The 701,222-nt window shown below is 33.4% G+C and carries 606 protein-coding genes, 14 tRNA genes, 1 other RNA gene and 3 pseudogenes (1 of these 624 running past the window's edge); 307 read left to right on the top strand and 317 right to left on the bottom strand.

The window, feature by feature from the left end; translation table 11 throughout:
* The 4 genes from ACSVH2_RS06045 to ACSVH2_RS06030 all read right to left on the bottom strand — a co-directional run.
* The coding region (locus ACSVH2_RS06045; RefSeq protein ID WP_438092243.1) for an IPT/TIG domain-containing protein at positions 1-1,503 on the bottom strand (1,503 nt) is incomplete at its 3' end.
* Between the two features lie 29 nt (positions 1,504-1,532).
* Entirely contained in the window at positions 1,533-2,051 is a 519-nt protein-coding gene (locus ACSVH2_RS06040) for a hypothetical protein (protein ID WP_438092242.1), read from the bottom strand.
* Positions 2,052-2,435: 384 nt separating this feature from the next.
* A complete protein-coding gene (locus tag ACSVH2_RS06035; RefSeq protein WP_438092241.1) occupies positions 2,436-3,560 on the bottom strand; it encodes a GTP cyclohydrolase in 1,125 nt (374 codons plus the stop codon).
* Positions 3,560-4,534, bottom strand: a complete 975-nt coding sequence (locus ACSVH2_RS06030) for a transporter (RefSeq protein ID WP_438092240.1) — start codon at positions 4,532-4,534, stop codon at positions 3,560-3,562. Before ACSVH2_RS06030 ends, ACSVH2_RS06035 begins: the two co-directional genes overlap by 1 nt.
* A 121-nt stretch (positions 4,535-4,655) precedes the next feature.
* On the opposite strand from ACSVH2_RS06030, the gene ACSVH2_RS06025 reads away from it, so the two are divergent.
* The 8 genes from ACSVH2_RS06025 to ACSVH2_RS05990 all read left to right on the top strand — a co-directional run bounded on the left by ACSVH2_RS06025 (position 4,656) and on the right by ACSVH2_RS05990 (position 11,799).
* The gene (locus ACSVH2_RS06025; protein ID WP_438092239.1) at positions 4,656-4,892 is read left to right on the top strand and encodes a DUF4834 domain-containing protein; all 237 of its coding nucleotides are present in this window, start codon (positions 4,656-4,658) and stop codon (positions 4,890-4,892) included.
* A 27-nt stretch (positions 4,893-4,919) separates the two neighbouring features.
* Complete coding sequence (locus ACSVH2_RS06020; RefSeq protein WP_438092238.1) at positions 4,920-7,427, top strand: YfhO family protein; 2,508 nt, start codon at positions 4,920-4,922, stop codon at positions 7,425-7,427.
* A 38-nt stretch (positions 7,428-7,465) separates the two neighbouring features.
* Complete coding sequence (locus tag ACSVH2_RS06015) at positions 7,466-7,633, top strand: hypothetical protein (RefSeq protein WP_438092237.1); 168 nt, start codon at positions 7,466-7,468, stop codon at positions 7,631-7,633.
* A gap of 4 nt (positions 7,634-7,637) precedes the next feature.
* Positions 7,638-8,102 (top strand): hypothetical protein, encoded by a 465-nt coding sequence (locus tag ACSVH2_RS06010; protein WP_438092236.1) that lies wholly within the window; start codon positions 7,638-7,640, stop codon positions 8,100-8,102.
* Positions 8,102-9,439 carry a glycosyltransferase family 4 protein gene (locus ACSVH2_RS06005; protein WP_438092235.1) on the top strand — a complete coding sequence of 446 codons (1,338 nt, stop codon included), beginning with the start codon at positions 8,102-8,104 and terminating at the stop codon, positions 9,437-9,439. Before ACSVH2_RS06010 ends, ACSVH2_RS06005 begins: the two co-directional genes overlap by 1 nt.
* Positions 9,440-9,453: 14 nt before the next feature.
* Entirely contained in the window at positions 9,454-10,920 is a 1,467-nt protein-coding gene (locus ACSVH2_RS06000; RefSeq protein ID WP_438092234.1) for a lipopolysaccharide biosynthesis protein, read from the top strand.
* A gap of 99 nt (positions 10,921-11,019) precedes the next feature.
* Positions 11,020-11,574, top strand: a complete 555-nt coding sequence (locus ACSVH2_RS05995; protein ID WP_438092233.1) for a DUF2975 domain-containing protein — start codon at positions 11,020-11,022, stop codon at positions 11,572-11,574.
* A 3-nt stretch (positions 11,575-11,577) separates the two neighbouring features.
* A complete protein-coding gene (locus ACSVH2_RS05990) occupies positions 11,578-11,799 on the top strand; it encodes a helix-turn-helix domain-containing protein (protein WP_438092232.1) in 222 nt (73 codons plus the stop codon).
* A gap of 99 nt (positions 11,800-11,898) precedes the next feature.
* On the opposite strand, the gene glmM is transcribed toward ACSVH2_RS05990, so the two are convergent.
* Complete coding sequence (gene glmM / locus ACSVH2_RS05985) at positions 11,899-13,287, bottom strand: phosphoglucosamine mutase (protein WP_438092231.1); 1,389 nt, start codon at positions 13,285-13,287, stop codon at positions 11,899-11,901.
* Between the two features lie 133 nt (positions 13,288-13,420).
* On the opposite strand from glmM, the gene ACSVH2_RS05980 reads away from it, so the two are divergent.
* The 10 genes from ACSVH2_RS05980 (at position 13,421) to ACSVH2_RS05935 (ending at position 29,756) form a co-directional block, all read left to right on the top strand.
* Positions 13,421-14,005 carry an ACP phosphodiesterase gene (locus ACSVH2_RS05980; protein ID WP_438092230.1) on the top strand — a complete coding sequence of 195 codons (585 nt, stop codon included), beginning with the start codon at positions 13,421-13,423 and terminating at the stop codon, positions 14,003-14,005.
* Positions 14,006-14,076: 71 nt separating this feature from the next.
* Positions 14,077-15,897 carry a chloride channel protein gene (locus ACSVH2_RS05975; protein WP_438092229.1) on the top strand — a complete coding sequence of 607 codons (1,821 nt, stop codon included), beginning with the start codon at positions 14,077-14,079 and terminating at the stop codon, positions 15,895-15,897.
* Between the two features lie 63 nt (positions 15,898-15,960).
* Entirely contained in the window at positions 15,961-16,914 is a 954-nt protein-coding gene (locus tag ACSVH2_RS05970; RefSeq protein ID WP_438092228.1) for a Fic family protein, read from the top strand.
* A 94-nt stretch (positions 16,915-17,008) separates the two neighbouring features.
* Positions 17,009-19,840, top strand: coding sequence for an excinuclease ABC subunit UvrA (gene uvrA / locus ACSVH2_RS05965; RefSeq protein WP_438092270.1), 2,832 nt, complete (start codon positions 17,009-17,011; stop codon positions 19,838-19,840).
* 30 nt (positions 19,841-19,870) lie between these two features.
* Positions 19,871-20,596, top strand: coding sequence for a TIGR00730 family Rossman fold protein (locus ACSVH2_RS05960; protein ID WP_438092227.1), 726 nt, complete (start codon positions 19,871-19,873; stop codon positions 20,594-20,596).
* Positions 20,597-20,616: 20 nt separating this feature from the next.
* Entirely contained in the window at positions 20,617-22,050 is a 1,434-nt protein-coding gene (locus tag ACSVH2_RS05955; RefSeq protein ID WP_438092226.1) for an MBOAT family O-acyltransferase, read from the top strand.
* Between the two features lie 32 nt (positions 22,051-22,082).
* On the top strand, positions 22,083-22,940 hold the full coding sequence (locus ACSVH2_RS05950) for a hypothetical protein (protein WP_438092225.1): 858 nt from the start codon (positions 22,083-22,085) through the stop codon (positions 22,938-22,940).
* A complete protein-coding gene (locus ACSVH2_RS05945; RefSeq protein ID WP_438092224.1) occupies positions 22,937-25,750 on the top strand; it encodes an aminopeptidase in 2,814 nt (937 codons plus the stop codon). Before ACSVH2_RS05950 ends, ACSVH2_RS05945 begins: the two co-directional genes overlap by 4 nt.
* 185 nt (positions 25,751-25,935) lie before the next feature.
* Complete coding sequence (locus ACSVH2_RS05940; RefSeq protein WP_438092223.1) at positions 25,936-28,341, top strand: alpha-ketoacid dehydrogenase subunit alpha/beta; 2,406 nt, start codon at positions 25,936-25,938, stop codon at positions 28,339-28,341.
* 29 nt (positions 28,342-28,370) lie between these two features.
* Positions 28,371-29,756, top strand: coding sequence for a hypothetical protein (locus tag ACSVH2_RS05935; protein ID WP_438092222.1), 1,386 nt, complete (start codon positions 28,371-28,373; stop codon positions 29,754-29,756).
* A gap of 71 nt (positions 29,757-29,827) precedes the next feature.
* Here the strand turns inward: ACSVH2_RS05935 and ACSVH2_RS05930 are convergent, their stop codons facing one another.
* Positions 29,828-30,286 carry a hypothetical protein gene (locus ACSVH2_RS05930; RefSeq protein ID WP_438092221.1) on the bottom strand — a complete coding sequence of 153 codons (459 nt, stop codon included), beginning with the start codon at positions 30,284-30,286 and terminating at the stop codon, positions 29,828-29,830.
* A gap of 229 nt (positions 30,287-30,515) precedes the next feature.
* Here ACSVH2_RS05930 and pepT point away from each other — a divergent pair, with 229 nt between their 5' ends.
* Positions 30,516-31,790 carry a peptidase T gene (pepT, locus tag ACSVH2_RS05925; RefSeq protein ID WP_438092220.1) on the top strand — a complete coding sequence of 425 codons (1,275 nt, stop codon included), beginning with the start codon at positions 30,516-30,518 and terminating at the stop codon, positions 31,788-31,790.
* 81 nt (positions 31,791-31,871) lie between these two features.
* Here the strand turns inward: pepT and yajC are convergent, their stop codons facing one another.
* The 4 genes from yajC to ACSVH2_RS05905 all read right to left on the bottom strand — a co-directional run bounded on the left by yajC (position 31,872) and on the right by ACSVH2_RS05905 (position 34,800).
* Positions 31,872-32,147 (bottom strand): preprotein translocase subunit YajC, encoded by a 276-nt coding sequence (yajC, locus tag ACSVH2_RS05920; RefSeq protein ID WP_438092219.1) that lies wholly within the window; start codon positions 32,145-32,147, stop codon positions 31,872-31,874.
* Between the two features lie 9 nt (positions 32,148-32,156).
* Positions 32,157-32,663 carry a DUF1573 domain-containing protein gene (locus tag ACSVH2_RS05915; protein ID WP_438092218.1) on the bottom strand — a complete coding sequence of 169 codons (507 nt, stop codon included), beginning with the start codon at positions 32,661-32,663 and terminating at the stop codon, positions 32,157-32,159.
* Between the two features lie 12 nt (positions 32,664-32,675).
* Complete coding sequence (gene nusB, locus ACSVH2_RS05910; RefSeq protein WP_438092269.1) at positions 32,676-33,581, bottom strand: transcription antitermination factor NusB; 906 nt, start codon at positions 33,579-33,581, stop codon at positions 32,676-32,678.
* 112 nt (positions 33,582-33,693) lie between these two features.
* On the bottom strand, positions 33,694-34,800 hold the full coding sequence (locus ACSVH2_RS05905) for a Glu/Leu/Phe/Val family dehydrogenase (protein WP_438092217.1): 1,107 nt from the start codon (positions 34,798-34,800) through the stop codon (positions 33,694-33,696).
* A gap of 195 nt (positions 34,801-34,995) precedes the next feature.
* On the opposite strand from ACSVH2_RS05905, the gene ACSVH2_RS05900 reads away from it, so the two are divergent.
* The 3 genes from ACSVH2_RS05900 (at position 34,996) to ACSVH2_RS05890 (ending at position 37,502) form a co-directional block, all read left to right on the top strand.
* Positions 34,996-36,753 (top strand): ABC transporter ATP-binding protein, encoded by a 1,758-nt coding sequence (locus ACSVH2_RS05900; RefSeq protein WP_438092216.1) that lies wholly within the window; start codon positions 34,996-34,998, stop codon positions 36,751-36,753.
* Positions 36,754-36,824: 71 nt separating this feature from the next.
* Positions 36,825-37,205, top strand: coding sequence for a PUR family DNA/RNA-binding protein (locus ACSVH2_RS05895; RefSeq protein ID WP_438092268.1), 381 nt, complete (start codon positions 36,825-36,827; stop codon positions 37,203-37,205).
* A gap of 60 nt (positions 37,206-37,265) precedes the next feature.
* Positions 37,266-37,502, top strand: coding sequence for a hypothetical protein (locus ACSVH2_RS05890; protein ID WP_438092215.1), 237 nt, complete (start codon positions 37,266-37,268; stop codon positions 37,500-37,502).
* On the opposite strand, the gene ACSVH2_RS05885 is transcribed toward ACSVH2_RS05890, so the two are convergent.
* Complete coding sequence (locus ACSVH2_RS05885) at positions 37,499-37,849, bottom strand: tRNA-binding protein (RefSeq protein WP_438092214.1); 351 nt, start codon at positions 37,847-37,849, stop codon at positions 37,499-37,501. The two genes, ACSVH2_RS05890 and ACSVH2_RS05885, sit on opposite strands and share 4 nt — an antisense overlap.
* Before the next feature lie 132 nt (positions 37,850-37,981).
* On the opposite strand from ACSVH2_RS05885, the gene glgA reads away from it, so the two are divergent.
* From glgA to ACSVH2_RS05870, 3 genes are all read left to right on the top strand, one after another.
* Positions 37,982-39,208, top strand: coding sequence for a glycogen synthase (gene glgA / locus ACSVH2_RS05880; protein WP_438092213.1), 1,227 nt, complete (start codon positions 37,982-37,984; stop codon positions 39,206-39,208).
* 138 nt (positions 39,209-39,346) lie between these two features.
* Positions 39,347-39,583: a hypothetical protein gene (locus ACSVH2_RS05875; protein WP_438092212.1), complete on the top strand. Its 237-nt coding sequence runs from the start codon at positions 39,347-39,349 to the stop codon at positions 39,581-39,583.
* 125 nt (positions 39,584-39,708) lie between these two features.
* Positions 39,709-40,983: a glucose-1-phosphate adenylyltransferase gene (locus ACSVH2_RS05870; RefSeq protein WP_438092211.1), complete on the top strand. Its 1,275-nt coding sequence runs from the start codon at positions 39,709-39,711 to the stop codon at positions 40,981-40,983.
* A gap of 82 nt (positions 40,984-41,065) precedes the next feature.
* Here the strand turns inward: ACSVH2_RS05870 and ACSVH2_RS05865 are convergent, their stop codons facing one another.
* The 3 genes from ACSVH2_RS05865 to ACSVH2_RS05855 form a co-directional block, all read right to left on the bottom strand.
* Entirely contained in the window at positions 41,066-41,587 is a 522-nt protein-coding gene (locus tag ACSVH2_RS05865; protein WP_438092210.1) for a fasciclin domain-containing protein, read from the bottom strand.
* Between the two features lie 164 nt (positions 41,588-41,751).
* The gene (locus ACSVH2_RS05860) at positions 41,752-42,060 is read right to left on the bottom strand and encodes a hypothetical protein (RefSeq protein WP_438092209.1); all 309 of its coding nucleotides are present in this window, start codon (positions 42,058-42,060) and stop codon (positions 41,752-41,754) included.
* 86 nt (positions 42,061-42,146) lie between these two features.
* Entirely contained in the window at positions 42,147-43,079 is a 933-nt protein-coding gene (locus ACSVH2_RS05855) for a peptidylprolyl isomerase (RefSeq protein WP_438092208.1), read from the bottom strand.
* A gap of 91 nt (positions 43,080-43,170) precedes the next feature.
* Between ACSVH2_RS05855 and ACSVH2_RS05850 the strand changes: the two genes are divergently transcribed.
* From ACSVH2_RS05850 to ACSVH2_RS05835, 4 genes are all read left to right on the top strand, one after another.
* Entirely contained in the window at positions 43,171-43,968 is a 798-nt protein-coding gene (locus tag ACSVH2_RS05850; protein ID WP_438092207.1) for a class I SAM-dependent methyltransferase, read from the top strand.
* Positions 43,969-43,984: 16 nt separating this feature from the next.
* Positions 43,985-44,662 carry a tRNA (guanosine(37)-N1)-methyltransferase TrmD gene (trmD, locus tag ACSVH2_RS05845; protein ID WP_438092206.1) on the top strand — a complete coding sequence of 226 codons (678 nt, stop codon included), beginning with the start codon at positions 43,985-43,987 and terminating at the stop codon, positions 44,660-44,662.
* 171 nt (positions 44,663-44,833) lie between these two features.
* Positions 44,834-45,184 carry a 50S ribosomal protein L19 gene (rplS, locus tag ACSVH2_RS05840; protein ID WP_438092205.1) on the top strand — a complete coding sequence of 117 codons (351 nt, stop codon included), beginning with the start codon at positions 44,834-44,836 and terminating at the stop codon, positions 45,182-45,184.
* Positions 45,185-45,408: 224 nt separating this feature from the next.
* The gene (locus ACSVH2_RS05835) at positions 45,409-46,632 is read left to right on the top strand and encodes an NADP-dependent isocitrate dehydrogenase (RefSeq protein WP_438092204.1); all 1,224 of its coding nucleotides are present in this window, start codon (positions 45,409-45,411) and stop codon (positions 46,630-46,632) included.
* A 52-nt stretch (positions 46,633-46,684) separates the two neighbouring features.
* Here ACSVH2_RS05835 and ACSVH2_RS05830 read toward each other — a convergent pair whose 3' ends face one another.
* Positions 46,685-47,356 carry a hypothetical protein gene (locus tag ACSVH2_RS05830; RefSeq protein ID WP_438092203.1) on the bottom strand — a complete coding sequence of 224 codons (672 nt, stop codon included), beginning with the start codon at positions 47,354-47,356 and terminating at the stop codon, positions 46,685-46,687.
* A 140-nt stretch (positions 47,357-47,496) separates the two neighbouring features.
* On the opposite strand from ACSVH2_RS05830, the gene ACSVH2_RS05825 reads away from it, so the two are divergent.
* The 5 genes from ACSVH2_RS05825 (at position 47,497) to uvrB (ending at position 54,493) form a co-directional block, all read left to right on the top strand.
* Positions 47,497-49,863, top strand: coding sequence for a TonB-dependent receptor (locus ACSVH2_RS05825; protein WP_438092202.1), 2,367 nt, complete (start codon positions 47,497-47,499; stop codon positions 49,861-49,863).
* A gap of 5 nt (positions 49,864-49,868) precedes the next feature.
* On the top strand, positions 49,869-50,693 hold the full coding sequence (locus ACSVH2_RS05820; RefSeq protein ID WP_438092201.1) for a DUF4249 domain-containing protein: 825 nt from the start codon (positions 49,869-49,871) through the stop codon (positions 50,691-50,693).
* Between the two features lie 121 nt (positions 50,694-50,814).
* Complete coding sequence (locus tag ACSVH2_RS05815; RefSeq protein WP_438092200.1) at positions 50,815-51,477, top strand: thiamine diphosphokinase; 663 nt, start codon at positions 50,815-50,817, stop codon at positions 51,475-51,477.
* A gap of 12 nt (positions 51,478-51,489) precedes the next feature.
* A complete protein-coding gene (gene rlmF, locus ACSVH2_RS05810) occupies positions 51,490-52,464 on the top strand; it encodes a 23S rRNA (adenine(1618)-N(6))-methyltransferase RlmF (RefSeq protein WP_438092199.1) in 975 nt (324 codons plus the stop codon).
* Between the two features lie 40 nt (positions 52,465-52,504).
* The gene (uvrB, locus tag ACSVH2_RS05805) at positions 52,505-54,493 is read left to right on the top strand and encodes an excinuclease ABC subunit UvrB (RefSeq protein ID WP_438092198.1); all 1,989 of its coding nucleotides are present in this window, start codon (positions 52,505-52,507) and stop codon (positions 54,491-54,493) included.
* Between the two features lie 90 nt (positions 54,494-54,583).
* Here uvrB and ACSVH2_RS05800 read toward each other — a convergent pair whose 3' ends face one another.
* Complete coding sequence (locus ACSVH2_RS05800; protein WP_438092197.1) at positions 54,584-55,012, bottom strand: Hsp20/alpha crystallin family protein; 429 nt, start codon at positions 55,010-55,012, stop codon at positions 54,584-54,586.
* Between the two features lie 872 nt (positions 55,013-55,884).
* Between ACSVH2_RS05800 and ACSVH2_RS05795 the strand changes: the two genes are divergently transcribed.
* The 6 genes from ACSVH2_RS05795 to ACSVH2_RS05770 all read left to right on the top strand — a co-directional run bounded on the left by ACSVH2_RS05795 (position 55,885) and on the right by ACSVH2_RS05770 (position 59,230).
* Entirely contained in the window at positions 55,885-56,160 is a 276-nt protein-coding gene (locus ACSVH2_RS05795) for a hypothetical protein (protein WP_438092196.1), read from the top strand.
* Entirely contained in the window at positions 56,153-56,608 is a 456-nt protein-coding gene (locus tag ACSVH2_RS05790) for a hypothetical protein (protein ID WP_438092195.1), read from the top strand. Before ACSVH2_RS05795 ends, ACSVH2_RS05790 begins: the two co-directional genes overlap by 8 nt.
* 276 nt (positions 56,609-56,884) lie before the next feature.
* Positions 56,885-57,442, top strand: coding sequence for a protein adenylyltransferase Fic (gene fic, locus ACSVH2_RS05785; protein ID WP_438092194.1), 558 nt, complete (start codon positions 56,885-56,887; stop codon positions 57,440-57,442).
* Positions 57,443-57,659: 217 nt separating this feature from the next.
* The gene (locus ACSVH2_RS05780) at positions 57,660-57,887 is read left to right on the top strand and encodes a UPF0175 family protein (RefSeq protein WP_438092193.1); all 228 of its coding nucleotides are present in this window, start codon (positions 57,660-57,662) and stop codon (positions 57,885-57,887) included.
* Positions 57,880-58,338: a DUF3368 domain-containing protein gene (locus ACSVH2_RS05775; RefSeq protein WP_438092192.1), complete on the top strand. Its 459-nt coding sequence runs from the start codon at positions 57,880-57,882 to the stop codon at positions 58,336-58,338. The genes ACSVH2_RS05780 and ACSVH2_RS05775 overlap by 8 nt, the downstream gene beginning before the upstream one ends.
* Positions 58,339-58,582: 244 nt before the next feature.
* Complete coding sequence (locus ACSVH2_RS05770; protein WP_438092191.1) at positions 58,583-59,230, top strand: DUF2238 domain-containing protein; 648 nt, start codon at positions 58,583-58,585, stop codon at positions 59,228-59,230.
* Positions 59,231-59,249: 19 nt separating this feature from the next.
* Here the strand turns inward: ACSVH2_RS05770 and ACSVH2_RS05765 are convergent, their stop codons facing one another.
* Complete coding sequence (locus ACSVH2_RS05765) at positions 59,250-59,651, bottom strand: excinuclease ABC subunit B (protein WP_438092190.1); 402 nt, start codon at positions 59,649-59,651, stop codon at positions 59,250-59,252.
* Between the two features lie 114 nt (positions 59,652-59,765).
* On the opposite strand from ACSVH2_RS05765, the gene ACSVH2_RS05760 reads away from it, so the two are divergent.
* The 3 genes from ACSVH2_RS05760 (at position 59,766) to ACSVH2_RS05750 (ending at position 61,611) form a co-directional block, all read left to right on the top strand.
* Positions 59,766-60,257 carry a hypothetical protein gene (locus ACSVH2_RS05760; RefSeq protein WP_438092189.1) on the top strand — a complete coding sequence of 164 codons (492 nt, stop codon included), beginning with the start codon at positions 59,766-59,768 and terminating at the stop codon, positions 60,255-60,257.
* A 157-nt stretch (positions 60,258-60,414) separates the two neighbouring features.
* Entirely contained in the window at positions 60,415-61,083 is a 669-nt protein-coding gene (locus ACSVH2_RS05755) for an alpha/beta hydrolase (RefSeq protein ID WP_438092267.1), read from the top strand.
* Between the two features lie 72 nt (positions 61,084-61,155).
* The gene (locus ACSVH2_RS05750; RefSeq protein ID WP_438092188.1) at positions 61,156-61,611 is read left to right on the top strand and encodes a DUF1456 family protein; all 456 of its coding nucleotides are present in this window, start codon (positions 61,156-61,158) and stop codon (positions 61,609-61,611) included.
* Between the two features lie 17 nt (positions 61,612-61,628).
* On the opposite strand, the gene ACSVH2_RS05745 is transcribed toward ACSVH2_RS05750, so the two are convergent.
* The 5 genes from ACSVH2_RS05745 to ACSVH2_RS05725 all read right to left on the bottom strand — a co-directional run bounded on the left by ACSVH2_RS05745 (position 61,629) and on the right by ACSVH2_RS05725 (position 66,941).
* On the bottom strand, positions 61,629-62,897 hold the full coding sequence (locus ACSVH2_RS05745) for a T9SS type A sorting domain-containing protein (RefSeq protein ID WP_438092187.1): 1,269 nt from the start codon (positions 62,895-62,897) through the stop codon (positions 61,629-61,631).
* 97 nt (positions 62,898-62,994) lie between these two features.
* Positions 62,995-63,882 (bottom strand): bifunctional 5,10-methylenetetrahydrofolate dehydrogenase/5,10-methenyltetrahydrofolate cyclohydrolase, encoded by an 888-nt coding sequence (locus ACSVH2_RS05740; RefSeq protein ID WP_438092186.1) that lies wholly within the window; start codon positions 63,880-63,882, stop codon positions 62,995-62,997.
* A gap of 63 nt (positions 63,883-63,945) precedes the next feature.
* Positions 63,946-65,274: a signal recognition particle protein gene (gene ffh, locus ACSVH2_RS05735; RefSeq protein WP_438092185.1), complete on the bottom strand. Its 1,329-nt coding sequence runs from the start codon at positions 65,272-65,274 to the stop codon at positions 63,946-63,948.
* Positions 65,275-65,394: 120 nt separating this feature from the next.
* Positions 65,395-65,841 (bottom strand): hypothetical protein, encoded by a 447-nt coding sequence (locus ACSVH2_RS05730; RefSeq protein WP_438092184.1) that lies wholly within the window; start codon positions 65,839-65,841, stop codon positions 65,395-65,397.
* Positions 65,842-65,930: 89 nt separating this feature from the next.
* Entirely contained in the window at positions 65,931-66,941 is a 1,011-nt protein-coding gene (locus ACSVH2_RS05725; RefSeq protein WP_438092183.1) for a hypothetical protein, read from the bottom strand.
* A gap of 107 nt (positions 66,942-67,048) precedes the next feature.
* Here ACSVH2_RS05725 and ACSVH2_RS05720 point away from each other — a divergent pair, with 107 nt between their 5' ends.
* From ACSVH2_RS05720 to ACSVH2_RS05710, 3 genes are read left to right on the top strand one after another with little or no spacing between them, the layout of a single operon-like run.
* Positions 67,049-67,570 (top strand): RNA polymerase sigma factor, encoded by a 522-nt coding sequence (locus ACSVH2_RS05720; RefSeq protein ID WP_438092182.1) that lies wholly within the window; start codon positions 67,049-67,051, stop codon positions 67,568-67,570.
* 41 nt (positions 67,571-67,611) lie between these two features.
* Positions 67,612-68,511 carry a FecR family protein gene (locus tag ACSVH2_RS05715; RefSeq protein WP_438092181.1) on the top strand — a complete coding sequence of 300 codons (900 nt, stop codon included), beginning with the start codon at positions 67,612-67,614 and terminating at the stop codon, positions 68,509-68,511.
* A gap of 26 nt (positions 68,512-68,537) precedes the next feature.
* Positions 68,538-71,033 carry a TonB-dependent receptor gene (locus tag ACSVH2_RS05710; RefSeq protein WP_438092180.1) on the top strand — a complete coding sequence of 832 codons (2,496 nt, stop codon included), beginning with the start codon at positions 68,538-68,540 and terminating at the stop codon, positions 71,031-71,033.
* 27 nt (positions 71,034-71,060) lie between these two features.
* Here ACSVH2_RS05710 and argS read toward each other — a convergent pair whose 3' ends face one another.
* Positions 71,061-72,839: an arginine--tRNA ligase gene (gene argS / locus ACSVH2_RS05705; protein WP_438092179.1), complete on the bottom strand. Its 1,779-nt coding sequence runs from the start codon at positions 72,837-72,839 to the stop codon at positions 71,061-71,063.
* 205 nt (positions 72,840-73,044) lie between these two features.
* Here argS and ACSVH2_RS05700 point away from each other — a divergent pair, with 205 nt between their 5' ends.
* Both ACSVH2_RS05700 and ACSVH2_RS05695 read left to right on the top strand, forming a co-directional pair.
* Entirely contained in the window at positions 73,045-77,661 is a 4,617-nt protein-coding gene (locus ACSVH2_RS05700; RefSeq protein WP_438092178.1) for a choice-of-anchor L domain-containing protein, read from the top strand.
* Between the two features lie 165 nt (positions 77,662-77,826).
* Positions 77,827-80,268 (top strand): TonB-dependent receptor domain-containing protein, encoded by a 2,442-nt coding sequence (locus ACSVH2_RS05695; RefSeq protein ID WP_438092177.1) that lies wholly within the window; start codon positions 77,827-77,829, stop codon positions 80,266-80,268.
* Positions 80,269-80,326: 58 nt separating this feature from the next.
* Here the strand turns inward: ACSVH2_RS05695 and ACSVH2_RS05690 are convergent, their stop codons facing one another.
* The gene (locus ACSVH2_RS05690; protein WP_438092176.1) at positions 80,327-80,986 is read right to left on the bottom strand and encodes a sterol desaturase family protein; all 660 of its coding nucleotides are present in this window, start codon (positions 80,984-80,986) and stop codon (positions 80,327-80,329) included.
* A gap of 37 nt (positions 80,987-81,023) precedes the next feature.
* Positions 81,024-82,031 (bottom strand): 3-oxoacyl-ACP synthase III family protein, encoded by a 1,008-nt coding sequence (locus ACSVH2_RS05685; protein WP_438092175.1) that lies wholly within the window; start codon positions 82,029-82,031, stop codon positions 81,024-81,026.
* Between the two features lie 164 nt (positions 82,032-82,195).
* Between ACSVH2_RS05685 and ACSVH2_RS05680 the strand changes: the two genes are divergently transcribed.
* Positions 82,196-82,969, top strand: a complete 774-nt coding sequence (locus tag ACSVH2_RS05680) for a TSUP family transporter (protein WP_438092174.1) — start codon at positions 82,196-82,198, stop codon at positions 82,967-82,969.
* A gap of 9 nt (positions 82,970-82,978) precedes the next feature.
* On the opposite strand, the gene ACSVH2_RS05675 is transcribed toward ACSVH2_RS05680, so the two are convergent.
* The 5 genes from ACSVH2_RS05675 to ACSVH2_RS05655 form a co-directional block, all read right to left on the bottom strand.
* Positions 82,979-83,899 (bottom strand): ABC transporter ATP-binding protein, encoded by a 921-nt coding sequence (locus ACSVH2_RS05675; protein WP_438092173.1) that lies wholly within the window; start codon positions 83,897-83,899, stop codon positions 82,979-82,981.
* A 156-nt stretch (positions 83,900-84,055) separates the two neighbouring features.
* On the bottom strand, positions 84,056-85,366 hold the full coding sequence (locus ACSVH2_RS05670; RefSeq protein ID WP_438092172.1) for an ABC1 kinase family protein: 1,311 nt from the start codon (positions 85,364-85,366) through the stop codon (positions 84,056-84,058).
* A gap of 22 nt (positions 85,367-85,388) precedes the next feature.
* The gene (locus ACSVH2_RS05665) at positions 85,389-86,060 is read right to left on the bottom strand and encodes a TetR family transcriptional regulator C-terminal domain-containing protein (RefSeq protein WP_438092171.1); all 672 of its coding nucleotides are present in this window, start codon (positions 86,058-86,060) and stop codon (positions 85,389-85,391) included.
* A 147-nt stretch (positions 86,061-86,207) separates the two neighbouring features.
* Positions 86,208-86,903, bottom strand: a complete 696-nt coding sequence (locus ACSVH2_RS05660; protein ID WP_438092170.1) for an OmpA family protein — start codon at positions 86,901-86,903, stop codon at positions 86,208-86,210.
* 6 nt (positions 86,904-86,909) lie between these two features.
* Positions 86,910-87,386, bottom strand: coding sequence for a lipocalin family protein (locus ACSVH2_RS05655; protein WP_438092169.1), 477 nt, complete (start codon positions 87,384-87,386; stop codon positions 86,910-86,912).
* A gap of 177 nt (positions 87,387-87,563) precedes the next feature.
* Between ACSVH2_RS05655 and htpG the strand changes: the two genes are divergently transcribed.
* The 6 genes from htpG (at position 87,564) to ACSVH2_RS05625 (ending at position 94,013) form a co-directional block, all read left to right on the top strand.
* Positions 87,564-89,465, top strand: coding sequence for a molecular chaperone HtpG (gene htpG / locus ACSVH2_RS05650; protein WP_438092168.1), 1,902 nt, complete (start codon positions 87,564-87,566; stop codon positions 89,463-89,465).
* 144 nt (positions 89,466-89,609) lie between these two features.
* Positions 89,610-91,850, top strand: a complete 2,241-nt coding sequence (locus ACSVH2_RS05645) for a M20/M25/M40 family metallo-hydrolase (protein ID WP_438092167.1) — start codon at positions 89,610-89,612, stop codon at positions 91,848-91,850.
* 12 nt (positions 91,851-91,862) lie between these two features.
* The gene (locus tag ACSVH2_RS05640) at positions 91,863-92,258 is read left to right on the top strand and encodes a DUF2721 domain-containing protein (protein ID WP_438092166.1); all 396 of its coding nucleotides are present in this window, start codon (positions 91,863-91,865) and stop codon (positions 92,256-92,258) included.
* A 69-nt stretch (positions 92,259-92,327) separates the two neighbouring features.
* Positions 92,328-93,092, top strand: coding sequence for an NYN domain-containing protein (locus ACSVH2_RS05635; RefSeq protein ID WP_438092165.1), 765 nt, complete (start codon positions 92,328-92,330; stop codon positions 93,090-93,092).
* 271 nt (positions 93,093-93,363) lie between these two features.
* Positions 93,364-93,606 (top strand): DUF6364 family protein, encoded by a 243-nt coding sequence (locus tag ACSVH2_RS05630; protein WP_438092164.1) that lies wholly within the window; start codon positions 93,364-93,366, stop codon positions 93,604-93,606.
* Positions 93,606-94,013 (top strand): type II toxin-antitoxin system VapC family toxin, encoded by a 408-nt coding sequence (locus tag ACSVH2_RS05625; RefSeq protein ID WP_438092163.1) that lies wholly within the window; start codon positions 93,606-93,608, stop codon positions 94,011-94,013. Before ACSVH2_RS05630 ends, ACSVH2_RS05625 begins: the two co-directional genes overlap by 1 nt.
* A 195-nt stretch (positions 94,014-94,208) precedes the next feature.
* Here the strand turns inward: ACSVH2_RS05625 and carB are convergent, their stop codons facing one another.
* Positions 94,209-97,061, bottom strand: coding sequence for a carbamoyl-phosphate synthase large subunit (carB, locus tag ACSVH2_RS05620; RefSeq protein ID WP_438092162.1), 2,853 nt, complete (start codon positions 97,059-97,061; stop codon positions 94,209-94,211).
* A 160-nt stretch (positions 97,062-97,221) separates the two neighbouring features.
* Positions 97,222-97,383 (bottom strand): 50S ribosomal protein L34, encoded by a 162-nt coding sequence (gene rpmH / locus ACSVH2_RS05615; RefSeq protein WP_007136275.1) that lies wholly within the window; start codon positions 97,381-97,383, stop codon positions 97,222-97,224.
* A gap of 157 nt (positions 97,384-97,540) precedes the next feature.
* Between rpmH and ACSVH2_RS05610 the strand changes: the two genes are divergently transcribed.
* Positions 97,541-98,056 carry a DUF2892 domain-containing protein gene (locus ACSVH2_RS05610; RefSeq protein ID WP_438092161.1) on the top strand — a complete coding sequence of 172 codons (516 nt, stop codon included), beginning with the start codon at positions 97,541-97,543 and terminating at the stop codon, positions 98,054-98,056.
* A gap of 116 nt (positions 98,057-98,172) precedes the next feature.
* Here the strand turns inward: ACSVH2_RS05610 and ACSVH2_RS05605 are convergent, their stop codons facing one another.
* Both ACSVH2_RS05605 and ACSVH2_RS05600 read right to left on the bottom strand, forming a co-directional pair.
* Positions 98,173-99,066, bottom strand: coding sequence for a lytic transglycosylase domain-containing protein (locus ACSVH2_RS05605; protein WP_438092160.1), 894 nt, complete (start codon positions 99,064-99,066; stop codon positions 98,173-98,175).
* Between the two features lie 50 nt (positions 99,067-99,116).
* Complete coding sequence (locus tag ACSVH2_RS05600) at positions 99,117-99,776, bottom strand: alpha/beta hydrolase (protein ID WP_438092159.1); 660 nt, start codon at positions 99,774-99,776, stop codon at positions 99,117-99,119.
* 68 nt (positions 99,777-99,844) lie between these two features.
* On the opposite strand from ACSVH2_RS05600, the gene ACSVH2_RS05595 reads away from it, so the two are divergent.
* A complete protein-coding gene (locus ACSVH2_RS05595) occupies positions 99,845-100,156 on the top strand; it encodes a GNAT family N-acetyltransferase (protein ID WP_438092158.1) in 312 nt (103 codons plus the stop codon).
* 81 nt (positions 100,157-100,237) lie between these two features.
* Entirely contained in the window at positions 100,238-100,579 is a 342-nt protein-coding gene (locus ACSVH2_RS05590; protein WP_438092157.1) for a hypothetical protein, read from the top strand.
* 33 nt (positions 100,580-100,612) lie between these two features.
* Here ACSVH2_RS05590 and mtaB read toward each other — a convergent pair whose 3' ends face one another.
* The 3 genes from mtaB to ACSVH2_RS05575 all read right to left on the bottom strand — a co-directional run bounded on the left by mtaB (position 100,613) and on the right by ACSVH2_RS05575 (position 103,676).
* Positions 100,613-101,941, bottom strand: a complete 1,329-nt coding sequence (gene mtaB / locus ACSVH2_RS05585; RefSeq protein WP_438092156.1) for a tRNA (N(6)-L-threonylcarbamoyladenosine(37)-C(2))-methylthiotransferase MtaB — start codon at positions 101,939-101,941, stop codon at positions 100,613-100,615.
* A gap of 155 nt (positions 101,942-102,096) precedes the next feature.
* Complete coding sequence (locus ACSVH2_RS05580; protein ID WP_438092155.1) at positions 102,097-103,272, bottom strand: GlmU family protein; 1,176 nt, start codon at positions 103,270-103,272, stop codon at positions 102,097-102,099.
* A gap of 152 nt (positions 103,273-103,424) precedes the next feature.
* Positions 103,425-103,676 (bottom strand): type B 50S ribosomal protein L31, encoded by a 252-nt coding sequence (locus ACSVH2_RS05575; protein ID WP_438092154.1) that lies wholly within the window; start codon positions 103,674-103,676, stop codon positions 103,425-103,427.
* 216 nt (positions 103,677-103,892) lie between these two features.
* Between ACSVH2_RS05575 and ACSVH2_RS05570 the strand changes: the two genes are divergently transcribed.
* The 5 genes from ACSVH2_RS05570 to ACSVH2_RS05550 are packed head-to-tail and all read left to right on the top strand — an operon-like array spanning position 103,893 to position 109,472.
* Positions 103,893-104,423, top strand: a complete 531-nt coding sequence (locus ACSVH2_RS05570; RefSeq protein ID WP_438092153.1) for a DUF4199 domain-containing protein — start codon at positions 103,893-103,895, stop codon at positions 104,421-104,423.
* Positions 104,424-105,380, top strand: a complete 957-nt coding sequence (locus ACSVH2_RS05565) for a glycosyltransferase family 2 protein (RefSeq protein WP_438092152.1) — start codon at positions 104,424-104,426, stop codon at positions 105,378-105,380. It begins immediately after the preceding gene.
* Between the two features lie 42 nt (positions 105,381-105,422).
* Entirely contained in the window at positions 105,423-105,914 is a 492-nt protein-coding gene (locus ACSVH2_RS05560; protein WP_438092151.1) for an ORF6N domain-containing protein, read from the top strand.
* Positions 105,915-105,918: 4 nt separating this feature from the next.
* On the top strand, positions 105,919-107,646 hold the full coding sequence (locus tag ACSVH2_RS05555) for a phospho-sugar mutase (protein WP_438092150.1): 1,728 nt from the start codon (positions 105,919-105,921) through the stop codon (positions 107,644-107,646).
* Positions 107,646-109,472: an ABC transporter ATP-binding protein gene (locus ACSVH2_RS05550; RefSeq protein WP_438092149.1), complete on the top strand. Its 1,827-nt coding sequence runs from the start codon at positions 107,646-107,648 to the stop codon at positions 109,470-109,472. The genes ACSVH2_RS05555 and ACSVH2_RS05550 overlap by 1 nt, the downstream gene beginning before the upstream one ends.
* Here ACSVH2_RS05550 and ACSVH2_RS05545 read toward each other — a convergent pair.
* The 3 genes from ACSVH2_RS05545 to ACSVH2_RS05535 are packed head-to-tail and all read right to left on the bottom strand — an operon-like array spanning position 109,469 to position 114,409.
* Positions 109,469-110,182 (bottom strand): hypothetical protein, encoded by a 714-nt coding sequence (locus tag ACSVH2_RS05545; RefSeq protein WP_438092148.1) that lies wholly within the window; start codon positions 110,180-110,182, stop codon positions 109,469-109,471. The two genes, ACSVH2_RS05550 and ACSVH2_RS05545, sit on opposite strands and share 4 nt — an antisense overlap.
* Positions 110,183-110,224: 42 nt before the next feature.
* A complete protein-coding gene (locus tag ACSVH2_RS05540) occupies positions 110,225-112,693 on the bottom strand; it encodes a TonB-dependent receptor (RefSeq protein WP_438092266.1) in 2,469 nt (822 codons plus the stop codon).
* Between the two features lie 18 nt (positions 112,694-112,711).
* A complete protein-coding gene (locus ACSVH2_RS05535) occupies positions 112,712-114,409 on the bottom strand; it encodes a M23 family metallopeptidase (RefSeq protein WP_438092147.1) in 1,698 nt (565 codons plus the stop codon).
* A gap of 184 nt (positions 114,410-114,593) precedes the next feature.
* Between ACSVH2_RS05535 and ACSVH2_RS05530 the strand changes: the two genes are divergently transcribed.
* The 4 genes from ACSVH2_RS05530 (at position 114,594) to rny (ending at position 116,955) form a co-directional block, all read left to right on the top strand.
* On the top strand, positions 114,594-114,884 hold the full coding sequence (locus tag ACSVH2_RS05530) for a hypothetical protein (protein WP_438092146.1): 291 nt from the start codon (positions 114,594-114,596) through the stop codon (positions 114,882-114,884).
* Positions 114,885-114,888: 4 nt separating this feature from the next.
* Positions 114,889-115,185, top strand: a complete 297-nt coding sequence (locus tag ACSVH2_RS05525) for a cell division protein ZapA (RefSeq protein WP_438092145.1) — start codon at positions 114,889-114,891, stop codon at positions 115,183-115,185.
* Positions 115,186-115,236: 51 nt separating this feature from the next.
* Positions 115,237-115,343: non-coding RNA, 6S RNA (ssrS, locus tag ACSVH2_RS05520), on the top strand.
* A gap of 49 nt (positions 115,344-115,392) precedes the next feature.
* Positions 115,393-116,955: a ribonuclease Y gene (gene rny, locus ACSVH2_RS05515; protein ID WP_438092144.1), complete on the top strand. Its 1,563-nt coding sequence runs from the start codon at positions 115,393-115,395 to the stop codon at positions 116,953-116,955.
* 49 nt (positions 116,956-117,004) lie between these two features.
* On the opposite strand, the gene ACSVH2_RS05510 is transcribed toward rny, so the two are convergent.
* From ACSVH2_RS05510 to ACSVH2_RS05485, 6 genes are all read right to left on the bottom strand, one after another.
* Positions 117,005-117,400, bottom strand: a complete 396-nt coding sequence (locus ACSVH2_RS05510; protein WP_438092143.1) for a response regulator — start codon at positions 117,398-117,400, stop codon at positions 117,005-117,007.
* A 67-nt stretch (positions 117,401-117,467) separates the two neighbouring features.
* Entirely contained in the window at positions 117,468-118,367 is a 900-nt protein-coding gene (gene xerD, locus ACSVH2_RS05505) for a site-specific tyrosine recombinase XerD (RefSeq protein ID WP_438092142.1), read from the bottom strand.
* An 82-nt stretch (positions 118,368-118,449) separates the two neighbouring features.
* On the bottom strand, positions 118,450-119,091 hold the full coding sequence (locus ACSVH2_RS05500; protein WP_438092141.1) for a porin family protein: 642 nt from the start codon (positions 119,089-119,091) through the stop codon (positions 118,450-118,452).
* A gap of 184 nt (positions 119,092-119,275) precedes the next feature.
* Positions 119,276-119,899 carry a porin family protein gene (locus ACSVH2_RS05495; RefSeq protein ID WP_438092140.1) on the bottom strand — a complete coding sequence of 208 codons (624 nt, stop codon included), beginning with the start codon at positions 119,897-119,899 and terminating at the stop codon, positions 119,276-119,278.
* 120 nt (positions 119,900-120,019) lie between these two features.
* Entirely contained in the window at positions 120,020-120,565 is a 546-nt protein-coding gene (locus ACSVH2_RS05490) for a porin family protein (RefSeq protein ID WP_438092139.1), read from the bottom strand.
* Positions 120,566-120,767: 202 nt separating this feature from the next.
* On the bottom strand, positions 120,768-121,367 hold the full coding sequence (locus tag ACSVH2_RS05485; RefSeq protein ID WP_438092138.1) for an outer membrane beta-barrel protein: 600 nt from the start codon (positions 121,365-121,367) through the stop codon (positions 120,768-120,770).
* A gap of 277 nt (positions 121,368-121,644) precedes the next feature.
* Here ACSVH2_RS05485 and aroQ point away from each other — a divergent pair, with 277 nt between their 5' ends.
* From aroQ to ACSVH2_RS05470, 3 genes are all read left to right on the top strand, one after another.
* Positions 121,645-122,058 (top strand): type II 3-dehydroquinate dehydratase, encoded by a 414-nt coding sequence (gene aroQ, locus ACSVH2_RS05480; protein ID WP_438092137.1) that lies wholly within the window; start codon positions 121,645-121,647, stop codon positions 122,056-122,058.
* 190 nt (positions 122,059-122,248) lie between these two features.
* Positions 122,249-122,620 carry a GxxExxY protein gene (locus ACSVH2_RS05475; protein WP_438092136.1) on the top strand — a complete coding sequence of 124 codons (372 nt, stop codon included), beginning with the start codon at positions 122,249-122,251 and terminating at the stop codon, positions 122,618-122,620.
* Positions 122,621-122,858: 238 nt separating this feature from the next.
* Positions 122,859-125,333 (top strand): DUF5686 and carboxypeptidase regulatory-like domain-containing protein, encoded by a 2,475-nt coding sequence (locus tag ACSVH2_RS05470; RefSeq protein WP_438092135.1) that lies wholly within the window; start codon positions 122,859-122,861, stop codon positions 125,331-125,333.
* A gap of 393 nt (positions 125,334-125,726) precedes the next feature.
* Here the strand turns inward: ACSVH2_RS05470 and ACSVH2_RS05465 are convergent, their stop codons facing one another.
* The 5 genes from ACSVH2_RS05465 to ACSVH2_RS05445 all read right to left on the bottom strand — a co-directional run bounded on the left by ACSVH2_RS05465 (position 125,727) and on the right by ACSVH2_RS05445 (position 130,215).
* Positions 125,727-126,494, bottom strand: coding sequence for a sulfite exporter TauE/SafE family protein (locus tag ACSVH2_RS05465; protein ID WP_438092134.1), 768 nt, complete (start codon positions 126,492-126,494; stop codon positions 125,727-125,729).
* A gap of 107 nt (positions 126,495-126,601) precedes the next feature.
* Complete coding sequence (murA, locus tag ACSVH2_RS05460; RefSeq protein ID WP_438092133.1) at positions 126,602-127,912, bottom strand: UDP-N-acetylglucosamine 1-carboxyvinyltransferase; 1,311 nt, start codon at positions 127,910-127,912, stop codon at positions 126,602-126,604.
* A gap of 138 nt (positions 127,913-128,050) precedes the next feature.
* Positions 128,051-128,758 carry a DUF4290 domain-containing protein gene (locus ACSVH2_RS05455; RefSeq protein ID WP_438092132.1) on the bottom strand — a complete coding sequence of 236 codons (708 nt, stop codon included), beginning with the start codon at positions 128,756-128,758 and terminating at the stop codon, positions 128,051-128,053.
* Entirely contained in the window at positions 128,758-129,042 is a 285-nt protein-coding gene (locus ACSVH2_RS05450) for a DUF493 family protein (protein WP_438092131.1), read from the bottom strand. The genes ACSVH2_RS05455 and ACSVH2_RS05450 overlap by 1 nt, the downstream gene beginning before the upstream one ends.
* Positions 129,043-129,198: 156 nt before the next feature.
* Positions 129,199-130,215 carry a fibrobacter succinogenes major paralogous domain-containing protein gene (locus ACSVH2_RS05445; RefSeq protein WP_438092130.1) on the bottom strand — a complete coding sequence of 339 codons (1,017 nt, stop codon included), beginning with the start codon at positions 130,213-130,215 and terminating at the stop codon, positions 129,199-129,201.
* Between the two features lie 219 nt (positions 130,216-130,434).
* On the opposite strand from ACSVH2_RS05445, the gene ACSVH2_RS05440 reads away from it, so the two are divergent.
* From ACSVH2_RS05440 to ACSVH2_RS05410, 7 genes are all read left to right on the top strand, one after another.
* Complete coding sequence (locus tag ACSVH2_RS05440; protein ID WP_438092129.1) at positions 130,435-130,662, top strand: DUF433 domain-containing protein; 228 nt, start codon at positions 130,435-130,437, stop codon at positions 130,660-130,662.
* Positions 130,662-131,033: a DUF5615 family PIN-like protein gene (locus ACSVH2_RS05435; protein ID WP_438092128.1), complete on the top strand. Its 372-nt coding sequence runs from the start codon at positions 130,662-130,664 to the stop codon at positions 131,031-131,033. The genes ACSVH2_RS05440 and ACSVH2_RS05435 overlap by 1 nt, the downstream gene beginning before the upstream one ends.
* A gap of 264 nt (positions 131,034-131,297) precedes the next feature.
* Positions 131,298-131,834, top strand: coding sequence for an AAA family ATPase (locus ACSVH2_RS05430; RefSeq protein ID WP_438092127.1), 537 nt, complete (start codon positions 131,298-131,300; stop codon positions 131,832-131,834).
* A 122-nt stretch (positions 131,835-131,956) separates the two neighbouring features.
* Positions 131,957-133,849, top strand: a complete 1,893-nt coding sequence (locus ACSVH2_RS05425; protein WP_438092126.1) for a RecQ family ATP-dependent DNA helicase — start codon at positions 131,957-131,959, stop codon at positions 133,847-133,849.
* Between the two features lie 25 nt (positions 133,850-133,874).
* Entirely contained in the window at positions 133,875-134,822 is a 948-nt protein-coding gene (gene fmt / locus ACSVH2_RS05420; RefSeq protein WP_438092125.1) for a methionyl-tRNA formyltransferase, read from the top strand.
* Between the two features lie 146 nt (positions 134,823-134,968).
* Complete coding sequence (locus tag ACSVH2_RS05415; protein WP_396174899.1) at positions 134,969-135,271, top strand: HU family DNA-binding protein; 303 nt, start codon at positions 134,969-134,971, stop codon at positions 135,269-135,271.
* Between the two features lie 120 nt (positions 135,272-135,391).
* Positions 135,392-135,952, top strand: coding sequence for a YqgE/AlgH family protein (locus ACSVH2_RS05410; protein WP_438092124.1), 561 nt, complete (start codon positions 135,392-135,394; stop codon positions 135,950-135,952).
* On the opposite strand, the gene ACSVH2_RS05405 is transcribed toward ACSVH2_RS05410, so the two are convergent.
* Both ACSVH2_RS05405 and ACSVH2_RS05400 read right to left on the bottom strand, forming a co-directional pair.
* Entirely contained in the window at positions 135,945-136,778 is an 834-nt protein-coding gene (locus ACSVH2_RS05405) for an aminotransferase class IV (RefSeq protein WP_438092123.1), read from the bottom strand. The two genes, ACSVH2_RS05410 and ACSVH2_RS05405, sit on opposite strands and share 8 nt — an antisense overlap.
* Before the next feature lie 61 nt (positions 136,779-136,839).
* Positions 136,840-137,232: an START-like domain-containing protein gene (locus ACSVH2_RS05400; protein ID WP_438092122.1), complete on the bottom strand. Its 393-nt coding sequence runs from the start codon at positions 137,230-137,232 to the stop codon at positions 136,840-136,842.
* Positions 137,233-137,378: 146 nt separating this feature from the next.
* Between ACSVH2_RS05400 and ACSVH2_RS05395 the strand changes: the two genes are divergently transcribed.
* A tRNA-Met gene (locus ACSVH2_RS05395) sits at positions 137,379-137,452 on the top strand.
* 300 nt (positions 137,453-137,752) lie between these two features.
* Positions 137,753-146,740 (top strand): choice-of-anchor D domain-containing protein, encoded by an 8,988-nt coding sequence (locus tag ACSVH2_RS05390; protein ID WP_438092121.1) that lies wholly within the window; start codon positions 137,753-137,755, stop codon positions 146,738-146,740.
* Between the two features lie 291 nt (positions 146,741-147,031).
* On the opposite strand, the gene hisS is transcribed toward ACSVH2_RS05390, so the two are convergent.
* Positions 147,032-148,390 (bottom strand): histidine--tRNA ligase, encoded by a 1,359-nt coding sequence (hisS, locus tag ACSVH2_RS05385; protein WP_438092120.1) that lies wholly within the window; start codon positions 148,388-148,390, stop codon positions 147,032-147,034.
* A 175-nt stretch (positions 148,391-148,565) separates the two neighbouring features.
* On the opposite strand from hisS, the gene ACSVH2_RS05380 reads away from it, so the two are divergent.
* Complete coding sequence (locus ACSVH2_RS05380) at positions 148,566-149,810, top strand: ABC transporter permease (protein ID WP_438092119.1); 1,245 nt, start codon at positions 148,566-148,568, stop codon at positions 149,808-149,810.
* Between the two features lie 46 nt (positions 149,811-149,856).
* On the opposite strand, the gene ACSVH2_RS05375 is transcribed toward ACSVH2_RS05380, so the two are convergent.
* Genes ACSVH2_RS05375 through ACSVH2_RS05365 form a run of 3 tightly spaced genes read right to left on the bottom strand, consistent with a single transcriptional unit; the run spans position 149,857 to position 151,580 of the window.
* Positions 149,857-150,210, bottom strand: a complete 354-nt coding sequence (locus ACSVH2_RS05375; RefSeq protein WP_438092118.1) for a four helix bundle protein — start codon at positions 150,208-150,210, stop codon at positions 149,857-149,859.
* A gap of 41 nt (positions 150,211-150,251) precedes the next feature.
* Positions 150,252-151,106 carry a peptide chain release factor N(5)-glutamine methyltransferase gene (prmC, locus tag ACSVH2_RS05370; RefSeq protein ID WP_438092117.1) on the bottom strand — a complete coding sequence of 285 codons (855 nt, stop codon included), beginning with the start codon at positions 151,104-151,106 and terminating at the stop codon, positions 150,252-150,254.
* Positions 151,107-151,580: a GNAT family N-acetyltransferase gene (locus ACSVH2_RS05365; protein WP_438092116.1), complete on the bottom strand. Its 474-nt coding sequence runs from the start codon at positions 151,578-151,580 to the stop codon at positions 151,107-151,109.
* 117 nt (positions 151,581-151,697) lie between these two features.
* On the opposite strand from ACSVH2_RS05365, the gene ribD reads away from it, so the two are divergent.
* The 3 genes from ribD to ACSVH2_RS05350 are packed head-to-tail and all read left to right on the top strand — an operon-like array spanning position 151,698 to position 153,951.
* Positions 151,698-152,738, top strand: coding sequence for a bifunctional diaminohydroxyphosphoribosylaminopyrimidine deaminase/5-amino-6-(5-phosphoribosylamino)uracil reductase RibD (ribD, locus tag ACSVH2_RS05360; RefSeq protein WP_438092115.1), 1,041 nt, complete (start codon positions 151,698-151,700; stop codon positions 152,736-152,738).
* The gene (locus tag ACSVH2_RS05355) at positions 152,731-153,339 is read left to right on the top strand and encodes an HAD family hydrolase (RefSeq protein WP_438092114.1); all 609 of its coding nucleotides are present in this window, start codon (positions 152,731-152,733) and stop codon (positions 153,337-153,339) included. Before ribD ends, ACSVH2_RS05355 begins: the two co-directional genes overlap by 8 nt.
* Before the next feature lie 3 nt (positions 153,340-153,342).
* Positions 153,343-153,951 carry an IMPACT family protein gene (locus tag ACSVH2_RS05350; RefSeq protein ID WP_438092113.1) on the top strand — a complete coding sequence of 203 codons (609 nt, stop codon included), beginning with the start codon at positions 153,343-153,345 and terminating at the stop codon, positions 153,949-153,951.
* A 6-nt stretch (positions 153,952-153,957) separates the two neighbouring features.
* On the opposite strand, the gene ACSVH2_RS05345 is transcribed toward ACSVH2_RS05350, so the two are convergent.
* On the bottom strand, positions 153,958-154,356 hold the full coding sequence (locus tag ACSVH2_RS05345) for an acyl-CoA thioesterase (RefSeq protein WP_438092112.1): 399 nt from the start codon (positions 154,354-154,356) through the stop codon (positions 153,958-153,960).
* A 185-nt stretch (positions 154,357-154,541) separates the two neighbouring features.
* Between ACSVH2_RS05345 and dnaA the strand changes: the two genes are divergently transcribed.
* Genes dnaA through ACSVH2_RS05330 form a run of 3 tightly spaced genes read left to right on the top strand, consistent with a single transcriptional unit; the run spans position 154,542 to position 157,249 of the window.
* Positions 154,542-155,969 (top strand): chromosomal replication initiator protein DnaA, encoded by a 1,428-nt coding sequence (gene dnaA / locus ACSVH2_RS05340; protein WP_438092111.1) that lies wholly within the window; start codon positions 154,542-154,544, stop codon positions 155,967-155,969.
* A 45-nt stretch (positions 155,970-156,014) separates the two neighbouring features.
* Positions 156,015-156,482, top strand: coding sequence for a low molecular weight protein-tyrosine-phosphatase (locus ACSVH2_RS05335; RefSeq protein ID WP_438092110.1), 468 nt, complete (start codon positions 156,015-156,017; stop codon positions 156,480-156,482).
* A gap of 44 nt (positions 156,483-156,526) precedes the next feature.
* Entirely contained in the window at positions 156,527-157,249 is a 723-nt protein-coding gene (locus ACSVH2_RS05330) for an SAM-dependent methyltransferase (RefSeq protein WP_438092109.1), read from the top strand.
* On the opposite strand, the gene ACSVH2_RS05325 is transcribed toward ACSVH2_RS05330, so the two are convergent.
* From ACSVH2_RS05325 to dapF, 5 genes are all read right to left on the bottom strand, one after another.
* Complete coding sequence (locus ACSVH2_RS05325; RefSeq protein ID WP_438092108.1) at positions 157,250-157,885, bottom strand: peptidoglycan-binding protein LysM; 636 nt, start codon at positions 157,883-157,885, stop codon at positions 157,250-157,252.
* 97 nt (positions 157,886-157,982) lie between these two features.
* Positions 157,983-158,870: a DUF2279 domain-containing protein gene (locus ACSVH2_RS05320; protein WP_438092265.1), complete on the bottom strand. Its 888-nt coding sequence runs from the start codon at positions 158,868-158,870 to the stop codon at positions 157,983-157,985.
* 27 nt (positions 158,871-158,897) lie between these two features.
* Entirely contained in the window at positions 158,898-159,932 is a 1,035-nt protein-coding gene (mltG, locus tag ACSVH2_RS05315; protein WP_438092107.1) for an endolytic transglycosylase MltG, read from the bottom strand.
* A 13-nt stretch (positions 159,933-159,945) separates the two neighbouring features.
* Positions 159,946-160,479, bottom strand: a complete 534-nt coding sequence (locus ACSVH2_RS05310) for a GNAT family N-acetyltransferase (protein WP_438092106.1) — start codon at positions 160,477-160,479, stop codon at positions 159,946-159,948.
* The gene (gene dapF, locus ACSVH2_RS05305) at positions 160,473-161,255 is read right to left on the bottom strand and encodes a diaminopimelate epimerase (RefSeq protein ID WP_438092105.1); all 783 of its coding nucleotides are present in this window, start codon (positions 161,253-161,255) and stop codon (positions 160,473-160,475) included. Before dapF ends, ACSVH2_RS05310 begins: the two co-directional genes overlap by 7 nt.
* 132 nt (positions 161,256-161,387) lie before the next feature.
* Here dapF and ACSVH2_RS05300 point away from each other — a divergent pair, with 132 nt between their 5' ends.
* The 3 genes from ACSVH2_RS05300 (at position 161,388) to ACSVH2_RS05290 (ending at position 164,907) form a co-directional block, all read left to right on the top strand.
* On the top strand, positions 161,388-162,776 hold the full coding sequence (locus ACSVH2_RS05300) for a S1C family serine protease (RefSeq protein WP_438092104.1): 1,389 nt from the start codon (positions 161,388-161,390) through the stop codon (positions 162,774-162,776).
* A 154-nt stretch (positions 162,777-162,930) separates the two neighbouring features.
* Positions 162,931-164,379 (top strand): glyceraldehyde-3-phosphate dehydrogenase, encoded by a 1,449-nt coding sequence (locus ACSVH2_RS05295; RefSeq protein WP_438092103.1) that lies wholly within the window; start codon positions 162,931-162,933, stop codon positions 164,377-164,379.
* A gap of 156 nt (positions 164,380-164,535) precedes the next feature.
* Positions 164,536-164,907, top strand: a complete 372-nt coding sequence (locus ACSVH2_RS05290; protein ID WP_438092102.1) for a hypothetical protein — start codon at positions 164,536-164,538, stop codon at positions 164,905-164,907.
* Positions 164,908-164,964: 57 nt separating this feature from the next.
* Here ACSVH2_RS05290 and ACSVH2_RS05285 read toward each other — a convergent pair whose 3' ends face one another.
* From ACSVH2_RS05285 to ACSVH2_RS05260, 6 genes are all read right to left on the bottom strand, one after another.
* Entirely contained in the window at positions 164,965-167,229 is a 2,265-nt protein-coding gene (locus ACSVH2_RS05285) for an aconitate hydratase (protein ID WP_438092101.1), read from the bottom strand.
* 169 nt (positions 167,230-167,398) lie between these two features.
* Positions 167,399-168,523, bottom strand: a complete 1,125-nt coding sequence (locus ACSVH2_RS05280) for an acyltransferase family protein (RefSeq protein ID WP_438092100.1) — start codon at positions 168,521-168,523, stop codon at positions 167,399-167,401.
* 30 nt (positions 168,524-168,553) lie between these two features.
* On the bottom strand, positions 168,554-169,507 hold the full coding sequence (locus ACSVH2_RS05275) for an AAA family ATPase (protein WP_438092099.1): 954 nt from the start codon (positions 169,505-169,507) through the stop codon (positions 168,554-168,556).
* An 87-nt stretch (positions 169,508-169,594) separates the two neighbouring features.
* Positions 169,595-171,025, bottom strand: coding sequence for a peptidylprolyl isomerase (locus tag ACSVH2_RS05270; protein ID WP_438092264.1), 1,431 nt, complete (start codon positions 171,023-171,025; stop codon positions 169,595-169,597).
* Positions 170,988-171,836 carry a hypothetical protein gene (locus ACSVH2_RS05265; protein WP_438092098.1) on the bottom strand — a complete coding sequence of 283 codons (849 nt, stop codon included), beginning with the start codon at positions 171,834-171,836 and terminating at the stop codon, positions 170,988-170,990. The genes ACSVH2_RS05270 and ACSVH2_RS05265 overlap by 38 nt, the downstream gene beginning before the upstream one ends.
* 2 nt (positions 171,837-171,838) lie before the next feature.
* A complete protein-coding gene (locus tag ACSVH2_RS05260; protein ID WP_438092097.1) occupies positions 171,839-173,809 on the bottom strand; it encodes a peptidylprolyl isomerase in 1,971 nt (656 codons plus the stop codon).
* Between the two features lie 254 nt (positions 173,810-174,063).
* On the opposite strand from ACSVH2_RS05260, the gene ACSVH2_RS05255 reads away from it, so the two are divergent.
* Both ACSVH2_RS05255 and ACSVH2_RS05250 read left to right on the top strand, forming a co-directional pair.
* On the top strand, positions 174,064-175,653 hold the full coding sequence (locus ACSVH2_RS05255) for a peptide chain release factor 3 (RefSeq protein WP_438092096.1): 1,590 nt from the start codon (positions 174,064-174,066) through the stop codon (positions 175,651-175,653).
* A 73-nt stretch (positions 175,654-175,726) separates the two neighbouring features.
* Positions 175,727-175,936 (top strand): hypothetical protein, encoded by a 210-nt coding sequence (locus ACSVH2_RS05250; RefSeq protein ID WP_438092095.1) that lies wholly within the window; start codon positions 175,727-175,729, stop codon positions 175,934-175,936.
* Between the two features lie 174 nt (positions 175,937-176,110).
* Here the strand turns inward: ACSVH2_RS05250 and ACSVH2_RS05245 are convergent, their stop codons facing one another.
* The 26 genes and pseudogenes from ACSVH2_RS05245 to ACSVH2_RS05120 form a co-directional block, all read right to left on the bottom strand.
* The gene (locus tag ACSVH2_RS05245) at positions 176,111-180,664 is read right to left on the bottom strand and encodes a T9SS sorting signal type C domain-containing protein (RefSeq protein WP_438092094.1); all 4,554 of its coding nucleotides are present in this window, start codon (positions 180,662-180,664) and stop codon (positions 176,111-176,113) included.
* Between the two features lie 240 nt (positions 180,665-180,904).
* Entirely contained in the window at positions 180,905-185,047 is a 4,143-nt protein-coding gene (locus ACSVH2_RS05240; protein WP_438092093.1) for a beta strand repeat-containing protein, read from the bottom strand.
* 621 nt (positions 185,048-185,668) lie between these two features.
* On the bottom strand, positions 185,669-186,070 hold the full coding sequence (locus tag ACSVH2_RS05235) for a helix-turn-helix domain-containing protein (protein ID WP_438092092.1): 402 nt from the start codon (positions 186,068-186,070) through the stop codon (positions 185,669-185,671).
* Between the two features lie 5 nt (positions 186,071-186,075).
* Positions 186,076-186,225 (bottom strand): annotated as a pseudogene (locus ACSVH2_RS05230) (type II toxin-antitoxin system HicA family toxin); the annotation flags it as partial.
* Positions 186,226-186,520: 295 nt separating this feature from the next.
* Entirely contained in the window at positions 186,521-186,832 is a 312-nt protein-coding gene (locus tag ACSVH2_RS05225; RefSeq protein WP_438092091.1) for a DUF3467 domain-containing protein, read from the bottom strand.
* Between the two features lie 215 nt (positions 186,833-187,047).
* Positions 187,048-191,358: a DNA-directed RNA polymerase subunit beta' gene (gene rpoC, locus ACSVH2_RS05220; RefSeq protein ID WP_438092090.1), complete on the bottom strand. Its 4,311-nt coding sequence runs from the start codon at positions 191,356-191,358 to the stop codon at positions 187,048-187,050.
* A 345-nt stretch (positions 191,359-191,703) separates the two neighbouring features.
* Positions 191,704-195,516 (bottom strand): DNA-directed RNA polymerase subunit beta, encoded by a 3,813-nt coding sequence (gene rpoB, locus ACSVH2_RS05215; RefSeq protein ID WP_438092089.1) that lies wholly within the window; start codon positions 195,514-195,516, stop codon positions 191,704-191,706.
* Between the two features lie 246 nt (positions 195,517-195,762).
* Complete coding sequence (gene rplL, locus ACSVH2_RS05210; protein ID WP_438092088.1) at positions 195,763-196,134, bottom strand: 50S ribosomal protein L7/L12; 372 nt, start codon at positions 196,132-196,134, stop codon at positions 195,763-195,765.
* 53 nt (positions 196,135-196,187) lie between these two features.
* Complete coding sequence (gene rplJ, locus ACSVH2_RS05205) at positions 196,188-196,688, bottom strand: 50S ribosomal protein L10 (protein WP_438092087.1); 501 nt, start codon at positions 196,686-196,688, stop codon at positions 196,188-196,190.
* A 23-nt stretch (positions 196,689-196,711) separates the two neighbouring features.
* Positions 196,712-197,401, bottom strand: a complete 690-nt coding sequence (gene rplA, locus ACSVH2_RS05200; protein ID WP_395043549.1) for a 50S ribosomal protein L1 — start codon at positions 197,399-197,401, stop codon at positions 196,712-196,714.
* 8 nt (positions 197,402-197,409) lie between these two features.
* Positions 197,410-197,850 carry a 50S ribosomal protein L11 gene (rplK, locus tag ACSVH2_RS05195; protein WP_342694417.1) on the bottom strand — a complete coding sequence of 147 codons (441 nt, stop codon included), beginning with the start codon at positions 197,848-197,850 and terminating at the stop codon, positions 197,410-197,412.
* Between the two features lie 64 nt (positions 197,851-197,914).
* Positions 197,915-198,466: a transcription termination/antitermination protein NusG gene (nusG, locus tag ACSVH2_RS05190; protein ID WP_438092086.1), complete on the bottom strand. Its 552-nt coding sequence runs from the start codon at positions 198,464-198,466 to the stop codon at positions 197,915-197,917.
* Between the two features lie 10 nt (positions 198,467-198,476).
* Positions 198,477-198,674: a preprotein translocase subunit SecE gene (secE, locus tag ACSVH2_RS05185; protein ID WP_438092085.1), complete on the bottom strand. Its 198-nt coding sequence runs from the start codon at positions 198,672-198,674 to the stop codon at positions 198,477-198,479.
* 18 nt (positions 198,675-198,692) lie between these two features.
* A tRNA-Trp gene (locus ACSVH2_RS05180) sits at positions 198,693-198,763 on the bottom strand.
* Positions 198,764-198,821: 58 nt separating this feature from the next.
* Positions 198,822-200,009, bottom strand: a complete 1,188-nt coding sequence (gene tuf, locus ACSVH2_RS05175) for an elongation factor Tu (protein WP_342694420.1) — start codon at positions 200,007-200,009, stop codon at positions 198,822-198,824.
* 58 nt (positions 200,010-200,067) lie between these two features.
* Positions 200,068-200,139 (bottom strand) — tRNA-Thr (locus ACSVH2_RS05170).
* A 62-nt stretch (positions 200,140-200,201) separates the two neighbouring features.
* Positions 200,202-200,286: transfer RNA gene (locus ACSVH2_RS05165), tRNA-Tyr, on the bottom strand.
* Between the two features lie 31 nt (positions 200,287-200,317).
* Positions 200,318-200,391 (bottom strand) — tRNA-Thr (locus tag ACSVH2_RS05160).
* A gap of 91 nt (positions 200,392-200,482) precedes the next feature.
* On the bottom strand, positions 200,483-200,785 hold the full coding sequence (hpf, locus tag ACSVH2_RS05155; RefSeq protein ID WP_438092084.1) for a ribosome hibernation-promoting factor, HPF/YfiA family: 303 nt from the start codon (positions 200,783-200,785) through the stop codon (positions 200,483-200,485).
* Between the two features lie 32 nt (positions 200,786-200,817).
* Positions 200,818-201,714 carry a tyrosine-type recombinase/integrase gene (locus tag ACSVH2_RS05150; RefSeq protein WP_438092083.1) on the bottom strand — a complete coding sequence of 299 codons (897 nt, stop codon included), beginning with the start codon at positions 201,712-201,714 and terminating at the stop codon, positions 200,818-200,820.
* A gap of 69 nt (positions 201,715-201,783) precedes the next feature.
* Positions 201,784-201,978 carry a 30S ribosomal protein S21 gene (rpsU, locus tag ACSVH2_RS05145; protein WP_438092082.1) on the bottom strand — a complete coding sequence of 65 codons (195 nt, stop codon included), beginning with the start codon at positions 201,976-201,978 and terminating at the stop codon, positions 201,784-201,786.
* A gap of 65 nt (positions 201,979-202,043) precedes the next feature.
* Entirely contained in the window at positions 202,044-202,349 is a 306-nt protein-coding gene (locus tag ACSVH2_RS05140) for a hypothetical protein (protein ID WP_438092081.1), read from the bottom strand.
* An 8-nt stretch (positions 202,350-202,357) separates the two neighbouring features.
* Entirely contained in the window at positions 202,358-203,527 is a 1,170-nt protein-coding gene (locus ACSVH2_RS05135; protein WP_438092080.1) for an acyl-CoA dehydrogenase family protein, read from the bottom strand.
* A gap of 30 nt (positions 203,528-203,557) precedes the next feature.
* A complete protein-coding gene (locus tag ACSVH2_RS05130) occupies positions 203,558-204,421 on the bottom strand; it encodes a ComEA family DNA-binding protein (RefSeq protein WP_438092079.1) in 864 nt (287 codons plus the stop codon).
* A 20-nt stretch (positions 204,422-204,441) separates the two neighbouring features.
* On the bottom strand, positions 204,442-204,669 hold the full coding sequence (locus ACSVH2_RS05125) for a PspC domain-containing protein (protein ID WP_438092078.1): 228 nt from the start codon (positions 204,667-204,669) through the stop codon (positions 204,442-204,444).
* A 309-nt stretch (positions 204,670-204,978) separates the two neighbouring features.
* Positions 204,979-206,247 (bottom strand): DUF2851 family protein, encoded by a 1,269-nt coding sequence (locus ACSVH2_RS05120; protein WP_438092077.1) that lies wholly within the window; start codon positions 206,245-206,247, stop codon positions 204,979-204,981.
* 107 nt (positions 206,248-206,354) lie between these two features.
* Here ACSVH2_RS05120 and ACSVH2_RS05115 point away from each other — a divergent pair, with 107 nt between their 5' ends.
* Positions 206,355-207,956 carry a PNGase F N-terminal domain-containing protein gene (locus tag ACSVH2_RS05115; protein WP_438092263.1) on the top strand — a complete coding sequence of 534 codons (1,602 nt, stop codon included), beginning with the start codon at positions 206,355-206,357 and terminating at the stop codon, positions 207,954-207,956.
* 39 nt (positions 207,957-207,995) lie between these two features.
* Here the strand turns inward: ACSVH2_RS05115 and ACSVH2_RS05110 are convergent, their stop codons facing one another.
* The 7 genes from ACSVH2_RS05110 to ACSVH2_RS05080 all read right to left on the bottom strand — a co-directional run bounded on the left by ACSVH2_RS05110 (position 207,996) and on the right by ACSVH2_RS05080 (position 219,364).
* On the bottom strand, positions 207,996-208,166 hold the full coding sequence (locus ACSVH2_RS05110; protein WP_438092075.1) for a hypothetical protein: 171 nt from the start codon (positions 208,164-208,166) through the stop codon (positions 207,996-207,998).
* On the bottom strand, positions 208,167-208,742 hold the full coding sequence (locus tag ACSVH2_RS05105) for a zeta toxin family protein (protein ID WP_438092074.1): 576 nt from the start codon (positions 208,740-208,742) through the stop codon (positions 208,167-208,169).
* 3 nt (positions 208,743-208,745) lie between these two features.
* A complete protein-coding gene (locus ACSVH2_RS05100) occupies positions 208,746-210,107 on the bottom strand; it encodes a pyridoxal-phosphate dependent enzyme (RefSeq protein ID WP_438092073.1) in 1,362 nt (453 codons plus the stop codon).
* 110 nt (positions 210,108-210,217) lie between these two features.
* Complete coding sequence (locus tag ACSVH2_RS05095) at positions 210,218-212,149, bottom strand: putative porin (protein ID WP_438092072.1); 1,932 nt, start codon at positions 212,147-212,149, stop codon at positions 210,218-210,220.
* A 361-nt stretch (positions 212,150-212,510) separates the two neighbouring features.
* The gene (locus ACSVH2_RS05090; RefSeq protein ID WP_438092071.1) at positions 212,511-214,373 is read right to left on the bottom strand and encodes a S8 family serine peptidase; all 1,863 of its coding nucleotides are present in this window, start codon (positions 214,371-214,373) and stop codon (positions 212,511-212,513) included.
* Positions 214,374-214,478: 105 nt separating this feature from the next.
* A complete protein-coding gene (locus ACSVH2_RS05085) occupies positions 214,479-216,272 on the bottom strand; it encodes a RagB/SusD family nutrient uptake outer membrane protein (RefSeq protein WP_438092070.1) in 1,794 nt (597 codons plus the stop codon).
* A gap of 23 nt (positions 216,273-216,295) precedes the next feature.
* Positions 216,296-219,364: a SusC/RagA family TonB-linked outer membrane protein gene (locus tag ACSVH2_RS05080; protein WP_438092069.1), complete on the bottom strand. Its 3,069-nt coding sequence runs from the start codon at positions 219,362-219,364 to the stop codon at positions 216,296-216,298.
* A 211-nt stretch (positions 219,365-219,575) separates the two neighbouring features.
* Between ACSVH2_RS05080 and ACSVH2_RS05075 the strand changes: the two genes are divergently transcribed.
* Positions 219,576-220,175 (top strand): ribonuclease HII, encoded by a 600-nt coding sequence (locus tag ACSVH2_RS05075; protein ID WP_438092068.1) that lies wholly within the window; start codon positions 219,576-219,578, stop codon positions 220,173-220,175.
* A gap of 126 nt (positions 220,176-220,301) precedes the next feature.
* Here the strand turns inward: ACSVH2_RS05075 and ACSVH2_RS05070 are convergent.
* Together ACSVH2_RS05070 and lipB are read right to left on the bottom strand one after the other, a co-directional pair.
* Positions 220,302-220,472: pseudogene (locus tag ACSVH2_RS05070) on the bottom strand (lipoyl(octanoyl) transferase LipB); the annotation flags it as partial.
* Positions 220,473-220,635: 163 nt separating this feature from the next.
* Entirely contained in the window at positions 220,636-221,334 is a 699-nt protein-coding gene (gene lipB, locus ACSVH2_RS05065; RefSeq protein WP_438092067.1) for a lipoyl(octanoyl) transferase LipB, read from the bottom strand.
* Positions 221,335-221,608: 274 nt separating this feature from the next.
* Between lipB and lysS the strand changes: the two genes are divergently transcribed.
* The 3 genes from lysS (at position 221,609) to ACSVH2_RS05050 (ending at position 224,291) form a co-directional block, all read left to right on the top strand.
* Positions 221,609-223,300 carry a lysine--tRNA ligase gene (gene lysS, locus ACSVH2_RS05060; RefSeq protein ID WP_438092066.1) on the top strand — a complete coding sequence of 564 codons (1,692 nt, stop codon included), beginning with the start codon at positions 221,609-221,611 and terminating at the stop codon, positions 223,298-223,300.
* Between the two features lie 109 nt (positions 223,301-223,409).
* Positions 223,410-223,892 (top strand): hypothetical protein, encoded by a 483-nt coding sequence (locus tag ACSVH2_RS05055; RefSeq protein WP_438092065.1) that lies wholly within the window; start codon positions 223,410-223,412, stop codon positions 223,890-223,892.
* A gap of 69 nt (positions 223,893-223,961) precedes the next feature.
* The gene (locus ACSVH2_RS05050) at positions 223,962-224,291 is read left to right on the top strand and encodes a hypothetical protein (RefSeq protein WP_438092064.1); all 330 of its coding nucleotides are present in this window, start codon (positions 223,962-223,964) and stop codon (positions 224,289-224,291) included.
* A gap of 51 nt (positions 224,292-224,342) precedes the next feature.
* On the opposite strand, the gene hemL is transcribed toward ACSVH2_RS05050, so the two are convergent.
* The 4 genes from hemL to ACSVH2_RS05030 form a co-directional block, all read right to left on the bottom strand.
* Entirely contained in the window at positions 224,343-225,629 is a 1,287-nt protein-coding gene (gene hemL / locus ACSVH2_RS05045; RefSeq protein WP_438092063.1) for a glutamate-1-semialdehyde 2,1-aminomutase, read from the bottom strand.
* 31 nt (positions 225,630-225,660) lie between these two features.
* A complete protein-coding gene (locus ACSVH2_RS05040; protein ID WP_438092062.1) occupies positions 225,661-226,557 on the bottom strand; it encodes a glucosaminidase domain-containing protein in 897 nt (298 codons plus the stop codon).
* The gene (locus ACSVH2_RS05035) at positions 226,550-227,452 is read right to left on the bottom strand and encodes a 1-aminocyclopropane-1-carboxylate deaminase/D-cysteine desulfhydrase (protein WP_438092061.1); all 903 of its coding nucleotides are present in this window, start codon (positions 227,450-227,452) and stop codon (positions 226,550-226,552) included. Before ACSVH2_RS05035 ends, ACSVH2_RS05040 begins: the two co-directional genes overlap by 8 nt.
* An 81-nt stretch (positions 227,453-227,533) precedes the next feature.
* Positions 227,534-229,456, bottom strand: coding sequence for a T9SS type A sorting domain-containing protein (locus ACSVH2_RS05030; protein ID WP_438092060.1), 1,923 nt, complete (start codon positions 229,454-229,456; stop codon positions 227,534-227,536).
* Positions 229,457-229,874: 418 nt separating this feature from the next.
* Here ACSVH2_RS05030 and ACSVH2_RS05025 point away from each other — a divergent pair, with 418 nt between their 5' ends.
* From ACSVH2_RS05025 to ACSVH2_RS05005, 5 genes are all read left to right on the top strand, one after another.
* Positions 229,875-230,051, top strand: a complete 177-nt coding sequence (locus ACSVH2_RS05025; RefSeq protein WP_438092059.1) for a DUF5522 domain-containing protein — start codon at positions 229,875-229,877, stop codon at positions 230,049-230,051.
* Positions 230,052-230,110: 59 nt separating this feature from the next.
* Entirely contained in the window at positions 230,111-232,087 is a 1,977-nt protein-coding gene (locus ACSVH2_RS05020; RefSeq protein ID WP_438092058.1) for a urocanate hydratase, read from the top strand.
* A gap of 15 nt (positions 232,088-232,102) precedes the next feature.
* Positions 232,103-232,633 (top strand): DUF4136 domain-containing protein, encoded by a 531-nt coding sequence (locus ACSVH2_RS05015; protein WP_438092057.1) that lies wholly within the window; start codon positions 232,103-232,105, stop codon positions 232,631-232,633.
* 121 nt (positions 232,634-232,754) lie between these two features.
* Positions 232,755-234,512, top strand: a complete 1,758-nt coding sequence (locus ACSVH2_RS05010; RefSeq protein ID WP_438092056.1) for an aromatic amino acid hydroxylase — start codon at positions 232,755-232,757, stop codon at positions 234,510-234,512.
* Between the two features lie 69 nt (positions 234,513-234,581).
* On the top strand, positions 234,582-234,890 hold the full coding sequence (locus tag ACSVH2_RS05005; RefSeq protein WP_438092055.1) for a rhodanese-like domain-containing protein: 309 nt from the start codon (positions 234,582-234,584) through the stop codon (positions 234,888-234,890).
* A gap of 73 nt (positions 234,891-234,963) precedes the next feature.
* Here ACSVH2_RS05005 and ACSVH2_RS05000 read toward each other — a convergent pair whose 3' ends face one another.
* The 12 genes from ACSVH2_RS05000 to alaS all read right to left on the bottom strand — a co-directional run bounded on the left by ACSVH2_RS05000 (position 234,964) and on the right by alaS (position 250,545).
* Positions 234,964-236,331 carry a T9SS type A sorting domain-containing protein gene (locus ACSVH2_RS05000; RefSeq protein ID WP_438092054.1) on the bottom strand — a complete coding sequence of 456 codons (1,368 nt, stop codon included), beginning with the start codon at positions 236,329-236,331 and terminating at the stop codon, positions 234,964-234,966.
* Between the two features lie 85 nt (positions 236,332-236,416).
* The gene (locus ACSVH2_RS04995) at positions 236,417-237,064 is read right to left on the bottom strand and encodes a response regulator transcription factor (RefSeq protein WP_438092053.1); all 648 of its coding nucleotides are present in this window, start codon (positions 237,062-237,064) and stop codon (positions 236,417-236,419) included.
* Positions 237,065-237,495: 431 nt separating this feature from the next.
* Complete coding sequence (locus tag ACSVH2_RS04990; protein ID WP_438092052.1) at positions 237,496-238,830, bottom strand: T9SS type A sorting domain-containing protein; 1,335 nt, start codon at positions 238,828-238,830, stop codon at positions 237,496-237,498.
* A 106-nt stretch (positions 238,831-238,936) separates the two neighbouring features.
* Positions 238,937-240,892: a tetratricopeptide repeat-containing sensor histidine kinase gene (locus ACSVH2_RS04985; RefSeq protein ID WP_438092051.1), complete on the bottom strand. Its 1,956-nt coding sequence runs from the start codon at positions 240,890-240,892 to the stop codon at positions 238,937-238,939.
* A gap of 45 nt (positions 240,893-240,937) precedes the next feature.
* Positions 240,938-241,216, bottom strand: a complete 279-nt coding sequence (locus ACSVH2_RS04980) for a hypothetical protein (RefSeq protein ID WP_438092050.1) — start codon at positions 241,214-241,216, stop codon at positions 240,938-240,940.
* Between the two features lie 216 nt (positions 241,217-241,432).
* Positions 241,433-241,966, bottom strand: coding sequence for a DUF6252 family protein (locus ACSVH2_RS04975; protein WP_438092049.1), 534 nt, complete (start codon positions 241,964-241,966; stop codon positions 241,433-241,435).
* 92 nt (positions 241,967-242,058) lie between these two features.
* Positions 242,059-243,486 (bottom strand): hypothetical protein, encoded by a 1,428-nt coding sequence (locus tag ACSVH2_RS04970; RefSeq protein ID WP_438092048.1) that lies wholly within the window; start codon positions 243,484-243,486, stop codon positions 242,059-242,061.
* Between the two features lie 56 nt (positions 243,487-243,542).
* The gene (locus ACSVH2_RS04965) at positions 243,543-245,369 is read right to left on the bottom strand and encodes an outer membrane protein assembly factor BamB family protein (RefSeq protein WP_438092047.1); all 1,827 of its coding nucleotides are present in this window, start codon (positions 245,367-245,369) and stop codon (positions 243,543-243,545) included.
* A gap of 28 nt (positions 245,370-245,397) precedes the next feature.
* Positions 245,398-245,769, bottom strand: a complete 372-nt coding sequence (locus tag ACSVH2_RS04960; protein ID WP_438092046.1) for a hypothetical protein — start codon at positions 245,767-245,769, stop codon at positions 245,398-245,400.
* 77 nt (positions 245,770-245,846) lie between these two features.
* Positions 245,847-246,794, bottom strand: a complete 948-nt coding sequence (locus ACSVH2_RS04955) for a GSCFA domain-containing protein (RefSeq protein WP_438092045.1) — start codon at positions 246,792-246,794, stop codon at positions 245,847-245,849.
* Between the two features lie 106 nt (positions 246,795-246,900).
* Positions 246,901-247,692: a hypothetical protein gene (locus ACSVH2_RS04950; protein ID WP_438092044.1), complete on the bottom strand. Its 792-nt coding sequence runs from the start codon at positions 247,690-247,692 to the stop codon at positions 246,901-246,903.
* A gap of 213 nt (positions 247,693-247,905) precedes the next feature.
* Complete coding sequence (gene alaS / locus ACSVH2_RS04945; protein WP_438092043.1) at positions 247,906-250,545, bottom strand: alanine--tRNA ligase; 2,640 nt, start codon at positions 250,543-250,545, stop codon at positions 247,906-247,908.
* 300 nt (positions 250,546-250,845) lie between these two features.
* Between alaS and ACSVH2_RS04940 the strand changes: the two genes are divergently transcribed.
* The 6 genes from ACSVH2_RS04940 to ACSVH2_RS04915 all read left to right on the top strand — a co-directional run bounded on the left by ACSVH2_RS04940 (position 250,846) and on the right by ACSVH2_RS04915 (position 254,478).
* Positions 250,846-251,826: a peptidoglycan DD-metalloendopeptidase family protein gene (locus ACSVH2_RS04940; RefSeq protein WP_438092042.1), complete on the top strand. Its 981-nt coding sequence runs from the start codon at positions 250,846-250,848 to the stop codon at positions 251,824-251,826.
* Positions 251,827-251,875: 49 nt separating this feature from the next.
* Entirely contained in the window at positions 251,876-252,208 is a 333-nt protein-coding gene (locus tag ACSVH2_RS04935) for a MerR family transcriptional regulator (protein WP_438092041.1), read from the top strand.
* A 1-nt stretch (position 252,209) separates the two neighbouring features.
* The gene (locus ACSVH2_RS04930; protein WP_438092040.1) at positions 252,210-252,494 is read left to right on the top strand and encodes a GldL-related protein; all 285 of its coding nucleotides are present in this window, start codon (positions 252,210-252,212) and stop codon (positions 252,492-252,494) included.
* 27 nt (positions 252,495-252,521) lie between these two features.
* Positions 252,522-253,115: a LemA family protein gene (locus ACSVH2_RS04925; RefSeq protein WP_438092039.1), complete on the top strand. Its 594-nt coding sequence runs from the start codon at positions 252,522-252,524 to the stop codon at positions 253,113-253,115.
* 94 nt (positions 253,116-253,209) lie between these two features.
* The gene (locus tag ACSVH2_RS04920) at positions 253,210-253,647 is read left to right on the top strand and encodes a TPM domain-containing protein (protein ID WP_438092038.1); all 438 of its coding nucleotides are present in this window, start codon (positions 253,210-253,212) and stop codon (positions 253,645-253,647) included.
* Positions 253,648-253,650: 3 nt separating this feature from the next.
* Positions 253,651-254,478 carry a TPM domain-containing protein gene (locus tag ACSVH2_RS04915; protein ID WP_438092037.1) on the top strand — a complete coding sequence of 276 codons (828 nt, stop codon included), beginning with the start codon at positions 253,651-253,653 and terminating at the stop codon, positions 254,476-254,478.
* A gap of 72 nt (positions 254,479-254,550) precedes the next feature.
* On the opposite strand, the gene ACSVH2_RS04910 is transcribed toward ACSVH2_RS04915, so the two are convergent.
* Together ACSVH2_RS04910 and der are read right to left on the bottom strand one after the other, a co-directional pair.
* Positions 254,551-257,331, bottom strand: coding sequence for an outer membrane beta-barrel protein (locus ACSVH2_RS04910; protein WP_438092036.1), 2,781 nt, complete (start codon positions 257,329-257,331; stop codon positions 254,551-254,553).
* Positions 257,332-257,430: 99 nt separating this feature from the next.
* On the bottom strand, positions 257,431-258,738 hold the full coding sequence (gene der, locus ACSVH2_RS04905; protein ID WP_438092035.1) for a ribosome biogenesis GTPase Der: 1,308 nt from the start codon (positions 258,736-258,738) through the stop codon (positions 257,431-257,433).
* A gap of 93 nt (positions 258,739-258,831) precedes the next feature.
* On the opposite strand from der, the gene ACSVH2_RS04900 reads away from it, so the two are divergent.
* Complete coding sequence (locus tag ACSVH2_RS04900) at positions 258,832-259,338, top strand: hypothetical protein (RefSeq protein ID WP_438092034.1); 507 nt, start codon at positions 258,832-258,834, stop codon at positions 259,336-259,338.
* A 3-nt stretch (positions 259,339-259,341) separates the two neighbouring features.
* On the opposite strand, the gene era is transcribed toward ACSVH2_RS04900, so the two are convergent.
* Positions 259,342-260,223, bottom strand: a complete 882-nt coding sequence (gene era / locus ACSVH2_RS04895) for a GTPase Era (protein WP_438092033.1) — start codon at positions 260,221-260,223, stop codon at positions 259,342-259,344.
* A 116-nt stretch (positions 260,224-260,339) separates the two neighbouring features.
* Between era and ACSVH2_RS04890 the strand changes: the two genes are divergently transcribed.
* A tRNA-Met gene (locus tag ACSVH2_RS04890) sits at positions 260,340-260,412 on the top strand.
* Between the two features lie 106 nt (positions 260,413-260,518).
* On the opposite strand, the gene ACSVH2_RS04885 is transcribed toward ACSVH2_RS04890, so the two are convergent.
* From ACSVH2_RS04885 to ACSVH2_RS04865, 5 genes are all read right to left on the bottom strand, one after another.
* Positions 260,519-260,704, bottom strand: a complete 186-nt coding sequence (locus tag ACSVH2_RS04885; RefSeq protein WP_438092032.1) for a YgaP family membrane protein — start codon at positions 260,702-260,704, stop codon at positions 260,519-260,521.
* A gap of 17 nt (positions 260,705-260,721) precedes the next feature.
* Positions 260,722-261,027: a hypothetical protein gene (locus tag ACSVH2_RS04880; RefSeq protein ID WP_438092031.1), complete on the bottom strand. Its 306-nt coding sequence runs from the start codon at positions 261,025-261,027 to the stop codon at positions 260,722-260,724.
* Positions 261,028-261,031: 4 nt separating this feature from the next.
* Positions 261,032-264,271 (bottom strand): efflux RND transporter permease subunit, encoded by a 3,240-nt coding sequence (locus ACSVH2_RS04875; RefSeq protein ID WP_438092030.1) that lies wholly within the window; start codon positions 264,269-264,271, stop codon positions 261,032-261,034.
* 74 nt (positions 264,272-264,345) lie between these two features.
* Complete coding sequence (locus tag ACSVH2_RS04870; RefSeq protein WP_438092029.1) at positions 264,346-265,431, bottom strand: efflux RND transporter periplasmic adaptor subunit; 1,086 nt, start codon at positions 265,429-265,431, stop codon at positions 264,346-264,348.
* Positions 265,432-265,551: 120 nt separating this feature from the next.
* Positions 265,552-266,865 carry a TolC family protein gene (locus ACSVH2_RS04865; RefSeq protein ID WP_438092028.1) on the bottom strand — a complete coding sequence of 438 codons (1,314 nt, stop codon included), beginning with the start codon at positions 266,863-266,865 and terminating at the stop codon, positions 265,552-265,554.
* A 262-nt stretch (positions 266,866-267,127) separates the two neighbouring features.
* Here ACSVH2_RS04865 and ACSVH2_RS04860 point away from each other — a divergent pair, with 262 nt between their 5' ends.
* From ACSVH2_RS04860 to ACSVH2_RS04850, 3 genes are all read left to right on the top strand, one after another.
* Complete coding sequence (locus tag ACSVH2_RS04860; protein WP_438092027.1) at positions 267,128-267,580, top strand: KTSC domain-containing protein; 453 nt, start codon at positions 267,128-267,130, stop codon at positions 267,578-267,580.
* A 125-nt stretch (positions 267,581-267,705) separates the two neighbouring features.
* The gene (locus ACSVH2_RS04855; protein WP_438092026.1) at positions 267,706-268,818 is read left to right on the top strand and encodes a formylglycine-generating enzyme family protein; all 1,113 of its coding nucleotides are present in this window, start codon (positions 267,706-267,708) and stop codon (positions 268,816-268,818) included.
* Positions 268,819-268,932: 114 nt separating this feature from the next.
* The gene (locus ACSVH2_RS04850) at positions 268,933-269,424 is read left to right on the top strand and encodes a hypothetical protein (protein WP_438092025.1); all 492 of its coding nucleotides are present in this window, start codon (positions 268,933-268,935) and stop codon (positions 269,422-269,424) included.
* A 157-nt stretch (positions 269,425-269,581) separates the two neighbouring features.
* On the opposite strand, the gene ACSVH2_RS04845 is transcribed toward ACSVH2_RS04850, so the two are convergent.
* Entirely contained in the window at positions 269,582-270,436 is an 855-nt protein-coding gene (locus ACSVH2_RS04845; protein WP_438092024.1) for a leucine-rich repeat domain-containing protein, read from the bottom strand.
* A 202-nt stretch (positions 270,437-270,638) separates the two neighbouring features.
* Here ACSVH2_RS04845 and ACSVH2_RS04840 point away from each other — a divergent pair, with 202 nt between their 5' ends.
* The 5 genes from ACSVH2_RS04840 (at position 270,639) to ACSVH2_RS04820 (ending at position 274,594) form a co-directional block, all read left to right on the top strand.
* A complete protein-coding gene (locus tag ACSVH2_RS04840; protein WP_438092023.1) occupies positions 270,639-271,121 on the top strand; it encodes a DUF1761 domain-containing protein in 483 nt (160 codons plus the stop codon).
* 35 nt (positions 271,122-271,156) lie between these two features.
* A complete protein-coding gene (locus ACSVH2_RS04835) occupies positions 271,157-272,329 on the top strand; it encodes an 8-amino-7-oxononanoate synthase (RefSeq protein ID WP_438092022.1) in 1,173 nt (390 codons plus the stop codon).
* Between the two features lie 28 nt (positions 272,330-272,357).
* Positions 272,358-273,560, top strand: a complete 1,203-nt coding sequence (locus ACSVH2_RS04830; protein WP_438092021.1) for a helix-turn-helix domain-containing protein — start codon at positions 272,358-272,360, stop codon at positions 273,558-273,560.
* Positions 273,561-273,730: 170 nt separating this feature from the next.
* Positions 273,731-274,087: a hypothetical protein gene (locus tag ACSVH2_RS04825; protein WP_438092020.1), complete on the top strand. Its 357-nt coding sequence runs from the start codon at positions 273,731-273,733 to the stop codon at positions 274,085-274,087.
* Between the two features lie 6 nt (positions 274,088-274,093).
* Positions 274,094-274,594, top strand: coding sequence for a DoxX family protein (locus tag ACSVH2_RS04820; protein WP_438092019.1), 501 nt, complete (start codon positions 274,094-274,096; stop codon positions 274,592-274,594).
* Here the strand turns inward: ACSVH2_RS04820 and ACSVH2_RS04815 are convergent.
* Both ACSVH2_RS04815 and ACSVH2_RS04810 read right to left on the bottom strand, forming a co-directional pair.
* Entirely contained in the window at positions 274,587-274,952 is a 366-nt protein-coding gene (locus tag ACSVH2_RS04815) for a DUF4345 domain-containing protein (protein ID WP_438092018.1), read from the bottom strand. The genes ACSVH2_RS04820 and ACSVH2_RS04815 overlap by 8 nt on opposite strands.
* Before the next feature lie 12 nt (positions 274,953-274,964).
* Complete coding sequence (locus ACSVH2_RS04810) at positions 274,965-276,875, bottom strand: ABC-F family ATP-binding cassette domain-containing protein (RefSeq protein ID WP_438092017.1); 1,911 nt, start codon at positions 276,873-276,875, stop codon at positions 274,965-274,967.
* A 101-nt stretch (positions 276,876-276,976) separates the two neighbouring features.
* Between ACSVH2_RS04810 and ACSVH2_RS04805 the strand changes: the two genes are divergently transcribed.
* Complete coding sequence (locus ACSVH2_RS04805) at positions 276,977-277,360, top strand: DUF983 domain-containing protein (protein ID WP_438092016.1); 384 nt, start codon at positions 276,977-276,979, stop codon at positions 277,358-277,360.
* Positions 277,361-277,604: 244 nt separating this feature from the next.
* Here ACSVH2_RS04805 and ACSVH2_RS04800 read toward each other — a convergent pair whose 3' ends face one another.
* Both ACSVH2_RS04800 and ACSVH2_RS04795 read right to left on the bottom strand, forming a co-directional pair.
* Positions 277,605-279,104 carry a T9SS type A sorting domain-containing protein gene (locus tag ACSVH2_RS04800; RefSeq protein WP_438092015.1) on the bottom strand — a complete coding sequence of 500 codons (1,500 nt, stop codon included), beginning with the start codon at positions 279,102-279,104 and terminating at the stop codon, positions 277,605-277,607.
* A gap of 66 nt (positions 279,105-279,170) precedes the next feature.
* Positions 279,171-284,231: a T9SS type A sorting domain-containing protein gene (locus tag ACSVH2_RS04795; RefSeq protein WP_438092014.1), complete on the bottom strand. Its 5,061-nt coding sequence runs from the start codon at positions 284,229-284,231 to the stop codon at positions 279,171-279,173.
* Positions 284,232-284,408: 177 nt separating this feature from the next.
* Between ACSVH2_RS04795 and ACSVH2_RS04790 the strand changes: the two genes are divergently transcribed.
* Both ACSVH2_RS04790 and ACSVH2_RS04785 read left to right on the top strand, forming a co-directional pair.
* Positions 284,409-284,744, top strand: a complete 336-nt coding sequence (locus ACSVH2_RS04790; RefSeq protein WP_438092013.1) for a helix-turn-helix transcriptional regulator — start codon at positions 284,409-284,411, stop codon at positions 284,742-284,744.
* An 84-nt stretch (positions 284,745-284,828) separates the two neighbouring features.
* On the top strand, positions 284,829-285,536 hold the full coding sequence (locus tag ACSVH2_RS04785) for a hypothetical protein (RefSeq protein WP_438092012.1): 708 nt from the start codon (positions 284,829-284,831) through the stop codon (positions 285,534-285,536).
* A gap of 345 nt (positions 285,537-285,881) precedes the next feature.
* On the opposite strand, the gene ACSVH2_RS04780 is transcribed toward ACSVH2_RS04785, so the two are convergent.
* From ACSVH2_RS04780 to topA, 8 genes are all read right to left on the bottom strand, one after another.
* Complete coding sequence (locus tag ACSVH2_RS04780) at positions 285,882-286,133, bottom strand: hypothetical protein (protein WP_438092011.1); 252 nt, start codon at positions 286,131-286,133, stop codon at positions 285,882-285,884.
* Between the two features lie 201 nt (positions 286,134-286,334).
* The gene (locus ACSVH2_RS04775) at positions 286,335-287,393 is read right to left on the bottom strand and encodes an NAD(P)/FAD-dependent oxidoreductase (RefSeq protein WP_438092010.1); all 1,059 of its coding nucleotides are present in this window, start codon (positions 287,391-287,393) and stop codon (positions 286,335-286,337) included.
* Between the two features lie 66 nt (positions 287,394-287,459).
* Positions 287,460-288,437: a gliding motility protein GldN gene (gene gldN / locus ACSVH2_RS04770; RefSeq protein ID WP_438092009.1), complete on the bottom strand. Its 978-nt coding sequence runs from the start codon at positions 288,435-288,437 to the stop codon at positions 287,460-287,462.
* A gap of 43 nt (positions 288,438-288,480) precedes the next feature.
* Positions 288,481-290,022, bottom strand: a complete 1,542-nt coding sequence (gene gldM, locus ACSVH2_RS04765; RefSeq protein ID WP_438092008.1) for a gliding motility protein GldM — start codon at positions 290,020-290,022, stop codon at positions 288,481-288,483.
* Positions 290,023-290,078: 56 nt separating this feature from the next.
* On the bottom strand, positions 290,079-290,711 hold the full coding sequence (gene gldL, locus ACSVH2_RS04760; protein ID WP_438092007.1) for a gliding motility protein GldL: 633 nt from the start codon (positions 290,709-290,711) through the stop codon (positions 290,079-290,081).
* A gap of 55 nt (positions 290,712-290,766) precedes the next feature.
* On the bottom strand, positions 290,767-292,176 hold the full coding sequence (gene gldK, locus ACSVH2_RS04755; protein ID WP_438092006.1) for a gliding motility lipoprotein GldK: 1,410 nt from the start codon (positions 292,174-292,176) through the stop codon (positions 290,767-290,769).
* Between the two features lie 257 nt (positions 292,177-292,433).
* Positions 292,434-293,585, bottom strand: a complete 1,152-nt coding sequence (locus tag ACSVH2_RS04750) for a formimidoylglutamase (protein WP_438092005.1) — start codon at positions 293,583-293,585, stop codon at positions 292,434-292,436.
* A 3-nt stretch (positions 293,586-293,588) separates the two neighbouring features.
* On the bottom strand, positions 293,589-296,105 hold the full coding sequence (topA, locus tag ACSVH2_RS04745) for a type I DNA topoisomerase (protein ID WP_438092004.1): 2,517 nt from the start codon (positions 296,103-296,105) through the stop codon (positions 293,589-293,591).
* Between the two features lie 163 nt (positions 296,106-296,268).
* Here topA and ACSVH2_RS04740 point away from each other — a divergent pair, with 163 nt between their 5' ends.
* From ACSVH2_RS04740 to ACSVH2_RS04700, 9 genes are all read left to right on the top strand, one after another.
* Positions 296,269-296,889, top strand: a complete 621-nt coding sequence (locus ACSVH2_RS04740; protein WP_438092003.1) for a hypothetical protein — start codon at positions 296,269-296,271, stop codon at positions 296,887-296,889.
* A 197-nt stretch (positions 296,890-297,086) separates the two neighbouring features.
* Positions 297,087-298,535: a tRNA (N6-isopentenyl adenosine(37)-C2)-methylthiotransferase MiaB gene (miaB, locus tag ACSVH2_RS04735; protein WP_438092002.1), complete on the top strand. Its 1,449-nt coding sequence runs from the start codon at positions 297,087-297,089 to the stop codon at positions 298,533-298,535.
* Positions 298,536-298,565: 30 nt separating this feature from the next.
* On the top strand, positions 298,566-299,828 hold the full coding sequence (locus tag ACSVH2_RS04730; protein ID WP_438092001.1) for a sigma-54 interaction domain-containing protein: 1,263 nt from the start codon (positions 298,566-298,568) through the stop codon (positions 299,826-299,828).
* Positions 299,829-299,874: 46 nt separating this feature from the next.
* On the top strand, positions 299,875-300,378 hold the full coding sequence (locus ACSVH2_RS04725; RefSeq protein ID WP_438092000.1) for an LptE family protein: 504 nt from the start codon (positions 299,875-299,877) through the stop codon (positions 300,376-300,378).
* A 9-nt stretch (positions 300,379-300,387) separates the two neighbouring features.
* Positions 300,388-301,209: a tetratricopeptide repeat protein gene (locus tag ACSVH2_RS04720; protein WP_438091999.1), complete on the top strand. Its 822-nt coding sequence runs from the start codon at positions 300,388-300,390 to the stop codon at positions 301,207-301,209.
* A 12-nt stretch (positions 301,210-301,221) separates the two neighbouring features.
* Positions 301,222-301,554: a preprotein translocase subunit SecG gene (gene secG / locus ACSVH2_RS04715; RefSeq protein WP_438091998.1), complete on the top strand. Its 333-nt coding sequence runs from the start codon at positions 301,222-301,224 to the stop codon at positions 301,552-301,554.
* 138 nt (positions 301,555-301,692) lie between these two features.
* A complete protein-coding gene (locus ACSVH2_RS04710; protein WP_438091997.1) occupies positions 301,693-301,968 on the top strand; it encodes a co-chaperone GroES in 276 nt (91 codons plus the stop codon).
* A gap of 102 nt (positions 301,969-302,070) precedes the next feature.
* Positions 302,071-303,702, top strand: coding sequence for a chaperonin GroEL (gene groL / locus ACSVH2_RS04705; RefSeq protein WP_438091996.1), 1,632 nt, complete (start codon positions 302,071-302,073; stop codon positions 303,700-303,702).
* 105 nt (positions 303,703-303,807) lie between these two features.
* Positions 303,808-306,186: a hypothetical protein gene (locus ACSVH2_RS04700; protein ID WP_438091995.1), complete on the top strand. Its 2,379-nt coding sequence runs from the start codon at positions 303,808-303,810 to the stop codon at positions 306,184-306,186.
* A 14-nt stretch (positions 306,187-306,200) separates the two neighbouring features.
* Here ACSVH2_RS04700 and ACSVH2_RS04695 read toward each other — a convergent pair whose 3' ends face one another.
* Entirely contained in the window at positions 306,201-306,890 is a 690-nt protein-coding gene (locus tag ACSVH2_RS04695) for a DedA family protein (RefSeq protein WP_438091994.1), read from the bottom strand.
* Positions 306,891-306,916: 26 nt separating this feature from the next.
* Here ACSVH2_RS04695 and ACSVH2_RS04690 point away from each other — a divergent pair, with 26 nt between their 5' ends.
* Entirely contained in the window at positions 306,917-307,060 is a 144-nt protein-coding gene (locus ACSVH2_RS04690) for a hypothetical protein (protein ID WP_438092262.1), read from the top strand.
* Here the strand turns inward: ACSVH2_RS04690 and ACSVH2_RS04685 are convergent.
* The 7 genes from ACSVH2_RS04685 to xrtF all read right to left on the bottom strand — a co-directional run bounded on the left by ACSVH2_RS04685 (position 307,030) and on the right by xrtF (position 313,187).
* Complete coding sequence (locus ACSVH2_RS04685) at positions 307,030-307,371, bottom strand: heavy-metal-associated domain-containing protein (protein WP_438091993.1); 342 nt, start codon at positions 307,369-307,371, stop codon at positions 307,030-307,032. The genes ACSVH2_RS04690 and ACSVH2_RS04685 overlap by 31 nt on opposite strands.
* 35 nt (positions 307,372-307,406) lie before the next feature.
* Complete coding sequence (locus ACSVH2_RS04680) at positions 307,407-309,413, bottom strand: TonB-dependent receptor plug domain-containing protein (RefSeq protein ID WP_438091992.1); 2,007 nt, start codon at positions 309,411-309,413, stop codon at positions 307,407-307,409.
* A gap of 78 nt (positions 309,414-309,491) precedes the next feature.
* Complete coding sequence (locus ACSVH2_RS04675; protein ID WP_438091991.1) at positions 309,492-309,905, bottom strand: HYC_CC_PP family protein; 414 nt, start codon at positions 309,903-309,905, stop codon at positions 309,492-309,494.
* A 59-nt stretch (positions 309,906-309,964) separates the two neighbouring features.
* Positions 309,965-311,320, bottom strand: coding sequence for an MBL fold metallo-hydrolase RNA specificity domain-containing protein (locus ACSVH2_RS04670; protein WP_438091990.1), 1,356 nt, complete (start codon positions 311,318-311,320; stop codon positions 309,965-309,967).
* A gap of 2 nt (positions 311,321-311,322) precedes the next feature.
* Entirely contained in the window at positions 311,323-312,153 is an 831-nt protein-coding gene (locus ACSVH2_RS04665) for an ATP cone domain-containing protein (RefSeq protein ID WP_438091989.1), read from the bottom strand.
* A gap of 55 nt (positions 312,154-312,208) precedes the next feature.
* On the bottom strand, positions 312,209-312,655 hold the full coding sequence (locus tag ACSVH2_RS04660) for an exosortase F system-associated membrane protein (protein ID WP_438091988.1): 447 nt from the start codon (positions 312,653-312,655) through the stop codon (positions 312,209-312,211).
* A complete protein-coding gene (xrtF, locus tag ACSVH2_RS04655; protein WP_438091987.1) occupies positions 312,630-313,187 on the bottom strand; it encodes an exosortase family protein XrtF in 558 nt (185 codons plus the stop codon). The genes ACSVH2_RS04660 and xrtF overlap by 26 nt, the downstream gene beginning before the upstream one ends.
* Before the next feature lie 120 nt (positions 313,188-313,307).
* Between xrtF and ACSVH2_RS04650 the strand changes: the two genes are divergently transcribed.
* From ACSVH2_RS04650 to rpe, 6 genes are all read left to right on the top strand, one after another.
* The gene (locus tag ACSVH2_RS04650; protein WP_438091986.1) at positions 313,308-313,763 is read left to right on the top strand and encodes a GAF domain-containing protein; all 456 of its coding nucleotides are present in this window, start codon (positions 313,308-313,310) and stop codon (positions 313,761-313,763) included.
* Between the two features lie 110 nt (positions 313,764-313,873).
* A complete protein-coding gene (gene rpsO, locus ACSVH2_RS04645; RefSeq protein ID WP_162127217.1) occupies positions 313,874-314,143 on the top strand; it encodes a 30S ribosomal protein S15 in 270 nt (89 codons plus the stop codon).
* A gap of 152 nt (positions 314,144-314,295) precedes the next feature.
* The gene (locus ACSVH2_RS04640; protein ID WP_438091985.1) at positions 314,296-316,431 is read left to right on the top strand and encodes a polyribonucleotide nucleotidyltransferase; all 2,136 of its coding nucleotides are present in this window, start codon (positions 314,296-314,298) and stop codon (positions 316,429-316,431) included.
* Positions 316,432-316,588: 157 nt separating this feature from the next.
* Positions 316,589-317,269: a hypothetical protein gene (locus ACSVH2_RS04635; protein ID WP_438091984.1), complete on the top strand. Its 681-nt coding sequence runs from the start codon at positions 316,589-316,591 to the stop codon at positions 317,267-317,269.
* A 128-nt stretch (positions 317,270-317,397) separates the two neighbouring features.
* Positions 317,398-318,261 (top strand): sigma-70 family RNA polymerase sigma factor, encoded by an 864-nt coding sequence (locus ACSVH2_RS04630; protein ID WP_026707723.1) that lies wholly within the window; start codon positions 317,398-317,400, stop codon positions 318,259-318,261.
* Between the two features lie 119 nt (positions 318,262-318,380).
* Positions 318,381-319,040 carry a ribulose-phosphate 3-epimerase gene (gene rpe / locus ACSVH2_RS04625; RefSeq protein WP_438091983.1) on the top strand — a complete coding sequence of 220 codons (660 nt, stop codon included), beginning with the start codon at positions 318,381-318,383 and terminating at the stop codon, positions 319,038-319,040.
* Between the two features lie 5 nt (positions 319,041-319,045).
* On the opposite strand, the gene ACSVH2_RS04620 is transcribed toward rpe, so the two are convergent.
* Positions 319,046-320,044: a GntR family transcriptional regulator gene (locus ACSVH2_RS04620; RefSeq protein WP_438091982.1), complete on the bottom strand. Its 999-nt coding sequence runs from the start codon at positions 320,042-320,044 to the stop codon at positions 319,046-319,048.
* 102 nt (positions 320,045-320,146) lie between these two features.
* On the opposite strand from ACSVH2_RS04620, the gene ACSVH2_RS04615 reads away from it, so the two are divergent.
* Genes ACSVH2_RS04615 through ACSVH2_RS04585 form a run of 7 tightly spaced genes read left to right on the top strand, consistent with a single transcriptional unit; the run spans position 320,147 to position 329,659 of the window.
* A complete protein-coding gene (locus tag ACSVH2_RS04615; RefSeq protein ID WP_438091981.1) occupies positions 320,147-321,199 on the top strand; it encodes an aldose epimerase family protein in 1,053 nt (350 codons plus the stop codon).
* Between the two features lie 9 nt (positions 321,200-321,208).
* On the top strand, positions 321,209-322,270 hold the full coding sequence (locus tag ACSVH2_RS04610; protein WP_438091980.1) for a glycoside hydrolase family 53 protein: 1,062 nt from the start codon (positions 321,209-321,211) through the stop codon (positions 322,268-322,270).
* A 2-nt stretch (positions 322,271-322,272) separates the two neighbouring features.
* Positions 322,273-323,283: a glycoside hydrolase family 53 protein gene (locus ACSVH2_RS04605; protein WP_438091979.1), complete on the top strand. Its 1,011-nt coding sequence runs from the start codon at positions 322,273-322,275 to the stop codon at positions 323,281-323,283.
* A gap of 13 nt (positions 323,284-323,296) precedes the next feature.
* Positions 323,297-325,720, top strand: coding sequence for a beta-galactosidase GalA (galA, locus tag ACSVH2_RS04600; RefSeq protein WP_438091978.1), 2,424 nt, complete (start codon positions 323,297-323,299; stop codon positions 325,718-325,720).
* Positions 325,720-326,886 (top strand): galactokinase, encoded by a 1,167-nt coding sequence (galK, locus tag ACSVH2_RS04595; RefSeq protein WP_438091977.1) that lies wholly within the window; start codon positions 325,720-325,722, stop codon positions 326,884-326,886. The genes galA and galK overlap by 1 nt, the downstream gene beginning before the upstream one ends.
* Before the next feature lie 48 nt (positions 326,887-326,934).
* Positions 326,935-327,987, top strand: a complete 1,053-nt coding sequence (locus tag ACSVH2_RS04590) for a UDP-glucose--hexose-1-phosphate uridylyltransferase (protein WP_438091976.1) — start codon at positions 326,935-326,937, stop codon at positions 327,985-327,987.
* A 1-nt stretch (position 327,988) separates the two neighbouring features.
* Positions 327,989-329,659, top strand: a complete 1,671-nt coding sequence (locus ACSVH2_RS04585; protein WP_438091975.1) for a sodium/sugar symporter — start codon at positions 327,989-327,991, stop codon at positions 329,657-329,659.
* 3 nt (positions 329,660-329,662) lie between these two features.
* On the opposite strand, the gene ACSVH2_RS04580 is transcribed toward ACSVH2_RS04585, so the two are convergent.
* From ACSVH2_RS04580 to mraZ, 17 genes are all read right to left on the bottom strand, one after another.
* Positions 329,663-330,475: a zinc-dependent peptidase gene (locus ACSVH2_RS04580; RefSeq protein ID WP_438091974.1), complete on the bottom strand. Its 813-nt coding sequence runs from the start codon at positions 330,473-330,475 to the stop codon at positions 329,663-329,665.
* A gap of 43 nt (positions 330,476-330,518) precedes the next feature.
* Positions 330,519-330,592 (bottom strand) — tRNA-Arg (locus ACSVH2_RS04575).
* 61 nt (positions 330,593-330,653) lie between these two features.
* Complete coding sequence (locus ACSVH2_RS04570) at positions 330,654-331,103, bottom strand: GatB/YqeY domain-containing protein (protein WP_438091973.1); 450 nt, start codon at positions 331,101-331,103, stop codon at positions 330,654-330,656.
* A 138-nt stretch (positions 331,104-331,241) separates the two neighbouring features.
* Complete coding sequence (gene ftsZ, locus ACSVH2_RS04565) at positions 331,242-333,209, bottom strand: cell division protein FtsZ (protein WP_438091972.1); 1,968 nt, start codon at positions 333,207-333,209, stop codon at positions 331,242-331,244.
* Between the two features lie 33 nt (positions 333,210-333,242).
* On the bottom strand, positions 333,243-334,613 hold the full coding sequence (gene ftsA / locus ACSVH2_RS04560) for a cell division protein FtsA (RefSeq protein WP_438091971.1): 1,371 nt from the start codon (positions 334,611-334,613) through the stop codon (positions 333,243-333,245).
* 6 nt (positions 334,614-334,619) lie between these two features.
* Positions 334,620-335,342, bottom strand: a complete 723-nt coding sequence (locus ACSVH2_RS04555; protein WP_438091970.1) for a cell division protein FtsQ/DivIB — start codon at positions 335,340-335,342, stop codon at positions 334,620-334,622.
* Positions 335,339-336,679 carry a UDP-N-acetylmuramate--L-alanine ligase gene (gene murC / locus ACSVH2_RS04550; protein WP_438091969.1) on the bottom strand — a complete coding sequence of 447 codons (1,341 nt, stop codon included), beginning with the start codon at positions 336,677-336,679 and terminating at the stop codon, positions 335,339-335,341. Before murC ends, ACSVH2_RS04555 begins: the two co-directional genes overlap by 4 nt.
* Positions 336,680-336,683: 4 nt before the next feature.
* Entirely contained in the window at positions 336,684-337,832 is a 1,149-nt protein-coding gene (locus ACSVH2_RS04545; protein ID WP_438091968.1) for a PDZ domain-containing protein, read from the bottom strand.
* Positions 337,829-338,920, bottom strand: a complete 1,092-nt coding sequence (gene murG / locus ACSVH2_RS04540; protein ID WP_438091967.1) for an undecaprenyldiphospho-muramoylpentapeptide beta-N-acetylglucosaminyltransferase — start codon at positions 338,918-338,920, stop codon at positions 337,829-337,831. Before murG ends, ACSVH2_RS04545 begins: the two co-directional genes overlap by 4 nt.
* A 2-nt stretch (positions 338,921-338,922) precedes the next feature.
* On the bottom strand, positions 338,923-340,212 hold the full coding sequence (locus tag ACSVH2_RS04535; protein WP_438091966.1) for an FtsW/RodA/SpoVE family cell cycle protein: 1,290 nt from the start codon (positions 340,210-340,212) through the stop codon (positions 338,923-338,925).
* An 8-nt stretch (positions 340,213-340,220) separates the two neighbouring features.
* Positions 340,221-341,558, bottom strand: coding sequence for a UDP-N-acetylmuramoyl-L-alanine--D-glutamate ligase (murD, locus tag ACSVH2_RS04530; RefSeq protein ID WP_438091965.1), 1,338 nt, complete (start codon positions 341,556-341,558; stop codon positions 340,221-340,223).
* Positions 341,558-342,784 carry a phospho-N-acetylmuramoyl-pentapeptide-transferase gene (gene mraY, locus ACSVH2_RS04525; protein WP_438091964.1) on the bottom strand — a complete coding sequence of 409 codons (1,227 nt, stop codon included), beginning with the start codon at positions 342,782-342,784 and terminating at the stop codon, positions 341,558-341,560. The genes murD and mraY overlap by 1 nt, the downstream gene beginning before the upstream one ends.
* Before the next feature lie 21 nt (positions 342,785-342,805).
* Entirely contained in the window at positions 342,806-344,269 is a 1,464-nt protein-coding gene (locus ACSVH2_RS04520; RefSeq protein ID WP_438091963.1) for a UDP-N-acetylmuramoyl-L-alanyl-D-glutamate--2,6-diaminopimelate ligase, read from the bottom strand.
* Positions 344,266-346,275: a penicillin-binding protein gene (locus tag ACSVH2_RS04515; RefSeq protein WP_438091962.1), complete on the bottom strand. Its 2,010-nt coding sequence runs from the start codon at positions 346,273-346,275 to the stop codon at positions 344,266-344,268. Before ACSVH2_RS04515 ends, ACSVH2_RS04520 begins: the two co-directional genes overlap by 4 nt.
* On the bottom strand, positions 346,266-346,613 hold the full coding sequence (locus tag ACSVH2_RS04510; protein ID WP_438091961.1) for an FtsL-like putative cell division protein: 348 nt from the start codon (positions 346,611-346,613) through the stop codon (positions 346,266-346,268). Before ACSVH2_RS04510 ends, ACSVH2_RS04515 begins: the two co-directional genes overlap by 10 nt.
* Positions 346,610-347,518, bottom strand: coding sequence for a 16S rRNA (cytosine(1402)-N(4))-methyltransferase RsmH (rsmH, locus tag ACSVH2_RS04505; protein WP_438091960.1), 909 nt, complete (start codon positions 347,516-347,518; stop codon positions 346,610-346,612). Before rsmH ends, ACSVH2_RS04510 begins: the two co-directional genes overlap by 4 nt.
* Entirely contained in the window at positions 347,493-347,966 is a 474-nt protein-coding gene (gene mraZ / locus ACSVH2_RS04500; protein WP_438091959.1) for a division/cell wall cluster transcriptional repressor MraZ, read from the bottom strand. The genes rsmH and mraZ overlap by 26 nt, the downstream gene beginning before the upstream one ends.
* A gap of 400 nt (positions 347,967-348,366) precedes the next feature.
* Between mraZ and ACSVH2_RS04495 the strand changes: the two genes are divergently transcribed.
* Both ACSVH2_RS04495 and yihA read left to right on the top strand, forming a co-directional pair.
* A complete protein-coding gene (locus ACSVH2_RS04495) occupies positions 348,367-349,131 on the top strand; it encodes an alpha/beta fold hydrolase (RefSeq protein WP_438091958.1) in 765 nt (254 codons plus the stop codon).
* Positions 349,132-349,172: 41 nt separating this feature from the next.
* Positions 349,173-349,790: a ribosome biogenesis GTP-binding protein YihA/YsxC gene (yihA, locus tag ACSVH2_RS04490; protein ID WP_438091957.1), complete on the top strand. Its 618-nt coding sequence runs from the start codon at positions 349,173-349,175 to the stop codon at positions 349,788-349,790.
* An 11-nt stretch (positions 349,791-349,801) separates the two neighbouring features.
* Here the strand turns inward: yihA and gldC are convergent, their stop codons facing one another.
* Positions 349,802-350,137: a gliding motility protein GldC gene (gene gldC / locus ACSVH2_RS04485; RefSeq protein ID WP_438091956.1), complete on the bottom strand. Its 336-nt coding sequence runs from the start codon at positions 350,135-350,137 to the stop codon at positions 349,802-349,804.
* Positions 350,134-351,093 carry a gliding motility lipoprotein GldB gene (gene gldB, locus ACSVH2_RS04480; protein WP_438091955.1) on the bottom strand — a complete coding sequence of 320 codons (960 nt, stop codon included), beginning with the start codon at positions 351,091-351,093 and terminating at the stop codon, positions 350,134-350,136. The genes gldC and gldB overlap by 4 nt, the downstream gene beginning before the upstream one ends.
* A gap of 96 nt (positions 351,094-351,189) precedes the next feature.
* Here gldB and nadE point away from each other — a divergent pair, with 96 nt between their 5' ends.
* Together nadE and ACSVH2_RS04470 are read left to right on the top strand one after the other, a co-directional pair.
* A complete protein-coding gene (nadE, locus tag ACSVH2_RS04475) occupies positions 351,190-352,002 on the top strand; it encodes an NAD(+) synthase (protein ID WP_438091954.1) in 813 nt (270 codons plus the stop codon).
* Between the two features lie 78 nt (positions 352,003-352,080).
* A complete protein-coding gene (locus ACSVH2_RS04470) occupies positions 352,081-352,710 on the top strand; it encodes a LuxR C-terminal-related transcriptional regulator (protein ID WP_438091953.1) in 630 nt (209 codons plus the stop codon).
* Positions 352,711-352,741: 31 nt separating this feature from the next.
* Here the strand turns inward: ACSVH2_RS04470 and dnaG are convergent, their stop codons facing one another.
* From dnaG to ACSVH2_RS04445, 5 genes are all read right to left on the bottom strand, one after another.
* The gene (dnaG, locus tag ACSVH2_RS04465) at positions 352,742-354,742 is read right to left on the bottom strand and encodes a DNA primase (protein ID WP_438091952.1); all 2,001 of its coding nucleotides are present in this window, start codon (positions 354,740-354,742) and stop codon (positions 352,742-352,744) included.
* An 89-nt stretch (positions 354,743-354,831) separates the two neighbouring features.
* Complete coding sequence (locus tag ACSVH2_RS04460) at positions 354,832-355,896, bottom strand: hypothetical protein (protein WP_438091951.1); 1,065 nt, start codon at positions 355,894-355,896, stop codon at positions 354,832-354,834.
* A gap of 40 nt (positions 355,897-355,936) precedes the next feature.
* Positions 355,937-356,659, bottom strand: a complete 723-nt coding sequence (locus ACSVH2_RS04455; protein ID WP_438091950.1) for a hypothetical protein — start codon at positions 356,657-356,659, stop codon at positions 355,937-355,939.
* A gap of 61 nt (positions 356,660-356,720) precedes the next feature.
* On the bottom strand, positions 356,721-357,293 hold the full coding sequence (locus ACSVH2_RS04450) for an RNA polymerase sigma factor (RefSeq protein WP_438091949.1): 573 nt from the start codon (positions 357,291-357,293) through the stop codon (positions 356,721-356,723).
* Between the two features lie 181 nt (positions 357,294-357,474).
* A complete protein-coding gene (locus tag ACSVH2_RS04445) occupies positions 357,475-358,455 on the bottom strand; it encodes a polyprenyl synthetase family protein (protein ID WP_438091948.1) in 981 nt (326 codons plus the stop codon).
* Between the two features lie 104 nt (positions 358,456-358,559).
* On the opposite strand from ACSVH2_RS04445, the gene ACSVH2_RS04440 reads away from it, so the two are divergent.
* Positions 358,560-359,390: a hypothetical protein gene (locus tag ACSVH2_RS04440; RefSeq protein WP_438091947.1), complete on the top strand. Its 831-nt coding sequence runs from the start codon at positions 358,560-358,562 to the stop codon at positions 359,388-359,390.
* A 59-nt stretch (positions 359,391-359,449) separates the two neighbouring features.
* Here ACSVH2_RS04440 and rlmN read toward each other — a convergent pair whose 3' ends face one another.
* Positions 359,450-360,490 carry a 23S rRNA (adenine(2503)-C(2))-methyltransferase RlmN gene (gene rlmN, locus ACSVH2_RS04435; RefSeq protein WP_438091946.1) on the bottom strand — a complete coding sequence of 347 codons (1,041 nt, stop codon included), beginning with the start codon at positions 360,488-360,490 and terminating at the stop codon, positions 359,450-359,452.
* A gap of 60 nt (positions 360,491-360,550) precedes the next feature.
* Between rlmN and ACSVH2_RS04430 the strand changes: the two genes are divergently transcribed.
* The gene (locus ACSVH2_RS04430; RefSeq protein WP_438091945.1) at positions 360,551-361,192 is read left to right on the top strand and encodes an O-methyltransferase; all 642 of its coding nucleotides are present in this window, start codon (positions 360,551-360,553) and stop codon (positions 361,190-361,192) included.
* Positions 361,193-361,423: 231 nt separating this feature from the next.
* On the opposite strand, the gene ACSVH2_RS04425 is transcribed toward ACSVH2_RS04430, so the two are convergent.
* Genes ACSVH2_RS04425 through ACSVH2_RS04405 form a run of 5 tightly spaced genes read right to left on the bottom strand, consistent with a single transcriptional unit; the run spans position 361,424 to position 365,939 of the window.
* The gene (locus ACSVH2_RS04425; protein ID WP_438091944.1) at positions 361,424-361,981 is read right to left on the bottom strand and encodes a phosphatase PAP2 family protein; all 558 of its coding nucleotides are present in this window, start codon (positions 361,979-361,981) and stop codon (positions 361,424-361,426) included.
* Positions 361,981-362,304, bottom strand: a complete 324-nt coding sequence (locus ACSVH2_RS04420; protein WP_438091943.1) for a Sec-independent protein translocase subunit TatA/TatB — start codon at positions 362,302-362,304, stop codon at positions 361,981-361,983. The genes ACSVH2_RS04425 and ACSVH2_RS04420 overlap by 1 nt, the downstream gene beginning before the upstream one ends.
* A 45-nt stretch (positions 362,305-362,349) precedes the next feature.
* A complete protein-coding gene (locus tag ACSVH2_RS04415; protein ID WP_438091942.1) occupies positions 362,350-364,599 on the bottom strand; it encodes a M1 family metallopeptidase in 2,250 nt (749 codons plus the stop codon).
* 59 nt (positions 364,600-364,658) lie between these two features.
* Positions 364,659-365,159, bottom strand: a complete 501-nt coding sequence (locus ACSVH2_RS04410) for a DUF6702 family protein (protein ID WP_438091941.1) — start codon at positions 365,157-365,159, stop codon at positions 364,659-364,661.
* 18 nt (positions 365,160-365,177) lie between these two features.
* Entirely contained in the window at positions 365,178-365,939 is a 762-nt protein-coding gene (locus ACSVH2_RS04405) for a hypothetical protein (protein WP_438091940.1), read from the bottom strand.
* Positions 365,940-366,059: 120 nt separating this feature from the next.
* Between ACSVH2_RS04405 and pepE the strand changes: the two genes are divergently transcribed.
* Positions 366,060-366,770, top strand: a complete 711-nt coding sequence (gene pepE, locus ACSVH2_RS04400; protein WP_438091939.1) for a dipeptidase PepE — start codon at positions 366,060-366,062, stop codon at positions 366,768-366,770.
* A gap of 32 nt (positions 366,771-366,802) precedes the next feature.
* Here the strand turns inward: pepE and ACSVH2_RS04395 are convergent.
* Positions 366,803-366,875, bottom strand: a tRNA-Gly gene (locus ACSVH2_RS04395).
* A 124-nt stretch (positions 366,876-366,999) separates the two neighbouring features.
* On the opposite strand from ACSVH2_RS04395, the gene ACSVH2_RS04390 reads away from it, so the two are divergent.
* Entirely contained in the window at positions 367,000-367,443 is a 444-nt protein-coding gene (locus ACSVH2_RS04390) for a GNAT family N-acetyltransferase (protein WP_438091938.1), read from the top strand.
* Here the strand turns inward: ACSVH2_RS04390 and ACSVH2_RS04385 are convergent.
* Positions 367,432-368,139, bottom strand: coding sequence for a murein L,D-transpeptidase catalytic domain family protein (locus ACSVH2_RS04385; RefSeq protein WP_438091937.1), 708 nt, complete (start codon positions 368,137-368,139; stop codon positions 367,432-367,434). The genes ACSVH2_RS04390 and ACSVH2_RS04385 overlap by 12 nt on opposite strands.
* Positions 368,140-368,331: 192 nt before the next feature.
* Between ACSVH2_RS04385 and ACSVH2_RS04380 the strand changes: the two genes are divergently transcribed.
* From ACSVH2_RS04380 to ACSVH2_RS04360, 5 genes are all read left to right on the top strand, one after another.
* Positions 368,332-370,770: a DUF5916 domain-containing protein gene (locus tag ACSVH2_RS04380; RefSeq protein ID WP_438091936.1), complete on the top strand. Its 2,439-nt coding sequence runs from the start codon at positions 368,332-368,334 to the stop codon at positions 370,768-370,770.
* A gap of 43 nt (positions 370,771-370,813) precedes the next feature.
* Positions 370,814-372,340, top strand: a complete 1,527-nt coding sequence (gpmI, locus tag ACSVH2_RS04375; protein ID WP_438091935.1) for a 2,3-bisphosphoglycerate-independent phosphoglycerate mutase — start codon at positions 370,814-370,816, stop codon at positions 372,338-372,340.
* Between the two features lie 539 nt (positions 372,341-372,879).
* Positions 372,880-373,317 carry a hypothetical protein gene (locus ACSVH2_RS04370; RefSeq protein ID WP_438091934.1) on the top strand — a complete coding sequence of 146 codons (438 nt, stop codon included), beginning with the start codon at positions 372,880-372,882 and terminating at the stop codon, positions 373,315-373,317.
* Positions 373,318-373,477: 160 nt separating this feature from the next.
* On the top strand, positions 373,478-374,077 hold the full coding sequence (locus ACSVH2_RS04365; RefSeq protein ID WP_438091933.1) for a hypothetical protein: 600 nt from the start codon (positions 373,478-373,480) through the stop codon (positions 374,075-374,077).
* A 160-nt stretch (positions 374,078-374,237) separates the two neighbouring features.
* Entirely contained in the window at positions 374,238-374,753 is a 516-nt protein-coding gene (locus ACSVH2_RS04360; RefSeq protein ID WP_438091932.1) for a DUF695 domain-containing protein, read from the top strand.
* A gap of 233 nt (positions 374,754-374,986) precedes the next feature.
* On the opposite strand, the gene ACSVH2_RS04355 is transcribed toward ACSVH2_RS04360, so the two are convergent.
* On the bottom strand, positions 374,987-376,255 hold the full coding sequence (locus tag ACSVH2_RS04355; RefSeq protein WP_438091931.1) for an acetyl-CoA hydrolase/transferase family protein: 1,269 nt from the start codon (positions 376,253-376,255) through the stop codon (positions 374,987-374,989).
* Positions 376,256-376,404: 149 nt separating this feature from the next.
* Between ACSVH2_RS04355 and ACSVH2_RS04350 the strand changes: the two genes are divergently transcribed.
* The 8 genes from ACSVH2_RS04350 to ACSVH2_RS04315 all read left to right on the top strand — a co-directional run bounded on the left by ACSVH2_RS04350 (position 376,405) and on the right by ACSVH2_RS04315 (position 384,511).
* Positions 376,405-377,049, top strand: a complete 645-nt coding sequence (locus ACSVH2_RS04350; protein WP_438091930.1) for a leucine-rich repeat domain-containing protein — start codon at positions 376,405-376,407, stop codon at positions 377,047-377,049.
* Positions 377,050-377,051: 2 nt separating this feature from the next.
* Complete coding sequence (locus tag ACSVH2_RS04345) at positions 377,052-377,756, top strand: TerC family protein (protein WP_438091929.1); 705 nt, start codon at positions 377,052-377,054, stop codon at positions 377,754-377,756.
* 2 nt (positions 377,757-377,758) lie between these two features.
* Positions 377,759-378,433, top strand: coding sequence for a TetR/AcrR family transcriptional regulator (locus ACSVH2_RS04340; RefSeq protein ID WP_438091928.1), 675 nt, complete (start codon positions 377,759-377,761; stop codon positions 378,431-378,433).
* A gap of 12 nt (positions 378,434-378,445) precedes the next feature.
* A complete protein-coding gene (locus ACSVH2_RS04335; protein ID WP_438092261.1) occupies positions 378,446-380,107 on the top strand; it encodes a peptidase domain-containing ABC transporter in 1,662 nt (553 codons plus the stop codon).
* A 2-nt stretch (positions 380,108-380,109) separates the two neighbouring features.
* Positions 380,110-381,459, top strand: coding sequence for an HlyD family secretion protein (locus ACSVH2_RS04330; protein WP_438091927.1), 1,350 nt, complete (start codon positions 380,110-380,112; stop codon positions 381,457-381,459).
* Positions 381,459-382,847, top strand: a complete 1,389-nt coding sequence (locus ACSVH2_RS04325; protein WP_438091926.1) for a TolC family protein — start codon at positions 381,459-381,461, stop codon at positions 382,845-382,847. The genes ACSVH2_RS04330 and ACSVH2_RS04325 overlap by 1 nt, the downstream gene beginning before the upstream one ends.
* Before the next feature lie 75 nt (positions 382,848-382,922).
* Positions 382,923-383,741, top strand: coding sequence for a type I methionyl aminopeptidase (gene map / locus ACSVH2_RS04320; protein ID WP_438091925.1), 819 nt, complete (start codon positions 382,923-382,925; stop codon positions 383,739-383,741).
* On the top strand, positions 383,741-384,511 hold the full coding sequence (locus ACSVH2_RS04315; protein ID WP_438091924.1) for a class I SAM-dependent methyltransferase: 771 nt from the start codon (positions 383,741-383,743) through the stop codon (positions 384,509-384,511). The genes map and ACSVH2_RS04315 overlap by 1 nt, the downstream gene beginning before the upstream one ends.
* 51 nt (positions 384,512-384,562) lie before the next feature.
* Here ACSVH2_RS04315 and ACSVH2_RS04310 read toward each other — a convergent pair whose 3' ends face one another.
* Positions 384,563-387,367: a M16 family metallopeptidase gene (locus tag ACSVH2_RS04310; protein ID WP_438091923.1), complete on the bottom strand. Its 2,805-nt coding sequence runs from the start codon at positions 387,365-387,367 to the stop codon at positions 384,563-384,565.
* Between the two features lie 180 nt (positions 387,368-387,547).
* Here ACSVH2_RS04310 and ACSVH2_RS04305 point away from each other — a divergent pair, with 180 nt between their 5' ends.
* From ACSVH2_RS04305 to ACSVH2_RS04290, 4 genes are all read left to right on the top strand, one after another.
* Positions 387,548-388,810, top strand: coding sequence for a DUF5103 domain-containing protein (locus ACSVH2_RS04305; protein WP_438091922.1), 1,263 nt, complete (start codon positions 387,548-387,550; stop codon positions 388,808-388,810).
* A gap of 74 nt (positions 388,811-388,884) precedes the next feature.
* The gene (gene apaG, locus ACSVH2_RS04300; protein WP_438091921.1) at positions 388,885-389,271 is read left to right on the top strand and encodes a Co2+/Mg2+ efflux protein ApaG; all 387 of its coding nucleotides are present in this window, start codon (positions 388,885-388,887) and stop codon (positions 389,269-389,271) included.
* Positions 389,272-389,414: 143 nt separating this feature from the next.
* Positions 389,415-391,043 carry an L-glutamate gamma-semialdehyde dehydrogenase gene (pruA, locus tag ACSVH2_RS04295; protein ID WP_438091920.1) on the top strand — a complete coding sequence of 543 codons (1,629 nt, stop codon included), beginning with the start codon at positions 389,415-389,417 and terminating at the stop codon, positions 391,041-391,043.
* Positions 391,044-391,171: 128 nt separating this feature from the next.
* Positions 391,172-393,499 carry a T9SS type A sorting domain-containing protein gene (locus ACSVH2_RS04290; protein WP_438091919.1) on the top strand — a complete coding sequence of 776 codons (2,328 nt, stop codon included), beginning with the start codon at positions 391,172-391,174 and terminating at the stop codon, positions 393,497-393,499.
* A 39-nt stretch (positions 393,500-393,538) separates the two neighbouring features.
* Here ACSVH2_RS04290 and rsmG read toward each other — a convergent pair whose 3' ends face one another.
* Complete coding sequence (gene rsmG / locus ACSVH2_RS04285) at positions 393,539-394,168, bottom strand: 16S rRNA (guanine(527)-N(7))-methyltransferase RsmG (RefSeq protein WP_438091918.1); 630 nt, start codon at positions 394,166-394,168, stop codon at positions 393,539-393,541.
* A 109-nt stretch (positions 394,169-394,277) separates the two neighbouring features.
* Here rsmG and ACSVH2_RS04280 point away from each other — a divergent pair, with 109 nt between their 5' ends.
* From ACSVH2_RS04280 to ACSVH2_RS04255, 6 genes are all read left to right on the top strand, one after another.
* Positions 394,278-395,372 (top strand): fatty acid desaturase family protein, encoded by a 1,095-nt coding sequence (locus tag ACSVH2_RS04280; RefSeq protein WP_438091917.1) that lies wholly within the window; start codon positions 394,278-394,280, stop codon positions 395,370-395,372.
* Positions 395,373-395,429: 57 nt separating this feature from the next.
* Entirely contained in the window at positions 395,430-396,614 is a 1,185-nt protein-coding gene (locus ACSVH2_RS04275; protein WP_438091916.1) for a pyridoxal phosphate-dependent aminotransferase, read from the top strand.
* Between the two features lie 11 nt (positions 396,615-396,625).
* A complete protein-coding gene (locus ACSVH2_RS04270) occupies positions 396,626-396,994 on the top strand; it encodes a DUF6370 family protein (RefSeq protein WP_438091915.1) in 369 nt (122 codons plus the stop codon).
* A gap of 83 nt (positions 396,995-397,077) precedes the next feature.
* Complete coding sequence (locus ACSVH2_RS04265) at positions 397,078-397,653, top strand: Crp/Fnr family transcriptional regulator (protein WP_438091914.1); 576 nt, start codon at positions 397,078-397,080, stop codon at positions 397,651-397,653.
* Between the two features lie 78 nt (positions 397,654-397,731).
* Positions 397,732-398,445 (top strand): pirin family protein, encoded by a 714-nt coding sequence (locus ACSVH2_RS04260; protein WP_438091913.1) that lies wholly within the window; start codon positions 397,732-397,734, stop codon positions 398,443-398,445.
* 12 nt (positions 398,446-398,457) lie between these two features.
* Complete coding sequence (locus tag ACSVH2_RS04255; protein ID WP_438091912.1) at positions 398,458-398,979, top strand: NADPH-dependent FMN reductase; 522 nt, start codon at positions 398,458-398,460, stop codon at positions 398,977-398,979.
* Positions 398,980-399,023: 44 nt separating this feature from the next.
* Here the strand turns inward: ACSVH2_RS04255 and ACSVH2_RS04250 are convergent, their stop codons facing one another.
* On the bottom strand, positions 399,024-400,655 hold the full coding sequence (locus ACSVH2_RS04250; RefSeq protein ID WP_438091911.1) for a hypothetical protein: 1,632 nt from the start codon (positions 400,653-400,655) through the stop codon (positions 399,024-399,026).
* Between the two features lie 189 nt (positions 400,656-400,844).
* Here ACSVH2_RS04250 and fabD point away from each other — a divergent pair, with 189 nt between their 5' ends.
* Genes fabD through ACSVH2_RS04235 form a run of 3 tightly spaced genes read left to right on the top strand, consistent with a single transcriptional unit; the run spans position 400,845 to position 402,677 of the window.
* Positions 400,845-401,717 carry an ACP S-malonyltransferase gene (fabD, locus tag ACSVH2_RS04245; protein ID WP_438091910.1) on the top strand — a complete coding sequence of 291 codons (873 nt, stop codon included), beginning with the start codon at positions 400,845-400,847 and terminating at the stop codon, positions 401,715-401,717.
* 9 nt (positions 401,718-401,726) lie between these two features.
* Positions 401,727-402,404 (top strand): peptidoglycan DD-metalloendopeptidase family protein, encoded by a 678-nt coding sequence (locus ACSVH2_RS04240; protein ID WP_438091909.1) that lies wholly within the window; start codon positions 401,727-401,729, stop codon positions 402,402-402,404.
* A gap of 12 nt (positions 402,405-402,416) precedes the next feature.
* Positions 402,417-402,677, top strand: coding sequence for a hypothetical protein (locus tag ACSVH2_RS04235; RefSeq protein WP_438091908.1), 261 nt, complete (start codon positions 402,417-402,419; stop codon positions 402,675-402,677).
* Positions 402,678-402,725: 48 nt separating this feature from the next.
* Here ACSVH2_RS04235 and ACSVH2_RS04230 read toward each other — a convergent pair whose 3' ends face one another.
* Genes ACSVH2_RS04230 through ACSVH2_RS04220 form a run of 3 tightly spaced genes read right to left on the bottom strand, consistent with a single transcriptional unit; the run spans position 402,726 to position 405,772 of the window.
* Complete coding sequence (locus tag ACSVH2_RS04230) at positions 402,726-403,622, bottom strand: DMT family transporter (RefSeq protein WP_438091907.1); 897 nt, start codon at positions 403,620-403,622, stop codon at positions 402,726-402,728.
* Position 403,623: 1 nt separating this feature from the next.
* Positions 403,624-404,640, bottom strand: a complete 1,017-nt coding sequence (gene galE, locus ACSVH2_RS04225) for a UDP-glucose 4-epimerase GalE (protein WP_438091906.1) — start codon at positions 404,638-404,640, stop codon at positions 403,624-403,626.
* A gap of 1 nt (position 404,641) precedes the next feature.
* The gene (locus tag ACSVH2_RS04220) at positions 404,642-405,772 is read right to left on the bottom strand and encodes a DegT/DnrJ/EryC1/StrS family aminotransferase (RefSeq protein ID WP_438091905.1); all 1,131 of its coding nucleotides are present in this window, start codon (positions 405,770-405,772) and stop codon (positions 404,642-404,644) included.
* Positions 405,773-405,867: 95 nt separating this feature from the next.
* Between ACSVH2_RS04220 and ACSVH2_RS04215 the strand changes: the two genes are divergently transcribed.
* The 3 genes from ACSVH2_RS04215 (at position 405,868) to ACSVH2_RS04205 (ending at position 410,058) form a co-directional block, all read left to right on the top strand.
* The gene (locus ACSVH2_RS04215) at positions 405,868-407,127 is read left to right on the top strand and encodes a 3-deoxy-D-manno-octulosonic acid transferase (RefSeq protein WP_438091904.1); all 1,260 of its coding nucleotides are present in this window, start codon (positions 405,868-405,870) and stop codon (positions 407,125-407,127) included.
* 417 nt (positions 407,128-407,544) lie between these two features.
* Positions 407,545-409,692 (top strand): S46 family peptidase, encoded by a 2,148-nt coding sequence (locus ACSVH2_RS04210; protein WP_438091903.1) that lies wholly within the window; start codon positions 407,545-407,547, stop codon positions 409,690-409,692.
* 156 nt (positions 409,693-409,848) lie between these two features.
* Positions 409,849-410,058: a hypothetical protein gene (locus ACSVH2_RS04205; protein ID WP_438091902.1), complete on the top strand. Its 210-nt coding sequence runs from the start codon at positions 409,849-409,851 to the stop codon at positions 410,056-410,058.
* An 85-nt stretch (positions 410,059-410,143) separates the two neighbouring features.
* On the opposite strand, the gene ACSVH2_RS04200 is transcribed toward ACSVH2_RS04205, so the two are convergent.
* The 4 genes from ACSVH2_RS04200 to mutS all read right to left on the bottom strand — a co-directional run bounded on the left by ACSVH2_RS04200 (position 410,144) and on the right by mutS (position 413,466).
* Positions 410,144-410,494, bottom strand: coding sequence for a DUF1508 domain-containing protein (locus ACSVH2_RS04200; RefSeq protein ID WP_438091901.1), 351 nt, complete (start codon positions 410,492-410,494; stop codon positions 410,144-410,146).
* Between the two features lie 50 nt (positions 410,495-410,544).
* Positions 410,545-410,630: transfer RNA gene (locus ACSVH2_RS04195), tRNA-Leu, on the bottom strand.
* Between the two features lie 14 nt (positions 410,631-410,644).
* Positions 410,645-410,717, bottom strand: a tRNA-Gly gene (locus tag ACSVH2_RS04190).
* A gap of 142 nt (positions 410,718-410,859) precedes the next feature.
* Positions 410,860-413,466: a DNA mismatch repair protein MutS gene (mutS, locus tag ACSVH2_RS04185; RefSeq protein WP_438091900.1), complete on the bottom strand. Its 2,607-nt coding sequence runs from the start codon at positions 413,464-413,466 to the stop codon at positions 410,860-410,862.
* 153 nt (positions 413,467-413,619) lie between these two features.
* On the opposite strand from mutS, the gene ACSVH2_RS04180 reads away from it, so the two are divergent.
* The 3 genes from ACSVH2_RS04180 (at position 413,620) to ACSVH2_RS04170 (ending at position 416,932) form a co-directional block, all read left to right on the top strand.
* Positions 413,620-414,093: a DUF1573 domain-containing protein gene (locus tag ACSVH2_RS04180; protein WP_438091899.1), complete on the top strand. Its 474-nt coding sequence runs from the start codon at positions 413,620-413,622 to the stop codon at positions 414,091-414,093.
* 116 nt (positions 414,094-414,209) lie between these two features.
* A complete protein-coding gene (locus ACSVH2_RS04175; RefSeq protein WP_438091898.1) occupies positions 414,210-414,740 on the top strand; it encodes an RNA methyltransferase in 531 nt (176 codons plus the stop codon).
* Positions 414,741-414,796: 56 nt separating this feature from the next.
* On the top strand, positions 414,797-416,932 hold the full coding sequence (locus ACSVH2_RS04170) for a T9SS type B sorting domain-containing protein (protein WP_438091897.1): 2,136 nt from the start codon (positions 414,797-414,799) through the stop codon (positions 416,930-416,932).
* A gap of 4 nt (positions 416,933-416,936) precedes the next feature.
* Here ACSVH2_RS04170 and folK read toward each other — a convergent pair whose 3' ends face one another.
* A complete protein-coding gene (gene folK / locus ACSVH2_RS04165) occupies positions 416,937-418,070 on the bottom strand; it encodes a 2-amino-4-hydroxy-6-hydroxymethyldihydropteridine diphosphokinase (protein WP_438091896.1) in 1,134 nt (377 codons plus the stop codon).
* A gap of 178 nt (positions 418,071-418,248) precedes the next feature.
* Between folK and ACSVH2_RS04160 the strand changes: the two genes are divergently transcribed.
* On the top strand, positions 418,249-420,849 hold the full coding sequence (locus ACSVH2_RS04160) for an AsmA family protein (protein WP_438091895.1): 2,601 nt from the start codon (positions 418,249-418,251) through the stop codon (positions 420,847-420,849).
* Positions 420,850-420,919: 70 nt separating this feature from the next.
* Here ACSVH2_RS04160 and ACSVH2_RS04155 read toward each other — a convergent pair whose 3' ends face one another.
* Complete coding sequence (locus ACSVH2_RS04155; protein ID WP_438091894.1) at positions 420,920-421,714, bottom strand: DUF2797 domain-containing protein; 795 nt, start codon at positions 421,712-421,714, stop codon at positions 420,920-420,922.
* A gap of 88 nt (positions 421,715-421,802) precedes the next feature.
* Between ACSVH2_RS04155 and ACSVH2_RS04150 the strand changes: the two genes are divergently transcribed.
* Genes ACSVH2_RS04150 through ACSVH2_RS04140 form a run of 3 tightly spaced genes read left to right on the top strand, consistent with a single transcriptional unit; the run spans position 421,803 to position 424,131 of the window.
* Positions 421,803-422,414, top strand: a complete 612-nt coding sequence (locus ACSVH2_RS04150) for an N-acetylmuramoyl-L-alanine amidase family protein (RefSeq protein ID WP_438091893.1) — start codon at positions 421,803-421,805, stop codon at positions 422,412-422,414.
* Positions 422,415-422,453: 39 nt separating this feature from the next.
* The gene (locus ACSVH2_RS04145) at positions 422,454-423,980 is read left to right on the top strand and encodes a GH3 auxin-responsive promoter family protein (protein WP_438091892.1); all 1,527 of its coding nucleotides are present in this window, start codon (positions 422,454-422,456) and stop codon (positions 423,978-423,980) included.
* A 4-nt stretch (positions 423,981-423,984) separates the two neighbouring features.
* The gene (locus tag ACSVH2_RS04140) at positions 423,985-424,131 is read left to right on the top strand and encodes a hypothetical protein (RefSeq protein ID WP_438091891.1); all 147 of its coding nucleotides are present in this window, start codon (positions 423,985-423,987) and stop codon (positions 424,129-424,131) included.
* Between the two features lie 72 nt (positions 424,132-424,203).
* Here ACSVH2_RS04140 and ACSVH2_RS04135 read toward each other — a convergent pair whose 3' ends face one another.
* From ACSVH2_RS04135 to ACSVH2_RS04115, 5 genes are all read right to left on the bottom strand, one after another.
* Positions 424,204-425,253 carry a Fic family protein gene (locus tag ACSVH2_RS04135; RefSeq protein ID WP_438091890.1) on the bottom strand — a complete coding sequence of 350 codons (1,050 nt, stop codon included), beginning with the start codon at positions 425,251-425,253 and terminating at the stop codon, positions 424,204-424,206.
* Between the two features lie 92 nt (positions 425,254-425,345).
* Positions 425,346-426,581 carry an ATP-dependent Clp protease ATP-binding subunit ClpX gene (gene clpX, locus ACSVH2_RS04130; RefSeq protein WP_438091889.1) on the bottom strand — a complete coding sequence of 412 codons (1,236 nt, stop codon included), beginning with the start codon at positions 426,579-426,581 and terminating at the stop codon, positions 425,346-425,348.
* Positions 426,582-426,658: 77 nt separating this feature from the next.
* Positions 426,659-427,345, bottom strand: coding sequence for a ClpP family protease (locus ACSVH2_RS04125; protein ID WP_438091888.1), 687 nt, complete (start codon positions 427,343-427,345; stop codon positions 426,659-426,661).
* Between the two features lie 183 nt (positions 427,346-427,528).
* Complete coding sequence (gene tig, locus ACSVH2_RS04120; RefSeq protein ID WP_438091887.1) at positions 427,529-428,857, bottom strand: trigger factor; 1,329 nt, start codon at positions 428,855-428,857, stop codon at positions 427,529-427,531.
* Positions 428,858-428,948: 91 nt separating this feature from the next.
* Positions 428,949-429,293 carry a phage holin family protein gene (locus tag ACSVH2_RS04115; protein WP_438091886.1) on the bottom strand — a complete coding sequence of 115 codons (345 nt, stop codon included), beginning with the start codon at positions 429,291-429,293 and terminating at the stop codon, positions 428,949-428,951.
* 88 nt (positions 429,294-429,381) lie between these two features.
* Here ACSVH2_RS04115 and ACSVH2_RS04110 point away from each other — a divergent pair, with 88 nt between their 5' ends.
* A complete protein-coding gene (locus ACSVH2_RS04110) occupies positions 429,382-430,200 on the top strand; it encodes a T9SS type A sorting domain-containing protein (protein WP_438091885.1) in 819 nt (272 codons plus the stop codon).
* 54 nt (positions 430,201-430,254) lie between these two features.
* On the opposite strand, the gene ACSVH2_RS04105 is transcribed toward ACSVH2_RS04110, so the two are convergent.
* Together ACSVH2_RS04105 and ACSVH2_RS04100 are read right to left on the bottom strand one after the other, a co-directional pair.
* A complete protein-coding gene (locus ACSVH2_RS04105) occupies positions 430,255-431,016 on the bottom strand; it encodes an alpha/beta fold hydrolase (RefSeq protein WP_438091884.1) in 762 nt (253 codons plus the stop codon).
* An 88-nt stretch (positions 431,017-431,104) separates the two neighbouring features.
* On the bottom strand, positions 431,105-431,818 hold the full coding sequence (locus ACSVH2_RS04100) for a pyridoxine 5'-phosphate synthase (RefSeq protein WP_438091883.1): 714 nt from the start codon (positions 431,816-431,818) through the stop codon (positions 431,105-431,107).
* 148 nt (positions 431,819-431,966) lie between these two features.
* Between ACSVH2_RS04100 and ACSVH2_RS04095 the strand changes: the two genes are divergently transcribed.
* From ACSVH2_RS04095 to murI, 8 genes are all read left to right on the top strand, one after another.
* Positions 431,967-432,626 (top strand): CBS domain-containing protein, encoded by a 660-nt coding sequence (locus tag ACSVH2_RS04095; protein WP_438091882.1) that lies wholly within the window; start codon positions 431,967-431,969, stop codon positions 432,624-432,626.
* A 3-nt stretch (positions 432,627-432,629) separates the two neighbouring features.
* Positions 432,630-433,511: an NAD kinase gene (locus ACSVH2_RS04090; protein ID WP_438091881.1), complete on the top strand. Its 882-nt coding sequence runs from the start codon at positions 432,630-432,632 to the stop codon at positions 433,509-433,511.
* 165 nt (positions 433,512-433,676) lie between these two features.
* On the top strand, positions 433,677-434,363 hold the full coding sequence (locus ACSVH2_RS04085; RefSeq protein WP_438091880.1) for a DUF6089 family protein: 687 nt from the start codon (positions 433,677-433,679) through the stop codon (positions 434,361-434,363).
* Between the two features lie 3 nt (positions 434,364-434,366).
* Complete coding sequence (locus tag ACSVH2_RS04080) at positions 434,367-435,107, top strand: isoprenyl transferase (RefSeq protein ID WP_438091879.1); 741 nt, start codon at positions 434,367-434,369, stop codon at positions 435,105-435,107.
* Entirely contained in the window at positions 435,031-437,802 is a 2,772-nt protein-coding gene (bamA, locus tag ACSVH2_RS04075; RefSeq protein ID WP_438091878.1) for an outer membrane protein assembly factor BamA, read from the top strand. Before ACSVH2_RS04080 ends, bamA begins: the two co-directional genes overlap by 77 nt.
* A gap of 34 nt (positions 437,803-437,836) precedes the next feature.
* A complete protein-coding gene (locus ACSVH2_RS04070) occupies positions 437,837-438,901 on the top strand; it encodes an OmpH family outer membrane protein (RefSeq protein WP_438091877.1) in 1,065 nt (354 codons plus the stop codon).
* 28 nt (positions 438,902-438,929) lie between these two features.
* Entirely contained in the window at positions 438,930-439,430 is a 501-nt protein-coding gene (locus ACSVH2_RS04065; protein WP_438091876.1) for an OmpH family outer membrane protein, read from the top strand.
* A 63-nt stretch (positions 439,431-439,493) separates the two neighbouring features.
* On the top strand, positions 439,494-440,273 hold the full coding sequence (murI, locus tag ACSVH2_RS04060) for a glutamate racemase (protein WP_438091875.1): 780 nt from the start codon (positions 439,494-439,496) through the stop codon (positions 440,271-440,273).
* A gap of 1 nt (position 440,274) precedes the next feature.
* Here the strand turns inward: murI and ACSVH2_RS04055 are convergent, their stop codons facing one another.
* The 3 genes from ACSVH2_RS04055 to ACSVH2_RS04045 are packed head-to-tail and all read right to left on the bottom strand — an operon-like array spanning position 440,275 to position 448,188.
* Complete coding sequence (locus ACSVH2_RS04055) at positions 440,275-440,790, bottom strand: gamma carbonic anhydrase family protein (RefSeq protein ID WP_438091874.1); 516 nt, start codon at positions 440,788-440,790, stop codon at positions 440,275-440,277.
* Positions 440,791-440,829: 39 nt separating this feature from the next.
* A complete protein-coding gene (locus ACSVH2_RS04050; protein ID WP_438091873.1) occupies positions 440,830-441,828 on the bottom strand; it encodes a PorP/SprF family type IX secretion system membrane protein in 999 nt (332 codons plus the stop codon).
* A gap of 6 nt (positions 441,829-441,834) precedes the next feature.
* The gene (locus ACSVH2_RS04045) at positions 441,835-448,188 is read right to left on the bottom strand and encodes a choice-of-anchor L domain-containing protein (RefSeq protein ID WP_438091872.1); all 6,354 of its coding nucleotides are present in this window, start codon (positions 448,186-448,188) and stop codon (positions 441,835-441,837) included.
* Positions 448,189-448,315: 127 nt separating this feature from the next.
* Between ACSVH2_RS04045 and ACSVH2_RS04040 the strand changes: the two genes are divergently transcribed.
* The 12 genes from ACSVH2_RS04040 (at position 448,316) to ACSVH2_RS03985 (ending at position 457,320) form a co-directional block, all read left to right on the top strand.
* Positions 448,316-449,212, top strand: a complete 897-nt coding sequence (locus ACSVH2_RS04040) for a NifU family protein (protein ID WP_438091871.1) — start codon at positions 448,316-448,318, stop codon at positions 449,210-449,212.
* Positions 449,213-449,315: 103 nt separating this feature from the next.
* The gene (locus ACSVH2_RS04035) at positions 449,316-451,340 is read left to right on the top strand and encodes a thioredoxin domain-containing protein (protein WP_438091870.1); all 2,025 of its coding nucleotides are present in this window, start codon (positions 449,316-449,318) and stop codon (positions 451,338-451,340) included.
* 74 nt (positions 451,341-451,414) lie between these two features.
* Complete coding sequence (locus tag ACSVH2_RS04030; protein WP_438091869.1) at positions 451,415-452,233, top strand: mechanosensitive ion channel family protein; 819 nt, start codon at positions 451,415-451,417, stop codon at positions 452,231-452,233.
* Positions 452,234-452,333: 100 nt separating this feature from the next.
* Positions 452,334-452,639, top strand: coding sequence for an ArsR/SmtB family transcription factor (locus tag ACSVH2_RS04025; protein ID WP_438091868.1), 306 nt, complete (start codon positions 452,334-452,336; stop codon positions 452,637-452,639).
* A gap of 82 nt (positions 452,640-452,721) precedes the next feature.
* On the top strand, positions 452,722-452,955 hold the full coding sequence (locus ACSVH2_RS04020; protein ID WP_438091867.1) for a thioredoxin family protein: 234 nt from the start codon (positions 452,722-452,724) through the stop codon (positions 452,953-452,955).
* A gap of 6 nt (positions 452,956-452,961) precedes the next feature.
* Positions 452,962-453,348 (top strand): rhodanese-like domain-containing protein, encoded by a 387-nt coding sequence (locus ACSVH2_RS04015; RefSeq protein WP_438091866.1) that lies wholly within the window; start codon positions 452,962-452,964, stop codon positions 453,346-453,348.
* A 15-nt stretch (positions 453,349-453,363) separates the two neighbouring features.
* Positions 453,364-454,341 carry a permease gene (locus ACSVH2_RS04010; protein ID WP_438091865.1) on the top strand — a complete coding sequence of 326 codons (978 nt, stop codon included), beginning with the start codon at positions 453,364-453,366 and terminating at the stop codon, positions 454,339-454,341.
* Positions 454,338-454,796, top strand: coding sequence for a DinB family protein (locus tag ACSVH2_RS04005; RefSeq protein WP_438091864.1), 459 nt, complete (start codon positions 454,338-454,340; stop codon positions 454,794-454,796). The genes ACSVH2_RS04010 and ACSVH2_RS04005 overlap by 4 nt, the downstream gene beginning before the upstream one ends.
* Positions 454,797-454,806: 10 nt before the next feature.
* Positions 454,807-455,529 (top strand): acetolactate decarboxylase, encoded by a 723-nt coding sequence (locus tag ACSVH2_RS04000; protein WP_438091863.1) that lies wholly within the window; start codon positions 454,807-454,809, stop codon positions 455,527-455,529.
* 27 nt (positions 455,530-455,556) lie between these two features.
* Positions 455,557-455,964 carry a nitrophenyl compound nitroreductase subunit ArsF family protein gene (locus tag ACSVH2_RS03995; RefSeq protein ID WP_438091862.1) on the top strand — a complete coding sequence of 136 codons (408 nt, stop codon included), beginning with the start codon at positions 455,557-455,559 and terminating at the stop codon, positions 455,962-455,964.
* Between the two features lies 1 nt (position 455,965).
* Entirely contained in the window at positions 455,966-456,673 is a 708-nt protein-coding gene (locus ACSVH2_RS03990; RefSeq protein ID WP_438091861.1) for an aromatic aminobenezylarsenical efflux permease ArsG family transporter, read from the top strand.
* Positions 456,670-457,320, top strand: a complete 651-nt coding sequence (locus ACSVH2_RS03985) for a formylmethanofuran dehydrogenase subunit E family protein (RefSeq protein WP_438091860.1) — start codon at positions 456,670-456,672, stop codon at positions 457,318-457,320. The genes ACSVH2_RS03990 and ACSVH2_RS03985 overlap by 4 nt, the downstream gene beginning before the upstream one ends.
* A gap of 2 nt (positions 457,321-457,322) precedes the next feature.
* Here the strand turns inward: ACSVH2_RS03985 and ACSVH2_RS03980 are convergent.
* A pseudogene (locus tag ACSVH2_RS03980) lies at positions 457,323-457,448 on the bottom strand (tRNA (adenosine(37)-N6)-threonylcarbamoyltransferase complex dimerization subunit type 1 TsaB); the annotation flags it as partial.
* Here ACSVH2_RS03980 and ACSVH2_RS03975 point away from each other — a divergent pair.
* Both ACSVH2_RS03975 and ACSVH2_RS03970 read left to right on the top strand, forming a co-directional pair.
* Positions 457,401-457,574, top strand: a complete 174-nt coding sequence (locus ACSVH2_RS03975; protein WP_438092271.1) for a hypothetical protein — start codon at positions 457,401-457,403, stop codon at positions 457,572-457,574. The pseudogene ACSVH2_RS03980 and the gene ACSVH2_RS03975 sit on opposite strands and share 48 nt — an antisense overlap.
* Positions 457,575-457,825: 251 nt before the next feature.
* Positions 457,826-458,236 (top strand): hypothetical protein, encoded by a 411-nt coding sequence (locus tag ACSVH2_RS03970; RefSeq protein WP_438091859.1) that lies wholly within the window; start codon positions 457,826-457,828, stop codon positions 458,234-458,236.
* Positions 458,237-458,388: 152 nt separating this feature from the next.
* Here ACSVH2_RS03970 and tsaB read toward each other — a convergent pair whose 3' ends face one another.
* From tsaB to ACSVH2_RS03955, 3 genes are read right to left on the bottom strand one after another with little or no spacing between them, the layout of a single operon-like run.
* Entirely contained in the window at positions 458,389-459,048 is a 660-nt protein-coding gene (gene tsaB, locus ACSVH2_RS03965; RefSeq protein ID WP_438091858.1) for a tRNA (adenosine(37)-N6)-threonylcarbamoyltransferase complex dimerization subunit type 1 TsaB, read from the bottom strand.
* Positions 459,049-459,068: 20 nt separating this feature from the next.
* Complete coding sequence (locus ACSVH2_RS03960) at positions 459,069-460,400, bottom strand: efflux RND transporter periplasmic adaptor subunit (protein WP_438091857.1); 1,332 nt, start codon at positions 460,398-460,400, stop codon at positions 459,069-459,071.
* A gap of 4 nt (positions 460,401-460,404) precedes the next feature.
* On the bottom strand, positions 460,405-461,850 hold the full coding sequence (locus ACSVH2_RS03955) for a TolC family protein (protein ID WP_438091856.1): 1,446 nt from the start codon (positions 461,848-461,850) through the stop codon (positions 460,405-460,407).
* Positions 461,851-462,013: 163 nt separating this feature from the next.
* Here ACSVH2_RS03955 and ACSVH2_RS03950 point away from each other — a divergent pair, with 163 nt between their 5' ends.
* Entirely contained in the window at positions 462,014-463,405 is a 1,392-nt protein-coding gene (locus ACSVH2_RS03950) for a DUF4403 family protein (protein ID WP_438091855.1), read from the top strand.
* Between the two features lie 2 nt (positions 463,406-463,407).
* On the opposite strand, the gene ACSVH2_RS03945 is transcribed toward ACSVH2_RS03950, so the two are convergent.
* The 27 genes from ACSVH2_RS03945 to ACSVH2_RS03815 all read right to left on the bottom strand — a co-directional run bounded on the left by ACSVH2_RS03945 (position 463,408) and on the right by ACSVH2_RS03815 (position 497,776).
* Positions 463,408-463,662: a hypothetical protein gene (locus ACSVH2_RS03945; RefSeq protein ID WP_438091854.1), complete on the bottom strand. Its 255-nt coding sequence runs from the start codon at positions 463,660-463,662 to the stop codon at positions 463,408-463,410.
* On the bottom strand, positions 463,652-464,245 hold the full coding sequence (locus tag ACSVH2_RS03940; protein WP_438091853.1) for a DUF420 domain-containing protein: 594 nt from the start codon (positions 464,243-464,245) through the stop codon (positions 463,652-463,654). Before ACSVH2_RS03940 ends, ACSVH2_RS03945 begins: the two co-directional genes overlap by 11 nt.
* Complete coding sequence (locus ACSVH2_RS03935) at positions 464,238-464,921, bottom strand: SCO family protein (protein WP_438091852.1); 684 nt, start codon at positions 464,919-464,921, stop codon at positions 464,238-464,240. Before ACSVH2_RS03935 ends, ACSVH2_RS03940 begins: the two co-directional genes overlap by 8 nt.
* 11 nt (positions 464,922-464,932) lie before the next feature.
* On the bottom strand, positions 464,933-465,589 hold the full coding sequence (locus ACSVH2_RS03930; RefSeq protein WP_438091851.1) for a hypothetical protein: 657 nt from the start codon (positions 465,587-465,589) through the stop codon (positions 464,933-464,935).
* Positions 465,590-465,664: 75 nt separating this feature from the next.
* Positions 465,665-466,021 (bottom strand): cytochrome C oxidase subunit IV family protein, encoded by a 357-nt coding sequence (locus ACSVH2_RS03925; RefSeq protein WP_438091850.1) that lies wholly within the window; start codon positions 466,019-466,021, stop codon positions 465,665-465,667.
* A gap of 21 nt (positions 466,022-466,042) precedes the next feature.
* Positions 466,043-467,074 (bottom strand): cytochrome c oxidase subunit 3, encoded by a 1,032-nt coding sequence (locus ACSVH2_RS03920; protein WP_438091849.1) that lies wholly within the window; start codon positions 467,072-467,074, stop codon positions 466,043-466,045.
* Between the two features lie 43 nt (positions 467,075-467,117).
* Positions 467,118-467,708, bottom strand: coding sequence for a cytochrome c oxidase subunit 3 (locus ACSVH2_RS03915; RefSeq protein ID WP_438091848.1), 591 nt, complete (start codon positions 467,706-467,708; stop codon positions 467,118-467,120).
* 2 nt (positions 467,709-467,710) lie between these two features.
* On the bottom strand, positions 467,711-468,613 hold the full coding sequence (cyoE, locus tag ACSVH2_RS03910) for a heme o synthase (protein WP_438091847.1): 903 nt from the start codon (positions 468,611-468,613) through the stop codon (positions 467,711-467,713).
* Positions 468,614-468,800: 187 nt separating this feature from the next.
* On the bottom strand, positions 468,801-469,094 hold the full coding sequence (locus tag ACSVH2_RS03905) for a helix-turn-helix domain-containing protein (protein ID WP_438091846.1): 294 nt from the start codon (positions 469,092-469,094) through the stop codon (positions 468,801-468,803).
* Positions 469,081-469,422 (bottom strand): type II toxin-antitoxin system RelE/ParE family toxin, encoded by a 342-nt coding sequence (locus ACSVH2_RS03900; RefSeq protein WP_438091845.1) that lies wholly within the window; start codon positions 469,420-469,422, stop codon positions 469,081-469,083. The genes ACSVH2_RS03905 and ACSVH2_RS03900 overlap by 14 nt, the downstream gene beginning before the upstream one ends.
* A 674-nt stretch (positions 469,423-470,096) precedes the next feature.
* Positions 470,097-472,214, bottom strand: coding sequence for a gliding motility protein RemB (locus tag ACSVH2_RS03895; RefSeq protein WP_438091844.1), 2,118 nt, complete (start codon positions 472,212-472,214; stop codon positions 470,097-470,099).
* Positions 472,215-472,228: 14 nt separating this feature from the next.
* Positions 472,229-472,972 carry a deoxyribose-phosphate aldolase gene (gene deoC / locus ACSVH2_RS03890; protein WP_438091843.1) on the bottom strand — a complete coding sequence of 248 codons (744 nt, stop codon included), beginning with the start codon at positions 472,970-472,972 and terminating at the stop codon, positions 472,229-472,231.
* Positions 472,973-473,022: 50 nt separating this feature from the next.
* Entirely contained in the window at positions 473,023-473,412 is a 390-nt protein-coding gene (locus tag ACSVH2_RS03885; protein WP_438091842.1) for a VanZ family protein, read from the bottom strand.
* A complete protein-coding gene (gcvH, locus tag ACSVH2_RS03880) occupies positions 473,405-473,785 on the bottom strand; it encodes a glycine cleavage system protein GcvH (RefSeq protein WP_438091841.1) in 381 nt (126 codons plus the stop codon). Before gcvH ends, ACSVH2_RS03885 begins: the two co-directional genes overlap by 8 nt.
* 76 nt (positions 473,786-473,861) lie before the next feature.
* Positions 473,862-481,127 (bottom strand): cell surface protein SprA, encoded by a 7,266-nt coding sequence (gene sprA / locus ACSVH2_RS03875; protein WP_438091840.1) that lies wholly within the window; start codon positions 481,125-481,127, stop codon positions 473,862-473,864.
* Between the two features lie 3 nt (positions 481,128-481,130).
* A complete protein-coding gene (ruvA, locus tag ACSVH2_RS03870; RefSeq protein WP_438091839.1) occupies positions 481,131-481,712 on the bottom strand; it encodes a Holliday junction branch migration protein RuvA in 582 nt (193 codons plus the stop codon).
* Between the two features lie 84 nt (positions 481,713-481,796).
* Complete coding sequence (locus ACSVH2_RS03865) at positions 481,797-484,088, bottom strand: NADP-dependent malic enzyme (RefSeq protein ID WP_438091838.1); 2,292 nt, start codon at positions 484,086-484,088, stop codon at positions 481,797-481,799.
* 83 nt (positions 484,089-484,171) lie between these two features.
* Positions 484,172-485,095 (bottom strand): tRNA epoxyqueuosine(34) reductase QueG, encoded by a 924-nt coding sequence (queG, locus tag ACSVH2_RS03860; RefSeq protein ID WP_438091837.1) that lies wholly within the window; start codon positions 485,093-485,095, stop codon positions 484,172-484,174.
* Positions 485,092-486,114, bottom strand: coding sequence for a Holliday junction branch migration DNA helicase RuvB (gene ruvB / locus ACSVH2_RS03855; protein WP_438091836.1), 1,023 nt, complete (start codon positions 486,112-486,114; stop codon positions 485,092-485,094). Before ruvB ends, queG begins: the two co-directional genes overlap by 4 nt.
* Positions 486,115-486,198: 84 nt before the next feature.
* Positions 486,199-487,995: a cytochrome c oxidase subunit I gene (locus ACSVH2_RS03850; RefSeq protein ID WP_438091835.1), complete on the bottom strand. Its 1,797-nt coding sequence runs from the start codon at positions 487,993-487,995 to the stop codon at positions 486,199-486,201.
* A 25-nt stretch (positions 487,996-488,020) separates the two neighbouring features.
* Positions 488,021-489,199 carry a cytochrome c oxidase subunit II gene (locus ACSVH2_RS03845; protein ID WP_438091834.1) on the bottom strand — a complete coding sequence of 393 codons (1,179 nt, stop codon included), beginning with the start codon at positions 489,197-489,199 and terminating at the stop codon, positions 488,021-488,023.
* 19 nt (positions 489,200-489,218) lie between these two features.
* Complete coding sequence (locus ACSVH2_RS03840; RefSeq protein ID WP_438091833.1) at positions 489,219-490,589, bottom strand: quinol:cytochrome C oxidoreductase; 1,371 nt, start codon at positions 490,587-490,589, stop codon at positions 489,219-489,221.
* 27 nt (positions 490,590-490,616) lie between these two features.
* Positions 490,617-491,180 carry a c-type cytochrome gene (locus ACSVH2_RS03835; protein WP_438091832.1) on the bottom strand — a complete coding sequence of 188 codons (564 nt, stop codon included), beginning with the start codon at positions 491,178-491,180 and terminating at the stop codon, positions 490,617-490,619.
* Positions 491,181-491,188: 8 nt separating this feature from the next.
* Positions 491,189-491,716 (bottom strand): DUF3341 domain-containing protein, encoded by a 528-nt coding sequence (locus ACSVH2_RS03830; RefSeq protein WP_438091831.1) that lies wholly within the window; start codon positions 491,714-491,716, stop codon positions 491,189-491,191.
* An 8-nt stretch (positions 491,717-491,724) separates the two neighbouring features.
* Positions 491,725-493,134 (bottom strand): NrfD/PsrC family molybdoenzyme membrane anchor subunit, encoded by a 1,410-nt coding sequence (nrfD, locus tag ACSVH2_RS03825; RefSeq protein WP_438091830.1) that lies wholly within the window; start codon positions 493,132-493,134, stop codon positions 491,725-491,727.
* Between the two features lie 111 nt (positions 493,135-493,245).
* A complete protein-coding gene (locus tag ACSVH2_RS03820) occupies positions 493,246-496,335 on the bottom strand; it encodes a TAT-variant-translocated molybdopterin oxidoreductase (RefSeq protein ID WP_438091829.1) in 3,090 nt (1,029 codons plus the stop codon).
* Positions 496,336-496,426: 91 nt separating this feature from the next.
* The gene (locus ACSVH2_RS03815; protein WP_438091828.1) at positions 496,427-497,776 is read right to left on the bottom strand and encodes a c-type cytochrome; all 1,350 of its coding nucleotides are present in this window, start codon (positions 497,774-497,776) and stop codon (positions 496,427-496,429) included.
* Between the two features lie 217 nt (positions 497,777-497,993).
* Here ACSVH2_RS03815 and ACSVH2_RS03810 point away from each other — a divergent pair, with 217 nt between their 5' ends.
* Positions 497,994-498,383 (top strand): SPOR domain-containing protein, encoded by a 390-nt coding sequence (locus ACSVH2_RS03810; protein ID WP_438091827.1) that lies wholly within the window; start codon positions 497,994-497,996, stop codon positions 498,381-498,383.
* A gap of 38 nt (positions 498,384-498,421) precedes the next feature.
* Here ACSVH2_RS03810 and infB read toward each other — a convergent pair whose 3' ends face one another.
* The 3 genes from infB to rimP are packed head-to-tail and all read right to left on the bottom strand — an operon-like array spanning position 498,422 to position 502,950.
* The gene (gene infB / locus ACSVH2_RS03805; RefSeq protein WP_438091826.1) at positions 498,422-501,196 is read right to left on the bottom strand and encodes a translation initiation factor IF-2; all 2,775 of its coding nucleotides are present in this window, start codon (positions 501,194-501,196) and stop codon (positions 498,422-498,424) included.
* A 37-nt stretch (positions 501,197-501,233) separates the two neighbouring features.
* A complete protein-coding gene (nusA, locus tag ACSVH2_RS03800; protein ID WP_438091825.1) occupies positions 501,234-502,475 on the bottom strand; it encodes a transcription termination factor NusA in 1,242 nt (413 codons plus the stop codon).
* A gap of 7 nt (positions 502,476-502,482) precedes the next feature.
* On the bottom strand, positions 502,483-502,950 hold the full coding sequence (gene rimP / locus ACSVH2_RS03795) for a ribosome assembly cofactor RimP (protein ID WP_438092260.1): 468 nt from the start codon (positions 502,948-502,950) through the stop codon (positions 502,483-502,485).
* Positions 502,951-503,119: 169 nt separating this feature from the next.
* On the opposite strand from rimP, the gene ACSVH2_RS03790 reads away from it, so the two are divergent.
* The 5 genes from ACSVH2_RS03790 to ACSVH2_RS03770 all read left to right on the top strand — a co-directional run bounded on the left by ACSVH2_RS03790 (position 503,120) and on the right by ACSVH2_RS03770 (position 508,570).
* On the top strand, positions 503,120-503,944 hold the full coding sequence (locus ACSVH2_RS03790; RefSeq protein WP_438091824.1) for a universal stress protein: 825 nt from the start codon (positions 503,120-503,122) through the stop codon (positions 503,942-503,944).
* Between the two features lie 267 nt (positions 503,945-504,211).
* Positions 504,212-505,468 (top strand): tyrosine-type recombinase/integrase, encoded by a 1,257-nt coding sequence (locus tag ACSVH2_RS03785; protein WP_438091823.1) that lies wholly within the window; start codon positions 504,212-504,214, stop codon positions 505,466-505,468.
* Complete coding sequence (locus ACSVH2_RS03780; RefSeq protein ID WP_438091822.1) at positions 505,465-505,773, top strand: hypothetical protein; 309 nt, start codon at positions 505,465-505,467, stop codon at positions 505,771-505,773. Before ACSVH2_RS03785 ends, ACSVH2_RS03780 begins: the two co-directional genes overlap by 4 nt.
* A 133-nt stretch (positions 505,774-505,906) precedes the next feature.
* Positions 505,907-506,200 carry a helix-turn-helix domain-containing protein gene (locus tag ACSVH2_RS03775; protein WP_438091821.1) on the top strand — a complete coding sequence of 98 codons (294 nt, stop codon included), beginning with the start codon at positions 505,907-505,909 and terminating at the stop codon, positions 506,198-506,200.
* Between the two features lie 192 nt (positions 506,201-506,392).
* Positions 506,393-508,570, top strand: coding sequence for a VapE domain-containing protein (locus ACSVH2_RS03770; protein ID WP_438091820.1), 2,178 nt, complete (start codon positions 506,393-506,395; stop codon positions 508,568-508,570).
* A gap of 468 nt (positions 508,571-509,038) precedes the next feature.
* Here ACSVH2_RS03770 and ACSVH2_RS03765 read toward each other — a convergent pair whose 3' ends face one another.
* Together ACSVH2_RS03765 and ACSVH2_RS03760 are read right to left on the bottom strand one after the other, a co-directional pair.
* Positions 509,039-512,056 (bottom strand): Eco57I restriction-modification methylase domain-containing protein, encoded by a 3,018-nt coding sequence (locus tag ACSVH2_RS03765; protein WP_438091819.1) that lies wholly within the window; start codon positions 512,054-512,056, stop codon positions 509,039-509,041.
* 480 nt (positions 512,057-512,536) lie between these two features.
* Positions 512,537-512,607, bottom strand: a tRNA-Gln gene (locus ACSVH2_RS03760).
* Between the two features lie 222 nt (positions 512,608-512,829).
* Here ACSVH2_RS03760 and ACSVH2_RS03755 point away from each other — a divergent pair.
* Positions 512,830-516,111 carry a glycosyltransferase family 117 protein gene (locus tag ACSVH2_RS03755; RefSeq protein ID WP_438091818.1) on the top strand — a complete coding sequence of 1,094 codons (3,282 nt, stop codon included), beginning with the start codon at positions 512,830-512,832 and terminating at the stop codon, positions 516,109-516,111.
* A gap of 74 nt (positions 516,112-516,185) precedes the next feature.
* Positions 516,186-516,821 (top strand): polysaccharide deacetylase family protein, encoded by a 636-nt coding sequence (locus ACSVH2_RS03750; protein WP_438091817.1) that lies wholly within the window; start codon positions 516,186-516,188, stop codon positions 516,819-516,821.
* Here the strand turns inward: ACSVH2_RS03750 and ACSVH2_RS03745 are convergent.
* The gene (locus ACSVH2_RS03745; protein ID WP_342695804.1) at positions 516,818-517,114 is read right to left on the bottom strand and encodes a thioredoxin family protein; all 297 of its coding nucleotides are present in this window, start codon (positions 517,112-517,114) and stop codon (positions 516,818-516,820) included. The two genes, ACSVH2_RS03750 and ACSVH2_RS03745, sit on opposite strands and share 4 nt — an antisense overlap.
* Before the next feature lie 75 nt (positions 517,115-517,189).
* On the bottom strand, positions 517,190-518,422 hold the full coding sequence (locus tag ACSVH2_RS03740; RefSeq protein WP_438091816.1) for a metallophosphoesterase: 1,233 nt from the start codon (positions 518,420-518,422) through the stop codon (positions 517,190-517,192).
* Positions 518,423-518,556: 134 nt separating this feature from the next.
* On the opposite strand from ACSVH2_RS03740, the gene polA reads away from it, so the two are divergent.
* Complete coding sequence (gene polA / locus ACSVH2_RS03735) at positions 518,557-521,418, top strand: DNA polymerase I (protein ID WP_438091815.1); 2,862 nt, start codon at positions 518,557-518,559, stop codon at positions 521,416-521,418.
* A gap of 200 nt (positions 521,419-521,618) precedes the next feature.
* Here polA and ACSVH2_RS03730 read toward each other — a convergent pair whose 3' ends face one another.
* Positions 521,619-522,641, bottom strand: a complete 1,023-nt coding sequence (locus ACSVH2_RS03730) for a LacI family DNA-binding transcriptional regulator (RefSeq protein WP_438091814.1) — start codon at positions 522,639-522,641, stop codon at positions 521,619-521,621.
* A 300-nt stretch (positions 522,642-522,941) separates the two neighbouring features.
* Here ACSVH2_RS03730 and rplM point away from each other — a divergent pair, with 300 nt between their 5' ends.
* The 4 genes from rplM (at position 522,942) to tsf (ending at position 525,872) form a co-directional block, all read left to right on the top strand.
* The gene (gene rplM, locus ACSVH2_RS03725; RefSeq protein WP_438091813.1) at positions 522,942-523,397 is read left to right on the top strand and encodes a 50S ribosomal protein L13; all 456 of its coding nucleotides are present in this window, start codon (positions 522,942-522,944) and stop codon (positions 523,395-523,397) included.
* On the top strand, positions 523,397-523,783 hold the full coding sequence (gene rpsI, locus ACSVH2_RS03720) for a 30S ribosomal protein S9 (RefSeq protein ID WP_438091812.1): 387 nt from the start codon (positions 523,397-523,399) through the stop codon (positions 523,781-523,783). The genes rplM and rpsI overlap by 1 nt, the downstream gene beginning before the upstream one ends.
* A gap of 168 nt (positions 523,784-523,951) precedes the next feature.
* Positions 523,952-524,785 (top strand): 30S ribosomal protein S2, encoded by an 834-nt coding sequence (gene rpsB / locus ACSVH2_RS03715; protein ID WP_438091811.1) that lies wholly within the window; start codon positions 523,952-523,954, stop codon positions 524,783-524,785.
* Between the two features lie 118 nt (positions 524,786-524,903).
* Entirely contained in the window at positions 524,904-525,872 is a 969-nt protein-coding gene (gene tsf / locus ACSVH2_RS03710) for a translation elongation factor Ts (RefSeq protein ID WP_438091810.1), read from the top strand.
* 76 nt (positions 525,873-525,948) lie between these two features.
* Here tsf and ACSVH2_RS03705 read toward each other — a convergent pair whose 3' ends face one another.
* Positions 525,949-528,063 (bottom strand): M3 family metallopeptidase, encoded by a 2,115-nt coding sequence (locus ACSVH2_RS03705; protein WP_438091809.1) that lies wholly within the window; start codon positions 528,061-528,063, stop codon positions 525,949-525,951.
* A 127-nt stretch (positions 528,064-528,190) separates the two neighbouring features.
* Between ACSVH2_RS03705 and ACSVH2_RS03700 the strand changes: the two genes are divergently transcribed.
* Together ACSVH2_RS03700 and ACSVH2_RS03695 are read left to right on the top strand one after the other, a co-directional pair.
* Positions 528,191-528,838, top strand: coding sequence for a queuosine precursor transporter (locus ACSVH2_RS03700; RefSeq protein WP_438091808.1), 648 nt, complete (start codon positions 528,191-528,193; stop codon positions 528,836-528,838).
* Positions 528,828-529,388, top strand: a complete 561-nt coding sequence (locus ACSVH2_RS03695) for a DNA-3-methyladenine glycosylase I (protein ID WP_438091807.1) — start codon at positions 528,828-528,830, stop codon at positions 529,386-529,388. The genes ACSVH2_RS03700 and ACSVH2_RS03695 overlap by 11 nt, the downstream gene beginning before the upstream one ends.
* Positions 529,389-529,467: 79 nt before the next feature.
* On the opposite strand, the gene aat is transcribed toward ACSVH2_RS03695, so the two are convergent.
* From aat to ACSVH2_RS03675, 4 genes are all read right to left on the bottom strand, one after another.
* Positions 529,468-530,103 carry a leucyl/phenylalanyl-tRNA--protein transferase gene (gene aat, locus ACSVH2_RS03690; protein WP_438091806.1) on the bottom strand — a complete coding sequence of 212 codons (636 nt, stop codon included), beginning with the start codon at positions 530,101-530,103 and terminating at the stop codon, positions 529,468-529,470.
* Between the two features lie 111 nt (positions 530,104-530,214).
* Positions 530,215-530,589 (bottom strand): DUF3127 domain-containing protein, encoded by a 375-nt coding sequence (locus tag ACSVH2_RS03685; RefSeq protein ID WP_438091805.1) that lies wholly within the window; start codon positions 530,587-530,589, stop codon positions 530,215-530,217.
* 2 nt (positions 530,590-530,591) lie between these two features.
* Complete coding sequence (locus tag ACSVH2_RS03680; RefSeq protein WP_438091804.1) at positions 530,592-531,467, bottom strand: flavin reductase family protein; 876 nt, start codon at positions 531,465-531,467, stop codon at positions 530,592-530,594.
* Positions 531,468-531,829: 362 nt separating this feature from the next.
* Positions 531,830-532,546 (bottom strand): GLPGLI family protein, encoded by a 717-nt coding sequence (locus tag ACSVH2_RS03675; RefSeq protein WP_438091803.1) that lies wholly within the window; start codon positions 532,544-532,546, stop codon positions 531,830-531,832.
* Between the two features lie 189 nt (positions 532,547-532,735).
* Between ACSVH2_RS03675 and ACSVH2_RS03670 the strand changes: the two genes are divergently transcribed.
* Positions 532,736-533,881, top strand: coding sequence for a sensor histidine kinase (locus ACSVH2_RS03670; RefSeq protein ID WP_438091802.1), 1,146 nt, complete (start codon positions 532,736-532,738; stop codon positions 533,879-533,881).
* A gap of 28 nt (positions 533,882-533,909) precedes the next feature.
* Here the strand turns inward: ACSVH2_RS03670 and ACSVH2_RS03665 are convergent, their stop codons facing one another.
* Entirely contained in the window at positions 533,910-534,299 is a 390-nt protein-coding gene (locus ACSVH2_RS03665; protein ID WP_438091801.1) for an HIT family protein, read from the bottom strand.
* A 1-nt stretch (position 534,300) separates the two neighbouring features.
* Positions 534,301-534,777 carry a transcription elongation factor GreA gene (gene greA, locus ACSVH2_RS03660; protein WP_438091800.1) on the bottom strand — a complete coding sequence of 159 codons (477 nt, stop codon included), beginning with the start codon at positions 534,775-534,777 and terminating at the stop codon, positions 534,301-534,303.
* 161 nt (positions 534,778-534,938) lie between these two features.
* Between greA and ACSVH2_RS03655 the strand changes: the two genes are divergently transcribed.
* Positions 534,939-535,364: a hypothetical protein gene (locus tag ACSVH2_RS03655; protein ID WP_438091799.1), complete on the top strand. Its 426-nt coding sequence runs from the start codon at positions 534,939-534,941 to the stop codon at positions 535,362-535,364.
* Here ACSVH2_RS03655 and ACSVH2_RS03650 read toward each other — a convergent pair.
* The 6 genes from ACSVH2_RS03650 to ACSVH2_RS03625 form a co-directional block, all read right to left on the bottom strand.
* Positions 535,361-537,553, bottom strand: coding sequence for a TonB-dependent receptor (locus ACSVH2_RS03650; protein ID WP_438091798.1), 2,193 nt, complete (start codon positions 537,551-537,553; stop codon positions 535,361-535,363). The genes ACSVH2_RS03655 and ACSVH2_RS03650 overlap by 4 nt on opposite strands.
* Positions 537,554-537,816: 263 nt before the next feature.
* Positions 537,817-538,218, bottom strand: coding sequence for an alternative ribosome rescue aminoacyl-tRNA hydrolase ArfB (gene arfB, locus ACSVH2_RS03645; protein ID WP_438091797.1), 402 nt, complete (start codon positions 538,216-538,218; stop codon positions 537,817-537,819).
* Positions 538,208-539,803 carry a DUF4301 family protein gene (locus ACSVH2_RS03640; protein ID WP_438091796.1) on the bottom strand — a complete coding sequence of 532 codons (1,596 nt, stop codon included), beginning with the start codon at positions 539,801-539,803 and terminating at the stop codon, positions 538,208-538,210. The genes arfB and ACSVH2_RS03640 overlap by 11 nt, the downstream gene beginning before the upstream one ends.
* Positions 539,782-540,387 (bottom strand): nicotinamide riboside transporter PnuC, encoded by a 606-nt coding sequence (gene pnuC, locus ACSVH2_RS03635; RefSeq protein WP_438091795.1) that lies wholly within the window; start codon positions 540,385-540,387, stop codon positions 539,782-539,784. The genes ACSVH2_RS03640 and pnuC overlap by 22 nt, the downstream gene beginning before the upstream one ends.
* Positions 540,387-541,100: a geranylgeranylglyceryl/heptaprenylglyceryl phosphate synthase gene (locus ACSVH2_RS03630; protein WP_438091794.1), complete on the bottom strand. Its 714-nt coding sequence runs from the start codon at positions 541,098-541,100 to the stop codon at positions 540,387-540,389. Before ACSVH2_RS03630 ends, pnuC begins: the two co-directional genes overlap by 1 nt.
* 1 nt (position 541,101) lies before the next feature.
* The gene (locus ACSVH2_RS03625; protein WP_438091793.1) at positions 541,102-541,743 is read right to left on the bottom strand and encodes a 4'-phosphopantetheinyl transferase family protein; all 642 of its coding nucleotides are present in this window, start codon (positions 541,741-541,743) and stop codon (positions 541,102-541,104) included.
* 137 nt (positions 541,744-541,880) lie between these two features.
* On the opposite strand from ACSVH2_RS03625, the gene ahcY reads away from it, so the two are divergent.
* Positions 541,881-543,197 (top strand): adenosylhomocysteinase, encoded by a 1,317-nt coding sequence (gene ahcY, locus ACSVH2_RS03620; RefSeq protein WP_438091792.1) that lies wholly within the window; start codon positions 541,881-541,883, stop codon positions 543,195-543,197.
* A gap of 170 nt (positions 543,198-543,367) precedes the next feature.
* The gene (locus ACSVH2_RS03615) at positions 543,368-545,692 is read left to right on the top strand and encodes a patatin-like phospholipase family protein (RefSeq protein WP_438091791.1); all 2,325 of its coding nucleotides are present in this window, start codon (positions 543,368-543,370) and stop codon (positions 545,690-545,692) included.
* 90 nt (positions 545,693-545,782) lie between these two features.
* Here the strand turns inward: ACSVH2_RS03615 and rpmA are convergent, their stop codons facing one another.
* Positions 545,783-546,043 (bottom strand): 50S ribosomal protein L27, encoded by a 261-nt coding sequence (gene rpmA, locus ACSVH2_RS03610; protein ID WP_438091790.1) that lies wholly within the window; start codon positions 546,041-546,043, stop codon positions 545,783-545,785.
* Positions 546,044-546,066: 23 nt separating this feature from the next.
* A complete protein-coding gene (rplU, locus tag ACSVH2_RS03605) occupies positions 546,067-546,498 on the bottom strand; it encodes a 50S ribosomal protein L21 (protein ID WP_438091789.1) in 432 nt (143 codons plus the stop codon).
* A gap of 237 nt (positions 546,499-546,735) precedes the next feature.
* On the opposite strand from rplU, the gene ACSVH2_RS03600 reads away from it, so the two are divergent.
* Both ACSVH2_RS03600 and ACSVH2_RS03595 read left to right on the top strand, forming a co-directional pair.
* Positions 546,736-548,088 (top strand): M16 family metallopeptidase, encoded by a 1,353-nt coding sequence (locus ACSVH2_RS03600; RefSeq protein ID WP_438091788.1) that lies wholly within the window; start codon positions 546,736-546,738, stop codon positions 548,086-548,088.
* A gap of 13 nt (positions 548,089-548,101) precedes the next feature.
* Positions 548,102-550,156, top strand: a complete 2,055-nt coding sequence (locus ACSVH2_RS03595) for a M16 family metallopeptidase (RefSeq protein ID WP_438091787.1) — start codon at positions 548,102-548,104, stop codon at positions 550,154-550,156.
* Between the two features lie 51 nt (positions 550,157-550,207).
* Here the strand turns inward: ACSVH2_RS03595 and ACSVH2_RS03590 are convergent, their stop codons facing one another.
* Positions 550,208-551,071 (bottom strand): DMT family transporter, encoded by an 864-nt coding sequence (locus ACSVH2_RS03590; RefSeq protein ID WP_438091786.1) that lies wholly within the window; start codon positions 551,069-551,071, stop codon positions 550,208-550,210.
* 109 nt (positions 551,072-551,180) lie between these two features.
* Here ACSVH2_RS03590 and ACSVH2_RS03585 point away from each other — a divergent pair, with 109 nt between their 5' ends.
* On the top strand, positions 551,181-551,564 hold the full coding sequence (locus ACSVH2_RS03585; RefSeq protein ID WP_438091785.1) for a heavy-metal-associated domain-containing protein: 384 nt from the start codon (positions 551,181-551,183) through the stop codon (positions 551,562-551,564).
* Between the two features lie 69 nt (positions 551,565-551,633).
* On the opposite strand, the gene ACSVH2_RS03580 is transcribed toward ACSVH2_RS03585, so the two are convergent.
* Positions 551,634-551,981 (bottom strand): toxin-antitoxin system YwqK family antitoxin, encoded by a 348-nt coding sequence (locus ACSVH2_RS03580; RefSeq protein ID WP_438091784.1) that lies wholly within the window; start codon positions 551,979-551,981, stop codon positions 551,634-551,636.
* Between the two features lie 161 nt (positions 551,982-552,142).
* Positions 552,143-553,135, bottom strand: a complete 993-nt coding sequence (locus tag ACSVH2_RS03575; RefSeq protein ID WP_438091783.1) for a TlpA family protein disulfide reductase — start codon at positions 553,133-553,135, stop codon at positions 552,143-552,145.
* Positions 553,136-553,271: 136 nt separating this feature from the next.
* Between ACSVH2_RS03575 and aspS the strand changes: the two genes are divergently transcribed.
* From aspS to ACSVH2_RS03480, 19 genes are all read left to right on the top strand, one after another.
* Positions 553,272-555,026 carry an aspartate--tRNA ligase gene (aspS, locus tag ACSVH2_RS03570; RefSeq protein ID WP_438091782.1) on the top strand — a complete coding sequence of 585 codons (1,755 nt, stop codon included), beginning with the start codon at positions 553,272-553,274 and terminating at the stop codon, positions 555,024-555,026.
* Positions 555,027-555,244: 218 nt separating this feature from the next.
* A complete protein-coding gene (locus ACSVH2_RS03565; protein ID WP_293872363.1) occupies positions 555,245-555,445 on the top strand; it encodes a cold-shock protein in 201 nt (66 codons plus the stop codon).
* A 204-nt stretch (positions 555,446-555,649) separates the two neighbouring features.
* Positions 555,650-556,015, top strand: coding sequence for an NADH-quinone oxidoreductase subunit A (locus ACSVH2_RS03560; RefSeq protein ID WP_438091781.1), 366 nt, complete (start codon positions 555,650-555,652; stop codon positions 556,013-556,015).
* Positions 556,016-556,027: 12 nt separating this feature from the next.
* Entirely contained in the window at positions 556,028-556,573 is a 546-nt protein-coding gene (locus ACSVH2_RS03555) for an NADH-quinone oxidoreductase subunit B (RefSeq protein ID WP_438091780.1), read from the top strand.
* Position 556,574: 1 nt separating this feature from the next.
* On the top strand, positions 556,575-557,096 hold the full coding sequence (locus tag ACSVH2_RS03550) for an NADH-quinone oxidoreductase subunit C (RefSeq protein WP_438091779.1): 522 nt from the start codon (positions 556,575-556,577) through the stop codon (positions 557,094-557,096).
* 24 nt (positions 557,097-557,120) lie between these two features.
* Positions 557,121-558,356 carry an NADH-quinone oxidoreductase subunit D gene (locus ACSVH2_RS03545; protein WP_438091778.1) on the top strand — a complete coding sequence of 412 codons (1,236 nt, stop codon included), beginning with the start codon at positions 557,121-557,123 and terminating at the stop codon, positions 558,354-558,356.
* Between the two features lie 5 nt (positions 558,357-558,361).
* Complete coding sequence (locus tag ACSVH2_RS03540) at positions 558,362-558,892, top strand: complex I 24 kDa subunit family protein (RefSeq protein WP_438091777.1); 531 nt, start codon at positions 558,362-558,364, stop codon at positions 558,890-558,892.
* A 4-nt stretch (positions 558,893-558,896) separates the two neighbouring features.
* Entirely contained in the window at positions 558,897-560,264 is a 1,368-nt protein-coding gene (nuoF, locus tag ACSVH2_RS03535) for an NADH-quinone oxidoreductase subunit NuoF (protein WP_438091776.1), read from the top strand.
* 9 nt (positions 560,265-560,273) lie between these two features.
* Positions 560,274-560,813: a hypothetical protein gene (locus ACSVH2_RS03530; protein WP_438091775.1), complete on the top strand. Its 540-nt coding sequence runs from the start codon at positions 560,274-560,276 to the stop codon at positions 560,811-560,813.
* A gap of 27 nt (positions 560,814-560,840) precedes the next feature.
* Positions 560,841-561,890 (top strand): 2Fe-2S iron-sulfur cluster-binding protein, encoded by a 1,050-nt coding sequence (locus tag ACSVH2_RS03525; protein WP_438091774.1) that lies wholly within the window; start codon positions 560,841-560,843, stop codon positions 561,888-561,890.
* Positions 561,883-562,914, top strand: coding sequence for an NADH-quinone oxidoreductase subunit NuoH (gene nuoH, locus ACSVH2_RS03520; protein ID WP_438091773.1), 1,032 nt, complete (start codon positions 561,883-561,885; stop codon positions 562,912-562,914). Before ACSVH2_RS03525 ends, nuoH begins: the two co-directional genes overlap by 8 nt.
* 11 nt (positions 562,915-562,925) lie before the next feature.
* Entirely contained in the window at positions 562,926-563,477 is a 552-nt protein-coding gene (locus ACSVH2_RS03515) for a NuoI/complex I 23 kDa subunit family protein (protein ID WP_438091772.1), read from the top strand.
* Positions 563,477-563,992, top strand: a complete 516-nt coding sequence (locus ACSVH2_RS03510; RefSeq protein WP_438091771.1) for an NADH-quinone oxidoreductase subunit J family protein — start codon at positions 563,477-563,479, stop codon at positions 563,990-563,992. Before ACSVH2_RS03515 ends, ACSVH2_RS03510 begins: the two co-directional genes overlap by 1 nt.
* Positions 563,992-564,312: an NADH-quinone oxidoreductase subunit NuoK gene (gene nuoK, locus ACSVH2_RS03505; protein WP_131474937.1), complete on the top strand. Its 321-nt coding sequence runs from the start codon at positions 563,992-563,994 to the stop codon at positions 564,310-564,312. Before ACSVH2_RS03510 ends, nuoK begins: the two co-directional genes overlap by 1 nt.
* A 6-nt stretch (positions 564,313-564,318) precedes the next feature.
* Positions 564,319-566,205, top strand: a complete 1,887-nt coding sequence (gene nuoL, locus ACSVH2_RS03500) for an NADH-quinone oxidoreductase subunit L (protein ID WP_438091770.1) — start codon at positions 564,319-564,321, stop codon at positions 566,203-566,205.
* 10 nt (positions 566,206-566,215) lie between these two features.
* Positions 566,216-567,652, top strand: a complete 1,437-nt coding sequence (locus tag ACSVH2_RS03495; protein WP_438091769.1) for a complex I subunit 4 family protein — start codon at positions 566,216-566,218, stop codon at positions 567,650-567,652.
* A 9-nt stretch (positions 567,653-567,661) separates the two neighbouring features.
* Positions 567,662-569,032 (top strand): NADH-quinone oxidoreductase subunit N, encoded by a 1,371-nt coding sequence (locus ACSVH2_RS03490; RefSeq protein WP_438091768.1) that lies wholly within the window; start codon positions 567,662-567,664, stop codon positions 569,030-569,032.
* 126 nt (positions 569,033-569,158) lie between these two features.
* Entirely contained in the window at positions 569,159-570,424 is a 1,266-nt protein-coding gene (locus tag ACSVH2_RS03485; protein WP_438091767.1) for a Y-family DNA polymerase, read from the top strand.
* Positions 570,415-570,849 (top strand): LexA family protein, encoded by a 435-nt coding sequence (locus ACSVH2_RS03480; protein WP_438091766.1) that lies wholly within the window; start codon positions 570,415-570,417, stop codon positions 570,847-570,849. Before ACSVH2_RS03485 ends, ACSVH2_RS03480 begins: the two co-directional genes overlap by 10 nt.
* A gap of 42 nt (positions 570,850-570,891) precedes the next feature.
* Here ACSVH2_RS03480 and ACSVH2_RS03475 read toward each other — a convergent pair.
* The 3 genes from ACSVH2_RS03475 to ACSVH2_RS03465 form a co-directional block, all read right to left on the bottom strand.
* Positions 570,892-570,965 (bottom strand) — tRNA-Asn (locus tag ACSVH2_RS03475).
* An 83-nt stretch (positions 570,966-571,048) separates the two neighbouring features.
* Positions 571,049-572,395, bottom strand: a complete 1,347-nt coding sequence (gene rseP, locus ACSVH2_RS03470; RefSeq protein WP_438091765.1) for an RIP metalloprotease RseP — start codon at positions 572,393-572,395, stop codon at positions 571,049-571,051.
* Positions 572,396-572,471: 76 nt separating this feature from the next.
* Entirely contained in the window at positions 572,472-574,388 is a 1,917-nt protein-coding gene (locus ACSVH2_RS03465) for a M1 family aminopeptidase (RefSeq protein WP_438091764.1), read from the bottom strand.
* A 179-nt stretch (positions 574,389-574,567) separates the two neighbouring features.
* Between ACSVH2_RS03465 and serS the strand changes: the two genes are divergently transcribed.
* From serS to ACSVH2_RS03435, 6 genes are all read left to right on the top strand, one after another.
* Positions 574,568-575,839: a serine--tRNA ligase gene (serS, locus tag ACSVH2_RS03460; protein ID WP_438091763.1), complete on the top strand. Its 1,272-nt coding sequence runs from the start codon at positions 574,568-574,570 to the stop codon at positions 575,837-575,839.
* Positions 575,840-575,915: 76 nt separating this feature from the next.
* Positions 575,916-577,694 carry a tetratricopeptide repeat protein gene (locus tag ACSVH2_RS03455; RefSeq protein WP_438091762.1) on the top strand — a complete coding sequence of 593 codons (1,779 nt, stop codon included), beginning with the start codon at positions 575,916-575,918 and terminating at the stop codon, positions 577,692-577,694.
* A gap of 56 nt (positions 577,695-577,750) precedes the next feature.
* Complete coding sequence (locus ACSVH2_RS03450) at positions 577,751-578,062, top strand: DUF4286 family protein (RefSeq protein ID WP_438091761.1); 312 nt, start codon at positions 577,751-577,753, stop codon at positions 578,060-578,062.
* A 231-nt stretch (positions 578,063-578,293) separates the two neighbouring features.
* Positions 578,294-579,073: a 16S rRNA (adenine(1518)-N(6)/adenine(1519)-N(6))-dimethyltransferase RsmA gene (gene rsmA / locus ACSVH2_RS03445; RefSeq protein ID WP_438091760.1), complete on the top strand. Its 780-nt coding sequence runs from the start codon at positions 578,294-578,296 to the stop codon at positions 579,071-579,073.
* Positions 579,063-580,415, top strand: coding sequence for a magnesium transporter (gene mgtE / locus ACSVH2_RS03440; protein ID WP_438091759.1), 1,353 nt, complete (start codon positions 579,063-579,065; stop codon positions 580,413-580,415). Before rsmA ends, mgtE begins: the two co-directional genes overlap by 11 nt.
* A gap of 247 nt (positions 580,416-580,662) precedes the next feature.
* A complete protein-coding gene (locus tag ACSVH2_RS03435) occupies positions 580,663-582,618 on the top strand; it encodes an ATP-binding protein (protein WP_438091758.1) in 1,956 nt (651 codons plus the stop codon).
* A 111-nt stretch (positions 582,619-582,729) separates the two neighbouring features.
* On the opposite strand, the gene ACSVH2_RS03430 is transcribed toward ACSVH2_RS03435, so the two are convergent.
* The 3 genes from ACSVH2_RS03430 to ACSVH2_RS03420 form a co-directional block, all read right to left on the bottom strand.
* Positions 582,730-582,809: transfer RNA gene (locus ACSVH2_RS03430), tRNA-Leu, on the bottom strand.
* Positions 582,810-583,157: 348 nt separating this feature from the next.
* Positions 583,158-592,253: a DUF4082 domain-containing protein gene (locus ACSVH2_RS03425; protein ID WP_438091757.1), complete on the bottom strand. Its 9,096-nt coding sequence runs from the start codon at positions 592,251-592,253 to the stop codon at positions 583,158-583,160.
* A gap of 358 nt (positions 592,254-592,611) precedes the next feature.
* Positions 592,612-592,691: transfer RNA gene (locus ACSVH2_RS03420), tRNA-Leu, on the bottom strand.
* Positions 592,692-592,951: 260 nt separating this feature from the next.
* Between ACSVH2_RS03420 and ACSVH2_RS03415 the strand changes: the two genes are divergently transcribed.
* From ACSVH2_RS03415 to pth, 3 genes are all read left to right on the top strand, one after another.
* Positions 592,952-593,893: a ribose-phosphate pyrophosphokinase gene (locus ACSVH2_RS03415; RefSeq protein ID WP_438091756.1), complete on the top strand. Its 942-nt coding sequence runs from the start codon at positions 592,952-592,954 to the stop codon at positions 593,891-593,893.
* Between the two features lie 27 nt (positions 593,894-593,920).
* A complete protein-coding gene (locus ACSVH2_RS03410; protein WP_438091755.1) occupies positions 593,921-594,529 on the top strand; it encodes a 50S ribosomal protein L25/general stress protein Ctc in 609 nt (202 codons plus the stop codon).
* A 103-nt stretch (positions 594,530-594,632) separates the two neighbouring features.
* Positions 594,633-595,304 (top strand): aminoacyl-tRNA hydrolase, encoded by a 672-nt coding sequence (pth, locus tag ACSVH2_RS03405; protein WP_438091754.1) that lies wholly within the window; start codon positions 594,633-594,635, stop codon positions 595,302-595,304.
* 125 nt (positions 595,305-595,429) lie between these two features.
* Here pth and ACSVH2_RS03400 read toward each other — a convergent pair whose 3' ends face one another.
* Positions 595,430-598,081, bottom strand: a complete 2,652-nt coding sequence (locus tag ACSVH2_RS03400; RefSeq protein WP_438091753.1) for a zinc-dependent metalloprotease — start codon at positions 598,079-598,081, stop codon at positions 595,430-595,432.
* A gap of 382 nt (positions 598,082-598,463) precedes the next feature.
* Here ACSVH2_RS03400 and ACSVH2_RS03395 point away from each other — a divergent pair, with 382 nt between their 5' ends.
* Together ACSVH2_RS03395 and bioB are read left to right on the top strand one after the other, a co-directional pair.
* Positions 598,464-599,393 carry a bifunctional riboflavin kinase/FAD synthetase gene (locus tag ACSVH2_RS03395; protein WP_438091752.1) on the top strand — a complete coding sequence of 310 codons (930 nt, stop codon included), beginning with the start codon at positions 598,464-598,466 and terminating at the stop codon, positions 599,391-599,393.
* Between the two features lie 131 nt (positions 599,394-599,524).
* Positions 599,525-600,610, top strand: a complete 1,086-nt coding sequence (gene bioB / locus ACSVH2_RS03390) for a biotin synthase BioB (protein ID WP_438092259.1) — start codon at positions 599,525-599,527, stop codon at positions 600,608-600,610.
* A 73-nt stretch (positions 600,611-600,683) separates the two neighbouring features.
* On the opposite strand, the gene ACSVH2_RS03385 is transcribed toward bioB, so the two are convergent.
* The gene (locus ACSVH2_RS03385) at positions 600,684-605,570 is read right to left on the bottom strand and encodes a T9SS sorting signal type C domain-containing protein (protein WP_438091751.1); all 4,887 of its coding nucleotides are present in this window, start codon (positions 605,568-605,570) and stop codon (positions 600,684-600,686) included.
* Positions 605,571-606,252: 682 nt separating this feature from the next.
* Between ACSVH2_RS03385 and ACSVH2_RS03380 the strand changes: the two genes are divergently transcribed.
* Together ACSVH2_RS03380 and ACSVH2_RS03375 are read left to right on the top strand one after the other, a co-directional pair.
* On the top strand, positions 606,253-606,735 hold the full coding sequence (locus tag ACSVH2_RS03380; RefSeq protein WP_438092258.1) for a regulatory protein RecX: 483 nt from the start codon (positions 606,253-606,255) through the stop codon (positions 606,733-606,735).
* A gap of 369 nt (positions 606,736-607,104) precedes the next feature.
* The gene (locus ACSVH2_RS03375) at positions 607,105-607,425 is read left to right on the top strand and encodes a GIY-YIG nuclease family protein (protein WP_438091750.1); all 321 of its coding nucleotides are present in this window, start codon (positions 607,105-607,107) and stop codon (positions 607,423-607,425) included.
* Between the two features lie 213 nt (positions 607,426-607,638).
* On the opposite strand, the gene ACSVH2_RS03370 is transcribed toward ACSVH2_RS03375, so the two are convergent.
* The 12 genes from ACSVH2_RS03370 to ACSVH2_RS03315 all read right to left on the bottom strand — a co-directional run bounded on the left by ACSVH2_RS03370 (position 607,639) and on the right by ACSVH2_RS03315 (position 623,644).
* Positions 607,639-608,823: a beta-ketoacyl synthase N-terminal-like domain-containing protein gene (locus tag ACSVH2_RS03370; protein ID WP_438091749.1), complete on the bottom strand. Its 1,185-nt coding sequence runs from the start codon at positions 608,821-608,823 to the stop codon at positions 607,639-607,641.
* Positions 608,824-609,038: 215 nt separating this feature from the next.
* Positions 609,039-610,310: an adenosylmethionine--8-amino-7-oxononanoate transaminase gene (bioA, locus tag ACSVH2_RS03365; RefSeq protein ID WP_438091748.1), complete on the bottom strand. Its 1,272-nt coding sequence runs from the start codon at positions 610,308-610,310 to the stop codon at positions 609,039-609,041.
* Positions 610,311-610,349: 39 nt separating this feature from the next.
* On the bottom strand, positions 610,350-610,967 hold the full coding sequence (gene bioD / locus ACSVH2_RS03360; RefSeq protein ID WP_438091747.1) for a dethiobiotin synthase: 618 nt from the start codon (positions 610,965-610,967) through the stop codon (positions 610,350-610,352).
* A 68-nt stretch (positions 610,968-611,035) separates the two neighbouring features.
* Positions 611,036-611,446, bottom strand: coding sequence for a DUF2007 domain-containing protein (locus tag ACSVH2_RS03355; protein ID WP_438091746.1), 411 nt, complete (start codon positions 611,444-611,446; stop codon positions 611,036-611,038).
* A 2-nt stretch (positions 611,447-611,448) separates the two neighbouring features.
* The gene (locus ACSVH2_RS03350) at positions 611,449-612,612 is read right to left on the bottom strand and encodes an aminotransferase class I/II-fold pyridoxal phosphate-dependent enzyme (protein WP_438091745.1); all 1,164 of its coding nucleotides are present in this window, start codon (positions 612,610-612,612) and stop codon (positions 611,449-611,451) included.
* Positions 612,613-612,674: 62 nt separating this feature from the next.
* Positions 612,675-612,956, bottom strand: a complete 282-nt coding sequence (locus ACSVH2_RS03345; RefSeq protein ID WP_438091744.1) for a F0F1 ATP synthase subunit epsilon — start codon at positions 612,954-612,956, stop codon at positions 612,675-612,677.
* 70 nt (positions 612,957-613,026) lie between these two features.
* Positions 613,027-614,538 carry a F0F1 ATP synthase subunit beta gene (gene atpD / locus ACSVH2_RS03340; RefSeq protein WP_438091743.1) on the bottom strand — a complete coding sequence of 504 codons (1,512 nt, stop codon included), beginning with the start codon at positions 614,536-614,538 and terminating at the stop codon, positions 613,027-613,029.
* A 191-nt stretch (positions 614,539-614,729) separates the two neighbouring features.
* The gene (locus ACSVH2_RS03335) at positions 614,730-616,163 is read right to left on the bottom strand and encodes an SGNH/GDSL hydrolase family protein (RefSeq protein WP_438091742.1); all 1,434 of its coding nucleotides are present in this window, start codon (positions 616,161-616,163) and stop codon (positions 614,730-614,732) included.
* Between the two features lie 29 nt (positions 616,164-616,192).
* On the bottom strand, positions 616,193-618,997 hold the full coding sequence (locus tag ACSVH2_RS03330) for a TonB-dependent receptor (protein ID WP_438091741.1): 2,805 nt from the start codon (positions 618,995-618,997) through the stop codon (positions 616,193-616,195).
* A gap of 279 nt (positions 618,998-619,276) precedes the next feature.
* Positions 619,277-621,124, bottom strand: a complete 1,848-nt coding sequence (gene glmS, locus ACSVH2_RS03325) for a glutamine--fructose-6-phosphate transaminase (isomerizing) (RefSeq protein WP_438091740.1) — start codon at positions 621,122-621,124, stop codon at positions 619,277-619,279.
* Between the two features lie 12 nt (positions 621,125-621,136).
* Positions 621,137-622,819, bottom strand: a complete 1,683-nt coding sequence (locus tag ACSVH2_RS03320; RefSeq protein WP_438091739.1) for a DUF4270 domain-containing protein — start codon at positions 622,817-622,819, stop codon at positions 621,137-621,139.
* An 18-nt stretch (positions 622,820-622,837) separates the two neighbouring features.
* Positions 622,838-623,644 (bottom strand): glycogen/starch synthase, encoded by an 807-nt coding sequence (locus ACSVH2_RS03315; RefSeq protein ID WP_438091738.1) that lies wholly within the window; start codon positions 623,642-623,644, stop codon positions 622,838-622,840.
* Between the two features lie 106 nt (positions 623,645-623,750).
* Here ACSVH2_RS03315 and panC point away from each other — a divergent pair, with 106 nt between their 5' ends.
* The 8 genes from panC to ACSVH2_RS03275 all read left to right on the top strand — a co-directional run bounded on the left by panC (position 623,751) and on the right by ACSVH2_RS03275 (position 633,990).
* Positions 623,751-624,599, top strand: a complete 849-nt coding sequence (panC, locus tag ACSVH2_RS03310; protein ID WP_438092257.1) for a pantoate--beta-alanine ligase — start codon at positions 623,751-623,753, stop codon at positions 624,597-624,599.
* 14 nt (positions 624,600-624,613) lie between these two features.
* The gene (panD, locus tag ACSVH2_RS03305) at positions 624,614-624,964 is read left to right on the top strand and encodes an aspartate 1-decarboxylase (RefSeq protein ID WP_438091737.1); all 351 of its coding nucleotides are present in this window, start codon (positions 624,614-624,616) and stop codon (positions 624,962-624,964) included.
* A 4-nt stretch (positions 624,965-624,968) separates the two neighbouring features.
* On the top strand, positions 624,969-625,934 hold the full coding sequence (locus tag ACSVH2_RS03300; protein WP_438091736.1) for a lysylphosphatidylglycerol synthase transmembrane domain-containing protein: 966 nt from the start codon (positions 624,969-624,971) through the stop codon (positions 625,932-625,934).
* A gap of 56 nt (positions 625,935-625,990) precedes the next feature.
* Positions 625,991-627,235, top strand: coding sequence for an alpha/beta hydrolase-fold protein (locus tag ACSVH2_RS03295; protein WP_438091735.1), 1,245 nt, complete (start codon positions 625,991-625,993; stop codon positions 627,233-627,235).
* A complete protein-coding gene (gene radA / locus ACSVH2_RS03290) occupies positions 627,235-628,596 on the top strand; it encodes a DNA repair protein RadA (protein ID WP_438091734.1) in 1,362 nt (453 codons plus the stop codon). Before ACSVH2_RS03295 ends, radA begins: the two co-directional genes overlap by 1 nt.
* A 14-nt stretch (positions 628,597-628,610) precedes the next feature.
* Positions 628,611-630,563, top strand: a complete 1,953-nt coding sequence (locus tag ACSVH2_RS03285; RefSeq protein ID WP_438091733.1) for a transglycosylase domain-containing protein — start codon at positions 628,611-628,613, stop codon at positions 630,561-630,563.
* A gap of 84 nt (positions 630,564-630,647) precedes the next feature.
* Positions 630,648-632,495, top strand: coding sequence for a DUF4139 domain-containing protein (locus ACSVH2_RS03280; protein WP_438091732.1), 1,848 nt, complete (start codon positions 630,648-630,650; stop codon positions 632,493-632,495).
* 88 nt (positions 632,496-632,583) lie between these two features.
* The gene (locus ACSVH2_RS03275) at positions 632,584-633,990 is read left to right on the top strand and encodes a PQQ-dependent sugar dehydrogenase (protein WP_438091731.1); all 1,407 of its coding nucleotides are present in this window, start codon (positions 632,584-632,586) and stop codon (positions 633,988-633,990) included.
* A 1-nt stretch (position 633,991) separates the two neighbouring features.
* Here ACSVH2_RS03275 and ACSVH2_RS03270 read toward each other — a convergent pair whose 3' ends face one another.
* The 3 genes from ACSVH2_RS03270 to ACSVH2_RS03260 all read right to left on the bottom strand — a co-directional run bounded on the left by ACSVH2_RS03270 (position 633,992) and on the right by ACSVH2_RS03260 (position 636,974).
* On the bottom strand, positions 633,992-635,032 hold the full coding sequence (locus tag ACSVH2_RS03270) for an aldo/keto reductase (protein WP_438091730.1): 1,041 nt from the start codon (positions 635,030-635,032) through the stop codon (positions 633,992-633,994).
* 164 nt (positions 635,033-635,196) lie between these two features.
* Entirely contained in the window at positions 635,197-636,162 is a 966-nt protein-coding gene (locus tag ACSVH2_RS03265; RefSeq protein WP_438091729.1) for an OmpA family protein, read from the bottom strand.
* Positions 636,163-636,212: 50 nt separating this feature from the next.
* Positions 636,213-636,974, bottom strand: a complete 762-nt coding sequence (locus ACSVH2_RS03260) for an exodeoxyribonuclease III (protein WP_438091728.1) — start codon at positions 636,972-636,974, stop codon at positions 636,213-636,215.
* Positions 636,975-637,183: 209 nt separating this feature from the next.
* Here ACSVH2_RS03260 and ACSVH2_RS03255 point away from each other — a divergent pair, with 209 nt between their 5' ends.
* A complete protein-coding gene (locus ACSVH2_RS03255) occupies positions 637,184-639,001 on the top strand; it encodes a GNAT family N-acyltransferase (RefSeq protein ID WP_438091727.1) in 1,818 nt (605 codons plus the stop codon).
* Positions 639,002-639,018: 17 nt separating this feature from the next.
* Here the strand turns inward: ACSVH2_RS03255 and ACSVH2_RS03250 are convergent, their stop codons facing one another.
* From ACSVH2_RS03250 to ACSVH2_RS03230, 5 genes are all read right to left on the bottom strand, one after another.
* Positions 639,019-639,831 (bottom strand): M48 family metallopeptidase, encoded by an 813-nt coding sequence (locus tag ACSVH2_RS03250; protein ID WP_438091726.1) that lies wholly within the window; start codon positions 639,829-639,831, stop codon positions 639,019-639,021.
* A 2-nt stretch (positions 639,832-639,833) separates the two neighbouring features.
* On the bottom strand, positions 639,834-640,265 hold the full coding sequence (locus tag ACSVH2_RS03245) for a DUF4870 domain-containing protein (RefSeq protein WP_438091725.1): 432 nt from the start codon (positions 640,263-640,265) through the stop codon (positions 639,834-639,836).
* Positions 640,262-640,666: a DUF2752 domain-containing protein gene (locus ACSVH2_RS03240; protein ID WP_438091724.1), complete on the bottom strand. Its 405-nt coding sequence runs from the start codon at positions 640,664-640,666 to the stop codon at positions 640,262-640,264. The genes ACSVH2_RS03245 and ACSVH2_RS03240 overlap by 4 nt, the downstream gene beginning before the upstream one ends.
* A 2-nt stretch (positions 640,667-640,668) precedes the next feature.
* Positions 640,669-641,010 carry a TM2 domain-containing protein gene (locus tag ACSVH2_RS03235; RefSeq protein WP_438091723.1) on the bottom strand — a complete coding sequence of 114 codons (342 nt, stop codon included), beginning with the start codon at positions 641,008-641,010 and terminating at the stop codon, positions 640,669-640,671.
* Between the two features lie 153 nt (positions 641,011-641,163).
* Positions 641,164-642,117, bottom strand: a complete 954-nt coding sequence (locus ACSVH2_RS03230) for a 2-hydroxyacid dehydrogenase (protein WP_438091722.1) — start codon at positions 642,115-642,117, stop codon at positions 641,164-641,166.
* 180 nt (positions 642,118-642,297) lie between these two features.
* On the opposite strand from ACSVH2_RS03230, the gene ACSVH2_RS03225 reads away from it, so the two are divergent.
* The 14 genes from ACSVH2_RS03225 to ACSVH2_RS03160 all read left to right on the top strand — a co-directional run bounded on the left by ACSVH2_RS03225 (position 642,298) and on the right by ACSVH2_RS03160 (position 653,471).
* The gene (locus ACSVH2_RS03225) at positions 642,298-642,774 is read left to right on the top strand and encodes a c-type cytochrome (RefSeq protein WP_438091721.1); all 477 of its coding nucleotides are present in this window, start codon (positions 642,298-642,300) and stop codon (positions 642,772-642,774) included.
* Positions 642,775-642,831: 57 nt separating this feature from the next.
* Positions 642,832-644,811 (top strand): Sec-dependent nitrous-oxide reductase, encoded by a 1,980-nt coding sequence (nosZ, locus tag ACSVH2_RS03220; RefSeq protein ID WP_438091720.1) that lies wholly within the window; start codon positions 642,832-642,834, stop codon positions 644,809-644,811.
* A gap of 55 nt (positions 644,812-644,866) precedes the next feature.
* Positions 644,867-645,457, top strand: coding sequence for a hypothetical protein (locus ACSVH2_RS03215; protein WP_438091719.1), 591 nt, complete (start codon positions 644,867-644,869; stop codon positions 645,455-645,457).
* On the top strand, positions 645,454-645,882 hold the full coding sequence (locus ACSVH2_RS03210) for a nitrous oxide reductase accessory protein NosL (RefSeq protein ID WP_438091718.1): 429 nt from the start codon (positions 645,454-645,456) through the stop codon (positions 645,880-645,882). Before ACSVH2_RS03215 ends, ACSVH2_RS03210 begins: the two co-directional genes overlap by 4 nt.
* Positions 645,883-647,118 carry a nitrous oxide reductase family maturation protein NosD gene (locus ACSVH2_RS03205; RefSeq protein ID WP_438091717.1) on the top strand — a complete coding sequence of 412 codons (1,236 nt, stop codon included), beginning with the start codon at positions 645,883-645,885 and terminating at the stop codon, positions 647,116-647,118.
* Entirely contained in the window at positions 647,115-647,837 is a 723-nt protein-coding gene (locus ACSVH2_RS03200; protein ID WP_438091716.1) for an ABC transporter ATP-binding protein, read from the top strand. Before ACSVH2_RS03205 ends, ACSVH2_RS03200 begins: the two co-directional genes overlap by 4 nt.
* On the top strand, positions 647,821-648,588 hold the full coding sequence (locus ACSVH2_RS03195) for an ABC transporter permease subunit (protein WP_438091715.1): 768 nt from the start codon (positions 647,821-647,823) through the stop codon (positions 648,586-648,588). Before ACSVH2_RS03200 ends, ACSVH2_RS03195 begins: the two co-directional genes overlap by 17 nt.
* Positions 648,585-648,875, top strand: a complete 291-nt coding sequence (locus tag ACSVH2_RS03190; protein WP_438091714.1) for a hypothetical protein — start codon at positions 648,585-648,587, stop codon at positions 648,873-648,875. Before ACSVH2_RS03195 ends, ACSVH2_RS03190 begins: the two co-directional genes overlap by 4 nt.
* 6 nt (positions 648,876-648,881) lie before the next feature.
* On the top strand, positions 648,882-649,256 hold the full coding sequence (locus tag ACSVH2_RS03185) for a group III truncated hemoglobin (RefSeq protein WP_438091713.1): 375 nt from the start codon (positions 648,882-648,884) through the stop codon (positions 649,254-649,256).
* The gene (locus tag ACSVH2_RS03180; protein ID WP_438091712.1) at positions 649,256-649,696 is read left to right on the top strand and encodes a copper resistance protein CopD; all 441 of its coding nucleotides are present in this window, start codon (positions 649,256-649,258) and stop codon (positions 649,694-649,696) included. Before ACSVH2_RS03185 ends, ACSVH2_RS03180 begins: the two co-directional genes overlap by 1 nt.
* Before the next feature lie 81 nt (positions 649,697-649,777).
* Positions 649,778-650,506 carry an iron-sulfur cluster repair di-iron protein gene (gene ric / locus ACSVH2_RS03175; protein WP_438091711.1) on the top strand — a complete coding sequence of 243 codons (729 nt, stop codon included), beginning with the start codon at positions 649,778-649,780 and terminating at the stop codon, positions 650,504-650,506.
* A 28-nt stretch (positions 650,507-650,534) separates the two neighbouring features.
* Positions 650,535-652,649 (top strand): ribonucleoside triphosphate reductase, encoded by a 2,115-nt coding sequence (locus tag ACSVH2_RS03170; RefSeq protein WP_438091710.1) that lies wholly within the window; start codon positions 650,535-650,537, stop codon positions 652,647-652,649.
* Positions 652,633-652,797 (top strand): anaerobic ribonucleoside-triphosphate reductase, encoded by a 165-nt coding sequence (gene nrdD / locus ACSVH2_RS03165; protein ID WP_438091709.1) that lies wholly within the window; start codon positions 652,633-652,635, stop codon positions 652,795-652,797. The genes ACSVH2_RS03170 and nrdD overlap by 17 nt, the downstream gene beginning before the upstream one ends.
* Positions 652,791-653,471, top strand: a complete 681-nt coding sequence (locus tag ACSVH2_RS03160) for an anaerobic ribonucleoside-triphosphate reductase activating protein (RefSeq protein ID WP_438091708.1) — start codon at positions 652,791-652,793, stop codon at positions 653,469-653,471. Before nrdD ends, ACSVH2_RS03160 begins: the two co-directional genes overlap by 7 nt.
* On the opposite strand, the gene ACSVH2_RS03155 is transcribed toward ACSVH2_RS03160, so the two are convergent.
* The 13 genes from ACSVH2_RS03155 to ACSVH2_RS03095 all read right to left on the bottom strand — a co-directional run bounded on the left by ACSVH2_RS03155 (position 653,442) and on the right by ACSVH2_RS03095 (position 664,988).
* Positions 653,442-654,764 carry a cbb3-type cytochrome c oxidase subunit I gene (locus tag ACSVH2_RS03155; RefSeq protein WP_438091707.1) on the bottom strand — a complete coding sequence of 441 codons (1,323 nt, stop codon included), beginning with the start codon at positions 654,762-654,764 and terminating at the stop codon, positions 653,442-653,444. The genes ACSVH2_RS03160 and ACSVH2_RS03155 overlap by 30 nt on opposite strands.
* The gene (locus ACSVH2_RS03150; RefSeq protein WP_438091706.1) at positions 654,751-655,116 is read right to left on the bottom strand and encodes a c-type cytochrome; all 366 of its coding nucleotides are present in this window, start codon (positions 655,114-655,116) and stop codon (positions 654,751-654,753) included. The genes ACSVH2_RS03155 and ACSVH2_RS03150 overlap by 14 nt, the downstream gene beginning before the upstream one ends.
* A gap of 78 nt (positions 655,117-655,194) precedes the next feature.
* Positions 655,195-655,632, bottom strand: coding sequence for an OsmC family protein (locus tag ACSVH2_RS03145; RefSeq protein WP_438091705.1), 438 nt, complete (start codon positions 655,630-655,632; stop codon positions 655,195-655,197).
* 71 nt (positions 655,633-655,703) lie between these two features.
* Complete coding sequence (locus ACSVH2_RS03140; protein WP_438092256.1) at positions 655,704-655,928, bottom strand: cytochrome C oxidase subunit IV family protein; 225 nt, start codon at positions 655,926-655,928, stop codon at positions 655,704-655,706.
* 17 nt (positions 655,929-655,945) lie between these two features.
* Entirely contained in the window at positions 655,946-656,515 is a 570-nt protein-coding gene (locus tag ACSVH2_RS03135) for a cytochrome c oxidase subunit 3 (protein ID WP_438091704.1), read from the bottom strand.
* Positions 656,516-656,518: 3 nt separating this feature from the next.
* On the bottom strand, positions 656,519-658,258 hold the full coding sequence (locus ACSVH2_RS03130; RefSeq protein WP_438091703.1) for a nitric oxide reductase activation protein NorD: 1,740 nt from the start codon (positions 658,256-658,258) through the stop codon (positions 656,519-656,521).
* A 10-nt stretch (positions 658,259-658,268) separates the two neighbouring features.
* Positions 658,269-659,048 carry a CbbQ/NirQ/NorQ/GpvN family protein gene (locus ACSVH2_RS03125; protein ID WP_438091702.1) on the bottom strand — a complete coding sequence of 260 codons (780 nt, stop codon included), beginning with the start codon at positions 659,046-659,048 and terminating at the stop codon, positions 658,269-658,271.
* 12 nt (positions 659,049-659,060) lie between these two features.
* Positions 659,061-660,323, bottom strand: coding sequence for an alginate export family protein (locus ACSVH2_RS03120; protein ID WP_438091701.1), 1,263 nt, complete (start codon positions 660,321-660,323; stop codon positions 659,061-659,063).
* Between the two features lie 4 nt (positions 660,324-660,327).
* Positions 660,328-660,903: an SCO family protein gene (locus ACSVH2_RS03115; RefSeq protein ID WP_438091700.1), complete on the bottom strand. Its 576-nt coding sequence runs from the start codon at positions 660,901-660,903 to the stop codon at positions 660,328-660,330.
* Positions 660,900-661,748 (bottom strand): formylglycine-generating enzyme family protein, encoded by an 849-nt coding sequence (locus tag ACSVH2_RS03110; protein WP_438091699.1) that lies wholly within the window; start codon positions 661,746-661,748, stop codon positions 660,900-660,902. Before ACSVH2_RS03110 ends, ACSVH2_RS03115 begins: the two co-directional genes overlap by 4 nt.
* Positions 661,749-661,759: 11 nt before the next feature.
* A complete protein-coding gene (nirK, locus tag ACSVH2_RS03105; protein WP_438091698.1) occupies positions 661,760-663,193 on the bottom strand; it encodes a copper-containing nitrite reductase in 1,434 nt (477 codons plus the stop codon).
* On the bottom strand, positions 663,190-664,542 hold the full coding sequence (locus ACSVH2_RS03100) for a cbb3-type cytochrome c oxidase subunit I (protein WP_438091697.1): 1,353 nt from the start codon (positions 664,540-664,542) through the stop codon (positions 663,190-663,192). The genes nirK and ACSVH2_RS03100 overlap by 4 nt, the downstream gene beginning before the upstream one ends.
* Positions 664,543-664,553: 11 nt before the next feature.
* Entirely contained in the window at positions 664,554-664,988 is a 435-nt protein-coding gene (locus ACSVH2_RS03095) for a c-type cytochrome (protein WP_438091696.1), read from the bottom strand.
* A 172-nt stretch (positions 664,989-665,160) separates the two neighbouring features.
* Here ACSVH2_RS03095 and ACSVH2_RS03090 point away from each other — a divergent pair, with 172 nt between their 5' ends.
* Positions 665,161-665,595 (top strand): RrF2 family transcriptional regulator, encoded by a 435-nt coding sequence (locus tag ACSVH2_RS03090; RefSeq protein WP_438091695.1) that lies wholly within the window; start codon positions 665,161-665,163, stop codon positions 665,593-665,595.
* A gap of 80 nt (positions 665,596-665,675) precedes the next feature.
* On the opposite strand, the gene ACSVH2_RS03085 is transcribed toward ACSVH2_RS03090, so the two are convergent.
* The 3 genes from ACSVH2_RS03085 to ACSVH2_RS03075 form a co-directional block, all read right to left on the bottom strand.
* On the bottom strand, positions 665,676-666,230 hold the full coding sequence (locus ACSVH2_RS03085) for a fasciclin domain-containing protein (RefSeq protein ID WP_438091694.1): 555 nt from the start codon (positions 666,228-666,230) through the stop codon (positions 665,676-665,678).
* A 66-nt stretch (positions 666,231-666,296) separates the two neighbouring features.
* Complete coding sequence (locus tag ACSVH2_RS03080; RefSeq protein ID WP_438091693.1) at positions 666,297-667,544, bottom strand: hypothetical protein; 1,248 nt, start codon at positions 667,542-667,544, stop codon at positions 666,297-666,299.
* Complete coding sequence (locus tag ACSVH2_RS03075; protein WP_438091692.1) at positions 667,544-668,131, bottom strand: Crp/Fnr family transcriptional regulator; 588 nt, start codon at positions 668,129-668,131, stop codon at positions 667,544-667,546. The genes ACSVH2_RS03080 and ACSVH2_RS03075 overlap by 1 nt, the downstream gene beginning before the upstream one ends.
* Before the next feature lie 144 nt (positions 668,132-668,275).
* Between ACSVH2_RS03075 and ACSVH2_RS03070 the strand changes: the two genes are divergently transcribed.
* The 9 genes from ACSVH2_RS03070 to ACSVH2_RS03030 all read left to right on the top strand — a co-directional run bounded on the left by ACSVH2_RS03070 (position 668,276) and on the right by ACSVH2_RS03030 (position 679,734).
* Complete coding sequence (locus tag ACSVH2_RS03070; protein WP_438091691.1) at positions 668,276-668,665, top strand: hypothetical protein; 390 nt, start codon at positions 668,276-668,278, stop codon at positions 668,663-668,665.
* Between the two features lie 112 nt (positions 668,666-668,777).
* A complete protein-coding gene (locus tag ACSVH2_RS03065; protein WP_438091690.1) occupies positions 668,778-669,623 on the top strand; it encodes a hypothetical protein in 846 nt (281 codons plus the stop codon).
* A 69-nt stretch (positions 669,624-669,692) separates the two neighbouring features.
* Positions 669,693-671,684, top strand: a complete 1,992-nt coding sequence (locus ACSVH2_RS03060; protein WP_438091689.1) for a TonB-dependent receptor — start codon at positions 669,693-669,695, stop codon at positions 671,682-671,684.
* Positions 671,685-671,779: 95 nt separating this feature from the next.
* Complete coding sequence (locus ACSVH2_RS03055) at positions 671,780-673,795, top strand: M13 family metallopeptidase (RefSeq protein ID WP_438091688.1); 2,016 nt, start codon at positions 671,780-671,782, stop codon at positions 673,793-673,795.
* Positions 673,796-674,207: 412 nt separating this feature from the next.
* Positions 674,208-674,618 (top strand): hypothetical protein, encoded by a 411-nt coding sequence (locus ACSVH2_RS03050; RefSeq protein WP_438091687.1) that lies wholly within the window; start codon positions 674,208-674,210, stop codon positions 674,616-674,618.
* Between the two features lie 219 nt (positions 674,619-674,837).
* Positions 674,838-675,059 carry a helix-turn-helix domain-containing protein gene (locus ACSVH2_RS03045; RefSeq protein ID WP_438091686.1) on the top strand — a complete coding sequence of 74 codons (222 nt, stop codon included), beginning with the start codon at positions 674,838-674,840 and terminating at the stop codon, positions 675,057-675,059.
* A 2-nt stretch (positions 675,060-675,061) separates the two neighbouring features.
* Positions 675,062-676,288, top strand: a complete 1,227-nt coding sequence (locus tag ACSVH2_RS03040; protein ID WP_438091685.1) for a DNA cytosine methyltransferase — start codon at positions 675,062-675,064, stop codon at positions 676,286-676,288.
* Positions 676,288-678,051: an McrB family protein gene (locus tag ACSVH2_RS03035; protein ID WP_438091684.1), complete on the top strand. Its 1,764-nt coding sequence runs from the start codon at positions 676,288-676,290 to the stop codon at positions 678,049-678,051. The genes ACSVH2_RS03040 and ACSVH2_RS03035 overlap by 1 nt, the downstream gene beginning before the upstream one ends.
* Positions 678,052-679,734: a hypothetical protein gene (locus ACSVH2_RS03030; protein WP_438091683.1), complete on the top strand. Its 1,683-nt coding sequence runs from the start codon at positions 678,052-678,054 to the stop codon at positions 679,732-679,734.
* Positions 679,735-679,936: 202 nt separating this feature from the next.
* Here the strand turns inward: ACSVH2_RS03030 and ACSVH2_RS03025 are convergent, their stop codons facing one another.
* Positions 679,937-680,686 (bottom strand): hypothetical protein, encoded by a 750-nt coding sequence (locus tag ACSVH2_RS03025; protein ID WP_438091682.1) that lies wholly within the window; start codon positions 680,684-680,686, stop codon positions 679,937-679,939.
* 1,009 nt (positions 680,687-681,695) lie between these two features.
* On the opposite strand from ACSVH2_RS03025, the gene ACSVH2_RS03020 reads away from it, so the two are divergent.
* Positions 681,696-682,640: a hypothetical protein gene (locus ACSVH2_RS03020; protein ID WP_438091681.1), complete on the top strand. Its 945-nt coding sequence runs from the start codon at positions 681,696-681,698 to the stop codon at positions 682,638-682,640.
* 50 nt (positions 682,641-682,690) lie between these two features.
* On the opposite strand, the gene ACSVH2_RS03015 is transcribed toward ACSVH2_RS03020, so the two are convergent.
* Together ACSVH2_RS03015 and ACSVH2_RS03010 are read right to left on the bottom strand one after the other, a co-directional pair.
* Positions 682,691-683,242: a porin family protein gene (locus tag ACSVH2_RS03015; RefSeq protein ID WP_438091680.1), complete on the bottom strand. Its 552-nt coding sequence runs from the start codon at positions 683,240-683,242 to the stop codon at positions 682,691-682,693.
* 121 nt (positions 683,243-683,363) lie between these two features.
* Positions 683,364-684,959, bottom strand: coding sequence for a L,D-transpeptidase family protein (locus ACSVH2_RS03010; protein ID WP_438091679.1), 1,596 nt, complete (start codon positions 684,957-684,959; stop codon positions 683,364-683,366).
* 119 nt (positions 684,960-685,078) lie between these two features.
* On the opposite strand from ACSVH2_RS03010, the gene ACSVH2_RS03005 reads away from it, so the two are divergent.
* Positions 685,079-685,576 (top strand): nuclear transport factor 2 family protein, encoded by a 498-nt coding sequence (locus ACSVH2_RS03005; protein ID WP_438091678.1) that lies wholly within the window; start codon positions 685,079-685,081, stop codon positions 685,574-685,576.
* A 1-nt stretch (position 685,577) separates the two neighbouring features.
* Here the strand turns inward: ACSVH2_RS03005 and ACSVH2_RS03000 are convergent, their stop codons facing one another.
* Both ACSVH2_RS03000 and ACSVH2_RS02995 read right to left on the bottom strand, forming a co-directional pair.
* Entirely contained in the window at positions 685,578-686,519 is a 942-nt protein-coding gene (locus ACSVH2_RS03000) for an L-threonine 3-dehydrogenase (protein WP_438091677.1), read from the bottom strand.
* 113 nt (positions 686,520-686,632) lie between these two features.
* Positions 686,633-687,091, bottom strand: a complete 459-nt coding sequence (locus ACSVH2_RS02995; RefSeq protein WP_438091676.1) for a protease complex subunit PrcB family protein — start codon at positions 687,089-687,091, stop codon at positions 686,633-686,635.
* A 127-nt stretch (positions 687,092-687,218) separates the two neighbouring features.
* Here ACSVH2_RS02995 and ACSVH2_RS02990 point away from each other — a divergent pair, with 127 nt between their 5' ends.
* Together ACSVH2_RS02990 and mfd are read left to right on the top strand one after the other, a co-directional pair.
* Complete coding sequence (locus tag ACSVH2_RS02990) at positions 687,219-687,818, top strand: hypothetical protein (protein ID WP_438091675.1); 600 nt, start codon at positions 687,219-687,221, stop codon at positions 687,816-687,818.
* A 3-nt stretch (positions 687,819-687,821) separates the two neighbouring features.
* The gene (gene mfd, locus ACSVH2_RS02985) at positions 687,822-691,184 is read left to right on the top strand and encodes a transcription-repair coupling factor (protein ID WP_438091674.1); all 3,363 of its coding nucleotides are present in this window, start codon (positions 687,822-687,824) and stop codon (positions 691,182-691,184) included.
* A gap of 42 nt (positions 691,185-691,226) precedes the next feature.
* On the opposite strand, the gene ACSVH2_RS02980 is transcribed toward mfd, so the two are convergent.
* The 3 genes from ACSVH2_RS02980 to ACSVH2_RS02970 all read right to left on the bottom strand — a co-directional run bounded on the left by ACSVH2_RS02980 (position 691,227) and on the right by ACSVH2_RS02970 (position 694,840).
* Positions 691,227-693,395, bottom strand: coding sequence for a M12 family metallo-peptidase (locus ACSVH2_RS02980; protein ID WP_438091673.1), 2,169 nt, complete (start codon positions 693,393-693,395; stop codon positions 691,227-691,229).
* A gap of 83 nt (positions 693,396-693,478) precedes the next feature.
* Positions 693,479-693,838: a YraN family protein gene (locus ACSVH2_RS02975; protein ID WP_438091672.1), complete on the bottom strand. Its 360-nt coding sequence runs from the start codon at positions 693,836-693,838 to the stop codon at positions 693,479-693,481.
* Between the two features lie 105 nt (positions 693,839-693,943).
* Positions 693,944-694,840, bottom strand: a complete 897-nt coding sequence (locus tag ACSVH2_RS02970; RefSeq protein ID WP_438092255.1) for a S66 peptidase family protein — start codon at positions 694,838-694,840, stop codon at positions 693,944-693,946.
* Positions 694,841-694,996: 156 nt separating this feature from the next.
* Here ACSVH2_RS02970 and metG point away from each other — a divergent pair, with 156 nt between their 5' ends.
* From metG to ACSVH2_RS02950, 4 genes are all read left to right on the top strand, one after another.
* Positions 694,997-697,057, top strand: a complete 2,061-nt coding sequence (metG, locus tag ACSVH2_RS02965) for a methionine--tRNA ligase (protein ID WP_438091671.1) — start codon at positions 694,997-694,999, stop codon at positions 697,055-697,057.
* A gap of 55 nt (positions 697,058-697,112) precedes the next feature.
* Positions 697,113-697,796 (top strand): HAD family hydrolase, encoded by a 684-nt coding sequence (locus ACSVH2_RS02960; protein WP_438091670.1) that lies wholly within the window; start codon positions 697,113-697,115, stop codon positions 697,794-697,796.
* 71 nt (positions 697,797-697,867) lie between these two features.
* Positions 697,868-698,374, top strand: a complete 507-nt coding sequence (locus ACSVH2_RS02955) for a ferritin (protein ID WP_438091669.1) — start codon at positions 697,868-697,870, stop codon at positions 698,372-698,374.
* A 278-nt stretch (positions 698,375-698,652) separates the two neighbouring features.
* Positions 698,653-699,555, top strand: coding sequence for a histone deacetylase family protein (locus tag ACSVH2_RS02950; RefSeq protein ID WP_438091668.1), 903 nt, complete (start codon positions 698,653-698,655; stop codon positions 699,553-699,555).
* Here the strand turns inward: ACSVH2_RS02950 and ACSVH2_RS02945 are convergent.
* The 3 genes from ACSVH2_RS02945 to ACSVH2_RS02935 form a co-directional block, all read right to left on the bottom strand.
* On the bottom strand, positions 699,548-699,994 hold the full coding sequence (locus ACSVH2_RS02945; RefSeq protein WP_438091667.1) for a hypothetical protein: 447 nt from the start codon (positions 699,992-699,994) through the stop codon (positions 699,548-699,550). The two genes, ACSVH2_RS02950 and ACSVH2_RS02945, sit on opposite strands and share 8 nt — an antisense overlap.
* Positions 699,995-700,188: 194 nt before the next feature.
* Positions 700,189-700,629 carry an HRDC domain-containing protein gene (locus tag ACSVH2_RS02940; protein WP_438091666.1) on the bottom strand — a complete coding sequence of 147 codons (441 nt, stop codon included), beginning with the start codon at positions 700,627-700,629 and terminating at the stop codon, positions 700,189-700,191.
* Between the two features lie 20 nt (positions 700,630-700,649).
* Positions 700,650-700,973: a single-stranded DNA-binding protein gene (locus tag ACSVH2_RS02935; protein ID WP_438092254.1), complete on the bottom strand. Its 324-nt coding sequence runs from the start codon at positions 700,971-700,973 to the stop codon at positions 700,650-700,652.
* Between the two features lie 222 nt (positions 700,974-701,195).
* Between ACSVH2_RS02935 and ACSVH2_RS02930 the strand changes: the two genes are divergently transcribed.
* Positions 701,196-701,222, top strand: the beginning of a protein-coding gene (locus tag ACSVH2_RS02930; protein WP_438091665.1) for a GNAT family N-acetyltransferase. The gene runs 1,500 nt beyond the window's last position; 27 of the gene's 1,527 nt are visible here — the first part of the coding sequence; it begins with the start codon at positions 701,196-701,198; its stop codon lies beyond the right edge, outside the window.

Below are 701,222 nucleotides of genomic sequence, written 5' to 3'. Positions count from 1 at the left end.
ATCACAAGATGTTTTAGCTACATTCGATGGTCCTGTTACAGCAACTGCTATAGACGCAGTCCATGTTACAGTTCTCGATACTGCTAACGCTGGGTTACCACAGCCATCAGATACATTCCATGTTCTAGTTAGAGATCGAAAACATCCGTCTGATACTAATTGACCTTCTGTAGATGTAGGGTTAACAACGGTACAATTATCAGTTGCACTTGCAGTTCCTAAAGCTGCATTTATTGCTGCTGTTGTAGGATTACAACCTAGAGATAAAGTTGTTCCTGTTGCAGTAATTACAGGTGGTATTGTATCTGAAGTTACAGTAAAAGTTCTTGTACATGTTTGCGGTTGTCCACAATCATCGGTTACAGTCCATGTAACATCTACACTTCCACCACATGCTGAGGGTGCATTGGGTGTTAAAGGATTTCTAGTTAATATTGGATTTGTACCACCTGAAAAACCAAATGAATTAAGCCATGAGTTAAATGCAATATTGACATCAGCTTGTGATTGACAAGATAATTCAGTTTTACTTTCTGGACATCTCAACACTACTGGGTTAAGAGGTGGCTCAGTAATTGTAAAATTTGCAACTTTTGAACATCCATTATCGTCAACAACTGTCATCGTATAATTTCCAGCTGTTAATCCTGGAAACTCGGTTGTAGGATCTGATTGCGGCCCTACAACAATATTACCAGGATTTAATGTAAATGTATAGGAACTAGATCCGCTTGAGCTAGCATCGGAATGTAAAGTAGTTGTCCCACCATAACATAAAATTGGTTCAAACTCATTGGTTAATTCTAAATCTATAATTGTTATAGATTTACTACATTCACAACTTCCTCCAAGCGCTGAAACGATTAATTGAAAATTGATTTGACCTCCATTGGTCCCAGGATGAATTAGAGCTGTAGTTGTACCTGAATTTGTAATTGGATTAAAAACAAAAGGTGTCGTTGATATTAAAGAGGCGCCAGTGGTATTTTGAGGTCCTGCAGGAAATGAAAAAGTAAGTCCTGGACTAGCGCCGCTAAATTGAATAGTAGCTGTAATTAAAATATTCCCATCACTAAGACAAGCTTTGAGAGGACCAACTAAATTACATGAAGGTGCGGGTATAAATGTGAATCCAGTTAAGTTTGCTGATAAAAAACCTGGTTTTGTTACCCTAACGGAACCCGTATTTCCTGTAGCAACTGTAGCAGTTATCGTAGTAGGATTAACAATTGTAAAAGAAGTAGCTTCAATTAGACCAAACTTAACCGATGTTACTCCAGTAAAATTAGTACCTGTAATAGTTACTAACTGTCCTTGAGCCGCTGAAGTTGGCGAAAAAGAAGAAATACTTGGCGCTTGTGAATATGAAGATACATATCCTAAAACCAACATGACAAATAACATCACTTTATTGATATTATTTTTCCATCCTACTACATTGTTATCGCTATGACAACAAGATGTTTTACATGTGGATGAATTACTGAGTAAATTTAAATTCATAATTGAATATTATTTTTGGTTGGAATAATTTATTGATTAACGGAGACCGATTGTGTACATGTACAAGAAAGATTTCTTCTAATATCTTGTGGATTTGGATTAATTACCTGAAGTTGAACAGTAAATGATCCACCTGTATTTCCAGCATTAATTTTTATAGAATTTTCTCCATTTTCTGTAGCAAAACTCGCATTTGAGGTGTTTGTTTTAAAAGACCAAATGTACTTTGTCTCTTTTACAGCATTCAAAACTTCAGAGTTAATTCTGATTATTTCCCCTTTCTTACCATAACTTGCCTTTAGCGGTCCGCTAAGATTACATGCTGGTTGCTGAGCAAACAAAAAGTTTGTAAACAAAAAAAGTAGAACAAGTAAAAGAAAACTTGTCAGTCTATTCTTTTTTGTGGAAGACTCAATCATTGGATGATTGTCTCTCTGCGAATAATTCGCTTGACTAAAATCCAATCTAAACCCATTTTCTCCAGTAATTAATTGATAATTACGATACTTTGAAAATGCAAAAAAATTAAATAGAAAAAAATTCTTCATAATGTATTAAGGTATTAGTTAATACCACATCATGAGCAGTTGATTATAAGTATCTTTGGGGAAAGCACTATTAACGTTATTTTGAAACAACATTAGTAAAATAGAATGTGTAGATTTAAAAGGGAATGTGAAATTAAAAAGAAAAAATGTGAGATGTTAAAAAAATCGTAAGTTTTCTACGAACAAAACTATTTCATCGATGAAATACATCATTTTATATAAATCCTTGTTTTAAATTCAAATGATTTTGAGTGAATTATCATTATAATAATTTTGTACTACAAAAAATAAGAAAGTTATTGAATTTTAACAAAAAAAATATGGTTTTAAAACTAAAAAAATGGTTCTTTTAAGTTTATATATGACTTAGCTAACTATTAAAAGTTAGTAATGTAATTTCTTAATATATGTTCTACGTTTTCTAAAAACAACTGGTTCAAAGTGTTTCCAAAGGTTAATCATGGCATAATTATCCTCTAAAAATGGAGTATTAGTACAATTTAGAATACCTCTTTCTTTGAAAGTATTATAATATTCATTGAAAATAATAGCGGTTACACCTCTACTTTGATAATCAGGGTCAATACCTATTAAATAGAACAATACATCTTTGCTCTCTTTTTTTGCTTTAAGCAAATGATAAAATCCAAATGGAAATAATTTGCCTTTTGCCTTTTGTAATGCTTGGGAAAAGTTTGGCATCACAATACTAAAAGCAACTAAAGTATTGTTTTTATCCAATACAAACTTTACATATTCTGGATTGATAAAGCTAATATACTTTTTCTTGAAAAAATCTTTTTGAGCATCAGTAATAGCAACAAAAGAAGAAAGATTAGCATAACTGGCATTGAACAAATCAAACATCTTATCCACATAAGGCATGATGTCATTAGTGTTTGTGAAATTAAGTTCCTTTAATTCGTATCGTTTTTTAATTAATTCATTTGCTTTTTCAAATAAAGTTGGCTTAACGTTTGAAAAGGGAAATTTATTTTCATGAAATTCTTTCTCTTTCACATAGCCCAATTTCTCCAAATGAGTGGCATAATAAGGATAGTTATACCAACTCATCATGGAACCTATTTCATCAAATCCTGCAGTCATAACCCCAACTTTATCTAGATTTGAAAAACCCATTGGTCCTTCAACATGTTCTAAATTATTTTTTCTTCCCAATTCATATACTTTTTCAAGCAACGCTTTGGTAACTTCAATATCATCAATAACATCCCACCAACCAAAACGAACTTTCATTTTCTGTTGGTCTTTCACTTCATTCCAATTAATAATTGCAGCAATCCTGCCTACAATTTTGTTATCGCTATACGCTAAATAAAAATAAGCTTCAGCAGACTCAAAAACGGGATTTTTAGTTTTGTCAAAAGTTTGTAATTCATCGCTTATTAAAGGTGGAACCCAATAGGGATGATTTTTGTACAATTCAAAAGGAAATTTTACAAAATCAGTAAGTAACTTTTTGGTATTGGCTTCTACTATGGTAATCATTATGGTTTAGTGTTTTCTAATTCTACTTCGTCTTTACGTTTTTTACCTTTGTCCGCTTTAGATTTTTTATCCTTCTTCTTATCGTCTTTACTTTCGGTTTTTATTCTTTTGTAATTCGTCTCATAATTACTATCAAAACGCCAAGAAAGACCAAAACCTCCGTATAAAATGGCTGGAGTATCTTTAAAATTTTTAGAAATAGAAGCGTCTAATTGAATATTTTCTCGAACTAAATAGGCAGCACCAATTCGGAAAACAGTATCAGCGTAAAAATCACTTTTATATCCTTGTACTTCTACAAACCCAGACCATCGCATGTTAAATCCTCTAGTTAATGTGGTGATTAATGCTAAGGTTGGATAATCTGTCATGTATTTATCGGCAATAATATTGGTTATAAAAACCCATTTGGAACCAAAATGATTTTGAGTAATCAACATCAATTTCGGACTAATAGCTGGATCTGTTTCAAAAGTGTAAGGATTATTTCCAATGTTTAAATTGAAACCTCCATAAACAGCTACTGCCGGGATAAATTGTTTCCAACTAAATTTATGATTGGCTTTCCAACTGTATAAATTGGGTTTGTCATTGGCTCTCAAAAAAGGGTCGTAAACCAAATATTTTGCTCCAATTGTAAACTGTTTGAAACCACTGCGTGTATCACTTACTAGAGGAGATTCGTACCAATCGTACTGGTATTGTGTTTCTAAATTAAATTCAAATTGATCAAAAAAAGCGCCATAGCGCACACTCAATTCTGTCCCAAAACCATTAGCTTCATATCGCTCCAAGTCATGCTCTTCGCTAATACCATACAATCCCATTTCGGCTTGAATAACCGTTTTACCAACAGAGAAAGCGGACATCGATTTTCCTGGTCTGTTGGAATTAATAATATCGGTATATTGCCCATATTGCATGGTTGAAGTCATCAAAAACCCAACAATAAAAAATGATTTTATTTTAAACATAGTATAATAGTTTGATGTAGATATCGCCTTCCAAAAGTAATATAATTTATCATTTATTTAAGAAGTCAAAGCGAATTTTACATTACAGAATTTAGTATTTTTGACAAAAATTATTTATTCAATGGAAACTGCTTCTTTCAACGGATTATTAAAAGCAATACTATACATCTTAGCTTTTTACTATATTTTTAAGTTCTTAGCACGTCTGTTTTTACCCGTTATTGCCAAAAAAGTTGTCGAAAAAGCATCGGAGCAATTCCAACAACAGCAACAAACCAATACTCATTCAACCACTTCAGAAAAGCCTAAAGCCAAAAAAATCGTTGGCGAATACATAGATTTCGAAGAAATTAAGTAATTTTCCCTGAAAACCTAAACCAAAAACATGAAGCAACTTCAAAAGTTTTATCCACACTTTCTAGCCATTCTTGGTTTTATAATCGTTTCTCTTCTTTATTTTTATCCCGTTATTCAAGGTAAAAAAATATACCAACACGACATCGTGCAATATACTGGTATGGCCAAAGAACAAAACGATTTCAGAGCAGAATATCATGAAGAACCTTATTGGACAAATTCTTCTTTTGGCGGCATGCCAACCTACCAATCGGGTGCTAAATACCCTAATGATTATATAGGAAAACTAGATGATATGTTGCGCTTTCTACCAAGACCAGCCGATTATTTATTCCTTTATTTCCTAGGGTTTTATGGATTGCTTCTGGTTTTAAGGATTGATCCGCTAAAAGCATTTTTTGGCGCTTTGGCTTTCGGATTATCCACTTATTTAATAGTTATCATTGGTGTAGGTCATAATGCAAAAGCGCATGCAATTGCATACATGCCATTGGTTATCGCTGGATTTATATTGGTTTTTAGGAAGCGTTACCTTCATGGTGGAATACTAACAATGCTAGCCGTTGCACTTGAAATTACAGCCAATCACTTTCAAATGACCTATTATTTGTTACTGCTTTTGATAGTGATGAGTTTTTACTTTTTGTACCGATTATATGAAGAAAAGGATTTAAAAGCTTTACCAAAAATCATAGGAACGTTTGCTATTGCTTTGGTTTTTGCCATTGGTGCGAATGCCACAAGTTTACTAGCAACAAAAGAATACGCCGATTTTAGTACGCGTGGAAAAAGCGAATTAACTACCAATCCTGACGGCACAAAAAAGGAAGCCAATATTGCTATGGACAGAGAGTATATTACTCAATATAGCTATGGTATTACAGAAAGTTTGAATTTGTTTGCACCACGCCTTTTTGGCGGAGGAAATAACCAAAAACTTACTGACGATTCTCATGTATATAATTTCATGCTCAATTATGGAGCATCGCCAGAAGAAGCAAAAGAATTCACCGATAGTTATGCCATTACCTATTGGGGAGATCAACCTCAAGTTGCTGCACCTGCTTATATTGGCGCTATAGTTTTCTTCCTTTTTGTTTTGGCGATGTATCATGACAAACGAAAAATAAAATATGCCTTCTTGGCTGGCGCTATTTTTTCTTTACTCCTTTCTTGGGGGAAAAACTTCTCACTATTAACCGATTTTTTCATCGATTATGTTCCGGTTTATGATAAGTTTAGAGCGGTTTCATCGATACAAGTTTTATTAGAATTGTGTATTCCAGCATTGGCTATAATGGGATTACAATCCTTTTTTACCACCGACAAAGAAAAACAATGGACTAGCTTATGGAAAACTGCCGCAACTACTTTGGGGATAATTCTTGTATTATTTTTAGCCAAAGGCATGTTCAATTTTGTAGGTGAGATTGATAGTCAATTACTATCAATGTTAAAACAACATCCTGATAAGTCTTTTGGAACTGGTTTTATTGATGCATTGAGAGAAGATAGAAGAGATTTATACAATGCCGATTTATTGCGTTCAGGGTTTTTAATGTTGGTTACTTTTGGTGTGCTTTATATGTACATTAAAAATAAATTGGCTCAAAACACTGCCATTATCATCGTTGGTATTTTTATGGTTGGCGATTTATTTTTTGTCGATAAAAACTATGTGAGTAACGATGGTCAACAATTTAGAAGTGCTCGCGAAGTAGACGTTCCTTATGAACCAACCTCAGCAGACTCACTTATACTGGCAGACGAAACTAACTTTAGAGTATTTGAACTTGATGGCGGATTATCCAACCCAAGGTCATCCTATTTCCATAAATCTATTGGAGGTTATAGTGCGGTAAAACCAAGACGTTTTGAAGAAGTGTATGAGCATTTAATTGAAAAAAGTATTTCTGATTTAGGAAGTATCATTGACCCAAAAACACTTTCACTCACCAAAAGTATTCCTGTTATCAATGCTTTTAATATAAAGTATTTGATAGTCGGCACAGAACAAGGTGATATTCCTATTGTCAATCCTTTTCACAATGGTAATGCTTGGTTTGTTAAGGAAATAAAAATGGTTAACAATGCCGATGAAGAACTTAAAACTTTAGGTAAAATTGATACTAAAGAAGTAGCTACTCTAAATGCTGAATTTGGAATTTGGTTTAAACCTATGGGTATACATTCATATAGAAAAGACAGCTTAGCTAGTATAAAAGTAGATTTATATAAACCAAATCACCTAATATATACTTCTAATAATTCAAATGATGGTTTCGCAGTCTTCTCTGAAATCTATTATAAAAATGGTTGGAAAGCTACTGTTGATGGAAAAGAAACTGCCATTTTCAGAGTAGATTATACCTTGAGAGGAATAGAAATTCCAAAAGGAAAACATACCATCGAATTCAAGTTTGAACCACAAGTAGTAAAAACCGGAAGTACTATTGCCTTGTTTAGCTCGATAGGAATGTTGTTGGTTATTGTTGGGGGCGTTTATTTTGATAGAAAAAAGAAGAAAGTAGATTAAAAGAAATTTTGTAAATTTGATTGTTAATTTTTTCTCTTATGACGAAGCAGACAATAGCACGATTAAATCATGATCATCCATCTAAAATGGAGTTGCGTCATATTGATGAAATTAAAAAATTATCACCTCAGCAACGCTTTGAAAAACTGATGGCTATTATTGAAATTTCATATCTTTTGAAAACAGCAAAAAAAATATCAAAATAACTACATGAATAGTCAAATAATTGAAATTTGGAAATACTTTTCCTTACATAAAGTCAAATATTTAACTATAGGAGGTTTTGCTGTAAACATTTATGGATATGGAAGAAATACTGGCGACATAGATATATTCATCGAAGACACAATAGAAAATAGAGAAAACTTAAGAGAGGCATTAAAAAAAGCTGGAATTGGAGACTTTGAAAGCATAAAGACTATGCAATTTATTCCTGGTTGGACTGATATTACGCTAAATTTTAATTTGCGATTAGACATCATGACTTCCGTAAAAGGATTAGAAAATAATTCTTTTAAGCAACTTTTAGAAAAAGCTTATATTACCGAAATTAATGATATTCCTGTTTATTTTTTAGATTATGACAGTTTGATTAAAGCCAAAAAAGCAGCCAATCGTCCTAAGGATATTTTAGATATTGAAGAGTTAGAAAAAATCAATAGAAACCGTCAATAATGAATTCAAATCTAATTGACACTAAGGGTATTCCCCCTTTGGGGGTTAGGGGGCAAAAACTTTTAATCATCACCTATTATTGGCCGCCAGCTGGTGGGCCAGGAGTGCAACGATGGTTAAAGTTTGTGAAATATCTGCCCGATTTTAACATTCAACCTATAGTGTATATTCCCGAAAATCCAACCTATCCTATTATTGATAATGGATTACAAAGCGAAGTTTCGGATAAAGCGATTATTCTAAAAAATAAAATCTTTGAACCTTATGGTATAGCTTCTTTTTTAGGAAAAAACAAAACCAAGAAAATCAGTTCTGGGATTATTCCTAATCAAAAGAAGCAATCTTTTTTGGAGAAGACATTACTTTGGGTTCGTGGCAATATTTTTATTCCCGATGCTCGTTTTCTTTGGGTAAAACCATCTGTTAATTACTTAAAGAAATACATTCAAGAAAACAATATCGATACCATTGTTACTTCTGGACCACCACATAGTTTGCATCTTATTGGCTTACAATTAAAAAAAGAGTTGAACATAAAATGGTTAGCCGATTTTCGTGATCCTTGGACAACCATTGGTTATCATAAAGCGTTGAAATTGTCGCCTTATGCCGAGAAAAAACACAAAGCATTAGAAAAAGCAGTATTAACCTCTGCTGATACCATTATAGTAACCAGTAAAACTACCAAAACCGAGTTTCAAGCGATAACTTCACAACCCATTGAAGTAATTACAAATGGTTATGACATTGAAAAAATAACTGATCAACAATTAGACGAGAAATTCACTTTGGCGCATATTGGTTCGTTTCTTTCCGAAAGAAATCCTAGAATGCTGTGGCAAGTTTTACAGGAGTTAGTTACAGAAAATGAAAACTTTAAAAATGATTTTCAGTTAAAATTAATTGGGGCGGTTAGTCAGGAAGTTTTGGACACTATTTCAGAATTCAAACTCACTGATTTTGTATTAAACTTGGGTTACGTTTCTCATCAAGAAGCGGTGGAACACCAACGCAAATCACAAGTCTTATTGCTTATTGAAATCAATTCCAATGATACAAAAAGTATCATTCCCGGAAAGTTATTTGAATATATGGTTTCCGAAAGACCTATTATTGCTCTTGGTCCTGAAGGTTCTGATTTTGCCGAAATTATTACGTCAACCAATACAGGTGTTTTCTTTTTATATAACGAAAAAGAGCGTTTAAAAGAACTACTTTTGAAGTATTACAGTTTATATAAATCACAAAATTTAAAAGTTCACGCCGTTGGTTTACAACAATTTTCTAGAAAGAGTTTGACAGAAAAATTGGTTGAAATCCTAAATCGTAATTCCTAAATCCTAAATCAAACATGGGCATCGTCATCAATCAATCCATCAAAAATACCATTATTACTTTCCTTGGGTTTGGAATTGGAGCTATTAATGCCTTGTTTTTGTACACGCTCTTTTTAGAAAAACAACATTATGGAATTGTATCTACAGTGCTTTCGGGTGCTAATATTATGATGCCATTGATGGCTTTTGGAGCACAGAATACTTTAATTCGTTTTTTCTCTTCTTATAAAAATCAAAAAGAGCGCGACGAGTTTCTCACCTTTATGCTCTTTCTTCCTTTGGCATTAATCATTCCGCTTGGATTGGGTTTTTATATTTTCTACGATGATATTTCACACAGTTGGATAGAAGAAAACCCAACTCTAAAACCTTTCTTTTGGCTTATTCCCGTTATTGGTTTGTTCATGGCCTATTTTGAAGTATTTTATGCTTGGGCAAAAGTGCACATGCAATCGGTGATGGGGAATTTTATCAGCGAAGTATTGGTTAGGGTTATTGTGATGGGATTACTCTTTGCCGTTCATTTCAATTGGTTATCAAAAGATACTTTTGTCTATTGTGTGGCTTTGGCTTATTTGGCACAAATGATTGCCATGAAACTCTATGCCATTTCTGTAAAAATGCCTGTTTTGCGACTAGTCATTCCTAAAAACGTTAAAGAAATTATTCAATACTCCGGTTTCATTATAGTTTCTGGTGGTGTTGCTGTAATGCTGGTTGATTTTGATAAAGTAATGATACCTCAATACAAAGACATTAGCCAAAATGCACTGTATGCTGTGGCCATTTTTATCTCAACAGTCATTATAGTACCAAGCAGAGCAATGACACAGATCATCGCGCCAATTACTGCCAAATTGATGACCGAAAACAAACACGACGAACTAAACGATTTATATAAAAAGAGCGCTATCAACCTTCAAGTGATTGGTGGATTTATCATGATACTCATTTTTGTAAACATCAAAGAAATGTACCAACTTATCCCAAAAGATTACAGTGGTGGTATTTTGGTAGTATTCCTCATTGGTTTGTCTAAGTTCTATGATGTGCTGTTAGGCAATAATAATTCTATTATTGTAAATACAAAACACTATCGAACGGTTTTGCTATTCGGAGTTTTCACCGTGGTGTTAATGATTGTCTTGAACATGATTTTCATTCCCTTGTATGGTATCGAAGGTTCTGCTTTTGCAACTTTGATTACAGTAATGATTTACAACACCATCAAACTCTTCTTTGTAATAAAGAAAATGGATTTGTATCCCTTCACTAACAATACATTGAAATCTCTTGGCATTTTATCCCTTTGTTTCTTGTTGTTTTACTTTTGGGACTTTCCGTTTCACGCCATTATCAATATCGGTTTGAAATCTATTTTAGTCACTTTACTTTATGTCTTTCTTTCTTTTAAAGCCAATTTATCCGAAGAAATAAATTCAGTAATCATAAAGACTTTGAAAATAATCAGGATGAACTAATAGTCATAGCTATTTTATTTATAATAAATACATTTTTATTGTTTATCAATAAATATTTATTATATTTGTTCCATAATTTATAACTTTATAAACTTAATTATGGAAATTAAAATCACAACAAATCATTTTTTAAAAGTACTTCACGTGCTTTCTTGGATTATTTTTATTGGTCTTTGCATTGAAGCTGGAGGAATTATATTCAATACTTTTTTTACACTTTTCTTAAACCCAATCGCTGCTAAAAACTTTTGGCATCAAATCGATTTGTCAAGTTTACTTGATTTTGATAAAGGGTATTTTATGGTAACTACTTTTCTAATGACTATCGTTGCAGTTCTAAAAGCCATCCTTTTTTATTTGATTGTAAAAATACTGCACGACAAAAAACTAAACCTTTTACAGCCATTTAATAATGACTTAAAACGTTTTGTTGCCAACATGTCTTATCTAGCAATAGGTATAGCGCTATTTTCCAATTGGGGAGCAAAGCACAACCATTGGTTTCTTGAAAAAGGAATATCTATGCCTGATGACAATAGTATGGGATTTAGTGGTGCTGACGTTTGGTTATTTATGGGAATTATTCTTTTAGTAATTGCACAAATTTTTAAACGAGGAATAGAAATCCAATCAGAAAACGAATTAACAATTTAATTTATGGCAATAGTAGTAAACTTAGATGTTATGATGGCGAAAAGGAAAATTTCGCTAAATGAACTTTCTGAAAGAGTTGATTTAACTCTATCTAATCTCTCTATTCTAAAAACAGGAAAAGCAAAAGCAATACGATTTAGCACTTTAGAATCTATATGTAAAGCTCTAGATTGTCAACCAGCAGATATTTTAGAATACGTTTCAGATGTTTCGCCAAAAATTTGAAAAACATTAATATTAAATTTAAAACTGACATTAGTTATTAAAAACAAAACCCTTTCAAGTTAATGAAAGGGTTATTGATTTTTTTTTGTAAACTAAAATTTAAAACCCAGCTACCGTTTTAATCTCATCAATTATTCTGAAAGCCAAAGTATCGGCTAATTCTTGAGTTGGTGCTTCAGTATAAATTCTAATAATCGGTTCGGTATTCGATTTTCGCAGATGAACCCATTCTGTCGGAAAATCAATTTTTACACCATCAATTGTTGTTATGTCTTCGTTCTTATATTTTTCAGTCATTGCTACCAAAATTCCGTCAACATCAATTTGTGGTGTCAATTCAATTTTATTTTTACTCATATAATATTGAGGATAAGAAGCGCGCAATTCGGCCACAGTTTTCTCTTGATTTGCCAAATAAGTTAGAAACAACGCCACACCAACCAAACTATCTCTTCCATAATGCAACTCAGGATAAATAATGCCGCCGTTTCCTTCACCGCCAATAATGGCATTGTTTTTTTTCATTAGTTCTACCACATTCACTTCACCAACGGCACTAGCTTGATAGCTTCCGTTATGCTTGGTAGTAATATCATGCAAAGCACGTGAAGACGACATATTAGATACTGTATTTCCTGGTGTTTTGCTTAATACATAATCAGCACAAGCCACTAAAGTATATTCTTCACCAAACATTTCGCCATCGTTAGAAATAAACGCCAATCTATCTACATCTGGATCTACTACAATTCCGAAATCGGCTTTCTCTTCCACAACTAATTTACAAATATCACCAAGATGTTCTTTCAAAGGTTCTGGATTATGAGGAAAATCTCCGTTTGGTTCACAGTATAATTTCACACACTCCACACCCATTTCTTCTAATAATTTTGGAATAATAATTCCTCCGCTAGAATTCACACCGTCAACAACTACTTTAAATTTTCGTTTAGCAACAGCTTCTGCATCTACCAAAGGAAGTTCTAAAACTTCATCAATATGAATATCCATGTAGGAATCATTTAGGGTAATTTCGCCCAAACTATCTACATCAGAAAAATCAAAAGCTTCTGCTTCTGCAATCTCAAGAATTTTTTCACCATTGGCACCACTTAAAAATTCTCCTTTATCATTTAGTAACTTCAAAGCATTCCATTGTTTTGGGTTGTGTGAAGCGGTCAGAATTATTCCACCATCGGCATTTTCTAATGGCACAGCAATTTCTACTGTTGGCGTTGTTGACAAACCTAAATCAATAACATCTATGCCTAAACCAATTAAAGTATTCACTACCAAATTGTGAATCATTGGTCCAGAAATTCGAGCATCACGACCAATAACTACTTTAAGTTTTTCTTTAGCGGAGTTTTGTTTTAAAAAAGTTCCATAAGCCGATGCAAATTTCACAGCATCCACTGGTGTTAAATTCTCACCCACTTTTCCTCCTATTGTGCCGCGAATTCCCGATATTGATTTTATTAATGTCATTTTAAATATAATTTTGAATACAAATATAAAAAAGTTGCTGAGTTACTGAGTGGCTATGTTGCTAAGTTTTTTTTCTATATTTACAGAAGTTACTAAGTCACTAAGTTGCTCAGTAACTTAGCAACTCAAAAAAATGAACTTCTTAGCGCACATATATCTTTCGGGTGACAACGATTTGTTAAAAATCGGAAATTTCATGGCGGATAGTATTCACGGCAACAAGTTTAATGACTATCCTGATGAAATTAGAAAAGGAATTCTTTTGCACCGTTCAATAGATAGTTTTACTGATATGCATCCTATTTATAGACAAAGTAAACATCGCTTACATGAAAAATACGGACATTACTCGGGTGTGATTATGGACATTTTTTATGACCATTTTTTAGCTAAAAACTGGAAAACCTATTCGGATGTTACCTTGGAAGACTATGCCCAGAGGTTTTACAAGCTTCTTCAAGACAATTACGAATTACTTACAGATAAAGGTAAAGGCATGTTACCTTATATGTTGGGAAGAAATTGGTTAGTGAGTTACGCTACAATTGAAGGATTGGAAATGATTATGTTTCAAATGGATCACCGCACCAAAAATCGTGTTGCCATGCACGAATCGATAGTGGAATTAAAACAATTTTATACTGAATTTGAGCACGAGTTTACTTTGTTTTTTGAAGAATTAATATTGCATTGTAAAGAAAAATTAGCCCAACTTTAATATTGAATTTGTTATTGCTATTGAATTTGTATTTTGAAATCGTATTTTAGCAATTCAAATATTTGGGACATATGCCATCAAATAAAGCTTCCATTTTTAAAATCATTTTCAGAAGTGTTTTCAGAAGAGCCGAAAATTTAATTTTCCTTTTGAGGGATAAATTGAGTGAAAGGAATTTTATTTACTTTGCGTGTGTTGTTGTTGGGATTACCTGTGCTTTTGCTGTAATTATCCTAAAAAGTTTTGCGCACAATATTTTCCTTTGGGCCAATGACATTAATGGATTTCTCAAACTTCCTTACATCAACAGTTTACTTCCTATAGCTGGTATTTTACTAACCGTTTTTGTTATTCGAAATTTTCTCAATAATCATCTAGAAAAAGGAAGTTCAAGAGTTTTATATGCGGTTGCCAAAAAAGGTGGCATAATGCCAAAAAAACAAATGTACGCTCAAATTGTAACGAGTTCTTTAACGGTTGGACTTGGCGGTTCTGCTGGATTAGAAAGTCCAATTGTGATTACTGGCGCTGCTTTTGGTTCTAATTTTGCTCAAAAATACCATCTCTCCCAAAAAGACCGAATTTTACTCCTAGCTTGTGGTGTTGCAGCAGGAATTGGTGCGGCGTTTAATGCTCCTATTGCTGGTGTTTTATTTGCCATTGAAGTAGTACTTACTGATATTTCTATTGCTGCTTTCATTCCTATTATTATTTCGGCTGCTACTGGCGCTTTGATTTCTACAATCGTTTTAAGTCGAGATGTTTTGTTAAATTTTGAACAAACATTAAAATTTGATTATCACAATACGCCCTATTATGTTTTACTTGGGATTCTTGCTGGATTAACTTCAATTTATCATGCTCGGAATTTTCAAAAAGTAGAAAAGTTTTTTGGAACCTTTAAAAACAAAGGGTATCGAAAAGCATTATTTGGTGCTGTCATTTTAGCTATTTTAATTTTCTTTTGTCCTACATTATTTGGCGAAGGTTATGAAAGTATAAAGACATTGGCTTCCAAAAATCCAAGTGTTTTATTGGACAATACACTCCTTGAAAACTTTAAAAGTAGTGAATGGGTTTTGCTTTTATTTGTAGGTATATCGATGTTATTGAAAGCTTTTGCCACTGGACTAACTTTAGGAAGTGGAGGAAATGGAGGAAACTTTGCTCCATCTCTTTTTGTAGGTTCGTATTTGGGTTATTTTGTAGCCAAAACAGTGAATCTTTTGAACTTTACACATCATTTACCTATTGCTAATTTTACTATTGTAGGTATGGCAGGAATCTTAAGTGGTTTGTTTCATGCACCATTGACTGCTATATTTCTAATTGTTGAAATTACTGGTGGTTATGATTTGATGGTGCCATTAATGATTGTGTCATCTGTTAGTTTTGCCGTTTCTAAACAATTTGAAAAACATTCGATGGATGTAAAAGCATTGGCGGATAAAGGTGAAGTTTTTACAAGTGATAAAGATAAAAACATCCTCCAAAGTATTGATATTTACAATTTGGTTGATCAAAACTATAAGTCGCTAACTATTTCAAGTACCATGGAAAGTGTGGTTGAAATTTTTTCTTCTACCGAACAAAAAATGATTCCAATACTAAATGAAGAAAAATCACTAATTGGAATAATCGACTTTGAAGAAGTTAAATCCATTATTTTCAATCCTTTGAAATTGAAATTCATGAACATGAATGAAATCATAAGCAAACCCAAAGCATTGATAGTTCTTGAAAATAAAGTTGAAGAAGTAATTAAACAATTTGAAAATACTAAAACAACCGTTTTACCAGTTATCCATAAAGGAAAATACATTGGATTTTTATCAAAAATTGATATGCTCGAAAACTACCGTCAACGATTAAAAGAAATGATAATTGAATAATTTTAATATCGGATAGATAAAAATTTTAATATCCCCGATAATAGTTATATCTTTGTGGTTATTATGTGGAATATTGACTTAACATATCGAGAAGAATTCAAAACAACTTTCGAGAGATTGTATGAAAAAAAGGCCGTTTTGCAAAGAAGCAGACCACTGCCAAATATCGCTTTGCAAAAAATAAAAGAAACGCTTTCCATAGAATGGACTTATAATTCAAATAGTATTGAAGGAAATACATTAACCTTAAGAGAAACCCAAATGGTACTTCAAGAAGGAATTACCATAAAAGGAATTACCCTTCGAGAACATTTTGAAGCAAAAAACCATGAAAATGCAATCAATTATTTGTACTCTATCATCAATGCTGATTACACATTAAAAAGTATTGATATTCTTTCATTACATGGTTTAGTTTTACGTTCCATTGAAGATGATTTTGCTGGTAGAATTAGAAATGGTGGTGTTAGAATTACAGGAGCCAATTTCGTTCCACCAAACGCCAATAAAGTTTCTGATTTATTAGATGAATTGATTGATTTTGTGAATACAAATCCTCTTAATTTAAATGATATTGAATTGGCTACTGTTTTTCATCATAAACTAGTTTGGATACATCCTTTTTTTGATGGAAATGGTAGAACCGTTCGCCTAGCTATGAATTTACTATTGATGCGAAAGGGTTTTCCTCCAGCTATTATTTTAAAAAATGATAGAAAAAAATATTATGAAGCGCTAAATCAAGCGAATGGTGGAAATTACCAAAAACTCACTTTATTAATGTGCCAAGCTTTAGAGAGAACTTTAAATATATATATTAGTTCATTACCCGATAATGATTATGATTTCCAAGAAATTTCGAATATCGTAAACGAACCAAGTTCTCCTTATGGACAAGAATACATATCGCTCTTGGCTCGTCAAGGAAAGATTGACGCTCATAAAGAAGGTAGAAATTGGTTTACGACCAAGAAAGCTATTGACGATTATATAAGCAATAGAAAACGAAAGCGCTAAAGCAACATTAGTGCTTTTGTTTAACAATAACTTTTGAACTGTCTAATCTAAATTTCTTTCTAAAACACTACCTTTGCGTTTTGCAAAAAATGCTATGGTTGAAACGGAAAATATGATAGAAGTTCTCGGTGCTCGAGTTCACAATCTCAAAAATATTGACATTAATATTCCTAGAGAAAAACTGGTAGTTATTACTGGTCTTTCAGGTTCGGGGAAATCGTCTTTGGCTTTTGATACTATTTATGCTGAAGGACAACGTCGTTATATTGAAACGTTTTCAGCTTATGCACGTCAGTTTCTTGGTGGATTAGAACGTCCTGATGTTGATAAAATCGATGGACTTTCTCCAGTTATTGCTATTGAGCAAAAAACAACTAGCAAAAGTCCGCGTTCTACTGTTGGCACCATTACTGAAATTTACGATTTTCTTCGATTATTATATGCAAGAGCTGGTGAAGCATACAGCTACGTATCAGGTGAGAAAATGGTTTCGTATTCGGATGAACAAATCAAAGATTTGATTATTCAAAATTTCACTGGAAAACGTATTAATATTTTGGCTCCAATTATTCGAGCCAGAAAAGGACATTACGCTGAACTATTCCAACAAATTACCAAACAAGGATTTCTGAAAGTTCGCGTAAATGGTGAAGTTCAAGATTTGCTTCCCGGAATGAAACTTGACCGATACAAAACTCATGATATTGAAATTGTCATTGACAGAATGGTAATTGATGCTACTGAAGATAATGAAAAACGTTTAGCCGAAAGTATCAAAACCGCCATGTATCATGGTGAAAATGTGCTAATGATTTTAGATCAAGACACTAATGAAGTGCGTTATTTCAGTAGAAACTTAATGTGTCCAACTTCTGGAATATCGTATCAAAATCCAGAGCCAAATTTATTCTCATTCAACTCTCCAAAAGGCGCATGCGAACATTGCAAAGGATTGGGAACTATACACGAAATAAATCTGAAAAAGATAATTCCAAATTCAAAACTATCCATCAAAAATGGAGGTTTTGCTCCGTTGGGAGAATATAAAAGTTCATGGATTTTCAAACAATTGGAAATTATTGGCGAAAAATTTGGTTTCAAATTGACTGATGCTATTGAAACAATCTCCGAGGAAGCCATGCAAATAATTTTACATGGTGGAAAAGAAAAATTTGCTGTCGAATCGAAAACTTTAGGCATTACCAAAGAATATAAAATTGAGTTTGAAGGCATTTCGCATTTCATCAAAAACCAATTTGATGAAAGCAACTCTACTTCCATAAAACGTTGGGCTAAAGAGTTTATGGACGAAATTGAATGTCCAGAATGTCATGGTTCGCGATTGAAAAAAGAAGCACTTTACTTTCGTATAAATGGAAAAAATATTTTTGATTTGTCTGTTATGGATATTTCAGATTTATCAGTTTGGTTTGATGAATTAGACAAAAAACTTTCCGAAAAACAGCAACTCATTGCTACAGAAGTTGTCAAGGAAATTAAAGACCGTTTGCGCTTTTTAGTAAATGTAGGATTGAATTATTTATCTATAAACAGAAGTTCAAAATCACTTTCTGGCGGAGAAGCACAACGCATTCGATTGGCAACACAAATTGGTTCGCAATTGGTTGGTGTGTTATACATTTTGGACGAACCAAGTATCGGTTTACATCAAAGAGATAACGAAAAACTCATTCATTCTTTGGAACAATTGCGTGATATTGGCAACTCGGTTTTAGTGGTTGAACACGACAAAGACATGATTGAACGTGCTGATTATGTGATTGATATTGGCCCAAAAGCTGGAAAGTTTGGAGGCGAAATCATCAGTAAAGGAACACCTGCCGAATTACTCAAAGAACATACCATGACAGCCATGTACTTGAATGGTGAAATGAAAATTGAAGTGCCTACAACGCGGCGCGAAGGCAATGGAAAGTTTTTAAAACTAACTGGCGCAACAGGAAATAATTTGAAAAATGTTTCCATCGAGTTGCCTTTAGGAAAATTGATTTGTGTAACTGGAGTTTCGGGAAGTGGAAAATCGACTTTGATTAATGAAACACTCTACCCTATTTTAAATGCGTATTATTTTAATGGCGTCAAAAAACCGCAACCTTACAAAAAAATTGAAGGTTTGGAATATATTGATAAAGTAATTGATATTGACCAAAGTCCGATTGGAAGAACACCAAGAAGCAATCCTGCAACGTATACCGATGTATTTTCGGAAATCAGAAGTTTGTATATGCAAATGCCTGAAGCGATGATTCGTGGTTACAAAGCAGGACGTTTTAGTTTTAATGTTGCTGGTGGAAGATGTGAAACCTGCGAAGGTTCGGGAGTTCGAACTATTGAAATGAGTTTCTTGCCCGATGTGTATGTAGAATGTGAAACGTGTCAAGGAAAGCGATTTAATCGTGAAACTTTGGAAATTAGATACAAAGGAAAATCCATTTCGGATGTGTTGAATATGACTGTGGATGAAGCGGTACCATTTTTTGAAAACATTCCAAAAATCTATCGAAAAGTCAAAACGATACAAGATGTTGGTTTGGGTTATATCACTTTAGGTCAACAAAGCACAACGCTTTCGGGTGGTGAAGCACAGCGAATAAAATTGGCTACAGAATTGTCTAAAAAAGATACTGGAAATACCTTCTACATCATGGACGAACCCACAACTGGTTTGCATTTTGAAGATATTCGTGTGTTGATGGATGTGATTAATAAATTAGTCGATAAAGGAAATTCCATTTTGATTATTGAACACAATATGGATGTTATCAAACTTGCCGATTATATTATTGACATTGGTCCCGAAGGCGGAAAAGGTGGTGGCGAAGTTGTTGCTAAAGGAACACCCGAAGAACTAGTAAAAAATAAAAAAAGCTATACTGCACAGTTTTTGAAAAAAGAATTACTTTAGCACGTTTGCTTAAAATTTAAAATATTTAAAATGATGAAAGACGATTTTCAAAATGAAGATGATAAAATTCAAGAAAAACTAAAACAAAAAACTTGGAACGAAATAAGAACTAATGACTCTTGGGCAATTTTTAAAATCATGTCCGAGTTTGTTAATGGCTATGAAAGCATGGCGAGAATTGGACCTTGTGTTTCTATTTTTGGTTCGGCTCGCACAAAACCAGATGATAAATACTATTTATTAGCAGAAAAAATTGCTTACAAAATCAGTAAAGCGGGTTATGGAGTAATCACTGGTGGTGGACCAGGAATTATGGAAGCTGGAAATAAAGGTGCTCACAATGGTGGTGGAACTTCGGTAGGACTGAATATTGAATTACCTTTTGAACAACATTTCAATCCTTTTATTGATAAAGATAAAAATCTGAATTTTGATTATTTCTTTGTTCGCAAAGTCATGTTTGTAAAATATTCTCAAGGATTTATCGTAATGCCCGGAGGTTTTGGAACTTTAGATGAATTATTTGAAGCGATGACCTTAATCCAAACCAAAAAAATTGGAAAATTCCCTATTATACTAGTAGGATCTGAATTTTGGTCAGGACTATTGGATTGGGTAAAAACAGTAATGATTGAAAGAGAAAAAACAGTAAGTGCAGAAGACATGAACCTCATCAAAGTGGTTGATACTGAAGATGAAGTAGTTGAAGCATTGGATAATTTCTATAAAAAATACAATTTAAGTCCAAATTTCTAGAAACAAATCAGCTCTTAAAAATGTTTTTTAATTCGTTACATTTTGCTATTTTCCTTCCAATAGTATTTATACTTTATTGGACTGTAGCGAATAAATCAAAAAAACATCAAAACTACATACTGATTTTTGCCAGTTATTATTTCTATTCATGTTGGGATTTTAGGTTTTTATTTCTGCTCATTTTTTCAACATTATTGTGTTATATTTTAGCGATACAAATAGAAAACAGTAAAACACTATCGAGTAGAAAATTTTGGTTGTGGTTGTGCATTTCTTTAAATTTAGGGTTTCTTGGCATTTTCAAATACTACAACTTTTTTGTCACTTCCTTTTCTGAATTACTGCAAGCATTTGGATTAAATTCAAGTCCGCTACTTTTGAAAGTAATTCTTCCTGTTGGGATATCCTTTTATACTTTCCACGGATTATCTTATATCATTGACATCTATTACAAACGAATTAAAACTGAGAAAAACTTTGTAGATTATTCGTTGTTTGTGAGTTATTTTCCACTGTTAGTTGCCGGTCCAATTGAAAGAGCTACACACCTTTTGCCTCAATTGAAGGAAAAACGAGAATTCAATTTTGAAAAAGCCAAAGAAGGAATCTATCAAATCATTTGGGGTTTGGTTAAAAAAGTAGTCATCGCCGATAGTTGTGCTAATTATGCCAATGCTATTTTTGATAATTATAATTCTATGAATTCCTTGTCCTTGATTTTGGGAGCTATTTACTTTGCTTTCCAAATTTATGGTGACTTCTCTGGTTATTCAGATATTGCCCTTGGAACTTCAAAACTCTTTGGAATTGATTTACTAAAAAACTTTAATTATCCTTATTTCTCTAGAGATATCGCTGAGTTTTGGCGACGATGGCACATTTCTTTAACTACATGGTTTAGAGATTATTTGTATATTCCACTTGGTGGAAGCAAAGGTTCAAAATGGTTTAAAGTTAGAAATACTTTTATCATTTTTTTGGTGAGCGGTTTTTGGCATGGCGCCAGTTGGACATTTGTTGCTTGGGGATTTATCAATGCCTTGTATTTTATACCGCTTTTGCTTTTGAATAGAAACCGAAAAAACTTAGAAGATTTCAGTTTAGATTTTAATTTTTCTTCACTCAGAATAGTTTTTAATATTCTTGTAACGTTTACCATCACTTGTTTTGCTTGGATTTTTTTCAGAGCCAAAACCATTCAAGATGCATTTTTTTACATCAAACGACTCTTTGAAAACGGAATTTTTTCAGAACAATATTTTAGTATTCAACGATACAACTATGAACTTTTAACGCTTATAGTCATTTTCGTTTTAGTAGAATGGAACAACCGAATGAAAATTGAACCTATTTCGGGTAAATACAGTTGGGTGAAATTGAGTTTGTGTTTGGCAGCAATATTGGCTTTGGGGGTTTTTTCTGATTACAAAGAATTTATATATTTTCAATTTTAATGAACAAGTTTTTACAATTTACAATTAAGGCTTTGGCAATACTAATTCTCACAATGGTATTGCTAGATGTATTGTATACTGCTGTTTATTTACAATCCAATTCAAGAAGTAAAATTGACTATTTATACAATTCCAAAGACAAAAACTACGATGTTATTTTCCTTGGTTCATCCAGAGTAAACAATCATTTTGTCCCCAAAATTTTCAATGACAACGGTTATAAAACGTATAATTTTGGAATTACTCGTTCACGTTTAGAAGAATCGGCTTTGATGCTTAAACTAATGGTAGAACGCAATTACAAAATCAAAACACTTATCCTTCAAGTGGATTTGAACATCAATACCAATGACCATTCTGAAGCTATACGTTCTTTATTCATGCCCTATTTGCATCAATCAAAAATCATCAGAAACCACTATAAATCTATTCCTGAATATAATAAACTACTATATATTCCGTTTTATCGATATATGAATTATGATGCCCGAATTGGTTTTAGAGAAATGTATTATTCAGCCATTCACAAAAGAACAAATGTTTTAGACAATGATGGATTTCATCCTTTGACAAGGAATGAACGCCCAATGGTTGCCGCCGATTTATCAAAATATTACCCAAAAAAGAATGTTGCCTACGAAGAAATCAAAGCCATTTGTAAAAAAAATAACATTCGTTTACTAGCCATTACTACTCCGATGTGTATGAGTACCATTAATCGTGATTATTTCAATCATATTAAATCAGTTTACCCCGAAATTTATAACTTTGAAAATGCGGTAACTGATGACAAATATTTTGCAACTTGCGGACACATGAACAAAGAAGGTGCAATCGAATTTACAAAAGTTGTGTTTAATGCCTTTTTCAAACCCAAATCAAAACCTTGAAAAAACTAACCTATATAGTATTTCTTTTTAGTTTCATTTCATTTGCACAACATCATTCTAAAATGATTGTGGAAGTTGATGAAGAAAAAAAAGTATTAACTGTTTTACAAGAACTTACTTTTAATAACCAAACGAATGATACCCTTTCGTTTATAGTTCTTAACGATTGGAATAATGCCTACACAGATAAAAATACGCCATTAGCCAAACGATTTTCAGATGAATTTGAAAGAAGTTTTCATTTGGCCAAAGAAAGAGAACGAGGACGAACAAGCAATATCACAATCCTTGACCAAAACAAAACTTTCCTGACTTGGGAAAGAGATGAATACTATCCTGATGTTATCCAAATTAGACTTCGAGAAAAACTATTACCCCATCAAAAAGCAACCTACACACTCACTTATTTGGTCAAAATTCCAAGTGATAAGTTTACAAAATATGGGTATGGCGACAACGGAAAAATGAATTTAAAAAACATATTTTTGACGCCAGCACGTTATGAAAATAAAGACTTTATAAAATATGATAATTTAAATTTAGATGATTGCGCCAACAGCCTTTCTGATTATGATATCCAAATCAAAATACCTGCAAACAAGGACTTACGTACCGATTTGAATGAAGTTGGGAAATCAACTTTAAACAACTTAAATAGTTATACGTTATCAGGGAAAAACAGATTAGAATTTAATTTATTTATTGATGACAAAAAGGAATTTTCAATTTATAAAAACGATGAAGTTGAAGTCATTTCTAATTTGAAAGATAACCGATTAACGGACATACAAAGAGCCATTGTAATAGATAAAGTAATCCGATTTGTGAGTGAAAACATCGGTAAATATCCTCATGAAAAAATAACGGTTTCTCAAGTGGATTATGATAGAAATCCGTTTTATGGTTTGAACCAATTGCCCGTATTTGTTAGTCCGTTTCCTGATGAGTTTTTGTATGAAATAAAATTCATGAAAACGTATTTGAATAATTATTTACATACAACGTTACAACTTGACCCACGAAAAGACAATTGGGTGTTTGATGGTATTCAAATATATATTATGATGAAATATATTGAAGAATTTCATCCCAATGCTAAGATGATGGGCAACGTGGCCAATGTAAAATTATTCAGAGGTTATAACATGGTAAGTCTTGATTTTAATGGACAATACAGTTATTTTTATATGCTGATGGCGCGAAAAAACTTAGACCAACCACTTGGTGATGCAAAGAATACTTTAATAAAATTTAACGAAAAAATTGCCTCTAAGTACAGAGCTGGTTTGAGTTTAAAATATTTAGATAGTTATTTAGAAAACAATATTGTTCAAAACAGTGTTCGACAGTTTATTTCAAAAAATAAAATCCAACAAACTAATAGAAAGGATTTTGAAACTATTTTAACCCAAAATTCTCCCAAAAAAATCAATTGGTTTTTTGATAAAATCATTGACTCTCGGGATATCATCGATTACAAATTTGAAAATGTTACCCGAACCAAAGACAGCATTAGTTTTTCATTAAAAAATAAAACCGAAACCAATGTTCCAATATCAATATATGGCGTAAAAGGTAAAAACATCGTTTTCAAAGAATGGATTGATACGTTTCAAAATGACAGCATTCACACTATTCCGAGAAATGGTGCTGAAAAAATTGTCATCAATTATAAAAATGAAGTTCCCGAAATAAATTTGAGAAACAATTGGCATTCCCTCAGAGGATTTAAAGTAAACAATCGTCCCATAAAATTTAACTTCATGAAAGATTTGGAAGATCCCTATTATAACCAAATCTTATATGTTCCAACGCTTGAATACAATTTATATGACGGGTTTTTATTAGGATTTCGTTTTCACAACAAAACCATATTAGACAAACCTTTTATTTTTGATGTGAACCCAACCATTTCAACAAAAACATTGACTTTATCAGGAAAAGGACATGTTTTTTACAATCAATATAATAGAGATAGTAATTTGTATAATATTCGTTATCAATTAAGTGGCCAATATTTGCATTATGCACCCGATGCTTTTTATACAAAATTATCTCCTGGCGTAATTTTCAATATTCGTCCCGATGATTTTAGAGACAATAGAAAAGAAGCTTTTGTAATCAAAGAAGTAATGGTAAACAAGCAACAATCGGAATTTACAACTTCAGAAAACACGGAAAACTACAATGTTTTTAATGCAAAATACATCAATACAAAAACCGAAAGCACCCATCATTTTAATTACACCATTGATTTTCAATATTCAAAAGATTTTGGAAAACTGGCAACTGAAATTCAATACCGAAAACTATTTGACAACAACAAACAGTTAAATCTGCGTTTGTTTGCCGGTACATTTTTATACAACAAAACGGATTCTGATTACTTTGACTTTGGCCTTGATAGACCATCTGATTATCTATTTGAAAGTGATTATTATGGTCGTTCTGAAACAAGTGGTTTTTTTAGTCAACAGTCCATTGTTGCCGATGGATTTTTTAAATCAAAATTAGAAAATCGTTTTGCTAATCGATGGATGATTACCACCAATGCCAGTTACAGTATCTGGAATTGGGTGGAAGTGTATGGTGACATTGGTATGATTAAAAACAAAAACTATAATGCCGAATTTGTCTACGATAGTGGTATCCGATTGAACTTGTTGACTGATTATTTTGAACTATTTTTTCCCGTATATTCAAAAAATGGTTGGGAAATAGCACAACCAAATTATGTTGAAAAAATTCGTTTTATAATAACTTTTAAACCTAACACACTCATGAATCTTTTCACTCGAAAATGGTTTTAAAATTCAATTATACTATTGATTTATTACGCTTTTCTTCATTTATTTAAACAATCATTACATATTTGTTAGCCAAAACACTTTTTATCACCTTTAATTTACAGATAATTAAATTTTATTTTCTGTAAAGAATAGCAAAAGTTGCTACTTTTTATTTAAATTTGTTACTTCAAGATATCCTTTCAATTATGACCGAAGAGCAAACTAAAACCGAAATTTCGTTTGAAGATTTCAAAGCAGAAGTAGTAAACGATTATAAAATTGCTAAAATCAGCAGAGAATGTAGTTTATTGGGAAGAAAAGAAGTACTCACTGGAAAAGCTAAATTCGGAATTTTTGGCGATGGCAAAGAAGTACCTCAACTAGCTTTAGCCAAAGCTTTTCAAAATGGTGATTTTCGTTCGGGCTATTATCGCGATCAAACCTTCATGATGGCGATTGGTCAATTATCAATTCAACAGTTTTTTGCAGGATTGTATGGTCATACTGATTTAGCGCATGACCCAATGAGTGCTGGACGACAAATGGGCGGACACTTTGCCACTCATTCTCTAGATGAAAATGGAAATTGGAACAACTTGATGCAACAAAAAAATTCGAGTGCTGATATTTCTCCAACTGCTGGACAAATGCCACGTTTGCTGGGTTTAGCACAAGCATCAAAAATATACAGAAACGTTCGAGGATTGGACCATTTTACTAATTTTTCTAAAGAAGGAAATGAAGTAGCATGGGGAACTATTGGAAATGCTTCTACTTCTGAAGGATTGTTTTTTGAAACTATTAATGCTGCTGGAGTTTTGCAAGTACCAATGGTAATCAGTGTTTGGGATGACGAATATGGAATTTCAGTTCATGCCAAATACCAAACTACAAAAGAAAACATCTCTGAAATTTTGAAAGGATTTCAAAGAGATAATGAAAATAAAGGCTACGAAATTCTAAGAGTAAAAGGTTGGGATTATCCTGCTTTAGTGGAAACTTATGAAAAAGCTTCCGCCATTGCACGTGAAGAACATGTACCCGTTTTAATTCATGTACAAGAATTAACACAACCACAAGGTCATTCTACTTCGGGTTCACATGAACGCTATAAAAATGAAGAACGATTGGCTTGGGAAAGAGAATTTGACTGCTTGGCTCAAATGCGAACTTGGTTACTTGATAATAATATAGCTACAGTCGAAGAATTAGATGTCATTGATGAAAATGCCAAAAAAGAAGTTTTAGAAGGTAAAAAACTAGCTTGGAATGCTTTTGTTACTCCAATGAAAGAAGAGCAACAAGAATTGATTTCATTATTAAAAACTATTGCAGAAACCAGTGCCAATAAAGTTTTTATTGAAAAACAGACCAATGAATTAGCTGCCATAAAAGAACCTATTCGAAAAGAAATTTTATCCACAGCACGAAAAGTATTGCGATTAATAGTCAATGAAAGTGGAAAAAATCAATTAGCATCATGGATAACAGATTACACTAACAAAATCCAACCAAAATTCAGTTCGCACTTATTTTCTCAATCGGATGCAACTGTTTTAAAAAATACAGAAACACACGCCAGCTATGATGATTCAGTAGAAGAAGTAGATGCCCGTTTGATTTTAAGAGATAATTTTGATGCCATTTTTAGTAAATATCCAGAAGTAGTAATTTTTGGAGAAGATGCTGGAAACATTGGTGATGTCAACCAAGGTTTAGAAGGCATGCAAGAGAAATACGGCGAAATGCGTGTGGCTGATGCAGGAATTCGTGAGGCAACTATCTTGGGACAAGGAATTGGAATGGCCATGCGTGGTTTACGACCTATAGCCGAAATTCAATATTTAGATTATTTATTGTATGCTATTCAAATCATGAGCGATGATTTAGCAACACTACAATACAGAACACAAGGCAGACAAAAAGCACCTTTGATAATTCGTACTCGTGGCCACAGACTAGAAGGCATTTGGCATTCGGGTTCACCAATGGGAATGATAATCAATGCTATTCGTGGCATTCATGTTTTAGTGCCAAGAAACATGACTAAAGCAGCTGGATTTTACAACACATTATTAGAAACTGACGAACCTGCATTGATTATTGAATGTTTGAACGGCTATCGTTTAAAAGAAAAAATGCCAACCAATTTAGGCGAATTCAAAACTCCGATTGGCGTTGTGGAAACAATAAAACAAGGAACCGATATTACCATTGTTTCCTATGGATCAACCATTCGTGTTGTGGAACAAGCTGCCAAAGAATTAATGGAAGTTGGTATTGATTGTGAAATTATTGATGCGCAATCTTTATTACCTTTTGATATCCATCAAGATTGTGTAAAAAGTATTATTAAAACCAATCGATTATTAGTGGTTGATGAAGACGTTCCTGGTGGTGCCAGTGCATATCTTTTGCAACAAATCATAGACGAGCAAAACGGATATCAATACCTTGACAGCCAACCACAAACTTTGGCATCCAAACCACATCGTCCTGCTTATGGAACAGATGGCGATTATTTCTCCAAACCATCAGTAGAAGATGTTTTTGAAAAAGTATACGCGATTATGTATGAAGCCAAACCTACTCAATATCCAAGTTTATACTAAAATTAAATGCTTTGATTAAAATCATCAATATGCAATTCAAGAAACTTTTTTTTTACATTATTGGTGCTTTTACTCTACTTATTCCAGCGTTTTATAATGGCTATCCTTTAGTTTATTCGGATACGGGTTCGTATATTATCAATGGAATGGAATTGACTATCCCAAAAGATAGACCGATAATGTATGGCCTTTTCGTCCATTTATTTAGTTTTAATTTTTCGTTGTGGCTCGTTATTTTCGCGCAATCCTTTATCGTTTTTTATGTCCTTTGGCATATTGCTACACTAGCTGTAAACACAATTTCCAAAAGATTTTTCATCATTTCGATGGCATTATTTTCTTGGTTCACTGGATTAGGTTGGTACACTAGTCAACTCATGCCCGACATTTTTACAATGGTAACCCTTTGTCTTATCGTGTTATTACTGTTCAGGAAAAAGTACAATTGGTATCAAAATATAGTATTCTCGGTATTATTAATCTTTTCAATCAATACGCACTTCTCAAATTATCTTATTGCCCTAGCAACAATCGCCATACTATTCGGAATAACCAGAAGTACTATTTTTCCAAATGCTAAAAAAGAAGTTTCGTTTCGACTCCCTATTCTAGTAGCTATACTTGGGATTTTTATTGGTTCGATAACCAATTTTAGTATTGGAAACACCTTTAAAGTAAGCCAAAATAGTCATGTCTTTTTGATGGGAAAAATGATCGACAGCGGCGTTTTAAAATCTTTTTTGGATGACAACTGTGCCACAAAAAAATATGAATTATGCGACTGTAAAGACTCTTTGCCCGAAACAAGCCGAATGCTACTTTGGGATAGTAAAAGTCCGTTACAAAAGAAAGGCGATTGGAAAGACTCAGAAGCCAGTTATAATCAAATTCTACTAGACATAGCCACCAGTCCAAAACACTTATCGCTATTTCTATTCAATGCTTCTTGTTCTTCAATAACACAACTTTTTCAAAACGAAGTGGGTTCTGGAATAGTTTCCAATTGGTACAATGACCCAACAAGTCCACCATATCAAGTAATTTCAAAATATTTTCCTTTTGAATTAAATCAATACAAACAATCCAGACAAAACACCAACTTATGGGAGCAAAATTTAGACTTAACGCTCATCAATTTCATTACTTTTTTTCTGCTAATTATTGCTGCTATTACAATCCTAACTGTGTTTATCTTAAGTAAAAAAAGACATCAATATACTACCGAAACACAAATTATAATTTCCACCCTACTCATAGGAATTATAATTAACGCCATAGTAACTGCATCGCTGGCTAACATTTATGACAGATTGCAAGCTAGAGTAAGTTGGGCTTTGATTTTTTGTCTTTTCCTATTGTTGGCACATTATAAAACTCGAATAGTAAATAAGATAAAAGTTTTTTTAAATAAATAAAAAGACTATATCAAAAATAAAAAAATAAGGAGCCAATTGGCTCCTTATTTTTTATATGAATAGATGATTGATTATTTTTTTGTAACATAAATGTTTATTCCAAAGTCACAAGCCATACAATGTCCATAATCATCTTTCTCAACTCCTTTTTCCTTTTTACATCCTTGAGCAATAAATTTTGCTAAAACAGATTTTTCAGGTTTTAATGTTTCTTTTATTTCATCACCAAATTGAGATTTTACTAATTTATCAAAGTAAGAAGATTTCATTTTAAATTCAAGTTTTAAAGCAGAAGTATTCTTTACTTCGAGCTCATAATGACAACCAATCCCTTTTCTGTCTGCTAAAGCAATTCTGTAATCGAAAGTTGCAGAAGTCCCATCATCAAAATTCACACTAGAAGTCTTCCATTCTGTAAACTCACCCATTTTTCCATCTATAGAGGGTTTTAATTCAGAAACAACTTGTGCATTGATACTCATAAAATTGGAAATGATAATAAATAGTGCTGATTTTTTTAATAAACTCATAGTTGTAAATTTTTGGTTAGTTAAACAAACTTATTTAAAAAAAATAAAAAATACAAAAATATTTTTCGTAATAACTTATAATACAACAACATAATTTAGTGAGATTAAAATCCTTGTTAAAATTTAAAATCAATAGTTGACTTTTTAAACAACTAAAATTAAGAACTTACAATCCATAAAGTTTATCATATAATTCATAAATTAATTATCTTTGAAAAAACGAAAAACTATGCAACACATCATCGACCGCTTTATAAGCTATGTCACTATTGATACCGAATCGGATCCCAATTCTGAAACCACACCAAGCACCAAAAAACAATTTGATTTAGCAAAAAAATTAGTGACTGAACTCAAAGCCATTGGCATGAAAGAGGTTACTATGGATAAGCATGGTTATGTTATGGCAACCTTGCCGTCAAATGTGGAGCATCATGTACCCACTATCGGTTTTGTATCACACTTTGATACTACACCCGATTTTACAGGAAAAGATGTAAAACCACAAGTCATTCCTAATTATGATGGAGGCGATATTATCTTGAACGAGGAACATAATATCGTTTTATCGCCAAGTTATTTCAAAGATTTATTGCAATACAAAGGACAAACCTTAATTACAACAAACGGTTTAACACTTCTTGGTGCTGATGACAAAGCGGGCATTACCGAAATCATGACGGCCATGGAATTTCTTATTCAAAATCCTGAAATCAAACACGGAAAAATTAGAGTTTGTTTCACACCTGATGAAGAAATAGGTCGTGGTGCGGACTTATTTGATGTAGAAAAATTTGGTGCCGAATGGGCATACACCATGGACGGAAGTCAGATAGGCGAATTGGAATATGAAAACTTTAATGCGGCTGGAGTAAAAATTACTTTCAAAGGAAAATCTGTTCATCCTGGTTATGCCAAAGGAAAAATGATCAACTCCATGTTAATTGCTACCGATTTCATCAACGAATTACCAAAAGGCGAAACACCACAAGAAACGAAAGGTTACGAAGGTTTTTTCCATGTAACGCAATTGCAAGGCAGTATTGAAGAGACCAAATTGGAATTAATCATTCGTGACCACGACATGAAAAAATTCACCAAAAGAAAAGAGTTGATTCATAAAATCACTAAGAAATTCAATAAAGAATATAAAAAACAATTTGGTGAAGATATTGTAATTACGGAAATCAAAGACCAATATTACAACATGAAAGAGAAAGTAGTACCAGTAATGTTTATTGTAGATTTAGCCGAAAAAGCAATGAAATCCTTAGGAATAAAACCTTTGATAAAACCTATTCGTGGTGGTACAGATGGTTGTAGATTATCTTATATGGGATTACCATGTCCTAATATTTTTGCTGGAGGACACAACTTCCATGGGAAATATGAATACGTTCCCGTAGAAAGCATGCAAAAAGCAGTAGATGTTATTGTGAAAATAGCACAACTAACGGCAACAACTGATTTTACCAAAAAAGCAAAGGATAAAAAGAAAAAATAATACGATTAGAAAAAATACAAAAATTCCAAATTCCGATTGTATAATTGGAATTTGGAATTTATTTTTTTGAATTTATAAAACCTAAGCTTTCTTATTCATTGCTGCTGTCAACTCTAAAGAAATAGCAGAACGCTCTATTTTCAACTTTCCTGACATGGTTTCAATAACGGCAGCTGTTTCTGTAAGCTCTGCTATTTTTCCGTGGAAACCACTTTTGGTGATGATTTTATCGCCTACTTTTAGCGCTGATTCAAATTCTTTTTCTTGTTTGATTTTCTTTTGTTGTGGTCTAATCATAAAGAAATAGATAACCACAAACATTAATAAAAACGGTAAAAATTGACCTAATTGTCCCATAATAATTATTTATTTAGTTTTTTGCGAAGGTTCGATATTCGCTTTGATTAGTATAATTTTCTTTCCTTCCTTGATATTACAAGTAAGCGTTACTGATTTTGAATTCAACCCTATTTTTCCAGTCGAGTCAAAAGACACTTTTATTATCCCGTCTTCACCTGGTTTAATGGGTGTTTTAGGATAGTCAGGAACGGTACAACCACAAGAACCTTTGGCATCTGTAATTATTAAATCTGCTTCTCCAGTATTTTTAAATTTAAAATCATAACTCACTTTATCACCTTGTGTAATAGTCCCAAAATCGTGTTCGATAGTTTCAAAAGTGAATACAGGATATTTTCCATCAGCAGGTGGAGGAGTCGGTGCTTCTTCTAACGATACTGCCGGCGTTTGTGTTGCTTCTGGTGCTACAACATTTTCATCAATTTGCCCTGCTACAGGACTTACAGCTTCCTTTTTACACGAAGTCGTTAAAACAAATAGTGTTGAAACATATAGTAAAATTATTTTTTTCATATTCTTTTGAAATTACATCAAACCTCTTCCGGTTTTTAAAATTTTATTTTGAGTTTGAAATTCCTTGACTAAATTATCTAAAATTCCGTTGATAAAAATACTGCTTTTTGGGGTAGAATATTCTTTAGCAATTTCTAAGTATTCATTTATAGTCACTTTTACAGGAATTGAAGGGAATTTTAAAAATTCGCAAATGGCCATTTTTAAAATAATGGTGTCTATTTCTGCTATTCGCTCTGCATCCCAATTGGGTGTTTTATCAATATATTCTTTGGCTAAATCTAATTCATTTAAAACAGTTTTTCTGAATAACAAACTCACAAACTCTTTATCTTCCTCGTCTTTATAGAGCTTTGAAACCTTAAATTCTGATTTTTCAGAAATTTGAGTTAACTGTTTTAAAATTTGAGTATTTACTAACGGAATATCATCAATCCAAGTGAGTTTATCATCTTCTAGATATTCGTAAAGCTTTTCATTTGGCGCAATTAACTCCGTAAACATGTCAATAACAAATCGTTTATCTTCCTCAAAAGAAGAAGTTTTGCTACTCATATAGTTTTGGTATAAATCACTTTTCTTCACTTCACTGAGTAAAATCAAAATATAGTCATCATTCATAGACCAATTGTTGATTTTTCTTTTCTCCAAAGCAGCATTCAATGAATTATTTTCCTCTAATAGTAGAAGAACTGCATTGTTTACAAATTTCTTATTTGGATTTTTTTCTTCAGGTGTGGCTAAATGTTTTTTACTGGAAGCTTCTAAAAAAACAATTTCTTTTTTTCTGATTTCGGTTAAAGAAGTTAACATTATCAGGTACAAATCATTGATGTTATCAATACTTTGACGTAAAAATTTTTCTTCCTTTTCAATATCGTCAGAACTTTTTTGATGCATGGCATAAATGGATTGCATCACTTTCACTCGAATATGTCTTCTGTTTAACACCTTGTAAGAACTTTTTAAAATTAACAGAGCGAAAGAAACCTTTCGCTCTGCAAAAATAGTACTATTTTAAAATCTACTATTATTTATTTGCGTTTTCTTTTTTTCGTTGGTCAATTCTATTTTGAGCAATTTGCATAGCGGCAAACTGTGTAGTCATATTATTAACATCTGCAAAATGGAAAATCTCTAAAGTAGTATTATAAATATTTTCTGTTCTTCTCATGGCTTCTGCTTTATCATATTTTGCAATTTCGCCATATACATTAATAATTCCACCAGCGTTTATCAAGAAATCAGGAGCATAAGCAATACCTCTTTCTTTTAAAATTTGACCATGAATAGCTTCAACCGCTAATTGATTGTTGGCAGCACCAGCAATAACTTTAGCATTTATTCTGTAAACAGTATCGTCATTTATGGTTGCACCCAATGCACATGGTGAATAAATATCAACATCTGCACTGTACAAATCACTTCCCATGAAAATTTTAGCGCCATACTTTGCCACCATATTTTCCATTTTGTCTTGATGAATATCAGATACAAAAACTATAGCACCTTCTTTTGTCAAATAGCTAATAAGTGTTTCACCTACATGACCTGTTCCTTGTACTAGTACTTTTTTACCGGCTAAATTATCTGTACCAAATTGGTATTTAGCGGCAGCTTTCATCCCCATATAAACGCCATAAGCTGTTACAGGCGAAGGATTTCCAGATCCACCTATTGTCTCAGAAATTCCAGTAACAAAATTGGTTACTTCATGAATTCTATCCATGTCTTCAGTAGTTGTTCCTACATCTTCGGCAGTAATATATTTTCCGCTTAGTGAGTTTACATATTCACCAAATTTAGTAATCATCTCTGGTGTTTTATCCACTTTAGAATCGCCAATGATAACCGCTTTTCCACCACCAAGGTTTAACCCTGTAATGGCTGATTTATAAGTCATTCCGCGAGACAAACGCAAAACATCGTTTAATGCTTCCCATTCGTTTGCATATTTCCACATTCTAGTGCCACCAAGTGCTGGTCCCATTACAGTATTATGAATACCAATAATTGCTTTTAATCCTGTATCTTTGTCGTTACAAAAAACAATTTGTTCGTGGTTATCAAAAGAGATTTGACCAAAAACTGGATCCATTTTTTTTAATTCAGCGGGTGTGATAATTTCTGAAGTCATATTTGAATACTATTGATTAAGACTTTTTCAAAAAGTCAACACAAAAATATAACTAAATTCAATTAATCGCACAAAACCCAAATAAAATTAGCAAATTGTTAATAAAATTGATTTATATCGAGAATAGCATAATTTAATAATAATCAATAATTTTAACATAAAACAAGTATTTAAGCCCAATTCTGATAATAAAACATGAAAGAACTTCAGTATTTAAATAAATATTTCATCAAATATAAATTCCATTTTTTACTAGGGATTTTCATCACTATTGTAGCACAAATCTTTTCGCTTTTCACTCCAAAACTAGTGAGTAAGTCTTTTCAAGTGATTGAAAATTTTCACAAAAACGATTTGAGTAGCGATGTCATCAAAACCGAACTCATTCATAATATATTTTGGATAGTTGGCACCACATTGATTGCGGGAATTTTAACGTTCTTGATGCGCCAAACCTTAATTGTAATGTCACGTCACGTGGAGTTTGATTTAAAAAATGAAGTGTTTCAACATTATGAAGTTTTAGACCAAAACTTTTACAAACGAAATAGAACAGGTGATTTAATGAACAGAATCAGTGAAGATGTGGGCAAAGTCCGCATGTATGTTGGTCCAGCTGTCATGTATACTATCAACACATTCATTCGCTTTACGGTGGTAATCATTTACATGTATAATGTTTCGCCGCTGCTGACACTTTATACCATATTACCGTTACCTATTTTGTCTTTTATCATTTTCAAATTGAGTAAAGAAATCAATATCCGGAGTACCATTTTTCAACAATATTTATCTAAAGTTTCTAGTTTTACTCAAGAGATTTTTTCAGGTATCAGAGTGGTTAAAGCTTATGCGCTAGAAAAACAATTTCAGAACAATATTGTTGATTTAGCACAAGAAAGCAAAACCAAAAGCATGAGTTTGGCTAAAGTGCAATCACTTTTTGGTCCTTTAATGATAGCGCTTATTGGTGTGAGTAACTTAGTGGTGATTTATTTTGGTGGATTGATGTACATCGATGGTACCATAAAAAGTATTGGAACTATTGCAGAGTTTATTTTATATGTCAATATGTTAACTTGGCCTGTGGCATCTATCGGCTGGGTTTCCTCGTTGGTTCAAGAAGCAGAAGCTTCACAAAAACGCATTAATGAATTCCTGAAAATTGAACCCGAAATCAAAAATAAAGCTACAGAGAACTCCATTATTCATGGCGAGATAGAATTCAAAAACGTAAGTTTTACTTATGAAGATACCGAAATCACCGCATTAAAAAACATTTCTTTTAAGGTAAAAAAAGGAGAAACTTTGGCTATTCTCGGCAAAACTGGCGCAGGAAAATCAAGTATTTTATCCTTAATAACACGTTTATATGACATCAAAGAAGGAAGCATCACTATAGATGGAAAAAAGATAGACGAAGTTAATTTAAACGATTTGCGCAACAGCATTGGAATTGTGCCTCAAGACGCTTTCCTTTTCTCTGACACTATTAAGAATAACATCAAATTTGGTAAAGAAAACGCCACCGATGAAGAGGTATTTAATGCTGCAAAAAAAGCAGTTGTTCATAATAACATTGTTCATTTCAAAAACAAATACGAAACTATTCTAGGCGAAAGAGGTATAACACTTTCTGGTGGACAAAAACAACGAGTTTCTATTGCGAGAGCGATTATAAAAAATCCTCAAATATTATTGTTTGACGACTGTCTATCGGCAGTTGATACCGATACCGAAGAACAAATTCTGAATAACTTACTCGAAATTTCGAAAGACAAAACCACCATAATTGTTAGTCACAGAGTTTCCTCAGCAAAAAATGCAGACAAAATTATCATTATTGAAGAAGGACAAATCATACAAGAAGGTTCTCATAATCAATTAGTAAACCAAAAAGGGTATTATGCTGAGTTGTATTTGAAACAACTTTCGGAAAAAGAATTAAATTAATTGTTGTTTCGTAACAAAAAAATTATCATTTTTGAACTGTATAGAAACACTAATTATTGACCGAAAGAATTATGAGAGAAAATGATATGTTAGAAAAAGATGAGATTTTTTCTAAAGTTTTAAGAGCCGGAAGAAGAACCTATTTCTTTGATGTGAGAGCTACCAAAGCTGACGATTATTACATTACTATTACCGAAAGTAAAAAATTCACCGAAGAAGATGGTTCATTTCATTTCAAAAAACATAAAATCTATTTATACAAAGAAGATTTTGCGGCTTTCACTGAAATTTTAGGCGAAATGACTGCTTATGTTTTAAACCACAAAGGAGAAGAAGTAATTTCGGAAAGACACCAAAAAGATTTCAAAAAAGAATATCCTTCTGAAACAGAAAATCTAGAACCTTCTAAAATTGATAAAAGTTTTACTGATATTGATTTTGACGATATTTAATTCAAAAAACAAAGCCCAACATTAATTTTTTTTGGGCTTTTTTTAAATTAACCAACTTCTATGCAAAAATTAGCGAACTTTATAAAGTCATTCACCGACTTTGTTGACAAACACGGAATTGTTTTCCATAGTTTGAGTTTAGTGTTTTGGGTTTGGATTTTAAACTTAAACATCAATAATCCTGACAGAGACAAGTTGCTGGGATTGAAAATTTCTTTTTACATCACTATCGTTTTTATTGTATTGTCAATCTTCAATTTAATTATGAGTGTGATAAAAAAATTTAAAAAATCTTAACCAATCCGCAATCCATTTTCAACTTTAAAATCCGAAGTCAACAATACAATATCTTCATCATTTACGGAACCCAACACCAAACATTCGCTCTTAAAATTGCCAATTTGTTTCTTTGGAAAATTGACAACAGCAATGATTTGTTTTCCTAATAAACTTTCTTTTGTGTACCGTTTAGTGATTTGTGCCGAAGATTTTTTTATACCCATTTCATTACCAAAATCAATGGTTAATTGAAATGCAGATTTTCTTGCTTCAGGGAAATCATTCGCTTCGATGATTGTTCCCACTCGCATTTCAACTTTCTCAAAATCTTCCCATTTCAACGGTTCTTTGGGCATTTTTTCCATTTAATTTGTGATTTTAATTCAAAAATAAAGAAACAAATACTAATGTATAGTTATTATATAGGTTTAAATAAGAATTTTAAGAATAATATTTTATACTTTTAAGATGTAGAAATCATACAACTAAAATATTATATGAAAATAGCTCTTTTTACCAATGAATTTCCTCCAAATATATACGGTGGTGCAGGCGTTCACATTGATTTTCTTAGCCAAGAATTAAAAAAATTAGCTAAAGTGGAAGTGCGTTGTTTTGGTAATCAAATGGAAGAAACGGCCCAACTAAATGTACTTGGGATTCAACCTTCTTTGAACAAGATGGAAGATGCCACAAATCCACACATCAAAATGTTTCAAAATTTAAGTCGCAATGTGGAAATGTCACAAAACACTTTAGAAGCTGATGTCATTCATTGCCATACTTGGTATACGCATTTGGCTGGAATATTTACGAGAGAGTTGTTGCAGTCGCCATTAATATTAACTACACACAGTTTAGAAACACATCGTCCATGGAAAGTGGAACAACTTGGTAACGGCTATTTTCTATCAAGATGGATTGAAAACCATGCTTATAATACTGCCGATGGAATTATAGCTGTGAGTGAACAAATGAAAACCGATGTGATTGAAGCTTATGGCGTTGCTCCAGAAAAAGTAACTGTTATACATAATGGTATTGATCCTGAGTTTTACAAACCTACTTTTGATACTGATTTGTTGCTAGAATTAGGAATTAATCCAACTATTCCTTTTGTGCTTTTCGTAGGCAGAATTACACGCCAAAAAGGAATTTCACAACTGATTTCGGCTGCGAAATATTTCAACAAAAATTGTCAAATTGTACTTTGTGCTGGTGCGCCAGATACACCAGAAATAGCCAAAGAAACCGAAGAATTAATTGCTGAATTAACATCGCAACGCGATGGTGTAATTTTAATTTCAGAAATGCTTCCACGAGAAAAAATAAAAGTTTTATATAGTCATGCTCGTGTTTTTGCATGTCCATCACTTTATGAACCTTTTGGCATAATTAATCTCGAAGCGATGTCTTGTGAAACACCCGTTGTAGGAAGTGCTGTTGGAGGCATTCCCGAAATTATAGTAGAAGGCGAAACTGGGTATTTGATTCCGTTAGAAAGTGTTTCTCGAACCGATTTCAACCCAAAATATCCTGAAGCTTTTCAGAAAGATTTCGCAGCTAAAATAAATGTATTACTATATGATGAAATACTAGCTACAAAAATGGGAAAAGCAGGAAGAGAAAAAGTTTTAGAAAAATTTAGCTGGGAATCAATTGCCAGAACTACATTCAACTATTATTCAGAAGTTATTGCTAATTTTGAAAAAGAAAAAGCGTGATATTAGGAATTAATGATTAAATATTAGAAATTTATAATTGGAGATTACAAATTTATATTTGAAGATAACAAATTTATATTTGAATACTACAAATTTATAATTGGAGATTACAAATTTATGTTTGAAGATTACAAATTTATGTTTGAATACTACAAATTTATAATTGGAGATTACAAATTTATGTTTGAAGATTACAAATTTATCTTTGAAGATTACAAATTTATCTTTGAAGATTACAAATTGATAACTGAAGATTACAAATTTATGTTTGAAGATTACAATTTTATGTTTGAAGATTACAAATTTATCTTTGAAGATTACAAATTGATAACTGAAGATTTCCGATTCAAGACAGACGAATGCAACCCGACTTGAACGGAGCTCTTTTTATCTTTTCTTTTTTTGAAAAGATAAAAAAGCGGGAGTGGAAGGCGGAATAGTTGCCCAAAAAAAAATAATAGTAATTGAGGAGTTTTTGTATTCCTTAAAACGATAAAAAAATGATAAACAAAAGCACATTAGCCATTATTCTTGGTGGCGGACAAGGTTCCAGATTAGCACCACTGACAGAGAGTCGTTCAAAACCAGCCGTTCCAATAGCTGGAAAATACAGATTAGTGGATATTCCAATTTCCAATTGTATCAATTCTGATATAAAAAGAATGTTTGTATTGACACAATTCAATTCGGCTTCATTGAATCAACACATCAAAAACACGTATCACTTTAGTCATTTTAGCACTGCCTTTGTGGATATTTTGGCTGCTGAACAAACACCCAATAATGTCACTTGGTTTCAAGGAACTGCTGACGCAGTAAGACAATGTATGCATCATTTTATGAACCATGAATTTGATTATGCCTTGATTTTATCGGGTGATCAATTATATCAAATGGATTTCAACGAAATGATCAAAGCACATCATGATAGTGGTGCTGCTATTTCTATAGCCACTTTACCTGTCAATGCTAAAGAAGCTCCTGAATTTGGAATTCTGAAAACAGATTCTGAAAATTTTATTACTTCTTTTATTGAAAAACCAAACGTTAGTCTGTTACCAGAATGGACTTCTGAAGTAAGCGATGAATCAAAAGCGGAAGGTAAACTTTACTTGGCTTCAATGGGAATTTATATTTTCAATAGAGAATTGTTGGTAGAATTAATGAAAAATCCAGACACCAAAGATTTTGGAAAAGAAATTATTCCTCAAGCTATCGGGAAGCATAAAATATTGAGTTACCAATATGAAGGATATTGGACAGACATTGGAAATATCGACTCGTTTTTTGAAGCTAATTTGGGATTGACAGATGATATTCCAAAGTTCAATTTGTTTGATAATTCGAGTAAAATTTATACTCGTGCAAGGGTTTTGCCACCATCAAAAATAACTGGCGCATCTACCATTGATAAGTCTATTGTGGCTGAGGGTTGTATTATAAATGGTGTAACCGTAGAACATTCTGTAGTCGGAATAAGAAGCAGAATTGGATATGGTTCCACAATTATCGACTCTTATTTAATGGGTAACGATTATTATCAAAACATTGATGAAATAAGAAACAACAATATTCATGGAATTATAAACATTGGTATTGGTGAGCGATGCTTTATAAGTAATACTATTGTAGATAAAAATTGTAGAATTGGAAATGATGTTCGTCTCAATGGAGGAAAACATTTGGAAGATACCAATACTGAATTGTATACTATTCGAGATGGTATAATAGTGGTAAAAAAAGGAGCTGTTTTACCTAATGGTTTTACGGTTTAAAATAGCATTTTAATAAAATAAAAAAACTCGTATCGTTTTAATACGATACGAGTTTTTTAATTTTGAATGCTAATTATTCAAATTAAGATTTTGGTAAAACTACAGTGTCTATAACGTGAATTACACCATTTGAAGATGTAATATCAACAGCAGTGATAGTTGATTTGTTACCTTTTTCATCTGTTAAAATTACATTTTTTCCGGAAAGTGATGCTACTAATTTTCCACCTTGTACAGTAGTTAAAGTAACGCTTCCTTTTCCTTTTGTAATAGCTTCAACTACCGCTTTGCTATCAAGATTTCCAGCAACAACATGGTAAGTTAAAACAGCTTGTAAAGTAGCTTTGTTCTCTGGCTTTAATAAAGTTTCAACTGTTCCTTTTGGTAATTTTGCAAATGCTTCGTTAGTTGGTGCGAAAACAGTAAACGGACCTTTACTTGACAATACATCCACTAATTCAGCCGCTTTAACAGCTGCTACTAATGTTGTGTGATCTTTAGATCCAACAGCATTTTCAACAATTGTTTTTGTTCCTTGTGCTTGTGCACTAAAACTTCCTAAAGTTGCTACTAACGCAACTGCTAATACTTTAATTGATTTCATAATTTTTTTATTTGTTTAATTATTTTGTTAAATACTTAAACAAACTTACGAGATTAAATTATAGACAAATTAAGTTTAACAAATATTTGTAAACTGTTTGAAAAAAGAAATTGAAATAAAAAAGAATAATTTCTATAAAACACAAGGCGATTTATGGAGAACTTTTACTGCATTACTATATAATTATAAACATATTCTCTTTCTTTATCTGATAACCCAGCCTCTTTTTGCATTCGCAATAATATTGGTTTCCAATTTTCAGGTGAGTGTTCTTTTACTTTTGGCAAAGCGTGGCAGTTACCACATTTATTGGTATATAATGTTTCCCCTTGAGCTATCATGTCAGCCATACTTATTTCACTTGAAACTGCTGAAGTTACTTCAATTTCAGTTTTATTTTCCGTTACTACTTTTTTAGACTTACACGATACAAGAATAAAAATAACTAATGCTGAGAGAATTGTTTTTTTCATAAAATTTAATTTTGATAAAAGTAAATGTAAAAAAAAATCCCAACAGTAACCTGTTGGGATTGTATCCTAATCAAAAATTAAGTTAACTATTTTACATCCATCAATTCTACATCAAAAATTAAAGTAGCATCGGGTGGAATTACACCGCCAGCACCACTGGAACCATATCCTAAATAAGACGGAATAACAAATCTTGCTTTATCACCCACTTTTAATAACGCGATTCCTTCGTCCCAACCTTCAATCACTTGACCTTGACCTAATTTAAATTCGATAGGTTTTTTACGTGGATATGAGCTATCAAAAACTTTTCCGTTATCCAATGAACCTTGGTAGTGAACAGAAACTGTTTTCCCTTTTTCAGCTTGCTTTCCGTTTCCTTTTTGAATGAATTGATAACGCAAACCGCTATCGGTTTTATCAAATCCAGCAGCTAATTTTTCCATAGCGGCTTCAGCTTGTTTTTTGGCTTCTTCAATTCTTTTTTGTCTCGAACCTTCAAAAGTTCTGAAAGACTCAATAGCATTCCATTTTTGAGCTTCCTCACCTACTCTGATAATTTCAAGACTTTCAATAATATCGCCTTGTGCCACTTCATTGACTATGTCTTGACCTTCGACTACATGACCAAAAACAGTATGTTTGTCATCCAACCAAGTTGTGGGTACATGAGTAATAAAAAACTGCGAACCATTACTTCCTGGACCAGCATTTGCCATTGACAAAACGCCTGGTTTATCATGTCTTAAATCAACATGAAATTCATCATCAAAATTATATCCTGGACCACCTGTTCCAATTCCTTGTGGGCAACCACCTTGTATCATAAAATCAGGAATTACTCTGTGGAATTTTAATCCATCATAATAGGGTTTTCCCATTGGTTTTGCCGAATTTTCTAATTGACCTTCTGCCAATCCTACAAAGTTCCCAACTGTTCCTGGTGTTAAATCGTGTGTTAATTTTACTAAAATCGTACCTTTTGTGGTGTTGAATTTAGCATATATTCCGTTTTCCATTTTTTGAGTTTTTAAATCTGGTGCAAATTTACAAAATTTAAATTGTTCCTATTTACATAAAAACTACATTTGAAATATTAAATTTTAAATTATGGAAAATCAAGATTATATCAACATAAATAAGCAAACTTGGAACAATAAAACAGATATCCATATAGAGTCTGAGTTTTATGATAACAAAAGTTTTTTGGAAGGTAAGTCAACTTTAAATGCCATTGAACTTTTGCTTTTGGGTGATGTAAAAGATAAAAAAATACTACATCTTCAATGTCATTTTGGGCAAGACACGATGACATTTTCTAGAATGGGTGCAAAAGCTACCGGAATAGATTTATCAGACAAAGCTATAGAAAGAGCAAAAGCGTTTTCGGAAAAACTAAATCTTGATACCACTTTTATTTGCTGTGATATTTATGATACGCCAAAACATCTTGACGAAAAATTTGACATTGTTTTTACAAGTTACGGAACTGTTGGTTGGTTACCTGATTTAACAAAATGGGCAAATGTAGTTTCTCATTTTTTAAAACCCAAAGGTAAATTTATAATGGCCGATTTTCATCCCGTTGTTTGGATGTATGACAACGATTTTAAGGAAGTGTTTTATAGTTATTTTAATATTGAACCAATTATTGAGAATGAAGAAGGAACGTATGCTGATAAAATTGCTCAAATTTCTGAACAAACAATTGGTTGGAATCATCCTATTTCTGAAATTTTGAATTCTTTAATTAATGATGGGTTAGAGATAAATTGTTTTAATGAATACGAATATTCTCCATATAATTGCTTTAATCAAACCGAAGAATTTGAAAAAGGAAAATTTAGAATAAAACATTTAGGCAATAAAATTCCAATGGTGTTTTCCATCGAAGCTACAAAAAAATAATATTTATCTTTGCCCAATGCGAATAGATATTATCACCATATTACCTGAATTGATGCGAAGTCCTTTTGAAGCGTCTATCATGAAACGCGCTATCGAAAAAGGATTGGTGGAAGTGCATTTTCATAATTTGAGAGATTACACTACCAACAAGCAAAAAAGTGTTGACGACTACCCATTTGGTGGTGGCGCTGGAATGGTGATGAATATTCAACCCATTGATGATTGTATTGCACATTTAAAAAGTCAGCGACACTACGACGAAATCATCTACATGTCTCCCGACGGCGAAACCTTGAACCAAAAAATGGCAAATTCCATGTCGATGTTAGAAAATGTTATCATTCTTTGTGGTCACTATAAAGGAGTTGATCAACGTGTTCGAGATCATTTAATAACAAAAGAAATTTCCATTGGCGATTATGTGCTTTCTGGAGGAGAAATTGGTGCAATCGTTTTTTGCGATGCCATTATTAGACTAATTCCAGGTGTTTTGAGTGATGAAACTTCAGCATTAACAGATAGTTTTCAAGATGGATTACTCTCAGGTCCTATATATACTCGTCCTGCTGATTATAAAGGGTGGAAAGTTCCTGAGGTTTTGACGAGTGGTCACTTTGCAAAAATTGACAAATGGCGCGAAGACATGGCGTATGAACATACAAAGAATAGAAGGCCTGATTTATTAAACGAATAGTTTAATATGTCTCATTGTGGTTTAAATTGTTTAAGCAAATAACAACTTTAAACTTTTTCTAAACTTTTAAACTTTTTCTAAACTTTTTTATTTAAATTTGCACCCACATTTGATTAACCTCTGGCGAAAACCGTGAATGTTATTCAGATTTAAACCATAATAATTATAAAAATGGCAAATTTAGTAGATTTCGTAAATAACGAATTATCAACAAAAAAAGATTTCCCTGCATTCGGAGCTGGTGATACTATCACTGTGTTCTACGAAATTAAAGAGGGTGAAAAAACTAGAACTCAGTTTTTCAAAGGAGTTGTTATTCAAAGAAAAGGTTCAGGAATAACTGAAACTTTTACAATTCGTAAAATGTCTGGTGCTGTTGGAGTAGAGCGTATCTTCCCAGTAAACATGCCAGCTTTGCAAAAAGTAGAAGTAAACCAAAGAGGTAAAGTTCGTAGAGCACGTATTTACTACTTCAGAGAACTTACTGGTAAAAAAGCAAAAATTAAAGAAAGAAGAAGATAATTCTTCACTTTCTAAGAATAAAAATTGTCCTCTCGTTGAAATAAAAACGAGAGGACTTTTTTTATGACAAAAAATAAGACTTATAATTATGATATTCCTATTTATAAAACCTTAAAATAATAATTTCATAATTCAATCGATTTCGTTGAAGTAAAAAAAGGAATTTCTATCATATTAATTATATTTGCTTCCGCTAAAATTATTATTAAACAAACAACAACAATATGGCTAAAATTAAAGTAGCTAATCCAGTAGTAGAATTGGATGGCGATGAAATGACACGAATTATTTGGAGCTTCATTAAAGAACAATTAATTCTTCCTTACCTTGATTTGGATATCAAATATTATGATTTAGGAATTGAAAGTAGAGAAGCTACAAAAGATCAAATTACTATTGACTCAGCTGAAGCTATAAAAAAATACAATGTGGGTATCAAATGTGCTACCATCACTCCTGACGAAGAGCGTGTAAAAGAATTCAACCTTTCTAAAATGTGGAAATCACCAAATGGAACCATCCGTAATATCGTTGGAGGAACTGTTTTTCGTGAACCAATTATTATGAGTAATGTACCTCGTTATGTTCAAGGTTGGACAAAACCAATCGTTATTGGACGTCACGCTTTTGGAGACCAGTACAAAGCAACCGATACTGTTATAAAAGGAAAAGGAAAACTGACGATGAGTTTTACCAATGAATCTGGAGAAACTAAAACTTGGGACGTTTATGATTTTGAAGGTGATGGCGTTGCTATGGCAATGTACAATACTGACGAAAGTATTTATGGTTTTGCCCATTCTTCTTTCCAAATGGCATTAACAAAAAAGTGGCCGTTATATCTTTCAACAAAAAATACCATCTTAAAAGCCTATGATGGTCGTTTCAAAGACATCTTTGAAGAAGTATATCAAACTACTTACAAATCAGATTTTGAAGCAAACGGAATGATATACGAACACCGACTTATTGATGATATGGTAGCTTCGTGCATGAAATGGAATGGTGGATTTGTTTGGGCTTGTAAAAACTATGATGGCGATGTACAATCGGATACTGTTGCACAAGGATTTGGTTCACTTGGACTAATGACTTCTGTACTGGTAACTCCTGATGGCAAAACAGTGGAAGCAGAAGCAGCACACGGAACCGTTACACGTCACTACAGAGAACACCAAAAAGGAAGAGCTACTTCTACTAATCCGATTGCATCTATCTTTGCATGGACAAGGGGTTTAGAACACAGAGGAAAACTAGACGGAAATCAGGCGTTAATTGATTTTTGTTTGACATTAGAACAAGTTTGTATCGAAACAGTAGAAAGTGGAAAAATGACTAAAGACTTGGCTATGTTAGTAAAACCTGAAGGATTAACTAGTGCTGATTATTTAACTACTGAAGGATTTTTGGCAGCTATTAAAGAAAATTTGGATACCAAATTAGGATAACATACTATTCAAATTATACATACAAAAGCGTCCCGAAATTCGGGACGCTTTTTTATTGCTTTTGTAATTCTCCATCCGTTTTAAGAATAATCATCTTCGCTTTTACACCGGTAGTTAAATTCCATTTGTTAGTGGTTATCATTCCCTTCTTTTCATCGTAAATAACAAACTGAGCTGTATTTGGACCTGATTCTCCTTGATTTAATGCCTCTATTTCAATTTTATTAAAACCCTCGTTTAAGTCTAAAAAAACTTCTTTAAATTCTACTTCTAGTAAAATGGCATTAACAACAATTTTATCATTGAGCCAAATTCTCACCACATCGCCGTCTGGAGCTTCGTGGTCTCGACAGGCGATACTGATAATCTTTGTACCTGTTTTAAACTCACCAAGAAAACTATCACTTTTAAATTTTTCTAGAATTTGCCCATCATTTTTATTCATTTTATCCGTATAAATTTTGGAAGGATCGGCAAAACTTTCCTTTTCCATTATACTAGGTTCATCTTCTGGTTTTTTGTTGATTAAAGAAACGCCTCCTAATAATTTATCTTTTTTATCAAAAATACTTGGATATTTTATTTCTCTGGATGAAGTAGGTGATATTTGCCCAGAACTATTAGAAATAGGAGCGATTTTGAGAGTCTTTTTTGGCATTTCAAACTGAGAATAACCAGAAAAAGAGATTAATAAAAAGACAAAAAATGGTATTAAAAATTTCATTTTTTTAATTTAAAACGTTGTAAAAGTATTTAAAATCATTCAATAAAATCTTTACAATTAACCAAAGCTTAACAATTTATCATACAAGTTAATACGATATTTGCACGCAAATGTTTAAACCAATAAAAATCAATACTTAAATGCCAAAAAAAATAACGCTTTTATTATTTCTTTTACTTTCTTTATATTCCTTTTCGCAAGAGAAAGTTACCCTTAGTGGTACTATTTCTGATATTAAAAATAACGAAACACTTATTGGTGTCAATCTTTTTATTCCAGAAATTAAAGCTGGAGTAGTCACTAATGAATATGGGTTTTATTCAATAACTATACCAAAAGGAAATTATACCATTCAAATCACTTATGTAGGTTATGAAACTTTAGTTGAAACTATAGTTCTAAACAATACAACAAAAAAGAATTTTTCATTACTGGAAACAGGTGAACAACTAGATGAAGTAATTATCACTGAAAAAACAGCAACTAACACGAGAAAAGCTGAAATGAGTGTGAACAAACTTAGCATAAGTACTATCAAAAAAATACCTGTAGTACTTGGCGAAGTTGACATTATTAGAGCACTTTTAACGTTGCCTGGAGTAACAAATGCGGGCGAAGGACAATCTGGCTTTAATGTTCGTGGTGGTGGTGCAGATCAAAATCTTATTTTGCTAGACGAAGCTACAATTTTCAATTCCTCTCACGTTTTTGGCTTTTTCTCGGTATTCAATCCTGATGCTATTAAAGATTTAAAGTTGTACAAAGGAGGTATTCCAGCTCGTTATGGCGGAAGAGTTTCTTCAGTGTTGGATGTATATCAAAAGGAAGGAAATAGTAACGACTTTCACATGAGTGGAGGAATAGGAATTGTATCGAGTAGATTACTGGCCGAAGGACCAATAGTGAAAGACAAAGGTTCATTTTTATTGGCTGGACGAGCATCTTATGTGCATTTATTTTTAAAATTAAGTAACAATAAAAATGCAGCTTATTTTTATGATTTGAATACCAAATTGAATTATAAATTCAATGAAAACAATAATGTATATCTCTCAGGATATTTTGGTAGAGATGTTTTTAGTTTGAACGACACTTTTGTAAATATCTATGGGAACGCCACACTGAACTTGCGTTGGAATCATTTATTTTCTGACAAACTATTCTCCAATCTTTCTACCATTTATAGCGATTATTACTATGGTCTTGATTTAGATTTTGTTGGTTTCCAATGGAATTCTGGTATTAAAAATTATAATTTAAAATATGATTTCAAACACTACATATCCAATAATGTGAAATTGAATTATGGTGTAAGTGGTATTTATTATGACTTTAACCCAGGAACGATTGAACCTTCTAATGCTACATCTGCTATAAATTTTAAACAATTAGATAAAAAGTATGCTTTTGAACCTTCTATCTACATTGATGCTGAACAAAAAATAACCAAAGATTTATCGCTCTCCTATGGTTTGAGATATAGTTTGTTTTATCGTTTGGGAAGTTCAAATGTTGATTTCTACGAAAACAACCAAGCAGTCGTGTTTAATCAGGAACTACAGATATATGAAAAAGGAACTCCTATCCGCACTGAATATTACGGAACTAATGAAGTTATAAAAAGTTACGATAATCTCGAACCTCGTTTTGCATTAGCCTATCAATTGAACGAAAACCAATCGGTGAAGGCAAGCTATAATCGCATGACACAATACTTACAATTGATTTCTAATACTGCATCTCCAACGCCTCTTGACATTTGGACAGCAAGTGACAACTACATTCGACCTCAAATTTTAGATCAAGTAGCTTTGGGGTTTTTCAAAAACTTTAACGAGGATAACTATTCATTAGAAATCGAAACTTTTTATAAGAAGATAAAAAACCGTATTGATTACATTGACGGTGCTGATTTAATTGCCAACGAAGCCATTGAACAAGTAATATTAAATGGTGAAATGCGTGCCTATGGATTAGAACTTTTATTACGCAAAAACATAGGAAAATTAAATGGTTGGATTGCTTATACTTTGTCAAGGTCAGAGCAACGAACACCTGGAAGAAACGCTTCTGAAACAGGTATAAATCAAGGACAATGGTATAGTTCTGCTTATGATAAATTGCATAATTTGTCTATTACAAGTTCTTATAACTACAGTAAAAAATGGACATTTGGCGCTAATTTTGTTTTACAAAGTGGCCAACCGGTAACGTATCCTAACGGACAATATGAATATCAAGGTATTCTTATTCCGAGCTATGGTTTACGAAACGCCGACAGACTTCCTGCCTATCACCATTTAGATATTTCTGCAACCCTTGTTCCTAAACAAGACAAGAAAAAGAAATGGCAAGGCGAATGGGTTTTTAGTATCTACAATCTTTATTCCAGAAAAAATGCTGCTTCCATTTCTTTTGGTCAAAATGAAACCACCGGTGCCAACGAAGCTACACGTTTATCCATTTTTGGTATTGTTCCAGGAATTACTTATAACTTTAAATTTTAAATACGATGAAACTATATAAAATCACCCTATTATTGCTATTAACTATCTTCGCTTCGAGTTGTGAAGACGTCATTACTGTTGACCTTAACACTTCAGCACCAAGATTGGTGATTGATGCCTCTATTCAATGGCAAAAAGGGACTTCGGGCAACGAACAAAAAGTAAAATTAACAACCACTACGGGTTTTTATGATACTAACATTCCCACTGTTTCTGGTGCTATTGTATTTGTAACTAATAGTGATAATGTAACTTTTAATTTTATTGAAGAAGAGCCAAATTCGGGTATTTACCTTTGTCATAATTTTGTTCCCGAAATTGATAAAAATTACAATTTAACCGTTATTCTCAATGGAGAAACCTACACTGCTAACGAAACCTTGATGAGCGTTGCTCCCATCACGTCCATTGAGCAAAATGATGAAGGTGGTTTTACAGGCGATGAAATAGAAGTTAAAGCATTTTTTAATGACCCACCAAGTGTTATTAATTATTATATGTTTACATTTAAATCTAGTATTGCAGCCGTTCCAGAATATGACCTATTTGACGATAGTTTTACACAAGGAAATGAAAATTTTGGATTATACATTAATGAAGATATAGACACTAATGACAATTTAGAAATTACTATTAATGGTGTTTCACGAAGATATTATGAATACATGAAAAAAATTGTATCGATACGAGGTGGAAATACCGGTAGTCCATTTTCAACACCGCCAGCAACTGTTCGAGGAAATATTGTCAATCAATCAAATGCAGATAATTATGCCTTAGGTTATTTCAATCTATCTGAAACCGATTATAGAAATTACGTAATTCAATAGATTAGAGATTTAAGAACAGAGATTAACGATTTTAGATTTTAAGACTGAGGATAATCTGAAAGGATATTGTTATTTTTACATTTCTAAAACCAAAAATCAGTAATCAAATATCTAAAATCCCATGTCTTCACACCACATTGTTCGCGACGACCAAGAACCAGCATTGATTATTGCCAATGGTGAAATGTGCAGTACTGAATTATTAGGACAATTGTTAGAATGGTCACCACTAGTTATTGTTTTGGATTCTGCTATTGAACGTGTTTTGGAATTGGGGATTAAAGTGGATGTACTGTTGGGAGATTTTGACCGAGGATTTGACGCCAATTATTATAAGGAAAAACAATATCCGATTGAAATTGTGTATGCGCCCAATCAAGACAAAACCGATTTGGAAAAAGCGTTTGATTATTTAATAGATAAAGGTCACAAAGCTGCCAATGTCATATGGGCAACCGGAAGACGAGCCGATCACACCATTACTAATTTAACGAACATTGTTGCCTATCGCGACGCATTGAAAGTAGTTATACTTGACGACCATTCCAAAGTGTTTTTATTGCAAAATCAATTTGAAAAATGGTACACTGCCAATACTATTCTATCCTTAATTCCCATTGGAAAAGTAATTGGTATTACAACCCAAAATCTTTTCTATTCCTTAAAAAATGAAACGTTAACCATCGGTTACCGAACTGGAAGTAGCAATCACGTTATAGCGGACGGAATGGTTTCGATTGTGCATACTGAAGGCGATTTATTATTAATGGAATGTTGGGATTAATCCAAAAAAACTTTGAAAAAAACTCAAAATACAACAGACTCGAGCCCAAAGGGCGAACAGGCGAAGCAAAAAACAAGTTTACATCCTAGAAATCCGCATCGGTTTCGATATGATTTTGAACTATTGATAAAAGATTGTCCCCAACTAAAAAACTTTATTTTTACCAATGAACACGGTTTAGAAACCATAGATTTCAGCAATCCTGATGCTGTAAAAACATTGAACAAAGCCTTGTTGATTACCTATTACGATATTCAAAATTGGGACATTCCTACCGATTATCTTTGTCCGCCAATTCCTGGCAGAGCCGATTATATTCATTACATCGCAGATTTATTAGCTTCTAGTAATGGTAGTATTCCCGAAGGGGAAAACGTCGTGGGATTGGATATTGGCATTGGATCCAACTGTATTTATCCCATCATTGGAAATACGGCTTATGGTTGGAGTTTTGTAGGTTGTGATATCGATGAAAAAGCACTTCAAAATTGCAAAAAAATAATAGCTGACAATCCAAAACTAATCGACGCTATCAGTTTACAACTTCAGGTAGAACCAAGATTTATTTTTAAGAATATTATTTTGCCCGAAGATAAATTTGCTTTTACGCTTTGCAATCCACCGTTTCATACTTCAGCTGAGGAAGCAGCCAAAAGTGCGTTGCGAAAAGTGAATACTTTAGAAAATAAGAAATCAGAAATGCCCGTTTTAAACTTTGGCGGTCAACATGCTGAATTGTGGTGCAAAGGCGGAGAATTAGGTTTCATCACCCAAATGATTTATGAAAGTGTTAAGTATCCGTTACAAGTATTTTGGTTTACTACATTGGTTTCAAAAAAAGACAATCTTTCAAGGATTTACAAACTGCTTAACAAAGTAGGCGCATCAGAAATAAAGACCATCGACATGGCTCAAGGGCAGAAAATTAGTCGCATTGTAGCTTGGACTTTCTTGAGCGAAACACAACAAAAGGATTGGAAGTTTTAAGATAATTTTTCTTTGTAACTTAGCCAATCACAACCTATATATGAAATTCCAAGTCGTATCCGAATATAAACCTACAGGTGATCAACCTCTAGCTATTGAAAAATTAGCCAAAGGCATTATCGATGGTGACAAATACCAAACGTTGCTTGGCGTTACAGGTTCTGGGAAAACATTTACCGTGGCCAATGTCATTGAAGAAGTACAAAAACCTACATTGGTGCTTGCTCATAATAAAACTTTGGCAGCACAATTATATTCTGAGTTCAAACAATTTTTCCCCAATAATTCGGTACAATATTTTGTATCGTATTATGATTATTACCAACCCGAAGCCTACATTCCTGTTACTGGAACGTATATCGAGAAAGATTTATCCATCAATGATGAATTAGAAAAACTCCGTTTGAGTACCACTTCTGCCCTACTTTCGGGACGAAGAGATGTATTAGTGGTCGCTTCTGTTTCGTGTTTGTATGGAATTGGAAATCCAGTGGAGTTTCAAAAAAATGTCATTTCAATTGACAAAGGTCAGGTCATTTCGCGTACCAAATTATTGCATCGCTTGGTTCAAAGTTTATATTCTAGAACGGAAGCCGATTTTACTCCGGGAACTTTTCGAATAAAAGGCGATACGGTCGATATTTTTCCGAGTTATGCTGATGAACCTTATCGTGTACATTTCTTTGGCGATGAAATTGAAGAAATTGAAGCCTTTGATGCAAAAAGCACTAAAGTGTTAGAACGCTATGAAAAACTAAATATTTATCCAGCCAACATGTTTGTAACATCGCCCGATGTGTTGCAAGCCGCCATTTGGGATATTCAACAAGACTTGGTGAAACAAGTGGATTATTTCAAAGAAATAGGCAAACATTTGGAAGCCAAACGCTTGGAAGAACGCACCAATTTTGACCTTGAAATGATACGCGAATTGGGCTACTGTTCTGGAATTGAAAATTATTCCCGATACTTGGATAGACGTTTGCCAGGAACGCGACCATTCTGTTTGCTCGATTATTTTCCTGAGGATTATTTGATGGTGGTAGATGAAAGTCACGTAACCATTTCGCAAGTGCATGCCATGTATGGTGGCGATAGAAGTAGAAAAGAGAATTTGGTAGAATATGGTTTTCGATTGCCTGCAGCTATGGATAACCGTCCGCTGAAGTTTGAGGAATTTGAAAGCATGCAAAACCAAGTGATTTATGTTTCGGCAACACCAGCCGATTATGAGTTGCAAAAAAGTGAAGGCATTTATGTAGAACAAGTCATTCGTCCTACAGGATTGCTTGATCCAGTGATAGAAGTGCGCCCAAGTTTGAACCAAATTGATGATTTGATTGAAGAAATTCAAGTAAGATGCGAAGCAGATGAACGTGTTTTGGTAACTACTTTAACCAAAAGAATGGCAGAAGAACTGACTAAATATTTAACCAAAGTGGCTATTCGGTGTCGTTATATTCACTCTGATGTGGATACTTTGGAACGTGTGGAAATCATGCAAGATTTGCGTAAAGGTTTGTTTGATGTGTTGATTGGCGTGAACTTGTTGCGAGAAGGATTGGATTTACCCGAAGTATCTTTAGTCGCTATTTTGGATGCTGATAAAGAAGGTTTCCTGCGCAGTCATCGTTCGCTAACACAAACAGTAGGTCGTGCAGCACGAAACGTAAACGGAAAAGCGATTTTATATGCCGACAAGATTACTAACAGCATGCAAAAAACGATGGATGAAACCAATTACCGTCGCGAAAAGCAAATTGCCTACAACACCTTACACGGATTGGAACCTAAAGCACTGAACAAAAGTTTGGGCAATGCATTGAGCAACAATTCGGTTTCTACACAATATTTTGAAGATAAAATTGCTAAAGCTGCCGAACCCGAAAGTTTGTACTTATCCAAACCCGAAATAGAGAAGAAAATAAGAGACGCACGCAAAGCCATGGAAAAAGCCGCCAAGGATTTAGACTTTATGCAAGCGGCAAAGTTTCGAGATGAGATTAAAGCGTTGCAAGAAAGGATATAAAAAAACCAGCAATTGCTTTTAATTTTAACCTTAATTCATAAAAAAAACAGCAAACCAAATGATTAGTTTGCTGTTTTTTTTTTTTTTTAATTAATTTATAGCAATCAATCTTTTTGATTTTTGCAATGCCTCTTCGCGTTTTGGTAGTGTAACATGTAACACACCATTCTCATAATTGGCAGCAATGGCATCAAAATCAACACTTTCTGGAAGGCTGAAAGTTCTTTTGAAAGAAGACAAACTAAATTCTTTTAAAGAATACTTTTCGTTATTTTCTTCTTGTTCAGCTTGTTTTTCGGATGAAATACTCAAGGTTTGTTGTTCGATTTCAATAGTGAAATCTTCTTTTTTTAATCCAGGAGCATAAAACTCTAACTTATAATCAGTTTCATTTTCCTTAATGTTAACCGCTGGCACTGTGTTTTTAAAATTTTGCACACCACCATTCCAATCTGGTCTTAAGAATTCATCCAATAAAGATGGAAAAACTAAATTGCCGTTTCTTTTAATTAAGTTCATGATTTTAAAAATTTAAAGTTAAACATACTCACACCGCAACAAAAAAAATACCAAGCAAAAAATTAGTTTCTAAAAATTATTCACCAATTATTTTAAAGGTCAAATTGACATTTTCATTAACTTTTTTATAACAAATTACTGTAATTTTTTCATAAAAAATATGCATTTCTGTCAGGCTTAAATGACCCACTTTAATTCTTGCTCAAGAAATTAATTTTGTTGCTCAAGAAAATATTTTTGTTGCGCAAGAACGAAGGCATTGTTGCGCAAGAAAAAAAATTGTTGCTGAACATTTTATCAAATTATACGCAACAAATCGTCTTCACCCTATCTTTTCAAAGATTTCTTTGGAGAGTTTTCCTTTTCTTAATCACTTCCGAAATGAGTTAATCACTCCAAAAATGAGTTAATCACTTCCAAAATGAGTTCATCACTTCCGAAACGAGTTTATCACTCCAAAAATGAGTTAATCACCTTCAAAACGAGTTAATCACTCCATCAAAATTAAAAAACGAGGCTTTTTACCTCGTCGACGAGGTTATTAACTTCCTCGAAGAGGCTTTTTGCTACTTCGAAGAGGCTTTTTGCTTGTTCGATGAGGGTTTTAGCCTGTTCGAAGAGGTTTTTTGCTTGTTAGAAGAAGCTTTTTGCTTATTCGAAGAGGTTTTTTGCTTCTTGCAAGAAGGTATTAACCTTAACGAAGAAAGTATTTGCTTGATTGAAAGGGAAATTATTTGCTACATTTGAAAAATAAAGTGAAAAAAAACTTCACCTATACACCCAAATAGGGGTAGATTGGCGAATGTTTATTGTGCATATAAAATAGTTGGCAGTAATGCTAAAACCGACAGCGACCGATAAACAACGAATAAATGAAAGCACCACTTTTAGAAGAAAATAAATGTTCTATATTAATTGCTGAATATGCGACAGGACACGTTTTTAAAAAAGACTTGACATTATTCCGTAAAGGTGATAATGAAGAAGAAGTTTATCAGTTTTTCGAAAATTTTGATGATGCAGAAATATTTGTTTTAAATTTTATAAAAAGAAAACCAGAATTTGAGTGTTCAATTTATAATCATAACGGAGAACATTTGAAGACATACGACATTAAGGGAGAACGAAAATTTGCTAGAAATGATTAAGAATAATTCAGAATTAGTAGGTAATTGGACTTTGCATTTTGACGAAGTTTCAAATAATGTCTATCAAGTAGAACTTATGGACAAATTTGGCAGGAAATCAGGAACAACAGACCACGATTTAGATAGAGCAATTGAAACTTGTATTTCCTATGCGTTTGACATAGAAAAGCAACTTGGCAACTCTCTCAATAAATTTATATACGACACCTTCAAATATTTTCTCACTGACAAAAGGATTTTGGTAGACAACTATTCGGACAAAGATTTTGGTTCGTGGATTATTGAAAATAATAGAAAGCGAATAATTTTGGACGGAAAAGATTTTTTGTTATCCCTTCAAAGTCAATTAGAAAAAGACGTTTGGAAAGACGACTTTTCCATAAACATTACAGACCTGACCTTTAAACAAATCAATGAAGTTAAAGACAGATTTAAAAATGATAAATAGCGACAAAAGAAGCACTACTGCCAACAGCCGTTTTGCAAAAGCGGGGGTTTCGTGCTTCTATGAAAGTGAAGTGCTAAATTCAAGCTTTGTGCATCTAATGAAGTTTAGTGCTAAAAATCCCCGCCTTCGCAAAGCGGCAAAACGTTAAGCAAGCATCCTCACCAGTAAATCTATACTATTAATTACTTCCAAAAAAAGTAAAATCATTTGAAGTAAATGACAATCATTTGAAGTATTTTTGACAATAAATATTCAGCTGAATAAATCTGATTTTATATGAAAAACATTGATAAGAACAGTTTAGAAAATGCATATCGCTTGTTTGAATCAAATGATATTAATAAAATAGAAGTTGGCACGACCAAAGGACTTCAGCAAATTCACAATTACTTATTTGGTGGATTATATGATTTCGCTGGAGAGATACGCAAAATGAATATTTCAAAAGGAGGTTTTAGATTTGCAAACGCTTTGTATTTAAACGAAATTTTGGTAAAAATTGAACAAATGCCTGAAAACAATTTCGAGGAAATTATCGCAAAATATATTGAAATGAATATAGCGCATCCTTTTATGGAAGGTAACGGAAGAACAATGCGCATTTGGCTCGATATGATTTTAAAAACAAGACTTAAAAAATTAGTGAATTGGCAATTTATAGATAAAACACTTTACTTACAAGCTATGGAAAGAAGCCCAATTAATGGTTTGGAATTAAGAACTTTATTAAGTCACAACTTAACCGACGAAATAAACAATAGAGAAGTTATTTTTAAAGGAATTGAGCAGTCCTATTATTATGAAGGATATGAGAAAGATGACGATGCTGAATAAATCCTAAAAATTTTACTTAAAGCGCCAGCTGGCGAAAGCTACTCCAAGCAATTGAAAATTTTGTTATGAATTCACGTTAACGTTTCCCAAGAATATTTTTTTTTTAGAAAATATTAAAACTGAAGTTCGAAACTGCGTGAAGCACCGGACTGTAACTGCTAGCGAGTCGCGAAGCAAAATAATTTGCTCCTATAAAAAAAAGTGTTACATTTGAGATATGAAAACATTGACACTTAACATCCCAGATAATTTAGATTTAACCAATGGAGAACTGGTTATGATTGTTGCTTCTAGATTATATGAACAAGGAAAGCTTTCTTTGGGTCAAGCTGCCGAACTTGCTGGTCTAACTAAACGCACGTTTGCTGAATTATTGAATCAGTACAATGTTTCAATATTCAATTTCCCTTCTACAGATTTATCAAGCGACGTTAAAAATGCGTAAGACAATAATTTCTGATACAAGTTGTTTTATCATTTTATCAAAAATTGAAGAACTTGATTTGTTGAAAAAAGTTTATGGACAAATCGTAACTACATCAGATATTGTTGAAGAATATGGAGAAACATTACCAAATTGGGTTATTATTGAAAATGTTTCTGATAAATCTAGACAACGAATTCTTGAATTACAAATTGACAGAGGCGAGTCAAGCGCGATAGCTTTAGCTTTAGAAATACCAAAAAGCACTTTAATATTAGATGATTTTAAAGCTCGAAAAATAGCGCAACAACTTGGAATTTCATTTACTGGAACAATTGGAATTATTATTAAAGCTAAACTAAACGGAATAATTCCTTCTATTAAACCATATCTTGAAAAAATCAAAGAAACTAATTTTAGAATTTCGGCTGAAATTGAATTGCAAGCTTTAAAAGAAGCCAAAGAATACTAAAGAATGCCAGCCGGTAATAGCTGACAAAAGTAATCGCTAGTTTTAGGTGTATTGTAAAATTCTTTTCCCTTTATTCGTTTCTCCTGATGTAGAAATAATGTTTTCCAAGCCAAGCCACGCTTCTGACAGCAAAACGTTACCACAATCAAAAAAAGTTGTTAATGACTATTAGTCATCTCAATGCAACTAAAAAAACATTTTATTTATTACCTTCGTTTATAAGAAGTTAACCAAAAATAAAACTATGCCTTTTTCACTCGCCATTTCAAACTACAGAATACCATTCCAAAAAAACTATTGGTTGTGGATTTTTCCAACTGTTTTCATCACCATTTGGATTAACACTTTGCTTGGAACCAATGACCTCAACAACTGGTTTTTAGAAAACACACTGACGGTACTATTCATGTTGTTTCTTGTTTTTTCATTTCGAAAATACCAGTTCAGTGATCTTTCCTATCTTTTGATTTGTGTTTACCTCTGCTTGCATGTATATGGCGCAAAATATACTTATGCCGAAAATCCTTTTGGGTATTGGTTAAAAGATTACTTTGGCTTTGAAAGAAATCATTATGACCGAATTGTCCATTTTTGTTTTGGCTTTTTACTTGCCTATCCCATGCGGGAACTATTTTTGCGTTGGCTGAAATATCCCAAAACGGTTTCTTGGATTTTGCCTATAGAAATTACACTTTCCATTAGCGCACTGTATGAATTGATTGAATGGGCTGTAGCCGATGTTTTTTTCAAAGCACAAGGCGATGCTTATCTTGGAACTCAAGGTGATATTTGGGATGCACAAAAAGATATTTTCATGGCTTTTATGGGTGCAATTATTTCTACTACAATTGTATCCTTGGTAAAGAAACTATTTAAGATTCATGAACAATAATTACTAAGTTAAGCTGTAATTAGTTTAATTGCTCTTGAAAAACCTCGAGTAAAAACTCTGGAGAAATTATTTTGGTAGATGAAGTTTCCATGGCTTTTAACACCCGTTTGATAGCATGTGGGTTTAAACCCATGTTAATTCCTATTTCGTGAATTTTAATTTGTTCTCGTTCGTGCAACACACCATCACAATGCATTAGCAAGGCCAATCTATAAAACTGTTGAATACGTTCAAACTCTGATTTTATAACAACTCTGTCATTCTCTTGATGGAATAAGTTTTTAAAATCCGTTTTTTCAATTGAAAGTTCCTCTGCAATCATTGATAGAAATAGATATTCTCTTTCATGTAATTTTCCGTCTACAACTGAAAAGGCAATCATTTCTGCCAAAAGGGCTAATTTCTCTTCGTACTTTTCCATCAATAATTTATTTTTAGCTAAAATATAATTTTTTGGGAAACGGTAATCAATTATTTTTTAACAATTAAGTTGTCTTATTTTATTTAATTTTGCTTGATTAAAATTCTAAACATCATGAAACCCTTCAAAATAGTTTTTTTCAGTTTGATTATTACCTCATTTAGCGCCTCAGCACAAATGGGAAACAGCATGAATAGTATGAATAACCGAATGCTCAATCAAAATAATCAAGTACCGCAATCAAACCCTCCTACTCCATCTGCAGCAGATATTGAAAAAAGTAGAAATGAACGAATTGAAGAGTTTATGGTGAAGATGAAAGCTGCCTTGACACTGGATGATCTTCAATATATTGCCATAAAAAATGATATTCTTGCTACAAGTAAGCGTATGGATATTGTAATGAAAAGCAGCAATTCTGAAGAAGACAAAGCAGAAGAAGTAAGAGCCATGCAGGAAAAAACAGAAAAAAATATCAACAGTTATTTGAATACTGACCAAAAAGAGAAATACAGACTGTTTTTGGAAGAAAAAAACACAAAAAAGAAAGAGAAAGATAAAAAGAAAAAGAAAGCCGAAGAAAACAACACTGCTGTGACAAATTAATACATTCATACTATTTTTTTTCCATTTGAAAAACTTTTTTTCTTTACTACTTATATCTGTTCTCCTAAGCTTGAATGCTCAGGAAAACACCGCCAGCAAACAAGTCTCGACTTTCATTATTGAATCACCTCAACTAAAAACAACCAAAAAAATTTGGGTGTATTTGCCAAAGAATTACGAATCTTCTACCAAAAAATATCCTGTGATTTATATGCATGATGCACAAAATCTATTTGATTCGAAAACTTCTTATGCAGGCGAATGGAATGTAGATGAAACATTAGATAGTATTAATGCAAAAGTAATTATCATTGGAATAGAAAATAGTGACGGCAAACGTATGGATGAATTAACACCATTCAAAAATGCGAAATATGGTGGTGGCAAAGCCGATGACTATTTAGAATTTATTGTCAAAACCCTAAAACCAAAAGTAGATTCAACCTACAGAACCAAAACCAATTCCCAAAATACTGCTATAGTAGGAAGTTCTCTCGGTGGATTAACCTCTTTTTACGCTGCATTGAAATATCCTGATGTTTTTGGAAAAGTGGGATGCTTCTCTCCTGCTTTTTGGTTCAACCGAAAACAAATGAATGATTTGATGGAACAAACCAATGATTTTAAAACTAAAGTTTTCTTTCTCTGTGGTGATAATGAAGGTGATGCCGATGTTATCCGAGATATGGAAAATGTGGAACATTGGGTAAACACTAAACGCTGTGAATGCAAAAAACTGAATAAAAAGGTAATTGTCAAAGGCGGACAGCACAATGAAAAATTGTGGAGAGAGAATTTTAAAAAGGCGTACCTTTGGCTTTTTTAACAGTTGATGGTTTGTGGTTAATTGTTTATAGTTTCTAACCACAAACAACAAACTATAAACTATAAACTTATAATGAATAACAACGATATATTTAAAAAACTTCGTGTAGCACTTCAGTTGCGCGATGATCAAATTGTAGAAATCCTTGAATTGGTTGATTTCAGAATGTCGAAAGGCGAAATTGGAAATCTATTTCGCAATGAAGACCATCCTAATTTTATGGTTTGTGGCGATCAAGTGTTGCGCAACTTTTTAAACGGCTTGGTAATTCATTTGCGTGGCACGAAAGAGAGTCCAAAAAATGCTATGGATGTTATTAAACAAAACCAAGAAACGGTTAAGAAAAATATAACCGATAGACCATCTCAAAGTGTCGGGACTGAGTTTAAACCTAAGACCGAGTTTAAACCAAAACCGAAAACAGACTTCAAGAAAAAACCTTTTAATCCAAAGGACAAAAAGCAAGCGCCAAAAGTCCAAGTGGTTGAAAAAGTGCAATACAAAAACGGTAAAAACAAAAAATCTTGAGCTCACTCAGGATTTTTTTATTCTTTCACAAACCTACCAACATATTTTTCTTCGCCTGAGTACACCTCAAGAATATAAATCCCTTGCGATAAGTTTTCTACATTTACCGCAGTAATATTTTGGGTAAGAGTAATGATTATTTTTCCAGAAAGATCTGTTATACTGATTTTATCTAAAACACAACCATTTTCTAATTGTAAAGTAAGCACATTAGTAACAGGATTTGGATACATCGTAATTTTTGAATTAATTTCGTTTTGATCAACACCAAGTTGTTGTGTAATTTTCCTGATTTTGTGGTTATTCTTGTCCGCTATATAGACATTCCCTGCTGCGTCAGTTGCCACAGAAGCAGGAAGATCAAATTTAGCCGTAGCTCCTGTTCCATCGGCAAAGCCAGCAGTAGAACCTGCCAAAGTGCTTACCAATCCCTCAGGGGTAATTTTCCTGATTTTGTTGTTAAGTGTATCTGCTACATAGACATTTCCAGCAGAATCTGTCGTCAATCCAAAAGGTTGATTAAACTGAGCCGTAGCTCCTGTTCCATCGGCAAAGCCAGCAGTAGAACCTGCCAAAGTACTCACCTCGCCAGCTGGTGTAATTTTCCGTATTTTGCTGTTACATGTATCTGCTATGTATACATTGCCTGCGCTATCGGTTGCAACTCCTCTGGGTTGACAAAACTTAGCTGCTGCCCCTATGCCATCAGCAAAGCCTTGTCCAAAACCGGCCAAGGTACTCACCACTCCCGCTGGAGTAATTTTTCGAATATTGTCGTTACTAATATCCGCTACATACACATTGCCTACAGCATCGATTGCCACTCCCCATGGTGCACTAAATTGAGCCATATCCCCTGGACCATCTGCATAGCCAATAGTAGAACCTGCCAAGGTACTCACTTCAGCAGCTTGGATAATTTTTCGGATATTGTAATTAAATAAATCCCCTAAATACACATTCCCTGTGGCATCCGTTGCCACTCCTGTAGGAGTATTAAACTGAGCCGCATCACCTGTGTCATCGGTATAACCTTGGGTAGAACCCGCGAAAGTGCTCACCACACCCGCTGGAGTAATTTTTCTGATTTTGTGGTTAGAAGAATCCCCAACATATACATTGCCTGCAGCATCGGTTGCCACTCCCCATGGTGCATTAAATTGAGCCACATTCCCTGGACCATCAGCAAAACCAGATGTGGATCCAGCTAAGGTGGTAACTATTACTTGGGCGTTACTCATGAATGTCGCGATAGAGGCGCTTAGTAAAAAAATAGTTCTTTTCATACTTTTATTTTTATTGGTAAAGATATTTAAAAAAATAAGCAATCGACAATCATGTATAATTAAGACAAAAAATCCTGAACTCTCACTCAGGATTTTTTTATACTTGTTTTAATCGCTTTTGTTCTCTAGCTAATAATGTATTTTTCAATAACATGGCAATGGTCATTGGTCCAACACCGCCAGGAACTGGAGTAATATAAGACGCTTTTTTAGAAACAAATTCAAAATCTACATCACCAGTAATTTTATATCCTCTTGGATCAGTTTCATCATTGACACGGGTAATGCCCACATCAATTACTACTGCATCATCTTTTATCATTTCGGCTTTCAAATAATTTGGAACGCCAAGTGCTGTTATGATAATATCGGCTTGTGTAGTGATTTGTGCGATATTTTTAGTGTAACTGTGCGTTAAGGTAACAGTTGAATTTCCTGGAAATCCTTTTCTTCCCATTAATATACTCATTGGTCTTCCCACGATGTGACTTCTGCCAATAACAACGGTATGTTTTCCTTGAGTTTCTACTCCATATCTTTCAAGCAATTCTAAAATTCCAAAAGGTGTTGCTGGTATAAAAGTGGTCATATCCAATGCCATTTTACCAAAGTTTTCTGGATGAAAACCATCAACATCTTTGCTAGGATCAATTGACATGATGATATGTTGTGTATCAATTTGTTTTGGCAATGGCAATTGCACTATAAACCCATCGATGTTATCGTCTTGGTTGAGTTCTTTTATTTTTTTTAGCAGTTCTGTTTCAGAAGTTGTACTTGGCATTTTAATTAAAGTCGACTCAAATCCTACTCTCTCACAGGATTTTACTTTACTACCTACATAAGTTAAACTTGCTCCATCATTTCCAACAATAATGGCGGCTAAATGTGGTACTTTTTCACCATTAGCCTTCATCTTTTGAACTTCGGCTGCGATTTCATTTTTGATATCTTCTGATACTTTTTTTCCGTCTAAAATTTGCATACTATATCCTTTTGTGTGTTGTTGCTATCTATAAAAAAAGACGCGAAATCGCGCCTTTGTATATTATTTCATTCCTCCCATCATTCGCATTAAATTCTTTCCACCGCCACCTTGCATCATTTTCATCATTTTGCTCATTTGCTCAAATTGCTTTAACAACTGATTTACTTCTTCAATTTTTCTACCCGAACCTTTTGCAATTCTGGTTTTTCTTTTCATGTCTAATATGGCAGGTTTGGTTCTTTCTTTTGGTGTCATCGAATGAATGATGGCTTCGATATGTTTGAAAGCATCATCTTCAATTTCAACATCTTTTAAAGCTTTTCCTGCTCCAGGTATCATTCCTACAAGGTCTTTCATATTACCCATTTTTTTCACTTGTTGGATTTGGGATAAGAAATCGTCAAAACCAAATTCGTTTTTAGCAATTTTCTTTTGGATTTTTCTAGCTTCTTCCTCGTCATATTGCTCTTGAGCTCTTTCAACCAAGGAAACAACATCTCCCATTCCAAGAATTCTTTCCGCCATACGCGAAGGATAGAAAACATCAATGGCTTCCATTTTTTCGCCAGTTCCAATAAACTTAATTGGTTTATCGACTACCGATTTGATAGAAATAGCTGCTCCACCGCGAGTATCACCATCTAATTTGGTTAATATAACACCATCAAAATTTAATCTGTCATTAAATGCTTTTGCCGTATTTACCGCATCTTGACCTGTCATAGAGTCAACTACAAATAAAGTTTCTTGTGGTTTTATGGCAGCATGAACATTGGCAATCTCGTTCATCATTTGCTCGTCAATAGCTAAACGACCAGCAGTATCGACAATCACTACGTTAAAACCATTTGATTTGGCATGTTGTATAGCATTCAAGGCTATTTGAACTGCATTTTTATTTTCTGGTTCTGAATATACTTCAACCCCAATTTGATCTCCAACAACATGTAATTGATTAATCGCAGCAGGACGATAGATATCACAGGCAACCAAAAGTGGTTTCTTTCCTTTTTTGGTTTTCAAATAATTGGCTAATTTTCCAGAAAAAGTAGTTTTCCCCGAACCTTGTAAACCCGACATTAAAATGATTGAAGGATTTCCAGAAAGATTAATTCCTGTGGCTTCACCACCCATCAATTCGGTCAACTCATCTTTTACCAGTTTAACCAGTAATTGTCCAGGCTGTAATGTGGTTAATACATTTTGACCAATTGCTTTATCTTTAACTCTTGTGGTGAAATCTTTGGCAATCTTAAAATTAACATCAGCATCAAGCAAGGCACGACGAACTTCTTTTAACGTTTCGGCTACATTGACTTCGGTGATTTTTCCATGTCCTTTAAGGATATGAAATGCTTTATCTAGTTTATCACTTAAATTATTGAACATAATGGTGAGCTTTGATTTTTATGAAGTGCAAATTTAAGGATTTGATTTTTAAGTTTTATAGTAAACTAAATAAAAAAACCACGCAAAAACGTGGTTAAAATTATTGAAATATTTTTTTATTTAATTTTTCTCAAAGGTCAATAAATCAATACTGCCATCACCGCCGCTAATGTGCTTTAGTTCTAACTTTGTTGCTGTTGATGATAAAACTCTCCAATCTTCTGATATTGACTCAAATGGTCCGCTAGTATCAGGAAACATAATATCAAATTTTGTCAAACCACTATCTAAATAGGTTGACCAAGTTCCTGTTTTTGTTACTGAACCGTTAACAGCAACCATACTGCCATTAGTATTAATACTAAAAGCATAGCCCGTAAATTGGCTAGTATTGTTTGTTCCATCTTCTTGAAAAGAAGTTACACGCCATGTTCCAGTGGTAACATTGTCAGTTACTGTTCCAGTACCAGGATTATTGCTAGAGTTATCATCATCAGAACTGCACATTGATGCTACATTAAGCATAAATAAACAGAAAAGAGCCGGAATTAAAATTAGTTTTTTCATGGTTTATTGTTTTATAATTTAATTAATAATGTTACTTGGTAATAAATAACGTAAAAAATGGAAAAAATTGTATGTTAAAAGTAAAAAAATTAATTTTTCTTGAAATTCAAATAGTAAGTACCATTACTAGTTTGCTTTTTCGTTCTTACATTGTTATTGTCAAATTCTATGACTTTCCATCCAGTTTCAATTTCTTCAAAAAAATCACCATCAAAATGCAATTCAAGTTCTTGATAACTATTTTCATTATGAATATCCCAGTCACCTTCAACAATCGTAGAGTTTTTTTGAGCAATAATAGTCCCATCATTGCTAAAAGTAAAATTATAACCATTGTAATAATAAGTATCGTCATCGTCAAGATAGCAATAGGAAATATACCATGTACCATCAGTTAAAACATCTGCCAAACTAACGGTTCCAGGAGTTTCACAATCATCAATCACACTATCTATATAATTCTCCAGTTGGGTGTTGTTATTTACAGTGATAATTTGATTACTTGTATTGGTTAATGTTATAGGATAAACAATTCCAACAACTTCAGAATCTGTCAAATCTTGTATAAAATTATTCAGTTGAGAATCATTGGTAATCGTTATTGAACTACCTATCTGATTGTTTGTATTGTATATGTTAATGGAAATAGGATAGTTAAAATCGGCACATGTTATTTCATGAAAATCAGAATCATCACCACATTGAGCGATTATTGTATTCCACTGGTTTTGATTGTTAACTGTAATTTGCTGAAAATTTGTATAAACAATAGTTATTGGAAAAACAAAATACACAATATCATTATCAGTTGAATATTCATCTTTAATTTCTTGAACTTCTTCATAATCATTTTCATTTGAAACTGTTATATTTTGATTATTAATATTGATTGAAACAGGTAATTTCACACTGAAACAACTTGTACCATCCAACACATTATCTTTTGTAGTTTCATTTTGTGATACTCTTGAAATCAATGAAGCCAAAGGAGAGGATTTCACAAAACTATTTTCCGGATTTTGAATAATAGTTTCCTCTTCATTTTGACATGAAGATAAAAACAAACTAAAAAGTACCAGAAAGAATAAAGTTTTTTTCATTAAAAGAATGTTGATTAAACATTGATTAAACATTGATTAAACAAAGTTGCAATAAAAAACCCTACTTTAAAAAAATATTTTAAATTTAGGCACTCAAATTTTTTATAATGGAAAACACAAATCCTAAAAGTGTTTGTGATGAAATAGTTTTTTCTCATTTTTTTAAAGACAATGTAAAATCGTTGCGCAATTATTTATATTACAAATTTGGAAATGAAGAGAAGGCAAATGATATTGCACAAGATTCCTTCATAAAACTCTGGGAGAATTGTAAAAATGTACCTTTAGAGAAGGCTAAGTCCTTTTTGTTTACCATAGCTACAAATGCTTCTTTAAATGATATTGCTCACCAAAAAGTAGTTTTAAAATATACGCAGAATTCTACTTCGGACAAAATAAATAATGAAAATCCCGAGTATTTGATTGAGGAAAATCAATTCAAATACAAACTTGAAAAAGCTATTGATAAATTAACCGAAGCACAACGAGTAGCGTTTCTTTTGAATAGGATTGAAGGAAAAAAATATCACGAAATAGCTGTAATGTTAAACATAAGTGTAAAAGCAGTAGAGAAAAGAATTCATGGAGCTTTAGTAACCTTAAGAACTGAAATTGAAGAGTTCAAGTAGGGTTTTTTAATTGAGAATTGTTTACTATCATAATGAATGCAATGGAAGAAAATTACGAATTAGCAAAATGGCTGGCTGGAGAAATGACTGAGAAAGAATTAATCGCTTTTCAGCAAACTCCTGAGTATGCAACTTATATTAAAATTGCTGAGTATTCAAGTCAATTGAAAACTCCCGATTTTGATGCCGATGCGTTGTATAAAAATGTCATCAGTCATAAGAAAGTAACGCCAAAAGTCATTCCATTTTACCAAACAAAATGGTTGAAAATTGCTGCTATATTTCTTGTCCTTTTGGGTATTTCGTTCTTTTTCAAAACTACGGCTACTGCTACTCAAATAGCAGAAAATGGCAAAAAAACCAGTTTTTCTTTACCTGACAATTCCCAAATAGTATTAAATAGTGGCTCTGAAATTCAATACAAGAAATGGAATTGGGACAACAATAGAAATATAGATTTAAAAGGTGAAGCATATTTCAAAGTAGCGCATGGTAAAAAATTTGAAGTGAATACCAATCTTGGAAAAGTTAGCGTTCTTGGCACACAATTTAATGTAAAATCTAGAAATAATAGGTTTGATGTTACTTGCTACGAAGGAAGAGTAAAAGTAGTATACAAAAAACAAACAGTAATTATAACAAAAGGAATTTCAGTTAGTTTTGATGCTAATTATTTTGAAAAAGAAAACATAGAGTCTACCAAACCAGAATGGACAGTTAATGAAATAGTTTTCAAAAAAGAAAAACTACAAAACATATTAGACGAATTACAAAGACAATATGATTGTGAAATAATACTTAACTCGAAAGAAAACAATCAACTTTTTTCAGGAACATTACCAACTAATAATATTAAAACTGCATTAAATGTAGTTTCTTCAACTTATCATTTAAAAATCTCTAAATTTGAACCTAAGAAAATTATTTTAGAGGATTTTTAATGCATACCAAAAAAAAAATATTTTTTTTGCTATTTCTGTTCTTCTCTGTTCTGTGTTTTGCACAGAATGAGGTAGTTACTATTCCATTAAAGTCGGTTTTGGATGATTTAAGTTCAAGTTATAATATCAAATTCAATTATATAGATGAAGAAATCATTATTTATAAAATAACTCCACCGAATACTAGTTTATCACTTTCAGAAAAAATTGCATACATAGAAACTAAAACCAGACTAAAAATTAAACTAGTTAGTACCAATTATTATTCTATTTATAACAATAGACAACTTGACAAACCACTTTGTGGATATCTAATAGATAATGAAACAAAACTTCCTATTGAAAATGCTAACTTAAAAATAACAGATACCCAAACAAGTACCATTTCGGATGAAAATGGATATTTTGAATTGCCTTTAATCTCTCCAAATACAATTGAGATTTCCCACATTAATTATGAAAAAAAAGCACTAAAGCCAACTGAAATATATACTTCAGATTGTCCAAAAATCGAACTTTATTTAACTACGCAAAAATTAGATGAAGTAATCACGCATCATTATCTCACCACAGGAATTTACAAAAAAAATGATGGCACCGTTGAAATAAAACCCAAAAAATTTGGAATTTTACCTGGTTTGATAGAACCCGATGTGCTTCAAACAATACAACAAATACCCGGAATCACCTCAGTAGACGAAACAATTTCAAACATCAATGTTCGTGGCGGAACTCATGATCAAAATCTCTTTTTATGGAATGGAATCAGGATGTTTCAAACGGGTCATTTTTTTGGTTTAATTTCCGCTTTCAATCCTTCATTAGCACAAATTATATCAGTTTCCAAAAATGGAAGTTCTGCATTTTTTGGAGAAGGTGTTTCTAGTGTAGTAGCTATTTCTTCCCATTCAAAAGAGATTGAAAAAACGAACTCAAGTGTGAGTGCTAATTTGATTAATGTTGAATTTTATACAAAAATCAAAGCTTCCGAAAAAGCCAATTTTACAATTTCTGGTAGGCGATCGTTGACTGATTTTTTTGAATCTCCAACGTACAAAAACTATAGAGACCGAATTTTTCAAAATACTGTAATAACCAATTTGAACAACAATCAAACCGTAGATATTAAAACAGACGAGAAATTTTACTTTTATGATTTTACCACTCAGTACCAACAAAAAATAGGATTAAACCATGAGCTTACCATAGATGCTATAGTGATAAAAAATTCACTGTTAGTAAATCAATATATACCTGATGAAAACAAAAATAGTGATTTAAATCAGGGAAGTATTGGAGGAACTATTAATTGGAGGACGAATTGGAATGAGAACAATTCCAGTCAAATTTATTTATATGCTACCCAATATTCTCTGGTTTCAAAAAATGAAACCATTGAGAGTAATCAAATATTAAATCAGGAAAATGATGTGCTTGATTTTGGATTTCAAATAAAGAATTCACATAAAATTTCAGAAACAATAACTTTCAATAATGGATATCAATTAGACGAGACAGGTGTTACTAATTTTGATGAAATTAATCTCCCTTTTTTCTCCAGAAAAACTGTGGAAGTTTTATTAAGTCATGTATTTATCGCAGAAGGAATTTTTGAAACTGAAAATAAAAAAACTTTTTTAAAAACTGGACTTAGAGCAAATTACTTCACAAAATTTAATTCTTTTGTTGTAGAGCCAAGACTTCAATTCAGTCAAGTATTAAATGAGTCCATTCGTTTGGAGATTTTGGGAGAACAAAAAAGTCAGACACTGTCTCAAATTATAGATTTACAAAGCGATTTTTTGGGCATTGAAAAAAGGAGATGGACAATGGCTAATGAAACTACAATTCCAATTCAAAAAAGCAATCAAATCTCAATTGGATTATCTTTTAAAAAAAACAATTGGCTTATAACTTTAGATAATTTTTACAAAAAAATTAATGGAATTACAACAAGTAGCCAAGGTTTTCAAAATCAATTTGAATCAGTTAAAACTAGTGGAGATTACCAAGTTTTGGGTTCTGAATTTTTAATCCAAAAGAATTTTGGCAAATTTTATTCTTGGTTAAGTTATAGTTACAATGACAATAAATATTTTTTTAATTCCTTATCCCCAAATGAATTTTTGAATAATTTTGAAATAAAACATTGTGTTAATTGGGCTGGAATCTATGAGTGGCATAGAGTTAAATTTGCTTTAGGTTGTAAATGGCACACAGGAAAACCTATCACAACACCTACTTCAACATCAGTCGAAACATTAAATCCTCAAATAGGGTATTTATCTCCTAACAATGACAAACTTGATGATTTTTTTCAGTTAAATATTTCGGCTTCAAAAGAATGGAAACTGAATTCCAAAGTAAATTTACAGGCAAATATTTCAGTTTTAAATCTTCTGAATACCAAAAATAGTATCAATAGGTTTTATAGAGTTAATACAACCAACAATACAGTAGAAAGTGTTGATACTTATGCTTTGGAACTGACACCTAACATAAATATCAAGGTTATTTTTTAAAAAATAGAGTTGATATAAACCTAAATTTTACATTCTCTCTGGAACTTCTATACCGAGTAATTTAATAGCCACTTTTATGGTTTCACCTACTTTTTTTGAAAGCTGCACTCTAAAGGTTTTTTTGGTCATATCGTCTTCCCCTAAAATAGAAACCGATTGATAAAATGAATTGTATTCTTTCACTAATTCATAGGTATAATTAGCCACTAATGCTGGGCTATGATTTTGAGCAGCATTTTGAATTACTTCTGGGAAAAGTTCCAATTGTTTTAGTAATTCTTTCTCTTTTTGATGCAATGATATATCGGTGATATCGACATTCAAATCAAAATCAGCTTTTCGTGAAATGGATTGTATTCGAGCATATGTATATTGAATAAATGGTCCAGTATTTCCAGCAAAATCTACTGATTCCTCAGGATTGAAGAGAATTTGTTTCTTTGGATCAACTTTTAAAATATAATATTTCAAGGCACCAAGTCCAATGGTTTTAAATAGTTTGTCTTTCTCCTCATTTGAATAACCTTCTAGTTTTCCTAATTCGGTAGAAATTCTTTTAGCAGTATCGGTCATTTCTTCCATTAAATCATCTGCATCGACTACAGTTCCTTCTCGTGATTTCATTTTTCCCGAAGGCAATTCTACCATTCCATACGAAAGATGATATAGACTTTCTGCCCACTCAAAACCAAGCTTTTTTAGGATTAAAAATAATACTTTGAAGTGATAATCTTGCTCGTTTCCAACAGTATAAACCATTCCACCAACATCTGGAAAATCTTTTACTCGCTGAATAGCAGTTCCAATATCTTGAGTCATATACACCGCTGTTCCGTCAGATCGCAATACAATTTTTCTATCCAAACCGTCGGCGGTTAAATCAATCCATACTGAACCATCAGGATCTTTTTCGAAAATGCCTTCTTCTAATCCAAATTGAACCACTTCTTTACCCAATAAATAGGTATTACTTTCATAGTAATAACTATCGAAATCAACACCAAGATTTTTATAGGTTACAGCAAAACCATCATAAACCCATTGATTCATTGTTTTCCATAACGCCACTACTTCTGGTTTTCCAGCTTCCCAATCAAGAAGCATTTGTTGTGCTTCCATAATAATTGGTGCTTGCTTTTTGGCTTCTTCTTCTGTTTTTCCTTGAGTAATTAAATCGCTAATTTGGGCTTTATATTCTTGATCAAATTTTACATAGAAGTTACCTACCAATTTATCTCCTTTTAAACCAGAAGACTTGGGAGTTTTGCCTTCTCCAAACTTTTGCCAAGCCAACATTGATTTGCAAATATGAATGCCTCTATCGTTGATGATTTGGGTTTTGTATACTTTTTTGCCCGAAGCTTTAATGATTTCAGCTACTGAAAAACCTAATAAATTATTACGAACATGCCCAAGATGTAGTGGCTTATTAGTATTTGGAGAAGAATATTCGACCATTACTGCTTTATCATTTTCAGAACGAGTTACAAAACCGAAACTATCATTGTTCTTTATTTCATTGAAAAAATTAAGATAATAAACATCTGAAATTACAATATTTAGAAAACCCGAAACTACATTAAAACGAATTACTTCCTCCACATTATCAACTAGATAATTTCCAATTTTAGTTCCGATTTCAATTGGATTTCCTTTGATTATTTTCAATAAAGGAAAAATAACCATTGTAATATCACCTTCAAATTCATTACGAGTCAATTGAAATTCAACTTTTTCAATATTGATTTCATATAATCCCTTTATGGCAAGTTGAATTTGATTGTGCAGTAGTTGTGAAAGATTCATTGTATTTCATTTAAATGGGCAAAGATAAACATAACATCATAATTTTTATAACAAGAATAATTTATAAAATTAATAATTGAGTTGTGGATTAATATATTTTGTAAGTTTATTATTTATTTAATTATACATTTAATGCATTTCATCGATTTTATTTGCATTTAAACGATTTAATAATCAATATTTGTCATGTCAAAATCCCCAAGTCATGAAAAAAATAATACTTTTAATTGCAATCTTACTTACTTCCTATGGTTTTTCCCAACCAATAACCGTAAGTTCCTCAAGTTACACTGTTCCACAATTAGTCAATAATGTATTGATAAATTCCCCATGTGTATCAGCTACAAATATTACATGGAGTACGGGTTCCAACTTTGGTTCCTCAAATGGAATTGGATTTTTCCAAAACACAAATCTGAATTTTCCAATGCAAAGCGGTGTAGTATTGAGTACAGGAAATGCAGTAAATACTGCTGGACCAAATACATCAATTCTTAACGACGGTTCACCTTCGTGGCCTGGTGACTCAAATTTGGAAGCTACATTAGCAGCAGCAGGAATTACAATGGTTTCTAAAAATGCTACAGTCTTAGAGTTCGATTTTACACCAATCTCCCCAAATTTCAGTTTTGATTTTATTTTTGCTTCAGAAGAATATGGGAATTTTCAATGTTTATATTCAGATGCTTTCGCATTTTTACTAACAAATATGAATACTGGTGTTACTACAAATTTAGCTGTAGTTCCAAGCACTAATCTTCCTATTTCAGTTGTGACTATTCGGGATAATCAATATAATTCTGCTTGTCCATCTGCCAATGAGCAATACTTTGGTAGTTTTAATGGTGGTTCAAATGTTATAAATTCGGCAACAAATTTTAATGGACAAACAAAAGTTTTAACGGCAGCTTCTGCCTTAACACCTGGTGTACCTTATCACATAAAATTAGTAATTGCCGATAGAGTTGACCCACAATCTGACTCTGCAATTTTTATTTCTTCTGATAGTTTTAACATTGGACAAGATGTGTTGGGTCTTGATATGTCAACAACCACTAACAATGCAATATGCTTCGGAACTACTCATACTTTAGATACTGGATTAAATCCTTCAAATTATTCTTTTGTATGGAAAAAAGACGGTGAAATTTTAGCGGGTGAAAATGGGGCAACTTTGAATGTAAGTCAGCCCGGCAATTACAGTGTGACATACACAAATCTTTTCAGTACCTGTTTACCTATTACGGACACTATTCTAGTGGAGTATTATCCACAAATTTCATCCCCAAATCCAACGCCTATTTACAGATGTGATAGTGGTGCTGCGACCTATACTTATAATTTAGATTTGAATACTTCAAGAGTAAAACAAGGCTTAGACCCATTGACAACAGTAGCATATTTCGCAACACAAAATGATGCAGATAACAATGTGAATACTCTACCATTGCAGTACAATAGTGCTCCTGGACAAACTATATATGTTCGAATTCAATTACCTAATAGTCTTTGCTTTGTAATTAAGTCTTTTCAATTATTGACTTCACCACCACCAGTTGCACACCAACCAACGGATATAATTGGATGTATGAGATCAAACACTCAACAATATCAATACATTGATTTAACACAACAAAATCCACTTATATTGGGTGTCCAATCAACATCAATAAATTTAATTAGTTTTTATACGACACTAAATAATGCAAATATTGGAACAAATCCAATTAACAATCCATCATATGCTCAATTAACTAGTTCAACTATTTATGTAAGAGTAGAAAATATATCTGATCAATCTTGTTATAGTATCTCTAGTTTTAATATTATTCTAAATCAAAGACCAATTGTTGATGTTCTACAAAACGTATTAGTATGTAGTGATTACTCTTTGCCTTCATTAACAAATGGAAATTATTTTACTGCACCTAATGGCTCTGGAACTCCTTTATTTGCTGGAGATGTTATAACTGAAACACAAACAATCTATATTTACAATCAACCTGGTGGACCAGGAACTTGTGGAGCTGGGAGTTCATTTCAAGTTAAAATAGTTGATGAAAGTTCATTAACTCCCCCAAATGTAAACAGTTGTGGAAGCTACACACTGCCTTCATTACAATACGGAAAATACCGAACTGCTCCTGGAGGTGGAGGAACCGAAATACCAGCTGGAACAATTATTGCCTCTTCACAGTTAATATATTATTACTTTACTACTACAACTACACCACCTTGCGTAGTTGATTCCAGTTTTACAGTTTCTATTTTATCTACTATTGAAGTTGGAACTAGAAATGATATTTTTGAATGTAGTTCTTACACATTGCCTGCTCTAACACTCGGAAATTACTATTCACAATCTGGTGGAACTGGCAATCAAATTCCTGTAGGAACCGTATTGACAGCAAGTCAGACTATTTATGTTTATGCAGCAACTACTGGTCCAACACCGTGTTCTGACGAAGATAGTTTTGAAGTAATCATTGGTATTAATCAACCTCCAAATATTTCACAATGTAATGGTTACACCCTACCTACTTTACCCATTGGTAATTACTTTACTGGACCAATGGGAACAGGTACACAAATTCCAGCTGGTACAGTAGTAAATACAAGTACAACTATTTACATATATGCACCAACAACAAGTGGAAGTGGAGCAAATTGTACTGACAACTTGTTTTTCACTTTATCTATTGCTCAACCACAAATTGATAGTTTAACTGATGTGTCTGTTTGTGAAAGTTATACATTGCCTACTATAACTAGCGGTGAATATTATACCGGTATTGATGGAACTGGAACCATGCTTTATCCTGGTGATGTTATAATTACTACTCAAACTATTTATATCTTCAAAAGATTAGATAATAGCTGTTTCAATCAAAATAGTTTTACTGTAACTGTTCTTGGAATTCCACAAATTGATTCGCGCTCTGATATTGATATATGTGATCAATATGTTTTGACAGCACTGAATGTTGGTAATTATTACACTGGACCTAATGGAACTGGCACATTACTAACAGCAGGAACAGTGATTACAACATCTCAGAGAATTTACATCTATGCAATTTCAAACACAACACCACCTTGTTCAGCGCAAAATAGTTTTCAAATAAATATTTTTTCAACTTCAGCGGACATACTTGCAAATGTGACTGCTTGTGATAATTATACATTACCAAGTCTGACGCCAAACAATAAATATTACACTCAATCTGGTGGACCAAATGAGGGAACTGTTGAATTATTACCAGGAACGGTTATAACGTCAACTCAAACAATTTTCATTTTCAAAGAATCTCAAATTAGAACTGCTTTTTCTTGTATTGATGAAACTTCATTTACTGTAACTATTAACGATACACCTATTATTCCAACAATTTTAAATGTTAATTCTTGTAATTCATATACATTAAGACCATTACCAATTGGTAACTATTACACCGGTCCAAATGGAACAGGAAATTTATTGAATGTAGGTGATGTATTAACTTCTTCACAAACAGTTTATGTGTATGCAAACACTGCTACATCACCTGATTGTTCAAGTCAAGTAAGCTTTACGGTTACGATATTTAATGTAGACGACAAACCTAATGTCACCATTTGTGAAAATTACACTTTACCAACATTAACAATTGGACAATACTTTACTGGCCCAAATGGGACTGGGACATCATTAGTTGCTGGAACAGTTATTACAACATCTCAAACAATTTATATTTATGCGGTTTCACCCTATTTACCTAGATGTTCAGACGAAAGTTCTTTTACGGTAACTATAATTGATACCCCAATTGCAAATTCAGTTCCAGCTTCATTGAGAACTATATGCGATCAAGATGGCACAAATGATGGTGTAATTTCTTTTAACTTATCAAATTTAACAGCCGCTGTTCTTGGAACACAAACAGGAAGTGAATTCACAATCGCATATTATGAAAACTTAGCTAATGCCACAAATCAAACAAATGCAATTATTTCTACTACACTTACAACAGTATATGTTAGAGTTAATAATACTTTAGCACCAAGTTGCTATGATATCAAACCTATATCAATAATTGTCAATAAATTACCTGAACCAACACCAGTTGATGGGATAATCTGTATTGATAGTGAGACTGGAACTTTGTTAAATCCATATACAATTTTCAGTGGTTTGAGCACTGCTACACATCATTTTGTTTGGACAAATGAAGCTGGTGTAACAGTAGGAAATGGAAATTCTTATCAAGCAATATTACCTGGAGTTTACACTTTGGTAGCGACAAGTATTGCTACTGGTTGTAGCTCAGAACCTGTAAGTATAACCGTAAGTCCATCTGAGCCAGCTGTTGTAACTTATACGGTAAGTGATGATTTTGCAGACTCTCAATCCATTACTGTTGTTGCAACTGGACAAGGAAATAATTTTGAATATCAATTAGACAATGGTCCTTTTCAAGATAGTCCTATCTTCCAAAATGTAACATCTGGGTTACACACTGTAACGGTTAGAGACAAATACGGTTGTGGCATTACAACCATTCAAGCTGTAGTAATTAACTATCCTAAGTTTTTCACTCCAAATAGTGATGGGTATAATGACACTTGGAACATAAAAGATTTATCAAATCAACCAAGCGCCAGTATTCTAATTTATGATCGCTATGGTAAAATACTAAAACAAATTAAACCAAGTAATTCTGGTTGGGATGGAACCTATAACGGAAATTTAATGCCTTCTGATGATTATTGGTTTAGTGTAACTTACAAAGATGAAAACCAAGTTGACCAAGAATTTAAAGCACATTTTGCCATGAAAAGATAATTAAAAAATCATATTTAGACAATTCAAAAACTCTCAAAAAATTCTTTGAGAGTTTTTTTGTAACAAATAACAACTTTTTGCGTCTACTGAAATATTGAAATCATATGTAATCACTATTGCCAAAAAAAATGATTTCAATTAACATAAATCATCATCAATCAAAAAATGAAATTAAAATTTTTACTACTTGCTTTAGTGAGCAATATTTCGCTACTAATAGCTCAAAATTCAGGGGTTGTCTCAGGAAAAATAATCGATAAAAACAGCAAACAGCCCATTCCTTATGTAAATGTTTCTTTGTTAGAAAACAATAAAATAATTACAGGTGGAATTACTCAAGAAAATGGAAATTTTTCGATAAAAAATTTGTTGTTGAAAAAATACACCATAGAGATTCAGTATATAGGTTATAAAAAAATTACTCAAGAAATTGTCCTTACCGAAAGCAACAAAACTATCCATTTAAACACTATTTCTTTGGAAGAAGAAGCAGTTCAACTAGCTGGTGTTGAAATCGTAAAAGAACGCTCTACCATCGAACAAAAAATAGATAGAAAAGTTATAAACGTTGGAAAAGATTTGATTGCATCAGGAAATACCGCTTCTGAGATAATGAATAATATCCCAACTGTTAGCGTTGATCCGCAAACCAAAGAACTTAGTTTACGGGGAAATTCAAATGTGAGAGTACTTATTGATGGCAAACCTTCCAATATTGATCCTGCACAATTATTGCAACAAATTCCATCTTCATCCATAAAACAAATTGAACTTATTACAAATCCTTCGGCAAAATACAATCCTGAAGGAATGAGTGGAATTATTAATATTATTTTACATAAAAATTCTCAAGACGGTTTTAATGGTAGTATTAATGCAGGAGTAACTTTTGGCATTACACCAAAAGTAAACAATGCTTTGAACTTAAATTACAAAGTGGGGAAAGTAAATTTCTACACAAACTATGGCCTAAATCATGGGAAAAATGCCAATAATGGCTATATCAATAGTTTTAGACCTAACTTGGAAAACGAACAAGATTTCAATTCTTCTAATTTAAACACTTCACACCTACTTAAATTCGGAATGGATTATTATATAAATGAAAAAAATACGTTTTCTATTTATACCAATCAAAACATTTCAAATGGCCATAATGAAGGTGTGACTGATATCAATTATATCAATCCATCGTTTAGCGATTCAAGTCAATTATTAGACTCTGATACTGATAATTATACCCAAACCTATGATTTGGTTTTTAAACATGATTTTGATAAAAAAGGAGAAAATATTGAGTTTCAAACTAATTTTTCGAACACAAAAAATCCAGAATATGCCGATTTCAATTTAATTATTGAAACTCCACCATCCAATAGAATAAGCAATAATGATATTGACCGTTTTACTGATTATTTACAAATAAATGTAGATTATACAAACCCATTAACAGAAACTCTAAAATTAGAAATGGGAGCAGAATCACGAAATCAAAAAATCACAAATGATTTTAATGAAACAGTAAATGACGCTTCAACTTCATATAGTAGAGTAGGAAATTCAAATTTTGATTTTGACCGTAACATCTATTCTTTTTATACTAATATCGGAAAGCAATGGGGAAAATGGAGTGCACAAATGGGTGCTAGATTAGAATATTATGAAATTCAAGGCGATTTTGAAAACGTTGTAAGTTCAACAAATCCAGCTGAAAATATAGACGAAAAAAGTAGTATAACTGATAATATTTTCTCCATTTATCCTTCCCTATTTTTCAATTACAAACCCAACGATAAAGACTCTTATAACTTCAATTATTCAAGACGTGTTGATAGACCAAGTGTAGGGCAAATTAGTCCTATTAGAGAGTGGACAACACCATTAGTTGAGTCGAGAGGAAATCCAGCATTAGAGCCACAATTCACAAATTCATTGGAAGTCAATTATACTCGAATTACCAAAATAGGTTCTATTACGGCAGGTGTTTTTTATAGATTAATTAATGATGAAATTGGAAGAGTTGTTTACAAAAACCCAGATAATCCAAATCAAGACATTATTTCCTATGATAACTTTGATAACAACAATTCTTTTGGAATTGAAGCATCAGCTAATTTGAAACTTACAAGCTGGTGGTCTATCAATGCCAGTGCCGATTCTTATTTCAAAACAGTAAGAGGAACCGTTGAAAATGCCAATACTGGAGAACAAGAAAAAGCCGAAGCTGATGTTATTGTATTTAACACAAGATTGAATAATAATTTTGTGGCAACAAAAAATTTAAGGTTCAATTTATTTTCTATGTACAGAGGAGAAGATTTGGGATTACAATATGCCAGAAAACCAATGTATAAAATGGATATTGGTGCAACCTATAACATACTTAAAGGAAAAGGAAGTATCACCGCTAGAGTAAATGATGTTTTTGAGACTATGAATTTTAGTTTTGAAGGAAACATTCCTTACAAGCAAGTTGGAGCTTTCTACTGGGAGAGCCAAACATTTTATGTTGGATTTAATTACGTTTTCGGTGGTGGAAAAAACAGTGCGCTACAACGCAAACAAAGAGATGCCAATGAAACTCAAGGTAGCGGAGGTGTTTTTTAGAAATAGTTAAAAAAAATAAAAATGGTTGCTTCAGTTAATTGAAACAACCATTTTTTATTTATTCAAACTTTAATTCTTTTGCTTTATCGGGATCTTCTTTATGCTTTCTAATATCGAAGGTTGTTTTAAAAATCCTATCCCAAAACGTATTACTCACACCGAAACCAAGATGTTCATTTCTATAATGGTGCATTTGATGATTTCGCCATAAAGGTTTCATAAATTCAAACGGTGGTTCAAAGGCATGAATGGCATAATGAGTGGAAGCGTATAATAAATACCCAAACATAAATCCAGGAAAAAATGCCCAATTATAATCCCAAAAAACTAAATAATGTATGCTAAAAAGTGTTGTTGCCAAAATTAAACTTGGCACTAATGGCATGAACAAACGTTGTCTATCACGAGGATATTCATGATGATTGCCATGTAAAATATAGGATAGTTTTTTAATTTTTACATTGTCACTTATCCAATGGAAAATATAACGATGTGCTAAATATTCAAATAAAGTCCAGTACAACATTCCGCCAATAAACAAAAATGCAATAGTGCTTATTGGTAACAGAATTGTGGTGTGTGCTTTATATAAAACAAATGATAAAATTGGAATATAAACACCCCAAATAACCAACGGATCAGTCTTGGTTAACATTTCTAAATATTTGTTTTTAAACAATTGAGCTTGCCCTGAATTATGAACAACTTTGCGACTCATGATTATAATTTTTAAATTTTTACAAAGTTAAAAAAAATTACCATTTTATTATAGCACTTGCCCAAGTAAATCCACTACCAAAAGCAGCTAATACAACAGTGTCTCCTGTTTTTATTTTACCTTGTTCCCATGCTTCTGCCAAAGCAATTGGAATAGAAGCAGCAGTAGTATTACCGTATTTTTGAATATTATTGAAAACTTGATCATCTGTCAATTTAAACTTTTGTTGGATGAATTGAGAAATCCTCAAATTGGCTTGATGCGGAATTAACATATCAATATCGGAAACTTCCAAATTATTGGCTTGCAATGCTTCATTTATCACTTCGCTAAAACGAACAACAGCATTTTTAAAAACAAATTGTCCATTCATGTGAGGAAAATAACTTTCATCATTGGGGTCATTATCAGCTATAATATCAGTAACCCATCTTCCACCCATTCCAGGCGCTAAAACAGCTAATTCTGCAGCATGTTCACCCTCTGAATGTAAATGTGTAGAGAGAATTCCTTTTGACAAATCAGTTTCTCTGGAAATAATAGCTGCTCCAGCACCATCACCAAAAATAACCGAAACACTTCTTCCTCTGTCTGTCATGTCTAAACCTAGAGATTGTAATTCTGAGGCCACAACCAATATATTTTTGTACATACCTGTTTTTATATACTGATCGGCAACAGACAAAGCATAAATAAAACCTGAACATTGATTTCTGATATCCAAAGCACCAATAGTTTTCAGTCCCAACTCTTTTTGTAACGCAACGCCTGGTCCAGGAAAATAATAATCGGGTGAAATAGTAGCAAAAACTATAAAATCGATGTCATCATATTCTAATCCTGAACGCTCTATGGCAATTTTAGCTGCCTTTACACCCATTGATGTTGTTGTATCTTCACCTCTAATGATATGACGTCTTTCTTTTATTCCAGTTCTTTCTTGAATCCATTCATCTGTTGTATCCATTATTTTGGCCAAATCGTCATTGGTAACAACATTATCTGGAACATAAAATCCTAATCCATTTATTTTTGAATGATACATTATATATTTGTTAAATTGATAAAAATTGAATTCAAAAATAATCAACTTTTGAATACTACAGACTTTGTTTAGTTAATTTTTAGCAATTTGATATTTTAAAAAAACAAATAGACTTAGTAGCATAAATCAAAAATTTAGTATTTTGCAAGTAAAATAAAACTTTTATGGATTACGTTGTAATTTGTATCGTGGCACTTGTTGGTTCGGCTCTAACACTATTCTCTGGATTTGGATTAGGAACCCTTTTGCTTCCTGTATTTGGATTGTTTTTCCCAATTGAAATTGCAATTGTTTTAACCTCAATAGTTCATTTTTTAAATAATTTTTTCAAGCTTTTTCTTTTTGGTAAAAAAGCCAACAAGAATGTAATATTAGTTTTTGGAATTCCAGCAATTTTGTTTGCCTATGTAGGAGCATATTCTTTAAAATTATTAACAACTATGGAACCTATATTTCAATATACCATTAGTGAACAAACTTTTACGGTAATGCCAGTAAAATTGATGGTTGGAATTTTATTGATGCTATTTGCATTAATTGAATTCATTCCAAAATATAAAAATATCTCTTTTGATAAAAAATACTTACCCATAGGCGGCATTTTAAGTGGATTTTTTGGTGGTATTTCTGGACACCAAGGCGCTTTGCGAAGTGCTTTTTTAATTCGAGCAAATTTGTCAAAAGAAGCATTTATAGCAACAGGAGTGGTTATTGCTTGTCTAGTCGACGTTTCTAGGTTATCTGTATATTTTCCACAGATTATAGAAAATAAAATTAATTTAGATTACACACTTTTAATTTTCGCAACACTATCTGCTTTTTCTGGAGTGTATTTTGGCAACAAATTACTTCAAAAAACTACATTTAAAGCGGTGCAAAATTTAGTGGCCATAATGCTATTACTTTATTCGCTTTTATTAACAATTGGGGTTTTGTAACCTTAAATGCTATTTTATTGCCAAACACACAGTAGAAGCGGTTAAAATATATTCGTCATTTTCAAAAAATAAAATCTCATTCCTAAATTTCGCTTCAATCAAATAATGGCTTCCTCTGAAATAGGCATTTACTATTTCAACTTCTAAATCCGACTCTGCCACAATTTGCAATTGATGCGGGTAAACAAAATGTGGAACTCCATCAACAACTATTTCATTTACATCGCCAAAAAGAGAGGCAACATATTTGTTTTTTGGGTTTTCATAAATATATTTTGGAGTGCCTTTTTCTATAATTTGTCCCTTTTTTAAAACCAAAACTTCATCGGAAAATGACAGCACATCGGTGCTATCGTGAGTAGCAACAATCGTGGTAATTTTCTTTTCTTTTAAATAGGCAAAAAGTTTTCGTCGCAAACTGTTTTTCCTGAAATTATCAATATGACTAAAGGGTTCGTCTAACAATAAAACTTCGGGTTCAAGTGCTAGAACTCTGGCTATTGCTACACGTTGCATTTGACCTCCACTTAAGTTTTTGGCTTTCACATTAGCATAATCAGTCATTTCAACAATTTCCAAAAGTTCTAAAATCCTTTGCTGTTTCTTGTCAGCATAAACATTGGAAAGGTATTTGCCAACATTTTCAGCAACAGTTATGAATGGCATTAAATCAAAATCCTGAGCCAAGTATTTCATGAAATCCATACCAGGAATAAGATTAAATTTTGGCCCTAAAACTTCTTTTTCATTCCAAAATATCTGACCTTTCTCTACATCATACAGACCATAAATCAACTTTAGCAGTGTGCTTTTTCCACAACCACTTTCACCAATTATTGCTAAATTTTTTCCCTTTAATAATTCAAAAGAAACACAATCTATAGCAGTACTTTCTTGGTATGAAAAAATAATATTTTGAACTTGAAGCATATCGGTTTGATGAATTGCAAATTTATGTCAATTAAGGTTATATTTATAAATTAAAATGTTTTTGGTGTTTTAATTACCAATCAAAAAAATAAGAGCAGCACCCACAAAAGGGAAACTGCTCTTATCAACCTAACCAATAAACAATCGTAATCTCAATTAAGAAATATATTTTTCAAATGACTTAGTGTCAATTCTTGCTTTTAAATCGTGTAACAAATTATACAGTCCGAAGAACGTTCTGTTGATGTATAAAAAATGTTTTGAACCTCTGTTCCCATTCATTTTTCTTAACTGGCTGTCTTTGGCAAAATCTTCTCCCATCTGAGCTATTTTTCCAAAGAAATCTTCATCAGAAAAATCGAAAAAATCGCCATGAAACGGCTTAGTAAACAAACTCAACAAATCATGAAAAATCTTGGTAAAATAAAGGATTTCCTCTTGACTATCGTCTCTACGTAATATTTCCAGTTCGTAGAGTTTTTCATTGAACAGTTTGGGATTGTCAATTATTTCAGGCTTAGCCAATTCAAAATAAGGAACATAAAAATCCTCTGGCACATGCTTGATACAACCAAAATCAATGGCAACTAAATAATCATTTTCATCAATTAAAAAATTTCCAGGATGAGGATCAGCATGAACTTGTTTCAAATGATGCATTTGGTACATATAAAAATCCCATAATGCTTGTCCTATTTTGTCTCCTTTTACTCTATCTTCATTGTGAGAAGTAAATTCTGAAAGATGCTCACCATCTATCCATTCCATAGTCAAAATCTTTTCTGAGGAATATTGTGGATAGTATTTTGGAAAACGCAAATTTTCTATTTCTTTACACCATTCAGATACTTCGAGACTTTGTTTTAACTCTAAAACATAATCGGTTTCTTCTAACAATTTATCCTCTACTTCCTTGAAATACTTATCAGAATCTTTACCTTTAATGTTGAACATTCTAGTAGCAAAAGGCTTGACAATTGCTAAATCAGAACTTATACTATCCGCCACTCCAGGATATTGGATTTTCACAGCAAGTTTTTCCCCATCTTTAGTTGCTTTGTGTACCTGACCGATACTCGCGGCATTCTTAGCATCTGGAGTGAACGAATCGTATAATTCCTCTGGGTATTTACCCAAGTATTTTTTAAATGTTTTTCTAACTAATGGTGCTGACAAAGGCGGAACAGAAAACTGAGATAATGAAAATTTATCCACATAAGCTTGAGGCATGATGCTTTTGTCCATGCTCAACATTTGAGCTACTTTCAAAGCACTTCCTTTCAAGTTTTTCAATCCGTCATAAATGTCTTCAGCATTATTTTCATTTAATTTATCTCGATTTAAAGTAGGATTCACAATTTTCTCACCATAATAGGCCACATAATTTCCACCTACTTTAAAGCCTGTTTTGACTAATTGACTAGCACGTTCTATTTTCCCTGTTGGAATTTTATCTAATGTTTTCATTTATGCTGAATGTATTTCAGTGCTATTGTTTTTTTTCTTTCCAAAGAAACTTTCCTAAATCAAACAAACTTTCAAGTGGTTTAGTATCTAATAAATCAACAACTGTATTCACTGATTTTTCAATCAAAACATCGGTTTTCTCAAAACTTTTTGAGGTATCATCCATCCAAAATTTCAAAATAAACAAAAACTGAATCCATGCACCTTCAGAAAAAACGGGCTCAGTTACACGAGCTAACTTATCGCTTTTCTCTTCTTGATTTGAGTGCATAATAGTTTTAATAAAATCCTTAAAGTCATTTCTGAAAAGTTTTAAATCTTTTAAATTTTTCAATCCTTCCTTATTATCTCTCAAAGAATACAAAACATAACTTCTATTTAAAGTCAATAATTCAAATAAAGTGAAATGTAACGTCAATAATTTATTCTTATCTGAATAGGTTTCAAATGCCGCTTCTTTTTCAATAGTTGCCACTGCATTTTCAAAAAACTTAACCCATATTTGTTGCTTTATAGAGTCAAAAGACCCAAAAAAAGAATAAAAATCACTTTCTTCAATACCATTGTTTTTACAAAAAATATAAACATTCTTTGGTGCTTCCTGATTTTCCAAAATAGCATTCATATATAATGAAATGATGTAGTTGTCGTCGACCAAGTTTTTTTCTGATTTTGCCTTTTTTGTAGTTGCCATAACTCAATTTTTTTATACTGTGTAAAGATACAAAGTGTTTAATTATTTTCAATTTTAATTAAACAAAAAGTTTTGTTAAATTTTTCATTCCAAAAAAAAACTGCCTTTAAAAAAGACAGTTTTATAATATTTTATGAGTACTATTTATTATTTCCCAGCTTCTTTTTGAGCATCTTGCACCATTTTTTCGTTTGCTGTTATAGCAAACTCCACACGACGGTTTTGACTTCTGCCTTCTGGTGTTTCATTTGTTGCAATTGGGTCAGCAATTCCTAAACCAGTGGTTACAAATCGAGCTGCAGCTAATCCTTTACTTGATAAATAGGTTTTTACTGAAGCAGCTCTTTGATCGGATAATTTTAAATTATATTCTGGAGTTCCAGTACTATCTGTATAGCCATAAATTTGAATATTGGTATTAGGATATTGATTAAAAACAGGAACTAATTTGTCTAAATTAGTTTTTGCAGTTGCTGTTAATGTTGATTTATTGGTATCAAAACGCACTGCATTTTCACCTAAAACCAATTTTATTCCTTCTCCAACTCTTTCCACTTGCGCTCCAGGCAAAGCAGTTTCGATTTCTCTAGCTTGCTTATCCATTTTATTCCCAATAACGCCACCAGCAACACCGCCAATTACACCGCCAAGAACTGCACCCATGGCACCGTTTCCTCCTTTTCCAAGGTTATTTCCTAAAATACCACCGATAACAGCACCACTAACGGCACCAATTCCAGCACCACGTTGCGTGTTGTTTGTGTTTTTTACAGCTTCACAACTAGTAAATACATTTCCTAAGGCCAAAAGACCTACAACTATATAAATATTTAACTTTCTCATATTTTTTTAATTTAATTTTTCAAATTGATATACTACATCAACTGTTTTTCCGGCAACATTAATTTTTTCTGTTAGCTGAAAAGTACTTTCTTTTAGATTTGCGATGTTTAAAACATATCCTGACTTAACCGTTTTTGATTTGGCTTCGTCAAGAATTTTCATAACAAATTGTCCTTCCTTATTTATAAACCATGTAATTGGTGTTGTGTACGCAGTACAACTTGCATTGTTCAATGTCAATTGACCTTTGTTATTGTTTGATACAAATTTCCATGTACTTCCAATAAAACATTTTGAATCTGCTAGGTCAAACGAAGTCACTTTTATCACATCAGAACCAGGATAAGTAACTGCAGAAATTTTCCAATTTCCTTTAAGAGCAGCTTCAGTTTTGTTATCTAATTTTGTACTCGTGGCCGAACTTGACGATTTACATGACAAAATTAAAAGACAAAGTAAACTCGATAAAATAATTTTTTTCATATTAAATAAAGTATTAATTAGTAAACACAAATATACATCCATTTTTTTATTAAGTTTTATATGATATTAAATTATTCTTATACAATTCTGCTACGCCAATTTGTCATATTTTAGATATTGGTATTCTATTTGACAAGTGTTAAAAAGTACAATTTGTAGAACATAAAAATTAAAAAAATGACAACAGGAAAAATTAATGTATCAGTAGAAAACATCTTTCCACTAATTAAAAAATTTTTATACAGCGACCATGAAATATTCTTGCGCGAATTAGTATCCAATGCTACAGATGCTACTTTAAAATTAAAGCATTTAACAAGTATTGGTGAAGCCAAAGTAGAATATGGAAATCCAATCATTGAGGTTAAAATTGACAAAGAAGGCAAAAAATTACACCTCATTGATCAAGGTTTGGGAATGACCGCTGAAGAAGTTGAAAAATACATCAACCAAGTGGCATTTTCTGGTGCGGAAGAATTTTTAGAAAAATACAAAGACTCTGCCAAAGATTCAGGAATCATTGGTCATTTTGGTCTTGGATTTTATTCTGCTTTTATGGTAGCTTCCAAAGTGGAGATTATTACCAAATCATATAAAGACGAACCAGCAGCACATTGGACATGTGATGGAAGTCCAGAGTTTACACTTGTTTCTCATGACAAAACCGAAAGAGGAACAGAAATTATTCTACATATTGCAGAAGATTCATTAGAATTTTTGGAAGAATTCAAAATCCGTGAGTTGTTGACTAAATACAACAAGTTCATGCCAGTGCCAATTAAATTTGGAACACGCAAAGAAAAAATCGAACAGAAAAAAGGAGAAAGTGTTGCCGAAGAAGACAAAGACAATATTTTCACCGAAGTTGAAGTGGACAATATTATTAATAATCCAAATCCGGCTTGGACAAAACAACCAGTTGATTTAACGGATGAAGATTACAAGAATTTCTACCGCGAGTTGTATCCAATGCAATTTGAAGAACCATTATTCAATATTCATTTGAATGTGGATTATCCATTTAACTTAACAGGTATTTTATATTTTCCAAAAATGTCTGCCGATTTGCAAATGCAAAAAGACAAAATTCAGTTATACCAAAATCAAGTATATGTAACTGACAATGTAGAAGGAATTGTACCTGAATTCCTTGGCATGTTGAAAGGTGTAATTGACTCTCCAGATATTCCGTTAAATGTTTCGCGTTCTTATCTTCAATCAGATGGAAATGTGAAGAAAATATCCAACTATATCACTCGTAAAGTAGCTGATAAATTGAAATCATTATTCACAGAAAACCGTGAAGATTTTGAAAAAAAATGGAATGATATCAAAATCGTTTTGGAATACGGAATGCTCTCTGAACCTAAATTCTATGAAAAAGCAGGCGACTTTGTATTGTATCCATCTGTAGACGATAAATATTATACTTTGGCAGAATTGAAAGAAGCCATCACTGCCAATCAAACCGATAAAAACGGAAAACTGGTAGTCCTTTATACTTCAAACAAAGATGCTCAACACGGTTATGTTGAAATTGCCAAAGAAAAAGGGTATGAAGTTATACTATTAGACTCTCCTATTGTTTCGCATTTAATTCAAAAATTAGAGTCAGATAACCAGAACATGACTTTTGTTAGAGTTGACTCTGATCATATCGATAAATTAATTCAGAAAGAAGATACTCAAATTTCAAAATTGTCTGAAGATGAGTCTAACAAATTAAAAACAGTAGTGGAAGAAATTGTTCCAAAAGCAAATTATTCAGTGCAATTAGAACCAATGGACAGCAGCGCTGCTCCATTTATCATTACACAACCTGAATTTATGCGACGAATGAAAGAAATGAGCCAAACTGGTGGCGGTGGAATGTTCGGCATGGGTAATTTCCCTGAAATGTATAACTTAGTAGTTAATACAAATTCTGACTTGGCTTCTACAATTTTGCATACTGATGATAAATCAGCGCAAGAAAGCTTGGTAAAACAGGCACTTGATTTGGCAAAAATCTCTCAAGGATTATTGAAAGGCGAAGAATTGACTGCTTTTGTAAAACGTAGTTTTGAGTTGATTAAATAAATATCAAAAAAAAAATAAGAAGTAAGACCTGCAAGTGAAAATTTGCAGGTCTTTTGTTTTTAATTTAATCGTTTAAAATAAAAATTAACGAACTTTACAACCTAAATAAAAATCACATTATATTTAATATAAAAAACTTACTACATGCATATTAAATCCTTACACAAAAATTTAATTTTTACTTTTCTACTTACAGCCATTTTTACAAATAGTTTTGCACAAGAAAAACACCTCAAAAATATCCAAAAACTAACTTTTGGTGGAGATAATGCCGAAGCTTATTTTAGTCCGAATAGTCAAATGCTTACAATGCAAGTCTCCAATCCAAAAGCAGGAATTCTTTGTGATCAAATCTATTTGTATGATTTACAAAGCAAAACCTATTCATCTGAAAATTTGAAACTAATTTCAACTGGAAAAGGCCGTACCACTTGCTCCTATTTTATGCCTGACGGAAAGCACATCATTTATGCATCAACTCATGCTTTTGCCAATGAATGTCCACCACCACCGAAACCAAAAGATGGAAAATACCTTTGGGCTGTTTATCCTGAATTTGATATTTATATGGCCGATTTAAATGGGAAAATCGTAAAACAATTAACAAATTCTCGAGGTTATGATGCCGAAGCTGTGGTTTCGCCAGATGGAAAAAAAATTGCTTTTACAAGCACTCGTAGTGGTGATTTAGAACTTTGGACAATGGATATTGATGGAACAAATTTGAAACAAATAACCAATAGTTTAGGTTATGATGGCGGAAGTTTCTTTTCACACGATAGCAAAAAATTAGTGTTTCGTTCTTCGCGTCCAAAAACAGAAGCCGAAATTGCCGATTACAAAGCGCTTTTAAATGATAATGTTGTTGCGCCTACCGAAATGGAAATTTACACTTGCAATGTTGATGGAACCAATCTAAAACAAATTACACATTTAGGAAAAGCAAATTGGGCTCCATTTTTTCATCCATCCGATAAAAAAATAATATTTTCTTCTAATCACCATTCAACTCGTGGTTATGATTTTCAATTGTACATGATTGATAGTAACGGAGAAAATTTGGAACAAATCACTTGGGAAAGTGAATTCAATGCGTTTCCAATGTTTTCACCCGACGGAAAAAAATTGGTTTTCTCTAGCAATCGCCAGCAAAGTGCAGCACGCGAAACCAATGTTTTTATCGCAGATTGGATCGATACTGATGATACTGAAATGGCAAAAACTGCCAATCTCAAAAAAAATATTTCATTCTTAGCTTCCGATGATTTAAAAGGAAGACTGACAGGTTCCAAAGAAGAGACTGTTGCAGCCAATTATTTGGTAAAACAATTCAAAAGCTTGAATTTAAAACCATATGATGGGGCAACTTACATTCAAGATTTTAGCTATAAAGTAAAATTGAATCCACACGATACCATTGCCAATAGTGGTGTAAATAATACAGGAAAAAATGTGATTGCATTCCTAGACAACAAAGCCAATAAAACGATAGTTATTGGTGCTCATTATGACCATTTAGGTTTAAACGAGCATAACAATTCCACTAAAGTTAATTCCGTTGGAGAAATTCACAATGGTGCTGATGATAATGCGTCAGGTGTAGCAGGAGTTTTAGAATTGGCCCAAATGTATTCTCAAAATAAAACCATCGAAAACGTAAATTATATTTTCGCTCTTTTTTCGGGTGAAGAAGATGGTTTGATTGGCTCAAAACACATGGCTGAAACTTTGAAAAACAAATATCCAAATGTAATTTCCATGATTAATATGGATATGATTGGACGATTAAACGACAAAAAAGAATTGACCGTTGGTGGTATTGGGACGAGTCCAGAATTTAAAAATCTTGTTGAAAAAAATAAACCTGCAGGTTTCAATATCACATTAGACGAAAGTGGCATTGGTCCATCGGATCACACTTCATTTTATTTGAAGGATATTCCAGTGCTATTTTTCTTTACAGGAACACACACTGATTATCATAAACCAAGTGATGATGAAGATAAAATCAATTATACAGGTACAAAAAATATTGTTGATTATGCTTTCAGAGTGAGTAATAGTATTGCAAATTTAGACAAAGTAGAATTTGTTAAAACCAAAAGTAATGCCGCAAAAAAAGGAGCAAAATACAAAGTCAGCTTAGGAATTATGCCCGATTATGCTGATACTGGTGATGGTTTGCATGTTGATGGCGTTACTGATGACAGACCAGCTCAAAAAGCGGGTATTCAAGCTGGAGACGTAATCATCAAAATAGGAACTTGCGAAATAAAAGAAGTTTATGGCTACATGGAATGTTTGGCAAAATTAAATTCAGGTGATGAAGTTCCTGTAACCTTTATTAGAAATGGTGAGAAAAAAACCGTTACGGTAAAATTCTAAAACAAACGCTAAATGACACTCAACATCGAAACTCCAGCATTACTTTTCTCTGCTACTTCATTAATTTTATTAGCTTATACCAATCGTTTTTTGACCATTGCACAAATAGTTCGTGGTTTGAAGAAAAACTATGATGAGAAACAAAACAAAAGCATTTTGATAGAAATTAAAAACCTCAACTTGCGATTAACACTCATCCGTTACATGCAACTTTTTGGTGTACTCAGTCTATTTCTCTCCGTATTTGCTATGTTATTATTGTTTTTTGAACAACAATTAGTTGGCATTTACCTATTTGGGTTAAGCTTATTGAGTTTATTGATTTCACTTGGAATATCGTTTTGGGAAATAAGTATTTCAGTGAAAGCACTAAGGGTACATTTAAGTGATTTGATTGAGGACAAATAGTCTGAGCAAATTATACTTACCTTTGACTAACAACTATTTAATTATTCCTATTTTAAATAAACTCGCAATATGGAAATTAAGAAAGATCTAAAACTTGCTGTATTAATTGATGCTGATAATGTTCCTTATGCCAATGTAAAAGAAATGTTTGAGGAAATCGCCAAATATGGAACGCCAACTTTTAAAAGAATATATGCCGATTGGACAAAACCAACCGTTTCTGGATGGAAAAATGTTTTACTCGAAAATGCTATCACTCCTATTCAACAATACAGCTATTCTACAGGAAAAAATGCCAGCGACAGTGCTTTGATAATTGATGCCATGGACATACTTTATACGGGAAAAGTTGATGGTTTTTGTATTGTTTCCAGTGATTCCGATTTTACACGATTAGCCACTCGACTTCGTGAAGCGGGAATGAAAGTTATTGGTATTGGTGAGAAAAAAACATTAACACCATTTATTACCGCTTGTGATAAATTCATCTATATCGAAATTTTGAAAAAACAAGATACTGAAGTTTCTCTGGAGCCAAATAATAAAAAATCTTCCCAAAAGAATAAACCGCAAGCCAATATTCCATTGAGCAAAATTGATCCAAAAATCATCAAACTTTTTGCAGACAGTATTACCGATTTAGAAGATGAAAACGGCTGGGCTTTCCTAGGTGATTTAGGCAACTTAATGCTTAAAAAGAAACCCGATTTTGACTCAAGAAATTATGGATTTCCAAAAATGTTAGCTTTACTCAAAAGCATGAATCGTTTTGAAATTGATGAACGCGAAAGCGGTAAAAACAACATAAAGCATATTTATGTGCGAAGAAAATAAAATAAGTCCCAAGAAAATGAAAATGCCCTAAAAGTTAGAAACTATTTGGGGCATTTTTTATTAATTCTCAACATTATTTACTCAAATACATTTTTCTTCTACTATACAATTCATAAAACTGGTCGTCTTTTAAATCATCAATAAACAATATACTTTCACCTGTAGATTTCCCCAAATTCGACAAGCGTCCAACCGCTATCTCCAAAAAAAATAGAAATAAATTAGACTTTTACGTAACAAATTATTATTTTTGTACGTAAATAAATTTATCATGAATACTAAACTCACATTAAATCTTGACAAAGGTGTAATCGACCAAGCGAAAAACTATGCGAAAGATAATCGTGTTAGCCTTTCTAAACTTATAGAAAACTATCTTGATTCTCTAACAAAAAGATCAGAGAAAAAATCCAAAATTAGTCCTTTAGTAGAAAGTTTAACCGGAGTTATTCCAAGTGGAAACTATGATGACAGAAAAGATTATAAAGATTATCTTTCTGAAAAATATTCATAATGGAGAAATTATTAGTTGACACAAATATCGTCATAGATTTACTTTCTAAACGAGAAGAATTTTTTCAAGAAGCTCAAGAATTATTTACACTCGCAGATAATAAAAAAGTTCAACTTTATGTTTCCGCTTTAACTTTCGCCAATACACATTATTTACTTAGCAAGTATCAAAAACTTGATGATGCTCGAAAGACTTTAATTAAGTTTAAAGTGTTGGTAAATATTTCGCCATTGGATGACAAAGTAATAGAACTTGCTTTAGTTTCAGACTTTAAAGATTTTGAAGATGCAATACAATATCATACTGCGTTAGAAAATGGAATTGACATTATAATTACACGGAATAAAAAAGACTTTAAAAATTCAAAACTTCCTATTATGACGGCAAAAGAATACTTAAAAAGGTAATCGCTTAATGCTATTAGCCGTTTCAACTAATATCGAATTTTGCATTATATTCATATTTACGTTGTGCAAGAAATATTATTTTTAACAGAAAATAATTAGTTCCGAAGTTCACAACAGTCGCAAAGTGAAGGAATAAAAAATAAAATTATACCAAAAAAAGCCCCGAATGGGGCTTTTTATATCTAAACTCAAGGTTTATTTACTCAAATACATTTTTCTTCTACTGTACAATTCATAAAACTGATCGTCTTTTAAATCATCAATAAACAATATACTTTCACCAGTTGATTTCATTTCTGGTCCCAATGCTTTATTCACATTTTGGAATTTACTAAAAGAGAAAACAGGTTGTTTGATAGCATAACCTTTTAACTGAGGATTGAATGTAAAATCGGTTACTTTGTTTACACCTAGCATCACTTTAGTGGCATAATTTACATAAGGTTCGCCATACGCTTTGGCAATAAAAGGAACCGTTCTCGAAGCTCTAGGATTGGCCTCTATGATGTAAACAATATCGTCTTTAATAGCAAATTGAATATTGATTAAACCAACGGTTCGCAATGCTAAAGCTATTTTCTTAGTATGGTCTTTGATCTGTTGCATAACAAATTCCCCTAAATTGAAAGGTGGTAACGTCGCATTTGAGTCGCCTGAGTGAATTCCACAGGGTTCAATGTGTTCCATTATTCCTATAATGTACACATTTTCACCATCGCAAATCGCATCGGCTTCTGCCTCAATTGCACCATCCAAATAATGATCTAACAGCAATTTATTTCCTGGAATCGATTTCAATAAATCAATAACGTGTTCTTCTAATTCTTGTTTGTTGATGACAATCTTCATGCCTTGTCCGCCCAAAACATACGAAGGACGAACTAACAAAGGAAAGTCTAATGTATCAGCTAATTTTGACGCTTCATCTGCACTTTCGGCAATTCCGAATTTTGGAAAAGGGATTTTAAGTTCGGTTAACAATTCTGAAAAACGACCTCTATCTTCAGCTAAATCCAAAGCATCAAAAGAAGTTCCAAGAATTTTTATACCATATTTTGATATTTTTTCAGCTAATTTCAAAGCGGTTTGACCACCCAATTGTACAATTACACCTTCTGGATTTTCGTGGCGAATGATATCATAAATATGTTCCCAAAAAACAGGTTCGAAATACAATTTATCTGCAGTGTCAAAATCAGTTGAAACCGTTTCTGGATTACAATTAATCATGATAGTTTCAAAACCACATTCTTTGGCTGCCAAAACACCGTGAACACAAGAATAATCAAACTCAATTCCTTGCCCAATTCTATTTGGCCCAGAACCTAAAACCACTACTTTTTTCTTATCAGTAACTACGCTTTCATTGTGAACAAAGCGTTTTCCGTCAGGAGTTTGGATTTCGGCTTCAAAAGTGGAATAATAATAAGGTGTTAGCGCTTTAAATTCGGCGGCACAAGTATCTACCAATTTATAAACACGCTTAATATTCATTTCTTCCCGAAGCTTGTACACTTGACTTTCTAAACATCCTAACATGTGTGCTATTTGTCGGTCACCATATCCTTTTTGTTTGGCTTCAAGAACCAATTCTTTTGGTAGTGTGTCAATTTTATAATTGGAAATTTCTCTTTCTAACAGGTATAATTCTTCGTATTGTTTCAAAAACCACATGTCAATTTTTGTGATTTCGTGAATTCTACTCAACGGAATTCCCATAGCAATGGCATCGTAAATTACAAAAACGCGATCCCAACTTGCATTGGTTAATTTTTCGATAATTTGTTCGTAATTTTTATATCCTTTTCCGTCAGCTCCAAGTCCGTTGCGTTTTATTTCCAATGATTGTGTGGCTTTATGAAGCGCTTCTTGAAACGAACGACCAATTCCCATCACTTCTCCAACCGATTTCATTTGCAATCCTAAGGTTCTATCAGCACCTTCAAATTTGTCAAAATTCCAACGTGGAATTTTTACGATTACATAATCCAATGTTGGTTCAAATAAAGCTGAAGTTAATTTGGTAATTTGATTTGGCAATTCATCGAGATTGTATCCTAAAGCCAGCTTTGAAGCTACTTTCGCAATTGGATAACCCGTTGCTTTTGATGCTAAAGCTGAGGAACGAGAAACACGTGGATTAATTTCTATGGCCACAATATCTTCTTTTTCATCAGGTGAAACAGCAAATTGCACGTTACAACCTCCAGCAAAATTACCAATGGAACGCATCATTAAAATGGCATAATCTCGCATTTTTTGAAAAGTAGTATCCGACAAAGTCATTGCTGGTGCTACTGTAATTGAATCACCTGTATGAATTCCCATTGGATCCATATTTTCGATGGAACAAATGATAACTACGTTGTCATTTTTATCACGAAGTAATTCTAATTCGTATTCTTTCCAACCCATCAAAGCTTTGTCAATTAAGACTTCATGAATGGGCGACATTTCTAGTCCATAAGTAAGCTTTTCTGCAAAATCCTCTTTTTTATAAACAATTGCTGCTCCTGTTCCACCCAAAGTAAAGGAAGGTCGAATTACTAAAGGAAATCCAAATTCTTGAGCAATTTCTTTACCACGTAAAAATGAGGTACATATTTCAGCTGGTGCAGATGGAACTCCTATTTTTTTAAGTAATTGTTTGAACTGTTCTCTGTCTTCGGTGATATTGATGGCATTTACATCAACCCCAATTAATTTTACTCCAAAATCTTCCCAAATTCCTTTTTCATCCGCTTCTAAACATAGGTTCAAAGCTGTTTGTCCACCCATTGTTGGCAAAACAGCATCAATTTGAGGATGTTCTTTTAAGATTTTGATAATAGATTTAGTGGTCAATGGCAATAAGTAAACATGATCCGCCATAGAAGGATCAGTCATAATCGTTGCCGGATTTGAATTAATCAAGATGACTTCAATTCCTTCTTCGCGAATGGAACGCGCAGATTGTGAACCTGCATAATCAAATTCGCAGGCTTGCCCAATTACGATTGGACCTGAACCTATTATTAAAACTGATTTTATTGAGTTGTCTTTTGGCATTGTAGTTATTTTGTAGTTGTATGTTTCTTGTTCAAATGTAATCTGTTTGATTTGAAAAGGGAAAATTGACGTTTGAAACTTATCAAAAATTATAAACAGATTTAAAAAAAAGCCGCTACTAATAAAAGTAACGGCTTTATATTGATTAATTACTTAACCATTATTTTTTGTGTCTTGGTTCACAAGAAACTGTCAATTTATGTCTTCCTTTAGCTCTACGACGCGCAAGGACTTTTCTTCCATTTGCAGAAGCCATTCTGTCCATAAATCCGTGCTTATTTCTTCTTTTTCTTTTCGATGGTTGAAACGTTCTTTTGCTCATTGCTTTGTATCTTTAAAATCGTGTATTAATTTCTTTGTAATACGGCTCTTTTTAAACCGAGTGCAAATATACAAACCTTTTTTTTTCTGGCAAGTAGTTTTATAAAAATATTTTCAAATCCTTTTATTACCTTTGCAATCACAAAAAAAATATAATTATGTTTCACAGATTTATTAAATTAATAATTGCAGCTTTATTACTATTTACAAGCGTTTGGCAATTTACAGAAGGAAATATTGGTAATGGAATTTTTTTAGTATTACTAACAGCTATTCCTGTTTTTCTTTATTATAAAAATGAATACATTCTTATGGCTTTTCTAAAACTTAGAAAACAAGATTTTGCTGGTGCAAAAGTTTGGTTGGGTAAAATAAAAAATCCAGAAACTGCTTTGGTTAGAAAACAACAAGGATATTACAACTACTTGCACGGATTAATGCTTTCGCAAACCAATTTGACACAAGCCGAAAAATATTTCAAAAAAGCCATCGAACTGGGATTAAACATGGACATGGATTTGGCTGTTGCCAAATTAAATTTGGCTGGAGTTGCCATGTCAAGAAGAAGAAAGTTAGAAGCAACCAATCTTTTGAACGAAGCTAAAAAGCTAGACAAACAAGGCATGTTAAAAGATCAAATAAAAATGATGAAAGAGCAAATGAAGAAGATTTAATTGCAGTTTCGGATTTCAAGTTACGAGTTTCTTTGAATAGAAAAAAGTTCGCAAAAATTGCGAACTTTTTTTTTATGAATACTATTTTAAACTCGAAACCCGAAACTCGAAACTTTCTAATAACCTTCTGTTGGAATTTCGATTTCGTATTTTTTCTTCGTTGGATTTAGTAACTTTTTGTCACGCAACCAAGGATTATGAATTTTCAGAATTTTATAATTAATACCTTGCGAGATAGCAAAACTTGTTAAATCATTGATAGTGCTATCAACTTCAATTTTTTTTGTTGGAATTGATGGATATAAATCACTTGAAAAAACACTAAACCCATATTTGGCTGGTTGTTTCATGATTTCTTTCAAGGCCAAAATTCTGAATACATAACGAGACGTTTCTTCTGTTAAACCCAAATCGTAATAATTAGTGACTTTTTGTTCTTCAATCCTTTTTGAAATGCCACTCATTCCTCCATTGTATGATGCAGCTGCAAGTGTCCATGAACCAAATTTTTCTTTGGCAGCCAACAAATATTTACAAGCCGCTTCGGTTGATTTCTCTAAATGGTAGCGTTCGTCAACAATTTCATTGACTTCCATTCCTTTTTCTTTGGCAGTATCCGGCATAAATTGCCAAACTCCTCTTGCTCCAGCAGAGGAAACAGCATTGGTCAAACCACTTTCAATAACGGCCAAATATTTAAAATCATCTGGCACATTATATTTTTGAAGTATTGGTTCAATGATAGGGAAAACCCTATTGGCGCGTTTTAAAATTAAGGTTGTGGTTGAATGTAAATTAGTGTTGATTAATAACTCTCTGTCCAATCTTTCTTTTACGTCAGTAATTTTTAGTGGAGCGCTTTCTCCTGCAAAATCAACCGCCGAAGGAAAATAAAAAGCAGTTCCTTCGCGTAATAATTTATCTTTATTATCACCAGAGATGGCAAAAATTAAAAATCCAGAAATTATAATAACAATTAGGATTGAAATGGGGGTTTTACTCTTTTGCATAAAATATTATTTCTTTTTGTAAAGCTACAAAAATCAAGCCTGAATTGCATTTATTCTTGAATTATTTTAGGAAGATTATCATTCAACCATCGGTATTTACTCAAAATCATAATATGAGTACCACCTTTTACTGAAATGAAATTTTTGATGTATTTTGAAGGGAAAACTTCATCCAAATCGCCATGAATATGAATAATTTCTGGGTCTATTGCTATTCTTTCCCAGTTAATAATTTCTTCAATGGCCCAATCTAAATATCGTTTATCTCTAACCGAAAGGAATTTTTCATACAAAGCTAACCTCTGCTTAATAATTGAGGAACCAAAGGTGAATTTCACCAAGAGTTCTATATTTTCAAACAATTTAGTGGGAATCAGTTTATACGCTTTGGTAGTTTTAGCAATTTTCATTCTCCTTGGCAATTCTGTGCTTGATTTTACACTTGAAATAATAATCACTTTCATAGGGTTTAAAAATTGTTTCATTTCCTGAACCAAAATTCCACCAAAAGAGACTCCAATTAAAACTGCATTTTCGTGTAACACATTTTTGGCCATTCGTTCAGCATAAGATTGCAAACTTTCTCCTTGGTTTGGAATAAACCATTCTAAATAGTGAACTTCAAAAATAGCATTTGGAAGTTGTATCCTTTCGAATATACTGGAACTTGCAGCCATGCCGGGCATAAAATACACATGAATTTTAGTCATTTTTTTACTCAAAATCAGTTAATTATTCGTATTTTTGCATGAAATTAATCCTTTTAATTTACTTGATTATGAACGATGCATTAATTTCAGAAAAAATGGAAATTAAAGATAACACTTTTGCCCGTCAATTTGAGACTTTGGTTGATGGAAAATTAATTTCAGTTGAATATTCATTTCAAGAAAAAAAAATATTCCTAACTAGAATTAACACATTTGATGGTTTTGAAGATGAAGGTTTTATCAATGATTTATTGAAAAACATTATGGAAATTGCCTATGAAAGGAAATTAAAGGTTGTTCCTATTTTACCTAAAATTGCACTTTTCTTTAGAAAAAATACAACCTACAGAGATTTATTACCACCAGGAATAAAAATCTAGTTTCAAAACACACTAAATAATAATATCCCAAATTCTAATTATTCAAATAGAATTTGGGCTTTTTTTATCTATTTTTATAAAATGAATTCCGAAGAACTAAACGACAATATCATTGCCTTTTTTGAAACCATAGACAAATATTATGGTAGCAAAACAGAAATTACTTCAGGATTATTTTCTAAAATGGATGATGTAAACGCAGCATTAACCACTTGGAATTTATCAGAATTTAAACTTATTCGTTCTGCATATCGCAACAATGGCGGAAAATTTATGTTTGAAGGAAATGGCAACTATTTTGAAATTGCAGCCGAAAAACTAATTGATTTCAAACAACCCGGACGAAATAAATTTGAGTTTATAGAACAATATGGTGAAACTGTCTTTAGAATTACTAAAATTAATTTTCATTATAAATATTAAACACAGATTTCACCATATTGTCACAGTTTAGAATTACACTTCTATATTCAAAAACTCCATTCTAACGCTTCCGTCTTCATCAATTCTGGTCAAATTGATTTCGTGTAAAGTATTCACTAAATCCGGATTCCAAGGTGTTTTTACTTTTACGTAATTCTCTGTAAATCCGTGAATGTAACCTTCTTTATTTTCGCTTTCAAAAAGAATGGTTCTGTTGGTTCCAATCTGACTTTCATAAAAAGCACGTCGTTTTTTAACGGATAATCCGCGTAACATTTTACTTCTTTTTGAACGAATATTCATTGGGACAACACCATCCATAATTGCCGCTTCGGTATTATCGCGTTCAGAATAAGTAAAAACATGCAAATAGGAAATATCCATTTCGTTTAAGAAATGATAGGTTTCCAAAAAATGCTCATCAGTTTCACCAGGAAATCCAACTATAACATCAACACCGATACAAGCATGTGGCATGACTTCTCTAATTTTAGCAACTCTTTCAGAGTAAACTTCTCGCTGGTAACGGCGTTTCATTTTACCTAAAATCTCATTGCTACCACTTTGCAATGGAATGTGAAAATGTGGCACAAAAGTTCTGCTTTTTGAGACAAATTCTATGGTTTCGTTTTTTAATAAATTAGGTTCGATAGACGAAATCCGTAGTCGTTCAATGCCTTCTACTTCGTCCAACGCTTTTACTAAATCTAGAAATGTATGTTCGTGTTTTTTATTACCAAATTCTCCTTTGCCATAATCTCCGATATTGACACCTGTAAGAACAATTTCTTTTATTCCTTGTTGCGAAATTTCGAATGCATTTTTTAATACATTTTCCAAAGCATCGCTTCTCGAAATTCCACGTGCCAAAGGAATAGTGCAATAAGTACATTTATAATCGCAACCATCTTGAACTTTCAAGAAAGCACGCGTTCTATCGCCAATCGAATAGCTACCAACATAAAAATCGGCTTCTTCAATTTCACATGAATGCACTTCGCCCATATCATTTTTGGACAAATCATTGATGTAATCTGTAATTTTAAATTTTTCAGTAGCACCAAGAACTAAATCAACACCATCAACTGCTGCTAATTCCTCAGGTTTTAATTGCGCATAACAACCAACAGCAGCAACAAATGCTTTGTCGTTGAGCTTCATGGCTTTTTTAACTACTTGCTTGAATTGTTTATCGGCATTTTCGGTAACCGAACAGGTATTGATAACATAAATATCGGCCACTTCTTCAAAATCTACTCTATCAAAACCTTCGTCCTGAAAATTTCTCGCTATAGTAGAAGTTTCGGAGAAATTCAATTTACATCCTAAAGTATAGAATGCTACTTTCTTTTTTATTTCCATAGTAAAGCTCAATTAATGAAATCGTTGTCAAAAAATTGAGTGGGCAAATTTAAGCAAAAAATTAAAATATAAAACCATTAAGAACATTAAGTTAGATTGAGATTTTGCTTAATTCTCTTACTGCTCTTAATGGTTTTATAAAAATTAAATGAAGTTTATTCTTTTCTAAACTTTTTAGTTTCTTCAAAAACGTGTTCCAAAATCTTAGCATCTTCTTCTGAAAATTCTACATTACGTCTTGCCATTACAATCTTAGCAGTTTGAAATGCCTTTGAAGTCAAATAGGTTGTAAAACCAGAACTTCCACCCCAAGAAAAACTAGGTACAAAATTTCTTGGAAATCCTGCTCCAAAAATATTCGCAGAAACTCCAACTACAGTTCCAGTATTGAACATGGTATTTATTCCACACTTGCTATGATCTCCCATCATTAAGCCGCAAAACTGCAAGCCTGTTCGGGCAAAACCTTCGGTTTCATAACTCCACAATCGCACTTCTTCATAGTTATTCTTTAAATTAGAATTATTACTATCTGCGCCAATATTACACCATTCTCCAAGCACAGCATTTCCTAAAAATCCATCGTGCCCTTTGTTGGAATACCCAAAAAGAACCGAATTACTAACTTCACCACCAATAACGGAATGTGGACCAACAGTGGTTGCACCATAGACTTTGGTTGCCAATTTCACTCTTCCTGATTCACACAAAGCAAATGGTCCACGAATTACAGAACCTTCCATAATTTCGGCATTTTTACCAATGTAGATTGGTCCAGTTGATGCATTCAGCGTAACAAATTCAAGCTTTGCTCCTTCTTCAATAAAAATATTTTCAGGTGCCATTACATTGACACTTTTTGGTATGGGTTGTGATTTTCTATCTTCGGTGATTAATTCAAAATCTTCACGAAGAGCAGCTTCATTTTTGGCAAAAATATCCCAAGTATGTTGAATTTTTATGCATTCTTCATTAAACTCAATTACTTCATACAAATCAAAATCAACTTCTTCCTGAGTTTCATTAGTATAAAAAGCAATCACTTCTTCCCCTTGAAAAATGGCTTGATTTTTTTCTAAACTTTTGACCAATTCGACCAAAATATCATTGGGCAAAAAAGAAGCATTAATCATAACATTGTTTTCCATTTCCACCATTGGGAATTTATCTGAAAGATATTCTTCTGTTACTGTGGTTGTGGTTGACCCTAAATATTTTTCCCATTTTTCACGAATAGTTAATATTCCAACACGAATATCTGCTACTGGACGAGTGAAAGTAAAAGGAAGTAAGGCATTGCGAACTGTTCCGTCAAAAAGTATATAGTTCATTTTGGTTGCGTGTTATTAAGTTGCGAGTTCAAAGTTTATAAAAAAAATCCGTTTGACAATGCCTTGGGTCAAAAGTTTATGGCATAAAAAAACCACTCACTTTCGTGAATGGTTTTGCTATAATTGGAACACTTATCCCGAAGGCTCGGGACTTATTTAGCGTGTTTTGCGTATTTAGTTTTAAATTTATCAATACGTCCTGCAGTATCAATAAGTTTAGATTTACCTGTGTAAAAAGGGTGAGAACTTCTAGAAATCTCCATTTTGAATACTGGATATTCAACACCTTCGTGCATGATAGTTTCTTTAGTTTCAACTGTTGATTTAGTAATAAAAACATCTTCGTTTGACATGTCTTTGAAAGCAACTAATCTGTAATTTTCTGGGTGAATTCCTTTTTTCATGATAAATCTTTTTTATGGTTATGAAGTAGTTTGTTTTGATGCTTTCCCTACGAAAGGTATAAACTAGCTACAACTTTTAATTTCTCTTGTTTTTAATTTGAGAGTGCAAAAATACAACTATTTTATAAAAATCAAAGCGATGTGTAACTTTTTTTAATTGTTTCCTACTTAATATAGGATTTACTTATATTTGTTAAAATTTAAAACCTAAAAACTATGAATGAAATTATTAAGAAAAACGGAATTACTTTTGGAATTATCTTAGGATTATTTTCAGTTCTTATCACAACGGCTATTTATGCTATTGATTTAAATTTATTTACTAGTTGGTGGATTGGTGGCGTTGCGATTGTTATACCAATCATTATTGGTGTTGTTTTAGTTTCAAAAACTAAAAAGCAATTGAACGGAATTCTAGTTTTCAAAGATGCCTTCACTGTATATTTCATTGCTGCCTTAATTGGTTCTTTTATAGCTAAAATATATGAATATGTATTATTCAATTTTATTGACCCACAAGCCAAAGAAACCATTAAAGAAATCACTATAAAGTACACTACTGAGGTGATGGAAAAATTTGGCGCTCCAGCATCAGCAGTTAACGAAGCCATGCAAAAGGCAGCTGAAACTGATAATTATTCCCTGAGCAACATATTTTTTGGCTTTACTTTAGGTTTAGTTTTTCATGCTATTTTCGGCTTAATTTTAGCGGCTATTTTTAAATCAAAATCGAACGAAGGATTATAAATGAATTTATCCATAATCATTCCGCTTCTTAACGAGCAGGAATCTTTACCCGAATTACACCAATGGATTGTCAAAGTAATGACGACTCACAACTATTCCTATGAAATTATTTTTATCGATGATGGCAGCACGGATAATTCTTGGTCAATAATTGAAACGTTATCGAAAGAAAATCCAAATGTAAAAGGGATACGTTTTATGAGGAATTTTGGGAAATCTCAAGCGCTGCATGCCGGATTTGCCAAGGCTCAAGGCGATGTTGTAATCACTATGGATGCTGACTTGCAAGACAGTCCAGAGGAAATCCCAGATTTATACAATATGGTAATGAACCAAAATTATGATTTGGTTTCAGGATGGAAAAAGAAACGGTATGATTCGGTAGTATTTAAAAATTTACCTTCCAAATTATTCAATTGGGCAGCAAGAAAAACTTCTGGCGTATATCTCAACGACTTTAATTGTGGTTTAAAAGGGTATAAAAATACGGTAATTAAAAACATTGAGGTTTCGGGAGAAATGCACCGTTACATTCCTGTTTTAGCTAAGAATGCAGGATTTTCAAAAATTGGTGAAAAGGTAGTTAAACATCAAGCCAGAAAATATGGTGAATCTAAATTTGGCATGAGTCGTTTCATTAATGGATTTTTAGACTTAATTACTATTTGGTTTTTATCACGTTATGGTAAAAGACCTATGCACCTTTTTGGTGCTGGTGGCGTTTTGATGTTCATCATTGGATTCCTTTCTACTGGTTTTATAATTTCTATTAAACTCATTAGACTCTATTCTGGATATAAAACTGTTTTAGTCACTGAAAATCCTCTTTTTTACATTGCCTTAACTGCTATGATTATTGGTTCCCAACTATTTTTAGCAGGATTTTTGGGTGAAATAATTCTTCGTACAAAAAATAATGAAGAGCGTTATAAAATTTCAAGTGAGGTGAATTTATGATTTTCTTGAGGTCACAATTTGCGTCCTCAAACATTTTAAAATATGGAATTAGAAGTTATTCAAAATAAAATTCATGAAATTCGAGGATTTAAAGTCATGCTTGATTTTGATTTGGCTTTGTTATATAATTTAGAAACTAGGGTTTTAAAACAAGCCATTCGAAGAAATATCAATAGATTTCCTGAAGATTTTATGTTTATTCTAAATGATGTTGAGTTAAATCAACTGGTATCACAATCTGTGATACCATCAAAAAGTTATTTTGGAGGTGCATTTCCATTTGCATTCACAGAACAGGGAATAGCAATGCTGTCGAGTGTTTTGAATAGTGAAAAAGCAATAGAGATTAACATTTCAATAATGAGAACTTTTGTGACAATCAGACAATTTGCTTTAAATTATACTGAATTGCAAAAAAGAATAAATGAAATTGAAGGACAATTTCCAGAAATATATAATGTCTTAAATTATTTAGTTGAAAAAGAGAATAACGAAGTAATTATTGAAAGAAATAAAATTGGTTACAAAAAATAACAACATGCACATCGAAAAACATATTTTAGATAAAGTAAACGAATGGTTAACACCTTCATTTGACAAAGAAACACAAGACCAAATTACAGAAATGATGACTACTTCACCAAAGAATTTAGAAGAGAGTTTCTATAAAAACTTGGAATTTGGAACTGGTGGAATGAGAGGAATAATGGGTGTTGGAACCAATCGTATCAACAAATATACTTTGGGTAAAAACACTCAAGGATTATCCGATTATTTAAAAAAATCCTTTCCAAACGAACAATTGAAAGTGGTGATTGCTTATGATTGTCGACATAACAGTGATACATTGGCGAAAATAGTTGCTGATGTATTTTCGGCAAATGGTATACACGTTTACTTATTTTCGGAAATGCGTCCAACACCAGAACTTTCATTTGCATTAAAACATCTTAATTGTCACGCCGGTATTGTTTTGACAGCGTCACACAATCCACCAGAATATAACGGCTACAAAGTATATTGGCAAGATGGAGGACAATTGGTTCCGCCACAAGATGAGGGAATCATTCAAGTAATTGAAGACTTAAAATACAGCGAAATAAAATTTAATGCTACTGAAAGTTTAATAGAATATATTGACGTAGCCATTGATAAAGCGTTTATAAATTCGACTATAGAAAATGCAAGTTTTAATACTTCGGCCAAAGCCAAAGAAAATTTAAAAATTGTGTATACTTCATTACATGGTACTTCTATAAAATTAGTTCCAGATGTTTTGGCAAAAGCTGGTTATACTGATGTCAATATTGTTCCTGAACAAGCTGTACCCAATGGTGATTTCCCAACCGTAAAATCTCCAAATCCTGAAGAACCTGAGGCACTGACAATGGCCTTAGCTTTAGCAGAAAAGACAAATGCCGAAATTGTTTTTGGAACTGATCCTGATAGTGATAGACTTGGCGTTGCAGTAAGAAATAATGAAGGGCAAATGCAATTATTAAATGGCAATCAAACCATGGTGGTTATGACCCATTATTTATTAGAACAATGGAAAAAAGAAGGCAAGATTGATGGCAATCAATTTATCGGGTCGACTATAGTTTCCACGCCAATGATGCTTGAATTAGCTTCTGCATATAACGTAGAATGTAAAGTTGGTCTAACTGGATTTAAATGGATTGCGAAATTTATTAAAGATTTTCCTGAACTTACATTTATTGGTGGTGGAGAAGAAAGTTTTGGTTACATGGTTGGCGATGCGGTTCGTGATAAGGATGCTGTTGGTGCCATTTTATTAATGTGTGAAATTGCTGCTCAAGCCAAAGAAAAAGGAAGTTCGGTTTATAAAGAATTACAACAAATGTTTGTGGATTTTGGTTTCTTTAAAGAGCATTTAATTTCTATCACTAAAAAAGGAATTGAAGGCGCCAATGAAATCAAGCAAATGATGGTTGACATGCGCGAAAAACCTGTTGCCGAAATAAACGGACAACGCGTAATTATGGTTGAAGATTATCAAAATTCCACCGCAAAAAATTTATTGACTAACGAAACTGAAACGTTACACATTCCTAAATCGGATGTTTTGATTTACTATTTAGAAGATGGTTCCAAAATTTGTGCACGTCCAAGTGGAACAGAACCAAAGATCAAATTTTACTTTAGTGTCAATACCGCCATAGAAAGTATCAATGAAATTCCAGCAGCAGAAGCTTTCTTGAACGAAAAAATAAAAAACATAATTTCTGAAATGCAGTTGAACTAATGAATAGTATAAAAAAAATATTTCCTTTTATTCGTCCCTATAAAAAGTATGTTTATTTGAACATTTTTTTTAATGTCTTTTATGCATTATTTAGTGCTGTTTCCTTTGTAGCATTAATTCCTATGCTGTCTGTACTTTTTAAAGAAGACAATAAAATAACTACTAAGCCTGTATTAAATGGTATAGAACATTTTGGAAAATACGTTGAGGATTATATGGGTTATTTTATAACCTATTACAACGAAACAAAAGGAGCTCAATATACTTTACTTATAATGATTTCAATAATAATCACCTTATTCTTATTGAAAAATCTATGCAATTATTGGGCCATGTACTTTATTACTTTCTTGAGAAATGGTGTATTGAGAGACATTAGAAATGCCATGTACAAAAAAACGGTAGAACTACCGATTTCTTATTTTTCAGAAAAAAGAAAAGGTGATGTCATTTCAAGAATGACTTCTGATGTTTTAGAAATTCAACACTCTTTTCTATCAGTTTTAGAGTTAATTGTTCGAGAACCTTTAACCATACTATTTACTATTGGTGCCATGTTTTTTATCAGTGTAAAACTGACATTGTTTGTTTTTATTTTCATCCCAATTTCAGGGTTTATTATTTCAAAAGTAGGTAAATCGCTAAAGAAAAAATCAGACAGAGCAGCTATTGAACAAGGTTATTTTCTTTCTATTATTGAAGAAACACTAAGTGGACTAAAAGTAATAAAAGGTTTTAATAGTGAGAATGTATTTAAAGGAAAATTCACCAACTCAACCGACAGATTTTTTCATTTAAACAACAAAATATTAAACCGACAAAATCTTTCTTCGCCATTGAGTGAATTTTTAGGAATATTAATCATTGCAGTTCTCTTAGTATATGGCGGAACAATGGTTTTAGTAGATGCAACACTTTCGGGCGCAAAATTTATTGGCTACATGGGATTGGCTTACAATATTTTAACACCAGCAAAAGCCATTTCTAAAGCAAGTTACGGGGTTAAAAAAGGGGAAGCAGCAGCCGAAAGAATATTAGAAATTTTAGAACAAGAAAATCCAATAGAAAGCAAAGAAAATGCTATTCATAAAACCACTTTTGAAAGCGGCATTTCTTTAGAAAATATCAACTTCAGATACGAGGATGAAAACGTGCTTAAAAACTTTTCACTCTACGTTCCGAAAGGAAAAACCGTTGCTTTGGTTGGACAATCTGGAAGTGGTAAAAGTACCATTGCTAACTTGCTAACCCGTTTTTATGATGTAAACGAAGGTAAAATCTCTATTGATGGAACGGATATCAAAGACATGGATTTGCAATCCTTACGTGGTTTAATGGGATTAGTAACTCAAGACTCTATTTTATTTAACGATACGATAAAAGCTAATATTTCCTTAGGGAAATTAGACGCCACAGATGATGAGATTATTGCTGCTTTGAAAATTGCAAATGCCTATGAATTTGTAAAAGATTTACCCGAAGGCATCTATGCTAATGTTGGCGATAGTGGTAACAAACTTTCAGGTGGACAAAAACAACGTCTATCTATTGCTCGTGCCGTTTTGAAAAATCCACCCATTATGATTTTGGACGAAGCAACATCAGCTTTAGACACAGAAAGTGAAAGGTTAGTGCAACAAGCATTGGAAAACATGATGCAAAACAGAACTTCAGTTGTCATTGCGCATCGTCTTTCAACTATACAAAAAGCAGATGTAATTGTGGTGATGCAAAAAGGAGAAATTGTTGAACAAGGAACTCATGAGGAACTTTTGGTGAAAAACGGAACTTATTCTAAATTAGTTTCGATGCAGTCGTTTGATTAAATAGGTTTGTATTCTTGAACTTTCCAATCTTTATCCAATAAATTTACAAAGTAGTAATGCAATCCGTCTTCTTTGTCAAATACACCGTTTTTATTAGTGTCTTCAATAGTTCTGAAAAATAATTTATTTTTCTCTTCTATTATTTTCCAATCAATTAACTCCTGAAAATCAGTTGATAGCTTAGTGAGTTTCTTTCCTGAAATTTCACTAATACAAATTGACTTTATATCATCAGAATCTAATTTGTTATCTTTATTAGTGTCTAAATCAGAGAGTGTGTAGACCAACAATTGTTGTTTTGATTTTTCAGAAAAAGCTTTTAAATAGGTTGCTGTTTCAATAAAAATGGGCTTTTCTGTCAAAGCATATATCGTGTCCTTACCTAATTCTTGAAATTTCAAGTTTCTTAAATTACCTGTAATTTGAAACTCTCCATAATTTGAAATTGTAAATCCAGCTTCTGAATCATACGAATATTTGATGCTTTTTTTATTATTAGACACTTCACCTATTGGATGTATCAAATAATTTGTTCCTTCCATGTGTATTGGTAAATCGGCAATTTCTAGTTGGGTTGCATCAACAGTAACATCTCGTTTTGCTTTTGATGTATCTTCATATATCACTTTTGGTTTTGGTGTTTCTTCTTTTTTACAACTTGAAAAAACAAAAAGGAATGCGAGAGAAATATAAAGAAAGTAGTTTTTCATTTTGAAACTGATTATTAGACAATCAAAAATAGTGAATAATTTCTACAATTTGGCAGAGAATTTAATATTGAAAACACGTGTAGTCATATAATTTGGAATGGCATACTGATTTTTAGTATAAACATCACGAACCCAAGTATTGGTAATCGCATTTTGGTTGTTAAACAAATTGAAAATTTCAAAACCAAGTGACAAATCTTGGAATTTTTTTAACCAATGGCCATCGGGTCTTTCGTTATTTTTTTCGGTAAACACATACGAAAACCCAACATCAGCACGACGATAATCTCGCAAACGATTTTGATATTCATAAGCATCAGCATAGGATGGTGAACCGCCAGGCAAACCGGTGTTGTATACCAAATTCAAATACAATTTCATATTAGGCAAATTGGGCATGTAGTCTTGAAACAAAATTCCAAATTTTAATCTTTGATCTGTAGGACGAGCAATATATCCTCTGTCATTTTGGTTCTCTTCGGTTTTCATATAACCAAAACTCAACCATGATTCGGTTCCAGGAACGAATTCACCATTCAATCTCATATCAAATCCATAGGCATAAGCTACCGCTTCATTATTGGCTCGGTATCGAATTCTAACGTTTTCTAAGGTATAAGTATTGACATCGGACATGTTTTTATAATAGGCTTCTGAAACCAATTTGAACGGACGATTATTCATTTTAAAATTATAATCGTTACTCAATACAAAATGCACAGACTGTTGTGCTTTTACATTTGGATTTACAACGCCATCCATATCTCTCAATTCACGATAAAAAGGCGGTTGATGATAAAAACCAAGAGACAATCTAAACAACATGTCTTTATCCCAATCGGGTTTTAACGCGAATTGTGCTCTCGGACTAAAAACCGTTTGTGCTTTGCCACCAGAAATTCCTTCTCCAGAAACTATCCAATTATGAAAACGAGCACCAGCTGTTACCCAAAATTGACTATTGCCAAGAGAAGTTTTGGTATTCCATTGTGCAAAACCTGAAAATCTATTGATGTCAACAAAGTTGGTAGCTCTGACATTTTGGTATGGAGCCAAAGGTCCAGTGTAAGGCGTATAAGGTTGGTCATTAGGAAAATCTATAATAGGAGGATTTATAGAAAACCCAGCCGAATCGATTACTTCCCACTCCACTAATCTGTCTCTGATATTTTCGCGAGTATATTTAAAACCCCAGTCGATTTGGTGTTTTTTGTTGTTGATAAAATGTGTTCCTTTAACTTCGGCATTAATAATTAAAGCATCCAAATCATTTCGTGCATGATTTAATTGTGTTCCAATACCACGATTGAAAACCACATTCCCTAAATTTTCTGAACCAATGTTAGTATCAACTTCTCCCAAAAAATAAGCGGCAAAAATATCAAAATACTCTTGTTCCTGAGTGTGATAAACAGAAGCAATAAGTTTATATGTGTTATTTTCGTTTGCTACAAATGAGGTTTTAAAAGCACCAAAAAGGGTTTGATATTGATCATTTTCCTGACCTTCATAAAAAACTTGCAATGCAATTGGCTCATCAATAGTACCAAAATTGGTTTGTCTTGTTAACGGTTGATAATTATATATATTTTGAGCAGCATTCCCTAAAAAACTAAACTGCCATTTTTCATTTGGGTTAAAATTCACAATGGTTTGAACATCAGCAAATGTCGGTCTGTAATTAGTTTGAGTTTCCTGACTGTTAACTAAAAGCGAGTTGTCACGATAACGAACACCTGTAATATTTGACCATTTTTTGTTTTTAGAAATCATATCTGCAGTGATACTTCCTCCAAGAAAACTGGCTTCTGCAGCAAGTCCAAATTTGGTTGGTTTGCGATAGGTAATATCCAAAACCGATGATAATTTATCTCCATATTTAGCTTGAAATCCACCAGCAGAAAAGTCAACATTTTGTACCATATCTGTATTGGTAAAACTCAATCCTTCTTGTTGTCCAGAACGAATTAAAAACGGACGATAGACTTCAATTTCATTAACATAAACTAAATTTTCATCATAATTTCCACCACGAACAGCATATTGTGTACTCAATTCACTATTAGAATTTACGCCAGCAAAAGTCTTTAAAACACTCTCAATTCCAGCATTGGCACTAGGATTTTTTCGAATTACTTCGGGTTGAATAGTGGTAATTCCTTGCACTCTTTTTTTGTTATTGGTTATAACAACGTCGTTCAACTGTTCCGCTTTGTCATTCATTACCACATTGAATTCAAAATTTTCTCCTGGTTTGAGTTGTATAGTAGCTGTAATACTTTTTAAAGAAACATGAGTAAAAACCAACACTATCCGTTGATTAGCAGGAACCGTTAATTCATAAAATCCATCAGCATTTGTTGTTGCCGTTTTTGTTTGATAGCTCACGTTGACGTTTTCGACTGGAATATTATTTTCATCTAAAACAATACCAGCAACTTTGGCGGTTTGGGTTTGTGCAAAAGCAATACTACTAAGCGTAAAAAAAAGGAGCGTAAAAAAGTATTTAATTGTTCTCAAATTATAGAATTAAGGTTTTTGACTTCTAAAAAATTGTGTTTCAAAGATAGTAGAATTTCCAACATTATCAGTGATGACTACTTTTAAATCGTTTTTCCCTTCGGCCACAATGCCATCAGCAAAACGATGAATGAGTTTTTTTGTTTTAGATTCATATTCTAATAAAATCCATTTGCCATTCAAATAGCCATCATAACTTTTAATGCCCGATAAATCATCAGAGATTGTAAATTGCAATTCATTTTGTGCACTAATCCATTTGCCATCAATGTTTTTATCAATCTTTATCTTTGGCCCTATTGTATCTTTAAACAGCTTGTAATCACCTAAATATTTGGTGTAAATAGTAAACGAATTTTTAAATCTTTTAGTATTGTAGAAATAGATTTTTTTATCACTCACCGAACCAATAAACATTTTCTCTCTGTCTTTTTCTGATGATAGACTGTCTTCAAATGTAATTTGAAAATTGCTGAATGCGGGAACACTATCATCGTGAAGTTTTAAAACTCCCTGTTTTACCTCAAAATTCAATTTAAAATCCTCCAAGAAAGTATTCGCAGGAATAGTTACTGTCACATTTTCCAGAGCAAAAATATTATCCTTTTTGGCTTTGACTACATACTTTGCCTGTGTTGGCTCTTCATAAACTCTTGCTGTACGTGGAGAATATTCAATAGGGATGAAAATTTTGGTTATATTTTCTTGATAATCAGATACCTCAATTCTGTAAATCTGGGTTAAATCAGGTTTTAGTGTTATTGTACCGTTATCGCTATCTGAATTTAGTATGCTTAATGGGTATGGATTTGTCATGAACAATTTTTGTACACGTTGCCCTGATTCTTTATATCGTTTATAGTCAATTAGAGCATTTACATATCGGGTTTCGTCAAAAGAAAAAGTGTCAAATTGATATTTAAAAGATGTTTTTCCATTTAAAAAAGTTTGTACTTTAAAAATACCATTGGCATTCCAAGAAACATTGTCAAAATCAATTGCAGTGATTCCAAAACCAATTTTGCCTGTAGCATGTATTTTTTCAGCAATATAACTTCCATCTGGTTGAAGCGATAAATTGATAGAAAATGGTCTTTTAGATTGATTTATAATAGCGTTTTTATCTAAAGGATATACCCATAAACTGCTAATTATTGGACGCTTTTCATCAATAATAACTGAATCAAAACCAAAATACATTGGGTTAATAATTTTTTCCGATTGTGTATCTCGAAATTCAAAATGCAAATGTGGTCCATCTGAACCACCAGTATTTCCAGAAATGGCTATGACATCTCCTTTTTTAACCAATAAATCAGTAGGTTTTAAATACACATCGATTTCAAATGATTTTGCCAAGTATTGTTCCTTTTTTATCCATTTTTCAATTTCTCCATAACCCGATTGCAAATGTCCATAAACAGTTGTAAAACCATTTGGATGAGTAATATATATTGCTTTTCCATAACCCGAAACTGAAATTTTTATCCGTGAAACATAACCATCAGCTGCTGCATAAACATTAAATCCTTCGATTTTTTGGGTTTTGAAATCAAATCCCGAATGAAAATGATTGGGTCTTAACTCTCCAAAATTCCCTGAAAGTTGTAACGGAATATCTAAAGGTGAACGAAAGTAATCCTTTGGATATTGGTTTTGACCAAGCACAAAAAAAGGGAATAAAAAAATTAAATAGAATTTATACATAACTCTTGTTTGTGCTAAGTTAATGAAAGTGAGTAAAAAATTACAATAAAAAATTCATATATAACTCATTAAAATTCAATTTAATATAAAGAGAAGATAAAACAAGAATAAATAATTGACAAAAAAATTGCGAAAACAAAATAGAATCCTAACTTTGTAAAGTAAGTAATGAACAAAATATTTCATGAGTGAAATTGCAGAAATAATTAATTCTCTTGAAGATAGGATAGAAAAACTTTTTATAAAAATAGACAGTTTAGAAAAAAATTCTATTTCAATAACATCAGAATTAGAGAAAGCTGCAACAATAATAAAAAAACAAGCTGACGAAATTGCAAAATTAAAATCAGATTGTGACTCACTTAAAATGGCTAATTCATTATTAGGCGGTGAAGAAAATAAAAGAGATACAAAGCTTAAAATAAATTCATTAATTCGAGAGATAGATTACTGTATTGCTCAGTTATCAGACTAAAAATATGGATGAAAAGCTTAAAATAAAATTATCAATTGCAGACAGAGTTTATCCGTTAACGGTAGAAATGTCTCAAGAAGAAGGTCTGCGAAGTGCTTCAAAGAAGATTGATGCTATGATTAAGCAATTCGAAGAAAACTATGCTGTTCGAGACAAGCAAGATGTGTTAGCCATGTGTGCTTTACAGTTTGCTTCTCAAGTAGAACAAAAGCAAGTGAATAATGCCATAGACGGTTCTGAAACTCTGCAAAGATTGAAAAAAATTAATGATTTATTATTCGAGTATCTCGAAAAAAAATAACGTTCTTAACATAGAATTACAACACTGCCTACATTAGATTTTAATTGGTAAACTCAACACTAACAAATTAGAATGAGCAAATCGTCGTTACTAAAGCATGCCACTATATCGTGGAAACTTGACCAACGAGTTAGCTCAAAACTTGTCTTTTCGAGTTTATGCATTCACCTAATGTAGGCTTTTTTTATATATAAACACAAACAAAAAATGGAAATTACATTTATAATAATTGCGTTAATCGCAGGAGTTGGTGGAGGTTTTGGAATAGCAAAATTCTTAGAGAAAAGCAACATCTCCAACATGGTTAAAAATGCAAAAAAGGAAGCTGCCTCTATTTTAAGAGATGCAAACCTTGAAGCAGAAAACATCAAAAAAGACAAATTACTTCAGGCAAAAGAAAAGTTTTTAGAACTAAAATCAGAGCATGAAAAAGAGATTTTAAACAAAGACAAAAGAGTTGCTGAAGTAGAAAAGAGAACTCGAGATAAAGAGTCTCAAGTTTCAAATGAATTGGCAAAAGCCAAAAAAGTAAACGACGATTTTGAAGCCAAAACAGCAGAATACAATGCTAAAATTGAATTATTAGATAAAAAACAACAAGAGCTTGAAAGATTACACAAAAGTCAAGTAGAGCAATTGGAGGTTATATCTGGTCTTTCTGCAGAAGACGCAAGAGAACAATTGGTGGAAAGCTTAAAAGCAGAAGCTAAGACAAAAGCCATGTCGCATATTCAAGACACCATTGAAGAAGCAAAACTTACTGCTCAACAAGAAGCCAAGAAAGTAATTATCAACACTATTCAACGTGTTGGAACAGAAGAAGCAGTTGAGAATTGTGTTTCTGTTTTCAATATTGAATCTGATGATGTGAAAGGTAGAATTATTGGTCGTGAAGGAAGAAACATTCGTGCACTTGAAGCTGCTACTGGAGTTGAAATTATTGTAGATGATACGCCAGAAGCCATTATTCTATCCTGTTTTGATCCAGTGAGAAGAGAAATAGCTCGTCTTTCATTACACAAATTAGTAACTGATGGACGTATTCATCCGGCACGAATTGAAGAAGTTGTTGCCAAAACAACCAAACAAATTGATGACGAAATCATCGAAGTTGGAAAACGTACTGTTATCGATTTAGGAATTCACGGGTTACATCCTGAATTAATAAAAGTAGTAGGAAGAATGAAATACCGTTCTTCATACGGACAAAACTTACTACAACACTCACGAGAAGTTTCAAAACTTTGTGGAATCATGGCAGCCGAATTAGGACTAAATGTAAAACTTGCCAAACGTGCTGGTTTACTACATGATATTGGAAAAGTGCCTGATACTGAAAGTGATTTACCACACGCATTATTAGGAATGCAATGGGCTGAAAAATTTGGGGAAAAAGAAGAAGTTTGTAACGCTATTGGAGCACACCACGATGAAATTGAAATGAAATATTTAATTTCTCCAATTATTCAGGTTTGTGATGCGATTTCTGGAGCAAGACCTGGAGCAAGACGTCAAGTTTTAGACTCATACATTCAACGATTAAAAGATTTAGAGAATATTGCTTTTGGATTTAATGGCGTTAAAAATGCCTATGCCATTCAAGCGGGACGTGAACTTCGTGTGATAGTTGAAAGCGAAAAAGTAAGCGATGAATTAGCTTCAAGTTTATCTTTTGAGATTTCTCAAAAAATACAAACCGAAATGACGTATCCTGGTCAAGTAAAAATTACAGTAATCAGGGAAACACGTGCGGTGAATATTGCTAAGTAAATTAGGTAAATATTAAAAAGTAAATAGGCGACCAAATGGTCGCCTATTTTTATATAGCAAATATTGATTTTATGGCGTCACTAGTCATTGGTTTCAAATAGTAATTTGTGATTTCCTCTTCAAATTCTTTGGCTCTATTTCTATCCATCGAGTTATCAGAAGAACTAATAATATAGATGCTGATTTCTTTTTTAATATATTCTTTTATCTTTTTATATTCTTCTAAAAACTGCCATCCGTCTAAAACAGGCATGTTAATATCTAGCAAAATCAAATCGGGTGGATTTTCTCCTTTATCTAATTTATCCTTAATTCCGTCTATCGCTTCAAGTCCATTTTCAAAAAAAAACGGGCTTACTTCAATATTATTACTTGACAATAACTTTTTGATTAGAAAGTGATAAATTTTATCATCATCTACGACAAATACATTGTTAAATTTCATTTTTAAAATAGATTTGGGAGTTTTATCATTTTTTTGACTGGACAAAAATAATTAAAAAATCGACTAACTACTCTTTTCTCGGATGAAATGTATGTAATATTTGTGTTAAATGTTTTCTGTCTAAATGAACATAGATTTCGGTAGTTGTGATTGACTCATGTCCAAGCATCATTTGAATAGAGCGCAAATCGGCACCATTTTCTAATAAATGAGTTGCAAAAGAATGTCGCAAAGTATGCGGACTAATATTTTTTGATAAATTGATTTTTACGGCTAATGTTTTAATTATAGTAAAAATCATAGCACGCGTTAACTGTTTCCCTCTTCTATTCAAGAATAATGTATCCTCAAAACCCTTAACAATATTTAAATGTGTTCTAATGTTATTTTTATAAAGCTCAATGTATTTTTGGGTAGATTTTGCTACAGGAACAAATCGCTGTTTATTCCCTTTTCCGGTAATTTTTATAAATCCTTCATCAAAAAACAAATCCGAAATTTTTAGTGTTATCAATTCGGTAACACGAAGACCACAACTGTAGAGCGTTTCTAAAATGGCTCTGTTGCGTTCTCCTTCATCTGTTGACAAATCGATAGCGGAAATCAAATTATCAATATCATCAACGGAAAGCGTGTCAGGTAGTTTTCTACCAATCTTTGGCGCTTCTATTAGTTCCATGGGATTATCGTTTCGGTAATCTTCAAAAATCAAATAGGAAAAGAAACTTTTCAACCCAGAGATAATTCGGGCTTGAGAACGAGCATTGACTTCTTTGGAAACCGAATAAATAAATTGTTGAATGGTTTCTTCATTTATTTTTTCGGGCGAAATGGTAATAGCATTTTCATTTAAAAAATGACACAATCGCTCTAAATCGAATGTATAATTATCAATAGTATTCTTTGATAAACCTCGTTCAATTTTTAAATAGGATTGAAAACTCTTGATATAATTGTTCCAGTTCATATTGTAAAGAAACGAAATGTTTGGGTATAAAAAAACCTCTCAACATGGAGAGGTTTTATAATCGTAAATTCTCCAAACCAAATTAGAATTTATAACCTAATGACAATTGAATTACAGAATTTTTATCAAAATAATAAAAATCAGAAACATCAGATAATCCTAGATTATAACGCAGTCCTAAGGATATTTTATCATTAAAATCATACCCAGCACCAAAGTTTATTCCATAATCAAAAGCATTAAAATCATCCTTAATATCAACTTCACCTGACTCAGATATTGGTTCACCTAGTAAAGTTCCAGAATAATCAAATTCATTTTTTGCACTTAATAGAAATCCGATTTGTGGCCCAGCTTCCAAACTAAACTTACTACTTACATAATATTTTGCCATAACTGGGAGATTCAGGTAAGCTAACTTATAATTAGATTCTCCTGATATAATATAACCACTTAGAGCGTCTGACCCTTGATACTTTGCGCCTTGTGTTGAGTACAACAATTCAGGTTGTAAAGTAAATTTTTTACTTAATTTATACTCCATAAATCCTCCAATATGGAAACCTACTTTCATAGTTAAATCTTCACTAGCTGTGAGATTTGCAAAATTAACTCCAGCTTTTACACCAAATTTAATTACATCGTTTCCACTTGTTTCTTTTTCTTGTCCATTTGCAAAAGAAACTACCAATACAGTAGCAATAGTTAAAATAACTTTATTCATTTTGTTTAATTTTTAATTTATTCAAAAATATAAGATTATATTGATAAGTAAGACGCAATCAAATTTATTAACACAACAATAACACTTCCATTATAATCCTACTTATTTTAAAGTAATTATCATTTCTAAAATAAGTTCAATAAAAAAAATATCAAAAAAAAACCTCTCAGCTGAGAGGTTTTTGTTATTTAAACTTATATCCTAAAGATATGGCAAATACATTGTTCTTAATCTCCGTATTGTCTCCTGCTTCAGTTTCAGCTATATTGGTTAAACCAAAATTATACCGAACGTTTGCCGATAATTCTTTAGTAAAATAATATCCAGCTCCAATACCTAAACCAAAATCTACCGATTTAAAAAAATCTTTTACATCTTGTTCATTAGAACCAAAACCGGAAACTTCAACATTTAATTTTGCAGAAGTTAAAAATCCAACTTGAGGTCCAGCTTCGAGGAAAAACTTACTTTCTGGATAGTATTTAATCATCAAAGGAATATTAATATAAGAGAACTTGAATGTGTTACTTGTATTATATAATGTTCCTTCAACATCTACTAATTGATCAAATTTTGCTCCTTGTTGTGAATACAAAAGTTCTGGTTGAAAAGAAACTTTCTTGTTCAACATAATTTCCATAAATCCACCAACATGAAAACTAGTAAACGATTTTGTGTCTGGTGATCCATCTCCAGAAACAGAGATATTGGCAATATTCAAACCTCCTTTTAATCCAAAGGCTGGCTTTTGTGCGGTTGCTAAATTAACGAACGATAAAAAAGCAACTAATAAAAAAATTCTTTTCATTATATAATATTTTTAGTTATTAATATGATGTAAATGTACTACTTTTTAGTTTAATATATATTTCAAAAACATAAAAAAACCACGCCAATGGCGTGGTTTAAACAATATAACAATTTTTGATTAGAATCTGTATCCTAAACCAATGTTAAATGATGTAGTCTTAGCATCTGTTCCATCAATATCAGAAACATTTGATAAACCTAAGTTATATCTAGCATCGAAAAATAATCCAGAAGATAATTCATATCCAGCTCCAAATCCTAAACGGAAATCAGTTGATTTAGTAAAATCTTTAACTTGACCACCACCAGCTACAAACGCAACTTCTGGACCAGCTTGAATATTGAAACCTTCAGCTACATAAAATTTAGCCATTACTGGAATTCTGATGAAATCTAAATTTCCTTCATCTTCTCCGTTACCTTCCATAGAATACAAAAGTTCTGGTTGAACGTGGAATTTTTCAGAAACAGCAAAATCAACAAGACCACCAATGTAGAAACTTGATCTTGCAGATCCTCCGTCAAAATCTCCGGTAAAATTAGAGCTTAGATAACCAGCTTTAACACCGAATTTCATTCCAGAGTCTCCTCCGCTTTTTGCGTCTTGCGCATTTGCAAAACTTACAGCTAATACAGCTGCCATAGTTAAAATGATTTTTTTCATGTTTGTTTAATTTAAGATTAATAAGAACAAATTTATAATTTTCAGTTCCAAACGACCAAATCAACCAAGTCAGTTATCAACAAAATTATTAACAATTGTTTAATTTTATCAACAATATTATGGTGATTAAGTATTCAAACGATGCAATAAGTCAAAAAAAACCTCTCCAATTGGAAAGGTTTTTGAAATCGTAAAGATTAAATTACCATTTGTATAGTAATCCAAATTGTGGTTGAGCGAAGATGTTGTTAAACAAATTCACGTTCACAGTTAAATCACTTGAATTATCGCCATTTTCTGGATTTGCATTATTATAAGCTAAAATGTTAGCTAATTCAAAAGTTGCAGCCCAGTGATTTGTGAAGAAATAATTCATTCCTAAATCAATATTTGCATTGAATGCACTATCCGTAGTTTTATCAAACCCGTTTGGCTCATTTGTTAAAGCAGAATACCCTAAACCAAATTCACCGTAAGCTTGGAAAGCTTTGTCAGAACCTAAAGATAAAAAGTAATAACGTACAAAAGCACCTACTCCAAAAACACCAGATTTGTCTTCTGTGAAATTATCAGTTGCTCCAGCAAAAGCTAAGAAACCTCCTAAACCAACTTTGTCATTAATCATATATCCCATTTTTGGAGTAAATGACCAACTGTCTTCAACGTCTCCAGATCTAAAGCTGAAAGCGCCTTCAACCCACTTATCACCTTTGCTGAAACCTTTTGTTTCTGTTGTAGCATCTTGTGCGTTAGCAAAACCAAATGCAAATACCGCAGCTACTGTTAAAATAATTTTTTTCATGTTTGTTAATTTTAAAATTAGTATACCACAAATTTATAAGTATTATAATGTAGGGTTTCTCTAGGTATATTGCAGTTATTAACAAAATTGTTAACAATTTCAAAGGATAACAAACTGTAATGCATACTATTAAACACTTTCAATTCAAATAAAAAAATAGTATTCACCCAATTATTGGGAAATTTTGTCATCAAAAAAATTTGTTTCCATACTATTTTAGCAACACAACCGCCTAATTAATATTGATTTTTAATACTTTTACGAAAAACAACTTGTTATGAATATCATCATCATTAATGGACCAAACCTTAATTTACTCGGTAAAAGAGAACCTGAGATTTATGGCAATACTACATTTGAAATGTTTTTGGAAGATTTAAAAAGTAAATATCCTTTGATAAATTTGAGCTATTTCCAAAGCAATATTGAAGGAGAACTTATTGATAAAATTCAAGAAGTCGGGTTTACTTTTGATGGAATAATACTTAATGCAGCTGCATATACTCATACATCTATAGGAATTGGTGATGCTGTAAAAGCCATTACAACTCCTGTTATTGAAGTGCACATTTCCAATACCTTTTCTAGAGAAACATTTCGTCATCAATCCTTTATTTCGCCGAATGCTAAAGGAATCATCATTGGTTTTGGTTTGAAAAGTTATGAATTGGCATTACAATCTTTTCTTTAGTTTCACAAAGAGATGAGAAAATTACACAGAAATACAAGGAGAAAAATGAGATGCACTGAGAAAATTTAGTAAGTAATACATCTCAGTGAATCTCAAAAAAAGAAAAACAAAAAGAAACTCTGTGAATCTCTGTGAAATTATTTTTGTTACACAGAGACGCACAGAGAAAAAATAGAGATACACGGAGATTATGGAAATAAATGATTTAACTTCAAAAATAATAGGATTAGCGATTGAAGTACATAGACATCTTGGTCCAGGGTTATTAGAGTCTGCTTATAAAGAATGTTTGTTTTATGAAATTAAGAAACAAGATATTCATGTTGAATGCGAGAAAGCATTGCCATTAGTTTATAAAGAAATTAGGCTTGAGCAAGGATACAGAATTGATTTGTTAATTGAAAACAAACTAGTAATCGAATTAAAAACAGTTGAAAATTTTACTGATGTTCATTTTGCTCAAATATTAACTTATATGAAACTTGGAAATTATTCAACAGGATTATTGATAAATTTTAACACTAAAATGCTAAAACAAGGAATAAAAAGGTTTAAAATATAATCTTTGTTAGATTATTTTGTTACACAGAGATACACGGAGAAAAAAAGAGATACACATGAAAAATTTAAAACTTTGTGAAACTCAAAAATAATTTCACAGAGACACACGGAGAAAAATAGAGATACACGAAGTTTTCTTTATCTCTGTGAAACTCAAAAAAAAAAAAAACTCTGTGAATCTCTGTGTAACAAAAATTTCCATAGACACACAAATAAAAATCTCTGTGTAACAAAAAACTATGAAAAAAATTACTTCACTCCTATTTCTATTTTTATCCTGTTATTCATTTTCTCAAATCAAAGGAACGGTTACTGATAGTAATGGTAAACCAATTCCTTTGGTAAACATTTTTGAAGAGAATACCTATACTGGGACAACCACCAATGACCAAGGAAAATACATTTTGAATATAAGAACAGCAGGAACACATAAAATTATTTTTCAATTTTTAGGATATAAAACATCCAGAGAAATAGTTGATATTACTAATGCCATAGTTGTTTTAGATGTGGTTTTGCAAGAAGAAAACATTGCCTTAAATGAGGTTGTTATCAATCCAAAAGACAATCCTGCCAACGAAATTATCCGCAAAGCCATTGCCAATAAAAAAGAGAATTCCGAAAAAACAGCACGCTACAAAGCTGATTTTTATTCGAGAGGAATTTTTAGAATTAAAGATGCTCCAAAAACAATTTTAGGCCAAAAGTTTGATTTTTTTGATGAAGTATTAGATTCTACAAGAAGTGGAATTCTTTATCTATCAGAAACCGTTTCGAAAATCACTTTCCAAAAGCCCGATAAAATGAAAGAAGTTATATTGGCTTCAAAAGTGAGTGGCAATGATAATGGTTTTAGTTTTAATAATGCAGATTCTGCCAATTTTGATATTTATGAAAACTATCTTCCTTTTGAGATTAATGTTGTTTCTCCTATTGCCGATAATGCTTTTAGTTATTATAAATACAAATTTGAAGGTTCCTTTTTTACCGAAAATCGGCAACAGATTAACAAAATAAAAGTAATTCCGCGTCGTGACTCTGAACCCGTAATGGAAGGTTACATTTATATAGAAGATGAAACCTACTCTGTTTACGCTATAGATTTAACTATCAAAGGCAAACAAATGCAATCTCCTGCTATTGATATGCTGACTTTAAAACAAAGTTTTAGTTATAATTCCAACAATAAAATTTGGGTAAAAAACACCCAAACCATAGATTTTGTAGCAGGTTTACTGAGTATAAAACTTAACGGACGGTTTACGTATGTGTATTCTAATTTTGAATTCCCCAACCAATTTGAAAAGAAAACGTTTTCCCGTGAAGTTTTGAAGTTTGAAGAGAACGCCAATAAAAAAGACAATGAATTTTGGAATACTATTCGCCCAGTTCCTTTAACAGAGGAGGAAACAACCGATTATTTGAAAAAAGATGTCTTGCAAACCAAAAAGAAATCCAAACCATATTTAGACTCTATCGACAACAAGAAAAACAAATTCAAATTCATGGATATTTTGATGGGATACAGTTATAAAAATTCCTTTAAAAAATGGTCACTAGACTATGATAGCCCACTGATGTCAACCACATTTAACACCGTACAAGGATGGAAATTAAATGCCGGTTTATCCTATACCAAAAGAGACGAAGAAAAAAGAACGTACACTAGAATTGGTTCGCGATTTGACTATGGTTTTTCAGAAAACAAACTAAGAGCAACTGCTAGTTTCACTCATAAATTCAACAACAATAATAACAGCACCGTAACCGTGAATGGTGGAAGTTCCATCAATCAATTCAATGGAAGCAACCCTATTTCAAATGTGGTGAACATGGTGAGTACGTTATTTTTCGAAAACAATTTCATGAAATTGTATGAAAAGAATTTTGCTTCCGCTTTTTATGGAAGAGAAGTGCTCAATGGTTTATATATGAACGTAAATGCAGAATATGCCGAACGAAAACCACTCTACAATACAACGGATTACACCATAATTCAAAGCGATGATTTATATACTTCCAACAATCCTTTGGACCCAACTAATGAAACTACTGCAGCCATTGAAAAACACAATTTAGTTAAAGCCAATATCCTGATGCGTTTTAACTTTGGTCAAAAATATTGGACAAGACCCGACGGAAAATTCAATATCCCAAATGATGATTATCCTACTTTGACTTTTGGTTATGAAAAAACATTTGCTGCCACAGCCAAAAATTATGAATACGATTTGATTATGGGAAGAGTGAATTATGATGTAACGCTTGGTAACAAAGGTTTACTTCAAATGAATATCAAAGCAGGAAAGTTTTTTAATGGAGAGAACATCTCGTTTGTAGATTACAAACATTTCAATGGAAATCAAACCCATATTGGACAAAGTGATAGTTACACCAATGTATTTAATTTTCTGCCTTATTACACAGCCAGTACTAATGACAGCTACTTTGAAACCCATATCGAACACAATGACAAAGGCTATTTAATGAATAAAATTCCGTTGTTGAAATATTTACAATCACAGTTGGTTCTTGGATTTCACAATCTTGCCATACCAGAACGAAAACCCTATCAAGAGTTTACAGTAGGATTGGACAACTTAGGTTTTGGAAAATATAGATTTTTTCGAGTAGATTATATTCGCTCCTATCAAAACGGCTATCAAGGTGATGGCGTAATCTTTGGACTGAAATTTTTGAATGTTTTTGAATAATTTACTATATCCTACGCTCGTAGGGTATAGGTCTACAAACTATTTTACTACATGCTACGTTCGTAGGGTATAGGTCTACAAACTAGTTTACTATATGCTACGCTCGTAGGGTATATATCTACAAGTTGTTGGATGGCATACCCTCATCAGGGGATATATATCTACAAGTTGTTGGATGGCATTCCCTCATCAGGGAGTATATGTCTACAAGTTGTTGGATGGCATTACTTCATCAGGGGATATATGTCTACAAGTTGTTGGATGGCATTCCCTCATCATGGAGTATATATCTACAAGTTGTTGGATGGCATTCCCTCATCAGGGAGTATATGTCTACAAGTTGTTGGATGGCATTCCCTCATCAGGGAGTATATGTCTACAAATTTTTTACTATTACTTCAAAAACACATCATACCCAAATCGGATTAAAGTTAAAACAACGACAAAAAGAAAAAAGATTCTAATGAATTCGTTTCCTTTTTTGATAGCCAGCTTTGCTCCTATCCAACCACCAACTGCATTGCAAACGGCCATTGGAATAGCAATTGCCCAAATGATTTTTCCTTTTAAAATAAACAGACAAATGGAGCCAAAATTAGTTGCCAAGTTCACCATTTTGGCATTAGCCGAAGCATGAAGAAAATCAAATCCTAGCACAGAAACAAAAGCCAATACTAGAAAACTACCTGTTCCTGGACCAATAAATCCATCATAAAAACCAATGCAAACACTCATGGAAACAGCTAATAAAAGTTGTCTTTTAACAGAATGTTCTTTGGCTTGATGTATTCCAAAATCTTTTTTGGTAAAGGTGTAAATAGCAATCAAAATCAAAACCACTAACAGCAACGGTTTCATAAAATCGTTATGTACCAATGTCAATAAATTAGACCCTAAAAAAGCAGAAACAAAAGCTACAATTGCCATGATGGAAAGCAATTTCCAATTCATTTGCACCTTTTTTAAATACTGATACGCTGCAAAGCTAGTGCCACTAAACGCTGGGATTTTCAAGGAACCAATGATATTGGCTACCGCTAAATTGGGCAACAAAATCATTGCTACAGGCGTTTGTATCAAACCGCCACCGCCAACAATAGCATCCACAAATCCTGCGAGGAAAGCGGCAATACAAAGCAAAATGATGATGTAAGTTTCCATAAATAGTAAAAAATACTAAAACTAAAAAACCATTAAGGTATTAAGTTTCATTAAGTCGTTCTTAATTCTCTTAATACCTTAATGGTTTAAAATAAAATTCTATCGGTTTATAATCTAACGATATTAGCTCCAAGCGCACGAAGTCTTTCGTCAATACGTTCGTAACCTCTATCAATTTGCTCAATATTTTGAATAGTTGAAGTTCCTTTGGCAGAAAGTGCAGCAATCAATAATGAAATTCCGGCACGAATATCAGGCGAAGACATTACCGTTGCTTTTAATTGCGATTTGAAATCATGTCCCATCACTACAGCTCTGTGTGGATCACACAACATAATTTTGGCTCCCATATCAATCAATTTATCCACAAAGAACAAACGGCTTTCAAACATTTTTTGGTGTATCAACACATCACCATTGGCTTGTGTAGCTACAACCAAAATAATACTCAATAAATCGGGTGTAAAACCTGGCCATGGTGCATCAGCAATGGTCAAAATTGAACCGTCAATATCGGTTTTCACGGTATATCCTTTAGTATGAGCAGGAATATAAATATCGTCTCCTTTTTTCTCTAAAGTAATTCCCAATTTTCTAAACACACTTGGAATTACACCAAGATTTTCCCAAGACACATTTTTAATAGTGATTTCGCTTCTTGTCATTGCCGCTAAGCCAATCCAAGAACCGATTTCAATCATATCAGGAAGAATTCTATGTTCGCAACCACCAAGACTTTCAACACCTTCAATAGTCAATAAATTAGAACCAACTCCAGTGATTTTGGCACCCATAGAGTTCAACATTTTACACAATTGTTGCAAATAAGGTTCGCAAGCCGCATTGTAAACCGTTGTAATTCCTTCGGCAAGAACGGCAGCCATAACTATATTAGCCGTTCCTGTAACAGAAGCTTCATCAAGTAGCATATGCGCACCTTTCAATCTGCCTTTGTTTTCTACACCATAAAAATGATCTTCTCTTTCGTAACGGAATTTTGCTCCCAAATTAATGAAACCTTCAAAATGGGTATCCAAACGACGACGACCAATTTTATCCCCACCAGGTTTTGGAATATATCCTTTACCAAAACGAGCTAACAATGGACCAACAATCATTATAGAACCTCTTAAACTGCCACCTTCTTTTTTGAACGCTTCGGTTTCAAGATAACCCACATTCACTTCATCTGCTTGAAAAGTTATAGAACCTGGTCCGTTTTTTTGGATTTTAACACCTAAGTTACCTAAAAGTGTTATTAATTTATTGACATCAATGATATCAGGAATATTATTGATTGTTACTTTTTCAGGAGTTAATAGTACTGCACATAATATTTGTAATGCTTCGTTTTTGGCTCCTTGTGGTGTTACATCACCTTTTAGTTGGATGCCTCCTTCAATTTTAAAAGTTCCCATGTTTTTATTGGTTATCGGTTGTCAATTATCAGTTATCGGTTATCAGTTATAGGTATTATAAGTTTTCGGTTAGTCAACAAAACGGACATTATTCAACTATTTACAAATAACATTCAACCGATAACTGCCAACTGACAACTATTTTGAATTATTATTTTTTATAAAAGGTTTTTTGCCAATTTTATTGCTTTTAATCTTAGCATTTTGAGGAGGCATATTTTTATTAGACATTTTTTTATTGGTACGCATTAAATCATTGGTGTTCAATAATTCCTCCGTACTTCCTAATAAATTGAGTTTACCATCGGATAATTCATAGAGATGTTCAAAAATCACGATATCGGTTACGGTATCTTTATTCCAACTCAAATACGATTTTTTCATGTGGTTGGCAATCACTTTGACCAAGGCATTTTTCATTTCGCCATCTTCCCAACTGTTGGCAACGTTTATCATGTACTTGATATTATTGCCATAAAAACGATATTTTGGATTTTTTTGAGGATAAGCTAATCGCTCAGGTTTCAAAAAGATAACATCTTTTGTTGGAATTGGATAAGGAGAATCTACATCCAATTTGAAATCAGACATTATAAAAAGCTGATCCCACAACTTGTGTTGAAAATCAAGCACATCACGCAAATGAGGGTTCAAACTACCCATGACTTGAATGATATATTTTGCTGCTTTATTGCGCTCTACTCTGTCTTCAATTTCTGTTGCTTGAGAAATTAATTTCTGTAAATGGCGTCCATATTCTGGAATAATTAAATGCGGTCTTTCTGCATTATATTCCATGTGATGCACCACATCGTTAGCGTTTTCTTTACTATATTTTTCAGCCATCATAATGATATTATTCCTTCAATATTTGATACTTCAATGTATTTTTCAACCACGCTTTCAGGACTATCCATCATGACATTAATTGATACACTAGTATATTTTCCAGTTTTGGATTGTGTAGTTTGGATTACAGCGCCTATATTATCAAAAGCATTTTCTACTTCTTCAATTTTTTTGGGGTCTGTAGGTATAATAAATTTATATAAATATTCCCCTGGCCATGTTGACGTATTGTTCAACTCTTCACGCAATCTGTTATAAAATTCTTCGGTCTTCTTATCCATTTAAAATAAAATAAAAGCAAATATACAGTATTGGTTTTAGATTTTTGGATGGGAATGCATGATTTAGAAAAAATCTCTTTTCAACTTTCAAAAAAGGAATAAAAAAAGCCCTAATGTTTATAATTAGAGCTTTTAAATATTCTTGAAAAAATAGTATTAATTCTTTACACAACGTACAGAAATAGCGGCTTTGCTTCTAATAGAGCTTCTTGTTAGCGAGTTGGTAAGACTTATATTTACACTATAGGCAGTATTTGTGCTTGACGAAGTAGTGCTCCACCAGTAGGCAACTTCACCTATATTTTTAAATGGTTCCCCAGCCGGAGTGTAGGTAGTTGTTAAATAACTATATCCACCAGGAAGCGCACTAAAACCTGATTGATTTGTAGCCACTGCCGCTGCGGGAGACCATAATGCTCCAGCGTCTCTCATTTTAGAACCAGCAACACTAGTGCCTCCTAAAAAAGTAGTTAATGATGTCCATTCTTGATCAGTAGGAATATGCCAACCAGTAGGAGCTAAACCTCTTGGGTCATTAACGGCATACCAATTGTATAATTTTCCATATACAGTTCCGTTGGCAGTATCATTGGCATAGTAGCACCAAGCTCCAGTGGTTAAATTGTCCCATTGAGTCAAATCTGTTACTTGTGGTATAACATCGCCATTTCTATATTTACTCACATTTAGATTTTTTTTCATCCACTGCTTTGAATTGATAATAATAGTTGGATAAGAATTTCCATCAACATCAGTAACAGAGCTCGCATCTGAATATACCTGGCTCAAAGTAGTAAATGTAATTTGATCACCATAAAATGTACCATCAGAAGTCGTTCCATAAGCTCTTACATAGTAAGTGGTGTTTTGAGAAAGAGGTGATAGATTACTTGAAAAATTTTCATTGGGTGCATAATAGTTTGTAGCTGTTGTATGAGTACCACTAATAGTTGGGTTTGGTGATAAACCATAGCATATACCATAAACGGAAACCTCGTTTTCAAATGCCCGGTTAAATCTTCCAATAACATTGGCTGATTGATGACCTAAATTTGTGACGGAGTTTGTTTCTACTTTAAATATATTTTCTGGATTGACAACATTTGTATCATCATTACTGCTACAACTATAAAACAGAACAGAAATGATCGTGAAGATTAGAATTTTTTTCATAAAAATAACATTTGTACAAATAAAAAAAAAAAAAAGGAAAAAATGAAGTTTTTGTTTAGAAATGATTGAAATTTTTTCTGTAATTACTAATAGAGTAATTTTGATTTGAAATGTTATTAAAATAAAAACTATCTGTAAACAGAAAATCAAGAAAAACAGCTAACTTTTTTTAATTGTAATTCATAAAAAATGTAAATTTGAATTTAAAATTATTGTATTATGAACTTACTTGAAAGAATTACAATAGACCCAAATGTTGTTCATGGTAAACCCGCAATACGAGGAATGCGATGGACAGTCGAAATGATTATTGATTTACTTGGTTCTGGAATGTCAAGCCAAGAAATTTTAGAAGACCATCCCGAACTCGAAAAGGAAGACATTTTGGCCAGTCTTAAATTTGCCAAAATGTATTTGTCAGGACAATCCATTCAAAGTATTAATTGATGAAATTTCTTTGTGATGTCCATATTTCATTCAAACTGGTGAATTTCTTGAGCTCAAAAGGTTTTGAATGTATTCATGTTAATGCTATTTTAAATAAATGGTTCACAGAAGATCAATTGATTGCAAAATATGCTGATGAAAATGATTGTATTTTAATTACAAAAGATGCAGATTTCAGAGATAGTTACTTCATAAAAAATACTCCAAAAAAATTAGTTAAAATTAATTTAGGGAACATCTCAAACATCGACTTGATAAAAATAATTGAAACAAACCTAGATAAAATAGAAACGTTAAATTGTAATGAGAATTTCATAATAGAAATTGATGTTGACAATTCGACTTTTTCTTCCATGAAAGTTATCGTTTAAATCATTTTTTATCAAAGTTCATAGTAAAAACCATGTCTTCAGATATTTGCAAAGCTGGTTAAAAACTGTGAAATCCGTTTAATCCGTAACAAAAAAACCTAGCGAACTTAGCGAAAACCTTTGCGATCTTGGCGGTTAAAAAAATTGCATTTAAGTAAGGGTTTTGCAGTTGAAGTAAGTGTTTTTCGTTCCTGTAAAATAAAACGCAAAACACTTCTCATATTCTAATTTGTTTCAATAAATTTGCGCCTCATTTCAATAAACTTGAAAAAAGAACTCATAGTCATTACTGGTGGTCCAGGAACAGGAAAAACCACAATAATCGATGCACTCATCGAGCAAGGCTATGCGTGTTTCCCCGAAATTTCACGTCAAATCACACTTGAAGCCAAAAAACAAGGCATCGAACAATTGTTTCTCGAAAGACCACTTCTATTTAGCGAATTGTTACTAGAAGGAAGAAAAAAACAACACCAACAAGCTACTAGCGACCATGCCGAAATTGTTTTCCTTGACAGAGGAATTCCAGATATTTTGGCATACATGCACTACATTGGCGATAGTTATCCTGCTTTTTTTGACCATGCCAGTAAAGAACATAGCTACTCAAAAGTATTTGTTCTTCCACCTTGGGAAGATATCTATGAGAGTGATGAAGCGCGTTATGAAAACTTTGAACAAGCCAAACTAATCTTCGAACATCTAAAAGAAACCTATCAACACTATGGTTATGAACTAATCGAAGTGCCAAGAGGAACGGTAGAAGAACGTATCCAATTTATTTTAAATCAGCTATTTTAAAAAATTGCGGGTTGCGGATTTCGAGTTCCAAGTTTCGAGTTTCATTCTTTTTTCTATTTTCTCTTCTCTTTCCTCTATTTTCATAAAAAATAAGTAGTTTTGATAAACAAACAATCAGCAAATTGAATACTGCAGTAGATATTCTTCAAAAGTATTGGAAACACGACGCTTTTCGTTCGCCGCAGGAAGAAATCATTGCTTCTGTGTTGGAAGGAAAAGACACTTTGGCACTGATGCCAACTGGTGGAGGAAAATCGATTTGTTTTCAAGTGCCAGCTATGATGCAAGAAGGAATTTGCCTGGTCATTTCGCCGTTGATTGCTTTGATGCGTGACCAAGTTCAAAATTTACAAAACAAAGGCATAAAAGCCATTGCATTAACTGGAGGAATTCATCAGGATGAAATAATCGATTTGTTGGATAATTGTCAATTTGGAAACTACAAATTTCTATACCTTTCCCCTGAACGATTGCAAAATGATTGGATTTTGGAACGCATCAAAAATCTACCTATAAATCTCATCGCGATAGACGAAGCACATTGCGTTTCACAATGGGGACATGACTTTCGTCCGGCGTATTTAAAAATTGCAAAGCTCAAAGAATATTTTCCAAAAGTACCATTTCTGGCTTTGACAGCTTCGGCTACACCCAGAGTAAAAGAAGATATTATTCTTCAATTACAACTTGATAATCCTCAAACTTTTTCAAAATCATTTTACCGAGACAATATTGCTTACATGGTTTTTGAAACGGAAGACAAACTAAATTTGCTTCAACAAATACTTCATAAAAATTCGCAATCTTCTATAATTTATGTAACCAATAGAAAAGCATGCTCTGACACTGTTTATCAGTTAGAAAATTTAGGTTTCAAAGCCACTTACTATCATGGTGGTTTGTCCTATAAAGACAAAGAAAACCACATGAAACTTTGGATGGAAGAAAAGGTGCAAGTAATGGTTGCCACTAATGCTTTTGGAATGGGAATAGATAAAGCCAATGTAAAAACCATTATTCATTTGCATTTACCTCAAAACTTAGAAAATTATTACCAAGAATCGGGTCGCGCAGGAAGAAATGGCGATAAAGCTTTTGCCGTTATACTCAATAATCCATCCGATATTTTACATGCCGAAGCACAATTCATCAGTGTTTTACCCGATAAAGCATTTTTGAATTTGGTATTTACTAAACTCTGCAATTATTTTAAGATTGCCTATGGCGAAGGAATTGACGAACAATTTAGTTTTAACCTCAATCAATTTTGTGGAAAATACAATTTTCCGATATTGAAAACCTATAATGCCTTACAGTTTTTGGACCGACAAGGAGTTATTACTTTATCACAAGAATTCTCAGAAAAAATAAGTATTCAATTTATCATTCCTTCCAAAGAAGTTATTCGCTATATGAGTTTAAATCCAAATGATGAGGAAATACTATTGACACTGTTGCGAACCTATCCTGGAATATATGACATGCAAACGCCTTTTAATCCTCAAATTATTGCCAAGAAATCAAACAGTACCGAAAATACAGTACTATCACTTCTCCAAAAATTAAAAGAAAAAGATATCATCGAAATGATTTCCAAAAATAATGATGCTACCATTACCTTCAATGAAATTAGAGAAGACGAACATACCATTAATCGAATATCAAAACATTTAATAGCACAAAACAAATTAAAGGTAGAACAACTACAAGCGGTTTTATATTATTGTAAAGACACCAAAACTTGTAAAAACAAATTGTTGATGCGCTATTTTGGTGAAACCTTAAAAAAAGATTGTGGCATTTGCTCTCATTGTATATCGAAGACAAAAAAGACAACTAAAACCAGTGAGATTTCAGAAAAAATCATCGAATTACTAAAAATACAAGATTTCAATTCTAGAGATATTCAAAAGTTATCAAAATTTCCAAAAGACGATGTTATCTTTGCCCTTCAAAACTTATTAGAAAATGATACCATCAGTATCAAATCAAATAATTTATATTCTTTAAAATAAGAATACTGAACTTTAATCAGCATAAATGGAAAAGCTACGCATAGTCTTCATGGGAACACCGGAATTTGCCGTTGGTATTTTGGACACCATTATAAAAAATAATTACGAGGTTGTTGGTGTTATAACCGCAGCCGATAAACCTGCAGGTCGTGGTCAAAAAATTAAATATTCGGCAGTCAAAGAATATGCATTGGAACATAACCTAAAATTATTACAGCCAACAAACTTAAAAGACGAAAGTTTTCTATCCGAATTAAGAAGTTTAAATGCCAACCTGCAAGTAGTAGTTGCCTTCAGAATGTTGCCCGAATTAGTTTGGCGTATGCCAAAATTGGGAACATTTAATCTTCACGCTTCTTTATTACCAAACTATCGTGGAGCTGCACCTATAAATTGGGCAATTATTAATGGCGAAACCAAAACTGGCGTGACTACCTTTTTTATAGATGACAAGATTGATACAGGTGCGATGATATTGCGAAAAGAAATTGAAATCAGTTCCGATGAAAATGCGGGTGAACTTCATGACCGATTAATGCTATTAGGTAGCGAAGTAGTGACAGATACTTTAGCATTAATCGAAAAAGGAACAGTAACAACAACTACTCAAGTTGACAATGCAGAAATTAAAACAGCCTATAAACTCAATCGTGAAAATTGTAAAGTAGATTGGACTAAATCAGCAACAGAAATTTACAATTTAATTCGTGGATTATCGCCTTATCCTTCGGCTTGGTGCATCATAAAAAATAATGATGACGAATGGAGTGTTAAACTTTATGAAGCTAAAATTATTTCAGAAAAACATGCTTTCAAAATTGGTCAAATTAGTACTTCAAAAAAAGAAATTAAAATAGCGGTTAAAGATGGTTTTATTCAAATTCTAAGTCTTCAACTACCTGGGAAGAAAAAAATGCAAGCTCATGAGCTATTAAACGGAGTGACTTTTTCAGAAAAAGCACAAGCAGAGTAAGGTCTCAAAGCGTTTTATGACTTCAAAATACTAAGAAAAGCATTGGTTTATCAACAAATAACCCAAGTTATCAACAAATTTTTGAAAAAATCACTAAATCGCTTGTACAGTAAGGAATTCCTATTAAATTTGTTACAATTAACAAAATGTTTAACCAACAATTAATAACTAACATTATGAACAAATCAGAATTAATCGATGCAATTGCAGCTGATGCAGGAATTACAAAAGCGGCAGCAAAATTAGCTTTAGAATCATTTTTAGGAAATGTAAGCGGTACCTTGAAAAAAGGTGGAAGAGTATCTTTAGTAGGTTTCGGTTCTTGGTCAGTATCTAAAAGAGCTGCAAGAGATGGAAGAAATCCACAAACTGGTAAAACTATCAAAATTGCTGCTAAAAATGTAGTTAAATTCAAAGCTGGTGCTGAATTAGACGGAGCAGTAAACTAATAATTTAGTTCTTCAAAAATATAAAAGCTACATCAAACGATGTGGCTTTTTTTATTTTACATAAATAATATTTGGTTTTTAAATATTTTTTTTGTTAACTTTATTAAAACTTTAATACATATGATTACAGAAATATTAAAGAAAGGACAATTATTAATTGCTGAACCGTCTATAATTGGTGACTTATCGTTTAATAGGTCTGTAATTTTATTGGCCGATCATAATAAAGAAGGTTCAGTTGGTTTTATATTAAACAAACCGCTCAAATACACTATTAAAGATTTACTTCCAGAAATTGAGGCCAATTTTAAAATTTATAATGGTGGTCCAGTTGAACAAGACAATTTATACTTTATCCATAATGTCCCTAACCTTATTCCTGACAGTATCGAAATTTCAAATGGAATTTTTTGGGGAGGCGATTTTGAGTTAACTAGGGACTTGATTAATAATGGGATTATAACCAAAAAAAACATTCGATTCTTCTTAGGATACACTGGTTGGGACTCGGAACAATTAGAAAGCGAAATGGAAGCTAACTCTTGGATATTAACCAAGAATATCTATGAAAATAAAATTTTAGGAAAAGCTTCTGTTCATTTTTGGAAAGAACGGATTTTAGAATTGGGTGGAGAATATTTAATTTGGTCAAACGCTCCCGAAAATCCAATTCTTAATTAATTCCATTGTTTAATTTTTCTAGTAATTGAACCGCTAATTTTACTTCAAATTCCTTTTTTCTATACTTTGTGATAGGTTGAATTCCCGTAATTACGTTTGTGATAAACAATTCGTCTGCTTTTTGTAAATCGAAAGGAGAAATTTCTCCTTCTATCACTTCAATAGTTTCAATTTGTTTGGCGAAACTGATGATTTGTTTTCTCATTATTCCATTCAAACAACCTTCTGAAATGGGTGGTGTAATTAAAGTATTACCCATCAACATAAATAGATTCCCACTAATAGACTCAATTACATTTTTCGAATCATTAATAAGCAAACAAGAATCTAATTGATTCTCCTTGGCAAAGACACTTGCCGTTACTTGAATCATCTTATTAGTTGTTTTTAGTGTAGAAAGCAACTGCTTGGTTACCACAAAATCTTTATACAAATCAACTTCAAAATTACTCTTTTCAATTTTATATGTCTTATCTAAAAGTGGTGATGCTTGAATAATAAACGAAACCGAATTTTGACTTGGCGCATAATATCCTCCTTCATTCCTATATACCGTAATCCTAACTCGAGCTGAGTTTTCGATTCCTAATTGACGTGTCAAACTCAAAATTTGATTTTCTAAAAACTCTAGCGTAAAAGACATTGGGATCTCCATCCTAACAATACGCATCGAAGCCATTAATCTAAAATAATGATCTTCAAAAAACAAGATTGTATTGTCTACAATTTTTAAAGTTTCAAAAACACCATCACCATATAAAAAAGATCGGTTGTTCACCGACAATTGTAAATTAGAATCTACAATAACACCATTAAAATTAATCATAAAAAAATCCCGTCTCGATTTTTAGAATGAGACGGGACAAATTTAACTTTAAAAAATTGAATTATATTGAGCCAATGACGTGTTTTAAATCAGAAACTTGATTTTCCCATAATAGTTTAGATTCTTCAAGTTCGTCTTCTAATGCATAGTCAACAACCATTAATGAAACATCCTTTGTAATTTCATCTTCCAAAATTCTTAATTCAAAATAATATTCAGTATCTTTATTTGACTCATCAACCCATTTAAATTTTACTTTTTCTCCCGTTTTTTTTGAAGCAAGTCTAGCGTTTTCTTCATTGCCATCCCAAATAAAAGTAAAAAACTCACCTCTTGAATTAACATTATCGGCAAACCATTCTTGCAAACCTGAAGGAGTTGATATATATTGATATAATAATTGAGGTGATGAATTTAAAGGAAATTCTAATTCGTAACGTATTTTACTATCCATGACTTGAATAAATTTTTTGGAAATATATAGAATAAAAATTAAAAAAAAAGCGTTTTTCTAAAAATTAAAAAAATAACTGCTATAAGTTTGTAGCCATAAATTTTAATTTTATATTTGCACCCGCATTCAAGGAATGCCATCTTAATGGCGAGGTAGCTCAGTCGGTTAGAGCGCAGGATTCATAACCCTGAGGTCGGGAGTTCAAATCTCCCTCTCGCTACAAAATTGAAAGGTTTGGATTTTTCCAGACCTTTTTTAATTTTATGCCATCCTATCTTTTTTCAAAAATCCACAACAATCTAATTTTCAGTATCTAAAAATATTTACTTAAAATGATAAAAAAATTATTTTATGTAAGATTTTTATATTTTAAAAATACTTTAAAGTGCATTTCGTCGATTTTTTTATGCTTTTTATCGATTATTTAAAAAACACTTTCTATTTTTGGAGTGTCAAATAATCAGATGAAGAAAAATTAAAACTTCATTTAAATAATTAAGAATAACTAAAACCCCGAGTTATGAAAAATTTATTACTTAAGTTAAATGAAAAAAAATGTATATCATTAATTACACTTTTACTAGTAATTAATTTCGGATATACCCAAACATCACAAACATTCACAACACCTGGTTTAGGTTCTGTTGTTATACCAGCTGGTGTAACAACAATTACTGTTGAAGCCTGGGGTGCAGGTGGTGGTGGTGGAAGCAGTAACAATACTAATTCTAATGGTGGTTCTGGCGGCGGTGGCGGTGCCTATGCTAGAGGAATACATACCGTAACTCCTGGTAGTACCTATTATTATACCGTAGGGACAAAGGGAACAGGTGGTCCTGCAAACAGTACAGTTGTTCCAACAGCAGGAACTGTTTCTTGGTTTAAAGCTATCGCATCTTCAATGACTCCTCCAACAAATTTTGGAAACGGAGCATTAGCTAATGGCGGTGGTGCAGGAGTAAATAACTCTAATACTTCACCAAACAATGGTGGAACTGCATTTGGAAATAATGCCTTTATCACAGGTGCAACTGGAGCTGCAGGAAGCAACAGCGGTGGTGGAAATGGAGGTACAGCTGCAGGTGTAGGTGGTGGAACTGGCGGAAATGGCTCAAATTCTTCAGATGGAAGTAATGGAAATCCTCCTGGTGGTGGTGGTGGTGGAAGTGACGATGCTGCTTCTAGAAAGGGTGGTGATGGTGGTCATGGTCAAGTAAGAATAACTTGGACTTGCCCAACTTATTCTCTTACCTCAGCCACTACAGCAACGGGTCCATTTTGTGGCACATCAACTTCTGATGTAACTTTAAGTTCAACTTCAATACCAACAGGAACTTATACTGTAACGTATAACCTGTCTGGAGCAACTTCAGCAACAGGAGTTACTGCTACGATGAATTTTACTGTAGGAACACCAGGTACTGGAACATTTACAACTCCTATATTAAATATTGGAACTACCAATATAACAATTACCAATCTAGCATCGGGAACAGTATGTTCAAATTCTGTAAGTTCAAATAATACTGCAAGTGTAATAATTAATACAAGTAACAGTATCTCATTAACCTCAGCAATTGGGACCGATAACCAAACTAGATGTGTGGGTTCAGCAATAACTACAATCACATATAATACAGCTGGTGCCACTGGTGCTACAATTTCAGGATTACCTGCTGGTGTTTCGGGTTCATGGGCTGGAAATGTAGTTACAATTTCAGGGACACCTTCTCTTATCGGAACTTATAATTACACTATTACTTTAACAGGTGGTTGTGGAACTTCAACTGCAACAGGAACAATAATCGTTTCAACATCAAATACCATTGCATCAGGAATTAACAGAACAGCTTGTATTAATAATGCAATCTCAACTATCAATTTAGCAACGACAGGTGCTACTGGTGCAACTTTCTCTGGATTACCAACTGGTATTTCAGGTTCATGGGCTGCTAATATGGCTACTATTTCGGGTACACCAACTGTAGCTGGAACATTCAACTATACGGTTACAACTTTAGGAGGATGTGCTCCAGTAACAGCAACAGGAACAATTACGGTTACACCTTTAAATACCATTGCTGCTGGAATTAACAGAACAACTTGTATTAATACTGCTGTTACAAGCATCACTTTAGCAACAACAGGTGCAACTGGTGCTACTGTAACGGGTTTACCTGCTGGTGTTACTGGAACTTGGGCAACTAATCAAGTTACTATAAGCGGAACTCCAACTGCTTCTGGTACATTCAATTATACTGTTACAACGACTGGTGGTTGTCCTCCAGCTACAACTACTGGAACAATTACGGTTAATCCTTTAAATACGATTGCAGCTGGAAGTAACATAACAACTTGTATCAACTCAGCAATCACTTCGATAACTTTAGCAACAACCGGAGCAACTGGAGCAACATTCACAGGATTACCTGCTGGTGTTACAGGTTCATGGGCGGCGAATATGGCTACTATTTCAGGTACGCCAACCGCTTCTGGTACTTTTAACTACACCGTTACAACTACGGGTGGTTGTCTTCCTGCAACAACAACAGGAACAATTACAGTTACTCCTTTAAATACCATTGCTGCTGGAGTTAACAGAACAACTTGTGTAAATACGGCAATCACAAGCATCACTTTAGCAACAACTGGAGCCACTGGAGCAACATTCACAGGATTACCTGCTGGTGTTACAGGTTCGTGGGCGGCTAATGTGGCTACTATTTCGGGAACGCCAACTGCTTCGGGTACTTTTAACTACACGGTTACCACAACAGGTGGTTGTGGAACTATAACTACTGGTGGAACAATTACTGTTACTAATAACACCATAACTTTAGCTTCTGCGGCTGGAACAGATAACCAAACAAGATGTATTAGTACTGTTATTACTCAAATAAGATATAATACAACTGGTGCTACTGGTGCTACAGTTACTGGTTTACCAGCGGGTGTTAATGGTTCTTGGGCAGCTAATCAAGTTAATATTATAGGAACACCTACTGTTTCTGGAATATTCAACTATACGGTTACCACCACAGGTGGTTGTGCTCCAGTAACAGCAACAGGAACAATTACAGTAAACCCTTTAAACACGATTGCAGCTGGAAGTAATAGAACAAATTGTGTTAATACAGCAATTACAAGTATCACTTTAGCAACAACTGGAGCAACTAGCGTAACATTCACTGGATTACCTGCTGGTGTAACGGGTTCATGGTCGGCTAATGTGGCTACTATTTCGGGAACACCTACTGCTTCTGGAACATTTAACTATACAGTTACTACAACAGGTGGTTGTCTTCCTGCAACAACAACAGGAACAATTACGGTTACACCTTTAAATAACATTGCTGCGGGAGTTAACAGAACAACTTGTAATAATTCATCAATTACAAATATCACTTTAGCAACTACTGGAGCTACTGGAGCAACAATCACTGGATTACCTGCTGGTGTAACTGGAAACTGGGCCGCTAATCTAGTTACGATAAGCGGAACGCCAACAGCTTCTGGTTCTTTTCCTTACACGGTTACTTTAACGGGTGGTTGTGGAACTGTAACTACTAGTGGAACCATTACTGTTACACCAAATAATACTATAACTTTAGCTTCTGCTGCTGGAACGGATAACCAAACAATGTGTATTAGTACTGCTATTACTCAAATAAGATATAATACAACTGGTGCAACTGGTGCTACATTCTCTGGATTACCAGCTGGTGTAACTGGTTCTTGGGCAAGTAATGTTGCCACTATTAGTGGTACACCAACTGTTTCTGGAATATTTAACTATACGGTTACTACCACTGGTGGTTGTCCTCTAACAACAGTAACTGGAACTATTACTGTTAATGCTAATAATTCTATTACTTTAACTTCTGCAGTTGGAACGAACAACCAAAATATATGTATTAATACACCTATAACAAATATTACCTATACTACTGTTTCGGCTACTGGAGCTACTTTCTCTGGATTACCTGCTGGTGTTACTGGAAACTGGGCTGCTAATGCAGTAACCATTTCGGGTGCTCCTACTGGTTTAGGAACATTTAATTATACTGTTACTTTGACAGGTGGTTGTGGACCTCTAACAACGGCTACTGGTACTTTTACCGTTACTCCAGTTCCAACAATCACAGGTACAACTCCTGGTTCAAGAACGGGTGCTGGAACAGTAAACCTTGGAGCAACGGCAAGTGCAGGTACTATAAACTGGTATGCTGCTGCTACTGGTGGTGCTAGCTTAGGCACTGGAACATCTTTTACTACACCTGTTATTTCAACTACTACTACTTTTTATGTGGATGCTACCAATAATGGTTGTACCACAGGTACGAGAACGGCAGTGGTAGCAACTGTTAATTATGGTGAAATAGATGTTTTAGGAAATGCGACTTCTATTGTTAGCGGAGATATAACTCCTTCCTTAACAGATTGGACAGATTTTGGATCAACAAACATAAGTAGAACTTTCACTATTCGCAATACAGGTAGTGCATTACTAACGATTGGTACAATTTCTATTTCTGGTACAAATGCAAGTGAATTTAGTGTTACTAGTGCTCCAAGCGCTATAGTTGCAGTTGGTTCTAGTACCACATTCACTGTAACTTTTGCACCAACAGCCGTTGGAGTAAGAACAGCTACTATTACACTTTCAAACAATGATACCGACGAAAACCCATTTACTTTTGACATACAAGGTACTGGTGTTGAACAAGAAATTGATATTCAAGGAAACGCGATTTCAATTCTGGATGGTGATACTACCCCAAGCACGGCAGATTGGACAGATTTTAGTAACGTTGCAGGAACTAGAACTTTTACTATCCGTAATCTAGGGAATATTGCTTTATCTATTGGTGCAATTACTATAACAGGTACAAATGCAGGTGACTTTACAATTACTACTCCACCAAGTGCAACAATAGCTGCATATGGAACTACTACATTTACAGTAACATTTTCGCCTAGTGCTATCAATTCAAGAACGGCTACAATTAATATTGTAAATAACGATAATACTGAAAATCCGTATAATTTTGCCATACAAGGATTTGGGATAATACCTGAAATAGATGTACAAGGAAATGCAACTTCAATTGTTGATGGTGACGTAACTCCTTCTCTTTCAGACTGGACAGATTTCGGTTCAACATCTGCTACAAGAACTTATACAATATTCAATTTTGGAAATATCGCATTAACTGTTGGAACTATAACAATTACTGGAGCTAATGCTTCTGAGTTCACGGTTACTACTTTCCCAAGTGCAACAGTAGCTGCTTTCAGTAGTACTACTTTTGTAGTAACCTTCACACCAACTACCACTGGAGTCAGAACAGCTACAATCAATATTGATAATAATGACAGTAATGAAAATCCATATAATTTTAACATTCAAGGAACTGGTACTCCAAGAGAAATTGATGTAGAAGGACTTAGTTTATCCATTTCAAATGGAGATGCTGTACCTTCAGTTTCAGATGGAACAGATTTTGGTCCAGCCGATATAAATTTGGCGACTGTAACTCGTACTTTTTCTATAAGAAATACAGGTTCGCTTGCCTTAACAATCTCTAACCCAACAATTACAGGACTTAATGCTTCAGAATTCAGCATTTCAGCTAATCCAAGCACCCTTGTAATTGGAGCTGGAGATAGTACAACTTTTTCAGTAACTTTCAATCCTAGTGGGGTTTTTACAAGAGTTGCTCAAATTAATATTGTAAATAACGATAGCGATGAAAACCCATATACTTTCGTTATTCAAGGGACAGGTTTATTAGACAACGACGGTGATGGAGTAGAAAATAATTTAGATCAAGATGATGATAATGATGGAATTATTGACACCATAGAATGTGGAACTTGTATTAGTGACCCTTTTGTAAATGGTGGTTTTGAAACACCTGTAATAGCACCTACTAGTTATAGTATTGCTCCTGATGCCAACGTACCTGGATGGACAAATAGTGCAGAAGCTTTTATTGAAATTTGGAGTACTGGTTTTAATGGAGTGCCAGCAGCAGCTGGAAATCAATTTGCCGAATTAAATGCTAATGTGGCAGGAACATTGTATCAATCATTTTGTTTAAATGGTGCAGGTGGAACTATCAACTGGGCAATTAAACACAGAGGTAGATCAGGAACAGATAGAGCCGATGTACGATTTGGAGAAACTTTAGCTTTAGCTCAAAGTTCAAGTCCTGTGGCGATTATGATCGATGGAAATACATCTTGGGGATCGTATTCAGGGACTTATAACATTCCAGTTGGACAAACCAGTATTGTTTTAGCATTTGTTGCTGTATCATCAGTAGGTGGTTTATCATATGGTAATTTTATTGATGATGTACAAATTATCATCAACCAAAACTGTATTGACTCTGATGGTGATGGAATAGCTGACTTATTAGATGTTGATGATGAAAATGATGGTATTTCAGATGTTGAAGAAGCAGGATTTAAAGCCTATAGTAATGGCTTATCAACTATGGATAGAAGTGCTGCTGTGACATGGGTTGATGCCAACACAAACGGACTTAATGATTATATTGACGCAATGATTTCTGGAGGTACATATTCATTACCTGATACTGATGGTGATGGAACTCCAAATTATTTAGATCTTGATAGTGATAACGACACATTATTTGATGTGGATGAAGCAGGATTATTCAATGGTGATGGAGATATTACTGGTGATGGAAAAGGTGACGGATTAGATACAGAAGGTGATGGATTATTAAACTTATACGATAACTCATCTACTTTCGGAACAACAACAAGAGCGTATGCTCAAGACTCTGATGGTAATGGTACGCCAGATTATTTACAGTTAGACTCTAATGATGATGGTATCAATGATATACAAACTGGTTTATATGCAAGTTTTGATGTTAATAATGACGGTATAATTGACGGAACAGGAGACACAGACAGAGATGGTATCTTAAATGTTTTTGATACAAATGATGTTGTAAAAGGTTCACCAAGAGATATAGACAGAAAACTGTTCTTAGATTTTGATGGTAGAAATGATTATGCTGAAGACTCTTCAATACTTGGAGGTTTAACTAATGCTTCTTTAATGGCGTGGATTGACCTAAATAGTGCATACAACGGAATTGGTGTTGTAGTAGGACAAAATAGATTTCATATTAGAGTTACTGGTTCTAAAATATTACAAGCTGTTGCTAACGGAACAATATTATCTTTTGGAACACCTTTAAATACTGCTCAATGGTATCATGTTGCGGCTACTTATGCTAATGGAAATTTAACACTGTATTTAAATGGAAAAGTAGTTGCTTCGCAAGCATTGACCGCTGGACCTATCAATGCAGATGCATCAAGATTAACTTTAGGTAAAAACGCTGTTTCAAATACTCAGTATTTCAGAGGAAAAATTGATGAGGTAAGAGTATTTAATGTTGCTCTAACAACAGATCAAGTTCAAAGAATGGTATACCAAGAAATTCAAAATACTGCGTCGCAAGTAAGAGGTGCTATTGTACCTAAAGACATTGGTTCACTTCCATTTGCAAACGTATTGAAATATTACAGAATGGATACTTATAAAGATGATATTGTTGATGATTTAACAACTCCATCAATAGATACTGGAACTGGAATGAAGTTGTATAATCATAAAGTAATCAATGTGCAACAAGCGCCAATGCCATTTACAACTGTAAGAGCAGGATCATTTGCTACCGCAGTAAATGATGTAACCAAAGACATCAGAGGTATGGATGTTATTGACTATGATGCTTCTATTATCCAAGTAAAACACAATATTACTGAAACGGCTAATAATACCGATTTAGCAATGTTTGTAGATGCAGGAGTTACAGTGAATATGACAAACGATACAAAAATACAAAACGATTGGTATTTAGAATTGGATGGAAAAATTGACTTAGTAGGTAAATCACAATTGGTACAAACTGCTAACAGCGATTTAGATGTAACAAGTGCTGGATTTATTGAAAGAGACCAAGAAGGAGATCCTAATAGATTTAACTATAACTACTGGTCATCGCCTGTAAGTTCAATCAACAATACTTCTATTAATCATGGATTTACGGTGAATGGAGTAATGAAAGATGGTACCACTACTACACCACAAAACATCACTTGGACAAGTGGTATCAATGGTGCACCAACTAGCCCAATTACATTGAGTAGCTATTGGATATTCAAATTCCAAAATTTAAATAACAGCTATGCAAACTGGGCATCAGTGGGACAAAACGGTACACTATTAGCAGGTCAAGGGTTTACTATGAAAGGAAGTGGTGCTGCAACGCCAAATCAAAACTATACTTTTGTAGGTAAACCAAATAACGGAACAATCACATCACCTGTTTCTGCTAACAACTTAAACCTTTGTGGTAATCCATATGCTTCTGCCATAGATGCTGACCAATTTATTGATGACAATGCCGCTAGTATAAAAGGTACATTGTTTTTCTGGGAACATTTTGACACCAATACTTCGCACAACACAGTGGAATATCAAGGTGGTTATGCAACTTACACAAAAGTAGGTGGAACAGCTCCAGTAGCTCCAGTAGGAATAAGTGGTTTGGGTGCAAGTAGTAAAACGCCAAAAAGATTTATCCCAGTAGGACAAGGTTTCTTTGTAACAGGTACACCAACTGGAGGAACAATTACTTTTAACAATGGTCAAAGACTATTTGTGAAAGAAGATAACTCAAGTTCATATACTTTGTTTAGAAATAGTAACCCTACTGTTTCCTCAACTGCAGCTAACAATAATGCTAATGACAGCTTTGTAACAGAAGAGTTCATGAAATTGAGATTAGGATATACCTCAACTAACAATTACCACAGACAAATATTGTTAGGATTTATGGATCAAAATGCAACTGCCGGTTATGATGAAGGATATGATGGATTGAGCATTGAGACTTTAACAAATGATATGTATTTCATGCAAGGCACAAACAAATTGAACATACAAGGAGACGGTTATTTTAATGTAAATAATGTTTACCCATTAGGTGTTAAAAATGCTACGGCTGGAAACGTGAAATTCGGTATCGATAACAAAGAGAATTTTAATGATGACCAAGAAATCTATATTTATGACAATCAAAACAATCAATACCACAGCATAAAATCGCAAGATTTTGAAATCAATTTGCCAGCTGGTGTGACTGAAAATAGATTTTCTCTTCGCTTTACAACCTCAACTTCATTGGGAACAAATGATAATGAGATACAAAATGAAATTGGAATCATCCATTCTCAATCAGATAATATCATTACTATCAAAAATGAATTGCTAAGTGTTGAAATTAAATCCGTAATGCTTTTCAATCTTGTTGGGCAAAGAATAACGACTTGGGATATTGAAAATCCAACACAAACAAAAATTGAATTGCCTGTTATTAATGTGAGCACTGGTGCTTATATTGTTAAAGTAATCACCGATAAAGGTGATGTTACCAAAAAAATACTTGTAAAATAATATCTTGTTCAGCTGATTATTTGACACTAACTAGCGCTTTTTGTAAGCACAAGAATAAATTCCCTGCCACTCGGCGGGGATTTTTATTTTAACTTATAGGTTCTGTGCGTACTATATATATCTGAAACGTTCAGGATACTATCCTCTGGGCGTACTATATATATCCGAAGCTTTGGGGATACTATACTCTGGGCGTACTATATATATAGAAATGGTTTCGCATATATGGGTCTGAGCGTACCCTATATATAGAAACCATTTTTAACTGCTTGTACTAAATGTACAATAATCTTAAACTAATTTTTCAATAAGTGTATTTATGTCTACCGAGAGTTGCACTCCCGTTTGAATATCTTTCAGCATGAAGGTATTGCCCGCTATCTCTTTTACCACAAACAAAATTCCGCGACGTTCAGCATGCTTAAACTGTTTGTCAATCTTGGCATTGTCGGGATACATTTCGGCTTTAATATTTTGCTCACGCAAATGGGTTACAGCTTTCATCGCTTCAAAATTTTGGCTTTCGCCGAAGTTTAAAAACAATACTTTCGTAGAAGACGTTACGGTTTGCGGAAATAAATTTAGCTCCTCGAGCACGAGATAAATTCTATCCAGTCCAAAAGAAATCCCAACACCACTCATGTTTTTCAAACCAAAAATCCCAGTCAAATCATCATATCGTCCGCCACCACCTATGGAACCCATCGAAACTGTGGCTGGCGCTGCTACTTCAAAAATAGCACCCGTATAATAATTTAATCCTCTTGCCAATGTCACATCCAAATCTAAAATAGCTTTTTGCAACCCTAATTTTGTAACGTTATCACACACAAAGCGTAACTCTTCAATTCCTTTTTTTCCTTCTTCCGAAGTAGAAAGTAAAGCGGTAAGTTTTTCTAATTTTTCATGGATAGTTCCCGAAAACGTAAACAAAGGTTGCACTTTTAAAATCGCACTTTCCGAAATACCTTTTTCTAACATTTCGTTCTTCACGCCTTCCTCACCTATTTTGTCCAATTTATCCAATGCCACAGTAAAATCAATCAATTTATCCGAAGCGCCAATTACCTCAGCAATACCCGAAAGAATTTTTCGATTATTGATTTTGATAGTAACACCATTCAAACCTAAGTCCGAAAAAACAGAATCATACAATTGTACCAATTCTACTTCTTGCCATAAAGACGTTGACCCAACAACATCAGCATCGCATTGATAAAACTCTCTGAAACGCCCTTTTTGCGGTCGGTCTGCTCTCCAAACGGGTTGTATTTGGTAACGCTTGAAAGGAAATTCTATCTCGCTTTGGTGTTGGACTACATAACGTGCAAAAGGTACCGTTAAGTCATAACGCAACGCTTTTTCAGATATCTTTCCAGTAAGCTTTTTATAGTTTATGGTAGTTAATTCCTCTGGTGAAACTTTATCCAAATAATCTCCTGAATTCAATATCTTAAAAATCAAACGATCGCCTTCTTCTCCGTATTTTCCCATCAGGGTTTCAGAATTTTCAAAGGATGGTGTTTCTATAGGTTGATAACCAAATTTCTCAAAATGATTTCGCATAATTGAAACAATATAATTACGCTTTGAAACTTCTGTAGGAGAAAAATCTCTGGTACCTTTTGGAATACTTGGTTTTTGTGCCATCTTAATTAGTTATGAATTACGAATTACGAATTATCAAAAAAAAAACAGTAATTAACCGTTATTCGTAATTGACAATTCGTAATTGACTTTGCAAATATCTTATTTTTAAAATTATTTACACAACCAATCCAATATTCTTGTAACAAATGATGTATTTTAGTGTCAAATTATCGTTATGATTGGATTATTTAGAGAAAATGTAAAAATAGCGTTGGGTTCAATAAAAACTCAATTACTTCGAACTGTGTTGACAGTAATAATTATAGCCATTGGAATTACTGCATTAGTGGGAATTTTAACTGTGGTTGCAGCTATTGATAATAGTTTGAATTCAAGTTTTGCAACAATGGGTTCAAACACTTTTAATATTAATCAATATGAAAACAGAAACCGTAGGAGCAGCAGTTTAGAAGTTCAAAAAAATAACCCTATCATTTCCTATATTGAAGCAAAAAGGTACAAAGAACTCTACAATTATCCTTTAACACAAACCTCTTTATCGTTTATAGCAACTTCTAATGCTGAAGTAAAATATGAAAATAAAAAAACTGACCCAGAAATTACAGTTATTGGTATTGATGAATATTATATGACTAACTCTGGTCTTGAGGCCACTCAAGGTAGAAACTTTAATAGTTTTGATATTTCAAATAATGTTTATAACTGCATCATTGGCTCTGATTTTGTTTCAAAAGGTTTGTTTAAAGACACCAATCCTATAGGAAAAATGCTCTCTATTCGTGGCGCTAAGTTCAAAGTAGTTGGTGTGCTCAAAGAACGAGGTTCAACCTTCGGAAACAGCCAAGATTTACGCGTCTTAATTCCAATACAAGTAGCACGTTCCATGTTTTCTGCACCTAATATCAATTACTCTTTGAGCACAATGATTGAAAAAAAAGAATTGCTTGATGATGCTGTTGATTATGCACTCAATACTATGCGAAAAGTGAGAAAACTAAGCCCAGTAGAAGACAATAATTTTGGCATTTCTAGGAGCGATGACCTAATAAACAGAATAGCAAATATTACAGGCGTATTAAGTATTTCTGCATGGGTAATGGGTATCATTACTATTCTTGGTTCTTCTATCGCATTAATGAATATTATGGTAGTTTCTGTAACCGAAAGAACAAGAGAAATTGGGGTTAGAAAAGCTCTTGGCGCTACAAAAAGAACCATTGCCTTTCAATTTTTTATTGAAACGCTAACCATTGGCCAAATTGGTGGCCTTTTCGGAATTGTATTCGGAATATTAATTGGATATGGAATATGCTTGGCAGCAGGTTGGGACTTTGTAATTCCTTGGCAAGCGATTTTTGCTGCTTTTGCTACTAGTTTTGTAGTTGCATTAGTTTCTGGCTTATATCCAGCAATCAAAGCCTCACAACTTGATCCAATTGAAGCGTTGCGATATGAGTAAAAGTTAGAAGTACGAGGTACAAAATACGAGGTATAAAAATTAAAAACTACTTTTTATTTTGGTTATTTCTCGCGGTTTTGATAGAAGCTACAACAATTGCTAAAATTTCATTTCCTTCTTTTAGAAGTCTTAGCATTTCTGTTTTCAACTCATCATTTTCATTAATCTCTAATAAAATTTCAATAAAAAAATTAGACTCATCTGCTTCCTCTTCTACTATTTTTAATTTGTTTATAAAATCAGCAGTAGATTTTGCTATTTGTGATGATCTATAATTTGCCCCAACTGAACTTGAACATCTTATTAGTTGATTAACATAGGCGTTGTATTCTCTAGAGTTTGGTAACTTTGAACATAAAAGTGAACAATCAACTGTAAACTTTTTAGTTCTATCTTTCATATTTATCATAAGTTTATTTTTTTCTTTTAATTTCGTATTTCTTACCTCGTACATTTAATCATTCTGTCATTCCCATATATATCCTTGTGAAGTATGACTTTTTTAAATCCAAAACTTTCTACTAATTCTAGCGTTTCTTTGCCTAAATATTGATTAATTTCAAAATAAAGTTGTCCATTTGGATTTAGATTCTTCTGAGCTAACTGAGCTATTTTTCTATAAAAAAGCAAGGCATCGTCATCATCTACAAACAATGCCAAATGGGGTTCATTTTCCAAAACATTGGGGTTTATTTCCGCTTTTTCTAAATTTCTAACATAAGGCGGATTAGAAACAATAATATCAAATTGCTGTCCTAAATCTTCGGTTTCAAGTATATTTTTTAAAAGAAAAGTGACTTCAACTGAATTGAGTGCTGCATTCTTAGTAGCAGTTTCCAATGCTTTTTCCGAAACATCGATAGCAAAAACTTCAGCATGGGGTAAATTCTTTTTTAAAGCAATAGGAATACAACCACTGCCCGTTCCAATATCTAGAATTTTTAATGTGGAATTGGAAACTTTTGACTTGAAATTGGAAACAATCAAATCAACTAATTCTTCGGTTTCTGGCCTTGGAATTAATACCGATGGATTGACTAAAAAGCGCAAACCATAAAACTCCGTTTCTCCTAAAATATATTGAATAGGTTTTTGTTTTTTTAATGCTGACAAAACACTTTCCCATTGTTCTCGTTGCAAAGTGTCCATTTCCATTTCGGGATGCAAGGCCAAATCTATTCGTTTTTTTTGATGGAATTTTTCTAACGTTAAATAAAAAAAACTCTCGATTTCCTTTTCATCATACAATGTGGAAAGTTCTTGAAGAAAAATGGTTTTGTAATTTTTAAGTAGCATTTATAATTTCTTTATCATCCAAACCGGACAAGTAGTATGACCAGTATTTCCTATAGGTGAACTAAGGTATTCAAAACCTACTTTGGTATATAAACTTTGAGCTACCTTCATTTCGGGTAAGGTTTCAAGATAACAGTAGGAATATCCAAATTCGGATGCCTTTTCTATACATTTATTAATCATTTGCAATCCTAGTCCTTTTCCTCTAGCTTCCTTTAGAAAGTACATTTTCTGCAATTCACAGATGTTCTCCTCAGTATTTTCTAATTGGCTCACTCCTGCTCCACCTATAATTTTTCCATTATTTTCAATCACAAAATAGGCAGCACGTGGTTTATCATATGCTTCAAACATAAAATCCAATTGGGTATCGGCAAATGCCGTTCCTGTTTTTGGATAATCATCCGAAATAAAAACTTCCCGAATTACGGCTGCAATTTGCTGATTATCTTCCTTTTGAATTTCTCTGATCATTTCATTGATTTTAGATTGAGTATTAACGAATGTTGATTTCAGACTAGATTTATTATACTTCAAAAATCTTAAATCGTTAATCTTAAATCACTATTCAAATTTAACTATTTTTGTGAGGTGAAGATACATGAAAAATATATAAATCGCTGTATTGAATTGGCCAAAAATGGTTTGGGAACAACCTATCCAAACCCATTAGTAGGCAGTGTGATTGTATATAACAACAAAATTATTGGTGAAGGTTGGCACCGAAAAGCAGGCGAATCCCATGCCGAAGTCAATGCTATAAATTCAGTCAAAGACAAATCGTTACTTTCAAAAGCTACTATTTATGTTTCTTTAGAACCTTGCAGTCATTATGGCAAAACACCACCATGTTGCGATATGATTATTGCTTCTAAAATTCCAAATGTGGTAGTGGGCACTATTGATCCAAACAGTAAAGTTGCTGGCACTGGCATAAAACGATTGATGGAAAACGGCATCAATGTTACGCTTGGCATTTTGGAAAAAGAATGCAACGAATTGAACAAACGCTTTTTTACTTTTCACAACAAAAAGCGACCTTACATCATCCTGAAATGGGCAGAAAGTAGTGATGGGTTTATCGCACCATTAACCAAAGAAAGAAAAGAACCCGTTTGGATTACCAATGAATTTTCAAGACAGTTAGTTCACAAATGGCGTAGTGAGGAGCAAGCAATTTTAGTGGGAACAAATACCGTAATTGAAGATAATCCAAAACTGGATGTTCGGGATTGGACAGGAAAAAATCCAATTAGAATTATTCTTGACAGAAAAGGTAAAATATCCGATGATTACTTTGTTAAAGACAAAAAGACAAAAACAATTAGTATAACTGAAGAAGAAAATTTAACAAATAGTGTAAATCTTATTTATGAAAGTAGTATATTTGATGTTAAACTTTCGAAAAAAATAGGCGATATTTCATATAATAATGACATTCAATCCATACTAATTGAAGGAGGAAGTCAAACTATTCAAACTTTCATAGATGAAAATCTTTGGGACGAAGCGAGAGTATTTATTGGAAATAAAAATCTAAACAACGGGATAAAAGCACCTGTGATAAAAGGAATTTTCGACACAAAAAAAATTAAAGAAGACCAACTTAAACTTTTTATAAATCATGATTAACACTATTATTTTTGATTTTGGCGATGTTTTCATCAACCTAGATAAAGAAGCATCCATCGAGGAGTTTAAAAAATTAGGATTAGATGGTCCAAATGAGGATTTATTAGCTCACAATGATTTATTCGAAAAAGGAAAAATTACAGAATTACAATTTATTGAAACTTTTCAAAAATACATTCCTAACGCGAGTATTGAAGATATTAGAAAAGCTTGGAATGCTTCCATTGGCGATTTTCCGCTACACCGATTAGAATTTTTACAGTTGCTTTCTAGTAAATACCGCTTGTTTCTATTAACCAACACTGACTCTATTCACATTAGCCGCTTTGAACACAAAGTTGATATGAGTTTTTATAGCGATTTTTATCGTTGCTTTGAAAAAGTGTATTACTCTTATGAAATGGGAATGAGAAAACCCGACCCAGAAATTTTCAATACTTTAATTCGCAAACACGACTTGTCTCCCAAAAGAACCTTATTTGTAGATGATAAAAAATCAAACACTGACATAGCAGAAAGTTTGGGCTTACATGTGTGGAATTTAAAAGTTGGCGAAGAAGATGTAGTGCAATTATTTGAACAAAAACACCTTCCCTTTTAAGTTTTGATTGAAAAAGATACTTATAAAACAATAGTCAATCCAACTGCAGAAATTTTATTTAAAGAAAAAAACAGTAAGTTTTTTGGCTATGCCTTTCCTGTTGCAACTGAAGAAGAAATAAAAAATCATTTGGAAATACTGAGAAAGCAACATCATGGCGCTGTCCATTTTTGTTACGCATATCAATTAGGCACCGAAAAAGTCACGTTCAGAGCTAATGATGATGGCGAACCTAGCAATTCAGCAGGAATGCCCATTTATGGACAAATTCAATCTTTTGGTTTAACCAATATTCTAGTGGTCATAGTTCGTTTTTTTGGAGGTGTAAAATTAGGCGTTGGAGGATTGATTACTGCATACAAAACTGCAGCTCAAATGACATTAGAAAATGCTGAAATTATCGAAAAAACGATTGACATCCATTTCCAAGTGAACTTTGACTATAAGAATATGAATAAAGTCATGAGAGTCATCAAAGAAAAAAATCTTGACATTATTTCCCAAAATCTGACTGAAAATTGTCAAATAGAAATGGCTACACGAAAAAAAAATGCCGAAAATATTTTCGACATCTTTGCTGCAATGTTTGAAATTGAAATAAAAAAACTTTAATTTTTTTTAGTTCTCTAAGACTTCTAAAATATACTTTGGTGGCGCAATAGGTTTTCCTAAATTCATGTCCACAAAAACCAATATAAATTGTGCAGTTGTTAATAACTCATCGTTTTCATTGCGAATTTCACAATCAAATTCAATCTTTACAGAAGTTTGACTTTTAAACTTCGTAATGACTGTAAGTAAGTCGTCATAACGTGCTGGCTTTTTGTAATTTATAGTCATGTAAACTATTGGAAGCGCAATTCCATTTTCTTCAAGCGATTTATATGAAATCCCTTTGTTTCTAAGCCATTCCACGCGTCCCATCTCGAAATAAGGTATGTAATTACCATGATAAACGACACTCATTTGGTCGGTTTCTGAATACCGAACTCTAACATTTATTTGATGTTCTTTCATCTATTATTTTTGCTTTTAATCTATTATTTTTACTCTCCTTACGACAATATTTTTTAAAAATCAATGCCATTAAAATTTTTTTTAACAAATTTTATTCACATATTTGTTACCCCGAAAAGCTAGACAATTTTTGTTGTCTTTTTTACAAAAAAACCTAAACTAATAATAATAATTTTAAATCAAATATGAGCAAAACTGCGCAATCGGTATGGGAAAACTGTCTTGAGTTTATTAAAGACAATATTCAAGAGCAAGCTTTTAAAACTTGGTTTGAACCGATTAAGTCAGTTGAACTTACAGATAACGCATTGTACATTCAAGTGCCTAGCAAATTTTTCTATGAGTGGCTTGAAGAACATTACGTAAAATTATTAAAAGTAGCACTAACCAAAGAACTCGGAAAAAATGCAAAGTTACTCTATAAAATCAAAATGGAGAACACTTATGGCAATAAACAACCGTATACTGAACAATTACCAAGTTCTCATAGAAGTCCTTTGAAATCTCAAGATGTTGACGCACCATTTAAAAATCTGAATCCAGAACTAAAAAATCCTTTTGTGATTCCTGGAATTAGAAACCTAAAAATCGAGTCGCAACTTAATCCAAATTATAGTTTCGATAATTTCCTTGAAGGAGATTCTAACAGATTAGCGCGTTCAGCCGGTATGGCAGTTGCCAATAAACCTGGAGGAACTTCATTCAACCCATTATTAATTTTTGGCGGTGTTGGATTAGGAAAAACGCATTTAGCACATGCTATTGGCGTTGAAATCAAAGATAAATATCCAGAGAAAACGGTATTGTATATTTCAGCCGAAGTATTTACACAACAATATATTGATTCGGTAAAGAAAAACAACAGAAACGATTTTATTCATTTCTATCAATTGATTGATGTGTTGATTATTGATGATGTTCAGTTCCTATCAGGAAAAACAGGAACACAAGATGTATTCTTCCATATCTTTAATTATTTACACCAAAACGGAAAACAAGTAATTCTAACTTCAGACAAAGCTCCTGTTGATATGCAAGACATCGAACAACGTTTATTGTCTCGTTTCAAATGGGGATTATCTGCTGAATTACACCAACCTGATTATGAAACAAGAATTTCTATCTTAAAAAATATTTTATACCGCGATGGCGTTGAAATGCCCGATGAAATTATAGAATATGTGGCTAGAAATATCAAATCCAATGTTAGAGAATTAGAAGGTGCTATCATTTCTTTAATCGCACAATCTTCATTCAATAAAAAAGAAGTCACTCTCGATTTAGCTAAAAGTGTAGTTGAGAAATTTGTAAAAAATGTAAAACGAGAAATCTCAATAGACTATATCCAAAAGGTAGTCTCAGATTATTTCCAGTTAGACATTGATACACTACAGTCCAAAACCAGAAAACGTCATGTGGTTCAAGCAAGACAGTTGGCTATGTTTTTTGCAAAAAAGTTTACTAAATCTTCTTTAGCAAACATAGGTTCACAAATTGGCGATAGAGATCACGCAACCGTTCTACACGCTTGTAAAACTGTGGACAACTTAGTGTCAACAGACAAACAATTCAAAAAATTCGTAGAAGACATTCACAAAAAACTATCTTTATAATTAGCTTTTTTTGATTAAGTTTGCTCCTTAGAGAAACACTTTAGTATGTCCGTTAAAATTTTAATGGTTTGCCTTGGAAATATTTGTCGTTCCCCATTAGCGGAAGGACTTTTGGCTTCAAAACTCCCAAAAGACAAATTTATTGTAGACTCCGCTGGAACCGGAAATTACCATATTGGCAAACAACCAGATCAACGGTCTATACTCACAGCCCAAAAAAATGGTTTAGATATTACCAATCAAAAAGGAAGGCAATTTACAGCAAACGACTTTGATTACTTTGATTATATTTTCGTTATGGATAGCTCCAATTATGATGATGTGATACAATTAGCCAAAAGTGAAGCTCATAAAAACAAAGTCGAAATGATTCTCAATCACTTATTTCCAGGGGAAAATGTTGATGTTCCTGATCCATATTACGGATTACAAAATGGCTTTGATATGGTTTATGAAATGCTTGATGAAACTTGTGATATTCTTGCCAAAAAATTAATTGAAAAGCATTCTTAAAAAGCGGGCAAAAAGACTCTGAAAATAACAAACAAACTTTTAAAATGAAACCCGTAACACTCAGAGGAAAATTGTACTTAATTCCAACCACTTTGGGAGATATGAATCCTCATGATGTGTTGCCACAAACTGTAAAAAGAGCCATAGATTTCATAGATTTTTACATTGTAGAAAATGAAAAAACAGCTCGAAAATTCATTAAAGCAATCAATCCCGAAAAGGTTCAAGCGAGTTTAAAACTCTCAATACTCAATAAACATACTGAGATTTCCGAACACAATGCTATGATTTCGCCTTGCTTAAATGGCATTAATGTCGGTTTAATGAGCGAAGCTGGTTGTCCTGGTGTTGCTGATCCTGGCGCTGTAATTGTGAAAATAGCACATGAAAAAGGGATACAAGTTATCCCGTTAGTTGGACCATCTTCCATTTTAATGGCTATGATGGGTTCAGGAATGAATGGTCAAAGTTTTGCTTTCAATGGCTATTTGCCTATTGACAAAGGAGATAAAAAAGCGGCTTTAAAAAACTTTGAAAATCTTTCAAACACCAAAAATCAATCACAGATTTTTATTGAAACGCCTTACCGAAATAATAAATTATTAGAAGATTTGCTGTCAACATTACAGCCCAACACCCATCTTTGTATTGCAACTGATATTACTTTACCAACAGAATATATAAAAACGTTACGAGTGGCCGATTGGAAAAAAATAAAGGTCGATTTACACAATCGACCTACTATTTTTATTATTCACAAAATGTAATTACTTGATTTTTGCGTTTTTTATCGCTTTGATTCCTTTGGTTTCAAAACCTCCAAAGTCACGAATATAGGTTTTAATCGAAGTTCCATAAGCGTCTTTTTTGGCTCTTTCTCCATCTGTATTCAAAAACTTTTTAACCGAACCAACACCACCTAAATGTGCTGCAGCTAAAATTCCTGATTCGGTTATTTTAACACCATCCACAATTCTGCCCTCAAAATAGTTGATGTAGTTTCGTAATTCGTACTTGTTTTTAGAAAGCAAAACAACAAAAGCTTTTTCTTGAAGCTTTGGACTGTTTAAAAAACCAACGCTATCATGAATACCAATTGATTTTAAAGTCTCAAAACCAAATTGGTATTTACCGATATACCCTAAAGTATTGATTTTTCTGTATTTTCCTTGTGATTCTTTGTGAGCAATGGCTTCCTTATAGCCAATAAAATACCTTCCTGTAAATGGAACTCTTAAAGTTACATAGTCAATGATATTTTGAGAGGGAAAAACATATAATAGTTCTTCGTTTTCATCAACACGAAAACCGCTGTTGATCTGGGAGTTATAGGGTTTAAAACCCGAGCTTATGAAAGCTACAATTAGTAGGATTGATGTGTAAAAAATTCCTTTTTTTATCATTAAAATTTATTTCTCAAGCGCTGTCACCGACATGATATTTCCGAGTGCAAATATACAAATAAATTTATAAAATTGAATATCAAGTAGTTGAACTACCTTAAAAATAGATGAAATGAAACTTTGTACCTCCGTTACTCCTTATTTCAAACGTTGGAGCAGGAATTTTGATAAAATTAAAAACTGTTAAAATTGTCTTAACAAAGTGTGATTTTGTTTCGATTTTTGTCAAATCTACGTCAAGACTTAGATAAAATTGCCGGTATCTTTCACTTTCGGGAAGAAAAATAGTGTTGACAAAGGCATCTTCTCCAGTAATCATGCCTTCAGCACCATAACCAAAAGCAACATTGAGCCATTTTGGAATTGTTGAAGTCTTAGCAAAAGAATGAATATTGGCAGACAACCAATACGTTTGTCCATTATAATCTTTTACTATTTGCTCTGTTATAGTACTTCCCAAAACTTCTGGTCGAGCAGAAGCATAAGGCGTGGTATGAAAGGAAAATTTTGGAATAATTCGTTGCTCTTTCCAAAGTAATTCTTGCGAAACATACAAAGCCGTTCCAGCAACATTTGCTGCAACATCACCCATCGAAGCACCCCAATTTTCTGAATAACCATCAAAAACTTCCACAGCGGTTAAAAAGGCTAAACCCAACGTTGACCCATAAATTAATTGACTTTTTTTGCTTGCTCCAGACCATTTCAAAACATCGGCGCCATAACTTCCAATTTGATAGGAAGAGAAAACATGCCCCATTTTATCCATTTGTAACCATTCAGCATTGTCATTAATAAAATGAAAGTTGGAACGAGGATAATCAGCATACCACAATTGATTTAAACCAATTAGAGCAACTGAACCAATGGCTACTTCTGAAATAATTACTGTATTTAAACGCTTCTTATTTAAGGTGTCAGAAGGTTTCAAAAAACTTTCAAGCGAACTTTGAGAATAAAGAAAACTAGAGAAAAATAAAAACAAGAGAAAATAAAGCCTCGTTTTCAACCGTTATCGCTTTGTGCCTTGAGCATTCAACCAACTTGAATATTTTTTGGCATTAAGATTATGCTGCGCTATTGTTGAAGCAAACTCATGATATCCAAATCGTTCCACACTAGCACAGAAATATAGATAATTGTGTTTTTCAGGAGTTAAAACGGCATCAATAGCATCTATATCGGGCATGGCAATTGGTCCTGGTGGCAATCCAATATTTTGATACGTATTGAATGGCGACTTGATAAACAAATCGATATACAAAACCCTTTTTATAATTTGGTCAAAATTATTGTCTCTCAATTTTAAAGCATAAATTACTGTTGGGTCAGCTTGTAAAGGCATTCCTTGATTTAATCTGTTTAGATAAACTCCAGCAACAGTTGGTCTTTCGCTTTTTTTAACGGTTTCCTTATGAACAATAGAAGCTAACGTAATGACTTGAACCGGTGTTAAATTCAATGCTTCTGCTTTGGAAATTCGCTCTTTAGTCCAAAAACGGTTGTATTCGTCTAACATTTTATTTCTGAATTTTTCTGCTGAAATATTCCAATATACTTCATAAGTATTTGGTAAAAACATAGCAAAAACATTGTCTTTGGTGAAATCATTGGCATTCAAAAAAACGGTATCGCGAAATGTTGCCAATAGTTTAGTGGTATCTGGCTCGATTTGCGAACTCAGTCTCTCACATAGATTTTCTAGTCTTTCCTGATTGTTAAAAGCCAATTTCACTGGAACATTTCTTCGCATGGCTGCTACCAATTGAAAAGCACTCATTCCTTTCCTTAGCAAAAATCTTCCCGGTTTTACATTTTCGGGATACGAACGACGATTAGCAATAAATTCAAAGCTGCTCATACTTTTTACATAAGGCGAAATAATTTTCTCTACATCGGCATAAGTTGAACCTGTGGGGATTTGAACATAAAGTTCTTCTTTCTCAAATTTAGTATTTGAGGTGAAAAACATAAAAAAAACAACAATGACAATCAGCAAAAAAACTATTGCCAGCACTTTAAAAATAGTATTTCTCTTTGTATTCAAAACCGAAAATGTTTTAGTTTATTTTTTTAATTAATTGCAACAATACCTCATCTTTAAAGGAATTATTAATGAAATTCCAATCTTTTTTTACACCTATTTTTTCAAATTCAAATGTAGCAAAAAGAGCTATACTCGCAGTGTTTTCAGTTCCTATATTTGCAAATAGTTGATGCAATTGTAATTGCTGAAAAGCATACTGAATCATCAAGCCCAAAGCTTCTTTTCCAAAACCATTGTTTCTATCCACTTCATTTTGAATAATAATACCAACACCTGCTCGTTTATTTTTGGCATCAAAATCAAATAAGTCAATCAAACCTATAGCTTCAAAGGTCGATTTTTTACAAATAGCCAATCGCAATTGTTTGGCTTCGTAAATATCTTGATGGGCATTTTCAAGGTATTGATGAATGAGAAATTTGCTATAAGGTGTTTGTGTGTTGCTCACTTCCCAAATAGTTTCATCGTTTTCTATAGCATATATAAACTCTAAATCTTCTGGTTCGAGTGCTCTTAAAAAAATATTTTTTCCTTGTAATGTTACCATGCTATTTGTCCCTCAAAAACGAAAGTTGCTGGCCCTTTTAAAAAAACTTTGTTGTACTTATCGCCTTCTTTCACATAAGTAACCTCTAATTTTCCGCCTTCAACATCTAAATAGATATGATGAGAATTTGTCTTTCCAATAGCATTCATAGCGATTGCAACAGCTGTTGCACCAGTGCCGCAAGAAAGCGTTTCGTCTTCCACACCTCGTTCATAGGTTCGTAATGCAAAATGATTTTCGGACAATTGTTTCACAAAATTAACATTACTGCCTTCTTTTCCATACAATTCAGAATAACGAATGGTTGCTCCATTCGTTTTCACATCATAATTTTCTAAATACTCAACCATCATCACATGATGTGGAGAACCTGTGTTTAGGAAAACATAATCTTCTTTAACTTTAACATCTGATACATTTTTCATTTGCAACGAAATGATATCATTTTCTAAAACCGAAGCATGATGCAAACCATCAGTAGCCAAAAAAGTAGTTTGTTTATCAATGATTGACAAACTTTTGGCGAAGGCAACCAAACAACGTCCGCCATTGCCACACATCGAACTTTGATTTCCATCGGAATTAAAATAAACCATTCTGAAATCGGTTTCGATATCGTTTTCTAGCAAAATCAATCCATCTGCTCCAATTCCAAAACGTCTGTCACAAAGTTTTTTAATGAGATTTGTATTGTCTTTTGGGAAACTATTTTGACGATTATCAATCATCACAAAGTCGTTTCCAGTTCCTTGATATTTGGCAAAAATAGTTTTCATAGCTGTAGATACTGTCACAAATATAGCAAATATTAAGATTAACTTAAAAATTGTTAAACCAGCGTTAAGGATATTTGTTAAAAATGATAATGTATTTAATTTTACTCTCAAATAATTTAAATAGTAATAGTTATGAAACGACTTTCAAGTTTATTTATGATTTCTTTATTAAGTGGTGCAACTACACTTGGTGCCTACAAATTATTTATTGAAGACAATAATAATCGCAGTTCGATTGTAACTTCTGCACCAGCAAATTACAATAGAACGGTTGGTTTTAATGGAGAAGCCGTAGATTTTACAACGGCAGCCGAAAGCGCTGTTCACAACGTTGTTCACGTAAAAAATGTATCGATTAGAACTATTTCTAATCCTATTATGGAATATTTCTATGGCACACGTGGTGGACAACAACAAGAACAAATTGGTACTGGTTCAGGTGTAATTATTTCAGAGGATGGCTATATAGTAACTAATAATCATGTAATTAAAGATGCGACCGAATTGGAAGTAACACTAAATAATAACCAATCTTATAAAGCAAAACTAATTGGAACTGACTCCAAAATGGATATTGCTTTATTGAAAATAAATGCCAATCAAAAATTGCCTTATGCTACTTTCGCAGATTCTGATTTAGTAAAAGTGGGCGAATGGGTTTTGGCAGTTGGAAATCCATACAACTTAAACTCAACAGTAACGGCCGGAATAGTTTCGGCAAAAGCAAGAAATTTAGATACAAACGGAATTCAATCCTTTATACAAACCGATGCTGCTGTAAACCCAGGAAATTCAGGTGGAGCGTTAGTCAACACGCGTGGAGAATTAATTGGTATTAACACCATGATTTCATCTCCTACTGGAAGCTACGCGGGTTATTCTTTTGCTGTTCCATCCAACATTACCCGAAAGATAATTGAAGACATCATGGAGTTTGGAGGTGTACAAAGAGGTATTTTAGGAGTTGAAGGTTCTGAATTAAACAGTAAAATTTCTAAAGAACTCGGACTTGAAGATGCTGAAGGTTTCTATATTAATAAAGTAACTAAAAACTCAGGTGCTGAAAAAGCCGGTCTGCAAAAAGGAGATATTATTAAAAAATTAGATACCCAAAAAATTAATTCTTACTCTGAACTTTCGGGTTACATCAATACCAAAAGACCAAATGACAAAGTACAAGTAACATTTATCCGAGACGGTCAAACCAAAACAGCATCGGTAACATTAATCAAAAATGATGTTTTTACCACTGAATTTAAAGGTTTAGAACTTGAAAACATTGATGCTTCTGATAAAAAGAAATATAAAATAGACTACGGTGTTCGTATTAAAGATATCAATAACGATAATTTAAGACCTTATTATGATCAGTTAAAAGGTGGTGTCATTTTATCAATTGACAATGTGAAAGCAACTGATGTAGAGTCTGTTTCCAGATTACTAAACAAAAAAGACGAGAATCAAAATGTAAGTATTCAAATGATTAATAGAATAGGACAAATTATTCAAGTCATCTTATAATTCATCTTACTTATTTTTCTGAAAAGTCAATTCAAATATGGATTGACTTTTTTTATTGAAAAAATTTACGAAATCGTTTTCGTTAAACACTTCTATTTTATACTTTTGCGCAAAATTATTTTTTTACAACACAACTAACAATTATTCTCTTTTTATGAACAGCAACACTTTATACGAAAAAGAATTGTCTTTTCAAGCTGACAGGCGAAAAGCAGCAGTAGAATTCATCAAAATCATTAGCGATTTGTGGTATGATAAATCCATTGAATTGATATTTTTTAGAAATCAATTGATTGACAGAAATGTTAGTGACATCATGAATCTTCATGAATATGCTGGTGAATTTGTTCAAAAACCAATTAACGTTTTTGACACGGTTGAGATTGCAAGAGCTATCGAAAATCTTGATTTACCACCATCACGAATTGACATTGGAAAATTAACTTATGAATACCATTTAGAAGATAATAAATACCATGACTGTAGAGCGTTTGTAATTGATAAACTTAAAAATGCAAAAAATACAAAAAACATCAAACCAAAAGATGTTGTTTTATATGGTTTTGGTCGTATTGGTCGTTTGTTAGCTCGTGAAATGATGAGTAAAATCGGGAAAGGACAACAGTTGCGACTTCGTGCTATTGTAACTCGTGATAAAAACGATGCTGTTTCATTAGAAAAAAGGGCTTCATTATTAAGACACGATTCTATTCACGGTGATTTTGAAGGAACTGTTCAAGCAGATGTTGCTAATAATGCATTGATTATTAATGGAACTACGGTTCATATAATCACGGCTAATGCTCCCGAAGAAATTGACTATACAAAATATGGTATTAAAGACTCTTTACTAATTGACAATACAGGTGCTTTTACTACCGAAGAAGCATTAAAACGTCACTTGGTTTCAAATGGAGTTGAAAAAGTATTATTGACAGCTCCAGGAAAAGGAGTTCCAAATATTGTTTATGGCGTAAACCACAACGAATACAATCCAGATGAAGTAGCTATTTTTTCAGCTGCATCTTGTACAACAAACGCAATTACTCCTATACTAAAAGCAGTAGAAGATACGTTGGGAGTGGTAAAAGGACATTTAGAAACAATTCATGCCTATACCAATGACCAAAATTTGGTAGACAATATGCACAAAAAATACCGTCGTGGTCGTGCTGCTGCCTTAAATATGGTAATTACAGAAACTGGCGCTGGCAGTGCTGTTGCAAAAGCATTACCAAGTTTAGCCGGAAAATTAACTTCCAATGCTATTCGTGTTCCAGTTCCAAATGGGTCTTTAGTAGTTTTGAATTTAGAAGTTAACAAAGAAACATCTTTGGAAAGCATCAATGCTATCATGAGAAAATATGCTTTGGAAGGTGAATTGGTAGAACAAATCAAATATTCATTGAACAACGAATTAGTTTCTTCTGATATCGTTGGCACATCTGCGCCGTCAATTTATGACAGTAATGCTACTATAGTATCTGGAGATGGAAAAAACATTGTACTCTATGTATGGTATGACAATGAATATGGTTATAGTCATCAAGTAATCCGTTTAGCAAAATATATTGCGAAAGTAAGACGCTACACTTATTATTAGTAGTTAATACCGATTATTAATTCAAAAAAAATCTCGTCATGCTGTTAGGGTAAAATGGGATTTTTTTGTTTTATGTAAAATGAATTGTTAAAAAAAAGTCATATTAAAAAATAATCACTACTTTTCCACCGCTAAAGTAAAGTCCTTAAATCACTTATGAAGAAATTAATTTTAAGTTTATCCATTCTGTCTTGTCTAGCATTTTCAAATGAAGAACCAAAAGTAACAACCTACAGTTATGGTCACAATGGGATGGAATATGTTGCTCGCAGTAAAAATGGGACAGTTATTATAAGCACGTTTAATTCAAAAATGACAATAAGACAAGATATTGCATCAAAAATTTATGAAATGTATTTAGAGCATAAATTAGAAAACAATAAAAAAACAACTGTTTTTGGTACAGAAGCAGACGTAACTGGAAAATGCATCATCAGGAAAAAAGACAATTTAACAACCGTAGATTTTTACTATGAAACGGTAGAATGGTGTACAGGAGTTACAGAAATTTACAAAAAGAATATATAAAACAAAAAAGCTCAACCAATAAGTTGAGCTTTTTTTATGCTTAAATATTAATTATTCTTACGCTTTTCCAGCAGCAATCAAGTTCAAAGCTGAACCAGCCACAAACCATCCAATTTGGCTATCATTGTACGTATGATTTGCCAAAATAACATCTTTTGAACCATCAGCATGAACAAACTCTAATGTCAAAGGTTTTCCAGGAGCAAATTCAGTTAAGTCTAAGAAGTTGATAGTATCATTTTCTTGAATTTTATCATAATCAGCTTCGTTAGCAAAAGTCAAGGCTAACATTCCTTGTTTTTTCAGGTTGGTTTCGTGAATACGAGCAAATGATTTTACTAAAACAGCTTTAACACCTAAAAATCTTGGTTCCATAGCGGCATGTTCTCTTGAAGAACCTTCACCATAGTTATGATCGCCTACAACAATTGAGGCAACACCAGCCGCTTTGTACGCTCTTTGAACAGCAGGAACAGCGTCATAAGTTCCAGTTAACTGATTTTTTACTTTATTGGCTTCTTGATTAAAAGCATTCACAGCTCCAATCAACATATTATTCGAAATATTATCTAAATGACCACGGAAACGCAACCAAGGTCCAGCCATAGAAATATGGTCTGTGGTACATTTACCAAATGCTTTGATTAATAATTTGGCACCACTAATATTTTTTCCATCCCAAGCATCAAAAGGAGCTAGTAATTGTAATCTATCTGATGTTGGTGATACAGCAACTTGAACAGAAGAACCATCTTCCGCTGGCGCTTGAAATCCAGCATCATCAACATCAAAACCTCTTTTAGGTAATTCATCTCCAAATGGAGCATTTAATTTTACAGCTTCACCTTTGTCATTTAATAAAGTATCTGTAAGTGGATTAAAAGTTAAATCTCCAGAAATTGCCAAAGCAGCTACCATTTCTGGCGAAGTTACAAAAGCATGTGTGTTTGGATTTCCATCAGCACGTTTTGAAAAGTTTCTATTGAAAGAATGCACAATAGTATTTTTTTCTTGTTTATCGGCACCTGCTCTATCCCATTGACCAATACAAGGTCCACAAGCATTAGTAAATACTTTGGTGCCCATTTTCTCAAAAGTGGCAATGATACCATCTCTTTCTATGGTGTAACGGATTTGTTCAGAACCTGGATTTATACCAAATTCTGCTTTTGGAGTAATTCCGTGAGCCACTGCTTGTTCAACAATGGATGCAGCACGAGCCATATCTTCATAAGATGAATTGGTACAAGAACCTATTAATCCCCATTCTACTTTTAAAGGCCAACCGTTTGCAGTTGCTTCTTCCTTCATTTTTGAAACTGGTGTTCCTCTATCTGGAGTAAAAGGTCCGTTGATATGTGGTTCTAATTCTGATAGATTGATTTCAATTAATTGATCAAAATACTGTTCTGGATTAGCATAAACCTCTGAATCTGCTGTTAAATAATCAGCCACTTTATCGGCAGCGTCAACAACATCTTGACGACCAGTTGCGGCTAAATACCTGCGCATAGAGTCATCGTACCCAAAAGTAGAAGTCGTAGCCCCAATTTCTGCGCCCATATTACAGATAGTTCCTTTTCCTGTACACGACATATTGATGGCACCTTCACCAAAATATTCTACAATAGCTCCTGTTCCACCTTTTACGGTAAGAATATCAGCTACTTTTAAAATAACATCTTTCGGAGCAGTCCAACCACTTAATTTTCCGGTTAACTTTACTCCTATCAACTTTGGAAATTTCAATTCCCATGACATACCACTCATTACGTCCACAGCATCAGCACCGCCAACACCAATGGCTAACATACCTAATCCACCGGCATTAACCGTATGTGAATCTGTACCAATCATCATTCCTCCTGGAAAAGCATAATTTTCCAATACAATTTGGTGAATGATACCTGAACCTGGTTTCCAAAATCCGATACCATACTTGTTAGAAACCGAAGAAAGAAAATCAAAAACTTCTTTAGATTGACTGTTGGCTAATTCTAAATCTTGTTTAGCTCCGTTTTTAGCCAAAATTAAGTGATCACAATGAACTGTTGTAGGAACAGCAACGGTCTTTTTCCCAGCATGCATAAATTGCAACAAGGCCATTTGAGCCGTCGCATCTTGACAAGCTACTCTATCTGGAGCAAAATCTACATAATCTTTTCCTCTAGTAAAAGATTGAGAAGGAGTTCCTTCCCATAAATGAGAGTATAATATTTTTTCGGAAAGTGTTAAAGGACGTCCAACTAATTCTCTTGCTTTGTCTACACGAGAAGCCATTGTTCCGTAAACTTTTTTAATCATTTCAATATCAAAAGCCATAATATAAATAGGTTTATTTGTTTGCAGTGCAAATTTACGAAATCGATGTACTTCTAAAAAGCTTTTGATGAAATAAGTTGCAACAGTATAGTGTTTTAAGATATTAATATTTTAGATACCTTTATTTTATTGATTTACTATTTTAAAGGCCAAAAAATAATAATTCTCACTATTTATCCCTCAAATCCATCATAGGTTTTTCATAAAAACGGTACAAAATAGTACTTAAAACAAGAGTTATAAGGAGATAAATGATCGTAAAAAAGTATAATCCTAGTCTGTTTTCTACATCCATTGGGAAAAAATACTTCATCAATTGGAGTACCACACTATAGTGCAATAAATAAATGGAGTAGGAAATAATACTGATATAAGTTATTGGTTTTGCAATAAAAGAAGGTGCTGCTTTCCAATCGGATAAAAAAGGTAAAAAGCAAGCTACTGCAATGGATAATAGGGGAAGGTATAAGACATTCCAAAACAATGGTTGAATGGCAATTAATAACCCAAAATAACCCAAACTAAAAAATAAAAATAATAGCAATAAGGTTCCTAAAATAAAGAACAGGTATTTAGTCTTCTCCCAAAAAGAAGAAAAGTTCAAGTAAATCCAACTGAATAAAACACCGATAAAAATACTATCCAATCGATACAAAACAACCGCTTTTAAAGAAACATTCCATTGGTCTAAAGTCGTATTGTTTGTCGTATTTTGATAGTAAAGTTTATTAAAAATAAAAAGTAGAATTAATAGTAGAATTGCCCAAAAAAAGAACTTTGATTTATTTTTTGGCTTGATAAAAACACCCAAAAACAGTATAAAAAAAGGCAAAACTACATAGGCAAACTCTTCTACTGATAAACTCCATGACTCTGTAAAAAAGAGCAACATGGTAATTTTAAAATTTTGCAAAAAGAAAAAATACCGCCACAACTGAGGCATTTCATAACCAATAATTCCTGCTATTAAAATATTGATTAGCAAAACCAAATAATAATTAGGAAGTGTCCTAAACCATCTTCTTTTCAAGAAATAGAAGACAGTAGCTAGAGAAAAATCTTCCTTAAGATACAATTGATATAGAATTTTACCAATAAGAAAACCGCTTAGCACAAAGAAAATTTCTACACCAAAAAAACCAAACAATTGTAAAATTTGATGAAAAAGACTGTCGTCTTGAGGGTAAATCCACAAACAATGACCTGCTACAACCATAGTAATAGCTGTGGCTCGCATTAAATCGAGACCAAAAATTCTAGTGACTTGTTTAGATTCTTCCACTGTTTTATTCATTAACTAAATGTAATAAATAGTCAAAGTAAATTACAACAAAGTAGCAATAATCATTTCTTCTGAAATACCTTCGGCATCAGCTTTATAGTTTTTGATAATTCTGTGACGTAAAATTCCAGTAGCTACTGCTTTGACATCTTCTATATCTGGAGAAAATTTCCCGTTGAATGCGGCATTGGCTTTAGCGGCCAATATTAAGTTTTGTGAAGCTCTTGGACCTGCACCCCAATCGATATAATTTTTGATATAATCATTAGACAACGGATTGTTAGGTCTTGTTTTGCTAACTAAAGTTACCGCATATTCAATAACATTGTCAGCCACAGGAATACGGCGAATTAGATGTTGGAAATCAATAATTTCTTGCGCCGTAAACAATGGATTAATAACTGGTTTATCGTCAGAAGTAGTACTTTTTACAACTTGAACTTCTTCATCATAAGAAGGATAATCTAGTTTAATAGCAAACATAAAACGGTCTAATTGGGCTTCTGGCAAAGGATAAGTTCCTTCTTGCTCAATTGGGTTTTGCGTTGCTAAAACAAAATAGGGTAAATCTAATTTATAATTTTGACCTGCTATGGTTACCGAGCGTTCTTGCATCGCTTCGAGTAAGGCAGCTTGTGTTTTTGGTGGTGTTCTGTTAATCTCGTCAGCCAAAATAATATTAGCAAATATCGGTCCTTTGATGAATTTAAATTGACGACTGTCATCTAGAATTTCGCTTCCTAAAATGTCCGAAGGCATTAAATCGGGTGTAAACTGTATGCGTTTAAAATCCAATCCTAATGCTTGAGAAATAGTATTGACCATTAAGGTCTTTGCTAATCCAGGAACGCCTATAAGCAGTGCATGTCCTCCAGAAAATATACTGAGTAATATTTGGTCAACCACATCGTCTTGACCAACAATAATCTTGGAAATCTCTCTCTTTAGTTCTACTCTTTTTTGAACTAAATTTTGAATGGCTGCTACGTCTGACATAATACTTTTATAGAATTTAGAATGACAATATACAAATTTTAGTGTTCAAAACACCAATCAGTATCCCGATTTTGTGGGACTGAACAACTATTTCTTTAACCAATTATTGGTAAACAAACAGTCTTGATATTCTCCATTAATTTTAATATAGGTTTCTTTGATTTTTTCATCACTCCATTTAGCAATAGCTTTGATTTGTTTTTCTTTCAAAGCCAAATCTTTAATTTTGATGTAATCCTTGGCATAATCTGCTGTATGTTCATTGATTCTGTTGGTAACAGTAATGATTTTGTATTTCTTTCCGGTTCTTGGATCGTCGTCTAAAATCGGTGAAGTGATAGCATTTTCTTTTAAATTGGAAACTTCGCTATACAAACTTGGATCCATTTTAGTCAATTCGAAATGGGTGTCTTGAGTTTTTGGATTAATCAAAACACCACCATTAGCTCTAGTTTCTTTTTCATCAGATAATGTTCTGGCTGCTTCGGAAAAGGTAATTTCACCACTTTCAATTTTCTTTTTAATGGTAATAATTTTCTCTTTGGCTTCTTTCAAAGCTTTGTCAGAAACTTTAGGCATCATCAAAATATGTCTCAACTCAACTTCTTGCCCTTTAATTCTCTCAACCATAATGATATGATAGCCATACTCCGTTTCAAAAGGTTCTGATATTTCACCTTCCTGTAAACTGAAGGCAACATCCTTAAATTCTTTCACGAATTGCGTCTTCCTATTAATTTTATAATATCCACCACTCGAAGCAGAACCTTTATCGTCTGAATAAATTACGGCTCGTGTTTTAAAACTAGCACCCGACAATACTTCGCCTTTGATTTCTCGCAATCTAGTAATCACTCTTTGTTTTTCTTCTTGAGAAATTACCGGTGCAATTACAATTTGAGCCACTTCCATTTCCGCTCCAAAAACAGGCAAGTCAGCTGCAGGGATTGATTTAAAAAAAGTACGTGTTTCCTCTGGAGTGATTTCAACGGCATCAATAATTTTCTTTTGCATCTCACCGGTAAGTTTGTTCATCTTGATAATTTCAAATAATTCATTTCTGAATTCTTCCTCATTACTTTTTTTGAAATAACTTATCACTTTTTCCATTGAACCCAGTTGTTCCACCATATAATTCAACTGTTCATTCATTTTCTCTTTGACTTCTTCATCTCTGATAACGATACTATCTTGGATGGCTTGATGAGCATACAATTTATCTTCTAATAATTTACCCAACATTTGACATCGGGTAATATCTTTAATCGAATTTCCTTGACTTGACATTTCTAAATAGGTTTTGTCAATATCAGAATCTAAAATAATATAATCACCTACGGTAGCGATAACTCCATCAATTTTTTGCTTTTTGGAGGAAGCCACCAAAGTTGGTTTTGTCTTCACCGAATCTTTGATAATCTCTTGAGAATGCGTAAAAAACACCGAACAAATAAGGGCAATAATTGTTAGTGTAATTTTACTATTGGTATATTTCATAATCTTTATTTTTAATGGCATCATCAGTGATTTCTTTTTCAAACTTTTTTATCAATTCTAATTTTCGTTTATTCAGTAATACTTCTCTCAAAGTTGGTTTTATATAATCAAAAGGGGAAATTTGATTTTTATCAATTACATTGGTAATTTTTACTAAATAAACATCATTATTTACTGTTTTTTCTATTCTTTTCCCCGAAGAAATTATTGCATCTCTATTGTCTGGTGTGATAAAAGGTAGCTTGACATATACTTGATTCATATCGACCCAAACACTATCATTCAACGCAAAACTTTTGAACTGTAATGCATAAGTTTCCCAAAACTTTTTATCTTTTTTGTTATAATCAAAGAATTTACTTCTTATGGTAGCAAAACGTGGATTATCTTTCGAAAGATTGATGTATCGCAGTCTTACTAATGTTCCATTGGTTTTAAAATTCTCTTTATTTTCGTCGTAATATTGTTTTAATTCTTCTTGTGAAATTATAGTATCAACGGTGTTTTTTACTACTTCTTCAATGTATGCCTTAGTATATAAATCTATTTTATACTGTTTTATTAAGGCATTATATTCGCCTTTTTTTGCATCGCTTAAATTTCGTTCTGCCGCTTCAATCAACAATTTCTGACTTGCCCATCGGTTAATAAAATCTCTTACCAATAGCAAACTATCTTCTTTTGAAGTTCCCGCTGGAACTAGTGTAGCAACATCACTTTTATACAAATAACTTTTCCCTACTCTAGCAATTGACTCAGGTTTTTGTTCTGGTTTGAAATAACTACAAGAACAAGCCATCAAAAAAAAGAGGAAAAAACTATTTCTAACCATGTTTAGGGCTGTAATTGTTTTTTTACACGTTCAAAAACATCGTTGTTGACTTTTATGGTAAATTCTTTTTTCAAATCATCTACCCAACGTTGCTCTAAATACTGTTGATAATCATTGACAATTTTTCCTTTGCATTCGTCAAACGTTTTGATACCTGCAGGTAACACTTTGTCCACTTTGATTACAAAATAATATTCACCTTCTTTGAAAATATCAGAAATGCCAACATCATATTTTGTTCCTTTTGGCAAAGCATCGCTACCTTCTTCAAAAGTACCTGTGTTTACCATTATATTAACGACATTATCAACGTTTAGTGTTTCTTTAATCTTTGGCAATTCTGTTTTTTTCTTCAACATGGCCAATGCTTTTTTGATTACATCCATTTTGGTTGAAGAAAGAACGCTAGCTTCCACTCTTTTTTTCCACAAATGTTCTGATTTGTGTTCGTTATAAAAATTTTGTAACCCAACAGTGTCAGTCTTTGCACGTTCCCAAATCTCTTTTTCCATCAAATCAAACAACAATAATCCATCGCGATATTCTTCCATCACATTGGCAAATTCGGGAAATTCATTTTCTAAATTTTCATCGTAGTAGGCTGTCAACTGTTCGTCTAAAAATTTCTCATAAATAGCATCTACCAATTTATTCAAAGGTTTAACGGCTATTCCTGATTTTTGTTGTTTATCTACAAATTCTAAAAACGTTTTTCCGTCAATCTTCTTAGTACCATTAATAGTTAACAAAGTAGCTGTGTATTCTTTTGCATTTGCTGGAAGTGTCCATTTGGCCTCATAAAAATCATTGGTTACTAATTTTGAAAGTAAGCCAAATTGCTTTGAGTCTTTTTTGTAGGTATATTTTTTTCTTAATTTTTCATTTAAAGAAGAAACCAACTTTTTAGACCTGTCGTCTTTCCCAATTTTGCCTTCCAATTCGTTTCTCATTTCATCCATCGTTTTTATAGGATGCTTTTCTATCAACTTGATAATATGCCAACCAAATTGAGATTGAAATGGTTTTGAAATTTCATTAGGAGTATTTAATGAAAAGGCAGCATTCTCAAATTCTTCTGAACTCAATTGTCCAGAACCAAATTTATTTAAAACCCCACCTTTTCCAGCAGACGATTTGTCTTCCGAAAACTGTTTGGCCAAATCCTCAAACTTTTCACCTTGTTGGATTTTTCTATAAATATCGTTGATGGTATTTTTAGCTTTATCTTGGTCAGTATCTTCGGTCTTTGGGTTTAATATCATGATATGAGCCACCGTAATTTCACCTCGATTATCTCTAATATCATCTACTTTCAAAATATGATAGCCAAATCGAGTTCTAGTAATTTTTGAAATTTGTCCTTTTGGCGTGTTGTAAGCGGCATTTTCAAAAGCATACACCATTCTAAAAGCAGTAAAATAACCCAAATTCCCTTTGTTTTCTTTTGCTGATGGATCTTCAGAATATTGAACAGCTAAATTACCAAAATCCTCTCCAGCCAATGCTTTCTTTCTTATATCTTCAATTTTTTTATACGCTTTTAAAGTATCTTCAGGCGTGGCATTTTCATCGGCTAAAATCAAAATGTGAGACGCTTTAATTTCTTTTTGCAAACGATTATAACCTTCCGTTATAAGTGCATCGGTAATTTTAGTATCGTTGAAGTAATTTTTGGCCAATTGTGTGCGATACGATTTTAACTCGTTTTGATATTTTGTATTGTTTTCTAAACCTAGTTTATAAGCTTTGTTTACTTTTAATTTATACCCAATAAAAAGTTCTAAATATTGGTTTAAATCTTTTTGCGATTCATCTTTAACTAAGTCTAAATTCTTTTTATATACTCGTGAAAATTCATCCGAATAATAGGGTTTCTCATTGATGGTAAACAAAACTTCTTTAGCATTATTTTGCGCATTACTGGCTATTGACATTAGAAAGAACAACCCGAAAAAAAACTGTTTTAAACTCATGATTTTATAAATTCGATTAAAAATTTTACACAAAAATGTTGGTTTTATTGACATGCCTAAAACACTTTGGTTTATTGACATTACAATCAACAAAAGTAACAATTCAAACACATTATACAAGTATCATGTCTACTATTAACAAAAATTTATTAACAGCACTTTTACTAGGTTTCACAAATGACAAATCAGAAATGGAATTGATAAAGGAATAATGAGTAAATAATAGTATTTTTGCAAACTATTTATTGAAAATCATGAGTTTTTTAAAAGAAATACAACGCCGCCGAACCTTTGGAATCATCTCGCATCCCGATGCTGGAAAGACAACGCTAACTGAAAAATTATTGCTTTTTGGAGGTGCCATTCAAGAAGCTGGTGCAGTAAAAAATAATAAAATTAAAAAAGGAGCTACTTCCGATTTCATGGAAATTGAACGCCAAAGAGGGATTTCAGTTTCCACATCGGTGTTGGCTTTTAATTATAAAAATAAAAAGATTAACATCCTAGACACGCCTGGTCACAAGGATTTTGCTGAAGACACTTTCAGAACATTAACTGCCGTTGATAGCGTTATTGTGGTAATTGACGTGGCAAAAGGTGTGGAGGAACAAACCGAAAAGTTAGTAGAAGTTTGTAGAATGCGAAACATTCCGATGATTGTTTTCATCAACAAATTAGACCGAGAAGGAAAAGACGCTTTTGACCTAATGGATGAAGTAGAACAAAAATTGGGATTGAGTGTTACTCCCTTGAGTTTTCCTATCGGAATGGGTTATGATTTCCAAGGAATTTATAATATTTGGGAACAAAACATCAATTTGTTTAGTGGTGACAGCCGCAAAAATATTGAAGATACTATCGCTTTTTCTGATATCAACAGCCCAGAGTTGGAGAAAATCATTGGTGAAAAACCTGCCGTAAAATTGAGAGAAGAGCTGGAATTGATTTCAGAAGTGTATCCTGCTTTTGAAAGAGTCGACTACCTCAATGGGAAGTTACAACCAGTTTTCTTTGGTTCGGCGTTGAATAATTTTGGTGTTAGAGAATTATTGGATTGTTTTATCGAAATTGCCCCTTCACCAAAACCAAAAGAATCGGAAACGAGATTAATAAAACCCGAAGAAGAAAAAATGGCTGGTTTTGTTTTTAAAATTCATGCCAATATGGATCCAAAACACAGAGACCGTTTGGCTTTTGTGAAAATTGTTTCAGGAACTTTTGAAAGAAACAAACCTTACCTGCATGTTCGACTGAATAAAAATCTAAAATTTTCTAGTCCAAATGCCTTTTTTGCTGAGAAAAAAGAGATTGTTGACATCTCTTATCCTGGAGACATTGTAGGTTTACACGATACGGGCAACTTTAAAATTGGCGATACTTTAACTGAAGGCGAAATCATAAACTTTAAAGGAATTCCAAGTTTTTCACCTGAACATTTTAGATATATTAACAATGCCGACCCTTTGAAAGCAAAACAGTTAGACAAAGGCGTGGACCAATTAATGGATGAAGGTGTTGCACAATTGTTTACATTAGAAATGAACAACCGAAAAGTAATTGGAACTGTGGGCGCACTGCAATATGAAGTAATTCAATACCGATTGGAGCATGAATATGGAGCCAAATGTAGCTACGAAATGTTCCCAGTGCACAAAGCATGTTGGGTAAAACCAAACGACCCAAAAAGCGAAGAATTCAAAGAATTTAAAAGAATAAAACAAAAATTCTTAGCCCATGACAAGTACGGACAATTAGTTTTCCTTGCCGACTCAGAATTCACCATTCAAATGACACAGAGTAAGTTCCCGAATGTAAAGTTGTATTTCACCTCCGAATTTGACTAATTATCGAAAAAAGTGAACTAAATTTTTGAAGTTCAAAAAGGATTACTATATTTACCAACTGAAATAGATTTGTATGAAAAATATATTTAAATATTATTTACTTGCTTTTGTCCTTGTGTCAGATTTTGCGATGTATGCACAACCAGGAGATGATGATGGTGGAGGTGGTCTTGAAGGTGGTGACCCGGCACCAGCACCAATCAATAGCAAATTAGTAATTTTAGCCATAGTTGGTGTTTTATTTGTATTATACACATTCAGAAACAATAAAAGAACCGTTTAGTTATAAACATACTTTATACCAAACCATTTCAATCTAAACGGAATGGTTTTTTTATGACTTCTCGTCTCCAAAAAAAAATACTCCCCAAAACCTTGAGGAGCATTCTATTTCTTATAGGAACTTCTATGCCTTAAATGGTTATTAATTTTAATACCATAGATGGTAATAAAAATACTATCGCAGCACTTTCTTAGTCACTACTTCACCATCTTCTGAAGTAATTTGAACCAACAATACTTCATTAGACATACCTACAGTTAGATTAGTTTCAGTAGCATTAATGCCTTTTCTTTCTAGTAATAATCGTCCTCTGATATCAAATACTTTTACAGATGCCATCATTACAGTTCCTGAATTAATTACAAAGTCATTCGCTTCATTTTTGTAAACAATTACTTGATTAGCATTGAAGGTTGGGTTTGTAACACCCAAAGCACCTTGGTAGATAATTTCAAAACGAGACGCAAAAGTTCCAGCCTCTGAAGTGAAAGTATAACCACCAGCCGTTAAGTTATGAACCGTTGTGGTCAAATTATCACGTAAAAATATTTCTTGCCCTGTAGCAAACAAACCATCAACATGGTCAATAGAAATAGTATATTGTCCGGCTGTAGTAACTTTATATTTCATTGCCACCACATCTGTGGCATCAAATGGTACTGGTCTTCCTTGAATAACATAATCTTCGTTAGCAATGGTAGAGGTCAAAGCAATTGGACCATCGTTAAAATACCTACTATCCGTATCGTCTAAACCTAAAGTACCGTTGGTAAAATAACCTACTACCGATTGTGAAAATCCTGAAGTGGCACCTGTCATATTCAACCAAATTCTGTTAGCTTCAATAGAGGTTGTATTGATACTTGCTCCAACTGATGTTCTAAAAAATTGATTAGCATTATCACCTATTCTTTGTCCATTATTAAATACCAAACTACTAGCTCCGGTTTTTGCTTGTACTAAAAATCCTTGTCCTGTTTGAATTACACCCAGTGGACTTTCGGTATAAGCTTCACCATTATCACTATAGGTACTAGTGGCTGTATTCCAAGAACAATAAGATGCATTAGCAGCATTATTTGTTTTTCTCCAAAAATAAAGCGTAGTCTCAATATTAGCACTATTGTCTGTTGCAAATTGAGAAATACTAATTGGCGATGGATAAGGATTTCCTACTGCATTAAAACGATCACCTGTACTTGAAATAGCGACACTTGGTGACGGAGTTCCATTAAATGGTACGCCTGTAAATTGTCCATTCCAAATGGTAGCAGCTGTTGGATGATTGAAAGGCAAACGGATTAAGTATCCTTTACCTATAGCAAAATCAGTAATGGCATAAGCTGCAACAGATTGGTAGAAACCAGTTGTCGCAGGAGCATTTATAGTTGGATTATAAGTATAAAAACGAATGTTAGGAGAAACTGATGTTAACGGAGAAAAATTAAATAAATTTTGTCCTGAAACTGGCGATGACCATAAGGTATAATCCAAACGGATTAATGGATTTGAATTACGTTTTACAATGATATTACCCGAATTAGTAAGTGTATTGTTTTGTAACAAATTAGCATTGTTGTTCAACGTAAATGTACTTCCCGAGTCAACAGTTAATCTACCTTCTAAAGTAACATCAAAACCAGACGAAACCGTTACCGCTGCATTATTAATTAATCGTAGTGAACAACCAGCAAAATTAGCGCCTATAGTTCCCGTACCACCATCAAAAACGACTGATTTAGTGGCCGAAGGTGTTCCATTTGACCAAGTTACTCCACCATTAGTTGATGTAGTGCTATCGATAGTCACCACTGCAGAACCGCTTCCTATTCCTGCGCAACCATTAGAATCAGTAACTGATGTTATAATATAAGTGGTAGAACTTGTCGGAGCAACTGAAATGTTAGATCCGCTCACATAACCGCTGACACTTCCTGATGTATAAACCACATTAAATGGTGATGATCCGCCAGTGATGGCTACTTGAATATTGGTTGGACTACCTGAACAGATAGTAGCAGATCCTGAAATTACTGCTGAAATAGCTAAACAACTTCCTGTTCCTACTGTTATAATACCTATTGTAGCAGCAAAAAAAGTATTGTTTTTATTGGTTGCTGCTGATGTTGTACTACCATGTGAACCTGATGGTGTTCCAAAACCACCCAAAGTAAGTGTCCCTGCAGTATGACTGAATGTTCCTAAATTTACAAAAGAGCCTGCTGCAATAGAAAAATTATTGGTTACAGCCTTTACACTAGGTAATGTTAATGTTGTATTATTATTAACAGTCAAACTTCCTATAGTTGCGGGAAGTGCATTTCCTGCTGCTTGTGCTCCGCCTCCATTGTAAATATAGTTTGCTGCTGCATTAAAAGTTCTAGCAGTAGTTGTTCTGATATTTCCCGTCGAATTACCTACAGTAGTGATTCCATTTGCTGATGTAATCCCTAAAATAGCTCCTGAGGATAATGTAAAAGTTCCTCCGCCTGTTACTATTGTTGTCTCAGCCGCCATCTGTAATGCAGAACCACTATTAACTGTAAAATTAATAACGTTTGAAACTGTTCCACCAGAAGTAAAGATTTGGATACCTGATTTATTGAAAACAATGGTAGAATTATTCCCTCCACCACTTTCAGTCAAAGTACCTCCAGTTAATGAAAAATCGCCTCCAACATTCACTACCGTTAATGAAGAACCACTAGATAAATCAACAGTTCCAGCCGTTTGAATATAGTCTCCTCCAATTGTGATAGTTGGACTTGGTGTATTAGCATTAAATCTCAAAGTTCCAGTACCAACAGAGGTTACTTTGAAATCTCCTGCACACAATGTAAATGACGTTGTCCATGCTTGTTGCCAGTTGCCAGTATTACCTGTCCAATTTAATTCTAAATTTCCAAAAGGTAAAGCAACACCGGTAGTTATTACTGTTGTATTATTTTGCCAATTATCTATTCTTACGTTAGAGTTAAAAGCAAAACTTTCAGTACCATTGAATATTGTTGTTGATGGAGCACTAGTATTATTATGAACATAAGTACCGCCATTATCTATTTGAAAAGTAGTGGCTGTAGCAAGCGTTATAGCTGAAGTAGAAACTAAAATTCCTCCACTTTCAATTTGAACTTTAGAACCCGTTCCCGATACTGACCATGCTGCACCAGTAGTCATGGTATGAGTGTTTTGAACCACGAATATATTTCCACTTGTAAAATCGGAACCTGAGGCATTAGTTCCAGTTCCATCTCGTTTTGTGTTCCAATTGGCTAATGTTTGTGGTGCTAAACTTCCTTTGGAATAATAATAAATTTTAGAAGGCACTAATTCACCTGAAGCCGTTATAACGGCACCTATTGGATATCCGGTAAATTGAACTTTAGCCAATTGTCCTGCAATTAATCCTCCTGTTCCTACTTGTATTTTTCCAGCACTTGCACCACCACTTGCGCCTCCAATACCTGTCCAATTATTAATCGTTAAAGTAAATGCTCCCCAAGTGGCTGCACTACTATTCGCTATAGTTAAAGTATGAATTCCCGTTCCCAAATCTATAACAGAATTAGCGCTCAAAGTAGCAACACCAATAGTCTCCGAAAAACCTGTTGTTGCACCAGTACTAAATGTTCCTCCTGAAAAAGTAAAAGCAGATGTATTTGCAATTCTATCGGCTGCACCTAATTCTAAAATACCACCACTCAATGTACTAGCACCAGTATATGTATTATTCCCTGAAAGCGTTAAAGTTCCTATTCCTGTTTTGGTTATCCCAACCGATGTTGCCGTTCCATTACTTATCACACCACTGTATGCAGCAGGACTTGTGTTGTCTGAACCAATAGTAATAGTTCTAACTCCTGCTGTTCCAGAAGAATTTGTAATATTCCCTGAACCCGATAATGATCCAACGGTCAAATTGGCATTAGCCATATTCAAGGTACCATTTGTCATGGTAAGTAAGCCCGAAATAGTTGTTGCCGCACTCAATGTAATACCTGCACTATTATTTATGGTTAAATTAGCAGGAGTATTTTGTGTCAATCCACTTCCTGTTACTTGAGCAGCTGTTCCGTTATAAAAATAATTTGCACCAGCACTATAAGTTCTTGTTCCTGAAGCTTGAACATTTCCAGTAGCTCCAGTAGTTGCTATACCATCAGCCGAACCAATCTGTAACGTAGCACCTGATGCTAAAGTGAAATTAGAATTTGTATTTTCCCCAGTGATTAAACCAGCACTTGATATGGTAAGGTTACCATTAATAATAATTGTTCTAGCAACAAAACCAGAAGTGTTTTGACGAAGCGTTCCATTAATAGTTCCTGTTGCAGTTGTAGCTAAAGTAAAATCTGTTCTTCCCGTTCCAGAAATTCCTAAGGTGAGCGTTTTTCCAGCAGAGATAGAAAAAGCACCCGTGACAGTAATTAATCTGGTTTGCAGGATCGGTGCGTCGCTTTGAAGGTTGCAATTTCCGCTTACAGTTAGACTTGCTAAACTAATGGCGGGATGAGCTGTAATAGCTGCCGATTGATCTGAATTAATAATTACATTATCTCCTGCAGCTGGTGCTCCACTTGGACTCCAATTCCCTGCAGTAGTCCAATTTCCTCCTGTAGTAGGCACCCATGTTTTGGTGGCTTGCCCAAAAATTAAACCATTGAAAAACAAAGAAAACAAAAGCAATAACGTTGGTACTATTTTCGAAGAATGTAGAAATGTTTTCATAACCGGAGGTTTTAATTTTTAGTCTTGTAAATCATTACTTTACAAAAATAATTAATATTTATATAAGGGACAACTATTTCTGTTTAATGGTAAATAATCACGATATATTTCAACTTTTACAAAAAACGCTACACAATAAGCGTTACGTAAATTCAATTTTAAAAAAATATTAAAATAAGGTTAAACAAAAAATCCCCTCCAAAACTGGAGAGGATTTCCTCATTGAGTATATAAAAGCTGTTAGCGCAGCACTTTCTTAGTCACTACTTCACCATCTTCTGAAGTAATTTGAACTAACAATACTTCATTAGACATACCTACAGTTAGATTAGTTTCAGTAGCATTAATGCCTTTTCTTTCTAGTAATAATCGTCCTCTGATATCAAATACTTTTACAGATGCCATCATTACAGTTCCTGAATTAATTACAAAGTCATTCGCTTCATTTTTGTAAACAATTACTTGATTAGCATTGAAGGTTGGGTTTGTAACACCCAAAGCACCTTGGTAGATAATTTCAAAACGAGACGCAAAAGTTCCAGCCTCTGAAGTGAAAGTATAACCACCAGCCGTTAAGTTATGAACCGTTGTGGTCAAATTATCACGTAAAAATATTTCTTGCCCTGTAGCAAACAAACCATCAACATGGTCAATAGAAATAGTATATTGTCCGGCTGTAGTAACTTTATATTTCATTGCCACCACATCTGTGGCATCAAATGGTACTGGTCTTCCTTGAATAACATAATCTTCGTTAGCAATGGTAGAGGTCAAAGCAATTGGACCATCGTTAAAATACCTACTATCCGTATCGTCTAAACCTAAAGTACCGTTGGTAAAATAACCTACTACCGATTGTGAAAATCCTGAAGTGGCACCTGTCATATTCAACCAAATTCTGTTAGCTTCAATAGAGGTTGTATTGATACTTGCTCCAACTGATGTTCTAAAAAATTGATTAGCATTATCACCTATTCTTTGTCCATTATTAAATACCAAACTACTAGCTCCGGTTTTTGCTTGTACTAAAAATCCTTGTCCTGTTTGAATTACACCCAGTGGACTTTCGGTATAAGCTTCACCATTATCACTATAGGTACTAGTGGCTGTATTCCAAGAACAATAAGATGCATTAGCAGCATTATTTGTTTTTCTCCAAAAATAAAGCGTAGTCTCAATATTAGCACTATTGTCTGTTGCAAATTGAGAAATACTAATTGGCGATGGATAAGGATTTCCTACTGCATTAAAACGATCACCTGTACTTGAAATAGCGACACTTGGTGACGGAGTTCCATTAAATGGTACGCCTGTAAATTGTCCATTCCAAATGGTAGCAGCTGTTGGATGATTGAAAGGCAAACGGATTAAGTATCCTTTACCTATAGCAAAATCAGTAGTGGCATAAGCTGCAACAGATTGGTAGAAACCAGTTGTCGCAGGAGCATTTATAGTTGGATTATAAGTATAAAAACGAATGTTAGGAGAAACTGATGTTAACGGAGAAAAATTAAATAAATTTTGTCCTGAAACTGGCGATGACCATAAGGTATAATCCAAACGGATTAATGGATTTGAATTACGTTTCACTATTGTTGACCCTGAACCTGTATTAGTAACATTATTCACTTGTAATAAGTTACCACTATTTTCTATGGTTAGAGTACCATTATTAGTAATCAAATCAGTAACGGTTAAGTCAAAAGTGGAATTCACTTTTAAGGTAGTTCCTGAATTTAAAGTCAAAGTATTAATGGCTACATCTGATGAAATTTCTGGGTAGTTACTCGAAGTACCAATAATTACATCCGTTACAGCTGTTGGCACGAGATTACAAGACCAGTTTGATGCTGTGGTCCAAGCTATACTTGTAGAACCAGTCCATGTGTTGGTATTGGAAACGGCCACACTAGCAGTAGTTGCACTAGCAGTACAACCATAATTATTAGTTGCAGTAACAGTATAGGTTGTTGCCACTGTTGGAGAAACTCCTGTTGGATTTTGAATCGATGAAGTATAGCCTGATGGTGTTGACGTCCATGCATAACTAATAGCTGGTGTAGCTGGCGTTGAAGTAACAGTTACATTGTCTATTGCCCAATACCAATCAAAATTACCATCATATTTAAATCGAATAGAAACTGTAGGTTGATTTAGATAAGCTGACAAACTTAAAGTAGTGGAAGCAAAAGCAGTTCTAGTTCCTATTGTAGCAGTTGGAGCAGTATTAAGGTTTACCCAATTTGAACCATCTGTTGAAACTTGTACAACGGCTGTTTCTGTCCCGTTATATCGATAATATTGAAAAAAGTTTAACGAAGCTGCACTCATACCAATCGTACTAAATGCTGGGGATTGTAGCGTTGTAGCAGTTGTACCACCATTACCTTGAGCATCACTATTACTTAAATAAAATTGCGAGGCATCATTGCTATTAAACGTTTCATTACCATCATTATAACCATTGGCTCTCAAAGTCCAAGCAGCATTAGCCGGAGTACCACCTGTGCTGGTATTGGTTGTTGTCCAACCTGCAGGTATTCCATTAAAGTTTTGATTTAATAAGGTTGTAGCTGTTGCTGAATTAGAAGTAGCACTTGATGTTAAATTAACACTACCTCCAGAACAAATAGTAGCTGCACTAGCCACTGCAGTAACGGCTGTAGGTATTGGATTAACAGTCATAGTAACAGTATTCGATGTTGCTGGTGAACCTGTTAAACAAGGAGATGCTGTTGATGTCATCACAACAGTTACCAAATCGTTATTGGCTAATGCATTATTACTATAAGTAGCACTATTCGTTCCTACGTCTGCTCCATTGAGTTTCCATTGGTAACTTGGTGTTCCGCCATTGGTTGGCGTTGCCGTAAACGTTACATTGGTTCCTGGACAAATTATCGAAGATGGTGCAGCGGCAATTGAAACACTTGCAGGTAAATTTGGATTGAAGGTTATAGTTCCTGTATTTCCCGAACTAATAACATAGACACATGCAGTTCCAAACCTTACAGAATTAATTGTAATACTTGTAGCACCACTATTTGCTAAAGTAGTTGTAGTGAATGAACCTGAACCTGTACCACCAGAAACCGTCATAGTTGCAATTCCTGTACCGACATTAGGAGCACCAAGTGTATAAAAAACAGTATAGGTACCATTTGGCAAATTAGCCGCTGTTGAGGTTACATTAATTGTAGCAGTGTTTCCAATACAAATTGGTGTAGCTGCTGCAATACTAGTTAGACTATATGTACTGCTACATGTACCCACATTTAAATATCCTGTATTGTTAGCGAAATAAGTAGAATTGATGTTAGCAGCAGGAGAACCCGTTCCTCCATATGAAGTTCCTGTTGTTTGAACAGTTGCTCCTAAAGTTAAAGTAGCTGAAGTGTGTCTAAAAGTTCCTAAGTTAGAAACAACTCCTGAAGCAATTGATAAATTTCCAACAATAGTCAATGCACCGCTCAAAGTTTTAGTGCCACTACCTGCAAAATTCAAAGTATTATAAGTTCCTGTTACAACCGTTTGACTAGCGCCATCATACTGCACTGTCCCTGACCAAGTTCTGCCAGTTGGAAGTGGTGTACCTGAAGTATTTTGTGTTCGTAATATCCCTGTTCCTGTCGTAGTTAAAGCTGCACCAGTTATGGCAAAGGTCGATGCATTTAAAGTTGTTCCAGAAACAATATTTAAACTTCCACTAACAGTAGTAGCTGCAACCAATGTTTTTGTATTACCCCCAGAAGTTGTCAAATTATTGTAAGTATAAGCTCCAATATTTTGTGCGCCGCTACCATTGTAATTTACAGTTCCAGTGGAACTAGTAAAAGAGCCTCCACTCATAGTTCCTCCAACATTTAATATTCCCGATCCTGTGAAAGTAAAGTCAGCATCTGTACTACCCAAAGTAATATTTCCAGTAACCGTTATTGTCCCTGTTGACAATGTAATTCCTGAAATTCTATTATTAGATCCAGGTGCTGTGACTGATATAGATGCACAAGAAAATATATTAGAACCTACATTCAACAATTTATCATCAGCACTACCAGTTCCAGCTCCAATAGTTACAGCCCCAGATACAGTTAATGAATTTCCTGTACTTATAGTAACAGTATTAGATCTATTTCCATCATTAATTGTAAAAGTTTTACAAACTGCAGCTGTATTTATAGTAACATCAAAATTATTCGGAATTACTACGTCATGAGCTGATGTTGGCACTAGATTTAATGACCAGTTAGCAGCCGTATTCCAATTAAAGCTTGACGAACCGTCCCATGTATTGGTTTGCCCAAAAGCATTCCCCACAAAAAACAAACAAAACAGTATAAAAACAGTGCTAAGTAATTTCGAGTTGCGTAATAGTGTATTCATATAAAGTGATTTTAATTTATGTCTTGTAAATCATTAGGTTGCTAAAATAAATAATAAATAGGGATTTAACAACTATTTCTGTCTATTGGTAAAAAATAACGATAAAAACTCAATAACCGCCACTAAATAATTGTTTTACATGGCGTTAATCAAGCCATACCTATTCATCTTACAAATAAAGTAGTAATTTGGATATTGAACAAATTTTAATCGATAATATTACTATTTTATCGATGAAATACATAAAATATTTATTTTATGTGCAAATTTACTTAAATATAAAGTTAAATACTGTTTTCTTTATACTAAATCCTTTTCTTTATAGTATCAAGTTCCAACTAAAATAGTTTACACTGTGATGATAATCGCCATTAGGGCCTAAATCCAAATATAAAACTAGTAAAAACATGCTAGCTCAGAAAATAAAAAAACCTCTTCAAATGAAGAGGTTTTAAAACTTAATGTTGCCTTACTCAACCAAAATTCAACTAAATGTATTACGTCTCTTCGAGTTTTTCAAAATATTAATTTTGAAAAGTATCGAGAAGCATCAAACAAATAAAACTCTCACACGAAGTTTCGGGACTGAGAGGTTTTTAATTTTAAGTATAATAAGTTGTATTAAATGAATTCAACTTGATTTAATTCCTTTCCAAACTCATGTAATTTATTTTCAATTTTTTCAATAGTTCTTCTTGATGGCTTTCTTCTACCGGTAACATAATGACTTAGTTGTCCTTGATTTACACCAGTTAAACGTTCCATTCCTGCTAATGATAAAATGCTACCATAGTAAGCTAAAAAAGAAGCGATATCAAACTGAAAATCAAAATCGTATTCAATTATTTTTTTGTTAGTTTCCAGATAATAAGCTCTTATCTCTTGATAAGAATTTAAAAAATCAGCTTTAGCTTCTTGTACTGTTTTTCCATCTCCTAAAATTCCAAAAGGGACATTGTTAGAACCTATATATGCTCCATAACTCCCATCATTTCCTCTTTCAATAATTACTTTTACTTTCATCTCTTTTATTTTTTTAAACCAGAATCTCTCAAAATACTTTGTAATGTTCCAAATTTAACTTCTTCACTTTTGTGGTGACTTGTTTGAAATTCTTTCTGAGTTATTGGACTAAACCAAATAGGATGCTTTTTCCCATCCCTTATATATTGGCATCCAGCTTTTTTAAGTTTTCATTCCAATTCAGAATATTTCATAGAATAATCATCTAATTATGACCATACAAAGATATTAATATTAATATCATTTTTCCAAATATTTTTAGAAATTAATAATACCACTGAATACTATTTTAAAACGGTTTGAAATTTCGTTTACTAGTTTAATTCCTTGATTAGGTTTTTGACTTAATAACATCTTCAAAATTTTAATTCTGAAAAGCATCGAGAAGTCATAAAAAAACCTCTCTCCTAAAGTTTCAGGAAAAAGGTTTGTTATATAACGTGCTAGTATTTACGCTTGACCTGCAGGACCGAAATTCAAAGGAATTTGAGGTTGCTCTACATCTTTAATTTCGCCATTGGCTACTTCAAATCGATGAATGTTTTCGCCCAATGCTTTTAGAAAACGCTTGGCATGTTGTGGGGTTAAAACTATTCTCGATTTTACCTTTGCTTTCGGCACACCTGGCATGATAGTCACAAAATCTACCACAAACTCTGAAGCAGAATGATTAATAATAGCCAAGTTGGAATAAATCCCTTCCGCTGTTTTTTCATCAAGTTCGATGTTGATTTGTCCTTGTTGTTGATTGTTATCGCTCATTTGATATGAAATTTTAAATATTAGATTTTAGATATTAAATATTGATTTTGTCATTGATATTGTCATTGATTTTGTCATTAATATTGAATTTGCCATTGACTTTTGCCATTGAAAAAAGCCACTAATTAAAAATTCACATGAAATTTAAAACTAGTGGCTTTTATTTATCTCAATCCTCGTTCCCTCTCCTTTGGAGAGGGTTAGGGTGAGGCTTTTTAATAAATGTACTCTTCTTTACTCGCCATAATCTCATTGTAGTCATCTTTGGATCCTACAATAGTGTGATCATAATCTCTCATACCTGTTCCCGCTGGAATTCTGTGTCCAACGATTACATTTTCTTTAAGACCTTCAAGCGTATCCACTTTACCAGCAACTGCTGCTTCGTTTAATACTTTAGTAGTCTCTTGGAACGATGCCGCAGAGATGAATGATTTGGTTTGTAACGATGCTCTAGTAATTCCTTGAAGTACTGGAGTTGCGGTTGCCGTGATAACATCACGAGCTACTACTTGGTTTTTATCATTTCGTTTCAACAACGAGTTTTCATCGCGCAATTCACGTGGAGAAATAATTTGACCAGGTTTTAACACTTCAGAGTCACCAGCATCTTCTACCACTTTCATGCCATATAACTTATCGTTTTCAACAATGAAATCTGCCGTGTGTATCAATTGCTCTTCTAAGAACAACGTATCTCCTGGATCTTCCACTCTTACTTTACGCATCATTTGACGGATAACCACTTCAAAGTGTTTGTCGTTGATTTTTACCCCTTGCAAACGGTAAACCTCTTGAATTTCATTAACCAAATACTGTTGAACAGCTGATGGTCCTTGAATTCTTAAGATATCATCTGGCGTAATCGCACCATCAGATAAAGGCACTCCCGCTTTTACGAAGTCATTTTCTTGAACCAAGATTTGACTAGATAATTTAACTAGGTATTTCTTAACCTCACCAAATTTAGATTCAATGATAATCTCACGGTTACCTCTTTTGATTTTTCCAAAAGAAACAACACCATCAATTTCAGAAACTACCGCTGGATTGGAAGGATTACGAGCTTCTAACAACTCAGTAATTCTAGGTAAACCTCCTGTAATATCGCTTGCTTTTGAAGAACGACGCGGAATTTTCACAAGAATTTTACCTGCTTTAATTTTCTCTCCATCTTCTACCATCAAGTGAGCTCCAACTGGTAAGTTATACGAACGAATTAGCTCGCCATCTTTACCATAAACCAATAAGGTTGGAATTAATTTTTTATTTCTTCCCTCTGAAATTACTTTTTCTTGGAAACCAGTTTGCTCATCAATTTCAACTTGGAACGATTGTCCTTGTTCTAAATCTTCGTAAGCAATTTTTCCTGTAAATTCAGAAACAATTACACCATTATAAGGATCCCATTTACAAATAGCAGCACCTTTTTCAACTACGTCACCATCTTTTACATTGATGATAGAACCGTATGGAATATTGTGTGTACTTAATAAAATACCTGTTTTAACATCTACTAATTTTAATTCAGTGGAACGAGAAACTACGATATCTACTTTGTTTCCATCAGAATCTTCCCCTACAACTGTTTTTAAATCTTCGATTTCTAATTTTCCACCGAAACGCGCTACAATAGTAGACACCTCAGAAACACCACCTGCAACTCCACCAACGTGGAAAGTACGCAAGGTTAACTGTGTACCTGGCTCACCAATAGATTGTGCAGCAATAACACCAACTGCTTCTCCTTTTTGAGTCATTTTTCCAGTGGCTAAGTTTCTTCCGTAACATTTAGCACAAATACCTTTTTTAGCTTCACATACTAATGGAGAACGTACTTCCACTTTTTCGATTGGAGATTCTTCAATAGCTTTAACAACCGCTTCGGTAATTTGTTCCCCTGAATGGATTAAAACTTCATTATTCAACGGATTGATTACATCATGTAATGCAACACGCCCTAAAATTCTTTCGCCTAAAGTTTCAACAATTTCTTCGTTTTTCTTCAAAGCAGCAACTTCAATTCCTCTCAATGTGCCACAATCTACAGAGTTCACAATTACGTCTTGAGAAACGTCATGTAATCTTCTGGTTAAGTAACCAGCATCCGCCGTTTTCAAAGCAGTATCGGCAAGTCCTTTACGCGCACCGTGAGTAGAAATAAAGTATTCAAGGATAGAAAGACCTTCTTTAAAGTTAGAAAGAATTGGATTTTCAATAATTTCACCACCGCCAGCAGTTGATTTTTTTGGCTTAGCCATCAAACCACGCATACCAGTTAACTGACGAATTTGTTCTTTGGAACCCCTTGCTCCAGAGTCAAGCATCATATACACCGAGTTGAAACCTTGTTGGTCTTCTCTAATGTTTTTCATAGCTAACTCGGTCAATTGAGCATTGGCAGAAGTCCAAATATCAATAACTTGATTGTAACGTTCGTTATTGGTAATAAGCCCCATGTTATAGTTCAACGAAATTCCTTCTACTTGTTCTCTAGCATCAGCAATTAATTTGTCTTTTTGCTCTGGAATTCTAATATCACCCAATGAGAAAGACAATCCACCTTTGAACGCAAATTTATAACCCATATCTTTCATGCTATCAAGGAAACTAGCCGTTGTTGGAACATCAGTTACAGCAAGGATTTTTCCAATAATATCACGTAATGATTTTTTAGTCAATACTTCATTGATATAACCAGCTGCTTGTGGTACTACTTCATTAAATAATACTCTACCAGCAGTAGTTTGAATGATTTTATAAACTAATTCTCCATTCTCATTAAAATCTTTAGCTCTGATTTTAACACGTGCGTTCAACTCAACTCTACCTTCGTTCAAAGCGATATTACACTCTTCAGCAGAATAAAAAGTCAAACCTTCACCTAAAATTTTCATTTCTGGAGTTGATAATCTTTCTTTGGTCATATAGTAAAGACCCAATACCATGTCTTGTGATGGAACCGTAATTGGCGCACCATTAGCAGGATTCAAGATATTGTGAGAAGCCAACATTAATAATTGTGCTTCCAAAATAGCCTCAGGTCCAAGTGGTAAGTGAACCGCCATTTGGTCACCATCAAAATCCGCGTTGAAAGCCGTACATACTAATGGATGTAATTGGATTGCTTTTCCTTCAATTAATTTAGGTTGGAACGCTTGAATACCCAATCGGTGTAACGTAGGAGCACGGTTTAGTAATACTGGGTGACCTTTGATTACATTCTCTAGGATATCCCAAACTACTGGCTCTTTTTTGTCAATAATTTTCTTAGCCGACTTAACAGTTTTAACAATTCCTCTTTCGATTAATTTACGAATAACGAATGGTTTGTATAGTTCAGCAGCCATATCTTTTGGCAAACCACACTCGAACAATTTCATTTCTGGTCCAACAACAATTACCGAACGAGCAGAATAATCCACACGTTTCCCTAATAAGTTTTGACGGAAACGACCTTGTTTTCCTTTCAATGAATCTGAAAGTGATTTTAATGGTCTGTTTGATTCTGTTTTAACAGCAGAAGCTTTACGAGTGTTGTCAAATAACGAATCTACTGATTCTTGTAACATACGTTTTTCGTTTCTCAAGATAACTTCAGGAGCTTTAATCTCCATCAATCTTTTCAAACGGTTGTTTCTGATGATAACTCTACGGTACAAATCATTCAAATCTGACGTTGCGAAACGACCACCATCTAGTGGCACCAATGGACGCAATTCAGGCGGAATAACAGGTACTACTTTCATAATCATCCATTCAGGACGATTTTCTCTGTTCTTGTTAGAGTCACGGAATGATTCTACTACTTGTAATCTTTTTAATGCTTCTGTTTTACGTTGTTTAGACGTTTCATTATTAGCAGCGTGACGCAATTCGTATGACAACGCATTCAAATCAGTTCTAGCCAATAAATCCATAATACATTCAGCACCCATTTTGGCAATGAATTTATTAGGATCATTATCATCTAAATATTGATTTTCCATAGGAAGCGTATCCAAAATATTGAGATATTCTTCTTCTGTTAAAAAGTCTAAACGGTGCAATGACTCGCCTTCTGAATTCACAGCAATACCAGCTTGGATTACTACATATCTTTCGTAGTAAATAATCATGTCTAATTTCTTAGACGGTAAGCCAAGTATATAACCGATTTTGTTTGGAAGCGAACGGAAATACCAAATATGAGCAATAGGCACAACTAGGTTGATGTGTCCTACTCTATCACGACGTACTTTTTTCTCTGTAACTTCAACACCACAACGGTCACAAACGATTCCTTTGTAACGGATTCTTTTGTATTTTCCACAAGCACATTCGAAATCCTTTACAGGACCAAAAATTCTTTCGCAGAAAAGACCATCACGCTCTGGTTTATGGGTTCTATAGTTTATGGTTTCTGGTTTCAAAACTTCACCTCTTGACTCTGCCAAGATTGATTCTGGAGAAGCTAAACCAATTGAAATTCTATCAAATCTTTTGATAGTATTTCTTGTATCCTTATTATTTCTATTATTCATCATAGTTTTTACTATTGATTTATTTGCAATTAAAATTGAACTTTAGATTTATAATTTCAAAAGTGATTAGTGATTAGTGATTAGTGATTAGTTTTTGAAATATTTTCTCTTGCTAATTACTAATTACTCTTGGCTAATTACTAAAAAATCATTCAGCTACTACCTCGAATTACTTCTCTAAACTTCAAAACTTCCTCTTGAAGTGCTAGTTATAAAAACCAAAAGGCTTTCTATAAAAAATCGGAACGGTTTACGGGTATAAATCTTTAAAAACTTGTTGTTACTATTTTGTTTCAAGTTTAAAGTTTCAGGTTTATAACTTGAAACCTGAAACTTCAAACAAAAAAACTATTCTTCTAATCTAATGTCTAATCCAAGACCTTTCAATTCATGCATCAATACATTGAATGATTCTGGTAATCCTGGCTCTGGCATAGTTTCACCCTTAACGATAGCTTCGTAAGTTTTGGCTCTACCTATAACGTCATCCGATTTAACAGTCAAAATTTCTCTAAGCGTACTTGATGCTCCATAAGCTTCAAGTGCCCAAACCTCCATTTCTCCAAAACGCTGACCTCCAAATTGAGCTTTACCACCCAATGGTTGTTGTGTAATAAGAGAGTATGGTCCAATAGAACGTGCGTGCATTTTATCGTCAACCATATGTCCAAGTTTCAACATATAGATAACACCTACAGTTGCCGCTTGATGGAAACGTTCTCCCGTTCCTCCATCATACAAATAAGTATGACCAAATCTCGGAATACCAGCTTCATCAGTCAATTCATTTATTTGATCCAATGTCGCACCATCAAAAATTGGAGTAGCATATTTTCTACCCAAATTCATTCCAGCCCAACCAAGAACCGTTTCATAAATCTGTCCAATGTTCATACGAGAAGGTACACCAAGTGGATTCAATACAATATCAACTGGCGTCCCATCTTCTAAGAATGGCATGTCTTCATGACGAACGATACGAGCAACAATACCTTTGTTACCGTGACGTCCAGCCATTTTATCACCTACTTTTAACTTACGTTTTTTAGCGATATATACTTTTGCCAATTTCAAGATACCTGCTGGTAATTCATCTCCAACAGTAATAGTGAATTTCTCTCTACGCAAAGCACCTTGAAGGTCATTCAATTTGATTTTGTAGTTGTGAATTAAGTCATTCACCAAAGTGTTAGTTTCTTCATCAGCAACCCATTGTCCTTTTGTTAAATGCGCAAAGTCATCAACAGCGTTCAACATTTTCTGAGAGTATTTTTTACCTTTTGGCAATACTTCTTCACCCAAGTCATTCATAACACCTTGCGATGTTTTTCCGTTAACGATGGCAGTAAGTTTCTCAACTAATTTGTCTTTTAAATCAGCATATTTAGTTTCGAATTCCATTTCTAAAGCCGTCAAATCGTCTTTATCTTTGGTACGTTTCTTTTTATCTTTTACCGCTCTAGCGAATAATTTTTTGTCTAAAACAACACCATGTAAAGATGGAGAAGCTTTCAATGAAGCATCTTTAACATCACCTGCTTTATCTCCAAAGATAGCTCTTAATAACTTCTCTTCTGGAGTAGGATCTGATTCTCCTTTTGGTGTAATTTTTCCGATTAGGATATCGCCAGGTTTAACCTCTGCTCCAATTCTAATCATTCCGTTTTCATCCAAGTCTTTAGTAGCTTCTTCAGAAACGTTAGGAATATCATTAGTCAACTCTTCGTTACCTAATTTAGTATCTCTAACTTCTAAAGAATAATCATCAACGTGAATAGACGTGAAAATATCATCACGAACTACTTTTTCAGAAATTACAATCGCATCCTCGAAGTTATACCCTTTCCAAGGCATAAAAGCTACTTTTAGGTTTCTACCCAAAGCCAACTCTCCGTTTTGTGTTGCATATCCTTCACAAAGTACTTGTCCAAGTTTCACTCTGTCACCTTTTCTTACGATAGGTTTCAAGTTGATAGACGTACTTTGGTTCGTTTTTCTAAATTTGATTAATTGGTATGTTTTTTCATCTGGGTCAAAACTTACCATTCTTTCCGCTTCAGTTCTGTCGTATTTGATGGTAATCATGTTAGCATCAACATATTCAACAGTTCCGTCACCTTCAGCATTAATCAATACTCTTGAATCAGAAGCCACTTGACGCTCTAAACCAGTTCCAACAATTGGTGCTTCAGGACGTAACAATGGTACAGCCTGACGCATCATGTTTGATCCCATCAACGCTCTATTCGCATCATCATGCTCCAAGAAAGGAATTAAGGAAGCCGAAATCGAAGCAATTTGGTTTGGTGCTACGTCTGTGTAATGAACTTGACCAGGATCAACTACTGGGAAATCACCTTCTTCACGAGCAATAACTTTATCAGCAGTAATTTTTCCTTTGGCATCCATTTGAATGTTAGCTTGCGCAATCATTTTTCCTTCTTCTTCCTCAGCGCTCAAGTATATAGGTGTAGCATTTAAATCTACAACACCATTAGTTACTTTACGATATGGAGTTTCGATGAAACCCATTCCGTTTACTTTTGCATAAACACCAAGTGATGAAATAAGTCCAATGTTTGGTCCCTCTGGTGTTTCAATTGGACAAAGTCTTCCGTAGTGAGTGTAGTGAACGTCACGCACCTCAAAACCAGCTCTTTCTCTCGAAAGTCCACCAGGTCCAAGTGCAGATAATCTTCTTTTGTGTGTAATCTCTGCCAATGGATTTGTTTGATCCATAAATTGGGATAACTGGTTTGTACCAAAGAAAGAGTTGATAACCGATGATAATGTCTTAGCATTAATCAAATCGATTGGTGTAAACACCTCGTTATCTCTAACGTTCATTCTCTCACGAATAGTTCTCGCCATACGCGCTAAACCTACGCCAAATTGTTGTGACAATTGTTCTCCAACAGTTCTAACACGACGGTTTGATAAGTGATCAATATCATCAATCTCAGCTTTTGAGTTGATTAATTCAATCAAATACTTTACAATGGTAATGATATCTTCTTTGGTCAAGACTTGCTTTTCCATTGGGATATCCAAACCAAGTTTTTTGTTCATTCTATAACGACCTACTTCACCTAAGTTGTAACGTTGGTCAGAGAAGAATAATTTATCTATAATACCACGAGCAGTTTCTTCATCAGGCGGTTCTGCGTTACGCAATTGACGGTAGATGTGCTCAACGGCTTCTTTTTCAGAGTTGGTTGGATCTTTTTGTAACGTATTATGAATGATGGCATAATCACCTTGATTAGCATCTTCCTTGTGTAACAAAATAGATTTTACGTTAGAATCGATGATTTCCTCCACATTATCTTTATCGATAATGGTATCTCTATCAAGGATGATTTCGTTACGTTCTATAGAAACTACTTCACCAGTATCTTCATCAACGAAGTCTTCATGCCAAGTATTTAATACTCTTGCAGCCAATCGTCTTCCAACATATTTTTTAAGTCCTGTTTTAGATACTTTAATTTCCTCTGCAAGGTCAAAAATCTCAAGGATATCCTTGTCTCTTTCGAAACCAATCGCACGGAATAAAGTAGTTACAGGTAATTTTTTCTTTCTATCGATATAAGCATACATTACGCTGTTAATATCGGTAGCAAATTCTATCCATGACCCTTTGAAAGGAATTACTCTGGCAGAATATAACTTTGTACCATTAGCATGGAAGGATTGACCAAAGAAAACACCTGGTGAACGGTGTAATTGAGAAACTACTACACGCTCAGCACCGTTAATTACAAAAGTACCACTTGGAGTCATGTAAGGAATTGTTCCAAGATAAACATCTTGTACAATAGTTTCAAAATCTTCGTGTTCTGGATCAGTACAATACAATTTAAGTCGTGCTTTTAATGGCACACTATATGTCAAACCTCTTTCAATACACTCTTGAATAGTATAACGTGGTGGATCAACAAAATAATCTATAAACTCCAGTACAAAATTGTTTCTTGTATCGGATATTGGAAAGTTTTCCATGAAGGTGTTGTATAACCCTTCGTTGCCTCTTTCGTCAGATTTTGTTTCCAATTGGAAGAAATCTTTAAAAGATTTAACCTGAACATCCAGAAAATCAGGATATTGAGGTATGTTTTTAGTAGAGGCAAAATTCAATCTTTCAGTCTGATTTGTTATCATCAATGAGAAAATTTTGATTAAAAAAAAGTGATTTATTGTGTAGAAACACTAGTAATCCATACTTTCTTTTTACATCGATACATCTTTAAAAATGAACCAAGTTCGCTCATTTTCTTTCTTCGTTATCGATCAAAAATTTTTCGTACTAACAATAAAACTGGATATAATTTTATTATACGAAAAATGGTTTAGGTCTTTGAGTGGTTAAACTCAAGACCTAAACCTTGTTCTAAAACTGGTGTTTTGTTATTTTAACTCAACAACAGCTCCAGCTTCTTCTAAAGATTTTTTCAAACCTTCAGCTTCTGCTTTAGTAACACCTTCTTTGATGTTTGATGGAGCGCCATCAACTAAATCTTTAGCTTCTTTTAAACCAAGACCTGTTAATTCTTTTACTGCTTTTACAACAGCTAATTTAGAAGCACCAGCTTCTTTCAACACAACTGTAAATTCTGTTTGCTCTTCAACAGCTTCAGCACCACCGCCGCCAGCAGCAACTACTACAGCTGCAGCAGCTGGTTCGATACCATACTCATCTTTTAATATTGTAGCTAAATCGTTAACTTCTTTTACTGTAAGGTTAACTAATTGTTCTGCGAATTGTTTCAAATCTGCCATTTTTTCTATCGTTTAAAATGTTCTTTAATTATTATTTTTTTAGTCTGCTCTAATTATTCTGCTGTTTCGCCTTTTTGCTCTGCATTGTTTAACAATGCTGCAATTACACGTTTAGCAGGAGATTGAAGTAATCCGATGATTTCTCCAATAACTTCTTCTTTAGATTTCAATGATGCTAAGCTATCAAGAAGGTTATCGCCGATGTAAATTTCACCGTTGATGTATGCTCCTTTGAAAGCTGGTTTATCAGATTTTTTTCTGAAATCTTTAATGATTTTAGCAGGTGCGTTAGCAATATCTGCCATAAAAATGGAGGAATTCCCTTTTAATACAGATGATAAATCACCATAATCATTACTTGAAGCTTCCATTGCTTTCTCAAGCAAAGTATTTTTCACTACTTCTAATTTGATACCCGCTTTATAGCAGGCTCTTCTCAAGTTTGAAGTCGTTTCTGCATTTAACCCAGAAGTATCTGCAATATATAATATATTACTTTCAGCCAACTTTGCAGTTAAATCTTCTATCGCGATTGATTTTTCTTCTCTTGTCATAATAAAATTTGTTTAACTACCAATTATACTGCTTTAGGGTCTAAAGCAATAGCAGGACTCATGGTACTAGACAAGTGAATAGACTTGATGTAAGTACCTTTAGCTGCAGTTGGTTTTAATTTAAGTAATGTTTGAATAATCTCGTGAGCGTTATCTACAAGTTTGTCAGCTTCGAAAGAAATTCTTCCGATACCTGCATGTACGATACCCGTTTTATCCACTTTAAAGTCGATTTTACCTGCTTTAACTTCAGCAACAGCTTTACCAATTTCCATGGTTACTGTTCCAGTTTTAGGATTTGGCATTAAACCTCTAGGACCTAATATACGACCTAATGGGCCTAATTTACCCATGATAGCAGGCATCGTGATGATAACATCTACATCAGTCCAACCATCTTTAATTTTTTGAAGGTAATCGTCCAATCCTACATAGTCAGCACCAGCAGCTTTCGCTTCTGCTTCTTTATCTGGCGTTACTAAAGCTAATACTTTAGTATCTTTTCCAGTACCATGTGGAAGGGTTACAACACCTCTTACCATTTGATTTGCTTTTCTTGGATCAACTCCTAAACGAACAGCAATATCTACCGACTCGTCAAATTTTGCTGAAGCAACAACTTTCAATAAAGACGAAGCATCTTTTAAAGAATATAGTTTGTTTTTTTCAATTTTTGAAGCAGCCTCTTTTTGTTTTTTTGTCAATTTTGCCATTTCTTACCTTATTTTAGAGGAGAATCTCCAGTTACAGTTATACCCATAGATCTAGCTGTTCCAGCAATCATGCTCATAGCAGATTCAATTGTGAAAGCATTTAAATCGACCATCTTGTCTTCGGCGATAGCTTTAATTTGATCCCAAGTTACCTTAGCAACTTTTTTTCTGTTCGGCTCGCCTGAACCAGATTTTAATTTAGCAGCATCCAATAATTGAATTGCAGCAGGTGGAGTTTTTACAACAAAATCAAACGATTTGTCTTTATACACGGTAATTTGTACCGGTAATACTTTGCCAGGTTGATCTTGAGTTCTAGCATTAAATTGCTTACAGAACTCCATGATATTAACACCAGCAGCTCCCAGAGCAGGTCCAACCGGTGGCGATGGGTTCGCAGCACCTCCCTTAACTTGTAGTTTAACTACTTTACTAATCTCTTTAGCCATTGTTTTTAAAAATTTACAATAATCTGTGGAAGCGGATTATTGCGGTTTATAATAGTGTAACAAATTATACTTTTTCAACTTGCATAAAAGCTAATTCTAATGGTGTCTTTCTTCCGAAAATTTTCACCATCACTTCTAGCTTACGCTTTTCTTCGTTGATTTTCTCAATAGTTCCATTGAAACCATTAAAAGGACCATCAACAACTTTTATTGTTTCTCCAATAATGTAAGGGATGTTTTGAGTGTCTGTATTGACAGCTAACTCATCCACTTTTCCTAACATTCTGTTCACTTCAGATAACCTTAAAGGAACTGGATCACCACCTTTAACTTCGCCTAAAAAACCAATAACACTTGTAATTGATTTGATGATATGAGGAATTTCTCCAGTCAAATTAGCTTCAATCATAACATAACCAGGAAAATATACTTTATCCTTTGCTATCTTTTTACCGTCTCTTACTTGTACTACTTTCTCAGTAGGAACAAGCACTTGAGAGATATAATCTGTCAAGCCAAGTCTGTTAATCTCGGTTTCAATATAAGCTTTTACCTTATTTTCTTGACCACTAACAGCTCTAACGACATACCATTTTTTTACATTATTATCAGCCATTTCAAAGAAATTATGGTTTCAACCAATTAAAAAATCCTGCAATTGATTTAGCAAAAAGCTCATCAACACCCCAGGTTGCTAAGGCGAAAACAATTGAAAAAACAGCCACTGTAATAGTGTACTTTTGAACCTCAGCCCATTCTGGCCAAGTTACATTTGACTTTAATTCTTCAAATGCCTCTGATATATAATTAACAATTTTTGCCATTGTAAATAGTTTGTTTTGCACGGGCGGGAGGATTCGAACCACCATCAACGGTTTTGGAGACCGCTATTCTACCCTTGAACTACGCCCGTTTATTAAAAACCAGTGTCGTCATAAAGACAACGACACTGGTAATATAGTTTATAGGTATTAGTCTAAAATTTCAGTAACCTGACCTGCACCAACTGTTCTACCACCTTCACGGATAGCGAAACGTAAACCAATATTTAATGCAATAGCACTTAATAAAGATACTTCAATGGTTAAGTTGTCTCCTGGCATAACCATTTCAACACCTGTAGGTAAAGTAATAACTCCTGTTACGTCAGTTGTACGTACATAAAACTGTGGACGGTAGTTATTGTGAAATGGTGTATGACGACCACCTTCTTCTTTTTTCAAGATATAAACCTCAGCTTTGAATTTAGCATGTGGTTTAACAGAACCTGGCTTACAAATAACCATTCCTCTTTTGATATCTTCTTTTGCAACACCTCTTAACAAGATACCTGCATTATCTCCTGCCTCACCTCTATCAAGGATTTGACGGAACATTTCAATACCAGTTACTGTAGAAGTTAATTTCTCAGCACCCATACCGATGATTTCAACTGGATCTCCTGTATTACAGATACCTGTTTCGATACGACCTGTAGCAACAGTTCCACGACCAGTAATAGTAAATACGTCTTCAACTGGCATCAAGAAAGGTTTTGCAACATCTCTTTCTGGCTCTTGAATCCAATTATCAACAGCTTCCATCAATTCAAGAATTTTTGGAGTCCAAGCTGGATCGTTATTCAATCCACCTAAAGCTGAACCTTGAACAACAGGACTATTATCACCATCATAATCGTAGAATGACAATAAATCTCTGATTTCCATTTCAACTAATTCTAATAATTCTGCATCATCAACCATATCCACTTTGTTCATGAATACAACAATTCTAGGAATACCTACTTGGCGTCCTAAAAGGATGTGCTCACGTGTTTGTGGCATTGGTCCGTCAGTTGCAGCTACCACTAGTATAGCACCATCCATTTGAGCAGCACCAGTAACCATGTTTTTTACGTAATCCGCGTGACCAGGACAGTCAACGTGTGCGTAGTGACGATTAGCAGTTTCATACTCAACGTGTGATGTATTAATAGTAATACCTCTTTCTTTTTCTTCTGGAGCATTATCAATTTGATCAAATGATTTTGCTTGACAGTAACCTGCATCAGACAATACTTTAGTAATTGCTGCAGTTAAAGTTGTTTTTCCGTGGTCAACGTGCCCAATTGTTCCAATGTTTAAGTGGGGCTTGTTACGGTTAAAATTTTCTTTTGCCATTTTAGTTAATTTTTAATCTTAGTTTATATATATTTAGTGTTCAAATTATACAATTTTGAGCCAACTACGGGAATTGAACCCGTGACCTCTTCCTTACCAAGGAAGCACTCTACCCCTGAGCTAAGTCGGCTTGAGCCTAGTTCAGAAGTTAGAACTTAAGAATTCAAAAAAACTCTTATTTCTAAATTCTTTTGGTGGGGAGAGCAGGATTCGAACCTGCGAAGACGTAGTCAGCGGATTTACAGTCCGCCCTCGTTGGCCGCTTGAGTATCTCCCCAACTTTTTTTATCGTTAAACCCTATATTTAGAGCCGGCGGAGGGACTCGAACCCACGACCTGCTGATTACAAATCAGCTGCTCTAGCCAACTGAGCTACGCTGGCATTAGCAATAAAAAAAGTCCGCTATTTCTAACGGACTGCAAATGTATGATATTTATCGTTTAATCAAAACATTTTTTTAAAAAAAATTAAATTATATATGTGTTCTAATTTTTTCCTTTCTTTTTATCAATAATCGCTCTAGAGACTCTGAAGATAACTCCACTGCTTCCTCAAATGTTTTACATTGTTTCTTTACCATAAAATCGTCTCCAGGGACATGAATTTTTATCTCTACAATTTTATTTTCTTTTTCACTAGTCTTTTCCACCTTCAAAAAAACATCTGACGAAACCAATTTATCATAATATTTTTCCAATTTCCCAAGTCGTTCTTGGATGAAATCAACTAGTTTTTTGTCGGCAGTAAAATTTACTGCATGAACATTTACCTTCATATTCAAATTTTTAATGGTTAAACTTTCTAAAATTACTTTTTATTTCTCGGATGAGCATTCCCATAAACTTTTTTAAGCGCAGCTAAACTACTGTGAGTATAGACTTGGGTGGAGGCCAAACTAGAATGTCCTAGCAATTCTTTAACTGAATTTATATCTGCCCCGTTATTTAGTAAGTGAGTCGCAAAAGTATGCCTTAGTATATGCGGACTTCTCTTTACCTTCTCTGAGACATTACTAAAGTAATAATTAATTAATCGATACACAAATGAATCACTCAATTTAACACCTTTAATTAGAAGAAAAAAATACTCTTCATCAATAATCTCTTGTAAACTAGCTCTTTTCAATAAATATAATTTTACCTGTTGCGCCACTATGGGTAACATCGGAATTATCCTTTCCTTATTTCTTTTTCCCAATACCTTAATAGTATTATTTCCTAAATCAACATTTTGAGTTTTCAAGTGAATCAATTCGGTTCTTCTAATTCCTGTGGTGTAAAACAACTCAATAATTAATTTATCACGCATCCCATCAAAGTCATCAGTATAAACTAATTGATTCAAAACCAAATCAAGTTCTTTTTCTGAAAAAGGGATTTGCAATTTTTTGGGTGATTTTAAGGCTTTGTGTTTTAAAAGCGGACTCGTTTCAATTTGCTTGGTTTTTAACAAAAATTTGTAAAACGATTTTAAAGAACTTATTTTTCGGTTTATGGAAGAATTAGAAAGCCCATCATCGGATAACGAAACAATCCAAGACCTGATTTGAGGATAATGAACAGAAAGTAAATCAGCATCATCAAATTGACTCGACAAAAAAGTTTCGAAAAAACAAATATCATTACTATAAGCGGTAACGGTATGCAGAGAATAATTTTTCTCTAACAACAAATAATCTTGAAACTTATTTTTAAAATTTTCCATAAAAAAAACCGCTGACATCAAAGTTAGGAAACTTTAAGTAACAGCGGTTATATCTTGTAAGGAATTTAATTATCCTTCAATATTGTCTCTCATGTTTTGAATGTAAGCAGCTTTTTGAACTTGTGCTCTTCTAACAACTGAAGGTTTAATGAAAGCCTGACGTGAACGCAACTGACGAACAGTTCCAGTTTTGTCAAATTTTCTTTTATAGCGCTTTAATGCTCTATCGATATTTTCTCCGTCTTTAATTGGTATAATTAACATAATATAGACACCTCCTCTCGTTAAGGGTGCAAAAGTACTATTTATTTTGGATTATAAATTATGAATTATGAATTATTTTTTAAGAAGATTTTCTGAAGCAATCCAATAATTAGAATTAAGATAGAAAAAGGAATTGAAAAAACACACATCATTACCCAACCTGGACCACATCGCATACCACTATCCTTATCTAAATACATCAATATCCAAAACAATACAAATGCTATAATATATTCTGAAATAAACACTAAAAGAGTAAACACAAAATGATTAACTTTTAACCATCCCGAAGCGGATTTGATTCCGAATTTGAATTGGATATAAACTGGTATAAAGAGTATTATTAAAGTAAGAATCGGAATTATTCCCATTTAAAAAATTATTTTACCGCCGGTTGATAACTTTGCTTATCAATAATCATTTTTGATAAAATTTCTCTAAGAATTTCTGAAGTTCCACCGCCTATTGGTCCTAAACGACTATCTCTTAACAAACGCGCCATGGGATATTCTTCCATATAACCATAACCACCTAACATTTGCAAACAACTGTAAATAGCTTCATCGGCTACTTTTGTAGATTTTAATTTAGCCATAGTAGCTTCTTTGACCACATACTCTCCTTGGTTTAATCGAGCAACAGCCGCATAATTAAATATTTTACAATGTTCTACTTCGGTAGCATGATCAACCATAGTATGACGTAAAGCCTGAAAAGTGTTTATTTTTTTTCCAAAGGCTTCGCGTTGCGACATATAATCTATAGTATAGTCCAAAGCATATTCAGCTCTGGCATGCGCATTGATAGCCATAATCAAACGCTCTAAAGCGAAATGTTGCATGATGTAGGGAAATCCTTTACCAACTTCTCCCATTAAATTTTCTGCAGGAATTTCAACATTGTCAAAGGAAATCTCAGCAGTATCAGACGCTCTCCATCCTAATTTATCTAACTTAGTAGCAGATACACCTTTTAAATTGGTATCCATCAAAAAAATACTAATGCCTTTATTTCCTAACTCTGGACTTGTTTTAGCAGCAACCACATAATAATCGGCATAAACACCATTGGTTATAAATGTTTTAGATCCATTGATAATATATTTATCGCCTTTTTTAACAGCTGTGGTTCGCATACCGGCGACATCACTTCCTCCAAAAGGCTCTGTAAGACACAAAGCCCCAATTTTTTCTCCTGCAATACTTGGCGCCAAATAATCTTGCTTTATTCTTTCGTCACCTTCAGCATTCAGATGCGTCATGGCTAAATAAGCATGTGCCCAAATAGCAGCAGCAAAACCTGAAGATTTGATTTTTTGAAGCTCCTCTAATAAAACAACAGTGTAAAATAAATCTAAATTCATTCCACCATATGCTTCTGGATAAGCTATTCCAAAAAAGCCCATATCCCCAAACTTTTTCCATATAAAACGCTCGATGGTTCCGGTTTTTTCCCATTTTTCAATGTGTGGGACTACTTCTTTTTGCAAAAAATCTTGCAAACTCTTTCTAAACAATTCGTGTTCTTCGGTAAAATATGTTGAATTCATATAAATAAGGCTGTTTTTTTGAGCTATTTTTTAGAATTCCAAATATAAGGCAATAATTTTGACTTTATCAACAGGAAAACCCTTAATTTTTGTTAAATCCTCAGTTTTGATATCGCCATTCATACTTCTATAAATGACAATATCTTTGGCCAAAGCATATCTGAAAAAAGGGAATTGGGATAATTCTTTAACCGAAGCCGTATTGATATTAATTTTTTTAATACTCGGAACCGATTTTACAACAAAATTTTTATTCAGATTTTCAAGGACTTCTGGCGATAAACCCCAAACATACTGCAACTGTTCCATACTCACAAATCCACCATATTTTTCCTTTTCTGTCAAAATTCTATCGGAAATTTTATCACCAATACCATAAATTTTCATCAAATCTTCTTTTGTGGCTTCATTGATATCGAGTACCACAATCTTTTCGGGTTTTGCTGCATATTTTTTTTCAAAGGGTTGGTAATTACTTTTTTTATTTTTTACCCAATCTGGAAATTTAAAAAAAGGAGAAATCACTTTTAATAAGGAATCGGAAACTTTAGTCACAGCTTGAAACTCTTCGGCAGAATTGACAAATTTATTTTGTTTTCTATATGCCAATAATCTGTCAATTTCTTCAACCGACATACCTAGTTTATATCCTTTGAAATCGGAAATAAAATTGGGATTGAAAGGGTAAATAGTAGGTTTATAATTGACACTTTGAAGTTTTAAACTATCAATAGCACTTTGCTTGGACAACCAAGCTTGTTGTTCCTTATCCTGAATTTCATAAGAACCAAAATCGACAAAAAAGTAAACACTTTGCGCCACAAGTATCAAAAGGAAGAACAATATAATTCCTATCCGTTGACTTTTTGAATAATTCAAAAAAGAGTGAATCATAATAAAAGAAACGTTTTAATTTATAAATCAAAGACAGATGTTCTTTTTCCGCGTATCAAATCTTTCAATCTAATCCAAAAAGCTAAAGTCAAATAAACCCCAAAACCTAATCCAGCGGTAACAAAAGAAATATAAATAAAAAACAAACGCACATTTGAAGCACGCATACCCAACCTGTCCGCCAAACGAGAAGACACATGAAATCCATGCTTTTCGAAAAAATATTTTAATTGTAAAACGGGTGACATAAGCTTACGGTATAAATGTTAACAACATAGAAACATAGTTTATTCTTTTGGTATTTTTATTGGTTCTATCACTAAAACAGTCGATTATTAAAAACTTAACATTTAGTAAATGTAAAATAACAAACTAAAACCATTAAGAAATTAAGGAAATTAAGACTTAATGAAACTTAATTAATCTTAATGGTTTTACTATCTATTTATATTTTAAACAGAAAAAACCACTCAAATTATGGTAGAACCTTTTTTTTAATAATCTTTTTACCTTCATTAATACTCTATATTTTTCTATGTGATAAATTAAAAATAAAATTACTCTTTTAATAATTGAATTCCAATAGCGCACTGCAAACATTTACTGTGATTACAATAATCATTTTTCAAAGCCAGCAATGACTGTGTGTCAAAAGCATTATTCGACTTAATTCCAAAATGTGAAAATTTCTCAATTATGTTATTTTTTTCTGGAGAAATAGTTCGAAACAACGCCAGTAGTTCTTCTGAAATTTCCTTACCTAGACTTTTAGCATACACAAACTGAATAGGAACAATAGTATTGATAAGCAATAAATCGACAAACGATTTTGAAAACTGCTTTTTCTTTTTGGGACTTTCTTTATCAAATTGATAATGGGTTTGCCAGTAATCCGAAACAGATATGTCAAATAGTTTATAAAACTCTTGAAGATTTTTAGCGCCAATTATTTGTGAAAATAAATTATGCTGTTTGTGATACAACATCGCCAATTGTGCCAAACGAATAGTCGGAAAATTATCTGGACGATGTTTGAAAAACTGAACGGGTTCAATTACTACACTTTTTAATTGGTGTTTCTGAACCATATAGTCAAATCGAGTTTTCAATTCTTTGGCATACAAATCTTCAACTTCCAAGGGTAATAAATCGGCTCGACCAAAAAACAATGCTTCCAAGTTTTCAACCTCAAAACGCTCTTTTCTGACTACAGAAAACGGAATAGATTTTGCCACTTTCAAAAAAATATCCCCATTGGTATTCAGTCCAAAATTCTTGGCCAACATATAAAACAAAACAGCTTCCCAATCATTTTCGGTTTCTTGCAAAAGTTGTTGAATAGGAATGGACTTTCGCTCTAAACGTTCAAAAAACAATCGTTCTTGCCAATTTCGCAAAACAAAATCATCGACAGTTTTGATTTGATTTTCACAATAAATCCAACTCTTCTGCGAAGTCAATTCTTGATAACTGTGCAATACTTCATTGGAAACAAAATGCTTGAGTTCCAAAACGGGTAACTCCGAATTGTCTTTTCTGAAAATAGGCGTGTCATGTTCCCAAACCACATGCAGAATAACACTGTCATAAGCGGAATCTTTTTCGTGATGGTGCAAATACCAATCAGAAGATTTGACATGGATTTCTACATTTCCTGCCCACTTTTGAGTGCCAATAACTAGTTGCGCATTAAAAAAATCAGGACCAGCTAACTGTAAATACTGACCACAGTTAATAATAGTAAGCGGTTCTCCCGAAACCGTAGTTAGGTTGGAAAAGGTAAACTTCTTATATTGCCATACATAATGAAGAAAATCTTCTTTCACGATTTCTCAATTTTAAAACCAAAGTAAGAAATTTACTTTTATATTAAAAACTATTACCATGAAAAATTTGATTTTAATTTTTACTCTTCTGATTTTTTGGAACAACAATAGCACAAAACTACAAAATTACCTACTCGAAAAGTACCAACGGAAGTTTACTAGAAAACCAAGATGCAGTTTTAGTTTATACCAATGAGAGCAATACACTATTGACAACCCAAAATATTATAAGTCAAAAAGCAGCGTTTCCTTTTGAACAAACCTATATAGATAGAAAAACATCTTCAATTCTTCAAATCGCAAAACTGCATTACAAAGACATTATTAAAACAATGGATAGCGCTTCTTTAGCCAAGCAGACTTTTGAACACCTAAACGACACTAAAAAAATCTTAGGCTATAATTGTAAAAAGGCTAAAACCATAGTCAACTCAAATACTATTGAATTTTGGTACACTGACGAATTAAAAGTAAAAGGTTCTCCAACGGTTTTGGGACAAAATTTAGGATTAGTTTTGGAAATGGTTCGCAATGGCAACTTTGTGATTGCTGCAACCAAAGTGGAAAAAGTAAAATTCTTTCCACAGATTGAAATATCAATAAACAATGTTGATGGATTGACCTACAAAGATTTGCTTTGGAAAAGTCGTTTCACAACAATTTCCGTTTTCAAAGAGCAAATCATTAATTTTTCGGATGCTTCCAAGTCCAATGATAGTATTCTTCGTTTTGCCAACGGAACAATTGCCGTTCGAAAAATAAAAATCCCTGAAATAAAACTCGGAAGTCAGATTTTTGTGGACATAACCGAAGAATCCAATGGCGATGCCTATGACAGAACAGGTTCATTTTTTATCATCCCAACAGACAAATCGAATTCGTTTTTAGAAGGATTGCAAAAAGGAGTGAAATCATTACCAATTTACAACAATGGAAATGGCAAAAACTATCAAGGTGTGGTAGCCAATGAAAATTATAATCCTGTGGTAGAACTAATGCGATTCTTTACGCCTTTTGGTGTGAAACAATACAACACGCTGCAACTAAAGGATAAAACGTGGGCAGAAAATGTACTCTACCGTCAGGATATTTCAGAAATGAGAACGATGTTGAGCGATAAAGAGGTTTGGTTGGGAATAAACATTGGCAATTATGACAAAGGTGGACACAAAGTTACCGCGAATATCACTATTCACAATGAAGAAGAAGCCAAAACCAAACCAAATCAAATTGTACCACTTTTTTGTACCAATAACATTATGGAAATGGCAGGACAAGAATATGGTACGATGTTCAATACTGATAAAGGATTAATAGTTACTTTCAAATTAGACAAACCGATGAAAAATGTCAAGCTGCGTTATATCACAACCGGTCATGGTGGTTGGGAAAACGGCGATGAATTTGTACCAAAAAAGAATTCGATTTTCTTAGATGATAAAGAAATTTTTAGCTTTACTCCTTGGCGACAAGATTGTGGTTCGTACCGATTATCCAATCCGGCATCGGGGAATTTTCCAAACGGATTATCATCATCCGATTACAGCAGAGCCAATTGGTGTCCGGGAACAGTAACCAATCCAATCTTTATTGACTTAGGCGATTTAGAAGCTGGAAATCATTCCATTCAAATAAAAATCCCACAAGGATTACCCGAAGGAAATAGTTTCAGTTCGTGGAATGTTTCGGGTGTTTTGATTGGGGAATAAAAAAACCTGCAAATTTGCAGGTTGTCATTTTTTTCAGAATTATAATTTGTGTAATTCAGAGGCTTTAACGGTGATAATCTTACCTTCTCGCATAATTACTACCGATTGATTTTTTTCAATTTTAGATTGTATCATTCTTTCAGAAGATAATTTTAATCCTTTGATAACTTTATCTATGAAACTAGAATGATTTGTTTTTTTAGTTTTCATCTAAATACAATTAGTTTTAAGTAACTCCCAAGCGTCGTGTTGAAAAATAAATTGTTCATCAGAATTACCTCTTGCAATTAAATCTGGTAACTCCTCGGAATTATCAAAAACAGCCCACTCATCACACAAAGGTAAATATATTTTGAATAAATTGTCAATACCTCGTTTATATCTTCTTGCAATTACATCAGTTGGAATATCATGTCCACCTTCTGAAACTCTAATAGCGACTCTTTTAATAGCCATTTCAATTGACGGCAACCAGAAAAACAATAACTTGACAGTGTAGCCATTTGAAATCGCTTTTTCTAATTTACGCTTATACGTTTTGGTGGCAAGCGTAGTTTCAAAAGCAAAATTTTCGTTAGTTGATAATAAAAACTCTATGCGTTCAAGCATAATTCTTCCAGCTTCGAAAGCAACTTTTTCGGGTTGAAAAGGCGAAAGTCCTTTGGCTATCTCATCAGCATTGACAAATTCTTTACAATCTAAAATCTCGGGCAAAATAGTAAACGAAGCGGTAGTTTTTCCAGCACCATTACATCCAGCGATAATATAGATGACTTTTTCTTTCAAGATTTATTTAATCGAACTAATAATATCGTGCTTAGTAATAATGTGATGCTTTCCATTGCCTAAATCCACTAAAACCGCTTGATTGTCTTTGTTGATGAGCTTTGAAATTTCCTCTATCGGTGCATTGGCATTGACAATAGGATACGGTTTACCCATAATGTCTTTGATAGGTTTATCGGCCATGTCCTTATCTTCTACATAACTTCGGAACAAATCGGTTTCGTCCAAACTTCCCACAAATCCAGTAGTATCAATCACCGGAATTTGAGAAATTTTATATTTTTTCAATCGTTCAATGGCATGAGAAACCAATTCCTCAGTACGAACAACAACTAATGGTTTGTCGATGTGATCTTTAATAACATCTTGCGCGGTAGTAATCTCTTCTTCTAAAAAACCTCTTTCACGCATCCAATCATCGTTGAACATTTTACCAACATAACGGCTTCCGCTATCATGAAACAACACCACGACCACATCTTCGGGTTTGAAATGTTCTTTCAGTTGGTGCAATCCTTTGACACAAGCACCAGCTGAATTGCCCACAAATATGCCTTCTTCTAGCGCAATTCTTCTTGTGTAAACCGCAGCGTCTTTATCGGTTACTTTAGTGAAACCATCGATGAGTGAGAAGTCAACATTTTTTGGAAGTATATCTTCACCAATGCCTTCGGTAATATAAGAGTAGATTTCGTTTTCGTCAAAAATGCCCGTTTCGTGGTATTTTTTAAACACAGAACCATAGGTGTCAATTCCCCAAATTTTAATATTTGGATTTTTTTCTTTTAAATATTTAGCCACACCAGAGATTGTTCCGCCAGTTCCAACGCCTACGACAAAATGAGTGACTTTCCCATCGGTTTGTTCCCAAATTTCTGGACCCGTTTGTTCATAATGAGCAACAGCATTACTCGGATTATCATATTGATTGACATACCATGAATTTGGAATCTCTGTTCCTAACCTTTTAGAAACCGAATAATAGGAACGCGGATCGGTTGGTTCCACATCGGTTGGGCAAACAATTACTTTGGCACCAACAGCACGAAGAATATCCATTTTCTCTTTGGATTGTTTGTCGGTAATCACAAAAATACATTTGTAACCTTTTACGATTGCCGCTAATGCTAATCCCATTCCGGTGTTTCCAGAAGTTCCTTCTATAATTGTACCTCCAGGTTTTAGTCTTCCGTCGGCTTCAGCATCTTCCACCATTTTTAGAGCCATTCTATCTTTGGTAGAATTTCCAGGATTGAAAGTCTCTACCTTGGCCAATACCAAAGCGTCAATTCCTTCTACAACTTTGTTTAGTTTTACTAACGGAGTGTTTCCGATGGTTTCTAAAATATTTTTGGCGTATTTCATTCGTTTTATTTATCGTTTTATGATTTCATACTTTCACAAGCCCAAACCATTGTAAAGTTTACTTTTTTTGATGAAACAAAGATATTGAATATATGAATGTTCGTAAATTATTATTGGAAGAAATTCCAAACTAATCCGAAGCGAACTATAAAGTCTCTGTAGGGATAATTGGGCGCATTATAAAAGATATTTCCCGTAAAGCTCGAATTAAAATGTTCAGCTTTAAGGAAAATTCGAGTTTGTCGAATTCGAGCATTTATAAAAAAATCAAACATGGGAAAAGCACCAATTTCTCTTTCATTTTGCACAAAAGCTTCGGTGATTACAGGGTTGTAATCGTTGGCATAATATTTTGAAAAATAATTAAAGATAATTCCGGTTTGCAAAAACAACGCTTTTTTGAAGAAATAATCCGTAAAATACAGCGTATTTCGGGTAACAAATTGCGGCACATTGAGTATAGCTTCTTCTTGATCCACTTGTTGGTAAAGGAGTGTATTGTCTAAGGCAAATTTTCCCCATTTAAATTCTTTACTGGCTTTTACAGTGAGATAATTAATAGTATTGGCATATTGTTTTGGCGAAATGAGCTGTGTTCTTACCGGCGAGGCATCTCGGCTGAAATACAAATGGTCATCCATAGAAGTGATTTGCAAAGAAGCATCGAACCATTGCGTTTTTGCCGTAGCTTCTAAACTATTTATTTTCTCGTTCTTAAAATCATTATACCAATTGTAGCTCAAATAACTGCTTTGGCTCAAATTATAAATATGATCTGGAATTTTAGTGAGCATTTGGTATTGAAAAATAAACTGGTTTCTTTCGTTCAATTGGTATTTCAATTTCGCATCAAAATTGGATAACGACTGATTGGTAACTGAATTAGAGTACACAAAAGTGCCATTCCATTTGTTCTTTCTGTATTCATATTGTCCTCCAATAGTATTTATCTCGTCACTCAGAGCATTTGGTACTGCACCTGTATCCAAAATTAAAATGGAATCGTAATAAAAATTGTATCTGAAATCTTCAACAAAGAATTGGAATTTACCCAACAAGGAATTTTCATATACTGCACCTACTTTGTTGTACAATCTATTGTAACGCGTTTGATCATTAATATCACTGTTTACGAAGGAATCACCAAAACGAAAAATTTGAGAGTCACCTACTGTTGAAGGAACTGTTTTTTGGTTGTACTCAAAATATTTATACTCATAATTGAATTGATGGGTTAGGTATAGATTATTGTTGGCATTTTTAGAATTGATTCTAAAATTATGGTCTAAAAAAACCCGATTTCCTTTTAAAAAAGATTTAGCATCATTGAGATAAACTTCTAATCGGGCACGATTATCAAACTCGGGATTTTCTCCTTCAAAATCCTCTATAGTGGTAATCCCTCCATTTTCTCCATTGGAAGTGTCTTGACCCGTGAAATGAAAATTGAGAAAATACCTTTTGTTCAGCGTATTATAACTGGTTGTAAACCTGAAATTACCTGCACTAGTCAATTGATTGATGTATTTACCCAAAGAACGCAAACCTTTATAGGCAATAGATACATTGAAGCGTTCAGAAAAATTGAGAGAAATAAATGCATCCAATGATTGACCTTGTTCCATTACGGTTTTAAAATACAACTCCGTGATGGGTGTGGCAACAGAATAATAATTAATATCATTCACTTGAAGATAATTAAAATGCTTACCCGAAAAACCAATTTCAGGGAAAGAACTATAATTTTTCTTACTATAATCTAACACCGTATAGGTTTGCCCTTCATTAGCAAAAGGCAACAAACCAAAAATATCCTTACGCAAATAGTTGTATTCATATTCCTTTTTAATGGTTAAGGAAGTATCTACATAAGTGGTATCTCTTTGCAAGGTTATAATCCTATATTGATCAAAGGCAGCTTTTGGTGCTTTTTTTGGTGGTCCATCTGAAGAATCAGTTGTTTTTGGATCGCCATTCTTTTGCACTTGAGACAACCCAATGGAAAAGGTCAATAAAAAAACAACTAAAATTAAGTTTCTCATTTGAATAAATTACAACGCAAAAATACACAAAACAATTTGGAATAAAATCATAAAAAAACCATCCCGATTGTGGAATGGTTTTTAGGATATATTGAAATATAATTTTATGACTATTTCACTGATACCAATTACCAAATATTAATAAAAAAATTTAAACACATAGAGATATAGCCATTTGAAACTTTATAAAGAATCTTCGATTTTCATAGTTATACATAGCTATGTGTAAATGAAATGCTCATGTTCCCTCTTTACATTCATTTTCTTCTATGTTTCTATGTGGTTATAAATTATATATAGAATGAAAAATAATTGTAAACATTTTGTTTATTGGAGTTAGTTACGGATTGTCATATAAAATTTATTGCTTGATAAATTTCTTAGTAACTGAATTATTTTCAGAAGTAAAGGTAACAAAATAAACCCCTGATGAAAGTGAAGCTACATTTATTGGAGCAGTACCAACTACATTTGAAGCTCTAAACACTTCCTTTCCTGAAATATCATGAATGTTAATAGATGAAATTTCGATATTATTTTTAATAGTGTAATTTAAAAAATCACTAGTTGGATTAGGATAAACAAAAATGCCATTTTCCAAACTGTAATTTGTAGTATTCAAACTTAAACCACTAACACCATTAGCAATCAAAGAAAAATTTTGTGATCCACCTACAAGCGTTCCTTTGTGGGTAACTTGAATGGTGTAAACACCTGGCTCAGCTCCTAAAATTTCAACTTTTTCAATATTATCTACATTATTTTCTGAGTCATTAGTGGCCCCTGCCGCTGGGTCAGTTACATTTAATTTCCAAGGAAAATAAGTAATACCATCTTTTAAAATTTTTAAATCCAAATTATTTCGCAATCTTGGAGTTCTATTATCCGTTTCATTACTAGCATTTGGTGAAGCTGTAGGATCAGTCCAGCATATAGTAGCAGCTATATCTTGTGAAGAAGTTATAGAAATTTCTTTAGTGAATACTTGTCCGTTTGCCAATGTGTTTTCTTGTAAAACTGTAGTAACATCTTTCCCAGAAATAATTCTAGCAGCTGCTTCAGCGTCGGCTAATCCCCAACCAAATTCATAATCTGGTCCTTGATTAATTCCAGCTTCTTTTGCTGAATGACACACTAAACCTCTTACAGTAGCAGACTTCATATACTCAGCATACAAATTATTATAATGTTGTTGTAATAACAAAACCATACCGGTTATAGCTGGAGTAGCCATCGAAGTACCTTGATAAGTAGAATAAGAAGAATTAGTTGGACCTGTAGAGGAACTTACCCCAACTCCTTTAGCAGAAATATCGGGTTTAATTCGACCATCATCCGTAGGACCAAAATTACTGAAAGATGACATAACCACACTAGAGTTGTCAATATAACTAGGAACTTCATTAACGGCAGCTACAATAATACTATTTTTGGCAAGACATCTACCAGTTAACATATCATAACCTCCTTTTAAAGGAACTTGGGGTAATGAAGTATTATTTCTATCATTACCTGCTGCAATGACCATAGTGTAATAAGGATTAGCATTAGCCAAATCATCAAATTCTACAGAACGTGCATCATAAGACCCAAATCTCCAGTTGGGAAAACTAGTAACAATATAACCATAAGAGTGATTAGAAACAATATTTCCATTAGCGGCAAAATCCAACATTTCAAGATAGTCATTTGTGAAATTATACGTTAATGCTGTCGCTTGATAAGCAATTCCTCTTCTCGTAGGACTTACACCAGTAGCCAATATAGTGCCACTAACATGTGTAGCATGATCACTCAAAGTTTGATTGTCATCTCCACCAAAAAATATTTTATCTCCTGTTAATTCTTGGTGTGTATCTCTAACTCTTCCACCTTCCCAAATACCTGTAAGCATTCCTGAACCAGTTAAATTTAATCCCATACTTCCACTTGGATATAATTTATTAGTCCCAATAGTTATTGCTGAACCTTGATTGTTAACAGTGTAAAAAATAGGAAATCCATCTTCAATGAACTGCAATGAGTTAGTTTCACTTTCCACAAAGGAATGTTCTTTTTTATATTGTGCTATCAATGCCTTTTGTTCTTGGTAATAGGCTTTAGCATTGTTTTTCAAAAGAGCAATTTTTTCTTGATCATAAGTAGCCTTAATTTTATTTTTATCGGCTATGGTTTGAGCAAACCCGGTAACAGAAATAAATAAGAATAAAATAAAATTTTTCATTTATAAGAGGTAAATAATTAAATAATAAAACAAATATATAAAATATAATGTTCAAAAAAAAAGCTACCTCGTAAGGTAGCTTTTATAATTTACTGAATTTTGATATTAATATCCAGGATTTTGTGTCGCTAAAATAGCACCATTAGCATTAGACTCTACCGTTGGTATTGGCAATGCAAAACGATAGTCAGTAACTGGTAAAGAACAAGCTCCATTAACTGCACAATCTTGTGGGTCTCTAAGAATACCTTCATTAGCAACACCACCAAGACGTTTTAAATCTAGGAAACGATAACCTTCACACATAAACTCAATTCTTCTTTCATTCAATACAGCTTTATAACCATCCGTTGCATTAGCAAAAACTGGTAACGGTTGTACTCTATTAGAACGTGCATCTCTTACAGCTTTAACAGCAGCAGCAGCACCAGCTAAATCACCAGTAGCTACTAAAGCTTCAGCTTTAATCAAATACATTTCAGATAATCTACAGATTTTCATATCGTTTACTAATAAACCATTGGTAGTAGTACCAGGGTATTTTCTGAAACAAAGTTTGTCTGTATTTCTAAAATCAGTACTTGTAGTGTAATTATAATCTATAATAGAAGTAGGGTGAACATTGGTAGTATAACGAATATCACCATAATTAGCTTTGGCAGCTATAGAAAGTCCAGTACCATTTGCACCAGCAAAATTAGCAGTAGCTGAAGTAGCCAATGTAGGATCTACGGTAAGGGTAATATTATCACCATTAACACTTTTAACATAATAAACTTTACCTCCTAGTAAGGAATTAGCAGGTGAAGTAGTTGTACCGTTAGTAGAAGTTGCATTTGCAGGTCTGCTAACAGTAGATACAAACATATCATTTACTTGTAGTGTATTTCCGGGAATAGTTAATGTAGTACCAGAAATAGCGGTAATAGTAAGGTTAGAAGCAGAAGAAAGGTTTGTAGTATTCAATACATTAAACAATGATCTTCCCACTTCATAAAAAGGAGAACCATTCAAAGTAGTGTTAACACTAGCCCAAATAGCACCTGTTCTTGTTTGTCCAGTTTGCTTTTTCAATTTGAAAATAACCTCAACACCAGCAGGGTTAGAGTCTGTGTGAAATACTGAAGGATAATTAGCAAAAGTAGCCAATGATAATCCAGGAGTATTAATAACTTGGTCAGCAAAAACAATAGCATTTGCATAATCACCTCTCAAAGCATTTACTCTTGCTTTCAAAGCAGTGGTAAAGTTTTTATTAGCAAATATAGGATTTGGTGCAGACGTCACAGTAGCATACAAAGCATCAGCTTCAGCTAAATCAGCATCAATTAAATCATAAACAGCACCATTAGTGGCTCTAACTCCTTTATAATTTGTAGGATATACATCATTAGAAATTATTGGTCCTAGCGCATTTCTGTCTTTTGGATTTGTTGAGAAATAAGCTAACAACTGGATGTGGCAGTGAGCTCTTAATGTATATGCCTCAGCTTTTAACCTATTAACCACTTGTTGGTCAGCAGCATCAACTGGAGTAAAATTATCTGCAAACTTGATAACGCGATTCACACGTGACAAACAATAATAATTTTGTGCCCATATGCTGTTAGGGGAATCAGAATCTGAATTCATTAAGAATGCATAATTATCATCCAAACCTTGTCCACCATTAGCATACCCAATACTAGCCTCATCTGTAAAAATTGAGCTAAATTCAATTTCACTTGAAGGAGTTAAAAGTACATAAGCGGCATTCATCAATTTCGCTAAATCACCACTTGATTGTACAGCTATATCCTCTGTTAATGCTCCAGGAGCAAAAGGATCCAGTAAATCTTCGTCACACGAGGTAACAAACAAACTGGCACCCAAAATAAAAAAACCTAAATATTTTTTCATATTTTTTATTATTTAATTATTGATTAAAATTTAATATCTACACCAAAACTGTAAATCTTAGGTGTTGGATATTGTCCTTGGTCAGCTGTTCTGTTACTCTCTGCGTCAAAACCTTGCCATTTAGTCCAAGTGTACAAGTTTTCACCTTGAACATAGAAACTTAAACCTGTCATGAAAGTTTTTTCAATAAACTTTTTAGGTAGTTTGTATCCAACTTGTAAGTAACGTAATCTTACATAAGAAGCATCTTTAAGGAATCTATCAGAGTTACCAGCGGCACCTAAATTAGAAGCGTTCAATGAAGGAACATTAGTATTTGTATTGGTTGGTGTCCATGCATTTAACAAATCATTTGTTACAACAAATTGTCCTAATTGTCCTGGATCATAAAAACCATCTAAATCAAAATCAAAACGAGTTACATCTTGAACGAAAGTGAAGTTACTAGAAGCAAAGAACCCTTTATAATCTAAATCAAATCCAAAAGCACCTTGATAAATTGGTGTAGCTGATTTACCTGTAGCAACTCTGTCAGTATCTGTACTTGGAGTTTCAGTTAAAGAACCATCTGCTGCAGTAAACAATAAATTACCGTTAGTTGGATTAACACCAGCATATGGGTAAACAAAATATTCATTTAATTGACTACCATTTTGAATTACTGTATTACCATTGATGATTCTACCATTGTTTGCAGTAACATTATCAATTGTATTTTTGTTTTTTGAAGCATTACCTCTTAATGTAAATTTAAAATTGTCATTTCTAACAACGTCATATGCCAAAGTCAACTCAACACCCTCATTAGTCATTTCGATTGGACTATTGTTAGAAACAGAAGGTGTACCTGTTACTGGAGAAGTTGGATTGTCTGGAAAAAACAAATCAGTAGTTACTCTGTTATAGTAATCGATTGTACCACGAGCTCTATTTTTGAAGAATTCAAAATCGATACCAACGTTCAATTGAGTAGTCGTTTCCCATTGTAAATTAGAAGGACCAAAGGAGATAGCGTAACTAGCTGCTCCATTGTATTGACCACCTACAGCAGCACTATTTGCATAAGTCTCCTGATACAAAGTAGGACTTGTTCCAGCCCACTCTGTACCTGGTTGTACTCTTTCATTTCCAGTCGTTCCATAAGAAGCTCTCAATTTTAGTACTTGAAAACCACTATCTTTCATGAAATCTTCTTTATTGATATTCCATCTTCCAGCTACAGACCAGAAACTACCCCAACGGTAATCTGAAGCAAATCGGCTTGTACCATCATAACGATAGGTTCCAACAACACCATATTTATCATTAAAATCATAATCCAATACTCCAAAATAAGAAATTAAATTATACTTTAATGCTGAAACACTTCCAGTAGGACCATAAAAATCATGAGCCGCAATATCTCCTAAATAACCTGCACCAGTATTAGGCACAAAAGTTCTTGGGTCAAGACCTCTTTGTCTTTGGTTATCAGCATTCACTTGAGAACCATAATATTCTGCATTTCCAAGTAAACTTACAGTATGTTTTTCTGCAAATTTTTTCGACCAACCCAATTGCCATAATTGATTGAAACGGAATTCTCTTCTTTGATTTACATCCTCAAATCCACCATACTCTGCAGCAGGGTTCAAAAATAAAAGGGCATTAAATGAAATTGGATCTTCAGATTGGGTAAATCTAGTTTGTATATTTTCAAATGAGGTTCTAGATTTAACGGTTACATTTTTAAATATTTCATAAGATAACTCAGCACCAGCACTCATTCTAATCTCATCGGTATTATTGTTATAAGTAGCCAATTTATCTATCAAGAATAAAGGAGTATACAATAGTGTACCATCATTATTATACAATTCAAAAACATCTTCTGAACCTGTATATTCATCAGGACTGATATATGGCGCTGACAAAGTAGCTCCTAAAACGTAGTTTCTATTAATGGCACCAGTTCCTAAACTAGTTGCTTCATTATTTTTAGAAAAACCTAAAGAGATGTTAGTAGAATAAGAAAACTTATCATTATTAGATTTTCCAGATAAATTGTTTCTTAGAGTAAAACGCTTAAGACCAGTAGTCTCTAATATACCTTCTTGATCAGTGTAACTTACCGAAGTATAGGAATTTAAATTTTTACCAGAAGATTCAATACTGAATTGATGATCAGTTGTTTTAGCTTTTCTAAAGAAATAATTTACCCAATCAGTATTGATACTGTAAGCATTAATTTCAGCATCTGTAAAAGGCAACCCAGTGGCAGGGTTTAAATTTCCTCTTCCAACACCATAAGTTCTTTCTAAAGTTAATAATTGTTTAGAGTTGGCGTAAGCATATTTAGCATCTTGTAACTCTGAATAACCAGTTGTTGTAGAATATCTAAAACTTGTTTTAGCATCTCCAGTTCCACCACGTTTTGTTTTAACAATAATTACACCCGCAGAACCTCTGTTACCATAAATAGCAGTAGCAGCAGCATCTTTCAAAACGGTAGCAGACTCAATATCTGATGGATTGATAGATCTAAAATTAGTAGAATTGGTTGGAATTCCATCGATCACATACAATGGATCGTTATTTCCATTTAGTGAACTTACTCCACGAATAAGTACTGTACTTCCAGCCCCAGGTTGTCCTGATCCTGAAGAAATATTCAAACCAGCAACTTGTCCTTGCAATGTTTGGATAAACGAAGCATTTGGACGGTTTTCGATAGTTTTAGCACTTACTGTTGATTGCGCAACCACAGTTGACGCTTTAGTAGTATTTCTATAACCCTCTACTACTACTTCTTCCAATTTAATACCATCACTTAAAGTAACAGCATAATTATTGGCTGCTCCTACGGTTACAGTAGAATTGTTGTAACCTGTAAAAGAAATTACTAAAACCTCTCCGGCTTTAGCTTTGATGCTGAATTTACCATCAAAATCAGCTTGCGCTGAACGAGTGGTACCTTTAACAACAACATTTGCTCCAGGAAGTGGTCCAGTTTTATCTGAAACAACTCCAGTTACAGTTTTCTCCTGTGCAAACGAAAACTGCATTGATAACGCTAGTAAAAGCGTAAAAATCCATTTGAACTTCGATCTCATATTAATTTTATTTGAGTTAGTTATTTTGCAAACTTCTTAATTATTTCTTAATTAACCAAATATTAACAACTAAATTTTAAAGAATTGTAGCCATATGATAATGTTTTAATGATATTTGCATAACATAAAGTATTGATACAAAAAACTTTGTTAGGTTGCGTAAATTTTGATATTTTATTTAAAATAATGTTAATGTTTTTAAAATCAGCCATTGCTACAAAATAAATTTTCTAATTATTCTACAGAATGCGGTACCGATGAAGCAGGAAGAGGTTGCCTTGCTGGTCCTGTTACTGCTGCCGCTGTAATACTACCTGATGATTTCGAATTAGAAGTATTAAATGACTCCAAACAACTTTCCGAAAAAATAAGAGAACAACTAAGACCTATTATAGAAAACAAAGCCATCGGGTTTTCGGTAACACATATAGACCATAGTATAATTGATGAAATAAACATTTTAAACGCATCCATCAAAGCCATGCAGGAAAGTATTGTGAAATTAATTCCTATACCTAATTATATAATAGTAGATGGAAACCGATTCAAATCCATAAACAACATTCCTTTTTCAACGATTATAAAAGGAGACAGTAAATTTATGAGTATTGCCGCAGCTTCTGTTTTAGCCAAAACCTATCGCGACGACTACATGAATATAATTCACGAAGAATTCCCTATGTACAATTGGAAAAAAAACAAAGGCTACCCAACACAAGAACATCGTGAAGCAATCAGAAAATATGGCATCACCAAATACCACAGAATGTCTTTCCGATTATTACCCGAACAGTTAAAACTTGATATTTAACCATAAAGTTAACGCTACACAAAAAAAGTGCCTCTCAAGTTCCAACCTTAAATGACCTTAAATTTCTTATATGGTAAAAAAATTAGCAACCTTGTGAACTTCACGCCTCTTTTGTAATCTTCGTGGTTAAGAATAAAATTCAGCTTCAAATAATTCTGAAAAATGGGTGAGAATTTTTTCTTTCACTTCTTCCTCATCAATTAGTCGCCCAAGTTCAACATGCAAAGAAGTAACCGCCTTCCCTTTTATCCCAAAAGGAATAATCGTATCAAAATAACCCAAATCAGCATTGACATTTCAATTATTACCCCCAACAGTTAAAACTTAATATTTAATCACAAAGAAAACGCTATACAAAAAAAGGACCTTTAAAGCTTCAAACTTAAATGACCTTAAATTTCTTATATGGTAAAAAAATAAAAACTTTGTGAACTTCGCGATTCCTTTGTGCTCTTAGTGGTTATGAATAAAATTCAGCTTCAAATAATTCTGAAAAATGGGTGAGAATTTTTTCTTTCACTTCAACCTCGTCTAACGCTCTTCCAAGTTCAACATGCATCGAAGTAACCGCCTTCCCTTTTATCCCACACGGAATAATATTATCAAAGTAACCCAAATCAGCATTGACATTCAAAGCAAAACCATGCATCGTTACCCAACGCGAAGCTCGAACTCCCATCGCACAAATTTTCCGAGCAAAAGTCGTTCCCACATCAAGCCAAACTCCAGTTTCTCCTTCACTTCGAGTTGCTTTCAAACCATATTCCTCTAAAGTAAGTATTATCACTTCTTCCAAAAAGCGCAAATACTTGTGGATATCAGTAAAAAAGTTTTCCAAATCCAATATCGGATAACCCACAATTTGTCCCGGACCATGATACGTAATATCACCACCACGATTTATTTTATAAAAAGTGGCACCTTTGGCTTCCAATTGTTTTTCAGAAAGCAACAAATTGGTCATGTCTCCACTTTTCCCCAAAGTATACACATGCGGATGTTCCACAAATAGAAAATAATTAGGGGTATCAACAGCAGTTCCTTCTCTCCTATTCTGAATTTTTAAATCAACAATAGCTTTAAATAATTCTTCCTGATAATCCCAAGTATCCTTATAATCTTTTGCGCCTAAATCTTGAAGTTGGATTTTTTTATTCATGGTTATAAAAGTAGAAGCGCAAAGTTACAAACTTTAATGTTACATTATAGATACTCCATGGATACTCCATAGATAAAGCATAGATAGTGTATGGATAGTGTATGGGTAATGTATCATTAGTGTATGGATAGTCTATGACACAAGTATGGATAAGGTATAAATAAGGTATTGATAAAGTATGAAAACACTATTGCCATTTTACAAAAACTTTTAAACTCTTAAACTTTTAAACTTTTAAACTAAAACCTATCTTTGCACGCTTAAATACAATACTATGCAACTTTCGGAACAAGAAATCATTAGAAGACAGAAACTAAACGCATTACGCGAATTAGGCATAAACCCTTATCCAGCGGATTTATTTCCTGTTGATCATACTTCAAAACAGGTCAAAGAAAACTTCGAAGAAGGAAAGAAAGTGATTTTGGCAGGTCGTATCATGAGTGACCGTGACATGGGGAAAGCTTCATTTGTGGAATTACAAGATAGCGAAGGAAGAATTCAATTGTATTTCAATCGTGATGTGCTTTGCCCTGACGAAGACAAAACATTATATACTCAAGTTTTCAGAAAATTAACCGACTTAGGTGATTTCATCGGCATAGAAGGCGAATTGTTTTTAACCAAAGTAGGCGAAAAATCAGTACGTGTAGATAAATTCACTTTTTTAAGTAAAACATTGCGTCCATTACCGCTTCCTAAAAAAGACGAAGAAGGAAATGTGCACGATGCTTTTAACGATGCTGAATTGCGTTACCGTATGCGTTATGTGGATTTAGTCGTAAATCCGCAAGTGAAAGAAGTTTTTATCAAAAGAACCAAATTATTCTCTGCCATGCGTAACTTTTTTAACGCTGCAGGTTATATGGAAGTAGAAACTCCAGTATTGCAATCTATTGCTGGTGGTGCTGCGGCGCGTCCGTTTATAACCCATCACAACGCTTTGGACATTCCTTTATATTTGAGAATTGCCAACGAATTGTATTTAAAAAGATTAATCGTAGGTGGTTTTGATGGTGTTTATGAGTTTTCTAAAAATTTCCGTAACGAAGGAATGGATAGAACGCACAATCCAGAATTTACAGCTATGGAAATCTATGTGGCCTACAAAGATTACAATTGGATGATGGAATTCACAGAAAACCTATTAGAATATTGTGCCAAAGAAGTAAACGGAACAACCGAAGCTACATTTGGCGAATATAAAGTAAACTTTAAAGCTCCTTATGCAAGAGTTACCATGACCGATGCCATCAAGCAATTTACAGGTTTTGATATCTCAGGCAAAAGCGAAGCCGAACTTTTTGCAGCTGCCAAAGAAATGAATATCGAAGTAGATGAAACTATGGGGAAAGGAAAATTAATCGATGAGATTTTTGGCGCAAAATGTGAAGGCAACTTCATCCAACCGACATTTATTACTGATTATCCAAAAGAAATGTCACCGTTGTGTAAGGAACATAGAGATAATCCCGAATTGACGGAACGTTTCGAATTAATGGTTTGTGGAAAAGAAGTCGCCAATGCTTATTCAGAATTAAACGACCCAATTGACCAACGCGAACGATTCGAAGCACAGTTACAATTAGCCGAACGTGGTGATGATGAAGCCACTCAATTTATCGATAATGATTTCCTTCGTGCATTGGAATATGGAATGCCACCAACCTCAGGTTTAGGAATTGGAATGGATAGATTAATAATGTTTTTAACCAATAACGCTTCCATTCAAGAAGTGCTTTTCTTCCCGCAAATGCGACCAGAGAAAAAACAATTGGATTTAACCGAAGACGAAAAAGTAATCCTCAGTTTATTAAAAACAGAAAACAATCAGTCACTTTCTCAATTGAAAGACAAATCAAAGTTGAGCGGCAAAAAATGGGATGCTGCTATGAAAGGACTTTCAAAACATGGACTAACCAAAGTAGTCGTTGACGGCGAAAACAAAACAGTAGTTTTAAACTAAATAATTCTAGGAACTCAATTGAGTTCCTTTTTTTATAAAATTATGTTAAAGATTAAACCTTTTAAATATGGGTATGTCCTATTGCAACATAACTTAAAAAATAATAAAGATGAAATCAAACAGTAATGAATTCCAAAAAAGTAATTTTAGAATAGTCAGTAAAAAATTGGTTGTTGCCCTATTATTAATTGTTGGTCTCACAGCAATAGGACAAGAAAGAGAAATGAAAAGAGCCAATGCTGAAAAATATGCCTCGTTAACTTCAGAACAAAAAGTGGAACTTCAAGTGAAGAAAATGGCTAAAGACCTAGACTTAAATGAAAAGCAAATTAAGGACATGAAAGTTTTAGTTGCAAAAGAAGTTGAAAAAAGAGAGCGCAAAAAAGCTGAAATGGAAGCACTAAGAGCTCAAAAAAGAAAAGAAATGAAGCAAGATAGCATTGCTAAAAGCCAAGAAATGAAAAAGATTTTAACAACTGAACAATTTGCGAAGTGGGAAAAAATCCGTGAAGAAAGAAGAGAAAAAATGAAAGAAAAAATGTCTCAAAAAAAGAGATCAAAAGATTTAATGGAGATTCCAGAGGAGAAATAGAAAATAAATTTTGCAATTCAATTAAAATAAATTAGTTTTGAAATAATTATCAAATTAAAATTAAGAAAAATGAAAAAATTAATTGCTGTTGTAACTTTACTGTTAGCATTTTCAATAAATGCAAATGCACAAGACAAAACTGAGTTGACTTCAACCGATAAAGGCACAAAAGAAGCTGCAATGTTAACAGAATATCTGGGGTTAAACGACACTCAAAATGCTGACTTCGCTAGACTTTTTATTCAAAAACATACTGTTCTAGAAGACAAATCGTTAACTGCAGAAAGAAAGCAAGAATTATCAAGAGTAGTTGATGCAAAAATAAGAGCTTCTCTTGATGGAAATCAAATAGAAAAATTAGAAAAAAACCCAGAATTATTTAAAACTTTAATTAATTAATATCTGTTTAAATCCCAAAAAAAAGTCTCGATTAAATCGAGACTTTTTTATTTATAATGTTTTAGCAACAGTATCAATTGCTTTAATAGTAAAATCTAAATCTTCATAGGTCAAAGCATCAGTAATAAACCAAGTTTCATAAGCTGATGGTGCAATATAAATTCCTTCATTTAATAATCCGTGGAAGAATTTCTTAAAAGTTTCATTATCGCCGTTTTTAGCGGTTTGAAAGTCAACCACAGGATTGGCATCAAAATGCACTGAAATCATAGAACCTACTCTATTTATGGTGAAAACAACATGGTTCTTTTGCAACACTTCCCGAATTCCATTTTCCAGATAAGCTGACTTGGCTTCCAGTCTATTAAAAACTTCTTGATCTGCATTCAATGCTTCAAGCATAGCCAATCCCGCAGCCATAGCCAACGGATTTCCTGATAAAGTTCCTGCTTGATATACTGGACCAATTGGTGCTAGATAATTCATGATTTCATTGCGCGCAGCAAATGCTCCAACAGGCAAACCGCCACCAATAACTTTTCCAAAACATACTATATCTGCTTTTACATTATACAGTTCTTGTACACCACCTTTGGCCAGACGAAAACCAGTCATCACTTCATCAAAAATTAACAACGTATCATTAGCATCACAAAGTTGGCGAAGTGATTGTAAAAAACCAGTTTTCGGCGGAACACAACCCATATTCCCAGCAACAGGCTCAATAATAATGGCCGCAATTTCATTTTTATTAGCTTCAAACAAAGCTTTTACATTTTCCAAATCATTATAATTGGCCAATAAAGTGTCTTTTGCCGTTCCTTGTGTAACTCCAGGACTGTTAGGAGTTCCAAATGTACTTGCGCCACTTCCAGCCTGGATTAAAAAAGAATCAGAATGACCATGATAACAGCCAGCAAATTTTATGATTTTATCTCTTTTTGTAAATCCTCTAGCCAATCGAATGGCACTCATACAAGCCTCTGTTCCCGAATTCACAAAACGAATTTTATCAATATTAGGCACCATTGAAATAGCCAAAGCTGCTATTTTAGTTTCCAATTCTGTAGGCATTCCAAAAGAAGTTCCTTGTTTTGTCCTTGCAATTACAGCATCGACAACTGGTGGAAAGGCATGACCTAAAATCATTGGACCCCAAGAATTAATATAATCAATCAATCGATTATCATCTTCATCATAAACATAAGCGCCTTTGGCACTTTTGGCAAAAATTGGAGTGCCACCAACACCTTTGAATGCTCTTACAGGTGAATTGACTCCTCCAGGAATAACTTTTTCAGCTTCAATAAATAATTGACTGCTTCTTTGATAAATCATATCGTAAATGGATTTTTAAAATGAGACTATTTTATTTAACAATTATACTTTGACCAAGAGATAAAGTATTGTCTGTTAAATTATTTTTCTTTTTCAATTCTTCAATAGAAATATTGAATTTTTTGGAAATGGAATACAATGTATCGCCTTTTGTAACGGTATATATTTCAGCTTTACTGTCATAAACGATAGGTTGTGACTTTACAATTGGAGTATAATCTTTTCCCAAAACTTCCGCATCATATTTTCCTAATTGATAACGCTCTATTAATCCAATTAGCTTATCTGGATACTTAGGATCTGTAGCATAACCTGCCGTTTTTAGTCCTTTTGCCCAGGCAACATAATCATCTTTGCCTAATAGAAATAGAAGTGAATATCGTGGTCTACTTGTTAAAAAATAGGAATGATCTCGGAAAGATTCGCTTGGATCTTTGTATTTTCTAAAGCATTCGTTTTCAGCATCATCAGTATAACTTATACTTGGTCCTGTCCATTCTTTATGACATTTTATCCCAAAATGATTATTGGCTTGCACACTCAACGGACCAGTTCCTGCACCCGATTCTAATATGGCTTGGCCAAGTGTAATACTGGAAGGTATTCCTGTTTTTAACATATTGTCTTTGGCAATTTCTTTATATTTTTCAATATAAGCCAACACCATTTGAGTAGTAACTTTTACCCTAGTTGTCGCTTCCAAAACTACAGAGGAATTATCCTGATTTGAAACTGATACTGTAGTTTTTTGGGTTTCCACATCAGGTTTCTTTTGGTCTGTTGGTTTGTGAATTGGCTTTCTAGTCGATTGTACGACTGAAGTTCCAGACTTTCTTGGGTCTGGTTTTGAAGTTCTTACCACAGCATTATTGGTGCCACACGACACAATAAACATACTGATAAACAATAAAATTAATTTCCTATACATTTATATTAATTTCGATTTGGTTTTTTTGTCGTAAAACATTGTTCATTCCTGTAACTGCTTGTAATCCTCCCGTATGAATAAGTAATATTTTTGAATGTTCTGGAAACCATTTTTTTTCTATTAAATCCAAAACACCAAAGACCATTTTGCCCGTATAAATTGGATCTAAAGGAATATTATATTTCAGAAAGAAATCATTAATAAAAATTATTAACTCCTCCGTAACTTTTCCATAACCTCCAAAATGGTAATCCGTTACTAAATTCCAATTACTATTTTTAGCAAAATTACGAATATCTTCTGTTAGAAAATCACCTTTCAATGCTGGAAATCCCAAAACTTGTTGACCAGGTTTTGAACAATTAATTATTCCCGAAATGGTTCCTCCAGTTCCCACTGCACAACAAATAAAGTCAAATTCAGTATCATCTTCTGTCAAAATCTCTTCACAGCCTTGAATGGCTAATTCATTTGTTCCACCTTCGGGCAAAAGATAAAAATCTCCATACTGCTCTCCTAATCGATTTATAAATTGTGGATTACTCTTATCCCTATAATTTTCTCTTGAAACAAACTCAAAAACCATTCCGAAATCTTGCGCTTTTTTCAAAGTTGGATTGTCGGCAATTTTGTCACATAACTCTTCGCCTCTAATGATACCGATAGTATTAAAACCATGTTCTTTTCCTGCAGCTGCCACTGCCAAAATATGATTGGAAAAAGCGCCACCAAAAGTCAATAAAGTTTCTTTATTTTCCTTCTTAGCTTGAAGGATATTGTATTTTAATTTTCTAAATTTATTTCCTGAAATATACGGGTGTAATTCGTCCTCACGCTTAATGAATAGCGTGTAATTAGGGTGTTCAATTTGAATTTTTTGATTATAGCTTTCCAAAAAATAACTTTTTGCAAAGGTACGAAATACACAAATTTTATACTATGAAAAGCAATTTTAAATCGCTTTTCATAAATTAATTTAGTTAGAAGACACGATGATTTTTTGAACCATTTTTCGATTATCAGTAGTAGAAACTTCTATTAAATAAACAGAGTCGGCTAAGCCACTTGTTGAAAATTGATAACTATTTTGAAATCCTAATCTTTGTTTGTCAAAAATTAGTTTACCTGTTAAATCATAAAGTTTTGCAGATTTTAATTCTAATAAGTTAGGATTATGAACTGTAACCGTTTGATTGGTATTATTTTGAGTGATAATTAGATTGGATTTAATATCATCATTGATACTCAACGAAGAATTTTTGAAGGTGATTTCAAAGCGATTATTATAAACTCCAGATGGTAAAGTTATATCAAAATTATTGTTTATAATATCATGGTAAAGTCCTGTCGCTCCATCAAATAAGTAAACATTATCAGAACCATTAAAATTAATGATATTGGCAACTTTTATTTTAAAAGAACATTGTTCTGATGCTTTTAAAGTAAACGGGATTCTTTTATCAATATCAAAAGGCAAAGTTGAAATTACGAATGGGTCTAAAACACCAATTATTGAAAGAAATGCATCATTAGCAAAATCGTCCTTATTATAATATGCATCAAAAGCTTGCTCATAACCATCAAAAGCATTAGGATTAAATGCAATTGTCACCTCTTTAGTAAACTGATTATTTATAATGGTATGTAACTTTATTTGAGGCACGAGATCTTTAGAAAATTGAGTGTAATCAACACCTGCAACATTTGGAATTTCTTCCCAGTTTTGACTATTATTTGTTTGACTAACATTATTAATTCTTTCAAATTGCGAATTAGATATAGTAGGGTCAATTCCTTCTTGTCTGAAAACTCTATAAATATTTTTCATTTGAGCATTTCCATTTGCAGTACCTTGCACCATAAATCCTTGCCCAACAGGAGAAAACATTCTTCTGTAGTTAGAACCCGAACTTCCTCCAGTTGTGTTAAGAGAGCCATCAATATTATAGGTATTCCAAGTTGCACTATTGTATGTTCCTGGACTATTAGCGTTTGAATTATTGGCAACATAATAGCCATAACCACCAACATATTGTATCAAAACATGGGAATTAGCAGGTTTTACATGTTCCCAGAAATAAGCGGTACCATTGATAACATTTACTGGACCACCAATTGTTACAGCACCTGTTGAATAATTGACATTATACCCACTATTTTCTAATAAAAAATAATTTAAATTGATGGCGGAAGAATATGGATTTCCAGTTAAAGTATTATTGGCATATTGTGTTCCAGTCACTTGTGCCGCAACAGGAATGTTAATAGTTCCGTCATTAGGTTTTCCTCTAAAATCATAGCGTTGTTTACTACCAGGATTATTAAATTCTGTTTCACCAACATTGGTTAAATCGGTGCCACTTGTTCCTTTCATAGTAAATCCCTGCCCAGTTAGTATATCTGTATTAGCTGCCGATTGAACCCATTGAGAATAATTTGAAGAGGATAAAAATCTCCAAATCCAATATGAGGCAATTGTCAGTGAACCAGTTCCCGAAACACCATCATAGGTAGCGCTACTAATAATGGCGGGGTTTGACGAAGTTAAAGTTGTTGGAACATTTAACATTGTAATCCCAAAAGGTTCATTACCAACTAAAGCTGAAGCATTACCAACTGGTGAACACCAATAATTATATCCATAATTATTTACTGTTCCTTCTTGAAAAACAGATAATTTACCAATTCCTTTATTTACGCCGCCAACAGTTGTTCCGCCTTGCAATAATTGACCTTCATTTCTTAAATAAAAATTACTGTTGGCACCATTCAGTTCAACATCACTAGTTACATAAACCAAACTATTTTTGTTAAATACATAACTATTGTTACTCACATAAAGTTGTGCCTGTAAATTTACAGATAAGACAAACATTAAAATAAACAGTAACTTCCTCATTTTGAAATAATTTTGACGAATGTAAAAATAGAATAATAAACTTAAACAAAAAAATAATTATTGTTTAATAAATTTTAGATGATTAAGCAAGAACCTATTGTTTAAAAAGTTAAGGTCTTTCTCATTTTCATAGGCTTCTCTTTCAAACGAAATGTTTTTATATGCAGTTTTCCAATTTCTAAATTGAAAAAAACGAACTAAAAACTCCATTCCATACCAAATAAAAAAAAGCACGATAAGCAATTCCAATTGCTGACGAAGATGAATTCTTTCATGATTTAATAATACCAAATCGTTTTTACATTCCTTAAATTTTAAAAAAACAAAAGGGAAAACAGTAATGCTATTAAACCCTCTTGGAATTAAATATTTTGAAACGATTAGAATCATTACTTAGAAAGTCTTTAAATTTGTAGCTATGAATGACCAAAATAACGAAAATAAATTAATTGAAGGTGAAGATTATTATTTGACCCCTGAAGGCTATCGTTGCTTCACTGAAAAATACCATCTAAAACGGGGTTACTGCTGTCGTAGCGGTTGCCGGCATTGCCCTTATGGATTTGATAAAAAAACGGGCACAATTAAAAAGTAAGGAGTGCTCAGTCGCAGTATTCATAGATTAAAAAAAACAATACAATTTACATTAAAAAAATGACATTTCAAGAGCAAATAATACAAGGAATTCCATCGATTTTACCACAACCAAAACCCTATGAAGTTAACATAAATCATGCGCCAAAACGCAAAGAAATACTCTCAAATGAGGAAAAAAAGTTAGCGTTGAAAAATGCTTTGCGCTATTTTGAACCTAAACATCATGCTGAATTGATTCCTGAATTCAAAGTTGAATTAGAAACTTACGGAAGAATTTACATGTACCGTTTGCGTCCTGATTACAAAATGTACGCACGACCAATTTCGGAATATCCAGGAAAATGCGAACAAGCAAAAGCTATCATGTTGATGATTCAAAATAATTTGGATTATGCCGTGGCACAACATCCACATGAATTGATTACATATGGAGGAAATGGAGCTGTTTTTCAAAATTGGGCACAATATTTATTGACCATGAAGTATTTGGCAGAAATGACCGAAGAGCAAACTTTGGCAATGTATTCTGGTCATCCAATGGGATTATTTCCTTCACATAAAGAGGCACCACGAGTTGTAGTTACAAACGGAATGGTAATCCCAAATTATTCCAAACCTGACGATTGGGAAAAAATGAATGCACTAGGCGTTTCCCAATATGGACAAATGACTGCTGGAAGTTATATGTACATCGGTCCGCAAGGCATAGTTCACGGAACAACCATCACAGTTTTAAATGGATTTAGAAAAATAAAAAAATCTCCAAAAGGTGGTTTATTTGTAACTTCTGGACTTGGAGGAATGTCTGGCGCACAACCAAAAGCAGGAAATATTGCAGGTTGCGTAACAGTTTGCGCCGAAGTAAATCCGAAAATCACACACATTCGTCATTCTCAAGGTTGGATTAATGAAGTAATTGAAAATATTGATGAATTAGTACCAAGAGTTAAAATTGCCTTAGAAAATCAAGAAGTAGTTTCTATAGCTTATTTAGGAAATGTAGTTGATGTTTGGGAACGATTTGACCAAGAAAACCTGCATATCGATCTAGGTTCCGATCAAACTTCACTGCACAATCCTTGGGCTGGAGGTTATTATCCAATTGGATTTACCTTTGAAGAATCTAATGATTTAATGGCTAATAATCCAACAAAATTCAAAGAAGAAGTTCAAAGCACCTTGCGACGTCATGCTTCCGCCATCAATAAACATACTGCCAAAGGAACCTATTTTTTCGATTACGGAAATGCCTTTTTGCTAGAAGCTTCTCGAGCTGGAGCCGATGTTTTTGCTGAAAATCACATCGATTTCAAATACAACAGTTACGTCCAAGATATTATGGGACCAATGTGTTTTGATTACGGTTTTGGCCCTTTCCGTTGGGTTTGTGCTTCTGGAAATCCAGATGATTTAGCCAAAACCGATAAAATTGCCTGTGATGTTTTAGAAGAAATGATGAAAAACTCGCCTGCTGAAATTCAACAACAAATGGCCGATAATATTCAATGGATAAAAGGTGCACAAGAAAATAAATTAGTCGTTGGTTCTCAAGCAAGAATCCTTTATGCTGATGCTGAAGGAAGAATAAAAATAGCCGAAGCTTTCAATCAAGCCATTGCTCGTGGAGAAATTGATTATATTATTTTAGGTCGTGATCATCATGATGTTTCGGGAACTGATTCGCCTTATCGTGAAACTTCCAATATTTATGACGGTTCGCGTTTCACTGCCGATATGGCCATCCAAAATGTTATTGGTGATAGCTTTCGTGGTGCTACTTGGGTTTCTATTCACAATGGTGGCGGAGTTGGTTGGGGCGAAGTAATAAATGGTGGATTTGGTATGGTTCTTGATGGTTCTTCAGAAGCGTCAAGACGCTTAGAATCAATGCTTTTTTGGGATGTGAACAACGGAATTTCAAGAAGAAGTTGGGCAAGAAATGAAGGAGCCATTTTTGCAATAAAAAGAGCGATGGACACGCAACCTTTATTAAAAGTTACCATCCCTAATTTAGTTGATGAGACTTTATTGTAACCAAAATTTATAACCATGAAAAAGTTTGTCTTTTTTTCGTTTTTCGTATTACTACTTTCCTCTTGTAGTACTGTGAAAGTGTACTCAGATTATGATAAAAAAGTAGATTTTACAACCTACAAAACCTTTGCCTTTTACAAAGCTGGAATTGATAAAGTTGAGATATCTGATTTAGACAAAAGAAGAATTTTAAATTCGATTGATGATGTATTAACCACAAAAGGACTCACCAAAAGTGAAACTCCCGATTTACTAATTAATTTTTTTACTAAAGAAAGAGAGCAAGTTGACGTAAACCAATTCAATATGGGTTGGGGTTATGGCTGGGGTTGGGGTTGGGATCCATGGATGTGGGGTGGAAATACTTCTGTAAACAGATATGTTGAAGGCACATTATTTATAGATTTGATTGATGCCAAGAAAAAAGAATTAATTTGGCAAGGTGAAGGAATAGGTGTTTTAACCAAAGACACAAATAAAAAAGATGAACTCATAAAAGAATTTGTCACAAAAATTCTAGAACAATATCCACCGGAAAAAAAGTAGCACTGTTCAGATAAAAAATACACAAACCGCAATAGTAAATGTTGCGGTTTTTTTATGTCGAAAATCACATTTGTTTTAAAAGAAAGATTTGTAAATTTACCATCACAACAAAACTAAATTTATGGAAGCCCATTTTGAAAGCAATCCTTTGATAGATAGATTACCTAAGCATCTAAAACAATTCATTAAGCCACAAGATTATGCTGATTACACTCCAATTAACCAAGCAGTTTGGCGCTATGTGATGCGTAAAAATGTAGATTATCTTTCTAAAGTTGCACATAGTTCTTATCTCGATGGTTTGAAAAAAACTGGTTTGGAAGTCGATAATATTCCCAATATGTATGGCATGAATCGCATTCTAAAAGAAATTGGTTGGGCTGCAGTTGCCGTTGATGGATTTATTCCGCCGAATGCTTTTATGGAATTTCAAGCCTATAATGTATTGGTCATTGCTTCGGATATTCGACAGTTAGAACATATTGAATATACTCCAGCACCCGATATTATTCATGAAGGTGCAGGTCATGCTCCTATAATTGCTAATCCTGAGTATGCTGAATATTTACGTCGTTTTGGAGAAATAGGTTGTAAAGCCATTTCTTCTTCTCGTGATTATGAAATGTATGAAGCCATTCGATTATTATCTATTCTAAAAGAAGCAGAAGATACTCCAGAAGCAGAAATTCAAAAAGCGGAAGACCAAGTAGCATTTCTACAAAATAACATGGGAGAACTCTCTGAAATGTCTCGTATTCGCAATCTACACTGGTGGACTGTAGAATATGGTTTGATTGGAACGGTTGATAATCCAAAAATATACGGTGCAGGATTACTTTCTTCTATTGGAGAAAGTGCTTGGTGCATGACAGATAACGTAAAGAAAATTCCTTATGATATTTCGGCTGCTGATCAAAGTTTTGATATTACAAAACCTCAACCTCAACTTTATGTCACTCCAGATTTTGCTCATTTAAGCTTAGTTTTAGAAGAGTTTGCTAATACTATGGCATTACGAACAGGAGGATTATCGGGCATAAAAAAATTAATTACTTCCAAAGCATTAGGAACAATAGAATTAAGCACAGGAATTCAAATATCAGGATTATTTACTAACGTTATTGAACACGAAGGAAAACCAATTTATATCCAAACTATAGGTAAAACGGCGCTATCCTACCGAGAGAAAGAATTAGTAGGTCACGGCACGCAATATCACTCCGAAGGTTTTGGTTCTCCAATTGGAAAATTAAAAGGAATTAATTTGGCCATTGAAGACATGAGCCCAAGAGATTTAAGAGCTTATGATGTTTATGAAGCAGAGAAAGTTACCTTGGAATTTGAAGGAAACATTACGGTTACCGGTGAAATCATTACTGGTTCTAGAAATCTGCAAGGGGAAATTATCATTATTAGTTTTAAAAATTGTACCGTTACACATAACGATACGGTACTATTCCAACCCGAATGGGGAACTTATGATATGGCTGTGGGGAAAAAAGTGATTTCGGCGTTTTCTGGTCCAGCTGATGTGAATAGTTTTGATATGATTAATCATGTGCCTTCAAGCCATACGATTAAAGCAAAAAAATCACCTGAACGCGAAGAATTAGAAAAGTTATATGCGATTGTTCGCAACATTCGTGAAAACAAAACGGCTACAACTACATTAAAAGAAGCTTTTGCATCAGTAACAGCAAATCATCCAAACGATTGGTTATTATCAGTAGAAATTGCTGAATTGGCGGAAAAACAAAACAATACAGATTTACTTTCTAAAGTATTGAATCATTTAGAAAAAGTAAAACAAAATCGTCCCGATGTAGCTCATTTAATTTCGGGTGGATTAGAATTATTTTTAGAAAAAGCAACAATATAACACTTATGTAACTTTTGTTACTGCAAACCTATTGACACCTAATTACTTTTGTCAAAAAAAATATTAATTATGGGACTATTAAGCATGTTAGGATTAGGAAGTAAATCAGAAAGTATAAAAGAATTTACAGACAAAGGAGCTGTAATTATTGATGTAAGATCTCCGGGTGAATTTCAAGGTGGTCATATTAAAGGTTCGAAAAACATTCCATTGAATACTATAGGAAATCAAATAGATGCTATTAAAAAAGGGAATAAACCTGTTATCGTTTGTTGTGCCAGCGGAATGCGAAGTGCTCAAGCGGCTTCAATTCTTAAATCAAACGGCATTGAAGTAATCAATGGTGGTGGATGGCAAGGTTTGGAGAGTAAATTATAAAAATTTACTCTGAAATTTGAAAATGCCCCAAAAAGTTAAACACTATTTGGGGCATTTTTTATTTCTTCAAAAACTATTTTATAATTATTTTTCTAGTCTCAATTGCATTATTTTCGAAGTGAATTTTAGCCAAATAAATTCCTGGTTGATGTGTTGTCAAATCAATTACAGATTCCTTTTCTAAAACATTTTGAAACACCAACAATTTTCCTAAAATATCATAAATCTCAATAGATTGAATCGCATTTTGCTCTGATTGAAAGTTAAATAAACCGTTGCTCGGATTTGGAAAAACTTTCATCGTAGCTAAACTAATATCATCTAAACCTAATCCTGTACAGTTGAATAATGCTGTAGGGATTGTTTTGATTGTAAAAGTACCGTCGCCCAACATGCCATCAGAATTATTACCAAAACCCCAAGTACTCGAAGTAGTATTTTGTGCAAAAGAAAAACTCAAACCCGCTGTAACATTCTGAATTCCAGTCAATCCTGAAATCTGAAAAGGTGCCGTTCTATTTGTAATTGTTGCATCACCTAACTGATATGTAGTATTCAATCCCCAACCCCATACTGTACCATTAGTTTTCAATGCCAAATTGTGATTATTGGCTTGCGCTTTTAACCAATCGGTATCTGTTCCAATTTGTACTGGAGAGGTTTTATTGGCTGTTGTAGTATCGCCTAATTGACCTTGTGCATTATAACCCCATGTCCAAAGCGTTCCATTAGTTTTAACAGCTACAACATGCTGTTCGCCTGCTGTTGCAAAAGCCCAATCTGTTGCTGTCCCAACTTGAGTTGGAACATTAATAAAGTTTGTAGCGCCTAATCCCAATTGTCCATTAAGTCCAACACCCCAAGTCCATAAGGTATTATTAGCACGTCGTCCAACGTTGTGCGAACTTCCAACTGAAATAGAAACCCAATCATTAGCAGTTCCAATTCTCACTGGAGTAGAACGATTAGTAAAAGTTCCATCACCTAATTGCCCTGACAAATTTCCACCCCAAGCCCACAATGAGCCATCAGTTTTGATTCCCATGGTGCAATTAAGGTTTGAAGAAATCGACAACCAGTTAGTGTCAGTACCAATTTGTATTGGTGTATTTTTTTGTGTTGTAGTTCCGTCTCCTAATTTACCATAAGTATTTTGTCCCCAAGCCCAAAGTGTTCCATTGGTTTTAATTGCAAAAACACTATACCAACCAGCAAACACAAAAGACCAATCGTTGTCTGTTCCAACTTGAACTGGTGAACCTGCATCGGTAGTCACAGCTCCAATTCCGAGTTGACCGTATTGATGATCTCCCCAAGACCAAAGCGTGCCATCACTTTTAATAGCAATTGTAAATTGATTTCCAGCAGAAATTTTTTGCCAACATTGCCCATTTGCAAAAAAAGTGATTGATAATACAATAATAAGTAGTCTTGATTTCATGTTATTCTCATTTTAATTCGTTATGATTTAACAAATTTATAATGAGCCACAAAAAAATAAAATACGACAAATGTCGTATTCTATACTAAATCAAATTGTTATTCTTTGCCTTTTGAATGGCTTCCAATTTATTGTGAACTTGGAGTTTTTTATAAATATTTTCGATGTGCTTCCTTACTGTGGATGGCGATAAGAAAAGATTATCTGCAATAACATTATAATTCAATCCTTTGCTTAATTGTTCTAAAACCTCAACTTCTCTTGAGGTCAATTTTATATCATCCTCGCATTTTTGCTCAAAATCAATTGGATTTCTTAGTAGTTTCAGTGTTTTAAGTGCAATGGATGGATTCATCGCTGCACCGCCATTTAAAGTTTCAATAATAGCATTGTGAAGTTCTCCAGGGTTTACTTCTTTGAGAAGATAACCATCGGCTCCAGCTTTAATTGACTTGAAAATATTTTCATCATTATCAAAAACAGTCAGCATGATGATTTTGATTTGCGGATATTTATTCTTTACTGCTTCTGTAGCTTCAATACCATTCATTTTTGGCATTTCAATATCCATTAAAATCACATCGAGGTTATGATTTTTTTCTAACTTTTCTAATAAATCTTCTCCATTACAAGCTTTAAACTTTGTCTCAATATCTTCAAAAAAAGCAAGCTTATCTTGAATGGCTTTTTGTAAAAAAGTGTTGTCGTCAACTATGGCTATTTTTATTGGCATACTATTTTGATTTCTATAACAAAATTGATAATTTTTTTTCAGGTAATAGATTTATTATATAAAAAAAGTCCTTTTCAGACATGTTGACTTATTTGAAGAAACCACAGAATGAAAAGGACAACAATAAAAACAACCTAATTGTTTTTTGCTTTAACTATCAATACCACTTGACATTTCAAAATTGGTGATTTGATATTTTAAAAAAAATACGGCAAATGCCGTATTTGAGTGATATGATAATCTCAAAAAATAAACGATGGGATGAATAAATGATTGTTTAAAAAACTTTTACTCATTTTTTGATGACTTTTGATTTAATAAACTCATTGCCATACTTCGATTGAACAATAAATAAATAACTATTTTTATTTGAAACATCAATGTTAAAACATGACCTATTTAGATTTTCATTTCTAAAATGAATTGTTGAATTAATATTTTATAAATTTTGAAGTATTTACTAAATTCTCATTCAACACTTGGACAAAATAAATTCCTGAGCTAAACTTTGAAATATCAATAGATTTATTGTTTCCTGAGAAATCATTATTTTCATAAACAACTTGTCCTGTGAATGAAATAATTTTTAGAGAAGCATTATCCAAATTATTTTCAAAATTTAAATTGATTTCATTTGTTGCTGGATTTGGATAAACTTTAAATTCAGACTTTGATAACGATGGCGTTTCTAATGAAGCACAAGTAATAACGATTGGTATTAATGAATTTATCGTGGTTCCGTTTCCAAAACCATTTCCGTTAAGTCCCCAAGCACTCATGACACCTACATCTGCCAAAGCTACCGAATAGGCTGAAGCACCAGATACTTGCGACCAATTTGTTGCTGTGCCAATTTGAACAGGCGCAAAACGGTTAGTAGTAGTACCATCTCCCAATCTTCCTTGATTGTTAAAGCCCCAAGTCCATAAAGTTCCATTATTTTTAATAGCCATTCCATGAATAAAACCAGCATCAATTTTAGACCAATTTGTTTCTGTACCAATCTGAGTTGGTACACTACTGCTGTTTGGCACTCCATTTCCAGCTTCACCAGAATAATTTGCACCCCAAGACCATAAAGTACCGTTTGATTTTAAAGCAATAACATGACCCGTTCCCGCTGAAACTTCAAGCCAATTTGTATCTAATCCTATTCTGGTAGGAATATTATAAATTGTTGTATTATTATGTCCCAATTGTCCATAGGTATTTCCGCCCCACGACCACAGACTTCCATCTGTTTTAATAGCATAGCTACTTCCTTGTCCTGCAGAAACTTTATCCCAATTTGTCGCATTTCCAATTTGTACAGGATTTGCTCTCGCTAAAGCAGAGCCATCTCCTAAATTTGAGAAATTATTTTGACCCCAAGCCCAAAGCGTTCCATCTGTTTTTACAGCTAAAAAATATAAATTTCCAACTGAGATTTCTTTCCAATTAGTAGAGGTTCCAACTTGTACTGGCACATTTGATGGTAAATGATTACCCCAAATCCATAATGTCCCATCGGTTTTGATGCCCGCACTGTCATTATCTCTTGCGGCAATTTTTGACCAATTATTACTTGAACCTACTTGGGTGAAAGTACTTTTTGCAATAAAATCTCCAACTCCTAATTGCCCTGAACTATTATTGCCGGTTGCCCAAAGTGTTCCGTCAGTTTTAATCCCTAGAGTGTGTCCTGATCCAGCTTCCAATTTGCTCCAACATTGTGAAAAAGAAAATGTACTGAAAGTCAATAAAAAAAGAAGTGTAATTTTTTTCATGATTTATTTTTTAGTTTTTACAAAATTGTATCAACTAAAGACAAAAAAAAATACGACAAATGTCGTATTTTTTTTATTATTCTGTTTAACGTTAAAAACACATAAACTAGCTGATTTTAAGTTCAATTTTTATGTTTGTGCCCTGATTAACAATAGATTGAATTTCGAAATGACCATTCACTTCTTCTATTCGTTTTTTCATATTGTTTAAACCATTCCCAAAATCAACAGTTTCAATATCAAACCCTTTTCCGTTGTCTTTGATTTCAATTTGAATTTGATTATTACTTTGAAAAACTTTTACTTCAATTTGAGTTGCTTCAGCATATTTGATAGCATTATTTACGGCTTCTTGCATTGTCCTGTATAAATTTATGCCCACAACCGAGGAAAACTTTACTTCATTTAGACTATCATCTACATTGAATTTAAAATCAATATTTTCTTTGGCAGTTTTTGCTTTTTCGATAAAATTAAAGATACGTGAGCGCAAATCTTCAAAAGTGAATTCATTAGTATTCATTGCCCAAATAGTATCACGAAGCTCTACAATTGTTTCTTTTGCAAAATTGCTTATACTAGAAAGTTTATTATCCAACTTTGTGTTTTGAATATCAAAAGCATATTTAATATTATCCACAGACGAAATAATAAACGTTAATTGTGAACCAATATTATCGTGTAAATCTCTTGAAATAGAAAGGCGTTGTTCTTGTAACTTGTTTTGAGTTTCAATTTTTGCTATGGCTGATTTAAGCTCAAACTCTTGCTCTTGTTGCTTGTTTTTTAATTTCTGTTGGCGATAAATTAAAAAGGCGATAATGATTAAGGCCAGTGAAATTAATACTAAAATCAAAAACTGGGTTTCTTTTTTCTTAATCTCAAGCTCACGCATGGCGATAGCTGCTTTTGATTTTTCAAGGAGCTTTTCTTTTTTTTCAGTCTGATATTTGGTTTCTAATTCTGCAATTTGTTTAACCGTATTCTCCGAAAGCAATTGCTCATTTAAAATTGCCAATTTTCGAACATAAAAACCTACACTATCGGGCTGATTTAAATTGGTATAAACCATAATCAAAGAATTATAATTTATTTGCAGTTTGTCTCTGAGGTTCGCTTTTTCATAAAAAGTCTTGGTTGTAAGTAATATTTTTTTTGCTTCTGAATATTTTTTTGAAGCAACATATTCTTTGGCTAAATTCAAATTGAAATTAGTTTTATCTAAATCTGAATTTAACTCCTCTCTCTCTTTTTTTGATTTTTCATAGAGAGCTAAAGCATCTTTTGACTTTTTTTGTTCTGTTTTTATGGCTGCAATATTGTTATAACCACTAGAAACTCCCTTTTTATTTCCAACAGCTGTGCATTCTTTTACACTTTTATTGTACCATTGTAAAGCATGTAAAGTATCATTCATTTGAAGATAAACATTACCCAAATTCAAACAATTGACACATAACTCTTCTTTGAAATTATTTTTTTCTTGATATTTTACAACGTCACTGATGTATTGTAATGCCTTTGGATAATTTTTCAATTTAAGCTCAATTAAACCAATATTGCCTTTTATAATACTGCAATTTTTTTCATCATTTATACTTTCAAAATAACTTAAAGCTTCAAGAAATGAAGCCATTGCTAGTTTATATTGTTGTGTTTTCTCGTAAATGTTTGCCAAGTTATTATTGATTTTTGCCAAACCTCTAGTATCATTTCTTAACTTTCTAATTTTATAGGCAGAAAGATAATTTGATTTAGAATTTTGAAAATCGCCTTTTATAAAATAAACCGCACCAATATCACTATAAACTTGTGCCAACAAAGTGGAGTCTTTTAATTTTACTGAGGCATCAATGGCTTTTTCACCATAATGAAGCGCCGAATCGGTAGAGATTTTAGAATAATACCAAGTCAAATCTGAGTAGATGGATGCTGTCTTTTTGGCATCAGGATTTGTATTTAACTCTTTTTTTAAACCATCAATTTTGTCTTGTGCATTTTGAGAATACCCAAAAAAATAGACGAAAAAAATGAAATATAAACTAAGTAAGGTTGTTTTCATCTTAGAAAATTTAGATAAATATAGTAAAAATGTAAAAACAAATACCTATTCGTTTTTTGGATACAAACCTTCAACTAATTTATAGTTCAACTCATAAATATCTTGACTAATAGTGGAATTAACCTCAATTATTTTTTGCTTTAATTCCTCTGATAATTTCAATTGATTGTTTTGAACTTTTTGTTCCACGCAAAGCTGCTGGATTATTTCTTCTAAATATTTTACTCTAGACTGAAATCTTTCTTTATCAGATTGTATTTTTAAAACTAGATAAATAATTAGTGCCAGAAAGAAAACCGTCAGTGGGATTAAAACATGTATCATTTGGAGCCGTTTTAAAAATTACGTTATTAGTTAGTTAAAAAAAGAATGATTGTTTTGAAATATTGATAACAGACTATTCTAATTCACAATACAAATTTGATGTTTAGTTTTAAGTCAACCTATACGGCAAATGGCGTATTTAAAAACAAATGGAGACCTAAAAAAAGGCCTCCATTGACTTCAATAAAAAGGAATTAAAAGTTCTAATCTAACAAATTAGTTAGACAAGTTGATATTGAAAGACCCATTGGTTATTGATTTAGTATCTGAACCTTGGGTGTTTTTCAGCGTAAAACTAAATGTTCCTTGAACATTAGTTTCTGTTTTACTAGAAATTGTAATTGATCCTGAATTTCCTCCACCATCATATGGAGCTCCAAAAGATAATGCTGAAGTTGGATTACTGATATCTATTGCTGTGTATGCAGCAGTTGAAACTAAAATATCACTGTTTTCATCAATTTGATAAGTAGCACCAGATGTAATGTTTTCTGCTAGTATCATCATTTGGATTACTTTTCCAGTTGCATCTGCACCACCAATAGAAAGATTGTAGTAAGAGCCATTGTAAAGTAGTGCTGCAGTTGTACCTTGAGGTATAGAAGTGAAATTTGTACCTCCAATTTTAGCTTTCATTGTTCCAAGTGCTGCACCACTACCACCACTGCTATCATCGCTACTACTGCAAGACGACATTAAAGTTGTTAAAGCTAATGCTAAAACGATTCCGAATTTTTTCATTGTTTTCATATTATTTACTGTTTAAGTTATAATACAAATCTTCAATTTTATAGTGTAACACACAATACGACATTTGCCCTATTTTAACAAACCTTACCTTATCAATTATTTTTTATCAAAGTACTCTTTGGTAAAGCGATGGTTTTCAAAACATTGTTTCCCTCTACACTTGAAATATAAAACAACACCTCATTTTTTTCATCATAATAGGGTAACCCGTCAAAATCAAAGGTGTTGACTTTACTTCCCAAATTGATGGGTTCTGACCAGTTTTTCCAAGTGTCATCTAATCGGTGCGAAATAAAAATATCATAACTCCCATAACTACTGAAACCATTGCTACAAAAGAGCAGTGTTTTAGTATCGGATAACAATTGACACATACCTTCATCAGCAGCAGAATTGATTATTTTACCCATGTTTTGCAGAAATCCATAGGTTCCATCTTCTTTTTGCAATGCAAAATACAAATCGCTTCCGCCTTGCGTAAAATCGGTTTCAATTCCCATGATTAAAACCTTTCTATCTGCTGTAGAAGTAACTTCAGCTGTTTCATCATAATTATTATAAGCAGCAACTTTTATTTGTCCAGCCAATTGATAATTACCATTGTTTATGGAAAATTTTTCATAACCTGTCTCACCATTACTTCGATCATAATTGTTACCACCTTTTACTAAAAAATCATTCCCAACATACTCAACATGATTATAAAATTCACCTGTATTGAGCATTGTTTCTACCTTTTTATTCCCCCAATTTCCATTGAATTCTTTTGTAAATGAAATAATTTCATTCTTTTCGTCACTGATGTTTGTAATAAAAAGTGTCTTTCCATCAGGACTTAATGCTGGATTTGTTGGAACTACATTGGTAAGGATTATTGTTTTAGATTCAGGAAGTTTTTCAAAAGTTTCATTTGTATTGATAGTAGCCTGAATTGGCGTTTCAGAGTCCGAAATACCAATAGCGTCAATCTCCTTTTTTCCAGGCAATAATGCAAAATTAAATTCCACTCGAACCGCTACAACTCCTGAACTAGCATTGTCCAAAATGGCATGTTCAATTCCGGGATTGATGACATCTGCAGCTTCTTGCACTTTTCTTCTTTTTCGTTTAAAATAATACTGCCTGTCGGCAGGAATGGTAGCTTTGAAAGTGGGCGTTTTATAATCTCGTTTTCGTGTCCACACTGTTTCATATTTGCCATTTCCTTTGTCAACCCCAATTTTCACCACACAACCTGCATTAAGATTTTCGCAAACCGCCACTTGTTTTACTGTTTGTGGTTTTTCAAAACTCACTTCTATCCATTCATAGCCGTCAAGTGCATTTTTTGGTGACCACGCATTTGGACTGCTTCCGCCTTGTGGAAATGCATCGGGTTTGCCAAGAACTCTTTTTATTCCGTTTTGTTTTCCACCTAAATCAGATGAATATTTAATCAATTTATTTGCCCATTGTACTTGCTGTGCTTGAAGCGAACAAATAGAAAAGAGAAAAGAAGAAAGAAAAATAATTGTTTTCATAATGGTTGTGATTAAAAAAAGGACTGCAATTGCTTGCAGTCCCAATCAAATTTAAACTAATTATTTACTTTTATTTTCTCTACTTTTCTCCCTTTAAAGGCATAAATATATTCTCCATCATCGGTAATATCAATTCCATTTCCATAATTTGGATTTCCGCCTTTTCCTTTTGACTGAACAGAACCCTTTGTTTCTCCGTTTGCCATATCAATTCCGTAAATAATATTTTTACTGTTTCTTTGGTCTCTCAAGAAATAATTATCTCCAATATGATAGAAATAATCAACACCTTTTATTTTATCAGAAGAATAGTTTCTTTTACCATCTTTCTTAGCATAAGAAGCCAATCCTTTTTCGGATAAAACAACTACATTTTCACCAAAATCGATTACATCAGTGGCTTTTCCAACTCCAGCATCACCATGTTTTACATCAAATAACTGATTTCCTGAAGCAATATCATAGCTGTAAAATTGATCACCATCACCAACAAATACTGTTTTATCATTTTCTAGAATTAAATCGGTTATTCTTTTATCAAATTTTTCAGAACGCCATGCTGTTTTTCCATTTGAATCATCCAGACAAGCAACTCCATTTTTTTGTGCTTTATAATCCCAATAAATATAAGGCACTTTGACTTTGTAGGTTCCGCCCATTCCATCAGATCTACTTTCCATTCTGTATTCTTGTACTTGTACTTTCCCTCCGATTTGCACTACAAGTCTGTCTCCCGCTTTATAAACATTTGGCACACAAAAAGCACCCGTAACTTTTTCTGAAGCCCAAAGTAATTTTCCAGAGTCCAAGTCATGTTTTTCTATGTATTTTGTTTTATCTCTTCCTCCTAAAATCACAATATATACTGCATTATCTGTGAATAATGGATCAGCTATGGTTCTGTAATATTTTTTCTCTTTGGTATTAGAAAACATACCGCCGCCACCGCCATCCATATCATTCTCATATATTGATTCCCACAATTTTTGACCATTTTTATAATCATAAACCATAAGTCCGTTGAGGTATAAATACACTTTGTCATTTTTTATCCATAAATCAATAATAGCGCGTCGTGTTACCAATTCTTTTTCTACAGTTCCCACAAAAGTTGCATCCCATAAAACATCACCATTAGAAGCATTTATTCTAACTAATTGATTTTTAAAACCTGCAAATAAAGCACCCAATGCTGTAGGTTTAAAATTGACCATAATGATTTCATTCTTTTTAGAATTGTAAATGTATTTACCTACACCACCTTTAAATCTATTGGTTTCCCATATTTTTTCACCTGTATTTGCTTTTACTAATATCACAGATTCTTTTTGAGAAACTAAAAAAGCATCTAGTTCTGATATGTATTTAACGGTTTCTAATTCGCCTTGATCTGAACCTTCAATGCCTTTAGTTCCTTTAGGAATTAAATTTTGATATAGTTCGGAATTCCACAATTCTTTGCCCGATATTAAATCCAGACATGCCACTCTATCGGTTCCCATTTTACGTTCATCAAATAGAAAAAGATAGCCGCCTTTTTCTTTCCAAACAACAAACTGATACTCCGAATTATTGGTATTATTGGTTGTGATTTTTTTATAATCACCATTCCATAATGTTTTGCCCGAAGAATCTAATACGGAAGCAGAATTATCGTCTGTGCCAATGATATAGGTACCATCTGAATCACTTGCTGCTAAAAATGACGCTTTATTTGAAAACTCAGATTCCCAAACCGTTGCAAAGTTTCCCGATTTTTTTCCTGCGCTTGAACCTCCACCAATTTTGGCTTTTGCCTTATCCATAAGTTTACCAAACTGGGCTTGTGCTGGTAATGTGACTGCTATAAACAGTACCATCATTACTAAATTACTTTTTTTCATTGTTTCTATTGTTTTTATTGTTAGGTTATTAAAAGGTTACAGTGTAGCGAATTTTATAGCGCTGCTGTTTTTGTAGTTTAAAATTAAATTTGTGTTGCAGTATGTAATCCGACATGAAATTGATAAAATCAATATTCTTAATATCGCTATCGACTTTAAAGAAAGAGGATACTTTCCCGTTTTGAACCACACTGATATCAACGACCATAGTGCCTTTGACATGAGCATATTTTTTTTCTTTTCTCTTTACGAAATCACTCGATTGGAATACTTGGTCGATTTCTTTGGTTACCGTTTCCGTTACTTCTTCCTCATCAGTCAGTACAGGCTTTTGAGCCCAACCATTTTGAGTGGATAACATAAAGAAGGTCAATACAAATAGTGTTTGAATTAGTTTCATGATTTATAGGTTGTTAAATACATAACAAACCTATAGTTTAAACCTAAATCAAAAAATACGGCATTTGTCGTATTTTGTTAAAATTGGAAATATGGAAACTGTGCTTGTAGTTTGATAATCTTATCGTTGAGTGATTTTCGAAATTGCTTATGACTATCAGTTTCGGGATTAAATGGTCGGTGAGCTAACCCTTTTTGAATGGTTTCCACTTCTTTCATAATCGGATGACTTTCCTCAGAAATTGAACTTTCTGAAAACCGTTCCCAAATATAATCAATAGCTACTTGATTTGGATGTAGCATATCTGTCGCATAAAAACGATAATCGCGAAGTTCATCCATCATGATTTCGTAGGAAGGAAAATAATTCGAATTACGAGTTGCGAGTTGCGAGTTGTGAATAGCAGTTATTAAGTGCGCTTTGCTCTGTTGGTTTTCTGGGAAGCCATCTTTGATGTGTCGAACAGGCGAAACGGTGAATATAAAATGGCAATTAGGATTAACTTTTTGAATTAAATCAATTGTGTTTTGAATAGATTTCTGAATTGTTTCTACCGAAAGGATTTCTTTGTCAAATAGATTTTGAGGTACTTTATGGCAGTTAGCCACAATTTCTTGGGAAGATTTCAATCGGTAAACCCAAGATGTTCCATAGGTAATAATAACGTGAGTAGATTGGGTTACTTGGTGATGAGTTGCTTCGAGAATTTGATTTAGATTATTGAGTAATATTTCTTTATCTGGATTACTTAATTCAGAATGCACTTCATAGCAATGCCACAATTCGTTGTGAAAAAAAATATCTTTTTCTGTAAACCGTTTTTGATGCACTACTCTTTCCATAAGCTTTTCTATGGAAACGGGATTAAAAATAATACCAAACGGATTGACAGCGTTCTGAAACTTGAAGTACTCCAACTTTTCTCCCATATTCTCCGCAAAACAAGAACCCAACGACACTATCTTGGATTGATAATTTATTGGAGTTTTAGATTGTGTTAAGGGAACTTTAGTGTTGAATTGCATGGTTTTATTTAATTTCCAAACAAATATATAGTATTCTCAGTAAAAAAATGAAAACCCTTTCCTTGACAGTGGAAAGGGTTTTCGGGAAATAGTGTTTGATTTTTATTTATTTGAAATATTGAAAACTATATTGGTATCCACCAGGTGAAGTAGCTGAACTGCTTATTGCGGTAGGATAATTGTTGGTATTGTAATTTGCTTCAAATACCACTTGGTTGTCTACAACTCCTGGAGTGATATAAGTAGTTTGTTGGATTACGTTATGCTTGAAGCCAAATAAACCATCGCCTATGAAAGTGTATAATTTGATAGCATCTAAACCCGTTACATTTTGCATAGGATGATTGGCAGTATCATAGTTATAGGTCACACTAGATGAAAAAGAGTTTGTGTTAAAATCCTTTTGACTTACTTCCCCATTTTGAAAATAATACTTCTCAGTAGTTCCAGAAAGTGTATTTTGAGAAGTTATATCACCATAATATCCTGTCATCAAAACTGTTCCATCGGAGTTATAAGTAAAAACACTTTTAAAACCATAGTTATTGCTTGGAACCACTCTTACCACTTGTGTCAATTGTTTGTTGGTATTATAAGTGAAAACTGTGTTAGCAGTATTTTGGTTAGCAGCATTAAAGCGTTTGATTTGAGTAATCAAGTCATTAGTATAATAGTATTTATCATAACCAACACCATCAGTTAATGCTTGGATTTCAAAATCTACTCTGTTTAATTTGGTTCCACTATAAGAAAAAGTATATTCCGATTGTTGTCCCAATGTAACTGCTGTCACTTTATTAAGCAATACAACATTTGATGTGTCGCTGTCATTAGAACACGAAGTAAACGTTAAAATAAAAAGGGAAACAAGTAATAAAAATTGCGTAGCTTTTCTCATAATCACATTAGTAGTTTATTGTATAGATTTACTGGGGCGTATTTCTTAACAGGTCAAATGTAGAGAAGCCAATCTTTGTGAAGAAAAATTTTCGATATACAGTCAATAAATCTGTTATTCGGCAGATTTTGAACACTTTTGAACCGTTTATCGATAAAATAAAACCCTTTTAATCGTTTGATTAAAAGGGTTTATAGAATAAATTTAATTAGATTATTTTACAAAGTCAATGGCTTTTTCCAAAGCTTCTTTGATACCTGAAACATTTTTTCCACCTGCAGTAGCAAAAAACGGTTGTCCTCCACCGCCACCTTGAATGTATTTACCTAGTTCACGAACTATGGTTCCAGCATTTAGATTTTTTAAAGCGACTAATTCTTTGGATATGTAACAACTCAACATTGGTTTATCGTCTTCTGCGGTGGCTAAAACTAAGAAAATGTTAGTTCCTAAAGTTCCTAGCTCGTATGCTAAGTCTTTTGCTACTTCAGGATTTAAATCTACTTGAACAGCTAAGAATTGAATTCCATTTATAGTTTGCAGTTGTGAAGCTAATTCCCCTTTCAGGTTTTTTGCTTTTTCCTTTAACAACTGCTCAATTTGTTTTTTCAATTTTGCGTTATCTTCTTGCAAAGAAACGACTGCTTTAATAGTGTCTTGTGGATTTTTTAGTGTTTCTTTAATCGATGCTAAAGCATTTTCTTGTTGGGCAAAAAACTCTTTTACGGCATCACCAGTAATTGCTTCAATACGACGAATTCCAGCCGCTACAGCACCTTCAGAAATGATTTTGAAATGCCAAATCTCAGCCGTATTCTTCACATGAATTCCACCACATAATTCTTTGCTATCGCCAAACTCAATCATTCGAACTGTATCACCATATTTTTCTCCAAACAATGCCATTGCACCTTGTTCCATCGCTTGCTGAATAGGAATGTTTCTATGTTCTTTTAATTGCAGTTGGGCTGCAATTCGCGAGTTAACAAATGCTTCCACTAGTTTCAGTTCTTCATCGGAAACTTTGCTAAAATGTGAAAAGTCAAAACGCAAGTAGTTTGGATTAACCAACGAACCTTTTTGCTCCACATGTGTTCCCAATATAGTTCGTAATCCTAAATGCATCAAATGGGTTGCAGAGTGATTAGCCGCCGATTTTCTTCTGCGATCTGGACCAACAATTACTTTGAAAATTTCGGATAGATTAGAAGGTAACTCTTTGGCAAAATGCATAATTAAGTTATTCTCTTTTTTGGTATCTATAATATAAATTACATCGCCATTGGCTGCTTCAAGCACTCCTGTATCTCCAATTTGTCCTCCACCTTCTGGATAAAACGGTGTCATATTAAAAACCAACTGGTATACTTCACCATCCTTGGCGCTTTCTACTTTTCTGTATCGGGTAATTTTTATTTTGGCTTCGGTATAATCATAGCCAATAAATTCTTCTTCTTCGTCATCAATCAAAATTTGCCAATCACCGGCTTTTACTTTGGATGCAGCACGAGAACGTTCTTTTTGAATTTGCAACTCGGTTTCAAAAGCTTGTACATCCAAATCCAATCCGCGTTCGCGAAGAATTAAAGCTGTTAAGTCTATTGGAAAACCATATGTGTCATACAATTCAAAAGCTTTTTTACCCGAAATAACTTTCTCATTTGAATTGGTAATAATATTTTCTAACAACAGTAATCCTTGATCTAATGTACGCAAAAAAGACGCTTCTTCCTCGCGGATTACATTGGTCACCAATTGTTGTTGTGCTTTAATTTCTGGGAAAAACTCACCCATTTGATTGGCCAAAACTTCAACTAGTTTATTGATAAATGGTTCTTTAGTATTCAAGAACGTAAATCCGTAACGAATAGCACGACGCAAAATTCTACGAATAACATAACCTGCACCAGTATTGGAAGGCAATTGTCCATCTGCAATAGCAAAAGCTACGGCACGAACATGGTCAACAACAACACGAATGGCAATGTTGGTTTTGTTTTGTTCTTCACTTATGGTTGCAACTTCGTTTGAAGTATATTTCAGTCCCGTAATTTGTTCCACTTTTTCAATCAGTGGTGTAAACACATCGGTATCATAATTGGAAGTTACGTTTTGCATTGCCATACACAAACGCTCAAATCCCATTCCGGTATCAACGTGTTGTGCTGGTAATTTTTCTAATGAACCATCTGCTTTTCGATTGAATTCCATGAAAACGTTGTTCCAAATTTCCACTACTTGTGGATGATCGGCGTTTACTAAACTACGCCCTGAAACTGCTGCTCTTTCTTCATCAGTTCTTAAATCGATATGAATTTCAGAACATGGACCACACGGACCTTGATCGCCCATTTCCCAAAAGTTGTCCTTTTTGTTGCCTAAAATAATTCTATCCTCAGGCACATATTGCTTCCAAATATCCCAAGCTTCTTGATCGAATGCTACATTTTCAGCAGGATTTCCTTCAAAAACAGAAACATACAAACGGTCTTTGTCTAGTTTTAAAACTTCGGTTAAAAATTCCCAAGCCCAATCCAATGCTTCTTTCTTGAAATAATCGCCAAATGACCAGTTACCTAACATTTCAAACATGGTGTGATGATAGGTATCAAAACCTACATCTTCCAAATCGTTGTGTTTTCCTGAAACGCGAAGACATTTTTGTGTATCGGCTATTCTTTTACTTTTTGGCGTTCCATTTCCTAAAAAGTATTCTTTGAATTGTGCCATTCCTGAGTTATTGAACATCAAAGTTGGGTCATCTTTTAGCACGATTGGTGCCGAAGGAACGATTAAATGTCCTTTGCTTTCAAAGAATTGTAAGTATGCTTTACGAATGTCTTGTGATTTCATTATTAATTGGTTTCAAGTTTAAAGTTTCAGGTTCCAAGTTGAAAACTGAGGTTTAAAAAAAATGGTTTACTGTTTAGCCCTGATTGAAGTCGAAATCAACTTTGTCAAAGTTTAAAACTTTGAAAAAGTTATTGCAACGAAAAGCAGGAAAATGGTTTATTGAAAATGCCCAAACGTTTCGCTCCTTCAAAAGATTTTTAAAGAATCTGAAACAAGTTCAGATTAAATTGAAACATTTGTTAAATTTGTTCGTATAACCATTGTTTTTAAAACTTGCACAAAAATAGTATAAAATAAAAGATGGCGAAAAAAGTAAAGTATTATTTCGATACCGAAAGTTTGGCTTACCGTAAAATCAAGACTAATCTGTCCAAAAAACTGGGCTATATTGGATTATTTTTATTAGCATCTGCTTTATTTGGATTTTTGTGTTTTGTGGCTTTATTAAATACTTCCTATCTAGAAACGCCAAAAGACAGGTTACAAGCACGAGAAATTGAAACGATGAAATTGCGCTATGCTATTTTGAATAAAAAAATTGAACAAGTTGAAGAGGTTTTGGCTGATGTAGAAGACCGAGATAACAATATTTATAGAGCTTATTTTAATACCTCACCTATTCCTACTGAGCAACGTAAAGCTGGTTTTGGTGGTGTTAATCGATACAAAGAGTTGGAAGGGTTTGACAATTCAGAATTGGTTATTAATACGTCAAAACGAGTTGATATTATTTCAAAAGAATTGGCCATTCAGTCAAAATCATTGGATGAAATATTGGCTTTAGCTAAGCAAAAAAATAAATTACTTGCCGCTATTCCTGCCATTCAACCTGTAAAAAATGAACAATTAAAAAGAATCGCTTCTGGTTTTGGATATAGAAATGACCCATTTACCAAAGTGAGAAAAATGCACGAAGGCATGGATTTTACAGCTAAGACTGGAACACCAATTTTTGCTACTGGCGATGGTGTTGTTGCTCGTGCCGATAATACTGCTTCGGGTTATGGAAATCATATTGTGTTGCGACATGGTTTTGGGTATGAAACTTTGTATGGTCATTTGAGTAAGTACAAATGCAGAGCTGGACAAAGAGTCAAACGTGGCGATGTAATTGGATATGTGGGAAGTACTGGAAGAAGTGAAGCACCACATTTGCACTATGAAGTGCACAAAGATGGTAAAGTAGTCAATCCGTTGAATTTTTATTATGGCAATATTTCGGCAGCAGAATATATTGTTATTTCAAAAATGGCTAATCAAGAGAATCAATCGCTTGATTAACGATTTAAGATTGAAGAATTTTGATTTTTGAATGAATAAAAAATATGATATGCATATAGAATTAAAAGAAGGCAAGAGATATTACAGCATTGGCGAAGTAGCCAAAGCTTTCAACGTTAATGCTTCGTTGATTCGTTTTTGGGACAAAGAATTTGATATTCTGAAACCCAAGAAAAATGCAAAAGGCAATAGAATGTTCACACCCGAAGATGTGAAAAACTTGCAGTTGATTTATCATTTGGTCAAAGAAAGAGGTTTTACGCTTGATGGTGCTAAAACACATTTGAAAGAAGGCCAAAAGAAAACATTGGATAAATTTGAAATCATAAGCAAACTAGAAACAGTTAAAGCACAATTATTAAATATTAAAAATCAATTGTAAAATGGATGCAAAGAAAATAATAACGCTGAGTTTTGTTTTGGCTATCCTTATTGTAATTTTTGGTTCGTTGCTAAAAATCATGCATTGGCCATATGCTACAGAAGTAATGACAATAGGACTTTTGTCACAGTTGGTTTTCATCATCCTAAGCTTAACCGAAATATCAAAATCGGATAAAATTGACGGAACAGAAAAGTTCATGTGGTTTATAGGTTTCATTTTTATAGGAACTATTACAGGACTTGTTTACATTTTGTCAGCCAGAAAAAGAATTATTACTAACTAAATAAATTAAACTTTAAATTAAACAAAAATGGATTTTAAAAAATTTTTACCTTGGATTATTGGAGCAGTTGTTATTTTCGGAATTTACAGCTGGGTTAAAGGAATTAATAATACAGCCGTTGGCTATGAACAAACCATCAACGAAGCTTGGGGTAATGTTAACACTTCCTATCAAAGAAGAAATGACTTAATTGGCAACTTAGTAAATACTGTGAAAGGTGCTGCTGATTTTGAAAAAAGTACATTGACTGCTGTTATTGAAGCTAGAGCAAAAGCTACTGCTGTTACTGTTGACCCAACAAATATTACACCTGAACAATTGGCGGCATTTAATTCGGCACAATCTGGCGTTTCATCATCTTTATCAAGATTATTGGTATCTGTGGAACGTTATCCTGATTTAAAGGCTAATGCTAATTTCTTGAAATTACAAGATGAATTGGCAAGTACCGAAAATCAAATTTTAACGGCTAGAACACGTTTTAACGAAGCCGTAAAACCATACAATACACATATCAAAACGTTCCCTAATTCACTATTTGCAGGGCTATTTGGCTTCAAAGAAAAAGCGTATTTCCAAGCTGTTGAAGGAGCAGAAAAACCAGTTGAAGTAAAATTCTAAAAAAGATTTCAGATTTTCGATTAACGATTTCTGATTGCAGAATTTTATACTTCTAAAATCAAAAGTCGTTAATCTTCATTCAAAAATTTTACCAATGTCAAAAGTAGAAAATTTTTTAACCCAAGAAGAAGAACAAGAAATTGTTGAAGCTATTCGCGTGGCTGAAAAAAATACTTCTGGCGAAATTAGAGTTCATATAGAAAAAACAACTTCCATCGAAGCGTATGATCGTGCGATGGAAGTTTTCCATTTGTTAAAAATGGATGAAACCGAACTCAAAAATGGTGTTTTAATTTACCTTGCCGTAAAAGATAAAACTTTCGTTATATGTGGTGATAAAGGCATCAACGATTTGGTTCCCAATGATTTTTGGGATTGCACTCGTGATGTTATGGTCAACCATTTTAAAGAAGGAAACTTCAAACAAGGACTTGTTAACGGCGTTTTAAGAGCTGGTGAACAACTTCAAAAATACTTCCCATACCAAGATGGTGACACCAACGAACTTTCAAACGAAATATCAAAAGGATAAATTATGAAAATTTCAAATTCTAAATTCCAAATTCCAAATCGTAAAGGAATTTTGCAAATCCTATTTTTCGTAGTTTGTCTCTTTAGTTTCTCTCGAACTTTTGCTCAATTTACTATTCCGGAAATCCCAAAACTGCAAACCTCGGTTTATGATTATGCCAATGTTTTAAGCGCCGATGAAAAAGCACAATTAGAAGAAAAGCTAATACGCTATTCAGACAGTACCTCAACTCAAATTGTAGTCATCACTATCGAAAGTTTGAAAGGAGAAGACATTGGAATCCTTACACCAAAATGGGGACAAACATGGGGAATTGGTGGAAGCGAAAAAAATGATAATGGTGTCATTATTCTTTTGGCGAAAGCCGAACGAAAAATATGGATTTCGGCAGGTTATGGATTAGAAGACCGATTAACAGCTGGTATTGGTGGAGAAATTACCCGAAACATTATCATTCCCGAGTTCAAAGCTGGCAGTTATTACAAAGGTTTAGACAAAGGTGCCGATGCTTTATTTGATGTTTTTAAAGGCAAATACAAAGGCGAGCGAAAACAAAATAAAAAAGACGGTAAATTCCCTTTTTTTCCGATACTCGTTATTATAATTGTCATCATCATTATCATAGCTAATAGCAAGAAAAATGGCGGTGGTAACTCTGGAAACAGAGGTGGCGGAATGGATTTAGCTGATATTATTCTTTTAAGTAGTCTTGGCCGAGGATTTGGTTCCTCTGGCGGTGGTGGATTTGGTGGAGGTTCTGGTGGCGGTGGATTCGGTGGCGGATTTGGCGGTGGCGGATTTTCTGGTGGTGGTTCTGGTGGAAGTTGGTAAAATATAAATCTCAAAAATAAAAAAAGCTCGGTCAGATTTGGCCGAGCTTTTTTTTAGAATTCATTTTCTAATCTAATCCTCTATAAATATTCCGCCTTCATTCTTTTTCTTACCTGCAAATTTCTCAAGTTTATAAGTAAGTGAAAACATGATATACCGTTGTAAAACCGTGTTTTGAGAATCAACAATGGCTGTTGGAGTAATGGTTCGTGTGTTGTTAATATTCTGGTCTAATAAATCATACACTTTTACTTTTGCCAAAAATTGGTCTTTGAAAAAATTATATCCCAAACTCACATTCCATAAATAAAAATCTTTTTTAAATCCTTCATCAATATTCGAATTATAGGTGTAGCTAAAATCGCTTCCTATTACAAAATGCTTTGGCACATAAGATGTGATTTCAAGTTTGGCATTGTGCAAAAAGTTATTCGCATTGTCAATTACATAATTTTTATAATTGGTGGAGAAATAAGTATAACGATAGGACGGAGAAATAGTAACTAACTCGTCAATACTCCACGATAAATTTACTTTTGGATTGATCTGCAAACCTCTAGACTCATACAAAACTGCATTAGTTAATCCTTGGTCAAAATTGTAGTTCAAATTAATTCCAGTACTATAACGGAACGTTCGTTTTTCTTTTTTGTGTGATTTGCTCCAATTAAATCCAAGATAAGAAGTAGCAATTCTATCTACGTTTTGAAAAGTGGTAATAGCTTTAAAATTATCATCGTAAACAGTAGACGATACTACGCCATTTTTACTTAAATCAAATCCTGAATAAATAAAATAACCCGAACGAGAAGCGTAATCATAATTATTAAAACTTAAATAAAAACTATGCTTTTGTGTAGGTTCAAGATTTTCGTTTCCAATAAAAGAACTTAAAGGATTTGTCAAGTTTTCAACTGGCAAAACTTGACTTGCCTGAGGCAATTCAACACCATAATCATAGAAAGAGTAAATCGATTTTGATTTTCCTATGTTGTGACTTATATAGCCTTTTATTCTTGGGAAAACATAATCTCTATTTCTTGTGGTAATTAAACTCAAATAATTGGATTGGTTGTCAAAATTGATAAACTCAGGACCAAAATTTATTCGTCCATTTGTTTTTTCCTTACCTATAATTAACCCTGTTGATGGAAAAAAAGTGGTTGTTTTAGAAAATGTTTCGTTTGATTGTTCCTCATTAAAATTATCATATTCATTAGAAACTTCATCAAAATCAAAGGTGTTTAAATCATTTTTAATGTTCCTATAAGTCACTTCTGAAGTCAAGCTCAACCGAAGTGAGTCTGTTAATGGCTCTCCATAACGCACTTCTAATTTTAGAAAATCATTATTATCATTTTCAAATCGGTTCTGATTTCTTATATCATCTGGCGTAGAGTCGGAAAAAAGTGTTGCAGAATTTGTATTTGCAGTATTATCACGCTTTTGAATTTCTGTATTGAAATTTACGACCATTGCTCTGTTCTTCTTGTTGAATTTTTTGCTGTAGCTGGCGTCCATTCCAAAATTTGCATTTTCATTTTCGCTGTATTCATCATTTGAACTACTATTCAATTCGGCCGAGCTTTCATCAGTAGTAATTTGTGTTCCCAAAAACCTGTTTTTTGATAAACTTCTGGAAAATTTTGGTGCAAAATAAATGGTAGAAGTTGTGTCGATTTTTACTTCAAAATCTAAACTTAAGTTATGACCTGTGTTGGAGAAATTTGTTGAATTTAGTGAATTAGTAAACGTCTTTCCTGTGGGTAATAAATTAGTCTTACTGGTTCTGTTAGCATTTTCGGTTTCAGCATTTGAAAAATAATAACTCCCATTTTGATCCAACTTTTTAAACCATTTATCTTGGTAGTTAACCCCAATTAAATTTGATTTTGTAATTCCCGTATTTCCGCCAAAACTCATGTTGTTGATGCCAAAAGTTCCGTTATCATTATAGTAAACAGAACTATTTCTTCCGCCACCCATATTATCAAAAATTTCATCCATTGAAAAACCAACCGAATTAATATTGTTTGATGAAGCTAACACGCTAACCTTCCGTTCTCCTTTGAAATAATTTAATAACAAACTCGATTCATAGCGACTGTCCGAACCTAAACCAGCCACAATTTTACCAAAAAACCCTTTGTTTTTATCTTCTTGAATGGTGAGATTTATCGTTTTTTCTTGTGAACCAGAACTTTCGCCCGATATTTCTTCGGATTTCGTTTTTGTATCTACCACTTGAACTTTATCTATAATTTCGGCTGGAAGATTTTGGGTAGCAATTTTTCCATCTTTACCAAAAAAAGGTTTTCCATTTACCAAGATATTATTGACTTCTTTGCCATTAACAGTAATTTTTCCTTCTGGAGAAACTTCAACACCAGGCAATTGTTTCAATAATGCTTCCACATTAGCATCAGCACCCGTTTTAAAAGAAGCCGCATTAAACTCTAAAGTGTCTTTTTTAATCCTGATAGGTGGAATTTCTGATTTGATAACCACTTCATCGAGCGCATTTACTGATTCTTTAAGCTCAATGGTTCCAAAATCTTTATCTGACTTTAACAATGATAAATCTTCTTTGAAATCCTGAAAACTGATGTAGGATACTTTTAAAGAAATTGGTTTATCACTTTTTTTAATTTTAAAAGTAAAAAAACCTAGTTTATTAGTAATTGTATAATCAATAACCGATGAATCCTTTACCGAAGTTAAATAAACCGTTGCCGATTCGATGGGTAATTTGGTCGTTTGGTCAATTACTTTTCCCTTTAAAGTAATTGAATTTTGAGAGTAAATAAACGAACTTAAAAGTAAAGAACAAAAAAGAAAAAGTGATTTTGGCATAAAAATTTAGCTGTTATTATGGATTTAAAACAATAATAACGGCTAAATAATAATTTTATTATGTAATGTCAAAAAATCTTACGAAAATTTAACATTTCACTATTTTTCTCTAATATAAATATCGATTGGAACTCCTGAGAAATCCCAATGTTCACGGATTTTATTTTCTAGAAAACGTTTGTATGGTTCTTTTACATATTGTGGTAAATTGGCAAAAAACACAAACTGTGGTGTTGGTGTTGGCAACTGCATACAATATTTAATTTTTACATATTTTCCTTTCAGCGCTGGTGGCGGATAGGCCTCAATCAATTTCAACATAAAGTCGTTGAATTTTGAAGTAGGAATACGTTGCTTTCTGTTTTCATAAACTTTTACTGTTTCTTCTAATGCTTTCAGTAAACGTTGCTTGGTTAATGCCGATGTAAAAATAATAGGCACATCGGTAAAAGGTTGTAATTCTTCACGGATTTTAGCTTCGTAGTCACGTGTTGACATGGTATCCTTTTCGACCAAATCCCATTTGTTTACCAAAATAATTACTCCTTTTCTGTTTTTCTCTGCTAACCAAAAAATACTTTGATCTTGTCCTTCAAAACCACGAGTAGCATCAATCAAAAGAATACACACATCTGAATGTTCAATTGCACGAACGGAACGCATAACAGAGTAGAATTCTAAATCTTCTTTTACCTTAGCTTTTCTTCGAATTCCAGCAGTATCAACAAGGTTAAATTCAAATCCGAAACGGTTGTATCTTGTGTCAATAGAGTCTCTTGTAGTTCCAGCAATATCGGTAACAATATACCTGTCTTCACCAATCAAAGCATTGATGAATGATGATTTTCCAGCATTTGGACGACCAACAACACAAAATCTTGGTAATATTTCTTCTTCAGTTGTCTCGGGTAATTCAGGTAATACTTCTACTAACTTATCTAGTAAATCTCCTGTTCCACTTCCGCTAATGCTGGCAATGGTAAAATATTCGCCTAATCCTAAATTATAAAATTCGATGGCGTCTTTTTCACGCATCGCATTATCCACTTTATTTACGGCCAATAGAATTGGTTTGGTCACTTTTCTTAAAAGTTTTGCCACCTCAGCATCCATTGGCGTAATTCCCTCTTCCACATCTACAACAAAAATAATGGCATCGGCTTCATCAATCGCTAATTCAACTTGGCGACGAATTTCAGCTTCAAAAATATCATCCGAACCTTTGATATAACCTCCAGTATCAATAACAGAAAACTCTTTCCCATTCCACTCACTTTTTCCATAATTTCTATCGCGAGTAACACCACTAACCGAGTCGACAATGGCTTCTCTTCTTTGAATTAATCGGTTAAAAAATGTTGATTTCCCTACGTTTGGTCTTCCTACTATGGCTACAATATTATTCATTATCATTTTAAATATGGTGCAAAGGTACTATTAAAGAACACAATATCAATTTTTTTCTTATTTTAGTGTAGCATAACCAATAAGTAATTTTCTATGGAAACGGATAATGAAATTAGATTGCGTCTTCGTTTTTTTAAAGATGTAGAAGAAAATATTGATGTGGTAAGACAAAAGTTTGTGGATTATGCCAAGAATTTGCCCTCTGGCTTTTTAATAAAAATTAGACCAAATCATATTCAATTTACTATTCAAGGCGAAAAGCAAAAGTATTGGTCGCCTCATTTATCTATTGAATTGGAAGAAAAGGAAGGAAACGAAAAAAATGCCACTCACATAAGAGGTTTATTTGGACCAGCACAAACTTTATGGACCTTTTTTATGTTTTTACATTTTCTTGTTGCCGGAATTTTTACTCTTTTTGGCATGTTTGCCTACTCCAACTACACCTTGAAAGAACCAATGATGATGGATTTGGTCATTATGTTTATCATGGTCATCGTTTGGTTTTTACTCTATGTCATTGCTCGACAATTGCGTGAAAGAGGCCATGATCAAATGAATGATTTGGAAAACGAATTCGAAAAAATTATTACAAGTTAATAACTATTGATTGTAGCCAAAACGTCTTAGTTGATAGGCATTGCTTCTCCAGTCTTTATTGACTTTCACATACAATTCGATGTGGATTTGTTTCCCAAAAAACTTCTCTAAATCTTCACGAGATTCTACTCCTACTCTTTTCAATGCGGCACCTTTGTGACCGATGATAATTCCTTTTTGCGTATCGCGTTCCACCATGATTACAGAACGAATTCTGATGATTTTTTCATCTTCTAGAAACTCTTCCGTTTCAATTTCTACTGCGTATGGAATTTCTTTATCGTAATTCAAGAGAATTTTTTCACGAATAGTTTCATTCACAAAAAAACGTTCGGGTTTGTCGGTCAAAGCGTCTTTTGGATAATAAGGAGGTGAAACTGGAAGCAATTCTAATATGCGCGCAAAAACTTCTTTCACATTAAAATTTTCTAAAGCAGATATTGGATAAATTTCTGCATTAGGAACTTTTTCTTTCCAAAGCGCTATTTGCTCTTCTAGTTCTTCTTGGTTGGATTTGTCTATTTTATTTAAAAGTAATAAAACTGGGATTTTTGAATGGATTATTTTATTAAAAAATGCCTCGTCTTTCAATTCCTTTTCCCCTATTTCGACCATATAAATCAATACATCAGCATCTTCAAAAGCAGATTTTACGAAATCCATCATTGATTTTTGCATTTCGTAGGCTGGTTTTATAATTCCAGGTGTATCCGAAAGAATTACCTGGAAGTCTTCGCCATTCACAATTCCTAAAATTCGGTGACGTGTAGTTTGCGCTTTTGAGGTTATGATTGATAATCTTTCCCCAACAAATGCATTCATTAAAGTTGATTTACCCACATTTGGGTTTCCGATTATATTTACAAATCCTGCTTTGTGTGACATGTATTCTGATTTAATTGTTGCAAAGGTAGTCATATCAGTTCAATAGAGGAAATAAAGATTTTTTGCAATTTTTGTTGCATTTCTTGATATTCATTGTATATTTGCACTCGAAACATCGCGGGATAGAGCAGTAGGCAGCTCGTCGGGCTCATAACCCGAAGGTCACAGGTTCGAGTCCTGTTCCCGCTACTAAAAACCCAGCAATCGCTGGGTTTATTTTTTTAAAAAAAAGATTTCTATATAAAAAAGGCAGACTTTACAGTCTGCCTTTTCTTTCCAATATATTTTTCAAAAATTAATCTTTTACACCCAATTTTGTCAAAATATCGTCCATCAAACACCATTTGGTTATAGACGATTGCAGTAAATTGGCTCCAACAAAGGCGGTGAACCATAACCAGTTTTGATTTACATAAATGGATAATAGTATACTGATTAGTATAAATGTTCCCGCTATTGCTCTTACAATTCTGTTTTTCATATTTAATTGTTTTAAATTTAATTTGATTTTTCGATGCTTACAGATGCCACATGAATGTGAGATGCCGTTTCCTGTTTGTTATTAAAATCCTTTACCAAGTCAAATAATAAATCTACATTTTCCTTGTTGACAAAAGCGTAGAACAAAATAGAATTTGTTTCATTCATTTCACTGGCAAACCAATTAGTTTCTATTCTTTCTTCCGAAATATCATTGTGCCCAATGACATTTTTATAGCTAAATGATTTTACTCTAGCTTTTTTCAACATGGTTTTGATATCATTTTCAAATTCTGCTATTGCTGTAATTAGTAGTAGTTTCATATTTTTAAATATTAGATTCTTGTTCTTCACTTTTTTGCAAATCACTATTGGAATTACCTTCCCATTTTTTTCTTTCGGTAATGTAGTAAATGATAGGAACAACGATTAGTGTTAGAATTGTGGAAACTATAGCTCCAAAAACTAACGAAATAGCCAATCCTTGAAATATTGGATCAAACAAAATGATGGATGCTCCAATAACAACTGCTCCAGTAGTTAATAAAATTGGGGTTGTTCTCACCGCACCAGCTTCTATAATGGCTTGTTTTAGCGGAATTCCGTCGTTCAGTCGGATTTCGATAAAGTCAATCAGCAAGACAGAGTTTCGAACCATTACACCAGCTAAAGCAATCATTCCGATAAATGAAGTGGCTGTAAAAAACGCTCCTAACAACCAATGTCCTAATACAATTCCGATTAGCGAAAGTGGAATGGCCATCATCATTACCATTGGTGTTTTGAAGTTTTGGAACCAACCTACAATCAGCATGTAAATAATCACAATTACAATTAAAAAAGCAGCACCTAAATCGCGGAAAACCTCTAAAGTAATCTGCCATTCGCCATCCCATTTTACGGTAAAATCGCTTTCATCTGCCGGTTGTTCCATATATAATTCGTTGACTTTATACCCTTTTGGCAAGTTCATTTTTTGTAGCTTTTCATTCATTCCCAAAATAGCATAAACGGGACTTTCCAACGCTCCAGCCATATCAGCGGTAACGTAAACTACTCGTTTTTGGTCTTTTCTGTAAATTGTTTTTTGTAAAGTATCCGTAACTACTTTTACCAAATCACTCACGGGAACAACATTACCACGACTTCCTTTAATCTTCAAATTCTGAATGTCTTGCAATGAGGTTTTGTCTTTATCGTCAAGCGAAAGCACGATTCCAACATTGTCATTAGAATTTTCATCATACAAATTAGAAACTGGATATTCTTTCAGTAAATAGGTTAGGTTGCCAACGATTTGTTGCGGTGCAATTCCGTTTAACATCGCTTTCTCCTTATCGACTTCTAGTTTGTATTCGGTTTGGTTGTCTTCCACCATCCAATCGACATCCACAATATCCGAAGTGGTTTCCAAAATAGTTTTCACCTGATTGGCAACTTCGATTTGTTGTTTATAATTTGAACCATAAATCTCAGCAACCAATGTGGATAAAACTGGTGGTCCAGGTGGAACTTCAATAATCTTTACGTTAGCACCAAATTTTTTGGCAATCTTCTGAATTTCGGGACGCACCACTTTAGCAATATCATGACTTTGTAAATCACGGTCTTCTTTGTGTAATAAATTCACTTGAATATCCGCCATATTACTTCCGCCACGCAAATCGTAATGGCGCACCAAACCGTTGAAAGTTATCGGTGCTGAGGTGCCAATATAGTTTTGATAATTCACCACTTCGGGAATAGTTGAAAGGTACTGAGCTATTTCTTGAGTTACCGCAGCCGTTCTTTCAAGAGTTGTTCCTTCGGGCATATCAACCACCACTTGAAACTCATTTTTGTTATCAAAAGGTAACATTTTCACAACCACTTGTTTGGTAAAAAACATTACCATCGAACCAATTAATAACACAACAGTAATTCCAACCATTACACGGCGTTTTTTTGAACTTTCCAAAAACGGACGCTCCATTTTGTTGTAGACTTTATAAATCCATGACGTTTCTAATCCTTGCTCTGCTTTGTGTTCTTGTTCTTCTTTTTCATGCAACAAATGATAGCCTAAATAAGGTGTAACAGTCAGTGCCACAAAAAGCGATAATAACATGGCAATTGAAGCACCAATTGGCATAGGACTCATATATGGTCCCATCATTCCCGATACGAAAGCCATTGGAAGTATGGCGGCAATCACCGTGAATGTTGCCAAAATAGTAGGATTTCCAACTTCATTAATGGCATAAATAGCCGCTTGCTTGAACGGCAGTCGCTTCATCTTGAAATGTCGGTGCATGTTCTCAGCAATGATAATACTATCGTCAACAACAATTCCGACTACAAAAACTAAGGCGAAAAGTGTAATTCTATTTAGTGTATATCCTAATAAATAATAAGCGAATAAAGTTAAAGCAAACGTTAATGGCACAGAAAAGAAAACGACCAATCCACCACGCCAACCCATGGCCAACATTACTAAAACAGTCACCGCAATAATTGCAATCCCTAAGTGCAGTAACAATTCGCCTACTTTATCAGAAGCTGTTTCTCCATAATTTCGCGATACTTCAACATGAACATCATCGGTGATAATGGTTTGTTTTAAATGGGCGACTTTTTCCAAAATCTTTTCAGAAATTTTCATAGCATCGGCACCTTTTACTTTTCCGATAGAAATGGTAACAGCCGGATATTCTGAATTATTTTTCGCAAACTTTTCATTGGCTTTTCCATAACCAAAAGATACATAACTTCTTGGTGTGGATGGACCATCTTGAACAGAAGCCACTTGTTTTAAATAGACTGGCATGTTGGCATTAACTCCAACTACCAAATTTTCTATATCTTCTGAAGATTTTAGAAATTCACCCGTTGTTACCAAATATTCTTCGTCAGAAGCTACAAAACTTCCCGATTGTGAACTGCTATTATTGGCTTGAATCATTTGTATAATTCCCAAAGCATCGATACCGTTTTCGGCCATTTTATCTTTGTCTAAAACCACTTTCACTTCGCGGTTTCTACCACCAATTTCTTTGGTAATAGCAACATCTTTTACTTTTTCAATTTCAGAAGTTACTTCTTCCGCAATTTGACGTATTTCAAAATCGTTTAATTTTTCACTCCAAAGTGTTAATCCCAGCATAGGAACATCGTCAATGGAACGTGTTTTTACCATGGGTTTATATACGCCTTGAGGAAACATATTTTCGTGCTTTGCCAACTCATCGTATAACTTCACATAGGAACGTTCTACATCTTGACCCACATAAAACTGAACAATCAACATGGCTTGTCCGTTCATAGCCATACTGTGCACGTGCTCTACACCTTTGATATTAGAAAGTATTTTTTCTAATGGTTTTACCACACGATTTTCGACTTCACTTGGACTTGCTCCAGGATAACCCACCATAACGTCGGCCATCGGAACATTAATTTGTGGTTCTTCTTCTCTCGGAATTAAGAACGAACTGTAAGTGCCAATAATCATCAAACCAATCATTAACAAAATAGTTAATTTAGAATTGATGAAAAACTGCGCTATTTTACCTGATATACCTTCTTGCATTTTTTTAAGTTTAAAAGTTTATGAGTTTAAAAGTTTAAAGTTGTTTTCCAACCAAACCTGAAAACTGCTACTGTTTACTGAATACTAACTTTAGCGCCATTATATAATTTGCCTTCTGCCGAAACGATATATTGTTCGTTAGCCGATAATCCCGACAATACTTCCACTTGATTACCATACGATTTTCCAATGCGTAACCATCTTAAAATAGCTGTTTTCTCTGTTCCGATAGTATAAATTCCGGTGAGTTGACCTTGTTTTACCAAGGCACTTTGAGGAACCAAAACTTTATCAGATTGTGTCACTGTAGTTTGAGGCTTGTTGGAAATTGGAAATTGTACATTCACAAACATTCCAGATAAAACCTTACTTCCGGTGTTATTCAAAGCGACTTTTACTAAATATTGTCCACCTGTATTTTTAGCCGAGCCGCTTACTTCAGTTACTTTTCCTGCTATTTCTTGATTGGTAGATTTTACGAGAACTTTTACGTTCATTCCGTTTTTTATAGCAATAATATCACTTTCCGAAACCATAGCGGTAACCTGTAATCTTGATGCGCCTTCTATACTTACTAACGGCATTCCGGGATTTGCCATGTCACCTTCTTTGACAAAAGTATTGGTCACTTCGCCCGAAAATGGTGCGGTAATATTGGTATAAGAAAACTGTGCCATTACTTCGTTTCGCATTTGTTTTGCACCTTCTAAACCTGCTTTTGCCATTTCGTAACGCGAGGTCATATCGTCTAACTCTTTTTGCGAAGCACTTTGCTGATTGAATAACGCTGTAAAACGTTCATAATCTTTTTTTGCATTATTGAAAGCTGCTGATGCTTGTAATATAGAAGCATCAACTTGAGCTTTTTTGGCCTGTAAATCGGTGTTGTTGATACTCACTAAAAGTTGTCCGGCGGTTACTTTTTGTCCTACTTTGACATTTACTTTGGTGACATAACCCATCATTCTTGTGGAAACATTGGCACTATTTTCGGCTTCAATTTTTCCGCTTGCGGTTACAAATTCACCATTAGTATCAGCTGAAATACCACTTACTTTTACTGGAATTGCCGATTCGTTATTAGTTGTTTCTTTCTTTTCTTTTCCACATGATAGGAATATGAATGTTGAAAGGGTTAGAATGGTTATTGTTTTTCTCATGATAATATTTTGTTTTTTTGGAACACAGATTTGAGAAATTATAATAATTTTAAAAATTTCTCTGATTTCTCCAATCTGTGTTTCCTTTTTTAATTTCTTAAAAATGTGTTGGTTAAATTATTATTTTGTTAAAAATTGTAAATAATGCTTAGTGAAATTGTATTCAAAAACCGATTGTGAATACTCTAATTCTTTTTGTATCACTTGGGTTTCAGATAGTAATAAATCGGTTGTCTTTTCTAATCCTTGAGCGAAACGATTTTGACGAATTCTAAAAGCTTCTTGCGATTGTTCAAAAGCCAGTTGTGATAAATTCACTTTGTTCTCGGCATCTTTCAACTGACGATTGGTTTTATTCAATTCCATTTGGCTCTGTTTTATATATTGTTCTGTTTCGACTTCTGCTTTTTGGAAATCGGCTTTGGCTTTGTCATATTTTCCTATGGATTTGTAACCATCAAAAACATTCCATGATAATTGTGCACCTACTAAATATCCTTTGGCTGCTGTTCCTAAAAAAGTAGAGTCATACAATTCATAACTTCCAAAAGCGTTTAATCTTGGTAAGAAATTCATTTTACTCATTTGCATCATTTTTTCATAGGCTTCAGAAGATTTGTTCATCGCTTGAATGTCTTTTCTATTTTCGGATAATTGCGTATTTATGGCTTCAATTTCGATAGCATTTTCCAATTCTTCAGCAGGTTTGTATGTTTTCCCTTTGCTATCTTCATTCAATAGAAAAGCCAAATAATCAGAAGTATTTTGCACATTACTTTTGGCATATTGTAGTTGATTGTTTATTTCACCTACTCTTACTTTCACGTTTAGTACATCTGTTTTTTGCAATAGGCCTTGTTTAAAATAGTTCTCAACCATTTTCAAATTAGCATTAGCAGTAGTTTGTGCTTTTTCCAAAACTTTTACCGCTTTGTAGGTCAATTGGAGTTGCATATACGCCTTGGTAACCTCTAGCACCAGATACTCTTTTGTTCTCTCGGTTTGCAACTGATAAGCTTCCATTTTAGTTTTGGCTGCTTGTCTACCATAAATCCCATCAACATTAATTAAAGGTTGTTGAATTTCAAATTTAGTAGCAAAGTTTTGCGTAACCGCTGGATCATTCAATACTGCTGGATTGAAATCGGCAGGCGTCAAAATTTCCTGATTTAATTTAGAACCAAAAGCCATCAAAGGATTAGTGGTTGAGATTCCAGTATAGGACACATTAATATTGGGCAAAAAGAGTGTGTTGGTTTGATTATAATCCGCCTTTGCAGACTGATAGCTTTTTTCGGCTATTTTAATTTGGAGGTTTTTGTCAGCTACTTTTTGGAACAAATCAGATTTAGAGATTGACAAAGTATCTTGACTGTGTCCTGAAAAGTAGACCAAAAGCACTCCCAATAGAACGATTCCCTTTATTTTCTTCATAATAGATTTTAATTAATTATGGAGCAAAAATATGACGGTGAAAAACGGTTGGCAGTAACATGTGTTACACAGAGACATTTTTTTTAAAAAAAATTACAAATTATAACTTCATGGCTGTAAATATTTCATTTTTAAAGAAATAAAAGCCATTCAAAATAAAAGCCTATATTTGCACCCGAAATAGATTTTTATAAGAAAAAATACTATTTATAATGCTAAAGCAACTCATTAATCACAATTGATGGGTTTTTATTTTGAAACTATGAATACAAAAAAAATTATCGAGTACAGAACGTTACTTGGCGTTACAAAGACAGCTACTTTGAAAGAGCTTAAAACAATTTATAGAAATTGCATGAAGGATATTCATCCAGATACTATTCAGGACGATGCTGAACGTTTAGCAGCAGAAGAGAAAAGTACCGAGATCATTGCTGCATACCATTTTTTGGTTAGCATTGCTCCTGAAACTTTAGAAAAGGACAAAGCAGAATACACAAGAATCACCTCAAGTACTAATATTGCAGATTTTTATTATGAAAAAGGAGTGCTTTATATTACTTTCTTGGATGGAAGTTCCTTTGAATACTTTGGCGTTTTAAGACCTATTTATATTAAAATGGTGAATGCAGAATCGCCAAGTCGTTTTGCAAGAAGACATATTTACAATGACTATATATATCGCAGTGCTTCTAAATTGGTTGTTGCTGAATAATATTAGATTGAACAAAAAAAATCAGAAGAGAGCTAAATTAAGCTCTCTTTTTTATTAAAATAAATCATAACTTTGATGAACTTTTTTTGAATATTTATTTATACCCATACTAAAAATCAACTCTAATGAAATTTACTATTTCGCATTTATACATGGTCTTGTTATCGGCTTTTATATTGTTTTCTTGTAAAAAAAATAACGATAAAACAGATATAAAAGCTGAATTGGCTATCAACAATAGTACAGCTTCGGAAATGCAAACTTTTGAAAATAAAGAACCAACTCTAACTGCTAAAGAAAAAGGAATGGTTTGGATTCCGGGTGGAACTTTTTTTATGGGCACCGATGAAAAATGCGAATCAATGTGCCAAATTGGAGGATTAACTTCAGATTGTAAAGTTCACCAAGTATATGTTGATGGTTTTTGGATGGATGAACATGAAGTAACCAATGCCGAGTTTGAAGCATTTGTAAAAGCAACAGGTTACAAAACTATTGCAGAAATAACACCAACTAGAGAGGAATTCCCTAATGCGTTGCCCGATATGTTAGTGGCAGGTTCAGTAGTTTTTAGTCCACCAAAACAAGTTCAGAGTTTAAATAATTTTTACCAATGGTGGGATTATATAAAAGGTGCCAATTGGCGTCATCCATCTGGACCAGAGAGTAATTTAAAAGGAAAAGAAAACTATCCAGTAATTCATATTGCATGGGATGATGCTGTAGCCTATGCAAAATGGGCAGGAAAACGATTGCCAACAGAAGCGGAATGGGAATTTGCCGCAAGAGGAGGTTTGAGTGCCAAAAAATTTGCTTGGGGTGATGAATTTATTCCCAATGGAAAGTATATGGCCAATACTTTTCAAGGTGTTTTTCCAACTAAGGATAGCGGTTCAGATGGGTTTAAAGGAATTGCTCCTATTAAGCAATATCCAAAAAATGGTTATGGCTTATACGATATGACGGGAAACGTATGGGAATGGTGTTCTGATTGGTACAAAAATGATTATTTCAATACTTTATCTCAAAACGAAATAACTAAAAACCCACAAGGACCAACTGATAGTTATGACCCAACTGAGCCTGGAATTCCAAAAAAAGTTCACAAAGGAGGTTCATTTTTATGTTCTGACCAATATTGCTCACGCTATGTTATGGGAACACGTGGCAAAGGTGACATTCTAACAGGAACTAATCATCTTGGTTTTAGATGTGTAAAAGTAGTCCCAAAGAAATAGTAGAATAGTAGAAAGTTGGCACTTACTTAAAATTATTTAATACACTTTAAAAGAAAATGCTTGTAAATACGGGCTTTTTAAACTATCTTAGCCAAAATCATAAATAATATAAAAATGAAAAAGTTACTTTTATCTGCATTTTTGCTACTAGGTTTAGCATTCAGCACACAAGCTCAAGAATTTTCTAAAAATGCGTTAGGGTTACGTTTAGGTGGAGACAATGGTTTTGGAACAGAGATTTCTTATCAAAGAGGATTGTCTAAAAACAATCGTTTAGAACTTGACTTAGGCTGGAGAAGCGACAATAATGATGTCGATAATTTTAAACTTGTTGGATTGTACCAATGGGTATGGGGAATTGACAAAGGTTTTAACTGGTATGCCGGACTTGGAGCTGGAATTGGTAGCTGGAGCTATGATCAAAATGGTTATGATGACAGCGGAATGATCCTTCTTCTTGCTGGTGATATTGGAATTGAATATAATTTTCCAATTCCTTTACAAATCTCTCTTGATTTCAGACCTCAATACTATTTTGACTCTGAAGATTATAGAGAAGATAATTTTGGCGGAGACCTTGCACTATCACTTCGTTATAGATTTTAGTAGTAAGATTAAAAAATCATTTAAAACCCGTTTTGAAATTCTCAAAACGGTTTTTTTGGTTTTTGGATACGTCATATTATAAAAAAACTGCCTGAAAATTACTTTTCAGACAGTCTCAGATTTCCCATCTAATCAACTAACTTAAATTTAATCTATATTATTCATCTGCAGCATAAGCTGAGTTTTTATCAATACTAACTTTTAAAGTGGTAGCAACACCTTGCTCATTTACCATTGTCATGTTTAACGTATCTAGTTTAGCCAAATTTCTTGAAACCAAACCATTAAACATATTATACGAAATATTCATTTCTTTCAAGTTTCCTAACTTCTCTAAATCAAAAGGTACTTGACCATCCATTCTATTTTCAAATAAACTTAAGGTTTCAAGTGAGGAAAGGTTAGCCACTTCTTTTTCTAATTTTCCTGATAGTTTATTGCTGTTTAATAGCAAAACTTTTAAAGATTTTAATTGATAATAGGATGTTGGAATTTGTCCTTCAATCTCATTGTTAAATAACGAAAGAGTTTCCAAGTTTGACAAACTACCTATACTTACTGGTAAAACACCTGTCAATCGGTTCATGTGCAATTCGATTGATTTCAATTGTGAGGCATTCCCAATAGTTTCAGGTAATTGTCCAGATATTTTGTTAAAAGCAACATTAAGATTTGTTAACTTTTTTAGATTTCCTAAACTTGCAGGCAAAACCCCTGAAATATCATTTCTGAATAAATTTAGAGTTTCTAACGAAGTTAAATCGCCTAATTCATTTGGTAATACACCAACAAGGTTATTGTTCATCAAATTAATGGAAACCACTTTATCATTTTTGATTTCAACTCCATACCATGTAGTAGCTGGAGATTTCAAATCCCATTTATTGGTCCATTGTGAACCTTTGGTTGCTTTATTTAATTTTAATAAAGCATTTTTTTCTGTTGAAGATATATCTGCAAAAACTGATGCAGAAACAAAAAGTAGGGCAACGTAGGTAAAAATAATTTTCATATCATTAAGTTTTAGGGTTTATGACGAAGTAAAACTATAGAGTTAATCGTTTAAAAACAAAAATAATCGATGAAATGCATTTTTATTATATTTTATTTAAATTATATCTTACATTTTTATATTTAATCGTTGTTGAAAGGTAAAAGTTATCATTAAAAAAAAATATTTATATTTGATATACTAACCCATTAAACATACCATTATGAACATCAATTTCTTAGCAATTTTACTTGCGGCGTTATCCACATTAGTAGTTGGCTTTGTTTGGTACAATCCAAAAGTTTTTGGAAACATTTGGATGAAAGAAGCTGGACTGAATGAAGAACAGTTGAAAGATTTTAATATGCTGAAAATGTTTGGCCTTTCCATTGTTTATGCTTTTTTTATTGCTATAATCCTTCAATTCTTAGTTATCCATCAATATGGAGCTTTAGGAATGATTGGTGGTGATATAACTAAAGCTAAACCTTCGTATGATGCTTTTATGGCCGATTATGGAACAGCATTTCGAACTCTCAAACATGGCGCATTGCATGGCTTTATTGCCGGATTATTAATGATTTTACCTGTAATTGGTACCAATGCACTTTATGAAAGAAAAAGTTTTAAATATGTTTTAGTAACTGCTGGCTTTTGGATTGTATGCTTTACCATAATGGGTGGCATAATCTGTATGATGGAATAATTAACATTTTTTTATAAGCCAATCGCTCTACATTTGTGAAGCGATTTTTTTATTTATTGGAAACAACTACTTATCAAATTTATTCTTCTATAGCTGAACTCCCAATTTCATGGGATGAAGTGGCGCATGAAAATGCTTTTTTGCAAACTCCGTATTTGAAAGTTTTAGAAAACGTTGCACCTACCAATATGCAATGCTTTTATATTGGAATTTTTAAAAAATCAGAACTTATTGGAGTGGCATTGGCCCAATATCTTGATTTGAATAAATTAGAATCATTTGGAGAAAGAGATAGATGTATTAAAACCTATGTGAGAAATTTTATTTTTAAAAACTTTGCCTCACATGTTTTATTTCTTGGCAACAACATGATTACTGGACAAAATTGTTATGCGTTTAATGAAACAATTGATTTCGAAACCATAAGTAAATTACTTATTCGATGTGCGAGTGAAATTACAAGTTACTTCAAAAAACAAAATATCACCATCCACATTGTATCGTTTAAAGATTTTTATAAAGAATGTGCAATAGCATTTAACGAGTTTGCCTTTAAATCAATCTACGAATTCAACACACAACCTAATATGGTTTTTGAGTTACCACATCATTGGAAAAATAATGACGATTATGTTGCTACTTTTTCAAAGAAATACCGTGATCAATACAAACGTGCTCATAAAAAATTTGACGGAATTGAAACAAGAGCTTTATCATTAGAAGAAATAATCACTCATGAAGAAAGAATTTATGAATTGTATCATCACGTTGCCAAAAACGCACCTTTCAACACTTTTTTTCTCGACAAACACCACTTTACGACTTTTAAAAAGCAATGTGGCAACCGATTTGTGTTGTGTGGCTATTTCGACAAAGAAAGACTAGTTGGTTTTCACACGTTACTTTTGAACGGTTCAGTATTAGAAACCTATTTCCTTGGATATGATAATCAGGTTCAAAAAGAGAAAATGTTGTATCTCAACATGCTATACAACATGACAAAATTTGGAATTGAAAATCAATTCAAAAAAATAATCTTTGGTAGAACTGCTTTAGAAATCAAAAGTTCCATTGGTGCACAACCGATTATAATGTCTGGATTTATTTACCACACTAATAAATATGTGAATAAAGTAATGGCCAATATATTCCCAAAACTAGAACCAACATTAGTTTGGCAACAACGCCATCCGTTTAAGGATTCATAAAGTTTTATATCTTTATAAAAATTAATCAATGTATTTTTCTTTTGGATTTTATTCTTCACTCCTTTTAATCACTTTTTCTCAGGGGATAATTTACAGTTTTCTTTTATTAAAAAAAGCAATCCAAACAGAGACAAAATCTAACTACTGGTTGAGTTTGTTTGTTTTTTTATGCAGTTTGTTTGTCGCGCCATGGATGCTAGGTTTTGGCGGATGGTATGACAATCAACCTTATCGAGATTTTTTGTTTTATATGCCATTCCAACATTTATTTTTTATTGGTCCAGTCATTTATTTTTATACACAAAGTTTGCTCAATCCTTCTTTTCGTTTAACTAAAAAGAACTTTTTGCATTTGCTTCCAGGTATTTTATACCTGCTTTATTCATTGATCATTTGGATTTATGACAAATTGATTTTAGAAGATTATTATTTTTATAAAGATGGAATGGATAAAGATTTTGATTTTTGGTATCAAAAAACTGGTTTGGTTTCCATGATTATTTACTTTGTAATGTCCATTAGATACTATAATTTGTATCGAAAATTAATGTTTCAAGTAGTAAGCTATGCTGATGGTGTTTTATTCAATTGGATTAAAACCTATTTATACAGTTTTTTAATAATGTTATTACTACCGGTTGTTTTTGACATACTTTCGCTTTTTTATCCTGAACTGAACTCTTACAAAGGTTCGTGGTGGTTTTTTCTATTCTTTTCGATCGTTATGTATTATGTAGCCATAACGGGTTATTCCAACCCAATTATAACCAAAATTCCTTTTGAAATATCTGTTTTTGATAAAAAACCTGCTTTGCTTTTGTCTAATTTTAACACTAACGAAAATGCCATAATCGATATTGAGCACGAAGTTTTTGAAGAAAATCATTCTGCCGAAATTGAACTTTGGAAAACAAAAATAGAAACTGTAATCAATGAAGAAAAACTCTTTCAAAATCCCGAATTAACGTTAACCGATGTTGCCAAAAAACTTCAAACCAACGCAGCAGTTATTTCCAAAGCAATTAATCAAGGGTTTCAAATCAACTTTAACGACTTTATCAATAATTACAGAATCGAAGCGGTAAAACAACGTTTTGAAAAAGGAGAACATAAAAAATCCACTTTACTCGGTATTGCCTTTGATTGCGGCTTTAATTCGAAAGCTACTTTCAATAGAGCTTTCAAAAAAAACACAGGGCTTTCACCAAAAGATTTTCTAAGTCAAACCTAGGTAAGACGTCTCAAATCATAACTTCCTCTTTTCCATCGAGTATCAAATAATTTATTTTACCATAAAAAGGTTTCAAATCATAATTTGAAGCGTTTGGCTTATGCTGTTGTTTCATCTTTGCCTCATCAAATAACCAGAAACCCAACAATCGGTTTCATAAAAAAAATAAAATGAGAACAACGATTACAACACTTTTTCTACTACTAACACTCACATCATGTGGTGTTTTTGGTTCATTAACATCCAACACAATCATTCAACCTAATGATAGTTTTGTGTTGGGAAACAACGAGCATGGAAGTTTCAAAGTAAAACTCAAAAATGTTTGTAACCATGATTTAAAAGTTTTTATGGCACCAATAGATGGCGGAACACATTCACCAGTTATAGTGAAACCTAGAGAAACTGTAACTGTAAAAGCGGAACGCAATACCGCGCTTGTTATTGAAAATAGGTCAGACGAAGAAGCTTCGGTAGATTTATATGTGACTGGCGATACCGGATTATCAATGGGGTATAAAAACTAAATAATTATGAGAAAAATTCATTCTTTCTTAACTGGCACAATAAATTCAAACGAAATTTATATTGAAATTATTTATCTACTTTTCCGAATTCATGTTGGATTTACCATTGCCTTTGGCGCAGGTTTATCAAAAGTGTTTCATAAAATTGATGAAAAAGGAACAGAAGATTGGGCTAATCTTGCTTTTGGAGTTCCAGTATGGTTTGTGAAACAAGTTGGTGAAATTGGTTTTACATTTCCAAATCCAACTTTTTGGGCTTATGCTGCAACCTATGGCGAATTCATTGGTGGTTTGTGTATTATACTTGGATTATTTACAAGATTTAGTGCATTGCAATTAGCCTTTCAATTTTTTGTAATCTCCCATATTTGGTATGACAATCCAGAGTTTATTACTGGGATGTATTTTCAACAACTATACTTCTTTTGCTTTTTATTAATCTTTGGATTTGGTAGCGGAAGGCTAAGCTTGGATTATTATAGTAATAAAAAAAGGAGCTCTAATTAGAGCTCCTTTTTTGTAATTGTATAAATGCATACCAACCCAAAACCAATTCACCAATCGTTCCAAATACAAAAACGAAAGATGGTATTCCGTCAAAACCAATTGAAATAATTCTCCCAAATCCCAATCCCAACATAAAAATCAGATTAGAAACTGTGGCAATTTTCCAAAAACTAGGTTTGAAAATTCCAATAATCCATAAGGTAGCAAAAGCTAAATACAATCCCGTGATAGCTTTGAAAATAGTGGCTTCATCAATTGTATTTAAGCTCACATCAAAAAGTAGATTAGGTTGAAAACCATAAATACATCCTACTGGAATTACAATTAGTATTGAAATAATAAGATGTAAATTTTTCATGTTATTCAAACTCTAAAGTGCGTCTATTTCACCTTGGACTAGTTCCCAATCTTCGAGTAATTTATCCAATTCTTTCTTTTTCTTATTGTATGCCATGAAGAAATTAGCATCTTCGATATGCTTGTCATAATTAGAAGCCAAAGCCTTGTCATCGTTTTGAATATCAATTTCCAATTGTTTGATTTGACTTTCTATTTTGCTCAAACGGTTTTGTAAAGATTTGCTTTTCTTTTGATCTTCATAGGAAATATTTTTGTTGACCGCATTAGAATTTGTATTCACTACCACATCTTTCTTCTCAATTTCACGCATATTCATCGCGTTTCGTTGTTCTAAGAAAAAATTGATGTCGCCCAAATATTCTTTAATCTTTTGGTCTTTAAACTCATAAACAATGTTGGACATGCCTTGAAGAAAATCCCTATCGTGAGAAACTAAAAGCAATGTGCCTTCGTATTTTTGTAATGCTGCTTTTAATACATTTTTTGATTTAATATCCAAGTGATTCGTTGGCTCATCCATCACTAAAACGTTGATGGGTTGTAACAACAATTTGCATAACGCTAATCGGTTTCTTTCACCTCCAGAAAGCACTTTTACCTTTTTCTCTACATCATCGCCACGAAAAAGAAATGAACCCAACATATCTCGAACTCTAGAACGATTGCCATCCGTTGCGGCATTTGTCATGGTTTCTAATAAGGTAATTTCACCATCCAAATATTCCGCTTGGTTTTGCGCAAAATAACCCAACTGCACATTATGTCCTAGTTTGATTGTTCCGTCGTACTTAAACTCATTGACTATAGCTTTGATAAAAGTTGATTTTCCTTGACCGTTTTGACCAACGAATGCAATCTTGCTTCCGCGTTCTACCAAAAGTGAAATATCCTTTAAAATCACTTTATCACCATAGGCTTTTGTCACATGATCGGCTTCTATAACTACACGTCCCGGAGTTTGAGACAAGGGAAACGAAATATTCATCACCGAATTATCATCTTCATCCACTTCAATGCGCTCTACTTTATCCAGTTTTTTGATAAGCGATTGTGCCATCGAAGCTTTGGAAGCTTTTGCTCTAAATTTTTCGATTAACTTCTCGGTTTCTTCAATTTTCTTCGCTTGATTTTTTTGCGTAGCCAATTGCTTTTCGCGAATTTCTTCTCTTAAAACCAAATATTGCGAATACGGTTTATTAAAATCATACGCTTTCCCCAAAGAGATTTCTATCGTTCTATTGGTCACATTATCCAAAAACATTTTATCGTGCGATACAATCACCACAACACCTGGAAAATTTCTCAAGAAACCTTCCAGCCAAATAATACTTTCAATATCCAAGTGATTCGTTGGCTCATCCAGCAAAAGAATATCATTGGATTGCAATAACAATTTAGCCAACTCAATACGCATTCTCCATCCACCAGAAAAAGTGTCGGTTTGGTTTTCAAAATCTTCTCTTTTAAAACCCAATCCCAAAAGAATTTTCTCCGTATCTCCTACATAATTATAACCGCCAAGCAATTCAAAACGATGCGTGTAGTCTGATAAATCCTCAATAATTTGGGCATATTCATCACTTTCATAATCCGTTCTAGTGACTAAAAGATGGTTAATCTTTTCAAGCTTTTTTTCGACTACTTTTATATCGGTAAAAGCTTCATAAGCTTCTTCAAGCACCGTTCGTCCTTGTTCAAAATCAATATCCTGACGAAGAAATCCCATTTTTACTTCTTTCTCCGTGGCAATTTGTCCACTATCAGGTTTAAAATCACCAGCCAAAATCTTGAGCATGGTCGATTTTCCAGCACCGTTTTTCCCTACTAATCCTACTCTATCACCCGAACCCAATCGAAAAGTTACCTCTTCAAAAAGATACGTACCACCAAACGAAACCGATAAGTTGTGTATATTTAACATATTAATTTGTTACAATTGTTACATTCAAAAACTTTCAATAAAGTACCTTTGCGAACTCAAGGTCATTTGACCAATCGATACAAAATTTAAAATTTTTGCAAATGTTAAAAAAAGGAACCACATTATATAGCATTTTAACAGGAAGTTGTCCAAAATGCCATCAAGAAAGTATGTACGTGGACCAAAATCCATATCATATTACCAATGTTTACAAAATGCACGAAAATTGTAGCCATTGTGGACTGCATTATCAAATAGAACCTTCCTTTTTTTATGGCGCTATGTATGTCAGTTATGGTTTAACAGTAGCCATAGGTATAGCCGCTTTTATCATTTCAAAAGTATTCATCGGATTGAGTTTAGTACACTCTTTTATCGCCATTATTGCAGCATTAATTGTCTTAATGCCTGTTACCGCTAGATTAGCACGTAACATTTACATCAATATTTTTGTGCATTTTGATAAAGAAGCAGTTAAGAAGTAGGAGCGAATCGTTTGCGCATTCTTGCTTTCCATTTTCCCGCTTTCCGTTACAATCTGTCATTGCGAGGAACCAAGCAATCTCATCATTAAATTATCACTGTCGCAATGCCAGGATTTTCACTACAATCGGGGCTAAATAATATCCCATTTTCACCCTTATTTTCTAAAATCTCATTCACGATTTTACCAAGCATAAAAAAGGCAAACCGTCTAGTTTGCCTTTTTATTTCCTTTATTCCAAATACCTACTCTTTCACAACCTTTGCCACACCATTCCTGCCATTACCTTCAAACTTCAAAAGATAAACTCCATTAGAAAGATTACTTAAGTCAAAAGATACATTGTCTCTATGAGCGCAGTCGAAGGATTTCACAACCTCTTGTCCTAAGTAATTATAAACACTCACTTTTTCAAACATCCTTTCACTGTTATCAAAAAACACCACGCCACTCGTTGGATTAGGGTATAATTTCACCTCAGAATTGGTAAACTCTTCAGTTGACAAAGTGCCAGGGTTTAACCTAATGATTGCGGAACATGCTAATGTAAATTCAGGATTTGGAGTATTTCCTGTAACTACTATTTTATTATCAGATTGTATTAAAACTGATGAAGCAAAACCCCCAAATTCAAAACCTCCTGTTACGAGTCCATTTGCGCCAAAGCCATTATCTAAAGCACCATTATCTAGGTATCTTAATACTGCAAAAATATCTCCATAATAGCCCCCAACCAAAACTATTTTACCATCAACTTGCCTTGCAACATCCGAGTACCAACTACCAATATTTGATATAACCTTTCCATTAGTACCAAAACTCGTATCTAAAGTCCCGTTACTTGTGTAGCGAACCATAGCTAATTTATAATTAACCTCAAACGAAGAGCATCCACTAGCAATAATTCTACCTTGTGGGTCAATGATAATTTTATCTATATAATCAGAGTAAGTGGTGTTTAAAGTGGTGATAACTTTTCCGTTAATTCCAAAACCAGTATCAATAGTACCGTTACCATCATAGCGTATCATGGCAAAATCCTTAGCGAAAGGAGCGTTTACAGTATATCCTCCCAAAATAATCTTTCCATCTTGCTGCACAGCAATACAATTAGCAAAACTTTCAGAACCCGAAAAAGGAGTTTGCACCACCCCGTTGATCCCAAAAGTAGTGTCTAAATTACCATTACTTAGCAATCGAGCAACGGTGAAATATTGTGCAGTACTGCCCGACGTACCACCTACTAAAATTTTACCATCAGTTTGAAGAGCCACACAAGTACCCCTATCTTGTTCCGTCCCAAAACTCAAATCCAAATAACCATCTCCGCTAAAGCTAGGGTCTAATGCGCCATCGGGCAACAATCGAGCTACCCAATAAGCATTTGGATAAATATTATTTTGTATTATACCCATAATAATAATTCTATTGTCGGATTGTATAACCATGTCTTGTGGATAATAACCAGAAGTAGGTAAAATATTTATAATGACACCACTATTTCCAAACGTTTCATCAACAGAACCATCAATATTAAATCTGTTTAAACATCCACTGCCTTGATAATCGTTACCATAACATACTATTTTACCAGTAGACTGAAAAGCAGATGTAAATGATGCTGTGGAAAGTGGAAAGCATTTTCTATTTCTACCATCTTCACTAAAACTAGTATCAAAAGAACCTGCTTGAGAGAAACAAGTTGTTGAGAACAAAACAAACGACAATAAGAATAATTTTCTCATGGTTAATTATATAAAAATAATGACATTAAAAATTTGGTAAAATACTTAAAAATTTGAAATTAAATTTTATTCAATAATTATAGTTTTGGTTATAGTTTCAATTTCATTAACAAATGTAACAAAATAAGTTCCCTGTCTAAAATCATTTAAATTTAAAGTATCATCAATTTCGGTCAAACCAATTCTTTCAAAAACTTTTTGCCCCATAACATTATAAATTTTAATAGAAAATAATTTATTCTTGAAATTACCCGTAGCAAATTTAATCTCTCCATTACTCGGATTAGGGTAAATAAATATTTTACCGTCTAAAGTAGCTAAATCAATTGCATCTGGCTCACTGTCATAGTAATCTGTTCCGTTTTTAGCTTCTAAACTATTTGGAGACGGAAATATTCGAGTAACATTAAGAGCAGGTATTATAGCATAAGTTGTAAACATTCCTCCTATAATCATTTTACCGTCATTTTGCCTTTTCATGCACCACACTGGACCATTACTACTTCCGTTTGGCCCACCTCCTGATAGATTAAAAGATGGAGAAACATCTAAAAACCCACTATTATTTAACTTAATTATTTCATGACAAGCAACTCCTTGATAACTTGTAAAATCACCACTAACATATACTTTTGTAGTAACACCTGTGCCTTCTAAATCCAAATCTCGTACCATTCCATAGGTATCAGTAATTGGATTTAATGTAGTATTAAAACCTGTATTAACAGCAAAAAAAGTATCTAGAGCTCCTGTAGGCGTTAATCGTGCAATACCATTTCTAATAACGTTATTATATTTTTCAAATTGACCGCCTATAATAATAGAACCATTGTCTTGCAAAACAATATCTTCAATATGTACTCCATAATTCGCAGGTCTTGGAGGTGTCTTTGTAATACCTCTTGAGGAAGATATATTTCCATTATTAAAAGTACTATCAATAGTTCCATCATCATTTAATCTAGCGATCCCATTTACTAATACACCATTAAAACGTTGAAAATAACCCCCAACAATTATTTTTTGATCCACTGGTTGTACAACTATTTTCATCACAGCACTATTAAAACCTGGTCCGAAATATAATTCATCATCATTAAAAATATTGGGGTTAAAAGTATAATCAAGTGACCCATCTACATTTAATCTAGCAATTTTATATCTTGGTTCTCCATTATAAGCATTAAACATTCCTCCAATTAATATTTTACCTGTGTTGTCTCCGCTACCATCAGGATAAACATAACAACAATAAATTTGCGAGTTACTACCAGAAACCCCTTTATCCGAACCAAAATAATTAGCATTAAAACTAGTATCAAGTGTCCCATCTGGCATCAGTCGAACAATACTCTTTCCATTAGAACCACCGCTAAATCCATCAAACAAACCAACCAAAAGGATTTTATTATAATTATCTCCCATGTTTTTAATTACCTTCATGTCATTAGCGTTATAGAGTGCAGGTATTGGACCACTGACCTGAAAATTAGTAGTTGTGTCTAAAGTCAAATTAGAATTTAATCGAGCAATCTTATTACAAGGAACATTATTGTATGTAGTAAATTGTCCTGAAATAATGATTTTCCCATTTCCTTGACTATCAACTTGAATGTCGACATCTTCTACAATACTATTAGCCCTAGTTCCAGAAACTATTTGAGGAGTTACAATAACTTGTTCGTTTACAATTATTTTAACACTAGCTGATGACATATTCTCAGGACACCCATTTTCAGAAATGGTATAATATATAGTATAATCATCTATCGTTAAACCTTGGGGTAACTCAATAGTACCATCTACATTTATTGTTGGTGGAGGCAGTATTTCAGGGTCTGACACATCATATAAAATGGTAACATTACTACTAGTAGCCGCAACATTATTTAAAGTATCATTACTCAAAATACTTGGAGTTGTTCCACCTGTCAAAGTGTTTATTGGATTTGTTACACTAAAATCATCATCAATAGCAATAATTGGATCATAACCCACAACTACTATTGCTATAGCTTGGGAACAATTTGTCATATACCCTGTTGCTGTTTGACAAATCCTATACGGTATTTGATAAGAGTTTGGAGAAGTTCCAGCAGGAACGGATATTGTCCCATTAGCATTAATAATAGCTCCTGGTAAAACATTAGTATTCAAAAGAGTTATAGTTACGTTAGCAGGGCTTACCAATGAACCACTTACCATATCATTACTTAAAACAGATGAAGTTGTCCCTCCCATGCAACTGTTTATTGAAAAGGTATCAGGTGCAGCATAAATTACTTTCGGTGACACTGAACTAGAATTATTTTTTGGGAAAGGGTCAGTTTGATTACCCGTTATGGTAGCTCTGTTAGTAAAACTACCACTACTATTAACAGTTGCCATTATTGTCATGGTAACTGTTGCGCCATTAGCTAAATTTCCAATAGTCCAATTCGGAGCACTCCAACTACCAACACTTGTTGTCGCACTTTGGATAGTATAACCACTAGGTATAACATCGGTAACCACAACACCAGTCGCATTACTTGGCCCATTATTAGTTGCCGTCAAAGTGAATGTAACATTACTTCCAACGGCTGGCATTAAGCTATTAATACTTTTTACAATTTGTAAATCTGAGAGACAAGAACTAACTTCAATGGTTTTTGAAATTGTAATAGAACAATTCGAAGAATTAAGATATGTATAATTTATTATATGTAATCCAACTTGAGCAGTAGTAGAATTAAAAGAGTAAATTCCAGCATTCAACGTAACACCTTGTCCAGTAAAAACCCCAGTAGTGGGAACAGATGATAAATATGTAGTTAGATTTGATAAATTATTACCAATACAAACTATTGAGGGCAAATTAAAAGTAGCTCCATTTAGAGGAACTAATTTAACATTATCCAAATAATAATAAGCAGACCTATTTTGTGCATTGCTAGGAGAATTATTATCAAAATAACCGCAACTTGGGTCAACTAGAGCAGCTGTAGAATCATGAATTTCAACATTATTCAATCCTCCTAAATAAATATATTGTTCCCCACCAGTTGTTGTCATAAAATTAAAGGTTATCGTTTCCCATCCATTAAAATTAGTAGAAAATGTTGGGTTTGTAAATAACATAGTTGGATTAGCTATGGGAATATCACCAGAACCAAAGACAGCTACTGGGTTAACAGATAAATAAGCTTGTAGTTTATTTACAAAAGAACTACTTCCTTCTGCTAAGGAAACATCAAAACTCAATTGGTAATTGGTATTGGCTGATAAAGGAGTTGAAAGTTTAGAATAAATACTTTCATTAAATTTAAAACCATTTGTTTGAGTACGATTGGACATACCAACATATGCTAATCCTTGCCCATTATTACTGGCTTGAATGCCAAAAAATGTACAAGGTGGAGATAAATTTTGGGTTACCGAATTTAAATGATAATAATCAGGTGAAGCTGAATTTGTTTCATTCCATCCACAAGCTTTATTTATATCTCCAAAACTAGTAGGCAGTGACGTGGACTGTTCAAAATCCCCATTTACAACTAGATTACATGGATTTACTTGGCATGTGGAAGTCGCTGGAAAAACAAATACATAAACATAAGTTATATTACCTCTTACACCACCAACACCAACAGGTACATAACGCAATAAATGCACTCCAAGAGTGTTGCTATTAAATTGTAGTGTGCCAGTATTTCCTGAAATCGGATTAGTACTCCCATTGATGGTTCCAGTTCCATAAAAATCCACAAGACCTTCAAAACTAATAGCGTTTCTATCATTGCCCAATAATACAGTGCTACTTATCGGAATATTACTGCCAGCTACACCCGCAAATGTAAAGGTGTTGTTTGACGCAATTCCATCGTTAACTCCTGCTACATTAATTCCTGCGCAGGAACTTCCAGTTCCATAATCATAAAATCCATTTGCAGTATCATTAGTGCCAAACGTACTATTTACTTGATATCCAATATCACACAAAGCTATTCTCTCTTGTGGTTTTAAATATCTCTTACTTACACCTATTCCGTTAGCATTACTCATTACAAAATATTGGTTATTTGCAAATGGGGCGATACAGCTATCTTCAAAATGACTAAAACTACTCCCGTTTTCAAAGCAAGTAGGTGTATAAATAGGTACTGTTATAGCACTTCTATATTGCAAAGCGTCATTACATAGGGTGGCATCAATTGATTCATTCAAATTATGATTATCTGGCAAAATACAATTCGGCCTAAGTACACTCAGATTTAAAGTAGTATTAAATCCATTGTTATACATTGGAAAGGTGACATTTGGTGCCGTTATCAGGGGTGTTATGGTATTGTTTGTTCGTAAAAATTGATCATATCTGGAATAATATCTCCAAAGAGAATTACCTAAGACTGATTGACCATCTTTATTAATTAAACTAGTAAATCCTAAAGCATGAGTCATTTCATGTAGCAAAACCGTATATAAATCATATTGATTTGATGAAGCAGGTAAACTTAAACTAGTATTCCAATTTGTATTATTAAATCTAAAAGCTATCATACCATGGTAGAAATATGGGGTAGCATCTGGATTAGTTGCTTGAATGGGATAGGCAACATTAGCATAAGAATCAATACCAGTATGAATAGTTTTCCAGATTTCATTATCTACGATACCGCCAATACCTCCAGAAACAGGCAAATTATAAAAAGGGCTTGCTAAACCCAAAACAGTATTTGGCACACCAACATTAGTAATATTTCTTACCCATATCTTTACTTTATTTCCCGAAACAACTATGGGTGAAGTAGGGGTTGTAATAAAGCTTGATAAATCCTGAAAGAATTTACAAACAACTGCTCTTCTTTCAATATGCTGTGAATCTGTCATAAGTTCCATACCACAACCATCTTCTAAATAAAGTTCAAATATAGAATTGGGACAACTAAATAGTACTCCTCGTTGACTTGATGATCCACCATTAATATTGTTGTCTATTAATATATCTGAAAGCTTATAAACATTTCCATAATTATCTAATACATTTTCTAGAACTCCATCTGGTGAGTAAATAACAGGGTTGATTTGTTCTTGAGAGAATAGTGAAAGACAATTAAACAAAACAAATAACAAAATAATTTTTTTCATAGTAAAGTTGTTTAAGTAATTAAAGTTTTTTTAAATCTCCAACAAAACTTCATTTAACATCCAGTTTTCTTAGGAACGTTTTAGGATATTTTTAGGATAAAAAAAGTGACTAATTTATTATTTAAGAAATAACTGTATATTAGTATTCCCAAACTACTCATAATTAAAATAGTCATCATGGTACATAAAAACTTAAGAAAAGCCAGAAAAACAAAAGGGTTAACTCAAAAACAAATGGCTGATGGAATTGCAATGGAACAAACAACATATTCCAAAAAAGAAAGAGGAATATCTCCTATAAGAAATGAAGAATGGATACGTTTTGCAAAAATTTTAGAAGTAACAGTAGAAGATATTAGAGATAAAGATTTACCTATTGAAAATATTCAAGATGATAAAAACCATATTTTAATTCCAAAAAACGCCTTTGAAATCATTATAAAATACAACAATAAACTTGAAGAAGAAAACAACACCCTAAAAGAACAACTAAAAACTTTAACAAAACTTTAAATTTTCCATCACATTCTTTGGAAAACCATTTGATAAATATTTCTGGTGAAATAATTCACAATAACCATTAAAAACAAAAAAATTATGAGTTCAAATTCAGAAACAAGTTACGGTGCACGCATCGGCAACGCAGAAAAACTAGTAGCAGCAGTACTAAACTATAACGGCTACATCCCAGTAAAACCTGAGTACAGTGTAACGGCCTATAGTGCACTAATCGCTGAAATCAAAAATCAAAACAATACAATTGCTACCAACAAACAAAGCTATTCTCTAGCAGTAGACAACCGTAAAAAAATCTTTGAAGTTAGCAACACCTCCATTGATAAATTACTTTCCCCAATCAATGCAGCCGTTAAAGTAATTTATGGAAGAACAGCAAAAGAGTCAACAGATGTAGCAAGCATCATTGCAAAAATAAGAGGAGCAAACATCAAAAAAAACAAATCAGCCAATCCCGATGAAGAAACAGTCAGCCAATCATACCAATCCTATAATTCAAAAGCACAATTCTTCTCTGATTTAGTGATAAACCTAACAAACTACGGAAACAATTACACTCCAGCAAACAACGACCTTACAACAGATAATCTAACAAACATTTATAACAGTGCAATTGCCGCCAATGCAGAAGTAATGAACACTTTCACACAATTTGCACAAAACAATAAAACCAGAAACGATAAATATTACGAACTGTCACAAACAGCTATCCGAATTAAAGACAGCATAAAATCGCAATACGGTGTAAAATCAACAGAGTACCTGCTCATAAAAGGATTAAAAATATAAAACTAAATACACCAGTTCAAGTAATCCCAACTCGTTATCAAAAACAAAATGGGATTCTATCGAGAAAAACCAAAAACCAAAAACCTGATAGCAAAAACTATCAGGTTTTTTTATGCAATTAAAATATCCTAGTCATTGTGTAGTGCTCCAAGGAGTTAAGTACAAATATAATTGCGAGTAACCTGCACTGAGCATAGACGAAGTGAAGCAATCTCATATCTTGTCAATGGTTTTGTCACCCTGAGCGTAGTCAAAAGGCGTCTTGTCAATGGTTAAGCCTTGCTTGTTAATAGTTTTGTCACCCTGATCGCAGTCGAAGGGCATCTTGCTTATTGTTGAACCTATCTAGCCAATGGTTATGCCTATCTTGCTTATTGTTGAACCTATCTTGCTTATTGTTGAGCCTTGCTTGTTAATATTTAAGCCTATCTTGCTTATTGTTGAGCCTATCTTGTCAATAGTTATACCTATCTTGCTTATTGTTGAACCTATCTTGTCAATGGTTATGCCTATCTTGCTTATTGTTGAGCCTTGCTTGTTAATAGATAAGCCGTGCTTGTTAATAGTTTTGTCACCCTGAGCGTAGTCGAAGGGCATCTTGTTAATAGTTTTGTCACCATAGTTTATACTGAGCGAAGCCGGAGTACAGTAAAAGAGCATCTTGCTTATTCTTGAAACTACTTCATCAATTATTTAACCAACCTTATTTATGGTTAATTTAATATCACTTATTAATGAACCACTTCTCCCTTTTGCCTTATCCCTAATCCCTTTTTTTCTTATCCCAATCCCTTTAACCTAATCCCTATTCCCTTTTGCTCCCTGATACCTCTTAACATCAATAGTCTTATCAAGTGGCTTTCCCCTTTCAATATAATCATATAAATCCAAAGCCATAGCTGGTGCCAGCATCACACCACGCGTACCAAGACCATTAAGAATATGAAGATTTTTGTATTTAGAATGTGTCCCTAATAAAGGTCTTCTGTCTTTCACCGTAGGACGAACGCCAGCAAAATGTTCCACAATTTCAAAATCACACGTGATAATTTCTTTAATTCTATCTAGTAGTTCTTGCTTTCCTTCAGCTGTTGGTAGGTTTGTTTTATCTTCCCAATTGTAAGTTGCACCCACTTTAAAAAGATAATTGCCCAATGGCAAAATAAAAACACTTGTATTCACAATCACATCAATATCCAATTCGGGAGCGCTGATGATAAATAATTCCCCTTTAGTACCATCAAGCGGTAAATACTTAAAAAATGGATTAGCATGCACCCCAAATCCTTCTGCAAAGACGATGTGTTTTGCTTTTACATCGTGATATTCCAAATAATCATCAAATAGTTGCAATTGATTATAATCAAAAGTGCTTTCAGCCAACAAATTAATTTGACGCAAATAGGAATGATAGTGTTCAAGCAAAATAACCGTATCCACATAACCCGTTTGCAAAACTTCCCCATAACCAAAAGGAGAATCAATAGCATTGTATTTTTTATTAATAAGTGCAGTAGAAAGAAACGCTGATAAATTGGGTTTATCCGAAGCAGTAAACCAATTGTTTTGTTCCTCAACAGAAAAAAACTTTCGGTAAATAGGCATTTTAAAATCGACTTGCGTGGCTAGTTTTTCTTCAATGCTTTTATAAAAACTATCCGCAATATCAAGTTGAACTTTGGCGTTCCACACTTCGCTAAACCGTTTTAAAATAACTGGATTATACAATCCACCTGCAATTTTGGTAGAGTTTTGGGAATGATTATCAAAAACCATAAACGATTTATTGTTTTGCAAAAGTGTTTCTGCAAAAGCAATTCCCGCCAATCCTGAACCAACAATAATATAATCTAGCATAATGGTAAACTAAAAAAAACTCCCACCATAAAGGTGAGAGTTTTATATTGTATTATGAAATATATTTTAGTAATTCCACATATCAGATTCGAAACTACGTATTTTTTCTTTAACACGTTCAGATTCTAAAAGTTGATTTTGAGCATTATCTTTCATGTAATCTGCAATTTGTCTATCGCCATATACATTCTCTTCTTTGTAAATCTCACCATTAAAACGTCGTGAGTTTAACAAATGGTCAAAGGTAATTGGCATGGCAGAGTTCTTATCATTAAAAGCCTTTGCATCATGAAGAATATCTCGAATGGCAGGGAAATAAACCCAAAACAATTCGATAACATCTCCATTTTCTTTACCAATATCTCTTGCTTCTGGAGCAATTGGACAAATGGCTAGCAAACGATACTTCAATTCTCCTTGACGTTTATCAAAATACCAAAAACCTTTTATTTTATATCCAGAAATGTCTTGTGCTCCTAATTCTCTCTTATCAATATACTGAGGATCCAAAACTGCAGCAGAAGCAGAAGGAACTGTTTCTGTTACCCAAGTTTTACCTTGCTTTACTCTACGTGTAGTAGGTTTTGGGTAAAATTCATCATAATGATCATTGATATAATCTTTTCCAGCAGGAATAGTATCAATAAAAGTAAATGACGAACCCATGTCTTTAAAAGTTTTCTTGGTGTTGAAATAATCATCAGTATAAACTTCAGTGATAGCACCACTTTTAATATTTTTTAACAAAACATCAAATAAAGACCTTCTTTCTTTTCCAACAAATGCAGTATCAATTGGATAGTACAAAGGAAAATTAATTCTTTCATCGATATCAATCAACTCCCACACTGTTTTTCCCATCAATACATCTCTATCATGAACATAACCATATGGTAATGGTTTGTCATTATCAGAAATTAATTGCGCTGGAGTTTTCTTTCCAATTTCATCTGGAGTCTTTGCATTAAGCAAATTAGACTGAGCAAATGAACTTGCGCTCAATACTAATGCAGATGCTGCGAATAAAAGATTTTTAATTTTCATAGTTTTCAAATAAGTTATAGTAGGTAATTAATAACTCAAAATATTATTGTATTTCGTATACAACCGGAGCTGCATCTTTTGTAATTACATTAGCACCACCAACAATCTTAGTTTTAATTTCAGAGATAGTAACTTGGTCACCTCTTGTTGCTCTTGCTAAAGCTGCTTTACACTGACTATTTACTCTATCTCCATTAACAATAATTGCAGGTTGACCTGGAACTTTAAATGTGAAACGAGTTACTTGGAAATTTAAATCATACAAGAAATCTTGTAACTCAGCAGTAACTTGAGACACTTCCAAACGTGATTTAGCACCTTTAAGTACACCTACTTGTTTTCCAATAGCACCAGCAGGAGCAGGAATATTTTTAATTCTAAATACTTTTTTATCTACAGCAGATTTACCATCAGCCATTTTACCAGTAACCGAAACGATTACTTCAGTACCTGAACCTGGGTTTAGGTTATATTTTCCACCTTTACCTGTTTTTGTCAATCCAGTTGCTGAAGCAGACACATCAGTATCAGGAATTCCTGCAAAAGATATTGTCATTGGGTTGTCTAAACCTCTATAAACCACATTCATTTTATCTGCAGAAATGTTAGCAGAATTTGGACGAGGAACAACTACATATTTACCTTCAAATTTTAAAGGAACTGGTTTCCCATCTTCCATAAAAGAGAAAGTACCGTTGATTGTTTTTTCTCCAACTCCACCAGCAGTCATAGAGATAACGGCTTGACCATTCTCTATTTTACCTGGACCAGAGAAAGATGTAGGAACAGTATTAGCATCATATTTTCCTAATACCACTTTACCTTTTACAGTTTCTCCTTCAAAGAAAACATTCTTATCTAGAACAACCATAGCTTGGAAGTTTTTCAAAGAAGCTGCTTGTGCAATTGTATTACCAATTAATGCATTATAAATATCTTGCTCAGTAGCTTGAACATCATTTTGCATACTAGTTAACTTTGCGATAGATGCAATTGCAGGAAAACCTTCAAAATGGTAAGCTAAATACTTCTTAGAAACGCCTTCCTTATCTTTAACGTCACTTAAATTAAATTTCTCATTAATTTTATTGACAATTATTTGGTATTTAACATCGTTTCCAAAAACAGCAATCAAATCCTTTTTGTATTTTTCAATATTAGCAATAACTTCTGCGCCCTTTTTGGAATAATTATCTCCTTCAAACCAATTTTCATCGATGTAACCACCTTTGTCCATTGCCTCGTAAGGTAATTTTCCGTCTTTTTCTCTTTCAAATTCTTTAGACACATCATTTTTCAAGTTACCTAAATAAGTGTATAACTCTTTAGATATTGCTTTTACTTGATTTGCTTTTTCAAGTGGCGCTTTAAAACGAGTTGGGTCATCACTTGCTTTGGTTTCTAAAGTAGTTAACAAACTAGTGTTATACTCCTCAGAAAATTTATTTACACCTTCAAATTTTTCGTTCATCAGACCAAAAGCGGTCAATACTTCTTTTGACATGTTTAATGCCAACATTGCGATGAAAACCAAATACATCAGGTTAATCATCTTCTGTCTAGGGGTTAATTTTCCTCCTGCCATTTTTTCTAATTAGTTTAAATTATTATTTTGTTTAAAATATATAGTTAAAAAACTAATTATCCTTTATTACTCATTGCAGAAAGCATTCCTCCATATACATTGTTTAATGTAGATAAATTAGAGGTTAATGATTGCATTTGATCTTTTAATTTTAAATTGTTTTCAGCAACTTCATTGTTAATTTGAGCATTTCTCTCAGCGCTTTGCACTTGAACATGGTATAAACCATTTAATGTCTCTAATTGAGTAGCCGCTTTTGTCATTTCTTCAGCATATTTTTTTGTTGAAGCAACAGAGTCAACTGTTGGAGAAATTGCTTTTGCAGCACCTTCAAAGTTCTTGATGCTATTTCCTAAACTTGCCATTAACTCGCCATCAATTTTAGCTTCTTTCAACATAGCGTCAAGTTTTTGAGATAATAAACCTTGAGCATCTTTTGTTTCTTCTTTTTTTCCTTTTTCTTTTGCTTGGCCACCTGCTAATTCAGGATATACTAATGACCAATCTAGTTCATTGTCTGGTGCATCAAATGCAGATAATGCAAAAATGAATGCTTCAACTCCAAGTCCTATGATTAACATCGCACTAGCACCTGTCCAGTGTTGAATTTTGAATAATGCTCCGATAATTACAACTGCCGCTCCCATACCGTAAGCGAAATTCATTGTTTTTTTGCTTAATAATGCCATAATAATAAAAATTTTAGTTAGTTAAGTTTAAAATATAATTTAGTTTAGTTTGAAATTACTTTCTTGGTGCTTTACCATTTTTTGTTACTTGAGTTCCCATATAATCTTGAACCGTTCTGAAACCTATGTAACTTCTAGCAGTATCAGCATATTCAAAATCTCTAGTTCCAACTTGTAAAAAGTAAGCAACATCTTTCCACGAACCACCACGAACTACTTTTCTCATGTTTTTGTTGTCTGCAACATTCGGGTTCATTGAGGAAACATATTCGTAAGCTGCGGCATCGTATGAAGAATCTGTCCATTCTGAAACGTTACCTGACATGTTGTATAAATTATAGCCATTTGGCTCATATGATTTAGCTTCTACTGTATATAAAGCTTGATCAGCTGCATAATCCCCACGATTTGGTTTAAAGTTTGCTAAGAAACAACCTCTGTCATTTTTTGCATAAGGTCCACCCCAAGGGTAAGTAGCCGATTCTAATCCACCTCTTGCAGCGTATTCCCATTCTGCTTCTGTAGGCAATCTAAAGGCATTGATTAAATCTTGTTTCTTCTTTTTAGATTTGATATAAGTGTTTTTATTTAAAGTTCTCCAAGCACAAAAAGCTTTGGCTTGTTTCCAGTTAACACCTACCACAGGATATTCTCCATAAGCTTGGTGCCAGAAATAATCATTGTGCATCGGCTCGTTATAAGAATAAGCAAAATCTTTAATCCAAACTGTAGTATCTGGATATACTTCTTGTTGTTCTGTTCTAATAAAAGAACTTCTCTTACCCGTTTTAGCTTTTGCTGCTGCTTGAATATCCATCCAAGAATATCTGAATTTTAACTTTCTTACATCTATTGTTCTCAAACCATTGAATGATTCTGCTACAGGCAAGTACATCGTATCCATAACCTCAGAATAGTATTCATCTGGATATTTACTTGTATCTTTAATAAGTTTAACTTTTCTGTTTAATCTTCTTCCAGCATAAGGATCATCATCAGTTCCTACACTGTAATAATTCTCATACATATATTTGTCGTAAGGAGTCATTTTTGCAGGATCAGTGTCATTGAAGGCAAAGTCACCAATACTTCCAGCATTTTTTCCACCTTTACCACCAGAACCTGCAGTTTGTCCTACTTCATCAGCAAGTATTGCCAATCGAACTCTTATTGTTGAATCTTTCACCCATTCTACAAATTGACGGTATTCGCTATTTGTAATTTCGGTTTCATCCATGTAAAAGGCTCTTACAGTAACTGTTTTTGTTGGCGCATCTTGAACATTGGCTAAATCATCATCTGATTTACCCATGATATATGCTCCACCAGGAATTAATGTCATACCAAAAGGCTTTTCTGGATTCCATTTCTTTCCTTTAACTCCTACTAACTCGCCTTTGTCGCTTGATCCTCCACAGCTTGTTAATAAAGCTAAAAGTGATGCAAATGCAATGAACTTCTTCATATATATTGGGGTTATTTAATACTTTATTTTTAAGGGCGTAAACCTATTTATTATTTTTTAAAAAAGCAATTAAATAGTATTAAATTTTATAATCTATAATTGCTAAACAGTATTACACATTTCAAAAGTAACATTTAAAATAGTAATAAAAAAATATTTTATCGACAAAATGCACTTTTTAACGCTAAAATACGATAATAATATATATTTGTAATCTTTTAATTATAATATTTAACTCTCTTACTTGCTTCTAGCAATTAAATGCTGTTTTTTCTTTGTGCTTTCCACCATCTTTCGGGTATCTCTTGATTGCATGCTTCAAGATACTCGTCATGTGAACATGGTAATAACGTATTTTTTTTTAGTTTATTGTGTTGATAAGCAAAATAATTTATCTCTATCCACCATCTATCCGTTTTGTTACTCTTGTAAAATATCAATTCTTCTGCTTCTAGAGGTACTATGTACTTAATATAATTTTCTTTGGTTCCAAAAGGATACTCATTGGAACGATAATTAACCCCTTCAATGAAATACCAAATAATTTGTGCAATGAGCACAGATTCTTCTTTTGTATTGTTATGATTGAAAATCCCTAAAGAACTAACCTTATCACTTATTCCGGCATATCTAGATAAGCTACAAATTTCCTTGCCATCAAATCCATTTGGAGTAAAGTTAATCATATTTCCTGAACTTGAAGACTTTACAGCATTTAAATCAACACTGACAATATCAGCATCGCGAAAAACGGGTTCGGACAATTCAATATTGTTGGATATTTCTCCTAATCTGTAAGCATCAAAATATAATTTTTCTACTAAATCTATTTCTTCTTGTGAATTATAATAGGTTTGATAGCCAACATTACTGTAGTTAAAAAGATTATTAGGCTCGTCAAGAATAATTTTTGATAAATAAGAATTCGCTGTTATTCCTTCCTCATGTTTTCCAATGTCCAATCTACTATCGATGGAAACCAGATTGACCATTTGTTCCAAATTATCGTATGAACGATATAATGCGTATGTTAAATCTTGTGTTCCACCTATAATAATTGGGATAATTCCTTTTCGAATTAATTTAGAAGCAACTTTTTGCAAGGCAAAAAAAGTGTCCTCAAGGGAATTTCCTGGTAATATATCTCCTAAATCAGCTATAGAACTTTGCCAATTCCCAGGAAACAAACCGTATAATTCTTTTCGAATGGCATTAAGATTAACTTCCTCAAAAGCTTTCAAGTCACCACGATTTTCTAAAACGCCAATAATGGCAATCTTAACTTTATTGGTATCTGGGAAGTCTTTATCGGTGTGAAATGATACTTTACTTCCTAGGTGCTGCGAAGACAATCCATTTATATATTGAATAATTTCGTTATCAACTGGTGATAGAAAATCAAATTCCATAGTTTATTTCTTTTTAGCAGGTGCTTTTTTGGTTGGAGTTTTTTTGGCTGCTGGTTTCTTAGCTGCTGGTTTTTTCTCTGGAGTTTTTTTAGCAATCATTTCTTTTACTTCTTCCAAAGTTAATTTGGAAGCATCAATATCTTTGTTGAGTTCGATTTTGATTTTGCCTTTGGTAATTTCAGATCTTCCCCATCGCGCTTTTTGAACTAAAATCCCTTCTTCTTCCCAATTGTGTATGACTTTATCAATGTTTTTTTGTAATTTATCTTCTATCAATTCCGCTACATCCGATTGAGATAGGTTGTCAAAATTGTATTTTTTTGAAACATTGATGAAAATTCCATTCCATTTGATAAAAGGACCAAAACGTCCAGTTCCTTTTTGAACTCCTTCTCCTTTGTATGTAGCAATTGGAGCATCAGCTTTTGTTTTTTCATTAATCAGTTCTTGCGCTCTTTCCATTGTGACGTCTAGTGGATCTTCGCCTTTTGGCAAGGATATGAATTGTTTTCCGAAACGAACATAAGGTCCAAAACGACCATTGCTAACTTCGACTTCTTCTCCTTTATATTCTCCTAAGTTTTTTGGCAACAAAAATAAATTTAAAGCTTCTTCCAAAGTAATGTTGCTGATATTTTGTTCTTGACGCAAACTGGCAAATTGTTTTTCTTCATCATCGGCTTCGCCAATTTGTGCTACTGGACCAAACTTTCCTAAACGAACTAAAACTTGTTTTCCAGTTTTTGGATCTTTTCCTAATATTCGCTCACCGCTTTCTCTCTCTGCGTTGTCTTGCACTTCAATAACATTGGGGTGGAACTTGTTGTAGAAATCCTGCATCATTTTTGCCCAATCGATGTTTCCTTCGGCTATTTCGTCAAAGTCTTGCTCTACTTTTGCCGTAAAATTATAATCTAATATGGCCGAAAAGTTTTTAACCAAAAAGTCGTTTACAATCGTTCCAATATCCGTCGGCACTAGTTTTCCTTTATCGGAACCAGTGTTTTCTTTTAATATTTTTTCGTCTACTTTATTAGCAGCTAAGGTTAACTGCACATATTTTCGTTCTACGCCTTCTAAGTTTCCTTTTTCGACATAGTTTCTATTAATAATAGTAGAAATTGTTGGCGCATAAGTCGATGGACGACCAATTCCTAGTTCTTCTAATTTTTTTACTAATGATGCTTCAGTGTATCTTGAAGCTGCACGCGAATATCTTTCGGTGGCGGTGATGATTTTATTGGACAATTTTTCGTTGACTTTCAAGGCAGGCAACATACCTTCTTGTTCTTCATCATCGTCGTCACTTCCTTCTAAATATACTTTTAGGAAGCCTTCAAACTTGATTACTTCGCCTGTGGCTTGGAAAACTTCACTGTGGTTATTGGCTTCAATCTTAACGTTGGTTCTCTCTAATTCAGCATCGCTCATTTGAGAAGCTAAGGTTCTTTTCCAAATCAAATCGTAAAGACGCGCTTGATCTCTTTCGACATTCACGGTGTGACGAGACATATCTGTTGGACGAATGGCTTCGTGTGCTTCTTGTGCGCCTTTGCTTTTGGTGGCGAATGTTCTTGGTTTAGAATACTCTCTTCCGTATGATTTTGTGATTTCGGCTTGTGCTGCTTCTGATGCTTCTTTGGAAAGGTTAACACTGTCGGTTCTCATATAAGTAATGAGTCCAGCTTCGTATAAACGTTGTGCAATTTGCATTGTGATTCCTACGGGTAAATATAATTTACGTGCTGCTTCCTGTTGCAACGTGGAAGTTGTAAAAGGTGCTGCTGGTGTTTTCTTGGTGGGTTTGGTTTCTAAATCGGCTACTTTATAGGTAGAACCGATGTTTTTGTTTAGAAAATCTTCGGCTTCTTTTTTGGTAGCAAAGTTTTTTGGCAATTTGGCTTTTACTACTTTCCCAGCTTCGTTAGTAAACTCGGCAGTAACGGAATAAGATGCAACCGATTTAAAGTCTTGGATTTCTCTTTCGCGTTCTACTATTAAACGCACGGATACCGATTGTACACGACCGGCAGATAATCCGCCTTTTACTTTTTTCCATAATACTGGAGAAAGTTCGTAACCCACTAATCGGTCCAAAACTCTACGTGCTTGTTGCGCATTGACTAAGTTATAATCGATTTCGCGAGGATTATCGATGGCTTTTAGGATGGCATTTTTGGTGATTTCGTGGAAAACAATTCGTTTGGTTTTCTTTTTGTCTAGTTTTAATTCTTCCGCTAAGTGCCAAGAGATGGCTTCTCCTTCGCGGTCTTCATCGGAAGCTAACCACACCATGTCGGCGTTTTTGGCTAGTCCTTTTAGCTTGGTGACTAAAGCTTTTTTATCGGCGGAGACTTCATATTTAGGTTTGAAACCGTTTAATACATCTACTCCTATTTCTTTGGAAGGCAAGTCGGCAATGTGCCCGTAACTTGACTCTACTTGGTAGTCGTTCCCTAGAAATTTTTCGATTGTTTTTGCCTTTGCAGGTGATTCCACTATTACTAAATTCTTTGCCATATCCCGATTGTTTGTGTGGGCAAAAGTAAACGTTTTTTTTAAAAATCCGTTTTCTTGTTGTTTTTTAGCGATGAATGACAATTGTTTTGTTTGAAAATTGAGCATAAAGAGATTACACAAGACTTGTTTATTTCAATTATATTTGAAAAAAAGAAATATAGAAATGAAAAATATCACTTTATTAATTTCACTTTATTTAATTGGAAATTTAAGCTATGGTCAATCGGTTGATAAATTAATTAACAGAAGTAATGATACAATTATTTTTGACAATAATATTCATAAAAAAGTTTATCAAATAAAGGTAGCTTACTCTCGACTTTCTGTTGATTTAATTGAATTTAATAATGGAGAATATAAAGGAACAGTTAATATAAATTTTGATACACAAATAAACGGGAAATGGGAAAAATTTGTTGGCAAAATTGATTTAGAATCAATTATTGTTGAAAAACTGATTTCAAAATTTTATGATATAGGCATTGAAAGCATAGAAGATTGCATAAAAAACAATGACTGTGCCTTTATATTAGATGGAGATGATACAAAAATTGAAATTTACACAAACTATCTACAGAAAAGTGTATCATTCAATAGTGTAACGCCTAAAGAGAAAATTATAAAAAACACTGCTTTAAATAGAAGACAGTGCATAAAAATAGTCAGATTTCTAGACAAAAAAATTAATTTAGAACAAAAATATATCCAAATGATGAGCAGATTACCTAAAGGTAAATACAGTTATTTTGAAAGTATTTCATTAGCAACATTCAATATTAAATAATTATTCTAACTTAATACAAAAATCCATTTTTAATTAATATTTCATAAGTTTAAGTGATTAGCTTCAAAATCTTTTGTTAAACCTCATCTGCCAACTTGTCATATTTTAGAATTTAGTATTATCTTTGCTGTCCGAATCCGAAGTTTCGGAGCGAGAAAGCGTAAAATAAATTAGATACTGAAATAAATTCAGCATAAATGGAAAAGGAAATTGACGAGAAGAAACAAGGTACTAGTCTTGTTTTGGAATACAAAAAAGAGAATACCAAGAAACTATTTATAGAAAGCTATGGCTGTGCGATGAATTTTTCGGACAGCGAGATTGTAGCATCTATCTTGACCAATCAAGGTTATAACACTACTCAAAATTTGGAAGAAGCCGACTTGGTTTTGGTTAACACGTGTTCTATCCGAGACAAGGCAGAGCAAACGGTGCGCAAGCGTCTAGAGAAATACAATGCGGTAAAACGTAGTATCAATCCTGGAATGAAAGTGGGTGTTTTGGGCTGCATGGCGGAACGATTGAAAGACCAGTTTTTGGAGCAAGAAAAAATTGTTGACATGGTGGTTGGTCCTGATGCTTACAAGGATTTGCCCAACTTGTTGAAAGAAGTGGAAGAAGGTAGAGATGCTATCAATGTGATTTTATCGAAAGACGAAACGTATGGCGATATTGCACCTGTCCGTTTGAATAGCAACGGTGTGAATGCGTTCGTTTCGATCACTCGTGGTTGCGATAATATGTGTACGTTTTGTGTGGTTCCGTTTACTCGTGGTAGAGAACGCAGTCGTGAACCGCAAAGTATTTTGGAAGAAATCAAAGATTTGTGGGATAGAGGTTTTAAAGAAGTTTGTCTTTTGGGACAAAACGTAGATAGTTACCTATGGTATGGCGGCGGTTTGAAGAAAGATTTTGTGAAAGCTACCGAAATGCAAAAAGCGACTGCTACTGATTTTGCTCAGTTATTAGAACAATGTGCGATTGCTTTTCCTAAAATGCGTTTTCGCTTTTCGACTTCTAATCCGCAGGATATGCACGAAGAAGTGCTGCATGTGATTGCTAAATATGATAATGTTTGTAATTATATCCATTTGCCGGTGCAAAGTGGAAGTACGAGAATATTAAAGGAAATGAATCGCCAACACACTCGTGAAGAGTACATGGCATTGATTGATAAAATAAAAAGAATTTTACCAGGTTGTTCTATTTCACAAGACTTGATTGCGGGTTTTCCAACAGAAACGGAGGAAGATCATCAAGACACGTTGAGTTTGATGGAATATGTGGAATATGATTTTGGTTATATGTTCTCGTATTCAGAACGTCCGGGCACTTTGGCAGCGAGAAAAATGGAAGATGATGTACCAGAAGTGGTGAAGAAAAGACGTTTGCAAGAGATTGTAGATTTACAACAAATACTAAGCGAAAAGAGAACCAAACGATTCTTGGGCGAAACGGTTGAAGTTTTAATTGAAAAAGAATCGAAGAAATCCAATCAACATTGGAGCGGAAGAAACTCTGAAAATGTGGTGACGGTTTTCCCAAAAGGAGATTATAAAGTTGGGGATTTTGTAATGGTAAAAGTAAATGATTGTACTACGGCAACTTTGATTGGAGAAGCGGTTGGGTATAGTGAGATGAATTAATAAAAGATACTGAAATAAATTCAGCATAAAATGGAATCAGTTCAAAACATAAAACAACGGTTTGAGATTATTGGGAATGACCCAAAACTCAATCGTGCCATAGAGAAAGCCATTCAGGTTGCTCCTACTGATATTTCGGTATTGGTTGTAGGTGAAAGTGGCGTTGGTAAAGAGAGTATTCCTAGAATTATACATTCGCTTTCGCATAGAAAACATGGAAAATACATTGCTGTAAACTGTGGCGCTATTCCCGAAGGCACAATTGACAGTGAACTTTTTGGTCACGAAAAAGGAGCATTTACAGGCGCTACCAATACTCGTGAAGGCTATTTTGAAGTAGCTGATGGTGGCACAATTTTTTTGGACGAAGTGGGCGAATTGCCTTTGACTACGCAAGTTCGTTTGCTACGTGTGTTAGAAAATGGAGAATTTATTAAAGTGGGTTCGTCTCAAGTACAAAAAACCAATGTAAGAATTGTAGCCGCAACCAATGTGAATTTGTTTGACGCGATTGAAAAAGGGAAATTCCGAGAAGATTTATACTATCGTTTGAGCACTGTGGATATTCCTATTCCACCACTGCGTGATAGAAAAGATGATATTCATTTGTTATTTCGAAAATTTGCTGCCGATTTTGCTCATAAATATAAAATGCCCCCGATAAAATTGAGCGACGATGCTATTGTCTTTTTACAAAAATACCGTTGGAGTGGCAATATACGTCAGTTGCGCAATGTAGCCGAACAGATTTCTGTTTTAGAAACCAATAGAGATATTTCCTTAGCCACTTTACAATCTTATCTTCCGGCGGAAGGCAGTAATTTGCCATCCGTTATTGGCGGAAAAAAATCGGAAAATGATTTTTCTACCGAAAGAGATATTTTATACAAAGTGCTTTTTGATATGAAAAGTGATTTGAATGATTTGAAAAAATTGACTTTGGAATTGATGAAAAACGGGACTAAAGTGCAAGACATTAATCCAAGTTTGATTCAAAAAGTATACGGTTCAAAAGAGACAGAAAGTGAAATTTCGTTTGAAGAGGAACCAAGGATGAATATAATACCTACTCAAAATCAATTGCAACAAGAGGAATTTGATGATGAGGAAAACCAAAATTATTTGGATGCAGAAACTATTGAAGAGGAAGAAGTATTGAAATTGGAACAAAAAGAAATTGAACTCATCAAGAAATCATTAGAACGACACAAAGGCAAGCGAAAAGCTGCAGCCGATGAACTTGGAATCTCTGAGCGAACACTTTATCGAAAAATTAAGCAGTTTGATTTGTAATATAAAAGACGAATGAAATTTGAAAAAGTATATCTTTGAAATCCAAATGAAAAACATAAAATACATTTTACTTATCCTCATTGCTTTAAGCATCAACAGTTGTTCTGTTTATAATTTTACAGGAACAGGAAAAATTGATGCTAAAACGTTTCAGGTGAATTATTTTCAAAACAATGCGGATTTGATAGAGCCTGGAATTGAAAGAACTTTTACGATAAAACTTCAGGAAATTATTCAGAATCAAACCAACTTGAATTTGACCAGTTCCAATGGCGATTTACTTTATGAAGGCGAAATTACGGATTATAGAATTACACCGATGACCGCCACTGCTGATCAAAGAGCGGCACAAAACAGATTAACCATTAGAGTAAATGTCCGGTTTAGCAATAAGAATAAAGAAGAAGATAATTTTGAAAAATCATTTTCATTCTTCTTTGATTATGATGCAACATCACAATTAACTGGGTCAAAATTAACAGAAGCTTTGGATGTGATTTTTGAAAGAATTACACAAGATGTTTTCAATGAATCATTAGCAAAATGGTAGATTTATAAAATGAACTTAACTGATTATACTTATTTACTTAACAAACCCGACACTATCAACGATAGACATGCTGAAACATTGGATACTGTTTTGAATGCATTTCCCTATTTGCAAAGTGCTCGTGTTTTGAAGTTAAAACACCTGTATAATCAAGACAGTTTTCATTATAATCAAGCACTGAAAGTTACCGCTGCTTATACTACCGACAGAAGTATTTTGTTTGATTTTATCACTTCAGATACTTTTGTTTCGGTTCAAAAAGGGTTGTATGAAAAAAAGCTAGAAGAGTTAATGAACATGAGTGTTATAGGCAGTGAAGAAGTAATTGTTGCATACAAACCAGCAATTGATCCTTTGGAACAGTCGATTTTAACCTCCATTAAGGAAGCCACAACTTCAGAGGAGCAAAAAGTTTCTGAAAAATTAGCCATTGGCAAACCTTTAGAGTTTTCAAAAAATGAAAAACATTCATTTCAAGAATGGTTACAATTATCACGATTAAAACCAATTGACAGAGAAAATTCAAAGAAGGAAACTCCATCAGTTGATCATGATAAAATGAAAAAACTGGATTTAATTGATAAATTTATTGAAAATAATCCTAAAATTTCTCCCATTACAAAAGATGCCACTGTTCCTATAATTGAACCAATAGCCGATGATACCAGTTATTTGATGACAGAAACCTTGGCTAGAGTTTATTTAGAACAAAAAAAATATTCAAAAGCCATTCAAGCTTATGAAATATTAATTTTGAAATATCCAGAAAAAAGTAGTTTCTTTGCAGACCGAATTTCGGATATTAAAATTTTACAACAAAATAATAATTAATTACAATTCATCATGTTTACAATTTTTTTAGTATTAATAACAATCGTTTGTTTTTTATTGATAATCGCAGTTATGGTTCAAAACCCTAAAGGTGGCGGTTTATCTTCTTCATTAGGTGGATCACAAATGCTAGGTGGTGTTCAAAAAACTACTGATTTTTTAGACAGAAGTACTTGGGTATTAGCTACAGCATTAATCCTTTTGATTTTATTATCAAGTCTGAGTTTTCCTAGTATGACTGGACAATCAGATTCAAAAGTAATCGACCAAACAGAAACTCTTGCTCCAAAAAGCACTACCACAAAATCAACTCCGGCTAAACCAGTTGAGACGCCAAAAAAATAACTAAGAGACATAATAAATATTCAATGCCAGCGCTGACATGCTGGCATTTTTTTTAGGAAAAAATGTCAGTTTTATTGACTTGGCACAATTTCTGAAAAAACAAAAGCATTCATTCAAATAAAATAAAAATATATAATTATGGCATTAAACATTAAACCTCTTTCAGACAGAGTAATCGTGGAACCAGCAGCTGCCGAAACTCAAACTGCTTCTGGAATAATAATTCCAGATACCGCTAAAGAAAAACCACAAAAAGGAACTGTTGTAGCGGTAGGAAACGGTAAAAAAGATGAACCAATGACTGTGAAAATTGGTGACACTGTCCTTTATGGAAAATATGCTGGAACCGATTTGAAATTCGATGGAAAAGATTATTTAATCATGCGCGAAGACGATATTTTAGCAATAATCTAAAATTTGTTTCAGGTTTCAAGTTTCAGGTTTTATCCCTAAAAACAACTTTAAAAAAAACAACTTTAAACGTTAAACAAAATAACTTTAAACAAAAAAATTAAAATGGCAAAAGACATAAAATTCGATATTGAAGCTCGCGACGGTTTAAAACGTGGTGTAGACGCTTTAGCAAATGCAGTAAAAGTAACCCTTGGACCAAAAGGAAGAAATGTAATTATATCAAAATCATTTGGTGGACCAACCGTTACAAAAGACGGTGTTACTGTAGCAAAAGAAATAGAATTGAAAGATGCACTAGAAAACATGGGTGCACAAATGGTAAAAGAAGTAGCTTCAAAAACCAATGATTTAGCTGGTGATGGAACTACAACTGCAACCGTTTTAGCGCAGGCAATTGTGAAAGAAGGATTGAAAAACGTTGCAGCTGGAGCCAACCCAATGGATTTAAAACGTGGGATTGACAAAGCAGTTGAAGCTATCGTTGCTGACCTTGGAAAACAAGCTCAAGTAGTAGGAAGTGACTCTGAAAAAATTAAACAAATTGCTTCCATTTCTGCTAATAATGATGAAGTAATTGGTGAACTTATTGCTACAGCTTTTGGAAAAGTAGGCAAAGAAGGTGTAATCACTGTTGAAGAAGCAAAAGGAACAGATACCTATGTAGATGTTGTAGAAGGAATGCAATTTGATAGAGGTTATTTATCTCCATACTTTGTGACAAATCCAGAGAAAATGGAAGTGGAATTAGAAAGACCTTATATATTATTGTACGATAAAAAAGTATCTTCTTTAAAAGAATTATTACCTGTTTTAGAGCCAGTAGCACAATCAGGAAAACCATTATTGATTATTGCAGAAGATGTTGATGGCGAAGCTTTATCAACTTTGGTGGTAAACAAATTACGAGGTGCTTTGAAAATTGCAGCGGTTAAAGCTCCAGGATTTGGAGACAGAAGAAAAGCCATGTTAGAAGATATAGCTATCTTAACTGGTGGAACTGTTATTGCGGAAGAAAGTGGTTACACACTAGAAAATGCTACTTTAGAAATGCTTGGAACAGCAGAAAAAGTTACTATTGACAAAGATAATACAACCCTTGTAAATGGTGCTGGAGATGCTTACATGATTAAAAATCGTGTGAACCAAATAAAAGGTCAAATGGAAACTACAACTTCTGATTATGACAAAGAAAAATTGCAAGAACGTTTGGCTAAATTAGCTGGTGGTGTTGCTGTTCTTTATGTTGGTGCTGCTTCTGAAGTAGAAATGAAAGAGAAAAAAGATAGAGTTGACGATGCGTTACACGCCACTCGTGCTGCCGTTGAAGAAGGAATAGTTGCTGGTGGTGGTGTTGCACTTCTTAGAGCTAAAAATGTATTGACCAGTCTAAAATCAGAAAATGCAGATGAAGCTACAGGAATTCAAATAGTTTCTCGTGCGGTGGAATCTCCATTAAGAACTATTGTTGAAAATGCAGGTTTAGAAGGTTCTGTAGTGGTAGCAAAAGTTACTGAAGGAAAAGGAAACTTTGGTTACAATGCCAAAACAGACGAATATGTTGACATGTTAAAAGCTGGTATCATAGATCCTAAAAAAGTAACTCGTGTAGCACTTGAAAACGCTGCATCAGTGGCTGGAATGATTTTAACTACTGAATGTGCTTTAGTTGAAATTAAAGAAGAAAACGCTGGTGGTGGAATGCCAATGGGCGGTGGAATGCCAGGAATGATGTAATTTAATATCTAATAAATACTATAAAAATGCTTCAATTTCTTGAAGCATTTTTTTGTTTTAAACAAAAATATTTTTTTGATGTCATTTTTTTATTACTTTTATTTCATGGATAGAAAAAAAGATTTCATCACTGCCTTACTTGTACTTTGCAGCTTTTCAGTGTTTTCTCAAACAGACACTAATGATAGTGCAAAAAAAGAAATTCAAAACAAACTTACCTCCTATTTTTCATTAGAAAGAGAGAATATAAATCTACATCTTAACAAAACCACATTTTTAACAAATGAAACTATTTGGTTTAAAGGATATGTCGTTAATAGAAAAACGCACCAGCCCTTTTTCAACACCACAAATGTTTTTGCCATATTGTATGATGACAAAGGAGTTAAAATTTTTGAAAAATTACTTTTTGTCAGTAACGGAACTTTTACTGGGAAGTTTGAGCTCAATGAAAAACTTCATTCAGGCAATTATTTCATTCACGTTTACACCAATTGGATGAATAATTTCATTGAAGATGAGTCAACCATACAAAAAATCAATGTCATTAATTCAGCAGAAGGAGCATTGACAGAAAACCAAAATCCAGATAAAGAAACGCTCGAATTAAAATTACATCCTGAAGGCGGAAGTTTAATTAAAGGAATTACAAATGTTGTTGGCATAAAATTATCCGATTGTTCTGGAAAAACAGTTAGTAATACCGAAGTTCAAATACAAAATAATAACGGTGATATTTTGCAAACTGTAAAATTAAACCCGTTTGGTTTTGGAAGATTTGAAATTGTACCTGACAATACTTTAATTAAAGCCGTTTGCAATTTTGATACTAAAAAAATTGAAACCATTTTACAAACTTCCACAAAAACGGGGATATCACTAGAAATAAATAGTTTCACCTTTCTCGATAAAACGATTTTTAAGGTTAAAACTAATTTGGAAAGCATTCCTATTATAGAAAACAAAACCATTTATCTTCTAGTCAATCAAGATGATAAAAATTTAATTTTCCCTTTGAAATTAAATAGTCAAAATTTGGAACAAGTCGTTTCGATTTTAAATGAAAATCTATATGAAGGAATTAATACCATTAGAATAATAGACAATGAGTTAAATCAATGGTGTGAGAGAGCTATCTATATATATCCTAAAAAAGACAAACCTATAAGTTTACTGTTTAATTCTAAAAAAAATGGTAAAGTAAAAATGGTTGGTTATTCTGAATATGCTAATGCTAATCTAAGTATTGCTGTTTTACCCGAAGAAACCAAAGCGCAAGAAATAGAAAACAATCTTTTATATTCCTCCACCATATTTCCCTATTTAAAAGACCCATTTAATGAAGTTAATTATTATTTTACTGAACCATCAAGAAAACAATTTTATGAATTAGATTTGGCTTTACTAAACCAAAGCAAACCCAAATATGAATGGAAAAACATCGTTTCAAATCCACCAAAATCCAACTATAGTTTTGACATTGGTTTAACGATAAAAGGGACTATCAATCAAGAACTAAAAAACAAAGAGGCATATAAAGTCAGGTTATATTCTATCAAAGATTTAATTTTAGTATTGTCTGAAGTGAATGAAAAAAATGAATATGCGTTTGAAAATATAGCAATACCCGACTCTACTGTTGTTGAATTGTCTTTGCTAAAATCCCCAGAAATGAATGCGGTTTCAACCAACTTTGTAACGCAAGTTTACAATAGAAACAGACCATATACAAAGCCCTTTTTGGTGCCTTTCGGTGATTGTAAAAAACTTCAAGATAATGTTTATTCTGATCTGTATGATTTGCCAAAATTTAATGGTGAAATTATCAATCTAAAAGATGTAATTGTCAAATCCAAACCAAAAAGAGTTTTGGTAAATGAAAATAAATTTGGAAATTCCTATTTGCGAGGTTATAAAATAGACGAAAACGACACTTCTAGTTTATTAGGATTTATAGAACAAAATGGGTTTAACGTAAGCAGAACTGCTACTGGTGACGTTTCAATAACTTCAAGACAAATAACATCCTTTTCTGGACCAAGAGCTACTCCAGAAGTATATCTTGATGAAAGAGTCTTATTCTCGTTTGCAGAACTGGATATGATGGACATGACTGAAATTGACGAAATTTATATCAATGCTAATGCCATTGTTCCATCAACTAGAAACAAACAAGGAATTATAAAAATCTACCGGAGAAAAAATTTCACCGCCAAGTCAGTTTCAAAATCAGTTCCTTTTTTAATAAAAGACGGCTTTGAAAATATTTCAAGTTTTACAAATAGCGATTATGAAAATTTTGCTAGTAAAGGATTTGAAAATTTTGGAATTGTTGACTGGCGTCAAACAATACTAACAGATGAAAAAGGAAATTTTTTATTTGAATTTCAAGATGCGAATATAAAAAAATACAAAGTCATCATTCAGGGATTTACCATAAACGGTGAATTAATTAATAAAGAATTCAAAATCTCTATAGATTAATTAAATGTATGTTTTTATTCTTCCCCTTCAGTTTTTGGATGCTTCTTAATCATTTTCAAAAAGACAGGCAAAGTTGATATGAATATTATTCCAATAACTATTTTTTCGATATGATGTTTTAAATCAATATCATATTTATCAAGGAACATCCCATACAAATAATGTCCAGAAAAAATTAACACAAAAGACCAAAGAAAAGAACTTACGATGTTGTAGAACATGAATTTCTTTTTGTCCATTGTTACAATTCCAGCAACAATAGGTGCAAAAGTTCTGACAATAGGCAAGAAACGAGCAAAAATAATGGCTTTCCCACCAAATCTTTCGAAGAAATCCTTGGACTGAATTAAGTACTTTTTCTTAAACCAAAAGCTGTCTTCTTTTTTATATAAGTAATAACCACTTTTAGCTCCAAACCAATAACCCATCATATTCCCAAGAATTCCAGCAAGTGCAACTAGAGTTGACAATAGCACTACATTGACCAAATCACTCTCGATGAAAGTGAAATTTTCGATTAAACTACGGCTATAAATGCCTGCTAAAAAAAGTAAACTGTCACCCGGAAGAAAGAAACCTGCGAACAATCCTGTTTCGGCAAAAACTATAAACAGTACTATCCAAAGTCCAATTTTTACTCCACCAACAGACATTGTTATGTAAAACTCTGGATTTAGCAATTGCAACCAATCAAAATCATTCATGCATTTTATAATTAAATTGTGTAAAAATCGAGCGTGAAATTAATCAAAAAAAAATGATTTTTGACTTTTATATAAAAACAATTTTCGCCTTGAGTAAAAAAGAAAAACTCCCAAAAAATTACTTTTGGGAGTTCATAAATTATTTTCTTTCGTATTTGCAACAGCCATGAAGATTATCATAAACCTCTTGAGTAGTTTTGACTTCTTCGGTATCGTGACCAACTTTGGCAATGGCTTTTTTAACATCTAGCAACGAACATTTTTCCTCATTGATAATTACTACCATTTGATGTGTTTCAACATTCCAAGTCGCTGATTTGACACCGCTAACAGAAAAAGCCGCTTTCTGAATTCGCTTTTGACATTGTTCACAGTTGCCATTTACTTCGAACTCATATTTAGCATTTTTACTTTTTTGTTCTTGCGCTTGAGTTGAAAAGGCGAAGAACAGTAACATCATTCCTAAAATTGTATTTTTCATATTTTCTATTTTTTTATTGTTATTTAAATTGATTTCTATTTTATTTTAAATCGCAATCCAGCATAATACATTTGACCAAAAATTGGCGCATACACTATAGAAGTATCAAAAGTTGGACCAAATGGGTTGTCACTTCCCAAAACCGCTTTATCTTGACGATAATTTCCAATATTCTCTCCACCAATATACATTTCAAAAGTACTAGAAAAAGTTCGAGTAATTTGCGCATTCATAACGGCAAATGATGGTGAAAATTCAGGAAGTCTATCTTGCTCAGGATTACTAGCTGTATTGGGTAATTGTTGTTTTCCAAGCCAATTCAAAGTGTAATCAAATTTCCATTGTTTCCCTTTTTCTTTTATATGTGTTTCATATTCTATATTTCCAAAGAAACGATGCTTGGCTTGCAAAGGTCTTTGAAAACTTCCCGAAAGGTAATCTGTTGAAATATCATAGTATTTATAAGCAGTTCTCAAATTCAAATGTTTGATAATTTCTAAATTAAAATCGAGTTGCAAACTGTTGGCAAATGATTTTCCTTTTAAATCATAAAACAAAACTTGTTGCGGAGAGTTCATAACATCTACAACAGCTTGATTTTGGAAATCGGTTCGATAAAAATCAAATCCTACATCAGCACTTTTACCAAACAACATAAAGTTTTGAGTAAAACTCAGCCCATAATTCCATGCAATCTCTGGATTTAAACCATATATTTTTCCATCAGTGTCTAGCACTGAAAAAACTCTTGAACTCGCAAAAAGATTTTGATTTTCGGCAAAAATATTGGCAGCGCGTTTTCCTCTTCCGGCAGAAAATCGAATGACTGATTTATCCCAAGGATTATATTTCACATGCAATCTTGGCGTAAAAAATACCCCTAACCTATTGTGATAATCCAATCTTCCACCTAATATATAACTGAATTTATCGTCGTCGTCAAAGGTATATTCAAAAAAAGCACCGACAGAATTGTCAATTCTACTAACATCAGTAAGGTTTACAAACTCCGCATATTTATCATATGTAAAATTCAATCCAGTGGCAAACTTATGCATCGTATTGCTGATTATAGAATTGAAAATCAAATTCGAATAAAAACTTTGTTGCTTGATATCGTATTGGTTTAATCCAAAATACGATTGCTGATTATGACTGGTAAAAGCGTTTTGAAAACCAATGCTTTGATAGGGCATGTCTTTGAAAACATAACCTACTTTTGAGGTGAAATCCAATCGTTCCGTATTGATTTCTGAACCCCAATAATTGGTTGTCAGTTTATCGCTGTCGGGATCAAAATTGAGTTCTCCTGTTTGCTTCTCATCATTCATAAATCGGAGATTTAAAAATGAAACCCAACCTGTTTCAGGATTAGAATATTGCCAACGATTGACAATATTGAATTGTTTTCCCAACGGATTATCCATAAATCCATCGTCGTTCATGTCATTTTTGGCCACACGCGCATTACCATGAACAAACAAACTTGTTGCCCAATAATCGGAAACTTGCTTGTTGAAATGTGTATTCAATTCAAATCTACTTCCTGAGTCGCCATAAGCATTCAAGAAAAACGGAATGTCTTTCATCGGTTTTATTAATTCCGTATTGATTTGGCCTGAAATGCTTTCGTAACCATTAACAACGCTTCCTGCGCCTTTGGTAATTTGGATACTTTCCACCCAAGTTCCTGGTGTAAAAGACAATCCATAAGCTTGTGAAGCGCCACGAACCGAAGGTATGTTTTCTTCGGTTATCATAATATAAGGACTAGTTAGTCCAAGCATTTTTATTTGTTTGGTTCCAGTCAGAGCATCCGAAAAATTTACATCAATCGATGGATTGGTTTCAAAACTTTCGGCTAGATTACAACAGGCAGCTTTGAGTAATTCTTTGCTTGTTACAACCGTTGTATTGGCTGTTCCTGAAAGTGATTTTTTTATTCCTTTTTTGTTGGCTTTTACTTTTACTTCTTCTAATTTTTCTTGTGAAAAAGCAATTGTACAAAACAGCAATGTTAGAAATAACAGTGTTTTTTTCATTTTAAAAGATTTTAAATTTAATTATTGCAATTAAATTCCTCTAAGGGTTAGAGAAACTGAAATAAATTCAGTTTAAAATCAGGAGTAAAAAGTATATTGGCAGTAGAGTTTGTAAAGCGGTGGTGCATTTGATTGACAATAAAATGCCACTTTTTCATTTGAAAAATGCTGAGTTTCAATTTCAGCAAATAGTTGGTTTCTATAGTCAGAGAAATAAACTGGTTCAAAGTCAAGAGAAATGGTCTTGATGATGACTTGTTCGGCTTTACTTTTTAAGTTAATTTTTTTATCAGAACAACAACCTTTATTAGCAGTTTCTTGTTTTGCACAACAGGTTTTTTCAACCTTTATTGGCATTTGACAAACTTCTTCTTGAGAAAAAACAGAAGAAACAGCCGCAATTTTTCCGCCACAATAATGAACACTAAAAGCTAATCCCGAATTGGAAACCAATACGAGTAAAGCGATTAAAAAACTTATGTGCTTTTTCAAAATCATGTTGCAAAGTTACTTATAATATTGAACCAAAAACTTAAAATAGTATTAAAACTTTACAAATCAATCTCTTGTCCCATCAATGGAACGGCACAATCATACCCATATTTTTCATGAATTTTGATGCGCAATTCGTCTGCAGATTGATTTTCGCCATGCACTAAAAATACTTTTTCCGGTTTGTTTTCTAATTCAGAAAGCCAATTTAATAAATCATTTTGATCACCGTGAGCAGACAAACCTTCTATTTCTCGAATTTTGGCTAAAACAGGATAATATTTTCCGTAAATTTTAAGCTCTGTTGCGCCTTCGAGTAATTTTCTACCACGTGTTCCTTCGGCTTGATATCCTACAATGATAACTGTGGTTTCAGGCAAACCTATATAGCGTTCTAAATAACTCAACACTCTTCCGCCAGTAATCATTCCGCTAGCAGCGATAACTACTTTGGGTTGTTTGTCATAAATGGTTTCAATCGTTTCTTGATACTCTGAATTCATGGTAAACATTTGACACATTTCGGTACACTCTTCCAAGGAAAGTTTATGCCATTTTTTGTTATTAGTAAAAATATCCAATACGCTTATTCCCATTGGAGTATCAATTACATAAGGAATATTTGGAATTCTTTCTTCTTTTTTCAGTTGCCAAAGTAAAAACATAATAGTTTGTGCTCTTTCTACAGCAAAGCTAGGAATGATAACAGTTCCTTCATTTTGAAATGTATTGTTGATGTATGTTTCGAGCAATAATTTTACATCTTCATCAGGGTGAATTCGATTGCCATAAGTGCTTTCCAGAAAAATATAATCGGCTTTTTTTGGTTTTACTGGAGCATACATAAGCACATCGTCATCGCGACCAATATCTCCTGAGAAAACTAATGTTTTATTTTCCAATTTTAGTTCAATAGAACAAGCACCAATAATATGTCCCGCATTAAAAAATCGAGCGGAAATTTCAGCATCCAAAGCCACTTCGTCATTTGTCTTTACAACTCTAAATAATGGGAAAACTCTTTCTGCTTGAGCAACATCATATAATGGTTCGGCTTTTTCATGTTTTGAAAAACGATCTTTGTTCGCACGCTCGGCTTCTTCTTCTTGAATTTTGGCACTATCCAATAAAATCAATTTGGCTATAGCTGCTGTTGGACTAGTACAATAAATTTTCCCTTCAAAACCTTGGTTTACCAATCTTGGCAACCAACCACAATGGTCTAGATGTCCGTGAGTCAGCAATACAAAATCGATGGTTGACGGTAAAATTGGCAATGGTTCCCAATTGAGTTCACGTAAAGGTTTTATTCCTTGAAACTGTCCGCAATCTATCAGTATTCTAACGCCATTGCTTTCTACCAAAGTTTTTGAACCTGTTACAGTTCCTGCTCCACCTAAGAATTTAATTTTCATTTTTATATGTATTTACAAAGCTCTGAGGCTTCTTTTAAAACATTTTTTATTCTGTTTGGACTTAATCCAATTTTTTCTAGAGTTTCCGGAGTATCCAAAATTTCTCTAACCAAAATGATATCAAGCACCATAAGTTTATCTTTTTCAGAAATAGTTAATGTTGTCAAACACGTAATTGGATACAATTGATTATTGTCAATTTTTTTACTCAAACTATTTTTTTCAGGATAATCCCAACTCAATAATTTTAATCCAGAACATTTAGCAAATAGTATTGCATCTGATGTAAACCTATTATTGGTTACAATCCAACATCCCAAAATTTTATCATTTTTAGTATAAATGAGATGACTTCTATCTTTCAAATCATTAAATCTCGACAAAATATACATGGGTACTTTCACATCAGAATTAGCATCCTTTCCCGAATGGAATTTGCATTCTACCATTTCTATAACATTGTTCTTCATGATGGCAACATCAACTTCGTGTCCCACACATTTACCTGATAAGAAAAGATTGGTTTGCGCCAAATAATCTTCGGAAATGAACAACCTGGCGATAAACTTTTCAAAAAAGAAACCAGCTGGACCGAGAAGCTGAATGGCAGCACGTAAATTGTACCGCGCTGCATGAGAATTAGAAGATTTTTTTAATAATGCAAAGGCTAACTTGTAAATTTTTTTGGTAGAAATACCTTCGTAAATTTGACTTTCGATATTTTTCAAAACTTCCTCAACAATCATTTTGTTGGCACCAGATTTCAGCAAAGAATTTTTAAGCTTGTCTCGATTGAAATCAACGATATTTCCTGAATGCTTTACTATTTTCATGATAAACCAAATTATATTTTAGTTTTAGAACATAAGTAAAGTTACGAAAAAAAGGTCATTTCTTCGTTTGTTTCTGATAATAAAAAGCGGGTATGAAAAGGAGAATGAATATTGGCTGAATAATAAATCTTCTGATGTAGAATAAGGTCATTTTATTTTCTTCTCCAAAAAAAGTGAGTACAAAAATGAAACTTATCATCAACACCGAACCCAAAATCATGTAAAGCAAAATAGAGAATTTGACAATTTTGGTGTCTTTAAAAATTACATACAATAGAAACAATGAAATCACCGAATTGAGATAAAAGCGCATTCCCAAACTAAAAAATAATTTGAAAATGTTTATTTCTGGAAAGGGTAAATGGGAATACTCACTTTTGAAATAATTCAAAAACGGATCATAAAATAACGTGTCTTCAAAAACTCTTATCAAAACCAAGAGCAATAGTAAAAACAACGACCAAAATAATTTTTGCTTATTTTTCAGCAATACTTGTAGCATAATTTGAATATTTATTAACCCATAGAATCCATAATAAAAAAACAACTCCATAAATCACCAATGGAAAAATAACACCGTGTAAAATATGTTCCATTTCAGGAAAATGATATAATGCTATACATAACAAGGCAATCCGAGTAATATTCAAAACATGGATTACTATACTTCCCAAGGCAATAAAAATAATCGTGTTTTTAAATTTTCCAGTAAATGCTAGTGTAAAAGCAATAAATAAAATAATAACACTTAGGGCATTACATCCTTCAATTATTCGTGAAATGTATGTATTGTGATAGAACATTTTTACACTTGGTTCTTTGAGATGAGGCATGGTGTATGATTGCGAGTCGAACCAAGACAATACAGTTTCGGTTTGATTTGCCACTAATTGTGTAAAAGTATCGACCTCATTTTTTGAAGTATCAAACCGATTCAAATAGGATTGATAAACAATGGTTAGCAATAAATAACTCAATACAAATTTCCCAAGAAAAAGCAAAAATGGTTTGTATTGCACCAACAAATTTTTCAAAGTGTAATTTTTAACAAATTTATATAAAATAAAAAAAGCGCAGTCCTTACTTTTGCATAAAATTGAAATTGAACAGAGATTGCACAGTTTTGCACAAATTAATCGCCTAAAAATCAAATTATGAATTTCGAAAGCTTAAAACCTCAAGTGATAACTATTCTATCTGAAACAAATACTGAAAGAGATATTAAATTAAAAAATCTATGCAAATTCTTATCTGACAACGTTGCCTACTATAATTGGGTTGGTTTTTATTTTGCCAATCACGAAAATAAAACGTTGCATCTTGGACCATATGTTGGCGCCGAAACAGATCACACGGTTATTCCTTTTGGGAAAGGTATTTGCGGACAAGTAGCGGAGTCCAATGCCAATTTTGTAGTTCCCGATGTTGCAGCACAAGATAATTATATCGCTTGTAGCTTTACTGTTAAGTCTGAAATCGTTGTTCCATTGTTCGTAAACGGAATTAACATTGGACAGATTGATATTGATAGCCATGTACTTGACCCATTCACCGAATTGGATGAACGATTTTTAGAATTTGTAAATGAGGAAGTTGCAAAATTATTTTAATCGTAAAAATAATTCCAATATCGTGTTTTATATATCGTATTTTTTTCTACATTTGCACACGAATTAAGAAAATCTTGATTTATACATAATAATCATTAAATAATATTAGCATGTACTTAACTAATGAAGTTAAAGCAGAAATCTTCGCTAAACACGGAGGAAAAGCAGAAAACACAGGATCTGCAGAAGGACAAATCGCATTGTTCACATTTAGAATATCTCACTTAACTGAGCACTTGAAAAAAAATCGTCATGATTACAACACAGAGCGTTCGTTGGTACTTTTGGTAGGTAAAAGAAGAAGTCTTCTAGACTATTTAAAGAAAAAAGATATCAATAGATATCGTGAGATTATTAAAGAATTAGGTATTAGAAAATAATACATATTTAAAGAGGTGCGAAAGTGCCTCTTTTTGTTTTTAAACGTTTTTATAAAAAAAGTTTAGTTTTTCATTGGAATACAACAACTACAACAACACAACTATTCTGTCGACAGGCAGGCAAACCAATGTAAAATTAAAAAAGGAAATTTATGATTCCACAATTATTTGTAGAAAGTATCGATTTAGGTGATGGCAGAAGCATCACAATCGAGACAGGACGATTAGCAAAACAAGCTGACGGTTCTGTAGTAGTTAGAATTGGAAATACTGTTATTTTAGGAACAGTAGTATCCGCAAGAAAAGCAAGTCCAGGTATCGATTTTTTACCCTTAACGGTAGATTATCGCGAAAAATTTGCAGCATCAGGACGTTTTCCTGGTGGTTTCTTCAAAAGAGAAGCGCGTCCAAGTGATAGCGAAGTGTTAACCATGAGATTAGTTGACCGAGTATTGCGTCCGCTTTTCCCAAATGATTATCATGCAGAAGTTCAAGTGATGATCCAATTAATGTCACATGATGATAATGTTATGCCAGATGCATTAGCAGGATTAGCCGCTTCGGCAGCATTGGCTTTATCTGATATTCCATTTGAAACTTTAATTTCAGAAGCCAGAGTTGGAAGAATTGATGGAAAATTCATCATCAATCCATCTCGTGCACAATTAGAATTGTCTGATATTGACATGATGATTGGTGCTTCAACAGACTCTATCGCCATGGTAGAAGGAGAAATGAAAGAAATTTCAGAAGCTGAAATGGTTGAAGCCATTAAATTTGCTCACGAACATATTAAAGTACAAATTGCTGCTCAAGAAAGATTAGCGGCAGCTTTTGGAAAAAAAGAAGTTCGTACTTATGAACAAGAAAAAGAAGACGAAGCTATTTACGCTAAAGTAAAAGCAGGGGCTTATGATAAAATTTATGCTATTGCTAGTAAAGGTTCTGCTAAACATGAACGTTCTGCTGCATTTGACGCTGTAAAAGAAGAAGTAAAAGCGTTATTCACAGAAGAAGAATTAGCAGAAAATGGAGATTTAGTTTCTAAATATTTCTATAAAGTCAACAAAGAAGCAGTTCGTAATGTAACTTTAGATTTAGGAATACGTCTTGATGGAAGAAAAACTAATGAAATTCGTCCTATTTGGAGTGAAGTAAATTATTTACCATCAGTTCACGGTTCTGCTTTGTTTACTCGTGGAGAAACACAAGCATTGGCAACAGCCACTTTAGGAACTTCTAGAGAAGCTAACCAAATTGATTCACCATCAGAACAAGGAGAAGAAAAATTCTATTTACACTATAATTTTCCACCATTTTCAACAGGAGAAGCTCGTCCGTTAAGAGGAACTTCAAGAAGAGAAGTTGGTCACGGAAACTTGGCTCAACGTGCATTGAAAAACATGATACCTACTGATTGTCCTTATACCATTCGTGTGGTTTCTGAAGTTTTAGAATCAAATGGTTCTTCTTCAATGGCTACGGTTTGCGCTGGAACATTATCATTAATGGATGCTGGTATTCAAATGATTAGACCAGTTTCTGGAATTGCAATGGGATTAATTACTGATGGCGATCGTTTTGCTGTATTGTCTGATATCTTAGGTGATGAAGATCATTTAGGAGATATGGATTTCAAAGTAACTGGAACTTCTGAAGGAATTACAGCTTGTCAAATGGATATCAAAATTGATGGATTGAAATATGAAATCATGGAACAAGCTTTGGCTCAAGCACGTGATGGCCGTTTGCATATTTTAGGAAAAATATTAGAAACACTTCCAAAACCAAATGCAGATGTTAAAGTTCATGCTCCAAAAATTATCATGCGTACCATTCCTGGAAACTTTATTGGTGCATTAATTGGACCTGGTGGTAAAGTAATTCAAGAATTACAAAAAGCTACTGGTTGTACAATTGTAATTAACGAAGTTGACGAACAAGGTGTTGTTGAAATCCTTGGAACTGATCCAGATGGAATTGCAGCTGTTTTAGCAAAAATTGACTCTATCATTTTCAAACCACAAGTTGGCGAGTCGTATGAAGTTAAAGTAATTAAAATGCTTGATTTTGGAGCGGTTGTAGAATATACTGATGCTCCAGGAAACGAAGTATTGCTTCACGTTTCTGAGCTAGCTTGGGAAAGAACAGAAAATGTATCCGATGTTGTAAAAATGGGCGATGTGTTTATGGTAAAATATTTAGGTATTGACCCAAAAACAAGAAAAGAAAAAGTGTCTAAAAAAGCACTTTTACCAAGACCTCCAAGAGAAGAGAAAAAAGAGTAATTACTTTTTTTTAATTAATAAAGAACCCCAACTTGAGCAATTGAGTTGGGGTTTTTATGTGTTAATAATCGATTATTTTAACATTTAAACGAAAATAAACAAATCGATAAAAAGTATTTATTAAATTTATTATCAATAACTTAAAATATATAATATTATGAAAAAACTATTTTTAACATTAATTATTGGAGTTTTAACTTTTTCATGTTCAAGTGATGACTCATCAGGAACTAGCTTATCAAACACACCAGAAGCAAAACCTGCTTATGATAACAGTAATTTTGGTATTTACAAAGGAGTATTTGTCGGCTCATCAGGAACCATTTTAATCAACATCAATAATGAGGGAGAAATTTTCGCAGAACTTGTTATTGACGGAAATAGTGCTACTTACACTACAACAGAGACAGTAACTGAAGGTTCAGCGATAAATGGTTTAACATTTACCAATGGAAGTTCCTCATTTGACTTTTATGTAGATTCTAATGGAGATTTTGCAGAAGTTTATAACATTTCAATTAGCGGACATCCTAATGCAAATATTTATGTTATAAAAGAGTACTCTGATGCATTAGTTGAGTGCTTTAAAGGAACCTTTAATGGAGATGACTCAGGCGTTTTTAATTTGATTATTTCAGATGGTGAAATTTATGGTTTAGCAAAACCAAATAGTTCATCAGACTCTGTAGAGTTATATGGTTTAGTATTAAGTAACTCTATAAGTGGTAGTTTTGAAGGAGGATCATTTACTGGGTCACGCAACAACAACAGCATCAGTGGAAATTGGGAAAATTCATTTTCAGAAAGCGGCAATTGGTCAGGTAGTCGAAAATTATAATATTAATTAAACCAACTATAAACCTTGATAATTAAGTTATCAAGGTTTTTTTATGTAGATTTTGTAACTTTTTACCAATTCAATACGTACAATCACCTGAACGCTTTAAAGTAAAGGAGACAAAATAAATGAGACAACTTAAAATCACCAAGCAGGTAACTAATCGTGAAACTGCTTCCTTAGACAAGTACCTTCAAGAAATTGGAAAAGTAGATTTAATTACTGCCGATGAAGAAGTTGAATTAGCACAGAAAATTAAAGCTGGAGACCAAAGAGCTTTAGAAAAATTGACTAAAGCAAATTTGCGTTTCGTGGTTTCAGTAGCAAAACAATACCAAAACCAAGGTTTAACACTTCCCGATTTGATTAACGAAGGAAACTTAGGGTTGATAAAAGCAGCGCAACGTTTTGATGAAACGCGTGGTTTTAAATTTATATCTTATGCCGTTTGGTGGATTCGTCAATCTATTCTTCAGGCTTTAGCTGAGCAATCTCGTATTGTTCGTTTGCCTTTGAATAAAATTGGCTCTATCAATAAAATCAACAAAATGTATGCTTTATTAGAGCAATCTAATGAAAGACCACCAAGTGCTGAAGAAATTGCCAAAGAGTTGGACATGACTGTAAATGATGTAAAAGAGAGCATGAAAAACTCTGGTCGTCACTTATCAATGGATGCACCACTAGTTGAAGGAGAAGATTCAAACTTATATGACGTTTTACGTTCTGGCGAATCTCCAAATCCAGATAGAGAATTAATCCATGAATCTTTGCGTACCGAAATTGAGCGTTCATTAGAAACTTTAACACCAAGAGAAGCTGATGTAGTTCGTTTGTATTTTGGTTTAGGCGATCAACATCCAATGACATTAGAAGAAATTGGAGAAACTTTCGATTTAACTCGTGAGCGTGTGCGTCAAATTAAAGAAAAAGCAATCCGTAGATTAAAACATACTTCTAGAAGTAAAATTTTAAAAACATATTTAGGTTAATCCTAAAACCGTTAACAACAGTCTGATTAACTGTTCGTTTTTTGATTGATGATTGAAACTCCGGCTGATTACCGGAGTTTTGTTTTTTATAATTATCTTTGCCAAAACATCACAAATACATGAAAAATACTTTAATTGCACCATCTGTTCTTGCAGCCGACTTTGCTAATCTGCAAAGAGATATTGAAATGATTAACAACAGTGAAGCTGATTGGTTTCACATTGACATCATGGATGGTGTTTTTGTTCCCAACATATCTTTTGGAATGCCTGTCTTAGAAGCTATTGCTAAACATGCTAAAAAAACTATTGATGTTCACCTAATGATTGTTGACCCAGATCGATATATAAAAACTTTTGCTGCTTTAGGCGCTAATAACTTGACCGTTCATTACGAGGCGTGCAATCATTTGCATAGAACTTTACAAGCTATAAAAGCAGAAGGAATGAAAGCTGGAGTAGCACTAAATCCTCATACAAACATTCATTTATTAGAAGATATTATTAACGATATTGATTTGGTGTGTTTAATGAGTGTAAATCCAGGATTTGGTGGACAGTCATTTATTGAAAACACCTATTCCAAAATTGAAAAACTAAAAGAGCTTATCATCAGAAAAAATGCTTCAACTTTAATTGAAATTGATGGAGGTGTGACAAGCAAAAACGCAAAACAACTTACTCAATATGGCGCAGATGTTTTGGTAGCTGGGAATTTTGTCTTCAAATCTGAAAATCCAATAGAAACCATTGCTGATTTGAAGAAATTAACTTCATAGCCTATTTACAAGGAGTTTCTAATGATTAATTTACTGTAATTTCGAATTTGTGATTTCGAATTAGCATTAACCATTTCTGCTAAAATTTTTCCCATTTCATTAAAATCAGTTGAAATAGTTGTGATTCCATTTTCAACAACTTTTTTTAATGAAGTATCATTATAAGAAATAATTCCATAGTCGATTCCCAATTTTAATTTTTGCCTTTTTGACTGTTCTATAACATTAACCAAGTGCCTATCACTTGGAATTATAAATAAATCTCCTTTTTTAATTTCATTCCTTTCAAAGCTTGAAATTATGGTGTTTTTAAAATTATTTTCACTACAAAATTTTCTAAATCCTCTTACCATTCCTATTGGTTCTTTATCTCCAGGAAAGATTAGTATTAGTTCATCATATTTTTCTAATTTACCTTTTCCGAAAAGCAAAGCATCATACATATCCGTCTCAAAATCTTGATGAATGGAAGGATATCCACTTAATGCATTGTTTGTTTGGTCTAAAATATAAGTGTTGTTGAGTGGTAATGATTTAATTATTTCCGAAGTACCTTCAAGATTAGATGGCATTATTATGTAATTGGAATAATTTCCTATACTCTCGTTTACCAGTTTTTTAAACATCTCTAAATTAAAATGATGAAAAAAAATATCCGTCTGAAAATTTTTATTGACATGTTCTATAAACGAATTATACAAATCTTCTTTAAAGGCATTCAGCTCATCAAATAATAAAAATATTCTTTGTTCCAAAGTAAATTCTACACTCTTCACATAATATCCTTTTCCCAAAACAGCATAAATAATACCTCGCTTCTTCAATTCATCATAAGCTATTAGAACGGTATCGCGAGATATAGAAAATTCCAAACTCACTTTGTTAACAGATGGTAACTTATCCCCAATTTTAAGTCTTTTTTCAGCAATTGCCATTTCTACAGACAGAACTATCTGTTTGTATTTTGGCTGATTTGAATAGGTATTGATATTTATTATTTTCATTGAAAAATAGTAACTGGTGGTAAGTTACAAAAAAACTGGTAGGTAGTGGTATGGTAACATGATATAAAAATATAATTTCGTTATCAAATCGATAAAAAAACGATGGATAAAAATCATTTTCTACAAATTGAACCCACAATAATTAAGAAATCATTCGGTTTTATGCCTGATGGCAATGAGATATTCTGCTATACATTATCGAATAAAAACGGAATGGAATTGAGCGTAATTAATTATGGTACAACCATCACTTCTTTAAAAATCCCCATTTCGGATGAAAAAAAAATAGATGTGGTTTTGGGTTTTAAAAAATTAGAAGATTATATCAATTCATTTAATTTACCGAGTGCTCCTTATTTTGGAAGTGTTGTTGGAAGATATGCTGGACGAATCAATGACGCTTCTTTCATTCTTAATGGTAAAAAAATAGTACTAACGAAAAACCATAATTCTCATCAACTACATGGTGGCTTAATGGGTTTTGGAAGAAAATTTTGGAAAGTTATAGCTTCTACTTCTGTTGACAATCCTTCCATTACTTTAGAATATACAAGTAAAAATAAGGAGGAAAATTTTCCAGGTGAAGTGATAGTAAAAGTTACTTATACAATAACAGAAGCCAATGAACTTATGGTTTCCTTTTTAGCAACCACATCAGAAGACACCATTATTAATTTAACACAACACAGTTATTTCAATCTTGATGGTCATGATAATACTATTGGCAATCAAGAATTATTCGTGAATTCTTCAAAGATTTTAAATACAACTGAAGAAAATATACCAACGGGCGAATTTATTGCTTTAAAAAAGCATCCTTTTGATTTTAAAATTCAAAAAAAATGTCCTCAAAAAATTGATACTACATTTATTTTAGAAAACACTAATACTTTGGCAGCATCACTCTTTAGTGAAAAGAATAAACTAAAAATGTCTGTTTTTACCAACCAACCTGCTGTTCACATCTATATTGGCGGAAATTGTTTTAATCAAATAAAAGGAAAAGAAAACACCGAGTATCATCCATTTAGTGGCATTTGTTTTGAAACGCAAAATTTTCCTGACGCACCAAATCATATGCATTTTCCTAATGCAATTTTGAAAAAAGGAGAAGAATATTTACATCAGACAATATTTAAATTTGAAAATTTATAATTAGGCAATATGAAAAAAATATACTTTATTCTTAGCACAATAGTGATACTATCTTGTTCCTCAGAAAATAATTCTGAGTCAACACAAGATGATTTTATCAGAGGTGCAGACATGTCCTATTTACCATTAATTGAAAGTGAAGGTACTTTTTACAAACACAATGGCATCACAGAAAATGCCTTGACCACTTTAAAAAATGCTGGCTGTAATACCATAAGAATACGCCTTTGGAAAAATCCATCCGATGGGCATTCAGGATTAGCTGAAGTAAAAGCTTTAGCAATTCGTGCAAAAAATGCTGGAATGAAGGTTTGGTTAACAGTTCATTATTCAGACACTTGGGCTGATCCTGCCAACCAAACCAAACCAATGGAATGGGAAAGTTTGAATTTTAACGATTTAAAAACTGCAGTTGCTACATATACTACAACTATAATCAATGAAATTCATCCTGACATTATTCAAATAGGAAATGAAACCAACGACGGTATGCTTTGGCCAGAAGGAAAATTAACTACAAACGAATCGCAATATCTTCAATTGGTTCAAAGCGCAACGTCAACCATTAGGGCAATTTCTCCAACTACTAAAATCATGTTGCATTATGCAGGAATTGGAAGTGGTGCGACTTGGTATTTCAATAAAATGAGTTCCATTGATTATGATTATATCGGTATATCCTACTATCCTGTTTGGCATGGAAAAATTTTAGCCGATGTCACTTCCACTATAAATTCTTTAAGTCAAACATTCAATAAAAAAGTACTTATTGCAGAAACCGCTTATCCATTTACTTTAGATTGGAACGATTGGACTAATAATATTATTGGACTGAACAATCAATTAATTCCGTCTTATCCAGCTACAAGTGATGGTCAAAAAAATTACTTATTAGCAATAAAAGCACTTCTAAAACAAACCACAAACGGAATTGGCTTTTGTTATTGGGGTTCAGAGTGGGTAGCATTCAGAGGAATACAATCTACTAACGGTTCTTCGTGGGAGAATCAAGCATTGTGGGATTTTAATACTAATGCACTTCCAGTAATGGATGCATTTAGCGAAAATTAATCATGAAAAAAATAATCATTTTATTTTTATGCTCAATTGCATTTTCATCTTGTAAAACTACAAAAACAAGTTTCGCAAAAGGTGCCGATGTAGGTTGGTTACCACAAATGGAAGCGACTGGGTACAAATTTTACGACAAAGATGGAACCGAAAAGAAATGTTTGCAATTGTTAAAAGATAGAGGAATAAATTCCGTCCGTCTTCGTGTTTGGGTAAATCCAAATGATGATAAAGCAAGCGGACATTGCGGTAAAGAGGAAACCGTTGCGATGGCTTTACGAGCTCAAAAAATGGGAATGCGAGTTATGATTGATTTTCATTATTCTGATTCTTGGGCTGATCCAGCAAAACAATTTAAACCCAAAGCTTGGGAAAAACATTCGTTTCCTGAATTATTAAATGACGTTTATACACATACTTTTGAGGTGATTTCAGCTTTAAAAAATGCTGGTGTAACTCCAGAGTGGGTTCAAATTGGAAATGAAATTCCTGGTGGAATGCTTTGGCCAGATGGTAGCACTGATAATTGGAAACAACTCGGACAATTATTAAACAAAGGCTATGATGCTGTAAAAAAGGTTGACAAAAACATCAAAGTTATCGTTCATGTTGACGAAGGAAATAACAATGCCAAATTCAGAACGTTCTTTGATAATGCCACGGCGCAAAAAGTAAAATACGATATTATTGGTTTGTCTTATTATCCTTTTTGGATTAAAAAAGATTACACTGAAACCATTGCCGATTTAGAATTCAACCTAAAAGATATGGTAAAACGTTATAACAAAGATGTAATGATTGTTGAAGTTGGAGGTGAAGATGATAAAGTTCAAAATACTTACGAATTATTAAAAGCAACAATCAAAGCTGTAAAAAATGTTCCAAATAATAGAGGTTTGGGCGTTATCTATTGGGAACCGCAAGGCGCAAAATCGTGGAGTGGTTATAGTTTAAGCGCTTGGCAAGCCGATGGAAAACCTTCACTAGCATTGGATGCGTTTAAAGAAAATTAAAAAGATGCGAAACATGCTATCAAATAAAATCGGAAAATTATCAATTTTAATCTCTTGTTTTCTACTTAATTTTTTAAATGCAGTATCACAAGAAAAAATAAGTTTAGATGAAGATTGGAAGTTTCATTTTGGTCATGCGTCTAATCCTGAAAAAGATTTCGACTACAGTAAAACGGGTTTGTTGCATAAGTCAAATGTATTTGCAAATACGATTGTCAATCCAAAATTTGTCGATTCGACTTGGAAAAAAATCAACATTCCACACGATTGGGTTGTCGAACTTCCTTTCGTAAAATCGGAACAAGTTGAAATGGACAGTCACGGCTACAAACCAGTTGGTGGCATGTATCCAGAAACGAGTATTGGTTGGTATCGAAAACATTTTTCTGTCGATAAAAAAAACAATGGAAAACGTTTCGAACTTCAATTTGATGGAATTTATAGAAATGCAGAAATTTGGTTCAACGGATTTTATGTGGGAACCAATTTTAGCGGTTACGTCGGCAATTCTTTTGATGTCTCTAATTATGTAAATTTTGAAGGCGATAATGTCATTGTAATTCGAGTAGATGCCACACAATATGAAGGTTGGTTTTATGAAGGCGCTGGAATTTATCGTCACGTTTGGTTGAATATAACCGATAAAATTTTCATTCCTGAAGATGGTGTTTTTGTACATTCTGAAGTGAAAGGGAAAAATACCATTGTAAACGTTGAAACTACAGTTCAAAACAACAATTTAAAAGTTTCCAATTGTTCTGTTTACGCCTATGTTACAGATAGAAATGGAAAAGTTTTGGCCAAATCTTCGGAACAAAAAGTGACTTTAGGAATCAACAAAGATTATACAGTTAAACAGAGATTAAATCTAAATAACGCCCAACTTTGGTCGTTAGAAAATCCCTATTTGTACAAAGTTATTTCCGTAGTAAAATCAGGAAATCAAATTGTGCATCAAACCAAAACACGTTTCGGAATTAAAACAGTGAAATTTGATTCTACTAAAGGTTTCTTCTTAAATGGAAAACACATCAAAATTCAAGGAACAAACAACCACCAAGACCACGCCGGAATTGGAAGTGCTCTACCTGATTATATGCAATATTACCGCATAAAATTATTAAAAGAAATGGGTTCTAACGCATACAGAGCAAGCCATAACGCTCCAACACCGGAACTTTTAGATGCTTGCGATAGTTTAGGAATGTTGGTGGTTGACGAGCAGCGTTTATTGAATAGTAGTCCAGAATATATTGACCAATTCAAGCGAATAATCAAACGCGATAGAAATCACGCTTCTGTTTTTTTATGGTCCATTGGAAATGAAGAGCAAAACATTCAAGGGAATGACTATGGCAAAAAAATTGCCCAAACACTTTTAGCCATTCAAGAAGATTTAGATCCAACGCGAACAAGTACTTATGCTGCCGATATGGCTAATGATTTTAAAGGTGTCAACGAAGTCATTCCAATTCGTGGATTTAATTACAGAGAATATGCTGTAGCCGATTATCATCGCGATCATCCAAACCAACCACTTCTTGGAACTGAAATGGGAAGCACCGTTACCACTCGTGGAATTTACGAAAAAGATGAAATTAGAGCTTATGTTCCCGACCAAGATATAACGCATCCATGGTGGGCAAGCAAAGCCGAAACGTGGTGGAAATTAGCCGCTGAAAATGATTTTTGGCTTGGCGGATTTGTATGGACAGGTTTTGATTATCGTGGTGAACCAACTCCTTATAAATGGCCAAATATCAGTTCGCATTTTGGGATTTTAGATGTTTGTGGATTCCCAAAAAACATTTATTACTATTATAAAAGTTGGTGGACCAATGAAGATATTTTACATATTTCTCCACATTGGAATTGGCCAGAAAAATTGGGTAAACCAATTGATATTTGGGTAAATTCAAATGCCGATGAAGTAGAGCTTTTCTTAAATGGAAAAAGTTTAGGAAAGAAAACCATGGAAAGAAATAGCCATTTGCAATGGAATGTAAATTACGAACCTGGAACTTTGGAAGCTATTGGATACAAAAAAGGCAAAAAAATAACTTCAAAAGTTGAAACTACTGGACAAGCATATAACGTTTTACTTTCTCCAGATAAAACGATTTTAACAGCCGATGGAAAAGATGCAACAGTAATAAATATTTCCATAACGGATGACAAAGGAAGAGAAGTTCCAATCTCAGATAATTTGGTGAAATTTTATATTTCTGGCGATGCAAAAATAATTGGCGTTGGAAATGGCGATCCAAGTTCACACGAGCCAGATAAATGTTCCGATGATGCTTGGCAAAGAAGTGTATTCAACGGAAAATGTCAAGTAATAATTCAAGCGGGGAAAACTACTGGTGAAGTAAAGTTTGAAGCTAAATCTAATGGACTACAAACTGGCTCTGTAGTTTTAAAACTTGTTTCTAAATAATGAACACTATATTAATAAACGGCACAACTGACTTTTTCCAGAGAAACTTTGGTAACGCTCCTGAAAAAATTATTCTTTCTCCAGGAAGAATTAACATCATTGGGGAACACATTGATTATAATGATGGTTTTGTTTTGCCAGCTGCCATTGATAAAATTATTTGTTTTGCTTTTGAAAAAAACAACACAAAAACTTCCAAAATTATAGCCATTGACTTGGATGAATACTTTGAAATAAATCTGGACGATGAAATCACATTTGATGAAAAAGTGTGGACAAATTATCTCCGTGGTGTTTTGCAACAATTGAAATTGAAAGGTTTTCAATTTGATGGGTTCAATTGTGTTTTCAGAAGTAACATTCCTGTTGGTTCAGGTTTGTCTTCTTCTGCAGCTTTAGAATGTGGTTTTTTATTTGGTATCAACGAAATATTCAATCTTAATATAAAACCAGTAGACATAGCTTTGATGGGGCAAAAGGCTGAGCATTGGGTCGGAATTAATTGTGGTATTATGGATCAGTTTTCCAGTGTTATGGGTAAAGAAAACAAAGTTATCAAAATTGATTGTAGAACATTGGAATTTGAATATCATGAAGCTAATTTCAGTGATTATTCCATACTTTTATTAGATAGTAATGTGAAACATTCCTTATTTACTTCGGCATATAATACAAGACGTGAGGAATGTGAAGAAGGATTATCCATTATCAAAAAAAAATATCCAGAAATTTCAAGCTTCAGAGATTGCAACATTACACATCTCCAAAACGTAAAAGATAAAATGACTGAAAACATTTTCAAAAGAAGTCATTATGTAATACAAGAAATCGCCCGTGTTGGAAAAGCTTGCTATGCATTAGACAAAGGAAACATTCCTCTTTTAGGGGAATTACTATTTGAAACACACAAAGGTTTATCCCAAGAATATGAAGTGAGTTGTGATGAAATTGATTTTTTGGTCGATGCTGTAAAAAAAGAAAAATCCGTCATCGGTGCTCGAATGATGGGTGGTGGTTTTGGTGGATGTTCTATTAATTTAGTTGAAAAAGGAGCAGAAGATGACTTAATCGAAAAAATAGCGAAACAATATCATTCCGAATTTGGAATAGAATTAAAATCATATAAAGTAAAAATATCCAAAGGAACAACAGAATTTAAAAACTAATTAATCCTGACAGGTTTCTTAAACCTGTCAGGATTTAAAAGTAAAATTATGCAAAAATTCAACAATAACGAACATCCACATCGACGATACAATCCATTACTTGACGAATGGATATTAGTTTCTCCTCATCGTGCAAAACGTCCGTGGCAAGGTCAAAAGGAAAAAATTATTGAAGACAATCGACCAGAACATGATGCTGATTGTTATTTGTGTGCTGGAAATGTGCGTGCCAATGGTATTCAAAACGAAAATTATTCCGACTGTTTTGTCTTTGAAAATGATTTTTCAGCATTGTTAAAAGAGGAAGTTGCATTTGAAAACAAAAACCAACAATTGTTCCAATTAAAACCTGAAAGAGGCATTAATAAAGTAGTTTGCTTTTCGCCAAAACATAATCTGACATTACCCGAAATGGAAGTTTCAGAAATTGAAAAAGTCGTGCAAACTTGGAAGGAACAATACATCGAATTGGGCAGTCACGACTTCATCAATTACGTTCAGATTTTTGAAAATAAAGGTAGTATAATGGGTTGCAGTAATCCACATCCACACGGACAAATTTGGGCGCAATCTTCTTTACCAACACAAGTAGAAAAAACCAAAAAAAACCTTCGCTCCTATTACGAAAAATATAAAACCAGTTTGCTGAAAGATTATTTGGACCAAGAATTAAAAAAAGAAGATCGTATCGTTTTAGTAAATGAGCATTTTGTCGTTTTGGTTCCTTTTTGGGCAACTTGGCCTTATGAAACGATGATTATCAGCAAAAGACATTTTGGAAATATCATAGCAATGACTAATGAAGAAACCAAAGCTTTCGCAGAAATCATAAAAGGAATTACTGTGAAATATGATAACCTTTTTGAAACCTCTTTCCCCTACTCTTCTGGAATTCATCAAGCGCCAACAGATAGAGTTTCGCATCCAGAATGGCATTTTCACATGCATTTTTACCCACCTTTATTGCGTAGTGCCACTGTGAAAAAATTCATGGTGGGTTACGAAATGTTAGGCGAAGCACAACGTGATATTTCTCCAGAACAAAGTGCTACCATTTTAAGAGAATTACCAAACCAACATTATAAAACTAAAAACAATTAGTATGCAAACATTAGCTAACCAAGATTATATTGTTTTCTTCGCCTACTTCGTCATCATTGTTGGATACGGATTTTGGATTTATAACCGAAAAAAGAAAGCACAAACCAACAGTAACGATTATTTTTTAGCTGAAGGTTCACTAACTTGGTGGGCAATTGGCGCATCATTGATTGCTAGTAACATCAGTGCTGAACAATTTATCGGGATGAGTGGTAGCGGTTTCAAAATGGGATTGGCGATTGCGACATATGAATGGATGGCAGCTGCGACATTGATTATTGTTGCTGTTTTTTTCATGCCTGTATATTTGAAAAATAAGATTTTCACCATGCCTCAATACCTCAATAAAAGGTATAATAGTAATGTGGCCATGATTATGGCGGTATTTTGGCTGTTACTTTATGTTTTGGTTAATCTGACTTCTATTTTGTATTTGGGTGCTTTGGCGATAAGTAGTATTTCGGGATTGGATATTACGCTATGCATGATTTTCTTAGCCTTTTTTGCAGTGATGATTACCCTTGGTGGCATGAAAGTTATTGGATATACCGATGTTATTCAGGTTTTCTTTTTGATTTTAGGTGGATTAGTAACTACCTATTTGGCATTGAATTTAGTCGCAAAAGAATTTGGTTCAGAAGGAGTTATAAACGGATTTAATCTGATGACGACACATGCTAATGACCATTTTCACATGATTTTCGAAAAAACAAATCCAAATTATATGGATTTGCCTGGATTATCTGTTTTGATTGGTGGAATGTTGATTATCAATTTGAATTATTGGGGTTGTAATCAATACATCACTCAAAGAGCATTGGGTGCGGATTTAAAAACAGCCCGAAGTGGTATTTTATTTGCCGCTTTCCTCAAATTATTAATGCCCGTAATTGTAGTTTTACCTGGAATTGCCGCTTTTGTTTTATACCAAAATGGGCATTTTCAAACGGAGATGTTACAAGATGGAACCATAAATCCTGACCGCGCGTATCCAACTTTATTGAACTTGCTTCCCGTGGGATTGAAAGGACTTTCGTTTGCGGCTTTGACTGCAGCAATTGTGGCATCTTTGGCTGGAAAAGCAAACAGTATTGCTACCATTTTTACTTTGGATATTTATAAAACCAAACTGAATGTAGATGCGAATGAGAAAAAATTAGTCAACATTGGAAAGAAAACAATCATTGTTGCCATGTTAATAGCGGTTTTGGTAGCGCCATTTTTAGGCATTGATAAAAAAGGAGGTTTTCAATACATTCAGGAATATACAGGATTTGTAAGTCCAGGTGTTTTTGCGATGTTCATCTTAGGTTTCTTTTGGAAAAAAACAACCTCTAATGCGGCTTTATTTGCAACCATTGGCGGATTTATTTTCTCTATAATCTTCAAATTTATGCCTGCATTTGTTGATTTGTCATTCCTATACGATTTCGGATTTGCAGTACCAAATGCTAGTGGCTTATACGAAATTCCGTTTATAGACAGAATGGGATTTGTATTTCTTCTTTGTGTAATAGGTATGTATTTTATAAGTATGTATGAAACTAAAAAAGGAGTTCAAACCAATGGTTTAGAAGTAGACAAAACGATGTTCAAAATGTCTCCAAGTTTTACTGTTGGTATGTTGATTATTATAGCTGTTTTGGCTGCTTTGTATACAGTGTTTTGGTAGAAACTAAAGTTTTTGATTTAGCATTAAACTCACATTTAAAAACAACTCTGGAAATTCAGTTTTGAAGCTTTGTGGTGTCTCAAAGTAATGTTCTATAATCACCGAAATGAACTCAAACTGATTGGTATATGCATAAATTCTAAAATAATTTGAATTAATTAATCTATCCCTATTTGGTGGATGATTTACTTCTTTTACTAATTTTTCATAATACTTTCTAAAGGTTAAAGCACTGCCATCTGTATTTCGTAAACTATGAAAGTGTACTACATGTGAAAACTCATGGATACCAAGATTTAAATTGTCGTTGTTTATTTCATAACCTTCCATAAAATCTTTCCATGAAAAAACAATTGCTTTCATTCTTGGATTGAATTCCCCTTTATAAAATTCCTGACTATGAGCAGGTAAATATTGTTCAGGATAAATAATTATTTTATCAAAAGAGTTCAATAAATAACGTCTCATTCCAAAAGTGAGCATTACAAAAGTTCCCGCTATCAGGGTTTGAACATTGGTATCCAACTGAAAATCATCTCTTGAAATAAATAAATACTTTTTATTAAAAGAGGCAACTCTATGATGGAAGAAACGCTTATGTTTCTCAGATAATTTTTTATAAAAAGGGAAATAATTTCTTAGAATTGCTTCTTCTTGTGGTGTTATTTTTTTTGGCCTAAAATAAAGATGAATATAAAGAGGTTTTTTAAAAATGGAAATCCAAATATCATCCAATAAGCTCAATAGAAACATACTGGAGTAGAGCAGAAAAGCTCCTACCACAAATAAAACAAAAAGCACAAAAAATAGTTCCATTATAAAAGATATAAAAAAAGCTCAAAATATTTTGAGCTTTTTGTGACCGCGAAGGGATTCGAACCCCCAACCCTCAGAGCCGAAATCTGATATTCTATCCAGTTGAACTACGCAGCCAGTTTAAAGTTGGAAGTACGAAGTTTATTCTCGTACCTCGTATTTTGTACCTCGCGCTTTATTAAATTAAAAGTTTCTTTACAATCGATGAAATGGTTTTCCCCTCTGCTGTTCCGCCAAGTTGTGCAGTAGCTAATCCCATTACTTTCCCCATAGAAGCAATTCCTGAAGCGCCAGTTTCAGAGATTATTTTTGAAATCACAGCTTCTACTTCTGCTTCACTTAGTTGTGCTGGAAGAAATTTTTCGATGACAGCTATTTGTGCTAATTCTGGTTCTGCTAAATCTGGACGATTTTGTGCCGTAAAAATTGAGGCACTGTCTTTACGCATTTTTACCAATTTTTGTAAAATTTTGATTTCATCGGCTTCGGTGATTTCTTCTTTAGATCCTGATGAAGTTTGCGCTAATAAAAGTTCTGATTTGATGGCACGAAGTGCTTCTAAGGCAATGGTGTCTTTGGCACGCATTGCATTTTTCATTTCATCCATTATTTGGGTTGATAAACTCATTTTTATATTAAATTTTAGATATTAAATTTTAGCTTTTTCCTTTGATTATAAGACTTACAAAGGCCACGCAAAGATAAAAAAATAACCCGAAAATTTCAGTGAAATTTTCGGGTTAAGAATTTTGAGATTAACTGTTGATTAATCTACATTATCGTGCAAAAAAGAATTGTTGGAACGAATTTGTAAATCATCATTACTGTCTGTTCCTAAAGACATTCTGGAGCTTGAATTGTTTGTTGGCGTATTGTTTGACAGATCAATACCAAGGCGTTTATAAGCTGGTTCTTTTTCCATTTCATCAACTCTTGAAGGATTATTATGGAATTTATAATTAAACTCTTTTAATTTTCTTCTTCTTTCGTCAGCTCTGTGTTTCAAGGTTTCTTCGATGGTCATTTCTACAGGAGAAACATCTTCAAACTGATTCACAAAAGATTGTGGTTTTTCAGTTTCCATTTGTTTCATAGTGATTTTTAACTCTTCGGCAATTGGCTCTTCAACTACTTTCGCAACTGGTTTTGAGTTTAATAAATCGTTCTCCACTTCCATATATTCTTCTAGAGAATATTTTATAATTCCACCTTCATTCAACTCAGTTACAGGAACGAATTGAACAGCTTCATTTACTTCAATATCACGAGTTTCTGCAGATAAATCAAAAATAATTCTACTCTCTTCAACCGTTTCTGTAGTTTCAAGTTTTACCGTAGGCATATCAAAAGTAAAGGTTATTTGTTCTTCTACTTCAATACTTTTTGGCTCAACAACTTTCATTTCAAGAACTTCAGGAGTAGTTAAATTGAAATCAATATCGTTTATTGGAGATACAATTTCAAAGGTTACATCCAGATTTTTTATGAACTGATTCATAGCAATCAACTCATTATCGTCAATATTTGAAATAACATTTGGCGTATCAATTTGTTGTGTCAATTCACTTTTGATAGCTTCATCCTCAATTAATTCAAAAATGATTTTTTCCTCATTAAATTCAACTGTTGACTCTATTTTAGTTTGGAAAATTTCTACCGGCTTTTGAGTTAAATCACGCTCTAATTTATGTTCACCATCCAAAGAATGAATTATTTTCTTCGCTTCTAGATTTAAAATTCCATTTTGTTGTTCTTCGTTAAATCCCGTTGCAATAATTGTAACTGCTATTGATTCGCCTAATTTTTCATCTTCACCAACTCCCATAATGATGTTAGCGTTGTGTCCGGCTTCACTTTGGATATGGTCATTAATTTCTCCGATTTCATCAATAGTAATTTCATTTGATCCAGAAACGATAAGCAACAATACGTTTTTGGCACCCGAAATTTTATTATCATCTAACAATGGAGAATCTAATGCAGCAATTATAGCTTCTTTTGCTCTATTTTCTCCGCTAGCAGTAGCAGAACCCATAATGGCTCTTCCACTATTTTCCAACACTGTTTTAGCATCTTTTAAATCAATATTTTGTGTATAGTGATGTGTGATTACTTCTGCAATCCCACGAGATGCAGTAGCCAACACTTCATCCGCTTTTGAAAATCCAGCTTTGAAACCAAGATTTCCATACACTTCTCTCAATTTATTGTTATTGATAACAATCAAAGAATCAACTTGTTTTCTTAATTTCTCAACGCCTAGCTTGGCTTGATCTTGACGTACTTTTCCCTCAAACTGAAAAGGACAAGTTACAATTCCTACTGTTAAAATCCCTTTCTCTTTGGCCATTTGAGCAATCACTGGCGCAGCTCCAGTTCCTGTTCCACCACCCATTCCTGCTGTGATGAATACCATTTTAGTGTTGGTGTCCAACATTTTTTCAATGTCACCCACACTTTCTAATGCCGATTGTTGACCAACATCAGGATTGGCACCAGCTCCAAGACCTTCCGTAAGGTTCACTCCCAACTGAATTTTATTGGGAACAGGACTGTTTTGAAGTGCTTGTGAGTCAGTATTACAAACTATAAAATCAACTCCGTTAATACCTTGTTTGAACATATGGTTGATAGCATTGCTTCCGCCGCCACCAACTCCGATTACTTTAATCACATTTGATTGATTCTTTGGTAAATCAAATGAGATGTTTCCAAATTCTGAGTTGCTTATCATACTATTTTGGTTTTGTTAAGTTTTGTATATTATTTATTCTGCGTTATCTAAAAAATCTTTAATCTTTTCAACATAGCGATCAAAAAAAGAACCTCTTATCTTTTTTTCCGTTTCTGTTTCTACTTTAATTTCTTCTACTTCATTGTGAACTTCTGCTATTGGTTCAAAAACAGGTTGTTGTATAACTTGTTTTGGAATTTCTTTTTCTACTTCTTTTAGTTCAATTTTGTAGGCACTGTTTGAATTATTTTGAATGCTATTCATTACCAATCCTACTGCAGTGGCATACAATGGGCTTGAAATTTCTTCACTTGAATTCCCAGCTAAATGTTCGTTTGGATACCCAATTCTGGTGTCCATTCCTGTGATATATTCTACTAATTGTTTGATGTGTTTCAATTGTGATCCTCCACCAGTAAGCACAATTCCAGCAATTAATTTTTTGCGTGGATCTTCATGTCCGTATGCTTTTACTTCTGTAAAAACTTGTTCGATAATTTCAACTACACGAGCATGAATTATTTTAGACAAATTTTTCAATGAAATCTCTTTTGGATCTCTTCCTCTCAATCCGGGAATAGATACAATTTCATTGTCTTTATTTTCTCCTGGCCATGCCGAACCAAATTTAGTTTTCAATAATTCGGCTTGCTTTTCTATGATTGAACATCCTTCTTTGATATCATCAGTAATTACATTTCCGCCAAAAGGTACAACCGCAGTGTGACGAATGATTCCATCTTTGAAAATAGCTAAATCTGTGGTTCCTCCACCAATATCAATCAGAGCAACACCTGCTTCTTTTTCTTCTTGACTTAATACAGCATCTGCCGAAGCTAAAGGTTCTAACGTTAAACCTGATAATTCAATACCAGAATTTTGGATACATCTTCCCACGTTTCTGATAGAAGAAGCTTGTCCAACCACAACATGAAAACTAGCTTCCAATCTTCCACCATACATTCCAATTGGCTCTTTTATTTCTGATTGACCATCAATTTTAAATTCTTGTGGCAATACATGAATAATTTCTTCCCCTGGAAGCATAGCCAATTTATTTACTTGGTCAATTAACAACTGAATGTCTTTTCCGTTGATTACTTCCTCTGGATTAGCTCTAATAACGTAATCAGTATGCTGAATGCTTCGAATGTGTTGTCCAGCTATACCTACAACAACATCGTTTATTTTATATCCTGAATTATTTTCTGCCTCAAGAACCGCTTGCTGAATAGATTGAATGGTTTGTGTAATATTATTTACAACTCCACGAGCCACACCAAGACTTTTGGATTTTCCAACGCCCAAAATTTCCAACTTCCCATATTCATTTTTCTTGCCAATCATGGCAACAATTTTGGTTGTTCCAATGTCTAATCCGACTGCAATATTTTCTTTTTCCATAATCAACTATTTAATGCAAACCACTTGCTTGGTAAACTTCAAATTAATCCTTTTGTATTTGTTCAATGTGCTATCCAAAACAGCATTCTGAAAAAACGCCTTATAATTTTTAAATTTTCTTTCGATATTAACAGTTCTGCCAAAATCAATTTGAAAATCGTAATTTCTGTTCATCATAACTAAGCTTCCGTTGGGTAAAACTTGCACACCAATGATGTTTTTTTTCAAAAAATCATCTTCGGCAATTTTATTCAAAACATCTGCCATTTTTCCTTTTTTCACAACTCCTATTTCCCCTGAAATTAGTGGAACTCTAGCCGTATAATTGTTCGATAAGGGCATCTTATTTCCCTCACTGTCAATATAAAAAGAACCTGCTTCATTAAACACTCTTCCGATAGGTGTTTTTTGTTTCACCACCGCTTTTAAAACCCCATCAACACTGACAAACACATCTGCTTTTTGCACCATCTCTTGTCGGTTCACAGACTTTTCCAATTTCATCAAATCTAAATCAACTTTGTTTAAAGTTTTTATGTCCTGATTTTTTTCTATTAACAATTTATTAACCATTTCTTCCTTCAAAAAAAGAGTGTTTTTACCCTCAAAAACAACCACTGTTTTCTTAATTTTTCGGGTTTCATTTCGATGTGAGGTGAAGGAATACAAGAAAATTACCATCCCTATCATGAGCACCAATCTGATATTTATCCAAGTAAAAATTTTCATGATAATGCTTCTTTAATTTTTGGAACTAATTCACCAATATCACCTGCACCGATGGTCACAATTATTTTTGCATCACTTTCTAAAATTGCTGAAATTAAAGCGTCTTTTGAAACCAATTTTTTATGATTGTTTTCCATTTTTGACAATAACCAACTTGACGTAATTCCTTCCATAGGCAATTCTCTAGCTGGATAAATATCTAACAAAATCACTTCGTCAAATTGAGACAAACTTTTAGCAAAATCATCTGCAAAATCTTTGGTTCTACTAAACAAATGTGGTTGAAAAATAGCCAATACTTTTTGGTTTGGATACAATTCTGAAACTGCTTGATGTACTGCATTTATTTCCGTAGGATGATGTGCATAATCATCAATATAAACTAATCTATCCGACTTAATTTGATACGAAAATCTTCGTTGAATTCCTTTAAATGATGCCAAGGCTTTAGCAATGGACTCGGTTGGGGTACCATAAGTTTTCGCCATCGCCAAAGCCATCAAGGCATTCATTAAATTGTGTCTTCCTGGTAATCCAAATTGTAAATTTTTAATAATTTCTGAAGGTGTTTGTACATCAAAAACATAAAAACCATTTTCAATTCGGATATTGAAAGCTTTAAACGTTGATTCTTCGTCAATTCCAATGGTGAGTGCTTCGAGAAGCAAACCTTTTGGAACAAATAATTTAGTTTTATCTTCTACTTTGTCTGCAAATTCTCTAAAGGTTTCTTCTATTGCTGATGCATCACCATAAATATCTAAATGATCAGCATCCATTGAGGTTATGCAAGCAATATTAGGATACAAATGCAAAAATGATCGGTCAAATTCATCCGCTTCAACAACAGTGATTGTTTTTCCGCTTCCAATTAAATTAGAATGATAATTTTCGACAATTCCACCAAGAAAAGCAGTCACATCGGCACCACTTTCATACATAATATGCCCAAGAATACTTGATGTTGTAGTCTTTCCGTGTGTGCCAGCGACAGCGAAACAAAAAGTATCTTTAGTAATAATTCCTAAAACTTCAGCCCGTTTTTTTACTACATAATCTCTTTCCAAAAAGTAATTCCATTCTGAATGAGAAATAGGAACTGCAGGCGTAATAATCACCAAGGTGTTTTCAACATAATAGTCTGCTGGAATTAAACCGATATTATCTTCAAAATGAATGTTCATCCCGCCAGCAATCAATTCGTCTGTCAAAGTTGTAGGTGTTTTGTCGTAACCCGAAACATTTTTGCCAATGTTTTGGAAATAACGAGCCAAAGCACTCATTCCGATGCCACCAATTCCGATGAAATAGACGTTATGTATTTGGTTTAGATTCACTTTATTAATTTAATATTACTTGTTTTTCAATTGAGAAGTTCAATTTTTCATTCCCTCTTAAAACGCTAACATTTATAGCTTGATTGTTGAAATAATTTTTAAAATTGAAATACAATTCACATAATTCGTCGTCTGAAATCGTTGTGAAATCAATATTGTTAATTTTTATCACTATATCTCCATTTTTAATTCCTTGTTTGTCTGCATTTGAGTCAACATAAACGCCAACCACTTCAATTTTATCACTTCTCTTGTAAAAATAGAACCCATAATCTTCGATACTATATTTTTCGCGAAAAACATAATTATCAAGATAAATTTTCTTGTTTCTCCAGTCGATAGTGACGTCGTAATCTTTTAATATTTTATTACCTATCATACTAGCTCCATTGTCGAAAAAGTTTATCATGGTTTCACCAAATTCACTTGTTCCTAAAGCAACCTTAGGAACCATTGTACAGATTTCGGTGAACAAACTCAACTGATTTTTGCCAGAAAATTTTTCTGTGCCGTTATATATAGCATTTTTGTAATTATTCGCTTTATTTTTGAAATCAGTAATTGGCAAGCTAATTGTTCCATTTGAACCCACATTAACCATTACTTTCTCAAATAAAACATTGTCAATTTTCAGTGAAATTAGTGGTGAATTATTTGTCCCAACAGTTGTAAAATCAATTATGTTGGCTTTCTGTGAAAATTCAAAATCATCAATTGAATTTGAAAATAAAAGCTTGCTATTATTATAATCGATTTTCCAAATCATGTTGGATAACAAATTTGCCCCGATAATTCCGTCAATTTTCACACAATTGGAGTTAAAACTATTAGATAAAGCTCTAGCGTCAATATTTCTAAAAAAAGTATTCCCAATTTTAAGCTCTTTTACAGAATAAAATACCGTGTTTTTCAGGTTTTGTTTTTCAGAATTTTTAATGTCATACTTTTTAATCAGCTCGTTTGAAACTGACGAATATCCTGTAGAACTAAATAAAAATTTATACGTTTTATTGTCAATTGAAATATCGATATACAAATTACCACGTTCAAAGCTAAAAGGTACCGAATCAATTCGAGAATTCGAAGAATAGCATTGATTACCGCTAAAAAGAAGTAAAATGTTTGCTATAAAAAAGATTAGGTTTTTATTCATTTTATCAATTTTATTATTTGCTCAGCTATATCTTTGGTAGCATTTGGTTTTGCCAATTTTTTCATGTTTTCACTTAGACTTTTTTGCAAATTTTCATCGTGAATTAGTTGGTTGAAAACGGTTTCAAATTTTTCATCCAACTCACTTTCTTTAATTAGTAATGCTCCATTTTTATCCACAATTGCCTTAGCATTTTTGGTTTGATGATCTTCGGCAACATTGGGCGATGGAATAAAAATAGTTGGTTTTCCCACCAAACATAATTCCGAAACGGATGATGCGCCAGCACGAGAAATCACAAAATCGGCTACGGCATAAATCAAATCCATTCTGTCAATAAATGAAACCACTTGCACGTTTTCTACTTCTGAAAAATGCTTATAATCTGCCATGTACAAGTTACCGCATTGCCAAATTATCTGCAGATTGTTATTGCGTAAAAAATCAATTTCTTTTGCAATAAGTTGGTTAATTCGTCTTGCGCCTAAACTTCCTCCTATAATCAAAACTGTTTTTTTGTTTTCGTCTAAATTAAAGTAGGCTAGTGCTTCACTTCTTTTGGAATCAATATCTAGAATGTCTTGACGAACTGGATTTCCTGTGAAAACAATTTTCTCTGCTGGAAAAAATCGTTCTAAATTTTCATACGCTACACAAATGGCATTGGCTTTTTTGCTCAACAATTTATTAGTAATTCCGGGATAAGAATTTTGCTCCTGAATAACCGTTGGAATATCCATACTATTGGCTATTTGTAATAAAGGTCCGCTTGCAAAACCGCCAGTTCCTATAACAACATCTGGTTTAAAATTTTTTATAATTTGTCGAGATTTCCACAAACTACTTACTAATTTCAAAGGAAACATTGCATTTTGCAGTGTTAGTTTTCGTTGCAATCCTGAAATCCAAAGTCCATTGATTTCATAACCTGCTTGCGGTACTTTTTGCATTTCCATTTTGTCTTTAGCTCCAACGAAAAGAAACTCCGCTTCGGGAAAACGAGACTTTAATTCATTAGCAATTGCAACTGCAGGATAAATATGTCCTCCAGTTCCACCACCACTCAATATGAATTTTAGTTTTCTCAATTTTAATTTCTTTTTAATATTGGTTCCAATGGATTTGCCTTATCTTCAATAGAAAAACCTTCTTGTTCTGCTTCTTCGTCCTCTTGTATTTGTTTGTCGATTAGTTTTTGCAAAGCTTCATCACGCCTCATACTTTCTGCTTGTTCTTCGGCAATTTCTTCTTCTTTTTTGGTTACGCTTAGAATAATTCCGAGCGCAATACAAGTCATCCAAATAGAACTTCCACCTGAACTAATCAATGGTAAGGTTTGTCCGGTAACAGGTAATAATTCTACGGCAACTGCCATATTGGTCATGGCTTGAAAAATGATAGGAAAGCCTAATCCAACTACAACCAATTTTCCAAAAAGCGAATTGGCTTTATGAGCTGCAACCACAAATCTGAATAAAAGCAACAAATACATTCCCAATACCAAAAACCCGCCAAAAAGTCCATATTCCTCAACGATAATGGCATAAATAAAATCGGAAGATGATTGTGGCAAAAAGTTTTTCTGAACACTCTTTCCAGGACCAAGACCATAAATTCCACCAGATGCAATGGCAATTTTTGCTTTTTCTATTTGATAATCATCTTCATCAGGTTTATCAGTAGTAAAATTATCAATACGTGCAATCCAAGTATCTACACGATTTGGGAAAGCATCGGGAAATGCTTTGGCTACCAAAATAAAAAACAGTAAACTTATAATTCCGGCACCAAGTATAACTGCAATATATTTTAAAGGATATTTTCCAATAAAAACTAACATAATTACCATGGAAAAAATGAGTGCTGCTGTAGATAAATTGGCAGGAAGAATAAATGCCAATGTTATAAAAACAGGTGTCCACAATTCCCATAAAGAGTTTTTAAATGTTATGGGTGTTTCTCTTTTTTTGGATAGATAACGCGCCACGAAAACAAAAAGAACGATTGCTGCTAGAGTTGATGTTTGGAAGGTAATCCCAATAAACGGAATTTGAATCCATCTACTAGCATTTGCTCCATCAATCACCGTTCCTTTTAACAACGTATAGGCTAACAATATCCAAACAACAGGTAATAAGTATTTTGAAATTGTTCTGAAATAGTGATAAGGTATTCTATGAACTTTATAAATAATATAAAATCCAATTAATACTTGTGCACCATGTTTTAATAAATAAGTCAACGCATTTCCAGAACCATGGCGCATATAGGCCAAATTACTACTCGCACTAAAAACAGGCATAAATGAAAATAAGGCCAACAAGGCAACGAATGCCCAGATGACTTTATCTCCTTTTAAACTTGTAATTAGTTCTTTCATTTTAGATTTTATAAATTTTGAACCGCTACTTTAAATTGATTTCCTCGGTCTTCATAGTTTTGAAATAAATCGAAACTGGCACAAGCTGGTGATAGAAGAACAGCATCACCTTTTTCGGCAATGTGTTTAGCAGTTATTACAGCATCACGCATATTGTCAACCTCAACCATCATATCAACTACGTTTCCAAAAGCATCAATAATTTTTTTGTTATCAACACCTAAGCAAATAATAGCTTTAACTTTTTCACGAACTAAGGACATCAATTCGCTATAATCATTTCCTTTATCAACACCACCAACAATCCAAACCGTTGGCACAGTCATACTATCCAAAGCAAAGAAAGTTGCATTCACATTAGTTGCTTTGCTGTCGTTGATGTACTGTACATTTTGAATTTTAAGTACTTTTTCCAATCGATGTTCTACACCTTGGAAATTGGATAAACTTTCACGAATGGTTTGCTTTCTGATTTTCATCAGTTGGGCTACAGAAGTTGCAGCCATAGCGTTTTTCATGTTGTGTTTTCCTTCCAATGAAACGTCTCCCGTTTTCATTTCAAATTCCTCGTTGTTGATGATGATGTCCATAGTGTCGTCGTTTTTTATAAAGGCTCCGTTTTCAAAGGTTTGTATTAGTGAAAAAGGAATTAAATTTGCTTTTGTTCTATTTTGTTTGAACCAGTTTGAGATAGCCTCATCATCTGCGTCATAAATGAGATAATCATTCTCTGTTTGGTTCATCGTTATTCTAAATTTTGATGCGATATAATTTTCATATTTATATTCGTATCTGTCCAAATGATCTGGACTTATATTAGTAATTATTGCTATGTCTGGTCTGTATTTTACACATCCATCTAATTGAAAACTACTCAATTCTAACACATAGCAATCATAGTTATCTTCGGCTACTTGCCAGGCAAAACTTTTACCAATATTCCCTGCCAAACCCACATTCAATCCTCCTGATTTCAGCAAATGGTAAGTCAACATTGTCGTGGTTGTTTTTCCATTGCTTCCCGTAATCCCAATGGTTTTTGCATTGGTAAATTGGGCAGTAAACTCAATTTCAGAAATCACTGGAATGCCTTTTCCCAAAAGTTTTTTTACTATTGGTGCTTTTTCAGGAATTCCGGGACTTTTCATTACCACATCAGCATTTAGAATTAAATCTTCTGTATGCTTTTTGTCTTCCCATTTAATTTCATATTGTTTAAGAACTTCTCTATAATTGTCTTTAATTTCTCCAAAATCAGAAACAAAAACATCGTAACCTTTTTTCTTCCCTAAAATGGCTGTTCCAACGCCACTTTCTCCACCACCAAGAATGACCAATCGTTGCATTATCTCAATTTTAATGTTACAATTGAAACAATAGCCAATAGTATGGCAACAATCCAAAAGCGTGTTACAATTTTACTTTCGTGATAGCCTTTCTTTTGATAATGATGATGCAATGGCGACATAAGGAAAATTCGTCTTCCTTCACCAAAGCGTTTTTTAGTAAATTTGAAATAGGAAACTTGAATTATTACTGATAAATTTTCAGCAAAAAAGATGGCACACAAAACAGGTAATAACAATTCTTTTCGAACAGAAATAGCTAAAACCGCAATAATACCTCCAATAGTCAAACTACCAGTATCGCCCATAAATACTGTAGCTGGATAGGAATTGTACCAAAGAAATCCAATTAATGAACCCACAAAAGCCGATATAAAAACCGTCATTTCACCCGAATTGGGAATATACATGATGTTCAAATAGTCGGAGAAAAAGATATTTCCAGAAACGAAAGTAAAAATACCGAGTGCCAAAACAGATATGGCAGATGTTCCTGCGGCTAAGCCGTCTATTCCATCAGTAAGATTGGCTCCATTTGATACCGCAGTGATAATAAATATTACAATAGGAATAAATACTAACCAAGCCCAGTTTTGATAATCATCTGTAAATGGTTTTAAAATTTGAGCATAATCTAATTCATTGTTTTTAGTAAAAGGAATAGTTGTAGTCGTAGATTTATACTCATTTGGTGTTTGATAAATTACATTTTGTGTTTGATTAAATGTTAGTGGCTTATTTGATTTTTCTCGAACCGTCACACCTGGATGAAAGTACAACACCGAACCTACAATTAACCCCAAACCAACTTGACCAATTACTTTAAAAATACCTTTTAAACCTTGTTTGTCTTTTTTGAAAATTTTGATATAATCATCAATAAATCCAATAGTTCCCATCCAAAGCGTAGTTACAATCAAGAGAATAATGTAAATATTATTCAATTTGGTTAACAATATCACAGGAATCAACGTTGAGATAATGATGATTAATCCACCCATTGTTGGTGTTCCTGCTTTTTGAGTTTGTCCTTCAAGACCTAATTCTCTTACCGTTTCGCCTACTTGTTGATTTCTCAAAAAAGTGATGATTTTTTTTCCATAAATAGTAGAAATCATCAAGGATAAGATAATTGCCAAAGCAGAACGAAAAGTGATGTATTGAAAAACTCCTGTTCCTGGAACATCCATTGTCTTGTCGAGGTATTCAAATAAGTAGTATAACATATTGGTTATGTGTTAATTTGGTTATTTGCTTAATTGTTCTAAAATTTCTTTTACAATTTTCATATCATCAAAATCATGGCGAACACCTTGAATTTCTTGATAGGTTTCATGTCCTTTTCCTGCAATTAGTATAATATCATTTGGATTGGCCAATTGACACGCGGTTTTTATAGCTTGTTTTCTATCTACAATTGATAGTGTTTTTTTATGATTTTGTGGCTGTACTCCATTTTCCATATCCGCAATAATATCAATTGGATCTTCTGTTCTTGGATTATCCGATGTGATGATTACTTTATTACTCATACTCGTGGCAATATTGGCCATTATTGGTCTTTTCGCTTTGTCTCTATCGCCACCGCAACCAACTACTGTTATCAATTGTTCGTTATTGGTTCTAATATCATTGATGGTTTTCAAAACATTTTCCAAAGCATCTGGAGTGTGCGCATAATCCACAATTGCAGTTATTTTAGAATTGGAAACAATAAATTGGAAACGTCCCGAAACACTTTCTAATTCTGATAACAATCGCAATACTTCCAATTTATCCAATCCTAATTCTACTGCAGTTCCATAAATTGCCAATAAATTGTATGCATTGAAAGTTCCTATCAACTTTACCCAAACTTCATTATCATTAATTTTCAATAATAATCCTGATAATTGATTTTCTAGAATTTGTGCTTTATAATCAGCGTAGGATTTTAAGGCATAGGTCAATTTTCTTGCAGCCGAATTTTGAAGCATTACCAATCCATTTTTATCGTCAATATTGCTAAGTGCAAAAGCAGTTTTGGGTAAAAAATCGAAAAAAGATTTTTTTACATCTCGATACTCTGCAAACGTTGGGTGATAATCCAAATGGTCGTGTGATAAATTAGTGAAAACACCTCCAACAAAATGTAATGCTTCTGTACGTTTTTGATGTATTCCATGTGAACTTACTTCCATGAAACAATATTCAATTCCGAAAGCATTCATTTCTGCCAAATAATAATTGATAGTCAATGAATCTGGTGTAGTGTGCGTTGCTTTATACTCAACATCATCAACCATTATTTTCACCGTTGACAACAATCCCACTTTATAACCTGCTTTTTTAAATAATTGATACAAAAGTGAAGCAATAGTGGTTTTTCCATTTGTTCCGGTAATTCCAACTAATTTTAAATTTTGAGATGGATTTCCATAAAAATTAGCCGCTAAAAATGCCAAAGCCGAGTTGGTGTCTTTCACTTGAATATAAGTAACGCCACTCACAATTATTTCTGGAAAAGTATCACAAACTATTACAGTAGCTCCAAGATTTATGGCTTTTTCAATAAAATCATGACCATTTGAAACGGTACCACGAATGGCCACAAAAACATCGTTCTCTTGAATTTTACGTGAGTCAAATTCAATTTTGCCAATAACCATTTCTGTCGAACCTTTAACCGCTTCGATGGCTACTTTATATAATATGTCTTTTAAAATAATCACGATAATTCAAGTATGATTGTTTTGTTTTTATCTAATGCTTCTCCGGGTTGAACGGATTGCTTTTTTACTTTCCCAACACCAATCACTTTTACTTTTAATTTTAAGTTTTCCAAAAGAGCTACAGCATCCATTCCGCTCATGCCTTTCAAATTTGGAATTACTTTTATTTCGGATTGGGATTTGGCGTAGTATTCATCAAATGCTTTCTCCTGAGGATTTATTTTTTTGTTCAGATTTTTAATTTCGTTGGTAGATGGTGAATCGGTAAAAATCTTTTGCGCAATACGCTTAAAAACTGGACCAGCCACATCTGCACCATAATAGTTATTACCCGAAGTATTTGGTTTATGAACCACTACAATACAAGAAAATTTAGGATTATCTGCAGGGAAATAACCCACGAATGAAGAAATGTAATGCTTGTCACTTCCACCATTTTTTCCGTAATTGGCTTGAGCTGTTCCTGTTTTTCCTGCCATAGAAAAGTCTTTGGAATACAACTTTGAACCTGTTCCTCTTTTAACCACATTTTCTAAAACTGCTTTTAGTTTTTTATTGGTTTCTGCCGAACAAATCTTTGCGTTGATAACTTGTTTATCATATTTTTTTATGGTTTTATTCCATTCTTTTATTTCAGAAACGAATTGTGGTTTTACCATTTCACCATTATTAGCAACAGCATTATATAAGGTCAACGTTTGTAATGGTGTTACCGAAACGCCATATCCAAAAGCCATCCATGGAAGTGAAATAGCACTCCAATGTTTATCATTTGGTTGTGGAATATATGGTTTTCCTTCTCCTTTAAAAGGCAATCCTAATGGTTTATTCAAACCCATTCTATCGATTCTATCTACAAATTCTTCAGGATTATTTTTATAATTTTCATAAACCGCCTGAACCATTATCGTATTAGAAGACACTTCAAAACCTCTTGCTAACGAAATTTTTCCATAACCGCCTTCATGAGAATCTCTAACTTTATTTCCTCTGTAATCTATGATCCCGCCTTTGCTATCATACACTTTACTAGTATCAATTTTATTATCATCCAATAAAGCAATCATATCCACTAACTTGAAAGTCGATCCAGGTTCATGAGATTCTTTAATAGCGTAATTTTCAGTTTCGAAATAAGTTGAGTCTGATTCCTTTAATTTCCCTAAATTGGAAATGGCTCTGATTTTTCCCGTTTTGGTTTCCATCACAACCACACAACCATGTTCTGCTTTGAATTCTTTTAACTGTTTCAGTAAAGCATGGTGCGCAATATCTTGTATGTAAACATCAATTGTTGAAATAACATCATAACCGTCTTGTGGATCAACTTCGTTAATATCGCGGATTGGTTTCCATTGACCTTTAGCAATTTTTTGTTTTAAAACTTTTCCATCTTTACCGTTCAAATATTTTCTGAAAGACCATTCTATTCCTTTTCCGTCTAATTCGCCATTTGGTTTCACACGTTCGTAACCAATAGTTCTCTCTGCAATTTTTCCAATTGGATGTTCTCTAATCGTTTCTTGTTCTACAATAATTCCGCCTTTGTTTGCGCCTAAATTGAATAGCGGGAAACTTTTAATTTTAATATATTGTGTGTAACTTAAATCACGGGCAACCAATAAATATCTATTCTTATTGGTTCTAGCAATTTTTAGTTCCGATAAATAAAAAGAACTTGGCTTTCCTAAAAGTTTTGACAAAGAGTCTGCTAGTGGTTTTACGTTTTTTTCAAATGCAATCTCTTTTGGCGCAACAGCATCAAATCTTATTTTATAATTGGGAATTGAGGTTGCTAACAAACTTCCATCAGCTGAATAAATATTTCCTTTATTGGCAGGGATAACAAAGCTCTTAACTGTTTCTTTTTTGGCCAATTCACGAAGCCTTGGACCTTCAACCCATTGAATTTTGGACAACTTAAAAGTTATAGCCATAGCCATTATGAAGATGCAAAATGCAACTAAATAAATTCGGTAAGAGATATGTTTATCTTCTATTGCCATAGTTTTTGAAAGAAGGTTTTTTCTATAGGTTTTTTAACTTTTATTTTTTTTGGTGGAACCTGTGAAGGAAATATTTTTCTCTCCTTCATTTTTTCTGAAACAGTCGATTCCATTTTCAACTTCATTAATTCGGAACGTTTATCTACAAATTCGGAACGCAATTCTTTTACTTCACTTGTTAATTCGGTAATCCGAAATACTTTTTGTTCAAAATTGTGTGTATTGGCAATCATTAAAATGGCAAGCACTATCACAAAAACAATAAATCGCCAGTTTTTCGTAGCGTCTTCATTGACTAAAAATCGAGCTTTTAATATGCTATAAACTCCCTTTTTCATCGTTTTTCTGCTATTCTTAATTTGGCACTTCTTGCTCTATTGTTGCTTTTTATTTCAGCTTCATCTGGAACTATTAGTTTGCCTACCAACTTAAATGGAACAGAAAAATTTCCAAAAAAATCTCTCTCTGGTTCACCTTCAAATAGTCCGTTTTTCATAAAACGTTTTACCAATCTGTCTTCTAAAGAATGATATGAAATCACACTTAATCTTCCTTCTGGCTTTAATATTTCAAGAGATTGTTCTAAAAATTCTTTTAAAACATCCATCTCTTGGTTTACTTCTATTCGAATGGCTTGATAGATTTGGGCTAATATTTTATTCTTGAATTGTTCTGGTAAAAATTTTGACAAAACCATTTTCAATTCGTCTGTTGTATTGATTGTTTTCTTTTCTCTAGCTTCTATAATTGTTCTTGCCAAAGCTGGAGCCACTTTCAACTCACCATAATCCAGAAATACTCTTTTTAAATTGGCTTCATCATATTCATTAATCACTTTGAAGGCATCCAAATCATTTTTCTTACTCATTCTCATGTCTAAATCGGCATCAAATCGAGTAGAAAAACCTCTTTCTGGAACATCAAATTGGTGTGATGAAACCCCTAAATCAGCCAAAATTCCATCCACACTTTTCACACCATGAAATCTCAAAAACCGCTTGATATATCTAAAGTTCTCTTGAATTAATGTAAATCTTTCATCGGGCAATGCATTCTCCCAGGCATCTTCATCTTGGTCAAACCCAAACAATTTCCCATTTGGACCCAATCTTTTCAAAATTTCTTTGGAATGACCACCACCACCAAAAGTGACATCAACATAAACTCCATCGGGTTTGATATTCAATCCGTCAACAGTTGCCGAAAGTAAAACTGGGTTATGATATTCCATCGTTGTCATCATTACTATTTCCCATTACATCTTCGGCTAAATCAGCAAAATCAATATCATCACCAGCAATTGATTTTTCATATAATTCTTTATCCCAAATCTCTACAATGTTTACTGCAGAAGAAAGGACAATGTCTTTTGAAATATGACTAAAGGCAACCAAATCTTTCGGAATTAACAATCTTCCTAAATCATCTACTTCAATAACTTTTACACCAGCCGTAAATCGACGAATGAAATCGTTATTCTTCTTCACAAATCGGTTGAGTTTGTTGATTTTTTGCATCATCAAATTCCACTCAGTCATAGGATACAACTCTAAACAAGGTTGAAAAACGGAACGCTTCAAGACAAAGCCATCTTGAATAGAACTAGCAAGTTGTTTCTTTAAAGCCGAAGGAATCATCAGTCTTCCTTTGGCATCAACTTTACATTCATATGTCCCAATTATAGAGTTCAATGGTTTTTATTTTGGTTAGAAGCAAAAATATAAAAATATTTACCACAAAATACCACTAATTACCACTTTGTTAATAAGTTTTACCACTTTAGCTTCATTTGCTTAAAAATCCGAACAAAATAAATATTGTAAATTATTGAAAAATATTTAAGAAATATTGATTATTGCGTTAATTTGAATTGTAAAAAACTGATTTTTAGTGGCATTATTGCTAATAATTTATTTTTTAATACATCTGATAATTATCAAAAGACTAGATGATTTGTTTAGAATAAGCATCCCTAACCTTAATTAAATTATACTCCTTTTGCAGAACCATTTTAATTAAAAAACGGGAATAGAAAATGGTTTTTAGGTATAAAATCATATATTTGCTACCGATGTAAAAGTCAAAAATCATATGGAAGGAAATTTTAAAAAAGAAGGAAGATATTCCTATTATGAAGTTGGAGAAGGCACACCAATCGTCGTATTACACGGATTGATGGGCGGATTGAGTAACTTTAGTGGTGTAGCTGACTATTTTTCGTCTAAAGGATATAAAATAGTTATTCCTGAGTTACCATTATACTCACAAAATATTTTAAAAACTAACGTAAAAGCCTTTGCAAAATACGTGAAGGACTTTATCACTTTCAAAGGATTTGACAGAGTAATTCTTTTGGGGAATTCTCTTGGTGGACACATTGCTTTATATCATTCAAAAATGTATCCTGAAAAAGTAGCCGGACTTGTAATAACTGGTAGCTCAGGACTTTATGAAAGCGCTATGGGTGATAGCTATCCTAAACGAGGCGATTATGAATATATCAAGAAAAAAACCGAAGTCGTTTTTTATGACCCAAAAGTGGCTACAAAAGAAATGGTTGACGAAGTTTTTTCGATAGTAAATGACCGAATAAAAGTAATTAAAACCTTGACAATAGCCAAAAGTGCTATACGTCATAATATGGCCAAAGATTTACCAAAAATGCATGTGAAAACTTGTATTATTTGGGGTAAGAATGACCAAGTAACACCACCAGAAGTAGCGGAAGAATTTCACAAATTAATGCCAAACTCGGAGTTATATTGGATTGACAAATGTGGTCATGCCGCCATGATGGAACACCCGGATGAGTTCAATAGATTATTGCACGAATGGCTTAAAGAAGTACATTTATAAACAAAAGTCCTTTTTAGGGCTTTTTATTTTTAATAAAATCCATGAAAATTAATTCCGCCGAATTTATTATTAGCAATTCCGACGTGAGTAAATGTCCGCTAGAACGTTTGCCCGAATATGCTTTTATTGGTCGTTCTAACGTAGGGAAATCATCCTTGATTAACATGTTAACCAACCATAAAAACTTGGCTAAAACATCAGGGAAACCCGGAAAAACTCAGTTAATAAACCATTTTAAGATTAATCTAAATTGGTTTCTAGTTGATTTACCCGGTTATGGTTACGCCAGAGTTTCTAAGAAAACAAAAGAAGTTTTTCAGGAATTTATTACTGATTATTTTGAAAAGAGAGAACAATTGGTTTGTGCTTTTGTATTAATTGACATTCGTTTAGAAGCACAAAAAATAGACTTGGAATTCATTGAATATTTGGGTGAAACAGAAGTGCCTTTTTGCATCATTTTTACAAAAGCAGACAAGATTAGCAAGACCAAAATAGACTCTCATGTTGCTGCCTATAGAAAAGCATTGCTAGCCAACAACTGGGAAGAAATGCCTCAATACTTTGTAACCTCTGCCACCGAAGCTACAGGAAGAGATAAGGTTTTAGATTTTATTGATGGTGTGAATAACGAAATGTTTAAAAGCGGTGAATTGTAGTTAATAAAATATTACTTTTTCAATTCCAACTTTTCAGCGAAATAATCACAAAAATCTTTCATAGTATCTGCCATTTTTTCATCGGCAGTGGCACGTTGAAACGTATCAGCCATAGCTACCAAGGTTTGATGAAAAAATAATTTCATTTCATCAACTTGCATTTCTTTTGTCCACAAATCAATTCGGAGTGTTTCTTGAGCTTTACCGTCCCAAATAGAAAGCATAATAGCCTTTGCCTCTTCTAGTTCAACTCCGCCGTCTTGTGCCGTCCAAGTTAATTTTTCGGGAACACGATTTTCGTCTAATTCAATATTGAATTTTATTTCAGATTGTATTGTTTTACTCATGGTTTTTTTGGTTTGTACTTTGATTTGTCAAATAGTTCTTTGGCATCCATTTTTAGCATATCCTGCAAACTTACTTCATTATTTTCCATAAATGAACGAACAATTTGCCATCCAACCCATTGCCCTACTCTTCCTGGTGATTCGTTATCTATTTCGAGATAGAATTTTGAAAATGGTGCTAAATTTATAAATCTGTTTGAAAGTCTTGAATCTGAATCGAAAAGCAGATTTTCATCTATGAAAAAACGCCACATATAACTTTCGTTTTCTTGACACCACTTAATTTGCTCTGGTTGATATCCTATCTTTTCAGCGTCTGTAAAATCGGGAAGCAATACATCTTTTAGATACAATTCTTTACCATAATAAATCATATTGGCTAATAATGTCTTATCGGTTGGTGGAGGAATTTTTCGCCATGAAAAACTAGAAACAATATCAGGCATCATTTGTCTTTCTTCAAAATTTTGCTTCAGATATTCAGCGTCAGTGTAAAATTTGACGTCTTTACCTAAATACAACTCTAATGCAATAATCAACTTATCATTGGCATAAATGGCTTTATTATTATAATCCATTTCGGCAATTACGGTATATACTTTTGGAGTTATAGTATTTGGAAAATAGTACTTAATATGTTTAAATAAATCTTCTATTTCCGTGGCTTGTTTGTTCAAATCAGGGTATTTTTTTTGCACTTCTTGATACAGTGCTCTCCAGTCTTTGTTTTGCATTTTCTCAATCCAAACACTATCTGAAATACCTTCGGGAAAGAAAAAAGGATAAGTTGCCTTGAGATTTTGTAAATCCTCTGGTTTAGTTTCAAAAAAAGCTTTATCAAATCGATCTACTTTTATCTCAATAGGAATTTCTTCTACTGCTTTTTCAACTTTAGACTTTTGATCACAAGAAAAAAGAAAAAAAGACAACAAGATGCCGATAAAATATTTTACCATTTTAAGAAATTTATAATAAATTATTAAAGTTTAAAATCTTCTGATTTATTTACATTTGCAAATATACATTGCAGTTTTTAATAAAAATCATAAGAAATGTCTAAAAAAAGTAATATTAAGGTAGGGGAAACCAATGCCTTTATTGTTTCATGGTTAAGAGATTATGCAACGAATGCAAAAGTGAATGGTTTTGTTATAGGTATTTCAGGTGGCGTTGATTCGGCAGTAACCTCAACGCTTTGTGCACAAACAGGTTTAACCACTTTATGTGTTGAAATGCCAATTCATCAACATAGTAGTCAAGTTAGTAGAGGAAGAGAACATATTGAACAGTTAAAAAAGCGATTTCCAAATGTAAAAAATGTAGAAACTGATTTAACTACTGTTTTTGAAACCTTTAAAAAAGTGGTTCCAAGTTCTGATGATGATATAAAAGTTGACTTATCATTAGCCAATACTAGAGCACGTTTACGCATGACCACTTTATATTATTATGCTGGAATTTATGGCTTATTAGTGGCTGGAACTGGAAATAAAGTTGAAGATTTTGGCGTTGGTTTTTATACTAAATATGGTGATGGTGGTGTAGATTTAAGTCCTATTGCTGATTTAATGAAAAGTGATGTGTATGCTTTGGGAGAATATTTAGAAATTCCTAAGTCAATACAAAATGCTGCTCCAACAGATGGTTTGTTTGGCGATTCAAGAACTGATGAAGAACAACTTGGTGCTAGTTATGACGAACTAGAATGGGCAATGATTGAAGCAGAAAACAACAAAAATGCAGCCGATTTTTCGGGAAGGGAAAAAGAAGTTTTTAAGATTTATTCGTATTTAAATAGTGTTAATCAACATAAGATGAATCCAATTCCTATATGTATTATTCCAGAATTGTATAAAAAAAATTAAAATTTTATAACAATATTTATTAAAAAAAAAATTAACTTTACAGTAAATTTCTATTAATTTTTATCAAATACCACGATTATGATAAATGTATGTGTAGCCGATAACTTTCCAGTTGTTCATTTTGGAATGAAAGCTTATTTTAAAGATCATCATGAAATAAGCATTGTTTCTAATGTAGGGAATTTTTTTATGGTGCCTGATGCCTTGAGAAACAAAGAAGTTGATGTCTTGATTATCGACCTTGATCTTGAAGGATTAAAGAGTATTTATGAGCTCAAATCTATCATTAAAAATTTCCCAAAAACAAAAGTTATTGTATTTAGTAGTATGTCTGAACACATTTATGCGCCAAACGCCATCAAAGCTGGTTGCGCAGGTTATGTTCACAAGACTTCAAAACTTGAGTATTTAGGAACAACAATTGTTAAGGTTAGCCAAGGGCAAATTATCCTAAATGAAGAAATCAAGAAAAGTTTAGCATTAATTGCTAAACAAAACAAATCTGAACGTTTGTACAGAAAACTTTCTAACCGAGAAATCGAAGTACTTCGTTTTCTTAGCGATGGAAAGAAAAACAATGAAATTGCTAAGATTTTAAATCTTAACGAAAAAACCATTAGTACTTACAAACTTCGATTATTAACGAAACTTAGTGTAACCAACTTGGTTGACTTAGTGAACAAAGCAAAAACTTTGGAAATCGTTTAAAAAATAAAAACCTCGCAAAAGCGAGGTTTTTTTATAAATAAGTTGATCGTATTCGTCCTATTTTATTGGTTAGGCTGACTTTTAATTTGTTGTAATCGTTAATAGTTGTCATCAATTCTTCTAAATCATTTTCTTCCTCTTTACTGAAATTATTCATCATATCCATTATCAGTTTATTAATGAGATATTCTCGAAGAGAGATTAGAGTTTCAGTAACCAAATTGGTAAGTACTTCCTCGGAATCTTTTTCTTTCACAAAAACTTGCTTTTTCTCTAACCAACCTGCAAGCGAATAGCGTTCATTTTCCATCATTAAATTTGAAATAAAACCAGCTTTCGTTTCTTCCAGAGTATTCATGTAATTTACAATATCAAAATTGGCATCATTGACAAAATTCTGAATTAAATCATTGTAAACTTCTTGAAATAACGGATTAGTAAAACTTATTTCATCTTCTTGTAGACTCAAAAAAATTCGTTCAGAAATTTTAGCTTTAATTTTTTCTTTTACCTCAATTTCATTGCCTTCTTCATCAAAATTAATGTAGATGTTTTCAAATTCAGTTACTAAATTTCCATATAAAACTAATATGCTGATGATACTAATTTCAAGATTTGATAAAATGTCTAGTTTTTCATTTGAAACCTTAACCTCATTTTTTATGACTTCAAAAGATTTTTGTTGTAAAGTTTCAGAATTTTTCAGTTTTTTTCCAGCTTCCGAAATGTCTTTCTGAATGAGTTGTGCCAAGGTATTTTGCAATACTTGTTCGGAAATATCCATGATGCGAGCACACTCTTGAATATACACTTCCCTTTTAATTCTATCAGGAATTTTGGAAATACTCACTACCATATCCCGAATTAAATCAGCTTTTTTGATAGGATCGTTTTGTGCTTCATTCATCAAAAGTGAAGCTTTGAACTGAATAAAATCTTTGGCGTTATTTTCTAAATAAGAAACCAAATCATCAAAAGAGTTTTTTCGAGCAAAACTATCAGGATCATCACCATCAGGGAAAGTACAAACCTTTACATTCATGCCTTCTTCGAGAATTAAATCAATTCCTCGAATAGAAGCACGAAGTCCAGCAGCGTCGCCATCAAAAAGAACCGTAATATTTTTAGTCAATCGATTAATTAATCGAATTTGGTCTGGAGTTAAAGCTGTTCCTGATGAGGCAACTACATTTTCAATTCCGGCTTGATGCATTTGAATTACATCCGTATAACCTTCGACTAAAAAACAATTATTCTGTTTGGCAATAGCTTGTTTAGCATGAAAAATACCATACAAGACTTTGCTTTTATGGTAAATTTCACTTTCGGGAGAATTGAGATATTTGGCTGCTTTTTTATCATTGGTCAAAATTCTACCACCAAATCCGAGATTTCTTCCCGACAAACTTTGGATAGGAAACATTACTCTTCCTTTGAAACGGTCAAAATGTTTGCCGTCTTCTCTAGTAATGGTTAAACCAACTTTTTCTAAAAACTCTAATTGATATCCTTTTGACAAGGCTTCTTTGGTAAAAGCATCCCAAGTTTCGGGAGAATAACCTAATCCAAATTTGGTTATGGTTTCATTAGTAAAACCTCTTTCTTTGAAATAGGATAACCCAATTGCTTTTCCTTCTTCCGAATTTAAAAGGGTTTCGTGAAAAAAAGTTTTGGCAAATTCTGAAACCAAATACATACTTTCTTTTTCATTGGCTTCGATTTTATCTTCCTGAGAAGTCTCTGTTTCTTCTATTTCGATATTGTATTTATTCGCCAAAAACCGAATTGCTTCGGGATAGGTAAAATGTTCGTGCTCCATCAAGAAAGTCACTACGCTTCCGCCTTTTCCCGAACTGAAATCTTTCCAAATTTGCTTTACCGGTGATACCATAAACGATGGTGAGCGCTCATCTGAAAATGGGCTCAAACCTTTGTAATTGCTTCCAGCACGTTTAAGTTGAACAAAATCACCGATGACTTCTTCTACACGTGCGGTTTCAAAAACTTTATCTATGGTTTCTCGAGTTATCAAATTTTCTATTTAAGGGTTTAAAGTTACAATAAAAAAAGTGTTCCAAAAACTGAAACACTTTTTCAAAATATAAACTAACCTAAACATTCTTAATTAAAATCAAAACGTACACCAAGTGAAATGTTATTTTGATCTATTGCATTGTCTTTAAACAATGGATTTAAATCGTATTTTAAATACAAACTAGTTTGTTTGTAACCAATGTAAGTACTTAGACCATAAATGAAATCATTAACGTTGAAATCTCCTTTTTCTTTAGTATCTACGTTATTTCCATCGACTTCAAAGCATAATTTTTGTTTTGATTTTAATCTAAATCCACCATAACCACCAATTCCGAAGCGAACACTTTTGTGGGTTCTGAAAATAGTTTTTCCATCATCATTTTTTGCTTTAGTAAAATCAAATTCTAAATGTAACGGTGCTGTGATAAATACATTTCTAAAACGCGAATCATCAAGATTATATTGAAATTCAACTAAGTCTGTTTGACTTCCATTAGCTACAAAAACTCTATTATCTGTTGGGCGCAAATTATTGTACATCAATGATACTCCATATTTCAAATGCAATAAATTATCATTTTTGAAAATTCTAGTATTTCCTGTAACTCCCCATTCGTAGAAATGAGAACCCCAATATTTATAATCTGAATTGGCAACAGCACCATCAGTAACTAAATTATTTACACCCATAGCAAAAACGAATTGTGATGTTGTTCTTCTTTCAGAAGTTCTAGCGATTGAGTCGCGACGTTTTTGATATTTTTCTTTATTTTTCCCAGATGATTTTGAGAAAAAAACCTCAAAAGTATTTGGCTTGAACTCTTCTTCTTTTATTTTTCCTTCAACTTTTTGATTAACCAATTCTTCTAGTTTTTGTTGCTCAACAGCAACGCGTGTTTCGATATTTTTTGAACGTGTTTCTGCAAATTTTAGTTTTTTCTCATCTGCTTGTTCATTCGTAATAGTTCCTGCTTCTAGTTCTTTGTTCACAGACTCGATTTCTAGTTTTAGAGCTGCTTTTTCTTCTTTGGTAATACTTTCAATTTTTTCTGCTATGGCTTTTGCCTTAGCTTCAAAGGTGTCTTGTGCTGAAAGTTTGCTCGCCAAAAGACAAGCTAAAAGTGCAATGTAAAGGGTAAAATTTTTCATGATGTTTGATTTAATTTGATTAATGATTGAAAACTCTTTGTTACTGATTATTTCTGTTGGCCAAAGCCACTTTAACTTCTTTATAATTTTTATTTACTTTGGTAAAAACTTTTTCTCTAAAGGATAATTCGACTTCACCATCCACTTGAGAAAGCAGACTTTTTGCATCGACTTTTATGGCTGATTTTGTATTGGCTGATTGCTTAATCGTTTTGTCTAAATCGGCCAATAAATTATCATCTGACTTTGCTTTAATTTCTTTAGTTAACATAATTTCTTTTCGCTCCATAATTTTTGGTAAATCTTTTTGAGCAACATCTGATGAATTTTGATACTCAATTTCCTTATCCTTTATTATTATATTATTTGTCGAAAGTTGAGAATTGCGAGTTGCGGGTTGCGGGTTGCGGGTTTCAGGTTGATTACTCGTTGACGCAACAACTTCGTTTGCTTTTGGTGCTTCAACTATTGTTTTTTGAGAATCCGTTACTGAATTTTGAACTGTATCTTTTTCTGTTTCAGTACCAACAACACTATTTTCTGGTTTAACTTCTATGCCATTTTGATTGAATAAAAACAAACCAAGTGTTACGAAAACCAAAATACTGGCAGCTATAAACAAAAAGCCAAAAGGTTTTCTTGTTTTTTTTTCTTCGGCTATAGAAAGCATTGCATCCAATCTGTCCCAAGCTTGGGCTGACGGTTGAATTTCTCTAGCGTTCAACTTGTCTCTGAACTGTTTTTCTATTTTATTCGGTTCCATTTTAATTCGTCTTTAATATTGTCTTTTTGGTCTCATTGAATTCGCTAATCAAATAACTTTTTTATTGATTTCTTTTTGATATGCTCATTTCAAAATTTTTTAGTTTGGTAACATTATCCTGCAACATTTTTCGAGCGTGTGATAATTGTGACTTCGAAGTTCCTTCGCTAATGCCTAATAGTGTTGCTATTTCTTGGTGTTTAAACCCTTCAATACAATAAAGATTAAAAACCATCTTGTAACCTTCAGGCAAACTGTCAATCAAAAACTGAATATCTTCTACTGAAAACTGGCTTTCAATATTGTTATGTGTCTCTTCGTAATAATTCTCATCTTCAATGAACTTTACTTTTTTCTGAACTCTAATAAATGAAATACATTCATTAATCATTATTCTTCTAATCCAACCTTCAAAACTACCTTTGTGTTCAAAATTTTTTAAACTAGTAAAAACTTTCATGAAAGCAGTAATCATAATATCTTCTGCTTGATGTAAGTCTTTTATATATTGACGGCAAACACTTAGCATTTTGGGAGCGAATTTGGAATAAATATGATGCTGTGCATGTCGGTTATTTTCGACAGCTAGTTCGATTAATTCTTTTTCATCTTTATGTAAGTTAATAACCTTCATTAGAATATCAGACCGCTTAAATTTTTAGAATATTAAATTAATAATTGAGTTCTATTAGCATAGACGAGAATAGTTGATAAAAAGTTGCATGAGGATTTTTAAAAAATTTATTTTACTCCAAAAAAAATTGAAAAACTCAATAAATTCAATACTTTACAGCTTAAATTATTTTTTGAAAAAATTATTTTTTTCTGTCAATTACATAATTAACCATTAAAACTAAACTGTCTTTATAGATAGAATTTGGGAAACTATCAAGTATTTGAAGTGCTTCTTGTTGGAATTGCACCATTTTTTCTTCTGCATAATGCAAGCCATTCTTGTCTTTTACAAATTGGATGACTTCCTTGACGCGTTTTTTATCCTTATTGTAGTTTTTGATGGAATTAATACACCAACTCTTTTCTTTATCTGAACAATTGTTTAAAGCATAAATTAAAGGCAATGTCATTTTTTGCTCTTTGATGTCAATTCCTGTTGGTTTTCCAATGGCATCGTCGGTATAATCAAACAAATCGTCCTTTATTTGAAACGCCATTCCAATGAGTTCGCCAAATTTTCGCATCGCTTCTACCTGAACTTCATCTTCGGAAACTGATTTGGCACCAAGCGCACAACACGAAGCTATTAATGTGGCTGTTTTTTTGCGGATGATTTCATAATAAATCTCTTCTACAATGTCTAATCGGCGTGCTTTTTCAATTTGGAGTAATTCGCCTTCGCTCATTTCTCGTACAGCTATAGAAATGATACGGAGTAAATCAAAATCGCCGTAATCTATTGAAAGTAATAATCCTTTGGACAATAAATAATCGCCAACTAAAACGGCTATTTTATTTTTCCATAAAGCATTGATAGAGAAAAATCCGCGACGTCTATTACTATCATCTACAACATCGTCGTGAACTAATGTTGCTGTATGAATTAACTCAATCACCGAAGCGCCGCGATATGTTCGCTCATTGACTTCCGCTTTTTCAGAAATCATTTTGGCAACCAGAAAAACAAACATAGGACGCATTTGTTTTCCTTTTCGATTTACAATATAATAGGTAATTCGATTGAGTAGCGCCACTTTTGAGGTCATGGATTCAAAGAACTTTTTCTCGAAAAGCTCCATTTCCTCTTGTATAGGTTGTTTTATTTGCGCGGTGATGTTCATCGATTTCAAAGATACAATATTGAAGTCTTTGAAAAAAATAATTACATTTGATTAAACCTTTTAAAAAAAAATCATTCAAATACTTGAACTTAAAAATAATAAATATGAAAATTAAAAACTTAGTATTAGGATTGACATTATCAATGTTTATCTTAAGTTGTAGCAATGATGACAAAAACACGTCATCTGAAATGAGTGATGCTAAAGTTAGTGCCAAAATTGACATAGTTACTGAAGATGTATCCAAAATTATTGAAGATCAATTCTCACTTCAGGCTAATCCTAACTCAGGAAGAACAAGTGAAAATAGCATACAAACATTACCACCATGTGCTACTGTTACTATTGAATTAACAGAAACAACTTGGACTAGAACCATAACTTTTGACAATTGTGAATTGCCAAATGGAAATGTTTTAGATGGAACTATTATTGTGAGTGGTAGCTTAAACTTTGACACGCCTTCACACACCATAAGTTATAGTTTTGTAAATTTCCATCACAATAACATCTTGATTGAGGGAAACAGAACCGTTGTTAGAACATTTCAAACCACAAATACCTTAGCACAACCACATCCTGTAGCTACAATGTCTATCGACATGACTGTGACTTTCCCTAATGGAAATAGCTATCACAGAGTTGGGAATAGAGTACGAGAAATGATTGAAGGTTTTGGAACACCAATGATTTGGATGGATAATGTGTTTTCAATTTCTGGAAGTTGGTCAACTACTTTTCCTAATGGAACACAAAGCTCAACCATTACAACTCCTTTGAGAGCTGAATCCGGTTGTCCTCATATTGTAAGTGGTGTTGTAAATATCGTTAGAAATAACAATACTGCTGTTCTAGATTATGGTAATGGCGAATGTGATAACCAAGCTACTTTAACTGTTAATGGTGAAACTACAACCATAACTTTAGGAAATTAAAATTTGGTTTACTCCTAAAAGAAAAACTCCTTTTGTATTTAAACACAAAAGGAGTTTTTTTATGATTTGTTTGCCAATTGCCCACAAGCTGCATCAATATCTTTTCCGCGACTTCTTCTCACTTTTGCAACTATATCATATTTTGATAATTCTTTTATATAATTATCGATAGCAGTATCAGACGCTTGCTGAAATTCGCCGTCATCGATGGGATTGTATTCGATTAAATTGACTTTACAAGGTACATATTTGCAAAATTTCACCAAGGCATCAATCGAAGCTTTATCATCATTAATTCCTTTCCAAACCACATATTCATAAGTCACTTTACTTTTGGTTTTTTGATACCAATATTGCAATGCTTCTTTCAATTCGGGCAATTGGAAGTTTTTGGTAAACGGCATAATTCGGTTTCTAGTTTCTTCAATAGCAGAATGTAATGAAACCGCTAATTTGAATTTTACCTCATCATCAGCCATTTTTTTTATCATTTTTGAAACTCCTGAAGTAGAAACAGTAATTCGTTTTGGTGACATGCCTAAACCTTCTTCTGATGTAATCATGTCAATGGCTTTCATCACGTTGTTGTAATTCATTAACGGTTCGCCCATTCCCATAAATACGATGTTAGACAATGGTCGGTTGTAATACAATCGGCTTTCTCTATCAATAGCCACGACTTGATCATAGATTTCTCCTGGTTCCAAATTTCGCATTCTTTTCAAACGCGCTGTGGCACAAAAATTACAATCCAAACTACAACCTACTTGACTAGAAACACAGGCTGTGGTTCTGGTATTGGTTGGAATTAAAACACTTTCTACAATAAGTCCATCGTGCAAACGAACCGCATTTTTTACCGTTCCGTCTTCGCTACGTTGCATGGTATCGACTTTGATGTGATTAATCACAAAATAATTTTCGAGCATCGTTCTCGTTTCTTTAGAAACATTGGTCATGTCTTCAAAACTATGTGACGCTTTACTCCACAACCATTCATACACTTGATTGCCACGAAATGCTTTATCACCATTGGCCACAAAAAAATCACGCAATTGCTCTTTGGATAAACTTCGAATGTCTTTTTTCTCGATTTCCATGGCGCAAATTTAGGGTATTTTGATTAGTTGTTAATTTGTATTTTTGTAAAAAATAAAAACATGAACTTCCTTTCCGACGAATTAGATACTTATGTAACCCATCATTCCGAAAACGAACCGGATTTATTGGCGCAATTGAATAAAGAAACCCATCAAAAAATTTTGCAACCAAGAATGTTGAGTGGTCATTTTCAAGGAAGAGTTTTGAGTATGCTTTCTAAAATCATTCATCCAACTCACATTCTTGAAGTAGGAACTTATACTGGTTACGCCACACTTTGTTTAGCCGAAGGTTTAGCAGATAATGGCACCATCGATACTTTGGACATTGAAGAAGAACTGTTTGATTTTCAAAGAAAATATTTTGACAGAAGTCCGTGGGCTAACCAAATTATTCAACATCTTGGTGATGCTTTGGACATCATTCCGACCTTGAATAAAAAATATGATTTGGTTTTTATTGATGCTGATAAAGAAAATTACATTAATTATTTTCATCTCATTGTTCCAATGATGAACAAAGGAGGAATTATTCTTTCGGATAATGTATTATGGAGTGGAAAAGTTTTAGAAGAAGTAAAACCAAACGATATCATTACAAAAATACTGTTGGAATACAACCAATTACTAAAAGATGATGCAAGAGTTGAAACTGTTTTACTGCCAATCCGTGATGGTTTGACTGTTTCGAGGGTTATTTAATTTACAATATGAAATTTTACTTCGAAAACTTATCAATCGAAATTATTGTATTTTGTGTCGTCGTAGCCGTTCTACTCTGTGGAACATGGACTCTTATTCTTAAAAGCATTTTGAAAAATATTTTCAAAAGGGAATTAAAAGCCAAGTTTGTATTCATTACTCTGACACTAATTTTATTCCTGTCGTTTATTATAATCACATTACTCGAGAAACCATAAATAAATCAAACCGCTAAGCGTTTTTAAGAATATATTTTTGATATAATTTGTAGCCTAAAAACCCAAAAGTTGCTCCAAAAACATATCCTGTTAAAATATCCGAAGGGAAATGCAATCCTAAATAAATTCGGCTGTAGGCGAAGATCAAAGGAAATAAAAACAATAAATAACTGTGTTTGTAATATTTCTTAAATATCATAAAAGCAAAAACTGTTGTCGCCATAGAGTTTGTGGCATGTCCAGAAAAGAAACTAAACGATTTACTTGATTTCACTATTCTTATAATTCCCTTTATTTCTTCATCATTACAAGGACGTAAACGTTCAAAACCATTTTTAAATAGATTTGCCGTTTGATCACAAACAAGGATTAAAAGTGCTGTGAAAAGCAGATAGAAACCAAAATTTTTCCATCCTATTTTTTTTTGTAAAAGATAAAAAATCAGTAAAAAAAACGGTGTCCAATACAATTGTTTTGTAATCATCAACCACAGTCCATCAAAAGTTTCCGAACCTAATCCGTTTAGAAAAACAAAAAGCTCTTTATCTAGATGAATGATTTTTTCGAGCATTATAATTGTCTTTTTATTGGACCTGTTAAATCCTCAATATCTTGAGTTACTTTTTGAACTGGATTGGTCAAATTAGAGTCCAAGCCTTCTTTTACTTTATCTACTTCTGAAGAAAAAGAAGAAGTTAAATCTTTGAGTGATGTATCAATTCCGTTGGCTTCAGCTCCTTTTTGAATTTCGCTTTTAATTTCGTTGGTAGCATTTTTCATTTGCGCCATTACTTTTCCCAAAGTCCTTGCTATTTCTGGAATTTTATCTGATCCAAAAAGCATCAACGCTATGAAAATTATAAATATTATTTCGCCTCCGCCTATTCCAAACATATTTTTGAATTGCTAAATTTAAAGTTGCAAAGTTACAAAGTAATCTTAGTCAAATTTTGATTTCTCAATTGTTTTTGGCCAAGAATTATTAGACGTATCAATATCTGCTGTTTCTAATTTTGGATCAACAACAATTTTTGAAATGACTTTCTTGGTGGCAAAAGTTCTGTGAACTTCTTGATCATTTTTTCTCCAAATTTGTGCTGGAAAATAATGATTCTCTGTAGTGCCATCTTCAAAAGTTAGTTCTACGATTATTGGCATTACCAATCCTCCAGGTTTGTCAAAAGTAACTTGATAAAAATACTTTGGCTCGTTTAATTTTGCCTTTTCTTCGGCTGTAAAATTTTGATTAACATACTCGTCTAAAGCTTGATAATCAACTATTTTGAATGGTTTATTCATTTCTGATTTAAAATCTTCACTTCCTTCGGCTACCATATAGACCATAGAACCAGGTTTTGAATCACGACGACGTCTTGTCTTCATGAACTCGGTTACTTCTTTTGTAGGTTCGCTACTTACAAAGTATTTCTTCACTTCTTTTATTCCTATATCATTAAAATCTGTACTGTAAAACCAACCACGCCAAAACCAATCTAAATCAACTGCCGATGCATCTTCCATAGTTCTGAAAAAATCTTCAGGTGTTGGATGTTTAAATTTCCAACGGTTGGCATACGTTTTAAAAGCATAATCAAATAACTCATGTCCCATTATGGTTTCACGAAGAATATTCAGTGCTGTTGCAGGTTTACCATAAGCATTATTACCAAATTGACGAATGCTTTCTGAGTTGGTCATAATAGGTTCTAATCCTTTTTGATCGCCACTCATGTAAGGAACAATGTTTTTTGCTGGTCCGCGGCGAACAGGAAAATTAGGATCAAAAGATTTCTCTGCTAAAAATTCTAAAAAAGAATTCAATCCTTCATCCATCCATGACCATTGACGTTCATCTGAATTGACAATCATTGGAAAATAATTATGCCCAATTTCGTGGCAAATCACGCCTAACATTCCATATTTGGTTTGGTCTGTATATTTTCCAGTTTCATCTGGGCGACCATAATTCCAACAAATCATAGGATATTCCATTCCTTGGTCTCTTGCATTAATCGAAATGGCTTTTGGATAAGGATAATCAAAAGTAAAGCTCGAATAACTCTTTAAAGTATGCGCTACGATTCGGGTTGAATATTCTTCCCAAAGAGGATTTCCTTCTTTTGGATACAGCGAAATTGCCATAGAAACTGTCTTCCCTGTTTGAACTGCCATAGCATCATAAATGAACTTTCTTGAAGTAGAAATACCAAAATCACGAACATTTTCTGCTTTGAATTTCCATGTTTTTTTAGCGGTTGAAAATCCTTTTTCTCTTGCCTCTGCTTCCGCCTGAGTGGCAATAATTACTGGTTTATCAAATGACTTTTCAGCCAATTTGTATCGCTGTAGTTGTTCGGCTGTAAAAACTTCGCTTCTGTTTAATAAAGTTCCTGTAGCCTCTAGAATATGATCGGCTGGAACTGTAATGTTGACTTCAAAATTTCCAAAAGGCAAAGCAAATTCACCTGAACCCCAAAACTGCATGTTTTGCCATCCTTCAACATCATTATACACTGCCATTCTTGGATAAAACTGAGCGATAACATAAAGATTATTACCATCTTTTTCAAAATGTTCGTAACCCGAACGTCCACCATCGATGGTATAATTATTAATATTGTACCACCATTTGATAGAGAAAGATGTTTTTTCGCCATGTTTTAACAACTTTGGCAATTCCAATCGCATCATCGTTTGATTAACAGTATATTGCATTGGTTTTCCTTGGGAGTCTTTTACATAGTCTATATTAAATCCTCCATCAAAATCTTCTTCCAAATATTTTCTTGAAAATGCTTGCGTTGAAAAGGCAGGATCTGTTTTATTGCTTTCTACTAAAGGAGAATTTGAATTTCTCGCTTTTTCGTTTTGATCCAATTGAATCCATAAATAATCCAATGATTCTTTGGCATTGTTTGTATAGGTTATGGTTTCTGTACCATATAACTTTTGGTTTTTATCATCCAGTTCAATGTCCATTTTATAATCCGCTTGTTGCTGATAATATTCTGGACCTGGCGCACCAGATGCAGTTCGATACATATTGGGCGTTGCCAATAAATCATACATCTGTTTGAATTTATCAGGATTTCTATAATCTGAACTTGGCTTTTTTGCCGTTTCTTGTGCTTGTGATACACTTGTTGCAATCACAAATAAAAAAGATAAAATAGTAGTTGTTAGTTTCATAGACTCTTTATAATGATGGTAAAAGTAAAATTATTTTGATTGTTGTAATGAAATGAAAATTATTTTAACATTCCTTTATATGTTTCACTAGATAACAATAAACTCTTTTTAGTTCCATTGTCATTGAATTGAATAATATTTTGTTGTTCAGGGTGAATTTCAGTTAGAATGGAGTTTTCTACTTCTAGGGAATTGATTTTTGGAATGTCTTTGATAGTATAATAACAAATAATAACATTGTCTTCCAATTCTTTACTCAAAAAATTCATAGCTTGAAATTTTCCGTTAATTGAAAATTTAAATTTTTCTGAAAGATACTTTTTCATTAAAACAACATCCTCTGGAGTTTCTTTTTCAGTGCCAAGAAAAGTTGTTTTATGGTATTGATTTTTTAATGCGTCATTCAAGTCATCAGCAAAAATACGTGTTGTAATTTGTACCATCTTTTTCTGTGGCACAAAATTAATCTGATAAATAGCTGTGTAAAACCGATGATCAATCATAGCGGTTGTTACTATGAATAAGACAATAAACAAGGCAATCGTGCTAATTTTTCTCATCTTTCAAAAATAACAAAACTATTCAGTTGGAGCGTTTAGTAATTCTAAATATTTCGTGGCTAATTCGGCAAAAATAAATCGCGCCATATTCTTGTTTTTGGCATTGATTTCGTTTACTAATCGTGGTTCTTGAATAGCATAATACCAAAATCCTTTTACATATTCTTGAGGGATTTTTAAGTTTTCGGTAAAATATTCTGGATTGAATTGATATTCTATTTTTTTCAAAAGCATTTCTTTTCTCTCTACCTCAACCTCTTTTTTCAGCATCGCTGTTCTACCATTAATGGCGTTTAATAATCCATCAACACTCATTCCACCTAACGGAATAAGTAATGGACTGTACCAATGAAATTCTCCTGCCGCAGCCAGTTTTCTTTCTGCTGGAGTATATTTTTTGGCAGGTTTATCAAGAATGCCAAGCGCAACGGCATTAATATTTTTATATTCTATTATTTTCACTTCATTGAGCGGAATAACTTTAGGTTCAAGTGAGGTCACAAAGAGTGATTTTGACAAATCTATTTCTTGAATAATTACTTTTTTGGTTACGATTTGTAAACTAGAAAATTGTAAAGTATCGCCAATTTTCACAAACATCGAATAATCTCCTTTTTCATTTGTAATGGTTGTTGTTTCCGAGCGAAGATTAGTAACATTAACATCGGTTAAATTCTTTACTGAACAAACTACTTTCCCTTTCAAAAAAACTAATTCATTTGATGGATTAAACCCAAAAGATTGGATACAAAAAAACAAGAAAAGGATTTTGAATCTCATTGAAATTAAAATAAATAGAAAACAACATCAAAAATGTAGAAAATTTCAATAGATGCCATGTAAAATTTTGTTAAATAAAATTCACAAAAACAGTACATTTGGTCAAAGAATTATTTCAAAATGAAAAAACTAATTATTGCTAGCACATCAACTATACACGGTGGAAACTATCTTGAATATCTATTGCCAACATTAGAAATTCACTTTAAAGATTGTGCCGAAATTTTATTTGTTCCTTATGCGCGTCCGGGAGGAATTTCACATGATGATTATACTTCAACAGTTCGTTTGGCTTTTGCCAAAATAAATAAAAGCGTAAAGGGATTGCATGAATTCAAAAATCCAATTGAAGGGATTCAAAACGCGGAAGGAATTTTTACTGGTGGTGGAAACACATTTTTACTAGTTACGCAGTTGTATGAAAATAAGGTTATGGAAGTTTTGGCTAAAGTTGTTGAAAACGGAACGCCTTATTTGGGCTCAAGTGCCGGAAGTAATATTGCTGGTTTGACCATGCAAACTACTAATGACATGCCTATCATTTATCCGCCAAGTTTTAAAACATTGGGCTTACTGCCTTTTAATTTAAATCCACATTATCTTGATGCTGATTTGCAAAGTAAACATATGGGTGAAACGCGTGAAACAAGAATAAAAGAATTTCATGCTTTTAATACTATTCCGGTTGTAGGATTGCGAGAAGGAAGTTGGCTAGAAGTAACCGGAACGAAAATAATGTTAAAAGGAAATTTAACAGCAAGAATTTTTAAACAAAATGAAACTCCAACAGAAGTAGAACCCGAAACGGATTTGGCTTACTTAGGAGCATAAAAAAAGTCTCAAACAATGTTTGAGACTTTAAGAGCGGAAGACGAGGCTCGAACTCGCGACAACCAGCTTGGAAGGCTGGAGCTCTACCAACTGAGCTACTTCCGCATTTTTGTGAGTGCAAATATAAAGAATAACTTTCTTTTGATGCAAATTTTTTTTAGAAAAATTTCTATGTAAATTTTCAAAAAAGATAACGCAAACAAAACCATTTAGTTAACACAAGTATACAATGCCAATACTCAAAAAAATTACATCATCTGAAACGTTTGACGTGAGACAACCCGTTCTGAGGAAAGGAAAACCTATTGAAAGTTGTTACTTTGAAGGCGATGATTTGGACACTACACTTCATTTTGGAGTTTTTGAAGATGACAAAATACTCGGTGTAATTTCGGTATTTGACAATAATAATTCTCTTTTTGAAGAAAAAAATCAAGCTCAAATAAGAGGCATGGCAGTATTAGAAAATTATCAAGGAAAAGGGTTCGGCAAAAAATTAGTTGTGCATTGTGAAAAAGAAATGATACTTCAAAACAAAAAACTAATTTGGTTTAATGCCAGGGTAAACGCGGTTGGCTTTTACAAAAGAATGGGTTACACCATTGTTGGAAATCCTTTTGAAATCAAGGAAGTTGGAATGCACTATGTGATGTGCAAAAAATTAGGAAACTAATCTAGCTAAGATTTCTTGCTTAGCAGAAGGATGATAAATAAACAAACAAGATTTATCTTTTATAACCTCTATTATTTTGCTATTCAATTCAACTGGAACAGCCGGACAACCTTGGCTTCTTCCTAGTCTTTTATTTTGCTTGATAAATGATTCTGATACATATTCAGCGCCATGAACTACAACGGCTCTTTCTCTGGCTTTATCATTCAATCCTTTTTCTAAACCATCAAGTTTTAAAGATTTGCCGTGTTTGCCATTATAAATTTCCGCCGTAGCATAAAATCCAATACTGCTTTGGTAAGATTCTGCTTTGTTTGAAAATTCTTTAGCATACTCTTCACCTGTATTTCTTCCGTGAGCAACTAAAGTTTGAAACAAAACAATGTTTTTTTCTAAATCAATCACCCACATTCTTTTAGTATTTGAAGACAAACTAAAATCAACAAGCGTTAAAATATTTTTTTGAACTAGTCCTTTTTCTTTAAGAAGATAAAAACCATCAAGCGCAATATTAAAACATTCAAAACTAGGCATTTGAAATGAATTTGCATCTATTTGATTGTAAATAGACGTGTTTTTAGAAACTGCTTTTGAGGTTGTTTCTACCTCTGTAACTGTTGAATTTGTTTTATCAGGAAAGCTACTGAAAGACATCAGCAAAAGAAAAAACAATACGGAGAAATGTTTATAATTCATTGAATACAATAGGTTTATAATTAGACTTGGATGGGGCAAATATATAGTATGAATTCTCTAAAACAAAATATTTTATTCTTATTTAAGTGAAATTTAATTATTCTACCTCCTTAAAAATAATTCTAGTTTTTTTATGTGGACTTGTAAATATCAATTATTTAACTATTTTTGTTATCCCTAACCCACTACTATATGCCCAAGTATTCGTACTTTTTACTCTATGCCCTTCTTCTATTTAGTAGTTTTGTTTTTGGACAAAAAAAAACACTTCACACTAAACTCATAGATGAGAAAATAATTATTGACGGAAAATTTGATGAAAAAGCATGGCAATCAGCAGAAGTGGCGACCGACTTCATTATGCTTAATCCTGATAATGGAAAACCCATAGCGCATGAAAAACGAACTGAAGTTAGGATAGTTTATGACAATACTGCTGTTTACGTTGCCGCAAAACTTTACGACAATGAACCCAACAAAATTTTAAGCGAGCTCACTCTTAGAGACAATTTTGCTGTTGCCGACCATTTTGGCGTTTGGTTTAATGGTTTTAATGATGGGCAGCAAGAGTATCGTTTTTTTGTGAGTTCAGCTGGCGTACAACAAGACGGTGTTTATACTGAAGACAAAGGAGAAGATTTTACTATAGATGCCATTTGGGACAGTCAAGTAATAATGACCGATTTTGGTTGGGCTGTAGAAATGAAAATTCCCTTTGCAGCATTACGCTTTTCAACTGAAAAAAAACAAACTTGGGGTTTGAACTTCTATCGTGAAATTCGCAGTGCAAGACAACAATACACATGGTCATTTTTAGACAATAAAATCACCAATGAAAGCACTCAAGCCGGAATATTAGAAGGAATTGAAAGCATCAAAACACCAACAAGGTTGTTCTTTATACCCTATGCTTCTCAATATTTATATACCAGTAGTAATGAAAAAACAACTGGCGAATTTAAAGGCGGATTGGACATCAAGTATGGTATTAACGATGCATTTACTTTGGATGCTATATTAATTCCAGATTTTGGTCAAACTAAATTTGATAATGTGGTTTTAAACTTAACAGCATTTGAACAACAATTCACAGAAAATCGACCGTTTTTTACAGAAGGAACCGATTTATTCAGCAAGGGCAATTTGCTTTACACGAGAAGAATTGGTGGTTTACCTTTATATAAATTAGGTGACAATGAAGATTTTGTTGAAGGCACCAATGTCAAACTATTAAATGCAGTAAAAATTTCGGGGAGAACAAAAAATGGACTAGGAATTGGGGTTTTAAACGCTGTTACTGAAAATACCGCTGTCGATATTATTAACTATGAAACAGGTGATGTCAGAACTGAAACAGAACCAGTAGCCAACTTTAATGTTTTCACATTAGACCAACGCTTTAATAAAAATTCTTCCGTTTCATTAGTAAACACAAATGTAACCCGAGATGGCGAATATAGAGATGCTAATGTTTCTGCTTTGGTTTGGGATTTAAACACAAAAGCTAATACTTATAACATTTCGGGAGATTATAAATACAGTTATATTAATGAAACAGGAGATATTAATAACAAAACCGGTTTTAATACTTCATTAAATTTAGGAGAAACCAGCGGAAAATATAGGTATAGTGTTGGCGGAAATTATGTTTCAGATGATTTTGATATTAACGATTTAGGCATCAATTTCATAACCCATTATCATTCGTTGTATGCCAATTCCAGTTACAGAATAATAAATCCTACCAAACGATTCAATACGTTTCAAGCTTTTTTGAATGGCTACTCTGAGTTTGACAACCGAACCGGAAGAATACAAGCTGGAAATTTAAAATTGTACTTTAATATAACTGATAAGAAAAATGACTACTACGGTTTTGGCATAACAGCATGTCCATTGGAAGTGTATGATTTTTATGAACCACGTTCTTATAATGAAGAAAAATTTGTAACCATTCCTGAAAATTATTACACCTATTTCTATTTTTCGTCCAATTACAACAGGAAATTTGCAATTGATGTAAATCCTTCCATTACTGTATTTGATGAAGAAGATCGAATTACTTATGGTTTTTCTCTAATACCAAGATATCGTTTCAATGATAAAATTTCATTAGTATATAATTTCACTTACAACCAACAAGATAACAATATTGGATGGATTGATTTTGATGACGATGGAAACACCATTTTTGCCCGAAGAGATAGAGTTACCTATATCAATTCAGTACAAGGAAAATATTCTGTTAACAATAAAATGAATTTCAATTTAAACCTTCGCTATTATTGGTCATATGCTACCAATCATGAAATTCTAACATTGATGGATGACGGAAGTTTAGAAGAAAACACAGCGTACACCGAAAACAAAAATTCTAACCTGAATTTATGGAATTTGGATTTAACCTATTCGTGGTGGTTTGCGCCAGGAAGCCAAGTTTCGGTTTTATACAGAAACAGTTCTGCTTTATTCACTCGTGATTTTGATAAAAATTTCAATAATAACCTGAGTGATGCGGTAAATAATGAAAACCTGAACCACATTTTCTCCATCAGCGTTCGTTATTTTATTGATTACAATTCTGTAAAAAATTTAAAAATTACCAAGCCTAAAACAAGGGAACGCTTTTAAAAAAATCAAAATTTAGCCTTACCTTTGTTTAAAATATTTCCTAATGAACAAGAAAGTAATCCTAATGATTTTGGACGGTTGGGGAAAATCACCCGATCCCAAAGTTTCTGCCATTGACAATGCCAATGTCCCTTTTATAAATAGCCTTTATACACAATATCCCAATGCCCAACTAAGAACAGACGGTCTCAACGTAGGTTTGCCCGAAGGTCAAATGGGAAACAGCGAAGTAGGTCACATGAACCTTGGTGCGGGTAGAATTGTGTACCAAGATTTAGCCAAAATTAATTTGGCAGTCGCCAATAAAACCATGAACAAAGAACAACCTTTGGTAGATGCTTTTCAATATGCCAAAGACAACAACAAAGCGGTTCATTTCTTAGGATTGGTTTCCGATGGTGGTGTGCATTCGCATACGTCTCACCTTCGTGGATTGATTGATGCTTCTCAAGATTTTGGTTTACAAAAAGTATTTATCCATGCTTTTACCGATGGTCGCGATGTGGACCCAAAATCGGGGAAAGGATACATTCAAGATTTAGAAAATTATATTCAAAATACTTCTGTTAAAATTGCCTCTGTTATTGGTCGTTATTATGCGATGGACAGAGACAAAAGATGGGAACGTGTGAAACTGGCTTATGATTTAGTCGTAAACGGAACTGGAACTCACACTACTAATTTAGCACAAAGCATAGCCGAAAGTTATACCAATGATGTAACCGATGAATTCATACAACCCTTGACCGCTGTTGATGCAAATGACAATCCTTTGGCTACCATTCAAAATGACGATGTGGTGATTTTCTTCAACTTTAGAACCGATAGAGGACGCGAGTTGACGGAAGCGCTTTCGCAAAAAGATTTCCATGAATTCAATTTGCACAAACTGAATTTGTATTATGTAACGATGACCAATTATGATGATACCTATCAAAATGTTCACGTTATTTATGATAAAGACAATCTCACGGAAACGCTAGGAGAAGTATTAGAAAAACATCATAAAACGCAAATTCGAATTGCTGAAACCGAAAAATATCCGCATGTTACTTTCTTCTTTTCTGGCGGAAGAGAAGTTCCGTTTATAGGCGAAACTCGCATCTTGAGAAACTCACCCAAAGTGGCTACCTATGATTTACAACCCGAAATGAGTGCTTTTGAATTAAAAGACGCACTCGTTCCTGAACTTAAAAAAGGAGAAGTTGATTTTGTATGTCTGAATTTTGCCAATGGCGATATGGTAGGACACACTGGTGTAATGGCTGCCGCCATCAAAGCTTGTGAAGCGGTTGATGTTTGTGTGAAAGCAGTCGTGGAAACCGCTTTGGAAAATAACTATACTACCATTATCATTGCTGACCATGGCAATTGCGAAACGATGATAAATCCTGATGGTTCGCCAAACACGGCGCATACGACTAATCCAGTGCCGATAATTATGGTAGATAAAGACCATATTAGAGTGCAAGATGGCGTTCTCGGCGACATTGCTCCTACTATTTTAGAACTGATGGGCATTGAAAAACCCGAAGTAATGACTGGAAAATCCCTTTTGGTACGATTATAAAATAACTACTCGAATTGAAGATTACCCCAAAAAAGTTAGACACTGTTTTGGGGTATTTTTTTATAATAAAAACAAAACTCCAATCTAACGTTTAATTTTTTATCAAACGCAGCGCGTTTACCTTCCCGCAAAGAAGATTGGGGTTGAAAACTCAGTATCTCGGTTGCCGAGTGAACTTTTGAAGTTAGATACTCAGTATCTAGGGTAAACTGAAGTCAGTTGGGGCTGAAAACTCAGTATCTAGGGTAAACCGAGGTCAGTTGGGGTTGAAAACTCAGTATCTAGGTTAAACTGAAGTCGGTAGGGTTGAAAACTCAGTATTTAAGACTTCTAGACTTTGAGTTTATCAACTTGGTTGATGCGGAAAATTATTTTTATATATTTGGAAAACAAATAAGTATGACAGTTGTCACACATATACATCCAAATTTGGTTGGCTTTGTGTTATTTAGTCACACATATATACGAGTTAGGTGCAAGCGCCGTGCAGAATGGGAAAATTAAGCTATAAAAAAACTTAATCTTAAAATATTTTACAAATGCCTTTAATAAGATGCTCTGAACAAAAAAGACAATCACTTGAAGAGTTCTATACTCAATGCGCTTCCGAAAATAATAAAATATCTTCCGGTATTGGAAAATCTATGCTTAAAATAATTGACGTGATAAACAAAACGTTTACGGAAACAATAATTTATGGATTGACTTCACACGATTTTTTATTATTACATTCTGAAGATAATTCAATGTCTAACTGGCATGTAATATTAATTGCAAATGGTTTAGAAGAATACCATATTGAATATCAAATGACTAAAGATAGCCAACCATGGGAAAATGCATCTGTTAAAGGAGCTACAAAATCAATTGAAGAATTTAAAAAATTTATCATAATTGCAATGTATGAAAGTCGAGGTTGGCAAAAAAGTGAAGAACTCAACAAATGGTTTACACAAATTAAATCTGAATGGAAATAAGCCAGCACCTAACACACGCTACAAGCAATTTGGGCATTTGGCTTAATTTGAAGTTGGTTTTGTGTCAGGAAGATTTGGCAAATCCGAAAAATGGGCTTAATTTAGTCCCAAACTGCTTGTAGCGCGGGGACGTTACCAGCCATTTTAGGACGACACACAAATGACAGCGATAATAATATTTATAGGACTAATAATTGGACTGAATTGTATTCCACTTCTGACCAAGACGACTTTTCCGAGAGTGGAAAAAGTAGTAGTTAGAATATTAATCGTAGCAACAATTTTATTTTTGACATTCGGAAGTTTTGGACTTAATGGTTACAGCCTAAAAGGACTTTATACCTTCTCGACAATTAGCTGGACATTTATAGTATCGACAATTGCTTACTTTGTAATATTCAAAAACACAAAAAAGAAAATCTTGACCGCATTTATATTGACACCAATATTAGTGGTAGCTGGTTTGTCGCTTATACTTGGACAATTAGTTTATGAACGACAACTTGACGAAAACTATAGAATAACAGTAACGACAGGTGGATTTTTAGCTTGTGGTGAAATTATAAATATCACACAGACAAGGTTCGGAATTTTTGACAAACAAGTTTTTCATATTGGCGACCTTTGTTTGCTAGGAATTACTAAAATTGAGACAGTTAAACTTGACGACAAAAACGCAGAATTTTTAATTTATCACAACGGACAACTTGACTCTGAAAATCCCTACAAGTATGACGTGGAAAGAAAAAACGGCTGGTAACAAGGGTTTGGCAAAAGTGGCGGTTCAGTGCTCCGCAGACACATTTGTGGTTAATCAAAGTTTGGCTCTCCGCATCAACATTTGTGGTGAAAATCGCCACCTTCGCCAAGCCCGAAACCGTTACCTGCAAGCGTAGCGGACGACACAACAACGACAGACAATGAAACAAAAAACTTTAATAATATTGACAATGGGATTTTTAACAACTCTATTTGGTTGCGGACAAAGCAACAAGACTGAAAGTAAAGACATATTTCCAAAAGAGAGCTTTTCAGTAGTTGAAGCAAAAATTGGAAACAAACCAGTTATTGGTTCATTTAATATGGCTTACAAGACTTACGACAAGAAAGCAAAATACCCTTGGTGTTTAAAAATAGCAATTGGACTTGACCTTGACAATTTGTTTGAAAATGGACTACCAAAAAATGAAGAAAGTGCAATTGCAAATAAACTCGAAGACGAACTACTAGCCGAAATTCAAAAATTAACGACAGCACATTACATTGGACATTTATTCAACGACACTTTTTTAGACGTTTACATTTATCTTGACGACCCAGAGAAAGTTCATAATTATTTAAAGACACAGACGAACAAAGAAGGATTAATTAGAGGGTTTGGTTATGAAATTAACCAAGACCCAAAATGGGCAACAGTTGACGGTTTTTTGAAATGAAAATCCAACAACAAATATTAACGGTGGACAAAACTCCCGATAGTACGGATTTGCAATCCGTGCCCATAAAGTCGAGCAAAAAAATACCAGATAAAACAAAACAAAAAAATTTGCTATATAAATGATTTGGTGTTTTTATAGGCACGAAATACAAATGCACTATCGGATTAGCTTCTCAGAAAGTCTTACTATTATAATTCCTTTGTCAAAGTTACAAACTTTGACAAAGGTTATTATTTCAACATTTCATAATATGCCCTTTCAACACTTTCCTGATGCGTTGGATGCGCAATTCTAACCATATCGCTAACGCGTTGTCTTAGGGTTTTACCATATAAATCGGCTATTCCATTTTCGGTAATGATGTATTGCACATGAGAACGAGTAGAAACCACACCTGCACCTTGTTTTAAATAAGGAACAATTCTGCTTTCGCCTCTTTTGGTAATAGATGGTAAAGCAATAATGGCTTTTCCGCCTTCGCTTAATGAGGCACCACGAATAAAATCCATTTGTCCTCCAACACCAGAATACATTTTGGCACCAATAGAATCCGCACAAACTTGTCCCGTTACATCTACTTCTATTGCTGAGTTGATGGCGACCATTTTTGGATTTTTACGAATGCGAGCCGTATCGTTTACCATGGAAGATTCTTTCATTTCGATAAACGGATTGTCGTTTACAAAGTCATACAATCTTTTTGAACCTATTAGAAAAGTGGCTAAAATTCTACCACGCAATGTGCCTTTATAATTGCAATTGATAACATCACTTTCTATTAAATCAATCACACCGTCAGAAAACATCTCGGTGTGTAATCCCAAATCTTTATGATTTGTCAATTGAGCCAAAGCAGCATTTGGAATAGAACCAATTCCCATTTGCAACGTACTTCTATCTTCTATTAATGAAGCGACGTATTTACCAATTTGTTCTTCTTCTTTGGAAAAAGGAGCTTCTTCGTGAGCAAAAATGGGTACATCAACTTCTACTAAATAATCAATTTCGGAAACGTGAATAATACCATCGCCAAAAGTTCTTGGCATTTGCGGATTGACTTGTGCAATGACAATTTTTGCATTTTCTATAGCCGCTACAGTAGCTTCAACAGAAACCCCAAGCGAACAATAGCCATGTCTGTCGGGCGGAGAAACGTGAATAAATGCCACATCAAGCGGCACTACATTTTTACGAAACAAATAGGGTAACTCACTCAAGAAAACTGGAGTGTAAGAACCGTTTCCAGCAGTAAGTGTGTGGCGAACATTAGGTCCAATAAAAAAAGAATTCACATGAAAACTTTCGGCTAAATCTGGGTTGGCATAAGGCGCATCACCTTCGGTATGCAAATGGCAAACCTCAACATTGCGCAACTCGGCTGCGCGTTCTGCTAATGCTTTGGTTAAAATGGTAGGCGTTGCCGCTGCGGCTTGCACATAAATTCTATCGTTTGATTTTATAACTTTTACAGCTTCGGCTGCAGTAACATATTTACTCATGACTTAACTATTTTGTTCAAAATTAAGTGGAAAAATAATAAAAAAACATGATATTTCTCATAATTGAAAAAGTATAAATAAAAGTTAAAATTTCATTTTCAATAGTATTACTATTATATTTGCATATTAAAATTTCAAAAGGAAAAATTATGAACCGTATTGTGCTGATTGTATTGATTATTTTATTGGGCAATACTATAGTTTTTGCCCAAATAGAAAATGTGCCTAGCAACAACAAGTATTCAAACTTAAATGATGCTTTACTCACACCAGAAAATGTTATAAGTCTTGACCTTGGTAATCAAAATTTAATTTTAGAAGATATCAAATGGGAAGTATTTACCAACTTAGAATACTTGAGCTTAAAAAATGACAACTTGACTATAATTCCCGATGGAATTTCTAAACTTAATAAATTAAAAATATTGGATTTAAGTGGTAACAATTTCAAAACACTACCAAAAACAATAAAGAGTTTATCTAAATTAGAAGTTTTATATCTTAACGATGAAAAACAATTTGATTTAGAAAAAAACATCGATGTACTTGCCAGTTTATCAAGTTTAAAAGAATTACATCTTGAAAATGACAATTTAAAAACGTTACCAAAAAAATTCGATAAATTAAATTCGCTAGAGATGTTGTACTTAAATAATAACCAATTGAAGGAATTACCAAAACAAATAATGAGTTTACAGCATTTACAATACTTAGATTTAAAAGACAATCAAATTAACCCTAACCTACCAGAATTAAACAATATAAATTTTGGTTTCCGAATTAATTTAAAATAAAAATGACAGAAATAGTAGTGCCTTTAATATCGCTTATTGCCTTAGAAGTAATCTTAGGAATCGACAATATTATTTTTATCTCCATTCTAGCTGATAAATTACCAGAAAGCCAGCGAAACAAACTCAGATATTGGGGAATTGGATTGGCTATGGTTATGAGATTGTGTTTATTGGCATTGATTTCATGGATTTTAAAATTGGATAAAACCTTATTCACCATTTCTGATGTTGATTTTTCAGGAAAAGGGCTAATTCTAATTATTGGAGGTTTATTTTTAATTTATAAAAGTACTAAAGAAATCTATCACAAAACAGAAACCCACAACTCACTAGAGTCAGAGCTGCCTAAAAAAGGGAGTTTTGGTAAACTATTAGGAGAAGTGATACTTCTGGATTTAGTGTTTTCAATAGATTCAATTATTACCGCAGTGGGTATGGTTCAAGAATTATGGATAATGTATACTGCAGTAGTCGTAACAGTCTTAATTATGCTTGTTGCCTCAAAACCAATTAGTGAATTTATTTCTAAACATCCTTCATTTAAAGTACTAGCTTTGTGTTTTTTAATGATGATTGGTGTTTCACTAATTGCTGAAGGATTTCATTTTGAAATTCCAAAAGGATACATCTATTTCTCAATGGCTTTTGCATTTTTAGTTGATGTAATACAAATGAAAACTGTTAAACCTATTTCGACAAAAAAATAAAAATGAACTCAATTCTTTCCAATATAACTATTACAGTCAATCCAAAATTATTTGTGAAAAATCCCGAAACATCAGAGTTAGGGAAAAAAATATTAGAGCAAAGTATTATTTTAATTGATGAAATTGGTTTTGATAACTTTACATTCAAAAAACTGGGTGAACGAATAAATTCGAATGAAAGTTCAATATACCGTTATTTTGAAAGTAAACATAAACTGCTTTTGTATCTATCATCTTGGTATTGGGGATGGATAGAATATAAACTAGTATTAGCTACAAATAATGTTGCAAATTCAATGGAGCGATTAAAAAGAGCTATAATCATTGTTACCGAAAAAATTGAAGATGACAGCGCTACTTTGCACATAAACGAAGCTATTTTAAATAAAATTATTGTAAAAGAATTTACCAAAACACTTCTGACAAAAGAAGTGGATGAAGAAAACAAAGAAGGTTTCTTTTTAGTTTATAAAAATGTAATCAATAGATTAATAACAATGATTGAAGAAGTTTATGAGACTTATCCTTATTCAAAAACGCTTGCTTCTAGTATAGTAGAAGGCGCTTTGCATCAACATTTTTTGAAAGATCATTTAAAAACAATTACAAATTGCAATGAAAATGTATCGCCAACAGATTTTTACTTGGATTTAATTGTTACAACATTAAAAAAATAATCAATTATGCAAATTACTCCTTCACGACGTTTATTAAATTTACTCGCTTTAGATAAAAAAGATATTTCTCAGGTCATTTTCTATGCCATTTTTGCAGGATTAATCAGTTTATCGTTACCTCTAGGAATTCAGGCAATTATAAATTTAATACAATCAGGAAGAGTGAGTGTCTCTTGGATTGTGCTTGTAGTTGTTGTGATAATAGGTGTGGCATTAGTTGGATTACTGTCCATCATGCAACTTAGAATTACTGAAAATTTGCAACAAAAAATATTTGTCCGTTCTTCTTTTGAGTTTAGCTATAGATTTCCAAAAATAAAATTTGATGAACTTCACAATCAGTATCCGCCAGAATTAGCCAATCGTTTTTTTGATACACTCACAATCCAAAAAGGAGCTTCAAAACTTTTAATAGATTTTTCTACGGCTTTATTACAAATCATTTTTGGAATTATCTTGTTATCATTGTATCATCCTTTCTTTATATTTTTTGGTATCACATTGATGTTTTTACTGTATGCCATTTTTAAATTTTCTTATGAGATAGGACTTTCCACCAGTTTAAAAGAATCGAAATACAAATATAAAGTTGTAAGCTGGTTACAAGAAATAGCCAGAAACAATTATAGTTTTAGAAAACAAACCAGCTTTGAATTTGCTTTACATAAAAACAACAATCTCGTTTCTCAATATTTAAATTATAGAGAAAAGCACTTCAATATTATTAAAAGACAGTACATACATTTAATTATTTTTAAAATAATTATTACTGCGGGTTTACTTTTTATTGGTGGATATTTAGTTTTAAACCAAAAAATGAATATCGGACAATTTGTGGCTGCAGAAATCATAATTTTATTAGTCATTAATTCCGTTGAAAAGATTATTGTTGGACTTGAAACCTTATACGATGTTTTGACTGCTGTTGAAAAAATTGGACAAATAGTTGACTTAAACTTAGAACCAAGTCAAAACGCACCAACCGAAATATGTTACAAAGAAATTGTTATAGAAGCTGAAAATATTAACTTCAAGTTTCCAGAAGCAACGGATTATGTTTTAAACAAAATTAATTTAAAGATTGAAAGCTCCGAAAAAATAATTTTGGAAGGCGATAATGGTTCGGGAAAAACAACATTAATTAGAATATTATCAGGATTATTACAACCAACTTCTGGAGGTTTTTTTATCAATGACGATACCTACAGAAAAATTGATTTGCAACAATATCGGTCACAAATAGGAACAATCATTTATGGAGAAACACCATTTGAAGGAACGATTTTAGAAAACATCACATTTAATAATCCATCCGTTTCTCAAGATGATATCAAGTGGGCGATTGAAAGTGTAAAATTAGGTCCATTTATTAAATCATTGCCTAAAGGATTGGACACCAAAATTTTCCCTGAAGGAAGACAACTTTCAGCTTCAAATGCTCAAAAAATTCTATTGGCAAGAAGCATTATCAATAAACCAAAAATACTTTTTTACGAAGATGTATTGGATAAAATGGATAATGGAATATCAAAAGAAGTTATTGACTTTTTAACATCAAAGGAAAACAAATGGACTTTAATTGTGACTTCTAAAAATCCATATTGGAAAGAAAAATGCACCCGAATAATCACTATGAGTCAAGGAAAAATTAGTAACGATACCAAAACAAATTAATCATGCTCAATATTTCTAATAACACTCCGATTACTGAAAACATTGAACAGTTTAGCACAGTAAAAAATCTAAGTAACAGACCGCATTACAAGATTTTGAATAAAATAATTCTTGGTGTTTCTATTCTAGGCTTAATTATTTTGTTTTTGCCATGGACACAAAATATTTCTGGCTCTGGTGCTGTTACTACATTAAAACCAGACCAAAGACCACAAACCATACATACGGCTATCGCAGGAAGAATTGAAAAATGGTATGTAAAAGAAGGCGATTTTGTAAACAAAGGCGACACTATTTTATTCATTTCGGAAACCAAAGAAGATTATCTTGATCCAAATTTGGTTAAAAATACAGAAAGCCAAATGAAGGCAAAAGAAATGTCACAAGAGTCATATAGCAGTAAAGTTTCCACTTTATCAGCGCAAATTCTTGCTATTCAAAACGAAAAGAATTTGAAATTACAACAAGCTAAAAACAAAATAAGACAAGCAATATTAAAAGTCACAAGTGATAGTATTGATTTAATAGCGGTTAGAACTCAAGTAAAAATTGCCAATACACAATTCAATCGTTCCCTTGCTTTAAACAAAGAAGGTTTGAAACCACTAACCGATGTGGAAGAAAAACGATTAAAATTGCAAGAAGTAGATGCTAAAATTATTACGCAAGAGAATAAACTTTTAACTAGCGAAAATGAATTGATTAATGCCAAGGTTGAAATAAACAGAATCATGGCAGAGTACAACGAAAAAGAACAAAAAGCAAGAAGTGATCAATTTACCGCTTTGAGTAATCAATTTGACACTGAAGCTCAAGTGAATAAACTAAAGAATCAATATACCAATTACCAAATTAGAAATGGAATGTACTACATCAAAGCACCACAAAGTGGGTATGTAAACAGAGCATTACAATCGGGTATTGGGGAAACTATTAAAGAAGGAACTCAAATAGTGAGTATCATGCCTTTTAAATACGATATTGCAGTTGAAACATATGTAACACCTACCGATTTACCATTGGTTCACAAAGGTGAAAAAGTGAGAATATGGTTTGATGGATGGCCTACGATTGTATTTTCGGGTTGGCCAAATTTGTCTTACGGTACTTTTGGCGGAAAGATAGTAGCGGTCGAAAATTTCATCAGTCCAAATGGGAAATTTAGAGTGTTAATTGCTCCAGATAAAGACGAAGAACCATGGCCAAAACAAGTTAGCATCGGTTCGGGTGCACAAACTTTAGCTTTATTAGACAATGTTCCAATATGGTTTGAACTTTGGAGAACACTAAACGGATTTCCACCAAATTATTATCAACCAAGTAGCGCTAGCACTCAAAAAGAGAAAAAATAATGAGATTTTCGATTTACATTGTAATGCTTTTTGGTCTTTCGGTTGTTGGTCAAACCAACCCATCAAAACAATTTAGCTATAACGAATTTTTGGGATTTGTGAAAAAATACCATCCTATGGTGAAAAGCGCGAATCTTAATATTGATGCAGCACAAGCAAATTTGATGAAAGCTCGTGGTGGATTTGACCCCAAAATTGAAGTAGATTTTGATCAAAAAAAATTCAAAGACACTGAATATTATTCTATCCTGAATAGCAGTTTCAAAATCCCAACATGGTACGGAATTGAATTAAAGGCAGGCTTTGAAGATACTAGTGGTGCTTATCTCAACCCGCAAAATACTTTACCTAACCAAGGATTGACAGCAGTAGGAATTAATTTTTCGTTGGGTCAAGGATTATTTATTAATCAACGAATGGCTGATTTAAGAAAAGCTAAATTACAGGTGAATTTGAGCCAAGCAGAACAAAAACTTCAAGCTGTTGCTGTTTTATATGAAGCTTCTGTTGCCTATTTTAATTGGAAGAAGAATTATAACGAAGTAGTACTTTATGATGTTTATGCTAAAAATGCACAAATACGTTTTACAGGAATTCAATCCTTAATTCGTGAAGGCGATAAACGAGCAATTGATAGTACTGAAGCAGGTATTATTGTAAAAAACAGATTACTAAGTTTGGAAGATTCTAAATTGAAATTAAACAAAGCAAGACTTGAGTTGTCAAATTTTCTTTGGTTAGAAAATAACATCCCATTTGAATTGGCAGAGGAGTTAATTCCTGAAGAAAATTTAGAACAAACCATTCAAGAAACATTGAGAACAAACGATTTATTGAACGGCGATTTTTCTATTACTAATCATCCGAAAATAAATGCACTTCAAAGTAAAGTTGACATATTAACCGTTGACAAAAAACTGAAAGCTAATATGATTTTGCCCAAAGTTGACCTTGGGTATTCCTATTTATCTCAACCTTCCTATTTTGACGAATACCAATTTCAAGATTACAAAATAGGACTAAACGTTGCTTTTCCACTTTTTTTAAGAAAAGAAAGAGGTGATTTAAAAATAGCAAAATTCAAAGTTCAAGATGCCCAACTGGACTTGGATTTAGAAAAAGTACAGCTAAAAAATAAAATCAATGCGCAGCAAATTGAAATTCAATCATTAGTAAAACAAAAAGATATTATAACTAATTTGGTAAAGGACTACAACACTATGCTTACTTCCGAAGAACGCTTGTTTTCTTTTGGTGAAAGCTCAATATTTTTAATAAATTCTAGAGAAAATAATTTAGTGAGTAGTCAATTGTCAAGAATAAATATTGAAAACAGATACTTTATTTCAAACGCTGAGTTATTTAAAATCATGGCAAATCCTGAATAGGTAATGGTAAAATAGTTACTTTTGCCAACTATTTCGTGGCGAAAGCCCGAAAGGAAAGACGTTAAAATATCAAACATGATTATCCAAAAAACTAGAGAAGAAATTGAATTAATGCGCGAAAGTGCCCTAATAGTTTCCAAAACCTTAGGCATGATTGCTTCGGAAATAAAGCCAGGCGTAACAACATTATATTTAGACAAATTAGCCGAAACATTTATTAGAGACCACGGCGCAGAACCAGCTTTTTTAGGCATGTATGGCTTTCCAAACTCACTTTGCATGAGTCCAAATGCTCAAGTTGTTCATGGGATTCCTAATAATACTCCACTTCAAGAAGGCGATGTAATATCGGTAGACTGTGGCGCTTTGAAAAATGGATTTTATGGTGACCATGCCTACTCTTTTGAAATTGGAGAAGTTGCACCAGAAGTAAAAAAACTACTTCAAGTTACTAAAGAAAGTTTATATGTTGGTATTCGTGAATTCAAAATTGGAAATCGTGTAGAAGATGTTGGTAATGCCATCCAAAAATATACAGAATCACATGGATATGGTGTAGTTCGTGAATTAGTAGGACACGGATTAGGGAGAAAAATGCACGAAGACCCAGAAATGCCCAACTATGGAAAACGTGGTCGCGGAAAGCTTTTTGTTGAAGGAATGGTAGTTGCCATTGAACCGATGATAAACATGGGAACCAAAAACATTAAACAACTCAAAGATGGTTGGACCATTCTTACAGCCGATGGAAAACCAAGTGCTCACTTTGAACATAATGTAGCACTCATTGATGGGAAACCAGAGTTGCTTTCTACTTTTGCCTATATTTATAAAGCACTGGGAATTGAAAGTAATGAGGAAAATGAGTTTAGAAAAATCCCGTTTGTATTATAATGAAAAAAATATTTAAGTTTATACTAAATACCATCCCAAGACCAATACTAATCCGTTTGAGTATTGTGGTTCGACCAATATTAGCATTTTTACTAAAAGGAAATACTTTTACGGATCCAATTGACGGGAAAAGTTTTAGAATGTTTTTGCCATATGGTTACGGAAATCAACGCAACAATGTGTTGTCACCTAGTACACTTTCATTAGAAAGACACCGTTTATTGTGGTTGTATTTGCAAAATGAAACTGATTTTTTCACATCAAATACAAAGAAAAAAGTATTGCACTTTGCACCAGAGCAAGAATTTTACAAACGGTTCAAAAAACAAACAAATATTGACTATACCACCACCGATTTACTCTCTCCATTAGCAGATGTCAAAGCGGATATTTGCAATTTACCTTTTGAGGACAATGCTTATGATATTATTTTTTGTAATCACGTTTTGGAGCACATTCCTGATGACACCAAAGCCATGCAAGAATTATATCGCGTGCTAAAACCAGGTGGAATGGGAATATTTCAAATCCCTCAAGATTTATCAAGAGCCACTACTTTTTCTGATGATACAATTGTTGACCAAAAAGAGCGTGCTAAAATATTTGGTCAATACGACCACGTTCGCGTGTATGGAAGAGATTATTTTGAAAAGCTAAGAAGTATTGGTTTTAAAGTTGTAGAAGAAGATTACACCAATAAAATTTCACCAGAATTAGTGGAAAAATATTGTTTGGCAAAAGGAGAAATTATTCCAGTTTGTTTTAAATAAAAAAGCCAACACACTTTTCAGTATGTTGACTTTTTAATAAATCTTAAAAATCTATTCGGGCATTAATATTCCAATAGTTTTATCTTTTGTTAAATATTTTACAGCTACATCCTGAATTTCTTTTGCGGTTATTGCTTTCACATTTTCGGAAGCAACTAATATATCATCAGGGCTTGAACCATTCATAAAAGATTTAGTGAAATTAGTCATCCAATAGCGGTTTTCCTTGATTTTCTTTTTGTACTCCATTGATTCGGCTTCTTTATATTTATTTACATCTTTTTCATCTGGTCCATTTTTGATTATTTTCTCCAATTCGGCTAAAGCAGATGCTGTTAATTTTTCTGCGTTTTCAGGTCCGCATGGAAATCCTATGTTGAAATTATAGGAACCATAAGGCACTTTATTCATGCTTCCACGTGCACTCACACCATAAACCCCGCTTTCATTTTCTCTTAATTCTTCAATTAATTTAATGGTTAACACTTCGCCAAGTGCTGTCATTGCTAAAGCTTCTTTTGGAGTATAAGCGGCATCGCCATAAAACATAATAGTCACATTGCTTTTTGGGTCTTTCCCTTTGTTGACTACTTTTTTGATATCGCCTTTCAATAATCGATAACCTGTATCTTTTGCAATTTCCTTGTTGCCGTTTGATGGCAAGGAAGCAATATACTTTTTGGCAAAATCCTCCATTGTGGCATCATCTACATTTCCTACGAAGAAAAATTCAAAATCTCCGGCATTGGCAAAACGCTCTTTGTATTTGTCATAAGCTAATTTGTAATCGGTTTCAGCCCACTTTTCAGCATTAGGAACTAAGCCGTTCCATCTTGGGTTTTCTTTATTCAAATAAGTGTAAAATTCTTGTTGAAAATAGAAACTCGGTTGCGACATCATATTTTCCGTGAAATTTGATTGTTTTTGTTTAAAACCTTCAAAAGCAGCAGGATTAAAATTCAAATCGGTAAAATAAGCGTGTAGCATTTGAAAAGCATATTCTAAATCTTTTGGCGTGGTACTTCCTCTAAAACCTTCGGTTGTGTTACTGATATATGGCGATACATTGGCTATTTTTCCTGCCATAAACTTGTCTATATCATTTTTGTCTAATCCAGAAAAACCAGCTTCGGTTAATCCGCCATTAGCAAATTGAACCTTTTTCATTTCTTCATTGGAAAATAAGTTTGATCCCCCAAAACTTAGCGCTTCTAATAGAATTTCATCATTTTTAAAATCGGTTTTCTTATAGGTTACTTTGGCTCCATTTGACAAAGTTAAAGTGGTGGCTCCAATTTTATCATTGGTTTCTTTTTTTACCACCGAACCCGCTTTTACTGGATTGCGCAATAAACTGCTGGCCAGAGTTTTCTCTAAATACGGTTTCAAATCATCAGCATTTAAAGCAATAGCTGCCAATACTTCTTTTTCTGTTACTTTTTTTAATCCTTCTTTTTCTGGTGAAGTAATCACTACTACTCTATTATCTTCTTTTATGTAGTCTTTAATATAACTGTTTACTTCCGCTAAAGTAATTGTTGGCATGATTTTTTTACCAAATTCATAATCCCAAGCTATTCCTGACATAGGTTGTTGATTCAAAAAATTTGATTGACATTCCCACACGAAATTTTCAGATTCTGTTTTATCCCTATCTTTATATTGGTTTTCTGCTCTTGACAAGATATCACTTTTTGCTCTTTCAAATTCACCGGCATTAAAACCATATTTTTTTACTCTTTGATTTTCAGTAACTAAAACTTTTAAAGCTTCTATTTGTTTTTTTTCGTCTATCATTGCAAAAGACTGGAAAGCTTCTTTATTTCTTGCAAATGTTTCACCATGATATGTGAAACCATAAGTAAATGGTGGTGTTGGTGAATTTGTTAATTCATTCAATCTATTATTTAACATCGTTGTAAATAATGCTTCAATTGCAACATCTCTTAAATCGGATATAGTTTTTTTAATTTTTCGAGTACCATAATCTTTATAAAGTAATTGAATTTGTGTTTGAGCTGCTTCTTTATCACTTTCAATCGAAACAAATGTTTCTTTATGATTTGGCACTTCAAAAGTTTTTCTTGGCTTTTCGTTTTTTGGGTTTTGATAGCTTTCAAAATGGTCTTTTATTTTTTGCTCCATCGCAGCTACATCAATATCACCCACAACAATCACACTCATCAAATTGGGTCTGTACCAGTCTTTGTAGAAACTTGTCAATTTATCATAGGTAAAGTTTTCCAAAATTTCTTTTTTACCAATAGGAAGACGATTTGCATATTGCGAGTTGTACATCATTTTAGGAATGTATTTATCTTGCATTCTTTTATCAGCTCCAAGTCCTAGTCGATATTCCTCAAGAACAACGCCTCTTTCTTTGTCTATTTCTTCGCCAGTTAAATTAGCGTTGAAAGCCCAATCCTCAATAATTTGAAATCCTTTTTCTAGTTTTTCAGGATTATCAGACGGGATTGGAAGAAAATAAACCGTTTCATCAAAACTTGTGTAAGCATTTAAATGTTGTCCAAATTTTACACCAATACTTTGTAAATAATCTACCAATTGATTTTTTGGAAAACGTTTTGTTCCGTTGAAACACATGTGTTCCATGAAGTGTGCCAATCCTTGTTGATCGTCGGTTTCTAAAATTGAACCCGCATTGATTACCAGTCTTAAATCGACTTTGTTTTCGGGTTTAGTGTTCCTTCTAATGTAGTAAGTAAGCCCATTTTTAAGGGTTCCTTTTTTTACATTAGAATCAAAGGGAATTGCGTCTGTTCCTTTTAAGTCCTGAGCAAAAATTGTTATTGGAAATAATAAAAGAACAAGTAACGATTTTAAAATTTGTTTCATAAAAATTGGGTTTTTTGTTGTTTATAAAGATAATAACGGATAAGGATTACATTTATTGTGAAAATACCAAAAAAAATCTTTCAATAATACTTTTAACAAAATATTAGCGTTACAATATACTAATGAAAATAAATGGCACAATTCATGTGCTAAATAATTATTATATTTACAATTCCAAAAATGAAAACTATGTTTAAAAACAGCATATTCACTTATATATTTATAATTATTTCAGGAACAATTTTTTCTCAAATCGAGAAAGAAATACCACCTCCATTTCATATAAAAACGGTCACTTTTGTTCAAAACCAACAAAATGTAATTCCTATATTCGGTTTAGGCGAAGCTTTCGAATTTCAGTTTGACGATTTATATGGTAATGAAGCCAATTATTTTTACACGTTAACCCATTGTGATTATGATTGGAAACCATCACAATTAGCAAAAAATGAATACATATTTGGCTTTGATGATCAGCGAATTCAGGATTACACCAATTCTGTCAATGCGCTTCAAATCTATTCTCATTATCGTCTTACTTTTCCAAACAAATTCACCAGATTTAGAGTGAGTGGAAACTACATTCTGAAAATTTTAGACGATGATAAAGAAGTTGTTTTTACGAGAAAATTTATTTTGTATGAAGAATTAGTTGCTGCTCCACTTTTGGTAAAAACAGCTAGAACTCTAAATACTTTAAGACAAAAACAAAACTTAGAATTAATTATCAGACCAGGAAATATGGCTTTTCAAAGTCCTTTGGCCAATGTTAAAATTATGCTTTTGCAAAATGGAAGATTTGACAATGCCATAACAAATGTAAAAGCGCAATATACTATTGGCAATGATTTAATTTATAAATACGATACCGAAACGCAATTTTGGGCCGGAAACGAATTTTTAAATTTTGAAAACAAAGATATTCGAGCAGCAAATAATTACGTGGCTTATGTAAACTCTGTTGGTGGATTATACTGTGCTCATTTATATCCTAGCGAACCAAGAGGAAAAGCACCTTATACTTTTTTTCCAGATTTAAACGGAAATTTTATAGTCAATAATGTTGGTGCTGAAAATAATCAAATAGAAGCCGATTATGCATGGGTTTATTTTACGCTTGCTGCACCAAACACCTATGGAAACAAATCCATTTACATCAATGGTATGTTTAACAATTACGCTCTAAGTGAAGAAAACAAAATGGAATTTAATCCCGAAAAAAAGGTTTTTGAAAAAGCAATAATGATTAAACAAGGCTTCACTAATTTTCAATATGTACTAGCAGATTCTAAAGGCAAAATCGATGAAGAAAATGCTATTGATGGAAATTATAGCACAACCGAAAATAATTATTTTGCTTTGGTTTACTACAGAGAGAACAACCAACGATATGATAGAATTATAGGAAAAGGAATAGCAACTTCTGTCGCTATAACAAATTAGGAAAATTTAACATCAAATTCACTTACCAAATTTTATTTTTCGTAAATTTGACAACATAAAACAATCTATCACTAATGGTTACTCAGATAACAAGAGGTATTAAAATTTCGGTTCTGACGAGTTTTGAAGGTACATACTTCAAAAATCACAAGATTCACTTTGCCTTTAGTTATGAGATTACGATTGAAAACCATAGTAAAGATTCTGTCCAACTCAGCACACGTCATTGGGAAATTCTAGACTCATTAAACAATAAAGAAATTGTTGATGGCGAAGGCGTAATTGGTAAAAAACCAGTTCTAAAACCTGGAGAAAAACATTCTTATAATTCTGGTTGTTTGTTATCCTCTCCTTTTGGTGCCATGAGCGGATACTACACCATGATTAACTTTACAACTACTAGAACTTTTAAAGTTATTGTCCCAACTTTCAAATTAAGTGCTCCTTTTGCCTTGAATTAATTTCTTTATAAAAAGGGAAACAATCTTTAATTCCTTGTTGTCAAAAATTCAAAAATTCCGTTGTACTTTTGTTTCAAATTAAATAATTCACATTTTTTGGGTTATCTAATTATCACATTTACTAATTATCTAATAAATAAAATATGCTAAAAGGATTCTTTCATGTCCCAAAAGCGGTTAATGAACCCGTAAAATCATACGCACCAAATTCTCCTGAAAAAGCAGCAGTTTTAGCGGCTTACAAAAAAATGTGGAACGAAAAAATTGATGTTCCAAACTACATTGGTAGCGAAGAAATTCGTACTGGAAATACCAGAAACATGTCTGCGCCGCACGATCACCAACATATAGTGGGAACGTATCATTTGGCTGAAAAAATACATGTCGAAAAAGCAATTGCTTCTGCGCTTGAAGCTAGAAAAAAATGGGCAAACATGGCATGGGAACAAAGAGCTGCCATTTTTTTAAAAGCAGCCGAATTGATTGCAGGACCATATAGAGCTAAGATTAATGCAGCCACTATGATTGCACAATCCAAAACTATTTTTCAAGCAGAGATTGACGCTTCATGTGAGTTAATTGACTTTTTGCGCTACAACGTAGAATTCATGACACAAATTTATAACGACCAACCAAAATCAATTTCTGATGTTTGGAATCGGGTGGAATATCGTCCATTAGAAGGATTTGTTTATGCCATTACGCCTTTTAACTTTACTGCCATTGCTGCCAATCTTCCGGCTAGCGCCGCTTTGATGGGAAATACTGTGGTTTGGAAACCAAGTGATAGCCAAGTTTTTTCGGCAAAAATTATTATTGATGTTTTCAAAGAAGCTGGCGTTCCAGATGGTGTGATTAATGTTGTTTTTGGTGACCCAGTCATGATAACTGATACCGTTTTAGCTTCTCCAGATTTTGCAGGAGTTCATTATACTGGTTCCACATTTGTTTTCAAGGAGATTTGGAAAAAAATTGGAACTAATATTCATACCTATAAAACCTATCCAAGAATTGTTGGTGAAACAGGCGGAAAAGATTTTGTTTTGGCACATCCAAGTGCTAATGTAAAACAAGTCGTGACAGGAATTACTAGAGGTGCTTTTGAATTTCAAGGACAAAAATGTTCTGCGGCATCAAGAGCTTACATTCCTCAAAGTTTATGGCCTTCGGTAAAAGAACAATTAATAACCGATGTAAAATCGATGAAAATGGGTTCGCCAGAAGATTTTAGCAATTTCATTACTGCCGTAATTCACGAAGGTTCATTTGACAAATTGGCAACTTATATTGATCAAGCCAAAAAAGATTCTGATGCCGAAATTATCGTTGGTGGAAACTATGATAAATCCAAAGGATATTTCGTTGAACCAACTGTAATTGTAACGACCAATCCAAAATATGCCACTATGGAAACCGAACTTTTTGGTCCGGTAATGACCATTTATATTTATGAGGATGCAAAATGGCATGAAACCTTACAATTGGTTGATGAAACTTCGGAGTATGCTTTAACAGGAGCCATTTTCAGTCAAGATAGATATGCCATTGAAGAAGCTACAATAGCATTACAAAATAGTGCTGGGAATTTCTACATCAATGACAAACCAACTGGAGCTGTGGTTGGAATGCAACCTTTTGGTGGTGCAAGAGCTTCAGGAACCAATGATAAAGCGGGTTCAATGCAAAATTTATTGCGTTGGGTTTCGCCAAGAACTATTAAAGAAACCTTTGTTACGCCAGAAGATTATCGTTATCCATTTTTGGGAGAATAGTCTTTGGAGTAAAATAGTTAATTTTTTTTCGTTATAAATTAAAGTTCAAGTTGTTACTTGGACTTTTTTTATTCCATTGAAAAATATTTTTGTATATTCGACTGCTTTTAACCATTAAAAAACCAAAAATGAAATACTTCGTAAATTCAATCAGAGCTGTTCAGTCAAAAATTACTTTACTATTATTTTTACTTTTTTCTATTTTAGGTTTTGCTCAAGACAAATCCTATGATTTATTAAAAGATAAATCTTCTACAAAAATAATCTACGATAGAGTTTTTGGTATTTCTAATGCAACAGAACAAAGAAATTCAAGGATAAATTCAAATTATTTCATGCAGGTTTATCATGAAATGCAACGTGCCGATTTTTTAAACCGATTGCCAAAACTGGAGATGATAAGAGAACAAGCTAATCTTGGTTTTGTAAATAATCAAATTCCGTTAAGCATTTTAATAACCGATTTTGATAAAATTAGTAAAACAACAACAGAAAATGGTGATTTGTTTTTAAACAGTTCGAATCAATTTGAGTTTAGAACCAATACTCAAAACGTTTTTGATACCCATGCGATTAATTTGATTTCTCCTATAGTATCTAAATCAAAAACAAGTAAAGTTACCTTTGTCTTAAAAGAAGAATTGATATTTAATACAAGTAACAGAGTCATTAAGTCTATCTCAATTCAAGTAAATAAAGATGAAAGTTGGAAAACTATTTCAAGAAATAGTCCTTTCCAGATTATTTTTAATGGAAATGGAAAACAAGCTGTTAATTGTAGAATTCAATTCACAAATGGCGATGTTGTAACCCAATCTTTTGAATTGGAAATTGAAAATCAAAATAATGGAACTGTAAACAAAAACAATTCTCAAAACCTTCAACCTAATGTAGTAAATACAATTACTGCTTCAATTGCTTATCAAGGTTACGGAGAATCAGCTCCTTATTTTGGACAAGGAGAATATGAAATTTTCCCTGATACGGTTGATGGTATTTTAGACAAGCCTGTTTTTCTTGTGGATGGTTTTGATCCCGGTGATACTAGAAATATTGCTACTATGTATGCTGGACTAAATTATGGAACCAACCAAAATCTTGCAGACTATTTGAGAACACAAGGTTTTGACATTGTTATGTTGAACTTTCCAACTTATACAAGACCCAATACTACAACCGTTGTTGATGGTGGTGTAGATTATATTCAACGAAATGCAATGATTTTGGTAGCATTAATCAATCAAATAAATGCTCAAAAAGTTGGCACTCAAAAAAATGTAATTATTGGACCAAGCATGGGTGGATTGATTTCTCGTTATGCACTGCGTTATATGGAAATGAACAACATCAATCATGACACTCGACTATATATTTCATTTGACTCACCACATCAAGGCGCTAATGTTCCAATAGGATTTCAACATTTATTCAATTACTTAGCTTATGGTCCACCAGGAAATGTAACTGTACAACCCGTTGTTGAGGGATTAATAAAAAGTCCTGCTGCAAGAGAAATGCTTATAGATCACATGGAAGGTCATTTACAAACGGGTAGTTTGTTTGAATTTAATACAGACAGTAATTCACTTCTACCAAATGGTGCTCCTAATTTTAGAAACGCTTTTCAAAACGAGTTAAACACAATGGGTTTTCCTCTTAATACAAGAAATGTTTCTATCTCAAATGGTGCTAGTAATGGAACTAGCAATTATACTCCAGATTTTGAGGTGATGAATTATACATTAAACATAACTTCTACACAAAGAGCCATCATAAACTTGCGCTTTACTCCTGCTACAAACCAAACAAATCAAGTAAGTCGTTTTAGAGGTCAACAGTTTTTAGTGCTTTTTTGGATTACTGGTTTTGAAAGTTTGGCCAACTCTAAAGCCCCAACATTTACAGCTGGTTTAGATACTGCTCCTGGAGGACGATTTGATATAGCTGGTTTTTCAAATGGGCTTGGAACAGATCCTATATTAACACAATTTTTTGACAATCTTAATGCAGACTATTTTACTTTCATACCTACATGGAGTTCTATGGCAGTTGGAAATACAAACAATTTGTATTCCCCAATCACTTCATCAACTACAACACCTTTTGCTGCTTCATCTATTCCAACTGTAAATGAAAATCATGTTACTCTCAATGATAATAATGTAGCTTTTGCTTTATCCGAAATTCTTAACGGGACATTGACAACTACAAATCCTGCTTTTGAAACACTTTGGATAAAAAATCCAGTGGCAAATGCTATTGAAATAAACACTTCCTATACTATTGATAATGCTACAGTTTTAATCACAGACATGCTAGGAAAAACAATTTATCAATCAAAAAACAACACTATTAGTGGAACTTTTGAAATCCCAATTACATTGACCAAAGGAATTTACCTCATCACTATTGGTAATGAAAGCGGAAAGGTGACTAAGAAAATTATAAAAGGTTAGAAAGAAAAAATCCTCTCAATTCAAATGAGAGGATTTTTTTTATGCTTTAAATTTCAATGGTAAATGCACGACTTTTTTAGTTTCAAAAAACTCATTTGAAAAGAATTCGGAAATATTATATTCTTTAGCATTTGGAAAATCTTTAAGCTCTTCGGTTAAATCGCCACCTTTTAAATAGAGAATTCCGTTTTTTAATTCATGTTTGTTTTGTTTTTTGATTTTATCTTTTACCCAAGAAACAAAATCAGGCATGTTAGTCACTGCCCTGCTTACAATAAAATCATAATCGCCTTTAACATTTTCAGCACGAATTTGCTCTGCTTTTACATTTTTCAGTTCTAATGCTTCAGCAACAGCTTTTACAACATTAATTTTTTTCAAAATAACATCAATCAAATAAAACCTTGTTTCTGGAAATAAAATAGCTAACGGAATTCCTGGAAATCCACCGCCAGTTCCAACATCGAGGATATAAGTTCCGGCTTCAAAGGGCTGAATTTTGGCAATGGCCAATGAATGTAATACGTGTTTAGTATATAACTCGTCAATATCTTTTCGGGAAATTACATTAATCTTAGCATTCCAATCTTGGTATAAAGCTTCCAACTTTTGAAACTGTTGTATTTGATTTTCAATAAGATTAGGGAATTGTTTAAGAATTTCTTCCATAAATATGAATTTTCAACAAAAATAAGGTTTTAGTTGATAATTATGATTTGTTTATAATTATTAAAAAATTATAATAATTATCTTTACATCGAAATTTAAAATATACAAAATGAATACCCCATCACCTGTTTTCTCAAAAAATGATAATCTAAAATTTTTTAGAACATTAAATACAAGAGTTAACAATTACTTTAAAGAAAACAACCTTGACAAATCTGGAAATTGGAAATTACATTTGAAAACCATTGTAATGTTTTCCATTTTCTTAACACCTTATTTTATTTTATTAGCCATGGACATGCCATTTTGGGCTTATCTTTTACTCAATGTAGTAATAGGTGTAGGAATGGCTGGCGTTGGTATGAACGTAATGCACGATGGTAATCATGGTGCCTATTCAAACAAATCTTGGGTAAATAAACTAATGGGTGGAAGTATTTATATCCTTGCCGGAAATGTATACAACTGGCAAGTGCAACACAATGTTTTACATCATACTTACACCAACATACTTGGTCACGACGAAGATTTAGAAGCAGGTAGAATTATGCGTTTTACTAAAGAAGCTAAATGGTATAAATTCCATAAATTCCAACACTATTATTCGGTTTTTTTATACGGTTTATTGACCTTCAATTGGTCAATTACTACCGATTTTATTCAAATGAAACGTTACTTAAAAAGAAATTTATCCTATGGTGAATTCAAAAAACCTGTTGTACGTTGGACTACCTTAATAATTACCAAAGTTATATACTTTTCTATTTGGCTTGTCATTCCAATGGTAATGGGAATTACTTGGTGGAAAGTGGTCTTAGGATTTTTAGTAATGCATTATACTGCTGGAGTTATCCTCAGTGTAGTATTCCAATTGGCTCACGTGGTAGAAGAAACCGAAAACCCAATTCCTGATGACAACGGCGAAATTGAAAATACTTGGGCTATTCACCAATTATTTACCACAGCTAACTTTGCACCAAAAAACTGGTTGGTAAATTATTACACTGGCGGATTAAATCACCAAATTGAACACCATATTTTCCCAAATATAAGTCACGTTCACTATGATAAAATCGCCGAAATCGTAAAACAAACGGCAGCAGAATGTGAATTACCATATTACGAATTCAAAACAACTAGAGCAGCTATCATATCTCATTTCAGACATTTAAAGGAATTAGGTAGAAATCCTCAGTTAGCATAATTATAAAAACAGACGCCTTTATTGGCGTCTCTTTATTTACCATAATCTCACAATACAATGAACATTTTATCAGACAGAATTAATAATTTATCAACCTCTCAAACCTTGGCAATGGCAGCATTGGCAAGAGAATTAAAAGCACAAGGAAAAGACATTATCAGTTTAAGTTTAGGCGAACCTGATTTTAATACACCAGATTTCATCAAAGAAGCTGCTAAAAAAGCCATCGATGAAAACTACAGTACGTATTCACCTGTTGATGGTTATTTAGAATTAAAAGAAGCTATTTGTAGAAAATTCAAACGCGATAACAACTTGGATTATAAACCAGCAAACGTTGTTGTTTCGACTGGTGCAAAACAATCATTATACAATATTGCACAAGTCATGCTCAATGATGGTGATGAAGTAATTCTTCCTGCACCATATTGGGTTTCTTATTTTGAAATCATAAAATTATCTGGTGGTGTTCCAGTAGAAGTACCAACTTCGGTTGAAACTGATTTTAAAATAACAGCTGAACAATTAGAAAAAGCCATCACACCAAAAACCAAAATGATGTGGTTCAGTTCACCATGCAACCCAAGTGGCTCAGTATATAATCGTGAAGAACTAACTGCTATTGGTAAAGTATTAGAAAAATACCCCAACATCTATATCGTTTCTGACGAAATCTACGAACATATCAACTTTTCTGGAACGTTTTGTAGTATTGCATCTATTCCAGGATTGTTTGACAGAACAATAACAGTTAATGGTGTTGCTAAAGCTTTTGCCATGACAGGTTGGAGAATTGGATACATTGGCGCACCTGAATTCATTGCTAAAGCGTGTACCAAAATGCAAGGACAAGTAACATCTGGCGCTAATTCTATTGCTCAAAGAGCAACCATTACTGCCGTTGATGCTGACCCTAGTGTATTGAACGAAATGGTAACTGCATTCAAAAATCGTAGAGATTTAGTGGTAAGTTTGGCTTCAGCAATTCCTGGATTGAAAATAAACATTCCCGATGGTGCTTTTTATCTTTTCCCAGATGTTTCGTCTTATTTTGGAAAAACGCTCCGAGGAAAATTAATAAACAATGCCGATGACTTATCGATGTATTTATTGTCAGAAGCCAATGTAGCAACAGTAACCGGTGACGCTTTTGGTAATCCAAACTGTATCAGAATATCGTATGCCACAAGTGAAGAATTATTAACCGAAGCTTTCAACAGAATTAAAGAAGCTTTATCTTAAATATCATTATGATGAAAAAAATTATTTCAATTCTTGTTCTATTTATTTGCATTTCTGTAAATGCTCAAGACTCGAGCGTAAGCGAACAGGCGAAGCAAAAACCAAAAACCCAAATTGTTGAAGCTTCTTGCGGACAATGTCAATTTGGAATGAAGGGAAAAGGAGGTTGTGATTTAGCGGTTCGCATCGACGGAAAAGCCTATTTTGTGGATGGAACAGACATCAACAAACATGGCGATGCCCATGCCGAAGACGGTTTTTGCTCGGCTATCAGAAAAGCTGAAGTGGTTGGTGAAATTAAAGGCGACCGATTTATAGCGAGTTCTTTTAAATTACTTCCAGCGACAACTCCTGATCCACACGCAGGACACAAACATTAAAATAATAAGCATCTCGATTTAATCGGGATGTTTTTTTGTAGACTAGATTTAACAACAAAAATTTATATTGTATTTTTGAAAATATGAATCTAATCATACAAAACATCTCCAAACATATTTCTTTAACTCCTGTTGAGGAGGCACTTTTTTTATCCAAAATAGAAACCAAAAACCATAAAGCCAAAACTATTATTTTGAATGCTGGTGAAGTTTGTAAATACTCCTATTTTGTGAATTCAGGTTTGTTGCGAAGTTTTACTATCAATGACAATATTGTAGAACATGTTTTGAGTTTTGCTTGCGAAGGTTGGTGGATTGGCGATATGTATAGCTTATTATCGCAGAAACCTGGTAATCTTTTTATTGAAGTTTTAGAGGATGCCGAAGTCGTTTTGCTATCCAAAGAAAATCAGGAGCAACTCTATCAAGAAATCCCAAAACTAGAACGCTTTTTCCGAATCTTAACCGAAAACTCGTTAGTTGCCAACCAGGAAAGACTGATGGATAATTTGAGCTTGACTGCCGAAGAACGCTATGAAAAATTCTGCAAACGTTATCCAACTTTAATTCAAAAAGTTTCTCAAAAGCAAATTGCATCCTATATTGGCGTTACTCCTGAGTTTTTTAGTAAAATGAAATCTAAAATGCTTAAAAAATAATTTCTTAATCTAGGTTAAGTATCCTCCACTCTTTCTCAATGTAAATTTGTATTCAAATAATTAATACATTTAAACATTATGCAAAATATAATCTTACACAAAGCGAATACTCGTGGACATGCAAATCATGGTTGGTTATATGCTTACCATAGCTTCAGTTTTGCCAGTTGGTACAATCCCGAAAGAGTTCAGTTTGGTGTTTTGCGTGTTTTAAACGACGACACCATTGCATCAGGAATGGGTTTTGGTGAACACGGACACGATAATATGGAAATCATTACCATTCCTTTGGAAGGCGATTTGGCGCACAAAGACAGTATGGGAAATGCAGAAACCATCAAAACTGGTGATGTTCAAGTTATGAGTGCGGGAACAGGAATTAGACATAGTGAATTCAATCCTAATGCAGACCAACAAACCAAGTTATTTCAGATTTGGTTGTTTCCAAGGGTTCGAAATGTGGAACCACGTTACCAACAAATCACTTTAGACGTAACCAAGCAAAAAAATAATTTTGCACAAATTCTTTCACCAAATGCTGATGATGCTGGTGTATGGATTCATCAAGATGCTTGGTTTCATTTGGCTGATTTTGACAATGGTTTTTCTAAAACCTATTCCATAAAAAAAGAAGGTAACGGAATGTATGTTTTTGTAATTTCTGGATCTATTTCTGTTGACGGACAAGAACTTGAAACTCGCGATGGATTAGGAATAACCGATTTTGAAACTTTAGAAATAAAAGCTTCAACTAATGCAAAATTTTTATTAATGGAAATCCCAATGGAATAATATACTTAAGAAATGAAAAAAATAATCGCTTTTGGAGCTTCGTCAAGTACTACATCCATCAACAAACAATTAGCTGTTTATGCAGCAAATCTGTTTTCAAATGCCACTGTAGAAGTATTGGATTTGAATAATTATGAGATGCCTATTTTTTCTGTTGATAAAGAAAAAGAAAATGGAATTCCACAGCTAGCTCATGATTTCTATGCCAAAATTGGTAGAGCAGATTTAATTGTGATTTCTTTAGCAGAACATAATGGTGCTTATTCCTCAGCTTTCAAAAACATATTGGATTGGTGCTCAAGAATAAACGCAAAAACCTTTCAAGAAAAACCAATGATACTATTGGCAACTTCACCAGGAGCAAGAGGTGGAAGCACGGTTTTAGAAATAGCTAAAAATCGTTTCCCGTTTCAAGGTGCTGTTTTGAAAGGTAGTTTTTCGTTGCCCAATTTTAATGATAATTTTGATACTATAAATGGCATTACTAATCCAGAATTTAAAAAACAACTACTAGAAATAATAAATACTTTTTAAATAAAAAGTCCCATCAAAAAAATATTCAGATGGGACTTTACTAATTACTTCAATTTTATAGTAAGATTATCAAAACTTGAAACGTCAATTACTTGTTCGTTATCAATATCAAAAGAAACGGTAACACTATCTCCAACTGTACTTACAGGGATTTCATTGGAAATTTGCGATGATCCCACAAAAATATTTGGATAATCTTTAATAGTGAAATAATAGAAACTGTTTCCGTTTTTTACATCACTTTGAATACGACTAATCACTGATGAAATTGATTTTTTTGCAGCAACATTTGAGGGATTTATTTTGTTTCCTGCCATGTTATATACACTTTTAAAAGAAGTCAAAGTTTCTCGCATAGAATTTCCAACACCAACAATAGTATAATCGTTGATGGCTACCATGGCATACATTTTAACCAAACCACCATCGTCTTTTAATGTTATTACATAAGTTGGAATTCCATTAATATTGTAAGGAATTGGTAATGAAGCCTTATACCCTTTTTCTTGAACTTTCCCTTCAGCCGAACTTTGAGCGGCAAATTCTGTGGCGCCACTTTGCTTGTAAAAAGTCGTTTCTTTTGTTCGAGTATCAACCAAAACAAAACCAACAGCACTTTCATCACTTCCAACAGAGGTTAAACCTGTATACCAATAGGATTTATTATTTTCACCATAAACTAATGTTAGTCCTTCTGTAATTTGTAATTTATCTGTATTTGAAAAATTCCAGTAGCCATTTACATATTCACCCCAATCGTTAAGTTGTTCCTCTATAAAATCGGCGGGTTGAATTCTATCAACCCAAGCTGGAGCATCATTTATTGTATATTGTTTTATAGCTCCAGTTTGAGCATCAACTATCAAAATTCCATTAGTGTTTTCTCCCGAAAAACCAATCTCTTTATTATACGTTGTTACTACCCAAAAAGGATTTCCTTGCTCGTCAATTTCAAAAGTAAAATCAGCTAAACCAGTTGTGGAATATCCATTAAAATAGATATGTCTGTGAATCTCGCTAAAAAAATAAGCATTCGATTGGTATTTAATTTTTAACGGTTTACTATTTATAGTTTGTACCAGTTTTACATCACGTTCGTTAGTTGCAGAAACCATTACATAACCTGGAGTTCCTTGTTTGTTATTAAACCACTTAAAAAAACCTGAATGCAACAATGGAGCAACCCAATACAATTCATTGTTGACTTTTTGAATAGAAAAACGTCCCAATTGAATTTGACTTCCGAGTGCAGGTTGCGAACCAATAACTTTTTCGCCAAGCAAGTAGGCCAATTCTTGATCGACTACTCTAATTTTATCCATCGAAATTGGCGCAATATGTTTTGAAATTTTGGTTCCATTTTCAACTTTTCCTATCATTTTTTGATAACTAGACGTATGAAAAATAGTTGCTGTTGTAAACAAAGGAACAATTAAAAGATAAATCATTATCAATGCCATAACAATAGGTAAAACTTTACTAGGTCTTGATTTGACAATCATTTTCTTTCCAGTATTATCAACCGTTATTCCAAGGGAAACAAAGAAATAGATGGAAAGTAAAGCCAAAGCAATAACTCCAATTTCGTAAAAACCGTAGTGAATTACAGGAAGAAATAGATAAGTTAATAAAAACCCAGTAATGAGTAAAAATACGACAAGTACAGATTTTTTCATGATTAAATATTTTATTCTTATACGTCTGATAATAGTTAAAAAGTTACAATAAATGGCAACTATATTTATCAAATGATTTGTTTAAAATTAGTAGATTTGCTGAACACAAGTAATATCTTTAAAAGAAATTTTATGAAATGCTTTTATGTATTTCATAAAACAAAAAATAATCATTAAAATATAAATTACATGAAAGCATACGTATTTCCGGGTCAAGGTGCACAATTCACAGGAATGGGTAAAGATTTATATGAGAACTCCGCCTTAGCCAAAGACTTATTTGAAAAAGCAAATGACATTTTAGGTTTCCGAATTACCGACATTATGTTTGAAGGAACTGCAGAAGAATTGAAAGAAACCAAAGTTACACAACCAGCCGTTTTTTTGCATTCTGTAATTTTGGCTAAAACTTTAGAAAACTTTAAACCAGATATGGTTGCGGGACATTCGCTTGGTGAATTTTCTGCCTTGGTTGCCAATGGTACTTTATCTTTTGAAGACGGATTAAAATTGGTTTCACAACGAGCGATTGCCATGCAAAAAGCATGTGAAATTGCTCCTTCAACCATGGCGGCAGTATTAGGTTTGGATGATAAAATTGTAGAAGATGTTTGTGCTTCAATTGATGGAATTGTAGTGGCGGCAAACTATAATTGTCCGGGACAATTGGTGATTTCGGGCGAATTTTCAGCTGTAGAAAAAGCGTGTGAAGCAATGAAAACTGCAGGAGCAAAACGCGCATTATTATTACCTGTTGGCGGTGCATTTCACTCGCCAATGATGGAACCAGCAAGAGAAGAATTAGCAGCAGCTATTGAAGCGACTATTTTCAATACACCAAGTTGTCCAGTTTATCAAAATGTAACGGCAAGTGCTGTTTCTGATGCAGACGAAATCAAGAAAAACTTAATTATTCAGTTAACAGCTCCGGTTCGTTGGACACAATCTATACAACAAATGATTAAAGATGGTGCAACTAGCTTTACCGAAGTTGGACCAGGAAAAGTCTTAGTTGGATTAGTCAATAAAATTGATAAAGAAGTAGAAACGATATCGGCTTAATTAAAATACATGAAAGATTTTCTTGAATTTTTAAGCACTATTTCTTCCGCAAAAGTTATCTCAGCAACCATTGACTATGCTGAATATGTAGCTTTGGATTTATCAGTAACTAATGAAAATCTAACTAAAATAAATTTAGCTACAGCGAAAGATTACGAGCAATATATTCAACACTATTTAGACAATCACAAAGCAAAAATTGCATTTGGCGGTTATTTAGAAACTCGAAATTTATATAAAAGAAGTGCGGTTTTTAAAAATCAAAATACCGAAGAAAGAAACATTCACATCGGATTGGATTTATGGATAAACGAATCGGCACCAATTTATGCTGCTTTGGATGGAAAAATTCATAGTTTTCAAAACAATACAGCATTAGGTGATTATGGTCCAACTATAATTCTAGAACATCATATTGAAGGTTTTATTTTTTACACTTTATATGGACATTTAAGTTTAGAAAGTTTAACCGATAAAAAAGTTGGTGATATTGTAAAGCAGGGACAACAAATAGCCCACTTAGGTTTGCCACCTATAAATGGTGATTATGCTCCGCATTTACATTTCCAAATTATTATAGATATCGAAAATAATTTTGGCGATTATCCTGGAGTTTGTAGCGCTAGTAAATTAGACTTTTATTCGAAAAACTGTCCTGATCCTAACTTGTTATTGAAAATAAATTAAAAATCTCATCTTATGAAAAATAAAATTTTAGCTTTTACAATCTTATTGATTACAATGATTTCTTGTCAAGATAAAACTAAAGAAAAATTAGACGATGCCAAAAATGCGGTAACTGAAGAAGTAACAACAACTATTGACTCTGCTAAAATCAAAGCAGAAGCTAAAATTGATTCGATAAAAGAAAAAGCAAAAACCAAAATGGATAGCGTTGTCATTAAAAGTGCAGATGAAATTGAAAAAGCCGCAAAAAAGATGAAGGAAAGTGTGAAATAATAATTTAAATCTCGAGAAATCGAGATTTTTTATTTTGTTATGTTTGGTTTAGCTTCGGTTCTTTTTATAATTGGTAATAAAAACTCCAAAAATTATCAGAATCGTTGCAATCAAAAAGTCCAGTTTAATAACTTCATCTAATAATAACCAACCCAAAAAGACGGCGATAATCGTGTTGATATAATTTAGAATAGAAACCTGAGTTGCGGTAACTCTTTTCAAAGCATAATGATAACAAAAAAACGCAATCACCGAACCAAAAACTGAGAGATACAAAGTGGCTAAAATACTTCTCATACTCCAGCTATATACATCAACATTAGGAGAAAATAGTAATGCCAAAACATATTGTACCACTGCAGCAATAGAAAATTGGTAAAATAAATTGAGCTCAATATTACTAGACTTATGAGTGTTGCCTTTGGTAAAAATCGTTCCGATTGACCAAGCTAAAATAGCCATACTCAAAAAGAGAACACCTACTTTATAATTTGGGTCTAAAATGTCGCCAAGTCCATCTCTAAAAATAAAAACTACTCCCAGAAATCCTATGATTACGCCCAAAAATCCTTTGATATTCGGTTTTTGTAATCCAACAGCGGCACTGCCTAAAAAAACAACCAAAGGTGTCAAAGCACTTAATATTGAGGTTAAACCACTGGGAATACTTTGTTCTGCAATAGTTGTAAAACCATTAGCCACAACAATCATTAAGATAGAAGCTATAAATTGGATTTTAAAATTGGCCCAACCTATCCATGCTAATTCTTTTTTGTACAATAAAAAAACTAACACAATCAATGCCGCCAATCCTTGTCTTGAAGAAGTAATGTACCAAGGCGGCATAGTTTCAACAGCAACACGAATGCCAAGATACGTTGTTCCCCAAACGATGGCTACGACAAATAGGCAAAAAAGTAATTTGTAATCCGATATTTTTGACACTTTAGTTTTTCCTGATTTTTTGTTCCCACTTCCAAGCAGAAGCTAAGCTTTCTTCCAAAGTTGACTCCGCTTTCCATCCGAGTATTTTGTTTGCTTTATCGGTGTTGGCATAAGCTTCCACAACATCTCCTTCTCTTCGGGCAACAATTTTATAGGGTAACTTTTGACCTGAAACTTTTTCAAAAGCATGAATAACTTCCAAAACCGAACTTCCAGTTCCTGTTCCAAGGTTGAAGGTTTCTACTTTTTCTAGGTTTTCTTTTTTCAATAATCTCTGCAAGGCAATAACATGAGCTTTTGCCAAATCAACAACATGAATATAATCACGAATACAAGTGCCATCAGGCGTAGGATAATCATTCCCATAAACCGAAAGTTCTTTTCGCAAACCCATTCCTGTTTGAGTAATAAATGGCACTAAATTTTGTGGAATACCAATAGGCAATTCTCCTATTTCAGCCGTTGAATGCGCTCCAATTGGATTGAAATAGCGAAGTAAAATCGAATTGATTGTAGTTACTTTAGCAACATCTCTAATTATTTCTTCACCTATTTGTTTGGTATTTCCATAAGGAGAAATCGCAGGTTGAATAGAAGCATCTTCTGTAATTGGCATTTTTTCGGCTTGACCATAAACGGTACAGGAAGAACTGAAAATAAAATTGGCTTCTGGTAATTTTGTTAATTCTTGCAAAACATAAACCAAAGCATTGATGTTATTTTCATAATACAATAAAGGATTTTCGACACTTTCACCTACAGCTTTTGAAGCAGCAAAATGAATAACTCCAACAATATCTTGATTTTTTTTAAAGAAATCTTGAACCGATTGTTTTTCTCTTAAATCAATATTCTCAAAAATGGGTTTCTTACCAGTAATATTGTAAATCCCATCTAAAACTTCAATCGAAGAGTTAGAAAGATTGTCGATAGCAATCACTTCAAAACCTTGATTTTGTAATTCAACTACTGTGTGTGAGCCAATAAATCCTAAACCTCCAGTTACTACTATTTTCATATTATTTTAAGAATTCCAAAACACTATCTGTTATAAATTTGATTTGTTCGTCATCTAGTTCCGTGTGCATTGGCAACGAAATAACTTCTTTAATTAATTGATTTGTTACTGGGAAGTCTTCTTCTTTGTAACGAGTATCTGCATACGCTTTTTGGGAATGCAACGGAATTGGATAATAAATAGCACATGGAATCCCTTTAGCCAACAAATGTTCCATCAATGCATTTCTATCGGCATCGATAATTCTCAATGTATATTGGTGGAAAACATGACAATCACAAATATCACAAATGCTTGGCGCAATAATATTTTTGTGTCCTTCAAAAGCGGCAGAATATTTACGAGCTGCATCTTGACGTGCTTTTCCGTAAGCATCTAAAAAAGGTAATTTTGCATTCAAAACTGCCGCTTGAACACTATCCAAACGTGAATTTACGCCAACCACATCATGGTGATAACGAACATACATTCCGTGATTTACAATTCCTCTTATTTTGTGAGCCAAGTCATCGTCGTTGGTAAAAATAGCGCCACCATCACCATAACATCCTAAATTTTTGGAAGGGAAAAAAGAAGTTGAAGCTACGTGACCAATCGTTCCTGCTTTCTTTTTTGTTCCATCAGAAAATCTACAATTAGCTCCAATAGCTTGTGCATTATCTTCAATTACATATAAGTTATGCTCGTTTGCAATTCTCATAATGGCTTCCATATTGGCAGCTCTTCCAAAAAGATGAACAGGTACAATAGCTTTTGTTTTTGGCGTAATCGCCCTTTTAATAGCATCAATGGAAATGTTCATATTCACGATATCAACATCTACCAAAACTGGAGTTAATTGCAACAAAGCAATCACTTCAACTGTAGCTGCAAAAGTAAAATCGGCAGTGATTACTTCATCGCCAGGTTTTAAATCCAATCCCATCATGGCAATTTGTAACGCATCGGTTCCATTTGCACAAGGAATAACATGTTTTACATCGAGATATTCCTCAAGGTTTTTTTGAAATTTATGAACTTCTGGTCCATTTATGTATGTTGTTGTATCTAAAACTTCTTGAATAGAAGCGTTTACAGTTGCTGCTATTTTATCATATTGACTTTTTAAGTCAACCATTTGTATTTTTCTCATGTTATAAAAATTATGAGTAGCAAAAGTAAGAAATTCTGAAGTAGAATATCCTATTCCACAAAAGAAACGTATTTTAGCGCAACAAATTTTTAGGAATGCTTTTTCTTTATAATGTATTGCTTATTTTGGCTTCACAAATCGTGAAAGTGTTGGCGTTTTTCAGTCCCAAAATCAAACTATTTGTTGATGGCAGAAAAGATGTTTTCAAAACATTGGCAAGAAAAATAAATCTAGAAGATAAAACCATTTGGTTTCACGCTGCTTCTCTTGGAGAGTTTGAACAAGGATTACCTGTCATGGAAAAAATCAAACAGAATTTTCCTAATCACAAAATTATTGTAACGTTTTTTTCGCCTTCGGGTTATGAAGTTCGAAAAAACAATACTGTTGCTGATGTGACGGTTTATCTACCATTGGACACAAAATCAAATGCAAAATATTTCCTCAAACTCGTTCATCCCGAATTGGTTTTCTTTATTAAATATGAATATTGGCCGAATTATTTGAATGAATTGAAAAAACTTGAGATTAAGACGTACTTAATTTCAGGTATTTTCAGAGAAAATCAAGCATTCTTCAAATGGTATGGTGGATTTTATAGAAATGCATTAAAAACTTTTGATTACTTTTTTGTTCAAAATGACAGTTCAAAAATAGCATTACAAAGTATTGGTTACCATAATGTGAAAGTTTCTGGTGACACTCGTTTTGACAGAGTTATTTCTATTTTGGAAAGAGAGAATTCTTTGGATTTTATAGAAAGTTTTAGCAAAAGCTCCTCGACTGCGCTCGGAGTGACAAAACCAACAATAGTTGTAATAGGAAGTTCTTGGCCAAAAGATGAAGAAATTTTAATTCAGTATATTAATAATGCATTAGAAAATGTAAAATTTATAATTGCACCACACAATATTAAAGCGGAACAAATTCAGGAATTGAGAAATTCCATCACAAAAAAAACTATTTTATTTTCAGAAAAAGAAAGTCAAAATTTGAAAGATTTTCAAGTATTCATCATTGACACCATTGGTATTTTAACCAAAATATACAGTTATGCTGATATTGCCTATGTTGGTGGTGGTTTTGGAAATCCTGGCGTACATAACATTTTAGAACCAGCAACTTTTGGAATTCCCATTGTAGTTGGTCCAAATTATTCTCATTTTGCCGAAGCAACTGCGTTAGTAAATTTGGAAGGTTGTACTTCCATAAATACTCAAGCTGAATTGAATGATACTCTTAATAATTTAATTTCAAATGAAGACATTCGTCATGAAAAAGGACATGTTTGCGAAACTTTTGTTCAAATGAATATTGGTGCAACGGATGTTGTTTTGAGACATATTTTGGCATAGTTATGTTTGAAAAATTATACTATATAGGTTATAACGGACTAAGAAATCCTGATTTTTATTTATCAAGATTTCACTTGTCATTTGTGGTTGAGAAACTATTCTTAATTTTAATTCCACCTTTGTATCTGTTATATAGATTAAATGTTCAAGGTATTGTAGATTGGTATAAATATTTTGACTATTCTGGCGCAAGCAGATTATTAGTAATATTTTTTACTTTTATCATTGTATACATTTATTGTCATTTTAATTTTTATAAAAAAGACAAAAGACTAATTATTTTAAAGAAATATAATGGCAAATACAAAACATTAATTAAATATTCTTTCCTACTATCATTTTCTATTTTCATAGTTTTGCCATTATTGTTTGTGTTAATGATAGAATTACTTTTCAAATTACTTTAAATCAAAAAAAATGAAAATCATCAAACTACTACTGCTATTATTTGTTATTCAAACCCAAGCACAACAAGGCGGCATGTGGATACCGTCCTTATTGAAAGGAATGAATGAAATTGAAATGAAAAACTTAGGGATGAAAATCTCTGCCGAAGATATTTATTCGGTTAACAAATCAAGTTTGAAAGATGCTGTTCCTCAATTTGATGGCGGTTGTACTGCTGAAGTTATTTCAGATAAAGGACTAATTTTAACCAATCACCATTGTGGTTTTGACAATATTCAAAGTCACTCAACAGTGGAAAACGATTATTTAACCAATGGTTTTTGGGCTTACAAAATGGAGGAAGAATTGCCTAACAAAGATTTGTATGTAACGTTTATTATTAGAATTGAAGATGTCACTACAAAAGTTTTAGAAGGAACATCAAATTTATCTAGCGAAGCTGAAAAACAGAAAAAAATTCAAGAAAACATTAGTTTTTTAAACAAAACATTACCTAAAGAACCTTGGCAAGAAAACAGCATCCGAACATTCTATGATGGCAACCAATACCTTCTTTTTGTAATCGAAAATTTTAAAGATGTGCGTCTTGTAGGTGCGCCACCAAGTTCTATTGGTAAATTTGGTTCTGATACTGATAATTGGGTTTGGCCTAGACACACTGGTGATTTTTCATTGTTTAGAATTTATGCAGATAAAAATAATCGTCCTGCAGAATATTCAAAAGATAACGTTCCTTATAAACCAAAATACTTCTTTCCTATTTCAATAAATGGGATTAAAGAAAATGATTTTACCATGGTTTTAGGCTACCCAGGAAGAACACAAGAATATTTACCTGCAATTGCCGTTGACCAAATTGTGAACACTTTAAATCCAGCAAAAATTGAAGTACGTGATGCTGCTCTGAAAGTACAAGATGGTTTTATGCGAAAAGACAATGCCATCAAAATTCAATACGCTTCAAAATATGCCGGTGTTGCTAATTATTGGAAAAAATGGATTGGCGAAACCAAAGGTTTGAAAAAATCAAATGCTGTTGCTGTAAAACAAAAATTTGAAGCTAATTTTCAAGACAAAGTAAATAAAGCAGGCAAACAAGCAGAATATGGTAACATATTGAATGATTTTCAAAAAAACTATACCGAAATAAAAGACTTTGCTCTAGCAAGAGATTTATTTACAGAAGTAGCATTACGCAATTCTGAATTACTACAAAATGGGTATCGTTTATATCAATTAGAACAACTTTTAAAAACCAAAGGCGAACAAGCTTTTACTGATAGAAAAAATAATTTATCCAACGGAATTGTAGATTTCTACAAAGATTATAACGCTATGGTAGATAAAAGTGTTTTTGAACAATTAATTGCAATTTATGCCAAAAGATTGCCAAGTCAATTTTTACCCAATGAATTAAAAAACTTGAATGCCGCTCAATTGACAAATGATATTTACAGCACAACCAAATTAACTAAACTAGAAGATTTTAGAAGTTTATTAGAAGGAGACTCAAAAACAGTAATCGAAAAAATAAATGCTGATAAAGGATTTCAAATTTTAAAAGCAATGGCCGATGCTCATAACAAGAATGTAGCTCCTAAATATGAAGAATTAAATTTAAAAAACATTGCAACACAAAGAACCTATATGAAAGCTATTTTGGAATTAAGTCCAAAATCAGCTCGTATTTTTCCAGATGCCAATAGTACTCTTCGTGTAACGTATGGAAAAGTGAAAGGTTACAAACCAAATGATGCCGTGATATATGAACCTATAACCTATTTGGATGGTATAATGGAAAAATATATTCCTGGAGATTACGAGTTTGATGTTCCCAAAAAACTAATTGATTTATACAATGCAAAAAATTATGGTGCCTATGCTACTCAAGGAAAAATGCCTGTGGCATTTATCGCAACAAATCACACTACTGGTGGAAATTCAGGTAGTCCTGCACTCGATGCAAACGGTAATCTAATTGGCTTAAATTTTGATAGAGTTTGGGAAGGAACCATGAGTGATATTTATTATTCTCCAGATATTTGTAGAAACATAATGGTAGATATACGTTATGTTTTATTTATTGTAGATAAGTATGCTGGTGCTGAAAACCTGATTAAAGAAATGAAAATCGTTACTGACGGAAAGAAAAAATAATATTTTTAACATTATTTTTGGTTTTGGCATGATTGTTGTTAAATAAAATCAGAGCAAAACATAGGTTTTTGAAAAAAAGTTGAAAAAATAATTTAACCTATTAAAAAATTTATATCTTTGCCTCGAATTAATAATTAACCTTTTATATTAAGTAAGATGAAAAAAGTATTTTTAAGTTTAGCTATCGTTGCTGCATTAACTGTAGTATCTTGTAAACAAGCTGATGCTGCTGCAGAAGCTACTGCTGACACAACTGCTGTTGAAGCTGTTGATACAACTACTGCTGCTGTTGATACTGCTGCTGTAGCTGCTGACACAACTGCTGCTGCTCCAGCTACTGAAGCTCCAGCTGCTCCAGCTAAGTAATTTTTAAAATTACAGTAAGAAATTAAGCCACGCAATGCGTGGCTTTCTTTTTTTATACGAGTTTAAGAAAAACAACTTGTCCTTTCTAAATATCAGAAAAAATCGAATTGCTTGCTGAAAAATCTAAAATTTCAGCCTTTGCCCCATATTTAATTATTTCTTCAATTCCTTTTTGCATCATCAACTCTGTAGAATACTTTCGACTAGTCGCTAAAACTTTTTCATCCATCATCAATTTGAAGAAGCATTTCCCTTTGGCGGTTTTAAATTTAAGAAAGACACATTTGTCTATTGAATGTTTCAAAACCTCAATTGTGTCTTCACATTCAAAACGAAGTTCATAATTTGCGCTAATAAAAATTGTCTTCCCTTTTCTGGAGACAAACTCAAATTTATACAAATCACTAACTCGTTTACTGATAACAAAAGTACCCATAAGAATTTTTATAAAATAAAAAAACCTCTAACATTACATTAGAGGTTTTGTACTCAAGGCGGGACTTGAACCCGCACGAACATTGCTGTTCACTGGATTTTAAGTCCAGCGTGTCTACCAATTTCACCACTCGAGCATTATAAGTAGTTGAGCGAAAAACGGGGCTCGAACCCGCGACCTCGACCTTGGCAAGGTCGCGCTCTACCAACTGAGCTATTTTCGCATTCAAAACATTTGTTAGAACGACAACACTTGTACCGTATTGCGGATGCAAATGTAATACTAAAATTGAATTATACAAACCTTTTTTGAAAAAAACTTCTAGTAAATCTAATGTGTTGATTTGCAAAATATATGGCGTATAATTACTTTTTTAATAAAATCTTTTTCAACTCGTTTAACTTCATTAATGCTTCAACAGGAGTTAATGTATTTATATCTAAACTCAAAATATCTTCTCTAATTTCTTCTAATAAGGGATCGTCGAGATTGAAAATATTGAGTTGCATATCATCTTTAGTGCTCTTAATCTTATTAAGAGATTCGTTTGAATGGTTTTTTTCGAGCTTTTTGAGTAATTTTTGTGCTTTTTGAATAACGGTTTGTGGCATTCCAGCCATTTTTGCCACGTGAATACCAAAGCTATGAGCGCTTCCTCCTTTGACTAACTTTCTAATAAAAAGCACGGTTTCTTTCAATTCTTTTACCGAAACATTATAATTCTGAATTCTTGGCAACAACTCACTCATTTCATTTAACTCGTGATAATGTGTTGCAAATAAGGTCTTAGGCCTTGCTGGATTTTCATGTAAAAACTCGGCAATAGCCCAAGCAATAGAAATACCGTCATACGTACTTGTTCCACGACCAATTTCATCTAAAAATATTAAACTTCTATCTGAAATGTTATTTAAAATAGATGCTGTTTCATTCATTTCTACCATAAAAGTAGATTCGCCCATCGAGATGTTATCACTTGCTCCAACACGTGTGAAAATTTTATCAACAACTCCCATTCTCACTTTTTCGGCAGGAACAAAACTTCCCATTTGTGCTAATAAAACAATCAAAGCAGTTTGCCTTAAAATAGCTGATTTACCAGACATATTAGGTCCAGTTATCATGATAACTTGTTGTGTTTCTCTGTCTAAAAAAACATCATTTGGCACATATGGAACTCCAACAGGCAATTGCTTTTCAATAACTGGATGACGACCATTAGTAATTTCTAATTCAAATGTTTCGTCTAATAATGGGCATACGTAATTATTTTCGATTGCTAATTGTGCAAATGAAGTCAGGCAATCTAACTGCGCGACTAAATTAGCATTTAACTGAACTGGCTTAATGTATGTGGCAATCCAACTGACTAATTGTTCAAATAATTGAGATTCTATTTGATGTATCTTTTCTTCTGCACCTAAAATTTTAGTCTCGTATTCTTTTAATTCCTCTGTAATATATCTTTCAGCATTAACTAATGTTTGCTTTCTAATCCATTCCGCTGGTACTTTATCCTTGTGCGTGTTTCTAACTTCGATATAGTAACCAAAAACATTATTAAAAGAAATTTTCAAAGATGAAATTCCAGTTAACTCCGACTCTCTTTTCTCAATTCCTTCTAAAAACTCTTTTCCTGAAAACGCTATATTTCTTAATTCATCTAACTCTTGATTTACACCTATTGCGATAGCATTTCCTTTAGAAATGGCAACTGGAGCTTCTTGATTGAGTGTTATTTTAATTTTTTCGCGAAGCAAATCACAAGAATGCAAACTATCCCCAATTACCTTAACCGCTTCTTGTGTGCTTGCCAATGCTAAATTTTTGATTGGAATAATAGCATCAAGAGATTCTTTTAGATAAATTATTTCTCGTGGTGAAATTTTTCCAGTAGCGACTTTGGAAATCAAACGTTCTAAATCTGAAATTTGTTTGATTTGATATTGTATTTTTTGAAGAATTTCTTGATTATCTTTCAAATAAGAAACTACCTCATGACGATTTCTAATTTTATGAATGTCTTTTAAAGGCAATGCCAACCAGCGTTTCAACAATCTTGAACCCATTGGGGAAAGTGTTCTATCAATGACATCCAAAAGTGTTACTGCATTTTGAGAATGACTATGATACAATTCTAAATTTCGAATAGTAAATCGGTCCATCCAAACATAGGCATCTTCAGCAATTCGATGAATATTACTTATATGCTGAATTTTATTATGTTGTGTTTCTGATAAGTAATATAAAACAGCACCCGAAGCGATAATTCCATCTTGCAATTCTTCAATACCAAAACCTTTTAAGGAATTAGTTTGAAAATGATTGGTCAAAGTTTCAAGTGCATAATCCTCTTTATATACCCAATCCTCGAGGTAAAAAACATTAAAACTATCTCCAAAAACTTCTTTAAATTGAGATTTATTGTTTTTTTGAATTAATATTTCACTCGGGCTAAAATTTTGCAACAACTTATCAATATATTCTTCATTTCCTTGAGAAGTCAAAAATTCACCGGTAGAAACATCTAAAAAAGCTACACCTAATTGTTTTTTTCCAAAATAAATGGAAGCCAAGAAATTATTTGATTTGGATTGCAACACCTCATCATTCATTGAAACTCCCGGTGTTATCAATTCGGTTACACCACGTTTAACGATAGTTTTGGTCATTTTAGGATCTTCAAGTTGGTCACAAATAGCAACCCGCAATCCAGCTTTTACTAATTTTGGCAAATAGGTATTTAAAGAATGATGCGGAAAACCAGCTAGTGCCGTTTCTGTTTCTGAACCTGCTCCACGTTTTGTTAAAACAATACCGAGAATTTTGGATGCGCGAACAGCATCTTCACCAAAAGTTTCATAAAAATCGCCAACTCTAAATAATAAACATGCATCGGGATATTTTCTTTTTATCTCGTTGTATTGTTTCATTAATGGAGTTTCCTTGATAGGTGTTTCTTTGGCTGACAATGGATTTTGATTTAATTTTTAGTGAAAGCGAATTTAAATATTTTAGAATGAAATGACATCGTAAAAAAAATTAATTTAATATTAAGATAAAAAAATTGATACCACTTTCTTTTTTAAATAGATTTGTCCCAGAAACTTAAAAAAATTATCAAAATGAAAAAATTAATACTACTAGCTGCAATTACTGTATTCGGTGTTGCAACAACAAATGCTCAAACGGCAAAAAAAGCTGTAAAAAAAGAAACTCCTGCTGCTAAAGTTGAAACTCCAAAAGTGGATGGTGCTGGAATGGTTTTCGAAAATGAAACTATCGATTATGGAACAATCCCTCACAATGCTGATGGTAACAGAGAATTCGTATTTGTAAACAACGGTACAAAACCATTAACTATCGAAAGTACTCAAGGTTCATGTGGTTGTACAGTTCCTACTAAACCTGAAGGCGCAATTGCTCCAGGTGGAAAAGGGAAAATAGGTGTTAAATATGCAACTGATAGAGTTGGTCCATTTACTAAAACCGTTACTGTAAAATCAAATGCTGTTGGACAAGAAACTAAAGTTCTTACTATCAAAGGAACCGTTTTACCAGATCCTGCTACAGAAGGAGCAACTCCAGTAAAAAGCTAATTTTAGTTAATTATAATTCAAGAAAAACTCGTCTCGTTTTAAAAATGAGGCGAGTTTTTTTTTGAATATCTTTGCCACTCTTGACAGATATGTCAAATTATTTGAAATAAAAAAAGATGCGTAAGCTAGAAAACAAAGAATTAGAAAGAAAATCAGTAACAGCTTTTAAAGAGGCTACAAAAACACCCATTATCATTATTCTTGATGACATTAGAAGTCTTCATAATATTGGTTCCGTTTTTAGAACTGCCGATGCTTTTTTGATAGAAAAAATATACCTATGTGGCATCACAGCCGTTCCTCCTAATAAAGAAATTCACAAAACAGCTCTTGGAGCTACCGAAACAGTTGCTTGGGAATATAAAAAAGAAGTTACAGAAGTAATTGAAAATTTGAAAAAAGAAAATATTTCTGTTTTTGCTATCGAACAAGTAGAAAATGCTGCTTTTCTTCAAAATTTTCAAGTAGAGAAAAACAAAAAATACGCTTTAGTTTTTGGAAATGAAGTTTATGGTGTTTCTCAAAAAGCCATAGAATTATGCGATGGTTCTATTGAAATTCCGCAACTAGGAACAAAACATTCGTTAAATATTTCGGTAAGTGCTGGAATTGTAGTTTGGGATTTATTTCAAAAAATGAAATTCTAACAAATTATTAAGACTTTTTTAAAAGTCTGGAAAATTTATTTTCTCTATTTTTAACAATGCAAAAAACGGTCTTACTTATTTTCTTTGTTATTCAATTTGGTTTTGGAAATAATCCAACAATTGACACGTTGAAAACAAGCACCTTACATTCTATTTTTTGGCAAAAAAACAAAATAAAAAATCCACTAACAAACATTGCTCCGATTTTATCTGCAGTGGGAAATCAAATTTATTGTCCACAAAGCCAAACCAAAATAGTTACTGATTTCAATATTGTTGATCCTGATGACACAGGAATTGACGCCATATATATTCAAATTTCTTCGGGCTATATTTCTTCTCAAGACATTTTAATGTTAACTGGAATTCATCCAAACATTACTTCTTCTTGGAATCAAGCATTTGGAAAATTAACTTTAACAGGAATCTCTCTCCAACCTACATATGCTGAAATAATTGCAGCGGTTAAGGATGTTGTTTTTCAAAATAATTCAACTAATCCATCTGGAACAAGAACGTTTTCTATTACTGTTGGTCAAGCCAATTATTTACCTTCAACAAATCATTATTATCAATATGTTCCCAATATTGGAATAACTTGGTCAAATGCTAAAATTGCTGCAGAAAACAGTTCTTACTATGGACTTCAAGGATATTTGGCAACAATAGCATCGGCAGATGAAGCTCAACTTTCTGGTGAACAAGCAGCTGGCGCAGGTTGGATTGGCGGTAGTGATGAAGCATTTGAAGGAGTTTGGCGATGGATGACAGGACCAGAACTTGGAGTCATTTTTTGGAATGGTGGTATAAATGGTTTTACCTCATCATTTGCAAAATGGAATAATGGTGAACCAAATAATGCTGGTGATGAAGATTATGCACACATAACTGCACCTGTAGTAGGAATTCCGGGTTCGTGGAATGATTTATCAAATGTTGGTGGAGCAAGTGGAGATTATCAACCCAAAGGGTATATCGTTGAATATGGAGGAATGCCTGGTGATCCAATTTTAAATATTTCAGCTAGTTCAACTATTACAATTCCAACGATAAATCCAGTTGCCGGTTATGGAATTTGCGACTCGGGTTCTTTAACTTTGAATGCCACTGCAACTGGAGGAACAGTTTACTGGTACGAAAACCAAGTTGGAGGAATTCCAATTGCAACAGGAAATTCATTTACAACACCAATTCTAAATACAACTACAACCTATTATCTTGATGCTTTTCCAATTGGTTGTACAACTTTTAACAGAACGCCTTTAACTGTAATTGTTTATGAAAGACCCATTTTGACAATCAATAACACTATTTCAATTTGTGAAGGGAATTCAGCAGTTCTGAATGCAAATAGTTCCATTGGAACAGTAAAATGGTATAATAGTTTAGCATCGTCTTCGCCAATTTTTACTGGAAATCCTTTTACTACTCCAATCCTAAATTCCTCCGCAACTTATTATGTAGAATCTGATAACAATAACTGTTTTTCCATTCCAAGAACGATGGTAAATGTTACTGTAAATCCAAATCTACCAACAGTAAGCGATGTTGAAATAACAATTTGTGAAGGAAAAAATACGATGCTCACAGCGGGAATATCCGGAATGGATTATGAATGGTCAACGGGTGAAACTACTCAAAATATTTTGGTTTCGACGGAAGGAATTTTTTCAGTGGAAATAACAAACAGTTTTGGGTGTTCAACCAACCAAAACTTCACCGTAAACATAAATGAATCTCCAATTATTTCTGGTGTAACTATTCTAAATAATTTTGTTACCATCGAAACCAATCAAGGTGATTTTGAATATTCTATTGATGGGATTAACTATCAATCATCAAATACTTTTTACTTGCCCATTGGCGGAATTTATTTTGCTTACGCAAACGACAAGAACAATTGTGGATTTGATGATTATATTTTTTCACATATAACATATCCACCTTTTTTTACACCAAATGGTGATGGGTTTAATGATTATTGGAGTATCAAAGGAATGAGTTATTACAACCATCCAAAAGTTTCCATTTTTGATAGATATGGGAAATTAATTGTTGTTTTAAATTCTCAAAATCCTCTTTGGGACGGAACACTTAATGGAAAATTATTGCCAAGCGATGATTATTGGTTTGTTGCTAAAATAAGTGAAACAATACCTGAACAAAAAGGGCATTTCAGTTTAAAACGATAAAATATTATTGGAGTTTATTTTGAATTTCATTCAAAACAAAAATATAATCTTCTTGATTATTTTGAAAATCTCTATCGGTAACATCAATGATTAATACGTTCAAATCCTTCTGAGATTTTATATAATCCAAATATCCGCTATTGATTTTTTCTAAATATTCCGCCGGAATTTCTTGTTCATAAGATCGCCCTCTTTCTTTAATGTTTACAAGCAATCGTTCTGTGCTTTGGTATAAATAAATATACAAATCAGGTTTGGGCATTTCTTTATAAATAATGTCAAACATGGTTTTGTATAAACGAAATTCGTCTTCGGCAAGAGTAACTTTGGCAAAAATCAAAGATTTAAAAATATGATAATCGGCAACAATAAAATCTTTAAACAAGTCAAACTGGGCTAAATCATCGGAAATTTGCTGGTATCTGTCAGCCAAAAAAGACATTTCCAACGAGAAAGCATAACGGTTTTGGTCTTCATAAAATTTTGGCAGAAAGGGATTGTCGGCAAAACGTTCCAAAACCATTTTAGCATTGAAATCTTCGGCTAATTTATTAGTAAGTGTAGTTTTTCCAGCACCAATATTTCCTTCAATAGCGATATAATTAAAATGGTCGAGTTTAATTTTGGCAATTGGACTCTCTATCTTTTGAACCACTTTACAGTTGCTCTTATCTTCCGAAAGCACTAATAATTCATGAAGGTATTTCTGCAAAATAGGATGACGCCAATCTAAATTCAAATCCTGCATTGGCAACAAAACAAACAAACGATTTTGCATTTCAGGATGTGGCACTTTCAGTTTTTCAGAAGCAATAATTTCTTCATCAAATGCAATAACATCAATATCTATAACTCTAGCCTGGTAACCTTCTGCATCTTGACGAATTCTTCCTAAAGCTTCTTCTAAAAGCAACACTTCTTCTAAAACTTGGTGCGCCGATTTATGCGTATTCATAATTACCGCACAATTGTAAAAATTTTCACTTTCAAAACCCCATGAAGGTGTTTCATAAAGTTTGGAAACTCGGATAATAGTTCCAATTTCTTTGTGCAAACTATCAATGCAACGCTCCATGTTTTCCAAACGGTTGCCTTGATTTGTTCCTAACGATAAAATGACTTGATGCTGCTTATTCATAAGAAGCACAAATTAACTAAAAGTATTTCAGAATAAGTGTAAAATAAAGTCACTGTTAATAACAATTTCTCAACAATTCATATTTATTGGAAATCATAAAACTTACATAAATTACTAGCACTTAACCCGAAAAGACCGTATTTTTGTTATATCTAATACTAGTTAAACCCTTGTTATCATGCTTAAGAAAATAGTAAAAATTATTGGAATTATTTTGTTGTTAATAGTGGTTTCGGCATTTGCTGTTCCTTATTTCTTTAAAGACCAAATCAAAGCAAAAATTCAAACAGCAATCAATGAAAAAGTGGATGCAAAAGTAGCTTTTGCGGATGCTGATTTGAGCTTATTTAAAAATTTCCCAAACGCCAGTGTTACCATCGACAAACTTTCTATAATTAATAAAGCACCGTTTGAAGGAGATACTTTGGTAGCTTTTGAAGAATTGAGTTTGAAAATGTCCATCAAAGAGTTGTTTAACAATGATAACGAACCGATGAAAATTGACGGAATTTCATCAAAAAATGGTTTAATAAATATAATTTTCAACAAAGACGGCATAGGAAATTATGACATTGCCTTGAAAGATAAAGGAAAAGAAGAGGGAAAAAGCAAACCACTTTCGCTGAAAATCAAAGAATATGATGTTGAAAACTTCAAGTTTAAGTATTACGATGAAAAGTCAAAAATCAAAATGGTTATCGACAGTATAAACCATGAAGGAACAGGAGATTTTGCATCATCTAATTTAGATTTGGTTACAAAAACTACAGCCAAAGTTTCCCTTGACATGGATAAAGTGAATTACATGAATAATGTACTTGTTTCGTTAGATGCTGTTCTCGGAATTGATTTAAACAAAAGCAAATACACTTTTAAAGAAAACAAAGCCAAAATCAATGAATTGCCTTTGGAATTTGATGGTTACATTCAATTAGTTGATGCTGGACAAGACTATGATTTAAAATTTAAAACCCCAACTTCTTCGTTTAAAAACTTTTTAGGATTATTGCCAGCAAAATATTCTAGCAATTTGAAAGACGTGAAAACTAGTGGCGATTTTACGGTGGTAGGTTTTGCCAAAGGATTGTATTCTAACACTTCAGTTCCTAAGTTTAATGTTGAAATTGCCTCCAACAATGCTTCTTTCCAATATCCCAATTTACCAAAATCAGTTCAAAATATCATCATCGATACCAAAATCATTAACGAAACTGGCGTGATGAAAGATACTTATGTGAATTTGGACAAATTATCATTCCAAATAGATCAAGATGTATTTAATGCGAAAGCGAATATTAAAAATATTTCCGAAAATGCTTTGGTGAACGCTGCACTGAAAGGAATTATTAATTTAAATAATGTAACAAAAGCCTATCCTATTAAATTAGACAAACCATTAACTGGAATCTTAAAAGCCGATGTAACCACAGAATTTGATATGCAGTCGGTAGAAAAAAGTGATTATGCCCGAATAAAAAATGCTGGAACTATTGATTTAACTGGATTCAATTATACAGATGAAAATGGAAAAACCATGAAAATCAGTCGTGCTTTGATGGCCTTTAATCCGAGTCGTGTGAATTTACAACAGTTCAATGCCACAACTGGAAATAGCGATATGGCTATTACTGGTGTTTTGGAAAATTTCTACGGCTTTATATTTAAAAATCAAGAACTGAAAGGAAACTTTAATTTAAATTCCAATCAATTTGCCGTAGCTGATTTTATGACAGCCGATGACGCTACAAAAACAGGAAAAAAACAACCTGACGCCATGAAAATACCGGCTTTCCTGAATTGTACCTTAACCGCAAAAGCCAATACCGTTTTATATGATAATTTAATCCTAAAAGATGTTTCAGGAAAACTAATTATCAAAGACCAAAAAGTCACTTTAGAAAATGGTAAAACCAATATTTTTGGTGGTTCAATAGCATTTGATGGTGCTGTTTCAACCAAAGAAAAAACACCAAAGTTCAATATGGATTTGGGTTTGAATAATGTTGATATTTTACAAACATTCACACAATTGGAAATGATGAAAAAAATTGCCCCAATTGCAGGTGTTATCAATGGTAAATTGAATTCTAAAATAAAACTTTCGGGTAATTTGAACGAAAATGAAATGACACCCGATTTGAAAAGTTTAACTGGTGATTTGCTTGGTCAATTACTTTCAACTACCATAAATGCGAGCAATTCAACCATGCTAACGGCTTTGGATGATAAATTGGGATTTGTAGATTTGAAAAAATTAAATTTGAATGATTTGAAAGCGGCAATTACTTTTAAAGATGGAAAAGTGAATGTGAAACCATTTGATATCAAATACCAAGATATTAAAGCAACAATTGGAGGAACACATGGTTTTGATCAATTGATGAATTACAATGTAAAACTGGATGTTCCTGCCAAATATTTAGGTACAGAAATCAATAGTTTAATTGCAAAATTGTCGCCATCCGATGCTAAAAAATTTGAAACTATTCCAATAAATGCGATGCTAACTGGAAGTTTTAAAAATCCAACTGTGACTACAGATATGAAGCAAGCCACTACAACATTAGTCAATAATTTGGTGAAACAACAAAAAGAAAAATTGATTAATCAAGGAACAAATTCTTTGAATTCTATTATTTCTAATGCTACCAAACCAAAAACAGACACCACAAAAACAGATGTAAAAACGGATGTAAAAACAAAAGCAAACGAATTACTGAACGGATTGTTTAAAAAACCTAAAAAAACTGAAACTAAATCAGAAACAACTCCAAAATAGAAAGTTGCCACTAATTCACAGATTTCAAAAATTAATTTTAATCAGTGAATTAGTGGCTAAATAATTTAAACTACACAGAAATCTTCACTACATAACCTTCAAAAGTTCGTACATTAAAAACAGTTCCATCTTCAAAAAGCAAATATTGCCCTTTAATTCCGGTTAGTTTTCCTGAAAAATTGGGTGATTTATCAAGGTTTAAACTGATTACTTTTTTAGGATATTCTAGAACTGGAAAATGCAATTCATACAAGTCATTTGCATTGAGATCATAATATCCTTGAACTTCTTTTGGAATAAGGTATTTCAAACTAGCTTTTTCATTTAATAAATCAACTTGTGGTACATCATTTTTGAGCATTTTTTGCCAATTGGTTTTATCAGCATAATGACTTTTTAGCGCTACTTCGGTAATTCCAGCTAAGTAGCGATTAGGAACTTCTACGATTGGAATAGCTTTCACTGCGCCTTGATCAATCCAGCGTGTTGGCACTTGTGTTTTTCTTGTAACACCTACTTTTACTTCACTTGACAAAGCCAAATAAACTATATGTGGCTGCAATTGTACTCTTTTTTCATAGTCTAAATCTCGATCTTCAATATCCAAATGTGCTGTGCTTAATTCAGGTTTCATAATCCAATCGCCTGCCGATGCTGAACTCATAAAGCAATCATAACAAAATCCTTGACGAAATATTTTTTTCTTTTTACCACAATTCAAACATTGATATCCTTGAAAAGAAATTTCAAATGATTTGTCTAACAATTGGTTTAAATTCAAAAAACTATTCTCAAAAACCAAATAATACTGAATGGGATTGGAGAATTCGGTTTGCATTTTTGTTAATACACCTTCGTAAGTCATAACAGTGATTTCAGAAATTTTGATAAAAATATAATAAAATTAGTATATTAGCGTTAACTATGTAATGTTTAACCAAATCTTATTTATCATGAAAAATCTATTAAAAGTTACTTTACTCGTTGTTGCCTTTGTGACATTATCATTTGTTTCTTTTGAAAAAGAAACGATTACAATTGTTATTGATGCCGGTCATGGTGGACATGATCTTGGTGCTGACCAAAATGATTTTTATGAAAAAGATTTAGCCAATAGTATTTCAAAAAAAATAAACGAATTAAACATTGATAAAAATATCAAAATTCATTTCACTCGTGAAGATGATTCTTTCATAGAATTACAGAAAAGAGTGGATTTTACAAATGCTATTAAACCAGATTTACTAATCTCATTACATGTAAATAAAAATAAAAATACTACAACAAATGGTTTTGAAGTTTTTGTATCCGATAAATCCATTGCTTACGAAAAATCAAATGAACTGGCTCAAAAACTCGTAATGAATTTTGAAAAAAGCACACCATTAAAAAATCGTGGTGTAAGAACAGCTCCTTTTTCCGTTTTAAAAAAATCAGAAGTTCCTGCAATTCTTATAGAAATGGGTTTTATATCAAATGAAAATGATAGAAAATATATTACAAGTTCAGAAGGTCAAACCCAAATTGCACAAACCATTTTAAACTTTGTTTCTGATTTGAAATAAAAAACTTCATATTTATAACATCGTAAATCGCAACTTAAAATGCCATTTCCAATAATAAATTCTATCGCTTCTTGGGTTTTGAAACAACGTATTCATCAGATTGAGTTGTTTCTGAAATATCCTCATGAAGTTCAGGAAGAATTGATGATGAACTTGATTCGATCAGCTGAAGAAACGGTTATTGGTCAGAAATATGATTTTGGAAGTATTAAATCTTATCAAACTTTTGCGGAAAGAATTCCAGTTTCTACTTATGAAGATTTGGAGCCAATGATAGAACTTACTCGAAAAGGTGCGCAAAATGTTTTTTGGAATACGCCTATAAAATGGTTTGCCAAATCGAGTGGTACTACGAATGCCAAAAGTAAATTTATTCCTGTGAGCAATGAAGCTTTGGAGGATTGTCACTTTAAAGGGAGTAAAGATTTACTGTGTATGTATTTGAACAATAATGAAAACTCCGATATGTTTTTAGGTAAAAGTTTGCGTCTTGGCGGAAGTTCTAAAATTTATGAAAACAACAACACCTATTTTGGCGATTTGTCTGCCATATTGATTGAAAACATGCCTATTTGGGCTGAATTCAGTAGCACACCTAGCAACAAAATTTCGCTGATGAGCGAATGGGAAACCAAACTTACGGCTATCATTAACGAAACCAAAGCTGAAAATGTAACTAGTTTTGCTGGTGTTCCATCGTGGATGTTGGTTTTGCTCAACAGAATTTTAACCGAAACGGGAAAAGAAAATCTTTTTGATTTGTGGCCAAATCTAGAAGTCTATTTTCATGGTGGTGTGAATTTTGAACCTTATAGAGAACAATATCAAAAGATATTACCTCAAAATAACTTCAAGTATTACGAAATATACAATGCCAGCGAAGGCTTTTTTGCCATTCAGGATTTGAATTATTCGAATGATTTATTATTGATGTTGGATTATGGCATTTTCTACGAATTTATCCCAATGGATACTTTTGGAACTCCAAATCAAAAAATAATACGATTGGCTGATGTTGAATTGTTTAAAAACTATGCTTTAGTCATTACAACCAATTCTGGTCTTTGGCGCTATATGATTGGTGACACTATTCGGTTTACCTCTTTAGAGCCATATAGAATTAGAGTTTCAGGAAGAACCAAACATCATATTAATGTTTTTGGCGAAGAATTGATGGTTGAAAATACTGATAGAGCTATTGCTAAAACATGTCAAATTACAAGATCAGAAGTTATTGACTACACGGTTGCTCCTATTTTTATGAAAGTCAAAGAAAAAGGCGCTCATGAATGGATGATTGAATTTAAAACACAACCAGAAGATATTGATACTTTTACAAAAATATTAGACGAGACTTTGCAATCTTTAAATTCTGATTATGAAGCAAAACGTTATAATAACATGACATTAAATCAATTAAAAATAAACGTTGCAAGACCAAGTTTATTTTACGACTGGTTGGCAGCAAACAACAAATTGGGTGGACAACATAAAATTCCTAGACTTTCCAACCAAAGAGATTATTTGGAACAGTTGAAGGATATGCAAGTTAAAGTGAAAAATTAATGTTATGAAAAAAATATTTTTGCTGCTGATAGTATTAGGTTTTTTAACTTCATGTGGACCAAAAAGATTGGGTTGTGGACCAAGTAGATGTTCTATTGATGGCGAAAAACCTGTTTTAGAAAAAAAATTCCCAAAACAATTGAATACATAAAAAACTCCAATAAGGAGTTTTCAGTTAAACTGTTCCTATTTGCTGTTTCTCTAATAACGTATTTCTAAGTAATTAAAAATATGTTTTTACAGCAAATTCAAATTGGTCAATAAATATCTTTTTAAAAGCTGAAATGTTGTTTTGCTCATAAAATATAAGCATTGCTTTTTTATAATCGATAGAATCAACTGTTCTAAAAGATAGAGGGCAATACTGGTTATTAATTAATATGGCATTACTAATTATTCTTGCTGTTCTCTTATTCCCATCTGAAAAAGGTTGAATATAAGATAGTAAAACTAAGGATAGAAATACCTTTTCAAAAACATTTTCTCTAGTATTGATAAGCAAGCACATATTTTCTAATGCTTCTTTAATTTGAAATGCGTTATCAATTGGCTTATAATTGGTTCCTGAAATACCAACTCGTCTATTCCTTATATTTCTATCAATGCCTAAACCTTCTACAAGGAGACTGTGGATATCTTCTATTCGAGATACAGAAAGAGGATTTACATAATCATTATTTTCTAGAATAAAATCTAAAGCAACTTTGTGATTTAATAACATAATAGCTTCATCTTTAGTCTTTCCTGCTGCAGTTTCTTTTTCCTTTAATAATTTTTCTGTTTCTAACAACGAATAAGTATTTCCTTCTATTTGGGAAGATTTCCAACTTAAATCAATAGCTAATCTCTCAAATTCTTTATTGTATTCAACCGCCGTAAGTTTTGATATATTTTCTCTAAAATTATTTTGTAGAAGTGATAATTTTGTAATTTCAGCATTAGTAAATAATGAAATCGAATTCAGTGTTTCACTTATAAGATTAAAATCAAATGTTTCTTTAATTTCTCGCTCATCAATCTCTTTTTCAAAATAAGTTTCTATGTCAATTGGAAATAAAACAGCTAACCCTTTACTTATGGTATACTTTGTTGATTTACCTCTTCCAATTGTAGTAATAAAATTTTTATCTAATAGTGCTACAATCGATCTTTTAATAGTGGCAAAAGCAACTACATTTCCAAGTCCATCATAAATTTCTTTCGAAGAACTATTAGGATGCTTTTTGATATAATCTAGTATTCCCTTTTCTAAATCGAATTTAATCATTGCCATAACATTTGCTTTGAGCTCACAAATTTAATAAATAAAGCTCAAAAACATATATTTTTGAGCTTTATTTGACTTTTAATTGAGCTTGAAATTTTTTATGAAGCTATTTCCAAACGCTTTAATAAATTTTTAGTTAAAGCATCATGAGTATAATCAACATCAATATGTAATTTTTTTTCATCTGAACTTGGCAATTCATACATCGCATCGGTTAAAATGGCTTCACAAAGTGAACGCAATCCTCTTGCGCCTAGTTTGTATTCCAAAGCTTTATCTACAATATAATCCAAAGCTTCGTTGGAAATAGTGAATTTTACATCATCCATTCCAAATAGTTTTTCATATTGTTTGATTAATGCATTTTTTGGTTCGGTTAAAATCGCTCTTAACGTTTCCTTATCCAATGGATCCATATGAGTTAACACTGGAAGACGACCAATAATTTCGGGAATTAAACCAAAATCTTTAATATCTTTTGGAATAATGTATTGTAACAAATTATCTTTATCAATATTATCAGTATTCTTAGAAGTACTATAACCCACTGCAGTTCTGTTCAATCGTTTTGAAATTATTCTTTCAATTCCATCAAAAGCACCACCAGCAATAAATAATATATTTTGTGTATTTACTTCAATAAATTTTTGATCAGGATGTTTTCTTCCTCCTTTTGGCGGAACATTTACAACCGTTCCTTCTAATAATTTCAATAACGCTTGTTGTACACCTTCACCAGAAACATCACGAGTTATGGATGGATTGTCACTCTTACGAGCAATTTTATCAATTTCGTCTATAAAAACAATACCTCTTTCTGCTTTTTCCACTTCATAATCAGCAGCTTGCAATAAACGCGTCAAAATACTTTCTACATCTTCACCTACATATCCCGCTTCAGTTAAAACCGTAGCATCAACAATAGCCAATGGAACATCAAGCATTCTAGCAATAGATTTGGCAACCAATGTTTTTCCTGTTCCCGTTTGACCAACCATAATGATGTTGCTTTTTTCAATTTCAACATCTTCTTCGTGTTGCAATTGCATCAATCTTTTATAGTGATTGTATACTGCAACAGACATGACTTTTTTGGTTTGGTCTTGTCCAATAACATATTGATCAAGAAAAGCTCTAATTTCTTTTGGTTTTTTCAAAACTAAATCATTCGAAGGCTTATTTAAAGCTTTCGTTCCTTTCAATTCTTCCAAAACTATTCCATGTGCTTGCTCAATACATCTATCACAAACATGCGCATTCATTCCGGCAATCAATAAATTGGTTTCCGGTTTTTTTCTTCCACAAAAGGAACATTCTAATACTTGTTTTGCCATTTTTTTTTAGTTGACAGTCACAGTAATAAGTCGCAGTTACATAACTGTAAACTGAGACTGATAACTGATAACTAGAATTATCTTCTTAATACTTCATCAATCATTCCATATTCTTTTGCTTCATCAGCAATCATCCAATAATCGCGTTCAGAATCTTTGTGAACTTTATCAAAAGTTTGCCCTGAATGATGGGAAATGATTTGGTATAACTCATCTTTCAGTTTCAACATTTCTTTCAAGTTAATTTCCATATCGGTTGCAACTCCTGATGCTCCACCAGAAGGTTGGTGAATCATTACTCTTGAATGTGGCAATGCCGAACGTTTTCCTGCAGCACCGGCACAAAGTAAAACAGCACCCATTGAAGCTGCCATTCCAGTACAAATTGTAGCTACGTCAGGGCGAATGTATTGCATGGTGTCATAAATTCCCAATCCAGCGTAAACACTTCCTCCTGGAGAATTGATATAAATTTGAATGTCTTTTGAAGCATCAACGCTTTCCAAAAACAATAATTGTGCTTGAATAATATTGGCCATATAATCATCAACACCTGTTCCCATAAAGATGATTCTATCCATCATCAAACGTGAGAAAACATCGAGTTGTGAAATATTCATTTGACGTTCTTCAATAATATAAGGCGTCATACTGCCAACAATTTTATCGTAATACAAGCTATTTACGCCATGTTTTTTTATTGCAAAGTTTTTAAATTGCTTCGCCATTTCTTGTGTAGCTCTTGGGTCTTTTCCGAAGTTCATTTTAAATTTATGTTTAAAAGTTTATGTATTTAAAAGTTTAAAGTGGTTACCGTAAACTTACTAATTTTCTACTTAATTTAAGTCAAAGGTCGTGCCTAAAAATTGCATATGACATTGTGACAAAAAATAGAAAAGCGTCAAAATCAAATTGATTTTGACGCTCAAATATAATGAATTTTCTAATTAAATCTCACCGTACATTGCTTTGATAAAATCATCATAAGAAACTTCTTTTGATTTTGCTTTTACTTTTTCTTTAAACAAGTTTAGCATTTTTTCATTCATCACTTGTTCTGACAAACGTTTTACTTCATCTTGATTTGACATCACACGAGCCACAATTCCTTGAACATCTTCATCAGTTGGATTCATTTGTCCAAATTGAGCCATTTGCTTTTTGATAACTTCAGAAGTGAAAGTTTTTAAGTCTTCAAAAGTGATTTGCAAATTATTTTCTTGGATAATTTTACCTTCAATTAATTGGTAACGCAAACCGTTTTCAGATTTTGCATATTCTGCTTCTGCTTCTTCAGCAGAAAGTGGATTTTCGCCTGCAGTTTGTATCCATTTTTTCAAGAATTCAGCTGGTAAACCAAATTTTGTATTGGCAATTAAAAACTCAGTAACATCGTTTAAGAATTTTTGATCTGCTTGTTGCGCAAATTGTTTCTCCGCATCTTCTTTGATTTTAGCTTTCAACTCATCTACCGATGTAATTACTTTTGGCCCAAATAATTTATCGAATAATTCTTGATCCAAAACAGCTGGTTCGTGAGTTGTCACTTCGTCAATGGTGAAAGTTACTTCAATATCCAATCCGTGAACATCATCATGACCAACAGCCAAGAAATCCATTAATTTATGATCATCATCAAATAAGCCTTTTGTATTCAGTGTGATAACATCACCTACTTTTTTACCAATGAATTCTTTTGCCGTTTTCTTATCAGCAAAAACATCTAACGAAAGTGTCGTTCTGTTATTAATACCTTTCTCTTCGTTAGCAAAAATTCCAGAAACATCATTTCCTTCCTCAACTGTGTTTTTAGCAATAAGTTTCCCATATTGCTTTTGGATACGTGCCACTTGGTCATTCAACATTTTATCGTCAGCCACAATTTTATAGTGTACCAAATCATTTTTTGCTGTTAAATCAACTGAAAATTCTGGAGCTAATCCTAATTCGAATTCAAACTTATAATTTTCAACATCCCAATTGAAATCTTCGGTCACTTTTGGTAATGGATTCCCTAAAATATCTAATTTTTCTTCAACTAAATATTTGTTCAAATTATCTTGCAACAATTTGTTTACTTCTTCCAATAGTATTGCTTTTCCGTATTGCTTTTGAATTAAGCTCATTGGAACTGCTCCTTTTCTAAAACCAGGAATAGCAGCATTTTTACGATAATCTGCTAATACTTTTTCTACTTTGGCAGCATAATCAGATTTAGCTATTTCTACTGTAACTAAGGCATTTAATGCGTCTACATTATTTCTTGTGATGTTCATTTCTTGTGTTTTTTACATACTAAAATTGGGTTGCAAAATTATAACATTTATACAACCCAACCAAGTTTTTATTTTATTGATTATTCGTGGTTTATTTTGTATCGCCAGTGATTTGGTAAACCAATGATTGTGAAAGGGATAATATGATGCTAAACAACATCGCTGTCCAGAAAGAATTAACACTAAAACCATCTACAAAATGATCACAAACCAATATCATTATGGCATTAATAACTAACAAAAACAATCCCAAAGTAAATATGGTTACTGGTATAGTAAGCAAAACTATGATTGGTTTAACAAAAAAGTTCAATAATGCTAAAATTATTGCAACGGTTAATGCGGTGGTGAATTCATCAACAATTACACCTTTCATAATATAGGCAATTGCCATTACTAAAATTGCTGTGATTAATATTCTAAGGAGTAGTTTCATTGGCTTTGTTGTTAAAATTTACTATTTATTGCTAAAATATTAAAATATTTTTATATTTGCTACTTACTAATCTTTATAAAAATTAATTATGAAAAAATTATTACTTTCTTTCTTATTGGTTGGCGGTTTAAGTGCTAATGCACAAATCCTTACTGAAACATTCCAAGGCACAACATTCCCTCCAACTGGATGGACAACTGAAACAAACGTAGCTTCTAGACCATGGGGATTCACCACTGTAATTTTTAATGCGTCAGGTCAAACTACATTTAATATTACTGACGGTAAATCTGCCGGTATAGGTTGGATTGCACAAGATCAAGATGCACATTTGACAAGTCCTTCATTTAGTTTAGTTGGTTATTCAAGTGCAACGTTAACTTTTAACGCAAAAATTGGTTACGAATACATGGTTGCTCCTTTTGCTAATGGAAATTTATTTGTAAAAGTATCTACAGATGGTGGAAGCACATGGACTACTCTTTGGACTGAAGAAGCTGAAGGTGTTTACGTTGACTATGCTACACTTGCAGTTGAATTAGATTTAACTCCTTATGTAGGTCAATCTAATGTTCAAATTAGATACCAATATGTTGCAAACGATGCCGATTCTTTATCAATTGATGATTTTCTTGTAGACGGAACTTTGGGTATTAGTGATTTTTTATCAAATAAATTTTCAACTTACCCTAATCCTGCAACAAGCTTAGTTAACATATCAAACACTTCTAATATTCTTTTGACAAATGTTAATATTACCGATATTAACGGAAGAATAGTTAAAACAATGAAAGTTAATAATCTCACTGAAGTTCAAATGAATATTGGAGAATTAAACTCTGGCGTTTACATCATGAACATTGATACCGATTCAGGTAAAGTTGTTAAAAAAATCATCAAAAACTAGTTAAACTAAACTAGTTAAAACTCAAATCCCTTTTCAAATTGAAAAGGGATTTTTTTATTTTAAAAATTTAATAGTTTCTTCAAAAAAGGTTTTTGGGTTTTCAGCATGTAACCAATGTCCAACATTTGGTATTGTTACGAGTTTAAAATTAGGAAATTGTTTTTGAATTTCGGGTAAATCAGTATCTAAAATATAACGTGAATTTCCGCCACGGATAAAAAGTGTTGGTTTATCAAAACGATTATCATCTGGTAAAGCTTCACCTATACTTTCAATTTTTATATTAAATACGGGTAAATTAAATCGGAATGCCAATTGTCCTGGTTCTGCCCAATAGAGACTTTTAATTAAAAATTGTCGTGTGCCAAAATCAGGAATGAAAGGATATAAAGTTTCTTCAACTGCTGCTCTGTCTGGTTTTTCAGAAAAATTTACCGCATTCAATCCAGCCAAAATTTCTTGATGATGTGGTGCATAATATTTTGGACCAATATCAGCTATAATTAATTTTTCGACTAATTCAGGATAAGTTGAGGCAAAAAGCATGGCGACTTTTCCACCCATCGAATGTCCAATAATTGAACACTCATTTAAATTATAATGCTGGCAATACTCTAATAAATCTCTAGACATGACTTCATAATTAAAGTCATCCGAATGAAAACTTCGTCCATGATTGCGCAAATCTATCATATGCACTTGAAAACCTTCAGCCGCATAAAGCGAACCAAATGATTTCCAATTGTCTGACATTCCTAGAAAACCGTGAATTATGATAAGTGGCTTGCCTTCGCCTTCTATTTTTGAATACAACATAAAAATTTCAGATTGTTGGTTGCTGATTTTTGATTGCAGAATGGATTTAAAAATCGTTAATCTTCATTCGTTAATCTTAAATCATAAATCATTTAAGTTTTTGCAAATACATGTTTACCACATTATCCAACCCAAGGTACAAAGACTCGCAAATCAGAGCATGGCCAATGGAGACTTCTAACAGATTAGGAATATTGTCTTTGAAAAACTTAATGTTATCCAAACTCAAATCGTGTCCGGCATTAATTCCTAATCCTAATTCATTAGCCAAAACAGCAGCTTTACTATAAGGTTCAATTCCTTTTTTATTTCCTAAACTATATTGATGGGCAAATTCCTCGGTATACAATTCAATTCTATCTGTTCCTGTTTTTTTGGCTCCTTCAATCATATCCAAAATCGGGTCAACAAAAATCGAAGTTCTTATTCCGTTGCGTTGGAATTCTTGAATTACTTCTGACAAATAAACTTGATTTTTAATAGTATCCCAACCGGCAGAAGACGTGATAGCTCCAATCGCATCGGGAACCAATGTCACTTGCTCAGGTTTGCATTCTAAAACCAAATCAATAAAATTGTGTTGTGGATTGCCTTCGATATTGAATTCAGTATACACAATAGGTCTTAAATCGCGAGCGTCTTGATAACGAATGTGTCTTTCATCGGGTCTTGGATGAATGGTAATTCCTTGTGCGCCAAATTTTTGAATGTCTTTGGCAACTTGCAACAAATCAGGTACATTTCCACCACGTGCATTTCGTAATGTGGCTATTTTATTGATATTAACACTTAATTTTGTCATGTCGATATAATGTGTAATTTCCTTTTTAAAAATTTTATTTCATACTGTTCGGGCTTTGCCCTCGGGTGATTACAAAAATACAAAGTAAAACTAAGTCTGCATGTCCCAAAATTTGATTATTTTGCAGTCGCTAAAAGATACAGCATATATGAGACAACTTTCAGAATATATCAATAATGATTTTAAACCATTTTCGAGCAATGAAACAGTGGCAGAAATTCAAGATTTTTTTGCTGATTGTACTTTCTCCCATTTTCCAGTTTTAGACAATGGAATTTATATGGGATGTATTTCTGCTGTTGATGCTGAAACTTTTGAAATTCAAAAAAAATTAGCCGATTACCGTTATGCGTTAGAAGGATTTTTTGTTAGAGATTCTATGATTTGGCTGGATGTGTTAGAAGTATTTGCTCGAAACAATGCCAATGTGGTTCCTATTCTTAATGAAAATAATAACTATATTGGTTATTATGAAATTACTGATGTCATAAAATTTTTAAACGAGACTCCATTTTTGAAAGAAACAGGTGGAATTATTGTGGTTGAAAAACCTATTTTAGATTATTCCATGAGCCAAATAACTCAAATTGTAGAAAGCAACAATGGGAAATTACTTGGTGTTTTTGTTTCTGAAGCCACAAATGATAAAGTGCAAGTGACTATAAAAATGACACTTGGTGCTATGAACGAAATTATCCAATCTTTCCGTCGGTATAATTATGACATTGTTTCTGAACATCATGAAGACGACTATTTGAATAACTTGAAAGAGCGTTCAGAATATTTGGATAAATATTTAAACATGTAGTTTATGAAAGTTGCCATCTTCGGTCAATATTATCAAAATGACACCCGACCAATTATTAAGGATATTTTTGTTTTTTTTAATAGAAACAATGTAGAATTAGTTATTGAAGAAAAGTTTTTAAAAATACTATACGAGGAGAAAATCGTTGAAAAACAATACAATACATTTGCTTCGCATACTGATTTAGACAAAAGTATTGATATTTTGATAAGCATTGGTGGCGATGGAACCATTCTCAGAGCGGCAACATTCGTAAGAGATTCTGGAATTCCAATATTAGGCGTGAATGCCGGAAGACTTGGCTTTTTGGCAAAAGTTCAAAAAGAAAATATAGCATTATTTCTCCAGATCGTTTTAGAAAAAAAATACACTATTTCTGAAAGAACACTTTTGACAGTAGATTGTTATCCAAACGAGTCTGATATAGATATCAATTTTGCGATGAATGAAATTTCTGTTAGCAGAAAAGACACCACATCGATGATCACAATAGAAACCTATTTGAACGGTGAATATTTAAATTCTTATTGGGCTGACGGGTTAATTATCTCAACACCAACAGGTTCTACTGGTTATTCATTGAGTTGTGGAGGTCCAATTTTAACTCCAGAAGTAAAAGGATTGGTTATCACACCTATTGCACCGCACAATCTTAATGCAAGACCACTTGTTATTCCGGATGATTTAGAAATAAAACTAAAAATTTCTGGAAGAGAAGAACAATACTTAGTTTCTTTGGACTCTAGAATAACTTCGGTAAACAATAATTCTGAGTTGAAAATTAAAAAAACACCATTCCAGATTAGAATGGTTGAAATTCCGGATGAAACTTTCTTAAAAACACTCCGAAATAAACTGCTTTGGGGAGAAGACAAGAGAAATTAGAAAAAATTTGCTCCCATTTATACTACAATTCTAAAAAATCCGTTTTTAGAATATAAACCGTGTCAAGTACTAAATTATCTGCACTTTATTTTATTTAACAGAAATCCCAATTTCATGCTATATAAGTACTGAGAATTATTATATTTGCACGCTATTTTCAATTTGATGAAAAAGATTTTAGTATTATTTATTTGTTTGATTTTCCAGAATATAATGAATGCACAAATCAATGAGTTAGGTGTATTCTTGGGTGGAAGTAATTTTATTGGAGATGTTGGTAAAACCAATTATATTTCGCCAAATGAAGTTGCACTAGGCATCATATATAAATGGAATAAAAGTCCTAGACATTCGTATAGATTTTCTTATACGCAGTCTACTATTTCTGGAAACGATTTAGACTCTGATGAACCTGCAAGAAATATTAGAGGGTATGAATTTAAGAATAATATAAAAGAGCTTTCGGCAGGATTGGAATTCAATTTTTTTGATTTCAATTTACATGAAATATTGCAAAGAAAGATAACGCCCTATGTCTTTTCAGGAATTAGTTATTTTGCCTATGATGAATTATATGTCATTAATGGTGAAACAAAAAAAGATTACACATCAAGCACATTAGCTATACCAATGATTGTTGGTGTTAAAAGTAATATTTTTGAACATTTTATTTTAGGATTTGAAGTTGGAGCAAGATATACTTTCACCGATAATTTGGATGGAAGCAATCCAAAGAATGAAGATTTGCAGGCTTTAAAATTTGGCAATATAAACAGCAATGATTGGTATGTTTTTACTGGGTTTACGCTAACGTATACTTTTACAGAAAAACCATGCTATTGCGCAGATTAAAAAATGAGTTTAATAGACACGATACATAAAGACAATTTACCAAAACACCTTGCTATAATAATGGATGGCAATGGTCGTTGGGCAAAACAAAAAGGTCTTTTGAGAGCATTTGGCCATGAAAACGGAACTAAGTCTGTTAGAGTTACTGTTGAAACTTGTGCAAAAATAGGCATTGAAAATCTTACCCTTTATGCCTTTTCTACTGAAAATTGGAACAGACCAAAATTAGAAGTAGACACTTTAATGAATCTTTTAATTTCTTCCTTAAAAAAAGAATTTGACACTTTACAAAAGAACAACATTCGTTTAAATTGTATTGGAAATATAGACTTATTACCAAAAAAAGCAAAAAACGAACTCCTGAGTGTTATTGAAAGCACAAAAAATAATAACCGAATGACCTTAACTTTAGCCTTAAGCTACGGTTCAAGAGAAGAATTGATAAATGCCGTTAAAATTATAAGTGATAAAGTTAAAAATAATATAATTTCAATAGACACTATTGATGAATCAATTATAAATCAGCATCTTTACACGCACGATTTACCCGATGTAGATTTAGTGATAAGAACGAGTGGCGAACACCGTATAAGTAACTTTTTGTTATGGCAAATTGCCTATGCAGAATTATATTTTACAGAAGTTTTGTGGCCCGATTTTAAAGAAGATGATTTATACGAAGCTATTATTAGCTATCAAAAAAGAGAACGCAGATTTGGAAAAACAAGTGAACAAATTAAATAAATTTTCAGTGCAGATAAAAGAGTCAAAAATATTTCTTTGTATTTTATTACTAGGAAGTATTTTTCAATTACAAGCCCAAGATAGACTCCCTTTTGATCAAGGTAAAAAATATATTTTAGCCGATGTTAAAGTAAACGGAAAAATCAGTTATAATCAACAAACTGTAGTTACCTTTTCAAGTTTAGAAAAGGGACAAGAAATAACTGTGCCAGGAGAACAAATAAGTAATGCTATAAAAAAACTTGGGAAACTTGGTTTATTTAGTGACATTGACTTTTATGTAAACAAAATAGAAGGAGATAGTATTTGGCTTGACCTAGATATTGTTGAACTTCCAAAACTTAAAGAAGTTAAGTTTAATGGCGTTAAAAAGTCCAAAGTTGAAGGACTAATCAAAGACAACGCTTTAACCAAAGGAAAAATAGTTAATGAAAATTTAATTACAACCACCAAAAATTATATTGAAAGTAAATATAAAAAAGACGGTTATTATAACACCAAAGTTTTTATAACCAATACTCCCGACACAACTGAAGGCAATCAAGTAAAAATGCTTGTTAATATTGATAAAGGCAGCAAGGTTAAAGTCAAGAAAATTAATTTTGAAGGCAATAAAAAATTCACAGAAGACAATCTGAGAAGTGCCATGAAAAACACCAAACAAATAAACCCAATACGATTTTGGAAAGGATCAAAGTTTATTAAAGACAAATACAAAGAAGACTTAACCTCAATTATTGAAAAATACAAAGAAAATGGATATAGAGATGCTCGAATTGTGTCAGACTCCGTTTATTTAGTAGACAACAAAAATAATTTATCGATAAAAGTTAAAATTGAAGAAGGAAGCAAATATCGTTTTGGAGATATTAAATTCCTTGGAAATTCTGTTTATTCTGACCAGATGTTAAGCAGAATAATTGGTATCAAAAAAGGAGATACTTACAACGGAGTTTTACTAGAAAAAAGGATAGCAGATAAATCAAAACCTGACGGCGAGGATATTACCAATTTGTATCAAAATAATGGCTACTTATTCTCGAATATCAATGCAGTGGAGGTAAAAACAGCTAATGATACCATTGATTTTGAAATTAGAATTACAGAAGGTCCAATTGCCTATTTTAATAACATTACTGTTGTTGGTAATGACAAAACAAATGATAGAGTAATTTATCGAGAATTGAGAACAAAACCAGGACAAAAATATAGCAAAGAAGATTTAGTTAGAACTATTCGAGAAATTGGGCAATTAGGCTTTTTTGACCCTGAAGCTATTGATCCAAAATTCAAGAATGTTGATCCTGCTGCAGGTACGGTTGATATTGAATATAATCTAGTTGAAAAAGGTTCAAGTCAAATTGAACTTCAAGGAGGTTATGGTGGTGGCGGATTTATAGGAACCTTAGGTTTGTCTTTCAATAATTTCTCGGCAAGGAATCTATTCAACAAAGAAGCCTACAAGCCTTTACCAATGGGTGATGGTCAAAAAGTTTCTTTACGTTTACAAGCCAGTCAATTCTTTAGAACCTATAGTTTGTCGTTTTCAGAACCATGGTTTGGCGGAAAAAAACCAATTCAGTTTTCAACATCATTATCATATAGCAAACAATTTTTATACACTGGAAATACTGGAAGCGTTGACAAAGATAAAAGTTTCGACATTACAGCAATGTCTGTTGGTTATGCAAAAAGATTAACTGTTCCAGATGATTTCTTTGTTTTTTCGAATTCAGTTAGTTTTCAATATTATAATTTGAATAACTATAACACAGGATTATTTACATTTGGTGATGGTTCATCAAGAAACTTAGCATTTACAGTTGGATTAAGTAGAAATAATAAAGGTGTAAATCCAATTTTCCCAACATCGGGTTCAGAATTTAGTGTTTCTGCTAAATTCACACTACCTTACTCCATGTTCAATGGAGTTGATTATGCAGATCTTAAAAATCAAGAGCCGTATAAACTTAAATACAAAGAAAATGCTGGTTATACTATTACAGCAAATGCCTTAGGAGAATTACCTGCAACTGGTGATTATCTTAAAGAAGTTGTAGAAAACTCTAAGATTTATGAAAAGGTTTATGTGTATGAAGATGCATCAACTGATAGAGGAAAAGTTGACCAAGAAAAATTTAAATGGCTTGAGTACTATAAAATTAAATTTAAAGCCGACTGGTATACCAAAGTAGTTGGAAAATTAGTGTTGAGAACATTGGGTGAATTTGGATTTCTTGGCGCTTACAGTCCTTCAAGAGGTACAAGTTTAGCTGATCCAGACAGAGGAGTTGTTCCTTTTGAAAGATTCTTTCTTGGTGGTGATGGTTTAGCAAATTTCTCTCTTGATGGTCGTGAAGTAATTCAGTTGAGAGGTTATCCTAATCAGTCCTTATCTTCAACCGATGGTGATCCTATTTATAATAAATTCTCTTTGGAATTAAGATATCCTATAACACTTAAAGCTTCTGCGTCTATTTATGCCCTTACATTTTTAGAAGCTGGAGGATCATATGATAATTTTAGAAATTACAATCCATTTGTTTTACAACGTTCCGCTGGATTTGGAGTTAGAATATTTATGCCAGCATTTGGATTGTTAGGAATTGACTTTGCAAATGGTTTTGACCCTATTCCAGGATTTAGTCAACCAAATGGATGGGAGACACATTTTATAATTGGTCAACAATTTTAATTATATTTGATAAATATTTCAAAAACATAATAGTATGAAAAAATATTTTGCAATATCAATATTACTTTTATTATTTATATTTAAATCAAATGGGCAAACGGCTAGAGGAGTTAAGATTGGCTATATTGATATGGAATATATTTTAGAAAATGTACCTGACTATACTGAAGCAAAAAATCAATTGGAGCAAAAAGCACAAAAGTGGAAACAAGATATTGAAGCCAAAAAAGTGGAAATTGCGAAACTAAAAGATGCCTTAAAAACAGAAAGAGCACTATTAACAAAGGAATTAATAGACGAACGTGAAGAAGAAATTAAGTTTCAAGAAACTGAACTTTTAGATTTCCAACAAAAGAGATTTGGCCCAAATGGTGATTTAATGACACAGAAAGCCGTTCTAGTAAAACCAATACAAGACCAAGTATTTACTGCCGTTCAAGATATAGCAGAAGCTAAAAAATATGATTTTATATTCGACAAATCTTCTGATTTAACGATGTTATTTGCTGCAAAAAGACATGATGTAAGTGATCAAGTAATTAGATCCATTACTAGAGCAGAAAAAAGAGAGCAAAAATCTAAAAAGGAACTAAAAGAGCAAGAAAAGAAAGAATATCTAGAGGACGTTGAAGATGAAAATCCAGCGCTTGCAGCTAGAAAAAAAGCACTTGAAGACAAAAAAGCGGCTCGAGACAAAATGCTGGAAGACAGAAAACTAGCAATGGAAGCTAAAAAAAAAGAAATAGAAGATAAAAGAAAAGCAGCTGCTGAGGCTAGAGAAGCAAAAAAAACTGGCACGATTCCTGCTGACAAAAAACTAGAAGACAATAAAACACCTTCTAAAGAGGAAAACAAATCTACCGAAGGAGGAATTGTATCACCACCAAAAGAACCAAGTAGCGACAATAAAACTTCGGAAATTAGCGATGCACAGAAAACAAAAGAGGATAAAGCCGCAGCGCGAGCTAAACTAATTGAAGATAAGAAGAAAATATTAGAAGATAGAAAAAGAAAAATATTAGAAGATAGAGAAGCCGCCAAAAAAGCAAAAGAAGATAAAGCGAAAGAACCAAAAACGGAAGAACCAAAATCAGAATAAAACAAATAATTAATTAATACCTTTAAAAATGAAAAGATTGAAATCATTACTAATAGCTACCGTATTGTTTTTAGGAACAAGTTATACCATCAATGCACAAGCTAAAACTGCACATGTAGATGTAAATGAACTAATTTCTAAAATGCCAGCGATGTTGGATGCTCAAAAACAACTAGAAAAATTGAGTGCAACTTATGATGCGGAATACAAAACAATGGCGGAAGAATATCAAAATAAGATAAAAAAATACGACCAAGAAGCCTCAACAGTAGGAGATGCTGTAAATCAAACACGTCAAACAGAAGTTCAAGACTTAGTAAAACGTATTACTGATTATAGAGATAACGCACAAAAAGAATTACAAAAGAAAGAAGCTGATTTAGTAAAACCGTTAATGGATAAAATTAAAGCTTCAATTTCTAAAGTTGGAAAAGCAAAAGGATACCAATACGTTTTAAACGTTGCCGATTTACTTTTAGCTGATGGTCCGGATTTAACAGCTGATGTTAAAAAAGATTTAGGATTTTAATATTCAACTACTTTAATCCAAACTGCTCAATTACTTGAGCAGTTTTTTTTTACTTTTGTTTCTATGATCAACAACAATCCTATAGGCCTTTTCGACTCAGGTATTGGAGGTACTTCTATTTGGAAGGAAATTCATGAATTACTTCCTGATGAAAATACCATTTATTTGGCAGATAGTAAAAATGCACCTTATGGTCAAAAGTCTAAGGAAGAAATTGTTGCGTTGAGTTTTAAAAACACCGAATTTCTTTTGCAACAAAATTGTAAGATAATTGTTGTGGCCTGCAATACCGCTACAACAAATGCCATAAAAGAATTAAGAGCAACCTATTCCGTTCCATTCATTGGAATAGAACCAGCTATAAAACCTGCAGCCACTCATTCAAAAACACAAACTATTGGCATTCTTGCCACACAAGGAACACTAAATAGCGAACTTTTTCATCAAACAGCAGAACGTTTTCAAAACACAAAAATTGTAGAACAAATAGGCCACGGATTAGTGCAACTAATCGAAAATGGAGAAATCAATTCGGTTGAAATGACAAATCTTCTTAATTCCTACTTACAACCCATGATTGAAGCTAATATCGATTATTTGGTTTTAGGTTGCAGTCACTATCCCTATTTAATACCACAAATAAAAAAGATACTTCCAGAAAATATTAAAATAATAGACTCGGGAGAAGCTGTGGCAAGACAAACAAAAAATATTTTAAAAGAAAAAATAGGCTTTAATAACCAGCTTGAAAAAAGTACTCAAGTTTTTTACACTAATTCAAATCCAAAAGTCTTAACCAGTATATTGAATAATAAATATCCGGTTATTTATAAAGATTTTTAAATTACTCTTCTTTAAACCAGCTAGAATACATTACATAATTATTAGATATACGCTCAATTTCTCCTGCAAAATCTGATTGGTCAATATCCTTTACTTTCTTAGCAGGTATTCCCGCATAAATTGAACCTGACTCAACTACTGTATTTTGAGTAACAACAGCTCCAGCAGCAATAATTGAGTTACTTTCAATAACACAATTATCCATCACAATAGCTCCCATTCCTATTAAAACATTATCATGTACTTTACACCCATGAACAATTGCATTGTGACCAATAGAAACATTATTCCCAATTTCTGTTGGATGTTTTTGATAGGTACAATGTAGTATTGCACCATCTTGAATATTTACTTTATCCCCTATTTTAATATAATGAACATCACCTCGTATAACAGCATTAAACCAAACGCTACATGATTTCCCTAAAACAACATCTCCGACAATTGTTGCGTTTTCTGCCACATAACAATCTTCAGGTATTTGAGGACATTTCCCGTTTACTGATTTTATAATCATAAAAAAAATTGTCCCGAAAATTCGGGACATATATTTAAATTAATTAATTGCAGGACAATTACAGTGGTATTTTTCTGGTTTGCAAAATAGATTAATCCCCAAAGTAATTTGATGAAATCCACCTGTATCAAAATTTACATTACCTAACAATTGTGAATAAGTGTAAGCTATCATATAATTTTTAAAATTAACTCCTACTATTGGAGTTAAATATTGTAATTTTTGATCTGCAATAGCTGTACCATCGACATACTGAGCACCATCAAGACTTCTTCTATATGATAATCCTCCCCATAATGTTCCAAAATCTAATTCTTTATAAGCTTTCAAATTTAAATCAATTGACTTTTCTTGTGTTTGTGTTACCAATTGAAACATAAACGAAGGTTCTAATAATATTTTTTCTGCATCCCCAAAAGTATAACCCGTATTTAAAATAAATCTTCTCAAATTTACTGGTTCTCTATCGGAATATAATTTTCTGTCACTAGCTAATGCGTTTTTAACAGTTGCATGAACATAAAAATCTAAAAAATTATAAGATGCTCCAATATCCATATTAAAATAAGTGGCTCTCTGAATCGAACCAAAAACAATTGGATCATACGATGGGTCATTAGTGTAAAAAGTGCTTTCGTCTAAATTACTTTGAACAAAACCTGCGCTCATACCAAATGAAAGTTGATTTAAATCTACTCTATCTCGAGAAAACATTAAATGATGCGCATAAGTAAATTTCATTCCTGTTTGTGAATGATAACCATTCTTATCATTAAAAACTATAACACCTCCTCCAGATCTTTCTCCTAATGCTCCATTGAAACTTATTGTTTGCAATGCTGGCGCATCAGTTTGTCCAAACCATTGTTGTCTTCCTGTAATTCTTAGTTTAGCGCAATTTGCTGCACCTGCCATAGAAGGATGTAGTAGGTAATAATTGTCTGATAAATAATCAGAATAAACTGGTAATCCTTCTTGAGAAATTGAAAGTTGCGCTATTAATAGCAATCCTAATAAATAAATTCTTTTAAAATTCATCCTTAACTATCTTTTTAATGAGAAATGGGCTTTAAATTGTTTGGCTACGTTTTGTTCTACATAATCTACACTAAACCAGTAATCCGTGGAAGATAGCAGTTGGCCGTTGTATGTACCATCCCATCCTTGCCCTGTGGAACTGATTTGTTTGATTAGTTTTCCGTAGCGGTCAAATATATAAATTTTTGTGTTAGGTTGTCCACCTAATCCAATAATATTCCAAGTATCATGTATTCCATCTCCATTCGGGGTGAAGTAATGGGGATAATCGATGATTTGAACGTCTTGGATAACCAGTTCTTCACAGCTGTAAATGCCTCCTTCGGTATCCCAAACATGGATGACATGACTGCCTAACGATACGTTTTCAAAGATATTGCTCGTTTGTCTTGGGCCATCGTCTAAACTGTATTCATACGTGCCATAGCCTTCTATGGTTACCTTTATGATTTGGCTAGTGGTAAACGCATTGGTTACGGTATATCCTACTGTACCTGCTTGTATAGCGGCTTGTCCTGATTGTATCACTGAGAATGCTGCCGATGTAGTAGCACATCCTAGTGGACTAACACTAGTGGCTCTTACGGTATAGGTTCGGGTAGCACCCGTTGGTGAGGCAGTATCTACGGTATATGTTGGTCCTGTAGCGCCTGTAATTGGTGTGGTGGAGTTGTCTTCAAACCACTCAAAGGTATAAGCGGTTGCATTGGCGATGCCACTGTTCAAAGTGAGTGGTCGCACTACTACATTGCTAGCATAGTCCACACAGATGGTATCTACGCCGTTTGGTGTAGTGATAATCGGGTTCGGGTAACGCTCTATGGTGATGTCTATGGTTGTTAAGGCATAACACAGCGGTGTGATGGTATTGCTACTGTTTTCTACTTTTACCCATATCTGATCAGTGTCTGGTGTGGTGATATAGGCTTGAGCTTGGGCTAATGGTATGGCATTTGTGCCTGCTATAGCATCAGCTTGAGTATGATAGTAGCTAATGAGGAAGATGGCTGGGTTTTGTCCGTTAAGAATAGCGGTGTTGTATTGGGTTAAATCTAATTGGTACACGCCGTCATACGGGTCAAGGTAATCGTCACAACTGGCAAAGGTTTGTGGTCCTGTAGCTTGTGCATATGCTTCTACGGCTAATGTCAATATACCTGTGGCATTCACACATCCTGTAGCATTGTTCACTACTCTGATGTAGATGTTTTGTGTATTAGCAGTGGTATTTTGATAGTTTGCTGGCAGTGGGGTTTGTCCGGTATTGGTTACTGGGTTGGCACCTTGTGCGGTAGCATAATAGGTGATAGTAAAGTTGGATGGACTTTGGGTAGTGCCTAAAATAGCGGTCGCCAATTGTGGATTGGTCATATCGAAAATGGCAATACCATCGGCATCATTATCACATACTCTATACGGTGCTAGTGGTTGGAGTACCGTTGGTAATGGATTTACGGTTAGCGGTTGTTCTACTATCACTGCACAACGATTGCCTTGGTAGTCTACTCTATTGTTCTCTACACGTATCCATACGGTACCACCTACTAATGCGGATGTCGGGTTCAGGATTTCATTGGCTACTACATTGTTTTGGGCATCGGCTAGCGTTGGGAAATAATGTAGGGTAACATTTGGATCTCCATTGGCAATATAGGCCGCATTTAAGGTTAGATTAAATACCTCTAGCAAATCCCCTGGGTTGTTGTCGTCACATTTTGGTGCTAGGGGTTGCGGATTGGTGCGTGGTGTGGGTACTGGCAATACTCTAATGTCTAAGGTAGTAATGCTTTGACAGTTGGCTGGTGCTGGTGTGGTGACTACTACGCCTAAGGTTTGTACTGCTGGGAAGATATTGGTATACGCCGTTGGGGTGGTAATCACATTGGTGTTGTTTTGGGCATCTGCCAAACTTGGATAATAGGCTACGGTGTAGCCTGCTAAGTTTTGGGTGATTTCGGCTGTCTTTACGGTTAAATCAAAACTGTGGAATTGATTATTAGGATTGGCATCGTCATCACAAACACTCAATGGAGTTGGTGTGGTGAGTAACAATGGGGTATTGATGACTAACTGGAAGCTTCCTAGGTTGTAACATCCCGTGGTGTTGTCTTCTACTCTAACCCATATGGTCTCTCCATTGGCTCCTATGTAGTTCGTAGCAGGTATAATCGGTGCTGTACCGTCTTGCGCTGCGAGTTGACTGTTGTAGTAGGTAACGATGTAACTGCCTGTAGCGGGTTGTTGGGCTAACACATCTGGGGTACGTTGGGTTAAATCCACTCCAGTAATGGCATTTTGTGGGTTGTTGTCATCATCACACAACACGATGTTGTTTAATGCTACTGGGGCGATTGGGCTTGGATTGACATTGAGTTCTATGGTAATGACACTCCAACATCCGGTGTTTGGGTCAACAGCTCTTACGTAGAGGATTTGTACAAACGGATTGATGTTGTCATAAAGTTGTGTGGTGTCAATAGGACTGCTGCCCAATTGTGCATCGGATAGGGTTTCATGGAAGGTAATAGTGTATACAGCGCCTTGTAATAAATCAGGGATTAGTGTGGTTAAATCAAAGCTGGTGAAACCGTCTTGATCCTCATCACATAGTGTGTAGGGTTGTGTTGGTGGGATTGGCGTTGGCAGTGGTTCTACTCTGATGTCCATCGTAGAGATTACTGAACAACCGGTATTGGTATTGGTGATTTGTACACCTAAGGTTTGCACATAGATGATTTGGTTTTGGTATTGTAAATTGGTAATGGCATTGGTACCATTTTGTGAATCGGTCAGACTTGGATAGAAGGTAACACTCATTCCAGTTTGTCCTAATAGGATATCGGCTATTTTACTAGCTAAATCAAAGGTCTCAAAGCCTATGGCTCCTGTGTAATCACATAAGGAGTATTGTGGGTAGTTCGGCTGTAGGGAGTTTGGAATTGGGTTAACGATTAAGTTTAATTCCACAGTATCGTAACATCCTGTAGCGATGGTTTCTACTCTCACATACAGGGTTTGGTTCCAAATGGTTTGGTTGATGTAACTCGTTACATTGCTAATGGCATTGGTATCTGCGTTTGCATCTGCTTGGGTGGTATGGAAGGTTACTGTGGTTAGTGCTGGGTTAATACTACCTAATATTTGTGGGATGGTAGTGGTTAAGTCAAAACTCTCAAATCCTGTAGCGCCTGTATAATCACATAGTGCGTATGGTGATGGCGTGGTGGCTTCTGGGGTTGGATCGACGATTAATTGGAGTTGGACATAATTAGCACATCCGGTTAGGGTATAAAATACTCTTACGTATAGGGTTTGTGTTCCTGGATTGATATTGGAATAAGGACTAGTTAACGATGGAGTTGTACCTAATAAAGCATCGGTCTGGGTTTCATAATAGCCGATGGAAACACCTACTAGTGGCCAAACTCCGCCTGCTATTTCTGTGGTGGCATCTTCTAAATTAAATACCCCAAATCCATCATTGTTGGGGTCGCAATAACGTAAAGGTTGTGGTGTTATGGCTATTGGTCCTTGGGTAACGCGCAATAATTGGGTTGTGGTAACATAACAGCCTGTAGCATTATTCTCTACGCGTAGGTATATGGTATCATTGTCTGTGCCGGTATAGGACAGTGGGGTTGGTATTGGACTAGTTTCGTTTTGTGCATCAAGCAAAGTGTTGTAGTAGGTAACGGTTAATCCCGTTACTCCTCCTGTGACTACTGCTTCATTTAGGGTTAAATCGAATAACGCTTGGGTACTAGCACCATTACTACACTGGAATATCGGGTCTGGTACAGTAACTGATGGTAGTGGGTTGACTACTAAATTAAAGGAACTTACCGTATTACATCCAGTTGTATTGTTGCGGATGTTGATCCAGATTTGTTGTGGGTTACTGGTGTTGGAATATAAATTGGGTAACGCATTGGTTTGACTTGTAGCATCGCCTTGGCTTGCATAATAGCTTACGGTTACATTGCTTTGCCCATTGGCTATTTCTGCGGTTTTTGTATTTAAAGTAAATTGCTCTGTATTATCTCCTGGCGTGGTATAATCACACAATTCATAATTAGTAATAACTGGATTGGCTAGTGGTAATGGGTTGACTATTAAATTCAAAGTGGCAGTGGAATAACATGCTGGTGAACCAAGTGTGTAGGCTCTTATATAAAGGATTTGTGTGCCTGGGAAGATGTTACAATAATCTACATTTAATGGTAATGGAAAAGTACTAGTATCTGTTTCATAAAACTCAACTACTATGTTTGGATTACCTCCTGTTATCTCATTAATTTTTGAGGTTAAATCAAAACCACAATAAAATCCATCGTTGTTGTTACTGTCATCACATACCACATAATTAGATGGCGTGAATATCGTTGGGGAAGTGTTTACTGTTACTACTGCTGAACCTGATTGGGGTTGAGAACAGGTGGTTGAAGAATTCAACACACTCACTAGATTATAGGTAGTGGTTACAGTTAATGGTGCTGTAGTCAGTGTCCCATTTCCACTTGCATCTAAATTAATTATTTGATTAGGATTAGAATCTATATTATAAGTAACTTGTGCATTTGGTGTACCATTAAATACAATAGTTGTAGAATTATTAGGGCATACAGACCCTAAAGATGAAATAGTTACCGATGGTATTGGATTAACAATTAACTGAAAACTAGTTGTTCCAAAATTTGTTGGAAGAGCATTCTCTTGTAATCGTACATAAATCATTTGACCATTAGTTCCATTAAAAGAATTTATAGCGCTAATAGCACCTAAACCACTGTTTGCTTGGGCTTGACTACTATAATATGAAATGGTGTAATCTAATGGACTATACGTTCCGTAAATAATCGAAGTTTGTGATGAAAGATTAAATGTTGCGGTGCCAGAATTAAAAGAGTTTTCACAAAGTGAAAGATTAGGTGGCGTTGTTGGAACAGGATTAGTAATACACGACGTTGGGTCAATTTGTAAAGCAAACTGAGTAGTAACTATACAATCATTATTATTATTTTCAACTGCCACAAATATAGTCTCACCATCAACTCCATTGTAATTAGTAGGATTTGAAATAGGTGCATTTAATTGTTGGGCATCAGCCAAAGAGTGGTAAAAAGAGATTGGATTGGAGGTTCCATTTAAAATAACTGAAGAATTATCGGTTAGATTGAACGGTGATGCACATTCAGTTATATCGCTTGGAGTGCCAATAGTGACTGAACTTATATAATCAACAACCATACAATCTGTTTGCTGACAACCTCCAGGAAAAGTTATCGTCACACAATAATTACCTTGTTGTGTAATAGAATAATTGTAGGCATTGGCTCCAACTATAGGATTGCCATTAAAAGTCCAAGAGTAAGTAGCACCCACTACTGGAACAGATCCTGCTTGAGCTAAAACGGTTTTGTTTCCACAAATTGCATTTGTACCAGCAAAATCACTAATTCCATTGAACTCACCTGTTCCAGCAATTTCAGCAGATCCGATATTAAAACTACCTCCACCAAGAAAAACAGCAGAATCATATGAACCATCATTCAAATCAGAAATAACAAGCTTGATATGATAAAGATGATTTGGAATTACTGGAGAATTTGCGGTCAATAAGGCAGTTTGACCATTGAAATTTGTGGCAGATGCAGCTGCATTTGTACCTTGATTATTAGATCCAAAATAGGTAATATTAGCAGCTCCACAGGAAGCATTTGCATTATCTCTAATAGTTGTTACTGAAATTGGAATAGCAGTATTAGGTACAACTGCCAAATTTATTGCCGGTGTTCCCGCAGTAACATCATTCAAGAAAAAAGCAAATGCATCTGAATAAGTACATTGAAAAGTACCATACTCTTCTGATGCAAAAAGAAAATCAAAACTCATTTGATTCGTTAATGGTGTAAAATCAAACTCTAAAATAGTTGCATTGTAATAATCATCATTAGTATCAACTATGTTTAGACCAAGCATATAATTATACAAATCTAAATCTCCAAACCACGTATTAGTAGTGCCAGGAAAAGTATAAAGTCCTTCACTTAAGGTAGAATTATTCGGTCCAGGTGCACTTAATGCATTTCCCGTTGACAATATCACACCAGAAGTTAATGGAAAATTTGGATTTGTATTTTGAAAATAACCAATTCCGTCTACAGAATTATAATCTGTCCCAGTACTCCAAGTAATATTACTAATTGCTCCAACACAGGAAGAACTTGTACTACCAGAAGCAAATAAAACATTTTGAACTAACTGCGGGACTGTGTATGTAGTATTGTCGACCGTAATTACTTGTGAAAAAGAATTTAACACATTTAAAACAATAGTAAGAACTAGAATAATTCGTTTCATTTATAAAAATTGGGAAAGTGATTTTATTTTTAAAACCACACAAATGTTAATAAATTGTTTAATTGTTCAAATATAAGTATTCACAAAAAATATCTTTGTTAAATTTGCAAATAAATATACTACTCTAATGAAAATCACTATAAAAGAAACACAAAATCCAACAATATTAAAATTTGAATTTCCAGATTTTATTACTCAAAATCAAAACTTTGAGTACAAAAACATTGATGAAGCTAAAAATTCTCCATTAGCCCAACAGCTCTTTTATCTTCCCTTTGTGAAAAGCGTTTACATTTCAGGAAATTTCATTGCCATCGAAAGATTTAGCATTGTAGAATGGTCTGATGTTCAAGATGCTGTTGCCGAACAAATTGAAAGCTTTGTAAATAATGGTGGCGTAATTGTTTTGCCAACAGAAAACGCAACCAAAAAACAACCCATAACCGTGTATGGAGAAACCACACCAAATCCTGCTTCATTAAAATTTGTAGTTAACAAGGCATTGACAAAAACCGCAATTGAATTCAAAAATATAGATGAAGCAAAACCTTCTCCTTTAGCACAAGAATTATTCAAATTTCACTTTGTCAAAGAAATTTTCATCACCGAAAACTATATTTCAGTAACCAAATACGATAGCATTTCTTGGGATGAAATCACTTTAGAATTACGCACATTTATCAAGCAGTTTATTGAAAATGGCGGAACAGTTTTGGAAGAAAGCATGATTGTAAACGATGAAAAACAAGAAAAACAGCAAATAAAAAACTTCGATACACTCGATACTACATCACAACAAATCATCAACATCCTCGAAGAATATGTAAAACCCGCAGTTGCTGCTGATGGTGGAAACATCCTTTTCGACTCATATGATGAAACCGAAAAAAGAGTAAAAGTAGTGCTTCAAGGTTCTTGTAATGGTTGCCCTTCCTCAACTTTTACTCTGAAAAATGGCATTGAAAACATGCTAAAAGACATGTTAAATGACAAAGATATTGTGGTAGAAGCTTTAAACGGATAACCTCAATTCAAAATAAAAAAGTAACTTTAAGCGTCAAAATTTGGCGCTTTTTTAAATTAATTTTGGAGCTATTTCCACTGTTATCTGGGCTAAACCACATGCTATGAACGAACTACATCTCGAAACTAGTCCTTATCTTTTACAACACGCCAACAATCCAGTTCACTGGAAGGCTTGGAATGAAAATTCTTTGGCAAAAGCCAAATCAGCCAACAAGCTTATCCTCATCAGTATTGGTTATTCGGCTTGCCATTGGTGTCATGTCATGGAACACGAAAGTTTTGAAAACGATGAAGTCGCTGCAGTAATGAATGCCCATTTTATAAACATCAAAATTGACCGCGAAGAACGTCCCGATATTGATTCTGTTTATATGAAAGCTGTTCAAGTAATGACTGGTCACGGTGGTTGGCCAATGAATGTAGTGGCATTGCCCGACGGAAGACCTATTTGGGGAGGAACATATTTCCGAAAAAACGATTGGATCAATTCACTCGAAAAACTTCAGGAATTATACACTCAAAATCCAGAAACTATCTTGGATTATGCCGAAAAACTGCATGAAGGGTTACAATCGTTAAGCATCGTTCCTATAAATAATGCTGAAAATCATTTCGATTTCGAAATCTTGGAAACGTTACTCGCAAAATGGCAAAAAAGTTTTGACTGGGAATTTGGCGGTATGGCTCGTGCTCCAAAATTTATGATGCCCACTAATTATGAATTCCTTTTGCGCTATGGCTATCAAACCAACAATAAAAAACTACTAGAATTTGTTGATTTGACCTTAACAAAAATGGCTTATGGTGGACTATTTGACACCATCAATGGTGGATTTTCACGCTATTCTGTCGATATGAAATGGCATGTGCCTCATTTTGAAAAAATGCTTTACGACAATGGACAATTGGTTTCACTGTATGTTAATGCCTATAAATTATCGAAAAATAAACTTTACAAAGAAGTCATTGAAAAAACATTGAATTTCGTTGAAAAAGAATGGCTAACCAGCGAAGGAAGTTTTTATTCTGCTCTTGATGCTGATAGTTTAAACCCCGAAAATCATCTGGAAGAAGGCGCATTTTATGTTTGGACAAAAAAAGAATTGGAAACGCTGCTTAAAGAAGATTTCGAATTGTTTTCCATCGTTTTTAATATCAATGACTTTGGTTTTTGGGAACATAACAATTATGTTTTAATCCAAAACCAATCTTTAGAAACCATTGCCAAACAACAAAATATTGCTCTAGAAACATTAGAACAAAAGAAAAAATCTTGGGAAAAATTACTTTACACCGAAAGAGAAAAACGCAGTAAACCTAGACTTGACGACAAGTGTTTAACATCGTGGAATGCTATTATGCTCAAAGGATTTGTGGAAGCTTTCAAAGCACTTGGCAATAGAAACTATTTAGAAATTGGATTGCAAAACGCACAATTCATAGTTAAAAATCTTTGGAATGCTGAAGGAAATTTATTCCGAACGTATAAAAATGGAAAAGCAACTATTAATGGATATTTAGAAGATTATACTCATGTCATCGATGCCTTTATTACTTTGTATGAAGCCACTCTAGATGAAAATTGGTTGCAAAATGCCAAACAATTAACCGATTATTGTTTTGATTTTTTCTATGATGATAACGCTCAATTCTTTTCGTTTACTTCCAAAAAAGATTCCGAATTAATCACACCTCATTTTGAAGTGGAAGACAATGTAATTCCAGCAGCAAACTCCGTTATGTCCGATAATTTATTTCGTTTAAGTATTTACTTCAACAATAGTTATTACGAAACAATTTGCCAACAAATGGTTCAAAATATCGTGCCGACTATCGATTATCCATCGGCTTATTCCAATTGGTTGAATGTTCTTTTAAATTTTTCGGAACAAAACAAAGAATTAGCTATTTGTGGTACAAATGCACTTGACTATTTAGAAAAAATCAATCAAAATTATTTGCCCAATATTATAATCGCTGGAGCAACAAAAGAAACTAAACTTCCATTTCTAGAAAATCGATTTTCGGAAAAAGAAACATTGTTTTATTTGTGCCAAAACAAAACTTGTGATATTCCATCCAATGATTTTATAGCCATTAGCAAACAAATAACTAATCTGTTATAGAAATCTGTATTTTTGCTTCATCAATAATCCCGATACGTACGGATTTTTTTCATTTGAATAACAAAATAGAAACAATGCTTTACATCAAATCTTTCAACGCCTATCTTGAAGCTTTTTTTAATCTACTTATTGATTATTCCCCAAAGTTGCTATCAGCTTTTGTAATCTTGTTTTTGGGTTTATATGCTATTCGAATTATCAATCGTTTGGTAAAAAAAGTAATGCTCAAAAGAGAACTTGACCCTACATTATCAAAGTTCTTGGCTGATATTTTACTTTGGGTTTTAAGAGTATTATTGTTTGTTACTTTTATTTCAAAACTAGGCATTGAAACTTCCTCTTTTGTAGCTATTCTTGGTGCTGCAGGATTAGCAGTTGGTTTATCCCTGCAAGGTTCGTTGTCCAATTTTGCTGGTGGCATGTTGATTATTTTATTCAAACCCTTTCGCGTAGGCGATACTATTGAAGCTCAAGGCGTAATTGGAACAGTTAGCGAAATTCAAATTTTTGTCACTAAGCTAATCACGGGAAATAATCAAACTATTTTCGTACCCAATGGAGTTTTGTCCAATGGTGTGATTATTAATTATTCGTTGGAAGGAATTCGCAGAGCCGATTTGGTTTTTTCACTTTCCTATGATACTAATATTAAAATGGCAAAAGATATTGTGATGCAAGTAATGCTCAATCATCCACAAGTATTGAAAAATCCTGCACCAACAGTAGTGGTTAAAAACTTGACCGACTCAGCTATTCAATTGGCCATTCGTCCTTGGTCCAAAAATCTTGATTTTGGCGATATGTCATCTGATGTTTTAGAAAATTGCAAAGAATCTTTTGACCAAGCCGGAATTGTCATCCAACCTTTTGTTAGAGAATCTTCAAGAGAATAAATTTTTCCTCTTTAACTTGAATTTTAATCTAAGACCAAAAATTAAATAAACTGAAATTATTAAACTGTTCGTATATTTGCGAATAATTAATTTAAAGTTTATGGCAACGGTTACTAAAGCAAATTATTTCACGAAAGACCAAGAGCAAACGGCACGTTTCGCAAAAGCAATGGCGCATCCCGTTCGAATTGCTATTTTACAATTACTAAATTCCCAATCGTGTTGCTATCATGGTGATATGGCCGAAGAATTACCCATTGCAAAATCTACTTTATCCCAACATTTGAACGAATTAAAAGATGCAGGATTAATACAAGGAACAATAAATCCTCCTACGGTAAAATATTGCGTTAATAAAGAAAATTGGGAATTAGCAAAAAAACTTTTAAATAATATATTGACATAATTTTTTAAAAATATCATTCGCCATCTTACGAATATTGAATTATTGTTCGTAAATTTACGAATGTAATTTAAATCATAAAAAGATGAAAAATATAAAAGTTTTAGGAACCGGTTGCAGCAAATGCAAAACAACCTACAACAATGTTTTAGAAGCCATAAAACAACTAGGAATTGATGCAAAAGTTACCAAAATTGAAGACATTGAAGAAATGATGAAATACAACATTTTGACCACTCCAGTTTTGATGATTGATGAAGTAGCAAAAATAAAAGGCAGAATTGCTCAAATTGAGGAAATCAAAGAACTTTTAAAATAAAACTAAATGGAAAATCAAACTTTAGTAAAAGAAATTTGCCCAACTACTACTCAGACTTGGGTAAAAGATGGTGCTCTATTGGTTGATGTTCGTGAAGTTGATGAAGTAGCACAATTGTCTTACGATGTGCCTAATTTACTGCATATTCCATTAATTAACTTTGAAGAACGATTCAGCGAAATTCCAAAAGACAAACCTGTAGTAATGGTTTGCAAAAGCGGAGGTCGAAGTTTAAGAGCAACCGGATTTTTAGTCAATCATGGTTATGAAAATGTAGTAAACATGCAACACGGTATTATTCGTTGGGTGCAAAAAGGATTTCCCACAAAAGGCGATACTACTACTGTTTTGGGTAACGATGATGGCTGTTGTTCTTCATCAAGTTGTTGTTAAGTAAAATTCTATGTCATGTTTGATTGGTTACAATATATTGCAGATTGGTTAATTTACAGTGTTTTTGAAGTTAAACAACACACTAAACTAGGTGATGCTTTAAACTTTTTTGTTTTCGACACTTTAAAAATTGCCTTACTGCTTTTTGTAATTACAACGGTAATGGGAATTGTAAATTCTTATTTTCCAGTGGATAAGGTGCGTAACTTTTTGAGCAGAAACAAAATGTATGGATTAGAATATTTGTTTGCTTCAACTTTTGGGGTGATTACACCTTTTTGTTCTTGTTCGTCTGTTCCTTTATTTATTGGATTTGTCAAAGGAGGCATTCCACTCGGCATAACTTTCACCTATTTAATTACTGCACCATTAGTAAACGAAGTTGCCATAGCCATATTTGCAGGAGCATTTGGTTTTAAAGTAACCGCTATTTATGTTCTTACAGGAATAGTTTTAGGAATTCTTGGTGGCTTTACTTTGGGAAAATTAAAATTAGAAAAACACCTTTCGCCTTGGGTGCAAAATATTATAGCTAATGCACAAACGGAGGAAGAATTAGAAGAAGAGGAAAAACTATCACTCCTAAAACGCTTTCCTGCTATTTTAAAAGAAGCGTTCAATATTGTAAAAGGTGTTTCTCCTTATATCATTATTGGCATTGCTATTGGTGGATTGATGCATGGTTTTCTGCCAACAGGTTTTTTTGAACATTACATTAATAAAGGACAATGGTTTGCAGTTCCATTAGCAGTATTAATGGGAGTTCCAATGTATAGCAATGCGGCAGGAGTTATTCCTGTTGTACAAGTTTTGGTTGCCAAAGGCGTTCCACTAGGGACTGCCATTGCTTTTATGATGGGCGTTATTGGTTTATCATTGCCCGAAGCCATGCTTTTGAAAAAAGTAATGAATTGGAAACTCATTGCCATCTACTTTGGAACCATTGCCTTTTTTATGATTGTATCAGGTTACCTATTTAATGCATTATTATGAAAACAAAAACACAACTTTTTCTCGAAATTTGGATTGAATCTCGAACACGATTCACTAATCAATTAGACACGATTACAGAAAATGATTTAACCAAGAAGTTAAATCCATCTGTAAATTCAGTTGGTTTCTTGATTAGGCATATTGGCGACGTAGAATTGCTTTTTGCTAAAAATGTTTTTGGGGCTACTGATGTAAAAGTGACTGCCAAAACTGTTATCGAAAAACACGATACTGGTGAATGGAAAAACCTTCAAGAGTTAAAAGAATATGTTACTTATTCTTTTGAAAAATTACAATCGATTGTTGAAAAACAAACCGATACCGACTGGGAAACTACGATTACCACACAAGAATTTGGCGCCAAAACCAAAGCAGAAGCCTTTGGTCGAATAGTTTCTCACACGGCTTATCATGCTGGTCAAATGGCAATAATCACAAAATATGGAACAAACTAAAGCCAAATAAATGAAAAAACTAATCTTTACTTTAACAGCAATAACAAGTTTACTAGTTGTGTCTTGCGATAATTCCAAAAAAACAATAGCAAATTCAACCGAAGTAAAAGTGGTCGGTATGATGAAAAATGTGATGTGGAAAGGGCAACTCCAAGGCATCATTAATCTTGACACCATTAGCAATCGAGAACATTTATATGGATTTGGTCCTCAAGAATATTTGAGTGCCGAACTACTTATTATTGATGGCAAATCGTATAAATCAACTGTTGTAAATGACAGCACTATGAAAGTAGTTGAAACGTTTAATAGCAAAGCACCTTTTTTTGGCTATGCGAATATTTCAGAATGGGAACAGCTTACAATGCCCGATAGTGTTACCACAATTCCTTCATTGGAAAACTATCTCGATAAAATTAGCCAAAAACACATCCAAGCTTTTCTATTCAAGTTAGAAGGAAAAATTGATGCTGCCTCTATTCACATTGTAAACTTACCAAAAGACACAGCAGTTAATTCTCCCGACGATGCACACAAAGGAAGAAAAAGTTTTGAATTGCAAAATGAACAAGTTCGTATAGTCGGATTTTTTTCTACCGAACATAAAACTATTTTTACGCATCACGACACTTTTTTACACATGCATCTTATTACAAATGACAATTTAAAAATGGGCCATTTAGATGAAGTGTCTTTCAATCCAAAATCAATTAAACTATTCGTTTCAAAATAAAATTAAGAATTTTAAAAAAACTAAAACATGAACACAAGAATTGTAACATCCGTATTTGCAGCTATAGCGTTGCTATTTGTTTCTTGTAACGGAAACGCACAAGCAAACAAAACAACTACAAAAAACACTACAAAAGCAACCATCGAGATTATTCAATTTCATTCGGAACATCGATGTATGACGTGTAACAAAATTGAAGAATTAACCAGAGAAACTTTAAAAAGTTATCCATCCATTCCGTTTTCGTTAGTGAATGTAGATGACAAGAAAAACGAAGCAAAAGCAGCACAATTTGAAGCAAGTGGAACCGCTTTGTTTTTATACAATGCAAAAACTAAAAAGAAACAAGATTTGACGGATATGGCTTTTATGAACGCAAGTGATAAAGACAAATTCATCACTGAATTGAAGAAAAAAATCGAAGCTTTTAAATAATATGGATTGGTTAACCGAACTAGCTCAAAATAGAGAAATTCCACTACTTTCGGCTTTTGCGTTGGGTTTATTAACGGCTATTGCACCTTGTCCGCTGGCAACCAACATCACTGCAACAGCATTTATTGCCAAAACAATAAACAGTAAAAAGAAAGTATTGTTAAGTGGTTTTTTATACACTTTTGGGCGAATGTTTTCCTATACAGCAATCGGAACCATAATCTATTTTGGTGCTAGTAAATTTCAAATCGCAAAACTATTTCAAGGAAACGGAGAGAAATTTATTGGTCCAATTATGATCATAATCGGTTTGATTATGCTCGACGTTATCAAGCTTAATTTTATAAAAGGAAGCAATCTTACCGATACACTTTCCGAGAAATTCAAAACCAAAGGATTGTTGGGTTCGTTTCTTTTGGGAGCATTATTTGCATTGGCATTTTGTCCCTACAGTGGTGCTTTGTTTTTTGCCATGCTCATTCCAATGACACTTTCAGCCGATGCAGGTTTAGTTTTACCAATTTTATTTTCTATTGGAACGGGATTGCCAGTTATATTTTTTGGTTTTGTAATTGCTTACAGTATGGAAAAATTGGGCAATTATTTTAAAACCATAACAAAAGTCGAAAAAGTAATGCGGATTTTAGCAGGAGTAACTTTTATCATAACAGGTTTGTATTACATCAATATTTATTTGAAAATAATATGAAAAAACTAGTTTTACTCTTAGCCATTATACTGTCATCTTGTGTTACAAACAATCCAATTTCCTTTAAAGTTATTGATACCGATTTTTCAAAAGGAAGAGTTAGCTATGAACAAAATATTACTCTTAAAGACCTCGAAAAATTTCACGGACATTTATGTGATGGTTTGGTAGTTGGCGCTTTGGCTATGCAACAAGGAATGAAAATTTTATATCCCAATCAAGCAATTGATAGAACTAATTTGAGAATTGTTAGCAAACCATCTCCTTGCCTCACAGATGTTGCTATTTACATTACTGGCGGACGATACCAATTTCAAACTTTTTATGTTGAACCAACTATTCCTGGAGTCTATGTCGTGCAACGAATTGATACCAAAAAAACAGTTTCCATTTCAATAAAAAAAGATGTAATACCCAGAGAAATTGATAGTTTAGGCAATTTAGCAGTACAGCAAAAACTATCGTCTTGTGAGCTAAAGCATTTAAAAAAATTGGAGGATGACTTCATAACATTTCTCTTGAAATCAAACCCAGAGCCACTTTTTACTGTTACAAATATTGAAGATTTCGATTGGCAACCCAACTCAAAAAATGATTATTTAAAAACAGATATTTTGAATAAAAACTTGCCTAAATGTAATAATTGATATTACTTATTTACCAAAAAAACTTTCAAATAAAAAGGTTCAAAGTAAGCGACATCTTCAAAATCGGTATTCATAAATTTTTGATAGCTCCATTTCCCCATTTCCTTGGCGGATGGAAATACAATCTCGGGTTGCAAATCCACTATCAAGAATTTAATAAAATGTCATCTTATGTTTTAGAAAATTGCAAAGAAGCTTTTGACCATGCCGGAATTGTCATTCAACCTTTTGTTAGAGAATCTTCAAGGGAATAGATTACTAGAAATAGTTGGATTAATCCTGAATTTAGAATTGATTTTTACTCTTTTTACAAAGGTTCTTATGTTTTTAAACCAATGGAAAAATGTTTGTATTATATTTACGTTTATAAATTAGTACAAACTAATACAATTGTTTGTATTTGAAACACGCGCTAATTTATGAGTTATAGGGCATTTTAAAAAACAACCGTTAAACAGTGAAATCAAAACTTACATCTAAAGCTTGTCTATTTCCATTTTTAGCAATGTCATTAATAATTTTTTCTTCTAAAATAATAATTGACAATTATCCTATTGACTTTTTAAAACTTAGATGGATAGACTATTTTATGGCAATTCTATTTTCTGTGACTCTTGTTTGGCTAATTAAATTTGAGACATTAAGAAAATTGATATTTATCAAAATTACGGACGAGCAAATTGTTCTTCACAACATTTTTTTCACTAGAAGAAACATATCTACTAATGACTTATTAGGGTTTGAAACGAAAATAAATTCAACAAGACTTGGAAACTTTGAAGAAACAATAATTTTGACCAAAGACGACAATCAAATCATTTTATCCGAATTATTCATAGACAACTACAAAGAAATTAAAAGAAATGTGACAAAAAACCTAAAAGACAATGGTGGAGCAAGGAAAAACGCCATATAAAAGTACCTACCCAAATGGCAGGGTTTCGTTTTCCATAAACAGTTTTGTAGATAATGAAATTTAGTTTTTTAAATCAAGTTTTGTTGTTAAAGTCCATTAATTCGGGTAGTTTCGAAAAGTTAAAATCCTGAAAACTATACCTAAAATCCAATTTATTTAACCATCAAAAAATCCTTCAAATAAAAAGGTTCAAAGTAAGCGACATCTTCAAAATCGGTATTCATAAATTTTTGATAACTCCATTTCCCCATTTCCTTAGCGGATGGAAATACAATTTCGGGAAGAAAAATAAAATTGTTTTGGGTTAAAACCGTTTGGCATTTTTCTTGACAATCACCAATAAAATAGACAGTTTCGGTGAATTCTGAGTAACTGTTTTCGGTTAAAATTTCGGCTTGTACTGCTGCTATTTTTTGATGATTAGTATCAAAAACGGCACTGTACACTTCCATTCTTCGGGCATCAATCATCGGCACAATAATACCATTTTCAACAGCAACTTGACTGGCTAAAACCTGTAATGTGTCTAGTGAAATTAAAGGAATGCCAAGCGCATAACACAACCCTTTGGCAGTAGAAACACCAATCCGCAAACCTGTATAAGAACCTGGACCTTTACTCACAGCAATGGCATTAAGCTCTTTTATATCAACCTTAGTTTCTTGGAGAATTTCTTCTATAAAAACGTGCAATTTTTCGGCATGAGAGTAGCCTTGCTCTGCTATTTCTTTGCATAAAATGGTTTCGCCATCTTTGGACAAAGACACAGAACAATTTCTAGTTGCCGTTTCTATATTTAGAATGTAAGTCATAGGTTTTTGAAAATAGCAACTTAACCCGCAGAAACAGTTACTTCTGTTTCTTTTTCATCCTTTTTCCCCTTTTCGGAATCTTTCTTGGTAGTGACTTTATCTCCCGATTTCAAGTCTTTAGAAACTGTGGTATAAGGTCCAATAATGACAACATCGCCTTTCTTTAAACCAGAAATCACTTCGATATTAGAGTCATCCTGAATTCCGGTTTTGATCACTCTTATCTTAGCTTTATCACCTACTTTCACAAAAACACATTCGTATTTTTTATCACTTTTTGTGGTAACTTTTTTATCTGCAGTTTCCTCTTTTGCTTCATAGCTTTTGGTTGCTGTGGTGTATGATTTGATTACTACTGAACTGATAGGCACACCAATCACTTTTTCTTTTCTATTAGTAATTATATCTACTGTTGCGGTCATTCCTGGTCGGAAAGGAGAATAACTGGATGGTTTCCCTTCTAGCAAGTCTTGGTATGACTCTTTCAGAATTCTAACTTTTACTTTAAAATTAGTTACTTGATCGGCTGTAATTGTCGTACTTGCCGAATTGGAAATACTAGTGACAATACCTTTGAATTCTTTTTTCAAATAAGCATCTACTTCAATGTTGGTGCTGTCGCCAATGCTAATTTTTACAATATCATTTTCATTCACATCTACTTCTACTTCCATATTGTCCAAATTTGCAACACGCAAAATTTCTGTTCCAGTCATTTGTTGTGTTCCTAAAACACGTTCACCAAGTTCAACGCCCAAAGAGGAAATAGTTCCATCTGCTGGCGCATAAATTGTTGTTCTTCCTAAGTTGTCTTTGGCTTCTTTAACTGTAGCATTGGCACTTTGAACACTAAAATATGCAGACTCTTTATTGGCTTTGGCTACTTCAAAAGTGGCAATTGATTTATCCCAATCAGATTTTGAAATAATTCCTTTTTCATACAAGGTTTTGCTTCGTTCATAATTGGCTTTAGCTTCTTTGAAAGAAGCATCGGCTTGGCTTAAACCGGCTTTTGTTCCCGATAAATTTGATACTGTTCTATTGTATCCTGAAGTGTATAAATCGGGATTTATTTTTACTAACAATTGTCCTTTTTTGACAACTTGTCCTTCTTTTATAGGCAATTCGATGATTTCTCCAGAAACCTCTGAAGATATTTTCACCTCTATTTCAGGTTGAATTTTTCCGGTTGCAGATACCGTTTCTACAATGGTAATTTCATCCACTGCAGCGGTTTCAATTTCTACTCCTAAATCTTTATTCCCTATAATTCCTTTTTTGGAAAGTACGACTAACAGAATTACTATGGCAATGATAACTCCTGATAAAATATAAATTCTTTTTTTTGACATGTCTTTATTGTTTATTAACGATTGGGATTCCAAAATAAAATTCTACAACTTTTTGCTTAAAAATATAATCATATTTTGCTCTGATAACTTCTGATTGCGCTGCTGTGAAAAGTGTCTGTGCCTGATTGTAATCAAAAGCATTCATCATTCCTACGGCATATTTTTCTTTGGCATAATTAAACGCTTCTTCTCTCGATTCTAATGATGATATGGCAGACTCATAAGTATTTAAAGCTCCTTTTGCATCTGTAAATGCTGTAAATACATTTCGCTCCAAATTCAATTCTTCTGTACTATAAGCAATTTTTGATTTCTCAAATGCCAATTTAGAACGTTCAACATTATTTCGAACAGAAAACCCGTTGAAAACAGGAATATTTAATTGCAACCCAAAATTGTGTCCTTTGTTATCACTTAACTGATCCGCAATTGGAGCGGCAGCACCTTTTACAGGAATAAAATTTTGTTGCAAAACACTTTGATTAGTGCCTTCAACAAAACCAATCACTCTGGTAGGATCATCTAAATTTGGTGTAAATCCAACTACTGTTTCTGCAAAACTCACACGAGTATCAAAAGCGTAAAACCCTATTAATCTGGGTTGAAATGCGCCTTTGGAAATTTTTAAATCTTTTTCGGCAATGTCTAAATTGGCTTTGGCTATTTTAAGTTCGGCTCTTTCTTTTTTTGCTTTTTCGATTATGGCTTCGGGCGTTTCTGTCATAACACTACTCTGTTCTGGAATGAAATCTTCATCGGCAATATCAAAACTTTGAAAATCGTCTAATTGTAATAATTGAGCCAAACTCAATTTTGATAATAATAAATTATTTTCTGCAATTACCACTTTTTGGTTGTCTGATGCCACAGTAGCTTTCATATCCAATAAATCGCCTCGTGGCACTGAACCTACTTTTACCAATTCGTCCGCACGATTTAATTGCTTTTCGTCATTAACTAATTGTTGCTTTTGAACTTTTAAATTTTCTTTATTAAATAAAATCGTTAGAAAAGCGTTGGCAACATTTAAGGAAACGTCATCTTTCATTTTCGACAATTGGTATTGCGAAGCCAGTATGGATAATTTTGCTCTACGTAGTTTGTTTTGATTTTGCAAACCGTTATAAATAGACACATTTGAACTCAAACCCATAGATGAAAACTGAGTGGTTTGATTTTGTAACAAACCTGTTGTGATGTTTTGATTTAATCCAACATTCCAAGAGTGAGTATAATTTGCATTGAAAGTTGGTAAAAAGTTTCCAAAAGCAGCTTTCTTTTCTATATCCGCTGAAAGGGTATCTAATTCGATTTGCTTAATGGAAATATTATTCTTCAAAGCATAATTTACACATTCTACAAGTGTCCATTTTTTTGTTTGTGCTGAAGAAAGTACTCCAAAGAACAAAACGAAAAGTAGGAAAAAGTTTTTTATTCTTATTTTTTTCATATTCAAGCAAGCTAATGAGAACAATTTTTTTGATTGACAAAGATATTCATTTTGCCCTGTTATTAAGATAGAACACCTAAAATCTTAGACATTACTTTTTCAATTTTGTTACAGTTTTATTTAGATTTTAAAATTATTTTTGTCAAAAAATTTAAATTCAGTTATGTCAAATTTAAAATCAATCCTTTCCATCTTTAGTCTTTCTATACTATTGAATAGTTGTTCTTCCACCAAAAAAATTGATGCACTAAAACCGCTTCCTTCTAATGATGCACCAATGGTTTATAAAACGAAAACATCGTTTGTTAATATGCCATTGGAAATTAGCTTGAAAGAAATTGAAAATCAATTAAACAAAACCATGACTGGTCAAATTTATGATGACTCCAATCTGGAAGACGACAAAACGGCGATGAAAATTTGGAAAACAGCACCAATAAAATTGATTGAAAAAAATGGTAAAATCCAAACCGTTCTTCCATTAAAAATTTGGGCTAAATTCAAATATGGCACTGATTTTATGGGATTAAACGACACCCGAGAAATTAACTTAAACGGAACCATTACATTGCTTAGCGATGTGAAATTATCCAATTGGAAAATGTCAACCAATTCTAAAATTGAAGATTTTACTTGGTCAGAAAGTCCAACAATTCTTGTGGCAGGAAAAAAAATACCAATTACTTATATCATCAATCCCACTCTTTCAATTTTTAAATCCACTATTTCGAGAAAAATTGATGAAGCTATTGAAAGCTCCTGCGATTTCAAACCTTATGTACTTGATGTGTTAGACAAAATGAGTGCACCATTTTTGACCAGTGAAGTATACCAAACTTGGTTCAAACTTATTCCTGTAGAAGTATATGTTACCGATGCTGTTTTAGGCAAAAATAAAATCAACATGGATTTAGGTTTAAAATGTAACATGCAAACTATGGTGGGTTTAAAACCTAAAAATACTTTTGATAGAACTGCCATACAATTTAAACCCGTGACTAATGTGCCAGATAAAGTAATGGCAAACATAGCGGCTATTTCTACTTATGAAAGTGCTTCCAAAATAATTACTTCTAACTTTCAAGGAAAAGAATTTGCTGCTGGCAGTAGAAAAATTGTGGTTCAAAAGGTAGAAATGTGGCAAAAAGACGGAAAAATTATTATTGCTCTCGACATGACAGGAAGTATGAATGGCACAATTTATTTATCGGGAATTCCAAACTATAATACCATTACTAAAGAAATTTATTTTGACCAAATGGATTATGTTTTGAGCACAAAAGGAATGTTAACCAAAACTGCCAATTGGTTGTTGCAAGGAGTTATTTTGAAAAAAATTCAGGAAAACTGTCGTTATTCTATCAAAGAAAATTTAGAGGAAGGCAAAAAAAGTTTGTTGCCCTACTTGAATAATTATTCCCCAATGAAAGGTGTTTTTGTAAACGGAACTTTGAATGAGTTTGAGTTTGAAAAAGTGGAAGTAACCGATAAAGCCATGATTGCATTTATTACCGCTACAGGGAAAATGAATGTGAAAATTGACGGAATGGATTAACCCTATTTCTTCTTATAATACATTCTATAAATCACAAAACCAATTCCTGCTACGAGAACATAAGGAATAGCCATTAGAAAGACGATTCCATCGTTCACGGCTTCCACTTTAGCATTATCTCCAGAACTTTCTAGTGAAGCACGACACATGGCGCATTGAGCGATTGAGGCAACAGGCAATAGACAATAGGCAATAGTTAGCAGCAACAATTTAAATCCTATTCCTTTTCCCTTTATACTTATCTCTTTAATTTGCATAGTATGGTGAAATCATCAAATAAACTATAACTCCAGTAATGGCAACATACAACCAAATCGGGAAGGTGATTTTGGCTAATTTTTTGTGTCGGTCAAATTGCGCAGACAATGCTCTAACATAAGTAAACAACACCATCGGAATTATGATTATAGACAGTAAAATGTGAGATAGTAAAATAAACAAATACACATAGCGCATTGATCCTGCATTTGTTTTTTCTGTTTCGTCCAAAAGTCCATCGGCATTGATATCACCAAAAACCGTTGAAACCGCAGTCATATGATAAGCAACATACATTACTAAAAAAGCAACGGAGCAAGCAATAGCTGCAGTCATAAAACGCTGATGTACTTTTTGATTTCCGTTTTTAATAGCAATTACTCCCATAACTAAAAGTAGCGCTGTCAATCCGTTTATAGTAGCATAAATAGGTGGTAAAAAAGACAATGGTTCTACTTCTATGCCAAAGTCTTTTAACTTCACCGAAAATAATACCGCTACCGCAACAGGAATTATGATAGAAACGGCAATAATTGAAGCTTTAAATCTCTTCTCTAATGATGGTTCTCCTTGCTTATTCATTTAATAGTTTTTTAATGTCTTCTGTAATGGCTTTTACACCGCTTTTTTCCAATCCATCATAATATAAAATAGGATTGCCAAATTTGTCATTTCTGCATCTAATATTACCTTGCTTATCAATCAAGGCAAAAAGTCCAGAGTGTTCAAATCCTCCGTTTACATTTTTATTTTCACCTGCATAAAGGTTAAATCCTTTATTGGCAATGTTAAAAATATATTGTTTATCGCCAGTAAGCATGTGCCAATTTGATGATTTAACACCAATTTTATTGGCATGTTCTTTTAAAACTTCTGAAGTATCAAACTCAGGATTTATTGAAATAGAAGCGATACCAAAATTAGGATTGCCAAAAAATATATTTTGTATATCCACCATGTTTTTATTCATAATAGGACAAATAGAAGGACAAGTCGAAAAGAAAAATTCCACCACATAAACTTTGCCTTTATAGGTTTCGTTTGAAATTTTTACTTTATCTTGATTAATTAATTCAAAACTGGGCGCTGGACCAATTAGTCTTAACCCTGTTTCCGAATTTTTATGATTTGAAATAGCATCAATTCTGTCACCTTGAACCACAGTGCCATTTTTAATTCTGTTTATAATCCTTGGAATAAAAATAATACCAAAAACCAATATGATAAACGATAATCCGATGTATGATTTATTTTTCATTTGCTGAAGTCCTAAATTTGTCTGTCTGCATTATTTCTTTTAAGCGCCAATCTGTATTCTGCCAAAATAATTTTAACATCATCCATCATATCATTATGTAATTCCGCAGCCGAAGTGGTATTGTAACCTTCTTTATATTCTGGTTCGCCTTTATTGCTTTTACCTTTTCTGCCTCGAAGATTTCTTTTTTTGTCAATGATAAAAACATTAGGCGTTCCCAATTTAGCATCAAGTTTACCTAACAGTTTCAAATTATCATAATACGGTTGGATTTCGTTAGCTGGAGCAAACACAAAATGATATCCTGATACATCAGACAATTTAGCCAATTCTTTTAAAAGCTTTTTGGCTTGTTCTTGTGTTCCGTCTGGAGCTACAAATACAAATTGAAAATCCTTAAAAGCTCTATATTTATTATATATTTTTTGATTGAGTGTGAAAAAATTACCACTATTCATGATAATATCTTCTCCAGTAAATCCTAATATGGTTATTTTTTTATTGAGTGTTACCGTTTCTCCATTTAATGATTTCCATTGTTGGTTAACATCGGATACTTTGGGTGTAATGGTGGGTAATGTAATAAAGATATTTACTCCCGAAGCAAAAAAAAGATAAGCAACAATTGGTAAAATAAACAATACAAAAAGGACAATATTTTTTTTCATTAGAATAGTGAAAATGAGAAGTACAAAAATAAAAAAATCCCGACTAATCGGGACTTTTTTTGAATTAATATAATGTTAAAAATTCCATTTGATAGTAGAATTTTTGAAAACCTCGAATACATAATCAGCTTCAACAAGAAGTATGAAAAGTAAATATATCACAAGGAAAATAACGGTGGCCACAACTGCCCATCGTAAACTGCTTTTTTCGCCTTCCATGTGCATGAAAGCCCAAACAATATAGTATGCTTTATATAAAGTCAAAATAATGAAAACCCAGTTCAATAAATTCATGCTTAAAAAATTATTCATGAATAAAAACTCTGGTCTAACAATTCCTAAAAATACCTCAACGGTTGTTACAACAGATAATAAGGCAAAAACTAGCCAAATTCTTTTTGTGTTTGATACGTGTTCGTGTGCGTGTGACATAATGTAAAATTTCTAAAAAAATTAAACTAAATAGAAGAATGTAAATACGAATACCCAAACTAAATCGACAAAGTGCCAATAAAGTCCAACTTTTTCAACCATTTCGTAGGATCTTCTTTTTTCATAAGTTCCAACAAGAATATTTAAGAAAATAATGAAATTGATAACCACTCCAGAAAATACGTGGAAACCGTGGAAACCTGTGATGAAGAAAAAGAAATCAGCAAATAGCTTACTTCCATATTCATTTCTTTTCAGGTTTGCTCCTTCAACAACTATGTGAGCATTGCCAACTAACACTTCAGATTCTGCACGTGTAACAATTTCTCTGTGTTTATTTTTATTTAAACCAGGTTGTAATTTAGTATTAGATCTATCTTCTTTAGTATCTCTGTAAATTTTTTCAGTTCTAACTAATAGTTCTGGATGTGCTTTAAATCCAGCTTGCACCTCAGCAACTGAATAAGAAGCTAAAGACTCTTCACTCTTCATAAACCATTTCCCTTGACTTTTAGTTAACTCTTCTCTTTGTCCTGGAAGGCGAACTGCAAAATCTTCTAATTTTACTCTCTCTCCTTCTTTGTTAACAAATTGAATAATGCTTCCTCCTTTAGTTTCAACGGCACCATATTCTCCTTTGATGAAATTTTTCCATTCCCAAGCTTGTGAACCTACGAAGATTAAACCTCCAATAATAGTTAACAACATATAAAATGCAACTTTCTTTTGTTTCATTTGATGTCCAGCATCAACGGCTAAAACCATCGTTACCGAAGAGAAAATCAAAATAAAAGTCATCAAAGCCACATAATACATTGGCGCTTCCACACCATGCATAAATGGAAAGTGTGTAAACACTTCGTCGGCAATTGGCCAATTATCAATAAATTTAAATCTAGAAAATCCGTATGCGGCAAGAAAACCAGAGAAAGTTAAAGCATCTGATACGATAAAAAACCACATCATCAATTTGCCATAACTAGCGCCCATTGGCTCATTTCCGCCACCCCAAGTGTTTTCAGTTTTATTTGCAGTAGTAACTGTAGCTCCCATAAAAGTTAAAAGTTAAAAAGTTCCCAAATTTAGATTTTTTTTCTTATTTAAAGAAATATAAAAAGAAAAACAAACAAATCCATAAGAAATCAAGAAAGTGCCAGTACATTACACCTAACTCAATTCCAAGCAATTGACTTGAATTGTATTTTTGTTTAAAATGATTATAAATTATAATTAAAAGTGAAATCAGTCCTCCAGCAAGGTGAGCCAAGTGAACAACCGCAATTACGTACAGAAAAGTTGTTGCAATATTACTCTCTGGTCCGGTGAAATAATACCCTTGTTCCACTATCTGATTAAAACCTGTAAACTGCAATAAAACAAAACCAATTCCTAGACCTAAAGTCAATAAAAGAAAAGTTGTAGTTCCTTTTCTATTGTCTTTTTGAATGGCTCTTTTGGCCAAATGAAAAGTAACACTACATAACAATATTGCTAAAGTACTAAAATAAAAAGCAGAAGGCATCTGGAAATCTTTCATCCAATCTTCTCTTGATTTACTCACTACAAAAGCACTGACTATACCTGCAAACATCATTGTCATACTTCCCATAGCAAACAACAAAAGCAATTTATACGAACGGTCCGTTCTTGCTTTGTGCTCTTCTTTTGTCATTGGTGTTGTTGTCATAACTATCTTAAAAATTTATCTGTAATATAAACTATTTGTAACAAAGTAATATAAGAAACACTCACGAGCATTAAAGTTCTTGCGGCTTTTGCTGTTCTCAATTGGTATAACTTTACCGCATAAAAAATCATCCAAAGCCCGAGCAAAAATACTATTCCTGCAGCAATTGGCGAAATAAATAATCTTCCAGTATATCCTAAACAAGGCAACAAAGAAGCCACTAATAACCAAACAGAATATAGTATTGTTTGTAAAGCAGTTGACGAGTCTTTTTTACCCGTAGGCAACATAAAAAATCCTGCCTTTTCATAATCGTCATATAAAAACCAACCTATAGCCCAAAAATGAGGAAACTGCCAAAAGAACTGTATCAAGAAAAGCGTTCCCGCTTCAATACCAAAATTATTAGTCGCTGCAACCCAGCCCAACATAAAAGGAATAGCACCAGGAAAAGCACCCACAAAAACAGAAAGCGGCGTAACCGTTTTCAAAGGCGTGTAAATACTAGTATATAAAAAGATAGAAATCGCGCCAAACATAGCCGATTTAGGATTGATCAAATACAATAAAATTAAACCAATAATGGTAAGCAAACTCGCAACAAACAACGCATGATTTGGAGACATTCTGCCTGAAGCTACTGGACGGTTTTTAGTTCTGTCCATCAACGCGTCGAGGTCTTTTTCTATCACTTGATTAAAAGCATTGGAAGCACCAACCATACAATATCCGCCAACAGCAAGCATTAACAAAGTAGTCACTTTCAAATCCTGAAAATCAACCACACCAAGAAGGTAACCTGCAATAGAGGAAAACACCACGCTGATAGCTAAACCTGCTTTGGTAATTTCTTTGAAGTCAAATGCAATTTGTTTTAGTGAAAATGTTGATGCCGTAGCGCTCATTAGTGCTTTTTAAACTGGCGCAAAGGTACTTTATAGAAAGTGATTTGACAAAAAAACAATTCATAAAAAAATTAAAATAAAAAACTCCTGAAATTTCAGGAGTTGAAGTATAATTTATTGTTATTAGAATTGATAATTAAATAAACACAAAGTACTTGTTTAATGTATTAAGCTCTGTTTTTCCAAGCTATATTTTGATAGAAAGTTCTAGTTGACCACCTAAACCAAGCTCCACAATCTTCTGTAATGTAGAAAATCTAGCTTCTTTCACATTATTTTCAATTTTGGAAATATAAGATTTGGTTGTGCCTGCTTTTTCTGCAAGCTCTTCTTGTGTCATCCCTTTTTGAAGTCTTGCCTCGTGAATCATGGCTCCAATTTTAAAATTTTCATAGTCCAAATCAAGTTCATCGCGCTTAACTGTTCCAACTTTTCCGAAATGTTTGTCTTTAAACTGGTCAAGTGTTTTAATATTTTTCATTTTCATACTCGTTTTTAATTTTGATTGCTCTTTCAATTTCATTTTTTGGTGTCTTCTGTGTCTTCTTTTGAAATCCATTTGCTAAAACCACCAATTGTCCTTCATCGAAAAAACAGAAAATTCTAAAGATGTCACTGCCTTGTTGGATTCTGATTTCGAATAATCCATCTGTATTTTCAATATGTTTGAGATATGTTTCGGGAATTCTTTCTAATTCCTCAATTAATTGAAAAGTCCAAATAATTTTGTTTTTTACTTTATCTCGTTGTTTTTCAAAGAATTCTTCAAAGTAATCTTTATAAAAAATGATTGTTCTTTGCTTATTCATGTCACAAATATATGAAAGTTGCTCTAAAGTGCAACTTCATGATGTTAAATATTTTTTATTACAGAGAAAACAATCCCGTTTTACAGTCTCGCGTTTTGTAAAAAATTTAAAATATTCCGCAAAGTCAGTAGACATTTGCAGAGCTTGGGGTACTTTATAGAAAACCATTTAATAAAAAAAGAATTGATGAAATATAAGATGAAAAAACTAATTGAAAAGCTTGAAAAATTATGCATTAATGGCATTACCATTCTTTATAAATGTAATAAGTAAATCCAGCTAAAAAAACAGAAAAAACTAAATAAATGTCTGGCAGAAACTTACACTTCCCAGAGGAATATTTTTCGTTCTTCATAATTTTATCACCTTTTTTTCTAGTCACATAATAGTAGTAATTTATAATAATTAATGTTATTACAATAATTACATAACATTTTAGAACATTGTAATCTTTGTCAATCTTAGTAAAAAAGAAAAAAAGATTTAATACCGCAAGTATATTATTAGTTTGACAGAAAGCAATATTTGAAACAGCAATAATTTCTGGCGAAGAGTTATTTCTTGCGCTTACAAAATAGATATTGTAATACAGGTAATTAAAAAAAATCATCTTTTGTTTTTAATAATTTATTTTTTCTGCCCAATAGCTAGGATTTGTAATCTAAACTCATTTCCTAATAATCAAAATACCAATTAAAGATATCACAACGCAACCCAATTGAGAACCAAGTGGTGCTTTCTTTTAGTGCTAAAGTAGTTTCGGTGGCAGGTGTAAAGTTTCTGTAAATAAAACTACCATACAATTTCATATTGGTAGCAGGATTGACCAAATAACCGGCTTGTAAATCGGCAATAAAAACATTGGTTTTGTTTCCTTGTCCTACTTTTACATTGTCGTCATAAGGACGGCTATCATCATAATCTCTATAGATGTCACTTCCATAATTGAAAGTGTCTGTTTCGTTATTAAAATCCAATCCACGTGTTCCAATAGTTACTTTAGCATCGGCAAAATACCTGCCTTTGTGGTAGCGACTTATTACAATAAATTCACTAAAATTTCCTCCCCATTGATGTCCTAAACTTTGATTATTGTGTCCATAATTGGTAATTGGACTGCTGTGTGAATACACATATGGTCGCACATGGTTATACTCCATTTGTAATAACAGATTTTTGACATTGAATGCATTGTAATATTTAGCACCTAGTTGATATCCAAATTTATTTTTCCAACTATTGTTGCCTGCTTTCACATCGTTTAACGAAAACTCATCGAGTAAAAATTGTCCGTAAAAATTGATTTGATTGTTCCATTTATATTTACTAGTTAACCCTAACATTGCATTTCCTGTCTTAGAAGACGAATTAAATTCCACCGAACGATAGAAAATAATAGGATTTATAAAACTCATGTCAAATCCACGGTTGTTGGTATTTGTCCAAACCACCGATTCAAATAAACCTATATTCCACTTGTTAGTCAGATTTAAACTTAAGTAATGACTTGCTGCATATTTTGTAGCATAGGTTCCATCAACCGTAACTTCGGGGCGAACATCTTTTAGCCAAGTATAAATATTGGTGTATTTTATTTTCCAAAAAGAAGTATTCAATTTAAAATAAGGATAAGGACTTGCGCCATCGCCTAATAAAAGCGAACGATACCCATCACCAATAAAATTACGTCCATAACCCAAATGCATGTTGATATATTTACTTGGCGTAAAAGTCAAATTAGCTTCTGCAACAGGAAAATCATACGCATCCGTTTTAAACTCCTTAGCAATTCCCATTCCCGGAATAATAGCTGGATTTCCTCCAGATGGAGCAATAGACTCAGCATAACGATTAAAATAATCTGCAAAACGACCCTGACTTTCATAAATGGTTGTGGTGAAATTTATCTCTTTCCCTATTCCACCATTAAATTGAATTCCTCTTGTATTGATATAGGTATAATCAGCAACACTTGGGTTACTTTTCCCAAACTGTAAATCAAAAATGGGATTTAGAGTAAACCAATATCCTTCGCCTTGGACTTCAACTAAACTTTCGTTCCAAAGTTTTCTGCCCCACCAACCTTGTTTGTTTTTTAACAAAGCGGTGTTTTCTTGTTTTAAGTTATAATACTTAGCAACATCAGCATATTCATAAGGTTTTGAACCTGTATGGTTATTGGCACCCACTTGATTCATTTCGTCATCAAATTGTGAATAATAACTATGCGAAAAAGGGATATTTAAATGGCTATCAAACTGCGGACTATCAAATTTTGTGTATTTTATACTGTCTAATTCCGTTAGATAATTTTTGTTGGGTTTAAATTCATTCGCTGATTTTTCAGCTAAAACAACAGCCTGTTTTTGTGCTTCAATATCAGCAACACTTTGCAGCGGAATAGCTATAGTGATGGTATATTTAGCATACGTAGGATTGCCATTATATGTTGCTGGACTTATTTTTGGTAGTTTGCCAAAAACTCTTTTACTTTCAGCAATCAAAGCTTCATCAAGTGCATCGACATAGATAACTTTGAAATTTCCAGTATCGGCAACTTCAAAAAGAACGATTACATTTCCTTTAAAATTGTTTTGTTGTAAATTTTCTGGAACTTTAAAATTATTAAAAACAAAATCTTGGACTTCGTTATAAAAGCAAGTTTCCAATTCTTTGAACTGCAAATCTTGACAAGATGGAAAAACAGGGAACTTTTCAGTTCCTTTCAGCGTTACTTGTCCCGATGCGATGACCGTAAAAAACAATACAAAAAAGGGAAATATTTTTTTCATTTTTTAGAATAATATTAATAATTACCTGTAGCGATTTCACCATTGGCAATAGTTTTAGCAGCAGAAGTTCCTATTCGTTTCACCCCTAAACGTATCATCGCAACAGCTTCTTCGTAGGTTCTAACTCCGCCAGCTGCTTTTACTGGAAGTGGTGATGCATTTTCGAGCATCAATATAATGGTGGGTATAGTTGCGCCATTGGGTTGATTGTTTTCAGTTTTATAAAAACCTGTTGATGATTTCACAAAAACATTAGCATAACATTCTTCTTTGAAATCTGTGATGATAACATTTTTTATCAATGCCGATAATTTAATTATTTCGTCATCAGTCAGCGCTGCTACTTCTATAATCCATTTAGCCACTTTATGATTATCAAATGCCAATTTAGTTCCGCTATAAACTTCTTTTTTTACCAATTCGGAATTCCCATTTTTGAATGCTTCGTAATTGCATACATAATCAAGCTCATCAACACCATCTTCAATTGCTTTTTGTGCTTCTGCTAACTTTTCCTCAAAAGAATTTATGCCTTCGGGAAAAGAAATAACGGTTCCTATAAGCAATTTAGATTTAGCAGCAGTAATCATTTCTCTTGCCATTTTAACTTTGTCAGGCCTAATCATTATTAGTTTAAAACCTTCCTCAATGGCTTCTTGAATAAAACCTTTAACAATAGTGTTATTATCCTCTTCGGACAATCCAGCTTGTGCTGCTGTTTTTAAATAAGTGGAGTCGAGATACTGTTTTATATTCATGGCATAAAAGTAAAAAAAAATCCCAATTAAATTGGGACATTTTTTGTTATCTAATTCTGTAACGGTTTGTTTCTACTTTTATTTTGTTTGATGAAAACAAAAACAAGAAAGGCAATTATAGCTCCTAATAAATTTGCTAGAACATCAAAAACATCGGCATGACGCGTTAAGGTAAATTCTTCTTGTAAAAACTCGATTAGAATTCCGAAGCAAAATGAAATAAAAACTATCGTTACTATTTTTTTGAGCTCTATTTTATTTTGATTCAACCATGAGTAATATCCCCAAAGTAATGTGAAAACAAAATGAAAGGTAACATGAACATATTTATCTGTTCCAGAAATCCCAAACGAAGGCAACTTACTGAACGAGACTAAACATAAAAAAGCAACAAGAATGGTCCAACTCAATGCCAAACCAAAAATTGTTTTTTTAAGCACCTATAAGTTGTTTATAAGCATCACTCGAAAGTAATTCTTCCACTTCAGCAGTGTTAGCAATTTTTACTTTAACCATCCATCCTTTTCCATAAGGATCAGAGTTTACGGCTTCTGGATTAGCCTCTAAATCGTCATTAAATTCAATAATTTCACCAGAAAGCGGTAAAAATAAATCAGATACTGTTTTTACTGCTTCAACTGTGCCAAACACTTCATCTTTATCCAAAGTTTGGTCCAATGTTTCTACTTCAACATATACAATATCTCCTAACTCTTTTTGCGCAAAATCGGTTATTCCTACTGTGGCAACATCACCTTCAATCAAAACCCATTCGTGGTCTTTTGTGTACTTTAAATTACTTGGTATATTCATTAGTTTGTTTGTTTTTATTATTCTTCAAAAGTATACAATCTATAGCTTTAATTAAAAGATTGTCTTTAAAAATTCATTAATTACCAAAATTATATCGCATGGTAAATCCAGTTCTAATGTTAGTTAATGGGAAAGAAGTGGATATTACTGGTTGTGAGAAAGAATGATCATAGAAGAAAATTGCCGTTAGATTTTTACTGAATGAATAATCTGCTGTTAATCTTGCTGTCCAGATGTTTTGACCGCCACCTATTTGGTTATTATCATAATCCAAATAACGAACAATCGTTTGATTGTTTCTATAAGAGAAATCCATTTTAATATTGATGTCACTTTTTATAATCCCTGTTGGGTTATCGGCTAATTTAGAAGAAAAAATAACATCTTTAATACGATAACCAAAGCCAATAATGTATTCATATCCTTGCACTTCAGTTAGTAAATTATTATCAAAACTCATAGACAAACTTCTGTCTTTTTTCATTTCGGCTAATATTTTTAACGAACTTTTCATTTCAAAATCAAAGCGAATCAAAGGATTGAATTGTTCTACAAGATTAATGTTAGCAATAATCGTTTGGTTATAAAAATTACCAAATCCGCTATTGTCTTGTCCGCCTGGATTTTGATCATAATCAAAATTAGAACGGAAAGCATTGATAGTATATGCTGCTCTATAAGCATGTTGAATGGAGAAACGTTTGAAGGTGTCTTTAAAGAATTTATAACGCATTAATCCAGTATATTTTATTGTCCAATTCGGTATTGGGAAACTACGGAAAGTGTTTAAGGAAACACCATCTGCAGAACTTCCGCTGTAAGCCGCTAAAAACGCAGGAATTAAAACAGATTGATTGTTTTTTCCAAATCCTATTGGATAGCCAGCATTTGCTGAATAAAAGGCATAATTTGGCGCATTAACATCGGTTGGAATTGGGTTTGCTGCATCACCATATCTTGGAATGTTTGTGCCATAATATTGTTCTGCTAATCTATCTGCAACAGTCAAACGATTGCTTCTGAAATCATCAAAAGCAGCAGATCCATTTTCATCACTTCTACCAAAAGAGGTTTTGATTAAAACCGTTGAAATAGAGAAATTTCCAAAATTATATGGCGAACGAGAATTATATTGCCCTGTTAATGCATCAACATCATATTGCTCTGAGTAGTTTTCTGAATAAGCTCTACTAGAACTTAAATCAATTTTAAAATCAGGGAACAAATCGATATTTGCGGTTGACTCGAGTGTTTCTGTTAAAACTTGGGTGTAATTTTGATTAAAATCGGGATACGTTGTTAACCATCCATTTTTGGCGGCTTCAAATCGAACATCATCTTGAATACCAAAAACAAAACCTAAAGAAGGTTTTGAAGAACCAAAAAATCCTAAACTTGGCAAAAACCCTGGAAGTATGGTTCCTTCACTTTTAGTATAATTAATCTGTACATTTTTCACACTAGTTAATACACCTACCAAACCATCTAAAAAGACGTTGTTTGATTTTGCTGGTAGTGGTTTAGTATTAGTTACTTTTTCGCCTGGTTTTGGAGCAGCAGCAGGTTTAGCTGGCGTTTTTGCTGGTTTTTTCCCTAATCCAATATATTTATAAAAAGTATCCATATTGAATGTGGTATTCAATCGATGTGAACTTGCATTTTGGATTGTGTTTCCAAGATTATAAATAGTTCCATCACTAGTTTCAATGGTTTCTAATGCCAATGAAGATCGTTGCCAATTGTAATCACCTGTATAAGAATAGGCCGATTTTATAAATCCAAAAACAGGAATTTTATTAATAGGAATGTCGTAATTAACTACCAATTGTTGGTTATGCTGATTTGGTGTTCCCATGTTCCAAAAATCTGTCCAAAGTGTATAACTGTTATCTGGAACATTATCTTCATCAATATAGGAACGAACTATGTTTTGTGAAGCTGCCGTGTAATTAATTTTCAACGCTTTTGTAAGGTTGTAGTTAAATCCATATTGATAATTGAACATATAATTTCTTCTATACAAAGGATCTAATGCTATACCTTCAACATCCACTTGTCTGAATTGTTGTTTATTATATTGTCTTGTAATGTTTGAACTAAAAGAAATACTTGCTGGTAGATAACTAAAATTAAAGTCACTTAATAATTTCCAATAATCACTTTTCTTAAAGTATTTATTCTTACTAAATGGTTCGACAGACTTCGGTTTAAAGGCAAAAGTATAATCAGCTGTTGCACTTACTTCCTGAGCTATATAATTTTCAATTTCGTAATTATGTTTTTCAACTTCATTATAGGAATAAGAAAGTGTTAAATTTTCAGGATCATAAAAATGTTGTTTTTGCGCTTCACCTCTTTCTTTTTTTACTCCAATAAAATTGATGCTTTTTCTTTTGGTATAATCGACCGCTCTACTACTTATATTTTCTCGTTCTGCAGCATCTGAAGTATTGGCTAGCAATTGTTCTAATCTAATATCTTGATTAAAAGGATCGTATTCTGGAGTAATCGTTTCTTCGCCAACAGCGTAATTAAATGGCAAATTAATTCCCCATTTCTTAGGCAATAATTTACCTAAACTAAAATTTGTAACCAAATTATATTGTTTCAAATCTTCTCTACTTCTCTCGTTTGGTCCTTCTTCTAATGCTCCAAAACCTATGGTACTCATTCTTCCCGTACCCGAAATTGTGGCAAAATCTGCTATGTTAGAATCCATATTTACAACAGCAGCCATACCGCCTTTATTGTTCATGTCTGAAATACGCAACTCATTAAACCATACTTCTCCTCTAATTCTATCGGTGTGCGAGTTTTTGATTCCCACCATTAAGGTTCTTACAAGACCAAAGTTTGGATTTCCTTTTATTCCTAGCCTTAGCTTCGGGTCACCATCACCATCGGGTTGCGTAATATCATCGTCAGGATAATAAACTCCTTCTGGTAAAGTTGCTGGATCAATACTCAACGCTTTTACTTTCATTTTTGTCAATAATGACATGGCCAAAGCAATTTCATTATCGGCAGGCCAAATTACGTCTTGCTCAGTACTAGTTTCAGGAGTAACTTTCAGAGGAATTTCTACCTGATAATAGTTACTAGTAAAGTCATTCCCAAAACGAATGAAACCTGTCATTTGATTATCTGTAAGTGGTGTTGGATCTGTTGGCGCTGGTAATGCTTCAGCGTGGATAAACATTCTCAGTTTATTAAATTGACGCATATCAACACTTACGTTTTTGAAAACCGCTCTTGAATCTCCTACTTCAAGACCATCACCTGAAGCTCTTAAAGATAATGATTGCTCATTTTGATTGATAATGGTATTATTTTGATTTACTTGTTCCCGAATAACTCCAGGAGGTGTTACATAAGGAATAGGCAGTCTTTGCGCATTTTCTTGAATATTTACCGCTAAAACATCAAAATTGGTATTGTCATCATCAGGATCAGCATCTGTTGCTTGAAAAGAATTATCATAACGTCTCCATTCTCCTCTTACTAAATCTAAAGCTCCAAAACGAAGCGTTATAGGAGTTGTAAATCCTGTCATGAACATTCTCATAAATCGAATAGAACGAAAATCTGAAATACTTCCTATAGTGTTTTCTGGTTGTGTTACAGGGATTTTAAATTGTATCCATCTAGCACTTCCAACAGAGCCATTTGGCAATAAAATATTGGTAGTTTCTCTAACTTCGGTAACGAAATTTTGTCCCACTTGCATGTTGGGAAACATGTTAATTTTATATTCATAATAAGCATTAACCGTATTCATGGTATTGTCACGGTTAATATCCTCAACATCTGGAATAGTTGTAGAACCTCTATTGGTGTCTGTAACATCAATAGGTGAGTTTCCTTGAATTCCATTGTAGTCTTTATATCGCTCGAAAATGCTTGAACCCGTGGCGTTCAAGAAATACTGATAGTTATCTCCCGCTGGGTCATTTTGCGAAGCATATCCTCCAATATTTGGTAAATTCCTTTCATCATCATCATTAAGACCATCAAAACCAACGTCTTGAGAATCTCTATTAGCGCCATCTACATCAAAAGCATAAATAAGTGATTGCGAAGAAGGTACTTTTCCCCAAATTGTTTGGCTTGTTAATGACTGTGAATTATTGTTTGAAGGTAACCCATTTTCATATTGTTTGCGCTCATCCTTTAAAATATCTTCTGAAATTTCACCAAGGTTAAAGTATACTTCTCCTGTGTTATTTGGATTAGCAGCTGCAGTTGGATTAGCAGGATCAAAATAGGGATCTAAAACCCAAAACTGGATATATTCTACATTACTTTGCTCAAAATTTGTTGAATTAATGGCACGTGTTATTCCACCAAAATTCTTATCAGGATTTAAAAAACCTGATGGTGAAAGTGCCTCAGGATTATAATTATAAGGTCCACGCTCTTGAGGATAATAGGTCAAATCTAAAGTATTTATTACTTGGGTTTGTCCTGCTGCAATATCTAAGTTGGGATATAATTCATTACTGAAAATTCTACGAGTACTATTCAACGAAATTCCATCTTGACCTATTTCACCTGGTGTTTGTACATAAATTGTAGGGTCAATGGTATACCAATTTAACTTTGCACGTTTGAAACCATAAGTTAAATCAACTGCTGCTGAACCAAAATCCTCGTAGTTTACACCAGCTTGCCATTTTGGGGTTGATGATAAAGTCCAAGACAATGGCGAACGCATGTCAATGGTGGTTTGTGAACCTTCAAAATCATCAATATAAACAGTTGGTTCTCCTTGGAATTGATCAGCATTTGGTGCATCAGGTTGCAAAAAAGCAACTTCAGCACGAACTGAAACATTGGAAGGAACATCAGTGTCAACATTAGGTAATTTATTGGCTAATCGAGTTAGAAAAGGAACTTCGGTAGCATAATTAGCATTAAAACCAAAAATAGTATTGTTTACTGATTCTTGCCCATAATTTGATTTATTGGTAAAAGGTCGCTCGGTCATTTTTATGAAAGTACCACCCACTAAAAATTTATCTGATATTTTGTGTTCAACATTAAATCCCATAAATCGTCGGGTTTGCTGTCCAAAAGTAGAATTGTTTTCAACCGAAACTTCAATTGGAATATTTGAAGCTTGAATTGATGGGTCTAATATTTGTACTTTCCCCGCTTGATAATTTACACTATAATCTATACCTTCTTGTAAAATTCTTCCACCTGCAGTTACAACAACTGATCCTCTTGGTACATTAAAAGCACCTATCGGAATTCCATCACCACCAGCTGATTTATATCTTCCTTTTAATTGAAATTTGTTTTTATCCGCATCTTGTAATGCTGCTGCTTGTGTGCTAGCATACATATTACGGAAAACATATTTGGTTTGATTATCGTTATAGTTTGTACCATTATAATCCTCAGAAACGTTGCTTCTTAGTTTTTCAAATAAATGTTTACCAAAAGGTTCTACTGTTGAAAATATTAATCGCCCATTTTCTTGATCCACTGTTAATCCTGGTAAGAAATCGAAAAAACCGTCACCACCAGCTTGTGGGTCATTATTGTAATTTAATTTATCAACATTAAACACTTTCAATAAAGGAGTTTCAGCTACATCACTTGGTAATGGCGAAGTACTATTGGCTGGTGTTATGTAATTTAATGGTGAAGGATCAGTATATAAAATATTAAATCTAAACTCTTCTTGTTGTAATTGATAACCACCTTGAATTTGGTAAATGTTTTTCATCATTAAGTTCCAAATTGGTTTTTGAACATTGGTTAAATTACTTTTTATCATTTTCAAAATTAAATTCTGAGATGAAACCGTTTCGGTAGTCGTTCCTCCATCTTGAACTACTGTAGCATCAACACCATCTGTACCAAATTCACCCACTTGATAAACATCATCACCAATTGTATATTGATAAGCAACTGCCAAAACTTCATCATTGGCTAATCGTTGTTGTAATGATATGTAACCTAACTGGGGATTAAGTTTAAATTCATTCGGGGCAAGTTTACGAGCGTTTTCAAGTTTTGAATAGTCTGTTCCTTCGTCAACTGTTACTATATTATTAAAACCAGCGCTTGAAGTTACAATATCTCTAATATTAGAATTTAATAAACCGCCACCAGCAGTAATTAATCCTGGGTCATACTTGTTATTATTATTATCGGATGGTGTATCATTTGGCGTTGCTAAGTAAAATCCGTTGGCAACATCGAGTGGTGCTAAAGCAACTATCTGGTTGTCTGGAAAACCAGTAAGTCTGGATTCTCCTAAATCTTGTAACGCTATAATATTTCGTAAATTATTATTGGTATTACTTACACGGTTTTGTCTATTGGTTACCCAAACTTCAATTCGGGTGATTTGCACTCTACTATCAATAAATGGATAGTTTCGAAGTGCTTCATCGTATTTATTTCTGAAATATTGTGACAAGAAGAAATGTCTGTCTGCATCATAATCAAGGGCAAACATTTCAAAATCTTGAATGGTTCCGCCGCCTTGAGCATTCACAGACCTAGTTTGTGATTTTTGTTCCGAAAAAACTCCTGTTATTGTGGTTTTACCAAATTGCAGTTGGGCTTTAACCCCAAACAAACTCTGAGCGCCACGAATTAAGGAATTAGTCAAAGGCATACTCACGTTACCTACTTCTATTTTTTGGATAATATCATCTTCAGTAGGAGTATATTCTAACTTTATTAAGTTTTGAAAAGCAAAAGTAGATTCGGTATCGTAATTAATATTAACATTCAGTCTTGTTCCTACTTTTCCCATCAAACTCATACTAATTCTTTGGTCAAAATCAAACGTTGTTTGAGATCTGTTTCTTGGAGAAAATGAGGGATTATCTTGCTTGGTATAACGTGCACCCAAATCCATTTCTACAGAACCCGTAGGTTTTACATCAATTGTATTTGATCCAAAAATAGACTCGAAGAAACCAGAATTTACATAATATCGTGGTAATAAATCTTTTTTGGCAGCTTCACTTCCTTCTTTTTTACCATCAATGGCATCTGATTTTTTCTTGAAATAATCACGCATGGATTCGCGAAGTACTAGTTCTTCATACTCTTTGGGCGTTAAAACAATCGGATAATTGATGTTAAATCCTTCTATAGTACTAGAGTAAATATACCTATTTGTGGCTGGATCATAGGTATACATATTTACAATACTATTCGGATTTTGCATTTCAACTCTTCCTGTTGAATAACCTGTTGAGTCTTGTGGTGTTGTTGGGACAACCTGTGAAAAAGAAGCAATACTAAACAACAATACTATGGCAAAAAGTATCCTTTTAAAATTTAAAAATGATTTTGTAAAGTATATTGTTTTCAAAAATTATAAATTTTTAAGTGCTTGTTTAATAATTGTTTCAACAGTAGCTTCTGAATTTTCTTTTATTATTTTATCTACTACTTTTTCGGCATTTTTTCTGATGTAACCCAAAACCTCCAAAGCAGATAACGATTCTTCTCGGTTAATATTGTGTTGAGAGGTAGAAATTTCATTTAAATCATATATTTTTAATACTTTTTCCTGTAAATCCAGTATGACTCTTTGTGCTGTTTTAGTCCCAATTCCTTTTATGGATTGTATCTTACCTAAATCAGCGCTGGCAATGGCCTGAATAATTTGTTTAGGATCTAATGAAGACAACATGGTTCTGGCAATACTTGCTCCTATTCCAGAAACAGATAGTAATAATTTGAACAATTCTCTTTCAGATTTTTCCATGAATCCAAACAAAGAATGTGCATCTTCTTTAATTTGAAGATGCGTAAACAATTTAACAAAATCAGTGTTGGGAAGTAATGAAAAAGTGTGCAACGAAATGTTAATATGATAACCAACTCCATTACAGTCAATTACTACTTCAGTTGGCGATTTTTCAACTAATTTCCCTTGAATGTGTGCTATCATTTTAAACCTTAATGTAACTCCAAATATAGCAAAATTCCTGAACTGACAGTATCACTTTGCTATATCGGTACAATTATACAAAAACTATTTTGTGGAAGTAACTTTTCTTTTATCTTTTTCTTGTGCATCAACTACAGCAACAGCAACCATATTTACCATTTCTTCAACGCTTGCGCCCAATTGAAAAATGTGAACTGGTTTTTCCATTCCTAACATAATTGGTCCAACTGAGTCAACTTTATAAAGCTCTTTCAATAGTTTATAATTAATGTTGGCAGCTTCCAAATTTGGAAAAATTAACGTGTTTACTTTCTTTCCTGCTAACTTTGAAAATGGAAATTTGTTCTTTAGCATTTCTGCATTCAAAGCAAAGTCGGTTTGAATTTCACCATCAACTATCAAATCGGGATAATATTTATGCAAATAAGCCACTGCTTCTCTTACTTTGGTAGCGCTTTCGTGTGCCGAAGAACCAAAGTTTGAAAACGAAACCATCGCAATTACAGGTTCCATGCCAAACATTCTAACTGTTTTAGCCGTCATCAACGCAATTTTTGCCAATTCATCTGCTGTTGGGTTTGGATTAATAGCAGTATCTGATAAAAACATTGGACCACGGTTAGTCATCATCATATTAGTTGTTGCAATCAAAGTAATTCCTGGTGCTCTTCCTATTAATTGCATCAATGGTTTTACAGTAGTGGGATAACTTCTAGAATAGCCCGAAACCATAGCATCGGCATCGCCTTCATTTACCATCATGGCTGCAAAATAATTGCGCTCTCGCATCCATCTTTGGGCATCGAGTTGAGAAATACCTCTACGTTGACGTGATTTCCAGTATATTTCGCCATACTTCAATCTACGTTCTTTTTCTTCCTCCGTTTTTGGATCTATAATTGGGACATCGGCATCAAATCCTAATTCTTCTTTGAGTTCTAAAATCAGTTCTTTATTTCCTAATAAAATAGGATGCGCAATTCCTTCTTCGTAAGCAATTTGTGCCGCTTTCAGCACATCAAGATGATCAGCTTCTGCAAAAACTACTCGTTTTGGCTCTGTTTTAGCACGATTGGTTAACAAACGAACCATTTTATTATCAGAACCTAATCGTTCCAACAGTTCTTCTTCGTATTTTTCCCAATCTGTAATTGGGTTTAACGCCACTCCAGACTCCATAGCTGCTCTTGCTACTGCTGGAGCCACAACAGTAATTAATCTTGGATCAAAAGGTTTAGGAATAATATAATCTCTTCCAAAGTTTAAACGTGTTTCGCCATAGGCAATATTCACTTGTTCAGGAACAGGTTCTTTAGCCAATGCAGCTAAAGCACGAACTGCTGCCATTTTCATGGCTTCGTTTATTTTTGTAGCTCTTACATCTAATGCGCCACGAAAAATATAGGGAAACCCTAAAACGTTATTGACTTGATTAGGATGGTCAGAGCGACCAGTTGCCATAATAATATCTTTTCTTGTGGCAATTGCAACATCATAATCAATCTCTGGAATTGGATTTGCCATTGCGAAAACAATTGGATTTTTTGCCATTCCAAGTAGCATTTCTGAAGTTAGGATATTACCTGCTGAAAGTCCTAAAAAAACATCTGCATTTACTAATGCATCATTTAGCGAAAGTCCCTTTTTACCTCTACAATATTTTTTTTGTAAATCTGATAAATCCTCACGGCCATCACTTAATACACCATGACTGTCAAACATGACAATATTTTCTAATTTAACCCCAAGAAGCACATACAAGTTTGCACAAGCCAATGCTGCCGAACCAGCACCAGAAACTACAAGTTTTACATTTTCAGCTTTCTTATTGGCTAACTCCAAAGCATTTAATAAGGCTGCTGAAGAAATAATAGCCGTTCCATGTTGATCATCATGCATCACAGGAATATTTAATTCGGCTACCAAGCGTCTTTCTATTTCAAATGACTCAGGTGCTTTGATATCTTCAAGATTTATTCCTCCAAAAGTTGGAGCGATGTTTTTTACCGTTGCAATAAATTCTTCAATGTCTTTAGTTCCAATTTCGATGTCAAACACATCAATATCAGCAAATATTTTGAACAATAATGCTTTCCCTTCCATTACTGGTTTTGACGCTTCAGGTCCGATATCTCCCAATCCTAAAACAGCAGTTCCGTTAGTAATTACAGCCACTAAATTTCCTTTGGCTGTATATTTATAAACGTTGTTGATGTCTTTGGCAATTTCCAAACACGGTTCAGCAACACCAGGAGAATAGGCCAATGATAAGTCTCTTTGGGTTGCGTATTTTTTGGTAGGAACTACTTGAATTTTACCAGGTGTTGGTTTGGCGTGGTATAAAAGAGCTTCTCTTCGCTTGCTATTTTTATTCATCTGACTAGTTTTTCTTCTGACTTACAAAGGTAGAAGACTGAATGTAAAAAGGAAACTTTTACTAGTTTCTTTTACAAGAAATTTTATTTAAGAAAATCAATATTTCTTTTCAATCCCTCTAGTTGTGTTCTTTTAAGTGGTGAGTTAGTGAATACTTTGGAAAATGTTTCTTCGGTGATTTCTTCCCAGTCTTTTTTGTTATAGGAAAGTAATTCAGGATAAGGAGAAAATAATGGTTCTTTGTGTGGTTTTGAAAATTTATTCCAAGGACACACATCTTGGCAAACATCACAACCAAACATCCAATCATCTAGTTTGCCTTTCATTTCGGCAGGAATATTTTCTTTGAGTTCAATTGTGAAATAGGAAATACATTTACTACCATCAACTACATATGGAGCAACAATGGCTTGCGTCGGGCAAGCATCAATACAGGCTGTACAAGTCCCACAATGATCTGTTGTGGCATAATCATATTCTAACTCTAACTCAATAATTAATTCGGCTACGAAATAAAAAGAACCCACTTGTTTTGTAATGAGATTACTGTTTTTGCCAATCCAACCCAAACCGCTTTTGGCAGCCCAAGATTTTTCCATCACTGGAGCAAAATCAACAAAAGCTCTACCATTCACTTCTCCGATTTCTCTTTTAATGCTTTTAAGTAGTTTAACTACTTTTTTTCTAATAATGTTGTGATAATCTTTACCATAAGCATATTTTGAAATCTTATAGCTAGCTTCATTTTGCAGTTCTGATGGATAATAATTTAGTAATAAGGAAATTACACTTTTGGCATCATCTACTAATAATGTAGGGTCTAATCTTTTGTCAAAATAATCAGCCATGTAATCCATTTTGCCATGCTGATTTTGATTTAACCAATTTTCTAATCTTGGCGCATCTTCTTCAAGAAAACCTGCTTTTGATATACCACAAGACAAAAAACCGAGGCGTTTGGCTTCGGTTTTTATAAAATTTGTATATCTTGATTTATTGTTAATCAAAACAATCCTCCTTGTATATTGGTTTTTATTTTTCCTAAATGTTTATAGGCTTTCTCGGTAACTTCTCTTCCTCGTGGTGTTCTAATAATAAAGCCTTCTTGTATTAAAAATGGTTCATAAACCTCTTCTATAGTTTCACCGCTTTCGGAGACGGCAGTTGCCAATGTTGATAAGCCAACTGGTCCGCCTTTAAATTTATCAATGATGGTTACAAGGATTTTATTGTCCATTTCGTCTAATCCATGAGCATCTACATGCAATGCTTTTAATGAATAACGAGCAATTTCAATATCTATTTTTCCATTACCTTTTATTTGAGCAAAATCACGAACACGTCGTAAAAGTGCATTAGCTATTCTTGGTGTTCCTCTACTTCTACCAGCAATTTCGATGGCTGCTTCCATAGTTATAGGCATTTTCAAAATACTTGAACTTCGTTGAACAATAGTGGTTAAAAGTTCTGTGTTATAATATTGCAACCTACTCTGAATTCCAAAACGAGCTCGCATTGGTGCGGTTAATAATCCTGAACGTGTAGTTGCTCCTACTAAAGTAAAAGGATTCAAATTAATTTGGACAGTTCTAGCATTTGGACCCGATTCAATCATGATATCGATTTTGAAATCTTCCATGGCGGAATATAAATATTCTTCCACCACAGGACTTAATCGATGGATTTCATCAATAAACAAAACATCTCTTTCTTCAAGATTAGTTAACAATCCTGCTAAATCTCCAGGTTTATCAAGAACAGGACCAGAAGTGATTTTGATTCCAACGCCAAGTTCATTGGCTAAAATATTAGCCAAAGTAGTTTTTCCCAAACCAGGTGGTCCATGAAATAATGTATGATCTAAAGCCTCACTTCTTTGATTAGCTGCTTCAACAAAAACTTTTAGATTATCGAGAACCTGCTCTTGTCCTGTGAAATCATCAAAAGATAATGGTCTTAACTTTTTTTCAAGATCAAGTTCTTCGGAATTAAAATTGTTATTTGTAGGATCTAAATTTTCGTTCATATTACAAATATATAATAAAGATGGATGAAAATAAAAAAGCCTTTCGAATAGGAAAGGCTTTTTATACTATTTTGTAGAAATGATTTAATGATGTAATTGTTCTTCACCTTCTTTCATTGGTACATTTTGAGGAACAAAATCTTCATCATGTCCTGGTTTACTGTAATCATAAGGCCATCTGTGAACCTCTGGAATTTCTCCTGGCCAGTTACCGTGTATGTGTTCAACAGGTGCTGTCCATTCCAATGTATTAGATCTCCATGGATTTTGAACTGTTCTTTTTCCGTAAAAAATACTACTGAAGAAGTTGTATAAAAATACTAATTGGAAAGCTCCACCAAAAAGTGCAAACATTGTTATGATAACGTTTACATTTTGTAAATCATCAAATAATGGGAAATTAGTATTAGTGTAATATCTTCTTGGTAAACCAGCCATACCGATAAAGTGCATTGGGAAGAATACGCCATAAGCACTAACAGCTGTTACCCAAAAGTGAACATAACCTAAGTTCTTGTTTAACATTCTACCAAACATTTTTGGAAACCAGTGGTAAATACCAGCAAACATTCCGTAAAGAGCAGAAATACCCATAACCAAGTGGAAGTGAGCCACAACGAAATAAGTGTCGTGAACATTAATATCTAAAGTACTGTCACCAAGAATAATTCCAGTTAATCCACCAGTTATAAAGGTAGAAACCAATCCAATAGAAAATAACATCGCAGGGTTTAACTGAAGGTTACCTTTCCAAAGTGTTGTAATATAGTTAAATGCTTTCACCGCAGATGGAATTGCAATCAACAAGGTTGTAAAGGTAAATACAGAACCAAGGAATGGATTCATTCCAGAGATAAACATGTGGTGACCCCAAACAATTGTTGACAAGAATGCAATTGCAATAATTGACATAATCATCGCTCTATATCCAAAAATTGGTTTACGAGCATTTGTTGCAATAACTTCAGAAGTAATCCCTAAAGCTGGTAATAAAATGATATATACTTCTGGATGACCTAGAAACCAAAATAAGTGTTCAAATAATACAGGTGAACCACCTTGATAATGTAATACTTCACCAGCAATATAAATATCTGACAAGAAGAAAGATGTTCCAAAACTTCTATCCATAATCAACATCAAAGCAGCCGAAAGCAATACTGGGAAAGAAATTACACCAATGATAGCTGTGATAAAGAAAGCCCAAATGGTAAGAGGTAATCTTGTCATAGACATCCCTTTTGTTCTCAGATTTATAACAGTTACAATATAATTCAAAGAACCTAATAAAGAAGCAGCTATAAATATTGCCATAGAAACTAACCACAGCGTCATTCCCGTTCCCGAACCAGAAATAGCTTGGGGTAAAGCACTCAAAGGCGGATAAATAGTCCAACCAGCACTAGCAGGTCCAGATTCAACAAAAAGTGATGAAACCATGATTACACTTGACAAAAAGAATAGCCAATAAGAAATCATATTCAACAAACCAGATGCCATGTCTCTTGCACCAATTTGTAATGGAATTAGTAAATTACTAAATGTTCCACTCAATGCTGCTGTTAATACAAAGAAAACCATTATCGTTCCGTGAATGGTAATCAAAGACAAATAAGCATCGTTTGTCATAACTCCACCTGGAGCCATTTTTTCACCTAAGAAAAATGAAAAAACTTTAAATGATTGTTCTGGCCATGCCAATTGCATTCTGAAAAGCAAAGACATACCAACACCAATTACTCCCATGATGATACCAGTAATCAAATACTGCTTTGCAATCATTTTGTGGTCTATACTAAAAATGTATTTAGTAATGAATGTATCCTTGTGGTGGTGTTCGTGTTCGTGACTGTGTTCTAAATTGTGAGCTTCTGCTGACATATGTTTTAACTTTTAATTTTTTAAATTATTTCATTTCTGCTTGAGCAACAACAGTAGTGTCCTTGCTTTTTACAGCTGTCGAATCGTTAGGTTGAGTTGCGCCTTCTTTTGAAGCTTTAGCTTCATCGGCTGCAGTTTTTACTGCTAATGCAATAGTCTTTTTGTCTTTTAACCAAATTTTATATTCCTCTGGTGTGTCAACAACAATCTTCATTTGCATATTATAATGAGATGTACCACAAATTTTGTTACATAACAACAAATAATCAAAAGTGTATGGATCAAGTGCTGGTTGCCCGCTAGCTACTAGATCAATACTTTTCTTTGCTCTAATAGCATTAATAGTGGCCACTTTTTCAATCATAGCTGGTTTATCTCTCATTTCAGCGGTAGTCACTGAAGGAATAAAAGAAAAACTTGTAACCATACCTGGAACACAATTCATTTGAGCCCTAAAATGCGGCATATAGGCTGAGTGTAATACATCTTGGGAACGCATTTTAAAAATAATCCTTTTGCCTTTTGGAATATGTAATTCCTTTGAAGCAAAATCATCTTGAGCATTTGGATCAGATAAGTCAACACCAAGGTTATTAACACCTTCAATATATCTCACATTAGCTTTTCCTAGAACGCCATCTTCACCAGAGTATCTAGCTTCCCAATTAAATTGTTGTGCATAAAGTTCGATAACAATGGCATCATCAGAATCTTTTTCATCAACAAACATAATATTTGTCCAAGCATATAAGCCATATAAAATTAAACCTGCTAATACTATAGCTGGGATAATACTCCAAATAAATTCTAATTTATTATTATCCGCAAAATAAAGCGCTTTCTGACCTTTTTTGCCTCTGTATTTGAAAGCAAAATAATGTAATAATGCTTGTGTAATGGTTTGAACTGCAAAAATCAAAACCATAGTAATCATCATGAGATTATCAACTTGAGGACCATGTTCTGAAGCAGAGTCACTCATTAATGGAAAATGACCATAATTTAGTAAACAATAAATTGTTGTTAGGTAAATAAATCCTAAGAAACCAAACATCAAGTAACCATTAACTTTATTATCGTTATCAGTTGCCACTTGACTGTTATTAACATTTCCACCTACTTGTGTTAAGTCGAATATTTTAGTTAACTGCCAAAGGGCAATAGCTAATAAAACTACAACTATAAGAACCATAAGAGTTGTCATTTGAAATTTACTTTAAATATTAATAATGAAAATGTTTACTTTCTTCAATAAATGGATTACGTTTAGGTACTAACGGCACTTTTGTTAAAGCGTTAAATACTACATAAATAAATAATCCAAGGAAGAACATGATTGAAGAAATCTCTGAAACTCCTACAAACCATTGATCTCCGACTGTTGATGGCATAATCATATTGAAGAAATCAACATAATGTCCTATTAAAATAATAATTCCTGCCATAACTATAATCCAAAATATACGTTTGAAATCCGTGTTGATTAAAAGCAATATTGGGAAAATGAAATTCATTACAAAAGCACCCCAGAAAGTGATACCAAAATCATTAATTCTAGTAACGAAATAGGTTACTTCTTCTGGAATATTTGAATACCAAATCAACATAAATTGAGAAAACCATAAGTAAGTCCAAAACACACTAATACCAAACATGAATTTTGACAAATCGTGAATGTGGCTTGAATTTACATTTTCTAAATATCCTTTTGATTTTAAATAAATTGTAACCATTTGAATTGCCGTGATACCACTAACAAAGAAACTTGCAAATACATACCAACCGAATAGCGTACTAAACCAATGTGGGTCAACAGACATAATCCAATCCCAAGACATAATTGATTCAGAAACAATAAAGAATACTAAAAATGCTGCAGACATTTTGAAATTCTTTTTGTAAAAAGTATTATCGTTTGCCTCGTCTTGCGCTAAACAATTCTTTCTAGAATAGTATTGATATAAATTCCAAACCACTAAAAAGATACCTGCTCTTGCAATCCAAAAAGGAAAGTTCAAATAGCCTGATTTACCTTTAATAAGTTCATCTGTAGCTCTAACTTCTTCATCCATCCAAATAAACAAATGATTAAAGTGAAAACCTGATAACAACAAAATAATAAAGAAAATAATGGAACCTGGTAATAAGTAAGATGTAACACCTTGCATTACTCTGAACAATATTGGAGACCAACCTGCTTGTGCTACTTGCTGAATAGCATAGAAAGCTAAAGCTCCTAAAGATATCAACATGAAAAAGATACATGCTACATAAAGTGCAGCCCACGGTTTATTTTGCAGTTGATGTAAAACATGTTCGGCATGATCTGCATGTTCATCGTGTTTGCTTATTTCAGCATGTTTGCCTTCTGAATGGTTAGCAGCTGTTTCTGGTTGATGACCAACCGACTCTTCTGTTGCATGACTAGATGGAGCTGTTTCGTGAGTTGCATGTCCGTGACTTTCAGCAGCAAGAATGGTTTCAACGTCTTGAATTGTTTTAGGTGCAGTCAAAAAACCATACCCAATACCCAACGCTCCAACAAGCATTAAGACGAATGAAAATGTTTTTAATTTACTAGAAAAGGTATACATATCTATAATAATCAGATTGTTCTATAATTACAATTTACTTTTTAATTCCATTACATAAGCAGCAACTAACCAACGTTCTTCTTGAGTTAATTGATTTGCATGTGAACCCATTGAGTTTAAACCATAGGTAACAACATGAAAAATACTTCCTTCATTAAACTGTCTGTCTTTGTAATTAGGTACTCCGAGAAACTTTTGTTGTTTAACTAATTTTCCTTGACCATCACCAGCTGTTCCATGACAAATGGCACAATAAATATCAAAAAGTTCTTGACCTTTTTTCATGTCAACTTTAGTTGAATCTAATGGTGATTTTAAATTTGCAGCTTTTACGGATATCAGTGCTTCGGGTGTGTTTGGATACTCATAAGGAACAAACCCTCTTTTGATAGAACCATCAGCTGGTATTTGTCCTTCTTTCCCTTTTAAACCTGTTGGTGAATTGAAAGCATCCGATTCTGAGTAGGTTTCATACGCTACAGACATATACATGTTTGGCATGTATTGGTAGTTAGGATTCAAATTATCTTTACAAGATGAAAAGGAAACAACTATACCTAATACAAATGCTATTTTAAGTAAACTTTTCATATCTATTATTAATGCTTATCAATTACTTTAACTTCTACTGCTCCTGTATTTTCAAAAAACTTAACTAAATCTGCTTCATTGTCATGAACAGCAACTTCCATCAAAAAATGATCGTCAGTAGTTCTTACATCAGGATTTTCAGCCTGTTTGAATGGCCATAATCTACTTCTCATATAAAAAGTAATTACCATTAAATGCGCTGCAAAAAATACAGTCATCTCAAACATAACTGGAACAAATGCTGGCATGTTTTGATAATAGGCAAAACTTGGTTTACCTCCAATATCTTGTGGCCAATCTTCAATCATGATGTAATTCATCATAATTGTTGCAACACTTAAACCTATACATCCATAAATGAACGCACAAATTGCTAATCGTGTTGGCGCAATTCCCATAGCTTTATCCAACCCGTGAACTGGGAATGGTGTAAAAACTTCTTCAATGTGATGATGTGCAGCTCTTGTTTTGTGAACTGCATCCATTAATATATCATCATCATTATATATAGCGTGTATTACTTTATTACTACTCATCGCAATTATTAATGTTTATCTGAATGATTATGACCTTCTAATTCTCTCTTTTTCTTGAAATTTTCACCCGAAGATTTCAAGATTGTTTTAACCTCTGCTTGAGCTATCACAGGGAAAGTTCTAGCATATAAAAGGAACAACACAAAGAAGAAACCTATTGTTCCTATGAAAATTCCAATATCTACAAATGTCGGTTGAAACATCGTCCATGATGATGGAAGATAATCTCTGTGAAGTGAGGTTACAATAATTACAAAACGCTCAAACCACATTCCAATGTTTACCACAATTGATATAATGAATGAGAACATAATACTTGTTCTTAATTTCTTAAACCACATAAACTGTGGAGAAAAAACATTACAAGTCATCATTGACCAATATGCCCACCAGTAAGGACCAGTAGCTCTATTTAAGAAAGCATATTGTTCATATTCTACTCCTGAATACCATGCAACAAATAACTCTGTAATATAAGCAACACCAACTATCGAACCTGTAATCATAATTACAATGTTCATCAATTCGATATGTTGAATGGTGATATAGGCTTCAAGATTGGATACTTTTCTCATGATGATAAGCAAAGTATTTACCATTGCAAATCCAGAGAATACTGCTCCAGCAACAAAGTATGGAGGGAAAATGGTAGTATGCCATCCAGGGATTACAGAAGTTGCGAAGTCAAATGATACAATCGTATGTACAGAAAGTACAAGTGGCGTAGCCAAACCTGCTAATACAAGAGAAACTTCCTCAAAACGTTGCCAATCTTTTGCTCTTCCACTCCAACCAAAACTTAAAATAGAATAAATCTTTTTATTAAATGGCGTTACAGCTCTGTCTCTTAGCATAGCAAAATCAGGTAATAAACCTGTCCACCAGAATACCAATGATACAGAAAGATAGGTTGAAATTGCAAATACGTCCCAAAGTAAAGGAGAGTTGAAGTTTACCCAAAGTGAACCAAATTGATTTGGAATTGGCACAACCCAATAGGCTAACCATGGTCGACCCATGTGAATAATTGGAAATAAACCAGCTTGTATTACAGAGAAAATTGTCATTGCTTCTGCAGAACGGTTAATAGCCATTCTCCATCGTTGACGGAATAATAATAATACCGCAGAGATAAGTGTACCGGCATGACCAATACCAACCCACCAAACGAAGTTAGTAATATCCCAAGCCCAACCAACGGTTTTATTTAATCCCCAAGTTCCAATACCTGTGGAAATGGTATAAATAATACAAGTTATTCCCCAAAGGAATGCTGCTAACGCGATAGAAAATACAGTCCACCACTGTTTATTTGCTCTTCCTTCTACTGGAGCAGCTACATCAACAGTTACATCGTGATAACTTTTATCACCTATAACTAAAGGTTTTCTAATGGGTGCTTCGTAATGAGACGACATATTTTAATTTTATATTTTAGATTTTAGATATTAGATTTATAAAACCGTATTTCTTACTAATCTATATTTTACAATTATTTTTAATTATAGCAAATGAATTTTTGCTATTGATTATATATTTCTTACTTTAACTTGATATACTACATTTGGTTTTGTTCCTACACTTTCTAACAAGTGGTAAGCTCTTTTATCAGCAACTAATTCAGTTATCTTATCTGTTTTATTATTGATATCACCAAATTTCATTGCGCCTGTAGAACAAGCACTTGAACAAGCTGTTGAAAACTCATCTGTTCCTACTTCTCTTCCTTCTTTTTTTGCTGTTAAAATAGTTAACTGTGTTTTTTGAATACACATGGAACATTTTTCCATAACTCCACGAGAACGAACATTAACATCAGGATTGATTACCATGCGACCTAAGTCATTATTCATGTGGAAATCAAACTCATCATTATTATTGTATAAGAACCAGTTGAAACGACGTACTTTATATGGACAGTTATTAGCACAGTAACGAGTTCCTACGCAACGGTTATAAGCCATTTGGTTTTGACCTTGACGACCGTGCGATGTGGCTGCAACTGGACATACTGTTTCACATGGCGCGTGATTACAGTGCTGACACATAACTGGCTGGAATACAACTTGTGGGTTATCAGCAGGATTTTCCATTTTTCTGAAACCTCCTAAAGAACCTTTTGTTTCTTCATCACCCATTATGAAACCACCCAAATCTAAACCGTCGAATTCTTTTTTCTTCTTATTATCTTCTGCAAAAGTATCTTCCGAAGAATAATATCTGTCAATACGCAACCAGTGCATATCACGGCTTCTTCTTATTTCATCTTTACCAACAACAGGAACGTTGTTCTCTGCATGACAAGCAATAACACAAGCCCCACAACCTGTACAAGCATTTAAATCGATGGACAAATTAAAGTGATGTCCAACCGAACGATCAAATGATTCCCATAAATCAACTTTAGTAGCTTCCACTTCTTTGTGATCTAATGAAACCATTGGAACAGGATTCCAAACTTGTGGTTCATCGTATTTTGCATTGAAAATGGTTAAAGTGGTTTCTTTAATAATATCACCTCTTCCCATCAATGTCTTTTGAGATTGAACACAAGCAAATTCATGTTCTCCATCTGCTTTTTTGATTGAAGCTGATTGTACATTATTGAAGTTAGCGTATAATGAATAGGCATTAACACCTACTTGCATTTCTTCTTTTAAAGCTGCTTTTTTACCATAACCTAGCGCTAATCCGATAGTACCGATTGCTTGTCCTGGTTGAATGATTACTGGAACTTGTACTTTTGTTCCATTCACTTCAAGTGTAGCATAACTTCCATTAAGTCCACCATTAGCAACTATTTTATTTTCTAATTCTAATTTTTCAGCATCTGCTTTAGAAATGGTTAAGTAATTATCCCAAGAAACTCTTGTGATTGGATCTGGCAATTCTTGTAACCAAGGATTATTGGCTTGTTGACCATCACCTAAACCTGTTTTGGTATACAATACAAGTTCAAATCCTTTAACCGGAGTTGCATTAGCCAAAGCACTAGCAGCAGCTGTATAATCAGCTGAACCAGCAGTAGCTCCAGATGGAGTTCCAACAATTACACCATCATGAACCGCTTTATTCCAACTAGTAGCATTAGAATATCCAACCGAGTTTGCTTTGATATAATCGTAATAAGAAACTGCATTTCCATTCCATGACAACAATCCTTCTTGGAATTGTTTTGAACTAAATAGAGGACGAATAGTTGGTTGCGTTAAAGAATAGGTTCCTTTAGTCAACATTAAATCATTCCAAGACTCTAAATAATGAGGTGAAGGAACTGCAATATTTGAAATCGATGCTGTTTCGTCTTCTTTCAAAGAGAACGCTACAGATAATTTTACTTTTTTCAATCCAGCAACAAAAGCGGTACTATTTGCTAAGGTATAGACAGGATTAACGCCACTCATAATCAATGTATGAACACTTCCGGCATTCATATCAGCAACTAATTGAGCCACTTTTTCGTTTGACCCTTTTCTTATTTGACGTGTTCCAATAGTTGAAAATGCCTCACTAGCTAGTTTTTGGTTAATCGCCAAAACTAATAGTTGAGCGTTTTTATCTTGAATTCCAGAAACTAAAAGTCCTTTTGTTCCAGCTGCTTTTAGTTGTTGAGCTGCTTTTGTTACTACATCTTCGTTCGCTAGTTTTCCAACATTAACTGAAGAACCAGTTATAATATTATATATTTTTACTAAAGCTAATTTTTGATTCGCCACAGTCATTGGTACTCTCTTGTCCGCAGCGGCACCTGACAAAGTCATGTTAGCTTCAAACTGATAGTGTTTTGACATTTTTCCAGCTTGTGGTATTCTTCCTTGAGCATAACCACTATCAAATCCGCCACCTTGCCAATCTCCAAGGAAATCAGCACCAACGGAAACTATAGTATTTGCTTTTGAAAAATCATAGTCAACTAAAGCTCTTTCGCCATAAACTGCCTCAAAAGCATCAAGAGCAGCCGACTCAGAAACAGCATCATAAACAACATGCTTTGATGTTGGATTTTTTGCAATAAATTCAGCAATTAATTTTTCAGTAGATGGACTAGCTAAAGTATTAGTTAACAATACAACTTGTCCACCTTTTGCTTTTGCATCAGCCAAACTTGCTTTGATTTTCAAATCAGCTTCTTGCCAATTTGCCTCTTTTTGAGCAACTTTAGTCACTTTGAGACGCATACTATCATACAATGATAATACAGAAGCATGAACTCTAGCATTGGCAGTAAACTTTGCTCCAGCTATGGTATTATTTTCAATTTTAATTGGACGTCCTTCACGTGTTTTTACTAATAAATTAGCAAAATCAAAACCATCAAACATTGATGTAGCATAGTAATCAGCAACACCTGGAATAATTTGTTCTGGTTGTAAAACGTAGGGTATGGATTTGTGTACTGGACCTTCACAAGCAGCCAATGAAGCGGCAGCTGTACTAAATCCAACGTATTTCAAGAAATCACGACGAGTTGTTGATGAAGATGATAATGATTCTTTGTCTGAAAGAAATTCATCTGTTGGAATTGCTTCCACAAATTCATTATTTCTAAGCGTCTCAACAATAGAACTATTTTCGTTTAGTTCCTCAACACTTTTCCAGTATTTTTTGTTCGATGACATCGTATATAAATATTAGCTTCTTAATTTTTGTTTCAAGTTTCTTTTTTCAAATTTAAGTTTCATTGTTTGAAACATTAAAATTGATGGCATTTTAGTAATGGCATTTACCACATTCTAAACCTCCCATTTGTGCAGCAGTCAATTTGTCAACACCATATTTTTTTGAAAGTTCTTCATGTATTTTAGTGTAATAACCATTACCTTCCATTTTAACATCAGTTTCGCGGTGACATTTGATACACCAACCCATTGTTAATGGTGCAAACTGTTTTTGAATTTCATATTCTTGAACTGGACCGTGACATTTTTGACACTCAATTCCGGCTACTGTAACGTGCTGAGAGTGATTAAAATAGGCAAAATCTGGTAAATTATGAATACGAACCCATTTTACTGGTTTGGTTTTTCCTGTATATTTTTGATTGTCTTTATCCCAACCTACAGCGTCATATAATTTTTGAATTTCACCATCATAAAATGCTTTTGTGTGTTCTGGAGTTGCAGTTGTATCTGAAACCTCAGCAATACTTTTATGACAATTCATACAAACATTCAAAGATGGTATACCAGCGTTTTTGCTTACTCTAGCAGCAGAGTGGCAATATTTACAATTTATACCGTTGCTACCAGCGTGAATCCTGTGGGAATAATGTATGGGTTGAATTGGAGCATAATCTTGATCAATTCCTATTTGCATTACCCAACCGTAGAAAAAGTAGCCACTGGCTAATAATAAGAAAACAGAAGACACTAAAACCAAAAATTGGTTTTTAGCAAATGCTTTCCAAATTGGCAATGAACCTTCTTTAGGAGCAACTTCAATTCCGTTTGCTTTTGCTACTTTGGTTAGCACATTATTCACAAAGAATAACATTACCACCAATAATAACATCACTAAGGACAAAGCACCAAGAATTACATTGTTTGAAATTCCACTATCATTTGCAGCAGCTCCAGGAACACCGGTCACAACAGTAGATGCTGGTGCATCCACTTTTTTCTCATCAGTGTATGCAATGATATTATCAATATCTGTTGTTGATAATTGAGGGAACGCAGTCATTACCGCCTTATTATTTTCCTCATATACCTTAACAGCTTTTGCATCACCTGATTTAATTAAAGCAGAGCTATTGTTAATCCATTTGTAAAGCCAAGGCTTATCATACTTCGCAGATACGCCTCGCAAAGCTGGACCAGTCATTTTTTTATCCAAATTGTGACAAGCTGCACAATTTGCATTAAATAATGCTTTACCCGCTACAGCATCTCCACCACCAGTTGCAGGCGCAGCTGGAGCAGCAGTTGTTGTTGCAGGAATAGCTGCCGGTGCAGCTGGTGTAGCATTTTGAGACAATGAAGTTAAGGAAAAGGTTAGCATTAAAGCTAAACAGAATAGTACTTTCCTTGAAATCGAATTATGGTTACCCACTTTTTTCATATAATATAATGATTATCGACTAATGTTGGTATGGTTTTACCTGAATATTTTTGAGTAAAAATCCACACTTTTTTAAAAACTTGGACAAAAATACGACTTATGAACTATTCTCAAAACCTTAAATATATCATAAATATCAATTTATATTGATTCTAAATAACGATTTGTGTTTTGATTAATTTATTAAGTTTTACATTTGTATTAAAATCAAATCATTATGATGCATTTATCAAAAATAAAGATTGTTTTATTAGTATCTTTTCTTCTATTTTTTGGCAAAAAAAGCTTTGCACAAGAAGGAAATATAAACATATCACAAGATCCTAAGTTTGAACAACTTCTTAACGAAAAAAGAAAAATTAATAGTTCGATTACAATCAATGATCGATATAAAATTCAGATTTTTAATGGTGATAGCGAGAATTCCAAAAAGATTTTAACGAACTTCAAAAAAGAAAACAAAGGACAAGATGGAACTATCGTTTTTAGCACACCTATATATAAGGTGTGGGTCGGCAATTTTAAAACCCGAATTGATGCTGAGAAAAACCTCAACGATTTAAAGAAAAAATACCCGAATGCCTTTTTGATAAAACCAAATAAATAAAAAAAGTCCCGATTAAAATCGGGACTTTTCACATCATGTTATTTCAACTTCTTTTTAACTTCTACTTCTTGGAAAGCTTCAATTATATCAAGTTGTTCAATATCGTTGTAATTTTTGATTTGCATACCACAATCGTATCCTTTTGAAACCTCTTTCACATCATCTTTGAAACGTTTCAAGGTAGACAATTCACCTGTGAATATTACGACACCTTCACGAATAAGACGAATTCTTGAGTTTCTGAATATTTTCCCATCAGTAACCATACATCCTGCAATTGAACCAACTTTAGACACTTTAAATATCTCTCTAATTTCAGCAGTTCCGGTAATTTCTTCTTTCATTTCTGGCGAAAGCATTCCTTCCATTGCATCTTTTAAGTCATTGATTGCATCATAAATAATTGAATAACTTCTGATGTCGATCTCTTCTTTTTGAGCCAATTGACGTGCATTTCCGGCAGGACGAACGTTAAATCCAATAATAATTGCATCTGAAGCAGAAGCTAACATTACGTCAGTCTCAGTAATAGCTCCAACTCCTTTATGTATAATATTGATTTGGATTTCTTCTGTTGATAGTTTTGTAAACTCACTTGACAAAGCTTCTACAGATCCATCCACATCTCCTTTAAGAATAATATTTAATTCTTTAAATTGTCCTAACGCTATACGTCTTCCAATTTCAGCTAATGTAATATGTCTTTGTGTTCTAACCGATTGCTCACGCATTAATTGTAAACGCTTAGTTGCAATTTGTTTTGCTTCTCTTTCGTCTTCAAATACATTAAATTTATCTCCGGCTGTTGACGCACCATCCAAACCTAAAATAGATATTGGTGTTGATGGCCCAGCTTCTTTGACGCTATGTCCTCTTTCATCATGCATCGCTTTCACTTTACCATGATTTTTTCCTGCTAATACATAATCGCCAACTCTCAAAGTTCCAGACTGTACCAATATCGTTGATACATATCCTCTTCCTTTATCAAGTTGTGCTTCAACAACGGTTCCAACTGCTGGTTTATTTGGATTTGCTTTTAAGTCAAGAATTTCAGCTTCAAGCAATACTTTTTCTAATAATTCTTTTACTCCAGTTCCTTTTTTAGCAGAAATGTCATGGGATTGGTATTTTCCACCCCAATCTTCTACCAATAAATTCATGGCTGCTAATTTCTCTTTAATTTTTTCAGGATTTGCACCTTGCTTATCGATTTTATTGATTGCAAAAATCATCGGAACTCCAGCTGCTTGTGCGTGACTAATAGCTTCTTTTGTTTGTGGCATAATATCATCATCAGCTGCTACTACAATAATAGCAATATCCGTAACTTGCGCTCCACGAGCACGCATCGCGGTAAAAGCTTCGTGACCTGGTGTATCTAGAAAAGTGATTTTTTGACCACCCTCTAAAGTAACCGCATAAGCACCAATGTGCTGTGTAATTCCACCCGACTCACCTGCAATAACATTTTCTTTACGAATATAATCTAGTAAAGATGTTTTACCGTGGTCAACGTGACCCATTACAGTTACAATTGGAGCACGAGTAACTAAATCTTCTGGTTTGTCTTCGACAACAGCTAAAGAGTCTTCAATTTCACTAGTGATAAATTCAACTTCATAACCAAATTCGTCAGCAACGATTGAAAGGGTTTCTGCATCCAAACGTTGGTTCATGGTAACCATGATTCCTAAAGACATACAAGTTCCAATAACTTTCGTAATTGGCACATCCATCATAGTTGCAATTTCGCCTACAGTAACAAATTCTGTTACTTTGATTGTTTTGCTTCCCTCTTCGATAGCTTGCATTTCGTCTTCATTTCTTTGACGGTGCGTATCTCTCTTGTCTCTTCTGTATTTGGCAGCTTTTGACTTATTTCCTTTACCTTGAAGTCTTTCTAAAGTTTCTTTAATTTGATTTTTAACTTCTTCTTCTGTTGGCTCAACTTTTTGAACTATTGCAGGACGATTTCCTTTTTGAAAACCTTGTTTAGGAACAAATTTTGATGGTCCACCTTGCGTATTTCCTCCGCTAGTGATAGCTGGTTTGTCTCCTGGTTTTGGCGGAATCCTTTTTCTTTTATTTTTATTTGCTGCGTTTTGCGCTGCTTGTGCAGCAGTTTGACCAGCTATAGGAGTTGCGGGTTTATTCGCATCCTTTTTAAAATCTTCTTTTTTCTTTTTGGGCTTGTTAAACTGAGACAAATCAATCACTTGTCCTGTTAAAGTAGCACCCGATAATTTTTGATATTGCGTAGTAATTGTTTCATCAACAGGAGCTTCTTCTGATGGCTTAACAACTGACGGTTTTTCTTCCTCAGCTTTTACATCTTTTTCTTTAGTCTCTGGTATTGGCGCAACTTCCTGCTTTTTAACGACTTCTACTTTTTCTGGAGAAATAGCCGTTTTAGTCGTTTCTTTAGAAGGAGTAATAGCGACTTTAGCTTTGGGTTCTAAATCAATTTTACCAACTTGTTTTGGAGCAGTAACAATTGCTTTTGCTTTAATTAATTCTGTTTTTTGACGCTCTTCTTCAAGTCTTCGCTTTTCTTCAAGTTCTTTTTCTCTTTCTAATCGAAGTGCTTCTTTTTCTTTTTTAATCTCTTCGCTTACCCCAATGGAAGCTTCTTTGTTTCCTTTGTCGCCTGCAAATTGGCCACAAAGAATATTGTATATATCATCAGAAATTTTTGTGTTAGAATTGTTTTCAATTGCAATTCCTTTACCTTTTAGGTAATCCACAGCTCTTTCTAGAGAAATATTTAATTCCCTTAAAACTTTGTTTATTCTAATATTTCCTTCAGACATAAAATCTTTTTAATGTTAACTTGGTTGAGAGAATGAATTAATCTTCAAATTCATCTTTCAAAATTCGTATTACTTCTAATATGGTTTCTTCTTCTAAATCAGTTCTTCTAACTAAATCGGCTACATCTTGGTTTAAAATACTTCTAGCTGTGTCCAATCCAATTTTAGCAAATTCATCAATTACCCATCCATCAATTTCATCTGAAAACTCTGTTAATTCAACATCATCTTCTTCTGCTGTAATTCCTTCGCGAATAACATCTAACTCATAACCTGTCAATAAACCTGCTAATTTGATGTTATGTCCGCCACGACCAATAGCTTTTGATACTTCTTCTAATTTTAAAAACACTTCTGCTCTTTTTTTCTCTTCGTCAATTTTAACCGAAGATACTTTTGCAGGACTTAATGCTCTTGTAATTAATAATGATGCATTGGTTGTATAATTTATGACATCAATATTTTCATTTCCTAATTCACGCACAATTCCGTGAATACGAGAACCTTTCATACCAACACATGCTCCTACAGGATCAATTCTATCGTCATAAGAGTCAACAGCTACTTTTGCTTTTTCACCGGGAATTCTCACTACTTTTTTAATCATAATCAAACCGTCGAAAACCTCTGGAATTTCTTGTTCAAATAATTTTTCCAAAAATTTATCTGCCGTTCTCGACATAATAATTTGAGGTTTATTTCCTTTTAGCTCAACACTTTCAATAATTCCACGAACGTTATCTCCTTTGCGGAAAAAGTCAGATGGAATTTGTTTTTCTTTTGGTAAAACGATTTCATTTCCTTCATCATCAATCAAAATTACAACTCTTGGTCGAACATGATGTACTTCGGCAGTATAAATTTCACCTATTAAGTCTTTAAATTGCTTATAAAGATTTGTGTTATCGTGTTCATGAATTTTAGAAATTAAATTTTGACGTAAGGCTAAAATAGCTCTTCGTCCTAGATCAATCAATTTCACTTCTTCTGAAACCTCTTCACCAATTTCAAAATCGGGCTCGATTTTTCTGGCATCCGTTAGGGTGATTTCTTCGTTTTCTAAATCCAAATCATCGTCAGCAACAACAATTCTTCTTCTCCAAATCTCCATATCACCTTTATCAGGATTGATAATGATGTCAAAATTATCGTCTGAACCGTATTTCTTTTTTAATGCGTTTCTAAAAACATCCTCCAAAATCGCCATAAGCGTTACTCGATCAATAAGTTTGTCGTCTTTAAACTCTGAAAATGACTCGATTAATGCAATATTTTCCATGCCTAATTTAATTAAATATTATAATAACAATTGCTTCTTTTATTTCTGAAAAAGGAATTTCTCGTTTGTGTTCCACCGTTTCTTTTCCTTTTCCTATTTTTTTTGGCTCTCTTGCTGTCCAAGAAAGTACAATGCTTTCATCTGAAACTTGTTCTAGTATTGCCTCGATAGTTTCGGTAGCTGTTTTTACCTGTAAAGTTCTTCCAATATTTTTGTGGTATTGTCTAACTAACTTTAGTGGAGTAGAAACTCCTGCCGATGCTACTTCTAACGAAAAATCTTGTTCTTCGCGATCTAAATTATTTTCAATTACCCTACTGATATCGATGCAATCTTGCAAAACCACTCCGTTATCACCATCCAAAGTTACGGTAATTTTATAACTATCTGAAATAGTAACATCCACAAGAAACAATGACGGTTTCTCTGACAATCCTTCTTCTAATATAGCAGTTACTTTCTCTTTAAATGTCATAGTTGTATAAAAAGAGGGAAGCATTGCTTCCCTCATTATTTAGTTTGAATGGTAAATAACGGTGCAAATATAGTTATTTTTTTATAAATCAAAAAATCCTTGTCGATTCAAAAAAAAATAATACCTTTATTGTGTTAAAAATTACAATCCAAAATTTACGCTTTATATTATGAAAAAAATTTTAGTCCCAACAGACTTTTCAGAACATGCTCATCATGCATTAAAAGTTGCAGCTCAAATCGCCAAAAAAAATAATGGAGAAATAATTCTTCTTCACATGTTAGAATTGCCTCACGAAGCTGGAGATGCAGTAGGTCAAGGAACAGATATTCCTGAAATTATGATTTTTAAAAATGCCGTCATGAACAAGTTAGAAGACTTAATGGATGATGAATGTTTAGAAGGCATTAAAGTATCTGAAGTTATTCAATTTGAATTAGCGTTTAATGGCATTATGAATATCAGTAAAAAAAATGATGTTGATTTAATTGTTATGGGTTCTCATGGCGCAAGCGGATTTAAAGAAATGTTTATTGGTTCCAATGCTGAAAAAGCAGTACGCTTTTCTGAAATCCCAGTACTTGTTGTAAAAAGAGATGAAGGAGATTTTAACATCAATAAATTTGTATTCGCTTCTGATTTCTCAGATGAAATTAAAGCACCATTCGAAAAAGTGGTAGAATTTGCTAATAAATTAGATGCTGAATTACATTTAGTAATGATCAATACGCCAAGTAGTTTTAAACCAACTCATATTGCTAATGAAATTATGAATAGTTTTGTTTCCAATTATTCGGTAAACAAATTTTCTACTCATATATATAATGATGTCAATGTTGAAAGTGGTATCTTAAATTTTGCCAATCTTGTTGATGCTGACTTAATTGGAATGAGTACTCATGGAAGAAAAGGTCTTGCTCATTTCTTTAATGGTAGTATAAGTGAAGATTTGATAAATCATGCTGTTAGACCAGTAGTTACTTTTAAAATCTAAAATAATAAAGATATAGAATCAAAAAAGTCCCGAGAAATCGGGACTTTTTTGTTGGTCTACAAGAAATGCCACTTGCTTAATTTGTAGGAATTAAAGAATTCACTAAAAAAACCTATAACACAATAAAATTAATACTTTAAACCATTTTTACTTACATTAATAGTTAAGTGTTATTAACTAAAATTAAGTTTAATTAAGAGATTTAGGGGAATATTAGGGGAAAACTATATATTTGTATTTTAAAGGTTAATACCTAAAAATCTACAAATGAAAGTAAACTTTATATTGAAAGGTAAAAATAATCCAACTAAGATAATCTGTAGGTTCAAACCAACTCAAAACTTCGATTTTACTCATACTACAATTTATTTTGTTAGACGTGAAGACTGGAGCAAAATTCAGCAAAGAGTAAAACAAAATGCAACTACTACTAATAGAAATTTGATAAACTCAAAATTACGTGAACTAGAAGATGTGATTTTTGACAAATGGAACTTGGATAATATAAACAAATCAAATATAACAAAAAACTGGCTAAAAAACGTTATTGATGGTTTTTCGGGAAAAGTAATAAATAATGAATTACACAAATTTTACTATACTGATTGGATAGATAACTTTATTTCGGATGCGCCAAAAAGACTTCACAATGGCAAGCCGATTTCGTACAAAACCATTCAACAATATGCTGTAACTCAAAAAAAAATAATTGCGTTTGAAAAACTGAATGATTTAAAACTGCGTTTTGAAGATATTGACTTAAAATTTTACACCAACTTTGTTTATTACTGCCGAAATAATGAAAAACTTGGCGACAACTCAATAAATGGACATATTAAAAACATCAAATTATTTTGTAAAAATATTGAGCAAGACGGCTTACCAATTAACATACAATACAAACATTCAAACTTTAAGGGTTTTGTAGCCAACACACAATACATATATTTTAAAGATGCTGAAATTGACACTATTTTTAATTATGATTTTAGCGATAATGAACGTCTTGCAAACGCTAGGGATTTATTTATTATTGGGTTAAGAACTGGGTTAAGGGTTTCGGACTTTTTACGTTTACAAAAACCAAATCTAAAGGAAAAAAACATTGTGATTGAAACAATTAAAACAAAACAAACTACCACGATACCAATGCATCCACAAATTGTGAAAATTTTACAATCCCGTAATGGCGAATTTCCTAGAACAATTTCAGAGCAAAAATTTAATTTATACATTAAAGAAATTTGTAAAACAATTGGTTTTTCAGAACTTGTAGAAAGTTCATTGCAAAACCCTAAAACCAAGCGAAAAGAGAAAGGTTTATTTGAAAAATGGCAATTAGTTTCATCTCACGTATGTAGGCGTTCCTTTGCTACAAACCTGTATGGAAAACTACCAAATAAAGTAATAATGGCAATTACTACCCACAAGAGCGAAGCACAATTTTTAGCTTATATAAAAACTACTAATGAGGAATTTGCAGAAATTTTAGGTAACTATTGGAATAAAGAGAATAACGAATGAGTCAAATAATACCAAAAAAGTATTTTCCTGATAAAGTCACTAAAGCTTTTATTTTTGATACTTATTCAAAAAAAGGCGGTATCCCTTTGAAGATTATTAGAAATGAAATAAACTATTATATCAGGTCTATGGGGGGAAATGTTAGAAAACGGAATTTAAATGACTTAGTAGTCTTGTACTTTATTGAAAGGCATGGATTCACAGACGAATATAAAATTTCCATAAAGATTGAAATTCAATTTCAAAAACTAGGATATACTAAAGACGAATATGGTAATTATAAGAAAAATAATAAGAATATCTAATTCGATATGTTAAAATTCACTCGTAAACTACCCTAATGAACTTTTACTAACCAGTACTAACCGTAACCTCCGCTTATAAACCTAACACTATTTAATACTACTTAATTTTACACCATAACTAATAACTATTATTATGGGAAAAGAGATTCTACAACTAGAAAACACCAACGCTAACGATTTTAAAAACGAAATTGTAAAAGACGTTACTAACGCTTTAAAAGGATACGCAGAAACTTTGCAAAATCCTGACGTAAACAAATTACTTTCAAGACAAGAAACGGCTGATTTGTTAGGAGTTTCACTTGTTAGCATTTGGGACTGGACAAGAAAAGATATTATCCCTGCATATCGTATTGGGAACAAAATCCGCTACAAAAAAAATGAAGTATTGGAAGCACTTCAAAAACACAACAAGTTTAATAAGTAAAACGTCTTTACAACACGCCAACCGTGAACGTCATAACGTTATGCAAATCATGCTCTAACGTTTACAATAATCATAGAAAACGACTATGAATTATATTCTTACGGCAAGCGTGCACGGTAAACCGTTTACAAACTAAATACTAACAAAAACCCATTACAAGGTCGAATTGCAATGGGTTTAAAAAATCATATTATGACTTCAAATTCAAGTATCAAAGATATAATATTATCTCAAACAACTGTAAACGAAATTTATCTTACAGTTTTACGTCTTAAAGAAAAACCAAAAACAAACATAAGTAGTCCGTTATCAGAAGATAAAAAACCTAGTTTTAGTCTCTATGGAGACGGAAAATTCAAATGTAATAGTACAGGTAAACAAGGCGACGTTTTTCAACTTGTTGCAGACATATACGGTTTGGATTGTAAAACCCAATTTAGAGAAGTTGCGGAAATTATTGCAAAAGAAATGAATATTGATTTACAACAGAAAACGCAAGTCATTTCACGCCCAAACAACGCCAAACTTAACGTTGATAACGATAAGACGTTGGAGAAAAAAAACGCTTCTACACTAACTACCACACACAGAGAATTTATAAAAGAAGATTTAGATTACTGGAATAAATTAGGAGTTGATAAAGCAATGCTAGACAAATTCAACTTGCAATCCATATCTAGCTACTGTTGGAGTGGAAAAAACCCAAAAAACACTAAAAACGGAAGTGTTGCGTTTGTTTTTAAGCTAGATGGAAAGGAAAAGCTTTATATACCCGAACAACCCGAACATGGTATAAAGAAAAATGTATTGCCACCATTTCCAACAGGAATTTTTGGATTAGAACAACTTGGAACAGAAAAAATAGAAAACTTACTAATTTGTGCTGGAGAAAAAGATGTAGTTGTAGCTAGCTCGAGAGGTTTTAAAGCAATTACTTTTGGGAGTGAAGCTGGACAACCAAAAGCAGAACAAATTGAACTGTTACAAGGTCTTTGCAGTAATTTATTTGTATGCTATGATAATGACGATACTGGGGAAAAAGGAAGCAACAATTTAGTTAAAAGATTTCCATCGATTATTCCGTTACGATTGCCAAGTAATGAAAAAATAAAAGGTTATGACATTACCGATTATTTCCAAGAACATACTACAGAAGATTTTCAAAAAATTATTGATTTAGCCGTAAAAAATAAAAATTCAAGTGATGATGTTTCTGAAAACACAGATTTAACCATTTTCCACAAGGCAGAAAATTATATTTCAAAAAACTACGATTTAAGACTAGATATTATTGCGAATGAAATTGAAATAAGCCCAAAAGGACAAAACAAATGGAAAGAATTAAACGATGACCACCTTTATGTTGAAATGCAAAAAAAACATATAAAAATTTCTATCGGAAATTTACGGTCGATTATTCTAAGTGAATTTGTCGTAAAATTTAATCCAATAATAAACTACTTCGAAAACTTGCCCGCTTGGGACAAAAAAACTGACTACATAAAGCAACTTCTTGAATATGTTGAACTAGAGAACGGAGAGGACAGAGAACAATTTATTTATCACTTCAAAAAATGGTGTGTAAGGTCAGTTAAGTGTTCAACCATCGAGGGATACTACAACAAACAAGCTTTTGTTTTGTCAGATGATGCAAAAGGGCAGAATATTGGTAAAACTACATTTATTCGATTTTTAGTACCCACATTACTAATGAAATACTATTGTGAAAATTTACCTGATGATAAGGATGCCATCAAACGGTTAGGACAGAATTTCTTCATAAACCTAGATGAACTGGCAACATTATCAAAAACAGACATTAATAAATTGAAATCAATGTTTAGTTCCGATAAAATTAAAACTAGATTGCCTTATGGTAAAAAAGACATTGTAATTTCAAGAGTCGCAAACTTTATAGGTTCAACGAACATGAGTACATTTTTAGTTGACGAAAGCGGTTCTGTAAGGTGGTTATGTTTCATTGTCAAAAAATTTAATTTTAACTATTCTTCTGAATTCAACATTGATAACCTTTGGGCACAAGCATATTCTCTTTCCAAAGACAACACATTCATAGCAGAATTGACTCCAGAAGACATTAGAATAAATGAACTTCGAAATGACAAATTTCAAATTTTATCTCCTGAAAGAGAGTTAATCCCCAAGTGCTTTGAAGTTCCTATCAATGATGAAAATGCTGAATTCCTTACTGCGACATCAATTTTACATCACATATCACTTTATACAAGCGGTGTTAGATTAAGTCGTGAAGCAATTGGCAGAGCATTACCAAAGTGTGGTTTTATCAGAAAAAAACATAAGGGAATTTGGGGCTACTGGGTTGTGAAAAAAGAAAACCCCAATTCGTAAAATTTAGCAAGTCCCCACATTAGAGGGCGAATTGATTGGGTTTCTCATTAGAACTGGCGAATTGCCAAACAATCAACTAAAAAAGGGGTGTTAGCGCATCCCTTTTTTCATTTTTACAAATTTACAGATTAAATCGGAATTTTATCAAAAAACAAATTCAAAATTTATAATTGCAGTAAAAACAAAAGGGAATAAATAAAATATAAATATTTAGTAAAAAGTAGTTACCTAAGTTACCTTTAAGAATAAAAGTAATTAATGGCTAGATTTAAAAAGGGTAACTTATTTTTTTTTCATGTTACCCTAACTTACCTAATCCTACCCAGCAAATCAGGGTAACTTGCTAGAGTTAGGGTAACGTAATATTTTTACTTAATTAGTTTGTGAAGCCCAATATTTAATGAGGTTTTATAGTTTTAGGTAACTTAGGTAGGTAGAAACAATAAATCTTTTTATTTTTTCTGCTTTTTAACTATTTTCCACTATTTCAATTTCTTCTTTACTCAAACCATACAACTCATAAACCATTGCATCTATGGCTTTATCTGTGGCGTTTATTTGCGTTTTTATGGCGTTTGCTTTGTTGGCTTCGGTAGTGAAATAATCTTCCCACTCGGCTTCTTGAGATAGCGTTAGTTTTATTTTTAGTTTGCCCAGTTCTTTGATAAAATCAGCATAGGATAACAAATACCAATCTTGTAGTTTTTTGGGTAAATCCGTTAACTCAAACTTGCGCTGTATCGTTCTTTGAAACTTTTGGGATTGCTCTTGTAAGTCTTTGTTTAATGATAACATTAAATCGGCTTTTTCTATGAATGGTTGTTTGTTCTCGGAATCTAAAAATGGTATTTTTTTAACATTTACAGTTTTTACTTGCGCAAATGCTCTACCAGTTTCTTCTGTCGATAATTTATAGAAGTAGTTTAATAAAGAACTATTGAACAAACACATTATGTATAAATAGTTTATATTCGTATTTTCTCTATTTACTATTATATGAACAGTTTTATCACAATAATTAGCATCAAAATCTACTGTTGAAATCAGAGAGCTTGAAGTTTGTCTATAAATGAGTTTAGGTCTTGTTTTTAAAAGTTCTTCCGAAAATCTAAATGTATCGTTTTCATTTAAAAAATCTTTATAGTTAAACCTTAAAAAATTTTCATTTTCTATACCTGAATACCTGTTAAAATTGCTTCCTTTTGTATATGAAATATCATTTTCACTTTGTTTTTTACCCTTGTATAAAACTCTATCCCCGATTGAATTTCCTCTTGTTTTTTCTCCGCCAACAGACCAATAATTAAACCCAACATCTTTGATAAAAAAATAATCCTCAAAAACTTTCACGTTTTTAAATTTATTCAAAATAGAATTTTCTTGAATAAAAGTTGAAATTCCAATTTCAATTTCACCTTTTATAGTGCTTAAATCACTTTTTAATATCCAGTTTTTAGTTGGATTTTTTTTCTCAAGAATTAAAATTGCTGAAAAAACATTTGCATCTTCAAAAATTAATTCATTGTTAAAATCTACAATTGATAAAATTTGGTATTTAATAAAAAACTCTCTCAAATTTTTAAAATAATCGCCTTTAATAAAACTATTAGGAGTTATAAAACCCAGAATTCCTCTGCTCTTTAAAAGATTAATTGAAAGTTCATAAAACGAACTATATAAATCATTATTTCTTTTAAAAACTTCAAATTTAGTTTCTAATGCTTCTTTTAAATTTATATCAAAAACTTGAACATAAGGCGGATTTCCAATAATTATATCAAAACCTCCTTTATCAAATATTTTAGGAAATTCATTTTGCCAGTTAAACGCTTTATCGCTAGCAATAGTAACATCGTCTATGAGTGAGTTTCCACATTTAATATTGTTGTTCAGGTCGTTTAGTTTTCGGTTGGGTTGTGCGGTGCGTAACCAAAGAGAGAGTTTGGCAATTTCTACACTTTCCTCGTTCAAATCAACGCCATAAAGGTTGTTTTCGAGTATGCTTTTTTCTACATCGCTCAAAATTAACGCATCGCCAAACAGTTTAGCTTGTAGTTCGTCAATGTATTTATGCTCTTGTATTAAAAAATCTAATGCTTGGTTCAAAAACGCACCACTACCACACGCTGGGTCGCAAATGGTTATTTGTAACAGCCAATTTCTATACGCAGTTAGTTTTTCTAGTAGTGGTTGCTTGGTTGTTTTGGTTCGTTTTTTATCGGTAAAATAGTCTTCCTCAATAATGTTGATTTCGGCTTTTTTATCTTGGCAGAGCTTGCCTACGGTATTATCAACAATATATTTTGTAATGTATTTGGGCGTGTAAAAAACGCCATCTTTTTTTCGTTTAGTGCTTTGCTTGTCAATACTTCCACCTTCAAGTTGTGCTTTTATTTCGTCTAATTCATTCAGTGAATTTTCAAAAATATGCCCTAGTATGTTTACATCCACTTCACTAGCAAAATCGTAATGGCTTAACTTTTGGGTATAAGTATAAAGTAGTTCATCATTAATTTTTATAGTGTCTAGTACTGCATCAGGTTGAAATAATCCACCGTTGTAAGCAAAAATTTGATGTTCTTCCTTTTGCGAAGCGGTAGTTTGTGTAAATGCTGGTAATACTACTTTTGCGCCTTTATTTAAGTCGTTAAAATAAATTTTGTAACGGTCGTAAAGCGAAATATTCATTCGCATTTCTTGCAACTGTCGCCATTCTTTGTTTATTCTGAAAATTAAGTTGGTTGGTAACAAGTTTCTGTCTTCGGCAAAGAAAATAAACAAAAAACGGTCTAATAGTTTTTGTGATTTTTGGAATAATTCCAAAGCATCAAATTCAGGATTTTGCTTTACTAAATCTTGGTGCAACTCCCTTTTGAAAAGCGAATAATCAGTATATAGTTTTTTGGTAATATCCTTTTCTTGGCTTACCGATTGTTCTTTGAGCTTCTTGGGAACATCGTTAGCAATATTTTCAAAAGCCAAACACAAATACATTAATTCAAATTCCTTTTCTGAAAGCGTAAAAAGATTGAATTCGATATATTCTGTAGCATTGTCAATATAAAAACGTACTTTTTCAAAGTTAGACGTGATGACATATACGCAATCGGGTTGATTGTTTTTATATCCAAACGCCTGTACTTCAATTTTGTTTAAATCGGTCGTGTTTGTTCCCTTTAATTCAATAACGGCTCTTACTTTATCGTTTATAAGTATAGCACCATCGGCTTTTTTACTGTCTTTCACGTTTTTGTATTCCGTAGTAAGCGTGAAATTAGGCGTTGGGTTTTTGGTATATCCCAATACATTTACAAATAAATCAATTAGAAACTCGCCTTGATATTGTTCTTCCTTACTGGAACGAATATTATCTTGAATGATTGTATTGTGAAAATGGTTTTTGAAAGCATTCCACGCATCGACCAATTTGTTTTTATCTTGGCTTTGTAATTGTTTGGCAACGACTGAATTTTGAAATAACGGCATTGTGTGTAAGTATGGAATTATAATTTCTAAATTTAGTAAAGAATAGTATTATACAAATGAATTTTATTTTTATTTTTTAACAACACGGTTGGTATTGTTTTGGCGTTATTTAGTGCGTGTTGGTAACACGGCTATTAAAAGTAATGCGTTTTTTACCGTTTTTATACTACACGGTTAGTATTAAATTGTCGTGTAATAATGCGTGTTGTTGCGTGTGTTGATTATACGGCTGGTAAAACTATAGTGTTTTTTAGTGTGTTTATGTAAAACGAATTCTAATATTGAAGCCGTTTTTATGATTGGTTAGTCTACATTTTTTTATTAAAATGCCACTTTAAATAACAAAAACTAAAGAACACCGATTTTCAGAAAAAAATTAAAAATGTTTAAAAATAAAAAAAATTAGGGGAGTACTAGGGGAAAACAATAAATAAAAAATCCCTAAATGCTTAAAAGTTAAGATATTAGGGATTTTTAAAGTTGGTCTACAAGGACTCGAACCTTGAAAGACTGCACCAAAAACAGTTGTGTTACCATTACACCATAGACCAGCTTGCTTAATGCGAGTGCAAATTTAACACAAATTTTATTTTACACAAACAATTAGAAGAAAAAATTAAAACATAGTTTTAAAATCTCACGGTATTATCTATAATAAACTTGTGTTTAATTCGTTATCTATTTGAGAAAAATTTGTTAATGCGGGTTTAATTGCGTTAAAAAAAATAGTTTCTTTGTACCATCTAAATAAAAACCTTTCATTTCATAATTATATGATGAATTTTAACTTCAATAAATGGAATACCATTATCGGATGGTCAACATTTACCATAGCTTTAATCACCTATTCTTTAACCGTTGAACCCACTATGAGTTTTTGGGATTGTGGCGAATATATTGCAACAGCTGCAAAACTCGAAGTTGGACATCCACCTGGAGCACCATTATATCAAATGCTCGGTGCATTCTTCGCTATGTTTTCATTTGGTAACAATGCTATCGTGGCCTTGATGGTCAATATGATGTCTGTTTTTTCAAGTGCTTTTACCATATTATTCATGTTTTGGTCTTCTTCTATTATTTTGAAGAAAATCGTTTCATCGTATACTGAAGTGGATAAAAGTAAAGCAATTGTTATTCTTGGAAGTTCTTTTGTAGGTTCATTGGCTTTTACTTTTTCAGATAGTTTTTGGTCAAGCGCTGTTGAAGCTGAAGTATATGCCATGGCATCCTTATTTATAGCATTGTTGTTTTGGCTTGGTTTACGATGGGAACAAGACATGCATACACCAAGAGGAAATCGTTGGCTTTTATTAATATCCTTAATAATTGGTCTTTCGTTTGGTGTTCACTTTATGGCTCTATTAACCATTCCAGCGATTGGATTTTTATATTTCTTTAAAAACTATAAAACGGTTACCGTTAAAAGTTTCATTATTGCCAACATCATAATTGTTGCCGTTTTATTATTCATTTTCAAACTATTACTACCATACACGCTAGCCTTTTTCGGGAAAATGGAAATCTTTATGGTTAATAGTTTTGGATTACCTTTCAATTCTGGAACCATTTTAGCTACTTTATTAATCGTGGCTTTTTTCTATTTTGGATTAAAATATACAAGAGAAAAAGGCCATCCTTTTTACAACACAGTTATATTATGCATTCTTTTTGTACTAATAGGTTTCTCCACTTGGATGATGTTGCCTATTCGTGCCAATGCTAATGTGGTTATCAATGAAAATAAACCTTCTGATGCTGCCGAAGTTTTAGCATATTATAACAGAGAACAATATGGTGTAAATCCTTTGTTTTATGGACCACAATATACCGATACATTTGCTGGCCTTGATGAAGACCAACCCTATTTAGATAAAGCACCAAACTATGAAAGAGATTATAAAACTGGCAAATATGTTATTGTAAACAATTACAAAAATGCCGACCAAAATAGTGATGATAAGCATAAAGCTATTCTTCCTAGAATGTGGAGTCCAGATCATGTTGACAATTATATTCAATTTACAGGTGTTCCTAAGTTTAAACTCAATCAAGATTATCCTTATGAAGAAGATTTGGCACAATATGGTGTTGATTTAGATAGCTTATCAGAAGACCAAGTGATGCAAGCCGTTGGTCAATTGAAAGAAGAAATGCAAAAAAATATCAACGAATTTAAAACAGCCTACGCACAGAAAAAGATTGATAACGAAGATTATGTTTCTTTCCTAAAAAAATACAGCGATTATCTAATTGTAGAAAAACCTTCTACTTGGGACAACATAAGTTTCATGATTGAATATCAATTTGGATACATGTATGGAAGATACTTATTATGGAATTTCGTAGGAAGACAAAATGATATTCAAGGGAAATACGATAACCTAGACGGCAATTGGCTTAGTGGTATAAAATTTATCGACGAAATACATTTAGGTAAAGGAACACAAGAAAATCTTCCTGATGATGTAAAAAATAACAAAGGAAGAAATGTGTATTACTTCCTACCATTTATAATTGGGTTAATTGGACTTATGTACCATGCTCAGCGAGATTTAAAGAGTTTTTATGTTTTATTGGTCTTGTTTTTATTTACTAGTATTGCATTAAAAGTGTTTCTAAACGAAAGACCATTTGAGCCACGAGAAAGAGACTATGCTTTAGTAGGTTCTTTTTATGTATTTGCCATTTGGATAGGATTTGGAGTGTATGCTATTTATGAAATAGTTACTGAATATGCCAAATCAAAATTAGTTGGTCCTATAGTTATTGGCGCTTGTCTTCTAGCAGCACCTGTTTTGATGGCAACCCAAAACTGGGATGACCATAATAGAGCTGAAAAATATACGGCTATTGCCATGGCAAAAAATTATTTAGAGTCATGTGAACCCAATGCCATATTGTTTACCATCGGCGACAATGATACTTTTCCATTATGGTATGCCCAAGAAATTGAAGGCATTAGAACGGATATTAAAATTGTAAACACTAGTCTTTTTATGACTGATTGGTATATAGATCAGATGAAGTTTAAAACCTATAAATCTGATGGATTGCCTATATCGTTTACACACAATGAATATGTGGGCGACAAATTAGATTATGTTGCGCATATTCCAAAAACTGAGGCGCGATGGGATATAAAAGATTTTATCGAATTTATTAAAAATCCAAAATCTACCGTTGATCTACAAAATGGACAAACTATTCATTTTTATCCAACTAACAAAATCAGAATTCCTGTAGATAAAAATGCTATCATAGCCAATAAAGTAGTGAGCTCAATATACAATGACTCAATAGTGCCTTACATTGATATTGATATTAAAGGCAGTGCGTTGTATAAAAATAGATTGATGATGCTTGATGTGTTAGCCAATAATAATTGGAAAAGACCAATGTATTTTACAGGTGGAAGTTTTGGTGATGATGATTATCTATGGATGAAAGATTACCTACAATTAGATGGTTTGGTATACAAACTAGTTCCTATTAAAACAAAAGTTGACAAAGAAAACCCATACGATATGGGTCAAATAGACAGCGATAAAATGTATGATTTTGTCACAAAATGGGTTTGGGGCAATGGTAATTTGACTACTATATATCATGATCCTGAAACTAGAAAAAACAGTATTTCATACAGAACTAACATGGCGCGATTAATGGAACAATTAATCAATGAAGGGAAAATAGAGAAAGCTAAAAAAATTATTGACTTAGCTTTGACCAAAATGCCTATGGATTATTATGGTTATTATACCATGGTAGAACCTTTTGCTGGTGGTTATTATGAAGTAGGTGAAAAAGCAAAAGCCAGACAGTTATTAGAAAAGTTGATGACAAAATACAAACAAAATCTAACCTATTATTCAGGCATTCAACCTTCAATACAAGATGGAATTGCTTCCGATATTATAACTGATATTGAACGCTACCGTAGTTTGTTACTGGTTATGAAAGACAGAGGTGATTTAGAATTTTATAACAAAAACAAAGCTACATTTAATTCTTTCGTACAGCGATTTACTCGTTTTGGAAGAGATTTAGAATAACTTAATTAAACTAAAAAAGATGTGTCAATTGGTTAATACTAGTTGGCACATTTTTTTATTGTTATATTTACACTATGAGTTTTTGGTTTAAAACAAATCGTTTTATAAAGTTGCTTTTTCCAAATTATATTTGGGATATTCCTAACAATGAAAAAAAAGTATTCCTCACTTTTGATGATGGTCCAACTCCCGAAATTACGCAATGGACATTAGAACAATTAAAAAAACACAATGCCAAAGCCACTTTTTTTTGCATTGGCAATAACATTAAAAAATATCCTGAAATTTTCCAAAAAACAATTGCCGAAGGACATTCAATAGGCAACCACACTTTCAAACATGTAAAAGGTTGGAAAACTTCTTTTGAAGATTATCTTGCTGATGTGAAATTATACGAAACTGAACACTACAAACTGAGCACCGACCACTGTAATCTTTTTCGCCCTCCATATGGAAAGATTAAAAATGTACAAGCGAAAGCTTTGCAAAAATCAGGATATAAAATAATTATGTGGGATGTGTTGAGCCGAGATTATGACCAAAGTATTTCTCCTGAACAATGTTTGGAAAATGTTTTAAACAACATTAAAATAGGAAGTATAATAGTGTTTCATGACAGTGTTAAAGCGGAACATAACTTAAAATATGTTTTACCTAAAACACTAGAGTTTTTAAAAGAAAAAGGATTTGTTTGTGATAAAATTGACTAAAGTTGCTCTTGAACAATTCCAATTAGCGTATTAGCATCTAATTCGCCCGATTGTCTCCAAACCATGTTTCCTTCTTTGTAAATCATCAAGGTTGGCAATCCTTTGATGCGAAGCGCATCGGCCAATTCTTGATTTTTATCTACATCAATTTTTATCACTTTTGCTTTATCACCAAGCGCTGCTGCAACATCTCTTATTACAGGATGCATAGACACTGAAGATTCATTCCACTCTGTGTAAAAGTCAATTAACACAGGTACTTGAGCATTGATTAATTCTCCAAATTTTGACATAAAACCAAAACGTTTTTACTTTCTTTTAGCTATTAAAAAGAACTATTAAAGCACAAATGTAGCATTTTTAACTAATTATGCTACTTTTTCCCCTTTTTTTAGTTCAAAAACCGTAATTTCTGGCCAAATTCCAACTCTTCCAGGATAAGCATGAAACCCAAGACCACGATTTACGTATATATATCTTCCTAAATTTTCATATAATCCTGCCCATTGTTTGTAAACATATTGCACAGGACTCCAACTTATAATTCCTGGTATTTCAATTCCAAATTGCAATCCATGTGTATGTCCAGATAGTGTCAATTGAAAATGTTTGTCATCATTTTTGATTTCATATTCCCAATGACTTGGATCGTGACTCATCAAAATTTTAAAATCTTCTTTAGTCAATCCGTCTGAAGCTTTATTCAAATCACCAGCTTGTTTGAAATTTTTCCCCCAATTTTCTACACCAACAATAGCTATTTCGCTTTGCCCTTTTTTAATTTTTTTATGTTGGTTCAATAATAAATCAAATCCAATTTGTCCGTACAAATCTTTTATAGCTTCAAAATTTTCATCTTTGGCTTTTTGTGATGGCCAATCGATATACTCGCCATAATCGTGATTGCCTAAAACCGCATATTTACCATATTCGTGACGTTCAATTTTGTTAAACATAGTAATCCAAGGATGCATTTCGGTAGCATGAGTATTCACAATATCTCCAGTGAACAACATCATATCGGTCTTATATTCATTGATTAAATCAATAGCGTGTTGTATTTTCTCAGGATCATCAAAACTTCCGCTATGTACATCCGAAATTTGAGTTATGGTAAATCCATCAAAATCATCGGGTAAATCAGGGAAAAATAAGGTTTGTTTTAATACTCTGAAATTATATTTTCCTTTGGTCATTCCATAAATAAGTGATGTAAAAGGAACAGCAGCAAGGACTAACGCTATTTGGCTAATAAACTTTCTCCTATCTGGGAGGAAACTTCCATTATCATTATCCCCAACAAAATAAGTAATAGTTCCCGAAAAAACTCTGAAAACATCTTCCATCAACATGAAAAATGTTAAAATAATTTTTGGAATAAATAATAAGAGTAATAATCCTAAAGTCAAAAGTGTTTTACTGTTTTGTCCAACTCTTCGGTCAAATTGCGAGAATTGATAAAATATATATAGGATTGCTAACAAGGAAATAAGCTGATAAGCAACCAAAACCCATCTTACTTTGGTTATGGTTCTAAAAGCTTGAAAAGCATAAACTTCAATTAATGCAACAAAAAACAGGAAGAAAATCCAACGAAACATCTATTTAATTTTTTAGCAAAATAACGAATAAACACCTCATTACTATTCTCTATTTAACTAATTTTAACTTAATTATTTCTATTCATTAGAATTCAAAGTTTCGTTACATTTACACCTTATAATTTTTTTAAAAAATGTCAGAACAAAAACGCCTTTACCTTCTCGATGCTTATGCCCTTATTTTTCGCGGTTATTTTGCCTTTATAAAAAACCCAAGAATCAATTCTAAAGGAATGGATACTTCAGCTATTATGGGATTTATGAATGCCTTAATGGATGTTATCAAACGTGAAAAACCAGACCATTTAGCGGTGGCATTTGACAAAGGCGGAAGCGATTATCGTTATGAAATGTATCAAGAATACAAAGCACATCGCGATGAAACGCCCGAAGCCATAAAAATTGCCGTTCCTTATATTCAAGAATTGCTAAAAGCGATGCACATTCCAATAATTGAAGTAGCAGGTTTTGAAGCCGATGACTTAATTGGAACACTCGCCAAACAAGCTGAAAAAGAAGATTTTAAAGTGTTTATGGTTACGCCTGATAAAGATTTTGCTCAACTCGTTTCCGAAAATATTTTTATGTACAAACCAGCTCGAATGGGGAATGATATTGAAATTTGGGGAATCCCCGAAGTATTAGCAAAATTCGAAATCGAACGCCCAGAACAAGTTATAGATTTCTTAGGAATGATGGGCGATACTGCCGATAATATTCCCGGATTACCTGGCGTTGGTGAAGTTACTGCTAAAAAATTGTTGAAAGAATTTGGTTCGATGGAAAATCTTTTAGCCAATACCGACAAACTAAAAGGTGCGATGAAAGAAAAAATCGAAGCCAATGCAGATAAAGGAATTCTTTCTAAAAAATTAGCCACTATCCTACTCGATTGCCCTGTGACTTTTAATGCTACTGATTACGAATTATCAAAACCTGATGTAGAAAAAACTGATGCGTTATTCAACGAATTGGAATTCCGTCAAATGAAAGCGCAATTTGATAAATATTTTGGAACAGGAAAAGAATATGATGAAATTGACACCAATGGAAACGGAACTTCTATCGATACAATACAAGCAACTAAAAAAGCTCCTCCTAAAAAATCCAACGAAGAGCAATTCGATTTATTTGGCTTTTCTGATGAAGAAAATGGTGAACCAAAACCAAATTCATTTTACGCAACTTTAGAAACAACCAATCACAATTATCAAATTATTCAAGGTGAACTTGGTGCAAAATTATTTTTACAAAATTTACTAAATCAAACTTCGGTATGTTTTGATACCGAAACTACAGGAATTGACGCCTTGAATGCGGAACTCGTTGGAATGTCATTTTCTTTCGAAAAAGGGAAAGCATTTTACGTTCCGTTTCCGGAAAATCAGGAAGAAGCACAAGTTTTAGTAGATAAATTCAAACCATTTTTCGAAAGTGAAACTATAGAAAAAATTGGTCAAAACATCAAATACGATTTAAAAATCTTGTCGCATTATGGCGTTCAAATCAAAGGAAAGTTATTCGACACGATGATTGCGCATTATCTGATTAATCCCGATATGCGTCACAATATGGATGTTTTATCGGAAACCTACTTGAAATATTCGCCAAAATCGATTGAGGATTTAATTGGCAAAAAAGGCAAGAATCAAAAGTCGATGCGTGAGGTGCCTTTAGAAGAAATCAAAGAATATGCTGCCGAAGATGCCGATGTAACCTTTCAATTAAAACAAAATTTCAGCCCAATTTTGGATAAAGCCGAAACCAAAAAATTATTTGATAAAATTGAAATTCCGTTAATTCCAGTTTTAGCAGCAATGGAATTGGAAGGGATCAATTTGGACGTTCCGTTCCTGAAATCAATGTCGGTAGAAATGGCAAAAGAAAGTGCCGCTTTGGAACAAAAAATATACGAAACGGCAGGTGAGAAATTCAATTTGGCTTCGCCAAAACAATTAGGAGACATTTTATTCGACAAATTAAAAATTGGCGGAGCGAAACAAAAAAAAACCAAAACCGGTCAATATGCCACTGGCGAAGAGATTTTAAGTTATTTAGAAAAAGACAATCCAATCGTTAAAGACATTCTCGAATGGCGTCAAATGGTGAAATTGCAAAGCACCTATATTGATGCGTTACCGAATCAGGTTGACAAAAAAACAGGACGCGTTCACACCGATTATATGCAAACTGTGGCTGCAACAGGACGTTTGAGTTCGAATAATCCGAACTTGCAAAACATTCCAATTCGTACCGAACGAGGACGATTGATTCGTAAAGCCTTTATTGCTCGTGACGAAAATTACACCTTAGTTTCTGCGGATTATTCTCAAATAGAATTACGAATTATTGCCGCTTTGTCTGGAGAAGAAAATATGATTAAAGCTTTTCAAAACAACGAAGACATTCACAGAAGTACGGCTGCAAAAGTATTCAACGTTTCATTGGAAGAAGTGACCAAAGAACAACGTAGCAATGCCAAAACCGTGAATTTCGGAATTATTTATGGAGTTTCTGCTTTCGGACTTTCGAATCAAACATCTCTTTCACGAAAAGAAAGTGCCGATTTAATTGAAGCATATTATGCGACGTATCCAAAATTGAAATCGTACATGAGCAATCAAGTTGATTTTGCTAGAGAACACGGTTATGTGCAAACTGTTTTAGGTAGACGTCGTTATTTAAAAGACATCAATTCGGCTAATATGATGGTAAAAAGTGGCGCTGAAAGAAATGCCGTAAACGCACCAATTCAAGGTTCGGCAGCCGATATTATTAAAATAGCCATGATTAATATCCATAAAAAATTAACTTCTGAAAATTGGAAATCGAAAATGTTGTTACAAGTACATGACGAATTGGTTTTTGACGTTCACAACTCAGAATTAGAAAAAATCCAACCAATGATAAAACACGAAATGGAAAACGCCTTTAAAATGGATGTTCCGTTGGTAGTTGAAATTGGTGTTGGTAAAAATTGGTTAGAAGCACATTGATACTAAAAAAGACAACTTAAAAGTTGTCTTTTTCAATTAGTTTATACATAAAAAAATGTTACTTCATTATTTCTTTTTTAACAAGCCAAAATTAATGGAGAAACTTTCTGCATCAGTAACATAAAAGCTTTTGGATTTGTTTTCAAAATTTCTTTGGATAGTTCTGTAGTTCTTTTTCGAGCAATTTGTGAAAAAAGCTACTATAACTTTCTTGTAGACTCACGTTGTCTTAATTCCGTATTGATAACAGTAGTACTAAACGTGTATGCTTCATCCTTACTTTCAAGTTTATCAATTAAAATTTTTGCTGCCACTTCACCTATTTCAGGTCCATGTTGACTAACGGTTGACAAACTTGGTGACATTCTTTTTGACCAAACACCATCTGCAAAACCTATTATTGAGAGAGTTTCTGGAATTTTATAGCCACTTTTTAATCCTAGTTTTAATGCGGAAACCGAAGCGTGCTCATCAAGGGCAAAAACGGCATCTACTTTATTATTCTTAAAAAAATCAACTACTTTTTGATCAAAATCGGTTTCGTTATCTGTAAGAATAATTAATTTTTCATTCAAAGGAATACCATTATCTTTAATTGCTTTATAAAAACCTTCTGCTCTCAATTTTCCAACGCTTAAATTATCTATAGCAGAAAAAAGAGCTATATTTTTACATCCAGTTTTGATTAAATGTTCTGTGGCGTTTACTGCCGACTCTAAGTCGTCTACAACAACTTTATCACAATTTACATTGTCAGAAATTCTATCAAACATGACAATAGGTGTTCCTTCATTAATAATACTATTAAAATGATTGAATTGTTGTAATTTTTGTGTTTCCTCAGCAACAGATAAAATGAATCCATCAATGGTTCCGTTGCTCAACATTTCAAGGATATTAATTTCTTTTTCTAGTGATTCATTCGAAATACAGGTGATAACTTTATACCCTTTTTCATCAGCTACCTTCTCGATACCCGTAAAAACTTTTGCAAAAAATGAATTTAAAATATTAGGGATGATAACCCCAATAGTCTTAGTGCTTCTGTTTTTTAAATTTAAACCAATAACATTGGGTTTGTAATTTTTTAGTTTGGCATATTCTTGAACACGTTGTTTGGTCGGCTCACTTATTTCAGGACTTCCATTTAACGCTTTGGATACTGTAGAAACGGAAACTCCTAATTCTTTAGCTATTTGTTTTAATGTGGCTTTCGATTTCATTTTGCTTTTTGTTAAAGTGTAAAAATAACAAAATTTACACTTATTAAACGTTTACAATTCAATTCTTTATTGTTTTAAACAAAAGTTGATTGACAAAAACCTGTAAAAACTGAATATAAAGATGATTTTATACCAAAACGAAAGGTATTTTTCGTTCCTTAAACCTATTAAATAATAGGATTTTAACGAAAAACATAATCACTTTAAAAATATTTAAATTTTGCTATTTGCTTTTATAATAAATAATTGTACTTTTGCAACCCCTTTATTTGGGATGGAATGTTTAATTAAAATAAAATTATGGACGCATTAAGCTACAAGACACAATCTGCAAGCAAAGCCACTGTTACAAAAGAGTGGATCATTGTAGATGCTGATGGTCATAACTTAGGTCGTTTTGCTTCAAAGGTCGCTATGATTCTTAGAGGTAAATACAAGCCAAGTTACACACCTCACGTCGACTGTGGAGATAACGTAATAGTTATCAACGCAGAGAAAATCAACCTTACAGGTAACAAACTTGACGACAAAACGTATATTCGTCACACAGGTTATCCAGGAGGACAAAGAAGTTTGACTGCAAAAGTTTTGCAATCAAAAAACCCTGCTTCACTTATTGAAAAAGCAGTGAAAGGAATGTTACCTAAAAATAAATTAGGTGCAGAACTTTTCAGAAATTTAAATGTAGTAGTAGGAACTGAGCACAAATATAGTGCACAAAAACCTAAAACCGTTAACCTAAACGATCTTAAGTAATGGGAGTTATTCACAAAATCGGTAGAAGAAAATGTGCAGTAGCACGTGTTTATGTTTCTGAAGGAACAGGAAAAATTACTGTAAACAAAAGAGAGTTTGCAACTTACTTCCCAACGGCTACTTTACAATACAAAGTGATGCAACCAATGTCTATGACAAACAATGCAGAAAACTTTGATGTAAAAGTAAATGTATATGGTGGTGGTTCAACAGGTCAAGCAGAAGCTGTGAGAATGGCTCTTGCAAGAGCAATGTGTGAAGTGGAAGCTGAAAACAGAGCTATCCTTAAACCAGAAGGATTACTAACAAGAGATCCAAGAATGGTAGAACGTAAAAAATTCGGTCAGAAAAAAGCGCGTAAGAGATTCCAATTCTCTAAACGTTAATCGAATATTAGTTCATTTATTATTGAAATTAAAAACAAAGTTGTCGATATTCCTTGTAAAAAGGGAATTAGTTTAGCATCGAAATGCAGTCCAAAGTCTCAAAGCCAAATGGCTTAAAGCGAAAAAGGTGACGCATTGCTAATCAAACGGAACGTAAACTATTACACAATGGCAAACAAAATTGACGTTAAAGAATTATTAGAAGCAGGTGTTCACTTCGGACACATGACTCGTAAATGGGATCCAAATATGGCTCCATACATTTATATGGAACGTAATGGAATTCACATTATCAATCTATATAAAACAGCAGCAAAAATTGAAGAAGCTAACGAAGCTTTGAAAAAAATTGCAGCATCAGGTAGAAAAATACTTTTCGTAGCTACCAAAAAACAAGCAAAAGATATTGTTTCAGAAAAAGCATTAGCTTGTAACATGCCTTACATCACTGAAAGATGGCCTGGTGGTATGTTAACAAACTTCGTTACTATCCGTAAAGCCGTTAAAAAAATGGCTACTATTGATAAAATGAAAAAAGATGGTACTTTCATGACACTTTCTAAAAAAGAAAGACTTCAAGTAGATCGTCTTCGTGCAAAATTAGAAAAGAACTTAGGTTCTATAGCTGACATGTCTAGACTTCCAGCAGCATTATTTGTAGTGGATATCAAAGCAGAACACATCGCCATAAAAGAAGCACAAAAATTAAACATTCCAGTTTTCGCTATGGTTGATACTAACTCTGATCCACGTGAAGTAGATTACGTTATACCATCAAATGATGATGCTTCAAAATCAATTGATAAAATTTTATCTTTAGTAACTGCTGCAGTTATTGACGGATTGGCTAACAAAACATCTGATAGTGATATCGCTCCTGAAGTAGAAGCGGAAGTTGCGGAAGAAGTAGTTGCTACTGTTGAAGTTGCTCCAGAAGTAGAAGCAGTTGTAGAAGCTACTCCAGAAGTAGAGACAACAGAAGAAACTAAATCTGAAGAATAAAACAAAAAATAATTACGAATTATTAATTAAGAATTACGAATTATTTTCACTCGTATTTCTAATTTGTAATTCGTAATTTCATTTTAAAAAGAATTTTTAATCATAAAATAAAAAAATTATGTCAACAATCACAATTACTGCTGCAGACGTAAATAAATTAAGACAAACTACAGGTGCCGGAATGATGGACTGTAAAAAAGCTCTAGTTGAAGCGGAAGGAGATTTCGATAAAGCTATACAAAACCTTAGAGAAAAAGGGCAAAAAGTTGCTGCTAACCGTTCTGACCGTGAGTCTTCTGAAGGAGCTGCTGTTTCTTTTATCAATGCTGACAATACTAAAGGAGTAATCATCACTTTAAACTGCGAAACAGATTTCGTAGGTAAAAATGAGACTTTCGTAACCTTAGCTAAAGAATTAGTGGGAAAAGCAATCAACTTCTCGTCTAAAGAAGCATTCTTAGCATCAGATTTCAACGGAATTACTGTGGCTGAAAAATTAATCGAACAAACTGGTGTTATCGGTGAAAAAATCGAAATCGGTGGTTTTGAAATCTTAGAAGGCGCTTTTGTTGGATCTTATGTTCACGTGAACAAAATTGCTGCCTTAACTGCTATTTCTGCACCAATTGCCAACGCTGACGTTTTAACAAAAGACATCTCTATGCAAGTGGCTTCAATGGGAGCTGATACATTATCTTACAAAGATTTTGATCCTGATTTCGTAGCTTCTGAACTTGCTGCTCGTATTGCTGTAATCGAAAAAGAAAATGAAGAAGCAAAACGTTTAGGAAAAACTTTGAAAAATGTTCCTAAATACATCTCTTTTTCTCAATTGACTGAAGAAGTTTTAAAACAAGCGGAAGAAGATGCTAAAGCAGAATTAAAAGCAGAAGGGAAACCAGAACAAATTTGGGATAAAATTATTCCAGGAAAAGTACAACGTTTCATATCTGATAATACAACTTTAGATCAAGAGAAAGCCTTATTAGACCAAAACTTCATCAAAGATGATAGTAAAAAAGTAGGCGATTATGTTAAAGGATTCAACGTTGAAATTACTGGTTTCAAAAGAGTTGCTCTAGGTTAATCCTAAATTAATTCCAATATAAAAGCCCGAAACTTTCAGAAAGTTTCGGGCTTTTTGTCTTTACTATTGTTACCAATTACTTTTTCTCAATAGGAAAATTTCTAGCACGCATCAAAGCATCTGTATTGGAACTTCTTCCTCTAAATTTTTTGTAGGCTATTTCAGGATCAATAGTGTTTCCTATACTGAAAACATTCTCATACAATCTTTTTGCTACAGCTTTATCATACATTCCTTTTCCTTCTGTGAAAGCTTCGGTAGCATCAGCACTGATAGCATCTGCCCATAAATAACCATAATATCCAGCAGCATAATCATCACTTGAAAATAAATGGCCAAACTGTGGAATGCGATGACGCATTACAATTTCGGTTGGCATATTTAATTTTTCTAAAGTTTCTTTTTCAAATTGTTTTAGGTCGATATCTGGATTTTCTAATAAATGCAATTTCATATCAACTAAAGCGCTGGAAATTGTTTCTACCGTTGAAAATCCTTCATTAAAATTGGCCGCTTTCTCAATTCGATTGACCAATGTCATAGGCATGGGAACATTGGTTTTATAATGCAAAGCAAAACGATTCAACACTTCTGGAGTAGCTAACCATCTTTCTAATATTTGTGATGGAAACTCCACATAATCTCTAGGTGTATTGGTTCCTGATAAACTTGGATAAGTCACATTAGAATTCAAACCATGCAACGCATGACCAAATTCATGAAACAATGTACTTGCATCTTCCCAAGACACTAAAATAGGTTCGTTCTCATTTCCTTTTATAAAATTACAGTTATTAGAAACTATGGTAATAACATCGCCATCCACTCTGCTTTGTTCTCTGTAGGCTGTCATCCATGCTCCAGAACGCTTTCCTTTGCGAGCATAGGGATCAAAATACCAAACGCCAACTACTTTCCCGGTAACTTTATTTGAAACTTCCCAAACTCTAACATCTTGGTGAAAAACAGGAACGTTATTTATTTGTTTAAAACTTAGATTAAAAATTTCTCCTGCAACCCAAAACATGCCTTCACGCAATTTTTCTAATTGCAAATAGGGCTTAACTTCGTTTTCATCCAAATCGTATTTGGCTTTTCTAACTTTCTCTGCATAGTAGCGATAATCCCAAGGTTCTATTTTGAAATTTCCTCCTTCAGCATCTACAATTTTTTGCATTTCGGCTACGTCTTGATGTACTTTTTCTACAGCAGGTTTCCAAACCGATAGCATCAAGTCTAATGTTTTCTCTGGTTTTTGAGCCATAGTATTGGACAAACTCCAATCAGCAAATGATTTAAATCCTAATAGCTTTGCTTTTTCAGCACGCAATTTCAGAATTTGAACCACAGTAGCATTGTTGTCGTTTTGATCACCATTATCACCACGCTTTACAAATTGTTCCCAAACCATTTTTCGGATTGGTCTAACACTCGAATAGGTTAAAAAGGGTTCTACATAAGAACGTGTGTTGGCCACTGTTCCTAAATCATTTCTGCCCAATTCTTTTGATTTGGCTTGATAGGAATTTATTAATTCTGTTGTCAATCCCAAAAGTTCTTGAGCTTCTGTAAAACCAATACTTCTTTCGTTTTCATCTGCCAATAAATTTTGGCTAAACTTAGTGAACAACCCAGCCAATTCTTGATTGATTTTTCCAATTCTTTCCTTGCTTTTAGCATCCGCTTTTGCGCCTTCGCGAACGAAATTTGAATAATATAACCATGCTAGTCGTTGTTGTTCTGGAGTTAACTTACTTTTATCGGGAGCATTATAAACCGCAGAAATTCTCTCAAATAATTTTGAATTTTGGAAAATTTTATTGTTTAGTTCAGAGAATTTAGGTGACATTTCAGATTCTAATACACCGAATTCATCAGTGTTTAAATTTGAACTAAAGATGTCAAAAACTGCTTTAATTTGAGTTAATTTTTTTCCTGCTTTTTCAAGCGCTACAAGTGTATTCTCAAAAGTTGCGGGTTTTGGATTATTAGCAATAGCATTGATTTCATCCAGTTTTTCACGCATGGCGGTTTCCAAAGCAGGCTTAAAATCTGCAATTTTATAATCGGTGAATGCAGGAACGCCTCCATATGGTCCAGTCCAATACTTTAAAAATGGATTTGAGGAATTTTGAGCATTGGCAATAAACATAGAGATACTCATTAAAAAGGTTAAAATTATTTTTTTCATTGTTTTAAAGATTTAGTTCAAATATAATCAAAATCAATGGAAGACAATCCAATGGAAGACATCAAAACATATTTGAAAAACTTAAGCATTATTTATATAAATTTGAGAATTCACAAAGCGCTATTTTATGTTTCAATCGAAAAAAGACACGGTTTATGTTGTTTTAGCAGGAATTTTTATTACCAATGCTATAGTTGCAGAACTCATTGGGGGAAAACTCATTCATGTGGGTTCATCTGTAATGAGTATTGGCATTTTACCGTGGCCTATTGTTTTTGTAACTACCGATTTAATCAACGAATATTTTGGAGAGAAAGGAGTTCGAAAATTATCATTGATTACTGCTTCTTTAATTGCCTATACGTTTGTTATTCTCTATTTGGCAATGAAAATTCCGGCGGTGAATGGGGAAAACTTAATTTCAGATAATCAGTTTAATGGTGTTTTTGGTCAAAGCATGTGGATTATTGTTGGAAGTATCATTGCCTTCTTAGTCTCACAGTTAATCGATGTAACTATCTTTCATTTTGTAAAAAACAGAACCGGAAACAAAATGATTTGGCTTAGAAGTACTGGTTCTACAGTGATTTCTCAATTGTTTGATAGTTTTATTGTACTTGGCATTGCTTTTTGGATGACGGGAAAAATGGATACACCAACATTTATAGTTTCTGCTTTTACTGGTTATTCTGTTAAATTATTGATTGCAGTTTGTATGACGCCTTTAATTTATTTAGGGCATTACTTAATTGAAAAATATATTCATGGAAAATAAGATACGTTGCGCTTGGTGCGAAAAAGATGATTTATACCGTGATTACCACGATAACGAATGGGGAAATCCAGTTTATGATGATGACAAGTTATTTGAGTTCTTGGTACTAGAAACCTTTCAGGCAGGAGTAAGCTGGCATTTAATTCTCAAAAAAAGAGAAAATTTTAGAAAAGCATTTCTCAATTTTGATTACCACCAAATTGCGTTTTTTGACGATTATGAGGTTGAAAAATTAATGAAAGATGCAGGTATTATTCGGAATACGTTAAAAATAAAATCAGCCATCAATAATGCCAAAGCATTCATTAAAATACAAGAAGAGTATGGTTCATTTTCAAAATTTATTTGGAATTATGTTGATGGAAAACCAATTGTTAACCATTTCAACTCCTTAAGTGAAATTCCAGCTTACACTCCTTTGGCAGAAAAAATTAGTAAAGATTTAAAAAAACGAGGTTTTAAATTTATTGGACCTACAACAATGTATGCTCACATGCAAGCCACAGGAATGGTCAATGATCATGTGGTCGATTGTTGGAAAAGAAAATAGTGCCCAGTTTTCAGTCGCAGTTTTCAGTCACAGTTTTTATTTAAAAGTATAAAAAATCGAACCTGAAACCCGAAAACCACTAACTTCTCAAAACCCTCATAAAAGTTTCTCTCGAAATCTCAAAAGCGCCTAATTTTTCCAAATGGTCATTGTGGACTTGACAATCCAACAGTTTATAATTATTTTCTTTTAAATAATTGACCAGCCATACAAAAGCTATTTTACTCGCATTGGGCACTTTTGAAAACATACTTTCACCACAAAAAATGTGTCCCAAATCTACGCCGTATAAACCACCAACTAGATCGTTATTCTGCCAAACTTCAACAGATTTTGCATAACCCATTTCGTGAAGCTTTGTAAACGATGAAATTATATCTTCCGAAATCCAAGTTCCATCTTGACCTTTGCGCTCAACTTGTTTACAATTGACAATGACTTCCTTAAAATTTTGATTAAAGGTAACTTTGAATTTATTTTGGTTAATCAAATTTCTAATACTTTTAGAAACTTTGTATAATTGAGGAACAACCACCATTCTTTCCGGTGGCGACCACCAAAGTATAGGTTCATCTTCATTATACCACGGGAAAATTCCATTTTGATAAGCCAAGAGCAATCGCTCCGTTGACAAATCGCCACCAACAGCCAAAATACCTTCATAAGAAGCTTCATCTACAGGTGGAAAAAATAAATCTTTTGATAGGAAATACATTGTTTAATTTCAAAATTCAATAGCAATAACAAAATTCAATTGTAATGAAAAAGTCAGAAATTCAAGTGTTACACTCAAACTTCTGACTTCAAACTTCTGACTTCAAACTTTCTAGAACGGTAAATCGTCGTGCTCTTCCTCTTTGAAATCAGTAGCAGGAGCAAACGCTTCGGCTGGAGGCATTGGAGCCATTCCTGGACTTGGCACTTCAGTTTGTAGTTTTTCGATTCTCCAACCTTGAATGTCGTTGAAATATTTTGTTTCTCCTTGTGGATTTGTCCATTCCCTTCCTCTCAAGTTGATGGAAACTTTAACTGGCTCACCTACTTGATAATTGTTCAACAAATCGCATTTATCTTGCACAAAATTGATACTGATAAATTGTGGATATTGCTCTTCTGTTGCTACAACTAATTCTCTTTTTCTAAAGCTAGCACTCACTTGTTGCTCTGCATTAATCACTTTAATTTTTCCGGTTACTTCCATAATTATTGTTTTGCTAAAAGTACTTTCCAAGCCGAAAGCACATCATTATTATTCAAATATTCTTTTGCTTTTTCGTGAATTTTTTGCTCATCATCTGAACTCAAAACACCCTTAACCGCAAAATTTTGTTTTACAAATATAGTAATTTCTTCTTGTGTTGGCAATGCTTCTACATTCCCTAATTTACCCAAATCATTCCCATCAAAAACAACACTTTTTTTAATAAAATCTGGAATAGCATCTACTCCAATTCCTAGTGTAACCAATGGCTTTTCTACTTCGAACAATCCTTGATTGGAACGTGAATACCAATTGCCACCAAGACGAGAAACCAAATCGATTTTGTGTTGGTCAATTACTCCTTTTTCGTCCAAAACAGTTTCGTTGATGTGAATTTTAACTACTTCACATATAATTAAATTTCCAGCACCACCTTGATTTCCCAAAGCAATAATTTCATTCACTTTGCACTCAAACTGCACCGGACTTTCCGCCACTCGATACGGTTTTATCATATCAGAAGGCAACATCGTTAATCCCGATTTCAAGAACTCATTTACTCCATCAGCATATTCCGTGCTCGATAAAGAAGCTTGTTGTACAATAGCATAATTCACCACATTAATCACTACTTCTCTCGTCGCTTCACAGTTTTCTAGCGTGTGTTTGGTCGTGTTATTTCTAACGCGTCGTGCAGGCGAAAAAACCAAAATTGGCGGATTGGAACTAAACACATTAAAGAAACTAAATGGAGATAAGTTGGGCTTACCATTTTTGTCCATAGTACTCGCAAAAGCAATTGGTCTTGGTGCAACGGCACTTTGCAAATAGCCTTGTAGCTGTGCTGGTGAAAGTGTATGTGGTTCGAAACTGAGCATCTTTTTTTATTTTCCCAAAAATACAATTTTTATTTATTTTGTAGCGACCCGAACGAAGTGAATTGGAGAAGCAATGGTTTGGTCATTCTTGTTGTCCATTTTCCTGCTATTTGTTTCAATAATTTTGTCAAAGTTTAAAACTTTGACAAAATTGATTTCCACTTCTATCAGGGCTAATTTAATAAACGCCTTGCGATTTTAAAGCTTTTCTTTTTATTAGAAAATTTTCTAAATGCAATTTTTCGAAAAAGATTAGTAAGGAAATGTTTTTAAAAAGTATATGTCATTCAAATGTTTAAAAATCAAGGAAATTATTTATAGCATTTTCTTTAATTATAAAATAATTTTGGAGGAAATTGTGATTACAATTTATCCCTTCTATTAATCTCTTCCAAAAATTCATTGTAAGTAAAAATTTTTCCTGTTAAGCTTGGTAGTTGAATTTCAAGTTTTTCATTTTTAAATTTAATATCGTATGCTATTATTTCATAATGCTTAAGGTGCACTTTTAAAATTAACCCTGGTAAACCAGAATATTTGAATGGCCCATCAGAAATTGAAATATCTTCAGTAAACCATACGTAAATAGTATTTCCAAATTTATTTGACGATGCTTTTTTACATTTATAACCTAAAATAGTTTCAGTTTCATCCAAAATTTTCCAATTCCATTCTATTAGATTATCAGCTATTTTCATTTTTTCGTCAAAGAATAGTTCTTCATAAATTTTATTTTTTTCAAAATCTTTTATAAATAATTTTTCTTTTACTCTTAAATCTATTCCATCTGATATAATCTTAGTATCAATACTCTCACCGTTTTCATTAATTATTGTAGTATCAATAATTTCTTCTTCAATCTTTATTTCTATTTTTTCATTTTTGTATTGCGATAACTTACCGTCAGTAATTAATTCATAAGAGTAAAAGTTTGGCTTATAACAAATTTGAATGTTTTTTGGTAAATTTTTTAATTGGGTAGAACTTGAGTTTATTTCATTTTCAAAATATTTTATACTAACCGTTTGAGAAAAACAATTAATATTTGAAAGAAAAAAAAGAAAAAATATTGTTTTCACTATATTAGGTTTTAGTATTCAATATACTAAATCACAAAAAACAAATAACTTGTGCAAATTTTTAACAATTGCTTTAAAAACTTTAACATTTGTTTTTTTAAATTTTCTGATGGTATTTAAATTGTGCTTTTAAAAAAATTTACAAACAATATTTTTATTGCTTTTGTTATATTTATAAAAAATTTCTAAATGCAATTTTCCGAAAAAAGAAATGTTACCCGTTGGATTATCATTATGGCTTCATTTGTCATTGTGAGTTTGATTTTGTGGAATACGTACACTTTTTTTCAAATTTTCAAGAATGAAGAACGTTTAAAAATGGAACTTTGGGCCAATGCCCAGAAAACTTTAATCAATGCCAATGAAAATACTGACGTTGATTTGCCGCTTCAAATATTTAACAACAACACCACTATCCCAGCAATTCTTATAGAAAATAAGAAAATTATAAACCACACTAATATTGAAGAAAATATTACTAAAGACGAGAAAAAACTTTCTGAATTTTTAGAACGTCTAAAAAAGCAAAATGATCCAATTGTTATTGAATATCTGCCTGGAAAATTTCAATATTTATATTATGGAGATTCTTCATTAATCAATAAACTAAAATACTATCCTGTTGCTTTATTGCTCATTATTTTTCTGTTTGGGGCTTTGGTATACAATTTTTATCGCAGTACAAAAATGGCCACCCAAAACAAGCTTTGGGCCGGAATGGCAAAAGAAACGGCTCATCAAATTGGCACGCCATTGTCTTCTTTAATAGGTTGGCTCGAAATCATGAAAGCCGATAATGTGGATGAAACCACTATTACTGAGATTGAAAAAGACATCAATCGATTGCAAACCATTACGGATAGATTTTCAAAAATTGGTTCTGAACCCATACTCGAAAAAAGAAATATCATTGAAGAAACCGAGCAATCATTTGACTATTTGAAATCAAGATTTTCAAGTCAAGTGGAATTTTCATTCAAAGCACCTAAAAATCCTATCATGGTTTCTTTAAACCCAGCTTTACACAGTTGGACTGTGGAAAACTTAGTGAAAAATGCTATCGACGCTATGAAAGGCAGAGGAAAGTTGAAATTGGTGATTGAAGATGATGATAAATGGGTAAACATATTAGTGTCAGACACTGGAAAAGGAATTCCAAAAAATCAATTTAAAAGAATTTTCGAACCCGGTTTTACCACTAAAAAACGCGGTTGGGGTTTGGGTTTGTCTTTGACTAAAAGAATTGTAGTAGAATACCACAAGGGAAAAATAAAAGTACTTAATTCCGAAATAAATAAAGGAACTACTATGCAAATCACTTTCAAAAAGGCATAAAAAAATCTCGTTTTCACGAGATTTAATTTTATAAATGCTGCTGAATAGCTTTTGCTAACTCTTCAAACTCTTCTTTGGTTAAAGAAACTTTTCGCTGAAAACGCATATCGTCCATATCGTGTAAAGGAATTAAATGAACATGAGTATGTGGCACTTCTAATCCAACTACTGCAATGCCTATTCTTTTGCAAGGCACTGTTTTTTCGAGAGCTATTGCCACTTTTCTGGAGAATTTCATTAATCCCAAATACAATTCTTCCTCCATTTCAAAAATCTTGTTGATTTCTTGTTTAGGAATACAAAGCGTATGTCCTTTGGCATTCGGATTTACATCCAAAAAAGCTAAAAAATTTTCGTCTTCTGCTATTTTGTAACAAGGAATTTCTCCGTTAACTATTTTGGTAAAAATACTAGCCATGTTAGTCTCTTGAAATCTCTAAAACTTCGAAATTTAATTTTCCGTTTGGAACGGTAATTTCAGCAACTTGCCCGACAGATTTTCCCAGCAATCCTTTCCCAATTGGAGAAGTTACTGATATTTTACCTGATTTTAGATCGGCTTCACTTTCGGCTACAAGCGTGTATTTCATCTCCATTCCATTGGCTTGATTTTTAATTTTGACATTAGACAAAACCAAAACTTTTGATGTGTCAAGATGACTTTCGTCAATCAGTCTTGCATTTGAATGTATTTCTTCTAGTTTAGCAATTCGCATTTCTAGCATTCCTTGTGCTTCTTTTGCTGCATCATATTCAGCATTTTCAGATAAGTCACCTTTATCTCTTGCTTCCGCAATATCTTGCGATGCTTTTGGACGCATCACGCTTTTCAAATAGTCTAATTCTTCTCTTAATTTTTTTAATCCTTCTGCCGTGTAATACGATACTGTACTCATAATTTCATCATTTATATAAATAGAAAAAATCCCATCGCAACGGGATTTCTTTTTGCAAAGATAGTATTTTTTAATTTATTTCAAATTTGTTTACGTTTAGTAACGTTTGTCAAAGTTAATTAATTTAAATTTGTTTCGCTATAGTAATCTAATAAATTTATATGAAAAAGATTTTTTTTATGCTGTTTATTATTCCTTTTGCCATTAGTTGTGATGGTGGAACTGTAAATAACAACAATCCAAATATCCCAAATTACCCGGTCAATTTGCAAATAAATTTAAATTTACCTGCGTACAGCAACTTACAATTTCCAGGCAATCGCATTATTGACTTTTCACAAGGCGCACGAGGAATTGTAGTTTTCAATACCGGAAGTGGTTTTGTGGCATACGATTTAGCCTGTCCAAATATAGCTTTCACAGTTTGTACAACCCCAATGACTGTTCCACCTGGAAATATTAACGCGACTTGTAGCTGTGATAATACAGTTTATAGCTTGTATTCTGGTCAAAGTGCAGGACAACCATACCCAATGAAACAATATCGCGTCAATCAAAACGGAACTAATTTGATTATTACTAATTAGAATTTCAATGTAAGCCCAGCCAAAAAATTAATTCCGGCTTGTGGATAAAACCCTGTTCCTTCAAAAGTCGTTGTATTTCCTGAACTGTCGGTATCATCAAAAGTGTAGAAATAGCCGTTGGTCTCGTATTCAACATTAAAAATATTGTTGACCAATGCAGAAAAAATTATCGATTTTAGTCCTTTATTGATATTCCATTGGTAGGTAAAATTCAAATCATTTATAAAAAAAGCATCCAAAACTGAGTTTTGCGAGTCGATATTACCCATAAACTGTTGACCTACATATTTTGAAAATAATGAAACCTGCACAGTTTTGATGGGCTGATAGGTTAATCTATTTCCAAAAATAATACTCGGCGAAAATGCAATATCTGTATTTCCTAGGTTTTGTAAAACGCCATCTCGTTGAAAGTTAAAATCTCTATTTTTATTTTGACTTAAAGTCATATTTGGGTTTAGCGTTAATTTTTGGGTCAGTGTAATCAAAGACTCTACTTCTAAACCCAAACGATAGCTGCTTCCACTGTTGGTGAAAATTGGCGAACCTACATCATTCAATGCGCCAGTTAAAACTAGCTGGTCATTGTAATTCATATAAAAAGCATTGGCAGAGAGAGTTACTTTTTTTGAATTGTACTTCCATCCTAGTTCATAATCAAATAGTCGTTCTGGTTTTGTACTTCCGTTTTCATAGTCATCGCGACGCGGTTCTTTATTGGCCACGCCGAAGAAACCGTAAAATGAATTTTTTTCATTTAATTGATAATTCAAACCCATTTTCGGATTGAAAAATAGAAACGTATCGTTCACATCATCAAACCGAAAACTGGTTGCTTCATAAAAAACCATTCGGTATTGTAAATCGGCAAAAACAATCAATTTACCTAATTGCTGTGATGCTTTTGCATAAAAATTTACATCATCTTTATTCCCAATATCATCATAATACCTATTTTCGCTTGGGATGTAATATTGTGTCCAAACTACTTCCCCAAAATGATCACCAAGATAACGATTTGCTGCGCCACCAATCAAAATATCCGTTTCAGGCGTTCTATAATTTAAAGAGAATGTGGCACCAAAAAAATCGTTATCAAGCCATCTTTTTCGAACTAAATCGGAAACTGAATTTCCATTAAAATCGGGCAAATTATAGTCCGCCAATGTTTCATCTTCACGATATTGCTCAAAATATCCTTTCCCGATGGTGTAATGCAGTGCTACATTTGAAATCCATTTTTGAGACCATTTTTCGGACCAATGCAATTGGAAATGATTTTGTGTATAATTATCGGTTTCATCATCATAAAACTGAGTGTTACCAAACTCATCGGTATACATACCAGCAACATTATAGGTTCGATCATTTTTTAATTTTTCTGGGTCTTCAAGACCATACCAAGCTTGATAGGTTTTTTCTTTTCCGCCAAAAGCCAAAAATTTAACTTGTGTTTTCTCAGTTATATAATTTACATTAAAAAAATACCCGGAAAGTTGTGAAGAAGCTCGGTCTATAAAACCATCTGAAGCAATATTGGACAAGCGCGCATTCATTTCAAAATTGTTGTGCAATCCAGTTCCAAAAGCTAGAGTGTGCTTTCGCGTGCCAAAACTTCCCGCAGAATTGGCAATTTCAGCATAGGCTTTTTCTTGAAATGATTTGGTTTGCATGTTTAAGCTTGCGCCAAAAGCACCAGCACCATTTGTTGATGTTCCAACACCGCGTTGCAATTGAACACTTTCTAGAGATGAAGCAAAATCGGGCAAGTTGACAAAAAAAGTTCCCTGACTTTCGCTATCGTTGAATGGAATTCCGTTTAAGGTAACGTTTATTCTTGAACCATCGGCGCCACGAACTCTTAAGTAAGTATAACCAACACCGTTTCCAGCATCGGTTGTTGATACTACAGAAGGCAAAAAATTTAAAAGTACTGGAATATCTTGACCAAGATTGCGCGGAGCAATTTCTTCTTTTGAATAATTGGTAAACGTGATTGGGTTTTTCCCTTTTGCTCTGACAGATGAAACGGTTACTTCATTGAGCGCATTGACTTTTGTAGTGTCTTGTGCTTTTTGCTGTGCTGTTGAAAGTAAAGAAAATAGAGTAAAGAAAATAGATAATAGACTTGTTAATCTAAATGTTTGTGCCATCGATTTGTTGTGGCAAAAGTTGAATAAGGTTTTCATTCGTAAAATAATTTACAAATAAAAAGAGGTAATTATTCTTTGTTAAAAATTAAAATGTTGTTTCCTGTGACAAAGTCAGCGTGCACTCTGTTTTGTCACTTTTCCCTAAACAGCATTACCTGTTCTAGGTTCATTGGGTATAATCTCAGCTCGTAATTTAGAGCACCCCTTTTGAGACAAGGCAAAGATAATTAAAGTATTAAGATTAGAGTATTAAGTATTAAGATTTTTTTGTCTTACTACTTTGTACTTGATACTTAATACTACAACTCTGGCTTTCTTCTATTCTGTTTAATTTCCGAAAGATTGCGTTTGGCTTTGATTCTTTTTTCTATAACAGAATGCGGAATTTTGGTGGCTTTTCTTTTCTTTGGAACTAGTAAAGACTTTGTAATCAATTCTAAAAAACGCTTCGTGACAATATCTTTATTGCGGAGTTGGCTTCTGTCTTCGTCACAGTTTATTATCAGTAAATTTTCGTTAGATAATTTGGAAGCCAGTTTGTTTGTAAGCAATTCCTTTTCCTCTTCTGTCAATGCATGTGAGGTATTCAAATCAAAAGTCAAAACTACTTTGGAGGAAACTTTATTCACATTTTGTCCGCCAGCACCAGAACTTCTAACCGCTTTGAATTGAAGTTCGGAAAGTAACACATCAGTTTTCATGTTGCGGTTGATGTGCAGGTTTTAATAAGTCGTTCACGGTTTTCACTGGATTGAAAGTCACTAGTGGCACTTCTACAAAAACGGTAATCCATTTTGCCATAGCACCATTCCAAAGTCCGGGAAGTTCGTATGATTTGAGTTCTTTCCCTTTGTTATTTTTATGAACAATAAAACCCATATTGTGATTTACAAATTGATCTAAATCAAATTTTTTACCTTTGTGATTTTTTGTGCTACAAACTAAATCAACAGGATTAAAATGGGTTGCTTTTGCTAAAATTTCGGCTTGTTTTGGATTCTGAATATCCACTTGAGAACTTTCTACAATTTGCAGTGTCAAATGTCCTTTTTCATTTCGAACCCAAAAAGGTCCGCCACCAGGTTCGCCTTCATTTTTTACCATGCCACAAACGCGAATGGGACGATTCAATTTGTTTTTTATCGATTCGACTTTATTCTCAAAAGTGTATTTATCAAAACCTTCATAGAATTTTATGTTCAATTTTTTGGTCATAAAATCAACAATATCGGGTAAATAACCTTCGTTTAACTCACCTGTTTCAATAGCTTTTACTATTGAGAAAACTTGGCTTTGCAAATCGATTAAAATTCCTCCTAATGCTTTTTTGTATAAGGTGGTTTCTTCAATATGGTTTTGGATTACGTTGTCAATATTTTTTATAAAAATAATATCGGCATCTAGATTTTTTAAATTTGTAATTAATGCGCCATGTCCTGCTGGTCTAAAAACCAATTTTCCATCTTCATTTCGCAAGGGTTTATTTTGTATATCAACGGCAATGGTATCTGTTGCTTTATCTTGATACGAAAACCTAACGTTTATAGATGTTCCTGATTTATTTTCCACTTTTGTCTTTACACTTTCAATGGTTTTCTTAAATAAATCTTCATGATTTTCCGAAATGGTAAAATGTAAATGCGAAACAGCATTTGCAGAAGCATAAAAAGCACATTCGTTCAAATGTTCCTCAACAGGTGTTGCCGTGTGCGTTGCATATTTATGAAAGTCTAAAACGCCTTTGGGTTTGTTAGCAAAATCAAAATGTTCTGATGCCAGCATGGTTTTAATGAAATGATAACTCTTTTCATGACTTTCTAAAGAATAATAATTGTCAACCAAAAGCTTAACTTTTGATTTGACTTGATCATAAAATGGGAATTTTTCAATTCCAGCTAAAAAAATGGGAAGGTTTTTATCTTTTTTCCTATTGATGTAGGCGTTTATAGTTTCGTTTTCTGGTTGAAATTCATTTAAAAATTCATTCAAAAACTTGAACATCCTACTAGCTGCACCAGAAGCAGGAACAAATTTTTTGAGTTTTAAAGAGTTTCTTTTGGTATCAAAAGTGGTCGCGAAATTTTGAAATTCTGCATTAGACAACTTTATAATACCGTCATTTATTGTCGCTGGTTTATCCAAAGTTACTTTGGGGATTCCTGCTTCAAAAATGGAAAGTTCATTGGCGATTTTTGACAACGAAATGCCATGACCTTTGATTTGCTCAAAATCATGTTCTGTGAAACCTTTATTTTTCAATATCTCTATTGCAATTTTTTCTTCCATTCTAGATAGCCATAAATGGCAATAATTGTAAAAATTAAATATTGAATACTCGTAAACGAATATCCTTTGACAAAATACATGGGAATTGAAATAAAATCACCTATTATCCATAAAATCCAATTCTCTATTTTTCGCCGCGCCATAAGCCACATTCCCACAAAGAAAATACCCGTCACTAGAGTATCTACATAAGATGTCCAGTGGGTAAATTTATCAAAAAATGTGTAAACGGCGGCTACAAATCCTATTGTTAACACAAAAATGATTAATGACCATTTCTTTTCTGACAAAGTCATTCTTGAAATGGGAAATTCTACTACATTATCTTTTTTTCGGGTCCAATGATACCAACCATAAATACTCATGACAACATAATAAAAATTAATCATCATATCGCCTAGCAATGACCATTTCCAAAGCAAATACACATAAATAGCCGTATTGATAATTCCCGTTGGAAATACCCAAATGATATCTTTTTTGGCAAACCAAACACTCAACAAACCAAAAAGTATAGCCGTAACTTCTAGTGCAATTTCATAGGTTGGATAATTCTTATATTGAGAAAATAGAAACTCGAGCATTAGTCAAAAAAGTTTATGTCATTTTCAAAAGCTGTTCCAATAACTACCATATCTGCACCGGCATTGAAGGCATCATCTATAGCTTTTTTTGAACGAATACCACCACCAACAATCAAAGGAATCGAAATTCTCTTAGCTACATTTGAAATCATTTCCAAAGGAACGGCATTTTTTGCACCACTTCCCGCTTCGAGATAAATTAATTTGTTGCCTATTAGTTCTCCCGCTTTGGCGGTTTGTGAAACATAATCGTGATTGTTTCTGTCTAAGGGTTTGGTTTTACTGACACGTTCTACGGCAGTTTCGCCTCCACTTTCGATGAGAATATAACCTGTGGAAATAATTTCTAAAGCTGTTTTTTCCAAAACAGGAACCGAATCTACTTGGTGTTCAATTAAATAATCTGGATTTCGTCCTGAAAGTAATTGTAAAAATAAAATTCCATCTGCTTCTGCGGAAATTTGCTTTGAATTTCCTGGGAAAAGTAAAATCGGTAATTGGGTGTTTCGCTTTAAAATCCTTATCAAATCGCATAAATGGTTTCCATTAAAAGAACTTCCACCAACGAAAATGTGTGTAGCTGGCGATTGATTTATTTTTAAAACTAATTCTTTTGCTTGTTCCAAATCTAATTTGTCTGGATCAAGAAGAATGGCAACTAGTTTTTTATGCTGAGATTTTGCGCTAAGAATATTCTGGTAGATAGCTTTCATATTATTTTTCAAGCGAAACTGAATTAAAAGCACAAACAAAAACATACTCTTCGATGAAATCAAAAAGAATGTCAAAGTATTCTACTGTTTTGTTAAATCGCAATTCTGCAGTACAATTTTTGTCTGTTAACGAAAAATCGTGTTCGAAAATATGATCGGGAAAACTAATGCCTTTTTCGTTTTTGATTTTAAAAACCGCTTCTTTTATTCCCCAAACCACTGTTGCTTTCTGTATTTGCTCGTCGTGTGATAGATTTTCGAGATGAGAAATTTCCATGAAACGAGGAGCTATTTTTAAAGTTTTCTCTTTTCTGATTTCTAAATCAATCCCAATAATGACATCACTTATAGTTATGGCTGAAAAATCATGAGAATGGGAAATGGAAATATGCTTTCCATCTTTCAAATGTGGTTTTCCAAATTCGTCGTAATACAAATCAAAATCAGTATAACCTGCTTCCATCAAAAGTCTCCTAACACTTAAAAAACCTTTTTGATGTGCCTCGGATTTCATAGTATTTAATCGTGCTATCGAAACTTCATTTAGTGGTACACTATGAAAAAGTTCCTCGAAGGTTTCTGTTATTTTCCAAACAAAAACTTTGGTGAAATCGTTTAATGCTATGATTTTGAGTAAAGGCATGGGCAAAAATAAATTATCTAATTGTATTTCAGAAAATTAAGGAGTTGAACAATTCACAAAAAAGCTAAAAACCCTTTTTTAATTCTATCTTATTGTGTAGTTTTGCAAAAATTTTAGCTAATATAAATATTTTATACATGAGTACACAAACTTTACCATTTGTAGCTTACAAAGTTAAGGACATTAACTTGGCAGCTTGGGGAAGAAAAGAGATTGAACTAGCGGAAGCTGAAATGCCAGGATTAATGGCGCTTCGTGCAGAATATGGCGCAAGCCAACCGTTAAAAGGAGCACGTATTGCAGGTTGTCTTCACATGACAATACAAACTGCTGTTCTTATAGAAACATTAATTGCCCTTGGAGCAGAAGTTACTTGGTCATCTTGTAACATATTCTCTACACAAGATCAAGCTGCTGCTGCAATCGCTGCTGCAGGAATTCAAGTGTATGCTTGGAAAGGTTTGGACGAAGAATCTTTTGATTGGTGTATTGAGCAAACGTTGTTCTTTGGTGAAGATAGAAAACCTTTAAACATGATTTTGGATGATGGTGGTGATTTAACAAATATGGTTTTTGATCGTTACCCAGAATTAATTTCTGGAATTAAAGGTCTTTCAGAAGAAACTACAACCGGAGTTCACCGTTTGTACGAAAGAATGAAAAACGGAACGTTATTCATGCCAGCCATCAATGTAAACGACTCAGTTACTAAATCTAAATTTGACAACAAATACGGTTGTAAAGAATCGGCAGTTGATGCGGTTCGTCGTGCAACTGATATTATGTTGGCTGGAAAAAGAGTAGTTGTTTGTGGATATGGTGACGTTGGAAAAGGAACTGCGGCTTCTTTCCGTGGTGCTGGTTCTATTGTTACAGTTACCGAAATTGATCCAATTTGTGCTTTACAAGCTGCAATGGACGGTTTTGAAGTCAAAAAATTAAATACTGTTGTAGCAAATGCTGATATTATTATCACCACAACAGGAAATAAAGATATCGTTATGGGAAGCCATTTTGAACAAATGAAAGACAAAACAATCGTTTGTAATATTGGTCACTTTGATAACGAAATTGATATGGCTTGGTTGAACAAAAACCACGGTGCATCTAAAGTTGAAATCAAACCACAAGTTGATAAATATACCATCGCTGGAAAAGACATTCTTATCTTAGCTGAAGGTCGATTAGTAAACTTAGGTTGTGCAACAGGTCACCCAAGTTTTGTAATGAGTAACTCTTTTACTAACCAAACTTTGGCTCAAATCGAGTTGTGGACTAACAGTGCCGCTTATAAAAACGAAGTGTATATGTTACCTAAACATTTAGATGAAAAAGTAGCTGCTTTACACTTAGCTAAATTAGGTGTTGAATTGGAAACTTTAAATGACGAACAAGCTGCTTATATTGGTGTTGACGTTCAAGGACCATTTAAACCAGAGTATTATAGATACTAGTATCAAGATTTAAGTACTAAGTATTAAGACTAAAACCCTTACAGTAATGTGAGGGTTTTTTGATTTAAAAAAGGATTTTTTATTTCAGAAATTCAAAAAAAACTGTATCTTAGATAAACATTTAAATAGTTTTATTTAAATCATTTAACAAGAAAAAAATAAACAAAGTCATGAAAAAGAATATACCCCTATTACTCTTTCTTTCCTTTTTCTTTTTTATTACTCAATTAAATTTTGCTCAAGAAAAAAAACCTAAAGTTGTTTTAGTTTTAAGTGGTGGTGGAGCAAAAGGTGTTGCGCATATTCCTCTTTTACAGGCGTTAGATTCGTTACATATTGTTCCTGACTTAATAGTAGGAAATAGTATGGGAAGCGTTATGGGTGGTTTGTATGCCATGGGATATTCTGGAGATAGTATTGCAAAATTGATAAAAGTTGCCGAATGGGATAAATTACTCGGTGGTGCAATTTCGCTAGAAAAAGTGAGTGTTGAAGAAAAAAGTGAATTTGGAAGATATTTGGTAGGTTTGGATATTAAAAATGGCAAACCAAAACCCGTGAGTTCGTTGTTGAGCGATCAAAATCTTAGACAATATTTATCTGAATTAACACATCCTGTTTATAAAATAAAGGATTTTGACCAACTTCCTATTCCTTTTAGGGCATTGGCTACAGATTTAGTCACTGGGCAGGAAGTTGTAATAGATAAAGGAAATCTTGCTACTGCAATTAGAGCAAGTATGTCTTTACCTGCTGTTTTCAATGCTGTTCCTTTTGACGGAACATTACTTGTTGATGGTGGAGTTGTCAATAATTTTCCAACTGATATTGCCAAAAAATTAGGTGCAGACATAATTATAGGAAGCGATGTTGGTGGAGGAATGGAACCTATTGACAAATTAGACAATTTTGTTTCTGTTTTAGTTCAAACAAGTATGCTAGTCAGTAACGTTAAAAACCCCGAAAAAAGGGAACTCTGCGATATTTTGGTAGACCACTTACCTAATTTAACCTATTCAACAGGAGATTTTGACAAGAGCAATATAATTTATGAAGAAGGTAAAATTGCTACTAAAGAAAATATTAAAAAATTAGCCAGTTTGGCTGAAAAATTAAAAGGATTTAAACAACGCACACACGAACTTCCAAAAACAGATAAAGAATTTGCTTTAGACACCATTATTTTTAAAAATGTTAGTAAAGATAATTTAGACCTTGTAATGGCAAGAACCAATATTAAGGAAGAAACAAAATACACTACTAATGATATTGCTCAAGGAATAGATAGAGCCATGGGTACTAATTTATTTAGTCGAATAAACCAATACACTTCAAATGATGGAGATAAAATAAGATTGGAATTAGATTGTCAAGAACACTCAAAAAATCAAGTAAACGCCTCTCTTCATTATGACACTTACAGAGGTGTCGGAATGATTTTGAATTATACCGCTAGAAATGTATTTGGTAAGTCATCTCGTATGCTATTAACTGCAGATATTGCAGAACAACCAAGAATGCGTATCGATTATCAGAAGATTTTCGGGAAAAATAAAGATTGGTGGTTTGGATCTGAAATGTATGGCGAAAAATTAATACAAGCTTTCTTTATTGATGGTAATCTTGCAGAAGATATGAAATACGATTCGTTTCAGTTTAACAATCAAATAAATAAAAACATAAATTCGATGAAAAGCTATATGGGAATTGGTTTAAACTATCAATATACCTATTTAAGACCTAAAACAAATCCTGAAGTTAGTGAAAATCTATTTTTAATAAATAGTTATTATTTCAACAATATTGAGCTTAATGTTCATTACTCCTACAATGATTTAAATAAAGTTTTCTTTGCAACAACTGGCTCAATTTTGCAGGCAACTGTTAGTCGCTCTTTACTGCATGACATTGATTATAATTTTGCAGAAGTTTCGACACAAAGTATCAATGGCGAAACAAATGGCTTTACCAAACTGAATGTAAATTGTGAAAAAAGACATCCAATAAACAAAAAAATTTCAGCACTTTTTGGCGCTACTACAGCATTCATTTTTGATGATCCGTTAAAATCAGGTCAAGTTTCCTTTTCGGAATATGGCTATGCAGCCAAATATTTTTTAGGCGGAACCGTTTTAAATCCTGGAAACAACAGTTATTTATTTGCTGGAATATATGATGACGAATTAAATGTTTCACAAATTATGAAACTAAATTTAGGCGTTCAAACCAATCCTTTTGGTAGTATTTTTATAACTCCTCATTTTGATATAGCATCAATTGGCTATGGGCCATTTAATGAGTATATAAAAGATGCATTTTCTCCAAGAGGAGATTGGCAAGATAGAACTAAAACCAGTTTATTACTTTCTGGCGGAGGAACATTAGCATACAACTCCATATTAGGACCAATTACATTTGATGCTTCATGGGTAAACGATATTAACAAAGTGAGATTGTTTTTCAGCATCGGATTTGTTTTTAATCCTGCAGATTGATAGAAATTTTTATTTTCCACAAAAATTTTTATTAAACAAAAAACCCGTTCACTTTAGTAAACGGGTTTTGAATTTTAACGAGCGTAATTCTTATGCTTCGAATGGAACTATAGAAACAAAAGATTTGTTATCTCCTTTTTTCTGAAATTTCACTACACCAGCAACTTTTGCATGCAAAGTATGATCTTTACCCATGTAAACGTTTTCTCCTGGATTATGCTTAGAACCTCTTTGTCTAACGATGATGTTTCCAGGAATTGCTGCCTGACCACCAAAAATCTTAACGCCTAAACGTTTTGATTCTGATTCTCTACCATTTTTAGAACTACCGACACCTTTCTTGTGAGCCATGACGTATAAGTTTTATATTGTTATTAATCTTGTGTATCTTCTTTTTTAGCTTTTGGCGCTTTTTTTACTTTTGGAGCTTCTACAGCTACATCAGTAACTTCTGCTTCAACAACAGCTTTTTTTGGTGCTGCTTTTTTAGCACCTGTAGCAGAAATACCTTCAATCACGATTTGTGTTAAAGACTGTCTGTGTCCATTTCTTTTTTTGTAACCTTTTCTTCTTTTCTTTTTGAAAACGATTACCTTGTCTCCTTTTAAGTGTTGTAACACTTTGGCTTCTACTGAAGCACCTTCTATAGCTGGGGCGCCTAAAGTAATGTTTCCATTATCATCTAATAAAAGAACTTTGTCAAAAGAAACTTTTGAACCTTCTTCATTAGTCAAACGGTGAACATAAACCTTTAAGTCTTTGCTTACTTTAAATTGTTGCCCTGCTATCTCTACGATTGCGTACATAACAATGATGTTTAATTAATTATTAAATCCCGACTTTTCGGGTTGCAAATATACTATTATTTGTTTTACTCACAACTCTTTACAAAAAAAAAAATTTCGCGCCCTTTTAGATGCTTCACAAAGTGTTAAGAAATTTTAAAATTTTAATCTTGCTTAATAAAAAAAAGTACTTTTGATGTAACAAATTAACCCTTTAGTTTACTAACACGAAAACTAAACAAAAAATTTTTATTTTTTATGAAAAATTCACTAATCGCTTTAAGTTCATTGCTTATGCTTGGAGGAACAGCACATGCCCAAAAGGTAGCTTTTGAGGAGTACGATTTACCAAATGGTATGCATGTTATTTTACACAATGACCCATCTGCTCCTGTTGTAATTACATCTGTGATGTATCACGTAGGTTCAAAAGATGAAAACCCAGAAAGAACAGGTTTTGCTCACTTTTTTGAACACTTATTATTCGAAGGAACAGAAAACATTAAAAGAGGAGAATGGTTCAAAATTGTAACTTCAAACGGTGGAACTAATAATGCAAATACTACTGATGACAGAACATACTATTTTGAAGTTTTCCCATCTAATAACACTGAATTAGGATTGTGGATGGAATCTGAAAGATTAATGCATCCAGTAATCAATCAAATAGGTGTTGATACTCAAAACGAAGTAGTAAAAGAAGAAAAAAGACTACGTGTTGACAACCAACCTTATGGAAACCTAATTGCTGAGGTTAAAAAGAACATGTTCAAAAATCATCCATATCGTTGGGCTACTATTGGCTCAATGGAACATTTAGACGCTGCAACTTTACAAGAATTTCAAGAGTTTAACAAGAAGTTTTATTCTCCAAACAATGCAGTTTTAGTAGTGGCTGGACAAATCGATATTAAACAAACGAAAGCTTGGATTGAAAAATATTTTGGCCCAATTCCTAGAGGAGTTGAATTAAAAAAACAAACTTTTACTGAAGAACCAATTACTCAAACAATTCGTGCTTCATATGAAGACCCAAACATTCAAAAAGAAATGGTTGTTGCTTCATACAGAACACCATCTATGAAAACAAGAGATGCTAGAATTTTAGATATGATTTCTACTTATTTAAGTAATGGGAAAAGTTCAAAATTGTACAAAAAAATTGTAGATGAGAAAAAAATGGCATTACAAATTGGTGCTTTCAATTACACTCAAGAAGATTATGGTTTGTATATTCTTTATGGATTACCACAAGGAGAAAACACTTCAGTAGATTTACTTAGAGAAATAGATGAAGAAATCGTAAAACTTCAAACGAATTTGATTTCTGAAAATGATTATCAAAAACTACAAAATATTTATGAAAGTAATTATGTAGATAATAATTCAAGCGTAGAAGGTGTTGCAGAAAATTTAGCAACTTTTTATTTATTGTATGGCGATGTTAATTTAATTAATACCGAAATAGAGATGTATCGTTCTATCACACGTGAAGAAATTAGAGATGTTGCAAAAAAATATTTAAATCCTAATCAACGTTTGATATTGGATTATGTTCCTGCAAAAGACAAAGCAGACCTAAACAATAATGAACAAGCTAAGCAAAATTAATAAAATCAAGAAAATGAAAAAATCAATTATAGTATTATCAAGCTTGTTTTTAACTTTAACTATGCAAGCACAAGACAGAACGCAACCAAAACCTGGTCCTGCACCTAAAATAAACATCAAAAAACCAGAAACTTTCTCCTTGCCAAATGGGTTAAAAGTTCTAGTTGTTGAAAACCATAAATTACCAAGAGTAGCATACAGTCTAACTTTAGACAATATGCCCTATGCTGAAGGTAACAAAAAAGGTGTTGATGATTTAACGAGCAGTTTAATTGGAAACGGATCTACAAAAACAACTAAAGATGCTTTCAATGAAGAAGTAGATTTTCTTGGAGCAAATATCAACTTCTATTCTTCTGGTGCATCAGCAAGTGGTTTATCTAAACATGCAAAAAGAGTTATGGAATTAATGGCTGAAGGTGCCTTAATGCCAAACTTCACTCAAGAAGAATTTGACAAAGAAAGAGAAAAATTAATCGAAGGTTTAAAGACCCAAGAAAAAAGCGTTACCGCAGTGGCTGGTAGAGTTGAAAAAGTGTTGGCTTTTGGCAAAAATCACCCATCTGGAGAATACTTATCAGAGGAAACAATCAATAATGTTACCCTTGAAGACATTAAAAATAATTACAAAACCTATTTTGTGCCTGAAAATGCCTATTTGGTTATTGTAGGTGATGTTAAGACTAAAGAGGTTAAGAAAATGGTAGAAAAACTATTTGGAAAATGGGCGAAAGCTTCAGCGCCAAAATTGACCTATCCAAATCCTGTTAATGTTGCATCTACACAAATTAATTTTGTGGACATGCCCAATGCGGTTCAATCAGAAATTACTCTTTTGAATACTGTAAATTTAAAGGTATCTGACCCTGATTATTTCCCAGTTATCTTGGCAAACCAAGTATATGGTGGTGATTTCAACAGTTATTTGAACATGAACCTAAGAGAAGCTCACGGCTGGACATATGGCGCACGTTCAAGTGTTGGTTTTGACAAAAACCTTTATAGCGAATTTAGAGCAAATACTCAGGTGAGAAACGCTGTTACTGATAGCGCTGTTGTAGAAGCTTTGAAAGAATTGAAAAAAATCAGAACAGAAAAAGTTTCTGAAGAAATTTTAAATAACGTAAAAGCAGGTTATATTGGTCGTTTTGTTATGCAAGTTGAAAAACCTGCTACTGTAGCTCGTTATGCTTTAAACATTCAAACCGAAGGATTACCAGCAGATTTTTATGAAAACTACATCAAAAATATCAATGCTGTTACTCCGGATGATGTTATGAGAGTGGCAAATAAATATTTCTTAGCTGATAATTTAAGAATTCTAGTTGTTGGAAAAGGTTCGGAAGTGCTTTCAGGATTAGAAAGTAGAAAAATACCAATATCATACTTTGATAAATTTGGTAATCCTACAGAAAAACCTGTGATGAAAAAACCAGTTCCTGCTGGAGTTACTGTAAAAACAGTTATTGATAATTATGTAGCTGCAATTGGTGGAGACAAAGCAATTAAAACAGTTAAATCGGTTTCTATGGTTGGTTCAACAACTATTCCACAAGCACCAGCACCTTTATCCTATACATCAAAAGTAGATTCAAAAGGAAGATTGGCCGTTGAACTTTCAATGGCAGGCATGGGTTCATTAATGAAGCAAGTGGTAAACGGAAACACTGGATACATGATGCAACAAGGTCAGAAAAAAGTTTTGGAAGGTAAAGAATTGGCAAAAGTGAAAGAAAGTGCTGTTTTGTTTAGTGAAACTTCATTAGCTACAAAACCAGGAGTTACTATTTCTGGAATTGAACCAATGAATGGAAGCGATGCTTATGCTGTTGTTGACGGGGATACTATTTATTACTTTGATGTAAAAACTGGTCTAAAAATAGCAGAGTCAACTACCGAAGAACAAGGTGGACAAAAAATGACAAGAGTTACAAGCTTCAATGATTATAGAGATGTAAAAGGAGTGAAACTTCCTTTCAACCAAATCATGAATGTAGGTTTTGAATTGGACATTAAAATGTCTGAAGTAAAAATCAACGAAGGAGTTTCTGATGCTGATTTTCAATAGTAAATCCTAAAATAAATTTTATAAAAAGATCACTAGAAATAGTGGTCTTTTTTATTTTTTGCTCGAAAGGTAAACACCAATAAGTATAATAAATGCTCCTAAAAATTGTACTGGAGTTAACATTTCACTATCTAACAATCCCCAAAAAAAAGCAACTACAGGAATTAAATAAGTTACCGATGTAGCAAAAACTGGTGAGGAAATTTGTATCAATTTATAAAAAAGAATATTGGCAATTCCAGTGCCAACAATTCCTAAAACGGCTACAAATAGCATGGCATGAGTAACGCTCTCGAGATGGATTATAGCAAAGAAATCTGTAAAAAATAAAATAAGCAACGCAGGAAACAACATCACCAAAAAATTACCAGTGGTAATAGAAAGTGGTTTTATATCTGATAAATATTTCTTTATAAAGTTTACATTCATCGCATAACAAATGGATGCTATTATGATCAAAATGGTATAATAATTCTGATTGGGATGATTCATCGCTCCATTAAAAATCAGTAAAATAGTGCCTGATAATCCAACAATAACACCAAATATCTGAGTTCGCTTAAAATCCAATCCAAAAACCAATGCACCAAGAATTAAGGTATTTAAAGGTGTCAAAGAATTTAATATAGAACTGACCGAACTATTAATTTGTGTTTGAGCAATGGCAAAAAGGTATGCTGGAATAAAAGTGCCAAATAAGGAAGTTAACGCTATATATTTCCATTTGCCCTGAGGAATTGTTGCTAAACTTTTAAATCCTATGATTAAAAGAAATAATGCACAAAAAATAATGCGCAATGATCCCAACTCAAATGGATTTAGCGCTACTAATCCTTTCTTTATTAATATGAAAGAACTACCCCAAATCAGGGCAAGAACAATCAGTATTATCCATTTTAATTGCTTTGATACCATTAGTATATTATTTTTTAAATTTTGTAAAAATTTTAAGAATCAACAGTTTAATTTTTCAATACTTTTGTACTTTAATTTGAAGGTCAAAATAACTTTAAAAAATATAATTATGAATTTTACCAAATCTTTACTAACACTTGCCTTCGCCTCTTCTTTACTATTAAGTTGTAAAGATAGCGCAAGTAAACCTCTTCCTAAAAATTTAAAAGAAACTTCAGCTCAAGAACAAAAAACAAATGCTGTTGCGGTCAAACCAGAAACAGCTAGTTTCAAAATAGAAGGAATGACTTGTGCTATGGGTTGTGCTAAAACTATTGAAACCAAATTATCAAAAATGGATGGTGTTCAAAAAGCGGTCGTTGATTTTGATAAAAAAGAGGCAACTGTATCTTTTGATGCTTCTGTATTAACCTCAGAAAAACTTATTGAAGCGGTAGAGACTACTGGTGATGGAGCTACCTATAAAGTAGCTGGTATAAAAACAAAATCTTAATACTGGTTAAGTTAAAATAAAAAAGGAACTCAAAATTGAGTTCCTTTTTTTATGAATTAGAATTAACTATTAATTTCTATTTACAATAGCATCTTGTTTCCAGCTTTTTACTGTAGCGACTCTGCTATCTGAATAATCAACTTCGCTTAAAGAGGTATTATTCCAAAAAAACCATTTTCCGGTTTTTTGACCATTAGTATATTCAGCCATTGACGATTTATTTCCGTTTTCATCAAACGCAATCCATTGTCCTTCTAATTTACCATCTTTAAAATATCCTTGTTGCTGAATTTTACCGTTTTCGTGGTAATATGTAGCTTTCACTAATTTTCCTTCTTGTTCTAAAACAGGTTTAGCAGTTTGGGCAAATGCAAATCCTGATATCAAAAACGCTCCTAAAAATACTATCTTTCTCATAATCGTAGGTTTATTTGTTTATTATTACTTAACAAAGATACATTTTATTTTACATTAAAAAAACTTTTTCTTAACAATTTGGTAACATTGAATAAAATTTAACATTTGAAAATAAAAAAACCACGCCGAAGCATGGTTTTAAAAGTAAGTTTAAAGCGTATTTACTTCAATAAACTGTCTAGTTGTTCTAATAGTTTTGGGTTGGATGGACGTTTTGCATCGGCATCAACTATAATTCCATTAGGATCTAATAATATAAATCGCGGAATAGAATTTATTCCAAAAGCGGTAATAAAATCGGAGTTCCAATTTTTATCAGCATATAATTGAGTTCCTCCTAACGCCTTGTCGGTTACAAATGTTTTCCATTTTTCATGATCTTTATCTACATCTACAGAGATACTCACAAATTCAATATTTTTCCCGTGATATTTTTCTTCCGCTGCTTTCAAAAAAGGGATTTCAGCTCTACACGGTCCACACCAAGTTGCCCAAACATCAATATAAACATATTTCCCTTTCATACTTTCAAGAGAAGTCTTTCCTCCTTTATGATTTTCATAATCAAAAGTAGGCGCTTTGGAACTGTTTAGTTTTCTATTGGCAGCAATTTTCGTGTAATACTGTTGCAATCCAACAAAATTCATTTCTAACTCTTTTTTGTAGGTTGAAACAAAAACTGGGTCAAGTTCTGCTTTATCCAATCTTTCGAAATCAGCTTTCTTTTTTTCTTCAACGCCTTTTTTAAATACCTCTTCTTCGGCGGCTAACAAATTTTCATAGTTGAATTTTTCTTCAAGCAAAGCAGCTTCCGCCATATAATTATTTTCTTTTGCGCCTTTGCCTTTGAATTTAATGGTTTCATCAAATGCCGATGCATCCATGGTCATTTTTAAATCATAACCATTTTTTAAAAATAATCGACCATATTCCACACCGTCAAATAATTGATACATTCCTTCTTTAACTGGAAAAGTGGCTTTAAAAACGCCTTTGCTATCCACTTTTATTTCCTGAAGAGTAGTGTTTCCTTGTTTGATGTAAATTACATCGCCATTTTTATTAGTTATATCAGCCTGAAAAGTCATGCTTTCCTGAGAAATGACAACCGTTGAGAACGCCAACATGAATAGAAAACTAAATAATTTTTTCATAATTATATTTTTAAATTTTTTTCGAAGTCAAATATACTTTTTTCTTATTTACAAATTATAAATTCAATAACTTGATTTCAATTTTAACGCATATTATTGGTTTTAATTTTTTTACTTTTGCAAAAAAATTATTCTAATGTATAGAAGTCATAATTGTGGCGAATTAAACGCCACACATATTAATAAGGAAGTAACACTTGCTGGTTGGGTTCAAAAATCAAGAGACAAAGGATTTATGGTTTGGGTTGATTTGCGCGACCGTTACGGAGTAACGCAATTGATTTTTGACGAACAACGCACTGAAAAAACCGTTTTCGAAAAAGCAAAATCTCTCGGAAGAGAATTTGTAATTCAAGTAAAAGGAACTGTTATTGAGCGTGAGTCAAAAAACGCAAATATGTCAACTGGCGATGTTGAAATTTTAGTTTCCGAATTTAATATTTTAAATGCTGCTTTAACGCCTCCTTTTACTATTGAAGATGAAACCGATGGCGGTGAAGACATTAGAATGAAATACCGTTACCTAGATATTCGTAGAAATCCAGTAAAAAACTCGTTACTTTTCCGTCACAAAGTAGCTATGGAAGTACGTAAATATTTATCTGATTTAGACTTCTGTGAAGTAGAAACTCCTTATTTAATTAAATCAACTCCAGAAGGCGCAAGAGATTTCGTAGTGCCAAGCCGCATGAATGAAGGACAGTTTTATGCATTGCCACAATCACCACAAACGTTTAAACAATTATTGATGGTTGGCGGTATGGATAAATATTTTCAAATCGTGAAATGTTTCCGGGACGAAGATTTACGTGCTGACAGACAACCAGAGTTTACACAAATCGATTGTGAAATGGCATTTGTGGAACAAGAAGATATTCTAAATGTTTTCGAAGGTTTAACTCGTCACTTACTCAAAGAAATAAAAGGTGTTGATGTTGCAGAATTCCCAAGAATTACCTATGATTACGCCATGAAAACCTACGGAAATGACAAACCAGACATTCGTTTTGAAATGAAATTTGGTGAGTTAAATTCTGTTGCCCAACACAAAGATTTTCCGGTTTTTAATGCTGCAGAATTAGTGGTTGGAATTGCTGCTCCAGGTTGTGCTTCTTATACAAGAAAAGAAATCGATGCCCTAATTGATTGGGTAAAACGTCCACAAGTTGGAGCTTCAGGAATGGTTTATGTAAAATGTGAAGAAGATGGAACATTCAAATCATCAGTAGATAAATTCTATGATCAAGAAGATTTGAAAAAATGGAGCGAAATCACCAATGCAAAACCTGGCGATTTGATTTTAGTGCTTTCTGGAAATGCTGATAAAACTAGAACTCAACTTTCGGCTTTACGCATGGAAGTTGCTACAAGATTAGGTTTAAGAAAACCCGAAGAATTTGCGCCACTATGGGTTGTAGATTTCCCATTACTAGAATGGGATGAGGAAAGTGGTCGTTATCATGCTATGCACCATCCTTTTACCTCTCCAAAACCCGAAGACATGAAACTAATAGACACTGATCCAGGGAGAGTTCGAGCGAATGCTTATGATATGGTATTGAACGGAAACGAAATTGGCGGTGGTTCTATTCGTATTCATGATAGAGATTTACAAAGTCGAATGTTTACTTTACTAGGTTTTTCTCCAGAACAAGCGCAAGATCAATTCGGTTTCTTAATGAATGCGTTCCAATTTGGTGCGCCACCACATGGCGGCTTAGCCTTTGGATTAGACAGATTAGTAGCCATTCTTGGTGGTCAAGAAACGATACGTGATTTTATTGCTTTCCCAAAAAACAACTCCGGAAGAGATGTAATGATTGATGCACCGTCACTAATTGATGAGGCACAATTGCAAGAATTGCATATCAAATTGGATTTGTTGCCATAAATATCATATTCGCATTTTAACAGAAAGCAATTATTTAAAAGTTCATAAATAATGTCCTTTTTTGTATTTATTTTTACAATAATTCAAATATTGTCTTGAAAATCATTTATTTATAATCTTAATTTCTGATTATAATTTTAATTATTTAAATGATTTTTGTTTGCCATGTCAGAAATAAGTATATCTTTGACCATTATTAATTATTTTTATATTATAAAATGCGCACAGGAACAGTAAAATTTTTCAACGAGTCTAAAGGTTATGGTTTTATCACAGATGATGAAACTGGAAAAGACATTTTCGTACATGCTACCGGAGTTAAAACTGAAAATTTAGCAGAAGGAGACAAAGTATCTTACGAAGAAGAAGAAGGTAGAAAAGGTAAAGTAGCAGCTCAAGTAGTAGCTATCGAAGACTAATATATATTATTTTTTGATTACCTAGATTAACTAAACGTCTCGATTTATCGGGACGTTTTTTTATGTTTATATTTTATTATTTAGAATTATTTTAAATAATCTTTTTTAAGAAGTAAATAACAAACGTTTAGCGTTTGATTTTTGCGAATTAAATAATGCGATGTATATTTGTGCCTATTTATATTACTCTTAATTTTCAGCATTATGCAGTCTAATCAATTAGATTATTTACCGATACTTATGCAAGCTGGTTTAGCCGTGGGCTTTGTTGTGTTAACTATCATTGGATCAAGCTTTTTAGGACCAAAAAGACACTCGGCCAGCAAAGATAAAAACTTCGAATGTGGTATAGAATCTGTCGGAAATGCAAGAATACCTTTTTCGGTTAAGTATTTCTTAGTGGCTATCCTATTTGTGCTTTTTGATGTGGAAGTAATTTTCCTTTATCCTTGGGCGATTAATTTTAAAGCTCTAGGATTTGAAGGAATGATTAAGATGGTTATTTTTATGATGTTACTTTTAGTTGGTTTCTTCTATATTATTAAGAAGAAAGCACTAGAATGGGAATAAAAAACAATTGCTATGAGTGAAACAAAAACAAATATGGTTGCTCCACCAGAAGGAGTTGTTGGTGAAGGTTTTTTTGCCACTAAATTAAATGACGTAGTTGGATTGGCACGTGCTAATTCACTTTGGCCTTTGCCTTTCGCAACTTCTTGTTGCGGAATTGAATTTATGGCTACAATGGCATCTCACTATGATTTAGCTCGCTTCGGTTCAGAAAGAGTGAGTTTTTCTCCACGTCAAGCAGATATGTTAATGGTAATGGGAACAATTTCAAAAAAAATGGCGCCAATTTTACGTCAAGTTTACGAACAAATGTCTGAACCTAGATGGGTAATTGCTGTCGGCGCATGTGCTTCATCTGGAGGTGTTTTTGATACTTATTCTGTTTTACAAGGAATTGACAAAGTTATACCTGTTGATGTTTATGTTCCTGGTTGTCCTCCAAGACCTGAGCAAATTGTTGACGGCGTTATGCGATTACAAGAATTGGTGAAAAACGAATCTGTCCGCAGAAGAAATTCTCCAGAATATAAAGAATTATTAGCTTCATATAATCTATAATATGGCTTTAGAAACAGCAATTATACAAGAAAAATTAACTCAAAAATTTGGTAATAAAGTACTGAATTTTGGGATGAGTAGAGATGTTTTTTCTTTTGAAGCTACTCCAGATGCCATTCACGAAGTCATTAGAACTTTGAAAGTGGACGAAGAATTTAACTTCCATTTTCTAACTGATTTATGTGGCATTCATTATCCAGACAATGATGAAAATCACCAATATGCAGTCGTATACCACATGCACAATTGGGTTGAAAATGTCAGAATCAGAATAACCACTTATTTAGTAGGTGAAAAACCTGAAGTGAATACCATCACAGATTTATTTCTAACTTCTAATTGGATGGAAAGAGAGACTTGGGATTTTTATGGAATAAATTTCATAGGACATCCACAATTGAAAAGAATTTTAAATATGGACGAAATGGTGTCTCACCCAATGCGAAAAGAATTTCCAATGGAAGACAGTGGAAGAACCGATAAAGACGATCGTTTCTTTGGAAGAACGGCACAAAAGTTATAAACATCAATAATTCAACATTATAAAATGTCAGACTTATTATTATTACCAGAGCATCGATATGCCAAAATTATTGAACAAACGCGCAACGAGGACGGTAGCGAACTTTCAATATTAAATCTTGGTCCAACACATCCAGCAACACACGGTATTTTTCAAAATATCTTGCTAATGGACGGAGAAAGAATCTTAGATGCCGAACCAACAATAGGATATATTCATCGTGCTTTCGAAAAAATAGCAGAAAACAGACCTTTCTATCAAGTAAATGTTTTAACAGACAGAATGAACTACTGTTCTTCTCCTATAAACAACATGGCTTGGTGGATGACTGTTGAAAAATTATTAGAAATTGAAGTGCCTAAACGAGCTCAATATTTAAGAGTTATCGTTATGGAATTAGCTCGTATAACAGACCATTTAATCTGTAATTCAATATTAGGAGTTGACACTGGTGCTTACACAGGTTTCCTTTACGTATTCCAATTCAGAGAAAAAGTTTACGAAATCTATGAAGAAATTTGTGGTGCTCGTTTAACAACAAACATGGGAAGAATTGGTGGTTTCGAAAGAGAATGGTCTCCAAAAGCATTTGAACTGCTAAACACTTTCCTAGAAGAATTTCCAGTTGCTTGGAAAGAATTTGAAAACCTTTTTGAAAGAAACAGAATTTTTATTGATAGAACCGTAAATGTAGGCCCAATATCCGCTGAAAATGCTATGGCTTATGGTTTTACAGGTCCGAATCTTCGTGCAGCAGGAATTGATTATGATGTTCGTGTTGCCCAACCTTATTCTTCCTATGAAGATTTTGATTTTATCGTTCCAGTTGGAAAATCAGGTGATACTTATGACCGTTTTTGCGTTCGTAATGCCGAAGTTTGGGAAAGTTTAAGTATTATCCGTCAAGCATTAGCAAAATTACCAGAAGGTCCAATTCATGCTGATGTTCCCGATTATTATTTACCTCCAAAAGAAGACGTTTATAATAACATGGAAAGCTTGATTTATCACTTTAAAATTGTGATGGGCGAAGTTCCAGTTCCAGTTGCCGAAATTTATCATGCAGTAGAAGGTGGAAATGGAGAATTAGGATTTTATTTAGTTACTGACGGTAGTAGAACACCATACCGTTTGCATTTCAGAAGACCTTGTTTTATTTATTACCAAGCTTATCCAGAAATGATAAAAGGTGCCATGCTTTCAGATGCTATTGTAATATTATCAAGTTTAAATGTAATTGCCGGCGAATTAGACGCTTAATAATTATGGAAAGATCACACATCAAACAAGAGATAAACATTACTGAACCGTTGATGGCTCGCATCAATGAGTTAATCAGTCATTATCCAGCAGATAAAAAGAAATCGGCTTTATTGCCTGTTCTACACGAAGTTCAAGATGCTCACAACGACTGGTTGAGTATTGAATTACAAAACAAAGTAGCCGAAATTCTAGAAATTTTACCAATTGAAGTGTATGAAGTAGTTACTTTTTATACCATGTTCAACCAAAGACCAATTGGGAAATACATGTTCGAATTTTGTCAAACCGCAGCTTGTTGTCAAAACGGCGTAGAGGATTTGATGGATTACACCTGTTCTAAACTTGGTGTAAAAGTAGGTGAACCAACAGCCGACGGACTTTTTGAAGTTCGTGGCGTAGAATGTTTAGGCGCTTGTGGTTATGCGCCAATGATGCAGTTAGGTGATTTCTATCAAGAGCATTTGACAAAAGAAAAAGTAGATCAGCTTATCGCTGATTGCAAAGACGGAAAAATCACTTTACACGATAAATAATATCATGGGAAGAAAAATATTATTAGACAAAATCAACGTTCCGGGTATCAAAACCTATGAAGTTTATCGTCGTGAAGGCGGTTATGCTTCGGTAGAAAAAGCCCTAAAAAAAATGACCCCAGATGAAGTGGTTGAAGAAGTAAAAACTTCAGGATTACGTGGTCGTGGAGGTGCAGGTTTCCCTGCCGGAATGAAATGGAGTTTTATCGACAAAAAATCGGGCAATCCAAGACACTTGGTATGCAACGCCGATGAGTCGGAACCGGGAACTTTCAAAGACCGTTACTTAATGGAATACATTCCTCACTTATTAATAGAAGGAATGATTACGTCGAGTTATGCTTTGGGTGCCAACCTATCCTATATCTACATTCGTGGAGAATACATGTGGGTTTACAAAATTTTAGAAAGAGCCATCGCCGAAGCGAAAGCTGCCGGTTGGTTGGGCAAAAATATATTAGGCTCAGGTTACGATTTGGAATTATACGTTCAAATTGGTGGCGGAGCTTATATCTGTGGAGAAGAAACGGCACTTATCGAAAGTTTAGAAGGAAAACGTGGTAATCCAAGATTGAAACCACCATTTCCTGCTGTGAAAGGACTTTGGCAAAATCCAACCGTAGTAAACAATGTGGAAACGATTGCGGCTGTGCCATGGATTGTAAACAATTCAGGTGCAGATTATGCAGGAATTGGAATTGGTCGTTCAACAGGAACCAAATTAATTTCGGCTTCCGGTAACATCAAAAACCAAGGCGTTTACGAAATTGAATTAGGCGTTTCAGTATATGAATTTATGAATTCTGATGAATATTGTGGCGGAATGCAAACAGATAGACCATTAAAAGCATTAGTTCCTGGAGGAAGTTCGGTGCCAATTTTACCAGCTAATTTAATTTACAAAACTGCTGCAGGTGAAGACCGTTTGATGACTTACGAAAGTTTATCTGATGGCGGATTTGCAACCGGTTCTATGTTAGGTTCAGGTGGATTTATCGTGTATGACGACAGAGCTTGTATCGTTCGCAATACATGGAATTTTGCGCGTTTCTATCACCATGAAAGTTGTGGACAATGTACTCCATGTCGAGAAGGAACAGGTTGGTTAGAAAAAGTATTGTGGAGAATAGAAAACGGACAAGGAAGAGAAGAAGATATTGATTTGTTGTGGAGCATTCAATCAAAAATTGAAGGAAACACAATTTGTCCATTAGGTGATGCCGCTTCATGGCCAGTGGCAGCTGCAATTCGTCACTTCAGAGATGAATTTGAATATCATATTCGTTTCCCTGAAAAAATAAAAAATAGAGATCACTTTGTGAATGAGCCATTTGAAAAAGTGAAGCATTTAATAGCAAAGCAGACTGTATAAATGAAGTTATTGTCAACAATATTGTTATTTACCTTATTTGCACAAGCTCAGAAGTTTGACGGATATGTAGTAACCAATACAAATGACACTATACATTGTAAGTATTATATCGGAACCCATTCTAGTGATGAAAAAATACCTTACCCATCAACAGTTTGTAAAAAAGTTAAAATATTGACTAATAAAGGTGAGGAAATGGCTTTCAAACCTTCACAACTAAAATCCTTTTTCATTAAAGGCACCAAGGATTGTGATTTAAAATTTGTAAGCCTGAAAGAAGATGATGATCAGTTTTATCATGAGCTAATAACTGGTAAATTATCTTTGTACAAAATATATTTTACATCGTATGGTAATGAGTTTTCTAACGGTGTAATATTAAAAGATGAGAAGCTTTATAAAATTGCCGGATTTGGCACAAGAAAAAAATTTGGAGAACTAATAAAGGATTATCCTGAGTTATACAATAAGTGGATGAATTCAGAAGATTATAAATTAAATCAGTTCCAAGAGCTTGTTAGCTTATATAACGAACATTTTAAAAATTAAAAAAGAGATCTTTCTAAAAATATAAATATGAAAGTAACCATAGACGGTCAAGAAATTGAAGTAGCTCCAGGAACAACAATCCTACAAGCTGCGCGAATGATTGGTGGAGAATCTGTTCCGCCAGCCATGTGTTATTATTCTAAACTAGAAGGAACAGGCGGAAAATGCCGCTGCTGTTTAGTGGATGTTACCAAAGGTAGCGAAGCTGATCCAAGACCAATGCCAAAATTGGTAGCATCATGTGTAACAGGTTGTCAAGATGGAATGGAAGTTGCCAGCAAAGGTTCGGACAGAGTTTTTGAAGCCAGAAAAGCCGTAACAGAATTCCTTTTAATCAATCATCCGTTGGATTGTCCTGTTTGTGACCAAGCTGGCGAATGTGATTTGCAAAATTTAAGTTTTGAACACGGAAAATTGCAACAACGTTTCATAGAAGAAAAAAGAACTTTTGAGCCAGAAGATATTGGCGACAAAATTCAATTGCACATGAATCGTTGTATTGTTTGTCAACGTTGTGTGGAAGTGGCCGATCAATTGACGGACAAAAGAGTTCACGGTGTACTAAATCGTGGAGATCATTCGCAAATTTCAACATGTATTTCGGCAGCCATCGACAATGAATTCTCAGGAAACATGATTGATGTTTGTCCAGTAGGAGCTTTAACCGATAAAACATTCCGTTTTAAATCAAGAGTTTGGTTTAATAAACCGTTTAATGCTCACAGAGATTGTGACAAATGTTGCGGAAAAACTACCGTTTGGATGTTTGGTGACGAAATTCAAAGAGTAACTGCTCGCAAAGATGAGTATCACGAAGTAGAAGAATTTATTTGTAATACGTGTCGTTTTGACAAAAAAGAAGTTTCAGATTGGGTAATTGAAGGCCCAAGAAAATTTGAAAAAGATTCTGTTATTAATCAAGGGAAATACTATGGTAAAAGAGATACTGTGGTTATCAATACTGAAAAAGGAATTCTTCAAGGTAGAGATATTGATCGTAAAAAAATCAGTATGGCCGAAATAGATTACAACGAAAAAATTGACGGTAACCCAGTAAATTCTAAGCTAAATGGATAGTGCTTTTATTATAGAAAAGAGCGTTTTGATTGTGGTTGTTTTTGCCGTAACAATGTTAATGGCAATGTATTCTACTTGGGCAGAACGAAAAGTAGCGGCTTTTCTCCAAGACAGAGTTGGACCAAATCGTGCAGGTTGGGGTGGATTATTACAACCACTTGCCGATGGAATGAAATTATTTGCCAAGGAGGAATTTGAACCTAATACCAAAAATAAATTCTTATTCTTTTTAGGACCAGCCATCGCTATGAGTGCAGCTTTAATGACAAGTGCTGTAATTCCTTGGGGCGACAAATTAGAAATTTTTGGAAGGACAATTAAACTTCAAGCAACAGATACTGACAGTGCTTTGCTTTATATTTTTGCAGTAGTTTCTATTGGAGTTTATGGGATAATGATTGGCGGTTGGGCATCAAACAATAAGTTCTCCTTAATGGGTGCTGTTCGTGCCGCTTCGCAAATGGTTTCTTATGAAATTGCCATGGGATTATCGATGATTGCCTTGTTGATGATGACTGGAACCTTAAGTTTAAAAGAAATTTCGGTGCAACAATATGGTTTTCATTGGAATGTTTTTTATCAGCCATTATCTTTTTTAATATTTTTGATTTGTGCTTTTGCAGAAGCTAATAGAACTCCGTTCGATTTAGCAGAATGTGAATCAGAATTAATTGGAGGTTACCATACCGAATATTCATCCATGAAAATGGGATTTTATTTATTTGCAGAATATGCTAATATGTTTATTTCCTCTACCATTATTGCTGTTTTATTCTTTGGTGGATACAATTATCCAGGAATGGGTTGGGCAGTTGAAAATTGGGGCGTTAACATTGCTAATATAATAGGAATTGGTGCTTTATTTGCCAAACTGTGTTCCGTCATATTCTTCTTTATGTGGATTAGATGGACAATACCACGTTTCAGATACGACCAATTAATGAATTTAGGTTGGAAAATTTTAATTCCGCTTTCAATCTTTAATATTATAGTAACAGGAATTTGCATTTTAGCTTTTAAATAACAAAAGAAATTATGTCCGCACCGATACAAAGTATATCATTATCAGGTAAAAAGAAGCAGGTTTCCAATAAGGAAATGACTTTTTTTGAAAGAATGTACCTTATTGCCATCGTGAAAGGTTTATTGATTACCATTAAACACTTTTTTAGAAAAAAGGCAACCATACAATATCCCGAGCAAGTAAGAGAATTTAGTCCCGTTTATCGTGGACAACATATGCTGAAGCGCGATGAGCTAGGTCGCGAAAACTGTACGGCTTGTGGTTTATGTGCCTTATCATGTCCAGCAGAAGCCATTACTATGAAAGCTGAGGAAAGAAAAAAAGGCGAAGAACATTTGTATCGTGAAGAAAAATATGCTTCTATTTACGAAATCAATATGCTGCGTTGTATTTTTTGTGGTTTATGTGAAGAAGCTTGTCCAAAAGATGCCATTTACTTAACTATTTCAAAGGAATTAGTACCTGCGAATTATGATCGTGAAGATTTCATTTTTGGAAAAGATAAATTGGTTATGCCTTTAGATATGGCTATGAAAAACGCTCAACTTAAAAACGTTAACTAATGTCGCCAATATTAATTACATTCTATTTTCTAGCTGCCATAACTTTGGCAACGGCTTTTTTGACGATTTACAGTAAAAACCCAATTCATAGTGCGATTTATTTAGTCCTTTGTTTCTTTTCCATCTCTGGTCATTACTTGCTTTTCAACGCGCAGTTTTTGGCTATGGTTCATATTATAGTGTATTCGGGTGCCATCATGGTGCTATTCCTTTTTACTATCATGTTGATGAATTTAAATAAGGAAGATGAAGTACACAAGCCACGAATTACAAGACTTGGAGCTATTGTTGTATTTATTTTAACTACAATTATTTTGGTAACGATTTTCATCAATTCAAAAACCATTATGGGTGAATATGATACCACTGGTGAAGATTTTCAATCTATCAAAAAATTGGGAACTGTATTATTGAACGAATATATGGTACCATTTGAATTTGCTTCTATTCTATTGTTAGTCGCTATGATTGGAGTGGTTTTATTGTCTAAAAAAGAAAAAACGGAGAAGAAATAATGAACAATATTTTAAATGAAATAGGAATAGAAAACTACATTTTCCTTTCGGTACTGCTTTTCTGTATTGGTGTTTTTGGCGTGTTGTATCGTCGAAATGCTATCATCGTATTCATGTCAATTGAAATTATGTTGAATGCCGTAAACTTATTATTTGTGGCTTTTTCAACCTATCATCAAGATGCCGAAGGTCAAGTATTCGTATTTTTCTCGATGGCTGTTGCTGCAGCGGAAGTTGCGGTAGGATTGGCAATTCTAGTTTCTGTTTTCCGAAACTTAGGTTCCATTGATATTGATAATTTAAAGAATTTAAAAGGATAATTGAAAATGGATACAAACTTGGCTTTACTATTATTACTATCTCCATTTGTTGGATTTCTTTTCAATATTTTCCTTGGGAAAAAAGTAAGTAAAGGAATTTCTGGTGCAATTGGAACATTGACCGTTTTTCTATCTTTTCTATTAAGCATTTGCTTTTTTGCACAGTTAAATCAAAATGGAAAACCTATTGAAATAACACTTTTTGATTGGATACAGGTTAGTAATCTCAAATTAGATTTTGGGATTTTGTTAGACCAGTTGTCTTTGATTTGGTTGCTATTTGTTACCGGAATTGGTTCGTTAATTCACCTTTATTCCATCAGCTATATGCATGATGACGAGAATATGCATAAATTTTTTGCCTATTTGAACTTGTTCGTTTTCTTTATGATTACGCTAGTAATAGGAAGCAACTTAGTAGTCATGTTCATCGGTTGGGAAGGCGTTGGATTGTGCTCGTATTTGTTAATCGGATTTTGGTATAAAAATCAAGAGTATAACGATGCGGCGAAGAAAGCGTTTATCATGAACAGAATTGGAGATTTAGGTTTCTTAATCGGAATGTTTATTATAGCCGCTTTATTTTCTACCTTAAACTTCACCGAATTAAAAACAGCCGTTTCTTCTGGAAATGAAAATACAGTTATGCTTGGCGTAGCTGCTTTATGTATGTTTATTGGAGCAACCGGAAAATCGGCACAATTACCTTTATACACTTGGTTACCTGACGCGATGGCTGGACCAACTCCTGTTTCGGCATTAATTCACGCTGCGACTATGGTTACCGCTGGTATTTTTATGATTACACGAATGAACTTCTTGTTTGATATAACACCAGATGTTCAAAATATTATTGCTATAGTTGGTGCAATTACTGCACTAGTTGCGGCATCAATTGGTTTACTACAAAACGATATTAAAAAAGTATTGGCCTACTCTACCGTTTCTCAATTAGGCCTAATGTTCTTGGCCTTAGGACTTGGCGCATACACTGTAGCGGTATTCCACGTAATTACACATGCTTTCTTCAAAGCGTGTTTGTTCTTAGGTTCGGGTTCCGTAATTCACGGATTGCATGGAGAACAAGATATGCGAAAAATGGGTGGTTTACGCAAAGCAATGCCTATCACTTTCTGGACCATGATGATTTCTACTTTAGCAATTGCTGGAATATTTCCTTTTGCAGGATTTTGGTCAAAAGACGAGATTTTAATGGTGGCATTTGAACATAATAAAGTTTTATGGGCAGTCGCTTCGATAGCTTCTATCATGACCGCTTTTTATATGTTTCGATTGATGTATTTAACTTTCTTCAGAGATTTTAGAGGAACAGAAGAGCAAAAACATCACTTACACGAAAGTCCAAGTTTAATTACTATTCCATTAGTAATTTTAGCCATTTTAGCATTTATTGGTGGAGCAATCAATTTGCCTGGAAGTATGTGGTTGAATCATTTCATGGAACCAATTTTATCAGGAAAGCACGAAGCACACCATTTAGGAACTCAAGAATATATGCTAATGGGAATTGCTTTAGCAGGAGCTATTATTGGTATTATTTGGGCGAATGCCAAATATATCAAACAAGCTTTTGTGCCAAAAGGAGACTCAGAAATCGTTGGATTTAACAAAACGATATACAATAAATATTATGTGGACGAATTTTATACTTTCCTAATTGTAAAACCTATCAACAGTTTGGCTAATTTCTTCCGAACAACTTTAGAACCGGCTTTAGGTAAAGTTGTTTTCAGTTTGGGAACAGCCGCAAACGGATTGGGAACACAAGGAAAGAAATTACAAAACGGGAATATCGGTTTATACCTTTTTGCCTTTGTCATCGGAGTTTGCGCCATCATTACCTATTTATTCATAACTCATATTCCACAATAATTTTTACATAATGGATGTAACTACTATATTATTATTACTTCTCGTTGGTTCTATTGCCACGTTTATTGCAGGAGATAAATTAGCTTCCAAAGTAGCGTTGCTATTCAGTTTAGGTGCTTTAGGTTTGTCATTATATTTATTGAACCTATTAAATCAAGGAACAGACATCAGCTTCATGGGGAATTGGATTGACAATCCAAAAGTAGCCTTAGCTTTTAAAGCTGACGGATTATCGATGGTGATGGTTTTATTGACCACAGCTTTAACGCCGTTAATTATTTTTTCTTCATTTGGAAATAGTTTTGCTAACAGTAAAAATTTCTATGCTTTAGTTTTATTCATGGCCTTTGCCATGACAGGAACTTTCCTAGCCGCTGATGGATTATTATATTATATTTTCTGGGAATTGGCTTTAATTCCAATTTACTTTATTGCTTTAATTTGGGGTAACGGCGATGCAGAAGAACGTAAAAAAGCGGTTTTGAAATTCTTCATCTACACCCTTGGAGGTTCACTTTTCATGCTTATCGCTTTTGCTTATTTATACTCAAAAGCTGGAAGCTTCCTTTTAGAAGACTTATACAAATTAGACTTAACTGCAAATGAAGAATGCTGGATTTTCTTTGCCTTCTTCTTGGCTTACGCAATTAAAATTCCAATCATTCCTTTTCATACTTGGCAAGCAAAAGTGTACCAAAAAGCACCAACTGTTGGAACCATGCTTCTATCAGGTATTATGCTAAAAATGGGATTGTACAGTGTTATCCGTTGGCAATTGCCTATCGCACCAAGCGCAGCTAAAACTTACATGCCGGTATTAATCGGATTAAGTATTGCTGGAGTAATTTATGGTTCAATCGTGGCTTTACGCCAAAAAGATTTAAAGAAATTATTAGCTTATTCATCCTTAGCACACGTTGGTTTAATCGCTGCAGGTTGTTACACTTTAACGCTTGACGGATTGAGTGGTGCAGTTTCACAAATGATTGCTCACGGTTTTGTAATCGTTGGATTGTTCTTTGCTGCTGAAATCATTTCAAGAAGATATGCTACTAACACTATTGCCGATATGGGTGGAATAAGAACTCAAACGCCAAGATTTACATCCATGTTTATGATTTTGGTATTAGCTTCTGTAGCTTTGCCTGGAACATTCAATTTTGTGGGAGAGTTTACTGTTTTATACAGTTTGAGCCAAGTCAATCTTTGGTTTGCTGTTTTAGGCGGAACCACTATTATTTTAGGAGCCTATTACATGTTAAAAATGTTCCAAAATGTAATGTTAGGCGAAACAAATACTAAAGTTTTTGCAGACGTTACCACTAATGAAGCCATTACATTCATCATTATAATTGCCTTTTTATTATTCTTCGGATTGTATCCAAAACCAATTGTGGATTTGGTAACACCAAGTTTAAAAGAAATTTTAACAACTATTAATAACTAAGTCCTACCAATGAATACATTAATTGCCATATCAGGTTTAGGTGTTTTTTGCCTTATCGCTGAAATCTTTAATTTAAGAAAGCTGTTAGTTCCGGTTGCGATACTTGGTTTATTAGCCATTCTTGGCCTTACGGTTTCCGAATTCAATTCACCTGCTGCTTACTACAACAACATGATTGTAGTAGATAAATTTTCGGTAGCGTTCTCTAGCTTGTTCATCGTTTTGACTATTTTTTTGGTGGCCTTGAGTGGCGATTTCTATAAAGAGCATCAAACAAAGTTATCCGATTTTATTGCTATCAAAATATTCCTTTTAGTTGGAGCAGTGGCTATGGTTTCTTTCGGAAACTTATCCATGTTCTTTCTTGGAATTGAAGTGTTATCTATTTCATTATACATCTTAGCTGCTAGTAGAAGATTAGATGTTAAAAGCAATGAAGCCGGAATGAAATATTTCTTATTAGGTTCATTTGCTTCTGGAATTCTATTGTTTGGAATTTGTTTAATATATGGTGCTACTGGTTATTTTGACATTGCCGAAATCAAAGATTTATCTTCTGGTGCTGGAATTCCAATTTGGTTTCCAATCGGTATTACATTAATGTCTATTGGAATGTTATTCAAAATTGCTGCTGCGCCTTTTCATTTTTGGGCTCCAGATGTTTATGAAGGTGCTCCAACAATGACAACGGCAACGATGAGTACGTTAGCAAAAGTAGTCGCTATGGCTTCTTTATATAAATTACTAAGTGGAATGACATCAGTCTTGATGCCAACATTTGAAATGGTAATTGTAGTAGTTTCTATCCTTTCCATGACTATTGGAAATATAATGGCGTTACGTCAAGAGAATGTGAAACGTATGTTGGCGTTCTCAGGAATATCTCATGCCGGATTTATGTTGATGGCGCTTTTAAGTTTGTCGGCTGCTGCTAGCACACTTTTATATTACACTGCTGCTTATGCCTTGGCAGGTATTGCTTCCTTTGCGGTAATCATTTATGTAACCCGTAACAAAAACAACGAAGACACCAGTAACTTCAATGGTTTAGGAAAAACCAATCCATTGATGGCGGCTATATTAACAGCATCATTATTATCTATGGCGGGAATTCCAATTTTTGCAGGTTTCTTTGCCAAGTTTATGTTGTTCAGTCAAGCAATCAAAGCAGGATTTTTATTTTTAGTGATTGTTGGGGTTATCAATTCTATCATTAGTGTTGGTTATTATTTCAAATTGATTTTGGCGATGTACACCAAAGAAGCTTCGGAAGAGAAACAGGCAGTCCCATTTGTGTATTACTTCGTAGCGGTTGTTGCTATTTTGTTAAACATCTTGATGGGAATTTATCCATCATTTGTGACCAATTTATTGAGTTAAAAAATTATTTGTCTAGACATACAGAAACCATCCCAATAAAATCGGGGTGGTTTTTTTGTTATCAACAATCCCTAAAATTAACTTTTGTTACTCAATAAATTATAGACTATTGTGTAATTTTATGCCATGTATGCTTTAGTCGATTGCAATAATTTTTACGCTTCCTGCGAACGTGTTTTTCAACCACAGTTGAATGGAAAACCCATTGTTATTTTATCCAATAACGATGGTTGTGTCATTTCGCGTAGTTATGAAGCCAAAGATTTAGGCATCACCATGGGCGCACCCGAATTTAAAATTCGAGAAGAATTAAAGCAAAAAAACATTCATGTTTTCTCATCCAATTATGCTTTGTATGGCGATTTGAGCAATAGGGTGATGAAGATTTTAGAAGGTTTCACGCCCAATGTGGAAGTGTATAGCATTGACGAGGCATTCTTGAATTTTAATGGAATGAAAATCAATGATTATCACGATTATGGACTGCAGATGAAACGTCGCGTGCAAAAATGGCTTGGCATTCCTATTTGCGTGGGTTTTGCAGAAACGAAAGCCTTATCCAAAGTAGCCAATAAAATCGCTAAGAAGTACCAAGAACGAACAGAAGGAGTATATATAATCGATAGTGAAGAGAAACGAATCAAAGCACTAAAATGGACTAAGATTGAAGATGTTTGGGGTATTGGTTTCCAGTTGACCAAAAAAATGAAAGACAAAAATATCCATACGGCTTATGATTTTACCTTACCACATAACGAAGCGTTTATCAAGACAACGATGGGTGTTGTGGGATTGCGATTAAAATATGAATTGGAAGGGAAATCAGTGTTGGAAATAGAAGAACCCAAAGACAAGAAAAACATTGCCGTTACCCGAAGTTTTAATGGAAATATAACCACACTTTCCGAAATGACGGAACGCGTTTCCACCTTTGCCACTGTTTGTTCCGAAAAACTTCGCAAACAAAAATCTTGTTGCTATGGTGTAATAGTTTATTTGCGAAAAGACAAATACAAAGTAGCTACACAACGCTATAATTTTTATAAAATGGAAACGCTTCCGTTTGCGAGTAATTCTTCTATAACAATAAGTGGCTTGGCAGTAAAAATGCTAAAATCGATGTTTGAAGAAGGCGAAATCTATAAAAAAGCAGGTGTAATCGTCACCCAAATTATTCCGGAAAACCAAAAACAATTTCAGCTGTTTGAAGAAGAAAACCCAAAGCATTTGAAACTGATGCAAGTGATTGATGATCATTTTAAAAAAACAGGCGAACGCAAAATACGATTGGGCAACCAAGACTTACAAAAAACTTGGAAAATGAAACAGAACCATTTATCACCTAGATATACAACCAATTTCAAACACTTACTCGAAATCAAATGTCAGTAAAAAACAACCTCACTTTTTATATTCCCGATGTCGAAAACACACGCGAACTACCCTATTTTCCAAGTGGAATAAAAGCAGGTTTTCCTTCACCCGCAGCCGATTTTGACGAAAGCAAAATAAGTCTCGACCGTGTATTGGTCAAAAACCACGAAGCTACTTTTTATGCCAAAGCCTCGGGAACTTCCATGATTGGTGCTGGTATAGACGATGGCGATATTATGATTATTGATAGAAGCTTGGAGCCAACAGACAACAAAATTGCCGTGTGTTGTATTGATGGGGAATTTACCGTAAAACGCATTGCTATCAAAAAAGACGGCGTATACCTATTACCCGAAAACAATGCTTTCCAACCCATAAAAATCACCGAAGACAATGAGTTGATTATTTGGGGCATTGTGACGTATGTGATAAAAGGTGTGTGAAAATAAAAAAACCTGACACTTTCGTATCAGGTTTTCTTTTTGCTCCCCCTCTTGGGCTCGAACCAAGGACCCTCTGATTAACAGTCAGATGCTCTAACCAACTGAGCTAAGGAGGAAGATATTGTATCTTTTAAGCGGTTGCAAAGATAGAGGGAATTTTATTTTTTGCAAATAAAATCGAATAAAATTTTAAAAAAAATTACTTCCCTACAATTGCTTTGTAAATATCATTCCCATTGGCAAACAGCAACAGTGAGATAAGTAAAACAAATCCAACCATCTGAGCTCTTTCCAAAAATTTATCGCTTGGCTTTTTACCAGAAATCATTTCATATAATAAAAACATCACGTGTCCACCGTCTAAAGCAGGAATAGGCAATAAATTCATCACCCCAAGCATAATAGATAACAAAGCGGTGATGTTCCAAAACACTTCCCAACTCCAACTGTCTGGGAAAACATTGTAAATCGCAGCAAAACCACCCACTCCTTTATAGGCTCCAGTATTTGGATTAAAAATCGCTTTTAATTGTTTCCAATATCCCGATAACTGATCAAATCCTTTTTGAATTCCAATTGGAAAAGATTCGAAGAAACCATAACTCTCTTTACTGAATTTATAATAACCCAGTTTCTCTAAGTTATCTTCTTTTAAAGCACCTAAACCAACGCCTAACTTTCCTTCGTTGTTTACTGTAAGCGTAACTTCTTTTTCTTCATTATTTCGAAGGACAACCGCTGTAGCTTTCTTGCCTTTGTTCACTTCTAAAAAAGCAGTAACCTCATCAATATATCGCATCGGTTTTCCTTCTATAGAAACTAAAATGTCTTTGGCTTTTAGTTGTTCTTTATTGGGAGAATCGTCTGCTAAAGCTCCCACAACAAATGGCATTCTTAATCCCAAAACATTTTTCTTATCAGCATCTATAAAATTACCAATAAAATTATCGGGTAATGTAATGGTCTCTTGTTGACCGTTTCTAATAACAGCTATTTTTTTGGCCGTTAATACTTCACCGCTTATGGCAGGAACAAAACGCTCTACTTTTTTACCATCAATAGAAACCAGTTTATCGCCTGTTTTTAAACCTGCTTTTTCAACCACAGGATTGGTTACCCATATTCCGTCTTTAATATTCTCGTTTTTGATGTAATAATCCCCGTAAACATAGGACATGCCAATATAAATAATAAAGGCCAAAATGAAATTTACCGTAACTCCACCAAGCATAATAATTAATCGTTGCCAAGTTGGCTTAGAACGAAATTCCCAAGGTTGTGCCGGCAAGGCCATTTGCTCCTTGTCCATGCTCTCGTCTATCATTCCCGATATTTTTACATAACCGCCCAATGGTAACCAACCAATACCATATTCGGTTTCGCCGATTTTCTTTTTCAGTAAGGAATATTTGATGTCAAAAAACAAATAGAATTTTTCTACTCTAGTTTTGAATATTTTGGCGGGAATAAAATGCCCCAATTCATGAAGTATAATAAGTATTGATAAACTCAATAAAAATTGAGATAATTTAATTACGATTTCCATATTTAATTGTCAGTTTCTTTTAAACGCACAAAAGTAAGGTTTTCACCTTACCTCTGTAAATAATATTTGTATTTGATTATTTTTTTATGAATTTTTTATGATATCTGCCTTCAGATGTCTGAATATCCATAAAATGTACCCCATTTGATAAAACAGTTACATTGAAATCCAAACTTGTAGTTTCCATTACTTTTTGCCCCAAATTATTATAAACAATCACTTTTTCAAGCATAACATTTGATGGCATTTGAATATGAACCATATCCGAACTAGGATTGGGATACACCATTATAGCATTATCCATTTCAAAATTTTGATTTCCTAAAGTAACCGTTGAGTTTTTAGAAATAATATGCTTTTCTGGGTCAAAAACTAAACTAGTAAACGGAAAAGGAACACTCACTATAAACTCTTCTCCATTGATCGTGTTGTTTAAAACCAAATCAGCTTGTTCCCCATTGGCACCAAAAATTCTAATGGGCACTGGCATTTCAAAATAACTGACAGAAGCATCAGATTGTGTTTGATTAACAACAAATTTTGCCTGTCCTGTACCCCAATTTTGAGCTGTAATAGTATAAGTAGGATAACCTTGATTGTATACCCAATCGTTGAAGAATTCTGTTAAATCTTGTTGGTAAACCGTTTCTAAATGGGTTTTTAAATCATCTGTTACAGCATATTTAAAAGCCAAATTGGTGTCGGCTAAATAATTTCTTAACGCTTGAAAGAAAGCCGTATCGCCCATTTTAAATCGCAACATTTCCAAAACCATAGCACCTTTATTATAACTCAATCGGCTACTGAAAATTCTGTTTACACTAGTAGCTTGGGCATCGGTTAGATAGACATTCCCTGTAGGACTTGAAGTAATATTAGTAATCATACTTTCTTTTTCAGTAACAAAGGCTGGAAGTCCATCTAAATTTTCAATAACCAAAGCCGCTAAATAAGTGGCAAAACCTTCATTCAACCAAATATCTTTCCAAGTGCCACAAGTGATTTTATCACCAAACCATTGATGAGCCAATTCATGAGCAATTAATCCTCTACTAAAACCACCCATGAAAGAAACTGTAGTATGTTCCATTCCTCCGCCCCAACCAAATTGAGCGTGCCCGTATTTTTCATTTCTAAAAGGATAAGGCTCAAATAATGTTTCATACAAATCCATAATCGGTAAAGTTTCTGCCAATGAAGTAACGGCAGTACTATAAGTCTCAGGATAAACATAATTTACAATCGGAAAAGTGTTGGGTGCAACACCAGCAGTTTGAGTAAAAACTTGATAATTAGTTACCGCAATAGCAATCAAATAAGCCGGAATAGGATAACTATGATAGAAATGAGTTGTTTTATTTGCTCCAGAAACCACTGGTGCTTCTGGTTCTATTCCATTAGCAACGCTCACATATTGTGATGGCGCAGTAATAAAGACATCGATACTATTGACTTTATCATTTAAATCTTGTTTACAAGGCCACCAATCTCTTGCACCAAAAGGTTCCGAAAGTGTCCATATTATGGGAGAACCATTGTGAGTACTTTTGGTAAATGCTTGTTCTCCTGTGCCTGGCGCTCCTGAATAATTAATTTCAACAGTAGCAAAATTCCCTGTCGTTAAGGTACTTGGCAAAGTGATTAATAATTCTTTATTGGTGTTTTGTGTAAAACTTAAATTAGTTGTGCCACTTTTTACAGAGCTTACTGTCAATACATTATTCAAGTCAAAAGTAACCGTATTCATGTTTGACAATGCTTTGAAAGTAGTGGTAACTTTTCCGGTAATGAAATATACTGTTGGATTAAGAGTAAACTCTAACTTGTGATAGGTCACATCATAATTTGCTGTATTGGCATTGGCTTGAAAATTCAGTATTCTTGAAGCCGATTTCATTTCGGCCTCAGCAATACGATTAACACTTTCAACATTGTTTTGTGCAAAAGTTAGAGAAATCGTAAAGAAAAAGACTATTATGTAAGGTAGTTTCATTTTTTTGGTGCAATTTTTTTGCGAATATAATAATTATCAATTGACAGGCGTCATAACGAACCCTTAAATTATTTTTATACAATTGAATAATATTGAGTTAGACTACAAAGTAAGTTTTTAGTCAACTGAAGTTTATATCAAACATTTCACTAAATTTGCGGACTTATAAAGAAAATGTCATGTTACAGATTAGTTACATCAGAGAAAATAAAGAAAAAGTAATTACAGCTTTGGCTAAAAAACATATGGATGCTAAGTCCATTGTAGAAGACGTAATCCAATTAGACGAAAATAGAAGAAGCACACAAGTAGCTTTGGACAATACTTTGGCAGAAGCCAATAAATTATCCTCAGCCATTGGCGATATGATGAAAAATGGTGAAAAAGCAAAAGCCGAAATTCTAAAGCAAAAAACAGCCCAGCTCAAAGAAACTAGCAAAGAACTTTCTGAAAAATTAGACATCTTTGCCACTGAGCTTACTCAAAAAATGTATTTATTGCCTAACCTTCCAGCTGATATTGTTCCCGAAGGAAAAACTCCCGAAGAAAACCTCAATGTTTTTCAAGAAGGTGCTATTCCAGTTTTGCATGAAGGAGCATTACCTCATTGGGAATTGATAAAAAAATACGATATCGTCGATTTTGAATTAGGCACAAAAATAACGGCACCAGGATTTCCAGTTTATAAAGGAAAAGGAGCCAAATTACAACGTGCATTGGTTTCCTACTTTTTAGATAAAAATACCGATGCTGGTTACAAAGAATACCAAGTTCCACATTTAGTAAACGAAGCATCCGCTTTTGGAACAGGACAATTGCCAGACAAAGAAGGTCAAATGTACCATGATGCCAAAGACGATTTGTACTTAATTCCAACTGCAGAAGTACCGGTAACCAATATTTTCAGAGACGTGATTCTTAACGAAAATGAGTTGCCAGTTTTATGCACAGGTTACACACCTTGTTTCCGTCGAGAAGCAGGATCTTGGGGCGCACACGTTCGTGGTTTAAACCGTTTACATCAGTTTGATAAAGTGGAAATTGTTCGTATTGAACATCCTAATAAATCATATGAAGCTTTGGAAAGCATGGTAGAACATGTTAAAGGAATTCTTCAAGAGTTGAAATTACCCTATAGAATTCTGCGCCTTTGCGGAGGAGATATGGGTTTTGCATCAGCATTGACCTATGATTTTGAAGTTTACTCTACAGCGCAAGAAAGATGGTTAGAAATCTCATCTGTTTCTAATTTTGAAACTTTTCAAGCAAACCGTTTAAAATTACGATTTAAAGATAAAGACGGTAAAAACCAATTAGCACACACCTTAAACGGTAGTTCATTGGCTTTACCAAGAGTTTTAGCCGGAATATTAGAAAATTACCAAACTCCAGAAGGCATTGTAATTCCAGAAGTTTTACGACCATATACTGGTTTTGATATCATAAACTAAAAGTTAACCTTTTGTAAATAATGTACCAAATTGGCACAAAAAAGTGTTACTTTGGTACATTACTTTTTAAAAACAAATGAAGAAACTCTTTTCCATAGCACTCTTATTCCTTTCGCTTGTTGCCGTTGCTCAAAACGAGCAATTGGCCAATAATTATTTTGACCGTGGCGAATTCGAAAAAGCTTTAGTGAGTTATGAAGAGTTGTTAAAGGCGCAAGCCGGAAATTCAAATTATTTTCAAAAAGTAATAGAATGTTATCAGCAATTACAACAATTTGAAAAAGCCCAAAAAGCAATTGAAGACAGACTAGATAAATACAAACAAAGTAATCTTTTGGTCGAATTAGGATTTAATTATCAATTGCAAAAAAACCAAGATAAAGCCATTAAATATTACGATCAAGCCATAGGCAAAATCAAAAAAAACGCCAACGAAGTCTATGGAATTGCGTATGTTTTTGAAAAAAAATCGTTGTTTGATTACGCTTTATCTGCATACAAAACCGCAATTGAAACGGACCCAAAATTGAATTTTAATTTTCAAATGGCGATGCTTTATGGCCAACTAGGTAATACCGATTTGATGATTGAAGCCTATCTTTTTGAAGCGTATCAAAATCCACAAAATCTTCCCATAATTCAAAATCAACTGTCTCGTTTTATGACCGAAGATGCCGATGCCAATTTTAATGAACTGTTGAAAAAAGCATTATTAGTAAAGGCGCAAAAAACACAAGATATTTTTTGGAACGATTTTTTGAGTTGGTATTTTGTGCAACTTAAAGAATATGGCAAAGCTTTTATTCAACAGAAAGCAATTTACAAACGAAATCCCGAATCATTTGGCAATATTGTCAATTTGGCCCAAATGGCAATTGAAGACAACGATGAAGATTCTGCTAAAGAAATTTTAACTTTTGTTATTGAGAACACTAAGGATTTAGAGCTGTTAATTCAAGCGCATTCCTATTTGATAGAAATGAAAATTGATCATGCTTTAGAAAAAGATTATCCTGCTATTACTGAAGAATTAGATAAATTAATTAAAGAATTCGGGACAAGTCCATACACGCTTTCCTTATTAAAATTACAAGCTAGCTTCAATGCTTTTCATTTGAACAATCCAGAAAAAGCCAAATTAATTTTAAAAAACACCTTAGAAATGCCTCTGAACAGATACCAATTAGCAGAGGTAAAAATGGATTTGGCAGATATTTTGTTGTATGAAGAAAAATTCAATCAAGCTCTGATTTATTATTCACAAGTTGATGAAGAAATGAGTGGCGACGTTATAGGACAAGAAGCCAGTTTAAGAACAGCCAAAACAAGTTATTATAAAACCGATTTTCAATGGGCATCGCATCAATTAAAAGTACTCAAGTCGGCATCGTCACAACTGATTGCCAATGATGCTTTGGATTTATTTCTATTGATAAGTGACAATACTGTAGAAGACTCTACTCAAGTAGCTTTAAAAAAGTTTGCCCGTGCTGATTTTCTGTTATATCAAAATAAAAAAGAAGAGTCATTGGAACAATTTCAAACGATTTTAAAAGAACATAAAGGTGAAGAAATTGAAGCGGTAACCTTGTTGCGCATTGGAAAAATTTATGAGAAAAAAGGAGATTTTAATAAAGCCTTGGAAAACTATAATAACATCATTACCAATCATAAAGAAAGCATTTATATAGATGAAGCACTTTATTTTTCGGCAGAAATTTATAACACCCATCTAAAAGACTCCGAAAAAGCCAAGCCACTTTATGAAGAAATGATATTCAAACATGAAGACAGTATTTACTATGTCGACTCGAGGAACAAATACAGAAAACTAAGAGGAGACACGAATCTTTAGTGAACAGATTTTAAAAATCAAAAATCGCTATTCGGCAATCAAAAATCAAAAATCTTATGATACTCTACAACGTAACAATAAACATTCACGAAAGCGTTCATGACCAATGGATGATTTGGATGCAACACAAACACATTCATGATGTGCTTGCCACGGGAAAATTTACTTCGGCTCGCATGGTGAAAGTTTTGGTAGAAGAAGAAATGGGCGGAACAACCTATTCCATACAATACACCACTGACAGTAAAGAAACGTTGCAAAAATATTATGACGAAGATGCACCAAGACTTCGTGAAGAAGGTATGAAATTATTTGGCGACAAAATGCTGGCCTTTAGAACGGAGTTGGAATTGATTAGTGAGTATTAAAAAATGGTTCTACCACAAATATAGTGGGAATTACCAACTATTCATTATATAGAAATATACAGAACAAATTTTTAAACCATTAAGGAATTTAAGCAAATTAAGACTTAATGAAACTTAAATTCCTTAATGGTTTTTAATCTTAAAAAACTCAATTTGTGGTACAGCCCAATTTGCTTTGTGCCTTTGCGAGAAATTAAAATAGTGAGATTGCTTCGTGCCTCGCAATGAAATATGGAAAAAGTAAAAGCCAAAAAACACCTCGGACAACATTTTTTAACTGACGAAAGTATCGCCAAGGACATTGCCGACACATTAGCATTTGATGGTTATGACACTATTTTGGAAATTGGTCCAGGAATGGGTGTTTTAACCAAATATCTTTTGGAAAAACCGACCACGACTTACGTTATCGAAATTGATACTGAGTCTGTAGAATATTTAAATACTCATTATCCAAAGCTACAAGGAAAAGTAATTTCCAAAGATTTCCTGAAATACAACATCAATGAAATTTTTGAAGGGAAACCATTTGCTATTATTGGCAATTTCCCATACAATATTTCTACTCAAATTGTTTTTCGTTGTTTGGAATTACGCGAACAAGTTCCTGAATTTTCGGGTATGTTTCAAAAAGAAGTAGCCGAAAGAATTTGTTCTAAAAAAGGTAGTAAAGTCTATGGCATTCTTTCTGTTTTAGTACAAGCTTTTTATGATGCTGAATATTTATTTACAGTTGACGAGCATGTTTTTAATCCACCACCAAAGATAAAATCGGGTGTATTGAGATTGCGCAGAAAAGAGAATTTTCATTTGCCTTGTAGCGAAAAAATGTTTTTTAGTGTGGTAAAAACTGGTTTTCAACAACGTCGAAAAACACTTAGAAATAGCTTAAAATCTTTCAACCTTTCGGATAATTTGAAAGAAGATACTATCTTTGACCTCAGACCCGAGCAACTTTCAGTAGAGCAATTCATTGAACTCACTCAAAAAATAGAAGCCAATGCAGTTTAAAATCAGCAAAGAACTCTTAGCGCAAATCGAGCAACTCATACATCAAAAGAACGACCAAGAATTGGAAGTTTTGTTGAACGATATGCACCATGCTGATATTGCCGAGATTTTTGATGAATTAGACATTGAAGAAGCTACCTATATTTTCAAAATTCTAGACAGCGAAATCACAGCTGAAATTCTGCCAGAATTAGAAGATGATGTTCGTGAAAAAATTCTTCATGGTCTTTCTGCTAAAGAAATTGCGGAAGAATTAGATGAATTAGACACTGATGATGCGGCAGATATTATTGCGGAACTTTCTCAAAGCAAAAAAGAAGAAGTAATCTCTGAGCTGGAAGATGTTGAGCACGCCAAAGACATTGTGGATTTGTTGCGCTACGATGAAGATACCGCTGGAGGTTTGATGGGGAAAGAAATGGTAAAAGTCAATGAGAATTGGAATGTGCTTACTTGTGTCAAAGAAATGCGAATTCAAGCAGAGCATGTCACACGCGTGCATTCTATTTATGTGGTTGATGATGAAAATAGATTGAAAGGAAGATTATCGCTCAAAGATTTGTTGACTACTTCTACCAAAACGCCCATCAGTGATGTGTATATTAAAAAAGTAGATTACGTTCGAGTAGATACACCCAATACTGAAGTGGCTCGAATTATGCAAAAATATGACTTGGAAGCCATTCCAGTTGTTGATGAAATGGGAAGACTAGTTGGTCGTGTCACTATTGATGACATTGTAGACGTAATCAAAGATGAAGCCGATAAAGATTACCAATTAGCGGCTGGTATCTCTCAAGACGTTGAAGCAGATGATAGCATTTTGGAACTTACCAAAGCGCGTTTGCCTTGGCTGGTATTGGCACTATTGGGCGGATTTATTAGTGTAAAAATGTTAGGGCTTTTTGAAGGTGCTATGTTAAAGCACGGAGAATTATTTTTCTTCACCCCTTTAATTGCCGCTATGGCAGGGAATGTTGGCGTTCAATCTTCCGCAATAATTGTGCAAGGTTTAGCTAATCACTCCATCAGCGGTTCAATATTCAACCGATTATTAAAAGAAATTTCATTAAGTCTGTTAAACGGTGCGATACTTGCGATAATACTTTTTGTTGGTAGCCATTTCCTTTTAGGAGTTGATCCAAAAATTGGAATGATTGTTACCATTGCTTTAATTTCTGTAATTATCATTGCCTCACTTATAGGTACTTTTATTCCTCTTTTATTGAATAAATTAGGCATTGACCCAGCGCTAGCTACAGGTCCATTTATTACTACAAGCAATGATATTTGCGGGATTTTGATTTATTTTTCTATTGCAAAATTGATACTCGGGTTTTAACAGCAATAAAAACAACATTTTCATAGTTTTTTTATTCTAAATCTAATAGATGTGAAATCCAAATATAGATTTATTAAATAACTTGTAGTGTTTTTTACTTATTTCATTTAGTTTTTTTCACTACATTTGAAATAGACGTCAGTATTTTTCTCTATTGAAACAATTAATCAATTAAAATATTGTTTTCAATTTTTCTTCATTAAAAAATTATATTCTATTGTTTACTTAGGATAAACTTCAATTTTGTATGATACATCAAGCTTTAATAAATAGTTCAACAGATCTCATTTGGAGCCTTGATAAGGAATATAAACTTATTGCATTTAACGAAGCCTTTAAAGCAAATTTAAAAGACTATACAGGCCATGAGTTTAAGGCAAACGACTTTTTACTCCCAAAAGAGTTTTTTGATGAAGAATATCTTGCTTATTGGAAAGTTCTGTACGATAGAGGATTAAAAGGCGAAAAAGTAACAAGTGGAATTTATATACCAATAACAAATACCGATAAATTACAATGGTACGAAATTGATATTCACCCAATGTATGAAGAAAATGAGATTTATGGTATTGCTTGTTTTGGAAAAGACATTACTGAGAAAAAAATTGCTATTGATACCTTAGCTAAAAACGAAAAAAGATATCGTGACATTTTAAACAATCTTGAAGCTGGTGTTGTTATTCACAATCCTGATACTTCCATCCAAATTAGTAATCATAAAGCATCTGAATTATTAGGCTTGAGTGAGGATCAAATGAAAGGAAAACTAGCAATTGACCCACAATGGAAGTTTATTTATGAAGATGGAAGCGAAGTGCCACTTGAAAAATATCCCGTTAATGAAATAAAATCAACAAAAAAACCATTAAAAAATAATGTTATTGGAGTCTATCGCCCATTACACAATGATATAATTTGGGCATTAGTAAATGGATTCCCGAAGTTTCATAATGGTGGAACTGAAATTAGAGAAATCATTATTACATTCATTGACATAACTGCTCGAAAAGAGATGGAAATTGACTTGTTGAAAGCAAAAATACAAGCTGAGGAAGCAAGCAAAGCCAAATCTGAATTTTTAGCAAATATGAGTCATGAAATTAGAACTCCTTTAAATGGTATTATTGGGTTCACTAATTTACTTATGAAATCAAATTTGGATATAAACCAAATGGAATATATGTCAACAGTTAGCGAGTCTGCAACTGCCTTAATGGAAATTATAAACGATATCTTAGATTTTTCTAAAATTGAAGCCGGCAAGCTTGAATTAAATATAGAAGAGGTTAATTTAGTAGAACTTTCAAATCAGGTCATTGAACTTTTCAAACAACAAGCACTGCTGAAAAATATTTCCTTAACGCTTACTATTGAAGACGATGTACCTGCCAATATTTTTGCAGATGCTGTTCGGCTGAAACAAATATTGGTCAATCTTATTAGTAATGCTTTAAAATTCACTTCGTTTGGTCAAATTCATTTGGATTTACATTGTCTAGAAAATAACAATGGAAAAGCCACTATACAATTTTCAGTTAAAGACACTGGAATTGGCATTAAAGAATATAACCAAGAAAAAATATTCCTGTCGTTTGTTCAGGAAGATAATTCTACCTCAAGAAAATATGGTGGTACAGGATTGGGATTGGCAATTTCTAATAGATTACTAGGCTTGATGAATAGCAAAATGCAACTCGTTAGTAAATTTGGTGAAGGAAGTAATTTCTATTTTGAAATTGAATTTAAAACTTCGACAAATACTATAGAAAACTCCATTGCCCTTTCTAACGAAGTTAGAAAAATGAAAGACATTGAACCTTTATTAACCAATCATACAAATATTTTAATTGTTGAAGACAATACTATAAATATGTTTTTAGCAAAAACATTAGTTAAGAAAATGGTACCTAATGGAACTATTTATGAAGCCATAAATGGTGCTGAAGCTATAGAACAATTTAAAAACAACTCATTAGATCTTATTTTAATGGATGTGCAAATGCCTATAAAAAATGGATATGAAGCCTCAACTGAAATTAGAACATTAGAAAACAAAACACGAATTCCAATCATTGCATTAACCGCTGGAATTATGTTGGGTGAAAAAGAAAAATGTTTTGAGTTCGGAATGGATGATTATCTTTCTAAACCAATTATTCATAATGAATTAGAAGCTATTTTCAAAAAATGGATTAAGCAATAATTAAAATAATCTTTAAACTCCATTTGAAAATTCAAATTACCATTAAAATAATATCGATAAATAAAAAATCTCTAATAATATTGATTTACAATATATTAGAGATTTTTAAAGTACCCGGAGTGGGAATCGAACCCACACACCTAAGTACACGAGTTTGAGTCGTGCGCGTCTACCAATTCCGCCATCCGGGCAAGGATTAAATAACAATTAAGTGTCATTCGGATATTGATTATTATCAATTTGTAAAATTTTGATTTAATTTTTATTGCAAAATTGATACTTGGGTTTTAATTGAAAAGAAAAACCTCCCATTTCTGAGAGGTTTTTTGCTTCTATTTTAATTAAAAATTCACCACTTTTTTTATTAACACTTCATCATTACTTGTAGTTATTTGAAGTAACAAAATCTGCTTACATTCAAACTTTTATATTTATCTCTGAACTATAAACATCATCAGAAAAGGATCAATCCTAATTTGCACATTGTGGCGTTTATTGAATTTTTTCTTTTATTAAATTTAAATTGTGTTTATTATTTTTTATGGATGTAATGTTTCGATAAAATTATCAGAATTATTAGATAAGTAAGGGAAATCTTGTCCTTCAACAAATCCATCACCATTCAAATCAGTTGCTTGGTATCCTTCATAAAATTCATCACTTGCATTAGATAAAAATGGGAAATCCTGTCCTTCTATAAACCCATCTTGATTAAGATCTCCTGAATAGAAACCAAATACTCCTGATTCTAACTCTTTCATATTATCTCCATAGGCTTTATTAGCAGCATCTGTGAAATCATATGTCAATGGTGTAGTTCCAACAGTTTGTGCAGTAGCACTCCATGTTTCAAGCGAATTTCTGTGTCTAATAGCGATATAGAATGAACCGCTTGGAGCTGTACTAAACGTAGCTACTGCATTTCCATTAGTTAGTAACATCGCTGTTGTTGATGCAACTAATTCATAGGTTGTAGCATCATGTAGCTCTATTGTTACTTCATCCACATCACTAGTGCTTTCACCAACACCTTGGTTTGCCAATACAGGTCTCATACCATCAATATTTACATCATAATAACCTTCAATAAAAATCTTAACAGTTACTAATGACGAACATGGATTATTTGGGTTTCGCAATGGATCTGCATCATTACAGTCAGTATTAGTCAATGAGTAACCAGCTGGTGGTATAGTTGCATTTACTGCACAAACAATTACCGCTGTTCCTGCTCCATAAGTATCTCCATCTCCATCAACATAGAATGGGAACGAAGCATGTTTAGTAGCATCTGCATCATCACAATCACCTCCTAAAGTTGATGTAGCATATCCTGTTGGAGTTGTTGCTCCATAACATACAGTTGCTTGACCATTATCATAACCATCACTATCAGTGTCAATATATAAAGAGGCACTTTGATAAATAGCAGTGTTACTATCATCACAATCGGAATCGTTTAACGAATATCCAACTGGGGCAACTGTTCCGCTAGCAGCACATAAACTACTTGTAACCTTAGAACCATAACCATCTCCGTCTCCATCTACATAGAAAGTAAATGTTTCGTGAATAGCTACATCGCTTGGTGCACAATCCGTATTGTTCAATGAATATCCAGTTGGAGGTGTGTTAGCATCTACAGCACATACTGAAACTGTTGCTCCTGCTCCATAACCGTCCGCATCTGTATCCGCATAGAATGGGAAACTAGCATGTACTGAATTATCTGAAGGCGCACAATCGGTATCGTTTGTTGAATATCCTATTGGAGGCGTGTTTGCATCTACAGCACATACTGAAACTGTTGCTCCTACTCCATAACCATCACCATCGGTGTCAGCATAGAATGGGAAACTAGCATGAATGTTTACATCTGTTGGCGCACAATCGATATTGTTACTTACAAAACCTGCCGTTGGAGGTGTGTTAGCATCTACTGCACATAATGCAATTAATGACCCTGCTCCATAGCCATCACCATCAGTATCTGCATAGAACATAAAGGTAGTATGAATAGCAACATTCGTATCATCACAATCAGAATTGTTTGTTACATAACTCATAGGTTGTCCTAAACAAGTGATTTGTGGTGCATTAATATCACCATAACCATCATTATCAGTATCCGCATAATACGTTACTGTAGGTTGAACTGAAATAGCTACCGTGTTGTTCGCTGTAATGGCGGTTGTACAACTTGTAGAACTAGTAATAGACGTTAAATTAAAATTCATGTTTGAACTAGTTGGAGTAAAAATCACATCAACCCAATAATTAGCAGTACTGTTAGAATTAGGATAACCAGGGCCAGGCTGTTTATAAAAACTCGATTGTACTGTTAATGGTCCACTAACAATTGGGTTATTTAAACCTCCTCCTGTAAAAGCATAATAATTTGAGGCAGGAGAAAAATAAGAAACCATGTATGGTGTTCCAGCTGTTATTGAAACAGGGTAAGAAAAAACAATTTCTTTCCAACCGACAGTATTATCACCCGTATAAGTTCCAGTTGCCAAAGGAGTTGAATTTCCTATAGCCCACAATGAACCTGTGATTCCTGTTATTGTATTTGTTGCTGTTTTATAAAACCGTATTCCTGTAATTACTCCATCAATACTAGCTACAATTCGATGCCCTAATTCTGTTGCATTTGCGTCTACTGTTTGTGAACCTCCTATCGTCGCGGGTGTCCAAACAGTTGTTGATTGAGTTGTATTTGTTGCATTTACGGTTGCAAATGGAACACCACTCACAATACTCGAATAAGCAGTCCCATTGACAACCAAATCAAAAGGTCCGGTTCCTGCGGTTGCATTAAATACTAAATTCACCGGACTTCCTTCACATACATTAGGTTCGACATATGTGAGTGTACCGTTTGGTAATGGTGCCATTGTTACGGTTACAGTGCTCAAAGGGGTTTCAATATTTGTATTTGTACAATTACCATCAGTTATACTGGTCAAATTAAACGTTAAATCATTCTGATTGACTTCTGTAAATAAAACATCCACCCAATAATTTGCAGTGCCTCCTCCATCTGGGAAACCTCCTCCATATTTATAAACCCCATTGGAACCATCTATTCCTGATTGTAATGCCATTAATGGAGGATTAACTTGACTAGTATTTGCAAAATATCCGGGAGTTATAGCAAAATATCCATTCTGCGAAAAACAAGATGTTATATAAGTAGTCCCTATTGTAATAGCAACAGGTGTTGCAAAACGCACTTCTTGCCAACCACTTGCTGTTTCTGATGTGAAAACAGCAGTTGCTAAAAGAGCTTGATCTGAAGCCCTATATAATTTAGCTGTATGTGTTCCTGTATTAGAAATTCCCTTATAAAAACGGACTCCTGTAATATAACCATTCTCAGTTGACCTAAATTTAGTACCCACTTCTATTGGTTGTCCATCATATCCATTTGGATTGTCTGGAACATCTGTATTATCCCAAATACTTTTCTCAACAGTATTAAAATTAGCAAAAGGTTCATTTTCTTCAACATCCGTATACGTTTCTCCATTAACTACAATTGTCAAAGGACCTGTACCCGTTGCATTTGTTAACTTTAATTCAATAGGTTCTCCCGGACAAATAGGATTTTTCAAAGCTGTTAAAGTTGCCACTGGTGGTGAATTTACTGTAAGCAAAACAACATTTGAAGTTGCTATTCCTTCACTATTAGACCAAATAGCTCGATATTTTGTATTGTTGTCGCCTATTACTGGTGTAAATGTATATGGTGAGGTTGTGGCACCACTAATATTAGACCAAACATTTGTTTCTCCCACACTTTTTTGCCATTGAATACTCGGAATTGGGTTTCCCGTTGCAACCGAATTAAAACTTACTGGACTTCCCAAGCAAACAGTTTGCGGGAGCGGTTGTGTAGTAATGAGTGGTGCCGTAGGTTGCGGATTGGTACAGGCAATACTTATATCCAACAATTCAGGAGTAATAGAAGTGTTGGTTGTTGCCATTTCCACTTTGTATTGAATAAATTGCGAAACACCACCAATCAGAAAACCACTCGTAGGAATAGGAGTCCAAGCCACAGAGGTAATCTCATTAGAAGAATTAGCTTGTCGTTGCGAAATTGTTAAAGTGGTTCCAGTTGGAACCGATGCATTCCAAGTAGCTTGTTGCCATGATTTAACGGTTCCAACGTTGAAAATCTGAGAGGTAAAAGTTCCAGAAGAGACATACGGAGCAACTTTTATCCAGTCAACACTAATACTTGTTCCATTAGAATTATAATCACTAATGGCAGGTCGCATAGTCTCTGAAATTGTCGCTACTTGAGTGTGAATTAATGTACCGTCTACATAATATTTAATATCATTTGTATTCCATTCTATACGATACAAATGTGAAGACCCAATCAAACTTCCAGGTAAATTTACATCTATTGAAGTAGCGCCATTTAGAGAAGTTCTTGCTCTTAAAACAGTTGATTGATTTCCTGTACTAAACATTGCCCAGGGTGATTGTCCTGTATAAATACCATTGGAATCTGTAGAATCTCCTCCGCTACCAAAACCAATATGTTGGAATGCATCTGCTCCAAAAGTAGCTACAAATTCCATAACACTCCCGGGTCCAAAAGTTTGTGTCGGAGCTACTGTATTCAAACGAGCTCCATTTACATTTACTAAACCACTTGATACTGTTGAAGTTCCTCCTGTCCAAGCAAAACTTTGCCAACCACTAGGAATTGAAGTTCCATTAAATGATTCATTTACAATACTATTTAAACTCAAACCACCACCATCAGTAGCTACTACCATCGTATTGGTTGCAGTTCCTAAAGTAAAATCAGCAACAGTAGTGTCTGTTATACAAGGTCCGGCAGGTGTGGTAAAACTTAAAGGTTCCAATGAAATTATTGGTGCTGTTACGCTATTTGGTATCGCATCCGCAGAAGTAATTCTAAAATAGTAAGGTGTACTAGGGGTTAAACCGGTCAAAATTATCGAATGATTGGTTGTTAAAGTAGCACTTATACTATTTAAATTAAGAGTCCCGCTTACTGTTCCATAATCTACTCTGGAAGTAGCTGGTTCATCTGTTGTCCAAGTAATGGTGACAGTTCCATCTACGTTGGGCGTTGCTAAAATATTGGTAACAGTTGGTGGTGTGTTGTCCACACCATAAGTAGCTGTATAACTTCCAGTAACCGCATCAAAAAAAGCATAATTGATTCCCTTAATTATTTCTGTAGTATACGGAACTGAAAAGGTTAACAATTGTCCATTAGAAGAATTTACAGGTATCATCCCTTGCAATTTATGTGCTCCAGTGGCTTGAACGACGTCAAATGTTAAAGTACTACCAACATATGAAATATTGCTGTAAGTAGAAGCATTTCTGCCATCCAACCAAGTCAACATTTGCTTGGCTGTAATTACCGGTATTTCATTAGCAACGGCTGAAGCAACAATTGCATTACTTCCAACTACTGATTGGTCACCAGGATTGTTGTTATCGGTGTGCATGTTGGCACAAAACACCCCGTAAAAACCTTTGGTTCCTTTAGCATTGGTTAGTAAGGTATTGATAAAATTCGATATATTCAGTCCCGATTCATCCGGCATTTGTGTGGTTACTTGATAATTATCTAAAATAGTTCCATCTAAGTCAGCAAAACGCATCGGCATACCTGAACCGGTAAACATTCCGGGACGATTTTGAACCCATGATGATGGCCAATAGTAATAATCGGTATTTAAACGAATTCCTTTTTGAATTTCTACTTTTGGTTTACTAGCCCAATCGCTCCAAGAAATACAATGAGTACGATGGGTTTTGGATGCCGATAAACCAGAAAATGCAGCTCCAAATTGAGCTAATTGGGTAGTAAATGAATTTCCTAAACTTGCTTCCGTATAGACATTACACCCAGAATTTAAATGCAAAGCAATTTCAAAACCTTGAGCTTCATATGCCATAGCGGCGACATTAGTCATTGGTGTATTTGGATACATATAAGAAGTACCTCGAATGGCTCGCCAATTTAAAACATCGTCAGCCGAATTATTCCCAAAAGTCAAATAGTAATCAAATCGCCCTGCAGTCCCATTATTTCCATGATCATCACCAGTCATTACTACTGCGGCTTTTAACTTACGTGGTAAAAACCAAAATTTTGGTAATGGCATTTTTGGTAAAATACTTTGAGTGATGATATTCGATAATAACCTTTGTTGTTCATCCGCTTGAGGAATTTGAACTTTGTTGAAATCTATCCAATCGGGATGAAATAGGTCGTTCGAACGAATGTTACCATCATTTTGATCATCCCGTTGTTGTCCAGCCCAAGCTGGATTTCCTTGACGGGTGTATACTACCGATTTTGCTAAATCATAAGCAAAAGCAAAAACTTTACCTGTACCCACTGTTCGGGAAATAATTGCAGGATTAGAAGTGGAAGTTGAAGCTGATGAATATAAAGTAGCTAAAACAGTTGGAGCATTATCAGTAAGTAACACATATAAATCGGCATCCGAATGGTATTGAATAGTTTCATCAACCAAACCAACACCTGGACCATTGGTTGTATTAAAAAGTAAGTATTTGTCAGATAGCGTTCCTGAAGAAGAAGCAATACCCAATAGCGGGTATAAATTACTTTTAGGTCGTAAAGTGATTAATGTTTTGCCTGTATTTACCCAATTGGTAAGAAGGGTAACTTGTTCGGAACTCAAAGTCATCTCTCCAAGAATAACAACTTCATAATTGGCTAAGAGTGTTTGATTTAATACTGAAATATCCTCTGCTTTGAATTGATTAATTCCTTCTGCTCGTAAAATTTCAATTGGATAACGACTAAACGGATTCGTTGACGAACTAATGATTAGAATTGGTCCTCCTGGTCCATCTGGTGCAGGAATTGGTGTCGGTTGTGGCTCTGGACTTGTGGTAAAAGTCCATGAATATTCAGTTGTTAATACATTTTCTTCAATATCTTCAATGCCAGCTAATAACTTAGCTGTATAAGTTGTTGTATAACTCAATGGATTAATCGGCGTTAATGTTACTGTATTAGTGCCATTGCTATAAGAAATTGTAGCAGGAACAATTATATTGGACGCATTTCTAAGTTCAAATCTGTTAGTAAGCGATTCCGAATCTATACTTTCACTAAAAGTAGCCGAGACAGTTGTAGAATTACTCACTAATGAGGCGTTATTATTTGGAGTTACTTGTATAATAGAAGGCGGTGTTTCATCTTCTGTATCAGTGTCAAAAACAACATCTACCCAATAATTACTAGAATTAAATGTTAGAGTAGGAAAGGCAGAGTCTGATGAATAAATATATAGACCATTTGGTCCATCTGTTCCGTTGGCTAAAGCTGTCAAATTTCCAGTCGTAACTGCTGATGACAAACCATTAACTGTTGAAGTATAAAAATTGTTGCTACTGTGATAAGAAATCACATAGGTGGTATTGGCAGTAATAGCAACAGGACCACTAAAATTGGCTTGTTGCCAACCACTAGCAGTTTCTCCAGCGAATAAAACGGATGCTAATAAAGTCCCATTTGAATTCCATAAATTACCAATGTGCGTTCCGGTATCGCCTGTTGCTTTATAAAAACGAACACCTTTAATAAAACCGCTAACAGCTGATCTGAATTTCATACCAACTTCAATTTTTTGGTTGTCATTCTCAACTAAATTTTGAGGCATGCTATTTACTGGAAATATTGAACATGGGCAAACTATAGGCAATGGTGCAACGACTGTTATATTAATTCCATTCTCGGGAATTTCAATATTACCATTATCATCAAAAGCTCTACTTTTTATTGTAACGGAACCTTGTGTTGTTGGAACCCAAGAATAAGTCCATGTTGTGGTTCCAGTGGCAACATTCCAAGTAGCACCATTATCTGTAGAAACTTCTATACCAGCTACAACACCATCTGTATCTGATGCCGTTCCTGAAATTGTTACGGTACTATTACTGGGTACATTTGCACTAGAAAAAGGAGCCGTAATAACTGATAGTGGAGCCGTAATATCTATTTGGGAAACTATAGAAAGTTCAGATTGTATTGTTGCAGGAGAAACGCCCATATCAGTAAATAAATTTAGCGTTGCTTGTTGCATAGCTAGGCTGGGAGCTGCATTCCCACGGTCGTGTACGTCGTCCAATCCCCAACTCCATTGCACCGTTCCAGCACCAAAAACCAATGCTCCACTGCTATGTCTATACAACGAAAGTTTATGCGTTTTTCCGGATAAGTTAGTATTGGACATCGTGATACGTCCTTTTGGATTGAAACTAGCAAATTGTGGTTGCTCAAAATCAAATTCATAACCAAGCGTCCCAAAGGGCAAATTCACATTTTGTCCTACAGCGGAAGTGGCAACACTAGTGTTTCTCCAGAAACGCAGGTTTTTATATTCATCCGTAACCACGATTGATCCAGTTGCATCGCCCCAACTGATTTGACCAGATAGTGCATTTTCGGGTTTTCCTCCATCACTGCCAGAATATGTGGTGGGACTTCCATCACGCCATAAACCGGTCCAAATAGATGAAGAAGTATCACATTTAAATCCACATAAATTTTCCCCCAATGTTCCTTCTTTATAACAAACTAAGGAACGGTAATCGTCTTCCCATCTAACTTTCCAATAGATTTCATTACCGCTAAAAAAGGCTAAATGCACTCCGGCATCACGTGCGTTTTCAAACTTGGTACGCTCAGCTATGGACCAATATTCATCATGACCAACGGATAATAGTATTTTATGACCATAAGTTGTTTGAGTCGCTGTTGGTGTAATTTGTTTCGGGTCTTTGTCCATATCAACATCAGTGGTATAGGAAACATTGTAACCGTTTCGCTCTAACCAACGTATCATGGGATATTCGGCATTAAATAACCAATCTTCAGAAGCACCACTTCCTCCGCCGCCACCTCTAGTATTAAAAGGCCGATTGTAACTTACTTTTGTTGCATGGTCAAAATTTGGAACTCCATTATTATCTACGTATAAACTATTACCACCATAACCATTGTAGGCTTGCCATGTTGTATCGGAAGTTTTAAAAAGCATATCCGCACCACCATTATCATTGCGAACCACAAAAGCAATATGGCTAGAACCTAATGTATCAGTTCTTGTTAATTTTGCAAGATACAGTCCTGAGGTGAAAGTTCCAGTATTCCATGATGATGAAACACTCCAATTACTACAATCGGTTTTACCAGTTATTGGGTCATACAATGGCGTAGGTTGAGCAACTCCTGAAAAGTTTCCTAAATCCGCAATCAATCGAGCACCCAATCCATTATAATATCCCAAACGGTAGATTTTAATCGAATAATTGGTGGCAGGAGCTTTTACATCAATTTTAAAATCAATTGTTTGACCCGTATTTACACTAATTTGAGTTGCAAAACCCTGTATATTCGGATCATCAGAGCCATTAATATCCCATTCAGATTTTGGATTACCAGTTAACGCATTTTCAATTGAAATAGGATTTGATTGACTTATTCCATTTTTTGAGATGAAAAATAACATTAAAAGAAAAAGAAATCTCATTTTAATTAGAGAAGAAAATCTTTTGAAAGCAATTGCTCTTTGATAGATTTGGGATTTTTTCATGACTTGGGGTTTCGTCTAATTATGCTATAAATCACTAAAAATTCTTATTTAATATTTTAACTGGAATTTTGTAGTAATTATCAAAAACGATCTTTTTGATAATTTATAAACACATATTGTTTGTTAATAATCTCACAAACAAAATATAATTCCATGATTTATAATAATAAACTCGATTAAAACATAAAAAAAACTTTGAAATGCATTTTTTGATATTTTTAGATGAATAAAATATGAAAACAAAATTTTAATAAGCAAGATAAAATCACTGAAGAAACTAAAACACAAATTCTCTAAAAAAACATGAAGTAAGAGGAAAATAAAAAAACCTCTCAAGAATGGGAGGTTTACTTTAAAGTACCCGGAGTGGGAATCGAACCCACACACCTAAGTACACGAGTTTGAGTCGTGCGCGTCTACCAATTCCGCCATCCGGGCAAGGATTAAATGTCATTTAAATGTCATTCGGATATTGATTATTATCAATTTGTGGGTGCAAATGTAAATAATTTTTCTTCATCGAATCAAAAAAATAGTTAAAAATATCCTTTCAGAGTCGGATTTAATTTCTAAATTTGCACCTCGGTAAAACGAACAACAACTAACTAACTACACCCGAGGCAATTAATACAGCAAGCTTACGTTAAACAAAAAAGCAGAATTGTATAGAGCGCAGCGGAATAAAACAACAAATTACAATGTCGCATTTAGAACCAGAAGCAAAGATATTTGCGTGTTCGCAAAGCGTCTATCTTGCTGAACAAATAGCCAAAAACTATGGCGTTCCGCTTGGTAAAGTTACGTTCTCAAGATTTAGTGATGGTGAATTTCAACCTTCTTTTGAAGAATCAATAAGAGGATTACGAGTTTTTATTGTTTGCTCTACTTTTCCTAGTGCCGACAATTTAATGGAATTATTATTAATGATTGATGCTGCAAAAAGAGCTTCAGCCAGACACATAACTCCTGTAATTCCTTATTTTGGTTATGCAAGACAAGACAGAAAAGACAAACCAAGAGTTCCTATTGGAGCAAAATTGATAGCCAAATTATTAGAAACCGCTGGTGCAACTCGAATAATGACCATGGATTTACATGCTGATCAAATTCAAGGGTTTTTTGAAAAACCAGTTGACCATTTGTTTGCATCGACTATCTTTTTGCCTTATGTTAAAAGTCTTCAATTAGAAAACTTGACTATAGCTTCACCTGATATGGGTGGTTCAAAAAGAGCCTATGCTTATTCTAAGTTTTTAGAATCGGATGTGGTTATTTGTTACAAGCAAAGAAAAGCTGCCAATGTGATTGATACTATGGAGTTGATTGGTGAAGTAAAAGGAAGAAATGTTGTCTTGGTAGATGACATGATAGATACTGGAGGAACATTGGCCAAAGCTGCTGATTTGATGATGGAAAAAGGCGCTTTGAGTGTAAGAGCAATTTGTACACATGCTATACTTTCGGGTGATGCTTATGAAAAAATTGAAAAATCTAAGTTACTCGAATTAATTGTTACCGATTCTATTCCGTTAAAGAAAGAATCAAATAAAATAAAAGTGGTGAGTTGTGCTCCTCTTTTTGCCGAAGTTATGAACATGGTGCAGCACAACACTTCCATTAGTGGAAAATTTTTAATGTAAATTATTATTAACTATAAATATTTTTAAATGAAATCGATTACGATTAAAGGATCAGAAAGAGAAAGCGTAGGCAAAGTAGCTACTAAAGCCTTACGTGATGCTGGAATGGTTCCTTGCGTTATTTACGGAGGAAATCAACCAGTACATTTTGCAGCAGAAGAAAAAGCATTCAAAAGCTTGGTTTACACTCCAAACGCACACACAGTTGTAGTTGATTTGGGCGGAAAATCTGCGAATGTTATTTTACAAGACATTCAGTTTCACCCTGTTTCAGACAAAATTTTACACATTGATTTTTTCGAATTAAACGAAAACAAAGAAATCATTATGGAAGTTCCTGTTAAAGTTACAGGTACATCTCCAGGTGTTTTACTTGGTGGTGATTTGCGTCTAAACCAAAGAAGATTAAAGGTGAAAGCTTTACCAAAAAATCTTCCAGATTTTGTTGAAGCAAACATCTCTGAATTAGAAATGGGTAACAAATTATATGTTACTAAATTGGAAGCTAAAAATTTCAAATTGATGCACCCAGACAATACTGTTGTTGCTCAAGTGAAGATTTCACGTGCCGCTATGAAAGCCGCTCAAGAAGCAGCAAAAGCAGCAAAAGCTCCAGCAAAAGGAAAGAAAAAATAATTTTCAAACCCTTATACAAGAAAGCATCAGTTCACACTGGTGCTTTTTTTATGGCTAAAAGTGAGTTTTTGAATAAAAGTATAATTTAGTTTACTTTTGCCAAATGAAATGGTTAAACCGTTTATTCGAAAAAAAGAAAACTGCTGATAACTCAGAAGAAATAAATTCAGAGAGTCACGAACACCCAATAAAACAATATAATAAAGTGAGTAAAAAGTTTCTCATAGTAGGCCTTGGAAACATAGGTGCCGAGTATGTAAATACTAGACATAACATTGGCTTTAAAGTTTTAGATTATGTCGCTCAAAAAGAAAGTCTAACTTTTGAAACTGCCAAATTAGGCACGATTACCGAATACAGCATCAAAGGAAGAAAACTACTTTTGCTCAAACCCAATACCTACATGAACCTTAGCGGCAAAGCGATTAAATATTGGATGGAAAAAGAAAATATTCCCAAAGAAAATATTTTAGTAATCACCGATGATCTAAACTTACCTTTTGGGACTATCAGAATAAAAGCTAAGGGAAGCGATGGTGGTCATAATGGATTAAAAAACATTCAATTAATTCTAAACACTACTGAATATCCACGATTCCGATTTGGTATTAGCGATGAATTTAAAAAAGGTCAACAAGTAGATTATGTCCTTGGTGAATGGCAAGAAGCCGAAAAAGTAAAACTAATGGAACGCTTTGTCATTGCTAAAGAAATCATAGAGTCGTTTGCATTGGCTGGACTGAATAATACCATGAATTCATATAACGGAAAATAACACTCTTTTTTTTATTCGACCAAATAGTAATTCACAAAAAAACAGCACCAAAATATTTTTGGTGCTGTTTTTAATTTACTTTATAACTTATAATCTGTGTTGATTTTGAAAAAGTAAAATTTACTTTATTCAACAACTATTTTCTTTACTTCTTTTCTATTACCATCAGTAACAGTCATCAAATAAATACCTGCTTGAGCATTATTTAACTGAATATTCTCATTAATAGTAGCTTGATTAGAAAATGAGTTTTCATAAATTTTTCTTCCTCTCATATCGAAAACAGTAACGTTAATTTCATTTGAAATAGGATTATTGTATTGAAGTGTAAAGTTTCCTCTATTTGGATTTGGATAAACCGCTAAATCTGTAGTATCAAATTCTTCATTTCCTAAAGTACATCCAAAATCAATTCCCCAAGAATTAATATTTCCAGTATCACCATTATAAAAATCCTGAACGGTTAATGTCCAAGTACCATTAGATGGCTTACCATTAAAAGCTGCTAATGCTTGTACAGGACTGAAAGTTCCTGAAGTTGGACTTCCACAAACTGGCGCAGGGAAACCATCGGCAAAAGTTACATTCATCCCTGAACTTTGAGGATTGTTACACGTTCTGTTCCATAAAGTAATTTCTGTTCCGTCTGGGTGTTTTAATTTAACCACTAAATCTCCAATCCAAGTATGACCTGTACTAAATGAAGCCTTCATGTTATTGATAGTAACATTGCTTGGGAAATTTATTGTACGAACAGCAGCCGCACCTGCAGAATTAGCACCTAATCCGTCTGCAATAGCTGTCCCAGGTGTTTGTGAAGCTACATTACAGTCATAGCCTAAGGAAATGTTTTTTGAAACGGCATAAAATATATTTCCGACTGCTTCAATCAATAATCTACAATTTTGGGTTGGCGTATTAGGCATCGTTATCGTTTCAGTACCATCATTCGCTGTATTTCCTACTAAGGTAGTAAATGTGGTTCCTCCATCAGTAGAGATTAAGATATTTACATTAGCCGTATTCATTCCGTTAGCTGTAGTTCCTGCAACATTCCATGTTATGGTTTGTGAAGAACCCAATTGCCATGAAGCATCGGCATTTGGACTTGTGAATTCAAATGCGCCACCAGCATCAACTACAGTAACAATCATTTGTCCAGTATTAGTTTGTCCTCCTCCTAAAACATTGTCTCTTACGGTTAAGGTGAAAGCTAATGATCTAGGAACTGAAGATACAGTTTCCCATGTAGTTACCAATTGACCTGCAAGTACACTTTCAAAAGCAGGCATATATCTTACTGGAATTTCGCTTGGTAAAACCGATCTAAAGTTAGGGCCGTTTGTCTTTGTAGGTGATGGAAATGTAGATGTTCCTCCTACTACAGTAGCTGGGTTATTTTGTTCCCAATTGTATGTCAACACTTCACCTGCTGTTCCTGTACCAGAACCTGTCAATTTAAAAGCAGTACTAACAGGGATTGTATAACCACTACCAGCTGAAACCGTTGGTCTTGGGTTTGTAGCAGCGATACTTGTACTTATTGGACAAGTTTTAGTATTCATATTAGACTGTATTTGCAAAATACTTCTGTATGTAAAATAATCATCTGTATTAGATTGCATGTCAGTTCCACCACCGCCAATTCCTGCATACGCCATAATAGTAGAGCCACTTCCTGGTTCAACATTAACACCATTATTTTCCGTAGTGTGAGTAAAAGTATGATTAGCTCCCATTTGATGTCCCATCTCATGAGCAACATAATCCAAGTCAAAAGTATCTCCCGTAGGAATACCATCTGCTGGTGAAGTTATACCACTTCCTTTTTGAGCATCAACACAAACACATCCTATACATCCTGCATTTCCACCACCACCTGTAGCTCCAAATAAATGGCCGATGTCATAATTGGCAGCACCAATAACTGAAGTTAAAGTAGTTTGCAACTGAGAATTCCAATTGTTCATTCCCGATGCTGGAGAATAAGGGTCAGTTGAAGCATTTGTATAAACTACTAAATTATTGTTGGCAATAATTAGTAATTTTATGGCTAAATCTTTTTCAAAAACTCCGTTACATCTAGTCATTGTTGCATTCATCGCTGCTAATGCTAAAGCCACTGTTCCGCCATGATACTGAGCATATTCTCCGGTACAAGACAAAGCCAAACGCATTGTTTTATAAACTTGATTATTAGCCATTGTAACGTTGCCATTTCTTTGCAAATCTTGAACTAAATGTACATCATCTGTTGAGCAAACAAAAGGCAAATTGTTTGGTGTTCTTGTTTTAGAATCAAAAACAACATACACTGAACGGTCTTTTGTATATGGCTCTATAAACTCTGTTCCTGAACCTGCTCTAAAAATCATAGTTTGAATTCCTAGTGGAGAAAAACTAAAATTTAAAGTTGCGGATGGATCGGTTACTCCTTTTCCAATAAAAGCTCTAATATCTGGATAACTTGCTTGTAAAGCAGGTTCAAAATTAGATGATTCCCATATCATAAATTTTTCTAATGTCCCATTTACGTTAGGCAACGTAATTTCAACACCAGGAAGACCCGATGATTTAGTAGCAACATTAGAAAGTAATTGCTTAAACTGAATTGGATTGAACTGTACTAATTTTTGGTTTTGGGAATAAGGAGTCTCCCTTACCTTTTCGGTATTTATGGCTTTATCATTGGAGAAAATTTGCCAAATGTTGCTTCTTTGGGAAAAAGCATTTGAAACGGTAATAGTTAAAATTACTAATAGTAAATTTTTTTTCATGGTTGTTTGATTAAATAAAAATAATTGGTCTTTAGTTAGACGATAGAAAAAATTAATTCCTGCACTGTTCGCCTAAAAAATAGATTAATTTGTTTGTGGTTTCAAAGATAGTTATCTTTCAATAATTTACAAATTTGAGTGAGTTATTTTAAATAGTTTTAAACAAATCTTAATCAGTTGTCTCATATTCGCAACATTTTATCGATTTTCTTAAGTATTATATTATATAATTCTTATGCGATATTTTTAAAAACTCAGATAAATTAAAGGAAAAACGATTTATCCAAAATGTGTCAATTCTAAGGTTTTCTATTAATGCTCTTTTAAATTATTATTTTCCATTTCAAAAATCTATTTTTGCTTTTTAAATATCCCGCTTTTTTTGAAAATAGTCAATTCCATACAGTTATACAAAGCCGAGAAGCCAACCGTGGTTACCATAGGCACTTTTGATGGCGTTCACCTTGGTCATAAAAAAATATTAGAGCAAATTATTTCTTCCGCACACACCCTTAATTGCGAAAGTTTGGTACTCACTTTCTTTCCTCATCCAAGAACTGTAATTCAAGCAGACACAGAGATGAAACAGATTAATACTTTGGCAGAAAAACTAACTTTATTAGAGGAATTAGGGATAGACAACTTGGTTATTCACCCTTTTGATGCCTCTTTTTCAAGATTAACCGCCGAGGAGTTTGTCAAGCAAGTTTTAGTAAATACATTTAAAATAAAAAAAATTATCATTGGTCACGACCATCGCTTCGGCAGAAATAGAACGGCAAATATTGATGATTTAATCGATTTTGGAAATGAATTCGGGTTTGAAGTAGAACAAATTTCCGCCAAAGAAATAAATGAAGTGTCCGTAAGTTCTACTAAAATAAGAAATGCCCTAACAGAGGGAAATATTGAATTGGTGAACTGTTTTCTTGGGTATAATTATTCATTAACGGGAATAGTAATAAAAGGAAAACAACTGGGAAGAACTATAGGATATCCAACAGCTAATATCAAAATAGAAGAAGACTATAAACTCATTCCTCAAAATGGTGTTTACGTTGCTAAAAGTAATATTGATGGCGTCACCGTTTTTGGCATGATGAATATTGGCACTCGCCCAACAGTTGACGGGACAACACAATCCATAGAAATTCATTTTTTTGATTTTCATAAAGACCTCTACCATCAAAAGATTACCCTTTCGCTAGTACACCGAATGCGCTCTGAACAAAAATTCGAATCGGTGGATGCCTTAAAAAAGCAGTTGGATAAAGATAAAATAACGGCTCTTGCTGTTATAGAAAAGCTGTAACTATCATTCTGTCGTTTAGGTTTAAATGCTAAACTCAACGTATTTGTTCGTAATAACTTTCTATTAATCTTCTTCAAAATTGTTACTTAATAACAAATTAACTACTTTTGATGAACTATAAACAAGCACCTATGAGTATTACAAAACACAATTGGACCAAAGAAGAAATTATTGCTATTTACAATAAACCTCTCATGGATTTGCTATACGAAGCCGCCTCAATACACAGAGAGCATCACGATCCAAACGTAGTTCAAGTTTCCACTTTATTATCTATAAAAACTGGCGGTTGCCCAGAAGATTGTGGCTATTGCCCTCAAGCTGCCCGTTATCATACTGATATTGAAGGAAATGATTTGATGACGGTAAGCCAAGTAAAAGCGCAAGCACTTCGTGCCAAATCCAATGGTTCTTCCAGAGTTTGTATGGGTGCAGCATGGCGAAATGTAAAAGATGGCGAAGAGTTTGACCAAGTATTGGAAATGGTGAGAACCATCAACAAACTGGACATGGAAGTGTGTTGCACACTAGGAATGCTAACCGAAAACCAAGCCCAAAGATTAGCCGAAGCAGGTTTATATGCCTACAATCATAACTTGGATACTTCCGAAGATTATTATAAAGAAGTAATTTCCACTCGTGGTTTTGAAGACCGTTTAGCAACTATCGAGAACGTTCGTAAAACCAATGTTACAGTTTGTAGCGGAGGAATTATTGGTATGGGCGAAAGTATTGAAGACCGAGCAGGAATGCTAGTAGCGCTTTCTACTTTAAACCCACAACCAGAATCAGTGCCAATAAATGCTCTAGTAGCTGTAGAAGGGACACCAATGGAAAATGAAAAACCAGTGGAAATTTGGGAAATGATTCGTATGGTAGCTACCACTCGAATTGTAATGCCCGAAACGCAAGTGCGCCTTTCGGCAGGTAGAACCGAAATGTCAAGAGAAGGACAAGCGATGTGCTTCTTTGCCGGTGCCAATTCTATTTTTGCGGGAGACAAACTATTAACTACTCCAAATCCAGATGTAAACGAAGACATGAAAATGTTTGAAACACTTGGACTAGTAGCTCAAAAACCATTCATCAAAATCATGCAACCTACAACAGTAGAAGCAGAAGATTCTCAATACCAAGCACTGGGTGAAAAACCAAAATGGACTCGACCAGGTCATACCATTGAGCGTAACTTAGAAGCGTCTACTAAAGGAAAATAAAATAGTAATTTTACTCCAATAAAAAAGTGCCAATCTGAAATTAGATTGGCACTTTTATTTTAAGTAGAGTAGATTATAACACTATTTTTCTTGTAACCACTACTCCATTTTTTAATCTTATCTTCACTATTAATGTTTGTTGACTCATCGAAATATTTGAAGTCACAAACTCAGTATTGTTTATTCCTTTGGCTTCAAATAATTGTCTTCCTAGTATGTCATAAACCGTTACATCTTGCATGTTTTCGATGAATGATTTGATTGTCAACTGACCATGATTGGTGGCAACAACTACACTATTGTTTAGCGTTTCGAAGTCTGGGTTGCCTAAATTTTCAGAAGTATAACGCAATATAAATCTATTATCAAAGCGGCCTGCATCAACGGTAAAACTGTAAGGTGCTACTCTTAAATCATGAATAATATTCAAAACTTTATCTTCTAAAAATATAGGTTGTCCCTGTTCAAACAACCCATCTAAAGCACTGATGGCTATTTTATAAGTACCTGCTGTTGCTACTTTTATACCCAAGGCTACAGTATCCGTATTAATAAAAGGCAATGCTCTTCCTTGTATGCAATATTCTTGCACTGCATCATTAGTTATGAATGAATAAATATCCAAGCTATTAGCTTTAGTCACCGCATCAAACAATCTGTCTTTTTCATTAGATGCTGTTTCAACATACCCAATTAAAGTTCTCTTTACTGCATTTTGGGGAGAAACAATGTCCAACCAAATGCGACTTTTTTCTTCCTCACCAATTACAGTTTGCTCAACTGATGCATTTCTGTAAAATTGAGTATTGTTATAGGTTGCATTTGTCGAAGTATTTCTTCGCATGCTGTTATTGAAATTAACCGAACCACTCGCCGCTGGTCCATCTTTCATCAAAACAAAAAATCCCTGTCCAGAAGCGATCATTCCATTAAAACCTGTTGGACCACTTACAGTTCCAGTGCCATTGTATATAATGTAATCATTAGAAGTATAATTTATCGCAAAATCATCATAAAACGGATCGACAATAGCAGCACTTGGTACAGTTCCATGTGACCAAACATAAACAAAACCTTCAATGTCAGGATTATTAGCATTCAATAAAAAAGTCAAAGAATTTATCGCTGATGGATAGGGATTTCCAACTAAATTCCAATTATCATCCCATTTTGTGGTGCTGCCTACTACTGGATAGGAAAGTGGCGGATCGGTTATAAGACCTTGAATATTTCCACGCGAAATGGGAATACTGATAACTCCATTATTAGGTTGCCCTCTAAAAGTAAAGGTATTGGTAGCTGGAGTACTTGAACCATTAAAAGTTCTCGCAATGTAGCCTTTACCTTCTGTCATAGTAGCAGTTGATGGCGCAATCCAGTTTCCAAAAGTTCCATTTGAATTTGGGAAAACAGGATTCCACTCATATCTAAAACCATTAGGCAAATTGTTTACTGCAAACGATTTTGTGGGTGAACCCCAATACACGTAGTCAATATCTCGAGCAGTATAATCTCTTTTTACGGTGAATTTTGTTCCAGAATAATCCCCAGTATTAGTATCTGGTTCATTCACTTGTATCAATTGTCCGCCAGTTTCAATAATCACATCACCATTATTGGTCAATCGATTGTTTACTCTGATGTAATCATTAGGAAAAGCCGTAGAACCTATCGTTACAAATTTGTTTGTTTTTACTTCTAAATCTCCGGTAGCAATCAAGTTATTGCTTATTGCAGTAGCAAAATCATTATCTAAAATAACATTGAAAAAATCTTCGGGATTGGTGTGCACGTTATTATTAATAACTTGAGGCAAACTACCCACAAAAGAAACCGTTCCATTGCCTTCTAAAAAGTTTGCGGTTGCTAAACTATTGGTGAAATTTTTATACAAATATAAATTGCCATCAGCCGCTGCAGTTCCATCATCCATGTCAAGTACACCAGTGAAGTTTATCAACAAATCGCCATACACTTCAAGTTTGTTATTGATATTAGCTTCTACTTGTACTTTTCTTCCAGAAATGGTTAAATTTCTAGTCTTAGCAATATCTGAGAAAGTATCTGAAAAAGGGGCTGTAAAATCTATAATGGCATCTCGAGCTGCGGACGAAAATACTACTACATCTGTAAACTCATCAGGTACCGATAATTGTGCCCAATTATTGCAATCAAACCAATTAGTGCTGATTCCACCTGTCCATCTATTAAAAGTATCTGATACAGAAATAGAAAACGGAGATGGTGAAGGACAAACACCAAAAGATGGAATCCAATTAGTAGTATAATTTAATATTTGACCCAATAAATACTGCTTAGTTCCTGTGGTATTGCCTGGTACAACTGATACGTCATAACTTACTCGATATATTCCTGTAACAGTACTTGCTTGTAAAGAAGCACATAATAACTTTGGATGCTTTCTAGACCTTCTCAAATTATTGCCAGTTGCACCACTCAAATCATCTGCTAAATCATACCAAAGTCCACCATCTTGCACACCCGAAAGCACTGTGCCTACAAAAGTGGAACCTGCAACATCATATATAAAATTTCCTTGCAATAGGAACATCGAATCAGGAGCGGTTGTAGAAACATTAACAATACCATGACCCAAACCAGTCGATCCATCTGCAGTTTTGCAAATTATAGAAAAGGATGTATTTGGTACAAGAATTCCTCCGGGAGTTACTGCTGTGATTGTTGAGCCAGTGCCTACACCCGAAATTGTTTCTATACAAAACGTAGAAGCTGCCGGAATAACGCTACCTCCATTATAAGTAAATTCTAAAAAAGGAACGTTCCCATCGGGAGTTGTAATACAGGAAAACCATTTATCAGTTCTAACATTAGCAGCAGGTAATCCACCCGTTTCATAAGTCGCATTAGTCCACAAAAATCGAGTACCAGGATTGATGTCAACCATAGTCAATAGTCTGATTCCATCATTAGCAGTACTTGCCAAGTTATTATCATAAGCAATCAAAACTAAATCGCCTGTTTTCAAAACAGTAGGATTTATGTTAAGCGGTGTGACACTCACTTCTACGCCACTGCTCCATTCACTACCATTTCTTACGAATATTTCCAAATAATAAGTAGTGCCGTTAGTCAATCCTGTAATGTTAACCAAGTTCCCACTCGAGTAATAAACCGCTTGATTAAACCCAGCAAAAACAGTATTAGGCGTATATGCTGTGTTGGTACTTCCTGTTGGAACAAAAGTAATTCCAGGCGTAGCCGTTACCACAACCAATACTTGATCAAAACAAGCTACATTGGGGTTAACCCAAGAAAGCGATGCCGAAGCATTACCTGCAGTGGTAGATGCGCTAGTCACATTAGGAAGATTGATAGTGGGCGTCGTTGTAGTGGCAGTAGCCGAATACAAAGTCGAAGCACCATTATTTTTATAAGCATACACCGCAAAAGTATAAGGCAAACCAGCCGTGAGTCCTGTTACGGTTACACTTACGCTCGCCGCTGCCGTAGTTTTGTATAAAACTCTCGAAGTGGTAGCATTATAGGTTGGTGCTAATGTATAATCCAAATTGGTAGTTTGTGTAGGCACATAAATAGATGTTACCGCATTAGGCACTGCACCTTGTCGCACTACTAGCAAATAACCATCATAACTGCCCGTAGCTGGTGCAGTCCAATTTAAAACCTGAGTGGTGTTTGTCGTACAACCTCTCGTGAGACTTCCAGGAACAGCCGGTGGTGTTAAAGTAATGGTTTGAAATCCTGCCACACTTGCACTTCCAGATTTAGTTCCCGAACTAAAAGTTAAATCAGCATTGGCAATAGCATCAATACGAATGGTATTACCAGCTGTAGCTCCAGCAGCAATAGTGGCAGTTACCCAAAAATAACTTGTACCAACAGGCAAACTCACCGTAGGCGAAAGCGAAAAAATTAAAATATCACCCGAACCTGTTGAAGTAGAACTCAATGTGCCAATAGCGGTAGCAGTAGCAAAATCATTTGCGGTAGAGTTGCGCCATAGCGTAAACCCATTAGCCGCAATATCAGCAGCAAGATAAGTACCACTCGTGGCAAACGCAGCCGTGGTAAGCGATGCATCAAAACTAGCCACTGTAGTTTGAAACGAAGACAAGATATGATTGGTTGTCCCTTGAGCCACATTGGCAGAAGTTATTTGTGTACCATTATCGGCTAATGTAATCACAGGTGTGCCGGTGGGTATTGTAAAATATATTTGATCAAATTCAGTAGAAGTTATTGCATTTGCACCTGTTGAATGTAAAGCAGCAACTCCAATATAACCATTAGCAACAGGAACAAGTGTGTTGTTCAATCCAGTTCCTTGAGAAATGTTTGCGTTTGTTGCATTTGGAACCTCAGTTGCTATTGCACCAACACCGTTAGCAGCAGGAAGAGTTGAAGTAAAAATTTCCCATGTTCCTGTTGAGGAACGTGTTACTCTTATCAATAAACCAAAATCGGTTCTACCATTTGTAATAGCGCCAGTAGATGTTATTACAGTAGCACTTACAGCTCCGTTTAAAATGTACTCTAATCTAATCTCATCATTAACAGTATCATCTCCAATAGCAATTCTATAACCATCTACTGTAGCACTATTGAGATTAGCTTCATTGGCATATAACCAAAAATAGGCTTGATTTGCTGCGGTTAAAGCTTGCGCTCTTCTACCTAACCAAAAACCCCATTCTTGTGAAGTTGACCAGGAAGAAATTTGGCTACTTAAGTAATCGGTTTGTGCTACAGCAAGTGCATTTAATCTTAATGTATTTGAACCCGTTGAACCAGCAGCAGCATCACTATTTGGTTGAATTCCCCATAAAGTTGTGTTTCCACCCCAAACTGGCGAAACTGAGAAGTCACCGTCTGCGAATGAATCATATAGAGTCTGTCCATACGAGCCAACATTCCCAATAAATAAAACAAAAGCAACGAGTAATAATCTTAATTTCATATAAGTATATCAAATAGTTTCATAATCACTAGTGTGTTTTTGGCAGGCCAAAAAAGTCAAGTACAAGCAGTAAAAATGGGCTTGCAAATTTAAATCTAAATTACTTAAATACAATAAGTTCGTGTTAAGAAATCAGTACCAAAACGTGAAATTTATTAACAATGTTATCCATGCCTGTGATAAGTGTTTGATTTTATAAGACTTTAGCAGCGTAACAACGGTTTTACCTACTGTTCCACCACACCCAAAAAGGCATAAGAATTTTAAGGTAAAAAAGGACACCCTCAAAAATTTAGCACTCGCCTTCCAATAAAAACACCACACACCACTACTAAAACATTCCCAAAAAAGAAAACTCACCCATACGGAAATTGAATTCATGCCTACGGAAATTAAATTTTTCCCCACGGAAAGTAAATTCATGCCTACGGAAGTTAAATTCTTCCCGACGGAAATAAAATTCTTCTCGACGGAAATAGATTTCATGACGGCGGAAACTAAATTCACCCCTACCGAAATTCAATTCACGCCTACGGAAATAGATTTCTTCTCTACTTAATTGATTTCAGGTCGGCGGAAACTAAATTCAGGTCGACGGAAATAGTTTTCATGCCAGCGGAAACTATTCCCACTACTGCAAAAATAAATAATACTATTTTTGTCTGACGCATCCCAACAAACTATGAACGAAAAACCAACCCTCACCGAAGCCCAACTCAAACTAGAGTACTACTGTTCCTATCAAGAGCGTTGCCATCAGGAAGTAGTACAAAAGTTATACGACCTCGGCATGAAATCCCAAGAAATTGATACCATAGTCGTGCATTTGTTGCAACATGATTTCCTCAACGAAGAGCGTTTCGCCCGCAGTTTTGCCCGAGGCAAACACCGCATCAAACAATGGGGAAAAATAAGAATAGTCAACGAGCTAAAATTCCGCCACATCTCAGCACCCAACATCAAACTAGCCCTAACCGAAATCTCCGAAACCCAATACCAAGAAACCTTCCACCAATTAGCCGAACGCCATTGGGAAACTATTCGCGAAACCGATGTGCAAAAAAAGAAAAAGAAATGGTGCGATTATTTATTGCGAAAAGGCTGGGAAAGTAACTTGGTATATGAGAAAATGAAAGAACTTGGATCTTCTACAAGCATAGAATGATACCTCAGTATTTAATTATAATACTATATTACTAGAAATACAATCAGTAGCACTTTGTCACACTGAGCCTGTCGAAGTGCTTAAACTTAAAATCACCCAGTAAAAAATGTCTTCGACAGGCTCAGACTGACACCGTAATATTTAATTGTAATCCTAGATAATACAAATACTCTTATTACAACAAATACAATCAGTAGCGCATTGTCACACTGAGCCTGTCGAAGTGCCTCACACTGTTGAAATCCCTTATTACAACAAATACAAATAGAACCACATTGTCACACTGAGCTTCGCCTGTGCTGACAAAGGAAGTATCGAAGTGCCATCATATATTTTATTTTACTACTTTAGTAAAACAAAAAGCTATTTATGAGAACCTATTTTGTATATATCCTAAAATGCAATGACAACTCTTACTACACAGGTTTTACAAATAATTTAGAAAGACGTTTCTTGGAGCATACATCAGGTAAAAATAATGAATGTTATACTTTTGATAAAAGACCTCTTGAATTAGTGTGGTTTGAAACCTTTAATGATGTGTTAGATGCTATTGCTACAGAAAAAAAAATTAAAGGTTGGAGCAGAATTAAGAAAGAAGCTCTAATTAAAGAAGATTGGGATAAATTAGTTTTGTATTCAAAAAACTATACTCAATTTGGAAAGCCGTCTTCGACAGGCTCAGACTGACACCGCAGCATTTAATTGTAATCCTAGAACTGAAGTGCCATGCAAGTTTTAAAAACCCGTAAGGCTCAAGCATAAAATTCATTAGGACGAGTTCAATATTTGACCGTGGTCAAATTATAAAACGACCGCGGTCACTTCGTGAAGTGACCTCGGTCAATTGAACAACTCGTCAGGACGAATTGAAAAACACATCAGGACGAACTTAAAATAGTATTAGGACGAAACCAAAACACTCACCGCATTACCGCCAAAACCAACGGCATTAATCAATACGTTTTTAATAACCCTTTCAGGGTTTTGAACCCTGACAGGGTTTGTTATATAAGGAACACCAATAAAAGTATTGTGTTGTATCATCATCAGCGCCAGTTCCATACTCAAGATTCCCGAAGCACCAAAAGTGTGTCCTACTTTCCATTTGTTAGTGGTAAGCATTGGCAAGTTGGAGCCAAAGAGTTGTTGAATGGCTTTATATTCAGAAGTGTCGCCTTTCAAAGTACCTGGCGCGTGCATCACGATTACGTCAACATCGTCCAAAGGTATATTTTGCAAAGCCATCGCCATCGATTTTTGAAAGCAAATCGCCTCATCGGATATCGAAATATTATGTTCCAATTCGTCCGTAGCAAAACCAATTCCGGTGATATAACCCAAAGCATTTTCCCTTTCCCCAAGTTCCAAACAAGCCATAGCTGCACCTTCGCCCAACACCATAGAATTCTTATTTTTTTCTAAATCAAAAGCTCTACAAATCCATTCACCATGTTCTGGCAGCACGTAATTTTGATTAGCATAAATCTTCAACGCTTGCATTTGTGCCAACGTAAAAGCAGTCAAAGGCGCTTCGCTTCCACCTACCAAAAACTTAGTCGCCATACCCGATTGTAACCAAGCCACCGCATTCAAAACGGCATGCAAAGCTGTAGAACACGTAATAGAATGAGAGATTTCGGGACCTTTACTCTTCAAATCATGAGCAACCCACGAAGAAATATTTCCTAGAGTAGTGGTTGGCGAAGTTAAGGTGGACGTTTTACCCGTTTCCAAAAACTCCTGATGGTATTTTTCAAACAATTGCGTAGCACCACGAGAGGAGCCTATGTTAATCCCAAAGTCATCGCCTTGTTGCCAACCCGCATTTGCCATAGCTTTTCGCGAAGTTATTATAGCCATCAAAACCGTTTCGTCAAGAGCTTTATACTTTACATCTTCTTTTCGCAAGGCATCAATTCCTTTTCTGATTTCAGCTGGAATAGTAGCCACAAATTGACTTTGACCATTAAAGTCTTTAGTCGAAATCAAAGTTTTTGGGGAAAGATAATTGTTCCAAATAGCATCGGGAGTATCTCCTAATGGCGATAAAGAAGCGAGAGAAGTAATGGCAATTTTGGTTTTCATTTTTTCGGTACACAGAGATTCACAGAGCACAAATTAAAGATACACAAAGCTTTTTAAAAAAATTAATTCATTTAATTTCTCTGTGAATCTCTGAGAAATCTTCGTGTGTCTCTGTGTAACTATTTTGCACCGCAAAGGTCGCAAAGTTTTTCGCAAAGTGCGCAATACTCTTTGAGCCTTTTTAGATTTATTTTATATCTTTTGTGGTTAAACAATTAAATCATTTCAATCGCTTGCTCAACAACAGTGTATACTTTTTCCAACTGTGTATCCAAAATAACATAAGGTGGCAAAATGTAAACAATATTCCCAACAGGTCGTAGAATTATCCCGTTTTCAATAAAGAAATGATACAGTTTGTTGCGCATCGTGCCATAATAACTTTCTTGATTTTCGGATTTAATTTCTAAAGCGAATATTACTCCAAGTACTCGTGTTGTTTTTACTTTTGGATGTTGTTTTATCTTAGTTTCAAAAGCCAAATGTTTGGCATGTATTCTACTAATATTATCCTGCATTTCCTGACTTTCCATTAAGGAAATACTCGCCAAAGCGGCAGCACAACCCGTTGGATTTGCCGTGAAAGTATGTCCGTGAAAAAGTGCTTTATTGACATCATCATTATAAAATCCATCAAAAATCTCCTGAGTAAATGTAGTAACCGCCATTGGTATTGTGCCACCCGTTAACGCTTTGGACAAACAGATCATATCGGGTTTGTTGACTAAATAATCAGTCGCAAAAGTTTTCCCAGTTTTGCCAAAACCCGTCATTACTTCATCGGCAATGGCAAAGACATTATTTTGTTGACAAAGCGCAATCATTTGATCTAATATTTCAGGAGAATACATGACCATTCCTGCCGCACCTTGACATAGTGGCTCAAAAATAAAAGCAGCAAAATCTCCTGTTTCAAGTAAATCTTGTAGGGCTTTCAAACTATTGGTTTCATTTCCTTCTGTCGGCACCGGAATACGAACCACTTCCAATAAGGAACCTTTGAAAGCTTCGGTAAAAAAAGTAATGCCACTGGATGCCATCGCCCCAAAAGTGTCGCCATGAAAGGCATCTTCAAAAGCAATGATTTTAGTTTTTTTGATGCCTTTGTTATAATTGTATTGCAGTGCTGTTTTCAGCGCCACTTCTACCGCTGTAGAACCATTATCAGAAAAAAAGATTTTCTTTTGATTACTGGGCAAAATAGAAAGTAGTTTTTCAGACAATTCAACCGCTTTGTTATGCGTAAAACCACCAAAAAGAACATGCTCGAGTGTCGTTAATTGTTTATAAATCGCCTCAGCAATAATCTTGTTGGAATGTCCATAAGGATTGACCCACCAAGAGGCAATGGCATCGATATATTCCTTACCGTTTTCATCCCAAAGCAAAGCGCCTTCGCCTTTGACAATAGCAGGAAGCAAATCCGTAGTTTTGTGTTGTGTATAAGGATGCCAGTTGTATAATTGGTCTTTTTCGGATAGGTTCATTAGATTTCTGATTGTTGAAGAACTATTTTTGATTTCAGATTAGAGACTTAATAGATTTTCTCTGAATTTATCAGCATAATATCGCGTAACATTTTGGTCAAAATAAGGTTCGTTGTCAATACGTCCAATGAATTTGGCTTTAGTTTTACTCAAGATAATTGCCTCAGTGGCTTTATTTTCATCTCCCGAAAAAATAATTCCTGCCACAACAATGCCTCTACTTTTCAAAGCTTCAAAAGTCAACAACGTATGATTGATACTACCCAAATAATGGCGAGAAACCACAATAACTTTATACTCTTTTTGAATTAAATCAATCACACAATCAGTATCATTCAGCGGAACCAAAACACCACCTGCACCTTCAACAACCAAATGATTAGTAGTCTTTGGTTCTTTAATTTGTTTCAAATCTATAGTGATTCCATCAACTGCAGCAGCATAATGCGGACTTGCTGGCGTGTTCAATGCATAAGCGTTGGGATGAAAAACCGACTTAGCGTTAGACACTTGAGCTTTTACTTTATGACTATCGGAGTGGTCTAAATCTCCTGCTTGTATGGGTTTCCAATAATCGGCTTCTAAAGCTTCGGTTACTATGGCTGACGCTACTGTTTTCCCTACGTCAGTTCCAATTCCTGTGATGAATAGTTTCATGATTTATTATTTAATCTTTGTCAAAGTTTTGAACTTTGACAAAGATGATACGGATTGAACGGATTTTTTTAATTAAACTCAAATTTACATTCATTGCATTTGTATTTGTATTTAACCCCAAAAGGAAAAACATACGTTAAGATGAATAAAGCATAAGAAATAAAAGACTTCCAATCTTTGATAGAAGTTATTAATTCTATTTGATTTGAGCTACACTTTGGACATTGAATTGGTTGGTTTTCATCATCAACGGAGTACAAACTTACTTCACCAAGAATTTCTTCTGCTTTTTGATAATCTTCTGTTTTCACAAACAATTTTACTCCACCAACAGCATTACTATAAAGTGGATTAGAATCGACTATATTATTATCTCTCAAAAAAACTTCAACACCTTGGCTCTCTAATTTACCTTGGTAAATAATAGCTTCGCTTGTATATTGAAATCGTCGTAGTAATTTAAATTTTTCTTCTTCCATAGCTAGAATACAAAAGTAGGTAACAATTCCAAGACACTAGTAATTTCGACTTCAGAATTGTAACTGTGCAAACAAAAACGCAATCGTTCTTGTCCTTCGGGAACGGTTGGAGACAAAATAGGTTTTACATCAAACCCTTTTTCCTGTAATTGTGCCGCCATATTTTTCACTCTTTCATTCCCTGGAATAATTGCACATTGTATGGCCGATTTGCTATAAACAAACAATGGTTTTAATCCCAATCGGTTTTTTTCCTGATTGAAGTGAGTGATATTATTTTTTAGTGCCTTTAATGCGCTTTGTTCTTTTGCTAACTGCTGGTATGCCACCAAAATAGTAGCAACCGAATGAGGAGAAAGTCCAGTAGTATAAATAAAACTTCGGGCAAAGTTGACCAAATAGCTTTTCAATTTGGCACTGCCTAAAATAGCTGCGCCATGGCAACCCAATCCTTTTCCGAAAGTCATAATGCGGGAAAAGACTTGGTCCTGAAAACCTAAACTTTGCACAACGCCTTCGCCTTGCTCACCAAAAACACCTAATGCGTGCGCTTCATCCACTACTAAATAGGTCTTATGTTTTTCGGATAGCGCTACTAACTCTTCAAAGTTGGGACAATCACCATCCATAGAAAAAACACTTTCGGTAACGATGAAAATTGTTTCGGGTTGCGAGTTTCGAGTTTCGGGTTGCTGAAATTTTAGAATTAATTTTTCTAAATCTTCTATATCGTTATGTTGAAACTTAAAACTCTTAGCAAGACTCATTTTAATACCATCACGAATGGAAGCATGACACAATTCATCATACAAAATCACATCATTGCGCTGTGGAACGGAACTAAAAAACCCAACATTGGCATCATACCCCGAATTGAAAATGAGAGCACTTTCACTTTGATGAAATTCAGCTATAAACTCTTCTGTGGTTTGATATAAAGAATGATTTCCCGAAAGCAATCTGGAACCTGTTGCTCCGTTTGTTTTGATATTGTTTTCTAAAAGATACTGATGGGTTGCTTTGAAAATGGTTTCACTATGAGCAAAACCTAGGTAATCATTGGAAGCAAAATCTACCAAACTACTGGATGCAGGTAATTTCCGCAAGGCATTGTGAGCTTCGCGTTGTTGGAGTTTTTGTTGGAGGGATTTTGGGAATGGCTTCATCGTCCAAAAATAAAAAAAGCCCAACAATAATGCTGGGCTTTCTGTTTTTATTTTTAATCGTATTAGTCTGCTAAAACAATTACTTTGTTGTCTTTCATTTCAATAGTTCCTGAAGCAATTTCAAGTGTATAGTTTTGGTCATTTACTTTGGTAAACTTGTCAACTACTTCTTTATCAAAATCAAAACTAGTGGCAACAATTTTAACTGTGCCTTGTTTTAAAATGGATACTATCGGTGCGTGATTGTTCAATATTTGAAACGAACCATTTACTCCTGGTAAAGAAACCGAAGTAACTTCGCCTTTAAATAATTTAGCTTCTGGTGATACTATTTCTAAAATCATTTTTTTAAGTTTATAGTTTGTCGTTTATGATTTATTGTTTTCCAACTACAAACCACAAACAATAAACAGTTTAAGCTTCTGCCAACATTTTTTCTCCTGCTTCAATTGCTTCTTCAATAGTTCCTTTAAGGTTGAAAGCTGCTTCTGGTAAGTGATCTAATTCTCCATCAATAATCATATTAAATCCTTTGATAGTATCTTTAATGTCAACTAAAACTCCTTTTAATCCTGTAAATTGCTCAGCAACGTGGAACGGTTGAGACAAGAAACGTTGCACACGACGTGCTCTTGACACAGCTAATTTATCATCTTCTGATAACTCTTCCATACCAAGGATAGCGATGATATCTTGTAACTGTTTGTATTTTTGAAGTATCTCTTTTACTCTTTGTGCACAATCATAGTGCTCATCACCTAATATTTGAGCCGTAAGAATTCTTGAAGTAGAATCCAATGGATCTACCGCAGGATAAATACCTAACTCAGCAATTTTACGAGACAATACAGTAGTGGCGTCTAAGTGAGCAAACGTAGTTGCTGGTGCTGGATCGGTTAAGTCATCCGCAGGAACGTAAACCGCTTGTACTGATGTAATCGAACCTTTGTTGGTAGATGTAATTCTTTCTTGCATCGCACCCATTTCTGTAGCCAATGTTGGTTGGTAACCTACCGCAGATGGCATACGACCTAATAACGCTGATACCTCAGAACCTGCTTGTGTAAAACGGAAAATGTTATCAACAAAGAAAAGTACGTCTTTTCCTTGGTCAGAACCAGCACCATCACGGAAATATTCTGCAATGGATAATCCTGATAACGCTACACGAGCTCTTGCTCCTGGTGGCTCATTCATTTGACCGAAAACGAAAGTAGCTTTTGACTCTCTCATTCCTGGTTTGTCAACTTTGGCTAAATCCCAACCTCCATTTTCCATAGAGTGCATGAAATCTTCACCATATTTTATAATTCCTGACTCTAGCATCTCACGAAGCAAGTCATTTCCTTCACGTGTTCTTTCTCCAACTCCTGCGAATACAGAAAGACCACCGTGACCTTTAGCGATATTGTTAATCAACTCTTGAATCAATACTGTTTTACCTACTCCAGCACCACCGAATAATCCAATTTTACCACCTTTTGCATAAGGCTCAATCAAATCGATTACTTTAATACCTGTAAATAAAACTTCTGTAGAAGTTGATAAATCTTCGAATTTTGGAGCAGGACGGTGAATTGAAATTCCATCTTTTCCTGTTTTTGGTAAATCTCCTAAACCATCAATAGCATCTCCAATTACATTGAATAGACGACCATAAATATCAGCACCAATTGGCATTTGGATTGGAACACCTGTAGCTTTCACTTCAGTTCCTCTGCTCAAACCGTCGGTTGAGTCCATAGAGATAGTACGTACTGTGTTCTCACCAATGTGTGATTGAACTTCTAAAACTAATATAGAACCATTTTTGTTAATGATTTCTAACGAGTCATAAATTTTTGGTAATTCAACATCTTTACCGTTGAATACTACATCAACTACTGGTCCGATAATTTGGGAAACTTTTCCTATTGCTTTTGACATTGTTTATGTATTTATTAAATAGCTTATTAGGTTTGAAAAAAATACCTCTTTTTTCAGAGCGCAAAGATAATTTTTATAAATTGAATTATCAATACTTTTTTTTATAAAAAAACGGATTTTTTTAATGTTGCTCTAAAACAAAAAACCGTCCCAATTAATTAGGACGGTTTTGATAGTAAAACTAAAACCTTTTATAGTGAACTTGGAAATAATATTCTGTATTGTCCTAAGTTAACTCCTTTGAAATTTGATTCATATTTAGCATTAATAGCTTCTAAAAATTTATTAGCAATCAGTGCATATCCCTTTGGACTTGGATGTACACCATCTAAAGAAAAAGAATTTCCAGTAACATAAGTAGATGTCATTGTATAGCCATTACTCACTAATCCTGTTGTGCTTAATTGTGCCATAATAGCTTTTGTGTCTACAAATGCCAAACCATTATCTGTAGCTGCCGTTTGAATAGTTACATTATAAGCATCGGTTGCAATTCTTATTTCTTCTATTTCGTCTTTAGATAAAACCCATTGGTCTGCCAATGGCACAGAAACTCCATTAATTTGTAATGGATTCCCACCAACAGTAGTACCAATAAACGATCTTGCAGGAAGCACAACTAAATCTTCGGCTGTTGCTTGTCTGTAAGATGGCAAACCTAAACCTGAAAGGTTAGTTAAATAACTGTCAACAATAACTACGCTATTTGTAGCAGAAGCTGAAAAAGATATGGTTCTTCTTGCTACTTCAGCAGCAGTTAACAAGCCATTAGATTGTGCAAACAACAATCCATTGTTATAAGCCGCATATCCTGAATTTAATTGAGCTGCAGTGGCTGCGTTTAAAGGAACAGGATTATATGGTACTGCAGTAAAATAAGGCAATGAATTTACATAAGGTAAATTAGCAACTACTCCTTTTCTTCCTCCAGCTACCATTTGGCTTATAATAGAATTATAAACTGCATTAAATGTTGTCGGAGGCGTAATATCAGCTGGATTTAAACCCCCAGAAGTTGCATATCCTAACACATCATTTCCTCCTATCCAAAGCGAAAAGAAAGTTGGATTTTGCGCTACGGCATCTTCAACAACTGTTGCAGAAGGAGAAGAAGCAAACCTAGCAAAGTAGGGATTACCTGCAGTGCTACCATAACCCGAAAAGGTTAAATGAAAACTTCTAGCTCCTGGAATTCCCATATTATTAAAAGGACCTGTTAAACGAGTAGAGATATCTGTACTAGAAATACCCGAAACTGGTGTTGGAATATTTCCTGGCGCAAGGTACAATCTTGGTCCAAACTGAGGAATTTGAGCACCTCCAGAAGAAAACCCACCAATATTATCATTCATTAAAGGAGTGGTAAACTCTCCGCCGCCAACTAATGCGAATTGTTGCGCAAGAATATTAGGGTAAGAACCTTCTTGTCCTGCAATGAATAATGCATTGTCACTGAAACCAGCTGCAAACGAGTCGCCTAAAGCTACATACTTTGAAAAATCAGCAGTACCAGCTGTTAAAGGTAAACCATCGGATGAATTGTTTACTGTTGCAGTCTCATCATCACTACTACATGCTACAAAGGTTAACGAAACCAATAATAGCCATTTGAAATTTTTTATCATAACGTTTAAATATATGTATTGGTTAATAATTATGGGTTGATTGTCCATGAAGCAAACCATTGTTGCCCAATTGCTCCTGCTCCAATTACTTGAATGTAATCTTCTCCAAATAAGTTAGTTGCTCCCACTTTTATTACTGATTTAATTTTTGGAATTCCATAATTGATTTGAGCATCAAGCACCACATTTTCTGGAACCATTCCGTCTGCAAACGAAGATTGCCATAAATATTCCGTATTCCATCTTACATTAGTATTAAATCCAAAGTTTTTAAATAAATTTTGGTTACCTAATGAAGCTTTAACTCTGTGTTTTGGTGTGTTAAAACTTGGGATAAAACTTGGGTCTTTTGCTTGATCAAAAGTAAATTCAGCGTAGTTGTAACTTGCACCCAATTCAAAATCTTTGTATACCTTTTTAGACAATCCAACACCAAATCCGAAGGATGTCACTTGTGCTTTTGAATTGTTATATACTTGATAAATTCTTCTATCTCCGTTAACTAATGCCGCAACTGAAGTGGCTACTGCTGGATCTGTAAAATCTGTACCAACCATTCCATAATAAGGTGTAGCAACTCTTGATTGATTTAAGAAATCATTATAAATATTATAATACCCATTAATATCAACCGATAAATCGTTATTAACTACCGAACGATAACCAACTTCAAATGCTTGCACTTGCTCTGGTTTTACTAAATCAATATTGGCAACTTGTAAATCAGCTGGATTTCCTGAAGCTCCAAATGCTTGTAATGAAGTTAAAGTATAGGAGTTATTATAAGCATCATTACCATCAAGAGTAACCGTTGATCCTACACCTGGAATTGATTGTCCGGCAACACTAATGTTTCTTGTTTCAACAAATCTATTCAAGTTATCTTGAGCTGAACCAATCAAGGCAAATGGCCCTAAATCCAATCCAATATATAAATCTTGTGTTGTTGGATTTCTAAAACCTGTTTGGTAAGAAGCACGGAAATTATGTTTCTTAGTTGCTCCAGCAGAATACACGAAAGATACTCTTGGGGAAACAAAACCATCAAAAAGTTCCGCTTTATCATAACGAACAGATCCTGTGAATTTCAACCTATCGTCCATGAATTTCTTTTGAATCTGAGCATAAGCACCCATTTCATCATAACGAATTGGACCATCATAATCAGTAAAGATAGTTCCATCTGAATTCAATTCATATTGTCTGAATGAACCACCAACTTGAATTTCTGCAAATTTTATTTGGTCTTTAAAATTATAATTTCCTTCAGCATGATAAATCTTTGATTGGTCTTTAAACTTTGCTCCTGTTGTTAAATCTGGGTCAGCAGTAATCGTTGCCAAAGCATTATTGAATTCAGCAGTTCCTGGTAAAAATCTTCCTGCGTCTGCCGTTTGTCTTCCAATAGCATGAGCCGTTTCTGGAGTTTGTCCTGCTAATGTTGCCTGTACAAATGCTCCTGCATATTGACCAAACCAAGTTTGATCTGATTTCCATGCTCTGTTCACATTCCATGCAGCAAAACGCATATCATAAGAATCTCCTGCATCTTCAGCAGTGATATAACCTCTTACGAAAAAGTTTTTCCCTTTAACCTCTAAACGCGTTTGTTGCATAAAGAAGTTTTTCAAGGAATATCTGTTGGCTCCTTGATAAATAGTATTTCCTTGACCAATTTTATGTTGTAATACGATTTCAGTAGCATTTGCCCATGGTCTGAAATGTAATGACACATCAGCTTTCACACTTTTTACTTCATTGTCATTCATGTCTTGTTCTCTATAACCAGTTCTAGCTACATTATAATTAGGCAAAAGATTAACCGCAGATTGTGGAATTAAACCAGCATTTGCTAATCCTTGACCAACGCCTCTTAGATTTGTTGAAACTTCATCTCCATAAAAGTTCAATCCATCATAATTTGGGTTTACAGCCGAACCTGTATTGTTTGTTGTTAAATCTCTATCATCTGAAGCAATCCACTCTGTAGCTTGCAAGAAAGAGAAATTTCCTTTCATAGCAAATTTATCAGTAAACGCATGTGCTGCTCTAATTCCAAAATCATAATAATCATTCGTCCCAGCTGTTTCTTGTGAAGTTTGTCCATATTTAAAATAGAAACTCAATCCTTGATCATCAAATGGATTTTTACTATTCATAAACATGATACCGTTAAAGGCATTCGCTCCATACAATGCCGATGATGCTCCTGGTAATAATTCCACATTAGCAACATCTAACTCAGAAAGTCCAATTAAATTTCCAAGTACAAAGTTCAACGCAGGAGAGGAATTATCCATTCCATCAACAAGTTGCATAAAACGAGTGTTGGCAACAGTGGCAAATCCTCTGGTATTAACTGACTTAAAACCTAAACTACTTGTGTTGAAGTGAACTTCTTTTAGGTTTTCTAAACCATCATAATAACTTGCTGCAGTAGTAGCTTTAATAGCTTGCAAACTCATTCTTTCAATGGTAACAGGAGACTCAAGTACACGCTCTGGTGTTCTAGAAGCAGAAATTACTATTTCGTCTAACTTGTTTTCCTCGTCTGTCAGTGCAACAGCTACTTTTTGATTGTTTGAAGTAATAGCAACTTTTTTGGTCCCAAAACCAATACTAGTGACTTCAATCTCAAAGGGTGGTTTTTTTGTAGTTGATAAGCTAAAATTTCCATCAATGTCGGTGACTGTTCCTGCACTATCACCAATCACTTTGATGTTGGCGCCAGGAATTGGTTGGTTTTTGCTGTCTTTTACCGAACCAGTAATTGATGTTTGCGAATACGTAATACCGCAAAAAAACAATGAAATGATAAATAAATAAATCTTCATTTGGTTAAATATTTTTGGTTTAAGTGGCCAATTTACAAATATATTTTTTACATTATCAATAAATGGCATCTAATTTTATTGATAATTGAATATAAAGCGGTAATACTAATGATTCGATATTTATGCTTTTTTTAAATTATTATTAATGTTTTGAGGATTTTAACAAAAAAATACTATGCTTACATACAAAAATTGAATTTCTATTAAATTAATCATAAAATTTTAACCATAAAAAAAGCGAGACTTTATCTCGCTTTTCTTTTTATTTTTTTTAAAAACTTATTCTACTGTAACCGATTTCGCCAAATTTCTGGGTTGGTCTACATTACAACCTCTTAATACTGCAATATGATAAGACAATAATTGTAGTGGAATGGTTGTGATTAATGGTGACAAAGCATCTGAAGTTTCTGGAATTTCAATAACGTGATCTGCTAATTCTTTTACTTGTGTATCACCTTTAGTAACCACAGCTATTATTTTTCCGCTTCTTGACTTTATTTCTTGAATATTGCTAACTACTTTGTCATAGTGCCCTTGCTTTGGTGCAATAACTACTACTGGCATGTGTTCATCAATTAAAGCAATTGGACCATGTTTCATTTCGGCTGCAGGATAACCTTCTGCATGTATATAGGAGATCTCTTTTAATTTTAATGCGCCTTCCAATGCCACAGGGAAATTATATCCTCTTCCTAAATAAAGACAATTAGTAGCATCTTTAAACTTTTCGGCTATTTCTTTAGTTTTTTCATTCGTTTCTAATGCTTCACGAACTTTTTCAGGAATAACCTCTAACTCTTGCAAGTAACGGTGGAAATCTGAATTAGAAAGTGTTCCTTTGGCTTTTGCCAAACGTAATGCCAACATGGTTAACACGGTGATTTGTGTAGTAAATGCTTTGGTAGATGCCACTCCTATTTCTGGTCCAGCATGTGTATAAGCTCCAGCGTGTGTTTCTCTGGAAATAGAAGAGCCAACTACATTACAAACTCCAAAAACAAAAGCACCTTTTTCTTTTGCTAATTTAATTGCTGCCAAAGTATCGGCCGTTTCTCCTGATTGTGAAATGGCAATTACCACATCGTCCTTGTTGATTATTGGATTTCGATATCTGAATTCAGAGGCATATTCTACCTCAACAGGGATTCGTGTAAATTCTTCAATAATATATTCTGCCACTAATCCTGCATGCCAAGAGGTGCCACAGGCAATGATTAAAATTCTTTGAGCATGAAGAAATTTTTCAATGTTATCTTCTACACCAGCCATTTGAATAATCCCTTCATTGGCATGAAGTCTTCCTCTGTAGGTGTCCTTAATTACATTAGGTTGCTCATAAATTTCTTTTAACATAAAATGATCATAGCCTCCTTTTTCAATTTGCTCCAAGTTCATTTGAAGTTCTTGAATATAAGGATCAACTAAAGTATCGTCTTTTATTTTTCTAATTTTTAGTGGTTTGCTCAATCGTACTATGGCCATTTCTTCGTCTTCCAAATAAATGGCATTTGAAGTATATTCTATAAAAGGCGATGCATCGGAAGCAATAAAAAATTCATTTTCACCCACACCAATAGCTAGTGGACTTCCTAATCTGGCTACTATAATTTCGTCTGGATTTTCCTTGTCAAAAACACAAATAGCATAAGCTCCAACCACTTGGTTTAATGCAATTTGCACCGCTTTACCCAATTTGATATTCTCTTTCTTTTTTACGTCTTCTATTAGATTGACCAATACTTCAGTATCGGTGTCAGAAGTGAAAGTGTACCCTCTTTTTGACAATTCTTTTTTTAAGGGTTCGTAGTTTTCAATTATTCCGTTGTGAATAATAACTAAATTTCCTGAATTGGAAGTGTGTGGATGTGAATTGACATCGTTTGGCACACCATGAGTTGCCCAACGCGTGTGACCCATTCCTATAGTAGCTTTGGAGGAAGCAATGGCTTTAGATTTTTCTTCAAGGTCTGAAACTTTTCCTTTGGTTTTAGAAATTTGAAGGTCTTTACCATCATATAACATGATCCCAGCACTATCATAACCTCTATATTCTAATCTTTTTAACCCTTTTATTACAATAGGATAAGCTTCTCGATAGCCAATATAACCAACAATTCCACACATAATGCTATAATATTAATTAGGTTTTGTATAATAAATTTCAAGTTTCAATCGTTTTTCATCAGGAACTAAAGGACTAGATCCATATAAAATAGTTCCTAGCGGACTCATCACCGACATGGAAGGTGCGCTATTCGTAGTTGTGTTTCCTACCTTCAGTTTAGAAAACCCCACGTTATTAATATTCTCGGTTACCGAAAGTCCAAGTCTTACGTTAGTGGAGTCTTTCTTAATTAAGTTTCTTACGTGATTTGTAATTCTGATTTTGTACCTAATACCTCTTCCTCCTTCAACATCCTCTTTTTCTAAAATACCACCAAAAGTTGGCTTGTTTAGTTTAGGATAAGCACCACTATTTGAAAAATCAAGATTGTAATCAACTAACGCTTTTTTGTTCGTTAGGTCATAAAGAAAAATACGATTGGGTTCAATGGAACGAGTGTCAGACATAGCTGGTTTATCAACATAAAACGTCAAACTAGCTTCATTAATCATCCATCCATTCGCTTTGATTACTTCAATTTCATCAGCTATGCCGTTATTATCAGCATCTGGTCCAAAAATATCAATAACCGAAATAGAACCTTGACCACCTTTCAAAAACAGTTGAGTTGCTTCTTGATTATTGTTAATAGTTGCATTTAAATAATCTGTATTTTCATTATAATTATTCAACAAACTAACAGTATTGCCATTCAGATTTAAAGCATATGTTTTGTTTGTTCTTTCATATGTGACAACACCTTCTGAGTCAGTTTTTTTAACATCTTCATTATAGTATAGCGTTATCTTCCCATCTTTAAAATTTAGGGTTGCCATGTTGCCTGGATTCCCCAAACTTTCTGTTTTGAAATAGATTCCTCTAAAATAATTTTTGAAAACATTATTATTAGCAAGTTGGCCGCTCGGTGCATTTAAAATTGCAGCATCAAAAACATCTTTATTTAAATGCAATCGCATCGATGGTTTTGATCTTGTTTTAATCTCAGTAGTACCATCTTCTTCATACGTAATGGTTTTGTGTTCTCTTTTATCAAAATAAAATTGAGAATTTTCATGACCATCGGTATTTCTAGGATCAGAAGTAGCTAAATCATTTAACAAAACCGGAATTTTATTGTTATCGATTTCGGCATCCATATCGGTGTAAAACAATTGCGTTTCTCCAAGTGACTCATTTGGATCTAAATTTCTTAAATAATAATTGGATTGGTAAACGCTTAATTTAAACTTTGATCCTTCTACACCGTAAATTGAATCTAATTGATAAGTAGTGCGTCTTTCTGTTTTACCATCAACTTGAACTTCCTCTACACTTTTTACTGTGCTATAATAGGGAATTTCCATAACAACACTATCTAAAACTGTTGGTAACACATCGTAATTTTCTGGATCAACGTTATTAAATCGTGGATCACTAACCGACATTTCAACTTGGGTGACAAAATTAGCTCGCGTACTTCCAAAAGGTGGATTATCATAAAATCCTAATGGATTAACCGCTAAATTATTGGAGGCAATTGGCCCAAGTTTTTGATTGTAGGACTTAATAAATGCCCCTGTATATTTTTGAAAACCAAAATGGTCATCACCAACAATGTCTGAACCAATTTCATTAAAATCTTTATCACAAGAAACTAAAAAAGTCAGAACTAATAAACCAAACAAAATGGATGGTAAAAATGATTTTTTGCACATAAATATTACTATTGTTTTTTAAGAAAGCAACGCCTTGTAAAAGTTGGTGTATGCTTCACTAAATTTTTCTTTGGAGGCGAAAGGTAAAAAAGGTTTCCCCGAAGATTCTATATATTTTGTTAAACTTGGAGTTACATTTTCAGAAGCAACAATAATTCCATCGGAATGATTTACTGCGGCAGTAATAAGATTTTCGTAGTTTGGCACTTCTAATTCCTTAATAGAATCATGCGGAATATTGTCAAATTTGATTTTATTAATCATCTCTGTGTTTAAAGAACCTTCAAAAGATTGTCCATAAACAGAAGTAACAATTTTTGTATCTGAAAACAACGCTTCGTCTTTGTAGTAATGTTTCATGTAAATAGGCAATAAACTAGCCATCCATCCATGAACATGAATAATATCGGGAACCCAATTCAATTTTTTTACAGTTTCCACTACGCCTTTGGCAAAGAAAATAGCTCTTTCATCGTTATCTGGATACATTACACCATCTTCATCACTAAAAGTAGCTTTCCGTTTAAAATACTCATCGTTGTCAATAAAATAAACCTGAATTCTTTCTTTTGGAATAGAAGCCACTTTAATAATCAAAGGCATATCCAAGTCGTTTACTACTAAATTCATTCCTGACAAACGAATAACCTCATGTAATTGGTGTCTTCTCTCGTTGATATTTCCATATCTGGGCATAAAAATTCTTATTTGTCCACCTTGATCATTAATCATTTTTGGGACATCATAAGAGAGTAAAGAAACCTCATTTTCTGCCAAATAAGGCACCACTTCAGATGATACGTATAATATCCTCTTATCTTCCATAATCTATTCTACTTTATTTATTGGCAATAAAAAACAGGCAAAAGTACAAAAATTTATGCAGTTATTTATGAAAATAGTAAGTTTGCAACTCATTAATAGAAAGCTAATGCTTATTTTTTACACTCAAAACGATTTAGTTTCCCACTTAAATTCAATTACAACTAGTGACTCTTCCGTGGGTTTTGTTCCTACAATGGGAGCATTGCACGAAGGTCATTTGTCACTTTTGAAGGAAGCCATGTCACAAAACAATATTGTTGTCATTAGTATTTTTGTTAATCCAACACAGTTTAACAACCCCGAAGATTTAGCGAAATATCCTAGAACTCTTGAAAAAGATGTTGAGAAAATAAAAGCTGTTTCAAATAAAATAATTGTTTATGCACCAACTGTAGATGATATTTATAAAGGAAAAACAGTCTCCAAACATTTTGACTTTGACGGATTAGAAAATCAAATGGAAGGTAAATTCAGACCAGGTCATTTTGATGGCGTGGGAACTATCGTAAAACGACTTTTTGAAATTGTAAAGCCTAACTACGCTTATTTTGGTGAAAAAGATTTCCAGCAATTGCAAATCATAAAAAAAATGGTGGCGAAACTCGAAATTCCAGTATCCATAATTGGTTGCCCAATTCACAGAGAAGCCAATGGTTTAGCCATGAGTTCTCGCAACGAAAGACTAACGCCCGAAGAGAGAAAAGAAGCCGCTATCATTTTCAAAATACTGAAACAATCCCAAAAACTTTTTAAATCAAAATCTGCTTCCGTAGTGAATGAATGGGTAAAAAAAACTTTCGATAAAACCCCAAATTTTCAACTAGAATATTTTCAAATTGCTGAAGAAGACACCTTATTACCGTGCCTTAGAAAAAGTAAAATAAAAAAATACCGAGCGTTCATCGCTGTTTTTGTCAACAAAATAAGATTGATTGACACCATTTCACTAAATTAATTTACCTTTGCCCCATGCAAATTCAAGTAGTAAAATCTAAAATTCATAGAGTAAAAGTAACTGGTGCCGATTTAAATTATATCGGCAGCATTACGATAGACGAATCTCTAATGGATGCCTCAAACCTTATTGAAGGCGAAAAAGTTTCTATTGTAAACATCAATAATGGAGAGCGTTTTGAAACCTATGTTATCAAAGGAATCAGAAATTCTGGAGAAATAACTTTAAATGGTCCTGCAGCAAGAAAAGTTCAAAAAGATGATATTATTATCATTATGTCCTATGCCACCATGGATTTTGAAAAAGCAAAAACCTTCAAACCTTGGATGATTTTTCCAAATGAAAAAGACAATTCCTTAACCTAATCTTTTGAAAAAACAAATCGGTAAATGGTTGACAATTTTTATTCCTCTTTTGATAGGAATAGGAATCATTTACTATCAATTTACCACCTTAACATCTGAAGAAATTGGAAAAATAAAAATTAGCTTTCAAAAGGCAAATTATTATTACATTTTACTTTCTTTATTGATTGCTTGTTTTGGTTATTGGTCTAGAGCGTATCGCTGGAAATTTGCACTCAATCATTTGGGGTATGAAACAAAATTTTCCAATAATTTTTTTACCGTTTGTGTCTCCTATTTGGTCAATCTAACGGTTCCTCGCTCGGGCGAAATTACTCGTGCGGCCTTACTAAAAAAATATGAAAACGTTCCTTTTGACAAAGCATTCGGAACCATTGTTGCCGAAAGAATAGTTGATTTACTTATTTTTTTACTCTTTGTTTTTATTGGATTTATTTCTCAATTCGAAAAAATATACCAGTTTCTACTCAGCAAAAATATTGCTATAAAAACCATAATAACTTCAGGAATTGCAGCAGTAATTTTATTCGTGATTTTTATTTTTATTTGGATTTATGCTGAATGGAATATCATATTGAAACTAAAGAAAAAACTATCGGGATTGATAGAAGGAATGACTACAGTATATAAAATGAAAGATAAATGGAAGTATATTTTTCATTCTTTTTTAATTTGGTTTTCCTATTTATCGATGTTTTATGTGGCTATTTTTGCTCTTCCCGAAACTTCAGAAATAAGTCTTGACATTGTAATTATGGGGTTCATCTTTGGTAGTCTTGCCGTTGGTTTTTCAAATGGTGGATTGGGCGCTTATCCCTTTTCAATAGCTTTAATTTTTTCATTGTATGGCATTTCAAATAATATTGGAATTGCTTTTGGTTGGTTAGTTTGGACTTCGCAAACTATTTTAGCCATTCTTCTTGGTTTGATTTCTTATGTTTTACTTCCAGTTTTAAATAGAAATAAATAATTTACTATCTTGCTACTGAATTTAGCATTTGTTCTATTTAAACCAAACCAATCATCATGAAAAAACTTATTTTGTTTTTCCTTTTCGTTTGCACGAATCCCCTTTTCTCTCAAAAAGTAACCGACACCATTTCATCTCAAAAATTAAATGAAGACAGACAAATATTTATTGGTCTTCCTCCATCATATGATAAAAATCCCGGTCAAAAATACCCTATACTATTATTGCTTGATGGCGACTTTTTATTCGATCCTTTTCAAGGTGCCTTAAGCTACGGTTATTATTGGGATGATTTGCCTGAAGTGATTGTTGTTGGGATTAGTCAAAATAAAAATAATGAACGCGAAACCGATTGTACGGTAGATGAAACCACTGGTTTACCTTCTGAAAAAGGAGAAAGTTTTTTTGAATTCATTGGGATGGAATTGATTCCTTACATCCAAAAAAAATACAGAACGGCACCGTTTAAATTAATTGCAGGATTAGATACTACAGCAGCATTTTCAAATTTTTACCTATATAAAGACAATCCAGTTTTTGATGCCTATATCTCTATGAGTCCAGAACTACCAACTGGTATGGAAGAACAAATTCCCGAGAGATTGGCCGCCATTGAAAAACCTATTTTTTATTATCATTCTTCGGCTGATGGAGATTTAAAAAAAATGAGGAAAAGAATTCAAGCACTGGATGAATTGGCCAAAAAAATAACCAAACCAACACTCAATTATAAGTTTGATGATTTTAAAGGTGCTTCACATTATTCTTTAGTTTTAAATTCTATTCCAAGTGCGTTGTACCAAATTTTCTCGGTTTACCAACCTATTTCAACCACAGAGTTTCAAGAAAAAATTGCAATCCTTCCTTCAGGATATGTAGACTATCTAGTAAAAAAATATGATTTGCTAGAGAAAACATTTAGCTTGAAATTAACCATTAGATTAAACGATTTCAAAGCAATTGAAGCCGCCATACTTAAAAATAAAGCGTACGCCGAATTTGATCAACTAGCCCAATTAGCCAGAAAAAATTATCCAAAATCCATGCTCGCTGATTATGAAATGGCACAACTATATGAAAAAACAGGTGACACAAAAAAAGCCATAAAAACATACCAAAGTGCCTTTCAAAAAGAAGAAATTGGCGATTTAACCAAAGACATGATGCTTGAAAGAGCTGATGAATTAAAAGGCCAATTGAAAAACAAAAAAGGAGAAGTAATTGAGGAAACGCCTCCAACAGATACACCTGCAGAAACGCCTCCAACAGACACGCCAAAAGAAGAAAAAAAACCAGAATAATGTCAAAATTAAAAACTACTTTCTTTTGTCAAAATTGTGGTGCTCAATATGCTAAATGGCAAGGGCAATGCAATTCGTGCAAAGAATGGAATACTATTGCCGAAGAAATAATTCAAAAAGAAGAAAAAGTAAGTTGGAAACCTACTACTTCTGAAACAAAAAGAGTCTCAAAACCACTTAAAATAAAAGAAATCGATTCCACTCAAGAAGTGCGAATGGATACCACAGATGGCGAATTGAATCGCGTGCTTGGTGGCGGAATTGTACCTGGTTCATTAATCCTACTTGGTGGTGAACCTGGCATTGGAAAAAGTACCTTATTGCTGCAAATTTCTCTTAAATTGCCCTATAAAACGCTATATGTTTCGGGTGAAGAAAGTCAGAAACAAATAAAAATGCGTGCCGAACGTATTAATCCAACTAGTGACAATTGCTACATACTCACCGAAACCAAAACGCAAAATATTTTCCGTCACATCGTAGAAATCGAACCCGATATTGTTATCATCGACTCGATTCAAACCTTGCATACTGATCATATTGAATCGACTGCCGGAAGCATTTCTCAAATTAGAGAAACCACAGCTGAGTTAATAAAATTTGCTAAAGAAACTAATATTCCTGTTATCTTAATTGGTCACATTACCAAAGATGGCAATATTGCTGGACCAAAAATTTTGGAACACATGGTTGATACAGTTCTCCAATTTGAAGGCGATAGAAATCATGTATATCGCATTCTTCGTTCCCTTAAAAACCGTTTTGGTTCAACCGCCGAACTCGGAATCTATGAAATGCAAGGTTCTGGTTTGCGCGAAGTTTCCAATCCGTCTGAAATATTAATTTCACATCGTGAAGAAGAACTTTCGGGAACGGCAATTGCTTCTACATTGGAAGGCATGCGACCTTTAATGATAGAAATTCAGGCCTTGGTTTCGACAGCTGTTTATGGAACACCTCAACGCAGCACCACAGGTTATAATGCCAAAAGATTGAATATGATTCTAGCAGTTTTAGAAAAACGTGCTGGTTTCCGTCTTGGGACAAAAGACGTTTTCCTGAATGTGACTGGTGGAATTTCAGTAGATGATCCAGCCATTGATTTGGCCGTTGTTGCCGCAATTCTTTCTTCAAATGAAGATATTGCTGTAGGCAAAGATGTTTGTTTTGCTGGAGAAGTAGGACTTTCAGGGGAAATTCGTCCTGTGAACCGCGTAGAACAACGCATTCAAGAAGCCGAAAAACTGGGATTTGCCACTATTTTTGTTTCCAAATACAATAAAATTGCCATCAAGAATTCTTTAATTAAAATCGTTTTGGTTTCTAAAATTGAAGAAGTAGCGGAACAGCTGTTTGGATAATTAATCACAACAAAATGAAACTCCAAAAACAAAAAGTTATAACAATTGTAAAGATTGTAGGAATCCTAATTTTAGTAGGTATCATATTGCTTTTTGCTTTTAGAAATACACTATTAGATAAAGTTATGCATCGCATTGATTCCAAAATGGAACGTGATTATCAATGTCATTTCAGCATTGCTAAAGCCGAATTTCATGGATTGACTAATTTGGAGTTTCAACACATCACGTTAGTTCCAAAACAAGCCGATACTTTGGTTCGTATTGATGAATTGAAAACCAGCGTGAACTTCTGGAAATTATTGGTGGGTGACATTCAGTTGGGAAAATTAGAAATCAATAAAGGATACATCCAATTGGTTAAAACCAAAACTGGTAGCAACTTCGATGCTTTTCTTCGTTCCAAAAAAGAAAAAAAAGACAACGACGAAGTGAATTATGCCAAACTTCTGAACCGAATTTCGTCAAAACTTTTGAACTTAGTCCCAACGGATATGCACGTTAAAGGTTTTGCTTTTAAAATAAATGACAAAGGAAATAAAGTAGTTTTTGATTTCAATCAATTGACATTGGTTGACAAAAAATTGACTACAGAAATTCAAGTTACCTCCGAGAATTTCTCACAACAATGGACACTTAACGGATTTGCCGATCCAAGAGATAGAAAGGCCGATTTGACTTTTTTTAATTCAAAAAGTGATACCATAAGAATTCCCTATTTCGATAAAAAATTCAATCTGAAAACGGGTTTCAAATCCATTCATTTCAATTTGGAAAACCTCTCAATGAAAAGTGGCGAATTGCATATTGATGGCTATTCTTCGATTGAGAATTTAATGATCAATCATCCAAAAATTGCTAGTAAAGATGTGCTAGTGAAAAATGCCCGATTTGATTATCATTGGGTTGTGGGTTCTCGATTTATAGCTTTGGACAGTACTTCAACCATGCAATTGAACAGCATAAAATGTCAACCTTTTGCTTCTTATACAAATGAAACCGACAAGGTGTATGAACTACAATTGAAAATCCCAAAAATGAAAGCACAAGATTTTATTGTGTCTTTACCAACGGGTTTATTTCGTCATTTTGAAGGTATGGAAGCACAAGGAAATTTCAGTTATGATTTGAACTTCAAATACAATAATCATAAACCGAATAACGTAGTTTTTGATAGCAAATTGAAACCCGAAGGATTAAGAATTACCAAATATGGCGAAGCCGATTTGAATAAAATAAATGGCGAATTCACCTATCGGGCTATGGATAAAGGTGTGGCACAAAGACCCATAATTGTTGGTCCTTCCAATCCTAATTTTACACCACTAGCTGCCATTTCTCCTTACTTGCAAAAATGTGTTTTGACCAGTGAAGATCCTTCTTTTTTTAACCATCGTGGGTTTATCAATGAAGCATTCAAACAATCGATTGCTAAGAATATCCGAACCAAAAAATTCTCTCGTGGTGCCAGTACTATCAGTATGCAATTGGTAAAAAATGCATTTCTTACTCGTGAGAAAACAGTCTCCCGAAAACTAGAAGAAATCTTGTTAGTTTATATTTTGGAAAACAATCGAATCAGTTCCAAAGAACGCATGCTCGAAGTGTATTTTAATATTATAGAATGGGGGCCAAATATTTACGGCATTGGTGAAGCAGCACAATTTTATTTTGAAAAATCGCCAGCTGATTTAAGTTTAAATGAGTGTTTGTTCTTAGCGACAATTATTCCAAAACCAAAAGGGTTTATGTATCGTTTTGACGGCGAACAAAAACTCAAACCTTTTGCCACACAACAAAATACTTTTTTAACACGATTGATGTTGCGTCGACAGTTACTTTCTGAAACCGATACTATTGGTCAAAATGTTCCTGCGACGCTTATTGGTCCTGCAAAACTATTTTTGAAACAGAAACCTATTCCTGTTGAAAATGATAGTATAAATGGTGATGAACTTGAGTTGTAATAAATCTTTGTTAAAAATAATTAAACAGTTGATTTTTCTGTCATTTATATCTTATTTTAGTATTCCATAAAACCCATTTGAATTATGACAAAGTATTTATCCTTCTTACTGTTGGTTTCTGTAGTTTCTTTTGCTCAAAAACCCATTTTTACAACCGCTAAAGTAAAAGCAGCAACCGTTTATTTCAATGCTGCCGAAATTTCACAAAACACTGCTGTCAATCTTCCTGTGGGAACGAGTGAAATTGTGATAAAAAACGTAGCGGATTATTTGAATGAAAGCACGGTTCAAATTGGCGCGCCCAATTCGGTAACGGTTTTGTCGGTTCAATTTACTCAAAACTATATTTCGGAATATGAAATTGATGAAACCAATCCGGCAATAAAAAAAGTGAGAGACAGCATTACTTTAGTTCAAAAAGAAATTAAGAAAGTTCAAATAGACAGTTATTCTAGTCAGCAAACCATTGCCCTTTTGGATGCCAATCAAAATGTGAGCGGTGCTAATACAGGTTTGAACGTAGCGGAACTCATGAAGTTGGTCGATTTTTACAAAACCAAACGAACAGAATTGGACAATGCGGTGGTGACATTGGCAGAAAAAGAAACTAAACTCAAGGAAAGACTAAAAGCACTCAACGATAAACTCGAAATCAATACCCAAAAAGAAGAAAAAAGTTCCAAAGGAAAATTGATAATTCAAGTCATGAATGAAATAGCCGGATTGGTTAATTTAGATATTAACTACATCACCAATAATGCGAGTTGGTCACCATTTTATGATTTGCGTGCTGATAACATTACATCGCCCATCAACATGATGTACAAAGCACAAGTTACGCAATGGACAGGCATTGATTGGAAAAAAGTAAAACTAACGCTTTCATCGGGTAATCCTAATCAAAATAATCAATCGCCAGAGTTGAGTTCGTGGTTTTTAAAATATGAAGATCTCAACTATTACAGAGGAAATGTGTATAATAAATATGAAGACGGTGATAAACAATCAAATGAAATTCAGTCTTTACAAGGACAAGTTGCTGGTGTAAATATTACCGGCGCAAATGGACAACCTGGTTCAAAAGATAACGTTGTTATTAGAGGCTCGAGTTCTTTAAATGGAAACAGCGATCCATTATATGTAATTGATGGAGTACCATCAAATGCAGAAACATTCAGAAAAATTCCATCTAATGCCATAAAAAAAATAGATATTCTTAGAGATAAATCGGCAGCGGCTATATATGGAAGTCGAGGTTCTAATGGCGTTATGGTGATAACAACTAAACAAGGTATGAGTGATTATACAGAAGTGAGTGAAAACCAACTCAACGTTTCGTTTGATATTGATATTCCGTATGATATTTTATCGAATAGCAAACCACATAGTGTAGCTTTGAAAGAAATCAAATTGCCAGCAACCTATAAATATTATGCTGCACCAAGAGCGGAGAAAGAAGCCTTTTTATTAGCAGAAATTGAAGATTATTCAAAATATAATTTGTTGCCCGGCGAAGCCAATATTATTTTTGAAGGTTTGTACGTGGGAAAAACAGTTATCAATCCTAATCAAACTTCCGACACACTAAATCTGAGCATGGGAAGAGATAAAAAAATCTCCATTAAGCGTGAAAAAGTAGCAGACAAATCAGGAACACGTTTTTTATCGTCCAAAAAAGAGCAAACATTTACCTATGATATCACGGTGAGAAACAATAAAAAAGAAGGGATAACGATGATGTTGAAAGATCAATATCCGTTGAGTACTGACAAAGAAATTGAAATTGAAATTTTAGAAATTTCCAATGCCAAAGAAAACAAAGAAACTGGTGTACTCACTTGGGAACAAAAACTAGCTCCAAATGAGACTAAGAAAGTCAGAATAAGCTATAGGGTTAGATATCCTAAAGATAAAATTATTGGTAATTTATAAATACGAAACGCAATTTTCACCGATTGCGTTTTTTTTATAACCTATTGATTGTAATGATATTATTTTTAACTTTACAAAAAAACATGCTATGAAAAAAATACTACTCTTCTCTTTTTGTTTATTGTCACTACTGAGTTTTGGACAATCTATCAATTTACAAAGTTTTGCCACAGGATTTTCTTCTCCAGTAGAAATGGCTCAACCAGCAAATGACCCGCGTATTTTTGTGGTTCAAAAAGGAGGTTTGATACGAATTGTAAATGCTAATGGAACTATTAATGCTACACCATTTTTAACTGTTACCGGAATTAGTACTGGAAGTGAGCAAGGTTTATTGGGTTTGGCTTTTCATCCTAATTATGCCACTAATGGTTTGTTCTTTATAAATTATACTAACACGGCTGGAAATACCGTTATTGCAAAATATAGTGTAAGTGCCAATCCTGATATTGCTAACGCTACAGGAACAATTTTGATGACCATCAATCAACCCCAAGCAAACCATAATGGAGGAACTATAAAATTTGGTCCTGATGGTTTTTTGTACATAGGAATGGGTGATGGTGGTGGTGCAGGCGACACTAGTAATTATGCTCAAAATTTGAGTTTAACAAATGGTAACCTAGTGGGAAATCCTTCTCGTATTTACTTAGGCAAAATGCTTCGTATTGATGTTAATACTACAGTTGGTGCTTTAAATTATGGTTATCCTTCTACTAATCCATACGTTAGTGAAGCTGGAAAAGAAGAAATTTGGGCCATTGGTTTACGAAATCCTTGGAAATTTTCATTTAACCGATTGAACGGCGATATGTGGATTGCCGATGTAGGTCAAAACGCCATTGAAGAAATTAATAAAATTGCAAATCCATTGCCAAATACGGGTTTAAATTTTGGATGGCGTTGTTATGAAGGCAATACTGATTTCAACACTTCTGGAACTTGTCCAGTGTATTCAGCTACTGTTGCACCATTAGCGCAATATACTCATGCATCTAACAGATGTTCAATTACTGGTGGTTATTTTTACACGGGAACAACCTATCCTAATTTGCAAAACAAATATGTTTTCGCCGATTATTGCACAGGCGAAATAGGTTACATAAACGATTCTAATCAAATTGTTTGGTCGTTTGATTCTCCTGGCACCATTGCAACTTTTGGTGAAGGTTCAAATGGTGAACTTTATGCTTTTGTTGGTAATGCATTATTTAAAGTTATAGATACTTCATTAAATGCATTGTCGTTTGAAGAAAAAACTATCTCTATTTATCCAAATCCAGCTAACAACGAACTTTACATTAAAAATGAAAACAATGTAGGGTTGAAATTTATAACTATTGCTGACTTAACAGGTAAAATTGTTTTAAATCAAAACATACAAAGAATGAGCTCGAATGCGATAAACATTTCAAATTTAGCCAAAGGAATGTATTTAGTTACTTTGGAAACACAAAATGGTTTGACTGCAACATCAAAAATAATCAAACAGTAATTTACGGCGCAGGATTTGGAATCAGTTCCTGAATTTTATTGATTTGAGCAATAATTTCGGGTGATAATGTCACGTCAAAAGCAGCAATATTTTCGCTTAGTTGTTCCAAAGAAGTAGCACCAATAATGGTGGACGTGACAAAATCTTGTTGGTTTACAAACGCTAAAGCCATTTGGGTTAACGTCAATCCATTGTCTTGCGCTAATTGATAATAAAGTTGAGTCGCTTTCAAGCAATTCTCACTTGAATATCTGGTAAACTGTGGAAATAAACCCAGCCTAGAGTTAGGAAGTATGCCATTCAAATGCTTGCCTGTCAAAAAACTAAATGCTAAAGGAGAATAGGCCATCAAACCAATATTTTCGCGCATACATATTTCAGATAAACCCACTTCAAACAAGCGGTTTAATAAGGAATAGGGATTTTGTATGGTTGCAATTCTAGGCAAATTGTGTTTTTCGCTTTCGCTAATGAATTTCATTACACCATACGGGTTTTCATTGGAAACTCCGATGTGTTTGATTTTTCCCTCTTTAATTAAGCCATCATAAACCGTTAGCACTTCAAAGAAATTTTCTTGCCATTGGGTATCGATTTTTGAAACGCCACGTTGCCCAAACATATTCATCACGCGTTCTGGCCAATGCATTTGATATAAATCGATACAATCGATTTGCAGATTTTTTAAACTCAATTCCACGGCTTCGTGTATGCTTTTCTTTGAAAAATCCAATGGTTTTCTAATGTAATCCATCCCACGATTTGGTCCCGCAATTTTGGTAGCAACTATGATTTTATCTCTCTGATTCTTCCCAATTTTATTGATCCATGTACCCATAAATCGTTCTGTATCTCCAAATATTTGAGCATTTCCACCAATGGGATACATCTCTGCAGTATCGAGAAAATTTATGCCATGTTCAAAGGCGTAATCCAACTGATCATGTGCTTCGGCTTCAGAGTTTTGATTTCCAAAAGTCATAGTGCCTAAGCAAATCGTGCTAACTTTCAAATCAGTGTTGGGAAGAGTAGTATAGTTCATGGTGTATGTAAAATTTTTTTGCGAAGCAAAAGTAAAATAATGTGAGAGTTTATGTTTGTCGATTAACACATTTTTTGGAAACGTTTTAAAAAAAGGTTCTAAGAAAATCTCAGAACCTTTTTTAAGAAATAGTATGATTTTGTCATTTCGACAAATAGCAAAAATTAAAACTCATTCAACATCTTGGAAATTTCATCCAATTTTGGTGTTAAAATAATTTCAATTCTACGGTTTTTAGCTTTTCCTTCAGGAGTATCATTGCTCATGATTGGGGCAAATTCTCCACGACCAGCAGCAGTTAAATTTTGTTTTCTAATACCACCATTTTCACCTAAAATAGTCACAATTGCAGTGGCTCTTTTGGTTGACAAATCCCAGTTATTTTCAATTCCTCCACCAATATTTCCTAATATTTTGTCATTATCGGTATGTCCTTCAATTAACACGGTAATGTCTGGATTTTGTGCTAAAACTTTGCCCACTTCCACTACGGCTTTTCTTCCTTCACTGCCTACAGCCCAACTTCCCGTTTGAAACAACAATTTATTTTCCATAGAAACATAAACCTTTCCGTTTTTTTGTTCTACAGTCAATCCTTTGCCTTCAAAAGCATTCAACGCTTTGGACAACGTATCTTTCAGTTTTTTCATGGCAGCATCTTTTGCCGCAATCATACTTTCCAACTCATTCAAGCGTTTGGTGTTTGATTCCAATTCGCTTTTTAATTTATTCAATCGGTCTTGCTCAGCGGCCAATGCTTTTTCTTTTGCACCAAGTTGTGCAAGCAGTTCTCGATTTTTATTCATGTTAGACTCAAGTGCGTCATTGCTGTTTTTTTCTAAAGCAGCATAAGAATCTTTTAACGTTTTTAGGTTATTTGCCGTTGCGGTACAATCGGCTTGCAGTTTATCTCTATCGGCTTTGAGCTTATCCAATTCAGCTTTAAGTGATTTGTTTTCTTCGTTAAACTGACTATTTGCCTTTCGAAGCTCATCATTTTCATCAGCCAATAAACGATTCTCTTTTTTCAAATCGGTGTACTTGTTCTCCAAATCGGTGTATATTTTTTTGGACACACAAGAAGTCATCAAACTCAACAGGAAAATTCCTAAAACTATTCTTTTTATCATTTTTTTTAATTTATATTCAACACTAAATCAATCACTTTTATTATTTACTTTCAACTAATTTCTACCAAAACAGGACAATGGTCAGAATGTTTGGCTTCGGGTAAAATCACGGCTCTAGTCAATCTGTTTTTCAATGGTTCACTGGCAAGACAATAATCAATACGCCAACCTTTATTATTCGCTCTGGCATTGGCTCTGTAACTCCACCAACTGTAATTATCGGGTGATTGATTAAAAAATCGGAACGTGTCAATGAAACCACTTTTCATAAATTTATCCAACCAAGCGCGCTCTTCGGGTAAAAATCCCGAAACAGTTTTATTGCGAATTGGGTCATGAATATCAATAGCTTCGTGACATATATTGTAATCTCCACAAATAATCAAGTTTGGAATTGTTACCTTTAATTCGTTAATATAATTTTGGAAGTCATCCATATATTTGAACTTGTAATCCAAACGATCAATGTTGGTTCCCGAAGGCAAGTACAAACTCATGACCGAGAAATCATCAAAATCAACACGAAGATTTCTACCTTCAAAATCCATGTGGTCAATTCCAGTTCCAAAAACGACATTATTCGGTTTTACTTTGCACAAAATAGCAACACCACTATATCCTTTTTTCTGGGCAGGAAACCAATAATGATAAGGATATCCCGAAAGTTCCACATCAAGTAACGGAATTTGATCTTCGGTTGCTTTTATCTCTTGTAAACAAATTATATCGGGATTGGCTTGTTGCAACCACTCCAAAAATCCTTTGGAAATAGCTGCTCGAATACCATTAACATTATAAGAAATAATTCTCATCAAGTTTTACTTTTATTTTTAACTTCTTTAATTCGGACAAAAGCCTTCGGGTCAAAAATAGCTAAAAACAAATTTATATTTATTATTTGAGATTAACGATTTTTGATTGTAGCTATTTATTTCCTTCATAAATCAAAAATCGTTAATCTTCAATCTTCAATTCACTAGAATTACTATCTTTGTTTCTTACTCAAAAATGAAAGATATACATGGGTTTAGTCACTGCTAAAGAAGTTGCAAAAGCTATAAACACTGATAAATATGGTGTTTTCGGAACTTTTTGTGGCTGGTTACTAATGAAAGCTTTAAAGATTTCGACCTTAAACAAAATTTATGACCGAAATAAGCATTTGAGCGAAATTGAATTCTTAAACGCTATTTTAGATGAGTTTCAAATAAAATTTGAAATTCCGGAAGAGGATTTTAAACGATTACCGAAAGACGGTGCTTATATCACTATTTCCAATCATCCATTGGGTGGCATTGACGGAATTTTATTGTTGAAATTAATGCTCGAAAGAGAACCTAATTTCAAGATTATTGCCAATTTCCTCTTGCATCGCATCGAACCGATGAAACCCTACATCATGCCAGTGAATCCTTTTGAAAACCATAAAGATGCCAAATCTAGCGTGATAGGAATTAAGGAAACGTTACGCCATTTGAGCGATGGAAAACCACTGGGAATGTTTCCTGCTGGTGAAGTTTCGACTTATAAAGACGATAAATTAGTTGTGGATAAAGCATGGGAAGAAGGCGCAATCAAAGTGATTCGGAAAGCACAAGTACCAGTTGTTCCAATTTATTTTCATGCTAAAAACAGTCGCTTTTTTTACTTTTTATCCAAAATTAATCCAACATTGCGAACCGCAAAATTACCGTCCGAATTGTTAACTCAAAAAGACCGCGTAATTAAAGTGAGAATAGGGAAACCAATTTCGGTAGCCGAACAAAATGAACATAAAACCATTGAAGAATACTCCGAATTTTTACGTCGCAAAACGTATATGCTGGCCAATTCTTTCAATGAAGAATCCAAATTATTAAGTTCACAAAACTTAAATTTGAACTTAAATCTTAAACCCTCAAAAAATCCTAAACAGATTGTAAAGCCTGCCAATCAAGATAAAATATTAGAAGAGATTGAGGTATTGAAAAAAGGAGATTATCGTTTGTTGCAAAGTAAAAACTATGTAGTGTTTTTGGCGCAGGCCGATGTTATTCCAAATATTCTCCATGAAATAGGTCGTTTGCGCGAAATCACTTTTAGAGCGGTTGGCGAAGGGACAAACGAGTCTATCGACCTTGATAAATTTGACAATTATTACCATCACATGTTTTTGTGGGACGATGAATCACAACAAATTGCTGGTGCTTATCGCATGGGTTTTGGTTCTGAAATATTCCCAAAATATGGCATCGAAGGTTTTTATCTTCAAGATTTATTCCGATTTGAACCAGAGTTGTACGACATGATGTCGAAATCTATTGAAATGGGAAGAGCCTTTATTGTTAGTGAATACCAACAAAAACCGATGCCGTTATTCCTGCTTTGGAAAGGAATTATGCATATTACTTTACGTTATCCTGAACACAAATATTTGATTGGTGGTGTGAGTATCAGCAATCAATTTACGGAATTCTCCAAATCGTTGATGATTGAATTTATGAAGTCGCATTATTATGATCCTTATGTGGCACAATACATTCATCCGAAGAAAGAATTTAAAGTAAAACTGAAAGACGCCGACAAAGATTTTGTATTCAATGAAACCGAAGCCGACTTGAATAAATTTGATAAAATTATTGATGAAGTAGAACCTGGAGCATTGCGTCTTCCGGTCTTAATCAAAAAATACATCAAACAAAATGCGCGCGTCGTAGCGTTCAATGTTGACCCATTGTTTAACAATGCCGTTGACGGATTGATGTACATTCGGATTTCGGATATTCCAGAAAGCACTATGAAACCTGTAATGGAAGAATTCCAAGCAGAATTAGAACGGAAAGAAAAGAATTATAAATAGTCATCAAAAAGGGCAACTCAATGAGTTGCCCTTTTTGATTCCTTCACTTGTTCCTGAAACGTTTTCCACTCATTTTCAGAAATACTTTCTTTGCTTTTTAACTTCTTTCCTTTGATATATTCCAAAATATACTTGGCGCGTTCTTCTGATTCTGGATGGTCAATTATCCAACTCATCCCATCCGGGATTTTGCTGTCTTGAGCCATTTGATACATGAAATCGGCCATGGGTTTTGGGTCAATATTGGCTTTTAGCAAATACTCCACACTAGTGATATCGGCTTCTTTTTCTAATGCTCTGTCATAGGCAGAAGACGTTAGCATTTTTAAAACTTCTTTTGCCATTTGGCCTCCTTTTCCACCAGAAGTTGCCGTTAACAAAACGGAATATCCGATTTCTTTAGATAGTTTTTTCATCACATGATTTTTCTCAATATGAGCTATCTCGTGACCTAAAACGCCTTGCAACGCTTCTTGTTTTTTACAGTCTGCTATCAATCCGGTATAAACCACCAAATGATTATTGGGCAAGGCAAAAGCATTGATTTCATCTTTTTGTATAATGTGAATTTTCAACGAGTCACGTTCAATATCATTGGCTTCACAAATGGGAAGTATTAATTTATCTAATGTTTTTACAATGCTATCGTTTGTAATAACGTCTTCGGTATTGGAAATCTCTTCCCAAATCAAATCGCCTAATTTACTTTCAACAAATTCGGTGCGTTCTTTTACCTTGAAAAAAGTCATAAAATCGAGTTGAGAAAACCCTAACCAAAGCAGGAAAAACCCAAGCACTACAATCAATCCTTGAAAAATTATTTTCTTCATCATCACGATCTACAAATTAAATTAGTAACATTTCCGAAAAATAAAAAATGGATATGCTTGCCTTTACGCGTTTGCACAGCAGCATAAATAGTGGAGAAAATCTCTAATAGATTAAAAATAATCACCGTAAAAATATAGGCAAAGTATTGATTGCTCACTTTTTCATCGGTAAAAATAATGGAAACTGTCCACCAAAAACTAGCACTGTTAATGCCTAAAAGTGCTAATTGCGAAAATAGCGCTTGGGTGCAATGCCATCGAACATAATAAGTACTTTTTCTATTGGCTAAATAGAAAAAGAAAGTCGCTAGCAAATTAATAATCGGTAATGGTAATCCAGCAATTAAGGCTACCAAAGACATCAAATAGCCATTAGATGCTTTTTCTCGTTCGTGTTCACTTGGTTTGTAGGCAAAGGTTGTGTCTTGTATCATAATTGTTTCTTTATATTCCAAATCCAGTTGAGTATGACCAATAGTAGTAAAAAAAATGCCAACCATTTGGTTCTGATAATTACTTCTGCTTTTTTGTAACTATTAAAAAAGGTGTCTTTTTTTAGTAGTAAATCTATCAAAATCCAAATAGGAAACAGTGTCATTATGATAGCAACAAGTATTCCAAAAGGATTAAGCGCTACTGATTCTGTAAATTTTCCTTCTAAAAGTAATGTTACTGCTCTAGTTGTACCACAAGATGGACAAGGAAATCCTGTCGCATTTTTGATAATACACACTCGAAACGTATCCTTTTCTGAATAGTGAATGGAGTAAAAAAGATAAATAAAACCAAAAAAACAAGCTATAAGCAGCATGGAATATAACTTGTTTTTTGACATTTTTAATATAAAGACGTTTGAAACATTTCCATGTTTTTCTCACGAGTAGCACCCATAATTAAAAACCAATCGATGATGGTCCAAATTCCTAATCCACCACAAGTCAATAATTTTCCAATGCCCATTCCAGTATCACCAATAAAAAATCGGTCGATCCCTAAAGTTCCTCCACCAACAATAGAAATAATCAAAGCGGTTGTTGGGTCTTTTAGTTGTAACGTTTGAACCATTCCCCATTTGGTTTCATCCAAACTCATTAATTTATCTCTAACGGCATTCAAATGATAACTTTCAAAAAATTTGGCGTTCATCATCATAAACATATCGACTTTTTGTGCATCCATAATTGGTTTTGTTTTTTGGTTATGTATTATTTATTCGACTAAAATATAAAAAATTATAGGAAAGCACTATGTTTAGGTTCCCAAAATTCAATTATATTTCCATAGGTCTTTCAATCGCCTATAATTGTTACACTATATTTACTTAAAAAAATATTAGCTATAAAGTTTTATAATTTTATCCACTATTACTTGTGCTAATTTTTGATGACTTTCATAAGTCCAACCAGCAATGTGTGGTGTGAGTATAACATTTTCGGCTTGAAGTAAATACTCAAATGCTTTTGGCTTTTCTGCGTCAATAAAAAGATTTTCAAAAGATAATTTTTCATACTCCAATACGTCCAATCCAGCACCTAAAATTTTTCCGGATTCAAGAGCGGCAACCAAATCATCGGTAACCACATTTTTGCCTCGGGAAGTATTGATAAACCAAAATGGTTTGACAAAAGCATTTATAAACTCTGCATTTACTAATTTATCTGTAGTTGGTGTCCACGGAATATGCAGACTCAACACATCTGCTTTGGAGTGTAATTCCGAAAGTGAAACTTGCGTGGCATTCTCATCGCCTACATTATCTAGAATATCATAACACAAAACGTGGACATCAAATCCTTTTAGTTTTTTAGCAAATGATTTTCCCATATTGCCATAACCAATAATTCCAACAGTTTTTCCTTCCAATTCATAACCACGATTTCCTTCTCTTATCCATTTGCCTTCTCTCACTAATCTATCAGCACGATTTAGTTTATTCATTACTGATAATAACATTCCCAAAGCATGTTCGCCCACAGCATTTCTGTTACCTTCTGGCGCAGCAATAAGATGGATGTTTTTGGATTGCGCATACTCACAATCAATACTTTCCAATCCGGCACCAACACGGGCAATGAATTTTAGATTTACTGCTTTATCAATAAATGCTTTATCAATTTTAAAACGACTGCGAATAACTATGCCATGATAATTATGGATTTTGGCTTCTATTTCGGCTTTGGAAGAAGTATAATCAGCTTCGATGTGAAAACCAGCTTGTTCCAATTGTTCCCACAACAAAGTATGATTACTATCGATGTGAAGTATTTTGGTGTTTTGAGAGCGCATAGTTTATTGTTAAAAAAGTAAAGATAGTATTAGAAAAGTTAATAAAAAAAATAAGCATTAAAAATGGTCTAAATGATATGGTTAACAAAATACTTTTTTCTAAAAAATGTGATTTCAATCATAAAATTAACTGTTAATTAATAGTGAAATTTGTACATGAAATTTAAAATCTATAATACTATGAACAAATCATTCTTACTAATGTTATCATTAGCAATGTTTATTGCCTGTGGTAAAAAAGAAAATTCAGATGCTGATTTTTCAAAACCAACAACAGATGAAGCTACAACACAAACTGACGCGTCTTCTTATGACCCAAAACGAGGTGAAGGAAAATTTGACAAAGTTGATCTTGGCGCTACATTAGATCAAACCATGGCAACAGAAGGTCAAAAAGTTGCAGAAGTAAAATGTACTTCTTGCCACAAACCAACTGAAGAAAAACTAGTTGGCCCAGGATGGAAAGGCGTAACAGAAAGAAGAACTCCGCAATGGATTATGAATTTTGCAACAAACCCTGATCCAATGATTGACAAAGATCCTGAGGTTCAAGCACAATTAGAAATCTGTTTAGTACGTATGCCAAACCAAGGATTGAAAGACGAAGAAGCAAGAAGTGTTCTTGAATATATGAGAAAAATTGACGGAGTAAAATAAAAACAACGTACTATTTTATTGAGTGAAAGCAATAGGATGGTTTTTAATTGAAAAAAAATGAAAAATAAATTTGTAAAAGTACTTTTTGCTGTCGTTTTAGGAAGTGCTCTGTTTACTTCTTGTAAACCAAAAAATTCGGGTGATGCTGTGAGTGGCGATGCTGCTCAAAAAGCGTATGTAGCACCAGGAAAATATGATGAATTCTACAACTTCGTTTCTGGAGGTTTTAGCGGTCAAGTTTCTGCCTACGGTTTGCCTAGTGGAAGATTATTGAGAGTCATTCCTGTATTCTCTGTTGACCCTCAAAGTGGTTACGGATACAGCGAAGAAACAAAACCTATGTTAAATACTTCTCAAGGGTTTGTGCCTTGGGACGATCAACACCATACCGAATTATCACAAACCAATGGAGAAGTTGATGGTCGTTGGCTTTTTGCTAATGCTAACAACACGCCTAGAATTGCACGTTTAGATTTAAAAACGTTCAGAACTGCGGAAATCATTGAGTTACCAAACAGTGCCGGGAATCACTCTTCGCCGTTTATTACTGAAAACACAGAGTATGTTGTAGCAGGAACTCGTTTCAGCGTTCCGCCAGATAATGTAAACGGTGACGTTCCTATCAATACCTATAAACAAAACTTTAAAGGTTATTTAAGTTTTGTTAAAGTAGCCAAAGAAGGAGAAATGGATATTGCATTTCAAATTGAAGCACCAGGAGTTAACTTTGACTTAAGTCATGCTGGAAAAGGAAAATCACACGGTTGGTTCTTCTTTTCTTGTTACAATACAGAACAAGCCAACACTTTGCTTGAAGTAAATGCTTCGCAAAAAGATAAAGATTTTATCATGGCGGTAAACTGGAAAAAAGCGGAAGAATATATCAAAGCTGGTAAAGGTAAAAAAGTAGCAACTCGCTATGCACACAATACTTGGGATGAAAAAACGCAAACTGCAAAATCTGAAATCAAAACAGAAGTTTTAGTATTAAGCGCAAAAGAATTAAAAGATATTTGCTATATGATTCCTTGTCCAAAATCACCTCACGGTTGTGATGTTGACCCAACAGGTGAATACATTGTAGGTTCTGGAAAGCTAGCCGCTTTAATTCCTGTATTTAGTTTTGATAAAATGCAAAATGCTATCAAAAACAAACAATTTGAAGGCGAATACGATGGTATTCCAGTAATTAAATATGAAGCTGCATTGCACGGAGAAGTTCAAAAACCAGGATTAGGACCATTACACACTGAATTTGACGGTAAAGGAAACGCCTACACTACATTCTTTGTATCATCAGAAGTGGTGAAATGGGATATCAAATCATTGAAAGTTTTAGATAGAGTTGCTACTTATTATTCTGTTGGTCACTTATGTATTCCTGGCGGAGATTCTAAAAAACCATTTGGTAAATACCTAATTGCATATAACAAAATTACCAAAGACAGATACTTACCTACAGGTCCAGAATTAGCGCAATCAGCTCAAATTTTTGACATTAGTGGCGATAAGATGAAATTAATTTTGGATTTCCCAACCATTGGAGAACCTCACTATGCACAAGCGGCACCTGCTGATTTAATTAGAAACAATGGACAGTTGAAATTCTATAAACTAGAAGAAAATAATCATCCCTTTGCTACCAAAGGAGAAAAAGAAGCCAAAGTAGTTAGAAACGGTAAACGTATAGATGTTTACATGACGTCTATTCGTTCTCACTTTTCACCAGATAACATTGAAGGGGTTAAGCTGGGTGATGAGGTTTATTTCCACGTGACTAACTTGGAACAAGATTGGGATGTACCTCACGGATTTGCCATAAAAGGAGCTGACAATGCCGAGCTATTAATCATGCCAGGAGAAACAGCTACTTTAAAATGGACACCTAAAAAAACTGGAATTTTCCCAATGTATTGCACCGATTTTTGTAGTGCGCTACACCAAGAAATGCAAGGATATGTTAGAGTTTCTCCAGCAAATAGTAATACTCCAATAAGTTTTAGTCTCGGTACTAACTTACCAGCGGCAACCAAATAAAATTTTAATCAAAGGGGAACAGATTTTATTTGTTCCCCTTTTTTTCTCAAATCCAATGAAAAATTTAAAAATATCAGTGCTATCAAAAGTATTGCTTTTGATTGTTGCATCATTGTTTGCAGGTGCCTTATTTTTTCCAATGTGGCGAATTGAACTAGAAGCACCACAATATCCGGAAGGTTTAGTTTTGCAGTTATTCGCTAACAAAATAGGTGGCGATGTGGAAATCATTAATGGATTAAACCATTACATAGGCATGGCAACATTGCACACCGAAAACTTTTTTGAATTTTCTATTTTACCCTATGTTTTTGGTTTCTTTGCATTGGTTTCAGTACTCTTGATTTTTATAGCCAAAAGAAAAGCGGTTTTAGGTTTTCTTATAACGTATGCGCTTTTCATTGTTTTAGCAGCCATTGATTTTTACCGATGGAATTATGAATATGGTCATAATCTAGACCCAAATGCAGCCATCAGAGTGCCAGGAATGTCATATCAACCACCACTAATAGGATACAAACAATTATTAAATTTTGGTGCCTATTCCATTCCAGATATTGGAGGTTGGATGCTAACCGCAGCCGGACTAATACTCTTTTTTATTATCTTTAAAGAATACAATTATTTTAAGAAAAATAAATCATGAGAATGCTAATTACCCATTTAATTGCCTTATTGCTTTTAGTGTCATGTGGCACAGATGAACCAAAACCAATTAAACTGAATAATGATAGTTGTGATTTTTGTAAAATGACCATCTCCAACGGGAAATTTGGAGCCGAGTTAATCACTGAAAAAGGCAGATATTATAAATTTGATGATGTAAGTTGTATGATACAATTTGCCAAATCAAATACAGTGGTTCCATACAAATCTTTTTATGTTGCAGATTATTCAAAAGATAATACCCTAATTCTGGCAGAACAAAGTTTCTTTCTTAAAGGAGGAACCATTAGCAGCCCAATGCGCGGAAATACTATAGCTTTTAGCACAAAAAAAGGAGCTTTAGCATATCAACAAAAACTTAATGCTGAGTTGAAGACTTGGAAAGAAATTTACAGCACTTATTAAATGAAGTCAAGTTGGATTATATTTTTTAACATTATTTTCTTTCAAACAATAGTAGCCAATACTATTCAGGTGGGAAGCAATTATCCTGTGAAAAGTATAAAAAAAGCAATTTCAATGGCTAAAGCTGGTGATACCATTATTGTTAATAAAGGAACCTACCGAGAAGGAACTATTGTAATTGACAAGAAAATAGTTTTCCTTGGGAAAAACCTACCTATTCTTGACGGACAAAGTAAAAATGAAGTAGTATCGGTAAAAGCAGACAGCGTTGTTGTTAAAGGTTTTAAATTAATTAATTCAGGTCACGCTGCGCTGGAAGACCCTTGTGGAATAAAAGTCTATAACAAAACATTTGTGCGCATTTATAATAATGTTTTGGATAACAATTTCTTCGGGATTTATCTGCAAAATTGCAATAATTGCATCGTAAAAGGAAACAAAATTATTGCCTACGGGAAAGAAGAACAACTCATTGGTAATGGAATTCATTGTTGGAAAAGCGATAATTTACAAATTATAGCCAACACAATTTCGGGACATCGCGATGGGATTTATTTTGAGTTTGTAACCAATTCGGTTATTTGGAGAAATATTTCAACCAAAAATATTCGTTATGGTTTGCATTTTATGTTTTCCAATGACGACTCTTACATCACTAATATTTTCAAAAACAACGGTGCAGGAGTAGCGGTTATGTTTTCCAAAAAAGTAAAAATGTACAATAACTATTTTGAAGAAAATTGGGGAGATTCGGCTTATGGTTTATTGCTAAAAGAGATTGCAGACAGTTATATTTTTAATAATAAATTTGTCAAAAACACATCTGGAATCTACATGGAAGGTACAACAAGAATAAAAGTAGAAAAAAACGAATTTGTGTCCAACGGTTGGGGAATGAAAATTCAAGCAAGTTGTATGGATAACGAAATTGTGAATAATAATTATTTGAAAAACACCTTTGACATTAGCACCAACGGTAGTTTAGTGCTCAACACTTTCAACAGTAATTATTGGGACAAATATGAAGGATATGATTTGGATAAAAATGGAGTAGGCGATGTTCCCTATCATCCGTTGAGTTTATTTGCGGTTTTAACCGAAACAAATGCGTCCACCATGTTGCTCTATCGAAGTTTTATGATAACACTTTTAGACAAATCCGAAAAAGTATTGCCCAGTATAACGCCCGATAATTTTATAGATAAAACGCCATTAATGAAGTCATTGCCCTTATGATTGAAATAAAAAATATTAGTAAAAAGTTTGGAAAGCTTGAAGTATTACAAGACATAAATTTGACATTCAACAAAGGAGAATGTATTGCTTTGATTGGTCCAAATGGTTGTGGAAAAACCACTTTGATAAAATCGCTTCTCGGAATGGTGTTACCTGATAAAGGGTCGATTGAATTTAATGAAAAATCGGTTTTGGGAGAATATTTATACAGAGAAAATATAGGCTACATGCCACAAATAGGCAGATATCCCGACACCATGACCGTTGGTCAAATTATTGAAATGATAAAAAAAATCAGAAATACCAATACTACATTGGATGAAGATTTACTGAAAGCATTTGAGTTGGAGAAAATGTTTGATAAACAAATGCGAACTCTTTCAGGAGGAACAACACAAAAAGTGAGTGCAGTATTATCTTTTTTATTTAATCCTGACGTATTGATTTTAGACGAGCCAACAGCGGGTTTAGATCCATTGGCTTCCGAAATTTTGAAAGAAAAAATTATCAAGGAAAAAGAAAAAGGCAAACTCATTTTAATAACCTCCCATTTGTTAAGCGAATTGGATGATTTAATTACCGAAATTATTTTTATGCAAGACGGCAAAGTACATTTTCATAAAAAAGTAGCCGATTTAAAAACAGAAACCAACGAAGACAAAATATCAAAAGCCATTGCTAAAATTTTAAAAGAAAAGCAAAATGAACAGAATAATTAAAATCATTTTACTTGACATACTTAGAAGCAAGATAGTAGTGACTTACACCATTATTTTGGCTGTTTTGTCGTGGAGTTCGTTTGCCTTGGAAGACAATGCTGCAAAAGGAATATTGACAATTTTAAATGTTATTTTATTAACCGTGCCGTTAGTTTCTATACTTTTTTCTACTATTTATTTGTACAATAGTGCTGAGTTTATAGAGCTTTTATTGAGCCAACCTATCAAGCGAAGAAAAATATGGTTGAGTTTGTTTTTTGGGTTATCACTATCTATGGTATTGGCTTTTTTTGTTGGTGCGGGCATTCCGTTACTACTCTATTCTTTTGATAATGTTGGGTTGATGATGATTACTGTTGGATGTTTGATATCGGTAATTTTTGTAGCACTTGCATTCTTGAGTTCAATTCTTACGCGAGATAAAGCCAAAGGAATAGGTATTGCTATCATGACTTGGCTCTATTTTGCATTATTATTTGACGGAATGGTTTTGTTTTTATTGTTTCAATTTTCGGATTATCCTATAGAAAATGCCATGGTTGGTGTAACGGCGCTAAGTCCAATTGATTTGGCACGAATTCAAATATTATTACATCTTGATGTTTCCGCCATGATGGGTTATACTGGAGCTATTTTCAAAGACTTTTTTGGAACATCAATGGGTTTAATTATTTCCTTCTTATTGCTTTGCCTTTGGGCCATAATTCCATTTTCAATTTCATTAAGAAAATTTAAAAATAAAGATTTATGATACACGATATTTTAACAAAACTGGAAACAGCTGAAAATCCTGTTGCACAAGTTATTCAGAAAAATGAATGTGGAAAAACGATTGTTATTGCTTTCAAAAAAGGTATGGTATTAAAAGAACACAAAACAGATATTCCTGCTCGACTAATCGTTATAAAAGGTGAAGTTGTTTTTAAAATTAATGGAAAAGAAGAAGTTTTAAAACTATATGATGAAAAAATCATCCCAATAAACGAACTTCATTCAGTTGTTGCCAATGAAGAGAGTTTGTGTTTATTGTTTAAATAATTTGTCATGAAAACCGATATTAGAAATAGAAAAGACATCGAAAAATTAGTCAATGCTTTTTATGAAAAAATTAAAACCGATGAAGTCATTGGTTATCTTTTTAATGATGTGGCACATGTAAACTGGGAACTGCATTTGCCCAAAATGTATGATTTTTGGGAAAACATGCTCTTTTACACAGCAAATTATGAAGGAAATCCAATGGCAAAACATAAAGAATTGCATGAAAAAAGCACGATGACTAAAGCGCATTTTCAACATTGGATTGATTTATTTAATAAAACGGTTGATACACTTTTTGAAGGTCCAAAAGCGGAAGAAATAAAAAACAGAGCTATGAATATTGCTACGGCAATGATGTATAAAACGGTATCTGAATAATGCATCAATTCTATTTAATTTTACATTTATTAGCAGCGACTATTTGGGTTGGTGGTCATTTATTTTTGTCTCTTAGATTTTTACCCGAAGCATTGAAAAAGAAAGATGCCGTAATCATTATAAACTTCAAAGATAAATTTGAACCCATAGGATTGCCTTCTTTGCTAGTTTTATTAATCACCGGAATTCTGATGGCTTACGATTATAATGCTACTTTAACGCATTGGTTTTCGTTTTCAAATGCTATTGAAAAAATAGTTTCCATTAAGTTGATTTTGTTATTCTCTACATTGGTATTAGCCATAAATGCACAACTCTTTGTGTTTCCAAAACTTACTTCAGATAAATTACTACCAGTTGCTTTCCAAATTATTGCCGTTACGATATTAGGAATTGTCATGTTGATTTTAGGAAGCCTGGTTCGAATAGGAGGTTTGTAAAAAGTTTTTTTCTATGCGTTTGCTCATGTTTCATGTTTAGTATTTGAATTAATATTGTTTTAAATATTAATTTCAAATAAAATGAAAACACTTGAAAAAATGACCATAGGAGAATATGTAGCGGAAGACTTTAGAACAGCTGCTTTATTCTCAAAATATGGTATAGACTTTTGTTGTAAAGGCGATAGAACTTTAGAAGATGTTTGCGATAAAAAAGACCTTGAATTGGAGGTTTTGGAAAATGAAATAGCATCCATTTTAGAATCAAAAAACGATAGCAGTATCGACTTTAAATCATGGCCAACCGATTTATTAGTAGGTTATATCGAAAAAACGCATCATCGTTACGTTGAAGAAAAAACACCCATTATTTTACAGTTTTTAGACAAGCTTTGCAAAGTTCACGGTGAAAGACATCCAGAACTTTTTGAAATCAACACTTTGTTTAAAATAGGTTCTGGTGTATTGGCGCAACACATGAAAAAAGAAGAATTAATTTTATTTCCATTTGTAAAAAGTATGTTCAAAGCATTAGAAGAAAATACCACAATTGAGCAACCCCATTTTGGCACCGTTAAAAACCCAATTGCCATGATGATGGATGAACATGAAAATGAAGGAGAACGGTTTAGACGAATTTCAGAATTGACAAATGATTACACTCCGCCATCAGATGCTTGTAATACCTATAAAGTAACATTCTCAATGTTGCAGGAATTTGAACAAGATTTACACAAACACATTCATTTGGAAAATAATATTCTTTTTCCAAAAGCCAAAACAATGGAAGAACGATTTTCTATTTTATAATTTTTGTAAAACATAAAAAACAATTTATATGGAGAAATATGTTATCAAAAGAAATGGAGATTATAAACCCTTTGAGAGCTATAAAATAAAGGATGCCATAGCGAAGAGTTTTGAAAGTGTTTCTATGCCATTTGACGAAAGCGTTTTCGAAAGTGTTATGTCTTCAATTGAAATCAAAGACACTTGGGCTGTAGAAGAAGTTCAGGATATGATTGAGAAAATACTTTTTCAAAAGGAGTATTTTACACCCATGCGCTCGTTTATGTTGTATCGTCATACTCGAAAATTACAACGAGAACATATTCAAGGACTAAATGACGATACCACTTATGTTGACAGCACGCAAACCATAGAAGAATACATTTCGCAAACCGATTGGAGAATAAATGCCAATGCCAATACTTCCTATTCCAATGCAGGATTAGTCAATAATGTTGCTGGAAAAATTATAGCCAATTATTGGCTGGACAAAGTTTACTCCAAAGAAGAAGGCTATGCGCACAGAAATGGCGACATCCACATTCATGATTTAGATTGTTTGACAGGATATTGCGCTGGTTGGAGTTTAAGAGTCTTGCTTAATGATGGTTTCAATGGCGTTCGAGGTAGAGTTGAAAGCAAACCTCCATCTCATTTTAGAGAAGCATTGGGACAAATGGCAAATTTTCTTGGAATATTGCAAAGCGAATGGGCAGGCGCACAAGCATTCAGTTCATTTGATACGTATTTGGCACCTTATGTTTTCAAGGATAATTTGTCTTTTGATGATGTGTTGAAAGCGGTTCGCAGTTTTGTTTATAATTTAAATGTTCCGGCACGTTGGGGACAATCACCATTCACCAATATTACTCTGGATTGGATTGTTCCTGATGATTTGAAAACCCAAATTCCGACTAAAAACAACCATCATTTCTTTGAAGGTAACTTCAATCACGATTTATTAGTAAAAGCCAATCAACGTGGTGTTGATAAACCAACGGATTTGCGTTACGAACATTTTCAAGAAGAAATGAATTTGATAAACAAAGCGTATTATACGGTAATGACGGAAGGCGATGCCAATGGTCAACCTTTTACATTTCCAATTCCAACGGTAAATATCACAGAAGACTTTGATTGGAATGGAGAAAATACCGAAATTCTTTTTGAAAACACGGCTAAAATTGGCTCCTCGTATTTTCAGAATTTTATTGGAAGTCAATACATTTTAGATGAAAACGGAAATAAAGTAGAAAACGAAAGTGCCTACAAGCCTAACGCTGTTCGCAGTATGTGTTGTCGTTTGCAACTCGATTTAAGAGAATTGTTAAAACGAGGCAACGGACTTTTTGGAAGTGCCGAAATGACTGGAAGCATTGGAGTTGTAACTATAAACATGGCTCGATTGGGTTATTTATACAAAGGCGATAAAGACACGCTTTTTACTCAATTGGATAAGTTATTAGCTATTTCTAAATCAACATTGGAGAAGAAAAGAGTATTTATTCAAGACATGTATGATAGAGGATTATTTCCTTATACGAAAAGATATTTGCCTCATTTTAGAAACCACTTTTCAACCATTGGCGTTAACGGAATGAACGAAATGGTGCGTAATTTTACTAATGATAAAGACGATATTACCACAGTTTTTGGAAATGATTTTTGCATGGAAATCTTAGATTACATCCGAAACAGAATGCGAGAATATCAAGAGGAAACTGGAAATTTATACAATCTTGAAGCCACTCCAGCTGAAGGAACAACGTATCGGTTTGCCAAAGAAGATAAAAAAAGATTTCCAAATATTCTTCAAGCCGGAATGGATGAAAATATTTATTATACCAATAGTTCGCAAATTCCAGTTGATTTCACACAAGATCCTTTTGAAGCTTTATTGATGCAAGATGACTTGCAATGTAAATACACCGGTGGAACGGTTTTGCATTTGTACATGAACGAAAGAATTAGTTCACCAGAAGCGTGTAAAAACTTTGTAAAAACAGTTTTAACCAAGTTCAGATTACCCTATATAACCGTAACTCCGGTATTTAGCGTTTGTCCAGTGCATGGCTATTTGAACGGTGAACATGAATATTGTCCAAAATGTGACGAACAAATTATTGAAAATCAAAATAACAAACTATATGAAAACAAAAACTAGCGAAGTTTTAGAACAAAATCAATATTTAAGAACTAAATGTTTGGTTTACACCAGAGTAATGGGCTATCATCGTCCAGTAGAAAGTTTTAATATTGGCAAAAAAGGCGAACACAAACAGCGAATACATTTTAAAGAAAATCAGTGTTAGCAAAACCTATTCATAGTTTAACACCGTTTACATTATTAGATTATCCCAATAAATCGGCTTGTATTATTTGGTATGCGGGCTGTAATATGCGGTGTTTGTATTGTTATAATCCCGAAATTGTTTTAGGAAAAGGAGCCATTACTTTTTCTGAAACAATTTCTTTTTTAAAAACCAGACAAGGTTTGCTCGATGCCGTTGTTTTTAGCGGTGGCGAATGTTTGATGCATAAAAACATTGTGCAGCAGATAAAAGAAATAAAAGCAATGGGGTTTTTGGTAAAAATTGACACCAATGGTTCAAACACAACAGTTTTAAAACAGCTGATTAACGAAAACCTAATTGATTATGTAGCATTAGATTTTAAAGCTACAAAAGAAAAGTTCCAGAAAATTACAAAATCCGATTTGTTTCAACAATTTGAAAAATCATTTGAAATTCTTTTGAAAAGCAACATTCAATTTGAAATAAGAACCACGTATCATTCTGAATTGATTTCAGTAGAAGAAATGAATGAAATGGTTAGTTATCTTGATGCGAAAAAATACATTGGGAATTATTATGTGCAATCATTTAAAAACAACGTTGCAACACTTGGAGATTTGAACTCGTCAGTAAGAATTAAAGAAAATGAATTTTCTACTTCATCAAATTTCAAAGTTACTTTTAGAAATTGATTTCAATCTTTTCAGAAATTCAAAAATAACAACATACAATCCTACCAAAATTCCGATTCCGAAAAAAGTAAATACTACATACATCCAATGTATGGAGTCCTGAAATTTACCGAAAGAAATGTGTTGACTAAAAAACGCCCAATATCCTTTTTTTACTCCCAAAATGAGAAGCGTTATCCAAAAAAACACAAACGAAATATGAAATATTTTAATGCCAATAGTAAGCTTTTTTAGTGATGGTTTTGTAAACGTATTTTCAATTTCTATGATATAAGTAATTGACGATAAAAGAATTAAAGTATTAATTCCAATAGTTGTTCCCATGGAATGCGCCACAGTTATATGTGTGCCGTGAGTGAATAAATTGATTGACGGAATGGATATTAATAATGCCAAAATGATATTCAAAAACACCCAAAAATCAGCCATAAGCATTAACTTGTAAGCTATAGAAAATTCTATTTTCTTTTCGGTTGAAAGACTTTTTTTCCAATCATATATTATAGAAAAAAGAATAATCCATTCGGTCATGCTTATAGCATAAGCTAAATATCGTATCCATGGTGCGGTTGGAATAATATAAATATGATGTGCCCAACCAAACATTAAGTTGGTCAGTCCAAGAAAATAAAAGAAAAATGCTTTTTTGGATTTCGCATAACTTTCATCGTTACTAATTTTAGACATTACAAATAGTGCTGTTCCATAAACCAACATGTTCCAAGAACCAACATATGAACCGCCAGATTTCCATTGCATTGCAATATTTTGTATAAAATTATCTCTAAAATAAGGCAACATCCACAAATGAGCTTCCGTAAAATGATATATCATAAAAACAATTCCTGTAGCCCACATCCAATAATACACTGGCCAATTTTTAAATGACGGCAACATGGTTTTATAATAAGTGACGCCAAATAAAATCCAACCCAAAACAATAGGAAAATAGAAATAGCTCGGAAACTCTAAATATTCTTTTCCTGCAAAATTCTTTGATAAATAGGAGAAAATAATTCCAATTCCTGTGAAAACAAATAACCAAAAATGAACCTTTACAAGGTTTTGATTAATAGGTTTAATGTGATAATAAATACCACCAATGGCTGAAAGTAAAATCCAAGAAACCACAAAAAATGTGTGCAAAGGACGAATTGCAGTGAAAGGCAAAACTTCTTTAATAAAACTAGGAATTATATATTGAAAACCCGCTAATAATCCGCAGAGAAGTCCAAGTAGTAATGAAATTAAACCGATGTAAATAAAATATAATGGATACTTATCTGTTCTCATATTTTTTATTTTTAATAACAACCCAACCATTATATTCTGATACTGCACTTGTATTTGGATAGTAACCAGTTTGATCAACTTCTTTCAAAAATTGAATTAATGTTTCTTTTTCATAGCTACTAAATTTAAATTTTGGCATCGATTTTAAACCACTATTAAACATGGCTTTTAGGTAGTATTCATTTTTGTTTTTATTGGAATAAACATTGGTCAAATCTGGACCAAGATAGCCGCCAAGTCCATAAAGTTGATGACACGAATTACAATTGTTATTTAGCCAAATATTTTCACCTTGAATGGCTTTTTTAGAAAGATGAATTTTTCCATAATCCTCTTTTGAAGTATAAAGCATAAAATTATACGCTAAAAAAAGACTAATTAAAAGCGATAGAAAAATTAAATATTTGTTGGCTGTGAGCATTAATAAGTATTAGTTTTCAATATTAATTATTGGCTTCAACTCAACCTCACTTTTAATTGAATTTGAAATCAAACATGCTTTTTCAGACAATTCTAAAACACGTTGTGCTTTTTCAATTTTGTTTAGGTCAGCTATTGTCAATGTTGGTTTTAAAATAATTTTAGTCATTAAGTATTTACCATCTATTTTTTCAAGAATACCTTCAGCATTACATTCAAAAGAAATAAAATCTAATTTTGAATGTTCTGAAATAGCCAAAAAAGTAGTCATAAAACAACTAATAACCGAAGCTGTAAATAAGTGTTCAGGTGACCAAATATTGGGCATTCCTTTTTCAAATTCTGGTGGAGTAGCTACTTCAATTGTTGTTGGCAATTCGGGAGACGACATGATTCCTTTTCTGTTATTTTCCCATTTTAAGTTAACTTTATAAGTGTGATTTTCCATTTTTTAAATTTATATGCAAAGTGTTATTTTTTAGGCGATGAATTTATGATTGCAATCATGATTAAGGTTTTTTACGAAATAATTATGATAAAATTGAGAAGTATTAAAATTGTTAGTACAGAAAATTTCCAAAACGAATGTGCTTTTTTGAGTTCCATAAATTGAAATGTTACTAATAAAAACTTAGCCGAAAAAAGCATGAGAATTATAACTTTTTTTAGGAAAGTATCTAAAGGAAGATTGAATACGAGAAAAGTTGCCAATGTTAGCAACAGTAACAATCCAAATGTATACATTGATTCTTTTTGCATAATTATAAAATCAGATATAAAACAGGAAAAAGCAGCAACCAAATCAAGTCACACATATGCCAAAATGCAGCTGAAGCTTCAACATCTTCAATAGCTTTGGTGTTTAAATTTATGTTTAGCAGGAATAAAATCACCAGTCCAACAACAACATGAATAAAATGAAAACCTGTTAAAAGCCAGTAAAAGGTAAAAAAAGTATTGGTGTCTAATAAAAACCCAGATTCTATTTTTGTATAGTATTCTACACTTTTGAGAAGAATGAAAAACAATCCTCCGAGCATTGCCATTTTGAATTGAAAAGAAGCTCGTTTGAAATTATTTCCTTTAAAATTATGAACAGCATTGGCAACAAAAAAACCACTTGCGAGCAAAAAAATAGTATTTATGGTTCCAAAAGTTCTATCAAGATGCATACTAGACTCGTGAAAAAGTTGCGGACTGTCTTTGGCACTAAAAACTAATGCAACGATAGCCATTCCAAAAGTTATCAACTCCAGAAAAATGATAATCCACAACAAAATACCTCCAGGTGGATAATAAAAATCTTTGTAATTTATAGTGTTTGATTTCACAACTTACTGCTGTTTTATTTTCTCATATAATTTGACCATTGATTGCAATAATTCTGATAGTGTTGTTAGAATTTGATAATGATTTTGCCCAAACATTTGTGGTAAATAATATTTGGCTTGAGCTTCTATGGCTAAAGCATAGGAGTTTATGTTTCTTTGGTTCAGTTCTCTTAATGCTTGTTTCACATCATTAATTCCGTATTTGCCTTCATATTTATCATAGTCGTTTGGTTTTCCATCAGAAATTAGAATAATCCATTTATTTTTGGTTTTTCGAGTGTCTAATCTTGCACCCGCATGACGCAATGCAGCACCAATTCTTGTATAGCCAGATGGTTCGATGGCACCTATTTTATTTTTGGCGATAGCCCAATTTTCATCAAAATCTTTCACCGTTAAATAGGTAGAAAAATTGCGTGTTTTGGAGTAAAAACTATCAATTGAAAAATCGATATTGAATTCGTTTAGTATTTCTCCAAACAAAATGGAAACTTCTTTTTCTACATCAATAACGCGATTTCCAGCCGCATAACTATCACTGGATAAACTGATGTCTAATAGTAATAAAATGGATAAATCTTTTTCTTTTTTTCTGTTAGAAAGATAAATTTTTTCCGAAGGTGTTTTTTTAGAATGCACATCTACATACAAATCGGTTATGGCATCAATATCAAATTCTTCTCCTTGATTTTGACGCTTTTGTTGTTGCATTTTGTTGTTCAAATTAGTCAAGATTTTTCTTAAATTGATTAAGGTTGAACTGTTTTTTGAAATCGTATTTTGATAATAGTTTGCGTCTGTTTTTAGTTGGGTTTTTGGATATACTTTACAGTAATTTTCTTTGTAGTTACGTTTTCCAAAATCCCATTCGTCATACATAAGATGAAACCCATTGGTATCTGTTTCTGCACTTTCAGAAATAGAAGTATTTTCAGTAAACTCCGCTTGATAGACAGAATGTGCAGTATCGTCAACACGAACAGTAAATTTCATGTTGAGATCTTCAATAGCGTTTTCGTGTTTTTCTAAATTGTCTGAACCATCAAAATCTCGCCAATTTCCGTTGAATTCCTCGGCAGTTTCTACTTTTTCAAAACTGTGTAGCAATACATAATCTTCTTGTTGTTTTTTATCAACTTCAATGGTAATAATTTCTTCAACTGCTTTTGCTTGTAAAATTGTTTCAATTTGTTCTGAATTAGTTTTTTTAACTAAATCCGAAAAAATTTCAAGGATAGTTTCTGAGTTTTCTTCACTATCATTTTGCATCAACTTGCCATAAATCCATGAATAATCGGTTGGCTTTTTTGATGTTGTTTTGGTTTCAAAATGCGATTTTAGGTTTTGATAAATGGCTATTGAATTGGGATATTTTTGAAATAATAAATTCAAAATTTCCTCTTTTTTTTGTTCCGTGAAAACTTCATTTAAAGTTGAATTTATCTTCAATTCAGATTGAATACTTAGAAATAATATTCTAAAAAAGTAATATTCTAAATTGGCATCTTTTGACGAAAATTCATTGAAATAAATAGGCAAAAAATAGTTGTTGTTTTTACAACCGCCTTCGCGCTCGGCAGGAAAAATTTCGATAGGATTTCCAGTGATGGCTCTTGCTAAAATGGTCAAACGAGATTTTACATCCTTTAAGAAAACAGCATTGTTATCTAAAAGGATTTTTTTCTTGTTTCTTTTTTTGAAATATTTAGAAACGGTTCCGAAAAGTAGTTCGTCTAAATCCATTTTTTAGTTTCTAAATCATCAAATCGCACAAATCTTTTAAAGATTGAATGGTTTGCAAATCATCTGTTAATGGTTCTACTATGGCAATATGCGTGGAAAGTCTTTTGGGCAATCCGCTTTTAATCAGTTTTGCAGCATTTACTAAAAGACGTGTTGAAACGGTTTCGGTTAATCCAAGTTCAGTTAGATTTCTAATTTTAGAACCAATTGATACCAGTTTTTTGGCATTATCAGTATCAATTCCAGTTTCGTTGATAAGAATTTCTACTTCTTGTTTGTTTTCGGGATAATTGAACGAAAGAGCTGAAAAACGTTGCTTAGTTGATGGTTTTAATTCTTTAAATCCACGCTGATAACCAGGATTGAAGGAAGCAACAAGCATAAAATCTTCGTGCGCTTTTACGGTAATTCCTAATTTGTCAATAAACAATTCTCGTCTATGATCTGTAAGCGAATGTATCGCCACAATCACATCTGGTCGTGCTTCGGCAACTTCGTCTAAATAAATAATAGCGCCTTCTTTTACTGCTGTGGTCATTGGTCCGTCAACCCAAATTGTTTCTGCTCCTTTTATAATAAACCGTCCTATCAAATCGGTTGAAGAAGTTTCTTCATGGCAGGCAATGGTGATGAGTTTTTTGTCCAATTTATGCGCCATATATTCAATAAAACGGGATTTTCCTGTTCCGGTTGGACCTTTTAAAAGCAATGGGATTTTATTGGAATAAGCATGTAAAAAAATCTCTTCTTCTTTTCCTATGGAATAATAATAGGGAATATTTAGTGTCATTTTAATGGATAATTATGGTTTGACTTCAGCTTTATAAGTAAAAAGATTTGGGTTTATTTTTATAGAAAGAAAAGCCCAATTATTGCCTGCATTTTTGTTTCCACCTTTTAAAACTTCCATTGAGGTAGTAGCAAACATTTGGGAAAATCCTGCATCAATTATTACATAGTCATACATTTTGTAGTCTAAAGTGAAGTCTAATTCAGTTCCTAAATAACTGTCTTGTTTAACTCCAGTTTTATAAATTGCTGCCGCTGAAGCAAAATAATGAGGCGTTAATTTGGCTGAGAATTTATTTTTTTCATATCCTAATGTTGCGTAAATATCTGTTAACCCAACAGAATTAACATGATTTCCAACATAGAAATAATCCATATAACCATTAAATTTGTGATTGGTTCCGTATAATGGATTAAATGATTTTACATCTGTTGAAGTGTCATTTTGATCTTTCCCAGAAAGACTTTCAAAACCTATACTTGTGTTAAAATGTGTTGATGCTTTGTAATTAATATTTGCAGAAAAATAATTGGCGTTTACAGTATTATTAGCCAATTGTCCTGTTTGTAAATAAGTTGCTCCATCAATATTCAGTTTGCCATTTTTGAAGATTATTCTTGTTCCTATAGTTTGACTATAATCAACTTTTTCTTCTGTCCCAACTAAGTAAGGCATTCCGTTGTTGAGCAATAATGCGCTTACATTAAAATCTTTAAAAGTTCCGTTGTACCAAGCATATTGTAAAGATTTGTATTGATTTAAAGCGTAGTTTTCTTCGAAGTTGGTTTCTTTATTTGCATTGTAAGCTACACCGATATGCATTTTATTTGATGAGTTGGGCATGAATTTTAATAAAAACGCATCGTGGCTTCTTGCTTGCATCGCCCAATCTACATTGCCAAAAATTCTTGCATCATCATAATTAATTTCTTGGCGTCCGACTTTAAAAGCGAATTTTTCATTCATGATTACTTCACCATAGGCTTCATGAAAAGAAGTTCCAATATCATCTTTAGAGTTAGTTAACGCATCTCCCCATGTTCTGACATTTTGAGGAGAAACAACTAATTTTATGTTTTTGAATGAATAATCAAAAATCAATCGGGTTCTTTGAGATATAAATGAAGCGCTTTCTTCTGTATCGGGTTTTAAAGTTCCATAACCGTTTCTGTTTTCAAATCGAGCTCTTAAATCGGCATTAACAGTGAATTGTTGTGCCTTTGCTACGTGTGAAAATAGTATGGTTACCAAGAGTAAATATGTATACTTTTTCATTGTTTTATTTATTTACAGTTTCAATTATTTCATCTACTGTTTCTTTGTTATTTACGCCTAAACCTTCTTGTTGGTGAATTAAAACACCTTCTTTATCAAAAACACTTATAATGTTGGAATGTGAAAAATCCATTGGTGCAATTTGTTTGTATTTTACCGCCAAAACATTGGCAAATTCTTGAACTGTTGTTTTTGTGCCTTGTAGAAATGTCCAATGTGGTGCATCCATAAAATTGGCTTTTGCAAACGTTTTTAATCTTTCAGGAGTATCTACTTCGGGATCAATACTTACTAAAACAAAGTTTAAATCGGAAAGTTTGTCTTTGGGCATTTTAGATTCAATGTCTCGCATATCGGCTACTAATCTTGGGCAAGCGGCTTTGCAACTTGTGTATATCATTACCATTACGGTAACTTTTCCTTTAAAGTCTTTTATTTCTATGGTTTTGTTGTCTTGAGTTTTCCATTTGCTCGTTAAATTAAAAATAGATTCGTCTGAAATGGATTTATTTGTTATTTCGGCGTTTTTTTTGCAGCCAAAAAGAGATATTGCTATAAAAAAGAGGATTATTTTTTTCATGGTTTTTTTGTATTTAAAGTGTCTTTGACACATCTAAAACCTAAATTTTTCACTGCATAATTTGCTTTTACACTTCCTCGAAAAGCATATCTAATGAACGCAGCATAATTCATTAAATCGGAAGCATTTAGTGAACCACTTCCACAGAATAAATTTTTATCTGTAGTTACATCACTTCGAGATTCACCAGTTAATAAAATTGAATTAAAATCGGAAGTCCATTCCCAAACTAAACCGTGTAAATCATATACACCATAATAGTTTTTGAAGGTTTTTCCAATTTCATTGTTAAACGTTTTTGGTTTTTCGTACCAGTCTAAAATATATTGATTGTATGCTTTTATTTTTCGAGCATCTGCCATTTCTTGATTTGCCATTGCTACAAATTCCCATTCGTCAACGGTTGCAAGTCGTTTACCTTGACATTCGCAATAAGCATTTGCCGCATACCAAGAAACGTTTGTAACTGGACTCTTTTGTTTCATATCTGTTGCTAAAATGGTATCCTTTTTCCAATTGTTTAGATAATTATCATCTGCAAAAAGTTTTTTTACTTCAGATTTTCTCCATCTTTTGTTTTGTTTTACAAAAGCTAAAAAGTTTTCGTTTGAAACAGGATAGACATCCATAAGTAAATCACTTACTTCTACAGCTTTATTTTTTTTTCCGTAGAGAGGAACATATTTTCCGCCTTTTATAGAAACCATCGGTGTTTCTACTCCAAATGATTTGTCATTTGGAGTAGAAACTGATGGAAAAGTTATATCTTCCAAAGCATTAGATTTATTGTCTTTAGAACAAGAAACAAACACAATTACGACAAACAGAAAATACAACTTTTTCATGAATTAATAATTTATTTTTTACTTCTAACGGCTTTTACCATAGCAGGAGTAACCTCTTTTTTAGAATTGCCCCAAGTGCTATAAACATAAGTTAAAACATTTGCAACTTCATCATCTGTAAGGGTTTGTGCTGTCATGACACTATTGTATTTTTTGCCATTTACAACGACTTCACCTGTTTTACCTTTAAGAACAAATTCTATTGCTCTATTTACATCAGCATTTAAGAAATCTGATTTTGCTAAAGGAGGAAATGTATTTGGCAAACCTTCTCCAGTTGGTTGATGACAAGCAAAGCAAGTTCTTGAGTAAATTGATTTTCCATCTGCAATTCGTTCAACAAGAGTTACTGCTTTTGGAGTTTTTGCGCTTGCTTCATTTGGCATGGTTTGAATTGTGCCACCTTCTGGATGATAAACTTCGTCAGATTGAGGTCCTGAATAAACAGTTTTGTTATCGTCACCAGTTACATTTATCATCCCTAAACTTCCTTTGTTGAATGTTCTAAAGATAGAGTGGTCAACTATGATTAAAGTTCCTGGAGCTTCTACTTTAAAGTCCACAATTGCTGCTCCTCCAGAAGGTACAAGAGTTGTTTGAACATCATGATTGATTAAAGTTCCTCCTTCAACATGAACATTATCGAATATTTCTCCAATAACGTGGAAGGAAGAAACTAAGTTTGGTCCACCATTTCCAACAAACAAACGAATAGTTTCTCCAACTTTTGCGGTAAGCGCATTATCGCCAGTTAGTGAACCTGTTTTTCCATTAAATACAACATAATCAGGTTCTTCTTTTATAGCTTTTGTCATATCAAAAGGTTGTAATCCTTTTTCTCCGTTAGCACCTTTGGTATAAAAATCACCTTGCATAATGTAGTATTCTTTATCAACTGGAGGCAAACCACCTTCTGGTTCAACCAAAATTAATCCATACATTCCATTAGCAATGTGCATACCAACTGGAGCTGTTGCACAGTGGTAAACAAAAAGACCTTGGTTTAACACCTTGAAAGAAAAAGTTACTTCGTGTCCTGGAGCTACAAAAGAGGATTTTGCACCACCACCTGGACCAGTTACAGCATGTAAATCGATGTTGTGAGGTAATTTATTATCAGGATGATTTTTTAGGTGAAATTCAACTTCATCACCAATTCTGGTTCTGATAAAACTACCAGGAACAGAACCACCAAATGTCCAATAAACATATTTTACCCCATCCGCCATTTCACCTTCTTTTTCAATTATTTCTAAATTGACTATAAGTTTTTTGGCTGGTCTGTCTCCCACGGGTTTAGGAACAAATGGAGGTGAAGTTAGCTCTGCATTTATTGCTTCTCCCTCAACTTTTATTAGAGTTGCATCTACTTTTTTATATTCATCATTTTGCTTGCAACTTCCAAATGCAACAAGAGCAAAAATGGCTAAAATTATTTTTTTCATGATTTTGATTTATTTTTTTCTATTTCTAAAGCTTCATCTGTTGGTCTGCCATATTTTATGAAATCATAAATAAAAAGACTTATTCCAATGGTGAACATGGTAGCACAAATCAATAGTGTTACAAAGTGAATTTCAGTTTCTTTTTGAGCTTCCATAAATTCCATTTTTAGTTTACGTTCCATATAAACTTGAACTACACCAGCAACACCAAATGCAACAGTCATACCTAAAATTCCAATATTTGACAGCCAAAAAGCTGCATTTCCTTGAACGCTATTGTACCGTTTTCTTCCAGTTAAATTTGGTAAAGCATAGCTAATAATTGCTAAAACAATCATGGCATAAGCACCCCAAAACGCATAGTGACCATGCATTGCGGTTACTAATGTTCCGTGTGTGTAAAGATTTGTTTGTGGTAATGTATGAGCAAAACCTAATAAACCAGCACCAATAAAGGATACAATAGCAGAACCAATTGTCCAGAATAAAGCAATCTTGTTGGGATGACTTTTTTCCCCTTTTCGATACATATTTACAGCAAATAATGCCATGGCTAGGAAAGCTAGCGGTTCTAATGCAGAGAATATTCCACCAACAATTAACCAAATTTTGTTTACTCCAATATAATAGTAGTGATGTCCAGTTCCTAACACTCCTGAAAGGAAAGTTAAACCAATGATTACATATAACCATTTTTCGATAACTTCTCTATCAACACCTGTTAGTTTAATTAACAAATAAGATAAAATACCTCCCATTATTAATTCCCAAACACCTTCAACCCATAGGTGAACAACCCACCAACGAAAAAATGAGTCCATCACTTGACTGTCAAACCAAATCATTCCGGGTAAGTAAAGTAAAGCTGCAAATAGTAATCCCATGGATAATACCAAAGCAGTTGTTGTTTTACGTTTTCCTTTGAATAATGTTCCTAAAATAAGTCCTAAAAACAACAAGACATTTACAACAACAAGAAAATCTAATTCCCGTGGAATTTCAAGAAATTTTCTTCCTTCCCAATGGTTTAAGTGAAAACCAATTACGGCTACAACACCTACAACAGCTAATGAAATAAGCTGTATATAAGCCCATTTTACGCTTATCAATTCTCGTTGTGCTTCTTCAGGAATAATGTAATAAGCTGCACCCATAAATCCTGTTAACAACCAAACTACTAATAAGTTGGTGTGTACTGCTCTTGCAGTATTAAATGGAATGATGTCATGCAGACCTTGCAATCCAATTCTATCAAAGCCCATGATAAAGCCGTATATTATTTGTAATGAAAACAATAACATACATAAGGCAAAAAACCAATAAGCTACTTTTTGTGATTTATATTTCATTTTTGTTAATTTTATTGTTTGTCTTTCGCTAATGGTGAAACGATTCTATCAAATCCATTCAAATCTATTTTTCCAATCCACTTGAAGTAAGCAATAACTGCTTCAGCATCAGTTTCTGTCATTGCATAAGCAACCATTTTTCTTCCTCTTGGTTGCCAAGGTTCTTTAGACATTAAGACAGCTTTTACATAAGCATCTCCTCTGCGATCTATAACTTTAGTCAATTCAGGTGCATAATAGGCACCTTCTCCAAGAATAGTGTGACAACCCATGCAATTGTTGGATTCCCAAATTTCTTTTCCTTTTACAACTTGAGCATCAATTTTGCCGTAGTTGGTTTGGTCATTTTTTGGCATAAAAGAGTAAATCGTTAGCCCAATAAAGACTAAAAATGTGACTAAAGTTCCGCCTAGAAAGAATGCCCTTGCTTGTGATTTTGATAGCATAAATTTTAGTTTTTAGTTAATATTTATAATAAAAGACAAAAACATCTTTTATTATTCTTATGCAAAATTCAGAATCATTATTGGCTTAAAACATGATAAAAATCATAAATGTTAAATAAAAGATAAAATTATCTTTTATAAGTTGTCTTTTGTAATTTTGAAATAAAAAAATATGTTTTCGAAGAGTTGTGAATATGCAATCAGGGCAGCAATCTTCATTGCTACTCAATGTTCTAATGATACAAAAGTTGGAATTAAAGAAATCGCTACAGAAATTGACTCCCCAATTGCTTTTACTGCAAAAATTTTACAAGTTTTAGTTAAAAACAATATTATTAAATCGAGTAAAGGTGTAGGTGGAGGATTTATGGTTTTAAAAGAAGATTTGGCGAATATTACACTCTCCCAAATTGTTGTTGCTATTGATGGAGATGCTGTTTTTTTAAGATGTGGATTAGGATTAAGTAACTGTTCTGAAAATCATCCATGTCCTATTCATGAAAAGTTTAAATTTGTGAAGCAAGATTTAGCTTTAATGTTAGAAAACACAACACTTGAAGAATTGACTACAGGTATAAAAAAAGGAATGACTTACCTAAAATATTAAAAAAAGCGTGAACTCTTTGGGAGTTCACGCTTTTCAACTTTAAGTAAAAGAAAAACAATATTGTGAATTAATAATTGATTTTATTTTGGAAGTAAAACATCCCCAATTACATGGATAATTCCATTTGATGTTGGTATGGATGCTACAATTTCTGACCCGTTTACAAAAGTTTTATCGCCTTTTTTAGTGATTTTTACTTTACCGCCAAAAACCATATCAAATTCTTGTCCGTCTTGCATATATTCTGTTTTCAAAGTTCCAACATAGGTATGATAGCCAAGAATGTTTTCTAAATCTCCCTTATTCTCAGGTTTTAATAATCCTTCTACCGTTCCTGCAGGAAGTTTGTCAAAAGCGACATTAGTTGGAGCAAATACCGTAAAAGGTCCAGCATTACTTAAAGAGGTAACAAGACCAGCAGCTTTCACGGCAGCCACAAGCGTGGTGTGATCTTTACTTCCAGAGGCTACTTGAACAATGTTAGGATTTGAAGTTTCATCCACCACACCTTCTTGACCAGCGGCTTTTGTTTCGGTTCCTTCGGTAGTAGTTTCTGTTGTTGTCTCTTCACTTTGTTTGCAGCCAAAAGCTACCAGTAGACTTGCCAACAAGAATGTTTTAATTGAATGTTTCATAATAATAAATACTTGGTTTATAAACACAAAGTAATTAATTATGAAATGGTTATTTTATGAGTGCAATCATAAAAGAGGAGAATTTTTAGATTTTTTTACCGAATAAAAAGCAGTAAAACCAATACCAAAAACTAACAGTATCGCCACCGCAAAAAGCATTTCGTTCACATAAGGAATTACCGTGTAGCTAAACGATGCTATTCCTTGAACCGCCAAAACAATTTCGTTTAACAAAACTGCAATAGAAAAAGTAACTACTCCAAATTTTATTTGTTTGGTATAATGAATAAAATGATTGGCATACATATAAAACAACAAAAACAAGGTGATAATGGCTAATAATACCAGGTGAAGATAAGCAATAACTATAGGTCGGAAACCAAAAGCCAGTTGACTCAACGCTGGAATGGTTGATCCCAATTGCAATAAAAATTTAACACTTGCAGCAAACCCAACAAAGAGTAAAATATAGCGCAAAGAAAAAGGAAAATTTTCCAAATGGTCTTTCCTGTTTTTAATCACAAGCCACAAAAATCTAAACCAAGCAAAGACTTGAATAACTGCGGCTACAACCGACAAGACATAAACCCATAGCGGTAAATGCCACCACAGTGTTGATAAAAAATAAGCTGGAATACAAGAAATAAAAAACAGTTTAAAAACAGTAGCATAAAATGGGTTTTCTATCGCTTTTAAATTCAAAAAAGAAAATAACAATCCCATACAAGCAAAGAAAAACCAACCGTTATACTGAAAATGCAAATAATAATAAATAGACGCTAAATACTCATCCTGATGAATATTCTTTGTCACCATCATATAAGCCAGGGCAAAAGTCCCAAGAGCTGAAAAGATATTAAAAAAGATAGCTGCTTTGAACCAATTTTTAGCCAATTCCTCTTGGGCAACATTTTGTAAATCTTTAAAATAAAAGTAGCCAAAAATACATGACACCACGATGGACAATGTTGAAAACAGTATCGAAAAAAATCCGTAACCTTGAATAATAAAGAATAGTAACATTCCATAGGCGCAAATCAAATTGGCAACTAGGATTTTATTATACACTTCAAAACTTTTGCCTAATGTCTTTTGCCTAATGCCTTTCTTTTCTAAAAAACCAATCATCAAAACCATCAAAGTATGGCTAATCCAACCTGCAAATGCAAAATGAGAATGAGAATGCTGCAAATGTTTTTGATCTAAAAAAGGAAATTCAAAACCTATTTTGTACCGCATCAAAAGTCCTATAAGTGCAACCACCAATAAATTCAGTAAAGAAAATTTTAACCAAAACTTGATGTTAAAGTTCATTAGTAATATATTTTATGATTAATTATGTCCACTTTACCATTGCTACTCATTTTGGTTAACTCTCTAATCACTGTTTCTACTCGTAAACCCGTGAAATTAGCAATCTCTTGTCGTGTAAAAGGAACCAAGACTTTTTCATTTGTTTTACCTTTTTTATGGGCATTTAAAAAAGCTAAAATTCTAAAATCTGGTTTCTGATTGATAATGGCTTTAGCAGTAATGGCTTTGGAATGAAGTCTTAATGCTAATAAATTTAAAAAGTCCTTCTGAACAGTGGGATATTCGGCTATTATTTTTAAAAATTTGTCTTTTGAAAGTTTTACAATTTTACTGTCATGAAAACAAATTGCTGTGGATGGATAATTTTCGTCAATAAATAATGGCGGTTCGCCAAAACTCTGTCCATTTGAAAAATATCCCTGAGTAAACTCCTTTCCTTCGTCATTTGAATTGGACATTTTCACACTTCCTTCGATGATTTGGTAATAAAAATTAGCTTTTTCATCTTCATCAAATATCACTTCATTTTTTTTATATTCTTTAGCAATCGCACCCCAGCTAAAGAGTAAATCTAAATCTATTTGCATAATGGACTTTCATTCTTTTAAGTTGAAAATTACTGTGTTTACAAGCAATTACAACTACTGGTTACAAAATTAGTTTTTATAAAAATACTAATAATATGACTATAGTCATATAAAACTACCCTTTTCTTGTTTTATTTTTGCCTTGTGAAAAAGTTAGTAATCATAATTGCGCTTGCAATGTTTCTAAAACCAATACTTCCGGTTATAGAATATGTGATTAACTACGAGTATATCTCAAAAGTGCTTTGCGAGAATAAAGCCAAACCCGAATTAAAATGCAACGGAAAATGTCATTTGATGAAAGAATTGGCAAAAGCTTCAGATCCCGATGCTTCGGGAGAAAAACCTTTAAGTTCCGATAAAAAAAATGCTCCTAAACAAGAAATCGAAATACTATACTGCATTGGAGTAACCGAAATATCCTTTAGACAAATTTATTTTCATAATACAACTTCTATTGGGGACAACTATTCTAATCTTTACTTTCACTTGAATAGTTGCGCTGCATTTCATCCACCCACCATTATTTCTTAAATTTTAGTATATCTCGATTCAAAATAATTGTATCGAATGGATTTTTATGTCCAAAATTGTTTGAAGAGAAATCTCTTCAAGCCTACTATTCTATAAACTTTAAGTAATAAAAATGAAAACTCAATTAAAAAATATTGTTGCTGTAGTAATTATGGCTTTGGCTTTAACATCATGCTCAAAAGACGATAGCACAACGCCTGTTGATGAATTAGCAGAATTAACCAAATTCAAAGAATTTACAAACGATACCCATACCATTGAATTGTATTCTCACATGAGTGTTGAACAAGGATTTAACGAAATTAAAATAAGAATAAAAGACAATGCAACAGAGGAATATGTAAAAAATGCTTCCGTAAGTTGGTTGCCATTAATGCACATGACAACGATGACTCACTCTTGTCCAAAATCAGAAGTTGAAAAAGTATCGACTGATGGAACATTGTACGAAGGTTACATTGTTTTTCAAATGCCTCAAAACGCCACAGAATATTGGGACTTAAAAATAGATTATACTATAAATGGCGTTTCTTACACAGCAACCACACCAATTGATGTGACCGCTTCGATAGCAAGAAGAGTAAACAGTTTTACGGGTTCCGATGGGGTAAAATACATTGTTGCTTATGCCGAACCGCATCATCCAGCAGTAACAATAAACGATATGGTAGTTGGAATATTCAAAATGCAAGACATGATGACTTTCCCAGTGGTTGATGGCTATACGTTAAAAATCGATCCAAGAATGCCAAGCATGGGAAATCATGGTTCGCCTAACAATGTGAATGCTACACAATCTGAATCAGGAGAATTATATAATGGTAAAATGTCGTTGACCATGACAGGTTATTGGAAAATCAATCTTCAATTAGTTAAGCCAGACGGAACAGTTTTGAAAGGCGAAGAAATTGCTGGTGATGTCACTGAAAGCAGCCTTTATTTTGATTTCGAATTCTAATTCAATTACTATTATTTATAAAAAGGTCGAATGTCTTTTGTGATTTCGACCTTTTTAAAACAAATCATCATGAAGAAATACAGCTTATTTTTTCTACTCGTTTCCTATTCCTTCGTTTTTTCTCAAGAAACTCCGAAAGACACGCTGAAACCAAAAGAATTAAAAGAAATAATTGTGATTGGCAAAAAAGCACAACTTTCGGATAAACAACCCAAATCGCTTGCCACCATTGACGAATACCTGCAAAAATCTGCAAAAGTAGACATGATAAAACGAGGTGCTTATGCGTGGGAACCCATAATCAATAGCATGCCAACAGAAAGAACGCTGATAACTATTGATGGCATGCGGATTTTTGGCGCTTGTACCGACAAAATGGATCCAATCACCTCGTATGTAGAAATCTCAAATTTATCAGAAGCTACGATAAGTTCGGGGCAAGAAGGTGCTTGTTTTGGAACAACCATTGGCGGTTCTATCGATTTGAAACGAAATCAAAATCAATTTGGAGATAAAAACTGGGGTTTCAATTTGAATACTGGTTACGAAAGTAATAATGAGCAAAAAATCATTGGCGCAGCTGTAAACTATGTGGATAGTCTGTTTTATGTGGATACCGATTTCATGTTTCGCGATGCCGAAAATTATGTAGCGGGAAACAATAAAGAAATAGCATTCTCGCAATTCCGTAAAATGAATTTTTCGGGAACTTCGGGCTATAAAATACGCCCCAACAAACTACTGGAAACTTCCATCATTTATGATAAAGCAACCGATGTTGGTTATCCTGCTTTGCCCATGGATGTTGCTTTGGCCGAAGCCATAATTACTTCTTTTAAATTTGAATACGTACCCTTAAACTCCGCAATTAAAGACTGGGAAACCAAAGTCTATTTCAATACCATTACCCACAAAATGGATGATACAAAACGCCCAAACGTTCCTATTCACATGGACATGCCGGGTTCGAGTCAAACCTTTGGGTATTATTCCAAAGTGAAAGCGAATTGGAAAAACCATCAGCTGTTGGTAAACCTCAACTCGTTTTATAATAAATCGGTTGCCGAAATGACCATGTATCCAGCTGATCCAAATGAAAGCCCAATGTTTATGTACACTTGGCCCGATGTGAGAACATTATATAACGGACTATTTATAGAAGATAATTATGCAGTAAATTGTCATTCGAGTGTAAAGATTTCAGCATCCATAGGATTTCATTCCAATAAAGTAGCGAGTGAAATTGGCTTGGAAAGTTTGCGCATTTTTTATCCTGAAATGGAAGCCCAACAAAACCGTTTTCTCAAATCTTTTGCGGCTAATTATAATTATAACAAAAATAGTTTCGAGTACGGTATAGGAATGGGTTATGGCGAAAGAGCACCATCCGTTTCCGAAGGGTATGGTTTTTACCTCTTCAATAGTTTTGACGGATTTGATAACATTGGCAATCCAAATGTAAAAAATGAGAAATCATTGGAAGGAAATGGATTTGTAGGGCTGAACAAAAAGCGCTGGAATGCTAAAATAAACGCTTCCTATTTTCATATTAACAACTACATTGTGGGAATCCCTGACCCAAATCTGGTACCCATGACCATTGGTGCCAATGGCGTAAAAGTATATACATCACTTGATTATGCTACTATTTTCAACACCAGTTTGAGTTTTGAATACAAGTTTTCCAAACAAATAAATTGGAATTCACAACTCGCATACAGTCGCGGAAAAGATTTTACCGATGTCAATTTACCTTTTATGAGTCCGTTGAGTTATTTTTCATCCCTAACTTATATGAAGAATAAATTTTCGAGTGAGTTTTCCATTCAAGGCAATGGCGTTCAAACCAATTATAGTATTCCGTATGGCGAAGACAAAACGCCTGATTATGCTATAATCAACTTGAGTTTTGGTTATAAATTTCTAATCAACAACACTAATTTATATACCAAACTGGGCATTGAAAATCTCTTAGATGCGTATTATTCTACCTATTCTGATTGGAATAATTTTCCACGACAAGGAAGAAACATTTACATCAACTTGAATTACAATTTGTAAAAAATGTTGCTGTAAAAAGTGCTGCTTTTTATTAATAGTAGCAACCAAAATCAAATTTCACTACTTTAGCGTTCTATTCATTAAAAAACAACAAAATGAAAAACGTTAAAATAGCATTGTTAACCGCTTCGGTTTTGCTCACCGCTTGCAGTCAAAAAGAGCTCACTTCGGGTATCAATATAAAAAACATGGATACGCTGGTAAAACCTGGCGATAATTTTGCCAATTATGTAAACGGAACTTGGCTCAAAACAGCTAAAATTCCTGCTGATAAATCCTCTTATGGTGCTTTTGATATATTGTATGATCAATCCCAAAAAGATGTAAAAGCCATTATAGAAGCAGCGGCAAAAGGCAGCAATGCCGAAGGTTCTGATGAACAAAAAATAGGCGATTACTACGCTTCTTTTATGGATAGAAAAGGTCGAGATGCCAAAGGTATTACTCCTATCCAACCCGAATTAAAAGCTATTGACGCCATTGCTACTTATGATGACCTAGCGGCTTATTTTGGTAAAGCCAACCGAAATGGTGTAAAAATTCCGTTTAATGTATCGGTTTATACTGATTTTAAAGACCCAACAAAATATACTTTAATCACTTGGCAAAGCGGTTTAGGATTACCCGAAAAAGAATACTACTTGGCTACCGATGCTAAGATGGCTGACATTCGTAAAAAATATGTGGCTCATATTGAGAAAATGTTCCAATTAGCCGGAATGCCAAATGCTTCCGAAAGTGCTACCAAAATCATGGCATTGGAAACCACGTTGGCCACCCAACACATGAAAAAAGAAGACACGCGCGACATGGTAAAATTATACAATCCCTATGCGGTGAAAGATTTAAAAACGTTGATGCCCGATTTTAATTGGACAGCAATGTTGACATCGGCAGGTGTAGCAAAAGAAAAAAATATTGTGGTAACGCAAGTAGAATACACCAAAAAAATGAATGATATTATTAAAAATACCCCTATCGATATTTGGAAAACGTATTTGAAATGGGGTGTATTGAATAATTCCGCTTCAAAATTAACCACTGCTTTAGACAATCAAAACTTTGACTTTTATGGCAAAACACTTTTTGGTGCTGAGAAGCAACAGGAAGATTGGAAACGTGCTGTGGAAAGTGTTAACGGCGGATTGGGCGAAGTAGTGGGTAAAGTATATGTCAAAAAACATTTCTCTCCCGAAGCCAAAGAACGCATGACGGGCATGGTAAAAAATCTCTTGGCTGCTTATGCCGAAAGCATTAAAAAACTAGACTGGATGAGTGAAGCTACTAAAAAAGAAGCGTTGAAAAAAGTAGATAAATTCATGATTAAAATTGGCTATCCCGATACTTGGAAAGATTACTCCACATTAAAAGTAGCCAAGAATGATTACTACGGTAATACCCAAAGAGCAGCAGAATATGAATACAACCGCAACCTAGCCAAACTAGGCAAACCAGTTGACCGCACCGAATGGGGAATGAACCCTCAAACTATCAATGCGTATTACAATCCATCGTTTAACGAAATTGTTTTCCCTGCGGCAATTCTACAACCGCCATTTTTTGATTTGAATGCAGATGATGCCGTAAATTATGGCGCTATTGGCGCCGTTATCGGTCATGAAATAGGACATGGTTTTGACGACCAAGGAAGTACTTTTGATGGTGATGGCGTAATGAAAAACTGGTGGACACCAGCCGATTTGACTGCTTTCAAAGCCAAAACCAATGCCTTGGTAGCACAATACAATGAATTTAAAGCATTCCCTGATTTGAACCTGAACGGTGCGTTTACTTTGGGTGAAAACATTGGCGACTTGGGCGGATTGAGTATTGCTATCAAAGCGTATAAAGCCAGTTTGAAAGGCAAAGATGCGCCTGTTATTGATGGCTTCACTGGCATGCAACGGGTTTTTATGGGTTGGGCTCAAGGATGGTGTGACAAACAAAGAGAAGAAGCACTTAGAAGTCAAATTGCTGGCGATCCACACTCACCCGCTAAATTCAGAATAAACGGAGTAGTTCGCAATATTCCTGAGTTTTATGAAGCGTTTAAAATTAGTCCTACCGACTCACTTTATCTAGCACCTGAAAAACGCGTGAAAATTTGGTAATTTGATAACGTATAAATGTTTAAGCCCAACAGTAGTGTTGGGCTTTTTTTATTGTTTTAAAAAGACGAAAATAATTTATACTCTAAGGGAAGTAGGTTTTAAATTTCAACCACATAGAAACATAGTAAAAAAGAGTTGAATAGACCAATTTTTGGTTCGCATAGCTATGAGTTACTATCTTCAAGTGAAACGTCTTTTTAAAATCTATGTTTCTATGTGGTTTAAAACAGTTTGTTTGGTTTTTTTATGCCATAAAAATCGGAATTGCGAATTGTTTTTCGTAACTTTAATATAGAATTTTAAACAACTATAATATTATGAAATCGCCACTTACAAAATGTTTGTGTAAACAAACTCCAATAAATAAAAAGGCGATACCATATATTACCTCTAACAAATAAATTTTAAATATATGAAAGCGACTAAAAGATTAGGGATTTGGATGGATCATTCTGTTGCCCGTTTGATGGAATATACTACTGAAGAGTATAAAGTAAAAACCATTGATTCTAATGCGAACCATTTGGATAATCAGGATGGATTGCAACACAGCGAAAGCCTACTTCACAATAAAGAAGCTCAAGCAATTAAGGCGTTTTACAAATCGTTGATAACGGCTGTAAAAGACTATGACGAAGTGGTTCTTTTTGGTCCTACCAATGCCAAAACCGAGTTGTATAACTTGATAAGAGAAGAACACAAGTATGACAAAATTAAAATCGAAACCAAACCAGCCAATAAAATGAGTTATGAGGAACAACACGCTTTCATTAAAGACTATTTTAAAAAAGTGCTGCATTATGATAGTCCTTTTGGCAAATAACTTCTAAACCCTCAGCTGAGGGTTTTTTTATGGCTAATTTTTAGTATTTCCCTTAACCGTAGTATTCACCTCAACTTTGTCATTCCGTCTCGTTTTTGAAACGAGAGAGGAATCTTATGCTTTTTTTTATTCAAATTATAACAATAGGTGACTCATAAGCCGTTGTATAAAAGTCAACATTAAAATAGTTTTGTTCAACCCTCAATAATAAAGATACACATGAATATCAACAACAAAATTGGTGATAGAATACGTGATTTACGAAAAGTAAAAAACATTTCTCAAGAAGCATTAGCAAATATTGCAGAAGTCGACAGAACCTACATGACAGGTGTCGAAACGGGAAAAAGAAATGTTACCGTAAAAATACTAGAAAAAATCATTGTTGCCCTCGATACTGATTTCACAACTTTTTTTAATGATAAAAGTTTTAAGAGATGAAAATGAAAGAGAAAATATCTATTGATGAATTTGACGGAAAGAAATTCAAAATTCGTTTTGTTGAAGCAGAAGAGGACAATAGAAAAGCTGTTTTAACTCACTATTTACATAATTATCATAATGGAGTTAAAGAACACTTTGAAGAAGAAGCTAATGAATATTTAAAACAAATTGTTGAGTACAAAAACGAAGAAGAAAATGTTGATTTAGTTCAAGATTTAGCTTTACAACAATTGCTGTTTGAAGTAGAAAATGTACCTTTTCCAACTCCCGAAAATTACACTTTCAAATTTATTGATTTATTCGCAGGAATTGGTGGGTTTAGAATTGCATTGCAGAATGTTGGTGGTAAATGTGTTTACACGAGTGAATGGAATGCAGACGCAAAAATAACTTATAAAGCAAATTTTGGAGAAGTCCCATTTGGTGATATTACAAAAGATTACACAAAAAATTACATACCAGATAATTTTGATGTTTTGTGCGCAGGATTTCCTTGTCAAGCATTTTCAATCGCAGGTTATAGAAAAGGATTCCATGACACGAGAGGAACCTTATTTTTTGATTTAGAAAAAATTATTGAAACAAAAAGACCTAAAGTAGTATTTCTCGAAAATGTGAAAAATCTTGTGTCTCATGATAATGGTAATACATTTAAAGTAATATTAGAAATTTTAGAACAAAAACTTGGCTATAAAGTATATACTAAAATTCTAAATTCGGCTACTCATGCAAATGTGCCTCAAAATAGAGAAAGAATTTTTATAATTGGTTTCGACCCAATCAAAGTGCCAAATTATAAAGATTTTAGTTTTCCAAAAGAAATTCCATTAACAAAAACCATTCATGATATTCTTGAAAAAGGAAAACAAGCTGACAATCTTTATTATAAAAAAGACCACCAATATTATCCAGAATTAGTAAAGACTATGACTTCAAAAGATACAATATATCAATGGAGAAGAGTTTATGTTAGAGAAAATAAAAGCAATGTTTGCCCAACTCTAACTGCTAACATGGGTGCTGGAGGCCATAATGTCCCTTTAGTTTTAGACGATTATGGAATTAGAAAATTAACTCCAAGAGAATGTTTCGCTTTTCAAGGATATCCAATGGATTCTTATATTTTACCGAATGTTGCAAACAGCAAATTGTACATGCAAGCTGGAAACTCTGTAACAACAACATTGATTGAAAGAATAGCTAATCAAATAACAAAAGTACTCTAATGAAAATAAATGAAAAAATTATAGATTATAGGTTTTTTAAAGAACATAACAGCAATCAAAATTATCAAATAATAGACAATGATTATTTTACACTGTTAGATGATGAAAGCAAACTCTTTAAAAATCTTGTTGATAAAACAGATGAAGAAGCTAATATTTTATTGAACTTTAATAACAATGAAAATTTATTTTACTCTTCATTAGAATTAAATGATTTATTATTATTTAGAAAAACACTAATTGGAGTGAATAAGAATATGGATGAAATTAATTTCTTCACAATCTCTTCAAAGGATAGTTTTTCAGAAATTCTTTTAATTGAAGGGGAAAATGAAAAAATATGGAAACATAGTGTTTTATATTTTCCTTTAAATGATCATTCAAGAGGTTATTTAAGAAAAGGAGACGTTCTCTTTTGTAATAGGATAGGTCAATTTGAAAACTTAAGTGAGGCCTTAAAAACTAGAGGTGTTTATGGATTAGGAATTGCTCTTACAGATCCAATAGAGTTTTTTCCAGATGAAACAGGTCATAATAAATATGGTGTTATTGTTTGCTTTCCTTTGTCTTTAAAAGAAAGTTTATCAACTAGAAATATACAAATGAACCCCATTACTATAGATTTAACACCATACAATGGTAACAGAAATGATTCTCTTCAATGGATACCTGAAAAGGATAAGGCAATTGAACTTCTTAAAATGTTAGCCTTTAGCAATAATAACATTTATAATTTATTTAGTGTTTTTTATAATTATAATATACCCTTAATAAATATTTTGCCAAGCGACTTTCTTAATAAAAAATATAATACAATAAATTATTTGCAAAAATTTGAAAATAAGAACACCATCTACTACGGTGCACCTGGCACAGGAAAATCTTATAAAGTTAATGAGGTTTTAAAAATATTAAATCCTCAATTCTACGAAAGAATAACATTCCATCCAGAATTTGACCATGCTTCTTTTGTTGGGGGTTATAAGCCGGTATCAATAGATGTTGAACACACATATGATGATGGCGACAAATATATGCAACATGAAGTTCATTATAAATTTGTTCCACAAGCCTTTACCAATATTTATCAAAGAGCATGGAATGATTTAGATAATCAATATTACTTAGCTATAGAAGAAATCAACAGAGGAAACTGTGCTGAAATCTTTGGAGATATTTTTCAATTATTAGATAGAAATAGTGACTATACGGTATCACCATCAAATGAATTAAAAGAACATTTGAATAAAGTACTTACTAATAAAGATGGAATAAACAATGGTTTAAAACTTCCTCCAAATCTTTCTATCCTTGCCACAATGAATACTTCTGATCAATCACTTTTCCCAATGGATAGTGCTTTTAAAAGAAGATGGGATTGGGAGTATATTCCAATTAGTTATGATAATTCTGAGGATGAATCTTTTGGGTATAATGTAAATATTGATGATAAGACTTCTTTTAAATGGAATGATTTTATAAAAAATGTAAATGCAAAAATCAAAACAAATCCTAATCTTGGGATGGATAAGTGCATTGGTAATTATTTTATAAAATCAGAAACTAAAGAAATTCAACTTAAAGAATTTATAAATAAAGCAGTTTTTTATTTATGGAATGACGTTTTTAAAGATGAAGATAGTTCTGATTCAATATTTGAAAAAGGAACTACTTATGAAGATTTTTTCCCTATTGAGACGAAAGGAATTGAAGAAGTAATAAAGATTTTAAAAGCAATCAATATTGAACCAACTGTTGTCTAAATGAAAATTCTAATTGAAGGCGAAGATTATTCAATTGACAACTTAACTTCTGTTTTTGATGACCCAAAATTTTACAATCAAAATGGAAGTGTTGGCAAAATAATTTCGGTAGGATACTATCATTCTTTTGAAAAAAAAGAATTGGTATATATGTTACCTAAAGTCTTTATGAAAGATAATCTAGAAACTGTATTTGGTGTTTCTAAAGATGATTTATTTGATTTTGAAAACCTAGAGTCTTTTAAACACAATGAAGAATACAGATGGATTCGTCAATTATTGATTTATTTCTATAATAGTCTTACAGAATATAAAAGAAGAATCAAAAACACTTTAATTATTGAATCTTCGGTGTCTTTTGAATTGAACACTAATATTGGAGATTTAGAATATTCATATTTAGACTTGTTTTTAAGCTTTGTAAACTTTTATAAAAAAAACAAAAACACTATTCTTTACAAACATATTGAATACAAATCAAATCAAGTAAAGAAACCTAAATGGGATAAAACCATTAGAAAGTCTTTACCTATACTATCGGCAAATAATACACCCATTTATATTGAAATAAATAATAAAAAGAAAGTTGTAAACACAGAAGAAGAATTACTAACCTACTTTTTTTCGATATTAAATCATTTTAATACAGAACATAAACTTCATCTTAAAATTGACCCAAGTTTCAACCTTATTAAAGGTGAAAAGTTTGAAAAGCTACAAAAGAATGGTTTATCAAAATTAAAGAAAATAAAATATCGTTATTTCTCCGATACGTTAAAGAGAATGTATGTTTTATGCGAACTCTATTTTTCAAAAACAGATACAAGTAGTAATAAAAAGAAAAAAGAAGAGTTCATATCAGTTAGAAACTATAACATAGTTTTTGAAGACATGGTCGATAAATTATTTTCTGATAAATTAGACGAAAAGAAAGAGGTAGATAGTATGTCGTTAGATGAATTAAAATACAATGATGATGGCAAAATAATTGACCATATTTTCGATTATAAATCATTAATTGATACATCTGACATATTCTATATTGGAGACTCTAAATATTATAAATCAGGAAGTGAAGCAGGTAAATTATCAAAGTACAAACAGTTTACATATGCTAAAAATGTAATTCAATTCAATATTGATTTATTAAATAAAAATGATTTCTACAAAGAAAACATTAGATACCGTGATGAAATAACTGAGGGTTATAACATTACTCCAAATTTCTTTATTTATGGTTACATTAAAGATGTTAAAGATTTTGAAAATGACTATTTAAAACATAAAAAAGAAGTTCCTGTAAAATCATTTCATTTTGAAGATAGATTATTTGACCGTGACACACTTTTTGTTCATCAATATGATATAAATTTTCTTTATGTTTTAAAGTCGTATTCTACTTTTAGTGAAACTAAAATCATCGAATTTAGAAATAAAACAAAAGAAGAATTTAGAAATAAATTTGTTAAGTTCTTTAGTAATTCATCAGTCTCAAAATTTGAAATTTATGAAAGAGAATTAATAAATCAAGATGCCAAAATATTAGTTGAATCTAACTTTAAACTTTTAAATGGTAAATCTTTCTTCACTAATGATAATAAATTGCTAATTGCAAAACATAAAAATGATGAAACATTAACGGTTTTTATTAAAGAGCATGAATTTAAAATAAAATTCCTTTAATAAATAATTTGCTGCTATTTTTGATTTAAATAATCAACATGAATTTAATAGATAAAACCCAACATCTCCACCAAATCCTTATCCAACCTGAACAAAACTAAGCAGACAGTTTAACCCGCCCAAATAAGCAATAATCCGCTAATTCCAAAAAACAAAAACCCCGCTATTTTAAAATAGCGGGGTTTTTTTGAGCAATACAGTGCTACGCTACATCCAATACATTCAGTACATTATAGGAACCATTGTTCAAAACATACTGTACTCCATTTACCTCTTGAAAAAACTCAACCAATAGTAAATACACTTGTGTACCACTTCCAACAGGAACACTAGTAGGATTTAAAGAAATGGAAAGTGTAGAATTATCTAAAGGAAAATTGGCAACATCACTAAAAGTAATATCCGAAATACCAGTGGCAAAATCAAGATTCAAAAAAGCACTTTGCATACTAAAATGAGTAGCACCTTCAGGAGAACGCAATTGTTCCATAGGAAAAAAATCAGGAATGCTTACTTTTCCACTAGCTGTGTCTACCAAAATAGTAGCAAAAAGTACACTTTGCATCGGAGCATTGTCGTTAAAATTAAACCCTTTCAACAACAACTTCCCTTCTGTGTTTCCTAATCCTTCAGCAACATTGCGTTTGCCTCTGATACTCACACTGTCTAAGTTTTTCAACTGAGACATAACCTTCACAAGCCTACTCGTCAGTTTCCTGTCTTTCGCTTTAAAAACCATACCGCCAATAGCTTGGCGAAACATTTTTCCCGAACTGGCACTGTGACCAAATTCGACTCCGTTTTCTCGTGTTCGAACAAACGCTGGGTCGTTCATTACACGTTGTTTGCTAACACCACCTTTGGTGCGCACTAAGTGCCCATCGGCACTTTTGTAAAACGTTAGATTATCTAACGTGCCTTGGATCTTTAAGATCCCATTTAATTTTCCCATTGTATATGTATTAATTGGGTGAAACAATACCCCAAAAATAGCTGGGCTATTACCTAGCAGTAATTCAAAATTGGTGCTTTAAAAACTATTTGGTGCTTTTGATAAAAATTACGCTTTTCGTAAAAAATTATTACTAATCAATATAACCATTTGATATACAATAATATAAACTTATTAAAAGAGTTTATATAAGGGCTAAAATGTACTGTCCTATTTTTTGATTTCCCCATAAACTACTTTCGAGCAGAGAATGATATATATCGTATATCTCATGTCACAGTCTTTTAAAAACAGTGTACATAGCTTTGCTCTATCGATAACTAAAAAGGAAATAAAAATGAAAAAAATAAATGCTATTCGTTACGGTTAACCCAGAGTTCAGATGCACAATTCGTGCATAACGAGTTATTATTAATTGTTTAATTATAAAATTCCTATTTATGTTAAAATCAACTATAACTAAGCGTATGTGCATTTATCCAAAGGATGTAGCACGCATTACTGGCAAATCAATTAGCCAGTCAAGAAACATTATCAATGATATTAAAGTCTTTCATAAAAAGACACGAGGTCAAGCAGTAACAGTAAAAGAGTTCTGCGATTATACCAGTCTTGATTATGATGATGTAATCAAATACATTGATTAATGAGAGGTTATAAAAATAACCTACTAAAAGCTGGTTAGTATGAAATTTCAAAATCATACTTTCCAGTTTTTTATTTTTGAAACAAAATCATAAAATCCGTAGCAATCAGCGTTGCGGGCATCCGTTTAATCAGCGTTCCAAATCCTACCAAAGTTACTCCATAGCAACTTAGAGGATACTAGGAAGATAAAGGGAAGATAGTAGCAACAAAACCTCAACCATAGATACTCCATGGATACTCCATAGATAAAGCATGGATAGTGTATGAGGAGTGTATGAAAAACACTTTCAATAACAACTCTTTTCGTTTTTTTTCCTAAGTTTGATAAACAAACGATAGTACAACAAACAACTCTCGAGACATGAAACTAAAAAATAGCTATTTTTATATACTGATTTTTGCCCTAATTCCTGCGGTTTGCTTTAGCCAAATCGCCATTACCAACGTGGCGGAGATTTCTAAAATAAAACAAGGCACTACTTTTTTTGCGATGAAAGACCCAAATTCGCCAAAGGCTTTGGCTTTTGTAGCACTAATAAAAAAAGCCTGGAATTTCTCCAAAGTAGATTGCATAAAATATACCGATGTGGAGAAAAACATAGCGCCCAACAATAGTTTTGTGACTGTTACTGCCAACATGATGAATTCAAATAGTCCTACGGCTCCAACAGAAACACATATTTATTGGGAACTTTGGACAACCAACGACAAATTTACCTACGACCCAAAGAAGAGAAAACATTTTAATCAAGCCGATAAAGTTTCTATTGCCACACTGGAACTCTTCCCCGATTTCATAACCCAAAACAACCCAAGCAGTCTTTACAAAATGGACTATGATGCTACGGGTCATCTTAAAAACTGGGGAACAGGAATTGTGTATAATTATGTGCAAGAACTAAACCGTTTGCTCCTCAAAGCCGAAGAGCAATCATTTAAAACAGTTATTGCCAACAAAGAAGAGCTTAAAAAAATGTCGTCACAAACGCTTTTCGTTCCCGATTATGTGTTGGTAAAATACAATAAAAACAATGATGATGAAACCAATATACAGAAAGAGAAAGAACTGTTTGATGGAATACAATTTTCCTATAAAGTACTACCTACAGCTGAATTGAACGAAAAAATAGTAAGTGCCGAAACTCCTTTTTACTACTTATTGCTTATTAAAACCACAGATGATAAATTGGTAACCATTACTAATTCACAAACGGGAGAAATTATTTATATGGCCTATAACGACATCGTTAGCAACCTAAAAGCAATTGACTTGAAAGACATTCAAAAAGCAATCACCAAAAAGTAAAAAAAATGTCCCTAAAATAGGGACATTAAATATGTTGATTGTAAAACTGTTTAGAAACGATAAGAAAGTCCGGCTTGAACCACAGAAGTTTTCAAATCGCTATCGGTAATCACTTCTGAAAAACCAAACACATAACGAGCGTTTATAGAAATTCGTAAAGGAAGATTAATATTTAATCCCACTACACCTGCGGCATCAAATGATTCGATAGAGTCTGATGCTGCGCCTTCAAAATTGTCAGCTACTTTAAAACCAAATTGTGGTCCGGCTTCAAAACTAAATATTTTGGCAACATATACTTTAGCAAGCACTGGTATTGTTAGGTAATCAATAGAATAATCCTCATCAGTACCTGTGAAGTCTGATGAAAATCCTTGACTAGAATATTGTAGCTCTGGTTGTATGTAAAATAAATCTTTTACAATACCCATTTCTTTGAAAACACCAAAGTAAAAACTGGTTCTAGGGCTAATGCTATTGTCGTTTCCACCGGTTAGTGAGGCAATATTCGCTCCTGCCCTAATCCCATATCGTTGGGCTGATGCGGTGGTTGATAGTGCTGAAATTACAATTGCTAAAAGGAAAAGTTTTACTAGTTTCATGATGATTATTGTTAGTTAATAAATACTAAATTATAGGTATAAAGGTACTAAAAAAGAATTTCATGCTATGGAATTGATACTTTTTTATTTTTCAAACTAAAATACCTTTTAGCACTCAAAACTATTCTTCTACCAAAATAGAGGCTAAATTATTATCTCTTTCATAAACATCCTTATAAAAATTGATTGTCCCATCATCATCTACCCAAGCGGTAAAATAGCCAATATAAACAGGGATTTTTTGTTTTAATGTACACCACTTTTCTTTGCCCGCATTCATGGCTTCTTCTATTTTTTCGGGAGACCAATTGGGATCATCTTTTAATATTAAATTAGCCAATTCTTTTGGCTTTGCCACACGAATACATCCATGGCTAAAAGCTCTTTTTTCTTCATTGAACAACCCTTTGGATGGCGTGTCGTGTAAATAAATACTATTGTTATTTGGGAAAAGAAACTTAACCAACCCTAGGGAGTTTTTTGGTCCCGGTTTTTGTCTCACATAGCCTTTATTCCATTCCATGTTGTGTTGCGCCAAGTAGTTTTTATTCCTAGCCATTCCAGGTTTTATCTCTTTTTCAATAATACTTTTGGGCACATTCCAATAAGGACTAAAAACAATATAACTCATCATCCCACTAAAAATAACGGTTTTATTCAATGCATTTCCCACCACAACATTAGAAACCAAAGCGGCTTTCCCTTCTTTAAAATAAGTCAATTGATAAGACGGAATATTGACTACAATAAACTCTTTAGATTTGGTAATATCCGTTGCAATCCAACGACATCGTTCCATATTGACGATAATGGTTTTTATGCGGTCGCTTATAGGTACATTCATTTCGGTAATATGCTTTGGCAAAATAACTTTGTCCTCTGTAAAACCGTTTCGCCTTTTATACTTCAAAACGGCTTGTTGAAGCGACTCATCATAAATTGCACTTTTAGAATCTTTATCAATATCACCTGTCAAAAATAACCGCGTTCTTATTTGAGCAACCGTTGCCGAACTATCGCCTGCATTCAATGCTTTAAAATCTTCAGGAACCGTAATTGCTTTCCAACCACCACTTTTTTCAATCTCTCTGTACTTGTGTAAAATAGCTTTAAGCTTGTAATATTGGGGAATCAATTGTTCTTTTTTGTCCATTAGTTTTGGATCTAGCAACAACGAGTCGAGATAGTTTACATAGGACTGCTTTTTTCTAGGTAAATACCAACCCATTTCCTCGGTTTTGGAATCGTCTATGCCTTGAAGCACTTTATTGGTGTAGTAGAAATAGTAATTGGTCAATAACAACTCTGTCTCAATATTGGGTTTTGTCGATTCTTTTTGAAACAATGCATCTAAAACACCTTTGTAGGGAATTTTTGCCTGTACACCTTCCTCAAACAAGTTGTTTATTTTGTTATAAATCACATCTGCCGTTTCCTTTCTCCCTTTTTTATCAAACCAAATAAATTGAAACTGGTTTTTTCGATAAAAAGCTTCGGTTTGTTTTTTGTACAAAACCAATTTGGGATATTTTGCATAAAATACCTCGACTTGTGTGCTGTCAAATGGCAATGTTATGTCTTCGTTGGTAAACCTACTTTTTAAACCCGCTAATCGTTCGTCTTTCGAGTCCTCTTTTTTGGCACAATGCCAACTTATTAAAGAAAATCCAATTAAGAACACCACGAGTAAAGCCCCAAACAATTGCTTGTTTTTCATATAGTTATTATTTTGTTATAAAAATACAAAAACTACGCCATCTTAATTGAAGCAATTTGTATATTTACTTTAATGTTTAGTTAACCACAATTATAAACCAATTCAAAAAATTATTTTTTATGAAAAAAATAATAGTTCTTGTATTATTCACAGCATTTATCACCACTATCACCAGCGCACAAGACAAAGCCGAAGAACAAATCAATGCAACTTTAAACTCTTGGCACAAAGCCGCTGCCGAAGCTAATTTCAACAACTATTTTGATGCACTAACCGAGGACGCCATTTTTATTGGCACTGATGCTACAGAAAACTGGAATAAAAAGGAATTTCAAGCCTATGCAAAACCTCATTTTGATAAAGGCAAAGCATGGAGTTTTACGGTATTGGAAAGACACATTTATTTCAGCAAGGAAAAAAAATTGGCTTGGTTTGATGAACTCTTAAACACTCAAATGAAAATCTGTCGCGGTTCGGGAGTATTGGTTCTCATAGATGGAAAGTGGAAAATAAAACAATATGTGCTCTCCATGACCATTCCAAATGAAAATGTGGATGATGTAGTAAAAATAAAAGCACCTATAGAAGATGCTTTAATTGGTACTTTAAAGAAATAAACTATTTTTTTAGGTTTTCTAACATTTCTACCGTCATGGAAGCCAAATCAAATTTGTGTTTCCAATTCCAATCTTTTTGTGCCGAACTATCATCAATAGAAGCTGGCCAACTGTCGGCAATCTTCTGACGGAAATCAGGTTTATACGAAATGCTAAAATTAGGAATGTGGTTTTTAATTTCGGCAGCAATTTCTTTTGGAGTGAAACTTACGCCAGCTAAATTATAGGAAGAACGTATTTTTACATCAGCTTCATTGGCTTGCATGATTTCGATGGTAGCACGAATAGCATCATCCATATACATCATGGGCAACGCTGTATCTTCGGAAAGGAAACATTCATATTTCCCGTCTTTCAACGCTTTGTGGTAAATATCGACAGCATAATCGGTTGTTCCTCCACCAGGTTCAGTTGACCAAGAAATTAAGCCCGGATAGCGAATGCTACGCACATCAACACCATAAATATGATGATAATATTCACACCATCTTTCACCAGTTTGTTTACTAATTCCATAAACGGTTGTCGGTTCCATGATGGTATATTGTGGTGTATTGTCTCTTGGCGTAGTTGGCCCAAAAACGGCAATACTCGAAGGCCAAAATATCTTTTTAATTTTTTTGGCTTTCGCCAAATTCAAAACGTGAAACAGGGAATTCATATTCAAATCCCATGCAAACGCTGGGTTTTTTTCCGCCGTTGCTGATAGCAAAGCAGCCATCAAATAAATATCGGTGATTTGGTATTGCTCTACCAAATGCTCAATTTGATTGTAATCTAAAGCATTGACTACTTCAAAAATACCTTCGTTAACGATGTCAATATTTAATTTTCGAATGTCGGAAGCGATAACATTGTCAACGCCATAAATATTTCGAAGCTTTTTGGTAAGCTCAGTGCCTATTTGTCCACAAGCACCAATTATTAGGATTTTTGTACTCATTTAGTGTGTTTGTTTTGTGGAGCAAAGATACTATTTCCCATTTTAATTTGTCATTCAAATCCAGAATTATCGGGAATGAAATAAAAAAGCTGCCATTACTGACAGCTTTTTTATTATTGAAAAATAACAGGTTTTGGTGATTTTGGAATTTTGACGATGTGGTAGGGTTGTTTCATTTCAGTATATCCTGTAATAGGGTCACCAGTTTCTGTATAATTAACAGTAATGTTATCTTCATTTTCGATAACTGTGTCTATATTTATCAAATAACTAGAGTTTGGTTTAACTTCTGACATAACTACTATGACTTCAAACATACTAAAATCAATATTTATTTCTGTAAAATTGTTAGATACGTTATTTATAGAATTCATTTGAGTTATTAAATTATTCCAATCTGTTTGATTCGAAACCACAGTGTTTTGTTGTGGAATATTTTCATCTCCTGAGAGATCGTTTTTGCTAATTAAAACTGGCGTAATAGTTACTGGAACAAAAGGGTCTGATGAATTATCACTACTACAGCCGTTTAGCGTAATGAGAAGAATAAAAGTTAAATAAAATGTTTTCATAATTTATTGTTTATTTCTACTGAGATACAAAAATTAGCATTTAGTTGCTTTTGCATTCAAATTTACTCTTCACTACTAAAAGAATTATTCTGTTACCTTTGTACCTTTGTCTCTTAAATTTGTATTGATGAAATTGACTTTTTCTACTTTGCTATTCTGTTTGTTGTGTCTTTCTTCCTGCCAAGAAGACCCAAAAATTCGTGCTTTGGAACAAGAAAAGGAAGCTAAGAAACAAGAAGTGATATTCAATACCATCAACAAAGGTTGGAACTTCAACGCTCAACCTAGTAATGAAATCTCGCGTTCACTAACCAACACTTGGGCAGAATGGAGAGTATTTCTAAACGAATTGGGTCAAAAACCCAAAAGCAGTATTGGTGCTTTTCAACAAAAGGCAAAAACGTTATCAAAAAAAGCCGCTGATTTGAACAATAACATTCCAATTAGCTACAATTTACCCGAAATCAAAAGCCGAATTGCTGCCATAAATACTAAAATTAATTCCATTAATTTGTACATCAATCTAAATCAAATTCCAGATAAAAAGATTGTGAAACTAATTCAAGAAACTAATACCGAAGTGGCTTCTATGCAGTTTCAATTGGAAGAAATCACCCGTAAAAGCAATATTAAACTGGAAGATGGCGAAAGTGATATGCTGCGAATGTTAGATACCACAAGAGCAATTCCCATGACTCACGACCCAAAATTAAAACCCTACAAATAAGCTTTGAGCCAAAACTCTTTATATAATAGCTATTTAAACTCGACAAAAGTTAAACAAATAGCAGACGCACTTGACACGCCTTTGACAAAAATTCAGTTAAAAGGACTTTTGGGTTCGTCGTTGTCGTTTGTATTTCAAGCGATTTTTAAGAAAAGTGAAAAACCATTTCTGTTAATTCTAAACGAAAAGGAAGAAGCTGCTTATATTCTCAACGATTTGGAACAAATGATTGGACAGAATGATGTATTGTTTTATCCAAGTTCGTATCGAAGACCTTATCAAATAGAAGAAACCGATAACGCTAATGTTTTGTTGCGTTCCGAAGTTTTGAACCGAATAAACTCTCGTAAAAAACCAGCCGTAATTGTCACGTATCCTGAAGCGCTTTTTGAAAAAGTAGTCACGCGAAAAGAACTCGACAAAAACACCTTGAAAATTGCTGTTGGAGAAAATGTTTCCATAGATTTTATCAATGAAGTGTTGTTTGAATACGAATTCAAACGCGTTGATTTCATCACTGAACCAGGCGAATTCTCAGTTCGTGGTGGAATTTTGGACGTGTTTTCATTTTCCAATGACAATCCGTATCGAATAGAATTTTTTGGCAATGAAGTGGACAGTATTCGAACGTTTGATGTGGGAACACAACTTTCGGTAGAAAAACAAAATAAGATTACGATTATTCCGAATTTAGAAAACAAATTCATCAAAGAAAACCGAGAAAGTTTCCTCAATTACATCAGCGACAAAACCGTTTTATGTATTGAGAATACGGAGTTTTTGACTTCGCAATTGGATAAACTTTTTGGCAAAGCCATTGAAACTTTTGACAAACTTTCAAAGGATATAAAACACGCTGCACCTGAACATTTATTCTTGAACCAAGAAGGATTTTTGCGCAAAGCGTTGGATTTTTCTATCATTGAATTGTCGAATAAACCGTTATTTAAAACGACTAAATCATTCGAGTTTCACATACAACCTCAACCTTCCTTTAACAAGCAATTTGATTTGTTGCTGAACAATTTGAGCGACAATCATTTTAATGGTTATACCAATTATTTGTATTGTGCCAATGAAGGTCAGGCGAATCGTTTTCACGACATTTTTGAATCTATTGATGAGGTCAATCACGAAAATATTCGCAAGCAATACCATACGATTGTTTCTTCCTTGTATCAAGGTTTCATTGACGAAGAAAATCAGATTGTCTGCTACACCGACCATCAGATATTTGAACGTTACCATAAATTCAACATCAAAAATGGCTATTCCAAAAAGCAAACACTGACGCTAAAAGAATTGAATTCCTTGTCCGTTGGCGATTATGTAACGCATATCGATCATGGTATTGGAAAATATGGTGGCTTGCAAAAAATTCAAGTTGAAGGAAGAACACAAGAGGCAATAAAATTGGCGTATGCCGATAACGATATTGTGTATGTGAGTATTCATTCGCTTCACAAAATTTCAAAATACACTGGCAAAGACGGCACACCACCGAAAATTTACAAACTCGGTTCCAATGCTTGGAAAGTTTTAAAACAAAAAACCAAAGCACGAGTAAAACACATTGCTTTCAACTTAATCCAACTTTACGCCAAGCGAAGATTGGAAAAAGGATTTGCCTTTGCACCTGATAGTTATTTGCAAAAAGAACTGGAAAGTTCGTTTATCTATGAAGACACACCAGATCAAATTACCGCAACGCAAGATGTAAAAACCGACATGGAAAAAGACAGACCGATGGACAGATTGGTTTGTGGCGATGTAGGTTTTGGGAAAACAGAAGTGGCTATTCGTGCCGCTTTTAAAGCTGTGGATAATAGCAAACAAGTAGCGGTTTTAGTGCCAACAACCATTTTAGCCTACCAACATTATAGAACTTTTACCGAACGATTAAAAGAAATGCCAGTTCGTGTGGGTTACTTAAACCGATTTAGAACAGCCAAAGAAAAAGCACAAACTCTGGAAGAATTAGCTTCGGGGAAATTAGATATTATCATTGGAACGCACCAATTAGTCAACAAAAATGTACAGTTTAAAGATTTAGGTTTACTGATTGTAGACGAAGAACAAAAATTTGGTGTCAATGTAAAAGACAAATTAAAAACCATTGCTGCTAATGTGGATACACTAACATTGACAGCAACACCAATTCCGAGAACGCTTCAATTCTCGTTGATGGCAGCACGAGATTTATCCGTAATCACAACTGCACCGCCTAATCGTTATCCTATCGAATCGCAAGTAGTTGGATTTAATGAAGAATTGATTCGCGATGCGATTTCGTATGAAATTCAGCGTAACGGACAAGTTTTCTTTATCAATAACCGAATAGAAAACATCAAAGAAATTGCTGGAATGATCCAACGATTAGTTCCCGATGCTAGAGTTGGAATTGGTCACGGTCAAATGGAAGGCAACAAACTAGAAGAGTTGATGCTTGGTTTTATGAATGGCGATTTTGATGTTTTGGTAGCAACAACCATCATTGAAAGTGGTTTGGATGTTCCGAATGCGAATACGATTTTCATAAACAATGCCAATAATTTTGGCTTGTCCGATTTGCATCAAATGAGAGGAAGAGTGGGAAGAAGTAACAAGAAAGCGTTCTGTTATTTTATTTGTCCTCCTTATTCCATGATGACGGAAGATGCTCGAAAACGTATTCAAGCATTGGAACAATTTAGCGAGTTGGGTGGCGGATTTAACATTGCAATGAAGGATTTAGAAATTCGTGGCGCAGGAGATTTATTAGGTGGCGAACAAAGCGGTTTTATTAATGAAATTGGATTTGAAACGTATCAAAAAATCATGAATGAAGCCATCGAAGAGTTGAAAGAAAACGAATTCAAAGAGCTGTATCATGAAGGAGAAGACGACGAAAACAAAGAATATGTAAAAGATTTACAGATTGATACCGACTTTGAATTATTGTTCCCCGACGAATACATCAACAACATTTCGGAGCGTTTAAATTTATACAACGAATTAGGAACTATTAAAGACGAAGAAGCCTTATTAGCTTATGAAACAAAGTTGATAGACCGTTTTGGGCCATTGCCTAAAGAAGCTAAAGCGCTCTTGAATAGTATCAGAATCAAATGGATTGCTGTGCAAATGGGAATTGAAAAAATCATTATGAAGCAAGGGAAGTTGATTGGTTATTTTGTTTCTGACCAACAATCCGCTTATTATAATTCAAGACAATTCCGTCACATTTTGCAGTTTGTTCAACAGCATGGGAACATTTGTAAAATGAAAGAGAAAGAGACCAAAAATGGGTTGCGTTTGTTACTCACTTTTGACAACGTAAAAACCATTTCTAGAGCGTTAGAGTTTATGGAATTAATGAAAAAATAAAAGTCCCGATTGCTCGAGACTTTTATTTTTCAATTTCAAAAACTAAAGTTTCAGAACTTTAAAATTCTTTTCAACATCACCTATTTTTACCTTAAAGAAATAAGTTCCTGAAGCAAATTGAGAAATATCAACTGTTGTGGACAAATCGTTTTTCTTTTGTTCAAAAAGCAACCTTCCTTCTACATTATAGACCTTCACATTTGTAATTTGAGTATTGCAGGACATAGAAACTCTTCCATTGGTAGGATTTGGATAATATAAAAAATCAAGATAAGTATTATCTTCAGTCCCTAATGTTCCTGTGCATGTAATGGTTGCATTCCATCCTGAAGCCACCACACCTTCATCTGAATAAAACTTAAATGTTAATGAACCATCTGAAGCGGTGGAGTTAAACGGATTTGGTAATGTTGAACCTGTCAAACCTCCCAATGTTAAGTCACCATAAGTGTCATCTGGACCGTTATATACATACAAATAATCATAATTACTTTCAAGATTAAAACTGGTAAAACTGGCGCGCAATTTCAACCCAGGATTATTAGGTGTCATCGTTCTAATCCAAGACTCATTATTTGTATAGTTTGCAGAAACACCACCAGTATCTGTAAAAGTTACATTACTACAAAAATTGGTAGTGCTGGTAGCAAATATTTTTTCTTTATTTGGTGGTGTAATGTTTTCACAAAAAGGTCTAACTCTTACTTTATAGTAAGAATTAAAAATCAAGCCCGAAACAGCATAGCTATTGGTGGAAACTGTTGTCCAAACTGGACTAGCTGAAAATAGTGTAACCGAAACTTGCCAAGTAGAATTTGAACCCAAATCACTCCATGATATCAAGGCAGAATCAGGAGTAATATTGGTCACTGTAATGTCAGCAACTGTGTTGATACAAGTATTAATACAATCTACACTCAAACACGATTTGCTGTTTACGGTATTCACTATTAATTCTGCTGGTTGTGGCCCAAATCCATTGTTAAAACTTATTCCAACTCCCGAAATCAAGTGACAATAACTCATAATAGTTCCTTTTTCTTCTGGTGAAGGAATTGGTCCTTGTGCACATGTGCCTTCTGTATAACCTGCTTGTTGACCGCAACCATCAATAGCGGTATTGTTTCCATTCCAACCACAACGATGCGTGTGTGGTGAGCCAAGCGAATGACCAAACTCATGAGTAATCACTTGAACTGGCCATGAATAAGTAGGAACTGTAGAATAGGCAAGAACTACATCAGAATAAGCATAATTATTTTGAGTACAGATTGAATTTAAATAAGCAACACCACCTAATCCGCCAGCATCAATGCCTACCAAATGGCCAACATCGCCATCAAAAACAGTTCTAAATTCACGAAAAGCACTTAAATAGGCGCCAGAAGTTGTCCCAATTCCATTATAAGGATCAGCTTCTGTCCATATAAAAATGGATTTTAATCCCGTTGAAATTCCATCGTTATTAAATAATGTTTGAACATTATTAAAAAGAGAAGTCATCCAATTGGTTGTAGTAGTCGTATTGCTGTTATTTAGCAAAAACAAATTGTTATCTATCTCAAAATAAAACGTTACACATTTATCTGTATTGACGTTTCGGTTGGTTTCATTGCTGTGTTTTTGAATTTCTCCCTCGTCTTTTGTGTGGCATTCAAATTGATTTAATACTTTCATTTTAGCATCTGAATAAACAATATAATCCAATTGATTGTTTGGTTTTACCATTTTCCCGATGACTAAATTGCCTAAATCTGTACTTGAAATTATACCGTTAAATTCTCCATTGAAAAAATTAAATGACGAAACCGAATTAGTATCTCCTTTTATAATCCCACGATAGTAAACTCCTTTTTGATACGAAATGTTTTTTTCTTTATCGGTATCGACATGAAACCCTTCTATAAAAGGATTTACACGATACAATAACACTGAAATAATTTGATTGTTATAAGGGATTTTCAATTCAATTGCATCATACTGACTGTTGGTCACTTCATTCACTTTAGCAATATCTAAAGTTGCCATTGTTGCACCATCAACCACTTTTTCAACTTCTCCATCGGTGGCATTTTGTGTTGGAGAAAGCACAGAAATAATTCTAAAATTTGCTTTTAGACTTTGTAATTCTGCGACTTTTTTAGCTATATTTTTTTGTGCATAGTTTACGGTAGAAAACAATAAAATAGCAAATAATAGAAATTTTTTCATGTTTTTTTATGCTTATGTTTGAGTAAAGTTATTGAATTTAGGTATAAAATTACTTTTAAATGGAAATTTTAAGATTTGTTCAACTAAAAATGGTAAAAGGAATCTTCAATATGGTCAATTTTATACTTGTTTTCTTCTTTGTAAATGGCAATGATGTCGAAACGAACTTCTACTTCTAAATCATTTGCTACAACATATTCATTCACCGCTTTTACCAACAATTGAATTTTTTTTGGTTTGACAAAATCTTGTGGCAAACCAAATTCAATACTTGAACGGGTTTTAACTTCTACCACAACAAGAGTAGTGTCTTTTTGAGCAATGATATCGATTTCTGCTTTTTGAAAAGTCCAATTGGTTTCCAGAATGTCATAGCCGTTTTTTTGCAGAAAATCTACCGCTAATTCTTCCCCAAATTTCCCTAATTCGTTGTGTTCTGCCATACGATTTTTGATTTCCGATTAACGATTTTTGATTTTTGAACAGTTGGAAAATAAGATTTTTGATTTTTAGAAAATCTTCAATCAATAATCTTCATTCTCCAATCATCAATCAAACACCACTTTACTTTTTTCAGCTGTTACTTCTATCGAAACTTGTCTTCCAAAAATCAAAGCACGATTGTCTCTAATGTGTCCTGCAGGGAAATTGTAAATAATCGGAATATTTAATCCTTTAACCGCATCTTCAATAATTTCTAAAGCATTTCTTCCCCAAGGAATTTCATTGTCTTTCATATCAGTCATGGCACCAACAATAATTCCTTTCAAACTCGACAAACAACCATTTCGCTTCAAGTTCATCATCATTCTATCCACATGATATAAATATTCATCTAAATCTTCCATGAATAAAATTTTATCCTCACAGTCTATTGCCGAAGGCGAACCTAACAAACTATATAAAATAGATAAATTTCCGCCAACCAATTCCCCTTTGGCTTTGCCAATATGATTTAAAGCATCACAATCCAATTCATATCGTAATGTATCGCCAAACAAAGCAGCACAAAGAGAATTCTTAGCATCATCCGTAGCTCTTGCAATGGAAACCGGCATCGTTCCATGTATCGACTCTATTCCTAATCGGTTCAAATGACTGTGTAAAACCGTGACATCACTAAATCCGATAATCCATTTTGGATGTTGTTTTAAGGTAGTAAAATCCAATTTGTCTATAATTTTCACGGTGCCATAGCCACCACGAACACACCAAATCGCTTTGATATTTGGGTTATCCATTTGCTCCTGAAAATCTTCGGCACGTTGCTCATCCGTTCCGGCTAATTGATAATAATCCAATCCAATAGTTTTACCCAATTTCACTTTCAAACCCCAACCTTCGAGCATGTCGATTGTTGGTTTTAAGTTGTCGTCAATGTTTTTTCGTGCTGTGGAAACAATGGCAATAGTATCGCCTTTTTGTAAATAAGGTGGTGTAATCATCTTTTTTTGTGAATAAGAAGAAATAGATAATAAACAAATTAAAATAGAAATCGTTCGCATTACTCTGTAATTGGCAGTTTCAAAAGTAAACAAATCCGAAAATTAATTGGTCTATTCGTGGCTAAAAAGTTATTTTTGCTATCTATTTAAATGATTATGTTAGAAAATCCAAAACGATATACGATTACTGCTGCCTTGCCTTATACAAATGGTCCAATTCATATAGGTCATTTAGCAGGCGTTTATGTTCCGTCTGATATTTATGCGCGCTATTTACGTTTGCAGGGAAAAGATGTGGCCTTCATTTGCGGAAGCGATGAACACGGTGTGGCTATTTCGATGAAAGCCAAAAAAGAAGGCATCACACCACAACAGGTCATTGATAAATACGATGGAATCATTCGCCAATCTTTTATAGATTTCGGAATTTCGTTTGATAATTATTCTCGAACTTCCTCTAAAATTCACCATGACACAGCGCAAGAATTTTTTAGGAAATTATACGACAATGGTGATTTTATTGAAGAAGTCACTGAGCAATTGTATGACGCCAAAGCAGACCAATTTCTTGCGGATAGATTTGTAACCGGAACGTGTCCAAAATGTGGCAACGAAGAAGCGTATGGTGACCAATGTGAAAAATGTGGTTCGACTTTAAATGCAACAGACTTAATCAACCCAAAGTCAACCATAACTGGTGAAACTCCGATTTTAAAATCAACAAAACATTGGTTTTTACCTTTGGACAGATACCAAGATTTTTTAACCCAATGGATTTTAGTAGAGCATGCGAAAGATTGGAAAGTAAACGTTCTCGGTCAGGTAAAATCTTGGTTGGACGACGGATTAAAACCTCGTGCTGTAACTCGTGATTTAGATTGGGGAATTGATGTTCCTGTGGAAGGTGCAGCAGGCAAAAAATTATATGTGTGGTTTGACGCGCCAATTGGCTATATCTCTGCTACTAAAGAATGGGCTGCAAGAGAAGGTAAAAATTGGGAAGATTACTGGAAAAAAGACGATACCAAATTAGTTCATTTTATAGGGAAAGACAATATTGTTTTTCATTGTATTATTTTTCCAGCGATGTTAAAAGCGGAAGGAACTTTCATTTTACCCGATAATGTTCCTGCAAATGAATTTTTGAATTTAGAAGGAAACAAACTTTCAACGTCTAAAAATTGGGCAGTTTGGTTGCACGAATATTTACTAGATTTTCCAGATAAGCAAGATTCATTGCGATATGCATTAACCTCGAATGCACCCGAAACCAAAGACAACGATTTTACTTGGAAAGATTTTCAAGCGAGAAACAATAACGAATTGGCTGCCATTTTTGGGAATTTTATCAATCGGGTTGTGGTTTTAACCAATAAATATTACAACGGAATTGTGCCAACTCCAAATGAATTTAGTGAAGTTGATGAGCAAACATTAACCGAATTAAAAGCCTATCCAGCGGTAATTTCAAGTTCGATTGAGCGTTATCGATTTAGAGAAGCACAAGGCGAATTGATGAATGTAGCTCGACTAGGAAATAAATATCTTGCCGATGAAGAACCATGGAAAATGGTAAAAAATAATCCAGAACGCGTGCAAACTCAAATGTATGTAGCGTTGCAAATTACAGCTGCATTGAGAGTTTTGTCAGAACCTTTCTTGCCATTTACAGCTTACAAATTATCTGGGATTTTAAAAACAGATTTGAATTTGAGTTGGAAGGATGTTTCAGAGAGAACAGATTTAATTCCTGCAAATCATCAAATAGGTGAAGCAGAAATTTTATTTTCACAAATAGAAGATGCCGAAATCCAAAAACAAATAGACAAACTCGAAGCCACTAAAAAAGCGAACATCATGGAAAATCAAGTTACAGAACCGCAAAAAGAAACAACAACCTTTGAAGATTTTTCCAAATTAGATTTGCGTGTTGGGACTATTATTGAAGCAGAGAAAATGCCAAAAGCCAACAAACTTTTAGTATTGAAAGTCGATAGTGGAATTAATGTAAGAACAATAGTTTCGGGAATTGCAGAGCATTTTTCACCCGAAGAAGTGGTTGGGAAAAGAGTAACTGTCTTAGTAAATTTGGCACCAAGAGCATTGCGTGGTGTGGAAAGTCAAGGGATGATTTTGATGACTAACGACAAAGAAGGAAAACTAGTTTTCGTCAATCCAGATGCTGATGGTGTTGATAACGGCGCTTTGATTTCTTAATATAAATAAAACTCCGACAGAGTTTTGAACTCTGTTGGAGTTAACTTCTTACAACATGAATCCACAAATAATCGCTTTTGATGCCGATGATACACTTTGGCACAACGAACCTTATTTTGATGAAGCGCAAGCAAAATTCTGTGAACTTTTTGCAGACTATGCTTCCAGTCAAGAGATTTTACTATTGATTTTAAATCATCAAGTTAAAAATCTTCCGTTGTATGGTTTTGGGATTAAAGCATTTGTGTTATCAATGATAGAATCGGCTTTGGAATTGACTAATAATGAAATTTCCGGAAACGGAATTGAAAAAATCATCAAAATAGGAAAAGAGTTACTCCAAAAACCAGTGGAACTTTTGCCCGAAGTAGAAACTGTTTTGGGAAAATTGAAAGGAAAATACAAGTTAGTTGTAGCGACCAAAGGCGATTTGAAAGACCAACATAGAAAACTTCATGACTCAAATATTGGTCATTATTTTCATCATATTGAAGTAATGAGCGACAAAAAAGACATTGATTATCAAAAAATGCTGCATCGATTGGATTGCCAACCTGAATCTTTTTTAATGATTGGAAACTCATTAAAATCAGATATTTTGCCTGTTTTAAATCTTGGCGGTCATGCTATTCATGTGCCTTATCACACTACTTGGGAATATGAAAAAATTGATTTTGAAGTAGTGCATCCAAATTTTAACTCCGTTTCCCATATTAATCAAATTTTAGATTTAATATAAATTATCGTTTTAACTTTTTTGTATAAACTGTTTAAACGTTAAATTTGTATTTTTATAAAAATTTAGAAATCATGTTACAAGTAACTATTGAAAAAGCTTTAAATAAGCAAATCCGAATTGAAGCAGAATCTTCTCAAATCTATTTATCAATGGCTTGTTGGGCAGAAGTTCAAGGACTTGAAGGTGTTGCACAGTTTATGTTTGCTCAATCTGACGAAGAAAGAGCACACATGTTAAAGTTGGTAAAATATGTAAACGAACGTGGTGGACATGCACAAATAACTGATTTGAGCGCGCCAAAAACTACTTATAGTACGTTCAAAGAAATGTTTGAAGAATTATACAAACATGAATTGTTTGTTTCCAATTCTATTAACGAGTTAGTTCACATTACCTTGGGTGAAAAAGATTATTCAACACATAACTTTTTACAGTGGTATGTAGCCGAACAAATAGAAGAAGAAGCACAAGCCAAAACGATTTTGGATAAAATCAATTTGATTGGTGAAGATCGCGGTGGTTTGTATTTATTTGACCGAGATATCCAACAAATTGCCATTGCTAATCCAGCTGTTTAATATTCTAAAAAACAAATCTTTTTTATTTAGAATAATTAAAAATAATTATATTTGTATCCGATAAAATCGGAAGTTTTGAGCAAGAAGGAAAAAGATAAAAAGAAGAAAAAGGACAAGAAAGAAGCGCTTGTAAAAATTAAAGTTGCCGAAAACTGTAAGTCTAAATGTTGCAAAAATTATAAAAAAAGTGAAAACAAGCGATGCTCTCGTTGTCCTATGTTTGACCTTTTAAAAAAATAACTAATTATCAAATCCCTCAGTAAAATGAGGGTTTTTTTATGCTAAAAATTGCTTATCATCCCATTTACAAACATCCTTTGCCCGAAGGACATCGTTTTCCGATGATGAAATATGAATTATTACCACAGCAATTAGTTCATGAAGGCACAGTACAAAAAGAAGCTTTTTTTGAACCAACATTGCCCAATTTGGATTTAATACTTGCCGTTCATAAAAAGGAATATGTCGATGATTTATTGCAATTGACTCTCGAACCAAAAGAAGCCAGAAAAATAGGTTTTCCATTGTCAAAAGAATTAGTTGAACGCGAACTTAGAATAGCCAACGGAACAATATTAGGTTCCGAATTTGCGCTACAAAACGGCATTTCTTTCAATATTGCAGGTGGAACGCATCATGCGTATACCAATCGAGGAGAAGCATTTTGTTTGCTAAATGATCAAGCAATTGCAGCACAATATTTATTGGATACTTATCGTTTTAAAAAAATACTGATTGTGGATTTAGACGTGCATCAAGGAAATGGCACGGCTGAAATTTTCCAAAACATCTCGACCGTTTTTACCTTTTCTGTTCATGGAAAATCAAATTATCCTTTTAAAAAGGAAATTTCCGATTTGGATATTGCTCTAGAAGATAATACTACTGATTTGGACTATTTGAATTGTATTAACTATCATTTACCAAAACTAATTGATAAGGTAAAACCCGATTTCATATTTTATCTTGCCGGAGTCGACATCCTTGAAACCGATAAACTCGGAAAACTCTCTTGTACTATTGACGGTTGTAAAAAAAGGGATGAGATTGTACTTTCTCTTTGTTATAAAAATCAAATTCCAGTACAAGTAAGTATGGGTGGCGGTTATTCACCAAATATTAAAACTATTATTGAAGCTCATGCGAATACCTATCGAATGGCAAATTCAATTTTTAATTGAAATAAGTCCAGTTAAATCCATCACTAATTAATATTAGAGATTTATTGTCTGAATTTGGAGGCATTGCTATTGTAAAAGTTCCTGATGAAGAGTTTTTGGGGAAAAATCGTTGAGTTCCTCCTGAAATACTAAGTTGAGCTGTATCAAAATCTGTTATGTTCCTTAAAATATATACTCTTCCTGGAACAGAACTTGGTAAAGGCAATATATAATTATCTGTTGTACCGTTTCTTGGATCTAATGACAAATATACTCCGTCAGATATTGGAGTTGGTGAGGCAGAAGAACCACCAGTTAATGTAATCACTTTTACAGATAAATTACCATTAATGTCCAAAGTACTTAACGGATTTGTTGTATTAATGCCAACTTGTGCATAACCAAAGTTAACAGTCCAATTGACTGCCATTAAAATCAATAAAAATTTTAATTTATTCATGGTTTATGTTTGTTTTGACAATTTAAAAGTAACTAAATTGTTGAACAATCAATTAACTCTGAAAGATACACCATCAACGAAAACGTTTTCGTGTTGACAACTTGTTCCTTTTTGTGTTAAAAAACTACATTATACTTAATGAAAAAGCGACAGTGTTTTCACTCTGTCGCTTTATTTTTAAGTAGTTAAATAGTTTAAATTGCGTTTAAAACCGCTAAAATGTCATCGCCGTATTTTTCGGTTCTTACTTTGCCAAAACTAGACACATTTTCTAAATCTTTTATTGTTTGAGGTTTAGCTTTTGCTATTGCAATTAAATGTGTATTATGACATATTCTGAAAGCAGACCAACTCAATCTCTCAGCTAAATCATTTCTCCAATGTCTTAATGCTCTATAAATTTTAAGTTCATCAGGCAATAAATCGTCTTCTTGAAGTTTATTCTCTGTTTTAATCTTTTCCTCATTTTTAGGCTTGAAAAAAACAAAAGCTGACCAATAATCCAACGTTCCAGTAGTTACAAAATTTGTAGATGTTAATTTGACCTCAACACTATCCAAGAAATCATTCATTTTCTGTTGATCGTTTTGACAATGCTCTTTGGATAATCGAATATTAAAAACTTTGATATTCATAACTTTCCCTTTTGAAATTTCTACTTTCCTAATAATAAAATATCATTAGCAACCACTTCAGTAATGTAGCGTTTGTTACCATCTTTGTCAAGATAATCACTATAGGTTAGTTTTCCTTCTATGGCAATTTCTTTTCCTTTAGTGACATATTTCTCAATAATGTCTGCTACTTTTCCCCAAGCTTTTACTTTGTGCCATTGGGTGTCTTCAACTTTTTCACCTTTAGCGTTAGTGTAACTTTCGTTCGTTGCAAGAGTAATATTAGCTACTTTTTTGCCTTCTCCAAAAGTTTTGATTTCTGGTTCTTGTCCTACGTGACCGATTAACTGTACTTTGTTTTTCATTGCATTCATGGCGTTTAAAATTTAAATTGTTTATATAAAATGTTTTTTGTTGAAATTGACATTGCTATTTAAATTGATACTGCATTGTTTCAAATCAACGAGGCAAAGTTGCAGCAGTTGTCAAAATTTATTCGGTAGTTATTCATTTACTTTCGGTTGTAAATATTTGTAAGCGTTTGTAAACGGAAATATTTTTACTATCTTTATCAAAATTAGCGTTTTATGCAAACAGAAATAAACAAAGTTGAA

This window comes from Flavobacterium sp. RSB2_4_14 (assembly GCF_051547085.1).
Classification (GTDB): domain Bacteria; phylum Bacteroidota; class Bacteroidia; order Flavobacteriales; family Flavobacteriaceae; genus Flavobacterium.
The sequence above is the reverse complement of the archived record's forward strand: the minus strand, read 5'-3'. Positions and strand labels throughout refer to the sequence as shown.

Coding starts and splice junctions, on each gene's coding strand:
- ACSVH2_RS06040 (WP_438092242.1), bottom strand. CDS start 2,051: ATGAAGAATTTTTTTCTATTTAATTTTTTTGCATTTTCAAAGTATCGT.
- ACSVH2_RS06035 (WP_438092241.1), bottom strand. CDS start 3,560: ATGATTACCATAGTAGAAGCCAATACCAAAAAGTTACTTACTGATTTT.
- ACSVH2_RS06030 (WP_438092240.1), bottom strand. CDS start 4,534: ATGTTTAAAATAAAATCATTTTTTATTGTTGGGTTTTTGATGACTTCA.
- ACSVH2_RS06025 (WP_438092239.1), top strand. CDS start 4,656: ATGGAAACTGCTTCTTTCAACGGATTATTAAAAGCAATACTATACATC.
- ACSVH2_RS06020 (WP_438092238.1), top strand. CDS start 4,920: ATGAAGCAACTTCAAAAGTTTTATCCACACTTTCTAGCCATTCTTGGT.
- ACSVH2_RS06015 (WP_438092237.1), top strand. CDS start 7,466: ATGACGAAGCAGACAATAGCACGATTAAATCATGATCATCCATCTAAA.
- ACSVH2_RS06010 (WP_438092236.1), top strand. CDS start 7,638: ATGAATAGTCAAATAATTGAAATTTGGAAATACTTTTCCTTACATAAA.
- ACSVH2_RS06005 (WP_438092235.1), top strand. CDS start 8,102: ATGAATTCAAATCTAATTGACACTAAGGGTATTCCCCCTTTGGGGGTT.
- ACSVH2_RS06000 (WP_438092234.1), top strand. CDS start 9,454: ATGGGCATCGTCATCAATCAATCCATCAAAAATACCATTATTACTTTC.
- ACSVH2_RS05995 (WP_438092233.1), top strand. CDS start 11,020: ATGGAAATTAAAATCACAACAAATCATTTTTTAAAAGTACTTCACGTG.
- ACSVH2_RS05990 (WP_438092232.1), top strand. CDS start 11,578: ATGGCAATAGTAGTAAACTTAGATGTTATGATGGCGAAAAGGAAAATT.
- glmM (WP_438092231.1), bottom strand. CDS start 13,287: ATGACATTAATAAAATCAATATCGGGAATTCGCGGCACAATAGGAGGA.
- ACSVH2_RS05980 (WP_438092230.1), top strand. CDS start 13,421: ATGAACTTCTTAGCGCACATATATCTTTCGGGTGACAACGATTTGTTA.
- ACSVH2_RS05975 (WP_438092229.1), top strand. CDS start 14,077: ATGCCATCAAATAAAGCTTCCATTTTTAAAATCATTTTCAGAAGTGTT.
- ACSVH2_RS05970 (WP_438092228.1), top strand. CDS start 15,961: ATGTGGAATATTGACTTAACATATCGAGAAGAATTCAAAACAACTTTC.
- uvrA (WP_438092270.1), top strand. CDS start 17,009: ATGGTTGAAACGGAAAATATGATAGAAGTTCTCGGTGCTCGAGTTCAC.
- ACSVH2_RS05960 (WP_438092227.1), top strand. CDS start 19,871: ATGATGAAAGACGATTTTCAAAATGAAGATGATAAAATTCAAGAAAAA.
- ACSVH2_RS05955 (WP_438092226.1), top strand. CDS start 20,617: ATGTTTTTTAATTCGTTACATTTTGCTATTTTCCTTCCAATAGTATTT.
- ACSVH2_RS05940 (WP_438092223.1), top strand. CDS start 25,936: ATGACCGAAGAGCAAACTAAAACCGAAATTTCGTTTGAAGATTTCAAA.
- ACSVH2_RS05935 (WP_438092222.1), top strand. CDS start 28,371: ATGCAATTCAAGAAACTTTTTTTTTACATTATTGGTGCTTTTACTCTA.
- ACSVH2_RS05930 (WP_438092221.1), bottom strand. CDS start 30,286: ATGAGTTTATTAAAAAAATCAGCACTATTTATTATCATTTCCAATTTT.
- pepT (WP_438092220.1), top strand. CDS start 30,516: ATGCAACACATCATCGACCGCTTTATAAGCTATGTCACTATTGATACC.
- yajC (WP_438092219.1), bottom strand. CDS start 32,147: ATGGGACAATTAGGTCAATTTTTACCGTTTTTATTAATGTTTGTGGTT.
- ACSVH2_RS05915 (WP_438092218.1), bottom strand. CDS start 32,663: ATGAAAAAAATAATTTTACTATATGTTTCAACACTATTTGTTTTAACG.
- nusB (WP_438092269.1), bottom strand. CDS start 33,581: ATGCAATCCATTTATGCCATGCATCAAAAAAGTTCTGACGATATTGAA.
- ACSVH2_RS05905 (WP_438092217.1), bottom strand. CDS start 34,800: ATGACTTCAGAAATTATCACACCCGCTGAATTAAAAAAAATGGATCCA.
- ACSVH2_RS05900 (WP_438092216.1), top strand. CDS start 34,996: ATGAAAGAACTTCAGTATTTAAATAAATATTTCATCAAATATAAATTC.
- ACSVH2_RS05895 (WP_438092268.1), top strand. CDS start 36,825: ATGAGAGAAAATGATATGTTAGAAAAAGATGAGATTTTTTCTAAAGTT.
- ACSVH2_RS05890 (WP_438092215.1), top strand. CDS start 37,266: ATGCAAAAATTAGCGAACTTTATAAAGTCATTCACCGACTTTGTTGAC.
- ACSVH2_RS05885 (WP_438092214.1), bottom strand. CDS start 37,849: ATGGAAAAAATGCCCAAAGAACCGTTGAAATGGGAAGATTTTGAGAAA.
- glgA (WP_438092213.1), top strand. CDS start 37,982: ATGAAAATAGCTCTTTTTACCAATGAATTTCCTCCAAATATATACGGT.
- ACSVH2_RS05875 (WP_438092212.1), top strand. CDS start 39,347: ATGTTTGAATACTACAAATTTATAATTGGAGATTACAAATTTATGTTT.
- ACSVH2_RS05870 (WP_438092211.1), top strand. CDS start 39,709: ATGATAAACAAAAGCACATTAGCCATTATTCTTGGTGGCGGACAAGGT.
- ACSVH2_RS05865 (WP_438092210.1), bottom strand. CDS start 41,587: ATGAAATCAATTAAAGTATTAGCAGTTGCGTTAGTAGCAACTTTAGGA.
- ACSVH2_RS05860 (WP_438092209.1), bottom strand. CDS start 42,060: ATGAAAAAAACAATTCTCTCAGCATTAGTTATTTTTATTCTTGTATCG.
- ACSVH2_RS05855 (WP_438092208.1), bottom strand. CDS start 43,079: ATGGAAAACGGAATATATGCTAAATTCAACACCACAAAAGGTACGATT.
- ACSVH2_RS05850 (WP_438092207.1), top strand. CDS start 43,171: ATGGAAAATCAAGATTATATCAACATAAATAAGCAAACTTGGAACAAT.
- trmD (WP_438092206.1), top strand. CDS start 43,985: ATGCGAATAGATATTATCACCATATTACCTGAATTGATGCGAAGTCCT.
- rplS (WP_438092205.1), top strand. CDS start 44,834: ATGGCAAATTTAGTAGATTTCGTAAATAACGAATTATCAACAAAAAAA.
- ACSVH2_RS05835 (WP_438092204.1), top strand. CDS start 45,409: ATGGCTAAAATTAAAGTAGCTAATCCAGTAGTAGAATTGGATGGCGAT.
- ACSVH2_RS05830 (WP_438092203.1), bottom strand. CDS start 47,356: ATGAAATTTTTAATACCATTTTTTGTCTTTTTATTAATCTCTTTTTCT.
- ACSVH2_RS05825 (WP_438092202.1), top strand. CDS start 47,497: ATGCCAAAAAAAATAACGCTTTTATTATTTCTTTTACTTTCTTTATAT.
- ACSVH2_RS05820 (WP_438092201.1), top strand. CDS start 49,869: ATGAAACTATATAAAATCACCCTATTATTGCTATTAACTATCTTCGCT.
- ACSVH2_RS05815 (WP_438092200.1), top strand. CDS start 50,815: ATGTCTTCACACCACATTGTTCGCGACGACCAAGAACCAGCATTGATT.
- uvrB (WP_438092198.1), top strand. CDS start 52,505: ATGAAATTCCAAGTCGTATCCGAATATAAACCTACAGGTGATCAACCT.
- ACSVH2_RS05800 (WP_438092197.1), bottom strand. CDS start 55,012: ATGAACTTAATTAAAAGAAACGGCAATTTAGTTTTTCCATCTTTATTG.
- ACSVH2_RS05795 (WP_438092196.1), top strand. CDS start 55,885: ATGAAAGCACCACTTTTAGAAGAAAATAAATGTTCTATATTAATTGCT.
- ACSVH2_RS05790 (WP_438092195.1), top strand. CDS start 56,153: ATGATTAAGAATAATTCAGAATTAGTAGGTAATTGGACTTTGCATTTT.
- fic (WP_438092194.1), top strand. CDS start 56,885: ATGAAAAACATTGATAAGAACAGTTTAGAAAATGCATATCGCTTGTTT.
- ACSVH2_RS05780 (WP_438092193.1), top strand. CDS start 57,660: ATGAAAACATTGACACTTAACATCCCAGATAATTTAGATTTAACCAAT.
- ACSVH2_RS05775 (WP_438092192.1), top strand. CDS start 57,880: ATGCGTAAGACAATAATTTCTGATACAAGTTGTTTTATCATTTTATCA.
- ACSVH2_RS05770 (WP_438092191.1), top strand. CDS start 58,583: ATGCCTTTTTCACTCGCCATTTCAAACTACAGAATACCATTCCAAAAA.
- ACSVH2_RS05765 (WP_438092190.1), bottom strand. CDS start 59,651: ATGGAAAAGTACGAAGAGAAATTAGCCCTTTTGGCAGAAATGATTGCC.
- ACSVH2_RS05760 (WP_438092189.1), top strand. CDS start 59,766: ATGAAACCCTTCAAAATAGTTTTTTTCAGTTTGATTATTACCTCATTT.
- ACSVH2_RS05750 (WP_438092188.1), top strand. CDS start 61,156: ATGAATAACAACGATATATTTAAAAAACTTCGTGTAGCACTTCAGTTG.
- ACSVH2_RS05745 (WP_438092187.1), bottom strand. CDS start 62,897: ATGAAAAGAACTATTTTTTTACTAAGCGCCTCTATCGCGACATTCATG.
- ACSVH2_RS05740 (WP_438092186.1), bottom strand. CDS start 63,882: ATGCAAATTTTAGACGGAAAAAAAGTATCAGAAGATATCAAAAATGAA.
- ffh (WP_438092185.1), bottom strand. CDS start 65,274: ATGTTCAATAATTTAAGTGATAAACTAGATAAAGCATTTCATATCCTT.
- ACSVH2_RS05730 (WP_438092184.1), bottom strand. CDS start 65,841: ATGAAAAAACTAATTTTAATTCCGGCTCTTTTCTGTTTATTTATGCTT.
- ACSVH2_RS05725 (WP_438092183.1), bottom strand. CDS start 66,941: ATGAAAAAAACTTTATTCTTTCTGGTACTTTTTAGTTTGTTTTTATCT.
- ACSVH2_RS05720 (WP_438092182.1), top strand. CDS start 67,049: ATGGAAAACACAAATCCTAAAAGTGTTTGTGATGAAATAGTTTTTTCT.
- ACSVH2_RS05715 (WP_438092181.1), top strand. CDS start 67,612: ATGGAAGAAAATTACGAATTAGCAAAATGGCTGGCTGGAGAAATGACT.
- argS (WP_438092179.1), bottom strand. CDS start 72,839: ATGAATCTTTCACAACTACTGCACAATCAAATTCAACTTGCCATAAAG.
- ACSVH2_RS05700 (WP_438092178.1), top strand. CDS start 73,045: ATGAAAAAAATAATACTTTTAATTGCAATCTTACTTACTTCCTATGGT.
- ACSVH2_RS05695 (WP_438092177.1), top strand. CDS start 77,827: ATGAAATTAAAATTTTTACTACTTGCTTTAGTGAGCAATATTTCGCTA.
- ACSVH2_RS05690 (WP_438092176.1), bottom strand. CDS start 80,986: ATGAGTCGCAAAGTTGTTCATAATTCAGGGCAAGCTCAATTGTTTAAA.
- ACSVH2_RS05685 (WP_438092175.1), bottom strand. CDS start 82,031: ATGTATCATTCAAAAATAAATGGATTAGGATTTTATGTTCCAGATAAT.
- ACSVH2_RS05680 (WP_438092174.1), top strand. CDS start 82,196: ATGGATTACGTTGTAATTTGTATCGTGGCACTTGTTGGTTCGGCTCTA.
- ACSVH2_RS05675 (WP_438092173.1), bottom strand. CDS start 83,899: ATGCTTCAAGTTCAAAATATTATTTTTTCATACCAAGAAAGTACTGCT.
- ACSVH2_RS05670 (WP_438092172.1), bottom strand. CDS start 85,366: ATGAAAACATTAGATAAAATTCCAACAGGGAAAATAGAACGTGCTAGT.
- ACSVH2_RS05665 (WP_438092171.1), bottom strand. CDS start 86,060: ATGGCAACTACAAAAAAGGCAAAATCAGAAAAAAACTTGGTCGACGAC.
- ACSVH2_RS05660 (WP_438092170.1), bottom strand. CDS start 86,903: ATGAGAAAGTTAAATATTTATATAGTTGTAGGTCTTTTGGCCTTAGGA.
- ACSVH2_RS05655 (WP_438092169.1), bottom strand. CDS start 87,386: ATGAAAAAAATTATTTTATCGAGTTTACTTTGTCTTTTAATTTTGTCA.
- htpG (WP_438092168.1), top strand. CDS start 87,564: ATGACAACAGGAAAAATTAATGTATCAGTAGAAAACATCTTTCCACTA.
- ACSVH2_RS05645 (WP_438092167.1), top strand. CDS start 89,610: ATGCATATTAAATCCTTACACAAAAATTTAATTTTTACTTTTCTACTT.
- ACSVH2_RS05640 (WP_438092166.1), top strand. CDS start 91,863: ATGACACTCAACATCGAAACTCCAGCATTACTTTTCTCTGCTACTTCA.
- ACSVH2_RS05635 (WP_438092165.1), top strand. CDS start 92,328: ATGGAAATTAAGAAAGATCTAAAACTTGCTGTATTAATTGATGCTGAT.
- ACSVH2_RS05630 (WP_438092164.1), top strand. CDS start 93,364: ATGAATACTAAACTCACATTAAATCTTGACAAAGGTGTAATCGACCAA.
- ACSVH2_RS05625 (WP_438092163.1), top strand. CDS start 93,606: ATGGAGAAATTATTAGTTGACACAAATATCGTCATAGATTTACTTTCT.
- carB (WP_438092162.1), bottom strand. CDS start 97,061: ATGCCAAAAGACAACTCAATAAAATCAGTTTTAATAATAGGTTCAGGT.
- rpmH (WP_007136275.1), bottom strand. CDS start 97,383: ATGAGCAAAAGAACGTTTCAACCATCGAAAAGAAAAAGAAGAAATAAG.
- ACSVH2_RS05610 (WP_438092161.1), top strand. CDS start 97,541: ATGTTTCACAGATTTATTAAATTAATAATTGCAGCTTTATTACTATTT.
- ACSVH2_RS05605 (WP_438092160.1), bottom strand. CDS start 99,066: ATGCAAAAGAGTAAAACCCCCATTTCAATCCTAATTGTTATTATAATT.
- ACSVH2_RS05600 (WP_438092159.1), bottom strand. CDS start 99,776: ATGACTAAAATTCATGTGTATTTTATGCCCGGCATGGCTGCAAGTTCC.
- ACSVH2_RS05595 (WP_438092158.1), top strand. CDS start 99,845: ATGAACGATGCATTAATTTCAGAAAAAATGGAAATTAAAGATAACACT.
- ACSVH2_RS05590 (WP_438092157.1), top strand. CDS start 100,238: ATGAATTCCGAAGAACTAAACGACAATATCATTGCCTTTTTTGAAACC.
- mtaB (WP_438092156.1), bottom strand. CDS start 101,941: ATGGAAATAAAAAAGAAAGTAGCATTCTATACTTTAGGATGTAAATTG.
- ACSVH2_RS05580 (WP_438092155.1), bottom strand. CDS start 103,272: ATGAACTATATACTTTTTGACGGAACAGTTCGCAATGCCTTACTTCCT.
- ACSVH2_RS05575 (WP_438092154.1), bottom strand. CDS start 103,676: ATGAAAAAAGGAATTCACCCAGAAAATTACAGATTAGTTGCTTTCAAA.
- ACSVH2_RS05570 (WP_438092153.1), top strand. CDS start 103,893: ATGAATGAAATTATTAAGAAAAACGGAATTACTTTTGGAATTATCTTA.
- ACSVH2_RS05565 (WP_438092152.1), top strand. CDS start 104,424: ATGAATTTATCCATAATCATTCCGCTTCTTAACGAGCAGGAATCTTTA.
- ACSVH2_RS05560 (WP_438092151.1), top strand. CDS start 105,423: ATGGAATTAGAAGTTATTCAAAATAAAATTCATGAAATTCGAGGATTT.
- ACSVH2_RS05555 (WP_438092150.1), top strand. CDS start 105,919: ATGCACATCGAAAAACATATTTTAGATAAAGTAAACGAATGGTTAACA.
- ACSVH2_RS05550 (WP_438092149.1), top strand. CDS start 107,646: ATGAATAGTATAAAAAAAATATTTCCTTTTATTCGTCCCTATAAAAAG.
- ACSVH2_RS05545 (WP_438092148.1), bottom strand. CDS start 110,182: ATGAAAAACTACTTTCTTTATATTTCTCTCGCATTCCTTTTTGTTTTT.
- ACSVH2_RS05535 (WP_438092147.1), bottom strand. CDS start 114,409: ATGTATAAATTCTATTTAATTTTTTTATTCCCTTTTTTTGTGCTTGGT.
- ACSVH2_RS05530 (WP_438092146.1), top strand. CDS start 114,594: ATGAGTGAAATTGCAGAAATAATTAATTCTCTTGAAGATAGGATAGAA.
- ACSVH2_RS05525 (WP_438092145.1), top strand. CDS start 114,889: ATGGATGAAAAGCTTAAAATAAAATTATCAATTGCAGACAGAGTTTAT.
- rny (WP_438092144.1), top strand. CDS start 115,393: ATGGAAATTACATTTATAATAATTGCGTTAATCGCAGGAGTTGGTGGA.
- ACSVH2_RS05510 (WP_438092143.1), bottom strand. CDS start 117,400: ATGAAATTTAACAATGTATTTGTCGTAGATGATGATAAAATTTATCAC.
- xerD (WP_438092142.1), bottom strand. CDS start 118,367: ATGAACTGGAACAATTATATCAAGAGTTTTCAATCCTATTTAAAAATT.
- ACSVH2_RS05500 (WP_438092141.1), bottom strand. CDS start 119,091: ATGAATAAAGTTATTTTAACTATTGCTACTGTATTGGTAGTTTCTTTT.
- ACSVH2_RS05495 (WP_438092140.1), bottom strand. CDS start 119,899: ATGAAAAGAATTTTTTTATTAGTTGCTTTTTTATCGTTCGTTAATTTA.
- ACSVH2_RS05490 (WP_438092139.1), bottom strand. CDS start 120,565: ATGAAAAAAATCATTTTAACTATGGCAGCTGTATTAGCTGTAAGTTTT.
- ACSVH2_RS05485 (WP_438092138.1), bottom strand. CDS start 121,367: ATGAAAAAAATTATTTTAACAGTAGCTGCGGTATTTGCATTTGGTTTT.
- aroQ (WP_438092137.1), top strand. CDS start 121,645: ATGAATATCATCATCATTAATGGACCAAACCTTAATTTACTCGGTAAA.
- ACSVH2_RS05475 (WP_438092136.1), top strand. CDS start 122,249: ATGGAAATAAATGATTTAACTTCAAAAATAATAGGATTAGCGATTGAA.
- ACSVH2_RS05470 (WP_438092135.1), top strand. CDS start 122,859: ATGAAAAAAATTACTTCACTCCTATTTCTATTTTTATCCTGTTATTCA.
- ACSVH2_RS05465 (WP_438092134.1), bottom strand. CDS start 126,494: ATGGAAACTTACATCATCATTTTGCTTTGTATTGCCGCTTTCCTCGCA.
- murA (WP_438092133.1), bottom strand. CDS start 127,912: ATGGGAACTTTTAAAATTGAAGGAGGCATCCAACTAAAAGGTGATGTA.
- ACSVH2_RS05455 (WP_438092132.1), bottom strand. CDS start 128,758: ATGGCTGAAAAATATAGTAAAGAAAACGCTAACGATGTGGTGCATCAC.
- ACSVH2_RS05450 (WP_438092131.1), bottom strand. CDS start 129,042: ATGGATAAGAAGACCGAAGAATTTTATAACAGATTGCGTGAAGAGTTG.
- ACSVH2_RS05445 (WP_438092130.1), bottom strand. CDS start 130,215: ATGAAAAAAATTCTAATCTTCACGATCATTTCTGTTCTGTTTTATAGT.
- ACSVH2_RS05440 (WP_438092129.1), top strand. CDS start 130,435: ATGAACTTACTTGAAAGAATTACAATAGACCCAAATGTTGTTCATGGT.
- ACSVH2_RS05435 (WP_438092128.1), top strand. CDS start 130,662: ATGAAATTTCTTTGTGATGTCCATATTTCATTCAAACTGGTGAATTTC.
- fmt (WP_438092125.1), top strand. CDS start 133,875: ATGGAAAAGCTACGCATAGTCTTCATGGGAACACCGGAATTTGCCGTT.
- ACSVH2_RS05415 (WP_396174899.1), top strand. CDS start 134,969: ATGTTTAACCAACAATTAATAACTAACATTATGAACAAATCAGAATTA.
- ACSVH2_RS05410 (WP_438092124.1), top strand. CDS start 135,392: ATGATTACAGAAATATTAAAGAAAGGACAATTATTAATTGCTGAACCG.
- ACSVH2_RS05405 (WP_438092123.1), bottom strand. CDS start 136,778: ATGATTAATTTTAATGGTGTTATTGTAGATTCTAATTTACAATTGTCG.
- ACSVH2_RS05400 (WP_438092122.1), bottom strand. CDS start 137,232: ATGGATAGTAAAATACGTTACGAATTAGAATTTCCTTTAAATTCATCA.
- ACSVH2_RS05390 (WP_438092121.1), top strand. CDS start 137,753: ATGAAAAATTTATTACTTAAGTTAAATGAAAAAAAATGTATATCATTA.
- hisS (WP_438092120.1), bottom strand. CDS start 148,390: ATGGCACAAAAACCAAGTATTCCAAAAGGTACCAGAGATTTTTCTCCT.
- ACSVH2_RS05380 (WP_438092119.1), top strand. CDS start 148,566: ATGATTGGATTATTTAGAGAAAATGTAAAAATAGCGTTGGGTTCAATA.
- ACSVH2_RS05375 (WP_438092118.1), bottom strand. CDS start 150,210: ATGAAAGATAGAACTAAAAAGTTTACAGTTGATTGTTCACTTTTATGT.
- prmC (WP_438092117.1), bottom strand. CDS start 151,106: ATGCTACTTAAAAATTACAAAACCATTTTTCTTCAAGAACTTTCCACA.
- ACSVH2_RS05365 (WP_438092116.1), bottom strand. CDS start 151,580: ATGATCAGAGAAATTCAAAAGGAAGATAATCAGCAAATTGCAGCCGTA.
- ACSVH2_RS05355 (WP_438092114.1), top strand. CDS start 152,731: ATGATTAACACTATTATTTTTGATTTTGGCGATGTTTTCATCAACCTA.
- ACSVH2_RS05345 (WP_438092112.1), bottom strand. CDS start 154,356: ATGAAAGAACATCAAATAAATGTTAGAGTTCGGTATTCAGAAACCGAC.
- dnaA (WP_438092111.1), top strand. CDS start 154,542: ATGAGCAAAACTGCGCAATCGGTATGGGAAAACTGTCTTGAGTTTATT.
- ACSVH2_RS05335 (WP_438092110.1), top strand. CDS start 156,015: ATGTCCGTTAAAATTTTAATGGTTTGCCTTGGAAATATTTGTCGTTCC.
- ACSVH2_RS05330 (WP_438092109.1), top strand. CDS start 156,527: ATGAAACCCGTAACACTCAGAGGAAAATTGTACTTAATTCCAACCACT.
- ACSVH2_RS05325 (WP_438092108.1), bottom strand. CDS start 157,885: ATGATAAAAAAAGGAATTTTTTACACATCAATCCTACTAATTGTAGCT.
- ACSVH2_RS05310 (WP_438092106.1), bottom strand. CDS start 160,479: ATGGTAACATTACAAGGAAAAAATATTTTTTTAAGAGCACTCGAACCA.
- dapF (WP_438092105.1), bottom strand. CDS start 161,255: ATGAAAACTATTTTTGCCAAATATCAAGGAACTGGAAACGACTTTGTG.
- ACSVH2_RS05300 (WP_438092104.1), top strand. CDS start 161,388: ATGAAACGACTTTCAAGTTTATTTATGATTTCTTTATTAAGTGGTGCA.
- ACSVH2_RS05295 (WP_438092103.1), top strand. CDS start 162,931: ATGAACAGCAACACTTTATACGAAAAAGAATTGTCTTTTCAAGCTGAC.
- ACSVH2_RS05290 (WP_438092102.1), top strand. CDS start 164,536: ATGAAGAAATTAATTTTAAGTTTATCCATTCTGTCTTGTCTAGCATTT.
- ACSVH2_RS05285 (WP_438092101.1), bottom strand. CDS start 167,229: ATGGCTTTTGATATTGAAATGATTAAAAAAGTTTACGGAACAATGGCT.
- ACSVH2_RS05280 (WP_438092100.1), bottom strand. CDS start 168,523: ATGAATAAAACAGTGGAAGAATCTAAACAAGTCACTAGAATTTTTGGT.
- ACSVH2_RS05275 (WP_438092099.1), bottom strand. CDS start 169,507: ATGTCAGACGTAGCAGCCATTCAAAATTTAGTTCAAAAAAGAGTAGAA.
- ACSVH2_RS05270 (WP_438092264.1), bottom strand. CDS start 171,025: ATGCCATTAAAAATAAAGATTATGAAATATACCAATAGTAAAATTACA.
- ACSVH2_RS05265 (WP_438092098.1), bottom strand. CDS start 171,836: ATGGTTAGAAATAGTTTTTTCCTCTTTTTTTTGATGGCTTGTTCTTGT.
- ACSVH2_RS05260 (WP_438092097.1), bottom strand. CDS start 173,809: ATGAGTTTAAAACAGTTTTTTTTCGGGTTGTTCTTTCTAATGTCAATA.
- ACSVH2_RS05255 (WP_438092096.1), top strand. CDS start 174,064: ATGAGTTTTTTAAAAGAAATACAACGCCGCCGAACCTTTGGAATCATC.
- ACSVH2_RS05250 (WP_438092095.1), top strand. CDS start 175,727: ATGAAAAATATATTTAAATATTATTTACTTGCTTTTGTCCTTGTGTCA.
- ACSVH2_RS05245 (WP_438092094.1), bottom strand. CDS start 180,664: ATGAAAACATTTCTACATTCTTCGAAAATAGTACCAACGTTATTGCTT.
- ACSVH2_RS05240 (WP_438092093.1), bottom strand. CDS start 185,047: ATGAATACACTATTACGCAACTCGAAATTACTTAGCACTGTTTTTATA.
- ACSVH2_RS05235 (WP_438092092.1), bottom strand. CDS start 186,070: ATGAAAGTAAAAGTAATTATTGAAAGAGGAAATGATGGGAGTTATGGA.
- ACSVH2_RS05225 (WP_438092091.1), bottom strand. CDS start 186,832: ATGAGCGATAACAATCAACAACAAGGACAAATCAACATCGAACTTGAT.
- rpoC (WP_438092090.1), bottom strand. CDS start 191,358: ATGATGAATAATAGAAATAATAAGGATACAAGAAATACTATCAAAAGA.
- rpoB (WP_438092089.1), bottom strand. CDS start 195,516: ATGATAACAAATCAGACTGAAAGATTGAATTTTGCCTCTACTAAAAAC.
- rplL (WP_438092088.1), bottom strand. CDS start 196,134: ATGGCAGATTTGAAACAATTCGCAGAACAATTAGTTAACCTTACAGTA.
- rplJ (WP_438092087.1), bottom strand. CDS start 196,688: ATGACAAGAGAAGAAAAATCAATCGCGATAGAAGATTTAACTGCAAAG.
- rplA (WP_395043549.1), bottom strand. CDS start 197,401: ATGGCAAAATTGACAAAAAAACAAAAAGAGGCTGCTTCAAAAATTGAA.
- rplK (WP_342694417.1), bottom strand. CDS start 197,850: ATGGCTAAAGAGATTAGTAAAGTAGTTAAACTACAAGTTAAGGGAGGT.
- nusG (WP_438092086.1), bottom strand. CDS start 198,466: ATGGCTGATAATAATGTAAAAAAATGGTATGTCGTTAGAGCTGTTAGT.
- secE (WP_438092085.1), bottom strand. CDS start 198,674: ATGGCAAAAATTGTTAATTATATATCAGAGGCATTTGAAGAATTAAAG.
- tuf (WP_342694420.1), bottom strand. CDS start 200,009: ATGGCAAAAGAAAATTTTAACCGTAACAAGCCCCACTTAAACATTGGA.
- hpf (WP_438092084.1), bottom strand. CDS start 200,785: ATGAAGGTAAATGTTCATGCAGTAAATTTTACTGCCGACAAAAAACTA.
- ACSVH2_RS05150 (WP_438092083.1), bottom strand. CDS start 201,714: ATGGAAAATTTTAAAAATAAGTTTCAAGATTATTTGTTGTTAGAGAAA.
- rpsU (WP_438092082.1), bottom strand. CDS start 201,978: ATGTTAATTATACCAATTAAAGACGGAGAAAATATCGATAGAGCATTA.
- ACSVH2_RS05140 (WP_438092081.1), bottom strand. CDS start 202,349: ATGGGAATAATTCCGATTCTTACTTTAATAATACTCTTTATACCAGTT.
- ACSVH2_RS05135 (WP_438092080.1), bottom strand. CDS start 203,527: ATGAATTCAACATATTTTACCGAAGAACACGAATTGTTTAGAAAGAGT.
- ACSVH2_RS05130 (WP_438092079.1), bottom strand. CDS start 204,421: ATGATTCACTCTTTTTTGAATTATTCAAAAAGTCAACGGATAGGAATT.
- ACSVH2_RS05125 (WP_438092078.1), bottom strand. CDS start 204,669: ATGTCACCCGTTTTACAATTAAAATATTTTTTCGAAAAGCATGGATTT.
- ACSVH2_RS05110 (WP_438092075.1), bottom strand. CDS start 208,166: ATGAAAACTAAAAAAACAAATCATTCTAGTTTCATAGATAAAGTTATC.
- ACSVH2_RS05100 (WP_438092073.1), bottom strand. CDS start 210,107: ATGAAATACGCCAAAAATATTTTAGAAACCATCGGAAACACTCCGTTA.
- ACSVH2_RS05095 (WP_438092072.1), bottom strand. CDS start 212,149: ATGAGAAACTTAATTTTAGTTGTTTTTTTATTGACCTTTTCCATTGGG.
- ACSVH2_RS05090 (WP_438092071.1), bottom strand. CDS start 214,373: ATGAAAAATTTTATTTTATTCTTATTTATTTCTGTTACCGGGTTTGCT.
- ACSVH2_RS05085 (WP_438092070.1), bottom strand. CDS start 216,272: ATGAAAAAATATTTAGGTTTTTTTATTTTGGGTGCCAGTTTGTTTGTT.
- ACSVH2_RS05080 (WP_438092069.1), bottom strand. CDS start 219,364: ATGAGATCGAAGTTCAAATGGATTTTTACGCTTTTACTAGCGTTATCA.
- lipB (WP_438092067.1), bottom strand. CDS start 221,334: ATGAATAAAAAAATCCAACTTCAAGATTTAGGCGCAAAAGATTATAAG.
- lysS (WP_438092066.1), top strand. CDS start 221,609: ATGCAACTTTCGGAACAAGAAATCATTAGAAGACAGAAACTAAACGCA.
- ACSVH2_RS05055 (WP_438092065.1), top strand. CDS start 223,410: ATGAAATCAAACAGTAATGAATTCCAAAAAAGTAATTTTAGAATAGTC.
- ACSVH2_RS05050 (WP_438092064.1), top strand. CDS start 223,962: ATGAAAAAATTAATTGCTGTTGTAACTTTACTGTTAGCATTTTCAATA.
- hemL (WP_438092063.1), bottom strand. CDS start 225,629: ATGATTTATCAAAGAAGCAGTCAATTATTTATTGAAGCTGAAAAAGTT.
- ACSVH2_RS05040 (WP_438092062.1), bottom strand. CDS start 226,557: ATGTATAGGAAATTAATTTTATTGTTTATCAGTATGTTTATTGTGTCG.
- ACSVH2_RS05030 (WP_438092060.1), bottom strand. CDS start 229,456: ATGAGGAAGTTACTGTTTATTTTAATGTTTGTCTTATCTGTAAATTTA.
- ACSVH2_RS05025 (WP_438092059.1), top strand. CDS start 229,875: ATGAATGACCAAAATAACGAAAATAAATTAATTGAAGGTGAAGATTAT.
- ACSVH2_RS05020 (WP_438092058.1), top strand. CDS start 230,111: ATGACATTTCAAGAGCAAATAATACAAGGAATTCCATCGATTTTACCA.
- ACSVH2_RS05015 (WP_438092057.1), top strand. CDS start 232,103: ATGAAAAAGTTTGTCTTTTTTTCGTTTTTCGTATTACTACTTTCCTCT.
- ACSVH2_RS05010 (WP_438092056.1), top strand. CDS start 232,755: ATGGAAGCCCATTTTGAAAGCAATCCTTTGATAGATAGATTACCTAAG.
- ACSVH2_RS05005 (WP_438092055.1), top strand. CDS start 234,582: ATGGGACTATTAAGCATGTTAGGATTAGGAAGTAAATCAGAAAGTATA.
- ACSVH2_RS05000 (WP_438092054.1), bottom strand. CDS start 236,331: ATGAAATCAAGACTACTTATTATTGTATTATCAATCACTTTTTTTGCA.
- ACSVH2_RS04995 (WP_438092053.1), bottom strand. CDS start 237,064: ATGCCAATAAAAATAGCCATAGTTGACGACAACACTTTTTTACAAAAA.
- ACSVH2_RS04990 (WP_438092052.1), bottom strand. CDS start 238,830: ATGAAAAAAATTACACTTCTTTTTTTATTGACTTTCAGTACATTTTCT.
- ACSVH2_RS04985 (WP_438092051.1), bottom strand. CDS start 240,892: ATGAAAACAACCTTACTTAGTTTATATTTCATTTTTTTCGTCTATTTT.
- ACSVH2_RS04980 (WP_438092050.1), bottom strand. CDS start 241,216: ATGATACATGTTTTAATCCCACTGACGGTTTTCTTTCTGGCACTAATT.
- ACSVH2_RS04975 (WP_438092049.1), bottom strand. CDS start 241,966: ATGAAAACAATGAAAAAATTCGGAATCGTTTTAGCATTAGCTTTAACA.
- ACSVH2_RS04970 (WP_438092048.1), bottom strand. CDS start 243,486: ATGAAAACAATTATTTTTCTTTCTTCTTTTCTCTTTTCTATTTGTTCG.
- ACSVH2_RS04965 (WP_438092047.1), bottom strand. CDS start 245,369: ATGAAAAAAAGTAATTTAGTAATGATGGTACTGTTTATAGCAGTCACA.
- ACSVH2_RS04960 (WP_438092046.1), bottom strand. CDS start 245,769: ATGAAACTAATTCAAACACTATTTGTATTGACCTTCTTTATGTTATCC.
- ACSVH2_RS04955 (WP_438092045.1), bottom strand. CDS start 246,794: ATGCAATTCAACACTAAAGTTCCCTTAACACAATCTAAAACTCCAATA.
- ACSVH2_RS04950 (WP_438092044.1), bottom strand. CDS start 247,692: ATGAGAAAAGCTACGCAATTTTTATTACTTGTTTCCCTTTTTATTTTA.
- alaS (WP_438092043.1), bottom strand. CDS start 250,545: ATGAAATCACAAGACATTCGTAAAGCATACTTACAATTCTTTGAAAGC.
- ACSVH2_RS04940 (WP_438092042.1), top strand. CDS start 250,846: ATGGCGAAAAAAGTAAAGTATTATTTCGATACCGAAAGTTTGGCTTAC.
- ACSVH2_RS04935 (WP_438092041.1), top strand. CDS start 251,876: ATGCATATAGAATTAAAAGAAGGCAAGAGATATTACAGCATTGGCGAA.
- ACSVH2_RS04930 (WP_438092040.1), top strand. CDS start 252,210: ATGGATGCAAAGAAAATAATAACGCTGAGTTTTGTTTTGGCTATCCTT.
- ACSVH2_RS04925 (WP_438092039.1), top strand. CDS start 252,522: ATGGATTTTAAAAAATTTTTACCTTGGATTATTGGAGCAGTTGTTATT.
- ACSVH2_RS04920 (WP_438092038.1), top strand. CDS start 253,210: ATGTCAAAAGTAGAAAATTTTTTAACCCAAGAAGAAGAACAAGAAATT.
- ACSVH2_RS04915 (WP_438092037.1), top strand. CDS start 253,651: ATGAAAATTTCAAATTCTAAATTCCAAATTCCAAATCGTAAAGGAATT.
- ACSVH2_RS04910 (WP_438092036.1), bottom strand. CDS start 257,331: ATGCCAAAATCACTTTTTCTTTTTTGTTCTTTACTTTTAAGTTCGTTT.
- der (WP_438092035.1), bottom strand. CDS start 258,738: ATGAATAATATTGTAGCCATAGTAGGAAGACCAAACGTAGGGAAATCA.
- ACSVH2_RS04900 (WP_438092034.1), top strand. CDS start 258,832: ATGGAAACGGATAATGAAATTAGATTGCGTCTTCGTTTTTTTAAAGAT.
- era (WP_438092033.1), bottom strand. CDS start 260,223: ATGTCACACAAAGCAGGATTTGTAAATATAATCGGAAACCCAAATGTG.
- ACSVH2_RS04885 (WP_438092032.1), bottom strand. CDS start 260,704: ATGAAAAACAGAATTGTAAGAGCAATAGCGGGAACATTTATACTAATC.
- ACSVH2_RS04880 (WP_438092031.1), bottom strand. CDS start 261,027: ATGAAACTACTACTAATTACAGCAATAGCAGAATTTGAAAATGATATC.
- ACSVH2_RS04875 (WP_438092030.1), bottom strand. CDS start 264,271: ATGCAAGAAGGTATATCAGGTAAAATAGCGCAGTTTTTCATCAATTCT.
- ACSVH2_RS04870 (WP_438092029.1), bottom strand. CDS start 265,431: ATGAGAAAAACAATAACCATTCTAACCCTTTCAACATTCATATTCCTA.
- ACSVH2_RS04865 (WP_438092028.1), bottom strand. CDS start 266,865: ATGAAGAAAATAAAGGGAATCGTTCTATTGGGAGTGCTTTTGGTCTAC.
- ACSVH2_RS04860 (WP_438092027.1), top strand. CDS start 267,128: ATGAATACAAAAAAAATTATCGAGTACAGAACGTTACTTGGCGTTACA.
- ACSVH2_RS04855 (WP_438092026.1), top strand. CDS start 267,706: ATGAAATTTACTATTTCGCATTTATACATGGTCTTGTTATCGGCTTTT.
- ACSVH2_RS04850 (WP_438092025.1), top strand. CDS start 268,933: ATGAAAAAGTTACTTTTATCTGCATTTTTGCTACTAGGTTTAGCATTC.
- ACSVH2_RS04845 (WP_438092024.1), bottom strand. CDS start 270,436: ATGAAAATTATTTTTACCTACGTTGCCCTACTTTTTGTTTCTGCATCA.
- ACSVH2_RS04840 (WP_438092023.1), top strand. CDS start 270,639: ATGAACATCAATTTCTTAGCAATTTTACTTGCGGCGTTATCCACATTA.
- ACSVH2_RS04830 (WP_438092021.1), top strand. CDS start 272,358: ATGTATTTTTCTTTTGGATTTTATTCTTCACTCCTTTTAATCACTTTT.
- ACSVH2_RS04825 (WP_438092020.1), top strand. CDS start 273,731: ATGAGAACAACGATTACAACACTTTTTCTACTACTAACACTCACATCA.
- ACSVH2_RS04820 (WP_438092019.1), top strand. CDS start 274,094: ATGAGAAAAATTCATTCTTTCTTAACTGGCACAATAAATTCAAACGAA.
- ACSVH2_RS04815 (WP_438092018.1), bottom strand. CDS start 274,952: ATGAAAAATTTACATCTTATTATTTCAATACTAATTGTAATTCCAGTA.
- ACSVH2_RS04810 (WP_438092017.1), bottom strand. CDS start 276,875: ATGTTAAATATACACAACTTATCGGTTTCGTTTGGTGGTACGTATCTT.
- ACSVH2_RS04805 (WP_438092016.1), top strand. CDS start 276,977: ATGTTAAAAAAAGGAACCACATTATATAGCATTTTAACAGGAAGTTGT.
- ACSVH2_RS04800 (WP_438092015.1), bottom strand. CDS start 279,104: ATGAGAAAATTATTCTTATTGTCGTTTGTTTTGTTCTCAACAACTTGT.
- ACSVH2_RS04795 (WP_438092014.1), bottom strand. CDS start 284,231: ATGAAAAAAATTATTTTGTTATTTGTTTTGTTTAATTGTCTTTCACTA.
- ACSVH2_RS04790 (WP_438092013.1), top strand. CDS start 284,409: ATGGTACATAAAAACTTAAGAAAAGCCAGAAAAACAAAAGGGTTAACT.
- ACSVH2_RS04785 (WP_438092012.1), top strand. CDS start 284,829: ATGAGTTCAAATTCAGAAACAAGTTACGGTGCACGCATCGGCAACGCA.
- ACSVH2_RS04780 (WP_438092011.1), bottom strand. CDS start 286,133: ATGCCCTTCGACTACGCTCAGGGTGACAAAACTATTAACAAGCACGGC.
- ACSVH2_RS04775 (WP_438092010.1), bottom strand. CDS start 287,393: ATGCTAGATTATATTATTGTTGGTTCAGGATTGGCGGGAATTGCTTTT.
- gldN (WP_438092009.1), bottom strand. CDS start 288,437: ATGAAAATTAAAAATCTTTTATTCGCAGCATCTGCATTAGTATTGAGC.
- gldM (WP_438092008.1), bottom strand. CDS start 290,022: ATGGCAGGAGGAAAATTAACCCCTAGACAGAAGATGATTAACCTGATG.
- gldL (WP_438092007.1), bottom strand. CDS start 290,711: ATGGCATTATTAAGCAAAAAAACAATGAATTTCGCTTACGGTATGGGA.
- gldK (WP_438092006.1), bottom strand. CDS start 292,176: ATGAAGAAGTTCATTGCATTTGCATCACTTTTAGCTTTATTAACAAGC.
- ACSVH2_RS04750 (WP_438092005.1), bottom strand. CDS start 293,585: ATGGAATTTGATTTTCTATCACCAGTTGATAACGAAATTATTCAATAT.
- topA (WP_438092004.1), bottom strand. CDS start 296,105: ATGGCAAAGAATTTAGTAATAGTGGAATCACCTGCAAAGGCAAAAACA.
- ACSVH2_RS04740 (WP_438092003.1), top strand. CDS start 296,269: ATGAAAAATATCACTTTATTAATTTCACTTTATTTAATTGGAAATTTA.
- miaB (WP_438092002.1), top strand. CDS start 297,087: ATGGAAAAGGAAATTGACGAGAAGAAACAAGGTACTAGTCTTGTTTTG.
- ACSVH2_RS04730 (WP_438092001.1), top strand. CDS start 298,566: ATGGAATCAGTTCAAAACATAAAACAACGGTTTGAGATTATTGGGAAT.
- ACSVH2_RS04725 (WP_438092000.1), top strand. CDS start 299,875: ATGAAAAACATAAAATACATTTTACTTATCCTCATTGCTTTAAGCATC.
- ACSVH2_RS04720 (WP_438091999.1), top strand. CDS start 300,388: ATGAACTTAACTGATTATACTTATTTACTTAACAAACCCGACACTATC.
- secG (WP_438091998.1), top strand. CDS start 301,222: ATGTTTACAATTTTTTTAGTATTAATAACAATCGTTTGTTTTTTATTG.
- ACSVH2_RS04710 (WP_438091997.1), top strand. CDS start 301,693: ATGGCATTAAACATTAAACCTCTTTCAGACAGAGTAATCGTGGAACCA.
- groL (WP_438091996.1), top strand. CDS start 302,071: ATGGCAAAAGACATAAAATTCGATATTGAAGCTCGCGACGGTTTAAAA.
- ACSVH2_RS04700 (WP_438091995.1), top strand. CDS start 303,808: ATGGATAGAAAAAAAGATTTCATCACTGCCTTACTTGTACTTTGCAGC.
- ACSVH2_RS04695 (WP_438091994.1), bottom strand. CDS start 306,890: ATGAATGATTTTGATTGGTTGCAATTGCTAAATCCAGAGTTTTACATA.
- ACSVH2_RS04685 (WP_438091993.1), bottom strand. CDS start 307,371: ATGAAAAATACAATTTTAGGAATGATGTTACTGTTCTTCGCCTTTTCA.
- ACSVH2_RS04680 (WP_438091992.1), bottom strand. CDS start 309,413: ATGAAAAAAACACTGTTATTTCTAACATTGCTGTTTTGTACAATTGCT.
- ACSVH2_RS04670 (WP_438091990.1), bottom strand. CDS start 311,320: ATGAAAATTAAATTCTTAGGTGGAGCAGGAACTGTAACAGGTTCAAAA.
- ACSVH2_RS04665 (WP_438091989.1), bottom strand. CDS start 312,153: ATGAAAATAGTAAAGCATTCAGGAAATATCGTTGATTTCAATCGAGAC.
- ACSVH2_RS04660 (WP_438091988.1), bottom strand. CDS start 312,655: ATGCTACAAGTATTGCTGAAAAATAAGCAAAAATTATTTTGGTCGTTG.
- ACSVH2_RS04650 (WP_438091986.1), top strand. CDS start 313,308: ATGAATTTCGAAAGCTTAAAACCTCAAGTGATAACTATTCTATCTGAA.
- rpsO (WP_162127217.1), top strand. CDS start 313,874: ATGTACTTAACTAATGAAGTTAAAGCAGAAATCTTCGCTAAACACGGA.
- ACSVH2_RS04640 (WP_438091985.1), top strand. CDS start 314,296: ATGATTCCACAATTATTTGTAGAAAGTATCGATTTAGGTGATGGCAGA.
- ACSVH2_RS04635 (WP_438091984.1), top strand. CDS start 316,589: ATGAAAAAACTATTTTTAACATTAATTATTGGAGTTTTAACTTTTTCA.
- ACSVH2_RS04630 (WP_026707723.1), top strand. CDS start 317,398: ATGAGACAACTTAAAATCACCAAGCAGGTAACTAATCGTGAAACTGCT.
- rpe (WP_438091983.1), top strand. CDS start 318,381: ATGAAAAATACTTTAATTGCACCATCTGTTCTTGCAGCCGACTTTGCT.
- ACSVH2_RS04620 (WP_438091982.1), bottom strand. CDS start 320,044: ATGAAAATAATAAATATCAATACCTATTCAAATCAGCCAAAATACAAA.
- ACSVH2_RS04615 (WP_438091981.1), top strand. CDS start 320,147: ATGGATAAAAATCATTTTCTACAAATTGAACCCACAATAATTAAGAAA.
- ACSVH2_RS04610 (WP_438091980.1), top strand. CDS start 321,209: ATGAAAAAAATATACTTTATTCTTAGCACAATAGTGATACTATCTTGT.
- ACSVH2_RS04605 (WP_438091979.1), top strand. CDS start 322,273: ATGAAAAAAATAATCATTTTATTTTTATGCTCAATTGCATTTTCATCT.
- galA (WP_438091978.1), top strand. CDS start 323,297: ATGCTATCAAATAAAATCGGAAAATTATCAATTTTAATCTCTTGTTTT.
- galK (WP_438091977.1), top strand. CDS start 325,720: ATGAACACTATATTAATAAACGGCACAACTGACTTTTTCCAGAGAAAC.
- ACSVH2_RS04590 (WP_438091976.1), top strand. CDS start 326,935: ATGCAAAAATTCAACAATAACGAACATCCACATCGACGATACAATCCA.
- ACSVH2_RS04585 (WP_438091975.1), top strand. CDS start 327,989: ATGCAAACATTAGCTAACCAAGATTATATTGTTTTCTTCGCCTACTTC.
- ACSVH2_RS04580 (WP_438091974.1), bottom strand. CDS start 330,475: ATGGAACTATTTTTTGTGCTTTTTGTTTTATTTGTGGTAGGAGCTTTT.
- ACSVH2_RS04570 (WP_438091973.1), bottom strand. CDS start 331,103: ATGAGTTTATCAACCCAAATAATGGATGAAATGAAAAATGCAATGCGT.
- ftsZ (WP_438091972.1), bottom strand. CDS start 333,209: ATGATAAGCAACTCAGAATTTGGAAACATCTCATTTGATTTACCAAAG.
- ftsA (WP_438091971.1), bottom strand. CDS start 334,613: ATGGAAAAAGAAAATATTGCAGTCGGATTAGACATTGGAACAACCAAA.
- ACSVH2_RS04555 (WP_438091970.1), bottom strand. CDS start 335,342: ATGAAAATTTTTACTTGGATAAATATCAGATTGGTGCTCATGATAGGG.
- ACSVH2_RS04545 (WP_438091968.1), bottom strand. CDS start 337,832: ATGAATAAAAACCTAATCTTTTTTATAGCAAACATTTTACTTCTTTTT.
- ACSVH2_RS04535 (WP_438091966.1), bottom strand. CDS start 340,212: ATGAAAGAACTAATTACAAGTTTAAAAGGAGATAAAGTCATCTGGGCA.
- murD (WP_438091965.1), bottom strand. CDS start 341,558: ATGCAACGATTGGTCATTCTTGGTGGTGGAGAAAGTGGCGTTGGAACA.
- mraY (WP_438091964.1), bottom strand. CDS start 342,784: ATGTTATACTACTTATTTGAATACCTCGACAAGACAATGGATGTTCCA.
- ACSVH2_RS04515 (WP_438091962.1), bottom strand. CDS start 346,275: ATGGCAATAGAAGATAAACATATCTCTTACCGAATTTATTTAGTTGCA.
- ACSVH2_RS04510 (WP_438091961.1), bottom strand. CDS start 346,613: ATGAAAAAGGGAGTTTATAGCATATTAAAAGCTCGATTTTTAGTCAAT.
- rsmH (WP_438091960.1), bottom strand. CDS start 347,518: ATGATGACAACGATGGAATATCATAACCCAGTTTTACTTTCGGCAACT.
- ACSVH2_RS04495 (WP_438091958.1), top strand. CDS start 348,367: ATGGAAGGAAATTTTAAAAAAGAAGGAAGATATTCCTATTATGAAGTT.
- yihA (WP_438091957.1), top strand. CDS start 349,173: ATGAAAATTAATTCCGCCGAATTTATTATTAGCAATTCCGACGTGAGT.
- gldC (WP_438091956.1), bottom strand. CDS start 350,137: ATGAGTAAAACAATACAATCTGAAATAAAATTCAATATTGAATTAGAC.
- gldB (WP_438091955.1), bottom strand. CDS start 351,093: ATGGTAAAATATTTTATCGGCATCTTGTTGTCTTTTTTTCTTTTTTCT.
- nadE (WP_438091954.1), top strand. CDS start 351,190: ATGTCTAAAAAAAGTAATATTAAGGTAGGGGAAACCAATGCCTTTATT.
- ACSVH2_RS04470 (WP_438091953.1), top strand. CDS start 352,081: ATGATAAATGTATGTGTAGCCGATAACTTTCCAGTTGTTCATTTTGGA.
- ACSVH2_RS04460 (WP_438091951.1), bottom strand. CDS start 355,896: ATGAAAAATTTTACCCTTTACATTGCACTTTTAGCTTGTCTTTTGGCG.
- ACSVH2_RS04455 (WP_438091950.1), bottom strand. CDS start 356,659: ATGGAACCGAATAAAATAGAAAAACAGTTCAGAGACAAGTTGAACGCT.
- ACSVH2_RS04450 (WP_438091949.1), bottom strand. CDS start 357,293: ATGAAGGTTATTAACTTACATAAAGATGAAAAAGAATTAATCGAACTA.
- ACSVH2_RS04445 (WP_438091948.1), bottom strand. CDS start 358,455: ATGAACATCACCGCGCAAATAAAACAACCTATACAAGAGGAAATGGAG.
- ACSVH2_RS04440 (WP_438091947.1), top strand. CDS start 358,560: ATGAAAATTAAAAACTTAGTATTAGGATTGACATTATCAATGTTTATC.
- rlmN (WP_438091946.1), bottom strand. CDS start 360,490: ATGGAAATCGAGAAAAAAGACATTCGAAGTTTATCCAAAGAGCAATTG.
- ACSVH2_RS04430 (WP_438091945.1), top strand. CDS start 360,551: ATGAACTTCCTTTCCGACGAATTAGATACTTATGTAACCCATCATTCC.
- ACSVH2_RS04425 (WP_438091944.1), bottom strand. CDS start 361,981: ATGCTCGAAAAAATCATTCATCTAGATAAAGAGCTTTTTGTTTTTCTA.
- ACSVH2_RS04420 (WP_438091943.1), bottom strand. CDS start 362,304: ATGTTTGGAATAGGCGGAGGCGAAATAATATTTATAATTTTCATAGCG.
- ACSVH2_RS04415 (WP_438091942.1), bottom strand. CDS start 364,599: ATGAAACTAACAACTACTATTTTATCTTTTTTATTTGTGATTGCAACA.
- ACSVH2_RS04410 (WP_438091941.1), bottom strand. CDS start 365,159: ATGAGAAAAATTAGCACGATTGCCTTGTTTATTGTCTTATTCATAGTA.
- ACSVH2_RS04405 (WP_438091940.1), bottom strand. CDS start 365,939: ATGAGATTCAAAATCCTTTTCTTGTTTTTTTGTATCCAATCTTTTGGG.
- pepE (WP_438091939.1), top strand. CDS start 366,060: ATGAAAAAACTAATTATTGCTAGCACATCAACTATACACGGTGGAAAC.
- ACSVH2_RS04390 (WP_438091938.1), top strand. CDS start 367,000: ATGCCAATACTCAAAAAAATTACATCATCTGAAACGTTTGACGTGAGA.
- ACSVH2_RS04385 (WP_438091937.1), bottom strand. CDS start 368,139: ATGAATTATAAACATTTCTCCGTATTGTTTTTTCTTTTGCTGATGTCT.
- ACSVH2_RS04380 (WP_438091936.1), top strand. CDS start 368,332: ATGCCCAAGTATTCGTACTTTTTACTCTATGCCCTTCTTCTATTTAGT.
- gpmI (WP_438091935.1), top strand. CDS start 370,814: ATGAACAAGAAAGTAATCCTAATGATTTTGGACGGTTGGGGAAAATCA.
- ACSVH2_RS04370 (WP_438091934.1), top strand. CDS start 372,880: ATGCCTTTAATAAGATGCTCTGAACAAAAAAGACAATCACTTGAAGAG.
- ACSVH2_RS04365 (WP_438091933.1), top strand. CDS start 373,478: ATGACAGCGATAATAATATTTATAGGACTAATAATTGGACTGAATTGT.
- ACSVH2_RS04360 (WP_438091932.1), top strand. CDS start 374,238: ATGAAACAAAAAACTTTAATAATATTGACAATGGGATTTTTAACAACT.
- ACSVH2_RS04355 (WP_438091931.1), bottom strand. CDS start 376,255: ATGAGTAAATATGTTACTGCAGCCGAAGCTGTAAAAGTTATAAAATCA.
- ACSVH2_RS04350 (WP_438091930.1), top strand. CDS start 376,405: ATGAACCGTATTGTGCTGATTGTATTGATTATTTTATTGGGCAATACT.
- ACSVH2_RS04345 (WP_438091929.1), top strand. CDS start 377,052: ATGACAGAAATAGTAGTGCCTTTAATATCGCTTATTGCCTTAGAAGTA.
- ACSVH2_RS04340 (WP_438091928.1), top strand. CDS start 377,759: ATGAACTCAATTCTTTCCAATATAACTATTACAGTCAATCCAAAATTA.
- ACSVH2_RS04330 (WP_438091927.1), top strand. CDS start 380,110: ATGCTCAATATTTCTAATAACACTCCGATTACTGAAAACATTGAACAG.
- ACSVH2_RS04325 (WP_438091926.1), top strand. CDS start 381,459: ATGAGATTTTCGATTTACATTGTAATGCTTTTTGGTCTTTCGGTTGTT.
- map (WP_438091925.1), top strand. CDS start 382,923: ATGATTATCCAAAAAACTAGAGAAGAAATTGAATTAATGCGCGAAAGT.
- ACSVH2_RS04315 (WP_438091924.1), top strand. CDS start 383,741: ATGAAAAAAATATTTAAGTTTATACTAAATACCATCCCAAGACCAATA.
- ACSVH2_RS04310 (WP_438091923.1), bottom strand. CDS start 387,367: ATGAAACAAATTTTAAAATCGTTACTTGTTCTTTTATTATTTCCAATA.
- ACSVH2_RS04305 (WP_438091922.1), top strand. CDS start 387,548: ATGAAAACTATGTTTAAAAACAGCATATTCACTTATATATTTATAATT.
- apaG (WP_438091921.1), top strand. CDS start 388,885: ATGGTTACTCAGATAACAAGAGGTATTAAAATTTCGGTTCTGACGAGT.
- pruA (WP_438091920.1), top strand. CDS start 389,415: ATGCTAAAAGGATTCTTTCATGTCCCAAAAGCGGTTAATGAACCCGTA.
- ACSVH2_RS04290 (WP_438091919.1), top strand. CDS start 391,172: ATGAAATACTTCGTAAATTCAATCAGAGCTGTTCAGTCAAAAATTACT.
- rsmG (WP_438091918.1), bottom strand. CDS start 394,168: ATGGAAGAAATTCTTAAACAATTCCCTAATCTTATTGAAAATCAAATA.
- ACSVH2_RS04280 (WP_438091917.1), top strand. CDS start 394,278: ATGAATACCCCATCACCTGTTTTCTCAAAAAATGATAATCTAAAATTT.
- ACSVH2_RS04275 (WP_438091916.1), top strand. CDS start 395,430: ATGAACATTTTATCAGACAGAATTAATAATTTATCAACCTCTCAAACC.
- ACSVH2_RS04270 (WP_438091915.1), top strand. CDS start 396,626: ATGAAAAAAATTATTTCAATTCTTGTTCTATTTATTTGCATTTCTGTA.
- ACSVH2_RS04265 (WP_438091914.1), top strand. CDS start 397,078: ATGAATCTAATCATACAAAACATCTCCAAACATATTTCTTTAACTCCT.
- ACSVH2_RS04260 (WP_438091913.1), top strand. CDS start 397,732: ATGCAAAATATAATCTTACACAAAGCGAATACTCGTGGACATGCAAAT.
- ACSVH2_RS04255 (WP_438091912.1), top strand. CDS start 398,458: ATGAAAAAAATAATCGCTTTTGGAGCTTCGTCAAGTACTACATCCATC.
- ACSVH2_RS04250 (WP_438091911.1), bottom strand. CDS start 400,655: ATGAAAAAATCTGTACTTGTCGTATTTTTACTCATTACTGGGTTTTTA.
- fabD (WP_438091910.1), top strand. CDS start 400,845: ATGAAAGCATACGTATTTCCGGGTCAAGGTGCACAATTCACAGGAATG.
- ACSVH2_RS04240 (WP_438091909.1), top strand. CDS start 401,727: ATGAAAGATTTTCTTGAATTTTTAAGCACTATTTCTTCCGCAAAAGTT.
- ACSVH2_RS04235 (WP_438091908.1), top strand. CDS start 402,417: ATGAAAAATAAAATTTTAGCTTTTACAATCTTATTGATTACAATGATT.
- galE (WP_438091906.1), bottom strand. CDS start 404,640: ATGAAAATAGTAGTAACTGGAGGTTTAGGATTTATTGGCTCACACACA.
- ACSVH2_RS04220 (WP_438091905.1), bottom strand. CDS start 405,772: ATGAGAAAAATACAAATGGTTGACTTAAAAAGTCAATATGATAAAATA.
- ACSVH2_RS04215 (WP_438091904.1), top strand. CDS start 405,868: ATGCTTTTTCTTTATAATGTATTGCTTATTTTGGCTTCACAAATCGTG.
- ACSVH2_RS04210 (WP_438091903.1), top strand. CDS start 407,545: ATGAAAATCATCAAACTACTACTGCTATTATTTGTTATTCAAACCCAA.
- ACSVH2_RS04205 (WP_438091902.1), top strand. CDS start 409,849: ATGAAAAAAGTATTTTTAAGTTTAGCTATCGTTGCTGCATTAACTGTA.
- ACSVH2_RS04200 (WP_438091901.1), bottom strand. CDS start 410,494: ATGGGTACTTTTGTTATCAGTAAACGAGTTAGTGATTTGTATAAATTT.
- ACSVH2_RS04180 (WP_438091899.1), top strand. CDS start 413,620: ATGAAAAAATTAATACTACTAGCTGCAATTACTGTATTCGGTGTTGCA.
- ACSVH2_RS04175 (WP_438091898.1), top strand. CDS start 414,210: ATGCGTAAGCTAGAAAACAAAGAATTAGAAAGAAAATCAGTAACAGCT.
- ACSVH2_RS04170 (WP_438091897.1), top strand. CDS start 414,797: ATGCAAAAAACGGTCTTACTTATTTTCTTTGTTATTCAATTTGGTTTT.
- folK (WP_438091896.1), bottom strand. CDS start 418,070: ATGAATAAGCAGCATCAAGTCATTTTATCGTTAGGAACAAATCAAGGC.
- ACSVH2_RS04160 (WP_438091895.1), top strand. CDS start 418,249: ATGCTTAAGAAAATAGTAAAAATTATTGGAATTATTTTGTTGTTAATA.
- ACSVH2_RS04155 (WP_438091894.1), bottom strand. CDS start 421,714: ATGACTTACGAAGGTGTATTAACAAAAATGCAAACCGAATTCTCCAAT.
- ACSVH2_RS04150 (WP_438091893.1), top strand. CDS start 421,803: ATGAAAAATCTATTAAAAGTTACTTTACTCGTTGTTGCCTTTGTGACA.
- ACSVH2_RS04145 (WP_438091892.1), top strand. CDS start 422,454: ATGCCATTTCCAATAATAAATTCTATCGCTTCTTGGGTTTTGAAACAA.
- ACSVH2_RS04140 (WP_438091891.1), top strand. CDS start 423,985: ATGAAAAAAATATTTTTGCTGCTGATAGTATTAGGTTTTTTAACTTCA.
- ACSVH2_RS04135 (WP_438091890.1), bottom strand. CDS start 425,253: ATGGCAATGATTAAATTCGATTTAGAAAAGGGAATACTAGATTATATC.
- clpX (WP_438091889.1), bottom strand. CDS start 426,581: ATGGCAAAACAAGTATTAGAATGTTCCTTTTGTGGAAGAAAAAAACCG.
- ACSVH2_RS04125 (WP_438091888.1), bottom strand. CDS start 427,345: ATGAACTTCGGAAAAGACCCAAGAGCTACACAAGAAATGGCGAAGCAA.
- tig (WP_438091887.1), bottom strand. CDS start 428,857: ATGAACATCACAAGAAATAATGTAGACGCATTAAATGCCTTAGTTACA.
- ACSVH2_RS04115 (WP_438091886.1), bottom strand. CDS start 429,293: ATGAAACTACTCCTTAGAATATTAATCACAGCAATTTTAGTAATGGCA.
- ACSVH2_RS04110 (WP_438091885.1), top strand. CDS start 429,382: ATGAAAAAATTATTACTTTCTTTCTTATTGGTTGGCGGTTTAAGTGCT.
- ACSVH2_RS04105 (WP_438091884.1), bottom strand. CDS start 431,016: ATGTTGTATTCAAAAATAGAAGGCGAAGGCAAGCCACTTATCATAATT.
- ACSVH2_RS04100 (WP_438091883.1), bottom strand. CDS start 431,818: ATGACAAAATTAAGTGTTAATATCAATAAAATAGCCACATTACGAAAT.
- ACSVH2_RS04095 (WP_438091882.1), top strand. CDS start 431,967: ATGAGACAACTTTCAGAATATATCAATAATGATTTTAAACCATTTTCG.
- ACSVH2_RS04090 (WP_438091881.1), top strand. CDS start 432,630: ATGAAAGTTGCCATCTTCGGTCAATATTATCAAAATGACACCCGACCA.
- ACSVH2_RS04085 (WP_438091880.1), top strand. CDS start 433,677: ATGAAAAAGATTTTAGTATTATTTATTTGTTTGATTTTCCAGAATATA.
- ACSVH2_RS04080 (WP_438091879.1), top strand. CDS start 434,367: ATGAGTTTAATAGACACGATACATAAAGACAATTTACCAAAACACCTT.
- bamA (WP_438091878.1), top strand. CDS start 435,031: ATGATTTATACGAAGCTATTATTAGCTATCAAAAAAGAGAACGCAGAT.
- ACSVH2_RS04070 (WP_438091877.1), top strand. CDS start 437,837: ATGAAAAAATATTTTGCAATATCAATATTACTTTTATTATTTATATTT.
- ACSVH2_RS04065 (WP_438091876.1), top strand. CDS start 438,930: ATGAAAAGATTGAAATCATTACTAATAGCTACCGTATTGTTTTTAGGA.
- murI (WP_438091875.1), top strand. CDS start 439,494: ATGATCAACAACAATCCTATAGGCCTTTTCGACTCAGGTATTGGAGGT.
- ACSVH2_RS04055 (WP_438091874.1), bottom strand. CDS start 440,790: ATGATTATAAAATCAGTAAACGGGAAATGTCCTCAAATACCTGAAGAT.
- ACSVH2_RS04050 (WP_438091873.1), bottom strand. CDS start 441,828: ATGAATTTTAAAAGAATTTATTTATTAGGATTGCTATTAATAGCGCAA.
- ACSVH2_RS04045 (WP_438091872.1), bottom strand. CDS start 448,188: ATGAAACGAATTATTCTAGTTCTTACTATTGTTTTAAATGTGTTAAAT.
- ACSVH2_RS04040 (WP_438091871.1), top strand. CDS start 448,316: ATGAAAATCACTATAAAAGAAACACAAAATCCAACAATATTAAAATTT.
- ACSVH2_RS04035 (WP_438091870.1), top strand. CDS start 449,316: ATGAACGAACTACATCTCGAAACTAGTCCTTATCTTTTACAACACGCC.
- ACSVH2_RS04030 (WP_438091869.1), top strand. CDS start 451,415: ATGCTTTACATCAAATCTTTCAACGCCTATCTTGAAGCTTTTTTTAAT.
- ACSVH2_RS04025 (WP_438091868.1), top strand. CDS start 452,334: ATGGCAACGGTTACTAAAGCAAATTATTTCACGAAAGACCAAGAGCAA.
- ACSVH2_RS04020 (WP_438091867.1), top strand. CDS start 452,722: ATGAAAAATATAAAAGTTTTAGGAACCGGTTGCAGCAAATGCAAAACA.
- ACSVH2_RS04015 (WP_438091866.1), top strand. CDS start 452,962: ATGGAAAATCAAACTTTAGTAAAAGAAATTTGCCCAACTACTACTCAG.
- ACSVH2_RS04010 (WP_438091865.1), top strand. CDS start 453,364: ATGTTTGATTGGTTACAATATATTGCAGATTGGTTAATTTACAGTGTT.
- ACSVH2_RS04005 (WP_438091864.1), top strand. CDS start 454,338: ATGAAAACAAAAACACAACTTTTTCTCGAAATTTGGATTGAATCTCGA.
- ACSVH2_RS04000 (WP_438091863.1), top strand. CDS start 454,807: ATGAAAAAACTAATCTTTACTTTAACAGCAATAACAAGTTTACTAGTT.
- ACSVH2_RS03995 (WP_438091862.1), top strand. CDS start 455,557: ATGAACACAAGAATTGTAACATCCGTATTTGCAGCTATAGCGTTGCTA.
- ACSVH2_RS03990 (WP_438091861.1), top strand. CDS start 455,966: ATGGATTGGTTAACCGAACTAGCTCAAAATAGAGAAATTCCACTACTT.
- ACSVH2_RS03985 (WP_438091860.1), top strand. CDS start 456,670: ATGAAAAAACTAGTTTTACTCTTAGCCATTATACTGTCATCTTGTGTT.
- ACSVH2_RS03970 (WP_438091859.1), top strand. CDS start 457,826: ATGTCATTAATAATTTTTTCTTCTAAAATAATAATTGACAATTATCCT.
- tsaB (WP_438091858.1), bottom strand. CDS start 459,048: ATGACTTACATTCTAAATATAGAAACGGCAACTAGAAATTGTTCTGTG.
- ACSVH2_RS03960 (WP_438091857.1), bottom strand. CDS start 460,400: ATGTCAAAAAAAAGAATTTATATTTTATCAGGAGTTATCATTGCCATA.
- ACSVH2_RS03955 (WP_438091856.1), bottom strand. CDS start 461,850: ATGAAAAAAATAAGAATAAAAAACTTTTTCCTACTTTTCGTTTTGTTC.
- ACSVH2_RS03950 (WP_438091855.1), top strand. CDS start 462,014: ATGTCAAATTTAAAATCAATCCTTTCCATCTTTAGTCTTTCTATACTA.
- ACSVH2_RS03945 (WP_438091854.1), bottom strand. CDS start 463,662: ATGCAAATTAAAGAGATAAGTATAAAGGGAAAAGGAATAGGATTTAAA.
- ACSVH2_RS03940 (WP_438091853.1), bottom strand. CDS start 464,245: ATGAATAAGCAAGGAGAACCATCATTAGAGAAGAGATTTAAAGCTTCA.
- ACSVH2_RS03935 (WP_438091852.1), bottom strand. CDS start 464,921: ATGAAAAATAAATCATACATCGGATTATCGTTTATCATATTGGTTTTT.
- ACSVH2_RS03930 (WP_438091851.1), bottom strand. CDS start 465,589: ATGAAAAAAAATATTGTCCTTTTTGTATTGTTTATTTTACCAATTGTT.
- ACSVH2_RS03925 (WP_438091850.1), bottom strand. CDS start 466,021: ATGTCACACGCACACGAACACGTATCAAACACAAAAAGAATTTGGCTA.
- ACSVH2_RS03920 (WP_438091849.1), bottom strand. CDS start 467,074: ATGGGAGCTACAGTTACTACTGCAAATAAAACTGAAAACACTTGGGGT.
- ACSVH2_RS03915 (WP_438091848.1), bottom strand. CDS start 467,708: ATGACAACAACACCAATGACAAAAGAAGAGCACAAAGCAAGAACGGAC.
- cyoE (WP_438091847.1), bottom strand. CDS start 468,613: ATGAGCGCTACGGCATCAACATTTTCACTAAAACAAATTGCATTTGAC.
- ACSVH2_RS03905 (WP_438091846.1), bottom strand. CDS start 469,094: ATGAAAAATATTAAAACACTTGACCAGTTTAAAGACAAACATTTCGGA.
- ACSVH2_RS03900 (WP_438091845.1), bottom strand. CDS start 469,422: ATGAATAAGCAAAGAACAATCATTTTTTATAAAGATTACTTTGAAGAA.
- ACSVH2_RS03895 (WP_438091844.1), bottom strand. CDS start 472,214: ATGAAAAAAATATTTCCCTTTTTTGTATTGTTTTTTACGGTCATCGCA.
- deoC (WP_438091843.1), bottom strand. CDS start 472,972: ATGAATATAAAACAGTATCTCGACTCCACTTATTTAAAAACAGCAGCA.
- gcvH (WP_438091841.1), bottom strand. CDS start 473,785: ATGAATATACCAAGTAATTTAAAGTACACAAAAGACCACGAATGGGTT.
- ruvA (WP_438091839.1), bottom strand. CDS start 481,712: ATGATAGCACACATTCAAGGGAAATTAGTTGAAAAATCGCCAACTGAA.
- ACSVH2_RS03865 (WP_438091838.1), bottom strand. CDS start 484,088: ATGAATAAAAATAGCAAGCGAAGAGAAGCTCTTTTATACCACGCCAAA.
- ruvB (WP_438091836.1), bottom strand. CDS start 486,114: ATGAACGAAAATTTAGATCCTACAAATAACAATTTTAATTCCGAAGAA.
- ACSVH2_RS03850 (WP_438091835.1), bottom strand. CDS start 487,995: ATGTCAGCAGAAGCTCACAATTTAGAACACAGTCACGAACACGAACAC.
- ACSVH2_RS03845 (WP_438091834.1), bottom strand. CDS start 489,199: ATGACAACTCTTATGGTTCTTATAGTTGTAGTTTTATTAGCTATTGCC.
- ACSVH2_RS03840 (WP_438091833.1), bottom strand. CDS start 490,589: ATGTATACCTTTTCTAGTAAATTAAAAACATTTTCATTCGTCTTAATG.
- ACSVH2_RS03835 (WP_438091832.1), bottom strand. CDS start 491,180: ATGAAAAGTTTACTTAAAATAGCATTTGTATTAGGTATAGTTGTTTCC.
- ACSVH2_RS03830 (WP_438091831.1), bottom strand. CDS start 491,716: ATGAGTAGTAATAAAGTAATACACGCTATATATAATGATGATGATATA.
- nrfD (WP_438091830.1), bottom strand. CDS start 493,134: ATGTCGTCTCATTACGAAGCACCCATTAGAAAACCTTTAGTTATAGGT.
- ACSVH2_RS03820 (WP_438091829.1), bottom strand. CDS start 496,335: ATGTCATCGAACAAAAAATACTGGAAAAGTGTTGAGGAACTAAACGAA.
- ACSVH2_RS03815 (WP_438091828.1), bottom strand. CDS start 497,776: ATGAAAAAAGTGGGTAACCATAATTCGATTTCAAGGAAAGTACTATTC.
- ACSVH2_RS03810 (WP_438091827.1), top strand. CDS start 497,994: ATGATGCATTTATCAAAAATAAAGATTGTTTTATTAGTATCTTTTCTT.
- infB (WP_438091826.1), bottom strand. CDS start 501,196: ATGTCTGAAGGAAATATTAGAATAAACAAAGTTTTAAGGGAATTAAAT.
- nusA (WP_438091825.1), bottom strand. CDS start 502,475: ATGGAAAATATTGCATTAATCGAGTCATTTTCAGAGTTTAAAGACGAC.
- rimP (WP_438092260.1), bottom strand. CDS start 502,950: ATGACATTTAAAGAGAAAGTAACTGCTATATTAGAAGAAGGATTGTCA.
- ACSVH2_RS03790 (WP_438091824.1), top strand. CDS start 503,120: ATGAAAAAAATTTTAGTCCCAACAGACTTTTCAGAACATGCTCATCAT.
- ACSVH2_RS03785 (WP_438091823.1), top strand. CDS start 504,212: ATGAAAGTAAACTTTATATTGAAAGGTAAAAATAATCCAACTAAGATA.
- ACSVH2_RS03780 (WP_438091822.1), top strand. CDS start 505,465: ATGAGTCAAATAATACCAAAAAAGTATTTTCCTGATAAAGTCACTAAA.
- ACSVH2_RS03775 (WP_438091821.1), top strand. CDS start 505,907: ATGGGAAAAGAGATTCTACAACTAGAAAACACCAACGCTAACGATTTT.
- ACSVH2_RS03770 (WP_438091820.1), top strand. CDS start 506,393: ATGACTTCAAATTCAAGTATCAAAGATATAATATTATCTCAAACAACT.
- ACSVH2_RS03765 (WP_438091819.1), bottom strand. CDS start 512,056: ATGCCGTTATTTCAAAATTCAGTCGTTGCCAAACAATTACAAAGCCAA.
- ACSVH2_RS03755 (WP_438091818.1), top strand. CDS start 512,830: ATGATGAATTTTAACTTCAATAAATGGAATACCATTATCGGATGGTCA.
- ACSVH2_RS03750 (WP_438091817.1), top strand. CDS start 516,186: ATGAGTTTTTGGTTTAAAACAAATCGTTTTATAAAGTTGCTTTTTCCA.
- ACSVH2_RS03745 (WP_342695804.1), bottom strand. CDS start 517,114: ATGTCAAAATTTGGAGAATTAATCAATGCTCAAGTACCTGTGTTAATT.
- ACSVH2_RS03740 (WP_438091816.1), bottom strand. CDS start 518,422: ATGTTTCGTTGGATTTTCTTCCTGTTTTTTGTTGCATTAATTGAAGTT.
- polA (WP_438091815.1), top strand. CDS start 518,557: ATGTCAGAACAAAAACGCCTTTACCTTCTCGATGCTTATGCCCTTATT.
- ACSVH2_RS03730 (WP_438091814.1), bottom strand. CDS start 522,641: ATGAAATCGAAAGCCACATTAAAACAAATAGCTAAAGAATTAGGAGTT.
- rplM (WP_438091813.1), top strand. CDS start 522,942: ATGGACGCATTAAGCTACAAGACACAATCTGCAAGCAAAGCCACTGTT.
- rpsI (WP_438091812.1), top strand. CDS start 523,397: ATGGGAGTTATTCACAAAATCGGTAGAAGAAAATGTGCAGTAGCACGT.
- rpsB (WP_438091811.1), top strand. CDS start 523,952: ATGGCAAACAAAATTGACGTTAAAGAATTATTAGAAGCAGGTGTTCAC.
- tsf (WP_438091810.1), top strand. CDS start 524,904: ATGTCAACAATCACAATTACTGCTGCAGACGTAAATAAATTAAGACAA.
- ACSVH2_RS03705 (WP_438091809.1), bottom strand. CDS start 528,063: ATGAAAAAAATAATTTTAACCTTTTTAATGAGTATCTCTATGTTTATT.
- ACSVH2_RS03700 (WP_438091808.1), top strand. CDS start 528,191: ATGTTTCAATCGAAAAAAGACACGGTTTATGTTGTTTTAGCAGGAATT.
- ACSVH2_RS03695 (WP_438091807.1), top strand. CDS start 528,828: ATGGAAAATAAGATACGTTGCGCTTGGTGCGAAAAAGATGATTTATAC.
- aat (WP_438091806.1), bottom strand. CDS start 530,103: ATGTATTTCCTATCAAAAGATTTATTTTTTCCACCTGTAGATGAAGCT.
- ACSVH2_RS03685 (WP_438091805.1), bottom strand. CDS start 530,589: ATGGAAGTAACCGGAAAAATTAAAGTGATTAATGCAGAGCAACAAGTG.
- ACSVH2_RS03680 (WP_438091804.1), bottom strand. CDS start 531,467: ATGCTCAGTTTCGAACCACATACACTTTCACCAGCACAGCTACAAGGC.
- ACSVH2_RS03670 (WP_438091802.1), top strand. CDS start 532,736: ATGCAATTTTCCGAAAAAAGAAATGTTACCCGTTGGATTATCATTATG.
- ACSVH2_RS03665 (WP_438091801.1), bottom strand. CDS start 534,299: ATGGCTAGTATTTTTACCAAAATAGTTAACGGAGAAATTCCTTGTTAC.
- greA (WP_438091800.1), bottom strand. CDS start 534,777: ATGAGTACAGTATCGTATTACACGGCAGAAGGATTAAAAAAATTAAGA.
- ACSVH2_RS03655 (WP_438091799.1), top strand. CDS start 534,939: ATGAAAAAGATTTTTTTTATGCTGTTTATTATTCCTTTTGCCATTAGT.
- ACSVH2_RS03650 (WP_438091798.1), bottom strand. CDS start 537,553: ATGAAAACCTTATTCAACTTTTGCCACAACAAATCGATGGCACAAACA.
- arfB (WP_438091797.1), bottom strand. CDS start 538,218: ATGAAAACTGATGTGTTACTTTCCGAACTTCAATTCAAAGCGGTTAGA.
- ACSVH2_RS03640 (WP_438091796.1), bottom strand. CDS start 539,803: ATGGAAGAAAAAATTGCAATAGAGATATTGAAAAATAAAGGTTTCACA.
- pnuC (WP_438091795.1), bottom strand. CDS start 540,387: ATGCTCGAGTTTCTATTTTCTCAATATAAGAATTATCCAACCTATGAA.
- ACSVH2_RS03630 (WP_438091794.1), bottom strand. CDS start 541,100: ATGAAAGCTATCTACCAGAATATTCTTAGCGCAAAATCTCAGCATAAA.
- ACSVH2_RS03625 (WP_438091793.1), bottom strand. CDS start 541,743: ATGCCTTTACTCAAAATCATAGCATTAAACGATTTCACCAAAGTTTTT.
- ahcY (WP_438091792.1), top strand. CDS start 541,881: ATGAGTACACAAACTTTACCATTTGTAGCTTACAAAGTTAAGGACATT.
- ACSVH2_RS03615 (WP_438091791.1), top strand. CDS start 543,368: ATGAAAAAGAATATACCCCTATTACTCTTTCTTTCCTTTTTCTTTTTT.
- rpmA (WP_438091790.1), bottom strand. CDS start 546,043: ATGGCTCACAAGAAAGGTGTCGGTAGTTCTAAAAATGGTAGAGAATCA.
- rplU (WP_438091789.1), bottom strand. CDS start 546,498: ATGTACGCAATCGTAGAGATAGCAGGGCAACAATTTAAAGTAAGCAAA.
- ACSVH2_RS03600 (WP_438091788.1), top strand. CDS start 546,736: ATGAAAAATTCACTAATCGCTTTAAGTTCATTGCTTATGCTTGGAGGA.
- ACSVH2_RS03595 (WP_438091787.1), top strand. CDS start 548,102: ATGAAAAAATCAATTATAGTATTATCAAGCTTGTTTTTAACTTTAACT.
- ACSVH2_RS03590 (WP_438091786.1), bottom strand. CDS start 551,071: ATGGTATCAAAGCAATTAAAATGGATAATACTGATTGTTCTTGCCCTG.
- ACSVH2_RS03585 (WP_438091785.1), top strand. CDS start 551,181: ATGAATTTTACCAAATCTTTACTAACACTTGCCTTCGCCTCTTCTTTA.
- ACSVH2_RS03580 (WP_438091784.1), bottom strand. CDS start 551,981: ATGAGAAAGATAGTATTTTTAGGAGCGTTTTTGATATCAGGATTTGCA.
- ACSVH2_RS03575 (WP_438091783.1), bottom strand. CDS start 553,135: ATGAAAAAATTATTTAGTTTTCTATTCATGTTGGCGTTCTCAACGGTT.
- aspS (WP_438091782.1), top strand. CDS start 553,272: ATGTATAGAAGTCATAATTGTGGCGAATTAAACGCCACACATATTAAT.
- ACSVH2_RS03565 (WP_293872363.1), top strand. CDS start 555,245: ATGCGCACAGGAACAGTAAAATTTTTCAACGAGTCTAAAGGTTATGGT.
- ACSVH2_RS03560 (WP_438091781.1), top strand. CDS start 555,650: ATGCAGTCTAATCAATTAGATTATTTACCGATACTTATGCAAGCTGGT.
- ACSVH2_RS03555 (WP_438091780.1), top strand. CDS start 556,028: ATGAGTGAAACAAAAACAAATATGGTTGCTCCACCAGAAGGAGTTGTT.
- ACSVH2_RS03550 (WP_438091779.1), top strand. CDS start 556,575: ATGGCTTTAGAAACAGCAATTATACAAGAAAAATTAACTCAAAAATTT.
- ACSVH2_RS03545 (WP_438091778.1), top strand. CDS start 557,121: ATGTCAGACTTATTATTATTACCAGAGCATCGATATGCCAAAATTATT.
- ACSVH2_RS03540 (WP_438091777.1), top strand. CDS start 558,362: ATGGAAAGATCACACATCAAACAAGAGATAAACATTACTGAACCGTTG.
- nuoF (WP_438091776.1), top strand. CDS start 558,897: ATGGGAAGAAAAATATTATTAGACAAAATCAACGTTCCGGGTATCAAA.
- ACSVH2_RS03525 (WP_438091774.1), top strand. CDS start 560,841: ATGAAAGTAACCATAGACGGTCAAGAAATTGAAGTAGCTCCAGGAACA.
- nuoH (WP_438091773.1), top strand. CDS start 561,883: ATGGATAGTGCTTTTATTATAGAAAAGAGCGTTTTGATTGTGGTTGTT.
- ACSVH2_RS03515 (WP_438091772.1), top strand. CDS start 562,926: ATGTCCGCACCGATACAAAGTATATCATTATCAGGTAAAAAGAAGCAG.
- ACSVH2_RS03510 (WP_438091771.1), top strand. CDS start 563,477: ATGTCGCCAATATTAATTACATTCTATTTTCTAGCTGCCATAACTTTG.
- nuoK (WP_131474937.1), top strand. CDS start 563,992: ATGAACAATATTTTAAATGAAATAGGAATAGAAAACTACATTTTCCTT.
- nuoL (WP_438091770.1), top strand. CDS start 564,319: ATGGATACAAACTTGGCTTTACTATTATTACTATCTCCATTTGTTGGA.
- ACSVH2_RS03495 (WP_438091769.1), top strand. CDS start 566,216: ATGGATGTAACTACTATATTATTATTACTTCTCGTTGGTTCTATTGCC.
- ACSVH2_RS03490 (WP_438091768.1), top strand. CDS start 567,662: ATGAATACATTAATTGCCATATCAGGTTTAGGTGTTTTTTGCCTTATC.
- ACSVH2_RS03485 (WP_438091767.1), top strand. CDS start 569,159: ATGTATGCTTTAGTCGATTGCAATAATTTTTACGCTTCCTGCGAACGT.
- ACSVH2_RS03480 (WP_438091766.1), top strand. CDS start 570,415: ATGTCAGTAAAAAACAACCTCACTTTTTATATTCCCGATGTCGAAAAC.
- rseP (WP_438091765.1), bottom strand. CDS start 572,395: ATGGAAATCGTAATTAAATTATCTCAATTTTTATTGAGTTTATCAATA.
- ACSVH2_RS03465 (WP_438091764.1), bottom strand. CDS start 574,388: ATGAAACTACCTTACATAATAGTCTTTTTCTTTACGATTTCTCTAACT.
- serS (WP_438091763.1), top strand. CDS start 574,568: ATGTTACAGATTAGTTACATCAGAGAAAATAAAGAAAAAGTAATTACA.
- ACSVH2_RS03455 (WP_438091762.1), top strand. CDS start 575,916: ATGAAGAAACTCTTTTCCATAGCACTCTTATTCCTTTCGCTTGTTGCC.
- ACSVH2_RS03450 (WP_438091761.1), top strand. CDS start 577,751: ATGATACTCTACAACGTAACAATAAACATTCACGAAAGCGTTCATGAC.
- rsmA (WP_438091760.1), top strand. CDS start 578,294: ATGGAAAAAGTAAAAGCCAAAAAACACCTCGGACAACATTTTTTAACT.
- mgtE (WP_438091759.1), top strand. CDS start 579,063: ATGCAGTTTAAAATCAGCAAAGAACTCTTAGCGCAAATCGAGCAACTC.
- ACSVH2_RS03435 (WP_438091758.1), top strand. CDS start 580,663: ATGATACATCAAGCTTTAATAAATAGTTCAACAGATCTCATTTGGAGC.
- ACSVH2_RS03425 (WP_438091757.1), bottom strand. CDS start 592,253: ATGAAAAAATCCCAAATCTATCAAAGAGCAATTGCTTTCAAAAGATTT.
- ACSVH2_RS03415 (WP_438091756.1), top strand. CDS start 592,952: ATGTCGCATTTAGAACCAGAAGCAAAGATATTTGCGTGTTCGCAAAGC.
- ACSVH2_RS03410 (WP_438091755.1), top strand. CDS start 593,921: ATGAAATCGATTACGATTAAAGGATCAGAAAGAGAAAGCGTAGGCAAA.
- pth (WP_438091754.1), top strand. CDS start 594,633: ATGAAATGGTTAAACCGTTTATTCGAAAAAAAGAAAACTGCTGATAAC.
- ACSVH2_RS03400 (WP_438091753.1), bottom strand. CDS start 598,081: ATGAAAAAAAATTTACTATTAGTAATTTTAACTATTACCGTTTCAAAT.
- bioB (WP_438092259.1), top strand. CDS start 599,525: ATGAGTATTACAAAACACAATTGGACCAAAGAAGAAATTATTGCTATT.
- ACSVH2_RS03385 (WP_438091751.1), bottom strand. CDS start 605,570: ATGAAATTAAGATTATTACTCGTTGCTTTTGTTTTATTTATTGGGAAT.
- ACSVH2_RS03380 (WP_438092258.1), top strand. CDS start 606,253: ATGAACGAAAAACCAACCCTCACCGAAGCCCAACTCAAACTAGAGTAC.
- ACSVH2_RS03375 (WP_438091750.1), top strand. CDS start 607,105: ATGAGAACCTATTTTGTATATATCCTAAAATGCAATGACAACTCTTAC.
- ACSVH2_RS03370 (WP_438091749.1), bottom strand. CDS start 608,823: ATGAAAACCAAAATTGCCATTACTTCTCTCGCTTCTTTATCGCCATTA.
- bioA (WP_438091748.1), bottom strand. CDS start 610,310: ATGAACCTATCCGAAAAAGACCAATTATACAACTGGCATCCTTATACA.
- bioD (WP_438091747.1), bottom strand. CDS start 610,967: ATGAAACTATTCATCACAGGAATTGGAACTGACGTAGGGAAAACAGTA.
- ACSVH2_RS03355 (WP_438091746.1), bottom strand. CDS start 611,446: ATGGAAGAAGAAAAATTTAAATTACTACGACGATTTCAATATACAAGC.
- ACSVH2_RS03350 (WP_438091745.1), bottom strand. CDS start 612,612: ATGAAGCCATTCCCAAAATCCCTCCAACAAAAACTCCAACAACGCGAA.
- ACSVH2_RS03345 (WP_438091744.1), bottom strand. CDS start 612,956: ATGATTTTAGAAATAGTATCACCAGAAGCTAAATTATTTAAAGGCGAA.
- atpD (WP_438091743.1), bottom strand. CDS start 614,538: ATGTCAAAAGCAATAGGAAAAGTTTCCCAAATTATCGGACCAGTAGTT.
- ACSVH2_RS03335 (WP_438091742.1), bottom strand. CDS start 616,163: ATGATAAAAAATTTCAAATGGCTATTATTGGTTTCGTTAACCTTTGTA.
- ACSVH2_RS03330 (WP_438091741.1), bottom strand. CDS start 618,997: ATGAAGATTTATTTATTTATCATTTCATTGTTTTTTTGCGGTATTACG.
- glmS (WP_438091740.1), bottom strand. CDS start 621,124: ATGTGTGGAATTGTTGGTTATATTGGCTATCGAGAAGCTTATCCTATT.
- ACSVH2_RS03320 (WP_438091739.1), bottom strand. CDS start 622,819: ATGTGCAAAAAATCATTTTTACCATCCATTTTGTTTGGTTTATTAGTT.
- ACSVH2_RS03315 (WP_438091738.1), bottom strand. CDS start 623,644: ATGGAAGATAAGAGGATATTATACGTATCATCTGAAGTGGTGCCTTAT.
- panC (WP_438092257.1), top strand. CDS start 623,751: ATGCTTATTTTTTACACTCAAAACGATTTAGTTTCCCACTTAAATTCA.
- panD (WP_438091737.1), top strand. CDS start 624,614: ATGCAAATTCAAGTAGTAAAATCTAAAATTCATAGAGTAAAAGTAACT.
- ACSVH2_RS03295 (WP_438091735.1), top strand. CDS start 625,991: ATGAAAAAACTTATTTTGTTTTTCCTTTTCGTTTGCACGAATCCCCTT.
- radA (WP_438091734.1), top strand. CDS start 627,235: ATGTCAAAATTAAAAACTACTTTCTTTTGTCAAAATTGTGGTGCTCAA.
- ACSVH2_RS03285 (WP_438091733.1), top strand. CDS start 628,611: ATGAAACTCCAAAAACAAAAAGTTATAACAATTGTAAAGATTGTAGGA.
- ACSVH2_RS03280 (WP_438091732.1), top strand. CDS start 630,648: ATGACAAAGTATTTATCCTTCTTACTGTTGGTTTCTGTAGTTTCTTTT.
- ACSVH2_RS03275 (WP_438091731.1), top strand. CDS start 632,584: ATGAAAAAAATACTACTCTTCTCTTTTTGTTTATTGTCACTACTGAGT.
- ACSVH2_RS03270 (WP_438091730.1), bottom strand. CDS start 635,032: ATGAACTATACTACTCTTCCCAACACTGATTTGAAAGTTAGCACGATT.
- ACSVH2_RS03265 (WP_438091729.1), bottom strand. CDS start 636,162: ATGATAAAAAGAATAGTTTTAGGAATTTTCCTGTTGAGTTTGATGACT.
- ACSVH2_RS03260 (WP_438091728.1), bottom strand. CDS start 636,974: ATGAGAATTATTTCTTATAATGTTAATGGTATTCGAGCAGCTATTTCC.
- ACSVH2_RS03255 (WP_438091727.1), top strand. CDS start 637,184: ATGGGTTTAGTCACTGCTAAAGAAGTTGCAAAAGCTATAAACACTGAT.
- ACSVH2_RS03250 (WP_438091726.1), bottom strand. CDS start 639,831: ATGAAGAAAATAATTTTTCAAGGATTGATTGTAGTGCTTGGGTTTTTC.
- ACSVH2_RS03245 (WP_438091725.1), bottom strand. CDS start 640,265: ATGATACAAGACACAACCTTTGCCTACAAACCAAGTGAACACGAACGA.
- ACSVH2_RS03240 (WP_438091724.1), bottom strand. CDS start 640,666: ATGTCAAAAAACAAGTTATATTCCATGCTGCTTATAGCTTGTTTTTTT.
- ACSVH2_RS03235 (WP_438091723.1), bottom strand. CDS start 641,010: ATGGATGCACAAAAAGTCGATATGTTTATGATGATGAACGCCAAATTT.
- ACSVH2_RS03230 (WP_438091722.1), bottom strand. CDS start 642,117: ATGCGCTCTCAAAACACCAAAATACTTCACATCGATAGTAATCATACT.
- ACSVH2_RS03225 (WP_438091721.1), top strand. CDS start 642,298: ATGAACAAATCATTCTTACTAATGTTATCATTAGCAATGTTTATTGCC.
- nosZ (WP_438091720.1), top strand. CDS start 642,832: ATGAAAAATAAATTTGTAAAAGTACTTTTTGCTGTCGTTTTAGGAAGT.
- ACSVH2_RS03215 (WP_438091719.1), top strand. CDS start 644,867: ATGAAAAATTTAAAAATATCAGTGCTATCAAAAGTATTGCTTTTGATT.
- ACSVH2_RS03210 (WP_438091718.1), top strand. CDS start 645,454: ATGAGAATGCTAATTACCCATTTAATTGCCTTATTGCTTTTAGTGTCA.
- ACSVH2_RS03205 (WP_438091717.1), top strand. CDS start 645,883: ATGAAGTCAAGTTGGATTATATTTTTTAACATTATTTTCTTTCAAACA.
- ACSVH2_RS03200 (WP_438091716.1), top strand. CDS start 647,115: ATGATTGAAATAAAAAATATTAGTAAAAAGTTTGGAAAGCTTGAAGTA.
- ACSVH2_RS03195 (WP_438091715.1), top strand. CDS start 647,821: ATGAACAGAATAATTAAAATCATTTTACTTGACATACTTAGAAGCAAG.
- ACSVH2_RS03190 (WP_438091714.1), top strand. CDS start 648,585: ATGATACACGATATTTTAACAAAACTGGAAACAGCTGAAAATCCTGTT.
- ACSVH2_RS03185 (WP_438091713.1), top strand. CDS start 648,882: ATGAAAACCGATATTAGAAATAGAAAAGACATCGAAAAATTAGTCAAT.
- ACSVH2_RS03180 (WP_438091712.1), top strand. CDS start 649,256: ATGCATCAATTCTATTTAATTTTACATTTATTAGCAGCGACTATTTGG.
- ric (WP_438091711.1), top strand. CDS start 649,778: ATGAAAACACTTGAAAAAATGACCATAGGAGAATATGTAGCGGAAGAC.
- ACSVH2_RS03170 (WP_438091710.1), top strand. CDS start 650,535: ATGGAGAAATATGTTATCAAAAGAAATGGAGATTATAAACCCTTTGAG.
- nrdD (WP_438091709.1), top strand. CDS start 652,633: ATGAAAACAAAAACTAGCGAAGTTTTAGAACAAAATCAATATTTAAGA.
- ACSVH2_RS03155 (WP_438091707.1), bottom strand. CDS start 654,764: ATGAGAACAGATAAGTATCCATTATATTTTATTTACATCGGTTTAATT.
- ACSVH2_RS03150 (WP_438091706.1), bottom strand. CDS start 655,116: ATGCTTTATACTTCAAAAGAGGATTATGGAAAAATTCATCTTTCTAAA.
- ACSVH2_RS03145 (WP_438091705.1), bottom strand. CDS start 655,632: ATGGAAAATCACACTTATAAAGTTAACTTAAAATGGGAAAATAACAGA.
- ACSVH2_RS03140 (WP_438092256.1), bottom strand. CDS start 655,928: ATGTATACATTTGGATTGTTACTGTTGCTAACATTGGCAACTTTTCTC.
- ACSVH2_RS03130 (WP_438091703.1), bottom strand. CDS start 658,258: ATGGATTTAGACGAACTACTTTTCGGAACCGTTTCTAAATATTTCAAA.
- ACSVH2_RS03125 (WP_438091702.1), bottom strand. CDS start 659,048: ATGACACTAAATATTCCCTATTATTATTCCATAGGAAAAGAAGAAGAG.
- ACSVH2_RS03120 (WP_438091701.1), bottom strand. CDS start 660,323: ATGAAAAAGTATACATATTTACTCTTGGTAACCATACTATTTTCACAC.
- ACSVH2_RS03115 (WP_438091700.1), bottom strand. CDS start 660,903: ATGAAAAAAATAATCCTCTTTTTTATAGCAATATCTCTTTTTGGCTGC.
- ACSVH2_RS03110 (WP_438091699.1), bottom strand. CDS start 661,748: ATGAAAAAGTTGTATTTTCTGTTTGTCGTAATTGTGTTTGTTTCTTGT.
- nirK (WP_438091698.1), bottom strand. CDS start 663,193: ATGAAAAAAATAATTTTAGCCATTTTTGCTCTTGTTGCATTTGGAAGT.
- ACSVH2_RS03100 (WP_438091697.1), bottom strand. CDS start 664,542: ATGAAATATAAATCACAAAAAGTAGCTTATTGGTTTTTTGCCTTATGT.
- ACSVH2_RS03095 (WP_438091696.1), bottom strand. CDS start 664,988: ATGCTATCAAAATCACAAGCAAGGGCATTCTTTCTAGGCGGAACTTTA.
- ACSVH2_RS03090 (WP_438091695.1), top strand. CDS start 665,161: ATGTTTTCGAAGAGTTGTGAATATGCAATCAGGGCAGCAATCTTCATT.
- ACSVH2_RS03085 (WP_438091694.1), bottom strand. CDS start 666,230: ATGAAACATTCAATTAAAACATTCTTGTTGGCAAGTCTACTGGTAGCT.
- ACSVH2_RS03080 (WP_438091693.1), bottom strand. CDS start 667,544: ATGAACTTTAACATCAAGTTTTGGTTAAAATTTTCTTTACTGAATTTA.
- ACSVH2_RS03075 (WP_438091692.1), bottom strand. CDS start 668,131: ATGCAAATAGATTTAGATTTACTCTTTAGCTGGGGTGCGATTGCTAAA.
- ACSVH2_RS03065 (WP_438091690.1), top strand. CDS start 668,778: ATGAAAACTCAATTAAAAAATATTGTTGCTGTAGTAATTATGGCTTTG.
- ACSVH2_RS03060 (WP_438091689.1), top strand. CDS start 669,693: ATGAAGAAATACAGCTTATTTTTTCTACTCGTTTCCTATTCCTTCGTT.
- ACSVH2_RS03055 (WP_438091688.1), top strand. CDS start 671,780: ATGAAAAACGTTAAAATAGCATTGTTAACCGCTTCGGTTTTGCTCACC.
- ACSVH2_RS03050 (WP_438091687.1), top strand. CDS start 674,208: ATGAAAGCGACTAAAAGATTAGGGATTTGGATGGATCATTCTGTTGCC.
- ACSVH2_RS03045 (WP_438091686.1), top strand. CDS start 674,838: ATGAATATCAACAACAAAATTGGTGATAGAATACGTGATTTACGAAAA.
- ACSVH2_RS03040 (WP_438091685.1), top strand. CDS start 675,062: ATGAAAGAGAAAATATCTATTGATGAATTTGACGGAAAGAAATTCAAA.
- ACSVH2_RS03035 (WP_438091684.1), top strand. CDS start 676,288: ATGAAAATAAATGAAAAAATTATAGATTATAGGTTTTTTAAAGAACAT.
- ACSVH2_RS03030 (WP_438091683.1), top strand. CDS start 678,052: ATGAAAATTCTAATTGAAGGCGAAGATTATTCAATTGACAACTTAACT.
- ACSVH2_RS03025 (WP_438091682.1), bottom strand. CDS start 680,686: ATGGGAAAATTAAATGGGATCTTAAAGATCCAAGGCACGTTAGATAAT.
- ACSVH2_RS03020 (WP_438091681.1), top strand. CDS start 681,696: ATGAAACTAAAAAATAGCTATTTTTATATACTGATTTTTGCCCTAATT.
- ACSVH2_RS03015 (WP_438091680.1), bottom strand. CDS start 683,242: ATGAAACTAGTAAAACTTTTCCTTTTAGCAATTGTAATTTCAGCACTA.
- ACSVH2_RS03010 (WP_438091679.1), bottom strand. CDS start 684,959: ATGAAAAACAAGCAATTGTTTGGGGCTTTACTCGTGGTGTTCTTAATT.
- ACSVH2_RS03005 (WP_438091678.1), top strand. CDS start 685,079: ATGAAAAAAATAATAGTTCTTGTATTATTCACAGCATTTATCACCACT.
- ACSVH2_RS03000 (WP_438091677.1), bottom strand. CDS start 686,519: ATGAGTACAAAAATCCTAATAATTGGTGCTTGTGGACAAATAGGCACT.
- ACSVH2_RS02995 (WP_438091676.1), bottom strand. CDS start 687,091: ATGAAAACATTTTATTTAACTTTTATTCTTCTCATTACGCTAAACGGC.
- ACSVH2_RS02990 (WP_438091675.1), top strand. CDS start 687,219: ATGAAATTGACTTTTTCTACTTTGCTATTCTGTTTGTTGTGTCTTTCT.
- ACSVH2_RS02980 (WP_438091673.1), bottom strand. CDS start 693,395: ATGAAAAAATTTCTATTATTTGCTATTTTATTGTTTTCTACCGTAAAC.
- ACSVH2_RS02975 (WP_438091672.1), bottom strand. CDS start 693,838: ATGGCAGAACACAACGAATTAGGGAAATTTGGGGAAGAATTAGCGGTA.
- ACSVH2_RS02970 (WP_438092255.1), bottom strand. CDS start 694,840: ATGATTACACCACCTTATTTACAAAAAGGCGATACTATTGCCATTGTT.
- metG (WP_438091671.1), top strand. CDS start 694,997: ATGTTAGAAAATCCAAAACGATATACGATTACTGCTGCCTTGCCTTAT.
- ACSVH2_RS02960 (WP_438091670.1), top strand. CDS start 697,113: ATGAATCCACAAATAATCGCTTTTGATGCCGATGATACACTTTGGCAC.
- ACSVH2_RS02955 (WP_438091669.1), top strand. CDS start 697,868: ATGTTACAAGTAACTATTGAAAAAGCTTTAAATAAGCAAATCCGAATT.
- ACSVH2_RS02950 (WP_438091668.1), top strand. CDS start 698,653: ATGCTAAAAATTGCTTATCATCCCATTTACAAACATCCTTTGCCCGAA.
- ACSVH2_RS02945 (WP_438091667.1), bottom strand. CDS start 699,994: ATGAATAAATTAAAATTTTTATTGATTTTAATGGCAGTCAATTGGACT.
- ACSVH2_RS02940 (WP_438091666.1), bottom strand. CDS start 700,629: ATGAATATCAAAGTTTTTAATATTCGATTATCCAAAGAGCATTGTCAA.
- ACSVH2_RS02935 (WP_438092254.1), bottom strand. CDS start 700,973: ATGAAAAACAAAGTACAGTTAATCGGTCACGTAGGACAAGAACCAGAA.